A 922,746-nucleotide genomic window follows, 5' to 3' on the forward strand; every position below is an offset into this window, starting at 1 on the left:
CTCGATGAGCTGCCGCCACCCCACGACCTGGAACTGTCGCCGGTGTTCGCGCGCGAGCAGGTCATCGCGGTGTGCAGCCCCGGTTATATCGAGCGTCACGGCCCGATCAGCGACGTGCAACAGTTGCTGCATGCCCATACGTTGCTGATCGTCGAGGACCACTCCCATGACTGGCTGACCTGGACCGACTGGTTCGCCGATGTCGGCGCCCATTACCACACCCCGCGTCATGCATTGCGCACCAACAGCTATCAACTGTTGATGCAATCGGCGGTCATGGGCCACGGCGTGGCCCTGGGCTGGAAGAGTTTGCTGATGGGCGAACTGGCTGCCGGTCGCCTGCAGATGGCCTTGCCCCAAACCATGCACAGCCGGGGTCGCCTGCACCTGATGCAACCGCACCACCGCAACCTGCCCTCGGCTGCGCGCAGCTTTCGCCAATGGTTGCTGGCCCAGGCCAGCCATATGAACGACACCCTCTAACTTTCGACTTGCCACCATGAACCTGACTTTCCTGACCTTCCCCGCGCTGTACAGCGCGACCATCCTGATGCTCACCGGCAACGGGCTGTTTTTCAGTTTTATCGGCCTGCGCTTGAGCAGTCAGGGCATCAACGAGCTGTGGATCGGCGCGCTGACGGCGGCGTACTACGGTGGCATGGTCTGCGGGGCCAAGTTCGGCCACCGCATGATCGCGGGCGTCGGGCATGTGCGCTCGTATGTGGCGTGTGCAGGCGTCGCCACCATCATCGTGCTGCTGCATGTGCTGTTCGAGCAGTTGGCGTTCTGGCTGGTGCTGCGATTCGTGATGGGCCTGGTCATGATGAACCAGTACATGGTCATTGAAAGCTGGCTGAACGAGCAGGCGGAAAACAACCAGCGCGGCGCGGTGTTTGCTGGCTACATGGTGGCGGTGTCCCTGGGTTTGATGTTGGGGCAGGGCGTATTGATCTGGCGCCCGGAGCTGGATTTCAAGCCGCTGATAATCGTGGCGATCTGCTTTGCCGCGTGCCTGCTGCCGGTGACCATGACCAAGCGTCTGCACCCGGCCAAGCTGGTGGCGGCGCCGCTGGAAGTGGGGTTTTTCTGGCGGCGGGTGCCGCAGGCGCTGACCACCGTGTTCGTCACCGGCCTGATGATCGGCGCGTTTTACGCGTTGGCACCGGTATTCGCCACGCGCAACGGCCTGAGCACGGCCCAGGCCAGCACCTTCGTCGCGGTGTCGATCTTTGCCGGGCTGTGCGGGCAGTGGCCGATCGGCTGGCTGTCGGATCGCATTGATCGGTCCCGGTTGATCCGTAGCTGCGCCCTGGCCCTGGGGCTGGTGGTGATTCCGCTGTGGGGGCTGGTGCAACTGCCGTATGCCTTGTTGCTGGTGTTCGGCTTTCTCAGCGGTTTGCTGCTGTTCACGCTGTACCCGCTGGCGGTAGCGCTGGCCAATGACAACGTCGAACAGCCCCGGCGCGTGCCCTTGAGCGCGATGATGCTGGCGACCCACGGGATTGGCGCGTGCCTGGGGCCGATGCTCAGCGGCGCACTGATGAACAGCTACGGCCACGGTGCGTTCTACATGTTGTTTTCGGCCTGCGCGCTGTTGCTGATCTGGCGTGTACAGCCCAAGCAGGTCACCGGCGAGTATCGGGTCGAAGGCGCGCCGTTGCACCACGTGGCCATGCCGGAACATCCGATGGGGGCCATGGCTGCAGTGCTCGACCCACGGGTGGACGAGATCCCCGAAGAACTGGTGATCAACGACCCGGTACCCGATACCCGAGCCTGACGCCTACTTGGCTTTTTTCTTGCGCGTCTGGCGCGTGGCCAGGTGCTCGAAGCAAAATGAGGCGGTGCCGAACACGGCGATTATGGTCAGGACGAGCATGCCGAGGGTTGAGCTTTCCATGGAAAATGCCTACGTGATGGAGTAGGCATCCACGGTAGTTTCGCGCCGAAAATGGCTCAATAGACCCGACGCAATCCTTACGGCGCCGGGCCCGTTATTACGCACTCTTTACGGGTTGTTGCGGCTGTGACGGTAATCGCTGATCGCTTCGTACACCGCCTTGCGCAAGCGGTTGATACCGCCGATGGGGCGATGCTCCGCCACACCGAACCAGGGGTTGAACGACTGGTTGTCACACGCCAGGTTCTGCTCGGGGGTATCGAAATCCTGGGCCGGGATGCGCACCTTGGCCACGCTCTCATAGGGCGCATCGCTCTCCTGCCATTCGATACTGGTGTCTTCGATCGGCATGAATTTCTGCGGGTTCTGTCGCTGGATCTGCAGCACGAAACACGCCGGCACGCGGTCGGTGGACAACTGTTGGCTCAAGGCGCTGCGCAGGAAGTTGGGCAGGTCCTGGTTCTGTTTGGGTAGCACGTATTCCGGGCAATCCTGCGGATCGGGTGCCACGCGGAACTTGGCGTTGGCCGCACCGAACTTGTAGGGCGATACCGAAAAATAGGTGGTCTGCGTCGGGCTGGCAGGGGCGGGTGCCAGGGTCGCCAGGGCGATAAACAGATGCCGTACCTGCCAACTGCGCGGGTCGACCTTGGGGAAGAACGCGAGGACTTTCTTGCCATCCGCTTGTGCGCCGATGTTCTGCGCGTATTCCGCCACATCGCTGACAAAGAAATTCGGGTGGCTGAACATCACGAAGTCCTGCTCTGTGCGGTTTTGCTGATCCGCCAGCAGTTGTTTGCCCGGCACATCCAGCAACTTCAGCGCCATGCCGCGGGCATCGCGGATGCTGTCGAACTGCGGGTAGGCGTTGCCGTTGGACAGCCGAATCAGCGCCTGCCAGGTCTTGCCCGGCTCGGCGAACACGCCCTGGCGCAAGGCCGGGTCCAGGTCCGCCAGCACACTGACTTCGGCCTTCACACAGCCATGCGCCTTGGCGTGGGCATCGCGCAGGTAGCGCGTGCCTTCGCGGTGCTGGTCAACGATGCGCACTGCTGTCTGGATAATGCCCTGGGTCATCGCCGCTTCACCTGGCGGGACCTGCTCGTTCGGTGAGACCGGGCCACTGTGCTGCCAGGCGTACCAGGCGGTCGCGGCGAGCCAGCCGAGCAGGCCCAGGCCGACCAGCCACAGCAGGGTCTTGCCGAGCCACGCGCCGAGGCGCAGCCAGAGACGGGAGAGCAGGGAAGGTCGGTCGTATTGAGATCGAATAATCATGGCAGTTGTTGCTCCAGCGGGCCGCCCAGCACTTTCAGGTATTCCAGCAGCGCCCAGCGTTCCTGCGGCAGCAAGCCGCGGCCGATAACGCCGTTGCCACGTTGGCCGGCACGGAATTCGTGGCCGCTGTTGTGGTTGCCGGTGAGTTTTGTATCGAACAGGAAGGCGTTCTTGAACACGGCGGTCTGGAAGCCCAGGTGGCGCGGGTCATAGTCGAACGTGCCTTTATAGAAGGTGGTGCTGCGCTCGTCCTGGGGCGAGAGCAATTGGTAGATCGTCGGCACCGAGCCGTTGTGCAGGAACGGCGGGGTGGCCCACACGCCGGCCAGCGGACGGGCCTTGTAGGCGCGCAGCTCACGCACGCCGATGGGCAGCCCATAGCCATCCAGCTGCGGGCGCTCGGCGGGGGTGACGCCGGCGGCGCGATAGGCGTGCTCTTCAACGAACGCCGTGACGTAGGCCAGGCCCTTGGCCACGGACATTTTTTTCAGGTCCAGCGGCTCGGTCGGCGTGGGGTGCAGCTCGACATTCAACTTGGCCAGCTCCGCCGGGTCCCACTGCAGGGCGCTGAGGTCATAGCGCTGGTCGGCAATGTTGCTGGCGGTGCCGGGGTCGGTGCCGATGTACTCCACCGGGAGCATTTTCAGTTGCTGGACCGGGCGGCCGTTTTCCTGGGTGACGGTCGGCACATGGCAACCGGCGCAATTTTCCGCGAACAGTGCGCGGCCCTGGGCGGCGAGGGGCTTGTCGATGGCGCCGAACAGGTCTTCCGGCCAGGTCGGCGGTTTGAGCCGTTGCAGGGTTTCTTCGATCAGGTTGAGGTCGCGTACGCGCACGCTCGATGGGTAGCGCGCGTCACCCTGGAGCGGTTGGCCGGCGCTGTCGAAGAAGGTCAGGGTGGCGCCTACACCGAGGGCTTCGCCGATATTGCGCGCCATCGGCTGCTGGGCCGAGCCGTTCCATTGCACCCAGTCGAAGGTCCAGATATCCCACAGGTGCGGGTAGTCCACTGGCGCATTGGCGACGCGATAGTTGTCCGGCGAAATCGCGTCGCCGAAGCTGGCATTGGCGATGCGGCCGAACGCGTCGGTACGGCCCGGGCCTTCTTCGGTGGGGTAGAGGCCGCGGTGGGTGTCGTTCCAGGCAACTTTCAGGAACTGGTTCAGCGACTGCTTGAAGTCCTGGCGCAGTTGGCTGTGCTGGGCATCGTACTGATCGCCGAGCACCTTGCGCGCGAAGCGCTCGAACTTCCACGGGTTGTAATACGTTGCCGCGAGGCTGGCGACGAGGGCCTGGCCGAAACTGCCGCCGCGCAACGTGGGCACACTGGACGGCAGCACATGCTGGGCCGAGCCGCCATCGATGCGCAGGGCCTGGCCCTTGAAGCGCAGCTCGCCGGTGTGGCAGGCGGCGCAGGTGATGTCCAGGTATTCAACGCTGCTGCCGGCGTTGGTGTGCCGGGCAAACCCCACCGGCAGGTTGCCGGGGTTTTGCGCGGTGGGCACCTGTTTGGGATCGACCAGGAAGCCGAAGCGCGCCAGGTACTCCGGCGTGGCGAAGCGCTGTTCGGAAAACGGCAGTTCCAGGGCAGTGAACCAGTTGTAATGCAGGCCCTTGACCTGGGTGCCCTGGGGCGTGAAGTAGTAGGTCTGGCGGTCGGCGGCACTCCATTGATCCTGGTAGTGCACCTGCTCCACGGGCACGTATTCCGGCAGCCTGGGGTTGAGGGTGTAATAGATCACCACGGCCAGGGCGAGCCCCAGCACGATGAATATCAACAGTAAAACACGGGAAAAAATGCGCAAGATAACTATCCTTGTCGAGTTGTCGCGTTGTTATGCCACTACGCCATAAGTGCGGCAAGTGGCCATGAGCCTGGTAGTAGGCGGTCCCACGATCCTTCGCGGGTCCCCATAATGAATGAAAATGCTTTTAAACACGTGAACTTATCGGAAGTTTCCTGCTCACATGCCGGTAGCCATTGGTCGTGGCCGCCTGATAAGCTCGCGACTTTATTCGAATGCCCTTTTGGCGCATGAACAAGGAAATAGCATGAAACAGCATCGGTTGGCGGCGGCGGTGGCCCTGGTTAGCCTGGTACTTGCGGGTTGTGATTCGCAGACCAGCGTAGAGCTGAAAACCCCGGCGCAGAAAGCTTCCTACGGTATCGGCCTGAACATGGGCAAAAGCCTTGCCCAGGAAGGCATGGATGACCTGGATTCCAAAGCGGTAGCCCAGGGCATCGAAGATGCCGTCGGCAAGAAAGAGCAGAAGCTCAAAGACGACGAGCTGGTTGAAGCGTTTGCCGCACTGCAGAAGCGTGCTGAAGAACGCATGACCAAGATGAGCGAAGAGTCGGCAGCCGCCGGCAAGAAATTCCTCGAAGACAATGCCAAGAAAGACGGCGTAGTCACCACCGCTTCCGGTCTGCAGTACAAGATCACCAAGAAAGCCGACGGCCCTCAGCCTAAGCCGACTGACGTGGTGACTGTGCACTACACCGGCAAGCTCACCAACGGCACCACCTTTGACAGCTCCGTGGATCGCGGTAGCCCGATTGACCTGCCGGTCAGCGGCGTGATCCCGGGTTGGGTCGAAGGCCTGCAACTGATGCACGTAGGCGAGAAGGTCGAGCTGTACATCCCGTCCGACCTGGCCTACGGCGCCCAGAGCCCGAGCCCGGCGATTCCAGCCAACTCGGTGCTGGTATTCGACCTGGAGCTGCTGGCCATCAAGGACCCAGCCAAGGCTGAAGCCCCTGCAGCACCTGCCGCCAAGAAGTAATCGGCACCTGAACACTCAACGCCCCGTCTCGACGGGGCGTTGTTGTTTCTGGCCGTCGGAAAACGCGTGCTTCCCTGAGGAGTCGGCTTGTCGACGAAAAGCGCTGAGCCACTGCATTTTCTCCAGAATGCTGGCGTAATCGTTGACACTCATGGCTGGCAAGCCAGTACCTGCAGAAATCTGATCGAACCCATGATGGGTCGTGGAGTCTGATATAAGACTCGAGTACGGGTAGCCGCACATCTACGCCAAGTCAATGAAATCTTGGGTTTTTTTAATGTGCGCAAAAAACGCCCGATCTGACTGCAAGCCTTGTACTGCGTGGCTTTCAGCCGGAAAAATAGGCTCTGTTCACAAGGTTATCCACAATTTGTGTGGATAACCTTTTATGTCGCCTGGAACTGGAGTGACGAATGAAACCACCCTTCAATTTCACCCGCTTCTTGCCCATGGCCGCCCGCTTGCTTGGTCGTGGGCGGTTGCCGACCCTGCTGTTCGCCGTCGCCGCCAAGGGCTCGAGCCAGGGTAATCGCCTGGGCAAGCTCAAGGATGATCTGAAGTTGCTCCAGGCCCTGTGCCTGGCCTATTGGCGCGGCGAGTACCGTGCGATCAGCCCCAAGGCGCTGATCTCGGTAGTCGCGGGGTTGATGTACTTCCTCAGCCCGATCGATGCGATCCCGGACTTTATTCCGGTGTTCGGCATGCTCGATGACATCGCCGTGCTGGCGTGGGTCATGAAGACCCTCGACGGTGAGTTGAGCGCCTTTCGCGCCTGGCGCGACGCGCAGCGTCCGGAAAAACTCGCGGTGGTCGAGCGACTGCCAGCCACGCCTGCCTTGCTCGCCAAGGAAAACCCGCAAAAAAACTGATCATACGGATATCACCCTGCGACCTTTGTGGCTGTTAGGATTACACTCCTAAGGAAAGAACTTACGCTGTAAGTGTTGTGATCCTACGGGGCAGTCATGGATATTCAGATAATTTCACGCAATGGCGAGCCCGAATACGCGGTTTTGCCATGGGACCAGTACCAGGCGCTGCTAAAAGCTGCCGGTCAGCCACACCCCGCACCGCCTCCTGCTGTTACTGCCCACGCCGCCCCCGCTGAGGATATGCGCCCGCTCGCAGACCTGCGCGGCTTGCGCGAGGCCAAGGGCCTGGCCATCGAGACCCTGGCCCGCACCGTGGGTATCAGCCCCTCGTATCTTGGATTGATCGAAAGTGGTGAACGCCAGCCGGATGCCGCGATTCGCCGCAGCCTGGCCTGGGAATTGGGCGTTGCAGGTTGGAGGGATGAATCTTGAGCTTACGTATCAGCCGTCAACACTGGGATGGGTTACTCAACGAACTGGACCAGGCGCGCCGCCAGCGCCATCTGCTGACCTACCGCGCGCTGCTGGAGCGCCTGCAATTCCCGACGCCGGCCATGCAAACCCTGGCCGCGGCCCTGGAACACCTGGCGGCGCTGGATGCCAAGGCCGAGCAGCCGTTGCGCAGCTCACTGGTGATCAGCCAGGGCGCGAGTCGCCTGCCGCGTACCGGCTTTTTTGAATGCGTGGAGCGCCTGGGCCGGTTCAGCGGACCGTCCGATGGGGTGGCCGCAGCCTCCTGGCACGCCTCGGAGGTGGTGCGGGTGTTTGAATACGAGTACCCCGAATCCGCCGAGGCTTAAAGCGCCTGGGGCTGCATGTCCATGCTGTCGATCACATGAATGCTGTAGCCGGCCACATCCTTGGCATGGTGTTTGGCTTGCGATGCCATCTCGGCCAACTGGCTGGCATCGAGTTGTCCACAGGCCTGTGGATATAAGTGCACCACGCCGATCGACAGTGACAGCAACGCAAACTCCTGACGCACGCCCTGGCGATTCAACGCCACGAAGCAGCCAGCGTCGAGGTGCTCGGCGCGATAGAAACGCCGGCATTGGGTATGGAAATCATCCAGCAACTGGTTGAGACGCTTGCGCCAATCCTGCGGCCCCAGCACCAGCAAAAAATCATCCCCGCCAATGTGTCCGACAAAGTCGCGGCTCGGGTCGACCCGGTCGTTCAGGCACTGCGCCAGGCACAGCAACACCTCATCCCCACGTCCATAACCGTAGATATCGTTGAAGGGCTTGAAGCTGTCGATGTCCACGTAGCAGATCACCGACTCGCGCTGCTGCTGCAACAACCGTGTGAGGCATTGCTGGATCGGCACGTTGCCTGGCAGCAGGGTCAGCGGGTTGGCATAGCGCGCTTGCTGGATTTTCAGCTCGGTGATCAGCTTGAGCACATCGATCACCCGGCCCAGCCCCAGGTAGTCGCCATTGAGGGTGATGATGAAGTCTTCTTCGATGCGCTGCCGCGCGCGGCTGGTCAACAGGCGGCTGACCTGTTGCAGCGACTGGCTCAACTCCACCGCCAGAAAATCATCGCTCATCAAGCGGCTGATCGGTTTGCGCGCAAACAGGTCGGTGGCGAACGGCTTGAGCAGCGCATCCGACAGCGAATGCCGATGCACGATGCCGACCGGGTGGCCGCGCCCGTCCAGCACTGCCAGCGAGTTGAGGTTGGCCTGGCGGCGGAATGACTCCAGTACCTGGGCGGTGGCGGTGTCCTGATCCACCGCCGGCTGTTCGTTGAGCAGCGCGCTGAGGTCGCTGCCTTCTTCGCTGAGGGCGATGTTGGCGTTGTCCGGCTTGGGCAGCATCAGGCGCGCCTCTTGCGGCGGCTGTTCCTGCGGGCGGCAGAGCAGGTAGCCCTGGACCAGGTCAACGCCCATCTCCGTCAGCACAGCCAGCTCTTCCGCCAGTTCGATGCCCTCGGCAATCACCTGGGCGCGGGAGGCCCTGGCGATCTGCAGGATGGAGCCGACAAACTCGCGCTTGAGCGCATCCTGGTGAATGCCGTCGATAAAGTGCCGGTCGATCTTTACGTAGTCCGGGCGCAGCTCCGACCACAGCCGCAGGCTGGAATAGCCGGCGCCCAAATCATCCAGTGCGATGGCGAAACCCATGTTGCGGTAATGGTGCAGGGCGGTCTGCAGCAGGTCGAAGTCGTCGGTGGGCGTCTGCTCGGTGAGTTCGATCACCACCTGGCTTGGCGGGATGCCAAAGTCGCGCAGCAGTTGCAGGGTACGCCCTGGCTGGTGCGCGGTTTCCATCAGGGATTCCGGCGAGATATTGAGAAACAGCTTGCCCGGCAGCTTCTGTTCACTGAAGCGTCGGCACGCGCTTTCGCGGCATGCGATTTCCAGTTCACTGAGGCGTCCCGCGTGGCTGGCCACCGAAAACAGGGCGACAGGGGAGTGCAGGGGGCTGTTCGAGGGGCCACGACTGAGGGCTTCGTAGCCGAGAATGCGCCGTTCAGACAGGCAGATGATCGGTTGGAACAGGCTGTGCAAACTGCCTTGAGCCAGGATAGAGCCCAATGCATTCAGCTGTTCGGTCATGGTCATGGCGATCTCGATCGAAAAAAAAGGACCGCAGGCATGACGCCTGCGGTCCTTCATTTCACGACAGAATGATGTCTATATGATGACACTCCAAGGAGCGATCACATTAAATCGCCATCATTTACTGCTTGGCTACCTGCTTGGTGATCTTCAGGTAGTCCAGCAGGATCCGGCCTGTCTCGGCCAGGTAAGCGTCGTCTTCCGGCTTGGTTTTCTCGGCTTCGGCCGGCAGCGCATCTTCATCTTCTTTTTTCAGCTCCTTGAGTGGATCTTCACCCTTGGCCTTGCGGCGGATGTTTTCCAGTACCAGTTGCTGGTTTTCGATGTCGGTGTGCTGCTTGCGACGATCCACTTCGTTGAGGCTGACGGTTTTTTCTTCCATCAGCTTCTTGGCCAGGGCCAGCTTGTCGCGGATGAACACGAACTCGGCATCCTTGGCGGAGCGGGTGTCGTGGTCAGCCTTGAGCTGTGCCAGGAACGGCTTGAACGGATCGGACGCCGGCTTGATCGCAGGACGGATGGTGTCCCACGGCATGGCTTCCGGCAGGGCGCTTTCGCCGATTTCCTTGGTGTCGATGATCGACGGGAAATCAATGTCCGGCAGCACGCCCTGATGCTGGGTGCTCTGCCCGGAAACCCGGTAGAACTTGGCCAGGGTCAGTTTCAGTTCGCCATGGTTCAGCGGCTGAATGGTCTGCACGGTGCCTTTGCCGAAGGTCTGGCCGCCGATGATCAGTGCACGGTGGTAGTCTTGCATGGCGCCGGCGAAAATCTCCGAGGCCGAGGCCGAGAGACGGTTGACCAGCAACGCCATCGGCCCTTTGTAGAAGGCCCCCGGGTTTTCATCTTCGAGCACGTCGACACGGCCGTCAGCGTTGCGTACCAACACGGTCGGACCCTTGTCGATAAACAGGCTGGTCAGCTCGGTGGCTTCCTGCAGGGAACCGCCGCCGTTGTTGCGCAGGTCGATGACCACGCCGTCGACTTTGTCTTTCTGCAGTTCCGTGAGGATTTTCTTCACGTCGCGCGTGGTGGACTTGTAGTCCGGATCGCCAGCACGGAAGGCCTTGAAGTCCAGGTAGAAGGCCGGGATTTCAATCACGCCCAGCTTGTAATCCTTGCCATCCTGCTTGAGGTTGAGGATTTTCTTCTGCACGGCCTGGTCTTCGAGCTTCACCGCTTCACGGGTGATGGACACGATCTTGCTGGTCTGGTCGTTCGGTGCATTGGTGTGCGGAATCACTTCCAGGCGCACCACGCTGCCTTTCGGCCCACGGATCAGCTTGACCACTTCGTCCAGGCGCCAGCCGACCACATCGACCATCTCTTTGTCGGCCTGGGCCACACCGATGATCTTGTCGGCCGGGGCCACTTGCTTGGTCTTGTCCGCCGGACCTGCCGGCACCAGGCGCACGATCTTGACCTGGTCATTGTCGCTTTGCAGGACGGCACCGATGCCTTCCAGCGACAGACTCATATTGATATCGAAATTTTCCGCGTTATCTGGCGACAGATAATTGGTGTGCGGATCGTAGGACATCGCGAAGGTGTTGATGTAGGCCTGGAAGATATCTTCGGCACGGGTCTGGTCCAGACGTGCCAGCTGATTCTTGTAGCGCTTGGTCAACAGCTCCTGGATCGCCTTGGGCTCTTTGCCGGCGATCTTCAGGCGCAGCACTTCGTCCTTGACGCGTTTGCGCCACAGGTCGTCGAGCGCGGCGGTGCTGGTCAGCCAAGGCGCGTCCTTGCGATCCACCAGAAGGGTTTCCTTCTGGGTGAAGTCGAGCTTGTCGACCCCTTTGTCCAACTCACCCAGGGCGAAGTCCAGACGCGCTTTGACGCGGTCCAGGTAACGCTTGTAGATGGTGAAGCCGGGCTGCAGGTCGCCGCTCTTGAGGAAGTCGTCGAACTGGGTCTTCCACTTGTCGAACTCAGCGATATCGCTGGCCAGGAAGTAGCTGCGCGACGGATCCAGCAGCTTGAGGTAGCTGTCGTAGATGATCACCGAGCGCGCATCGTCAAGCGGCGGCTTGCTGTAGTGATGACGCTTGAGCAACTCGACGACGTTGAGGCTGGCAATCACCTCATCGCGATCAGGCTGAAGGTTGTCCCAGCTGTTGGCTGCGAACGTATTGGTCGACATCGACGCGAAGCCGAGACCAATGAAAAAAGCGAGGGCGGTGCTGGGGAACAAATGCTTCATGCTGATTCGACGCGGGGGCAATTGATAACGCATATTAGGCCGTCTTTGAAGTCGCCGGTTCCATATGGTCCGGTCGCATAATGCAAAAAGCCCGGCGCTACTGCTACGGGCTCAGTCCAGGTTCACTATGGAGGCACTGTGAAAGCATTGCAAGGCGTTGAAGGTCATGTGGAGTGGTTGGAAGAACCAAGTCCTACCTGCGATGTAGGCCAAGTTCGCATTCGCGTGGCGGCTGCGGGCCTCAATCGCGCAGATTTATTACAGCGTGCCGGGCTTTATCCACCACCACCCGGCGCCAGCCATGTGCTGGGCCTGGAGTGTTCCGGGGTGATCAGCGAAGTCGGTGCGGGCTCGTCCTGGCAAGTGGGCGATCGCGTTTGCGCATTGCTGGCCGGTGGCGGCATGGCCGAAGAAGTGGTGGTGGACGCACGGCATGTGCTGCCGGCGCCGGAAGGGCTGTCGCTGGTCGAAGCGGCCGCATTGCCTGAGGTGTACAGCACGGCGTGGCTCAATCTGTTCCAACTGGCGGGCCTCAAGCCGGGTGAAAAAGTCTTGCTGCATGCCGGTGCCAGTGGCGTGGGCTCGGCGGCGATCCAGCTGTGCAAGGCGTTTGGCAGCCCGTGCTGGGTCAGTGTCGGTTCGGCGGAACGCCTGGCGTATTGCGAAGAATTGGGCGCCCAGGGCGGCGTGGTACGTACCGACGGCATCGAAGGGCTGCGGGACTTCGGGCCGTTCGATGTCATCCTCGATCCGGTCGGCGGCAACTACGCCGCGCTGGACCTCAAGCTGCTGGCCCTGGACGGTCGCTGGGTGCTGATCGGCCTGATGGGTGGCCGCGAGGCGCAACTGGACCTGGCCCAGGTGCTGGGCAAGCGTGTGCAGTTGTTGGGCTCGACCCTGCGCAGCCGCAGTGATCAGTTCAAGGCGGACCTGTTCAGTGATTTGAGCCAGCACGTGTGGCCGCTGTTCACTGAAGGTCGCTTGACCCCGCAATTGGCCAAGACGTTCCCGATCAAGGATGCCGAGGCGGCGTTTGAAGCCTTGGCAAGCAACCAGATTTCCGGGAAATTGGTGTTGGTGATTGACGAGACATTGGTCTGACACCGGTCTCCGGCTGAAATGAGATCAAACGGTGGGAGCGGGCTTGCTGGCGAAAACGGAGTGTCAGATGAAACATTCTTCACTGACAAACCGCTTTCGCGAGCAAGCCCGCTCCCACAGTGGACTGGATTTCAATTCAAGGAGCGCAGTGTCACACCCAGTGATGGATCGGCCAGCCGGCCTTTTCCGCGTGCTCGCGTAGCACCGGGTCCGGGTTCACCACGTTTGGGTGATCCACCTTCAGCAGCAACGGCAGGTCATTGCGCGAATCCGAGTAGAAATACGCCCCTTCCAGCGTCTCGCCTTCCTGCTCCAGCCATTCCAGCAAGCGTGTGATCTTGCCTTCGCGGTAGGTCAGTACACCGACGGTACGGCCGCTGTACACGCCATGGCTCACTTCCAGATCAATCCCCAGCACTTCATCGATGCCGATCCGCGCCGCAATCGGCGTGACCAGGTGGGTGCCCGAGGCGGAAATCACCAGGATGCGGTCGCCATTGGCGCGGTGGCGGGCGATGGTCTTGGTGGCGTCACTGTAGATCAGTGGTTCGATCACGTCCTCGACCCAGGGCTCCACCAGGTGGTCGATTTCCTCCGGGGTGCGGCCGATCATCGGCTCGAGGCTGAAGTCCATGAAGTCTTCCATGGCCAGCTTGCCCTGGCTGTAGGCGTCCATCAGCTCGTTGTTCCTGCGCATGAACGACTCGGGGTCGACCCAGCCCAGGCGGCCCATCTGCTCGCTCCACAGGGTGGCGCAGTCGCCGTGGATCAGGGTGTCGTCCAAATCAAAAATTACCAATGCCATCCGTTACGCTCTCTCAATCAGTCGTGCTGCTCAGGCTACTTCACACAGTGCACTGGGGTCGATGGAAAGTGCCAGGCGCTGGCCGTCGGGGTGCAGATCGTCCGCCGAGCGGTTCAGTACGTCCACCACCAATTCGACGCCACGGGCTTCGATGCGGTAGCGGATCACGTTGCCCAGCAGGCTGTGGCTGCGCACCAGGGCATCGAGTTCGCCGCTGCGGCTGAGCTCGATGGCCTCGGGGCGAATCGCGATGCGCCCGCTGATCGGCCGCTGCAGCAACTGGCTGGCCTTGTCGGCGTCCAGCAGGTTGTAGTTGCCGATAAATCCGGCGGCAAAGACATCCACCGGCGCGGTGTAGAGGGTTTCGGCGTCGCCGCTTTGCACGATCTTGCCCTGGTTCATCAGGAAGATCCGGTCCGACATGGTCAGGGCTTCTTCCTGGTCATGGGTCACGAAGATCGTGGTCAGGCCCAGTTCGCGCTGGATCTGGCGGATCTGTTCGCGCAGGTGTTTGCGAATCCGCGCATCCAGCGCCGACAGCGGCTCATCGAGCAGCAACAGGCGCGGGCGGGTGACCAGCGAGCGGGCGAGCGCCACGCGCTGGCACTGGCCGCCCGACATCTGGTGCGGGTAGCGGCCGGCGAGGTCCTTGAGTTCGACCAGTTGCAGCACTTCCTGTACCCGCTTGTGGCTGTCATCGGCATTGACCTTTTGCATGCGCAGGCCGAAGGCGACGTTCTGTTCCACGGTCATGTTGGGGAACAGTGCATAGCTCTGGAACACCATGCCGATGTGACGTTTCTGCGGGCTCAGCGGGACAATGTCCTGGCCATCCAGCAGGATTTTCCCACTGTCCACCGAGGTCAGGCCGGCGATGCAGCGCAGCAGGGTGGACTTGCCGCACCCGGACGGGCCGAGCAGGGTGACAAATTCGCCCTTGGCGATTTCGCAGTTGATATCACTGAACACCGGGGTGCCGGCGTAGCCTTTTTGCAGGTGTTGGACGCTGACGAAGCTCATTGGCTTTTGTCCTTGTTCAAGATATTGGCGGCCCAGGTCAGCACCAGCACAAAGAAGAAATAGGAAATCACGACGGCACTGGTGAAGTGGCCGCTGCTGTTGCGCATGTTGTTCAGGTACACCTGCAGGGTTTCGTAGCGGGTACCGACGAGGATGTTGGCGAACACGAACTCACCGAACAGGAACGAGAACGACAGCAGCAGCGCGACCATCAGGCCTTTGCGCAGGTTCGGCAGCACCACCAGGATCGCCGCCTGCCAGGTGCTGGCGCCGAGCAGTTGCGAGGCATCCATCAGGTCTCGCAGGTTGATCGCCTGTAGGTTATTGGTGATCGCGCGGTACATGAACGGCAGCGCCACGGTGAAGTAGCAGCCGATCAGGATCCATGGCGTGCCCACCATCGCCAGCGGCCCGGAACCGTAGAGTTGCAGCAGGCCCACCGACGACACCACCGGCGGCACCGCGAAGGGCAGCAGGATCAGGATGTTCATCAGTGCGTCGAGCCTTGGGAAGTGGTAATGCACCACGAAGAGCAGCGGCAGGATCAACACCACCGACAGCAGCAGCGCGCCCACGCACACCAGCAACGACTGCCCGAAGGCCATCAGGAAGCGCGGGTCGCTCCACAGCTGGACGTACCATTTCACGGTAAAGCCAGCGGGCAGGATGGTTGCCGACCAACTGCTGGCAATCGAATAGACGAAGGTGCCGATCAGCGGCAGCACCAGGATCGCAAACAACAGGTACACCACCACGCGGTGGTAGAGGGAGGCCGGGCCGGCTTCAGCGCGAGACATGGTAGCTCCTCTTGAGCAACAGTTGATGGACCACGGTGACCACGGTCATCAGCGCCACCAGCACCACGGCCAGGGCGCTGGCCATGTTCGGATCCAGCGAGACATCCCCCGACACCAGGCCGGCGATGCGAATCGGCAGCACGTTGAAGTTGCCGGTGGTCAGCGCGTAGACCGTGGCATAGGCGCCCAGCGCGTTGGCCAGCAGGATCACGAACGTGCCAAGCAACGCCGGCGTGAGCACCGGCAAGCCGATATGCCGCCAGAACTGCCAGCCATTGGCACCCAGCAATGCCGCCGACTCGCGCCAGTCTTCGCGCAGCGCGTCGAACGCCGGGTAGAGCAGCAGCACGCCGAGGGGAATCTGGAAGTAGGTGTAGAGAATGATCAAGCCGGTCTTGGAGTACAGGTTGAAGTCCTGAATGATCCCGGCCTGCTTGAGCATGATGGTGATGCTGCCGTTGAAACCCAGCAGGATGATGAAGGCGAACGCCAGGGGGACGCCGGCAAAGTTGCTGGTCATGTTGGCGAAAGCGGTGACGAAATTGCGCAGTGGCGAATCGACCCGGCGCAGGGAGTAACTGCCCAGGGTGGCGATAATGATGCCGAAGATGCTCGAGTAGAAGCTGATCTCCAGGCTGAACTGGATGGCTTGCAGGTAGAACTTCGAGCTGAAGATCCGCGTGAAGTTGTCCAGGCCCCAGCCGGTTTCTTCCGTTTGCAGGCTGTTGATCAACACCCAGACGAGCGGGGCGATTTCGAACACGATAAAGAACAGCGCGAAGGGCACCAGGCACAGCAGCGCCAGCCATTTGCCGCGAGTCATGGAATTCACTTCAACAGCTCCCGGCAGACAGGTTTGTCGTGAGGTACGCCCAGCAGCTCGCAGACGGTGCCGCACAGGTCGGTCTGGTTCGGCGCGGCGTGGATGTCGAGGCTGAAGGCCTCGCCCAGTACAAACAACGGCACTTCGCGCTCTTCCGGCAATAGGCCGTTGTGAGAGCGATCGTTGTTCATGCCGTGGTCGGCGGTGACCAGCACCTGGTAGCCGGCATCGAGCCAGCCTTGCAGGTAGTCAGCCAGGATGATGTCGGCCGAGCGGGCGCTGTTGCGGTATTGCGCGGTGTCGAGACCGTGCTTGTGGCCGGCGTCGTCGATGTTCATCGGGTGCACGACCAGGAAGTTTGGCGCGTGTTTGACGCGCAGGCTTTCAGCGTCGGCAAACAGGTGTGAATCCGGGTAATGGTCATTCCAGTAGAAATGCCCGTGCTGGATCGCCAGCGCCTTGTCGTCGGTATGACGATCACGCGCGGCAATAAAGGGTGTGCGGTTATACAACTCACTGACCCAATGGTAAGCCGCCGCCGCAGTGGTCAGGCCGGCGTCGGTGGCGTAATGGAAAATGCTGCGTTGGTTGGACAGGCGCGAGACCTGATTGTGGACGATGCCGCTCTGGATCGGTGGCACGCCGGTGAGGATGCACTCATACAGCGGGCGGGACAGGGCGGGCAGTTCACATTCCAGTTTGTAGAGGGCTGCGCGTCCTGCGCCGACATAGGCCTGCAAGTGCCCCATGGCGTGTCGGGCAACCTCGAAGTTCAGGCCGTCGAGCACGACAAGGATGACATTGTGCTTCATGGGGGCTGGGGCTCCGCAACAGGGGATGTGGATCTTTTGTTCGGTTGGAACCGGATCAAATGTGGGCGCTGGCTTGCCTGCGATGGCGATGTATCAGCCGACATCAATGTCGAATGTTCGACCGTCATCGCCGGCAAGCCGGCTCCTACAGGTTTTGCGTCGCTTACTTCATTTCTACGATGACTTGCTCGTTCCACTGTTGTGGCAGCTTCTTGGAGGTCGCTTCCCAGGCATCGGCATCCTTGATCGGTTGCGGATTGGCCTTGGTGTACTGCTCGCCCGGGATCAGGTTCTTGGCGATATCGGCCGGCAGTTTCAGGTCGGTTTCAGCACGGATCGGACGCGCATTGCCACGCGCCAGGTTGAGTTGGCCGGCATCGCTGAAGATGTATTCGCGGGTCAGCTTGGCGGCGTTCGGGTGCTTGGCGTATTTGTTGATGATGGTGGTGTAGCCGGATTTTACCGAGCCGTCGGAAGGAATCAGCACTACGTAGTCATCCGGGTTGGCCATCTTGGCCTTGTAGCTCAGGCCGTTGAAGTCCCAGACGATGCCCACTTCGACTTCGCCTTTTTCCATGGTGGCGATGGTCGGGTTGGACAGCGAGAGACGACCTTGCTGGGCGATCTTGGTGAAAAACTGCAGGCCCGGCGCGATGTTTTTCTCGTCGCCTTTATTGGCGATGGCTGCCGCCAGTACGCCGTTGGCCGCTTGGGCCGCGGTGCTCACGTCACCGATGGAGACTTTGTATTTGCCTTTCTGCAGGTCAGCCCAGCTGGTTGGCACTTCGGAACCGTGCAGCAGCTTCTTGTTGACGATGAAGGCGATGGTGCCGGTGTAGGCCAGGGCCCAGTGACCGTCCTTGTCTTTCGCCCAATCCGGGACCTGGGCCCAGGTCGACGGTTTGTACGGCTGGGTGACTTCCTGCTTCACCGCGATCGGACCGAAGGCCGCGCCCACGTCGCCGATGTCGGCGCTGGCGTTGTCTTTTTCAGCCTTGAACTTGGCGATTTCCTGGGCCGAGCTCATGTCGGTGTCGATGTGCTTGAGGCCGTAGGTCTTGGCCAGGTCTTCCCAGGTGCCTTTCCAGTTGGCCCAGTCATCGGGCATGCCGACGCTGTTGATGGCGCCTTCTGTCTTGGCGGCAGCTTCAAGGGTTTTTAGATCGGTATCAGCAGCCATGGCGGCGGTGCACATGGCAATGGTCGAGCCTAACAGTGATGCCAGGAAAAGCTGTTTCATCCGAAGCTCCTTTGGGCGTTTTCAACGCTGCGTTTTTGTCGACGTTTGCGGTGGTGTTGGTCTAGGTCAGCAATACCTGAGCCAATCTAGGCTGGATGGATGACAGTTTCATGTCGATGTCGTTTTTAAATCGCTTGTGTCGCTCAGCACAGACTTAGCGTAGACCATGCTCAAGTGCCCGCAGGGCCTGGACTTGGCCGATGTATTGCAGGGTGTGCTGGAGGGACCCGACATGGACTGTCATCTGTCGGTCATCTGTAATGCCTAGGCTGGCACGCAATGGCAGGAGCCCGAATACAGCGCGTTTTGTGCACCTGAACGGTGCTGGTCTAGTCCAGATAGGTAACGTTGATGCGTGATGAGGCAATCAAGGCGGTGACATCCATCGGCCTGGCGCTGCAAGAGCAGATCGACCACGGCCTGTTGCCGCCTGCAAGCAAACTGCCCGCCGAGCGCAAGCTCAGCGAGTTGTTTGGTACCACTCGAATTACCGTGCGGGAAGCCTTGTTACAACTGGAGGCCCAGGGCCAGATCTATCGTGAGGAGCGCCGGGGCTGGTTTGTCTCGCCACCACGGCTGGCCTACAACCTGATGCAGCGCAGCCACTTTCACGCGATGGTCAACGACCAGGGGCGGGTGGCGTCTACCGAAGTGATCTCTGCGCGGCTGCAACCGGCCTCGGCGGCGGTGTGTGCGTGGTTGCAGTTGCCGGCGTTGTCCAGCGTGATCCAGATCTGCCGGGGCCGGCGGATTGACGGGCGACTGGTGTTGTATGTGGAGCACTACCTGAACCCGCAGTATTTCCCGGGGATTCTTGAGTGCGACCTGAATCAGTCAATGACTGAGTTGTACGCGCGCAAGTACGACTTGCACTACGGGCGGGTGCGTTTCGAAATTGTCCCGACCTCACTGCCGGTGGAAGCCGCCGCCGCGTTGCGCGTGTCGGTGGGCAGCCCGGGCCTGCGGATTGCCCGGGTCAATTATGACCAGCACCAGCGACTGATCGACTGCGACCTGGAATTCTGGCGGCATGATGCAATTCATGTCGGAGTGGATGTGGTTTAACCCGTGTGGCAAGCAGGCTTGTTTTGAAATGCGGGCAGGCTTGTTGTGGAATACAGGCACGCTTGTTGTGGTGAGCAGGCTTGCCCTGCGTTGGGCTGCGCAGCAGACCCAAAATCTGTATGGGGAATTTTCTGGCAGGTTAGGGTGGCTTGGATAGGGGCTGCTGCGCAGCCCAACGCAGGGCAAGCCTGCTCGCCCAGAGTTCTGTTCACCACATAAGCCTGTTCACCACAGAGGCCTGCCCACCACAGAAGGCTGATCTTCAGATGTCAGGGCGTGAGTGTCTTGATCACCTGATCCACATTGGTTTCCGGCTCTGCACCGTCGATGTTCAGCACCTGCCATCTCCGGCAAGCAGTCTTGTTATGGAACGCAGGCACGCTTGTTGTGGAATGTAGGCACGCTTGTTGTGGAATATAGGCACGCTTGTTGTGGTGAGCAGGCTTGTCCTGCGTTGGGCTGCGCAGCAGACCCAAAATCTGTATGGGGATTTTTCTGGCAGGTTACGGCGGCCTTAGTAGGGGGCTGCTGCGCAGCCCAACGCAGGGCAAGCCTGCTCGCCACAGAGTTTCGTTCACCACCTAAGCCTGTTCACCCATAAGCCTGCTCACTACAGAGGCCTGCCCACCACAGAAGGCTGACCTTCAGATGTCAGGGCGTGAGTGTCTTGATCACCTGATCCACATTGGTTTTCGGCTCTGCGCCGTCGACGTTCAGCACCTGCCGTCACCGACAAGCAGGTTTGTTGTGAAATGCGGGCAGGCTTGTTGTGGAATACAGGCACGCTTGTTGTGGTGAGCAGGCTTGTCCTGCGTTGGGCTGCGCAGCAGACCCAAAATCTGTATGGGGAATTTTCTGGCAGGTTAGGGTGGCCTTAGTAGGGGGCTGCTGCGCAGCCCAACGCAGGGCAAGCCTGCTCGCCACAGAGTTCTGCTCGCCACAGAAGGCTGATCTTCAGATGTCAGGGCGTGAGTGTCTTGATCACCTGATCCACATTGGTTTCCAGTTCGGTCACCGGCTCTCCGTCGACGTTCAGCACCAACAGTTGCGCACCGCCTGCCGTCACGGCGGCTTTTACCGCTTCGCTTGGCTGACGATGGTGCAGCACCACGGCCACGTCGTTGTCCTTCAGCGCGGCGCTGAATGTTTGCAAGGCCTCGGGTGTCCAGTCGGCGTCGGGGCGGGCGTCGGTGCTGACCACTTCCAGGTTCAGGCTGCTGACCAGATAAGCGAAGTGATCGCTCAAGCTGACCACGCTGAGGTTGTCCGCCTTGGCCAGCCGCGCTTCGCTGTCGGCGCTGAGTTTGAGCAGGCGCTGCTTGAGGGCGGCGAGGTTGGCGTCGATGGTCGGCTTGGCGTGAGGCGCCAGGCGGCTCAGGTCGGCGGCCATTACATCGGCCATGCGCCCCATGTTGTTGCTCGATTGCCACGGCTGGCTGTTCAGCCCGTCGGCACTGCCCGGCTGCACGGCGATCCCCGGCAAGCCGCCATCCACCGGGCGTGCCGCGTCGATTTCGACGATGCGGATGTTGCTGCGGCGCGCCACTGGGTAGAGCGGGTCATCCGCCCACAGCGAGCGCAGGCCGATGGCTGCATCGGCGTCCACCGCCAACTTGCTCAGCGCCGGCGCGCCACGGCCGGTGAAATAGGACACCTGGCGCGACCCGGGCAGGTTGGCGGGAGCTGCGCGCTCCAACTGCACATCGGTGCCCTTGAGCAGCACTTCGGCCAGCCCGTAGGTGATGGGTAACGAGGCGAGCACTTTGACGGTCTTGACCGATTTTGCCTTGCTCAGTGCAGCATGGCCGAGGCCATTGTTGGCGACGAAGTCCCGGGGTTGGAACCCGTCAACGGCGGCCAGCGCCGAGGTGCTGAGCAAGCAAGCGATGGCCAGGGCCAGTGGGCGAAAGACAGGGCGCATTATCCAAGATTCCCTTTGAGGCTGGGCACCGTGCCACGCGCAATGGCGGCAATGGCGAAGGCGATACCGGCCACCAGAATGATCGCGGCGCCGGACGGAACAGGCAGGTCGAAGATGATTGGCAGGAGGATGCCGCACAGGGTGCTGACGGTGGCGATTACCACCGAGACCCAGAAAAACCCCTTGAGCGACTGGCTGAGCAGACGTGCCGCCGCCGCCGGGATCACCAGCAGCGCGCCGACCAGGATCGCGCCGATGACCTTGACCGCCGCCACGGTGATCAGCGTAACCAGGATCACGAACAGGTAATCCAGGGTCTTCACGGCCACGCCGCGCACCGCCGCCAGTTGCGGGTTGAAGCTGGCGAGCATGATGCGGTTGTACAGCGGCAACGCCAGGGCCATCACCACTGCGCCGACAATCGCCAGCACCAGCAGGTCATTGCCGTTGACGGTCAGCACCGAGCCGAACAGCACGTTTTCAAGGATATGCACGTTGATCTTGCCTGCCAGGATCAGCAGCAGGCTCGCGCCCAAGGCCAGCGACACCGACAGGAACACGCCGATCAAGGTGTCTGGCGCCAGGCCGGTGCGGTTGCGCAGGTAATTGAGCAGGATGCCGAACAACAGGCAGTAGCCGAACAGGCTGCCATACGGCCCGGTGTAGGGTTCGCCGAGCAGAATGCCCACGGCCACGCCGGTCAGCGCGGCATGGCCGACCGCTTCGGAGAAAAACGCAAAGCGCTTGACCACCACCAGCGTGCCCAACCCGCCCAGCACCGGGCCGATCAGCAAGCCGGCGAGCAGCGCGTTGACCACAAAACCATAGGCCAGTGCCTCCGGCAGATAGCCGGAAGAGGCCCAGCCCTGGACCATCAAGCGAAACGCTTCATAACTCATTGCGCCGAGCTCCGAGGGTGGGTAGAGAACAGGGTCAGCAGGCGGTCCGGGGTCAGCGCCTCTTTCGGCGTGGCGTCGAACAGCACGCGGCGGTTCAACCCGGTGACGCGGTCGGCCAGGCGGCCCACGGCTTCCAGGTCATGCTCGATCCACAACACGGTGATCCCGGCGAGGCGCCAGTCATTCAGCAAGCGTTCGAACACCTGGATACCGGCCTCATCGAGTGCCGACATCGGTTCATCCAACACCAGCAGTCGCGGCGCCGGGATCAACCCCTGGGCCAACAGCACGCGCTGGCGCTCGCCACCCGACAATGCGCCCATGCGCCGCTTGCGTTTGTCCTGCATGCCGACCCGTTCCAGTGCCTCGCCGATTGCGCCGGCGTAATGCCTGGACAGCCCGAGAAACGCCGGGCGCCGTTGGCACATGGCAGCCATGAAGTCATCGACGGTCATCGGTAAGCCACGGTCGAATTCCAGCGCCTGGGGCACATAGCCGATGGTGCCGGGCGTGCTTGGCCACTGCAGGCTCAACCGCCCCTGATGCGGCGTCTGGCCCAGCAAGGTCTTGATCAGCGAGCTTTTGCCGCCGCCGTTGGGGCCGACCAGCGCATGGATGCTGCCCGGTTGTACCTGGAAGGTCACGCCGTCGAGGATCGTGGTGCGACCGAGGGTCAATGAGATGTTGTCGAAGTCGAGGGTCGGGCCAATGCTGGCCATCTCCAGTCGTTGCGCTGCGGTCATGCTCCCGACTCCTGGATCGCCCGGACCACGGTGTTGAGGTTGCCGGTCATTTCCACTTCGTATTTCTCCGCGCTGTAGGCGCCGTAGGAAATATGCGACAGCGGGTACAGCTTGACCCCGGATTCACGCTGGATGGTCTCGACGTAAGTGGACGGGAAATCCATCTCCGAGAAGATCACCTTCACGTCCAGGGCTCGCAGCTCATCGATGGTTTTCTTCAGTTGGCTGGGGCTTGGCTCGATACCGTGGGCCGGTTCGACCACGGCGGTGACTTCCAGGCCAAACTCGCGCAGCAGGTAGTCGTAGGCCGCGTGCACGGTGGCGACGCGCAGGTCGGGGTTGGGTGCGCTGGTCAACTTGGCCAGGGCATCGGCGCGCATCTGGCGCAGGCGCTTGCCATAGGCGCGAGCGTTCTGGGTGTAGGTCTTGGCGTTGTCAGGGTCGAGCTTGCCCAGCTCGCGGGCGATATTGTTGACCTGGGCAATCGACGCGCTGATCGACAGGAAGGTGTGCGGGTTGACCACCTTGCCTGCACCGCGCGCGGCATTGCCGGTGGCGGCCAGCAATGGCACGTTGGCGTTGGCTTCGATCACCGGGATGTCCGGGCGCTCGCTGGTGGCGATCATCCGGTCGGCGAAGTCGTCATGGCCGACGCCGTTGAGCACGATGACATCCAGGGTGCCGATGCGCTTGATGTCTTCGGCGCGCGGTTCGTAGGCGTGAGGGTTGAAACCGGCAGGAATCAGCGGCACGACCTCGGCCTTGTCGCCGACGATGTTCGCCACGTAGCTGTAATAAGGGTGCAGGGTGATGCCGATCCGCAGGCGCTTGGCCGCCTCGGCATTGGCCAGCGGGGCCAGCATCAGGCTGAACAGGCCAACCAGTAATACGCGCAACAGGGGAGATGAAATAGACATGGGCAATCGGTCTTCTCGTTCAGTGACGGTGCTGGCGGGTGACGCCGGCATCGAATTGCGCGACCACTTGCTGCCAGCCGGCTGCGATCAGCGCCTGGTCAGAGAGGTCGGACGGGGCGGCCAGGTCGGCGCTGCGATTGAGCCAGATATCCGGCTCGGCACCGTGCACGCGCATCAGCAGCGAGCCACTGGTGGCAGGTGCCTGGCTCAGCCCCAGGTAGGCCGAAGGCGCCAGCAACTGCCAGCGATGATCGCCACGGCTGACCGAGCTGGCGTCCTGGGCGAAGGGCGCAAAGCCCTCTTCGGCCAGTTGCTCGGGCGTGGGCAGGGCGCTTTGCTCTTGTGCCAGCAGCTGGATTTCATCCAGGGTCACGCGCAAGTCGGCATAGATGCCCTGTTCTGCAGCACTGAGGTCACGGCGCGCGTCCAACTGGTGGCTGGGCACCGCGACGACCTCCTGGGATTCGCCGTGCAAGGCCACCACCGTGCCGGCCACCGCGAGGATGATCAGGCACAGCAGCAGGACGTAGAGGGTCTCGTGCCCGGCACCGGCGGGGCGCACAACCTGTGTCGTGCTCATTGCGGCTGGATGTCCGCTTGGTCGATTTCCACGACGTGACCGGGACCCGCATCAAACAGCACATAGAACTCGGCCGAGGGTTTCTTGAAGGTCAGGGTCGAGTCCTGGCCCAGCTTGCCGGGCACCAGGATCGTTTCGTCATAGCCGATCACATCCAGCGTCACTCCGGGGGCGCCGCTGCCGTCGGAGAAGCCGCCTTTGCACTCGATCTGCTCGCCGGGGATTTCCTTGCATTCGCACATCGGGTTGTGGGCCAGGGCTACGGTACTGAAACCGGCACCGAGCACTAGCACGGCGCAGGCGCGGGTCAGGCGCTTCAAAGTCATGGTTTAACTCCTTGCTTGTTCAGCCAGGCAATGGTGGCAGGCGAGGCCTGGCTCAGCGGGATGGAACCCTGGTGCATCGTGCCGTCCCAGCCTTCCATGGTGACCCACAGTTCGGCGTCGACCGGCGTGCGCTCCGGCACCGGAAGGGCGGCGCCCATGCGGTACGGGGTGCCGAAGAAGATCACCCCGGCGGCGCGCAGGCTGCGCGGCTTGCCGATGCGCAGGTAGGTGGCCTTGACCTGGTCGGCGCAGGTGTCGCACAGGGCGGCGTTGAAGAACTTCATCGGGCCGGCCGGGTCCGGGCGCGGGCCTTCGTTGCGAAACTCGGCGAGTTTCAGGCTCCAGGGCCCGACCTGCACATCACCGGCCAGGCGTTCGCCGATGCCGGTGTCACCCCTAAACAGCGCGGCGTCGGCGAAGTACTTGGGCATGAAGCCCAGCGGCACCAGCAACAGCAGGACATTGATATGGAAACGCCATTTAAGCCAGAAGGCCCGCAGCGGCGAAGGCGGTGTAGCGGTAGCGACCTTGCTCATGGGTTGGCCTCCGAAGTTTCAGCCTGCAGGGCCGGGATGGGCGCGGGCGCACGTTGCGCCTTGGCCTCGCGCTTGAGCGCATTGAGGGTCGCGAGGGCGGTGCGCTTGGTCCAGATCAACAGGCCGCTCAACACCATCATGCTCAGCACCAGGCCGAAGAACGCCCAGATCAGCTTGATCCAGATACCGCCGAAGTCGCCGGTGTGCAACGGACGCATGGACTCGGTGACGAACTCCAGTTTGGTGCGGTCGGAGAGCAGGTGCGACGAGGCGATTTCACCGTCGTACGGGTTGATTTGTGCGGTCTGGTACATCAGCGGGTACCAGCCCCGGCCACCGATCTGCAGGTGGCTGTAGGCGTTGAGCGGCAGGCTGACGAAACTCGCTTCCAGCCCCGGGATGCGCTGGGTGGCGATCTCGATGGCTGCATCCACGGGAATCATCGGTGCCGGCACGCCAGGTGCCGAAGTCGGGACTTTCTCGCGTGCGATCACCGGGACGATGGGCTCGCTGGAAATCGAAATCTGGTTATCCCCCAGGATCGCCTGGATCAGGAACCAGGTGCCGGTGATGGAGATCACCGCGATAAACCAGATCGACCAGATACCGCTCAGGCGGTGGAAATCCCCCCAGAAAATCCGCGCGCCGTGGCGGATTCGCAGGGTCGGCTTGAGAAAACCCTTCCAGAAGCGCTTGTACACCACCAGCCCGGTCACCAGCGAGGCCAGCAGCGGCAAGCCGAGCAGCGACACCAGGTACCAGCCCCAGCTGTAGCCATTGGTGAACGGCACCAGCCACCAGCCGTGCAAGGCGCGGGTGAACTGGCGAAAGTCGAACGACGGGCTGATGCCCTGGATCGCCCCGGTGTACGGGTTGACGTAGACCTCTACCGAACGGCCGTCGGGGTAGCTGAGGTCGACACTCAGGGCAAAGTGCGATTCGTCCGGACGGCTGAGCGACTGCACGATCACCTGGGGTTCGGCGCGCTTGATGGCGCTGATCACCTGGTCATAGCTCAGCGGTTCGGCATCGTCCGACGGTTTGCTCGCGCGGATGTCCGGGTTGGCCAGCCACACGATTTCCTGGCTCACCACGGCCAGGGTGCCGGTGACGCAGACGATCAGTACGAAGAACCAGATGGGCAATGCCAGCCAGCTATGAACGAGAAACCAGAGTTTGGAGCGTGACTTCTTCGACATGTGAATGAGGGTCTTGATCGGAGGGGGGCGATGGAGGCCCGAAAAAGGCCAGTCGTAGCTTTTGCTGACGCGACGGGCTGTATCTAAGTTAAGACGGATGAGAATGGGAAAACCCTAATCCGAACATGCAAGTAAATGTTTCAGATTCACATTCACACGGATTAACGACGCGATCGAACACGAAACATGTTCCAAGCCATCACCGAGGTGGCATTGATGAGGGCAGGGGGCTGCGTAGGATGGAGCCATACCGTTGAGCGAGCCTTTAGAACAATGACTGCCAGAACTCTCTACGACAAACACATCGATTCCCACACGGTGTGCGCCCTCGATGACCAGGGCCACGTGCTGCTGTATATCGACCGCCAGGTGATCAACGAATACACCAGCCCCCAGGCTTTCAGTGGCCTGCGTGAGGCCGGGCGTGGCGTGTGGCGTCCGGGTACGGCGCTGGCCGTGGTCGACCATGTGAACCCCACCACGCCCCAGCGCATCGCGGCGATGCCCGATGCGGGCGGGGCACGGCAAGTGTCTTACCTGGCGGAGAATTGCCGGGATTTCGGCATCGAGCTGCTGGATATCCTCGACAAGCGCCAGGGCATCGAACATGTGATCGCGCCGGAACAGGGGTTTATCCTGCCGGGCATGGTGATCGCCGCCGGTGACAGCCACACCACCACATACGGCGCCCTGGGCGCCTTTGGCTTCGGCATCGGCACTTCGGAAATCGAACACCTGCTGGCCTCCCAGACCCTGGTCTACAAGCGGCTGAAAAGCCTGCGCGTCACCGTCGAGGGGGCGTTGGCCAAGGGCTTGACCTCCAAGGACGTGATCATGGCGCTGATTGGCAAGATCGGCGCGTCCGGTGCGACCGGCTATGCGATCGAGTTTCGAGGTTCGACCATCGACGCCTTGAGCGTCGAGGCGCGCATGACCATCTGCAATATGGCGGTGGAGGCGGGTGCTCGTGGTGCATTCATGGCACCGGACGAAAAAGTCTTCGCCTACCTCAAGGGCAAGCCGCGCGCGCCCACAGGTGAGTTGTGGGAGCAGGCGCTGGTGGGCTGGCGCCAACTGCATTCCGACGCCGACGCGGTGTTCGACCAGGAAGTGCACCTCGACGCGAGCACCCTGGAGCCCATGGTCACCTGGGGCACCAGCCCCGACCAGGCCGCGCCGATCGGCGCCCGGGTGCCGGATCCACAGGACGTCAGCGACCTGATCCTGCGCCAGGACATGCGCCGCGCCCTCAACTATATGGGCCTGGAGGCCGGCATGCCGCTGAGCGAGATCGTCATCAGTCATGCCTTTATCGGTTCCTGCACCAACGCGCGGATCGAAGACCTGCGTGACGCCGCCAGTGTGGTGCGCGGCAAGCAGGTGGCCGAGCACGTGCGGGCGATGATCGTCCCCGGTTCCACCGAAGTGCGCGACCAGGCCGAAGCCGAAGGGCTGGCGGCGATCTTTATCGACGCCGGTTTCGAATGGCGCCAGTCGGGCTGCTCGATGTGCCTGGCGATGAACGACGATGTGCTGGCCCCCGGCGACCGCTGCGCCTCCAGCACCAACCGCAACTTCGAAGGCCGCCAGGGCGCCGGCGCGCGTACCCACCTGATGAGCCCGGCAATGGTCGCCGCGGCCGCGATCACCGGCCGACTCACCGATATCCGCCACTTTGGAGACCGCCCATGAGCCTGCAACCCTTTACCCTGGTCACCGGCAAGGCCGCACCGATGCTGGCGGCGAATATCGACACCGACGTGATCATGCCCAAGCAGTTTCTCAAGGGCATCGACCGCAGCGGCCTGGACCGTGGGCTGTTCTTTGATCTGCGCTTTTTGCCCAATGGCGCGCCCAACCCCGATTTCGTGCTGAACCAGCCCGCCTGGCAGGGCGCGAGTTTTATGGTAGTGGGGCCGAACTTCGGCTGTGGTTCCAGCCGTGAGCACGCGGTATGGGGCCTGAAGCAGATGGGCATCCGCGCACTGATCGGCAGCAGCTTTGCCGGGATTTTCTACGACAACTGCCAGCGTAACGGCGTGCTGCTGATCACCCTGGAAGAGGCGGTCCTGCAGCGCCTTGGCCAGACCGTCAGCCAGCCCGACCAGGCGCAGATCAGTGTTGACCTGCAAGAACAGCAGATTCGCCTGGCGGACGGCCAGGTCATTGCATTCCAGATCGACACCCTGCGCAAGACCGCGCTCCTGCTCGGCCTGGATGCAATCGGCAGCACCCTGCAGCGCAGCGAAGAAATCAAAGCCTTCGAACGCCGCCACCTCGCCGCCAATCCCTGGCTCAACTGACCTACTCGAACCGCAATCGCCGGCAAGCCAGCTCCTACGGGTGAGCGGGTTTGCACGGCGGGAGAGCGGCCATCCCCAGGCAATAAACCCTTGCTTGGCCCACCCCAAACAGTAGGCGCCGGCTTGCCGGCGATTGCAGTGTCAAATATTGCAAACTGACCCACCGCTATCGCCGGCAAGCCGGCTCATACCGTCGGGCGGCGTTGCTCGGCAATATGGCTTTAGATCGACAGCCCTTTGAAGTGCTCCTGCAAGAACTCCACACACGCGCGCAACTTCCCGGAATACGCTAGCCGCGTCGGGTACACCGCCCACACATTGGCACTCTGGGTGTAGGCGTGCAGCACCTGCACCAGCTTGCCCTGTTCCAGCAGTGGCTTCACATCCCACATCGAGCGCAGCAGTACGCCGCGCCCATCCAGCGCCCATTGCAGTACGATCTCGCCATTGTTCGAGGACAACGGACCGCGCACGCGCACGCTCTCCTGGGCGCCGTCGTGCTCGAGGTTCCAGATGCCGAAGGCGTTGTCGCGCTCCTTGAGCACCAGGCAATCGTGCTGCTCCAGGTCGCTCAAGTGTTGCGGCATGCCCCGGCGCTGCAGGTACGCGGGCGCGGCGCACAGCACCCGGCGATTGCTCACCAGGCGTCGGCCGATGTGCTGGCCGGGGATGTCGTCGCCTACGCGGATCTCCAGGTCGAAGCCTTCGCTGACGATATCCACCACGCGGTCGAACAGGTCCAGGCGGATTTCCAGGTCCGGGTACTGCTCCGCCAACAACGACAGGGCCGGTGCCACGTGGTTGCGGCCAAAGCCGAAACTGCTGCACAGGTGCAGGCGGCCACGCGGGCTGTCATGGGCATCGCTGAGTTCATCGGACAGTTGCTGGAAGTCTTCGAGAATACGCACGGCCCAGCGCTGCACCCGTTCACCGTCTTCGGTGAGGGCGATGCGGCGGCTGGTGCGGTGCAGCAGGCGGGTGGCCAGGGTGGTTTCCAGAATCTGGATACGCTTGCTGACATACGCCGGCGACAACCCCAGCTCATCGGCGGCGGCAGCGAAGCCGGCCTTGCGGATCACGGTCAGGAACACCCGCAGGTCTTCGGGTAGGGGCACGGTATCTTTCTTATGAGTCATCAGAAACAAGCGTGGCGGCATGAGCCGCCAGAATAGCACCGGTGTGACGAGGCAGCGTGCTGCCGCTGGAATGTGCAGCGCTCCGATCTTTTTCGGGGCCGCCGCGCAGCCCGGCGGGCGCAAGCTCCCACGCCACCGTCAGGGTTTACTCGGCGGCGATTTTCGCCTGTGCCGCCTGGGCAGCGCGCGCATGGCGGCCGCGCTTGAGGGCGATCGGCGCCATCTTCTCGCGATCCAGTTCGCCTTCCCAGGCGGCCACCACCAGGGCGGCCACGGCGTTGCCGATGATATTGGTCAGCGAGCGGCATTCGGCCATGAACCGGTCGACGCCGAGGATCAGCACCATCGCCGCCACCGGCACAGTCGGCACCACCGCCAGGCTCGCCGCCAATGCCACAAACCCGGCACCGACCACCGCACCGGCGCCTTTGGAGGTGAGCATGGCCACCGCCAGCAGGGTCAGTTGTTGCTCAAGGGGCAGGTGGATATTGGTCGCCTGGGCCAGAAACAGCACCGCCAGCGTCATATAGATGTTGGTGCCGTCCAGGTTGAACGTGTAGCCGGTCGGCACCACGATGCCCACCACGCCCTTGGATGCGCCGAGGCTTTCAAGTTTCTGGATCAGTTGCGGCAGCGCCGACTCCGACGAGCTGGTGCCGAGCACGATCAACAGTTCCGACTTGATGTAGCCCATTAACTTGAAAATGCTGAAGCCGGCATAGCGCGCGATGCTGCCCAGCACCACGGCGATAAAGAAGAACGCGGTGATATAAAAGGTGCCCACCAGTTTCAGCAGCGGCAGCAACGAGCCCACGCCGTATTTGCCGATGGTGAAGGCAATCGCACCAAACGCACCGATCGGCGCGACGCGGCTGATGATGCCGACAATGCGGAAGAACACCTCGCTGGCCTGGTTGATCACGCCCACCAGCGGCCGACCTTTTTCACCGACCATCACCAGCCCGACGCCAAACAGCACGGAGACGAACAGCACCGGCAGGATCTCGCCCTTGGAAAACGCATCGAAAAACGTTGTGGGAATCACGTGCAGCAGGAACCCGGTGATGCCTTCGCCATGCTCGGCCTGGCCGACAAAGCCGGCGATCGCCGAACTGTCGAGAGTCTTCACATCAATGTTGAAACCGACGCCCGGGTGCAGCAGGTGCGCGGCGAGAATGCCGATCAGCAGGGCGATGGTGGACACCACTTCGAAGTACAGCAGCGCCTTGCCGCCGACCCGGCCCACCTGCTTCACGTCGTGCATGCTGGTGATACCGGAGACCACCGTGCAGAAGATGATCGGGCCGATGATCATTTTGATCAGCTTGATAAAGCCATCGCCCAGGGGTTTGAGGTCAATACCGATCTGTGGCCATTGGTGGCCGATCAACACGCCCAGCGCGATCGCGATGAGCACCTGGATATACAGGGTTCCCAGCAGTTTTCTGATTGTCATTGTTATTATCTCGAGACGTTGTTTTGGGCAAAGCGAACCCGTCGCAGGCCGTTGGCAGCCTGCGAGGCGGGTGTGTCAGGTCACGGGGTGATGCGGCTCAGCGAAGGAAGGCCAGGACTTCGCCAAGCAACAACTCGGGGGCTTCTTCAGCGATGTAATGGCCGGCCGGCAGGGCCTTGCCGCGAACATCGGTGGCGACTTTCTGCCACTCCTTGAGCGGCTCGAAGCAGCGGCCGACGGTGCCTTCGGCGCCCCACATGACCAGCAGGGGCAGGTTCAGGTGGTTGCCGGCGTCGATATCCGCCTGGTCGTGCTCAAGGTCGATACCGGCGGCAGCACGGTAGTCCTCGCAAATGCCGGTGGCGCTGCCCGGCAACTTCAAGCAACGCAGGTAGTCGGCGAAAGCTTCATCGGTGAACGGCTTGAGCCCGGCACTGCGACTGCCCATCACGCTGCGCAGGTACAGCTCGGGGTTGCTCTCGATCAAGGCTTCGGGCAAGGGCGCCGGGCGAATCAGGAAGAACCAGTGCCAGTAAGCGCGGGCGAAAGCCTCGTCGGTTTGTGCATACATCGACAGGGTTGGCGCGATATCCAGCAACACCATGCGCTGCACGGCCTCGGGATGATCCAGGGCCAGTCGATGGGCCACACGGGCGCCACGGTCGTGGGCCAGCAGCGAAAACTGCGCGAAGCCCAGGGCCTGCATCAGCTCGACGCCGTCGCGGGCCATTTCGCGTTTTGAATAATTAGTGTGATGGTCATTGGCCGGCGGCCTGCTGCTGTCGCCATAACCGCGCAGGTCCGCGGCGACCACGGTGAAGTGCTCGGCCAGCTGCTCGGCGACTTTATGCCAGATGACATGGGTCTGCGGATGCCCGTGCAGCAGGAGCAGGCCGGGACCCGTACCGCCTTTGCGGTAGCTGATGTCCACGCCGTTGACGTGGCACTGGTCTTTCTGGAATCCGGCGAACATGGAATGACTCCTTGTGATGATTGCCTGCATCCTGGAATCACGCGGCGTTCGCGGCAAGGGGGAAAGCGTGGAGGGGTTGTTCATGAAGTGTGTAGGAGCTGGCTTGCCCGCAATGAAATCGACTCGGTATGCCGGACAAAACGAGTGGTCTGCATCGCAGGCAAGCGCCCACATTTGATCGCCATGGCCTCAGGTATTTCAGGCTTGCTTGAACATCTCCATGGCACGCTGGCGGATCTGCTCCTCGGTCAGGTTCTCCTTGCGCGTCGCGAGGAACCACAGGTGGCCGAACGGATCCTTCACGCTCGCGGAGCGGTCGCCGTAGAACTGGTCCTTTGGCTCCGACACCACCGTGGCGCCGGCAGCCACGGCTTGTTTGAATTGCGCGTCGACGTCGTTCACATACAGGTGCAAGCCGACACTGGTGTGTGCGTCGGGATTGCGCAGGGCCATCTCCGCGCAGGGTGTGCCGAGCATGATCGCCGAATCACCGATGCGCAGCTCGGCATGCCCGACTTTGCCGTCGGGCATGTCCAGGCGCATGACCTGCGTGGCGCCGAAGGCTTTCTTGTAGAACTCGATGGCTTGCGCGGCGTTGTCGATGCCCATATAAGGCGTGACGCTGTGATAGCCCTCGGGAATGGGTTTAACGCTCATATCGTTCTCCTCAGGTGGTGGTTATGGAGGCACGGCCTCTTCACTATAGGCCACGTATCGCGCGGCCTGCGGGCAGCCGACGAGGTGTTCGCCAGGCAACAGTGAACGGGCAGATTGCTGCGCCATAAGCGCCGTCGCGGCGCTTTTACAGGGCCAGGCCGTGTGTTTGCGGGCACGGCACAGAAGCTGCAATGCCTCAGGCAAACCATTCGCCCGAGAGCGTTGTATGTCTGTACTGCCTGTATCTGCCGATTACCCGATCCACAGCCCCCACGCCGAGTTGATTCGCGACGAAGCCCAGGCCATTGCCGTCGCCCACCGTGTCGCCGCGGTGTTGCTGGAGCAGGACGCCGAACGCGACCGCACGCGGCAGGTGCCCGCCGAGGTCGTCGACCTGTATTCCAACAGCGGCCTCTGGGGCATCAGCGTGCCGCGCGAGTTCGGTGGGGCGCAGGTGTCCTACGCGGTGCTGGCCCAGGTGATCGCGATTATTTCGGCGGCCGACCCGTCCCTGGGGCAGATCCCGCAGAACCACTATTGCCTGCTCGAAGATATCCGCCTGCAGGGCACGCCCGAGCAGCAGGCGCATTTCTTCGGCCTGGCCCTGCAAGGCCATCGGTTTGCCAATGCGCTGTCGGAAACCGGCGGCAAGAATGTGCAGGACATCCAGGCGACGATCCGCCGCGAAGGCGACGGCTATGTGATCAACGGGCGCAAGGGTTATTGCACCGGTTCGCTGTATGCCCATTGGCTGGCGGTGCTGGCGCTCGACGAGCAGCAAAATGCCCAGTTGGCCTTTGTGCCGCGGGGGACCGAGGGGCTGGTTGTGGTGGATGACTGGGACAGCATGGGCCAGCGCACCACTTCCAGCGGCACGGTGCTGGCGCAGGACCTGCGGGTGCCGGCGTTCAATCTGTTTCCTACTCACAAGTCCTACGATTCACCGACTTTGGCCGGCCCGTTCGCACAGCTGACCACTGCCGCCATCGACGCCGGTATTGCCCGCGCCGCGCTGCGTGACACGGTCGCGTTCGTGCAGCAATTCGCGCGGCCGTGGATCGACGCCGGGGTGGAAAAAGCCAGCGAAGACCCGTTGACCATCATCCAGGTCGGCGCGCTGGATATTCGCCTGGAAGCCGCTGAGGCGCTGCTCGAACGTGCCGGTCGGGCCCTTGATGCCGCTCGCCCGGCACCGGATGAAGACTCTGTCGCCCACGCCTCCCTGGCCGTGGCCCGCGCCAAGGTCCTGACCACCGAAATCGCCATCGAAGCCAGTAACAAACTGTTCGAGCTCGGTGGCACGCGCTCCACCCTGAAAAAGCACAACTTCGACCGTCACTGGCGCAACGCGCGGGTCCACACGCTGCATGACCCGGTGCGCTGGAAATACCACGTGGTGGGCAACTGGCTGCTCAACGGCGCCAAGCCACCCCGCCACGATTGGTCGTGATGCATGGCTGAATTATTCAAGAACATCTACTGGGCCGATATCGGCCAGGCCTGCCTGGAAACCCTCAGCATGCTCACTGCGGCGCTGGGTTTTACCGTGCTGCTCGGCTTGCCGCTGGGCGTGCTGCTGTTTCTCACCGGCAAGCGCCAGTTGCATGAAGCACTGGTGGTGTACCGGTTGCTGTCGGTGGTGGTCAACGTGCTGCGGTCGCTGCCGTTCATCATCCTGCTGATTGTGCTGATCCCGCTGACCACCTTGCTGGTCGGTACCTCCCTCGGCGTACCGGGCACCATCCCGCCGCTGGTGGTGGGTTGCACGCCGTTCTTTGCACGGCTGGTGGAAACCGCCCTGCGCGAAGTCGATCGCGGCGTGGTGGAGGCTACCCAATCGATGGGCGCCAGTACCTGGCAGGTGATTCGCCACACGCTGTTACCGGAAGCCCGCGGTGGGCTGCTGGCGGCGGTGACCGTCACCGCGATTGTGCTGGTGGACTACACCGCCATGGCCGGGGTGATCGGTGGCGGAGGCCTGGGTGACCTGGCGATTCGCTATGGCTACCAGCGGTTCCAGACCGACGTGATGGTGGTCACCGTGGTGCTGTTGCTGGTGCTGGTCCAGGCACTGCAGATGACCGGTGATCGTTTGGTGGCGCGATACAGCCGCCGTTAATGCCTCTTACAAACTGCCTTTGGAGCACCCATGAAAAAGTCCCTGGCCATCTTGGCCGCTGTCCTGTCGATGAATGCCTTTGCCAATGAAAAGTTGATCGTGGGCGCCACACCCGTGCCTCACGCGGAGATCCTCGAGTTCGTCAAACCGGTGCTGGCCAAGGAGGGCGTGGACTTGCAGATCAAAGTCTTTACCGACTTCATCCAGCCCAACCAGCAGCTGGCGCTGAAGAACATCGACGCCAACTACTATCAGTACCGACCGTTTCTCGATGACTACAACAAGACCCGCCACACCGACCTGGTGCCGGTGGTCGGTGTGCATATCGAGCCGTTTGGCGCGTACTCGACGCGCATCCAGAACATCTCGGAACTGAAGGACGGCGCCACCGTGTCGATCCCCAACGACCCGGTCAACACCGGCCGCGCCCTGGTGCTGCTGGATGAGGCCGGGCTGATCAAGCTCAAGGACCCGAGCAACACCATGAGCACCCCGCGTGATATCGCCGAGAACCCCAAGCACTTGAAGATTCGTGAGCTGGAAGGCGCCTTGCTGGCCCGCTCGGTCAGCCAGGTGGACCTGGCCTTCGTGTTCGCCAACTACGCGCTGGAAGCGGGGATTGATACCAACAGTGCGTTGATCGTCGAGAAGGGTAAATCTTTGTACGTCGAGTACCTCGTGGCGCGGCCGGACAACATCAACGATCCGCGCATCCAGAAGCTCGCCAAGGCGTTGAATTCCGATGAAGTGCGCCAGTTCATCCTGACGCGCTACAAAGGCCAGATCGCCCCCGGTTTCTAAGGATCAACACCGATCAAATGTGGGGGCTGGCCTGGGCGATAGCATCACCACGGTGTGACTGGTTTACCGAGGTGCCTGCATCGCCGGCAAGCCGGGCTCCTGCAGGGTATGGGTGTGCGGGTCAGGATGCAGGGCTGGGTTCCAACAGTTGCGCCCCCGGCCCGTGCTCACCGAGCTGATCATCCTGATTGCGCAGCGGGCACGCCTCCAGTGACAGACACCCGCAACCAATACAACCACTGAGTTTGTCGCGCAGCAGCATCAGCTTGTTGATGCGCTCGTCCAGGTCTTGGCGCCACAGCGCCGACAAACGCTCCCAATCCTGTGCGTTGGGCGTGCGTCCATCGGGCAAGGTCTGCAAGGCTTCGCCAATGGTCGCCAGCGGAATTCCCAGGCGCTGGGCGATTTTGATCACCACCACGCGGCGCAATACATCGCGAGGATAGCGCCGCTGGTTGCCGGCATTGCGATTGCTTTTGATCAGCCCCTTGGCCTCGTAGAAGTGCAGGGCCGTCACCGCCACGCCACTGCGCGCCGCCAGTTGACCGACGGTGAGTTGTTTGTTGAGCATGAAAAACTCCGAGACAACGCTTGACCTTGACTTAACTAGAGGTTTTACCCTGCGTGGCATCGAATCGCAAGATTCTGCCTACAGAGAAAGGGGAGTGTTCATGCAGGTATCAGAGAAAAATCGCAGCTTCACTCAAATGATCGAGTTTCACATCGAGCCCCGGCAGCAAGTTGCCCTGGTGGCCGCCTTGTCTACCCAAAGCGAGCGCCTGGCCCAAGGCCATGGCGGCTTTATCAATGCGAGTGTGCAGGTCAGCGACGATGGCCGGCGGGTGCTCAGCTATCTGCAATGGCGCTCGCGCGAGGACGGCGAGGCGGCGTTCAAATGCTTTGAGCACGGCGAGGAAGATTTCTGGACGCTGATCCGCGCCCACCAGGCCACGGCCGTGACCTTCGGTTCGTTCCAGGTGCTGCGCAGTTTCGAGCGCAGCCATGACAATGCCTTGCACTGCCGCCTAAATGGATAGGTGCAGCATCCGCTCGCCCTGGACGTTCTCCCCGGGGCGGCGCTTGTTCACCGCCAGTTCGCCGATCTTGATCAGGCGGGTGCGGGTGACGTTGCGGCTCAGGCCCAGCAGGTTGGCGGTGTGCACCTGGTTGTAATGGCTGAAGCGGTAGGCGGCGCGTAACAGCGCGTCTTCGACCTTTTCATGCAGGGCACCGGCCTCTTCTTCAAAGAGCTTTTGAAACGCCCGCTCCAGCAGGGCTTCGGCGCTGTTGTCGGTGCTGTTCTGGCTGTCGTCCTGGCGTTCGATGCGCATGTTCGACAAGCGCAGGTCGTCGCGCTCGATCACGCCGTTGCGGCAGATCAGCAGGGTGTGGTGAATCACGTTTTCCAGCTCGCGGATATTGCCTGGCCAGCTGTAACTCTTGAGTTTGTGTTCGGCCTCGCGGCTGATGGTGATCGGGCCGTAGCCCAGGCGCTGGCTGTAGGCTTCGATAAAGTGCCGGGTCAGCGGCAGGATGTCGCCGGGCCGGTCGCGCAATGGGCTGAGTTCGAGGCTGACCACGTCGAGACGGTAGTAGAGGTCTTCGCGGAAATGCCCGGCGTTGATGGCTTTTTCCAGCTGCACGTTGGTGGCCGCCAATACGCGTACATCAATCGGAATGCTCTTGCGCGAGCCCAGGCGCACCACTTCGCGCTCCTGCAGCACCCGCAGCAATTTGACCTGGATGGCCATCGGCAAGTCGCCGATTTCGTCCAGGAACAAGGTGCCGCCATCCGCCTCTTCGAACCAGCCGGCCTTGGCACTGAGGGCACCGGTGAAGGCGCCTTTTTCATGCCCGAACAACTCGGCTTCCACCAGCGATTCAGAGAAGGCGCCGCAGTTCACCGCCACAAACGGCCGGTTACGCCGCGCGCTGAGGTTATGGATATGCCGCGCCACCAGCTCTTTACCGGTCCCGGTCTCGCCGATGATCAGCACACTGGCTTCGCTGGGCGCCACTTGCTGGATGTGGTCGAGCAGCGCCTGGGATTTCGGGTCTTCGAAAACCTGGGCCGTGGCGCGGATGGAGGTCGCGAGGGCGGGCGAGGGCGGTAGGGTTAAAAGCTGCATGGGCACCTCTCTTAGGAATAGAACGTGGGAATCGGCAGGGACTGGTTCAACGCCCAGTCCCCCAGTTCGTGGAGTTTGTAGTCCACCGGATCGTGCAGGGTTTGCGTACGCAGGTTGCGCCAATGGCGGTCCAGGCGCAGCGACGCGTGGGTGGAGCGCGCCCCGGTGACTTCAAACAGGCGGCTGCACAGGTCCAGGCCCTGGCGGGTGGCGGCGACTTTGGCGGTGGCGATGGCAATAGCCAGTTGGCCACGTTCGTTTTCCGTCAGGTTGGGGCCTTTGGCCCAGGCCTGGTCGAGCAACTCGGCGGCGCGCTCCACCAGCAGGCGCACCCCCTCCAGGGCGACCCAGAACTCACCGTAGTGATGCAGCACGTAAGGGTCCTGGCGCACGTCCTCGGCTGAGGATTTGTGCCAGGAGCGGGTCTCGGTCAGCGTGTAGTTGCGCGCTTCTTCGAAGGCGCCTTCGGCAATCCCGAGAAACATATGCGTGAAAGTCAGCTGCGCGATCAACGGGCGCAGGCAGGCGAAGGGGGTGCTCAACGGGCCCGGGTCGAGCAGCAACTCCGACTCCTCGACGCGTACGCGTTCGAAGCTGGCGCTGCCGCTGTCGGTCTGGCGCTGGCCGATATTGTTCCAGTCGTTGTGCAGGGTGATGCCACTGCGGCCGCTAGGAATTGCTGCGATCAGCAGTTTGCCGCCGGCGCTTTCATCCACAGCCGAGGCGATCAGCATTTCCGAGTCGCTGGCGCCGGAGCAGAAGCTCTTTTTGCCGGAGAACTCGCGCCAGCCGCCGAAATCCTTGACCACGGTGCGGGTGTCCAGCGGGTTGAGGGCGTTGCCCCAGAACCAGTTCTTGCGCGCGGTCTGTTCGAACCACGGCTGCCATTGGTCCGGCCGCGAAAACAGGCGCACGGTGGCAAGCATCAAGTGGTGGAAGCCGAAGACATGGGCGATGGAGCTGTCGACCTTGGCGAATTCGCGCACGATGCCCAGGGTGTCGCTCCAGCGCGCGCCGAGACCGCCGTACTGCGTGGGAATGCTCAGGGCCAGCAGGCCGCTGTGGCGCAGGGCGTCGCGTTCGGCCTTGGGGGTACCGCCGCGTTCGTCGCGCTCGACGGCGGTGAGGGCGAATTCGGCGGCCAGCAGTCTGGCGGTCTGCAGCGGTGATGGCAGGACGCTGTGGGGTTTGGCTGTCACGCGGGGTTCCTCAATGTCTATTTCGCAATGAAGGCTAAATGTGGGAGCGGGCTTGCTGTGGCGAGGGAACGGGTTCCCGTTCGACTGCCTAGCAGTCGCCAGCTTTTGGGGGCGCTTCGCACCCCAGCGGGAGCAAACTCCCTCGCCACATAAGCTCCGTTCCTACATAAAGCCGATCTCACTGCACTCAGGCCTTGGTGGTGGGCAGTACATCGTTGGCAATCATTTCGCCGAACGGGCCAGTGAGGTTGGTGACGCCACGTCCGGCAAGGCTGGCATAGGGTTCCGGCAGCAGCGGGAACACCAGCTCGGCAAACCGATAGGCTTCTTCCAGGTGCGGGTAGCCGGAGAAGATGAAGCTCTCGATGCCCAGGTCCGCGTATTCCTTGATGCGTTCGGCCACTTGCTGCGGGTTGCCAACCAGCGCGGTGCCGGCGCCGCCACGCACCAGGCCGACGCCCGCCCACAGGTTGGGGGCGATTTCCAGGTTGTCGCGGCGCCCGTCATGCAAGGCGGCCATGCGGCGCTGGCCTTCGGAATCAAAGCGCGAGAAGGATTTTTGCGCGGCGGCGATGGTGTCGTCGCTGATGTGCTCGATCAGTTTGTCGGCGGCTTTCCAGGCTTCCTCTTCGGTCTCGCGCACGATCACGTGCAGGCGGATGCCGAACTTCACGGTACGCCCGTGACGGGCGGCGCGTTCGCGTACATCCGCGAGTTTTTCGGCGACGGCGGCGGGTGGTTCGCCCCAGGTCAGGTACACGTCCACCTGTTCGGCGGCGAGGTCGTGGGCCGCGTCCGAAGAACCGCCGAAGTACAGCGGCGGATAAGGCTTCTGCACCGGTGGGTAAAGTGCCTTGGCATTCTGCACACGCAAGTGCTTGCCTTCGAAATCTACCGATTCGCCCTGCAACACGCGTCGCCAGATCCGTAGGAACTCGTCAGAGACTTCGTAGCGTTCGCTGTGGTCGAGGAAGCTGCCGTCGCCGCGGTTTTCGTCGGGGTCGCCGCCGGTCACCACGTTGATCAGCAAGCGGCCATTGGAAAGGCGATCCAGGGTGGCAGCCATGCGCGCGGAGACCGTGGGCGAGATGATGCCCGGACGAATGGCCACCAGATACCGCAGCCGTTCGGTCAGCGGCACCAGCGCCGAGGCGATCACCCAGGAGTCTTCGCACGAGCGGCCGGTAGGAATCAGCACGCCGTGGTAACCCAGGCTGTCAGCGGCCTGGGCGACCTGCTTGAGGTAATTGAGGGTGACCGGCCGTGCACCTTGGGTGGTGCCCAGGTAATGGCCATCGCCGTGAGTGGGCAGAAACCAGAAAACATCCATGACAAATCCTTACGCGATTTTCAGCAGAGAAGGGGAATGCGCCGCGAACAATGGCGCTGCTCGTTCTGCCGCCAGTTGAATACGGGCTTTTAGGAGCTCACTGGTTATTTGGTAGTCGGTGAAGTCAGCTTCGGTGGCGTACACGCCGATCGGCAGGGTCAATGCCTGGAAGAAGCTGAACAGCGGGCGCAACTGATGATCGAGCACCAGCGCATGGCGTTCGCTGCCGCCGGTGGCGGCGAGCAACACCGGGGTGTTGATCAGTGCGTTGAGGTCGACCAGGTCGAACAGGTGCTTGAGCAGGCCAGGGTAGGAGCCGCGATAGACCGGCGCCGCGACGATCAGCAGATCTGCCTGTTCAATCGCCAACAGTTGCGTTTCGACCTCGGCCGGCAACTCATCGCGCGACAGTGCACCGCCCAGTGGCCGGGCAATGTCGCCCAGTTCGATCAGGTGGGTATGGATCGGCAGCAAGGTGGCCAGTTCGGCCAGTACCGCCTGGGTCAATACGAGGGTACGGGACGGGCGCCAGGTTCCGCCGGAGACGGCTACGACATTCAGGGGACGGGTCATGAACAGTTCCTTTATCAACAGTGGTTCATAGCAGGTGTGTGCAACGTGTTGAGCAAGAGCTGTACCAACGGGTGCAAGCCTTGATTGGCGCGGGCTGCGGCCTTGCGGGTGAAAACGGCTGCTGTTGTCTGATTGGTGATTTGTTGAATGACTGTTGCCGGGGCAACAGTTGCGTGGCGAACAGTGTCGGGCAGCTGAGAGCCATTTATAGAGGGTTACATTTATTCCGTAAATGAACGTATTTCCATATTTATAGATCTTTGGGGAATATGAGGGGGCCGCTATCGCAGGTGCCTTGGCGGTTGATAGCGACTATCACGGACGATGATTTTTCACCGGCAAAGGGCGGGAGTAGCCTGTGTTCATTGACTCGAAACCACCTTTGCAGGGCCGCCGCCATGAACCGATTCCTCGCTGTTTGCTTACTCGTCGTTGCCTCAGTCCTCGCCGGATGTGCGACCCATGCTTCGCCCGAATTACGGCCTTACACCGCAGAAGAAACCAAACAGTTGGCCCTGGAGGCGCTGAGTCGTCGTGGCTTGTCGTTTGATGAATACCAACAGCAGCGCGCCGCACTGACCGGCCAGCCACAGAAATCCTTTGGCTTCGATCACCAGGGCGAAATGAATGCCGAACGCAGCGTGACATTGCATGGTCGTCCTAGTTGAGCCCGCGCTCAGCAGCAAAAAGCCCGAGGATTCCCTTAAGGAACCTCGGGCTTTTTGTTTGCCATGCGGGGACTTCAGCCTGTTAAGCTGAATTTCAGGAGCGTTCCTACGCACATTTAAATAAAGTGGCCCTTCTTCAATGGCATTTGATCCGGTAAACCTGACGACCTCTGTTCCGGCTGATGCCCCTGAGACGCTGTTCTCGGGAACCTGTTTTGCGAGTCTTAATTGTCATGAATAAACGTCCGCTGTATTTCGACTATGCCGCCACCACCCCGGTGGATGAGCGGGTCATCCAGGTGATGGTCGAGTGTCTGGGCTTCAACGCCAATTTCGGTAACCCCGCGTCCAGCTCCCACGCGTTCGGCCAGGCGGCCCGGCAAACGGTCGAGCAGGCGCGCTGCCAGGTGGCGGAACTGGTCGGTGCCCAACCTGAGCAAATCGTCTGGACCTCCGGCGCCACCGAATCCAACAACCTCGCCATCAAGGGCGTGGCCCAGGCGCGGGGCGTGGCAGGCGGGCATATCATCACCAGCCAGATCGAACACAAGGCCACGCTGGACACCGCCCGGCAATTGCAGGAAGCCGGCGTGGCCGTGACCTACCTGGTGCCGGACGCGCAGGGCCTGATCAGTGCCGATGCAGTCAGCCAGGCGCTGCGCGAGGACACCTTCCTGGTGTCGCTGATGCTGGTGAACAACGAACTGGGCACCGTCAACGACATCCCGGCCATCGGCGCACGCGTGCGTGAACATGGGGCGTTGTTGCACGTGGACGCAGCGCAGGGCGCAGGCAAGGTAGCGATCGACCTGGCCGAGTGGCCGGTGGATTTGATGTCGTTTTCCGCACACAAACTGTATGGCCCCAAGGGCATCGGCGCGCTGTATGTGGGGCCGCGCGCGCAGCAGAAGGTGCTGGCGCAGATCCACGGCGGTGGTCACGAAGGCGGATTGCGTTCCGGCACGCTGGCCACGCACCAGATTGCAGGCATGGGCACGGCGTTCGCCCTGGCGGCGGCATCGTTTACCGAAGAACAGGCGCTGATTGTGGCGTTGCGCCAGCGGCTGCTGGATCAGCTGGCGTCAATCGCCGGCGTGCGCCTCAACGGCAGCCCGACCCAACGTATTCCGCACACCCTCAGCCTCACGTTTGGCGAAGGTGAATTCAATGCGGCGGCGCTGAGTGCGGGCATCGCGTTTTCTGCCACCTCGGCCTGTAACTCGGCGAGCAACGCGCCCTCCCATGTGCTGCTGGCGCTGGGCCATGACGCGCGCAGCGCCGGCCGCACGATTCGCTTGAGCCTGGGCCGGTTTACCACCGAGCAGGACATCGATGAGGCCGTGCAGTTGATCAAGGCCGCACTTGCCAGCGCACCGGCGTTCTGGGCGGTCTGAATTTATCCATTCGCAACACATAACAATTATTCGTGGTTAGCAGGAGACACAATGAGCACGCAGCCTTTGACCCATGGAACGGTTCCCCAGCGCCTGGCGCATACCCGTGAACTGATGAGCCGCGAGGGCATTCACGCCCTGCTGGTGCCGTCGGCGGATCCGCATCTGTCTGAATACCTGCCGGGTTACTGGCAGGGACGCCAATGGTTGTCGGGGTTCCATGGCTCGGTGGGAACGCTGATCGTGACCGCGGACTTTGCCGGCGTCTGGGCGGACAGCCGCTATTGGGAACAGGCCACCAAGGAACTCAAGGGCAGCGGCATCGAATTGGTGAAGCTGCAACCGGGCCAGCCTGGTCCATTGGAGTGGCTGGCGGAGCAAACCCCGGAAGGTGGGGTGGTGGCGGTGGACGGCGCGGTGATGGCTGTGGCGTCAGCACGGACCCTGGGCGGCAAGCTGGCCGAGCGCGGCGCAACCCTGCGTACCGACATCGACCTGCTCGATGAAGTCTGGCAAGACCGCCCGGCGCTGCCGAACCAGCCGATCTATCAACACCTGCCGCCGCAGGCCACGGTGAGCCGCGGTGAGAAACTCGCCGCGCTGCGTGCCAGCTTGAAGGAGAAGGGCGCCGACTGGCACTTCATCGCCACCCTGGATGATATTGCCTGGCTGTTCAACTTGCGCGGCGGTGACGTTTCGTTCAACCCGGTGTTTGTGTCCTTTGCGTTGATCAATCAACAACAGGCCACCTTGTTCGTGGCGCTGAGCAAGGTCGATGCCGAACTGCGGGCGGTGCTGGAGCAGGACGGCGTGACCTTGCGTGACTACAGCGAAGTGGCTGATGCACTGCGCGCCGTGCCGTCGGGTGCCAGTGTGCAGGTCGATCCCGCGCGCGTGACCGCAGGTTTGCTGGAAAACCTGGACGCTGGCGTCAAGCTGATCGAAGGGCTCAACCCGACCACGCTGGCCAAGTCGCGCAAGAGCCTGGCCGACGCGGAACACATCCGCCAGGCCATGGAGCAGGACGGCGCAGCGCTGTGCGAGTTTTTCGCCTGGCTGGACAGCGCGCTGGGGCGCGAACGCATCACTGAACTGACCATTGACGAACACCTGACCGCCGCGCGTAGCCGTCGCCCGGGTTATGTGTCGCTGAGTTTCAATACTATCGCCGCGTATAACGCCAATGGTGCGATGCCGCATTACCACGCGACTGAAGAAGAGCACGCGCTGATCGAAGGCGATGGTTTGCTGTTGATCGATTCGGGTGGCCAGTACCTGGGTGGCACCACCGATATCACGCGGATGGTGCCTATCGGTACACCCAGCGAAGAACAAAAGCGCGATTGCACCCGGGTGTTGAAAGGGGTGGTTGCCCTGTCCCGTGCGCATTTTCCCAAGGGCATTCTGTCGCCGCTGCTGGATTCGATTGCGCGTGCGCCGATCTGGGCTGAAGGCGTGGACTACGGCCACGGTACCGGGCACGGCGTGGGTTATTTCCTCAACGTGCACGAAGGTCCGCAAGTGATCGCCTACCAGGCGGCCACGGCGCCGCAAACCGCGATGCAACCGGGGATGATCACCTCGATTGAGCCGGGTACTTATCGTCCGGGACGTTGGGGCGTGCGGATCGAGAACCTGGTGTTGAACCGTGAAGCGGGCAAGACCGAGTTCGGTGAGTTCCTCAAGTTCGAAACCCTGACCTTGTGCCCGATCGATACTCGTTGCCTGGAGCCGTCGCTGCTGACGGCGGATGAGCGTGAGTGGTTCAACGGCTACCACAGCGAGGTGCGCGAGCGCCTGAGCCCGTTGCTCAATGGCGCGGCACTCGAGTGGTTGCAGGTGCGTACCGCGGCTATTTGATCGGTTGCAGTCCAGGCGCTCGGCCAAGGCGTCGGCTATGTAGTCGACTAACGCCTTGAGCCGGGCGACTGGCGCCGATTGGGCGGGGGCGCTTGGCGATCGAGATTCAACTCAAGGCTTCGCGCACAAACTCCAGACGGTCCTGGCCGAAAAATAGCTGGTTGCCTACAAACAGGCTGGGCGCACCGAACACGCCGCGTTGAACGGCTTGCTCGGTTTTGGCCTTGAGGGCGGCTTTTACGCTTTCGTCATTGGCCAAGGCCAGTATCTCCTGCGGCTCAAAGCCGTGTTCGCTGAGCACCGTAGCCACGACGGCGGGATCTCCCAAGTCGCGACCCTCTGCCCACAGCGCGCGAAACAAGCAACCCACCAAATCGTCGAAGCGTTCGGGCTGGTGCAGTTGCACGCCGGTGACAGCGCGCATCAGCACCAGGGTATTGATGGGAAAGTGCGGGTTGAACTTGAGCGTGACGTTGTAGCGTTGGGCGTAACGAGCCAGGTCGTCGAACATATAGCGTCCCTTGGCGGGGACGGTGATCGGCGAGGCGTTACCGGTGGCCTTGAACACGCCGCCCAATAACATCGGTTGATACACCAACTCTGCGCCGGTTGCTGCGCACAGGGCCGGGAGCTGGGTGTAGGCCAGGTAGGTGGCAGGGCTGCCGAGATCAAAGAAGAACTCCAGGGTTTTACTCATGGTCGCTGCTCGCTGATTATTGTTGTGGGGGCGTGCTTACCAGGGTTCATTCCAGGGGCGCAGGTCCAGCTCGAACGTCCAGGCGTCGCGCGGTTGGCTGTGCAGGAACCAATAGTTGTCGGCGATGTGCTCGGGGTTGAGAATGCCGTCCTGATCCTTGAGCGCGTATTTCTGCGGGAAATTGTCGCGAATGAAGTCTGTGTCGATGGCGCCATCAACCACGATATGAGCGACATGGATATTCATCGGCCCCAGCTCCCGCGCCATGCTTTGCGCAAGTGCGCGGATCCCGTGCTTTGCTCCTGCAAATGCGGCAAAGCCGGCGGCCCCGCGCAGGCCGGCAGTCGCGCCGGTGAACAGGATGGTGCCGCGATGGCGGGTGACCATGCGCTTGGCCACCTCACGTGCATTGAGGAACCCGGAGAAACAGGCCATTTCCCAGATCTTGAAATACTTGCGCGCGGTTTCTTCAAGGATGCTGCAGGGCACATTGGCGCCGATGTTGAAAACGAAGGCCTCAATCGGGCCCAGTTGCGTTTCAATCTGTTCGATCAGCGCGATCACGTCTTCTTCTTTTCGTGCATCGCACGCAAAGCCATGCGCTTCGCCACCGGCTGCCTGGATGCTATCGACCAGAGGCTGCAATTTGTCGGCGGTGCGGCGGGTGACACAGGCGACGTAGCCTTCGCGGGCAAAGCGCTTGGCAATGGCACCACCGGTTGCGTCTCCGGCGCCGACTACCAATACGATTTTCTTGTTATGCGTCATGGGAACTCCGTTGGCTCGAATGTCGAACAGGAGTCTAGCCGCAGTGTCGCAAAAGGGCGGGTGGGTAGTGGGTGTTTGATATGAGCAGTCGGAGGGGGACTGCTCGGTCAATCACTTGCAAATGACGATCATGCTCCGGCTTGTATAGCCCGCAGGGTTGAGGCCGAAGGGGTAATCCCCAGGTTCCTCTGAATTGTCACCGGACTTGGCGATCACCCGGTAGCCCTTGGCTCCGCACGAGTTGGTTGCGCTGGTGTAGCACTGGTCCCAGGAGGAAGACAGTCCGGAACAGTTGATATGCAGCCCTTTTTTGCCCCGCTTCACTTCTGTCTTGGTGGTCGCGGCACAGCCACCGATGGCCACGACCATTAACAGTATCAAAATTCGCTTCATTCCTATCCTTAATAGCCGCTTCCGCAATGCTTGAAGCCGGCTCTACTCGCTCTCGAGTCTAGCGTTCGTGCTGTCCCTGTCGACGTTCTCCATGAATGACATTCGTTTACGGCTTAAACATGGCTTAAATGAGCGGTAAATGCCAGAGCTACATTCAAAGAAGCGTCAATCCGCTGGAACCAGCGGCTTTGACTCCTTGCGCATCGTCACGGTGGCGCCCACGGAGGCCAGGATGATGCAGGTGATGGCCAGCCATTGCGCCAAGGTCAGGTGCTCGTGCAGGAAGAGCAGGCCGGAAAGCGCGCCGAATGCGGGTTCGATGCTCATGAGCGTGCCGAAGGTGCGGGCGGGGAGGCGGGTCAGCGCGACCATCTCCAGGGTGTAAGGCAGGGCGGTGGACAGAATGGCGACGCCGATGGCGACAGGGATCAGGGCCGGGGTCAGCAATGCAGCACCCGCGTGCACAATGCCGATAGGTGCCACAAACAAGGCGGCGATCATCACGCCGAGGGCGGCGGTCTGTACGCCATTGTCATTGCCTGCCTTCTGGCCGAACAGAATATAGAGGGCCCAGCAGACACCCGCCCCCAGTGCGTAGGCTGCGCCGAGCAAGTCGATGCCGCTGCTGGCGTCCCCCATGGGAATCAACAAGAGCAGGCCGATGACCGCGAGGGCAATCCAGAGAAAATCTACCGCTCTGCGCGATGCGTAAATCGCTACTGCCAGCGGTCCGGTGAATTCCAGGGCAACGGCAATCCCCAGGGGTACGCTGCGCAATGACATATAGAAGAGGAAATTCATGCCACCCAGGGCCATCCCGTAGACGATCACCGTGCGCAGGGACTTGGCGGTCAGCTTGGCGCGCCACGGGCGTAGGAGAAGCAGCATGATCACGCTGGCGAAAATCAGGCGCAGGGTGGTCGTGCCTTGGGCGCCAACAATTGGAAACATGCTCTTGGCCAGCGAGGCGCCGGACTGGATGGAAGCCATGGCGATCAACAGCAGGCCGACAGGAAACAATGCCGAGGCCAGGCTGCGGGGAGAGGTGGTCATTGGGGATGTTCGTCCGAGGTCGTATTAAGAGAAGCGCAAGCAGCTATGATGCTTAAGTGTTGAGGGTTGAGCAATATATTGCTCAATTATTCCGTTGATGACCTCTATATAGCCTCAAACCGGAGGTTTTCCGGCTTGTTGATAGAAAATCCAAATTAAGGGTTGACGGCAGATTCTGGAAGTCTATAATTCGCCCCACTTCCGGCGCAGTCGAAACGGAAAACTCCTTGGTAAACAAAGAGTTACGCTAGATTCGACAGCGACTTGCTTCAGTTCATTGAAGCCCAGAAAGAGTTGGTAGAGCAGGGTTGGTTGGCTCTATTAACGTTTCGATCCTCTCGGTCGAAAGCGGAGAAAAAGAGGTGTTGACAGCAGCGTGTAACGCTGTAGAATTCGCCTCCCGCTAACGAGAGATCGGAAGCGCAAGTGGTTGAAGTTGTTGAAGAAATCTTCGAAAACTTCTGAAAATAATCACTTGACAGCAAATGAGGCTGCTGTAGAATGCGCGCCTCGGTTGAGACGAAAGATCTTAACCAACCGCTCTTTAACAACTGAATCAAGCAATTCGTGTGGGTGCTTGTGGAGTCAGACTGATAGTCAACAAGATTATCAGCATCACAAGTTACTCCGCGAGAAATCAAAGATGTAACCAACGATTGCTGAGCCAAGTTTAGGGTTTCTTAAAAACCCAAAGATGTTTGAACTGAAGAGTTTGATCATGGCTCAGATTGAACGCTGGCGGCAGGCCTAACACATGCAAGTCGAGCGGTAGAGAGAAGCTTGCTTCTCTTGAGAGCGGCGGACGGGTGAGTAATGCCTAGGAATCTGCCTGGTAGTGGGGGATAACGTTCGGAAACGGACGCTAATACCGCATACGTCCTACGGGAGAAAGCAGGGGACCTTCGGGCCTTGCGCTATCAGATGAGCCTAGGTCGGATTAGCTAGTTGGTGGGGTAATGGCTCACCAAGGCGACGATCCGTAACTGGTCTGAGAGGATGATCAGTCACACTGGAACTGAGACACGGTCCAGACTCCTACGGGAGGCAGCAGTGGGGAATATTGGACAATGGGCGAAAGCCTGATCCAGCCATGCCGCGTGTGTGAAGAAGGTCTTCGGATTGTAAAGCACTTTAAGTTGGGAGGAAGGGCAGTTGCCTAATACGTAACTGTTTTGACGTTACCGACAGAATAAGCACCGGCTAACTCTGTGCCAGCAGCCGCGGTAATACAGAGGGTGCAAGCGTTAATCGGAATTACTGGGCGTAAAGCGCGCGTAGGTGGTTTGTTAAGTTGGATGTGAAATCCCCGGGCTCAACCTGGGAACTGCATTCAAAACTGACTGACTAGAGTATGGTAGAGGGTGGTGGAATTTCCTGTGTAGCGGTGAAATGCGTAGATATAGGAAGGAACACCAGTGGCGAAGGCGACCACCTGGACTGATACTGACACTGAGGTGCGAAAGCGTGGGGAGCAAACAGGATTAGATACCCTGGTAGTCCACGCCGTAAACGATGTCAACTAGCCGTTGGGAGCCTTGAGCTCTTAGTGGCGCAGCTAACGCATTAAGTTGACCGCCTGGGGAGTACGGCCGCAAGGTTAAAACTCAAATGAATTGACGGGGGCCCGCACAAGCGGTGGAGCATGTGGTTTAATTCGAAGCAACGCGAAGAACCTTACCAGGCCTTGACATCCAATGAACTTTCTAGAGATAGATTGGTGCCTTCGGGAACATTGAGACAGGTGCTGCATGGCTGTCGTCAGCTCGTGTCGTGAGATGTTGGGTTAAGTCCCGTAACGAGCGCAACCCTTGTCCTTAGTTACCAGCACGTAATGGTGGGCACTCTAAGGAGACTGCCGGTGACAAACCGGAGGAAGGTGGGGATGACGTCAAGTCATCATGGCCCTTACGGCCTGGGCTACACACGTGCTACAATGGTCGGTACAGAGGGTTGCCAAGCCGCGAGGTGGAGCTAATCCCATAAAACCGATCGTAGTCCGGATCGCAGTCTGCAACTCGACTGCGTGAAGTCGGAATCGCTAGTAATCGCGAATCAGAATGTCGCGGTGAATACGTTCCCGGGCCTTGTACACACCGCCCGTCACACCATGGGAGTGGGTTGCACCAGAAGTAGCTAGTCTAACCTTCGGGAGGACGGTTACCACGGTGTGATTCATGACTGGGGTGAAGTCGTAACAAGGTAGCCGTAGGGGAACCTGCGGCTGGATCACCTCCTTAATCGACGACATCAGCTGCTCCATAAGTTCCCACACGAATTGCTTGATTCATTGAAGAAGACGATAGAAGCAGCTTTAAGCTCCAAGCTGATAGCTCTTAGCTAATCAGTTACGCGCTCGAAATTGGGTCTGTAGCTCAGTTGGTTAGAGCGCACCCCTGATAAGGGTGAGGTCGGCAGTTCGAATCTGCCCAGACCCACCAATTTTGTTATGGGGCCATAGCTCAGCTGGGAGAGCGCCTGCCTTGCACGCAGGAGGTCAACGGTTCGATCCCGTTTGGCTCCACCATTAACTGCTTCTGCTGTTAGAGTTTAGAAATGAATATTCACTAATGAATATTGATTTCTAGTCTTTGATTAGATCGTTCTTTAAAAATTTGGGTATGTGATAGAAAGATAGACTGAACGTTACTTTCACTGGTAACGGATCAGGCTAAGGTAAAATTTGTGAGTTCTCTTAAATGAGAAATTCGAATTTTCGGCGAATGTCGTCTTCACAGTATAACCAGATTGCTTGGGGTTATATGGTCAAGTGAAGAAGCGCATACGGTGGATGCCTTGGCAGTCAGAGGCGATGAAAGACGTGGTAGCCTGCGAAAAGCTTCGGGGAGTCGGCAAACAGACTTTGATCCGGAGATGTCTGAATGGGGGAACCCAGCCATCATAAGATGGTTATCTTGTACTGAATACATAGGTGCAAGAGGCGAACCAGGGGAACTGAAACATCTAAGTACCCTGAGGAAAAGAAATCAACCGAGATTCCCTTAGTAGTGGCGAGCGAACGGGGACTAGCCCTTAAGTGGCTTTGAGATTAGCGGAACGCTCTGGAAAGTGCGGCCATAGTGGGTGATAGCCCTGTACGCGAAAATCTCTTAGTCATGAAATCGAGTAGGACGGAGCACGAGAAACTTTGTCTGAATATGGGGGGACCATCCTCCAAGGCTAAATACTACTGACTGACCGATAGTGAACTAGTACCGTGAGGGAAAGGCGAAAAGAACCCCGGAGAGGGGAGTGAAATAGATCCTGAAACCGTATGCGTACAAGCAGTGGGAGCAGACTTTGTTCTGTGACTGCGTACCTTTTGTATAATGGGTCAGCGACTTATTTTCAGTGGCGAGCTTAACCGAATAGGGGAGGCGTAGCGAAAGCGAGTCTTAATAGGGCGTCTAGTCGCTGGGAATAGACCCGAAACCGGGCGATCTATCCATGGGCAGGTTGAAGGTTGGGTAACACTAACTGGAGGACCGAACCGACTACCGTTGAAAAGTTAGCGGATGACCTGTGGATCGGAGTGAAAGGCTAATCAAGCTCGGAGATAGCTGGTTCTCCTCGAAAGCTATTTAGGTAGCGCCTCATGTATCACTGTAGGGGGTAGAGCACTGTTTCGGCTAGGGGGTCATCCCGACTTACCAAACCGATGCAAACTCCGAATACCTACAAGTGCCGAGCATGGGAGACACACGGCGGGTGCTAACGTCCGTCGTGAAAAGGGAAACAACCCAGACCGTCAGCTAAGGTCCCAAAGTTATGGTTAAGTGGGAAACGATGTGGGAAGGCTTAGACAGCTAGGAGGTTGGCTTAGAAGCAGCCACCCTTTAAAGAAAGCGTAATAGCTCACTAGTCGAGTCGGCCTGCGCGGAAGATGTAACGGGGCTCAAACCATACACCGAAGCTACGGGTATCACGTAAGTGATGCGGTAGAGGAGCGTTCTGTAAGCCTGTGAAGGTGAGTTGAGAAGCTTGCTGGAGGTATCAGAAGTGCGAATGCTGACATGAGTAACGACAATGGGTGTGAAAAACACCCACGCCGAAAGACCAAGGTTTCCTGCGCAACGTTAATCGACGCAGGGTTAGTCGGTCCCTAAGGCGAGGCTGAAAAGCGTAGTCGATGGAAAACAGGTTAATATTCCTGTACTTCTGGTTATTGCGATGGAGGGACGGAGAAGGCTAGGCCAGCTTGGCGTTGGTTGTCCAAGTTTAAGGTGGTAGGCTGAGATCTTAGGTAAATCCGGGATCTTAAGGCCGAGAGCTGATGACGAGTTATCTTTTAGATAACGAAGTGGTTGATGCCATGCTTCCAAGAAAAGCTTCTAAGCTTCAGGTAACCAGGAACCGTACCCCAAACCGACACAGGTGGTTGGGTAGAGAATACCAAGGCGCTTGAGAGAACTCGGGTGAAGGAACTAGGCAAAATGGCACCGTAACTTCGGGAGAAGGTGCGCCGGTGAGGGTGAAGGACTTGCTCCGTAAGCTCATGCCGGTCGAAGATACCAGGCCGCTGCGACTGTTTATTAAAAACACAGCACTCTGCAAACACGAAAGTGGACGTATAGGGTGTGACGCCTGCCCGGTGCCGGAAGGTTAATTGATGGGGTTAGCTAACGCGAAGCTCTTGATCGAAGCCCCGGTAAACGGCGGCCGTAACTATAACGGTCCTAAGGTAGCGAAATTCCTTGTCGGGTAAGTTCCGACCTGCACGAATGGCGTAACGATGGCGGCGCTGTCTCCACCCGAGACTCAGTGAAATTGAAATCGCTGTGAAGATGCAGTGTATCCGCGGCTAGACGGAAAGACCCCGTGAACCTTTACTATAGCTTTGCACTGGACTTTGAATTTGCTTGTGTAGGATAGGTGGGAGGCTTTGAAGCGTGGACGCCAGTCTGCGTGGAGCCATCCTTGAAATACCACCCTGGCAACTTTGAGGTTCTAACTCAGGTCCGTTATCCGGATCGAGGACAGTGTATGGTGGGTAGTTTGACTGGGGCGGTCTCCTCCTAAAGAGTAACGGAGGAGTACGAAGGTGCGCTCAGACCGGTCGGAAATCGGTCGTAGAGTATAAAGGCAAAAGCGCGCTTGACTGCGAGACAGACACGTCGAGCAGGTACGAAAGTAGGTCTTAGTGATCCGGTGGTTCTGTATGGAAGGGCCATCGCTCAACGGATAAAAGGTACTCCGGGGATAACAGGCTGATACCGCCCAAGAGTTCATATCGACGGCGGTGTTTGGCACCTCGATGTCGGCTCATCACATCCTGGGGCTGAAGCCGGTCCCAAGGGTATGGCTGTTCGCCATTTAAAGTGGTACGCGAGCTGGGTTTAGAACGTCGTGAGACAGTTCGGTCCCTATCTGCCGTGGACGTTTGAGATTTGAGAGGGGCTGCTCCTAGTACGAGAGGACCGGAGTGGACGAACCTCTGGTGTTCCGGTTGTCACGCCAGTGGCATTGCCGGGTAGCTATGTTCGGAATAGATAACCGCTGAAAGCATCTAAGCGGGAAACTAGCCTCAAGATGAGATCTCACTGGAACCTTGAGTTCCCTGAAGGGCCGTCGAAGACTACGACGTTGATAGGTTGGGTGTGTAAGCGCTGTGAGGCGTTGAGCTAACCAATACTAATTGCCCGTGAGGCTTGACCATATAACACCCAAGCAATTTGCTTGCTTCGAGCTGAAAGGCAAAAGAGCACCAGATTGCGGTGTGTGAAGACGAAATGAACCGAAAATTCGACGCTCACAAAACACCGAAAGCTATCACATACCCAATTTGCTGAAGCGAGGCCATCTGGTCACGACTCAGTACCCGAATTTCTTGACGACCATAGAGCATTGGAACCACCTGATCCCATCCCGAACTCAGCAGTGAAACGATGCATCGCCGATGGTAGTGTGGGGTTTCCCCATGTGAGAGTAGGTCATCGTCAAGATTAAATTCCAGAACCCCTGTTTGCTAACGCAGACAGGGGTTTTGTTTTGGGCGGTCGAAAAGCACGCCCGGTAGAGGACACCGCGTTCCCCGGTCACGAATAGACGTCCTGCTCTGAAGGCCTTGCTGAGGCTTGATCCCACGCTTTCATGACAAAAATCGCTATCGGCATGCCGTTCGGGGAAATCGATGCAAAGTGTTTCTGCATTTTTGGTATGGTGCAGCACATTTTCACAAGGACTGATCTTTATCCGCAGGATGCGGCGTCGACCTTCTTCAACGAGATGCTGTAGAAATGCCTGAACCAATACCCATCAAGGATCACGAAAAAGAAAACCGCCTGGTCAACAAGCGCCTGCTCGCCTGCGCGCTGCTGGTGATCGGCATCACCTGTGCCCTGGTGGGCCGCATGTATTTCCTGCAGGTGGTGCAATACGACTATCACTCGACGATTTCCGAGAATAATCGGGTCCACGTCCTGCCGATAACACCGACTCGCGGGTTGATCTACGACCGGAATGGCGTGGTGCTCGCCGACAATCGTCCCAGCTACAACCTGACCATCACCCGGGAGCGCACCACAGACCTCAAGGGTGAGCTGGACGCCATCGTCAACCTGCTGCACCTGCCTGCTGAAGACCGTGCGGTGTTCGACAAGGCCTTGAAGCAGGCACGCCATCCTTTCGTCCCGGTGACATTGTTTTACGAGCTGACCGAAGAGCAGATCGCGGTCCTGGCCGTGAACGAGTTTCGCTTGCCTGGCGTCGACGTAGAGCCGCAGTTTGTCCGGCACTACCCGCTGGGTGCGCACTTTGCACACTCCATCGGCTATGTCGGGCGCATCAACGAGAAAGAGTCCAAGGCTCTCGACTCGGTGGAGTATCGCGGTACACAGTCCATCGGCAAGACCGGCATCGAGCGTTTCTACGAGTCCGAACTGCACGGCCACGTCGGTTACGAAGAGGTCGAGACCAACGCCCAGGGGCGAGTGCTGCGCGTGCTCAAGCACACCGACCCGATCCCTGGCAAAAATATCGTGCTCAGCCTCGACGTCCACCTTCAGGAAGCCGCCGAGGAAGCCTTGGGCGATCGCCGTGGCTCGGTGGTCGCACTCGACCCGCAAACCGGCGAAGTCCTGGCCATGGTCAGCAAGCCGAGTTTCGACCCGAACCTGTTTGTAACCGGCATCAGCTTCAAGGAATATGCCGCGCTGCACGATTCCATCGACCGGCCGCTGTTCAACCGCGTCCTGCGCGGGCTCTATGCGCCGGGTTCGACGATCAAGCCTGAGGTGGCCATTGCCGGGCTCGACAGCGGTGTGGTGACCGCCCAGACCCGCGTGTTCGACCCGGGCTACTACCAGCTCCCCGATTTTGATCACAAATACCGCAACTGGAACCACAGCGGTGACGGCTGGGTCGACATGGACGCCGCCATCATGCGTTCCAACGACACCTACTTTTACGACCTGGCCCACAAGCTCGGCATTGACCGCCTGCACGACTACCTGGCGGAGTTCGGCCTGGGCCAGAAAGTCTCCCTGGACATGTTCGAAGAGTCAGCCGGCCTGATGCCATCCCAGGCCTGGAAACGTGCGACCCGCCGCCAGCCATGGTTCCCAGGCGAAACCGTGATCCTCGGTATCGGCCAGGGCTATATGCAGGTCACGCCATTGCAATTGGCCCAGGCGACAGCATTGATCGCCAACAAGGGCGTGTGGAATCGCCCGCACCTGGCCAAGACCATCAACGGCGTGCCGCCCGTAGACGAGAACCCGATGCCGAATGTGGTCCTCAAGGACCCGCGTGACTGGGAGCAGGTGAACCATGGCATGCAGTTGGTGATGCATGACCCGCGCGGCATCGCTCGGGCCGCCGCGCAAGGTGCGCAATACCGCATCGCCGGCAAGAGTGGTACTGCGCAAGTGGTCGCGATCAAACAAGGTGAGCGCTACAACCGCGACAAGACTCTGGAGCGGCATCGCGACAACGCCTTGTTCGTCGGCTTTGCCCCGGCCGAGCATCCGAAAATCGTGATCTCGGTCATGATCGAAAACGGCGAAGCCGGTGGCCGGGTGGCAGGCCCGGTGGTGCGGCAGATCATGGACGCCTGGCTGCTCGACCAGGAAGGTCACCTCAAGCCGCAGTATGCGACCCCGGCTAAAGCACCGGGTGACCCGCACGTCTGAGTCACACCTGCCACTCGTCCCACTGGTCTACGCCCGTGTAGGCCAGCCAGGGCACGTCATGCGCCGTCCAGATGTGCGCGGTGGGCCGCACGCCCGGATCATCATCCAGCGTCGCCACCCGCACAATCACATGCGGCTGGTGCCCACGCTCGGCCATCAGGTGTGAGCCGCAGCGCGAGCAGAAATGCCTGAGCTTGCCCGGCGAAGACTCGAATGACGACAACAGACCCTCGCCTTGCGTCCAGCGAAAATGCTCACGCATCACCCCGGCTGTCGCCACAAACGCGGCCGCGTGCACCTTGCGGCAGCTGTCGCAGTGGCAGTGGCTGATGGGCATGTCCAGGCGCTCCACCTGGTAGCGGACGGCCTTGCAGAAGCAACTTCCATTCAACGCATCAGTCATAACGTAATGTCGGGTCAAGGATGGGGTCATCATCATCGCGCACAACCCAAGGTTGCGCATTGTTCGATGTCGCCTACTGTCAATGGAGGAGGTGACTTATGCACGTATTAGATCGCATAGAACGAAAAGTCCTGCTGAACGTTTCACGCAAACACGTCTGGGAAGCACTCACCGATGCCGAGCAATTCGGCAACTGGTTCGGAATTGCCCTGAAGGGCAAAACCTTTGCAGCGGGGGAAACCATCAAGGCGCCGATCACTTATCCGGGGTACGAGCATGTGATCTGGAATGCCAAAATCGAACGTATCCTGCCACAGACACTGTTCTCTTTCTGGTGGCACCCCTTTGCGGTGGAGGAGGGCGTCGACTACGACCAGGAAACCCCGACACTGGTGGAGTTCACCATCGAGGATCGCGCGCCGGGCATTTTGCTGCGGGTCGTCGAATCCGGCTTCGATGAAGTGCCCGAAGCCCGTCGGCAGAAAGCCTTCAAGATGAACTCCCGGGGCTGGGACGAGCAGATGAGCAACATTGAAAAATATTTGACCCAGGCCCGCCAGGCCTGACCCCAACGGGCATCATCACTGATGCCCGCGTTGATAGCTGTCAGCCTTCGTGAGCGGTGGTGATTTCCAGTGTGTCGGTAAACGTCACCAGCACACTCTGACCGACCTTGAGGTCCTTGAGGCCCGCACGAATCTCCGGTTTCTCGACATTCAACACTTTGCTCGCACCGGCCGGGTTTTCCAGGGTGACCTGGTTTTTCTTCAAGTCGATGTGCGTGATCTTCAGTTGCACCTGTACCTGGCGGAACGCTGCGCCGCCTGGGTTGGGATTATCGGCGGTGGCGCGGATCACACCGGTTTTTTCGCTGGCATCCGGCGCACTTTTGTCCACATCGGTGTCCAGCACGGCGGCGACGGAGTGCGTGGTCAGCACTTTGACCTGGTCGCCGACCTTGAGATTACCCAGGTCCTTGGCGGCGTCGGTAAGTTGCACATGCACCTCGCCACCGTCGGCGCCTTGCAGCACCACCTGATGCTTGGCGGCATCCACGGCCAGCACTTTGGTGGTGACTTCGTCGGCTTCCAGGGTCTTGGACAGCGGGATATCGGCAGCGAAGGCCGTGAGGTTGCCGGCGGCCAGCAGTGTGACCAGGGCGATGGCGTGGCGAAGAGGGCGCGTTACTTTCATTTAAGGTACTTCCATGTAAGAGGAACTCCTGAGTCTAGTGGAGGGGCGCAGATACACAAATGCGCTGCAGGCTGGGTGTTTTAACGATTGCAATGTGCCAGAGTCTGCGCAGATAATGAGATGAATTATCATTAACGTCTGGCAGTGTTGCGTGTCCACACCTACTGATCCCAAGGCCCTTTTAGCCGCGCTCTACGACGATAACCATCGGTGGTTGCGTGCGTGGTTGTATCGCCAGTTGAAGTGCCCCCAGGATGCCGCAGACCTGACCCAGGACACCTTCATCCGCGTGCTCGATGCGCGCCAGCTCACCCAACTTGAGGAGCCGCGGGCGTTTTTGAGCACGGTTGCACGCCGACTGTTGTTCAGTTTCTGGCGGCGCAAGCGCCTGGAACAAAGCTACCTAGAAAGCCTGGCTTTACTGCCCGAGTGCTACAGCCCTTCCGAAGAAGACCTTGCATTGGTTCGCGAAGCGTTGGAAAGCATTGACCGGCTGCTCAACGGCCTGCCGGCGCGGGTACGCCAGATCTTTATCCTGAGTCGTCTCGAAGGCTTGACCCAACCTCTGATCGCGCAGCAACTGAATGTCTCCCTGGCGACTGTCGAGCGCGATTTGCGCAGGGCGTTCCTGCATTGCCTGGCGGAATCGGCGGAGCTGGCATGACGCAGCCCAAGGTGGATGCCTGTACCCGCGAGGCCGTCGATTGGCTGCTGCGCCTGGAGGCGGCCGGCGAGGACCGCGACCTGCGCCAGGCTTTCGACGCCTGGTTGCACGCCAGCCCCGAGCATGCGGCGGCCTGGCAGCGGGTGGGCAACCTGTTGCAGCAACCGATTGCCGCGCTGCACCGGGTCGAGGCGCACAGCCCTGGCCAATTGCGTGCGGCGTCCCAGGCGCTGATGACGCCCGACACCGTGTCGCGCCGCAAGGTGCTGCGTGGCGGCCTGGCGCTGGTGTTGTTTGGCGTCAGTGGCGCTGCGCTGCTCGACCGTGCCCAACCGCTCAACGGGTTGTGGGCCGACCGGCGTACCGCCACCGGCGAGCGCAGTACCTTCACGTTGGCCGACGGCAGCCGCTTGAGCCTCAACGCGCGCAGCTCGGTGGATATCCAGTTCACTGAGCAACGCCGCGTCGTGCATCTGCGTGAAGGTCAGGTGTTTGTCGATGTCGCCGCCGATGTCCGCCGGCCGTTTGTCATCACCACCGCGCAGGGCGAAGTCCAGGCCCTCGGCACGCAGTTCATGGTCAGCCAGGAAGCCGCTGGCAGCCTGACCTCGGTGCAACTGCACAGTGTGAAAGTCACCACCCAGGGCGGTCACCAGCGGCGCGTGGAAGCGGGGCAGGCGGCGTGGTTCAGCGAGGAATGGGTGCGGCCGGTACCGTTGTCGGCAGCCGGGCGGGTGGATTGGCGCGACGGTCGGGTCGACATTCGCGACGAGCCGCTGGGCTCGCTGATCGATGCCTTGCGCCCGTATCGCCGGGGCGTGCTGCGCATCAGCCCGCAAGCGGCGGCGCTGCGTGTGTACGGGGTGTACCCGCTGGATGACGCCGAGCAAACGCTGCAATCGCTTGCTCAGACATTCCCGTTGCGCATTCGCCGCTATGGGCCGTGGTTGACGCTGATTGACGTGCAATAAACGATTATTTTCACAGGCCGTGAGGGGATCGCACGTCTCGCGAGTCAGGGTTAGAGAACGCCAACCTGACAACGAGTATCCACCCCTATGGCACCCTTGATGATTCGTCCTTGCCTGCTGACGCTGGCCATTACGCTGGCCGTCATCGGCCAACCTGCGATGGCCCAGGACACCACCCATTATTTCGACCTGCCTGCGGCCGCGCTGGGTGACACCCTCAGCCGTTTGTCCCGTGAAAGCGGGCGCACCCTGTCGGTGACCCCGGCCTTGCTGCAAGGTCGCCGGGCTGCTGCCGTACAGGGCCAATTGACGCCGGAGCAGGCCGTGCAACAGGCGCTGGCCGGCAGCGGGCTGGGCTTGATCATTACCGACAACGGCACCTGGAGCCTGTACCTGCTGCCCGAAGGCAATTCGCTGAACCTGAGCCCCACCACCGTGACCGGGTCGGCCACGGAAAATGCCTGGGGCCCGGTAGACGGTTACGTCGCCACGCGCAGTGGCACCGCGACCAAGACCGATACACCGATTCTGGAAATCCCGCAGACGGTCAACGTGGTCACGGCCGACCAGGTCGCGGTCCAGGGTGCACGCAACCTCACGCAGGCCCTGCGCTACACGCCGGGCATCGACACCAACGGCTACACCGACCGCAACACCATTGCCGATGAAGTCGCCAGCCGTGGCTTCGCGCCAACCCTGTTGTACCTCGACGGCGCCTACCTGCCGTACGCCGGCAGCCTGGGCGGCGCCCCGCAAATCGATCCGTACACCCTCGAACGTATCGAAGTGCTCAAGGGCCCGGCATCCGTGTTGTACGGGCAAAACCAGCCGGGCGGGATGATCAACATGGTCTCCAAGCGGCCAACCACCGAGGCGCGGCACCAGGTCAAGTTCGGCATCGGCAGTTATGACCGGGTCAACGGTGCGCTGGATTTCAGCGGGCCAATCGATCAGGCCAAGACCTTGAGCTATCGCCTGATTGCCCTGGCCCGTGACGGCAACGAGATGGTCGACCACGCCACCGACAGCCGCACCTTGCTCGCGCCCAGCCTCACCTGGGCGCCGACCGACGAGACGGCGCTGACGGTCTACGCACAGCTGCAGCGCGACAAGTCCCTGGCCGACTACCAGGCGCTGCCCGCCATTGGCACGCTGTACCGCAGCGCCGAGGGCCGGCATATCGACCGCGACACCTTCCTGGGCGACTCGGACTGGAACGACTACATCCGCGACCAGTACGTGCTCGGCTTCGATTTCTCCCACGCCTTCAACGACAACCTCGAATACCACTCGACGGCGCGCTACACCGACGTCAACGACCGCTACAAAGGTTTCTACCTGAACCGCTTCGTCACGCTCCCGGATAACAGCATCGACGACACCCGCGCCACCCGCACCAAGCTCGACTGGCGCCAGCACAACTCTGCCTACACGATTGATAACAACCTGCAGTTCAAATTCGCCACTGGTGCGCTGGACCATACGCTGCTGACCGGCGTCGATTATCGCCAGTTCACCCGCAGGTACCAGGGCTACAACCTGTACGGCGCAGAAATCATCGAGCTGTATAAACCCAGCAACTACCACACCCTGGGCCAGCCGACCCTCACCACCAAGTGGGACAACACCATCAAGCAGACCGGCCTGTACGCCCAGGACCAAATCAAGCTTGACCGCTTTATCCTCACCGTCGGCCTGCGTGAAGACTGGGCCGAAGTCGAGAACCGCGACCTGCTGGCCGACAGCACGGTCAGCCAGAAAGACAAGAAACTCACCCGGCGAATCGGCTTGACCTACCTCACTGATTTCGGCCTGGCGCCCTATGTCAGTTACGCCGAGTCGTTCTTCCCCAGCATCGGCAGCCAGGCCCCACAGCGCGGGGCCTCGGCGTTCAAGCCGGTGGAGGGCGAGCAGTACGAGGCGGGGGTCAAATACCAGCCCAACGACAGCTCATTGCTGACGTTGTCGGTGTACCAGATCAAGCAGAAGAACGTGCTGACCGGCGACATTGAGTACCCGGAGTATCAGTTGCAGGAAGGCGAGGTGCGCTCGCGGGGTGTCGAGTTCGAAGGCAAGACGCGTGTTGGCCAGTTCGAGGTGATTGGCGCGGTGGCCTACCTGGACTCGTTCTACACCAAGAGCAATTATGGTGATAAAGGCAACCGCAACGAGTCCCAGGCACCGTGGACCGCCAGTACCTGGGTCGACTACCACTTCGCGAGCAATGCCCTGGCAGGCCTGACCGTCGGTGGGGGCGCTCGTTACACCGGCAAGAAATACGGCGATTCGGGCAACACCTTCAAAACCCCTTCGTTTGTAGTGTACGACACGACCATCCGCTACGACCTGGGCCGTGTCAGTCCCACGCTCAAGGGCGCGGAAGCCAGCCTGAACGTGCAGAACCTGTTTGATCGCGAGTACGTTTCGGCATGCAACTATGCCTTTGGCTGCTATTACGGTCAGGAGCGCACGGCATCGTTGGCCGTGTCCTACGACTGGTAGCCTGCAACGGGTGGCAGCCCAGGCTGCCAACCGTTGACGTTTAGAAGTCCACCGTCGCCGACAACTTCGCCACGCGCGGATCGCCCTGGGTCAGGTAGCCGCCCAATGCCGATTCCCAGTACTTGGTATTGGCGACGTTCTCCACTGTGGCGCCCAGCGTCACATCCCGCTGATCGACCTTGAAGTTATAGCGCGCACCCACGTCGAACCGGTTCCAGGTCGGCAGGCTGAGGTTGTTGGCCGCGTCGGCGTACTGGCCGCCGGTGCGCAACATGCGGCCATTCACGCTCACGCCTTGCAGGCCCGGCACATCCCAATCCACCCCGGCATTGAGCTGGAACGACGGCACGCCGATAGCGCGGTTGCCGTCGTTGGTGCCGTTGGCCGTGCCGCTGACTTCGGTGTTTATCAGAGTGGCGCCGCCCAGCAGGCGCAGGCCTGGGACAGGTTCACCGAAGACATTCAGCTCCACGCCCTTGTTGACCTGGTCACCCTGGAATACATAGGTCGCGGTGCCGTCCGAATTCAGCTGGGAATAGCCCTGGGTCGGCTGCTCGATGCGATACACACCGAGTGTCGCACCGTAGGTGCCCATGTCGACTTTGACGCCGGCTTCAGTCTGTTTCGAACGCGCGGGGGCGAAGGTCTGGCCGTTGTTGGTGACCCTGGCGTTATTGGCCGCGGTCTCCGGGGCGGTGGGTCCGGATGCCAGCCCTTCAATGTGGTTGGCGTAGAACGACACGTGGTCCCACGGCTTGAACACCAGGCCATACACCGGCGTGGTGATGCCCTTGGCGTAGTTGGCGTTGCGTGAGCCGGTGCCGTATTCATAACCCTGGACCACCAGCTCCTGGCGACGCAGGCCGGCGGTGAACAGCAAGCGGTCATCCATGAAGCCGAGGGTGTCCGACACCGCCGCGCTGCGCGCGAAGGTCTTGGCGGTGATGCCCGGGTCGTTCAGGTCGCTGCCGGAGGTGAAGCCACCCTTGGCTGGCGCTGTCACATCGACGGGGTTGTAGAGGTTGGTCGCTTGCGTGCCGGAGGCAAAGTCGAAGGCGTTGCGCGCCTGGGTCCAGGTGCCGGTCAGGCCGAGGTTAAGCTTGTGGCTGACGGCGCCGGTCTGGAACTTGCCATTCAGGCCGGCCATCAGGCTGGTGTTGTCTTCCTGGTGGGCGATATTGGAGCCGCTCACGGTGGCATTGCCCTGCGCGTCGATCACGGTGAGCGACGAATAGCGGCCGATTTCGCGGGTGTGCTTGGCGCCGCCCGCGACATACGCGGTCCAATTGTCATTGAGGTCGTACTCGCCGCGCAGCATGCCAAAGGTGTCTTCCAGGCTGGTGCTGTCCCACTTCGGCGCGTAGTTGGTGTCCGCCGAGGGCGCGTTGGGGATGCTGGTCAGGCCCGGGCCGAGAAACACCGAGTTACGCCCGCCGTTGACTTGCTGCTTCTGATACACAAAGTCGCCGGACAGGCGCAGGGCATCACCGCGATAATCCAGGCCGACCGAAAACAGCTTCGAACGCTGGCTCTCGTCGTCCACACCGGTATCGCCTTCGCGCTGGGAAATATTCACCCGTGCGCCAAACCGATTGTCTTCGCCAAAACGCTGGCCGATGTCCAGGTGTTCGCCGATGCGGCCATCGTTGCTGATATCGGTGCTGAAGCGGCGCAAAGGCACGTCATCGGCACGCTTGGGTTGCAGGTTCACACCGCCGCCGATGCCCGAGCCACTCGGCGTCACGCCGTTGATAAAGGCGTTGGGGCCCTTGAATACTTCGACCCGCTCCAGGGCGTCGGTGGACATCAACTGGCGCGGCAGGATGCCGTACAAACCGTTGAAGGAAATATCGTCGCCGTTGAGCGGCAGGCCACGAATCACGAACGCCTGGGATTGGTTTGCAAAGCCTGACGCCTGGCGCACGGACGAGTCATTGAGCAGGACATCACCAACCGTCTCGGCCTGCTGGTCACGGATCAGTTTCTCGGTGTAGGAGGACATGCTGAACGGCACATCCATGATGTCCTGGTTGCCCAGCACACCCAACTGGCCGCCGCGTGCCACCTGGCCGCCGGCATATACCGGGGGCAGGGCGCCGGGCGATGGGGCGTCGGCGTTGATGTTGGTGGCGCCCAGTTCCAGCGTGTTGCCATCCTGACTGTGGTTCGCATCCTGCGGGGTGGCTGGGGTTGCGGCGTGAGCGGCAAGGCTCAGGGAGCAGCAAAGGGCGAGCAGGGTCGGGCGAAACGGCACGGCGAATGGGGTACGGGTGGGCATGGTCGATCCGGACGGCGAACCGTCAGTGGTGAGGAAAAGGGCAACAACGTTGCGCGTCCTCGCTGCGCGGATACGACTCCGGTGCGAATGATAGTGATTGTTATTAATGTTCTGCAACAAAATTGTGAAGCGCGTGAGCGTGCCTGCGCGGACGGCCGACCAGCGGCCCGCGCAGTGTCCTGCTGCGCGGGTTGACGGATAAATGCCATCGCCCATCGCGTTTGCCCGGATGCCGAGTAGAATCACGCCCTGAAAGCGATTCCTGAGGTGCGGTACGGTGGATTTACAGCAGGGTTTTGTCCTGACCCGGCATTGGCGCGATACCCCGGCGGGCACGGAGGTCAGTTTCTGGCTGGCCACCGACCACGGGCCACGGTGTATCCGCCTACCCGTGCAGACCTCGGTGATGTTTATCCCCGAGGCCCATCGCAAGCCGCTGGATTGGCTGCTCAAGGGCGAGCGCGATATCGAGTTGCGCCCGCTGCAGTTGTGCGACTTCCACCATCGCCCGGTGCTGGGCCTGTACACGCGCCAGCACCGCCAGGCGATGGACCTGGAAAAACGCCTGCGTGCCGCCGGGGTGGATGTCTACGAGGGCGACGTGCGCCCGCCCGAGCGCTACATGATGGAGCGCTTCATCACCGCCCCGGTGTGGTTCGGCGGCGTCGCCGATGCCGACGGCACGCTGCTTGACGCGCAGATGAAACCCGCGCCTGATTACCGCCCGCCGCTGAAGCTGGTGTCGCTGGACATCGAGACCACCGCCCAGGGCGATCTCTATTCCATCGCCCTCGAAGGCTGCGGCGAGCGCCAGGTGTACATGCTCGGCCCGCCGAATAAAACCGACGCGGTGGACTTCAAGCTCGACTACTGCGACACCCGCGCCCAACTGCTCGAGCGCCTCAACCAATGGCTCGCCCTCCATGACCCCGATGCAATCATCGGCTGGAACGTGGTGCAGTTCGACCTGCGCGTGCTCCACGAACATGCCCAGCGCCTGGGCGTGCCGCTGTTGCTCGGGCGCGGCGGCGAACCGATGGCCTGGCGCGAGCATGGCAGCCGTAACCACTACTTCGCCGCCGCGGCCGGGCGGCTGATCATCGACGGCATCGAGGCCCTGCGCTCGGCCACCTGGAGCTTCGAATCCTTCAGCCTGGAAAACGTCGCGCAGACCCTGCTGGGCGAGGGCAAGGACATCTCCACGCCGTACCAGCGCATGGACGAAATCAACCGCATGTTCGCCGAGGACAAGCCCGCCCTGGCGCGCTACAACCTCAAGGACTGTGAACTGGTCACGCGGATTTTCGCCAAGACCGAGCTGCTCAAGTTCCTCCTCGAACGCGCCAGCGTCACCGGGTTGCCGGCTGACCGCAACGGCGGCTCCGTCGCCGCGTTCACCCACCTGTACATGCCGCTGATGCACCGCCAGGGCTTCGTTGCGCCGAACCTCGGCGACAAGCCGCCCGAGGCCAGCCCCGGCGGTTTTGTCATGGACTCGCGCCCCGGCCTCTACGAATCGGTGCTGGTGCTCGACTACAAAAGCCTCTACCCGTCGATCATCCGCAGTTTCCTGATCGACCCGGTGGGCCTGATCGAAGGCCTCAAGCACCCCGACGACAGCACCTCTGTGGAAGGCTTTCGTGGTGCGCGTTTCTCGCGTACCCGCCATTGCCTGCCGGCCATCGTCGCGCGGGTGTCCGAAGGCCGCGAAGAGGCCAAGCGCGAACATAACGCGCCGCTGTCCCAAGCGCTGAAGATCATCATGAACGCCTTTTACGGCGTGCTCGGCTCCAGTGGTTGCCGGTTTTTCGATACGCGGCTGGCGTCGTCCATCACGATGCGCGGCCACCAGATCATGCGCCAGACCCGCGAGCTGGTCGAAGCGCAGGGCTATGAAGTGATCTACGGCGACACCGACTCCACCTTCGTCTGGCTCGGCGGTGCGCATACCCAAGAGGACGCCAGCCGCATCGGCCACGCGCTGGTGCAGCACGTCAACGCCTGGTGGCGTGAGCACCTGCGTACGGCATACGGCCTGCAAAGCGCGCTGGAACTGCAGTACGAAACCCACTTCACCCGGTTTCTGATGCCGACCATTCGCGGCGCGGAGGAGGGCAGCAAGAAACGCTACGCCGGCCTGGTGGTGCGCAGCGACGGCAGCGAAGAGATGGTCTACAAAGGCCTGGAAACCGTGCGCAGCGACTGGTCGCCCCTGGCCCGGCAGTTCCAGCAGGAGTTGTACCAGCGCATTTTCCATCGCCAGCCCCATCAGGACTACATTCGCGACTACGTACGCCGTACCCTCAGCGGCGAATTCGATGAGCTGCTGATCTACCGCAAGCGCCTGCGCCGCCAGTTGGATGACTACGAGCGCAACGTGCCGCCGCATGTGCGTGCCGCGCGCCTGGCCGATGAATACAACGACCGCCTCGGGCGTCCGCGCCAGTACCAGCGCGGCGGCTGGATCAGCTACGTGATCAGCGTCAACGGCCCCGAACCGCTGGAGGTGCGCCAGGCGCCGATTGACTACGACCACTACGTCACCCGGCAATTGCAGCCGGTGGCCGATGCGATCCTGCCGTTCGTGAATGACGATTTCGGCACCCTGGTCGGCGGGCAAATGGGCCTGTTCTAAAACACTTGCCGAGGCACTGCGCGAGCCTGCACTCTTGGTCACTGACGACCACCCGACGGCGCAGCTCCCATGACTCACATTACCTTGACCGGCACTATAGTCGAACTCCAGCCCCTGCAACCCGAACACAAGGCCGCCTTGCTCGACGCCGCCGCCGATGGCGAGCTGTGGAACCTCAAGGTCACCAACGTGCCGGGCCCCGGCACCGTCGACCAATACATTGATACCGCGCTGGCCGGGCGTGCTGCGGGCAGCGTGATCCCGTTCACCATCGTGCGCCGCGACACCGGCCAGGTGGTCGGCAGCACGCGGTTCTGGAAGGTCGACCGGGTCAATCGCAAGCTGGAGATCGGCCACACCTGGCTGGCGCTGTCGACGCAAAAAAGTGCGATCAACACCGAAGCCAAGCTCCTGCTGCTGACCTACGCTTTCGAGGTGCTGGACTGCGTGCGGGTGCAGTTCACCACGGATGAACTCAACGAAAAATCCCGTGCTGCGATTCTGCGCCTGGGCGCCGTGCAGGAAGGCATCGTGCGCCATGAACGCATCATGCCCGACGGGCGCAAGCGCAACTCGGTGCGTTTCAGCATCATCGATTCGGAATGGCCGCAGGTGAAAGCCAACCTGCAGGCGAAGCTGCTGCGATAGGAGAAAAGGCCCATGTACACGCTCTACGGTACCGACGAGTCCGGCTCCTGCATGATCGAAATCGCCCTGGCGCGTTGCGCGGTCGAGTGGCACCGCGTGGATGCCAGTTCCTGGCAGGAAGGCCCGGGCACCGACGCCCTGGCCCGCATCAACCCGCTCAAGCAGATCCCCACGCTGGTCACCCCTGATGGCCAGGTGTTGACGGAGAGTGCGGCGATCCTGATCCACCTGGGCCTGGAATACCCCGACGCCAACCTGCTGGTGGGCAACCGTGGGCAGATCCTGCGCGGCCTGGTGTACATCGCCGCCAACTGTTATTCGGCCATTGGCATCATCGACTACCCGCAACGCTGGCTGGGCGAGGCCGAACCCGTGGTGCAGAACCAGTTGATCACCGGCACGCGGCGCTATCTGCACCAGGCCTGGGTGGTGTTTGCCGATCAGTTTGCCGACCAGTTGTTTGCGCCCGGCGGCGAGCCGAATGCGCTGGGCATCATGGCGGCGGCGGTGTCGCGCTGGGACGCGGCGCGCGAAGCGCTGGCCGCCCTGGCGCCGGGTTTTGCCCAGAGCCTTGCACAAGTGGATGCCGATCCCGTCGTGGCCCCCGTATTCGCGCGGCATTGGCCCGCGCAATGACCGCGCCGCGGCCTGTCGCCTGGCACGTCACGCGCTGGTGCGATGACCCCTTCAGCCAGGGCGCCTACAGCGCGTTGTTGCCAGGTGGCGAGCCGAGCCTGCGGCGCCTGTTGTCAACGCCGATTGATAATCGTCTGTTTCTTGCTGGCGAAGCCTTCAACCACGATCACTCGGCCATGACCCACAGCGCCTGGGACAGCGGGCTGCGCGCCGCCAATGCGGTGATCGCGACCTCGGCTCGAACGGTGATTGTCATCGGTGCCGGTTTTGCCGGCCTCGGCGCTGCCCGCGCCTTGCAGGCGCAGGGCGTGGCGGTGCGCGTACTCGAGGCGCGTAACCGCATCGGCGGGCGAGTGCACAGCGTAGCCCTCGGTGGGCAAATGGTGGATGTGGGCGCCGCCTGGTTGCAGCAGTATGCCATCAACCCGCTGGCGCGGCGTGCCGAGCAGTTGGGCCTGGAGCGGCGCCCGACAGACTTCTCGCAGCCATTGGCCGCCGCGTGGGACGGTCCGTTGCCGGACATCAACCGCGCCTATGCCCGACTCAAACAGGCCATCGACCGTCAGCAACCGTTGGCGCCCGGCGTCGACCGCTACCTGGCCACCTTGACCGCCAGCGAGCGCCGCGCGGCACGCTATGCCATCGACGCGAACCTGATCCTCGAAGCCGGTTTGCCCCTGGACCAGCTTTCGACCCAGACGCTTGACGAGGAGGGCGTCGGCCATGGCGACCAGTTTTTGCCGCACGGTTACGGGCAACTGCTGGCAGACGCTGCCAGCGGCCTGGATATCCACCTCAACCACCCTGTGCAGCACATCAGTTGGGACGAGCACGGTGTGCGCGTGGATGATCGGGATGCCGATGCCTGCATCTGCACGGTGCCGATACCGGTGCTCAAGCAATTGAGCTTTACCCCGGACTTGCCGGCGACGTATCGCCACGCCCTGGAGCGGTTCACCATGGGCCGCCTGGAAAAAGTCGTGCTGCAGTTCGATCAGCGTTGGTGGCCGGCGTCCGAGGACGGCTACCTGCGCTGGTACGACGCGCCCGCCAATTGGGGCGAGTGGCTGGATTTGACCGATGCGGTGGGCACGCCGCTGATTGCCGGGCTGATCGCCGCATACGCCGTGGACCGCCACTATCCAGGCAAGACAGATGAGCAGATCGCGCTGGCAGCCTGCGAAAAACTCAGCGCCTGGGCTTCCGCAATCAGAAGAAACAATGACTCCTGAACCTACCCAAACCCTTGCGTAGCGGGCGTCCTGGCCTACGCTTTCTTAAAGTGGTGTAGGAATCATCCTTGAATTTGACTGTCGCAGACATGAAACTCAAGAACCCTGCATGGAATTCAAAGGAGGTGCGCATGCTCATCCGGTCGCTGACCCTGGCTACCTTGATGGCTTTTACGGGGCCGCTGTTGGCTGCTGATGATATCAACCCGCTCAAGCAGGACTTGGGCAAGTCCCGGCCGCTGGTGGTGGTGGAGTTGGACTCCGGCAACGCCGCGCTGACGGACCTGAAGAAACAGCTGGAAGAGCCGGCCACCAAGCAAGCCTTTGAAGAGCGCAGCATGGTGTTCTACACCGTGAAGTTCGGCAGCATCGGGGCCGAGGGCGAGAAGTTCGCCAAGGACCCCAAGGACAACAAGAAACTCACGCCGCCTGAAACCAATGCGCTGATCCGTGCCCTCAAGCTGGGCGCCGGCAGCGGCACCAAGGTGATCCTGGTTGGCAAGGATGGCGAGAAGAAAGTCGAGAAGACCGTGCCACCGGATACCCTCGACCTGAAGGAATTCTTCAGCGCGATCGACCAGATGCCGATGGCCGAGAAAGAAATGGCCGCCCCGGCCGAGCCTGAACCCGCTGCCGCCCCGGCCGCGAAGCCAGGCGCCAAGGCGGGTAAGCCGGCCAAGCATGCCGCGCCGCAACAGCAACTGGATGATTGACCTGCGCCCAAGGCGCTGGCTGACCCAGCGCTGATCGAAGCGCTTATGTAGGGAGGGAGCTTGCTCCCGCTCGACGGCGCAGCAGCCGCAAGCGTTTTGGCGGCGCTGCGTACCTCAGCCGGAGCAAGCTTTCTTGCCACACAGGCTTCAGGTGCGCGGTTCAGAAACTTTACGCTGCGGAAACGGAAAGTAGAAAAACCGCAAGAACGCCACGCGCTTGATCACTTCCCCGATCAACAACGGCACCCCAACCCCCACCACAAAACCGATGCAGGCCGCGACAAATGGCGGCAGGCCCAGGCGCTCCATCAGGTCAAACGTCTTGTGCTGGATCTCCCCATGGAAGATCAACAGGATCAGGGTCGATTGGCCGATATAGGTCATCACCCGCGTGATCAGCGCCGACACCATCAGTACCCGCGCCAGCGCCCAGCACACGTACACGCCAATCACCGCCAGCAGGCTGGTCCACAGCCAGTGGTCGTAGCGACGCTGCGCCAGGTCCATGGTGTCGCCCCGATAGAGGAACACGGCGGCGAACAACACCACCGACACCAACAAGGTCAGCAGCGACCCCGCATGGGTGCGCAGCCAATTGCGCAGCAGGTAGCCGTAGATGAAACAGGCGCTGCTGATCAGGGTGATATCCAGGCTGAAGGGCAGGCCGGGCAGCACCCAGGTTTGTCCGCCCAGGGTCACCGGCAGTTGCCAGAAAAACGGCAGCATCCAGATGCCCACCAGCAGCGGCACCAGGGTCAGCGCGCAACTCACCGCCAGCGGCAGGTGCTGGATCAGGCGCAATACCGCCCAACTGAACAGGATCGCCACCCAGAAGTGCGGCAGGAACCACATTGCTTGCCACGGGATGGTGTCCACCGAGGCATACAGCACGCCACCGATGTCCGGCAGCAGCGGTTGGCCACGCAGCACATCGCGCACGATCACATACACCAGCATGGTGAAGAAAAACGGCTTGAGCAGGCCATCCGCCTTGCGCACGGCCATCTCCCCGAAGGGCTGCTCCGGCTTGAACAGCACCCCGGACAGAAAGAAGAACAACGGCAGCACGAACGACGCCAGGATCGGGTACATCAGGTCCGGGGACGTGGCGACAAACCAACTGTGGGCATACACGATCACCAGGATGCCGATGCCTTTGGCGATATCCATTTGAATCCAACGATGTTTCACCTGTTCATCCTCCCTCTGTGAACCGCACAGCCCCTGGCAGGAACTGGCACGCCGTCATGCCTTGCGCCACGGCTTGAGCCATAGTCCCATCCCCAGCAACACCAGGATGCCGGCCAAGGTGCTCAACCCCAGTTGCAGCCACACGCCTTCAATACGAAACAGCGCCAGCGCCGCCAACCCCATCACCAGTGCACTGAGCAGCCATTGGCGCACCCAGGGCAGGGCGTCGAGCAATGCCTGGCGCTGCATCAGCAGCAACGCGGTGCAGATCACCCCGGCCAGCGCGGCCAGCGGGATTCCGGCCAGGCCAAACACAAAGGGCAGGGCGCCCAGCAGCAACACGTTGACCAGGCTCCCGAGCAACTCGCAGCGCAACGGCTGGCGCGTGTCGCCGGCGGCATAAGCGTAGCGGGCGAGCAAGGCGTTCCAGGCGCCGAATACCAACGGTACGGCGAACCAGGCCAGCAGCAGCGGCAATGGCGAATCCGCCGATTGCTTGGGCAGTAGCAGCGCCACCAGGCTCGGCGCTGCCGCCACCAGGCCGACGCCGGCGGGCAGCGTCAGCACGCTGGCGGTTTCCAGGCCGCGCTTGAGCAGGGCCAGGCGCTCATCGCCCTGGCGCCGGCTCATCATGCCCAGCAGCACCTGATTGAGGCTCATCAGCGCAATCAGCGGCAGGTTCATCAGTTTGCGGGCCAGGTTGACCCAGGTCACCGCGCCTTCGCCCAACAGCGACGCCACCAGGCGCTCGATCAGGGCCAGGCCCTGGCTGGCGCCGTTGCTCAGCAAAAGCGGGCCGATGCGCTGGCCCAGCTCGCGCAGCGGCGCGAAGGTCAGCTGCCAACGCCACGGCCGCCAGCCTTGGCGCCACACCGACGGCAGCAACGCCAGCGGCATCAGCAAGCTGCCCGCCAGGCAAGCCAGGGCCAGCGAGTGCGGTTGAGTCGCGGTGCCGGCGAGGGCGAGGTAGGTCACGGGCGGCAGGTTGAACAGCAACGAGCCCAGCCCCGCCAGCACAAAACGCTCGCCCGCCTGCAACGGAATGCTGAACAGCGCATGCAGCATCAACCCCGGCACGCACCAGGCGACGATCTGCAAATTGCTCGCGGCGAGGGCGGTGGCGCTGGCCGCCAAGCCGGGGCCGAGCAGTTGCACCAGCCATGGCGCGAGCAGCGTCAGCAGCAGGCTGGTCACCAGCGCGATCAGCATCAACGCCGGGAACAACACGGCCAGCCAATCCAGGCGCTCACCGTCCTTGCGCTGCAGGTACAGCGGCAGCGCGGCGGCACTCAGCACGCCACCCGCCAGGGACATGCGCAGCGCTTCCGGTAAAAACAGCGCGATCAGAAACGCATCGCTGCGTTCACCCGCGCCCCACGCCGCCACCAGCAACCATTCACGCGCAAACCCCAGGCACAGGCCCAGCAGGGTCGCCAGGGTCAGCCAAACGGCCGAGCCGAGCATCAGGGACGCGCGCCATCAAGCAGCGGCTTGCGAAACACCACCGTCTTGACCTGCGGCAGGCGCGCCGGAAACAGGCGCCGCGCCTCCAGCACATTGATGCCGACCATCAACCAGAACAGCGCCACCATCACCACTGCGAAGCTGAAATAGTGGTCAAACAAACCGCTGACCAGCGCCGACAGAATCCCACCGGTGGTGCCCAGCCACAGGGCGTTGTCCTTGGTCAGGCGAATCGGGCCTTTTTCCGGACGGGCCTCACGCCACCAGCGCACGGTCACCGCGACGAAGAACAGCATGCCGACGATGCCGATCTTGTAGATGTAGTTCAGCCACAGGTTGGAAATCCCCAGGAAATGCGTGCCCGGCACCGGCGGGTCGACCTTGAAGCCGATGCCGAACGGGTAGGCCGCCACCGCCTGCGGGAACATGCGGTATTCGTCGAAACGCACTTCGGTACTGGCGTTGTCCGAAGAGAAAATCGTTGCCAGGCGCTCCTGCAACGGCGGGTAGGCAATCACCAGCGCCACGGTCAGCGCCGCGCCGATCATCAACAGGCGCCCGGTGTACGGCACGCGCCGCGTGGCCATCCACATCAGCACCAACGCCAGGCTGACCATCGCGCCGCGGCTGCTCGCCAACAGCAAGGCGGCCGCCCCCAGGCACGCCACGCCCAGGCCGAGAGCGCGTTTCCAGCCTTGTTCGGTCATGCCAAAACAGAACGCCAACGGCAGCAGCAGCGCCATGATCCCGCCGATGGCATTCGGGTGCGTCCACGGCGAGCCCATGCGCGAGGACATCGCCTCCAGGCCGAATTTGAGCATGTCGATGTTGGCGTAGTTGAACAGCGCCAGGATCGGCGCAATCCCGGCGCCGGAGCGGGTGCGCACAAACACCGCGATCGACAGCACCAGCATCGCCAGGGTACCCAGCAGCAGGGCGATCACCAGCGCTTCCCGGTGCTTGTGGTCCACCAGCAGTTTGGCCGCGATAAACACCCCGGAGAGGTTCAGCAACCAGCGCAGCCAGTTGGCCACGCCGCTGGTGTCGGCATGGATAGTGACTTGGCCGACAATGAACGGGAACACGCTGAACAGCATCAGCCACAACAGCATCTGGTCGGTGGGGCGCCGCGCGAGGCCTGGTGTATCGGGCAGGCGCGCGAGAAAGCTGTGCCACAGGATGGCGCCCCAGGTCAGCGCCAGGATCGCTTCGCTGACGGTACTGCGGATGCCCAGGTTGATCGTCGAAAACGGCATGAACGTCGCCACCAGGGCAAACAGCAACAGGCCCCAGAACGGAAAGCGCAGGATCGTCACCGCGCCCGCCAGGCCGACCACGGCGAGGAAGGCCTTGGCCGGTGACAGCAGCAGGGCGAGGGCGCCGAACAGCAGGCCGAAGAGCACCGCGACGAGGCTTGCCAGGTTCACTCTCACTTCAGTTCCTCGATCAGTTCGGCCAGGCGTCGACGGTAGGCGTGATGGTTGAAACGCTCCGCCCATTGGCGCCGTTGCGCGGCGGATTCTTCAATAGGCTGCTGCGCCAGGCTGACCATCAACTGCACCAGCGCCGGGCCGTCGGTAGGCGAAAAACGTGGCGCCGACGGCGGGGTGATTTCATCCAGCGAGGTGCCGCTGGCCACTGCCACTGCCGTGCCGACGCTCAGGGCTTCGATCACCGGCAGGCCAAAGCCCTCGGCGTAAGACGGTTGCCACAGGCGCGACGCCTGCCGGTACAGCGCATGCAACTCGGCATCCGACACGCCGCTCAGCGCCCGAATCCCCGGCAGCGTGCGCTGGGATTCGGGCAGGTGTTCCAGGCTGCCCACCAGCACCAACTCCGGCACGCCGGGGGCCTGGCGTCGCGCCTGCTGCCAGGCATCGACCAGAAACGGCACGTTCTTGCGCAGCTCGCGCGTGCCCACCAGCAACCAGTAGCGCTCCGGCAGTTGGCGCGCCGACAGGTCCGCTGCCAGCTCGGCAAAGGCGTCGACCTGATTGGGCAACACGCGAATCTTGCCCGCAGCCTTGGGAAACAGCCGCGCGGTCTCATCAGCGCTGTACTGCGACGGCGTCCACACGCGGTCGGCGCTGTGCACCGCGTAGGCAATCGACAGGCGATCGCTGGTCTTGTAGATCAGCGCCTTGAGGCGGTTGGCGTGGTAGTTGTCCAAGGTGATCTGGAACAGGTCATGCAACAGCACCACGCTGCGCAGGCCCTTGGGCTTGGGCGGCAACGGCAGGCCCATATTGAAGGTGCTGATGTACAGGTCGATGTGCTGCTCACGCAAGGCGTGCGGCAAAAAACCAGCCTCGAAACGCAGGCGATTCTGCGGTTGGTGCATGGCGGTCTTGGCACAGCCCCAGGCCGGGCAATGGGCCTTCAAGCGGGTTTCGTCGCCCAGCGGCGCCACGGTAAAGCGCTCAAGCTCGATGCCTGGGAAGGTGCGCAGGGCGCTTTCCAGCGCATACACCTGGCGGCTGATGCCCGATTGCGGCGACGTGCCGACGGTGCGGTAATCCAGGCCTACACGCATGCGGGCTCCTTGTATGTGAGCGGTAAAAGGCTCGCGTACACCTGCTCCAACTGGCTGGCGGCAACGCTCCAGTCATGGGCGCGGCGTACATAGGCGCGGCCGGCTTCACCCATCGGTTCGGCGGCATCGGGGAACTGCAACAGGCGCACCACCGCGTCCGCCAAGGCGGTCGCGGTTTGCCCGCCGAGGTAGTCCAGGCCTTCCACCAGGTCCAGCCCCGACACGCCCTGTGCGGTGCTCGCCAGCGGCAGGCCGGCGGCCAGGGCTTCCAGCACCTTGAGCTTGGAGCCTCCTCCATGGCGCAACGGTGCGAGGAACACCGAACAGCTCGATTGCAGCGCCAGCAGGTTGGGCACGAAGCCTTGCCATTCGATCCGCGGGTCCTGCCAGCGTTCGCGCCAACTGGCCGGCATGCCGAAGCCGCAGACACTCATGCGCGCCTGCGGGCAGCGCTCCCAGACCTTGGGCAGGATGTCATCCAGGGCCCACTCGATGGCGTCCACGTTCGGCGCGTATTCGTAGTTGCCAAGGAACAGCACGCGGCGTGTCGACGGGTCGGGCCGGGCGGCGGCGAAGTGGTCGCAGTCCACGCCATTGACCACCACCGGCACCGGCTTGCCGGCGATTTTTTCCAGCACCTGGGCATCGCTGTCGGTCACTGCGATTACCTGTGTGGCCTGGCGCATGACCCGGCGCTCCCAACGTGCATAGCGCCATTGATCGTAGCGAATGAACGGCAGCGCCCAGCGCGGCAGACGGTCGTAGGTGGCGGCGCCGAGGGCCGATTCGACGTTGTGCTCGGTCAGCACGAACGGTTGGGATTTGCGTGCCAGCGCGTCTTCGTAAGGTTGGAAGGTGTAGGTGTGCTCGATCTGCACCACATCCCAGTGCTCATCCAGCAACCTGTTGAAGGTGTCCTGCAAGGCGCCCGATAGGCCATTCACACTGGCGAGCAGCGGGTAGGGCGCAAACAGCCCGGCCAACAGGGTCGTGGCGCTGCGCAGCGGGCGGCGCGGCAGGACGATCAGTTGCTCGAGAAACGCCTCCAGCACCTGGCGGTAGGCGAGCGACACCGGGTGCTTGTCATGCAGCAGCAAGGTGATCCGGTGCCCCCGCGCGGCGAGGCTGCGCAGCAGATGGAACTGGCGCGTCTTGCCGCCGCTGGTGGCGGGCCAGGGCGAGTAGGGCAGGATCCATAAAATGCGCATGGCAGGCCTCAGTCCCATAACAGGATTTGCAGGTTCGGCTTGACCGGTACGGTCAGGCCGTTGGTGCCGCTTACCGGGGTTTGCGTACCGCGCAACGGGTCGTACAGGGTGGCGCTGGCCAGGTTGGGCAAGTGCGCGTTACCGCCTTCGGCCGACCAGAAGAACCACACCTTGCGCCCATCGGCACGCGTCCAGCCAATGCTGAACAGGCCGTCGGGCAAGGCGTCGGCGACCGGCGGGTCACCCGGGGTGAGCGACGGCCCGCTGACGTCGAGGAAATACTTCAGCGCGGTGTAGACCGGCTTGGGGTTGGCGTCGATGTCCAGCAGCCCGTAGAACTGGTCGCGCACGCTGGCGCGCTGGTCGAGGTCGCTCAAGGTGAACAGGAAGATGCGGTCGTAATCCAGCGCGCTCATCAGCGCCAGGCGCCGCACCACGTAATCGGCCTGGCCCTGCTGGGTGATGATGTCCTGGGCGTCCTTGGGGCCGGGGTAGGTCGACCAGCCCCACTCGGTGCTCCACAAGGTTTGCACGCCGCCGTTGCGCAGGGCCTGGTTGAGCTGGGTGGTCTTGGCGATAAAGTCGAGGTTGGCCGGATCGTTGCCTTCGGGCAATTGGGTGTAGGGGTGATAGGACACGACGGTGTTCAGGCTGGCCACGCCCAGCGCGGCAAGGGCGTCGAACATGGTCTGGCCGTTGGGCATTTCGCTGAAGAACGCCATGCCGGCCGCCACCACCGGGGTGTTCGGGGCGACCGCGCGCAGTGCGGCGGCGCTGGCGGTGAGCAGCGTGGCGTAGCCGGCCGGGTCTGCCACCGGGCGCCAGAAGCCCAGCAGGTTCGGTTCGTTCCACACCTGCCAGGCGTTGACGCTGGGGTAGCGCTGGGCCAGCAGCGCCATGCGGTTGGCGAACACGTTCGGGTCTTTGGGCGGGTACTGGTCCTGATAGGGCGCACCGGCCGGCGCGGTGGTGGCGAAGGGCGCCGAACCCACCAGATAGAACACCGACTTGAGTTGATTGTCTTGCAGCTTGCCGACCAGTTGATCGAGGGTGGCCACCTGATACTGGTTCTGCGCCGGCTCCAACTGATCCCAATGCAGGTCCAGGCGCACCCACTCCAGGCCCAAGTCCTTGAGACGGTCGATCTGCATCTGGTATCGCTGGGGGCTGAACCACAGGAACTGTGCGTTCACGCCCAAAAAGTCCTTCCACACCACGGTCTTGTTGCCCTTGAGCACATGGCTTTCGGCATCCGCCTGGCGCCCCCACAAAACGGCGGTCAGGCCCAGCACGGCGACCACCGCAAGGCTGGCAAGGAACGTTTGTCTACGCGCCATGGCGGGCTCCTGCGATGGCTTCGGCAAACACTTCGGTGAACTTCTGCGCGGTCAGCGGCCACAGGCGTTCGCGGCCGATCTCGCCGGCGCGTTCGGCCCAGTCCCTGGCCAGCGCCGGCGTGCGCGCCAGGCGCAGCAATTGTTCGGCCAGCGCCGCCACATCGCCTTCGGGGTAGATGGCGCCATTGCCACTGGCAACTTCCTCGGCGAACGCGCGTGCGTCGGAGGTGATTGCTCCGCGCCCACAGGCGGCGGCCCAGGACAGCGCGCCACTGGTGCCGCGCTGGCGCCCGAGCAGGCCGAGTTTTTTCGATTCGCGGTAGGGCAGCACCATCACATGATGGGCCTGGATGGTCTGGGCAATCTCGTCGGCCGGCAGGTTCAGCCGCCAGTCGATGGCGTCGGTCAGGCCGAGTGCGGCGATCTGGCTGTTGAGTTGCTCCAGGTAGTTGCCGCCGGCGCCAAAGGCCATTTCCGCCGCCGTGCCGCCGGCCAGCGTCAGGCGCACGTGGCCGCGCAGTTCAGGGGCCTGTGCGAAGACATCGGCCAGCGCCTGCACCAGGTCTTCGATGCCTTTGCCGCGGTAGATGAACCCGAAATACAGCAGGCGCAGGGTGTCGAGCGCGGGCAGGGGGGCTGGTGGCACGGCGAGGTTGGCATGGTTGATCACGGCCACCTTGCCGGGCGGCAGTTGCATGCGCAGGCGCAGGCAATCGGCGCCCAGGCGAGTCAGCGTCACCAGGCGGGTCAGGCCTTTGGCGACCTGGCGTTCTTCACGCAGGGTCAATGGGTCGGCCAGTACCACGGCCGCCTGCGGCAAGGGGCTGGGCAAGCGCTCCAGCAGGTTCAGCGGAAACGGCAGGCGTTCACGGCGCCACACAATGCGCTCCGGGTCGTGCACGGTGGCGGTCAGCGGCAAGTGCGAGTAGGCCTTGCGCAACTCGCGCAGGGCCAGGAACTCACCCAGGCGCCCGCCGCCCAGCTCGGCGTGGACCAGGTCAACGGTCTGCCAGTTGAACGTCGCGACCGCGTGCTTGATTGCCTCGGAAGTGCCCGCCACCCCGGCCAACGGCGTCAGCACCGTCACCCCAAGCTGCTCCAGCGCCGTGCGAAAGTGGTTCGCGTAGTCGGCGATGCCGTTTTTTTCCGGCGGCAAGGGTGCAAGCAGGGCGATACGCATCAGAACGCTCCCCGGTACTTGGCGATGGTCTGCAGCACTTTGCTCGGCACTTCGAACTTGCGACGGTTGATGATGATGCCGTCGACCTTGCCAAACGCGGTATTGAGGATCGACAGCGCATGCTCGACCACCGGCACGGTACTTTTGCGTGCTTCCACCACCAGGCCGATCAGGTCGGCGCGGCGCAAGGTGATAAAGGCTTCGCGGTTGTCGAGCAAGGCCGAGGCGTCAAGCAGCACCACTTCGCCCGGAGCGGCGGCTTCAAGCCCGCCGACCCGTACATTGATGCCGTTCTCGCGCAACAACAGGCGCAGTTGTTCCACCACAAAGGTCACGCCTTCGCCATGCCGCGCCGACGTCAGCCCCAGGGTCAGGCCGCGTTCGGCAATGCGGTCGGGCTGCAACAGGCTGTACAGCCGGTAGATACTCGCATTGAAGGCATTGGCGCTTTGCGCGGTGGTGGTGTCCAGCTCCGGCAGGGTGGTCCACAGCGGCAAGCCGAACTTGCGTTCCACCAGGCCACCGTCGTGAATGCGCTGGTCGAGCAGGTAGCAGAGGTAGATCACCAGCAGGCCGACGACGATTGCAAACGGAATCGCCAACACCAGCATCAACAGGGTTTTCGGGAAGATCCGACCCGGGTTCAGGGTGGCTTCTTCGATCACCGCGATGTTGCTGATCTGGCTGTTGTCCAGCTCGCGGTCGATGCGCGATTTTTCCAGGTTGTCCACGTACAGCGCGTAGTTGCGCTCGGTGGCGCTGAGCTCACGGGACAGGCGCGCCAGCTCCGGCTCGATCTCCAGGGCCTGCTTGCGCTGGTCTTCGAGATTCACCAGTTGCTTCTGCTGTTGAACCAGTTGGGTGCGCAGGGCCAGGTTGTTGCTCGACTCATCCAGCAGCACCCGCTGCAGGTGGATTTCCAGGGTGTTCGGCGCACGGTTCTCCGAGGCCTGCACGGTGTTGCTCTCGTTGGCAACCTGGGCCTGCATGGCGCGGATCGACGCATCCAGCGCTTTGACCGGCGGCGCGTTGTCGGTGTAGGTGCGCATCATGTCGGCGCGTTCCAGCAGCTTCTGGTTGAGCAGGCGACGCAAGTCCTGCTGCTGTGGGTTCAGTGCGATCTGGCGCACCGTGGTGACTTCCTTGGGCTGCCCTTTGAGCTGGTTGCGCGTGCTCTCGATGGCGCTGTCGGACGAGGCGATCAGGCGGGTGGTGTTGAAGGTCTCGCCGCGCAGCACATTGATGCGCTCGGACAAGTCTTCCAGGCGGTCGGTGATGCTCGCCGCGCCGATCTCGTTCAGGTGCTTGAGGATCTGCTCCTTGTAGCTCTTGATCTCGGTGGCGCTGGTATTCACCTGGCCTTCGTAGAAGGCATAGAGGCTCTTGCGCCCCAGGGCCTGGGTGCGTTCGTTGATGTAGGTCTCGACCCAGTCCTTGACCACCGCCTGGGCAATTTCCGGGTCGCCCCAGGTAAAGCTGATGTCCATCACCGTGGAGCCGGCGGCGTGGCTCACCTCAAAGCTTTTTTCCAGGCCGGCGGCAAGGCGTTCCACCGGGGTGGTTTTTTCCACCACGCCGAGGGTTTCCAGAACCACGCGCAGGCCATCGAAGACTGCGCCCACGCCTTGCTTGAGGTAATGCTTGGCGCTTTTGAAAAAGCCTTCGGGCGGCGGCGCATTGTTGATCACTTCCAGGTAGTGCTCGGCCACCGCACGCACGATCGGACGCCCGGTGAGCAGGCGCTCCTCATCGACGATCGGGTCGCGCTGGGTGCTGGGCATCACCAGCGCCTGGCGGTTGCTGATCTCGATCGGCAGGGTCGAATCACGCCCCGGTTTGACCAGCAGGCGTGCGGTGGACTCGTACTTGGCCGGCAGCAGGAAAGCGCCGAGCAGGATAATCACCAGCGCTGCGATGGCCGCCAGCTTGAACTCGTGGCGGAAGATGAAAAACAGGCGCAGAAGATCACGAAAAGAACGGATCTCGATCATGGGATGTCGCTCCTTTAGTTATTGCCGCCGCTGGTTCTGGTGTAGTTGTAGCCAACCCCAATGGATTTGGTGAACGGGATCAGTTGGTTCAGGTAGGTATCCACGCCCTGGATGCGCTCACCTACGTTGGATTTGGGCACGAACACCACGTCACCGCGTTGCAGCGGCACTTGTTTGCGCCCGTTGGGGCCGGTCTTGAGGTACTGGCTGAAGTCCAGGAAGTAGGCGTGGTAGGCGCCTTGGGCATCTTCACGCAGCAAGGCGACCATGCTCGCGTTGCCCGAGGGGTTGACCCCGCCGGCGCCGACGATTGCCTGCTCGAGTGTGTTGGCCGTGGCGATCTGGACCGCTGTCGGGTTGTTCACCGCGCCACCGACAATCACCGAGTTGCCCGGTGCCTGGTTGATGTTCACCGTCACGCGTGGCTCGCGGTACACCGGCGCGAGGCTCTTGGTCAGGTCGGCGGCGACCTCGGCGGGGGTGCGATGCGCCACCTGGATTGGCCCCAGGAATGGATAGTTGATCTTGCCGTCGTTCTGCACCGTGTACAGCGTCAGCTCGTAGATGGTGCTGACGTTGAACGCCGACAGCGTCGGCATCTCGCCGGCGTCGCGGACGATACGCAACTGGTCGCCGATGCGGATGCGTTCCACCGCCGGCGGCAGTTGGGCGAGTTGGTCGAGGGCGCGCTTGCCGTCCTCGACAGTCTGGTCGTCGGGCGGGACGATGCGTGCCGGCGTATTGCAGGCGGACAGGGCCAGCATGGCCAAGGCGAGCACGGCGGGTTTGATCAAGCGGGACTTCCTGTGGGTCATGCTGCTCACCTCCAATAACCGGGAAACATGCTGATGCGCCGCTTGAGGGCCAGCGGTAGGCGGCGCTCAAGATGGCCCAGGCGGTAGCCGAGCAACTTGAACGCGCTGCGCACCAGCACTTCGGGTACGCGGTGCAAGGCACCGGCTTTGCGCAAGGCCGCGAGTTCGGCCAGCACATAGCGTTTGCCTTCACCGCCGGCGTCGCCAAAGGCCTGTCTGATCCACGGTTCGCGACCGTAGAACACGCCAATGTCGAAGTAGCGATGAAACTCATCCATGAGCTTGTAATCGTGGGAGTGATGCACCAGCGCCGTGGCGGCGTAGCGCACCTTGTAGCCTTCGAGCAGCATGCGCGCCGCAACGTAGGCGTCTTCGCTGCCGATCACGTCGGCGGGAAAGCCGCCGACCGCCTGCAGCACGCTGCGCCGGTACACCGAAAACGAGTCGGAGCTGAAGCAGGTCTTGATCCCCAGCACGGGCGCATCGGCCAGGCTTTTGCTGCGGCTCTGCTCCGGGTAGTTGAAGTGCCGCGACTGCGCGCCCAGCACCCCGGCATCGGGGTGCGGCAGCTGGCGACCATAAGCCACGCCGTTGAGCGGGTCCTGCTGCAATTCATCCAGCAGGTTGGCGAAGGTCTGCGGGGTCGCGGGGATGGCGTCCTGGGTCATGACGATCAGCGCGTCGCCACCCACCTGTTCGCTGGCCCAGCGGCGCGTGCCGCCGTGGTTGAAATCACGCGCGTCGATCACCTCGACCCGCGCACCGAACTCGCGAAAACGCGCCACGGTGTCATCGCTGGAGGCGCTGTCGACTACCAGCATCTCGTCCGGTTGCAGGGTTTGCATCTTCAGCGCCGGCAGCAAGCGCGCCAGATGGCTGGAGGCGTTTCGGGTCGGGATGATCAGCGAAGTGCGCATGTCATTTCTTCGCCTCGAGAGGGGCGCGCCCGTAGATGTCGTCGAAGCGCACGATGTCGTCTTCGCCCAAATACTCGCCGCTCTGCACCTCGATCATCACCAGGTCGATGATGCCGGGGTTGGTCAGCCGGTGTTTGTGCCCGGCAGGGATGTACGTGGACTCGTTGGCGTTGATCAGGAATTCACGCTCGCCGTTGGTGATCTGCGCCGCGCCGCTGACCACCACCCAGTGTTCGCTGCGATGGTGGTGCATCTGCAATGACAGCGAGGCCTGGGGCTTGACCACGATGCGCTTGATCTTGAAGCGGCTGCTTTCTTCGAGCACGGTGTAGGTGCCCCACGGCCGCGTGACGGTACGGTGCAGGCTGTACGCCGGGTGGTTCTGGCGCTTGAGTTCGGCGACGATGTAGCGCACGTCCTGGCTGCGGTTGGCGTCGGCGATCAGCAGCGCATCCGGGGTGTCGACGATGATCAGGTCGCGCACGCCCACCGCGCCCAATACGCGCTTGGGCGAGTCGATGTAGCAGTTGTGCACGTCATGCAGGATCGCTTCGCCGTTGACCTGGTTGCCGTGCGCATCGCTGGGCGTGAGCTGGCGCAGCGCTTCCCAGGAGCCGATGTCGCTCCAGCCGATATCGCAGGGCACCACGGCGACTTGCTGGGACTTTTCCATCAGGGCCACGTCGATGGAAATATCCGGGGCGCTGCCAAAGGCATCGGCGTCCAGCTCACGCTGGCGCGAGGTTTTGTTCTGCAGGCTCTGGCTGTGTTCCAGCGCGGCGCGCGCGGCCTCCAGCACGTCGGGGGCATGGGTGGCCAGTTCCTCCACCAGGGTGCTGGCCTTGAAGCAGAACATGCCGGCGTTCCACAGGTGCTTGCCGCCGTCGAGGTAGGCCTGGGCGGTGGCCAGGTCGGGCTTCTCGACGAAGCGCTTGACCCGGTTGCCGGTGCTCAGCGGCTCACCTTGTTCGATATAGCCGAAGCCGGTTTCCGGGTGGTCGGGCTGGATGCCGAAGGTCACCAGGTAGCCGGCCTCGGCCAGGTCACGGGCCTGGGTCACCGCCGCGGCGAACGCGACTTCATTGAGGATCAAGTGGTCGGCAGGCATCACCAGCAATTGCGCATCGCCGCCGAAATGTTCCTGCACATGCAGCGCCGCCACGGCAATCGCCGCGGCCGTGTTGCGGCCGAACGGCTCCAGCAGCAAATCCAGCGGCAGGTGCGCCTTGTTGACCAGGCGGTAGTCATCCAGGGTGCGAAACAGCAGGTCGCGGTTGGTCACCGTCAACACGCTTTCCACGCCGGGCAGCTTGGCGGCGCGCTGGAAGGTCTTTTGCAGCAGGCTCTGGCCATCGCGCATGCGCATGAACGGCTTGGGCATGTTCTGCCGGGACACCGGCCACAGCCGCGTGCCCGAACCACCGGAAATGATGCAGGGAATTAATCCGTTGAGGGTATTCATCAATAGACTTCCTTGGTGGAAAGGACGGCTGGGACCGTCATGAAGACGATGTACAAGTCAAACCACACCGACCACTTGGAGATGTACTCCAGGTCGTACTCGACACGTTTCTGGATTTTGAACAGGGTGTCGGTCTCACCCCGGTAACCATTGATTTGCGCCCAGCCGGTGATGCCGGGCTTGACCCGGTGCCGCGAGCTGTACTCGCTCACCGCCACTTCGAAGGGAATGCCCGCGGCCTTGGTGGCGGTGGCGTGCGGGCGCGGGCCGACCATGGACATGTTGCCCAGCAGCACGTTGAACAGCTGCGGCAACTCGTCGATGCTGGTCTTGCGGATGATGCGACCCACGCGGGTGATGCGCGGGTCCTGGCGGGTGGTCTGGCGCTCGGCAGTGAAGTCGCTCTGGTCGGTGAACATCGAGCGGAACTTGAACACGCGGATTTCGTTGTCGTTATAGCCGTAGCGGTTCTGGCGAAACAGCACCGGCCCCTTGGAATCGAGTTTGATCGCAATCGCGGTCGCCAGCATCACCGGTGACAACGCCACCAGGGCCAGGCTCGCCAGGAGGAAATCCTCACAGCGCTTGATCACCGGCGACCAGCCGCGCAAGGGCAATTGCGAGGTGTTGAACATCAGGATCCCGCCCACGTCGGTGATGCGGCTGTGGCCGTAGCGCAGGGCGGCCATGTCGGGCACCAGCATCACGTTCACCGACATCTGCCGCAGACGGTTGACCAGCCCGTGGATGCGTTGCTCGGCGGCCCACGGCAGGCAGATCATGACCTGGTTGACCTGCTCGGCGCGGATCAGTTTTTCCAGGTCGCGAGTGTTGCCGAGCAAGGGCAGGTTGCTCAGCTCCTTGGGGATCCGCTCGGTGCGGTCGTCGATAAAACCGATCAGGCCGGAGCGGATATCACCGTTGCGCTGCAGGTGGTCGGCAACGTGCACGGCCGTGTCGGTAAAGCCCAGGATCACCGTGCGTTGCAGGTACTTGCCGGCGCTCATCAGCCGGCGGTAAAGGCGCAGCATGACCAGGCGTTCGAGGCACAGCAGGCCCAGGCTGGCGACGTACCACGCGGCCAGGTTGCGCGGGCTCAACTGCGGGAAAAACTGCAGGATCTGGTACATGAACAGCAGGATGCAAAACGCTGCGGTCCAGGCCTTGATCTTGGCTTTGAGACGCAGGCGGTTGCTGAACAGCTCCTCGGAATAGATGCCCAGGGCCTGGAACAGAATGATGGTCAGCACTGCGAAAAATACCAGCAGGCCGATGAAATGCGGGCGCAACTCAGGGGCCAACGGGTCCAGGAAAAGCACCAGGACCAGCGGCGGCAGAATGGCCGTGAGGCCATGGATCAATTTGACGAAAACGACAAAGAACTCAACAAAACCGGCGCGCGTTAAAAACAGGCTGTCGACGGACGACTTTTCTCGCATAAAACATCCCTCATTGCACTCCAGTTGCTGTTGTTCGTTGTCGCTTCAATAAAGCCGCGATGGCGTTAGAGAGCACTTCGAACTACGGCTACTCTGGGTAATACGCAACTACCAATCCAAATGCACATATCAGTGAAGCTATCCATTTGAAGGGATTTTGCGGCGATAGTGACTAAAGGAGTGTTCCCTTTTCGTGCTTAGTCAACGAATTGACGATGGTGCGGAGGTGGCGTGCTAGACAGGTTAATCAGTCTTTTAAGTGGCATTTTATTGACATTCCTTGTCCGAACACTCGGTAAATGGGTGTGTTTTTGAGTGTAGGAACAAATGTGAGATTTTTCCTGTTTAAAGGACAAACCTTTTTCCAGCGGCAGTAGGAAGGGGGGACAAAGAGGGCGTGGCAGGGCGCACTAAGTGCCCTGCCACTGGGGGTTTCGCGGGATCAGAAGTTGCCTTTCAAACTAACGGTGAAATTGCGCGGTTCACCGTAGAAGTTGCCCCATGATGCAGTTCCGACGGTGTTGTAATAGGTTTTGTCGAAGAGATTGTTGCCATTGACCGCCACGGTCCAGGTGTCGTCGAGGCGGTAGGCCAGGCGCGCGCTCCAGGTCGCGTAGCCGGCCTGTTCCAGCTTGATGGTCTGTACGCGGTAATTGCTGCTCTGGGCATTGACCCCGGCGCCCACGCTCCATTTCGACAGCGCGCCGTCGAGCTGGTAGTCGCCCCACATCCGCAGCATGTGGCGCGGTACGTAGCTGTTGGAAACACCGCCTTCTGCGGTGCTGTCGATGTTCTTCAGGGTCTTGGTCTGGGTGTACGTGTAGCCGCCGGACACCTGCAGGCGTTCGAGCAGTTCGCCGCTGACTTCGGCCTCCACGCCCTGGGCGCGGACCTTGCCGGTATCGGTGTAGCAATAGCCATCGGCGGAGGTCGGGCAGAAACTCAGGTAGTCGGTTTCGGCGCCGTTTTTCTCGATGGAGCGAAACAGCGCCAGGGAGCTGTTGAGGCGCCCCTCGAACCATTCGCCCTTGATGCCCAGCTCATAGTTGTCGCCGATTTTCGGCTTGAGCGCGGCGCCGTCGGCGGTGGCGTAGGCGCTTTGCGGCTGGAAGATATCCGCGTAGCTGGCGTACACCGACAGGTGCTCGTTGAGGTCATAGATCAGCGCGGCGAACGGTGTGACCTCGCCGGTTTCCTTCGTGCGAGCATCCTGCAGCGACCATTCGCCCCAACCGAGGCTGTAGGACTGGCGACGGTTTTCGTACCAGCTCACGCGGCTGCCCACGATGAACATCAAGGGCTCGGCCAGGCGCAGGCGCAAGGTCGCGTAAGTGCCGTACTGGGTCGCGGTCTCCTTGATGGTGCTGCCACGGTACATGTTGGGCCAGAAGGTGTTATCGGCCGGTTCCGGGAAGTGATGGTTGGGTTGGTAAATGCTCTGGCGCGTGGGCAGGTTCTGGATCGCGTAGATGTCGTCCTGGGTGCCACGGCTGCCGTTGGCGCCGAGGATCAGTTCGTGCTGCAGGCCGAAGGCTTCGAATTTGCCGTCGAGGTAGGCGTCGAGGCCGAAGTCCTTGTGGTCGTAATCCATCAGCGCCGCGTAGGAAACGGCGGTGGGAGCTGGGTTGTCGTAGGCAATGGTGCCTTCGCTGGCGGCGTACTTGATGTCTTGCAGGTTGCGACTGTGCACGGCCGCGACCTTGAGTTTCCAGTCGTCGTTGAGCTGCTGCGTGAGGTCGGCGAAGTACGTGGCGCGCCGGCTCTGCCAGTCGTTCCAGGATTGGCCCAGGCAGGTCGAGCGGCTGAGCTTGGCACTCTTGCCGTCGGCGTAGCGCGGCAGGCCGCCCCAGCACGGGGTGGCATCGACATCTTCATAACTGGCGCCGAGGCCGAGGGTGGTGTCGGCGCTGAGGTCGATGTCGAGGGCGCCGTAGAAGGCCTGGTCCTGGCGCTTGGCGATGTCCATGTAGGAGCCACGATTCTGCTGGCTGACCGTCGCACGGCCGCGCACCGTGCCGCTGTCATTCAGCGGGCCGCCGGTGTCGACGTCGGCGCGGTAATTGTCCCAAGTGCCGGCGGACAGCGACAGGCTGGTGGTGGGGCTGGCCTGTGGCCGCTTGCGCACGAAGTTCACCGCGCCGCTGGCCGTGCCGGCACCCTTGAGCATGCCGGCGGCCCCCTTGAGCACTTCCACACGGTCATAGATCGCCATGTTGGCGCTGAAACTGTCGGCCTGTGCGTAGTCCTTGCCCATGTCCAGCGGCACGCCGTCGTACTGGTACTGGCCAAGCATCTTGAAACCACGGGAATAGAAATACTTGCCGCCCATCGGCGATTCATAGGAGGTGATGCCGGGCGTGCGCTCCATCACGTCGTCGATGGTGGTGAGGTTCTGGTCATCCATCAATTGGCGGGTCATCACACTCACCGATTGCGGCGTTTCGCGCAGGCTGTGTTGACCTTTACCGATGGTGACTGCGCCGGTGGTGTAGGACCCGGTGCCATCGGTGGTTGCCCCCAGGCGGTCGCCGGTGACGGTGGTGGCGCCCAGGTTGAGTGCGCCGGTGTCGGCCACTTGCGGCAACAGCAGCCAGTTGCTGCTGCCCTGGCGCTGGGCTTGCAGGCCCTGACCGCGCAGCAACTGGCCGAGGGCTTGCTCGCGGTCGAAGCGGCCACTCAGGCCCGGGCTGGCCTTGCCGGCCACGCTGGTGGCGTCGTACGACAGGCTGATCCCGGCCTGGCGGGCGAACTGGTCCAGCGCACTGGCCAGGGAGCCGGCGGCGATGTTCCAGTCGCGGGCCTGGGTGTCACTCGCCAAGGTGTCGGCCAGCACGGCCAGCGGCACGGCGCCGCCACTGAGGCAGGCACCGAGCAAGGCGGCCTGTACCGCGCGCTTGAGTGGAGAACGTTGTGAGGGGAACGCTTGCATGACCGCGGGATGCTCCTGAAGGAAGTGGACAGAACCGGCCTGTTGATCGGCCTTTCCTTACAGGTCGAGCGGCAATGAGAATTCACCTCATTTATTTTTCGAAGCGTTAAACGCGAGGGCTGACGGTCACCCAATAACGGCTGCGGTAGGTGACGTCGACCGGCAGCGATTGCGCCACCAGGCTCAGCACCTGATCGGTATCGTTCAACTGATAAGTCCCCGACACGCGCAACCCGGCCACCGCTTCACTGCAACGCAGCAGGCCATTGCGGTAGCGGCTCAACTCGCTGAGGAAGTCGTCCAGGCGCATATTGTGGGCACTGATCACGCCGTCACTCCAACCCCAGGGATCGAGGCCGTTGGCGATGGGCGCATGAACGCCGGTGTGGTCGAACAGCACCTGCTCGCCGGCCTTGAGCACGTGGCGCGCGTTGGCCTCCCGGCTGTTGGCAAATAACGCCACGGCGCCCTGTTGGACGGCGAGCAGCGTGCCCTGGGCTTCTTCACGCACCAGGAAGCGGCTGCCGAGGGCACGCAGGTAACCGTCGCGGGTCTGTACCCACAGTGGCCGGTCGTCGACGCCCGTGTTCACCAGCATTTCGCCCCGGTGCAGGTGCACCAGGCGGCGCTCGGCACTGAACGTGGCGTCGAAGGCGCTGGCGCTGTTGAGCTGGATCTTGCTGCCGTCGTCCAACGCCACCCAACGCCGCTCACCCGTGGCGGTGCGGTAGTCGGCCATCAAGCCGGGCAGCGGTGTGTAGTCGCGACCGAGCCAGGTCAATCCCGCTGCCCCGGCCACCAGCCCGAGCAGCTTCAAGCCTTCGCGGCGGCTGATGCGTTGACGCGCACCTTGCAGGGCATGGCGGCCGACCTGGGCCGGCAGTTGGTTGAAATCATCGTTCATGGTCGCCACCCGCTGCCACACCTGCTGGTGCTCGGCGCTGGTGTGCAGCCAGCGATCGAACGCGGCGGTGCTGGCGTCGTCGGCCACGTTGAAACGCAGCTTGATCATCCATTGAATGGCCTGGTCCACCAGGCGCGGGTCAGAGTTCGGCATAGCGCAACCGATAACAGGCGTGCAGCGCCTTGGCCAGGTCGCGCTCCACGGTAGCCTTGGACACGCCCAGGCGCAGGGCGATCTGCGCGCAGGTCAGGCCATCCAGTTGCGCCAGCAGGAAGGCTTCGCGCACCCGTGGCTTGAGTTGGTCGAGCAGGCGGTCGATGTGTTCCAGGCTGTCGAGGATCAGCCACCGGGTTTCTTCCGACGGCACCTCGACCTCGGGGAAGTGGGCGAGGCTTTCGAGGTAGGCGCGTTCCAATTCGCGGCGCCGATATTGGTCGATCATCAGGCTGCGCGCGATGCTGCTCAGGTAGGCGCGAGGCTGTTGCAAGGTCTGCTGCTTGCGCGCGTTGAGCAAGCGCACGAAGGTTTCCTGCGCCAGGTCGGCGGCATGTTCACGGCAACCGGTGCGGCGGTTCAGCCAGCCACGCAGCCAGGAATGATGGGCGTGGTACAGCTGGCCGATGGCGGCATGGTCCAGTGGGTGGTCGCTCGACATGGGCATCCTGGCGCAGCAGTCTTAATTGATAATGTTTCGCATTCTAGACGGTGGTCGTGGCCATTCGCAATTCCCGGCACGCAATGTATCCAGCACAATTTTTTGTTCGGCCGGGGTGAGCCGACTAATCTGCAGGCTTTTCCTCATGGACGGCGCGAGCATGATCGACCTTGCAACCCTGGCGGTGTTTTCCGGTGCTGTGCTGCTGTTGCTGTTATCGCCGGGGCCGAACATGGCGTTTGTCATCACCCATGGCGTGACCCATGGCTGGCGCGGGGGAATGGCCTCGGCGCTGGGCATTGGCGTGGCAGACCTGCTGTTGACCGGGTTGACCGCCTCGGGGGTCACTGCGGTGGTCGCAAGTTGGCCGCCGTCGTTCGACTTGATCCGCTTTGCCGGGGTGATCTATCTGCTGTGGTTGGTGTTCAAGACGCTGCAGAAACGTCCGGGTGGGGCGCAGGCCCAAGTCGAGCGGGTGCCGCTGGGCCGAGTGTTTTTGCAGGCCATGCTCAATAGCCTGCTGAATCCCAAGGCGCTGCTGTTCTTTGTGGTATTCCTGCCGCAATTCGTGCGCCCTGAGACGGGGTCGATCGCGATACAACTGCTGGTGCTGGGCGGCGTACTGACCGTCATCGCCGCGGTTTTTCACCTGTTGCTGGGGATTTTCGGCGGCGCAGTCAGCCGGTTTTTTGCCGGCCGTTCAGCGGGTGCGGCGTTGCAGAAATGGGGCCTGGCGACGGTGTTGACCGTGCTGGCCGTGCGCCTGGCGCTGATGTCTCGTCCGGCCTGAGCCTGTTATGGCGAGCAAGCTCGCCACAGGTACCGCCAGCTCGCCAGGCTCAACCTCAGCCCAACCGTGCCGCCGCCCGTGCGACGATTTCCCCCCGGGTCTTGCGCGACTCGGCGGTGCGTTTGTGGGCTTCTTCCAGCACGTGCTTCGGCGCGGTGTCGGGGCTGCCCGAATCAAACGGCGGCGCTGGCGCGTATTCGATCTGCAGTTGTACCAGCTGCGCCGCCGCTTCGCTGTACAGCTCGGCCGCCAGGGTCAGGGCGAAGTCGATACCGGCGGTGATCCCGCCACCGGTGAACAGGTTGCCGTCGCGCACAACACGCGCCTGGACCGGGATCGCGCCAAGCGGGGCGAGCAGGTCGTGGTAGGCCCAGTGAGTCGTGGCCTTGCGCCCGCGCAGCAAACCCGCTGCGCCGAGCACCAGCGAGCCGGTGCACACCGAAGTCACGTAGCGCGCGGTGTGCGCCTGGGCCTTGAGGAAGTCCAGGGTGGACGGGTCTTCCATCAATGCGCCCACGCCGGAACCGCCGGGCACGCAAATCACATCCAGGGCAGGGCAGTCGGCATAAGTCATGGTCGGGGTGAACACCAGGCCGGTGCTGGACGTGACCGGTGCGAGGTCTTTCCATATCAGGTGCAGCTTCACCTCCGGCAGCGAGCCCAGCACGTCATAAGGGCCGGTCAGGTCCAGTTGCTGGATGCCGGGGAACAACAGAAAGCCAATCTGCAAGGTCATGAATGAAGCTCCGCTAAAGGGGTGGACGACTTCACTCTAGAGGCCTAGGCTTTGGCGAATACGCCATTGAACCCACCAATCACGCCAATCATGCCCAGAATCATCCACGTCCTCGCTTTCGATAACGCCCAGGTCCTCGACGTGACCGGGCCGTTGCAGGTGTTCGCCTCGGCCAATGACCTGGCGCGCCAACGCGGCTTGCCGTTGCCGTACGCCGTCAGCGTGATCGCCGACCAGGCAGAGCCGGTCATGACCTCGGCGGGCCTGGCGTTGGTGGCGCAGCCGCTGCCCCCTGTTGACGCACCTTGCGACACCTTGGTGATCGCCGGTGGCTGGGGTGTGTATGGCGTCGCCGAAGACGCCGCGCTGGTGCAGTGGGTGCGTGAAAAATCCCGTCATACCCGGCGCATGACGTCGGTGTGCACCGGGGCTTTCCTGCTGGCCGCCAGCGGCTTGCTCGACGGTTGCCGCGTCGCTACCCACTGGACCCGCTGCGAGGAACTGGCGCGCAAGTTTCCCGCGCTGACGGTGGAGTCCAACCCGATCTTTATCCAGCAAGGCTCAGTGTGGACGTCCGCCGGTGTCACGGCCGGCATCGACTTGTGCCTGGCCCTGGTCGAGGAAGACCTGGGCCGCGCCGTGGCCCTGGAAGTGGCGCGGCACCTGGTGGTGTTCCTCAAGCGCCCCGGCGGTCAATCGCAGTTCAGCGTGACCCTGTCGCTGCAAAAAGCCGGCAGCCGCTTTGCCGAGCTGCACGCCTGGATCGCCGACAACCTCACCCTCGACCTCAACATCGCGACGCTCGCCGCCCAGGCGGGCATGAGCGAGCGCAGTTTCGTGCGTCACTACCGCGCCGAAACTGGCCAGACGCCCGCGCGCGCCGTCGAGTTGATCCGGGTTGAAACCGCACGCCGGCAACTGGCAGACAGCACCGCATCGATCAAGCGCATCGCCGTGCACTGCGGTTTTGGCTGTGAAGAGACGCTGCGCCGCAGCTTTTTGCGCGCCCTGCAAGTCACGCCCCAGGCCTACCGCGAGCGGTTCTACGATCCGGCTTGAACGAAAACGTACACATCTGTACCAAGGTGCTATGTTGGCTGACTACCTTGCGCAGTGAGCACCCGCCGCTGCACCGCTGTTTCCTCCGCCCCCCGGCGTGACGCTGCTCATGAAGCCATTGCCTGTGATCGGCGCCGTCCCCCTGTCGGACGATTGCGCGAGCGAGCCTATTCACATTCCCGGCTCGATCCAGCCCCACGGGTTGCTGCTGACCCTCAGTGAGCCGACGCTGGTGGTGCTGCAGGCCAGCGCCAACGTCAATACCGTGTTGGGCCTTGGCGGCGAGTCGTTGTGCGGCCAGGCGCTGGGCAGCCTGATCGGCGCAGACGCGTTGGCCCAGGTGCGCCTGGCGCTGGTCGACCTGGACACGGATGAAGACGAGCTGCGCCCAGTGACGCTCAACGGTGATCTTTTTGACGCCTTGCTGCACCGGCACCAGGGCTTGCTGTTTCTCGAACTGGAGCGCGCCGTGACACCCCGGCATGCCGCCGCGCTGCATGTCGCCCGTGCCCTGCGTCGCCTGCAGTCGGCGAAGAGCCTCGATGGGCTGTACCAGATCTGCGTCACCGAGATCCGCGCACTCACCGGCTATGACCGCGTCACCCTGTACCGCTTCGAGCAGGAGGGCCACGGCAAGGTGATCGGCGAGTCCCTCAGTGACGGCATGCCGCCGTACCTGGGCCTGTGTTTCCCGGCGTCGGATATCCCGCCCCAGGCGCGTGAACTGTACCGGCTGAACTGGATTCGCGTGATTCCCGATGCCGCCTACACGCCAGTGCCGATCCTGCCGGCCCTGCGCCCCGACACCGGCCAGGCGCTGGACCTCAGTTTCGCGGTGCTGCGCAGTGTCTCGCCGGTGCACTGCCATTACCTGAAAAACATGGGCGTGCGTTCGTCGATGAGCATTTCCCTGCTCAAGGACGACCAGCTCTGGGGCCTGATCACCTGCGGCCACCGCGAGCCCTTGCGCGTACCCCATGAGTTGCGCACCGCCTGCACCAGCATTGGCCAGTTGCTGTCGATGCAGATCACCTTGCTCCAGGAGCAGGAGGCCCGCCGCCAGCAGCAGGAAAAAACCAGCATGATCGATGCACTGGCGACTGCCATGGCGCTGCAGACCTGTGACGTGATGGAGAGCCTGCGCCCGCACGCGCAGACCTTGCTCAACCTGACGGCCGCCGATGGGCTGGCGATTCTGGTGGAGGCGCGGCTGCACCGGTTTGGCGTGTGCCCCACCGAGGAAGAGATCCGCGCCTTGTATCCGTGGATCCAGGCGCAGGGCAAGGGCGTGGTCTGCAGCCATCAATTGGGCGCGGAGTTCCCGCCGGCGGTGGCTTATCAAGCCATCGCCAGCGGCCTGTTGGCTTTTCGCCTGCCAAAGCCGGTGGATAACGCGGTGATGTGGTTCCGCCCCGAGGTCCAGACCACCGTGCACTGGAGCGGCGAGCCGATCAAATCGCGCGAAGCGGGCACGACTACATTGAGCCCGCGCCTGTCGTTTGAGCGATGGAAGCAGCAGGTCGACGGCAAGGCGCTGCAATGGTCGCCCTCGGAGTTGCTGGCGGTGGAAAGCCTGCGCCGCCACGCCCTGGAACATGACCTGGCGCGCCAGGTACAGCGCGAACACGCCGCCGTGCGTGCGCGGGATGAGTTGGTGGCGGTGGTCTCCCATGACCTGCGCAGCCCGCTGACCATTCTGCTGATGCAATGCGGCATGATGCGCAAGCTGGTGCCCGTCGACGACACCAAGGCCAGCCTGCGCTTGACCAGCGCGATTGAAACCATGCAGAACGCCACCTCGCGCATGAACACCTTGCTCGAAGACCTGATTGATATTTCGCGCATTGAGGCCGGGCGTTACCGGGTGGCCCCGCAACCGCTGGATGTGGTGACGACCCTGGAGCAACTGGGCCTGATGTGGCAGCCGCTGGCGGCGGCCAAGGGCGTCAACCTGACCTGGCAGGCCCAGCCAGGGCTGCGCGTCGAGGCCGACCCGGAGCGACTGTTCCAGGTGTTTTCCAATCTGCTCGGCAATGCCCTGAAATTCACCGGTCTGGGCGGCGCAATTGAGGTGCTCGCCCAGGCGGCGGATGATCACGTGCTGTTTCGCGTCTGCGACAACGGCGCGGGCATCGACGCGGCGCAACTGCCTTACATCTTCGAGCGCTACTGGACGTCCCGCGAGGGCAACCCCACCGGCAGCGGCCTGGGCTTGTACATTTCCCACGGGATCATCCAGGCCCATGGCGGCACGCTGTGGGCGGAAAGCGTGGCGGGGCAGGGCAGCGTCTTCAGCTTCCGGCTTGCGGCTGCGCCCTAGCGTCGGTCGAGCAACTCAATGATCGCTGCCAGAGTCGCCTGCGGGGCTTCCTGGGGAATATTGTGGCCGACGCCGGGCAACACTTCGCGCCGGTAAAAGCCGCTGAAGTGCTCCACATCGTCGTCCTCTTCCGGCGCTGGTCCGACGCCATCATCGGCACCACACAGCGAAATGCTCGGCACCGAAATCGGCGGTTGCAGGGCCAGCGCCACTTCGATGGGCTCCAACGCCGGGTCGCCGGGTGCGTACATGAAGCGATGGCGATAGGAGTGAATCACCACCTCGACAAAGTCCGGATTGTCGAACGACGGCGCCGTCTGGTCATACAGGCTCGGCCCCTCGGCCCAGGACGGCGACCACAGTGACCAGAGCAACTTGCACAACTGCGCGCGATTGGCGGTCAGCCCGTCCACGCCGCGCTGGGTATGAAAGTAGAACTGGTACCACAACCGATGCTCCGTCACGGGCGAGCGCGGCTTGAGCGACTTGGCGATGTCCTGGATGTTGTAGCCGTCCCCGGTCACCAACCCGCGCACCCGCTGCGGCCACAGCGCCGCGACAATACACGCGGCGCGGCCACCCCAGTCGTACCCGGCAAGCGTGGCCTGCGGGATCGACAACGCATCCATGAACTCGAGCAAATCCTTGGCCAGCGCCGCCTGTTGCCCGGAGCGCAGCACTTGCTCATTGATAAACCGCGTCGGGCCATAACCGCGCAGGTACGGCACCAGCACCCGACACCCGCGCGCGGCCAGCACCGGCGCGATCGCGTCATAGCCGCGCGGGTCGTAGGGAAAGCCATGCAGCAGGATCACCGGGGTACCGTCGGCGGGGCCATGGGCTTCATAAGCCACGTCGAGCATGGAGGTACGTATATAGAGCAGTGCGGTCATGGGGGCTCCTGTCGGTTGGTCAGCGGTGTTGCAACTGTAGTCCACGGGCGTGACGGGATAGGGCGCGCTTGAAGGCAGTAGGGTTACTTGTCCAGGTCCAGCTCGGCGCTGCTGCGCACCTGTTTGAAGTGGTGCCGCCACAGATCCACGCCCAGCTTGCCCGAGCGATCCAGCGACGAGCCGACCGTCAAGTCGCTGATCAAGGTCGGCTGCAGCCCGGCATCGAACAACGCAAACCCTGCTGCCAATACGCAGGTGTCGGTCTGGATACCGCACACCAGCACGCGCTCGGGGGCGAGGCTTTTCAGGTAGGCGATGGTTTGGGGTGTCGGCGCATAGCCGTGCTTGATGAAGACGCGATCTGCCGCGATCAGGCTGCGGTCATCCGGGGCCGGTTGCCAGCCGAGCTGGCGGGTGAAGGGCGTGATGCTTTCGTCATGGCGCTCCACGGTGGCCACTGACGGCAATCGCCCGAGCAGGGCATTGATGCCGTCCACCAGCCACTCGGGAGGGTTGAAGGACGGTTGCACATCGATGATCAGCAGTACCTGGCGCATGGGGCTCCCGTGACGGGTCGAGGGGCGCCCCATTGTGCACAGCCCACCTCAGGGTTGCCAGGTGGTCTTCTCGCCGCTGAGCTTGCGGTCCAGGAAAGTGGCCGCGCTGATCAACGCCAGATGGCTCAGGGCCTGGGGTGTATTGCCGAGGTGGTGGGCCTGGCTGTCGAACTCTTCGGCGTACAACCCCAGCGGGTTGGCGTAGCGCAGCAGTTGCTCGAACTCCAGGTGGGCCTTCTCCACTTGCCCGGCGCGGGCTAGGCATTCGACGTACCAGAACGAGCAGGCGGCAAACGCGCCTTCGGTGCCTTGCAGGCCGTCGATCTGGCTGTCGTCGTTGCGGTAGCGGTAGACCATGCCATCGCGCACCAGGCTTTTCTGGATGGCTTCCAGGGTCGAGAGCCAGCGCGGGTCGGTGGCGGCGACGAAGCGCACCAGCGGCATCAGCAGCATCGAGCCGTCGAGCGCCGTGCTGCCGATGTGCTGCACGAAGTGTCCGCGTTCCTCGTTCCAGAAGTTGCTCCAGATGTCGGCGTAGATGGCCTGGCGCGTCTGGTCCCAGCGTGCAAACGGCGCCGGCAGCGAGCGCTTGGACGCCAGGCGGATCGCCCGGTCCAGGGCTACCCAGCACATCAGCCGCGAATGCAGGAAGTGATGCTGCTCGCCACGCATTTCCCAGATGCCCACGTCTTTGCGGTTCCAGATCTCGCAGACCTGATCGGTGACTTCCACCGTGTGTTTCCAGCCCTCGTGGGAGATGGCCTCGCCGTACTTGTTGACCAGGTACACCGCGTCCATCAGTTCGCCATAGATATCCAGCTGGATCTGGTCGACCGCCTCATTGCCGATGCGCACCGGTTTGGCGCCACCGTGGCCGCTCAAATGCGCCAGCTGGGTTTCGGGCAGCTCTTGGCGACCGTCGATGCCGTAGAGGATATTGATCTTGGTCGGCTGGCCGCAGCAGTCGCTGACCCGGCCCTTGAGCCAACGCATATAGGCGTTGGCTTCTTCGACAAAGCCCAGGCGCATGAAGGCGTAGACGGTGAACGAGGCGTCGCGGATCCAGGTGTAGCGGTAGTCCCAATTGCGCTCGCCGCCTGGGGTTTCCGGCAGGCCGAAGGTCGCGGCGGCAATGATTGCGCCGTGTTTGCGCGAGGTCAGCAGCTTGAGCGCCAGGGCCGAGCGGTTGACCATTTCGCGCCAGCGCCCGCGATAGTTCGACTGCGCGATCCAGCCGCGCCAGAACTTCAAGGTATGGGCCAGTGCAAGGTCGGTGCAGCCGCTGTCCACGCGCTCATCGTCCTGGCCGCCGAGCACGAACTCGGCGCCTTCTTCCTGGCCCAGCTCAAAGTGCGCCACGGCGGCGTCGTTTTCGATCTGCAGCGGGTGGCTGCCGGCCAGGCGCAGGCCTGGCTGGCCATCGGCGGTGAAACACACGGTGCCGTTATCGAGGGCGGCGTGGGTGGACGCGCGCGCGTAATCATGGCGCACGGCGCAACGCAGGTGGAGGGTGGCCTTGCCGCTGACCACACGCACGCGGCGGATCAGCAGGGGCAGGTCGTCGATTTCTTCGCTGATGGTCAGCAGGTCGGTGACTTCGACCACGGCTTCGTCGCTGAGCCAGCGGGTTTGCAGCACATTGGTATCAGGCAGGTAGATCTGCTCGCGTCGCGCGTTGGGCAGGTCGGGGGTGAGTTGGAAAATCCCGGCACCGGGGGTGTCCAGCAGCGAGCAGAAGATCGACGGGCTGTCGAATTCCGGCCAGCAGAAGAAATCGATGCTGCCTTTGTCATTAACCAGGGCGGCACTGCGCATGTCGCCAATGATGCCGTGGGCATCGATGGCGCTTTGTTGCTCGTCATTCAAATCAACCATTGCCACGAAACTCCGGATAAAGGCTCATGCCGCCGTCAATAAACAAGGTGCTGCCCACTACATAGTCGGAGGCATCACTGGCCAGCCACACCACCGCGTTGGCCACGTCCTCCACATCGCCGATGCGGCCGTAGGGAATCAGCTTCAGCAGCTCCTTCGCTGCCGCGCCTTCAGTGGCGGCGCGGTTGATCGCGGTGCGGATCGCGCCGGGCGCAATGCCGTTGATGCGGATGCGCTGTTCGCTGACTTCCTGGGCGAGGGTGCGCATCAACATTTCCACGCCGCCCTTGGACGCCGCGTAATTCACATGCCCGGCCCAGGGAATGAGCTGGTGCACCGAACTCATGTGGATGATCTTGCCGGCCGCCCGCGACACGCCTTCACGCAGGCCCTGGCGATTGAAGATACGCACGGCCGCGCGTGCACACAGGAACTGCCCGGTGAGGTTGACGCCGATCACGCTGTTCCAGTCGTCCAGGCTCATGTCGACCAGGTTGGCGTCCTTTTGCATACCGGAATTGGCCACCAGGATGTCGAGGTGACCGAAAGCCTCGAGGGTCTGGGCGAATAAACGCTCTACGTCGGCCTCTTTGGACACATCGGCGCCAATGGCAATCGCCCGGCCGCCTTCTGCATTAATCTCGGCCGCCAGGGCTTCGGCCGGTGCGGCCTGGGCGTTGTAATTGAGCACGACGGCGGCGCCTGCCTGGGCCAACGCCTTGGCCGCGCCGGCGCCGATTCCGGAACTGGCGCCTGTCACCAGTGCCACTTGTTGCTCCAACGAGATGTGCATTGCCCACCCGACCTTAAATTCGTGAGTTCAAGTAGCTGACTGACGCCGCGCAACGGAAGTTCATCCGTGTGATTTTAGCGACTACAACCATGGTGATAAATGGAATAAAAGAATAATAAGAAATAACCATAAGATACTAAAAAACCGCTCAAAAGCGTTTGACAGGATTTTTTGTCGCGTGTCTTATAGGCACACCTCAACCCGCTCCGTTGGTAGTTCGGATGTCATCGCGGGGCCACCTATAAGAGAAATGTATGTGCCTGTCGGCCGTTATAGGGGAACTACCAGAGCAGGAAAAACGGGCCGCGTTATTACGCGCTCCCAAGTTGATTATCTTCGATTGCGACGGTGTCTTAGTTCACAGTGAAGAAATCACCCTGTCTGTGTTGATTACCCTGCTGAATGCCCAAGTAACGGGCAGTTTCAAACTGGATGAAGAAACGTATATCGAGCGCTTCCGCGGTCGTCGCATCGCTGAGTGTTTGCGCGAGGCGCAAGGGTTATTAAATATCGAGTTGGACAGTCAGTTCGAAGCACACTTTCGACACCAGGCCCTGGCGGCACTGACACTCAACTTGAAAGCCACTGATGGAATGGTTGAAGTCCTGCAGTCCTTGACGGTGCCTTATTGCGTGGCGTCGAGTGCGCCGCGCAACAAGATAGAACATTGCCTGCGCATTACCGGGCTGTTGCCTTACTTCGAGGGGCGGATATTCAGTTGTTATGAGTTGGGACGTTGGAAACCCGATCCCCTGGTGTTTTTAACCGCTTGTGCAACTTACAACATTGACACCGCTGACGCCTGGGTAGTTGAAGACAGTGTCACCGGCGTCCAGGCGGCGATGGCAGCGCATATAAAAGTGCTGGGGTTTGGCCCGCCCAGTCGCCACGCGCAGTTGGCAGCGGCCGGGGCATTACCGTTTTCCGATATGCGTGAAGTGTTGTCCCTTATTAATCATTGACCTTACTCAGGGAGGAGGCGTTGTGAGCGTACACGGTTATAGAGAACGGCTTAAGGCCAATGACCCCGGTTCAGAAGTGTGGTGGGATTCATCGCCGGTGGTGTACGCGCCTTTTAAAAGTCACTTGCTGGACAAGTACCCGGCGGCGATTGCGCATATCGAGCAGGTGATGCCCGATGAGTTCTCGCAGGGCAGCGGCTTCAGCAGTGTGACCACCAACCCCCGGCTGGTGACCGCGGCGATTCTCGACAAGCGCGAGTATTGGTCGTCGCGCTTCAACCTGGCGAGCCTGTCGCCCGCCGAGTTGCGCAAGAAGCTCTACAACGAAGTGATCGCCGAGGGCGCCGCAGCGCTCCAGGCGCTCTGGGTGCAGTCGGGCCAGGTCGAAGGCTGGATGTGCGCGCAGGTCGACCCAGTGGATGTGCGTTGTATCGAACGCATGACGGCCCGTGGGCTGGAGCTGCAGCAGTTGGCGCCGAACGTGATGGTCAAGGTGCCCGGCAGCCTGGAGGGCATGGCCACCGTCGAATACCTGGTGGCCCGGGGCGGTTCGGTGAATATCACCTTCTGCTTCACGGTCTCGCAGTTCCAGGCCGGCCTGCAGGCCATCGAGCGGGGCATGGCGACCGCACGCAGTCACGGTATCGACACCCGTCACTGCCGGCACGTGATTACCTTCATGATCGGACGGTTTGCCTGTCAGCCCGAATTTGCGTTGCAGGCGGCAGAGCGCGGCCTGGCGTTGAGCCCGGAGGAACTGCGCTGGGCCGAACTGATGGTCTACGAGCAGATCCAGGCGCTGGTCGCGGCGTCGACGGTGCCGGTCAAGACCCTGTTGTCCAGCATCAAGATCGATGTCGACGAGCGCGGCAACAAGCACTGCTGGCACCTGGAAAAAACCGGACTGAAGGCGACCTGCTACACGCTGACGCCAGACGTGGTGGAGTTTCTGATCGAGCGTGAGAGCCACGGCAAGCCGGTTGTCCCGGCGACGCAGCCGTTGACGCCGCCGGCGTCGATCTTCACCAAGCTGATCCGGATTCCGTACTTCTGCGAAGCCTATTTCATCGACAGCATCGAGGCGTACGACTTCGGCAACCATGAGGCGTTTATCAACGCCTGCAATGAGGCCAACAGCGCGCACCGGCGGCTGGCCGATTACTGCGTGCGACTCTGCCCGGTGGCGAAGCCGTTCAAGCGGTCGCTCACCGCGCTGCTCGCTGCCGAATTCGGGGTGATCGCATGAACAAGATGATCGGGTTGTGGGCCCACCCACGTTCGCGCTCCACCGTGCTGGAACGGGTGTTCATCGAGCGTGGAGATTTTGAAGTGTTCCACGAGCCCTTTGCGCACATGGCGTTTACCGAGGCGTCGGCGATTCCTTCGGATGAGTGGGACCACAGTTTGCCCACCACGTACGAGGGCATCAAAGAGCACCTGCTGGCGGCTAAAGAGCGCAGCAATGTGTTTCATAAAGACATGTGCTACCACTGTCTGGATGACTTGAAAGTTGATCTTGGGTTCCTCGCACAACAAGCCAACATTTTTCTTATTCGTGAACCGGCCAGCAGCATTATTTCCCATCATCGGGTCCATCCCGATATGCCTATCCAGGCCATTGGGCATAAAGCCTTATATGACATCTTTTGCGTGGTCACCAAACTGACCGGAACAGTGCCCTATGTGATCAATGCCGATGATCTGGCGGCTGAGCCGGAACGGGTAATACGCAAACTATGTAATTACCTGGAGATTGAATTCCTGCCTCACGCCATGACGTGGAAACGTGAATGCCCGCCCCAGTGGAAAACCTGGAGAAGTTGGCACGTGGCGGCAGAAAACAGTGAGCGGATTATTTCACCGGCTAAACAACAGATTGATATGACAGTACTCGATCAATTTCCGAAGTTGCGGGAATTGTACGAGTACCACCGCACGTTTTATGCGCGCATGAATGAATTTTGCCAATAAGGATTGTGGTATGAAGAAGTTGATTATTACCGGCGCGGCCAATGGCATCGGCCGGGCGACTGTCGAACAGGCGATTAAAGACGGTTACTTCGTTATTGCGGCCGACAAGGACCGACAGGGCCTGGAACGGCTGCAGGGGCTTCATGGCCGCGAGGTCCTGGAGACCCACGTCGCCGACTTCTCCGACCCCGCCGTTATCAAGGGGTTTATCCCCGCGCTGTATGAGCGCCATACAACGATCTACGGGCTGGTCAATAACGCCGGGATCTACCACGGCAAAAGCGTCTACGCCTATTCCGATGAGCAGATTGACGAAATCCTCAATGTGAACCTCAAGGCGCTGGTCTATCTGTCCAAGGATTTTGCCGAGCGCGAGATGAAGCACGAGGCCCCGCGCGCCATCGTCAATATTTCCTCGGTAGCGGGCGAGGTCGGCAGCTGTGACGCACTCTACGGTGCGACCAAGGCCGCGGTCATCGGCCTGACCAAGGCCAATGCCTGGAATTTCGCGCCGTTTGTGCGGGTCAACGCGGTCTCGCCGGCGCTGATCCATGAGACCGCGATCTACGACACCATCCCCGAGTACCGCCGTGTGGAGTACGCACGCCAAGAGATCCTCAAGGATCCCATCCTGCCCAGCGGCGTGGCCGAGGTGATTTTGCTGCTGATCGGTGAGGGCTTCCGGCACATGACCGGCAAGGTCATCCCCGTGGACAACGGAGCCTACCCACGGTGAGCCAGTCCCTGCGCAAGAAAAACTGCTGCTGGTGGGCGCCGGCAACCTGTGCCTGCAGATCCTGAAGATTCTCGGGCCAAAAAACGCCTTCGAATTTGTGGTGCTGGGGCGCAACGAAGAGTCGACTGTCCGGCTGTGCAACCTGGTGGCGCTGTCCTGCGCCCAGTTGGGCCAGTACATCGCAATCAAGCCGGTGATCGCCGACCTGACGGATATCCCGAAGGTGACGCGAGTGCTGCGTGAAGAAGCGCCCGACATGCTGGTGAACTGCGCGTCCTTGCAATCGTGGCGGGTGATTACCGGCTTGCCCAGGTTGTCGTTCGAGCAGCTCGACCAGGCGCAATTCGGTCCCTGGTTGCCTATGCACCTGACGTTGATGCATTGCCTGATGCAGGCGGTAAAAGCCTCCGGCATCTCGGCCAGGACCGTAAATGCGGCCTTCCCCGATGCCGTCAATCCGATTCTGGCCAGGGTCGGCCTGGCGCCGGATATCGGCGTAGGCAACGTGGCCAACCTGATCCCGGCCACGCAGCTTTCCATCGCGCGGTTGCTCGAGTGCGCGCCCGCGGACGTGCAGGTGCAGTTGTATACCCAGCACTACTTCAGCCACTACGTGCCGCGCGGTGGGTTGCCGCCGCGTGCCAGCTACCGCTTGTTATACGAGGTGCGCGACCGGCCACCAGTGACGCGCCTGTCAGACGCAGAGATCTTCTCCACGGTGAAGTCCGAGTTCCGCCGCCTGGGCGGGATCGATGGGCAGTTCCTGACGGCCTGCTCTGCGGTCACCGTCATCGAGGGCCTGTTTTCCCCCACGCCGGTGTGGGCGCATGCACCGGGCCCGCTTGGGCTGCCGGGTGGCTATCCGGTGAAGTTGCACGAGGGGCGGATCGATGTGCAGTTCAGCGAGGCCTGCCCCCAGGATGAGGCGGTGCGCATCAATAGCATCTGCCAGGGCCAGGATGGCATCGACGAAATCCACTGTGACGGATCGGTCACCTACAACCCGCAATGCATGGCCGTCATGCAGGCGCTGCTGGGGTACTCCAAGCAAACCATGTCCATCGAGCAGTCCGCCGACTTTGCCCGGGAATTGGCGAGCAAGTACCTGGCCTTCAAAAATTCAACTTGGTAGGTGTGTGATGAATCAGATGTCAGGGCGCAAACACAGCGAAGTCGCCAGTTATGCCACGCAATACTCCGCAGACTTCGTGGAGCGTTGGGACGAGTTGATCGATTGGGAAAAACGAAAGGCCGGGGAGAGCGGCTTTTTTGAAGAGCTGTTGCGCCAGCACGGTGTGCGCTCGGTGATCGATGTGTCGACGGGCAGCGGCTTCCACGCGGTCCAGCTCAAGGAAGCAGGGTTTGAGGTGGTGGCCACGGACGGCAGCAGCACCATGCTGACCAAGGCGCGGGAGAACTTCCGACAACGCGGCCTAGAGATCGAATCGCACTACATGGATTGGCTCGCGCTGGATCCCACCGTGCTGGGCAAGTTCGACGCGGTGGTGTGCCTGGGCAGTTCGCTGTGCCACGTCTTTGAAGCCCATGATCGATTGCGGGTGCTGGAGAAGTTCAGGGCACTGCTCAAGCCGGGCGGCCTGCTGATTGTGGATCAGCGCAATTTCTTCGCGATTCGCGCGGGCAACTTCAAGGCCAGCGGCAATTACTACTATTGCGGCACCAACGCCTGCGTGACCCTGGGGCACGTCGATCAACACCTGTGTGAGTTCATCTACACCTTCGATGAGACCGAACAGTATCGCTTGAAGGTGTATCCGTTGTTGCCGGGCAAGTTGGCCACCGAGGTGCTTGCGTCCGGGTTTGGCGCGCATGAGAGCTACGGTGATTTCCAGCGTGACTACGACATGATGACCTGTGACTTTGTCATCCACACCGCGCGCGCCGTCTGAGGGTCAGAGCATGAGTACACTCGTACAGAGCAACCCCCGCACCCTCGACAGTGTGGTGCTGGCGGTGGTGTTGACCGGCTTCGTGGCCAGCACCTATGGGTTTGGCGTCTACCTGTTCGCCAACCTCGTGGTGGACATGCGCCGGGACATCGGCTTCGACTACACCACGGTCGGCGTGATCACCGGCGGCGCGCAGGTCGGCTTCCTGCTGTTTTCCTCGGTCACCAGCTATATCAGCCGGTTTTTCGAGGGCTGGAAAATCAGCCTGGTGTCCACCGTGATGACCTCCCTGGCGCTGCTGGGCTTGAGCATCAGCGACAACATCTGGCTGTCCGGCGCGCTGCTGATTCTGCTCGGTGGCTGTTCCGCCTCGGTGTATATCCCGTTGGCCGAGATCGTCACCAAGGGCTTCAGCCCGGGGAATCGCTCGCGGGTCATGGGGCTGATTTCCAGTGGCACCAGCTACGGGGTGTTTATCAATGGATTGCTGGTCTCGTTTCTCACCTTGAACGGCGGCTGGCGTTCGATCTGGCTCACCGCCGGCCTGATCTCCGTGGCGTTGTGCCTGGTGGCCTGGTTTCTGTTGCGTAACCTGGGGGCGAGCCAGGATGTCGGCTTTGCCGGGGAGCACCCGGCAGTGGCGGGCGGTGATCGGCCCTGGCTGAGTCGTTCGCTGTACCTGACCTGGGCCATCGCTTTTCTCAACGGCATGGCACTGTTGCCGTTCCAGACATACCTGGCGCCTTTTCTTCGCGATGAGCTGGGTGTGTCGGTGCAGGATGCCGGGTTTATCTGGACCACCATCGGTGCCGTGGGCATGGCGTCAGGGTTTCTGGTCGGGTGGATCGCCGACAAGGTCGGCGTGCGGGCATCCCTGGCGATGTGCTTTTTGAGCGCGGGGCTTGCCGCCACCCTGGTATTCAGTTTCAACAGCCTTCCACTGTTCTACCTCGCGGCCTTTTTGTTCGCGTTGGCGTTCTACCCGATCTTCGGGCTTGTCCCCAGTTACATCGGGCAAATCGTCCCGGTCAGCCGCCTGACCCAGGCCTTTGGCATCGCCAATGTCCTGATCGGCCTGGGGGGCGTGTGCGGTAACTTCCTCGGCGGGTTTTCCAAGGACCTGACGGGGTCGTTCTCAAGCGTCTATTGGGTGGTTGCGCTCTTGTTGTTCGCGCAATGCGTGATGGTGTTCATGTTGGGTAAACAACCTGTTTCGATGACGGCGGGAGAGCAGCCATGAGCTATGTTGCGCAAGGTCCAGGCCAGAACCTGCATGCGTTTGCGTTCAGCCATCTACGCGCCGAACACCCGCGCATGAAGCAAAGGCCGTTGGTCATCTGGATGACCGGCATCTCTGCCTCCGGCAAGTCGACCATTGCCGATGCACTGGACATTGCCCTGCAGGCCCAGGGGCGATTTACCTGCATCGTGGACGGCGACTCCGTGCGAGGCGGGCTGTGCCGGGACCTGGGATTTACCGACAACGACCGCGAGGAGAATATCCGTCGCGTCGCCGAAGTGGCGCGGCTGATGCTGGAGGCGGGGCTGATCGTGATCGTCGCGCTGATCTCACCCTCGGCGGCGAGCCGGCACTACGCGCGCTCGATCATCGGCAATGAGTCGTTTGTGGAAGTGCATGTGGATGCGCCGTTGGAAACCGCCGAACAACGCGATCCCAAGGGCCTGTATAAAAAGGCCCGCGCCGGGCTGATCAAGAACTTCACCGGTATTGATTCGCGGTATGACCTGCCGATCTTTCCGGAAGTCCACTTGAATACCCAGGCGCTGTCGGTCGAGCAGTCCGTCGAGGCGATCCTCGATTGGGTCGCACGTAACGACGCGCGCACGTAGCCGTTGGTCTTTGCGTCGGTATCACACTGTCAGCCTTTTCAGAAAACAAGGTAATCTGCGGCATCGCCGCAAGACCGCGTTTTCTAAGGAGCAGACATGACGCATTTTACGGGCACTGCAAAATCGATCCGTCTGATTGGCGGGGCCCGGGTGTTGGACTTTATCAATACCACCAATGGCCGGCGTCCCGGCACCACCCTCAAGGTGACCGAAGAGCGGCTGACCAGTTTTCAGTTCTTCTTCGAATGGGCGCTCCATGCCTCGTTGATCTCGGCGCAGGAGTTCGATGACTACAAGCCCATGGTGTTTGAGTCGCCGATTTCCTATCAGCCCGACCTGGACGCGATCATCGCGTTCAGGGAGTGCCTGTACGCCGTGTTCTATCCGTTGTCATTGCAACAGGCCGCGCCCGATGCGCCATTGCAGCAGATCAACCTGGCATTCCAGCAGGGCGTTGCCTGGCGACTGCTGCGCTCGGTGGATGGCAAGCCTGCCTGGGAGTGGAAACCCTGCACCACCGCGCAGGAACTCACCACCATGGTGTTGGGCCGCCTTGCCATCGAGGCCACGCAAATGCTGGTGTCCGGTGATCTTCAGGCGTTGAGGAGTTGCACGGCCACCGACTGCGATTGGGTGTTCCTGGACATCTCCAAGAACAAACTGCGCAAGTGGTGCCAGATGAGCGTCTGCGGCAGCCGGGAGAAGCTTAGCCGTCTCCGGCAGGTGGCCAGCCAGCCATAGTGAGTGCCACGGGCGACGGGTAGCAATTGCTCGACTTAATAGGAAGCATTACTATTCACGCCCCGCCTCCCCAGTGCTCCCGCGATGATCCCTCAGCCGCCCCGCAGAACAGGCTTTTTCGAACACTACGAAGAGTTGGTCGGGACATGGACGCGCCGCCTGAGAAACCGTCAGCAGGCCGAAGACCTGGCCCATGACACCTTTGTGCGGGTGCTTGAGTCAAAATCTTCCGAGGTCGAGCAACCGCGCGCCTACCTGCACCAGACCGCGCGCAATATTGCAGTGGACGCTTATCGGCGCGAAGACCGTCGCGAAGCCATGGCCCTGCAAACCTGTGATCAGAGCTCGCCCCACAGCGGCGACCCGGAGCATTTCATGCACGCGATCCAGTTGGCGGACTCCATAGAACGGGCCTTGGCCGAGCTGCCCCTCAACTGCCGCAAGATTTTCATCTGGCAGAAAATCGAGGGCCTGACCCAGCAGGAAATCGCCGAACGCCTGGGGTTGTCTAAAAACATGGTGGAAAAGTATATGATCCGCACCCTGCGGCATTTGCGTGACCGCCTGGACGCGATGGCCCCATGACCCACGCCCGCTTTTTACAGGACCTTCCATGATGGATAACGTTGAACGTGCCTGCGGCAGTGAGGAGGCTCGCGATGCAGCTGCGCAATGGTTCGTACGTCTTCAAGACGCCGACCTGAGCCCTGAAGAGCGCCAACGGTTCGACGCCTGGCGCAATGAGCGCGCCGAGCATCAATACGAGTTCGATGTGCTTCAGGGATTGTGGAGCGCCACCGACTTGCTGCCCAGGGCGCGCCTGCAGGCATTGTGCGAAGCACCCGCCGAGCGCTCCAAGCGCCGCGCCGTGTTGCGTTATGCGGTGGCGGCCAGTGTGGTCGCCGTGGCCGTGGGGCTGGGGCTGTTCAGCGGCCTCGATCATCCAAAACCCTACACTGCCGAGTTCAGCACCCGCCTGGGTGAGCATCGCCAGGTGGCCTTGCCGGATGGTTCCGTGATGGACCTCAACAGCCGCAGCATCGTCGCCGTGCATTTTGAAAAAGGCCGGCGCGGCGTGGAGCTCAAGCAGGGCGAGGCGATGTTCAGCGTCGAGCACGACACCAGCCGGCCCTTTGTGGTGGCCGCCGGGGCAGGGCAGGTGACGGTCACCGGCACGCGGTTCGATGTGCGTCGCGATGACGACCAGACCCGCGTAGCGGTCGAGGCCGGTACCGTGAAGGTGCAAGGGCAGGCTGCAGACACCGTGGTGACACTGACGGCGGGCCTGGGTACGCATGTCGACCGCAAGGGACAGGTGGCAACGGCCTACGCGGTGAACGCCGAGGAGCTGACAGCCTGGCGTGCGGGCAAGCTGGTGTTCAACAACGCCCCGCTGGGCGAAGTCGCACGCGAAGTCTCGCGTTATCGCGAGCAGCCACTGCGGGTCAGCACACCGGCAGTCGGCAACCTGCGCCTGACCAGTGTGTTCAAGGCCAACGACACCGACGCCTTGCTCAAGGCCTTGCCACATATCCTGCCGGTGGCCTTGCGCACCTTGCCGGACGGCAGCCAGGAAATTATTTCACGCTGACATTCAGGTTTTTTCCGAGTTCTTCGTCTTCTCCTGCAACTGCAACTGGTTTGCATTAACAGCCGCGTACTTTTGCGATCACAGGACTAGGTTCGACGTGAAAAAACTTGCCGTGAACAACAATAAAATCTCTCGCTGGGCGCCACTCGCGCTGGCGCTTGCTGTCAGCGCCGCGCTGCCGGCCGCCTACGCCGCCGAGGGCATCCACATCCAGGCCCAGCCCCTGGGCGCAGCGCTGAGCCAACTGGGCCAGCAGACGTCCCTGCAAGTGTTTTTCAGCCCGGACATGGTCGCTGGCAAGCAGGCACCGGCGGTCGACGGCAACCTTTCTCCTGAACAAGCCTTGCGCCAATTGCTGCAAGGCAGCGGCCTGGACTACCAGATCGACGCCGGTTCCGTGACCTTGCGCCCGTTGAACAGCGGCACTGGTGAAGCCGGCTCGCCGCTGGAACTGGGCGCCACCGACATCAAGGTGGTCGGTGACTGGCTCGGCGATGCCAACGCCGAAGTGGTGCAGAACCACCCCGGCGCGCGCACGGTGATCCGCCGCGAAGCCATGGTCGAGCAGGGCGCGATGAACGTTGGTGACGTGTTGCGCCGCGTGCCCGGCGTGCAGGTGCAGGAATCCAACGGCACCGGCGGCAGTGATATTTCCCTCAACGTCGGTGTACGTGGCCTGACGTCGCGTCTGTCGCCGCGCTCCACGGTGCTGATCGACGGCGTGCCGGCGGCGTTCGCGCCCTATGGCCAGCCGCAGCTGTCGATGGCGCCGATTTCCGCCGGCAACCTGGACAGCATCGACGTGGTGCGCGGCGCCGGTTCCGTGCGTTATGGGCCGCAGAACGTCGGCGGCGTGATCAACTTCGTGACCCGCGCGATCCCCGAGAAATTCTCCGGAGAAGTCGGCAGCACCCTGCAAACGTCCGCCCATGGCGGCTGGAAACACATCGATAACGCTTTCATCGGCGGCACCGCCGACAATGGCATCGGCGTGGCATTGCTGTATTCCGGCGTGAATGGCAACGGCTATCGCAACAGCAACAACTCCAATGACATCGACGACGTGATCTTCAAGACCCACTGGGCGCCGACCGATCAAGACGACTTCTCGCTGAACTTCCACTACTACGACGCCAGCGCCGATATGCCCGGCGGCCTGACCCAGAAGCAGTTCGACGCCAACCCGTACCAATCGGTGCGTGACTGGGACAACTTCAGCGGCCGCCGCAAGGACGTGTCCTTCAAGTACATCCGCCAGATCGATGACCGTACCCAGGCCGAAGTCCTCACTTACTATTCCGACAGTTTCCGTGGCAGCAACATCGCCAACCGCGACCTGGGAAGCATCGGCTCCTACCCGCGCACCTACTACACCTTTGGCATCGAGCCGCGGGTGTCCCATGTGTTCGACGTGGGCCCGAGCACCCAGGAAGTCAGCCTGGGTTTTCGCTACCTCAAGGAAGGCATGCACGAGCAGGCCACCAGCCTGAAACTGGTCGACAACGTACCGACGCCGGTCGGCTTCAACGATGGCCACGTCTATCAGGATCGCACCGGTGGCACCGAGGCCAATGCTTTCTATATCGACAACAAGATCGATATCGGCAAGTGGACCATCACCCCGGGCATTCGCTTTGAAGACATTCGTACCGAATGGCACGACCGGCCGGTGGTCGGACTCAAGGGCGAGGCCGTGACGGAAAAGCGCCGCGAGGTTAACAACAACGAGCCGTTGCCGGCCCTGAGCGTGATGTACCACGTGTCCGATGCCTGGAAACTGTTCGCCAACTACGAAACCTCGTTCGGCAGCCTGCAATACTTCCAGTTGGGCCAGGGCGGCACGGGCGACCAGACCGCCAACGGCCTGAACCCGGAAAAGGCCAAGACCTACGAAGTGGGGACGCGCTACAACGACAACGTGTGGGGCGGCGAGCTGACGTTCTTCTACATCGACTTCTCGGATGAGCTGCAATACGTCAGCAACGACGTGGGCTGGACCAACCTGGGTGCCACCAAGCACACCGGTATCGAAGCGTCGGCCCACTATGACCTGTCGAACCTCGACCCGCGCCTCGACGGCCTGACCGCCAACGCCGGCTTCACCTACACCAAAGCCACCTCGGAAGGTGACGTGCCGTTCAAGGGCCGCGACCTGCCGCTGTATTCCCGTGAAGTGGCGACCCTCGGCCTGCGCTACGACATCAACCACTGGACCCACAACCTGGATGTGTACGCCCAGTCCGGGCAGCGCGCACCGGGGACCACCAGCACCTATATCACCCAGGGTACGGCGGACGGCCAGTACGGTGATATCCCGGGTTATGTCTCGGTCAACGTGCGCAGTGGTTATGACTTCGGCGAGCAATTGTCGAACCTCAAACTGGGCGTCGGCGTGAAGAACGTTTTCGACCAGCAGCACTACACCCGTTCCAGTGATAACAACTCCGGGTTGTACCTGGGCGAGCCACGTACGTTCTTTGTGCAGGCCAGCGTCGGGTTCTGAACCGCATCGATTGGGAAAAATCGCAGCTCCCCGAGGCTGCGATTTTTTTTGCCTGTTTCCTACACCTGCACAGCACATGTTGCCGGTTGATCAGGAACCAATTCCGACATAGCGCCACACATGAGCTAGCTGATGGGCTTCGACATTGTGGTTGGAGCGACAGGCTGAAAATCGCGCCCACCGTAACGGAGAAACCTATGTCGGTATCGATGCTCGATAAACCCACACCTGCTTCATCAGGCCCTGAACTTTCGCAGGCCAAATCCAGCCCCCACGCCAAAGCCCGTGGCCCGGCGCCTGCCGCGCCAACCTTCATGGGGCAAAGCGCTGCAAGCGTCAGCTTCCAGTCTCGAGAAAGCCACGCCGGACCGGTATTCGGCGCGCCTCAGTCGGCCACGGCTACAACGACGTCTGCGGCTGACTCGAGTCGCCATGGCGGCGCAGTGGCGACGTCGAGCGCCTTGGGCCAGATCAAGCATTGGATGGGCCAATGGTTTGGCGGGCATCGTCCACCCCTGCATCCAGGCTGGGGTAACCCACCACCGAGGCCGCATCCTGGTTGGAGCAATCCACCGCCACGCCCGATGCCGGTCATCAGTAATCCGCCACCCAGGCCTTTCCCCACCGTACCCGGCGGGCCAGGCCTGGACTACTCGTTAATGAGTCGTAATGAGTTGGCTGCACAGTTGAGTGCCAAATACAGCGCCTTCAGGGACCCCAGGAACCCTGGGTATGTCAGCGTTGACAGTATTCGAGCGATGGCCAATAAGGGCTGGTCGCCTAACCCGGCCGTCAACGAGAACATTCGCCTGGCAAAAGCATTGCTACGGGACCCGGGGCTGATGAGTGCGCTTGATCGTCATGGTTCCACCGGTGCACTCGATGGGCTGATCGACCGGACCAGTCTCAACGCCGTCATCAATGGAACCAACTACTTCCAGTTCAAGACTGACAAAGACCTGTTCGGTGAAATGCTCGAACACTACAACCAGCTCAAAGGCCGATTCGGGCGAGACCTGACCGTCAGCGATCTGCGAAAACTGGCTGGCCAAAGCCTTACCGGCGATTCCCCCAAGGATCACCTCATCCAACTGGCCCAGGAAATGTTCAAGCGTACCAATGCGCTCAACCTGGCGAGCTCCGGTAACCGAATCACCCAGGCCATGCTGCGTTATCTATCCCGCTGACCCATGTCCAGGCGCCGCACGCCGGATGCGGTGCCTGGTTCAATTGTTTCAGGAACTGTTTGCGCCAATTTGCCACACAGGCTGTACCTACCGGTTTCAATCAGGCCGGTCGCTTTCAGATTCACAGTGAGGGCTCGCCAATGACATCAACCTCGTTTCGTTCTCCCCAGCCCGGCTGCCAAGAGCTTTTTCGTACCCCGCCTGCAGAGGCGCTGACGGGGGCAGAAACGGATGCCGCAGCGCGGGATCCGATCATTGCATCGAATACACACGCGGTCGAAACCCAGCGGATGAAGGCTTTTGTCGACCAGCGCAAATTCCAGGCACCCGTCGCGGATGATTTTTCCAGGGGCATGCAGGCCGAGGAAAAGCGCGCCCATGCTGATGCCTCCTCGCTGAAAAACACCGGCCTGCTCAATAGCTTGGCCGCTTGGTGGCGCAAGCAGAAAACCAGTTGATCTGCCGGGTTGACTGACGCCCCTTCGACGGCTCCTTCCCGATCGTTACAAACAATCAAGTTTTACTCGGGTCGATTTGGTCTTTTTCCGGAACCACTGTTTTGCGACGACCACTTAATCGCTGGCTGTTGATTTCGCGGTGTTTTCACCGATCGAACAACCAGAAGCCGATCCGTGGAATCTAACTATGCTGGAGCTCATTTATGGACTTGACTACCAATAATCCAAGGGGCTTCTTCCCCAGGGTGAATATACCGACGGGGAATGGCTATGCCCAAACTGTGGTAGACGCGCGGGCGCTGGGCAAATCTCACGATAGTAGGTTCGCGAACGGTTCCGAGCAGTTTTTCGACGGCCAAAACTTCTACGGGGGCATGTCGAGCGTGGGGAACCCTTATGTCGGCTCGGAGGACCACCTGTTGGCGACCAAGTTGAGTAACGTTTATTCGATGTTGGGAGATTTCAAAAAAGATGGTCGCCTGACCCTGAGTTCATTGACGGACATAGCTAATGAAGAACCCGGCAAAAGTAAGGTCTACGACCGGACAATCATGCTGGTCCGGGAGATACTCAATCGTCCGCGACTGGAGGAGGCCATTGTTGGCAAGGGCGGTGAGATCACTCTGGACAGCCTCGCAAAAGTCGGCAGCTTGATTATTGGCAATACCAACCCCAACACCCAGAGCCTCAACCCCTTCCATACGAAAACCAACGCACAGGTTGTAGAGGCATTCCTGGGCATGTTTGATGATCTGCGGGATACGTCGGAAGACCGCACCTTCTTTTTCGAGAAGCACCGGTATGTGCATAAAGATAAGATTATCGAGATGAGCAGGAACCCTGACGAAACAGATAAGAATGGTCAGGTCGTGTTGGATCCAACGACCTTGCTCCCCAAGAAGAAATACAGCGCGCACCAAGTAGCTGTGGGCATAAACCTGGTCGAACGACCAGGACTGTTGGCCTCGCTGGACAGCACCAAGGCTAACGGAACCAACATCTTCGGCAGCCATAACGCTGATGACTGGTTGAAGAACTACAGCATTGAACGCTGGTTGAAGAACGATAAGGACGAAAAGGGTAAATGAATCATGCATGGGCTTCCTGACAGACCCGGGAAGCTCATGTTTTCTTCCTTCATACCCGCAGTATTTTGCCGCTGACCGCCACCACAACCAGCAATCCTCCGATCAACAGGAACGCCGTTGCCAGGCTGCTGCCATGCGCAATGAACCCGATCACGGCAGGCCCGGTCAGAATACCGGCATACCCCAGGGTGGTAATGGCCGGTACGGCAATGTGCTCTGGCATGACGTTCTGCTTGCCGACGGCGGTGTAGAGCACCGGAACGATATTTGAACACCCGGCGCCGACAAGGGCGTAGCCCAGCAACGCCATTTCCCAGGCGGGGGACAGCGTGGCGATAAAGATACCGGCCGCCGCCAGCGCGCCACCGGCGACGATCACCCAGGTCGCGCCCAGGCGCCGCACGATGGCGTCACCGGTCAAGCGCCCGGCCGTCATCGTCAAGGCGAAAGCCGCGTAGCCCAGGCCGGCGTAGGCTTCATCCAGGTCGCGCTCGGCGCTGAGGAACACCGCGCTCCAGTCGAGCACCGCGCCCTCGGCCAGAAACACGATAAAACACAGGCAGCCGATAAACAGCACCACGCCATGGGGAACCGCAAAGGCCGGCCCTGAGCTTTCACTGCCATAGGGCAACAGGTGTGGGCCGGCCTTGAGCAGGGCCACCACCATCACCGCGATCACCACCCAGGTCGCCTGCAAGGGTGACAGGCCGAGCCCGAGCAACCCGGCGACACCGGCCGCACCGACGATCCCTCCCAGGCTGAACAACCCGTGAAACCCCGACATCATGGTTTTTCCGCTGGCTCGCTCGACAATCACCGCCTGCAGGTTGACCGTGGAATCTACCGTGCCCAGGCCGGCACCGAACAGGAACAAGCCAGCCATCAGCAACGGAATCGAAGTGACCGTGGCCAGCATCGGCAAGGCCAGGCAGATCATGATCGTGCCGGCCGTCAGCACCCGCCGACAGCCAAAGCGCGACGCCAATGCGCCCGCTGCCGGCATGGCGATGATCGAGCCCACCCCCAGGCACAACAGCAACAGCCCCAGCGTGCCTTCGCTCAGTTGCGCGCGCGCCTTGGCATACGGCACCAGGGGGGCCCAGGCGGCGATACCGAAACCGGCGATGAAGAAGGCGATACGGGTCGACATTTGCTCCAGTCGCCCGGGAACCACGGGCGCTGAGGTGGGGATGGCAGTCATGAAAAATCCTTGGTTTTGCGTTCAACGAACGATGTCCGGCGTGACATCGTTGCACATCAGGCCTTGAGGAGCGAGCCGGGTTCCCTTGGGATGGGCGGTTGTGAATTTTATTTTTACAGTCGCGGAACGCAATCAAGGTGGGCGACCACACAGGGATTATCGAGTGCGTAGGAGACGGTCTTGAAGGTGTGTAATCCCTGCGGGAACTGGTGAACCCCGGGCCTCTTGCGGTGGATTACCACCTTCCAGGCCGTCTCCCACAAACGTCAGGTTCTGTAATACGCTGCCGAGTGTGTAAGCAGGCAACCAGACGGATAAACCGATGAACATTCTCAGGCACGCAGCGCTATGACGCTGTTCTACGACGCACGCGGCAACATTTATGCAGTCGTCAGCCCGGCGTTTTTGCGCACTCGAGGCGTGGATGTACCCGACAGTGCGGCCCAGGCAGCGGCTGCGCGCAAGGGTTGGACGGCGGCCGCTATCGCATCCGAGTGTGGCTGGGGGGCGAGTCCCAAACCTGCGCACGCCAAGGCCCACCGTTGCGATGGGCTGCTGGTCGGGCCGTTTCAGGCTGACCCGCCATTTGATCTGTTGATCGTCAACACCGATGGCTCGCTGGCCGAGCGCAGTGGCAACGGCTTGACGATCTTTGCCCAGGCGCTCACGGATCAGGGCTTGATGACGCAAGCCTGTGAGTTGCGCGTGCATCACGATAAATCGGATGTGCCGACGCCCACCGCGACCCGGATCGAACCTGCAGTCCATGAGCAGAAGGCCGGGTTCTGGCTGGCGTTGGGGCAGCCCGAGTTCGGGCCATCGGCCGTGGGCGCGCAGGGGGTTGAATCGACCTTTTTAAATGACGCTGAAATGAGCCACGTGAGCGAGTTGTCGGCACTCAATGCGCAGTGGGCACGCAGTCAGTTTGTGCGGGTGGGCAATCCCCATTGTGTGACCCTGGTCGAGCAGGTGTCGGGCTTGCCGGACAATCTGCAGATGCAACAGCCAGGGTTGTTCCAGGCGCTGAAGGCGATTGCCTTCGCGCCCCCTGCGGGAGGCGGGCAGCCGTGTGCGGCCGGGGTCAACTTGCAATGGGTTGTACGCGAATCCGCCAATCGGCTTGTCGCACGGGTATTCGAGCGGGGCGAAGGGCCTACCGCGTCCTCCGGGACCAGCGCGAGCGCGGTCGCATGTGCGGCGTGGCGTGCGGGGTGGATCGGGAGTGGTGATGTCACGGTGGTGATGCCGGGTGGCACCGCGCCAGTGCGTTTGCAGGCTCAGGCTGAAACGTTGCTGAGCGTCAGCCTCTTCGGGACGGCCCGCGTGCAGACGTAAGTTTTTCAAACGCCCGACATATGCAGAAGGTGTCGGGCGTTTCTCTATTGCTTAGTTATGCGGGCTAAGTTGTTGTAGGGCATTTCTTGATATTAAGAAGTGGCTATTTGGCTCATGTTTTTATCTTGTAAAAGATACTTCCAGATTCATTGTGCGAAACTTCTTTTTTGTTTTCGCATGGTCTGTCTTTCCCCCGAAATCGCTAAGCTTCAAGGCGTTCAGGTACTTTTTCTCGGCGATCATTCGGCCTTTTGAAGAGAGAAAGTCTTTCAGCGCATGAGTGGATGGCGGGTAACAGCGGATGGTCGAGGCGTTTGTCGAATCACGTTTCAAATTGATTCTTTCAGGTATGAATACCGACTTCCAGGTGCTGGCGTTTAAAGGCACTGAAGTCCTGGATCAGCCGTTTTTCATCCATGTGGAGTTGATCAGTGAAAATCCTTCGGTCGACCTGGAGGGGCTGCTTCAGCAGCCTGCCTATCTGGATTTCGCACAGGAGAGCGCAGGCTTGCACGGGCAGGTCTATGCCATTGGCCGGGATGATCCGGGTCGACGGCTCACCCGCTATCACCTGACCCTCGCACCGCGCCTGGCCAATCTCGCCCATCGGTTCGACCAGCGAATTTTCCAGCACCGCAGCGTGCCGCAGATCATTGCAGCCGTTCTCGAACACCACGGCATCCTGGCGGACGCCTACGTGTTCGAGCTGGGCCCCGTGGTGTATCCGCCACGCACGTTCTGTGTGCAATACGCGGAAAGCGACCTGCACTTCATCCAGCGACTGTGTGAGGAGGAGGGCATTCACTATCATTTTCGCCACAGCGCCGACGCTCACCTCCTGGTATTCGGCGATGACCAGACGGTATTTCGCCGCTTGCCCGCGCAGCGCTACAGCGCGGCCGGCGGGCCACAGGCCGAGGCGCAGGTTATCCAGCGTTTCGATAGGCGCCTGGCCACACGCAGCCAGAAAACCGTGCGCCGCGATCGCGACTTCGAACACCCTGCACTGCGCCTGCAGGAGTACGCGGGACCAGCCTCGGCGCATCCCCTCGAGGACTATCGCTACCCGGCGGGGTTTACCGGGTATGCCCACGGCCGACGATTGGCGCGTCGGGCGTTGGAGCGTCATCAACGCGACCGCCATCGGGTGCTCGGCAAGAGTGATCAACCGGCGTTGCGCAGTGGGCATTTCCTCGAGCTGCGCGATCATCCCGACCCCGCGTGCAATGATCTGTGGCTGATCACGTCGGTACGCCACGAGGGGCGTCAACCGCAGGTTCTGGAGGAGGCGACCTCAGAGGCTGAGCAATTTACGGGCTACCGCAATCGCTTCACCGCGACACCTTGGCGAGCGTTGCACCGGCCGCCCCTCAACCATTCCAAACCGCTCCTTAACGGCAGCCAGACGGCAACTGTCACCGGGCCTGCCGGTGAAGAGGTCCATTGCGACATGTATGGCCGGGTGAAAGTACGCTTTCATTGGGACCGGCTGGACAAGGACGATGACAAGAGCAGTTGCTGGGTCCGGGTAGCGTCCAGTTGGGCCGGTGACGGATTTGGCGCCATGATGATCCCGCGAGTCGGCATGGAAGTGCTGGTGACGTTTCTTGAAGGTGACCCGGACCAGCCCTTGATCAGCGGTTGCCTGCCGAATGCGGCGAACAGGCCGGCCTATCCATTGCCGCAGCACAAGACCCGCAGTGTGCTGCGCAGCCGCAGCGTCGTCGGCGATTCAGGCTCCAACGAGCTGTACCTCGAAGACCGGCGTGGCGAAGAACTTATCTACCTGCGGGCCCAGCGCGACCTGGAGCAGCAGGTTGGCCATGACAGCCGTCTGGAGGTGGTGGGGGAGCGACATGAAATCATCCGGGGCTTAAGCACCACTCACTTGGAAAACGAGGAGCATCGTCACGTTACCGGTGATCGCAAGGTTGTCCTCAAGGCGAGCGATCACCTGGAGGTGCAGGGCGATAGCCGCACTCACATTGGCCGGACCGTGGTGATCGAAGCTGGGCAACAACTGCAGCTGAAGGCGGGGGCAAGTCTGGTTATCCAAGCAGGCGCTCAGCTGAGCTTCCAGGCAGGTGGGGAACACCTGGTGATTCAGGCGGGCGGCATTTTCAGCAGTCGTCCGATCACCCTTGGCGGCTCGCCGTCCGCGATTCAGTTGGCGGCTTCTGGAGAGCACGTGGACGCGCCGAAAGCCAGTGCGGAGCAGGGCGTGATCATGGCCTTGGCGCGCCAGTTGGGGGCCGATTTCTGCCCCGTCTGCGAATGTTGCCGTGAAAGCCTGGGTGATGTTCCGGGGAGGGCCGCTTGATGTCGAGCATGCCAGGCCAATGGATCGCCGAACAGCAGCAGGCCGGACGCCGGCTGTGCCTGATTCTCGAGGGCGACCACACGACGCATCAACCCCTGCTGTCAGTGCGCAGCCTGTTGCAGTATCGCCGCGTCTACGCCGAGACCACCGTGGCGCAATTGGCGCAGACAGGTCCGGTGATCATGCTGCTGGAGCACATGGACGAGCCCGCCTTACTCAACCTTCTACAAACGCCTGAAACGAACTGGGGCTGGCTGGGCAGCTTGCCGGACGAGGACTTGGTGTGCGTGACAGCCCATTGGCGCGAGCGCCTGTTGATCGGACCGAAGGGCGCCCAGGCGTTGTATCGCTTTCACGACAACCGCACGCTGGCACGCGCATTGGATCATTTGCCGGCGGAGGACTGGCCGGCATTCCTCGGGCCACTGGTCAGCCTGTGCTACTGGCACGAAGGCGGCTGGCGCTGCCGCGACAATCCAGCCCCCGGTGACTACCCGGTACCCGATCCAGCCCCTTGGCTGAACACGCCAAATCCAAACATCAGGGCCATCCTCCACGCCAATATCCTGCGCTACCTGTTGGCTGAACACAGTGAAGACCTGGCGGCATTGGTGGAATTCCACGACCCGAAAGACTGGTTGAGCCAAGTGCTTGAGCAAGCACGCGCATGGCAGTGGGACAGGCCGCAACAGCTGGAATTTCTCGTCGTGAGGCGCTTGGCAGAAACCATTCGTAGCAGCGTCTTCCAATGGTCGCCAAGGGTGGGTGAAACGCCCGTCGAGCACTTTGACCGCATGGTGAATCAGTGGCGTTTGATGGAGCAGCAGGATGTTTAGGCAAATCTGCAGGGCAGGGCTGGCGCTCTGTGTGATGGGGCTTTGGGGGTGTACGGCGAGGCCGGTGGACAGTTTCACGCTGGAGGTGGACTTGCCGGCGGAATTTGAACTTAAAACGGCCGCCAACTATAGGCCTGCCACCGGAGAGCTCTGCACCTTGCCACGGCGTCGAGGCAAGAGGCCGGAGCGAAAGGTGTTCTTTACCGAGTTCACGCCCGTGGCCAGTCGTGTGAGCTACCAGCTTCCCCTTACTGAAACGGTCGACGGTTGCCCACTGGTATTGCGCAATGTGGCGTTTGATTTCAATGCGAAGTGGGGGAAGCGCAGTACGGATGTCGGCGGGGCTTTTGGCGGAATTTCCATCCGCGATCTCTCGGAGAGGGATAGGCCGGGGATGCCGGAATCGGGCGTCCAGGAGCTGTCCGGGCAATGCCAATGGTTGTTTCGAACGGCAGGGCCACAGCACGCGATTATCAAGGTTCTTAAATGCGACCCTTTGAGTGCAGTCGATCCACCGGATAAGTCCCGCACGGGCGGTGGTTTGGTACGAGGTGAGCTGGCAGGGAAAAAGGTACGGGTAAAGATAAGCCTGGCCGCCGAGGAACTGCCTTACATGGGCGACAATTGGGTTCGCTTTCCTAATGGATGGAAACGCTGCCTGGGAGACAATTTTGAGGACCTGTACGCTTTCTGCAACGGCAATACCGTCGACTTCAAACCCATAAAAATGCCCGATGGGCGAATTTGCGAGCTATATCCAACTTGTACTGAATAAGGATATCCAGTCATGGTGATAGAACGATCGAAGCACTCTTTTTTCAATGAAAAAATGCCCGTTTGCGCACTGAGTGGCGCCTGGCTGAGCTTCTGTCTGGTGGATGAGTCAGGGGATGGAAAACCCTACGGAGGACTCAGGTATGAGGTTTTTGACAGTGCCGGGGGATGTTACAAAGGGCGTTTGACCGAACGGGGTTTTGCTAAGTTAGAGGGGCTTTGTAAAGGTCCCGTCGTGTTGGTTTTTGATGCTTCATCCGAAACGCGAGTTGGCTATTATTCGACATTGCAGCAGCGTAAAACCTACCCATTACCCATCACTGACTTGCAGATCCGCGCTGAACAAACACGCTTCTCAAACACGAATGGCTGCCCAACCGAGCGTCACCCTGCCGGGGAAAAAGCAGACCAGTTTTATCAGGTAGAAGTCAGCGATCTGGTTCGGCATATCGCGCATCTTCCCCCGGTGACACCCACGCCCCACCGCCCCAAGCGTCACGCACTGAAAATGATGGCCGACCTGGGTTTCGGCCCACCCCAGCCGAGCTTCGCGGGAGTCGTGCTGTTCCCCGACAGGCACACTGTCCTCGAAGTGCGCCCGTTGCGAGCCCTGCGCCCGATCCTGTCCACGCAAGATGAATTCTGTGCCTTGAACCTGTATCAATTGGCCTTGTTCGCGGCGTTGAGTTACTGCGATTTCGGTCAGGCGCCGCCGAATCATCCCGTTGATGAAGTCCATTTTCCACTCGATCCCAGTGTCGGAAATCTATTCGCCGAGCAGTTGGCGGGCTACCAGGAAGCCTGGCGGATCGACCCGGACCACCCGCAGCGCTTTTATCCGCTCTATGAGGACGTACCTTATTCCCGGCGATTCGAGATCCTGCCTTTTGATCCTGAGTTGTACCCACAAAATCGTCCAGCGCTTGGGGACGAGCAGGAGCACCCCGCGCGCTTACACTTTTTCGACGATGAAAAATTCGGCACTGACACCCAGGCCTTCATCACTCACCACGAGGAGGTGATCCTGATTTCCGTGCGAGGCACCGTCAGCAATGCAGACGTGCTGCGGGATGCGAACGCCCATCAGGTGGCGTTCGCCGATGGTGTCGGCAAGGCCCATGAAGGTTTTTATCAGGCTTATCGGGCCATGCGTGATTTCGTGCTGCATTACCTCGGCCAATTTCACATCGGGCAACGCGTGATCATTTGCGGCCATAGCCTTGGAGGGGCAATAGCGCTGCTGCTGGCAGAAGGGCTGCGCCGTACTCCCGATCGTACCTACAACATCCTTCTCTACACCTACGGCGCCCCCCGTGCCGCGGATGCCGAGTTCACCCACGGCGCTTCGACCCTCGTCCACCACCGTATCGTCAACCACAACGACCCGGTGCCCAGCGTCCCGGCACCGTGGATGAACACCACCGCAAAACTCTGGGTTCCCGGTGCCATCACGCTATTCAGCCTGCCCACACCAGGCGGGCTGCTGTTCGCGGCTGGCCTGGTGCGTTTTGGCGGTAACCCCTACCAGCACCATGGTGAGCAGCAACACTTCATGCCGATCGTGCTGCCGGATGGCACGCACTCTTCCGTGTTGTGGAAGCCGGGTTGCGAGTCGATCCAGGAAGCCGGCTGCAATCGTGCGCTGCAGCTTCATGGCGACATGCCTGATCGTGACAACCTGTTAAAACAGCTGTTCCAGGCCAGTCAGCACTTCATGACCGCAAGCTACATTCCTGCCGCTTGGGCGACGTTGCGCCGCTGGCAACAAGCCGTCGACAGCAATAGCCCGCTGCTGACCGCGCGGGAGTTCGAATGGCTCGACCATGCGCTGGAGACCATGCGTCAGCAACTGCGCGATAAACGCCGCGAGCTCGCCCGTCGCCAGCCGATCAACGCCCGTGCCTATGAGCACCACGAGCCGTTGAACGCCGAGATCGACCGTTTGCACACCAGCCGCGAGCGCCTCGAAACCCTGCGCTGGCGACGCCTGGAAGCGCGCGATGTCTACGGCAGTCAGGCCCAGGCCGCCCACTTGCAACCCAGCCTCAAGCGTTGGTTCAGCCACCGTGAAAACCACGCGCTGCCGCAAGTCGCGAGCATCCCTGCTCCCACGCAAACTGAGTGGGGCAGGGCGCAGCCGCTGGATATCGACGCCATCGTTTGAGCCGGGCCTTTACATAAACTCCACCTGGGCCGGCTGACGTTTCATCAACACTTGGCCATTGCGAATCGAGTACAGCGGCAGGCCCTGGCTGCGAATGACTTCGTAGTCGCTGTTGGCCGAGAGGATCAACAGGTTGGCCGGGCGCCCCGCTTCAAGGCCGTAACGGTCACCTAGGGCCATGGCCTTGGCGCTGTTGTCGGTCACCAGGTCGAGTGCGCTCTGCAGGTTGCGGTAGCCGAGCATATGGCAGATATGCAGCCCGGCTTCCAGCACGCGCAGGATATTGCCGTTGCCCAGCGGGTACCACGGATCGACGATGGAGTCCTGGCCGAAACACACGTTCATGCCAGCTTCCAGCAGCTCGTTGACCCGGGTCACGCCACGACGTTTCGGGAAGGTGTCGAAGCGGCCTTGCAGATGGATGCTCTCGGTGGGGCAGGAGACGAAGCTGATGCCCGAGTGCCCCAGCAGGCGAAAAAGTTTGGCGCAGTAGGCGTTGTCGTAGGAGCCCATGGCCGTGGTATGACTGGCGGTGACGCGGGTGCCCATGTCGCGGCTGCGGGCTTCTTCGGCCAGCACCTCGAGAAAGCGCGAGTGCGGGTCGTCGGTTTCGTCGCAGTGCACATCCACCAGGCAACCCGTGCGTTCGGCCAGGTCCATCAGGAACTTCACCGAGCTCACACCCTGGTCGCGGGTGTATTCAAAGTGCGGGATGCCGCCGATCACGTCGGCGCCGAGACGAATGGCTTCTTCCATCAGCTCGCGGCCATTGCGATACGACTCGATGCCTTCCTGGGGAAAGGCGACGATCTGCAGGTCGATCAGGTGCGTGCTTTCTTCGCGCACTTCGAGCATGGCCTTGAGCGCGGTGAGATCCGGGTCGGTGACGTCGACGTGCGTGCGCACGTGCTGGATACCGTGGGCGGCCAGGGCCTGAATGGTCTTTTTGGCGCGAGTCTTGGTGTCTTCCTGGGTGATGGTGGCTTTGCGCTCACCCCAGCATTCGATGCCCTCGAACAGGGTGCCGCTCATGTTCCAGCGCGGCTCGCCAGCGGTCAGGGTGGCATCGAGGTGAATGTGCGGTTCGACAAAGGGCGGGATCACCAGGTTGCCGCCGGCGTCGAGGTCGTCGACGCCCACTGCGGGCACGCTGGTTTGTGCGGTGATACTGGCGATCCGGCCGTGTTCCAGGTGCAGATCATGCAGGCCTTCACGGTTGCGCAGGCGGGCGTTGATGATGTGCATGGGCAAGTTCCTCTTGGATAACAACAATCAGGCAGACAGCCGCCAGATCATCAGGGCAATACCGATGTCCAGGCGGTCGTAGGCATTCTCCAGCGTCAGGCCACACAGGGCTTCGATTCGCTGGACGCGGTGTGTCAGGGTATTGCGGTGTACGGCCAGGCGCTGGGCCGCGGCCACAAGGTTACCATTCTCATGAAACCAGGCCTCCAGGGTCGGCATCAGGCTGGGGCCATGGTGCAGGTCGTGGCGCAGCAGCGGGCCCAGGCGTTCATTCAGGAACTGGTCGAGCAGCGCGCGATCACGCACACCGCTGAGCAGCTTGAGCACCCCCAGTTCGTCATACACGCAGAGCCCGGCGCGTTCGCTGAACCGGCGTGCCGCCGTCAACGCCTGGCGCGCCTCATCGTGAGCCTGGGCCAGGCGAGCAGGTGGGTGCGCGGCAGCGCTCAGGCCGATAAACACTTTCAGCGGCGCCAGGCGCAGGTTCAGCGGGTTCAGCCAATTGACCAGTTGCTGGCGATTGGCCAAGGCGGCGACGGCATCCGCGGCCGGCAGCAGCAGCGTCCATTGTCCGGCGCGGCCGAGTACCGGTAACACCGGCGACAGCTGGCGCAAGCGTCGACTGATAGCGTCGTGCTGCCGAGCCAACTGGGCCTCCACCTGCGCCGCGTCGTCCTGGGCAAACAGCAACTCGCTGCCTTCGAGCTGCAGTTGGGCCACCTGCCAGTGGCCGGCCAGCGACATGCCCAATTGCACGGCGCGGTGCAGCAATAGATCCAGGGATTGGTAATCGCCGGTCAGCAAACGCTCGAGTACATCGTGGCGCGAGCGGCCCAATTGTTCGGATTGAATCAACGCCGAACCGATCGCCTGGGTGACCAGCACCATCTTCAGCGAGTAGGGCTGCTCGATCAGCGGCATACCGGCGGCCTCGGCGGCGTCGAGTAAGCGCTGGGGTATCGCCTGGATATACGCCGGCCCCGTCAGGATCACCAAGCCGGCCACCTGGCGCTGACAGGCTTCATCCAGCAGTTGCAGCAGGTTGGCTTCATCCCGAGGGTGATTGATACCGGTGACGAACACCAGCTCACCGCCCAGCACCCACTCGGCGATCCCGCTGTTTTCCGCCACATACGGCCAGCGTACGACGTTGTCCAGGCCTGCCTCTGCGGCGCGCAGACGCATGGACGCAAGACCCGGCAAGGCCAGTACATCGGCAATCGTCAGGCTCATGCCGGGGCATCAGCCAGCGGTGCGCGAGCGCGCAGCACGGAGGTCAGCAGCATGTAAGTCAGCGATGCGGCCACGATGCCCACCAACGGCGCGACCCACGGCGAATTGAACGCCAGCACGGTGCCCACCGCATACGCGGCCAGCCCCGGCCAATTGAAAGCCGGCAGGCGTGCATCCGCCAGGCGCGGGTAGTGGCCGCGCCAGCGGTAGAAGAAGTCCGCCATGATGACCCCGCCGATCGGTGGAATCACGGTGCCCAGCAGAATCAGGTAGGGCACCAGCATGTCGTACATGCCCAGCAGCGCCAGCAGGGTGCCGATCACTGCTCCCGCCAGGGTCACGGTCTTGCGGCGTTTGGTGCGCAACAGATTGCAGCCGGCCACGGCGAAGTTGTAGATGGTGTTGTCCTGGGTGCTCCAGATATTCAGCAACAGCATGGCCATTGCTGCCATGGCGAAGCCTTGCAGCAGCAACACTTCCACCACGTCGGGCTGTTGGTAGACGATCGCGCCATAGGCGCCGATCAGCACCATCAAGCCATTGCCGACGAAGAAGCCGATCAGGCTGGCCAGCACCGCGACCCGGGCCGAGCGCGAGAACCGCGTCCAATTGGTCGCCTGCGTCGCGCCGCTGACAAAAGTGCCGAATACCAGCGTGATCGCGGTGGACAGGTCCAGCTCAGCTGTCGGTACCACCGCCAGCAGTCCGTCCAACCCGCCGACTTTTACCGTGGCCACCCACATCGACAGAAACAGCAGGATGCCCATGGCCGGTACCGCGATGTAGGAAAGAATCTCCAACCCGCGATAACCCACGTAGGCGGTGGCACAAAACACCAGGCCGAACAGCACCATCAATGCCAGCACACTGCCCTGGCTCAGTTCGAAATACTTGCCAAGCACCACGGCGGCGGTGGCGGTGCCCCAGGCATACCAGCCAATCTGAGTGAAACCGAGGATCAAGTCGCTGAGTTTGCTGCCCACTTCGCCAAAGCAGAAGCGCCCCATCAACACGGAGTTCAACCCGCTTTTGAACGCGATGTAACCCAGGCCTGCGGCGTAAATACCCAGCAGCAGGTTACCCAGCGCCACCACGCCGAGCATATCGGTGAAGCTGAACGCGACCCCCAGCTTGCCGCCGGCGAACATGGTCGCGGTAAAAAAGGTGAAGCCCAGCAGCACCATGGCGGTAGACGCCAGGCCTTTGCGCGCATGCATGGGGACTTCGCTTAAGGGGTAGTCGTTGCCCGGTTCTTGCTGCGTCATGTCGGTACTCCCTGAATGAGTGACGCAGGCGTATTGCACCGCGCGTGCCAAATCACTCCCAGTGACAGGCGCACGGTCTGCACTGTGCAGCATGCACAGTATTTATAGCCAAACAGGCAGGAAACGCGAGTGAGGGTGTTCGCTGTGCCCAGTCAGGCACGAAAGCGGTGCAGCCGTGATACAAATTGGATCAGTCGAACAGCGTGTGGGTGGTTTCGCCGCGATGAAAGGCAAATGCCGCCGCCAGATCACTCTCGATGGTGCGCCCCCGGGACAGCGGCGGCAGATCATCCAGGGAGAAAAAGCCCACGTCGGTGGTCTCGAACCCGGCCATTGGCGCCGCTTGGTCCACCCGTTCACACAGGAAATACAGCTTGTAGAAGTCGCGCACATCCGGCCGATACAAACCCTTGGCCTTGTGGGTGACGCTGTACAGTGCCCGCGCGGTAACGCTCAAGCCGGCTTCCTCGCGGATTTCCTTGATGATGTTTTCCGCTGCCGACAAGCCGATATCGGCATAACCGCCCGGCAGCGCCCAGCAGCCATCGGTCAGTTCGCGCACCAGCAGAATCCGGTCGCCCTCGATGACCGCGCCGCGCACGTCGATCATTGGCGTGGAATAGCGCTGGGCAAAATCCGAGACCAAGCCGGTGATGCGCTCCAGCGGCACGTTACCGAGTTGCGCCAACATGCTGTGGGCAATCTCGGCGATTTCCTCCAGGCGCTCGCGTTCGAAATCATCGGTGCAAAAATGCAGGCCCGTGGAGGCCAGCGCCTGCAGGCGTTTGGCTTGGGCCAGCCAGGTGTTTTCCATGCCTGTCTCCTAAAGGGGCTTGGCCATGTACACCCGGCGCAGGCCCTGTTCCTCGGCCCGGTGGGTTTCCACGTAACCCCGGCGGGTGTACAGCGCAAGGTTCTCGGTCATGGCTTCATTGGTGTAGAGGCGTATGGCGCTGTAACCCGCGTCGATGGCCTGGCGTTCGGCGAAGTCCATCAATACGCGGCCAAGACCAAGGCCCTGGGCCTGCGGGGCGACCGCCAGGTTATCCAGCAGTAGGGCGCTGTCGGTGTCTTGCAGGATGATAAAACCCTGGATCTGCCCGTCGTTGTCCAGTACATGCACACCACCGACCTCGACTCGCCGGCCGTAGTCTTCAAGCATCGGCCCGGGTTTGCGGCCGATACGCTCGATGTACGGTGAATAAGCGGCCTCGACGATGGCTTCAATGGCGGCAACATCATGGGGCGTGGCGGGGCGCAGCATTGCGGCGTGCTCCTGGTCGGCTGGAGCCACGACTGTAAGGGAGCAGGGCATAAAAAAACCACCGCCAGGGTGGTTTTTTCATCTCGCCGGCTTACTCGCCGCGATAGATGCAGCCGCTGGTGCAGGTTTCATGGATGCGGATCGCACTGAGTTCCGGCAGCAGGGGTTTGAGCTCATTCCAGATCCATTTGGCCAGCACTTCGCTGGTCGGGTTTTCCAGGCCGGGGATGTCGTTGAGGTAGTTGTGGTCGAGGCGTTCGTAGAGCGGCTTGAAAATCGCCTTGATCTCCGAGAAGTCGCGAATCCAGCCGGTATGCGGATCCAGGTCGCCGCTCAGGTGGATCGCCACCTTGAACGAATGCCCGTGCAGGCGCCCGCATTTGTGGCCTTCGGGTACGTGGGGCAGGCGGTGGGCGGACTCGAAGGTAAATTCTTTGAAGATTTCCACAGTATTTTCAGCTCGGTCAGTATCTGGCAGGCGGCGAGTTTAACAGTTTGATTCGCCGCCGCGCATACCGCTGGGTCAAAGTGGCTGCAGGTGTTCGCCCAGCTCGCCGTTATCGGCCAAGCGCAGAAACTCATCGCCGAGCCGCCGGCTCTCGCTCATTGCGGTTTGCCAGTATTTGTTGCGGCTCGGGTCGTCGCCCATGAAACGCTTGAAGTCGCTGCGGTCCGGCAGTTTGCCGTGGGGCAGGCGTGCCAGGTAATCCCGGGACGGCGCCAGCAGCAACACATCCTGCAAGCCTTGTTGATTGCTGCGCCGCCACGGCAGGCCCTTGTCGAACCAGCCGGGGATGACCCGGTCGGTGAAGTGCGGGTACAGCACAATGTCGTCGCCGTGGTAGGGCAGGTCGAGGTGGTAGTCCAGCAGGCCGCCGTCGCGGAAAGTGCCGGCACCCGCGCCGGGCAGGTCGCGCACGCCTTGCATGACCATAGGGATGGAGCCCGACGCCAGCAGCGCCTGGCGCAGGTTGCCGAGTTCCAGGTTGACGAAGCGCGACGGGAAATCCTTCAGCGCATGCAGCGGCGGCGCCTGGCGTGGGTCGTGGATGATCAGCCGCTCGAAGTGCCGCGCCAGCCGCGCACGCCCGCGCAGGTTGTCGGCAATCACCGACGACAGGCCCAGGCCCAGCCGTCCGCGATGGTCATCGGCGAGCAGGCCATGGCTCTTGACCACCATGATGTTCAGGCGATAGTCGGAGTTGTCCAGCACCCGCGCGTCGCGGCCGGCCAGCAGGTCGTCGAGCATGCGCTGGCAACTGCGGCTGACCTCGGCCATGGTCACGCCCTTGGCAAAGCGCTGTTCGTTGTAGAGGCGGCCAAGGTCCAGCAGGCCTTGCACCGGGTCGGGCAGGCAGGCACTGGCAAACCGCCAGGAGCCAATCGACGCACCGATCAGCGCGCGCTCGCGAGGCGCGCGTGGCAGCCAGTCGCCGAACAGCGCCAGGTCCAGGCCCTGGATTCCGAGCGCCTTGGGCCCGCCGGCCGCACCGGGGAGGATGCCCACATCCGCAGGCGCCAGGCCCCGTTCACGAATGCGCGCAAAGGCGCGGGTGCCGGCCTTGAGCGTCAGGGCGGGGAATTTGATGTGGATGGCTGTCATACCGGTCTCTGTTGAAGCAAGCAGGGCATTATAGGAAATCTCAGCCGATGTGGGAAAAACGCAGTCCGGCGAAATTGCCATGGTGGCAATTCAGTTTCAGTTAAGTTGCAGCAGGTACCGTTACCGGCGTAGGAAAAACATCGTGTAACGGAGACTCCTCATGAAGCGCCTCACAGCTCTGGCCGCCGCCGTTATCATCGCCATCACGGCGAGCCGGGCCGGAGCCGTGGACCCGGACAAACCACTGACCGTGCCCGCCACTGTTACAATTGTCGCTTTCGATCAACTCGACGCTACGGCCCTGGCCCTGCACCCCGGCTCGACGCTGCTGGACACCGATCTGGACGAGGCCTACGGCAAGTATGTCTACGAGGTCGAACTCAAAGATGCCGACGGCATTGAATGGGATATTGAATTGGACGCGCTCACCGGGCAGGTTCTCAAGAATCATCAGGATACGTAATGAAGGTAAATTTACCCGCCGGCAGTCGAGTGGCGTTGGTGCTCATGGTTTTCTGCTCGAGCCTGGCGGCCCGCGACCTCAATCAGGATGAAGCCCTGGCGCTGCGCCAGCAGGGCGTGATCCTGCCGCTGGAGCAACTGTTGCAGCAGGCCATGGCGCGCTACCCCGGCTCGCGGCTGCTGGAGGCTGAGCTGGAGAAAAAGCATGGCAAATATGCCTATGAAGTCGAACTGGTGACCACCGAAGGGGTGGTACGCGAGATCAAGCTGGACGCAAGTACCGGTGTGCTGATCAAAGACGAGGAAGACTGATGCGCCTGCTCCTGGTGGAAGACAACGTACCCCTGGCCGATGAACTGCTCGCCGGCCTGCAGCGCCAGGGCTATGCCGTCGATTGGCTGGCCGATGGCCGCGACGCCGTCTATCAGGGCCGCAGCGAACCCTATGACTTGATCATCCTCGACCTCGGCCTGCCGGGGCTGCCCGGGCTTGAAGTACTGGCGCAATGGCGTGCCGCCGCGCTGGCTACCCCGGTGTTGATTCTCACCGCCCGTGATTCCTGGGCCGAGCGTATCGAAGGGCTCAAGGCCGGCGCCGACGATTACCTGAGCAAACCTTTTCACCCCGAAGAGTTGCACCTGCGCATCCAGGCACTGTTGCGCCGTTCCCATGGGCAGGCCAACCAACCGACCTTGCAAGCCGCCGGCCTGCATCTGGATGAAGGCCGTCAATGCGTGCTGCGCGATGGCGACGAGATCCAGCTGACCGCCGCCGAATTCCGCTTGTTGCGCTACTTCATGCTGCACCCCGAACAGATCCTCTCGAAAAGCCACCTGGCCGAGCACTTGTATGACGGCGAAACCGAGCGCGACTCCAACGTGCTGGAAGTGCACGTCAACCACCTGCGCCGCAAGTTGGGGCGCAGCGTGATTGAAACCCGGCGTGGCCAGGGTTATCGATTTGGCGCCAGCCCTGCATGAAGTCGATCCAGCGACGCCTGAGCCTGGGCTTGATCAGCGTGATGGTGATCGTCGGCGTAGTGCTGGCGCAGACCAGCCTGTGGTTGTTCGAAGCCGGCTTGCAGCGCTATCTGGAAGCGGGCCTGCGCAACGACGCCGAGAACCTGCTGGTGGCACTGGTGCGTGGGCCCAACGGCGTGCAGCTGGATGAACAGCGCCTGTCGCCGGCTTACCAACGGCCGTTTTCCGGGCATTACTTTCGGATCGACTTTGCCGATGTCCACTGGCGCTCGCGCTCGTTGTGGGACCAGGAACTGCCCCAACTGCCCGAGGCCGGTCTCAAGGGCAATCTGCAACTGGGGCCGGAAGGCCAGCAACTGCTGGTGCTGCGTTCGGACTACAAACGCTTTGGCCAGCCGATTTCCATCAGCGTGGCCCAGGACTACACGCCGGTGCGCGAAAGCTTTCGCCTGATGCGTCAGATCGGCCTGGTACTCGGGCTGGCGGCGTTGCTGCTGGTGTTGATCCTGCAACGGGTCACCGTACGCCGCGCCTTGCGCCCGCTGGAAACCGCACGCAACCAGATCGCGCAATTGCAGCAGGGCCAGCGCTCGCAGCTCGACACCCAGGTGCCGCTGGAGCTGGAGCCCCTGGTGGCACAGATCAACCACCTGCTGGCGCATACCGAAGACAGCCTCAAGCGTTCGCGCAACGCCCTTGGCAACCTTGGGCACGCCCTGAAAACCCCGTTGGCGGTGCTGTTGAGTGCAGCTTCAAGCGAGGCGCTCAAGGATCATCCCGAACTGGGCAAGCTGCTGCGTGACCAGTTGGAGCAGGTGCAGCAACGTCTGAATCGTGAACTCAATCGCGCGCGCCTGGCCGGTGAAACCCTGCCCGGTGCGTTGTTCGACTGTGAAAAAGAACTGCCCGGCCTGCTCGCCACCCTCAACATGATCCACGGCGAGCACCTGGACCTCAGCTACCAGGTGGCCCCAGGCCTGCATTTGCCCTGGGACCGTGAGGACCTGCTCGAACTGCTCGGCAATTTGCTGGACAACGCCTGTAAATGGGCGGATGCCGAAGTGCGGCTGAGCATCAGTGAGACTCCGCAGAGTTACCTGCTGGCGGTCGAAGATGACGGCCCCGGCATTCCGGAAACCCAGCGTGACCAGGTGTTCAGTCGTGGCGCGCGCCTGGATGAGCAGATTGACGGCCATGGCCTGGGGCTGGGGATCGTGCGCGATATCGTCGAGGTGTGGGGCGGGGTGTTACAACTGCAGGAGTCCGAGCTTGGCGGGCTCAAGGCGCTGATCGAACTGCCCAGACGCCAGGGCTGAGGCATACCCCAATCCCCTGTGGGAGCGGGCTTGCTCGCGAAGGCGGTGCGTCAGTGGATGTATTCGGTGGCTGATCCACCGCTTTCGCAGGCAAGCCAGCTCCCACATTTGATCTGCGTACGCCCGCCGTACCCGAGCCATACCAGGATCCCCTGTGGGAGCGGGCTTGCCCGCGAAGGCGGTGTGTCAGTGGATGCATTCGGTGGCTGACCCACCGCTTTCGCAGGCAAGCCAGCTCCTACCTTTGATCTTCATACACCCGAGACCCCGAGACATACCCCACAGCGGATCTACTTCAACCTTCAGACCCGGAATTGATCCATCAACCCCTGCTGCTGGTTCGCCAGGCTGTTCAGTGCCTGGCTGACGCGCGCGGATTCATTGGCCTGCTCGGACAGCGACTCGGTCACATCGCGGATCGTGGCCACGTTGCTGTTGATCTCCTCGGCCACCGCGCTTTGCTCTTCGGCAGCGCTGGCGATCTGCAGGTTCATGTCGCTGATCACCGTGACCGCCTCGCCAATCTGGCGCAGGGCGGTGACGGCCTCGCCGACTTGTTCGACGCTGCCCTGGGCCTGGCGATAGCTGTTGCCCATGGCGCCGACCACATCGGTGGTGCCACTCTGCAATTGCTCGATGACCAGGCGGGTTTCTTCCACCGATTCCTGGGTGCGGCGTGCGAGGTTGCGCACTTCATCGGCGACCACGGCAAATCCGCGACCGGCCTCACCGGCGCGGGCGGCTTCGATGGCGGCGTTGAGCGCCAGCAGGTTGGTCTGCTCGGCAATGCCGCGAATCACTTCCAGCACCGAGCCGATTTTCTCGCTGTTGGCGGCCAGGCCTTCGACCTGGGTCATGGCGGTGCTCATGTCTGCCGCCAGGTGCCCGATATTGGTGGTGGTGCGGTCGATCACCGTCAGGCCTTCGCGGGTCGCCTGGTCGGCATCGCGTGCGGCCTGGGCGGCCTGGGCAGCGCTGCGGGCGACGTCCTGGGCGGTGGCGCTCATCTCATGGGAGGCGGTGGCCACCTGGTCGACCTGGCGGTATTGCTGTTCCATGCCGGCGCTGGTTTCGGTGGCGATTGCGGCGGACTGGTCGGCCGTGCCACGTGCATCCTGCACCGAGCGTTTGACCTCGGCGATGATCGGCTGCAGCTTGTCGAGAAAGCGGTTGAACCAGCCCGCCAGTTGGCCCAGTTCATCTTTCTTGTCGTAGGCCAGGCGCCGGGTCAGGTCGCCTTCGCCACTGGCGATGTCTTCGAGCATGTGCGCTACGCCGAGGATCGGGCGGGTCACGCTGCGGGCCATCAGCCACACCAGGATCAGGCCGAGCACGGCGGCGAGCAGTCCCAGGCTCAGTTCCAGCAAGGTGCCCCGGGTGTTGTCGGCGTCCATCTGGGCTTTCAGCGCTTCGGCAGGGCCGACCAGGACTTTTTCCGGTACATCCAGCAACACACCCCACGGCTTGCCGTCGGGAATCGGTGCAAACGGTGCCAGCACCTTTAGTTGGTGGTCGGTACGCAGGCTGCGGATCTGCGTGCTGCTGGCCAGGGCGCTGATCAGTTGCGCACCGCTGGCGCTGTCGACCTGGTCCAGGCGCTGGCTGAGTTTGCTGGCGTCCGCGCTGTAGCCGGCGAGCAGGCCGGTCGGGCTGAGGATGCTGACTTGGGTCTGGCCGTCGTAGAGCTTCTGGCTGGCGCGTTGGCTGATGGCCTGCAGGCTATTGAGGTTGATGTCCACCGACAACGAGGCGATGACTTTGCCGTTGACCATCAAGGGGAACACGATGCTGGTCATCAGCACGTTCTGCCCGTCGATCACATAGAAGTAGGGCTCGATCACGCACGGCTTGAGGGTGGTGCGCGGGCAGGTGAACCAGGCGTTGGCCTTTTCACCGCTGGGGCCGACGGAGGTGTCGGACATGTCGCTTTCCGGCAGCGGCATCGAGGTCAGCTTGCCGGGCGTCGGTTGCGACCAATACAGGGCAAAGCGGCCCTTGTCGTTGCTGCCCAGTTCAGCCTGGTTGGCGAACAGCTCGTCCTTGCCGTCCAGCGCATTGGCTTCGAACACCAGTGACAGGCCGAGCAGGTCCGGGTTGGCCTGCAGCGCGGCCTTGACCTGGCGGGTCAGGTCTTCGCGGGTGTCGAAGGCGTCGAGGAAGCGCTTTTCGGCCTGCTCGCGCAAAAACAGTACCTGGCGGGAAAAGCCATGGCCGTATTGATAGGCGTCCATGAATTGCTGGCGGATGCCCAGCGCCTGCACTTCACCCTGAGCCTCGATGCGCGCCTGGGCGGCCTCATCGAGCATTTGCATGCTGGAGGCTTTGACCTGCTCGGAGCTCTGCGCCATGCGATACAGCGACAGACCCACCAGCAGGGTCACGATCCCCAACAGGCAAAGGCCGGCGAGCAGGGTGATTTTCCATTGAATGGACAGCTGTCTGAGGGACATCGAGGAGCATCCTTAACCTGAAAACACAGAGAGCCTTTGTATCGGCCGCCGTGGAACTTTCTTTATTCAAACGTTCAATTTAAAGCTTAAAGCGGCGTCGTTTTTTGACATGCAGCCCTGCCTGCTGCAAAGTGCGCGCCCTCTAATAAGACCTCCTTCAAGCCTGCACGCTGGCAGCCACCCCTCGGCCGCCCGGGCGCGGGCATGCCTGTTTTTTATGTTTCTGCTTGAGGTAACCATGATTAACGCAGTCATCGCCGCGGTCGGCACCATGCTGGTGCTCAGCTTGTCCCGCGTGCATGTGGTCATCGCCATCATCGTCGGCGCCCTGGTTGGCGGGCTTACCGGTGGCCTGGGTATCGAGGCCACGCTCAAGGCCTTCAATGGCGGCTTGGGCGGCGGCGCGACTGTGGCGTTGTCCTACGCCTTGCTCGGCGCTTTCGCGGTGGCAATTGCCAAATCCGGCCTGGCCCACGCCTTGGCAGACAAGGCCCTGCTGCTGGTCGACCGCCAGGAAGCCACCGGCGGCAGTCACGTCAAATGGCTGTTGATCGGCCTGCTGTGGGTGGTGGCGATTGCCTCGCAGAATATTCTGCCGATCCATATCGCGTTTATCCCGCTGCTGGTGCCGCCGCTGCTCTACGTATTGACCAAGCTGCAACTGGACCGCCGCCTGATCGCCTGCGTGATGACTTTCGGCCTGATCACCCCGTATATGTTCCTGCCGGTGGGCTTCGGCAATATTTTCCTCAATCAGATCCTGCTGGCCAATGTGGCCAAGAGCGGGGTGGATATCAGCCAGGTCAACGTCACCCACGCCATGGGCTTGCCCGCGCTGGGCATGGTCGTTGGCCTGCTGGTGGCGGTGTTTGTCAGCTACCGCAAGAAGCGCGTGTATGACCTGGAGAAAATCGAGCGGGTCGAGCAGGTCGCGGTGCAGTACAACCCGCTGACCCTGCTGGTGGCTGGCCTGGCGATTGCCGCGGCGTTCATCATCCAGCTGTGGCTGGACTCGATGATCATCGGCGCCCTGGCCGGGTTCCTGATTTTCTCGGTGTCGGGCATCGTGCGCTGGCGCGACACCGACGACCTGTTTACCGAAGGCATGAAGATGATGGCCATGATCGGCTTCATCATGATCGCCTCGTCGGGGTTTGCCGAAGTGCTCAAGGCCACCGGCGACGTGCGTTCGCTGGTGGAAGCCTCGGCGGCGTTCATCGGCCATAGTCGTGGCGTGGGCGCGTTGTTGATGTTGCTGGTGGGGCTGCTGGTGACCATGGGCATCGGCTCGTCGTTTTCCACGGTGCCGATCCTGGCCGCGATCTTCGTGCCTCTGTGTGTGCAACTGGGCTTCAGCCCGCTGGCCATCGTGTGCATCGTCGGCACCGCCGGGGCCCTGGGCGATGCCGGTTCGCCTGCCTCGGACTCAACCCTCGGCCCGACCTCCGGCCTGAACATCGACGGCCAGCACCACCATATCTGGGACACCGTGGTGCCGACGTTCCTGCACTACAACATCCCGCTGCTGGCGTTCGGCTGGCTGGCCGCGATGACCCTCTGACACACCGCCGTTCCGTAGGAGCCGGCTCCTACAGATCCCAGGCGCATGGCCGATAACCTCTCAAGTCGCCACTAATAAGAGAGAAAAGCCATGCGTCTGAGTTTGAAGGCCAAAGTCCTGTCCCTCGCCGTTGTGCCGGTGTTGCTGTTTGCCGTGGTGATCAGCCTGACCACCGTGTGGATCCTGCAAGGCCAGGCACGCAACGAAGTGGATGAAACCCGCCAGCGCCTGCTCAACGACGCCAAGGCGACCCTGCAGAGCTACGTCGAAGTGGCCATGACCACCATCAAGCCGCTCTACGACGCGGCGGCTCCCGGCGACACGGCCGCGCGGGCCCAAGTGGTCAAGCTGCTGTCCAACACCAGCTACGGCAAGGACGGCTACTTCTTCGGCTACGACTCCGAGACCATTCGCCTGTTCAAGGGCAACAGCCCCGACGGCGTGGGCAAGAGCTTCAAGGACAACCGCGACCCCAACGGTGTCTACGTCAACCGCGACCTGGTGAAGGTCGGCAAGGACGGCACGCACTACCTGCAATACAGCTCGACCCAGCCCGGCCAGACCGAACTGGTGCCCAAGCTCGGCTACACCGAATACCTGCCGAAGTGGGACATGGTCATCGGTACGTCGGTGAACCTGGATGGCATCGAAGCCCAAGTGGCGGTGGTCGAGGCCAAGGTCGAAAAACGCATGGAAGGCGTGCTGCTGAGCATCCTCGGCGTGGCGGTGGTGGTGTTGCTGGTGATCGCCGCCGTCGGCATGGTGCTGGCCAACACCATCCTGCGCCCATTGCATTTGATGAAAGCCAACCTCGACGACATCGCCGCCGGTGAGGGCGACCTGACCCGTCGCCTGGCCATCACCAGCCAGGATGAACTGGGCGACCTGGCCGGCGCGTTCAACCGCTTTGTCGACAAGATCCACGGCCTGGTGCGCCAGATCACCGAGATGACCAGCCAACTCACCGGCCTGGTCAGCCAGGTCTCCGACCAGGCCCAACGTTCGGAACAGGCCATGGAGCGCCAGCGTCACGAGACCGACCAGGTCGCCACCGCGATCAATCAGATGTCGTCCGCCGCCCAGGAAGTCGCGCGCAGTGCCCAGGGCGCCTCGGTGGCCGCGCAGCAGACCGATGTCGAAGGCCAGGCCGCCAAGCGCGTGGTGGATGGCAGCATTGCGCAGATCCATGCGCTGGTGAGCGACATCCGCAGCAGCGGCGTATCCCTCGACAGCCTGCAGCAGGACGTATCGTCGATTGTCAGCGTGCTCGGCGTAATCCGCTCGATCGCCGAACAGACCAACCTGTTGGCGCTCAACGCAGCGATTGAAGCCGCGCGAGCAGGCGAGGCCGGGCGCGGGTTTGCGGTGGTCGCCGACGAAGTGCGTGCACTCGCCAGTCGCACCCAGACCAGCACCCAGGAAATCCAGGGCATGATCGACCGTCTGCAAAAAGGCACCGTGGCTGCCGTCGACGCCATGCGCCGCTCCAGCGATGCGGGCGACGGCACCTCGGCCCAGGCCAATGAAGCCGGGGCGTCGCTGGACACCATGGCCCAGTTGATCGGCACCATCAATTCGATGAACGCGCAGATTGCCAGCGCCGCCGAAGAACAGACCGCCGTGGCCGAGGAGATCAACCGCAGCGTGCATCAGATTGCCGTGGCAGTCGACAGCGTGGCCGATGAAACCCAGCGGGGCGCCCAGACCTCGCGCAGCCTGGCGGATTTGGGCCAGCGCCTGGGGCAACTGGTGGGGCAGTTCCGCATCTGAGCAACCATAGCTTGGGCGTATGTCTGCCTAACGTTAATACGAATATACCCATCACAGCGCCTCAGTGAGACTTGAGCCCCAACCACAACAGGGGCTCATCTCATGTCACCTCCCGACCCGCTTCAGCGCCTGGCTGAACTCGACACCAACACCGTCTCCGACGCCCTCGACTTCCTGCAACTGCCAGGCGCCGTGGTGGGCATCCGCCCGTTGTGGGACTGCCCCAAGGTGGTCGGCCGCGCCAGCACGGTCAAACTGGCACCCAAGACCGACGCCGCGCCCGGCGTGCACCTGATCTCGCCGGTGATCGACGCAATCACCACGGATGATCGCGTGCTGGTGATCGCCGGGGGCCTCGATGGCATCTCGTGCTGGGGTGACATCATCGCCAATGCCGCCGTGGCCAAGGGCATTCGCGGTTCGGTGATCGACGGTTTCAGCCGCGATATCGACGGCAGCGCGTCCATCGGCTACCCGGTCTACGGGCGTGGCGTGACTATGATCAGCGCGCGCAATCGCGTGGTGCAGGTCGATTCCGGCGTGACCATCCGCGTCGGCGGCGTGGACGTTGCGCAGGATGACTACGTGATCGCCGACCGCTGCGGCAGCGTGTTTATCCCGGCTGCGGTGATCGACCAGGTGCTGGCGTTGAGCGAGCGCATCGCCGCCCGTGAAGCGGGGATGATCGATGCCGTGCGCAGCGGTCGTTCGGTCGCCGACGTGATGCATGACCGCCAATTTGAAGCCATCCGCGTGGAGCCTGCCCAATGAACGATCAACAGCTTGTCGCCCTGTTCGAAGGGCTCGACACCCCGGGCGTCTCGGATGCCATGGACAAACTGGGCATCGCCGGCCAATGCCTGGGAATCGCACCGCTGGATAATTACCCCGGCACCGTGGTGGGCCCGGCGTTCACCGTGCAATACGTACCGGCCAGCATGCCGCCGGGTTCGGTGGGCGACTTTATCGAGGACGTGTTGCCGGGGGATGTGGTGGTGATCGCCAACGCCGGTCGCACTGACTGCACCGTGTGGGGCGACATCATGACCCAGTACGCCGGCAGCCGTGGCATCGCGGCGACGGTGATCGATGGCGTGTGTCGCGACGTCAGCAAGGCCTTGGGCGATGGTTACCCGCTGTTTACCCGAGGCCGCTACATGCGCACCGGCAAGGACCGTGTGCAAGTCCTGGCGGTGAACCAGCCGGTGGCTATCAGCGGCGCCCGTGTGTGTGCGCGAGACATCGTGGTGGCCGATGCCAATGGCGTGCTGGTGGTGCCCCGGGCGCGTGCCGAGGAAGTCGCGCGTACCGCCCGCCAGATCGAGGCCGTCGAATCGCAGATCCGGGCGCAGATCGAAGCCGGCAAGACCCTCAGGCAGGCCCGTGAATCCCTGGGCTATCACACCTTGCAGAGGAAGGACGCGTGAATACTCTGAACAAGCGCCTGGCCCAGGCCAAGCCTTCCGCCACGTACCGCATCATCGACCGCGTGGCCGCCCGCCGTGCCGAAGGTGCGAAGATCATCTCGCTGTGCGCCGGTGAGCCGGATTTCGACACGCCGGAGCACATTCGCCAAGCCGGTATCGACGCGATCCGCAACGGCCAGACGCGCTACACCCAGGTCGCCGGCGTACGCGCCTTGCGTGAAGCCGTGGCGGATAAATTCCGCCGTGAAAATGGCCTGGACGTAAGCTGGCAGGACACCCTGGTGAGCAACGGCGGCAAGCATGTGATCTACAACGCGCTGGCCGCCACGCTGAACGAAGGCGACGAGGTGATCGTGCCCGCGCCGTATTGGGTCAGTTACCCGGAAATGGTCGAGTTGTGCGGCGGCACGGCGAAGATCGTGGCGTGCAGTGCCGAAGACGCTTTCAAGTTGACGCCCGCCGCGCTGGACCAGGCGATCACCCCCAGCACGCGCTGGCTGATCCTCAATTCGCCGTCCAATCCGACCGGCGCGGTGTACAGCCGCGAGGAGCTGCAGGCCCTGGCGCAGGTAGTGTTGCAGCATCCCCATGTGCTGGTGCTGGCGGACGATATCTACGAGCACTTGCTGTTCGACGGGCAAACCTTCCACACCCTGGCGCAAGTGGAACCTCGGTTGGCACCGCGCGTGCTGACCATGAACGGCGTGTCCAAGGCCTACGCCATGACCGGCTGGCGCATCGGTTTCGCCACCGGGCCGCGCTGGTTGCTGGAGGCCATGGAAAAACTCCAGGGCCAGCAGACCTCGGGAGCCAGTGCGATTTCCCAGCAGGCCGCCATCGCGGCATTGAACGGCCCGCAGGCTTTTATCCAGCAGTCGCGGGCGGTGTTCGAGGCGCGTCGGGACTGGGTGGTGGCTTTTCTGAATGCCACGCCGGGTTTGGAGTGCTTGAAACCCTCGGGTGCGTTCTACGCCTTCGCGTCCTGCGCCGGCCTGCTCGGTCGTACCACACCTGGCGGCACGCTGCTGCGCACCGATGAAGACGTGGCGCACGCGTTGCTCGACGAAGCCAATGTGGCGGTGGTGCACGGCAGTGCGTTCGGCCTGGCGCCGTACCTGCGCATTGCCTATGCGCTGGATGAGGATTCCTTGCGCCAGGCGTGCGAAGCGATCCGCCGGTTTTGCCTGGCGACCCGCTAGAGGTCGCGCATCAGCAGGCCAAACTGCAGGTCCATCTCGGCGGGCAGGGGCACATACACCGTGTGCCCATCCCCCGGCGCTACTTCGATGGCTTCGCCCTTGGCGTTGTGCAGGGTGGCCAGGTCAAAGTGAAAGTTGCCGGTGGGCGTCATCAATTCCAGGTGGTTGCCCACGGCAAAGCGATTCTTGACCTTGACCTCGGCCAGTTCGCCGCGCCGCTCGCCGGTCAACTCGCCGACAAACTGCTGGCGTTCCGAGACTGAGCTGCCGTTCTGGTAGTTCTGGTATTCGTCGTGCACATGGCGGCGCAGGAAACCTTCGGTGTAGCCGCGCTGGGCCAGCGACTCCAGGTCGGTCATCAGGCTGCGGTCGAATTCACGGCCGGCCACCGCATCATCAATGGCGCGGCGATACACTTGGGTGGTGCGCGCGCAGTAGAAGTGGGATTTGGTGCGGCCTTCGATCTTCAGCGAATGCACGCCCATCCGGGTCAGGCGCGCCACATGCTGCACCGCGCGCAAATCCTTGGCGTTCATGATGTAGGTGCCGTGTTCGTCTTCGAAAGCGGGCATCTGCTCATCCGGACGGTTGGCTTCCTGCAGCAGGAAGACCTGGTCGGTCGGGGTGCCGATCCCCAGCGTCGGTTCGAATGCCTGGACGATATCGCCGGTGGCATTTTCCACGGCCGGCGTGGCCTGGTACTTCCAGCGGCAGGCATTGGTGCAGGTGCCCTGGTTGGCGTCGCGTTTGTTCATGTAGCCCGAGAGCAGGCAGCGCCCGGAATAGGCCATGCACAGGGCGCCGTGGACGAACACTTCCAGCTCCATGGCTGGCACCTGCTGGCGGATTTCGTCAATTTCCTCCAGGGAAAGCTCACGCGACAAAATGATCCGGCTGATGCCTTGCTGCTGCCAGAACTCCACGCTGGCCCAATTCACTGTGTTCGCCTGCACCGACAGGTGGATCGGCATCCACGGGTAGTTGCGGCGCACCAGCATGATCAGCCCCGGGTCGGACATGATCAGTGCATCCGGGCGCATGGCGATCACGGGCGCGAGGTCTTTGAGGAAGGTCTTCAGCTTGGCGTTGTGCGGCGCGATATTCACCACCACGTAGAAGCGCTTGCCCAGCGCGTGGGCTTCCTCGATACCCAGGGCCAGGTTGGGGTGATCGAACTCGTTGTTGCGCACGCGCAGGCTGTAGCGCGGCTGGCCGGCATAGACCGCATCGGCGCCGTAGGCGAAGGCGTAGCGCATGTTTTTCAGGCTGCCCGCGGGGGCAAGCAGTTCAGGGGCTGGCAGTGGGGAGGCAATCGCAGGGAGCATGGGCGTGGGTCGCAAAAGGGCGCGAGGGTAGTGCAGGTGGGCCGGCGGTTTATTGATCCAGGTCGTCCTTTGGCGATTTTGTATCGCTGTGTATCGCCAGCTAGGTGTGGACACAGACGTGATACCTCCGGGGCGTTCAATGGCGCTCCCCGTCTCCACAAGGTCATCCCCATGCGACTTATCACGGCCGTGTTTGCCGGCCTGCTGCTGGCTTTCGCGCTGATTTCCAGCCAGGTGGCAGGCAATGAGAGCAACGAGCCCCAGGGCGCCATGCCGTCGCTGGCCGGGGCGGTCGAATGGCTCAACTCACCGCCGCTGACACCCGAGATGCTCAAGGGCAAAGTGGTGCTGGTGGATTTCTGGACCTACGATTGCGTCAACTGCCGCCGGGCGCTGCCGCACGTCAAGGCCTGGGCCCAGCGGTATGCACGGGACGGCCTGGTGGTCATTGGCGTGCACACCCCGGAATATGCCCACGAGCACATCATCGCGAATGTCAGGGAGCAGGTGCGCAAGCTGGGCATCACCTACCCGGTCGCGATCGACAACAACTATGCGATCTGGCGCAATTTCGATAATCAGTACTGGCCCGCGCATTACCTCATCGATGCCCAGGGCCAGGTGCGCTACAGCCACTTCGGCGAGGGCCGGTATGACGCGCAGGAGGCCATGATCCAGGCGCTGTTACGTGAGGCGGAGGGCCATTGAAGATTGCGGTCTATGCTGGTGGGATAAAGGATGGCACTCCCAGGTTTCGCAGTGGACTAAGCAACAGGGCCTACACAGGCCCTCTGCTTTTCTGACATGGACCGGACATGAATCAATCCAACCTGCAATTCAAAACCCTGCTGTTACTGCTGGTCCTGGTGACCATCGCCTTCATCTGGATATTGCTGCCGTTCTACGGCGCAGTGTTCTGGGCGATCATCCTCGGCATCATCTTCGCCCCGATGCAGCGCCGCCTGCAGCAGCGCTTCGGCTGGAACCGCAACCTGACGTCCCTGACCACCTTGGCGGTGTGCCTGGTGATCGCGATTTTGCCGGTGATCATCACCAGTGCCTTGCTGGTGCAAGAGGGCGCCACGCTGTACAAAAACGTCGAGAGCGGCAAGCTCGACGTGGCCGGCTATATCGAGCAGTTCAAGAACTTTTTGCCGCCGTACTTCCAGCACCTGCTCGACCGCTTCGGCATGGGCAACCTTGAAGGGCTGCGGGAGAAGATCGTCAAGAGTGCGATGCAGGGCAGCCAGTTCTTCGCGTCCCAGGCATTCAGTTTTGGCCAGGGCACGTTTGATTTCCTGGTGAGCTTTTTCATCATGCTGTACTTGCTGTTTTTCCTGCTGCGCGACGGCCCTGATCTGGTGCGCAAGGTGCGCACGGCAGTGCCGTTGGCCGAACCGCAGAAGCGCCGCCTGCAGCTCAAGTTCAATCGGGTGGTGCGCGCGACGGTCAAGGGCAACGTGTTGGTGGCCGTGACCCAGGGCGCGCTGGGTGGCCTGATCTTCTGGTTCCTGGACATTCCCAGCGCGTTGCTCTGGGCGGTGCTGATGGCGTTTTTGTCACTGCTGCCGGCAGTCGGTGCGGGGATTGTCTGGGGGCCGGTGGCCCTGTACTTCCTGCTGAGTGGTTCGATCTGGCAGGGCGTGGTGCTGGGCTTGTTTGGCGTATTTGTGATCGGCCTGGTGGACAACGTGCTGCGCCCGATCCTGGTGGGCAAGGACACGCGGATGCCGGACTACCTGATCTTGATCTCGACCCTTGGCGGCCTGTCGGTATTTGGCCTGAACGGCTTTGTGATCGGCCCGCTGGTGGCGGCGCTGTTCATGTCGACCTGGGCGCTGTTTGTCGAAAGCAAGCCGCGGGTCAAGCTGCCCTTGCCTTGAGTTTCAGGCGTGGAGCCTGAAGCTCGACGCCTGTCGCAGTTGCTGTTCGGCGGCGGACAACGAGGTGAGCGGGCCGCTGATGGCCTCGCCATCGCGTACCAGGTACCAGCAGGCGAGCAACCCCAGTTCCCGCAGAGGGGCGGGGACGGCGCTGCCGATAACGGACATGATTTGAACAGTGGGCATAAGAACCTCCAATCGCTATGGAGGTCACCTTACGGTGCCGGGAGCCGTAGGAAAAATCACCTGGCTCGATAGTCGACATCGACGTGAGGCGTCAGTCCACTACCTGATCGAGCATGTTCACCACTTCCTGCTCACTGAGCAGACCCTTGTGCACCAGGTTTTCAGCCAGCAGCGCGAGGAACTTGGCGCTGCGATGGCCTTCCAGGTGCTTGAGCTCGGTGAGGGCGCTATAGACCTTGCTGGACGTGCACAGGCCAGCGGTGCGATGTGGGTTTTGCGTGGGCATGGTCAGCCGTCCTTGTTGTTATTGAGTGGACAGGATCGATAGTGAGAGTGTGTCGTGACACAAACATGACAGCGCGAGGCCCCATCAAGCAAGTAGACATTGGCCTCAATCATGTGCGATTTCACCCGTGTCATTGTCCTCAGAGCGACCTTGGCCGCATAAATTCGGACGTTGCACGCAAAAAAAAGGCCCCGCGTATAAGCGAGGCCTGTTTCAGACAGGACGATTGGGCGTTACCAGCCGCGGCCGTAATAGCCGTGGGGAGGGCCGTAGTAACCACGCGGTGGACCGTAGTAGACCGGTGCGGGGCGGTAGTAGACCTGCTGTTGCACATACACCGGTGGTGGCGGTGCGTAATAGACGGGCGGTGGGGCGGCATACACCGGCTGAGGTTGCACATATACCGGTTGCTGCACATAGACTTCGCGGGGTTGGCTGGCAACCACGGAGCCTACGACGGCTGCGCCGACTAACGCACCCAAGACAGCCGGGCCACCCCATCCACCACCGTGGGCGGAGGCTTGGCCGGCCATAGCGAGTGCACCGATAAGCAAGGCGATCTTGGGGATTTTACGAATCATGGTCATTCCTCGGTTAGCCCCTGCGCTTGTGGTCTGCAATCAATAGACTCAAGTAATGTCGCGGGGATACTTTTAAGACAACGTATTTCTGAAAAACAGCACGGCCGCTAGGTAAAGGTTGTGTAAGGTCTGTACCGATTTGCTTACTCAAAGGAGTTTTCCATGCAGATGCACCCCAACAAGGACACCCAACTGTGCATGTCACTGTCGGCGCGTCCCGGGAACTTTGGCCTGCGATTCCATAACCATCTGTACGAACAGCTGGGTCTGAACTTCTACTATAAAGCTTTCAGCAGCCAGGATTTGCCCGGCGCGATAGGTGGTATTCGCGCGTTGGGCATACGTGGTTGCGGGGTTTCCATGCCGTTCAAGGAAGCCGCCATTGCCTTGGTGGACGAACTCGACGATTCGGTTCAAGCCATCGACTCTCTGAACACCATCGTCAACACCGACGGCCATCTCAAGGCCTACAACACTGACTACATCGCCATTGAACAACTGCTGAAAAAGCATGCGGTGCCGAAAGCATCGACCTTCGCCCTGCGCGGCAGCGGCGGTATGGCCAAGGCCGTTGCCAGTGCCTTGCGCGACGGCGGTTATGCCAATGGCGTGATCGTGGCGCGCAACGCTGCAGCCGGCCAGGCATTGGCCCGCAACCTTGGGTACGAATGGCAAGCCGACCTGGGTGACCTGCGCCCCCAGATGCTGATCAACGTGACGCCGATCGGCATGACCGGCGGGGCCGAGGCGGATGCGCTGGCGTTCGCGGCGCAAGCGGTGGATGCCGCGCAAACGCTGTTCGATGTCGTTGCGATCCCCGCCGAAACGCCGCTGATCGTGCGCGGTCGGGCACAAGGCAAGCAAGTGATCACGGGCTTGGAAGTCATCGCCATTCAGGCGTTGGAGCAGTTTGTGCTCTACACCGGCGTGCGGCCTACGCAGGAGCAGTTTGAGGCGGCCGTAGCCTTCGCCCGAAGCTGAAAGCTGGCGCCGAGCCAAGTGTGGGATCGGGATTGCTCGCGAATGCGGAGTATCCGTTAAGCATTCATTGACCGACACACCCTCTTCGCGGGCAAGCCCGCTCCCACAGGGGGGCCTGGTATGACTCGGGTATGGCGGGTGTGTGGAGAACAAATGTGGGAGCTGGCTTGCCTGCGAAAGCGGTGCATCAGCCACCAAATGCATCAACTGACAGCCCGCCTTCGCGAGCAAGCCCGCTCCCACAGGGGGATCCTGGTATGGCTCGGGTTCCCGGGTGTATGGAGATCAAATGTGGGAGCTGGCTTGCCTGCGAACGCGGTGGGTCAGCCACCGAATGCATCAACTGACACACCACCTTCGCGAGCAAGCCCGCTCCCACAGGGGGATCCTGGTATGGCTCGGGTATGGCGGGCGTACGCAGATCAAATGTGGGAGCTGGCTTGCCTGCGAAAGCGGTGGATCAGCCATCAAATGCGTCAACTGACACACCGCCTTCGCGGGCAAGCCCGCTCCCACAGGGGATTTTGGTGTGACTCGGGTATGCGGGTGTATGGAGATCAAATGTGGGAGCTGGCTTGCCTGCGAAAGCGGTGGATCAGCCACCGAATGCATCAACTGACACACCGCCTTCGCGAGCAAGCCCGCTCCCACAGGGGGATCCTGGTATGGCTCGGGTTCCCGGGTGTATGGAGATCAAATGTGGGAGCTGGCTTGCCTGCGAAAGCGGTGCATCAGCCACCAAATGCATCAACTGACACACCGCCTTCGCGAGCAAGCCCGCTCCCACAGGGGGATCCTGGTATGACTCGGGTATGGCGGGTGTATGGAGATCAAATGTGGGAGCTGGCTTGCCTGCGAAAGCGGTGCATCAGCCACCAAATGCATCAACTGACACACCGCCGCCTTCGCGAGCAATCCCGCGTATTCACATTCTAGATGGGTTCAGCCCTGTTCGAGCTGGGCCAGACGCTCTTCCAGTGCTGCAATTCGTGCTTCCAGCTCTTCTATTCGCTCTGCAGAAACCCCCGTACTGCGCTCCACCGGATTCCCGCGGGCCGCGATGATCGCTTCAATATCCGCAGGATCTCCCAGCGCATGGGTATAGCGGTCTTCCCGCTGCCCTGCCTGACGTGGCACCAATACTGCCAGCCCGCGCGCAATCAGGCGTTCGAGCTGATGCACGACCTGCTCGGCATCTTCAAAGTCATGCATGCGCCCGCTGCGCGTCAGCAGTTCGTTGACCGTCTGCGGCCCGCGCAAAAACAACAGCCCGGTGAGGATCACCTGGGCGGGCACCAGTTCCAGCGCCTTGTCCACGCGATGCTCCCAGCGATCGGCGCGGCTGCCCATCACCAGGCGGGTGAAGCCCTGACCTTCGAGCACCCGCAGGCTCTGGCCGACCTGGCCCTGGCTGAGGTTCATCACCGGCTCGCGGCTGGTCTTCTGGTTGCAGGCCAGCACCAGCGCGTTGAGGGTCAGGGGGTAGGTTTCCGGGTTGGTCGCCTGTTTTTCGATCAGGCAGCCCAGGACGCGGATTTCCGTGCTGTTCAGGCGCGGCTCAGGGGTGTCGGTGTCGTGCTCGGCGGTCATCGCGCTTTCCCTATGCAGTGAGCGCTCTAGCCTAATCCTGAAAAAATAAAAGACAAGCCGCGCGCGCGGCTGGCGTGTCTATAATCGCCGCTGGTTCAAACCGTGCCATTACCCATGAGACTGCCATGACTATTTCCCTGTACGCCGCTTCCGTCCCGGTCTTCAAGCAAATGCTCACCGCCCTGAGCGATGTGCTGAACAAAGCCGAAGCCCACGCCACCGCCAAGAACATCGAGCCCAACGCCTTGCTGCAGGCACGTCTGTTCCCGGACATGTTCCAGCTGGTGCGCCAGGTGCAGATCGCCGTCGACTTCGCCAAGGGCGTTTCCGCGCGCCTGGCCGAGATCGAAGTGCCTAAATACGAGGACTCCGAAGTGACCTTCGCCGACCTGCAGGCGCTGATCGCCAAGGTCCTGGCTTTTGTCGACAGCATCAAGCCCGAGCAAATCGACGGCAAGGAAGGCATCGAAATCATCACCCGTCCAGGCACGCCGAAAGAGAAGCGCTTCAGCGGCCAGTCCTACCTGCTGACCTACGGCCTGCCCCAGTTCTTCTTCCACGTCACCACCGCCTACGCCTTGCTGCGTCACAACGGTGTGGAAGTGGGCAAGCGCGACTACATGGGCGCGTTCTAAGTCGTAACGCCGCAAAGCCCGGTCGATGCCTGCAGGCATCGCCGGGCTTTTCCATGGGCTACACCGACACACTCTGTTAAGATTCAGCATCCTTTTTTCATCCTATCTGCCAGCGAACCTTCGGGTTGTCGTTGGTGTTGCTGTTTCTGGAGTTTTTGATGCTGTTTCCCATCCTGCTGCTGTCGGCCGCCGGCTTTACCGTGCTGACCACAGAATTCGTCATCGTCGGCCTGCTGCCGTCCATCGCCCGGGACCTGAATGTCAGCGTGTCCCAGGCCGGGCTGCTGGTGACCCTGTTCGCGTTTACCGTGGCCGCATTCGGCCCGTTTCTGACCGCCTACTTCGCGCGTTTCCCACGCAAGCGCCTGTTTATCAGCATCCTGATTCTGTTCGGCGTCGCCAACACCGTGGCCGCGCTGGCGCCGAACATCTGGGTGATGGCATTGGCGCGCTTGATCCCGGCCTTGGGCCTGCCGGTGTTCTGGGCGCTGGCCAGTGAAACGGCGGTGGACATCGTCGGCCCCGAATACGCCGGGCGCGCCATCGAGAAAATCGGCTTTGGCATCGTCTGCGCCACGGTGTTCGGCATTCCGGTGGGTACGCTGATTTCGGATATGTTCGGCTGGCGCACCGCCTTTGCCATCCTTGCCGTGGTCGCGCTGGCCAAGGCCGTGCTGCTGTTTATCTACCTGCCGGTGACGCAGCCGAAGAACGACCAGGTGACGTTGCGCTCGCAGTTCAAGATCCTGCGCAACCCGCTGATGCAGGGCCATATCCTGCTGTCGATCTTGGTGTTCAGTGGCATGTTCACCGCCTACACCTACCTGGCCGACATCCTTGAGCGCCTGGCCGGCTTCGACGGCACCCTGGTGGGTTGGTGCCTGATGGGCTTTGGCGCGGTCGGGTTGCTCGGCAACTCACTGGGCGGGCGTGCGGTGGATCGGCACCCGCTGATTGCCTCCATGGTGTTCTGCGGCTTCATGATCGCGGGCATGGTTGCGCTGGTGCCGGCGATTCATTCCACCGTTGGCCTGGCCGCGGCGATGGCCGTGTGGGGTGTGACCCAGGCGGCGATGTTCCTGGTCAGCCACGTGCGGCTGATGAAGGCCGCGCCCCATGCGCCGGCGTTTGCGGCGTCGCTGAATATCGCCGGGGCCAATCTCGGGATCGGCCTGGGGGCGATGGTCGGCGGGCACGTGATCGACACTCTTGGCCTGGGCAGCCTGGGTTTCGCGGCTTCCGGCTTTATCCTGGTGTCGATCCTGCTGGCGTTGTGGCTGATGACCGCCAAGCCTACAGCGACCTGCAGCTGACTCAGGTGGGCGCGGGCAGGGCGGTAAACAGCTCGCGCCGTGCCCCTTCGGTGATTGCCACGATGCCGGGGTGCTTGACCTTGCGCTCCACCGAGATCGCATAGAAGGACTCGGTGACCGCGTCGGTCTGGCCCATCAACACCACGCCGTACTGGCGCACCACCTCATCGGCGATCACGCTGGGCGCGATGAAGATCCCGCTGCCGGATTGGCCAAAGGCCTGCATCAAGGCGCTGTCATCGAACTCGCCGATGATCTTCGGCTGAATCTGCTGTTCGGCAAACCAGCGTTGCAAACGGCTGCGCACCACGGTTTCCGCACCCGGAATCAACAGCGGCGCACCGTGCAGGCACTGTGGGAAATCTCCCGCATACCGGTCAGCCAACGCCCGGGTGGCGAAAAAGCTGATGCCACATTCCCCCAGTCTCTGGCTGTAGCCTTTAATGTCCAGGTGCGTAGGCATAGGGCTGTCGGAGATCACCAGGTCCAAGCGCTGGATCGCCAGATCGGCCAATAACCGTTCGAGTTTGTCTTCACGGCAGGTGATGCGGATTGGCTCGCTCAATTCCATGGTCGGCGCAATCAAGCGATAGACGATGGACTTGGGCACCACATCCGCCACCCCGACCCGGAACAGGATCTGCTGCTCATTCGGTTGCGCGCGCAGCATCGCCTCCAATTCATTGCCGGTCTGGAACATCTGTTCGGCATAGGGCAGGGCGCGGCGCCCGGCTTCGGTCAGCTCCAGCTGGCGGCCGACCCGCTGAAACAGCGCGATGCCGAAGGTCTGTTCGAGCAGGCTGATCTGCCCGCTGATGGTCTGGGGCGTGAGGTTCAGTTGCTCGCAAGCGCGCACGATGCTGCCGGTCTTGGCCACGACCCAGAAATAATGCAATTGACGATAATTGAGCATGCTGTGCGTCACTTCGTAAAAATCGAAGTATACGCGAGAAAAATACGAATTTTCCTGAACTGTTCGCCTGCATAGAATGCCTCGCTATCGAGGGGCCAGTATTTGGACCCAATGGTTCTAACGAGGAATACATCATGAAACTCAATTCCCTGGGCGCGGCGTCGTTGCTTGCGCTTTCATTGGTGATGATCAGTGGTTGCGATCAAGTCGAAAAAAGCGCGCAGCAAGTGATCGGCAAAGCCACCGAGTCGGCCAAGCAGGCCATCGATGACACGCACAAGGCCGCCGAGCAGGCATTGAGTGAAGCAACCCAAGGCTTGATCAGTCCTGAAAAGCAGGAAGACGAGCAAGAAGAATCGAATAGTAACAAAGAAGCCTAATTTCCCAGCACAACGTCAGGACTGACCTATGGACTACCTTTTACAACTGGCCGCCAGCCCCACCGCCTGGGTCGCCCTGGCGACCTTGATCGTGATGGAAATCGTGCTGGGTATCGATAACCTGATCTTCATCTCGATCCTCACCAACAAATTGCCGGAAAAGCATCGTGCCAAGGCGCGTCGCATCGGCATCAGCATGGCGTTGGTGTTGCGCCTGGGCCTGTTGAGTACCATCGCATTTATCGTGCAGTTGACCACGCCGGTGTTCGAAGTCCTCGGCCAGGCATTTTCGTGGAAGGACATGATCCTGATCGCCGGTGGTCTGTTCCTGGTGTGGAAGGCTACTACCGAGATCCACCACAGCATGGACCCTGAGCCGGAGGAAAAGGAGACCACCGGTAATGTCGTGTCCATCGGTTTTGCCGCGGCGATCGGCCAGATCCTGATGCTCGACCTGGTGTTCTCCATCGACAGCATCATTACGGCCGTGGGCATGACCGAGCACCTGCCGATCATGATCATTGCCGTGGTGACCTCGGTGATCGTGATGCTGGTGGCGGCCGAGCCGCTGGCCAAGTTCATCAACGACAACCCGACCGTGGTGATGCTGGCCCTGGGCTTCCTGATCATGATCGGCATGACCCTGATCGCCGAAGGCTTCGGTGCCCATGTGCCTAAAGGCTACGTGTATGCAGCCATGGCGTTCTCGGCCGTGATCGAGTGCCTGAACATCGCCCGACGCAACCGCCACAAGCGTTTGCTCGCTGCCCGCCAGTAATCGCTGAAACAAACCGGCCGGCTGTGCTCACCAGAGCCCAGCCGGCCTTTTGCTGTCTGCTAGAATCCGCCCACTTGATAGATTGAGGTCCACCATGAACGAGCCGATTCGCCTTACCCAGTACAGCCACGGCGCCGGGTGTGGCTGCAAGATTTCGCCGCAGGTGCTGGAAGTGATCCTCGCCGGCAGCGGTGCGCAGAACCTCGACCCCAACCTGTGGGTGGGCAACGCCTCCCGCGACGACGCGGCGGTGTATGCCATCGACGACGAGCGCGGCGTAGTGTCCACCACCGACTTTTTCATGCCGATTGTCGATGACCCCTTCGACTTCGGCCGGATCGCCGCGACCAACGCGATCAGCGACATCTACGCCATGGGCGGCGATCCGTTGATGGCTATCGCGATTCTTGGCTGGCCAGTGAATGTGCTGGCGCCGGAGATCGCCCGCGAAGTGATCCGTGGCGGTCGCTCGGTGTGCGACGAAGCCGGGATTCCGCTGGCGGGTGGACACTCCATCGACGCACCTGAGCCGATCTTCGGCCTGGCCGTGACCGGCCTCGTGCAAAAACGCCATATGAAACGCAACGACACCGCCACCGTCGGCTGCCGCCTGTACCTGACCAAGCCGCTGGGCATCGGCATCCTCACCACTGCCGAAAAGAAGGGCAAGTTGCGCGAGGCGGATATCGGCCTGGCCCGTGACTGGATGTGCACGCTGAACAAGCCGGGCAGCCGCTTCGGCAAGTTGGCGGGAGTGACCGCCATGACCGATGTCACCGGTTTCGGCCTGTTGGGCCACTTGGTGGAAATGGCTGACGGCAGCGGCGTAACGGCGCGCATCGAATACGCCAAAGTCCCACGCCTGCCGGGGATCGAGGACTACCTGGACCAGGGCTGCATGCCTGGCGGCACCTTGCGTAACTTCGACAGCTACTCAAGCAAGATCGGACGCTTGCAGGAGTTGCACAAGCGCGTGCTGTGCGACCCGCAGACCAGCGGCGGCCTGCTGATCGCGGTAACCCCGGAAGGTGACGTGCAATTCCACACCGTGGCCGCCGAACTCGGCCTGAGCCTTGAGCCGATCGGTACACTGGTTGAGCGACAGACCCACGCGGTAGAGGTGTTTTGATGGCGACTGACATCACCGACTACCGCGACATCTTCCTCAACGACCGGCCGATGATGGACACCCGCGCGCCGGTTGAATTCGTCAAGGGTGCCTTTCCCGGCGTGATCAACCTGCCGCTGATGACCGATGACGAGCGCCAGCGCGTCGGCACCTGCTACAAGCAGCAGGGCCAGCAAGCCGCCATCGTGTTGGGGCATGAGCTGGTATCGGGCGCGATCAAGGCCGAGCGTATCGAGCACTGGGCGCGGTTTGCCCAGGCCAATCCGGACGGCTACCTGTATTGCTTTCGTGGCGGGCTGCGCTCGCAGATCGTGCAGCAATGGCTGAAAACCGACGCTGGCATCGATTACCCGCGCGTCGGCGGTGGCTACAAGGCCATGCGCACCTTTCTGCTGGAGACCCTTGACCAGGCGGCGGCCCAGTGTGATTTCGTGTTGCTCGGCGGCATGACCGGCACCGGCAAGACCGAAGTCCTCGGCCAATTGCGCAATGCACTGGACCTGGAAGGCCACGCCAACCACCGGGGTTCCAGCTTCGGCAAGCGGGCCACGGCGCAACCGTCCAACATCGACTTCGAAAACCGCCTGGCAGTGGACCTGTTGAAAAAACGCGCGGCGGGCATCGAGCAATTTGTCGTCGAGGACGAAAGCCGCATGATCGGCAGTTGCGCGCTGCCATTACCGTTGCACAAGGGCATGCAGACCTTTGCGATGGTGTGGTTGGAGGACAGCGTCGAAGGCCGCGTCCAGCGGATCCTGCGCGATTATGTCGTCGACCTGTGCGCGGAATTTATCGCGGTGTTTGGCGAGCAGGGCCAGGCATTGTTTGCCGAGCGCCTGACGCAGAGCCTGGCCAATATCCACAAGCGCCTGGGCGGTGAGCGTTCCCAGCGCTTGCAGGTGATCATGCAAGAGGCGCTGGCGGAACAGGTGCGCAGTGGCGCCGTGGAGTTGCACAGGGTGTGGATCGAGTGTTTGCTGCGCGAGTATTACGACCCGATGTACGCCTTCCAGCGCGAAAGCAAAGGCGCGCGGATCGAGTTTGCGGGGGAGCAGGGCGCGGTGCTGGAGTATCTGCGCGAACGGGTTGCCAGACGCGAATAAAGGGCGGGTAGAAGCCTGTTCGCGAGCAAGCCTGCACCCACATTTGACCGGGTTCCTCCAGGGTAACCACCGTCAAATGTAGGCGCGGGCCTGCTCGCGCTTCATTCAGACGCTAAAGAATCACCGCTCCAATCAAGCCGCATACCACCCCCACGAGCATGGTCAGCCCGGCCACCGTCACCAGCACTCGCGCGTCGAAATCCTTGCGCAGCATCAACAGCGACGGCAGGCTCACGCTCGGCAAGGTCATCAGCAGGGCCACGGCTGGGCCGGTGCCCATGCCCAGGGTCATCATGGTTTGGACGATGGGAATCTCGGCAGCGGTGGGAATCACGAATAGCGTGCCGACAATCGCCAGCGGCACCAGCCACACCAGGCTGTTGGCCATGGCGCCGTCCACATGCGGGAACAGCCACACTCGCGCCGCGCCCAGCACCAGCACCGCGAGGATATACACCGGGATGGTGCTCCAGAACAGCTGCCACAGGGTGCTCAGCCAGCGCCCGAGGAAAGGCTGCGCATCCGCCTGGCTGACGTCGGCGACTGCCTCCAGTGCCGCTTCCGGCACCTGGTCCGGCCGTGCAATGCGCTGCGCCACCAGCGACACACCGACCACCAGCACAATGCCAGCCACCAGCCGCAAGGCGGTAAAGCCCCAGCCGAGTACAAAGCCCATGAACACCAGCGTCGCCGGGTTGAGTACCGGGTTGGCGATCCAGAACGCCAGCGCCGCGCCCACCGACACCTGCTGGCGGCGCATGCCCGCCGCGACCGGTGCCGCGCAGCAACTGCACATCATCCCCGGCAAGGCGAACAGCCCGCCGCGCAGGGTCGATCCCAGCCCGGCGCGGCCAAACAGGCGCAGCAACCAGTCGCGGGGGATCAGCACCTGCAGCAGCGAGCCGAGGATCACCGCCAATACGGCGGCTTTCCAGATCGCCAGGAAATACACTTGGGCATACGCCAGCGCTGCCGCCAGCGGCGAGCTTTGCTGGTCATTGAGGATCGAGGCGCCGATGTTGTGGTTATCCGCGGCCACAAACGCCTTGAGGTAGTAGGGCGACCACTTCACGTAGTAGAGGCCGACACAGGCGACCAGCAGGAACAGCGCTGGTTTCCACCAGAAAGACCAACCCCGGGAGGGCTGGGAGGAGGTGAGGTTGGGCATGGGGATGATCCGCAGATGAGTCAATAGCGGCGCATCATACGCCCTCAGCTATCGGCGCTCACCTGCGTGGGGAGCGGGCAGGTCTCTTCGCCGTTGTCCAGGCCCTGTTTATAGTTGCGGCTCAGCAGCGAGGCCTTGCCGTTGTGCCAGGTCAATGTCAGCACGTACAGCGAGTCATAGTCGCTGCCCGACCAGTCGTCGGTGATGGTGTGTTTTTCGCCCGAGGCCTCGCTGGCCACTTTGTTGATCAACTCCGGCAGGTAGCCGTGGGACCAGGCGGTATAGATGATCGAATTGTGGTACTTGTCCTCGACCAGCTCATCGGCAAGGGCGCTGGTGTCATTCGCCGAAAACTTGATGTTGACCGGCAGGCCCAGCTTGATGGCGCTGGGGCTGATGGTCATCAGCGGGCGAATGTAGCTGTAGGAGTTGTCCAGCTCGCCTTCCTCGACATTGCGCGTCGGGTTGGCCGCGAACACGAAATTGGCCTTGCCGAATTTTTCCGGCAATACCGTGGCCAGGTTCATCGCCCGGTTGAGGCCCTGGCAATTGAGTTGCCCGAGACCACCGGCGGGTTTCTCTCCGTGGCGCAGGAATACCAGGGTTTGCACGCCGTCGACCTGTTCGGCGCTGCTGATGCGCGATTCCAGGGTCAGGCCGATGGCGCCGCCGACCAGCAGCAGCGGCAACATGATGTAGGAGTAGCGTTTGAGGCGCAGCGCAAGGCACAGAGGCTTGATGGTCATGAGTGTCGAGTCTTCGGTGCTTCGGATTAAGGCGGACAAGCCCGGCCCCAGTGACGCATCCGGCGTCCTGCGGTGTTCCTTGTCGATAAAGCGAGGTGCCTCCATTCACCGTAAGAGCGCACTTAAGAGTGTGCCTGGGCCTATTGGTTCGCCCATGCGGGATATTAGCCAGCGGATGTTGCGCATTGATGACCCATGCAGGACAGGTGACAGCTGGCTATCATGGAGGCTTTGCGCACAGGGATTTCCCGATGAACTCAATCGCCGCCTTCCCGATCAACAGTAAATGGCCTGCACAGCATCCGGAGCGCCTGCAACTGTACTCGCTGCCCACGCCCAACGGGGTAAAAGTCTCGATCATGCTCGAAGAGCTGGGGCTGCCCTATGAGGCACACAAAGTCAGCTTCGAGACCCAGGACCAACTGTCGGCGGAATTCCTCTCGCTGAACCCCAACAACAAGATCCCCGCGATCATTGACCCCAACGGCCCCAGCGGGCAGCCGCTGGCCCTGTTCGAGTCCGGGGCGATCCTGATTTACCTGGCGGAAAAAACCAGCCAGTTGCTGTCTGAAGACCCGGCGACACGTTACGAAACCATTCAGTGGCTGATGTTTCAGATGGCCGGTATCGGCCCGATGTTCGGCCAGGTGGGCTTTTTCAATAAGTTCGCCGGCAAGGCCTACGAAGACAAGCGTCCCCGTGACCGCTACGCCGCCGAATCCCGGCGTTTGCTCGATGTCCTGGAAAAGCGCCTGTTGGGCCGCACCTGGATCATGGGCGATGAGTACAGCATTGCCGACATCGCAACCTTTCCGTGGATCCGCAACCTGATCGGCTTCTACGAATCCGGTGACCTGGTGGGCATTGCCGACTTCCCTAACGTACTGCGCGCGCTGGACGGCTTTGTTGCCCGACCGGCGGTCATCCGTGGCCTGAACATACCGAGCTGACCCATGCCGACTTTCGATTTCAAGCAGCTGGATGTATTCAGCAACGTCGCGCTCAAGGGCAACCCGCTGGCCGTGGTGCTCGGCGCCGACAGCCTCAGCGATGCGCAAATGGCGGATTTCGCCCGCTGGACCAATCTCAGTGAAACCACGTTTTTGCTGACGCCCCGCGATCCACGGGCGGACTACCGGGTGCGCATTTTCACCACCTTGCAGGAACTGCCTTTCGCCGGCCATCCGACCCTGGGCAGTTGCCATGCATGGCTGCAGGCCGGGGGCGCGCCCCACGGCGAGGAGATCATCCAGGAATGCGAGATCGGCCTGGTACGCATCCGGCGCCAGGGCGACGAGCTGGCGTTCATCGCGCCGCCGCTGTTGCGTTCAGGTCCAGTCGACGCGCCGTTGCTGGAGCGTGTGCGCCTGGGGTTGGGCCTGGTACCGGGGGCTATCGTGCGCAGCCAGTGGGTCGATAACGGCGCGGGGTGGCTCGCGGTGATGTTGGCCGACCGCCAGCAAGTCCTGGCAGTGCAGCCGGACTTTTCGCAACTGCTGGGGCTGGCCGTGGGTGTGATCGCTCCCTGCAACCCCGCGCATGATGACGTCGACGCGCAGTTTGAGGTGCGTGCCTTTGTCGCAGGCGACGGCGCCCAGGAAGATCCGGCCACCGGCAGCCTGAACGCCGGCGTTGCCCAATGGCTGCTCGGCGAGGGGTTGGCGCCTGAGCGGTATGTGGTCAGCCAGGGCACGGCCATTGGGCGTGCGGGGCGCATTCACGTCGAGCGCCAGGGCGATGAAATCTGGATCGGTGGCGCCGTCGCGGTGTGCATCGCGGGGCGTCTACAGCTCTAGATCAATAAATTATTACGCCCCACGCAATACACTGTTGGGCCCTTGGCATTTGTGTTGCCGGGGCCTGCGGGCATAAGCTTTCGCCCCATTGTTTTCTGCCTCTACTGTTTTACACCCAGTCAGGACCGCCATGACCAGCCAGTTCCCCCAAGCCCGCCCACGCCGCCTGCGCCGCTCCCCGGAGCTGCGTGGCTTGTTCCAGGAAACCGAGTTCACCCTCAACGACCTGGTGTTGCCGATTTTCGTCGAAGAAGAAATCGACGACTTCGTGCCGATCACCAGCATGCCGGGTGTACAGCGTATCCCTGAGAAGAAACTGGCCAGCGAGATCGAGCGTTACGCCCGTGCCGGCATCAAGTCGGTGATGACCTTTGGCGTGTCCCACCACCTCGACGCCAGCGGCAGCGACACCTGGAAGGAACGCGGCCTGGTCTCGCGCATGTCCTCGATCATCAAGGACGCCGTGCCGGAAATGGTGGTGATGTCCGACACCTGCTTCTGCGAATACACCGACCACGGCCACTGCGGCGTGATGCACGGCGCGCATGTCGACAACGACGCGACCCTGGTCAACCTCGGCAAACAAGCCGTGGCGGCCGCCCGCGCGGGCGCTGATGTGATCGCCCCGTCGGCGGCGATGGACGGCCAGGTCCAGGCCATCCGCCGCGCCTTGGACGACGCCGGCTTCACGCATATCCCGATCATGGCCTACTCGACCAAATTCGCCTCGGCCCTCTACGGCCCCTTCCGCGAAGCCGGCGGCAGCGCGCTCAAAGGCGACCGCAAAAGCTACCAGATGAACCCGATGAACCGCCGCGAAGCCGTGCGCGAATCACTGCTGGATGAACAGGAAGGCGCAGACGCCCTGATGGTCAAGCCGGCCGGAGCCTACCTCGACATCATCCGCGACATCCGCGAGGCGTCGCGCCTGCCGGTGGCGGCTTACCAGGTCAGCGGCGAATACGCGATGATCAAGTTCGGCGCCCAGGCGGGCGCGATTGATGAAGCGCGGGTAGTACGCGAGACCTTGGGGTCGATCAAGCGCGCGGGGGCGGACCTTATCTTCACCTACTTCGCGATGGATTTGGCGTTGGCTGGGATCTAAGGGCAGTGCAAACCCTGTGGGGGCAAACGCTCGTCACAGGGTTTGGGTTGTCAGGGAGAGTGGCGGTGTTACCACGTTGACTGGTCTTCGAGGCTGGCTTTTTCGAGGTCGTCTTTCCAGACCTTATTGGCTAAACGGTAGATATCGGCGAAGAAGCCTCTAGGGTCGGCGATTTCTGTTTCGTCCCAAGCCATAGTTATGTACTCGTCGTAATCGCTTTCGAATTCTTTCGAGAAGTCAAAGTCGGGGTTGTTCAACACATCTCTGAGTTCAGACATCAATACGAAGCGATGCCTATATGACAGATACATGAGGTCCTTCAGAATAAAAGAAATTATGATTGTTTCTCGGTCTTTCTCGTTGTTAGGGTCGTACTTCCATAGTTCTTTGCCAGCTGTCTCCTCAAGATCGTAAATCGATAGAGCTCCCAATATATGAGAAATATTAGGAGTGTAAGGAGTATTCATGAATGGGCATTTCAGCATTGTCTACTCACTTAGGGAATGCAGTGAATGGCCGAGTTGGATTGTTTCTGTCAAATCTGACCTCCGCTCTGTCCATGTTTTCAATGTACTTAGGATCGTTTACGTCCCTGCGGTTAGGTTTGTAGCCTCGCCCGGCTCCCGGTAGCTCGACTATAACCACGGGGTTACCTCTTCCATCAAGACCTGTAGGAAATGGTGGGTCGCTTTGCATCCTACCCATGGCTTTATTTATAGCGTGGAGCTGCATTCCCCAGGTTTTAAATTGGGAGCTGGAATTAATAGTTCCTCTCGCCCCAGTGGTCGGATTTGTTCCATCAATAGATCTTTGCTTTAAAGCGTTGTCTGGTATCTCTGGGCCATGCTTTTCAACCGAGTGCATATCGTATTTCTGCTCCCAATCCAGTACTTTTTGTTTTGCATTTGCCTCTGCCAGTTCATCTATTCTCGTCTGTCGTTGAGTGTGCGCCAGTTGAGGTAGAGCGGGCGCGCCTTCATTAACGCTCGGCTTCAAAAAAATAGGAGGAGCGTTAGGCTTGCATTCGTCTCCACCTGGACATGAGCTTAACCCTAACGGATCAACCCATCCCGTAGGATTGGGCACGTACAGGTACGCATTGATCCCTCCCGCCAGCTTCACCGGATCCGGCGTCAGGTAGCGGCCAACATCCGGATTGTAGTAGCGATGGCGGTTGTAGTGCAGCCCGCTTTCCTGGTCAAAGTACTGACCTTGGAAGCGCAGCGGGTTGTCGACTTTTCCGACGTCTAGGCGGCTGATTTCTCCGTAGGCACGGTAATGCGCGGACCAGACGATTTTGCCATCCGGGGCGGTGAGTTCCTGTGGGGTGCCCAGGTGGTCGAGTTGGTAGTGGTAGGGCTTGGTGTCCTTCGGGCCGAAGCCTTCCAACAGGGCGAGCGGGCGGAAGCTATTCGGTTCGTAGAGATAGCTGCGATGGCGATCCGCATGATGCTCAGCAATCAGCTTGTCGCCTTGCCAGAAAAACTCCGTGGTTATGTCATCAACGGTTTTGCTGATCCGCCGTCCAAACGGGTCATAGCCGTAGCTGGCCGTCCGCCCGTTGGGCTGAGTGATACCTATCAACCGATGCTGGCAGTCGTAGCGGTATTCGGTGATCAGCGCGTGCCCACGGCCACGTCGTTCGCGGATCAGGTTGCCGAAGGCGTCGTAGTCGTAATGGCGGTCGCCCTGGATCATCAGCCGGTTGCCGGCGACGATGTCCGGACCGGAACGGTCTTGCATCAACAGGTTACCGGCCGGGTCGTGGCCGAAGCGTTCTTGCACGTCCTGCGAGTGGTCGGCGCGGGTCAGGCGGTCGAGGGGGTCGTAGTGGTAGTGGTGTTCGCCTTTGTGGGTGTCGAGCAGGCGGGTGAGGTTGCCGGATTTGTCGTAGTCGTATTGGCGTTGGTAAATCGCGCCTTCGACGTCGCTTATACCGTGAGCGAACAGACGTCCTTGAGCGTTGTATTGGTAACTGCTGAGCAGCCTGCCTTGGCCTCGTTGGTGTTCACGGCCTGCATCGAAAAGGTGAGTGGTGAGCGTCTGGTCATTTAACTCGACCTTCGCCAGTTGCCCACCCTTATCGTGTTTGAACACCACGCGACTGTTGTCGGGTAGACGCAGGTATTGCAGCTGCCCGCAGGCATCGTAGCCATAGCGCAAGGTGCCCCAGCCTTGGTGTTCGGCGGTGAGGCGGTTTTGCGCATCGTATTCGTAGGCGAGCGCCCAGTGGCCGTCCTCGACGCTGAGGAGATTGCCTTGGCGGTCGTAGGCATAATCAACGACGCTGGCATCGGGAAGTACTTTTCTTACGAGACGGCCAGCGTGGTCTCGCTCATAACGGGTAACCAGCTGACTGCCATCATCGCCGTGCTCGGTTTTTTCCTGCAGGTTGCCGTTGAGGTCGTAGGCATAAGCCGTCCGTTGGCCGTCGAAGCCGACTTCCTGCTGGATCAGGCCATTGAGGTGATAGTCGAGTGTGTAGGTCTCGCCAACCTCGTTTTCGATCTCGGTGAGCAATAACCGCACGTTGTCGTAACGGTATTTGACCTGAGTGCCATCGGCATTGATGCGCCGGCTGATCAGGTGCAAGCCATCGGCATATTCGTAGCGGGTGACATGCCCCAGCTCATCACGCTCGGAGGTGATCTTTCCGTAGGGGTTGTAGCTGTATTCCCGTGCCGCACCAGCTGGCAACACGACACGGGTTAGCCGCCCGACGCTGTCCCACTGATACTCGGTCAGCGCCCCATGCGCATCCTCACGCGCCACCTGCCGCCCGAGATCGTCATAGCGGTAGCGCTTGACGCCGCCATTTGGCAGTTGTTCTTCCAGCAACTGACCACGCTCGTTCCACACCAGCCGATGGCAGCTGTTGTCGGGAAACCAAACTTCGGTCAGTTGTCCCTGCTTGTCGTAGCTGTAGTCCGTTACGTTGCCGTCGGGATCAGTCTTACGAACGATATCGCCCTGATCATTACGCTCGTATTTCCAGGCAGCTTCACCACGCCTTACCACCCGTACGAACCCATTGTCATGCTCGTAGGACGTCGGCTCATCGTCCCCCGGAAACACCGCCACCAAGCGTCCGGCGTCGTCGTACTGATACGCCGTCACCGCCCCCAGCGGATCCTGCTCGACCGTCAGCCGGCCTTTGTCGTCGTAGGATCTGAAATGCTCGGCACCATCCGGATCAATGCGCTGCACCAGTCGCGCCCGCTGGTCGTGCACGTAGACTTCCTGGCTACCATCAGCGTTAAACACCGTGACCTGCCCGTGGTCATCCCAGGCATAGCGCGTGTCCATCTGCGAAAAGCTCGCCCAGTGGCGAACACACCGCGCGGCCTTGCCAGCGCGTTCCCATGCCCAAAAGAAACTCGCGCCACCGGCCAACTGCCGCTCAAGAATGACGTGCTGATCGTCGTACCGATAAACCTCGCGTTCGCCGACGGCATTGGTCGCCGAGACCAGTCGGCCAGCGTCGTCATAGGCGTAGGAAACAACGTTGTGCTCAGTCATCCACTCGAAAGGGCCATGGCCCTTGGCGCGCTGGATCTGGTAGTCCACCGCCACGATGCGACCAAACTCGTAGCGCAGGAACAGCGAACGCCCGACACCGTTATCCAGCCGCTCAATGCGCCCCAAAAGATCCCGGGCAATGCGCAGCCGGTTGTCATACGCATCGCTGATAGCCGTCAGCACACCGTCGCGAAAGTGGTAAAAGCGCGACGCCTGCGCCAACACCAGTTCATCCGGCGAAGCGCCCAAATAGATCGCCGCTTCGGCCAGGCTATTGGTGATTGCGGGTCGAGAAACAGATGGCAAGGGCAGGGTGGTCGAGCGGTTTTCATGATCGGTCCACACCACCGAATCACCGGAAACACTCAGCCGATGCGCCAACGAGTGACTCCAGCCAAACCCCAACCCGCCATCCATTTCCACCGCACTGGTGCGGTACAAGCGGCTCCATTCAAACGGCAAGATCCCATCCAACGTGCCATCGGTGAGAGTGAGCAATTCCTCTCCGGTAACCATCGACACCGGACAGCCGTTAGTGGCGGTCTTATCCGCAGGCGCCGCCGAGTCCCCGTTTGGATTCTTGCCAGCAGCAGGCACATCGTCGACATGCTCCTGCCGAACCAACGTCGTCCGCTGCGTCTTGCCGCGAACCGCCGGCACCGGGTTGGAAATCAGCTGATCCCCAGCCTTCAACGGCACATCCGGAATCACCTTGATCGGCGTCGCTGCGCTCCTCAGCAACAACGGTTTGGCCGCCTCGACATGGCCCTGCACACGAGATTTCCCAAATTGCCTGGCCACCTGTTTGAACCACTGGCGCGCACGACGAGACTTGATGCCGTCCAGGACCTTGGCGCTCATGCCTATCGCCACGCCCATCGCACCGGTGGCGAGGGCCAGCAGCAGGTTGATCAGTACTTCGGCGCTGATTTCCCCGAGCAATTCGTTCATATACGGCGGCGGCATCATCCGCATCCAACTGACCAATACCGACAAGTAAATGAACAGCAGCGGCTCATCGCTGAGTACCAAAATGCCTTTTGCGAGGATTTCGGCGCTGACGTTCAGGAGCTTTTCGAGTTCGGTCCGGGACAGGTAATGCAGCAGCTTCTCGGCATTGGCAAGCGGGTCCATAAGCCACTGAAGCAGCTGCTTGAGGGAATCCCAGAGTTCATACAGCGCATTGCCAAATCCCCGGGCGTAGGCTCGGTGCAGCATCAAGTAGCGCTTGAGGAAATTGGCCTCGGAGTAGTTCGCCCACAGCGGTGCAAACGTGGCGTCCCACTCGCTGCGCAGCCAGCCCTCCAGCGGCCCGATGACCGATTGATAGGAGGCATACAGCGCCTTGAAATGCTCTTGGGAGACGTTGGGGTAGAAGCTGATGCGGTACTGCTGGTTTCGATCGCACTCGGTAACTTCCAGAATGCCGCTGGGCCCGATGGTTTTATGGATGGGCGCCCCCAGCGGGCCGCCGTTTGGGTCGATACGCTGCAACATCACGGGCGTATTGCCGATGGGCACGAACCTCGAACTCTGGAACATGTGCACCAGCGTCAAGGTGCCGTTGGCCTGGCACGCGGCGACGGTACTGCTGGGAAGGATCGAACGGTTGATCGGCGCGACAAGCGCCACCTCACGGCCGACCTTGAATACCTGCTCGACATCCAGCGCCGAAGAGCTGAGGACGCTTTGCGCCAAGGTTTCGTAGGAATTGAGGCAGCGCCTGAAGTCGCTGAGCACGGCTTCGACGTCACGCGTCTTGGCATCCATGGCCGTCAGCAGCAGGAGGCCGATGGTTTGGCTGGTGGCGTTGATCAAGGCGCACCCACCAAAACGGCGGGGCTATCGAAAAAAAACATCTGCAATCCCTCGCACTGTGTGATCAGGCGAGGGACTTTGCAGCGGTTTTTAAGGGATATCTGTAGTGCTTATCCGGCATTGGGGTGGGGCGTTTCAGCAAACATTGTCTGCTTGTGCCCAAGCGCCCAGTGGCTGGCTGGGCGCCCCCACGATCCAGCCAGTGTTCAGCGCTGTGCGAACGCCAAATTCAACCCCAACCCTGCAAAGGCTGCTGCAAAACTGCGGCGCAGCCAATTCTGCACGCGTGGCGATTCGATGACTGCGCGGCGAAATCCATTGGCCAGCAGGCCGTAGAGCACAAACACCGCAAACGTCATCGCCATGAATACGCCGCTCAGCACCAGCATTTGCAAGGCCGGCGCGCTGCTGCCGGGGGTGACGAACTGTGGCAGGAAGGCCAGGAAGAAAATCGTCAGTTTGGGGTTGAGAATGTTCAGCAGGAAACCGCGAATGATCAGGCTGCGCAGGGTGGCAACGATGGGCGTGTCATTCATGGCGAAGGCCGAGCGGTCACGCCAGGTGGCGTAGGCCAGATACAGCAGGTAGGCCACGCCGGCGTATTTGAGTACTTCGAACGCCAGTGCGCTGGTGTGCAGCAGCGCGGAAAGCCCGAGTATGGAAGCCAGCAAGTGCGGGAGGATTCCCGCCGTGCAGCCCAGCGCAGCGAAGATGCTGGCGCGTTTGCCGGCGGTGAGGCCGGTGGAGACGGTAAAGATCACGCCGGTGCCGGGAATCAGCACGACGATCAGGCAGGTGACGAGGAAATTCAAGCTCAGCATGGCATTCAAACTCCTTGTACGAATGGTCGATGACAGATCCTGTCACGTTTGTCTTTTGCTGGCGAGTGCAGCAGGGCGGCGAACGCCGGATAGACTTACCTGTCGATATCAGCGCTAGCTGGCCCATTGTCGTTCAAGGAAGTCCCATGTCCGCATCCCGACTGATCCTGTGCCTCACCACGCTCCTGGTGCTGGCCGGTTGCTCTACAACGCGCGCCCCGCAACAGCCGCAGCGCAGCGAGGCCGAGGTGAAGGCGCAGATCGTGCGCCTGCTGCCGGCAACCGTGAAGGACCGCAACGGATGGGCCCAAGATATCTACACGGCCTTTGATACCCAGAAGATCTACCCCAGCACGGAAAATATTTGCGCCGTGCTGGCGGTGACCGAGCAGGAGTCCACTTATCAGGTCGACCCGCCGGTGCCGAACATGGGCAAGATCGCCCAGGATGAAATCCTGCGCCGTGCCGGCAAGGTGCACGTGCCGGCCTTTGTGGTGCGCAGCGCCTTGCAACTGACTTCGCCCACCGGCAAGACCTACGCAGAACGCCTGAGTGGCGCGCGCACCGAGAAAGACCTCAGCGGCATCTTTGATGATTTCATCAGCGTGGTGCCCCTGGGCAACACGCTGTTTGGTGGCTTCAATCCAGTGCACACCGCAGGCCCCATGCAGGTGAGTATCGATTTTGCGCAGAAACAGGCGCGAGGTTATCCCTACACGGTGGATGGCACGATTCGTCGCGAAGTGTTCACCCGGCGCGGCGGCATGTACTTCGGCATCGCCCATTTGCTCGGTTATCCGGTGAATTACGATCAGCCGCTGTACCGTTTTGCCGACTTCAATGCCGGCTGGTACGCCAGTCGCAACGCCGCGTTTCAAGCGGCTGTCAGCCGTGTCACCGGCACCGAATTGACCTTGGATGGGGATTTGATTCGTTACGGCTCGTTGCTACCCGGCAGCACCGAGCTGGCGGTGCGCTCTCTCGGCGCGAAGCTGGATATGCGCAACCCCAGCATCCGCAGCCAACTTGAGCAAGGCGAGCAGTTGGATTTTGAAGACACCACCCTTTACAAGCGCGTGTTTGCCCTGGCTGATCAGGCGGCCGGCAAACCGCTGCCCCGGGCGATCCTGCCGGGCATTGTGCTCAAGAGCCCGAAGATCACCCGCAACCTGACGACGGCGTGGTTTGCCAACAGGGTCGATGAGCGCTATCAGCGCTGCATGAAGCGCTGATAGCGACCCTATGGCAAGTGGACCTGTTGTGATCGGCCCTGCAGTAATAGGCACTGTGGCGAGCGGCCCTGTGGTGAGCGGCTCTGTGGTGAGCGGGCTTGCCCCGCGTTGGGCTGCGCAGCAGCCCCAAAACAGGCACCGCGTGATAACTGAAAAACCGCATTTTGCTTGATGGGGCTGCTGCGCAGCCCAACGCGGGGCAAGCCCGCTCGCCACAAGAGCCTGACCAGACACAAGAGACTGACCAACCACAAGAGGCTGACTTGCAACAAGAGCCTGACCAGCCACAAGAGGCTGACTTGAAACAAGAGGCTGACCAGCCACAAGAGGCTGACTTGCAACAAGAGCCTGACCAGACACAAGAGGCTGACTTGCCACAAGAGACTGACCTGCAACAAGAGCCTGACCTGCAACAAGAGCCTGACTAGCAAAAAGAACCAGGCCTGCCACGACGTCCTTCTGCCACAAGCGGTCAGCTGTTCACAGAAGGCTGATCTGCCACCTTGGATCTTTTCGCCACGACCAACCGTCGCCACAGCCATACCCACAACCACAACACGGGGAACGCCAGGACTACGAAGGGCAGCACATAACTGGCGCGTTCCAGTGCATCGGCAGTGCCGTCGACCAGGTTGTCGCCCAGGTTGCTGAACATCCGGCTGAAGCGTGACGCCTGGTTCGCGCCGTCGGAGGAGCGGAAGTTCAAGGTGACGCGGTTGGTATCGAGGCGGCGTTGCTGGCCCGCGGCGACTTGGGCCAGTGCCTGCAGTTCGTTTTCGATGCCGGCCTGCTCCTTGCTCAAGGCAATCAAGTCACTGACGGTGATGTCCTTGCGCTTGGCCAATTCGTCGAGGCGTTGCTGCTGGGCTTGGAGGCGGTCCTGGCGGCGTTGCACATCGGCGACAGCGTCGGCCAGGTCTTCGGCAGTGGTGATGCGTTGGCCGAGCTTTCCGCCTTCCGCGGCCAGGGCCACCATCGGTTCCACGCCGGTCGGCGCGATGCGCAGGATGATTTCGCCGCCGTTGCCGTCTTCGGTGATTCCGAGAATATTGCAGGCACCAAAGCGAGCCGACTCACAGGCTTCGCGGGTGGCCTGCATGCGCGGTGCGAGCAGGGCGCCGGGCAGTGCCAGGGTCAACTCATGTTCATAGGCCAATTGTGCGCCGGCCCGGCCTTGCTCGCCGTTGATCACGTTGGCGCGGGAGTGATCCTTGGGCGAGCAGCCGACCAGGGCCAGGCCGGCCAGCAAAATCCATAAAAGCGCGTGAGGTTTGCCGTCCAGATGGCGCATTGCAATTCCTTGGGGTGTGCGGGGAAATTGACCGCGATTAAAGCCGGTCTGTCGGATTAACGCAAAGCATCGCGAAGGATTTGCGTAGCTGATGGTGATGGCTGCTGCGCGGGCGCTGGCGTACACCTCAGGTCTTATCCCAAGGAAGAATCCGCCATGATCAGCCACGCCGTCCCCGAAGGTTTTGTCTCGTTGCCCCGCAGCAGCCCGCTGCTGGATTTGCTCGGCCCGGCATACTGCCGAGGTGAAGGCCTGCAGCTGGAAATCGGCCTGCGGGCCGACAATCGTCACGCCAATGGACGTGGCACCGTGCACGGCGGGGTGTTGGCGACCCTGGCGGATATCGGCATGGGCTACGCGATGGCATTCTCCAGTGAGCCGCCGCTGCCGCTGATTACCGCGAGCATGACCCTGGACTATCTGGGCGCGGTGCAGGTAGGGGAGTGGATTGTGGTGCGCTTGGAACATCACAAGCGTGGACGGCAGATGGCGTTTGCCACGGTGAGTCTGCAGGTTGGGGAGAAGGTGGTGGCACGGGCGAACGCGGTGTTTGCGGTGCCCCGTACGGACTGACAACCGGGGATGATGGGGAGCGCCGGCACGTCAGCGCCTACCCTTTGCATTAAAGAAAAGGCCGGGCTTTTCGTGGAGCCCGGCCGTTTCCGTGTTGCTCTTATCAGCGGGGGCTGCCGTGCAGCTCAATGGGAGCAAGCTCCCTCGCCACCGCGGGCGGTTTCCCCCGTTGCTGTTTGAATCAGCTGCGTTCGAGGGCGAGGGCTACGCCTTGGCCCCCACCGATGCACAGCGTCGCCAGGCCTTTCTTGGCATCGCGCTTGATCATTTCATGCAGCAAGGTCACCAGCACGCGGCAGCCTGAGGCGCCGATCGGGTGGCCGATGGCAATGGCGCCGCCGTTGACGTTGACCTTGTCCGCGTCCCACTCCAGCTCTTTGCCCACTGCCAGCGATTGCGCGGCGAAGGCTTCGTTGGCTTCGATCAGGTCCAGGTCGCCCAGGCTCCAGCCGGCTTTGTCCAGGCAGCGGCGCGTGGCCGATACCGGGCCGATGCCCATGATCGCCGGATCGACGCCGGCATTCGCGTAGCTGGCAATGCGCGCCAGCACGGGCAGGCCGAGGGCCTTGGCTTTGTCGGCACTCATCAGCAGCACCGCAGCGGCGCCGTCGTTGAGGCTGGAGGCGTTGCCGGCAGTGACGCTGCCGTCTTTCTTGAATGCCGGCTTGAGTTTGGCCAGGGACTCGGCGGTGGTGCCGGCGCGCGGCTGCTCGTCCACGGCGAAGGCAATCGGGTCGCCTTTGCGCTGGGGAATCAGGATCGGCGTGATCTCATCGACAAAACGCCCGGCCTCGATGGCTGCCGCAGCTTTTTGCTGGGACGCGGCGGCAAAGGCATCCTGGGCTTCACGGCTGATGCCGTACTTGTCCACCAGGTTCTCGGCGGTGATGCCCATGTGGTAGTCGTTGAACGCATCCCACAGGCCGTCAGTGATCATGCTGTCGATCATCTTGGCGTGGCCCATGCGCAAACCGGTGCGCGCGGCAGGCAATACGTACGGGGCCAGGCTCATGTTTTCCATGCCGCCGGCGATGATCACCTCGGCATCGCCACAGCGGATAGCCTGGGCGCCCAAGTGCAGGGCCTTGAGGCCCGACCCGCAGACCTTGTTCAAGGTCAGGCTGGGTACGGCGTGGGGCAGGCCGGCGAGGATCGAGGCCTGGCGCGCCGGGTTCTGGCCGCTGCCTGCGGTGAGCACCTGGCCGAGAATCACTTCATCCACTTCGGCAGGATCCAGGCCGGTCTGCTCCAGCAGGCGACGGATCACGGCGGCGCCCAGTTCCGGAGCCGGGATGTTCGCAAGCGAACCTTGAAAGCTGCCCACGGCGGTGCGGGTGGCAGCAACAATCACGACGTCTTGCATGGAATCTGTCCTCACTGGAAGTGCATTTCTGGAACGTGGTCCGGGACGATCAGTTTACCGGCGGTCTTGCTCACAATCTCTTCAACGCTGACGCCAGGTGCGCGTTCCTTGAGGACAAAAGCGCCATTTTCGATTTCCAGGTAAGCAAGGTCAGTCAGCACACGCTTGATGCAGTTGGCGCCGGTCAGCGGCAGGCTGCACTGGCTGAGCAACTTGGACTCACCGTCCTTGGACGCGTGGGTCATGATCACGATGATGTTTTCCGCACCGGCCACCAGGTCCATGGCACCGCCCATGCCCTTGACCAGCTTGCCGGGGATCATCCACGAGGCGATGTTGCCTTGTACGTCGACTTCAAACGCGCCAAGCACGGTGAGGTCGACGTGGCCGCCGCGGATCATGGCGAACGATTCGGCGGAGGAGAAGATCGACGCGCCGATACGCGCGGTCACGGTTTGTTTGCCGGCGTTGATCATGTCGGCATCGATTGTTTCTTCGGTAGGAAACGGTCCCATGCCCAGCAGGCCGTTTTCCGATTGCAGCATCACTTCCATGCCTTCGGGAATGTAGTTGGCCACCAGGGTCGGAATGCCGATGCCCAGGTTGACGTAGAAACCGTCCTGCATTTCGCGGGCGACACGTTGAGCCATTTGTTCGCGGGTAAGTGCCATTTTTATGAGTCCTTATTGTTCGGGCTGGGGGCAGATTATTTGCGGACGGTGCGCTGTTCGATGCGCTTCTCGAAGGTGCCGCAGATGATCCGGTCGACGTAGATGCCAGGAGTGTGGATCTGCGCCGGGTCCAGCTCGCCCGGTTCGACGATTTCTTCCACTTCGACCACGGTGATCTTGCCGGCGGTGGCGGCCAGCGGGTTGAAGTTCTGGGCGGTGTGGCGATAGATGACGTTGCCGAAGTGGTCGGCTTTCCAGCCTTTGACGATGGCGAAGTCGCCGGTGATGGATTCTTCCATCAGATACGGACGGCCGTTGAATTCGCGGGTTTCCTTGCCTTCGGCAACCGGCGTGCCGACACCGGTGGCGGTGAAGAAGGCCGGGATGCCGGCGCCGCCTGCGCGCATTTTTTCGGCGAGGGTGCCTTGGGGGGTCAGCACCACTTCGATTTCGCCGCTGAGCAATTGCTTCTCGAACAGCGCGTTTTCACCGACGTAGGAGGCGATGACCTTGCTGATCTGCTTTTCTTCCAGCAGTACGCCCAGGCCAAAACCATCGACGCCGCAGTTGTTGGAAACCACGGTGAGGTCGCGGGTGCCTTTGCGCTTGATCTCGGCGATGAGGTTTTCCGGAATGCCGCACAGGCCAAAACCACCGGAGAGCACGGTCATGCCGTCTTCCAGGCCTGCCAGTGCTTCCTCGTAGGACGCCACGCGTTTATCGAAACCTGCCATATGCACCTCTATTATTGTTTGTGGGCCAGCCAATGAACCGAGTGTTGCGCCGACGGATTGATTTGTTAAGTTGTTTTTTTAGGTTGATTGATTTAGAAAACAGCACAATAAGCTTCAGTCCGTAAGCTTCAAGCATAGTCAGCGGCCGCTTTCACTTGCAGCTTTCATCTCGTCACTTGGAACGTTCCTATGACCGTCAAACAAATGCGTGCGTTTCTCGCCGTGGCCCAGACCCTGAGTTTTGCCGCCGCCTGCGAGCGGTTGCACCTCTCCCAGTCGGCGCTGAGCCTGACCATCAAGGGGTTGGAAGAAGGACTGGGCGGGCGATTGTTCAGCCGCAATACCCGTAACGTCGCGCTGACCCCGGAAGGTGAATCCCTGCTGCCCTTGGCCCGCCGATTGATTGCCGATTGGGACAATACCGAAGATGAATTGCGCCAACGCTTCACCTTGCAGCGCGGGCGCGTGACGGTGGCGGCGATGCCGTCGTTCGCCGGCAACCTGTTGCCGCCGATCCTGAAGATATTCCGCGCGCGTTACCCGCAGGTGAACGTCACGGTGCATGACCTGATCAACGAGCAGGTCCTGGAGATGGTGCGAGATCGCCAGGTGGAGTTGGGGGTGGCGTTCGAGCCTGCCGAAGAAACATCGCTGGCGTTCACGCCGTTGTACCTGGATCGCTTCATCGCCGTGGTGCCCGCCGATTCGCCCTTGGCGCATGTGGCTGACGTCGACTGGAAAACCCTTTTGCAACACCCGTTCATTACCTTGCAGCGCCCGTCCACAGTGCGCGTGATGCTGGAAGAACACTTGGGCGCCCTGCAGATGAAACTGCCCGTGGCGTTGGAAAGCCATCAACTGGCGACCGTAGGCAAGATGGTTGCCAATGGCCTGGGGGTCAGCGCCGTGCCTGCGTTATGCGCGGGGCAGATGGAGGAGGCGGGCGCCCATTGCATCACCTTGCACGGTCCGGTGATCGAGCGGCCGATTGGGGTGCTGACCAAACCGGGGCATGAACTGTCGGCGGCGGCGCAGGTGCTGTTTGATATTTTCTGCGATGAAGCGGCGAAAGGGCGATTTCCGCTATAGCCCCTGTAGCAACCGGCTTGCCGGCGGCGGTGTGATCAACAAAACATCGCCGGCACGCAGGTTCCCACAGTTAACAAGATAACGATGGCAATAAAAAAGTCCGCTCGGCGAACCGGGCGGACTTAATGTGTTAATTAGTTTTATCAGCAGTATTTATCAATCACTTTAACCTGCGATTGGCCTTTGAGGTGCTGCCATTCGGTATTAAGTGTATGGAACACTTGCTCGATAAAGTTGCGATCGGCCGCGGCCTTCTTGCCGACATAACCCTGGCCGCGGCGGTACATCTTCAGGCGCGCCGCCAGTTCACGGTTATTGCGGTCGAACTCGGCTTCTTCGGTGTGGGGCGCCAGGCAGTCAATTTGCACTTCGCCCGATTTGCCAATCCACAGGATATGGTCGTCGAGTGTGTCTTTCTGCGCTGCGAACATCTCAGCCAATTCATCGATAGTTGGTTGGTTGTTCAGATTCATGTGTAAGCCCCTTGACCAGTTGGCGATCTATCAGTTGATTCCGTTAAAACTGCTTAGTTGTCTCCGGCTTCAAAAACCGGGCGTCAGTGACGGTCTGCCGAATACGGGCAGGGTCTTGAACCTGATGCATGTAGTCTTGCTGATGAACTGCTACGCAATGGTTTCATAACGAAGACAAGCAGCGTTTGAGCTCCTTGTACCGATCCTTCCGGGCCGGTCAGCTTCATCAATCTGCCTTGTGGGCAGTGCACATCCGGAAAAAACAGCTCGGCGGTCAGACGAGCTTGTTCAAAACACGTGTTACCAACGCTCCCGATCCGGGAGACGTCTAGATCATGCAAGGACAAAAACGTTACGTCAACGGTTATGTAGTGATTTTTTTAAAGCACTACATAAATCCCTGTGAGGACGGGAGAATCCCGGAAAACGTGACTTGGGCGTCATTTTTTGGAGGGGTGGGTCGTCGATCCGAGGGGATGAAATGGGTGTGCAGCCATGTAGGAGCTGGCATAGGGGTTATCTCAAACGATCAGCCAGCAGAGGCAACAACTGCTCGCACGACGCCTCGATCTTCACCTGCAACAGCTCATCCCCACGGGTCTTGCCCAGGTTGATGGCAATCACGGGCTTGCCGTGTTCAACCATCGCCTTGCAGAGGCGAAATGCCGAATAGGCCATCAGTGACGAGCCCACTACCAGCAAGCCTTCTGCTTGCTCGACCGCCGCCATCGCCCTGGCTGCAGTTGCCGGGGCGACGTTTTCGCCAAAGAACACCACGTCCGGCTTCAGCCGTTCACCGTTGCAGTGAGGGCAGTGGGGCACCTGGAAGTGTTCTTCAAACGTCGGGTCGAGGAGGGTGTCACCGTCTGGCGCTTGTACCGCATGCACCTGCGCAAGGTAGGGGTTATCGATTTCCATCTGCCGCTGGATCACATCGCGCGTGCTGCGCAGTTGGCAATCCAGGCACAGCACCCGGTGCAGGCTGCCGTGCAGCTCGATCACGTCATGGCTGCCGGCCTGGTCATGCAGGGTATCGACGTTTTGCGTGATCAGCCCGCTGATGCGCTGGCGTTGCTGCAGGGTCGCCAGTGCCAGGTGAGCCTTGTTCGGCTGCGCAATGCGCACCCTCGGCCAGCCCAGCATCGCCCGCGCCCAATAACGGCGTCGTGCCTGTGGGGTGGCGAGGAATTCCTGATACATCATTGGGGCCTTGCCCCGACGTACACCTTCACTGTCGCGGTAGTCGGGGATCCCCGATGAGGTGCTGATCCCCGCCCCGGTCAGTACCAGGAAACGCCGTTCGGCCATGGCCCGGTACAAGGTGTCGAGGTGGTCTTCTTGATGTTCCAGCGTGTCGAGCATGGGTTCCCCTATTCGCCGCGAATGTACTGCTCCAGCTGCTTGATCAGGTCGGCCTGTTCGGCGATGGCTTCCTTGACCAGGTCGCCGATGGACAGCAGGCCCAGCAGTTTGCCGCCTTCGACCACGGGCAGGTGGCGCAGGTGACTGTCGGTCATGATGTTCATGCATTCCTCGACACTTTTGTGGGTGTCGACCGTTATCACCGGGGAACTCATGACTTCATCGACCCGTGTGGTGACCGACGACAGGCCCTTGAGGATGAGTTTGCGTGCGTAATCGCGCTCGCTGATGATCCCGACCACCGCGCCTTCCTTGACGACCGGCAAGGCGCCGACGTTTTTCTCCGACATCCGCACCAGCGCTTCAAACACGGTGTGGTCCCATTGGATAGTGTGCACGTCCTGGTTTTTCTGATCCTTGGCTTTGAGCACTTGTGCGACGGTTTTCATGGCGGCCACTCCGGTGTTGTTGTTAGGAAGTCAGCGGGTCCCCTACAGAATCCTAGACCGCCTACGCCGGAGCAAGGTCCAAAGCGGCGTTAAACCCGTCGAAAAACGTCATTAGCCGGATTTTTTCGGCGTTTACCCGGTATTAGTCGACTTTTTGCTGCGCTTGGGGGCGGCCGTAGTCTTGCGAGGCGCGCTTTTTCGCTTCTTTTTCCACGGTGTAGCGCCCCGGCCTGCCGGGCTTGCTGGCCCGGTTATGGTCATGCGCATGCCGTTGCAGCGTGCCACTTGCTTGCTCATCCAGGCCGCTTGCTTGGCAACGAATTCCTCCAGGCTCATTTCACCGCTTTGCACCATGTCCAGCGCCTGTTCCCAGATCGCGGTGGTACCAGGGTCGGCAATCGCCCGTGGCACCGCATCGATCAGGCTGAACGCAGCCGGGGTGGCAGATAGTGCCTTGCCGTTTTTCAGCAGATAACCCCGGTCCAGCAATCCCTGAATGATCCCGGCGCGGGTGGCCTCGGTGCCGATCCCGGTGGTGTCCTTGAGCTTTTGCTTGAGCAGCGGGTCTTCCACCAGCTTGGCGACGTTTTTCATCGCCTTGATCAGGTCGCCTTCGGTAAAGGGCTTGGGCGGCTGGGTCCACAGGTCCTTGAGGTTGACCTTGGCCACCGCGTAGTCCTGCCCCTGCACCAGCGTCGGCAACGCCTGCGGTGCCGGTGCCTCGCGGCCCTTTGCCGGGGCCAGGGCTTCGGGCAGGGCGCGTTTCCAGCCCGGCTCGATCACCACTTTGCCCACCGCGCGTAGAGCCTGGCCGGCACAGTCAAAATCGGCCTGGGTGCGATCGTACTCATGGTTGGGCAGGAACTGCGCCAGGTAGCGCGCGCGTATCAGGGTGTAGACCGCACGGTGCTTGCCGGTCAGTTGGCCGGCATCCTTGCCCGCACCAGTGGGAATGATGCCGTGGTGCGCGCTGACCTTGGCATCGTTCCACGCCCGCGAACGGCGCTGCGGGTCGATATGCGGCATCAACGCATCCACCGCCGCATCGGCACGGCCCAGCGCGGCGAGGATCTTCGGTGCCTCGCTGTGCTGGCTGAGTGGCAGATAGCCGCAGTCGCTGCGCGGGTAGGTGATGGCCTTGTGGGTTTCGTAGAGCGATTGCGCGATATCCAGGGTTTCCTGGGCGCCGAGGCCGAGCTTCTTCGAGCAGATCTCCTGCAGGGTACCGAGGTCGAAGGGCAGGGGCGCGACCTCGCGCATGCGCTCGGTGCGCAGCTTCACCAACCGCGCACTGGCGGCGTCGGTCATGGCGTCGGCGGCGTCGCGAGCCAATTGCGGGTTGAGGCAACGGCCCTGGTCGTCACAGGCATCTTCGGCCGCGCGCCATTGGGCGGTGAAGGTCATGCGCTCATGGCGCAGGTCGACATCGATGGCCCAGTACGCCACCGGTACGAAGTCGGCGATGCTGCGGTCGCGGTCGACCACCAGGCGCAAGGTCGGCGTTTGCACACGGCCTACCGGTAACACACCTTGATAGCCGGACTGGCGCCCCAGCAGGGTAAACAGGCGACTCATGTTCATGCCGATCAACCAGTCGGCGCGCGAACGGCCCAGGGCCGAGTGGTACAGGCTGAAGGTTTCAGCCCCGGGCTTGAGCGCCGCCAATGCCTTGCGAATCGAGGCATCGTCGAGCGCCGACAGCCACAACCGTTGGATTGGCCCGCGATAGCGGCAATGCTCCACCAGTTCGCGGGCGATCATTTCGCCCTCGCGGTCGGCGTCGGTAGCGATCACCAGTTCCTGGGCTTCCCCCAGCAGGCGCTTGACCGCCTTGAACTGGCTGGCGGTCTTGGGCTTGACCTGCATCTTCCATTTTTCCGGGACGATCGGCAGGTCAGCCAGCACCCAGCGTTTGTATTTGGCGTCGTAGGCGTCGGGCGGGGCGGTTTCCAGCAGGTGGCCGATGCACCAGGTGACTGTGACCCCGTTGCCCAGCCAGCACCCGTCGCCGCGCCGGCTGGCGCCGAGCACGGCCGCAATGTCCTTGGCCTGGGAAGGTTTTTCACAGAGGTAAAGCCGCATGCTCAGCCCATTCGTTACACAGTTGAATGGGGAGCAGGATGGGCAAAAGAAGGGATTTGATCAACTGTTATCTGGATGGATATACAGCAATTTGTGTGCGCCCCCGCCCGTCAAGGACGGGGGCACGGGTCAGTCAGTTGTTATTGATGTCCACATGCCGGGTTTCCTTGAGGCAGAACAACCCGACAATCAAGCTCACGCCGGTCACTACCACCGGGTACCACAGCCCGTAGAAAATATCGCCGGTGTACACCACCAGCGCAAACGACACGGTTGGCAGGAACCCGCCAAACCAGCCGTTACCGATGTGGTAGGGCAGCGACATCGAGGTGTAGCGGATACGCGTCGGGAACAGCTCCACCATCAGCGCCGCCAGCGGGCCGTAGCACATGGCGGCAATCAGGATCAGCGCCACGATCAGCACCACCACCATCACCTTGTTGACCTGGGCTACATCCGCCGAAGTCGGGTAACCGGCCAGGGTCACGGCGCCACGCAGGGCCGCTTCGTCGTAACCGTCGATGCGCACTTCACCCACGCTCACCTGCACCGGGCTGCCCGCCGGGGCGGCGGCGCTGCTGTAGGGCAGGCCCTGCTTGACCAGGAAGGTCTTGACCTTGTCGCACGGGCTGTCAAAACGCGCCTTGCCCACCGGGTCGAACTGGAAGGTGCAGGTGGCCGGGTCGGCCAAGACGGTGATCGGTGCCTGATGGCTGGCCTGGTCCATCGCCGGGTTGGTGTAGTGCGCCAGGCCTTTGAAGATCGGGAAATACAGCGCGGTGGCCAGCAGCAGGCCGAGCATCAGCACCGGCTTGCGCCCGACCTTGTCCGACAGCCAGCCAAACAGGATAAAGAACGGCGCGCCAATCACCACGCTGATGATCAGCAGCATGTTGGCCAGGGCCGGGTCCATTTTCAGGAACTGCGTGAGGAAGAACAGCACGTAGAACTGCGCGGCGTAGAAGGTCACGGCTTGGCCGCCGTTGATGCTGAACAGCGCAATCAGCACCACCTTGAGGTTTTCCCACTTGCCGAAGGACTCGCGGATCGGCGACTTACTGGCCTTGCCTTCCTCTTTCATCTTCAGGAATGCCGGCGATTCGTGCAGGCTCATGCGGATCCAGGTGGAAATGCCCAGCAGCACGATGGAGAACAGGAACGGAATCCGCCAGCCCCAGACTTCAAACTGGTCGCCGGTGAAGTAACGGCACGCCAGCACCACCAGCAGCGACAACAGCAGGCCGAGGGTGGCGGTGGACTGGATCCAGCTGGTGTGCAGGCCGCGTTTGCCGGCGGGCGCGTGCTCGGCCACATAGGTGGCTGCGCCGCCGTACTCGCCGCCCAGGGCCAGGCCTTGCAGCATGCGCAACACGATCAGGATGACCGGCGCCGCGATGCCGATGCTCGCATACGTCGGCAACAGGCCGACGCAGAAGGTCGCCACGCCCATCAGGATGATGGTGACGAGAAAGGTGTATTTGCGTCCGATCATGTCGCCCAGGCGGCCGAACACCAGCGCGCCGAACGGGCGCACCACGAAGCCGGCGGCAAAGGCCATCAAGGCAAAGATAAACGCGGTGGTGTCGTTGACCCCGGCAAAGAACTGCTTGCTGATCACGGCCGCCAGGGCGCCATAGAGGAAAAAGTCATACCACTCGAACACCGTCCCGAGGGACGAGGCGAAGATGACCTTTCTTGAATCGTTGCCGGCACTCGCGGTAATCGCCGAGCCCAGGGGTTGAGCATGTTCTGACATCGGGTAACCCTCACAGTGATTATTTATTGTTGTTCCACTGTCGGCGCCAACCTTGGCGCCGGTTGTCCTTCCTGCCGGTGTCCGGCCGGGCGATGGCGTAAAGCCAGATGCAAACCCTGGATGCGCTATCGCCAGGCCGGACGCCTGCTGGTCATGCGGGTGCGGTCATTTCTCTCTCGGGGGCAAGGTTCCTTGTGTTCGGCGAAAGGATTAGCTGCGCGGCTTTCTCCGCGATCATCAGCGTCGGTGAACAGGTATTGCCGGAGGTAATGCGCGGCATGATCGAGGCGTCGGCAATGCGCAGGCCCGGTACGCCATGCACGCGCAGTTGTGCGTCGACCACGGCGTCCTGGTCAGTGCCCATGCGGCAGGTGCCCACTGGATGGAAGATTGTAGTCCCGATTCGCGCTGCGGCTTCGTGCAGCTCCTCTTCGGTCTGCAGCGAATCACCGGGCAGGTATTCAACCGGCTTGAATTGGCTCAAGGCCGGCGCGGCGACGATGCGCCGGGTCAGGCGAATGGCATCTGCGGCCACGCGCAGATCTTCCGGATGGCTGAGGTAGTTGGGCCGGATCAGCGGCGCATCCCCCGGATTGGCCGAGCGGATATCAATGCGGCCACGGCTCTGCGGGCGCAGGTCGCAGACTGACGCAGTAAAGGCGGGGAACGCGTGCAGCGGTTCGCCAAAACGCTCCAGCGACAGCGGCTGCACATGGTATTCAAGGTTGGCCGAAGTCTGTTCCGGGCCCGAGCGGGCAAACGCACCCAACTGGCTCGGCGCCATCGACAGCGGGCCGCTGCGGTCGTACAGGTAGCGCAGGCCCATGCCCATCTTGCCCCACACGCTGCCGGCGATCTGGTTGAGGGTTCGGGCTTTTTCCAGCTTGTAGATCAGCCGCAGTTGCAGGTGGTCCTGCAGGTTGCCACCGACGCCCGGCAGCTCGTGCAGCACCTCGATGCCCAGCGGCTTGAGGACGTTGGAGGGGCCGATGCCCGAGCGTTGCAGGATGCCCGGCGAGCCCACGGAGCCGGCGCACAGCACGATTTCCTTGCGCGCCCTCCAGCTCGACTGCTGGCCGTGTTGACGCCCGACGACTTGGGAGGCGCGGCCGTTTTCCAGGAGTACGCGGTCGACTTCCACGTCGGTCAGCACGGTGAGATTGGGGCGTTGACGGATGGGCTTGAGAAACGCCTTGGCCGCATTCCAGCGGACGCCGGCCTTCTGGTTGACCTGGAAGTAGCCGCAGCCTTCGTTATCGCCCTGGTTGAAGTCGCTGATGGAGGCGATGCCGCTTTGCGCCGCCGCATCTCGAAAGGCATCCAGAATCGGCCAGTGCAGGCGCTGTTGCTCGACTCGCCATTCGCCGCCATCGCTGTGGAACTCCGAGCTGCCGGCAAAATGGTTTTCGCTCTGCTTGAACAGCGGCAGCACGTCTTTCCAACCCCAGCCTGCATTGCCCGCCGCTGCCCAACCGTCGTAGTCCTGGGCCTGGCCACGCATGTAGATCATGCCGTTGATCGACGAGCAACCGCCGAGCACCTTGCCGCGTGGATAACTCAGCGCACGGCCTTGCAGGCCTTCCTGGGCCTCGGTCTTGAAGCACCAGTCGGTGCGCGGGTTGCCGATGCAGAACAGGTAGCCGACGGGAATATGGATCCAGGGATAGTTGTCGCGGCCACCGGCTTCGAGCAGCAACACGCGGTGGGCCGGATTGGCGGAGAGTCGATTGGCCAGCAGGCAGCCTGCGGGGCCGGCGCCTACTACCACGTAGTCGTATTCAGCAGTTGCAATGGACATCTGAGGTCTCGCTTGTTTTTCTTATTGGTTCCATCCTAGTTGTTAGTTTTCGTCTTAAAAATGTTAGTTTTTACCCAGCTGCTGTGCGTTTTTAAACAGTGCGACCGCTGTGGCGAGCGGGCAAGCTTGCTCGCCACAGGCACGGGGCCAGTCTTCGCGGTCGTGTAGTGAGTTATGCCCAAGGGAGGGAGGCTGAATGTTCGACTGGAATGACCTGCGGTATTTTCTCGAGTTGCAGCGCAGCGGCCGCCTGCTCACCGCCGCGCAACGCTTGAAGACGACGCATGCCACGGTGGCCCGGCATATCGAGGCGATCGAAAAGAGCCTCGGCACCGCGCTGTTCGTGCAACACGCCCAGGGCTATGAATTGACTCCGGCCGGCGAAGCCTTGCTCAAGCATGCCGAGGCCATGGAAAACGTGGCGCTGCTGGCCGAAGACGAACTCACCCATTCCGCCGCGCCCTTGGGGAAGATCCGTCTCGGCGTGGCCGAGGGCTTGGGCGTAATGTTCCTTGCCGGTCGCATGGGCGGGCTGTTCGAACGCTATCCCGGGTTGGAGGTGGAACTGCTTGCGGTGCCGCGTTTCGTCAGCATCCTCAACCGCGAAGCGGAAATCAGCATCCACCTCGAACGCCCCAGCGTCGATCAACTGGTCACGCGCAAACTCACCGACTATCGCCTCGCGCTCTACGCCAGCCGCGCCTACCTTGCGCGCAATCCGCCGATCGAAAAGCGCGAAGACCTCGCCGCCCATTCATGGATCGATTACGTCGACGATCTGTTGTTCAGCCAGGAACTGAAATTCCTCAGCAGCTTCTGTCGTAACCCCAAGGTGGTGTTCCACAGCACCAGCGTCATCGCCCAACACCAGGCTGCACGGTCAGGCTTGGGGATTGCCGTGCTGCCGTGCTTCATGGCCTCTGGCGACCCGGACCTGGTGCCGTTGCTGCCGGCAGAGAGTATCCAGCGCAGCTACTGGATCAGTTCGCGGCGTGAACTGCACAAATCGGTGCGACTGCGGGTGTTGTGGGATTACGTGGTGGAGTTGTGCGCGCGGGAGCAGGGGTTGTTGCTTGGCGAATCTGCCTGAAGAACCTGGCTCGAAAACGGCGGGCTTGCTCGCGATGGCGGAGTGTCAGTTGACGCAGTGGGTGCCTGATCTACCGCCTTCGCAGGCAAGCCAGCTCCCACATTTGATCTGCTTACACCCGGGAGCCCGAGGCATACCCGGATCCCCCTGTAGGAGCGGGCTTGCTCGCGAAGGCGGGCTGTCAGTTGATGCCGTGCATGCCTGACCCACCGCTTTCGCAGGCAAGCCAGCTCCCACATTTGATCTGCTTACACCCGGGAGCCCGAGGCATACCCGGATCCCTCTGTGGGAGCGGGCTTGCTCGCGAAGGCGGGCTGTCAGTTGATGCATTCGGTGCCTGATCTACCGCTTTCGCAGGCAGCCAGCTCCTACCGTTGATCTGCTTACACCCGGGAGCCCGAGGCATACCCGGATCCCCCTGTGGGAGCGGGCTTGCTCGCGAAGGCGGGCTGTCAGTTGATGCATTCGGTGCCTGATCTACCGCTTTCGCAGGCAAGCCAGCTCCCACATTTGATCTGCTTACACCCGAGGCCCAGAGTAATACCCGGATCCCCGTGTGGGAGCGGGCTTGCTCGCGAAGGCGGTGTGTCAGTTGATGCATTCGGCAACTGACCCACCGCTTTCGCAGGCAAGCCAGCTCCCACATTTGATCTGCTTACACCCGGTAGCCCGAGGCATACCCGGATCCCCCTGTGGGAGCGGGCTTGCCCGCGATGGCGGGCTGTCAGTTGATGCATTCGGTGCCTGACCCACCGCTTTAGCAGGCAAGCCAGCTCCCACATTTGACCTGCGTACACCCGGGTGCCTAGGCCTACTCCAATCCCCCAGTGGACCTGGGTGTTGCCCCACCGGCGTCAGTCGCGCAATACGAAGTCAGCACTGCCCAGGCGTTCACCATTCACCATCACGTGCACGGTATGCTTGCCCGGATAGTGCTTGCGGGTGGTCAATTCGCGGATGTGTTGCTCGCGGCTGATACGTTGCTGTTCACCCGCGCCCAGCGTGAATGCCTTGAGCTTGAAGACTTTGGCCGCGCTGTGCCCGGCGCTTTTGACGTAGTCGATGGCGTAGTCCACCACCAGTTTCTGCGCGGTGGCGGCGGTGGATTCCAGGCTGAATGACAGGGTGATGCGTTCGCCCAGCGTGATCACTGCCGGCGTGACGCTCAGGTGCTGAATCTTCACGTCGGCCTTGGCGCCGGCGCCCATGATGGTCAGCGCGCGGGTGTTGCCTTGCTTGATCAGGCTGCGCAGCGCGTGGCGGGCGATCCAGGCGGTGTGGGGATTGTCGAGGTTCCAGCCCTCGATCAGGTCGAGTACCCAGTCCGGGTGGTCCTTGGTGATGTCGTTGAGATGGTTGGCGACGGATTTGCGCACATACAGGCTGCTGTCGGCCTTGAGATTATTGAGGATCGACGCGCACAGCTCGGGGTTGGCCTGTACCTCGGCCAGGCGAAACGACCAGGGCAGGCGCGGGCGCGAGCCTTCGCTGGCGAGGCGGCGCACGTGTTCGTTGTCGTCCAGCGACCAGGCTTGCATCACCGCCAGCGTGTGCGCGAAATCATGCAGCAGAAAGTGGCGGATCGCGAATTCCGCCGAGCCAAACGTGGTGAAGTATTTGAGCGCGGCCATGGAGCGCTTGAAGTCAGCCTGGCCGTAACTCGCCACGTAATGCGGCAGGAACAGGCTGACAAATGCGCTGTTCAGCCGCGGGGCCAGCGCGTAGAGCAGCTTGAGGGTCTGCGCATACTCCAGCGGGATCACCGCGTGCAGGCTCTCGCTGACCCGCGCCATGCGCTGCATCACCGACAACTGCGCCAGCCCGGCCTTGGCGTGCTTGAGAAAACCCTTGGCGTCGAACGCCGGGTACACCGCGCTCATCTCGCGGGCGATGTGCTGCAGGCGTTCGACGTTGAAAATTTCCTTCAGGGCCGGGGCGCTTTGGTCGGTCATCGGTTATCCATGGGGTCAGAGAAACCAGCGGTATTCGCGCGCATTGATCTCTTGTTGGAAGGCCAGGTGATCCTGGCGTTTGTTTTCGCAGTATACGTCGACAAATTCGGCGCCCAGCTTATCGCGCACGACCGATTGATGCTGCATGGCGCGCACGGCGTCGAGCATTTCCAGGGGGAAGTCGGTGCCGCTGTTGCGGTCCTCGTTCAACGGCGCGATGGGTTCGCGCTTGGCCTCAAGGCCATGTTCCAGCCCGGCCAGGATGGCCGCCAGAACCAGGTACGGATTGGCGTCGGCGCTGGCCAGGCGGTGCTCGATGCGCAGGTTGCGCGGGTCGGATTCGGGAATGCGCACGCACGCATCGCGGTCCTCAAAGCCCCAGCTGGCGCGGGTCGCCGCGTTGACCGTGCCACCCAGGCGGCGGAAGGCGTTGTGGTTGGGCGAGAAGATCGGCATGCAGTGCGGCAGCAGTTCCAGGCAGCCGGCGACCGCATGGCGCAGCGGTTGCTGCTGATGGGCCGCCAGCAGGTTATTGCCGGCGCCGTCATACAGGCTCACATGCACATGCATGCCGCTGCCGGGGTATTGCAGGTAAGGCTTGGCCATGAAGCTGGCGCGGTGGCCATGCTTCAACGCCACGCCGCGGGTGCTGCGGCAGAACAGGGCGGCCCAGTCGGCAGCGCGCAGGCCATCGTCGAGGTGGCCGAAATTGATCTCGAACTGGCCGGGGCCGATCTCGGCCGTGATCACCGTGATGTCGATACCCTGGTCCTTGGCGGTCTGCGCCATATCGTCGAGCACTTCACTGAAGCGCGAGAGCCGGTCGATATGCAGGTTGGGCTGGTCGTCGGCATCCTCGCTCAGCGGGTCGCGGGCGAATTGCGGCAGGCCGTTGTCGAGTTTTTTGTCGAACAGGTAGAACTCCAGTTCGAACGCCACCACTGGGTGAATGCCTTTGTGCTGCAGGCGTTCCAGCACCTTGGCCAGGACTTCACGGGGCTCGAATTCGATCGGGGCGTCGGTGCCGTCGGAGGTGATCAGCATCTGGCCCAACGGCTGCGATTCCCAGCTCACCGGCTTGAGCGTGCCCGGCACCAGGCGGCGATTGGCGTCCGGATCGCCGTCATGGAAGCAATAGTCACCAATCTTGAACAGCCCGCCTTGAGTCCCCAGCAGCACGGCGTTCTGTGGCAGCTTCAGGGGGCTGCCGGCGGCGACCTTTTCGAGCATCTCTATTGGGTAGCGCTTACCGTAGAAATGCCCTGGGATATCCAGGGCGATCAGGTCCACATACCGCACGTCGGGGTGGTTCTGGCGAAAGGTCCGTACTTCGGCCAGCAACGTGGAAGATTGGCTTTTCACGGGTGTTGCTCCTAGTTGTAGACCCACAGCACGCGGGCGGGCAGATCGGTCAGGTTGGCGTAGCGGCAATGAGCAAAGCTGGCCAGGTGGAAGCTGTCACCAGGGCCGAGGGTGACCGAGTCAGCCTCACCCTCGACCCACAAGGTCAACTCGCCTTCAAGTACAAAACCGGCCTGTTCGGCACGGTCGCTCATGGTTTGCTCGCCGCTGTTGGCGCCGGGGGCCAACAGGCTGTCGAGCATCGAGAACGCGCCATTCATGCTCGGCGAGACGAGGATGTCGGTGATGCCGTTGGCGTAATACACCGTGCGCCGCTCATTGGGGCGGGTCACCCAGCTCACGGCCTTGGGTTTGGACAGGCTGTAGAAATACGTGGTGGGCACGTCGAGGGCGTGGCTGATCGCGGTCAGGTCGGCCACGGTAGGCCGCGACAAGCCGCGTTCCACTTGGGACAGGAAACCTACGGAACGCTCGATCCTCTGCGCCAATTGGGCGAGGGTGAGCTTCTTGTGTTTGCGCAGGTCGTGAATCAGGATCGCCAGGGCGTCGAGTTCTTCTTGTTGGTTCATGAAATTTATATCAAATAATTTCATGAAAAATTACAGGATTAATTTCATGGAGGCAATGGCGTCGCGCAAGTGTCTTTGAGTGATGGCGTCTGAAACCTTGCCGGCATCGGGCAGTCCAGAATGTTGGCAATCGCTCGCATCAGCTCTATTTCTTCATGGGTTATACGACCGTCGTGCTCAATACAGACAGCGATTGCGTCCATCAGGATGTCCTTATCCTGTTGCTTGAGTTCGGGCAGCCTTTTCAAGGCAATCTCTACCGCCTCCAGTTCTTCGCTGCCATCAACCCTATTCGTTGGGGGCACATGGAAGGGCAATACTTCACAGGCCCGGGAATAAGCCAGCTGCGCCTGCGCACCGCCTCTATGGCCGATGATCGCGAGTACCTTGAGCAATAGCGTGACATCCCTTTCAAACTGGCGCAGCAGATAGCGGCCTTTGGTTTTCGGTGCACCTAGAACCTGGGTATTGAGGATATGAAGCAGGGCCAGACCCATCAGATAGGTTCGGTTATCGGTTCGGATCAGTAGCGAAATATTGTGAGTAAACTGCTGGAACGAGTCGGTTTCGAGATGCTTGAGTGCGGGAATGCACAAGTCGAACAGTGGCAAGCGCAGGTAGCCATCCAGGCCGTTCATGGGTTCGCTCAAACCCTGCAAGAACTGAACGACTTCCGGGTCGGGAACCCCTTGCAAAAAGTTCAGTTGCTGCGCTCGAGCGTCCTCATTCGCGCAGAGCAGCAACCGGTAGATCAACGCCTGTGCACCGCTGGTGTGGCGTGCAGCTGCTCTCACCTCTGCAGGAATCTTGCTCAGGTTTACCTGGGTTTGGTACAGGTGCGCTGCGGTGGCTTCCTCGCCCTTTCGACGGACAGCCGTAGAGATTGCCCCGAGCTCCTGCCACCGGCGACGATTCTCGGCGGTAGCCTCATCGCTGCCTACCAGCGAGGCCAGCGATGGGACATACGGGTACTCGCCGTCCCAGCCCGGATCGAGGCGTTTGATGCGTTTTTCAAGTGAAGGATGGGGCGAGGCAAAATGATCTCTGAACGTTTCGAAGGGGGCTGCAAAGAACGTCGAAAGGAAAAGAGATGTCTCTTCGCCTCTGAGCAGTGACCCGTATTCATATCCTTCAATTTTCTTCAGCACACTCGCCACGCTCTGGGGGTTGCGAGTGAGCTGTGCTGCCGTGGCGTCGGCCAGGTATTTGCGCTGGCGAGCAATACGGGATGTGGCGAAAAGAACGAGTGCACACCAGCCGAATCCGAACAGTAAAAAACTACCGGCGGTTGATAGCGCCATCAGGAAAGCCAAGACCAATGCGCCCGTATCCAGCCCCACCATGCGTATATCCATGCGCATGTCGTTGTTATGAATCTGGCAGAACAAATGGGCAACCAGCGCTTGCATTTCTTCACGGTTAAGCAAAACCGTCGCGCCGTAGGTCACCGCAATGGCTGAATCCTGCGGTGTGAACCCGGGGGAAAAGGCATTGATGCCTTCTTGATCTAGAAGCACGTAAACCATGGGTACCTGGCTGCCGGAGGCAATGGCCATTTCCTCGACAATATCCAGCACCCAGCGATCACCTTCTTCTGGCTGCAGGCTGATAAGGTGCCCGCCAAAATCCATGGAAATGGAGTCGCTGCTATCACAGAACCTGTGGCTCTGGTACCAACAGGCTGCCGCCATGACGAAAATTATCACCAAGCAAAAAAACAGGGGGTCATACCAGTAGACCTTACCGAGCGATGGCACTGAATACGTCCAAAACACCGCCGGGCTTAGCACAATGGCGGCCATCAGCAGCATGCCATACCTGGCGCCGCGCCTGGCGCGGTCCTGGGTTTCGAAAAAATTCATACGGCCATCCGTGGCGGCTATCAGATAAAGGAGACGACCGGAGTATTTTGAATCTGCTCGCTGTCGGCAAACTCCAGCAAGGTGGCGTCTGCCCCATGGCCAAACGCTTCCGCCATCAGCACCGTGGGGAATTTCTGCCGGAAGGTGTTGTAGTTCATCACTGAGTCATTGAAGAACTGGCGGGCGAAGGCGATACGGTTTTCGGTATTGGTCATTTCGTAGTTCAACTGCATCATGGTTTCCGATGCACGCAGGTCCGGATACGCTTCTAGCGAGATGTTCAGTTTATCCATGGCCCTGTTGAGTCGGCCCTCGGTCTGGCCCAAGTGCACTATTGACTGCGCGCTGCCAGGTTCTGCCGCTGCGACATTGAGGCAGGCTGCGGAAGCATTGCGCGCCTCGGTGACGGCCATCAGCGTGTCGCGCTCATGGCTCATATAAGTCTTGGCGGTCTCGACCAGGTTGGGAATCAAGTCATGGCGCCGCTTGAGTTGTACTTCTATCTGGCTGAACGCATTTTTGAAACGGTTGCGCAAACTCACCAGTTGGTTGTAGAGGCTGATCAAATAGAGCGTAATCACACTTGAGACGCAGATGAAAATGACCAGGAAAACAGTGAGGATCATTGTGATGTCCTTATCGCTACAAGAAAGCCGGCGATCTTAGCTGATAAATACCGGTCAGGCTTTTCTTGCATGAATGATTTCGTGCGCCCGTGGTCCGAACCTGGGTACGCGTCATTCATTGAAGGAGCACCTATGAAGTCCAAAACCCTCGCCGCCTGCCTGCTGGTCGCTGCCAGCCTGTCCACCGCCAGTTTTGTCGCACAGGCGGGTGATACCCCCAGGAAACCGTGCAGCCTTCCAACATCAACGCCCGCGATCTCAAAGAGGGCGACCGTGCCCCGGACATCCTGATGCGCAAGGAGTCGGCGGTCAGCGACTGGAAAAAGCGTGGCCTCAAGCAACCTGAAGCCGACAGCCAATGGGCGCGGGTCGGCGACAAGTTCGTGCTGCTGAAAACCACCAACGGCACCATCCTCGAAATCACCCCAGTCAAAAAATAGCCCGGCTTTTTTGCTTGCTCCGCGTTAAGGTAACCGGCCATAAAACGTCGCGTTACCTTTGACCGAAAGAGAGCAGGATGCTTGCCACAATAAGAAACTACCCTCGCACCGTGAACCTGTTGCTGTCCGCCACGTTGATGCTGACGTTGGCCAAGGCCATCACCTTTCCCTACCTGGTCATTTACCTCACCAGCCACTTTGCCCTCGACATCAGTCAGGTCGGCCTGGTGATCGGCAGCTCGCTGATCGTCGGTTCGCTGCTCAGCGTGTACGGCGGCTTCCTGGTCGACCGCATCAACAGCTATCGGCTGCTGCTCGGCTTGAGCGTGGTGTTTGTGCTGGGTTTTATCGGCACGGTACTCGCGCAGAATATCTGGGCGTTCTACAGCTGCCTGATCCTGATCAACCTGGCTTACGCGGTGATCGACATTGCGGTCAAGGCAGGCTTTGCCAGCCTCTTGCCCGAAGAGGCGCGCAGCGAAGTGTTTTCGATCAAGTACACGCTGACCAACATCGGTTACGCCGTGGGGCCGTTCTTTGGCGCGATGGTGGCCAAGCTGGATATCAGCCTGCCGTTCATCCTTTCGGCGTTGCTGGGGTTGGGGTTTTTCCTGCTGTACTGGCGCTGGGGCGATCGGACCCTGGCCACCGCCGAGGTCGCGCAGAAGCCGGTGTCGTTCCTGGCCGTCGGCCGTGTGTTGCTGCGTGACCATCGATTGGTGTGCTTCACCCTCGGCGGCCTGCTCAGCGCCGTGGTGTTTGGCCAGTTCACGGCCTACCTGTCGCAATACCTGGTGACCACCACCAGCGCGGAATACACCTACACCGTGATCAGTGCGGTGCTGACCACCAACGCGGTGCTGGTGATTGCCTTGCAGTACGTGATTGGCCGGCGCATCTCGCACCGTTACCTCAGCCAATGGCTGATCTTCGGCCTGGGCATGTTCATGCTGGGGTTGATCGGGTTCGCGCTGTCCACCAGCGTGCTGTGGTGGGTGCTGGCGATGGCGGTGTTCACCGTGGGGGAAATTATCGTGTTCCCGGCCGAGTACATGTTTATCGACCGGATTGCCCCGGATCACCTGCGGGGCATGTACTACGGGGCGCAGAACCTGTCCAACCTGGGGGCGGCATTGGGGCCGGTGTTGTGCGGGCTGGTGCTGGCCAGCCTGCCGGCCCACTACATGTTCTACATGCTCGGGGCGTTCATCGTCGCGGGTGGGGTGTTCTACTTCATTGGTTCGTCGTTGAAGGCAAGTCATCCAGCGTGAGCTTGCCCATGTTGTTGCTTTGCAGTTCGTAGCGCAGTTCTTCCACCATTTTTTCCACTTCTTGCGGGGTCTGCAGCCGGTTGGTGCTGATCCCCGTCACCACCAGGTCCACTCGGCCGGTCTCGGCGTCATAGACCTTGAGGGTCAATGAGGCGTCCCGGCACAGGGTGAACTCGCATGTCAGCGGCGCCAGGCCTTCTTCGATGCAATTTCGCAGTTGAGAGAGCGTAAACATGAGGGTTCCTTCAAGGTGTCGTTTCACGACGGCACAGGTTCAAAGCCCTGTGCTCACCCCTTGAAGGTTAGGGATCGGTACGCCATCCGATAAGGCGAATTCATACTAGCTGGACTAGTGCATTTGTATGTTCAGCGCTTGCTTTTAACCCTTAATTCACCGGCAAACAGCCCGCGTTCACGGGCCCAGACAATCGCCGCACTGCGGCTGTGCACCCCCAGTTTTGAGTACACCGTGGCCACATGGTTACGCACCGTATTGGGTGCCAGTTTCAGCCGCGAGGCGATTTCCTTGTCGGCCAGGCCTTCGCAGATCAGGCCCAGCACATCGCGCTCACGCGCGGTCAGGTCGGTGAAGGCCACATTGGGCAGGTTGGGGCTGTTGACGCTCTTGGCGTTGGCCAGTTTTTCGATGAGGGTCTGGCTGAACCACGAGGCGTCCTGCATCACTTCCTCGATGGCAGCCACCAGCTCCAGCTCCGAGCGCTTGCGCTCGGTGATGTTCATCATCACCAGCAGGTAGCACGGCACGTCCTGGATGACCACGGTGTCGGCGGAAAGCACGCAGTCGATCACTTCGTTGCCTTTCTTGCGCACCTTGAGGTCCTGGCCATCGAGGTTGCCGGCTTTCTCCAGGGTGGCGAACACCTGGGCGGCCGCCGGGGCGCTGTCGATGAAGTGGATCTCTTCGATAGCCTTGCCGATCAGCTCCTCACTGGTGTACCCGGTAATCGTCATGAAGGCTTCGTTGATGTCCACCACCTGCCGGTTGGCGGCGCTGCACACCAGGGTCGGCACAGGCGTCAGGCGGAACGACTTGGCGAAGCGCTCTTCACTCTGGCGCAGCGCAATCTCGGCCTTGCGGCGTGGCTCCAGGTCGGTGAAGGAAAACAGCATGCATTCCTCCTCGTTCATGTCCAGCGGCTGGCCGGCGACGATCACCAGTTTGCTGCCACCTTCGGGCAGCTTCAGCTCGGCTTGCATCTGCGGGATGGTCGCGCCTTCGCCCAGGCGCTGGATGGCCAGGTCCTTGCGATCGGCCTGCTCCAGAACGTCCAGCTCATACACCGAACGGCCGATGACCTGGTCGCGGTTGTAGCCGGTCATCTCCAGGAAACCCTGGTTCACCTTGATATAGCGCAGGTCGCTCAGGCGGCAGATCACCGCAGGCGCCGGGTTGGCGTTGAAGGTTTTCTCGAAGCGCTGCTCGGCGCTGGCCCACTCGGTGGCGTCGCTGAGGATCAGTACCAGTAACTCGGGCTCGCCGTGGGAATCGCTGATCACCAGGCTGCGCAGGCGGTGGACCCAGGTCTTGTGTTCGTCGGTGGTGGGGGTGACTTCCACCACCACATCGCTGAATTCATCACCCGCCGCCGCACGGGCGAGGGGGTAGTTTTCCAGCGGCACGGGATGGTTATTGCGATAGCGCAGGCTGAAGCGTTCGGCGTATTCGCGGGTATCGGCGCCCAATGCCGCGACCTCATCCACCCCATGCATGGCCAGGGCGGCATCGTTGGCCCAGAGGATAGTCTGGTCGACCTCGGCGAGGATTATCCCGTCGGACAGCCCGGAGATGATCTGCTGCAGCTGGCGACGGTTGGTTTCTTTGGCGAGGACATCCTGGGTCATGGTTTCTCCGGGTTTTGGACGCATGAAAGTACGACACCCAGGGTTCAGGATAGTGCAGAGCAATTGCCTGCACCGGGGTGCGAATGCACCAGATGGCCTGGTGCATTTGCGCGGGGACGAGCGGACACGTGGCTGGCCAGACTGAGACGGTCAATTACTGCAAAAGGATCAATCATGACCACTGTCTATGAAACCAACCGTTCGCCGTTTCGCGTGTCCTGGAGTTCTGTACTCGCGGGTAGTGCAATTGCCCTGGTGACCTACCTGGTGCTCAATGTCCTCGGCACCGCCATTGGCGCCAGCGCCGTCAATCCGATGCAAGCGGGCAACCCGTTGAGCGGTTTCGGCACGGGCGCCGGCATCTGGCTATTTGTTTCGACGCTGATCGCCATCGCCGTGGGTGCCTTTGTGGCCGGGCGTACGGCACCGGATCGCGGCGGCCTGCACGGCGTGCTGACCTGGACCCTGACCACGTTATTCACCACCTGGCTGCTGGCAGGCCTGGCCGCGAGCGTGGTCGGTACCGCTGGCAATGTGGTGGGCAAAGGCCTGTCGGCTGCCGGTAGTGGCATCGCCGCCGCAGCGCCGGGCATCAGTGACAGCGTCAAGCAGCAACTGGACGAGCAGGGCATCCACCTGGACTGGAACAGCCTGCAAGCTCAGCTCGATACCCTGCTCAAGCAAAGCGGCAAGCCTGAATTGGACCCGGCCAATGTCGAGCAGAAAACCGATCAGGCCGCAGCGGATGGCAAGCAATCGGCGACGGCTGCCGCGACCAATCCAGCCCTGGCCGGTGATGCGCTCAAGCAGTGGTTCGACCGCGTCAAAGCCTCCGGTGAGCCTGCGCTGAACGCGGCCGATAAAGACGCGCTGGTCAACATCGTTGCCGCCCGTACCGGCAAGAGCAAAGAGGAAGCCACGCAGATCGTCGACAACTACGCCCAGGCCTATCAGCAGGCCATGCAGAAGGTCGATGAGCTCAAGCAACAGGCCGAGCAGAAAGCCCGTGAAGCAGGCGAAGTCGCAGCCAAGCAACTGTCCCGCGCAGCCTGGAGCACCTTGGCGATGTTGCTGCTGGGTGCGGCGTTGAGTTTCTTTGTGGGGCGTGTGGCGCTGACGACGCGTCGGGTGCCGTTGGCGTAAAAGCTGGGTGTGGCGAGCGAGCTTGCTCCCGTTGGGGCGCGTAGCGGTCCAAACAAGTGGTGCGTTGCGGGGGCTGCTGCGCAGCCCAACGCGGGGCAAGCCCGCTCGCCACAGGAGCGAGTACGCCAGGCCATTTTGGTAAGCGCGGCAACGCGCGGTGCTGGACATACCCCAGCGTCTGATCGTAAAGGTCGACGCGCCGATCCCTCTGCAGGTCGTTGAGGCTATTCCAGATCGGTGCACTGCGCGCACTGCTGAGATCAATGTCGGCGTACAGTATTTCCTCACGATTAGCCGAGGCCACTTTGCCAATTGGCCATCCATTGGTCCCGGCGATCAACGAGCACCCCAGGTAGCGCGCGTCGCGTTCTTCGCCGATTCTGCTGGCGGCGGCGATAAACACATTGTTGACGTGCGCCGCCGTCATCGTCAGGTAAGACGCCATGCATTTGCCCGCTTCGTCAAATAACGGCGCAGGTGTCCAGGCCCAGTTGTTCAGGCTGCAAATGATATCGGCACCTTGTTGGCTGAGAATGCGCGGCACTTCGGGAAACCAGATGTCCCAGCAGATCAGCAGGCCAATCCGCCCGATGGGTGTATCGAAGACTGGGAAGCCAGTGTTTCCCGGGGTGAACCATAACTTCTCGAGGTTCCATAGATGGGCTTTGCGGTACTTGCCGATCAAACCGTCCGGGCCCAGCAGCAAAGCGGTATTGAACAGTTGCCTGCCGTCGATTTCGTTCAAGCCCGCTGCCAGGTACACCCGGTGCCGGCAAGCAAAGTCGATCCAGGCTCGCACGCTTGGGCCGTTTGGAACGACTTCGGCGTGATCAAAGGCGTCCTGGCGGTTAGCAAAGAAATAGCCGCAGCTTGATAGCTCCGGCAGCACGATCAGATTGGCGCCGCCGTTCACGGCCTCAGTGGCCAATTCCAGGCTACGCCGCAGGTTGGCAGACCGATGGTCCGTACCCACCTGGGGATCGAATTGCACAACAGAAACGCGAACGGGGCTGATGGCTTGGGGCATGACAGGTGACCTCTTGAAAAATCCAACCGAAGTGGTTGGCCTTGCATAAGAGGTGATTGAGCGAAAGGTGATAAGCCAGGCGCTTCTGCGACACTTGTCAGTTAGCTCCTGCAAATCGGTTGGCAGAGCCTGGACCGCTCTTGCGGTTGCAAATCCCCGCCAATTCTGGGAAAACCCCACCCCTCACGCCTTCAACGAGCCCCGCCATGAGCAACGACGAACTCCAGGTCACCGACATCCGCCCAGGCACCGGCAAAGCCGTGGTCAAGGGGGCGCTGATCACCACTCAATACACCGGCACCCTGGAAGACGGCACAGTGTTCGATTCGTCCTGGGAGCGGGGTAAGCCGTTCCAGTGTGTGATCGGCACCGGCCGCGTGATCAAGGGCTGGGACCAGGGCCTGATGGGCATGCAGGTCGGCGGCGTGCGCAGGCTGTTTGTCCCGGCGCACCTGGCGTATGGCGAGCGGTCGATGGGCGCGCATATCAAACCCAACAGCAATCTGTGCTTCGAGATTGAGTTATTGGAAGTGCTGACGCGCGATGATTGAAGTGTTTGTGAACCGGGAGGCTGCATGCCATTGATTCAAGCTATTCGCGACAGCTGGGGGTGGGTCGGTATTGATCCCGTCGAGGTCGTCGGGACCACCGCCTTTGGCAATGTGATGATCAAGGACACGCAGGGACGCTATTGGCGGCTTTGCCCTGAAGCGCTTTATTGCGAGGTCATTGCGCAGACGCGTGCCGTGCTGGACGAGGTTTCCAGGGATCAGGCATTTTTGCGCGACTGGTATCTGCAACCCATGGTGGAGCAGGCCGAGGAGGCCCTGGGGCCGTTGGCGCCTGGCCAGGTTTATCATTGGGTTATTTCGCCGGTATTGGGCGGCGAGTACGTCATCGACAATGTGCGATGCCTGGATCATGTTGAGCAGCTTCGGTTCTGCGGTGATCTGGCACGGGAGATAAAGGATTTGCCCGACGGTGCCCAGGTGAAGCTCAGGCTTGTCGACTAGTCATTGAAAAAAGGCAGCGTTCCATGGACGTCCAGGGTGTAGCTGAATGGCCCCTCGGCGGCTCCTGAACCCTCCCTGAAGAATCCTCTTATCCACCTTACGGAAGCTTTCCTACGGTTTACTCCCGCGTAAACGGGGCGTAAGCTTCGCGCGTTTTCATCAATAGCGGAGACCCTCAGTGGGTACTTGTTCGAGTGACAGTAGTCGGCCGGTTTCGGTAACCGGCACATACTTGGCAAGGTAACGCGCATTTTCCTGATGCCGTTGTCTCGCCAACAAAGCGAGAAGCGGCATCCCGACAGCAGCCAGTCCTGGCGCCTGTCCGATCCCTCTCATCGACGCTGACCAGCACCTGACTGACCTCGGGATGCTACGGACGCGCCTGCCTTTTTTGCGGCAGGCGGGCCGAGCTGACTGTGCCTGTAGAACGGGCAGGGTGCAGCCGGTCGTACCTGCCTGCAGGTTTCCTCGCGCAGGAGTTACACCATGAGCCTCATTCTGCTCAAAGCGTTGTTTGCCGGTTTCCTGCGGAATCGGCACATCGCCCGGCATTTCCGTCGCCTGGCGATGCTCGAAACCGTGACCGACACCAGCGTCAGCCGCGAAGTGCCGCCGACCCTGGCGCAGACCCTGGTGGCTGCCGGCAACAGCAGTGCCGTGCAATTGCTGGGTACCCTGGGTTGCAGGCGCTGCCGTTGTTGTACTTCGTGTTCCTGCCGCTGATCCAGCTGGCGTATATGGCGCTGACCCAGGCGGTGAAAGGCTTCTACACCCGTAAATTTGGCTGGCAGTAACGGTGCTATCGCTGGCAAGCCGGCTCCTGCAGGCGCTGGCGTTCAAGGAGATTTTTTATGCAAGCAATCAACAACATCAACCTCAATTCGCTGATCGACACTTTGGTCAGCCTCACCGCCGCGTTCATCCTCGGCGGCCTGATCGGTTTCGAGCGTCAGTACCGCCAGCGCACGGCGGGCCTGCGCACCAACGTGCTGGTGGCGGTGGGCGCGGCGATTTTCGTCGACATGGCCAACCGCCTGGGCGGCGCAGAAGGCGCGGTGCGGGTGGTGGCGTACGTGGTCTCGGGCATCGGTTTTCTCGGCGCGGGCGTGATCATGCGCGAAGAAGGCAATGTGCGCGGGCTCAACACCGCCGCCACGCTCTGGGCATCGGCGGCGGTGGGGGCCTGTGCCGGCGCCGACCTGATCCTCGAAGCGCTGCTCGGCACGCTGTTTGTGCTGGCGGCCAATACCTTGCTGCGGCCGATCGTCAACAACATCAACCGCCAGCCGCTGGATGTGGTGTCGGCGGAGGTCACCAATATCCTCTATGTCATTGCCCGGCGTACCCAGCAGAAAGCCGTGCTCGCACTGCTGGAAGCCGAATTGGCGCGTTGCAACTACCCGGCCAGTGATGTCGATGTGCGGCCTTTCGGCACTGACGAAGTCGAAATCGAAGCCACCCTGGCGGTGACCTCGGTGGACGGTGACGAGCTGGATGCCCTGGTGGCACGCATTTCTCTGTCGACCCTGGTGGTGCAGGCCTTCTGGAGCCCAAGCACCACGGAGTAGTACGCGGACGTCAGGCTTTGCCTTGTTCAACACGGACTATGCTACTGAGAGGAAAAGTCCTACAAGCATTCGAGACTATCCCTTCATTTGAAACCGCACGCCATTGTTAAGGTTGCGCGCTTGCGCCTATTTAGGAACCCAGGCGCAGCTTTACGTTTTCATCGTGTTTTTCAAAAGGAGAGGCCCGTACTGCCTGAAGTGTCACGCAGAGTACTCAGCACCGTTTGTCGGAACTGTTACTTTTCACAGGTAGATAGGACTCACGTGATATGTAAGCGTACTGATCCTCCCAGGGGAGTCTTATGAGCAACAAAGCTTTAATTGTGGATGATCACCCGTTTATACGCGCCACCGTCAAGCACCTGCTGAAGCAGGAGGGCTTCGACACCATCTTCGAAGCAGGTAACGGCGCGGATGCCATGCAGGTTGCCCGTGAGGAGCGTCCGGACCTTGTCATTCTCGACCTGGCAATGCCCAAGCTCGGTGGGTTGGAGGTGATCAGTCGGATTAAAGCCTTGGACCTGCCTTGCAAGATACTGGTACTGACTTCGTACCTGGCCGTGTTCTTTTCTACCCGTTGCATGCGTGCCGGTGCCATGGGGTTTGTCGCCAAGACCGGCGAACTCGACGAGCTGCAGAAGGCCATCAGGGCCATCAGGTCCGGCTACAGTTGCTTTCCGAGCCTGCCTACCAGTTCGGTGCGTCGCGACGACTTGCAATCCACCGAGCAGGAGTTGGTGGAGGCGCTGTCCGATCGCGAGCTGACGGTATTGCAAAAACTGGCCCTGGGCCTGGGTAACAAGGAGATTGCCGAGGACATGCTGTTGAGTCACAAAACCATCAGTACCTACAAGACGCGGCTCAAGGAGAAACTACGTATGTCCTCGGTGGTGCATCTGTCCAAGTTCGCGCAGCGCAATCAACTGATCTGAAATGAACCCCTCACGGTTGATCAAGCTCATGGTCATCCTGCTCGTGGGGATGTTGCCTGCGGCGGTGATGGCCGTGGATGCACCGCAAAGCCTGCGGCTACTCGGCCACTCAACCCTTGAACCCACCAGCGTGATGCTCGATGAAGCCGACTGGCGCTGGCTGCGCGAGCAGCGCACATTGATCATCGGGGTCTCGGCGCCGGATTACGCGCCCTTTGACCTGAGTAACAACAAGCAAGAACTGGAAGGCATCACCGCCGATTATGCGGCGCTGATCGGCCAGGCGCTGAATATCGCGGTCACGGTTCGGCGCTACGACACGCGCGATGAAGTTATCGACGCCCTCAAGAGCGGCGCGGTGGATTTTCTCGGCTCGGCCAACGGTTATGAGGCCGCCGACCCGCAGTTGGTGCTATCGCGCTCCTACGCCAATGATCAACCCGTGCTGGTGACGCGCGCGGGTGACAACCTTGCATTGAATGCCGATCTGGCGGGCAGGCGCGTGGCGATGCTCTACCACTACATGCCACCCGACGCCGTCCAGGCGTTCTACCCCCAAGCGCAGTTGCAGTTGTTTGGCTCGACCTTCGAGGCCATCGGCGCCGTCGCGTTCGGCCAGGCGGATGTGTACCTCGGGGATGCCATCAGCACCCGCTATCTGATCAACAAGAACCATCTCAATAATGTGCGCATGGCGGATTTTTCGGCCATGGAAGCCAACCCGTTCGGGTTCGCCCTGCGCAAGGAAAACACACGCCTGCTGAGGATCATCAACGCCGCGCTGGCCGCTGTTCCCGCCAACCAGCAGATGGAAATCCTGCGCCGTTGGAGTGCCGGTGGCATTGGTTTTCCCGAGGCCGACCGGCTGCGCTTGAGCATCAATGAGCAGCGCTGGCTGGAGAAGCATCCGCGGGTAAAAGTGGCGGTGGTCGACAAGTTCGTGCCGCTGTCGTTTTTCAACGAGAAGGGCGAGTTCGAAGGCCTGAGCGCCGAGGTGTTGTCGCGGATCAGCCTGCGTACGGGCCTGAAGTTCGACATCGAGCAGGGCACTTCACTGCCGCGCCTGGTTGACGCGGTCAGCACCGGGCGCGTCGATATGCTGGCGGCCGTGACGCCCAGCATCGAGCGATCGGAGAAGATCCGCTTTACCCGGCCCTACCTGTCAAACCCCTATGCCCTGGTGGTGTCCGCGGACAATGAGCGCGTGATCACCCTGGAGGACATGCCCGGCAAACGCCTGGCGGTGGTCAGCGGCAACAGCCTCGCGATGCAGATTGCCGAGGACTACCCAGGCGTGGTGTTTGTCGAAGTCGAGAACACCGAGCAGGCCATGGCGTTGGTGGCCAAGGGCACCGTGGAGGCGACCGCGGTGTCGTTGATCAGCGCGCGCTACATGATCGCGCGCAATTACCGTGAACGCCTGCGCATCACCAGCACGGTCGGCCGGGAGCCGGCGCGTTTTACCCTGGGGGTCAACCGCAGTGAACTGGAGTTGTATTCGATCCTCGACAAGGCATTGCTGAGCATTACCCCCGAAGAGATGGACGAGCTGACCAACCATTGGCGCAGTGAAATCATCCTCGAAGACAGCTACTGGCTGCGGCACCGCAACGTGATTATCCAAGGCTTCGCCCTTGCCGCGCTGCTGCTGTTGGTCGCCCTGGGCTGGGTGTTCTACCTGCGTAACCTGATTCGCAAGCGCGCCCAGGCGGAGCGGGCCTTGAGCGACCAGATGCGCTTTATGAGCGTGCTGATCGACGGCACTCCGCACCCGATTTACGTGCGCGATCGCCAAGGCCGCTTGATGGCGTGCAACAACGCCTACCTCGATGTCTTCGGCTTCAAGCTCGAAGACGTCATTGGCAAGACCGTGGTGGAGACCGATACCGGCAACCCTCCCCAGGCCCAGTCGTTCCATGCCGATTACCTGCGCTTGATGGAGCAGGGCGAACCGCAGATCCATGACCGCGTGTTGAAGATTCCCGGTGGCGGGGTGTTGACCATCTACCAGTGGATGCTGCCCTACCGGGATAGCAACGGCGGCGTCGTGGGCATGATTGCCGGCTGGGTCGATGTCAGCGAGCGCCAGCGCTTGCTGGGCCAATTGCAGGAAGCCAAGGAGGAGGCCGACGCAGCCAACCGCGCGAAGACCACCTTCCTGGCCACCATGAGCCATGAGATACGCACGCCCATGAACGCTGTGATCGGCATGATCGAGCTGGCCCTGGAAAACGCCCAGCAGGGGCGTGCCGACCGCGCCGCGCTGGAGGTGGCCTCGGTGGCGTCGCACAGCATGCTGGAGTTGATCGGCGATATTCTCGACATTGCGCGGATTGAATCCGGCCACCTGTCACTGGCCCTGGAGCCCGCCAATCCGCACGAGCTGCTAGCCTCGGTGGCACGGGTATTTGAAGGGTTGGCGCGCGACAAGGGCCTGGTGTTGCAAGTGGAGCTCGACCCGCTGATCGACCATGCGGTGTTGATCGACCCGCTGCGCTTCAAGCAGGTGGTGTCCAATCTGTTGGGGAATGCGATCAAGTTCACCACCAACGGTCAGGTACGCGTGGGGGCCCAGGGGGCATTGGTCGGCGATCAACTGGACCTGCGGCTATGGGTGGAGGACACCGGCATTGGCATCAGCGCTGTCGATCAGCAGCGCTTGTTCAACCCCTTTATCCAGGGCAGCAATAACGAACAATCGGCACGCAGTGGTTCCGGCCTTGGACTGGTCATCAGCCGCAACCTGTGCGAGATGATGGGCGGGCAATTGCACTTGAGCAGCGTGCTGGGCAAGGGCACGCGGGTGGATGTGACGCTGTCGCTGGAAATGACCACCCGCGTGCCGGATGCATTGCCCGTCTTGCCTGTTCCGGCGGCTCGGGCGTTGAGCATCCTGGTGGTGGATGACTACCCGGCCAACCGCCTGCTGCTGGCTCGCCAGTTGAGCTTCCTGGGGCACCGCATCACCACCGCCGATGACGGTGCCCAAGGCTTTGCCATGTGGCAGGCCGGGCAGTTCGACGGGGTGATCACCGATTGCAATATGCCCTTCAAGGATGGGTATACGTTGGCGCGGGATATTCGTGCCCAGGAGCGTCAGCGCGGGCTCACGCCGTGCCTGCTACTGGGTTTCACCGCCAATGCTCAACCACAAGAAACCGAACGCTGCCGACAAGCCGGCATGGATGGCTGCCTGTTCAAGCCCACCGGGCTTGAAGACTTGCGCGCGGCGTTGGCATCGCGCGCGGTCGGCGAGGTGATACAGGCGGTTGAGCCGACGTTTGATTTGAGCACGCTGATCGCGCTGACCGGTAGCGATAAGGTCGCGCTGAACGAGTTGCTGACGCCGTTACTCGACAGCCTGGAGGAAGATCGCGCCTGGCTGGGTGTTGAGCAAAATCGCACGGACTTCGCCAGGCTGCATGACCTGGCCCACCGCGTCAAAGGTGGCGCACGCTTGGTCAAGTCTCAGGCGTTGATCGCCAGCTGCGAGACCTTGGAAGAGCTGTGCGAGCGGCGCGAAGGCGAGGCATTGGACGCAGCAGTGCAGGCGGTGGAACGGGCTATCGCTGGCTTGCAACACAGCCTCGGGCAGTACTGCAATCAGGCGTGACCGAGGTAGACAGCCATTCGGTGCATTTGGGACAACTCCTACATGAAGGGGGAACATGCCTGATTTTGTCTTCGGGATATGTCTGGAAAATGGGCGACGCTCACTGACGAGCGCTGCCAGCCCAGGGGTTTGCCATGCCGAACAAAGCACTGACCATCCTGATTGCCGATGAACAGCACCTGCAACGGTTGTACATCGAAAAAATGCTCAATCAGTTGGGGTACCACCGGATCGTGCCGGTACAGACCTTCGAAGAAGTCCAGATACTCACCGCCATTCCGGCCGAACCCTTTGACGTGCTGATCATCAATGCGGGGCTGACGCTGCACAGCTGCGGGCCCCAGCCCCAGGTACGCCACGTGCTGGTCTACGACCACCTCGACCTGGGCGCACCTGCCGGCGCAACACCGGCGGTGCTGGTACGGCTGCCCGGCGTACCGGACAACGTCAACCTCGAACATTTCATGGACATCATCGACCCACCCGCAGCCACGGCGGGCCTGCGGGTATTGCCCTGGTTGCGCGAGTTATCCCGCGCACGGGTGGCCGGCGCCTAGTCCCACTTCGGCGCGATGCCCTTGGGGCTGGTCAAGCGATGGCCGCGCTCCAGGCCGGCAATCTGTTCCATGTCGGCAGCGCTCAAGGTCAGTTGCAGGGCCTTGAGGTTGCTTTCCAGGTTGGCGCGTTTGGTCGAGGAGGGGATCACGGCGTACCCGAGTTGCATGGCCCAGGCCAGCGTCACTTGGGCCGGGGTGGCTTGATGGCGCTCGGCGATCTGCTGGATCACCGGGTCCTTGAGCACTTCGCCGTAGGCCAGGGTCATGTAGGAGGTGATCTGGATACCGTGGGCGCTGGCGAACTCCGCCACCTTGCGGTTTTGCAGGTAGGGGTGCAGTTCGATCTGGTTGGTCGCGATGTGCTCGGCGCCGACCGCTGCGATGGCCTGTTTCATCAGGTCAATGGTGAAGTTGGAAATACCGATCTGGCGCGTCAGGCCCTGGCGCTTGGCTTCCAGCAACTGGCTCATGAATTCGGCGACGGGAACCTGGTCTTCCGGCGACGGCCAGTGGATCAGGGTCAGGTCCAGGTAGTCGGTCTGGAGCTTGCGCAGGCTCTCCTTGAGGCTCGGGATCAACTGGCCTTCGGCGAAGTTGGCGATCCAGATCTTGCTGGTGATGAACAGCTCATCACGGGGCACACCGCTGTCGGCGATGGCTTGGCCGACGTCAGCTTCGTTCTCGTAGATCTGCGCCGTGTCGATGACGCGGTAGCCCAGTTCCAGGCCGGTGCTGACGGAATCAATCACCACCTGGCCCTGCAGGCGGAAAGTGCCGAGGCCGAAGGCGGGTACGTTGGACGTGGGGATAGACATCAGTAACTCCTGAAGAGGTGTGAACAATGGAGTCGAGTATCCGCCCGTCGTTCCTTCGGAAAAACCGTCGAATCCGAAAAGGACTCTTTACCGCAGGTCACGAATGCGCCTGGCCTAAAATGTCGGCGGCGTGATCACCCAGATCACCACCGTCTCCACCTTGCCGGGGTTGCCATACCGATGCGGTTCGCTGCTGGCAAAGCTGAAGCTGTCACCGGCCGCCAGCAGGAAGTGCCGCTCTCCCACCCACAGCTCGAACTGTCCGCGCAACACATAGCCGGCTTCTTCGCCTTCATGGCTGTAGCTCTGCTGGCTGTAGGTGCCCGGTGGGAAACTCGATTGCAGCATTTCCAGTTGATGGTTGGGCAGGGGCGTCAGCAACTGGTCGACGATGCCGTCTTCATAGTGGATGCTCTGGCGATTGTCCTTGCGCACCACGTAGCCTGCGTCTGCCGGTGCGGGCGTGGTCTCGCTGGCGAAGAACCACTGGATCGTCACCCCCAGGCTGCGAGCGATGTTGAACAGTGCCGGAATCGACGGATACGCCAGGTTGCGTTCCAGCTGGCTGAGGTAGCCGGCGGTCAGTTCGCTGGCCTCTGCCAGGGCGGTCAAGGTCATGCCGCTGGCCTTGCGCAAACCACGGATGCGGGTGCCGAGAAACAGTTGCTGGGGTTGGTCGTTCACAGGTTCCATGCCACCTTGAGTCCTTCGTAGATCGCCTCTTCGGCGGTGCGCGGCGCCAGGCAGTCGCCGATCCGGTCAAACGGCACCAGGCCCTGCAGCTGCGCGCCGAGAGTGTCCACCGGCTGGTGGCCCTGGCACAACACCAGCGTGTCGATATTTTCCAGCAGCATGGGCTCGCCGCTGGCGGTGTGTTGCAGGTACACCGTGGTGTCGTCGCAGCCGTACAAGCGCGCATACGGGATGATCGGAATACCCAGCCGGTGCAGCTCGCCGGCCAGTTGATCACGCACATACAGCGGCAGATTCTCGCCACAGTGCGTGCCATTCACCGCCAGTTGTACCTGATGCCCGGCGCGCACCAGGCGCTCGGCAATGCCGGGGCCGATCCAGTCGCAACGCCAGTCGACCACCACCACCGAACGCCCCAGGGGCACTGCGTCGCGCAGCACCTGCCAGGCATCCACCACCTGCAGTTCGCCGCCTTGCTCGAAGGCCGGCCAATAGGGTTCGGCGCCGGTGGCAATGATCACATGGTCGGGTTGCTCGCGCTCCACCAGCGCGCGGTCGACGCGGGTGTTGCGCAGCACCTGCACACCGGCCAGTTGCATCTCGCGTTGCAGGTTGGTGCTGGCGCCGCCGAACTCACTGCGCCGTGGCAGCAATTGCGCCAGCAGCACTTGCCCACCCAACTGGGTGCTGGCCTCGTAGAGTGTCACGGCATGCCCGCGTTGCGCCGCGACCGCTGCGGCTTTCATACCCGCCGGACCACCGCCCACGACCATGATGCGCTTGCGCTTGAGTGTCGCTTGCACCTCGCCGAATTGCAGCTCGCGGCCGGTCTCGGGATGCTGGATGCACGAGATCGGCAAGCCCTTGTGAAAGTGACCGATGCAGGCCTGGTTGCAGGCGATGCACGCGCGCACATCTTCGACGCGCCCGTCGAGAGTCTTGGCGGGCATCAGCGGGTCGCAGATCAATGCGCGGGTCATGCCGCACACATCGGCCTGGCCGCGCGCGAGGATCAATTCGGCTTCCTGGGGCTGGTTGATGCGCCCGGTGACGAACAGCGGAATCGACAGGCTGGCCTTGAACGTCGCGGCCTCATCGGCGAGGTACGCGGCGGCAATCGCCATGGGCGGCACGATGTGGATTGCACCGCCCAGCGAGGCCGACGTGCCTGCGACGATATGCACGTAGTCGAGCTGGGACTGCAGGCTCTGCACGGCTTCGAGGGATTCGCTTTCGGTGAGCCCTTCGGCATCGCGTTCATCGGCAGAAATGCGCAGGCCGATGATGAAGTCCGCGTCGGTAGCCGCGCGCACGGCGGCGAGGATTTCCGTCAGGAACCGCAGCCGTTGCTCAAGCGCCCCGTTGTAGCCATCGCTGCGCCGATTGACCCGTGGGTTGAGAAACTGCGCCGGCAGGTACCCATGGCTGGCGACCACTTCGACCCCGTCGATCCCGGCCTGGTGCAAGCGCCTGGCAGCGGCGGCGTAACCCGCGACAATCTCATCGATCATCGCTTGGTCCAGCGCACGCGGCATCACCCGGAAGCGTTCATTGGGCACCCCCGAGGCCGAGTAGGCCACCGCCAGCAGGCCATCCGCCGACTCCATGATTTCCCGCCCGGGATGAAAGATCTGCGACAGCACCACGGTGCCATGGGCATGGCAGGTTTCCGCCAGCTGGCGGTAGCCCTCGATGCACGCATCGTCGGTGGCCATCAACACATGGGAGGTGTACCGCGCGCTGTCATGCACCCCGGCCACCTGCAGCACAATCAGGCCGACACCGCCTTCGGCACGCGCACGGTGGTAGGCGATCAATGGCGGGTTGACCCGGTTATCGGTGGGCATCGAGGTGTCATGACCGCTGGACATGATGCGGTTTTTCAGGCGTTTGCCCCGCAGTGCCAGGGGCTCGAACAGGTGCGGGAAAGCAGAGGGCGACATGGTGCGGGTACTCCAGGCGCTGTTATTGTTATTTTTCTATAGGAGGCTGCCGCCAGTAAAAAATCAACTTGTTTTTTTACTGGTGTCTGGATTAGCGTCGCCTTCACCCACCCCGTGCCCGGAGAATAAAAATGCCTCACTCCACCGAACAGCACCTGCGCGAAGAGCTTGCGGCGTGTTATCGATTGATCGCGCACTACCGCATGAGCGACCTGATTTTCACGCATATCTCGGTGCGCATTCCCGGACCCGAGCATCACTTCCTGATCAATCCCTACGGGCTGATGTTCGATGAAATCACCGCCTCCAGCCTGGTGAAGATCGGCCTCGACGGGCGCGCGGTCGAGCCGTCGCTGCATGCGGTCAACCCGGCCGGCTTTGTGATTCACAGCGCGATCCATGGCGCCCGCGAAGATGCCCACTGTGTGCTGCACACCCACACCCGCGCGGGCTGCGCGGTGGCCGCGCTGGCGTGCGGGTTGTTGCCGGTGAACCAGATTTCCATGGAGTTCTACGGCAAGGTTGCCTACCACGATTACGAAGGCGTGGCCCTGGACCTGGACGAGCAGCAACGCCTGGTGCGCGACCTCGGCGACAAGCCGGTGCTGATGCTGCGCAACCACGGTTTGCTGACGGTAGGCGCAACCGTCAGCCAGGCATTCCTGCGCATGTACTACCTGGAGAAAGCCTGCGACATCCAGATCGCCGCCCAGGCCTGTGGCCCACTGGTGCTGCCATCCGCCGAGGTCTGCCAGTACACCGAACAGCAATTCAACAACCCCGGCCGCCCGCTGGAGGAGGGCGAGTTGGTTGACCTGGATGCGATGCAACTGGCGTGGGCGGCGTTGCTGCGCATGCTGGATCGGGTGTCGCCGGGGTACCGCGACTGATGTAGAGTCGTGCAGCCGACTCAACCGAAGGACACCGCGCCATGACCCAGGAAACCCGTTTCTCCCGGATGGAGCCGGAATTGCGCAAGGCCAATCTGGTCCAGGCGACCCTGACTTGCCTCAAGCGTGACGGGTTCCAGGGCGCCTCGATCCGCAAGATCAGCGCCGAAGCCGGGGTCTCCGTAGGGCTGATCAGCCACCACTACTCGGGCAAGGATGAGTTGGTGGCCGAGGCCTATCGCACCATCACCGGCCAGGTCATGAGCCTGCTGCGCGAGACCATGGCCAAGGCGCCGCCCAACCCTCGGGAGCGTTTGTCGGCGCTGTTTCGGGGCTCGTTTTCCGCCGAGTTGCTCGACCCGCAGTTGCTGGATGCGTGGCTGGTGTTCTGGGGCGCGGTGAAGACGGCGCCGGCGATCAACCTGGCCCACGAACACTCCTACGGCGAATACCGCACCATCATGCGTTCGGCCCTGACCGACATGGCCCGCGAAGAAGGGTGGGAGCAGTTCGACGCCGACCTCGCGGCCATCGGCCTGAGCGCCTTGCTCGACGGGTTGTGGCTGGAGTCGGGGCTCAACCCCGGCACGTTCACCCCTGAGCAGGGGATCCAGATCTGCGAAGCCTGGGTCGACGGCCTGCAGTCTGGCGGTCGCAAGCGTTACCAGCTCAAGCCCTGAGCCTTCCTCGCCGCCCTGGACGCAAGGTCCGGGGCGGTTTTTCCTGCACTGAAAAAATTTAAGATTTGCCGATTGCCTCCTTACTGAACACTCGTTTAGTATCGCCCCATGTCGCACCCCTCACGCCAAATAAAATAATTCGAGGAAGCCATGACTACCGATTCGTCCGTGCTCACCCACGTGCAGGCAGGCGTTGCCTGGATCACCCTCAACCGAGGGCCGCAGCGCAATGCGCTGGACATCCCGACCCTCAAGCACCTGCACAGCCTGCTCGACGCGTTCAACCGCGACCCGGCCGTGCGTGTGGTGGTGTTGACCGGCAGCGGCCGCAGCTTCTGCGCTGGCGCGGACCTCGCGGAGTGGGCCGACGCCGAAGCACGCGGCGCCCTGGAAACCTACGGCTGGACCGAAACCGCCCACGCCCTCATGACCCGCCTGCACAGCCTCGACAAGCCCACGATTGCCGCGATCAACGGCACGGCCGTCGGCGCCGGCATGGACCTGACCCTGTGCTGCGACCTGCGCGTAGCGGCCCAGTCGGCGCGCTTCAAGGCCGGCTACACCAGCATGGCGTATGCCCCGGACGCCGGTGCCAGCTGGCATTTGCCGCGCCTGATCGGCAGCGAGCAGGCCAAGCGCCTGCTGTTCCTTGATGAGCTGTGGAGCGCCGACCGCGCCCTGGCAGCCGGCCTGGTCGGTGAAGTGGTCGCCGATGAGCAACTGCATGCCCACACCCTCGAACTGGCGACCCGCCTGGCCAACGGCCCGACCTTCGCCTTCGCCCAGACCAAAACCCTGATCCGCGATGGCGCCGACCGCAGCCTGCCCGAGCAACTGCAAGCCGAACTGGCCGCCGGCCTGTTATGCGGACGCAGTGCAGATGGCGCCGAAGCCCTGCGCGCGGCCATGGAAAAACGCCTCCCGACATTCTGCGGCAAATAACAACAACGACACCCCGAGCAGGTAGCGCCATGAATTTCCAACTCAGCCAAGAACAAGACATGTTGGTGGACGCGGTACGCAGTTTTGTTGCCAAGGAATTGTTGCCCTACGAGGAGGCGGTGGACCGCGCCGACGAGGTTTCACCGGAGCTGGCCGCGCAGATCCGCGACAAGGCCATCGCTGCCGGCTTCTATGCCTTCAACATGCCGGAAGAGGTCGGTGGTGGTGGCCTCGACTACTTGTCGCAGGCGTTGATCGAACGGGAATTGTCCAAGGTGTCGTGGGCCCTGCATGTGTTTGTCGCGCGCCCGTCGAAAATCCTCATGGCCTGCACCGGCGCGCAGATCGGCGACTATCTGCTGCCGTGCGTGCAGGGCAAGAAAATCGACTGCTTCGCGCTGACCGAACCCGGTGCCGGTTCGGACGCCAACGCGATCAAGACCCGCGCCGTGCGCCACGGCGACGACTTCGTGATCAACGGCAGCAAGCACTTCATCAGCCATGCCGGGCACGCCGATTTCGCCATCGTGTTTGCCGTCACCGACACCTACGAGCACAACGGCCGCCAGCGCAATGCGGTGACTTCATTCCTGGTCGACCGTGGCACGCCGGGCATGACCATTCGCCGGGGCCCCAAGTGTGTGAGCAACCGCGGTTACCACACCTACGAAATGTTCTTCGACGACTGCCGCGTGCCAGCCTCCAAGGTACTCGGTGAAGTGGGCAAAGGCTGGGACGTGGCCAACGCCTGGCTCACCGCCGGGCGCGTGATGGTCGCCGCCAACTGCGTCGGCCAGGCCCAGCGTGCGCTGGAGGTGTCGCTGCAATGGGCAGCGGATCGCAAGCAGTTTGGCCAGCCCATCGGCACCTATCAGGGCGTGAGCTTCAAACTCGCCGACATGGCCACGCAGATACGCGCGGCTGAACTGCTGACCCTGCACACCGCCTGGAAAATGGATCAGGGCAGCATGACCGACGGCGAGGCCGGCATGGCCAAGCTGTTTGCCAGCGAAACCCTGGGCAAGGTCGCCGACGAGGCCGTGCAGATTTTCGGTGGCATGGGCTTGATGGATGAAGGGCCGGTGGAGCGCATCTGGCGCAACGCGCGGATCGAACGGATCTGGGAAGGCACTTCGGAAATCCAGCGCCATATCATCGCCCGTGAACTGTTGCGGCCGCTGTTGCGCTGATCGGCGCGGAGAACGCTTATGTCCCAGGCTATTCGCGACAATCTCAAGCGCCTGCTGGCGCCCCGGCACCTGGCTTTTGTCGGCGGGCGCAGCATGGCCCGCGCCCTCAAGCGCTGTGCCGACGGCGGGTTTACCGGGCCGATGTGGCTGGTCAACCCGCAGCATGACAGCCTCGACGGCATCCCCTGTGTGCGCCGCGTCGCCGACCTGCCGTGCGGCCCGGATGCGGTATTCATTGCCACCAACCGTGAACTGACATTGACCTGCGTTGCTGAACTGGCCGCTATCGGCACCGGCGGGGCGATCTGCTACGCCTCCGGCTTTGCCGAAACCGGCGCCAGTGGTGCCGCGCTGCAGCAGCAGTTGTTGCACGCCGCTGGCGAGATGGCCTTGCTCGGTCCCAACTGCTACGGCCTGCTCGACTACCTGCACAGCGCCGCCCTGTGGCCGGTGGCCCACGGCGGCAAAGCGGTGGAGAAGGGCGTGGCGGTGCTGACCCAGAGCGGCAACTTCGCCTACAACCTGTCGATGAGCGACCGCTCGTTGCCGGTGGCCTACATGGCCTCGGTCGGCAACCAGGCGCAATTGGGCGTGGCCGAATTGATGGATGTACTGCTCGATGAGCCGCGCGTGACCGCCATCGGTCTGCACCTGGAGGGTTTGAAGAATGTCCCGGGGTTCGCCCGCGCCGCGCACAAGGCGCTGGAGAAGGGCATCCCGATCATCGCGTTGAAAACCGGCGTGTCGCAGATCGGGGCTGAGCTGGCGCTGAGTCATACCAGTTCGCTGTCCGGCTCCGACACACTGTACGACAGCCTGTTCACCCGGCTCGGGGTGATCCGCGTGAGTGGGCCGGTGAGTTTTGTCGAGACCTTGAAAGCCGCGGCGTGCGGCAATCTGCCGGCCGGCAACCGCCTGATCGCGCTGGCCTGTTCCGGTGGCGATGCGGGGCTGATCGCCGACTACGCCGAGCGCAACCAACTGGCCTTGCCGACACTCGACGAAGACCAGCGCGCAGAGCTGGCGCAGGTGCTGCCCAGCTACGCCAACCTGGTCAACCCGCTGGACTTCACCACCGCCATCTGGGGTGACCGCGAAGCCCTCGACACGATGCTCGATACCGCCCTGCGCACGGAGGCCGATGCCGCCATGCTGGTGCTGGACTACCCGGCCGAATTCACCGGCGAACGCAAGGAATGCGACCTGCTGCTCGGGCTGTTTTGCGACGCGCTCGACCGGCATGGCAAGACCGGGTTTGTCACCTCGGCGTTTCCCGAATTGCTGCCGGCCTATGCCCGCGAGCGCTTGCATGCCCACGGCATTGCTGCGCTGCAAGGCGTGGAGGATGCACTCGCGGCCTGGGGGCGGATCGCCGAGTATCAGCATAATCGACGGACCTTGCTGGCGCGCGGCGAGTCGAGCCTCGTGCCGCTGTGCCCGCAACCCCTGCAAGGCCAGGGCCTGGCCCTGGATGAGTGGGCGTCCAAGCAAGCCTTGCGCGTGTTCGGCCTGAACACGCCGGCGGCGGTATTGAGTACGCCGGGACGCGCGATTGCCGATGCCGATGTGCTGGGCTACCCGTTGGTGCTCAAGGCGGTCAGCACCCAGTTACCGCATAAAACCGAGGCCGGTGCCGTCGCCTTGAACCTGCAGGATGGTGTGGCGCTGACGTCTGCGTTGGCGCTGATGCGCGGGCAGATCGCCGCGTATGCGCCCGGTGTAGCGTTTGACCAACTGCTGCTGGAGTCCATGGCGACCCCGCCGTTGGCCGAGCTGATCGTGGGTATCAAGCGCGAGAATGACTTCGGCCTGGCCCTGGTGATCGGCGCTGGTGGCATCCTCGTGGAACTGCTCAAGGACAGTCGCAGCCTGCTGCTGCCGACCACTGACGATGCGATCCGCCACGCCGTGCTCAGCTTGCGCAGCGCCGCGTTGCTGCAGGGCTTTCGCGGGCGCGAAATGGCGGATCTCGACGCGCTGGTCGCGGCCATCCGTGCGGTGGCCGACTACGCCTGCGCCAACGCCGCGCAATTGCTGGAGTTGGATGTGAACCCATTGCTGGTCAACGCCCACGGCGCCACGGCGGTCGACGCGTTGATTCGTCTAGGAGATCAACATGCACGATAAAACCTTGACCGGCGGCCAGGCCCTGGTGCGGTTGCTGGCCAACTATGGCGTCGATACCGTCTTCGGGATTCCCGGAGTGCACACCCTGGAGTTGTACCGCGGCTTGCCCGGCAGCGGCATTCGCCATGTACTCACCCGCCATGAACAGGGCGCGGGCTTTATGGCCGATGGTTATGCGCGTGTCAGCGGCAAGCCGGGCGTGTGCTTTGTGATCACCGGGCCCGGCGTGACCAACGCCGCAACCGCCATCGGCCAGGCCTACGCCGACTCGATCCCGCTGCTGGTGATTTCCAGCGTCAACCACACTGCCAGCCTCGGCAAGGGCTGGGGCATCTTGCATGAGACCCAGGACCAGCGCGCGATCACGGCGCCGATCACGGCGTTTTCCGCCGTGGCCTTGAGCACCGAGGATTTGCCCGAACTGGTGGCGCGTGCTTATGCGGTGTTCGACAGTGAGCGGCCACGGCCGGTGCACATTTCGGTGCCGCTCGACGTGTTGGCTGCGCCGATCCAGAGAGACTGGAGCAACGAGGTCGTACGCCGCCCAGGGCGCGGTTTGCCCTCGGCGGAAGACCTGGATCAAGCGGCGGCAAAACTGTCGGTGGCCAAGCGCCCGATGATCATCGCCGGCGGCGGCGCGCTGGCCGCCGGCGAGGCGTTGCAGCGCTTGAGCACACAACTGGCGGCGCCGTTTTTCAGCAGTGTCGCGGGTAAGGGCCTGTTGCCGATCGAGCATCCGCTGAATGCCGGCTCGACCTTGTGCGTCGAACCTGGTTGGCAATTGATCAGCGAGGCCGACGTGGTGCTCGCGGTCGGCACGGAAATGGCCGACACCGACTATTGGCGCGAGCGTTTGCCGCTGAATGGCGAGCTAGTGCGCGTGGACATCGACCCGCGCAAATTCAATGATTTCTACCCGTGCGCCGTCGCGCTGAAAGGCGATGCCCAACAGACGGTGCAAGCCCTGCTGCAACGGTTACCGCCGGCACCGCGCGACGCTGCAGCGGCGGCCAGATCAGTGGCGGCAGTGCTGCAGGCCATCGAGTCCGGACACGGTCCGTTGCAATCGATCCACCAGGCGATTCTCGAGCGCATCGAGGCCGAATTGCCGGCGAATGCGGTGATCAGCAGTGACATGACCCAACTGGCCTACACCGGCAACTACGCCTACCGCAGCCGGGCCCCGCGCAGTTGGCTGCACCCCACGGGCTACGGCACCTTGGGCTACGGCTTGCCGGCCGGCATCGGCGCCAAGTTCGGCGCGCCGCAGCGCCCCGGCCTGGTGCTGGTGGGTGATGGCGGCTTTCTCTACACCGCGCAGGAACTGGCGACGGCGGTGGAAGAACTGGACAGCCCGTTGGTGGTGCTGCTGTGGAACAACGAAGCCCTCGGCCAGATCCGCGACGACATGCTCGACCTGGAGATCGAACCGATCGGCGTGCTGCCGCGCAACCCGGATTTTGCCTTGTTCGCCCAGGCGTTCGGCTGCACGGTGAACCAGCCCCAGGACCTGGATGCATTGCAGACGGACTTGCGCAACGCCTTCAAACGCAACGGCGTGACCTTGATCGAGCTGAAACATGCCTGTGCCTGTTGATCTTTAGAGGAGCAAGACCATGAGCGAAAACAACAACAAAATGACTCAAGCGATGCACCGACGGGACTTCCTCAAACACAGCGCCGTGGCCGGTGCGGTGGCAGCGGCGTTTTCCCTGGGCCTGCCGCTGCACGCATTGGCCCAGGACGCGACGCCCAAGCCCGGCGGCGTGCTGCGCCTGGGGTTGGCCGGAGGCAGCACCACTGACTCGCGCGACCCCGGTTCCTGGGTCGACACCTTCACCTTTGTCGGCTTCTCGGCGGTGTACAACACGCTGACCGAAATCGCCGTCGACGGCAGCGCGATTCCCGAGCTCGCCGAGCGCTTTGAATCGACCCCGGATGCGCGCGTGTGGACCTTCCACCTGCGCCCCGGCGTGACCTTCCATAACGGCAAAAGCCTGAGCGCCGAAGACGTGGTGGTGTCGATCAATCATCACCTGAGCAAGGACTCCACGTCGGCCGCCAAGACCGTACTCGGCGACGTCGCCAGCGTCAGCGCCCAGGGCAACGATGCGGTGGTGTTCGAGCTGCATTCTGGCAACGCCGACTTTGCCTACGTGGTTGCCGATTATCACCTGGTGATCATGCCCGCCAAGGATGGCGCCGCCGACTGGAAGGCCGGCGTCGGCACCAGCGGCTACCGCCTGAAAAGCTTCGAGCCGGGTGTGCGCATGGACCTGGAGCGCAACCCCGACTACTGGAAACCCGGTCGCGCGCATTTCGCCAGCGCCGAGTTGCTGGCCATCGCCGACGGTGCCGCGCGGGTCAATGCGCTGGTCACCGGGCAGGTCGATGTGATCAACAAGGTCGACCTGAAAACCGTGGCCCTGCTCAAGCGCAACGCCAACCTGGTGATCGAAGAAACCAAGGGCGCGCAGCACTACACCTTCCCGATGCTGTGCGACAGCAACGAATTCAAGAACAACGACATTCGCATGGCGATGAAGCACGCGATCAATCGCGAAACCTTGCTCGCCTCGGTGCTGTACGGCTACGGCCTGGTGGGCAACGACCACCCGATCCAGCCCGGCAGCCGCTTTATCAACGCCGCCCTGGAGCAACGCACCTACGATCCGGACAAGTCGCGCTTCTACCTGCGCAAGGCCGGGGTGGAGTCGCTCAAGGTCCGCCTGCAGGCGTCGGACGCCGCCTACACCGGCGCAGTGGACGCCTCGGTGTTGTTCAAGGAGCAGGCGCGCCAGGCCGGTATCGACATCGACGTGGTGCGCGAACCGGCCGACGGGTTCTTTTCCAACGTGTGGATGAAGCAGCCGTTCACCACTTCGTTCTGGTACAGCAGCCTGACCGCCGACCGCATGTTCAGCATCGGCTACGCCAAGGGTGCGGCGTGGAACGAGACCCACTGGGACAACCCGCGCTTCAACCAACTGTTGACCGCGGCCCGTGGCGAGATGAACGCCCCGTTGCGCCAGGAGATGTACAACGAAATGCAGGCCCTGTGCCGGGATGATGGCGGGGCCATCGTGCCGCTGTTTGCCAGTTCGGTGGCGGCGCGTTCGAACCGCGTGGCGCACGGTGCGCAGACCGCGCCGTATGGCGAGTTGGATGGGCTGAGGCTGATCGAGCGGTGGTGGCAGGCGTGAATACTTCAGAAACGCCACAAACCAAATGTGAGAGCGGGCTTGCTCGCGAATGCGCTGGGTCAGTCTCTATCTGTATTGGCTGACACACCGCTTTCGCGAGCAAGCCCGCTCCCACATTGGACATTTGTCGCCTTCGAGAACATGCCCAACTCATGAGAACCGAACATGAATAGCTTATTCAAACTGGTGCTCCAACGCCTGGCCCTCGGCCTGCTGTCTTTGTTCGCCGTGTCGGTGATCATCTTTCTCGCCGTGGGCATGCTCCCGGGGGATATCGCCCAGGCCATGCTCGGCCAGTCCGCCACGCCGGAGACCGTGGCGGCGTTTCGCGCGCAATTGGGCCTGGACCTGCCGCCGCTGACGCGCTTTGCGCACTGGCTGCTGCGTCTGCTGCACGGTGATCTCGGCGCTTCGCTGGGCAACCAGCGACCCATTGCCGAGTTGATCGGCGCGCGCCTGGGCAACACCTTGAGCCTGGCCGCGTTGGCGGCGTTGGTCTCGGTGCCGACGGCGCTGGTGCTGGGGATGCTGGCGGCGTTGTACCGCAACAGCTGGTTCGATCGCCTGCTCAACACCTCGGCGTTGAGCGCGGTGTCGTTCCCGGAGTTCTTCGTCGCGTACCTGTTGATCCTGGTGTTCTCGGTGAAGCTGGGGTGGTTTCCCAGCCTGTCGAACCTGGCCCCGGATGCCAGTTTCGGCACCATTCTCGAACGCTCGGTGTTGCCGGTGGCCACCCTCAGCCTGGTGGTGATCGCGCAGATGATGCGCATGACCCGCGCTTCGCTGATCAACCTGCTGGCCAGCCCGTATATCGAGATGGCGCGCCTGAAGGGCATCCGTCAGTCGCGGATTATCTGGCGGCACGCGCTGCCCAATGCGCTGGCGCCCATCGTCAATGTGGTCGCGCTGAACCTGGCGTACCTGGTGGTGGGCGTGGTGGTGGTCGAAGTGGTGTTCGTGTACCCGGGCCTCGGCCAGTTGCTGGTGGACTCGGTGTCCAAGCGCGACATTCCGGTGGTGCAGGCCTGCAGCCTGATCTTCGCCGCCACTTACATCCTGCTCAATACCGGGGCGGACGTGTTGTCCATCGCCAGCAACCCACGCCTGATGCATCCGAAGGGGTAGACCATGAGCCTGTTGAGCCAAGTGGCCCGGGCGCCGTTGAGCGCCAAGTTCGGCCTGCTGATCATTGTGTTGTACATCGTGGTGGCGGTGTTTGCGCCGCTGCTGGCGCCCTACGGCGAAACCCAGGTGGTGGGCGAGGGTTTTGCGCCGTGGAGCGGCCAGTTCCTGCTGGGCACCGATAACCTGGGGCGCGACATGTTCAGCCGCCTGGTGTACGGCGCGCGCAATACCCTGGGCATCGCGTTCCTGACCACGACCCTGGCGTTTCTGCTCGGCGGCCTGTGTGGCTTGGTCGCCGCGATCAAGGGCGGCTGGATCGACCAGGGCTTGTCGCGGGTGGTGGACATTCTCATGGCGATCCCGCAGCTGATCTTTGCCTTGCTGATTCTCAGCGTGGTGGGCACCAACGCCATCTCGCTGGTGCTGGTGATTGCGCTGCTGGATTCGACACGGGTGTTTCGCCTGTCCCGCGCCGTGGCGATGACCGTGGTGGTGCAGGACTTCGTCGAGGCTGCCCGCCTGCGCGGCGAAGGCCTGTGGTGGCTGGTCACCCGCGAAGTGCTGCCCAACGCCGCCGCACCGTTGATTGCCGAATTCGGCCTGCGCTTCTGCTTTGTATTTCTGTTTATCAGCGCGCTGTCGTTCCTCGGCCTGGGCATCCAACCGCCCACCGCCGACTGGGGCAGCATGGTCCGCGACAACGCGGTGTTGATCACCTTCGGCGATATCAGCCCGTTGCTGCCGGCCCTGGCAGTGGCGTTGATCACCGTCAGCGTGAATTTTGTCGTCGACTGGATGCTGCATAAATCCAGCGGCCTGAAGGAGTGTTGAGGATGGACAAGCCCTTGTTGGAAATCCGCAACCTGCAGATCGAGGGGCATTACGAGGACGCCTGGCACCCGCTGATCAAGGGCATCGACCTGACCTTGCAGCGCGGCGAAGTGCTGGGGCTGATTGGCGAGTCGGGGGCGGGCAAATCGACCCTCGGGCTGGCCGCCATGGGCTATGCGCGCGACGGTTGCCGCATCACGGGCGGCTCGGTGTGTTTTGACGGCATTCAACTGCTGCAGGCCAAGCCTGAAGCGCTGCGCAAGTTACGCGGCTTGCGCATTGCCTATGTCGCGCAAAGTGCGGCCGCGTCGTTCAACCCGGCGCATCGGCTGATCGACCAGCACGTCGAAACGGCGGTGATCAACGGCGGCGTCAACCGTGCCCAGGCCGAGCGCGAAGCGGTGGAGTTGTACCGCGTGCTGCGCCTGCCCAACCCGCAGACCATCGGCCAACGTTATCCCCATCAGGTTTCCGGCGGCCAGCTGCAACGGGTGATGACCGCCATGGCGATGGCGTGCCACCCCGACCTGATCATCTTTGACGAACCCACCACCGCCCTCGACGTCACCACGCAGATTGAAGTCCTCGCGGCGATCCGCGATGCGGTGAAAACCTTCGGCAGCGCCGCGCTGTATATCAGCCACGACCTGGCGGTGGTCGCGCAGATGGCCGACCGCATCATGGTGCTGCGCCACGGCAAGCTGGTGGAAGAGGCCGACACCCGCAGCATGCTCAGCCAGCCGCAGCAGGACTACACCAAGTCGCTGTGGGCAGTGCGCAGCTTTCGCACCGAGCCCAAGCCGTGCCCGGTGCAGGAGCAACCGCTGCTGGATGTGCGCCAGGTGTGCGCCAGCTATGGCCATCAACCGGTGCTGCAGGAGGTGTCGATGAAGCTGTATCGCGGCCAGACCCTGGCGGTGATCGGCGAGTCCGGCAGCGGCAAGAGCTCCACCGCGCGCCTGATCACCGGCTTGCTCCCGGCCACGAGCGGGCAGGTGCTGTATGACGGCGAGGCGTTGCCGGTGGACTTTCGCCAGCGCAGCAAGGAGCAGTTGCGGCGCATCCAGATGATCTACCAGATTCCCGATACCGCGCTGAACCCACGCCAGCGCATCGTCGACATCATCGGCCGGCCGCTGACGTTTTACCTGGGCCTGAAGGGCAAGGCCCTGCGTGCGCGGGTCGCCGAGCTGCTGGAAATGATCGAGCTGGACCCGGCCACCTACATGGAGCGCCAGCCGCGAGAACTGTCCGGCGGGCAGAAGCAGCGCATCTGCATCGCCCGCGCCCTGGCGGCCGACCCGCAATTGATCATCTGCGATGAGGTCACCTCGGCCCTCGATCAACTGGTGGCCGAGGGCGTGTTGAAACTGCTCAACCGCCTCCAGCAGCAACTCGGCGTGGCCTACCTGTTCATCACCCACGACGTTGCCACCGTCCGCGCGATTGCCGATGAAGTGGTGGTGATGCAGCGGGGCAGGGTGGTGGACCAGGGCAGCCGCAGCGCGATTTTCACCCCGCCGTACCAGGACTACACCGGCCTGTTGTTTTCATCCGAACCTGCGATGGACCCGGACTGGCTCGATCACTTGCTGGCCCAACGGGCGGCGCCCACTGTTTGAGGAATTCACATGAAGGTTTTGATTGTTCACGCGCACCCTGAACCGCAGTCGTTTACCGCCGCCTTGCGTGATCAGGCCATCGCCACGTTGAGCGCGCAGGGGCACGAGGTGCAGGTCAGTGATTTGTACGCGATGCAGTGGAACCCGGTGGCGTCGGCCGCGGACTTTTGCGCGCGGGAAAACCCTGACTACCTGGTGTATGCCCTGGAGCAGCGCCTGGGGGTGAAGAAGCAGTCGATCGCGGCGGATATCCAGGGCGAGTTGGACAAGCTGCTCTGGGCTGACTTGCTGATCCTCAATTTTCCGATCTTCTGGTTCTCGGTGCCGGCGATGCTCAAGGGCTGGATCGACCGCGTACTGGTGTCGGGCGTGTGTTATGGCGGCAAGCGGTTTTACGATCAGGGCGGGCTGGCGGGCAAGCGTGCGTTGGTCACGGTGACTTTGGGCGGGCGTGAACACATGTTCGGCGAGGGCGCGATTCACGGGCCGTTGGAGGACATGTTGCGGCCGATCCTGCGCGGGACCTTGGCGTATGTCGGGTATGAAGTGCTGGCGCCGTTCGTGGCGTGGCATGTGCCGTATATCAGTGATGAGGCGCGGCAGGCATTTCTGATCGCGTACGAGCAGCGGCTGCAAGGGCTGGCGGATGAGCAGCCGTTGGTGTTCCCGAAAATGGCGCAGTTCGATGAGGCGCTGTATCCCCTTTCTTGAACTTGTCACCGGCCAAATGTGGCAGCGGGCTTGCCTGCGATTGCGGTACACCAGCTACAGATCTGTAGCCTGACACACCGCTATCGCAGGCAAGCCCGCTCCTACATTTTGAGCTGCATCAGTCAGTGCTATTGCGTTGTTCGCGCAGACGCTGCGCCGCGCTGCGCAGCAGTTGTTCGGTACCGTCCCAGCCCAGGCAGCCATCGGTCACCGACACGCCGTATTTCATCGATGCACTCAGCGGTTGGCAGCCTTCGAACAGGTGGCTTTCGATCATCATGCCGACCAGCGACGTGTCGCCCTGCAAGCGCTGCTCCAGCACGTCGTTGAACACCGCCGGTTGGCGCAACGGGTCCTTGCCGCTGTTGGCATGGCTGCAATCGACCATGATCCGTGCCGCCACCTTGGACTTGGCCAGGTCGTGCTTGACCTGCGCCACGCTCTGCGCATCGTAGTTCGGCCCACGGTGGCCGCCGCGCAGCACCAGGTGGGTGTCGGGGTTGCCTGGGGTCTGGATGATCGCCGGATGGCCCTGGCTGTCGACGCCGAAGTGGCGGTGCGGGTGGGCGGCCGAGCGCATTGCGTCGCAGGCAATCGCAACGCCGCCGTCGGTGCCGTTCTTGAAGCCCACGGGCATGCCCAGGCCGCTGGCCATTTCGCGGTGGATCTGCGATTCGGTGGTACGTGCACCAATCGCGACCCAGCTGAGCAGGTCATCGAAGTAGCCGGCGGCCATCGGTTGCAGCAGCTCGGTGGCGACCGGCAGGCCCAGGCGCAGCATTTCGCGCATCAGCTCGCGCGACAGCGTGAGGCCGGCGGCCATGTCATCGCTGCCATCCAGGTGCGGGTCGTAGGCCAGGCCTTTCCAGCCGATGGTGGTGCGCGGTTTTTCGACGTAGGCGCGGATCACCAGCAGCATCTGGTCGCTGACTTCAAGGGCCAGCTTCTTCAGATTGCGTGCGTACTCCATGGCCGATTCCGGGTCGTGGATCGAGCACGGGCCGACAATCACCAGCAAGCGCGAGTCCTGGCCATCGAGGATGGCGCGCACGGCTTGGCGATGGGCGTGGATCTGTTCATTGAGGAACGGGCTGAGGGGCAACTGGTGCTTGAGCTCAAGCGAGCTGGGCAGGCGCTGGGTCAGCGCTTCGTTGGCGCTGGTCAGGTTCGAAACGGGCAGAGCGGCGGTGGCAGAGTTCATATTCAAGGCTTCCTGGGCAAGCGGCGGGCTGTTCCCGCGCGCTTGGCCCTACTGGGGTGTTCGACAATTGGCCGTATCGGCTACGTGTGTTGGCTTGCCACCGATAGGTGACCGATCGGAGGCGGCAGGCTGTCCCGAGCGGAGCTTGCTAAATCGCCAGGCGGTGGAGGTGTCGTAGCGGTAATAGGTGGCGTAGTTCATGTCTTGATTCCTTTTTAGTGTCCGGTGTGCAACGAAATTTTCAGGGCCTGAAAAAACAAAACCCCCGGTCGGGGAGCCGACCGGGGGTTAGATTTCTCTGGTAGGCGACCCCTTGAGTAGTGGGCGCCGATTTCAGGTATCAGGCGCGCCAGTGGCTAAACCAATACCCAAAATAAAAGCTGACCAGTGCGCTCGAACCGTTCACACGGGTAGCCGACACCGAGCGCTGGGCGCTGGCAGCAGGGCAAACCTGAGGGTGGGTGAGTTGCAACATGGTATGTCTCCAAATGATGGAGCGAGCTTACTAGAGGCACACCGGTGGATTCAATCAGTAATTTCTATTGCCGCGGGGTACTTACGGCTATGAGGGACTGCCGATATGCTGGACACACCTTGTTAATGATTGCTTGGACGCGACCATGACCGCCTTGACCCTTGCTGCTGCTCAAACTGTTTCCATCGCGGGCGACGTGCCGGCCAACATCCACCGGCACCTGGCGTTCATGCGCGCGGCGGCGGCCAACGGCGTGCAAGTGCTGGTCTTTCCGGAGCTGTCGCTGACCGGGTACGAGCCGTTTCTGGCGGCTGAGTTGGCCATAGAGCCCGAGGCTGCCGTGTTGGCGCCACTGCGCGAGATGGCACGCGAGCTGCGCTTGACCGCGGTGGTGGGCATGCCGGTCCGGCTGGCTTCGCAAGAGGGCGTATTGATCGGTGCGCTGGTGCTGGGCGCGGACGGTTCCCTCGGCGTCTACACCAAGCAGCATTTGCACCCCGGCGAAGCGTTGGCGTTTGTCGCCGGGCAGGGGGGCGCGGCCCTCGAGCAGGGAGATGAGCATATTGCGTTGGCGGTGTGTGCGGACTTTTCCCACGCCAGCCATCCTCGTCGCGCGGCTGAAGCGGGTGCGACCGTGTATGCGGCGGGTGTGCTGGTCAGCGAAGGCGGCTATGCGGCGGACAGCGCTTTGCTCCAAGGCTATGCCGCCGAGCATGGTCTGCTGGTACTGATGGCCAACCATGGTGGCCCATCGGGTGGCTGGGCCTGCGCAGGTCGCAGCGCGATCTGGGCGCCGGATGGCCGCTTGATTGCCGCCGCCCCAGGGGTGGGCGACGCATTGGTGATCGCCCAGGGCGAAGGTGGGCGTTGGGTTGGCCGAGTGGTAGCAGTGTAAATGAGCTTTCATCTACGGGCCGCGACGGCCAATGACTTGCCCTTTGCCCGCACCCTGACCCACGAAGCCATGAGCCGCTACTACCTGCAGTACGGCTTGCTGTGGTCCAACGATGGCTTCGACGTCGCCTGGGCCGGGCGTGAGAACTGGCTGATCTGCCGCGATGACGCGGTGATGGGGTTTGTCAGCCTCAGTCGGGACAGCAAGGCCCTGTATATCCGCGAGTTGCACATGCTCGAGTGTTGTCGCAAGCAGGGCGCGGGCAGTTGGGTGCTGGAGCAGATGGCGCTGAAAGCGCGCGCGCACGGCCTGGGGCTACTACGCTTGACGGTGTTCAAGACCAATCCGGCGAGAAGGTTGTATCAGCGCCGAGGCCTGAGCATCGTGGGGGAAGAGGACTGCTTCTGGCGTATGGAACTCGACTGTCGGTCAACGCTGGCGGGCGAATAGCACACTCATTCGGGCAAAACAGGCACAACGCTTCAATAAGCGCATACTGGTCAGGACAGTACGTCCAGCTCCTGTCTCAGGGGCTCATTCTCGGCCAGGATGATGCCCTCTTTCATGCCCAGAAGGACCGCTACCTTATGGGCCTCTCCACGCCGTCCCTTTTTGCGCCCAGCGAGCACTTGATAAGTGGTTGCCGGGTCCACGCCGTGTTCCCGGGCGAACGCTTGAACTGACTTTCCTTGGTGTTCAAGCCAAGCCTTGGCTTGTGCAGCAGTGCGGATTGCGGGCATAGTTCAAAACCGTTCAAGTTTGTTTAACGAAGAGATGAGTGTGTCACCTCTTGGGGTGTGCCAATTTAGGATCATACATCCAAATGAGTGGAATCGGTTCGCGTTTAAGGCAAGAAAGAGAGCGGCTAGGGCTGTCGCAAAAAGTGTTTGGTGAAATAGGAGGCGTTGAAGCCAACGCGCAAGGCAAATATGAAAACGGCGGTCGGGCACCCAAGGCTGACTACCTTTCCCGCGTGGCGCAAAGAGGTGTGGATATCCTGTACGTGTTGACGGGCAGCCCCACGCCGATCCAACTGGATAACCTGAGCCAGATCGAAGAAAAAGTGCTGGGCAATTATCGAGCGATGTTCAAGGAAGACCAGGATGCAATCCGCCGCTTGACCACCACGCTGGCCGAGCATTCATCCATACGCAACGGAAAACCCAAGCCGCAACCCCAGGATTCCTGACCTTTAACCCGATAAACAGCGCGGTTCGCGGTTCGACGGGCAGGCGCAGCGCGTTGAAACTCTATATATATGACACTTGCAACTAGGTCTGCGCCTTGGTTTTTTGCTAAGGTGTTCAGCAACCTATAAGACCATATCGCGAGGTGTCTGCTTGATTAGGGTGCTAGTAGTCGATGACCATGATCTCGTTCGTACAGGCATTACACGAATGCTGGCTGACATCGATGGCCTGCAAGTAGTCGGCCAGGCTGAATCGGGTGAGGAGTCCCTGATCAAGGCCCGGGAGTTGAAACCCGATGTGGTGTTGATGGACGTCAAGATGCCCGGGATCGGCGGTCTTGGCGCCACGACCAAGTTGTTGCGCAGCCACCCCGACATCAAGGTCGTGGTGGTCACCGTGTGCGAGGAAGACCCGTTTCCCACCCGCCTGTTGCAGGCAGGGGCGGCGGGCTACCTGACCAAGGGCGCGGGCCTGGCCGAGATGGTCCAGGCCATTCGCCTGGTATTTGCCGGCCAGCGGTACATCAGCCCGCAGATTGCCCAGCAATTGGCCATCAAATCCTTCCAGCCCACCAGCGACTCGCCCTTCGACGCACTGTCGGAGCGGGAAATCCAGATTGCCTTGATGATTGTCGGGTGCCAGAAGGTGCAGACCATCTCCGACAAGCTGTGCCTGTCACCCAAGACCGTCAACACCTACCGCTATCGCATTTTCGAGAAGCTCGCCATCAGCAGTGATGTTGAATTGACCCTGCTCGCGGTGCGCCACGGCATGGTGGACGCCAGCGCCTGACATGAGCACACCGTTTGATCCAAGTGCCTTTCTCTCAACCTGCAGTGGCCGCCCTGGCGTGTACCGCATGTTCGACAGCGAGGCACGGCTGCTGTATGTCGGCAAAGCCAAGAACCTGAAAAACCGCCTGGCGAGCTACTTTCGCAAGACCGGCCTGGCGCCCAAGACCGCCGCGCTGGTGGCGCGTATCGCCCAGGTCGAAACCACCATCACCGCCAACGAGACCGAGGCGCTGCTGCTTGAACAGACGCTGATCAAGGAATGGCGGCCGCCCTACAACATCCTGCTGCGCGACGATAAATCCTACCCGTACGTATTTTTATCCGACGGCAACTTTCCGCGCCTGAGCATTCACCGGGGCGCGAAGAAGCAGAAGGGCAAGTATTTCGGTCCGTACCCCAGCGCGGGCGCGATCCGCGAGAGTTTGAGCCTGCTGCAAAAGACCTTCTTTGTGCGCCAGTGCGAAGACAGCTTCTACAAGAACCGCACCCGGCCTTGCCTGCAGTACCAGATCAAGCGCTGCAAGGCCCCGTGTGTGGGGCTGGTCGAGCCTGCGGAGTACGCCGAGGATGTGCGCCATTCGGTGATGTTCCTCGAAGGGCGCAGCAATGCACTGACCGATGAACTCTCCGGCGCCATGGAGCAGGCCGCCAGTACCCTGGATTTCGAGCGCGCTGCCGAGCTGCGTGACCAGATTTCCCTGCTGCGCCGCGTCCAGGATCAGCAAAGCATGGAAGGTGGCACCGGCGATGTCGATGTGATCGCAGCCTTCGTCAACCCGGGCGGCGCCTGTGTGCACCTGATCAGCGTGCGGGGCGGGCGGGTGCTGGGCAGTAAGAACTTTTTCCCGCAGACCGGTATCGACGAGGAGGTCGCCGAAGTCATGGCCGCCTTCCTGGGCCAGTACTACGTCAGCAGCCCCGAGCGCGATTTGCCGTCCGAGCTGATCGTCAACGTGGTGCATGAAGACTTCCCGACCTTGATCGAGGCGATCCACGAGCTGCGCGGCCGCGAACTGGACATCAGCCATCGTGTACGCGGCACCCGCGCACGCTGGCAGCAATTGGCCGTGACCAACGCCGAACAGGCGCTGGGCGCACGCCTGGCCAATCGACAGCACGTCGCCGCGCGTTTCGACGCATTGGCCGAAGTCCTCAACCTGGACGAGCCGCCCCAGCGCCTGGAGTGCTACGACATCAGCCACTCCAGCGGCGAGGCGACGGTAGCCTCCTGCGTGGTATTCGGGCCGGAAGGGCCGATCAAGTCCGACTACCGGCGCTACAACATCGAAGGCGTGACCGCCGGCGATGACTATGCCGCCATGCACCAGGCCCTTACGCGGCGTTTCAGCAAGCTCAAGGACGGCGAGGGCAAGCTGCCCGATATCCTGCTGGTGGACGGCGGCAAGGGCCAGCTGTCCATGGCCCGTGACGTGCTCAACGAGCTGGCGGTGCCCGACCTGATTCTGCTCGGCGTGGCCAAGGGCGCTACGCGCAAGGCCGGTTTCGAGACGTTGTACTTGAATGATGCCGCCCATGAGTTCACTTTGAAGGGGGACTCACCTGCGCTGCACCTGATCCAGCAGATTCGCGACGAAGCGCACCGTTTCGCCATTACCGGGCACCGCGCCCGCCGTGGCAAAACCCGGCGAACCTCAACCCTGGAAGGGGTTGCAGGGGTAGGCCCGACACGACGCCGCGACTTGCTCAAACATTTTGGTGGCTTGCAGGAGCTATCCCGTGCCAGCATTGACGAAATAGCCAAAGCACCCGGTATCAGTAAAAAGCTCGCTGAGTTGATTTATGCAAACCTGCACAGCGAATAGAATGCCTTTCCACCTTGTAGCCAGTTGTGCCGATGAATATCCCTAATCTGATCACCGTTCTACGCGTCCTGCTCATTCCGATTTTTATTCTGTTGTTCTATTTGCCCTACGAATGGAGCTACGCGGCCTCAAGTTCGGTATTCGCCTTTGCGGCTGCCACCGACTGGCTTGACGGCTACCTGGCGCGCCGCCTGGAACAGAGCACGCCGTTTGGCGCGTTCCTCGACCCGGTGGCCGACAAACTGATGGTGGCTGTCGCTCTGGTGCTGTTGGTACAAGAACACGGCAACCTGTGGCTGACCCTGCCGGCTGCCGTGATCATCGGCCGTGAGATCGTCGTCTCGGCCCTGCGCGAATGGATGGCCGAAATCGGCGCCCGCGCCCACGTGGCCGTGTCCAACATGGGCAAATGGAAAACCGCCGCGCAGATGCTTGCGCTGGTGATCCTGCTGGCCAACCCGTCGGACTTCTCGTTCTGGGTCCTGCTCGGCTACGCCTTGCTGCTCATCGCCGCCGGCCTGACGCTGTGGTCGATGCTCCAGTATTTGCGCGCCGCCTGGCCTCACCTGCGCACCACCGTTGAAAAGAAATAAAACTTTTTTGAATCAAGGGGTTGACGGGGGTTCTGGATTCTATAGAATGCACACCACCAAGACGCGGGAATAGCTCAGTTGGTAGAGCACGACCTTGCCAAGGTCGGGGTCGCGAGTTCGAGTCTCGTTTCCCGCTCCAAACACAAAGAAAAAGCCACTCAATAGAGTGGCTTTTTTTTGCCTGCGATTTATGAAGAGAGACCTCGGTCTCTCTTTTCATTTCCTCCCGGTTCCCTGGGGTTCCAGCCCGACACCGGTGTTCACGCGGTAAACGCGTGACTGTTCACCCACGCTTCCAAATCCTTTGCAGCCATTGGCTTGCCTATCAAATACCCCTGCGCCTCGTGGCAGCCCCACGCTTTCACGAGGTCGAAAATGTCCTGGTTTTCCACGCCCTCGGCCACCACGCGATAGCCCAGGCCGCTGGCCAGTTCAATCAGGTTTTTCACCAGGCGTTTATCTTTTTCATTGGTTGTCAGGTTGCTGATCAGGGACTGATCCAGCTTGACCGTGCTGGTCGGCAAGGTACTCAGGTAGATCCAGTTGCTGTAGCCGGTACCGAAGTCGTCGATGGCAACTTCGACACCCAGATTGCGCAGGCGTGTGAGTTGCTGAACCACTTCCGTCGGGTTGGTCATGAGGGTGCTTTCGGTGAATTCCAACTCCAGCCGGTCTGCGGGGAGTTGCTCAGCCTCAAGACGCCCGATGAGTGTGTCAACGAAGGCGGGGCTTTCCAGGTCGCCCACCGTGACGTTCATCGCGATTTTCAGCACCAGTCCCCGTTTGCGCCAGAGAGTGGCTTGATCGATCACCGCGTTCAGGACCCATGAGGTCAAGGACGGCATCAATGCGGTCTTTTCAGCCAGCGGTATGAATTCTGCGGGGCTGATGGTCCCCAGCAGTGGGTGATCCCAGCGGATAAGGGCTTCTACCGCCTCGCATCTGCCGCTGGGCAAGTTGATTTTCGGTTGAAATACCAGCCTGAGCTGATCCTCGGCGCGGATGGCCTGCGACAGCGAACTCAAGAGGGTGAAGGCCCGTTGTTGCGTGGCATCGAACGTGGGGTCATAGAGTAAATAACCCAGGCCACGGTCTCTCGCGGCATCTGCAGCGCTGATGACCAAGCGCAGCCAGTCTTGCTCGTCGTTGCCGTTAATCGGCAGGATGCCAATGCCGACGTGCATCAGGATAGGAATACCGTGGCAATCGACGGCCGTTTTGAAGCTCTCGATAATCCGCGGGCTGATGACCTCTCGATCAACCCTGCCCGCGATCAGGAAGCCGAAACGCGTCGGGCTGATTTTATACAGCAGGCACTCCGGCGGCAGGAGGGCGTGCAAGCGCTGTTTTATCGCAAGGATCAGGTCCTGCGCAAAGCTGTAGCCCAAGGCCTTGACCACATCGTTGAGAAACTTGGGGGAGGTGACATCCACCGCGTAAATCCGGATCGCGCCCTCGCGGGTGAGCGTCTCACGGATATCCTCTTCGAACCGCAAGCGGTTGAACAGGCCGGTCGGCTGGTCAATGTAATTTCTGGAGCGTACGCCCATGATCCGCATCATCACGAGTTCGGCCAGGTGGTTGAGCATCGCCGCGTCTTGCGCACTCATCGGCGCACGCGCAACGGTATCGATAAAGCACAGGCTGCCCAGCGATAAGCCATCGTCGGTCAACAGCGGGGCGCTGGCGTAATAGCGGATAAACGGTGCGCCCGTCACCAGGATATTGGCTTTGAAGCGCGGGTCGCTGCGTGCATCCAGGATTTCCAGGGGCTGATTGTCCAGCAGCGAGTAGGCACAGAACGAGGCACTTCTCGGTGTGGAACACTCCTCGATACCGATGCGCGCCTTGAACCATTGTTCGTGCTTATCGACGATGGAGATCAGCGCGATCGGCGCGTTGAAGTACTCACTGGTCATTGCCACGATTTTATTGAAAACGGGATCTTCTTGAGTGTCCCGGGCGCACAGCTGCGCCACGCGTTCCAAGCGCTTTGACTCTGTCTGGGGAAGGGGGGCGCCGTCGTCCATGATAAAGCTCCGTTTAACCATCATCTTCAGGGAAGATATCAAATTCGGACGGTGGGTTTCGACTCGAGTTGACCATCGGCGCGCTCAGCCCGTTGCGCCAATGCGGTGGGCGCAGCCCTCGAGGTTTTCCTGCAGGGCCCAGATTAAGCTGGTTCGCGCAGCCGATTATTCGACATACTGATCAGGTCGAAACCCTCATTTTTCTTCGAGGCTACCCTGATGCCATCCGCGCCTGCCAATCAGCCCAACCACCCGGAAGACCGTTATCGGTTGCTCGTGGAAGCCGTGGTGGACTACGCCATCTACATGCTTGATACGAATGGGCTGATTCGTAGCTGGAACTCGGGCGCCAAGCGGATCAAGCAGTACGACCAGAGCGAAGTGCTGGGTAAGCACTTCTCGTTGTTCTACACGCCGGAGGACCTGGCATCCGACCTGCCCGGCCGGGCGCTGAAGAGCGCGGATGAGTCAGGCCGCTTTGAAGGCGAAGGGTGGCGAGTCAGGAAAGACGGCACGCGCCTGTGGGCCCTGGTGATCATCGACCCGATACGCGCAGAGGATGGCTCGCTGATCGGCTTCGCGAAAGTCACGCGCGACTTGACTGAACGCCGGGCGGCAGAGCAGGCACTGCGCCAGAGCGAGCAGCAGTTCAGTCTGCTCGTGCAAGGCGTCACCGACTACGCCCTCTATATGCTGGACCCCAACGGCATCATCACCACTTGGAACGCTGGCGCCCAGCGCATCAAAGGGTACGAGCCTGCCGAAGTGATCGGCAGGCATTATTCAATGTTTTTCCAGGCGGATGACGTCGCCAATCATGTGCCTCAGCGTGCCCTGGCCACAGTCGTCAGTGAGGGGCGATACGAAGGGCAGGGCTGGCGCGTGCGCAAGGACGGTACGCGGTTCCTGGTCCATGTGGTGATCGACCCGATCAGAAACGAGCAGGGGGAGCTGATCGGCTACGCGAAAATCACCCGCGACGTGACCGAAAGCGTGCAGGCGCAACAGGAGATCAAGGAGACCAGGGAAGCGTTGTTCCAGGCGCAGAAAATGGAGTCCCTGGGTCAACTGACCGGCGGGATCGCGCATGACTTCAACAATCTCCTGATGGTCATCCTCGGCAGCCTGGAGCTGGCCAGGAAGCGCGTGCCACAGGATTCAAAAGTCCAGTCATTGCTCAATAACGCCATCGCGGGCGCTCAACGCGGCGCGACGCTTACCCAGCGAATGCTCGCCTTTGCCCGTCGTCAGGAGCTTGATCCGCAGCCTGTGGATGTGGGCGGCCTGATCAGAAACATGTCCGATCTCCTGTGCCGCATGCTCGGCGCCGGCATTCGCGTCGACACTCAGTTCCCGCTGGTCCTGCGCCCTGTGCTGGTCGACATGAGCCAACTGGAAATGGCCGTGATGAACCTGGTCATCAACGCCCGGGATGCCATGGGCGGCGAGGGGCGGATTCTGATCTCGGCAAGGGAGGATTCGTTTCCCGGCAGCCCGCCCGGTTCCGACCGGCTGATTTGCATCGCTGTCATCGACACCGGGCCGGGGATGAGTGAGGCGACCCTGCAGCGTGCGATGGAGCCATTCTTTACCACCAAAGGCGCGGGCAAAGGCACAGGGCTGGGGCTGTCGATGGTGCATGGCCTGGCGGCGCAATCCAAGGGCCACTTTGTGCTCAAGAGTGTGGTGGGCGAGGGCACGCGTGCCGAACTCTGGTTGCCGGTTGCCGAGGTGCACAGTTCGCCGGCTGCCACTGAACCGGTATCAACCCAAAGCCCGCCTGACACATTCCACGTGCAACCCCTCGATATCCTGCTGGTGGATGACGACCCGCTGGTGCTGATCAGCACCGGCGCGATGCTTGAAGACCTCGGGCATCGCGTCACGCCGGCGGCGGGAGGGCAGGCTGCGTTGGCGTGCCTGACGCAGGGAGAGCGCTTCGACCTGGTCATCACCGACATGGCGATGCCGGAGATGAACGGGGTCGAGCTCGCCAACACCCTCGAGCAGCTGTTTCCGGCGCTGCCGATCATCCTTTCGTCCGGCTTCGCAGAGGTGGCTGTGGACCTCAAAAGCGCGTTGACGCGTTTGCCCAAGCCGTTTGATCAGTCCGCATTGGCCAGGGTTATCGCTGACATGCTGCGGGCCCGGAATGAGCCGCCTTGTTGAGCCTCACCGCCGCGTCCCGGGGGGCCCTGAGGGGCCTCTGCCGCAGCGGCCGTGATCGCAGTATTCTGTGTGCTCAACCCTCGGCGTTTGATTCTGCGAGCAGTGACTCTTGAAGCGTAAAGCCTTGTTTATCGGGGTGGACATGGGCACCTCCAGCACCCGTGTCGGCGTCATTGACGAAAGCGGTCGAAGACGGGGCGCTGCCAGCCGTCCGGCGCGTTTGTCCAACCCCGCGCCTCGGGTCTACGGGCAGTGCCCGGACGAAATGTACGCCTCGGTCATGCTCGCCATCGCCGACGTACTGGCCCAGCCCTCCATCAATGCGCGTGATGTGTGTGGTATTGCGATATGCGGACAAATGGCTGGCATCTCGACGATCGGCCGTCACTGGGAAGCGACCACGCCGTATGACTCATGGCTGGACATGCGGTGTGCCAGCCAGGTGCAGCGACTCAAGCCCTACGAGCAACAGATCATCGAGCGCTCGGGCGGCCCGGTGAGTGCCACTCATGCGGCGAAGTGGCTGTATTGGCGCGATGAGCAGCCCCAGGTGTATCGACGGGTCAGCAAGCTCATCATGCCCGCGGCCTATGTGGCTGGACGCATGGCCGCGCTGGAGGCCGACGCGGCCTTCATGGATGACACTTACCTGGGTTTCAACAGCTTTGCCGACAGCCGCACGCTGCAATGGAATACCTCGTTGATTGATGAGTTTCACCTTGACGCCGAACGGTTGCCCCAACTGGTGAGGCCCTGGGACCGGATTGGCGCGGTGTGCGCACGCGCGGCGCGTGACTGCGGATTGCCGGTCGGCACGCCGATTTTCGCCGGGTGCGCCGACATCGCGGCCTCCCTGCTCGGGACCGGCGCGTTCGCCAGTGGGCAACTCTTCGATATAGCCGGTACGGGAGCCGTGCTCGCGACCTTGCTCGACACCTTTGCCGTGGACGCGCAACACAAGACCCTGTCGACGTTCCGGCATTGCGTTCCCGGCATGTACTACTCGATGGCGTATGTGGGTGGCGCTGGCCTGACGCTCAAGGGGTTTGGCCTCACACCGGACGAATGCCTGCAACTGGAAGCCAGGGCGGCGGCACTGTGTGCCCGCAACAAGCTGCTGTACCTGCCTCATTGTGGCGGGCGGCATGCCCCCTTCGATGCGTCGCTGTCGGGGGCGTTTGTCGGCCTTGACTGGTCGCATGACCGCACCGACCAATACCGGGCGATGCTCGAGTCGATCGCTTATGAATATGCGCAGTTTCTGCGCTGCATGCGGGACATCGACAACGTCGCAGGGTTGGGTGGGGTGATCAGCCTGGGAGGTGGTGCCAACAGCCCGGTGTTCCGCCAGATCAAGGCCGACGTATTGGGTTTGCCTTATCACAAGCTGCCCAGCGCCGAATACGGCGTGTTGGGCGCGGCGATGCTCGCGGGTCATGGTGCCGGGGTCTTTGCCGACTTGCAGCAGACCGCCACGGATTGGCGTGCGCCGGTGCAAAGCGTCGCGCTGCCCGACCCGTCGCGCAGCGCCTTTTATGAGGGCATGCACCGCGCCTACGAACGACTGGCGGGAGCGCTCAAGCCGGTTCTGGACGACCTGCAGGCTGTGCCGCTTGGTTGAGTGCCAGGACGTGCCGGGCCGGCATGTCGAGATGCTTGAAGTACTGCACGGCGAACTCCACGAACGACTTGACCCGCTGCGGCAATTTCTTCCCGCCTTCGGTGAGCAGGTGAAAGCCGGCCGTTGGGCATTGATAGTCTTCCAGCAACGGGATCAGGCGTTTAGCCTGGATATCGTCGGCGACTTCCCAGACTGACTTCCAGATAATCCCCAGGCCCTGGATCGCCCACTGGCGCAGGGTAAAACCGTCGTTGGCGAGGCGGTTGCCCTTGACCTGGATGGTGGTCGAGACCCCGTCCTTGATGAATTTCCAGCGATCCAGTGCAAAGTCCGCGCGCAGTTGCACCAGGCAATTGTGCTGGTGCAAGTCTTCCGGCGTCAGCGGGGCGCCGTAGCGGTGGAGGTACTCGGGCGCGCAGCAAATCATCGGCCGATCGACACCCAGCGAACGCGCGATCAATGAACTGTCCGGGAGGTCGCCGAAGCGGATCGCAATGTCTGAACCGGACTCGACAAAGTCCAGGATCCGGTCGGTGAAAAACAGGCGAACGCTGACATGCGGATTGTCGCGCAGGAAGGCATCCACCAGTTGGCTGACCCATTGGCGACCCAGGTCCGTGGGGCAGGTCAGGCCGATGGTACCCAGCAGGTCGCTGTGACCGTTCTTGATGATGTTGTCCAGGGCATCGACGTCTTCGAGAATCTTCAGCGCGTTCTCAAAAAGCAAGTGACCCTCAGCGGTCGGGCTCAAGCTGCGTGTATTGCGCTTGAGCAGGCGCAGGCCATAAAACTCTTCCATTGCCTTCAGCCGTCCGCTCATGGCCGCGGGCGACAGGCCCATCTGCCGCCCGGCGGTAGACAGTGAGCCTGTCTGCACGACCAGCCGAAACAATCGCATGTCCTGTAGTCGATCCACCATGATGATTCATCTCACGAGGCTGTTTTCTAATTGTTCGCAAAGTATTAAACGATTCTTCAGTTAATTCCATTAGTTAAGTAAGTCGTGAGCGCAGTTGCGCCGGCGCGAAGGCTTTGCCATGGGCATTTCAGGGGATATGTGAACGTGATTCAAATGTCTTTGTTGTTGGCTTCATCTTACGCGGTCGGTGAAAAGTCAATTTTTTAAAAGTGAATAGAAAAGTAGGGAAGATTGCGAATAATGAATACCGAGCGTGTGAGTCACTACACAATAAGAGGGTTTCAAGATGCGTGTTAATTATCAGGAGGCTGCCCCTTCGATCGACCTGGCCGGCCCATTCAAAACCGCGATGGGACGCTTTGCCTCGTCCTTGACCCTGATCACCACACTCGACGATGAGGGCCGGCCCCACGGCCTGGCCGCCACCGCGTTTTCCTCGGTGTCGATGGACCCGGCTTCGGCCCTGATCTGCATCAACCGCACTGCCAGCGCTTCACCGGTGATCAAGCGATCCGGGCTGTTCTGCGTGAACATGCTGCAAAGCCAGCATGAGCCGATCTGCAGGATCTTCAGCCAGCCCGACCTGCGCGAACGGCGTTTTATAGAGGGTCAATGGCGCACGGGAGCGCAGGGTATCCGGTACCTGGCCGACGCCCAGGCGGCGATTTTCTGCGAAGTGGTGCAAACCCTGGAGCACGGGACGCACACCGTATTTATCGGCAATGTCCTGGAGGTTATCACCCAGCCACTCGACGACCCACTGTTGTACATGGGTGGGCGGTACCGTCAGTTGCAAGACTGATTCGTTAGTTGCGCAGTGCTCGTTCTTATAACAATTAAATAATAAGTGGATATGGGTATGAACAATCAGTTGTTGGGCAAGTTCAGACTGGCCGGATCGCTTCCAAAGTGGGTCGGCCTGGACACCAGTGTCGCCGGCCCGTTGATCGGTCTATTGCTGTTGTGTGTTGTATTGACGGTATCGACGCATAGTTTCCTGACCGTGAGCAACTTGCTCAATGTACTCGATCAGGTCACGGTCCTCGGCATCATGGCATTGGGCATGACCCTGGTCATCCTGATTGGCGGCATCGACCTGTCGGTAGGCGCCGTACTGGCCGTGGCAATCATGGCCATGAGTTGGCTCGGTCAGGTAGTCGGGCTGCCCATGTGGGTCGCCATGCTCGGTGCCATTCTCGTCGGTGCGGCGTGTGGTTCGACCACTGCGTTGCTGGTGGTCAAGGCCGGCTTGCCGTCGTTCATTGCCACGCTGGCAATGATGTCGGTGGCGCGAGGCCTCGCTTACATGGTCACCGATGGCGCGCAAATCAGCGGCTTCCCGGAGTGGTTCAGCAACCTTTCGGTGATTCGCTACGCTGGCGTGCTGTCACTGACGGTCGGGTGCTTCGTGGTACTCGCACTGCTGTTCTGGTTTGTCCTCAGGTTCACCGTTGCGGGGCGCAGCCTGTACGCCATCGGCGGCAGCAGCAAAGTCGCCAAGCTCGCCGGAATCCGGGTCAAGGCCTACACCAGCGCGGTGTACATCATCTCCGGAGTCTGTGCAGCCCTGGGCGGCATCATCATGACTTCCCGGCTGGACACCGCCGGGGCCGGCGCGGGCGTGGGCTATGAGCTGGACGTGATCGCTGCCGTCGTCATCGGTGGCGGCAGCCTCAAGGGCGGTGCCGGCAGCGTGGTCGGCACTCTCATCGGTGTACTGATCATCGGCGTTTTACGCAACGGCTTGAACCTGGCCGGCATTTCACCCTTCGTCCAGCAAGTGGTCATCGGCGCCGTTATCGCGTTTGCCGTGATGCTTGACCTGCTCAAGCGCAACCCTGACTGATTCCAAGCCCAAATAATAAGGATAAAAACCATGAAGCTTTCAGCGTTTCCAGTGCGTGCTCTCGCGCTTCTGCTTGGCTGCCTGATGTCGATCAGTGCGCACGCCCAGTCCAAGCCCGTGGGTGAAATCACCGTCGGCATGTCGATCCCGAGCCTGCAATGGGTGTTCTACCTGATGGTACGTGACGGCGTGACACAGCAAGCCAACGCACTCGGGATCAAGAATGTGCTGGTGGCAGACGCTCAGGCTGATCCGGCGCGGCAGGTCAGCCAGATCCAGGACATGCTCAGCAAAGGCATCGATGTGCTGCTCTATACCGCCACCGGCAGTGCGGCCTCGGCGGTGCCGGTACGCCTGGCGCGGCAGCAGGGTGTGCCCGTGATCTGCATCGACAACTTCCCGAAAAATGTCGAATGCGACGCGTACATCGCGACCGATAACCTCGCGGCGGCGGGGGAGCTGGCTCGGCAAATGATCAAGCTGACCGGTGGAACGGCTGAAATCGGCCTGCTGCAGGGCACCTTGGGCGACTCCACTGAAGTGGCCCGGGCCCAGGGCCTGGACGCGGTGTTGAAAGACGCGCCGGGGATGAAGATCGTCGACCGCAAGCCCACCGACTGGCTGCAGGACAACGGCTTCAAAGTCGCCCAGGACATGTTGCAGAAAAATCCCGGGATCAATGTGTTCATCGGCCGTTCGGATGCACCGGCGCTGGGGGCGGCACAAGCCGTCAAGGTCGCCAATATCGATCACAAGGTCTGGGTGTTCGGGTACGACGGTTTGCCCTCGGCCCTGGAGGCGATTCGCGACGGCAAGATGGACATGACCATCACCCAGCAGGCGGTGGAAATGGGCCGCACGGCGCTGCGTACCGCGCTAGACCTGCAACAGGGCAAGCCGGTGGCCAAGACGCAGTTGCTACCGGCCTTTGTCACCACCCGCGACAACGTGGCGACGTTCCTTGAGCAGCACCCGTGAACCGGATCCAGGAGGGCACGTCATGAGTACTCACCCAACGGTCCCGGCACCTCTGTTCAGGGCCACGCAGATCGGCAAATCGTTCAACTCGGTGCGCGTGCTGGAGGACATCAGCCTCGATATCGGCTACGGCGAAGTGGTGGCTTTGCTTGGGGAAAATGGCGCGGGCAAGTCGACCTTTTCCTCGATTATTGCCGGCGCCCTGACGCCGTCCAAAGGCAGCATGTTCCTGGCGGGCGAGCCCTACGCGCCGAACGGTCCGGCGGCCGCCATGGCGCTGGGGGTCAATATGATCCATCAGGAAATTCATTTGCTGGCGGACTTGAGCGTGGCGGAGAACGTGTTTCTCGGCCATCTGCCGACGCGTGGCGCAATCATCGACCGCAAGACCCTGCACCGCGAGACCGCCAAGCAATTGCAGCGCCTGGGGCTGGATATCTCGCCGCAGACGCCGGTACGGGAGTTGAAGATTGCCGCCCAGCAACTGGTCGAAATCGCGCGTGCGCTGACACTCAATTCACGCTTGTTGATTCTCGACGAACCCACGGCGGCCCTCGGCAAGGAAGAAACCGAGCGGTTGTTCCAGCAGATCGAAACCCTGAAGCAGCAGGGCGTGTCGTTTATCTACATCAGCCATCGCATGGACGAGATTGCGCGGATCGCCGACAAGGTCGTGGTCCTGCGAGACGGGCACCTGATCGCTCGCCACGAGAGCGGGGCGGCCGAGGTCAGTGTGCTGGTGTCGCAGATGGTCGGACGGCCCATCGAACGGTTGTTCCCCGAGTTGCCGGCGCCGCAGGACGCCGTGGTCCTGCGCGTGGAGCAGCTGTCGGACAAGGCCGGACGCTTTCGCGACATCTCGTTCGAGGTCAAGGCCGGGGAGGTGTTCGGCATCGCCGGCATCGTCGGGGCTGGCCGTACCGAGCTGGTGCAGGCGATTGCCGGGCTGAGCGCCGTCAGCCACGGCGACGTGCTGTTGAACGGTCGACCGCTGCCGGCCAATAACGTGCTGGCCGCGATCGGCGCCGGTGTGGTGCTGATTCCCGAAGACCGCAAATCCGAAGGCGTGGTGCTGACGCAGACCATTGCCGAGAACCTGGCGTACTGCAACCTCGACCGGCTCAGCGCCTGCGGCATCGTCGCCAACCACCGCGTGACGGCCTTCGCCCACGAGCGTATTGCCGCGCTGGGGATCAAGGGCGTGGCGGGGCAACGGCTCGACAAGCTCTCGGGCGGTAACCAGCAGAAGGTCGTGATTGCCAAATGGATCGCGCGCAATCCCAAGGTGATCATTCTCGATGAGCCGACCCGCGGCATCGACATGGGCGCGCGTGCGGCAATTTACGAATTGATCATTGAGCTGTCGAAGGCCGGCATGTCGGTGATCGTCGTGAGTTCCGACCTGGAGGAAGTCATCGGCCTATCCCATCGCGTCATGGTCATGGCTCGCGGTTGCTGCCAAGGCATCCTCGAGCGGTCGCAGATTGCGCCGGACCGCATCATGGCCCTGGCTACCGCATGATCAACGATAAACAAAGAGCAGGTGAGAACATGTCCGGACCCTATCAAGCCTTGCCTTACCAGCCCTTCGCCGGGCTGCTGGACCTGTCCGGAAAAACCGCGGTGGTGACGGGCGGCAGCAGTGGCATTGGCTTTGCCATCAGCCGGCGCCTGGCCGAAGCCGGGGCCAATGTGCTGATCGGCAGCCTGGCGCCGGAGCGCAGTGCTGAGTTGGTCGAGGCCGGTTTCAGCGTGGCGTTTCACTCGACCGATGTCAGTTGCCCGCAAGCGATCCGTCAACTGGCGGATGTCGCAGTCGAGCGTTTTGGCCGGCTGGATATCTGGATCAACAATGCCGGCGTCTACCCGCTGAAGGCGATTGATGCCATCGATGCAGGGTTCTGGGATGGGCTGCATGCAATCAATACGCGTGCGGTGTTCCTCGGTGCCCAGGCGGCGCAGCACTACATGCGCCGGCAGGGCGACGGCGGCGCGATCGTCAATCTGTCATCGGTGTGCGGCCACCGGCCAATGGCCAATCACTGCACCTATGACGCGTCCAAGGGCGCCGTGCTGGCCATGACGCGAAGCCTGGCCAAGGACTTGAGCGCGTTCAAGATCCGGGTCAACTCGATCTCGCCGGGGTTGACGGCGACGCCGGGCAACCTGGCACCACAGCTGCTTGAACAACACCGACAGAACAATGTGCTGGGCAACATCCCGTTGGGCCGCGCCGCCGAGCCCTGGGAAATCGCCGATGCCGCCCTGTTCCTGGTTTCGCCACTGTCGTCCTACGTGACCGGTATCGACCTGCTCGTGGACGGAGGCTGGCTCTTGCACGGAAGTTGAACGACTGGCGCGTCGAGCATCGCGCCGATTTGAACCCACGTTTGAACGTTGCCACTTGCAGCGCCGGCACTGGCACGCCTGCGAAACGAGTGCACGTTACGAAAACGGTGTGTTGCGTCCATGGTGTCTGCAGCACTCCGGCCACTGAAAACAGCAGGAGAACGTCATGAAACTCGCTATGTTTATGCAGCCACTTCATCACAAGGGCTGGGACTATCACGAGATGTACGACCAGGATATTGCCTGCGCCGTCCACGCCGATAGCGTCGGTTTCGATGAGCTTTGGGTCGGTGAGCACACGTCGCAGCGTACCGAGCCCATCACCAACGCGCTGCAATTTCTATCCACGCTGATCCCGCTGACCCAGCGCATGAAACTGTGCACCGGGGTGCTGAACCTGCCCCATCATTTCCCGGCGCGGATTGCCGCCGATGCCGCGATGTTCGATCACATGTCCAAGGGGCGGTTCATCATGGGGATCGGCCCGGGCGGGCTGGCTTCCGACTTCGAAGTGTATGGCAGCAACGGCAAGGATCGCGGGCAGATGATGGTCGACTGCTACGAGATGATCCGCGCGATCTGGGGCGCGGATGCCCCCTACGCGTTCACCTCCGAGCACTATCAGGTCCTTCTCAAGGACGCGGTGCACCACGCGCTGGAAATCGGTTACATGCCCAAGCCGTTCCAGAAACCTTTCCCACGGGTGGCAACCACGGCGATGAGTCCGTTCTCCGGCACCGCAAAACTGGCGGGGGCCAAGGATTGGGACTTGATGTCTGCCAACTTCAACCCCACTGCCACCGTGGCATCGCATTGGCAGGCGTACTGCGAGGGGGCTAAAGGCGCTGGGATCAAGCCCGATGCCAACAACTGGCGCGTCGCCCGCTCGGTATTCGTGGCCGATTCCCAGGCCCAGGCCGAGGACTACCTGGCCCAGGAAACCTGCACCTTGCGACGCTACTTCGATTATATGATCGATAACCTCGCGACCAACCACTACACCAAGATCTTCAAGACGCGCCCGGACATGACCGACGAGGAAGTCACCGTCGATCATTGCATCAACGAGATGGTGATTTACGGTGATGTGAATTCGGTCACCGAGCAACTGGTGGCCTTCAGTGAGCAGACCGGCCCGTTCGGCACCCTGATGACCACCTTCCACGAGTGGGACGATGAAGCGCTGTGGCGCCGTTCGATGGCACTTACCGCGCAACAGGTGATGCCGCGCCTCAACGACTACATGACGCCACGTCTGAAGGCTCAGGAGCGCGCACATGACTGATTTGCACGCCACTGCCGGGCACGACTTCACGCCGACCGAACAGGAACTGGCGCGACTGCGCGAGAAGGCCCAGTTCATTCGCCTGGAAACCATTCGCCTGATCGAGATCGCCAAGGTCGGTCACTACACCTCGGTGTTCTCCGCCGCCGAGTTGTTCGCCGCGCTGTACTACGACGTGATGGACCTGCGGTTCGGCGAGCCGAAGTGGCCCGACCGTGACCGTTTCATGATGGGCAAGGGGCATGCAGCAGTCGGGCTGTTCCCGGTGTTGGTTGAATGGGGCTTTTTCGAAAAAGAGATCCTCGACAACTACACGCGCCTGGGCAACCCATTGGGGGACCACCCGGACATGCGCAAGGTGCCGGGAGTGGATTTTTCATCCGGCTCCATCGGCCATGCGTTGTCCGGCGGCTTGGGCATGGCCCTGGCCGGGCGGATGCTGGGCCAGTCCTTCACCACCTACGTGATGCTCGGCGACGGCGAGATGCAGGAAGGGCAGGTGTGGGAAGCCGCGCTCGGTGCAGCTCACCACAAGGTCCACAACCTGGTGGCGATCATCGACCGCAATGGGTACCAGCTCGACGGCAATGTCGATGACGTCATCGGCATCGAGCCGCTGGCTGACAAGTGGATTGCGTTCGGCTGGGAGACCCATGTGGTGGATGGCCATGACCTCGCGGCAGTCACCGGCTTGCTGCGTCGCCTGAAGGCCGACACTGCACGCACACAACCGGTGTGCGTCATCGCCAATACCGTCAAGGGCAAAGGGGTTTCGTACATGGAAACCGAGCCAGGCTGGCACTTGGGGTATCTGGATCCTGAAGATGCGCAACGTGCTATCGACGAAATCAAAAGCAAGGTGATCTGAGCCATGAATTCCGCTCCGCTGTCGAACAACTCCTGGCAGTACCGGCAACTGAACCAGCAGACACCCAGTTTGAGTGCCCTGTCGGATGCCCTGATTGAACTGGTCGAGCGCGGTGAGCCGGTGGTTGCCGGCACCGCTGACCTGCAGTACTCCAACGGCTTGTCGAAATTTGCCGCGCTGCACCCCGAACGCTTTGTGCAGTTCGGCATTTCCGAACAGAACATGGTATCTGCCGCAGCCGGTATGGCGGCGGTGGGCATGAAGCCGTTCGTGGCGACCTTTGCGTCGTTCCTGCCGTTGCTGTGCTGCGAGCAGATCCGCATGGACGTGGCCTACTCGGCGCTGCCGGTGCGCCTCATCGGTCACCATGCGGGTATCTCACTGGGCTTCTATGGCACCTCTCACCATGCCACCGAGGACCTCGCGATCATGCGTTCGATCGCCGATATCACGGTCGTCGCACCGGCCGACGGCAACCAGCTGAAGGCGGCGATCCTGGCATCGGCCAACTACCCGCAGCCGATCTACTTCCGCATTCAGCGCGGGCGAGATCCGGTGGTATACGACACCGTACCGGACTTCGTTTTCGGCAAGGCCACCGTGCACCTGACCGGCGATGAGCTGACCATCATCGCTACCGGCTCGACCGTGCACCCGGCTATCGAGGCTGCACGGGCATTGAATGCCGCCGGGCGTTCGGTCGGTGTGATCGACATGACCACCATCAAGCCACTGGACCGTGAAGCGGTGTTGACGGCGGCGCGCAATAGCCGCGCGATCCTCACTGTCGAAGAGCACAACATCATCGGCGGGCTGGGCGGGGCGGTGTGCGAAGTCATTGCCGAGGAGGGGATCGGCGTCAAGGTGCGGCGCCATGGCCTGTACGATGAGTACAGCCTGATCGCACCGCCGACCCATTTGTATCGGCATTACCGCCTGGATGCCGCCGGTATCGAAAGCGTAGCCCTGGAAGTACTGGGCTAAGGCACACGGGCTGTGTTCTTTTCAGGCCCGGCTGGGCCTGGCGTGCGACGAGGCGCTTGAATCAAGCGTGCTGGTCGCACGCTTTTTTTTGCCTGGGATTTTTCTGCCGGGGTTTATACGCGCGTAAAAAAGCTCACCGAAGTGAGCTCTTGATCAACCGAATGAGCGTGCAGCTGTCACCACTGCACACCACTGTTTTCGATCCACTGCAGGATCGACTCGCGCTGAGGATTCCAGCCCAGCAGGACACGCGCGTTCACCGCGCGCACGCGGCTGTTGGAACCGATCGCGAAGCGTGCCCAATCGCCCAGCTCGGCGATCGCTTCAGTGGCAGGCCAACTTTGAATATTGCCGTTGAAACCCAGGGCCTTGCTGATGGAGGTGGCAATTTCAAGGAATGAGGCTTCGCCGTTTTCGGCAAAAAACAGCGAGGCCGATGGCGCTTTCTCAATGGCCAGTCGATAGAGTTCTGCAAGGTCGTCGATGTGCACATTGGACCAGCGATGCACGCCGGCGCCCATGTACGCACCGGCGCCATATTTGCGTGACTGGGCGAACAGCTTGGGCAATTGATCGCTTTTCGACGCGACGCCCAGGGATTCGCCGTAGATCATCGTGGGGCAGAACACGATGCTGCGAATGCCCTGTTCGACGCCGGCGCGGCGCACGATTTGATTGATCTCGACCCGGTCCTTGCGAATGTCCATCGGGGTAAAGGGCGTCTCGTCGGTAAAAATATCCGCCCGTTCGTAAGCACCTCGTGCGTCGTCACCGACCACACTGGAGCCGGAGGTGTGCAGCAGCACTTTACCGCTGCCGCTCAACGCCTTGATGAAGGTTTCTACGGAGGCGAGGTGGTCGGAGTTTGCGGCGTTGACCACCACATCGGCCAGGCGTGCCTGTTCGCTGAGAATGCAGGCGTCATCCAGGGTCCCGAGCACCGGGGTGATACCCAGCGCCTGCAGGGCCTCGCGCTGCTGTGGATTGCGCAGCAGGCCACTGACCTGATGGCCTGCATCCACCAGGTATTTGGCGACGGAGCCGCCGATGTAGCCGGTCGCGCCGGTCACGAAAATCTTCACTGTCTTCTCCTCATTTCTTGTTTGATGACTGGCCTTCGCGGGCGCAAAGGACAGGCGCTCCAGATACTGGAACGCTTAACCATACGGTCGGTCTTGTATATGAGCTAGACTGCTTGAATGACAAATATCTGTGAATTCACTTCATGCTAAATATCAAAGACGTCAATCGTTCCGGCGAGATGGAAGTGTTCACACGGGTCGTGAATGCCGGGACGTTCTCTGAGGCAGCGCGGCAATTGGACATGTCGCCGTCGGCGGTGAGCAAATTGATCGCACGCCTGGAAACGCGGCTGGGGGCACGCCTGTTGCACCGCTCCACGCGGCGCCTGGAACTCACCGCCGAAGGTGAGCGATTCAACAGCGAGTGCCTGCGCATCCTGGAGCTGATCGACTCGGCGGAGCGCGACATCGCCAATGTCGCCAAACCCAGCGGGCTGATTCAGGTCAACGCCAACCTGCCGTTTGGGCAGCATTGCTTGTTGCCCTTGCTGCCCGGTTTTTTCGCCGCGTACCCGGACATCACCCTGAATATCGAACTCACCGACACCGTCGTCGACCTGCTGGAGCGGCGTGCCGACATTGCCATCCGTACCGGCCCGATGAAGGAGTCCAGCCTGGTGCAGCGGCGTCTTGGGGAGAGCCGCCTGCTCACCGTGGCGTCGCCTGAGTACATTGCGCGCTGCGGCCAGCCGGACAATCTGGACGAGCTGCAACGGCACAATCGGCTCAGTTTCGGCTTCCATCGGCACTCCCAGGCCTGGGTGTTCCGAGGCGCCGATGGCCAGCGCGTCGAGATCGAGCCCAAGGGCAACACGCTGGTCAGTGATGGCGAGAGCCTGCGTCGTTGTGCCCTGGCAGGGCTGGGGATCGCCCGGCTGGCAAGCTTTCATATCCAGGACGACCTGGATGCCGGGCGCCTGGTGCCGATTCTGCAGGCTTACGACAGCGGTGAAACCGAAGCGATTCATGCGGTATTTATCGGTCCCGGCCAGCAACTGCCTCACCGCGTCCGCGTCTTTATCGACTTTCTGCTGGATAGGCTCGCGCCGCAGTTGTCGCCTCAACGGCGCTGATCGTTTCTTCAGTCTTTGCGGATTGAGTCTTCGCCAATGGTTGAAAATCCTCGCTCCTGGCTTGGGGCATGATGGTGCGCAAAACAACAAAAGAAGGCGGCACACATGGATTACCAACTGACCGGAAAAACCGCGCTGATCACCGGTGGCGCAACCGGCATTGGCCTGGCCATTGCTCAACGTTTCATCCTTGAAGGCGCCCGCGTGGTCGTCAGCGGCCTGCATCAGGAGGAGCTCGACTCAGCGCTCCAGGAGCTGGGTGAACACAGTCGGGGGATGGTCGCGGACCTGACGGCGCAAGGTGCCCCGGAGCGCCTGGTCGCCCTGGCGCTTGAGGCGGGGCCGATCGATTTTCTGATCAATAACGTGGGTATCTTCGAGGTCCGCGATTTTTTCGAAACCGACGATGCCCAGTGGCTTCATTACTTCAATGTGAATGTGATGAGCGGGGTGCGCATGACGCGCCTGGTGATGAAGGCCATGCTGGATCGCGGGCATGGCTCGATTGTGTTTATCAGCAGTGAGTCCGCGATCAAGCCACAACCGTGGATGGTGCACTACGGCGCGATGAAAACCTGTCTGCTGGGTATCTCCAGGGCGTTGGCCGAGTTGACCAAAGGCACCGCGGTGCGGGTCAACTCAATACTGCCGGGGCCGACCAGCACCGAGGCGGTCAAGTGTTATCACCGGGAAATCGCTGCGCAGAAGGGCATCACTGCCGAGCAGGTGGTGCAAGCCTACTTCGATGAAACCGAACCGACTTCATTGATCCGCCGCATGATCGAGCCGCAGGAAGTGGCCAGCAGCGTGCTGCACCTGGCGGCCTCACCGGCGCTCAACGGCATGGCAATGCGCGTGGAGGGCGGCACGATTCGCGCCATCGTGTGAAACAAGCCCCACGCCGTGGGGCTTGAGCGGCTGTCAGGCGGCGCCGTGGAACCGGGGCAACACATGTTCGGCGAGCTCTTCCATGACCTCGACGATGGGCCTGGCACTGTGACGCAAGTGCAAGCCCACATGTTGCACGCCGGCTTCGCGCAGCGCCTGCAGCTCTTCGATCAATGCGTTTCGCCCGCCACGCCCGCCGAAGCGCAAGGTTTTCATCGGTGCATGCGGGTCGGCTTCAAGGTCCAGGTGCAGGAAGGTGATGTAGGGTTTGTCGCCCCCCACTTCGCGCCACAGGCGCACGCGGCGCCGGTGTTCCTGGGCGGTTCCGGGGTAGGCGAGCCAGCCCCCCATATGCTCGCCGATCCAGTTTGGCGATTGTTGGCCAAGCCCGGCCACCAGCAGCGGGAAAGCTTCCTTGCGTTGCGGCAACAACTCGGCACCCTGGGGCAGGCGTCCGGCTCCTTGGGTCTGCAGCAGTTCGACGGCACTGCGAAAAAGCGCGCCGCGTTGCTCGTAGTCGACGCCGAACAAGGGGTATTCCATCGGCCGGTCACCACTGGCAACGCCGAGCAGCAGGCGTCCGTCACTCAACTCGTCGATGCTGTTGGCGGCCTTGAGGGTCAGCCACGGTTGACGCAGGGGCAGCACCACTGCGGCGGTGCCCAGCATGATGTTGTCGGTGATTCCGGCAAGGTAGCCCAGGTAAGAGAAGGTCTCGAACACCTGTGCGGCGTCGCCGAAGTGCGGGTCGTAGACCGGTACGTCGCGCACCCACAGCGCGCGGAAACCCACGGTGTCCGCGAGCTTCGCCAGTTGGGCATGCTGTTTGATGTCGGGCACGCCAAAGGGGCGTTGCTCGGTGACGCGCAGGCGCTGGCCAGCAGTGGACCAGTCATTGTCCAGTGGCAGTTCCAGGCCGATCGAGAATTGTGTCGGGCCGAGCAAACGTTGAAAGTGCGTGTTCATCCAGTCTCCTGCGCCCTGTGCAAGGCAGGGCATTACTACGGTTGATGCGCCGTAGTATCCCTGCCGCAGGTCGGGAGAAAAATGCGCTGGCGCGCACAATACTCTTGACTGCAATGCACAGCTGGGTAGTCAGGGCCTGGCCGGCAGACGCTTGAGGATCGCCTTGCCCACATCCAGTGCCGACGCCGGATTCTGCCCCGTCACCAGCTCACGGTCGATGACCACATGGCTGGTCCACGGCGAGGTGTTGCTGCTGTAGGTGCCACCGGCGTGTTGCAGTGCCGTCTGGGGATAGAACTTCATGGCGCCGCCGTTCAGCAGGCCTTTGGCGAGTTCTTCCTCCTGGTTGCTGATGACCGTGAATTGATAGCCGGCATAGGTCCAGCCGGTCGCGGTGGCGGGGTTGCCGTTTTCCAGCTGCTGGGTGAAGGACGTCGGGTCGGACAAGGTCGAGAGCAGGGCAATCGGACCATGGCAGACCAGCGCGGTGGTTTTCTGGTTGGCATGGAAGTGCTTCAGCAGTTTGCCCAGCTCGGCACTGTGCAGCAGGTCTTGCATCGGCGCATGGCCACCGGGCACGTACACGGCATCGAACTGCTCGTAGCCGATCTGTTCGACGCGCGACAGGCTGATCACCGGCGACTCACCCGGCGAGGTGATTTTCAGGCGTTCGAGCAGCACCTTGTGCACCTGCAGGGCCGCCGCATCGTTGTTGAAATAGGCCGCGTCGGTGGAGGATTTATCCAGCGTCGGAGCCTTGCCGGTGGGCGTGGCAAAGGTCACCGAGTGGCCGGCGTCGAGCAGCAATTTCACCGGCTGCATGAGTTCGTTCAAATAAAACCCGGTGGAGAAGACTTTGTTGTCCTTGAGGTCGAGGTGGTCGGCATCGGACAGCACCACCAGCACGTTGCTGGCCTGGGCGTGAAGTGCCGTGGTGAATACCGTCATTGCAAGGGCGATTCGGCTGAGTGTGCGCATGGGCGTTCCTGATTGAGAAGAGAGGGCCGGAAGGCTCGGCGCACTATATTCATGCCTGCGGTGGCGATAAACTCGCTGGCGAGAACAGAACCTGTTCGTTGGAGGCAAAAGTGAGCCGTCGATTCGATTATCTTGCGGATGTGGAAGTCTTCGTCACCGTGGTGGAAAAAGGCTCCCTGAGCGCGGGTGCAGTATGTTTGGCGACGACGCCGTCGGTGGTCAGCCGTGCGATTTCTCGCCTGGAGACGCGTCTGGGCGTGCAGCTGTTGCGGCGCACGACTCGACGCTTGAGCCTGACCCAGGCCGGTGTGCTCTACCTCGAGCAGTCCCGCGCGGCGTTCTCGTTGATCGACAATGCCGAACGCTCGATCCAGGGCCAGGAAGGCGCATTGACCGGCCGTGTGCGCCTCAGCGTGCCGACCACTTACGGCCACTTCCGGTTGCCGCCCCTGCTGTGCCAATTCCACCGGCAGTACCCCCAGGTCAGCATCGAATTGAGCATCAGCAATCGCAATGTCGACCTCGTCGCCGAAGGCTATGACCTGGCCATCCGCCTCGGGGCCTTGCCCGACAGCGGCCTGATCGGGCGCAAGCTGGAAGATGCGTCGCTGTGCGTGGTCGCCGCGCCCGACTACCTGCGCCGCGTGGCCGCTCCATTGAGCGTGGATGACCTGTCTGCGCATGCCTGCCTGCCGTTCGTGATGCCCAGCAGCGGCCGCGTCGGCCCCTGGCTATTTCGCGAACAGGGAATTGACCGAGAGTGGCTGCCCCAGGCGACTGTGCTGGTAGCCGATGATGTCCTGGGCACGGTATCGCTGGCCGAGCACGGCATGGGGATCTGCCAGACCTACGAGTTTATTGTGCGCGAGCGCATCCGGAGCGGACGGCTGGTGCCCTTGCTGGAACAGGCGGCAGGGCGTTCGCGGCCGTTCTCGGTGATCTTCGCACCGCATCGCCAACTGTCGGCGGCGGCGCGGGCATTGATCGATTTCCTGACCCGTGAGGTGAATCCGTTTCACAAGACAAGTGAATAAGGCAGCGGTTTATCGGCCTCTGCACCCTCGGCGTTTGTGATAATTTTTCACTAATCAGCCAGTGGAGCAACGAACGTGGATAACAGAGCGGGTGAAATGTCGGTGTTTGTGCGCGTGGTGGACGCTGGCAGTTTTTCCCAGGCCGCGCGCCAGATGCTGATGACGCCCTCGACCGTGAGCAAACTGATCGTTCGCCTTGAGCTGCGCCTCGGCGTGCGCCTGCTGGAGCGCTCCACTCGCAAGCTGTCGCTGACCGACGAAGGACGCATCTACTACGAGCGCAGCATTGCCTTGCTGGCTGACCTCGATGATGTGGAGCGGGTATTGGCCCAGGGCGCGCAGAAAGCCCGTGGGACCGTGCGCATCAATGCCTCGGTGGCGTTCGGCACCTTGGCCATCGAGCCCAACCTGCCGGCGTTCTGGGACGCTCACCCGAATATCCAGATTAACCTGTCGCTGTGCGATGACATCGTCGATATGTACCTGGACCGCACGGACGTCGCGTTCCGGGTTGGTGTCTTGAGTGACTCGACCCTGCGTGCCAGGACCATCGGCGTGGCGCGGCGCAAGATCGTCGCTTCACCGCTGTACCTGGAAAAGCACGGCGTGCCTGAAACCCTCGAAGCCCTCAGCGAGCACAACTGCCTGAGCTTCAACTTCCGTCGTGCCACCCCGGTCTGGCCGATGAACCAGAGTGGCCGCATCGTCGATCGCATCGTGCAGGGCAACCTGCAAGCCAACAACGGCGAGACGGTCCGGCGCATGGCTATCGCCGGCGCGGGCATTGCGCGCCTGGCCGATTTTCATATCGACGAGGATATCGCCGCGGGCCGACTCGTCGAGCTGCTGGCGCACAACGGGCATGATTGCGAGGAAGTGCACGCGTTGTACCAGGGCGGCCAGCACGTGCCCCAGCGTATCCGCACCTTCCTCGACTTCATGGTGCCGCGTCTGCAGGCGTTTATGACGCGTGGTTAAGCCTGGGCTTCGACCACGCGCTTGAGGCCTTGCAGCCCGGCGGCATACAGCGCCTCGAAATGCGCGACAACCTCAGCCTCTTCCGCGCCCTGGACGATAAAGGTGCTGGACCAGCTCGCCAGTGTGCCGCCTTTGCCATCGTCCTTGGCCGCCATCGTGCCGACATAATCGATTACCGGCGACGGGCCTTCGAGCAAGGCGTAGCTGTACTGCCGGGCGTCTTCGTCAAACGTCAGCAAACGCTCGACAATCAGTGCGCCGTCGGCGGTTTTCAATTGGCGCAGACGCCCACCGTCACTCAGGTTGCTGCTGGCAATGACGTCCAGCCAGCGCGGCAGCCAATTGTAGCCGCCGAGCACCGACCAGACTTCGTCGACCGGGCGTGCAATGGCAATCGAGACACGTACTTCACTCATGGTTTTACCTCTGGGTTCATGGGCGCGTCCACTCGCAGACGCAATACATGGAAGGGGGGCCGACTGTCGTCCTCGCCCGCATTGAGCAAGGGGTGACGGTGCAGTTGATTGGCGGTGATGTAGAGCCAGCGGCCCTGGGCATCCAGTTCGACGCCATCCGGCCAGCCGAGCAACCGGTCGTCCTGGGCGAGGATGCGATAGCCCGCGGGGGAGGCCAGGCCGATGGCGTTGTTGGCGATGTCGGTCACGTAGACGTTGCCTTCGGCATCCACGTCAAAGCCGTCGCAACAGGGTTTTTCGCACCAGTACTCCACGGCGGCGTCCAGTCGTGCAGCATCGGCCGGCTGCGCGAGTACTGTTGCGGCGATCCGATAGACCTGGCGCGCCGACATCGAGCCGACGTACACCCAGCGGCCCAGCGGGTCGATGGCGATGGGGTTCAGGCCGTAGCGGTAAGGGATCACTTCGCCTTCCGGGGTACGCAGGGCCAGGGTTTTCCCCGCGATTTGCAGCGGTTCATCGCCCGGCATCAAGGCTGGATGGCACTCCAGCGCACGCCATGACAACCCGGTTTGCAGGTCGACCACGATGATCGCCGGGTAGTCGCTGGTGCCCACCGGGTTCAGCGTCATGTCGGCGATGTAGATGCGTTGCTGGCGCCAGTCGATCACGAAATCCTGGGTGAAGGAGCTGGGGCGCAGCACATTCTGCGGTAACACGATCAGGCGTTGCAGGCGGTTTTCCTGGTCGTTCCAGGCAATCAGGCGTGGCTGTTGCTGCGGGCCGCCCATGTCCAGAATCCACACGATACCCTGTGGGTCGGTGCGGATGCCGATCACCGCCGACATACCGTGGCCCTGCGTGTCGGGCTTGCCCGCCCAGCGCGCATTCGGGTAAGGCGGGTGCTCGCCGTCGACGGTCACGGCACGCACCGAGAACGGCGGCGCGATGATCGCCGAGACGGACACCAGCACGCGCCCATCCGGCATGACGGTAGGGTTGCCCGGCCGCTCGACCGGGAACGTCGCCACGATCTCCAGGGCCTGGGTGCTCATGTCAATGCCTGCACGAAGGAGGCGGCGGTGCCGGCGGCCGGGTCGACGAAGATGATGTCGCTGGGGTCGCGTCGCGGTGTGTCGACCGAGACCATGAACAGCGGATGCTCGAGGATTTCCGGCATGCCGTGGATGGTGAACTTCTTGAAGAACAGCATCTCGCCCGGACCCACTTCGAACGGTTCGCGGTCACCCATGAAAAAGCGCGCGCGGCCGGACAGGATGATCAGGTACTCGTCACAGGTGGCGTGATAGTGCGCCGGCGTCGGGTGATACACCCGGAACACACGGCCACTGGCTTCATCTTCGTCGGTCAGGCGGGTGTCCACCAACAGGGTGTCGGCGTTCTCGGGGAAGGTCTTGACGATTGCATTCAGGTCGAACGAGGCATGGGGGGCGGCCTCGACCAGTTTTTTGCGGGGGATTGCTGCGGACATCATGAAACCCTCATGTCAGGCGCACTGTGTTCAGTGCTGTCATCGTGTGGGGTCAGCATAAGCAGTGAGCCGTGGCCGGAGAACGCTGCGCGCGGGCACAAGATTTGAGAACTCAACGCACAGCTGGCGTCCCTGGCGCGTTGCGAATTCAATTCCAAACTGCTGCGCCCGGCGATGCATTTTTGCCAGGGATCGCATGGGGCATAGTGGGGTCCATTGATTATCGATCCCGCTGCGTTGGAGACACCCTATGCAAGTCAGAACTGCTGTCCTCAGACACATGAAGGTTGCCCCGCCCTACGCCCAGAGCAAGCCGATCAGCATCGAGACCATTGAGCTGGCGCCGCCGGGGCCGGGTGAGGTGCTTGTGCGCATCCGGGCTGCCGGCCTGTGCCATTCCGACCTGTCGGTGATCAATGGCGATCGCCCGCGACCGATGCCCATGGCGCTCGGCCATGAGGCGGCCGGGGTGGTTGAAGCCTTGGGCGACGGGGTCAGCGACCTCGAGCCGGGTGATCATGTGGTCATGGTCTTCATGCCCAGTTGCGGCCACTGCCTGCCCTGCGCCGAAGGCCGCCCAGCGCTGTGCGAGCCAGGCGCCAAGGCGAATGCGGCAGGCACCTTGATCAATGGCGCGGTGCGCCTGAGCAGTGCGGCCGGGCAGGTGCATCATCACCTGGGGGTGTCGGCGTTTGCCGAATACGCGGTGGTGTCACGCAACTCGGTGGTCAAGATCGACCGCGACTTGCCTTTCGTCGAGGCCGCGCTGTTCGGCTGTGCGGTGCTGACGGGCGTCGGCGCGGTGGTGAATACCGCGCAGCTGCGCGTGGGCGCCACGGCCGTGGTGATCGGCCTGGGCGGGGTAGGCCTGGCGGCGGTGCTGGGGGCGCGAGCGGCGGGGGCGAGCCAGATCATTGCGGTCGACCTGTCGCCGGCAAAACTCGCGCTGGCCAGGGACGTCGGTGCGACCGCCGTGGTCAATGGCGGCGATGCGGATGCCGTCGAGCAAGTCCGCCAGTTGACTGCCGGCGGGGCCGACTATGTGTTTGAAATGGCCGGCTCCATCCGTGCGCTGGACAATGCCATGCAAATGACTCGGCGCGGCGGCATGACCGTGACCGCCGGCCTGCCGCCACCGGGCTCGGCGCTGCCGGTCAACGTCGTGCAGTTGGTGGGTGAGGAACGCACGCTCAAGGGCAGCTATATCGGCACCTGTGTACCGCTGCGTGATATTCCACGCTTCATTGCGCTGTACCGCGATGGCCGGCTACCGGTGGATCGGCTGCTAAGTGGGCGACTGAAACTGGACGATATCAATGAAGGTTTCGACCGTTTGCACGACGGCAGTGCGGTACGCCAGGTGATTGAGTTTTGACGCGCGGGCTTTAATACCGGTTATTTAAAAAGGTGGCTGAGAGGCCATCTTTTTTTACCTCGGTTATTTGCCTGGGGGTCAATATTGTTTTCGTTTTAACGTGGTTTATCTAAGTCCTTGAGTCACGGAAAATTCCTTTCTATTCAAATAAATGAAAGTGGGTCACGGGTTAACTTGTTGTTCTTGATCCTCTCTTAAAACATTCCATTACGGAGCAACTGACGTGCATTCTTCTATACAGGGGAAGGGGAGCTGTTTGTCCCTGAAAAAGCCCAACTGGGTTAAAAGTGCGGCACTTTCAGGCATCAGCCTGGCCGTGTTCGCGACGTTGAGCGGCTGTGGCGCAGACCACGCGAAACCGGCATCGGTGGCCCCCACGGTAACGGTGAGCAAACCGGTGAAATCGGTGATCACCGACTGGGACAGTTTCACCGGGCGCTTCGAAGCCACCGACTCGGTGGAAGTGCGCTCGCGGGTCAGTGGCTATCTGGAAAAGGTCGCGTTCCAGGACGGTGCCATCGTCAAGAAAGGTGATCTGCTGTTCGTGATCGACTCCCGTTCGTTCCAGGCGGCGGTGGTCCAGGCCCAGGGCAAGTTGGCGCAGGTGCGTTCGCAACTGGCCTTGGCCGAGCAGGAGTTTGCCCGCGCCAAGGTGCTGATCGAGTCCAGGACGATCGCGCGCAGCCTTTACGACCAGCGCTTGCAGGCGCGTCAGGCGGCGCAGGCCGAAGTGTTGAGTGCCGAAGGGGCGTTGAGCAATGCCAGGCTGGACCTGGAGTTCACCCGCATTACTGCGCCCATGAGTGGGCGCATCAGCCGCAAGCTGATCAGCGAGGGCAACCTGGTCAACGGCGGCAACAGCAGCGCGACGTTGTTGACCACCATCGTGTCGATTGACCCGATCGATATCTACTTCGATATCGATGAGCAGAGCTACCTCAAGTACCGGCGCCAGGCGCATACCGGCGGCAACCAGAGCCAGGTGCGGATCGCCTTGCCCGGCGAAAGCGAGCCGAGCATGAGCGGGCGCATGGACTTTATCGATAACCGGCTCGACCCCTCCACCGGCACCCTGCGCCAGCGTGCTCGCGTGAGTAACAAGGACCTGCAGCTGAGCCCGGGGCAATTTGGCCGGGTGCAATTCTCCAGCCAGGCGGCCTACCCGGCGTTGCTGCTGCCGGACACTGCGATCAGTGTCGATGCGACGCGCAAAGTGGTGTACGTGCTCAACCCGCAGGACAAGGTCGAGATTCGTCCGGTGACCCTGGGCAAATTGCATGACGGCCTGCGCGAAATCGCCGCCGGCCTGCAGGAACAGGACCGCGTGATTGTCGACGGCCTGCAGCGCGTGCGCGCCGGTGATACCGCAACCGCCAGTGCGCCGCTGGAGGCACAGCGATGAACCTGGGACGTACCTCTATCGAACAGCCGGTACTGGCCATTGTGCTGTCGATTGTTTTGCTGATTGTCGGCGGCCTGGCCTACCTGGTGTTGCCGACCTCCGAATACCCGGACATCGCCCCGCCTACAGTAGTAGTCACCGCGACCTACCCCGGGGCGTCGGCGCAGACCGTGGCCGAAACCCTGGCAATCCCCATCGAGCAGGAGGTCAACGGCGTTGAAGACATGCTCTACATGTACAGCCAGGCGACGTCCGACGGCAGCCTGAACCTGACCATCACGTTCAAGGGCGGCACCGACGTGGACAAGGCCCAGGTGCTGGTGCAGAACCGAGTGGCGCTGGCCACCCCGCGCTTGCCGGAGCCGGTGCAGCGCAGTGGGGTGACGGTGCGCAAGTCGTCGCCGACGCAACTGTCGACGATTTTCATCTCGTCGCCCAAGGGCACCTACGACCAGTTGTATGTCTCGAACTTCGCGATCCGCAATGTCGCCGACGTGCTCAAGCGCATCGATGGCGTGGGTGACATCAACCCGTTGGGGGCACGCGAATATTCGATGCGCATCTGGCTCGACCCGGAGCGTGTGGCGGCCTTCAACCTGACCCCGGCCGACATCATCGCCGCAGTGCGTGCGCAGAACACCCAGGTAGCCGGCGGCGTGATCGCCCAGCCGCCGGTGGCCTCCCAGGCATTCCAGCCGAACCTGATCTTTGAAGGACGCCTGAAGGAGCCAGCCGACTTCGACAACATCGTGCTCAAGTCGGGGGCCAGCGGGCGCCTGGTGCGGCTCAAGGACGTGGCGCGTACGGAGATCGCCGGGCTGGCCTACGTCAACAACACCTACTACCTGCGCAATCCGGCGATTGGTCTGCAAGTACTGCAGCGTCCTGGGGCGAATGCCCTGGCGACGATGAAAGTGGTCGAGGAGACCATGCAGAAGATCGGCAAGGACTTCCCCGAGGGCATCGAATACAGCATTGGCTACAATCCCACCGCCTTTATCGCCGACAGTATCGGCGAGCTGGGCAAGACCATCTACGAAGCCGTGATTCTGGTGGTGCTGGTGATCATGGTGTTTCTGCAGGGCTGGCGGCCGTCGATCATTCCGATCCTGGCGATTCCAGTGTCGTTGGTCGGCACGTTCGCCGTGATGGCGATGCTCGGTTATTCGATCAACAACCTGACCCTGTTCGGCCTGGTGCTGGCGGTCGGCATCGTGGTGGATAACGCGATCGTGGTGGTGGAGAACGTCGAGCGGCACCTGGCCGATGGCAAGAGCCCGCTGGACGCCACGCTGGTGACCATGCAGGAAATCGGTGGCGCACTGATCGCCATCACGCTGGTGCTGTGTGCGGTGTTTATTCCGACGGCGTTCATTCCCGGCATCTCCGGTGAGTTCTTCCGCCAGTTCGGTATCACCATTGCCGTGGCCACCGCGATCTCGCTGTTCAATTCGGTGACCTTGTCGCCGGCGTTGGCGGCGATGATTCTGCGCCGGCATGCACCTGAAGCAGAGCAGGCAAACATCGGCCTGCTCAAGCGTGCGGCGAATGGGTTCAACCGTGGCTTCCTGAAACTCTCGGCGAGCTATGCCGGCAGCGTGCGCGGGCTGGTGGGGCGGACGCCATTGATGCTGGCGATCTATGCGGTGCTGATCGCCGCCACCGCGTACTTGCTGGTGTCGACGCCCAAAGGGTTCATCCCGATTCAGGATCGCGGTTACCTGGTGGTGATCGTGCAATTGCCTGACGGCGCGTCGCTGGAACGTACCAACGCGATATCCCAGCAGATCGAAGCCATTGCGCTGCAGGTGCCTGGGGTGGATCGAGTGCCGACGTTCTCCGGGTTCTCGATGGTGACTGGTACCAGTTCATCCAACTCCGCCGGCCTGGCCCCGGTGTTTCAGCCCTGGTCCGAGCGCAAGAAGCACGGGCTGACCTCAGACAAGATCGCCGCAGACCTGCGTGAGCGCCTCAAAGTTGTCAGCGGCGCCACGGTGATTGTCGCCACGCCTCCGCCGGTACAGGGGTTGGGCAGTACCGGTGGTTTCTCGATGCGCTTGCAGGACACTGCTGGCCTGGGCACCGAAGCCTTGGCCAAGGCCACCGATGCACTGATCGCGGCTGCCAACGCTACCCAGGGCATGACCGGCGTGTATTCACCGTTCTCCGCCCGCACCCCGCAGGTGTTCGTCGAACTGGACCGTGAACGCGCGGAAATGCTCGGCGTACCGAGCAGCCAGATCAACCAGGCAATCGAGACCTACTTTGGTTCGTCCTACATCAACGACTTCAACCTGGTAGGCCGTACCTATCGCGTCACGGCGCAGGCTGACTTGCCGTACCGCGTAACGCCCGAAGACCTGGCGCGGGTCAAGGTGCGCAACGACGCCGGCCAGATGGTGCCGATTGCCAGTGTGACCCGCCTGCATGAGGCTCTCGGGGTGGAGCGCTTCCCGCGCTACAACCTGTTCCCGACCGCAGAAATCAATGGCGATACGTTGCCGGGACTGGGTTCTGAATTTGGCATCCAGACCATGGAGCGCCTGGCCCGGGAAACGCTGCCGGCCGGCATCAGCTACCAGTGGACTGACCTGAGCTACCAGCAGACCACTGCCGGCAACATGGGGCTGCTGGTGTTCCCGCTGTGCGTGATCTTCGTGTACCTGGTGCTCGCCGCGCAGTACGGCAGCTGGAGCCTGCCGCTGGCGATCCTGTTGATTGTGCCGATGTGCCTGCTGGCCGCGGCCGGGGGTGTGCGCCTGATGGGCCTGGATATCAATATCCTCACCCAGATCGGTTTTATCGTGCTGGTCGGGCTGGCGGCGAAGAACGCGATCCTGATCGTCGAAGTGGCGCGGCAACAAGAGAAGGAAGGGCAGGGCATCGTCGACGCCGTGGTCGAAGCGTGTCGGCTGCGTTTGCGGCCGATCCTGATGACGTCGCTGGCGTTTGTCCTCGGTGTGCTGCCGTTGGTGATGTCCGAGGGCGCAGGTTCGGAAATGCGCCAGGCCGTAGGCGCGGCGGTGTTCTTTGGCATGATCGGCGTGACGTTGTTCGGGCTGCTGTTCACGCCGGTGTTTTATGTCTTGATCCGCCGCCTGGCCGGTGGCGAACGCTCGATCCAACTTCAACAGGGGCTGTCCCATGAATGATCTTCTACGTACGCCGGCCTTGCTGCTCGGCGCAGCACTGCTGAGCGCCTGCGCCTCACCGGTGCAGCCTCCGAGCATTGAGGCGCCGGTCGCGCAATTCGTCAACGCACAAACCCCGCGGCCACTGGGTGTGCCGGCACAATGGTGGACGCTGTATCAGGACCCCTTGCTCAACCGCCTGGTGGCGCGTGCCCTGGCCGAAAACCTTGACCTGCAGATGGCCCTGGCCCGCATTGATGCCGGGCGCGCCCTGCGCAACATCGCTGACGCATCCGGCAGCCCACAGGTGGACCTGGACGCCAGCGCCGCGCGCCAGCGGATCTCGGCCGACCAGGCGGGGTTCAGCGACCCGCTGATCACCGAGCCGAGGTCGGTTGGCCTGGGCGCAGCCTGGGAGATCGACCTGTTTGGCCGTATTCGTGAAGGGGTGAGGGCGGCCGACGCCGATTTCCATGCCACCGAGGAGCAGGCCCAAGGGGTGCGCATTGCACTGATCACCGACGTGGTGCAGGCCTACGCCGAGGCGCGTGGCCTGGAGGAACGGCTGGCTATCGTCAAGCAAAGTGCGGCGAGCCAGGCCGAGACGCTGCAACTGACCGAGCAGTTGTACGCCGCCGGGGGCAGCCCGGAAGCCGACTTGCTGCGCGCCCGTTCGCAGTCTGGTTCCACCGCCGCGCAAGTGCCGGCGCTGCAACTCAGCTGGCAGCGCTCGCTGCATCGGCTGTCGGTGTTGCTCGCCGAGCCTGCCGAGACGCTGTACCAGCAGTTCACGGCGACCCCGGCAACGGTGGCCACGGTCTCGTTGCTTGACGCGGGTACACCGGCCGACGTGTTGCGTCGTCGCCCGGATGTACGTGCCGCTGAAGCGCGCCTGATTGGCGCTTATGCGCGCGTCGGCGTGGCCAAGGCGGACCTGATGCCGCGCCTGAGCCTGTCGGCGGCACTTGGCTCGTTGATCGACGGCGTGAGTGCGGCGAGCCTGGCCAACTCGACATTCTGGCTGGCCGGGGTGAATGCCAGCGTGCCGGTACTCGACGGCGGACGGCGACGCAACGTCGTCGACTTGCGCGATGCCGAGGCGCGGCAGGCGTTGCTGGCGTACCGGCGTACGGTGCTCACCGCGGTGTCGGAGGTGGAGTCGGCCCTGGCGGCGGCGCAGCGCAATGCTGAGCGCCAACAGTTCCTGGCCAGTGCGGCGAGTCAGGCAAGTTCGGCGGCCGAGCAGATTCAGCGCGCCTGGCAGGCCGGGGAAACGCCGTTTCTGGATGTGCTGCAGGCGCAGCGGGTGCAGTTGGCGGCGCAGAACGCGCTGGCCCAGGTCAAGACCGCGCAATGGCAGAACCAGGCTGCGCTGGTCAGCGCACTGGGCGGCTGACGGCAGCGGGGGAGCAGGGCTTGCCTGCTCCCGACGCCTTCAGATTTTGTCGATCGGCACGCCGTGGTTGTTCTTCCACATCAACACCACGGCGCTGGCGATGACCGCGACCACGATCAAATAGATATTGAACATCCAGCCGATATTCTCCGAGTACAGCCAGGTGGTCAGGTACGACGCCGTGCCGCCGAACACCGCCACGCCCAGGGAGATGCATACCCCGAACATGCGTGTGCGATAACGGGTAGGAATCTGTTCGGAAATCGATGCCGGCTTGCAGCCGGTGATAAACCCGACCAACAACAGGCCGGCGGTTTGCGCCACCATCAAGGTCCACGGCTCGCTGGAGATCAAGCCCCACAGCGGGAATAGCGTGGCGGCAATCCCCAGCAGCGAAATCAACGCGGAAATCTTGCGGCCCCACTGGTCCGACAGCCACCCGGAAATGGGCAGGAACACCAGGTAGATCACCTGTGCAATGCAGCTCATGGTGAAGGCGCTGCGCGGGTCCATGCCCTTGACGCTGATGGCGTAGATCGACGCCGAGGTGACCCAGGTGTAGTAGGTCAATGTCGCGCCGGCTTCATACAGGAACAGGCGTACACCGTGCTGGAGGATCTTGCCACGGCTCCACGCCGCTGCCGACGACTCGGCACCGACACTTGGCGAGTGCTCGCTTTCCATCATGTTGCGCCGCAACCACAAGGCAAACACCGCCAGCAGGCCACCGGTGGCGAAGGGCAGGCGCCAGCCCCATTCCTGCATTTCGCTGGTGGACAGCAAGCCGGTAAGCAGTGCCATGTAGAACGTCGCGAGCAACGAGCCGGACCCTACGGCGAGAAACACCGTGCTGGACCACAGCCCACGCCGTTTCGGCGGGGCGATTTCGGCGATATAGGCATACGACGTGGTGGTCTCGCCGCCGTGGGCGAAGCCCTGGATCAAGCGGGCCAGCAACAGCAGTCCGGAGGCCCAGCTGCCAATTGACTCATAGGAGGGAATAAACGCGATCAAGAGGCTGGCGCCGGCCATCAGCAGCATCGTGCTGAGCAGCACCATGCGTCGGCCCAACCGGTCGGCGAGGATGCCGAAGAAGATCCCGCCAATCGGGCGCAGTACAAAACCTGCGGCGAACACCGCCAGGGTACTGAGCAGGGCGGAAGTGGGATTGCTTTTGTCGAAGAGGGCGGCGGCGATATACACCGAGGCCACGGTATAGATGGTCCAGTCGAACCACTCCAGCAAGTTGCCAACGCCAGTGGCGACCAATGATTTTTTGCGCAGGGACGTGCGTGTCTTGCCGTGCCCGATCGCGTGATCGGACAGGGTCTCGGTGATGTTATTCATTATTGGCTCCGAGAAATGGGGTACCGCGTGGGAGCGAGCACGCTCGCTCCCGTGGGCAGGCGTCAGGCGTTGAGGTGGGCCAGGGCGACTTCCTCGATTCCGGCGGCATCGAGTTTGTAGTGCTGGTACAGGTGCGTCGGCGGGGCGATCAGGCTGTATTCGTCGTAGATGCCGTGGCGCTTGAGCTTCACGCCGACACCTTCGTCGGCCAGCACTTCCGCCACGGCGGCGCCCAGGCCACCGAGCACGTTGTGTTCCTCGACGGTCATCATGCGTTTGCTGCGAGCGGCGGCGCGCAGGATCGCGTCACGGTCGATCGGCTTGATCGAGGCCATGTCGATCACACCCACCGAACGACCTTCGGCATTCATCTTGCGGGCTGCTTCCAGGGCGGCGTGCACAGTGATGCCGCAGGCGATGATTGTGAGTTCTTCGCCTTCGATGTGCTCATGGGCCTTGCCGAACTCGAAGACCACATCGGCGTCGTAGACCACCGGATCGCGACCTCGGCCGATACGGAAATACACCGGCTTGTCATAGGTGGCAGACGCCTTGATCGCCGCCGCCAGTTGCGCACCATCGGCCGGCGAGACCACCGCGAGGTCGGCAATCGAGCGCATGGTGGCGATGTCTTCGGTGGCATGGTGCGAGGTGCCGTAGAAGCCCAGGGAAATCCCGGTGTGGTGGCCGATCAGGCGCACCGGCTGTGCCGAGTAGGCCACGTCCATGCGGATTTGCTCGCAGCACAGCAGGCCGAGGAACGAGGCGAAGGTTGCCACGAACGGCATGACTCCGCAGGTGGCCAGGCCGGCGGCGGCGGTGACCATGTTCTGTTCGGAAATACCGAACTGGATGTAGCGCTCGGGGTACTCGCTGGCGAACTTGTTGAGCCCGTTGGAGTACTGCAGGTCAGCGGAGCCAGCCATCACCGGGTAGCCTTCGCGGGCCAGGTCGATCAGCGCGTCGGACAGGAACGACAGGCCCGGGTTCATCGCGTTGAGGCCACGGTACTGCCAAGAATTGGGGGAAAGAGGGGCGTTCATGTTCAGATCTCCATGGCTTCAATTTCAGCGATAGCGCGTTTGGCATCTTCCGGGTCGAGGTAACCGAGGTGCCAGCCGGGCTCGGTCTCCATGTAGGAGACGCCTTTGCCCTTGACGGTCTTGGCGATGATGCAGACGGGTTTGTCGCGGCTCTCATCGGCTTTTACGCGGCGCAGAGTCTCGGTGACTTCGGCGATGTTGTGCCCGTCGATCACGTGCACTTCCCAGCCGAACGCGCGCCATTTTTCATCCAGCGGTTCGACGCCGATGACGTCGTCGACCGAACCGTCGAGCTGGAAGCCGTTGCGGTCGACAATCGCGATCAGGTGCTTGGCCTTGTGATGGGCGGCGCCCATGGCGGCTTCCCAGACCTGGCCTTCCTGCATTTCGCCGTCGCCGAGCATGACGAACACGTCATAGGTTTCGCCGGTGAAACGTTGGGCCAGGCACATGCCCAGGCCGCCGGAAAGGGCGTGGCCGATGGAGCCGGAAGAGAAGTCGATACCGGGTACTTTGCGCATGTCAGGGTGATCGCCCAGAGGGCTGCCCAGGCGGGTGTATTCATCGAGCCACTCCTTGGGGAATACGCCCAGGTCCGCCAGGATCGGGAACTGGCCCACGGCAGCGTGGCCCTTGCCCATCAGGAAGCGGTCGCGGCCCGGCCACTTCGGTTCTTCGGGGCGAATCGTCATCACGTCGTAGTACAGCGCGGCAAACAACTCGGCGGCGGAGAACACCGAGGTGTAGTGGCCGGTCTTGGCGATTTCGATCAGGCGAATGGTTTCCAGGCGAACGAATTTCGCCCGGTCCTTGAGCCGTGCAACGGTCACGGCATCGGGGACAAAATCGCTGGCGCGCCACTGTTCGAGCGTTTTTCGGGGTGCAGACATCTCTACCTCCAATCACAGGCATGAATGTGTTGAAGTCGACTTTCAGGCGCGGGGCTTGAACTTCAACGGGTGGGGTGTGGGTTCAGTTGTGGATGGCTCAGTGGGTCAATCCTTCGAGCGCGCGCATGGCCGCGATCAGGTCTTCACACGTCAGCGGGTTGCCCGAGGCCGTGGCAAAGTTGCGGGCGTGAGGCGCTTTCAAGGTGGGCTCGGCGACCTGCATCAGCACCGCGCGGTCGATAACAGGCACGCCCAGTTCGGACAAGTTGCGGGGCAGGCCGATACGTTGATAGAAACCCAGCATGTCGCCCAGCAGTTCAGCGTCACGGTCTTCGAGTATCAGCTGGACCAGCAAGCCATACGCGACTTGCCAGCCGTGTACCTGTTGTTGTGCGCCAGGGATTTTCGACAGGCCGCGCGTCATCGCATGGGCGATGGACAGGCCGCCGCTCTCAAAGCCCAGGCCGCTCATGAGCAGCACGGCCTCGATCAGATGATCGAAGGCCACCGTCACTTCACCGCTGCCAGCTTGGGCCAGCGCCGGTTCGGCGTATTGACGGATAACGCGGTAGCACTCCTGCGCCAGTACCAACCCGGACAGCGCCGGGCGTGCACCGAACATGTTGACACCGCCAGCGTTGAAGCACTGCTCGGCTTCGAATTTCTTGGTCAGCGCATCGGCGATCCCCGCCAGCAGGAATGCGCGCGGTGCCTGGGCGATCAGCCCGGTGTCTACCAGCACGTAGCGCGGGCTGACTAACAGATGGCCGACTTCGCTGAGTTGGTGATGGGCGTCATAGACCACATAGTTTTTCGACGTGGGCGCATCGTTGGAGGCCACGGTGGGCATGGTCACCAGTGCACGGCCCGAGCTATGGGCGAGGGCCTTGCCGGCGTCGATGCACTTGCCGCCGCCGACCGCCAGGATCAGGTCAAACGCAATGCCTGCAGCGGCAGCGCGCAAACCGGCGATCCCGTCGGCGGTGATTTCGCCGTCGAAGGTGAGGTAGTGCAATGCCACGTCGGCTTCAGCGCAAGTGGCATCGAGCCGCTCGCGAATCAGGCCCAGCACGTAGCTGTCGATGACCACCACGGCAGTGCGCCCGCAGTGCGCCAGGTAGGTACCCGCCTGGGCAAGTACTTCAGTGCCCTGGACGTACCGTCCGGGCGAGCCGAAAACCAGATTCATTCAGCACCTCTCACTGTATTGCTCGTTGTTATTTGAGTCTCGACGGCCAGTCGCCGCAGTCTCGATCTTATAGTGATGCATGATATATCATGTTTTTAGACGGTCAAGCACTCAAATAGCCAGCGTCTACTCAGGCGACGGAATACCCGCCATCGACCGGCAGCGTAGTACCGGTGACATAGCGCGCGTTGTCGGAGACCAGGAACGCAATCACATTCGCCACGTCCTCAGGTGCCCCCCAGCTTTTCATCGGGATGCGGGCCATGATTCCGGCCGAACGGGCCGGGTCTTCGAACGCTCGTCGTGACAGATTGGTAAGGATCCAGCCGGGCGCCACCGCATTCGCGCGCACGCCGTCAGTCGCCCAGGCCACCGCCATGCAGCGGGTCAGCTCGGAGATCGCGGCTTTGCTCGAGGCGTAGGCGGGGGTTTTCGCCGAACCAAAAATCCCCCACATCGAGGCGAAATTCACCACCGCACCGCGTGCGGCTTTCAAGCCGGGCAGGGCGGCATTGGTGATGCGCAGGACGGCGTTGAGGTTGACGTCCATGACCCGACCGAAGCCTTCCAGCTCCCACTCGCGGTTGTGGTCGATGATCCCGGCGGCATTGACGATGGCATCCACGCGTTCGAACGGGGCGAAGAAGCGGTTCACCGCGTCGTCGTCGGTCACGTCGAGTTCCTGATAGTGGATGCCGGAAATGTGTTGCTCGGGCTCGCCCAGCCCGACGGTGAACACTTCATAGCCATCCGCGTGCAGGCGTTGCGCGGTAGCCAGGCCGATACCCGAACCACCGCCGGTGACGATTGCTGTCTTTTTCATGGTCTTTCCTTGGGGAGTAAAAACGGGCGCTCAAACGCCCGCTTGGGAAAACAGAAACTCGGCGAGCAGGTCCACCTGGCCGGTGATCATGTGCGCACCTTTATGGATGATGCAGCCACGCTCGGCCGCTGCGGTGAGCAGGGGCGTGATGTCTGGGTTCATCACCACCTCACCGACAATCGTGCCGGCGGCGAGGGTCTCGACGGGCAGCGGCAGCGGATCTCGAGCATTGAGGCCCAAGGCGGTGCCATTGATCACCACGTCAAAGCCGCTGGCATCCGCAGGGCCGGCATTGACCCTTTTGCCGGGGAACATCAGGCGCAATTCCAGTGCCAGCGCCTCGGCTTTGGCCGGTGTGCGATTGCTGATCACCAGTTCCTGGATATCTTCGGCCAGCAACGCGTGGGCGATGCCGGTGGCCGCGCCGCCGGCGCCCAACAGCAGCACGCGTTTGCGGCCCAGGTCATGGCCCTGTTTTTTCAGGCCGGCGACAAAACCGTCGCCATCGAACATACGTCCGGTGAAGCGTCCGTCCGCCAGGCGCTTGGCGACGTTGCACACTTTCAGCAGCAGGGCAGTGCCTTTGAGTTCATCGCACAAGGTTGCCACCTCCAGCTTGTGCGGCACGGTGACGATCACCCCCGCGAGGTTTTCAATACCGCGCAAACCTTGCCAGGCAGTGGCCAGGTTCGCCGGCGAGACTTCCCATGGCACCAGCACGCCGTCGTAGCCAAGGCGTTCCAGCAACGGGTTGAAGAATTCGGGTGTCCGCAGGTGTTTGGCGGGGTAGGTCAAGTGCACGACGACGCGCGTTTTACCGCTGATAGGCATGGCTGGATTCCTGTGTTCTAGACGTGGGCCGCAAGCAATGCGCTGCGCCCGAGGATCAGGTCGGCGGCTTTTTCGCCGATCATGATGGACGGTGCATTGGTATTGCCGGAGATCAGGTTAGGCATGATCGAGGCGTCCACTACCCGCAGGTTGCGCAGGCCGTGCACGCGCAATTCCGGGTCGACCACGGCCATGGCGTCAGTGCCCATCTTGCAGGTGCCGACCGGGTGGTAGACGGTTTTCGCGCGCTGGTTGATGTAGCTCAGCAGGTCCTCATCGCTGCGCACACTCGAGCCGGGGAATACCTCTTCGTCGGTGTAGGCGCGCATTGCCGGTTGCGCGAGGATTTCCCGCGACAGGTTCAGCCCTTTGATGGCGACACGGCGGTCCTCCGGGTGTGCAAAGTAGCGGGGGTCGATCAGTGGTGGGGTGTCGGCGTGCTTGTCGGCGAGGCGGATTTCGCCTCGGCTCATCGGTCGCAAGACGCAGGTATTGATGGTCGCGCCGGGTTTCTTGATCGCCTCCTGGTCGAGGTCGAAAAACACGATGGGCACAAAATGCATCTGCGCGTTCGGCCGTTCCTGCGGGTGGTCGGTGTTGATGAAGGCACAGGCTTCAGTCACGTTCGAACTCACCGGCCCACTGCCGAACATCAAGTATTGCAGGCCGTTTTTCACGGTGTTGAATGCGTTGTCCTGGCCGTAGTAGCCGTATTTGCCGTGGCAATAGGCGATGCTGCCGACTTCGGCATGGTCCTGCAGGTTCTGGCCGACGCCGGGCAACGTGTGCTGCACGGCAATACCATGACGCTCAAGCTCAGCGGCCGGGCCGATACCGGACAGCATCAGCAGCTTGGGCGACTGGATCGCGCCCGCGCTGAGCACCACTTCCTTGCTGCAGCGAGCCTGCACAATCTGGCCCTTGTGACGGTACTCGACACCGACCGCTTGATTGCCTTCGAGCACCACACGCTGCACGGTGGCGTCGGTGATGACTGTCAGGCGCTCGGATTTTTCGGCGGTGCGCAGGTACGCCACGGCGGCACTGCAACGGCGATTGTTGCGTGCGGTGATCTGGTTGAAGCCGACGCCATTCTGGCGTTCACCGTTGAAGTCGGCGGTAAACGGGATGCCCGCCTGCTGCGCGGCACGCACGAAGCCGCGTGACAATTCACACACCTGCTTGAGGTCCGAAACCCCCAGCGGACCGCCTGTGGCATGAAAGCCGTTATCGAAGCGCTCATTGTCTTCAGCGCGCTTGAAGTAGGGCAGCACTTCGCGAAACGACCAGCCGTTGCAGCCAGTGGCAGCCCAGTCGTCGTAGTCCTCGTGCTGGCCGCGAATGTAGATCAACGCATTCACCGAACTGCCGCCGCCCAATACGCGGCCTTGGGGAAGAATGCGTTTGCGTCCGTCCATGGCCGTCTGTGCCTGTGTCTCATGGCGAGACAGCAGGGGGCTGGAGAGCAATCGGGTAAAACCGGCAGGAATATGAATCAGCGGATGCGTGTCCCGGGGGCCTGCTTCAATCAGCAGGACCGAGGCCCCGGCCTCGATCAAACGACCCGTCAGCGCACAACCCGCAGACCCGCCGCCAATGACAATGTAATCGTGCATGTCGTCTCCGAATAACGTTGTTCTTGTTTTCATGCATCATATATCTTCGATCCCCCCAAGCGTCAATCCCTGTCTTTCACGGCGGTTTTTCATTCGAAAAAGCGGTTGGCAGTAAAAAATTAAATATGATATATCATCGATCCGTCGACGGTATTGCCCCTCGACCACGTCCTCAAAGCAATAACAAAAAGCCTCCTCGATGGGGCCAGGATGAACACTGAGATGACCCAGATATTTGCCGCACCTGGTCGTTATATCCAGGGCTACAAAGAACTCGACCGCCTGGCACTGCACGTCGCCTGGTTCGGTCGCCGCCTCATGGTGATCACCACCCAGGGCCGCCTGGACAGCCTGAAGCCAACCCTGGAAAGCAGCTTCGCCAGCACCCGCACCGCGCTTCACTACGGGATTTTTTCCGGCGAAGTGACCCGCCAGGAAATCCAGCGCTTGGCGGTGTTGATGCAGGGGCTTGAGTGCGACGGTGTGATCGGTATCGGCGGTGGCAAAGTGCTCGATGCTGCCAAGGCGCTCGCCAATCAGGCGCGGGTGCCGTTGTGCATCGTGCCGACGGTGGTTTCCAACGACGCGCCGACCAGTTCGCTGTCGGTGCTGTACACCGAAGCCGGCGCGTTTGACGACGTGCTGTTTTTCCAGCGCAGCCCGGATGTGGTGGTGGTCGACACCTGGATCATCGCCCAGGCCCCGGTGCGCCTGCTGGTAGCCGGCATGGGCGATGCGCTGTCGACGTATTTCGAAGCCCGCACCTGTGTTGAAGGCTACCGCGACAACTTTCTCGGCAATGCCGGCGGCGGCATGAAGGAGGGCGGCGGCGGGGCCAAGGCCACGCTGACCTCGATGGCGATTGCCGAGCTGTGCTACCGCGTCCTGCTTGAAGACGGCGTGCAAGCCAAGCGCGCCGCCGAGCAGCGCTGCGTGACCAAGGCATTCAACCGCGTGGTGGAAGCCAACGCCTTGATGAGCGGCATCGGCTTTGAAAGCAATGGCGTCGCCACCGCCCACGCGGTGTATTGCGGTTTCAGTGAGTTGGGCCTCCGCGCCACGATGTACCACGGTGAGTACGTGGCGTTCGGCACGCTGGTGATGCTGGTACTGGAAGGCAAAACCAGCGGTGAACTGGATGCCGTGTTGCGCTTTTGCCTGAGCATTGGTTTGCCGGTGACCTTCGGCGATCTCGGCCTGGCCGATATCACCGCGCAGGAACTCGATGCTGTGGCCCGCACCGCGGCCGACCCGAACCAGACCAGCAACGTCGAGCCCTTCGCCGTGACTGTCGATGAGATGAGAGCTGCGCTCATTGCCGCCAGCGATCTGGGCGAGTTGTACAAATATGGCGGCGCGCTGCGATAAGGCCGGGCCGGTCACACATTCCAATAAGAACAAAGGTGAACTGATGAACGCATTTCAGGCAAGTCTGCCTCTCACCCTGGACTTCGAGGTCGGCGCCATCCGGCGCATGGGCGACAAAGTCGCGCCGTTCGGCACCAAGGTGTTCCTGATGGTCGACCCGTTTCTCGAAGGCAGCGAGTGGGTCGCGCAGGTTACTGCCAGCTTTATCGAGCGCGGTATCGAATATCTCGAGTTCTACGACATCGTGCCCAACCCCCGTCACACCACGATTGATCGCGCGGTCGATCAAGTGCTTCGCGCAGGCTGCGACGTGGTCGTGGCCATGGGTGGCGGCAGTGCGATCGATTCGGCCAAGGCCGTGGCGTTCGTCGCCGTGCACGGTGGCAATTGCTGGGATTACACCGAGCGCCTCGGCGAAGAGGTACGCCGCCCGCAACGCCGTGGCCTGCCGCTGCTGGTGGTGCCGACCACCTCCGGTACTGGCACCGAAGCCACGCCTTTTGCGGTGATCAACAACCCCGAGCTGGGCCTCAAGTGCGCCATCGTCAACCCGTTCATCTACCCTGACGTCGCGTTGATCGACCCGCAGATCCTGGTGTCGAAACCGCCCAAACTCACCGCGCTGACGGCGGTCGATACCTTCTGTCATGCACTCGAAGCCTATATCAGTATCCATTGCACACCCTGGGTGGAAATGGTGGCCTTGCAAGCCATCCGCCTGTTTGCGGCGAATGCCCAGCGCTGCGTGGAGCACGGCACTGACCTGGAGGCACGCGCCAACATGGCATTTGCCTCGACCCTGGGCGGCATGGCTATTGCCGGTGCCGGGGTGACCGTGTCCCATGCCTTGGGCCAGCCCTTGGGCGCAATGACCGACGCGCCCCATGGTGGCACGGTGGCGGCGAGCACCCCGCATGTCATCCGCTGGACCTTGCCGGTCGCCGCCGAAAAGTTTGCCACCGTGGCCGGGATCCTGTGCCCGGAAACCCTGGGCCTGTCGACCAACGAGCGCGCTGAGCGCCTGCCCGTAATCCTCGAACAGCTCTTCACCACCCTGGGGGTCACCGACACCTTTTGCAGCTACGGTTTGCGCCCTGAGCAAGTCGATGAATTTGCCCACACCGTCTGGACCAGTTTCAACCAGGACCTGGCCTGCCACCCTAAGCCGATCAACAACCAGGAGGAGGTCGCCGCCATCGTGAGGATGTGCTTCTAACCGACGTTTCAGTCACACCGCGTTAACGCTGTTGCTTCACCGACCCGTCAGTTGGGTTGGCGGGATTCTGCATGCTCGAAAAACACTAAAACCAACAATAAAAACAGTTTCGGGAACACTGACAATGACCAATAAAACCATCGTTGCCGCAGGACTTCTAAGTGCGTGTGTAGGCCCTGGCGTGTTTGCCGCCAGTTATTCGCCGGACAACTTTCTGCTTGGCGACTGGAACGGTGAACGCACGCGCCTGCATGAACAGGGAGTGGACTTCCAGCTGACGTACGTCAACGAGCTGGCCTACAACACCCAGGGCGGCGACACGCACAAAGGCACCTACAGCGATCAGCTGATGATCGACAGCAACTTCGACCTGCAAAAGCTGCTCGGTTGGCAGGGCGCGAGTTTTCGCATGACCTTCAGCAACCGCAACGGCGAAAGCCTGACGGCCGAGGCGGGCACTCACACCTTGCTGGCCGCCCAGGAAATCTACGGCTACGGCAGCGTCACGCGGCTGGTGCAGTTCTATTACCAGCAGCAACTGCTCGACGACCGACTGGTGGTCAAGCTCGGCCGCTTGCCCATGAGCGGCGATGTGTTCCCGTTTTCCTGCAAGTTCCAGAACCTGACGTTCTGCGGCACGGTGCCGGGCTACATCACCCCCAACTGGTTTACTTGGCCGGTCAGCCAGTGGGGCGCGGCGGTGGCGGGCAAGTTGACCGATGAGCTGACCGTCAACGCCTCGCTGTATCAGGTCAACCCGCGCTTTACCGAGAACGGCCAGGGCCTGAATTTCGGCAGTCCCTCGGGCACTACCGGCTACCTCGCCGTGGGCGAACTGGCCTGGACGCCGAGGCTCAACGGCCTGCCTGGCACGTACCGCGTGGGCGTCTGGCGCAACACCGGTGATTTCAACGACGTGTACCGCGATCTCGATGGCCAGCCGATCGGCCTGACCGGCAAAGCCCCCGACCAGCACGATTCAGCCCGCGGCTTCTACGCCATGGTCGACCAACGCGTGTACCAGGACCCGGACAACAGTGCCCGCGGCCTCAATCTGTTTGCCAACTTCATTCAGTCGGACCGCGACGTGTCCTACGTGGAAAACGTCTGGCATGCCGGTGCCTTTATCAGCGGTCCGTTTGCCGCACGTCCGCAGGATGAAATCGGCCTGGCGCTGGGCCGCCTGGAAGTGAATGAAAAATCCGCCAGGCGCATCCGCCAGACCAGTGGCTACACCGTGGCGGCACCGCACACCGAATACCCGATGGAGCTGTACTACGGCGTCAGCGTGACCCCGGCCCTGACACTGCGGCCCAACGTGCAATACGTGGTCAACCCCGGCGGATTGAGCGGGGACAAGAGCGTGGTGGTGTTCGGCCTGAAAACCGAAGTCAGCTTCTAACCCCTTGAACCAGACAGGAGATACAACAGCATGAATACACTCGTGGATATCGCTGCGGTCCAGCAGCGTGTCGCCGCCCTGGACCTGCCAGGCCAGGCCTTCATCAATGGCCGCTTTGTCGATGCACTGAGCGGCGAGACCTTCGCCAATATCTCTCCGCGCAACGGCCAGGTGCTCAATCACGTCGCGTCCTGCCAGGCTGAAGACGTCGACGTTGCCGTCCAGGTGGCGCGCCAGGCGTTCGACAGTGGCGTGTGGTCGCAGCGTCCGCCCAAGGAGCGCAAGAAAGTCATGCTGCGCTTCGCCGCGCTGTTCGAGCAGCACATGACTGAGCTGGCCCTGCTCGAAACCCTGGACATGGGCAAGCCGGTCGCGGAAAGCAGTGGTTTTGACGTGCACGCGGTACTCGAATGCCTGCAGTGGTACGCCGAATGCTGTGACAAGGTCTACGACGAAATCGCGCCCTCCGGGCCGGGTGCGCTGGGCATGATCACCCGCGAAGCCATCGGCGTGGTGGCGGCGGTCACGCCCTGGAACTTCCCGATGCTGATGGCCATGTGGAAGGTAGCCCCGGCCCTGGCGATGGGTAATTCGGTGATCCTCAAGCCGGCCGAGCAATCGCCCTTGACCGCGCTGCGCATCGCCGCGCTTGCGGCCGAAGCGGGCATTCCGCCAGGCGTGTTCAACGTGCTGCCGGGTTTCGGCCCTACCGCTGGCCGCGCGCTGGGCCTGCATATGGATGTGGACACGTTGGTTTTCACCGGCTCCGGCGAAGTCGGCAAATTGTTCCTGCAGTACGCGGGGCAATCGAACATGAAGCGGGTCTGGTTGGAGTGCGGCGGCAAGACCCCGAACATCATCCTCAATGACTGCCACGACCTGGAAAAAGCGGCGGCCACCGCCGCGAAATCGATGTTTTTCAACCAGGGTGAAGTCTGCGTAGCGCCTTCGCGGCTGATTGTCGAGGCGGGTATCCGTTCCGAATTCGTCGCCGAGGTCCTGAAGGTCGCGCGCGGTATCAGCGTCGGTGACCCTCTCGATCCGGCCACGCAACTGGGCGCCATGGTCGACAAGGCGCAAATGGACCGCGTGCTCGGCTACATCCGCACCGGTGCAGAGGAGGGCGCGCAGATCATCCTCGGCGGTGAGCGTGCCGGTGGCGCCCTGGCCGACGGGTTCTTCATCCCGCCGACGATCTTCGACAACGTCACCAACGACATGACCATTGCCCGCGAAGAGATCTTCGGGCCGGTCCTGTCGGTGATCACCGCCACGGATCACCTGCACGCGGTGCACATCGCCAATGACTCGCCCTATGGCCTGGCTGCCAGCCTGTGGACCAGCAACCTCAGTCGCGCCCACTCGATGATCCGCGCCCTGCGCGCCGGCAGTGTGTGGGTCAACTGCTTCGACGGCGGCGACATCACCATGCCGTTTGGCGGCTACAAGCAGTCGGGCAACGGTCGCGACCGTTCGCTGCATGCCTTGGACAAGTACTCCGAACTCAAGTCGGCCTGGATCGATTTACAGGCCTGAGCCCACACCACGGCGCTGTCGAGGACGGCGCCGGCATCACCGATCCCATCAGCGCACTGGAGAACAATAATGATGAAGAAGCGTTTGATCACCACCTTCGCCCTGGCGGCCCTTATCGGCAGCCAGGCCTGGGCCGCCGGCAAGCATGAAATCTACAGCTTGATGCCCAATACCGCGCTGTCGGGCGTGATTGACCCCGACATGCCGGATCGCACGGCGATCAACAAGGCATTGCCGTTGAAAAAGAAAGGCGAGCGCCTGCGTATCGGCTGGACCGAGATCACCCTGGGCAATCCCTGGTTCGTGTCGATGCTCGACGACGCGAAAACCATCGCGAAAAAGTACAACTACGATATCGAGCTGCAAGTGGCGGACAGTGACGTCGCCAAACAAAGCGCCCAGGTCGACAACTTCATTACCCTGGGCGTCGACCTGATCGTGATCGATCCCACCGACGTGCTCGGCTCGGTGTCGGATGTGGAACGCGCCGTGGCAGCCGGGATTCCGGTGATTACCGTGGGCACTGCGCCAGATGCCCGGGCTCCGGTAATCACCACCAGCACCGGCAACCCCTACGGCAGCGGTTTCGAGGCGGGCCGCTATGTGATCGCCAAGACCGACCCGGCCAAGGTGATCAACGCCGCCATGGTTATCGGCGTGATGGGCAACTCCACCTCCGAAAGCCGGCTCAACGGCATGATCTCCGGGATTGTCTACGCGCGTTCCGAGGAGCGAAAGCTGGGCCTGTCCAAGGAGGACGCGATGCTCAAGGGCTTCAAGTTGTTCCAGCAGATCAAAGCCAAAGGCAGTTTCAGTTGGCCGGAAGGTGGCTTCAACGTGTTGGCCTGGGGCCGGGGTGACTGGACCGAAGAGGGCGGGCTTGCGGCCACCGAAGACATCCTGGCGTCGCAGGGTGACAAGCTGAACCTGGTGCTGGCGGAAAACGACTTCATTGCCATCGGTGCAATCAACGCCCTGGAAAACGCCGGCAAGAAGGCCCAGGTGACGGTCGCCTCCGGCGCGGGCAACTTCCGTGTGGCGCTGGACTTGATCAAGCAGGGCAAGTTGCTGGTGAGTGCCACCAACAGCGGATCTGAAACCGGCGTGGCCGCGATTGAGCTGATTCACCAGATCCTCGACAAAGGCCTGGATGCCAACAACCTGCCGCTGGCGTCGTATTTCCCGGTCACGCTGATTACCCCGGACAACGTCGACACCTATATCAAGGCTGACAGCCTGCCGCCCTCCACCGACAACGTGCCGCCGTTCCGCTCCATCGAGCAGATCAAGGCGGCCCTCAAGTAACGCCCGCCAAACAGCCCGCGCCAACGGGGGCGGGCTGTCCGGCGACAGTCAATAGAGGGTGAAGAACATGAATGCGATGCCCACACCAGCCGTAGAGATGCGCGATATCTCGAAGAAATTCGGTGGCATCAGTGCACTGAGCAACGCTGGGTTTTCGGCACATGCCGGGGAAATCCATGCGTTGATGGGCGAGAACGGCGCGGGCAAGTCGACCCTGATGAAAATCCTTGCCGGGGCCTACGTACGGGATACCGGCACGGTCAGCCTGAATGGCGAATCGGTGGATATCCGCAAGCCGGGCGATGCACTCAAGCTGGGTATCTCGATCATCTACCAGGAGTTTGCCCTGGCCCCGCACCTGTCGGTGGCGGAAAACATCTGCATCGACGACCTGGGCAAGAGCCGTGGTGTTGTGCAGTGGGCTGCGATGCGCAAAAAGGCCCGGACGATTCTGGATGAGCTGGGTTTCAGCGATATCGACGTGCGCCAAGCGGTCGGCAGCTTGCCGGTGGCGTACCAGCAGGCCGTGGAAATCTGCAAGGCGTTGTCGCGTAATTCCTCGGTGCTGGTGTTCGATGAGCCCACCGCCGTGCTGACCTCGCATGAAGCGGAAAAGCTCTTCAAGATCCTCGACGAGCTGCGCCGCAAGGGCGTGTGCATTGTGTACGTGTCGCACCGCATGGATGAGATTTTCCGCATCTGTGACCGCGCGACAGTGCTCAAGGATGGCAAGACCGTCGGCACCCTGGCCCTGGCGGATGTCACCGAACGCGGGCTGATCGAGATGATGATCGGCCGTGAACTCAGCGACCTGTTCCCGCCGCGCAACGCGCAGATCGGCGAGGTGCTGTTGGAGGTGGATCAGCTATGCGCCGGGCGGCTGGTGCGCAACGTGAGCTTCAACGTGCGTGTCGGTGAAGTACTGGGCTTCTGCGGCCTGGTGGGGGCAGGGCGCACGGAGACGATGCGCGCGATCTTCGGCGCCGACCGCAAGACCTCCGGGACCCTGCGCTTGAATGGGCGCGAACTGCACAACCGCACGCCGCGCGAAGCCATCGCCAATGGCATTGGCCTGCTGCCCGAGGACCGCAAGCAGCAGGGCGTGCTGCTGGAAATGTCGATCCGCGTCAATGGCGCGCTGCGCCCCGCCAGCCCCTATACCGGACGCATGGGCTGGATCGCCAGCGGCAGGGAGACCCAGGGCATCGAGGCCCTGCGCAAGCAACTGTCGGTGAAGACGCGTTCCATCGAGCAACGGGTCGGTGACCTGTCGGGTGGCAATCAACAGAAAGTCGCGCTGATGAAGTGGGTCGATGCGGGTTGCCGCGTGCTGATTCTCGATGAGCCGACACGCGGCGTGGATGTGGGTGCGAAAACCGAAATCTACCGGGTGATCAACGCCCTTGCCGAGCAAGGGGTGGCAATCATCATGGTGTCTTCGGAAATGATCGAAGTGATCGGTATGTGTGACCGCGTTGTGGTCATGCGCGAAGGTGCGATCGCCGGTGAGCTGGTGGGTGAGCGCATCAAAGAACAACAGATGATTTGCCTGGCGATGGGAGTCGAGCACCATGAATAACCCTGATTACAAACTGGCCGCGGCCGAACCGCTGCAACACGACAGCCACGCCGATGCCGGGCGTGCGCACCGGCGCTCACTGCAACGCCTGTTTCTTGAGCACAACGCGCTGGTGATGCTGGTACTGCTGGCGATTGTCGCCAGCGTCTTGTCCGCGGATTTTTTCACCTATCAGAACCTCGGCAACCTGTTGCGCCAATTGACGCCGCTGTTGCTGGTGAGCATCGGCATGTTGATCGTGATTCTGACGGCGGGGATCGATTTGTCCGTGGCGTCGGTGGCTGCCGTGGGCGGGATCGTGGTGGCCATGACCCTGAACGTGATGCCGGTCGAAGGGGGACTTGGGCTGCTGCTGGCGGTGACGGTCGCGGTCGCATCCGGCGTCTTGATGGGCTTGGTGACAGGCACGTTTATCGCCTACTTCCGCATGGCACCCTTTATCGCCACGCTGGCGATGATGACGGTAGGGCGCGGCCTGGCCTTTATTTTGTCGAACGGCCAGCCGCAACGGCTGGATGACAAGCTGACCAGTGCCCAGTGGTTGCGCGATTTCGGGCGCCTGGCCGATGGCGTACTGGGCATTCCCTGGCCCGTGTGGCTGGCGATCCTGGTGACGGTCGTCTTTGCGCTGATCCTGCGTTACAACACCTACGGACGACTGACGATTGCCAGCGGCAGCAACGAAACCGCGGTGCGCCTGGCCGGGATTGCGGTGGAACGCTACAAGTTGGCGGCCTATGGCATCTGTGGTGGGCTGGCGGCATTGGCCGGGGTGGTGATTGCGTCGCGCTCGGGTGTTGCGGCGCCCAGCGCGGGCATGGCGCTGGAGCTCGATGCAATTGCGGCGTGCGTCATCGGCGGCGCGCTGCTGAGCGGCGGCAAAGGCACGATTTTCTACACCGTGGTCGGCGTGCTGGTGCTGGGGCTGATCGGCAATATCATGAATCTGCTGAGTGTACCGGCCTACCCACAGCAGATTATCAAGGGGGCGATTATCGTGATTGCCGTGCTGTTGCAGGGCGTAGGACGGCGCGACGCACGGATTTGAAGGACGCGCCTGCCGGAGTGGCAGGGGTAAAATGATGATGTATGATGCGTGATCTGCGCCCCTGCCGCAGGCGTCGAGGCCTGCCGGGCGCACGTCATCGACCATGGAGATCGAGTAACAGTGACCGTGCATAAGCCCATTGATAAAGGCAACTTGAGTGAGCGGGTGTATTCCATTATTCGCACGGCGTTGATGGACGGCCAATACCAGCCCGGCGATCGCCTGCGCATCAGCACCCTGGCCGAAGAGTTCGGGGTCTCGATCACGCCAGTGCGCGAGGCGATCTTCCGGCTGGTCAGCGACCATGCGCTGGACATGAAGGCCGCGACGTCCATCTACGTGCCGGAGTTGTCGGTCAGCCAGCTCAGGGAAATCCAGTTGATCCGTCATCTGCTTGAAGGTGAGGCTGCCGGTGCCGCCGCGCAGCGCATTACCGTGCCGGAACTGATCAATCTTGAAGGTATCCAGGATGCGTTTCAGAAGGCGGTTTCGGTCGACCATCGGCAGGCGGCATTGCTCAACCGCGAGTTCCACTTCGGCCTGATCAGCGCGGCGCGCATGCCTGTGGTGTCCAAGACCCTGGAGAACATGTGGGTCATCATGGGGCCGCTGCTCAGCCGCTTCCACGCGGAAGTGCCGAAATTGGAACTGGCGAGCGCCCAGCATAAGCACTTTGAAGTGCTTGAAGGCCTGCGCACGCGCGACTCGGGCAAAGCCAAGGCCGCGCTGCAGGCCGATATCGCCTGGGGAGAGTTGATGATCGAGTGGTTGGAGAAGAAGGAAAGCCTGGCCGAGGTTTAGTCGGCGAGGCGCGCTACCCATTTGCCACTGCTGGAACCTTGCTTGAGGGCACGAAGCGCTTGCGGCAGCTCATGGAAGTCGAAGACCTGCTGTGCAGGTACCCGCAGTTTGCCGTTCAGGACCGCGTCGAGAAGCCGTTCGCCGTGTTGGCGCAAGGCCTGCCGATCACTCAGGCTGGCGTAGGCGTGAAAGCTGTTGAGCGCCACCTCGTGCAGTGAAATCGCAGTGCTGAAAGCCGGCAATGGCGCGCTTTCCTGGCGGTCCTGGATGCACACCAGGTGCCCGTTGTAGCCGAGCAGGGGCGCGAGTGTGGCTGCATGCGCACCGCTCACGGTGTCGAACACGGCGTCTAGGCGGCGTTCGCCCAGGGCTGACTGAAGTGCCTGCTGCCAGCCGGCGTCGCGGTAATCGAATACACCGACCACGCCCAATGCCTTCAGGTGGGCATGATGAGCCGTGCTCGCCGTGGCCCACACACGCAACCCACGCTGTACCGCCAACTGCGCCAACAGCAGGCCCACCGCACCGCCCGCGCCGACCACCAACACCTCGCCAGCACTGCCCGGAATCTTTTCCAGCGCCTGCCAGGCCGTCAAGCCGGGGCAGGGCAGTGAGGCCGCCCAGGCATCATCGAGGGCCGCCGGCACGGTCATCACCGTCGCCGCATCGAGTATGCAGAACTCGGCAAAACTGCCGTCGCGATCCAGCGACTGATGGTAGGCCACGCGCGTACCGGGTTTGATCGGCACTCCGGCACCGCTCGCAACCACCATGCCCATGCCATCCACGCCCGGCACATGTCCGGTTTTCCACGCCGCATGACCCCACTCGATGATCTTCCAGTCCACCGGGTTCAAGGCGATGGCACGATTGGCGATGAGCACCTCACCCGGTCCGGGCTGATCCAGGCTTTTGCGGACCAGCTGCAAACCGTCGATCCCCGCACCTGCAGTCCAGGACCAGGCAGCGAAATCTGTCTTCATCATCAGTGTTTATCCCTAAGGCGAGAGTCGCGCAGTATCACCTGGGACGCGCTGGCGATAAATGTGCCTTCTGGAATGAGTGTTGTGAGAAAGAATCAACAATCATCAAGGCGCGGGGCTGATCCTCCCGCGTGTGCAGCGGGGGGATGTGCTGACGTCGGCCACAGTAACCTGCGGGGCCGGCGACATCGCGTGACGCTCACGACTCGATCAACTCCCGCACCCGCGCCGTCAACGTGTCCAGCGCAAACGGCTTGGTCAGTATCTGCATGCCAGGCCCCAAGCGCGTGTCGCCAATGATGGCGCCTTCGGCGTAGCCGGTGATGAACAGGGTTTTCAGCGCGGGCCGTACTTCGCGGCCGGCGTCGGCCATCTGGCGTCCGTTCATGCCGCCGGGCAGGCCGACGTCGGTGATGAGCAGGTCGATGTGCACGTCGGAGCGCAGGATCTTGAGCCCGGTAATGCTGTCACTCGCTTCGATCAGGCTGTAGTCGAGGCCGCCGAGTACATCCATCAACAGCGTGCGCACACTGGGTTCATCGTCGACGATCAGGATGGTCTCGCCGTACTCCGCCGGTGCGGCACTGGTACTGTCCTGCTCGGGCGTGGGCTCAATGGTCTGTCCATAATAACGTGGCAGGTAAAGGCTGATGGCGGTGCCGCGCCCGACCTCGGAGGCAATGCGCGCCTGCCCGCCGGACTGTTTGGCGAACCCATAGATCATCGACAGCCCGAGACCCGTGCCCTGGCCGATGGGTTTGGTGGTGAAGAACGGATCGAACGCCTTGGCCATGACATCGGGCGTCATGCCGGTACCGGTGTCGGTGACGGTCAGCGTCAGGTATTCCCCTGCGCTCAGGTCTTGGGCGCTGGCAGTGGCAGCGTCCACCCGCACATTGGCGGTCTCGATGCTGATGCGCCCGCCATCGGGCATGGCGTCGCGGGCGTTGATGCACAGGTTGAGCAGGGCGTTTTCCAGCTGGCTGGCATCCACCAGCGTCGGCCATACGCCACTGGCGCCGAGGGTTTCCACACTGATGCTGGGACCCACGGTGCGCTGGATCAGCTCGCCCATGTCGTCCATCAGCAGGTTCACATCGGTGGGCCGCGGGTCCAGGGTCTGCCGGCGCGAGAAGGCGAGCAGACGGTGGGTCAGCGCCGCCGCGCGCTTGGCCGCACCCTGGGCGGTGGTGATGTACTTGTCGACTTCCGCCCAGCGACCCTGCGCGATGCGCAGCACCGTCAGTTCAAGCGCGCCGGAGATCCCCGCCAGCAAGTTGTTGAAGTCATGGGCGAGGCCGCCGGTCAGTTGGCCCACGGCTTCCATTTTCTGCGACTGGCGCAGTTTTTCCTCGGCCTGGATCAGCTCGACGGTGCGCTCGGCCACGCGTTGCTCGAGGGTTTCGTTGAGGGCGCGCAGTGCGGCGGTCGCGCGGTCGCGCTCGGCTTCCACGGAGCGCCGGCCCTCGACGTCGATGACCACGCCCGGCAAGGTCAAGGGCGTGCCATCTTCGGCAAGTTCGACCCGGCCGTTGGCCTCGATCCAATAGTATTTGCCGTCGGCGCGAAGCACGCGGTACTGGTGCGCGTAGGCGCCGCCACGGGCAATCGCGGCATTGATGGCGGTGGTCAGCCCGTCGCGGTCTTCCGGGTGCACCGAGGTGATCACCTGCGCCAGGCTCAGGCCTTCATGGCCCAGGGCCGGGTCCACGCCAAAGGCGCGGGCGAACGCGTCGTCGATGGTGAAGCGGTCGCTGGGCAGGTCCCAATGCCAGGTGCCGATGATCGCACCGGCGGCCAGCGCCAGTTGCACGCGCTCGACGTTTTGCCGCGCCACTGCTTCGCTGATGCGCAGGCGCTCCTGCGCGTTGCGCCGCTCGGTGACGTCACTGAAGATAATCGCGATCTGCCGGTCGGCCGGGTCGCCGACACGCACCGCGCGCACGTCGAACCAGCGCTTGAACGCTTCAGCGTAGCTTTCGAAAGTGGCTGGCTCGCCGGTCTTGGCCACGTGCCCGTAGGTCTCGAACCAGAAACTTTCCAGGTCGGGGGCGAACTCGGTGACCCACTTGCCGCGCAGGTCGACCCCGGCCTGGCGCTCGAACGCCGGGTTGGCCTCGACAAACCGGTAGTCGATCGGCCGATCATCGGCATCGAACTTGACCTTGACGATGGCAAACGCCGACTCGACCGTCTCCAGGATGGTGCGAAATCGCTCTTCGCTCTGGCGCAATGCGACGTGCGCGGAGCGCATGTTCGACATGTCGAGCAGCGCCTGGCGATAGCGTGCCTGGGTGTCTTCGAAGGAATTCGGCGGTACATCTTCGCTGCGCGCGCCTGACATGGGGTCGACGCCCGCCTCTGTCAGCAGGGCACGCAGGCGCAGGACTTGCGCCTCCAGCTCTTCACGAGTCAGGTCTTTCACTGCTGTTTCCATCGATGTGTGAGAGGGAGCAACCAAGCCGCTAAGACCCGCGCGCCCGCCAGAGGGTTCAATCAGGGGGAGAGGGGCTTTGCGAGAAGTAAAGCCGGCTTTTCGGGGGCTGGCTACTTTTTCAGCGCGGCGCGCGAAGCGTCCTAGTCGCATTTTGTTACGAACCAATGACCGCTAAAGGCCACATTGAGACGGTAAATGGGGACAAGCGCGTGGTTTGCCATTCAACTTTCATAAAAACGTAACAACTCTGCTGCACAGTTCGGGAGCCCGTAATTACAAGGATTCTCCTGAATGAAACGTCTGATGAAGTCTGCTGCACTCGCCGTTGCGGTTTCGCTGGGGGCCACCTCGGTATTTGCTGCCGAGAACGTCCGTCTGACCGGTTCAGGCGCCAGCTTCCCTGCACCGATCTACCTCACCTGGTTCAAGGATTTCAGCAAGAAAAGCGCGGGTGTCACCGTGGATTACCAATCCAAGGGCAGCGGCGCAGGTGTGCAGGACTTCCTGAATAAAACCGTCGATTTCGCCGCCAGTGACTCGGCGATGAAAGACGAAGACATCGCCAAGGTCGCCGAAGGCGTGCAGTTGCTGCCGATGACGGCGGGCGAAATCGTGCTGGCCTATAACCTGCCGGGCAACCCCAAGGGCCTGAAGCTGCCACGCGAGGTTTATTCCAACATCTTCCTGGGCAAGATCACCAAGTGGAACGACCCTCAGATCGTCGCCGCCAACCCGGACCTGAAACTCACCGACACGCCAATCACCGTGGTCGTGCGTGCTGATTCCAGCGGTACCACCGCCGTCTTCACCAAGCACTTGGCGGCGATCAACCCGCAGTTCCAGAAGGACCTGGGTGAAGGCAACACCGTCAACTGGCCAGCCAGCGACAAATTCATCAAGTCGCCGAAGAACGATGGTGTGACCGCCACTGTACGCCAGACCCCGGGCGCCATCGGCTACATCGAGTACGGCTTCGCCAAACTGGCCAAGGTTGACTTCGCCCAGTTGCAGAACAAGGCCGGCCATTACGTCGTGCCAAACGCCGAAAGCGGTGCCGAGGCTCTGGCCGCGGTGAAAATGCCGGAAAGCCTGGTGGCCTGGCTGCCGGACCCGGATGGCGCCAAGTCCTACCCGATCACCTCCTACACCTGGATGATCTTCCGCAAGGACAACGGCAACCCGGCCAAGGCCAAGGCCATGCGTGAAATGGTCGAGTACAGCCTGACCGAAGGGCAGAAGATCGCTGATTCGATGGGCTACATCCCGCTGCCGCAATCGGTTGTCGATCAGGTTCGCAAGGCTTCCGCCAACATCCAGTAACACCCGTGTGGTCTCTCTCGGTGTGTGCGTCCAGCCGCGCCGAGGGAGTTTCCCCCCTGTTCCGGAATTAGCCAATGAACACACCTTTTGTCGTACCGGTTAACCCGGATTCTGCCTGCCAGCCGCCTTCCACGAAGGATTTCCTGGTTGACCGCACCTTCCGTGCCCTTGCGCGAATTGGGGTGGTGCTGATTCTGGCGTTGGTCTTCGCCTTGGTATTCGAGGTGGGACGCAAGGCCCTTCCGGGCATGGAAAAGCACGGTTTCGATGTGCTTTTCGGCAGTGTCTGGGACGTTAACCAAGGCAAGTACGGCATTCTGCCGGCCATTTGGGGCACGCTGTACAGCGCCCTGATTGCCTTGCTGATCGCCGGTTTCTTCGGTGTCAGCATGGCCATTTTCCTCACCCAGGATTTCCTGCCGGCGAAGCTGGCAGCGGTGTTTCGCACCATTGTCGAGCTGCTCGCGGCCATCCCCAGCGTGGTTTATGGCCTGTGGGGGATCTACGTGGTGATCCCGGCGATTCGGCCACTCACCGCCTGGCTGAACAGCGAACTGGGCTGGATTCCTTTTTTCGGCACGTCCCTGAGCGGGCCCGGGTTGCTTCCCGCCGCGCTGGTACTGGCCATCATGATTCTGCCGACGATTGCGGCAGTGTCGCAGGACGCGCTCACTGGCGTGCCGATGAAAACCAAGCAGGCCGCCTACGGCATGGGCACCACCCACTGGGAAGCGATTCTCAAGGTGATGGTGCCTTCGGCGGCGACTGGCATTTTCGGCTCGCTGGTCCTCGGCCTGGGTCGCGCGCTGGGTGAAACCATGGCGCTGGCGATGCTGGTGGGCAATGCGAACAACATTTCGCTCTCGCTGTTTGCGCCGGCCAACACCCTGGCCGCGCTGTTGGCGCTGAACTTCCCCGAAGCCGGCCCCAACGAAATCGAGGTGTTGATGTACGCCGCGCTGGTGCTGATGTTTATCACGCTGCTGGTGAACATCCTCGGCTCCATGATCATGCTCTACGCCCAGCGGGGGAACAAATAATGACTGACCTCACTTCGCCTGCCAGCAGCTTGACCTCGCCAGCCGGCGCCATGCCCAGCCTGCAGCGCAAGTTCGAAGGGCGCGCCCTGCGCAGCCTGGTGCTGACCACGTTGGTGTGGACGGGTGCGCTGATCGCCAGCGTGCCGCTGATTTCCGTGCTGTACATGCTGATCACGCGCGGCGGGGCACGGCTGAGCCTGGAAGTGTTCACCGAATTGCCGCCTACCGGTTTCGAGACTGGCGGCGGCTTCGGCAACGCCATGGCCGGCACCTTTGTGATGGTCGGCATTGCCGCCGCCATTGCCGTGCCGGTCGGCATCATGGCCGCCGTCTTCCTCGCTGAACTGGGGCCCGACAGCAAGCTGGCAAACGCCGCGCGCTTTGCCGCCAAGATGCTCACCGGGCTGCCGTCCATTCTGGCCGGCGTGTTCGCCTACGCCCTGGTGGTGATGACCACCGGCACCTACTCGGCACCGGCCGGCGGCGTTGCCCTGGCGGTGTTGATGCTGCCGATCGTCGTGCTGACGGCTGAAGAGTCGATGCGCATGGTGCCCAAGATCATGAAGGACGCCGCCTACGGCATGGGCTGCACGCGCTCGCAGGTCATCTGGAAAATCATCTTGCCAACCGGCATGCCGGCGATTCTCACCGGCGTGATGCTGGCCGTTGCGCGTGCTGCGGGCGAAACCGCGCCATTGCTGTTTACCGCGTTGTTCAGCAACTACTGGATCTACCACGACGGCAGCCTCGCGGTGATGAACCCGACGGCATCGCTGGCCGTACTGATTTACAACTTCTCCGGCATGCCCTTCGACAATCAGCTCGAACTCGCATGGGCGGCTTCGCTGGTGTTGGTGATGATCGTGCTGGTCGTGAACATTGTCAGCCGCATTTTCGGCAAGCCCAAGTACTGAACAAGGGAGCATCTGAATTTTGAACGTATCAACTGCGCAAATAGCCGCTCCGTTTACCACCCAGGCGCCTGTGGTCATGGACTGCAAGCTCGACAAGATTTTCTACGGCAACTTCATGGCCGTGCGCGACAGCCACGTACCCATCGAGAAAAACAAGATCACCGGCTTCATCGGGCCTTCCGGTTGCGGCAAGAGTACCGTGCTGCGCAGCCTCAATCGGATGAATGACCTGGTCAAAGGTTTCCGCTTCGAGGGTCACGTGCATTTCCTCGGGCAGGACGTGTATGGCAAAGGCGTGGACCCGGTGGTAGTGCGCCGCTATATCGGCATGGTGTTTCAGCAACCGAACCCGTTTTCGATGAGCATCTTCGACAACGTCGCGTTTGGCCTGCGCCTCAACCGCTACAAGGGCGACCTCGGCGATCGCGTCAAGCATGCGCTGCAGGGCGCCGCGCTGTGGGATGAGGTCAAGGACAAGCTCAAGGTCAGTGGCCTGTCGCTTTCCGGCGGCCAGCAGCAACGGCTGTGTATCGCCCGCGCCATCGCCACCGAGCCGGAAGTGCTGTTGCTCGACGAGCCGTGTTCGGCGCTCGACCCGATCGCCACGCGCCGGGTTGAAGAGTTGATGGTCGAGTTGAAAAAGGACTACACCATCGCGCTGGTGACCCACAACATGCAGCAGGCCATCCGTGTGGCTGACACCACTGCGTTCTTCTCGGTGGATATTTCCCAGGGCACGCGTACTGGCTACCTGGTAGAGATGGGCCCGACCACCCAGATTTTCGGCAGCCCCCGCGAAAAAATGACCGAGGACTACATCAGCGGCAAGTTCAGCTGATCGACCTTTCCACCGTTTGCCAGGATTGCCAATGTCTGCAACACGTCGTCTTGATTTGCCCGCGATCGAACGCGCTCTGCGTAAAGTACAGAGCCGCTTTGCCGAGCTCAGCCGCCACTTTACCGAGCCGCGCGATCCGTTCACGGACGAGGTGCTGGAAAATGTGCTGGAAGGCTATGCCCTGATTGATGACTATGTCGCTCGCGGCGTCGACCTGTTTGACCTGCAGCAACTCAACCTGATGCTGGAGATCAATGCCACCGTGCTCTGCGGCAAGGACCCGGTGCGCCGGCTGGAATACGCCCAGCACCTGGCGGCGACCGAGCAGCACTTTTTCAACAATGTCGAGGGTGGCATCAAGGACTTGTACAACTGGTATTGCGCGTACCGCAGCGAGTCGGTCTGGAAGCGTGCAGCCGGTGTCTACGTGCGCATCCTCAGCAAGCCGCAATTGTTCATCGAGGGCAATAACCGCAGTGGTTCGCTGATTGTCAGCTACCTGCTGATGCGCGCGGGGCTACCGCCGTTCGTGCTCACGCTGGAAAACGCCGAGGGCTATTTCAACCCGTCCTCGGTCATCCGTAACTCCGCCAAGCATGGCGTCAAGGCCCTGTACGAATTGCCCAAGATCAAGAAAAAATACGCGGCATTCCTGGAAGATCAGGCCCCGGATCCCAGGGAGTTCTTCCTGGGCGACACACCCGTGCCTGCCGCTCGGGGAGGCCTGTGATGGGGGGTTATCCAGTGCTCGACAGCGTTCGGCGTCTGTTCAATCGCCCGCGTATCCGCATTTCGTTCGACATCGACGACACGCTGGCCTGCCAGCTTCACCACAGTGCGGTCGAACACAGCCGGCTGCCGGCCTGTGTCCACCGGTGGCTGGGCGAACCGCTGCGCGTGGGGACTCGCTCGCTGACCCGTGAACTGCGTCGCCAGGGCTGCAGCATCTGGGTCTATACCTCGTCCGGGCGGACCCCGTCCTACATCCGGCGTTGGCTGTTGCTGTACGGCATTCGTGTCGACGGCGTGGTCAACAGCGTGCTGCACAACCGTGCGCTCAGCGTGCGCGGATTGTCGAACGCACCCTCCAAATTTCCACCGGCCTTCGACATCGACCTGCATGTCGACGATTCCGAAGGCGTGCGCAGTGAAGGCCATGACCACGGCTTTCGCGTGGTAGTGGTCGACCCGCAGGACGAGCAGTGGGCACAGCGCGTGCTCGACGCGGTCGCGCACGTCCAGGCGCAACTGGCCCGCCAGCAACCGCTCAGCTTTGCGCCGCCGACACGGCGGCGTCCGCAGGTGTTTTCCTGAAGGCCCGCTGCAAGCTTGTGTGAGTGACAAGCGCGGAGTCGGTAGGCTGTGCGGCTACAACCCGCTTCGACGCAGGCGCATCAGGTCCTGGCGCGCCTCACTGCGTTTCGCATCGGCTACCCGCTTTGCCTCGCTGAAGCGCAGCCACGCGTCGGCATTCGCCAGACTGGTGCCAATGATTGCGTAGGCCGCTTGCTCCAGCCGATCTGCCTCGTAGAACAGTTCGGTATTGCGGGCAAGCGCATCCTGGGAGGCAAGAGGGTTCGATGTTTTGCACGTGTTCGCGGCCATGGCCTTTACCTCAAGGTCGTCATCGGCGAGCGAAATTCAGGCGCCCTGGTCGGGGCAGGCGGATCGTAGCTCGCGCAAGGACTGACACAGGCCGTTCCTGTGTCTGGGTGTCCTGCTTTATGGATCGATGGTGGGGCAAAAACGTTCAAATTAGTGCAAGGGCGCGGCGTGACCATTCGTCAGGCACTGTTTGGATTTTTTGAACGCGCCAGCGCTCGTTCCACACAGATAAGTGACAGCCCACCTTATCCACGGAAAATGGTCATGAAAAAACTTACTATGTGCCTGAGCCTTTGCAGTGTGTTCATGCTGCATGGGTGCTTCGACAGCGCCGACAACACCACCAAGGACAACACTGGCGGCAGCAAATCTTCGGTGCAGATGCAGGAGGGCAAGGCCAAGGACAGTCAGTAAGCCCGGCAGGCCAGGGATAGCCGGCTATCCCTCAAGGTTGCTCAGGTAGCTGAACAGGTTGGCGGCCTCGGGCGAAAGGCGCGACGTATCCGCCACCCCTACGTACAAGGTGCGCGACGCCCATTGGCCCTCCAGCGGGATCGCGCGCAGCTTCGTCTCAAGTAACCCCGGGTGCACCGAGCCCAGCGGCAGGATGCCGATCCCCAATCCCGCCTCGATCATGCGGCAGATGCCATCGAAACTGCTGACTTGAATGCGCACCTTCAGGCGTTTGCCGGTGCTGGCGGCGGCATCATTGATACGCCGCAACAACGAACTGCCTTGATTCAACGCGACGTAATCGAAGTCCAGCGTCTCGGCCAGGGCAACGCTTGCACGCTGCGCCAGCACGTGGCCCTGCGGCACCAGTACCACCAGCCGATCATGCCGATAGGGGTGTATGTGCAGGCCGGGAGCGGCGACGTTGTCGGCAAAGATGCCGATCTCGGCCTGACCCTTTTCCACTGCATGAATCGCGCGGTCGCTGAGGACCTCCTCCAGTTCGATGCGCACCTGCGGGTTGGCCGCGAGAAAAGCCGCGAGATCCTGCGGTAAAAACTGGATCACCGCCGACGTGTTGGCAAACAGCCGAACATGACCACGCACGCCATTGGCGTAGTCGGTGGCGTCATGGGCCATCTGCTCGGCGGCGTCGAGGATGGTTCGCGCGTGTTCAGCCAGGCCGCGTCCCGCCGGGGTCAGTTGCAGGCCTCGGGCAACGCGGGTGAACAGGCTGCAATGGGTCACCCGTTCGAGTTCGGCCAGTCTTTTGCTCGCCGCGGAAACGCTCATGTGAGCACTGGTGGCGGCCTGGGTAAGGTTTTGTGTCTTAGCGGCCAATACCAGCAGGCGCAGGGACACCAGATCAAGCTGCAGCAAATTGAACATATCCACCTCTGTGTTTCCAATCTGGAAAGAGTAGTGGAAATCTTTGACATTCTCACGGCGTGTTTTTGCGCGGATTATCCGGCCATCACCTCCAACAACAACGGATACCGTCATGAGTCTGCCCCTGGAAGGCATCAAGGTGGTCGAAATGGGCCAACTGATTGCCGGACCTTTCGCCGCCAAGATCCTCGCCGAGTTCGGCGCCGAAGTGATCAAGATCGAACCGCCGGTCACCGGCGACCCCCTGCGCAAATGGCGCTTGCTGCACGACGGGACCTCGGTGTGGTGGGCCGCCCAGTCGCGCAACAAACAGTCGGTCACCCTTGATCTGCGCCAGGCCGAAGCGCGTGAGGTGGTCAAGCGCCTGGTCCAGGACGCCGACATCCTGATTGAAAATTTCCGCCCTGGCACCCTGGAAAAATGGGGGCTGGGCTGGGATGAACTGTCAGCGATCAACCCCGGGCTGGTGATGCTGCGGGTTTCCGGTTACGGCCAGACCGGGCCGTACCGCGACCTGCCCGGTTTCGGCGTGATCGGCGAGGCCATGGGTGGTCTGCGCCATTTGTCCGGTGAGCCAGGACGCACGCCGGTACGGGTTGGCGTGTCCATTGGCGATTCGCTGTCCGCGCTGCACGGCGTGATCGGTGTGCTGCTGGCGCTGCGTCACCGCGAGCAGCACGGCGGCGCTGGCCAGCAGGTCGACGTGGCGTTGTACGAGTCGGTGTTCAACATGATGGAAAGCCTGATTCCCGAGTATTCGGTGTTCGGCAGCGTGCGTGAGCCGGCCGGCAGCAGCTTGCCCGGCATCGCACCGACCAACGCCTACCGTTGCAAGGACGGAAAGTATGCGTTGATCGCCGGCAATGGCGACAGCATCTACCGGCGGCTGATGGAGAAGATCCAGCGCCTCGATCTGGCCGACGACCCTGAGCTGGCGCAGAACGACGGACGGGTGCGGCATGTGGCGCGGATCGACGCGGCAATCTCCACCTGGACCGCCGAGCGCAGCCTCGACGACGTCCTGGCAGCGCTGAAAGACGCGAACATTCCCTGCGGAAAAATCTACGACGCCGCCGACATCGCCGCCGATCCCCATTACCAGGCGCGCGACATGCTGCTCGCCAGCCAATTGGACGACGGTACGCCTGTCACCTTGCCCGGCATCGTGCCCAAGTTGATGGCCACCCCCGGTCGCGTGCACTCGCGCGCGCCGGCCCTGGGGCAACACACCGACGCGGTGCTTGAACGCATCGGCATCGACGCACCGACCCGCGAAGCCTGGCGGGCTCGCGGCCTGATCTGACACCAGGAGCAACCTCATGAAACGCTTGTACCTGCAGGAAGTCGCGACCCGTGACGGCTTCCAGAATGAAAAGACCTTTATCGACACCGAGCGCAAAATCGCCTTGATCGACGCGCTCAGCGCGTGCGGCTACGCGAAGATAGAAGTCACCTCGTTCACTTCGCCAAAGGCCATTGCGGCGTTGCGCGATGCCGAGACAGTAATGGCCGGGATTCGGCGCCAGCCCGGCGTCGAATACACGGTGCTGGTGCCGAACGTGCGCGGGGCCGAGCGTGCGCTGGGCTGCGGCATCGACGAAGCCAACCTGGTGATGTCCGTCAGCGAGCCGCACAACCGTTCCAACCTGCGCATGACCCGCGAACAGTCATTCGCCCAGCTCCAGAAGGTGGTCGGCGTGATCGGCCAGGGACCGGTGGCGGTGAATGTGTCGCTGTCCACGGTATTCGGCTGCCCGATGCAGGGCGAGGTGCCCACCGACGATGTGTTGGGTTGGGTCGCGCGCTTTGCCGAACTGGGCGTGCGCGGCATCACCCTGTGCGACACCACCGGCATGGCCTATCCCACACAGGTGGAGGCCTTGTCGCGGCAGGTGCGCGAGCGCTTTCCCGAGCTGCAGCTGACCCTGCATTTTCACAACACCCGAGGCATGGCCCTGGCCAATACCCTGGCGGCGCTGCAGGCGGGAATCGAGCGTTTCGACGCCTCTCTGGGCGGCCTCGGTGGTTGCCCGTATGCACCCGGCGCCAGCGGCAACGTGTGCATGGAAGACCTGGTGCACATGCTCGATCTGATGGGCTACGACACCGGTGTTCAGCTGGACCGCGTGCTCGCCGCCGCCGCGCAACTGCCCGACCTGGTTGGCCATGACCTTCCCAGCCAGATCCTCAAGGCAGGCAAACGCCTGGACCTGCATCCCATCCCCGCGCATGTGCACAGCCTGAGCAAGCAGGTGGCCAATGCCGAACTGGAGCGCCCGCAATGATTGATCATCTCGACCACCTGGTACTCACCACCCTCGACCTGAGCGCCTGCAAAGACTTTTACCTGCGCGTCATGGGCATGCGCCTGGAGACCTTTGGCAGCGGACGCATCGCGTTTCGCTTTGCAAACCAGAAAATCAACGTGCACGAGCGCGGGCATGAGTTCGAGCCCAAGGCGCATCTGCCGGTGCCGGGCGCGCTGGACCTGTGCTTTATCGCCAGCCTCCCGTTGGATGAGGTGATCGCCCATCTCGACGCCCAGGCCTGGCCTGTTCTCGAAGGTCCGGTGCTTCGCACCGGCGCAACGGGCCCGATCCGCTCGGTGTATGTACGTGACCCGGACCTGAACCTGATTGAAATTTCCGAGCAGGTGGCGGCATGAATATCGTCTTTCTCGACGCCGCCAGCCTGCCGTCCCCCTTGGTGCGTCCGGCCCAGGCCAGCGCCTGGACGGAGCGTGAAAAAACCACCCACGAGCAGGTGCAGCAGGCATTGGCCGAGGCTGACGTGGCGATTACCAACAAGGTGCGCATTGATCGTACGAGCCTTGGGCAACTGCCGCGCTTGAAGTTGATCTGTGTAGCCGCGACCGGCTACGACTGCATCGACATTGCTGCCTGCCGCGACCACGGTGTGACCGTGTGCAATGTGCCCGCTTACAGCGCGGTGAGTGTCGCCGAAGCGGTGATTGGTTCGCTCTTCGCGTTGCGTCGTCACCTAATGGCGTATCGCTCGGCCTCGTTGAGCCAATGGTCGCTGTCATCGCACTTTTGCGTGCATGGCGCGCCGATCCAGGACCTGCAGGGTTCGACCCTGGGCATCGTCGGGCGTGGCGATATCGGCAGCCGTGTGGCGCGACTGGCCAAGGCCCTGGACATCCACGTGCTGTTTGCCGAACACCGTGGCGCGCAGCGAGTGAGGGACGGCTACACCGCGTTCGACACGGTGTTGGCCCAGGCGGATGCGCTGACCTTGCATTGCCCGTTGACGCCGCACACGCGATACCTGATCGGCGCCGCCGAGATCGCACGGATGAAGCCCGGCGCACTGCTCATCAACACCGCGCGCGGCCCACTGGTGGATGAAAACGCGGTGCTCGACGGGTTAGCCAGCGGCCAGCTGGGCGGCGCCGCGCTTGACGTGCTGCACGTGGAGCCGCCGCAGGCCGACCACCCGTTGCTGCACTGCGAACACCCCAACTTGCTGGTCACGCCCCATGTCGCCTGGGCCAGCCAAAGCAGCGTTGCGCGGCTCAAGGCGGTGCTGGCGGCCAACATCGAGGCTTTCGCCGCCGGCAAGCCGATCAACGTGGTGACCTGACCCCTCAACACCGTTTTCCTACCCCCAAAGGCAGAGCCATGACAAAAATAATCAGCTCTTCAGTCACACCTGTGGACGAACCGCATCCACAGCGCAAACCGCTCTACCAGCATCTGTATGTGCAGGTGATCGCCGCCATCGTGCTGGGGGTGATCCTCGGACACTTCAGCCCAGGCCTCGGCGAGCAGATGAAACCCCTGGGCGACACGTTCATCAAGCTGATCAAGATGCTCATTGCGCCGATCATCTTCTGCACGGTAGTCAGCGGTATCGCCGGCATGCAGGATCTCAAGCGCATCGGACGGATTGGTTTCAAGTCACTCATCTACTTTGAAGTGCTGACCACTCTCGCCCTGGTAATCGGCTTGATCGGGGTCAACCTGCTCAAGCCGGGTGCCGGCATGCACATTGATCCGGCCACGCTGGATGCTTCCGCCATCGCCGGCTACACCAAGGCCGCCCATGACCAGAGCGTCGTCGGCTTCCTCACACATATCGTGCCGAGCACGGTGTTCGGTGCATTCACCGACGGCGATATCCTCCAGGTGCTGTTCATCTCCGTGCTGTTCGCCTTCGGCCTGCAGCTGTTGGGAGAGGCGGGCAAGCCGCTGCTCGGCACCATCGACCTGGTGGCCAAGGCGTTTTTTCGCATGCTCAAGATCGTCATGTACCTGGCGCCGTTGGGTGCCTTTGGCGGCATGGCGTTCACGGTGGGCAAGTACGGCGTGCAATCGTTGGGTGCCTACGTCAACCTGCTGGTGTGCTACTACCTTACCGGGTTGGTCTTCGTGTTCGTGGTGTTGAACCTGGTGGCGCGGCTGGCCGGTTTCAGCTTGTGGAAATTCCTCAAGTACATCCGCGAAGAACTGGTGCTGGTGCTGGGCACGTCATCGTCCGAATCGGCGTTGCCGCGCTTGATGGGCAAGCTGGAAAAACTCGGCTGCGAGAAGTCCACCGTCGGCCTGGTGGTGCCGTCAGGTTACTGCTTCAACCTGGACGGTAGCTGCATCAACATGACGGTACTGGCGATCTTCATTGCCCAGGCGCTGGATATCGACGTGTCGCTGTATCACCAGGTGACGTTGCTGCTGATCCTGCTGCTGACCTCCAAAGGGGCCGCCAGCGTGACCGGCGGGGCATTTATCACTTTGGCCGCGACCCTTGGCTCCATCGACGTGATACCGGCAGCGGGCCTGGTATTGGTGCTGGGCGTCTACCGGTTTATTTCCGAAGGCGGCGCGCTGATCAATGTGATCGGCAACGGTGTCGCCACGTTGTTCATTGCTCGTTGGGACGGTGCGCTGGATCGCGAGCAGCTCAAGCGCGAGTTGGGTTAGCGCATTTGCAAAATTATCGGACTGGCACTGGCCGGATCGGTATGCCCGCGCAGTTTGCCGACGGCCTTGGCGTCGACTGCGTCAGCGTGGTTGCCCCACGTGCTGCGCACATACGTCAGCACCTCAGCGATTTGGGTATCGGACAATTGCTCGCGAAAGGCCGGCATGCGGTAGGCATCCGGCACGCCGGCGGCGACGATGCGTTGCGAGCCGTTGAGGGTGATGTTGATCGCCGAGGCGTTTTCCTTGGCGAGGGCGGAGGTGGCGCCGGCCAGCGGCGGCATCCACTCGGGCTGGCCTTTGCCGTCCGAGCCATGACAGGCGGCGCAGCGGGTCGCGTAGGTGTGGGCGCCGGGAATGTCCTGGCGGGTATCAGCGGCCACGTATTGCCACGGAGGGCCGTCGCGCTGCGGGTCGCCGGGCAGTGACTTGAGATACCGGGCGATGGCGGCCAGGTCGTCGTCTGCCATGAACTGCGTGGAGTTGTTGAAGGCCTCGGTCATCGAGCCGTAGACCACCGCATGCTGATTGCGCCCGGTCTTGAGGAATTGCACGATGTGCGCCTCGCTCCAGCGGCCCAGGCCGGTGTTGGGATCCTGGCGCAGGCTCGGGGCGTACCAGCCATCGAGCAGGCCACCGGCGAGGTACGGCGCGCCGGACTCGTCCAGGGCCTTCTCGTTGAAAGCCAGGCCGCGTGGCGTGTGGCAACTGCCGCAATGGCCCGGGCCTTGGACGATGTAGGCGCCGCGGTTCCACACCGCATCCTGATTGGGCTTGGCCGCATACGGCGCGGTGGGAGCGAACACGCCGTTCCACAACGCGATGGGCCAGCGCAGGTTGAGCGGCCAGGGGATGTCGCTGGGGATATTCGCCTGTTTGTCCGGCTGCACACCGTGCATGAAAAACGCATACAGCGCGCGGATGTCATCGTCACTGAGCTTGGCATACGAAGGGTAGGGCATGGCCGGGTATAGGCGCTTGCCACCCGGCGCCACGCCGTGGCGCACCGCGCGGTCGAAGTCGGCCAGGCTGTAGGTGCCGATGCCGGCGTCGCGGTCAGGCGTGATGTTGGTGGCGTGGATGTTGCCCAGCGGCGTGGCCATCTCCAGGCCGCCGGAGAAAGGCGCCTTGCCCGCCAGGCTGTGGCAGGCCACGCAGTCGCTGAGGCGCGCGACGTACTCGCCGCGGCTGACCAGCGCGGGGTCGGCACTGGCGGTCGACTCCTGTGCGAAGGGCGTCGCTGGCTGGCGGGTGACGTACCAGGCCAGCACGCCGGCTGCGACCAGGCAGGCCAGCAACAGCCAGCCTGCGGTTCTTGCGAAGCGAGGGTTGTTCATGCGCGGTCCTTGTCGGTCAGCTGAAGGTATAGCGGCTCAAGGGCAGGCTGCGGATGCGCTGGCCAGTCAAATGTGCGACCGCATTGGCCACGGCTGGCGCCACTGCCGGCAACGGGGGTTCGCCGATACCGCCCATCTTTTCGCCGCTCTCGACAATCCGTACATGCACCTGCGCCATCCGCGACGGCGGCAGGATCGGGTACAGGTCGTAGTTGCGCGCCCGTGGCTTGCCGTCCACGTACACCGCTTCCTCCAGCAGGGTCTGCGACAAGCCCAGGGCCACCGCGCCATTGACTTGCGCCTCGATGATCGCCGGGTTGACGATGCTGCCGGGGTCGATGGCTTCCCAGATGTGGTGCACCTTGACCTGGCCCTGGTCGATCGACACTTCGGCGACCACCGCCGCATGCGAGCCGAACGGCGAGGCCATGGCGACGCCACGTGCGCGCCGGGTGCCATCTTCGGCGGTGTAGGGCCCGCGCTTCCAGCCACCGGACAGCTCGCCCACCGCCTGCAGCAACGTGGTCAGCCGCGGGTTGTCACGTAGCAGGTGCAGGCGTAATTCGTACGGGTCGTGACCGCCCTTGTCCGCCAGTTCATCGAGGAATGCTTCATAGAAAAAGTCATTCAGCGAATTGCCCACCGAACGCCAATAGCCCAGCATCACCGGGCCTTTCACGTAGATCTGCGCGATGCGCTTGTTGGGAATCGCATAGGCCTTGCCCGACAGCCCTTCCAACGCGGTAGGGTCGATCTTGTCACCCTGTTTGCCGGCCAGGCCTTCGGTCGGGCCCTCGGTGGCGCTTACCGCTTCAAGCGCCAGCGGCAGGCCTTGGTCATCCAGCGCCGCGCGGAACTTGACCACCGCGACTGGGCGCAACACATCGCGCAGGAATTCTTCCTCGCGGCTCCAGATCAGCTTGACCGGCCGACCGACCGCCTTGGCCAAGGTGATGGCCTGCGGGTAAGGGTTGGCCGATTCATACAGGAAGTGCCGGCCGAAAAACCCGCCCAGCAGCGGCGAGTGCAGGGTGATCTGCGCAAGGTCGAGGCCGGTGCGCTTGGCGATGTCGGCACGAAACATATCCGGCGCCTGGTTGGGCAGCCAGACCTCCAGTGAACCATCGGCGTTGAAGCGCGCCAGGGCGGACGGCGGCTCCAGCTGGGCATGGTTGACGTACTGGTTGTGGTAGGTGGCCTCGATGCGGGTCTTGCCTTTGGCGAGTGCGGCGGCCACGTCGCCTTCGTTCTCGTCATCGCGCGACGGGCCCTGCTGCGTGGCGAGAAAGTCACGGTGCTTGTCGCTGGAAAAATCCGCCGGCATCACGCGCAGGCTCGAATCGGCGGCAGCTTCCTGCCAATCGACCTGGATCGCCTCGACTGCGCGCTTGGCGTGCCACCAACGTTCGGCCACCACTGCCACCGCGCCGGGCAGCGTGTGGACGGAGTGCACGCCTTTCATGCCTTCGACCTGCGCCTGGTTGCGCAGGCTGCCGACGGTCATGCCCAGGCGCGGCGCGTGCTGCACGGCGGCGTGAAGCATGCCGTCGACCTTCAAGTCGATGCTGTACTGCGCTTTGCCGGTGGATTTGTCGTAGGCATCCAGGCGTTTCACCGGCTTGCCGATCCAGCGGAACTGGCTCGGATCGCGCAGGGTGATGCTGGCGGGGTCGGGCACCGGCATGTCCAGCGCGCGGCCAGCCAGCTCGCCGTAGCCCAGTGAGCGCCCGGACGCGCTGTGCACCACGCGACCGGGTTGGGTAGTCAGTTCGGCGGCCGGCACACCCAACTGCTGGGCGCCGGCCTGTAGCAGCATGGCGCGGGCGAGGGCGCCCAGGCGGCGCATGGTCGGGTAGCTCATGCGCACCGACATACTGCCGCCGGTGATGCGCATGCCGTTTTCCATCACCACGTAGGCGTCGCCAGGCGGGGCGGCTTCGACGATAAAGGTGGCGGGGTCGGCGTCGAGTTCTTCGCCAACAATCTGCGCCATCGCGGTGTGGGTGCCTTGGCCGCCTTCCATGAAGGGGCTGAGCAGGCGCACGCTGCCGTCCGGGCGAATCTCCAAAAAGGCCGGCACCTGGGTACCGCGCTCGGCCGGCGTGGCCGCTTGCACCCTGGCCGAGCCCAGCGGCAGGCCAAAGCCGATCACCAGCGCGCCCACCGCCGTGCCCACCAGAAAGTGCCGGCGCGACAGGTTGACCGGCTCGTCCAGCGGCAGCTCGAGCATTTTATTGCGCGTATTCATCAGGCGCTCTCCGGCTTGGCCAGCGCCTGCATGGCGCTGTGGATCGCGTTGTAGGTGCCGCAGCGGCACAGGTTGATCATCGCTGCTTCGATCTGCGCATCGCTGGGGGCGGGGGTGTGCTTGAGCAGCGCGGTGGCTGCCACCACCTGCCCGGACTGGCAATAACCGCATTGCGCGACCTGATACTCGACCCAAGTGGCGACCACGCGCTTGCCCACTTCATCGTCCTCGATCGCCTCGATGGTGGTGACCTCACGGCCTACCACCCCAGCCACCGGCGTGACGCAACTGCGCACGACATTGCCGTCCACCAGCACCGAACAGGCGCCGCATTGCGCCAGGCCGCAGCCGTACTTGGTGCCGGTCAGCCCCAGGTCATCGCGAATCACCCACAGCAAGGGGGTGTCCGCGTCGGCATCGACCTGATAGGTCTTCTGGTTGATTCGCAATTCCATGATTCACCTGCTGATCGACGGTAGTGGCGGCCTTTTTGGGATGGCTGCTCATTGTCGAACTCTAGACCACCGCGCAAGGGGCCAGGTATCCGATGGTCGATAAATCGGAGGATCAGGCAAGTAATCGAGAGGATTGCACTGCTTTCGGGCTACACCAGTGGCAAATCGGCTTTTGTGGTGAGCGGGGTTGCCCGCTCACCACAGGCAGCGTTGGATCGTTCAGGCAGGCAGTTTCGTGGGGTTCACGCACTCGATGGAGCGGTCCACGGTGGTCTTGGCAATCTCGAGCAAGTGCCAAACCGCCAGAATCTTCGCCCGCTGGGGGCTCTCCAATCGCTCACTGCAGTCGAGGGCAGTGGCGCAGGCGCTGTCGAGCAAGCTGGCGGTGTAGAGCAGGGCGTCTTCGAAGCTCAGGTCTTCGATTTGAACCGCTTGGGTGGGCAGGTAATGGTCGATGGCGCGGTTGAAGGCGGCGCGGTCTTTGACGCAATGGCGGGGTGGGTCGGGGACGACTTTTTTCATGGTGTAACTCCACATGGTTGGGGCTGACACCCGTTGCGACTAAACGTTGGGTGGCGGCTGTGCGCAGGTTAGTCGACCGGTCACATGGAAAACCGGCGCACCCGAAGGTGCCCTACGCACAGCCACCATAAAAACTTCACGGAGGAACATGCGCCATGTAAGACCCGAGCGACTAAACCCGATCACTGATGAGCAGTGACGGATCGCAGACTAGCCACCGATTCCAACAGGCACAAGGCGGCAGGGATTGTCTAGGAAACGTCCTGCAATTTAAAGAGACACGGCTTGCTGGCCCTTTACAAACCATGACCAAACGCCATTAACCCCCACCCGCCAGATGTCGCGAAAGGCGTTTTTGTAGGCGCTTGTTCTCTGGTATGTAGGCAACTTCCCAAATGTGATTGAGACCCACCGGGCTTGTGTCCTGAGCGTATTCGCTTGCTTATATTCCAACGCCATCTTCGTTGCATTCAGGGATGCAGGGCATGGCGCAGGGCTATATCAACGAGCGTACGACGGACTACCACGGCTTGAAATCCCGTTTGATGGGGCACGGCATCAGCCAGCAGCGTTCCGACTATTTTGACCTGTTGAACCGACACCTGCGCCGTGGGCTGGTGGCCCCTGGGCAGTTGGTGATTGTGCCCGACGCCTACAGCGTGACCTGCTCAAGGGAAGAAGCCTGGTTGGTTCGCCATGCCGAGGCCATTCGCCGTGAACTGGACAACTCCGCTGGCACCCAAGTGATCAACGACTACGACCTGCTGCAAAGCCTGCTTGGGTATACCTCGCTGGGCGTGGGCAGTGCGACATCGGCGTGGGCACGGCATCTGGATGAGGTGGCGCATACCCTGGAGCAGATCGAGCATTTGCATCAACGCCTAAGGGCGGGCGGCCTGGAGCGTGAGGCGTTTTTTCGCCAGCGCAAGGTGCTGCTTGACCTGCTGGATACCCAACTGCAAGGCGCGGCGCGGCTGGGCACCGGGTTGCGGGGCAATCAGGCGTTGAAGAAGGTGTTGGGGATTTCCACCAAGAGCTATTTGCATAAGGGGGAAATTGCCGGGTACGCCCAGCGAATCCGCGAGATTGCGCAGACGTCGAAGTGGTTGGGGAAGGGCACCTATGTGGGGTTGGCGCTGGATGTGGGCGTGGCGGGATTGGAGATCAAGGAGGCGTGTGTGGAGGGGCGGGAGGCGCAGTGTCGGCGGGCGAAGTATGTGGAGACGGGGAAGTTGGTGACCAGTGTTGGGGGCGCTTATGTGGGAGGAGAACTGGGTGCAGGGTTAGCCCGTGTCGGTTGTAGGATTTTTATGGGCATCGCGGCTAAAGGAAACGGTGAGCTGGCCTGCGCTGTTATTGGTGGCGCGGCGGGGGGTATTCGGGGGGAGTGTGGCTGGTCTTGGTGGTGCGTTTCTGGGCGGGAAAATCGCAGAGATCGATGGCGATTTGATCTTTCAGCCAGAGGGGACGTGACCATGGATTTTCAGATCATCTCTGCAATCTTTGTATGTGCTGGGGCATTTGTTTCCTCGGGGCTCTTTTTATTTGTCAAATACACAAAGCTCGAAGAGTTGGAGAGCTACTTCAGCGAAAACAAGGTGGTTAACGATCACAAACGCTTTTGGGGCAGAAATCAGCACATTGACAGGTTTCATCGCATGCTCTTGATTAACCAATTGTTGATCATGCCCAAGTCACATATCAAAAGCGGGGAGGTGACCGAGGCCGAACTTGCTTCCGTCCCCCTATCGCTCAAGCGTTGGGCCCTGTGGCCTTACGCTGTCGGGACGATATGGTTTGCCTCCGCAATTATCTGGAACATCTGGTATGGCTGGTAGCCGTGGTAACCCCACTGATGTTCAAGCCTATCTTCGTCGCGAACCGGACAATCTCGTTGAATCCCATGTGATCAACAATTATGACCTGCTCTAGAGCTGGGGTGGCGCAGGGTAAGCCCGTGTTGGCTGTAGGATTTTTTGGGCGTGGTGGCTAACGGAAACGATGAGCTGGCTTACGCCGTTATTGGCGGCGCTGCGGCAGGGTATGCAGGAGGCGAGGCAGGTGGCGCTGGTTGCGCGTTTTTGGGCGGGCAAATCGCAGAGATCAACGGCGATTTGATCTTTCAGCCAGAGGGGGTTTGACCATGGTTTTTCAGATCATCTCTGCAATCTTTGTATGCGCAGGGGCATTTATTACCTCGGGGCTCTTTTTATTTGTCGAATACACAAAGCTCGAAGAGTTGGAGAGCTACTTCAGCGAAAACAAGGTGGTTAACGATCACAAACGCTTCTGGGGCAGAAATAAGCCTGTTGACAGGTTTCATCGCATGCTCTTGATCAATCATATGTTGAGCATGCCCAAATCGCATATCAAAAGCGGGGAAGTGACCGAGGCCGAGCTGGCTTCCGTTCCCCTATCTCTCAAGCGTTGGGTCTTGTGGCCTTACGCTTTCGGGACGATATGGTTTGTCTCCGCGATCATCTGGAGCATCTGGTATGGCTAGTAGCTGTGGCAAACCCACTGATGTTCAAGTCCGTCTTCGTCGCGAACCGGACAATCTCGTTAGACCCCAGGTGATCTGCAACTATGACCTGCTGCAGAGCCTGGGTTGGCGCAGGGTTAGCCCGTGTCGGCTGTAGGATTTTTTGGGCGTGGTGGCTGGCGGAAACGGTGAGCTGGCTTGCGCGGTTATTGGCGGCGCTGCGGGAGGGTATGCAGGAGGCAAGGCCTTTGGCACGGGCGGTGAGTTTCTGGGCGGGAAAATTGTGGAGAAAGATGGCGATTTGATCTTTCACTCAGAGGGGGCCTGACCATGGATTTTCAGATCATCTTTGCAATCTTTGCAGTTGGAGGAGCCGTCGTGGGCTCGGGGGGCACCTTATTCGTCGAGTACACAAAGCTTGAAGAGCTGGAAAGCTACTTCAGCGAGAACAAGATGGTCTGCGATCACAAGCGCTTTTGGGGCAGAAACCAGCACATAGACAGGTTTCATCGCATGCTCTTAATCGTCCAATTATTGAGCATGCCCAAAACCTATATCAAAAGCGGGGAGGTGAGCGAGGCCGAACTGGCATCTATCCCCCTCTCCCTCAAGCGGTGGGCGTTGTGGCCGTATAACCTCGGGACGATATGGCTTGCCGGCGCAGTCATCTGGCTCATCTGGTATGACTAGTCGCCCGCGAGGGCGGTGCGTCCTCCACGTACTCCGGCGCCACGCGCACCGGGCCTCGGCCTGGAGCTGGACCATGACCAGTTGGGCAAGCTGCATGACCAGTACCTGAGCTGTGGCATTCGCCAGTGCGATGATGTGAAGCAGATGCAGCGTTATCAACCGGATTGGAAAACCGTCAAACCACGATTCTGAGGCTGGTCGCTTCGCTTTGCCCGGTGGCGCGTGCCACCGGGCTTTTTTTACGTGAAATCTTCCTCGAAGTGCTCCTGCTCACCCCGCGTTTCACTCTGGCGCCGCAGCACTTCCATCTGGCGCAATTCCACCCGGCGAATCTTGCCGGAGATGGTCTTCGGCAATTCGCTGACAAACTCGATGCGCCGAACGCGCTTGTACGGCGCCAGGTGTTCGCGGGCGAAGGCGAGGATGTGCTGCGCCAACTCGGCGCTGCCGGGGGCGTCGTGGGCGAGGATCAGGAAGGCCTTTGGCACCGCCAGGCGCAGCGGGTCCGGGCTGGGTACCACGGCGACTTCCATCACCGACGGGTGCTCGATCAGCGCGCTTTCCAGTTCGAAGGGGCTGATGCGGTAGTCGGACGCCTTGAACACGTCGTCGGCGCGCCCGACAAACGTGATGTAGCCGTCGGCGTCGATCTGCGCGGTATCGCCGGTGCGGTAGTAGCCGTCGCGCATCACCTCAGCGGTTTTTTCCGGGCTGTCCTCGTAGCACAGCATCAGGCCCAGCGGACGTATCGCCAGGGGCAGGGCGACTTCGCCCTCGGTGCCCGGCACGCCGTCGGCATCGAGCAGCGCCACCTGGTAGCCCGGCAGCGGCCGGCCCATGGAGCCCGGCTTGAGCAATTGCCCTGGGGTGTTGCCGACCAGCGCGGTGGTTTCCGACTGGCCGAAGCCGTCGCGCAACGGCAGGCCCCAGGCGTGCTGGATCTGCTCGATGATTTCCGGGTTCAGCGGCTCACCGGCGCCCACCAGTTCGCGCAGGTTCAGGCGGTTTTTGTAGCTGGCCAGGTCCTCCTGGATCAGCATGCGCCACACGGTGGGCGGCGCGCACAGGCTGGTCACGCGGTAACGTTCCAGCGTGTTGAGCAGGGCCGGCGCGCTGAAACGCGCGACGTTATGGATAAAGATGCAGGCGCCGGCGTTCCATGGCGCGAACAGGCAGCTCCAGGCATGCTTGGCCCAGCCCGGAGACGAGATATTGAGGTGCAGGTCACCCGGCTGCAGGCCGATCCAGTACATGGTCGACAAGTGGCCGACCGGATAGCTCTGGTGGCTGTGCAGCACCATTTTCGGCTTGGACGTGGTGCCGGAGGTGAAATACAGCAGCATCGGGTCGGTGGCCAGGGTGCGGCCTTCGGCCTCGAACTGCTCGGGGTATTCGAAGGCGGCGCTGTGCGCGACCCAGCCAGTGGGGGCGGCGCCCACGCAGATGCGGCTGCAGCCAGCGCCGAGGCCGTCAAACTTGCCGACATGCGCTTCACCGACCACCAGGTGGCGCACCTGGCCGCGCTCGATACGGTCACTCAGGTCATCGGGGTTGAGCAGGGCAGTGGCGGGGATGACCACGGCGCCCAGCTTGAACGCAGCCAGCATGGTTTCCCACAGCGCGACATCGTTGCCGAGCATCAGCAGCACGCGTTCGCCCCGGCGCACACCCAGGGCGCGCAGGTGGTTGGCCACCTGGTTGGAGCGCGCCGCGAGTTGCTGGAAGCTGTAGCGTTGCTCGCTGCCGTCCTCTTCGACGATCCACAGCGCATCCGCCGCGTTGCCTTCTGCCATCGCATCGAAGTAGTCCAGGGCCCAGTTGAACGCGTCCAGGTGTGGCCAACGGAAGTCGCGCACGGCGGTGGCGTAGTCGGTACGGTGAGCGAGCAAAAAATCCCGAGCGGCCAGGAAGGGCTGGGTCATGGTCGGTGTCCTTGATTATTGTTGTAGGGACATGGCTGTGATGCTGCGGCCCCTCGGTTCCACCGGGAGGCTGAACCGAGTATAGGCACGCATAAATCTAGAGATGAACGCTCAAAAACACCGGTGCGTTGTGCAAAAAAGTCATAGGGTGGCGAGGCGATTTGACGGTGTGTACATAAAAGTCCAATATGGAATTATAAGTACAAATAAAGCTCTTTTTTGTCTGATTTTTTCTTCGCGCTTGCCTAAACCAACAACAACTTGCGAGACACAACCATGAAGAAACGCTTCGTCATTCCCGTCCTGGCCCTTGGCCTGATCGCGTCCAGCCACTTGCTGGCCGCCGAGAAAACCCTGCGCATCGGCATCGAGGCCGCTTACCCGCCGTTTGCGTCCAAGACCGAGGAAGGCAAGATCGTTGGCTTCGACTACGACATCGGCAACGCTTTGTGCGCGCAGATGAAGGTCAAGTGCGTGTGGATCGAAGGTGAGTTCGACGGCCTGATTCCTTCCCTCAAGGTGAAGAAAATCGACATGGCCCTGTCGTCCATGACCATCAATGAAGACCGCAAGAAGTCGGTGGATTTCACCCACAAGTATTACTTCACTTCGTCGCGCCTGGTGATGAAGGATGGCGCGGTGGTGGATGATCAGTACGCCAGCCTCAAGGGCAAGACGGTCGGCGTGCAACGCGCCACGACCACCGACCGCTACGCCACCGAGGTGTTCGAGCCCAAGGGCATCACCGTCAAGCGCTACAGCAATAACGAAGAGATTTACATGGACCTGGCGGCCGGGCGACTGGACGCGATCTTCGCCGACACCATTCCCCTGAGCGATTTCCTGTCGATGCCACGCGGCAAGGGGTATGCGTTTGTCGGCCCGGAACTCAAGGACCCGAAATACGTGGGTGAGGGCGCGGGGATCGCGGTGCGCAAGGGCAATACCGAGTTGGTCAGCCAACTCAACAGCGCCATCGATGGCATCCGCGCGAGTGGCGAGTACCAGAAGATTTCGCAGCAGTACTTCAAGTCTGATATCTACGGCGATTGACCCTTGCAGCAGCCCGGCTTGCCGGCGATGGCGACCGCAAGGACCCTATCGCCGGCAAGCCGGGCGCCTGCACAAAAGCTGCTTTCAGCCCTTCAATTCCTTCAAGTGCTTGTAGACCGTCGCCCGCCCCATGCCCAGCACATTGGCCACATAGTTGGAGGCGCTCTTGCCCTTGAACGCGCCTTCGGCATGCAGCGCCAGCACCAGCTCACGCTTGTGGTCACGGGTCAGCAGGTTCAGGCTCAATTGGCGTTCACGCATCCAGGCGTGCAAAAAGGTGTTGATGCGCTCCTGCCAGTCATCACGAAAGAGTGAATCCGGTTGCGGGATCAACTTGCTCGGCGACAGGAACAGATCCAGCGCCGCCTTGGCATTCTCGAACAGCGAGATATTCAAGTTGATGCACAGCACGGCCAGGCGGCGGCCGTTATGGTCATGCAGCACGGTGCTCAGGCTGCGAATCTTCTGGCCATCCCAATTGAGTTTTTCATAGGGGCCGATATTCACCTCGCTGACGTCATCGCTGAGCATGTCCTCCAGCGCTGACTCATCACCGACGCCACGTTTGGACAGGTTGTTGGCGATGTAATCGACTTTTTGCGTGCGCAAGTCATGCAGCACCACTTCCGCGTGTGGAAAGAACAGCGTGGCGATTGCGTCGGCAATCGCGCGGAAGTTCTGCATGACCTTGTCGTGTTCGGCGGTGTTCATCAATGCGGCTCCAGGCGGGCGGGGGAGAGCATACCAGCGTCCAGGCCGAACCGCGTCAGTTGCTCCGGCAGCGGCGCACCGCGCACCAGTGCGGCACTGGCCTGGCCCATGGCGGGGGAGGTCTGGATGCCATAGCCGCCTTGCGCCGCGACCCAGAACAGCCCCGGCACCTGCGGGTCGAAGCCCGCCAGCAGATCCCCATCGTGGACAAAGCTGCGCAGCCCGGCCCAGGTGCGGGTCGGGCGGCGGATGGTCAAGGTGGTGGCTTCTTCGATCTGGTAGATGCCCATGGCGATGTCCAACTCTTCGGGCTGGATATCCTGCGCCTCGACCGGGTCGGCGTTGGCGGGGGAGCCGAGGAACATGCCCGCGTCGGGCTTCATGTAGAAGGCTTCGTCGAGCGCCACCAGCATCGGCCAGGCGTGGGTGTCCTGGCCTTCGGGGCCGGCGAAGATAAACGCCGAGCGCCGCTTGGGTTGCAGGCCAATGGCGGCGGCGCCGGCCAGCCCGCCGATATGATCGGCCCAGGCGCCGGCGGCATTGATGATAATCGGCGCGGTGAAGGTGGCGTCCTGGGTATTCACATGCCAGAGGCCGGCGCTGTCGCGGCTCAAACCGAGGACGTGGCTGTCAGTGCGCACTTCGCCCTGATTGCGGCGAATCCCGCGCAAGTAGCCCTGGTGCAGGGCGTCGGTGTCGATGTCGCTGGCGGTGGGGTCATAAATCGCACCGTGGACTTTTTCGCGGCGCAGGATCGGCAGCATCGCACAGGCCAGGTCGGCGCTCAGTTGCTCGACCTGCGGCACGGTGGCCTTGGCGCTCAAGTACTGCGCGTTCAATTCATCCGGGTCGCCGATGAAGTCCACGGTCATTTCACCGCGTGGCGTCAGCAGTGGGTGCTCGCAGAAACCGCTGGGTGGGTGGTCGAAAAACTCACGGCTGGCGAGGGTCAGCGCGCGCACCTGCGGGGTGCCATAGGCGGCGGTGTACAGCGCCGCCGAGCGCCCGGTGGAGTGGTAGGCCGGGTGGGATTCACGCTCCAGCACAATCACCTTGCCGTGCGGCGACAGCCAGAAACCGGTGGAGGCGCCGGCAATGCCGCCGCCGATGATGATGAAGTCTGCGTGGCTCATAGCTGTCTCCAAAGGGCATTAGCCAGTGCGATGTCTTCCAGGCCCAGGCCGATAGAGCGGAAGAATACGTGACGGTCGTAGGATGGGCGCGGCACCTGCTCGCTGAGCAACTCTGGCAGGTCGCCGACCACCGAGGCGATGTCCCAGCCGTGCTGCTCGGCGGCAATCAGCATTTCGCCGGCCGAGCCTGGGGTGGTACGGCGATAGTCGCAGAACACCTGCATGTCGTTGAGGCTTTGCGGCGGCACTTCATGGGCGCGCGGGGCGTTGGTGCTGATGGAGGTGATCAACGCCGGCTTGCCCAGGCGCGCCGGGTCGATCACCGGCCCGGCCGAGGAGGTGCACAGCAGGATCACGTCGGCATCCTCCAATGCGGCATCGCAGGTTGAGGCGATCTTCAACCGCGGGTCCAGGCTTTCGAGCTGGGACTTTTTCCCGGCCAGGCTCGGCGAAAACAGGTTGATGCTCTGCCAGTCCCGCAGGTCTTTCACATAGTGCAGATGCGCCTGCGCGACCTTGCCACTGCCGATGATCGCCAGGCGCTTTGCCTGCGGCGGCGCCAGTGCATCCACCGCCAACGCCGTGGTCGCGGCCGTGCGCGCGGTGGTCAGCTCGGCGGTATCGCACAGCAGCAACGGCTGGCCGGTTTGCATCGACATCAGCAGCGTCCAGGCCGTCACCAGCGGCCCTTGTTCGCGCACGATGTAGGGTGAGGTCTTGACCCCATACACGCCGTCCTGCGCCAGCACCCCCAGGTAGTTGATAAAGTCACCGCCGCCGTGGGGAAATTCCACCAACTGTTGCGCCGGTTGCACTGCGTGCCCGGCGGCGAGGTCGCGAAACAGCGCACGCAGGATCTGCAGTACATCCACCTGAGCAAGTAACTCGCGGGCCTGGGCGTGGTTGATGACGTGAGGTGTGCTGGACATGGGCGCTCCGATTATTGAACTTATTTGTCCATTATGGACTTTTTGTTCTGTTGGGCAAGAGGCAAACCTCAGCCCTTGAATCGGAACCCGCCCGACAACCGTTCTTTCAAAAAGCCGACCAAGGCACTCACCGACTTCGGCACGTGGGGCGAATAGGGCCGTATCAGGTAAATCTCATCGGCAAATGCGCCCTTGAGCGTCCAGTCCTTGAGCACTTGCACCAGCTTGCCGCTGGCGAGCGCGGCATGGGCGCTGAAATCCGGGAGCAGGGCGATGCCCAGGTGGTTGAGGGCCGCATCCCTTAACGCTTCGCTGTTGTTGGTGGCGAAGCTGCCGGCGATCGGTATGGTGACGCGCTCAAGGTGTTTGCTGCCGCGTTCGAAGGTCCAGGCGGGCTGGTCGCTGCCGCGTGGATAGAACAGGCAGTTGTGGGCGCTGAGGTCGCCGGGTTCGCGCGGCTCGCCATGGCGTTGCAGGTAATCGCGACTGGCGACCAGCACCGAGCCGGTGTCGCAGAGCTTCCAGGCCACGTGGGTTTCGGGCACCTGGAAACCGTGGCGCACCGCCAGGTCGTAGCCTTCGGCGGCCAGCGAACTCAAGGCGTCCGACACATCCAGCTGGAGGCGCACCTGCGGATACCGCTGGAGGAATTCGGACAAGTGCGGCACCAGTTGCTGGCGCGCGAACGCCACCGGGGCGGTGAGGCGCACCAGCCCGCGAATCTCCCCGGCCGAGTCGCGCACCGAGGAAAAACTGCGCGCGATCTGTTCGTAGGCACCGCGCACCTCACGGGTCAGCGACAACCCGGCATCGGTGAGGCGCACACTGCGCGTGGTGCGCGTCACCAAACGGGTACCGGTGGCTTTTTCCAGGTCGCTGATGCGCTGGCTGACCGCCGATTTGCTCACCCCCAACCGTGCCGCTGCAGCGGTGTAGGTGCCGTGTTCTTCCAGCACTGACAGCCAGTGGATGTGGGTCCACAGGCCTTCGATCTCGGATTTTTCCATGCGCTTATTGTTCGCTTATAAGGACAATCAGTTCTGGATTCTGCTCTGGTTTGGAACAAACAGAAAGCCTATCGTGTGTCCCAACGCCACCCACCTGGGATCTATTGCCATGACTACAACAATCGAGCACTACATCAACGATCAGCGCGTGAGCCGCGATGACCGGTATCAGGACGTCTACAACCCGGCCACCGGCGAAGTGACCGCCCGCGTCGCCCTGGCCAGTCGCCAGACCGTGTCCGAAGCCGTCGCCGCTGCGCAGGCCGCCTTCGCCGGTTGGGCCGACACCCCGCCAATCCGCCGCGCCCGCGTACTGTTCGAATACCTGCATCTGCTGCGTGAGCGCAAGGACGACCTGGCGCGCATCATCGTCGCCGAACACGGCAAGGTCTTCACCGACGCCCAGGGTGAAGTCGACCGGGGCATCGATATTCTTGAATTCGCCTGCGGCATCCCGAACCTGCTCAAGGGCGAACATTCCGACCAGGTCTCGCGAGGCATGGACAACTGGACCCTGCGCCAGCCGCTGGGCGTGGTGGCCGGCGTCACGCCGTTCAACTTCCCGGTGATGGTACCGATGTGGATGTACCCGATCGCCATCGCGGCGGGCAACACGTTCATCCTCAAGCCGAGCCCGACCGACCCGAGCGCTTCGCTGTTCATGGCCGAGCTGCTGCATGAAGCCGGCTTGCCGAAAGGCGTATTCAACGTGGTGCAGGGCGACAAGGAATCGGTGGACGCGCTGATCGAACACCCGGACGTCAAGGCTGTGAGCTTTGTCGGATCGACACCGATTGCGCAGTACATCTATGAAACCGGCGCGCGCAACGGCAAGCGCGTGCAAGGCCTGGGCGGCGCGAAAAACCACATGGTGGTGATGCCCGACGCGGACATCGAGAAAACCGTCGACGCGCTGATGGGCGCCGCCTACGGCAGTGCCGGCGAGCGCTGCATGGCGATTTCGGTGGCGGTGCTGGTCGGCGATGTCGGTGACAAAGTCATCGCCGCCCTGACCGAACGCGCCAAGCAACTGCGCATCACCGATGGCCGCGACCTCAAGGCCGAAATGGGCCCGATCGTGTCGCGTGCCGCCCTGGAGCGCATCAGCGGCTACATCGAACAAGGTGTGAAGGCTGGCGCGCAACTGCTGCTCGACGGCCGTGACTATGTGCCGACCGAAGCGGGGTTGGAAAACGGCTTCTGGCTCGGCGCGACCCTGTTCGATCACGTGACAAAAGAGATGAGCATCTACCGCGAAGAAATCTTCGGCCCGGTGCTGGCCTGCGTGCGCGTGAGTGACTTCGGCGAGGCGATCAAGCTGGTCAACGACCACGAGTTCGGCAACGGCGTGAGCTGCTTCACCCGCGACGGCAACATTGCCCGCGAGTTCGCGCGGCGCATCGAAGTGGGCATGGTTGGCATCAACGTACCGATCCCGGTACCGATGGCCTGGCACGGCTTTGGTGGCTGGAAGAAGAGCTTGTTTGGCGACATGCATGCCTATGGCACTGAAGGTGTGCGCTTCTACACCAAGCAGAAGTCGATCATGCAGCGCTGGTCGGAAAGCATCGAGCAGGGCGCGGAGTTTGCGATGCCGGTCTCCAAGTAACGACGGTTGGAACACCGCAGGACCCCTTGTGGGAGCGGGCTTGCCCGCGATAGCGCAGGGTCAGTCAGGACATTTGTCACTGATAGACCGCTATCGCAGGCAAGCCCGCTCGCACATTTTTTTGCTTGCGTTCAGCGCCGCCCCGCCCGCGTACTCACATCCACCCACACCGCCAGCACCAGAATGCTGCCTTTCACAATCATCTGCCAGTAACTGTCCACGTCCAGCATCGACATGCCGTTATCCAGACTGGTAATCACCAACGCCCCGAGCAACGCGCCATACACCGTGCCCGAGCCGCCGCGCATGGAGGTGCCGCCGATAAAGCACGCAGCAATGGCATCCAGTTCGCCCATGCTGCCCGCCGAGGGTGAGCCGGCGGCGAGGCGGGCCGTGTTGACCAGGCCGGCGAAGGCGCACATCACGCCCATGATGCCGAAAATCCACAGTTTGACCGCCTGCACGTTAATGCCCGACAGGCGCGTGGCTTCCATATTGCTGCCCACCGCATACACGCGGCGGCCGAACACGGTCTGGCTGGTGACATAGCTGAACACGCCGAGCAGCACCAGGAGCAACAGCACCGGCACCGGGATGCCGTCGTAGCTGTTGAGGGTGGTAACGAACCCGGCGAGCACCGCGCCGATCAGCACTACCCGCAGCACGTCGCGCACCCGCGAGTGCGCCGCCAGGCCATGCAGTGCGCGGTTGCGCCGTTGTTTCCAGGTGAGGAACAGCGTCAGCGCAAACAGCAACACGCCGAGCCCCACGCCCACCGCGTGCGGCAGGTAACCCTGGCCGACATACACCAGCGACGGCGATACCGGCGCGATGGTGGTGCCGCCGGTGATCCCCAGCAGAATCCCGCGAAACGCCAGCATGCCCCCCAGGCCGACGATAAACGAGGGGATGCGCAGGTAAGCGGTCATGTAGCCGTTGGCCAATCCGATCATCAACCCGCACAGCGCCACCAGGCTGAGGTTGGCCAGCAGCGGCACGTGATAGACCACGTCCAGGATTGCCGCGAGCCCGCCCAGTAATCCCAGCAGCGAACCTACCGACAAGTCGATCTCGCCGCTGATGATCACCAGCACCATGCCGCAGGCCAGGATCCCGGTGATCGCCATCTGCCGCAGCAGGTTGGAGAGGTTGCGCGGGGTGAGGAAACCGCCCTCGGTCTGCCAGGTGAAAAACAGCCAGATGAACGCCACGGCGATCACCAGTGCGAGCATTTTGTAGCGGGTAAACAGCTGTTTGACCTGATTCATCTACGCGGTTTTCCGATCGTTATTATTGTGTTGGCTGAGCGCCGCGGCGAGCACTTGTTCCTGGGTGAGCCCCTGGTTGATGAAATCGCCGCGCAACTGGCCGTCGCCGATCACCAGCACGCGGTTGGACACGCCGAGCACTTCGGCCAGCTCCGAGGAGACCATGATGATCGACACCCCTTCAGCCGCCAGCGCGCCCATCAGCTTGTAGATCTCGTACTTGGCGCCCACATCCACGCCGCGCGTGGGCTCGTCGAGGATCAGCACCTTGGGCTGGGTCATCAGCATTTTCGCCAGCACGGCTTTTTGCTGATTGCCGCCGGACAGGCTGGTGATCGGCAAAAACGGGCTGGACGTCTTCAGGTGCATGCGTGTGATTTGCTGATCGATGCTGCCCAGTTCGGCTTCGGCGTCGATGCGGGTCATGTGCGCGTAGGTGTCGAGTACGGCCAGGGTGATGTTCTGGCCGACGCCCAGGTCCGGGATGATGCCTTGGCGCTTGCGGTCCTCGGGCACCATGCACAGCCCGGCGCGGATGGATTTGAGCGGCGTGCGGGTGTCGATCACCTGGCCGTCCAGCCACACCTCGCCGCTGTAGCGACCGGGGTAGGCACCGAACAGTGCCGACACCAGTTCCGTGCGCCCGGCACCGACCAGCCCGGCAATGCCGAGGATTTCCCCGCGCCTGAGGCTGAATGAAATATCGTCGACGCGTTTACGCCTGGGGTTGTCGACGTCGTAACAGGTGACATTGCGCGCCTCGAAAACCACCTCGCCGATGTCATGGGGTTGGGTGGGGTAGAGGTTGCTCATTTCCCGCCCGACCATCTGCGTGATGATCCGCGGGATATCCATGTCGGCCATGGCCGTGGTCGCGATGTGCTTGCCGTCGCGGATCACCGAGACGGTGTCGCACACCGCCGCCACTTCATCGAGCTTGTGCGAGATGTACACGCAGGCCACGCCCTTGGCCTTGAGGTCACGGATGATGTCGAGCAGCACCTCGATTTCCGAGCGGGTCAGGGCCGAGGAGGGCTCGTCGAGAATCAGCAGGCGCGCCTGCTTGTTCAGGGCCTTGGCGATTTCCACCAGTTGCTGGTAACCGCCGCCGTACTGCGACACCGGCAGCGCCACGTTCATGTCCGGGACCTTGAGCTCGCGCATCAACTGTTCGGCGCGATGGATCATCGCCGGGTAGTTCATGCGCCCGCCGGGCAGGGTCAGTTCGTGGCCCATGAAGATGTTCTCGGCCACCGACAGGTCGGGCACCAGCGTCAGCTCCTGGTGAATGATGACGATGCCGGCGGCCTCGGTTTCACTGATGGACTGGGCCTTGAGCGGCTGTCCGTCCCAGAGAATTTCGCCCTCCCAGGTGCCATACGGATAGACCGCCGACAGCACCTTCATCAAGGTGGATTTGCCGGCGCCGTTCTCACCGCACAGGCCGACACATTCCCCCGGCCGCACCTTGATATCGATGCCGTTGAGCGCGTTGACACCGCCAAAGCTTTTGACGATGCCGTTCATTTGCAGCAGGTAGTCAGCCATGGCGGTCACAGCCCGCCAATCTGCTCTTTGGTATAGAAACCGTCCTTCTCCAGCAGGTCGATATTGGCCTTGGTCAGCGGCGTCGGGGTCAGCAGGATGGTGTCGACCTGCTTGCTGCCGTTGTCGTACTGCGAGCTATAGGACGGCTTCTCATTGCGCGCCAGTTGCACCGACAGCTTGGCGGCTTCGGTGGCGATCAACTTGAGTGGTTTGTACACGGTCATGGTCTGGGTGCCGTCGATCACACGCTTGACGGCGGCGAGGTCGGCGTCCTGGCCGGAGATCGGCACCTTGCCGGCGAGCTTCTGCGCGGCCAGCGCCTGGATCGCACCGCCGGCGGTGGCGTCGTTGGAGGCGACGATGGCGTCGATCTTGTTGTTGTTCCGGGTCAGGGCGTTTTCGACGATGCCCAGGGCTTCGGTAGGATTCCATTCCTTGACCCACTGCTGGCCGACAATCTTGATATCGCCCTTGTCGATGGCCGGCTGCAGCACTTTCATCTGGCCTTCGCGCAGCACTTTGGCGTTGTTGTCGGTGGGCGCGCCGCCGAGCAGGAAGTAGTTGCCCTTGGGCGCCGCTTGCAGCACACCGTTGGCCTGCATCTCGCCGACCTTTTCGTTATCGAAGGAGATGTAGGCGTCGATATCGGCGTTGAGGATCAGGCGGTCATAGGACACCACCTTGATCCCGGCCTTCTTGGCTTCGGCGACGGCGTTGGTGAGCACGGTGGCGTTGAACGGCACGATCACGATCACGTCGACGCCGCGTGAGATCAGGTTTTCGATCTGGGAAATCTGCTTCTGCTCGTTGGCATCGGCGGACTGCACGAAGACCTTGGCATCGAGTTTTTCTGCCGCCGCGACGAAGTAATCGCGGTCACGCGACCAGCGCTCCAGGCGCAGGTCGTCGATGGAGAAACCGATCTTCGGGTGCGCAGGATCTGCCATCACCGGCAGGGCGAGCAAGGCCAGGGCAGTGGCGAGCAGCGTGCGTTTGAATGCTTTCATGGTGGTGCGTCCTTTTATTGTTGTTGGAAAGGCACTGTGCGAAGACTCTAGGCGAACACTGTATTTGTGGCGAGCAGCCTCTTTGTGGCAAGTGGGCTCTTTGGGTTGAGCAGCCTCTTTGTGGCAAGTGGGTTCATTGGGTTGAGCAGCTTCTTTGTGGCTAGCAGGCTTATTGAGGCTAGCAAGCTTGTTGTGGCGAGCGGGCTTGCCCCGCGTTGGGCTGCGAAGCAGCCCCTATTGCAAGCGACCGGGTTCAACCTGGCACACCGAGGTGCCGGGTCTTGGGGCCGCTTCGCAGCCCAACGCGGGGCAAGCCCGCTCACCACAAAGAGCCCACTTGCCACAAAGAGGCTGCTCATCACAAAAAGCCCATTTGCCACAACAAGCCCACTTGCCATAACAAGTCCGCCAGCCAAAGGAAGTCCGCTCGCCATCAGGGATAGATAAACCGGTTGACCACCCCCTCCAGCATCTCCTGCCGGCCGCTCACTGCCTGCGGGTTCAGCTCGTGCTCAAAGGCATGCTCGGCCAGCGACGCGAGGCTGAACTCGCCCGCCAGTACGGCTTTGCCCAGCGGCTGCTGCCAACCGGCATAGCGCTGGTCCTTGAACTGCTGCAGGCGGTCGTTCTGCACCATCGCCGCCGCACGCTCCAGTGCCAGGGCGAGCACATCCATCGCCGCGACGTGGCCGTGGAACAGGTCGACGTCGTCCAGGCTCTGCCGGCGCACCTTGGAGTCGAAGTTGTAGCCGCCATTCTTGAAACCCCCGGCCTTGAGGATTTCATAAGTGGCGAGCGTCATCTCCTCGACGCTGTTGGGGAACTGGTCGGTGTCCCAGCCGTTCTGCGGATCGCCGCGATTGGCGTCGATGCTGCCGAAGATGCCCAGCGACACTGCGGTGGCAATCTCATGATGAAAACTGTGCCCGGCCAGGGTCGCGTGGTTGGCCTCGATGTTGACCTTGATCTCGTGTTCCAGGCCGTATTCATGCAGGAAGCCGAACACCGTGGCGCTGTCGTAATCGTACTGGTGCTTGGTCGGCTCCTGAGGCTTGGGCTCGATCAGCAGGTCGCCCTTGAAGCCGATCTTGTGCTTGTGCTCCACCACCATGCGCATAAAGCGCCCGAGTTGCTCGCGCTCACGTTTGAGGTCGGTGTTGAGCAGGGTTTCATAGCCCTCGCGGCCACCCCACAGCACATAGTTGGACCCCTTGAGCCGCAGCGTGGCGTTCATCGCGCTGAACACCTGCGCGGCGGCGTAGGCAAACACTTGCGGGTCGGGGTTGCTGGCGGCGCCGGCGGCAAACCGTGGGTTGCTGAAGCAGTTGGCGGTGCCCCACAGCAGGCGGATGCCAGTCTCTTCCTGATGGCGCTCGAGCTGATCGACCATCTGCGCGAAGTGGTTGCGGTACTCCTTCAGCGAGCTGCCTTCCGGCGCCACGTCGGTGTCGTGAAAGCTGTAGTAGTCGATGCCCAGCTTGGAGAAAAACTCGAACGCCGCCTGCGCCTTGCCGATGGCCAGTTCCATCGGGTCACCGCTGCGCTGCCACGGGCGCTTGAAGGTGCCCACGCCAAACATGTCGGCCCCCGGCCACACGAAGGTGTGCCAATAACAGGCCGCCATGCGCAGGTGCTCGCGCATGGGCTTGCCGAGGATCAGCTTGTTGGCATCGTAATGGCGAAAGGCGAGGGGAGCATCGCTGTCGGGGCCTTCGAAGCGAACCTTCTCGACACCGGGGAAGTACGTCATGGCGTTTTCCTTATTGTTCTTGGCGGTGTCTGGATACTAGCAACGGCACCTGGCCTGCCGAGTATGAAAATCATCAAGGTGTGGTGCGATTTTGAGTGGCGGGGGCTAGTCTGTAGCGACTGGCCTTCGGACAAAAACAATGAAAACCCTACCGCCCGTGCACCGCATTGCCTTGCTGTTCAACGGCAGCAAGATCTACGACCGGGGCATCATCACCGGCATCGGCAATTACTTGAGCAGCACCCGCGCGTCCTGGGATCTGTTCCTTGAAGAAGACTTCCTGTGCCGCCTCAAGGGCATCGAGCGCTGGCAGGGGGACGGCATCATCGCTGACTTCGACGACCCGTTGATTGGCGAAGCACTGGCCAATATCAAGCTGCCGGTGGTGGCGGTGGGCGGCTCCTACCAGGATGCGCGTGCTTATCCCACCGGCATTCCTTACGTGGCCACTGACAACCATGCGCTGATGAAACTGGCCTACGAACACCTGATCGAGGCCGGCCTGACCCGGTTTGCCTGTTTCAGCCTGCCCGAGGCGCAGGCCAATCGCTGGGCGCAGGAGCGCGAGAAAGCCTTTCGCCTGCTGCTGCAGCGGGACGGCTTGCACGTCGAGGTCTATCGCGGTTTGGGGACCAGCGCGCCGCTGTGGGACAGCGCAGTGGAGCAGCAGATCGCCTGGCTGCAGAGCCTGGCCAAGCCGATCGGCATCATTGCCGTCACCGACGCCCGCGCGCGGCAATTGCTGCAAGCCTGTTTGACTGCCGGCATCGCGGTGCCGGAGGAAGTGGCGTTGATCGGCATCGACAACGACCCGCTGACCCGCACCCTCACGCGGGTGCCGCTCAGCTCAGTGATCCAGGGCACCGAAACCATGGGGCGCACGGCGGCGGCATTGCTGCACCAGATGCTGCACGGCAAGCCCTGCACCGGAACGCAGATCCTGGTGCCACCGGAGGCGATCAATGTGCAGGCCTCCAGCTTGCACCAGCCGTTGGGGAATCCGTATGTGATGCAGGCACTGCTGTTTATCCGCCAGTACGCGTGCCAGGGCATCAAGACCGCGCAGGTGGCGGCTTATGTGGGGGTGTCGCGCTCGTCACTGGAGTCGCACTTTCGCAAGGAACGCGGCTGCAGCGTGCATGACGAGATCCTGCGCTTCAAACTCGCCGCCGCCGCCAAGGGCCTGGAAAACCAGGCGCTGGCGATTGCCGATATTGCCCAGCAGTGCGGCTTCAAGTCCGCGCAGTACCTGCATACGGTGTTTCGGCGCGAGTTTGGCTGCACGCCGCGCGAGTATCAGCAGGGCACGTCCTAGGTCATTGTGGCAGCGGGCTTGCCCGCGATAGCGGTGTGTCAGCTTATTGATCCTGCTTGGAACTACCGCTATCGCAGGCAAACCAGCGCCTGCATTTTTTGACTGTTGAGACGCTTAGAACACGGCCTTGACCTGCAAGCCCAACACCAACGCGTTGTCGATGTCCGAGCCGGAAAACGCTCCCGGTTCGATGATGTATTGCACATCCGGGCGCAGGTTCAGCCAAGGCGTAGCCTGGTAGCCGTAGCTGAGTTCGATCAGCTGTTCGGCATTGTCCAGGTTGGGGTAGCTGTTGCCTGCGTTGAACGCCGCCAGTTCCTGCACGTCACGGCTGCGCGGGTTCGGCACGGCACGGCCATAACCCAGGGCGAGGGTATCGCGCGGGCGTCCTTCGAACGGTTTGTACAGCACCACGCCCGCGCCATACCACTTGCTGAACGGCGAGGCCGCTTCGCTGGCGGCGGAGTATTGGCCGAAGGCGTGCAGCACACGGCCGGCGGAGCTGCTGGAGGCCCACACGGCCTGGTCGATCAACAGGTAGTGACCGCCACGCCCGCTGACGTCTTTGTCGCTGCCGATGCGTTTCACATCCGAGCTGTCGTAGTAATAGCCCAGCTTGTATTCACCCGGCAGGGTGCCGGCGTGCTTGTACACCAACTCGATCGGCACCACGGTGCCGGTGGTGTGCTTGGGGCCCAGGTGCCAGGCGCGGCTGGAGTTGCCGTTGCTGTCCGGGTCCACGTTGAAAGCGGCCACGCGCAGTTGCCAGGACGGCGAGAAGTCATACTTCACCCGTGCGCCCAGGCGCGCATTCGGGTAGTTGGTCCAGCCGCTGCCGCCGGACATGTTCAGCGGGTGCCCGCAGAAACCGGCGTTCATGAAGTTGCACAGAATGCCGCTGTCCAGGCCGCCAAGATCATTGCCCATGGCCATGTAGCCGAGCTTGAGATTCAGCGCCGGAGTGAACAGCGTGCGCTCGTAGCTCAGCTCGGTGAGACGGGTGTAGAGGCCGCCGTAGTTTTCCTGGATCGGCAGGCGGTTGCCCACCAGGTCCTCGGAGGCGCTGTTGCCACGCCGGTCATTGATGGTCAGCTGGATGCGGTCGCCATTGTTGAAACCGTATAGCTTGCCCAGGTCGAACTGCACGCCGAGCTTGAGGTTCTGCGAATAACGCGCCGAACGGTGCTGGCCGCCGTGGGCGTTATAGGCGGTTTCGCCGCTGTAGTCGCCGGTAAAACGGATGCCTTGCTCGTCCAGCTCGCGGCGCAGGCCGCCCCAGTCGCCGGTCAGGGTGGTGTCGTCGGCTTGGGCGGGCAGGGCGGCACTGAAAGCCAGGCCCAGCAACAGGCGCCCAAGCAGGCGGTTGGGAAAAAAGTGAGAAGTGGGGGTCATGCGCGGTCTTCCAAAAGCCGAAAGCGCGGTGCGGGGGGCACCGCGCGAACACAGGGGTTATGGCAGGGCGTAGGCGATCACGTAGTCGCCACGGTCGGTGGACTGGCGTGCGCCGCCGGCGGTGATGACGATGTACTGCTTGCCGGTTTTTGGCGACACGTAGGTCATCGGGCCACCCTGGCTGCCGACGGGCAGGCGGGCTTTCCAGATTTCATCACCGTTGGCGCTGTTGAACGCGCGCAGGTAGAAGTCCTGGGTGCCGGCAATGAAGATCAGGCCGCCCTGGGTCGACAGGGTGCCGCCGAGGGTCGGCAGGCCGATCTTGATCGGCAGGTGCATGCGGATGCCCAGCGGACCGGTGTCTTCAACGGTGCCCACCGGCACTTGCCACGCGACCTTCTGGGTCTTCATGTCGATGGCGGTGAGGGTGCCGAACGGCGGCGCCTGGCACGGAATGCCGGCCACCGACAGGAAGCGGTTTTTGTTCACCGCATACGGCGTGCCCTTGAGCGGTACTGCGCCCATGCCGGTGTTCAACGCTTCGCCACCGGACGAGGCTTGCGCCTTGTTCTGCGACGGCACCATCTGGATCCACAGGCCCAGGCGCATGTCGTTGACGAAGATAAAACCGTGCACCGGGTCGGTGGAGATGCTGCCCCAGTTCATGCCACCCAGGGAGCCTGGGAAACTCAGCGACTTGTCGGTGCCTGGCGCGGTGTACAGGCCTTCATAACGCATGCCCTTGAAGTCGATGCGGCACAGCAGCTGGTCGTACGGCGTGGCGCCCCACATGTCCGACTCGGTCAGGGTCTGCGCGCCGATCTGCGGCATGCCCACCGATTTCGGCTGGGTCGGCGAGTAGGGTTCGTTAGGAATGTTGGCGGCCTTGACCGGGACTTCCTTGACCTCGGTCAGCGGCTTGCCGGTGGCGCGGTCGAGCACATAGATCTGCCCGGCCTTGGTGCCGATCACCACCGCTGGAACTGCCTTGTCGCTGCCCGGTGGGGTGAAGTCGATCAGGCTCGGCTGCATCGGCAGGTCGAAGTCCCACAGGTCATTGTGGACCGTCTGGTACACCCACTTTTCAGCACCGGTGGAGGCATCCAGTGCCAGCACCGAGGCGCCGTATTTGTGGTTCAGTTGAGTACGTTCGACGCCGTAGATGTCGGTGGACGAGCTGCCCATCGGCAGGAAGACCGTGTTCATCAGCGGGTCGTAAGACATCGGCGCCCAGCTGTTCGGCGTGCTGCGCACATAGGTGCTGCCGTCGGCCGGTGCTTGCTTGTCTTGCGGGTTGCCCGGGTCGAAGGCCCAGCGCATTTGGCCGCTGATCACGTCGAAGCCACGGATCACGCCGCCAGGCATGTCGGTCTGCACGTTGTCGGCGACGCGGCCGCCGACCACCACGGTGGTGCCGGCAATCAACGGCGCGGACGACAGCTGGTAGTAGCTGTCCGGTACATCGCCGAGGCCGGCCTTGAGGTCCACCTGGCCATGGGTGCCGAAGTCTTCGCAGAATTTGCCGGTGTCGGCATCCACGGCGATCAGGCGCGCATCAATGGTGTTGGTCAGCAAGCGGCGCTGGCACTGCGCGCCGGCAGGCACGCTGGCGGCAATGATCGGCGAGCTGTTGGGCTGGGTCGGCTGGGCGATCGGCGCGGTGGCGTCAAAGTAGGCCATGCCCCGGCAACGCTGCCAGACCGCCGATTTGGCGTTGACCTCGTTCTTCCACAGCTCTTTGCCGGTGTCGGCGTCGAGGGCGATCAGGTTGTTGTGCGGCGTGCAGATAAACACCTTGTTGCCGATCTGCAAGGGCGTGAGCTGGTCTTCGGCACCGTTGCCGTCGCTGATCGCCACGTCACCGGTGTGGTAGGTCCACGCCACCTTGAGTTTGTCGATATTGTCGCGATTGATCTGGTCCAGCGCGGCGAAGCGGCTGCCGCCTTCGGTGTTGCCGTAGTGCGCCCAGTCTTTCTGCGCGTCGGCTGCAGCCACCGGCGTGATGCCCGGGCCAGTACCGTTGGGCGCGACACTCGGATGGGCGACAAACATATTGCCCGCCGCCACCGCCACACCCACCGCCAGCACGGCGGCGACGCCATAGGCACCGCGTGCAGGGCGGCCAGCCAGCAGCGGATACACCAGCGCCACCACCAGGCCGATGGCCGCAAACATGAACAGCCGCGAGAACAGCGGCCAGAACACCAGCCCGACATCGGCCACTGCCCAGATCGCCGTCCCCACCAGGAACGCTGCGAACAACCACGCGCCAGCGGTTTTGCCTCGGGCGATCAACAGCCCGGAAACCGCCATGGCCACGCCGCCGATCAGGAAGTACCAGGAACCGCCGAGGCTCACCAGTTTGGCGCCGCCAACAGCCAGCGCGAGGCCGAGCAGGGCGATGATGACGCCCAAACCCAGCAGGAGGAATCTAGAGGCGCCATGGGCGCGCGATGCTCGTTTCATATCGACAGGACTCGAAGGTGAGAGGGCAAAGACGCGATTTTAGCAAGATAAGTAACTAGTTAGTACATTGGAGTCCTGCAATAGACTATTACAGGTGCTGCGATGATGGGCTGAGGCTAAATGTCGCGTGGCTGTGATGAGTGTAGGTGATCGGCAGGCGGCAACTGCAGGCACGGGCTTTCTGTGGGAAGGGAGCTTACTTGCACTGACTGCGCGGCAGTCTCCGGCTTTTGGGGGCATTTTGGGCCCCCAGTGCAAGCAAGCCTGCCCTCACGGCAAGCCCGCTCGCACGTTTAGCTGCGGATCACTCAACGAAACGCCGGCACCACCTGCTCGATAAACAGCGCCAGGGACTTCTTCTTCTCGGCATGCGGCAGGCTGTTGTCGCACCAGAAGCTGAACTCATCCACGCCCAGTTCCTGGTAGTAGCGGATGCGCGGGATGATTTCTTCGGCGGTGCCGATCATCGCGGTCTTGTGCAGGCTTTCCAGCTCGAACTCGGGGCGCGCGGCGAATTTCTCTTCCGGGCTCGGGGCCAGGAAGCCATTCACCGGCACCTCTTTATTACCGAACCAGGCATCGAAGGTGCGGTAGAACTTGGAGATCGCCTTGGCCCCGACTTTCCAGCCGTCCGGATCATCGGCGGCATGCACATGAGTGTGGCGCAGCACCATCAGTTGCGGGCGCGGTACGTCGGGATTGTTGTCGAGGGCGGCCTGGAATTTGTTTTTCAGGTCGAGGACTTCTTCGTCGCCCTTCATCAGCGGCGTGACCATCACGTTGCAGCCGTTGGCCACCGCGAAGTTGTGCGAGTCCGGGTCGCGGGCGGCGATCCACATCGGCGGGTTGGGCTGCTGGATCGGCTTGGGCACGCTGGTGGAGGTGGGGAATTTCCAGATCTCGCCATCGTGGGCGTAGTCGCCTTTCCACAAGGCGCGCACCACCGGCACCATCTCGCGCAAGGCCTGGCCGCCGGAAGAGGCGGGCATGCCGCCGGCCATGCGGTCGAATTCCACCTGGTAGGCGCCACGGGCCAGGCCGACTTCCATGCGGCCGTTGCTGATCACGTCGAGCAATGCGCATTCGCCCGCCACCCGCAACGGGTGCCAGAACGGCGCGATGATGGTGCCGGCGCCCAGGTGAATGGTGGTGGTCTTGGCCGCGAGGTAAGCCAACAGCGGCATCGGGCTCGGCGAGATGGTGTATTCCATGGCGTGGTGTTCGCCAATCCATACGGTGCTGAAACCACCGGCCTCGGCCATCAGGGTCAGTTCGGTCAAGTCTTCGAACAACTGACGGTGGCTGACGCTTTCATCCCAACGTTCCATGTGTACGAACAGGGAAAACTTCATGACGCTTACCTCGGATCTATTGTGATCGGCCTGTCGACTGCGGGCCCTTAAGTACTCTCGCCACCTTGAAGCTTGCCAGTGATAACGGCTGTTCGGCGGATTGATTGTTGGTATACCATAATACGGAATATCCGCAAAACTTTTCTCTCCAACGGTTGCACCCTCACCTCACAAGGAAGGCGAGCTCGATGAACATAAAACAAAAATTAATCCTGGCGTTTGCGGTGATCGCCAGCCTACCGGTGATTCTGGTGGCTGTGCTGATCATCCTCAACGTACGCCATGAGGCCCGCGACAGCTTTGTCGACAGCAGTGGCCGCGAGATCCGCCAGGTCGACAACGCGATGCAACTGTTCTTCGAAGGCATCAGCCAGAACGTCGCCTACCTGGCTGCGCACCCGCAGTTGCGCAGCCTGCAGGGCGATGTGAAACGCTACCTGGCCAGCGACGCCGCGCACATTGCTCCCGGCGAGCGCGACCAGCAGTTGTTCGCGTTGTTCGAGGGCCTGGCCAAGAGTCATTCGGCCTACACCTACCTGTCGCTCGGTACCGAGGATGGCGGCTATGTGTTCTGGCCCGGCGACCCCAACCTCGCCAACTACGACCCGCGCACGCGGCCCTGGTACAAGACGGCCATGGCGCAACCGGGCAAGACCCTGCGCACCGAAGCCTATTACTGGGCGGCCGACGACGTGGTGCTGGTGAGCACCGTGCAAAGCTTCAACGACCGCCAGGGCAAGGCGAGCGGGGTGGTCAACATCGACGTGTCGCTCAAGCAACTGACCGACCTGGTCAAGCAGATCAAGCTGGGCGAAAGCGGCTACCTGATGCTGATGGAAGCCAACAACACGGTGCTGGTAGACCCGAATGACCCGTCCCACAACTTCAAGAAACTCGGCGAGTTGGGTGACGGCTACCGGCAGTTGAGCGAAGCCGGCCAAGGCCTGGTGCAGGTGGAACTGGCGGGCGAGCGCTACATGGCGCTGGTGTGGCCGTCGAAGGCATTGGGTTGGCGCTTTGTCGGGCTGGTGCGCGAAAGCGAAGTGATGGCCGGCGCGGCACGCCTGACCTGGTTGATCGCGGCTATCGCATTGGTGTGTGGCCTGCTGTTTGCCGGGGCGGGCGCCTGGTTTGCCGGGCTGATCGTCAAGCCGATCCGTGGCGTGGCCAGTGGCTTGGAAGGCATTGCGCAGGGCGAGGGTGACCTGACGGCGCGCCTGGCGGTCAATGGCCGCGACGAGACGGCGCAGCTCGCCGGCTGGTTCAACCAGTTCCTGGAAGCCATCCGCACCCTGATCCAGCGCATCGGCCAGGCCGCCGCGCAAATCCACAGCAGCTCCGGCAGTGCCACCGAAGTCTCGATAGAGATGGCCGACGTCGCCTCACGCCAGCGCGAAGCGGTGGACATGGTCTCCACGGCGTTTCATGAAATGGTCGCCACCTCCAACGAAGTCGCGCGCTCCTGCAGCCAGGCTGCCGACTCTGCCGACAATGGCCAGCGCCAGGCCCACACCGGGCAACAGCAGATCGACGCGGCGGTGAGCAGTGTCGGGCGCTTGAGCGAAGAGATCGGCCACTCGGCCCAGGCCATGGAGCAGTTGGAAAAAGACAGCAACGACATCCAGTCGATCCTCGGCACCATCCGTTCCATCGCCGAGCAGACCAACCTGCTGGCGTTGAACGCCGCCATCGAAGCCGCCCGGGCCGGCGAGCAGGGGCGTGGGTTCGCGGTGGTGGCGGATGAGGTGCGCGCCCTGGCCAAACGCACGGCAGACTCCACCGGCGAAATCGACGGACTGCTTGGCAATCTGGCGCGGCGCACCCATCAGATGGGCAAGCAGATGCATGCCAGCCTTGAGGTGTCCCAGGAAACCGTGGTGTCGATCAACGATGCGCGCGCCAGCTTTGGCTTGATCCGTGAGTCGGTGGATGTCATCCGCGACATGAACACGCAAATCGCTACCGCCGCCGAAGAACAGCACCAGGTGGCCGAAGACATCAACCGGCATATCAGCCAGATTCACGCGGATGCACAGTTGGTGGCGAGCCTGGCCGACTCCACACGTGGCGATGCGCAGCAATTGACCGCGTTGTCGCAGACCTTGAACCAGCTGGTCAGCCGCTTCCGTACCTGACCGCCGCTATCGCAGGCAAGCCAGCGCCCACCGTTGAAATGCATTCATCTATGGATGCTGGCTTGGCTGCGGTGTATCGGAATTAATCAGGCAACCAGGGGCAGGGCGCCCATCTTGCCGTGGCAATACACCAGCGGCCCTGCGTTCTGCTGGGGCACGATCAGGTTTTTCACCGAGCCGACCATGATTGCATGGTCGCCACCTTCATACTCGCGCCACAACTCGCACTCGATCACCGCCGTGGCGTTCGCCAGGATCGGATTGCCCAGTTCGCTGAGTGTCCATTCGATGCCCTGTGCCTTGTCCTTGCCTTTGCGCGCAAAGGCATAGGCTTCGGTTTGTTGCCCACCGGACAGGACGTGGATCGCAAAGCGCTTGTTCTTGATCAGCACCGGGTACGAGTCGGAGCTGTAGTTGGGGCAGAACAGCACCAGCGCCGGGTCCATCGACAACGAACTGAAGGCACTGGCGGTCAGCCCGACGATTTGCCCGTCGTCATCGAGCGTGGTGATCACGGTGACCCCGGACGGAAACGAACCCATCACTTGTTTGTAGATAGCGGCATCGATCATGGGACGGTCCTCTGGCGGTAGAGCGGGTTTTTGTGAATTTGTAGGTCTGATGGTATACCGTAATACAATCGATGCAACAGCTTTTTCAGGCGGCCGATGAACGTCAACCTTTGGTCTTATAACCAATAAATACGGGGGTAAAGGCGCGAAAACGCCGAGGGCCATGTGGCACACTTGCGGATCAGATGCGCGCTGAGACTACGGATCAGTCTTGTGAAAATGTTGGAATACCATAATATGGTGTTCATCTGAGGGGCCGCCACGATGCGCCCCCGGTATGGCGTCAAACAACTATAAGATCAGACAAACGCGAGTCCATTTCCATGCCCCAGATGTCCCGGCAAGATCCCCTGATCGAGAATCACACGGTCGATTACGTTCCTCTCGCAGAGCGCCATGGAAAGGCCCGCGACCTGTTCACCCTATGGTTCAGCACCAACATTGCGCCGCTGCCCATCGTCACCGGTGCCATGGTGGCCCAGGTGTTCCACCTCAACCTGGTGTGGGGGCTGCTGGCGATTGCCCTCGGGCATCTGCTCGGCGGCATCGTGATTGCCCTCGCGTCGGCCCAGGGCCCGCGCATGGGCATCCCGCAGATGGTGCAGAGCCGGGGCCAGTTCGGCCGTTACGGCGCACTGCTGATCGTGTTCTTCGCGGCGCTGATCTACATCGGCTTTTTCATTTCCAACATCGTGCTGGCCGGCAAATCCATCGTCGGCATCGTGCCCGCAGTGCCGGTGCCGGCGAGCATTCTGATCGGCGCGCTCAGCGCTACCGCCATCGGCGTGATCGGCTACCGCTTCATCCACAGCCTCAACCGCATCGGCACCTGGGTGATGGGCAGTGCGCTGCTCGCCGGTTTCATCTACATCTTCGCCCATGACCTGCCAGCGGACTTCCTCACCCGTGGCGGTTTCAACGCCGCCGGCTGGCTGGCCACGGTGTCGCTGGGGGTGATCTGGCAGATCAGCTTTTCGCCCTACACCAGTGACTATTCGCGCTACCTGCCGGCGGATATCGGCATCACCCGGCCGTTTATCGCGACCTACCTGGGTGCCACCCTCGGCACCATCCTGTCGTTCGCATTTGGTTTGGTCGCGGCACTGGCCACGCCCGAAGGCACCGAGGCGATGGTCGCGGTCAAGCAAGCCACTGGCTGGCTCGGACCGATCCTGATGGTGCTGTTCCTACTCAACATCATCAGCCACAACGCCCTGAATCTGTACGGCGCGGTGCTGTCGATCATCACCTCGATCCAGACCTTCGCCAGCCATTGGACCCCGAGCATCAAGGTGCGCGTGGTGCTGTCCGGCGTGGTCCTGGCCGGTTGCTGCCTCGTGGCGCTGGGCGCATCGGCGGACTTCATCTCGCAGTTTATCGGGCTGATCCTGGCGCTGTTGCTGGTGCTGGTGCCGTGGGCGTCGATCAACCTGATCGACTTTTATGTGATCAAGCGCGGGGTGTATGACATTGCCTCGATCTTCCGCGCGGACGGCGGGGTCTACGGGCGCTTCAACCTGCATGCGATCGTGGCCTATTTCATCGGCATCATTGTCCAGCTGCCGTTTGCCAATACATCGCTGTACGTGGGGCCGTGGGCCAATCTGGTGGACGGCGCGGACCTGTCGTGGCTGGTGGGGTTGGTGGTGACGTGCCCGCTGTATTACTGCCTGGCGACACGTCAACATACCCAGAAGGTCAGGGCGGCGCGGTTGGGCTACACCGACTGACCTTTGCTCACACCACAGGCTTCAGAATGTGGCAGCGGGCTTGCTCGCGAATGCGGTGTCTCAGCCCAATAGGTCCTGACTGACACAACGCCTTCGCGGGCAAGCCCGCTCCTACAGGTTGGACCTAGATCGACTTCAAGCCAGCTTCATGCGCTGAGCAGAGTGCCGCCGCCAAACTCGCCCAATGCATCCAGCAATGCACTGACGAAGTATTCCTTCGACGCGCGATCCCAGAGGATATGCAGCGCCGGTGCCTCCACACTCCCGGTGTGGATCACAAGCGCATTCACCCGCGCCACTGACGTCTGCGCCACCGCTCCCGGCTGGAAGGCCGGGAAACCGAGATCGACCCCGCAGAGCTTGGCCATCACGTGGGCAATCACCGCGCCGCTGAGCAACACACAGGCGTGGCTGTCCTGGCGCGGCAGCAGGTAGTTGGCGCGGTGGTCCAGCTCCCAGCGGGCCTCTTCATCGGCGATGCGCTGGCCCTGATCCTGTGGGCTACCCAACAACAGGTATTCGGTCTGCGACAGGCGCGCCACCCAGCTGCCGTCCGCTTGCGGGGTGGCCTGGTTGGGGGCGGCGGGCAGGGTGAAACCGCGTGCGCTGAGGTACTCGGCGCTTTGCGCGCCGCGAAAGCCGACCCGGGGCAGATCGGTCTGGTCAACCAGTTGGCAGGGCGGCGTGAAGAGTTCGTGGGCTTTCAGACTGGTCATGGCTTAACCCTCCTGGCGTTGGTTGGTGGGGTCGAAAAACGGCAGTGGCACCACCTCGGCCTGGACGACGATGCCGCCTTCGACGCGAATCGGGATGCGCTGCCCCGGTGTGCTCTGTTCGATCCCGGCGTAGGCCAGGCCGATGATGCGGCCCAGCGTTGCAGAGTATTCGCACGAGGTGACGTTGCCGCTGATGTCCGGGCCGTCGAGCACCAGGTGGCCTTCCAGCGGTTGCGCGCTGCCCTTGGGCAAGGTGAAACCCACCAGTTTGCGTTTCAGCGGCTGGGCTTCGAGGATGTCCACCGAGCGGCGCCCGACGAAAAACGGCTTGTTGCGGCTTACCGCCCAGCCCATGTCGATTTCTGCCGGGTGGGTCATGCCATCGGTGTCCTGGCTGATGATCACGTGGCCTTTTTCCAGGCGCAGCAGGCGTTGGGTTTCGACACCGAACGGGCGAATATCGAACGCCTTGCCGGCCTCCATCAACGCATCCCACAGCGCCAGGCCGTGGCGTGCAGGCACGTGGATTTCATAACCCAGCTCGCCGACAAACCCGACCCGCAGCAACCGCGCCTTGATCCCGGCCACCGTGCCTGGGCGCACGCCGAGGTAGGGGAAGGCCTCGGCACTGAGGTCGAGGTCAGTGCAGACCTGTTCCAGCACCTTGCGCGAATCCGGCCCGGCCACGTTCACCGCACAGATCGCGGCAGTGACGTTCGCCACGTCGACGTCGAGGCGCCATTGCGCGTTCCACTTGAGCATCTGCTGGTAGATGCGGTCGACGCCGCTGGTGGTGGCGGTGACGTAGAAGTGCTGGTCGGCCAGGCGCGCGCACACGCCGTCGTCGATGACTACCCCGTGCTCATTGGTCATCAGCGCATACCGCGATCGGCCCACCGGTTGCTTGAGGAACGCGAAGGTGTACAGGCGGTTGAGCAGTTCGGCGGCATCCGGGCCGCGCACGTCCAGGCCGCCGAGGGTCGACACATCGATCAGCCCGACGTGGTTACGCACGTGCAGGGCCTCGGCTTGCATGCAGGCGTCGCGATCCTGGGCGCGGCCGTAGTAGGCCGGGCGTTGCCAGATACCGGCGGGCATCATCTTCGCCCCGGCCTGCACATGCCGCGCGTGCATCGGTGTCTGCCGGTAAGGGTCGAAGGCGCGCCCGGCGACATGCGCGAGTTTCTCCGCGACGAAAGGGGGCCGTGCGGTGGTCACCCCGGTCTCGCTGATATTGCGCTGGGTCGCCCAGGCCACCAGGCGCGCGGTCGGCAGCGCCGAATGCCGCCCTTGGGACGGGCCCATGCCGACCGTGGAATAGCGCTTCACCAGTTGCACATCGCGGTAGCCGATACGCGTGGCATTGACGATGTCCGCCACTTGCAGGTCTTCGTCGAAGTCGACGAAATCCTTGCCCTTGGGATGCGGGAAGATCGGCCAGCCGAAGTTGACCTGGGCTTCGCTGTGCAATGGCAGCGGCGCAATCGTGGTGCCCAGGCCCAGCGCGACAGCGATGTCGGCCGCCGCGTTGGCGGCGTCGGCCAGCACATTCTCGAGCTGATGCCGACCGTGCACCGAGCCCGCCAGCTTGAGGTTGCGGGGCAGGCCGCTGAGGCTGAATTCGGCTCGCTGGTCGTCATAGGCCAGCTTGCCGCCGGCCTGGCACAGCAGTTGATACACCGGCATGTAGCCGGCCGACATGCACAGCAAATCGCAGTCGAACACTTGCCCGCTGGCGCTGACCTGGCCCTGGCCGGTGATCTGGCGCACGTCTACGCCTTTCACGTGGCGCAGGCCTTTCTCGTGCAGGGCCTCGAACACGGTGCTGTTGTTCAGCAACGGGATCTTGCGCTGGGCCAGGGCGCCGGACAGGGCTTTGTCGGCCGGGGCGTGGCGCAGGTCGACCACGGCGGCGACTTCCACGCCCTGGTCATGCAGGTCGAGGGCGGCGAGGTAGCCGTCGTCGTTGCCGGTCAGTACCACCGCGCGCTTGCCCGGCTTGACCGCGTAGAGTTTCATCAGGCGTTGCGCGGCGCTGGTCAGCATCACGCCGGGCAGGTCGTTGTTGCGGAAAATCACCGGCTGGTCGAAGGCGCCGCTGCACACCAGGCACTGCTGCGCGCGCACCTTGTACATGCGCTTGCCCTGGATTACCGGCAGGTAGTTGTCGGTAAACCAGGCATTGCACGTGGCCTCGGTGAGCACCTGGATATTCGCGTGCTGCTGCACCGCGCTCACCAGTTCGCGGCGCAGGCTGTCGGCGCGGGTACCGGCGATATCGAAGCGTGCATAGGTCAGTGACCCGCCGAGGATCGGCTGCTGCTCGATCAGCAGCACCTTGGCCCCGGCATTCGCGGCCGTCAGCGCCGCCTGCAAGCCGGCGGGGCCGGCGCCGATGACGGCCAGGTCGGTAAACAGATAGGCCTTGTCGTAGTACTCGGGCTGGAACGTCAGGTCGAGGACACCCAGGCCGGCCTTCTTGCGAATGATCGGCTCCCAGACTTTCCACATGCCCTTGGGCTTGTAGAACGAGCGGTAGTAGAACCCCACCGGCATGAACTTGGAGAACTTGCCGAGGTAGGCGTCCTTGTCGTTGTCCAGCGAGCCGTTGACGTTCTGCGCGCTCACCGCCAACCCGGCAGACAACGCGTGAGCATCGGCCAGCACGTTGGGCTCGCGGGGCAGTTGCACCAGGCTGTTGGCATCCTGGCCCGCCATGCTCAGCGGGCCGCGCGGGCGGTGGTATTTGAACGAACGCGAGAGCAGGAAACGCCCGTTGGCGAGCAAGGCGCTGGCGATGCTGTCGCCCTGCAAGCCTTGGTACGCCTGGCCATCGAAACTGAAATCAAGGGCTTGATCACGCTGGATCAGTAAGCCCATGGGCGCGGGAAGGCGGTTCATCCGGCGATCTCCTTGGCAGCGGCAAAATCGACGCGGGTGGTGAACAGTTCCTTGGGGTCGAAGGTGCGCAGGACCTCATCGGTGACTGTGTGGCGCTCGGCGAGGAACCAGTAGCTGGACGGCGTGTGCATCCACCATTCGCGCACCACGCCGGCGAGGTTGTCGGTGTTGAACACGTAGTCGGCCCATTCGGCATCGCTGCAATGGACGGGGTCGGGCATCGGCTTGAACTCGCCGCCGTAGGTGAACTCGCTGATATTGCGCGGCCCGTTGAGCGGGCACGTCATGATTTTCATAGTCCGCTCTCCATCAGTGACTGGCCGCCGTAGCGCCCATCTCGTTGACTTGCTGGAAGGTCGAGAAACGCTCGAGGCCGAACGGCTTGATCAGCGCCGGCACCTGGCCGCCGCTGGCGACCAGCTCGGCCATGGTCTTGCCGCAGATGGGCGTGGCCTTGAAACCCCAGGTGCCCCAGCCGGCGTCGAGGTAGTAGTTCTTCACCGGTGACAGGCCCATGATCGGGCTGTAGTCCGGGGTCATGTCGGTGATCCCGGCCCACTGGCGCATCAGTTTGGCGTTGGCCAGGAACGGGAACATTTCGATCGCGTGGGCCAGCAGGCTTTCCTTGAGGTCGAGGGTCGAGCGCGTGTTGAACAGCGGATAAGGATCGGAGCCGCCGCCGAACACCACTTCACCGCGGCTGGTCTGCTGTACATAGCAGTGCAGCGCGGAGGAACTCACCAACGGGTCGAGGAACGGCTTGAACGGTTGGGTGACCATGGCTTGCAGCGGGAAGGTCTGGATCGGCGAGCGGATGCCGGCCTTGGCCATCAGCAACGAGCTGTGCCCGGCAATCGCCTGTACCACGCAGCCGCACTTGATGGTGCCGCGATTGGTCTTCACGGCGGTAATCGTGCCGTGGTCGATGACCAGGTCCTGCACCTCGGTGAGTTGATGAATTTCCACTCCGCGCTTGGCCGCCTGCTTGGCGTAGCCCCAGGCCACGGCATCGTGGCGCGCGGTGGCGCCGTCGATATGCCAGAGCCCGGCGATCACCGGCAAGTGCCCGGGGTCAAGGTTGAGGCTGGGCACCAGTTCGCGGATCTGCTGGCGGTCGATCATCTCGGTGCGCCCGCCGAAGTGCTTGTTGACCTCGGCACGCTGGCGGAACGAACGCACGGTGGCATCGGTATGCGCCAGGGTCAGCTGGCCGCGTTCGGAGTACATGATGTTGAAGTCGAATTCGTTGGACAGCGACTGGAACATCTTCACCGACTCGGCGTAGAAGCGCACACCCTCGCTGGTCAGGTAGTTGGAGCGGATCACCGCGGTATTGCGCGCGGTATTGCCGCCGCCCAGGTAGGCCTTTTCCAGCACCGCGATGTTGCTGATGCCGTGGTACTTGGCCAGGTAGTAGGCGGTCGCCAGGCCATGGCCGCCGGCGCCGATGATCACCACGTCATAGCTGGCCTTGAGTTCCTTGGGCGGGGGCAGATCCACCTCCACCGGGTACTCCGAACTCAGCCCGTACTTCAATAGATTGAATGGCATACGGCCTCCGATTGGCTGCGTAGGGCGTGGTGTTGCGCGAGGGCGGCGGCCACGGTGTTTTTCATCAGGAAGGCAATGGTCATCGGGCCGACACCGCCGGGTACCGGGGTGATGGCCGCGACATGGGGCAGGGCGCCGTCGAAGTCGACATCGCCCACCAGGCGGCTGCGGCCGGCGTCGTCGATACGGTTGATACCCACGTCGATCACCACCGCGCCGGGCTTCAGCCAGCTGGCGTCAATCAAGCGTGCGCGGCCCACGGCGGCGATCACGATATCCGCCTGCCGGCACAGCGCCTGGGCGTTGTGGCTGCGCGAATGCAGCACGGTCACCGAGCAGTCCGCCTTGAGCAGCAGCGCGGCCATGGGCTTGCCGACGATGTTCGAACGGCCGATCACCACCGCATGTTTGCCGCGCAGGTCGCCGCAGGTTTGTTCCAGCAAATACAGGCAGCCGCTCGGCGTGCACGGCGTGAGCACCGCGCGGCCCTGGCTGAGGCCGCCGACGTTCTGGCTGTGAAAACCGTCGACGTCCTTGTCCGGCGCGATGGCCTCCAGGGCGCGCAGTTCGTCCATCTGCGCCGGCAACGGCAATTGCAGGAGGATGCCGTGGATGGCCGGGTCGGCGTTCAATTGGCCGATCAGGATCAACAGTTGTTCGGTGCTGGTGTCGCCGGGCAGGCGGTGCTCCACGGAGCGGATGCCAACCTCTTCGGCGCGCAGGATCTTGTTGCGCACATACACCTGGCTGGCGGCGTCGTTGCCGACCAGGATCACCGCCAGGGCGGGCAGGATGTCTTGCTCATGCAGGCGTGCGACGTCCTCGCGGACCTGCAGCAGCACCTGCGCGGCGGCGGCTTTGCCATCGATCAGTTTGTGCGCGTTCACCGGAACACCACCGTTCTGTCCTGGTTGAGAAACACCCGGTGCTCAAGGTGGTACTTGACCGCCTTGGACAGGGCCACGGTCTCGGTGTCGCGGCCGATGGCGACCAGGTCGTCGGGCTTGTACACGTGGTCCACGCGTTGCACTTCCTGCTCGATGATCGGGCCCTCATCCAGGTCGCTGGTGACGTAGTGCGCGGTGGCACCGATCAGCTTCACGCCGCGTTGGTAGGCCTGGTGATAGGGCTTGGCGCCTTTGAAACCGGGCAGGAACGAGTGGTGAATATTGATCGCGCGCCCCGACAGTTGCCGGCACAGGTCGTCGGAGAGGATCTGCATGTAGCGCGCCAACACCACCAGTTCGGTGCGGGTGTCGTCGACCACCTTCATCAGTTCGGCTTCCTGCGCGGCCTTGTTGTCCTTCGACACGGGCAGATAGATAAAGCGAATGCCCTCACGCTCGGCCATCGGCCGCAGGTCGAGGTGGTTGGAGACGATGGCGGTGATGGTCATGTCCATCTCGCCCTTGTGGTAGCGGTAGAGCAGGTCGGTGAGGCAGTGGTCGAACTTGCTCACCATCAGCATCACGCGCATCGGCTCGCGGGTGTCGTACAACTCCCACTGCATGTCGAAGGCCTGGGCGACATCGGCGAAGCCTGCGCGAATCTGTTCGAGATCGCCGGTGTGGCCGTCGTTGAAGCGAAACACGGCGCGCATGAAGAAGCGGCCGCTGAAGTCATCATCGAACTGCGCCATCTCCCCGATGTAGCACGCGTTGTCCGCCAGGTAAGTGGTGACGGCAGCGACAATGCCGGACACCGCGGGACAAGTGACCTTGATGATGAAATGGTTTTTTTCGTGTTGCATGACACGTCCTCGGGATGATGGCGGCAGCTCATCGCATAGCGAAAAAATGTCTGAGGACAGCGGGCTCGTTCCGTGAGCGCATTTTCTTGTGAGGAATAAAATATTCCTGAAGTGGCTTTATAGGGGAATGGGGGCGGGGCGTCTAGGGGTTTTGGGAAAGTTTTTTAACTGATAGGAATTTTTACGACGCGTGCCTATGCTGGAATGCGATCAAATGTAGGCGCTGGCTTGCCTGCGAAGGCATCCACCCACTGCCACTGGCAGACCGAGTTGCCCGCATCGCAGGCAAGCCAGCTCCCACAGAAAACAACCTCGGTGCCTGCGTTATTCCTTGTCGTTGCCGTAGTTCATGATCGACAACAACCGGATCGGCACCTGCACCAACTGCTCCGGCCCGTGCGGAATCTCCCCTTCGAAGGTCAGGCTGTCACCCGCTTCCATCCGGTACAGCTGGTTCCCATGCCGGTAAATCAGCTCACCTTCGAGCAGGTGCAAAAACTCCGTCCCCGGGTGGGCAAAGGTCGGAAACTCTTCACTGGCGTCATCCATGCTGACCATGTACGCCTCGAAGCTCTTTTTCGGCCCGCGCGTATGGTTGAGCAGGTGATAGGTATGCCCCTTCTCGGTCCCTCGGCGCACCACTTCCATGCCCTGGTCAGCCTTGACCAGCAAGGCGCTGCCATCCTGCTGGTCGTATTCGCTGAACAATTTCGACAGCGGCAGCCCGAGCACATCACACAGGCGGCTCAGGGTGTCGAGGCTGGTGGAGACCTGGGCGTTTTCGATCTTGCTCAACATGCCCTGGCTGATATCGGCGATTTTCGCCACGTCGGACAGCTTCAGGTCCTGGGCCTGGCGCTGGCGTTTGATCTGCAGCCCCAGGTATTGCTCGAGCTTGAGGCGCGGGGCGGTTTCGGTGGACATGATCATCGGCTCCTGCACGGTTTCCGTTCAGTAATATTATTTTCGCACTGGGAAAGTGCAAGATCTGGCTCTTCAAGGCCATCCCGCTGTGCGTATTCCTGCGGGGAAAACAATTTTCCCATATATACAGCACAAAAGCGCTTTCACTGGCAGTTCAATCCGCCGCTCGCGAATCTGGCAAGGGTATTGCATTCCTGTAAGGAAACTAACTTTCTTTTTAGGAATAAAAAGACAGCCTAGGCCCACCCACACGGTTTTGCCTTTCGCGAGGAGTGACACGCAATGTTGCCAGCAGAAACCCAGCGCATCATCGACAAGCACGGGATCAAGTACGTACTTGCGCAGTTTGTGGATATACACGGTGCGGCCAAGACCAAGTCGGTGCCGATTTGCGGGCTCAAGACCGTGGCCGAAGAAGGTGCGGGCTTTGCCGGGTTTGCCATCAGCGGCATGGGCATGGAGCCCCACGGTCCGGACTTCATGGCGCGCGGTGACCTGTCCACGCTGACGCCGGTGCCGTGGCAACCGGGTTATGGGCGCGTGGTGTGCGTCGGGCATGTCGATGGCAAGCCCCATCCCTACGACAGCCGCTACGTGCTGCAGCAGCAGGTGCAGCGCCTGCAGGACAAGGGCTGGACCCTCAACACCGGCCTGGAACCCGAATTCAACCTGATGCGCCGCGACGAGCAGGGCAAGCTGCAACTGGTCGACCCCAGCGATAACCTCGACAAACCCTGCTACGACTACAAGGGCCTGTCGCGTTCGCGTGAGTTCCTCGAGCGCCTGACCGAAGCCTTGCAGGCGGTGGATTTCGAGGTCTATCAAATCGACCACGAAGACGCCAACGGCCAGTTCGAGATCAACTACACCTACAGCGACGCGCTGACCTCGGCCGACCGCTTTACCTTCTTTCGCATGGCCGCCGGCGAGATCGCCAATGACCTGGGCATGATCTGCTCCTTCATGCCCAAGCCCGACCCGAAACGCGCTGGCAACGGCATGCACTTTCACCTGTCGATCAGCAGCGCCGAGAACAAAAACCTGTTCCATGACGCCAGCGATCCGAGCGGCATGGGCCTGTCGAAACTGGCCTATCACTTCGCTGCCGGTTTGCTCGCCCATGGCCCGGCGTTGTGTGCGTTCGCCGCACCTACGGTCAACTCCTACAAGCGCCTGGTCGTGGGCAACTCGCTGTCCGGCGCCACCTGGGCCCCGGCCTTTATCGCCTTTGGCGCCAACAACCGTTCGGCGATGGTGCGCGTGCCGTATGGTCGCCTGGAATTTCGCCTGCCGGATGCCGGCTGCAACCCGTACCTGGTCAGCGCCGCGATCATCGCGGCAGGCCTGGATGGCATCGACCGCCAGCTGGAAATCGACCACGTCTGCAACGAGAACCTCTACAGCCTGAGCCTGGAGCAGATCGCCGAGCGCGGCATCAAGACCCTGCCGCAATCCCTCAAGGAAGCCTGCGACGCGCTGGAAGCCGACCCGCTGTTTGCCGAGGTGCTCGGCCCGCAGATCGTGGGCGAGTTCATCAAGCTCAAGCGCATGGAGTGGGTGGAGTACAGCCGTCATGTGAGCGACTGGGAAGTCGCGCGCTACACCGAATTTTTCTGAGGCAAGGGGCGGCAGCTGTGAGTTGCAAGCTGCAAGTCAAGGCGGTGGTAGGGGCCGCTCCAAGTCATCTGTCTACCCGGCTTGCTTGCAGTTTTGCAGCTGGCCACCCAGAACAAAGTGAGGACTGCTCTTATGTGTGGAATCGTAGGTCTGTACCTGAAAAATCCCCGACTGGAACCCCAGCTCGGCAAGCTGTTTGAACCGATGCTGCAGGCCATGACCGACCGCGGACCGGACAGCGCGGGCTTCGCCATCTACGGTGATGAGGTCGCCGACGGCTGGGTCAAGTTGACCTTGCAGGCGACCACTGAAGCCTTCGACTGGAAGACCTTGATGGGCGAACTCGAAGGGCGCCTGGGCTGCTCGCTGGATTGGTTCCAGAATGCCAGCGCGGCGGTATTGAAGATCCACGCCGACGAGGCGCCGGTGCGCCTGGCCCTGGCCGAACTGGCGCCGAGCGTGCGCATCATGAGCGCCGGGCAAAGCATCGAGATCCTCAAGGGCATGGGCTTGCCCCAGGAGATTTCCCAGCGCTTCGGCCTGGCGGGCATGCAAGGCAGCCACATCATCGGGCACACGCGCATGGCCACCGAAAGCGCGGTGACCATGGAAGGCAGCCACCCGTTTTCCACCGGCGCCGACCTGTGCCTGGTGCACAACGGCTCGCTGTCGAACCACTTCCGCCTGCGCCAGGAACTCAAGCGCGAAGGCATTCATTTCGAGACCGACAACGACACCGAAGTCGCCGCCGGCTACCTGACCTGGCGCCTGCAACAGGGCGATTCGCTCAAAGAGGCGCTGGACCATTCCCTGCAGGACCTCGACGGCTTCTTCACCTTCGCCATCGGCACGCGCAACGGTTTTGCGGTGATCCGCGATCCGATCGCGTGCAAGCCGGCGATCCTCGCCGAGACCGACGACTACGTGGCCATGGCCTCCGAATACCAGGCGCTGTCGAGCCTGCCGGGCATCGAGAACGCGCGGATCTGGGAGCCGGCACCGGCCACTTTGTACATCTGGGAACGCCAGTCAGCTTAAGGAGCGCACACATGAAAACCATCGATCTTTCCACCGCCACTGTGCGTGACCTCAACCAGGCGCTGCACGCGCAAGTGCTCGACCACGAATGGCGCGTGACCCATTCCAACGGCAAGCACAACCTGGCCGTGGGCGTGAACCAGCCGGTGTCCATCGATATCGAGGGCCACGCCGGCTACTACTGCGCGGGCATGAACCAACAGGCCTCGATCACCGTGCACGGCAATGTCGGCGTGGGCTGTGCCGAGAACATGATGTCGGGTTCGGTGCGCGTCAAAGGCAGCGCGTCCCAGGCGGCCGGGGCCACGGCCCATGGCGGCCTGCTGGTGATTGAAGGCGATGCCGGCGCGCGTTGCGGGATCTCCATGAAGGGCATCGACATTGTCGTCGGCGGCAGCATCGGCCATATGAGCTGCTTCATGGGCCAGGCCGGTCGCCTGGTGGTGTGCGGCGATGCCGGCGATGCGCTGGGCGACTCGTTGTACGAGACCCACATCTACGTGAAAGGCACGGTGGAGTCCCTGGGCTCGGACTGCGTCGAAAAAGAGATGCGCAGCGAGCACCTGCAAGAGCTGCAGGAACTGCTCGACCGTGCCGGCTTCGCCCACCAGGCGGCGGATTTCAAGCGCTACGGCTCGGCCCGCCAGCTGTACAACTTCAAAGTCGATAACGCCTCCGCGTACTGATCAGGAGCTACAACCATGAGTGAACAAACCCCTCCGGTACTGCGCGAGTCGGCCACCTTCGACCGCCTGACCATCCAGGAAATCCAGCGTGCGGCCGAAACCGGTATCTACGATATTCGCGGCGGCGGCACCAAGCGCAAGTTGCCGCACTTCGATGACTTGCTGCTGCTCGGCGCCAGCGTGTCGCGTTACCCGCTCGAAGGCTATCGCGAGAAGTGCGGCACCGACGTGATCCTCGGCAACCGCTTCGCCAAGAAGCCGATCCACCTGAAGATCCCGGTGACCATCGCCGGCATGAGCTTCGGGGCGTTGTCGGCGAATGCCAAGGAAGCCCTGGGCCGTGGCGCGACCATCGCCGGCACCAGCACCACCACCGGTGACGGCGGCATGACCCCGGAAGAGCGCGGCCAGTCCCAGCACCTGGTGTACCAGTACCTGCCGTCGCGCTACGGCATGAACCCCGACGATTTGCGCAAGGCCGACGCCATCGAGATCGTCCTCGGCCAGGGCGCCAAGCCCGGCGGTGGCGGGATGTTGCTCGGCATGAAGGTCACCGAGCGCGTGGCCGGCATGCGCACCTTGCCGATCGGCGTGGACCAGCGCAGTGCCTGCCGTCACCCGGACTGGACCGGCCCGGACGACCTGGCGATCAAGATTGCCGAGCTGCGCGAAATCACCGACTGGGAGAAACCGATCTACGTGAAGATCGGCGCGAGCCGGCCTTATTACGACGTGAAGCTGGCCGTCAAGGCGGGCGCGGATGTGATCGTGCTCGACGGCATGCAAGGCGGCACGGCGGCGACCCAGGAAGTGTTTATCGAGCACGTCGGCATTCCAATTCTGTCGGCGATCCCGCAAGCGGTACAGGCTTTGCAAGAGATGGGCATGCACCGCAAGGTCCAGTTGATCGTATCGGGCGGGATCCGCAACGGGGCCGACGTGGCCAAGGCCATGGCGATGGGCGCGGATGCGGTCGCCATCGGTACGGCGGCGCTGATTGCCCTGGGCGATAACCACCCACGGCTGGATGCGGAACTGAAAAAGATCGGCTCGGCCGCCGGCTACTACGACGACTGGCAGAACGGCCGCGACCCGGCCGGCATTACCACCCAGGACCCGGAACTGTCCAAGCGCCTCGACCCGGTGGAAGGCGGGCGGCGGTTGGCCAACTACCTGCGGGTGATGGTGCTGGAAGCGCAGACCATGGCGCGGGCGTGCGGCAAGTCGCACCTGCACAACCTCGACCCCGAGGACCTGGTGGCGCTGACTGTGGAATCGGCGGCGATGGCCCGGGTGCCGTTGGCAGGAACCAGCTGGGTGCCCGGTTCCGGCTACTGAGCCTGGCGTCATACCTGTGGCGAGGGCGCTTGCTGCCGTTCAGCGCAGCTGCAGCCGGCGTTTTAGGGCTGCGTAAGCGCCCTCGCCACGACAGATCGGCAAATCAAGGAGCCCGCCAAGAGGCTCTCCTAACAACAACTGCTCGCTGCCAGGCATATCCCATTTCTTTCGCAGGAGCTTTGAATATGGTCAATCGTCTTCTCGGCAAGTCCCTCTTCGGGTTATTGGCCGCCAGTGCCTTCGCACCTTTGGCACAGGCCGCCGATGCACCCACCTTGAACACCGGCAGCACCGCCTGGATGGTCACCGCCGCCGTGCTGGTGCTGTTCATGTGCCTGCCGGGGCTTGCGTTGTTCTATGGCGGCCTGGTCCGCGCGAAAAACATGCTCTCGCTGTTCACCCAGTGTTTCGGCATCGCCGGCCTGGTGGGCGTGCTGTGGGTGATCTACGGCTACAGCATGGTGGTCGACACCACCGGCATGGTCGAAGGGCAGGTGACGTTCAACAGTTTTGTCGGCGGTTTGAGCCGTGCGTTCCTGGCCGGCATGACCCCCGAAAGCCTGGTGGGGGATATCCCGGAAGGGGTGTTCGTGACCTTCCAGATGACCTTCGCCATCATCACTCCCGCGCTGATCGCCGGGGCGTTTGCCGAACGCATGAAGTTCTCGGCGGCGCTGTGGTTCATGGCCATCTGGTTCACGCTGGTGTATGCCCCGGTGGCGCATATGGTCTGGGGCGGTTCGGGGGCCTTGATGCATAACTGGGGCGTGCTCGATTTTGCCGGCGGCACCGCCGTGCACATCAACGCTGGTGTGGCTGCGCTCGCCGCGTGCCTGATCCTCGGCAAGCGCAAGGGCTACCAGAACGCGCCGATGCCTGCGCACAACCTGAGCCTGACCATGGTTGGCGCGGCGATGCTCTGGGTCGGCTGGTTCGGCTTCAACATCGGCTCCGGTGGCGGGCTCAACGGCCTTTCCGGGATTGTCATGCTCAATACCCAACTGGGCGCGTGTGCCGGGATCCTCGGCTGGATGTTCACCGAGTGGTTCAAGGTCGGCAAACCGAGTGCCCTCGGCCTGGCCAGCGGCGCATTGGCCGGATTGGTCGGGATTACCCCGGCGTGCGCCTATGTGGGCGTCGGCGGCGCGTTGGCCATCGGCTTGCTGTGCGGGGTGTTCTGCTACCTCAGCGTGACCGTATTGAAACGCCGCTTCGGCTACGACGACAGCCTCGACGTGTTCGGCCTGCACGGCATCGGCGGCATGATCGGCGCGGTGTTGACCGGCGTGTTCTGCGTACCGTCCATGGGCGGACTGGTCGAAGGCGTGACCATGGGCGGCCAGGTCGTGGCGCAGATCAAAGGGGTCGTGCTGACCACCGTGTACTGCTTCGCGATCAGCTGGATCATCCTCAAAGTCATCAACGCCCTGATCGGCCTGCGTGCCCATGAATCGGTGGAAGACATGGGGTTGGACCTGGCCGAGCATAACGAGCGGGCGTACAACCACTGATCACAACCCGAACCTGTAAGAGCTGGCTTGCTGGCGATAGCGGTGGATCAGTCAAAGCATAAGGTGACTGACATACCGCCATCGCAGGCAAGCCAGCTCCCACAGGGGTTTTGTGTTGTGGTTTAGATCACTGCCAGCCTGGCCGGCCTAACAAGCGGGTGCCTTCCACAAGCGACCGGACACCTCGAAGAAATGTGGGAGCTGGCTTGCCTGCGAAAGCGCTGGATCAGCCCAAGCATAAGGTGACTGACACACCGCCATCGCAGGCAAGCCAGCTCCCACAGGGGTTTTGTGGTGCGGTTCAGATCACTGCCAGCCTGGCCTGCCTAACAAGCGGGCACCCTCCACAATCGACCGGACACCTCGAACAAATGTGGGAGCTGGCTTGCCTGCGAAAGCGCTGGATCAGTCAAAGCAGAAGGTGACTGACACACCGCCATCGCAGGCAAGCCAGCTCCCACAGGGGTTTTGTGTTGTGGTTCAGATCACTGCCAGCCTGGCCTGCCTAACAAGCGGGTGCCTTCCACAAGCGACCGGACACCTCGAAAAAATGTGGGAGCTGGCTTGCCTGCGAAAGCGGTATGCCAGGCGCAGAAAATGCCAGCAATGCCGTCGCCTTCGCAGCCTCGCCGGGGCTCGACAACTCCCACGCTTGGGCTGCGTCGCGCCGGATATTGCGATCATCCTGGGGATTGAAATAAGGGCGACTCCGCCAATTTCCTGTGGGAGCTGGCTTGCCTGCGAAAGCGCTGGATCAGCCAATTCATAAGGTGACTGACACACCGCCATCGCAGGCAAGCCAGCTCCCACAGGGGTTTTGTGGTGTGGTTCAGATCACTGCCAGCCTGGCCTGCCTAACAAGCGGGCGCCTTTCACAATCGACCGGACACCTCGAACAAATGTGGGAGCTGGCTTGCCTGCGAAAGCGGTGTGCCAGGCGCAGAAAATGCCAGCAATGCCGCCGCCTTCGCAGCCTCGCCGGGGCTCGACAACTCCCACACTTGGGCTGCGTCGCGCCGGATATTGCGATCACCCTGGGGATTGAAATAAGGGCGACTCCGCCAGCTCCCACAGGAGTTTTGTGTTGTGGTTCAGATCACTGCCGGCCTGGCCTGCCTAACAAGCGGGCACACTCCACAATCGACCGGACACCTCGAAGAAATGTGGGAGCTGGCTTGCCTGCGAAAGCGCTGGATCAGTCAAAGCATAAGGTGACTGACACACCGCCATCGCTGGCAAACCAGCTCCTGCAGGGGGCGTTCAGGGCACGGCCAGGGCCAGGGGCCGGGCTGTGCGCTGCAGTTGGCTGGCCACCAGGGTGTTTTTCAGCAGGTAGGCAATGGTCATCGGCCCGACACCGCCGGGCACCGGGGTGATTGCGCTGGCCACCGTGCGAGCGCTGGCGTAATCGACGTCGCCCACCAACCGCGTGCCGGTCTCGGTGTTGATGCGGTTGATACCCACGTCAATCACCACCGCGCCTGGCTTCAGCCAGCTGGCGTCGATCAACTGCGGGCGGCCGACGGCGGCGACGACGATGTCGGCCAGGCGGCACAACGCCGGTGCATCGACACTGCGCGAATGCACCACGCTGACCGAGCAGTTGGCCTGCAGCAGCAGGGTCGCCATCGGTTTGCCGACGATGTTCGAACGGCCGATGACCACCGCGTGCATTCCGCTCAAATCACCGCAGGTTTCATACAGCAGGCGCATGCAGCCGCTGGGCGTGCAGGGCGTCAGCACCTCGATGCCTTGCACCAGGCCGCCGACGTTTTCGCGGTGGAAGCCATCCACGTCCTTGATCGGGTCAATCGCGTGAATCACCGCCGCCTCGTCGATATGCCCCGGCAGCGGCAGCTGCACGAGGATGCCATTGACCGACGTATCGGCATTCAACTGCGCCAGCAGGGCCAGCACCTGCGCCTGGGTGGCGTCATCCGGCAGCCGGTATTCAAGCGAGCGAATCCCGACTTCCTTGGCGCGCAGCAGTTTATTGCGCACGTAGACATGGCTGGCCGGGTCATCGCCCACCAGCAGTACCGCCAGGGCAGGGTAGATCTGTTGCGTGGCGAGCACCTGGACCTCTTCGCGAACCTCGTCGAGCACCCGGGCAGAGATGGCCTTGCCGTCGATATCGCGGGCAAGCGTGGGGAGAGAGCTGGTCAAAAGCGTCACCGTTGTCTGGAGAAATAGGGAGGCGCTGAGGGAACAGATCCCTCAGCGATAAGCAGTCCAGTGGGCTCAGGCTACCAGTTGATGGCAGGCATACACCACCAGTGCACCGGCAATCAGCGTGGCATAGGGCAGCCAGCCGGCGCGGCGTTGGCCGTCGCCGACCTGCAGATACAGGTCGCTGAGCATGGCGGCGGGGAAGCGACCTTTGTCCTGTACGTAGTGACGGAAGCAGAACACCGGCAAGATCAGCAGCGCCAGGAGCAAGCCGGTGACCAGCGTGCCCGCACCCCAGATGTCCGCACCCAGGCCCATGCAGGCCAGGTTGACGAAACTCAACACGCCACCGGCCACGAGCAGCACGGTGGGCGCTTTGTACGGGCGCACCCAGTCGGGGCGGTCCAGGCGGTGAATCCAGCCGGCATTCAGGTTGAGAAAGTTGAAGATGATGTAGCTGACGTTGGACGCCGCGAGCACAAATACATAGTCCGACATCAACAACAGCAGCAGGTTGAACGACAGGTCGGTCCACATTGCCGCCGTCGGCGCGCCGTGTTCATTGGTGCGCCCCAGGTACTTGGGCAGCCAGCCATCCACCGACGCCTGATACAGCGTGCGTGACGAGCCGGACATCGAGGTCATGATCGCCAGCAGCGTCGCCAGCACCAACATGATCAGCACGATATTGGCGACCACCTTGCCGCCGCCGATGCTGTCGGCCAGCACCTGGCCAACGCCCATGCCGCTGTAGATCGCTGGCGACAACAGGCCGCTGTACACCGCCGGTGTAACAATGGCGCCGCTGGCGTCAAGCACCGCCGGGGTCACCAGTTGCCCCAGCCCGAGGCTGCCTTGAAACGCCAGCGGCACCAGGGTGAACACCAGGATGCACAGCAGGCCGGCGTAGAAGATGGCCTTGAAGGTGTCGCGCTTGGGGTCCTTGAACTCGCGGGTGTAGCACACCGCTGTTTCGAAGCCGTAGGTGGACCAGGCGGCCATGAACAAACCGCCGGCCATCAGCGACCAGCCAGAGATATCCCAGGGCCCATCGATGACTTGCCCGGCCGCATCATGGGCCAGCGGGTACAGCGGCAGGAAGTTGGCCTGGGCCGCATCCCCGGTGAACAACGGCACCACGCCCACCAGCAGCAGTGGAATCAGCGAGGTGACACCGAGCACCAGGGTCAGGCGTGCCGAACGCAGGATGCCGCCGTGTTGCACGGCAAATACCGTGAGCAGGATCAACAGGCCGATGCCGAAGGTCGCGTTGATGCGCAGCGACAGGCCGCTTTTCACCCAGCCCAGGTCCAGCAAGGTCAGTTGCCAGGTGTTGATCAGCGCATCGGCAGGAAACAGCGCGGTGAGGATATACCCCGCCGCCAGCCCCGAACCGATGGACAGCACCGGAGACCAGGCCAGCCAGTTGCACCACACCGACACCGGCGCGATCAGCTTGCTGTAGCGCACCCAGGCCACCGCGCCGTACACCGAGGCGCCGCCGGATTTGTGCGGGAACAGCCCGGCGATCTCGGCATAGGTAAAGGCCTGGATAAACCCGAACAGGATCGACACGATCCATACGATCCACGCCGGCTTGCCGACCGTCGCAGCAATGGCGCCAATAGAGAACAGCACCAGGGCGGGTACGCCACTGGCGACCCAGAACGCCCCGCGCCAATCGATCTTCCGGTGCAGGCTGCCCACCGAACTGGCGGCCTGCGGTACTGCCTCGAACGTCGTCGCTTCCATCTCTGTATTCCCATGTCTGAATAGCGTTTAAGTGGGGCAGTCAAAATGGGGTGGCACACGCGTGTCGGAACGATCAGCTGCGCACCCGGCTTTTGTCCGGGTCGTAGAAAATCGCTGCGCTGACCGTGGCGCTGATGCGCTTCTGCAGGCCATCGACTTTGCCAATCTCAAGTACCGTGCCGGGCTCGGCGCAGCTCACATCCACCCGGCACAGCGCGATATTGCTGGCTAGCAACGGTGAGCGGCAGGCACTGGTAATCACCCCGACCTGGGCCCTGCCGTGGTACACCGGGTCGCCATGGTGGGCCGCCTCGTTGCCGCCCAGGTGCAGGCCGACCAGCTTGTGGGTGGGGTGGGCACTGCGCCGTAACAGGGCTTCACGGCCGATAAAATCATCGGTCTTGCTCTTCAATGGCACGCTGAAACCGATGCCGGCCTCGAACGGATCGGTCTGGTCGCTGAACTCGTAGCCGGCGAAAATCAGCCCGGCTTCGATGCGCAGCAGGTCCAGGGCTTCCAGGCCCAGCGGCACCAGGCCCAGGGGTTGCCCGAGGTGCCAGATGCGGTCCCAGACCCGCTCGGCGTCTTCGGGTTGGCACCACACTTCATAGCCCAGCTCACCGGTGTAGCCGGTGCGGGAAATCATCAACGGGCAGCCATCGAAGCCGTCCAGCCGACCGACCAGGAAGCGGAACCAGCCGAGGGTTTCCAGGCTGGGCTGGGTGGGCGGGGTCCAGACCATCTGCTTGAGCAGCTCGCGGCTCAGCGGGCCTTGCACGGCGAGGTTGTGGATCTGCTCGCTGGCGGACTTGACCCAGACTTTCATGCCGAGTTTCTGTGCCTGCTCGCGCAGCCAGGGGCCTGCGTAGTCTTCGCCGCAGATCCAGCGGAAATTGTCCGGGCCCAGGCGCAGCAGGGTGCCGTCGTCGAGCATGCCGCCGTGCGCGTGGCACATCGCCGAGTACACCACCTGGCCCACCGCCAGGCGCCGCACATCGCGGGTCAGGCAGTACTGCAGCAAGGCTTCAGCGTCGGGGCCGATGATCTCGAATTTGCGCAGGGCGGTCAGGTCCATCACCGCCACGCGCTCGCGACACCCCAGGTATTCCTCGGTGGCGCCATAGCCGTCGTAGCGCAGCGGCAGCCACCAGTTGCGGTAGTCGGTGAAGCTGCCGGTGAGGGCGCTGGTGCGTGAGTGAAACGCAGACTCACGGGTGAGAATCGGGTCGGCATCCGCCGTGGTTCGAGTGCTCATGGCGATGGAAAAACGCTCCTTCTCGCGGTAGATGCGGACATGGATATCGGTCGGGTTCCAGCCATTGGCCGGGTCAATGTCATCCGGGCACGAGGTGCTGCCACACACCAGGTCGGTCATGGCCTTCAGCAGCACGTAGTCGCCGGGGCGCGACCAGGGCTCATCCAGAGTCATCTGCTGGTGTGCATCAATACCGGTGTTGAAGAAGAAATTGATCGCCGGCCAACCCTTGCGCGCCTGCACGCCATAGGGGGCGAGGACCTGACTGAGGTTGTCGCTGCAGTTGTCGTGCCCGAAATACCCATGGCTCTCGTAATAACGCGCCGCGCAGGCCAGGGCGAACGAGTCGTGGCGCCCGACGGTGTCGCGCACCACCTCGAGCATCGGCTGCATCTGGCGGTCGAAAAACTTCGAGAACAACCCCGGTGCCGGGTAGGCGCTGCCGTTCAGCGTACGGGTCACGGTCTGGTCGAGGTCCAGTTCGATACCGCGATCCAGGGCGCGGCGGTCGAGCGCGACGAAGTCCGAACACTGGCGTCCCGCGACGTCCAGTACCTGGACGTACTGCCCCTTGGCGACGGTGTAGGCATGGGCCGTACCGGCGCGCAGGGTGAACTCGTCCAGCACTTCGCCCAACGGCTCAGGCAAGGCAGGCACCCAGAGCGGCGACGGGTTGGCGCGGGTGACCAGCAGGCGCAGTTCACTGGGCCGGTATTGCCGGTCGACAGCGGTCGGGCCGGCAGGGGCGGCGACGATCACCAGCAGCGCGTCCTGCGCGACAAAATGGCGACTGTGGCCGGGCGGGCTGTCGTCGTCCCACAACGACGCGGCGCGCGGCAACTGCTGCGCCTCTATGCCGCGCCGATCGAGCACCTGGCCGATACGCGTGGGCACGCTGCAGGCGATAGACGCGTGCAATCCCCAGCTGGCCAGGGCGCTGCGGCCGCCGGCGTCGAGGGCCAGCAGTGTGCAGGCCTGGCGGCCTTCGACGTCGATGACTTGCAGGCCGTCGCCGGGCTGCAAGTCGACCAGCGTCACACCGCCGGCGGCCACGCGGTAGCGTTCCAGGTTCGGCGCGCGGGCAAACAAGCCGGGTTCTCGCGGGCGCGAAATACGCGGTGCATTCATCATCGGCTGCACCTTCAACCGACCGACTTGATGGCGGTCGCGGGCTCGCCGAGGTACGCCGCCATCGAGTCGTCCAATGCCTGCAGCCAGGGGGTGTGGTGCGGCGGTGACTGGGTGCCGGTCATCAATGAGCGATAGGACTTGTCGCGATAGCCCATGATGTTTTCCGCCTTGTCGTGCTTCCAGTGCAGGAAGGTTTCGTTGACGGCGGCAATGTCGAAATTCGGGTAGTCGGTGGCGTCCACCAGGTGCTGGATGTAGGCGCCCTGGTACTCGAACATCTGCTGGTTGGTTTCCAGCACCTGTTCGCGCGCCTGCCATTGCCGGCTGTCGGCGCGCATTTCGGCGTGGCTGGGCAGCGGGATGCGCCCCAGGATCACATCGCGCGCGTACCAGGCCTGGGCATCGAACATGTTGAAGGAGTACCACTGGTCCTGCATGCCGAGGTAGATCAGCCGTGGATTGGCTTCCCAGAACACGCCTTTGTAGAGGTTCATCGGCCACAGGCGGTTGTCGGTTTTCAGGCTCAGCTCATCGGGCAGGAACGGGAAGTGATGCTTGTAGCCGGTGCACAGGATGACGGCGTCGATGTGCTTGCTGCTGCCGTCGACGAAATACGCACGGTTGTTTTCCAGGCGCTTGAGCAGCGGTTTTTCTTCCCAGTTGTCGGGCCAGGCGTAGCCCATGGGCGCGGTGCGGTAGCAACTGGTGATGCTGCGCGCGCCGTATTTGTAGCATTGCGAGCCGATGTCCTCGGCCGAATAACTGCTGCCGACAATCAGCAGGTCCTTGTCCTTGAACTCCAGCGCCTCGCGAAAATCATGCGCATGCAGGATGCGCCCGGCGAACTGCTCGAAGCCGTCGAAGTACGGCACCTTGGGCGTGGAGAAGTGGCCACAGGCGTTGATCACGTAGTCGAATGCTTCGCTGGTCAAGGTGTCGCTGGTGTAGTCGTGGGCCTGCAGGGTGAAGCGCTGGGTCTGTTCGTCGAAGGTGACTTGGCGCACTACGTTGTTGAAACGGATGTAGTCGCGCACGCCGGCCTTTTCCACGCGGCCCTTGATGTAGTCCCACAACACTTCGCGGGGTGGGTAGGAACCGATCGGCCGGCCGAAATGCTCCTCGAAGGTGTAGTCGGCAAACTCCAGGCATTCCTTGGGGCCGTTGGACCACAGGTAGCGGTACATGCTGCCGTGCACCGGCTCGCCGTTTTCATCCAGGCCGGTGCGCCAGGTGTAGTTCCACATGCCGCCCCAGTCCTGCTGTTTTTCGAAGCACACCAGTTCGGGGATGTCTGCCCCTTTGTCGCGGGCCGACTGGAAGGCGCGAAGTTGCGCCAGGCCACACGGGCCGGCGCCGATGATTGCAACACGTAGAGTCATGAGCGTGCCTCCTGAGGGGTTCAGCGAAAGATCACTGTCTTGTCCTGGTTGATGAACACCCGGTGTTCCAGGTGGTATTTCAGGGCTTTGGAAAGGGCCACGGTCTCGGTGTCGCGGCCGATGGCGACCAGCGAGTCGGGCAGGTGGGTGTGGTCGACGCGCTGGATTTCCTGCTCGATGATCGGGCCCTCATCCAGGTCGCTGGTGACGTAGTGGGCGGTGGCGCCGATCAGCTTCACCCCGCGGTCATAGGCCTGGTGATACGGCTTGGCGCCCTTGAAGCCGGGCAGGAACGAGTGATGGATGTTGATCGCGCGGCCCGACAACTGCTGGCACAGGCCGTCGGAGAGGATCTGCATGTAGCGCGCGAGCACCACCAGGTCGGTCTGGGTGTCGTCGACGATGCGCATCAACTCGGCCTCCTGGCTGGCCTTGGTGTCCTTGGTGATGGGCAGGTAGATGAAGCGGATGCCTTCGCGCTCGGCCATCGCGCGCAGGTCGAGGTGGTTGGAGACCACGGCGGTGATGTGCATGTCCATCTCGCCCTTGCGGTGGCGGTACAGCAGGTCGGTGAGGCAGTGGTCGAACTTGCTGACCATCAGCAGCACGCGGGTCGGCCGTTGCGAGCTGAACAATTGCCACTGCATGTCGAAGCCGCCGGCGAGGTCGCCGAGGCCTTCGCGCAGGGCGCCGATGTCACCGTCGACCCCGGTGTTGAAGCGGAACACCGCACGCATGAAAAACTGCCCGGTGAACTCGTCGTCAAACTGGGCCAGCTCGCTGATGTAGCACTGCTGGCGAGACAGGCAGGCGCTGATCGCGGCGACAATCCCGGACGCCGCCGGGCAGTTGATCTTGAGGATGTAATGTTCGCGGGAGGCGTCCATCGAAAGCTCCTGAATACAGTGAGGCAAGGTTCAGCCCTTGGCCGTGCGCTTGGTTTTTTCCGGGTCGTCGAAGGGCAGGGCGTGGGTGGTGGCGCTGGCCTCCAGGCTGCCGCGTACCTGCAAGGCAATGCCGGGGACGGAGCACGCGATGCTCATGCGCGCGATGGCCATCGAGCGTTTGCTCAGGCGCGAATACATGCCGCAGGTGATCACGCCGACCTGCTGGTTGCCCTGCCACACGGTGTCGCCGGCTTCGGCTGCGCGCACGCCTTCGAGCAGCACTCCCGTGATCTTGAAGCGCTCCTGGCCGCGCAGGCGCAGGTGTTCCTCGGCGCCACGGAACGCGTGCTTGCCGGGCGAAACCGTGAAGTCCAGGCCCATTTCCCACAGGGTGTCGCCGGCCTTCTGGTCGGCGAAGGGGTACATCTGCGAGTTGTCGTAGGGGAAAAACATCAGCGAGCTTTCCACCCGCAGCCAGTCCAGCGCGGTGAAGGCGCACGGGATAATTCCCAGGCTCGCGCCCTGTTCGAGGATGCTGTCCCACAGGAAGGGGGCGTCGGCGGCCTTGCAGAAAATCTCGTAGCCGCGCTCGCCGGTGTAGCCGGTGCGGGAGATCATCACCGGGCGGTCGAACAGGCGTGTCTGCAGGTGGTGGAAGTACGCCAGTTGGCGGATCCCCGGCACGTGCTCGGCGAGGAAATCCACCGCCAGCGGACCTTGCAGCGACAGGTCGTGCAGGTCGTCATCGAACAGCACCGCGACCTGCCGGCCCTGGGCTGAACGCACGAGCATTTCATGCCCGGTGCCGGCGCCATGCACGACCATGAACGCGTTGGGACCGGTGCGGTAGACGATGCAGTCATCGACGAATTTGCCGTCCTCGTCGAGCATCGAGGCATACACCGATTTGCCGGGATAGAGCTTGGCAATGTCACGGGTGGTCGCCCACTGCAACAGGCTCTCGGCGTGCGGCCCCACGTAGTGGACTTTTTTCAGGCCCGACACGTCCATCAGGCCGGCACGGGTGCGGATCGCCTGGTGGTGGTCGGCCAGCTCGGTGCTGTAGGTCCAGGCGGTGCCCATGCCGTTCCAGTCTTCGAGTCGAGAGCCGAGGGCGCGGTGCCGCTCGGCCAATGCAGAAATGCGCCAGGAGTGGGTCATGTGAAGGTCCTTGTCGGGAAAATGAGGGTCAGGCGTGTGGGTCGAACTGGCTCAGCCACTCGACCAGCGTGCTTCGGTAGCGGGTCATGCCCTTGTAGTCGGCGATGGGGTCGGGCAGGTCGCGCAGCACGCGGTGCAGGCGGCAGCCCCAGCCCGGTTGCGTCACCAATTCGTCGAGGCTGATCAGGTAGGTGCGAATGCTGAACATCACCGCGTGGCTGCGTGGCAGGCGCGCCATGACTTGCAGCTCGACCCGAAGGTGCACCTGCTGGCCGACGTTTTGCGCGGTGATGCGCCCGCGATCGGCGCCCCATTCGTGAAATGTCTCCGGGGAGGAATCCAGGCGCGGGTTGATCGTCAGTGTCCAGTTCAAGCGCCGCACCGGCTGGCCGACCTGCAGGTTGAGCAGGTATTTCAACGCGCGTTCGAACACGCCCATCTGGTGGGCCATCGGCACCGGCGCATGCCATTGCTTGAAACTCATGCCGGCGTCGAAGGCCAGCGACCAGTCGGCCGGGCTGGTGATCAGGCCGGCGTCCATGTACAGGTCGCCGTCACGCTGGTCGAGCAGGGCGAAGTCGCCCTGCACCTGGCGGCCGATGTACTCCAGCGGTGCGCAGGGCAGGCTGGTGGCGTCGCCGAAGATAAAGTGCTGGTCGATGTCCAGCAGGTGATTGCGCCACTGCCAGCGCTCGCCGTTTTGCGTCAGGCTGAACGACTGGGGGTAGTCGGCGGCCAGGTGTTGCATGATCATTTGCAGGGCATCCCAGGCGGCCACTTGCATGTGCGGCATCACCAGGTAGCGGCGCGGGTCCTTGTCCAGTACCAGCGCGCGTTCGGCCATTTCCGAGCGGTAGTGTTCGTCGATGTCGAAGGCGTGCTCGTAGATGGAGCCTGGGTCACGTGAAGTCGCCGGTTCGATGTTCACCGAGTACAGGTAGCTGTCCTCGACAAACGGAAAGGGAAAACGCCGGATCGCCGCCGGGCTGTTGCGAAAGCTGAAGTCATCGCGATAGCTCAGCACGGGGCTCGATTGCAGGGGCATGGCACTCACTCCTATAGGTCCAGCGAAACGCAGGGGCCGTTGCCGCGCGAGACGCACGGCATCAGAAATTCGGCCTGCTCGGCCGGGCTGAGGAAACTGTCGCGGTGTTCGATGGCGCCGCCTTGGTGGCGCGTGATGCACTGGCCGCAGACCCCGCCACGGCACAGGTTGGGCACCTGCAGGCCGGCGTGTTCCAGGGCTTCGAGCAGGCTTTGCTCGGCCTCGACACGCAGGTGTTGGCCGCTGCGCAGCAGGTGCAGGTCGAACGGTTGGCCCGGTTGTGCACCTTTGAAGGCTTCCGAGTGCACGCGCCTGGGCGACCATCCGAGGCGCGTGGCGTGGTGCTCAACCGCATCGAGCAGCGCCTGCGGCCCGCAGGTGTAGACATGGCTGCCCAGCGGCCGGTCGGCAAGGATCCGGCCCAGGTCGGGGCGGCGGGCATAGGCATGCAGGCGCGGACCGAGGCGCTGTTGCAGTTCATCCAGATACGCGTCGCTGAGGCCCGGCCGGAACAGGTAATGCAGTTCGAAAGCGGCCTGCTGCTGTTCCAGCGCGGCGATGTAGGCCATGAACGGCGTGATGCCGATACCGGCGGCAATCAGGATATGCAGGCGCGCAGTGCCGTGCGGCGCGAACAGATTGGCCGGTGGTGAAATCTGCAAGGTGTCGCCGACCTGCACCTGCCGATGCAGGTAGCGCGAACCGCCGCGCGAGGCATCTTGCAGGCGTACGGCGATGCGGTAGTGCTGGGTGTGCGCCGGGTCACTGGTGAGTGAATAGGCATTGCGCACCTTGCCCTCGGCGAGCGGCAGGTGCACCTGCACGTGGCTGCCGGGCGAGAAGCCGGGCAGGGCGCCGTCGCAGGCGCTGAGGGTCAGCTCGCGCACCACCGGCGTGAGCATCCTGGCCGCGCTGACCTGAACCGTGAGGGCTGCGCTCATGGTTGGAACCCCGCATAGGGCTGGTCGGGATTGATGCACACGCCAAGGTACGCGCCCAGGCGCCGGGAAAAATGCGTGCGCACCTCCAGCCCGACGTGGCAGCCGATGCAGTTCAATACGGCTTGCGGCCCAGCCGCCTGGGTCAGGCCACAGTGTGCGCAATACACTTGGCGCAGGCCGGGCGTCGTGCAGGTCATGCTGATCTCGTCGTCTTCCAGCCCGGCGGCGCGTGCCTCGGCGTGAATGCGCCAGGCAAACGCTTCATCGCCCAGCAGGTAGAGGCGGCAACCCACCGTCGCGCTGGCGAGTGCCTGTTGCAGGCGCCGGGCGAAATCCGGCTGGTCGCCATTGAGCAGCAGCGGCTGGTCCAGTTCTGCGATGACCGGCGGGCAGGCGGTTGCCGATTGCATCACCACGATGGGGCGGCTGAGGGTGTGCGTCATGCGGGCTCCTCCAGGGTACGTTTTGTTTCCTGTTGGGAGAGATACTTTCCTATGGGGAAAATCTTCTCAATCTGGAAAAAGGGCTATGCCTTTGGAGATAAGCCTTGCGGCACCGCCGTTCGGGGCATGGAAGTTGCTGGGCTTTGCCTCACGCAGGGCAACCGGATGGGGAGTGATCGACGCGTGCAAATACGACCGAAGGCATGGCCGCTCTGGTTGGGGCCTGTGCACCCCGAGCAGGCGCGCAGCGTGCGCAGGCTGCTGGCCGGCTTGCCCCTGCACGCTGACGGTGCCTTGTCGGGTTTGCTGGACCGTTTCGACGCACTGCTGCCCCCGGCGAAGCTCAACCTGATACTGGGTGGCGAAGAATTGAGCCCGACGCGGCGCGGCTTGATCGACGGCTGCCAGGACGTAGCCACCTGCCCCTGGCGCAACGCCTGCGTGACGGAAGCTGCCCAGGCCTGCGGGCCGTGTCGGCAACGCGGCGTGCACCGCCTGGTGTGTGGCTTGCCCGAGGGCCAGAAGGGCACATTGCTGCTCGACACTCCGAGGCGCGCCGGGGCCAGTTGGCGCCAACTGCTCGAAGAGGCGGCGCAGGCGGTCGGCGTGACCGTGCGCCTGCGCAGCCAGCAACGCGAGCAACAGCGCAAGCAGGCGACCTCGCGCCACGGCGCACTGGCCCGTGAGCTGCACGATTCGGTGGCGCAGCAACTCGGCTACCTGTCGTTCCAGGCCCATGGGCTGCAAGCGCAATTTGGCGAGCCGGCACTGCAGGACCTGTGCGCCGGCCTCAGCCAACTGCAACGCCAGGTGCGCGAACTGATCACCAGCGCACGCCTGACCATGGACGGGCGCTCGCTGCGCCAGGCGCTGGCCGACTCGGTGGCGGAGTTTTCGCGGCGCTGCATCATCGTCTTCGAACTGGACAATCGCCTGGCCGACGATGCCCTCGGCGCGGAAACCGAATTGCAGATCTTGCAGATCATCCGCGAGGCGTTGGCCAACGCGGTGCGCCATTCCCATGCGCGTCACGTGCGCATCGAGCTGCGCCAGACCCAGGACGGCGAAGCCTCGGTGTCGGTGGAAGACGATGGCATCGGCCTGAGCCAGGCGTGCGCCGAGCACAACCATTTCGGCCTGGCGATTATCCGCGAGCGCGCCGCCAGCATCGGCGCGCGCCTGAGCATTGAAGCGATCCGCCCGCACGGCGTGCGCGTGCATCTTGGCCTGCGCCGCCACCACGACCAGCCACAGGGGAGTCTCGATGGACTGCACGACCTTACTACTGATCGATGATCACCCATTGTTTCGCAAAGGCCTGGCGCAGTTGTTCGACGCCAGTGGCGACTTCGAAGTGGTGGGGCAGGCGGCCAGCGGCCGAGAAGGCATCAACCTCGCCGTGAGCCTGACCCCGCAACAGGTCTTGCTCGACCTGCACATGCCCGGCCTCAGCGGCCTGCAGGTGCTTGATGAGCTGCGCCAGTTGCGCCTGGATTGCCAGGTGGTGGTGCTGACCGCCTCGATGGACCGCGCCGAACTGTTGAGCGCCTTGCGCCTCGGCGCCAGCGGGTATGTGCTCAAGGAAACCGAGCCCGACGCGTTGCTGGCGTATATGCGCAACTGCCACAAGGGCGCGATTGTGCTCGACTCGACCCTGATCGCCTTGCTTGCCGACCAGGCCGAGCCGGCGCCGCACAGCGAGGCCCCGGGCAACGACCACCTTACCGAGCGCGAAGGCCAGACCCTGGCGCTGATTGCCGCCGGCATGAGCAACAAGCAAATCGGCCGGGAGCTGGGAATCAGCGACGGCACGGTCAAGATCTATGTGCGCAGCCTGTTGCAGAAGCTCGGCCTGCATTCGCGGCTGGAGCTGGCGGCCTGGGTGCACAGCGGCAGTTTGCTCAAGCACGAGGAGCGCCATTAGATGAGGGACAGCCCCGACGCCTTTGCGCTCCCGCCGATGGACCTGATGGACTGTTTTCCCGCGGCCTTGCTGCACCTGCGCGACAACGGCCACATCGCCCACTTCAACCTGGCCTGGGCCGAGCTGATGGGCGCGCCGGGCGGGGAGCGCAACCTGATCGACTACGTGCACCAGGAAGACCGCCCGCTATGGCGCCAGGCCTTGAACGAACTGCGCCGGCGCCCCGACACCTGCTTCAACCAGCGCCTGCGCTTTGTGCACCCCAGTGGCGAACTGCGCTGGTTCGAGATCAGCCTCAAGCGCGGCCCGCAAGGCTTCTACCTGGTGGCCGGCGATATCACCGCGCACAAGCGCCGTGAAATCGCCCTGCAGGCGAGTCAGCGCAGCAGCGTGAGCCTGCTCGACAGCATGCCGGGGCTGATCTATCGCGGCCGCAACAACCGCGACTGGACCATGGAATTCGTGAGTGCCGGTTGCCTGCAACTCACTGGCTATCCCGCCGAGCGTCTGGTGGACAACCATGAGTTCACCTACAACAGCCTGATCCTCGCGCAGGATGCCGACTACGTGTGGCGCGAGGTGCAAAACGCGTTGTCGCGGCATGAACCGTTCGAGCTCAATTACCAGATTCGCTGCGCCGATCAGTCGATCAAGCACGTGTGGGAAAAGGGCGTGGGGATTTATGCCGATACCCGTGAGGTACTGGGGATCGAGGGGGCGATTTTCGAGCGCAAGCGTTGAGTCTGTACGCCATTCAAAATGTGGGAGCGGGCTTGCTCGCGAATGCGCCGGATCAGTCGCTGCAGACTTTGACTGTTCCACCCCATTCGCGAGCAAGCCCGCTCCCACATTGTTTCGGCGTGTCCCTAGTGACTCAATGAGCCGGCCGCCTTGTTCAGGTCACTCTCAGCCCACTCGGTGTACACGCACGCATCCGCCGTGGCCCAGCGCACGCGCACCGGGTCGCCGGCTTTCAGCGGCATGCCGGCGGCGGACAACGCCTTGACCGTCATCGAAGTACCGCCGAGGGTTTTTACCGTGCAGGTCTGGCTTTCGCCGAGGAACAACACTTCGCCGACCATTGCCGAGACTTCATTCCAACCCGCTGCCAGGGGCTGCTCGGCGGCTTGCTCGACACTGAGGGCGAGGGCTTTTTCCGGGCGCACCATCAACAGCACCTCCTGCTCGGTGTGCAGGCCACTGGTCAGGCGGATCGACAGCGATTGGCCTTCGAACATCGCTGCCGCATTGCCCTGGGCCTTGAGCTTGAGGAAGTTGGAGTTGCCGAGGAACGAGGCGACAAATGCGTTCGGTGGGTTCTGGTACAGGTCAAAGCCGCTGCCGAGGCCGACGATCTTGCCGTGGCTGAAAATCGCGATGCGCTGTGACAGGCGCATGGCTTCTTCCTGGTCGTGGGTCACGTAGACGATGGTAATGCCCAGGCGCCGGTGCAACTGGCGCAGCTCATCCTGCAGGTCTTCACGCAGTTTCTTGTCGAGGGCGCCGAGGGGTTCGTCCATCAGCAGGATGCGTGGCTCGTACACCAGCGCGCGGGCGATGGCGACGCGTTGCTGCTGGCCGCCGGACAGTTGCGAAGGGCGGCGATGCGCGAACTGTTCGAGCTGCACCAGCTTGAGCATGGCGTCGACGCGTTTCTCGCGTTCGGCGCTGGCCAGTTTGCGAATCGCCAGGGGGAAGGCGATGTTGTCGCGCACCGACAAATGCGGGAACAGCGAGTAGCGCTGGAACACCATGCCGATGTCGCGCTTGTGCGGCGGCACGTTGACCAGCGACTGGCCGCTGACCAGGATCTCGCCGCTGCTCGGCGTTTCGAAGCCGGCGAGCATCGACAGGGTGGTACTTTTGCCCGAGCCGCTGGAGCCGAGAAAGGTGAGGAATTCGCCGTCCTGGATGTCCAGCGAGATGTTGTCCACGGCGGCGAATTCGCCGTAGTACTTGTTCAGGTTGCGCAGGCTGACCAGGGGTTGGCCAGGGTTCTGGGCGGGGTCTTTGATCACTGCACTCATGTCTTAATCCTCGGCGCTCAAGCGCGGGTTTCAGTGCGTCGACGAGCGACGGCGGCAATCACCATGACCAGTACCGACAGGCCGATCAGCAGCGTCGAGGCGACGGCGATCACAGGCGTCAGGTCCTGGCGCAGGGTGGTCCACATTTTCACGGGAAGGGTTTGCAGGGTCGGGCTGGCCATCATCACGCTGAGCACCACTTCATCCCACGAGACCAGAAACGCGAACAGCGCGCCGGCCACCATGCCCGGGCGGATCGCCGGGAAGGTCACCTTGAACACCGCCTGCAGGCGCGAGGCGCCGCAGATTACTGCCGCGTCTTCGATCGACTGGTCGAACAGTTTCAGCGAATTGATGATCGAGATGATGGTGAACGGCAGCGCGACAATCACATGGCTGACCACAAAGGCGAACATCGTGCCGGTGTAGCCGAGCTTGAGAAACAGCGCATACACCGCCACGGCAATGATCACCAGCGGCACGATCATCGGCAGGGTGAACAGGCCGTAGAGCAACTCACGGCCGGGAAAGCGCCCGCGCACCAGCGCGAATGCGGTGGGCAAGCCCAGCGCCACGGCAAACACCGTGGTCAGCACCGCCACCTTGAGGCTGGCCATCGCCGCGTTCATCCAGTCGGCGTTGGAGAAGAACTGCGCGTACCATTTCAGCGTCCAGCCCGGCGGCGGGAATACCAGCCACTGGGACGAACCGAACGACAGCAGCACGATAAATACAATCGGCAGCAGCAAAAATACGCCGATCACGCCGGTGGTGGTGTAGAGGCCCAGGCGCATCCTGCGGCTCATGGCATTCGGAGTCAGCAGCATGACGGCTTACCTCGCATTGCTGGCGCCAACCGGGGATTCCGGCTGAAGCTTCAGGTAGAAGTAGAACAGCACCAGCGTGATGAAGATCAGCAACGCTGCGCCGGCACTGGCCAGGCCCCAATTGAGGAACGATTGCACCTGCTGGATGATGAATTCGGGCAGCATCATGTTCTGCGCACCGCCGAGCAGCGCCGGGGTGACGTAGTAACCGAGGGACATCACGAACACCATCAGGCCACCGGAGAACAACCCCGGCCGGCACAGCGGCAGGAACACCCGGAAGAAGTTGGTCCACGGGCTGGCACCGCAGATCGAGCCGGCCTGCAGGATCATCGGGTCGATGGCCTGCATGGTCGCCTGCAACGGCAGCACGATGAACGGAATCATGATGTAGCTCATGCCGATCACCACGCCGGTGAGGTTGTGCACCATCTCCAGCGGCGCATCGATGATGCCCATGGCCATCAGCGCCTTGTTGATCACCCCCGAAGCCTGCAGCAGGACCAGCCAGGAATAGGTGCGGGCGAGGAGGCTGGTCCACATCGACAGCAGCACGATATTCAGGATCCAGCGCCCCCAGCCACGGGGCACCAGGGTGATCACCCAGGCCAGCGGGAAGCCCAGCAGCAGGCTGAACAGCGTCACCAGGCCGGCCACCGAGAAGGTATTGAGCAACACCCGCGCATACGCCGAGTTGGCGAACAGCTGTTCATAGTTGCCCAGGCCCGGCACCGGCTCCAGCACGCCGCGCAGCAGCAGGCCGATCAACGGTGCGAGAAAGAACAGACCGAGAAACAGCAGGGCCGGGAGCAGGTTGCTCGCCCCCGCCAGCGCTGCGCCAGGGACGGCGCCGAAGCCTTGCCGGACACCGGGCCGGCAGCGCCGAGGGCGCTCCCGGTCGGCGTGGTTGCCGTCATTTTCATTTGACTAGCCATTCATTCCACCGTGTCGCAATGGCCGGGCCGTTCTTGGCCCAGTAGGCGAAATCGAGGGTGATCTGGTCCTTGGCGTACGCCGTCGGCAGGTTGGGCGCCAGGACTGAATCCAGGCGCTGCACGCTGTCGATGTTCACCGGAGCATAGGCGGTCAGGTTGGAAAAATCCGCCTGGCCCTTGGCGCTGCTGGCACTGGCCAGGAACTTCATCGCAGCGGCTTTGTTTTTCGTGCCTTTAGGCACGACGAGGATGTCGGCCATCACCAGGTTCTGCTTCCAGCTTACGCCCACGGGCGCGCCGTCTTCCTGCAGTGCGTGAATGCGCCCGTTCCAGAACTGGCCCATGCTGACTTCGCCGGAGGCCAGCAGCTGTTGCGACTGCGCGCCGCCGCCCCACCAGACGATGTCTTTCTTGATGGTGTCGAGTTTCTTGAAGGCGCGGTCCAGGTCCAGCGGGTAGAGCTTGTCGGCGGGTACGCCGTCGGCCAGCAGCGCCAGTTCGAGCACGCCGGGGCTTGGCCATTTGTAGAGGGCGCGTTTGCCGGGGTAGGTCTTGGTGTCGAACAGCGCGGTCCAGTCCTGCGGCTTGCCAGCGCCGAGCTTGCCTTCGTTGTAGCCGAGTACGAAGGAGAAGAAGAACGAGCCGACGCCATGGTCGGAGACAAAGCGCGGGTCAATCTTGTCGCGCTGGATGACCGAGAAGTCGAGGGGTTCGAGCAGCCCTTCGGCGGCGGCGCGCAAGGCGAAGTCGGCCTCGACATCCACCACGTCCCACTGCACGTTGCCGCTTTCGACCATGGCCTTGAGTTTGCCGTAGTCGGTAGGGCCGTCCTGGACCACGGTGATGCCGCTGGCCTTGCTGAAAGGGTCGGCCCACGCCTGCTTCTGCGCATCCTGGGTACTACCGCCCCAGCTCACGAAATTGACGCTTTCGGCCGCCAGGGCCGCGTGAGTGGCCGTGGCCAGCAAGCCCGCGAACAGCACTGCGGTTGCACGTTTGTTCAACACCATTTTCACGCCCTCATTTGTTTTGTTATTGAGCGGGCTTGGTAATGCCCGCCTATCGGGAGCAGTAGGTTTATCGAGGCCCCTATTCGAGGCCCCAAAAGGCGACCGTGCCAAGGGCTGTTATTGGTGCTATCCCTGGCGGGCGCACTTGGCGAAAGCGTTCGGTCTATGGAATATCATATTATGGTATTCCAAACTTTGTGCAAGCATTTTGCCTTACCGGTTATCCATCATTCGGTGAAGGGAATGCTCTCGACCACCTCCAGGTCGTAGCCGGTCAGCCCGGCGTATTTGAGGGGCGGTCCGAGGTGACGCAGCTTGCCGATGCCCAGGTCCTGCAATATCTGCGCCCCGGTGCCGACTTCCGAATAAATCCGCGACTGCGAGCGGCTGAACTGGCGCGGCGTCTGGGTCAATTGCGGCACGCGCTCCAGCAGCGCCTGGGACGACTCATGGTTGGCCAGCACCACCACCACGCCACTGCCTTCTGCCGCGACGCGTTGCAGGGCGGCCCACAGTGTCCAGTTGGACGGGCCGCTGTACTCGGCTCCGACCAGGTCGCGCAGCGGGTCGATCACATGCACACGCACCAGCGCGGGTTCATCGCGGCGCAGCTGGCCCATCACCATGGCCATGTGCACGCCGCCGTCGATGCGGTCTTCAAAGGTGATCAGGCGGAACGTGCCGTGCACCGTGGGCAGGTCGCGTTCGCCAATGCGCACCACCGTGCGTTCGGTGCTCAGGCGGTAGTGGATCAGGTCGGCGATGGTGCCGATCTTGATCCCGTGCTTGCGCGCGAAAATCTCCAGGTCCGGGCGGCGGGCCATGCTGCCGTCGTCGTTCATCACTTCGACGATCACCGAGGCCGGGGTGTGCCCGGCCAGGCGCGCCAGGTCGCAACCGGCCTCGGTGTGGCCGGCGCGGGTCAGCACACCGCCGTCCTTGGCGCGCAATGGGAAGATGTGCCCCGGTTGCACGATATCGGCGGGCCCGGCGTTGCTGTCCACGGCTGCCGCCACGGTGCGCGCGCGGTCGGCGGCGGAGATCCCGGTGGTCACACCGGTGGCGGCTTCGATGGACACGGTAAACGCGGTGCTGAACACGCTGCCGTTGCTCGGCACCATCTGTTCCAGGCCGAGGCGCTGGCAGTGTTCGTCGGTCAGCGTCAGGCAGATCAGGCCACGGGCTTCGCGGGCCATGAAACTGATAGTCTCGGCGGTGCAGCAGGCCGCAGGCAGCAACAGGTCGCCTTCGTTTTCCCGGTCTTCGTCGTCCACCAGCAGCACCATTTTGCCCTGGCGGTAGTCCTCGATGATGTCTGCGATGCTGTTGAAGGCCATGTAGAGTGCTCGATTTGTTGGTTGTATGTATTATGGTATACCACAAAAATCAAACAAGAGGATGTCGCGATGAAGGCCTACTGGATTGCCCATGTGGATGTGTCCGATGCAGAGCAGTACACGCAATACACCCAACGCGCGCCGGCGGCGTTTGCGAAGTTTGGCGGGCGGTTCCTGGCCAGGGGCGGGCGCAGCACCGCGCTCGAAGGCGGGCCGACGCGCCAGCGTAACGTGGTGATCGAGTTTGATAGTTATGAGCAGGCGGTGGCGTGTTATGAGTCTGTGGAGTACCAGGAGGCGAAGGGGCATCGGGAGGGGGCTGGGGTCGCGCAGATTATTATTGTGGAAGGCCTGGCGCCCTAGCTGTATCAACCAACCGGGTCCGAATGTGGGAGCTGGCTTGCCTGCGATACAAGCACCTCGGTACATCCGGTGAACCCGGTGGATGCCATCGCAGGCAAGCCAGCTCCCACACTGGGACTCGGTTCGGTCTGGAAGTCAGCGGATGAAATGGGCCTTGCCGTGGTAGAGGCCCTACCTCTCGGCCTGGCGACCTCGATCTATCGGGCATAAACCGATTCAACTGTGGGAGCGGGCTTGCTCGCGAAGGCGGAGTGTCATTTGATGCATTCGGTGCCTGACACACTGCTTTCGCGAGCAAGCCCGCTCCCACATTTTTTGATCCGTGTCTGGGCTTGGAGGTCAGCGGATGAAATGGGCCTTGCCGTGGTAGAGGCCCTACCTCTCGGCCTGGCGAACTAGATCTATCGGGCATAACCCGATTCAACTTTGGGAGCGGGCTTGCTCGCGAAGGCGGAGTGTCAGTTGATGCATTCAGTGCCTGACACACTGCTTTCGCGAGCAAGCCCGCTCCCACATTTTTGATCCGTGTCTGGGCTTGGAGGTCGGCGGATGAAATGGGCGTTGCAGTGTTAGAGGCCCTGCATCTCGGCCTGGCGACCTCGATCTATCGGGCATAGACCGATTCAACTGTGGGAGCGGGCTTGCTCGCGAAGGCGGAGTGTCAGCTGATGCATTCAGTGCCTGACACACTGCTTTCGCGAGCAAGCCCGCTCTCACATGTTTGAACCGTGTCTGGGCTTGGAGATCAGCGGATGAAATGGGCCTTGCCGTGGTAGAGGCCCTGCATCTCGGCCTGGCGACCTCGGTCTATCGGGCATAGACCGATTCAACTGTGGGAGCGGGCTTGCTCGCGAAGGCTGAGTGTCAGTTGATGCATTCGGTGCCTGACACACTGCTTTCGCGAGCAAGCCCGCTCCCACATTTTTTGATCCGTGTCTGGGCTTGGAGGTCGACGGATGAAATGGGCCTTGCCGTGGTAGAGGCCCTGCATCTCGGCCTGGCGACCTCGGTCTATCGGGCATAAACCGATTCAACTGTGGGAGCGGGCTTGCTCGCGAAGGCTGAGTGTCAGTTGATGCATTCGGTGCCTGACACACTGCTTTCGCGAGCAAGCCCGCTCCCACATTTTTTGATCTGTGTTTGGGCTTGGAGGTCAGCGGATGAAGTGGATCTTGCCGCTGTCGTCATTGCCGATGTAGATGCCATACACCCCGGCCTGGCGCTCTTCGATGTAACGTTCGAGGATCTGCCGGATGGCCGGGTAGTAGATGCTGTCCCAGGGGATGTCCTCGGGCGCGAAGAACTTGTAGTCGAGGGTCTCCGGCCCGAACTGGCCGGTGATCTCCAGCGCGATGGCGCGGAAGATGATGTACACCTCGCTGATCTTCGGCACGCTGAAGATCGAATAGGGCGAGAGGATCTCCGCGCGTACGCCGCTTTCTTCCCAGACTTCACGCAGCGCGGCCTGTTCGGTGGTCTCGCCACCTTCCATGAAACCGGCGGGCAGCGTCCAGGTGCCGGGGCGCGGCGGGATTGCGCGTTGGCACAGCAGGTATTTGCCGTCCTGCTCGATGATGCAGCCGGCGATGATCTTCGGATTGATGTAGTGGATGTAGCCGCAGCCACGGCACATCAGGCGCTCATGCGTATCGCCCGGTGGCCGCTGGTGACCGAGGTCACTGCCGCCACATTTCGGGCAAAAGCTTGGGCTGAACACGCTCAGTGACCTATGCGGGGTTCTTTGAGGGCGATGGGCAGGGTGATCTCGGGGACTTTGCCGGTCTCTTCCTGTTTGCGCTTGAGGTAATCCAGGGCCACCGCAGCCGCGGCGCGTACGTGGTCGACGCAGGCCTGGTGGGCAGCGAGCGGGTCGCCGCTCTTGATCGCCTGGACCATGCGTTCCATTTCCTGGTTGCTGGTGCCGCGACGGTTTTCCTGGGACACCGAGGTCGCGCGCAAGTAGCTGATGCGCGCCTGCAACTGGCGCAACTGCGTGGCGGCCACGTGGTTGCCAGAGCCTTCGAGCAACACGTCGTAGAAGCCCTGCACCGAATCGATCACCTGTTGCAGCTCGCCGTCCTTGAGGGCCTTGCGGTTTTCCTCGAGGGCTTTTTCCAGGGCCTTGATGTCCTTGGCCTTGGCGCGCAGGGTAAACAGCTGCACGATCAAGCCTTCGAGCACGCAGCGCAGTTCATAGATATCGACGGCATCCGCCAAGGTAATGATTGCAACCTGCGGGCCCTTGGCATCGGCGAATTCCACCAGGCCTTCGGACTCCAGGTGACGCAAGGCTTCGCGCACCGAAGTGCGGCTGACGCCGAGGCGGTCGCACAGGTCGCGCTCCACCAGGCGGTCACCCGGCAACAGCTGGAAGTTCATGATGGCGCTGCGCAGTTTCTCCAACACGATTTCGCGCAGGGTGACCGGGTTGTGATTGACCTTGAAGCTGTCGTCGAGTGGCAGGCGTTTCATGGGGTCTGCTCTGAATGTAACGGTTAACTGGAGGCCTCGGCATCGGCGTCGGCGAACGCTTCCCGGGCCAGTCGGAAACTGTCCACGGCGGCGGGAACCCCGCAATAAATACCGACCTGAAGCAGAATTTCGCGTATTTGTTCACGACTCAGCCCGTTACGCAAGGCGCCGCGCACATGCAGCTTGAGTTCGTGGGGCCGATTGAGGGCCGAAATCATTGCCAAGTTTATCATGCTGCGTTCTTTAAGCGACAAACCCTCACGGCCCCACACGTGGCCCCAGCAGTACTCGGTGACCATCTCCTGCAGCGGCCGGGTGAAATCATCGGCGTTGTCGATCGAACGCTGCACGTAGGCCTCGCCCAGCACTTGGGTGCGGATCTTCAGGCCCTGCTGGTATTTTTCAGTGCTCATCAATCAGCTCCTCAGGCCAGGGTGGGCAGCGGGCCCAGCTTGCCTTTGTGATAGATCATCGGCGTGACCGGCTGCGCGGGCAGGATCAGGTTCTTCACCGCGCCGACAATGATTGCGTGGTCACCGCCGTCGTATTCGCGCCACAACTCGCATTCGATGATCGCCGTGGCCTTGGCCAGCAGCGGGTTGCCCAGCTCGCTGAGGTGCCACTCGATGCCCTTGGCCTTCTCCTTGCCTTTGCCGGCGAAGGCATAGGCCTCGGCGGTCTGGTCGGCGGACAGCAGATGAATCGCGAAACGCTTGCTGTCGCGCACGATCGGGTAGGTGTCCGACGCATAGTTGGGGCAGAACAGCACCAGGGCCGGGTCGATCGACAGCGCGCTGAACGCGCTGGCGGTGATGCCGACGATGCCGCCGTCCGGGTCGAGGGTGGTGACCACCGTGACGCCGGAAGGGAAGGAGCTCATGACGTCTTTGTAAATGCCGGGTTCGATCATGGTCGGGGTCTCTTAACGCATCACAAAAGGATCAGGCATCGGCGCCTGGGAGAGGTTGATCCACACCGTTTTCAGCTCGGTGTAGGCCAGCACCGAATCGATGCCGCTTTCGCGTCCGTAGCCGCTGTTCTTGAAACCGCCGATGGGCGCCATGGCCGAGACCGCGCGGTAGGTGTTGACCCAGATGATCCCCGAGCGCACATCCCGCGCCAGGCGATGGGCGCGGCCGAGGTCGCGAGTCCAGATGCCGGCGGCGAGGCCGAACTGCGAGTCGTTGGCGATCGCCAATGCCTCGGCTTCGTCCTTGAAACGGATGACCGAGGCCACCGGGCCGAAGACTTCTTCCTGCATGATCTTCATCGAGTTGCGGTCGCATTCGAACAGCGTCGGCTCATAGAACCAGCCTTCACCGAGATTCTGCGGGCGCTTGCCACCGGTGCGCAGGCGCGCGCCTTCGGCGATGGCATCGGCCACCAGGCCTTCGACCACGGCCAGTTGCTGCGCGGTGGCCATGGGGCCCATTTCGCTGGCGTCGTCCTGCGGGTTACCGATGCGGATGCGTTGGGCGCGCGCCACCAGGCGCTCGACGAACTCATCGTAGATCTCATCCTGCACCAGCAGGCGCGAACCCGAGACGCAACTCTGCCCGGACGCCGCGTAGATGCCGGCAATCGCGCCATTGATGGCGCTGTCGAGGTCGGCGTCGGCAAAGATGATATTCGGTGACTTGCCGCCCAGTTCCAAAGACAGCTTGGCGAAGTTCTCCGCGCTGCTGCGCACCACATGTCGGGCTGTGGCTGCGCCGCCGGTAAAGGCAATCTTGCGCACCAGCGGGTGGCGGGTGAGGGCAGCGCCGGTGCTCGGACCGTAGCCGGTGACCACGTTGACCACGCCCGGCGGAATCCCGGCTTCGAGGGCCAGGCGCGCGAGTTCGAGGATGGTCGCCGAGGCGTGCTCCGACGGCTTGATCACGATGGTATTGCCCGCCGCCAGGGCCGGTGCGAGCTTGATCGCCGTCAGGTACAGCGGGCTGTTCCAGGGGATGATTGCTGCGACCACGCCCATGGCTTCGTGCACGGTGTAGGCGAACAGGTCGGGCTTGTCGAGGGGCAGCGTGCCGCCTTCGAGTTTGTCGGCCAGGCCGGCGGTGTAGTGGAAGAACTCCGGCAGGTAGCTGACCTGGCCGCGCGTCTCACGGATCAGCTTGCCGTTGTCGCGGCTTTCCAGCTGGGCCAGTTGCTCTTTGTTCTCGGCAATCAAATCGCCCAGGCGACGCAGCAACTTGCCGCGCGCGGTGGCGGTGAGGCCACGCCAGGCCGGGCTGTCGAAGGCAGTCTGCGCCGCTTGCACGGCGCGCTCCACATCCGCTTCGTCGGCGTCGGGCAGTTGCGCCCAAGGCTCGGCCAGGGCCGGGTTGAGGCTGTCGAAAGTCTTGCCGGACAGGGCATCGACCCATTCACCGCCGATGCACATCTGGAAGCGTGCGAGTGTCATGCAACGATCCCCTTGATTGGATTGTTTTGGGCGTACACCGTGTCGAGGAAGCCCAGCAGCAGCTGGTTGACCAGGCGTGGCGATTCTACCGGCATCATATGCCGTTGTTCGGCCAGCACCGCAACGGTGGCGCCGGGAATACGATCGGCCAGTTGCCGGGCCATTTCCGGGGTCGAGCCCGGGTCGAGTTCGCCGGTGGCGACCAGGGTCGGCACGCGCAACCCCTTGAGGTCGTCGGCGCGGTACATGTCCTGGGTCGCGAACAGTTCGTAGGTGGTCAGGTAGCCCTGGGGGTCGTTGCCCGCCAGGGTTTCACGCAGCGCGGCGATCTGCGCCGGGTTGGCCGCCTGGTATTCGCGGCTGAACCAGCGCGACAGCGCGGCCTCGGCATTGGCGTCCGGGCCATGCTCGGCGGCCTGGGCAGTGCGTGCGATCACGCCGGCGCGCTGTTCCGGGCTGCGGTTGAACACACTGTTGAGCACCACCAGGCCTTGCAGGCGCTGCGGGTAATGCAGGGCAAACGCCCGGGCGACCAGGCCGCCCATGGAAAAACCGATCACCGTGGCCTGAGGCAATTGCAGGTGGTCGAGCAGTTCCAGCAACTGGTCGGCATAACCCAGCAGCGGCGTGCCGGCGGCCGGGCGCGGGCTGGCGCCATGGCCGAGCATGTCATAGGTGATCACGCGGTAATTCGTGGCCAGGCCAACGACTTGCCCGCCCCACATTTCTTTGTTCAGGCCCACGCCGTGGATCAAAACCACAGGCTGGCCTTGGCCGGTCGCCAGATAACTGGTGCCAGCCGGGGTGCGTTCAGCGGTGAGCCGAATCATGGAGCGCTCCTGCATACCTTTTTATTAGGGTGTTAGCCGCCGGGATTACTGGGCCTTTTCGGCGGCCAGTTCTTCCAGGTCGATATAACGGTTGCCGATCCGTGGGTGCAGGCGGCCGCCATCGGCGCAGCCCAGCACCACGACGATTTCGTCGGCACGCGGGGCGTCTTCGATCTGCATTTCCAGGGTGATGTAGTGCGAGCGCAGGCCTTCGTCGTCCTTGTGCATCATCGGGATCTGGATCGAGGTGCCAGGGCCGCCGCGCTTATTGGTGAAGCTCAGGTAGCTCTTGGCCTTGACCGCTTCACGGTAGTGATTGCCGAAGCGCAGGGTATGGATGATTGCGCTCGCGTGTTCGATCTCGCCATCGGCGCCCACGACGGCGGCCTTGCCATACGCTTCGATCTTATCGGCGCCGCCGATGATGCCCACCAGGCGCTCGACCATCAGTGCGCCGAGGTCGGAGCAATTGGCGCGGATCTCAGGCTTGAGGTCTTCGACGAAACCGCGACCCAGCCACGGGTTTTTCAACACGACGGCCAGGCCGACCATGGTCACCGGCGTGTCCGAGGCCTTGCCGCCTTCAATGAAGGTTTCTTCTACGTAACTGACGATCTTGCGAATTTCGAAACTCATGGGCTGCTCCGTCTGATGCGAGTGGATTTCGTATGATGGTATACCATAATACATAAAGCACAAGTGCAAGCGATGAGTTCGTGTGGGGCGAGGCGATGAGGGGGGCGTCAGCACTTGCGATGTTAATAAATGTTAAATCGAAAAATAACTTCACATAATCCGTTCATTGGTGGATGATCGACTGCAATTCCAATGCGGCTCGCCGGTGTAGCGCGAGCCGCCGTTTACCCCTGGAGTACCCCATGAATAATAAGAATGTCGGTGTGATCGGTCTGGGCGCGATGGGGCTGGGCATTGCCCGTTCGCTGTTGCGCGCAGGCTTTAATGTGCATGCCTGTGATGTGCGCGACGCGGTGACCCAGCAGTTCGCCAGCGAAGGCGGAGTGGCGTGCGCGTCGCCGGCGCTGATGGCGGATGCCTGTGATGTGATCATCACCGTGGTGGTCAACGCCGAGCAGACCGAAACCGTCCTGTTCGGTGAAGGCGGCGCGGTGGCGGCGTTGCGCCCGGCGAGCCTGGTGATCGGCTGCGCCACCGTGGCCCCGACCTACGCCGTCGAGCTTGGCCAGCGCCTGGCGGACCAGGGCCTGCTGTACCTGGACGCGCCGATCTCCGGTGGCGCGGCCAAGGCGGCGGCCGGCGAAATGACCATGATGACCTCCGGCCCGCAAGCGGCCTACGCCAAGGCCGAAGCCGTGCTGGCCGGCATGGCGGGCAAGGTCTACCGCTTGGGCGATGTGCATGGCCTGGGCTCCAAGGTGAAAATCATCAACCAGTTGCTCGCCGGGGTGCACATTGCCGCCTCTGCCGAAGCCATGGCCCTGGGCCTGCGCGAAGGCGTGGATGCGGATGCCTTGTACGAGGTGATCACCCACAGCGCCGGCAATTCCTGGATGTTCGAAAACCGCGTGCCGCACATTCTCAAGGCCGATTACACGCCGCTGTCGGCGGTGGATATTTTCGTCAAGGACCTCGGCCTGGTGCTGGATACTGCCCGCGCGAGCAAATTCCCGCTGCCGCTCTCGGCGACCGCGCACCAGATGTTCATGCAGGCCTCCAGTGCCGGTTTTGGCCGTGAGGACGACTCGGCGGTGATCAAGATTTTCCCCGGCATCGACCTGCCGACTGCCAAGCCTGAGCCTGTGTGAGGAACGCCGCATGACTAACCCAACGGCACGCCCCTTGCTGGGCTGCATCGCTGACGATTTCACCGGCGCCACCGACCTCGCCAACATGCTCGTGCGTGGTGGCATGCGCACGGTGCAAAGCATCGGCATCCCCAGCCGTGAAGTCGCGGCCGGGCTGGATGCGGACGCGATTGTGATCGCGCTCAAGTCGCGCACGACACCGGTCGCCGAGGCGGTCGAGGAGTCCCTGGCCGCACTGGCCTGGCTGCGCGAGCAGGGCTGCGAGCAGATTTTCTTCAAGTACTGCTCGACCTTCGACTCCACCGCCGCCGGCAATATCGGCCAGGTCAGCGAAGCTTTGCTCAAGGCGCTGGGCAGTGATTTCACCTTGGCTTGCCCGGCGTTCCCGGAAAACGGCCGCACGATTTTTCGCGGGCATCTGTTTGTGCAGGACCAACTGCTCAACGAGTCGGGCATGCAGCATCACCCGCTGACGCCGATGGGCGACGCGAATCTGGTGCGCGTGCTGCAAAGCCAGACCCAACTGCCGGTCGGACTGCTGCGCTATGACAGCATCGCTGCCGGCGTCGAGGCCATGCGCAACAAGATTGCCGAACTGCGCGCGCAAGGCGTGGGCATTGCCATCGCCGACGCGCTGTCGGACCAGGACCTCTACACCCTCGGCAGTGCCTGCGCCGACTTGCCATTGCTCACCGGCGGCTCGGGCCTGGCATTGGGCTTGCCGGGCAATTTCCGTCGCGCCGGCAAACTGCGTGATTTCGACGCGGCGGCGTTGCCAAGCATCAGCGGCGGCGAGGTTGTGCTGGCTGGCAGTGCATCGGTGGCGACCCTCGGCCAGGTCGCCGCCTGGTGCGAAGCGGGGCGCCCGGCGCTGCGCATCGACCCGCTGGCGCTGGCCGCCGGTGAGCCGGTGGTGGCCCAGGCGCTGGCGTTTGCCCAGGGCAGTGCACACACCGTATTGATCTACGCCACCAGCACCCCGGACGAGGTCAAGGCGGTGCAACAGCAGCTCGGCGTCGAACGCGCCGGCGCGCTGGTGGAGAATGCCTTGGGGGCGATTGCGGCGGGCTTGCGCGAGCAAGGCGTGCGACGCTTTGTGATTGCCGGCGGCGAAACCTCCGGCGCGGTAGTCAAGGCGCTCGGGGTCAACCTGCTGCAGATCGGCGCGCAGATTGATCCGGGCGTGCCGGCCACCGTCAGCAGTTCTGCCGAGCCGCTGGCACTCGCGCTGAAATCCGGCAACTTCGGTGGCCGCGACTTCTTCACCAAAGCCCTCGCGCAATTGGCCGGAGGTGCGCAATGAGCGGCACCGACGAGCAGGCCCTGCGCGAAGAAATCTGCGACGTTGGCCATAGCCTGTACCAGCGCGGCTACACCGTGGGCAGTGCCGGCAATATCAGCGCGCGCCTCGACGATGGCTGGCTGATCACGCCGACGGATGTGTGCCTCGGTCGCCTGGCGCCTGGCGCCATTGCCAAGGTCAACCTGAAGGGCGAGTGGGTGTCCGGGGACAAGCCGTCCAAGACCCTGGCCCTGCATCGCCAGGTCTACGACCGCAACCCGAGTGTCGGCGGCGTGGTGCATACCCATTCCACCCACCTGGTGGCGTTGACCCTGGCCGGGGTGTGGCGCGCGGACGATATCTTGCCGCCGCTCACGCCTTATCAGGTGATGAAAGTCGGGCACATTCCACTGATCGGCTATCAGCGCCCGGGTTCGCCCAAGGTCGCCGAGCAAGTCGCGCAACTGGCCAACCGCGTGCGCGGGGTGATGCTTGAACGCCTCGGTCCGGTGGTCTGGGAAAGCTCGGTGGCCAAGGCCAGCTACGCGCTGGAAGAGTTGGAAGAAACCGCACGGCTGTGGTTGATGAGCAACCCTCGGCCGGCGCCGCTGGATCAGGTGGCACTGGATGAATTGCGCGAGACGTTCGGCGCGCACTGGTAACCCGCAAGACACACCGCAAGTGCTGCCCGAGCGCCTGGTTTGACGCTCGACGGACCCGGCTTGCTTAAAAAAACAATAACAACAGGACTTACCCGCATGAGCCCATTGATTCTGATGTTAACCGCCGGCGCGGGCATCGCGCTGCTGCTGTTTTTGGTACTCAAATACAAATTCCAGCCGTTTGTGGCGCTGATGCTGGTCAGTATCGTGGTCGCGCTGGTGGCCGGGGTGAAACCGGCTGACCTGGTCGCGACCATCGAAGGCGGCATGGGCAAGACCCTGGGGCATATCGCGATCATCATTGCCCTGGGCGCGATGATCGGGCGGATCATCGAGCTGTCCGGCGGTGCCGAGGCCCTGGCCAAGTCGCTGATCGAGCGTTTCGGCAATAGCCGCACGCCGCTGGCCTTGACCATCGCCGGGTTCATTATTGGGGTGCCGGTGTTCTTCGAGGTCGGGGTGATTATCCTGATGCCGCTGGCCTATGGCGTGGCCCGCCGCGCGCGCAAGCCGCTGCTGGTGTTCGCCCTGCCGATGTGTGCGGCGCTGCTGACCGTGCATGCCTTCCTGCCGCCCCATCCCGGTGCCGTGGCCGCCGCCAGCCAACTGGGTGCCGACCTGGGCCGCGTGCTGATGTTCGGCCTGCCGATCACCGCGTTGCTGTGCTACATCGGCTACCGCGTGGCGGGGCGCATGACCCGCCGTTTCTACCCGATGACCGACGATATCCGCGCCGAAGTGTACGGCCCGCACGTGACCAATGAAGACTTGCGCGCCTGGACCAACGGCAACCCACAGGCGGTGCAACAGAGTGCCGTGGCCGAGTCGCACATGGGCCTGGAGGAATCCACCAGCGCCATCGCCGCCAAGCTGCCGGCGGCGCCTGCACCGGGTTTCGGCTTGATTGTCGGCCTGATTTTGCTGCCGATCGTGCTGATTCTGCTGGGTACCCTGGCGACCTCGTTGCTGCCGATCGAGTCGACCCTGCGTGGGGTCATGACCGTACTCGGCGCGCCGCTGGTGGCGCTGCTGATCGATACGTTGCTGTGCGCCTGGCTGCTCGGTTCGCGCCGGGGCTGGAGCCGCAGCCAGGTGTCCGACGTGATCGGCTCGGCCTTGCCGGGTGTGGCCATGGTGATCCTGATCGCCGGTGCCGGCGGCGTGTTCGGCAAGGTGCTGGTGGACACCGGCATCGGCGCGGTAGTCTCCGACATGCTGCGCACCACTGGCCTGCCGGTGCTGGCGCTGGGCTTCTTGTTGACCATGTTGCTGCGCGCGGTGCAGGGTTCGACCACCGTGGCCCTGGTGACCACGGCGGGGATCATCAGCCCGCTGATCGTGACGCTCAACCTCACCCCCAACCACATGGCGCTGCTGTGCCTGGCCATGGGCGGTGGCGGGCTGGCGATGTCGCATATCAACGACGCCGGCTACTGGATCTTCACCAAGCTTGCCGGGCTCAACGTCGCGGACGGTTTGCGCACGTGGACGGTGATCACCACGTTGCTCGGTACTTTGGGTTTCCTGATAACCCTGCTGATCTGGCCTTTTGTCTGAATCCTGGGAGCTTTTATGCCTCGTTTTGCTGCCAACCTGAGCATGCTGTATCCGCAACATGATTTCCTCGAGCGCTTCGCTGCGGCGAAGGCCGATGGTTTTGACGCGGTGGAATATCTGTTTCCCTACGACTACAGCGCCGAGGCACTCAAGCAGCGCCTGAGCGACAACGGCCTGGAGCAGGCGCTGTTCAACGCGCCGCCAGGCGACTGGGCTGCCGGGGAGCGCGGTATCGCCACGCTGCCGGGGCGTGAGGCCGAGTTTCGCAGCGGCTTCGACCGGGCGCTGGACTATGCCGCGGTGCTGGGCAATTCCCGTGTGCATGTGATGGCCGGGCTGTTGCCGTCGGAGTCCTTGCGCGAGCGTCATCACGCCGTGTACCTGGAGAATCTGGCCTACGCCAGCGCGGCGGCGGCCAAGGTCGGCGTCACGGTGCTGCTGGAGCCGATCAACACCCGCGACATGCCGGGGTTTTTCCTCAATCGCCAGGACCAGGCGCACGCCATCTGCCGTGAAGTTGGCGCGAGCAACCTCAAGGTGCAGTTCGATTGCTATCACTGCCAGATTGTCGAGGGTGACCTGGCCACCAAGTTGCGCCGCGACTTCGACGGCATCGGCCACATCCAGATTGCCGGCGTGCCGGACCGCCATGAGCCGGACCTGGGTGAGGTGAACTACGCGTATCTGTTCGAGCTGATGGATCAACTGGGGTATGACGGTTGGGTCGGCTGCGAGTACCGGCCGCGGGGCGATACGTCGGCGGGGCTGCAGTGGTTGCGGGACTGGAAGGTGCGTTGAGCTGGGGGGGGCGGCAGGCGAGGGAGGTGGGGTAGGTAGATCTCTAGCGCCCATGCTGCCGTCTTCGCGGCCTCGCTGGGGCTCGACGGCTCTCACAAGGGGGGCGGGGGCTGTGGGGATTTTTGTTTGGCAATGGAGATCACCAGGTGGGTGCTGGGTTGCTGGCGAGGGGGGCAGGTAGGTCTCTAGCGCCCATGCCGGCGTCTTCGCGGCCTCGCTGGGGCTCGACGGCTCCCACAGGGGAAGGGGCGGGGCTTTGGGGATTTTTGTTTGGCGATAGAGATCACCAAGTAGGGGCTGGGTTGCTGGCGAGGGGGTGGGTCAGGCGGGCGGCGGGTCGCTGGGTAGCATCAGTTCGATGCCACGCTTGCGGATGCCATCGGCGGCAGCCGGGGCGAGGGCGTCGTCGCTGATGATGATGTCGAACGGCTCCAGCCCGGTGATGCGGTACATGCTGAAGGTGCCGTATTTGGAACTGCTCGCCACCAGCACGACCTGGGACGCAGACTGCATCGCCACTTGCTTGACCTCGACCTTCAACGCCGAGGGCGTGGTGATGCCGCGGTGCAGGTCCCACGAGCTGGTCGACACGAACGCGATGTCCGTGACCACCTGGCGCAGGGTGGCCACCGCCAGGCCGCCGACCGAAGAATGGTTGTCATGGTCGAGTTGCCCGCCGGTGTGGATCACCGTCACCTGCGGCGCGTCCATCAAGGCCTGCACGATCCCGAAATCGTTGGTCACCACGGTCATCCCCGAAAGCGCCTTGATATAGGGCACGATCTCCAGCGTGCTGGTGCCGGCATCCAGGTACACCGTCATGTCCGCGTGCAGCAGCCGCGCGGCCAGTCGCGCCATCGCCTGCTTCTGCGGCAATTCGACGACGGCTTTGGATTGATGGCTGGGCTCGCTGTGCAGCTGGCTGGCAATACGTACCCCACCGGTCACCGAATACGCGCGGCCGTCCTGTTCCAACAGGGCGATGTCGCGGCGCACGGTCATGTGCGAGCAGTCGAACATCTCCATCAACTGATGCACGCTGAGCACTTGATGCTTGCGCAACTGGCGCAGGATCAACTCACGCCGCTGCTCGGGAATCATCGGGGCGCTGCTGTCGGGGGCAGTGTCCTTGGGGTTGGGCATTGAGGCTCCGGATCGATCTGACTATGGGCGGGCAACTGCTGCACATAGTAGCGAATACGCGCGGCGTTCGCCTGCTCCCTGCAGGCGATTGCCGCGCATGGCCGGTCAGAACTTGAAGCGTCCCACCAGGCCCTTGAGCTGGCCGGAAATATCGGTCAGGCGACCCGAACCGGTCTGCGCCGAATGCGCAAAGCCTTCGACCAACTGCGCATCGGCGTGGATCTGCGCGATGTGCCGGTTGATCTCCTCCGCGACCTGGTGCTGTTCCTCGGCGGCGGTGGCGATCTGGGTGTTCTGGTCGCGGATCGAATCCACAGAGCCACGGATCTTGTCGAAGCTGTCGCGCGCCTGCTGGATGCGCTCCACGCTGGTGTGCGACACCAGCAGGCTGCCTTGCATCTGCTGGGTGACTTCCTGGGTGCGGCGGGCGAGGTTGCCCAACAGGCTGTCGATCTCGCCGGTGGAGTCGGCGGTGCGCCGTGCCAGGGCCCGCACCTCGTCGGCAACCACCGCGAAACCTCGGCCCTGGTCACCGGCGCGCGCGGCTTCAATCGCGGCGTTGAGCGCCAGCAGGTTGGTCTGTTCGGCAATCGAGCGAATGGTGTCGAGGATGGTGTTGATGTTTTTGCTGTCCTGCTCCAGCTGCTGCATGGTCTGGGTCGAGCGCTGCAGGTCTTCGCTGAGCTTGAGCACGCTGCCGGTCGCTTCGCCGATATGCTGCTGGCCGTCGTGCACGTCGCGATAACCTTCATCGGCGCTGGTTGCGGCGGCGCTGCAGGAGCGGGCGACTTCGTTGGCGGTGGCCACCATCTCGTTGAAAGCGGTGCTGACCAGTTCCACCGCTTCGCGTTGACGGCCGGCGGCCTGGTTCATGTTGTGCGCGACTTCGCTGGTGTCAGCGGCGGCGGTCTGCAGGTCGGAGGAGGCATTGCCGATACGCTGCACCAATTGCGCGATCATGCCCAGGAATTGGTTGAACCAGCCCGCGAGGGTGGCGGTTTCGTCCTTGCCCTGCACCGTGAGCTGGCGTGTCAGGTCGCCTTCGCCTTCGGCGATCTCCTGCAGGCCGTTGGCGACCCCGCGAATCGGGCGCACGATCACGCTGGCAAAGCTGGCGCCGACAATCGCGAAGACCACGGCGAGTGCTGCCGCAATCGCAGCGATCAACCACGTGAGGCTCGTCGCACCGGCCATCACTTCGTCGCGCTTGATCAGGCCAATGAAGCGCCAGCCCAGGTCCTTGGAGCTGACCACGTTGGCCATGTAGACCACGCCATCGATGTCGACCTGGGTCACGCCGTCGCCGCGCTTGGCCAGTTCGGCGTAGTTGGCGCCGAGATCGGCGAGGGGCTTGAAGTTGTGCTTGGCGTCGCTGGGGTCCACCAGCACGTTGCCGTTAGCTTCCACCAGCATCAGATAGCCGCTGTCGCCCAGCTTGATGTTGCGCACCAGTTCGGTGAGCTGCTTGAGTGACACGTCCAGGCCGACCACGCCGAGGATGTTGCCGGTGGCATCGGCCACGGTGTGCACGGTGCCAATCAATACCACGTCGTCCGGCGCCCAGTAATACGCACCGGTGCGCACGGTTTTGCCCGGCGCGGCGATGGCCGCCTTGTACCAGGGGCGCACGCGCGGGTCGTAATTGTTCAGTTTGGTGTCGTCCGGCCAGCTGGCGTAGCCGCCGTCGCTCAGGCCCAGGGACAGGTAGGCGGTGCTGGGATGGCTTTTGGCGAACTGGTCGAAAATATCCAGCAGGTCTTTGTTCGTGGGGGTGAGGGGGATTTGCGCGGCGTCGGCGCCGGCGTAGTTCTTGAGGTCCTTGGCCGCGACAACGCGCGGGTCCTTGGCCACATAATCGACGTTCTGGCTGATGCCATCGAAGAACTGCTTCATGCCATTGTCGATCTGGCGGATCTCGCGGCCGCTGCTGTCGAGGAAATTGGCCAGGGCCCCCTCGCGCACATTCAGCACCACCAGGACGGCCACCAGGATGACCGGCAGGCACGCGATGGCCGCAAAGGCCCAGGTCAGCTTCTGCTTGATATTCATGACTTCACCCGCGGGTATTTATAGTTTTGGCAAGGGGAAAACAGTAGCGTCGAGCGTCGCATGTGTTGTTATCGGGGAGGTGCTGCCCATGCGTACCCCCTGTATATCGACTGCGCGGGCACGCACTTGAGGCCGAAGTGGGCGGTCAACCGATCCGGTCGCCACCCAGCGCATCACGCTGCATGGACTGCAGGTTTTTCTCGATGGTTTCGCAGATGGTTTCCATCTGGATCTGGTGCTCGCTGGAGTTGAACGGGCTTTGCAGGTCGGTGCCGATGCGCTCGATGGCCAGCAGCATGAAGCCCACCACCGTGGAGGCCAGCGGTGTGAACCAGCCCAGGGATTCGACCAGGCCCACCGGCACGATCAGGCAGAACAGCGAGATAAACAGGCGCGGAAAATACACGTAGGGGTAGGGCAGGGGCGTGTTGGCGATCCGTTCCATGCCGCCCTGGGCGTTAGACAAGTCCACCAGGGTCGATTCCAGCCGCGCCAGGCGGATGCTGTCCAGGTGCCCGGTCTTGTATTCCCTGGCCAGCAGCGCCGCCGAGCCGGTCAGGATGTCATTGGCAAAATTGTTGGTGGCGCCGTTGCGCGCGAACTCTTCGGAGGGGATAAACGCGCGCACTTCTTCAGGGCACGGCTCGCCCTTGAGGTGCGCGGCCAGGCAGTTCACGTAAGCCACATGGCGACGCAACAGCGTGGCCTTGACCGGGTTCACTTCGCCGTCGGGGTCGTCCAGCAGGGTCAGCACCTGGCGGGCGAAACTGCGCGAATTGTTGACCATCGCCCCCCACAACGTGCGGGCTTCCCACCAGCGGTTGTAGGCGCTGCTGTTACGAAAACTGATCAGCACCACCAGCGCCGAACCCAGCAGCGTCAGCGGCATCAGCGGCAGGTTGATCTTGGTGGTCAGGAACAGCATGAAGTCCACGGTGACGGCAACGTCCCACAGCAACAGCCAGAACAGGGCCCAGCCCACGTAGCCCATGGTCTTGATGATCAGGCGGTACTTTTTGATGATGGCGGCTTTCAAACGAGAACCTCGCGGCGGCGGTCGGCGACAGTGCCTTAGCTCGGACGCCGGCTTACGGGGAAGGTTCGCCGCAGCGACTGAAACGGTTAAGCCATCGGGGTCTTTTTGGAACAATTTTGGTAGCGACGGTGTCCCCTGCGCTAATCACGATAGATTGCGCCCAAGGCAAAACGCCATTATCGGTGCTGCAATTGAGATCAGTGAATCCAAGTTGTTTGATCAGGGCTCTTTCTCATGTGCAGTGGTTCGTTGAAGTTGGCGATGGAACAGTCGGCGCGGGCGTTCGAGCGCCATGTGGATTTTGAAGCGTGTATTCGTACCCATTATTCGATCTTGCTGGAGTGCTATTCAAAAAGACCCTTTTTCTACAAGACCGCACTCAAGTTCAGTCGCTTGATGGTGTCCTTTACGTTACTGAGCACGTATTTCTCCAAACCGGTGCCATTGCTGTCCGAGGTGAAAGAGTTTTGTATGGCGCGTGGGTTCTGTTCCAGAAACAGCCTGGAGTCGATCTTTCTGCTGTTCCGGGCGCTGGGGTTCATGACGGTGTCCAGGCATGCGGATGACAGCCGTTTGCGGGTATTCAGCCCGTCATCCCAAGCCTGCGAGGAGGTCAGGCAGATGCTCACGTCGGTGGTCGAGCCGCTGGGCGTGATGTGCCCGGAAACCGCAGTGTGCGGCTCAATGAACGGGTTGGATGATCGCGCCTATCTGGCACGTTATTTCAAAGGGTTTTCGGTCCTTCTGAGCCATAACGTGACCATTGACCTGTTGATGCCCGACTGTTACTGGCTGGTAAAGCGCGATGCCGGGCATATGTTGATGCTGGCGATCTATAACGATGCGTGTGCGCTGGATTATCAAGGGGCAAGTTTCAGGTCTTCGTCGTACCTTTCCATCGCTGAGCAACTCTCGGTGTCCAAGACCCACGTTATTCGTCTGGTGCAAGAGGGGGCCGACCGGGGCTATTTCAAGGTTCATTCCAAGACACTGCTTGAAGTCCTGCCACCTTTTATCGTGTTGGTAAGGCGGTTCATGGCTTATTCGTTTGCGACCTGCCTGCACAGTCTTCAACTGAGTCATGTCGATAACAAAGCGGCCACTCATGCACAGGGAGTGACGGGATGCCAGCTAATGTGAAACTCAGGCCACGGATGCAAAGGCTGTTGTCGCCCGCCATTGCCCAGGCCGAACTGATCGGGATTTTCGCCTGGCTGGCGGTGTTGCTGGTTGATCGCGCAGAGATGTTCGGCTGGCCGGTCGCGCTGGTCACGATGGGTCTGTGCGCGGTGTATGGGGTCCACCGGGTGGTGACTCAGTATGTGCTGTGGCGGGCGCTGGGCGTGGCCTACATGGTGCTGCTGACCGCAGGTTTTGCCTATGTGGTTCACACCCGCCCCGCGTTGCAGGTGTTCGCCTTGCCGCTGGCCGTGACCTTGGTGATGAGCAGCGCAATCCTGTTTATCGTGGTCCAGGATTTTCTGTTCTGCGCCGCTGTGGTCTGGTTGCTGACGTGGCCCAGCATTCAACTGAGCCTCTATGAAGGCGTCGATAGCTACGTGGTTATCTTTTGCGCCGCGTCGGTGGCGATCGGCTTTATCTTGAATGTCTATTACCTGAAAAACCTGCGCTCCGTGTTACTGGTCGAGAGTGAGTTTCGGGAATTGGCCGAGACGGATTATTTGACCTCCATCCTGAACCGGCGAGCCTTTATGGAGAGTTTCGCCAAACTGATTGAGGCCGGTGATACCGGTTACTTCATGATGTTGGATATCGACAGTTTCAAGTTGAAGAATGACCAGTTCGGCCATGACGTCGGCGACAGGATTCTCTGCGCGATGGCCGCGTGCCTGAAATCCACCCCCGGCAGCCACAGTTTCGGCAGGATTGGCGGTGAGGAATTTGGCGTGCTGCTGGTGGGCGATGACTCTGATGTCGCCAGCGATTTTGCGCTGCGGCTATTGCATGGGATTCGCTACAGTGTCGCACCGCCCCATCACTACACCTGCAGTGCGGGCATGACGCGTTTTACGGCTGGGGACGATATGTCGGCGGTCCTCAAGCGTGCCGACCGCAATCTCTACGCCGCCAAGGGCAACGGCAAGGACCGCGTGTATTTGGATGGCGCGCCGGTCTGCCATGGAGTGCCTTAGCTCGGACGCCGGCTTGCGGGGAAGGTTCGCCCTGAACCAGAAACGTTTAAGTGGCGTGCGCTTCGGTTGAGGTGGAAGGAGGGCACCATGCTATGCTCTGGAAGCTAATTGAGGGATTTCAGATGACTAAAACAGCCGATATCAGTATTGCCAGCCACGTGCGCCGCCTGGCCAGGGCTCATCATGTTACAGCTGAGCGTGATGGCATAAGCCGAATGGCTGCTGCGATTACTAGCCTGGCTGGCGATGTGGTCGAGTTGGATGGTGTGGAGCAGTTGTTGGTCAATCTCAAGAGGAAGGGTGTTCTGAGCAAATCGGAAACCCTGGCGCTTCAGGGCAGCTATCTCCAAGAGAAGCGGCGCTCCAAGAAGAAGTTAAGCGCATGAATTTTGATCCATTCGGCGATTTTGAGACCGCTGGGTACCTTCAAAATGCTCTACAGCTTAAAGATCCCATCGAAGTAAAAGAGTCAGAGCATCTATCGTTCGAACTGAGCATGGAAGACGCGCTTCGGTACTTGGCCCAAAAAAAGTATCGATTACTCGTCCGTGCTCAAAGTGCACGAGCTCCTGTTCTCTGATTTTTATCACTGGGCGGGTAAGGATCGAACTGAGCTTGTTCCACATCTTGCCGTTTTCAAAGGTTCTCAAGACGATCCACACCATACCCCGTTTGAGCATCCGGCATCGATCAAACTCTCCGTCGACTATGCATTTGAGCTGGCGTCGAACAAGAAGCGCTTCAGGGAGCGCCCTGGTGACGTCATGGGCCAGTTGGCATTCGCGCATCCTTTTCTCGATGGCAATGGGCGCACGATTCTGCTGGTTTTCATGGAACTTTGTTATCGAGCCAAGTTCGCCATTGAATGGTCAAAAACCAACAAGGATGATTACCTCCGGGCACTCAGTGCGGAAATCAAAGAGCCGTTTAAAGGGCATCTGAATGATTACCTGCAACCCTTCGTGGTCGATATTGCACATCGTGACGAATGGCCAGGAATGATAGGTGGTCTAAAAGGTTTGGATGGGCTTGATAAGGAAAGGATTACCTACGAAAGCCTTGATAATCCTGAGGTTCAAAAGATTTACACAACCTACAGAGCGCAATCGCTCGCTGCGCCTTCATCCAAAAAATAGGACCACGATGTCCAGAGTTGGCGTGATTTCCGATACCCATGGCCTGCTGCGGCCTGAAGCGGTGGCGGCCTTGCAGGGATGCGAGCAGATCATCCATGCCGGCGATATTGGCAGCCCTGAGATTCTTGAGCAGTTGGCACAGATCGCACCCCTGCACGTGGTGCGTGGCAACAATGACCAGGACGCGGCGTGGGCGGAGCAGGTGCCCGACCATCTGCTGCTGGATGTGGACGGATGGCGGACGTTGGTGGTGCATGACATCGCCGACGTACCCGCCTTACTCGACACGCCTACGCGGCTGGTGATCACCGGCCATTCGCACAAGCCCCTGATCGAATGGCGGGGCGCAACGCTGTATGTGAACCCCGGCAGTGCAGGGCGGCGGCGCTTCAAGTTGCCGGTGACGTTGGCGGTGCTGGAGGTGCAGGAGCTGACGATCGAGTCGCGGCTGATCGCGCTGCTGGACTGAGCCGGCTTTTATCGTTGCGTCAGGATGCTCTGCAACAATCCCGGAAACCGTTCCTCAAGCACCTCGCCGCGCAATGAATTCATATGGGTAGTGCCCACGCTGCGGGTGTGTACCAGGCCGGCATCGCGCAGGACCCGGAAGTGGTGGGACATGCTGGACTTGGGACGCCCGCCGTCCAGTTCGCCGCAACTGGCCTCGGGCACGCCGGCCAGGCAGCGGACAATCTCCAGGCGCACCGGATCACTCAGCGCGTAGAGCAGGCGCTCGAGTGTCAGGTCTTCAAGGGTGGGGTGTTTAAAGGCTCGCATGAAACGAAGCATAACAGGGGGGTATCATCGAATACCATAGTTCGATTACCATCGAACTATCGAATCACTCACTCGCTCCTGGAGTCCCCCATGTCCGCCTTGTTCGAACCCTACACCCTCAAAGACGTCACCCTGCGCAATCGCATCGCCATTCCGCCGATGTGCCAGTACATGGCCGAAGACGGCATCGTCAATGACTGGCACCACGTGCACCTGGCCAGCATGGCCCGTGGCGGTGCCGGCCTGTTGGTGGTCGAAGCCACGGCAGTCGCGCCGGAAGGCCGCATCACCCCCGGCTGCGCCGGCCTGTGGAGCGACGCCCACGCCGAGGCTTTCGTGCCGATGGTCAAGGCCATCAAGGCCGCCGGTTCCGTGCCGGGCATCCAGATCGGCCACGCCGGCCGCAAGGCCAGCGCCAACCGCCCATGGGAAGGCGATGACCACATCCCGGCTTCCGATGCCCGCAGCTGGGAAACCATCGCGCCGTCGGCCATCGCGTTCGGTGCCAACCTGCCCCAGGTCCCACGCGCCATGACCCTGGACGACATCGCCCGGGTGCGCCAGGACTTCGTCGACGCCGCGCGCCGTGCCCGTGACGCTGGCTTTGAATGGATCGAACTGCACTTCGCCCACGGTTACCTGGGCCAGAGCTTCTTCTCCGAGCACTCCAACCAGCGTACCGACGCCTACGGTGGCAGCTTCGACAACCGCAGCCGTTTCCTCCTGGAAACCCTCGCGGCGGTGCGTGAAGTCTGGCCGGAAAACCTGCCGCTGACCGCGCGTTTCGGTGTGATCGAATACGACGGCCGCGACGAACAGACCCTTACCGAGTCCATCGAACTGGCCCGTCGTTTCAAGGCCGGTGGCCTGGACCTTCTGAGCGTCAGCGTGGGCTTCTCGACCCCCGACGCCAACATCCCGTGGGGGCCTGCGTTCATGGGCCCGATCGCCGAGCGCGTCCGCCGCGAAGCCGGTATCCCGGTGACCTCGGCCTGGGGCTTTGGCACCCCGCAACTGGCAGACGGCGCATTGCAGGCCGGCCAGTTGGACCTGGTGTCGGTCGGCCGAGCACACCTGGCTGATCCCCATTGGGCCTACTTTGCCGCCAAGGAACTGGGCGTGGAGAAGTCGTCCTGGACCTTGCCTGCGCCTTACGCGCATTGGCTGGAACGCTATCGCTGAGGCGAACCGCCTAGCCGGCGACGGGCTCAATCAAGCCGGGCCAGTCGTTGCGTGTATTGCCCACCGCAGTGCCGACCTTGAACCATTCAAACACTTCGCTGGGTTCGCCCTGGAACAACAGCAACTGCTCGGCACGCGCTCGCGGCGTTGCCGGGTCGAGCCATTCACGCGCCAGCGCCGGATTGAGCACCACCGGCCGCCGGTCGTGAATGTCGACCATGCCGCCGGCGCTGTCAGCGGTGATGATCACAAACCCGTCGTGCTCGCCCGCGCCTTCATCGGCGTCGGGCAGTTGGCCGATGGCGGCGCACAACACCGGCGCGCCGTCCCGGCGACGGATCAGGTAGGGCTGCTTTTTCGGGCCGCCTTCGTCCACCCATTCAAACCAGTTGTCTACCGGCACAATGGCGCGGTGCGGCCAGATCGCGCGGAAGAAAGCCCCCTGGGCGACTTTTTCCACGCGGGCATTGATGGGCGCCGCACGGTCCCTGGCCCAATGCGGGCGCCAGCCCCAGCGCACCCGATCGGCGTGCAGCACATCCTGCTCTAGGTGCAACAGCGCAACCGGCGTCGACGGCGCGACGTTGTAGCGCGCCTGGTCGCCTGCGTTATCGACCCAGGCATTGGGCATGCTCAAGGCCGCGACAAAGTCATGAATGCCCCGGTACTGCGTCAATCGTCCGCACATGGCTGAACCCTCCGGCTAAGCCTTGAGCGTAGACGCTGACGGTGTAACGGCCCAACGGGTGTCAGGCCTCGAACACCGGCCGCGAGGAGCGCTCGATTGCGGCCATGGCCTCGGCCTGGCTCATCAGCCCGGACGCTTCCAGGATCGACAGCAGTGAACGCCCCTGTGCCACCGATTGGCGTGCCAGCTGGCTGACGCGGGCGTAGCCCAGCTGCGGCACCAAGGCGGTGGCGACGGCCATCGACGCGGTCAGGTGCTGCTCGTTGCGCGACGTATCGGCGGTGATCCCGTTGATGCACTTTTCGCGAAACCGCTGGATGCCCTGGGTCAGCAGCGCAATGCTGTCGAACACGCGGGACGCCACCAGCGGCTCATAGTGGTTGATCTCCAGCTGGCCCGCCTGCACCGCCTGCGCCACCGCCGCATCGTTGCCGATCACTGCAAAGCTCAGTTGGATCATCGCCATCGGCAGTACCGGGTTGACCTTGCCGGGCATGATCGAGGAGCCGGCCTGGGCCTCGGGCAGTTTCAATTCGCCGATCCCGCCCACCGGCCCGGACGATAGCAGGGTCAGGTCCGAAGCGATCTTGGCCAAGGATGCCGAACACGTGCGCAGCTCGGCGGAGACCCGCGAAAATACATCCATGTTCTGCATGGCATCGAAGGCATTCTCCGGGGCCTGGTACTCGATGCCCGTGATCTGCACCAGATGCTGATAGACCGACGCGCGATACGCCGCCGGCGCGCCGAACCCGGTGCCAATGGCGGTGCCGCCCAGAGGCAGGGTCCGCAGTTTTTCACGCACGGCCGCCAGCTCCGCACCGAGGCGATGGGTGAGGGCGGCATACCCGGAAAACAGCTGGCCCAGGCGCATCGGCTGGGCGTCCTGCAGGCAGGTGCGGCCCAGGTGCAGGACATCGGCAAATTGCTCGGCTTTCTGGTCGAAGCGGGCGGCCAACTGGGCCACTTCATCGATCAGCGGCCCGAGCATCGCGTGGGTGGCGATCTTCAGGGCCGCCGGGTAGACATCATTGGTCGATTGCGAGGCATTGACGTGATCGTTGGGGTGCACCACCTCGTATGAACCCGCCGCGTGCCCCAGCAACTGCTGCGCGCGATTGGCGATGACTTCGTTGAAGTTCATGTTGGTGGAGGTGCCGCCGGAGCCTTCCAGCAGATCGACGATCAGCGAGTCATCGCAGCGGCCGGCGATCACTTCGCCACAGGCCTGCACAATCGCCTCGCACTGCGGCTGGGCAATAACGCCGCAGCCGCGATTGGCCAGGGCGGCTGCCCACTTGCACTGGGCAAAGGCGTCGCGAAACGCCGTGTAGTGGGCGATGGTCAACGGTGACACGCTGAGGTTGTCGAACCCGCGTACCGAGTTGACCCCATACAACTTGCCTGCGGGAATGTGCACCTCACCGACGTAATCGGTTTCCAGTCGTGCAGCGGCAGCATCAAAAGTACTCACGAGCATCACCTTCTTCTATTTGAATTAACGCCTCCACCCCTGTGCCCAGGGTCTTGAGCCTGGGCAGGAAGGAATGGAGGATCACATTGCGCGCCGTTTCGCAGGCATCGGCGAAAAAGGCGCTGTATTCATCACGTCGCGCCACCAGGTACAGCGAGCGCTCCAGGTGCAGGTCCGGGGTGAGGTGCGCGGTCACTTTGTCCACCCACGAAGCGGCCTGCAGAAAACACATCGGGCTGGTCACCGCCCAGCCGATGCCCTCGGCGACCATCGAGGTCAACGCATCGGCGTTATCCAGTTCCAGGCGGTTGGGCACCCGCACATTCAGGCTGCGCAGGTGGCGCTCGATCTGCAGGCCCACCTGGGACATGCGGTTGAAGCGCACCACCGGCAGCACGTTGGCCAGCGCGCGCACATCCTCGATCGAGTTGATCTCGCTGCGCAGCTGGTTGGGCGTGATCACAAAGTACTTCTCTGAAAACAGCCGGTAGCGAATCACGTCGTTGGCGTCCATCAGCGGGTCGCTGGTGACGATCAGGTCGAGGTCGCGGCGCAGCAGGGACTCGCCTTGCTGCGGGCTGAGCCCGGTGCGAATCGACAGCTGCGCCACCTTGCCGAGCAATTGCCGGGTGAACACCGAACCGCAGGTGGCGGCGAAGGAGTCCACCAGGCCGATGCGCAGGTCCGGATTGACGCCGCGCCCGGCGTCGATCACCTGGGCCTTGAGGTGGGACAACTCCTCGCTCAACACCGAGCCGCGATTGCGCAAGGCCACGCCGAACGCGGTCAGGGCCAGCGGGCGGGTGGTGCGGTCGACCAGCACCACGCCCAGTTCGTCTTCCAGCTGGCGCACCATCTGCGACACCCCGGACTGGGAAATGCCCATGCGCGTTGCAGCGCCCGACATGCTGCCTTCCTCGGCCACCGCGATGAACACCTGGACCGCATACATGTCGATAAGCCTGTTCGCTGACATCTTCATCCTCGCTCGCTGACGCGCTTCAACGGTTACTTCGGCGTACGCCCCACGGGTGTGGACAGCGCCGGCGATAACCCTGGGTCGGTATCGGGCGTGACGCCCGACAAGTCTTCCTTGCTGGTTTCCGGTGCAAACAAATGGCAGAACACGCCGCCGACGACCAGCACGCCGACGCACACTCCCAGCGCCGCGTGCACGCCGACTTGCTGCACCGCGACGGGCAGCAGGAAGGTCGCCACCGCCGAGCCGAAGCGGCTGGCGGCCACGGCCAGGCCGATCCCCGAGGCGCGCAGGTGGGTGGGGAACAATTCCGGCGGGTAGACAAATTCCAGGTTCACCGCGGCCGCCATCACGCAGGCAAAAAAGCCGAAGGCGAGGATGGTGCCCAGTGGGCCGAAGCCGGCGTAGGCAAGCACCGCCAGGCCGGCTGCGCTGAGGTAGAAGGTGCCGACCAGGAAGACCCGGCGCGACAGGCGGTCGATGACCAGCAGGCCGAGCAGGGCACCGACCAGCAACAGCACGTTGTAGACCAGGCCGCCGGCAAATTTGTCCTGCACATTCAGTGCTTCCAGCACCTTGGGGGCGAAGGTGCCCAGGGCGAAGAACGGAATCACCTGGCAGGTGTAGAACACGCAACCGACCAGGGTGTTCTTGCGCCAGCGTCGGCTGAACAACTCGCCCCAGCGGCTTTGTTGTCCGGACGTGTTGGCCTGGGCAGCCGGAGCGGGCAGGTAGACGTGTGGCCCGAACTTGCTGCGCACAATCGCCAGGGCTTCCTCGCTGCGCCCACGCGCCATCAGCCAGATGGGCGATTCCGGCACGCCCAGGCGCAGCGGCAGGATCAGCAAGGCGGGGACGCCACTGAGGGCGAGCATCAGGCGCCAGGCATCCGGGCCGATATCGCGGATCGCAAACCCGACCAGGTAGGCCGCCACATAACCCGCCGCCCAGGCCGCCGCCAGGACGCTGAGCAAGCGCCCACGGTAGCGGCGGGGGGCGAATTCGGTCACCAGGGACTTGCTCACGACATAGTCGAACCCCAGCACCAGGCCGAGCAACAGGCGCAGCGCGAGCAATTGCTCGGGGGACGTGACGAAGAACTGCGAAGCGGAAATCACCGCGAACAGCAGCATGTCCCAGGCGAAAATCGTGCGTCGGCCGAACCTGTCAGCAATCGGCCCGGCGCACAGGCTGCCCAGGAACAGCCCCGCCAGCGAAGCGGCGCCGAGCAAGCCCATCCAGAGCGCCGTCAACTGCAGCGGCCCCGCCGCCATGCTCACGGCGATGCCGATGATACCCAGCACGAACCCGTCACTGAACTGACCGCCCGTGCCGCTGAACACCGTTCGGATATGGAAGCGGCTCAGCGGAAGGTCTTCGAACGCTACTTGACCACTCATTCGTCTCTCCCCTTGCATTTTTATAGGTGTGGGATCCGGTGCCTGGGCATCGGTTGAGCAGGAGTCTAGGGCGGTCACTTCACGAAATCAGCAGACGCTTGATGAGTATCACGATAGCTGATACTGGGCGCCGGGATTCTTGAAACTCTGGCCTGCGCGGCGTTGGCGGCGCGCACGAGCGGGGGGGCTTTTGGCCAGGTAAAAAGGGCGCAGATCGCTCGCGCCCTCGTTGGGGCGCGCGCGGTATCCGGAGAGGGGGGTTAAAGCGGGGTCAGCACATTCATGACCGTGTCCAGCGCCACACGGGTGTCATCCAGTTGCACCAGCGAGGCATGCCGCGCGCCAAGTGCGTCGCGGTTCTGGATCGCGGTAAGAATCGCCTTGTGCCGGGGCAGGCTCAGGCCTTGGATGTCCGGGCGGCGGTTGGTGATGTTGATCGACTCGCGCAGCGGCAGCGAGAGCATGTTGCACATGTAGGCGAGCAGGTCGTTGCGGGTGGCGTCGGCGATGGCGCGGTGGAAGTCCAGATCTGCCTGCAGCAGCTGTTCGTGGGTCTGCGCAGTTTCCATGCCCCGGTAGGCTTTTTCGATGGTGGCGATGTCTTCAGCGGTGGCGGTGGTCGCGGCCATGGCGGCGATTTCCGGTTCGAGAATGCGCCGCACGCCCGCCAGGGTGTTGAAGAACTCACTGTGCGGCGTGGTCTGCATCAGCCAGGACAGCACATCCGGGTCGAGCAGGTGCCATTTCAGCCGCGGCCGCACCACTGCGCCGACCCGTGGCTTGGAATACACCAGGCCCTTGGCGCTGAGCACGCGGGTCGCCTCACGCAAGACCGACCGGCTGACCTTGTATTCCTCGCAGAGCGTGGCTTCCATGGGCAGCCGTTCTTCGGGCTTGAAGCGACCGGAAACGATGTGCATGCCCAAGTCCTGGACGATCTGGGCATGCATGCTCTTGCGCGGCTTGGACGGCTGGTGATCCATAACTGGGAAGATGCTCTGGCTAAATAGGCGGCATCATAGCATCCCAATTAGTGGGAATGCCGGGGGACTTCCGCACCTCGGCAGCCCACCAGGAAGTCAAAGTCGCAACCCTGGTCAGCCTGCAGCACATGGTCGATGTACAGCTGGCGATAGCCGCCGACGATCAGCTTCTGCGGCGGCGCCAGGTCCGCCATGCGCGCCGCCAGCTCGGCATCGGGGATGTCCAGGTGCAGGCGGCCGTTGGCGCAATCGAGTTCGATCCAGTCGCCTTCCTGCACCGTGGCCAGTGGCCCGCCGGCAGCGGCTTCCGGCGCAACGTGCAACACCACCGTGCCGTAGGCGGTGCCGCTCATGCGCGCATCGGAAATCCGCACCATGTCGGTCACGCCCTGGGCCAGCAGCTTGGCCGGCAGGCCCATGTTGCCGACCTCGGCCATGCCCGGATAACCCTTGGGCCCGCAGTTTTTCATGACCAGGATCGAGTTGGCATCCACCTCCAGCTCTGGATCGTTGATGCGCGCCTTGTACATGTCGAAGTTCTCGAACACCACCGCGCGACCCCGGTGCTGCATCAGCTCGGGGCTCGCCGCCGACGGCTTGAGCACCGCACCGAGGGGCGCCAGGTTGCCGCGCAGCACGCAGATGCCGCCGTCCGCGCGGATCGGGTTGTCGAGGGTGCGGATCACTTCGTCCTGGCCGTAGATCGGCGAGTCCTTGGTGTTTTCACCGAGGGACTTGCCGTTGACGGTCAGCGCGTTCGGGTGCGGGATCAGGTTGGCTTCGCCCAGGCGGCGCAGCACCGCGGGCAGGCCGCCGGCGTAGTAGAACTCCTCCATCAGGAACCGCCCGGACGGCTGCAGGTCGACGATGGTCGGCACGCCCCGGCCCATGCGGGTCCAGTCATCCAGGTCAAGCTCGACGCCGATGCGCCCGGCGATGGCCTTGAGGTGGATCACCGCGTTGGTCGAGCCGCCGATGGCCGCGTTGACGCGAATGGCGTTTTCAAACGCTGCCTTGGTGAGGATCTTCGACAGCTTCAAGTCTTCGCGCACCATCTCCACCGCGCGCATGCCGGACATATGCGCGAGCACATAGCGGCGCGCATCCACCGCCGGAATCGCCGCGTTGTGCGGCAGCGACGTGCCCAGCGCCTCGGCCATGCAGGCCATGGTCGACGCGGTGCCCATGGTGTTGCAGGTGCCCGCCGACCGCGACATGCCGCCCTCGGCTGCGAGGAAATCATCCAGGGTAATGGTGCCGGCCTTGACCTGTTCGCTGAGCTGCCACACCACCGTGCCCGAGCCGATGTCCTGGCCCTTGTGCTTGCCGTTGAGCATCGGACCGCCGGTGACCACGATGGCCGGCACGTCGCAACTGGCGGCGCCCATCAGCAGGGCGGGGGTGGTCTTGTCGCAGCCGGTCAGCAGCACCACGCCGTCGATGGGGTTGCCGCGAATCGCTTCCTCCACGTCCATGCTCGCCAGGTTGCGGGTGAGCATGGCCGTGGGGCGCAGGTTCGATTCGCCGTTGGAGAACACCGGGAATTCCACCGGGAAGCCACCGGCCTCGATCACGCCGCGTTTGACGTGCTCGGCGATCTGGCGGAAGTGCGCGTTGCACGGCGTCAGCTCCGACCAGGTGTTGCAGATGCCAATGATCGGCTTGCCATGGAACTGATGGTCGGCGATGCCCTGGTTCTTCATCCAGCTGCGGTACATGAAGCCGTTTTTGTCGGCGGTACCAAACCACTGGGCAGAGCGTAGGCCGGGCTTTTTGTCAGGCATGATCGATTCTCTTATTGTATGACTATATGTTCTAGGCTGGCTTAAACATAAGCGCAAAGACCCAGCTTTGGAAGTGTTGTTTTGCAAATAGTCATACTATATAGTCGGTCCAACTGAGGTATGGCCCTGGCGGATTTTCGCGAGAGGCGTCCCCCGAGCTTCTATAAAAACAACAATCGGAGATCGACCCCCATGAGCCAGGAGCTGCGGCTTATTCGGCGCATCACGCTGAAACTGATTCCCTTCCTGATCCTGCTGTACCTGATCGCCTACGTGGACCGTTCCGCCGTGGGCTTCGCCAAGTTGCACATGGGCGCCGACGTCGGCATCGGTGACGCCGCCTATGGCCTGGGCGCGGGGTTGTTCTTCATTGGCTACTTCCTGTTCGAGATTCCCAGCAACCTGATGCTCGACCGCTTCGGTGCGCGGCGCTGGTTCGCACGGATCATGATCACCTGGGGCGCAATCACCATCGGCATGGCGTTCGTGCAAGGCCCGCACAGTTTCTATGTGATGCGTTTCCTGCTCGGCGCGGCGGAGGCGGGGTTCTTTCCGGGCGTGCTGTACTACATCACCCAGTGGTTCCCGGTGCGCCATCGCGGCAAGATCCTCGGGCTGTTCATCCTGTCCCAGCCGATTGCGATGATGATCACCGGCCCGGTGTCCGGCGGCCTGCTGGGCATGGACGGCATCCTCGGCCTGCACGGCTGGCAGTGGCTGTTCATAGTGATCGGCACCCCGGCGATCCTGCTCACCTGGCCGGTGTTGCGCTACTTGCCGGACGGCCCCCAGCAGGTCAAGTGGATGAGCGAGGAGGAAAAAACCTGGCTCACCGGTGAACTGGCCAAGGACCTCCAAGCCTACGGCCAGACCCGCCATGGCAACCCGCTGCACGCGCTCAAGGACAAACGCGTGTTGCTGCTGGCGCTGTTCTACCTGCCGGTAACCCTGAGCATCTATGGCCTGGGCCTGTGGCTGCCAACCCTGATCAAGCAGTTCGGCGGCAGCGACCTGGTCACCGGTTTCATCTCGGCGGTGCCGTACATTTTCGGGATCATCGGCCTGCTGATCATCCCGCGCAGTTCCGACCGCCTGAACGACCGCTACGGCCACCTGGCGGTGCTCTACGTGCTCGGTGCCATCGGTTTGTTCTGCAGCGCCTGGCTGAGTGCGCCGGTGCTGCAAATGGCGGCGCTGAGCCTGGCGGCATTCGCGCTGTTTTCCTGCACGGCGGTGTTCTGGACCTTGCCGGGGCGCTTTTTCGCCGGCGCGAGTGCAGCGGCGGGGATTGCCTTGATCAACTCCGTGGGCAACCTCGGCGGCTACATCGGCCCATTCGTGATCGGCGCGCTCAAGGAGTACACCGGCAACCTGGCGTCGGGCCTGTACTTTTTGTCCGCGGTGATGGTGTTCGGGCTGGTCTTGACCGGCGTGGTCTACCGCGTGCTGGAGCGCAAGCATGCGCTGCCCGCCGACCAGTTTGCCGCCAGTGCGCGTGGCGCCACACGTACTTAATCGAGGAGAAGCTTCATGCGTTTAGTCCAGTTCGAGTTGCACAACGGTGAGCGCCGGGTCGGCGTGGTGGAAGGCGCCAACGTGCGCGAAGTGAATACCGCGCGCAGCGTGCGTGAGGTGGCGCTGGCCGCCATCGACGCTGGCGTGGGCCTGGCGCAACAGGTGGATAGCCTGGGCCTGGGTGAGCGTTACGACTACGCCACACTGCTGGCCGACCTGAAGATTTTGCCGCCACTGGATCATCCCGATCCCGCGCACATGCTGATCAGCGGCACCGGCCTGACTCACCTGGGCAGCGCCGCCGCGCGCGACAAGATGCACCAGGCCGGCGACGAGAGCACCTTGACCGACACCATGCGCATCTTCAAATGGGGCGTGGAGGGCGGCAAGCCAGCGGCCGGCGAGGTGGGCGTGCAGCCGGAGTGGTTCTACAAGGGCGACGGCAGCATTGTCGTGCGCCCCGGCCAGGCATTCCCGGTGCCGCCGTTTGCCGACGACGCCGGCGAAGAGCCGGAAATCGGCGGCCTCTACGTGATCGGCCCGGACCGCAAGCCTTATCGCCTGGGGTTTGCGGTGGGCAACGAGTTCTCCGACCACGTGATGGAGCGCAAGAACTACCTGTACCTGGCCCATTCCAAGCTGCGCAGTTGCAGCTTCGGTCCCGAGCTGCGCGTGGGCGAGTTGCCCCAGCACCTGGCGGGCACCAGTCGCCTGCTGCGCGACGGCGAGGTGATCTGGCAGAACGAATTCCTCAGTGGCGAAGCGAATATGTGCCACAGCCTCGACAATCTTGAATATCACCACTTCAAATACCGTCAATTCCTCACGCCAGGCGATGTGCACATTCATTTCTTCGGCACCGCCACGCTGTCATTCGCCGACGGTATACGTACCCAACCGGGCGATGTGTTCGAGATCAGCCAGGCCGAGTTCGGCGCGCCGCTGGTCAACAGTGTCGGCAGCGCCGACGCGGCATTCGAACCCGGCCACGTCATCAGTCTTTAAGGAGAGTTTCATGACCCTGTTCCTCGGCCACAACTACATCGGCGGCCAGCGCAGCGCCCTCGGCAGCATCACGCTGCAAAGCCTGGATGCAACCACCGGCGAAGCCTTGCTGCAGGATTTCTACCAGGCCACGCCGCAGGAAGTCGACGCCGCCGCCAAGGCCGCTGCGGCCGCTTACCCGGCGTACCGTGGGTTGAGTGCCGCGCGCCGCGCGCAGTTCCTGGAGGCGGTGGCCGACGAACTGGACGCGTTGGGCGATGACTTTGTGGCGCTGGTGTGCCGTGAAACGGCATTGCCCGCTGCGCGGATCAACGGCGAACGCGGGCGGACCAGCGGGCAGATGCGCCTGTTCGCCACCGTGCTGCGTCGCGGCGATTTCTACGGCGCGCGTATCGACAAGGCCTTGCCGCAGCGCCAGCCTTTGCCGCGCCCGGATTTGCGCCAGTACCGCATCGGCCTGGGCCCGGTGGCAGTGTTTGGCGCGAGCAATTTCCCCCTGGCGTTTTCCACCGCAGGCGGTGACACCGCCGCGGCTTTGGCGGCGGGATGCCCGGTGGTGTTCAAGGCCCACAGCGGGCATATGGCGACGGCCGAGCGCGTCGCCGATGCCATCCTCCGCGCGGCCGAGGCCACCGAGATGCCGGCGGGGGTGTTCAATATGATCTTCGGCGGCGGCGTCGGTGAAGCACTGGTCAAGCACCCGGCAATCCAGGCGGTGGGCTTTACCGGCTCGCTCAAGGGCGGGCGCGCCTTGTGTGATATGGCGGCCGCGCGCCCGCAGCCGATCCCGGTGTTTGCCGAGATGTCGAGCATCAACCCGGTAATCGTGCTCCCGCAGGCGTTGCACGCGAGGGCGGACAGCATCGCCCGCGACCTGACCGCCTCGGTGGTGCAAGGCTGCGGCCAGTTCTGCACCAATCCGGGCCTGGTGATTGGCATTGCTTCGCCCGCATTCACCGCGTTCACCCAGCAGGTCGCGCAATTGATCGACGCTCAGCCGGCGCAAACCATGCTCAACGCCGGCACCTTGAGCAGTTACGGCAACGGCCTGGCCAAGCTCCTGGCGCACCCCGGCATCCAGCACCTGGCCGGCAGTGCCCAGGCGGGCAATCAGGCCCAGCCGCAGTTGTTCAAGGCTGATGTGCGCCTGCTGATTGACGGTGACGAAGTGCTGCAGGAAGAGGTATTCGGCCCCACCACGGTGTTCGTCGAAGTCGCGGACCAGGCCCAACTCAGCGCCGCCCTGCAAGGCCTGCACGGCCAGCTCACCGCGACGATCATTGGCGAGCCGCACGACCTGCAACAGTTCGCCGAACTCACGCCGTTGCTGGAACAGAAGGTCGGCCGCATCCTGCTCAACGGCTACCCGACCGGCGTCGAAGTCTGCGATTCGATGGTGCACGGCGGCCCGTACCCGGCGACTTCGGACGCGCGGGGCACCTCGGTCGGCACCTTGGCCATCGAGCGTTTCCTGCGCCCGGTGTGCTTCCAGAACTACCCTGATAGCCTGCTGCCCGACGCGTTGAAAAACGCCAACCCGTTGCGTATCCAGCGCTTGGTGGATGGCACGCCATCACGCGAGTCGCTGTAAAACCCTGATCAGGAGGTTTCATGTCGTTGAGCGCAGTGACCGCGCACCGTGCGCAATTGGGCGAAGCGCCGTTCTGGGATGCACCGAGCCAGGCGCTGTATTGGGTCAACATCGCCGGCAAACAGGCCCTGCGCCTGATGGGCGGGCAGCTGCAGGTGTGGCAGTTGCCCGAGCATGTCTCGGCCTTTATCCCGTGTGAACGCGGCGATGCGCTGGTGACCTTGAGCAGTGGGGTCTATCGCCTCGACCTGGCCACCGAGGCCCTGACCCTGCTGTGCGTGGCCGACCCGCAGGCGGGCAACCGTGGCAATGAAGCGCGCTGTGATGCCCTGGGCCGGCTCTGGCTGGGCACCATGCAGAACAATATCGGCGAGCAGGGTGAAGACCTGCCGATCACCCGTCGCTCCGGTGGCCTGTTTCGCATCGACGCCGATGGGCAGGTCACGCCGCTGCTGCACGGCCTGGGTATTCCCAACACCTTGCTGTGGAGCGACGACGGTCGCCAGGTGCATTTTGGCGACAGCATGGACGGCACCCTGTACCGGCACGCGATCCAGGCCGATGGCCAACTCGACCCGGGCCAGGTGTGGTTCGGCCCGCACGCGCGTGGTGGGCCTGACGGCTCGGCGATGGACGTCGAAGGCTATCTCTGGAACGCCCGCTGGGACGGCAGCTGCCTGCTGCGCCTGACGCCGGACGGGCAGGTGGACCGCGTCATCGAGCTGCCCGTCAGCCGCCCGACCAGTTGCGTGTTCGGTGGCCCCGACCTGACCACGCTTTACATCACCAGCGCCGCCAGCCCCTTGGATCATCCCCTCGATGGCGCGGTACTCGCCATCGAGGTCGACGTGCCAGGCAAGCCCTGTCACCGCTTTGCCGGTTAACCCCAGACATTCAAAAACAACAACAAGGAGTCACCGTATGAATCGTCGTCGTGGTTTGCGTTCCCTGTGCTGCGCCGCTGTGGCGGTCTCGGCCCTGAGCTTGAGCGGGCTGTTGCTGGCCGCTGAAGAGGTGAAGATCGGTTTTCTGGTCAAGCAGGCTGAAGAGCCGTGGTTCCAGACCGAATGGGCCTTCGCCGGAAAAGCCGGCAAGGAACACGGCTTCACCGTGATCAAGATCGCCGTGCCCGATGGCGAGAAAACCCTGTCGGCCATCGACAGCCTGGCGGCCAACGGCGCCAAGGGCTTTGTGATCTGCCCGCCGGACGTATCACTGGGCCCGGCCATCGTCGCCAAGGCCAAGGCCAATGGCCTGAAAGTGATTGCCGTGGATGACCGCTTTGTCGATGCCAAGGGCAACTTCATGGAGGACGTGCCGTACCTCGGCATGGCGGCCTTCGAAGTCGGCCAGAAGCAGGGTGCGGCCATGGCCGCCGAGGCGAAAAAACGCGGCTGGGACTGGAAGGACACCTATGCGGTGATCAACACCTTCAATGAACTCGACACCGGCAAGAAGCGCACCGACGGCTCGGTCAAGTCTCTTGAAGATGCCGGCATGCCCAAGGATCACATCCTGTTCACCGCGGCCAAGACCCTCGACGTCCCAGGCAGCATGGACGCCACCAACTCGGCCCTGGTCAAGCTGCCTGGCGGTGCGAAAAACCTGATCATCGGCGGCATGAACGACAACACCGTGCTTGGCGGCGTACGCGCCACCGAAAGCGCTGGCTTCAAGGCCGCCAACGTGATCGGCATCGGCATCAATGGCACCGACGCCATCGGTGAACTTAAGAAGGCCGAGAGCGGTTTCTTCGGCTCGATGCTGCCCAGCCCGCACATTGAGGGCTACAACACTGCGCTGATGATGTACGAGTGGGTGACCAAAGGCACCGAGCCGCCGAAGTACACCGCGATGGACGAGGTGACCCTGATCACCCGCGAGAACTTCAAGCAGGAGCTGGAAAAAATCGGCTTGTGGAACTGAGGCTGGGCGGCACCGTGTGACGATCAACAGTGGCAGCGGGCTGGCTTGCGAAGGCGTGGGTGACTGACACCACGCTTTCGCGAGCCGGCCCGCTTGCTGCGGTTAATCGGCGGAGAATTTGAACACGGTGTGCTGGGTGTAGGTTTGCCCCGGGTCCAGGCGCGTCGAGGCAAAGCCCGGCTGGTTCGGCGCATCGGGAAAGTGCTGGGTTTCCAGGGTGAAGCCGCTCCAGTGCGCGTAGGTCTTGCCCGCTTTGCCCTTCACCGTCCCATCCAGGAAGTTGCTGGTATAGAACTGCACGCCCGGCTCGGTGGTGTACAGCTGCAGACGCCGACCCGACGCCGGGTCATGCACGTCGGCCGCCAGCTGTTTGATGTCGCCCCGGGTATCCAGCGCCCAGTTGAAGTCAAACCCGCCTTGTTTTGGCTCGGCGAACTTGAGCTGCGGGTGATCGTCCTTGAGGTGCTGGCCGATCGGCGTGGGTTTCAGGAAGTCCATCGGCGTGCCTTTGACCGGTGCCAGTTCGCCGGTGGGGATCAAGGTGGCATTGACGGGCGTGTAGTGGCTGGCATGCAAGGTGGCGACGTGCTTGAGGATGTCACCGTTGCCGGCGCCCGCCAGGTTGAAGTAGCTGTGGTTGGTCAGGTTGAGCACCGTGGGTTTGTCGGTGGTGGCCTGGTAGTCGATGTGCAGCTCGTTGTTGTCGTTGAGGCGGTAGGTGACCTCGGTTTTCAGGTTGCCGGGAAAGCCCATTTCACCGTCCTTGGACAGGTAGCTCAGCTTCACCCCGACAGAGCCGTTGTCGTTGACTGGCTCGGCCTTCCACACGTGCTTGTCGAAACCCTGGGCACCACCGTGCAGCGAGTTTGGGCCATCGTTGAGCGGCACCTGGTAACGCGTGCCGTCGAGTTCAAAGGTGCCCCCGGCCAGGCGGTTGCCGAAGCGCCCGATGGTCGCGCCGAAAAACGCCGTGCCGGCCTGGTAGCCCTGGACGCTGTCGAAGCCGAGCACCACGTCTTCGACCTTGCCGTGTTTGTCCGGCACTTTCAGCGACTGCAGCACGCCGCCGTAGGTGATCACCGTGGCCTGCATGCCGTGGCTGTTGCGCAGGATGTACTGTTCGACGGCGGTGCCGTCGTTGGTTTTGCCGAAGGGTTTGTGTTCGCTGCTGAGCCCTGCGGCCTGGGCGCCACCGCTGGCAACCAGCAGGGACATGGCCAGGCCCGAGAGCAGGTATCGAGGGTACTTCATGGTCGAACTTCCTTTTGTTGTTTTGTCGGAATAGTTCTACTAATGTGCGATATTTCGTGGTTGAGACAGCAGATTTATAGCCTTTAACCACGTATTTGCAAAATAAAATAAGACTAATTAGGCGAGGCAAGCGCGATATGAGTATCCAGCAGGCTGTTTATCCCGACCTCAGGGACAAGGTCGTACTGATCTCCGGAGGTGCTTCGGGGATTGGCGAGTCCATGGTGCGCGCCTTCGCTGCACAGGGCGCCCGGGTCGGGTTTGTCGATCGCGCCCAAAGCCAGGGCGAGCGCCTGGCGGCGCTGCTCGGTTCACAGGGGCACAGCGTCGAATTCGGCCATTGCGATATCACCGACGAGATCGCCTACAAGGCGGCCATCGCGCGTTTCGAGCACTCGCTGGGGCCGATCACCGTGCTGGTGAACAACGCGGCAAATGACGTACGTCACACCCTGGAGGAGGTCGATTCGGATACCTTCGACAAACTGATTTCCGTCAACCTCAAGCACGCCTTTTTCGCTGCCAAGGCCGTGGTGCCGATGATGAAAGCCGCAGGCTTCGGGTCGATCATCAACCTCGGTTCGGTCGGCTGGATGATGGCCTCGGCCGGCTACCCGGTGTACGCCGCCAGCAAGGCCGCCGCGCATGGCATGACCCGCGCCCTGGCGCGCGAGCTGGGGCCGAGCCGGATTCGCGTCAACACGTTGGTGCCCGGCTGGGTGATGACCGAAAAGCAGCTGGCGATGTGGGTGGACGATGCGGCCAGGGACCTGATCAGTCGCAGCCAGTGCCTGCCGGGCAGCGTGCTGCCGGAGCATATCGCCAACATGGCGTTGTTCCTGGCCTCGGACGCGTCGGCGATGTGCTCGGCGCAGAACTTCATCGTCGACGGCGGCTGGGTCTGATGCCAGGCCCCAGAGGGCTTACTCGATCGGGTATTGCTTGAAGGCGGGATGCTGTTCCAGCCGCTCGGCGTGACGTCGCACATGGGGAAAGGCATCCGCCTTCACTACCGACGCCACGGTGAGCTGGCTGAAAGACCAGGCCACTGCCGCCGTCAGCGAGGCCTGGGTCAGTGCCTCACTGTCGGTGTCGGCCAAGTGCTTGTCGAGCAGCGAATAGGCCGCAAGTAATTGGCCGCTGATGCGCTCAAGCCAGGGGGCATGCAGCTTCTCGGCTGGCCGCAGGTTGTGCTCGTAGACGATCTGCACGCTTTTCTCGCAGGCCGCCAGCGCCAGGCCCAGCGCATGCAAGTCCCGGGCGAGTGCCGTGGGCTGCTCGGGCAGCAGCTTTTTCCCGGCCGGGGCCAGCGCTTCCAGGTAATCGAGGATCAGGTTGGAGTCCATCAACACCGTGCCGTCGTCGAGCACCAGCGTAGGAGCCTTGACCACCGGGTTGACCTGCGCAAACTCGTCGAAGGTGCGGAACACCGACAAGGACTCATGCACGAAGTCGATTCCGTACAACTCCAGGGAAATGGCCACGCGGCGAACGTAGGGCGAGTCCAGCATGCCGATCAGTTTCATTGAGCCTCCATTGCTACCAGGGTGATGGGCCGAAGAGATTAAGGGCAATCGCTTGCCCTGCGCAATTGCTGATACGCCTGCACCAACTGCTCCAGGTTGAACGCCAGGTTGCGCCCACTCGGATTGGGCAACACCCACACCGACGCACCGCCCAGCAGCTGCGGCTGCAACCCCCAGGCAATCTCGCGCTGAGCGGACAAGGCGCTGTAGCCGGCCTTGCCGAGGAAGGCGACGACATGTGGTGCATACCGGCGGATTTTTTCTTCGAAGGCCGTCGCCGCATCGGTGAATTCATGCCGGGCCAGCTCGCCTGCGCTGGCGGTGGGGCGCTCGACCACGGTGGTCAGGCCGCAGCGGTAGTGCAGCAGCGTGGGGCCGTCTTCGGGGCGGATTTCGTGCGGGGTGAAACCGGCCAGGTGCAAGGTGCGCCAGAAGCGGTTGCTGCGGTTGGCAAAGTGCAGGCCGAGGGCGGCGGAGCCTTTGCCGGGGTTGATGCCGCAGAACACCACGTCCAGGTGGTCGGCGAGGATGTCTTCGAGCCGCTCGTTCATGCCGGGCTCCGCAAGCCTTGGCGGCTGGCGCCGGGCGGTTGCCCGGTGATGCGTTTATAGGCGCGGCTGAACGCCGCCTGGGAGGTGTAGCCGAGCCGCAACGCGACGGCTTCGATGGGCAAGCGCTCCAGGGTCAACCATTGGGCCGCCAGGCGCATGCGCAACTCGGTCACGTAGCGCAGCGGCGGGATGCCGAGGGTGGCCTGGAACCGATCGGCAAACACCGAGCGCGAGGTATGACAATGCGCCGCCAACTCGGCCACGCTCCAGTCGCGCCCCGGTTGCTGGTGCAGGGCGAGCAGGGCGCCAGCCAGGCGCGGGTCACGCAACGCAGCCACCAGCCCCGAGGCATTGCCGCAGGCACATTCGACCCAGCCGCGCACGATCATCGCCGCCACCACATCGGCCAGGCGCGCGAGAATCCCCGCGTAACCGATACGCGCGCTGGAGACTTCGCGCTCCATCACCGCCAGGATCGGCATCAGGCCAGGGTAACGCTGGCCGCCGGCGTCGATCAGCATCAAGGCCGGCATCAGGCTGCCGAGGCCTTGCAGGCTGTCGAGTTCGAACGCCATGCAGGCGCTGAACAGCAGGGTGCAGGAGGGCGTCTCGGGCGAGGCATTCACCGCGCAGACGCTATCGCCCAGCGGCGCGGCGTCGAAGTCGGTGATGTCCTGCACGCAAGCCTGCGGGCTGGAGACCAGCGCGTGTGCGCCACCGTGGGCGATAAACACGGCATTGCCCGCCGACAGCTCGTAGAGGCTGCCGTCTTCCAGGCGCAAGGTGGCGCACCCGGCGGCGAGAAAGTGGAAATACGCATGCCCGGGCTTGGCCGCAAAGCTCACCCCGAACACCGGCCCGGCCTGGATGCGCCGGTACTGCACACCGCTCAGGCGCATGCTGCGCAGCAGTTCATTGATCAGCTCGGAGGACACGTCAAAAGCGTTCTGGGCGGTCATGTTCGGGGTTTCGATCAAAAACTCAAGGGTTTGCATCATAGATCATCCTGAGGGCCACACCTAGACTGGCCGCCACGCTAATAGCCTGAGGATGTCTGTGATGAACGAATGTGTGTCCCATGCCCCTGTCGACAGCAGGGCCGAGCCGGCCACCCCGGCGTGGATGGCGGTGTTTTCCCTGGCGATGGGGGTGTTCGGCCTGTTGACCGCCGAATACCTGCCCGCCAGCCTGCTGACGCCGATGGCGCTGGACCTTGGCGTGTCCGAAGCGCTGGCCGGGCAGGCAGTGACGGTGACGGCGGTGGTGGCGTTGTTCGCCGGCCTGCTGGTGCCAGGCCTGACCCGTGGCATCGACCGACGTGTGGTGCTGCTGGGGTTTTCCACGCTGATGATCGCGTCCAACCTGCTGGTGGCGTGCTCGTCCAGCCTGTGGGTGCTGCTGGTGATGCGCGTGCTGCTCGGCATCGCCCTCGGAGGTTTCTGGAGCATGGCGGCGGCCGTCGCCATGCGGCTGGTGCCGGCGGCGCTGTTGGCGCGTGCGCTGTCGATCATATTCAGTGGCATTGCGCTGGGCACCGTGGTTGCCGTGCCGCTGGGCAGCTACCTCGGCGGTCTCTACGGGTGGCGCAGTGCGTTTCTCGCCGCAGCGGCGGTGGGGGGAGTGACGCTGGCCTTCCAACTGTTGACGTTGCCGCGCCTGGCGCCGACTGGCACTGCGCGCCTGCGCACCGTGCTGGAGGTGCTGCTGCGTCCGGGTATCGCCATCGGCATGTTCGGCTGCGTGCTGGTACACACCGCACATTTTGCGCTCTTCACCTATATCCGGCCGTTCCTGGAAAGCACTACCGGGGTTGGCAGCGAAGGGCTGGCGCTGATGCTGCTCGGGTTCGGCGTGGCGAACTTTGCCGGCACGTTACTGGCCGGTTGGCTGCTGGTGCGCCATCCCCGTACCACCCTGGTGCTGATGCCCTTGCTGGTGGGCGTGGCCGCGCTGGCGCTGGTGCTGCTGCCGGCGTCACTGCCGGGGCAGGCGCTGCTGCTGGCGCTGTGGGGCATGGCGTTTGGTGGCGTGCCGGTGGCGTGGTCGAACTGGGTGGCCCGCGCCGTGCCGGATCAGGCCGAAAGCGCCGGCGGCATGGTGGTGGCATCGGTGCAATCGGCGATTGCCGCCGGGGCGGCAGGGGGAGGGGTGATGTTCAGTCTCAGCGGGATCAACGGGGTGTTTATCGCCGGCGGCGTGCTGATGGTGGTGGCGGCCGGGTTGATCGCGCTGCGGGTACAGGTACCGGGGCACGCCGGCGCCGCAGGTGTGGCGCTGCACGTCTAGGCCGGGTGGGCGTCAGTCGTCTGCCTGGGCCAGCAAGGCTTGGGCAAACGCATCAGAGGCAATCAGGTCCAGAGTCTGGCGCAGCTGTGCCGCGGCTTCACGGCCGAAGGCGAGGTCAAAGCGCTCGGCCATTTTGTTCGAAATGCGCTTGGCGGCCGCATGGGTCTGCACACCTTGCTCGGTCAGCAGCACGCGCCGCGTGCGGCGGTCGAGTTCGTCCACGCGCAACTCCACCAGCCCATCGCGCACCAGCGGCTTGAGTGTGTGGCCGAGTGCCGAGAGGTCCATCACCAGGGTTTGCGCCAGCTCGCCCATCTTCGGCGTGCCGGCCTTGGCGATATGGTTGAGCACCGCGTATTGGGTGGCTTTCAACCCGCAGGGCGCGTAGGCCTCGTCATAGATCTGGCCCAGGCGCCGCGAGGTGCGGCGCACGGCACCGTTTACGCAGGCGCTGGGGTTGTCTGTGCAAGGCTTGGCGGATTTCAAGGGCGGATACTCTCTGATACAAAACTCGACGCTGGCGATTATGCCTGCCAGACCTCTCAGGACAAGGCCTTTCAGACCGGAGATGCCCTTTAGATGAATACTGAGACAGCTTGAAACAAATTAGTTGCGTACGCCACTAAATTCGATATTGTGGCGTATGCCTCTTTGTGACCTGGATGTCGCTGAAAACTCCCCAGGATCCACATGGGGCGAGGCGGGAAAACGGCATGGCAACGCCTGCTGGCTCATCCAACCCCCTGTCCGGATCACCTTCTATGCTGAGCCTCGTGCGCATCGCATTGCGGCGCCCCTATACCTTCCTGGTATTGGCTATTTTCATCCTGATCATCGGCCCGCTCGCGGCCTGGCGCACGCCCACGGATATCTTCCCGGAGATCCGCATCCCGGTGATCGCGGTGATCTGGCAGTACACCGGCCTGCCGCCCGACCAGATGGCGGGGCGCATCACCTCGCCGTTCGAGCGGGTGCTGACCACCACCGTGAACGACATCCGCCATATCGAGGCGCAGTCGATGAACGGCTACGGGATCGTCAAGATCTTCTTCCAGCCGGGCGTCAACATCAGCACCGCCAACGCCCAGGTGACGTCGGTGTCCCAGGCGATCCTGCGCCAACTGCCGCCGAGTACCGTACCGCCGCTGGTGCTCAACTACAGCGCTTCTACCGTGCCCATCGTGCAACTGGCGCTGTCGGGCCCCGGCCTGAGCGAGCAGCGCCTCGGGGATATCGGCCTCAACCAGGTGCGCCTGATGCTCACCAGCGTGCCCGGTGCAGCCTTGCCATACCCGTTCGGCGGCAAGAGTCGCCAGGTGCAGATCGACCTCGATTCGGCGCGCATGCAAGCCCGTGGCCTGTCGGCGCAGGATGTCGCAACGGCGCTGGCCACGCAGAACCTGATCACCCCGGTGGGCACGCAGAAGATCGGCAGCTACGAGTTCAACCTGCAACTGAATAACGCCCCGTCGGATTTCCATGACCTGGAAAACCTGCCGATCAAGACCGCCGACGGCACCACGGTGTTGATCCGCGACGTGGCCACCGTGCGCGACGGCAACCCGCCGCAAACCAACATCGTGCACGTCAACGGCAACCGCTCGGTGCTGCTGCCGGTGCTCAAGACCGGTTCGGCGTCGACCCTGGGCGTGGTCGCCGGGATCAAGGAAAAACTCGCCGACAACAAGGCCGCCTTGCCGCCCAACCTGAATATCGACCTGATCGGCGACCAGTCGCTGTTCGTGCGCTCGGCCATCAGTGGCGTGGCGCGTGAAGGCCTGATCGCGGCGGCGTTGACCAGCCTGATGATCCTGCTGTTTCTCGGCAGCTGGCGCTCGACGGTGATCATCGCCACCTCGATTCCGCTGGCGATCCTGGCCTCGATCGCCACGCTCTCGGCCCTCGGCGAAACCCTGAATATCATGACCCTGGGTGGCCTGGCGCTGGCAGTGGGGATCCTGGTGGACGACGCCACGGTGACCATCGAGAACATCAACTGGCACCTGGAGCAGGGCAAGCCGGTGGAGGCCGCGATTCTCGACGGCGCCGCGCAGATCGTCACCCCGGCGTTCGTGTCGCTGTTGTGTATCTGCATCGTGTTCGTGCCGATGTTCTTCCTCGACGGCGTGGCGCGCTTCCTGTTTGTGCCGATGGCCGAAGCGGTGATCTTCGCCATGATTGCCTCGTTCATCCTGTCGCGAACCCTGGTGCCGACCCTCGCCAACTACCTGCTCAAGCCGCATGTGCATGGCGAAGCCGGGCCTGCGCCGTCACGCAATCCGCTGGTGAATTTCCAGCGCGGTTTCGAACGGCGTTTCGAAGCGTTTCGCGAGCGTTACCACGGTGTCCTTGACACCGCCTTGCACCATCGCCGCACGGTGGTGATCGGCCTGCTGGCGTTTGTCGCGGTGTCGTTCGCGCTGGTGCCGTTCCTTGGGCGCAACTTCTTCCCCGAGGTCGATTCCGGGCTGATCCTGCTGCATGTGCGGGCGCCGGTCGGCACGCGGGTGGAAAGCAATGCGCGCCTGATCGCCGATATCGAAAACGCGATCCGGCGCAAGATTCCCGCCACCGAACTCAAGGCCCTGGTCGACAATATCGGCCTGTCCATCAGCGGCATCAACGTGGTGTACAACAACACCGGCACCGTGGGTTCCCAGGACAGCGATATCCAGATCAGCCTCAACGAAGACCACCGCCCGACCGCCGAATACATGCGCGAACTGCGCGAAACCCTGCCACGGGAATTCCCCAGCGCGGTGTTCTCGTTCCCGGCCTCGGACATCGTCGGGCAGATCCTCAACTTCGGCTCGTCGGCACCTATCGACCTGCAGATCACCGGCAATAACCTCGCGGGCAACTTCACCTATGCGAGTGCCTTGCTGCGCGATATTCGCCGGGTGCCCGGCGTGGTGGATGCGCGCATCCAGCAGTCGCGGCAATTGCCGACTTTCAATATCGACGTCGACCGCACCCGCGCGCAGTTGGTCGGGCTGACCGAGCGCGATGTGACCAACAGCCTGGTGGTCAACCTCGCCGGTTCCAGCCAGGTGGCGCCGACATTCTGGTTGAACCCGGCCAACGGGATTTCCTATCCGATCGTCATGCAGACCCCGCAATACAGCCTCGACACCCTGGCGGCGCTGCACAACCTGCCGTTGAGCGGCAGCGCCGGCGCGGCCACCGACCAGACCCTTGGCGGCCTGGCGAACATCCAGCGCAGCCACGGCAACTCGGTGTTCACCCAGTCGGATATCCAGCCGGTGGTCGAGGTGCTCACGGCGATCCAGGACCGTGACCTGGGGGGCGTCGCGGCGGATATCCAGAAGATCATTGCGGCCCACGCCGGTGAAGTGCCGACCGGCTCCAAAGTGATCCTGCAGGGCCAGGTGCAGACCATGAACGCGGCGTTCAGCGGCTTGCTGTTCGGGCTGCTCGGCGCGGTTGTGCTGATCTACCTGCTGATCGTGGTCAACTTCCAGTCGTGGGCCGATCCGTTTGTGATCATCACCGCGTTGCCGGCGGCGCTGGCGGGCATCGTGTGGATGCTGTTCGTGACGCACACGCCGCTGTCGGTGCCGGCGCTGACGGGGGCGATCATGTGCATGGGCGTGGCCACTGCCAACGCCATCCTGGTGGTGAGCTTCTGCCGTGAACGCCTGGCGGTGCACGGCGATGCGGTACAGGCTGCCTTGGAGGCCGGCTTCACCCGCCTGCGCCCGGTGCTGATGACCGCTATCTCGATGATCATCGGCATGGCGCCGATGGCCCTGGGCCTGGGCGAGGGCGGCGAGCAGAACGCGCCGCTGGGCCGTGCGGTGATCGGTGGCCTGGCGTTTGCCACCGTCGCCACGTTGATTCTGGTTCCGCTGATTTTCAGTCTGGTCCACGGGCGTCGCCAGCACGCCCGGGTTGCGACCACCGTTACCCAAGGGGTTTGACATGTCCGTTGCTCTTTCCAAACCAAAGTCTTCCCGTGGCCTGCTGTGGCTGATCGTGGGCGGGGTGGTCGTGGTGCTTATCGTTGGCGTCGGCATCGGCGTGCGCGCCAGTGAATCGCGGGACCTCAAGACCTGGACCGACGCCCAGGCCTTGCCCAGCGTGACCCTGATCAAACCGGTGGTCATCGCCCAGGGCCCGGTGCTCAATCTGCCGGGGCGCATGGAGGCATATTCGCGCGCGTCGATCTTTGCGCGGGTCAATGGCTACCTGAAATCCTGGAACGTCGACATCGGCACTCGCGTCAAGGCCGGGCAGGTGCTCGCTGAAATCGACACCCCCGAACTCGACCAGCAGTTGCTGCAGGCCCGCGCCACGCTGGCGTCGGCCCAGGCCGATGCGAACCTGGCCCAGACCACCGCCAAGCGCTGGCAGGCCATGCTGTCGACCGATTCGGTGTCGCGCCAGGACGTCGATGAGCGCACCGGTGACCTGACCGCCAAGCAGGCCAAGGTGGCGGCGGCCAAGGCGAACGTCGACCAATTGGTCGCGACCAAGGGCTTCCAGCGCCTGGTGGCACCCTTTGCCGGGGTGGTCACCGCGCGCAGCACGGATGTCGGCGCGTTGATCAGCGCCGGCGGCACGGCCGGCAAAGAGCTGTTCGCGGTGGCCGATGTCAGCCGCCTGCGCGTCTACGTGCAAGTGCCGCAGACCTTCTCACCGCAGATCCGCGAAGGCACCACTGCGCGCTTGAGCGTGCCGGAATACCGTGGCGAAACCTTCACCGGCAAGGTGATCGCCACCGCCGATGCGGTGAACGCGGCGTCCGGCAGCACCCTTGTGCAGTTGCTGGTCGACAACCCCGGTGGACGGCTCTTGCCCGGCGGCTACACCAGCGTGCAGTTCGACCTGCCGGTGCAGGCCGACGTGGTGCGCGTGCCGTCCAGCGCGTTGGTGTTCGATGACAAGGGCATGCGCGTCGCGACCCTGGATGCGCAGGACCACGTGCGTTTCAAGACCGTGAGCATCGCCCGCGACTTTGGCGACAGCGTGGAAATCGCCAGTGGCCTGCAAGCCGCCGACCGCGTGATCGACACGCCGCCGGATGGCCTTGCCGATGATGATGCGGTGCAATTGGCCGCCGCGCCTGTCGAGGTCAAACCTCATGGCTAAGCCTACGTTGCTGGCCCTGGCCGCCTGCCTGGGCCTGGGCGCCTGTTCCCTCGCACCACCACTCAAGGTGCCGCCCACGCCGGTGGCGGCGCAGTTCCGCACCCAAGGGCCATGGACCGTCGCCAGCCCCGACGACCAGGCCAACCGTGACGGTTGGTGGCGCCTCTACAACGACCCGCAGCTGGAGACGATGGAGCAACAGTTGCTGCGCAATAACCCGGATCTCAGCGCGGCGCTGGCGCACTATCAGCAAGCCCAGGGCTATGTGGCCCAGGCGCGCTCGGGGCTGTTCCCGACGGTGTCGGCGATTGGCAACGGCCAGCGCATTCGCCAGTCGGACACCAAGCCGCTGCGCTCGGCGACCTCGCCGGATATTTACAACTCCGCGACCCTGGGCCTGGAGGTCGACTATGAAGTCGACTTGTGGGGCCGCGTGCGCGACACCGTCGCCGCGGGCACCAGTGATTCCGCAGCGGCCAAGGCCGACCTCGCCTCGGTGCGCCTGAGCCTGCAGGCGCAACTGGCCGACAGTTACCTGCGCCTGCGCGGCATCGACTGGCAGAACCAACTGCTGGCGCAGAGCCGCGACGCCTACGCCAAGGCCTTGAGCCTGACCGAAGGCCTGCACGGCGGCGGCATCGTCTCCGGGCTGGATGTGGCGCGGGCGCGCACGCAGCTGTCGACGGTCAAGTCGCAGTTGAGCCAGAGCCAGGTGCAGCGCGCGCTGCTCGAGCATTCGATCGCGGCGATGCTCGGCGAGTCGGCGTCGACCTATAGCGTGGCGGTGAATGTCGCGCCGATAGCCTTGCCGACGGTGCCGACCGGCGTGCCGTCCAGCCTGTTGCAACGGCGCCCGGATATCGCCGCTGCCGAGCGCCGGATCGCGGCCGCCAATGCGCGTATCGGCGTGGCCAAGGCCGCGTGGTTTCCGCAGATCACCCTGAGTGCGCAGGGCGGTTATCAAAGTGATGAGTTTGCCCGCCTGCTCAGTGCGCCGAACCTGTTCTGGGCGATTGGCCCGTCGCTGGTGGGCACGCTGTTCGACGGCGGCGCGCGCCAGGCCCAGGTGGACATTGCCAAGGCTGCCACCGATGAAGCGGCGGCCAAATACCGCGGCGTGGTGTTGGCGGCGTTCGAGCAGGTCGAAGACAACCTGTCGCAGCTCGCCGGCCTGGGCGCGGCCCTGGAGGATCAACGTGATGCTGCCGCTGCGGCGCAATACGCCGAGGACCTGTCTACCTCGCGTTACCGCCAGGGCGCGGTGGCCTATCTGGACGTGGTGACCGCCCAGGTGGCGGCGCTGGACGCCAAGCGCAGCGTATTGCAACTGCAAACCCAGCAATTGAGCGCTAATGTGGGCCTGATCAAGGCCCTGGGCGGCGGATGGAACGTGGCCCAACTGGCGACATCGAACAGTACTGAAACCAAGGAGAAGTAAGCATGACCGACTACGTACCCCCGAAGGTCTGGACCTGGGACACCGAAAGTGGCGGCACCTTCGCCAGTATCAACCGGCCCATCGCCGGCGCGACGCACGAAAAGGTCTTGCCGGTGGGCAAGCACCCGCTGCAGCTGTACTCCCTGGCCACGCCCAACGGGCAGAAGGTCACCATCCTGCTGGAAGAGCTGCTGGCCTTGGGGCACACCGGCGCGGAATACGACGCCTGGCTGATCAAGATCGGCGACGGCGACCAGTTCGGCAGCGGCTTTGTCGCGGTCAACCCGAATTCGAAGATTCCGGCCTTGATGGATCACAGCGGTGCGCAGCCGATCCGCGTGTTCGAGTCCGGCGCGATCCTGCAGTACCTGGCGGAGAAGTTCGGGGCATTCTTCCCGACAGAGCCCGCCGCGCGTGCCGAGTGCCTTTCGTGGCTGTTCTGGCAGATGGGCAGCGCGCCTTACCTGGGCGGTGGTTTCGGGCATTTCTATGCCTATGCGCCGAGCAAGATGGAATACGCGATCAATCGCTTTGCCATGGAAACCAAGCGGCAGCTGGATGTGCTGGACCAGCGCCTGGCGGTGAGCGAGTACATTGCCGGGGATGAATACACCATCGCCGACATTGCGATCTGGCCCTGGTATGGCGGGTTGGTCAAAGGCCGCCTGTATGGTGAGTCGGCAGAGTTCTTGTCGGTGCACGAGTACAAGCACGTACTGCGCTGGGCCGAGGCGATCGAAGCGCGACCTGCCGTGCAGCGCGGGCGGCGGGTGAACCGAGTGTCCGGGGCGCCGGAAGAGCAGCTGGCAGAGCGGCACGCTGCGAGTGATCTGGACTGACAGTCGGTGAACGTGTGGCCGGCCGGGGTCTTGTGCCTGGCTCAGTTCCCACAGTGTGTGGAGGGGCTGACCTGATTCCTGTGGCTGGCACAGTTCCACTGTGGGAGCGGGCTTGCCCGCGAAGGCGGTGTGTCAGTCAACCATGATGCAGCTGACCCACCGCCTTCGCAGGCAAGCCAGCTCCCACACTGATTTGTGGCTGGACTGAATCCTGTGTCTAGCTCAGTTCCCACAGTTTGTGGAGGGGCAGGCCTGATTCCTGTGCCTGGCTCACCTACCACAGTTTGTGGAGGGCTGACCTGATTCCTGTGCCTGACACAGTTCCATTGTGGGAGCGGGCTTGCCCGCGAAGGCGGTGTGTCAGTCAACCATGATGTAGCTGACCCACCGCCTTCGCAGGCAAGCCAGCTCCCACACTGATTTGTGGCTGGACTGAATTCTGTGGCTGGCTCAGTTCCCACAGTTTGTGGAGGGGCAGGCCTGATTCCTGTGCCTGACACAGTTCCACTGTGGGAGCGGGCTTGCCCGCGATGGCGGTGGGTCAGTCAACCATGATGCAGCTGATCCACCGCCTCCGCGTGTGGATCTTCATGTACCCGCCTATTTGTAGCGCTGTTCGAACACCGCCACCTGCTCGGGCTTGATCAATTCGAACGGCACCCACACTTCCGATTCAATCGGTTCACCCTTGATCATCCGGATCGCCGATTGCACCGCTTGGGTGGCCTGGGCCTTGGGGTCCTGGAACACCGAGGCAGTGAGCAACCCGCGCTTGATCGCGGCCAAGCCATCGGGCAAGCCGTCGATGCCGACGATCGCAATCTCGCCCTTGGCCTTGCCCGCCTGCTGCAATGCCATGGCGGCGCCGATCGCCATTTCATCGTTATTCGCCACGATTGCGTCGAACGGCGTGCCCGCCAGCAGCCAGTTGCTGGTCAGGTCCATGCCTTTGCTGCGTTGCCATTCGGCGCTCTGCTGCTCGACGATGTTGATACCGGGAAAGTCCTTGAGTACCTGCTTGACGCCTTCGGTGCGGTCATGGGTGGCGTTCTGCGCGAGGTCGCCCATGATGATCGCCACATTGCCCTTGCCGCCGAGTTTTTCCGCCAGGTAGCGCATCTGCAGTTGCCCGGCCTCGATATCGTTGGAGGCCACGGTGACCACGCCCTTGGGCAGCGTGCGTTCGTCCGGGTGACGGTTGACGTACACCAGCGGGATTTTGCTGGCGACGGCCGCGCGGGTCATGTTGGCGGTGGCCGAGGTGTCGACCGGCAGCACGATCACCGCATCGACTTTCTGGTTGAGGAAGCCTTCGACCTGGTTGAGTTGGCGCACCACATCACCCTGGGCGTCCTCGAACTGGATCTGCACGTCCTGTTGTTTGGCGGCGGCTTCCAGGCCGGTGCGCACGTAGGTCATGAAGTTATCGTCGACCCGCGCGATGCTCACGCCGATGCGGTACGCGGCGAAGCTCCATTGGCTGAACAGCAGTAGAAACGCGGCAACGATCAATGAATAGCGATGCATGAGAATGTTCCTTTTATTGTTATAGGGTGAAAGCTTGACGGAACCGCTCCAGGGCCAGCTCGCTGTCGCCGCTGGCCCAGCCTTCGAGGCCGACCACGCCGGTGTAACCCATGGCGTGCAAGGCCCTGGCGATGGCCGGGTAGTGGATCTCGCCGGTGCCCGGCTCCTGGCGCCCGGGCACGTCGGCTACCTGGATTTCACCGATGGCGCTGCCGGCACGCTGGATCAGTTCGATCAGGTTGCCTTCGCCGATCTGCGCGTGGTACAGGTCCAGGTTCATCTTCAAGTGCGGGCTGCCCACGGCTTCGATCAGCGCCAGGGTCTCGTCGGCGCGGGCGAACGGCACACCGGGGTGGTCGACCTCGGTGTTGAGGTTTTCCAGCAGGAACACACGACCGGCGTCTTCGCCCAGGCGTGCGATTTTTTCCAGGGTCTTGCACGCGCTCAGCCACATGCGCCCGGTGGTCTGGGTGACGGGCCGCACCGGCAGGCCGCCTTCACCCAGTCCGGTACCGTGCAGGTTGAGGCTCGGGCAGTTCAGCTGCGCGGCCACGCCCAGGGACTCGCGTGCGCTGTCGAGCAATGACCGGATGCCGTCGGGGTCGGTGAGGGTGCCGCTGATATAGCCGGTCATGGAGGTGAAGTCAGCACCGGTGGCCGCCAGTGCGGCGATATCCTTGTCGGTCCAGCTCCAGATTTCGGCGCTGAAACCCAGTGCATGAATGCGCTGTACGCGCTCGACAAACGGCAGGTCGAGAAACACCATCTCCGCGCTGATCGCCAGTTTGAACGGGATCATCGGCGGGCTCCCTGCACGGCCACGGCCTTGCCGGTTTCGAACGACTCGATGCAGGCGCGGGCAATTGCGAGGGCTGCGCGCGCGTCTTCGCCGCTGGCCAGGGGCTGGGCGCCGGTGCGCAGGCAGTCGACAAAATGGTTGAGCTCGGCGATGTAGGCGTCGCGCAACAGGTCAGTGTCCATGCGCTGCGTGTCGGCCTGGATGCCCTCGGCGAGGTAGCGCACCAGGTCCGACTCGTTGAGGCTGCCCATGCTCAGCATGCCCGCGCTGCCGAACACTTCGCCGCGCACGTCGTAGCCATACACCGCCTGGAAGTTGGCTTCGGCGGTGGCAATCGCACCGTTGTCAAAGCGGATCGCAACCACGGCGGTGTCGAGGAACCCTTTGCTTTTGTATTCCGGGGCGATCAGCGCGTCGGCCATCACATACACCTGCAGCGCTTCTGCACCGGGGTTGAGGTAGCGCAGGGTGTCGAAGTCGTGGATCAGGGTTTCCAGGAAGATCACCCACTGTGGCGAGTTGGCCGGGTTGTTCAGCGCCGGGTCGCGGGTCAACGAGCGCAACAGCTGCGGTGTGCCGATACGCCCGGCCGCCGCGTCGAGGTGCGCGGTGCGAAAGCTCTTGGCGAATCGTCGGTTGAACCCGACCTGTAGCGGAACCTGCGCATCGGCAGCGGCGGCGATGGCGCGGTCGGCTTCATCGAGGGTGATGGCCATGGGTTTTTCACAGAAGATGCCCTTGCCGGCGCGCGCGGCGCGGATCACCAGTTCGGCATGGCTGCGGGCCGGGGCGGCGATGAGCACGCCGTCAATGTCCGGGTCGTCGAGCAACTGCTGCGGGTCGGTGTAGACCTTCTCCACGCCCAGTTCCGCCGCCAGCCTTGCGGCTTGGCCTGGGGTCGGGTCGGCAATGGCGGCCAGGCAGGCGCCGGGGATATGCCGGGCGGCGGTAAGGCCGTGAAAGCTGCCCATGCGACCGGCACCGATCAAACCCAGGCGGATGTTCTGTGTACTCATGAAGTGACCCCTTTTTTATTGTTGGCCCCAGGACGGTCCTGGCAGGCACAGGGGCGGGAGCAAAGCCTGTGCCAATTCACAAGTCATTGATGTGTAAGGATTAATTAATATAAATAAACAAAATGTGTTCATTTAAATGACATGTCTATACTGACATGTCAAAAATCTACACATGGATAATCCGATGAGCATGGCGTTCAGCGTGCAAGACCTCGACTACCTCACGGCCCTGGGCCCGGCGGCGCTCAATGACGGCCCGGTGGCCGCGCTGGAGCACGCGTGGCAGGCTTGCCGGAGTGGCCAGGTCGAACGCCCGGCGGCGGTCCGCCAGGTGATTTGGGATTCATGGCGGCGCAGCGTCGAGGCCGGGATCGACCCGGCAGACAACGCCTACCGCTTTGCCAGCGCCGATACGCTTGCCGCCACCCTGGCCAGCCATCGCGTGCTGATCGCCGCAGCAGCGCAAGTCATGCATGGGCTGTTGGCCTACAACCCGCGCGGCCATATCAATCTCACCGATGCCGATGGCACCACCCTGTATTTCTGTGGGCTAGATATCACCCCCGTTGGCAGTCGCCTGCTCGAGTCGGTCCAGGGCACCAACTGCACCGGCCTGGCGCTGGCCGAGGACCACCTGGTGTACGTGCTGGCCGAGGAAAACTTCGCCAGCGGCCTGCGCCAGCGCCGCATGCACTGCGCCGCGGCGCCGATCAAAAACGCCCAGGGCCAGACGCTGGCCATGCTGACCCTGACCGCCGAACCCGGCTGGTTTCACTTTCATACCCTGGGCACGGTGCAGGCGGCGGCCGAGGCAGTGTCGCGACAAATGGCCCTGCAAGGGTTGTTGGAAGAACAGCAAACAGTGCTCGAAGTGCTCAACGAAGGCTTGGTGGTACTGGATGAGCGCGGCTGTATCAAGGCCCTCAACCGTTATGCCCGGCAGTTGTTCGGCGTGGGGCTGGAACTGCTTGGCCAGCCGTTCCAGCGTCTGGGCCGCAGTGAATTGAGCGACGCGCTGGGTGAGGCGGTTCGCGATCTTGACTGCACCTTTCACCTGCACAACCGCAGCCAGCTCGCGTGCCTGGTCTCGGTGTGCCCGCTGGAGCAGGGCGGGGTAATCGTGTCCCTGCGTGAAAATCGGCGCATCCGCGAGATCACCCGGCGCATCGTCGGCACCCAGGCGAGCTACACCTTCGACACCATCCAGGGCACCTCGCGGGCCATCCAGGACGCGCTGCACCTGGGGCGCATCGCCAGTCGCAGTGAGTCCACCACGCTGATCCTCGGCGAAAGCGGCACCGGCAAGGAGCTGTTCGCCCAGGCCATCCACAATGCCAGCGACCGCGCCAATGGCCCGTTTGTGGCGGTCAATTGCGGCGCGATCCCACGGGACCTGGTGCAAAGCGAACTGTTTGGCCACGTCGAAGGGGCCTTCACCGGCTCGGCCCGTGGCGGCTCGGCGGGCAAGTTCGAATTGGCGGATGGCGGCACGATTTTTCTCGACGAAATCGGCGACATGTCCTTCGACGCCCAAGTCAGCCTGTTGCGAGTGTTGCAGGAGGGCGAAATCACCCGCGTCGGTGCAAAGAACTCGCGGCAGGTGGACGTGCGCATCATTGCCGCCACCCACCGCAACCTCAGCCAGGCAGTGGCCGAGGGTGCATTCCGTGAAGACCTCTACTACCGTCTCAATGTGCTGAACCTGACCGTGCCGCCCCTGCGCATGCGCCGTGAAGATATCCCGCTGCTGGCGCGACACTTTCTTGCGCGCTGTGCGCGTTCGTTGCGTAAAACGGTGCAGGGCTTTTCCCCCGAAGCGCTGGAAATGCTCTCGGCCTACGCCTGGCCGGGCAATGTGCGTGAGCTGGAAAACAGCGTCGAGCGCGCCACCAACCTAGCGACGGGCGAACTGATCCAGGCGGCCGATTTACCCCTGGAAACCAGACCGCGCGCCACGCTGCGCCACTACGAACCCCAGCCCGCCCAGGACCTGAGCAGCCACGAAATGCACGCCATCGTCGCCGCGCTCACCACCACCCGCGGCAACATCCGCCTGGCCGCGCGGCAACTGAACGTGTCGCGGGGTGGGCTGTACAACAAGATGAGCCGGTTTGGCCTGAGTGCCGCAGATTTTCGCAGCCCCCTGTAGGCGCCGGCTTGCCGGCGATTCCCTAACGAGGACGCCATCGCCGGCAAGCCGGCGCATTCACAGCAGGGGTGGGCAGGTAAGGATCGATGGCGCGGTCTTTGGCTGAACTGCGGGGCAGCGCACCCCAAGATGCTCCGAACACAGAGCCACCCTGAACGCAGACGGGCCACCGATTCCAGCAGCGGCGAGGATTGTTCCAGATGGCCTTGCTGGCCCCTTACAAACCATGAAAAAACGCTCCTCACCGATCGTTCCCGCGCTCTGCGTGGGAATGCCTCAACGGACGCTCCGCGTCCCCCAAGCACCAGCCCTCAAGCCCCCATGTTCTCCGACGTCACGATCTGCGGCGCTATATGCACTCGATGCCGCAGCGGATCAAACCCTTCGCCACTTTGCAATTGCACCAGCAACTGCACCAGTGCGTGCGCTGTCTGCCGGGGCTGTGAGTCCATCACCACATCGATCAGGCCCTGGCTCAGTGCCTGGCGGGACAGCGCGGTGGACTCCTGCAGGATGCTGCACAGCGTCGGGCGCTTGGGCAGTTGCGCCAGGGCATTGATCACGCCGTCGCCGCCACCGCCGACCACGCACAGGCCGCGCAGGTCGGTGTGGCGGGTGAGCAGGTCGAGGGTGGCTTCTTCGGTGATGTCGCAGTTGTCGAGGTTGATCAGCGGCTCAAGTGGCTTGAGGCCCGGCGCGTGTTCGGCGAGGTAGCTGTGCAGGCCTTCGACCCGCGCCTGGTGACCGAGGAAACGGTGGCCGCCCAACAGGATCCCGACGCTGCCTTTGCGCGCGCCGCAGGTGCGGGCGAGCAGCCAGCCCATGGTGCGTCCGACCACGTGATTGTCCTGGCCGACATAGGGCTCGACGCCGTGTTCATGGATATCCGAAAGCAACGCGACCACCGGCACGCCGGCTGCGCGGATTTGCGCCAGGCAGGCGTTGATCAGCGGATGGGCAAAGCTGACCACCGCGAGCGCATCGCATTGCACGGCGAGTTGCTCGATCTGCGCGACGATGGCGCTGGGTGTGCGGTCGTTGATGTAGTCGAACTGACAGGTCAGGTTGGCCGTGGCGTGGTGCTGCGCGGCGTCGCTGATCGAGTGTGCGAGGTTAGCGTAGAACGCCTGGGCGGTGCCCAGCAGCAGGATGCCGAAGCGGTAGGTGGGACGGCGTTCGCGAATGCGTTGGCCGATCAGTCGCGCGGCGAAATAGCCCACGGCTTCGGCGGCCTGGAACACCTGTTCGGCAGTGTCCGGGTTGACCGGCGCGCGAGCGTTCAGGACCCGGTCGACGGTGGCCACACTGAGGCCCGCCTGGGCGGCCACGGTGGCGATGGTCGGGCGTTTATTGTTGTTCATGACAGGCCCCTTGAGCGTCTTGATAGAAAACTATCAAGCCCCGCTGGGCCTGGATGATAGCTTGATAGGGAATGGATTCAAGGCCTTGAGGGTGATTTACCCAGGCTCTATGGTTTCTTTCGCAAGGCACCTGAACACCCACGCTTGCGGAGAACAATAACAATGCCTGGACACACCGCTCATCCCACCCGTCGTGACTACAGCCTGACCGGCCCTGAGGCTGCCCGCGCGGCGGAAAAAGGCCTGGTCTCGGCCAGTTGGTACCAATCGCCGATTTCGCGTAAACGCATGAAAGAATTGATGCAGCGCCGCGACGGCCCGGCCTTGCTCGACACCGCCCTCTGGATCTCGGCGCTGCTGGTCACCGGCTTTGGCGGCTACTGGTTCTGGGGCTCATGGGCCTGCGTACCGTTCTTCATGGCCTACGGCGTGCTCTACGGCACGGCGTCCAACCCGCGCTGGCATGAAACCGGCCACGGCACCGCGTTCAAGACTCGCTGGATGAACGACGCGCTGTACCAGGTGGCGAGCTTCATGTGCATCTTCGAACCCCATGTGTGGCGCTGGAGTCATGCCCGGCATCACACCGACACCATCGTTGTCGGCCGCGACCCGGAGATCGTCGAGCCGCGCCCGCCCAGCCTGTGGATGATGTTTCTCAGCCTGTTCAACTTGCCGCTGGCCTGGAAAACCTTCAGTGGCGTGGCCCGCCATGCCATCGGCCAGATGAGTGCGCAGGAGCAGGACTTCATCCCTGAATCCGAGTGGCCCAAAGTGTTTCGCGCCGCGCGTATCTGGGTCGGCATTTATGCGCTGGTCATTGGCACTGCGCTGTACCTGCACAGCTGGCTGCCGCTGATGCTGGTGGGCCTGCCGAGCCTCTATGGGGCCTGGCTTGGCTACCTGTTCGGCCTCACCCAGCACGTAGGCCTGGCCGAAGATGTGCTGGACCACCGCAGCAACTGCCGCACCATCTACATGAACCGCGTGCTGCGCTTTATCTACATGGACATGAACTACCACCTCGAGCACCACATGTACCCAATGGTGCCGTACCACGCCCTGGCGCAGCTGCATGAAGAGATTCGCGGCGACTGCCCGCCGCCGTACGCGAATATCCTCGAGGCGTACAAAGAGATCCTGCCGACGATCTGGAAGCAGCGCAGCGATCCCACGTACTTCGTGCAACGCCCGATTGGCCAGCGCACCGAGCCCGCCGCCACGACCGCCGTGCATGCAGAAGCCACTGCAGGCTGAGCCCCTTTAAAAAACAAGAGATAATCGCCATGAACGATCAATGGATCGACGTCTGCGCCGTGGGCGAAATAGACGAAGAAGACGTGATGCGCTTCGACCACGGGCCACATACCTATGCGGTGTATCGCTCGGCCGAGAATGAATTTTTCGCCACCGCCGGCCTGTGCACCCACGAAAAAATCCACCTGGCCGATGGCCTGGTGATGGACCACGTGATCGAGTGCCCCAAGCACAACGGGCGTTTCGATTACCGCTCCGGCAAGGCCCTCGGCGCGCCGGTCTGCGTCAATCTCAAGACTTATCCGGTGCGGGTCGAAGCGGGGCGGGTGTTGCTCGCCGTCACGGCGGCAGGATGAACGACGCCCTGATCATCGTCGGCGCCGGCCATGCCGGTGGCCGTGCGGCGCTGACCCTGCGCGAAGAAGGCTACAGCGGGCGCCTGATCCTGATCGGCGATGAAGCGCATTTGCCCTACGAGCGCCCGCCGCTGTCCAAGGGGTTGTTGCAGGGCAGCATCGACCTGGCGGGGTGCAGCCTGTGCGACGAGGCGCGGCTGGCCGAGTTGGACATTGAACACATCGCCGGCAACCCGGTGCGTCAATTGGACCCCGCGCAGCAGCGCCTGCAATTGGCCGACGGCCAGTGGCTGGCCTATGCCGGGTTGCTGCTGGCCACCGGGGGCAGGGCGCGCCGCCTGCCCCAGGCCCAGGCGAATGTGTTGTACCTGCGCACCCACGATGAAGCGCTGGCCCTGAAAGCCGCGTTGCGCCCTGGCGCCCGGCTGGTGGTGGTCGGTGGTGGCTTTATCGGCCTGGAGGTGGCGGCAACGGCGCGCAGCCTCGGGTGCGACGTCACCTTGCTGGAGGCCGGTCCACGCCTGGCCGGGCGCGTGCTGCCGCCGGTCATCTCTGAAGCCCTGCTGGACGTGCACCGCCTTCACGGCGTGGAGGTGCGCTTGAATGTGGCCCTGGAGTCCATCGACGTTGACGCGGTGGTGCTGGTCGATGGGCAACGGTTGCCCTGCGACCTGGTGGTGGTCGGTATCGGCATGCAGCCCAATATCGAATTGGCTGCAGCGGCAGGCTTGGACATCGGGCAGGGCATTCGTGTCGACGCGCACTTGCGCACCAGCGCGCCGAATGTCTACGCGGCCGGCGATGTCTGCGAGTTTCGCCTGGACGGCCAGTATCAGCGCCAGGAAACCTGGCGCAATGCCGAGGCCCAGGGCCGGCACGCCGCGCTGAACCTGCTGGGGCGCGAGCTGGCGTTCGAGTCGCTTCCCGGTTTCTGGTCCGACCAGTACGACTGGGGCTTGCAGACGGTCGGCGTGAGCACCGCGCTGACCGTCAGCCGACCCTTGCCCACGGGCGGCCTGCTGCTGTTCTACTTGGATGCCGAGCACCACCTGCAAGGCGCCTGCGGTTGGGCGCCGGGCAACAGCGTGGCCAAGGACATCAAGCTCTGCGAACGGCTGATCAGTGCACGCGTCCCGCTCAACCCCACCAGCCTGGCCGACCCCGACCTGTCGCTTAAACAATTGCTGCGAGGCTGATATGCGCCAATTTCTGGTATTTCAATCGCTGTGGGCCATGCAAACCGAGCCCGGTCCCCTGGAAGCACAGCTGGAGCGTATCGCCGCCGCAGGCTTCGATGGCGTCACCGACCACTACTGGAAAGCTGCGGATGTCGCGCGCCTGCACGCCGCCGCCAGCGCCCGCGGCTTGCAGATCGAAGGTCAGTTGTTCCCGCAGACCGTGGATGATCTGGCGGCGGCGCTGGATGTCATCAGCCGTCATGGCTGCCATCACCTGACCCTGCAAGCCGATGTGCGGCCGCGCAGCCAGGCCGAGGCCGCCAGGCTGGTCGAAGGCTGGCAGCGCCTCGCCGAGCAGGTGGACTTTCCGGTGCTGCTGGAAACCCACCGTTATCGCCTCACCAATGACCTGTTGTTCACCCTCGACCTGCTGGCGCAGATGCCCGACCTGAAGCTGCTGGCGGACCTGTCGCACTACGTGGTCGGCCGCGAGTTGCCCGAGCCGGGGGCCGTCGAGGATGATCAACAGATACGCACGATCCTGCGTCACAGCTGGGGCTTTCATGGCCGCGTGGCGAGCAGCGAGCAGGTGCAGGTCTCGCTCGAATTTCCCCAGCATCAAGCGTGGGTCGAGCGGTTTGCCGGCTGGTGGCGCTACGGCATCGAGGACTGGCTGGCGCGTCCCGACACCCCGCAGAGCCTGTCTTTCACCTGCGAACTCGGCCCGCCGCCCTATGCGATCACCGGCGCCGACGGTCGCGAGATCAGTGATCGCTGGGCCGAAGCGCTCAAGCTCAAGGCGTTGATTCGCGATGTGTGGCAGGAGTGTCAGAAATGATCTGCTAATCTGCGCGGGTTCACTCTCGCCCTTAGCCTGGATTTGCCCCATGCCGACTTCCTCCGTTCAGCCGCCTCTTGAGCCGCAGTCCGTCTGCCACCCGATCACCAGCAGCGCGATCTTCATGGTCGCCACCGTCACTCCCGGCCGTGAAGACCACGTGCGCGCCTGGTGCGCGGACATCGCCGGGCTGGTGCGTTCGGTGGGCAAGCGGGTGCCGGCGGGCAACTTGACCTGTGTCTGCGGGTTTGGTGCGGATGCCTGGGATCGATTGTTCGGCGCACCACGCCCGGCGGCGCTGCACCCGTTCCGGGAGTTCGGTGTGGAAGGGCGCATGGCGGTGTCGACGCCCGGCGATATCCTGCTGCATATCCGCGCCGAGCAGATGGACCTGTGCTTTGAACTCGCCACCCACGTGATGGCTGCGCTGGGCGACAGTGTCAAGGTGGTGGATGAAGTCCAGGGGTTCCGCTACTTCGACATGCGCAGCATCATCGGGTTTGTCGACGGCACGGAAAATCCGGTAGGCCGCAAGGCCGTGGGGTTCACCATCGTCGGCGCCGAAGACCCGGAATTCGAGGGCGGCAGCTATGTGCTGGTGCAGAAGTACCTGCACAACATGACGGCCTGGAACGGCCTGACAGTCGAAGCCCAGGAGAAGGTGATCGGGCGCACCAAACTCTCGGATATCGAGTTGGATGAGGAGACCAAGCCGAGCAACTCCCACAGCGCATTGACGGTCATCACCGACAAGAACGGCGAGGAAGTGAAAATCCTGCGTGACAACATGCCCTTCGGCCGCCCGGGTGCCGGCGAGTTCGGCACCTACTTCATTGGCTACGCGCGCTCGCCGGAGCCTCTGGAGTTGATGCTGGAGAACATGTTCGTCGGCCGCCCGGTGGGCAACTATGACCGTTTGCTGGACTTCAGCACGGCGGTCACCGGCGGCCTGTTCTTCGTGCCCTCGGCCGACCTGCTGGAAGAGCTGGCCGACCGAACGATCGGGCAATAGCACGACCCAGGAAGTACGCATCCCAACTGTAGGCGCCGGCAAGCCGGCTACTACAGAAGCGGTTTTAGCTCAGCAAGCCGGTACTGACTGCGACGATCAGGAACACCCCGAGCAACGCGCGGTAAATCACAAACGGCCAGGTGGAGAACCGTTCCAAAAACTTCATCAGGCCCCAGATCGCAAAGAATGCCGAGACGCTGGCCACCACCAGGCCAAAGAGCAGGTGCGGCCAGGCGTGTACGGGCATGTCGGCGTGCAGCAGCACCCACAGCTCTTTCAAGCCGGCAAGGGCGATTGCGGGCAGGCCGAGCAGGAACGAAAATCGCGCGGCTTCCTCGCGTTTGAAGTTGAGGAACAACGCGGCCGTCAGCGTCGAACCGGAGCGCGACACGCCGGGGATCAGCGCGCCGATCTGCGCAATGCCGACGATCAGTGCATCGCGCAGGCGCATCTGGCTCATGTCGCGGGTATGCCGGGCACGCACTTCGGCCACCGCCAGCAGCACGGCCATCACCACGCAGGAAATGCCGATCACCATCAGCCCGCGCAACGGCGAGTTGCAGGCGTTCAACGTCGAAGACAGGGCCAGGCCGGCAATGCCGATCGGAATGGTCGCCAGCACAATCGCCACCGCCAGCTTGAACCACTGATTGTCGTAGTCGCCCTGGCGCACCGCACCGATGCTGCCGGTGACCACCTGGCGCACATCACGCCAGAAGTAACTGACCACCGCCGCCAGCGCCGCCAGCTGCATCGCCGCCGAAAACGCCGAGCCGGGGTCCTGCCAGCCGAGCAGGGCGGGCACCACCCGCATGTGGGCGGTGGACGACACCGGCAGCAGCTCGGTAATGCCCTGGATTACGCCCAGGATAAAGATCTGCAGGTAATCCAGGGAGGCAAAGCCTACATCCAGGCCGGCGGAACAGACGTTTGTCAAAATGCATGTCCTTGGAGAAAAAGGGGAGGGCTGGCGGAGTTTATTCCAAATGTTTCAAAGTTTTAGGCCGCGCCAGACAAATCCGCATTCGGTTCAGCAAGCAGAAAGGTTAGACAATGTATTGGCCTGGCGAGAGGATTTGTGAACAATGGCGCCCTGCGTTTTTTCACCGAGACCCCCATGCCTGAAACCACTGTTGAACTGATCCAGACCGGGCCCGAAGACGCCGAGCTGATCCGCAATCTCTACCAGTACTACGCCTACGAGTCGTCGGACTGGGAGCAGGAAGACGTCGAGGCCGATGGCCGCTTCTACATCCACGACGAACACCTGACCCGTTACTGGCATGATCCGCAGTGGAGCGCCAACCTGTTGCTGGTCGATGGCTATATCGCCGGCTTCCTGCTGATCGAAGGCAGTGAGTTGCCTGGCCTCGACGCCCTGGAACTGGCCGACCTGTTTATCCTCAAGCGCTATCGCCGCAAAGGCATTGGCCGCGCCATCGCCACGCAGGTGTTGTGCAGTGGTCACGCCAATTGGCTGGTGCGCTTCTATGACCAGGACGAAGTGTCCCAGGCGTTCTGGCGCACGGTGCTGGATAACCTGCCACGCCCGGTGCAGACCCTCGAGCTGGACGATGACCCGCAACTGGTGAGCTACCTGATTACCCGCGCGGCGCTGCACTGAACATAGGGTTGAACTCAAGGCGGCCAAGCCGCTCCTAGCCTCGTCGGCCACCCTGGCCCTGAATTTCACAAGGATGCGAAATGCTTATGTCTGCTTCGATCAAGTACCTGGCGGCGGCTGCCGCACTGCTGATGCTCGGCGGTTGCGTGACCCTCTCGGGTGACTACAACGTCACGGCCGTCGACGTCTCCGGTGCGCCGATCCCGATGGTCATCACCAGCCACGGCAGTGCCATCTACTCGTCGCGCAACATGTTCTGCCAGAACTTCCCGAAAGCCACGGTGACCATCCGTGACCTCAACACCGGCGAAGAGCTCAAGAGCGAAAGTCCTTACCACTGCCGCTAGGGCAGGCGCGGGTTTGCCCCAAAAGAGGCTTCGGCCTCTTTTTTGTTGCCTGGAGAAAAACACCGCTTAGTCGCCAATGTTTTTATATGCACAAAAAAACATTTACAAGCCGAGCTTGTACTGTGAATATGTCCCGGCGAATTTAAAAAAACAAAAAACATCCGCGGCACTGACCTCAGGCCAGGCCATAACAACAACGACCTAACACAGGCTTGAAGCCGGCTCCTGCCCCAGGCCGGTCTCTTCAGCGAAGGAGAACATCTCCCGTGAATCGCTTACTCAATGGCACGCTGTGCGTCACCCTCGCACTCGGCGCCGGCCTTGCGCAGGCCCAGACCACCTTGCGCGTCGGCTTGAATGCCGACATCCGCAGCACCGAACCGGGCGTCAACCGTGACGAAAATACCGACACGGTGATGCTGCACATCGTCGAAGGCCTGGTGGCCCACCGTGAAGACGCCTCCGTCGGCCCGTTGCTGGCCCGTGAGGTGCAACGCTCCGCTGACGGCATGACCTACACCTTCAAGTTGCGCGACGGCGTGCACTTCCAGAATGGCGCGACCTTGACCGCCGCCGACGTGAAGTGGACCTGGGAGCGCTACCTCGACCCGAAAACCCAGTGGCGCTGCCTGGCCGAATTCGATGGCCGTGGCGGGGCGGAAATTACCGGCATTGATGCGCCGGACCCGCTGACCGTGGTGTTCCACCTCGACCAGCCCAGCGGCCTGTTCCTGGCTTCCATGGCGCGCCCCGATTGCGGCGGCAGCGGCATCCTGCACCGCGATTCGCTGGCGGCGGACGGCAGCTGGAAGGCGCCGATCGGCACCGGCCCGTTCAGCCTCGATGAATGGAAACCCGGCCAATACGTGGTGCTCTCGCGCTTCAAGGACTACAGCCCGCGCGACGAGGCCGGGCCGGATGGCTTTACCGGCACGAAGACCGCATTGGTCGACGCCGTACGTTTCATGGTGATCCCCGACCCGTCATCGGCCAAGGCCGCGTTGATGTCCAACAACATCGACCTGCTGCCCAATGTCAGCGCCAGCGATGCCCAGGAGTTGAAAACCACGCCGGGTGTGCAGATCTCGTTCAGCCCGATCATGGCGATCTGCGGCTTGCTGTTCCAGACCAACGACCCACTGCTCAAGGATGTGCGCATCCGCCAGGCCATCGCCCATTCCCTGGACTACGGGCAAATGGTCAACGCCCTGTCCAATGGCACCTCGGAGCCGAACAACTCGGCCATCCCCCAGACCAGCCCGTTCTACAGCGCCACCGCCAGGCAGGGTTATCGCTATGACCCACAGGAAGCCCAGCGCTTGCTCAGCGAGGCCGGCTACCACGGCCAGCCGATCAAGATGATCGTCAACAAACGCTATTCGCAGATGTTCGACATGGGCCTGCTCAGCCAGGCGATGGCGGTGGCCAGCGGCCTGAATATCCAGATGGAAACCCTGGAGTGGGGCACGCAGCTGGAGCGCTACCAGAGCGGCAACTACCAGATGATGGCGTTCTCTTATTCGTCGCGTCTCGACCCGGCCACCAGCTTCGATTCGCTGATGGGCGACAAGAGCAAGGAGCCGCGCAAGGTCTGGGACAACCCCCAGGCGCAGGCGGTGCTGCGCGAAGCGGTGCGCGAGAGTGACACGGCCAGGCGCCAGGCGCTGTTCGACCAGTTGCACACGATGATGATCCACGACACGCCAATGGTGATCATCTACAACGGCACGGTCGCCGCAGCGCTGCGGGACAGCGTCAAGGGCTTCCATTCGTGGCCGGTGTCGTCGCCACGGTTGTGGGGCGTCAGCCTCGCTGCCCATTAACGAGGCCTGAGCATGTTGCGTTTTATCCTGCAAAAACTCGGGATGGCGATCCCGACGCTGTTGCTGATTTCGGTGATGGTCTTCGCCTTGATTCGCCTGATCCCGGGCGACCCGGCGCTGCTGATGCTCGGCGATATGGCCGACCCCCAGAGCCTGGCCGAGATGCGCCACACCCTGGGCCTGGATCACTCGTTGGTGACGCAGTTCCTGATCTGGTTCAAGGCGGTATTGAGCTTTGACCTGGGCTTTTCCATCAGCACCAAGCAGGCGGTGTTGCCGCTGATCCTGGACCGCTTCAGCGTCAGCGCGACCATCGTGCTGGTGGCGGTATTGTTCGCCACGCTGATCGCGGTGCCCATCGGCCTGATCGCCGCCTGGAAACAGAACACTGCACTCGACCTCGGCCTGGTGTCGGTGGCGACCTTGCTGCTGTCGATCCCCAGCTTCTGGCTCGGCCTGCTGTTGCTGCATGCCTTTGGCATCCAGCTCGGCTGGCTGCCGGTGGTGGGGTACGTCAGTTTCGCCCAGGCGCCGTGGCAGGCGATCAGCTACATGGTGCTGCCGGTGGTGACCCTGACGCTGGTGGAAGTCGGCGCGATCACCCGCATGGCGCGGGCCAGCACCATTGAGGTGCTGCGCCTGGAGTACATCGCCCATGCCCGCGCCAAGGGCTTGTCGGAGCGCGCGGTGCTGTGGAAACACGCATTGCCCAACGCCTTCGCCCCGACCTGGACCCTGGTGGGGCTGATCCTCGGCAACCTGCTGGGCGGCATCGCGGTGCTGGAAACCGTGTTCACCCTGCCAGGCATAGGCCGCTTGATGGTGGATGCGATTTTCGCCCGCGACTACCCGGTGCTGCAGGGCTGCCTGTTGCTGATCACCTTTATCTACGTGCTGGTCAACCTGTGTGTGGATCTGCTCTATCCGCTGTTCGATCCAAGGGTGAAGTTATGAGTTCGAGTATTGCCGTGCCCGTGCAGGCCAGGCGTCGACGCGTGTGGGCGCCGGCCAATGCCCTGATCGGCGGCGGGCTGCTGGTGGCGTTGATTGCGCTGGCATTGATGGGGCTGGTGTGGTCACCGTTCGACCCGTTGAAAATCGACCTGATGTCGCGCTTCCAGGCGCCCTCGGCCACGCACTGGCTGGGCACCGACGAGTTCGGTCGCGACGTGTTCAGCCGCCTGTTGATCGGCGCGCGCACCAGCCTGTGGGTGAGCCTGCTGACGGTCAGCGTGGCCGTGCTGGCCGGCACCCTGATCGGCATGCTCGCCGGTTACCTGCGCGGCTGGACCGACCGTGTGCTGATGATGTTCAACGATGCCTTGCTGGCGTTTCCGGGCATTCTCATGGCCCTGGGCATCATGGCGATCATCGGTGCGAGCAAATACGGGATCGTGCTCGCCTTGGGCATCGCCTACACGCCGTCGGTGGTGCGCGTGGTGCGCGGCACCGTGCTGTCCCTGCGCGAGCTGGAGTACATCGAAGCTTCGCGGGTGATCGGCAACTCCGAGCTGTACACCATGCTGCGGCACATCGCGCCGAACTGCCTGGCGCCGTTGTGTGTACTGGCCACCAGCATGTTCGGCTGGGCGCTGCTGTCGGAAAGCGCCTTGAGCTTCCTCGGCCTGGGCGTGCCGCCACCGGCAGCGACCTGGGGCAACATGCTCGCGAGCAGCCGGCCGTATATCGCCTCGGCGCCGTGGCTGGGCGTGTTCCCCGGGCTGTTTATCTGCCTGACGCTGCTGGCGATCAACCTGTTTGGCGATGCCCTGCGCGATCGTCTCGACCCCCGGATGAGGAAGTGAAGATGTCCGCCAATCCTGTTTTGCTGAACGTCGAACACTTGCAGATCCGCGTGGGCGAACACGGCCCGCTGGCAGTCGACGACCTGAGTTTCAGCATCGCGCCCGGTGAAATCGTCGCGTTGGTGGGCGAGTCCGGCAGCGGCAAGACCATGGCCGCGCGCGCCGCCATCGGCCTGCTGCCGTTGCCCATGCAAGTCTGCGGCGGGCGCCTGGATTTCCAGGGCCGTGACCTGGCCAGCGTCAGCCCCGAGGAGCTGCGCGCGATTCGTGGCGCGAGCATCGGCATGGTGTTCCAGGAACCAATGGTGTCGCTCAATCCGGCGCTGAAGATCGGCCAGCAGATGAGCGAAGCGCTGAGGCTGCACACCGACCTCGACCCGCCGCAGATCCGCGAGCGTTGCCTGACCATGCTGCGGCGCATCGGCATCAAGGCCGCCGAGCGCTGCCTGGAATCCTATCCGCACCAGTTTTCCGGCGGCATGCGCCAACGCATCATGCTGGCCTCGGTGATGCTGCTGCGTCCGGCGCTGTTGATTGCCGACGAGCCCACCACCGCGCTGGACTGCCTGGCGCAGCTGGACGTGATCGAGCTGATGCTGGAACTGACCCGCGAGCAGGGCACGGCCATTCTGTTTATCAGCCATGACCTGTCCCTGGTCGCCCGTTATGCGCACAAGGTGGTGGTAATGCGTCACGGCCAGGCGGTGGAGCAGGGTACGATTGAAGATATCCTGCTGGCGCCCAAGGCCGAGTACACGCGCCAGTTGCTGGAGGCGTTGCCGCGGCGCGGCGTACTGGCGCCATTGCCGGCCAGCAACGGGCCGTTGGTGGAAGTGGACCAGGTGTGCATCGAGCACCCGGGGCCGACCTCGTTCTGGGGCAAGCGCCAGCACACCCGTGTGGTGCACTCCGCGAGCCTGGTGATTGCCCCCGGCGAAACCCTGGCGCTGGTGGGCGGCAGCGGCTCGGGCAAGACCACCCTCGGGCGCTCGCTGGTCGGCCTGATCAAACCTTGCGCCGGTGCGATCCGCTTCAAGGGCGTGGACATCCTCAAGGCCGCCAACCGCACGCACCGCCTGCAATGCCAGATGATCTTCCAGGACCCGTATTCGTCCCTGAACCCGCGGATGAAAATCGGCGACATCCTCGCCGAACCGCTGCGTCACGAACCCGGCCTGAACGCCGCCCAGCGACGTGAGCGGGTGACGCAGACCCTCCAGGACATCGGCCTGGGCGAGCAGTTTGTCGAGCGTTTCCCCCATCAGCTCTCCGGCGGCCAGCGCCAGCGCGTCGCCATCGGCCGCGCGCTGGTGCGCCACCCGCAACTGGTGATCGCCGACGAGCCGATTTCGGCGCTGGACATGACTATCCAGAAGCAGATTCTCGAGCTGTTCGAACGCCTGCAGGCGCAGTACGGCTTTGCCTGCCTGTTCATTTCCCATGACCTCGCGGCGGTGGAGCGTATCGCCCATCGGGTGGCAGTGATGCACCAGGGCACTGTGGTGGAAGTGGGTGCGCGCGAACAGATCTTCGACCATCCGCAGCACCCGTACACCCGGCAGTTGCTGGCCGCCGCCAGCCCGCTGGAGAAACTGCCGGACGGCGGCTACCGAATACGACCGGCGATTTAACCCCCTGATTTCACCCGGCGTGCAGGCCTTCAAACCCTGCGCGATGGGGAATGTCGTGCCCAGAAAAACAATAAGACCTACTCACCGATAACGACTGCCAGGAGCCAAGAACATGCATAACAACAACCTCAACCTGATCCTGAAGGGCGTCGGCCTCATGAGCGGGGGCCTGCTGTGCGTCCCGGCCCAGGCGGACTTCATCAAGGACAGCAAGGCTGATCTGGAACTGAAGAACTACTACTTCAACCGTGATTATCGCGAGGACGCCGGGCAATCCAAGCGCGAGGAATGGGCCCAGGGTTTTATCCTCAACCTGAAGTCGGGCTTCACCGAAGGCACCGTGGGCTTTGGGGTGGACGTGGTCGGCATGCTCGGCCTGAAACTCGATTCCAGCCCGGACCGCTCGGGCTCCGGCCTGTTGTCGCGGGACAACGACGCGACGCCGGGCAAACCGAGTTATGCCAAGCGTGCCCACGATGAATATTCCAAGTATGGCGTGACCGGCAAGGTGCGTTTTGCCCAGAGCGAACTGCGCAGCGGCTACCTGTTGCCGGACCTGCCGACCTTGCAACCGAACACCAGCCGGCTGTTCCCGCAGACTTTTCGTGGCACCCAGGTGACCTCGACGGACATCGCCGGGCTGGCGTTGATCGGTGGGCAGATCGACCAGACCAAACAGCGCGAATCCACCGACTACGAAGACATGGCGCTGACCAGCCAGAGCGGCGCCTACAAAAGTTCCGGCAAGAGTGACCGCTTCCGCTTTGCCGGTGGCGACTACAAGCTCACGCCGGGCATGACCCTCAGCTATCACTTTGCGCAACTGGAGGACATCTACCAGCAGCATTTCGTCGGGGTGAAAAACAGTTTCGCCCTGGGCGGCGGCACCCTCAAGACCGACATCCGCTATTTCGATGCGGACAAGTCCGGTGCGGGCCTTGCAGGCAAGGTCGACAACCGCGCGCTGAGTACGCGGGCGATGTTCAGCTACAAGGGCCACAGCGTTGGCGGGGGGTATCAGGAGCAGTATGGCGAGACGCCGTTTACCTATGTGGACGGGACCAATACCTACCTGTTTTCCGAGTACCAGTTGAGCAACTTCTCGCAGACCAACGAGCGCGTCTGGCATGCGCGGTATGACTTCGACTTTGCCGCGTTGGGCGTGCCGGGGCTGACGTTTTCGACGCGTTGGGCCAAGGGCGACCAGGCCGAGGTGAAGGGATTTGTGGGGGAGGGCCGTGAGTGGGAGCGCGATATTGACCTGGGCTATGTGTTTCAGTCCGGGGCGCTCAAAGGGGTGTCGTTGCGCTGGCGCAATGGGTTGAGCAAGGCTAACTATCTCCGGGATATGAATGAGAACCGGGTGATTGTTGGCTATACCGTGGCGCTCTGGTGATGCGAGTGGGGGCGATTCGGTCTGAATGTGGGAGCTGGCTTGCCTGCGATGGCGGTAAGTCGGCGTACCGCTCCATTCCTGCGCCTGGGTTTGCGGTCTGGAACCGCGCGCCTAGGCGAAACAGGGATGCCCACCGGGGCAACCCATCACCCCTTGTTGCGCGCCACCCGCAACTTGCTGGCCACATCCAGGTGTCGATGCAGCAGCGTCGACGCCCACTCGTTATCGCCTTGCTCCAGCGCATCGAGGATCGCCAGGTGTTCCTGGCACGAGACTTTCACGCGTTCCACGTTGTTCACCGTGTGGAACTCGGTCAGCCGGCGCAAGCGGTTCTGTTGCTGGATCGCCTGCAGGATGTAGCCGTTGCCGGAAGCGGCTGCGAGCAGTTCGTGGAATTCGGCGTTGCATTCGATAAAGCGCTGCCCGTCGACCTTGCCTTCGAGCAGTTCCATCTGGCGCTCGCGGCAGCGGCGGAAGTGTTCCGGGTGGATCTTGAAAGTCGGTTCCAGCAGCCCGGCCGGCTCCAGCAGCATGCGGAAGCGGTAGCTTTCGAAGCGCGTCTGCGGGCTGTTCAGCGTCGGCAGGAATTGCCAGCCATGCCCGTGCTTGCGCTGCATCACGCCTTCATCCGAGAGCCGCAGCAGGCAGCGGCGCAACACACTTTTGCCAACGCCGTAGCGGCGCAGCAAATCACTTTCGGAAATCTGGTCGGGCAGCACCTGGTTCAGCCGGTCGTCGATCAGCCGCGTGTACAGCTGGTCCTCTTCGTTGTGCAACTCACTGAATTGCTGCGCCAGGCCATCGGTTGCCTGCAGCGGGACGCGATAGCCCTGCTGCGGCAACGGCTCGATGGCCTGCTGTTCGGCCAGGTAGGAAAGCGCACTGCGGATCGGCGAGCGCGATACGCCCAGGCGCTGCGCCAGTTCCACTTCCTTGAGGTGCATACCGGGTTGCAGGTCGCCGCTGGCGATGGCGGCAAGGATCTGTCCGGCGACTTTGGTCTGCAGCGAAGTGAGTGGGGCCATGGTGCGAAGTCTTTCCTGTGACAGGGGAGGCAAGGATACCCGGAAAAGCTGAATTATAGGCGGCTCAAATACATCAGCGCCGCGTCGATCAAATCTTTATCTGCATTATTTGAAATATAAAAACATCCAGAGGACCCATCATGACTTACATCCCGCTGCCCCGGGCCTTGCCCACCGAACGCGGCGTCGACCCGGCCGGCATTCTCGATTTTCTCCGGACCGTGGCCGAGGCCGGCCTGGAGCTGCACAGTTTCATGCTGTATCGCCAGGGCGCAGTGGTGGCCGAGGCCTTCTGGCGGCCTTATTCGGCGCACCGCCCCCACGTGCAGCATTCGGCAACCAAGAGCTGGACCGCCACCGCCGTCGGCCTGTTGATCGATGACGGGCGCCTGAGCCTCGACGCCAAGGTCGTGAGCTTCTTCCCCGAGCTGTGCCCGCAACCTGTCAGTGCGAACCTTGCGGCGATGACGGTCGAGGATCTGCTGACCATGCGCACCGGCCACACCCGCGGTATTTCCGGCGGTGACTGGCGCAACCTGCAAAGCAGCTGGGTCGAGGCGTTTCTGAAGGAGCCGGTGGACGAGCCGCCGGGCCAGTCGTTCATCTACAGCAGTGCCTCGAGTTTCATGCTCTCGGCCATCGTCACCCAGGTCACCGGGCAGACCCTGCACGCGTTGTTGCAGGCGCGCGTCCTCGATCACCTGGGCCTCGACCGGCTGGAGTGGGACTTGGCGCCAGGCGGTTTCAACGCCGGTGGCAACGGCTTGAGCTGCACCAGCGAAGACTCGCTGAAGTTCGGCGTGCTGCACCTCAACCGTGGCCAATGGCAGGGCCGCCAGTTGCTCTCGCCACAGTGGGTCGCCGACGCCACGCGCAACCAGGTGCAGGATGTGTGGATGGGCGAATTCGACGGCAAGCAGTACCTGCCGCGCGACAAGAACAAGGCCAACGAAGCCCAGCGCGAAGGCTATGGCTACCAGTGGTGGATGACCGAGCACGGTGGCTACTACGCCTCTGGCGTGTTCGGCCAGCAGTGCATCGTGCTGCCGGCACAGGACACGGTCATCGTGTTCACCTGCGGCCTGCGCCTGGGTGAAAAGCGCTTGCACCAGGCGCTGTGGCAACACCTGTTCCCGGCGCTGGGCCGCGCGAGTGCGGATGCCCAGGGCAGCCAGGCGCAATTGGACTCGCTGATTGACGAGCTGCACCTGCCGACGTTGCAAGGCCTGAAAAGCTCGCCCGCCAGTACCACCCTGCAAGGCCGTTTCAGCATCGAGCCCAATGAAGACGGCGTGCGCGAACTGGCTTTTGATTTCCATCCCGATCACTGCGATTTCACCCTCGTCGACCACCGTGGCACCCATCACCTGCGCGCGGGTTTCCAGCAGCCGCTGGAGTCGATCACCAGCCTCACCGGCAATTACCTGCACCACCAATACCAGCCGGAGCAGACCCCGGTGGTCGCCCAGGCCTGCTGGACTGCCGAGGGCGAGTTGCGCATGGACTGGCGCTTTGTTGAAACCGCCTTCGGCGACCACGTCAGTTGCCGCTTGCATCACGGCCGCCTGCACTTCGCGCGCGGCGTCAATACCAATGCCGGCGCCTTGCAGCGCCCGACCCTGATCGGCACGCGCATCGCGTCTTAAGGAGTACACCCATGACCTCTTCCTTGTGGGCGCCATTTACCGCCATGCGCCCGTTCAACCGCGCGCCGATGCTGTTTGATCGCGCCGCCGGCATGCATTACACCACCACTGATGGGCGCCAGGTGCTCGACGCCATGGCCGGGCTCTGGTGCGTCAACGCCGGTCACGGCCAGGCGCGGATTGTCGAGGCGATTCGCGAAGCGGCGGGGCGCCTGGACTTTGTGTCCTCGTTCAAGATGAGCCATCCCGCCGCACTGACCCTGGCCGATCGGCTGGTGGCCAGCGCCCCGGACGGCCTGGATAAAGTGTTCTTTACCAACTCCGGCTCGGAAGCGGTGGACACCGCGCTGAAGATCGCCCGTGCCTACCATCAGGCCCGCGGCGATTGCCGCCGCACCAAACTGATCGGCCGCGCCAAGGGTTACCACGGCATGGGCTTTGGCGGGCTGTCGGTGTCGGGCATTGGCCGGCAGAAACGCGACTTCGGGCCGCTGCTCGGCGACGTCGCGCACCTGCCGCTGCCCTATGATGCTGGCTCGCGTTTCAGCCTCGGTCAACCGGAGCAAGGCGTGCAGTATGCGGACGCCTTGCTGCACCTGCTGGAGATTCACGACCCGGCCACGGTGGCGGCGGTGATTGTCGAGCCGGTGACCGGTTCCGGCGGCGTGTATGCGCCGCCACTCGGCTACCTGCAGCGCCTGCGCGAGCTGTGTGATCGGCATGGCGTGCTGCTGATTTTCGACGAGGTGATCACCGGTTTCGGCCGTGTCGGTCACAGCTTCGCTGCCCAGGCGTTTGGCGTGACCCCGGACCTGATGACCCTGGCCAAGGGCCTCACCAACGGTGCGGTGCCGATGGGCGGCGTGCTGGTCAGTGGCGCCGTGTATGAGGCCTTCATGCAAGGCCCGGAACAGGCGATTGAATTGATGCACGGCTACACCTATTCCGCCCATCCGCTGGCGTGCGCCGCAGGTCTCGCGACCCTTGAAGTGCATCAAGAGTTGGGCATCAACGCCCATGTGCAGCAGATCGCCCCGCTGTGGCAAACCACTGCGCTGGGCCTGCGCGAACAGCCGCTGGTGCTTGATGTGCGTGCGATTGGCCTGCTGTGCGCCGTCGAACTCAAGCCCCGCGACGGGGCGCCAGGGGCACGTGCGGCCGAGGTGGCCCAGCGCTGTTTCGATGCAGGCGTGCTGGTGCGCGCGTCCGGAGAAAATATCGTGCTGTCGCCGCCGCTGATCCTCGACCAGGAACAACTTGCGCTGATCTTCCACACCCTGGCGCAGGCCCTTGAGGCGACGCGATGAACCACCGGGATTTCTATATCGACGGGCAGTGGGTCAAGCCCTTGGGCACCGAGACATTGGCAGTGATCGACCCGTCCACCGAGTGCGCGGTCGCGACCATCAGCCTGGGCACGCTTGGCGACCTCGACCGGGCAGTGGCTGCCGCGCGGCGCGCCTTTGATCACTACAGCCAGTGGACGCGGGAGCAGCGCCTGGCGTTGCTGGCGGCGATCATCGAGGGCTATCGCGAACACAGCGAGGCCCTGGCGCAGTGCGTGCACCAGGAGATGGGCGCGCCCTTGTCACTGGCGCGCAGTGCCCACGTGCCGGCCGGGCTGGGCCACTTGCAGCGGGCCTATGCGGTGCTCGAAGACTACGCGTTCGACCGCGCCCACGGCAGCACGCTGATCAGTCGCGAGCCGATCGGCGTGTGCGGCCTGATCACGCCCTGGAACTGGCCGCTCAACCAGCTCACCTGCAAGCTCGCCCCAGCCTTGGCGGCGGGCTGCACGATGGTGCTCAAGCCCAGTGAAAAGGCGCCGCTGTCGGCCATGCTGCTGGCCGATATCCTGCACCGCGCCGGGGTGCCCAAGGGCGTGTTCAACCTGGTCAACGGCGACGGGCCGACGGTCGGCGACGGCATGGCGCGGCATGCCGGTATCGACATGCTGTCCTTCACCGGCTCCACCGGCGCGGGCATCGCGGTGGCCAAGGCGGCGGCGGACACGGTCAAGCGCGTGTCGCAGGAACTGGGCGGCAAGTCGGCCAACCTGATCCTGGCCGATGCCGACCTTGAGGCGGCGGTGCGCCATGGCGTCAGCAGCTGTTTTCGCAACAGCGGGCAGTCGTGCAATGCGCCGACGCGAATGTTGGTGCCACGGGCGTTGCAGGCGAGGGCGGTGGCGATTGCACAGGCAGTCGCCGCGCAGGTCTGCTTCGACGACAGCCACCCGGCCACGGCCATGGGACCCTTGGCCAATCAGGCGCAGTTCGAGCGGGTGCAGGCGTTGCTCGCGGCCGTCGACAGCCCGCCCGTCTGCGGCGGCGTGGGACGCCCGCACGGGGTGAAGACGGGTTTCTACGCCAGGCCCACGATCTTCGCCGATGTCGATCCAGACACGCCGATTGCCCGCGAGGAAGTGTTCGGCCCGGTGCTGGTGATCATCCCCTACGACAGCGAAGACCAGGCGATTGCCATCGCCAATGACAGCCCTTACGGGCTCTCGGGCTATGTCACCGCCGGTAGCCTGGAACGTGCACGTGCCGTGGCCCGGCGCCTGCGCACCGGCATGGTCCATCTCAACGGCAGCAAGGCCGACAACGGCGCACCGTTCGGCGGCTACAAGCAGTCGGGCAATGGCCGCGAATGGGGCGTGTTCGGGCTGGAGGACTATCTGGAAGTGAAGTCGCTGTTCGGCTACCAGCCTAGCCCGGATTGAACAACGCCTGTTGCATCGCCTGCGGCGGCTGGCCGAAGGCGCGCAGGAAGGCCTGGCGCATGCGCTCGCGGTCGCCGAAGCCGGTTTCGCGGGCGACGACTTCCACCGGGTGGCGGCTGGTCTCCATCATTGCCCGCGCGGCTTCCACGCGCAGCGACTCGATGGCCTTGGCCGGCGTCTGCCCGGTTTCCTCGCGAAACACGCGGCTGAACTGGCGCGGGCTGAGCCGGGCGACCTCGGCCAGGGCTTCCACCGACAGGTCGTGGGTGAGGTTTTCGCGGGCGTAGGCCAGGGCCAGTTGCACACGGTCGGACTTGGGGTCCAGTTCCAGCAAGGCCGACAGCTGCGACTGCTCGCTGCCCCGGCGCTGGGCAATCACCAGCTTGCGTGCGATGCGCCGCGCAAGATCGCTGCCCAGGTCGTTCTCGACCATCGCCAGCGCGAGGTCGACCCCGGCACTCATGCCGGCGCCGGTCCAGATCTGGCCGTCGACCACGAACAGCTTGTCTTCTTCCAGGTGGATAGCCGGGTAACGCTTGCGAAAGGCCGGTGCGTGAATCCAGTGGGTGGTGGTGCGCTTGCCCTCCAGCAGGCCGGCTTCGGCCAGTACAAAGATGCCCATGCACAACGAGGCGATTCGCCGTGATTGCGCAGAGGCGGCCTTGACCAGTTCCAGCAGGCTCAGCTCCGGCAGGCGAAACTCCATGTAGCCGCTGACAATCAGCGTGTCATAGCCTTCGGCGCGCACCTGGGTAGTGTTCACCGAGAAACCCTGGGACGCCATCACCGCACCGCCATTCTCCGACACCAGGTGAAACTCATAAGCCGGTTCGCCGCGCAGCAGGTTCGCGCACTCGAACACCGACCCGACGCTGAGACTCAGGCATTCGAAGTTCGGGTAAACCATCAACGCAACGCTGTGCATCGCATCTCTCCAGAAGCGTGGGAGAGGCGATTGTCGGCGGCTGCCGGGAAAACGGCAACCGCCTTTGCGGCGTGTCCGGAATCCTTGCGGATATGACATTGTGAGCGCCTGGCCCCATCCCTAACATTCACCCAACGACGAGACGACTGGTCTAATCGGACGGGATGAAGACATGAGCAACGAAACCAGAAGTGCACGGCAGATCATTCTTGACAGTGCACGGCCGATTGTCGGCGCCAAGGGATTTTCTGCGGTCGGCCTGAACGAAATACTGCAAGCCGCCGAAGTGCCTAAAGGCTCGTTCTATCACTACTTCACGTCCAAGGACGCGTTTGGCGTGGTCCTGCTCGACACCTACTTCGACCAGTACGTGCAGGGCATGGAACAGCTGTTCAACCAGTCGGGTTTGTCCCAGCACGCCAAATTGATGCGCTACTGGCAGTGCTGGATCGACAACCAGACGGGCTGCACCGATGCCGGCAAATGCCTTGCCGTCAAACTCGGTGCGGAGGTGTCAGACCTATCAGAGCCCATGCGCCTGGCATTGCAGCGGGGCACCTCACGCACCATCGATTTACTCGCCGTAGCCATGCAGCGCGGCGTGCAGGACGGCTCGCTGTTGCTCGAACACAGCCCGCAGGTCCTGGCCCGGCAGCTGTACGCGTTATGGCTGGGCGCCAGCGTCATGAGCAAGATCACCCGCACACCCGCGCCTTTTGACGAGGCGTTGTTGCTGACCCGACAGCTGTTGGGTCGCCCTGAAAACCCTGACATTCACATCGATCGAGGCACTGGAAAATGAAAGTATTAATGGTACTGACCTCTCACGACCAGCTTGGCGACACCGGCCGCAAGACCGGCTTCTGGCTCGAAGAATTTGCTGCACCGTATTACGTGTTCAAGGACGCCGGTGCCGAACTGGTGCTGGCTTCCCCGGCCGGCGGCCAGCCGCCGCTCGACCCGGTGAGTGACCAGCCGGATGCGCAAACCGAGCAGACCCGCCGCTTCGCCGCCGACCCGGCTGCACAGCAGGCGCTGGCTACTACCGTCAAGCTGGACACGGTCAACGCGGACGACTTCGACACGGTGTTCTACCCAGGTGGGCACGGCCCGCTGTGGGACCTGGCGGAATCGCCGACCTCCATCGCGCTGATCAAGGCGTTCGAACGTGCCGGCAAGCCCATCGGCTTTGTCTGCCATGCACCGGGGGCCTTGCGTCACGTCAAGGCGGTGAATGGCGAGCCGCTGGTCAAGGGCCGTCGCGTCACCGGCTTCTCCAACTCGGAAGAAGCGGCAGTGGGCCTCACCGACGTGGTGCCGTTCCTGATCGAAGATGATTTCAAGAAACTCGGCGGCCACTATGAGAAGGGCGCTGATTGGGCTTCTTTTGTCCTCGAAGATGGTTTGTTGATCACCGGGCAGAACCCTGCCAGTTCCAGCGATGTGGCCAAGGCCCTGCTGAAACTCACCGCCTGAGCTAATTAACTGCAGTCACTCCTTGGCGACGCGCAAGCGTCGCCAACGCTTTTGTTCGTCCTGAATTTGGAAAATTTCGCATGACCCAGCCTGTTTTAAGTACGCCGGTCACCCTCGGCCACCACACATTGAACAACCGGGTGGTACTGCCGCCCCTGACCCGCCAGCGCAGTGCGCAACCTGGCGATATCGCCACCGCGCTAATGGCCGAGTACTACCGCCAGCGTGCCGGTGCCGGTTTCATGGTCAGCGAGGGCACGCAGATCGAGCCCCGTGGCCAGGGCTACGCGTGGACGCCAGGGATTTATTCGGCGGCGCAGATTGATGGCTGGCGCACGGTCACCGATGCCGTGCATGCCGACGGCGGGGTGATCTTTGCCCAGCTGTGGCACGTCGGCCGTGTGTCGCACAACGCGTTGCAGCCTGAGGGCGCGGCACCGGTCGCACCCTCGGCGATTGCCGCGCTGCAGGCCAAGGCCTTTATCGAAACCGGGCCTGGCGTCGGCGAGCTGAAGCAACCGCCGGTGCCGCGCGCCTTGACCACGCTTGAGGTCAAGGCATTGGTCGCGCAGTACGCCCAGGCTGCCCGCAATGCGTTGGACGCCGGCTTTGACGGGGTGGAAATCCACTCGGCGAACGGTTACCTGGTCAACCAGTTCATCTCGGCGCATGCCAACCAGCGTGATGATGAATACGGTGGCTCGCTGGATAACCGCCTGCGGTTCCTGCGCGAGATTGTTGAAGCGGTGTGCCAGGTGGTCGGCCCGGAACGCCTGGGCGTGCGGTTTTCGCCGTTGTTCAGCGGCACCGACCAGGACCGCGTGTACATCGGCCTGGTCGAGGAAGACCCGCATCACACCTATATCGAGGCGATCAAGGTGCTGGAGGCGTCCGGTATTGCTTACCTGTCCATCGCCGAAGCCGACTGGGACAACGCGCCCGACCTGCCCGACAGCTTCCGCCAGGCCGTGCGCGAGACGTTCAGCGGGCGGATCATCTACGCCGGGCGCTACACCGCCGAACGCGGCGCGCGCCTGGTCGAGACCGGGCTGGCGGACCTGATCGCATTCGGGCGGCCGTTCATTGCCAACCCGGACCTGCCGCAGCGGATCTTCAAGGGCTGGCCGTTGAATCCGCTGCGCGAAGAGGGGATGTACGGTGGGGGAGAAGCAGGTTATATCGACTACCCCACCTACCTCGGGTAATCACGCCGCCAATCCGGGAGGGGTTGCCCGCTGATTACTCCACCCGCAACACGATCTTGCCGATGTGGTCCCCACCTTCCATGCGCGCATGGGCCTGGGCCGCGTCGGTGTATTCGTAGACTTTGTCGATGATCGGCAGGCAGCGCCCGGCGGCCAGTACCGGCCACACGTGCTCGCGCAGCTGCGCGGCAATCGCGGCCTTTTCGTCCTTGGTTCGCGAGCGCAGCAGCGAGCCGGTGATGATCGCGCGCTTGGCCATGATGGTCAGCAGGTCGACGTCATTGCCCTTGCCGCCACCGAGGAAGCCCAGCATCACCAGGCGACCCTCCATGGCCAGGGCCTTGAGGTTATTGCTCAGGTACGAGCCGCCCATGATATCCAGCACCACGTTGACGCCCTTGTCGGCGGTTTTTTCGGCGATGACCTGGGCAAAATCCTGCTCGCGGTAATTGATCGGCTCGCCGCCCAGCTTGGCAATGGCGGCGCACTTGTCGGCACTGCCGGCCGTGGCAAACGCCTGGAGGCCAAACTCGCGGCAGAGCATCAGCGCGGTGGTGCCGATGCCGCTGGTGCCGCCGTGGATCAGCGCACGCTGGCCTTCGTGGGCGCCGCCCAGGCCGAACAGGTTGGCCCACACGGTGAAGAACGTTTCCGGCACGGCGGCGGCTTGAATCCAGTCCATGCCTTGCGGGATCGGCAGCGCCTGGGTGGCCGGCACGCTGCAAAACTGTGCATAGCCGCCGCCATTGGTCAGGGCGCAGACCTTGTCGCCCACGGCGTATTCGCTGACACCGTCACCCAGCGCCACCACTTCACCGGCGATTTCCAGGCCGGGGATCGGGCTCATGCCGGGTTTCATCGGGTACTTGCCGGCGCGTTGCAACGCATCCGGGCGATTGACGCCGGCGGCATGCACGCGGACCAGGATCTCGCCGGGGCCTGCGACCGGCACATCGGCGCGGCGCGGTTGCAGCACTTCAGGGCCGCCGGGGGCGGTGATTTCGATCAGGGTCATTTCTTTGGGAAGTGTCATTTGAGCCTACCTGCAGCGATGAACGTATGGGTTGGGACCGTGGCGAGGGGGCGGCGGTTCAGCACGATCGTGCCCGGCGACCGCGCGAGATTCGAGCGCGTAAAAAAAAGGCCGGGCAAGCCCGGCCGATAAAGGCAGACATTAACTCAGCGTTTCAAGAACGCCAACAGGTCTTCGTTCAACTGCTGGGCGTGGGTCACCGCGAACCCGTGGGGCGCGTCCTTGTACACCTTCAGTTCGGCGCCCTTGATCAACTCCGCCGCCACTTTGCCGGTGGTCTCGAACGGCACGATCTGGTCGCCATCGCCATGGATCACCAGGGTGGGTACGTCGATCTTGGCCATGTCCGGGCGGAAGTCGGTTTCGGCGAACGCGGTGACGCAATCCACCGTGGCCTTGAGCGAGGCCAGCAGGGCGATTTGCAGGGTCTGGGTCTGCACGCCTTGGGAGACGACCTGGCCCTTGTTGATGCCATAGAACGGTGCGTTGAAATCGCTGATGAACTGCGCGCGATCCTTCAGCAGCTCAGTCTTGAACCCTGCGAACACATCGAGCGGGACACCCTGCGGATAGTCGGGCTTCTGGCCGAACAGCGGGGTGACGGCGCCCAGCAGCACCAGGCCGGCCACCCGTGCACTGCCGTGGCGGGCGATGTAGCGGGCCACATCGCCGCCGCCCATGGAGAAGCCCACCAGGGTCACGTCCTCGAGGTCCAGGTGTTCGATCAACTGGGCGATGTCGTCGGCGAAGGTGTCGTAGTCGTTGCCGGTCCAGGGTTGGTCCGAGCGGCCAAAGCCACGGCGGTCAAAGGCGATGGTGCGATAACCGCGGCTGCTGAGGTACTCCATCTGGTATTCCCACATGTCGGCGTCCAGTGGCCAGCCGTGGCTGAACAACACCGGTTTACCGCTGCCCCAGTCCTTGAAATAGATCTGGGTACCGTCTTTTGCAACAAATGTGCTCATGCAAAAACTCCTGGTTGAGGGGGCTGAAAGACTCTAGCGCACTATTGCGTGAAACCGGACGAAGGGCTTGTACCGGTGTGCTCGGTTGAACGGTTCAGCGTCTATGCTGGTCCACTGACCTCTACCGTCAGATCACACAGGTGAACGAAATGGCCAAGACTTACAGCTACGCCGCCCAGAACGCCAAGGATGCCCTCAAGCCCTTCACCTTCGAGCGCCGCGCGCCGGGGGCCGAGGACGTCCAGATCGACATTCTGTATTGCGGCGTCTGCCACTCCGACCTGCACACCGCACGCAATGAGTGGAACAACACCCTGTATCCCTCGGTGCCCGGCCACGAAATCGTCGGCCGTGTGACAGCGGTGGGCGCCAACGTGAAAAAATTCAAGGTCGGCGACCTCGCCGGCGTCGGCTGCATGGTCGACAGCTGCCAGCACTGTGCGTCCTGCGCCGAGGGCGAGGAGCAATACTGCGAGAACGGGTTCACCGGCACCTACAACGGCCCGGTGTTCGGCGGTGAAAACACCTTTGGCGGTTATTCGGACAGCATCGTGGTCAAGGAGAAGTTCGTGCTGCGCATCTCCCACGATGATTCGAACCTGGCAGCGGTGGCGCCGCTGCTGTGCGCGGGCATCACCACCTACTCGCCGCTGCACCACTGGAAAGTCGGCCCCGGCAAGAAAGTCGGCGTGGTCGGCCTGGGTGGCCTGGGGCATATGGCGGTAAAGATCGCCCATGCGATGGGCGCACACGTCACACTGTTCACCACCTCACCCAACAAGCGCGAAGACGGCCTGCGCCTGGGGGCCGACCAGGTGGTGGTGTCGAAGAACGCGGATGAAATGGCCAAGGTCGCCAACAGCCTGGACTTCATCCTCAACACCGTCGCTGCACCGCATAACCTGGATGTGTTTCTCAACCTGCTCAAGCGTGACGGCACCATGACCCTGGTCGGCGCGCCCGACAGTCCGCACCCGTCGCCGGCGGTATTCGGCCTGATCTTCAAGCGCCGCAGCCTGGCTGGCTCGTTGATCGGCGGGATCCAGGAGACCCAGGACATGCTCGACTTCTGCGCCAAGCACGGGATTGTCTCGGACATCGAGATGATCGATATCCAGGGGATCAACGAGGCGTATGAGCGGATGCTCAAGGGCGATGTGAAGTATCGATTCGTGATCGATATGGACAGCCTGAAGAAAGCAAGCCACGCGGCCTGAGGCTCGTCCCTGCAGGAGCCGGCTTGCCGGCTCCTGCAGTTTTGTTCAGGCTGAGAGGTGTTCGTACAGGATTGTCGCACCCACCAGCATCAGCACCACGCCGCCGACGATCTCGGCACGTTTGCCCACCACGGTGCCCAGCACCCGGCCCAGCATCATGCCGATGGTCACCATGGTCATGGTCGCGAGGCCGATCGCGGCGGACGCCACCAGGATATTCACGTCGACAAACGCCAGGCCCACGCCCACCGCCAGCGCGTCGATACTGGTCGCAAATGCCGTGACCGCCAGGATCATGAACGAATGCTGGGTTGGTTTTTCGGCCTCCTCATCGTCGGCCTTGAGCCCGTTGTAGATCATGTGCAGGCCCAGCACCGCGAGCAGGGTGAAGGCGATCCAGTGGTCCCAGTTCTCCACCCAACGCGTCGCAGCATGGCCGATGGCCCAGCCGATCATCGGGGTGATGGCTTCGATCACGCCGAAGATCAGGCCGGCGCGCAGGGCTTGGGTCAGGCGTGGCTTGTGCAGGCTGGAGCCTTTGCCGATGGCCGCCGCGAAGGCGTCCGTGGACATGGCAAGGGCGAGAAGGATCAGGGAAATGGGGTTCACGGTCAGGCTTCCAGTCGGGCTATATGAGACAACGACACAACCACACGCCCGACTTTAGGCATGGATGTGTCGCTGGTCTCACCAACCGAAAAGACGGTGTTCGCACCACGGCAGGTTGCCGAATATGTTGATACGAACGCTTCCGACAGGATCAGAAGCAGGTTACTCCCCAACGAGGTGGGCGATCTTAGGCGAGCGTAGATGAAAAATTTGTCAAAAGGCCTTATTGCAGTTCACGGATGATCCGGCAGAACACCGGGTCATCCAGGTAAGCCACGTTCAGGCGCGTCCACGGTACTGTGTTCTTCGGTTGCGTGGAAAAGATCGCCCCCGGCGCGAGCATCACGCCCTGGGCCAGGCACAGGCGGGTGAGGGCGTTGGCATCCTCGACAGTCGGGAAGCGGGCCCACAGGTACAGGCTCTGCTCGGGCCGGCAGAACACCTCGGCGCCGAGTTCGTCGAGCAGTGCCAGGCCTCGGGCGGTGGCGTGGCGCAGGCGATCCTGCAGGCGCGAAAGGTGGCGCAGGAAGTGCCCTTCGCCGAGGATCACGTCGATGGTGCGCTCGCTGTACTCGGCGCCGCTGTTGTGCAGGATCATCTTGATGTCCGCCAGCTCCTCGACGCGCTGCTTGCTGCCAGCGATAAAGCCCACGCGCAGGGCTGCCGACACCGATTTGGAAAAGCTGCCGACGTACAAGGTGCGGGTGAGCTGGTCGAGGGCCGACAGCTTGATCGCCGAACTGGGCTTGAAGTCGGCCATCGCATCGTTTTCCACCAGCAGCAGGTCGTAGGTCTCGGCGATGCGCAGCAACTGGTGCGCCTTGGCCGGGGACAGGTCCGAGCCGGTGGGGTTGTGGCCGATCGACTGCAGGAAAAACAGGCGCGGGCGATGGGCCTTGATCAACTGCTCCAGCGCCTGCAGGTTCGGCCCGTCGGGTTCGCGCGGCACGCCGAACATGCGCGCGCCCTGCAACTGCAGTTTGCCGAACAGCGGGTAGTAGCCGGGATCTTCGACCAGCACCGGGTCGCCGGGGTTGAGGTAGCGCCGGATGATCAAGTCCATCGCATGGTTGGCACCCAAGGTGGTCACCAGTTGGCGCGGCGACACCGGCAGCGCGTAGTCCGCCAGCTTTTGCACCAGGCGTGCGCGCAGCCCGGCGTTGCCCAGGCGTGTGCCGTAGCGAAACAGCGTGGTCACCCCGGCGCGCACCACCTGGCGGTGGAACTTGTCCAGGCGCATGTCCATCAGCCATTCCACCGGCGGGAAGCCTTCGCCCAGGTGCGAGTGGCCCGGGTCGCGCACAAATTGCTGGCGCATCATCCAGATGGTGTCGAGGGCGCGGTTGTAGGGTTGGCTCTCTTCGTCTTCGCTGGTGTGGGCCACGCGCTTGATCACGAAAAAGCCCTGGCCATGGCGCGCCTCCACCAGTCCGTCGGCGGCCAGGTGCTCGTAGGCGGTGATCACGGTGTTCTTGGAATGCCCATGCAGGCGCATGTATTCGCGCAGCGATGGCAGCTTCTCGCCGGCCTTGAGGGCGCCGTCGGTGATTTGCTGGGCGATGGCGCTGGCCACCTGTTGCGCGAGGGTCGGGCGCGACATGCTGCAATTCCTTGTGGGTTCTTGTTATGGGTACAGTGGCTGAACTGTCCGGCAAAACTGTACCTTCTTTCAAGGCTACAGATGGGGCAATTTGGCGGCATCCAATAACAAATGACTCCTTGAGGAGCCCCTTAATGCCCATCGATTCCCGCTTGCCCAACTTCCGCAGCCTGTCCCCGCGCCAGCGTCTTGAACACCTGCAACCCTTGCTCGGCTTGAGCAATGACGATGTGGCGCTGCTGCGTGACGCCGGTGCGCTGCCCCTGGAAATTGCCGATGGCATGATCGAAAACGTCATCGGCAAATTCGAATTGCCGTATGCCGTGGCCAGCAACTTCCGCATCAATGGTCGTGACGTGGTGATCCCGCTGGTGGTGGAAGAGCCGTCGGTGGTGGCTGCCGCTTCGTTCATGGCCAAGCTGACGCGCCCGGCCGGCGGTTTCCAGACTTCCAGCAGCGCGCCACTGATGCGCGCGCAGGTGCAGATCATCGGCATCAGCGACCCGTTCAATGCGCGGCTGAGCCTGCTGCGCAACAAAGATGAAATCATCGCCCTGGCCAACAGCAAGGACCAGTTGCTCAACACCCTGGGCGGCGGCTGCCGCGATATCGAGGTGCACACCTTCGCCGACAGCCCGCGCGGGCCGATGCTGGTGGCGCACCTGATCGTCGACGTGCGCGACGCCATGGGCGCCAACACGGTCAACACCATGGCCGAGGCCGTGGCGCCGCTGATGGAGCGTCTTACCGGCGGCAAGGTGCGCCTGCGCATCCTGTCGAACCTGGCCGATTTGCGTTTGTGCCGTGCCCAGTTGCGCATTGCCCCGCAGCACCTGGCCACCGCCGAGTACAGCGGTGAAGAGGTGATCGAAGGGGTGATCGACGCCTACACCTTCGCCGCCATCGACCCGTACCGCGCCGCCACCCATAACAAAGGCATCATGAACGGCATCGACCCGCTGGTGGTCGCCACCGGCAATGACTGGCGCGCGGTAGAGGCGGGGGCGCACGCGTATGCCTGCCGCAGCGGGCACTATGGGTCGCTGACCACGTGGGAGAAAGATCGCGAGGGCCACCTGGTCGGCACCCTGGAGATGCCCATGCCGCTCGGCCTGGTCGGCGGCGCCACCAAGACCCATCCACTGGCGCAGTTGTCCCTGCGCATCCTTGGGGTGAAAAGCGCCCAGGAACTCGGTGAAATCGCCGTGGCGGTCGGCCTGGCGCAGAACCTCGGCGCGTTGCGCGCGCTGGCCACCGAAGGCATCCAGCGCGGGCACATGGCATTGCATGCGCGCAATGTGGCGCTGTCCGCTGGTGCCCGTGGGGACGAAGTGCAGTGGCTGGTCGAGCGCATGGTCGCCACCCATGACGTGCGCGCCGACAGTGCCCGGGCGCTGTTGCTCGACAAGCGCGGGCAGTGAGCATGAACAGCGTTCGGCTGGTGGAAGTGGGCGCGCGCGACGGCTTGCAGAATGAAGCGCGCAGCCTGTCGGTGGAGACCCGCATCGCGCTGGTGGAACGCCTCGCCGATGCTGGCTTGCGCACCATTGAGGCGGGGGCCTTCGTGTCGCCGCGCTGGGTGCCGCAGATGGCCGATTCCGCTGCCGTGCTGCGTGGCCTGGGCGAGCGCCATGGCGTGACCTACACCGCGCTGGTACCCAACCTGCAAGGCCTGGACATGGCCCTGGCCGCCGGTTGCCGTGAGGTGGCGGTATTTGCGGCGGCGTCCGAAGCGTTTTCGCAGAAGAACATCAACTGTTCGATTGCCCAGAGCCTGGAGCGCTTCGAACCGGTGTTGGCCAAGGCCCTGGAAGCCGGCGTGGCGGTGCGTGGCTACGTATCCTGTGTGCTCGGCTGCCCGTTCAACGGCGCAGTGCCGGTGCCGCAGGTGGTCGCGGTGACCCAGGCGCTGTACGCCATGGGCTGCTACGAAGTCAGCCTCGGCGACACTATCGGCACCGGCACGCCGGGCGCGACCACGCGGTTGATCCAGGCCTGTGCCGACGCAGTGCCGCTGAGTGCCCTGGCCGGGCATTTCCATGACACCTACGGCATGGCCGTGGCCAATGTGCAGGCGGCGTGGCAGGCCGGGGTGCGGGTGTTCGACAGCTCGGTCTCGGGGCTGGGCGGCTGCCCTTATTCTCCGGGGGCCACCGGCAACGTCGCGACCGAGGAACTGGTGTATCTATTTGAGGGGCAGGGCATCGCCACCGGCGTCGACCTTGCAAAACTGCTGGAGGTAGCCGTCTTTATTGATAAGCGGCTGCAACGCACCGGCGAATCGCGGGTGGCCAAGGCGCTGCGTGCACGTCCCCAATAACAATAAGTGGAGAACCCATGAACCCTCTTACCGACACCCTGGCCGGCTTCGGCCCGCTCAAGGGCGTGACTATCCTCGATCTCACCCGTGTAGTGGCGGGGCCGTACTGCGCCATGCTGCTGGCGGACATGGGCGCCACGGTGATCAAGATCGAGCACCCCACCGACCCCGACCTGACCCGTGAATTCCCGCCCATGAGCCGCAGCAGCCACGCGCCAGTCAGCGGTTTCTTCGCCCAGTTCAACCGCAACAAACAGGCGGTGTGCCTGGACCTCAAGCACGCCGACGGCAAGGCGACTTTCCTCGACATGGTGCGCAAGGCCGATATCGTCATCGAGAACTTCCGCCCCGGTACCATGGACAAGCTGGGCCTGGGCTACAAGGTGCTCAAGGCGGTCAACCCGGCGCTGGTGTTCACCGCCATCAGCGGCTTCGGCCAGCATGGGCCGAACTCGTCGCGCCCGGCGTTCGACAGCAGCGCCCAGGCCGCCGGCGGGCTGTGGTCGATGAATGGCACCGTGGAAGAGCCGATGCGCGTCGGCACCGTGCTGGGGGATCTGTCCGCTGCCCTGTATGCCGCGATTGGCACCCTGGGTGCCTTGCGTGAGGCCGAGCGCAGCGGCCAGGGGCAACTGGTGGACGTATCCCAGCAGGACTCGATTATCTCGCTGACCGAAAACGCCCTGGTCACCTACACCGAGACCGGCGCAGTGGTCGGCCCGACCGGCAACGGCCATCCGTTCGTCAAACCCTACGGGCGCTATGCGTGCAAGGACGGCTTTGTGTTTTTCGGCGCCTACACGGACAAGTTCTGGCGCGAGGCCTGCCATGCCTTCGGTGATGCGGCGTTGGCCAGCGATCCGGAAATCGACACCATGGCCAAGCGTTTCGAGCAGGCCACTTACCTGCGGCGGGTCAAGCCCATCGTCGAAGGCTGGTGCGCGGCGCACACCAAGGCCGAGCTGGAAGCCCTGACCGGCGACCGCTTCCCGCTGTCGCCGATCAAGAGCATGGATGAAGTGGTCGCCGATCCGCATGTGCGCGAGCGTGACATGGTGGTCAGCGTCGAATGCCAGGGCGCGCATTTCGAGGTGTTCGGCAACCCGGTGAAGCTCTCCGGCGGCACCTTGGAGAAGGGCGCCAGCGCGCCGGGTGTCGGCCAGCATAACCAGCAGGTCTACCGCGATTGGCTGGGCCTGGACGCAGCGCAGTACGAGGACCTGGTCCGGCGAGGTGTGATTTGAGCCTGCTTACCGCCGAAATCACAGGCTGCATCGGCCAGGCATTGGCACCGGTGCGTTTTCAAGTCAACCGCCAGGATATCCGTAAATACGCGGTCGCCACCGGGCAGCGCCAGGCGCGGTTCCTCGCCGGTGATGAAGCGCCGCTGATGTTTTTGTTCAGCGTGCTGATGCCGGTGCTGCCCCTCGACCACCTGCGTGAAGACGGCCATTGCCCGGACAGCCCGTTGCTGCCCGAGCTGCCGCTCAAGCGCATCCTCGCCGGCGGCAGCCGCTATGAAGTGCATCGGCGCATTTACCCCGGCGATGTGCTGGTGTGCCGCCAGACCCTGGTGGACATCCACGAAAAACAGGGCGCCGAAGGGCCGCTGATTTTCCTGGTGTTCGAAAACCGTTTCGAGAACGAGGCGGGCGAGCCGCTGGTGACCGAATACCTGACCCGGATAGCGAGATAATCATGCCCACCCTCGACATCGGCCAGGCCTTGCCGTCACGGCAATACACGCCGGGCACCGTGCAACTGTTCCTGTACAACGCGGCGATCTGGAATGCCCACCGTATTCACTATGACCTGCTGTACGCGCAGCACCAGGAAGGCCATCCGGCGTTGCTGGTCGATGGCCCGTTGCAGGGCGATTGGCTGACGCAGTTGCTCTACGACTGGATGGAGGACAGCGACGAACTGCTGGCCTTCGAGTACAGCAATCGGCGCGCCGCCTACGTCGGTGACGTGTTGACCGCCCACGGTGAAATCCAGGCCGTGGAGGGCGAACGCATCACGCTGGCGTTGCAGATCGTCAATCAACAGGGCCAGGCCACCACCGTGGGGCGCGCCACGCTGCGCCGACCCTGAACGTTTCACCCCCCTATAAAAACAACAAGCCCGAAAGGGCCGGAGGGCACCATGCAGCAACGTTTACCGCCGAAAAGGCAAAACCTCTACGAGGTCTGGGGCGACACCATTGATGGCCGTGACCTGGCGATGTCCATCGGCATTGGCGCGGTGGTCAGCCTGGGCGCCTACTTCGCCGCGCAGCAAGTGCTGCACCACCTGGTGGAGTCGGCGCAGATGGCGCGAGCCTACGCCATGCTGATCGGCATTCTCGGCTGCCTGGCCGGTGGCGCCATCAGTGCCAGGCTGTTTGCACCCAAGCGCGACGTGCAGGAAAACGTCGCCGACCAGAGCTTTCGCGAACAAGTGGTGGCTGACCTGCTCAAGGAATACGGCAGCCTCGGGCGCCTCGAGGACTTGTCCGCCGAGGTAATCGCCGAACTGCGCGAGCTGGAGTTGTATGAGCTGTTCCGGGAAGCCCAGGCCCGTGAAGAAAACGTGCCGGTCGCCCAGGCCCCGGCACTGACTCCCAGCCTCAGCGGAGGGCGCGGGTGATGGAAGTCTTGTTGCATGAAATCATGATGGCCTTCGCCCTTGGGCTGCTCGGCGCGGTGGTGTTCGCAGCCATCGGCCTGGTCTCCGGCACGGATGAGACCACCACGCTCGCACCGCTGACCATGCTGGTGGTGCTGCTGGGCGCGCCGCCGGCCGGGGTATTGACATTCTTCCTGGCCGGCGCCGTGGCCAAGCACATGACGCATGCCGTGCCGACCGCGCTGCTGGGGATTCCCGGCGATACCTCGGCCACGGCCCTGCTGGCGGATGCCAATTACCTGCGCAAACTCGGCGTGCCGCATATTGCCCTGCGCAAGATGATCTCCGGTGGCGCGGTGGCGGCGTTGATCGCCGTGCCGTTGTCGGTGCTGTTCGCGGTGCTGCTGGCGCCGTTCGGTGCGGTGATCAAGCAGTTCGCGCCGTGGGTGTTCCTGTGCGCGGCGTTCACCATTGCCTATTTCTCTGCCGGGCGTTGGGCCGCCGTGCTGGCGCTGGTGCCGTTTGTGGTGGTGATCGTCGCGTTGCAGGCGCTGACCGGGCAATACGGGGTCAAGCTGTCGGTGAGTTACTTCCTCGGCATCGCCGTGGCGCCGTTGATTGCCTCGCTGTTCTCGCTGTTGGCACCCAGTGAGCGCCAGCGCATGCGTCGGGACCACTACCGGGTGTTTTCCCTGGCCCCGGACGTGAAGGGCTGGAGCGGCTACTTTCCCAACCCGTTCAAGGTCATCAACCCGCGCCAGGTGCGCGTCACGGCCATGGCTGCCAGCGTTTCCAGCGCCACCTTCGTGTTCAGCCCGGTGGCGATGACGGTGATCATGGGCGAAGTGATCGGCTCGCGGATCAAACAGGCCTATGACCGCCTGACCACGGTGATCACCGCGCGTAACGGCGTCACCGAGTCGACCTACATCGCCGAAACCCTGATCCCGCTGATGGCCTTCGGGCTGCCGCTGAGCCCGGTGGCCGCCGGCCCGGCCGCGCCACTGTTCAACGCACCGCCGCGCTTCTTCGTCGACAACGCCACCGGCGAGATCAACAACCTGCACAACCTGCTCAACACCTGGGAATTCCTCGGCTACGGCATGCTCGCGGTGATCGTGGCGATCCTGGTCGCGTACCCGTTCACGATGAACTTTGCCCACGGCGCCGCCGCCTTTGTGGTGCGCAAGATCAGCCATGAAGCGGTGATCGCGACCTTTATCGGCCTGGTGCTGGTGATCGGTATCTGGGAAGGCGGGCTGCTGGGGTTGATGGTGATTGTCACCGTGGGCCTGCTCGGCGGCTTCCTCGCACGCTTCCTGGGTTTCAACATCGGCGTGCAGTTCATGGGCTATTACACCGCCGTGCTGACGGTGCCGGCGATCATTGCGTTGACCGGCAACTAAACCGCTCCACCTCACCTTATCTCTCAAGCCAACAGATACCCGTTATCTGCGACGGGAGGCGTTCGCCTCCCGAAAAGGAATAATAACAATGAAGATCCTTTTACGTGCCAACCCTGTGGTGCTCACCTGCCTGGTCTTCACGGCCGGCAGCAGCTATGCCGACGGCTTTATCGACGACAGCAAGGCCTCGCTGAACCTGCGCAATTTTTACCTCAACCGCAACTTCGTCAATGGCGCCTACCCGCAGGCCAAGGCCGAGGAGTGGACCCAGAGCTTTATCCTCGACGCACGCTCGGGCTACACCGCCGGCGTGGTCGGCTTGGGTGTCGACGTGCTGGGCCTGTACTCGGTGAAGCTCGACGGCGGCAAGGGCACGGCCAATACCCAGCTGTTGCCGGTGCACGATGACGGGCGTCCGGCGGATGATTTCGGACGGCTCGGCGTGGCGCTCAAGGCCAAGCTGTCGAACACCGAACTCAAGGCCGGTGAGTGGGCGCCGGCCTTGCCGGTGCTGCGGTCCGACGATGGCCGCTCGCTGACCCAGACCTTCCGTGGCGCGCAGTTGACGTCCAGGGAGATCAGCGGCCTGAGCCTGTACGGCGGCCAGTTTCGTGCCAACAGCCCGCGCAACGACGCGAGCATGGACGACATGTTCATGGCCGGGCGCCCCGATGCCACCTCCGACCGCTTCAACTTCGGCGGTGCCGAATACCAGTTCAACGACAAGAAGACCCAGCTCGGCGTGTGGTACTCGGAACTGGCGGACATCTACCAGCAGCGCTACTTCAACCTGACCCACAGCCAACCGGTGGGCAGCTGGGTACTGGGCGCCAACCTCGGCTATTTCTCCGGTGAAGAAAACGCCAAGGCCCTGGCAGGCAACCTGGACAACCGCGCGATGTCGGCGATGCTCTCGGCGCGTACTGGCGCGCACACCTTTTACCTGGGCGCCCAGCGCATGTCCGGCGACAACGGCTGGATGCGCGTCAACGGCACGGCCGGCACCAGCCTGGCCAACGACAGCTATAACTCCAGCTACGACGCGGCCAAGGAGCGCTCGTGGCAGGTACGCTACGACTATGATTTCGCCGCCCAGGGCCTGCCGGGCCTGACCTTGATGAACCGCTATATCCGTGGCGACAACGCGCATGTCGGCGCGATCACCGATGGCAAGGAGTGGGGGCGCGAGTCCGAACTGGCCTATGTGGTGCAGAGCGGGCCGGCTCGCAACCTCAACGTGCGCTGGCGCAATTCGACCCTGCGCCGGGACTTCAGCACCAATGAGTTCGATGAGAACCGGTTGATCATCAGCTACCCGCTGTCGTTGCTCTAAGCCACTGATCGGCAGGCACGCCGCCCGGCGTGCCTGCCGATATCCGCCCCAGACAATCCGAGCCCGGTGCTAACTGTCTGCGCGCGCCGGATCGACGCGGATATCGAGGAAGACGAAGCGCTTTTTCGGGTCCGCAGCGGCCATCTCCAGTTGCTCATCGATCAGTTCGCGCGCCTTGTCTACCGACAGTTCATGCTCGTTGCCCAGGGCGTCGGCGCAGCGCAAGGGCACGTGGCAGATCTGTGCGATGTCACACGCCGCATAGCCGTCGACACGCTTGGCGCCGGGTGCCGGGGCCGCGAGGGCACTCCAGGCGACTTGGGTATCGACATATTCCTGCAGCACGCGAAATCGGTGCTGGCGCTGTTGCAGGCGCTGGAATCCATGCAGCACGGTGGGCAGATACTCATCGTTGAACGCTGTGGTCAGGTCCGGTCGGCCGGGGAACTGCCAGCGGCCATCGAAACGAATCCAGTCGCGCTCGTCCAGCGGTCGCCCGCGTCGGTTTGGCACCAGCTCGGCCAATAGCGTACCGGTGCAACTGGCGAGGATGTCGTCGTGCGGCCACTGCTCCCACTCGACGCTGAAATGGCCCAAGCCCTGGCGCGCAAAGTCGCGAATGGCGGTGGCCAGAAAGAACGCGGCCTGACGGTGATGCAGCACATTCCAAGGCTGTACCCCTAAATGCGCATAGACATCGCCGTAGGGTCCGTGCGCTTTGTAGAACACCAGCAAGGGCACCTCCCATTCCCCCGGCGACGTTTCGTGGAAGCAGTCGAAGGGGGTGTCGATGTCGTCGGCAATCACGATATGGAAGTGCGCGCTGCGGTAGCGTTCGGCGATCGTTGCCAGCAGCCCCATGACATCGCCCGAGGTGCGCCAGGGTGAGCTGTCGTAATAATCGCCCGTGCGGTCGTCGGCGCCGTCCAGCCAGCTCGGCGGCACATTGAATTGCTCGGCGATGGTCGCGCAATTGGCCGGTGTCAGCCAGGGTTGCAGGGCATCGGGAGTGGTCAGGCGGGGCGGCGCGACCCAGGGGTCAATGTCGAGCAGCTCATTGAACGCCGGTCCTCGCACCCCGTGAGCCAGGATCACCTGCAGGACACGGTCGGCATTTTTGTTGAAACTGCCCAGCAGGCTCAGCGCGCGGTGGCCCATTTCTTTTTCGAGTCGCTGTATGGCTTTGTCTATGTGCGCCTGACTGTTGTGCCGGGCCATTTCAAACAACCCCTCCAGATCGAGAATGTCGGTCTTGGGATCGAAGCAGATGCCGGCAGCATGAGCGTGTTGAGCGATCGAAGCCGCCCGGTAGTTTTTCTGCCGGCCACAGACCATCACGAGGTAGAGCTTTTGAAGCGTGGCGGGCAGGGCCGGGACGTGGTCGAGGGTGTCTTTGACTTTGCGCGGAGTGCGCGTCACGGTGACTTGCACCCCCACAGTGCCATCGTCGGACAACAGGTCTATGCCAGGGTGGTTGGGGTAGTCCTTGTTCAGGTCGATGAAGCCGCCCATGCCGCACAAGTGCGACATCAGCTCAGCGATCACCGATTCGGCCAGCCGGGCGGTGTCCAGGAGCTGGGCATTTTTTTTCATCTCGACGTAGTGCTTGAACACCACCAGCATCAGGGCCAGTTGATCAAGTTGTGCATTGCGAGAAACCAGTGTGTCGTTCATGGCGGGCCGTGCTGCTGCAAGTGGAACGTGGAGTGTGCCAGCAGTGGTGGCTCAGGGCCATGATCTCGGTTATTGTCCGGCCTTCGTCTGGCGGCCACGGGCACTGCGCGGGGTGCGCCAGGAAAGAGATGGACGGTATTGGCCGGTGCCCGGAGAGGACGGCCCGATAGGAGATCAGATGATTGGCGAGACGTTTACAGCTTCCTGGCCGGATTATTTCGACGTCAATGTCGACATTGCCTGGACACCCCCGCGCCCCACGACCTGCTGTTTTCCAACGGCATCCCGGAAAATGACTACGCCTATTTCTATGCCATCGTCGCGAGGGTCGACCGAGAGTGGTGGCCTTACTACATCGGGATGACCTACAAGCAAACCGCCGCCGTGCGTCATCGGCAGGCCGACCACGTGCAGCGCCTGGCCAGGCTGCGCGCCAACCATCCAGGCGTCACGTTCAGCCTGTGCCTGGGTGTGCCGACTTTTCAGGTGGGCCGGGATGACCCGGGCACCATCCGAGAAATCGAAAGCTTGCTGATCTATGCGAATTGGCACGAGGACATGGTTAATGATTCCGGCATCAACAACTGTCGACCAGGCCGGCAGATCTACGTGCACAACTCAGGGTGGACCGACCACCTGTACAAGGAAGTTTCCTGCGGCGTGTTCTATCGAAGGTGATCCCTCACGGTCGCTGCGGCTTCACCGACGTACCGAAGGTGTTGCCCATGCGCACGCTGGTCGCCGCCGGAGTGGCCAGGCCGACCTTGTTCGGCTGGCGCCGCTCTACCGGGATGCTCTGCGCCTCGCGATTCTTCTGCGCGGCCTTGGTTGCATTCGTCTCGCTGCCCATCTGCTGGCTCAGGCACCCGTAGTCCGGCGCCTTGTAGCCATCCACCGCGACTTCGGCGCAGCCACCCGGGGCATTGTCGGCCTGGGCGAGCAAGGGCAGGGCGGCGCACAGCAACAGGCTGGCGAGGGTCGGTAAATGCTTCATCAGTGCCTCCTGGCGGGCCCGGGGTGTGGGCCGTTGTGCCTGGCAAGTCTAGTGCAGCGGGCCTCTCGTCACCGTGATGTTTTTTTTGCTATCACCGTAACATCAGGTTCATAAACTGGCCTCAGGATGACGGTTTTCTAGGGCGCGTCGGCCGTGCAGCGATGCAGAGCAGGGGGTGAACAGGGAGCCTGGAGGCGCGCCGGATGCGTCCTGGTCTTGCTGTTGCTGCTGGCGGGCGGCGGCGCGGCGCGGGCCGAGACACCGCCGCTGGCGCTGAACCTGCCGGCACAAGACCTCGAGCACGCCCTGCAAGCCTACAGCCGCGCCACGGGCATGGCGGTGCTGGTCGACCGCGAGTTGACCCGGGGCCGGCGTTCCATCGGCGTGCGCGGGCGCTTCACGGCGCCTGAGGCGCTGGCGATGTTGCTGACAGGGAGCGGGCTGATGGCGCGTTACGCACGCAGCGATGCGTTTACCTTGCAGGTGCCGCAGGTCAGCCAGCCGCCGGCAGCGCGTGGTGCGGCGGCCCGTCAGGCGGCGCGGATCAACAGCAGTTATGCCACCGCCGTGCAGCAGGCCATCGAAGCCAGCCTGTGCCGGTCGCCGGTGACCCGTCCCGGCAGTTTTCGCGCGCTGGTGCAGGTCTGGGTCAATCCTGACGGGGTCATCGAACACAGCCGGCTGGTCAGCTCCACCGGCGATGAACAACGCGATGAAGCACTGGTCCGCAGCCTGGGCACGGCGCGGGTGGAACGCCCGGCGCCAAGCTCGCTGCGCCAGCCGGTGACTTTACTTTTGATGCCCGACACAACAGGAATGCGCATGGAATGCACAGCAGTCAAAGGAGCCTCGGGCGGATGAAAAATACCGGGCACAGCACGATGGTCAGCTTGTTCCTGGCCTCCTACGAAGACTTCAAGGTGCGTTTGCGCAAGCGCCTGGGGTCGGAAGACCTGGCCAATGACGTCCTGCACGAAACCTATCTGCGGGTCGACCGCATGGACGTGCCGCCGAACCTGCAACAACCCAACGCCTACCTCTACCGCATGGCCTTGAACATCGCCGCCGACCGCCGCCAGGCCGATGCGCGCCTGCTCACCGGCAGTGAAGTGGAAGAGCTGCTGCAAAGCGCCGACGAAGCCCAGGACCCCTCGCGCGTGGTCGGCGGCCAGAAAGAAATCCAGTCCCTGGTCAAGGCGCTCTACGAGCTGCCGGCGCGTCGTCGCAAGATCCTCATCGCCGCGCGCCTGGAAGAGGCACCGCACCTGGAAATCTCCCAGCGTTTCGGCATTTCCACGCGTATGGTCGAGAAGGAAATCAAGGCCGCCCTCGGCCACTGCGCCAAGCGCCTGGAAAGAAAAGTGATCCAGCGGTTCGGTCCCGGGGCCGGAAAACCGTCTTAGTGTCGAGTCCCTGATAAATCCGTGAGTATGTGCGCGCTTGAATATTTTTAGCCTCTCCACCGCCCGGGAAACCGCCGCCAGCCCCCTGCACGATGAAGCCCGCGACTGGCTGGTCCTGCTGACCTCGGGCCGTGCCACCGTGGCCGACGCCAAGGCGCTCAAGGCGTGGTGCGCGCAAAGCCCCGAGCACGCCCAGGCGTTCGAGCAGGCCAAGGTGGTATGGCAGCAACTGGCCCCGGCCGCCGCGCAAGTGGCGCAGCCGCGTCATTTCGGCCGGCGCGCTTTCCTCGGCGGCGCGATAGCCGCATCGGCAGCCGTGGTCATGGTGCACGTCGGCTCGCCCGGCGGCTTCGCTGGCCTGACGGCGGACTACCGCACCGAGGTCGGCGAGCAGCGACAAGTGCTGTTGAGCGACGGCATCAGCCTGGAACTCAACACCCAGACGCGCATCAGCCGAGTGGGGCAGGGCATCGAACTGCTTGAAGGCGAAGTCGAAGTGCTCGCCCATACCGCGCAGCCACTCCAGGTCCTGGCCGGCGCAGGCGCGGTGAGTGCGGCACAGGCACGCTTCAACCTGCGCAACACCGATCAGACCGTCTGCGTGACCTGTATCGAAGGCTGGCTCTCGGTGGACGTCGCCGGCCGCAGCGTGCGCCTGGAAGGTGGACGGCAACTCACCTACAGCGCCGCCGGCATGGGCGAAGCCGCGGTGGTGGATACCCAGGCGGTGGTGGCCTGGCGCGAACAGGTGCTGGTGTTCAACAACGCCACACTGGCGACGGTGGTGGACGAGATCAACCGCTACCGCCCCGGCATGCTGGTGCTGCTCAACAAGCAACTTGGCCAACGCCGCGTGCAGGCACGGTTCAGCCTGCAGCAGTTGGCGGGAGTGGCGTTGTTGATTCGGGATGCGTATGGGGCCAAGTGCACGGAGTTGCCGGGTGGGGTGGTGTTGTTGAGTTAATCACTTCAACGGCCCCACCACCTGCCGATAGCGCTCCGCACCTTGGGGCGTCTCCCGGACCAGACTGATCTCCATCCCCAGCGGATCCTCACGCCGATTCCCGCTCAGCTGCCGCCAGCCCTTATCCGCCTCCCACACCCGCACCTGCAGATCACTGACCCCTGTCAGCACCACCACCGCATCCTTCGCCGCCGGCAACGGATAGCGATCCCGTGCAGGCGCCGCAGCGCGATACAAACGGTCGCCCTTGAGCCACCAACGTACCCGTTGCAGGCCATCCCCGGCGACGGGGGCGCTGCGAATGATGTCCAGCCGAAACCCTTTGCTGTCGGAACTGCGCACTGTCACGGCCGCCAGTCCATCAACCTTTTCTTCGTTGTTCCTGGAGGGATCCGGGGCGTTCAGTTCGACGCTGGCGCGCAGGCTGATGTCGCGTTGCATCTGGTTCAGTGCGCGCAGCAGCACTTCGGTCTGTTCGCTGCTGGCCTGCAGGTGCTGGTCGGCGCGGGTGACGCTGTCCAGCCCGCGCCAGGCGATGACGCTGACCAGCGCCATGAGCATGATCGCGACCATTACTTCGATCAGCGTGAAGCCCTGTTGGGAGGTGTTCATGGCTGGCTCACCACGCGCATCAAGCCTTGGGCGTCGCGTTGCAGGCTGAGGCTGTGTTGGCCGTCGGAAAGCACCACGCGCAGCGCTGGGCTGATCCATTCGGCATCGAGTACCAGGCGCTGGCGCGGTTCGACGGTGATTTGCATCGGTGTGCTTTCCCATAGGCGCGGGCGCAGTGGGTCGTCGCCCTGGAAGGTTTCGATGCCGCTGCCGTCGTCGCTGCGGCGGTTGAAGCGAAAGCCCTCGGCATCCCCGCGCCAGGTGATCGGGCGGCCGTCCGTGCGGGCTTCGGCCTGGGCGATTTGTAGCAGTTGGCTGAGGCGCTCGGCGTCCTTGCGCAGCAGGTGCAGTGGGTCGGGCTTGATGGTCAGGCTGATGGCGGCGCTGGCAATGCCGATGATCACCAATACCACCATCAACTCAATCAGGGTGAAGCCGTGTTGTTTCATCGCAGGGCACCTGGAGAACTGGAGAGGAGCTGAAATAAAAACGTGCGAATTGAGCTGTAGGCTGGTGCCACGGACAAACAGGAGGTCCTACTCATGGCATTTGCCCTTCGTTTTTCACCGGCCCACGGGGTGCAGGCACTGGCGGTGCTGGCGGCATTGGCCGGTGTGGCGGTCTGGACGCCGCTGCTGCTCACGTCGGCCGAATCCCACACACCGGCGGCCACGCCCCAGGCCCTCGCGGCGCGCAGTGATAACCCGGCGCTGCAATGGTTCTCGACTGCGCCGTCGGCAGTGCAGGTCAAGGTCTCGGGTGTGCTGGCCGGGGCACGCGGTGCCGTGGCGATCCTCAGCCTCAACGACGGCCCGCCCCGCAGCTTTTTGTTGGGTGAACGCCTCAGCCCCGGCGTGCGCCTGACGGCCATTGAAGGCGACGGCGTGGAGATCGAGCGCGGCGGCGAGAAGCTGCGCGTGAAGCTCGACAAGTTGCCGGACGGGCCTGCGCTGCCGCTGCTCACTCGACCCTGACCTGTGTGTCCAGGCGCGCCAGCGGCGGCGCTTCGCGGCGGGCGTCGAGCACCTGCACATGCACGTGAAACAGTGCGCCATCGGCGCTGATGGTTTGTTCGCAGCGCAGCTGCAAGCGGCCCTGGTCGCAGTCGAAGGTCTTTTTGCCGCTGCGCAAGTGGCCTTCCAGGCGCAACTCGGCCAGGCGGCTCTGCGCTGCCAATAAGGCGATGGACTTGTCGCGCAGCAGGCCATTGCTCTGGGTCATCAACCCGGCCACGCGCACGGCTGCGGCCATGGCCACGGCAATGATCGCCAGCGCCACCAGCACCTCGATCAGGGTAAAGCCTTGCGCCTTGCGACGGCTGTCCATGGGGGTCTCGAAAGCCTGGAAACAGGCCCGCAGACTAGCGCCGGGAGTTGACCGATTGGCGACCGAAACTCCCGAGGATTTTCAATACGACTGACATGTGTTCTTGCAACACTGCGCCACGAAATGCACTCAAGCCAAGGAATGTCGAGATGGATATCGCGCGCCTCAAATCCCCATTGCCAGGGCCTCGCGGCCAGCGTGGCTTCACCTTGATCGAGATCATGGTGGTGGTGGTCATCCTCGGGATCCTGGCGGCGATGGTGGTGCCCAAGGTCCTGGATCGCCCGGACCAGGCGCGGGCCACGGCGGCGAAACAGGACATCGGCGGCTTGATGCAAGCCCTCAAGCTGTATCGGCTGGACCACGGCACCTACCCGAGCATGAACCAGGGCCTGAAGGTGCTGGTGGAGCGCCCGGCGGATGCGAAGAACAGCAACTGGCGCGCCTACCTCGAGCGCCTGCCCAACGACCCGTGGGGCAACCCTTATCACTACCTCAATCCGGGCGCCAATGGTGAGGTCGATGTGTTCTCGCTGGGGGCCGACGGCCAACCGGATGGCGACGGCGTGAATGCCGATATCGGCTCCTGGCAGTTGTAAGGCGCGCCATGAAACGGTATTCGCCCACAGCGGCGAAGCAGCGCGGCATGGCGATTATCAGCGCCTTGCTGATCGCGGCGGTGGTGGCCGTGCTGGCCGGCGCAATGCTCACGCGTCAGAGTGTGTTCACTCGCAGCCTGGAAGCCGAGCAATTACGCGTGCAGGGCCAGTGGCTGTTGCAAGGCGGCCTGGAGCGCAGCCGGCAGATGCTCTGGGAGGCGCGCCAGAAGGAGGTGCTGACGCGCCTCGACCAGCCGTGGGCGCAGGCCCAGGGCGGCGCGTTCGAGGGGCAGATCGAGGACGAGCAGGGCAAGTTCAACCTGCGCAACCTGGTCAACCGCCAGCAGCCGGATGCCGAGCAATTGCAGTCCTTCGAGCGCCTGTGCCGCCTGATCGGGGTCGACTCGGCCGTGAGTCGGCGCATCAGCCAGCGGGTCATCGCCTCCTACGAGCAGAACGGTGTGCCGGCCAAATACCCGATGCTGCGCAACCTCGACGACTTGAGCGGCATTGACGGCCTGGACCCGGCGCTGTTGCGGCGCCTGCGCACCTATATCAGCGTGCTTCCCAGCAATACCTGGGTCAACGGCAACACCGCCAGCGCCGAAGTGCTCAGCGCGGTGGTGCCGCAGCTCAGCCTGGCCCAGGCCCGGGGGTTGCTGGCCGAACGTGACAGCGGCCGCTGGTTTATCAACCGCGGGGATTTCGTCAACCGCTTGCACTTGCCCCAGGTGGCGGTGGATTCGGTGCAGGTGGGCATTACCAGCGAGTGGTTTCGCCTGCAGGGCCAGGCACGACGCGAGCAGCGTCGGGTGACCCTCGACGCGCTGCTGCATCGGCCCGAAGACCGTCCGCCACGGGTGATCTGGTCGCGGGTGGGGGTATGAAACGCTTGCGTATTGGCCTGCCGCCGCTCGATGAGTTAAGCGTGGACAGCCAGGTGACGTTTGCCTGGCTGGAGCGCGGCGTGGTGGTGGACGGAGGGCACGCCAGCCTGGCGCAATTGGGCAAGACCCGCCAGGCGCTGGATTGCTTCCTGCATCCGCGCGACAGCCTGCTGACCAGCCTTGAGTTGCCGCCGTTGCCCGCGGCGAAAACTGCTGCGGCGGTGGCTTGTGCCGCCCAGGCGCTGATCCTCGGCCCGGTGGAGCAGATGCAGGTGGCCCACGGCCCGCGTGAAAGCGATGGGCGCGTGCAGGTCGGCTGGCTGTCGAAGGCCGGCCTGGAGCGGCTCGCCGCGGTCGTCGCACAGACCCCGCTCAAGCTGCGCGGGCTGTACCCGGCGCCGTATGCCTTGCCGGTCGGCGCGGCAGCGTTGGACGACGGCTATCTGTTGACCCGTGACAGCCTGCAGCAAGGCGCCGTGCACCCGTTGGGCTTGCAGACCCTCGATGTGCCGCTGGTGGAGGCGCAGCAGCGTTGGAGCGGTGCCGTGCCGGCCTGGGGCTTGCACGCGCGTCTCAGCCAGGCACCCCGTGGCGGATGGGGCAGGGCGCTCGCCGGTGTAGCGCTGGCGACGGCGATCTGGACCGTCGGCCTCAACCTGTATGCCGCCCGCCAGGTGGATGAGGGCCAGCGGCTCAAGGCGCTGATGAGCCAGCAGGTCCGCCAGGCATTTCCTGAATTGCCAGTGGTGCTCAACCCATTGCAGCAGGCCCGCCAGCAGTTGGCTGCGCGCCAGAGCGGTGCGGCCGCCGATCCGGGCCAGCGCTTTACCCGCCTGTTGCAGCTGGCGGGCAGCAATCTGCCCTTCATGGTCGGCAGCGTCGAGAGCCTGGACTTCGAACAGGGCCGCTTGCACCTGGCGCTGCTCGCCGACAGTCGCAGCCCCACGGCCGTGGGCGATTGGCAAGCCGCGCTGGCCCAGGCCGGCTTTGTCGCCGAGCGCGATGAGCATGGCTGGAGCATCGGCCCGGCCCAGGCCGCCGAGAAACCGGAGGCCGGTGATGAATAAGTGGCGGCAGGTGCGCAGCCAGGCGCAGGTGTTCTGGAGCGGCCTGGCGTTGCGCGAGAAACGCCTGCTGATCGGCGCTGCGCTGGTCCTGGCGAGTCTGTTGACCTGGCTGGTGCTGGTGCAACCCGCGCTGAAGAAGATCGAGTACTGGCAGGCCGAGACCCCCAAGCTGCGCGCCCAGGCGGCGGCCTTGCAGGTGCTGTTGCAGGACGTCGCGGCGCCGCGCCACGGCGATGAAGCCGCGTTGCGCCAGGCCCTCGATGGCGCCGGCCTGCAGGGGCATTACCAGTTGCAGGCACTGGATGCGGGCGGCTGGCGCCTCACGCTGGAGAATGCCCCGGCAGACGCCGTGGTGAGCTGGTTGCTGGGCAATCCCCATTCGTTTTCCCTGGAGGTGTCCGAGGCGCGCTTGCAGCGCGCGCCGGATGCTGTCGATAGCTCGGCCGGCACTGTGTCCGGGACCGTTCGCATGGATCAGGCGCTTGGCGCTAAGGAAGCTTCATGAAGTGGTCAGTCCCCCATCACGCGCCTTTTCGCAAGGTCGCGCCGCTGCTGTTGCTGGCCTTGAGCGCGTGCAGCAGCCCGCAGCCAAACACGCCCTTGCTGGTGGACAGCGAACTCGGCCAGCCTCTGGCCGACACCCGTCGCAGCGGCGAAACCCCGCTCGATCGTCAGCGCGAAGTCCCGCCCAAACCCCGCGTGCAACACCCGGTCACCCACAGTGCGCGCGGCCAGGCCCCGGCGCCGGTCAAGGCGCGCAACCCGCTGGGCGACCAGCCGGTGCAGCTCAATTTCGTCGACGCGGATATCCAGGCGGTGGTGCGCGCCTTGTCCCGCGCCACCGGCCAGCAATTTTTGGTAGACCCGCGTGTGAAAGGCAACCTCACCCTGGTCAGCGAGGGCCAGGTGCCCGCGCACCAGGCCTACGACATGCTGCTGGCGGCGCTGCGCATGCAGGGCTTCAGCGTGGTCGATGTGGGCGGCGTGGCCCAGGTGGTGCCGGAGGCCGATGCGAAGTTGCTTGGCGGGCCGATCTACAGCGCCGGCAGCAGCGGCATGCAGACGCGCACTTTCCGCCTGCAGTATGAAAATGCGGTGAACCTGATCCCGGTGCTGCGCCCCATCGTGTCGCCGAACAACCCGATCAATGCCTACCCCGGCAACAACAGCATCGTCATCACCGACTATGCGGAAAACCTCGCGCGCGTCGCGCAGATCATCAATGGTATCGACACCCCGAGCGCCATCGACACCGACGTGGTGATGGTGCAGAACGGCATCGCCGTGGACATCGCCGCGATGGTCAGCGAGTTGCTGGAAACCCAGGGCGCCGACCAGACCCAGAAGATCAACGTGATCGGCGACCCGCGCTCCAATTCGATCATCATCCGCTCCGGCAGCCCAGAGCGTACGGAGCTGGCGCGCAACCTGATCTACAAGCTCGACAATGCCCAGAGCAACCCGAGCAATATGCACGTGGTGTACCTGCGCAATGCCCAGGCCGGCAAGCTCGCGCAGTCGCTGCGCGGGCTGCTTACCGGCGAAAGCGATACCGGGGTGAGCGACGATGCCCGTGGCAAGCTCAGCAGCATGGGCGGCAATGGCAAGAACAGCCCCGCCACCGGCACCGCGCAAAACAGCAGCGGCACGCCCACCGGCAGCGGCGTGCAGTCGGGTTACGGGCAAGCCAGCGGCTCCACCCCTGGCACCGGCAGCACTCCCAGTGACCAGGACACCGCATTCAGCGCCGGCGGCGTGACTATCCAGGCCGACGCCACCACCAACACCTTGCTGATTTCCGCCCCGGACCCGTTGTACCGCAACCTGCGCGAAGTGATCGACATGCTCGACCAGCGCCGCGCCCAGGTGGTGATCGAAAGTTTGATCGTGGAAGTCGGCGAGGACGACGCCACCGAGTTTGGCGTGCAATGGCAGGCCGGCAACCTCGGTGGCAAGGGCGGCTTCGGCGGCGTCAACCTGGGCGGCAGCGGCGTGAATGGCAAGCCCGCCAGCCCCACCAGCATTGATGTGCTGCCCAAGGGCCTCAACGTCGGCCTGGTCAACGGCACCGTAGACATCCCCGGGATCGGCAAGGTGCTCGACCTCAAGGTGCTGGCCCGCGCCCTGAAGAGCAAGGGCGGCACCAACGTGCTGTCGACGCCGAACCTGCTGACGCTGGACAACGAAGCGGCGAGTATTTTCGTCGGGCAGACCATCCCGTTTGTCACCGGCAGCTACGTGACCGGCGGCGGGGGCACCAGCAACAACCCGTTCCAGACCGTGCAGCGTGAGGAGGTGGGGCTCAAGCTCAACGTGCGCCCGCAGATTTCCGAAGGCGGCACGGTGAAGCTGGATATCTACCAGGAGGTCAGCACCGTGGATGCGCGGGCTTCAGTGGAGGCCGGCACGGTGACCAACAAGCGCGCGATCGACACCAGCATCCTGCTGGATGACGGGCAGATCATGGTGCTCGGCGGGCTGCTGCAGGATGGCTACAGCCAGAGCAATGATGCGGTGCCGTGGCTGTCGGATATTCCCGGCCTGGGCGCATTGTTTCGCAATGAGAAGCGCAGCGTGAACAAGACCAACCTGATGGTGTTCCTGCGCCCCTACATCATCCGCGACAGCGGGGCGGGGCGCAGCATCACCCTGAACCGCTACGAGTTCATGCGCCGCGCCCAGGGCGGGCTGCAACCGGAGCACAGCTGGGCGATGCCGGATGTGCAGGCGCCGCAGTTGCCTTCGGTGGAGAAGGCGATCCCGGGTGGTCAACAACAGCAGGGGCCGCGGGCAGTGATCCGCGCCGTGCCGGTTTCCGGAGGGGCGCGGCCGTGACTTATGGTTGCGCTCTTGGTGGGCGCTGGCTTGCCTGCGCTGCAGATACTTCGGTACGGCATGCACACCGAGTGGAGGCCTTCGCAGGCAAGCCAGCTCCCACAGAAAAACCCACCTGCTTTCGCATTGTTTTTGATCTTGATCTTGATCTTGACCTTGATCCTAGGCGCCCCATCAAACACGCTGGCCGGAATTCGATATTGATTTGGGGGCTAAACCGGCAGGGATGCCGGTTTAGCCGCCCCGCGCCATGGATGGCGCGTGGCGGCGGCCGCCCAAATCAATGTCGGATTACGGGCACACCGAGCCTGGGCGAGGTGCCGAGTGTTGGGGCAAGAGCGTTTTGCTTACTTTTGCGCTCTTCAAAAGTGAGCCGCTGTAAGAGCGGAACCCCAAGTAGACGTGACCCCAACAACGGATATGTACACCTACAAACAGGGCAAAAGCCATGAGCCTGCTCCCCTACGCCTGGGCCAAATCCCAACGCATCCTCCTGCGTCCCTGCGAGGAAGGCAGGCTACTCACCGTATGCCCCTCGACCCCCGGCTGGTCCATCAGCGAGGTACACCGTCAGTTCGGCCACAGCCGCCTTGAACAGGTGCGCGACGACGAACTCGACGGCCTGCTCGCCAGTGCCTACGCCGACACCGGCAGCGCCGCCGCCGTGGTCGGCGCCGCCGAAAACGAAGTCGACCTCGACCGCCTGATGCAAGACATGCCCGAAATCACCGACCTGCTGGACACCCAGGACGGCGCGCCGGTGATTCGCATGATCAACGCCTTGCTCACCCAGGCGGCGCGGGATGAGGCCAGTGACATTCACATCGAACCCTATGAAACCCATTCAGTGGTGCGCTACCGCGTCGACGGCACCCTGCGTGACGTGGTGTCGCCGCGCAAGGCGCTGCATGGCGCGCTGGTGTCGCGGATCAAGATCATGGCCCAGCTCGATATCGCCGAAAAGCGCCTGCCCCAGGACGGCCGTATTGCCCTGCGCGTGGCCGGCCGGCCGATTGATATTCGCGTATCGACCGTGCCGACCGGGCATGGCGAGCGCGTGGTGATGCGTTTGCTCGACAAACAGGCCGGGCGCCTGCAATTGGAAACCCTGGGCATGGAGCCGCAGTTGCTCGCGCGCCTCGATACGCTGATCCGCCAGCCCCACGGCATCGTGTTGGTCACCGGGCCCACGGGCAGCGGCAAGACCACCAGCCTGTACGCGGCCCTGGCGCGGCTGGATGCCAGCACCAGCAATATCCTCACCGTGGAAGACCCGGTGGAATATGACTTGCCGGGCATCAGCCAGATCCAGGTCAACGCCAAGATCGACATGACCTTCGGCCTGGCCTTGCGCGCGATTCTGCGCCAGGACCCGGACATCATCATGATCGGTGAAATCCGTGACCTGGAGACCGCGCAAATCGCCGTGCAAGCCTCGCTCACCGGCCACCTGGTACTCGCGACCCTGCACACCAACGACGCGGTGTCGGCGGTCAACCGCCTGATCGACATGGGGGTCGAGCCGTTCCTGCTGGCGTCGTCGCTGTTGGGTGTATTGGCCCAGCGCCTGGTGCGGCGCCTGTGCCCGCATTGCAAGCAGCAAGACCCGGCCGCGCCCGGCACCTGGCGCCCGGTGGGCTGCGCGCAATGCAACCAGATCGGCTACAGCGGGCGTACCGGGATCCATGAATTGTTCTGCGTCGACGACGACGTGCGCAGCCTGATCCACCAGGGCGCCGGCGAGCAGGACCTGCGCGTGGCCGCGCGCCGCGCCGGGATGTTGAGCATGCGCGAAGACGGCGAGCGCTGGGTGCGCAGTGGCGCTACTGCGCCCGAAGAAATCCTGCGCGTGACGCGGGACGCCTGATGAATCGCTATCGCTATGAAGCCGCCGACGCCAGCGGCAAAGTCGAGGCCGGGCACCTGGAGGCGGACAGCCAGAGCGGCGCGTTTGCCGCGTTGCGCAGCCGTGGCCTGACCGCGCTGTTGGTACAGGTTGAAGGCAATCAGTCGAATGCCGCCGGCAGCAGCCTGTTCACTGCCAAGCTGTCGGACAACGACCTGGCCTGGGCCACGCGGCAACTGGCGAGCCTGCTCGGCGCCAGCCTGCCGCTGGAGGCAGCACTGAGCGCGACAGTGGAGCAGGCCGAGAAAAAGCACATCGCCCAGACCCTCGCCGCCGTGCGTGCCGATGTGCGCGGCGGCATGCGCTTGGCTGATGCATTGGCGGCACGGCCACGGGACTTTCCGTCGATCTATCGCGCGTTGATCGCGGCGGGGGAGGAGTCCGGCGACCTCGCCCAAGTGATGGAGCGCCTGGCCGACTACATCGAGGAGCGCAACAACCTGCGCGGCAAGATCCTCACGGCTTTTATCTACCCCGGCGTGGTCGGGCTGGTGTCCATCGGCATCGTGATTTTCCTGTTGAGCTACGTGGTGCCGCAGGTGGTCAGCGCGTTTTCCCAGGCGCGCCAGGACCTGCCGGGCCTGACCCTGGCGATGCTCAACGCCAGCGACTTCATTCGCGCCTGGGGCTGGTTGTGTTTCGGTGCGCTTGTCGGCGGTTTCTGGAGCTGGCGCCTGTACCTGCGCAATCCCGTGGCGCGCCTGAACTGGCATAGTCGCGTGCTGCGCCTGCCGCTGATCGGGCGCTTTGTGCTGGGCCTGAATACCGCGCGGTTTGCCTCGACCCTGGCGATCCTCGGCGGGGCCGGCGTGCCGCTGCTGCGCGCGCTGGAAGCGGCGCGCCAGACCCTCTCCAACGACCGCCTGAGCCAATGCGTCAACGACGCCACCGCCAAGGTGCGCGAGGGCGTTAACCTGGCCCCGGCGCTGGCGGTGGAAAAAGTCTTCCCGCCGGTGCTGATCCACCTGATTGCCAGCGGTGAAAAAACCGGCGCGCTGCCGCCGATGCTCGAGCGTGCCGCGCAGACGCTGTCGCGGGATATCGAACGGCGCGCGATGGGCATGACCGCGTTGCTCGAGCCCCTGATGATCGTGGTGATGGGCGCGGTGGTGCTGGTGATCGTGATGGCGGTGCTGTTGCCGATCATCGAGATCAACCAACTCGTGACCTGAATACGGTCAAGAAAGCTGGGAAGGGGCTGCTCAGTTGATTTCGGCGCGGGCCGACATCGCCAGGCCCAACCTCGGGTTCCTCATTCCGTCACATCCAATCGCCCTTGCCACAGCCCGTACCGCCTCCACCCATTGCGGGCTGAAACCTCGCTGTCACCTGCGCCCAAAGCGTTCAGAACGATGACCAAAACACCCGAGAATCTTTTAAAAATCAAGGTGTTCCTCCCGAGGTTTTTTCCTATTGCTGTCATCGGAAACTGCGAAATTTCCTACCCATGGCCTCACCCCTCGCCACCCCCGCATCACGGCTTGGGACCGAAGCCATGGCGTCATGCAAGAGCCATCTACCCCAAACGTACAAACACGACGAAAGGAGCTTCTTCATGTTTAAGCGCAACGTTCTCGCGGTATCCATGACCCTCGCTGCACTGTGCTCGGCACAGGCTGCATTCGCTGACGTAAACGGCGGCGGCGCGACCTTGCCACAGCCGCTGTACCAGACTGCCGGCGTACTCACCACTGGCTTCGCCCCCTACATCGGCGTCGGCAGCGGCAATGGCAAGGCTGCCTTCCTGACCAACGACTACACCAAGTTCGTGGCCGGCGTTACCAATAAGAACGTGCACTGGGCTGGTAGCGATTCCAAACTGACTGCGACTGAATTGTCGACCTACGCATCTACCAAACAACCGGCCTGGGGCAAGCTGATCCAGGTGCCGTCGGTTGCAACGTCGGTGGCCATTCCGTTCAACAAAACCGGCAGCGCGAATGTTGACCTGAGCGTGCAAGAGCTGTGCGGTGTGTTCTCCGGTCGCATCAAGAACTGGAGCGGGATTTCCGGTGCTGGGCGTACCGGTCCGATCGTTATCGTGTATCGCAGCGAGAGCAGCGGCACCACCGAGCTGTTCACCCGTTTCCTCAACGCCAAGTGCAACGCTGAAACCGGCTCCTTCGCCGTTACCACCACGTTCGCCAACAGCTTCTCCGGTGGCCTGCCTGCCGGCGCCGTTGCTGCCACCGGCAGCCAGGGTGTAATGACTGCCCTGGGCGCCGCCCAAGGCCGCATCACCTACATGAGCCCTGACTACGCGGCCTCTACCCTGGAAGGCCTGGACGACGCCACCAAGGTTGCTCGCGTCGGTAAAGACGAAGCCAACGGCGTCGAAGGTGTGTCGCCAGCGCCGGGCAACGTTTCCGACGCCATCGCCCAGGTGCTGCCACCTAACGACCCAAGCGCTCCGCTGGACATCAACAACCCTGACAACTGGGTGCCAGTGTTCGGTCCAGTGGGCGCTGCCGGCGTTCAACCGTACCCTGATTCGGGCTACCCGATCCTTGGCTTCACCAACCTGATCTTCAGCCAGTGCTATGCCAACGCTGATCAGACCTCCCAGGTACGTGGTTTCTTCACCAAGCACTTCGGCGCCACTGCCAACAACGACGCCGCGATTTCGGCCAACCGTTTCGTGCCGCTGCCGGCTAACTGGAAAGCTGCCATCACCGACACTTTCCTGACGGCAACCAGCGGTCTGAGCATCGGCAAAACCAACGTCTGCAACGGCATCGGTCGTCCGCTGTAACCCACGCCTTCACCGACCTGCAACACCCGATCAGCAACGGCCTGTGCCGTTGCTGATTTTTTTGCGTTACCAGTCCCATGTGAACTTTCCATGACAGAAGTTCAGTCCGGCCCCTCGCCAACCGCCTAACCCTCATACGCGGGCGTGTCTTGCCCCTGGCGAATTACAAACAAGGAAGATCTCCGATGGTCCGCTGCAAATCACCGGTAAACCGCACTGCCCAAGGCCAGAGCGCCCAGACGATCCTGCGCCTCAAACCGCTGGCCCAGGCCATTGCCCTGTTGATGGTGGCGGGCAACGCCCAGGCGGCCACAGCCTTCAGTTCCGGCTGGTTTGCCGACAAGGGCGCGTCCCAGGCGGCGACGGCGGCGCGCACCGGGGCGGGCCAGGTGCCGGGGATTCCATCGCTGAACCAGCAGGCGCGGGTCAAGCAGCAGTTGTCGCGCTCGATCAGCACGCTCAACACCAGCGTCGCGGCGATTGCGGCGCAACAAGCGGCGCAGGCGGCAGGGCGCCAGGCTGCCTTCGGCCAGGTCTCGACCGTTCCCGATGGCCTGGGCAAGGGCGGCCTGCAGGTCGATAACAGCCTCACCCAGGGCTGGACCAACGCCAAGGGCCCGGTGCAGAGCCAGGCCGGCGGCAAGACCACGGTGACCATCGAGCAGACCGCCGACAAGGCGATCCTCAACTGGGAGACCTTCAACGTCGGGCGCAACACCACCGTGGATTTCCAGCAGCAGGCCAGTTGGGCGGTGCTCAACCGCGTCAACGACCCCAACGCGCGCCCCAGCGAGATCCAGGGCCAGATCACCGGCGCCGGCACAGTGATGATCATGAACCGCAACGGCGTGGTCTTCAGCGGTACCAGCCAGGTCAACGTGCGCAACCTGGTGGCCGCCGCCGCGAACATCACCGATGAGCAATTCACTCAACGTGGCATTTACGTGGACGCCACCGGCACCCAACCGACCTTCACCGATGCGGCGGGCAAGGTCGAGGTCCAGCGCGGTGCACTGATCCAGACCCACAGCCCGGCCACCTCCACCGATGCCGGCGGCTATGCCTTGCTGCTCGGCACAGAGGTGGAAAACGCCGGCACTATCAACACCGCCAAGGGCCAGGCCACGCTGGCGGCCGGCGACAGTTTTTACATCCGCAAGGGCGTCGGCACTACCGGCAATGACCGCTCGACCACCCGTGGCAATGAAGTGGCGACCAGCCTCAACGCCGGCAGCAGCGCCGGCAAGGTCACCAACAGCGGCTTGATCATGGCCTCCACCGGCGACATCACGCTGACCGGGCACCAGGTGCAGCAAAATGGCGTGGTCCTGGCCAGCACCTCGGTGGACACCCGCGGCACGGTCCATTTGCTCAACGCCGCCACCGACACCTCCGGCAGCGTGACCCTGGGCGAGGGCAGCACCACTGCGATCCTGCTGGACAGCAGCGGCAGCACCGCGCTCAACAGCCAGAAAGGCAATGGCCTGGTCAACCTTGATGGCACGCCCGCCAACCTGGTCACCGGCGCGTTCAACAATCTCAGCGCGGTGGCCGACCGCACCGACCAGTCACGGATCGAGATCGTCAGCGGCGGCACCGTGGACTTCCAGAAAGGCTCGATCACCCTCGCCACCGGTGGCCAGGTCGCGGTCAGCGCCGCTGGGCGCAGCCTGGTGCGCGACGGCGCGATGATCGATGTGTCGGGTGCCGTCGGCGTCAAGGTGTCGATGGAATCCAACAACATCAAGATCAACGTGCAGGGTAACGAGCAGCGCGATGCGCCGGTCAACCGCGATGGCGGCCAGTTGATCAACAACGATGTGTGGGTCGACCTGCGTGAGCTGGTGTTTGTGCCGGCGGGCACCAACGGCTATGCCACAGACCGCTGGTATACCGCTGGCGGCTTGCTGGAAGTCGGCGGCTACCTCGGCACCCAGGGCCACTCGGTGGGTGAATGGATGGCCCAGGGCGGCACCGTGACCTTTACCGGCAAGGAGGTGGTGACGCAGCAGGGCGCGCAGATCAACCTGTCCGGCGGCACCGTGGATGTGCAGGCCGGTTATATCCAGCAGACCTGGCTCAAGGGCCCTAATGGCCGCCTGTATGGAGTCTCCAGGGCGCCGGGCGACATTCTTTATTCGGGTTTCTACAAAGGCTATGAAGACACCAGCGCACGCTGGGGCCAGACCGAGTACTACTACAACCCGCTGATCGCGCCACAGCGCCGCTACGAGGCCGGTTATACCGTGGGACGCGACGCCGGCAAGCTGGTGGTCGGCACCACCAGCGCGGTGCTCGAAGGCCAGTTGATCAGCGACGTGTTCCAGGGCGACCGCCAGACCCAGGCGCCGAACATCAACCTCGATGGCTACCAGCAATCGCAGAAGGCCCGGGCCCAGCGCGCGCAACTGATCATTGGCCAATACATCCCGATCTATAACAAGACCACCGGCACTTTGCGCTATGCCCTCAGCGGCAGCACCGACCAGGTCCTGATCGACAGCAATACGCAGAAGATTGCCGATGGCCTCGACCTCAGCACCGCCTTGCCGGCGGATCGCCAAGGCACGCTGGTGCTCGACAGTGACCAGCTCAATGGCTACCAGTTGGGCGCGGTCAAGGTTGGCGCCACCCGGCAGATCACCGTGAATGGCGCGCTGAAGGTGGTGGACGGGGGCGACATCACCCTGTTCGGGCCGGGCGTAGCCATCAATGCCGACCTCACGGCCCATGGTGGCAGTCTCAATGCGGGCAATATCCTCAGCCAGGTCGACCCGCTCAAGGCGGGGGCGGTCGGCGATACGATCCTGGCGGGCAACGGCCGCCTCGACGTGGCCGCCGGCGTCAGGCTCGACACCAGCGGACGCTGGAACAACCTGCTGCTGGACCCTGCCGACGTGGGCGGCGTGGCCTCGGTGAACGGCGGCAAGGTGTCGTTGCGCAGCACCGGCAATGTGCACCTGGCAGCCGGCAGCGTGGTGGATGCATCCTCCGGTGGCAGCCTTGGCCTCGACGGCAAGCTCGTCGGCGGCAAGGGCGGTGACGTGACCGTAGGCGCCCTCGGCAACCTGGCCCTGGACGGTGAAATCCGTGGCTATGGCGTCAACGGCGGCGGCACCCTGGCGTTGCAGGCACGCAAGGTGCAGATCGGCGACAGCGCCACCGCACCGACCGCCGACACACTGAAACTGGCGGGCGATTTCTTCAACAAGGGCTTCTCGGCCTATGACATCACCGGCAACGAAGGTTTGCTGGTCACCGACGGCACGCGCGTGGATGTGACCACGCCGGTCTATCGCCTGGGCGAGCAGACCTCCGCCAGCCCCACGGGCAGCGACCCGGCCACGGCCCTGGAGCGCTGGACACCGGCGCTGTATCAGGAAGACGCCACCAAGGGCGTGTTGACGCAACGGCGCGGCGCCAACCTGACCTTGACGGCAGGGCATCAGGAATCCACGGCGGCCGAACTGGCGACGACCTCGCTGAATGTGGGCAAGGGGGCGGTGATCAACGTCGACCCTGGCCAGGGCATCAACCTGCGCAGCGTCGGCCAGTTGACCCTCGACGGCACCCTGAACGCCTGGGGCGGCAGTGTCAGCCTGGGCGGCTTGACGGTTCCGGCTTCCGAACTGGTCAATGCTGGCGGCCACGGTCGTTCGATCTGGGTCGGCGAAAACGCGCTGATCGACGTCGCCTCGCGGGCCGTCACGGCAGTGAGCAATCGCGGCAGTGTCTACGGCCAGGTCCGCAATGGCGGCACCATCAGTATTGGCGGCGACATCGACCTGGCCACCGGGATTGCCAAGGCCAGCGACCTGTTTGTGGTGGTGCGCGACGGCGCCCGCCTGGACGCCTCCGGTACGCAGGCGGCCCTGGATATCCCGGGCCAGGGCCGGGTGCAGGTGGCAAGCAATGGCGGCCGCATCAGCTTTGCGTCCAACAACGGCCTGTACCTGGATGGCAGCTTTGTAGCGCGTGCCGGTGGTGCAGGGGCGGCGGGCGGCAGCTTGTCGCTGGCGCTGGAAAGCCCGTACTACGCCATGAGCGCCGTGACCGACCGTGTGCTTAACGTCCGTGAACTGGTGCTCAGCCAAGCCCACCAGGGCAGCGCATTGCCGGGCAGCGCCGACGCGGCCGCCGCCAGCCTGGAGTACGGCCATGGCGCGCTGGGCGTGGACCAGGTGCGTGCCGGCGGTTTTGACAACCTGGCCTTGCTCAGCAATGGCCTGCTGAGTTTTGACGGTGATGTGTCGCTGAACATGGGCCAGAGCCTGCGCCTGTACAGCGGTGCCATGGGGCTGACTGAAACGGCGGCCGCCAATTCCCGTATCAACCTGTCGGCGCCTTACCTGCTGCTGGCGGGCATCCTCGCGCCGCTGGACCCCAACAAACAACAATACCTGCATCCGGTGTTGACCAGCGGCATGTCTCAACGTGACAGCCAGGCGCTGTTCAATGCCTCCGGCAACCTGGTCGATGTGCGTGGCAATGTGCTGTTCAGCAACAAGAGTGACCTGACCCTGAGCGATAGCAGTCAGGTGAGTATCGACCGTCGCGGCTTCGATGATGTGCAACTGACCAGCCAGGGCGACCTGCGGTTTCTGGTGGGGGCGGGTGCGGATGTGATCGCTACCGGCATCAGCACGCAACTGATGACGCGCGGTGATATGACCTTGCGCGCGGCGCAGCTGTACCCGGCGACTGAGGTCGGCGCGAGGGTGATGGCGGGCTATCTGGACGCTGACAATGACACCACGGGATACAACTACGACCCGACACGCACCCTCACCATTGCCCGTACCGGCAACAGCACCGCTGGCGTGCCGTACTCGGCGTTCGGTCGCCTGCAACTGGGTGGCCCGACCATCAAGCAGGGCGGGGTGGTGCGTGCGCCGCTGGGGCTGATTGAGATCGGCAGCCTGGGCTCCAGCAAAGTTGAACTGCTGCCGGGCAGCCTGACCTCGGTGAGCGGCAGGGGCCTGGTGCTGCCCTACGGCGGTACGGTGGATGGCCAGATCTATCAATACAACGGCAAGACCGTGACGTTCCTCGGGCAGGGCGGGATACCGACGTTGAACGGTGGCCTGCAGGTCGGCGTGGTCCTCGGCGGTGAGTCGGTGGCGGTGCTGCCTGAGGCCACTGTGGACCTGTCCGGCGGCGGCGAGTTACTCGGCGCCGGGTTTATTTCCGGGCGCGGCGGTTCTACCGACGCCCGCTACAACCCGTTGATGCAGATCGGGGCCAACGGCGGTTTTGTGCTGCCGGGCCTGGGCACCAACCCGGTCTACGCGATTGTGCCCGGCGTGCAGCCCGGCTACGCACCCGTGGCGCCGGAGGGCGGCGCGGTCGACCCGTTGATCGGCCAGCAAATCACGATCGGCGCAGGGGTGCCGGGGCTCGCGGCGGGCACCTATACCCTGATGCCGTCGACGTATGCCTTGATGCCCGGCGCGTTCCGAGTCGAAATCAACGGCTTGGCCGGGGCCGCAGGCGTGGGGCCGACCCAGCACATGCGCAACGGCTCGTGGTCGACTGCGGGGCGGCTGTCCATCGCCAATACCGGGATCAGCAACAGCATTGCCAGCCAGTTGATCCTCACGTCGGCCGATACCTTGCGCCGTTATTCCCAGTACAACGAAACCAGTTATGCGCAGTTCGCGGTGGCCGACGCCGCCAGGCTCGGCGTGCCTCGGGCGATGCTCGAGCGGGACGCCAAGACCCTGGAGCTGGCCTTGCGGCCGGGGGCCGGTGCAGATGCCTTCTCGTTCCAGGGGATCGGCCGTTTCGATGCGGCTGCCGGCGGTTACGCCGGTACCGTGGCGGTGCTCAACATGGACAACAGCGAAATCGAAGTGGTGGCGGCAGGCAATGCGGCCACGCCGGATTTCGCTGGCGTCACCGTGGATGCGGCGAGCCTCAATGCCCTGGGTGCCGCACGCCTGATGATTGGCGGCATGACCCAGGTCTCGTATGGCCAGAACGGTGGCTACATCAACCTGGCGAATATGCCCAGCGGTTCGGTCACCCTGCGTACGGGGGCGACGTTGGCCGCGCCGGAAGTATTCCTCTTGAGTGCTGACGGGGAAATCGTGGTGGAGCAGGGCGCGTCGATCAATACGATCGGGCGCGGCAAGGCCAGCTATGACGCACGTGATGGTTTTGTCTACAGCGTGGGCAATATGCTCGCGGTCTCCAATGGGTTGCTCAATGTGGTCAGTGCGCCCGCGGGTAGCAGCAGCGGCGGGATCAAGCTGGGCACGTGTGCCAGCGACCCTTGCAGCGGGCAAACCGCTCTCTACTCCGAGGGCAGCATCGTCGCCTTGACTGACAAGACCCTGCTGATGGGCGACGAGGTGCGTTACGGCACCCGGCACCTCAACCTCGGCGTCGCCAGCATCAACGTCGGCAGCCCGCAGGCCCTGGCTGACGCTGCCGCGGCCAATCGCCTGCCGGCGGGCCTGACCCTCACCCAGCAAGTACTCGACCGCCTGCTGCGCGGCGACACCCAGTTTGGCGCCCCGGCCCTGGAGACCCTGCAACTGTCGGCACGCGACAGCTTCAATTTCTACGGATCGACCACCCTCGACACCTACGACGCGGTCACGGGCAAGTCCCTGTTGAACAACCTGATGCTCTCCACCCCGGCGATCTACGGCGCGGGAGGCGCGAATGATGTGGCGACCATCCACACCGCCAACCTGATCTGGCAGGGCGCCGAGGCAGCCCCCGGCACTGTGGTGGCTGGCGGTGCCGGCACCGGCAGCGGGCGCCTGGACATCAACGCCGAGCGCATTACGTTCGGCTATGGCGAGTTCGCCCAGGCCAGCACCACCGCCACCTTGAACCGCCTGGCGCTGGGCTTTGCCAACGTCAACCTGAATGCCAGCGAGCGCATCACCGCCAACCACAAGGGCAGCCTCTCGGTGTACCAGAGCCAGGGCGCCTACGACGCGATCAAGGGCTTTGCCTACAGTGGCGGTAACCTCAATATCCTCACGCCACTGATGACCGGCGAAGCCGGCTCGGTGAACAAGATCACCGCCGGTGGCGCCATTGATGTCAGCGCCTCGTCGGGGCCGGTGGGCAAGGTGGAGGGGCTTGGCGGCGAGTTGTCGCTGCAGGGCGACAGCCTGCGCCTGGCCAGCGCGGTGGTACTGCCCAGCGGCAAGGTGACCCTGGGCGCCCGTGGTGATGTGGTGCTGACCGACAACGCCTCGATTGATGTGTCCGGTCGCGCCATCGTGTTCGACGACCTGACCAAATACAGCGCGGGCGGCGACGTGGTGCTGCAAAGCAGCGCGGGCAGTGTGCGGCAGGCCACGGGCTCGACCATCGACCTCTCGGCCACCTTCAACCAGGCGGGCAAGCTGCGCGCCGTGGCGGTGAGCGACGCGGCGGGCACCGTCGACCTCGCGGGCAAGATCCTCGCCGGCAGCAGCGGCTACTACGATGCCGGCGGCACGCTGGTGCCGTACCTGGCCGGCGCGGTGGAGATCCAGGCCCAGCACCTGGGCGGCAGCGGCAGCCTGAGCGAGCGGTTCGCGGCCCTCAACCAGCGCCTCAACCAGGGCCAGGTGTTTGGTGCGCGCAGCTTCCAGCTCAAGCAGGGCGACCTGACGATTGGCGATGGTCTCAAGGCCAATACCGTCAATGTCTCGGTGGACAATGGCAGCCTGCTGGTCACCGGCCGAGTGGACGCCAGCGGCGAACGCGTCGGCAACATCAACCTGGCCGGCAAGAACGGCCTGACGCTGGCCGGCACGGCGGTGCTCGACGCCCATGGCACGCAATTGCGCGTCGACAGTTACGGCAAGATCATCGATTCGCCGAACCGCGCCAGCGTGGTCCTGGGGTCGGGCACTGGCCAGTTGACCCTGGCTGACGGGATGCGCATCGACCTGCGCCATGGCACCGAAACCGCCACCGGCAATGACGGACGCAACCGGGGCACCCTGGAACTGAATGCGCCCCGCGTGGGCGCCAATGACATCGCCATCGACGCCAGTGGGCGCCTGACGATCCAGGGGGCACGTTCGATTGCCCTCAACGGCATGGCCACCTACACCGATGCGCCGGTCGGCACCGACACCACGGCCACCGGCCGGCCGTATCAAGTCGTCACCCAGCAATACCTGGATGACCTGCATGCGTTAAGCACCACCTACATCAATGCGGCGCTGAGCAATACCAACCTGACGCAGACCAAGCTGGCCGGCCTGAACAACGCGACCTACGGCGATACCTTCCACTTGCGCCCCGGTGTGGAAATCGTCAGCAACAGCGCTGACGGCGACCTGGTCGTGCAAGGCGACCTGAATCTGTCCGGGTATCGCTACGCCAGCCTCAAGTCGACCCAGCCGACCGAGGCCGGCAGCCTGACCCTGCGCGCCGGTGGCGACCTGAATATCTACGGCAGTATCAACGATGGCTTTGCAGCGCCGGCCGCGACTGCGGATGACAACGGCTGGGTACTGCGCGCCGGTGTCGACTTCACCGGTGGCACGGTGGTGGTGCCTGGCAACGGCGTGACGCTGGCGGACGGCACTACGTTCCCCGGCGGCGTGGCCCTCAACTTCGACATCTCGATCAAGGCCCGCAGCCTGCCGGCCGGCACCCGCTTGCCGGCGGCGGCGACCCTCAATGCGACCCTGGCACTGCCGGCCGGTACCGTGTTGGCGGGCGCGGTGCGTAATGCCGCGGGGACCGTGCTGTACCCGGCGGGTACGATATTGACCCAGCGCGTGAGCTTGCCGGCGGGCAGCATCCTGGACGCCGGCACCGTGCTGGTCAGCCTCACCAGTGTGCGCATCATGACCTGGCCTGCGGGAGTGCCGTTGCCGGGAGTATTGGGCAGCACCGCGACGGTGATCCTCAATGGCACCAAGCCGCTGCCCCGTGGCGCGTTGTTGCCGGTGGGCACCAACGTCAAGTTGCCGGGCAATGCCACCTCGGTGCAACTGCGTGTACCAGGGGCGGATGGGCAAGGCAAGTTGTGGGCGGCGGCGCCGATGCTGCCCGCGGGCTCCGAGGCCTGGTCGATGCGCCTGGTGGCCGGTGCCGACACCCAGGCAGCCGATAGCCGAGCGCTGCAACCGCAGCCGCAGGCCGGTAACCTGCGCCTGGCCGACAGCCATTACGGCGTGTTTGGCCCGAGCAAGATCGTCGGCGGCAGCACGCGTTTCAGCGTGATCCGCACCGGTGCGGCGGACCTGGAGTTGCTGGCCGGCGGGGATTTGAGCATGGAATCGCTGTTCGGCGTCTACACCGCCGGCAGTGCCACGACCGCCACAGCCGGCAGCCCGGCGGGCGCCTGGTTCCCGGAGGGGGGCGGCAACCTGTTGTTGAAGGTCGGCGGTAACCTGACCGGCAACATAACCAGCAAGGCGCGCTCCACGGGCGGGCGTCCGGTGACGACCGATGGCGAGGTGGATTCGGCCAACGTCGGCAATTGGCTGTGGCGCCAGGGCAACGGCTTGAGCGGGAGCCAGGCGCAATCCACCGCATGGTGGATTAACTTTGGCGCGATGGTGCCCGTCGCGGGCCTCGCGGACCGGATGGTGGGCTTCACCGGGTTCGGCACCCTGGGCGGCGGCAACCTGAATGTCGAGGTCGGTGGCGATGCGGGGATGCTCAAACCGCTGACGGGCTACGTGGCCGCCAACGTCAGCCCGCGCAGCACGGGCCTGGTGCTGGCGGTAGGCAGCACCGGGCGGGTCGCGGCCGATGGCAGCCTGCAACTCACCGGGGGCGGTGACTTGAACGTGCGGGTGGGCGGGGCGGTCAACCCTGGCAGCCAGATCGCGCTGGAGCATCTCAATGGTGCGGTGGTCGACCTGCGCGGGCATGTACAGATGACGGGCGGCGCCCTGGGTAGCCTGACGTTGCGCTACGGCAGCCAACCCAAGGATCAAAGCCCCAGCGAAATCCGCGCCTACGACCCGAGCCGCTCGACGTCTGCGGCCGCGACCGGGGGCTGGAGCTTGCTGCCGGGGGATGCGACCTTCAATTTGTCTACGCGTGGGGACCTGGTGCTGCAGGACGTGGCCGATCCGGGGCGCGCGCCGCAGATGAATGTCCTGGCGTATGAGAATAATGGCGTCAGTGGCGTTGGGCAGAGCTGGTTCAGCCTGTGGACCGACCGTACGGCCATCGACCTGTTCTCCGCCGGGGGCAATCTCACGCCGCTGACCGATACCGCCGAGTCGGATCTGGCGGCGGTGTATCCAGCGACGCTGCGTGCAGTCGCGGCCAACGGCAGCCTGTACTACGGCCGCGCTTCGACGTTGAACACGAACGTATTGCCGCCGCTCAAGGCGCTGGTATTGGCGCCGTCGACCAACGGCCAGTTGCAACTGCTGGCGGGGGATTCGATCTATGGCGGCGACCTGACCATCAGCCGTTCCAGTGCGGCGCCGGACACCTTGGCGAGCATCCTGCACCCGGCCTTCCAGGGCTTTATCGGCGGGCGAGCGGACGTGGGCAGCGGCAACGTTTCCACCGACGCCAACGTTGCCAGGCTGGGCATTTCGTTCCCACTGTTTGCCTTTGGTCCAAACACCGCCAGCACCCAATGGGGGGATGCCCTGGAGCCCGCGCGTTTCTATGCAATGACGGGGGATCTGCTGGGGGTCAACAGTGGGCGTACGCTGACGATGACCACCGCCGACGATCCGCGTCTTGGGCAAACCTATTTTGAAGGCGCAGGCCCGGTCTGGATGCGGGCCGGGCGCGATATCGTCAGCAGCGGTACCGGCCTGGCAGGGGCCAGCGGTGGCGACGACAGTACCGGTAGCTACACCTTCGCCGGCAACCTGTTCGTGCACAACAGCCCCACCGATATCTCCATCGTCAGCGCCGGTCGCGACATCCTCTACAGCAGCTTCAACGTCGCCGGCCCCGGCAATCTGGAAGTGAGCGCCGGTCGCAATATCCTGATGGACGACAAGGTCGGTATCACCAGCCTGGGCGCTGTGGCGGCGGGCGACACACGCCCCGGCGCGAGCATCGTGATGCAAGCCGGCGTCGGCGCCAACGGCCCGGATTACCGCCGCTTCGTCGAACCGTACCTGAACCCCGCCAACCTGGCGCAACCGGGCGAGTCGTTGCAGGGCGCCAAGGTGGCCAAGACCTACGAAAACGAACTGGTCGGCTGGCTGGCCGAGCGCTTCGGGTTTGTCGGCAACAGCGAGCAGGCCCGCGCCTACTACGCCAGCCTGCCGGCCGAGCAACAACGAGTGTTTGCCCGCGACGTGTACTTCGCCGAACTCAAGGCCGCCGGCCGCGAGTACAACCAGGACGGCAGCGTGCGCCAGGGCAGCTACCTGCGTGGCCGCGCGGCGATTGCGGCACTGTTCCCGGACAAGGACGTGGCCGGCAATCCGCTCACCTACAAGGGCGATATCACCCTGTTCGGCGGCGCGGGCGTGCACACCAACTTCGGTGGTTCGATCCAGATGCTCACGCCGGGCGGCAGCCAGACCTTTGGCATCGAAGGCGCCGCACCGCCGTCCACCGCCGGTGTGATCACCCAGGGGGCCGGCGATATCCAGCTGTATTCCCTGGGCAGCATCCTGCTGGGCCAGAGCCGCATCATGACCACCTTCGGCGGCTCGATCATGGGCTGGACCAGCGAAGGCGACATCAACGCCGGTCGGGGCTCCAAGACCACCGTCGTGTACACGCCGCCCAAGCGTGTCTATGACAACTGGGGCAACGTCGGCCTGTCACCATCGGTGCCGAGTACCGGTGCGGGGATCGCCACGCTCAACCCGATCCCGGAAGTGCCGGCGGGGGATATCGACCTGATTGCGCCGATGGGCACCATCGATGCGGGCGAGGCGGGCATTCGGGTGTCGGGCAACGTCAACATCGCTGCCTTGCACGTGGTGAACGCGGCCAACATCCAGACCCAGGGCAAGTCGTCCGGGGTGCCGGTGTCGGCCACCGTCAACACCGGGGCCATGAGTTCGGCCAGCGCGGCAGGGGCGGCGGCGTCCCAGGCGGCGGAAGACGCGGCGCGCAGCCAGCAGACAGCGGCCAAGCAGGGCCGGCCGTCGATCATGACCGTGGAAGTGTTGAGCCTGGGCAGCGAGCCCTTGCCGCAAGAACCGGCGCCCGCGCAGAAGACCTCGGGCTACAACCCCAACAGCCCGGTGCAGGTCCTGGGCGCGGGGCCGCTGAGTGAACAGGCGCGGGCCCGCTTGACCGACGAGGAGCGCAAGCAGATCAGTTTGTAGATTTACAGAAGGACCTCTCGATGTACCTTTGGGGCGATCAATGATCGCCCCGTTTTTTTGGCTGCTGCCCGGACCTGTGTAGGGTGCTGGCTTGCCTGAGATGGCATCACCTGGGTGTGCCTGATGTACCGAGGTGCCTGCATCGCCGGCAAGCCGGCGCCTGCAGAGGCACCTGCGTCGCCTATGGATTGTCCTTGAGGGTCTTGAATGCCTCCACGCGCTTGATCAGCCGAGTGTTCTTCGCTGAGTCGGCATTGCCGAACAGAAACGAAAAATCCGAGGCCAGCCCCGAGGTGCCGGCAATCGCCGCGTACTGGTGACAGGCATTGCAGTTGTCGTTCTGCACGTAGGTCTCCAGGGTCGTGTTGGCCACCACCCCATTCTGATCGCTGACATACGGCCCGTAGGACAGCGGCGTCTTCACGTTCGGCCCCGGCCCCGGGTCGTTGGGGGCATTGGGCGTCTTCGACCACAGCACATTCACCAGTTTGTAGTACTGGAACACCGATTGGCCCTGGGTTTTCTCGGCAAAGGTCTGCTGCACCGCCGTGTTCAGCGCCTGCAGGTCCTGGGGCGTGGCGTTCACCCGCGTGGCCTGCACCGGCTGCTCCAGTGGCGTGCAGTTGGGCGGGGTATGGCTGGCGTCGCATTGCACGCGCGCCACATTGGGTGTGCAGGCCGCGCCGGTGCAGGCCGGGTTGTTGAAGCTGTAGCCATCCGGCGGTGCGGCGCCGCCATCGGGCACATTGTCGACCTGCTCGAACGTGCTCCAGATGAAGTTCGGCTGCGTCTGGGTCTTGTTGATGATATGCAGGCCCACCAGCCCCACCACTTCCTGGGTGCACTGCAGGGTGTCGGGGCGTTGCAGCCAGGCCACGGTGGTGAGGTAGCGCCCGTACAGCTCGGGCTTGTTGGTGAGCACGCGCCAGGCGGCCTTGAGTTCCAGGGCGCCGAGTTCTTCCTGGGGCAGGGCCTTGGCCGGCAGTTCGCGCACCAGCTTGCCTGCCGGCAGTGACAGGCCGGCGGGGTGCCGGTTGTCGCTGTTCTGCGCCACGATCAGCTGGTTGGCTGCATCGTACAGGCCGTTATTGACGATGTAGTCGAACTCGGCCTTGCCGACCTTGCGCTCGAAAAACACCAGGTTGCCCGCCTGGTCCGTCAGCCAGCCGCCGGAGGCTTCCATGATCGAATCCGGCAGGGTCACCTGGGTGCCGCTGGACAGGTGAAAGCGATGCTTGCGGTTAATGGCGCTTTCCGAGGTGGCGGTGATGAATTTGCGCGCGCCGCTGGCAAACGCCTTGAGGTTGCTGGAGGCGCTGCAATTGGACGGCACCAGGGTTTCTACACCCCAGCCGGACGGCTTGGCCGCGCCGGGCAGGAAGATATCGCTGGCATCCTTGTAGCTGGCCCACACCGGGGCGTTGCTCATCGGCTGGCCGGGCGTGGGCGGCACGCCGAACTGGGCCGCGCTGCTTTGCGTGTCCGGCTCGCCGGCCAGGCTCGGGTTGGCGGGCCAGCCGGGGTTGACCGACCAGTTCATGGCGATAAACAGCTGCCAGCCGAAACAATTGAGAAAGTCCTGCTCGGTGCCGAAATTGTTCACCGGCAGGAAGCCGCCACTGGTGGGATCGAACACCAGTTGGCTGACGCAGCTCTGGGCGTCCGTTGCGGCGCTGGCCGCGGGTGGGGCCAGCAGCAGGGCGCAGGTTATCCAGCAGAACACACTCAAGCGTGCCCGGCGCAGCGGGCTAGGCCATCCGTTCATGATCGCATTCCTTGCTCAAGTCTCAGGGGGCGGCCACCCCTGCCAGGCAGCGGCGGCCGCAGGCAGTCAGGCGCCGGGCACCAGGGCCAGGCCGCTTTCCCACGGGTGCTGGGTGGCACTGGGGTTGGCGGCTTCGCTCGGGTTCAGCGCACGCACGCTGACCAGTCCCGGCGCGGCGCTGCTGCTGACCGTGACGGTCATGATGTAGCCCTGGGTGCCGCCGCTGTCGGTTTGCCCCGGGATAGCCGAGGCGTCCGGCAGGAACTGCGTGATCTGGGCGGTGATTCCCGGGTTGGAGAACTGCACCCGCGCGTCGGCGACCGTGGTCTGCGGGTCGGCGCCTTGCACCACCAGCACGAACTGCGCCGAGGTGCCGGGGGCAAAACTGGCCGGCAAGTCGCTGGGGGACTGGCCGTAGAACAGGTCCAGCGGCAGCAACTGCACGGGCCAGGGTTGCGTATCGGTGTTGTTCGCCGCGACACATTCGCAGGCTTCGGGCGTGGCGGTGAGGGGCGCCGGCGTCACGCTGAGGGCCACATCCAGTTGATCGGCGATGACCCACACGTAATTGATCGGCGTGCCATTGATGGTGATGTCGTTGATCGAGAACCCGGCGCTTTGCGGCACCTCGAAGACCGCTTGCAGGATCTGGTCGGAGTTGTTCGGGCCGGTGCCGGCGGTGCCACGGGTCACGCGCCAGTAACTGCTCACATCCTGGCCTTGAGGGCCTTTCCAGCCGCTGAAGGACTTGGGTTGTTGCAGGTACAGGCCGATCGGATTGGTCAACGAGATGAGGTTGTTCACCGCCGCCTGGTTGGCCGAGAAACCGATGTGCGGGTCGGAATTGCGGTAGTTCTGCCCGTACTGGGCACAGCAGATCAGGCTCTGCTGGTTGGCGCTGCTGCGGATCGGCCGCAGGATGGTGGCCGCGGCTGCCAGGTAGATCTCGGCACTCAGGGTGTTGGGCCCGGAGGTCAGGTGCATCGCACCGCCCGACACGCCGGGGATGCGCACGGTGCCGCTGTTCCATTTGTTCACGGTGTCGTAGGCGGGGCGGCCGGTGGTTTCATCGATCACCGGGTCGCCGGCGTTGCCGGTCGGACCGTTGGCGGTGTAACGCAGGTACAGGTCCTCGAGTTTCACCTGCGGGTCGACATACGCCTGGTACAGCCCCAGCACGGCATTCGGATCGATGTTCCACATGGTCAGGAAGTAGGCCGGGTTTTCGCTGGTGAACATGATGCTGCGCATATTGCCGTCGGGGTCGCGGGTGATCGACCACTCGCAGTATTCATCGAGCCAGCCCCGTGGGCCCGAAGGCGAAAAGTCGGCGTAGGGACCGTTCCAGTTGATTGATTTGCACAGCACGCTGGGGATCTGCAGCTGGGTGGCGGTCGGGTCCGGGTACAATGAAAACAGTGTGCCGTCGAGGGTAATCTGGCCGTGGTCGGTGAGTTCCATCACCTGGTCCAGGGTCATGGCCTTGCCGTTCAACTGCGGCACCACGGCGGCGCCGTTGTTGTAGAAGAAGGTCCACAGGCGGTTGGGGAACGGCTGCCAGGTAATGGTGATCGGCGTCTGCGTGCCGTAGCCGCTTTCGATCGGGTTGTAGTAGCCCGAGCGCGGCGCGTCGTTGAGGTTGGACCAGGGGTTGCCGATGACCGACATCTGGGTCCAGCCGGTGACGTTGTTGTTCCAGTTGGTCTCGAAGGTCGACAGCTGGTCTTCCAGGCCCAGCTTGTTGTAGTCCTTGGGCGCCTGCTCGGCGGGGGAGGTGAATTGGGTGAAGGGCGTGCTCATGTCGGTTCTCCAGCAGGTGTGTGGTGGGACGTGGAGCAGCAACCGGCGCCCGCAGCGGGGCCGGCGGTGGTTTGGCGTGGGTCGTCCCACACCAGTTGCGCGATAAAGCCAGGCAGCGGCGCGTACGCATCGGGCGTCAGTACCTGGCCACTCTCGAGATGGGTCACGATCAGCGATAACTGCGCGGCATCCGTCGGCGCCAGGTGCAGCGCCCTGACGCTGCGCGCAGCATTCAGCGCACGGGACACGCCCTGGGTGATGCAGCGGCCCTTGTCGTCCACCAGGCCCATGCCGATCCGGCTGAAACGCCCGACGTAATGCGGGTTGTCTGCGTTCACGTGCTGTGCGGTGGCGTCTGGCTGATTGAGAAAGACGTCGATCAGGAAGGTGTCGTGGGTGCAGCGCACATGGTCGAACACCACCCACGGGCCGGTCCCTGTCGCCTGAGCCTCGCAGCAGGCTTTGGATGCACCGAACTGCGGCGCCACCGGGGTGCCGTAGTCGTAGCCGATGTGGCGGCTGTCCTGGGCCATGTCGCCCAGGGTGGTGTAGCGCCAGGCATCCGCGCTGGTGAAGCTGACCTCTTCGGCCTGGTGCCCGGCGAATGGCTGCAACAGGCACTGGGTGGTGTACTGCGCGGCCGGATTGGCGCGAATCCACACTTCGAGCATGCGGTCGATATTGGCGTGGTAGGAGCAGAACACCGGGTCGAAGGCGGTGTAGGCGTTGTCGGCCATGTCGCCGCCGATCCAGCCGTGATAGTTGTCGTGCGGCTGCTCGTAGAGCCCGTCGAAATTCAGCGCGCGATTGGGGTACAGGTTGTCCGGCTGCGGCGGGTCAAATGTGGTGATGTTGGCCCAGGGATACCCCGGCACACCCTGGGGCTGGCTGAAGGTGGTGAAGGTGAGCGCATCCAGCACTTGCTGCTGGAAGATCCGGCTCATGCCATACAGGCGCGTGCGCTCGACACGAAACGCCTCGCCCTGGGTGTAGAACAGCGGGTTGCGCTGCACATAGCGGCAGTCCACGCCCTCGACGCTGGCGCTGGCGCAGACTTTTGAGCAGCCGTCCTTGGCCGCCGCATAGCGCAAAGGGTTGCGCCGCACTTCGCCGGTGTGCGGGTGCACGTAGGTCTCGTCGAGGAAGGCCTGGGGTAGCCCGGCCTGCGGGCTGCCATCGACACTGGCGTCGGCGGCCATCCAGTCCCAATAGGGAATCGCGCAGTCGATCAGCGCTTCCAGGTGCAGCAGGTAGGCGCGATGCCACAGGGCAAACGCTTCCTGGTAATGCAGGCACCAGTTGGTGTGGATGTAGGCGTAGCGCTGCCAGGGCGAGCCGCTGTCCGGGTCGCCGATGTGCATCACGTCATCCAGGCGGGCGCGGTACAGGTTCAACTGCTCCGGGCTCAGGGCGCGGATGTCCTGGCGTACGCGCTTGACCGGCTGCGGCAGGGCCGGTGGGGGGATGCGCTCGGCGGGGTCAAAGGCCGAGCTGGCGTCCAGTCGCCAGCCCTGGTTGACCCACAGGCGGAAGGTTTCCAGCGCATCGATCGGCCAGAATTGCTGTGGGTCGGTGGTCAGCGGCATGTTGCGCGAGGCGAGGTGCTGGTAAATGGTCTGCGACCAGGCCTTGACCGAGTCCGGGTCTTCCAGGAACACGTCGTAGGCGTTCATGCAGCCCGCCCAGGTGGCGGCGACGGCGGCGCGCGAGGCGGACGGTATCCAGTAGGGGGCGCTGAAAAGGCCGTGGATATCAGCGGTCCATGTCGGTTTCGCGACTATCATAAGATCCCTCTCATGCCGCCCCGGGCCAGGTGTTGGCTGGGCTGCTAAGCTGGATTGATGTTAACGAGCCGCTGCGCAGGATTTGTGCAAATTGGCCCGTCTTCGCGACGGATTCATTGCAATTTTCAAGGACGATTTACAACCGATGACAGACGCCATGGATTTGAAGATCCTGGGCAAGTTGCAAAAGGATTGCGACCAGAGCCTGGAGTTGTTGAGCGACAGCGTGGGGCTGTCGTCCACCAGTTGTTACCGGCGGATTCGCCGCATGGAAAGCGTGGGGATTATCAAGGCAAAAGTCGCGGTGCTCGACGAGCGCAAGCTGGGCATCCAGGTGACCGCGTTTTTCCTGATCAAACTGGACAAGGACAGCCACGATATCGACCGCAAGATGCAGCACATCCTCACCCGCCACCCGGAGATTCAGGATTGTTACCTGCTGACCGGCGAGTTTGATTTTGTGATGGTTGCCAAGTTTCGCGATGCGACGGAATACACCGAGTATATCTATCGGTTTCTGGAGACTTACCGGGATATTCCGATTCGGACTTATTCGTCGACGTTGGTGGTACGCACGGTTAAAAAATCCTACGAACTGCCCCTACAAGGGGTGGGCTTCCCTGCGGGTTAGCGGCCTTGAAGACAACCGATCTACCGTGTGCAGGAGCCGGCTTGCCAGCGATGGGATCACCTGATTGCACCGAGGTGCCTGCATCGCCGGCAAGCCGGCTCCTACAGAAAAGCGCATGCGTGATCGAGCCTTCCCAGTAACCCACTCAAGCAAAAATGAAGCTTTCATGACAAAAGTTCGGTAGCCCTTGGCCACTCCCGTCTCTCCTGTGTAACGCGCTTGAGGACGCCAGACAGGCGTTCTTTTCAGCCGCAAGCAGGATGCCAGGAGTGGGGCGATGGGAACTATGGAACGTTACTCGAAAGTGGGCATGCAGGAGCTCGACCAGCGCCTGTCGAAGATCGTCGAAGCGGCGCGCAAGAAGCCGGTTTCGGTGTATCGCTACGGCGCGCCGTGGGTGTGGATCGTCTCTCAGGACGATTGGCAGGGCGCCTTGAAGGAAGTCGCGAGCTTCATCCCGGCGGGCCATTCCCTGGTGTTGCTGCGCCCGCAGATCGATGAAATCCTCGACCAGCATCGCGACTGGCTGGTGGCCGAAGCCCCGATGTCGATCGCCCCGCACACGGTGCTGCAGATCCTCCTGCTGCAACTGTTGTATTCGGTACCCAGCGAGCAGCAATTGCATGAACAGCTCAACTACAACCTGCTGTTCCGCTGGTTCGTCGGCCTGGACCTGAACCAGAAGGTCTGGAGCATCCACGCGCTGACCCGCGACATCGCCACGCTGCTGAACAACCCGCGGGCGGTGCAACTCATCCAGAAAATCATCGGTGACGTGTTTTGTGGCGCCTTGCTGCACACGCCGGAGTTCTCCTTGAACTTCGCGCTGTTGCACACCTGGCTGGCACGCCACGGCAGTACCTCGATCGCCAGTAATTGAGCTGGCCATACGTCGCGCCATCGGCGGCGGCGCACATAATCAGAATGTCAGGGGGCGGTGTGGAGCATCTGTTCAAATCAACGCTGGCGCTGTGCTGCATGGCGCTGGGCGCCTTGGCGCAACCGGCGTGGGCCGAGGAGGGGGAGCAAGCCCCGGCGCGCAAGGTCGACGTCAACGAGTACTTCGTGCGCGGCAATACCGTGCTCGACGCGGCGACGATCGAGGAGGCGGTGTACCCGTTTCTCGGCCCGCAAAAGACCCTGGACGATATCGAAGGCGCCCGTGACGCGTTGCAAAAAATCTACCAGGCGCGCGGCTATCAATCGGTATTCGTCGAGTTGCCGGAGCAGAAAGTCGATGACGGCATCGTCTACCTGCAGGTCAGCGAAACCAAGGTCGGCCGGGTCCGTGTGGTCGGCGCCAAACATTACTCGCCGGTGGAAATCCGCGAGCAGGTGCCGGCCCTGGAAGAGGGCGCGGTGCCGGACTTCGCCACCGTGCAAACCCAGTTGGCCGGGCTCAATCGTGGCGCCGGGCGCCAGGTCACGCCGCTGGTGCGCGAAGGCCAGCGCCCGGGCACCATGGACGTGGATTTGCAGGTCGAAGACCAGAACCCCTGGCACGCCAATATCGGCCTGAACAACGACTACAGCGCCGACACCGAGAAGCTGCGCTCGGTGGCGACCGTCGGCTACGACAACCTGTGGCAACTGGGCCACAGCATTTCCCTGACCTACTTCACTGCGCCCCAGGACACCGACAACGCCAAGGTCTGGTCGGGCTCCTACACCGCGCCGCTGGATGAGCGCTGGGCCTTGCAGTTCTCCGGTTACCAGTCCGACAGCAACATCGCCACCATCGGCGGCAGCAACGTGCTGGGCAAGGGGCATTCCTACGGCGTATCGGCAATCTACAGCCTGCCGGCCACGGGCAACTGGGCCAACTCGTTCTCGTTCGGGGTCGACTTCAAGGACTTCGACGAGCAGATGAAATTCGGCGCCAGCAGCGACCAGGTACCCCTCAAATACGCACCGATGACCTTTGGCTACAACGGCTATCGCTACACCGAGCAATCCCAATTGGGCCTCGGCCTGAGTCTGGTGGTGGGCACGCGCGCGTTCTTCGGCTACGGCAGCGACGCCGAGGAGTTCGAGTACAAGCGCTACAAGGCCAGCGCGAGTTTCGCGGTGCTCAAGGGCGACCTGAATTACACCTATACCTTCGCCAACGACTGGCAGTCGGCGACCAAGGGCGGCTTCCAGCTGGCCTCGGGACCGCTGGTGTCCAACGAGCAATATTCCGCCGGCGGCGCCACCTCGGTGCGCGGCTACCTGGCGGCCGAGCGCACCGGGGATGAGGGCTATCTGCTCTCCCAGGAATTGCGCACCCCGTCCCTGGCCAAGTTCCTTGGCAGTTACGTGCAGGAGTGGCGCTTCTACGCGTTCGCCGAAGGCGCGCGCATGCGCCTGCACGACCCGCTGCCCGAGCAGGAAGACGAATACAGCCTGGCCAGTGTCGGCCTCGGCACCCGCGCCAGTTTGAGCAAGTGGTTGTCCGGCAGCCTGGATTGGGGCTACCCGCTGCTCGATGGACCGAACACCCAGAAACAGGACGCGCGACTGCACTTCAGTGTGCAGGCGACTTTCTGACTTTTTCTTCCGGAGACTTCACCCATGCAACGCCTATTTCTGAGCCTGTTGATCTGCCTGGGCTTCGCGCTCCCGGCCACCGCCCATGCCTGGTGGCAGGACGACTGGCACTACCGCAAGCAGATCTCGGTGGACACCACCGCCCAGGGCGCCGCCATCAGCCAGGCCCTGGGCCGCACCGCGCTGCTGGTGCGCCTGCACACCGGCAACTTCACCTTTGACGGGGTCAAGGACGACGGCGCCGACCTGCGCTTTGTGAGTGCCGACGACAAGACCGTGTTCAATCACCAGATCGAAAGCTTCGACCCGCTGATGGGCATGGCGCTGATCTGGGTCGACGTGCCCAAGGTCGAAGGGGGTCAACGCCAGGACCTGTGGATGTACTACGGCAACCAGAAGGCCCCGGCCACCGCCAATGGGCAGCTGACGTTCGACCCCAATTACACCGCGCTCTACCACTTTGACGGTGCCAACGGCACACCGGCCCGCGACACCACCGCCTATGCCAACACGTCGGTGAACGCCACCGGCGCGAGCATCGACGGTGTGATCGGCCGCGCCCTGCAGTTGAGTGGCCAGCCATTGCTGCTGCCGGCCAGTCCGTCGCTGCAACACGCCGCCGGCGCCGCGTTCACCTTCAGCGCCTGGCTGCGCCTGGACCAGGCCAGTGGCGAGCAAGTGGTGCTGGCCCGCCGTGACGGCCCGCACAGCTTGCTGCTGGGGCTGAACCAGGGCATGCCGTTCGTGGACATCGACGGCCAGCGCGCCGTGTCGACGCAGCCGCTGAACCCTGGCCAATGGCAGCACCTGGCATTCACCGCCGAAGGCGACAAGCTCAGCTTATATGTGAACGGCCGCGAAACCGCGACCCTGGCCGTGGCGATGCCGGCCTTCAATTCGCAACTGGCGATCGGTGCCGACGTGCCGGAAGCGGCCAGCACGCACCTGCCATTCGCCGGCGCCATCGATGAGCTGCGCCTGTCCAAAGTGGCGCGTCCGGCTGCGCTGTTGCTGGCCGATGCGAGTGCACAGGGGGCCGAGTCGAAACTGGTGGCCTACGGGGTGGATGAAGAACAGTCCGGCTTCGGTTTCGGCAGCCTGGGTTTCCTGCTCAACGCCGTGCCGGTGGACGCGTGGGTGATCATCCTGGTGCTGGTGGCGATGATGGTGCAATCGTGGGTGATCATGCTGCGCAAGAACCGCCAGGTCAGCCGGGTCAGCAGTGCCAACGAGATTTTCCGCGAGCACTTCGCACAGATCGGCACGCGCCTGGAGATGTACGCCGACGACGCACAATTGGGTGAGCGCCTCAGCCATTCCTCGCTGTGGCGCCTGTACCTGGTGGCGGTCAAGGAGATCCGCACCCGCCGCGCGCAGGGGGCCGACACCTCGTCGGTCTCGGCGGCGACGATCGAGGCGATTCGCTGCTCCATGGACGGCGTGCGCACCCGCGAAAACCAGCAACTGAGTGCCAAGCTCTCGACCCTCTCCAACGCCATCGCCGGCGGGCCGTATATCGGCCTGCTCGGCACGGTGCTGGGGATCATGGTGGTGTTCCTCGGCACGGCCATGGCCGGTGACGTGAACATCAACGCTATCGCCCCGGGCATGGCGGCGGCCTTGCTGGCCACGGCCATGGGGCTGTTCGTCGCGATCCCTGCGCTGTTTGGCTACAACCGCCTGATCACGCGCAACAAGGAAGTCAGCGCCGACATGCGCGTGTTTGTCGACGAGTTCATCACGCGCCTGGCCGAGATGCACGGCGAAAGCCAGCACAGTGAAGCGGCGCACCGCCGCGAACACCACGCATCGGTTCCGGCCTGAGGAGAATCGCCATGGCTTCCGTAAATGCCTCCCACGACGATGACGATGATGCCGCCGTCGACAGCATCAACATCACGCCCCTGGTGGACGTGCTGATGGTGGTGCTGGTGATGTTTATCCTCACCGCCACCGCCCAGGTCTCGGGCATCCAGATCCACCTGCCCAAGGCCAGCGCCTCGGTGTCGCTGTCGGAGGCCAAGACCAAGGCGATCTCCGTGAATGACGGCGGCCAGGTGTTCCTCGACGCCTACCCGGTGACCCTGGGTGAGTTGGAAGAGCGCCTGCGCATCGAAAAAGCACTGAATCCGGACTTCCCGGTGATCGTGCGCGGCGATGCGCTGGTGCAGTACCAGAAGGTTATCGAAGTGCTCGACCTGTTGCGCCGGCTGGAGCTGTCCCAGGTCGGGCTGGTCACCGGCAAACCGAGCCAGGGCTGAGCCATGACTGCACAGATCCCGATTGCGCCGTTGCCGGTGAAGAAGAAGCCGCCCCTGCGCCCGTTGAAGTGGGGCGCCGGGTTGTTGCTGGGCGCCGTGGCTGCCTGGTTTCTGTGGCAGTGGGCCAATGACATGAGTGGCGTACGCCGTGAAGCGCCGAAGGTGCCGACGATTATCCCGCTGCCGCCACCACCGCCGCCGCCACCGGAAAAGCCCAAGGAGCCCGAGCCCAAGGTCGAGGAAAAAGTCCCGGAGCCGGTGCCCAGCCCGGAACCCGAAGAGGTCAAGCCGGCCGAGGAAGCGCCACCGTCACCCAACGAAGACCTGGCCAACCCGATGCAGATCGATGGCGACGCGCAGTCCGGCACTGATGGTTTCAACATCGGTGCCGGCAAGGGCGGCGGCATGGCCGGCAGCGGTGGCGGCGGGCTGGGGACCGGCACGTACAAACAGTACCTGGCCGGCACCTACCAGCGCTTGATGCGCGAAGACCCGGCGCTGCGCAAGAAGGCCTTCTCGATACAGATAGACCTGTGGCTGGGCGCCGATGGACAGGTCACCAAGGCGCTGGTGGCCAAGTCCAGCGGCGATGCCGAGACCGACGCGCAGATGCTCGCCTTGATCCAGGGACCGCGTGCCACCCAGAAACCGCCGGCGTCGTTGACGCTGCCCCTGCGCCTGTCCCTCAAGGGCCGGCGTCCGGATTGATCGACACCTTTTATCCACGGATTTTTACAGGAGTTGCGTACACATGATTTCCCCCGTGAATCGACTGACCCTGGCGGTCGGCATGGTCATCGCGACCCTGGTCGGCCAGGCGGCGGCAGCCCCGGTCGCCCCCTCGGAAAACGTCACTATCAACCTGATCCGCCTGCTGGTGCAGCAAGGTGTGCTGACCCAGGATACCGCCAATGGGCTGATCGCCCAGGCCGAAAAGGAAGCCCAGCAGGCCCGTCAGGCGAATGCCGCGCCGGTGGTGGCCGCCGGCCCCACGGCAGCACCGGGTGATGTGCGGGTGCAGTACGTGCCGCAGGCGGTAAAAGATCAGATTCGTGACCAGGTCAAGGCCGAGGTCATGGCCACTGCCAAGCAGGAAAACTGGGCCCAGCCCAATACGTTCCCGGACTGGGTCTCGCGTATCACCTTTGACGGCGACATACGCCTGCGCGATGAATCGCGGTATTTCTCGGGCAACAACAGCAATGAAATCGTCGACTACGCCAAGCTCAACGACAGCGGCCCGTACGACACCAACAAAGACACCAACACCAAGTTGCCGCCGCTGCTCAACACCACCAAGGACCGCGAAAACCTGTTCCGCCTGCGCGCCCGCCTGGGCATGAAGGCGGTGATTTCGCCGGAATGGACTGCCGGTATCCGCATCGGCACCGGCTCCGACAATAACCCGGTGTCCACCACGCAGACCCTCGGCGGTGGCTTCGGCAAGAAGGACATCTGGCTCGACCAGGGCTACCTGAGCTGGAAGGCCAGCCAAGACGTGACCCTCACGGCCGGGCGCTTCGCCAACCCGTTCTATTCCACCGACATGATGTATTCGGGCGACCTCAACTTCGACGGTATCGCCGCCAATTTCAACCATGCCCTGAACAGCGAATGGGGGCTGTTCGGCACCCTCGGCGCGTTCCCGGTGGAGTACACCTCCGACTCGGCCAGCAGCAACGGCTTCGACAAGGAGGACAGCGAAACCAAATGGCTGTTTGGCGGGCAGATCGGCGCCAACTGGAAGCTCAACCGCGGCAACAGCCTCAAGGGCGCGGTGGCGTACTACCACTTCGACGACATCGAAGGTAAACGCTCCGGCGCCTGCGAACCCTGGGCCGGGCAGCCGGCCTGTGACAGCGACGGCTCGCGCCTGGCCTTCATGCAAAAGGGCAACAGCGTGTTCCTGCTGCGCGATATCACCCCCAACCCGGCCACGCCCGGCCTGACCCCGCAACCGCAGTTTGTCGGCCTGGCGTCCAAGTTCGACGTGCTCGACCTCAACCTGGCGTGGGATGCCGAGTTGCCCAGCGACTTCAAGCTGCGCACCCAGGGCAACTTCATCCACAACCTGGCCTACGACAAGGGCGAGATGCTCAAGCGCAGCGAAGGCGAGATCGTCAACAACATCAACAGCAAGGGCCAGTTCGAAAGCGGTGGCAACGCGCTGATGGTGCAGATGACCCTCGGCAGCGCGCTGGAGATGCGCAAGCGCGGCGACTGGAACGTGCTGGCTGGCTACAAGTACATCCAGCCCGACGCCTTGCCTGACGGTTTCAACGATTCGTCGTTCCACTTGGGCGGCACCAACGCCAAGGGCTATTTCATCGGCGGCAACTACGGCATCGACAAGAACATCTACGCCAGTGCGCGTTGGTTGAGCGCGTCCGAAGTGTATGGCGCGCCGTTCGAAGTCGATGTGATGCAACTGGAACTCAACACGCGCTTTTGATGCGCAGGGAGATGCCACATGAACACGCGAATCTGCGGGCTGTTGTTGCTGCTGGTGGCCAGCGGCGCCTGCGCCGAAGGCATGGAGGAACGCCTGCGTACGCAACTGCGCAGCACCACCCAGCAATTGCAGGCGCTGCAAAGCGAGCAGGCCCAGGCCAGTGCGGCGCGTGTCGCCGCTGAGGCCCAGGCCAAGCAGGCCCAGGCGCAAATCAAGCAACTGACGGCCGAGCTGGAAAAGGCCCGTGGCACGGCCGAGCAACTGGCCGGCCAGCAACAGAACCTGCACAGCCAGGCGCAAGCCCAGGTCGCGGCCAGCCATGAGCAGATCGGCAAGTTCAAGAAGGCGTATGAGGAACTGCTGGTCCTGGCCAAAGGCAAGGAAGCCGAGCGCGCCCGCTTGCAGGCACAGTTGAGCGAACGTGACACACAAGTGCAGCAATGTTCAGTCAAGAATCAACAGATGTACGGCGTGGCGCAGCAATTGCTCACGGCCTACGAAAAGATTGACGTGGCTGAGGTGATGAGTATTCGCCAGCCCTTCGCCAGTAGCGCGCGGGTCAAGTTCGAGGAACTGGCCCAGGGCTTTGGCGACGATCTCTACAAGAGCCGTTTCGATGCGCCCCAGGCGGGCGTCAACCATTGATCACAAGGAAGAACCGCACATGAACGAATTGATCACCAGCGTCACCCCCCAGAGCCTCACCGAGTTGCTGCAGGAAGCCGGCTACCGGGTCAACCAGAGCGAACAGAACGGCATCGTGCAACTGCTCAGCGCCAGCCAGGGCATCGGCTTTGCCGTGCGCTTCGGCAACCCGGCGGCGGAGCAGGGCAGCTACGTGGACTTCACCTACAGCTGCGCACTGCGCGTGCAGGGCGAGTTGCCCGAAGGCCTGGCGCAGGTGTGGAACGCCTCGCGGCGCTTTGCGCGGTTGTCGCTGCAGGGCGAATTCTTGCTGATGGAAATGGACGTGGTGGTGGCCGGCGTCGGCGCCTCGCACCTGCGCAGCCAGCTGGAACTGTGGGACCGCTTGCTGCAGGAGTTCATCGTCTACCTGCGTGAATACAGCCAGCAGGCCGCGCAGTTGCAGGCCCAGGCTGCGGCGGTCGGCGAAGAGGCACCCGTCCTGTGAAGAAGCCAACCCTGATGGTCAGCGCCGGCGCGCTGGCGGTGCTGGTGGTGGCCGTGGCGCTGTGCCTGCGTCCGGGCAGCGACCCGGTGGCCGCCCAGCAACCGGCACCGCTGCTCGATCCGGCGCCGGCCGGGCCCGCGGTGGCGCGCCTGGGCAATCAGCAGATCGACCTGGTCGAACTCAGGAGCGTGCTGGCGAGCCTGCCAGCCGAGTCTCGCGAGCAACTGCGCGGCAACCGTGGCGCGCTGGAAACCTGGATTCGCTCACGGCTGGCGCAAAAGGCCGTGCTCGAACAGGCCGACGCCCAGGGCTGGCGCCAGCGCCCGCAGGTGGAGCAGCAGACCCGCGCCGCCACCGAGCAGATCGTGTTCCGCGACTACATGCTCTCGGTCAGCCAGGTGCCGGCGGACTACCCCAGCGCGGCTGAATTGCAGCAGGCCTACGACAGCGGCAAGGCGCAATGGGTGACGCCGCCGCTGTACCGGGTGAGCCAGATTTTCCTCGCGGTGAATGACCCGCAAAACCTCGACACGGTGCGCCGCCAAGCCCAGGAACTGAGCCGCCGGGCACAGGCCGCACCGGGGGATTTCGCCGCCCTCGCCAACCAGTTTTCCCAGGACCCGGAGACCGCTGCGCGCGGCGGTGATTCGGGTCTGCAGCCGTTGCAGCAACTGGTGCCCGAGGTGCGCGGCGCGGTGTCGCGGCTCAAGGTCGGCGCGGTATCGGACGCGGTGCAGAGTGCGGCGGGCTTTCATGTGCTCAAGCTCACCGGCCAACAGCCGGCGCGCACCGCCAGCCTCGACGAACTGCGCGAACGCCTGACCCAGGCCCTGCGTGCCCAGCGTCAGGAACAGATCGCCAAGGCCTACCTGGAAGGCATGCTCAACACCGCGACCTTGAGTATCGACGGTGCCGAGTTGAACAAAGTGCTGGAGTAATCCGCGACCACCCGCATTGGATGCACCGACCGACAGACAGGGAGTCTCACATGGCATTACTGGAACCGTCCGGCCAACAAGGGCCTTCAACCTATCGCGCGCCATCCGAGTCACGTGGCGCCTGGCTGGCCCTGGCCGCCGAGATTGATCCGGAGGTGGCGCGCTACTTCCTGGTCAGTGCGCGCTGCGGCTGTTTCATGCAGGCCGCGCGCAGCTTGAATATCAAGGCGACGCTGCTGCGCAAGCGCCTGGCGCAACTGGAGGAGCACCTGCGCCATGCGTTGTTCAGTTATCAGGGCAACGGCCTGGTGCTCAGCCGCGACGGCTTGCAGTTGCAGGCCCAGTTGGTAGCCCTGGCCCATGAGCGGCGCCTGCCGGTGCTGGAACAGCCGCTGATTCGCCTGGCGGTGGCCGAGCCGATCCTGCACGACATCCTCGGCCGTGACCTGATTGCCTTGCTGCGCCGCAACGCCAGCGTGCGCCTGGAGATCATCTCCCTCGACAGCCAATTGTCCCTGCAAGCGGTGGACGTCGATGTGGTGGTGTGGCTCTCCGACACCGACGGCCCGGTGCCCGGCCCGAGCTTCGCCACCGAACCGCCACGGGCCCTGGCCCGCCTGGAATATTTGCCGCATATCGCCAAGCGCTATTCGCGCCTGACCACGCGCCCGGACAGCGTCGACGACCTGAATGACTACATGCTGGTGCAATGGCAACCCGATGCACAGGTCGACGCCCTGCAGGCGTGGAACCAAGTGGTGGAGCAACGCCTGGCGGCGGTGGTGCAGGTGCAGGCCTATTCGCTGATGCTGGAGATGATCCGCTGCGGCGCCTGCATCGGTTTGCTGCCGCACTACATGAGCAGTTTCGACCGTGGGCTGGTGGCACTGCCGGGGTTGCTGGCCGACAGCATGCAACGCCAGGTGTGGCTGGCGGTGAATGCGCAGGTGCAGCATGCGCAGGCGGTGCAGATGATTGTCGAGTTGATCGTCAGCACGTTTGAGGGGCGGCGGGAGTGGTTTGGCTGAGTGCCTATCCGTTGTCCGGGTAGCGGCTGCTGGCGGTCGCGCGCTCAGAGCGGGTGTGCCTGATGGATCGAGGTGCCTGCATCGCAGGCAAGCCAGCGCCCACAGAAAGGCTGATCAGCGTTGCAACACGCCACGAAAGGTCGCACTCAGGGCCCGCAAGGTTTCCCGCGAACGCGTGTCGCTGATGCGGCTATGGAGCACCACCTCACTCACGGCCAAGGCCGGCAAGCCGTATTGCTCGCTCACCTCTACCGCTCCGGCCGGGGCCACGCGGTGGGCGAGGGCAGCGACGCCCAATCCGGCGGTGACTGCCGCACCCACGGCCATCACCCCGCCACCGACAAATACCTCGGTCCAGTCGATACACGCCGCATCCAGCGCGCGCGTCGCCAGGTGCCGCACGCCGCAGGGCGCGGCCATGGTTGCCATGCGCAGCGGCGTGCCGGGGCGGTGTTGCCAGGTGGGCGCGGCGAACCAGCCAAAGCGTTCCACCGCCAACACTTCGCCGTCCTGGCGCTCGCCCTCATTGCGCACGATCACCGCGTCCAGCTCATTGCGGTCGAAGGCGGCCACCAGGTCGCGGGAGGACGCGATACGTACTTCAAGGATCACCAAAGGGTCATAGGCGGCCAGGCGGCTGAGCCAGGTTGGCAGGTCGGGACCGGCCACATGGTCGCTGATGCCGATCACCAGGCGCCGGGGCGCTTGGCTGCCCATATCGCCCAGTGCGCGTTCGTGGGCATTGAGCAGGGCGCGCGCGGCGACGATAAAGTGTTCGCCCTGCGGTGACAGCCGCACATGGCGCGGCGTGCGCTCCAGCAAGCGATAGCCCAGGCGTTCTTCCAGGCGCTTGAGCTTGAGGCTGATGGCGGCCTGGGAGGTGTCGAGGGCTGCGGCGGCGCGGGTGAAACTGGCGAAGTCGGCGACCAGCACAAAGGCCTGCACGGTGTCGATATCCAGCGGTTTGGGCGTGTCAGTCATATCCAATCATTATCGCACATATATCGGCTGATATCTTGTTGAAATCATAGGCGCTGCGCAAGCTGAACCCTCAACTTGCACGGGAGCTTCTTCATGTTTGCCAAACAGTATTCACACCGCTTGCCTGCCGACTACGACATGGCCGTGATCCGCCGCCGCGCCGCGCAATTGGGTCCTTTGTGGGATCACGCCGAGGGGTTGCTGTTCAAGGCGTTTATCGCCCAGGAGCACGCAGGCAACGTGTATGCCTCGGTGTATCTATGGTCCGACCCACTGCAGGCCGCCGATTTTCTGCTCGGAGAGCGCTTTCAGAAGGTGCTCGACAGCTTCGGCCGGCCGTATATCGAGAGCTGGTTGCCGCTGGATGTGCAACGTGGGCCGGCGCAGACCGCGCTGAGCCTGTACCGCGAGGACTGGGCGTTGGAACCGGGGGCGGACAGGGCGGCGATCCTGGCCGAGGAGAAAAGTCGCAACCAGCAGTTGGCGGATAGCGGCGACACCTTTGCGGTGTTCCTCGCGCTGGATGTGCAGGCCTGGCGGCTGGTACGGATCACCTTGTCGGCCAAGGCGCTGGAGGTGGACCATCCCGGGACGGGCTACCAGGTGTTTTACCTGGCCCATCCCGGGATTTGACTCAGGAGTTGAATCGGGCTTTTGGCTGGCTGAGCTTGCGCTCGGCCACCGCTCCGAACACCAGGCCCAGGGTGGTCCACAGCACCAGCTGGATGCCCAACGAGGCCACGCGGAATTTCCACAGCAGCACGGCCGAGAACTGCTCCGGCACTTCGTTGATCACCGGGAAGAGGCTGCCGGCCACCGCGACGATCACGATGTACAGCGCCACGCCGAGGATCGCGCCGCTCCACACGCCACGGCGGGCAATCAGCTTGCGCGCGGCGTTGATCGCGATCACCGCCGCCGCCACCGACACCAGCAGCATCAGGAAGAACAGCCTGGTGCGCTGTGCAATGGTCTGCGGGTCCCCCACCGAAGGCGGGTTGGCCGGGTATTTGAGCCCGGGCACCAGGATCAGCGTCACAAAGGCCGCCAATGCCAGCAGCGCCGCCAGGCCGCGCGGGCCGACCTTGCCGATGCGGCCCAGGGCGTAGGCGAACACCAGGGCGAAGAGGCCACCCAGGGACACGCTGTAGACCACCACGCCGGTGAACAGGCCGAAGGTACTTTGCACCTCGCGGCTCACCAGTTCTTCTTCCGGCGCATCGCCGTGCATCTGTGCCATCTGGTCTTCAAAGGCGATGGCCTTGTCGATCTGCGGCTCGCCGAAGGCCTTGGCGAAACCGAAGGCCAACACGCCGGCGAGCAGGCCCACCAGCATCCCACGTACGAGTAATTGCCCTGTCATGGTGTGTCTCCCTTATGAATTAATGGCAGGGGAAACCCAGCAGGTGGCGACCGTCGTGCACAAACTCGTGCACGTACATGCCCTTGAACACCGCAGTGGCGCCTTGCTCGGCACCGACGAAGTAAATCGCCAGCATCAGCAGCAGGCCGCCGAAGATCGCCCAGGGCAGGATTTCGCCCAGCGGGATCGTCGGCACATAGACATCAGGATGGGTTGCAGCAATGTTAGCCATGAGAACCTCCAGGGATGACGCGTCCCGAAATGGATAGCGAAGGGGCTGAAACAGGGTCTGGCTTACGGCTATTGGGCCGAATACAGTGGCGCGACCGCGCCGGAATCGAACCGGCTTCCTCTTTCATGTTCGTTGTAACATGTTGAAACAACTTCGCCAGTCTACGCTGACTGCGCGCTGAAACAGAGTGAAATTGTGATGCAGGCCACCCGTCTGACCCTTATCTGCCATGCCATCACGCCGCTGCAAAAGCAGGGGCGCTTTCCCGATGACGAATCGGTGGCGATGGACTGGCAAGCTGCCGCTTCATCGCTGGCCGGGCGCTACCCGAAAAACCTGCGCCTGCTCTGCGCACCCGAGGCTCGCGCCCGGCAGACGGCGGGTTTGTTCGGCAGCGCGCCGGTGATTGAAGAAGCTCTGCGCGATGGCAACTTCGGCGATTGGAAGGGCCAGGCCATCAGCCAGTTGGATCATGGCCAGTTGCAGGACTGGATGACCAACAGTGCCAGTGCGCCCCACGGTGGCGAGTCGGTCGAGCAGATTTGCGCACGCGTGGCACAGTGGATGAAAACCCTCGAAACACAGCCCGGGCACGTAGTGGCTATCACCCATCCCTTTGTCATCCGCGCCGCGATGCTGTACGTGTTGCAGTTGCCCGTCGCGATGTTCTACCGGATCGACGTCGAGCCACTCTGCGCCACCGAACTGCGCTTCAACACTGTCTGGCGCCTGCGCCTGGAAACTCACGCCTGGCCGCATGAACATGGCAAAATCCACGCCCCGCACTGAGAGCAACCCATGAAACGCATCCTGATCATCGGCATTGGCGCCGGCAACCCTGACTACATCACGATGCAGGCCGTGAAAGCGCTGAACCGCACCGACGTGTTTTTCCTGATGGACAAGGGCCAGAGCAAGGACAAGCTGATCGACCTGCGTCGCGAGATCTGCGAGACCTACATCACCGAGCCCGGCTACCGCTTCGTCGAGGCCGACTGCCCCGAGCGTGTGCGCGGGGATATCGACTACACCACGGCCGTGCAGGACCTCAACCGCGACAAGCAGGCGACGTTCGAACGCATGATCAATGAGGAAATGGCTGACGGTGAAGTCGGCGCTTTCCTGGCCTGGGGAGACCCTGCGCTGTATGACAGCACCATTCGTATCCTGCAGGCGATCCTGGCCAGTGGCCGCTGCCACTTTGAGTTTGAAGTCATCCCCGGCATCACCAGCGTGCAAGCCCTGGCGGCCCAGCACAAGGTGGCGCTGAACCGCATCGGCAAGTCCGTCGAAATCACCACCGGGCGCCGTTTGGCCGCAGGGCAGGCGAGTGATGCCGATACCTTGGTGGTGATGCTCGACGCCGAAGATTCCTACCGCAGCGTGGCGGATCAAGGCCTGGATATTTATTGGGGCGCCTACCTGGGCACGCCGGATGAAATCCTGATCAGCGGCAAGGTCAGCGAAGTGGCTGGAGAAATTGAACGGGTGCGCAAGGCGGCGCGCCTGGAGAATGGTTGGATCATGGACACTTATTTGTTGCGCAAACCCTGAGGTAACGTCCCATGCTCAAACTGTTTGCCCTGGCGCTGGCCCTGGTGGCCGGTGCCGCCCAGGCCGATACCAGCCTGCACACCGATTTGCCGCTTTCATACCTGGAACAGACCCAGGGCGATGCGCGCAACCAGCCACTGGTGATTTTCCTGCACGGGTTCGGCAGCAACGAGGAGGACCTGTTTGGCATCAAGGACGCGCTGCCCTCCACTTGGACCTACCTGTCGGCCCGTGCGCCGATGCCGGTCGACCCGCATGGTTTTCGCTGGTTTACCAAGACCCCGGGCGACGGCGAGTACAACGGCGAAACTGCTGATTTGCAGCGCAGCGCCACACTGCTCGAAGACTTCGTGACCCAGGCCACCGCCAAATACCACACCCAGAGTGACCGGGTGTTCCTGGTCGGTTTCAGCCAGGGTGCGATCATGTCCTACGAGGTGGGCTTGCGTAAGCCTGCGTTTGTGCGTGGGATTGCAGCGTTGAGTGGCAGCGTGTTGCCGGTGCTCAAGGCCGAGCTGAAGCCGGATGAGCGCCTGAAACAGCTGGCGATCTTTATCGGCCACGGCACCCTGGACCAGGCGCTGCCGTATACGTCGGCGACGCGCGCGAATGAGGTGCTGACGGGGTTGGGGCTGACGCCGGAGTTTCATGGCTATCCGGGCATGCCGCATACCATCAGCGAGGCGGAGGTGCAGGACCTGAAGGCTTGGCTGGAAAAAAGCCTGAACTGACGTTGGCTAAGTGTGGGAGCTGGCTGGCCAGCTCGCACATTTGTTGGTGGCGTCAGGAAGATCGGCTCACTTGCCGCCGGTGATCTGCTTCACCAACTCCGCATGCCCCTTCACATCATCGGCCCGCGAGATGGCCTGGATCACCAGCAAATGGTTGCCCGAACCGCCGAGGAAAGTGGAGTTCAAGGTCTTGCCGCCGCCCTGGGTGGCGGTGCTGTCCACCTGGCGCAACCCCAGGCCCTTGAACGTGAGTTTCTTCTCGCTGAGTTTCTTGAAGTCGGGCAGTGCAGCGGTCTGGTCCTTGACGAAGCCGGCCACGGCGCCGTCGAGGAACTGCGTGTCGTTGTCCTGGATGGTAACTCCGTCGTTACGCACGGTTTCGGCGACGATCACCACGCTTTTAGTGGTCTGGTTGGCGTACATCGTGCCTTGGGTGTCGGCGGTGCCATCTTCGGCCTTGCCGGCCGGCAGGGTGTCGGCGACGTAGGCCTTGGGCAGGCTGAAAGTGAACTTACCGCCCAGGGTGGAGAGGGTTTGCGTGGCAGGCTTGGCAGCAGCGAAGGCGCTGCCGGCGGTAAGCGCAAGGGCCAGCAGGACGGCGGTCTTGGTGAAAGTGGCCATGAAGCGCTCCAGGGATGAACGAAATTGCGGCATATTCTGTCAGAAATTTCGCAATATCGTTCATCCGAAGCCTTACACCTTGTCGGACTCCTCCTCGAGCCGATCCATCTCAAACAGTCGCGCCAGTTCTGCACGGGCTTCCTGGGCGGTCTGCATGACCTTGGCCGCATCGTCGTACACCGCGTGCTGGGCGGCGAGGACTTGCAAGTCGTGGTTTTTGAAACGGGTGATGCGCGCATCGGCCTGGGCCTGGCTCAAGCCCAGGCCCACCAAGGTACGGCGGCTCATTTCCAGGCTGGAGTAGAAGGTCTCGCGCACCGGCGAGGCATCCAGGTCCACCAGGCGGTGCACGTGCTGGCGGTTACGCGCGCGGGCGATGATCTTCATGTGCGGGTAGAGGCTGCGCACCAGCTCGGCAGTCTTGATGTTGATCTCCGGGTCGTCCATGGCGATCACGAAGAATTCCGCCTGGTCGACCTTGGCGGCATGCAGGATTTCCGGGCGTTGCGGGTCGCCATAGAACACCGGCATGCCGCCGAAACTGCGGGTCAGCTCGATGGTTTCCACCGAAGTGTCGAGGGCGATGAACGAGATGTTCTGCGCACGCAGGATCCGCGCCACGATCTGCCCCATGCGGCCCATGCCGGCGATCACCACGCGCGGTGCATCGCTTTCGATGGCGCGGTATTCCTCGGGCACTTCCACCGGCTTGACCTTGGGCTTGAACAGCTTCGGGCACACCAACAGCAGCAGCGGCGTCACGGCCATGGACAGGGTAATGGTCAGCACCAGGATGTCGTACAGGTGCGGTTCGAACAGGCCCTGGTCGCGACCGATCTTGAACACCACGAAGGCGAATTCCCCGCCTGCCGCCAGCACCACGCCCAGGCGCAGCGCGCTTTCGCGGTTGAGATCACCGACCATGCGGCCCACGGCGTAGAGCAGCGGCAGCTTCAGACCGATCAGCAGCAGCGTCAGGCCGATCACCACCAGCGGCGAGCTGAGCAACAGGCTGAGATTGGCGCCCATGCCCACGCTGATGAAAAACAGCCCGAGCAGCAGGCCCTTGAACGGCTCGATCTGCGATTCCAGTTCGTGACGGTACTCCGAGTCCGCCAGCAGCAGGCCCGCGAGGAAGGCGCCGAGGGCCATGGACACGCCCACCAGTTCCATCAACCAGGCGGTGCCGATCACCACCAGCAACGCGGTGGCGGTGGAGACTTCACGCAGGCCGGTCTTGGCGACGATGCGAAATACCGGCCGCAACAGGTAGCGGCCGCCGATGATCACCACGGCGATGCTGCCGAGGATCTGCAGCACGTGTTGCAGGCCCTGGGCCTCGGTGGTCGGATGATCGCTGCCGGCCAGCAGCGGCACCATGGCGATCAGCGGGATCGCGGCAATGTCCTGGAACAACAGGATGGCAAACGCCAGGCGCCCGTGGGGCTGGTTCAGCTCCTTGCGCTCGGCCAGGCTCTGCAGGCCAAACGCGGTGGACGACAGCGCGAGGCCCAGGCCCAGCACGATCGCGCTGTTCCAGGGCTGGCCAAACAGCCACAACGCCACGGCCCCCATCACCAGGCCGGTCAACAGCACCTGGGCCAGGCCAACCCCGAACACCGCCTTGCGCATCACCCACAAACGCTTGGGCGACAACTCCAGGCCAATGATAAACAGCAGCAGTACCACGCCCAGCTCCGAGAACTGCGCCACGCTTTGCGGATTGCCGACCAAACCCAGCACGGAGGGGCCGATGATCACACCGGCAAACAGATAGCCCAGGACCGCACCCAGTTGCAGGCGTTTGGCCAGGGGCACGGTCAGCACGGCGGCGAGCAGGAACACCACGGCTGCTTGTAACAGGTTGCCTTCATGGGGCATTGCGAACTCCAGGATCTTCAAAACCAGTCAACAGGCGGGTATTAGAGCGCTTTTTACATTTCGATAATTGTGTTTTTGCAGCGAGCTACCGTGCATGGGGCGCCATTTCTATTGCGTAAGCACTATTCCGCCGCCACGCAGGAAGGATGTACAAACAATTTCCCGAGGTTGGCGGGTGGCAGCTCATCCGGTTTATCTACTAGTTTTCAGGCTCTTGAGTTTATATTCCTTGGATGGCATATTTGCATGAGCTGGGAAATTGAATACACGGATGAATTCGGAGCCTGGTGGCAACATTTGGGTGAAAAAGAGCAGGTTTCGGTGTCGGCCAGCGTTGATCTGCTGGGCCTCTTCGGGCCGGGTTTGAGTTTTCCCCACAGCAGCGACATCAGGGGCTCTCGGCACGGCAACTTGCGAGAACTGCGCATCCAGCACGCGGGGCGGCCTTATAGGGTGCTGTACGCGTTTGATCCGCGACGATGTGCGTTGTTACTGATGGGCGGTGATAAGACCGGGCAACATCGATGGTATGAAACGCACGTCGCCGTGGCAGAAAAGCTGAACGACGTGCATTTAGAGATATTGCGTAAAGAGGGCCGTAACCGTGGCTAAGAAATTCGCCGAACTCCAAGCTCGCATGACGCCGCAGGCGCGTGCCGAAGCCGAGCAGTTGCTTGAGCAACACCTCAAGGAAATGCCGCTGCACGAACTGCGCAAGGCTCAGCAGTTGAGCCAGGAAAGCCTGGCGAAAATATTGAATATCAACCAGGCCGCCGTCTCCAAAATGGAAAGGCGCACCGATATGTACATCAGTACGTTGCGTGACTATATCCGCGCGATGGGCGGCGAGTTGGAAATCATCGCGACGTTTCCCGACGGCCAGGTCAAGATCGAAAACTTCGCGTGCTGAAGTCCAGCAGGGTGTTTGGCAATCGCCAGGCCATGCGCCGGGTAGTCGTTAAAGGGCCGCTCTCGTGAACCAGCTTCTCGCCATGCGCGCCTTCGTCCGTGTGGTCGAAACCGGCTCATTCAGCCGTGCGTCCGACCAGTTGGGATTGCCGCGCTCCACCGCCAGCAAGTTGATCAACGACCTGGAAATGCACCTGGGCATCAAGTTGATGCACCGCACCACGCGCGCGCTGGCGCCGACGTCCGAAGGGCTGGAGTATTACCGCCATGCCCGGCGCCTGGTGGCAGAGCTGGATGAAGTCGACAGCGCCGTGCGCGGGCAAACCCTCAAGCCCAGCGGCCATTTACGGGTAGACGCACCGGCGTCGTTCGCCAATTGCCTGTTGATTCCGGCGCTGGTGGATTTTCACCGCGAGTATCCCGATATCACGGTCGCCCTGGGCATCAGTGATCGCTCAGTGAATATCGTGGGGGAGGGGGTTGATTGCGTGATCCGCGCCGGCAAGCTGGAGGACATGGCGATGATCGGTCGCAAGGTCACGGACCTTGAGTACCTCACCTGCGCTGCGCCGGCTTATCTGGAGCGCCGAGGTGTACCGGTGTCCCCGCAGGACCTGGCGCAACATCACCACAACGTCGGCTATTTCTTCGCCGGCTCGGGCAAGCCGGAGCCGTTGATTTTCGAGCAGGGCGACACGCGCATCGAGGTGGAAAACTGCGCGTTTTCCACCAACGAGGGCAACGGCCTCAAGGAAATGCTGCTCGCCGGCCCGGGCGTCGGGCAGCATTTCAAGGCAATCGTGCAGCACTACGTAGACACCGGCCAACTGGTCAGCGTGTTGCCGCACTGGTCACGCCCGGCCACACCGCTGCATATTCTTTACCCGCCCAACCGGCACCAGAGCGCGCGGCTCAAGGTATTCGCCGATTGGGTGATTGGTACGTTCGGGGTCAGGGAATGATCGCGGTCACGCGGATTTCCACGCGCATGGTCGGCAAGCCCAGCGCTTCGACGCCCAGTTGCGTCCAGATCGGCGCATGGTTGGGCATGTACTGGCGGTAGTGCTTGACCATCGCCTCGTTGACCTCGGGCGGGAAACCGCCGACGTGGTAGGAGTTGACGTGGATCACGTGCTCCCAACCGGCGCCGGCGGTGGCCAGGGTGCGCTCCAGGTTGTGAAACGCCTGGGCGATTTCCTCGCCCAGGTCGGCGGGGATCTGCAATTCATCGTCCCAGCCGCCCTGGCCGGAGGTTTCCACGCGATTGCCGACCTTTACCGCTTGCGAGTAGTGCAGGTGCTCGCGCAGGTAGTCGCCATAGCCTGGGGTGACAAAGAATTCGGGCGTGCTCATGGTGTTTCCTTGGGTTCAGTACAAGACCGGACCCAGGCTAGAGCACTGGATGGGCGAACAAAATCCCGAATTCATGCCATGACTATCTATCCATATGCACAATCGGCTGCGGCTCTACAGGAGCCAGGTTCGCTGGCTTGCGATACAGCCCCACGGCCAGCCCGGCGATGATGATGCCGATCGAAATCAGGTTCGGCGTGGAAATACGCTCGCCGATAATCAGCATCGAACTGGTGATCCCGAACACCGGAATCAGCAACGACAGCGGCGCCACGGTGGACACCGGGTACAGCTTGAGCAGCGAGTTCCAGCCCCAATAGGCGAAGTGCGTGGCCAGGTACACCTGGAACAGGATGGACAGGATCGCCGTCAGGTCGAGGCTCGCCTGCAGGCTTTCGAACGGCGCACTGCCGTGCATCAGCCAGGCCGTGAGAAACAGCGGGATCGGTGGGATCAGGCTGGCCCACACCATGAACGAGAAGATCTCCTTGACCCCGGATTTCTTGATGATCACGTTGCCCACGCTCCAGGCCACCGCGCTGAGCACGATCAGCATGACCCCGAGTACCGCGTGGTTGCCTTCCTGGGTGGAGATGATCCCCGCCAGGCCGATCAGGGCCAGGAGTGCACCGAGCATCTGCGCGCCACGGATTTTTTCCTTGAACAACACAAAGCCCCAACCCATGGTGAAAAACACGCTGAGCTGAATGATCAATGAGGCAATGCCGGGGCTCACGCCCACTTGGATCCCGTAGTTGATCACGCCCCACATGCCCAGCCCGAAGATAAAGCCGTAGGCGGCGACATAGCTGAACTTCACGGCCGGGCGCTTGATGAAGAACACCAGCGGCAAGGCGGCGAGGGCGAAGCGGATGCCCGTGAGCACAAACGGATCGATCGAGCGCAGGCCCAGTTTAGTGATGGGGAAGTTCACCCCCCAGACCAGGGTGACGAGAACGGCGAGTGACAAATGTTTTTTCAGCATGGACCCTCCTTGGGTCAGGCGGCACACCGCAATCGCGGTGCGCCGCGTGCAAATCAGTTCAGGGCGAAGCGTTGTTGCATCAGGCACAGCCCGGCCATTTCCATCAGCAGGTTGTCGGCCGAAGCACGTTGGGCCGGCGACAGGCTGGGCAGTGTAGCCAGCAAGGCGCGCACTTTACGCGGATCGAAGAACGGTACGTTGCTCAAGGCCGGGCCGCTCAGGACGTCGTGGATCATTTCGAACAGCTTCGACTGCGGGCTTTCGGACGCCGGCGGCGCGCGGAAGTACTGTTTCTTGCGATCCAGCACCGCCTGCGGCACATACGGGCGCATGGCTTCGCGCAGCGCGTATTTCTCGGTGGCGCCGCGCACTTTCATGTTCACCGGCAGGCGGCAGGCGGCTTCGATCACCTGGTGGTCCAGCAGCGGCGGGCGGCCTTCGAGGCTGCCGGCCATTTCCATGCGGTCGCCCAGCGAGGTAAGAACCACGTTTGGCAGGCTGGATTTGGCGACCATGTACAGCGAGCGGTTGACCGGCTCCCAGCCTTCGAGCGCGCGGGGGCTCAGGCGGTCGTAGAACTGGCGATAGGCATCCACGTCGCAGAAACGCTCGCGGAACTCATCGGTGTACAGCTGTGCCAGCGGGCCGAACAATGCGGATTGGGTCTGCAGCCACGACACGCCGTGGCCGAGTTCGTCCTGCACCCACTTAACGTCATTCTTGCCGCCGGGCAGGTAGCGATCTTCGCTGCTGTGCAGGCGTCGGGTGAGTTCGGCGATCACCGCCGGGTCCTGGTGTTCGTGGTTGTACAGCAGCATGTCGCGGCGGTAGTGCGGATAGCCGCCGAAGACTTCGTCGGCGCCTTCGCCGGTCAGCACCGCGCGCATGCCCTGGCCCTGCACGAACTTGCACAGCAGGTACTTGGCCACGCTGTGGGCGTTGGCGAACGGCATCTCGGCGTGCCACAGCGCGTTTTCGAAGTTGTCCGCCATGTCAGAGGAATTCACGGACAACACGTTGAGGTGGGCGCGGTTATGCCGGGCAGCCACTTCGGCGTATTGGCGTTCGTCGTAGGCCTGCTCGCCCTCGAAGGACAAGTGGAAGGCCTGCAGGGGCTGGCCGGTCAGCTCGGTGGCGATGCCCAGCATTGCCGAGGAGTCCAGCCCGCCGCTCAGGCAGACGCCGACCGGTACGTCGGCATGCAGGCGCAGGCGTACGGACTCCTCGATGGTGCTGCGCAGCGTGTCGATGATCTCGGCTTCACTGCGCTGCTCGGTGGCCTGCGCGTCGGGGAAGTCCCAGTCCCAGTACTGCTCGGTCTGCAGGCCGCTTTCGTCGGCGATGATCCAGCAACCCGGCTTGACGCTGCGAATATTGTTGAACAGCGTGCGGTCGCGCAGGATAAAGCCACGGCTGGCGTAGGCTTCGTGGTCCCACTGCGCCGGCACACCGGCTGCCAGCAGCGCCTTGATTTCGGAGGCGAAGTACCAGGCGCCTTCATGCTCGGTGTAGTACAGCGGCTTGACGCCGACCCGGTCACGCACGGCAAACAGCTTTCTGCGCAGGCGATCGAAGATCAGGATGGTGAACTCGCCGCGCAGTTGCTTGAGCCCGCGCACGCCGTGGCGGCGGTACAGGTGCATGGCGATTTCGCTGTCGGAGGAGGTCTTGAAGCGGCAACCGTAGCCCTCCAGTTCTGCACGAATGCGCTGATAGTCATAGAACTCGCCGTTGACCATCATCACAAGGTCGCCTTCATCGGCGACGATCGGCTGGGTGCCATTGCCCAGCCCGACCAGGCCCAGGCGTACATACCCGAAAGCGGCCTGGCCCTTGGGGTCGAACCATTGGCTGGAGCTGTCCGGGCCACGATGATGGATGGCGCGCAGGGCTGCATCGAACATGTTCGGGTTGAACGCACGAGGGTGTTTGGCAAAGACGCCAATGTATCCACACATAAGATTTACTCTATTGAATTTGTATTGGTCAGCGGCACGCTGGTGTTCAAACGGTGGTTGCCGGTTCCGGCATCAACTGCAACTCAGGCAGCACCGAGGCTGGGTGTATGCCAATCGAGTTGAGGATCTCGGGCATGGCCGAGTAGTCCGCTTCACCGGTCTCGATGAATTGGGTGGGCAGCAGCAGCGAGCGATCGCCGAACACTTCAAGCAGTTGCGGCAGGATGATTCGCCACGCGGAAATCTCGCGCATCGGGAAAATCCGGATCGAGTTGGCGATGCCGCGGGTAAACAAAGTGGTTTGTTGCGCGGTGAAGTCGCCGACCACCTGCTGAACGAACAGCGGGAAGATGTGCTTGTGCACCAGTTCGTCTTTTTTGTGCAGGGCCACGACGTGACGGAACACCGGCTGGATCTCGGGTGCGTCGCTGAGGTCGGCCAGGTAGTCGCTGATGAAGGTTTCCGACACCAGCGAGAAGGCCAGGCGGTAGATCTTGAAGTCCGCCTCGGACATCGTCGCCTGGGCCTGGCTCAAGTGGCGGGTCAATTCCAGCTCCGGCCATTTGATGCGCATGCCGCGCTGGGTAATCGCCAATTCACACATGTTGATCGAGAACAGCGTGTGGTAGGCCTCATCCGCCAGGGTTTCGGAAATGGTCGCGGCGCTGGCTGAGCTCAGGCGCGAGCCCAGTTGCAGCAGGTCGATGCAGGACGGGCAGATGATCTCGGTTTCGATGGCGATGGTTTTCTGGTTGTAGATCACCCAGCCCGCCGACAGGATCAGCAGTTTCAGCGCGTGGGGGTAGTGCTGGTAGTGCGGGTCATGGGCGAAAGGTAACAGGGCCTCGAGAAAGTCCGGGGCCTGCAGGTCGAGCTGGATATCCGGGCGTTGGGATTCGAGCTTGATCTGTGCGCGTTTGTGCCAGCTGCGTTCGATTTTGATCAATCGTTCATCGGCTGCGTCATTGCTGCGATAAAGATCGTCTTGAGTGCTGTGCTGAAACATGGTTTCACCGGGTTGATAGTGAGTTGTGAAGGCCATCCATGGTTTGCCGAGGCAGCTCGGCAACATTCACGACCGCGAGTTACACCGCCGGGGCGGTCTGGATCTTGTCCTTCTTGCGATCCAGGAAATCCGCCAGGCGATCCTGTGTGCGGGTGTCGGAGGACACCACTGCAGCAATCAAGGCTTCTGTCATCAGGCCGTCCTGCTGGCTTTGATCCACGATGCGTGGCAGCACGTGAGTGACCGCGTAGTTGGTCATGGGCAGGTTGCCGGCGATCTTGTGCGCCAGTTCAGTCGCCTTGAGCACCGCCTGGCCGACCGGGACCAGGTACTGCGCCACGCCGCGCTCGTAGCTTTCCTTGGCGTAGAGCGTGCGGCCGGTGAGCATCATGTCGGTCATCAGGGCGATGCCGGCGATGCGCGGGAAGCGCACCGAGGCGCCGACGCCCACATACAGGCCGCGCATGGCTTCGGGCAGCGAGAAGAATGCGCTGTCATCGACCACGCGAATACTGCAGGCCGTGGCGATTTCCAGGCCGCCGCCGATAGCGGCACCGGTAATGGCGGCCACGACCGGCACCTTGCCGAACTGGATCAGTTCAAAGGTTTTATGCCACTCACGGAAGGCCTGGACGTTGTCGATCACCGATTGGTCGCGGATTTCCGACAGGTCCAGCCCCGTGCAGAAATGCTGGCTGGTGCTGTAGAGCACGGCGGCACCAATGCCTTCAGGCAGGTTGCTGAAGGTCTCGCGCAGTTCATGCATGACCTCGAGAGACATGGCGTTGCGCTTCTGCGGGCGGTTGAGGCCCACCATCAACACCGCGCCATCTACTCGTACGTCCAAGTAGTTTTTGATCGTCATTTTCCGAGTATCCCTTCGATATGAACCCAACTTGGGGAGCAACGATTCTAGGTGGCAGAGTAATGGCCCGCTTGCTATGTCAGGTCATACTTTGACAAAATCGGGCCATGCCGCCGACCTTCACTTTTTCTCCTTACGAACTCGACAGCCCCGAAGCGGTGGTGACGCTGCGGGAGTACCCGTCCGGCACGGTGTTTCCACGCCACACCCATCGTCGGGGACAGTTCGCCTATGCCTCGACGGGGGCGCTGAAGATGTTCACCGACCTGGGTAACTGGGTGGTCCCGCCGCAACGGGCGATCTGGGTGCCGGGCGGGGTGGCGCATGAGATGCACATGCGCGGCGATGTGGTGATGCTCAACACCTACCTGGACGACGATGCGGCCGCGCGTGCCGGTTTGCAGGATTACTGCCAGGTGTTCGGGGTGTCGCCGCTGCTGCGGCATTTGCTGGAAGCGGCGTTGGCCATCGGGCCGTCGGCGTCGCCGAGTGTCAGGGACCGCTGCGTGCTGACCCTGTTGATCGACGAGATCGGCGCCATGCCCGAGCTGCCGCTCAGCGCGCCATTGCCCTCCGAGTCGCGACTGGCCCGTTCTTGTCAGCGGTTTCTCGAAGCGCCGACGCAGAAAATCTCCATCGGCGAAATGGCCGATTGGTCGAGCATGAGCCGGCGCACCTTTACGCGTAACTTCCGGGAGTGCACCGGCATGACCTTTGTATCGTGGCGCCAGCAGGTCTGCCTGCTGGAGGCCACGGCGCGGCTCAGTCACGGCTCGTCGATCACCGATGTGGCCTTCGAGCTGGGTTTCAGCAGTTCCAGCGCATTCACCTCGGTGTTTCGCCGCAACCTGGGGGATTCACCGGCGCGCTACCTGGCCAAATCCAAGGCGGCGTCGATGTTCTGAAAGGAGGAGGGCGCCAACCTGGTGCCTTTCCCCCCAGCGGTACGGCGTTGAGTCTCACCCTTTGTTACTATCGCCGTCCCTTGTCACCAGGAGTCACCGCCCCATGCAGCACCAGTGGGATGAAATGCACCGCACTCGCAAGCCCACGTTCGTGTTGTGTGGCGAGCCGCAGGGGGAGGTGCTCAATCTCTATGTCCACGGTTATTCGGCGTTCTTCAATCAGCAACAACTGGGCAATTTCAAGCAACAGTTGGCGGCGATCGAAGGCTCGACCAACCTGATGCTGTTCTGGCCGGCGGGGCATTTCCTGGAAAACCTGTTTGCGCCGTTCAAGGACGTGATCACCGCGATGCTTGGCGGTGGCAGCCTCGGCGCGGCGACCGTGGGGGTGGGCAAGGCGATTGCCTATTTCCTCGACCATTACAAAAGTGTCGAGGCCCGGGTCGACGAAGTGGCCAGGAGCCTGCTGCCGGAACTCGCCGCTTACCTGCACGGGGAAGCGCTGCAAGTGCGGCGTATCAACCTGATCGGCCACTCCCTGGGCGCGCGCATTCTGGTCAAGAGCTTGTTGGCCAACCCCGAAACCGCTCGCGAGCTGCCGTTGGACAACCTGCTGCTGATGGGCGGCGCGATCTGTACGTCGAGCCCGTGGGACGAGGTCTCGGCGCCGCTCAAGGGACGGGTGATCAACTGTCACTCGAGCAAGGATTGGGCCTTGGCGATGAAACCTGACACCGAGCGCTGCATTGGTCGTTACGCAATCCCGGTGACCCCGGCGCTCAAGGCCAAGGTCACCAATGTGCACCTGGCCAGCTTCGATCACGCCGCTTACTGGCCGCAGTTGCAGACCGTGGTGCAGTACACCGACCTGTTGCAGGAGCGGCGCGGCATGATCCGCGCCGACCAGCGCAGCAGCGAGGTGCGCTTTGCCGAGGAGGACGCAGACCTGTTCCCGGCCCTGGTGCAGGCGCGGCCGGAAGAAGTGAAGTTCCTCGCCGAGTTGATGGCACAAAAACGCAGCGCCTCGATCGATGCTACGGTACGCGAGCCGCTGAAGCTGGCCATCGAGTTGCAGCGCATGGGCGGCGACAGCTTCATGAACCTGGCCCGTGGCCATGGCGTGAATTACCGCCAGATCGCCGAAGATGTCGCGCAGCGCCTGGGGATCAAGTTCGATGAGCCACTGGAGACGGTGGCTTTGGCTGATGTCGAAGCACGAGTCGCGGAAAAACTGATCGAGCAGTACAAGGCCAAGCTGAGCACGGCCGACCGCCAAGTGTTCGACGCTGAACTCAAGGCGGCAGCGCAGAAGGAGCAGGGCGTGTTCAGCCGTTTCGATGTCGGCCGCTCTGCAACGGCGGCGTTGAGCGGGACGGCACTGGCCGGATTGACCGGGTTTATCCTGCGCCGGGGGGCGGCCACGGCGATCCCGGTGGTGGGCCAGGCCTTGGCCGCCGCCATGCTGTTGGTGAGCGGGGTGCGTGCGTTTTCCGGCCCGGCGTATTCGATCACCACCCTGGCGGTGCTGGTGGTCGGGCTGATTCGCCAACGCATGGAGCGTGAAGCGCTGAACCAGGAGATCGACCTGGTGGTGCAGGTGGTCGAGACGTTTGACCTGCCTCGGGACACGGTGATGCGCACGGTCGCATCCGACTGATAAGCTGCGCCCTTGTCTTGTGTGTTTGCCTGGGATACCGCGTGAAATTCAGCCTGCCGAAAATCGCTACCGCTCCATTCTGCCCACCGGAAGTGGCCGGCTCCGTCGCCGTTGATCCCAACGCGTCGTTCTTCAAGCGCATCCTCATGTTTGCCGGCCCCGGGCTGCTGATCTCCATCGGCTACATGGACCCGGGCAACTGGGCCACGGCCATCGAGGCCGGGTCGCGCTACGGCTACAACTTGTTGTTCGTGGTGCTGCTGGCCAGCCTCGCCGGGATGGCGGTGCAGTGCCTGTGCTCGCGGCTGGGCATCGCCACCGGCAAGGACCTGGCGCAACTGTGTCGCGAGCGCTACAGCCCGCGTTCGGCACGCACCCAGTGGCTGCTGGCGGAAGTCTCGATCATCGCCACCGACCTCGCCGAAGTGCTTGGCTGTGCCCTGGCGTTTCACTTGCTGCTGGGGGTTTCACTGACAACCGGCATCGTCATCACTGCCTTTGACACCTTGCTGATCCTCGCCCTGCAAAACCGGGGCTTTCGCCGCCTGGAAGCGATCATGCTGGCGTTGGTGGCGACCATCGGCGTGTGTTTCTTCATCGAGCTGGTGCTGATCAAGCCTTACTGGCCCGACGTGTTCAGCGGCTTCACGCCCTCATTGTCGGCCATCAGCGACGCTGCGCCGTTGTACCTGGCCATCGGCATCCTCGGGGCCACGGTGATGCCGCACAACCTGTACCTGCACAGCTCGATCGTACAAACCCGGCTGATCGGCAAAGACCTCGCCAGCAAACAGGACGCGGTGAAGCTGGCCCGGATCGACACCATCGGCTCGCTGGCCCTGGCGTTGCTGGTCAATGCGGCGATCCTGATCCTCGCCGCCGCGGCCTTCCACAAAACCGGGCACACCGATGTGGTCGAGATCCAGGACGCCTATCACCTGCTGGACCCACTGGTGGGCGGCGCCTTCGCCAGCATCCTGTTCGGTGTCGCCTTGCTGGCGTCCGGGCAAAGCTCGACCTTCACCGGCACCATCGCCGGGCAAGTGATCATGGAGGGCTATCTCAACCTGCGCATCCCTTGCTGGCAACGTCGCTTGATCACCCGCGGGCTGGCGCTGATCCCGGCGTTCCTGGGCGTATGGCTGATGGGCGACGACGCCATCGGCAAACTGCTGATTCTCAGCCAGGTGGTGCTCAGCCTGCAGCTGCCGTTCGCGCTGTACCCGCTGATTCGCATGACCGGCGACAAGCAACTGATGGGACCGTTCGTCAATCGGCTGCCGACCAGGATGCTGGCGTGGTTCCTGTTTGCGGTGATCAGTGGGGCGAATGCGTGGTTGATTGGCCAGTGGGTGTTTTGATCAAGCCTGCGGGGCCATTGGGATGATTTAAACTTTCTTGTAATGCACGACTTCCATGGCGTTTCCCCAAAAAAAAGATCTGCTGGGAGTCTGCCCGAGCCTGCCGTGCTGGAAAATGCTGGCCCGGAAAAACAGAACGGGCCTACCTCATTGGGTGGGAAAAATACTCAGCAGCGACGTCCTGCACACTCAACCCACCTCACCGATCCCAATACGGCACGCTGCCGAAACACTCCACGAAGTAATCGATCACCGTGCGCACCTTCAGCGACAACCGCCGGCTCCCCGGCCACAACGCGGCGATCTGCTGGGGCTCCAGGGTAGTCGCCACCTCATAGTCCGTCAGCACCGCCTGCAACGTGCCGGCGCGCAGGCCTTCGCCGATCAACCAGGAGGGAAACACCACCAGCCCCAGGCCTTGCTCGGCGGCGTGGGTGAGGGTGTCGGCGTGGTTACCGGTGATCGGGCCCTTGACGCTGTAGGGCTTCCAGTCGCCCTGGCCCTTGCGGAAGAACCAGCGTTGCTGGCCGGTAATGCCCTTGTAGGCCAGGCATTGGTGGTCGATCAGTTCGTCAGGGTGGGTCGGCGTGCCATGCAGGGCCAGGTAGGCGGGGCTGGCGGCAAGGCGAAAACGCTGCGGGGCAAAGATGCGTGCCTGCATGCTGGAGTCGTTGAGCACGCCGATGCGAAACATCAGGTCGGTGCCGTCTTGGAGCGGATCGACGTAGGTGTCGGTCTGCTGGATATCCAGTTGCAGCTTCGGGTAGCGCCGGCACAACTCGCCCAGCCACGGCGCCAGGTGGCGCTGGCCAAAGACCATCGGCGCGTTGATGCGCACCAGGCCGCTGGGTTCGCTTTCCTGCTCCTGCAGTGCTTGGCCGGCGGCTTCGAGTTGTTCCAGCATCAAGCGCGCGTGGCGTCCCAGCAAACGCCCCGCCTCGGTAGGGCTGACCGCGCGGGTGTGGCGATAGAGCAATTGCTGGCCGAGGGCCTGTTCCATCAGTTGGATCTGCCGGGAAATCGAGGAGGGTGCCAGGCTCTCGCGGCGTGCCACTTCCGAAAAGCTGCCATGGTCCAGCACCGCGACGAACAGGCGTAGCGCCTTGAAACTCAATTCATTCAAGCCCTGCATCATGCCTCCAGGTTGTGCGTAATGCGCAAAGGTGTTGTCCGTATGCTCCCATTTATCGCACAGGACGACCACCGGATAATGCGCGTCATCCAATCCTTTGTTGATGTGCAGGTGATGTATGCAAGCAAGTTCTATCGAGGGCGTGGCGCAAGCCAAGCCGAAAAAAAACCTCCTGCGGCTGCTGCTGTTGCCGTTGGTGATCCTGGCCGGTATGGGGCTGTCGGTCGAAGCCGGCCTGCTCGGGCCGCTGGGCGTGCAAGTCGGGCATTTGTGGGCAACCTTGAGCATCTTCGGCGTCGGCTCGGCGATCCTGTATTTGCTGCTGTTGTTCAGCGGCCCGCAAAAGGGTCCGGCCCTGTCCGAGCTGCCGCGCTGGCAATTGATCGGCGGCTTCCTGGGGCCGATGTACGTGGTGGTGCTGACCCTGGCCACGCCGCATATCGGGATTGCCATGACCATGATCGCGATTCTGTCGGGCCAGGTCGGCAAGAGCGTGCTGATCGACCATTTCGGCTGGTTCGGCACGGCGCGCAAGCGCGTGAATGGCGAGCGCTGGATTGCCCTGGCGTTGATTGTGGTGGCACTTGTTTTGATTGCACGAGGTTAAGGCGATGAATCTGATTCTGTTATTGGTACTGGTGATTGCCGCAGGGGCGGTGTTGAGCGTGCAGGCCGCGATCAATGGTCGCCTGGGCCAGGCGGTGGGCGTATTGCGCGGCAGCCTGGTGACCTTCGTGGTCGGGGCGATTGTTACCGCGCTGATGATTCTGTTCTTCGAACCGGCCTATCCCGTGACCCTGTTGGACGTGCCTAAATGGCAACTGACCGGTGCGCTGTTTGGTGTGGTGTACATGATGGTGATGGTCGGCGCGGTGCCGGTGGTCGGTACGGCGGTCGCCACCGTGGCGGTGATCCTCGGCCAGCTGGGCATGGGCATGCTGATCGACAACTTCGGCTGGCTGGGCAACCCGGCGATCGAATTGTCGGGCGCCCGGATCGTTGCAATGGCGTGTCTGGCCCTGGCTTTGGTGTTCATGTACCGCAGCAATACGCGCACCGACTGATGGTTTGAACCATCGACGGCGGGCGGCAGTCACTGCTTAAGGTGCCGGCGCTCGCCGCACCGGGACGACCATGAAGAAGGAGTCTGACCATGCCCGATAAAACCTGTGCCTGCCCACACTGCAAGTGTGTGCTGGGAGCTGATGCGGTAATGAAGGACGGCAAGGGCTATTGCTGCCAGGGCTGTGCCGAGCATCATGCCCATGGCGAGCCGTGTGCGGCGGCCACTGGCTGCGAATGCGCCAAGTCGGCTAAAGGCTAACCCCCCATAGGAGCCGGCTTGCCGGCGATGCGCCCCCAAGGACTGCACGAATCTTGAGGTCGCCATCGCCGGCAAGCCGGCTCCTACGCAGTTTCTACGGTCACTGGCGTTCGAGTTCGAGCCGCAGGCTATGATCGGGCAGGCGTTGACGGTCTTTCACCACGCCGCTGGTACGGCGGCCCTCCAGCGCAAATACCACGGTTTGCGCGTCATGCAGATCATTCGGCAGCGGCTGGAAGACCTTCAGCACCAGCCAGCCTGGCGCGTGTTGCAGGCTCACCTGACACTCGGCCTGTTTGGCCAGCGGCCCGAACAAAGTGTCGCGGGTGTAATCAATGCGCGCCCTGCCATTGATTGAATCCATGGTTTTCTCCCTGATCAAGCCTGAGCGCGCGCATCCGAGCGGCGCCATTGCACGTTGGTAATGCCGAACTTCTCGGCCTGCTCCCGGCTGGTCTTCTTGACCTGCTCACGGGCGAAACGGCCGATACGGCCCACGCCGGCATCACAGCTTGCCCAATGCCAGGCTTCCAGGGTGTCGAGCTTTTCCAGGCGGATGATGAATGACTTCGGCTCGCCATGGAGGCTGTAGTCGATCACGAACAGTTTTGCGTTATTCATTGGCCCATCAACCCTGGTGGTGTAAAGCAAGTGATCCTCGCGGGCGCTAAAAATTCACTCGGATTGTCGAGCGGTGGTCATTACCATGGCGGCTCACCCTTGATTGATGTGCCCCCCATGGCCCTGGCTGCGCCCCCCGACCTCAGTGATCACGCCGTCCCCGTGCAGCCGTTGGCGCGTACTTACCCGCGTGGGTTGTACGTGGAGCCGCACAGTCACGACTGGGGACAATTGCTCTACGCCATGAGCGGCGTGATGTGGGTCGAGACCCCCCGCGAAGCCTTGGTGGTGCCGCCCCAGCGTGCCGTGTGGTTGCCGCCTGGGGTGGAGCACGGGATCCGGGTGGTGTCGGACCTGCAGATGCGCAATATCTACCTGCGCCCATCATTGGCGGCGACGCTGGACAGCCAGGTGCAGGTAATTGAGGTTGGCGGGCTGCTGCGTGAGCTGATCGTCGCGCTGGTGGAGCAGGGCGACAGCGGTGACGCGGCGTATTACGACGCGGTGGTCGGCCTGGCCCTGCTGGAGCTGCAACGGGCGCGTCGCTCGCAGATCCGCATCGCCATGCCGGTCGAGGCCGACCGACGCCTGATCAACGCATGCCAATCGGTGATGGCCGAGCCGTCCCTGGAAATCCCCTTCGAGCAGCACGCGGACACGGCCGGTGCCAGCGTGCGCACCTTGGCGCGGCTGTTCCAGCACAACCTGGGCATGGGCTTTGCCGAGTGGCGCCGCCAGGTGCAACTGGCCACGGCGGTGGCGGAGTTGATCCAGGGCCAGTCTGTGAGTGCGATCGCACGGTCGCTTGGGTACTCGCCGAGCAGTTTCAGCGACATGTTTCGCCGCGAACTCGGTGTGGCGCCTTCGCAATACGTCGGCTGAGGGGTTGGCCGAAATCCTGAAGCACTTGGCCGATGCTTCAGAAATGGGCTCTCTACACTGAGCCCATCAACCCCCTGAGGCGCAGCCCCCATGAACTACCTGATCTCCCTCGCCATCGGCCTGTTTGTCGGCGTGATTTACGGCGCGCTGGATTTTCGCTCGCCCGCGCCGCCGGCCATCGCCCTGGTGGGCCTGATGGGCATGCTGCTCGGCGAGCAACTGTGGCCCATGGGGCGGCAACTGGTCAGCGGTTGGTTGTCCTGATTTTCTTTCCCTCCTAAGGATTGCGTCATGAAAGCACTGCAGTTTTCCGCTACCGGCGACCTTAACGCCCTGGGTTTCGTCGACGTCGCTACCCCGGTGCCGGCGGCCGGTGAAGTTCTGGTCCAGATCAAGGCCGCGGGCCTGAACCCCAGCGATGTAAAAAACGTGCTCGGCCGCTTCCCCTACACCACCTTGCCGCGCATTCCGGGCCGCGATTTTGCCGGTGTGGTGGTGCAGGGGCCGCAGGCGCTGGTCGGTCAGGCCGTGTGGGGCACCGGACGCGACCTGGGCTTTTTCGCCGATGGTTCCCACGCCGAGTACCTCACCGTGTCCGCCAAGGGCGTGGCGCATAAACCCAGCCACTTGAGTTTTGCCCAGGCCGCAAGCCTTGGCGTGCCGTACACCACCGCCTGGGATGCCCTGGAACGCAGCGGCGTCGGCAAAGGCACGCGGCTGCTGGTGATCGGTGCCAATGGTGCGGTCGGCAGCGCGGCGCTGGCCTTGGCGAAAATTCGCGGGGCCCAGGTGCTGGCGGCGGTGCGCAAGGTCGAGCAGGTCGAGGTGTTGCAGGCGCAGGGTGTCGACGCGATTGCCCTGGGCACGCCGGACGAGCTGGGCGCGCAGGTGAACGCAGTGTTCAAGGGCGGTGCCGATGTGATCTTCGACACCACCGGTTTCTGGTTGCCGGCGGCCGTGGCGGGCCTGGCGCCATTCGGTCGCATCGCGATCATCGCCGCGCCGGTGGACGGCCACGTGCAATTGCCGGCCCTGGCCCTGTACCGCAAGGGTGGCTCGGTAGTGGGGATCAATTCGTTGCTCTACAACTGCGAGCAATGCGCGGTGATGCTCGAGCAGTTCGGACGCTTCTTCGACGAAGGCCTGCTGCCGCTGCCCACCGGCCTGCGCGAAGTGGCGCTGGCCGACGGTGTGCAGTGCTATCAAGACGTAAACCAGGGCAGCGCTGACAAGATCATCCTCCTGCCCTGACACGGTCAAAAAAGGGGGAGCGGGCTTGATTCCCGTGTCTGGCGCAGTTCCACTGTGGGAGCGGGCTTGCCCGCGAAGGCGGAGTGTCAGTAGCGGCGAAGCAGGCTGACCCAGCCCAATCGCAGGCAAGCCAGCTCCCACAGTGATCGAGTGCAGGCCTGAGTCCCGTGCCTGGCGCAGCTCCCACACTGATCGAGTGCAGGCTCGAGTCCCGTGTCTGGCGCAGCTCCACTGTGGGAGCGGGCTTGCCCGCGAAGGCGGTGGATCAGTAGCGGTGAAGTTGGCTGACCCGCCGCCTTCGCAGGCAAGCCAGCTCCCACAGTGATCCAGTGCAGGCTTGAGTCCCGTGCCTGGCGCAGTTCCACTGTGGGAGCGGGCTTGCCCGCGAAAGCGGTGGATCAGTAGCGGCGAAGCTGACTGACCCACCGCCATCGCAGGCAAGCCAGCTCCCACACTGATCGAGTGAAGGCCTGAGTCCCGTGTCTGGCGCAGCTCCACTGTGGGAGCGGGCTTGCCCGCGAAGGCGTTGGATCAGTAGCGGCGAAGCTGGCTGACCCACCGCCATCGCAGTCAAGCCAGCCCCCCCACAAGTCAACGCTCGTCAGGCTTCGGGGACGCCTTTTTCCCACGCCGACCAGTTCTTCAGGATCGCTTGCACCAGCGGGTTGCCCGTGCGGTACAGGTTCTCCAGCGCCGGTACAAAGCCGCCTTGATCGGCGTACTTCAGCAGGTTGTCCACTTCGCTGTAGCCAGGATAAGGGCGGTCGAAATCGGAACCGGCACGCACCACCGCCAGGCGCTGGATATCCACCAACCCTTCGCGACTGGCGCGCAGCAGGGCCTCGTAGGTGGAGTTGTCCTCCTGCTGGGTGGTGCAGTACTCGCCTTTATTGTCCGTGAGCAGCTGGGTCCAGACTTCGGCGCGCTCGCTCAGGCGCGTGCCGGAGAACCAGGTGTTACCCGCCAGGGTGTCGCAGCGGGTGACTTGCGGCGGCTGGTTGGCCGGCGCGGCGGGGTAGTGTTTGCGCCAGGCGCTGGATTCCTTGCTTTCCGTGAGCTCGACTTTTTGCGACAGCGCAAACGCCTTGGCTTGCAGCTTCGGGTTCAGCTCAAACACTTCGGTCTTGTAGTCCAACGGTGGTTTCTCGTTGGGCCCCTTGGTGTTGATGCCGATATAGCCGGTTGGCCACTCCTTGGGCGCATCCCGCGAGTCCAGCTCCCACTGGGTGCCGAATTCCACCAGGTAATGCGCCCACGCCGCCGTGCCGAGGGTGCCGTGCTTGGGGCTGATGCCGGCAATCCCGGCGATCAGGAAATAGCTCTGGCGCAGGTCGAACTTGGGCGACAGGGCCAGTGCCAGGGTGGACGCGGCGGCGTTGGTCTGGCCCATGCCGGTGACCAGCAGGCAGACGTCCTCGGTGTTGCAGCGGATCACCGGGTATTCGGCCGACAGGCCCGGCACGCGTACTTCCTGCTTGAGCGCCAGGCGGTCGATCCAGGTTTGCGCCTCGGGGGCGAACATGGTGATGAGCATCACCTTGGGCTTGATCGGCGCCGGTGTATCAGCCAGCACCACGTGGGGCAGCAGCGCCAGGCCGATGGCCAGTGACAGACGGGTAAACGCTTTCATCGAATGCTCCTTGATCAGAATTGATAGCCCACGCCGGCGTAGTAACCCCAGCCGTCGGAGCGGGCGCGGAAGTTGCCCTCGCCAAAGTTCAGCTCGCTGCCATCCTCCCAGTTGCCGCCGTTATGAAAGTAACGACCGACCAGGGTGAAGCGCAGGTGCGTGAACGAGTACAGCAGCACGTTGGTTGCCACCAGGGAATTGGCGGTGCGCGCCGGGTTGTCCTTGTGCAGGTCCGAGCCGAAATCGTAGTTGGTGAAGCCGATGTAGGTCAGCGAGGCACCGTTGTCGAAACTGCTGATGGGCACGATGTATTTCATCTGCGCGCGGTAGCCATCCCAGGAATATTCATTGCTGGCGCCGTAGTTTTCCCACTGGTAACGCCCGTAGAAGTTCGCCGACAGGTTTACCCGCGAGTGGGTGTCGATATCGGTGCCGAGGCCGCTGTACAGGGTGTTGGCGCGGTTGTCCTTGTTGCTGCCGTGGTCGTAGATCCAGTCGAACGCCACGTACCATTCCTTGAACGGGCCGATGGCCAGGCTGCGCCCCGCCAGGTAGTCGATGGAAATACGCGGCTCATGCTCCATGAACACCGGCGAGCCATGGTCCCACACGCCTTTGTCATTGCTGTTACCGATGGTGAGGATCTTCGGCACGTCGATGTAGCCGTACAGCTCGAAAGGTCCCTTGCGGCCGAAGTACTCGTATTCCAGGTACACGTCGTCCTGCGGCTTGGGGCCGAAGCTGATGTCTTTGCTGCCGATCAAGGTCAGGTCCTGGTTGAACCAGTCCGACCAATACACGCCTTTTTTAGCCGGGCTGGCTTCGGGGCTGAGGGTTTCGCCCTGTGCCGAGTCATCCACGGGTTTTTGCTGCGCCAAAATGGGTGCACTGAGTACTCCCGTAACGGCAGCCAGTAGCAAGGAAACACCAAAGCAAGCACGAGGCCTTGAGGTGGGGTGCATTGAAAATCCCTATTCGTACGCGGTTGGAACCCGATTCTGCGGGTAGTGGTGAACTTGGCTGGCAAGTTCGTTCCGCAAACGTTTGCACGTGGCGTACCAACTTTGTTCAAGGGATTGAGCTAAATGGAAAAAAGCGCGATTAATCGACCTTTTGGTCAAAATTGGCTGGGTGTCATTTTCTCGATGCGATTGAACAGGTGCATCGCGGTTTCGCGCCGATACTCACTCGGTGTCTGGTTCATCTCGATGCGAAAATGCCGGTTGAAGTTGGACAGGTTGGCGTAGCCCACTTCAAAGCAGATATCTGCCACCGACATCTCACTCTGCAGCAGCAACCGACAGGCGCGTTGCACGCGGAATTTACGCATCAGGTCGATAAATCCATGGCCGGTGTTGCGTTTGAAGAAGCGCGAGAAGCCGGGTTCGCTCATCTCCAGTTGTTGCGCGATGACCGACAGACGCACGTCGCCGGTCAGCTCCGTCATCAAGTAGTCGAAGGCCTTGTTGATGCGTTCGGCGCTGCGTGCGTCCAGGGTCGGCGCGTAGCAGGGGCTGGCCAGCGCCGTTACCTGAGGGGGCGGGGCATTTTTCAGGGTGTCGAGCAGTTGCAGGAACAGGATCAACCGCTGCAGGCCGTGGGCACTGCCGATGGCTTCCATCAGGCGGGCAGCCTGCAGCGCCGTTGCGCCGGTGAACTCCAGGCCGCGCCGGGCTTGCTCGAACAGCGGCTGCAAGTCGCCGAGTTCGGGCAGGGTCTTGCGCAAGGCGAGGAGGGCGGCGCCGTCAAATTGCAGCACCACGTCGCGGCCGCTCAGGTATTCACCGGGAGCCAGCTCGCCGATCCAGTCGTGCGGCAGGTCCGGGCCGATCAGCGCGACATGCCCGGCACCGAACGCGCCGATATAGTCGCCCGCCACCAGCTTGCCGCTGCCCTGGCGGATCAGGTGGATTTCAAATTCGGGGTGGTGATTCCAGCGCGCCAGGTCATAGGGGTAGTCATGTTCGAACCAGCGAAAGCAGTGGTCCGGCTCAGGCAGGATCACTTCAAGCTCGGCAGGGCGGTGTTCGAACAGTTGGGCGCGGCTGATGGGCATGGTGATGCCTCTTTTACTTGTTGGATCGGCTCAAAATACGCGGGTTGGCAAGCTCTGCGCTACCCCTGGTTTCGCCCGGTACTGGTACTTTTTTGATCCTGGAATGGCGGTTAAAAAAGTATCAGTCGAGCATTCGCCCTGCGTTTGTGGGGGACTGGCCAAGCTGCTGTAATCGGCGCTCAACAACAAAAACAACAGGTGGAAACCGCCATGTTCAAGCTCCCGCACGCGTTGTTCCTGCTTTCCGGCCTGGCAGTGGCAATGCCCAGTCAGGCCGCCGACACTGTCACCATCGCCACCGTCAACAACAGCGACATGATCCGCATGCAGCGCCTGTCCAAGGTGTTCGAGCAGCAACACCCGGACATCCAGCTGAACTGGGTAGTACTGGAAGAAAACGTGCTGCGCCAGCGCCTCACCACCGATATCGCCACCCAGGGCGGGCAGTTCGACGTGCTCACCATTGGCACCTATGAGACGCCGCTGTGGGGCGCCAAGCACTGGCTGGAGCCGCTGACCCAGTTGCCGGCCGATTACGACGCCGACGACATCTTCCCGTCGGTGCGCCAGGGCCTGTCGGTCAACGACACCCTCTATGCGTTGCCTTTCTACGGCGAAAGCACCGTGACCTACTACCGCACCGACCTGTTCAAGCAGGCTGGCCTGAGCATGCCCGCGCACCCGACCTGGACGCAGCTCGGCGAGTTCGCCGCCAAGCTCACAGCCAAGGACCAAGGCCAATACGGCATGTGCCTGCGCGGCAAGGCCGGCTGGGGTGAGAACATCGCACTGCTGAGCACCATGGCCAATGCCTTTGGCGCGCGCTGGTTCGATGAGCAGTGGAAGCCCGAGCTGACCAGCCCCGAATGGACCGCCGCCGCCAACTTCTACGTCAACACCCTCAAGCAATACGGCCCACCGGGCGTGTCCAGCAACGGCTTCAACGAAACCCTGGCGCTGTTCAATAGCGGCAAATGCGCAATCTGGGTCGATGCCAGCGTCGCCGGCTCCTTCACCACCGACAAGAGCCAGAGCAAGGTCGCCGACAGCGTCGGCTTCGCGGCTGCCCCCACCGAAGTCACCGACAAAGGCTCCTCGTGGCTCTACGCCTGGTCGCTGGCGATCCCGGCCACCTCCCAGCACAAGGACGCCGCCAAGGCGTTTATCGCCTGGGCGACGTCGAAGGCGTACATCCAGCTGGTCGCGGATAAAGAAGGCATCACCAACGTACCGCCGGGCACCCGCCAATCCACCTACAACGCGGCGTACCTCAAGGCTGCACCGTTCGCTCAGGTGACCCTGGAGATGATGAAACACGCCGACCCCGCGCACCCCTCGGCCAAACCCGTGCCGTACGTGGGCATCCAGTACGTGACCATCCCCGAGTTCCAGGCCATCGGCACCTCCGTCGGCAAGCTGTTCTCGGCGGCGCTCACCGGCGGCATGTCGGTTGACCAGGCGTTGCAGCAGGCGCAGTCCACCACCGAGCGCGAGATGAAACGCGCCGGCTACCCGAAATAGTTTTGACAGGACACCTCAATGAAACGACTCGAAGGTAAGAGCGCGCTGATCACCGGATCGGCGCGCGGGATCGGCCGCGCGTTTGCCCAGGCCTACATTGCCGAAGGCGCCACCGTTGCCATCGCCGATATCGACCTGCAACGCGCCCAGGCTACTGCAGCCGAACTGGGCCCCCAGGCCTACGCGGTGGCGATGGACGTCACCGACCAGGCCTCCATCGACAGCGCGATTGCCGCCGTGGTCGCCCAGGCCGGCAAGCTCGATATCCTGATCAACAACGCCGCGCTGTTCGACCTGGCGCCCATCGTCGACATCACCCGCGACAGCTACGCGCGGTTGTTCTCGATCAATGTCGCCGGCACGCTGTTCACCCTGCAGGCTGCCGCGCGACAGATGATCAGCCAGGGCCACGGCGGCAAGATCATTAACATGGCCAGCCAGGCCGGGCGGCGCGGTGAGCCGCTGGTGGCGGTCTACTGCGCAACCAAGGCGGCGGTGATCAGCCTTACGCAATCGGCGGGGTTGAACCTGATCAAGCAGGGCATCAACGTCAACGCCATCGCCCCCGGTGTGGTGGATGGCGAGCACTGGGATGGGGTGGATGCGCTGTTCGCCAGGCATGAAGGTTTGCCGCCTGGCGAGAAGAAGAGGCGGGTAGGGGGTGAGGTGCCGTTCGGGCGGATGGGTACGGCAGAGGATCTGACCGGGATGGCAATCTTCCTGGCGTCCAAAGAGGCCGACTATGTGGTGGCCCAGACCTACAACGTCGACGGTGGCAACTGGATGAACTGATCCTGGTAGGCGCCCGGCAAGCCGGGCGCCTGCAGGGGTGGTTTACTCGGCGAAACTGCGATCAAAAAAATACACCGCCCCGGGCTTCAGGTTCTCCACCGTCGCCTGGGGCCGGCCGCCTTCACCGTGCTTCTTGCGCCCCGTCTCACGCAGATACCCCGCCTCTGTCAGCTTCAATAGCCGCTGGCGAATACTGGTCTTCAATACCGGCCGCTCCAGCACCAGGGAAAAGATCGTGGTCGCTTCCGGTGCGCTGAATTCATTGCCCAGGAACATCAGCGGCAAGCTGCTGTACAGCGACTTGGAGAGCAACCGTTCCTGCACCGCCGCGACGATACTGTTGTGATCGAACGGCAGCTTGATGCTGCCATCGGCCACTGCCTTCAGCGCAAACCAGCCCTGGTGCTCTCCCAGGCTGACTTCATCCGCGACGATCGCCAGGTAAAAGGTCGACGACGACCAGCAACGCGGATCGCGAAACGCGTCACCCACCGTGCCCACTTGTTCACTCCAGGCCAACGCCAGGCCGACCTTGTCGCTGGTGCGCAAACGCTCCACGGCAGCCTGGAGGCTCAGATCTTGCACGTCGCCATTCACCACCACGCCGGGCAGTGCCCAGTGCCCGGCAAACGGCTCGGCCTCGCGCTTGTTCAGCAGCAGTTTCAGTTCGCCGCCCGTGCGGCAATAGCACAGAACGCACAGGTCGACGGTATGGAGGTAGGGGCTAAGGGGCATGTGACGTCCTTCTGAACAACGATGAGGCACAGTCTAGCGGATCGAACAGATATGTCATGTACTGGGCCCGGGATAGATATCTAAATGTTTCTTGCAATGAAAGTACATGACGTGTACTTTTGATTCCAGGCCACAGGAGATCCGCCATGACCCTCGCGAAAACCGCCATTGCTTCATTCGACGTCGATGCCCAGAAGAGCTTCACGCCGCTGTGTCCCAACGAATTGCCGGTGGTCGGTGGTGATCAGATCGGTGCCGAACTCAACTTCATGGCCAGCCTCGCCGGCCACCGCGTCGGCAGCAAGGACGCGCATACCCCGCATGCACCCTGGGTGGTCACGCAGCACAGCGAGATGCTGCAGCCCACCGGCCTGGTCCACGCCGATGTCACCTGGGTCAGCCACTGCGTGCCGGGTACCGAGGGCTTTACCTTGCTCGACGAACTGCCCACGCCCTATGACTACGACTACTTCATCTGGAAAGGCGTCGAACCCGACCTGCACCCCTACGGCGCCTGCTACCACGACCTGCTCGACAAGCTCTCCACCGGCGTGATCGAGTACCTCAAGGCCCAAGGTGTCAGCCGCGTGATCGTCGGCGGCCTGGCCCTCGACTACTGCGTCAAGACCACCGCCCTGCAACTGCTCAAGGCCGGGCTGGAGGTGGTCCTGCACGTGCCGGCGTGCCGCAGTATCAGCGAGGAGGGCGGTGTGCAGGCCGTCAACGAGTTGCTCAAGGCCGGTGCCTGCATCAGCAGCACCCGCGAAGAACTGGCCGCGATGGCCACGCGTTAAGGAGAACCACCATGGAAAGTGCCTACGACTACGAATCCCCGGTGATCCAGGGCTTGCTCGACACCGACTACTACACCTTCACCATGATGCAGGCGGTGTTGCACCAGCACCCGAATGTCGATGTGGAATACAACTTCATCGTCCGCTCCAGGGAAAAGCTCGGCCACCTGATTCCCGCGTTGCGCGCCGAGCTGGAGAACATGGCCGGCCTGCAGATGCGAGAAGGCGAGCTGCGCTTTTTGTTCAATCCGCGTTTTCGCGAATACCTGACCCCGGACTACGAGCGCTTCCTCGGCCTGTTCCGCTTCAATCTGCGTTATATCCACGTCAGTGAGATCGACGGCCAGTTGAACATCCGCGTGGTCGGCCCGATGCTGCACTGCATCATGTTCGAGCAGCCGGTACTGGCGCTGGTCAGCGAGTTGCGCAACCGCGACAAATACCCCGACGTGAGCCTGGAAGACGTCACCCGCAAGCTCTACCAGAAGTTCGACTGGCTCGAGAAAAACCTCAGCCGCGAGGAGCTGGCCGACTTGCGTGTGTCGGACTTCTCGACCCGCCGGCGCCTGTCGTTCAAGGCCCAACGCGAAGTGGTAGACATCATGCGCCGCGACTTCCCCGGTCAGTTCGTCGGTACCAGCAATGCGCACCTGGCCTATGAGTTCGACCTGCCGCTGATCGGCACCATGGCCCACCAATGGCTGATGGTGCACCAGCAACTGGGCCGCCTGCGTGAAAGCCAGAACGCGGCGCTGGAAAACTGGGTGCGCGAGTACCGGGGCCGCCTCGGCATCGCCCTGACCGACTGCATCAGCACCGACTTTTTCCTCAAGGATTTCGACCTGTACTTCGCCAAGCTCTACGACGGCCTGCGCCAGGACTCCGGCGACCCTATCGCCTGGGCCGACAAGGTGCTGGCCCGCTACAGACAGCTGGGCGTCGACCCGATGACCAAGGACCTGATGTTTTCCGACGGCCTGAACTTCGAAAAATGCCTGCCGATCCTGCGGCACATCCGGGGCAAGGCCAAGTTCGGTTTCGGCATGGGCACCAGCCTGGCCTGCGATGTGGAGGGCATCGAGCCGCTGAGCATCGTGATGAAGCTGGTGCGGGTGCACGGCGAGCCGGTGGTGAAATTCTCCGATGATCCGATCAAGAACGTCTGCGAAGACCCGTCGTTCTTGCAGTACGCGGCCCAGGTATTTTCTGTGGGAGGGGGCGTGCTCCCGAATGCGCTGGATCAGCGCTGACGGTGTCGACTGACACGTCGTGTTCGCGAGCGAGCCCGCTCCCACAGGTCAATCCCGGCAATACAGAGGTGTGATATGCAAACCCAAGAACGTATCGCGCAGGAACTGAATATCGATCGGCAACTGGGCGAGGGCGATGAAGCCAAAGAGGTCCAGCGGCGCATCGACTTCATCAAGACCACCTTGCGCCAGTCGGGCTGCAAGGCCCTGGTACTGGGCATCAGTGGCGGTGTCGACTCGCTGACCGCGGGCCGCCTGTGCCAGTTGGCGGTAGAGCAACTGCGAAATGAGGACTACGCCGCGCGCTTTATCGCCATGCGCCTCCCCTATAGAACCCAGGCCGATGAAAGCGATGCCCAGGCCTCGCTGGATTTCATCGCCCCGGACCACATCGAGACCCTGAACATCGCCGCCAGCGTCGACGGCCTGATGGCCAGCCTCGACGCCAACCAAGCCAGCGCCAGCCACGTGGATTTCATCAAGGGCAACGTCAAGGCCCGCACCCGCATGATCGCCCAGTACGCGGTGGCCAACCTGCACAACGGCCTGGTGGTCGGCACCGACCATGGCGCCGAAGCGCTGATGGGTTTCTTCACCAAATTCGGCGACGGCGCCTGCGACCTGGCGCCGCTCTCGGGGCTGACCAAGACCCAGGTACGCCTGCTGGCCAGCGCCCTCGGTGCCCCGGCGATGCTGGTGCACAAACTGCCGACCGCCGACCTGGAAGAGCTGGTGCCGGGCAAACCGGACGAACACGCCTACGGCTGTACTTATGCAGAGATTGACGCCTACCTGATGGGCGAGCCGGTGAGCGAACGAGTGAGGAGCCTTATCGAGCAGGCCTACCTCAAGACCGCCCACAAACGCGCACTGCCCATCACTCCCTCGTAGGCGCCGGCTCGCCAGCGAAAAACCCATCGGCACCGCGCACTTCCAGCATGCCCGCGTTATCGTTGTCGTTTCTCGCTGGCCGCGCCTACAGTTTGCTGTTCTCGCGAATGTTCCAGCCGAACCGGATCGGCCCGCCATCCTTGCCGCCATCGGCTTTCTGCGGCTGGTAACTGACTTCCAACTTGGCGAAGTTAAGGCTGATTTCTTCCGTAAGCACATCGTTGGACGCCGCTGCGCGTGTCTCGTAAGAGGCAACCATAACCTCCTTCAAGGTGATCAGCAGATACTCCACACTGCTGTCGCCTCCAGCCTTGCGCACCACAATGCGGGCTTCCGGATAATGCTTGCCGGTAGCACAGGCCATCATCAGGTTTGGCGTGGATTTATCCAGGCTCTTTTCAATCGCGATATTCGCCATATTGACCTTACCGGCGCCGCCGCCCGTGCCGCTGTGCATCGAGCCAGACTGAGACAGGCTCCAGCCCCAGCGGGTGATATCGATTTCATCCCGATGCGCCTGATCCCTGGACTCGCCCTTGATATCTCCCAGCTTCAAAAACATATCGATCGCCATCTTCGGTCCTTGTTTGATCGTTCGCCGGTAGTGGCGCGGGGCGTACTTTTCCCATTCCCAGGATTGACTACAAGGCTCTGAGGCGAGATCGAGAAGTGCCTGTCTTGAAAAAGGAAACCTTCCTACATTCCTGGTGGATATTGATTCTTTACGCTCTGCGCTCTTGAGAATTCTGGAGTAAAGGAATGGCTACCAGCGTATTGAAGGACGGATTCCCCAAGGCCCACCTCACCACCCGTGAGCGGGTAGAAAGCAGCATTGACCTGCGTCGATTGTTTGCTGTGATCGACGCTGATCCGGCGATTGCCGGGGCAGGGGTGGTGTACCTCGATTCACAGTTGTGGCCGGTGACGTTGCGCGAGTTTCAACCGATCTGCAGTGTGCTGCCCAAACGCGTGATTTTGCGCGAGATGCCGAGGTCGATGGCGCGGTTGGATTTTGTCCGGCGGTTGGAGCAGGAGCCTAGGGAATCGCAACTCGTGTTTGAGGCGTTAGGGATGGGGTTCGCATGCGGCAGTGCTATTTTAGGTTGGCTTGTGGCTGTCAGTGGTACCGCTGCAATTCCATTTACTGGCGGTATCAGTTCGGTGGTTGCGGCTGTTGGCTACACATCTGCGACGGCCAGTTTCGTTCAATGCGTTGTGGGTGGGTACCGTGTATACAACGAGTTGACCGATCCCTCGAAAAATCATTTGCTGGACAGTGATCCTTGGTATCAACACGCGACCGCTGCGTTGGACGCTGTTGCGCTTGTAGGTGCTGGTACCTCCTTCTTAACAACTGTCAAACTCGTCAATTTGACGAAGGCAGCCACAGGCAAAGGTTGGTATCAAGTACTCAGGGGGCTTACTCGACAGGAAAGAGCAAAGTTGACGAAGGAGTTATTGAGTATTCAACATCCGCAGTTGACTTCGAAAATGATGAAGTTGAAACAGCTGGCAGGTGATTTACCCAAGCGATTTACCCCTGCGAGTCTTCGTCATGCCACTGTTACCCAGATCAAGGATGTCATAGGTGCCTCATTGACTTCGGGGGGTAGCATTGTAAATGGCAATTTCCGAACGATTGCCGTGGGATTATATGAGGCGTTTGAAGAATGATATTTCTGATGACCTATAAGGAACTCTTGCGTTATTTGAAGCGCTATTTTCCTGTTTCTATGGGGGCACTTTTTGCTCAGGGGCTCACTCTCGTCATCGGCATACCGATGATGATCGACAGTTACTTTGAAGTGCTACCTGTTAGCGAAAGCCTCAGGTATTCCTATTTTTCAGTACTCGTTGCGTCTTTTCTTATCGCCCACTGCAACTTCATGGTTGTCCGTGGCTATCTAGGATGGATCTACATTCCGGTCATCTTGATGCTCTTGTGCTTGGTCGGCGTTCTCCCGACTATCGCCTATCGCCCTCACACAGTTTTCTATGTGTCAGGCATCCTGTTCCCACTGCTCGCCCTGCTATTGCTCAACAGTAAACGCCACCGGGAAGCCCGTAACGAGTGGGTAGAACTGCGCGAAGAACGCCAACGTATCGGTAGAATAATCCGCACCCAACGCCAGAAGAATCGGCGCCAGGAGCGGTTATAAGGCGTTACCGCTCGATCGACCGACTCCACCTTGCATTCCACTCCGGCCGCGCCTGGTTCACCTGGTCCCAGTCAATCGAAATCGCCGTCTGCAAGTAACCCTGCATCGCCTCCACCCGTGCGCGGGTCTTGTCGGTGGTCGGTGTGGTGGGGTTCGACGGGATCTGGTCGCCTTCTTCCAGCGCCGGTGCCTGGGCCTCGGCGGTCAGCAAAAATGCTGCGAGCTTCTGCGCCAGTTCCGGCTGGTCATTGCGTGCAATCACGCATTCAGCCACGTTCAGCACCACCGCGCCTTCCTTCGGTTGCGCATATTCCATCGGCACGCCGAGCAACTTCTGGGTGGTGACCTGGGTCGGGGTGAGGGGGAAGATCGCCGCTTCGTCGGTCTGCACCATCTCGGAGATTTTCGCCGAGCTGGCGATGTATTCCAGTACGTTGGGGCCAACGGTTTTCGGCCAGGCCTTGAAGCCCGGGTCGACGTTGGTTTCATCGCCGCCCTGGATGCGGTTGAACATCAAGAAGCCGTGCAGGCCGAAGGTCGACGAGGCCAGGGATTGGAACACCACTTTGTCCTTGAAGCGCGGGTCGGCCAGGTCCATCCACGAGGTGGGCGCGGCCCAGCCTTTTTCCTTGAACATCTTGGCGTTGTAGCCCAGGCCGGTGACGCCCAGGGTCACGGCCACGGCCTGCTGCTTGATTTTCGCCTTGGCCGGGATCTGCTCCAGGGTCGGGCTCGGCGCCAACGTGTCGCACAGGCCCATGGAGATAGCGCGGTACATGATGCCGTCGTCGAGGAACATCACGTGCATCTGCGGGTTGTCTTTGTTGGCCTGGACCTTGGCGAGGATGTCCGACGAGGTGCCAGGCACGATCACCACCTTGACGTTGTTGGCCTTCTCGAATGCGGGCAGCACCTTGTCGGCGTACACACGTTCCATGGTGCCGCCATTCATGCCCAGGTACAGCGTCGGCGCGGCGTTTGCGGTGGTGGTGAGCAAGGCGAGGGACAAGCAGGACAGCGCAATACGGAGGTTCATGGAGGTTTTTCCTCTCAGGCTTGGAAACGACGGATGGAAAACGCTTCGATGGGTTGGCGGCTGGCCCCGTCGCAGACAATCTCTGCCAGGGCTTCACCGACCGCGGGGCCGAGCTGGAACCCGGCGCCGGCAAAGCCGAAACCGTGGAGCAAGCCCGGTTGGGTACTGCTGGGACCGATCACCGGTTCGTGATCGGGTAGGTAACCTTCGGTGCCGCTCCAGGTGCGAATCGCCTGGGCGCCCTTGAGGAACGGGTACAACTCGCCGGCATTGCGCAGAATCTCCAGCACTGCGGCCTGGCCAGGGCGCGCCGTCAGCGGGCCGAGGGCAAAACCGCGCCCGCCACCGAGGATGCAATTGCCGCGGGCGACCTGCCGCGCATAAATCCCGCCGCCTTCGACGCCGGTGCTCACGTTCATCACCATCGGCAATGGCTCGGTGACCAGCATCGCCGGATGCGCCGAGGTAATCGGCACCGGCTCGCCAAAGTGCGCAGCGACGGTGCCGGCCCAGGCGCCGGCACAATTGAGTAACCACGGCGCCTGTAAGTGCAGGCCGTTGGCGCAGCGCACCTGAAAGCGCTGGCCGTCATGTTCGACCTGAAGCACTTCGGCCTGCTCGTGGACCGCCGCGCCAAGGCGTTGCGCGGCACGGGCGAAAGCCGGAGACACCAGTCGCGGGTTGGCATGCCCGTCTTCCGGACACAACGAAGCGCCCACGGCGATATCGCCGACCCAGGGAAAGCGTGCGCGCAGCTCGGCGTAGTCCAGCAATTGCAAGCCCAGGCCAAAGCCTCGGGTGTGCTCGGCATAGGCTTGCAGCGCAGCAAAATCCGCCGCGCTGCGCGCGAGTTTCAGATGTCCGGAACGCACGTACTCGCCGTCGATGCCGATCAATCCCGGCAAGTCGGACCACAGCGCATGGGCGCGTTGCGACAGCGGTAACTGATGCAGCGGCCGGCCTTGTCGGCGCACGCCGCCGTAATTCACACCACTGGAATGCGAACCGCAAAAATCCCGCTCCACCAGGGCCACGCGCTGGCCCTTCTGCGCCAGCATCAAGGCTGCCGAAGCGCCGACAATGCCGCCGCCGAGTACGATGACGTCGATCATGGCTGCACCTCCACGCCGAACGGCAACGGCTTGATCGGAGCCTGGCCACGCAGGCGGCCGACGTTTTCAACTGCGCGACCGCTGCGCTCGGCGACGATTTCCGCCGCCGCCAGCCCGCACATGCGGCCCTGGCAGCGCCCCATGCCGACGCGGCAATGCGCCTTGACCCGATTGATTTCCCAATGCCCTTCATCGACCACGGCGCGCACATCACCGACGCTGACTTCCTCGCAGCGGCACAGGATCAACGCATCCGGCGCCTGCGCAGCCCAGTCTTCAGGGAACGGGAACGCGGTTTCCAGGCCATGGCGAAAGCGCTGGATAGCCGCCAGTCGCTGTTCCAGCTCAGCCGGGCGGCGATGATCGATGGCAATGCCTGAATCTTCCAGCACCGCCAAGGCTGCGCGTTCGCCGGCCATTGCTGCCGCGTCTGCCCCCATGATTCCAGCGCCATCGCCGGCCAGGTACACGTCGCTCACACTGCTGCGTCCGGCGCCGTCGCGTTGCGGCAACCAGGCGCGATTCAACGCGCTCCAGGCAAACTCACAGCCGAGCAAGTCCGCCAGCTGTGTCTCGCTGCGCAAGGCATGGGCGAAGCCCACGGCGTCACATTCCAGCACCTGCTGGTCCCAGCGGATGCCACGCACGCGTTGCTCGCCGTCGATCTGTTGAAGCGTCGCGCCCTGGTGCACGGGCACGCCGTGAGCGGTCAGCCAGGCGCGGTAATACAAGCCCTTGGCCAAGGTCAGCGGTTGCCCGAGCAGCGCCGGCACTGCACGGCATTGCGCGCTGAACGGCGCGCTGTCGAGTACTGCCACCACCTGGGCGCCGGCCTTGGCGTACTGGTACGCGACCAAATACAGCAACGGTCCGCTGCCACAAAAAGCCACCCGTTCACCAATCGCGCAGCCCTGATACTTCAAGGCGATTTGCGCCGCGCCCAGGCTGTACACCCCCGGCAAGGTCCAGCCCGGGACTGGCAGGATGCGGTCGGTGGCGCCGGTGGCGACGATGATCCGCGCATACTCGACGCTCTCGGCACGCCCGTTATTGAGCATGTCCAGGCGCCCATCCTCGGCGTTCCACACCAGCGTTTGCGGGCGGTAGTCGATCAGCGGCGCGAGTTCATCCAGCGTACGGTGCACGGCCTCGGCCTTGCGCGCCTCGAACCCGTAGATCTGCTTGGCCGTACGCTGGAAGTTTGCCGGCTGGCGCCGATAGATCTGCCCGCCGCCGCGCAGGCTTTCATCCACCAGGCAGGGTTTGATGCCATGGTCGAGCAGGGTGCGCGCAGCGCTGATCCCTGCCGGGCCGGCACCGACAATCACCACCGGCTTCATAGCTGGCGCCCCGGCTCGCGGCTGATCGCCTGGCCTTCTTCCAGCAGCGTCGAGCAGGCCCGCACGCGGCGCCCATCCTCAAGCCGCACCCAGCAATCCTGGCAGGCGCCCATCAGGCAAAATCCGGCGCGGCGTTCGGCGCTGAAATCACTGCCGCGCAGGTGCTCGGCGCAGGTCAGTACGGCGGTCAGCAACGTGTCGCCGAGCAAGCCGGTGGCGGGTTGTCCATCCAGGGTAAAGGCCAGGGCAGGGCGCGTGGTTTCGGCCAATCGTTTGAACAAGGCCATCAATGTTTCCCCACCAGCACGCGGTCCAGGCCGTAGACCCGGTCGAGCAGAATCATGGTCGCCGCCGTCAGCGCAATCACCAACGCCGACACCGCCGCCATCATCGGGTCGATGGACTCGGTGGCGTACACGTACATGCGCACCGGCAGGGTCTGCGTGGCCGGCGAACTGACGAAGATCGACAGCGTCACCTCATCGAAACTGTTGATGAAGGCCAGCAGCCAACCACCGGCGACGCCGGGCAAAATCATCGGCAGGGTGATCTGCCGAAACAGCGTGAAGCGCCCGGCGCCCAGGGACTCCGCCGCCTGTTCGGCACTGCGGTCAATACCGATCGCCGCTGCCAGCACCAGGCGCAGCACATACGGGGTGATGATCACCACGTGCGCGAGCATCAGCCAGGTGAAGCTGCCGTTCACGCCCATCAGCGCGAACAGGCGCAGCATCGCCACGCCCAGGACCAGGTGCGGAATGATGATCGGCGACAGGAACAACGCGCTGAAAAAGTTGCGCCCCGGGAACGAGTATCGGCTGATCGCCAAGGCCGCCGGCACGGCAATCAAGGTGGCCAGGGTCGCGGCGGTAAACGCCAGGATCAGGCTGTTGTAGAACGCCTGGATAAAGTCGGCACGCTCGAACACTGCGCGAAACCAGCGCAGGGAGAAGCCCGAGGTGGGCAGGCTCAAGGTGTTTTCCGGGGTGAAGGCCACCAGGCAGACCACCACCAGCGGCGCCATCATGAACAGCACCACCAGGCCGTGAAAGCCGAGGGCCAAAGGACCGTTTCTGGACATGCGCTTAAACCCCCAGGGACTTTTTATAGCGGCCTTCGACCATGCGGTTCCAGCTCAGCATGATCAGCAGATTGACCAACAGCAGCACCACCGCGATGGTGGCGCCCATGGGCCAGTTGAGTTCCGAGAGGTACTGGTCGTACACCACGGTGGCGACCATTTTCAGGCGTCGTCCGCCAAGCAGGCCGGGAATCGCAAACGAACTGGCGGCCAGGCCGAACACGATCAGGGTGCCGGACAGCACGCCGGGCATCACCTGGGGCAACACGATCCTGCGCATCACCGTGGCCTGGCTTGCACCCAGCGACAGTGCGGCCTGTTCAGCCGACGGGTCGAGCTTTTGCAGCGAGGTCCACACCGGAATGATCATGAACGGCAGCATCACGTGCACCAGCGCGATGATCACTGCGAATGGCGTGTACAGCAGCTTCACCGGGCGCCCGCCGAGGGCCTGGATCACTTGGTTGACCAGCCCGTCGGCACCCAGCAGCAGGCTCCAGCCGAAGGCGCGCACCACCACCGAAATCAGCAGCGGCGTGAGGATCAGGATCAGGAAGATAGAGCGCCATGGCGTGCCCATGCGACTGAGGATGTAAGCCTCGGGGACGCCGATCACCACGCACAGCAGGGTCACCAGCGCGCTGATCCAGAAGGTGCGCCAGAAGATCTCGTAGAAGTACGAGTCACTGAACAGCGCCAGGTAGTGGGCCAGGGTCCATTCATCGCCCTTGACGCCGACCTGGTAGTCGAACACGTTGAACGACAGCACCAGTGTCAGCCCGAGCGGCAGGATCAGCAGCCCGGTAAACAGCAGCAGGGCCGGCAGCGAAAGCAAGTAGCCGCGACTCATGCGTGCACCTCATCCGCCGCCAGTACCCGCAGCAGCTCGGCCTGCCACTCCAGGCCGACCGCCGCGCCGCAGCCCAGCGGCGCGCTGCCGTCATTGCTGCGCACCACGGTGATTTCGCCGAGAGGGGTGTGGATGCGGTACAGCCATTGGCTGCCGAAGAAGTAGCGGTCGAGCACCTTGCCCTGCAAGCGCCCGGCACCGGCTTGCACCAGGCTGATCTTTTCCGGGCGCAGGCTCAGGACCAGTTCGCCGTCGCCACTTTCGTGGCGCACTTGCGGGATACCCAGTTGATCGTAATCACCGGCGAGCAAGTTGGCCTTGCCGACGAAGTCCGAGATAAAGCGCGTACGCGGGTGTTCGTAGAGCTTGTACGGCGCGTCGATCTGGGTCACGCGGCCGGCCTGCATCACCACCACGCGGTCGCTGATCGACAGGGCTTCGGCCTGGTCGTGGGTCACCATCAACGTGGTGATACCGACGGCGCACTGGATGCGACGGATCTCGAACTGCATCTCTTCGCGCAGGTTGGCGTCGAGGTTGGACAGCGGTTCATCGAGCAGCAATACCGGTGGTTCGATCACCAGGGCGCGGGCCAGGGCCACGCGTTGGCGCTGGCCGCCGGACAGCTCCCGTGGGTAACGCTCGGCGTGGGGTGCCAGGCGCACCAGTTCGAGCACGGTCTTGACCTTGCTGGCGATCTCGGCGGACGGCACTTTGCGCATCTTCAGGCCGAAGGCGACGTTGTCGCGCACGGTCATGTGCGGGAACAGCGCATAGCTCTGGAATACCACCCCCAGGCCACGGCTGGCGGGCTTGGCGTGGGTGATGTCGCGCCCGTCGAGCAGGATCTGCCCGGCGCTGACATCGACGAAACCGGCGATCATTTGCAGAGTGGTGGTTTTGCCGCAGCCGGAAGGGCCGAGCAGCGAAACGAACTCGCCTTTTTCCACCGCCAGGTCAGTGGCGACCACCGCGTCGACGGCGCCGTAGCGTTTGCTCAAGGCGTTGAGTTGGAGAAATGCCATGTCTGCGTTCCACCTTTTTTTGAGTCGCGTCGAAACGCGCTTTTTTGTTTTGGGCAGATGCGAATGAGGTGTTGCCGGTGCGTTGGCGCTCGATCTTGAGTCGGCTGCCGTTAGTTGTTCATTTCGCCCCTGTGGACGCAGATTAGGACGAAGACTAGGATGGGCGGAAGATGGAATTTCACTCAATGAACTACTTTTTTCGTTTTTATTCACTCACCAGAATTTTCTAAGAGATCACGTGATATGGATTCCACTGAGCGGAATAAAAATGCCCGGGAAGTCGGCGCCGGCGGAGTCCCCCGACTGTTTGCGCTGCTGCGCACCCTGGGCGAGGTGCCGGAAGGTGGCGAACGCGTGACCCAACTTGCGCAACAGGTTGGCCTGTCCCAGCCCACCACTCACCGCCTGTTGCGCAGCCTGATGGATGAGGGCATGGTCGAGCAGGATGCGCGCAGCAAGCGCTATCGCTTGAGCCTGGAGTTCTTTGCGCTGGCGGCGAACGCGGGCAAGACCGGCAACCTGCGCGACCTGGTGCGGCCGAGCATGCTGCGCCTGAGTGCGTCATTGGGTGATTCGCTGTTCCTGCTGGCGCGCAGTGGCTTCGATGCGATTTGCCTCGACCGCAGCGAAGGGCCGTACCCGATCCGTACCTTCACCGGCGACATCGGCGGGCGGGTGGCGCTGGGCGTGGGCCAGGGCAGCCTGGCGATCCTGGCGTTCCTGCCGGAAGAAGAGCGCGAGACGGTGATCCGCTACAACCTGCCACGGCTCAAGGACTTTCACCTGTACGACGAGGTGCTGCTGCGCTCGGAGGTCGAGAACGTGCGCAACCTGGGTTATGCGGCGCGCAATACCGGGGTGCTGGAAGGCATGGCGGGCCTGGCGGTGCCGATCCTCAATCGCGACGGCCACGCGGTGGCGGCGCTGAGTGTGGCGACCATCAGTGATCGGTTGGGGCCGAGCCGCTTGCCAATGGTGGTTGAATTGCTCAAGCGCGAAGCCGCGGCGATTGGGCCGAGGATCAACCCGTTCGATCCGACCCTGCGCAGGCCGTCGCAGACCTTCGGTGGGTAACCCCTCTCCGCCACGATGAAGAACCAGTGTGGGAGCGGGCTTGCTCGCGAATGCGACAGGTCAGTCATGGATATGTCCACTGACACACCGCGTTCGCGAGCAAGCCCGCTCCCCCATTGTTCAGATCGCGGCCAGGGCCACGGATGTCGCCGCCGTCCGGGTCTCCACCCCCAACTTCACATACACATGCTCCAGATGCTTGTTCACCGTCCTGGGGCTCAACCCCAGGATGTCGCCGATATCCCGATTGGTCTTGCCGCACGCGACCCAGCGCAAGACCTCCACCTCACGCTCGGTCAACTGGAACCTGGCCGACAGCAGCCGCTGTGCCGGCTCATCCTCCAGCGTCAGCACATTCGGCTGCGTCGCCTCCCGCGCCGACAGCAAGATGCGTGACGTGCGCAGGTGCGCCGCCACCCGTGCCAGTACCTCATCGGTCTGGATCGGTTTGGTCACGTAGTCACTGCCACCCACCTCGAAGCCTTGCACCACGTGCTTGCTGTCGGTCAGCCCGGTCATGAACACCACCGGCACATCCGCGCTGGCCGGCATTGCCTTGAGCCGGCGACAGGTTTCGAAACCGTCCAGGCCGGGCATCATCGCGTCCAGCAGGATCAGGTCCGGACGCCGGCGTTGCACGCGGTTCAACGCGCTGAGGCCGTCCAGGGCCACCAGCACCATGTAGCCGGCGTCGTCGAGCGCGTCACAGAGCAATGCCAGGTTGTCCGGGGTGTCGTCGACGATCAGCACCACGCCGGGTTCAGTGCTGTGGGTGAGTGCATTCATCTGCGGCCTCCTTGAGGGTTCGGTTGAGTTCATCCAGGCGAAAGCCCTTGAGCAGCCCGCGCAGCTTGGTGATGAACGGTTCGGCATCGGGGCGGTGTGCAAGGATCGTGTCGAGTTTGGCGTGCAGGCCGCGTACATAGCCGATGGCGCTGAGTTCCGCCAGGGCGGCAAGGTCTTCAGGGCTGGGCAATACGCTGGGCGGCGGCGGTGCGGTGAAGGTCTTGGTGCGCCGCAGCCACTGCAGGTCCAGGTGCTGTTGCAGGCGCCCGAGCAGTTCCGGGGTGCGCACCGGCTTGGCCAGGTAGTCGTTGCAGGCCGCGGCGATGCTGCGCTCGCGGTCGTCGGTAAAGGCGTTGGCGGAGATCACGATGATCGGCGCGGTGCACAGCGCATTGCGCCGGATCAGGCGGCTGGTTTCGTAGCCGTCCAGGGTCGGCATCGACAGGTCCATCAGGATCAGGTCCGGGGCCAGCAGCGCCACCTGGCGAATCGCATCCTGGCCGTTGCTGGCCTGCACCACCTCAAAGCCCAACGGCGTGAGCATGCCACTGAGCACCTTGCGATGGTCCACATGGTCGTCCACCACCAGGATGCGCCGACGCGCGCCCTGGTAGCCGATGATGTCGTGTTCCACATGCACCACCGCCTGCGGCGCGCGCACCTGGGACAGAAACAGCCGCACCTGGAAGCAGGTGCCTTTGTCCAGTTCGCTGGTCACGCGCAGCTCGCCGCCCATCAAGGAGGTGAGCATGCGCGTGATGGTCAGCCCGAGGCCGACGCCCTTGTCCTGGCGCATCAGGTCGCCGCGTTCGAACGGCTGGAAAATCCGCTCGATCTGCCCCGGATCAATGCCGATGCCGGTGTCGATGATTTCAAAATTGGCAGTCTCGCGCCTGTAGCTGACCCGCAGGCACACCTCGCCGCTGTCGGTGAAATTCACCGCATTGCCGAGCAGGTTGATGAGGATCTGGCGCACGCGCTTTTCGTCACCGCGCACCACCGCCGGGATCTTGCCCACGCAGTCCAGGCGAAAGCGCAGGCCCTTGTCCTGGGCTTGCGGCGTGAACATCTGCTCCAGGTCATGGATCAGTTCGGGGAAGGGGATTTCGGTGAGTTCCAGGCGCAGCTTGCCGGCCTCGATCTTGGCCACATCCAGCAGGCCGTCGATCAGCGACAACAGGTGCGAGCCGCTGCGCAGGATGGTCGCGAGTGCGTCCTGGTGCTGCTCGGGCATGGCGCCGTCACGCTGCAGGATTTGGGTAAAGCCGAGAATGCTGTTCAGCGGCGTGCGCAGCTCATGGGACAGCCCGGTGACATAGCGGCTCTTGGCGGCGTTGGCGGCTTCGGAGGCTTCCTTGGCGTGTTGCAGGGCCTGGTCGGTGAGGCTGTGGGCGTCGATTTCGTGCATCAGCAGCAAGGTCTGGCGGTCGGACTCTTCCTGGGCCACGCGCCGGCTTTCGCGGGTCAGCACCACCCACCAGGCGAGCACGGCGGCCAGTACCGAGAGGGTCAGGAAGGCCTTGAAGAACGCTTGGTACAAGGTCTCGGAGTGCGGCAAACCCTGGGCCGCCTGCACGTAAATCAACGCCAGGGCGCTGGCGAGCAATAGCTCCAGTACCAGCAGCAACCCCAGGTAATGGGCCAACCGTGTGTGCAGGCGCGGCATCAGGGTAGTCGGCAGCAGCCAGCGCAACACGCCTTCGAACTGGGTGACCAGGCGCGCGTGGGGTTTGCAGCGATCGCCGCAACGTGCGTCCAGTGAACAACACAGCGAGCAGATGGGCGTGCTGTAGGCCGGGCAGAACGCCATGTCGGCGGTTTCGAACGGGTTGCTGCACAGTCCGCACACCGCGTGGGTGGCGGGCGCCACCGGGTGGATCAGTTGCAGGTCGCTGGTGCGCGCGATGTAGTACTTGCCTTTCGTCAGCCAGGCCAACAGCGGCGCCATGATCAAGGCCGTGCCCAGCGCCACGAACGGCGGCGCGGCCTGGGCCAGGCTGCCGAACAGCCCGAAGTGCGCGAGGATCGACAGCAACGAGGCGACCAGCATCGAGCCGACGCCCACCGGGTTGATGTCGTAGAGGTGCGCGCGCTTGAACTCGATGTGCCTGGGCGACAGCCCCAGCGGTTTGTTGATCACCAGGTCAGCGACCAGCGTGCCGATCCAGGCAATCGCAATATTGGCGTAGAGCCCCAGCACCTGGTCGATCACATCGAACACGCCCAGCTCCATCAGCATCAGCGCGATGGCCACGTTGAACACCAGCCACACCACGCGGCCCGGATGGCTGTGGGTCACGCGGGCAAAGAAGTTCGACCAGGCCAGGGAGCCGGCGTAGGCATTGGTCAGGTTGATCTTCATCTGCGAGATGAACACGAAGAGCACCATCGCGCCCAGCGCCCATTCCGGCGAGCTGAACACGTACCGGAATGCGACCAGGTACATCTGGGTCGGCTCGGCGGCGCGTTCCATGGGGATTTCATGTTGCAAGGCGAGGAACGCGAGGAACGCGCCAGCGAACATTTTCAACGCGCCGGGGATGATCCAGCCAGGGCCGGCGCAGAGCAGGGCGGCCCACCAGCGCTTACGGTTGGCGGCGGTTTTTTCCGGCAGGAAGCGCAGGTAGTCCACTTGCTCGCCGATCTGCGTCACCAGTGACAGCGCCACCGTGCAGGCGGCGCAGAACGCCAGCAGGTTGAAGCCGCCGCCATCGCCGCTGCGTCCGACGAAGCTGGTCCAGTCGCTGAAGGCGTCGGGGTTTTTCCACCACACAAAGCCATAGGGCAGCACCAGCAACAGCAGCCACACCGGTTGCGTCCACAGCTGCAGGCGGCTGATCAACGTCACGCCGTAGGCCACCAGCGGGATCACCAGCAGCGAGCAGATCACGTAGGCGATCGCCAGCGGGATATGAAAATACAGCTCCAGCGCCAGGGCCATGATCGCCGCTTCCAGGGCGAAGAACAGGAAGGTGAAGCTGGCGTAAATCAGTGAGGTGATGGTCGAGCCGATATAGCCGAAGCCGGCGCCACGGGTCAGCAGGTCCATGTCCACGCCATAGCGCGCCGCGTAGTAACTGATGGGCAGGCCGGTGAGGAAGATCACCAGGCTGATGGCGAGAATCGCCCAGAACGTATTGGTGAAGCCGTAACTCAAGGCCAGCACGCCGCCGATGGCTTCCAGAGCCAGGAAGGACACCGCGCCCAGGGCCGTGTTGGCGATGCGCAGCTCCGACCATTTGCGAAAGGACTTGGGGGTGTAGCGCAGGGCGTAGTCTTCCATGGTCTCGTCGGCGACCCAGGTGTTGTAGTCGCGGCGGATCTTGACGATGCGCTGGGTGCCGGGGAGGGGTGCACGGTGGGATGGCTCCGGGGAGTGGGCAAGGTGGATGAGCAAGTTCCGTGCCCCGATTCAAAATGTGCGAGCTGGCCTGCCTGCGATGGCGGTAGGTCAGGCATGGGAAGTCGATGGATACACCGCCATCGCAGGCCAGCCAGCTCCCGCATTGATCGGTGCTGTCAGGGCGGGCGGGATCCTGCTCGAAAATGGTGCGCAGTGGCATACGTCAAATGACGTATGCCGTTACGTCAGGCTGCGTATACCCGTGCTGGCCGGCCGCCGCCATGCTGGACCCCTCATTGCAGAGGAGTCGCCCCATGGCACCACGATTGATCCGCTCCAAACCCCTGTTGGCCTTGTCCTTGCTGGCGGCCGCACTGTTCAGCCAGGGCGTGCTGGCCGATAACGAAGGCCTGGCCGTGACCCCGACTGAAGTCACCGTCGGCCAGTTGCACTCGGCCACCGGCACCATGGCGATTTCCGAAACCGGTTCGATCCAGGCCGAACGCCTGGCCATCGAGCAGATCAACGCTTCGGGCGGGATCCTGGGACGGCAGATCAAGGTGATTCAGGAAGACGGCGCCTCCGACTGGCCGACCTTCGCCGAAAAGGCCAAGAAGCTGCTGGTCAACGACAAGGTCGCCGCCGTGTTCGGCTGCTGGACTTCGGCCTCGCGCAAGGCTGTGCTGCCGATCTTCGAGAAAGAAAACGGCCTGCTCTACTACCCGACCTTCTATGAGGGCCTGGAACAGTCGAAAAACGTGATCTACACCGGGCAGGAAGCCACCCAGCAGATCCTCGCCAGCCTCGACTGGATCGCCAAGACCAAGGGCGCGAAGACGTTCTACCTGGTCGGCTCCGACTACATTTGGCCGCGCACCTCGATGAAGATCGCGCGCAAGCACATTGAAAACGTGCTGCACGGCACCGTGGTCGGCGAAGACTACTACCCGCTGGGCAACACTCAGTTCGGTTCGCTGATCAACAAGGTCAAGCTGAAGAAACCGGACGTGGTCTTCGCGGCGGTGGTCGGCGGCTCCAACGTGGCGTTCTACAAACAGCTCAACGCGGCAGGTGTGAATTCGTCCAAGCAAACCTTGCTGACCCTGTCGGTGACCGAAGACGAACTGCTCGGCATCGGCGGCGAAAACATGGCCGGTTTCTATGCCTCGATGAAGTACTTCCAGAGCCTGGACAACCCCAACAACAAAGCCTTCGTCGAAGCCTTCAAGGCCAAGTACGGCAAGGACGCGGTGATCGGCGACGTGACCCAGGCGGCCTACCTCGGCCCATGGCTGTGGAAAGCAGCGGTCGAGAAGGCCGGCAGTTTCGACGTGGATAAAGTCGTCGCCGCCTCGCCGGGCATCGAGCTGAAAACCGCGCCGGAAGGCTACGTGAAGATCCACGAAAACCATCACTTGTGGAGCAAGTCGCGCATCGGTGAAGTGCAGCCCAACGGCCAGTTCAAGGTGATCTACGAGTCGGATCTGATCGAGCCGAACCCGTTTCCGAAGGGCTATCAATAAGCCTGGATCTGGCGCTGATCTAAAGGTGGGAGCGGGCTTGCTCGCGAAAGCGCAGTGTCATTCACAGATGGTTTGACTGATGCACCGCATTCGCGAGCAAGCCCGCTCCCACATAAATCAAAAGCAGACCTTGGTTTTCATCATTACCTCCCGCTCAGGAGACCATCATCATGGAATGGCTATCGGAATTTGGAGCCATCGCGGCGATGCAGGGGTTCAACGGCTTGTCCGTGTTCTGCGTGCTGTTGCTGATGGCATTGGGGCTGGCGATCATCTTCGGGCAGATGGGCGTGATCAACATGGCCCACGGCGAGTTCCTGACCATCGGCGCCTACACCACCTACGTGTGCTCCAGCCTCACCGCGCACTTTGCGCCAAGCTTCCAACCCTATTACTTCTTCTTCGCCATCGGCCTGTCATTCCTGGTGGCCGGGGCCATCGGCTGGCTGGTGGAATGGGCGATGATCAGCCGCTTGTACAAGCGCCCGCTGGACACCTTGCTCGCCACCTGGGGCCTGTCGCTGGTGATGCAGCAAACCTTTCGCTCGGTGTTCGGCGCCCGTGAGGTCAGCGCCGAACCACCGGCCTGGCTGATGGGCTCGGTGAATTTCACCGATGCCATCGAGATCCCGCGCAACGGCCTGTTCATGATGGGCCTGACGCTGCTGCTGACCGGTGCGATCTTCATCATGCTCTACCGCTCGCGCTGGGGCCTGCAGGTGCGCGCCACGGTGCAGAACCGCCTGATGAGCCGCGCGGTGGGCATCAACACGCGCAAGGTCGACCGCATGACCTTCGCCCTCGGTTGTGGCGTCGCCGGTGTGGCGGGCGCGGCGTTCACCACCATCGGCTCCACCGGGCCGACGGCGGGATCGCAGTACATCGTCGACACCTTCCTGGTGGTGGTGTTCGGTGGCGCGCAAAGCCTGTTCGGCACCATCGCCTCGGCGTTCGTGATCGCCCAGACCCAATCGCTGTCGGAGTTTTTCCTCAGTGGCTCGATGGCCAAGGTACTCACCCTGTCCTCGGTGATTCTGATCCTGATGCTGCGCCCGCAAGGGTTGTTCTCCATCAAAGTGCGCAAGTAGAGGCGAGCAGATGAAGGCTTTAGACAAGCTGCTGGGCGGCCAGCAAAACCTGATCGGCATCGTGCTGCTGGCGCTGTTGATCCTTGTGGTATTTCCGCTGACCCTCGACGCGTTCCGGCTGAACATGGTCGGCAAATACCTGACCTACGCGTTCGTCGCCGTGGGCCTGGTGCTGTGCTGGGGCTATGGCGGCATTCTCAGCCTGGGGCAGGGCGTGTTCTTCGGCGTCGGCGGCTACTGCATGGCGATGTTCCTCAAGCTGGAAGCCTCGGACCCCGAGAGCACCAAGATCCAGTCAACCCCTGGCATCCCGGACTTCATGGACTGGAACCAGATCGCCGAACTGCCCTGGCTGTGGCAGCCGTTCCACAGTTTCAGCTTTACCCTGGTGGCGGTGATCGCGGTGCCGGTGCTGCTCGCGTTCATCATCGGGATGGCGCTGTTCAAGCGGCGCGTGGGCGATGTGTACTTCTCCATCGTGACCCAGGCGATTGCGCTGATCCTCACCGTGTTGATCGTCGGCCAGCAAGGCCTGACCGGCGGCGTCAACGGCATCACCGACCTCAAGACCCTGCTCGGCTGGGACCTGCGCACCGACAGCGCAAAGCTGATCCTGTACTTCATCAACGCCGGCTTGCTGTTCGGCTGCATCTTCATTGGCCGTTTCATCCTCGCGTCCAAGCTCGGCCGGCTGCTGATGGCGATGCGCGACAAGGAAGAACGCGTGCGGTTTTCCGGGTACGACGTGGCCAGCTTCAAGATCTTCGTATTCTGCGTAGCCGCCGCGTTCTCGGCGATCGGCGGGGCGATGTTTGCCTTGCAGGTGGGCTTCATGTCGCCGTCGTTCGTGGGCATCGTGCCGTCGATCGAGATGGTGATTTTCGCCGCGGTGGGCGGGCGCATGTCACTGCTCGGCGCGGTGTATGGCGCGCTGCTGGTGAACTACGGCAAGACCTACTTTTCCGAGTCTTTCCCCGAGTTGTGGCTGTACCTCATGGGCGGGCTGTTTATCGCCGTGGTCATGTACTTCCCCAACGGCCTGGCCGGCCTGTGGGACAGCCATGGGCGCCAGGCGCTGGCCAAAGTGCTGCGGCGCAAACCCGTAGCGGCGACTCCGGCGAGCCCGTCGGTTAAATCCAAGGCTAAAAGCAAGATCCTGGAGACCCAGCCATGACCGCCGTCGGCTTTGAAATGAAAAAACCGGTGCTGGCCATCGAAGGCCTCACCGTGTCGTTCGACGGCTTCAAGGCGGTCGACAACCTCAACCTGTACATCGACCGCAACGAAGTGCGCGTGGTGATCGGCCCCAACGGCGCCGGCAAGACCACGGTGCTCGACCTGATCTGCGGCAAGACCCGCGCCACCAGCGGCAGCATCCAGTTCGACGGCCAGGAACTGACCAAGATGCGCGAGTACAACATTGTGCGCGCCGGCGTCGGGCGCAAGTTCCAGAACCCGTCGATCTACGAGAACCTCACGGTGTTCGAGAACCTCGAGATGTCCTACCCGGCCGGGCGCAAGGTGTGGGGCGCGTTGTTCTTCAAACGCAACGCCCAGGTGATCGCGCGGGTGGAAGAAGTTGCGCGGGAAATCTTCCTCGGCGACCTGCTGCAGCAACAGGCCGACCTGCTGTCGCACGGACAGAAGCAGTGGCTGGAAATCGGCATGCTGCTGATGCAGGACCCCGAGTTGCTGATGCTCGATGAGCCGGTGGCCGGGATGAGTGTCAACGAACGCGCGCAGACCGCCGAGCTGCTCAATCGCATCAGCCAGGGCCGATCGGTGCTGGTGATCGAGCACGACATGGAGTTCGTCAAGAGCATCGCCCACAAGGTCACCGTGCTGCACCAGGGCAAGGTGCTGGCCGAGGGCAGCATGGAGTCGGTGCAAAGCAACCCTAAAGTCATCGAAGTGTATTTGGGCCATTGAGGAAGCGGGCATGTTCAAGATCGACCAGTTGTCCTGCGGCTACGGGCAGAGCCAGATCCTCCACGACCTGGACCTGAACGTGGCCAAGCGTGAGATCGTCGCGGTGATGGGCCGCAACGGCATGGGCAAGACCACCTTGTTCAAGAGCCTGATGGGCATCCTGCCGCAGTGGAAAGGCCAGGTCAGCGTGGATGGGCACGATGTGTCGGCGCTGGAAACCCATGAGCGGGTGGAACGCGGCATCGCTTATGTGCCGCAGGGGCGCATGATTTTCCCGAGCATGACGGTGCTGGAAAACATCCAGACCGGCCTGCCGGCGTCGGCACGCGGGAAGGTGCCGGAGGATCTGTATGCGCTGTTCCCGGTGCTCTACGACATGCAGTCGCGCAAGGGCGGCAACCTGTCCGGTGGCCAGCAACAGCAGCTGGCGATTGCCCGCGCGCTGGCGACCAATCCCAAGGTGCTGCTGCTGGATGAACCGACCGAGGGCATCCAGCCGTCGATCATCAAGGACATCGCGCGCACGCTGAAGGAGATTCGCAACCTGCGCGACCTGACCATAGTGGTGTCGGAGCAAGTGCTGTCGTTTACCCTGGAGATCGCCGACCGTTTCCTGGTGATCGAGAAGGGCCGGTTTGTGATTGAGGAGACGCGGGATAGGGTAGATGAAGCGACCATCAGCCGGTATTTGTCGGTGTGAACTGCGGCTGCAAAAGTGATCGTTGGGTTGCGAGGAAGCGTGTTTGTTCCAGGCGTTTTCCTACAGCCATGCCAGGTTTTATCGGCGTGCTGCTCGGGCCGTATGCTGAGCCTGTCCGAGTCCTTTTCCGGTGCTGAGTTGTCTGTTTGCCTCGGGTCTTTGGAACTGGCGTGTTGTCAGTGGCCACAGAGTGGGACGTTAATCCGTCGAGCAGCTTTATTGGATTGGCATCTATCGACTCCATGACCTGAGGTGTAACTATGGACCTGTGTTATCCCCAACAACCCCACTGTCGGGCGGTTTCCGGCATGGGCTTAATGTCAGTCCCCCCTGATGGTGGAATGAGGGGTTCTTATAACCCTTATGCGAATGCTCCGTGGTCCGGTATCGCGCAGAAATCTTCAGATAATTTTAATTATTTCACCGCAGGTAGATCGGGTTTTGTCACGATAGATTCACTCAGTGAAAAGGCCAATCGTGCCCCGATGAGAAATCCTTGGGACAATGATATGACCCAGTTGGCTAAAGTGATTCTCGGCATTCCGGAAATAGCAACGTTATTCGATTCAGTTAATCATGGCGGCCAGGAAGATGGGTATATCAGTCACGGCGACGTATCTGCTGCTATTGATGTTCTTGAGGCGCAGGAGGCACTGTCCATGCCGCCGGTGCGCGGGGGCCAATATAACGGCGCCATGCAACAACACAGGGTCAACCAGCAATTTCCCTCGCAATATTCCGGACCCGCGCCGCGTTATGAAGATCCAGGCTTCTCGCCGCAGCGGCCTAGCTACCAGCGCGCGCCGGGTTACGGGATGCCGGATGATAAAAGCAACTCGTATAGCGACCTTAATAAGGAAGACTTCAGCAACCGAGTACTCACCCGCTTCAGTTCCTTGGAAGACCCGGGCAAACCGGGCTATATCACCGACAGGTCGCTGAATGCAGTGGCTGCAGGTCACCGCCTGGACGGTACCCCGGCGACTGAGGATGAGATGAATATTGCAAAGGCATTGCTGGATAATGGCAGTTGGTTTAGAGAATATGATGAAGGTAAAACCGGCGAACTGGATGGCAGTTTTACTCGGCAGGACCTGGCAAATGCCTCCAATCGATTCGAAAACATGAGTAACTCAGAGCTGCTTGAAACGATTAAAAAGCACTTTGTCGAGTACGGTGATGGTGATAACTATGTCAACTTCAAGGAACTGAAACAAGCCGCTGGGTTAGTGCCTTCGAATAAAACCTACACCCCAGCAGCGCGCCAGGCAGCGACTGAGTTTCTGCAGCGCAAAGAGCTTCTGGAAGACACCGATATCGGCGTGGATGACAAAGGTAATCCTGGGTACAAGGACCAGCGATTCGATTTGGACAACCTGAAGTACATGATCAAGAAAGAGCGGGACGACGAGCGCCCCCGTTGACCTGCGCAGGGTGCCGCCGATCACGTCGGTGGCACCTCGCGTCCTTCAGGCGTCGCCGCCCGCTAGGGTGTTGGGCGGATCATGGCTTCCGGCCGTACGTGCTGGGCGTATGCCTCGGCACTGATCAACCCCAACCGGACCGCCGCTTCCTTCGGTGTCAGCCCCTCGTCCGCAGCCTTGCGGGTGATCTGCGCCACACGGTCATAGCCCAGCACCGGGTTGAGTGCCGTGGCCAACAACAGCGAATGCTCGACGTTGTGCGCGAGTTGCGCGCGATTGACCTCCAGGCCACTGAGCAACCTGTGGCTGAACAGGCTGACGGCGTCCGTCAGCACCTCGATCGATTGCAGCAGATTGTGGATCAGCACCGGCTTGGCCACATTCAACTCGAACGTGCTCGACGCGCCCGCCAGGGTGATGGTGGTGTGATTGCCCATGACCTGCATGGCCGCCTGCACCAGCACTTCAGCGATGGTCGGGTTGCGTTTGCCGGGCATGATCGAGGAGGTCAGGCCATCGTCCGGCACGATCAATTCCCCCAGGCCGCAACGCGGACCCGAGCCGAGCAGGCGAATATCGTTGGCGATCTTGGTCAGTGACACGGCCAGCACGTTCAGCGCGCCGGAGGCTTCCACCAACGCATCGTGAGTGCCCATGCCTTCGAATTTGCACGGGTTGGTTGCAAAGGCGACGCCGGTGAGCTGACTGATTTCTTCGCAGAACGCCACATCGAATCCCACCGGCGTATTCAAGCCGGTCCCCACCGCCGTGCCGCCCTGGGGCAACAGGCACAGGCGCGGCATGCAACCTTCGAGGCGTGCAATGCCGTGCTGGATCTGCTGGGCAAACGCCCCAAATGCCTGGCCTTGGCTCATCGGCACGGCATCCATGAGGTGCGTGCGGCCAATTTTCAGCACGTCCTGCCAGGTGTCGGCCTTGGCCTTCAGTTCGTTGTGCAGCTGGCCCAGCGCGGGCAGCAGGCGCCCGCGCAGTTCCAGCACGGTGGTCAGGTGCATCACCGTCGGAAAGCTGTCGTTGGACGACTGCGAGCGGTTCACGTGGTCGTTGGGGTGCACCGGTGACTTGCTGCCCAGTTCACCTCCCAGCATCAGGTTGGCGCGGTTGGCGATCACCTCGTTGGCGTTCATGTTGGTCTGGGTGCCGGAGCCGGTCTGCCAGATCGACAGCGGGAAGTGCTGGTCGAAAGCGCCGTCGGCCAAGGCCTCGGCCGCCTGTTCGATGGCGTCCGCCAGGGCCGGGGCCAGTGTGCCGAGCCGCGCATTGGCGCGGGCACAGGCGCGCTTTTGCTGGCCGAAGGCGCGGATCAGGCTGGCGGGAAACGGCTGCTTGCTGCCGAAGACCTGCAGGGCCCGCTGGGTTTGTGCGCCCCACAGGCGGTCGGCCGGGATTTCGACGGGGCCGAACGCATCGTGTTCGATTCGTGTACTGGACATCCCTATGCTCCGTTAAAGCGCCGCGCCGGCGGGGCGGCCGAGGACACGTTGATATTCATCCTGGGCGGTCTGTTGGGAAAACTCGCCGGACCATTTCGACACCACCACCGTGGCCACGCTGTTGCCGATGGTGTTGCAGGTGGCGATGGCCATGGACATGAAGCGGTACACCCCGAACAACAGCGCCAGGCCTTCGGCCGGCAGCACGCCGATGGCCGTGACGGTGGCGGCGAACACCACGAAGCTGCCACCCGACACTGCCGCCGCGCCCTTGGAGGTCACCAGCATGATCGCGATGATGCCCAGCTGTTGTTCCCAGCTCAGCGGCACGCCGTAGGCGTTGGCGATAAACAGCACGCACAGCGACATGTAGATCGAGGTGCCGTCGAGGTTGAACGCATAGCCGGTGGGCAGCACCAGGCCGACGCTCTGTTTGGAACAGCCGAACTTCTCGAGCTTCTGCAGCAGGCGTGGCAGCGCGCTTTCCGACGATGCGGTACCGAGCACGATGAAGATTTCATCCTTGATATACGTGAGGAAGCGCCACAGGCTGAAGCCGCTCAGGCGGCACACCGCGCCGAGTACCACAAAGATGAAGAACGCGATGCCGACGTAGAACATCAACACCAGGTTGGCCAGGGACATCAGCACCGCCGTGCCGTTGCTGCCGACCGCATAGGCCACCGAGCCGAAGGCGCCGAGCGGCGCGAACTTCATGATCAGGTTGATGAACTCGAAGAAGCACTCCGAGATGCGGTTCAGGCCATCTTCGATGACTTCGCGGCGCTCGGGCTTGAGGGCCAGCAGGGCGAAGCCGAACAACACCGAGATCACCAGCACCTGCAACAGCTGGCCGCCGGCGAAGGCGCCGACGAAATTGTCGGGGAAAATGCCGTAGATAAAGTCCATGGTCGAGGCCGGTGCGTGCCCCTTGGCCACCGCGGCGGTGGTGGCGGCAGCGGCAGCGGCGCTCGGGTGGGCGTCATGCATGCCGGAGCCGATCTGCAGCAGGTTGCCCCACAACAGGCCGATGGCCAGGGCGATGGTCGACACCACTTCGAAGTAGATCAATGCACGCAGGCCTACTTTGCCGACGCGCTTGATATCGCCGGCCGAGGCAATGCCGTGGACCACGGTGAAAAACACCAGCGGCGCGACGGCGGTCTTGATCAGCTTGAGGAAGATATCGCCAAGGATCTTGAAACTGGCAGCCAGTTCCGGGGCGAGAAAGCCGAAGGCGATCCCCAGGAACATCGCGGCGACGACCTGGAAGGTCAGGTCCTTGTAGAGCGGTTTTTTTGCGGGGGTGGATGACATGTCTGTGATCTCATTGTTGTTATGGTTCGGCGACGTAAAGCGCAGGTAACCCCCTGCGGGAGCCGGCAAGCCGGCCCCTGCAAGGTCAGCGTTTTACCGCACCCTGGCGCGCGAGCGCGATATCGACCATCTGCGGCGCCAGCCCCAGGTAATTGGCCGGGTCGGTCAGGCGTTGCAGTTCGGCGAGGTCCAGTTGCGCGGTGGCTTCACCCTGGGCGAGCAGGGCGTCGAGCAGGCTGGTGCCCTGGTCGTTGGCCATGCGGCAGGCGGCGTACACCACGTCGTGGGCCACCTGGCGGCCGAGCGCCGGGGCGAGTCCCATCATCACGGCTTCGGCGACGATCAGGCCCTGGGTCATGTCGAGGTTCTTGCGCATGCGCTCGGGGCGCACTTCCAGGCCGGCGAGCATGAAGGTTGCCTGCCCCAGGGACGCGGCGCTGAGGGCAAAGGCTTCCGGAATGGCGATCCATTCGGCCTGCCACGGGCCGGTGGAGCGTTCGAAATCCTGGATCATCGCATCGAGCATCAGCCCGGCGTGTTGACGCACACCCTTGGCGGCGGCGTACATCAGTTCGCAGGAAATCGGGTTGCGCTTCTGCGGCATGGTGCTGCTGGCGCCACGGCCCTTGACGAAGGGCTCATACACTTCGCCCAGTTCGCTGGTCATCATCATCATGATGTCGAGGGCGATCTTGCCCAGGGAACCGGTGACCAGGCCAAGGAAGTTCAGGGTTTCTGCCAGCCCATCGCGGGCCACGTGCCAGGTGGCTTGCGGCACGCCCAGGCCGAGTTCGGCCATCAGCGCTGCCTGCACATCCAGGCCTTTGTCGCCGAGGGAGGCGAGGGTGCCGGCGGCCCCGGCGAACTGGCCGATTTCGACGCGTGGGCGCAGTTCCACCAGGCGCTCGGCGTGGCGGTCGAACATGCTCAGCCAGACCGCGCATTTGTAGCCGAAGGTGATCGGCAGCGCGTGCTGCAAGTGGGTACGGCCGGCCATCGGCGTGTCGCGGTAGCGCTGCGCGAGGCCGGCGAGCAGGCCGCGTACCGCCTGGATGTCACGCTCGACGATGGCCAGCGCAGCGCGCACCTGCAGGACCACGGCGGTGTCCATGATGTCCTGGGTGGTGGCGCCCCAATGTACGTATCGGCCGGCTTCGCCGCAGATCTTCGAGAGTTGCTCCACCAGCGGCAGGATCGGGTACCCGACGATCTCGGTCTCGTGCTGCATCAGCGCCAGGTCCAGCGCCTGGTACTGCGACAGCGCAGCGATCTGCTCGGCCGCCTCGGCAGGGATCACCCCGCAACGCGCCTCGGCGCGGGCCAGGGCCACTTCCACTTCGATGTAACGCTCGATCAGCGCTTTATCGGAAAACACACCGCGCATTTCGGCGGTGCCGAACATGTCACGGAACAGGGCGGAATCAAAAACGGTACTCGACATGGGAAAACCCTATTTGTTATTTTTAAACCATACATATTTAATATGTCCGTACATTATGATTGCGCCTGGACTGATACACTGTCAACTCGACAGCGAGGGTAAGAATGGAAAGCGTGAGCCAGAGGCGTTATGCGGCAGTTGCCAAGGACTTGATCGAGCAGATCGGCAGCGGTCATTACCCGGTAGGGTCGTTGTTGCCGACTGAATTCGAGCTGTGCTCGCTGTACGCGGTCAGCCGCCACACGGTGCGCGCGGCCATCGACCAGTTGCAGGGGCAGGGCATGGTCTCGCGCCGCAAGCGTGTGGGCACGCGGGTCGAAGCCGCCTCGCCGCAGGGCGGCTATTCCCAGGCAATGGCCTCGGTGGCCGACCTGGTGCAGGTGGCCGAGACGCATATCCGCGATATCCAGGGCGTGCGGGAGTTTGTCGCCGATATCGCCCTGGCCCGGCGCCTGGGGCTGGAACCGGGCGGGCATTATTTCTGTGTGTCGAGCATCAAGGTCGATGCCAGCGCCGGCAATGCGCCGTTGTGCTGGACCGATGTGTACGCCGAACAGGCGTTTGCCGAGGTGATCCCCGACGCGCGCAAGCACCCCGACGAACTCATTGCCGCGCTGATCGGCAAGGCCTTCTCGCGGCCTATCGAGGTGGTTGACCAACAGGTGCGCCCGGTGCAGTTGCCCGCCGAGCTGGCTGCCAGCCTCAAGGCGCAGGGCGGCGCGCTGGGGTTGAACATCATCCGCCAATACCGCGATGAAGCCGGGGCTGTGATTGCGGTGTCGGAAACGGTCTACCCCGCCGACCGTTTCACCCTGACCATGCAGATGAAACGCGACAAGCTCTGAGCCCATACGTCATCCAACGTATTTCCCGATTGGGCTGGCCCGATGAGACTGGATTGAACGCAATGTCATCCGTCCAGGAGCCAGCCCATGACCGAAACGCTGATCAAAGTCGACCTCAACCAACCCGTCACCGAGAACGAGCAGATCCACAACCGCTGGCACCCGGATATCCCGATGGCGTGCTGGGTGAAGCCGGGCGACGACTTCATCCTGGAAACCTACGACTGGACCGCCGGCGCCATCAAGAACAACGATGACGCCAGCGATGTGCGCGACGTCGACCTGTCCACCGTGCATTACCTCTCCGGCCCGGTGGGCGTGCATGGCGCCGAGCCGGGTGACCTGCTGGTGGTGGACCTGCTCGATATCGGCGCCAAGGCCGATTCCCAGTGGGGTTTCAACGGCTTTTTCTCGCGCCAGAACGGCGGCGGTTTCCTCACCGATCACTTCCCCAGCGCACAAAAAGCTATCTGGGATTTCAAGGGCATGTTCACCAGCTCGCGGCACATTCCGGGGGTGAATTTCGCCGGCCTGATCCACCCCGGCCTGATCGGCTGCCTGCCTGACCCGGTGATGCTCGCCGACTGGAACCGCCGCGAGCAGGAACTGATCGACACCAACCCGACCCGCGTGCCACCGCTGGCCAACGCACCGCTGGCCGCCACCGCCCATATGGGCAAGCTCAAGGGCCAGGCCCGTGACGATGCCGCCGCCACCGGTGCTCGCACGGTGCCGCCGCGCGAGCATGGCGGTAACTGCGATATCAAGGATCTGTCACGCGGCTCGAAGATCTTCTTCCCGGTCTACGTCAACGGCGCCGGGCTGTCGGTGGGGGACTTGCACTTCAGCCAGGGCGACGGCGAAATCACCTTCTGCGGCGCCATCGAAATGGCCGGCTGGGTGCACATGAAAGTCGAGCTGATCAAGGGCGGCATGGCCAAGTACGGCATCAAGAACCCGGTCTTCAAGCCGAGCCCGATCACGCCGAACTACAAGAACTACCTGATCTTCGAAGGCATCTCGGTCGACGAGCAGGGCCAGCAGCACTACCTGGACGTCAACGTCGCCTACCGCCAGGCGTGCCTGAATGCGATCAACTACCTGACCAAGTTCGGCTACTCGCCGGCCCAGGGCTATGCGCTGCTCGGTTCGGCGCCGGTGCAGGGACACATCAGCGGCGTGGTCGACATCCCGAATGCCTGCGCGACCCTGTGGTTGCCCACGGAGATCTTCGAGTTCGATATCAACCCCAACGCCAACGGCCCGACGCGCTTCCTCGACGGCAGCATCGACCTGCCCATTGCCCCGGACCTGTAGCCATGCCGACCTACGAATACGCCTGCGACACCTGCGGCACCTTCACCCAGTTGCGGCCGATTGCCCAGCGCCACGCGCCCAGCCAGTGCCCGTACTGTGCCGGGCCCGGCGGGCAGCTGTTGGTGTCGGCGCCAGCCCTGCAAACGCTGTCGGCCAACCAACGCAAGGCCATCGCCGGCAACGAGCGCAGCGCCCACGCGCCGCAGACTGTCGGCGAATACCAGGAAAGTCGCCGGCACCCGGCGGGTTGCAGTTGCTGCGGCACCAGTAAGGCGGTGCTGCCGAGCAAGGCCAACCCGCTGGGCCTCAAGACCAAGACCGGCCCCCGGCCGTGGATGATCAGTCACTAGGAGAGTTGCAATGCGCCATGGCGACATTTCCAGCAGCCCGGACACCGTCGGTGTAGCGGTGGTGAACTACAAGATGCCGCGCCTGCACAGCAAGGCCGACGTCATCGACAACGCCAGGAAGATCGCCGACATCATTGTCGGCATGAAACAGGGCCTGCCGGGCATGGACCTGGTGGTGTTCCCGGAATACAGCACCATGGGCATCATGTACGACCACGACGAGATGATGGCCACCGCCGCAAGCATCCCCGGTGAGGAGACCGCGATTTTCTCGGCGGCGTGCCGCCAGGCCAACACCTGGGGCGTGTTCTCCCTGACCGGCGAGCGCCACGAGGAGCATCCGCACAAGGCGCCCTACAACACCCTGGTGCTGATCAATAATCTCGGCGAGATCGTGCAGCGCTATCGCAAGTGTATTCCCTGGTGCCCCATCGAGGGCTGGTATCCGGGCGATCGCACTTATGTGTGCGAAGGCCCGAAGGGCATGAAGATCAGCCTGATCATCTGCGACGACGGCAACTACCCGGAGATCTGGCGCGATTGTGCAATGAAGGGCGCGGAGTTGATCGTGCGTTGCCAGGGCTATATGTACCCGGCCAAGGAGCAACAGGTGCAGATGTCCAAGAGCATGGCCTGGGCCAACAACTGCTATGTGGCGGTGGCGAATGCGGCAGGGTTCGACGGGGTGTATTCGTACTTCGGCCACTCGGCGATCATCGGTTTCGACGGGCGCACCCTGGGCGAGTGCGGCGAGGAGGAGATGGGCATCCAGTACGCCCAGCTGTCGGTTTCGCAGATCCGCGATGCGCGGGCCAATGACCAGTCGCAGAACCACCTGTTCAAGCTGTTGCACCGTGGCTACACCGGCATGCACGCCTCGGGCGATGGCGACAAGGGCGTGGCCGACTGCCCGTTCGAGTTCTACCGCACCTGGGTGCTGGATGCGCAAAAGGCCCAGGAGAACGTGGAGAAAATCACCCGCAGCACGGTGGGTGTCGCCGAATGCCCGGTGGGGCAATTGCCCCATGGCGGTAAAGAACAGACGCAGGGGTAGGGCATGCGTTTTACCTTCGAACCGGCCCAGGTCATGGCGTTGCTGCGCAGCCGCATCGTCGGCCAGCAGGCGGCGCTGGCCCAGGTGGAAAGCTTGCTCAAGGTGGTCAAGGCCGACATCGGCGAGCGTGACCGGCCGCTCAGCGTCAACCTGTTCATGGGGCCGACCGGGGTCGGCAAGACCGAAATCGTGCGCCTGCTGGCCCAGGCGCTGCACGGGCGCGCCGACGGTTTTTGCCGCATCGACATGCACACCCTGGCCCAGGAGCATTACGCCGCCGCACTGACTGGCGCACCGCCGGGCTATGTGGGCAGCAAGGAAGGCATCAGCCTGTTCAACAGTGAATTGATCCAGGGCACCTACAGTCGACCCGGCATCGTGCTGTTCGACGAATTGGAAAAGGCCAGCCAGGAGGTCGTGCGCAGCCTGCTCGGCATTCTCGAAAACGGCCAGCTGACCCTGGCCGGTGGCACGCGCACCCTGGACTTTCGCAACAGCCTGATCTTCATGACCAGCAACATCGGCGCGCAACAGGCGCGCCGGCATCGCCAGCGCTTTGCCCAGGGCTGGCGGCGGGTGCTGCGGGTGTTTGCGCGTGGCGAGGCGGCGGTGCTCGAAGACGCACTGCACGGGCATTTCGAGCCGGAGTTTCTCAATCGCATCGACCGCATCCTGATGTTCGAGCCCATCGACGCCCAGTGGTTGGAGGCTTTGCTGGACGTGGAGTTGAACAAACTCAATCAACGCCTCGCGGCGCAGCAGCGCTCATTGAGCGTGGATGCGCAGGCGCGGGCGTGGTTGTGTCGCGAGCATGATGTGCGTTTTGGCGCGCGGGCATTGGCGCGCAGGCTGCGTGTCGAATTGGAGCCGGCGATTGCCGAGTGTGTATTGCGCGGCGAAGCCCGGCACCTGCATGCGACGCTTCACCAGGGTTGCCTGGTGGTTGCGTGCAGCGGCGGATAAACCACGGGAAGCGGGGATCCAATTACGGTATAACCCTCGGACGCTTTCGCTCTTCGAGGCCCCGTTTTTCATGCAAAGCCCCATGCAACGCCCGCTGTGGCAGGTCTACCTGATCTTTCTGGCACCGATGGTGCTGTCCAACTTCCTGCAGAGTTTTTCCGGCACGCTCAATGGTATCTATGTCGGGCAAATGCTCGGCACCCAGGCGCTGGCGGCGGTGTCGGGGATGTTCCCCATCGTGTTCTTCTTCATTGCCCTGGTGATTGGCCTGGGGGCGGGCGCCTCCGTATTGATCGGCCAGGCCTGGGGCGCCCAGGAAACCGGCATGGTCAAGGCGATTACCGGCGCCACCCTGACGCTGGGCGCGTTGGTGGGGCTGGTCGCGGCGGTGCTGGGCAGCCTGTTCGCCCGCCCGGCGCTGCAAGCCTTGGGCACCCCGGTGGATGTGCTCGACGACGCGGTGGGCTACGCCCAGATGATGATGTTGATCATGCCGCTGTTGCTGGTGTTCATCCTGTACACCCAGTTGTTGCGCGGGGTCAGCGACACGATCTCGCCGTTGTTGGCGCTGATGGTCTCGACCCTGGTCGGCCTGCTGCTGACCCCGGCGCTGATTCGCGGCTGGATCGGCCTGCCGCCCCTGGGCATCCAGAGTGCGGTGTACGCCGGCCTGGTGGGCAACGCCGCGGCGATGCTGTTCCTGATCCTGCGCCTGCGGCATAAAAACCACGTGATGGCGCCGGACCGTGAACTGCTGGCGGCCTTGCGCCTGGACCGTGCGATTTTGGCCAAGGTCCTGCGCATCGGCCTGCCTACCGGCCTGCAGATGGTGGTGTTATCGCTGTCGGAGTTGGTCATTCTTGCCCTGGTCAACAGCCATGGTTCGCAGGCGACGGCGGCCTATGGCGCGGTGACGCAAATCGTCAACTACGTGCAGTTCCCGGCGCTGTCGATTGCCATCACTGCCTCGATCCTCGGTGCCCAGGCGATTGGCGCCGGTCGCCTGGAGCGTATCGGGCCGATCTTGCGCACCGGGCTGCTGATCAACACCTGCCTCACCGGTGGCCTGATTGTGCTGGGGTATGTCCTGTCGCACTGGTTGCTCGGTTTGTTCATCACCGACGACGCGGCGCGGGCAAATGCCGAGCACCTGTTGCACATCATGTTGTGGAGCATCCTGGTATTCGGTTTCCAGGCGGTGATCGGCGGGATCATGCGCGCCAGCGGCGTGGTGCTGATGCCGGTGGTCATCTCGATTTTCTGCGTGCTGTGCGTCGAGTTGCCGATGGCCTACCTGCTCAACGCCCACTTCGGGCTGGAAGGCGTGTGGATGGCGTTTCCGGTGACCTACCTGGCGATGTTGGGCTTGCAGACCGCGTATTACCGGTTGGTGTGGCGGCACAAGCAGATCAAGCGGCTGGTCTAGCGCGGTTTATTGCTTCAAGCCGCGCAACAGCAGTTCCAGGCTCTGCAGGCCTTCTTCGAGGCGTTCGCCCGGGTGTGCATCCCGGGCGATCCACAGCGCGGTGTTGACCAGGCTGCCATTGATCAACTGCGCCAGCGCGGCGCTCGGTGCCTGCGGGATCACACCGTTGTGCATCAAGGCATCGAGCCGTTGGCGCAGGGATTCCACACAGTGCTGCTGGGAGCCGGTGTCACCCAATACGGCCGGCGCATCCTGCAGTACGATGCGCTGGATCTCCGCGTCCTGGGCCATGCGCAAATACGCGCGGCAGCGTTCGCAAAAGCCCGACCAGGGGTCCGAAGCTTCGTCACTGAGGCGCTGCAAGTGGGCGTCCATCTCGCTGTCGAGCTGGGCAACGACCGCCGCCAACAGGCCTTTTTTATCGCCAAAGTGGTGATACAACGCCCCGCGCGTCAGGCCCGCGCGGGCGGTAAAGTCGTCCATCGAGGTATTCGCGTAGCCTTGGGTGGCGAAGGCCAGGCGCGCGCTGGCGATCAGCCGGGCGCGGGTGTCTTCGATTATTTCAGCACGGGCTCGGCTCATGGATAGGGCTCGCAATCGGCAAGTGAAGGATTGACATACGCTGCGTATGTTACGCATGCTTTGTCACATACGCACCGTATGTATTTTGCCTTGATCATTGCAGATAGCAAGTTGCAGGGCATTCAGGAAGAGGTAGAGCAGGATGGCAAACCCCTACGCCGAGTTGTTCCAGGTCCCCGGCGCCCGGGCTTTTGTACTCGCGGGCATGTTGGCGCGCATGCCGGTGTCAATGGCGGGCATCGGCCTGATCACCATGCTCTCGCAGGTGCACGGCGGCTACGGCCTGGCCGGTTCGGTGGCGGCGGTATTTGCCCTGGCGACGGCATTTTGCGCGCCGCAGGTGTCGCGCCTGGTCGACCGCTACAGCCAGGGTCGGGTGCTGCCGGTCGCCGCGTTGATCGGTGGCGGGGCGTTGCTGCTGTTGTTGCTGTGCACCCGTTTGCAGGCGCCGAACTGGACGCTGTTCGTGTTCGCGGCCCTGGCCGGCTGCATGCCGAATATGTCGGCGATGGTGCGGGCACGCTGGACCGAGTTGTACCGCGGCCAGCCCCAGTTGCAAACCGCGTTTGCCCTGGAGTCGGTGCTTGACGAGGTGTGCTTTATCATCGGCCCGCCGATTTCGGTGGGCCTCAGTGTGGTGCTGTTCCCGGAAGCCGGGCCGCTGGTCGCGGCGCTCTTGCTGGCCGTAGGCGTCACCACGTTCGTGCTGCAGCGCGAGACCGAACCGCCGGTACACGAACACCACGATCATCACGGCCGCTGGCTGATCGCGTCGCCTTCGGTATTGATCCTGATGATCCTGCTGCTGGCCATGGGCGTGATTGTCGGCGTGGTCGATGTGGTCAGCGTGGCCTTCGCCCAACAGCAGGGCCAGCCGGCGGCGGCGAGTATCGTGCTGTCGGTGTATGCCATCGGCTCGTGCCTGGCCGGGCTGGCGTTCGGTACCCTCAAGCTCAAGGCGCCGTTGCCCCGCCAGTTCCTGTACTGCGGCGTAGCCACGGCGCTGACCACCTTGCCGTTGCTGCTGGTGACCAACATCCCCGGCCTTGCCGTGGCAATCTTCATCTCCGGTCTGTTCTTCGCCCCGACGCTGATTGTGTCCATGGCGCTGGTAGAACAAATCGTCCCCCCAGCCGCCTCACCGAAGGCATGACCTGGCTGATCACCGGCCTGAGCATCGGCGTGGCCATCGGCGCCGCCAGCTCCGGCTGGATGATCGACCACTCCGGCGCGGCCAGTGGGTTCTGGGTGGCACTGGCGGCGGGGGCGGTGGTGCTGGGCTCAGCGGTGTTGGGGTTTCGACGGTTGGGCTGAGTATCCGCCACTGAGTAAGTCCTCTGCCGCCTCGCGAGAGGCGGCTTCCCATTCATGTTCGGTTTGCCCTTCATCGCTGACCCATGCGTCGACCGCGCCGGTAAGGCGCTTGTAGCGCCGATCACGCCAGCCCGCATTCCCCGCGGATATCCGCCTCCCATCCCCTCGCTAATTTTTCCCTCTGCGGTTCGTTTTATAGGGACGACGTGCCTTTGTGCTTCCTGCCTATTGCTCCGGACTCCAAGAAATGAATGCTGAAGACTCCTTGAAACTTGCTCGCCGGTTTATCGGGTTGCCCCTGGAAAAGCGCCAGCTATTCCTGCAGGCACTGCAGAAAGAAGGAGTGGATTTTTCGCGGTTTCCGATTCCGGCCGGGGTCGAGGTAGAGGATCGCGATGCGCTGTCCTACGCGCAGCAACGCATGTGGTTCCTGTGGCAGTTGGACCCGGGCAGCGGCGCCTACAACCTGCCGGGCGCGGTGCGGCTCAAGGGTGCGTTGAACCTGGACGCGATGCAGCAGGCGTTTGCCAGCCTGGTCGCGCGCCATGAAACCCTGCGCACCGTGTTCCAGCGCCAGGCCGATGAGCGCCTGTTGCAGGTGGCGGTGCAGCCGTCACTGGCCATCGAACAGCTGGACCTGAGCACGCTGGCCGTCGCCGAACGCGAGCAGGCCGTCAATGAAGCGGCGACCCACCAGTCGCTGCTGCCGTTCGACCTGGAGCACGGCCCGCTGCTGCGTGTGCAGTTGCTCAAGCTTGATGCGCAGGAACACGTGCTGCTGCTGACCCTGCACCACATCGTCTCCGACGGCTGGTCGATGAACGTGCTGATCGACGAGTTCATCCGCTGCTACGACGCCCATGAGCGCAACGAGGTGCCGCAGTTGCCGGCACTGCCGATCCAGTACAGCGACTATGCCCTGTGGCAACGCCGCTGGCTGGAAGCCGGGGAGCAGGCCCGCCAGCTGGAGTACTGGCAGGCGCGCCTGGGCGATGAGTACCCGGTGCTGGAACTGCCGACCGACCACGCCCGCCCGGCCATGCCCAGCTACCAGGGCACGCGGCATAACTTCGCGATTGACCCGGCGCTCGCCGCGCAGCTGCGCAGTTGTGCGCAAAAACACAACGTCACTTTGTTCATGCTGTTGCTCGGCGCGTTCAATGTGCTCCTGCATCGCTACACCGGTCAGGGCGATATCCGCGTCGGCGTGCCGATTGCCAACCGTAACCGCACCGAAGTCGAAGGGCTGATCGGCTTCTTCGTCAACACCCAGGTCCTGCGCACCGAACTCACCGGGCAAACCCGCGTCACCGAGCTGCTGCAAGGCATCAAGGAGCATGCCCTGGGCGCCCAGGCGCATCAGGAGTTGCCTTTCGAACGCCTGGTGGAAGCCCTCAAGATCGAGCGCAGCCTGAGCCATACCCCCTTGTTCCAGGTGATGTACAACCACCAGCCGGTGGTGGCCGACATCGCCTCGGTCAGCACCGCCTCCGGCCTGGAACTGGCCTTGGTGGAGTGGCAGGGGCGCACCACCCAGTTCGACCTGACCCTCGACACCTACGAAAAGTCCGGCACCCTGCATGCCGCCTTGACCTACGCCAACGACCTGTTCGACGCGCCGTCCATCGAGCGCATGGCCCGCCACTGGACCCGCCTGTTGCAGGCGATGGTCACCGATGGCGAGCAGCGCATCGGCGAATTGCCGATGCTGGCTGCCGATGAGCAACAGATCCTGGTGCACGCCTGGAATAACACCGCCGCAACCTACCCGACCGAGCGCGGCATCCATCAGCTGATCGAAGACCAGGTGCAGGCCACCCCCGACGCACCGGCGCTGGTGTTCGGCACGACCACGCTGACCTACGCCGAGCTCGACGCCCGCGCCAACCGGCTCGCGCATGCCTTGTGCGAGCAGGGCGTCGGCCCCGATGTGTTGGTGGGGATCTGCGTCGAGCGCTCGATCGAGATGGTGGTCGGCCTGCTGGCGATTCTCAAGGCCGGCGGCGCCTACGTGCCGCTCGACCCCGAATATCCGCAGGAACGCCTGGCCTACATGATCGAAGACAGCGGCATTGAGCTGCTGCTCAGCCAGCAGCGCCTGCTGGCATCGCTGCCCGCCGCCGGTATCCGCGTGATTGCCCTGGACCAACCTGCGCTGTGGCTCGACGGCTACAGCAGCGAATCGCCCGGCGTGGCCATCCACGCCTTGAACCTCGCCTACGTTATCTATACCTCCGGTTCCACCGGCAAGCCCAAGGGAGCCGGCAACAGCCATCGAGCGTTGGTCAACCGCCTGTGCTGGATGCAGCAGGCCTACGGGCTGGAGGCCAATGATGCGGTATTGCAGAAAACCCCGTTCAGCTTTGACGTGTCGGTCTGGGAATTTTTCTGGCCGCTGATGACCGGTGCGCGCCTGGTGGTGGCGGCCCCAGGTGAGCACCGCGAACCCGCACGTTTGATCGAGACCATCGGCCGGCACGCGATCACCACCTTGCACTTCGTGCCGTCGATGCTCCAGGCATTTATCCATGAACCGGGCGTGCAGGCCTGCACCGGCCTCAAGCGCATCGTCTGCAGCGGTGAAGCCTTACCGCTGGACGCACAGGTCCAGGTGTTCGCCAAGCTGCCGCATGCCGGGCTGTTCAACCTGTATGGCCCCACCGAAGCGGCCATCGACGTGACCCACTGGACCTGCGTCGACGAAGGCGCCGACAGCGTGCCCATCGGCCGCCCGATTGCCAACCTCGGCACCTACGTACTCGACGCCCAGCTCAACCCGGTCCCTGCCGGTGTGTGCGGCGAGTTGTACCTGGGCGGCACCGGGCTGGCGCGCAGTTATCACCGGCGACCGGCATTGACCGCCGAGCGTTTTGTGCCGAGTCCGTTTGGCGATGGCGCACGCCTGTATCGCACCGGCGACCGTGTGCGTCAACGGGCCGACGGCGTGATTGAATACCTCGGTCGCCTCGACCATCAGGTCAAGCTGCGCGGCCTGCGCATCGAGCTGGGTGAAATCGAGACACGCCTGCTGCAACACCCTGGCGTGCGTGAGGCCGTCGTGCTAGTGCAGGGCGGCAAGCAACTGGTGGCTTACCTGGTGCTGGAAGGCGAGGCGCCCAGCGACCTCAAGGCCTGGCTGCTCGGCAGTCTGCCGGAGTACATGGTGCCGACGCATATGGTCTACCTGGCCCAGTTGCCGGTGACCGCCAACGGCAAGCTGGACCGCAAGGCGCTGCCGGTGCCGGATGCTGCCGCGCAGCAGGCTTATGCCGCCCCGGAAAACCCTCTGCAGCAAGCCCTGGCTGCCGTCTGGAGCGATGTGCTCGGGGTCGAGCATGTCGGTCTGGATGACAACTTTTTCGAGCTGGGCGGCGATTCGATCATCTCCATCCAAGTGGTCAGCCGAGCGCGCCAGGCCGGGATTCGTCTCAGCCCGCGCGACCTGTTCCAGTACCAGAGCGTGCGCAGCCTGGCGCTGGTGGCGAGCGTCGAGCACGCGACGGTCATCGACCAGGGGCCCGTCAGTGGCGAGGTAATCCTCACGCCCGTGCAGCACAGCTTTTTCGAGCAGGCGATCCCGGCGCGCCAGCATTGGAACCAGTCGCTGCTGCTGACCCCGCGTGAAGCCCTGGAACCCGCGCGCGTTGAGGCGGCGTTGATCCAGGTGATCAACCATCACGATGCGCTGCGCCTGCGCTTTGTGCAGCAGGCCGAGGGCTGGCAGCAAGCCCATGCCGCGCCGATCACCGACCCGGCGCTGTGGCAATCCCGTGCTGGCGATGAAACCGAACTGGCCGCCCTCTGCGACGAGGCCCAACGCAGCCTCGACCTTGAACACGGCCCGCTGCTGCGCGCCGTGCTGGTCAGCATGGGCGACGGCACCCAGCGCCTGCTGCTGGTGATCCATCACCTGGTGGTGGACGGCGTGTCCTGGCGCATCCTGCTGGAAGACCTGCAGCACGCCTATGGCGCCGCGCCGCTGCCGGCCAAGACCAGCGCCTACCAAGTGTGGGGGCAGCAGTTGCAGGCCCATGCACAGACCCTCGATCACCAGTTGCCTTACTGGCAGGCACAGACCTCGGACGCCGACTTGCCCTGCGACAACCCGCAGGGCGGCCTGCAAAACCGCGTGGGCAGCAAACTCGAAATCCGCCTCAGTGCCGAACAGACGCGCCAACTCCTGCAGGACGCCCCGGCGGCCTATCGCACCCAGGTCAACGACCTGCTGCTGACAGCATTGGCGCGGGTGATCAGCCGTTGGAGCGAGCAGCCCGCTGCGCTGATCCAGCTCGAAGGGCATGGCCGTGAAGATCTCTTCGACAGCGTCGACCTGACCCGCACCGTCGGCTGGTTCACCAGCCTGTTCCCGGTGCGCCTGCAGGCGGGTGGTGAGTTGTCGAGTGCAATCAAATCGGTCAAGGAGCAACTGCGTGCGGTGCCGGATAAAGGCATTGGCTACGGCCTGTTGCGCTACATGGGCACGCCTGCTGCGCGCGACGCCTTGTCGGCACTCGCCGTGCCGCGCATCACCTTCAACTACCTCGGCCAGTTCGACCGCCAGTTCAACGAGTCGGCGCTGTTGGTACCGGCGCCCGAGGGCAGCGGCCAGGCCCAGGACCCGGAAGCACCGTTGGCCAACTGGCTGACCGTGGAAGGGCAGGTGTATGGCGGGGAGCTGTCGCTGCAATGGGGCTTCAGCCGCCAGATGTTCGAGGCCTCGACCATTCAAGGCCTGGTGGACGATTACCGGCATGAACTGTTGGCGTTGATCGCCCATTGCGTCGATCCGAAACAGGGCGGCCTGACACCGGCCGACGTGACCCTGGCCCGACTGACCCAATCCCAGCTGGACGATCTGGCGCTGCCCGCACGCGAGGTGCAGGACTTGTACCCGTTGTCGCCGATGCAACAGGGCATGCTGTTTCACAGCCTCTATCAACAGGGCGAAGAGGATGTCTACGTCAGCCAATTGCGCGCCGACGTGCAGGGGCTCGATGTGGCGCAATTCCAGCGCGCCTGGGCACAGGTGCTGGCACGACACGACATGTTGCGCACCGGCTTTGTCTGGCAGGACGACCAGGGCCAGGCGCTGCAGGTGGTGTATCGCCAGGTCGACATGCCGTTCGCCGAGTATGACTGGCGCGAGCGTCAGGACCTCGCCACGGCGCTGGATGAATTGGCCGCCGATCACCATCGCCAGGGCTTCGAGTTGGCGCGTCCGCCGTTGCTGCGCGTGGCATTGGTGCGCAGCGCCGAGGACCGTTGGCACTTGATCTACACCAGCCATCACATCCTGATGGATGGCTGGAGCAACGCCCTGGTGCTCAACGAAGTGCTGCAAGCCTGCAAGGGCCACGCACTGCCGCCGGTGGGCGCGGCGTTTTCCCAGCATATCGCCTGGCTGCAACAACAGGACCCGGCCATCGGCGAGACCTTCTGGCGCGAACGCCTGGCGCAGCTCGACGAACCTACGCACCTGGCGCGCAGCGTGGCCAAGACCGCAGCACCCCACGGCAGTGAATACGCTGAAATCCTCTGTGAACTGGATGAGGCCCAGACCCGGCGCCTGGCTGATTTCGCGCGTGCCCACCAAGTGACCCTCAACACCCTGGTGCAGTCGGCGTGGCTGTTGCTGCTGCAGCGCTACACCGGTCAATCCAGCGTCGCCTGCGGTGTCACGGTATCCGGGCGTCCGGCGCAGTTGGCGAATGTCGAGCAGCAAGTCGGCCTGTTCATCAATACCTTGCCGCTGATCGCAGCGGCCAATCCGGCGCAATCCGTCAGCGACTGGGTGCGAACGGTCCAGGCGCTCAACCTGGAAATGCGCGAGCACGAGCACACGCCGCTGTTCGATATCCAGCGCTGGGCCGGGTCGGCCGGCGAAGCGCTGTTCGACACCCTGGTGGTGTTCGAGAACTTCCCCGTCGCCAAGAGCCTGGAGCAAGCGGGCGAGGGCGGCCTGCGTTTCAGTCACGTGCGTCATCAGGAACGCACCAACTACCCGCTGACCCTCACCGTGCACGGGGGGCAGCGTTTGAGCCTGCACCTGGAGTACCTGTGCGCGGACCTTGCCACCGACGCCGTGCAACACATCGCGGCGTATCTGCAAGGGCTGTTGCAGCAGTTTGTCGATGCGCCCGGGCAGGCGTTAGGCGCGATCCCGCTGCTGTTGGCCGCTGAACACCAGCGCGTACTCACCGAGTGGAACCCGCCTCACGCCGCCCAACCGGCCCAGGCGAGCGTATTGCAGCGCTTTGAACAGCAGGCGGCAACTCAGCCGCATGCCATCGCGCTGATCCTCGATCAACAGCGCATGAGCTATGCCGAGCTGAATGCGCGCGCCAACCGCCTGGCCCATCGCCTGGTGGAACTGGGCGTGACCGCCGACACCCTGGTGGGGGTGGCGGTGGACCGCTCCCTGGACATGATCGTCGGCCTGCTGGCGGTGCTCAAGGCCGGCGGTGCCTATGTGCCGCTGGACCCCAAGTATCCGGCCGAGCGCCTGCAATGCATGATCGAGGACAGCGGCCTGCAGTTGCTGCTGACCCAACAACCGCTGCTGGACCAATTGCCGATCACAGCCAGCCTGAGCCTGGTCTGCCTGGAAGACCGGCACGATTGGTTGAGCGACTACAGCGCGCAAAACCTGTTGCCACGGGCACAGCCGGCGAACCTTGCCTACGTGATGTTCACCTCTGGCTCCACGGGCCGGCCGAAAGGCGTGGGCATCGACCTGGCGTCACTGGCGCGGCATGTGGAAGTGTTCAGCGAACTGTTTACGCTGCAGCCGCATGACCGTGTGCTGCAGTTCGGCACCTTCAACTTCGACGGTTTCGTCGAGCAGCTGTACCCGGCGCTGTGCTGTGGCGCAGCGGTAGTGGTACGCGGTGGCGACCTGTGGGACAGCGACACCTTCTACCAACAACTGCTCGACCACGATATCTCCGTGGTCGACCTGACCACCGCCTACTGGCTGCTGTTGGTGCGTGATTTTGCCGAGCGTGGCCCTCGCAACTACGGCCGTCTGCGCCAACTGCACATCGGTGGCGAAGCCATGCCGCCGGAAGGCCTCAGCGCCTGGCGCGAAGCGGGCCTGCAGCCTGTACGCCTGCTCAACACCTACGGCCCGACCGAGGCCACGGTGACCGCCACGGCACTGGACTGCGCGGCCTACGTCGATGGCCGCGAAGCCCTGCCATCGATGATGCCGATCGGGCGGGTGCTCGATGGCCGCGCCATTTACCTGCTGGACGCCAACCTCAACCCGGTGCCGGTGGGTGTCGCGGGCGAACTGGTGATCGGTGGGCCATTGCTGGCGCGCGGTTACTTCAACCGTCCCGACCTGACGGCGCATCGCTTCATTCCCGATCCGTTCTGCACCGACGGTGGCGGGCGCCTGTACCGCACCGGCGACCTGGCGCGCTATCGCGCCGACGGCATGATCGAGTACGTGGGCCGTATCGACCACCAGGTCAAGGTGCGCGGTTTCCGTATCGAATTGAACGAAATCGAAGCGCGCCTGCTGGCCCAACCCAGCGTGCGCGAAGCATTGGTGGTCGCCGCCGATAACCAGTTGGTGGGCTACATCGTCGCCAGCCACGCACTGGACGAGGCCCAGCAAGTCGAGTTGCTCACTCAGCTCAAGGCCACGCTGCGCGCGGAGCTGCCGGACTACATGGTGCCGGCGCACCTGCTGTTGCTCGCGCACCTGCCGCTGAGCCCCAACGGCAAGCTGGACCGCGCCGCGCTGCCCAAGCCGGATGCCAACCAGGCGCGGGTCGATTGGCTGGCACCGGTTACCGAGGTGCAGCAACAGGTCGCGGCGATCTGGGCCCAGGTGCTGGGCGCCGAGCGGGTAGGGCTCAACGATCACTTCTTCGAGAGGGGTGGGCACTCGTTGCTCGCCACGCAGATGGTGTCCCGCGTGCGGCATGGCCTGGGCATCGAGGTGGCACTCAAGAGCGTGTTCGAGCAGCCGGTGCTGGCAGATTTCGTCGCGGCACTGGGCACCCGTGCTGCCACGGCGCCCGCGATGCTGGCGGTCGGGCGTGAGCAGCCGCTGGCGCTGTCCTTCGCCCAAGAGCGCCAATGGTTCCTGTGGCAACTGGACCCGCGCAGCGCTGCCTACCACGTGCCCGCCGCCTTGCACTTGCGCGGTCGACTGGACAGTGCCGCGCTGGAAAACGCCTTCCAGGCGCTGGTGCAACGTCATGAGCCGTTGCGCACCACGTTTGCGGAAAGGGGCGAGCACACCTGGCAGGTCATTCACCCGGACCTGGCGATTGCCATCGAGCGCCAGCGCGTCGAGGCGCCGGATATCGAACACGCCGTGGCGCAGGAAATCCAGCGCCCGTTCGACCTGGTCAACGGCCCGCTGATGCGCGTCGCACTGCTGCAGATCGACGCCGAGCACCATGTGCTGGTCATCACCCAGCACCACATCATCTCCGATGGCTGGTCGATGCAAGTGATGGTCGACGAACTGGTCGCGCTGTATCAGGGCCACGCCCGGTTGCCGTCCCTGGCGCTGCAGTACGCCGACTATGCCGTTTGGCAGCGCGACTGGATGGCGGGCGGGGAAACCCAGCGTCAACTCGATTACTGGTGCACGCACCTGGGTACCGAGCATCCGCTGCTGGAATTGCCCCTGGACCACCCGCGCCCAGCGGTGCAAAGCCACCGCGGTGCGCGCCAGCAGATCCATCTCGACACCCGCCTGGTCGCCGAACTGAAGGCACTCGCCCAGCGTCAGGACGTGACCCTGTTCATGTTGCTGCTCGCCTCGTTCCAGACCCTGCTGCACCGCTACAGCGGCCAGTCCGAGATCCGTGTCGGCGTGCCGATTGCCAACCGCAACCGCCTTGAAACCGAACGCCTGATCGGCTTTTTCGTCAACACCCAGGTGCTCAAGGCCGACCTGTACGGGCAGATGCGCTTTGACCAGTTGCTGGCCCAGGTCAAGCAACGCGCCCTGGACGCCCAGGCCCATCAGGACTTGCCGTTCGAACAACTGGTGGAAGCCCTGCAGCCGGAGCGCAGCCTCAGCCATAACCCGCTGTTCCAGGTGATGTTCAACCATCAGGACAACCTGCGCCAAGGCGCGGTGCAACTGCCCGGCCTGGACCTGCAACCGGTGGACTGGGCCGGCCACACCACTCAGTTCGACCTCAACCTGGAGACCGAAGAGTCCGCCGACGGCCTGTGGGCCTCCCTGACCTACGCCACCGACCTGTTCGACGCCGCGACCCTGCAGCGCATGGCCGGTCACTGGCAGAACCTGCTGCACGCCGTGGTACGCGATGCCGCTCAGGTCTTGGATGAGCTGGCGATGCTCAGCGCGCCGCAATCCCGGCAACTGCTCGAAACGTGGAACCACACCGCCGTCGAATTTGCGCGCGAGCGCTGTGTGCAGCAATTGTTCGAAGCGCAGGCGCTGGCGCATCCTCAGGCCATCGCGCTGCATTTCAACGGCCAAGCCCTGAGCTACGCCGCGCTCAATCGCCGCGCCAACCGCCTGGCTCATCGCCTGATCGCGGCGGGTGTCGGCCCTGACGTGTTGGTTGCCGTGCATGTGGAGCGCTCCCTGGACATGGTGGTCGGCCTGTTGGCGACCCTCAAGGCCGGTGGCGCCTATGTGCCGCTCGACCCGCAGTTCCCGGCGGATCGCCTGGCCTTCATGCTTGAGGACAGCCGCGCCCGGGTGCTGCTGACCCAGTCGCACCTGATCGGGCGCCTGGCGCAACCGCAGGGCCTGCAGGTGCTGCTGGTCGACGATGTCGATGCCGACGACTACAACCCGCAGGTTAGCGTCACGCCGGAGCACTTGGCGTACGTGATCTACACCTCTGGTTCCACCGGCAAACCCAAGGGCGTGATGGTGCGGCACCAGGCGCTGTGCAGCTTTACCTGCGGCATGGCCACGACGTTGGACATGGGTGCGCAGGCGCGGGTACTGTCGCTGACCACGTTCTCGTTCGACATCTTCGCCCTGGAGCTGTACGTGCCACTGACGGTCGGTGCCACGGTGCTGTTGAGCGATCAGGCGATGGCCCTCGACCCGGAGGCCATTCTCGACCTCGCGCACAGCCAGTCCGCCAATGTGCTGCAAGCTACGCCGTCGACCTGGCGCATGCTGCTGGAAAGCCCGCGTGCCGATCAGTTGCGCGGCATCAAGGCCCTGTGCGGCGGCGAAGCCCTGCCGGCCGATCTGGCCCAACGCATGCTCGACCTGCAAGGTCCGGTGTGGAACCTGTATGGCCCCACCGAAACCACGATCTGGTCGGCGGCCCATCGTTTGTCGCAGGCGCAGCCTTTTGTCGGGCGTCCCATCGCCAATACCACCTTGTTCATCCTCAACGCCGGGCTCACGCCATGCCCGTTGGGTGCATCCGGCGAACTGCTGATCGGCGGTGTCGGCCTGGCACGCGGTTACCACGCGCGGCCAGCGCTGACGGCCGAGCGCTTCGTGCCCAACCCCTACGGTGCACCGGGCGAACGCCTGTACCGTACCGGCGACCTGGCGCGCTACCGTGACGACGGCGTGGTCGAATACATCGGCCGGGTCGACCACCAGGTCAAGGTGCGCGGTTTCCGTATCGAACTCGGCGAAATCGAAGCCTGCCTGCGCGAGCAGCCTGGCGTTCGCGAAGCCGTGGTGCTGGCCGACGACGACCGCTTGATCGCTTACCTGGTCAGCTCGGCGGCGCAAGCCCCGCAGGCGTACCAAGCCGCCTTGCGCGAGCGCCTGCCGGACTACATGGTGCCGGCACACCTGATGTTCCTCGACAGCCTGCCCCTGACCCCCAACGGCAAGCTCGACCGCAAGGCGTTGCCGAAGGTCGATGCCAGCCTGTGGCGCAAAGGCCATGTGGCACCGGTCTCCGAGCGCGAAAAACAGGTCGCGGCGATCTGGGCCGACGTGCTGGATGTGCCGCAGGTCGGCCTCGACGACCACTTCTTCGAGCTGGGCGGGCACTCGCTGCTGGCCACGCGGGTGGTGTCGCGGGTCCGCCAGGCGCTGGCGCTGGAAGTGGCGCTCAAGTGCCTGTTCGAACACCCCTTGCTGGGCGACTTTGTCGCGTCCCTGGGCGAAGAGCGCGTGGCTGCGCCGGCGTTGCTCAAGGTTGATCGCGACCAACCGCTGCCGCTGTCCTATGCCCAGGAGCGCCAATGGTTCCTCTGGCAACTGGACCCGCACAGCGCCGCGTATCATATCCCCAGCGCCTTGCGTTTAAAGGGCACGCTGGACCAGGCGGCACTGCAACGCAGTTTCGACACCTTGCTCGCCCGCCATGAAAGCCTGCGCACCCATCTGCGCCAGGACGCGGCGGCCACGGTGCAGGTCATCGAAGACTCGGGCCTGATCGACATCGAGCTGGCCGACACCGATGAAGCCGGGCTCAAGGCGCAGGTCGCCGCCGAGGTCGCACAGCCGTTCGACCTGCTGCGCGGGCCGTTGCTGCGGGTCAAACTGCTGCGCCTGGCCACGGACGACCACGTGCTGGTGCTGGTGCAGCACCATATCGTCTCCGATGGCTGGTCGATGCAGCTGATGGTCGAAGAGCTGGTGCAGCTCTACGCGGCCTTCAGCCAGGGGCAGACGCCGGACCTGCCGGCGTTGCCGATCCAGTACGCCGACTACGCCGTGTGGCAGCGCCACTGGATGGAGGCCGGAGAAAAGACGCGTCAGCTGGCGTACTGGCAAGGTTTGCTGGGCGGCGTGCAGCCGGTGCTGGAATTACCGTTCGACTACCAGCGCCCGGCCGTGCAAAGCCATCGCGGGGCGCGCCTGGGGATTGAGCTGCCGGCCGCGCTGCTGGGCGGTTTGCGCAACCTGGCGCGCGACGCCGGGGTGACCTTGCCGATGGTGTTGCTGGCGTCCTACCAGGCCTTGCTGCACCGCTACAGTGGCCAGGAAGATGTGCGCGTCGGCGTGCCGATTGCCAACCGCAACCGTTTGGAAACCGAAGGGCTGATCGGCTTCTTCGTCAACACCCAGGTGCTCAAGGCCGACATCCATGGGCAAATGAGCGTCGAGCAGTTGTTGCAGCAGGCGCGCCAGCGTTCCCTTGAGGCCCAGGCCCATCAGGACCTGCCGTTCGAGCAACTGGTCGAGGCCCTGCAACCGGAGCGCAGCATGAGCCTGAGCCCGTTGTTCCAGGTGCTCTTCAACCACCGTGTGACCTCTGCCGGCCTGCATCTGCAGGGCTTGACCGACCTCGACGTCGAAGTACTCGGTTGGGATGAAGGCGTCGCCCAGTTCGACCTGGCGCTGGACGTAGAAGAAAGCCAGGCCGCGCTGCGTGCGTCCCTGAGCTACGCCACCGACCTGTTCGCCCCGGCAACCATCGAACGCATGGCTGGCCACTGGCAGAACCTGTTGCAGGCGATGGTTGCCGATCAGCAGCAGACTGTCGGCCAACTCAACCTGCTGGGTGCGGATGAGCAACGGCACATCCTGCAGCTGTGGGACCAGACCGACGCCGGCTTCTCGGCCCAGCGCCTGGTTCACGAGTTGGTGGCCGATCGCGCCCGGGAAACCCCGGCGGCGGTGGCGGTCAAGTTCGATGCACAAACCCTGAGCTATGGCGAGCTGGACCGCCAGGCCAACCGCCTCGCCCATGCGCTGATCGCCCGTGGTGTCGGCCCGGAAGTGCGCGTGGCCATCGCCATGCCGCGCAGTGCCGAAATCATGGTGGCGTTCCTCGCGGTAATGAAAGCCGGCGGCGTGTATGTGCCGCTGGATATCGAATACCCCCGCGACCGCCTGCTGTACATGATGCAGGACAGCCGCGCGCAATTGCTGCTCACCGACAGCCGCGCGTTGCAGCAACTGCCGATCCCGGCAGGATTGACCAGCCTGGCGATTGATCGCACTGAGGAGTGGGCGGGGTTCAGCGACACGGCGCCCGATGTGAAGCTGGACGGCGACAACCTCGCCTACGTGATCTACACCTCCGGCTCCACCGGCATGCCCAAGGGCGTGGCGGTGTCCCACGGCCCGTTGGTGGCGCACATCATCGCCACCGGCGAGCGTTATGAAACCTCGCCGGCCGATTGCGAACTGCACTTCATGTCGTTCGCCTTCGACGGCTCCCACGAAGGCTGGATGCACCCGTTGATCAACGGCGCGAGCGTGCTGATCCGCGATGACAGCCTGTGGCTGCCCGAGTACACCTACGAACAGATGCACCGTCACAACGTGACCATGGCCGTGTTCCCGCCGGTGTACCTGCAACAGCTGGCCGAACATGCCGAGCGCGACGGTAATCCACCGAAGGTCCGTGTGTACTGCTTCGGCGGTGACGCGGTGGCGCAGGCCAGCTACGACCTGGCCTGGCGTGCACTCAAGCCGACCTACCTGTTCAACGGCTATGGCCCGACCGAAACCGTGGTCACGCCGTTGCTGTGGAAAGCGCGTAAAGGCGACCCGTGCGGCGCGGTCTATGCACCGATTGGCACCTTGCTGGGCAACCGCAGCGGCTACGTGCTCGACGCGCAGCTCAACCTGCAACCGATCGGCGTCGCCGGTGAGCTGTACCTGGGCGGCGAGGGCGTGGCGCGCGGTTACCTGGAGCGTCCGGCACTTACCGCCGAGCGCTTCGTGCCGGACCCCTTCGGCAAACCGGGTAGCCGCGTGTACCGCAGCGGTGACCTGACCCGTGGGCGCCCGGATGGCGTGGTGGACTACCTCGGTCGTGTCGACCATCAGGTGAAAATCCGTGGCTTCCGCATCGAACTGGGCGAAATCGAAGCGCGCCTGCGTGAGCAGGACAATGTCGGCGAAACCGTCGTGGTGGCCCAGGAAGGCCCGACCGGCAAACAGCTGGTGGCTTATGTGGTGCCGGCCGACGCCAACCTGGCCGACCAGGCCGAGTTCCGCGACAGCCTGCGCCGCGCCCTGAAAACCCGCCTGCCGGACTACATGGTGCCGACGCACTTCATGTTCCTCGCGCAGATGCCGCTGACCCCCAACGGCAAGCTCGACCGCAAGGGGTTGCCCGAGCCGGATGCAAGCCTGCTGCAACAGGCCTATGTGGCCCCCGAAAGCGAGCTGGAACAACAGATCGCCGCGATTTGGGCCGAGGTGCTGCGCCTGCCGCAGGTGGGCCTGAACGACAACTTCTTTGAAGTCGGCGGTCATTCCTTGCTGGCGATCCAGATCACCTCGCGGGTGCAGGCCGAACTGGGCCTGGAAGTGCCGCTGGTGGAAGTGTTCCAGACCGAAACGCTGCGTGCCTACGTACAGGCCGCCGCCACTTTCCGCGCCGGCAGTGCGGAAGATTTTGATGACCTTCGTGACTTTCTGAGCGAACTAGAGGCGATTTGACCCATGCTTTCCAACCCTAATATCGATCTGGTTTCGCGCTTTCTTCGCCTGCCTCTGGAACAGCGCCAGCAGTTTTACCAGCGCCTGCAAAGCCGTGGCATGAGTTTCGCCCAACTGCCGATTGCCTCGATCCGCGAGGACGGCCAGAAACTGCCATTGTCCTACGCCCAGGAGCGCCAGTGGTTTCTCTGGCAACTGGACCCGGACAGCGCCGCCTATCACGTGCCCGGCGCCCTGCGCCTGAGTGGCCAGTTGGACAAGGCCGCCCTGCAACGCAGCTTCGACACCCTGGTGGCGCGCCATGAAAGCCTGCGCACGCGCCTGCACCTGGACGCCGAGGAACGTGCCCAGGAGGTGCTGGCCCACGCCGTGATCGAGATCGCTGAAAGCGCAGTCGACGAGACCCAGCTCACGTCCCGCGTCGAAGCGGAAATCGCCCGGCCTTTCGATTTACAGCAAGGTCCATTGTTGCGGGTCAGCTTGCTCGCCGTGAGCGAAGACGAGCACGTGCTGGTGCTGGTGCAGCACCATATCGTCTCCGATGGCTGGTCGATGGGCGTGATGGTGCAGGAGTTGATGCAACTCTACGCCGCCTACAGCCAGGGCCAGGACTGTGTGCTGGCGCCGCTGCCGATCCAGTATGCCGACTACGCGCTGTGGCAGCGCCGCTGGATGGAGGCCGGGGAGAAGGCCCGTCAATTGGACTACTGGCGCGAACTGCTCAGCGGCGCGCAGCCGGTACTGGAGCTGCCGTTCGACCAGCCGCGTCCGGCGCAACAGAGCTTTCGCGGCGCGCGCCAGGACATCGCGCTGGAGCCGGCCCTGGTTGCAGGCTTGAAAGCCCTGGCCCAACGTGAAGGCGTGACGATGTTCATGTTGCTGCTGGCCTCGTTCCAGGCCTTCCTGTACCGCTACAGCGGGCAATCGGACATCCGTGTCGGCGTGCCGATTGCCAACCGCAACCGTGTCGAGACCGAGTCGCTGATCGGCTTTTTCGTCAACACCCAGGTGCTCAAGGCCGACGTCGACGGCGCCATGCCCTTTACCGCACTGCTGCAGCACACCAAGCGCCGCGCGCTGGAGGCCCAGGCTCATCAGGACTTGCCCTTCGAGCAATTGGTGGAGGCGCTGCAACCGGAACGCAGCCTGAGCCACAACCCGTTGTTCCAGGTGATGTTCAACCACCAGGCCCACTCACACACAGCAGAGCAGCAATTGCCTGGCCTGCGCGTGGCCAACCTGGAATGGGACAGCCACAGCGCCCAGTTCGACCTGAGCCTGGACACTCAGGAGAGCGGCGACGCGATCTGGGCCTCCCTGACTTACGCCACCGACCTGTTCGGCGCCGCCACCGTGGCGCGCATGGCCGAGCACTGGCTGAGCCTGCTGCGTGCCGCCGTGGCGAACAGCGCGTTGCCGGTGCAGGACCTGGCGACCCTCAGCGCCAACGAGCGCGAGCAGATGCTTGACCAGTGGAACGCCACCGCGCGCGATTATCCGCAAGGGCAGTGGGTACATCAGTTGATCGAGGCGCAGGTGCTGGCGCAGCCGGACGCACCGGCAGTGCGCTTCAACCAGCTGTCCCTGAGCTATGCCGAACTGAACCGTCGTGCCAACCGCCTGGCCCATCGCCTGATCGAAGCCGGTGTCGGCCCCGACGTGCTGGTCGGCCTGGCAGTCGAGCGCTCCATTGAAATGGTGGTTGGCCTGCTCGCGGTGCTCAAGGCCGGTGGTGCCTATGTGCCGCTGGACCCGGAGTACCCGCGTGAGCGCCTGGCCTACATGCTCGACGACAGTGGGGTGAAACTGCTGCTGACCCAGGCGCATCTGCGTGAACAGTTGCCGATTCCCCAAGGCCTGGAAACGCTGGTGCTGGGCGAGTCCGACTTTGAGGACTACAGCGACACCAACCCAGGCATCGCGCTGGACGGCGAAAACCTCGCCTACGTGATCTACACCTCGGGTTCCACCGGCCAGCCAAAAGGTGCCGGCAACCGTCATTCGGCATTGCTCAACCGCCTGCAATGGATGCAGGAGGCGTATGGCCTGGAGGTCAGCGACAGCGTGCTGCAAAAGACCCCGTTCAGCTTCGATGTGTCGGTGTGGGAGTTCTTCTGGCCGCTGATGACCGGCTCGCGCCTGGTGGTTGCCGCGCCGGGGGATCATCGCGATCCGGCCCGGCTGGTCAGCCTGATCAATGCCGAGCGCATCACCACGCTGCACTTTGTGCCGTCGATGCTGCAGGCATTCCTGCAGGACCCGGCGGTGTCGAGTTGCCAAAGCCTGCAGCGCATTGTGTGCAGCGGCGAAGCGTTACCGGTGGATGCGCAGCAGCAAGTCTTCGCCAAACTGCCCCAGGCCGGGCTCTACAACCTGTATGGCCCGACCGAAGCGGCTATCGACGTGACCCACTGGACCTGCATCGATGAAGAGCGCGATGCGGTGCCGATAGGCCGTCCGATTGCCAACCTTGGGTGCTACATCCTCGACAGCAACTTCGAACCTGTACCGGTTGGCGTGCTGGGTGAGCTGTACCTGGGCGGCATTGGCCTGGCCCGTGGTTATCACCGTCGTCCGGCACTTACCGCCGAACGGTTTATCGCCCACCCGTTCATCAAGGGCGAACGCCTGTACCGCACCGGCGACCTCGCGCGTTATCGCGAAGATGGCGTGATCGAGTACGCCGGGCGTATCGACCATCAGGTCAAGTTGCGCGGCCTGCGTATCGAACTGGGTGAAATCGAAGCGCGCCTGCTCGACCATGATTGGGTTCGCGAGACCGCCGTACTGGCCGTCGACGGCAAATACCTGGTCGGCTACCTGGTGTTGCACAGCGCCGGCGATGATTGGCGCGAAGTACTCGGTGCTCATCTGGCTCAGCACCTGCCCGACTACATGGTGCCGGCGCAGTGGGTGGTACTCGACCAGATGCCCTTGAGCCCGAACGGCAAGCTCGACCGCAAGGCGCTGCCCAAGCCCGAGGCCACGCAGCAATACGAAGCGCCGCACACTGCCCTGGAGCAGCAGATTGCCGCGATCTGGGCCGAGGTGCTGGGCATCGAGCACGTGGGCTTGAACGACAACTTCTTCGAGCGCGGCGGCGACTCGATCATCTCGATCCAGGTGGTCAGCCGCGCCCGGGCAGCCGGTATTCATTTCACCGCCAAAGCGCTGTTCCAGCATCAGACCGTGCGCAGCCTGGCGCGGGTGGCGCAGTTGCAGGTGGCCCAGGTCATCGACCAGGGGCCGGTGCAGGGCACGACGCCGTTGCTGCCGTTCCAGCAACTGTTCTTCGGGATGCAATTGGCCGAGCAACACCACTGGAACCAGTCACTGCTGCTGACCCCGCGCGAGGTGATGGAGGGCGACCGCCTGGAAACGGCCTTGCAAGGGTTGATCGCGCACCATGATGGCTTGCGCCTGCGCTTCAGCCCGCACACCGCGGGGTGGCAAGCCGAGCATGCCGCAGCCGTTACGCCGGTGCTGTGGCAAGCCCGTGTGCAGGATGCCGATGAACTGGCCGCCCTGTGCGAAAACGCCCAGCGCAGCCTCGACCTGCAGCAGGGGCCGTTGTTGCGCGCGGTTCTCGCCGAACTGGCCGACGGTTCCCAGCGCCTGCTCTTGGTCATGCACCACCTGGTGGTGGACGGCGTGTCCTGGCGGGTGTTCCTCGAAGACCTGCAGAGCCTGTACCGCCACCAATCGCTGCCGGCCAAGACCTCGTCGTTCAAGGCCTGGGCCGAGCGTCTGCAGGCCCATGCCCGCAGCGAATCGATCCGTGCCGAGAAAGACTTCTGGCTGCAACAGCTGCAAGGCCTGCCGACCGACTTGCCTTGCCGTGATCCACAGGGTGCGCGCCCCGTCCGCCTGGCCCAGACCGTGATCAGTCAACTGGATGCCGAACGCACCCGGCAGCTGCTGCAGCAGGCGCCGACGGCCTATCGCACGCAGATCAACGACCTGTTGCTGACCGCGCTAGCGCGCGTGATCTGCCGCTGGACCGGGCACGCTTCGAGCCTGATCCAGCTGGAAGGGCACGGCCGTGAAGACCTGTTTGACGAGATCGACCTGACCCGCACCCTGGGCTGGTTCACCAGCCTGTTCCCGGTGCGCCTGACCCCGGCCGAGTCGCTTGCCACGTCGATCAAGCAGATCAAGCAACAGCTGCGTGCTGTCCCGGACAAAGGCCTGGGCTTCGGCGCGCTGCGCTACCTGGGCGATGACGCCACGCGCGAGGCCTTCAGTGGCTTGCCGGTGCCGCGCATCACCTTCAACTACCTGGGCCAGATCGACGCCAGTTTCGACCAGCCGGACGGCCTGTTCATCCCGTCGGCAGAAAGCGCCGGCGCCGAACAAAGCCCCGAGGCGCCATTGGGCAACTGGTTGACGCTCAACGGCCAGGTGTATGGCGGTGAACTGCAACTGGGCTGGACCTTCAGCCCGCTGATGTTCGACCCCGCCGCGATCCAGGCGCTCAGCGTGGCCTATACCGAGGAATTGAATGCCCTGGTGGAGCATTGCTGCACGCCTGGCAACCGCGGCTTTACGGCGTGCGACTTCCCGTTGTCGCGCCTCACCCAGGCGCAGTTGGAGTCCTTGCCGCTGGCCGCAGACGCCATCGAAGACATCTACAGCTTGTCGCCGATGCAGCAGGGCATGTTGTTCCACACCTTGTATGAACAGGCCGCGGGCGACTACATCAACCAGATCCGCGTGACCGTCGACAACCTGGACGTGGCGCGCTTCCAGCATGCCTGGGATGCCACCGTGCAGGCTCATGACGTATTGCGCAGTGGTTTCTTCTGGGAAGGGCAGCTGGAGTGGCCATGCCAAGTGGTGTACCGCGAGGCGCGGTTGCCGATTGACGTGCTTGATTGGCGAGCGATGCCCGAGCGTGAGCTGGAGCTGCAAAACCTGCAGGAGGCCCAGCGCCGCCAGGGGTTTGACCTGACCAAGGCGCCGCTGGTGCGCCTGGTGCTGGTGCGCACCGATGAGCAACGCCATGAGCTGATCTACACCAATCACCACATCCTGATGGACGGCTGGAGCAATTCGCGGCTGTTCGGTGAAGTGCTGCAACGTTATGCCGGCGTCGCCGTGCCGCAGGCCGCCGGGCGTTACCGCGACTACATCGGCTGGCTGCAACAGCGTGACGCGCAGGCCACCGAAACCTTCTGGCGCGAACAACTGGCCGTGCTGCACACCCCGACCCGCCTGGGTAGCAGTCAGCCGCTGGCCGCACAGGGGCATGGCGAGCATCAACTGCAGCTGGACCGTGCCTTGACCGCGCGCCTGGAATCTTTCGCGCGCAGCCACAAGGTCACGCTCAATACCTTGATTCAGGCGGCGTGGCTGATCCTGTTGCAACGCCACAGCGGGCAGGCGGTAGTGTGCTTCGGCGCCACCGTGGCCGGGCGCCCGGCCGAATTGGCCGGGGTCGAGCAACAGGTCGGCCTGTTCATCAACACCTTGCCGGTGATCAGCGCGGTGGAGGGCCAGCAATCGGTAGCCGACTGGCTGCAAGCGGTGCAGGCGCAGAACCTGGCCCTGCGCGAGCATGAACACACCGGCTTGTACGACATCCAGCGCTGGGCCGGGCAGGGCGGCGAGGCCTTGTTCGACAACATTCTGGTGTTCGAAAACTACCCGGTATCCAAGGCCCTGGAACAGAGCGGCGGCAGCGGCATTCGCTTCGGCACGCCGCATTCCCACGAGCAGACCAGCTTCCCGCTGACCGTGCTGGTGGACGTCGGCGACACGCTGTCAGTGCAGTTCGGCTTTGCCCGCGCGCACTTCAGTGCGGCCATGGTGCACAGCTATGCGCGCCACCTGGTCAACCTGTTGCAGGCCATGCTCCAGGGCGGGCAACAACACCTTGGCGAGCTGGCCATGCTCGACCCGGCCGAGCGCCAGCAAGTCGTGCGGGACTGGAATGCCACGGCGCGTGACTATCCCCTGCAGGACTGTGTGCATCAACGGATTGAACAGCAGGTAACGCGAACGCCGGACGCGCCGGCCCTGGTATTCGCCGAGCAGCGCTTGAGCTACGCCGAATTGAACCGTCGCGCCAATCGCCTGGCCCATCGCTTGATCGAGGCGGGTGTGGGCCCGGATGTGCTGGTCGGCCTGGCCGTGGAGCGTTGCGTCGAGATGGTGGTCGGCCTGCTCGCGGTGCTCAAGGCCGGTAGCGCCTATGTGCCGCTCGACCCGGAGTACCCACGCGAGCGCCTGGCCTACATGCTCGACGACAGTGGCGTGAAGCTGCTGCTGACCCAGGCGCACTTGCGCGAGCAACTGCCGATTCCCACCAGCCTGGAAACCTTGGTGCTGGGCGAGTCTGCCTTTGAAGACTACAGCGACAGCAACCCAGGCATCGTGCTGGACGGCGAAAACCTCGCGTATGTGATCTACACCTCGGGTTCCACCGGCCAGCCCAAAGGCGCCGGCAACCGTCACTCGGCCCTGGCCAACCGTCTGCACTGGATGCAGGAAGCCTATGGCCTGGATGTCAGCGACACGGTCCTGCAAAAGACCCCGTTCAGCTTCGACGTGTCGGTGTGGGAATTCTTCTGGCCATTGATGACCGGCGCGCGCCTGGTGGTCGCGGCGCCGGGGGATCACCGCGATCCGGCCAAACTGGTCAACCTGATCAATGCCGAGCAGGTCACCACGCTGCACTTTGTGCCGTCGATGCTGCAGGCATTCCTGCAGGATCCGGCGGTTGCGACCTGCCACACCTTGCACCGTATCGTGTGCAGCGGCGAGGCGTTGCCGGTGGATGCCCAGCAGCAGGTGTTCGCCAAACTGCCGCAGGCCGGGCTCTACAATCTGTACGGCCCGACCGAGGCGGCCATCGACGTGACCCACTGGACCTGCATCGATGAAGGCCGCGATGCGGTGCCGATTGGGCGTCCGATTGCCAACCTCGGTTGCTACATCCTCGACAGCAACTTCGAACCGGTGCCGGTGGGTGTATTGGGCGAGCTGTACCTGGGCGGCGTGGGCCTGGCGCGGGGTTACCATCGCCGTCCCGCGCTGACTGCCGAGCGCTTTATCGCGCATCCGTTTGTCGACGGCGAGCGCCTGTACCGCACCGGCGACCTGGCACGCTACCGCGAAGACGGCGTGATCGAGTACGCCGGGCGGATCGACCATCAAGTCAAGTTGCGCGGCCTGCGCATCGAACTGGGTGAAATCGAAGCGCGCCTGCTCGAACACGACTGGGTTCGCGAGACCGCCGTACTGGCCGTCGACGGCAAATACCTGGTCGGCTACCTGGTGCTGCACGACGCCGCCGCCGATTGGCGCGATGTGCTCAGCGCACACCTGGCCCAGCACCTGCCGGACTACATGGTGCCTGCGCAGTGGATGCTACTGGAGCAGATGCCGCTGAGCCCCAACGGCAAGCTCGACCGCAAGGCGCTGCCCAAGGCCGATGCCAACCTGCAGGCACGCGCCTACGTGGCGCCGTCCAGCGAGTTGGAGCAGCAGATCGCCGCCATCTGGGCCGAGGTGCTCGACGTGGAGCGGGTGGGCCTGCACGACAACTTCTTCGAACTGGGCGGGCATTCGCTGCTGGCGACGCAGGTGGTGGTGCGCCTGCGCGAGCAATTGCACGCCGAGTTCGATGTGAAATCGATCTTCACCACCCCGACCCTGGTCGATTTCAGCGCCTACGTGGCGGCGCAGCAGACAAATAATTCGCCGGTGCAGGACGCATTGGCTAAATCCTTGGAGGCCCTCAAACGTCTATCAGCAGAAGATTTGGATAAATTGATTTCCTGAGGGGCGTGGCGTGCAAGCATTAATCGAGTCGGTAGGTTCACTTTCTGCGCAACAGAAGAAAGCGTTGGCGGTAATGCTCAAGCAGCAAGGCATCAACCTGTTTGAGATTGCCCCGGTTTTCAAGCGCCAGGAAGGCGAGCCGCTTCGACTCTCTTATGCGCAGGAGCGGCAGTGGTTTCTGTGGCAGCTGGAGCCGCAGAGCACCGCCTATCACGTACCCCGGGCGTTGCGCCTGACCGGCCACCTCGACGTGGCCGCGTTGCAGCGCAGCTTTGACGCGCTGGTCAAGCGCCATGAGAGCCTGCGCACGCATTTGCAGGAGGACGGCGACAGCGCCTTGCAGGTCATCGCCGACCAGGTGCGGGTCGACATTGCGCTGGTCGATGCCCAGGAGTCAGAACTCAAGGCGCTGGTCGAGGCCGAGATCGACCAGCCGTTCGATTTGCAGCAAGGCCCGCTGTTGCGGGTCAAGCTGCTGCGCCTGGCGCCGCAGGAACACGTGCTGGTGCTGGTGCAGCATCACATCGTCTCCGATGGCTGGTCGATGCAGGTGATGGTCGACGAACTGGTGCAGTTGTACGCCGCCCACGTGCAGGGCCACGACCCGCAACTGCCGGCCTTGCCGATCCAGTATGCCGACTACGCGCTGTGGCAACGCAGCTGGATGGAAGCCGGCGAGCGCGAGCGTCAATTGGGCTATTGGCAAGGCCTGCTCGGCGGTGAACAGCCGGTGCTGGAAATGCCCATGGACCGCCCACGGCCGGCGGTGCAGAGCTACCGGGGCGCGCGCCTCGACCTGACGCTGGAAGCCTCGCTGGTCGCGGGTCTCAAGACCCTGGCACAGCGCGAAGGGGTGACCCTGTTCATGCTGTTGCTGGCATCGTTCCAGGCAGTGCTGCATCGCTATACCGGCCAGAACGACATCCGCATCGGCGTGCCGGTGGCCAACCGCAATCGGGTGGAAACCGAGCGCCTGATCGGCTTTTTCGTCAACACGCAAATCCTCAAGGCCGATATCGACGGCCAGATGACCTTCCGCGACCTGCTGCAGCAAACCCGGCAACGCGCCGTCGACGCCCAGGCCCATCAGGACTTGCCGTTCGAGCAGTTGGTGGAAGCCCTGCAGCCGGAACGCAGCCTGAGCTACAACCCGTTGTTCCAGGTGATGTTCAATCACCAGACCGATAGCCAGCGCGGTGGTGGCAGCGTCACGGGCCTGCAGGTGCAAGGGTTGGAGTGGGACAGCAAGACCGCGCAATTCGACCTCAACCTCGACACCCAGGAATCGGCCGACGGCATCCAGGCCTCGCTGACCTACTCCACCGACCTGTTCGACGCGCCGAGCCTTGAGCGTTTCCTCGCCCATTGGCACCGGTTGCTGCAAGCGGTGGCCAAGGATTGCAGTGGCCGTGTCGGCGAGCTGCCGTTGCTGGACGATGACCAGTGGCAGCAACTGGTACACGGCTGGAACCACACGCACAAAACCTTCGCCCACGACGTGGGCGTTCACCGCCTGCTGGAAGCCCAGGCCCAGGCGCGGCCTGATTCCACGGCACTGGTGTGCAACGGCCAGGCGCTCAGCTACGGCGAGTTGAACCGGCGCGCCAACGGCCTGGCCCATCGCCTGCGCGCAGCGGGTGTGGGCCCTGACGTGCTGGTGGCGGTGGCACTGGACCGTTCGGTCGAGATGGTGCTGGCATTGCTCGCCACGCTCAAGGCCGGCGGCGCCTACGTACCGCTCGATCCACAGTTCCCGGCCGACCGCCTGGCCTTCATGCTCGAAGACAGCCGTGCCCGCGTGTTGCTGACCGCTGGCGAACTGCACACGCGGCTGCCGCTGGCCGCCGGCCAGCACGTGCTGTTCATGGACGCGCAGGAAGACGCGCGCTACAGCCACGCCAACCCTGACGTCGAGCTGACCGGCGAGCACCTGGCGTATGTGATTTACACCTCCGGCTCCACCGGCAAGCCCAAGGGTGTGATGGTGCGCCATGGCGCGCTGAGCAGTTTCACCCACGGCATGGCCGAGACCCTGGCCATCGGCGCCGACGCGCGCCTGTTGTCGTTGACCACGTTCTCGTTCGACATCTTTGCCCTGGAGCTCTACGTGCCGCTGGCAGTAGGCGCGACCGTGGTGCTGGCCGACAAGGACGTGTCGCTGGACCCCGAGGCGATCCTTGACCGGGTGCAGCGCGAGGCAATCAACGTGGTGCAGGCCACGCCATCAACCTGGCGCATGCTCCTGGACAGCGAGCGCCGCACCTTGCTGCACGGGGTCAAGTGCCTGTGCGGCGGCGAGGCGCTGCCGGCCGACCTGGCCGAGCGCATGCTGGCCCAGCAGGGTACGGTGTGGAACCTGTACGGCCCGACCGAAACCACCATCTGGTCGGCCGCCCATAAGCTGGTCGAGCCGCTGCCGTTTGTCGGTCGACCAATCGCCAATACCGCCTTGTTCATTCTCAACGCCGACCTCACTCCGTGCCCGGTCGGCGCTGCCGGCGAACTGTTGATCGGCGGGGTTGGCCTGGCCCGTGGTTACCACGGCCGGGCGGCGATGACTGCCGAGCGCTTCGTGCCCAACCCCTTCGCCGGCAACGGTGAACGCCTGTATCGCACCGGCGACCTGGCGCGCTATCGCGCGGATGGCGTGGTCGAGTACATCGGCCGCGTCGATCATCAGGTCAAGGTGCGCGGTTTCCGGATCGAGCTGGGCGAGATTGAGGCGTGCCTGCGCGAGCAGAGCCGCATTCGCGAAGCGGTGGTGGTGGCCGAGAACGACCAGTTGCTGGCCTACCTGGTGACCGACAGCCCGACGCCACAGGCCGATCAAGGCGCGTTGCGCGAGCGGTGCAAGGTCGCGTTGCGTGAGGTACTGCCGGACTACATGGTGCCGGCACACATGCAATTCCTGTTGCGCCTGCCGCTGACACCCAATGGCAAGCTGGACCGCAAGGCGCTGCCGAAACCGGACGCCAGCCTGCTGCAAAAACGCTATGTGGCGCCGGTCAGCGAGCGCGAGAGCCAGGTCGCGGCCATTTGGGCGGACGTATTGGGCACGCCGCAGGTGGGCCTGGAAGACCACTTCTTCGAACTCGGTGGGCACTCGCTGCTGGCGACCCGCGTGGTGTCGCGTGTCCGCCAGGCGCTGGGGATCGAGGTGGCGCTCAAAAGCCTGTTCGAGCAACCGGTGCTGGGCGCCTTCGTGCGTGGGCTGGGGAGGCGGGCGCCGAGGTGGCGCAGATCCCGCGGGCCGATCGTGAACGGCCGTTGCCGTTGTCGTATGCCCAGGAGCGCCAGTGGTTCCTCTGGCAGTTGGAACCCGACAGCGCGGCCTATCACATTCCCGCCGCGCTGCGCCTGCTGGGCACACTCGACCACGGGGCCTTGCAACGGGCTTTCGATACGCTGGTGCAGCGCCATGAAACGCTGCGCACAGTGTTTTTCGCCGATGTGCAGCAGACCGTTCAACGTGTGCTCGAACAAGCCAGCCCGGTTATCGAGCACCGGCGCCTGGGTTCGGCCACCGCCGCTGAATTGCAAAGGTTGGTAGAGACAGAAATCGCCCGGCCCTTCGACCTGCAGGCCGGCCCGTTGCTGCGTATCACCCTGCTGCAACTGAGCGAGCGCGAACATGTGCTGGTGCTGGTGCAGCATCACATTGTGTCGGATGCCTGGTCGATGCAGGTCATGGTCGATGAGCTGGTGAGTCTCTACGCCGGTTACAGCCAGGGCCTCGACCCGCAGCTGCCGGCACTGCCGATTCAATACGCCGACTACGCGCAGTGGCAGCGCAGCTGGATGGAGGCGGGCGAGAAACAACGCCAGCTGGCCTACTGGCGTGCCCGCCTGGGCGATGTGCAGCCGGTGCTGGAGTTGCCGCTGGATCGTCCGCGCCCGGCCCTGCAGCGCTATGACGGTGCGCGCCTGGACCTGCGTGTCGAGCCCGGCGTGGTCGAGGGCCTGCGCGCCCTGGCACAGCGCGAAGGCGTGACGATGTTCATGGTACTGCTGGCGTCTTTCCAGGCCTTGTTGTACCGCTACACCGGCCAGTCGGATATCCGTGTCGGTGTGCCTATCGCCAACCGCAACCGCCTGGAAACCGAGCAACTGATCGGCTTTTTCGTCAACACCCAGGTGCTCAGGGCCGAGATCGACGGGCACATGACCTTTGCCCAGCTGTTGCAACAGGTCAAGGAACAGGCGCTGGGCGCGCAAGATCATCAGGACCTGCCGTTCGAGCAATTGGTCGAGGCCCTGCAACCCGAGCGCAGCCTGAGCCACAACCCGCTGTTCCAGGTGATGTTCAACCACCAGTCGGATGCCCAGGCCAATCGCGCCGGGCAACACGTGCCGGGCCTGCAGGTGCAGGGGCTGGAATGGGACAGCCACACCGCCCATTTCGACCTGAGCCTGGACACCGAGGAGTCCGCCGATGGCCTGTTGGCCTCGCTGACCTACGCCACCGCGTTGTTCGACGCGAGCACCTTGCAGCGCTTCGCCGGGCACTGGCAGAACCTGCTCAAGAGCGTGGCTGGCGCTGCCCGACAGTGTGTCGCCGACCTGCCGATCCTGGGCAGCAGCGAACAGGCGCAGATGCTTTATGAGTGGAACCCGCCGCAACCGGCGCGGGCCGCCCACGGCAGCGTATTGAGCAAATTCGAGCAGCAGGTGGCCAGCCGGCCCGAGGCGGTCGCGTTGATCATGGATCAACGGCGCATGGATTACGCCGACCTCAACCGGCGCGCCAACCGCCTGGCGCACCGGCTGATCGAGCAGGGCGTGGGCGCCGACAGCCTGGTCGGCGTGGCCGTGGACCGCTCGCTGGAAATGATCGTCGCGCTGCTGGCCGTGCTCAAGGCCGGTGGCGCCTATGTGCCGCTGGACCCGCAATACCCACGCGATCGTCTGCAATGCATGATCGAAGACAGCGGCTTGCAGCTGTTGCTGACCCAGCAGCCCTTGCTCGAGCGCTTGCCGATCACTGCGGACCTCACGTTGATCTGCCTGGAGTCCGACCCGGACTGGCTGGCCGAGTACCCGTCGAGCAATCCACCGGCGCGTGCGTTCGCCTCCAACCTGGCCTACCTGATGTTCACCTCCGGTTCGACCGGGCGGCCCAAGGGCGTCGGGATTGACCAGGCCTCCCTGGCGCGGCACGTCGAGGTGTTTATCGATGTGTTCGACCTGACTGCCGCCGACCGTGTACTGCAGTTCGGTACGTTCAACTTCGACGGTTTCGTCGAGCAACTCTACCCGGCGCTGTGCTGCGGCGCTGGCGTGGTGGTGCGGGGCGGCGAGCTGTGGGACAGCGACACCTTCTACACGCAACTGATCGAACATGAGATCTCGGTGGTCGACCTGACCACCGCGTATTGGCACCTGATCGCCCGTGACTTTGCCGAGCGTGGCGTACGTGATTACGCACGTCTGCGCCAGGTGCATGCGGGGGGCGAGGCCATGCCGCCGGAAGGGCTGGCGTCGTGGCGCGAGGCCGGGCTGGGCCATGTCCGCCTGCTCAACACCTACGGTCCTACCGAGGCGACCGTCACGGTCACGGCCCTGGATTGCGCAGGCTATGTGGATGGCAGCGAAGCCGTGACGCAAATGATGCCGATTGGTCGTGTGCTTGAGGGGCGCGCCATCTATCTGCTGGATGCCAGCCTCAACCCGGTGCCCGTGGGCGTGGCCGGTGAGCTGGTGATTGGCGGACCGCTACTGGCGCGCGGGTATTTCAATCGCGCCGCCTTGAGCGCCGAGCGCTTTATTCCCGACCCTTTCGACCCCGCAGGTGGCGGCCGCCTGTACCGCACCGGTGACCTGGCGCGTTATCGTGCCGATGGTGTGATCGAGTACATCGGGCGCATCGACCATCAGGTCAAGGTGCGTGGCTTCCGTATCGAACTCGGCGAGATTGAGTCCCGCCTGCTGGCACAGGAGGGCGTGCGCGAAGCCTTGGTGATTGCGGCCGACCAGCAGCTCATCGCCTACGTGGTCACGTCGCAGGCGGCGTCCGAGCAGGATGCGCTGCGTGAGCAGATTCGCAGCGCATTGCGCGATGAACTGCCGGACTACATGGTGCCGGCGCATTTCATGTTCCTGCACGCCTTGCCACTGAGCCCCAACGGCAAGCTCGACCGCCAGGCCTTGCCGCGTCCGGAGGCAAGCCACGCGACGCCGCATTGGGTGGCGCCGGTCACCGTGCTGGAGCAGCAGGTCGCGGCAATCTGGGCGGATATCCTCGGTGCCGAGCGCATTGGCCTTACCGACCACTTCTTCGAACGAGGCGGCCATTCGTTGCTAGCGATGCAAGTGGCGTCGCGCCTGCGGCATAACCTGGGGATCGAGTTGCCGCTACGGGTACTGTTCGAGCAACCGCGCCTGGACGGCTTTATCGCAGCCCTGCATACCGAGGGCAAGCGGGGCGGTTCGACCGCGCCAGCGCTGGTGCCGGCGTCGCGAGAGCTGCCGCTGGTGTTGTCCTACGCCCAGGAGCGCCAGTGGTTCCTGTGGCTGCTGGACCCCGACAGCGCCGCCTACCATGTGCCCAGTGCCTTGCGCCTCAAGGGCCAATTGGACCTCGACGCGCTGCAACGCAGCTTCGATAGTCTGGTGGCGCGCCATGCCAGCCTGCGCACGCATTTGCAGCAAGACGACGCGCAAACGCTGCAGGTGATTGCGCCACAGGCCAGGGTTGAGATCACCGTGGTGCAAACCGATGAGGCCAGTCTCAAGGCCCAGGTGGAAGCTGAAATAGCCCGCCCGTTCGACTTGCTCGCCGGCCCGTTGCTCAGGACCCGCTTGCTGCGCCTGAGTGAGAACGAGCATGTGTTGGTGCTGGTGCAGCACCATATCGTCTCCGACGGTTGGTCGATGCAGATCATGGTCGATGAGCTGGTGCAGTTGTACAGCGCCTACAGCCAGGGCCAGTCACTGCAACTGCCGGCCTTGCCGATCCAGTACGCGGATTACGCCCGGTGGCAGCGCGAGTGGATGGACGCGGGTGAAAAAGCCCGGCAGTTGGCCTACTGGCAAGGTTTGCTGGGCGGCGAGCAACCGGTATTGGAACTGCCGTTCGACCATCAGCGCCCAGCCGAGCAAAGCCATTGCGGTGCGCGTCTGTTTGTGCCATTGCCGTGCGCACTGGTCGCGGACCTCAAGGGCCTGGCGCAACGCGAAGGCGTGACCGTGTTCATGCTGTTGCTGGCCTCGTTCCAGGCGCTGATGCACCGCTACAGCGGCCAGGAAGACGTGCGTGTCGGTGTGCCGATTGCCAACCGCAACCGGGTCGAAACCGAGCGGCTGATCGGCTTCTTCGTCAACACCCAGGTGCTCAAGGCCGATATCGATGAGCAGACTACGGTCACGCAGCTGTTGCAGCAGGCGCGCCAGCGGGCGCTGGAGGCCCAGGATCACCAGGACCTGCCGTTCGAACAGTTGGTGGAGGCGTTGCAGCCCGAACGCAGCCTGAGCCTCAACCCGCTGTTCCAGGTGATGTTCAACCACCAGACCGAAGCACGCCTGGGCGGCAGCGAACATCAATTATCGACACTGCGCGTCGAAGGGCTGGAGTGGGAAAGTCACACGGCCCATTTCGACCTCGACCTGGATGTGCACGAGGGCGTCGACAGTCTTTGGGCGACCCTGGGTTACGCCACCGACCTGTTCAATGCCTCGACCATCGAGCGCATGGCGCGCCACTGGCAGAACCTGTTGCAAGGCATGGTCGAGGATCAACAGCAGAGTATCGGCCAGTTGAACCTGCTCGACCCGGATGAGCGCCAACAGATCCTGCAACTGTGGGACCGCACGGGTTCCGGCTTCTCGGCCCAGCGCCTGGTGCACGAATTGGTCGCCGAGCGTGCGCGGGAAAATCCTGCGGCGGTGGCGGTCAAGTTCGATGCACAAACCCTGAGCTATGGCGAGCTGGATCGTCAGGCCAACCGCCTCGCCCATGCGCTGATCGCCCGTGGTGTCGGCCCGGAAGTGCGCGTGGCCATCGCCATGCCGCGCAGTGCCGAAATCATGGTGGCGTTCCTCGCGGTAATGAAAGCCGGCGGCGTGTATGTGCCGCTGGATATCGAATACCCCCGCGACCGCCTGCTGTACATGATGCAGGACAGCCGCGCGCAATTGCTGCTCACCGACAGCCGCGCGTTGCAGCAACTGCCGATCCCGGCAGGATTGACCAGCCTGGCGATTGATCGCACTGAGGAGTGGGCGGGGTTCAGCGACACGGCGCCCGATGTGAAGCTGGACGGCGACAACCTCGCCTACGTGATCTACACCTCCGGCTCCACCGGCATGCCCAAGGGCGTGGCGGTGTCCCACGGCCCGTTGGTGGCGCACATCATCGCCACCGGCGAGCGTTATGAAACCTCGCCGGCCGATTGCGAACTGCACTTCATGTCGTTCGCCTTCGACGGCTCCCACGAAGGCTGGATGCACCCGTTGATCAACGGCGCGAGCGTGCTGATCCGCGATGACAGCCTGTGGCTGCCCGAGTACACCTACGAACAGATGCACCGTCACAACGTGACCATGGCCGTGTTCCCGCCGGTGTACCTGCAACAGCTGGCCGAACATGCCGAGCGCGACGGTAATCCACCGAAGGTCCGTGTGTACTGCTTCGGCGGTGACGCGGTGGCGCAGGCCAGCTACGACCTGGCCTGGCGTGCACTCAAGCCGACCTACCTGTTCAACGGCTATGGGCCGACGGAAACGGTGGTTACGCCACTGCTGTGGAAAGCGCGTAAAGGCGACCCGTGCGGCGCGGTCTATGCACCGATTGGCACCTTGCTGGGCAATCGCAGCGGCTACGTGCTCGACGCGCAGCTCAACTTGCAACCGATCGGTGTCGCTGGCGAGCTGTACCTGGGTGGCGAGGGCGTGGCGCGCGGTTACCTGGAGCGTCCAGCGCTGACCGCCGAACGCTTCGTGCCGGACCCATTCGGCAAGCCGGGCAGCCGCGTGTATCGCAGCGGCGACCTGACCCGCGGTCGTCCGGATGGCGTGGTGGACTACCTCGGCCGCGTCGACCATCAGGTGAAAATCCGCGGTTTCCGCATCGAACTGGGCGAAATCGAAGCGCGCCTGCGTGAGCAGGACAATGTCGGCGAAACCGTGGTGGTGGCCCAGGAAGGCCCGACCGGCAAACAGCTGGTGGCCTATGTGGTGCCGGCCGACGCCAACCTGGCCAACCTGGCCGATCAGGCCGAGTTCCGCGACAGCCTGCGTCGCGCGCTGAAAACCCGCCTGCCGGACTACATGGTGCCGACCTACTTCATGTTCCTCGCGCAGATGCCGCTGACCCCCAACGGCAAACTCGACCGCAAGGGCCTGCCGCAACCGGATGCGAGCCTGCTGCAACAAGCCTATGTGGCACCGCAGAGTGAGTTGGAGCAGCAACTCGCGACGATCTGGGCGGATGTGCTGCGCCTGCCGCAAGTGGGCCTGAACGACAACTTCTTCGAGCTGGGCGGCGACTCGATCATCTCGATCCAGGTGGTCAGCCGTGCGCGTCAGGCCGGTATCCGCTTCACGCCCAAAGACCTGTTCCAGCACCAGACTGTACAGAGCCTGGCCGGTGTCGCGCGCCAGGGCGTCGAAGGGCTGACGATCAGCCAGGCTGCATTGAGCGGCGAGACGCTGCTGTTGCCGATCCAGCAGGCCTTCTTCGCCGACGACATTGCCGAACGTCATCACTGGAACCAGTCGGTGGTGCTGCAACCCCATGCGCGTCTCGACGCGGCAATCTTGACCCAGGCCCTGCAGGCGTTGCTCGTGCATCACGATGCCTTGCGCTCGCAGTTCCTCGCAGGCGCTGATGGCTGGCAGGGTGTGTATCGCGGCGCCGAGCAGCATCAGGCCGATGCCGTGCTGTGGCAAACCGCACTGCGCAGTGTTGACGAGCTGGCAGCGCTCGGCGAAGAAGCCCAGCGCAGCCTGGATCTTGGCCAAGGCCCGTTGATGCGCGCAGTGCTGGTCGAGCTGGACGATGGCTCGCAGCGCCTGTTGCTGGTCATCCACCACCTGGTGGTGGACGGCGTGTCATGGCGGATTCTGCTGGAAGACCTGCAAACCGCCTACCGCCAGGTTGACCGTGGCGTCCCGGTGGCATTGCCGGCCAAGACCAGCTCGACCCGCGACTGGGCGCAACGTCTGCAGCAATACGCTCAAGGTGACGCGCTGACGCAAGAGCTGGCGTGGTGGCAGACCCAACTGCATGGCGTCGAGGCCGATCTGCCGGGCGCCCAGCCGGGTGCGAGCCTGAGCAACCGGCATGCCGCCAGTGCGACCACGCACCTGGATGCCACGCACACCCGTCGGCTGTTGCAGGACGCACCGGCGGCCTATCGCACGCAGATCAACGACCTGCTGCTGACCGCGCTGGCCCGTGTGGTCGGACGCTGGACCGGTCACGCCTCGACCCTGATCCGCCTCGAAGGACATGGCCGCGAAGACCTGTTCGAAGACATCGACCTGACCCGCACCGTCGGCTGGTTCACCAGTCTCTACCCGGTGAAACTGACCCCGGCGCTGACCCTGGGGGGCTCGGTGAAAGGCATCAAGGAGCAGCTGCGCGGCATTCCCGACAAGGGGATCGGCTTTGGCGCCTTGCGTTACCTGGGGCCGCCGCAAGTGCGTGAAACCCTGGCGCATCTGCCGCAGCCACGCATCACCTTCAACTACCTCGGCCAGTTCGATGCCAGCTTCGAAAGCAGTGACGAGCAGGGCCTGTTCATGCCTTCCGGTGATGCGGCCGGGGCCGATCAAAGCCCCGAAGCGTCGCTGGGCAACTGGTTGGAAATCAATGGCCAGGTGTATGGCGGCGAGTTGAACCTGAGCTGGAGTTTCAGCCAGGAAATGTTCGACCCGGCGAGCATCCAGCAGTTGGCCGACGACTATGCCGCTGAGCTCAAGGCGGTGATCGAGCATTGCTGCCAGCCCGAAAACAGCGGCGCGACGCCGTCGGACTTCCCCTTGGCGCACTTGAGCCAGGCGCAGTTGGATGGCTTGGCGCTGCCGTTGAGTCGCGTCGAGGACATTTACCCGTTGTCGCCTATGCAGCAAGGCATGCTGTTTCAATCCTTGTACGGCCAGGGCTCCGGCGACTACATCAACCAGTTGCGCGTCGACGTGCAAGGGCTGGATGTTGCACGGTTCGCGGCGGCCTGGCAGGTGGCCCTGGAACACCATGACATCCTGCGTACGGCATTCCTCTGGCAGACCGAGCTGGAGCAGCCGTTGCAGGTGGTCTACAAGACGGTACAAGTGCCGTTGATCGAGCACGATTGGCAGCACCGCCCGGACCGCGCCGAGGCGCTCGATGCGTTGGCCGAATCCGCGCGCACCGAAGGTTTTGTGCTGGAGCAGGCGCCGCTGCTGAGCCTGGTGGTGGTACGCACTGGTGCCGACAGTCACCATCTTATCTACACCAATCACCACATCCTGATGGATGGCTGGAGTGCCTCGCAGCTGTTTGGCGAAGTCATGCAGCAGTATGCCGGCGAGTCGCTGCGTGCACCGAGCGGGCGCTATCGCGACTACATCGCCTGGCTGCAGGCGCAGGATCCGGTCATCAGCGAAACCTTCTGGAAGGCCCAATTGGCGGGGCTGCAGGAGCCGACGCGGCTGTCGCGCGGGATCCAGCGCGAGCAAGACCTGGCCCAGGTCAACGGGGTTCACCGGTCGGTACTCGCACCGGCGGCGACCGAGCAGCTCAAGGCGTTTGCCCAACGCCACAAAGTTACCCTCAATACCCTGGTGCAAAGCGCCTGGCTGCTGCTCTTGCAACGCCACACCGGCCTCGACACCGTGGCATTTGGTGCGACGGTGGCAGGGCGTCCGGCCGAGTTGCCGGGGATTGAGCAGCAGGTCGGCCTGTTCATCAACACGCTGCCGGTGGTGGCGACGCCCAGCCCGCAGTTGAGCGTGGAGACCTGGTTGCAGACGGTGCAGACGCAAAACCTGCGCCTGCGCGAACAAGAACACACGCCACTCTTTGATATCCAGCGTTGGGCGGGCCTCGGTGGTGAAGCGTTGTTCGACAGCATTCTGGTGTTCGAGAACTACCCGGTGTCTGCAGCGCTGGAGCAGGGCTCCCCAGCCGGCTTGCGCTTCGGCGCGATGGACAGCCTGGAGCAGACCCATTACCCGTTGACCGTGTTGCTGGCCATGGGCGACAGCCTGGCCGTGGAGTTCAACTACGACCGCGCCGCGTTCGACGCACAGGCGATCGTCCACCTGGCCGAGCACTTCCAGCAGCTGTTGCAGGCCCTGACCCTGCCGCAGGTGCAGCGCCTGGCGGACCTGCCATCGCTGCCGGACGCGCAGCGCACGTTGATCGTCGAGGATTGGAATGCGACGGCGCGCGAGTACCCGTTGCAACGCACGGTGCATCAGCTGATCGAGGACCAGGTCGCGCTGACACCGCAGGCTCCGGCCCTGGCCTATGGGGCGCAGCGCCTGAGTTACGCCGAGTTGAACCGACGCGCCAACCGCCTGGCCCATCGTTTGCTGGAAGCCGGCGTGGGCCCGGACGTACTGGTCGGCCTGGCGCTGGAGCGTTCCATCGAGATGGTGGTCGGCTTGCTCGCGGTGCTCAAGGCCGGTGGCGCCTATGTGCCGCTCGACCCGGAATACCCGCGTGAGCGCCTGGCCTACATGCTCGAAGACAGCGGGGTGAAACTGCTGTTGACCCAAGCCCATCTGCGTGAGCAGTTGCCGGTCCCTCAAGGCCTGGAAACGCTGATATTGGGTGACGCCGGGTTCGAAGGCTACAGCGACGCCAACCCCGGTATTGTGCTGAACGGCGAAAACCTCGCCTACGTGATCTACACGTCAGGCTCCACCGGCCAGCCCAAGGGCGCCGGCAACCGTCATGTGGCGCTGACCAACCGCCTGTGCTGGATGCAGGAGGCTTACGCGCTGGATGCCGGCGATACCGTGTTGCAGAAAACCCCGTTCAGTTTTGACGTGTCGGTGTGGGAGTTCTTCTGGCCACTGATGACCGGCGCACGCCTGGTGGTCGCGGCGCCAGGCGATCATCGTGATCCGGCCAGGCTGGTCAGCCTGATCAACGCCGAGCAGGTCACCACCCTGCATTTCGTACCGTCGATGCTGCAAGCGTTCCTGCAGGATGCCAACGTGGCGTCCTGCACCAGCCTGCAGCGTATTGTCTGCAGTGGCGAGGCGTTGCCCGTCGATGCGCAGCAGCAAGTCTTCGCCAAGCTGCCTCATGCCGGGCTCTACAACTTGTACGGCCCAACTGAAGCCGCCATCGACGTGACGCACTGGACGTGCGTCGAGGAAGGTCGCGACGCGGTGCCTATCGGCAAGCCGATTGCCAACCTCGGCTGCTACGTCCTCGACGACAACTTCGAGCCGGTTCCGGCCGGCGTACTCGGCGAGCTGTTCCTCGGCGGCGTTGGCCTGGCGCGGGGTTATCACCGTCGCCCGGGCTTGACTGCCGAGCGCTTTATCGCTCATCCGTTCATCGCGGGTGAGCGCCTGTACCGTACCGGCGACCTGGCCCGCTATCGCCCTGATGGGGTGATCGAATACGCCGGGCGTATCGACCATCAGGTCAAGCTGCGCGGCTTGCGCATTGAGCTGGGCGAAATCGAAGCGCGGCTGCTGGAGCACGCCTCGGTGCGTGAGGCAGCGGTGCTGGCGGTGGACGCCAAGCACCTGGTCGGTTACCTGGTCTTGCAGGAGCAGGGTGAACACTGGCGTGAAATCCTCAGTGCACACCTGGCCGTTCATTTGCCGGATTACATGGTGCCGGCGCAATGGCTGGTGCTGGAACAGATGCCCCTGAGTCCCAACGGCAAGTTGGACCGCAAGGCCCTGCCGAAGCCGGACACACAGGCAAGCCAGCGTTTTGAAGCGCCGCAGACCGCGTTGGAGCACACGGTCGCGCACCTCTGGCGAGAGGTGCTCGGCGTCGAGCAGGTGGGTGTCCACGACAACTTCTTCGAACTCGGCGGCCACTCGCTGTTGGTCTTGATGCTCAAGGAGCGGATTCGCAAGGCCAGCGGCATCGGCCTTTCGGTCAGTCAGTTGATGCTCAACCCGACCGTGCGTGCCCAGGTTGCTTGCCTGGAAGGCACTGCGCGCCGGTCGCTGCTGGTGCCGCTCAATAGCCGCACCGAGGGCACGCCGCTCTACCTGTTCCACCCCAGCTATGGTTCAGTGCATTGCTACAAGGCCATTGCCCTGGCGCTGCGCGATCAGCGGCCGGTGGTCGGTGTGATTTGCCGTGCATTGGCCGAGGAGGGCGCGCAAGTGCCGTCCTGGGCCGCGATGGTCGAGGACTACACCGCACAGTTGCTGGAGGCTCAACCCGAAGGCGCCTTCCGTCTGGGTGGCTGGTCATTGGGCGGCAACCTGGCGGTCGAAGTGGCCCATGGCCTGGAGCAGGCGGGTCGGCAGGTGGAGTTTGTCGGTTGGATCGACTCCTCGCCACCGCGCTGGCTCACGCAGTACTGGGACGCGGCAGTCGTCAGCGATGACAGCGAGTTCTCGGACAACGAACGACGCGTGGCATTACTCGGCGTGATGTTCCCGGCCTCTGCAGAGGCGATCCACAGCGCTTGGGAAGGCTTGCAGGCCACCCACATCGCTGAAGACCAGCAATGGGCAGGCTTCGTCGAATGGGCCGAGGCCTCCCTGGGCCAAGCGTTCCAGGACATCAAGCAGGAACTGTTGGGCGGCAATGAGGCACAGGTCTCCTGGGAGGTCGACCGTGCGTTGTTCAAGCGCATGGAACAGGCGGACTTCAAGCCGCTCAAGGCGCCGGTCAGTTGCTGGTGGGCGGCCAAGAGCCGTGCTGGCCAACACAAGGCATTGATTGAGGCGAGCATGCAGCGGGTGATCGGCGCGGCGTGTGTGGTGCGCTCGGAGGTCATCGAGGTGGACCATGAGCGCATCATTGACAACGCCGGGTTCGTACGCAGCTTTGTAGCCGCCATGGAGTAACTGTCGCCTGACCAGACAGCCCCAGCCCACGTGATGTGTGCTGGGGCTTTTTGATGCGCGGACGGCAACGGCAGCCAAGACGAACCACACGCCAAAAAAAACACCCTGTGCAGGGTGCCTGCACAGGGTGTTGGGGGATTGCCTAGGCGGGGGTCAGAAGTCCCAGCGGGTCGACAGCATCACGTTGCGGGGGTCGCCGGAGTAAGACGAGGTGTAGAACCCGATGTTGGTGTAATAGCGTTTGTCGAACACGTTGTTGACGTTGATCGTGGCCGAGAGGTTTTTGCTGATCTGGTAGCGCGCCATCGCGTCCACCAGCCAGTACGGGTCTTGGGAAAACCGCTGGGTCACATCCTTGCCGCGGTTGTAGACATCCTGCCAGACCTCACCCTGCCAGCGCGCGCCGCCGCCGAGGGTCAGCTTGTCGAGGGCGCCGGTCAGCTTGTAGCTGGTATAGAAGTTCAACTGGTCCTGAGGCTCAAAGGTGGAGAATTTCTTGCCGTCGTCATCGCGGATCACCTTGTGGGTGTAGCCCGCCTGCACCTGCCAGCCTGGCGCCAATTCGCCGGAGATCTCGGCTTCATAGCCCTTGGTCTTGGCCTTGACTCCCATGTAGGCCCACTCGACGGGCGAGTTGGCCGGCATATTGTTGTTGTACTCGGTGTCTTCCTCGGCCCGATTCGATTCATGAATCTCGAAGTAGGCGAGGCTGGCGTTCAAGCGGCCGTCATAGAACTCGCCCTTCAGACCCAGCTCGTAGTTCTCGCCCTCGTCAGGCTCGACCATTTTGTTGTTGCGGTCGGGCCGCAGCATCTGCGGCATGAAGATCGAGGTGTAGCTTGCGTACACCGAGAAATTCTTGTTGAGGTCGTACACCATGCCGGCATAAGGGATGACCTTGCCGGTTTCCCGCGAGTCGTTGGTGCCGGTCAGCCGGTAGTCGGCCAGGCGCGAACCGAGCAACAGCGACAGGTCGTCGGTGAGGCTCAGGCGAGTCGAGAAGTAGACGGCCGCCTGGCGGGTGATGTCGTCTTTCTCGTGGGCCGGGCCCCATTGCGGTTCGAGGCTGTCACCGTCCCACTCATAGAGCGGGAAATTATTGCCGTCCCTGTAGGTCGCTTCGTAGCCGTAATAGTCGTTGCCTTGCCAGTGCGAGCGCGAGACCGAGGAACCGACGACCAGTTGATGCTCCCGTCCACCCAGGCTGAACGGCCCGGAGAGGTAGAAATCACCGTTGTTGCTGATGGTCTTGCCGGTGAACTTGGAGCCATAGACCGACGCCCGGTCGCTGGAATTCGGTATGGGCGATGCGTAACCCAGCGGCGCGTTGTAGCCATTGAGCTGGTTGCTGTAGTTGGCCTTGGCGACCCAGCCGTTATCCAGGGCGTGTTCCAGGGTGGCGAACACACTGCGGCTGTATTGCCCCCAGCTGCTCCATTTCGGGCCGTTGTTGTAGCCGCGGTTGAAGCTGATCTCGTTACCGTTGCCATCGAACAGGGAACGGCTGCCCGACCAGCTGGAGCCTTTCGGGTCGTTGTTCTGGTAGTCGGCGCCGACGGTCAGCAGGGTGTCGGGCGTCAGGTCGAATTCGAGGATGCCGTAGTAGACATCCGTCTTGCGTTCATAGTGGTCCATGAACGAATGGCGGTCCTGATGCACCGCCACGGCGCGCCCGCGCACGTTGCCGCTGTCGGTCAGCGGGCCGCTGACGTCCAGCTCCGAGCGGTAGTTGTCCCACGAGCCGGCACCCAGGCTGACATGGCCCTTGAACTCGGCAGTGGGTTTCTTGCGCACCAGGTTGATGGTACCGCCAGGGCCGCCTGCGCCGGTCATCAGGCCGGTAGTCCCCTTGAGCACTTCGACGCGGTCGTAGATCGCCATGTCGCTGAGGGTCTGGCCGGCCGAGTAGCCGTCGTTGCGCGTGGTCGGCACGCCGTCGTACTGGAAGTTCTGGATCGGGAATCCGCGTGCGTAGTAGTTGGTGCGCTCGCTGTCGAAGGTCGACACGGTGATGCCCGGTGTGTGACGCATCACGTCGTCAATGCCGTTGAGACCGAAGTCGTCCATGGTCTGGCGGGTGACCACGGAAATCGACTGGGGCGTTTCCCGCGGTGTCAGTACCATCTTGGTGGCAGTGGCGATGGTGCCCGGCGTATAGGAGCCGCTGTCCTCAGTGATGGTGCCGAGCTGGTTGGCGTTGATCTGGGTGGCCCCCAGCTCCACGGCGCCGGTGCCCGAGCTTGGCGCGTTGATGATCATCGAGCTGCCTTGCAGGCTGTAACTCACGCCTGTCCCCCCCAGGAGGCGCTCGATTGCCCGTACCGGGTCCATTTTGCCGCTGACCGCCGTGCTGTGTTTGTTCTGCACGGTTTCCGGGCTGTACAGGATTTGCAGGTTGGTCTGTTGACCGAATACCTGCAGCGCAGTACTCAGTGGTTGCGCCGGAATGTTCAATTCGAATTCTTCCGCCTGCACATAACCTGCTACGGGCAGGCTGATTGCCAGCGCCAGGGCGTTGGGCAGAACGTTGAATTTCAAAGCCCGCCGCATGGAAAGTGCGGTGCTCAATGGGCTGAGGGCAAGCCGTACGGGCATGGTGTGTTTCTCTTTTTAAGTGTTGGCAAATAGGTGGTTAATGCGGTTAATTCTCATTGCTGCATATGAGACGTTCCCACTCGCATAAACCGGAAAAATTTATGCGGGCTCCAGTTCTGCCACGACTTTCCCTGCGCTCAAGCGCACCAACTGATCGGCGATATCGAAATAACGATCGTCATGGCTGATCACGATGATGGTCTTGCCCAGGCGCTTGAGGTCCGGCAGCAGCTCGGTGTAGAAGACGCGGCGGAAGGCCGGGTCCTGGTCCGCGGCCCATTCGTCGAACACCAGTACCGGGCGTTCTTCCAGCCAGGCATTGACCAGTGCCAGGCGCTTGCGCTGGCCGGTGGAGAGGTCGGTGGTGCTGAACACCCCGTCCTTGACGCTGACCTTGTGCGCGATTTCCAGGCGTTCCAGGTATTTGGCGGCACTGTCCAGCGACTGGGTGGCGCTGCCCTGGACCAGGTCATCGAACAGGTAGTAGTCGGCGAATACCGTGGTGAACAACTGGCGGTAGTCGTCGCGTGCTGCAGCGGTCAGCGTTTCGCCGTTCAGGCGGATTTCGCCGGCCTGGGGCTGGTAGAGGCCGAGCAGCAGCTTGATCAGGGTGGTCTTGCCGCAGCCGTTTTCGCCGACGATAAATACGATATCGCCCTGCTTGATGCTCAGGTTGATCGGCCCCAGGTGAAACGGCTGGCTGCCTTCCACCGGCGGCGGGCTGTAGGTCACACCGCGCAGCTCAAGGCTGTTGACCATCGGAGTCGGGGCTTCGCTGCCGTCCATCAACAAGTGGGGCTCGGGGGACGAGAAGCGCTCGGACAGTTCGGTGATCCGCGCAAACGCAATGCGCGCCTTGCCGATGATCGGCAGGTAACCCACCACATGTTCCAGCGGGCCTTTCATGTACAGCAGCACCAGTACGAAGCCGGTGATCACCGCAGGGTCCGGGTTGGGGTTGTAGGCCTGCATCGCCAGGGCCAGGCCGATGACCACGAAGAACAGCATCGAGCCAAAGGTCTTGGCGACGATATAAATGTTCACCGAGCGCACCTGGATATCGCTGATGCGGTCGGCGGTCTCCTGGATGCGGTGGGTGTTCATGCGGTAGCGCCGTGGCCGGTGGATGCGCAGCTCCTTGGCACCCGAGGCGATCGCCGAATAATAGCGCTGCAGTTCGTCTTCCTGGTCGCGGGCTTCGTCGAAGCCACGGATGCCCTTGGCGCCGGCGATGAATTGCACGCTGCTGCCGATGATGATCGCCACGACCATCATCAGGAACATCGGCACCGACAGGTACGCCAGGTAGCCCAGGCAGCCCAGGGTCACGGTGGTCGCGATGGCCAGCGGGGTGAAGGCGAAGGAAAAATCGCTGATGGTGTCGACGTCATGGGTCAATACCGGAATCAGCCGGTGGGAGCGGTACTGTTCGATCTGCTCGATGGGCGCCGACAGCACCTTCTCGCCGAGGTCCTTGCGCAGCGCGGCAATGATGCGTTGGCCGACGTAGTTGGTGCCGATATCCGAGACAATCGAGCTGGTCAGCGCCAGCAGGCACAATGCGGCAAACGTCAGAATCACCCCGTGCGTCATGCCGGTGGCGGAGTGCAGGGCGTTATTGATGGTCGCCAGCAGCAACGTGATGGCCAGGCCGCCGGCCATGCCCAGGGCGACGGAGACCGTCACGATGGTGCGAAAAGGCCTGAGCAATGCGAGCAAACCCTTGAAGGCGCCGCGCTTGGGGTCGGTCATAAGTACTTCCCGGAAAGTGAATAGAGGGGGCTGGGCACACAGACCCTTACCCATGACAAACGAAGGATTGGCGCGACTATTTAGCTCGGCGTGCCCGGCGGTGACGGCGGCGGATAAATTGCCCGGCGCCTGGTTCGTTCTTGTTGGGTAGGCGCACGCGTATGGGCGCGTGCCTGATCTATCCAGCGAGAGCGAAACAATGACGAAAAAGAATCTGGTGTACGTGTGGTCCCTGCGCAATGCCGCCGCCGACAAGGCCGGGCAGCCTGTGGCCTACAAGGACCATGAGCGCTACATGAAGTCGGTGCTGGAGTTTCTGGTGGGGTCGCTCAACGACACGCCGCTGGGCGAGGCCTACAACCTGGTAGGCGTGGTGTACGACGATGACGAGCAGAACCCGCGTGACCAGCAGCTGGTCAGCGACTACGGCTTTGCCTACCAGCCGGGCCGCCAGTGGCTGTACCCGGCCGACCTGCGGGTGCAGGGGCGCCTGGTCAATGATTTGCTGCTGAGCGTGCCGTCCACCTACCGCCGCCTGCCACGCGGCAGTGCGGAACACATCGCCGGCAAGCAGGATTTCGAACGCCGCCTGCATGACACCCTGGTGGAGCTCAAGGCCGATATCGTGGTGCTCGATGGGCTGCTGGTAATCCTCGATGAACTGGTGCGCCCGGGTGCGCCGTTTGCGCGTCGGATCATGAACATTCATCCGGGGATTACCCGCATCGAGTCGCCGTACGAGCGCCGTGGCGCCTACGCCACCTGGAATGCGCTGTACGGCGCACGTGGGTTGACTGTCACGGACTGGGTCACCAAGGCCACCACCCCGTCCGAGCCGCTGTACCTGACGGGTGCGTCGTTCCACTACGTCGACAATGGCATCGACTCCGGCGAAGTGTTCCACGACGTGCTCAAGACCGAGATTGCGCCGGACGACACCATCCTCGAACTGCGCTGGAACAACTTCAACAACAGCCTGTTCCCGGCGTTGCATGAAGGGTTGGAGTTGTTGGCGCAGAAGGGTATCTAAAGCGAACACGGTGCCAACTGTGGGAGCGGGCTTGCTCGCAAAGGCGGTGTGTCAGTCGCTGAAGAGGGTGGCTGATCTACCGTCTTCGCGGGCAAGCCCGCCCCCACATTTGGGGATGTATTTCAAGGTTGGAGCCGAGTTGTGCCTTCAGCTCAAATGCTGGTGCAGCACCTCGGCCTCCAGCCCGAACACCGATCAAAACTGTGGGAGCGGGCTTGCTCGCGAAGGCGGTGTGCCAGTCGCTTAAGAGGGTGGCTGATTTACCGTCTTCGCGAGCAAGCCCGCTCCCACATTTGACATGTATTCCAAGGCTGGAATGGGGTTTGCCGCCCACCAATGCCAGTGCAGCACCTCGGCCGTCAGCCCAAACACCGATCAAAACTGTGGGAGCGGGCTTGCTCGCGAAAGCGGTGTGCCAGTCGCTGAAGAGGGTGGATGATCTACCGCCTTCGCGAGCAAGCCCGCTCCCACATTTTGGGGTGTATTTCAAGGTTGGAGCCGAGTTGTGCCTTCAGCTCAAATGCTGTGCAGCACCCCGAATCCCAGCCCAAACAGCGATCAAAACTGTGGGAGCGGGCTTGCTCGCGAAAGCGGTGTGGCAGTCGCTGAAGAGGGTGGCTGACCCACCGCCTTCGCGAGCAAGCCCGCTCCCACACGGGATCTCCTGTGTTGTCAGAGATCGCGCACTACCCGAAAACCGATCCAGTCTCCGCGCGTCTGCGGGAAAATGTTGTTGCGGTTGCCCGAGCGCGAGAACACTGGCGCCTCGCCCCAGTCATTGCCGCGAATCTGATAACCCTCGCAGTTCGGCTCCATCCATGCACTGCCATCGGTCGGCGCGCCGATGTAGTTGGGGTGCTCGCAGTCGGCAACTCGTTCGTATACGTTGCCGTGCATGTCGTACATGCCGAATGCATTCGGCGGGTAGCTGCCCACCGGCGAAGAATAGCTGTAGCCATCTGCCGGGCCGTAGGTGTTGGCGTGCTCGGCAATGCTGTAGCCCTTGCCTTCATCGAACGGGAAGGGGAATGGCCCGGTGGAGCCGGCGCGGGCAGCGTATTCACGCTGGGCTTCGCTGACCATGTGGTATTGATGGCCGGTCTTTTTCGATAGCCAGGCTACGTAGTGCTTGATGTCGTCCATGTCCATGCACACCGCCGGCTGGCGCGGGCCCTGCGGGTAGCGTGGCTTGCTGGCGATACATTCGCGGCCGGGGCGGGTGTCGCCATCGGCGATCTTCACGCCGGTCTGGCGGATATAGCTGTCCCATTCGCCGGCGGTGATATGGAAGCGGCTCATGGCGAACGGCTTGGCGAAGGTCACGTCGTGCATCGGGCCTTCATCCGGCTCGCGGCCGACTTCATCTTCCGGCGTGCCCATGGTGAAGGTGCCGGCGGGCAGCACCACCATTTCCGGGCAGTCCTTGCAGTCCTTGAATACTTTGCCGGGTTGCGGCGTGGCGGCCTGGGCCAGGTTGGGCAGCAGCGCGGCGCACAGGGCGGTGAGCGCCAGGGCGCCCAGGGGCTTGAGTCGGGATGGATTCATGTGGGCATCTCGTTCAAAGGAAAAAGGGCGGGCCTCAGGCCCGCTGGTTCAGCAGGGTCATGAAGCGCTGGATCTCTTCGCTGGAATTGAGCAGGCCCGGGGAGGTACGGATCACCGGGCCGACATCGCGGTCCACCGCGTCGATGACCACACGGTTTTTCATCATGTAGGCCGCCACGGCATCACTGTCCTGGCCCTTGACCCGGAAGAAGGTAAAGCCGGCCGACAGCTCGGGGCTGCGTGGGGTAACCAGTTCGATCTTCGGGTGCGTTAGCAATTGATCTTTCAATTCGGTGTTCAGCGCATGGATGCGCGCCTGCACCTGCGCCTTGCCCAGTTGCAAGTGCAGCTTGAAGGCCTCGTCCGCCGCCCAGCGATGCTCGAAGGCGTGGAAGCCGCCAGGGGTCATGATGGTGGCGAAGTCCTTGTCCTCGGAGAAGGTCGGCACCATCGGCGTCACGTACTTGTTCTCGGGGTCGTGGGCGCACACCAGGCCGGTGCCGCGCGGCCCGAACATCCACTTGTGGGTGCCGGCGATGAAGAAGTCGCAGTGCATGTCCGGGAAATCGAGGTTCTCCACGCCGAAGCCATGCACACCGTCGACGATATAGAGGATGCGGTCCTTGTCATCGCGCTCGCGGTTGTGTTCCTCGACCAGCTTGCCGATCTCACCGATGGGCAGCTTCACACCGCTGCCGGACTGTACCCAGGTCATGCCGAGCACGCGGGTGTTGGGGCGGATATTGCGTTGGATATTGCCCAGCACTTCATCGGCGGACACCCGGTGGGCATCGTCGAACAGGCGAATCTTGCGGACCTGGGTCTGTTCCTTGCGTACCCGGAAATCCAGGCTGAACTCGGTGGCGTAATGCTCGTGCACCGTGGTCAGGATCTCCTGGTCGGCGCGCACCTTGATCCCGCCATAGATCATCGCCAGGCCTTCGGAGGTGCTGCCGGTGAGGGCGATCTGCGCGGGCGTGGCCTTCAGGTAGCGGCCGGCCCATTCGCGGACCTGGCCTTCGCGCTTCCAGGTCTCCTGCAGGTCCCAGTCCATCGCCAGGCCCGGGTTGCGGTCGATCTGTGCGCGGTAACGTTCAATGGCCTCGCGCACCGGCCTGGGGTGTGAGGCGACGAGGAAGTTGGAAAAGTGCAGGTAGCTCGGGTCCTGGTTGAACAGTTGCTTGAATCCCGTCCATGGGTCGTTCGTGCTGTCGGCAGCCATTGCCTGGGGGAGCAGGGCGGTGCCCAGCGGCAGGCTCGCGGCGAAAACACCGGCCTGCTTGAGAAAAGTACGGCGGTCGGTCATGGACATACTTCTAGGTGATTAGCGGTTGGCCAAGGGTTTGGCAGCTTTTTGGACCTGGTCCCACACGCGCAGGAAGTTGCCTCCCCACAGCTTGGCGATATCGGCTTCGGAATACCCACGCTGAATCAGTTCGGCGGTGACGTTGCGCACTTCCCCGACGTTGTTCCAGCCCTGGATGCCGCCGCCATCGTTGAAGTCCGACGCCAGGCCGACGTGATCGATACCAATCTTGCGCACGGTGTAGTCGATGGCGTCACCCAGGTCCTTGAGGGTGGCCTTGGGCTCTTCGTCGAGGATCGCGTACAGCGCGCCGGCGTACTCGCCGAACTTGTGTTCGGGCCAGGCGGCGATGATCGCGTCACCCGGCATCAAGGCCACGGCGAGGTTGGGCAGCGGTGGCAGGTCGAAACGGGCGCGCAGGGCGTTGAGCTTGTCCTGGGTCGGCTGGCTCAGCGGGCGCAGGTAGGCGGAAAACCCGACAATCTGCACCACGCCGCCGCTCTGCTTGATCAGTTGCAGTTCCTTGTCGCTGAGGTTGCGCGGGATATCCACCGCCGCGCGTGGCGCCGAGTGCGATGCCACCATCGGCGTACGGCTCAACTGCGCCACCTGCTCCAGGGCCTTGGTCGACATCTGCGACACGTCGATGATCACGCCGAGGTCATTCAGGCGGTGCACCGCTTGCTTGCCGATGTCCGAGAGGCCGTCGAGGGCATCCACTGAGTCATTGAAAAACGGCAGCGGGCGCGACGAGTCGGACCAGGCGTTGTTGCCCACATAGCTGAAGCCGAACATGCGCATGCCGCGCGCAGCCCACAGGTCCAGCTGGTTGAGGTCGTTGCCCAGCGGGTAGGCGTTGAGCATGCTGATGAAGATCGCGAACTTGCCCTCGCCATGCAGGCGCCGGAAGTCGTCCGGGGTGTAGGCGATGCCGACCTGGTTGGGGTAGTCGCGGACCATGCCGCTGATGATTTTGTAGCGCACTTCCTGTTCATTGCGCGCGGCTTCGACAAAACCGTCGGTGGGTTTGTGCGGTGCGTTGGGGCCGTTCCAGATTTCCGGCCAGCCGAAGATCGTCAGGGCGGCACCGGACAGGCGGCCGCGTGCGGCCTTGGCCAGGTCGAACTGGCCACTGCCGTCCTTGTCGGCCTCGTTGCCGGCGGTGCCGAAATCCACCGGCACGGTGATATGGCTGTCGAACGACAGCAGCCGGTCCTGCATTTCATTGGCCTGCTTGATGACCTCCAGCGGATAGCCGGCATTGCCCTTGAACCAGTGATCCCAGACCAGGAAACCGGCCCCGGCACCAATGGCCAGTGCCAGCGGCAGGCCGATATACAGCGCCTTTTTCGAACGTGGTTTTGTCATTGCCATCTCAGTCAGTTGAGGCCTTCGCTATCAGGGAAGAACGAGTGATGGGCGCGCAAATTTAGGCGCCGCCGACAGCGCGGTAAATTTCCCCGGGCTGCAAACGTTCTAGCTCTGATAAAGCCGTTTCCTAAGGTAGACAATGACCATCTCTCGACGTGGGTTCATCGCCGGCCTGGCGCTCACCGGCGCCGCTGTGCCGGCGGCCTTTTATGCCCATCGCGAGCTGACGCGCGAAGAAGAATTCCCCATCACCCCCGGCGAGGCCACGGTGGCGCTGGCCGATACTGCCGGCCAGCACCTGGCCAACACCTTGCGTGGCGTGTGGAGCCTGCGCCTGGAAGGTCGCGACGCCGGCCTCAAGGGCCTGCCGTTGGAAGGCCTGGAACTGTTGCTCGACATCGCCCCGCGTGGCCGCGGCGTGCGTGGCTACCTGGACACTGCCGCCAACCTGCGCGCTGAAGGCGAGCCGCGCTATCGCGTACTCGGTGACCTGGTGAGCGGCGACAGCGCCTTGCTCTATTGGCGCCTGATCGACCGCGATTCCGCCGACGGCAGGCCCGCCTATGAATTCAAGATGACCCTCGACCAGGTCTGGGCGGACTTTGCCAACGCCGGCAGCAGCACCCTCAGCGGGCAGATCCTCGACCTGGATCGCCCGCTGGCATTGACCGAGCGCGACAACCGCTTCATTGCCCACAAACACTGGTTTCCCGAAGCGCGCCAACGCATCGGCCTCAACCCGACGCTGCTGGCCTGGCTCATCGCGCCCGAGCACCGCCTGTTCCATCAGCTGTGGCACGCCACCCGGGACCAGTGGCACAAGCTCTCCGAAGAAAAGCGCGAGGCCCTGCGCGGCATCGGCTGGCAACCCGGCCCACGGGGCAACGAGCGTGATGCGCGTGGCAAGCACAAGGACCGCAACGGCTCGGGCATCGACTTCTTCTTCATGCACCGGCACATGCTCGGCACCGCGCGCTCAATGCAGGATTTGCCCTCATGGCCGCAATTCCCCGCGCCGCAACCGCCCCTTGAGCGCGATCGCCTGGGCTTCCTGCGGTACTTCGACAACCACGATGGTTTCGCCCTGCCGCCCACCTGGTGGGCCGCGGATGACAGCGAATACACCCAGTGGGTCAGCGACATCAAGGCCGCCGAGACCTACCACGGCAATTTCCAGGTCTGGGAATCCCAGTACCGCGACCCGCGTTACCTGGCCAGGTTGAGCCTCGGCCAGTTGGGCTCGGAGATGGAGCTGGGCCTGCATGACTGGCTGCACATGCGCTGGGCCTCGGTACCCCGTGACCCTTCCAACGGTGCGCCCGTGCCCCTGGCCCGCGACCCGGCAGACTTCGCCCCGCGCTGGTATGCGGCGGAAAACGACTTCCTCGGCGACCCGTTTTCGTCCCACGTGAACCCGGTGTTCTGGCACTTCCACGGCTGGATCGACGACCGCATCGAAGACTGGTTTCGTGCCCATGAGCGCTTCAACCCCGGCGAGGTCAGCCGCATGCAGGTCAACGGCGTGGCCTGGTTTGCGCCGGGGCGCTGGGTCGAAGTCGCTGACCCGTGGCTGGGCCCGGACACCCATGGCTGCAGCACCACGCCGGGGTTGCAGATGGGCAAGTCGATGGAGATGGATCCGGAGACCATGAAGCTCGCGCTGCGCATCACCTTCGGTGCCGAGGACGATGCGCTGCTGGGTTTGTTCAAGCGCGTGCCGAAGCGGCCCTGGTATGCGCGGCATTTGAAGGTCAAGGCGCGCGAAGCCTGACCCTCGTCGCTGCCTGACACCGCGCCATCGCTGGCGCGCCTGCGCGTTAAAACCACACCGCTGCTCAGCCCGATCCCAGGGCTGGCGCCCTTGTCCCCGCTTCCCATGTCACCTCCCTGCGGTCAAATCCCTTAATTTCCCAACCCTGCCGGAAGCCTTCCAGGCCCCCGGCTGTGCCCGTGTTTCTTTCACCGGGCGCCCAGCACAGACGATTGCAAACGGCAGCTGAAAACGGACTTTCTTCTCCACCGTGACTTATCAGGCAGGTTACCTCCATGCAGTTCAGCGAATTATTGGCAGCGATTTCCACCCATGCGATCCGTCTGCAAAGGGAAGCAGACGACCTGATTGTCCTGGGTGACGATGAGGCATTGGATGACGCGCTGTGGGATCAATTGATCGCCCACAAACCCCGGTTGCTCGCGCTGGTGGCCGAGCATGGCGGTGACTGGCTGAGCCCGGCCTATCGGATCACGCCGGCCATGTTGCCGCTGGTCAGCCTCGACCAGGCGGCCATCGACCGGATCGTCGCGGCGATCCCCGGTGGTGCGGCGAATGTGCAGGACATCTACCCGCTGGCGCCGTTGCAGGAGGGCATGCTCTATCACCACCTGTCGGCGCAGCAGGGCGATCCGTATGTGCTGCACGCGCAGTTTGTATTCGACAGCCGTCCTCGCCTGCACGCGTTTGCCGAGGCGCTGCAATGGGTCATCGACCGCCACGATATTCTGCGTACGTCGATGGCCTGGGAGCGCCTCGACGAGCCGCTGCAAGTGGTGTGGCGCACGGCGACCCTGGCCTGTGAAGAAGCGCATTTCAGTGGGGGCGATGCGTTCGACCGTTTGCTGAACCGCTATGACGCGCGCACGTTCCGCCTCGACCTGGGCCAGGCGCCGCTGCTGCGCCTGGTATTTGCCGAGGACCCGACCCACCAGCGCGTGGTTGCCATGTTGCTGTTTCACCACACCATTCTCGACCACACCGCGCTGGATGTGATACGCGATGAAATCCAGTTGTACCTGGCGGGCCAGCAGGACCAGGCCACAGCGCCGGTGCCGTTTCGCAGCTATATCGCCCAGGTGCGCCACGGCGTGAGCGAGCAGGCCCATGAGCAGTTCTTCCGCGAGATGCTGGCGGATATCGAGGCGCCCACACTGCCGTTCGGCTTGCAGGATGTGCAGGGCGACGGCCAGGGTATCGACGAGGTACGCATCCCCGTCGACGCAGGCCTGGGCCTGCGCTTGCGCAGCCTGGCGCGGGCGCAGGGTGTGAGTGTGGCAAGCCTGCTGCACCTGGCGTTGGCGCGGGTCCTGGGCGTGGTGTCCGGGCGCGAGTCAGTGGTGTTCGGCACGGTGATGCTCGGCCGCATGGGTGCGGGAGAGGGCGGTGAACGGGCGCTGGGCATGTTCATCAATACCCTGCCACTGCGCGTGGACCTGGGCGCGCAGGGTGTGCGGGCCGGCGTCAAGGCCACCCATGCACGGCTGACCGCGTTGCTCCAGAATGAGCACGCGTCCCTGGCGCTGGCCCAGCGTTGCAGCGGCGTGGCCGCGCCGACGCCGTTGTTCAGCGCGATACTCAACTACCGGCACAGCGCTGCGGGTGATATGGCCGAGGTGATTGACGTCGCCGAGGGGATCCAGGTCCTTGGTGCCGAGGAACGCACCAACTACCCGCTGACGGTGAACGTGGACGATCTCGGCGAAGCGTTTGCACTGACGGTGATGGTCGCGGCGGCCATCGGCGCGCAGCGTGTGGCGGGCTACCTGCACACGGGGCTGGCGAGCCTGGCCGAAGCCTTGGAGCAACGACCGGAGATGCCGCTGAGCGGCCTGAACATCCTGCCTGACCCCGAACGCCATGCCCTGTTGCACACCCTCAACCACACCCCGCAGACCTTCGCCGACAGCGCGCTGATCCACCAGCAGGTCGAAGCCCACGCCGCCGCCCAGCCCGAAGCCATTGCCTTGCGCTTCGACAACCAACGCCTCAGCTATCGCCAGCTCAACGAACGTGCCAACCAGGTTGCCCATCGCTTGCTCGCCCAAGGCGTGCGCCCGGATGATCGGGTGGCGATCTGCGTGGAACGCGGTGTGGAGATGATCATCGGCCTGCTGGGCATCCTTAAGGCCGGCGCGGGCTATGTGCCGATCGATCCGGCCTATCCGCTTGAGCGCATCGCCTACACCCTGGCCGACAGCGACCCGGTGGCCGTGCTGGTGCAGGCCAACACCCGTCATCGGGTGGGCGACCGGGCGCAGATCGATCTCAACGGCCTGCGGGGCGAGTCCATCGTCAACCCGCGGATCACGCTGAGCCCGGCAAGCCTGGCCTATGTGATCTACACCTCCGGCTCCACGGGCCAGCCCAAGGGCGTGATGATCGAGCATCGCCAGGTCGCGCGGTTGTTCACCGCCACCGAACACTGGTTCGGCTTCAACCCCACCGACGTGTGGGCGCTGTTCCATTCCTTCGCGTTCGACTTCTCGGTGTGGGAAATCTGGGGCGCGCTGATGCATGGCGGGCAACTGCTGATCGTGCCGCAACGGGTCAGCCGCTCGCCGGACGAGTGCTACACGCTGCTCTGCGAAGCGGGGGTGAGCATTCTCAACCAGACCCCCAGCGCCTTCCGTCAACTGATCGCCGCCCAGGGCCAGAGCCCCCAGGCGCATTCCCTGCGCCAGGTGATTTTCGGCGGCGAGGCGCTGGAACCGGGGATGCTCAAGCCCTGGTATGCCCGTGCGATCAATGCCGGCACGCAATTGGTGAACATGTATGGCATCACCGAAACCACCGTGCACGTCACCTACCGTGCATTGCAGGCGGCGGATGCGCACCGGGTCGGCGCCAGCCCGATAGGTGTGCGCATTCCCGACCTGCAGCTGTATGTGTTGGACGAGCGCCGCGAGCCGCTGCCGTTCGGTGTGGTCGGTGAGCTGTACGTCGGCGGCGCCGGTGTGGCGCGCGGTTACCTGAACCGCGATGCGCTGACCGCCGAGCGCTTCCTGGTTGATCCGGCCACCGGCTTGCGTTTGTACAAGACCGGTGACCTCGGCCGAATGCTCGCCGACGGCAGCGTCGAATACCTGGGGCGTAACGATGACCAGGTGAAAATCCGCGGATTCCGCATCGAACTCGGCGAGATCCAGGCGCGCCTCGCCAGCGCTCCGGGCGTGCGTGACGCGGTGGTGATTGCCCGTGAAGACGAACCGGGTGACAAGCGCCTGGTGGCCTACGTGATCGCCGACGGCGCACCGAATATCGCGGATTTGCGCGACCACCTGCTGCTGAGTCTGGCCGAGCATATGGTGCCCAGCGCCTTCGTGTTGCTGGACCGTTTTACGCTGACCGCCAACGGCAAGCTCGACCGCAACGCCTTGCCCGTGCCCGATGCCACAGCCCTGGCGCGGCGGGGCTACCAGGCGCCCCGGGGCGCGGTGGAAAACGCCATCGCCGCGATCTGGCAGGACCTGCTCAAGCTCGAGCGCGTCGGCCGTGACGATAACTTTTTCGAACTGGGCGGCCATTCGCTGCTGGCGGTCAAGCTGATCGAGCGCATGCGCCAGGTCGAGCTGGGCGCCGACGTCCGCGTGCTGTTCGGCCAGCCGACCCTGGCGGCACTCGCTGCCGCAGTCGGCGGGCAGCAGCAGGTGCAGGTGCCGGCCAACCTGATCACGGCGGCCACGCAGCACATCACCCCGGACATGGTGCCGCTGGTGGAGCTGAGCCAGGCCGCCCTCGACCACATCATCCAGCGCGTGCCCGGCGGCATCAGCAATGTGCAGGACATCTACGGCCTGGCTCCGCTGCAGGCGGGCATTCTGTACCACCACCTGGCGACCCGCGAAGGCGATCCCTACGTGTTGCAGGTGCAGTTCGGCTTCAACGATCAAGCGGCGGTCGATGCCTTTATCCAGGCGCTGCACAGCGTGATCGAGCGCAATGACATCCTGCGCACCGCGATCCTCTGGGAAGGCCTCGACGAGCCGGTGCAAGTGGTGTGTCGCCAGGCGCCACTGGCGGTCGAGCGCATAGAGGGGCTGGGCGCCGATGCTTTGGCGCAGTTGCAACAGCGCTTCGACCCACGGCACTTCCGTCTCGATCTCACGCGCGCCTCGCTGATGCACTTCGCCTACTGCGCAGAACCGGGTCGCCTCGTCGGCATCCTGCTGCTGCACCACATCCTGCTCGACCACACCGCCCTGCAAGTGCTGGTACAAGAGATGAGCGCCAGCCTGTCCGGCAGCAGCGCGCAACTGCCGGAGGCCGTGCAGTACCGCAACTACGTGGCGCAGGCGCGCCTCGGGGTCAGCCAGGCGCAACACGAAGCGTTCTTCACTGAGATGCTCGGCGATATTGACGAACCGACCCTGGCCTTCGGTTTGCAGGATGTGAACCGCGACGGCAGCGGCATTCTCGAGGCACGCCTGCCGTTGGAACCGGCCTTGAACCTGGGCCTGCGTGAACAGGCGCGGCAACTCGGGGTGAGCACCGCAAGCCTGGTGCACCTGGCCTGGGCCCAGGTGTTGGGGCAGGTCTCGGGCCAGCAAGAGGTGGTGTTCGGCACGGTGCTGCTGGGCCGCATGCAAGGCGGCGCGGGCGCCGACCGCGCGCTGGGGATGTTCATCAACACCTTGCCGCTGCGGGTCAGCCTCGGCAACACCTTGGTGCTGGCCGGTGTGCGCGCCACCCATGCACGGCTCGCACACTTGCTCGGGCATGAGCACGCATCGTTGTCCCTGGCCCAGCGCTGCAGTGGCGTGCCGGGCTCACTGCCGTTGTTCAGCACCTTGCTCAACTACCGTCACAGCGCTGCGGACCAAGCGCCGGGGGATAACCCGTTTGCGGCCAGCGGCATCCAGATCCTCAGTTCCGAAGAGCGCAGCAACTACCCGCTGGTGCTCAATGTCGATGACCTCGGCAGCGGTTTTGCCCTGACGGTGCAAGGCGTAGCCAGCCTGGATGTGCAGCGAGTGGGCGACTACCTGCTGACCGCGCTGCGCCACCTGGTGAGTGCGTTGCAACAGGCGCCGACCACGCCGTTGCAGGCGGTGTCGATCATCCCGGCGGCAGAGCGCCACCAACTGCTGGTGGAATTCAACGCCACGACGCGCGCCTACCCGTCGCAATTGACCGTACACCAGTTGTTCGAAGCCCAGGTACTGGCACGTCCTGAAGCGGTGGCGGCGGTGCAGGGCAGTGTGTCCCTGAGCTACCGCGACCTCAATCGCCGCGCCAATCGCCTGGCCCACCACCTGATCACTCTGGGTGTACAGCCGGGGGAAAGCGTGGCCATCGCGCTGCCGCGCAGCATCGACTTGCTGATCTGCCAGCTGGCCATCCTCAAATGCGCGGCAGTCTATGTGCCGCTGGACATCAACGCGCCGGCCGAGCGCCAGGCGTTCATTGTGCAGGACAGCGGTGCGCACCGGGTGCTTGGCGATCTCGCCGAGCTGAATCTGGACGCGCAGTCGCCGCGCAATCCCGACCTGTTCCAGACAGCCCAGTGTGTGGCGTACATCCTCTACACGTCCGGCTCCACCGGCGCGCCCAAGGGCGTGCAAGTGCCGCACCGTGCGATCACGCGCCTGGTGCTCAACAATGGCTATGCCGACTTCAACGCCCGGGACCGCGTGGCGTTCGCCTCCAACCCGGCGTTCGACGCCAGCACCCTGGAAGTCTGGGCGCCGCTGCTCAATGGCGGTTGCGTGGTGGTGGTCGAGCCGGCAGAACTGTTGTCCCAGGCTGCGTTTGGCGCACTCTTGCAGGAGCAGGCCGTCAGCGTGTTGTGGATGACCGCCGGGCTGTTCCACCAGTATGCCGATGCGCTGATGCCGGTGTTCCGCCAGTTGCGTTACCTGATCGTCGGCGGCGATGTGCTTGACCCGCTGGTGATTGGCCGCGTGCTCGCGCACGGCAAACCGCAACACCTGCTCAACGGTTACGGCCCGACCGAGGCGACCACCTTTTCCACCACCTATGAGATCACAGCGCCGGGCGAGGGCAGTATTCCCATCGGCCGGCCGATCGCCAACGCCCAGGCCTATGTGCTGGATGCGCACCAGCACCTGCTCCCGCTGGGCGCGGTCGGCGAGCTGTATATCGGCGGCGCGGGCCTGGCCACGGGCTACGTGAACCAGCCGCACTTGACCGCCGAAAAATTTATCCCCAATCCCTTCGGCGAGGGCTTGCTGTACCGCACCGGTGACCTGGCGTGCTGGCGGGCCGACGGCATCCTGTTGTACCAGGGCCGCAATGACCTGCAAGTGAAGATCCGTGGTTATCGGATCGAACCCGGCGAAATCGAAACCTGCCTGGCGAGCTTCCCCGGTGTGAACGACGCCGTGGTCGTGGTGCGCGAAGATGCGCCCGGTGACAAGCGCCTGGTGGCCTACTACACCGCCGAGGCGGCGCTGGAGATCGAAGCGTTGCGGGCCCATCTGCAAGGCCGGTTGCCGGATTACATGGTGCCGTCGGCCTATGTCTGGCTGGCGCTGTTGCCGCTGACCGCCAACGGCAAGCTCGATCGCAAGGGTCTGCCGGTGCCCGACCACAGCGCGCTGCTCAGCCGTGGCTACGAGGCGCCGGAGGGCGCAGTGGAAACCCTGCTGGCGCAGATCTGGCAGGACGTGCTCAAGCTGGAGCGCGTGGGTCGCCATGATCATTTCTTCGAGCTGGGCGGGCATTCGTTGCTGGCAGTCAGTTTGATCGAGCGCATGCGCCAGGCCGGCCTCAGCGCGGACGTGCGCGTGCTGTTCAGCCAGCCGAGCCTGGCCGCGTTGGCGGCAGCGGTGGGCGAGGGGCGCGAAGTGCGGGTGCCGGCCAACGGCATTCCATTGGGGTGTACGCGTATCACCCCGTCGATGCTGAGCCTGGTGCAACTCGACCAGGATGCCATCGACCGTATCGTCGGCAGCGTGCCGGGGGCGCGGCCAATGTGCAGGATATCTACCCGCTGGCGCCGTTGCAGGAAGGCATTCTCTACCACCACATCAGCGCCGAGCAGGGCGACCCGTACCTGCTGCAATCGCGCCTGGCATTCGACAGCGTCGAGCGTCTGCAGGCATTTATGGGCGCGTTGCAGCAGGTGGTGGCGCGTCACGACATCCTGCGCACCGGCGTGGTCTGGGAAGGCCTGGACAGCCCGGTGCAAGTGGTGGCGCGCGAGGCACGGCTGAGCGTGCAGGCGGTCGACCTGGACCCGGCGGACGGCGCCATCATCGAGCAGTTGCACGGGCGTTTCGATGCCCGTCACTACCGCCTGGATATCACCCAGGCGCCGTTGCTGCGCATGGTCTACGCCGAGGACCCGGGCAACGCGCGGGTGGCGGCGATCCTGCTGTTTCACCACCTGGCGCTGGACCACACCGCCATGGCCGTGGTCGGCCAGGAAATGCGCGCGTTCCTGTTCAACCAGGCGCAGGACTTGCCGGCGCCCGCACCGTTTCGCAACTACGTCGCCCAGGCTCGCCTGGGTGTCAGCGCGCAAGAGCACGAACACTTCTTTCGCGCCATGCTCGGCGATGTCGACGAACCGACCTTGCCCTTTGGCGTACAGGATGTGCAGGGCGATGGCCGTGCGATCGAAGAGGCCGAGCAAGCCCTGGACGCAGCGTTGGCCCGGCGCGTGCGCGGGCAGGCCCGGCAGATGGGTGTCAGCGCGGCGAGCCTGATGCACCTGGCCTGGGCGCAGGTGCTGGGGCTGGTGTCCGGGCGTGACGACGTGGTGTTCGGCACCGTATTGATGGGCCGCCTGCAGGCCGGCGAAGGTGCCGACCGGGCGCTCGGAATGTTCATCAACACCTTGCCGCTGCGGGTAGATGTCGCGGCCAGCGCCGCCGTGGCGGTCAGGGCCACGCATGCGCGCTTGAGTGCCTTGCTCGGTCACGAGCACGCATCGTTGGCGCTGGCCCAGCGTTGCAGCGGCGTGGCGGCCTCCACGCCGCTGTTCAGCGCCTTGCTCAATTACCGCCACACCATGCCTGACGAAATGGCGCGCGACGGCCACGGCATCTGGACGGGCGTGCAGTTGCTCGGTGGTGAAGAACGCAGCAACTACCCGCTGACCTTGAGCGTGGATGACCTGGGTGACGGCTTTGGCCTGAATGTCCTGGCGCTGCCGCAGATCGGTGCCGAGCGCCTGTGCAGCTACATGCTCGGCGCGGTGGAGCAGTTGGTCGCGGCCTTGGAAAGTGCGCCAGATACGCCGCTCAACCGGCTGCCGATTCTGTCGGTGGCGGAGCGTGACACCCTGCTGCGCGACTTCAATGCCACCGCCCACGATTTCCCCCGGGGCCAGACGGTTCACGGCGCCTTTGAGGTGCAGGCCGAACGCCAACCCGAGGCGATCGCCGTGGTGCAGGGCGACGAATCGCTGACCTATGCGCAACTCAACCGTCGCGCCAACCAGTTGGCCCATCACCTGCTGCAAGTTGGTGTGCAACCGGACGACCGCGTCGCGCTCTGCTGCCGACGTGGCCCGCAGATGCTGGTGGGGCTGCTGGGTATTCTCAAGGCTGGCGCGGGCTATGTACCCATCGACCCGGCGTACCCCGCCGAGCGCATCGCCTACCTGCTGCAGGACAGTGCCCCGGTGGCGGTGCTGGCCGAGGCGAGCACCCGCGAGCTGCTGGGCGCGGTCGCCAGCATCGACCTGCACGACCCGCGCTGGCAGCAGCAGGCCGCCAGCAACCCGCACATCAGCGCCTTGACCCCGGCGCACCTGGCCTACGTGATCTACACCTCGGGCTCCACCGGCCAGCCCAAGGGCGTGATGGTCGAACACCGCAGCGTCGAAAACCTGCTGCACTGGCACTGCGAAGCCTTTGGCCTGGATGCGCGGAGCCACACCAGCAGTGTCGCCGGGTTCGGCTTTGACGCGCTGGCCTGGGAGCTGTGGCCGGCACTGTGCGTAGGCGCCACCCTGCACCTGCCGCCTGCACAGGTCGGCAATGAAAATCTCGACGCGCTGCTCGCCTGGTGGCTGGCGCAGCCGCTGGACGTGAGCTTCCTGCCGACGCCGGTGGCTGAGTACGCCTTCAGTCAGAACCTGCAGCACCCAACCCTGCGCATCCTGCTGATCGGCGGTGATCGCCTGCGCCAGTTCAGCCAGGAGCGACGCTTTGCGGTGATCAACAACTACGGTCCGACCGAAGCCACGGTGGTCGCCACCTCCGGCCGCGTGCGCGCCGGGCAGGCGCTGCATATCGGCCGGCCGATCGCCAATGCCAGCGCCTATGTGCTGGACGCGCACTTGCGCCCGGTACCGGTGGGGGTTGCCGGCGAGCTGTATGTCGGCGGCAGCGGCATCGCGCGGGGCTACCTGAACCGCCCGCAGATGACCGCCGAACGCTTCCTGCAGGACCCGTTCAACCAGGGGCGCATGTACCGCACCGGCGACCGGGTGCGCTGGTTGCCGGATGGCAACCTCGACTACCTGGGCCGCAATGATGACCAGGTCAAAGTGCGCGGCGTGCGCGTCGAGCTGGGCGAAATCGAAAGCTGCCTGGCCGCACTGCCCGGCGTGGGTGACGCCGTGGTGCTGGTGCGCGAGGGCCGTTTGATCGCCTGGTTCACCGAACAGCAGCCGCTGGATATCGACGCACTGCGTGCGCAGCTGCAAGCGCAATTGCCCGCAGCCCTGGTGCCGGTCGCGTACGTGAAACTTCAGGCATTGCCGCTGACCGCCAACGGCAAGCTCGACCGCAGGGCCTTGCCGGAGCCCGATCACAACGCCGTGTCGAGCCGTGACTATGCGCCCCCCCAAGGCGCGGTCGAAACCACCCTGGCGCGCATCTGGGTCGAAGTGCTGCAGGTCGGGCAGGTCGGTCGGCATGATCACTTCTTCGAACTGGGCGGGCATTCGCTACTGGCCGTGAGCCTGATCGAACGCATGCGCCAGGCTGGCCTCAGCGCCGATGTACGGGTGCTGTTCAGCCAACCCACCCTGGCGGCGCTGGCAGCCGCCGTCGGCAGTGGCCGCGAAGTGCCGGTGCCGGCCAACCGCATTGCCGTCGACTGCCAACGCATCACCCCCGACATGCTCTCGTTGGTGAGCCTGGACCAGGCCACGCTGGATCACGTGGTGAGCCGTGTGCCCGGCGGTGCCGCCAATGTGCAGGACATCTACCCGCTTGCGCCCTTGCAGGAGGGCATCCTCTACCACTACATCACGGCCGAACAGGGCGACCCGTACCTGCTGCAATCGCACCTGGCATTTGACACCGTCGAGCGCCTGCAGGCCTTCGCCCAGGCACTGCAACAGGTGATCGACCGTCACGATATCCTGCGCACCGGGGTGGTCTGGGAAGGTCTCGTACAGCCGCTGCAAGTGGTGCAGCGCAGCGCCGAATTGAGCGTGCAGGAACTGCACCTGCACGGCGACGTACTGGCCGAGTTGCATGCGCGTTTCGACGCGCGGCGCTATCGCCTGGATATCAGCCAGGCCCCGCTGATCCGCCTGATGTATGCACAGGACCCGGCCAACCAACGTGTGGTCGTGGTGTTGCTCTATCACCATATCGTCCTCGACCACACCGCCTTCGACGTGGTGCTGCGCGAAATGCAGGGCTACCTGCTGGGTCACCCCGCGCCAACGACGGCACCGATGCCGTACCGCAACTACGTGGCCCAGGCCCGCCTGGGGGTGAGCGAGCAGGAACACGAGGCGTTCTTTCGCGGCATGCTCGCTGATGTCGACGCGCCGACCTTGCCCTTCGGCTGGCAGGATGTGCGCGGCGACGGCAGCGCCATCGAGGAACACAACTTGCGCCTGGACAGCGACCTCAACCGCCGCCTGCGCGCCCAGGCCCGGCTGCTGGGCGTGAGCACCGCGAGCCTGTTCCACCTGGCCTGGGGACAGGTGCTGGCGGTCACCTCGGGTCGGCGCAGCGTGGTGTTCGGCACCGTGTTGGTCGGCCGCCTGCAGGGCGGCGAGGGTGCCGATCGCGCGCTGGGTGTGTTTATCAATACCTTGCCGCTGCGCCTGGATATCGACGCGCAGGGCGCCCGCGCTGCCGTGCGTACCACCCATGAGCGCCTCAGCGCCTTGCTCGGGCATGAGCACGCGTCCCTGGCGCTGGCCCAGCGCTGCAGTGGGGTGGCCGCGCCGGCGCCGCTGTTCAGCTCGATGCTCAACTACCGTCATCGCGGCGCGGCCACGCGCTCGCAGGAGGCGCAGCAGGCCTGGGAAGGCATGCAGACCCTGGTCAACGACGGGCGCACCAACTACCCGCTGACCTTGAACGTGGATGACCTGGGCGATGGCTATGCCATCACCGCCCTGGCGCGCACCGACGCGCAGCGGGTATGCGGCTATGTGCAAGTGGCCCTGTCCGGCCTGGTCGACGCGTTGGAGCAGGCGCCGCAGCGGGCGCTCGACCGCCTGCCGGTGCTGGGCGTCGAGGAGCGCAAAAAGCTGCTGGTCGAGTTCAACTCAACCGAGGTGCCGTACAACCTCGACCAGACCCTGCACAGTTTGTTCGAAGCCCAGGTGGTGCGCACACCGCAGGCCGTGGCGGTCACCGCCGGCGAGCAACACTTGACCTATCAGGCACTCAACGAGCGCGCCAATCGCCTGGCCCATCACCTGCGTGAACGCGGCGTCCAACCAGACGCGCGGGTAGGTATCTGTGTGGAGCGTGGCCTGGAGATGGTCGTCGGCCTGTTTGCGATCCTCAAGGCCGGTGGCGGTTATGTGCCGCTGGACCCGGCCTACCCGCAGGAACGCATCGCCTACATGCTGCAGGACAGCGCGCCGGTGGTGGTGCTGGCCGAGGGCGCGACCCTGGCGCTGCTGGGGGACGCGCCGGTGATCGATCTCGACCATTGCACCTGGCAGCACCAGCCCGCGACCAATCCCCACGTCGCCGACCTCAATGCGCGCCATCAGGCCTACGTGATCTACACCTCCGGCTCCACCGGCCAGCCCAAGGGCGTGATCAACGAACACGCCGGGGTGGTCAACCGCCTGTTGTGGATGCAGGACGCCTACGGTCTCAAGGCCGAGGACGCGGTGTTGCAGAAAACCCCGTTCAGCTTCGACGTGTCGGTGTGGGAGTTCTTCTGGCCGCTGTTCACCGGCGCCCGCCTGGTGATGGCGCGTCCGGGCGGGCACAAGGACCCGGCGTACCTGTGCGAGGTGATCGAGTCCGAGCGGATCACCACCGTGCATTTCGTGCCGTCGATGCTTGACGTGTTCCTCTCGCATGGCGACGTCAGCCAGGCCGCCGGCTTGCGGCGCGTGATGTGCAGCGGCGAAGCCTTGCCGGGCAGCCTGGTGCGGCGCTTCAAGCAGCAATTGCCGGGCCTCGGCCTGTACAACCTGTACGGTCCGACCGAAGCCGCGGTGGACGTGAGCGCATGGAACTGCGCGCGCCCCGAGGTGCCCGACAACACGCCGATCGGCAAGCCGATTGCCAACACGCGCCTGTACCTGCTGGATGAGCAATTGCAGCCGGTGCCGCTGGGCGTGGTCGGTGAACTGTTCATCGGCGGCGTGCAGGTGGCGCGCGGTTACCTGAACCGTCCGCAACTGACCGCCGAGCGCTTTATCAAGGACCCGTTCAGCGACGGGCGCCTGTACCGCACCGGGGATGTGGGGCGTTACCTGGCCGACGGCAATATCGAATACCTGGGCCGCAACGACGACCAGGTGAAAATCCGTGGCCTGCGCATCGAGCTGGGGGAAATCCAGGCGCGCCTGATCGAGCACGCAGCGGTCAAGGACGCGGTGGTGGTGGCCCGCGAAGAACGCCTGGTGGCCTATTACACCGGCACGCAGACGCCCGTCGACAGCTTGCGTGAACAGCTGTTGCGGCACTTGCCGGACTTCATGGTGCCCGCGCTGTTTGTGCACCTCGACGCGCTGCCGTTGAGTCCCAACGGCAAGCTTGACCGCAAGGCCTTGCCAACCCCGGGCCTGGACGCGTTGGTGGCGCGTGAGTACGAGGCGCCAGAAGGTGACACCGAGAAGCTCCTGGCGCGGCTGTGGGCCGAACTGCTCAAGGTCGAGCGGGTCGGTCGCCAGGACAATTTCTTTGAATTGGGCGGGCACTCGCTGCTCGCCGTGAGCTTGATCGGGCGCTTGCGCCAGGAAGGCATGGAAGCCGATGTGCGCGCGCTGTTCGAACAGCCGACACTGGCCGGCTACGCCGCAATGACCGAACGAATGGAGATCGTCCTGTGAGCATCAACCAACTGCTGGCGACGCTGAAAACCAAGGACATCCAACTGGCGCTCAAGGGCGATCAGTTGTCGGTGCAGGGCAACAGGCAAGCCTTGAGTGACCCGGCGATTATCGCCGCGCTGCGTGAACACAAACCGGCGTTGATCGCGCTGATCCAGGCCGGTGAGTACTCGGCGCCGCAGGCGGGCGCCGTCGAGGTACCGGCCAATGGCATTCCGGCCGGCGCCGAGCGCATCACACCGGACATGCTGAGCCTGTCGACCCTGAGCCAGGAGGAGATCGACCGAGTCGTCGCCAGCGTCGACGGCGGGGTGGCGAATATCCAGGATATCTACCCGCTGGCACCGTTGCAGGAAGGCATCCTGTTTCACCACGTCAGCGCCGAGCACGGCGATCCGTACGTGATGCAGGCGCAATTCGCGTTCGACAGCCTGGCGCGCTTCGACGCCTTTGCCCAGGCGCTGCAGGCGGTGATGGATCGCCACGATATCCTGCGCACCGGCGTGGTGTGGGACGGCCTGCAAGAGCCCTCGCAAGTGGTGTGGCGCACCGCGCGCCTGCCGGTGCAGGCCCTCCAATTGCCGGCGGCCGAGGGCGATATCGCCGCGCAACTGCATGCGCTGTTCGATGCCCGCCACTATCGTCTCGACGTGACACAGGCGCCGCTGCTGCGCCTGGTGCGCGCGGATGATCCGGCCAACCAGCGCATCGTCGCCAGTTTGTTGTTCCACCACATGGCCCTCGACCACAGTGCCCTGGAAGTGGTGTGCCATGAAATGCAGGCGTGCCTGCTGGGGCAGGGCGCAGCGCTCGGCCAGGCGGTGCCGTTTCGCAACTATGTGGCCCAGGCGCGGCTGGGGACCCGCGAACAGGAGCACGAAAGCTTTTTCCGGCAGATGCTCGGCGACATCAGCGAACCGACCTTGCCGTTTGGCCTGCACGATGTACAAGGCGATGCACGCGGCATTGCCGAGGTTCACCTGGCACTGGCGCCGGCGTTGTCGCAACGGCTGCGGGTGCAGGCGCGGCAACTCGGGGTGAGCGCCGCCAGCCTGTTCCATATGGGCTGGGCGCAGGTGCTGGGGGTGTTGTCCGGCAAGGAGCAGGTGGTGTTCGGCACCGTGTTGATGGGCCGCCTGCAGGGCAGCCATGACACGGACCGGGCGCTGGGGATCTTCATCAACACGCTGCCGTTTCGCGTGGACGTGGGCAACGAGGGCGTGCGCGCCGGGGTCAAGGCCACCCACGCAAGGCTCACCACGTTGCTGCGCCATGAGCATGCGCCGCTGGCCCTGGCCCAGCGCTGCAGTGGCGTGGTGGCGCCGACGCCGTTGTTCAGTGCGTTGCTCAATTACCGCCACAGCGCCCCGGCCGCCAGCGCCGAGGCGGTCTCGGCCTGGCACGGTATCGCCGCGCTGAGTGCCGAGGAACGCACCAACTACCCGCTGACCCTGAGTGTCGATGACCTGGGTGAAGGCTTTGGCCTGAGCCTGCTCGCCAGCACCTTGGTGGACCCGCACCGCGTCTGTGCCTACCTGCAGACCGCGTTGGAAAACCTGCTGGACGCGCTGGAGCAGGCGCCGGACACCGCGCTCAACCGCGTGTCGGTGCTGCCGCTCGCCGAGCAGCAGCGCTTGTTGCAGCAGTTCAACGCCACCCAGGCGGGGTTCCCCCAGGGCACCACGCTGCATGCCCGCATCGAAGCCCAGGCCGCGCTGGCGCCCGACGCCATCGCCGCCGTGCACCAGGGGCGGCAGATGACCTATGCCGAGCTGAACCAGCAGGCCAACCTGCTGGCGCATCACCTGCTGGCCCTGGGGGTCAAGCCTGATGACCGCGTTGCGGTTGTCGCGCGTCGGGGCCTGGACACCCTGGCCGGGTTGCTGGCGATCCTCAAGGCTGGCGCCTGCTATGTGCCCGTGGACCCGTCCCACCCGGCCGAGCGCCTTGAGTACCTGCTCAGTGACAGCGCGCCGGTCGCGGTATTGGCCCAGCACGCGTTGCTTGCCCGCCTGCCGGTGCTCGACGTGCCGGTGATCAACCTTGACCGCTACACCTGGCAGCATCATTCGGCGAGCAACCCGATGGTCGCGATGACCGCGTCGAACCTCGCCTATGTGATCTACACCTCCGGCTCCACCGGCCAGCCCAAGGGCGTGATGGTGGAACACCACACCGTGGCCAACCTGGTGGACTGGCACTGCCGCACGTTTGACCTGTGCGCCGGGCGCCACACCGCCAGCGTCGCCGGGTTTGGCTTTGATGCGATGGCCTGGGAGATCTGGCCGGCCCTGTGCGTGGGGGCGACCCTGCACCTGCCGCCGGCCACGGACGGCGCCGAGGATATTGACGCACTGCTGGCCTGGTGGTGCGCGCAGCCGCTGGACGTGTGCTTCCTGCCGACCCCGGTGGCCGAGTACGCGTTCAGCCAGCAGATCGAACACCCGACCTTGCGCACCCTGCTGATCGGCGGCGACCGCCTGCGCCAGTTCGCGCGTGCGCAACGCTTCGAACTGATCAATAACTACGGCCCGACCGAAGCCACGGTGGTCGCCACCTCGGGCAAGGTCGAGGCCGGCCAGCCGCTGCACATCGGCAAGCCCATCGCCAATGCCCGCGTGTACCTGCTGGATGCGCAGCAGCGGCCGGTGCCGCTGGGCGTGGCGGGCGAGCTGTATGTGGGTGGCAAGGGCGTGGCGCGCGGCTACCTGAACCGCCCGCAGCTGACGGCCGAACGTTTCCTGCACGACCCGTTCAACGCGGGGCGCATGTACCGTACCGGCGACATGGCGCGCTGGCTGCCGGACGGCACCCTCGAGTACCTGGGGCGCAACGATGACCAGGTGAAAATCCGTGGCGTGCGGATCGAATTGGGCGAGATCGAAGCCCAGCTCAACCACCTGCCGAGTCTCCTGGAAGCGGTGGTGCTGGTGCGTGACGAGCGCCTGGTCGCCTACTACACGGAAAACCCGCAGCTCGACCCACTGACCGTGGCCGACCTCCGTGCCCACCTGGTGACACACCTGCCGGACTACATGGTCCCGGTCGCCTACGTGAAGCTGGATGCGCTGCCCCTCACCGCCAACGGCAAGCTCGACCGCAAGGCCTTGCCGGCCCCGGACATGGCCGCGGTGTTTACCCGTGAATACGAAGCCCCCGAGGGCGAGATCGAAAGTGTGCTGGCGCAGATCTGGGCCGAGGTGCTGCAGGTCGAGCGCGTGGGGCGCCGCGATCATTTCTTCGAGCTGGGCGGGCACTCGTTGCTGGCGATGCGCATGGTCTCCCAGGTACGCCAGCGCCTGGGCGTGGAGTTGCTGCTCAGCGACGTGTTCGCCAATGCCGAACTGGCCGCTGTCGCCGAGGGGTTGGCCCAGGCCGGCCGCAGCACCTTGCCGCAGATCCTGCCGGCCAACCGCGATGAGCCGGTGCCGCTGTCTTTTGCCCAGCAGCGCCTGTGGTTCCTGGCGTTGATGGAAGGCGCCAACACCGCCTACAACATTCCCATCGGCCTGCGCCTGCGTGGCCAGTTGCATGTCGAGGCGTTGCAACGCGCGCTGGCGCGGATTGTCGCGCGGCATGCCACCCTGCGCAGCCGTTTTGCCCAGCACGGTGACGTGGCCCAGGTGCTCAGTGTGCCGGCCGAAGACGTGCTGCCCTTGCAAGTGCAGGACCTGCGCCGCCACCCGCAACCCCAGCAGGCGCTGGATGCGTTGATCCAGGGCGAGGCTTCCGCCCCCTTTGACCTGGAGCGCGGCCCGCTGCTGCGCGGGCGCCTGGTGGTGATGGCCGACGATCACCACGTGCTGCTGTTGACCCTGCACCATATCGTCTCGGATGGCTGGTCCATGGGCGTGCTGACCCGTGAGCTGACGGCGTTGTACCAGGCGTTCAGCCACGGCCTGCCAGACCCGTTGCCGGCGCTGGCGATCCAGTATGGAGACTTCGCCGTGTGGCAGCGCCTGTGGCTCAGCGGCGAAGTGCTGCAGCGCCAGAGCCGCTATTGGCAGCAGGCCCTGGACGGTGCGCCGGCCTTGCTCACGCTGCCCACCGACCGCCCGCGCCCGGCACTGCAGGACTACGCCGGCAGCAGCGTCGAGGTACGCCTGGATGAACGCCTCACCGCTGGTCTCAAGGCCTTGAGCCAACGCCACGGCAGCACGTTGTACATGACCTTGATGAGCGCTTGGGCTGCCTTGCTCTCGCGGCTGTCCGGCCAGCACGACGTGGTGATCGGCTCGCCGGTGGCCAACCGCACGCGCAGTGAGGTGGAAGGCTTGATCGGCCTGTTCGTCAACACCCTGGCAGTGCGTATCGACACCTCCGGCGCGTTGAGCACCGAAGCGTTGCTGGCACGGGTCAAGGGCCTGACACTGGCGGCCCAGGACCACCAGGACCTGCCGTTCGAACAGGTGGTGGAAATCACCCGGCCGCTGCGCAGCCTGGCCCACAGCCCGCTGTTCCAGACCCTCCTGACCTGGCAGGACAGCAGTGCGCCGACCCTGGCCCTCGGCGACCTGGCCCTGGAGCGCATTGTCGAACACAGCCACTTTGCCAAGTTCGACCTGTCGCTGGACCTGGGCGAAGTGCAGGGCACGATTATCGGCGCGCTGGAATACGCCGTGGCGCTGTTCGATGAGTCGACGGTGCGCCGTTATGTCGGCTACTTCACCCGCCTGCTGCGGGCCATGGTCGACAACGACCAGGCGGTCCTGGAGCAGGTGCCGCTGGTGGACGAGCGCGAGCGCCAGCAGCTGCTGTTCGACTTCAATGCCACGGCGGTCGACTACGACCTCGAACAGACCCTGCATGGGATGTTCGAAGCGCAGGTGGCGCGCACTCCGCACGCGATTGCGCTCAAGTCCGGCGAGCGGCAACTGACCTATGCCGAACTGAATGCGCGGGCCAATCAGTTGGCGCATCACTTGCTGGCGCTGGGTGTACAGCCCGGTTCGCGGGTGGCGATCTGCGTCGAGCGCGGCCTGGACATGGTCATCGGCCTGTACGCGATCCTCAAGGCCGGCGCCGCCTATGTGCCGCTGGACCCGGCGTATCCGCTGGAGCGCCTTGCCTACATGCTCGCGGACAGCGCGCCGGTCGCCGTGCTGGCCCAGGCGGCAACGCGTGGGCTGCTGGGGGACGTGGCGGTGGTCGACCTGGACCAGCCGTGCTGGCAGCACCAGCCGCTCGACAACCCCACGGTTGCGGCCGTCAGCGCCTACGTGATCTACACCTCCGGCTCCACCGGCCAGCCCAAAGGCGTGATCAATGAGCATGCCGGGGTGGTCAACCGCCTGTTGTGGATGCAGGACGCCTATGCGCTGACGGCCGACGACGCGGTGCTGCAGAAAACCCCGTTCAGCTTCGACGTGTCGGTGTGGGAGTTCTTCTGGCCGCTGTCCACCGGCGCGCGCCTGGTGATGGCGCGACCTGAAGGGCATAAGGATCCGGCCTATTTGTGCGCCGTGATCGCGGCTGAGCAGATCACCACGCTGCATTTCGTGCCGTCGATGCTCGACGTCTTCCTCGCCCATGGCGACGTGAGCCAGGCCGCCGGCGTGGTGCGGGTGATGTGCAGCGGCGAAGCCTTGCCCGGCAGCCTGGTGCGGCGCTTCAAGCAGCAGATGCCCGGCAGCGAGTTGCATAACCTGTATGGCCCCACCGAAGCCGCCGTCGACGTGACGGCCTGGAACTGCGCGGGAGCCGTGACGCCGGACAACACGCCGATCGGCAAGCCGATTGCCAACACACGCCTGTACGTGCTCGACGCGCAGTTGCAACCGGTGCCCCTGGGCGTGGTCGGCGAGCTGTTTATTGGCGGCGTGCAAGTGGCGCGCGGTTATTTGAACCGTCCGCAGCTGACCGCCGAGCGCTTCCTGCAAGACCCGTTTACCGAGGGGCGCATGTACCGCACCGGCGACGTCGGCCGTTATTGGCCGGACGGCACCCTCGAATACCTGGGGCGCAACGACGACCAGGTGAAGATCCGTGGCCTGCGTATCGAACTGGGGGAAATCCAGGCACGGCTGACCGAATGTGCTGCGGTCAGCGAGGCTGCCGTGGTCGCCCGCGATGAACGCCTGGTGGCGTACTACACCGGCGTGCGCACGCCGATCGACACACTGCGTGCGCAACTGCTGCGGCACCTGCCGGCGTTCATGGTGCCGGCGGTGTTCGTGCATCTGGAGGCGCTGCCGTTGAGCCCCAACGGCAAGCTCGACCGCAAGGCACTGCCGGCGCCGGGGGCGGATGCGGTGGCGGTGCGCGCTTACGAAGCGCCTCAGGGCGAGCGCGAAATGATCATCGCTGCGCTGTGGGCCGAGCTGCTCGATGTAGAGCGCGTGGGGCGCCATGATCACTTCTTCGAACTGGGCGGGCACTCGCTGCTGGCGGTCAGCCTGATGGGCCGTTTGCGCCACCTGGGGTTGGCGGCGCCGGTGAAAGTGCTGTTCGGCCAACCCACCTTGTGTGCCTTCGCCGCAGCACTGGGCGGTAGCGCGCAAGCCGCGCCGTTGCCGCCGATCCCGCTGGACTCGCCAGCCATCGCGCGTATCTTCGCCGGCATCCCCGGTGGCGTGGCGAATGTGCAGGACCTCTACCCGCTGGCGCCGTTGCAGGCCGGCATGCTCTATCACCATCGCGCCGAGCAGGCCGCCGATGCCTATCTGCTGCAGGCGCAATTTGCCTTCGACAGTCGCCAGCGCTTCGACGCGTTTGCCCAGGCCTTGCAGGCGGTGATCCAGCGGCACGACATTTTGCGCTCTTCCTTCCATTGGCAAGGCCTGGAGGAACCGTTGCAAGTGGTGTGGCGTGAGGCGAGCCTGCGCGTCGAAACCGGGCCGGTGCCGCCGCGCCTCGACCTCGGGCAGGCGCCGCTGATGCGCCTGGTGTATACCGAGACGCCGCAGCGGCTGGTCGCGACCTTGCTGTTCCACCACATGGTAATGGACCACCTGGCGCTGGAGATCCTGCAGCATGAACTTCAGGCCTTCCTGTTGGGTGCCCAGGATCAGCTGGGTGCGGCGGTGCCGTATCGCAACTACGTGGTGCAGACCCGCGTGGGCGCCGAGACCCACGAGGATTTTTTCCGCGCGATGCTGGGGGACATCGATGAGCCAACGGTGGTGCAGGACCTGGGCTCCGCTGCACAGGCGCGGGTGACGCTTGACGCTGCGTTGGGTCAACGCCTGCGTACCCAGGCGCGCCAGGCAGGGGTCAGCACTGCGAGCCTGATGCACCTGGCGTGGGCTCATGTACTCGGCAAGGTCAGTGGGCGTGAGTCGGTGGTCTTCGGCACCGTGCTGCTGGGCCGCCTGCAAGGCGGCGAGGGTGCCGAGCGCGCCATGGGGGTGTTTATCAACACCTTGCCGTTGCGGGTCGACCTCGGTGAACAGTCGGTACGCACTGCCGTGCAGGCCACGCATGTGCGCCTCACCCAACTGCTCAGCCACGAACATGCGCCGTTGGCACTGGCCCAGCGGTGCAGCGCGGTACCGGCGAGCACGCCCTTGTTCAGCGTGTTGTTCAACTATCGCCATAGCGCGCCGCGCGGCGCGGGTGTGGCCGAGGCATGGCAGGGCATTCAACTACTCAAGGCCGAGGAATCCAGCAACTATGGCTTGTCGATGAGTGTGGACGACCTCGGCGACGGCTTCGGTCTGAAAGCCGTGGGGCCGGGCGCGCGGCGGTTGTGCGACTACCTGCAGATCGCCGTGGAGCAGGTGGTGCAGGCGCTGGAAGGGGCGACGGAGATTGCCATCGGCCGCTTGCCGATCCTGCCCGCTGCCGAGCGCCAGCAACTGTTGGCGTTGAATGCCACTGCCCGGGCATTCCCGCGTGAGCACACGGTGCAGCGCTTGTTCGAAGCCCAGGCGCAGGCACGGCCTGGCGCCGTGGCGGCGCTGCAGGGCGAACACAGCCTGAGCTACGGCGAACTGAACAGCCGCGCCAACCGCCTGGCCCATCACCTTATCGAGCTTGGCGTGCGGCCTGGGCACAGCGTGGCGATCCTGCTTCCGCGCTGCCTGGATTTACTCGTCAGCCAGCTTGCAGTGCTCAAGTGCGCGGGCGCCTATGTGCCGCTGGATATCCACGCGCCGGCCGAACGCCAGGGCTTCATGGTGCAGGACAGCGGCGCGAGCTGGCTGCTGACCCACAGCGATGCGGTGGTCGGGTACCCGGTCCGGCGCCTGGACCTCGACACCCTGGTGCTCGACCCGCAACCGAGCCATAACCCGGACGTGTCGCAATCCTCGGACAGCGTGGCGTACATCATGTACACCTCCGGCTCCACGGGCACGCCCAAGGGCGTATTGGTGCCCCATCGCGGCATCACACGGCTGGTGCTCAACAACGGCTATGCCGATTTCAATGCCGGCGACCGCGTGGCCTTCGCCTCGAACCCGGCGTTCGACGCCAGCACCATGGACGTCTGGGGCGCGTTGCTCAACGGCGGCCAGGTGCAGGTCATCGACCATGCCACCGTGCTCGACCCGAGCGCGTTCGGCGCGGCCTTGCAGGAGGTGACGGTGCTGTTCGTGACCACGGCGCTGTTCAATCAATACGTGCAGATGATTCCCCAGGCGTTGGCGGGCCTGCGCATTCTGTTGTGCGGCGGCGAGCGGGCCGACCCGGCCGCGTTTCGCCGCCTGTTGGCCGCGGCCCCCGCGCTGCGCCTGGTGCACTGTTACGGGCCGACGGAAACCACCACCTATGCCAGCACTTATGAAGTGCGCGCGCTGGCCGATGACGCCGAGAGCGTGCCGGTGGGACGGCCGATCTCCAACACCCGGATCCATGTGCTGGATGCGCAATTGCAGCCGGTGCCGCTGGGGATCAGCGGTGAAATCTGCATCGGCGGCGATGGCGTGGCCAAGGGGTACTTGAATCGCCCTGAGCTGAGCGCGGAAAAATTTGTCCAGGACCCCTTTGTCCCAGGCGCCCTGATGTACCGCACCGGCGACCTCGGCCGCTGGACGGCGGACGGGTTGCTGGAGTGCATCGGGCGCAATGACGACCAGGTGAAAATCCGCGGTTTCCGCATCGAACTGGGCGAGATTGAAGCGCGCCTGGCAACCTTTGCCGATGTCCAGGAGGTGGTGGTGCTGGCGCGCGAAGACGCGCCGGGGGACAAGCGCCTGGTGGCGTACTTTACCGGTGCTGCCGCCATCGACGCCCTGCGTGCACACCTGCAGGCGCAATTGCCGGAATACATGCTGCCTTCGGCCTATGTGGCGCTCGCGCACTTGCCGTTGACTGCCAACGGCAAGGTCGACCGCAAGGCGCTGCCGGCACCTGAGTGGGACGCCTTGAGCCGCCGCGACTTCGAAGCCCCCAGCGATGCCCTGGAGCACACCCTGGCGCGGCTGTGGGCCGAGGTGTTGAAACTGGAACAGGTGGGCCGGCATGACAGCTTCTTCGAATTGGGCGGACACTCGCTGCTGGCGATTCGGCTGGTAAACCTGCTGGAAGAAGCGGGTCTGCCGGTGTCCCTCGCCGAGCTGTTCCAGCATGCCAGCGTGGCGTGCGTCGCCGCGCTGTTGCGCGCACGCACCCAGGCACCGCTACGCGACACCGGCGTGATCACGGTGCGCAGCAGCGGTACGCAACCGCCGTTGTTCCTGATCCATGAGTTCAGTGGCATGGACGTCTATTTCCCGGCGCTGGGCCAGCACCTGCCCGGTGATTATCCGATTTTCGGCCTGCCCGGCGTGCCCTTCGGTGAAGCGCATCTGCACAGCATGGAAGGCCTGGCGGCGCGCATGGTCGGGCTGATTCGCGAGCGCCAGCCCCACGGGCCGTATCGGCTGGCGGGCTGGTCGTTTGGCGGCGTACTGGCTTATGAGGTCGCCATGCAATTGCTGGGGCTGGATGAGCTCGTGGCGTTTCTCGGCTTGATCGACAGCTATGTGCCGCGCATGACCGACCAGGGCAAGGCGCGCTGGAGCGGGCCGGACGCGCTCAAGCGGCACCTGTTGTTGCAGTGCACGGCCTATTGGAACGCACAGGGAGGTGCACATGAGTTGGCGAGTCTTGAACAGTTGGCGGCGGGCATTGGACAGCTGGACTTTGCAGGCCTGCTGCAACGCTGTCGCGATCAAGGTCTGCTGTACGCGCAAATGGCGGCGGCGACGGACGCGGACCTCTTGAACTTCATCGAGCGCGAAGTCGGGCATGGGCATGCGCTGGCGCATTACAGCCTGTTCCCGCTGCCGATTCCGGTGCATCTGTTCAGCGCGCTGGAGCGCCCGACCGAGTTGTCGCGGCGCAGTGAATCGCTGGGTTGGGAGGACGCGCTGACGCCGGGCCAACTGCGCCGCATCGAGGTGCCTGGCGATCACCAGAGCATGATGCAGGCCCCGCATATCCGCACGTTGGGCGCGGCGATCAGCGCCGCCCTGGCGACGTGTTCGCCACAGAAGCAGGCGCCGCACCAGCCGCTGCTGCGTATCCAGAGCGGCCGGGAAGGGCATGCGCCGCTGTTCTGTGTGCCGGGGGCGGGGGACAGCGTCACCGGCTTCGTGGGGTTGAGCGACGCGCTCGGGCGCGATTGGCCGCTGTTCGGCCTGCAACCACGCGGCCTCGACGGTGAGGCAGTGCCGCACAGCCAGGTCGAAGCGGCGGCGGCCTGTTACCTGGCGGCGCTGGAGCAGGAGTACCCGCACGGGCCGGTGCACCTGGCCGGGCATTCCTTCGGTGGCTGGGTGGCGCTGGAGCTGGCGCTGCAGTTACAGGCGGCCGGACGTGAAGTGGCGTCGTTGACGGTGATCGACAGCGAGGCGCCAGGCGGCGCGGGCAAACCGTATACCACCACGGCGGCACTGCTGCGCCTGATCGAAGCGATGCAGTTGTCGGCCGGCAAGTCGTTGGGCATTGACCCCCTGGACTTCGCCGCGCGCGATGACATCGCGCAACGGCAATGGCTGCACGCGGGCATGGTCGGCGTTGGCTTGCTGCCGGCACGGGCCAGTGTGGACGCGATGGACGGCCCGGCGCGTACCTATGCGGCGGCGTTGCGCACGGTGTATCGGCCGGCGCGGCGGTTCGAGGGGGTGGTGCGGTTGGTGTTGGCCCTGGACCCGGCGCTGGATGCAGCAGGCAATCAGCGTGAGCAGGGCCTGATGATTGAAGGGTGGCGACGCCACGGCAACGGGTTGCAGGTGTGGTACGGCGGCGGGAATCACTTCACGTTGCTCAAGGCCCCGAATGTTCACGGGCTGGCACGTTGGTGGCTGGACGGTGTGGTGGTTGCGGAGGTGGTGTCGTGAAGTGGCGCAAAACCGGTATGTGCCTGGCGTTGGCGGCCGCTATTGGCCTGGTGGTGTATGCCGTCCAGGCTCCCGCCGACGCCCCCCAATACCTCACGGCTAGCGTCGAACGCGGCGATATCGAGAATGCCGTGTTGGCCACCGGCGTGCTTGAAGGCATCAAGCAGGTCGACGTCGGCGCCCAGGTTTCGGGCCAGTTGAAGTCGCTCAAGGTCAAGGTCGGCGACAAGGTGAAAAAGGGCCAGTGGCTGGCCGAAATCGACCCGCTGATCCTGCAGAACACCCTGCGCAAGGCCCAGGTCGACGAAGAAAACCTGCAGGCCCAGCGCCGTGCCACGGCGGCCCAGCTCAAGCAGGCCAAGTCGGTGTATGAACGCTACAAGGGCCTGCAGGATGATGAGTCGGTGTCGCGCCAGGATTTCGAAGACGCCGAGTCCACGTTCCAGGTGCAGCAGGCCAACCTGCTGTCCCTGGATGCGCAGATCAAGAGTGCGCATATCCAGATCGACACGGCCAAGGTCAACCTGGCCTACACGCGCATCGTCGCGCCCATCGACGGCGACGTGGTCGGCATCGTCACCCAGGAAGGCCAGACGGTCATTGCCAACCAGCTGGCGCCGGTGCTGCTCAAGCTGGCGGACCTGGACACCATGACCGTCAAGGCCCAGGTCTCGGAGGCCGATGTGATTCATATCAGCCCCGGCCAGCAGGTGTACTTCACCATCCTCGGCGAGGCCGACAAGCGCTACTACGCCAAGCTGCGCGGCACTGAGCCGGCGCCGCAGAACTTCCTCGAGACCCAGACCGCCGGCACCCCCAAGCAGAACACGGCGGTGTTCTACAACGCGCTGTTCGACGTGCCCAACCCTGACCATCGCCTGCGCATCGCCATGACCGCCCAGGTGCGCATCGTGCTCGACACCGCCGAGGCCGCGCTGATGGTGCCGGTGGCCGCGCTGGGTCCGCGCAACCCCGATGGCAGCTACCCGCTGCGGGTGCTCGACGCCAAGGGCAAGGCGCTGTCGCGGCAGGTGAAGACCGGCATCAACAACAACGTCAAGGTGCAGATCCTGGAGGGCCTGGCCGAGGGCGATAAAGTCGTGATCGGCGATGCCTCGCCGGCCGTGGCGGGGAACTGAGCCATGACCCAGCCACTGTTGGAACTCAAGGGCATTACCCGCAGTTTTATCGCCGGCGAGCGTGAATTCATTGCGCTCAAGGGCATCGACCTAACCATCGAAGCCGGCGAGATGGTGGCGATCATCGGGGCCTCGGGCTCGGGCAAATCGACCCTGATGAACATCCTCGGCGGCCTCGATTACGCGACCGCCGGCAGTTACAGGATCAACGGCATCGAGACCCGCTCACTCGGCGATGAGCAACTGGCGGAACTGCGCCGCGACTACTTCGGCTTTATCTTCCAGCGCTACCATTTGCTTGCGCACCTGAGTGCCTTGCACAACGTGGAAATGCCGGCAATTTATGCCGGTACCGCGCAAACCCAGCGGCATACCCGCGCGGGGGAGCTGCTCGCACGGCTGGGCCTGGCCGGCCACACCAGCCACCGGCCCAGCCAGCTCTCCGGCGGGCAGCAGCAACGGGTGAGCATTGCCCGCGCCTTGATGAACGGCGGCGAAGTGATCCTCGCCGACGAGCCCACCGGTGCCCTCGACACCCACAGCGGCAAGGAGGTGATGCGCATCCTCGCCGAGCTGCACGCCGCCGGGCACACGGTGATTATCGTCACCCACGACCCCAAGGTGGCGGCGAATGCCCAGCGCATTGTCGAGGTCTGCGATGGCGAGATTGTCAGCGACAAGGCCAACCAGAGCAGCGGCCTGGAGCTGCCCGCGGAAGCGCCCGTCGAGCCACGGCGCAGCGGTGCGCGGCGCCTGGTGGCGAGCCTGGGGTTGTTCAAGGAAGCTTTCAACATGGCGTGGGTCGCGCTGGTGTCCCATCGCATGCGCACGTTGCTGACCATGCTCGGCATTGTCATCGGCATCACCTCGGTGGTGTCGATCTCGGCCATCGGCGAAGGCGCCAAGCGCTATGTGCTCAAGGACATCCAGGCGATCGGCAGCAACACCATCGATATCTTTTCCGGCACCAGTTTTGGCGACAGTCGCGCGTCGGCCATCGAGACGCTGATGCCGTCGGATGTGGACGCGTTGAACCAGCTGTATTACGTCGACAGCGCGACCCCGGTGGTGGGCCGCAACCTGTTGCTGCGCTTTGGCAACATCGACCTGGATGCGCAGGTCAATGGCGTCAGTGATCGCTACTTCAAGGTCAAGGGCTTGAAGCTCGAGGCCGGGATCGCCTTCAGTGAAAGCGATGCACGGCGCCAGGCCCAGGTGGTGGTCATCGACCACAACACCCGCCAGCGCCTGTTCGGGCCAACTGTCGACCCGTTGGGCCAGGTGATCCTGGTGGGCAACCTGCCGTGCACGGTGATCGGTGTCACGGCCGAGAATAAAAACATGTTCGCCGCCAGCAAGGCGCTGAACGTCTGGGTGCCGTATGAAACCGCCGCGGGGCGGCTGCTGGGCCAGCGCCATCTGGACAGCATCACGGTGCGCATCAAGGACGGCCAGCCGAGCAAGGTGGTGGAGGAGAACGTCAACAAGCTCATGCTGCAACGCCACGGCACCAAGGATTTTTTCACCAACAACCTCGACAGCATCATGCAGACCGTGCAGAAAACCAGCCGCTCGCTGGCGTTGCTGCTGTCGTTGATTGCGGTGATTTCCCTGCTGGTAGGCGGAATCGGCGTGATGAATATCATGCTGGTGTCGGTCACCGAGCGCACTCGCGAAATCGGTATTCGCATGGCAGTGGGCGCGCGACAGTCGGACATTCGCCAGCAGTTCCTGGTGGAGGCGGTGATGGTGTGCCTGATCGGCGGGGTGATCGGGATCTCGCTGTCCTACGGGCTGGGCTTGCTGTTTTCGCTGTTTGTGAAGGAGTGGGAGATGGTGTTTTCGGTGGGCTCGATCGTCACCGCGTTTGCCTGTTCGACGCTGATTGGCATTGTGTTTGGCTTCGTGCCAGCAAGGAATGCGGCGCGGCTGGATCCGATCGAGGCGTTGGCGCGCGATTGAGTGCCCGAGGTCGAGGTGGACCTGTGGCGGGCAGGGCAAGCCTGCTCGCCACAGCGGGGGCTAAGGGGCTGTTTCATCCTTGGTGGCATACATCCACCGCAACAACGAGTGCCGCCCGCTGATCCCGAGCTTGATCGCCGCGCGTTTGAGGTAGCTTTCGATGGTGTTGACCTTCAACGCCAACTGCTCGGCCAGTTCCGGTGCCGTGCGCCCGGCCAGCAGGCCCACGCACACTTCCAGTTCACGGTTGGACAAGGTCAGCCCCGACTGCACCAGCCGTTCTTCGATGCGCCGGCGCAGGGTGTCGATGCCCTGGTTCTGTGCGGGTACCGGGTCGCTGTCCTGGCGGCACGGGTGGAGCGCGGTGATGTGTTTTTCGACCATGGGCAGCAGCAGCGTGGAGAAGTCCTGCAGCATGCTGCGTTCCTGCGGCGAAAAGCTTTCGGATTGGTGCGAGCGGTACACCGAGAGCACGTAGCGCACGTCGTCCTTGTGGCGGGTGAGGTGCAATTGTGCGGCCGGTTGTTCCACGCCCAGGGTCGCCACGGAGTCGGTATAGACCGGGCTGATCTGGCGACGGGTGTGGCCTTCGTGACTGACGCGCAGTTGGGTGATATGGGTGGCGTCCACTGCCAGTTGGGTGAGGATCAGGTCATGCAGCATGCGTGGGAAATGGCGACTGCCGGTGCTTGCGATGACCTTGCCTATATGTGGGAACAGGTGTGAGTTCATCAGTTCGTCCATGAGTTTCGGGTGCAGGACGTATGCTAGTACAGCCTGGCGGGGTGATGGGGATCCAATCCGCAAAAAGCCGCATTAAAACCCCTACAGCCCGCGTAAGCCCTATCTCACAGACTGCGACGCCAACACCGGCTGCCGGGGCAGGGCGCGGGTGCATTTGGCCAGGGCCTGCTGCACGTCCGCCAGCAGGTCGGCGACATCCTCCAGGCCGACCGACAGGCGCACCAGCCCTTCGCTGATGCCATGGTGCGCGCGCTGCTCGGGGGTGTAGGTGGAATGGGTCATGCTCGCCGGGTGCTGGGCCAGTGACTCGGCGTCGCCGAGGCTGACCGCGCGGGTGAACACCTTGAGCGCATTCATGAAGCGCCGGCCGGTGTCGATCCCGCCCTTGAGCTCGAAGGCGATCATGCCGCCGGACATTTTCATTTGCTGCTGCGCCAGTGCGTATTGTGGGAAACAGCGCAGGCCCGGGTAGGTCACCGACTCCACGGCCGGGTGTGCCTGCAGGGCTTCGGCCAGCGCCTGGGCGTTGCTGCAATGACGGTCCATGCGCAGGGCCAGGGTCTTGAGGCCACGCATCAGCAGGGCCGCGTCCTGCGGCGACATCACCGCGCCGGTCAGGTCCTTGAGGCCTTGCAGGCGGATGCGCTGGGCCAGGGCCTGGCTGCTCACGGCGATACCGGCGGTGATATCGCCGTGGCCGCTGAGGTATTTGGTGGCCGAGTGCACGACCACGTCGGCGCCGAGGTCGAGCGGGCGTTGCAGGTAGGGCGTGCAGTAGGTGTTGTCGACCACCACGGTGATATCACCATGTTGATGGGCGAGGGCGGCCACGGCGGTGATATCCACCAGTTGCAGGTTGGGGTTGGCCGGGGTCTCGCAGTAGATCATGCGCGTGGCCGGGCTGATTGCCGCTTGCAGGGCGGCCAGGTCAGTCAGGTCGACGTGCCGTACCTTGATGCCGAACTCGCCGATGCCGTGATGCAGCAGGGCGAAGGTGCAGCCGTAGACGGTCTGGCCGACGATCACCTCGTCACCGGGGCGCAGCAGGGTCCAGAACGTCGCGGCAATCGCGCCCATGCCCGAGCTGAAGGCCACTGCCGCCTCGCCGTTTTCCAGGCTGGCCATGCGTGCTTCCAGGAGTGCCAGGGTCGGGTTGGAAATACGCGTATAGAAGTACCCGTTGGCTTCGCCGGCAAAACACGCGGCGCCGTATTCGGCGGTGGGAAAGGCGAACGTTGCCGACAGATAAATGGGCGGGACAAGCGCGCCGTGGTGGTCCTTGGGGTCGTAGCCGTGGTGGATGGCGCGGGTAGAAAAGCCGAATGCATTGTGTTTATTGTTCATGTCGGACGCTCCTTATTTCCTACAATGCTATGCTCATAACCAAAGATGAACGTTGCAAAGTTTGCTGCCAAATCCCGCGTACCGGGATGAAAACCCGATAAAAACAACAATCAGAGGCAAGATATGCCCGTGAGTCTCGATCGTACCGACAAGGCCCTTTTAAACGCACTGCAAGGCAATGCGCGCCTCACCGTAGCCGAACTGGCCGAGCGGGTGTCCCTCACCACCTCGCCCTGCTGGCGCCGCGTGCGCAACCTCGAAGAGAGCGGCGTGATCAGTGGTTACCAGGCGATCCTGTCGCCCAAGGCGCTGGGGTATGGCGTGACGGCGTTTGTCAGCATCATGATGGACAGCCACACCCAGGAAATTGCCCGCGCGTTTGAACAGCGGCTGCTTGAAATCCCGGAAATCGTGGCGTGTCATAACGTGTCGGGGCGGTATGACTTTTTGCTTGAAGTGGTGGCCAGGGACCTTGAATCGTTCGGGGAGTTTGCGCGGGAGGTGTTGCAGACGCTGCCTTGTGTGAAGGAGATTTATTCGAGTTTTTCCTACAAGTCGGTGCGGGCGTTGCGGGTGATTCCGTTGCCGGGGTGACGGTCGGGTTTGCATTCTTTTATTTGGGTAACGGCTGCTATTGGTTGCGCCCTTACGGCGCGTCACTTTGGAAAAGCCCCAAAGTAACCAAAGGGCTCTTGCCCCAACACTCGGCACCTCGCCTAGGCTCGGTGTGCCCGTAATCCGACATTGATTTGGGGGGCCGCCGCCACGCGCCATCCATGGCGCGGGGCGGCTAAACCGGCATCCCTGCCGGTTTACCCCCCAAATCAATATCGAATTCCGGCCAGCGTGTTTGATGGGGCGCCTAGATCAAGATCAAGATCAAAAGCAACAGCACGGCGGCCTGACAGCCGGCCTGAGTGGTTAGATCAAAAGCAGAAACCTGTAGGAGCCGGCTCTCACAGGGGATCGGCGGTGTAGGCCTCGATACCGGCCTGTCGCAAGCAGCCTTGAGTCACACCCCCTAATCCGCCGCCCCAAAGACCAAATGTGGGAGCCGTCGAGCCCCAGCGAGGCCGCGAATACGGCGGCATTGCCAATGAATTTAGTGCCTGATCCACCGCTTTCGCGGCCTCGCCAGGGCTCGACGGCTCCCACAGGGAATCGGCGGTGTTGGCCTCGATACTGGCCTGTCGCAAGCAGCCTTGAGTCACACCCCAATAATCCGCCGCCCCAAAGACCAAATGTGGGAGCCGTCGAGCCCCAGCGAGGCCGCGAAGGCGGCGGCATTGCCGATGAATTTAGTGCCTGACACACCGCTTTCGCGGCCTCGCTGGGGCTCGACGGCTCCCACAGGGAATCGGCGGTGTTGGCCTCGATACCGGCCTGTCGCAAGCAGCCTTGAGTCACACCCCATAATCCGCCGCCCAGAAGATCAAATGTGGGAGCCGTCGAGCCCAAGCGAGGCCGCGAAGGCGGCGGTATTGCCAATGAATTTAGTGCCTGACCCACCGCTTTCGCGGCCTCGCCGAGGCTCGACGGCTCCCACAAGGGATCGGCGGTGTCGGCCTCAATACCGGCCTGGCGTAAACAACCACAACCCACGATGCGAAGCGAGCCGCTTTTGATCTTGATCTTGATCTAGGCGCCCCATCAAACATGCTGGCCGAACGCAGGCTTGAATCCGTGGGTAACCCGGCAGGACGCCGGGTTAGCCGCCCCGCGCCATGGATGGCGCGTGGCGGCGGCCCACGGATTCAAGCCGGAGTGAGGGCACACCGAGCCTAGGCGAGGTGCCGAGTGTTGGGGCAAGAGCCCTTTTGGTTACTTTTGGGGCTCTTTTCCAAAAGTGACCCGCTGTAAGAGCGGAACCATACGCGGCCATGACCCAAATAACGGATATACACTCAACCTCAATCTCAACGTCCCCACCAAACAGCACGTACATCCAATTTTCCCCACCCCCCATCCCCCCAAACTCCTCTCACCGCCAAACCATCAAGGCAGAGGGGCACCCATGCACCCAGCACCCAAAACCGGACCCGACGAAGTCGTCACCCTGGTCGTCAAACACCTGATCAAACCCGGCCAGGAAGCCAACTACGAAACCTGGCTACGCCACATCGTACGAATCGCCGGCGCGCGCCCCGGGCACCTCGGCGTCGACGTCGTGCGCAGCAAACAGAACGGCCTGGCGCTGTTCACCTGCGTATTGCGCTACCGCTCCACCGATGACCTGCAAACCTGGCTCGATTCCGCCGAGCGCAAAACCCTCATCGCCGAAGCCACACCCATGCTGGCGGACGGCGACAACACCGAAATCGGCGCGGTCAACGAGTTCTGGTTCACGCCCCTGGCCGACAGTGCCGCCAAGCCGCCGCGCTGGAAGCAGGCGGTGGTCACCCTGTGCGTGATCCTGCCGCTGACCCTGCTGGTGCCCATCGTGTGGGGCCCGGTCCTGCGCCTGCACCCGTTTTTATCCAACTACGTGGTCGCGACCTTCCTGGTGACGCTGACCATCGTGCTGCTGGTGGTCTACCTGCTGATGCCGGCCGCCACCCGCCTGTTCGCTCCCTGGCTTGAAGCCTCAGTAAAGGAAACCCTATGAACGCCGATCTGATTCTGTTCAATGGCCAGTTCCACACCGTGGACCGTGAAAACCCGCGCGCCACCGCCGTCGCTATCCATGAAGGCCGCTTTGTCGTCGTCGGCACCGACGGTGAAGCCCTGGCCCTGCGCGGCAGTGGCACCCAGGTCATCGACCTCAAGGGCCGCACCGTGATTCCCGGCCTCAACGACTCGCACCTGCACCTGATCCGTGGCGGGCTCAACTACAACCTCGAACTGCGCTGGGAAGGCGTGCCGTCGCTGGCCGATGCCTTGCGCATGCTCAAGGACCAGGCTGATCGCACCCCGACGCCGCAATGGGTACGCGTGGTCGGCGGCTGGAACGAATTCCAGTTCGCCGAAAAACGCATGCCCACCCTCGACGAACTCAACCAGGCCGCGCCCGACACGCCGGTGTTCGTGCTGCACCTGTATGACCGCGCCTTGCTCAACCGCGCGGCACTGCGCGTGGCCGGCTATACCAAGGACACGCCGAACCCGCCGGGCGGTGAGATCGTGCGCGACAGCCACGGCAACCCCACCGGCATGCTGGTGGCGCGGCCCAACGCGATGATCCTCTACGCGACCCTGGCCAAAGGCCCGAAATTGCCGCTGGAATACCAGGTCAATTCGACGCGCCAGTTCATGCGCGAACTCAATCGCCTCGGCCTTACCAGCGCCATCGACGCCGGTGGCGGCTTCCAGAACTATCCCGATGACTACGCGGTGATCGAGCAACTGGCCAAGGATCAACAGTTGACGGTGCGCATCGCCTACAACCTGTTCACCCAGAAGCCCAAGGAAGAACTCAGCGACTTCAAGAACTGGACCGGCAGCGTCACCCTGCACCAGGGCGATGACTACCTGCGTCACAACGGCGCCGGCGAGATGCTGGTGTTCTCGGCCGCCGACTTCGAAGACTTCCTCGAACCGCGTCCCGACTTGCCGTTGACCATGGAGCAGGAGTTGGAGCCGGTGGTGCGCCATCTTGTGGAGCAGCGCTGGCCGTTCCGCCTGCATGCCACCTATGACGAGTCCATTTCGCGCATGCTCGACGTGTTCGAGAAGGTCAATCGCGACATTCCGTTCAATGGCCTGCCGTGGTTTTTCGACCATGCCGAAACCATCACGCCGAAAAATATCGAGCGCGTGCGCGCCCTCGGCGGCGGTATTGCGATCCAGGACCGCATGGCGTTCCAGGGTGAATACTTTGTCGAGCGCTACGGCGCCAAGGCGGCCGAAGCCACGCCGCCGATCAAGCGCATGCTCGCCGAAGGCGTGCCGGTAGGCGCCGGTACCGATGCCACGCGGGTCTCCAGCTACAACCCGTGGACCTCGCTGTACTGGATGGTCAGCGGCCGCACCGTGGGCGGCCTGGAGCTGCACGCCGAAGGCCTGCCGCGCCTGACCGCGCTGGAACTGTTCACCCATGGCAGCGCCTGGTTCTCGTCCGAGCAGGGCAAGAAGGGCCAGATCAAGGTCGGCCAGTTGGCGGACGTGGCGGCGCTGTCGGCGGATTTTTTCAGCGTCGATGAAGAGGCCATCAAGTGGATCGAATCGGTGCTGACCGTGGTCGGCGGCAAGGTGGTGTACGGCGCCGGCGACTTCGACGATGTCGCGCCACCGCGTGTGCCGGTGCTGCCGGACTGGTCGCCGGTGGTCAAGGTGCCGGGTCACTGGCGCCCGACTTCCCCGGTGCAGGCTCAGGTTCACCAGTGCAGCGGCCCGTGCGGCGTGCATTCCCACAGCCATGAAAAGGCGCGCCTCAGCAGCGTGCCGGTCAGCGACTTCCAGGGTTTCTGGGGCGCGTTTGGCTGCTCGTGTTTTGCTTTTTAAACCCCCGAAGGAGTTAACCCATGACTTACAAGCGCTTGAACAAAGATGACGCGGTGGTGCTGTTGGTGGATCACCAGACCGGCCTGATCTCCCTGGTGCAGGATTTCTCCCCCAACGAATTCAAGAACAACGTGCTGGCCCTGGCCGATGTGGCGAAGTTCTTCAACCTGCCGACCATCCTGACCACCAGTTTTGAGGGCGGTCCTAACGGCCCACTGGTGCCAGAGCTCAAGGCACTGTTCCCGGACGCGCCGTACATCGCCCGCCCTGGCCAGATCAACGCCTGGGACAACGAAGATTTCGTCAAGGCGGTCAAGGCTACCGGTCGCAAGCAGATCATCATTGCCGGCGTGGTGACGGACGTGTGCGTAGCGTTCCCGACCCTGTGCGCCCTCGACGAAGGCTTCGAGGTGTTCGTGGTCACCGACGCCTCCGGTACTTTCAACGAAACTGTGCAACAAGCCGCCTGGGCCCGTATGACCGCCGCCGGTGCGCAACTGGTGAACTGGTTCGCCGTGGCTTGTGAGCTGCAAGTGGACTGGCGCAACGACATGGAAGGCCTGGCCAACCTGCTGTCGCCGCGCATCCCCAACTACCGCAACCTGATGAACAGCTACTCGGCGTTTACTGCCAAATAAGCGATTTCCAACAGGTGCAGGCCATTCAATGTGGGAGCGGGCTTGCCCGCGAATGCGCTGTGTCAGTCCATACTTTCAGCGACTGATCCAACGCATTCGCGAGCAAGCCCGCTCCCACATTTGATTTGTAGTAAGGCGACCGACCCGCTATAAATCAGCAAACTGTCCACCGAGAAGCGACAATGAACCCCTTCGAAGACATGCGCCTGTTCTGCCAGGTCATGGAATCCGGCAGCTTCACCGCCGCCGCCGAACAGCTCGGCCTGTCCAAGCAGTTTGTCAGCCGCCGCCTGATCCAACTGGAAGATCGCCTCGGCGTGCGCCTGCTCAACCGTTCCACCCGCCGCCTGGACGTCACGCCCCTGGGGCAGAGTTACTACGAATCCGCCTTGCGCCTGCTCACCGAAGTCGAGCAAGTGGAGCAGGGCATCGCCGGCCAGAACAGCGAACCGCGCGGCACCCTGCGCCTCAGCGCGCCGTTGTCGTTTGCGATGGCGCACCTGGGCTGCCTGTTGCCGCAGTTTTTGCAGCGCTATCCCCAGGTGTCGGTGGAAGTCGACCTCAGCGACCGCCCGGTGGATTTGATCGGCGAAGGCTACGACCTGGTGCTGCGCATCGGCACCCTGGAAGATTCCACCCTGATTGCCCGCCGTATCGCCAGCATCCCGCGCGTCTACTGCGCGAGCCCGGATTACCTGGCCCTGCGCGGCACCCCGCAGAAACCCGACGATCTTGCCGACCACGACTGCCTGCCCTACGGCCATGGCCGCCAGGTGCAGTGGCGCTTCAAGGGCAAGCTGCAGGCGCTGAACGTCAGCGGGCGCATGCGCGTCAACAATGGTGACCTGCTGCGCGACACCGCGATTGCCGGCCTGGGCGTCACCTACTTGCCGACCTTTATCGTCGGCGAGGCCTTGAAGGACGGGCGCCTGGTGAGTGTACTGGACGACTTCGCCCCCGAGGCCCTGACCCTGTCGGCGGTGTACCCGCAGCACCGGCAAAGCTCACGGCCCGTCCAGGCGCTGGTGGAGTTCTTGCGCGAACGCCTGGCTAGTGGCTGTTGAACAACTGGCGGATCAGGTTCGGGGTGCTGCCGGTCCAGCGCTTGAATGAGCGTCGGAAGTTGGCTGCGTCGTTGAAATTCAGGTACGCCGCCACTTCCTCATTGCTGTAGCCCTTGACCTGGTACAGGTGCAACGCCACCTGCTTGCGCACGCGGTCCACCTGCTGCTGAAAACCGGTGTGATGCTTGTGCAGTTTGCGCTTGAGGGTCGCCGGGCTCATCGCAAACGCCTGGGCCGCCTGTTCCAGGCTCGGCGGCTGGCGTACCTGATCGCGCAGGTAGTCGTAGAGGCAGTCGAGAAAGCTGCCGGCAAAGCCCAAGTGTTCGATCTGCTCGCAGGCCTGGCGACGTGCGACCTGGCCGGCAGTGGCCGAGGCACCCGGCCACGGGTGGGTGAGGTATTCGCGCGGGATGCTGAGCATGTCCAGCGGGCGCGCAAAGCGCGTGCTTTCGCCCAGGTTCACCCAGTACTGCTCGACATAACGCGGCTCGGCGTGGCTGAAACTGCACGCCCACGGCAGCCGCTGGCCGCTCAGCCATTGGCTCATGGCAACCAGTGAGGTCACGCTGGCCTCCAGCAGGAAACGCCAGTGCTCGCCGGCGCCGCAACTGTCGAGCCAATACAGGTAGGCGTGGTGCTCATCCAGCTCCAGTTGCAGGCTGACCAATGGGCTGAGCAGCACTTGCTGCTGGATGAGGAGTTCGAGTGCCTGGTGCAGATTCTGCGCGTGGCCCAGGGCGTGACTGGCGGCGCCGTAGTAGCCGGGCAGCAGGCGTTGGCCAAACAGGAAGCTGCTGTCGTCGGCATCCAGCAGTTTGCGACTGTTGCCGATCAGGGCCAGGAACTGCTGCGGGCTCAACCGCGCGTTGCCGGCCAGGATGTCCTCGTGGAACAGCCCGGTGCCGCGCAGCAGGCGATGGCTGTCGATGTCGCGGGACAAGGCCAGGTCGATCAAGGTAGCGGGTTGGTAATGCCCGGGGATAAAGCGCGTGTCGCTTTCATACCAGCTGGTCTTGACGGCCATCTCAGGCACTTTTCGCCAGCGGTTGCTTGGCCCGTGCCAGCGCCAGGTTGAGGCGCTTGAGCAGGTCGTGGGGCGACTCGTCCAGGGCCATCACCACCGCCGTAGTCGCGGCCAATTGCAGGCGTTCGCCCTGTTGGCGGGTCTTGTGGGCCAGGCCGCGCACGGCCTGTTGCAACTCCAGCGCCAGCACCTGGGCCTGGCGTTCGCCGGTGTTGGGCAACAGCACCACAAAACGGTCGCCGGCCAGGCGGCACAGCAAGTCCTGGCGGCGCAGGTTGAGCAACAGCAAATGGCTCAGGGCCTGCAACACCGCGTCGCCCTCGACGTGCCCGAAAGCCTGGTTGATAGCGGCAAAGTTATCCAGGTCCAGGGCCAGCAGTGACAGCGGTTGTTGTTGCTCGCGGCTGTCTTGCAGGCTGTCGGCCAACTGGCGCTTGAGGTAGTCGGCGCCGGCCAGCGGCGTGAGTTTGTCGAACAGCCGATGCTCGCGAAACAGCCGTTCGCGCTTCTCCATCTGCGCGCTGATCGCCAGTTGTTCGCGGTGCCAGTGGTAGATGCCGATGGTCAGCAGGATCATGCCCACCGGCATCGGCCCGGACTCCAGCCAGTGGTCCCAGGTGATGCTGTCGGGCAGGCGGATAAATTCGTCGAGGCTGTCGATCCACCAGGAAAAGAAGATGCACGACAGCCCCAGCGCGAGGTAATTGGTGACGCGCCCGGCGGGTCGGCTTTTCAGCACCAGGCCCAGCCACACCAGTGCCAACAGAGCCGAGCCGCCTTCGCCGAAGATGTCCAGCCAGGCCCATTCACTGACGTATTTCAACTCGCCGCAGGCCAGGTGCAGGATCAGCCCGAGGTTGGCGGCAACCAGCAGCAGCGCGAGTTTCCAGCGATGGGGTTTGAGCACGGAGAACATGGCCGCGAGTCCTTGGGCAAATGAGCGATGGGCGCCAGCACAGCAGATGAATGTGACGGTTGGATGACGGTGGGGGAGGGTCGAATCAGCTCATGGGATAAATAAAATTTCCCGCCAAACGCCGAACAAATGTGGGAGCGGGCTTGCTCGCGAAAGCGTTACGTCAGTTGGCCCATCTGTTCCTGAACGGCCGCTTTCGCGAGCAAGCCCGCTCCCACACTTAATCGAGGTCATATCAGCTCATTTGCCCCGGCATATGGCCTCAAAAGCCCGGTTTACGGGCCTTCGTGCCAACCCTTGTCACAGAACCGTCATCCCCCACCCCTAGCTTGCCCTCCCAGTTGCCGGGCCTCTTGCCTGGCGCCAATGGATTCTTGGGGAGGATTGCATGTACAAGCGCACCGGGCTCGTCAGCTTCACGCTCACTGCCTTGGCCCTGGCGATGGCCAGCGAGCGGCTCAACGCTGCCGAGGCGGCCACCACCGAGCACGTCGAAGTGGTCGGCCAGGCTGCCGCCATGGACCAGGCGCTCAAGGAGCAGCGCCGCTCCGACAGCATCAAGAGCGTGGTGCATGCCGACGGCGTGGCCCAGTTGCCGGATGAAAACGTCGCCGAAGCGGTGCAGCGCCTGCCGGGCATCAGCGTCGAGCGTGACCAGGGTGAAGGGCGCTTTGTCAGCGTGCGCGGCCTGGGCCCGGACCTCAACAGCGTGACCATTAACGGCACCCTGGTGCCCGCACCGGAAAGCGCGCGCCGCGCGGTGGCGCTCGATGTGTTGCCCTCGGAACTGGTGCAATCGCTGTCGGTGATCAAGACCCTCACGCCGGACATGGACGCCAACTCCCTCGGCGGCACCGTCGACGTGCAAAGCCTGTCGGCCTTCGACCACAAGGGCCTGTTCTACACCGGCAGCAGCGAAGCCAGCTACGACAAGAACACCCGCCAGACCAGCCCCAAGTTCTCCGGCGCCGCCAGTAACCGTTTCAGCCTTGGCGACGGCATCGACAACTTTGGCGTGGCCGCCGCCCTCAGCTGGCAGAAGCGCGATTTCGGCTCGGACAACGTCGAGACCGGCGGCGCCTGGGACTTCACTGATGGCGCCAGACTCAACGAGTTCGAACAGCGCGACTACGACATCAGCCGCGAACGCGCCGGGGGTGGCCTGAACTTCGACTACAAGCCCGATGACCTCAGCAGCTACTACTTGCGCACGCTCTACAGCCGCTACAAGGACAGCGAGACCCGCAACTCCACCAGCATCGAGTTTGCCGACCCCCAGGCGCCCGGCGAACTGGGCGATGCCGAGGGCAAGCGCAAGCTGAAGAATCGCGAGGAAACCCAGGAGATCCAGTCCTACGTGTTCGGCGGCGAGCGCATGCTCGGCCTCTGGACCTTGAGCGGCCAGGCCGGCTACAGCCAGTCCAGCGAAGACAGCCCGGCGCACATTGCCGGCGCCACTTTTGACGGCGGCGACTTCGCCAACAGCGGCTTCTATGACAAGGACAAGCCACGCCCGATCATCGGCGCCGGTTTCTACGACGCGAGCAACTTCACCCTCGACAAGGTCGACTGGGAGAAGCAGAACACCAAGGACACCGAGAAAAACCTGCGCCTGGACCTGGCCCGCGACTATGACCTCGGCGGCTACGCGTCCCAGGTCAAGTTCGGCGGCAAGGTCAGCCGTCGCAACAAGGACAACGACCTGGAGGCCTGGGTCTACAAAGACTTCGACACCCTGGGCTTCACCGCCGACCAGCTCAACCTCACTCAATTTCAGAAAGGCTCTGTCGACTATCGCCTCGGCAACTACGGCCCCGGCATCAGCCCTGGCGCGATCAAGCAGTTGATCGGCAGTCTCAACCCGGCGGATTTCTATGACGAGACTGAATCGCGGGTCAACGACTTCACCATCCGCGAGGACATCAATGCCGGCTACCTGATGAACACCGTCGATATCGACGACTGGCGCTTTATCGCCGGCCTGCGCTACGAGGGCACCGAGTTCGAAGCCAAGGGCACCGGCGCGACCGATGGAGTGTTCACGCCCACCGAAACCAAGCGCCGCTATCACCACTGGCTGCCCGGCCTGCATGCGCGCTACCAGATCGACAAGAACACCCAATTGCGCGCCGCCTGGACCAAATCCGTGGTGCGCCCGACCTTCGGCCAGCTGGCGCCGGGGTTTGTCATCGACGATGACGAAGCCACCTTCGGCAACCCGGACCTCAAGCCCCTGGAGTCGAGCAACCTGGACCTGGGCATCGAGCATTTCATGGGCCGCGCCGGGACCGTGTCGGCGTTCGTGTTCTACAAGGACATCAAGAATTTTGTCTACAACACTGACCTGGCCGGTACTGGCGCCTGGACCAACTTCACCGAGGCCCACACCTACGCCAACGGCGACAGCGCCAAGCTCTACGGCCTGGAACTGGCCTACTCGCAGAAATTCGACTGGTTGCCCGCACCGTGGAACGGCTTGCTGATCGGTGCCAACAGCACGTTCAGCCGCTCCAGCGCCGATATCGAAGGCTTCGACAGTGCCAGCGGCCGTAACCGCAAACGCAACATCAGCCTGCCGAACCAGTCGGACACCGTCGGCAACCTGATGCTCGGTTGGGAAAACGACAGGCTCAGCCTGCGCGTGTCGGCTAACTACAAGTCGGCGTACCTGTATGAACTCGCCTCGATCAACGACAAGGCCCACGACCTGCACGTCGACGCGCAGACCTTCGTGGACTTCAGCGCGCGCTACTCGCTGAGCAAAAACCTGCAGGTCAGCTTCGAGGCGCAGAACCTCACCGATGAGTCGTACTTCGTCTACACCGGCCATCGCAGCTACAACGGCCAATACGAAGAGTACGGCCCGACCTACAAGCTGGGCCTGACCTTCACCCATTTCTGAACTCAACACATTCCAGCTGCAGGCGCTGGCTTGCCTGGAGTTGATCTCCATCGTATTCGAAGGATTTGCACGTTAATGAGAATGTCCAAGCTGTACCTGTTGATTGCCCTGGCCACCTGCGGCCACGCCCTGGCCGGCGACCTGGCGCTGACCCCGTGGGCACCGGGCCTCAAGGCTGAAGCCGTGGCCTTCCTGCCCAACGGCCCCGAGCGCCTGGCCGCCGGCACCCGCGACGGCCTGCAATTACTCGATCGCCAAGGCGCGGAACTGGCGCGTTTCAAGGGCAATTTCAGCAGCCTCGACACCCGCGCCGCCGGCGCCCAGGTGGTGGTCGCCAGTCTCGACAACGACCGCCAGCAGGCGCTGTTGATCAACCTGGATGTCGCCGGCAAGCGCTTTGGCAAGCCGCTGTACTTGCCGACCCGCGACTTTGCGGTGAATGGCCTGTGCCTTTACCGCGATGCGGCAGCCAACCTGTTTGTGTTCCTGGTCGGTGAAGAGGGCAAGGGCGAGCAATGGCTGGTGGGCAATGGCGCCACGTTATTGAGTGAGGCCCAGCGCGTGCGCGGGGTGCCGCTGCCGCCGTCGGCGCAGTTCTGCCAGGTCGATGACGCCACCCAGCAGTTGCTGGTGAATGAAGAAAACATCGGTTGGTGGGCCTATCCGGCGCACCCGGAAGCCGAGGTCAAGCGCACGCCGGTGGCGCTGTTCGACACGCCCAAGCGCGAAGCCGGGGCCATCGCGTCGGTGCCCGGCGGGATGGTCGCACTGGATCCCAAGACCTCCGAGCTGCACCTGTTCCAGCACACCGGCGAGCGTTGGGTCGAGCAATCGAGCCTGAGCCTGCCAGGCCTCAAAGAGCCGGAGCAACTGACGGTCAACGGCCGGCAACTGCTGGTGCGTGACGACGACACCGGCGCGCTCTACCAGGCCACCCTCGACTGGCAGGCCCAGCCGGTGGCGGCGGTGCCGGTGCTGCCGGAAGTCGCCGCCGTGCGCCAGACCGACCCGGTCGGCCGCCAGGGTGATGCGGCGGATGATCCGGCGATCTGGATTCACCCCGGGCAACCGGCGAAAAGCCGCGTGCTCGGCACCAACAAGAAACAGGGCCTGCTCGCCTATGACCTCGACGGCAAGCTGCTGCAGGAGCTGGCCGTCGGGCGCCTCAACAACGTCGATGTACGCCCCAACTTCAAACTCGGCCAGCGCACGGTCGACCTGGCCGTGGCGAGCAATCGCGATCACAACAGCCTGAGTCTGTTCAGCATCGACCGCCAGAGCGGCGAGTTGCGCGAAGCCGGTGAAGTGCCGACGCCGCTCAAGGAAATCTACGGCATTTGCCTGTTCCAGCCGGCGAGTGGGGAGATCTACGCGATCGCCAACGGCAAGGACGGCACCTTCCTGCAATACCGCCTCAGCGCGCCGGATGGCCGTGCGCAGGGTGAGCTGGTGCGCCAGTTCAAGGTCGACAGCCAACCCGAAGGCTGCGTGGCTGACGACCAGCGCCAGCGCCTGTTTATCGGCGAGGAAGATGTCGGCGTGTGGGCGGTGGACGCCCGCGCCGATCAACCGGCGACCCTGACCAACGTGATCAAGGTCGGCCCGCAACTGCACGCGGACGTCGAAGGCCTGGCGCTGTACCAGAGCGACAAGCGCGACTACCTGGTGATCTCCAGCCAAGGCAATGACAGCTACCTGGTGGTGGATGCCGAACCGCCGTTTGCCGTACACGGCGCTTTCCGCGTGGGCCTGAACGCGGCCGCCGGCATCGATGGCGCCTCGGAAACCGATGGCCTGGAAGTTACCGCCATCAACCTCGGCGGGCCATGGAGCCAGGGCATGCTGGTGGTGCAGGACGGGCGCAAGCGCATGCCCGAGCAGACCCAGAACTTCAAGTTCGTGCCCTGGGCCGACGTGACCCGCGCACTGAAATTGCCCTGAACCGTCATCACCCGGTCATCACTTTTTAATCGAATAGGACATCACCATGCACGCGACGATGGAACATATGACGATCTGGGGTTTGATCAGCGACGCCAGCCTGTTGGTCAAGGCCGTAATGCTCACCTTGCTGTTGGCCTCGTTGCTCAGCTGGTACCTGATAATCCAGCGCGCCAGTGTGCTGCGGCGCCTGGAGCGCCAGTTGAATGGCTTCGTGCAGCGCTTTCGCGCGGCGCCGGACTTGCAGGCGTTGTGCCGTGAAACCGTGCAGGCAGGTGAGGGCGGCGTGGCGCCGATCTTTATCGCCGGGGTCCACGAATACCAGCACCTGCACAGCCATGACCCGGCGGTGCTGGAGGGTGTGGAGCGCGCCTTGCAGGTGGCGATCACCGAGCAGGAAGTCGAGCTGGAAAAAGGCTTGCAGTTCCTCGCGACCGTGGGCTCGGTCAGTCCCTATATCGGTCTGTTCGGCACGGTGTGGGGGATCATGAACTCCTTCATCGGCCTGTCCCAGGTGCAACAGGCGACCTTGTCCACGGTGGCCCCGGGCATTGCCGAAGCCTTGATTGCAACGGCCATCGGCCTGTTTGCGGCGATCCCCGCAGTGATCGCCTACAACCGTTTTGCCGCGCGCAGCCAGACGCTGCTCACGCGCTATTACGCCTTCGGCAACGAGCTGCAAGTGCGCCTGCACCGCACTTTGCGCGGTACGCCGATCAACCTGGCCGTGGCCGCCTGAACAAGGAGCAAGCCGATGTTAACCAGGCCGCAACGCAAGCACGGGCCCAAGGCCGAAATGAACGTGGTGCCGTATATCGACGTGATGCTGGTGCTGCTGGTGATCTTCATGGTCACCGCGCCGATGCTGACCCAGGGCGTGAAGATCGATCTGCCCAAGGTCGCCGCCGAGGCGCTGGCCACCGACACGCGCCAGCAGATCCTCACGCTGTCGGTGAAGGCTGACGGCGGCTATTACTGGAACCTTGGCGGCGAACTCGACACCCAGCACCAGACCGACAGCGCCGTGACCCTCGACGAAATGGGCGCCAAGGTCATGCAAGTGGTGGCGGCGCGCAGCGACACCCAGGTGTACATCCGCGCCGACGACAACGCCGGTTACGGGCGTGTGGTCGCGGCCATGGCGGTGTTGCAGAAAGGCGGGGTGAGCAACCTGGGGTTGGTGACCGAGGCCCCGCAATGACGGCGATGATCATGCACAGTGAGACGCTGACGCTGGCGCCCCGGGAGCCGTCCGGGTTCTGGAGAAACAGCGTCGCGGCGAGCCTGGCGGTAGCGCTGCACGCAGGGGTGCTGGCAGCGCTGATGCTGGGCTGGTCGGCGGAAAAAGCGCCGGTGGACACACCCAGGGTCATGCATACCCAGTTGGTGATGCTGCCGCCTGCGCCCATGCCTGCTCCCGCACCTGAGCCGGTGGCCTTCACGCCACCGGAGCCTGTGGCTGTGCCCGTGCCGGTCAAACCCACGATCGATCCACAGGTCCAGGCGCAGAAACTCGAGAAGGCCGCGTTGGCACGCAAGCGCGTCGAAGAGCAGAAAATCGAGGCGCAACAGCAGCGCCTGGCCACCGAGCAGCGCAACCGTGAACAGGCGCAACAACGCCTCGACCAGCAGCGCCTGGCCGCCGAAAAAGCCCGCGTCGCTGCTCCCGCAGCAGCGCCGGCACCGGCCTTCGACAGCCGCCAATACCAGCCCTTGAGCAAGGAAGCGCCGGACTACCCCGAGCGTGCCCTCGACAAGAACATCGAAGGTGACTGCTCGGTGGAATATACGGTGAACACCCAGGGCCGCGTGGAAAACCCCAAAGTGCTCGATGGCTGTCACCCCCTGTTTATCCGGCCGTCACTGGCAGCGGCGAACACCTTCCGCTACCAGCCCAGGATCGTTGACGGCAAAGCCGTTCCCGTACCGGCGGTGCGCAACACCTTCCACTACCGCATCAAATGATATCCCGCAGTCAACACCGGGTCCCCTGTGGGAGCGGGCTTGCTCGCGAAAGCGGTGGGTCAGTCGATGAGTTTGTTGACTGACACGGCGCCTTCGCGGGCAAGCCCGCTCCCACATTTTTAGACGGTGTAAGTCTGTAGATCCTTGCAATGTGGCTGTGTCAGGTGTTGACCAGGTTGGCCAGTTCAGCCCCTGCGACATACTTCTCCAGATTCGCCAGGAACGTGTCCGCAATCTCGTTGCGGCTATTGGTGGAAATGGCCGAAGTGTGCGGCGACAACCTGACTCTCGGGTGGGTATACAACGGGTGCCCATCCGGCAGTGGTTCCGGTTCGGTCACGTCCAGCGATGCCAGCCCGATCTGTCCGTTGTCGAGTGCTTCGAGCAGCGCCTCCTGATCCAGCAGGCCGCCACGCGCGATGTTGATCAGGTGCAGCCCGGGCTTGGCGCTGCCGAGTACATCGCGGTTGATGATATGCCGCGTGGATTCGGTCAGCGGGGCTGCCACCACCAGGTGGTCCGCGCGGGCGAACAGGTCGTGGATGTCCTTGGCCGCTTCCACACCGGCAACGCCAAACGGCGCCTGGCTTTGGCGCAGTGCCACGACCTGGATGCCCAGGGCCAGTGCCTTGTGCGCCAGGCTCGCGCCAATTGCGCCGAAGCCGAGGATGCCCAGCGTGGTGCCTTTGAGCGGGCGCAACGGGGTGAAATGCCACTGGGCGTCCTTCACCCAGATATCCGGCAAATGCTTGGACGCGGCAAAGATCGCCGCCAACGCGAACTCGGCGAGGTTGTCGGCCGCGCTGCCTCGGGAGGTGGTCACCGGTGGCCCGTTGAACAGCCATTGCGGGTAGAAATCGATGCCCGACGACACCAGGTGCACCCACTGTGCACCGTAGGGCCAGCCCGGTGGCGGGGTATCCGGGGCGGTGTAGCCGCGCACGTTGATCGGGCGCAGCAACAGGATATTCGCCTGCGGCGGCAGGTCGCTCGGCACCCCTGGCGGCACGCCGATCACTTCGGCGTCGGTGTGCAGCGCGCGCAGGCGCTCGCGGATCACGTCGTTGTAATCCTCGTCGAGCTGGCTGGCAATAATCACCTGACTCATGTGCGTTCCTTCTGGCGTTGGGCGAAGACCGCTTTGCCGACGCCTTGCAGCACGGCGTCATTCTGCGGGGTATGCACGCGACTGCAGAGCACGTCGCGGTAGTGTCGTTGCAGCGGGCTGTGACGCGACAGGCCGGGGTTGCCCGAGGCCTCGATGGCGAGTTCCACCGCGCGGATGGCATTGTTGGTGACCAGGTACTTCAACTGGGCCGCGTTGGCCGCCGGGGTATGACCTTCGGCGGCGGCGTCCAGCAGGCTGCGGTTGGCAAACAGCAGGGTGTCGATATGCCCGACAGTTTCCTGAAAACGCGGCAGCGTCGACAACGCTGCACCGAGGTTGGACGGCTTGCGTTCTTCCAGCCAGTTCACCAGCCAGTCCCGCGCGGCGTGAGCCACCGCGTCGTATACCGATGACAGCAGCACCGACATCCACAGGAAGCCATCGCCATCCAACTCCGGCTGCGGGGCACTCCAGGGGCTGACGCTGACGGCGTGGTCCAGCGGCACCAGCACATTGTCGAGCACCACTTCATGGCTGCAGGTGGCGCGCATGCCCAGGTGGTCCCAGGTGTCGATAATGCTCACGCCGGGGCTGTCCTTGGGCACCAGCCAGGCGCCCACCAGCGGGTCGGCGTCATCGCTGCGGCCCCACACGCTGAACCAGCTCAGGCCATGGCTGCCGGTGGAGTAGATCTTACGCCCGCTGATGCGCCAGCCCTCGGCGGTCCGCACTGCGGTGGTCGCCGGCAGGCCGCCACGGGCCGGGGTGCCGAGGTCGGGTTCGACGCGCAGCGCATTGATCAAGGCACCGTCGCGCACCGCGTCCTCGGCCACTTGCGTACGCAGGTGGACCGGCCAGCTCTTGCTGTCTTGCAGGCGGGTGTGTTGCAGGTATTGCATCACCAGGATCAGCGCAGTGGACGGCTCGCCCCTGGCAATCGCACTGATCGCCTTGCGCGCCTGCGGCAGGCTGGCGCCGCCGCCGCCCAGGGCCTTGGGCACGGTGAGGGCGACCAGGCCGTGTTCATGCAACAACTTGAAGTTGGCATGCGGGAACGCGCCGCTCTCGTCATACAGGTGCGCGGTGCTCGCCAGCTCGGCGCTGAGGCGTTCGAGCAGGGCTTCGAAGTTGGCGACTTCCACGGAGCGCAGAGACGGTTGGGTCATAACAATGTACTCGGTCAAAAATGTGGGCGCCGGCAAGCCGGCGCCTACAGGGGGTTGTGGGCTTAGATAGCGATGCGTACGGGCTGTTGGCCCAGCAGTCGCTCCACCACCTGCAGCACCGGCTCGGCCTCGGTGCGCACCAGCCAATCCGGGCTCACTTCGACGAATGCCACGGTGCCGTCCCTGGCGATCACCACCACCGTCGGTTGCGGCAGTTCCCAGGTCCCGGTGCCGGTGGTGTCGCCGATGTGGTTGCCCTTGGCCAATGCGGCGTTGCGCGAGGCTTCGTCGAAACTGTAGAGAATGCCCAGGCGCCGGCCGAGGTTGTTGTCGGTGTCGCTGGCCACCAGCAATTGCAGGTTATGGCGGGTCTTGATCTCCACCAGCCGCTCAGGCACCTGCGGGCTGACCGCCACCAGCGGCACCCCCAGTTCGCGCAGGCGTGGGTAGAGTTGGCGTTCGTAATAGGGCAGGGCGAGATTGCACGCCGGGCAGCCGGCAAAGCGGAAGAAAATCAGCAACGCCGGCCCATCGGCCAGCAACAGATCGCGGTTGAGTTCGCCGCCTTCCACGTTGAGCAGGGTGAATGGGTCCAGTTCATCGCCGACCTGCACGTAGTCGTCGGGCCGTGCTTCATCGACCAGGCGCTGGCGCTGGTCGATGTTGACCTGCAATGCCGCCGGTGCCCAGGAAGCCACGCGTTCGGCGTGCAGATCCGCTAATTGACGGTTGAGGGACTCGCTCATGCCAGCGCCTCCTGTTGCGCTTCGACCTCGGCGGCGACGCTGTAACGGTTGGCCGGCACGTCCAGGCCAAGGTTGTCGCGCAGCGTGTGGCCGCTGTACTCGGTGCGGAACAGGCCGCGCTGTTGCAACACGGGCACCACCAGTTCGGTGAAATACTGCAAGCCGTCCGGCAGCACCGAGTTGATGATGAAACCGTCGCTGGCACCGCGCTCGAACCAGGTCTGGATGGCATCGGCGACTTGCTCGGGGGTGCCGACGAAATCACGCTTGGGCCGCGAGAACCGCAGCGCCACTTCGCGCAGGGTCAGGCCTTCGTCCCTGGCCAGTTGCTTGATCCGGTCGGAGCCGCCTTTCTGGCTGTTGGCGCCGAGGTCGCCAAGTTCAGGGAAGGGCGCGTCCAGGGGGTACTTGCTGAAGTCATGGTCATTGAACGGGCGGCCGAGGGCGACAATCGCGTCTTCGACGGTGACCAGGTCCACGGCCTGCTGATAGCGGCGTTCCACTTCGGCTTCATCGCGGCCGACAATCGGCCGGATACCCGGCAGGATCGACAGGCTGTCGGCGTCACGCCCAAAGCCTGTGGCGCGGCGCTTGAGGTCCTGGGAATAGGCCAGGCCTTCCTCGATGCTCTCCACGTGCACGAAGATCGCGTCGGAGTTTTCGGCGGCGAAGTTGCGCCCATCCTCCGAGGTACCGGCCTGGAAAATCACCGGTTGACCCTGGCGCGAGCGTGCGATGTTGAGCGGGCCCTTGACCGCGAAGAACTCGCCCTTGTGATTCAGTGCATGCAGCTTGTCCGGGGTGAAGAATTCGCCGCTTTGCTTGTTGTAGGCAAAGGCGTCGTCTTCCCAGGAATCCCACAGGCCCTTGACCACGTTCACGTGTTCCTTGGCGATGCGGTAGCGCACGGCGTGGGGCGGGTGCTCGGCCTTGCCGAAGTTGTCGGCGGTGCCGCTGAGCCACGAGGTCACCACGTTCCAGCCGGCGCGGCCGCCGCTGATATGGTCCAGCGACGAGAACTGGCGAGCCACTTGGTAGGGCTCGGTGTAGCTGACCGTCACAGTGGCGACGAGGCCGATGTTCGTGGTGATGGCGGCGAGGGCCGAGAGGATCGTCAGCGGCTCGAAGCGGTTGAGGTAGTGCGGGCTGGATTTGGCATGGATATGCAGGCTGTCGGCGATGAACACGAAGTCGAACTTGGCAGCTTCGGCCAGTTCAGTCTGCTGCTTGTAGAACCCGAAGTGGGTGCTGGCATTCGGTTGGGCGTTCGGGTGGCGCCATTCGCCCCAACCGTGGCCGACACCGTGGACCATGGCACCCAGTTTCAAATGGCGTGGCTTGGAGGGATGTGGCTTGCTCATGTTCTGCTCCTGTTAGCGCGATGCTTGGGAAAAGGGGACACGCTTGGCGTTAAAGCTCTTGTCGAAGCCTTGCGACACGTCGATGTGCTTGGTCAACAGGCCTTCTTTTTGATAAGTGTCGGCGGTCGCTTGCAGGCCGCTGATCACCGAGTCGTCGATGGTGACCGGGCTCAGGCGGGTGTCCTTGGCCACTTCCACGTGGACTGCCAGCGGCAGGCCGGTGATCTTGGCCTGGGCGGCGGCGTACTCATTGGGGTGGGTGTTGGCCCACGCATAGGCGCGGTCGAGACGCGCGACAAAGTCGTCGAGTTGCGGGCGCTTGTCGGCGATGGCCTGGCTGGTGGCGGCGAGGTACAGGTGGTTGCTCAGCAGGTTGCTGCCACTGATCAGCACGCGGGCCTGGCTTTGCGAGGTGACCACGGTGGTGTACGGGTCCCAGGTGGCCCAGGCGTCGGCGGTGCCGTTATCCAGCACCAGGCGTGATTCGCTGGGCAGCAGGAAAATGAACTGCACATCCTTGGTAGTCAGCCCGGCAGTGGCCAGGGCCTTGATCGCCAGGTAATGACCGATTGAGCCGCGCCCGGTGACGATCTTCTTGCCCTTGAGGTCGGCGACAGTCTTGATCGGCGAGTCCTTGGGCACCAGCAGCGCGGTGGTATTGCGCCCTTCGGCGTGGATGATGCTGACCACCTTGAGCGAGGCACCGGCACCCAGTGCGAACACGTAGGGCGCATCACCGAGGGCGCCGATGTCCACGGCGCCGGCATTCAAGGCTTCGCCCAGGGGCGAGGCGGAGGGGAATTCCGACCACTGGATTTCATACGGGACGTTCTTGGTTTCGCCAGAGACTTCCAGTAGAGCCTTGATGGTGGATTTCTGGTTGGCCACCCGCAGTGGCTGCAGGTCGGCGGCGTGGGCGCCGCCGCTCAGGCCGAGGGCAAGGGCGGCGCCCAGGAGCAAGCGTTTGAAGGGGTGGTAAAGACCATGGGATGCAGGCTCCAGGCAGATCAAGAAGGGGTTCGGTTACCTCCGCCTGGAGAAGGGGTCGGTGAATGGGGTTAACGTTATGCCCATAAAAACTCGCTGTGAAGTTCTTTTTGGTTATATGTTAATTATTAAAATATTTGATTATGTGTAAGTTGATTATTCTCTAATTGCATTTGGTGGCGCGCTGCGGGCCAGGGCGAAGATGCCATCCATGCGCCAATGCTCGTTGCGGTGGGCAGGGTCATCGGCCCATTCGTCCCAGCCCGAGTCGCGGCGGTATTGGCCGAGCAGCCCGGCTTCGCGGACTGCCACGGGATCGGGGTGGCGCAGCTGCTCGCAGTCGGGGTCGACGTACAGCGCATCGCTGCTGCAATACAGTTCGCACATGAAGCAGGTCTGGCAGGCCAACTGGTCGGCGATCACGGGTTTGCCCAGGGCATCGGCGGCAAACACGTTGGTGGGGCAGACGGCGACACATTGGCCACAGCCGTTGCACAGGTCGGAGTAGATCAGTTCAATCATTGTGGGTGGCCTTGATGGATGGGGTCGAAACGCGCCTGCACCTGGCCCACTCCAGCCAACCGCAAATGCGCGTCAAACTGCGAATGCTGCCGCGGTGTGTCGCTGCGCTGGTGCATGCCGCGGCTTTCCTTGCGTAACGCGGCGGCGGTGTAGCACCAACGCGCGGTGGCGGCCATGGCCACGGTTTCGCGGGCGCGCAATGGGTTGTTGGGGCAGGGTGGGCTGTCGCTGATCTGGTCCCAGATGTTGTCCAGTTCACCCAGAGAGCGCGCCAGTTGGGCGCCGCTGCGGAACAGGTTCTTGTCCAACGGATGGACTTCGGCCTGGATGCGCTGGATCAGTTCGGCACTGCCGCCCACCGCGCCGTCAAAGCCACGCAGCGCGCCGTGATACAGCGCTTTTTCGCGGGCCAGCCGCGCGGCGCCGCGACCGGCCCATTGCCCGGTGGAGAGCGCCCAGGCCGAATTCTGCGCGCCGCCGCCGGAGGTGGCGCCGGCAATCGGCTCGCGACTGGCGGCATCCCCGGCAGCGAAGACGCCGGGCACGGTGGTCTGGCAATCGTCATCGACCAGGCGTAAACCGCCGACGCCGCGAATGGTGCCTTCGGGATGCAGGGTCACGGCGAATCGCTGGCGATAAGGGTCGACCCCGCGCCGGTCGAACGGCAGCATCAGGTTCGGCTGGATACTCGGCAGTTGTGCGCGGATATCCGGTGGCACGCGGTTCAGGCGGCAATACACCGGACCGTTGAGCAGCGCCCTGGCCAGGTCTTCGGTGAAGCCAGGACCGGTGGCAATCCCCAGCGGCCGATCCGCGGCATCGAAATACTCGCCAAAGCTGTACACCATCGAACGGGTCATGCTGCTGCCTGCGGCGGCGATGCAGTAGTAGTTGGAAAACTCCATGCCCGACAGTTCGGCGCCGGCCTCGGCGGCCATCAGGTAACCGTCGCCGGTATTGGTGTGGCTGCCCAGCAGGCGCGACAGGAACGCACAGCCGCCCGTGGCCAGCACCACCGCGCCGGCGCGGATCAGCCAGTCACCGCCGGCCTGGCGGCGCCAGCCGCGTGCGCCGACCACTGCGCCGTGATCGTCACGCAGCAGTTCCAGCGCGGGGTGGTGGTCGAGAATCGTCACGCCACTGTCCAGCACGCGCCGCCTGAGGCCGCGCAGGTATTCGGGGCCGCGCAGCCCGCGATACTGGGTCACGCCATGTGCGTCCTGCGGGAAGTCGTAGTAGCCGCTCAGCCCCGGCAGGCTGGTCCAGGTGGTGTCGATGGCGCGGGCCATCCAGCGTGCATCGGCAAGGCCATAGGCGGTGCCCAGGCGTTTGTCGATCGCCGCTTCACGGGCGTCGGGCGGCACCCACCAGTGACCGGGGCCGGCGGTGGCGGTCACGCCGCTGGTGCCGCAGTAGCCCTTGTCGACGAGGATCACCCTGGCCCCTTCGCGCGCCGCCGCGATGGCGGCCCAGGTGCCCGCCAACCCGCCGCCGATGATCAATACATCGCTATTCAGTTCAGTCATCACCCGCGCCTCAGAAGTTGTACGCCAGGCGCGTGTAGTAATACGCGCCGCCAAAGCCGAAGGGCGAGAACTGCCCATACTCGTACCCGCCGGCCCAGTCCTTGATGCCTTTTTTATCCGGGTAGACGTTGAACAGGTTGTTGGCCCCCAGGGCCACGGTGAAATGCTTGGTGATGTCGTAGGCGGCGTCGACATCGCTGATCCATTTGGCGCTGAACTTGCGATCGTTGATCGGGTTGTTGTCACCCTCGATGTAGCTGCCGAAGCGGGTCAGGGCGAGGTTGAGGGTGTAGGCGCTGACCTTCCAGTTGGCCGCCAGGATCAACTTGGATTGCGGGGTGGCGACGGTCAGGTCCTTTTGCAGGCGGCGGTCGAAGATCTGGTAGTTGGAGCCCAGGCTGGCCAGCGCAGGTGGGGTGTCCTGGAGCTTTTCGATCTTGGTCTGGTTCCAGTTGTAGGCCAGGCTCCAGCGCACCTGGCCGTACTGGTCGAGCTGCTGGCGGTATTCGTTGATGATGTCGATGCCACGGGTGCGGGTGTCGACGGCGTTGGTGTAGTACTGCGCGTACAGGCCCGGCGACAGGCCGTTGGCGACCAGGATCTGTGACACCGCCGGCCCGCCCAGCAGACTGGTGGAAACGATGCGGTCGCGAATGCCGATCTGGTACAGGTCGGTGGTCAGCCGGTAGTTCGCGGTCGGCTCGTAGGTGAAGCCCAGGCTGTAGTTCAGCGACTTCTCGGGCTTGAGTTTTTCCGCGCCCAGGGCCTGGGCCTCGGGGGTGTCCACCGGCAGCACCTTGACCGGTACCGAGACCTGCTGGCCGTTGACCACGCCGCCGGAGGTGAAGGTCGACGAGGCGTAGATCGTCTGTGCCAGCGACGGCGCCCGGAACCCGTTGTTGATCGTGCCGCGCAGGGCAAACTCGGGCGTGAGCTTGAAGCGCGTCGACAGCTTGCCGCTCCACGTGCTGCCGATGTCCTGTGTGTAGCGCTCGTAGCGGGCGGCGGCGCCGATGTACCAGCGGTCCGTCACGTCCAGGCCCAGGTCGACATAGCTGGCGACGTTGCTGCGACTGATCTCGTCGGCATCCGCGGTGCTGGTGCCGTTATACGACGCCAGGCCCGGCAACGGTGTTTGGCCGGCGAAGGGACCACTGGGCAGCACGTAGTTGCCGGGCGTATAGGACGCGTAGTCGCCGGCCTCGATCTGGTATTTCTCCCAGCGGTACTCGAAGCCGAATGCGGTTTGCAGCGGGTGGCTCAGGCCGATATCGAAGGTGCGGCTGAGGTCGAGGTTGTTGGTCCACTGGTCGAAGATCTGCGAGGCCAGGTTGAACGAGGTCGGGCTGGTCGGCCCCAGGGATGGGTTGAGGGTGTTGTTGGCGTTGAGGGTCGAATCGTCTTCACCCCAGGTGGAACTGATGTAGTAGTCCCAACCACCGACCAGGCCCTTGAAGCCGCCCGCCACCTGGAAGTCCTTGGTGCGGTTGCGCCGTTGCGCGTGGATGCCATCGGGGTAGGGCGTGTTCGGGTCGCCGGCCAGGGAGGTGATCTCATTGGGGCGGTAGTTGCCGGTGACCTTGGTGGTTTCCATGTAGCTGGCGGTGGAGAACGAGTAGAACTTGAGGTCGTCCTGCAGCGGCAGTTCAAGGTTGTAGCTGGCGTTGGTGACCTTCTCGCGACCCAGGCCGTAGCTGGGGTTCCAGCCGTGGCGGTTGACCGTCTGGTCGCGGCTGTCGGGGGCGGCGGCGGTGCCGTAGAGGCGGCCGGTGGCACTGCCGGTGCGGTTGAAGGGTTCCTGTTCCTTGCTGTCCAGTGCCAGGTTGGCGAAGCCGTCGTTGGGCAGCGCCAGGCCGTAGTTGACGGTCTGGTGCACGGTGTCGCCGTCGCCCGCGCCGTAGCGGCCGAAGGAAGTTTCGGCGCTGCCGCCGCTGTCGTTTTCCTTGAGGATGATATTGATCACCCCGGCGATTGCGTCCGAGCCGTACTGTGCGGAAGCGCCGTCGCGCAGCACTTCGATATGGTCGATGGCCGACACCGGGATCAGGTCGAGGTTGACCGGTACCGCCGCCGTGCCGATGCGCGCCAGGTTGTTGATCAGCGCGGTGTTGTGGCGGCGCTTGCCGTTGACCAGGACCAGCACCTGGTCGCCGGACAGCCCGCGCATGGTCACTCCGCGCACCGACCACGAGGTCCCGCCACCATTGATCGCCGGCAGGTTGAACGACGGCAGCAGGCGCGCCAGGAGTTCCTTGAGGCCGACCTTGCCACTGGCCTGCAGCTGTTCGGCACTGATCACGTCGATGGGCGAGGGGCTGTCGGCGATGGTCCGCGCCTGATTGCCACGGTTGCCGGTGACCACCACGGTACCGAGGGTTTTGTCCGGGTCTTCGGCTTGGGCCGGGACATTCATGGCGAGCAGGGTCAGCGCGACTGCGCCGTATTGAAAGCGGGATGGAGGCATGGGGGCTGATTCCAGGAGAGCAAAGAACACCGCAGATCCCGTCTGGGCGCGGGCTGGCTCGCGAAGGTGGTGTCAGCTACCCATGAGCTGGCTGAACCGCCGCCTTCGCGAGCAAGCCCGCTGCCACAGTGAATCTGTGTGGGACTTTTAAAGGGTGATCAGGCCGCGTCAGCGGCTCTGACCCGATGCGGAATGTCGTCATAGGCAATCAGCACCCGCTCCATGCGACGCGGGTAGTCGCCGTAGTTGTAGACCGGGTAGTGCAGGGTCGAGCGGTTGTCCCAGAACGCCACCGAGCCTGGACGCCACTTGAAGCGCACCTGGTGCTCCGGCTTGTTGAATTCCTGCAGCAGGCGGTCGATCAGTTGCTTGCTTTGCTGGGGCGTCCAGCCGATCACCGAAGGGTTCTGCGAGAAGTTGATGAACAGCCCGTCTTCGCCGGTTTCCGGGTGGGTGCGCACCAGCGGGTGGGCGAGGATCGGGTAGTCGTAGCCGACCTTGTCGAGGGCTTTCTTGAAGTCGTGGACCACATGCAGGTTGTCGATTTCGGCGCGCAGGTCATCCGGCAAGGCGCGGTACACCGCCCCGGTGTCGGCCCACAGGGTGTCGCCGCCGACTTCCGGCAAGTCCACCGCGCGCAGCACGGCGCCGAGCGTGGGTTGCAGCAACCAGCTGGTGTCGGTGTGCCAACGGCCGCTGGTGCGCGGGCCGTAGAGCTTGCGCTCGTCCTGGGCTTCGATCAGGTGGGCCTGGGGGCGCGACGGGTCGTTTTGCTGGGTAGTGGGGTGCACGTACAGCTCGCCGAATTCCTTGGCGAAGGCGATCTGCTGTTCGGTGTTAATCGCCTGGTCGCGGAAGAACAGCACCTTGTGCGTGAGCAGCAGGTGGCGCAGTTCATCGCGCAGCGCCGAGGTCAGCGGCTGGCGCAGGTCGATACCGCCGATTTCGGCGCCGAGGGTGGGTTCCAGGCGGGTGATATGCAGGGTCATGCGGGTGTCCTCTCGTGTGTGGGTTCAGCCTCCGCCTGGAGAGGGGTCGGATGTGGGAGCCTGCACCCGGGGTGGGTGCAGGCGGGTCAGGTCAATCAGATCACATAGAAACCGTGGGTGCCGTCGCGGCCCAGTTGCTCGACCAGGCCGAATTCCCAGTCCAGGTAAGCCTGCATGGCTTCCTTGGGGTTGTCGGTGCCTTCGTATGGACGGCGATAGCGGTCGATGCGCGGCGAGGCCAGGTGGGTCTCGCCTTCCTCCAGCGGCAGTTGCGCGTTGATCCAGCCGGCGGTGCCGTCCTGCAGCAGGAACACCTGCTTGCCGGTGATGGCCTCGACCTCGGCCACCGCCAGGCGCGCCAGTTGGCTGCTGCCGCAGGTGAGTACATAGCGCTGGGCGGCCGGCACCTTGGCCAGGGCTTCGGGCAACTGCGCGCGCAGGGCCCACCAGGCACCGGGGATATGGCGCTTCACGTAGTTGGCGCTGGCAGTGAAATCCAGCACCACGGTGTCGCCATGGGCCTGCCAGTCGGCGAGGGTCTGCGGGCTGATCAATTCGGCCTGGGGCGGCGCGGGCACCGGGGCGACCCAGGCGCCTTTTTCGCTGAAGTGCGCCGCTTGCAGGTCATCCAGCACGTGCACTTCCCAGCCCAATTGCGCCAGCCAGGAGGCGGACATGTTGGCCCGCACGCCGTCGTCATCCGCCAGCACCAGGCGCGCACCGCGCACACTGGCGACGTGGTCGGTTTCCTGCACCAACTGGCCGCCGGGGGTGGAGCGGGCGCCCGGCAGGTGGCCGGCTTCGAATTCTTCCGGGGTGCGCACATCGAACAGGTAGGTGGTGCGCGCGGTTTGCTGCTGCCAGGCGTGCAGATCGGCGAGGGTGGCCCGGCCAACGCGAGCTTTGTCGGCGACGCGGCGCGCATCGACGGCGGCGACCTGGCGGTGTTCTTCCGAGGTCGGTGCAAAGCGGCGCGATTGGCCGTGGGCGAGCTTCTGCCCGGCCAATGTCCAGCCGATGGTGCCGTTGCGCAGTGCGGAGACGGGGTTGGCTACGCCGGCGTTGATCAGCGACTGCGTGCCGATAATGCTGCGGGTCCGCCCGGCGCAGTTGACGATGATGCGGGTGGCCGGGTCGGGCGCCAGTTCACGGGCGCGCAGTACCAGTTCGGCACCGGGCACGCTGATGCCGGTGGGGATGCTCATGGTCTGGTATTCGTCGAAGCGGCGGGCGTCGAGCACCACCACATCGGCCTGGTTGTCGAGCAGCGCCTGCACTTCTTCAGCGGCCAGCGAGGGTGTGTGGCGCTCGCTTTCGACCAGCTCGCCGAATGCCTTGCTGGGCACGTTGACGTCGATAAACAACTCGCCACCGGCCTGGCGCCAACCTTCCAGCCCGCCTTCCAGCAGGCTCACCTGGGTGTAGCCCAGCGCAACCAGGCGCTCGGCGGCGCGGGCGGCCAGGCCTTCACCGTTGTCGTAGACGGTGACCTGGGTGTCACGGCGCGGGATGCGCGAGTACACCTCCAGCTCCAGCTTGGACAGCGGGATGTTCGCGGCGAACAGCGGGTGGGACTCGGCAAACGGCGCTTCTTCGCGCACGTCTACGAGGGCGACTTCTTCACGGTCCAACAGGGCCTGGCGAATCCGGGCGAAGCTACGGGTCGATACGGTACTCATAGGGCAGGGCTCTTTTCTTTGGACAAATCCCAGATATTCGGGAGGAAGGCGTTGGAATAACCGGAGATAAACAGTTTCTCGCTGCCGTCGGGCTGGTACACCGCGCGGCGCACGGCGCCGATATTGGCGCCGTACACATGAATGCTGATGGACACCTGGTCGCTGTGGGCATTGCTGACCTGATGGATATCGCCGACCTTGGGCGACACCGCCTCGACCTGGCCCGGCACCAGCTGGATCGGTTTGCCTTCGGCGACCAGGCGACCGTCAGGCGCGCGCTCGAAGCCTTGGGAAAATTCCGCGCCGCGCAACATGCCGATCAGGCCCCACACTCGGTGGTCATGGATCGGCGTGCTTTGCCCCGGCCCCCAGACAAAGCTGACGATGCTGAAGCGCTGGCGCGAATCGGCATGCAGCAAAAATTGCTGGTAGCGCTCGGGGTCGGGTTGGGCAAATTCATCGGGGAGCCAGTCATCATGGCTGACCAGTTGCGCGAGCAGTTTGCCGCCACGGTGCAACAGGTCGCCTTCGCGTGGATTGCCGTCGATCAATTCCGCCAGGGCGCCTATGAAGGCTCTGAGTCTCTCGGGGTGTCGGGCCTGGGTCATGACAATTCCATCGGTGGGTGCTGATGGGTTTATCTAAGCATAATGTTTATAGTTAATATGCTATTTTTTAATGATTAGCTTATAGCTGCAGGTAATTTAGAACCGGTCTGAATAGCGTTAGACGTTATCGATTGCAGCGCGGGCTATCCAGATAGCGTTCCTGCAACTATGCTTCGCACACATCTTAATGACTGTTCTCTATGTGCGGCCCAAATGAAAATTGACGATATCGATGCCTTTGTCGAAGTGATTCGTTGCCAGTCCATCAGCCATGCCGCCGAGTCGTTGCAACTGACCCAGCCGGCCATTACCCGCCGTGTGCAGAACTTCGAGCAGGCGCTGGGTGTGGAGTTGTTCGACCGCAACACCAAGCCCCTCAAGCCTACGGTGATCGGCACCCGCGTCTATGAACAATGCCGGCTGATCCTGCGCGAGATGGATGCCCTGCGCGAGCTGGTCGCCACCGACGCACCGCCCACCGGCCTGCTGCGCCTGGGCGTGCCGCAGACCATCGGCGACGTGGTGCTGCTCGATGCGCTCAAGCACCTGCGCACCGAATACCCCGACCTGCGCGCCCAAGTCGCCACCGGCTGGGGCAGCCAACTGGTGGGCAAGATCGAGCGCGGTGAGCTGGATGCCGCGGCGGCGCTGTTCCCGGCCGGCAAGATTTTCCCGGACAACGTGGTGGGCGAGTCGATCGGCAAGATGGAATTGGTGGTGGTGTGTGCCAAGGCACAACTGCCGAAGAAACCCTGCAAGCTGGCGGACGTGTACCAGAGCGGCTGGATCCTCAACCCGGACGGTTGCGGCTTCCGCGCGGGGTTGCAGCGCACCTTGTCGGACCAGGGCCTGGCGTTGCGGGTCAACCTGGAAACCTTCGGCACCGAGCTGCAACTGGGCCTGGTGGCGGACGGCCTCGGCCTGGGCCTGGTGCCACGCCCTCTGCTGGAGCGCAGCGCGCACCGCGAGCAACTGGCAGTGATGCCGCTCAAGGACTTCAAGCCGGTGATGGACCTGTGGCTGATCTACCCGCACTTCCTCGGCAACCTGCAGGGGCCGGTGGATGCGTTCGGCAAGCTGGTGGCAAATTCCCTGCACAAGATCCGCAACGCCGCCTGACCCGCCCGGTGCAGGAGCCCGGCTGGCCGGCGATGAGACCCTCGAGACCAGGGCATTGCTCAAGGACGCCATCGCCGGCAAGCCGGGCTCCTGCAGGAGGAGATGGTGTCAGTTGGGTTATAAAAAAATATGATAATTAGCTTAGATTAAAATGTGCTTTTTATTATTTTTTTGCATCCCCTAGGCTTGCCTGGAAGTCCTTAAGGCCATCCAGGAAGTTTTGCCATGAGCAGCGTCACCTCGATCTCCAGCGTTTCCAACAATGTTCGCCAGCGCGTCACTCCGGAAGAATGGGAAGTGCGCGTCAAACTGGCCGCCGCTTATCGCCTGGCGGCCCTGTACAAGTGGACCGACCACATCTACACGCACTTCTCCGCCCGCGTACCGGGACCGGAGGAGCATTTCCTGATCAACGCCTTCGGCCTGTTGTTCGATGAAATCAGCGCCTCCAACCTGGTCAAGGTCGACCTCGACGGCACCATCGTCGACGACCCTACCGGCCTGGGCATCAACTACGCCGGCTACGTGATCCACAGCGCCATCCACGGCGCACGCCACGACTTGCAAGCAGTGCTGCACACGCATACCCGCGACGGCATCGCGGTGTCGGCGCAGAAAGACGGCCTGCTGCCGATCTCCCAGCATTCCATCGGTTTCTCCGGGCGCGTGGCTTACCACGGGTACGAAGGCGTGGCGCTGGACCTCGACGAGCGCGAGCGCCTGGTCGCCGACCTGGGTGACAAGAGTGTGATGATCCTGCGCAACCACGGCCTGTTGACCGCCGGGATCAGCGTCGAACACGCCTTCCAGCAACTGCAGGGGCTGGAGCGTGCGTGCAATATCCAGATCGCGGCGCAGGCGGCGGGCAACGCAGAGTTGATCTTCCCGCCGGCCGAGGTGGTGGCCAAAGTCGAGAAGCAGGCTGAGGCATTCAAGGCGGGGGATGGACCGGGGGTGGCGCGGCATTGGAATGCGCTGATCCGGCAGTTGGAACGCACCGATACCGACTACAAGAACTGATCTGCAGATCGGCGCCAGCCCCCTGCAGGGGCTGGCTTGCCTGCGCCTGCAGGGCGTGTGTTTATGCCACTTGTTGTGCTTGCTCGCGCTCGGCGATCAGTTGGCGGGTGAGCGGGATCAACCGCTTGCCGTAATCGATCGCATCGTTGAGCGGGTCGAACCCACGGATCAGGAACGTGGTGATCCCCAAGTCGTAGTAATCCACCAGCGCCTCGGCGACTTGCTCGGCGGTCCCGACCAGGGAGGTCGAGTTCCCCTGGGCCCCGAGCAAGCCCGCAATCCCGGTCCACAGACGCTTGTCCAGGCGCGAGCCCTGTGCTGCCGCTGCCAGCAAGCGGCGCGAGCCTTCATTCGGCGGTTCGCGGCGTACAAAGCCATTCTTCTCGGCCAGCGCGGTAGCCTGCTGCAGGATGGTCTCGGCACGCGCCCATGCCAGTTCCTCGGTCTCGGCCAGGATCGGCCGCAACGACAGGCTGAAGCGGATGGTGCGCCCGTGCTTGGCCGCCTCGGCGCGCACCTGGGTCACGATCTCGCGCACTTGCTCATAGGTTTCGCCCCACAACGCGTACACGTCGGCGTGCTTGCCCGCCACTTCAATCGCGGCCTGGGAGGAGCCGCCGAAGTACAGCGGGATATGCGGCTGTTGCGGCGACTTCACCGTGGAATACGCGCCTTCGACCTGGTAGTAGTTGCCCGTGAAGTCGAACGGTTGCTCGCTGGTCCATTCCTGGCGCACCACGCTCAAGTATTCGTCAGTGCGCGCGTAGCGTTCGTCCTTGCCGATATGGCTGCCATCGGCGCGCAGTTCGCGGTCGTCGCCGCCGGTGATGATATGCACGGCGGTGCGCCCGCCGTTGAATACGTCGAGGGTGGTGAACTGGCGGGCGGCCAGGGTCGGCTGGGCAAAGCCTGGGCGATGCGCGATCAGAAATTGCAGCTTCTTGGTCACGCTGGCGGCATGCGAGGCGATCAGCGTGCTGTCCGGGCTGTTGGAATGGAAGGCCACCAGGGCGCGGTCGAAGCCGGCCTCTTCGTGGGCGCGGGCCACGGTTTCCACGTAGTCCGGTTGCAGGGTCGGGCCGCTGCGCGGGTGGATCTCGGAAGCGTGGTGGCCGCCGATGTAGCCGATGAATTCAATGCTCATGGTCTGTCCTTGTCGAGTTCGCGGGTTGCACCTCCGCCGGGCAGGGGGTCGGTTATTCGCGTCCAAAGTAGGGGCAGGGAAGGGGCCTGTAAAATGCCGATTGGTTCTAACCTAATTATTAAAAAACAGAATCATAAATTATTTGATGTATCAGTAATTTGCATGTTGATCGCATTAGGTTATTCCCAGAAAGACTTTCACCAGGGTTTTTTATGCGCTTAGCATAGACCCGCAACGGCGCTCCCGGCCGTGACGTTTTGAACAGGAAGGCCAATGACCGAGACGATTTCCCTCAATAAAGCCGAGGGCCAGCTGAAAGCGACCCGTGGCTGGCGCACGCCCGACGCGGTGCTGCGGCTGGTCAGCCCGATCGTGCTGTTGCTGCTCTGGGAGCTGGCCTCGCAGCTGGGCTGGATCCCCACGCGCGTGATCGCCGCGCCTTCGCAGATCGGCGGCACGCTGTGGGCGATGATCGTCTCCGGCGAACTCGGCAAGCACCTGCTGGTGTCGCTGCAACGCGCGTTGTTCGGCTTGAGTATCGGCGTCAGCATCGGTGTGGTGGCGGCCTTGATCACCGGCTTGTCCAAGCGCGGCGAGGTGATCCTCGATTCGCCCATGCAGATGCTGCGCACCATTCCTTCGCTGGCCCTGGTACCACTGTTCATCCTGTGGTTCGGCATTGGCGAGTTCACCAAGATCGCGCTGATCGTCACCGGCACCACGTTCCCGGTGTACCTCAACCTGTTCGCCGGTATCCGCAACATCGACCCCAAGTTGATCGAGGCTGCCAACACCCTGGGCCTGAACCGTCGCGAGCTGATCTGGCATGTGATCTTGCCCGGCTCGTTGCCCTCGTTTTTTGTCGGCTTGCGCTATGCCCTGGGCATCTCGTGGCTGGCACTGGTGTTTGTCGAGCAGATCAACACCACCGCCGGCATCGGCTTCCTCGCCAGTGATGCCCGCGATTTCATGCGCACCGATGTGATCGTGATCTGCCTGCTGATCTACAGCGTGCTCGGCCTGTTGATCGACGGCCTGATCCGCACCCTCGAACGTTTCGCCCTGGCCTGGCGCCCATCCTTTGTGAGGAACTGATATGTCGACGATTGAAGCTGCGGTGCAGTTGCGCAATGTGGTGCGCCAATTCGGCCAGCAACGGGTCATCGATGGGCTTGACCTGGACATCGCCCCCGGCGAGTTCGTCGCCTTGCTCGGCGCCAGCGGCTCGGGCAAGACCACCTTGCTGCGCAGCCTGGCCGGGCTCGACAGTATCGACAGCGGCCAATTGCGGGTGCCCAAGGCGCGGGCGGCGGTGTTCCAGGAGCCGCGCCTGATGCCATGGAAGCGCGCCTGGAAAAACGTGATCCTCGGCCTGCGTATTCCCGAAGCCAAGGCGCGGGCGGTGCAAGCCTTGACGGAAGTCGGCCTGGCCCATCGCCTTGAGGCCTACCCGGCGACCCTCTCCGGCGGCGAAGCCCAGCGCGTGGCCCTGGCCCGTGGACTGGTGCGCGAACCCAAGCTGTTGCTGCTGGACGAACCCTTCGCCGCCCTCGACGCACTGACCCGGATCAAGATGCACCGCCTGATCATCGAACTGTGGCGCAGGCACACACCGGCGGTGCTGCTGGTGACCCACGATGTGGACGAAGCGATCCTGCTGGCCGACCGGGTGATCGTGCTGGCCGACGGCAAGATCGCCGAGCAACTGCGCATCGATCTGCCGCGTTCGCGGGACACCGGCCAGGACGGTTTCCAGGCGATCCGGGCGCGCTTGCTGAACCTGCTCGGCGTGGAAGTCGATGCACCGGCGGCGCGTCCGCCGGCGATCAACCTGCGGCGCGTGGCGCATGGGTAAAGGCTGACCGAGCCTAACGTTGTAATTTCGCCTGGCCTGAGGTCTGATGGGCGCCGAAACGGGCACGTCAACGGTTGGGCAATGATGCGAGCAGAACTAGCGCAGTTTGGCGGGATTACCGTGATGATTCCGGCTGCCCTCATCATTGCTGTGTGGCTACGGTATTCCAGCCCGTGGGCACTGCGGGGCTGGATCGTGACGGTGGGTGTCACGTATTCGATCGTGGCGTTCAGCAAGTTGCTGTTCAAAGGCTGGGGCTTGTCTTTTCAACACGTGGACATTGCCGTACTCAGTGGCCACGCCATGAACACCTGCCTGATGCTGACCGTGGGCTCAAGCCTGCTGGCGCGTCAGTTCAGCGCGGCCCTGCGCTGGCCGGCGGCGCTGGTGGGCCTGCTACTGGGGCTCTGGTTCAGTGCCTACTACGTTGCCCCCTTTATCCATCCGCTCAATGAAGCCCTGGCCGGTGCGGTGCTGGGTGGCGTCGCGGCGATTGCCTTTCTGTGGCGGATTGAACCCACCGAGGTCAAGGTGTCCCCGGCGTTCATCGGTGCCGGCCTGGCGGTGTTGCTGGTCTGCGCCCTGATGCCTAAATACAACGCCGAACTGTTGCTCAACCGGGTTGCGGTGACGCTGTCAGGGGCCGAGCGTGCTTATCAGGAGCCTGCCTGGCGCCTTCCGCTATTGAAGTGAGTCGGCGGGGTTGAGACGGGTTCCCACAGCTCCTGGAAGATGCGCCGATGAGAACGCACTCAGGCGGGTCACCGTCTTAGCTGTATTTCGCCCTCGATGCACCCCACCAGAAACTCCATCACCACCTTCACCAGCGGCGAGCGGCGCATATCGGGGTACACCGTCAGCCAGATATCGCGCTGCGGACCCTCGGTCGCCGTCGGCAGCTTGACCAATTGCGGGTCGTGATCGCCCACCAGCGTCGGCAGCACCACCACACCCACTGCGGCCCTGGCCGCCATTTGCTGGGTGATCAGCTCGCTGGCGGCAAAGGCAATCTCGCGCGGGCCGCGCAGTTGGTGCATCCATGCCTGTTGGGGCAGGTGGTCGCGGCTGCTGTCGTAGGCGATGAAGGTCCACTGTTCGGTGGGCAGTTGCTGGAGCACCGGCGGACCGTACAGCCCGAAGCGCACCACGCCGACCTTCCTGCGCACCAGCGCGTCTTCATCGGGACGCAGCGTGCGCAGGGCGATATCTGCTTCGCCCTTGTCCAGCGCGGCCAAGTGGGTGGAGGGCATCAGCACCAGGTTCAGTTGCGGATACTCGGCACGCAAGCGCGCCACATGCGGGGCGATGCAGTAATTGGCAATGGACGGCGGGCAGCTGACCCGCACCGTGCCAGCCATTTCGATGGACGCCACCCGCGACAGGCGCAGCACCTGGGTCGCCATCTCGTCCATGCCGGCGGCCAGTTCGGCCAGCGCCAGGCCCTGGGCGGTGAGAGGGCGGCTGCGCGGCAAGCGGTCGACCAGTTTCACGCCCAGGGCTTTTTCCAGGGCGTCGACCCGGCGGCCCACCGTGGCGTGCTCCACCTGCAACTCGCGGGCAGCGGCCGACAGCGACTGGCTGCGGGCCAATACGGTGAAGTAATACAGATCCTGCCAATCGAACATCGGGTTATTTCCGCACAGAGGCTGGGATGGTTTGGGGAATATTCCAACGGATTGCGTCCTTTTACCATGGCCGCTTCCCCGTGCACTGGAGTTATTCCTGGATGAAAGCCATCACCTTGCAAACCTACGGCGGCCCGGATGTCGCGCAACTGCAGCTGGATGCGGCCAAGCCGCTGATACGCGCGGGCCACGTGTTGATCAAGGTGGCCTGCGCCGGGATCAATTTCATGGACATTCACACGCGCCAGGGCAAGTACGCCCAATCAGTCACGTACCCGGTGCGCCTGCCCTGTACCTTGGGCATGGAAGGCGCCGGTGTCGTGGTGGAGGTCGGCGCGGACGTGCATCACTTGGCCGTGGGCGACCGCGTGGCCTGGTGCATCGCCTGGGGCGCGTATGCCGAATACGCGCTGGTGCCGGTCGACAAGGTTGCGCAGATACCCAGCGCGATCACCTTCGATCAGGCTGCTGCGGCGATGTTCCAGGGGTGCACGGCCCACTACTTGATTGAGGATGTGGCCCGTTTGCAGGCGGGCGACACCTGCCTGGTACACGCCGCGTCGGGCAGCATCGGCCAGTTGCTGGTGCAGATGGCCCGGCACGTGGGGGCGACCGTGTTCACCACGGGCAGCACCGCACAAAAATGCGCGATTGCCCTGCAGCGCGGCGCCCACCAGGCCTGGACCTATGATGATGGCGGCTTTGTCGAGCGTGTCCTGGCAGTCACCGACGGGCAGGGGGTGGACGTGGTGTTCGATTCCCTGGGCAAAAGTACCCTGCGTGACAGCTTCCGCGCCTGCCGCACACGCGGACTGATCGTCAATTACGGCAATGTCTCGGGCTCGCTGACCGACCTCGATCCGATTGAGCTGGGCGAGGCCGGCTCGCTGTTCCTGACCCGTCCACGGCTGGCCGACCATATGGCCGACGGGGCGACGGTGCAGCGCCGCGCCAATGCGGTGTTCGCGGCAATGCTCGAAGGGTCGTTGAGCGTGGAGATCGAAGGCTACTACCGCCTGGAAACCGTGCAGCAGGTGCATGCGCGTATCGAGGCTCGGCAACAGATCGGCAAGGCGGTGCTGTGGGTGGACCGCGACTTGGATTAATGACAGGCGAAAAAAAACCGGCTGATCAGGCCGGTTTGGGGTTCCCGCCAACAGCGCGGGATTATGCGTTGTTGCCTTGCAGACGATCCGCACCGCCTTCAGCCAGGCCACGTTCCTGCAGGCGGTCCGCACCGCCTTCAGCCAGGCCGCGTTCCTGCAGGCGATCCGCACCGCCTTCAGCCAGGCCACGTTCCTGCAGGCGATCCGCACCGCCTTCAGCCAGGCCACGTTCCTGCAGGCGATCCGCACCACCTTCAGCCAGGCCGCGTTCCTGCAGGCGATCCGCGCCGCCTTCCGCCAGGCCGCGTTCCTGCAGGCGATCAGCGCCACCTTCAGCGAAACGGTTGCCTTGCAGGCGGTCCGAACCACCCTCTGCAACACGGCTTTCGATCAGGCGATCCGCACCGCCTTCAGCGACGACAGGGTGAGCAAATGCGTTTGCAGCAAGTACCGAGAAAGCGAGGCTAAGCAAGATTTGGCGTTTCATGTGAGTGTGCTCCGAGTGTTTTAGTTGGGTTGTTGCCGGTATGGGTTTGATGTTACGCGTTGGATTTTTTAAGAGAACTTCATTGGGCTGATGGTGACTATCGACGCCAGCGATGGCCCGCTTGCGCGGACCTTCGCCGAGCCGGTCATGGCATCTGCGGCAGCTCATTGGGGCGCAGGTCGAACACCAGCACCTCGGCATCCTCGCCGTGGCCCAGGCTGATCTGCCGCTCATCCCGCACACGGGCGCCGTCGCCTTCCTGCAAGCGCTGGCCGTTGACCTCAACGCTGCCTCGGGCCACATGCACGTACACATGGCGATCTGGCGGCAAGTCCAGGGTGGCGCTTTCGTCAGCATTGAACAGCCCGGCATACACCCGTGCGTCCTGGCGCACGCTGAGGGAACCGTCTGCACCGTCCGGCGAAATGATCAACTGCAGGCGTCCGCGTTTCTGCGCTGCGCTGAAATGCTCTTGTTGATAGCGCGGCTCGGCACCGGCCACGGCGGGCACGATCCAGATCTGCAGGAAGTGCACGCCACGGCTCTGGCTGTGGTTGAACTCGCTGTGGGCCACACCGCTGCCGGCGCTCATCAGTTGCACGTCGCCGGGGCGGATCACCGAACCGGTGCCCAAGGTGTCCTTGTGTTCCAGGGCGCCTTCGAGCACGTAGGAGAAAATCTCCATGTCGCGGTGCGGGTGCTGGCCGAAGCCCTTGCCGGCGGCGACACGGTCATCGTTGATCACCAGCAGGTCGGAAAAACCTTGCTCGGCGGGGTTCCAGTAGTTGGCGAACGAGAAGGTGTGGAACGACTTCAACCAACCGTGATTGGCGGCGCCGCGTTCCGAAGCTTTGCGAAGGGTCAGCATGGTGGTGTCCTCAAGTGAGCGCGGGCTGCGAGATGCAGGGCGCTGGCGTTGAGAAGAAGGTTACTGGTTACTGTTGGATTCATTAAGGAGATGAAATCTGAATAACTGTCTCCTTGAGGTTGACAGTAATCGACGTGCCATAATGGCTGACGCTTTCCCTTCCTTATAGGTCTCCCGCTTGATGAAAACCGTGGCCATGGCGCTGTTTCCGGACTTCCTCCTGCTCGACATGGCGGGGCCGCTCGAGGTGTTTTCCATCGCCAACCGCTACCTGCCTGCGGCCGACCACTACCAGATACTCACCATCGGCACCGAGCCTGGCCCGTTGCGCGCCTCCAATGGGGTGGTGGTGCAGGCCGACCTGGCGCTGGGCCAGGCGCACGCGGCCTACGACCTGCTGCTGGTGCCCGGCGGGCCCGGTGCCTATAACGAATGCCATCCCGCGCTGTTGCCCTGGCTGCAAGAGGCCGCGCCGCGTGCCCGGCGCTTTGGGTCGATCTGCACCGGAGCGTTTGTGCTGGGGCATGCCGGCCTGCTCGATCATCACCGCGTGACCACCCATTGGCACTACACCGAGCGCCTGATCAAGGCCTTCCCCAAGGCCATCGTCGAGACGGACCGCATCTACCTGCAGGACGGGCGATTGATTACCTCTGGTGGGGTCACGGCCGGTATCGACCTGGCGCTGTCGATTGTGGCCCAGGACCACGGCAAGCAGGTCGCGGTGGACGTGGCCAAGGTGCTGCTGGTGGTCATGAAGCGCCAGGGCGGCCAGGCCCAGTTCAGCCCGATGACAGCCGCCGTCGCGCCCCAGGAAACCGCGATCACCCGCGTGCAGCAGCACGTGCTCGACCACCTGGACCAGCCCTTCAGCATCGAGTCGATGGCCACGCTGGCGGGCATGAGTGCGCGCCACTTCGCGCGGCTGTTTGCCAAGGAGGTGCAGATGACGCCCATGGCCTTCCTGCAGGGCGCGCGTATCGACCGCGCGCGCCAGTTGCTGGAGGCCACCGACCTGCCGCTGAAGACCGTGGCCTTCCACGCAGGTTTTGGCAGCGTGCGGCATATGCGTTTTCTGTTCAGTGAAAAGCTCGGTCTCAACCCGACCCAATACCGGCAGCAGTTCAGTTAGCGTCAGGATGTCCGTCTCGCGCACTCGAATGTCCGTGTCGCTCCCCGTGCCAGCATTGTCCTGTCATCGCCAAGTGGCAAGATAGCCACAGGCCCATGGAACAGGACGCGCAAACGCCCAAGGCCGGGTGTTCCAGCGCGATGACAGCGATGAACAACCTTCAGGCGATGGATGCGAACGGCACGGTGCGTTTCGGTGCCTATGCCTTTCACCGGCAACAGCGGCTGCTCAGCAAGGCCGGGTGGCCGGTGCCCTTGGGCGGCCGCGCGCTGGATATCCTCGCGGTGCTGCTCGAGGCGCCCGGGCAGTTCATCAGCAAGGCCACGCTGATCGAGCGCGTCTGGCCGTGCAGCGTGGTCGAGGAAAGCAACTTGCGCGTGCACATCGCCGCCTTGCGCCGTGCCCTCGACGGGCAACGCTGCATCCTCAACGATCCCCAGCGCGGCTACTGTTTCATTGCGCCGGTGCACGGCGAGCTGTCGTCGCAGTTGCCCCGGCACAATCTGGCGACGCGGCTCAGCCCGGTGATGGGGCGCGATGAATTGCTCGGTGTGCTGGTGCGGCGCCTGTCCGGGCAGCGTCTGATGACCCTCACCGGCTGTGCCGGCGTCGGCAAGAGCACCCTGGCCCTGGCGCTGGCCGAGCGCGTATTGCCACGCTATCGCGCCGGCGTGTGGTGGGTGGACCTCGCCACCGTGCAGGCGCCGACAATGCTGCTACAGCACCTGGCCACAGTGCTGCACCTGGTGCCCACCCGTAGCCCCGTCGAACTATGCCGCCAACTGGCGGGCCGGCAGTTATTGCTGGTGCTCGACGGCGTTGACCCGCTGCTGGGTGCCTGCCGGCATCTGGTGCGCGCGCTGCACGAGCAGGCGCCGCAGGTCAGCGTGCTGATCAGCAGTCGCGAAGCCTTGCACGTGCCTGGCGAATGGGTGCTGCGCGTGCCGCCGCTGGCGGTGCCTGCACCGGCGGTATTGGGCAGCGTCGACCACGCGATGGCTTGCCCGGCGGTGCAACTGTTCGTCGCCCGCGTACGTGCCAGTCAGCAGGACTATGATTTGCGCCCCCAGGACCTGGCACCCCTGCGCGACATCTGCCGACGCCTCGACGGCCTTCCCCTGGCCCTGGAACTGGCGGCCGCCCAGGTCGACGCCCTGGGCGTGCGCGGTTTACAGGCGCAGCTGCGCAGCGGCATACAGACGCTGAGCCGCGGTCGACGCACGGCCGTGGAGCGCCACCAATCGCTGGCCGCTGCCCTGGACTGGAGCTACGAGCGCCTGAGCCTGCCGGAGCGCTGGCTGTTCCTGCAATTGGGCTTGTTCAAAATGGCCGTGACCTTGCCGTCCTTGAGCGTGCTGGTCGCCGGCACCGAGCTGGAACACGCCGACCTTGCCTACCTGCTGGGGCGACTGGTGAGTACCTCATTGCTGAACGTCGAGCCGGGCCCGGGGCCCGCGCGTTATCGTTTGCTCAACAGCACCCGCAGCTACGCCCTCGCGCAGTTGCGCGATCCGGCGCAGGTGGCACGGTTGCAGCAGGGGTATGGGCATTATCTGGGGGCGTTTTCAGGCCGGACGTTTGTCCTGCAACTCGTCGAGCAGGCGGCGTACGCGCAGTAGGTCGCGGGTGGCAAAGCCTTCGGTAAAGCGCCCGTAGACTGAACCGAGCAGATCGCGCGCAGGCTGCAGGCGACCTTGCTGCTGCCAGCGTTGTGCCAATGAGGTCGCGCAACGCAGTTCCCAGGCCAGCGCGCCTTGCTGATTAGCCAGGCCGAGGGCTTCGAGCAGCAGCGCTTCGGCGGTGCCGGTGTCGGCCATGCCCTCGGCGTGCACGCGGATCACTTCGGCGGCGCACCAGCCGGCTGCCCCCGTGCGGGCGCGTTCGAACGCTTGCTCATCGACGACACGCGCGCCGAACGTGATCAGGATGTCGTCTATCAGCCCCAGGCCCTGCAGGTCCTGGTGGCCGGGAATCCCGGCGTAGTGCCCCGCCCAGGTCTGGAACAACTGCACCGAATGCTTGTGGGACTGCTCCAGCAGCAGCGTCTGCAGGCGCTGCGCCGCCTCGTCATCCCCGTTGTAGCGGGCAATGACCACGCCGGCCAGGGCCAGGGTGTAGCAGATCGACGTGCCGTGATTGATCTGCAGCGCCAACTCCAGCGCCTGGCTGGCCACGGCCCAGGCGCGCTCGGGAAAACCCTGCAACCACAGGATGCGCGCCAATACCGTCAGTGAGGCGACGCTCTGGTCATATTGCACGCCCAAGCGATAGGCAAAGCGATTCAGCGAGCCGCTGTGCGCCATGCGCTGGATGACCTGTTCGGCCGTGTGCCGGGCGAGTGCCTGGTTGCCGGTGTAATGCTGCGCCAGCACGTGCAGGCGCTGGGTACTCAGCTCCAGCAGCGGTTCGGTGCGCGGGTCGAGGTGATCGAATTGCACGCTCAGCGCCTGTGCCTGGCGATAATGGCCTGCGCACAGGTTGACCGCCATGTAGCCGGAGACCGCACGCAATTGGCCGGCGAGGTCCTGGCGTTCCTCGGCCAGGCGCCTGGCGCTGGCAAACGCGGCGATGGTCCGCGGTGCGCCGCCCAACGCGTGATAGGACAGGCTGCCCAGGGCCAATTGCAGCTGCATCGTCAATTGCGTGCAGGGCGCACTGGCCTCGGCCATCAGCGCCAGCGCCTTGTCGACATACATCGCATGTTCCCTGACCAGCGACAACTCTTGCCAGAGCGGCATGGCGCTGACCGTCAGGCGGATCGCCAGCAGGTGTTCGCCGCCCTCGGCAAGGCCCCAGTCGAGCGCGGCACGCACGTCCTCGCGCAGTGGCGCGTAGCGGTCGAGCCACGGTTTGGTCGCGATCAACTCCCAGTCGTCCTGCGCCTGCTCCATCAGCGTCAGGCAGCGCACCGCATGGCGCTCGCGCGTGGCGTGCAGCTCGTTGGCGAGGCTGAGCTTTTCCAGGGCGTAGGTACGGGTGATGTCCAGCAGGCGATAGACCATCTCGTCATCGCCCGGCTCCACATTGAGCAAGGATTTGGCCACCAACTGGGTGATCGAGCCCAGCACCTCGGCCGGTGCAATCTGCTCGCCGGCAATCACCGCCGCGGCGCTGGCCAGGCTGAAACCGCCACGGAACACCGCGAGGCGGCGCAAGCACACCTGCTCGCACGCGGTCAGCAGGTCGAAGCTCCAATCCAGCGTGGCGCGCAAGGTCTGATGACGGGGCAGGGCGCTGCGCCGGCCACGGGTCAGCAGGCGGAAGTTGTCTTCCATCTGCACCAGCAGGCGCGGCAGGCCGAAGCGTGCGATCTGTGCCGCCACCAACTCGATTGCCAGCGGGATGCCGTCGAGGCGCTGGCAAATATCAATCGCCAACGGCAGTTCGGCTTCGCTCAGCTCAAAGCGGTCCTGGTGCGACCTGGCTCGCTCGATCAGCAATTGCAGGGCCGGGTAGCCCATGGCCTGGGCGCGATTGCCGGTGGCGGGCGGGCAGGCCAGGGGGTCGAGGCGTTGCACCGACTCGCCCTCGGCGCGCAGGGCCTCGCGGCTGGTGGCCAGGATATGCAGCCGGGGCGCATGGCGCAGCAGGCTTTCGCTGATCAGCGCGATGTCGTCCAGCAGGTGCTCGCAATTGTCGATCACCAGCAGCCACTGGCGTTCCTGCAGGCGGCGCGCGAAGGTGTCCAGGGGTTCATGCTCGACGTGTGTGAGGCCGAGCAGGGCGGCGAGGTTGGGCAGGATCAGTGCCGGTGCGCTGAGGGGCGCCAGGTCCAGCAGGTGGATGCCGTCGCGGTAATGTCCGATCAGCAGTTCGGCCACGCGCAGCGCGACGGTGGTCTTGCCGATGCCGCCGGCGCCGGTCAGGGTGATAAAGCGCTGTTGCGGCAGCTGTTGCACCAGGCGGTCGATCAAGGCCTGGCGGCCGATCACGCGGGTGCGCCGCAGTGGCAGGTTATGGCCCTGGGCTTGCGGGGTGCCATCAGCCGGAAAGGTCATCGGTTCGATGCTCAGTGGCGCAACAAAACTGTAGCCACGCTGGGCCACCGTGACGATATAGCGCTGCCCGGCCTGGCCGTCGCCCAATGCCTTGCGCAACGCGGCCATGTGCACCCGCAGGTTGCCGTCTTCCACCACGCTGTGCGGCCAGACCCGGGCGATCAAGGCCTGCTTGCTCACCACGTTGCCGGCCTGCTCCAGCAGGATCAGCAGGATATCCAGCGCGCGCCGGCCCAGGCGCAATGGCTGGCCGGCCTCCAGCACCAGGCGTTGGCGCGGATGGACGCGGTAGGGGCCGAAATGTACGGCCTGGTCGCTGAGGTCGCTCATGGCGCGCCATGCTCGGAAAAAGGAGTGCGGCCAGCATAGGCCAGGTGCGCCGCCACCACTAGGCCGCGATCACGTCGGGCTTGTGACGCAATTGGTGATTTCGCCAGGTCATCGGGTTGACGCCTTCGCTGCGGGTGAACATATGGCAGAAATGCGCCTGGTCGCAGAAGCCGCATTCGAGGCTGATCTGCGTCAGGCTCAGGGCGGAACCGGTGATCAGTTCCTTGGCCCGCTGGATGCGCTGCTGGCGAATCCATTCCTGCGGCGACAGCCCGGTGGTGCACTTGAACGCGCGGGAGAAATGGCTGCGTGACAGCGCGCAGGCCTGGGCCAGGTCTGCAATCGCCAGGCTTTCGCCGAGGTTGGCGAGGATCAATTGCTTGGCAATGCGCTCGCGCCGGGGGCAGAGGCCGCCGGTCGCGGGCAAGCGGGGAGCACAGTACTCAAGTCGGGCCATGACAGATATCCGCAGTCGATGGGAGCGTTCCCGGTGAATGGATGCAGTGTAGACCGCTGCATTCTTGGCGCCGGACCGTCTGGCTGACGAGTTAATCGTTGTTAATTTTGCCAGCTCAGGCGGCAAAAACCGGCGGAAAAGACAGCACAGCCATGCAATACCACGGGCGGCTCGCGTGCTTATCTGTGGGCCTTTCAGCCGTTTGGATTGCCCCATGAACCGCAACGACCTGCGCCGCGTCGACATGAACCTCTTGGTGATTTTCGAAGCGCTGATGTTCGAGAAGAACCTGACCCGCGTCGCCGAAAAGCTCTTCATGGGCCAACCGGCGGTCAGTGCGGCACTCGGGCGCCTGCGCGACCTGTTCGACGACCCGTTGCTGCTGCGCAACGGCCGGGGCATGGAACCCACGCCACGGGCGCTGGCGATACTCAAGGAGCTGCAACCGGCCATGGACACTATTTCCGGCGCGGTCAGCCGCGCCAAGGATTTCGACCCTTCCACCAGTTGCGCGGTGTTTCGCATCGGCCTCTCCGACGACGCCGAGTTCGGCCTGTTCCCGCCGTTGCTCAGCCAACTGCGCGAAGAGGCGCCGGGCATCATCGTGGTGGTGCGTCGCGCCAACTACCTGTTGATGTCGTCGCTGCTGGCCAGTGGCGAGATCACGGTGGGGGTGAGCTACACCACTGAATTGCCGGCGAATGCCAAGCGCAAGAAGCTGCGCGATATTCCCTGCAAGGTGCTGCGCGGCGACGCCGGCGTGGCGCCGCTGACCCTCGACGACTACTGCGAGCGGCCGCACGCGATGGTGTCGTTCTCGGGGGATTTGAGCGGCAACATTGACCTGGACCTGGCGCGTATCGGCCGGGCCCGCCGGGTGGTGCTGGCGGTGCCGCAGTTCAGTGGGTTGCGTGCGCTGTTGGCGGGCACGCAGATCATCGCCACAGTGCCGGATTACGCGGCCTGCGCGTTGACCGAGGGCACGTCGCTGCGGGCCGAGGACCCGCCGTTTGCGATAGAGGCAGCGGAGCTGTCGATGGTGTGGAGCGGGGTGCATGACAATGACCCGGCGGAGCGGTGGTTGCGGGCGAGAATTTCGGAGCACATGGCGGGGGCTTGATTGAGGAGGTGGGCCCAGCCCACCAGGAATTGGTCACCCATTCTTCCCCGGAATTGGATATTCCTCCCACCACCTCCGGTCACTAACCTAGCCATCAACCCCCACCGTTCCGGAGAACCACCATGCAAGCGCGTACCGATTTCTACACCGCCTCCCCAGACGCCATGAAAGCCATGCTCGCCCTGGAAGCCGCTGTCGGCAAACTGTCCATCGAGTTGCCCCTGCTGGAACTGATCCGCCTGCGTGTTTCGCAGATCAATGGCTGTGCCTTCTGCCTCGACATGCACACCGCCGATGCCCGCAAGGGCGGTGAGACCGAGCGTCGCCTGTACACCGTGTCGGCCTGGCGTGAAACGCCGTTCTTCACCCCGCGTGAGCGCGCCGCACTGGCCTGGGCCGAAAGCCTGACCCTGCTCAGCCAGACCCACGCGCCGGATGAGGACTTCAATGCACTCGCCGCCGAGTTCAGCGCCCAGGAGCAGGTCGACCTGAGCGTGGCCATCGCCACCATCAACAGCTGGAACCGCCTCGCGGTGGGTTTTCGCAAGATGCCCAAGTAAGCCTTAGAAATTCACCGAAGCACTCAGGCGCGCCGTCAGTGGCGCGCCCTGGAACAGATAGTCATCGCCCATGTACTCGCCCGCGTCGCGCCAGTAGCGCTTGTCGAACAGGTTGTCGACGCTCAGGCGAAACACCGTCTCGTAGCCGTCGACCTTGGTGGTGTAGCGGCTGCCGACATTGACCACCGCATAATCCCCGACCTCCACATTCCCGGTACGGTTCGCGTACTTCTTGGCGCTGTACTGCACGCCGCCGAGCACGGCCAATCCATTCACCCACGGCAACGCATAGTCGGCGTACACACTGGCGCGCAGCTTGGGTACGTTGATCGCCTGGTGGTCTTCGTATTCCGGCGTACCGCTGCCGGTCACCCGCGCGCGAATCGCCGCCACACTGGTCGCGATCTGCAAACGGTCGGTGGCCCAGCCGTTGGCCGACAACTCCAGCCCGGTGTTCTTCTGCTCGCCCTGTTGCACATAGATGAACTGATCGGCGCCTTCCGGCTTGGCGTACTGGTAGGCCTGGCGCGTCTGGAATACGGCAGCGGCGAAGCTGATGCGGCGCCAGTCGTATTTCACCCCGGCTTCGATCTGGCGCGAAACGGTCGGCGCGAGGGTTTCACCGTCGTTGGTGGTTGTCCACGGCGCCTGGCCGCCCAAGGACAGGCCTTTGCTGTAACTGGTGTAGAGCGAGATGTTTTCGACTGGCTTGTAGATCAACGAAGCCTGCGGCAGGAACACGTATTGCTGGGTGTGGCGAACCTGGTTGCCAGTGGTCCCGTCGAAGGCTTTTTCGTCCAGGCGCACTTCACGGCCGCCGAGGATGGTTTGCCATTGCTCGTTGAAGCGGATGCGGTCGGTGACGAACAGGCCGTACTGGCGGCTGTCGAGGTTGCGATGGCTGTCGTTGAGCGGCTTGTCGGTGGGGGTGAACGTCGGAGCATCGACGTTGATATTGGTGCTGCCGATGTATTCGTTGACCGACTTGCGCTTGTCGACCACCCGGCGAAAGGCGCTGGTGCCGAAGGTCAGTTCATGGCCCAGGCTGCCCGTGTCGAACAGCCCGGTCATGGCCGCCTGCACTTCGTCGTCGCGGCGGGTGTCGTCGGGGCTGCGGTAGTCGTAGACGTCGTAGTCGCCAGTGGGGCTGAAGAAGGCGGTGCCGCAATCGGTCACGTAGAAGCAGCCATAGGCAAACGAACTGTAGTCATCGATCACCACTTTGCTGCGCGCCGCGCTGAGGTTGCCTTTCCACTGGTCGCTGAAGCGGTATTCGAACTTGCCGTTGAGGTTCAGTGAATCGATGCCCACCTGCTTGGAACCGCTCTGGTGCCCGAGCAACTTTTTCGGCGACGCGCCGTGTGGCACTTCAGTGCCGCCCAGCAACTGGTAGCCGGGCACCGAGCGTTGCTGCTTGTCCTGGTATTCCGCATCCAGCTGCAGCACGGCGTCGGGGCTGATGTTCCAGTCAAAGGCCAGGGACACGAAATCGCGCTGGCCATTGGCGTGTTCCACATAGGAATTGAGGTCTTCATGGGCGACGTTGGCACGCAGGCCGAATTGCTGCTCGCTGCCGAACCAGCCGCCGACATCGGTAGCGATATAACCGCTGCCGCGATCATCGGTGGACACCGTCACCTGGCGCACGTCCTCCGGGCGCTTGGTCACGTAGTTGATCACGCCGCTGGGCTCGGAGATGCCGCTTTGCAGGCCCGCCAGGCCCTTGAGCACTTCCACCTGCTGCTTGTTTTCCAGGGCGACGTTCTGCTCGCCGGTGATGGTGCGCCCGTTGATTTTGTAGCTGCTGGCGGCATTCAGCGAGAAGCCGCGCACCACAAAGTTTTCGTAGTAGCCGATGGGCGCATAGCTGTCGCCCACCGAGGCATCGTTGCGCAGCACTTCACTGAGCAGGCGCGCCTGCTGGTCCTTGATCATCGCGGCGTTGATCACCGTGATCGAGGCCGGCGTGTCCAGCAGCGGCGCCTCGTCGAAGCCCCCGACCGAGGCGGTTTCAGCGCGATAGCCGGACTCATCCTGGCCCTGGACCTGCACCGCTGGCAGCTCCAACTCCGCCGCCAGACTGTGACCGATGCCGCCACTGAGCAGCAGGCCGAGGGCAAAACGTGAAGTGACGACGGGACGAAAACGCAAAACCATGGGGGCAGGGCCTTAAAGCGCAGGGCGGGGGGCGCATAAGCTAGGCATAAGTGCGTACTTTTACAAGTTTTCGAGAATGATTCGCACGCTGAGACATCCCGTCTCAGCCCCTACGCCAATCGCTGCGCGCCTCGACAGCCGCCCCGGCGACCTGCGATAGACAAGGCTTCTCTCATCATTGCAGGAGATCGTCATGGGGATTGCTGGAAAAATCGCGCTGGTCACTGGCGCCGGGCAGGGCATTGGCCGGGCCATCGCCCTGCGCCTGGCACAGGACGGTGCCGACATCGCCCTGGTGGACATCAATGGCGCCAAGCTCGAAGCCGTAGCTGCTGAAGTGGTCGCCCTGGGACGCAAGGCCTCGGTGTTTGTCGCCGACGTGTCCAAGCGCGAACAGGTGGTGGCCGCCGTCGAACATGCGCACCAGACCCTGGGTGGCTTCGACATCATCGTCAACAACGCCGGGGTGGCGCAGATCGATTCGCTGCTGGACGTCAGTCCGGAACAGGTCGAACGCACGCTGGGCATCAACGTGCAGGGTGTGTTGTGGGGAATCCAGGCCGCCGGCAAGAAATTCAAGGCGCTCAAGCAGAAGGGCAAGATCATCAACGCGTGCTCCATCGCCGGCCATGAAGGCTTTGCGCTGCTCGGGGTGTACTCGGCGACCAAGTTTGCCGTGCGCGCCTTGACCCAGGCGGCGGCCAAGGAATTGGCCAGTGCCGGGATCACGGTCAATGCGTACTGCCCGGGCGTGGTGGGCACCGATATGTGGGTTGAGATCGACAAGCGCATGGCCGAGATTACCGGCGCTGACGTCGGCGCGACATACAAGAAGTACGTGGAGGGCATTGCCCTGGGCCGCGCGGAAACGCCGGAAGACGTTGCCGGGCTGGTGGCCTTCCTGGCCGGGCCGGATTCGGACTACATGACCGGCCAAGCCCCGTTGATTGACGGCGGGCTTGTCTACCGCTGACGTGCTTGGCTGACGCGGTCAAAAATGTGGGAGCGGGCTTGCTCGCGAAGGCGCAGTGTCAGTCAACCATGATGCAGCTGATCCACCGCCTTCGCGAGCAAGCCCGCTCCCACACTGATTTGTGGCTGGACTGAATCTTGTGCCTGGCTCAGTTCCCACAGTTTTTGGAAGGGCTGGACTGATTCTTGTGCCTGACACAGTTCCCACAGATTTTGGAGGGGGAGCCTGATTCCTGTGCCTGACACAGTTCCATTGTGGGAGCGGGCTTGCTCGCGAAAGCGGTGTGTCAGTCAACCCTGATGCAGCTGACCCACCGCCATCGCAGGCAAGCCAGCTCCCACACTGATTTGCGGTTGGACTGAATCCTGTGCCTGGCTCAGTTCCCCCAGTTTTGGAGGGACTGGCCTAATTCTTGTGCCTGACACAGTTCCACTGTGGGAGCTGGCTTGCCCGCGAAGGCGCAGTTTCAGTCAACCATGATGCAGCTGATCCACCGCCATCGCAGGCAAGCCAGCTCCCACACTGATTTGTGGCTGGACTGATTCTTGTGCCTGCCACAATTCCACTGTGCGGGCTCGCTCCCACAGGTTCACTGTTTACCAGGCATATCGATGCCCAGTTGGTTGACGCGGCGGTACAGCGTCGCCCGTGAAATCCCCAGCGCCTGCGCCGTCGGCGATGGCTTCCAGCGATGCCGGATCAGCGCATCCAGCACCACCTGGCGCTCCGGGCTCAGCTGAACCTGTGCCTGCAGCGCAACCTGTTCCCCACGCACTTCCACCGGCAAATCCGCCAGTTGCAGGATGCCGCCTTCGCACACCGCGCAGGCATACGCCAGCACGTGCCGCAGTTGCCGCACATTGCCCGGCCAGGCGTAGCCCAGCAGCACTTCGAGCGCCGCCTGGCTGATGCCAGCCGCGATGCCAGTGTGGCGGGCCTCCTGCTCCAGCAGCCGATTGATCAGGGCCAGCTTGTCGGTGCGTTCGCGCAGCGGCGGCAGGCAGAAACGCGCGCAGCCGAGGCGAAAGTACAGGTCTTCGCGAAAACGTCCTTCACTCACCAGTGCCGACAGGTCGCGGTGGCTGGCGCAGATCACCTGGATATCCACTGCACGGGTTTTCGCCGCACCCAGGGGCGCCACCTCACCTTCGGCCATCACCCGCAGCAGGCGCGTCTGCAGGGCCAGCGGCATGTCGCCGATTTCATCGAGGAACAGCGTGCCGCCATCGGCCTGCACCAACAGCCCCGGCATGCCCTTGCTGGATGCGCCGGTAAACGCCCCGGCGACATAGCCGAACAGCTCGCTTTCGATCAGGTTTTCCGGGATCGCCGCGCAGTTCACCGCCACGAACGGCCCCTCGCGCCGAGCGCTGCGCTCATGCAATTGGCGCGCGAAGACTTCCTTGCCGGCACCGGTCTCCCCTTGCACCAGCACCGGCAGGTTACGGTCCTTGACCCGCACCGCCAGGCGCAGGTGTTCATCCACGCGCGGGTCGACCTGGGTGATCGCGACCGCGCGCGCGGGCGTGCGACGCGGCGTGTTGACGCGCACGTGCAGCACGCCGGGTTCGCCCAGCCATTGCAGGTGCTGGGACGATTGATCAGTGACTGCACGCAGGGCATCCAGGTCGAATACCTCGCCGATATGCTCCGGCACCTGGCCAAAGCGCCGACGCAGCGCCAGGCGTGCCTTGCTGTTCAGGGCCTGCAGGCGACCGTCCTGGTCCCAGGCCAGCAGCAGGTCGGGCTGGCTGTCGACATAGCCCGGCGTGCTGTGGGCCTGCAGCACCCAGTGCTGGCGAGCGCTGTGCATGAAGAAGGCGTTTTCGATGGCCTGCGCGCTCTGCGCCACCATCTGCCGCACCAGGTGCTGGCTGCGCCGGTCATCCGGGGACTTGAGCGCCGAGGCATCCAGCACCCCCAGCAGGTTGCCCTGCGGGTCGAACATCGGTGCGGCCGAGCAGGTCAGGTCGATGAAGGCCGCGCGAAAGTGATCGCGCTTGTGCACCGTGACCGCCGCCTTGCTGGTCAGCACCGTGGCCACGCCGCAGGTGCCTTCTTCGGCTTCCGACCAGCACGTGCCCAGGTACAGGCCGGCCTTGCGGCAGTCGCTGCGAATGGCGGTGTCCACGCGGTGGTCGATGGTCTGGCCCTGGGCGTCGGTGAGCATCACGCAGTAGTCGGCGTGGCGCACGCGGTGGTGCAGTTGCCCGACGGCTTCGCCGGCGATGCGCATGAACAGTTCGGCGCGCTCACGGCATTCCTTGAGCAGGGGTTCGCTGAGGATACGTGGCCCCTGCAGGGAGCCGGGGTCCAGGTGATGTTGCTCCATGGAGCGGCGCCAGGAGTCGAAAATCAGCGACGGCACCGGCGCCTGGGGCAGGCGATCGGCATTGCGGACCACGCGACTGACGCAGTCGACGTGCTCTCTGGAGTTCGCGGCGAGCATAAGGCCTCCGGTTCTCGATCTTTGTTGTTATGCCGGCCATTAAGCGCCTATGGGCGCAGGCGGACAAGGGCGGCCTGACCAACAGCCGGGCGTGAGACGCAGCGTCTCACCAGGCCTGAGACGCAGCCTGCAGGCTGCAATGGCGCGTCTCATTCTGCGCAGGCATCGCGCCCCGGTACAACCGCACGGCACTGCTCTGGATCAAGGCTTTGTCAGGTTTTTTCGCGCCTTGGCACAGGCTGTGCTGAACCGCTTGCAGCTGGCCGACGCCAGCCTTTTGTGTGTCGAGACAACCTGGAGAACAACAAGATGTCCACTCACCTGTCCACCGATCAATTGCTGCATGCCTACACCGTGATGCGAACCATCCGTGATTTCGAAGAACGCTTGCACGTGGAGTTCGCCACCGGCGAGATCCCCGGTTTCGTGCACCTGTACGCCGGCCAGGAAGCCAGCGCTGCCGGGGTCATGTCCCACCTCAACGATGAAGATTGCATCGCCTCCAACCACCGTGGCCACGGCCATTGCATCGCCAAGGGCGTGGATGTGTTCGGCATGATGGCCGAGATCTACGGCAAGAAAACCGGCGTGTGCGGCGGCAAGGGCGGCTCCATGCACATCGCCGACCAGGAGAAGGGCATGCTCGGCGCCAACGGCATTGTCGGCGCCGGTGCACCGCTGGCCGCAGGCGCGGCGCTGGCCTCCAAGCTCAAGGGCAGCCAAGGCGTGGCCGTGGCGTTTTTTGGCGATGGTGGTTCCAACGAAGGCGCGGTCTTCGAGGCCATGAACCTGGCCGCGATCATGAAACTGCCGTGCCTGTTCGTCGCCGAGAACAACGGCTATGCCGAGGCCACGGGGTCCGGCTGGTCGGTGGCGTGCAAGGACATTGCCGAGCGCGCCGTGGGCTTTGGCATGCCGGGGGTGATTGTCGATGGCAATGATTTCTTCGCCGTGCATGCGGCGCTTGGCGTCGCGGTGGAGCGGGCACGCAAGGGCGAGGGGCCGACGCTGGTGGAGGTCAAGCTGAGCCGTTTCTACGGCCACTTCGAGGGCGATGCGCAAACCTATCGCGGCCCGGATGAAGTGAAGAACCTGCGCGAATCCCACGATTGCCTGGCGTTGTTCCGCCAGCGGTGCAGCGCCGAAGGCTGGCTCGATGCCGCGCAGTTCGAGCGTATCGACGGCGAGGTCGCACAGTTGATCGAAGACGCCGTGCGCCTGGCCAAGTCCGATCCCAAGCCCCAGGCCGCCGATCTGTTGAGTGACGTGTACGTCGCCTACCGCTAATAACAACAATACTCGGAGAGAATTTCATGGCTCGCAAAATCAGCTATCAGCAGGCAATCAACGAAGCCCTGGCCCAGGAAATGCGCCGCGACCAGAGCGTGTTCATCATCGGCCAGGACGTCTCCGGCGGTACCGGCTCACCGGGCGAGCAGGACGCCTGGGGCGGTGTGCTGGGGGTCACCAAGGGCCTGTACCCCGAATTTCCCGAGCGGGTCCTCGATGCGCCGTTGTCCGAAGTCGGCTACGTGGGCATGGCCGTCGGCGCCGCGACCCGTGGGATGCGCCCGGTGTGCGAATTGATGTTCGTCGACTTTATCGGCTGCTGCCTCGATCAGTTGCTCAACCAGGCCGCCAAGTTCCGCTACATGTTTGGCGGCAAGACCACCACGCCGCTGGTGGTGCGCGCCATGTACGGCGCCGGCCTGCGCGCTGCGGCCCAGCACTCGCAGATGCTCACCTCGATGTGGACGCACATCCCCGGCCTCAAGGTGGTGTGCCCGGCCACGCCGTATGACGCCAAGGGCATGCTGATCCAGGCTATCCGCGACAACGACCCGGTGATTTTCCTTGAGCACAAACTGCTCTACAGCCTGCAGGGCGAGGTGCCGGAAGAGCTGTACACGGTGCCGTTCGGCGAGGCGAACTTTGTCCGCGAAGGCCGCGACGTGACCCTGGTGACTTACGGGCGCATGGTGCATGTCGCCCTCGAAGCCGCCGCCAACCTGGCCCGCCAGGGGATTGACTGCGAAGTGCTGGACCTGCGCACCACCAGCCCGCTGGACGAAGACAGCATCCTTGAAAGCGTGGAGAAAACCGGGCGCCTGGTGGTGATCGACGAGTCCAACCCGCGTTGCTCCATCGCCACCGACATCAGCGCACTGGTGGCCCAGCAGGGGTTCTCGTTCCTGCGCGCGCCGATCGAGATGGTCACCGCGCCGCACACGCCGGTGCCGTTTTCCGATGCACTGGAAGACCTGTACATCCCCAACGCGGCGAAGATCGAGGCTGCCGTGCTGAAGATCGCCGACAAGAGGAATGCCGCATGATTCATACCTTGACCATGCCCAAATGGGGCCTGTCGATGACTGAAGGCCGCCTCGATGTCTGGCTCAAACAACCGGGCGACCGCGTGGAGAAGGGCGAGGAAGTGCTGGATGTGGAGACCGACAAAATCTCCAGCAGTGTCGAAGCGCCGTTCAGTGGTGTGCTGCGCCGGGTGCTGGCGCTGAGTGACGAGACCCTGCCGGTGGGCGCGCTGCTGGCGATTGTGGTGGAGGGCGAAGCCACCGAAGAAGAGATCGATGCGGTGGTGGCGCGTTTCAATGCAGGGTTCGTCTCAAGCAACGCCGAAGCCGAAGCGTCGGGACCGAGTGCGCAGAAGGTCGAGGTCGGCGGGCGTTTGCTGCGTTACCTCGACCTGGGTGAGGGCGGCACGCCGCTGGTGCTGGTGCATGGCTTTGGCGGCGACTTGAACAACTGGCTGTTCAACCAACCGGCCTTGGCGGCCGAGCGGCGCGTGATCGCGCTGGATTTGCCGGGGCATGGCGAGTCGGGCAAACACCTGCACAACGGCGATGCCGAAGAGTTGAGCCAGGCCGTGCTGGCCTTGCTCGATCACCTCGGGCTCGACCGCGTGCACCTGGCCGGCCACTCCATGGGCGGGCTGGTTGCGCTGACGATTGCCGACCAGGCCCCCGCGCGTGTTGCCTCACTCAGCCTGATCGCCAGTGCCGGCCTGGGGGCGGACATCAACGGCGATTACCTGCAAGGGTTCACCGAGGCCAACAACCGCAACGCGCTCAAGCCGCAGCTGGTGCAACTGTTCAGCGACCCCGCGCTGGTGACGCGGCAAATGCTCGAGGACATGCTCAAGTTCAAGCGCCTGGAAGGCGTGGACCAGGCCCTGCGGCAACTGAATGCGCAGCTGTTTGATGGGGGCGGCAGACGCGGGATTTGCGCAGCGTGGTGGGTCGCCAGCCGAGCCTGGTGATCTGGGGCAGTGACGATGCAATCATCCCGGCCAGCCATGCCGAGGGGTTGCAGGCCCAGGTGGAGATTGTGCCGGGGCAGGGGCATATGGTGCAGTTGGAGGCGGCGGAGCAGGTGAATCAGTTGCTGAGTCTGTTCCTCAAATCTCAAGCCTGATAGCAATCAAATGGGGGGGCGGGCTTGCTCGCGAATACGGTGGGTCAGTCAGACATTGATTGCCTGACACAGCGCTTTCGCGAGCAAGCCCGCTCCCACGGGGTTAATCGTGTATCAACCATGACGCTTGAGGGTTTCGCTGGGCAGTTCCTTGAACAACGCCCGATAACTGTTGGAAAACCGCCCCAGGTGCCAGAACGACCAGTTCATCGCTACCTCCGCGACGGTGGAACCCGCTGAGCTCAACAGTTCACGCCGCGCACCATTCAACCGACGCAACCGCAACCACTGCGCCGGACTCATCCCGGTGTAGGTCTTGAAGCCCTGCTGCAACTGACGCAGTGGCACGCCGGCAATCTGGGCCAGCTCCAGCAGGTTGATGGTCTCATCCGGCGCATCTGCCACCCACTCGCCAATGCGTGCCATCAACCGGCGTTCTTCGCTGCGCCGCTGCAACGAGCTGCGGTCCAGGCACACGCAGGCGTTGTCGAGAATGAACAGGCAATCGTCGAGCAACTGCTGGGTCAGGGCATCGCGGCTGATCGGATCGATCACCGTGGCCAGGCGCGTGAGCGTGCCACTGAGCCAGCGGGTGAACAGCGCATTCTGCTGGCAGGTCAGCGGCGCCATGAACAAGCCTTCGAGTTTCGCCACGTCCAGGCCATGGCGCTGCACGAACTGCGGGCCGAACACCACCGCCACTTCACGGTAGTTTTCCGGGGTGATCCAGGTGTTACGGCTCTCGCCATTGAGCATGTACAGCGCGTTGTCGCTGCCATCGAAACAGAACGCCAGCGAGCCCGGTGGCGCGTTGAAGTGCTGCTCCACGCGGGTGTTCATGCACTCTTCGTAGACCTCGACGCCCTGCAGGTCGAGGTAGCGGATCTGCCCGGCAAAATGCCCCGGGGACATCTGCTGGTACTGCTGCACCCAGCCGGGTGTCGCACTGCATTGAGCGGCCACATCACCGGTGGTGAAGGCCTGTACGCGCAAAGCTGCTGCCTGTGTCATGGGTGATCCGTGCGCACTCTATTGGTGCGTTGTGGTTCGTGCAAAGTGGATAGATGGCCTGTGAAGGCTGGCCCAAGATAGACCTCAATGCGCCAGGAGTACAAGCCGGCGCATGCACCCAACCCATGACGAGGTCCTTATGAACGCCCCCTTCGATCAGCTGTCCGCCTGGCTGAAAGAACACAAGATTACCGAAGTCGAATGCGTGATCAGTGATTTGACTGGCATCGCCCGCGGCAAGATTGCACCCACCAACAAGTTCCTGCATGAGCGAGGCATGCGCCTGCCGGAAAGTGTGTTGCTGCAAACGGTAACCGGGGACTTTGTCGACGACGATATCTACTACGACCTGCTCGACCCGGCTGACATCGACATGATCTGCCGCCCGGTATCCAACGCTACTTATGTGGTGCCCTGGGCCATCGAACCCACCGCGATCGTGATCCACGACACCTTCGACAAGCAGGGCAATCCTATCGAGCTGTCGCCGCGCAACGTGCTGAAAAAGGTCCTGCAGCTCTACACCGACCAGGGCTGGCAGCCGATCGTGGCGCCGGAAATGGAGTTCTACCTGACCCAGCGCTGCGAGGACCCGGACCTGCCATTGAAGACCCCGATTGGCCGTTCCGGTCGCGCCGAAACCGGGCGCCAGTCATTTTCCATCGACGCCGCCAACGAGTTCGACCCGCTGTTCGAAGACGTCTATGACTGGTGCGAAGCCCAGGGCCTGGACCTCGATACGCTGATCCACGAAGACGGCCCGGCGCAGATGGAAATCAACTTCCGCCACGGCGACGCCCTCGACCTCGCCGACCAGATCACCGTGTTCAAGCGCACCCTGCGCGAAGCCGCGCTCAAGCACAACGTGGCCGCGACCTTCATGGCCAAGCCAGTGGCCGACGAGCCGGGCAGCGCCATGCACCTGCACCAGAGCGTGGTCGACATCGCCACCGGCAAGCCGGTGTTTGTCGACGCCGACGGCAGCATGAGCCAACTGTTCCTGCACCATATCGGCGGCCTGCAGAAATACATCCCCAAGCTGTTGCCGATGTTCGCGCCGAACGTCAATTCGTTCCGCCGCTTCCTGCCGGACACCTCGGCGCCGGTCAACGTGGAGTGGGGTGAAGAGAACCGCACCGTCGGCCTGCGCGTGCCGACCTCGAGCCCCGACGCGATGCGCGTGGAAAACCGCCTGCCGGGCGCCGATGCCAATCCTTACCTGGCGATTGCGGCTAGTCTGCTGTGTGGCTACCTGGGCATGATCGAGCAGATCGAACCCAGTGCGCCGGTCGAAGGCCGTGCCTATGAGCGCCGCAACCTGCGCTTGCCGTTCACCCTCGAAGACGCCCTGGCGCGCATGGAGGATTGCGACACGGTCAAGCAGTACCTGGGCGAAAAGTTTGTGCGCGGCTACGTCGCGGTCAAGCGCGCCGAGCACGAGAATTTCAAGCGGGTGATCAGTTCCTGGGAACGTGAGTTCCTGTTGCTGAGCGTCTAAAAAACCAAAAAAGGGGTGTCGATATGCGTCTCGTGAAAAAGCTTCTCCCGCTGGCCCTGGTGGCCGCGTTCAGCAGTGCCAGCCAGGCCGCGCCGACAGTGAGCGTCTACAACTGGACCGACTACATCGGCGAGACCACCTTGGCCGATTTCCAGGCCAAGACCGGGATCAAGGTGATCTACGACGTGTTCGACTCCAACGAAACCCTGGAGGGCAAGTTGCTCGCGGGGCGCACCGGCTATGACGTGGTGGTGCCGTCCAACCACTTCCTGGCACGCCAGGTGAAGGCCGGCGCGTTCCTCAAGCTCGACCGTGCGCAGCTGCCCAACTTCAAGAACCTCGACCCCAAGCTGCTCAAGCTGCTGGAGAAAAACGACCCGGGCAATGCGCACTCGGTGCCGTACCTGTGGGGCACCAATGGCATTGGCTACAACGTCGACAAGGTCAAGCAAGTGCTCGGTATCGACCATATCGATTCGTGGGCGGTGCTGTTCGAGCCAGAGAACATCAAGAAGCTCAACCAGTGCGGCGTGGCGTTCCTCGACTCGGCAGATGAGCTGTTCCCGGCAATCCTCAACTACATGGGCAAGGACCCACGCAGCGAGAACCCCAAGGACTATCAGGAAGCTGAAGCCAAGCTGCTGACGCTGCGTCCCTACATCACCTACTTCCATTCCTCCAAGTACATCTCGGATCTGGCCAACGGCGATATCTGCGTAGCCTTCGGTTACTCCGGCGACGTCTTCCAGGCCGCCAACCGCGCCAAGGAAGCCAAGAACGGCGTGAACATTGCCTACTCGATTCCCAAGGAAGGTTCCAACCTGTGGTTCGACCTGCTGGCAATTCCCGCCGATGCCAGCAACCCGAAGGAAGCCCATGCCTTCATCAACTATCTGCTCGACCCCGAAGTGATCGCCAAAGTCAGTGCCTCGGTCGGCTATGCCAACGCCAACCCCGCGGCCAAGGCGTTCATGGACCCGGAACTGGTGAACAACCCTGAGGTGTACCCGTCCCAGGAAGTGCTCGACAAACTCTACATATCCACCACGCCGACCCCGGCGACCATGCGCCTGATGACCCGCGCCTGGAGCAAAGTGAAGACCAATAAATGATCCCATCCAGTGACCACGCCCGTTCCTACTACCGCGCCTCGGCCAACACCCTGCCGGCGCGCCCGTCACTGGGCGCCGACCTGACGGCCGATGTGTGCGTGATCGGCGGCGGTTTCACCGGCGTCAACACCGCCATCGAGTTGGCCCAGCGCGGGCTCTCGGTGATCCTGCTGGAGGCCCGGCGCATTGGCTGGGGCGCCAGCGGGCGTAACGGCGGGCAGTTGATTCGCGGGATTGGTCATGACGTCTCGGGGTTTGCCAAGTACGTGGGCGAGGAGGGCGTGCGTTACCTGGAGCGCGCGGGCATCGAGTCGGTGGCGTTGGTGGGCGAGCGGATTCGCGCGCACGGCATCGACTGCGACCTGCGCTGGGGCTTTTGTGAGTTGGCGAATACGCCGGCACAGTTCGCCGCGTTCAAGGGCGAGCAGGCGCACCTGGCAGCGCTGGGATATACCCATGAAACGCGCCTGGTCGGCCCTGGGGATATGCAGCAAGTGGTCGGTTCGACACTGTATGCCGGGGGCCTGGTGGACATGGGCTCCGGGCATTTGCACCCGTTGAACCTGGTGCTGGGCGAGGCGCATGTGGCCGAGTCCCTCGGCGTGCGGATTTTCGAGCACACTGAAGTGCTGGAACTGCTCCACGGCGACACGGTGCAGGTGCGCTGTGCCGGCGGCACCGTGCGCGCCGCCAACCTGGTGCTGGCGTGCAATGCGCACCTGGACGAATTGGAGCCGCGCCTGAGCGGCAAGGTACTGCCGGCGGGCAGCTACATCATCGCCACCGAGCCGTTGTCGGAGGAGATGGCCAACCAGTTGATCCCGCAGAACCTGGCGCTGTGCGACCAGAAAGTCGGCCTGGATTACTACCGGTTGTCCGCCGACCGCCGCCTGCTGTTCGGCGGCGCCTGTCACTACTCCGGACGCGATCCAGCGGACATCGCCGCGTATATGCAGCCGAAAATGCTCAAGGTATTCCCGCAACTGGCCAACACGGCCATCGAGTTCCAGTGGGGCGGCAAGATCGGCATCACGGCCAATCGTTTTCCCCAGGTCGGGCGCTTGCAGCAGTACCCGAATGTGTTCTATGCCCAGGGCTATTCCGGGCATGGGCTCAACGTCACTCACTGGTGCGCACGGCTGCTGGCCGAAGGTATCCACGCCGGTCACAGCAAGGGGCTGGATATCTTCAGCCAGGTGCCGCACATGACCTTCCCCGGCGGCAAGGCCTTGCGTTCGCCACTGCTGGCGTTGGGGATGCTGTGGTATCGCCTGAAGGAATGGATCTAGCCGACGCCGCCCTCCAAATGTGGGAGCGGGCTTGCTCGCGAATGCGGTCTGTCAGTCACCGGATGTATTGGCTGGAACAACGCCTTCGCGAGCAAGCCCGCTCCCACATTTTGCATGTATGCAGGGCTCAGGTTTGGCGTCGTGGCTGAAGCCGTTGACGGTTGGAGTCCTATTCGCCCGTGGGTTCGGTGAGTACCTTGCGGAACGTTTCCACCAGCGGGCGCAGGTTGATCCGGTGCCACGCCGCCCACAGTGGCGTGGTGTAGGTCAGCCAGGGCAGTTCGCGCAGCACCACGCCCGGCGGTGCATTGCGGCTCAGGCCTTTTTGCACCATCGCCACCCCCAACCCGGAGGCGACCAGGCCCAAGGCGGTGAACGGCTCGCTGGCTTCCATGGGAATCTGCGGGGTGAAGCCGGCGCGGATGCAGGCGGCGACAAAGTCATCGGCGGGGTTGGCGCCGGGTTTGCGCTGCACGCCAATCCACTCCTGATCGGCCAGGTGCTCGGGCAGCAGTTCAGTCTGCCTGGCCAGCGGGTGATGCTCGGGCAGGGCCAGCAGCATCGGGTCGTCCAGCACTTGCAGGGCGGTCAGGTCCGGGTCATCGGCCGCCGGTGGTTCCGCCACCAGGGCGATGTCCAGGCTGCGCTGGCGCAGGCCTTCGAGTTGTTCGAGGGAGGGCAGGTTGTACAGCTTGATGTGCACGGTGGGCCGGTCGTCCCGCAGGATGCGCAAGGCATTAGGCAGCACGCCGGCGTGCATGGCGTTCTCGATGTAGCCGATGCACAGGCCACCTTCTTCACCACGGCCGAGGCGCTTGCCCAGGGATTCGAGGCGATTGGCATGGGTCAGCAGGGCCTTGGTTTCGGCGAGAAAAGTCTGCCCGTCGCGGGTCAGGCGGATGCGTTGCTGGCTGCGTTCGAACAGGGTCAGGCCCAGGCGTTCTTCGAGCTGGGCAATCTGCCGGCTCAACGGCGACTGCGAGATATGCAGGCGCTCGGCGGCGCGGCCGACGTGTTCTTCTTCAGCGACCACTTCGAAGTAGCGCAATTGGCGTAGATCAATCATGTAAGACCTCTTGGGACTCAAGTTGGTCGCAGTATGTCTTGGACGGTCCGATCTACGCAATCTACGATCTGCTCAACGGTCACAGCGACCCTGAACCCGATTGAGGATCCACCATGAGCTTGAAAGACAAATTGCCCGGCCAACTGGGCTTTGGCACTGCCCCACTGGGCAACATGTTCCGCGCCATCCCTGAGGAAGAAGCCCAGGCCACCGTCGAGGCCGCCTGGAACCAGGGCGTGCGCTACTTCGATACCGCGCCGTTCTACGGTTCGGGCCTGTCGGAAATCCGCCTGGGCCAGGCCCTGTCGCAATACCGTCGCGACGACTTCGTGCTCAGCACCAAGGTCGGCCGCCTGATCCTCGACGAAGTCGAAGAAAGCGCGCGTGATCTCGGTGAAAAAAGCGGCGTGTTCGAACACGGTCGCCCGAACAAGATGGTCAACGACTACAGCGCCGATGCCACCTTGCGCTCCATCGAAGACAGCCTGAACCGCCTGCAGACCGATCGCCTGGATATTGTCTGGATTCACGACATCGCCCAGGACTTCTACGGCGACCAGTGGCTGGACTACTTCAACCAGGCCCGTACCGGCGCCTTCAAGGTGCTGACCCGCCTGCGTGAAGAGGGCGTGATCAAGGCCTGGGGCCTGGGCGTGAATCGCGTCGAGCCCTGCGAGCTGACCCTGGACCTTGCCGAAGCCCAACCCGACGGTTTCCTGCTGGCCGGCCGCTACACCTTGCTGGACCACGACCGCGCCCTGCAGCGCTTGATGGACGCCGCCCTGGCGCAGCAGGTCGAAATCGTCGTCGGTGGCCCGTACAGCTCGGGGATCCTCGCCGGGGGCGCGCACTTCGAATACCAGCCGGCGAGCCCGGCGATCATCCACAAGGTCGAGCAGATCAAGGCGATTGCCCAGGCCTTTGGCGTGAGTGTGAAGGCGGCGGCGCTGCAGTTCTCCCTGGCGCATCCTGCCGTAGCGGCGGTCATTCCGGGCGCCAGTCGTCCGGGGCGGATTGCCGAAGACGTCGCGGCGTTGTCAGAGAAGATTCCGGCAGCCTTCTGGCAGGCCCTGCGCGATGCCCACTTGGTGTCGGACCGCGCACCACTGCCGCTCTAATACGAGGATTCAAGCATGAAGATTGATGTAAGCGGCAAAGTAGCCATCGTCAGCGGCAGCACGGCAGGCATCGGCCTGGGTATCAGCCAGGCCCTGGCAGCGTCCGGCGCCACCGTGGTGGTGATCGGGCGCGAAGCGGGCAAGGTCGATGACGCACTGGCGAGCATTCGCCAGGCGGTGCCCGGCGCCAACCTGCGCGGGCTGGTGGCGGACCTGGGCACCGCTGAGGGCGCCGACACACTGTTCGCCGCCGAACCGCGTGCCGACATCCTGGTCAACAACCTGGGCATCTTCAACGATGTGGATTTCTTCGAAGCGCCGGACAGCGAATGGACACGCTTCTACGAGGTCAACGTGATCTCCGGTGTGCGCCTGGCGCGGCACTACGTGCCGGGCATGGTCGAGCAGGGCTGGGGGCGGGTGATTTTCCTGTCCTCGGAATCCGGGGTGGCAACGCCGGCGGACATGATCAACTACGGCGTGACCAAGAGCGCCAACCTGGCCGTGTCCCACGGCCTGGCCAAGCGCCTGGCCGGCACTGGCGTGACCGTCAACGCGGTGCTGCCGGGCCCGACTTTCACCGACGGCCTGGAGCAGATGCTCAAGGACGCCACCGCGAAGTCCGGGCGCAGTGCACGGGACGAGGCCGATGTGTTTGTGCGAAACGCGCGACCCACCTCGATCATCCAGCGCGCAGCGAATGTGGATGAAGTGGCGAACCTGGTGGCGTACATTGCTTCACCCCTGTCCTCCGCGACCACCGGTGCCGCGTTGCGGGTCGATGGTGGTGTCGTCGACAGCATGGCGATCTGAATTTTTTACCTTCTGGAGTATTTATCGTGGCAACAGCGTCTTCTGTGATTGAAATTCCGGTGTCGGCCGATCAGGTCTGGCAATTGGTGGGCGGCTTCAACAGCCTGCCGGACTGGCTGCCGTTCATCGTCAAGAGCGAGCCCAGCGATGGCGGCCGCGTGCGGCACCTGCAGACTGCCGACGGCGGCGTGGTGGTCGAGCGCCTGCAGGCCTTCGATAACGTCGGGCGCACTTACAGCTACACCATTGAGCAATCGCCGTTTCCGGTGAGTGCTTACCTCGCGACCTTGCAGGTCGAGGCGCTTGGCGAATCGTCGGCGAAAGTGACCTGGTCCGGCGTGTTCACGCCGGCGGCGGGGACCACGGACGCGGCGGTGGAAGAGTTGTTTGCCGGGGTGTACAGCGGCGGGCTTGAGGCGCTGCGGGCCAATTTCCCGGCCTGATCAACGCCTCACTGTGGAGGGGGCTCTGTGTGGGAGCCGGGCTTGCCCGCGATACAGGCAGCTCGGTGTATCAGTCATACCGAGGCGATGCTATCGCAGGCAAGCCAGCTCCCACACAAGCCTGGCGGCCGTCCTCAGGCTTCCGGCATCAGTTGCTGGCGGCATTCGAGAATCAGGCGGGCGCCGCCTTGCTCGCTGCTGCCGACTTCGAGCTTGAACCCGTGCAGGTTGATGATCGCCGCCACAATCGACAAGCCCAAGCCAAACCCGCCTTGCTGGTCGCCTTCATCCACGCGGTAGAAGCGCTGGAACACCGCATCACGTTCGGCGGCCGGGATGCCCGGGCCGGAGTCGTGGACTTCGATGCGCGTGCTGCCGGCATCGTTGAGACCCCGCAGGATCACCTCGCCACCCGGTGGGGAGAACTTGATCGAGTTGCTCAGCAGGTTGGCCAACGCTTCGAACAACAGTGCGCGGTCGCCGGTGATCCACGGCAAGGACTCGGGGACTTCAAGGCGCAGCTGCAATTCGCCTTCTTCTGCCAGGGGCAGGTAGAAGTCATGCAATTCGCGCAACAGTGGCAGCGGGTCCATCACCAGGAAGCCTGAGCGGCGCTGGTGGTCCTCCAATTCCGAGATCCGCAGCAGCCCGCGAAAGCGTGCCATCAGGGTGTCGGTCTCGGTAATTGCATCGTCGAGTTTTACCGCGTAGTGCGAGTCGGCCTCCGCTTCCTGGCGGATGCGGTAGAGCTGCGCCCGCAGGCGGGTCAGCGGCGTGCGCAAGTCGTGGGCGATGTTGTCGCACACGCCCTTGACCTCGTTCATCAGCTTCTCGATGCGGTCGAGCATGGCGTTGACGATGGCCGCGAGCATGTCCAGCTCGTCACGCCGGTTGGACAGCGGCAGGCGGTGAGTGAGGTCGCCGGCGACGATGGCTTCGGCGCTGGCCTGGATCCCACGGATCCGGCGCAACGGGCGGCGGCGCAGCAAATGCCAGCCAGCGGCGCCGGGAATGATCGTCAGCGATAGCGCCCACAACAGCGCGTGCCAGATGATCCGCGTCACGCCAAACAACGAGCCGTTGGCCCGCACCAGCACCAGCCAGCGGCCGTCGTCGGTGTGGGTGGCCACGGCGTCGCAGCTGTCCTTGGGCAGTTTGGGGTCGTCGGAATCGACGCAGTTGGCCAGGGCGTGGATCTTGCCGTCCAGCGGCAAGTCGGGCGGAATCGCGCGGATCGGCCCGCTCAAGGGGCGAAACTGCTCGTCGAACAGGCCGTAGGCGTCCACGCCCTTCATGTCGAAGGTCATGCTGGTGGTCAGGGCTTCCACCAGTTCCTCGCCGTCGAAACGCTGGAATAAATGTTGGCGCTGCATCAGCGAATGGCGCGACAGATCACCCAGGTAACCCGACACTTCGTAGTACAGCACCCCCATGAGGATGCAGCTCCAGGCCACGAACAACGAGCTGTACAGCGCCAGCAGGCGGCTGCTGGAGGAGCGCCAGCCCTTAGAGGGGTTCAGCAATGACATAACCGGAACCTCGTACCGTGCGGATCAGCGGCGTGAGGCCCGGTGGATCGATTTTCTTGCGCAAGCGACCGATGTGCACATCGATCAAGTTGGTGCCCGGGTCGAAGTGATACCCCCAGACTTCCTCGAAGATCATCATCCGCGACAGGATCTGCCCGGTGTTGCGCATCAGGAATTCGAGCAGTTTGTATTCGGTCGGCAGCAGGCTCAGCGGCTGTTCGGCACGGCTGGCTTCACGGCTGATCAGATTGAGTTCCAGGTCGGCCACGCGCAGGGCGGTCTCGAATTCCTTGACCGTGCTTTTGCGCCGCAGCAGCACTTCTACGCGGGCGGCCATTTCATCCGATGCGAAAGGCTTGGTCAGGTAGTCATCGCCGCCGGCGCGCAGGCCGCGCACGCGCTCGTCGACGTCGGAGAGGGCGCTGATCATCAGGATCGGCGTGGACACGCCGATGGTGCGCAGGGTGGTGACGATGGCCAGGCCATCGAGTTCGGGCAGCATGCGGTCGAGGGTGATCAGATCGTAATCACCGCTCACGGCACGGACCAGGCCTTCGCGGCCGTTGTCCACCCAATCTACGTCCAGTCCATGGCTACTCAGCTCGGCGACGATCTCGCGGGCCGTTACGGCGTCATCCTCGATGGTCAAAATACGGGTCATGGGATTACCTTTCACACAGGAAAACCGCAATCGCCGGCAAGCCGGCGCCTACAGAAGTGGGAGCATTTTGCCAATAAATGGCTGAACGCTTCCTAAATAAAACGTCATGTTGGCAAAACTGACAAAAATTTCATCACTTGGCATGCGATCCGGCAGGCGCCGGCTTGCTGGCGATAGGGGTGTGTCCGTCAGCGCTTTGGGCGCCGGGCATCGCGCTATCGCCGGCACGCCGGCGCCTACAGGTGAGTGCTCAAACTGGGATTGCATAACGCCCGCCTTGTTCGGTCATTTCTTGCAAGTTGCATGGTTCAAATTAGTTCAATTTAGTTAACTTGTTGAAATATAAGGATTTTAAATTTTCGAGCGACTGGCACGCTGCCTGCACTGTCCCTTTTGAGAGTTGTAACACTATTTTTCCTGCCGGGAGCAAAACAACAATGATCACATCCTCATCCACGCTGCAAGAGTCGAGCGCGCTCTCCGGGGTTTCCTGGGGGGCGATTTTTGCCGGGGCCGCAGCCGCGGCTGCACTGTCCCTGATTCTGGTACTGCTGGGTTTCGGCCTGGGCTTTTCGGCGGTGTCGCCGTGGGCCGATAGCGGCATCAGCGCCAAGGGGCTTGGCATTTCCACCATTATCTGGCTGGCGTTTACCCAGATCGTCGCGTCCGGCCTGGGCGGTTACATCGCCGGCCGGTTGCGCGTGAAATGGGCCAATATGCACGGCGATGAGGTGTATTTTCGCGACACCGCCCATGGCTTCCTGGCCTGGGCCGTGGCCACGTTGATTACCGCGACCCTGGTGGTCGGCTCGGTCAGCAGCGTGGTCAGCGGTGGCGTGCAAGCGGGTGCCAGTGTGGCGTCCGGTGCTGCCAGCGGTGTCACCCAGGCCGCCGGCAGTGCGGCCAAAGGTGCCAACGGCCAGGACTTCGGCTACTACGTCGACAGCCTGTTCCGTGACGACCGCCCAGCCGCCGTCAGTGATGACGCGGTCCACGGCGTGGTTGCGCGCATCTTTGCCCGCACCCTGAGCAACGACGGCCAACTGGCCCCTGAAGACCGTGCCTACCTGGCCCAGTTGATCAGCCAGCGCACCAACCTCAGCCAGGCTGACGCCGAGGCGCGTATCGACAAGGTCTACGGTGACGCCCGTAAAGCTCTCGAAGACGCCAAGCTCAAAGCCAAGCAAGCCGCTGATACCGCCGCCAAAGTTGCTGCCTGGACGTCCCTGTGGATGTTCGTGGCCCTGCTGATCGGTGCGTTTTTCGCCAGCTTCGCTGCAACCTTCGGCGGTCGTCGCCGGGATGCGGTGGTGTATGTCGAAACTGAACACTTCGTTCGTTAATTCAAGGAGAACAACATGCGCTCATTACTGCTTTGGTTCCTCGGTGTGCCTATTCCGGTGATCATCCTGATCGCGATCTTTATGCACTGATTGCCGTCTTAATCGGTAAATACGTGGGAGCGGGCTTGTTGGCGAATGCGCGGTGTCAGTGACTCATGAGTTGACTGACACAACGTTTTCGCCGGCAAGCCCGCTCCCACGTTTATTTGTGCGCAGGGCCAGCCAACTGGTCAGCAGCAAGCCGCTCGCCAGCGCGGTCATGATCACCAAAGGCAGCGAGGTGCCGTTGGACAGCAGGCCGGTAACCCAACTGCTCAGCGCCGTCAGGAACATCTGGGTAAAGAAGAACAGGCCTGACGCCGTCCCGGCGATTGCGCCGTAGGGCTGCAGCACCGACAGCTGGCACGCCGGAATCACCATCCCCACCGACACCATGATCACCACCATCGGCAGCACAATCGCCAGCCATTGCTGTGGCAACGCCAGGGTGGCGAGTGCGAGCAGCAGGCTGCCCAGCACATTCAGGGCGATCGCCGCGTTGATCAGGCGATCCGGTTCGAATCGCTGCACCAGCCGACGGAACAGGTTGGCACCGAGCATGTAGCCGCTGATGGTGGCGGCGAACACCAGCGCATAGGCGGTCGCCGTCAGGTGAAAGCCACGTTGCAGCAGCGCCGACGACTCACTGATGAAGGGGAAATAGGTGCTGTACACGCAGCCGATCGCCAGGGAATAGCGCAGGAAGTAGCGATCGCGCAGCAGTTGGGCATAAATCCGCAGCAGGTTGCTCGGCGGCGCGGCGGCCACCTCCGGCGGGCGGGTTTCGGGCAGGCGGCGATACACCACCAGGTACAGCACCGTGCCGATGAGGCCGAGCAGCACGAATAGCCCGCGCCAATTCACCAGCGGCAACAGCAGGCTGCCCAGCACCGGCGCGGCCATTGGCGAGACGGCCATGGCCATGGAGATCAGGCCCAGCAGCCGCGCCTGTTCATGGCGGTCGAAGTAGTCGCGCACGATCACCCGGCCAATGACCGTGGTGCAGCACCCGCCCAGGGCCTGGAACAACCGGGCAATGATCAGCACGCCGAGGCTGTCGGCCAGCGCACACGCGACGGTGGCGACCACGTACGTGAACAAGCCCGCCAGCAACACCGGGCGGCGGCCGAAGCGATCCGTCAGCGGACCGCTGACCAGCAGGGAAATCGCCGAGCCAAGGGTGTACAGGGTGAGGATCAGCTGCAACTGGCTGTCGCGGGTGTGGAAATAGTCGGCCATGGCGGGCAGGGCCGGCAGGTGCATGTCGAGGGTGATGCGGGGCAGGCCGATCAGCACGGTGAGCAGCACCAGCCAGAACCAGGAGGAGAGGGCGCGTTGGGTCATGGCACGCTTCTTTGCAATGAGTAGAGCCCGAACTCTAGCGGCTTTGTGGTTTAATCCTGTGGGCCATTTATGCCTGGAAAGAGTGGACCACTATGAGCCGAGGAAAAGCTGCTTCCGCCCTTGACCTGCCCCGTCCCGATGGCCTCGATGCGAGCAAGCAACAAGGTGCCTACGCGGCGTTGCGGGGTGCGATCCTCAATCGGCAGTTGCCGGCAGGCAGTCGCTTGCCGTCCACGCGCAGCCTGGCGGAGCGCTGGCAGGTGTCGCGTGGCACCCTGGAAGCGGCATTCGAGCGCCTGCACAGCGAAGGCTATGTGCAGCGGGTGGCCGGCTCCGGCACGCGGGTCTGCGCGGTGATCCCCGAACAATTCATGGCCGCGCCGACGGTGACGCAGGCGCCGCGTCGCGCCGTGGTGCCGGATCAGCCGGACGCCGGCGTGCAGAGCCACGTGCCTTTTGTCGCGCGGCGGCCGGACGCGAGCCTGTTCGACCTGAAAACCTGGGCCCGCTGTATTTCCCGTGGGCTGCTGTCTGTGGGCCCCGGCGTGCTTGAGGCCGCGCACCCTGCGGGCCTGCCGCAGCTGCGCGCGCAGATCGCCGATTACTTGCGCAGCTACCGTGGCCTGCAGTGCGAGGCCGACGAGGTGATCGTCACCACCGGCATTCGCCATGCGCTCGACCTGATCGCCCGCACACTGCTCAAATCCGGCGACACCGCCTGTGTCGAGGACCCTGGCTACCCGCCGGCACGCCGCCTGTTCAGCCTGGCAGGTGCGCATATCCATGCGGTGCCGGTGACCGCCGAAGGCCTCGACACCGACCAACTCCCCGACACGGCGCGCCTGGCCTATGTGACCCCGGCGCACCAGGCCCCGTTGGGCATGACCCTGTCGGTGTCGCGCCGCCTGGCGCTGCTGGACTGGGCCGCCCGTGCCGAGGCATGGGTGGTCGAAGACGATTACGACAGCGAGTACAACTACAACGCCGCGCCCCTGGCCGCGCTCAAGTCCCTGGACTCCAGCGACCGGGTGATCTACTGCGGCAGCTTCAACAAGAACCTGTTCCCCGGCCTGCGCGTGGGCTTCATGGTGGTGCCCAAGGCGCTGCGTCCAGCGCTGCTGCGCACGCTGCAACTCACCGGGCATTCGGTGGGGGCGGGTGATCAGTCGGGGTTGGTGGAGTTCCTCGGCAGCGGCGCGTTCGTGCGTCACCTGCGGGCATCGCGCCAGGCTTACCAGGCGCGGCGCGATGCGCTGTTGGAGTGCCTGGGCGGGCAGTTCAGGGTCAGCGGCCAGCAGGCAGGCCTGCACTTTGTACTGTGGTTGCCGGCGGGGGTCGAAGAGCCAGACTTCTGCACCCGTGCCGCCGCTGTCGGCCTGACCTTGCAGCCCCTGGGCACGTTCTGCCGGGACGCGCGCCTGCCGCCGGCGGTGATCATCGGCTACACCGCGTTGACCCTCGCGCAGATCCGCTTCCATGGCCGCGCGTTGGCGAAATTGTTAATGGCGGCTTAACGCCCGCTTGGCTAGACTCGCGCCCCATGAGCCGCCTTCTGCGTTTGATCCTGGTCCTGCTGTTAAGCCTCACGCTTCCCCTGACCGGGATGGCGGGCGTGCCGTCGAGCACCGAGCCTTGCCCGATGAAGATGGCGGACATGCCGATGATGACCGACATGACCCCGGACTGCTGCCAGGACGGCGTGGATCATGGCAAGGCCTGCAAGCCCGGCCAGGAGTGCAAGACCGGCGGCCTGTTGCAACTGTCGGTGCCGCTGCTCAAGGCGCCTGTGACCCTGGCGTCGGCGCAGCTTTTCAGCACCACCTCGGACTTTATCCCCGACCGCACGCCGTCCGGCGTCTGGCGCCCACCCCGCTACTGATTCCTGTTGCACCTGAAGTCTCATCCCGCCTTCGGGATGGCCTTGCTGTGCGCCGCATAACCCGGCGCGCAGTGGAACAGAACAGGAATCTTCAGCATGAATTCCCTCTACATGCGCGCCCTGGCGGTGGGCGTGCTGGCGTGGCCGCTGTTGGCGTCCGCGCTGACCCTGGATGACGCCCTGCGCCTGGCGCAAACCACCGCGCCGTCGCTCGCGGCCGAGTCGGCCAAGCTGCAGGCGGCGACGCAGGCGGCGATTCCGGCCGGTGAATTGCCCGACCCGAAACTCGTCGTAGGCCTGCAAAACTTCCCCATCGGCGGGCCCGATCGCGGCACGTTGTATGGCGATGACATGACCGAGCAAATGGTCGGTATCCAGCAACAGGTGCCCAGCCGTGACAAGCGCAAGGCGCGGGTCGAACTGGCCGACGCGACCGTGGCGCGCACGGCGGCCGAAGGGCGCGTCGAGCGCCTCAATGTGCGCCAGGCCACTGCCCAGGCGTGGATTCGCGCCTATGCGGTGGAGCGCAAGGACGCCTTGTTCCAGGACTTCTACCAACAGAATCGCCTGCTGCAGGACAGCATCCGTGCCCAGTTGGCCGGCGGCCGTGGCCAGCCCTCGGATGTGGTCATCCCGCGCCAGGAGGCGGCTGAACTGGCCGAGCGCGAGGACGCGTTGACCGAACAGCGCGCCCAGGCCCGCGCCGCCCTCAAGCGCTGGATCGGTGCAGCGGCGAGCGAAGCCCCCAGCGGGCAATGGCCGAATTGGCCACTCGCCCATCCCTACAACCTGCACCAGCACCCCGAACTGCAAGCCTTTGCGCCGCGCACCCGCGAGGCCGAGGCACGGCTGCGCGAAGCCAAGGCGCAAAAGACCTCGGACTGGAGTTGGGAAGTGGATTACCAGCATCGCGGTCGCGAGTACGGCGACATGGTCAGCCTGCAATTGAGCTTCGACCTGCCGATTTTCCCCGGCCGCCGGCAAAACCCCGGGATTGCCGCCCGGCAGGCCGAGCTGGACCAACTGGATGCCGAACGCGAAGCCGCCACCCGCGAACACACCCAGGTGCTCGACGACGACCTGGCCACCTATCAGCGCCTCGACCGCGCCGTGCAGCGTAGCCAGGACAGCCTGGTGCCGCTGGCCGAGGAGAAGGTCGCCTTGAGCCTGGCCGGCTATCGCGCCGGCAAGACCGAGTTGATGGCGCTGGTCAGTGCCCGTCGCGAATTGGTCGACGCGCGTTTCAAGCAGATCGATGCCATCGAACAACGTGCCCTGGTGGGTGCGCAGTTGTATTTTGCCTATGGGGAACCCGCCAATGATTAATCGATTGCTCGCTGTGGCGCTGCTGGCCGCAGGCGTGGGGGCGGGCTATTGGCTGGCGCAGAAACCTGCCGCCGCCCTGCCGGATAAAGCCGCGCTGTACTGGTATGACCCGATGTACCCGCAGCAGAAATTCGACAAGCCCGGCAAGTCGCCCTTCATGGACATGCAGCTGGTGCCGCGCTATGCCGAGAGCACCGCCGACAACCATGCCGTGCAGATCGATCCGCAGGTGGCACAGAACCTCGGTGTGCGCCTGGCGACGGTGAGCCGGGGCGCGCTCACACCGACGCTGGAGCTGTCCGCCATCCTCGCGTTCAACGAGCGTGACGTTGCCGTGGTGCAGGCGCGTGCGACGGGTTTTGTCGAGCGCGTGTACGCCCGCGCGCCGGGTGATGTACTCCAGGCCGGCGCGCCGTTGGCGGATCTGCTGATCCCCGAGTGGGCGGCTGCCCAGGAGGAGTTCCTGGCCGTGCGCCGCAGCGGTGATGCCAGCTGGTTGGCCGCTGCGCGCCAGCGCCTGCGCCTGAGCGGCATGCCCGCCGACGTGATCACGCGCATGGAACGCAGCGGCCGGGTGCAATCGGTGTTGACCATCACCAGCCCGTTGGCCGGTGCGTTGCAGACCCTGGACGTGCGCGAAGGCATGACGGTCGCGGCCGGGCAGACCCTGGCACGCATCAACGGCGTGGACCCGGTCTGGCTGCAAGTCGCGGTGCCGCAGGCCCAGGCGGCGGGAGTGGCGGTGGGACAGACCGTGCAGAGTCGATTTGTCGGGTGGCCCGGCAAGACCTTCAACGGCAGCGTCAGCGCGATCCTGCCAGCCACCGCCGCAGACAGCCGTACCGTGCAGGTGCGCGTCGAGCTGCGCAACCCCGAGGGCGCCTTGCGCCCAGGCATGACTGCGCAGGTGCGCCTGGCGCAATCTTCCACACAATCGGTGTTGCGTGTGCCGAGCGAGGCGTTGATCCGCACCGGCAAGCGCGTGTTGGTGATGCTGGCCGAGGAGGGCGGGCACTATCGACCGGTCGAGGTCGAGGTCGGCACAGAAAGCCAGGACCAGAGCGTCATCATCAGCGGGTTGCAGGAAGGCCAGCAGGTGGTCGCTTCCGGTCAATTCCTGCTGGATTCCGAGGCCAGCTTGCGCGGGATAAGTACCCCCTCGTCCGGCCCTTCTGACATGAGCCTGCAACCGGGGAGCCAGCCATGATCGCGCGGTTGATTCGCTGGTCGGTGGCCAACCGTTTCCTGGTCCTGCTCGCCACGCTGTTTGTCACCGCGTGGGGCCTGTGGGCGGTGCAGAACACGCCGGTGGATGCGCTACCGGACCTCTCGGATGTGCAGGTGATCATCCGCACGCCGTACCCGGGCCAGGCGCCGCAGATCGTCGAAAACCAGGTCACCTACCCGATGACCACGACGATGCTTTCGGTACCGGGTGCGAGGACCGTGCGCGGCTTTTCGTTTTTTGGCGACAGCTACGTGTATGTGTTGTTTGACGAAGGCACCGACCTGTACTGGGCGCGTTCGCGGGTGCTGGAATACCTCAGCCAATTGCAGGCACGCTTGCCGGCGTCGGCCAAGCCCGCGTTGGGCCCGGACGCCACCGGCGTGGGGTGGATCTACCAGTACGCGCTGGTGGATCGCAGCGGTCGGCACGACCTGGCACAACTGCGCGCGCTGCAGGACTGGTTCCTCAAGTTCGAACTCAAGACCCTGCCCAATGTGGCGGAAGTCGCGACCATCGGCGGCCAGGTCAAGCAGTACCAGGTGCAGCTCGATCCGTTGGCCCTGGCCAATCGCGGCATCACCCAGGCACAGGTCACGGAGGCGATCGGCAAGGCCAACCAGGAAACCGGCGGTTCGGTGCTGAACATGGGCGAGTCCGAATACATGGTGCGCGCCTCCGGCTACCTGAAAAGCCTGGCGGACTTTCGCGCGATTCCGTTGCGCCTGGGCACCGACAACGTACCGGTGACCCTCGGCGACGTGGCGAGCATTCAACTCGGCCCGGACCTGCGCCGCGGCGTCGGTGAACTGGACGGCGAGGGTGAAGCCGTGGGCGGCGTGGTGATCCTGCGCAGCGGCAAGAATGCTCGCGAAGCCATCGCCGCCGTCAAGACCAAGCTGGCGCAACTGAAAAGCAGCCTGCCGCCCGGCGTGGAGATCGTCACCACGTACGACCGCAGCAAATTGATCGACCGCGCCGTGGACAACCTCAGCCACAAGCTGCTGGAGGAGTTCCTGGTGGTGGCGCTGGTGTGCGGGATATTCCTCTGGCACCTGCGCTCGTCGCTGGTGGCGATCATCTCGCTGCCGGTGGGGGTATTGATCGCTTTTATCGTCATGCAGATGCAGGGAATCAACGCCAACATCATGTCCCTGGGCGGCATTGCGATTGCCATTGGTGCGATGGTGGATGCGGCGGTGGTGATGATCGAGAACGCCCACAAGAAGATCGAGGCCTGGCACCACGCCCATCCGGGGCGAGCGCTCAAGGGCGAGGAGCATTGGCAGGTCATGACCGAGGCCGCCGTGGAGGTCGGGCCGGCGCTGTTTTTCTGCCTGCTGATCATCACGTTGTCGTTTATCCCGGTGTTCACCCTGCAAGCCCAGGAAGGTCGCCTGTTCGGCCCGCTGGCCTACACCAAGACCTACGCCATGGCGGCGGCGGCCGGGTTGTCGGTGACCTTGATCCCGGTGCTGATGGGCTACTGGATTCGCGGGCGCATTCCCGATGAACAGCGCAACCCGCTCAATCGCGGGCTGATCAAGCTCTACCAACCGGCCCTCGATGCAGTGCTGCACCGGCCGCGCCTGACCCTGCTGGTGGCTTTGCTGGTGGTGGCCAGTGCGTTGTGGCCGCTGTCGAGGCTTGGCGGCGAATTCCTGCCACCGCTGGATGAAGGCGACCTGCTCTACATGCCCTCGGCCCTGCCGGGGTTGTCGACGCAAACCGCTGGCGAGCTGCTGCAACGCACCGACCGCCTGATCAAGAGTGTGCCCGAGGTCGCCCATGTGTTCGGCAAGGCCGGACGTGCCGAAACCGCCACCGACCCGGCACCCCTGGAGATGTTCGAGACCACCATCGAGTTCAAGCCCAGGGATCAATGGCGCCCCGGCATGACCCCGGACGCACTGGTCAAGGAGCTGGACCGCGTGGTGCAGGTGCCGGGGCTGACCAATATCTGGATTGCACCGATCCGCAACCGCATCGACATGCTCGCCACCGGGGTCAAAAGCCCGATTGGCGTCAAGGTCGCGGGCACCAGCCTGATGCAGATCGATGCGGTGACCCAGGCGGTGGAGAAGGTCGCCAAAACGCTGCCCGGCGTCAGTTCGGCACTGGCTGAGCGCTTGACCGGCGGGCGTTTTATCGACGTGGACATCGACCGCGTTGCTGCGGCGCAATATGGGCTGAACATCGCGGATGTGCAGGCGATCGTGTCCGGCGCAGTGGGCGGCGAGACCATCGGCGAAACCGTGGAAGGCTTGGCGCGCTTCCCGATCAGCCTGCGCTATCCGAAGGCATGGCGTGACTCGCTGGAGGCGCTGCGCAACCTGCCGATCTACACGCCGTTGGGCAGCCAGATCACGCTCGGCACTGTCGCGCAGGTCAAGGTGAACGATGGCCCGCCGATGCTCAAGAGCGAAAACGCGCGGCCTTCGGGCTGGGTCTACATCGACGTGCGTGACCGCGACCTGGCGTCGGTGGTCAAGGACCTGCGTGCGGCAATCGACCAGCAGGTGCAACTGCAGCCGGGGATGAGCCTGAGCTACTCGGGGCAGTTCGAATTCCTCGAGCGCGCCAACCAACGCCTGAAACTGGTGGTGCCGGCCACGCTGCTGATCATCTTCGTGTTGCTGTACCTGACGTTCCGGCGGATCGACGAGGCGCTCCTGATCATCGCCACCTTGCCCTTCGCGCTGACCGGCGGCGTGTGGTTGCTGTATGCGCTGGGCTACAACCTCTCGGTGGCTACCGGGGTGGGGTTTATCGCGCTGGCGGGGGTGTCGGCGGAGTTTGGCGTGATCATGCTGCTGTACCTGAAAAACGCCTGGGCCGAGCGCCAGGACCATGACCTGCTGGCCGCGATCACCGAAGGCGCGGTCATGCGCGTGCGCCCCAAGGCCATGACTGTGGCGGTCATCATCGCCGGGCTATTGCCGATTCTGCTCGGCGGCGGCACTGGCAGTGAAGTCATGAGCCGCATCGCCGCGCCGATGATCGGCGGCATGCTCACTGCGCCGTTGCTCTCGCTGTTTGTCATTCCTGCGGCGTACCGCCTGATGCGCCGAAATCAGCGATAAGTACACCCACTATGGCTGTGGAGCGCTGGCCTGTTGGGGGAATCGGTTTTGTGGCGAGCGGGCTTGCCCCGCGTTGGGCTGCGTAGCAGCCCTTATCAAGCAGAATGCGGTGTGCCAGGTTATACCTTGGTGATCCGTTTTGGGGCTGCTACGCAGCCCAACGCGGGGCAAGCCCGCTCGCCACAACAAGCCCACTCACCACAACAAGCCCGGTTTCCAGCACAATCCCCGTGCCGTTGGGATCAGTCATCAAACCCGACCTGCTCGTGGATCTCATCCACCTTCAATTCCAACCGGTAGGCCACCGCAATAAACAAGGCCTGGCACAGGCACAAGGTGGCGCTCAACGAGCGGAACGCAAACGACGACCCCTCATTCACCAACAGTACCGCGTTCGCTCGCTTGGCCAGCGGCGACAGGTTGCTGTCGGTGATGATCAGGGTCTTGGCCTGGTGATGCTGGGCAATGCGCAGGCAGTGCTGGGTCTCTTTGCCGTAGGGCGTGAAGCTGATCGCAATCACCAGGTCATTGGCGCGCACGCTGCGCATCTGCTCGCGGTAACTGCCGCCCAGCCCCGAGATCAAGTGGATGCGCTTGTTGGTGTGCTGCAGGTTGTAGACCAGGTAGTCGGCGACCGCAAAGGAGCGGCGCACGCCAACCACGTAGATATTGTCGGCGTTGACCACCAGGTCCACGGCTTTCTCGAAGGCCGTGTCATCCAGCTCCAGACCCAGGCGCTCGATGCCCGACAGCGTGGCATTTACGCATTCACGCGCCAGGTCGCCGCCGCTGGCCTTCTGCGACTTGTTGGCGATCATGCTGCGGATGCGCTGCTGGTAGTTCTGCACCGGCGTGGTCTTGTGGGTGTAGGCCTCGCGAAACAGCGCCTGCATTTCACTGAACCCGCTGAAGCCGAAACGCTGGGAAAACCGCACGATGGCCGACGGATGCACTTCGCATTCACGGGCGATATCACTGATGCGGTCGACCATGATCCGGTCGCTCTGCTGGCTCATGTAGCTGGCGATGCGCTTGAGCTGGCGCGGCAGGCTTTCGTATTCGTCGGTGATCAGCTGCAACAGGCGTTCGGCATTGATCGGAGGGCTGGCGATGGTTCCTTCCAGGGTGGTCTCGGGATCGGTGCGGGACATGGGCAATCCTTCTGGCGTGTTCTTCTGATGCGCTGATGGGTGGCGCAAGTCTACAGGGTAGGCGCAAAAAATACCCCGGCATCACGGCCCCGGTGGCCTGCTGAAACGATGCACGGGGGCTGGCGTGCCCCTATGCTGGCGTATTGGAAAAAATATTCCACTAAAAATAATTATGGAATAAATATTGATTGCGGCCGCCGGACGTTCTAGTCTGCTCCCACCAAGAGCGTTTGCCGTCGCCACGGCGGCACAACGCAGGCTGATAAAAATAACAGGAGCCAGCATGGGCCAGACTCGTTTTGCCAGTGGGCGTCAATTGGATCTGATTTGCCTCGGGCGCCTGGGCGTCGACCTCTATGCACAGCAAGTCGGTGCACGGCTTGAGGACGTGTCCAGCTTTGCCAAATACCTCGGCGGTTCCTCCGCCAACATCGCCTTCGGCACTGCCAGGCTTGGGCTCAAGTCAGCGATGCTGAGCCGGGTCGGGGACGACCACATGGGCCGCTTCCTGGTGGAATCCCTGGCCCGCGAGGGCTGCGATGTCAGCGGCATCAAGGTCGACCCGGAACGCCTCACCGCCTTGGTGCTGCTCGGCCTCAAGGACCGCGAAACCTTCCCCCTGGTGTTCTACCGCGAAAATTGCGCCGACATGGCGTTGCGTGCCGAAGACATCAACGAAGCCTTCATCGCCTCCAGCAAGGCCTTGCTGATTACCGGCACGCATTTCTCCACCGAGGGCGTCTACAAGGCCAGCATCCAGGCCCTCGACTATGCAGCCAAGCACAACGTCAAGCGCGTGCTGGATATCGACTACCGCCCGGTGCTGTGGGGCCTGGCGGGCAAGGCCGATGGCGAGACCCGGTTTGTCGCCGACCAGAATGTCAGCCAGCACGTGCAGAAAATCCTGCCGCGTTTTGACCTGATCGTCGGCACCGAAGAAGAATTCCTCATCGCCGGCGGCAGTGAAGACCTGCTCACGGCATTGCGTACCGTACGTGAACTGACCCCGGCGACCCTGGTGGTCAAGCTCGGTCCGCAGGGTTGCACGGTGATCCACGGTGCCATCCCCGCGCGCCTGGAGGACGGTGCGATTTACCCCGGCGTGCGCGTTGAAGTGCTCAACGTGCTCGGCGCCGGCGATGCCTTTATGTCCGGCTTCCTCAGCGGTTGGCTGAAGGATGCCAGCGATGAACGCTGCAGCCAGTTGGCCAATGCCTGCGGTGGCCTGGTGGTGTCCCGGCACGCCTGCGCCCCGGCAATGCCGACCCCGGCGGAGCTGGAATACCTGTTCAACAGCCCGGTGCCGATTACCCGCCCGGACCAGGACGTGACCCTGCAACGCCTGCACCGTGTCAGCGTGCCGCGCAAGACCTGGAAGCAGCTGTTCGTGTTTGCCTTCGACCACCGCTGGCAGCTGGTGGACCTGGCGCAACGCGGTGGCCAGGACCCGAGCCGGATCAGTGACATCAAGCAGCTGTTTATCCAGGCCATTGAACGCGTGGAACACAAGCTTGCCGAGCAAGGTATCGAGGCCGATGTGGGCCTGCTGGCCGACCAGCGCTTCGGCCAGGACGCGCTCAACGCCGCCAGCGGCCGGGGCTGGTGGATCGCACGCCCGGTGGAAGTGCAGAACTCGCGCCCGCTGGCGTTCGAGCACGGCCGTTCGGTCGGCAGCAACCTGATCGCCTGGCCGCAGGAACAGATCATCAAGTGCCTGGTGCAATTCCACCCCGACGACGAGCCGCTGCTGCGCCTGGAACAGGAGGCGCAACTCAAGGCGGTGTACGAGGCCTCGCTGGTCAGCGGGCATGAACTGCTGCTGGAAGTCATCCCGCCCAAGGATCACCCGTCGACGTACCCGGATGTGCTCTACCGCAGCCTCAAGCGCCTGTATAACCTGGGGATCTACCCGGCGTGGTGGAAGATCGAGGCGCAGTCGGCCGCGACCTGGAAAAAGCTCGACGAACTGATCCAGGAGCGCGACCCGTACTGCCGTGGTGTGGTGCTGCTGGGCCTGAACGCATCGGCCGAGTTTCTCGCCGATGGCTTCCAGCAAGCCAGCCACAGCACCACCTGCCGGGGTTTCGCCGTGGGTCGCACGATCTTCCAGGAGCCAAGCCGCGCGTGGATGGCGGGGGAGATCGACGATGAAACGCTGATCCAACAAGTGCAGGCCACCTTCGAACAACTGATCAACGCCTGGCGCAGTGCCAGGGGCTGAACCCAGCCGCCCATTTGAAATGCAGTCCAATGTGGGGGCTGGCTGGCCTGCGAAGGCATCAACTCGGTGTATTTGAAGGCCCGAGTTGCCTGTATCGCCGGCAAGCCAGCTCCCATATAAAGCAGATCTCAGTGATACCTGAAAATAATAAAGGTGCAGCCATGCCCGCAATCCGAATTGGCATCAACCCGATCTCCTGGAGTAACGACGACCTGCCGGCCCTGGGCGGAGAAACGCCCCTGAGCACCGCCTTGAGCGAAGGCAAGGACATCGGCTACGAAGGTTTTGAACTCAACGGCAAATTCCCCAAGGATGCCAAGGGCGTTGGCGATGTGCTGCGCCCCTACGACCTGGCGCTGGTCTCCGGTTGGTACTCCAGCCGCCTGGCCCGCCGCTCGGTGGCTGAAGAAATCGAAGCCATCGCCGGGCATGTCGAGTTGCTCAAACTCAATGGCGCCAAGGTGCTGGTGTACGGTGAAGTCGCCGACTCGATCCAGGGCTCACGCATCCGCCTGATCGAACGCCCGCGTTTTCACAGCGAGCAGGCCTGGCAGGACTATGCCGACAAACTCACCGAGCTGGCACGCTTTACCCTGTCCCAGGGCGTGCGCCTGGCCTACCACCATCATATGGGCGCCTACGTCGAGTCCCCGGAAGACATCGACCAATTGATGCAACGCACCGGCCCGGAAGTCGGCCTATTGTTCGATTCGGGTCACTGCTACATGGGCGGCGGCGAACCCCTCGAGGTGCTGCGCAAGCACATCGACCGCGTCTGCCACGTGCACTTCAAGGATGTGCGCAAACCCGTGGTGCAACTGGCGCGCAACCAGATGTGGAGCTTCCCCGACTGCATCGTCAACGGCACCTTCACCGTGCCGGGCGACGGTGATATCGACTTCGCGCCATTGCTCGATGAGCTGCTGGCCGCGAAGTACGAGGGCTGGCTGGTGGTGGAGGCCGAGCAGGACCCGGCCGTGGCGCCCAGCTATATCTATGCGAAAAAGGGTTACGACACCTTGCGCGCACTTCTGAGCGAGAGGACTGCACCATGAGCTTGCTGGTCAAAAGCAGTAAACGCGGACAAACCATGGTTGCCCTGGAAGAGGGCCGCCTGGAGTACGTGGGCTTTGCCGCCTACCGCCTGAGCCTGGGCGAAACCCTGCCGGTCACCGCCGGCGACCAGGAGTTGTGCCTGGTGCTGCTCAGCGGGCGGGTGAACATTGAAGGCGAGGGCTTCAGCTGGCAGAACCTCGGCGATCGCCAGTCGGTGTTCGAAGACAAGTCCCCGTTCGCCGCCTACCTGCCGCCGGGCACCGACGCCCAGGTCACCGCCTTGAGCGATGTGCAGATCGCGGTGTGCGCCGCGCCGGGTGCCAGCGGCTACACCCCGCGCCTGATTCGGCCTGAAGACTGCAAGCGCAGCGTGCGCGGCAAGGCTGCCAATACTCGCTATGTGTGCGACATCCTGCCCGACAGCGAGCCGGCCCATTCGCTGCTGGTGGTGGAAGTGCGCACGCCGTCCGGGCACTCGTCGAGCTACCCGCCGCACAAGCACGACACCGATGACCTGCCGCACCAGAGCTTCCTGGAAGAAACCTATTACCACCAGATCAACCCGCCCCAGGGCTTCGTGTTCCAGCGCGTGTACACCGACGATCGCAGCATCGACCAGGCCATGGCCGTGGAAAACAGCGACCTGGTGGTAGTGCCCAAGGGGTATCACCCGGTCAGCGTGCCGTATGGCTATGAATCCTATTACCTGAACGTGATGGCCGGCCCCAAGCGCGCCTGGCATTTCCATAACGACCCGCAGCACAGCTGGCTGCTGGATCTCTAATCGGTTTGAGCGGAGAACAACAATAATGAAGTCGCCTCTACGTTTTGCCCTGAATCGCATGGTTGCGCCCAACCTGTCCCTGCCGGATTTCATCCAGTTGGCGGCGTCCCTCAAGTGCGATGCCATCGAGATCCGTAACGACCTCAAGGGCCACGACATCGAATACGGCACCCCGGCCAGTCGCGTGCGTGAACTCTGCGCGGTGCAGGGCATCACCGTGCTGTCGATCAACGCGCTGTATCCCTTTGATGTGTGGAACGACGAGCGCCGCGCCCAGGCGATCACGCTCGCCACCTATGCCCGCGAATGCGGCGCCCAGGGCCTGGTGATGTGCCCATTGAATGAGCGCGGCGATAGCCGCAACGAGGCCCAGCGCGCTGCCGGGTTGCGCACCGCATTGAGCGAACTGGCGCCGATTCTGCGTGAGTACGGCATCCTCGGTTTTATCGAGCCGCTGGGTTTTGAAGAGTGTGCGCTGCGCCGCAAACGCGTGGCGGTGGACGCGATCCAGTCCATCGGCGGGCTGGATGTATTCCGCCTGGTGCACGACACCTTTCACCATCACCTGGCGAGCGAGCAGGAATTCTTCCCGCAGTTGACCGGCCTGGTGCATATCTCCGGGGTGGAGGATGCCGAGGCCCCGCTGAATTCGATCCGTGACGGCCACCGCGTGCTGGTGGGCGAGGGCGACATCCTCGGCAATGCGGCGCAGATCGACACCTTGCTCAGCAGCGGTTACAGCGGCTACCTGTCGTTCGAGCCGTTTGCCGAAAGCGTGCATGCATTGGCGGATATCCAGCAGGCGCTGGGCGCGAGCATCGCGCACTTGCAAGGCTCCCGGACCTGACGCCGACAGAACGGTGGGAGCGGGCTTGCTCGCGAACGCGGTGTATCAGTCAAAGATTGTGTAGCTGACACACCGCATTCACGAGCAAGCCCGCTCCCACATTGGATCACTGTTGATCGACAGATTTGCATTCACACAAGGTGCGAACATGAGTACAACACGATTGACCATGGCCCAGGCCCTGGTGAAGTTTCTGGATAACCAATACATCGAAGTCGATGGCGTACAGAGCAAGTTCGTGGCCGGCGTGTTCACGATTTTCGGCCACGGCAATGTGCTGGGCCTCGGCCAGGCGCTGGAGCAGGACAGCGGTGACCTGGTGGTGCACCAGGGCCGCAACGAGCAAGGTATGGCCCACGCCGCCATCGGGTTTGCCAAGCAACACCTGCGCCGCAAGATCTACGCGTGCACCGCGTCCGTCGGGCCGGGCGCGGCAAACATGCTGACCGCCGCCGCGACCGCCACGGCCAACCGCATCCCGCTGCTGCTGTTGCCTGGCGATGTCTACGCCAGCCGCCAGCCCGACCCGGTGCTGCAACAGATCGAGCAATTCCACGATCTGAGCATCAGCACCAACGATGCCTTCCGTTCGGTGAGCAAATACTGGGACCGCATCAACCGCCCCGAGCAGCTGATGACCGCGGCGATCCACGCCATGCGCGTGCTCACCGACCCGGCGGAAACCGGCGCGGTAACCCTGGCCCTGCCGCAGGATGTGCAGGCTGAAGCCTGGGATTATCCGGATTATTTCCTGCAAAAACGCGTGCACCGTATCGACCGCCGTCCGGCGACCACGGCGATGATCGGCGATGCGCTGGCGGCTTTCCGGGGCAAACGCAAACCGCTGATCATCTGCGGGGGCGGGGTCAAGTATTCCGGCGCGAATGCCGCGCTGCAGGCGTTTGCCGAACGCTTTGACATTCCCTTCGCCGAAACCCAGGCCGGCAAGAGCGCGGTGGTCTCCAGCCATCCGCTGAACGTCGGCGGCATCGGTGAAACCGGCTGCCTGGCCGCCAACCTGCTGGCGCCCGAGGCGGACCTGATCATCGGCATCGGCACCCGTTACACCGACTTCACCACTTCGTCGAAGTCGCTGTTCAAGCATGCCGACGTGAAGTTTCTCAACCTCAATATCAGCCCCTGCGACGCGGTGAAACTCGACGGCGTGCAAGTGCTGGCCGACGCCAAGGTGGGCCTCGAAGCCCTGGCCCAGGCCCTCGGTGATTACCGTTCCGGCTGGGGCGAGCAGGTACGCGACGCCAAGGCCCAGCTGGACGCCGAAGTCGATCGTGTGCACCAGGTCGAATACCAGGGCGACGACTTCGTGCCCGAAGTGGATGACCACCTGGACCGCGCCGTGCTGCGCGAATTTATCGAGCTGACCGGCTCATGCCTGACCCAGAGCCGCGTGCTCGGCGTGCTCAACCAGCGCCTGGCCGACGACGCAATCATCGTCGCCGCCGCCGGCAGCCTGCCCGGTGACCTGCAGCGCGCGTGGCGCAGCAAGGGTGTGAACACCTATCACGTCGAATACGGCTACTCGTGCATGGGCTACGAGATCAACGCAGCCCTGGGAGTGAAACTGGCCGAGCCGAGCAAGGAGGTCTATGCGCTGGTCGGCGATGGCTCCTACATGATGCTGCACTCGGAGTTGGCCACCTCGATTCAGGAGCGGCGCAAGATCAATGTGGTGCTGCTCGACAACATGGCGTTCGGGTGCATCAACAACCTGCAGATCGGCAATGGCATGGATAGCTTCGGCACCGAATTCCGCTACCGCAACCCCGAGAGCGGCAAGCTCGATGGCGGCCTGGTGCCGGTGGATTTCGCCATGAGCGCGGCGGCCTATGGCTGCAAAACCTACAAGGTCAGCAGCGTTGAACAACTGGAAGCGGCCCTGGCCGATGCCCGCACGCAAAGCGTGTCGACACTGATCGATATCAAGGTCCTGCCCAAGACCATGGTCCACGGCTACCTGTCGTGGTGGCGCGTCGGCGTGGCGCAGGTGTCGACCAGCGAACGCACGAACGCGGCGGCGAAAAAACTCAATGAACACCTGGCGAAGGCCCGGCAGTACTAATAACAAGAGGAGTGTTTGCATGTCTTTGAAGCTTGGAGTGATCGGTACCGGCGCCATTGGCCGCGACCATATTCGCCGTTGCAGCCAGACCCTGCTCAACAGCCAGGTGGTGGCGGTGACCGACATCAACCTGGAGCAGGCCGCCAAGGTGGTCGCGGAGCTGAAGCTTACCGCCGAGGTGTACCCGGACGGCCTTGCGTTGATCAACTCGCCGCAGGTCGAGGCGGTGCTGGTGACCTCCTGGGGCCCGAGCCACGAAGCGTTTGTGCTCGCCGCCATCGCCGCCGGCAAGCCGGTGTTCTGCGAAAAACCGCTGGCGGTGACTGCCGAAGGCTGCCGCAAGATCGTCGATGCCGAAGTCGCCTACGGCAAACGCCTGGTGCAAGTCGGCTTCATGCGCCCGTATGACGAAGGCTACCGCGCCCTTAAAGCGGTGATCGACAGCGGCCAGATCGGCGAGCCGTTGATGCTGCATTGCGCGCACCGCAACCCGACGGTGGGCGAGAACTACAAGACCGACATGGCGATTACCGACACCTTGATCCATGAGCTGGATGTGTTGCGCTGGTTGCTCAACGACGACTACGTGTCGGTCCAAGTGGTGTTCCCACGCAAGACCAGCAAGGCCCTGGCCCACCTGCGCGACCCGCAGATCGTGTTGCTGGAGACGGTCAAGGGCACGCGCATCGACGTCGAAGTGTTTGTGAACTGCCAGTACGGCTACGACATCCAGTGCGAAGTGGTGGGGGAGACCGGTATCGCCAAATTGCCGGAGCCGTCCCAGGTACAACTGCGCAGTGGCGCCAAGCTGTCGAATGCGATTCTGATGGATTGGAAGGACCGGTTTATCGGTGCGTATGACGTCGAGTTGCAGGCCTTTATCGACAGCGTGCGGGCGGGACACGTCGGCGGGCCGTCGGCGTGGGATGGTTTTGCCGCCGCCGTGGCGGCGGATGCGTGTATCGAGGCCCAGGGCAGTGAGCAGATTGTGAAGGTCAGCCTGCCGGATCGCCCTGCGTTCTACGGCTAACACTCGGTCAATGTGGGAGGGGGCTTGCCCCCGATAGCGGTGGGTCAGATAACAACTGGTTGACTGACACTCCGCCATCGGGGGCAAGCCCCCTCCCACAGTTGATTGGGTTTGCACTTCAATCAAGGAGTTGATCATGCGAATCGGACTAGTCGGCTACGGCCATGGAGGGCGCTTCTTTCATGCGCCGCTGATTGCCACGCTGCCAGGCGCCACCTTTGTCGGCGTGGTGACGCGCTCACCCGAGCGCCGCCAGCAATTGAGCACTGACCATCCAGGTCTGAAGGCCTTCGACAGCATCGGCCAGATCGTCGAAGCCGGTGTCGACGCGCTGGTGATTTCCACCACCCTCAAAGGCCGCCCGGCGCTGGTGCTCGAAGCCATCGAGCACGGTGTCGCGGTGGTCAGCGACAAACCCTTTGCCAGCAATGCCGAACAGGCCCAGGCGCTGATCACCGCGGCCGAGCGCCAGGGCGTGCTGCTCAGCGTCTATCAGAACCGGCGTTGGGACTCGGACTACCTGACCCTGCGCAAGCTGATCGACGCCGGCGCCCTGGGCGCGATCACCCGCTTCGAATCCCGCGTCGAACGCTACAGCCCGCAGGCAGTCGGCAACGCCAGCGGGGGCGGCTGGCTGCGTGACCTCGGCAGCCATCTGGTGGACCAGGCATTGCAGTTGTTCGGCCCGGTGGACCGGGTCTTCGCGCAATTGCAGTTCAGCCCGGAATATCCCAGCCTCGACCACGGTTTCTTCGTGTCCCTGACCCATGCCAATGGCGTGGTTTCCCACCTGTGGGGCAACGCCCTGCAAAACAGCCAGGCCCCGCGCTTTCGCGTCAGCGGGACGTTGGGCTGCTACACCGTCGAAGGCCTGGACGGCCAGGAAGAAGCGCTGATGGCGGGCAAATCGCCGAAGACCGAAGGCGAGCACTGGGGCGCCGAGGAGCATCGGCGCTGGGGCTGGTTCGAGCAGGGTGAGGAGCGCGAGCGCGTGCCCTCGGAGAAGGGCTGCTGGACGCAGTTCTATCGCCAGTTGCAAGCCGCCGTGCAAGGGCAGGGGCCATTGCCGGTGGATGCCTATGACGCGTTGGAAACCACCCGTATATTGGACGCTGCACGCCTAAGCGCCGAGCGCCAGCAGGTGGTTTCAACAAAAATAGAATAAAATTCTAAAACAGGTTGATATGGAAATTATTTTCCAATAAAGTCTTTTCCAGGTTGCATAAAGTACGTCTCGAACCCGCTTCGGACGACTCGACAAAAACAAGATCAAAAACAACCAGGTACCGTCAGATGAAAATCTTCAACGCTGTACTGCGAGTTTTACGCCCTGCCCACACGCCACGCGGCCTGCCCCGCGCCCGGCCGTTTTACTTCTCCTTCCTCAATGTGCTGTGCGTCGAGAACAAAGGCGCGCTGGTCTGCTGTATTCCGGGTGCACCGATCGTTCGATTGCCGTCATCCTCGCTCTGATAAACGCAACGTCCAAAAAACCAACAAGAAAGTGGAGACAGACCGTTCATGAAGACCCCGATCCGTTATACCGCGCTGGCCTTGTCCATGCTGCTCGCCAGTGGTTTCGCCAGCGCTGCCGATATCAAGGTGGGCGTGAGCATGTCGGCGTTCGATGACACCTTCCTGACGTACCTGCGCGAGGACATGGACAAGCAAGCCAAGTCCTACCCCAAGGGTGACGGCGTGCAGCTGCAATTCGAAGACGCCCGTGCCGACGTGGTCAAGCAATTGAGCCAGGTCGAGAACTTTATCAGCCAGAAAGTCGACGCGATCATCGTCAACCCGGTCGACACCGCGTCGACCGGCAACATCATCAAGGCCGCCACGGCGGCGAAAATCCCGCTGGTGTTCGTCAACCGCCGCCCTGACAGCCCAACGTTGGCCCCAGGTGTCGCGGCAGTGACCTCCGACGACGTCGAGGCCGGCAAGCTGCAGATGCAGTACATCGCGGAAAAACTCGGCGGCAAGGGCAACATTGTGATCCTGCTGGGTGACCTGGCGAACAACTCCACCACCAACCGTACCAAGGGCGTGAAGGAAGTCCTGACCAAGTACCCAGGCATCAAGGTCGAACAGGAGCAGACCGGGATCTGGCTGCGTGACAAGGGCATGACCCTGGTCAACGACTGGCTGACCCAGGGCCGCGACTTCCAGGCGGTGCTGTCGAACAACGACGAGATGGCGATCGGCGCCGCCATGGCCTTGAAGTCGGCGGGTAAGAAGGGCGTGTTGATCGCCGGTGTCGACGGCACGCCGGACGGTTTGAATGCGATCACCAAGGGTGACATGACCGTGTCGGCCTTCCAGGATGCCAAGGGCCAGGCGGACAAGTCGGTGGAGACGGCGCGCAAGATGGCCAGGAACGAGCCGATCGAGCAGAACGTGGTGATCCCGTTCCAGCTGATCACCCCGGACAACGTCAAAGACTTCAAGTAGCCCTGACATAACAACAATAAGCCGGCAGGGCGGCGTTGGCCGCCCTGCAGATGGAGTACCTCCCTATGCTTGCTCAAGCCACTGTCGTGCAGCCGCCCGGTCTCCAGCCCCTGCTGCCGGAAGAACCCTACCTGCTGGAAATCCTCAATATCAGCAAAGGCTTTCCCGGCGTCGTGGCCCTGGCCGATGTGCAATTGCGCGTCCGCCCAGGTTCGGTGCTGGCGCTGATGGGCGAGAACGGTGCGGGCAAGTCGACGTTGATGAAGATCATCGCCGGCATCTACCAGCCCGACGCCGGGGAAATCCGCCTGCGTGGCAAGCCGATCGTGTTTGAAACACCGCTGGCGGCGCAGAAGGCGGGGATCGCGATGATCCACCAGGAACTCAACCTGATGCCGCACATGAGCATCGCCGAAAACATCTGGATCGGCCGCGAGCAGCTCAACAGCCTGCACATGGTCAACCACCGCGAAATGCACCGCTGCACCGCCGAGTTGCTGGCGCGTCTGCGCATCAACCTGGACCCTGAGGAACAGGTGGGCAACCTGAGCATCGCCGAACGGCAGATGGTCGAGATTGCCAAGGCCGTGTCCTATGACTCCGACATCCTGATCATGGATGAACCGACTTCAGCCATTACCGAAAAGGAAGTGGCCCACCTGTTTTCGATCATTGCCGACCTCAAGTCCCAGGGCAAAGGCATCGTCTACATCACGCATAAAATGAATGAAGTGTTCGCCATCGCCGATGAAGTCGCGGTGTTCCGTGACGGCCAGTACATCGGCCTGCAACGTGCCGACAGCATGAACAGCGACAGCCTGATCTCGATGATGGTGGGGCGCGAGCTGAGCCAGCTATTCCCGGTGCGCGAGACGCCCATTGGCGAGCTGCTGCTGTCGGTGCGCGACCTGCGCCTGGATGGCGTGTTCAAGGACGTGTCCTTCGACTTGCATGCCGGCGAGATTCTCGGCATCGCCGGGCTGATGGGCTCGGGCCGCACCAATGTGGCGGAAACCATTTTCGGCATCACCCCAAGCGACGGCGGGCAGATTGAACTCGACGGCAAGCCGGTGCGCATCAGCGACCCGCACATGGCCATCGAAAAAGGCTTCGCGCTGTTGACCGAGGACCGCAAGCTCAGTGGCCTGTTCCCGTGCCTGTCGGTGCTGGAAAACATGGAAATGGCCGTGCTGCCACATTATTCGGGCAACGGTTTTATCCAGCAGAAAGCCCTGCGTGCGCTGTGCGAAGACATGTGCAAGAAGCTGCGGGTGAAGACGCCGTCCCTGGAGCAGTGCATCGACACGCTGTCGGGCGGCAACCAGCAGAAAGCCTTGCTGGCGCGCTGGCTGATGACCAACCCACGGCTGTTGATCCTCGACGAGCCGACCCGCGGCATCGACGTGGGTGCCAAGGCTGAGATTTATCGCTTGATCTCTTTCCTCGCCAGCGAAGGCATGGCGGTGATCATGATTTCCTCCGAGCTGCCTGAAGTGCTGGGCATGAGCGACCGGGTGATGGTGATGCACGAAGGTGAACTGATGGGGACCCTGGACCGCGCCGAGGCGACCCAGGAAAAAGTCATGCAGCTGGCCTCCGGTATGACGGCGGTCCACTGAAGCATAGCCAGCGCGGGCCTGCGGTTGGCCCGTGCCACAGAATAAGAAGGTGATGGGTGATGAACGCGATAACAGATAACAAGCCTGCGACGGTCCCGACCAAGCATCGTCGGCGGCTGCCGACCGAACTGAGCATCTTCCTGGTGCTGATTGGTATCGGCCTGGTGTTTGAACTGTTCGGCTGGATCGTGCGTGACCAAAGCTTCCTGATGAACTCCCAGCGCCTGGTGCTGATGATCCTGCAGGTATCGATCATCGGTCTGCTCGCGATTGGCGTGACCCAGGTGATCATCACCACGGGGATCGACTTGTCCTCGGGCTCGGTGCTGGCGCTGTCGGCGATGATTGCCGCCAGTTTGGCGCAGACTTCCGACTTTTCCCGCGCGGTGTTCCCTTCGCTGACCGATTTGCCGGTGTGGATTCCGGTGGCAATGGGCCTGGGCGTGGGGCTGCTGGCGGGTGCGATCAACGGCAGCATCATTGCCGTCACCGGTATCCCGCCCTTTATTGCCACCCTCGGCATGATGGTCTCGGCCCGTGGCCTGGCGCGTTACTACACCGAAGGCCAGCCGGTGAGCATGCTCTCGGATTCGTACACGGCCATTGGTCACGGGGCCATGCCGGTGATTATCTTCCTGGTGGTGGCGGTGATTTTCCATATCGCCCTGCGCTACACCAAGTACGGCAAGTACACCTACGCCATCGGCGGCAACATGCAGGCGGCGCGCACCTCGGGGATCAACGTCAAGCGCCACCTGATCATCGTCTACAGCATTGCCGGGTTGCTCGCAGGCCTGGCTGGCGTGGTCGCCTCGGCGCGCGCCGCCACCGGCCAGGCCGGCATGGGCATGTCCTATGAGCTGGATGCGATCGCCGCAGCGGTGATCGGCGGCACCAGCCTGGCGGGCGGGGTAGGGCGCATCACCGGCACCGTGATCGGCGCGCTGATCCTCGGGGTGATGGCCAGCGGGTTTACCTTTGTCGGGGTGGACGCGTACATCCAGGACATCATCAAGGGCCTGATCATCGTGGTCGCGGTGGTGATCGACCAGTACCGCAACAAGCGCAAACTCAAACGCTGAACGGCCCTTACCAGCGATAAGTCGCACGCTGCCAGTTGAATGAGCCTTACAGCTTGTCGCTTGCAGCTTGCGGCTTATAGCTGCTTTATGAAATTTCCTGCTATAAACGCACTCCGATAACCATTCGCCAAGCCCGTCCTGGTGCCTTTTGGGGTTATATCGGAAAAAATGCCTGTCATTTCAGTTGCTGAGCCCTCAAGTCGGCCTTAGACTGCCGCCCCTCGTAAATTGAGTGCCGGGTGGCGCTTGAAATGGACGGCGCCTTTCCGAGACCTGCACAGGCCTTCCGGAACGCTCCCTTATTCGCCTTAATGCACGTATTTTTTATAGAGAAATCAATGACAAAGGAAAAGTTGCTGGCCATGCCGGCGGATGACTACATGAATGCCGAACAGCACGCTTTTTTCGAGCAGCTGCTGCAAGACATGAAAGTGGAACACCACGAGCGCATTGAACAGAACCGTATCGCCATTGAAAGCCTGGACACCCCGGCCGACCCGGCTGACGCCGCTTCTGTAGAAGAAGAGCGTACCTGGCTGGTAAACGCCATTGACCGCGACCAGCGCATGCTGCCGCAGCTTGAGCGTGCCCTGGAACGCATCAAGGAAGATTCCTTCGGCTGGTGTGATGACAGCGGCGAGCCTATCGGCCTCAAGCGCCTGCTGATCAGCCCGACCACCAAGTACTGCATCGAAGCGCAAGAGCGCCACGAGCAGATCGACAAGCACCAGCGCCAAGCCTGATGCGTTGAAGCGGGGGATCGCCTGCGCGGTTCCCCGGAGAAAGACCCGTTACGCCCCGTCTATTGATCTGCTGCAAGCCACCCCACTAAAGGCCCATGGATAATGGCCCGATAGTGGCGTTTAATGCAGCGACAATAACGACAAGCAGTGGGGTAACGAAGATGGCTGGAGACGGATCTCTGATGGGCGCAGCGGTGCCACCCCACACGGTGGTGCGCGGGTTGCCCGGCTGGCTGACGCCACTTTTGCAGAGCGCCGCCCTGGTGCTGGTACTGCTGGGCCTGACGTTCGCCAGCCTGCCGATCTACCTCTGCCTGGCATTGGCGCTGCTGGTGATCTGGCTGCCGAGCCTGAAAAAACGTACACCCCAGGTGGCAACGGCCGACACCATCGATGCAATGGGCGAGCTGACGCGCGACCTCTCCTACACCACCAGCCATAACGCACTCTCCGCAGCCGGCGTGGCCTATTCGGTCAAGCAACTGGCGGCGCGCCTGCAGTCGCAACTGGGCGCGGCCAAGCAGATTGTCAGCAGTGCCGAAGTGATGATCGGCACCGAAAAGCTCACTTCGCAACTCAGCCGCGAAGCCCTCGGGGCGGCCAGCCAGGCCCATCAACGCAGCACTGAAGGCCGGGAAGTACTGGCCGAGTCGATCACCCGCATGCACCAGCTCAGCCAGCGCGCGAATGCCAGCCGCGAGCTGATCGAAGCCTTGAGCCAGCGCAGCGAGGAAATCCAGCGGGTGACCCTGGTGATTCAGTCCATTGCCAGCCAGACCAACCTGCTGGCGCTCAACGCGGCCATCGAAGCCGCGCGTGCCGGAGAGCATGGGCGCGGGTTCGCGGTGGTGGCCGATGAAGTGCGCGGGCTCGCCGGTCGCACGGCGACGGCCACTGATGAGGTCGGGGTGATGGTGGCCGATATCCAGCAACGCACGGCCCAGGTGGTGGAACAGATTCGCCAGCTGTCGGCGGATTTGCACACCGGCGTCGAGCAGGTGGAGCATGCTGGTGAGCACTTGCACAACATTGCCAGCCTGGCCGCCAGTGTCGAAGGCCAGGTCAATGAAATCGCCCAGGGCACCGACACCAACCGCACCCAGCTCGACAGCCTGTTCCATGCCGTGGAACAGATGCGCAGCGACCTGGCCGTGAGCGACCAGCAAACCCGTCAACTGGCCGAGGCTGCCGTGCAGATGGAAGGCCAGGCCGAAACCATCAGCGAACGCCTGGCGGAAGTCGGGCTGGATGACTATCACCAGCGCATCTACGACCTGGCGCGCGAAGGCGCCAGCCGGATTGCCGCGCAATTCGAGGCTGATGTGCAGCAGAACCGTATCAGCCTGGATGACCTGTTCGACCGCAGCTACACGCTGATTCCCAACACCCAGCCAAGCAAGTACCACAGCCGTTTCGATGGCTACACCGACCAAGTGTTGCCGGCAATCCAGGAGGCGTTGCTGCCACGTCATGAAGGCCTGGTATTCGCCATTGCGTGTACGCCGCAAGGCTATGTGCCGACGCACAACAAGGCGTTTTCCCAGGCGCTGACCGGCGATGTCCAAGTGGATGCGGTGCAGAATCGCACCAAGCGGAAATTCGAGGACCGCACCGGGATTCGCTGCGGCAGCCATCAGCAGGCAGTCTTGCTGCAGACTTACACCCGCGATACCGGTGAGCTGATGCATGACCTGTCGGTGCCGATCATGGTCAAGGGCCGGCATTGGGGCGGCTTGCGCCTGGGCTATAAACCCGAGGGCGTGAAGGGCGGGCGTTGAGGATTATTGCGGTTTATGCAAGGGAGCTATTCCGGGGATAGCTTTTTCCTACTGGAAGAAAACCGTAGCATGGCCAACATTGTTAGCCAGCTAACTAATGTTGCGGAGAAACTCCATGCAAACCAAAGTCGATGTCGCCGTGATGATTGGCAGTGGCGTACCGCCGACCCTGCGGGCACTGGGTCAGAAAGCCTGCTGGGTCGTATTGCTCAACGGTGAGCAGCGCGGCACGGCGTTCGCCAGCCGTGATGAAGCCGAGGAATGCAGGGCGGCCTGGCAGGCGCTGTTGCGCCTGGAGCAGTCCGACAGCCTGCATTGATCTGCGCTTAGTGAGGTTGATGCAGGCGTTGATTCAGCTCATCCACCGCGATCGCCCATTCGGCGTCATCGCGCAGCTCTTCCTTGAGGAATGCCGCTTGCTGGGGCGTCCAGAAGGGAGCATCGATCAGTTTCACGTCCTCGGGCAACGGGTTGCTGGCAATGAACGTATCGATGGCTTCTGGGGATGAGTCCAGGCCCAGTTGATCAAACAGGGTTTCAAGTGTTGGGATTGGCGCGTCCATATCGTTCTCCATGCAGGGTGGTCGTTATGCATGGGAGGTTCGTGGCGCGGCGGAGTTCGAATTTGTTGCTCAGGAGTTGAGCGCACCGGCATCGACTGCACTCTTGAGCGCCTTGGCGGCGTCCTTGGCAGCAATGGCGGCGGCGTCCACGGTTTTGAACCAGCGGTCTTTTTCCACCTGGTGGGTGGTGACAGTGGTCAGCGGTGGCTTGGCCCGCATCACGATCACCGCTTGAAACTCACCGTCTACCTCTCGTGCATCGCCATGGATGAAAAATTCGCCGATATCAAATTCCGTCACGTATAGCCTTCCCTTGGAGATAACTGCACTGGTGAAACCTGGCCCGGAGGGACAAAGTTCAGTGGACGGGCCAGTATGGCAGTTGTTGCGGGTCGGCGGCGCAGTAAAGTCATCAAGGTGACGAAACGATGCCTCCGTGCGGCTGATGCAGGACGGCCTCGAGCTCTTTGGCCAGTTCGCACGCCTTGATATGGTTACTGCGAAAGCCTCTGATTCGACCGCTTAGCACTTCTCGGATATGAAAGAAGTTGCGGCCGGCCGGTACCACTTGGTAAAGAACTGAATCCGAGTACCCGTCGTAGCCGCGCAAGCGGTAGTATTGCGCCTCGTCCTGGCATGATGAACGAGTGTTCGAGGACAGAGTGTCGTAGGTTGGTCGTTGCATGGACTGTTCCTTTCGATCAATTCGGTTGACCCATCTGCAGCGTTTTGAGTAGTTTTGATCGGTGCAGCTGTTTTAGTATTGTCGTCGGCAGCTGGCGCGCGGTTCCATGCCAGGTATGTATTTTTGTGTTGGGTGTCGGAAAACTGCATTTTTAACTGGGTTATCTTCTGAAGTTGGTCGGTCCGTATTCTCGGGCCGTGGAACCTGTGATCTCCTGTGGTGCCTGATGACCTTGCACAAGGTCCATCGCGTACGTCTGTACTAGTCTTATGGCGCGACAGCGGGATCTTCTTCAGTTTTTTCAATGTGAATGTGTTGTATGCACGCGCCGTGATGGCCGTTTTTTTGTGCTGCCCGCTCTGGCGGACAGCGCTCTTTTCGATGTGGGGGCGTTTCCTTGGCAGTCAGTAATCTGGATATGCACGCGTTATTTGTGCTGGGTGATTTGCGCGCAAAGTTGGTCAAGCAGTTTCAATCCCGTTTTGTCTACATCACTGAACAGACGCCGGAAGGCATCTACATCGCCGAAATCGATACCGAAGCGGCGATGGTGGTGGATGACAAACCCCGCCTGGAACTCAAAGTGGGTGATCATTTCCGCGCGGCAGTATTGCCCAGTCGTGAAGGCGGCAAGTTTGAGTTGAAGTTTCGCGACATCAAGTTGACGGTGTATGGCCTGGGCGACTATGCCTTTGTGTCTTCGGCCGACGGCCAGGGCATCGTCTTCAAGGAAGGCCACAGCGTGATGCTGGTGTTTGCCGCGAATGAGCAACTGCAGGAAGGCTTGACCAAAACCCTGAAGGCCGTGACCGGCAAGGCCGCCAAGTGGCGCAAGGGTGAACTGGTGACCTTTAAGGCCAGCGAGTAATCCGCCCATACCACGAACATCCGTTGTCTCCCGGAACCTCTACTACAGTTGAGTTGACTTAACTATTCAGAGGCTTCGCGCATAGTCAGCAAAGCCGCCCGCTGGTTGCTGCATTATCGCGAGGTGCGAAGGCATGAAAGGATTGAAAACGTTGTTGGCTGCATCCCTGACGACCCTCGGCCTGTCCGTGGCGGCGTTGCCGGTATCCGCAGCCGAGGCGCCGATACATTTCGCCGACCTGAACTGGGAAAGCGGCAGCCTGATTACCGAAGTACTGCGGGTAATTGTCGAAAAGGGCTACGACTTGCCTACCGACACCTTGCCTGGCACGACCATCACCCTGGAAACCGCGCTGGCCAAGAATGATATCCAGGTCATCGGCGAAGAGTGGGCCGGCCGCAGCCCGGTGTGGGTCAAGGCCGAGGCCGAAGGCAAAGTGGTGGGCCTGGGAGATACGGTCAAAGGAGCCACCGAAGGCTGGTGGGTGCCGGAATACGTGGTCAAGGGCGACCCGGCCAAGGGCATCAAGCCGCTGGCGCCGGGCCTCAAGAGCGTGAAGGACCTGGCGCAATACAAGGACGTGTTCAAGGACCCGGAATCCCCGGGCAAGGGACGCTTTCTCAACAGCCCCATCGGCTGGACCTCCGAAGTGGTCAACAAGCAGAAACTCAAGGCCTACGGCCTGGATGACAGCTACGTGAACTTCCGCAGCGGCTCCGGCGCAGCGCTGGATGCCGAGATTGCCTCGTCTATTCGGCGTGGCAAGCCGGTGCTGTTCTACTACTGGTCACCGACGCCGTTGATGGGGCGCTACAAGCTGATCCAGTTGGAAGAGCCACCGTTTGACGCCGAGGCGTGGAAGACGCTGACCGACGCGGACAACCCTGATCCCAAACCGACTCGCTCGTTGGCTTCCAAATTGAGTATCGGCGTGTCCACGCCATTCCAGAAGGAACATCCGCAGATTGCCAGCTTTTTCGAGAAGGTCGAGTTCCCGATTGACCCGCTGAACAAAGCCCTGGCAACCATGAGCGAAAATCACACCGCGCCTCGAGAAGTTGCGCAGGTGTTCCTCAAGGAACACCCGGAAGTGTGGAAGGCGTGGCTGCCCGAGGATGTGGCACAGAAGGTCGAGGCTAGTCTCAAGTAGACCTTGGGCATCAAGTCCGGAGAATGATCGACAATGTGGGAGCGGGGTTGCTTGCGAAGGGGGTGTGTCAGGCGCTGAAGGTAGTGGCTGACCCACCGTCTTCGCAGGCAAGCCAGCTCCCACATTTTGCAATGTGTTCCAAGGTTGGAATCGGGTTGTACCTGCAACTCAAATGCCAGTGCAGCACCGCGACTCCCAAGCCCGAACAACGATCAAAACTGTGGGAGCGGGCTTGCTCGCGAAAGCGGTGTGTCAGTTGATGAATATGCTAACTGGTCCACCGCATTCGCGAGCAAGCCCGCTCCCACATTTGGCATGTATTCCAAGGTTGGAACCGGGTCGATCCGACCGCTCAAATGCCGGTGCAGCACCGCGACTCCCAAGCCCGAACAACGATCAAAACTGTGGGAGCGGGCTTGCTCGCGAAAGCGGTGTGTCAGTTGATGAATATGCTAACTGGTCCACCGCATTCGCGAGCAAGCCCGCTCCCACATTTGGAATGTATTCCAAGGTTGGAACCGGGTCGATCCGACCGCTCAAATGCCGGTGCAGCGCCGCGACTCCCAAGCCCGAACAACGATCAAAACTGTGGGAGCGGGCTTGCTCGCGAAAGCGGTGTGTCAGTTGATGAATATGCTAACTGGTCCACCGCCTTCGCGAGCAAGCCCGCTCCCACATTTGGGATGTATTCCAAGGTTGGAACCAGGTTGATCCGACTGCTCAAATGCCGGTGCAGCACCGCTAGCCCCAAGCCCAAACAGCGATCAAAACTGTGGGAGCGGGCTTGCTCGCGAAAGCGGTGCGCCAGTCACTGAAGGTAGTGGCTGACCCACCGCCTTCGCGAGCAAGCCCGCTCCCACATTTGGGGTGTATTCCAAGGCTAGAACTTGGTCTGTACCGCCAGCTCAAACGTGCGCGGCGCGCCCAGGTAGTACGCCGGGGAGACATGGGCAAACTCGGCATAGACCTCATTCGTCAGGTTACGCACGCGACCGGTGATCGAGGTGTGTGCGTCGACCTTGTAGCGCAGGAACGTCCCGAACAGCGTGTAAGCCGGCACTGTCTGGGTATTGGCGTTATCCGCGTACACCTGCGCCACGTACCGTGCATCCACGCCGCCTTGCCAATCCTCGGCAAAATCATACGTCAGCCACACATTACCCACGCGCTTGGGCACGTTGGTGGGCGTATTGCCCTTGCGCGAGACCACCGCGCCGCTGGCGATTTTCTCGTTGAACTCGTCGTACTCGGCATCTACCCAGGCGAAGTTGCCTTCTGCCAGCAGCCTTGGCGTGATGCGCAAGGAGCTGGCCAGTTCGATGCCTCTGGACGACTGCGCGCCGACCGGAATGCTGCTGGTGGGGTCTTGCGGATCGGTAACCGCAAAGTCCTTGCGCTCGATTTTGTAGGCCGCCACGGTGGCTGAGCCCCGGCCGTCCAGATAATCGAACTTGCTGCCCACTTCCCACTGTTTGCCCGTCGATACATCGAACACTTGCGTGGTGGTACTCGGTTGCTCGGCAGCGGTGCTGTATTGCACGTAGACATTGGCCGAGGGGATGAACTGGTACGTCAAGCCCACACGGCCGGTCACCGGCTCCCAGCTGCGGGTGAAATGCCGTGGGTTGCTGGCGGTCACCGCGCGGTGGTTGGTGACATCCAGGTCGATGGCGTCATAACGCAGACCGGTCAGCAGCGACAATTTGTCAGTCAGACCCAGGCGATTCTCCACGAACAGCGCCTTGGTGGTGACTTCGCTGGTCTTGTCCTTGCCGAAGCTTTCCCGGGTGCGCGGGATGTCGTAGAAGTGCCCTGGATCGAAATTGTTCGGATCCACTGTGCTGTTGCCCGACACATTCAGCGGGGTGTTGGTGGTGCTGTTGACCTTGTACTCAAAGCCGCCGGACCAGGTGGTCGACAAGCCGAAGAGGCTGTCTTCGTGGCGCAGTTCGAACTGGTTGCCGTGCTGTTCACCCTGATGACGCACCTGATAGGCCGTGGAGCGGTTCACCGCGCTGTTGTCGGCGTTGTACTGGTAGGTTTCCAGGTTGCGGTAATCGCGCTGACTGTCCAGGTGGTAGAGCGTGTTCTTCAGCGTGGTGCTGTCGTTGATACGGTAGTCGATGATCGAGCGCGCCCAGATCGTGCGTTGCTCGTAACGGCCATCGGCGACGTTGTAGTTGTTGAAACGATTGTGCTTGTCGATCTTCAGTTCGCCGGCCTTGGGGTTGAGCACCGGGGTGCCCCAATAGGGGCTGTCCTCGTGTTCATCCTGATATTCCAGGGCCAGCGTGTGCGAAAGATTGGGGGTGAGATCACTGAGCAGGGAAAACGCCAGGCTCCAGGCGTCGCGCTGGTCGCGATCGATGTAGCTGTGGTTGGTATTGCGGCTCACATCCAGGCGCGCGTAGTGCTGGACGTCGGCGCCGGGGTCGGTGAGCGCGTGGTTGACCCCCAAGGCCATGCCGACGGTGTCGTAGCTGCCGTAGGTCAGTTGGCCCTCGGCGGCCTGTTCCTCACGGGTGGCCAACTTGGTCACGTAGTTGAGCGACCCCCCACGGAGCCGGCGCCGTTGATCAGGGAGGAGGGGCCGCCGACCAATTCCACTCGGTCATAAATCCAGGCATCCACCGGTCGGGCCAGGCCCGTGGCGACGTTGATGCCATTGAACATCTGGGTGATCTGGTTGCTGGTGAAGCCACGATACGACACAAATCCGCCAAACCCCGGCGGCGCGCTGGCGTTGACGCCGGGCAGGGTGTTGGCCGCATCGCGGAAGGTCTTCGCCCCATGGCGCTCGATATCGTTGCGATTGGCAATCGCCACCGACGCCGGGGTTTCCCGCACGCTCAAGCCCAGCCGCGAAGCGACGCCGCTGGATTGGTCCAGGGCCAGGCCGGGCTCGGCGGTTTGTTCGCCATCAACGGTGGTAGGCGCCAGTTCAATGGCCCAGGTGCAGACAGGCAGGCAGCCGAAAAGGCCCGCCAACAGAGGTAAATGTTTCATGTTCAATCCTGAAAAACTTGGCTCGAAAACAACGCACGGCCGCCCGTCCTTCCTTGCGGAAACGGTGGTCAGTGCAGATCGGAACGCGAAGGATCAGGCGAGGGCGGGTGGCGCACGCGGATGGGCCGTGGGCCAGGTGAAACGAGCAGGGATGTCAGCGGCAGCAACGATCGCCGGTGGTGGCGCATGGGGTTGCGGCAACACCGCCACATTCAGGCTGGAATTGAGCGCCGGGCCCATGCCGCCGGTCGAACACAACGGGCAACCAAACGCCTTGGACAGCGTCGGCAACTGCTCATCGGCGGAGTTGGACGGCTTGGGTGCCTGGGTACGCGGGTCGACGGTACAGAACTGCCCGCCGATGCCGTTGAGTTGCATCCCGACCATCTGCCCATGACCAATACTGCAGGCGAACACATTGAACAGGACGCAGCAATACAGCATCCAGGCAATGAGCGAGCGGTCGGCACGAGCGATTTTCATGGGGCGGCACTTTACCATCAGCCGCCGACGAAATGCCTGCAAAAATCTCAGGGCGACTATCCTGTCTCGCATCTTTTCAGGGAGAACCGTCATGAGCTTTGTCATCGCACGATGGATCGTCGGCGTATTCACCTGCATCAGCATGGTGCACCTGTACTGGGCCGCCGGCGGCAAACTCGGCAGTCTCGCCGCCATCCCCCAACTACCCGGTGAATTCGCCAGCGGCCCACGCCCGGCATTCAAACCCTCGGCGCTGGGGACCTTTCTGGTAGCGATGGGGCTGGTGGCGATCGCGTTGCTGGTGTGCCTGCGAGCGGGCTTGTACTTCTCAGCGGTGTCCCATGGGGCGTTGCAATGGGGAATCAGCGCGATTGCCGTGGTGATGTTTGCCAGGGCGATTGGGGATTCGGAGTTGGTGGGGTTCTTCAAAAAAGTCGGCGGGTCGAGGTTTGCGCGACTGGATACGTATTTTTATTCGCCGTTGTGTCTGGTGTTGGGGGTAGGGTTGTTGGTGGTGGCGTGGGGGTGAACTTGGCTTCGTTAGCCTAAGCCCAACTGACGCAGTCATGGTCGTCCATGTAAATCAAGAACGACAAACTTATGTCCGTCATCCTAAATGGATATCCCGTCGTTTCAGATAAAATATGTTCAAGTTGTCGGGGGTTTTCGATCGGTCGGGAAAATCGCACCCAGCGGCGTAAAAAGTTTCGCAAAGATATATTATTAATACCTTCAACTCATCGGTATTAAGTCTTCTGTTTTTGATCCATAGCTTCTCTAAAGCTTCATCAATCTCTGTTTCTAAGCAATTCATTGAGTAACACCAATGCTAGAGCGGCTTGCGCGGAGTGGTTTAATCAAAAATGGCATTAGGTGAGGAGGGATGGAGGCTGGCTACGGGGCATAGGAAGCCCATCATGTATTTATGAACTCAAAAAAAATAATCATCAGCTCCGTTTATATAAATAGTTGGATCGCAAAGTGAAATGTATTTGGCCTTGAATTCAATTGATGCGTTTTTGTTGATTGCCTGAAAGTAAAATTGATCCTCATTGCGTGTGATGTTCAAGAAAAATACTTTTCGAATGGGTAGGTTTTTTATTTTCAAGTCGCGAATGCCATGGCAATCAATCCCCATTCTGCAAGTGTGATAGCCTTTGCCCTCCTATTCTATCTGCAAAGAAAATAATGCTATTTTTCCAATCTCTACAGGTTTGATGAATAACTTCTCGAAGACTATATTTCTCTCTAGTTCATTCCAGTATTTCATTCTTATCCTGAAATCGTAATGTTCCTTGGCTCTGCGTAGGGCGCGAAAACGTAGCGTCCAGCTGTTGCGCAGAACCATCGCCTTGCACCCGTACTTGATAGCTTCCGTGACGTCTCGGTAAAGGGCAAGGCGTCGGATTCTGCGCAGGACAAACCGCTGGACGAGCGGTTCAAAAAATCAGAAAAGGCCCACCCATCGAGGGAAAAAGCCTCAAAAAAACACTCCCCGAAGCCACACAAAAAAGCGCCGCAGCTGATTGCAGCTGCGTTGGCAGAATGAATCTCAAATAAAAACTTCTCTCATTACTACCCGATTTCCGGACATGGCCGTCATGGTTTATAGAACCTCTCCTACACAGGATTTCCCATGTCGCGCCTCGCTCGTCCTTTGCATCCACTGGCCCTTTCAGTGGCGATAGCCTTTGCTGCCGTGCCGTTGCTGACCGTCCAGACCACCTTCGCCGAAGAAAGCCGCGCGGTGCGTGGTTTTCAGATTCCGGCTGGCGACTTGAGCCAGGCTCTCAACAGCCTGGCCGAGCAGGCGGGCCTGGTGCTGGCATTCGACGCAAGCCTGACGCGGGGTAAGCACAGCAACGGCCTGAGCGGGCAATACGATATCGACGTGGCGCTGACCCAGTTGCTCGCCGGCAGCGGCCTGCAGGCCCTGAAGCTCTCCGCCGATCGCTACCGCCTGGAGGCCATCGCGCAGAGCGGCAGCGCCATGGAGTTGCAGGCCACCACCATCAGCGGCGCGTACCAGAGCGAAAGCCCCACCGGGCCGGTCTCCGGTTATGTCGCGACGCGCAGTTTGTCGGGGACCAAGACCGATACCGCGGTGATTGAAACCCCACAGTCGATCTCGATTGTCACCAAAGACCAGATGCGCGCGCAGAATGCCGAGAGCCTCAACCAGATCCTGCGCTACAGCGCCGCCGTAATCCCGGAAACCCGTGGCGCCACCGCGTCGCGCCTGGACCAACTGACCATTCGCGGCTTTGCCCCGGCCACCTACCTGGACGGCTTGCGGATGCCATCGAGCCGTGACGCCTTGCCACAAAAAGACGCGTTCGACCTGGAGCGCGTCGAAGTGCTGCGCGGCCCGGCCTCGGTGCTGTACGGGCAGGGCACGCCGAGCGGGGTGGTCAACATGGTCAGCAAGCGCCCGCTGGATACACCGTTCCACGAAGTGGGCGTTGAATACGGCACGTTCAACAAGAAACGCACCACCTTCGACCTGAGCGGCCCGATCGATGATCAAGGCGTGTATTCCTACCGCGTCGCCGGCCTTTTCGATGATGCGGACGGCCAGGTCGAACACACCGAGACTCGCCGCCAGTCGCTGTCCAGCGCATTCACCTGGCGCCCGGATGAGGACACCTCGCTGACCTTGCTCGGGCATTTCCAGAAGGACCCCAAGGGCGCGTCCTACGGTTCGGTCCCGGCGTGGGGCTCGGTGCTGCATAGCCCCACCGGGCGCAAGATCGATGTGGATTTCTACGACGGCGAGAAGAATTTCGAAAAAAGCGACCGCGAGTACTACTCCCTCGGTTATGCGTTCGAACATCACTTCAACGATGTGTGGACGGTGCGCCAGAACGCGCGTTACCTGCGCACCGAGGGCCAGTACCGCAGCCTCTACAGCAACTACTTGTTGACGGACTACCGCACCATCCGACGCTCGACCATCGCCAGTGACGTCGACATGGATGCCTACACCCTCGACAACCAGCTGCAGGCCAAGTTTGACACCGGGCCGTTGCAGCACACGCTGTTGATGGGCCTCGATTACCAGAACACCAGCACCGACACCAAGTCCGGTTCGGGCGTTTACACCGCCGGGCCGACCCTCGACATTTTCGACCCGGTCTATGGCGCGGCCGTCCCGGTACCGGCGTACACCACGGATGGCACCTCGCGCAGTGAACAGACCGGCGTGTATCTGCAAGAGCAGATGAAGTGGGACAAGTGGGTGCTGCTGCTGGGTGGTCGCTATGACTGGGCAAGCACCGACAACAGCACGCAGACCCTGAGCACCGGTGCCAAGACCAAGTCTTCCCTGGACAGCAAGGCGTTTACCGGCCGGGTCGGCCTGGTCTACCTCTTCGACAATGGCCTGGCGCCGTATGCCAGCTATGCGGAGTCATTCAACCCGCAGTCGGGAACCGGGTATGGCGGTTCGGTGTTCAAGCCGACGGAAGGCAAACAGTACGAAATCGGCATCAAGTACCAGCCGCCGGGCAGCAACAGCTTTATCACCGCGGCGATTTTCGACCTGCGCCAGACCAATGTACTCACGACCGACCCGGATCCGACCCACCTGTGCGGTTCCGGTCGCTGCCAGAGCCAGGACGGCGAAGTGCAGTCGCGAGGCTTTGAACTCGAAGGCAAGGCCAGCCTCAACGACAACCTGGATATCACCGCGGCCTATGCCTACCTGGATAACCGCATCAGCAAGTCCAACAGCACCGTGCGCTATGCACCGATCAGCGACATCGGCGTAGGCCCTGCCATCGACGCCGAAGGCACCACCACCTACGCGGTACCGCGCCACACCGCTTCGGCGTGGGCCGACTACACCTTCCACGACGGCCACCTTAAGGGCTTCGGCGTCGGCGCCGGCGCGCGCTATGTCGGTTCGTCCTGGGGCGATACCGCCAACACCCTGAAGGTGCCGGGCTACACGCTGTTCGACGCGGCGGTGCACTACGACATCCCGAACATCGCCAACCTCAAGGACAACCTGCGCCTGGCGCTCAACGCCACTAACCTGGCGGACAAAGAGTACGTCGCCTCCTGCTACTCGTACTCGTGGTGCTGGTATGGCTCGCAGCGCACGGTGCAGGCGAGCGCGACCTACCAGTGGTGATCTGAACAAAGGCCTTGGCGAACACGTACGCGAGCAGCATCGCCAAGGCTTGTCAGGGCGCGCGTGAACGCTAGCCCGTAAGGCATTCGAGGAGACGTTGCCCCAAGGCCTCGGCGCTGGCCTGGGAATCGATATTGGCAAAGCCCAGCAGCAGGCCGGGGCCGGTTTGCTGCACCATGCTCCATTCGCTCAAGGCCTCGGCAAAAATGCCGGCGTCGGCCAGCTTCTTCACCAGCAAACGGTCCGATAGTGGAGCCTTGAGCCGCAGGACCAGGTGCATCCCGCCAGGCTGCGCATCGATGCAAATACGCTCGCCCAACACCTTGCGCAAGCCGTTGGCGGTGGCGTCGCGGCGTTCGCCATAGAGCTTGCGCATGCGCTGGATATGGCGGGCGAAATGCCCCTCGGCGATAAAGCTGGCGACGATCGCCTGGGTCAGTTCCGGGCAATGGCCGAGAAAGCTCTGGCTCACCTGCGCAAAGTGCGCAACCTGGGAGGAGGGTACCACCAGGTAGGCCAGGCGAATGCCGGGGAACAGCACTTTGCTGAACGTGCCGGCGTACAGCACGCGACCCTCGCGGTCCAGGCTCTTGAGGGCAGGCAGCGGGCGGCTGACATAACGGTATTCGCCGTCATAATCGTCTTCGATGATCCACGCCTGCTGGCGTGTGGCCCACTCCAGCAACTCCAGGCGACGCGGCAGTGACAGCGACACGCACAGCGGGCTCTGGTGGGCGGGGGTGACGATCACCGCACGGGCGTCGCCGGCCTGGCGCACGCACAGGCCATCGGCGTCTACCGGGAGCGGCACGGTGTTGATGTGCAGGTACTCGAGAAGGGAGCGTGTCGGCGGGTAGCCCGGGTCTTCCACCAGCACCCGGTCGCCGGGCTTGAGCAATGCGTGGGTGATCAGGCTCAAGGTGTTGCGATAGCCCGCGGTGACAAACACCTGCTCCGGCGTGCAGTAGATACCCCGGGCCACCTGCAAATAGCTGGCGATGGCGGTCCGCAGCGCGGGCAGGCCCTGGACCGGCGGGTTGGCCATGTCGGCCAGTTGCGTGGCGCGCACGCAGCGGGCGGCGATTTTCGACCAGATCTTGCGCGGGAAGGCATCCAGCGCGGGCAGGCCCATCTGGAAGGGCAGCACCGGCTGCTGACGGCGCACCGCGTGGTAGGGCGCGGCCACCACGCGCGTGGGCAGTGCGGCCTCAATACCCTGGGCCACCACTGTTCCGGCCTGGCCGCGCGACTCCAGATAGCCCTCGGCGGTGAGCAATGAGTAGGTGCTGTCGATGGTGCCGCGCGCTAGCCCCAGCTCCTTGGCCAGGGCCCGCGCCGCCGGTACGCGCTCGCCCGGCTTGAGCAGCCCTTCGGCAATGGCACTGCGAAAACGCCAGTAAAGCTGGCGGTAGATCGGTTCGGCGTCGGTGAGATCCGGCGGGGGCAGGGTGTACATGGGGCCTGGCTCCAGGTCGTGGCTGATCTCACTCTACCGGGGCCATGACCCATTCCCAAGTGCCATAACTGCTATTAATGACCAGGCCATCATGGTCTATGCATCAGCGCCATTCTTGGCTCTTCAGAGGTGAGCCATGGCGCCGCAAGATGGTCCCTTCACTCAACTGCAACAGGATTTACCATGACCACTCGCCTCGATTACACCCAAGCATCCCCGGAAGGTTACAAGGCTTTCGGCGGCGTCTACGTCTACCTGCAGAACAGCGGCCTGCCCAAGGCGCTGATCGACCTGGTGTACCTGCGCGTTTCGCAGATCAACGGCTGCGCGTTCTGCATCGACATGCACTCGCGGGACCTGCTCAAGCAAGGCCTGGCCGTGGATAAACTGGTACTGGTGCCAGTGTGGCACGATGCCCGCGACGTGTTTACCGCGCGGGAACGCATCGCCCTGGCCTTCGCTGAAGCCGTTACCCGCAGTGATGTGTCGGACGCGGACTACGCCGCCGCCGCCGCCGAATTCAATGCCAAGGAACTCGCTGACCTGACTTACGGCATCGCCCTGATGAACGCCTTTAACCGCCTTGGCGTCACCTTTCGCACCACGCCGGCAGCGGCGGCCTGAAACATTGCGCAAGAAGGCAATTTAATGGCCCCCCTGTAGGCAAATCCTCGCCAAAATCACTTTTATTTTCAGGTGGTTAGGTGAGGAAGCAAATGCGCACTGTTGGAATCATGCTGATCGCCTGCTCATTGGCCGGCGGCGCGGCTGCCGTGCAGGCACGGGAGCTGCGCGAGGGTGACAAGTACATGTGCAGTTGGGGCGCCGGCACTGCCGCCAGGGCCCAGGAACTCAAGCTGTCGGGCGTGTCGCTGTATGCCGCGCGGCAGAAGATCCAGACCATCAAGTTCAGCAAATCGTGGATGCGCATGATGGCCATGGGCATCACCGAACAGACCTATGACAGCCGTTCACGGCTCAAGCCCGAGGCGATTCGCCAGAGTTTCTACCAGGATTGCGTACGCTATAAAGTGGCGCGCAAATAACCTCCGGCGGTTTAAAACGACTGCGGTGAGCCGGCATCGTCATGGAAAAATACGTTCGCCGTGGTGATAAACCACCGGTTCGCCTGGGACAGGTATTCAACGGCGCGCCAGCACAGCTTGAAGTGCATGAACTGCGCAGGCTCGAATAATGATGCCGGGCAGTGCGCCGCAGGAGCAAACACCGTCCAGTGCAAAATCTGCGTAAGCCTGTCCAACTTCGTCGCGGACGCCCTCGCCATACTGGTGCCAGGCAAACCAAGAGGCACAGACCATGACCGAGTATGTCTTCACCCCCGCGCAAACCCCCTCGTTGGCAGTCAAGGGCAGCGACGCGCGCTTCCCCTTGCGCCGGGTTTTTTGCGTCGGCCGCAACTACAGCGAACACGCCCGCGAAATGGGGCACGATCCGGACCGCGAACCGCCTTTTTTCTTCATGAAACCCGCAGACGCGGTGGTGCCGGCCGAGGGCGTGATCGCCTATCCGCCGCTGACCGCCGACCTGCATCACGAAGTCGAACTGGTGGTGGCGATCGGCAAGGGTGGGGTGGACATCAATCCTGAAGACGCCTTGTCCCACGTCTGGGGGTATGGCGTCGGCATCGACCTGACGCGCCGTGACCTACAGGCCGAGGCGAAAAAGCTCTCGCGTCCGTGGGAATGGGCCAAGGCTTTTGACGAATCCGCACCGACCACCGCGTTGCAACCGGTGAGCGCCGTCGGGCATCCGTCCAGCGGCAAAATCTGGCTCAAGGTCAATGGTCAGCTCCGTCAGGTCGGCGACTTGGCGGACTTGATCTGGAACGTCAGCGAAGTGATCAGCCACGCCTCCAAATCCGCAGCCCTCAAGCCCGGCGACCTGATCTTCACCGGCACGCCCGCCGGTGTCGGTGCGGTGCAGCGCGGTGATGTGCTCAGCGCCGGCATCGACGGCCTTGGCGAGTTGCGTTTCACCCTCGGCCAGGGTTGAGGCTACAGTGGTGCCCAGGCCATCCGAGAGACCGTTATGCCAGGCACCCGCGTCACCACTTACGGCATGGAGCAGCGCAGCGACCGCCCCGACTTCTACATCCGCGACAAACGCGGCAGGGCGGCGCTGACCAGTCCTCATCGCCATGAGTATTTCCAGATCCAGATCAACCTTGGCGGCGACACCGTGCAGCATATCGGCGGCGCGGTGCGGCCGTTCCCGCGTAACGCCCTGGCATTCATCCTGCCGCATCGGCTGCATGTGATCCCGCATCCCGAGGATGGCGAGTTCTTGTTGATCAACTTCAGCCAGGCGTTTTTCCTGCCGCAGTTGACGTGCGATCCCCTGGACCTGGAAGACATCCCCATCGGCCAGGCGCCGGAACTGTCGCCGTTTCGCTTCCAGGAACAGCTGGACTTCATCCTCGACGATGCCACGTTCGAGCAGGTCAAAACCTGGCTGGCGCATATGCGCGACCTGGATGCCCATCGCACTTTCGGCGCGCGCGAGCGCCTCAAGGGCTATCTGTTCCAGCTGATCGGCCTGGTCTGCGAGCAATACGCCGAGCCGTTACAGGCGTTCGCTGCCAACAACGCCACCCGACGCGGGCGCAAGGATGCCCTGGCGCGGGTGCAGGCGCATATCCGCGAGCACCTGCATGAACCGACCCTCAACCTGACCGATACGGCCGCCGCGGCCTTTTTGTCGCCCAACTACCTGACCCACCTGCTGCGCAAGGAAACCGGCAAGCCTTTCTCGCAACTGGTGCTCGACCGCCGCATGCAATTGGCGCGCACGCTGTTGCTCAACGGCACGCAGATGATTGGCGTGATTGCACATCGCTGTGGGTTTACCGATGAGGCGTACTTTTCCCGCTGTTTCCGCAAGGCTCACGGTATGGCGCCGGGGCAATTCAGGCGTCAATCCACTGCATAGCGGCCGGCTTGCCGCCGCCCGTTAAGGCGTTTTACAAATCCACGACAATCGGTGTGTTTCTATTTGCATACAATTGCGCACTTCATCAGGGAGGCCAGTATGCAAACACTTATCCGCGTGGCGACGACGGATGACATCGACACGCTTTTTGCCATCCGCACCTCGGTGGTGCAGAACCACCTGAGCCGCGAGCAGATGGCCGGCCTGGGCATCACGCCGCAGGTGCTGGCCGACACTATCCAGGCAGCGCCCTGTGTCTGGATTGCCGAGGTTGAGGGCCAGCCGGTGGCGTTTGCCATGGTCGACCTGGCGCAGGGAGAGGTGTTTGCAATGTTCGTCTTGCCGTCGCACGAGCGCCTTGGCCTTGGACGCCAGTTGATGGCCGTGGCCGAGGCGGCGCTGTTCAAGCATCACCAGCGACTGTTCCTGATCACCGATGGTGGTGCCGACATTCGCGCCAACGGTTTCTACCAACGCCTGGGCTGGTCGGTAGTGGGCCGGGTCGAGGGTGACGACGTGCGTTATGAAAAGAGCAGGGTGGACTAAACCATGAGGCCCCTTGAGCCGCAGCCGTCCAACAGCCTGCGCTACTATGCGGTCGGGGTGCTGTGCGTGGCGGTGCTGCTCGGGGGGTATTTCATGCAGCTCAACGCCAAGGCGGATCGCCAGCGCGAGGAGGCCGCCGAGCGCCTGGCACTGTGTCGGCAAGTTGAGCGGGTTGCCAGTGTGGCAGTGTCCGGCAGCCTTGAACTTCGCGATAGCTGCAAACAGTTGAGCGAACAGTCGATCAGCAGAGGCGCACCGAATTAATCAATAACCCTTTCTTATACGTGGATATATAGCGGAAGTTGCACCAAAAAGTGGCATTAATGCCGCTGACTCCCTTTAAAAAAGTGTGGTTATTGAATGACTTACAACACTTTTAATCCGACGAAAGGATTAAAATAATCTTGTTACGGCTTTTTACAATCGGTAATATTGCCGGGCGTTCACCTCCCACGGTTTATGCATTTTTAAATCCCAAGTTTCCATCAGCTACTTGGGATTTTTTTTGCCTGTGATTTGACCTCGGCGTCAAACTTCACCCTCGGCAAACTCTGCGCGCATGCGTCCATTACGTTTGGCTTGATACAGCAACTTGTCGACGTCTTCGACAAAACCCAGCATCGCACTCTCGGGTGTGACGATCCGCGTACCGACACCCAGGCTCAAGGTCAGTTGGTTGGCGACGGGCGAAAAGCCGTGTTCGATCTGCTGCTGGCGGATCAGATGCAGGCAGCGTTGTGCCACTTGCCGGGCCGACGCCGCGTCGGTTTCCGGCAGCAGCCACACAAACTCTTCACCGCCGATACGCGCAATGAAATCCCGTGGGCGATTGGCCGCCTGCGACAGTGTGCGTGCCACCTGGCGCAGGCATTCGTCACCCTTGATATGCCCGTAGTGGTCGTTGTACTGCTTGAAAAAATCGATATCCAGGATGATCAACGACAGCGGCAACTGGCTGCGCTGGGCGCTGGCCCATTCGCGCTCCAGCACAGTGTCGAACATGCGCCGGTTGGCGATGCCGGTGAGGCCGTCCTGGTAGGAATATTCCTCGAGTTGTTTCTGCAGGCGCACCAGATGTTCTTCGGTCTTCTTGCGCTCGCTGATATCGAACATGAAGCCAAGCAGTGCCTCGACTTCACCCTCTTTGCGCACCACATGCACTACGTCGCGAATCCACACGTAGTCGCCATTCGCCGTCAGCGCGCGGTAATCGGCCTCGTGGTCGACGCCGGCGCGCGATTGCGACACGCAGAAATTCACCACGTATTCGCGGTCATCCGGGTGCATGCGTTCGACCCAGTCATCGACGCTGACCCAGCTTTGCGGGGTCCAGCCGAGCAATGCCTCGATCTGCGGGCCGATATAGCTGAAGGTCATGGTCTGCCAATCGATGCGCCAGGGGATGGCCTTGGTCGACTCCAATAGCGTCTTGTACACGTCACTGTCGGGCTGGCTCGGAGGGGCGATGCGCATGCTGGAATGCTCGAGATGATGGCCAAAAGCCAAGAGCGTCTTTTGATCCACGCCTGGAGTCAAGTCCAGGCTTTGGCAGTAGACGAGAGGTCTGGTTAACCGCTTTTCTGACGCCAGCGGACCGGCGGTTTCGGGGCAAAATGAGTCAGGGTTGGCACTTTTGCGCGAATAGCCCCATCCCCTGCAAAACCTCATCTACTCTGTCTGCATCACAACTACCGGGTGAGGCCCAGGGAAGGGGACTTATCATGATTTCCATCATCGAATTCAACCGCATCATGGCCTCCGGCTTCCTGCCGCTTGCGTGCGATTGCACGGTGAACAGCGACGGTTCGCTGCGCATCAGCGTGTTCGAGCCAGTGTCCGGACGCGTCGACCTGCTGCTGACGCGCGTGTCCCCCGAGGGTCTGGACAGCATCCGTTCCATCGCAAACCTGATCGGCGAACTGCGCACCGAGCTCAAGGCCGGGCGCCGTGGATTTGCGGCGGTCAGTTAGCTGTCGACGGTGTGGCTGGGCGTGTCGAGCGCGCCGTAGTAGCGCCAGCAGCAATGGCGGTGCTCCGGCAGGATCACGCAACCGCTGAGGCTGACGATCAGCAGGGCGGCAACCAGCATGGTAAGGCGACGGTACATGGTGTTTCCTCTTGGTTTTACCTGCGTTAATCCTTCAACGCGGCCACCCGCGTAAATCCGTCGCGAAGCTTTCAGAAATTTCATCAAGCCCTCTCATCCCCTGCGCAATACTGCTGGCGAGCACTGCCCGAAAATAAATCCGCGCGGCCGGCGACGGATTTTTTGCGCACCCGCCGTTCAACCCATCAGCAACCCGCACTTTCGCCGGTTGCATGAAGGAGTTGCCATGAGACCCCTGGCCAAATTGCGTTTTGCCTTGCTTGCTCCGCTGGCCCTCGCCGCGTTTGTGAGCACCCCGACTTTTGCCCAGACCGAAATCATCATCCAGCAGGCACCCCCGCCGCAGCGTGTGGAAGTGATTCCCGCCCAGCGCCCCGGCTACGCCTGGGACCGAGGCCACTGGCGCTGGGAAGGGCGCGGCTACGGTTGGGTGCCGGGTCACTGGCAGCCGGTGATGCGCAATGCGCGTTGGGAGCCCGGCCACTGGGAAGCCCATGGTCCGAACTGGTACTGGCGCGAAGGGCATTGGATCCGCTGAAACTTGACCCTTGGCCCCGAGAACTACCCGATTGAAAGACACTGATCCGGACGTTGAACTGCTGGCGCGTATCGGCAATAACGAACCTGCCGCCGTCAACGAAATGGTGACGCGCAAGCTCCCGCGTTTGCTGGCGCTCGCCAGTCGGATCCTCGGCGATGCCGATGAGGCCAAGGACGTGGCCCAGGAAAGCTTCCTGCGCATCTGGCGACAGGCGGCCAACTGGCGCAGTGGCGAGGCGCGTTTTGACACCTGGTTGCACCGGGTCGCGCTCAACCTGTGTCACGACCGCCTGCGCCGGCGCAAGGAGCGCCCGCTGAGCGACGAGGACACGGCAGAACTGGCGGACAGTGCGCCGCCACCGGATGAACAGCTAGAAACCCTGGACCGCAGTGCCCGCATGGCCGCCGCGTTGGCGGCCTTGCCCGAACGCCAGCGCGAAGCCATCGTGCTGCAGTACTACCAGGAGCTGTCGAATATCGACGCCGCGGCCCTGATGAATATCAGCGTCGAGGCACTGGAGAGCCTGCTGTCGCGGGCCCGACGCCAGTTGCGCAGTCAACTTGCCGACACACCCGGGCTTGCCCGCCCAGGAAGGGGAAAATCATGACACCCGAACGCTTTGCTTATCTGGCCGACGTGTACGGGGCGGACCTGCAGCGCTGGCCCGACACCGAACAGCGCGCCGCCCAGGCGTTGCTCGACAGCGGCAATCTGCATGCGCGCGACGCCCTGCAGCAGGCGCGCTGGCTCGACCATCAGTTGGACAGCCATCAACTCGCGTTGCCCGACCCGGCGCTGGTGCGGCAGATACGTCAATCCGCGCCACGCTCATTCTGGTCACGCTACGCCAGCTGGTTATCGCCCGCCGGCCTGGTCGGCGTGGGCATCGCCGGCATCGTCACCGGGATGCTGGTGGCGTCCATGAGCGTGCCGTTGCCCATGTTGTCATCCGAAGTGCTGCCCAGCGTCTTCGACCAGGGCGACGCCGAAGTCGTCTTCACCGTCAACGCTGAGGAAACCGAGCAATGACCGTCAGATCCCTTAAACCGTGGTTGTTCGTTTCGGTGTTGCTCAATGTGTTCTTGATCGGCGGGGTCGGCGGTGGCCTTTACCACTGGATGGCCAGCGCCAAACCGGCGCAAGTGCTGGTCAACCAGCACGGCCTGCGCCAGGCCATGATCAAGCTGCCACCTGAGCGGCGCAGGGAACTGCGCCAGTTGCTGCGACGCAACAGTGCCGACAGCCAGCCGTTGATCATGGCCGGACGTGAGGCGCGCATGGGGGTGATCAAGCAGCTGGAGGCACCCACGCTGGACCATGAAGTGTTGGTGGCCGAGTTGGCCAAGGCGCGCGAGGCGGATGCGGCGCTAAGGGCGTTGGTGGATGGCACCCTGGCGCAGTTTGCCGGGACCTTGCCGCAGGATGAACGGCAGAAACTGGTGGAGGCGTTGTACCTGCGCGGGCAGGAGCGGGGGAAGAAGCCTCGGTCTTGAGTCCATATCCGTTGCTGCGGTCGCGGTTGCCATGGGTTGCGCTTTTACAGCGGGTCACTTTGGAAAGGAGCCGGAATGCCGGCCCAGCCCAACGTAACCCAAGGGCTCGCATGGCGACCACGGTCAACCTTTAGAAGCTGGCTTGTCGGCGATGCCGGCACCTGGGTGTTACGCCCAGCCAGGTTCTAAGATTTTATGTAGTGAGCGGGTTGACTTACAGGCGTTTGCCCACCAGCACTTCCTGCTCTCGCTCTGCGCTGTTGACGTTCACCGTGCGGGCGAGGCTCACGCTGTTGCCTTCAAACACACATTTCACCCGATCCCTGAATGCGGTCTGCGGATAGATCCAGGTCATCTCCAGCGTCTTTTGATCCAACCAGCGGGCACCGGCCACGATCTGTGCGTGGTTGAATTCATAACCATGGTGCAACGCACGACCCGGCATGCTGGTGAGGCCCGTGAGCCAGTGGTCGATGCCGATCTGCAAGCGATGGGTGGCCTGGCTGTCGGTCAGTTCGAAGGTGAGTACATGGCCTGTAAACGCGAACGACAGTTGGCGCACGCCAAGCCCGTTTTCGGCCATGGCAAATACGCGCATCGAATCCTCGGGCGCTGGGCAGTCTGAAACCAATAGAGGCTGCTCAGCCATGCTCGCCAGCCGTTGCTCCAGCCGTGCATCGGCTTCGGGTTTCACGCTGCAATCCTCGCTGAAGGCTGCGGGAAAATAACGCTCGATAAACGGCACGATCTCTGCCGAGTTTTTCATCCCACCTACCAGCACCAAGGTTGCGTTGTGTTCGCGGTACACCGCGGCCATCTGCACGAACACCCCCAGCGCACTGAAGGCTGGGCGCGGTTTCATCATCCAGTGGTAGCCGTAGCGGCTGTCGGGGCCGCCCTGGGGTTGGGTAGCGGCCTGGACCCACGCCGCCGGCAATACCTGCAGGCCGTTCCAGACACCGTTCTGGGCATGCAATACCGCCAGTTTCAGCGCCGCCGACACGGGGGCGGTAAGGCCGTTGCCGCCGGGGTTCACGCCGTCCGGGCCGATGTCCCAGGTTTCATTGTAAATATCCAAGGGGATGAACAGGCGCGGCTTGAGGTAGTCGTGCAGGGTTTGGCCGGTGACGCGGTTGATCAGCGCCGAGAGCATGTAGCTGGCCGCGCTGGTGTACACGTATTCGCTGCCCGGCGCGTAGGCCAGGGGGATCTTGAAGAATTCGGCGATCCAGCTGGTGCTGATGCTGCGCCACACTGAGCCGGAGGTGTTGCTGGCGTGCCCGGTGCGCATGGTCAGCAGGTGTTCGACAGTCATGTCGGCCAGGCGCGGGTCGGCGTTCGCGGGGACTTCATCGGGGAAGAAACTCACCAGCCGATCATCGAGATTGAGCAAGCCTTCTTGGATGGCCAGGCCGATGGCGCAGCCGGTAAAACTCTTGGCCATGGAGTGCAGCACGCGTGGCTCATTGGGGTCTACCGGCCAGGTCCAGCCTTCGGCAACCACGTGGCCGTGGCGGTGCAGCATGAAGCCGTGCAGGTCGAGGTCGGCGGCCTTGACCGCATCGAGAAACGCGATCAAACGGTCGGGGTCAATGCCAAGGCTGCTGGCGCTGGCGCGGGGCAGACCATCGTAGGAAGTCAGGGGCATGAAAAGGCTCGGCAAGGGTGGCGATCAACGGCTGCGGTGTACCAGCCGGGAATAGGAAATCAGCATGCTGGTGAGTTCCTGGCTGACCCCGGTGAGGGGCGCTGAACGGCGGCTGATCAGGCACACATCACGGGGCGCCAGGGGTTCTTCGATGGCGATGGTGGTGAGTGCGCTGGAAAACAGCTTCATCCCCGGCAGCATGCGCGGTTCGATGGTCAGGTAGTCGGTTTCCGAGACGATGTGCAGGGTTTCCAGCAGCGAGTCGGTGGTAATCGCGATCTTCGGCGGCGCCAGGCCCTGGGTGCGGAACAGCTGGACCAGGCGGTTTTCCGCGCCACCGATGACACCGGTGGAGCGCACGCTGATCCATTGGCAGTCCACCAGTTCCCGCACCGATCTGGCCTGGCCCAACGGATGGCCCTTGCGCGCGATAATGCCGGCGCTGGAGCTGTAGAGACGGTCGATGGACAGGTCGATATCGGTGACATTCGGTGCCAGCGGGCACAGTACGAAATCCAGGCGACCATCGCGGACCTTTTCGACCAGGCCCTTGGTGGTGCCGCTGGCCACGTGCACCTGGATGCGCGGGAAGCGTTGGGTGAAGTTGCTCAGCACCGGCACCAGCAGCTCGGCCAGGGGCTCGGAGGTCACGCCCAGGTCGATATGGCCTTCGGGCTCGCCTTTCCAGGGTTGCAGGTCGAGCAGCGCGCGTTCGCAATCGAGGGTGATGGAACGGGCGCGCACCAGGAACACTTCGCCAGCCGACGTCAGGTTGATGCCTTGGTTCGAGCGTTGCAGCAAGACCACGCCGAGTTCTTTTTCGAGGGTCTGGATCGATTGGGTCAGGGTGCTTTGTGCCACGTCCAACTGGCGCGCGGCAGAGCGGAAACTGCCTTTTTCGACCACGGCACAGAACGCACGAAGATGGGTGAGTGTCATGAAGGACGGCCTCGGGTTTGAGCATTTGAACCATTGAATACCCGCCAGCTTATCTGATGCCTCCAGGTGCGCACAGATCGGTTTGGCCGATCAGGTTCATTATTTTTGAACGCGCGCAAACAGCTCCGGGCCCTGATATTTCGGTAGGCTGGGGGCAGGTTGTGAACGGCTCGGTAGGTGATCGGAAAAGCCGAGCCTGATCACCTGGAGCGTTCTTCTCAAGCTTGCCGCGTGAAGAATAAGATCGGTCCAGGAACATTCGCCGACCGTGACGGCGACTAAAACAACAACAACTATCCAGGTGTTCGGCCGTGCCTCTTTTTGGGTCCTGCCAGCGTCCGAACCCCAAGCGTAAGGATCATTTAAGGTGCATTTATCCATGAACAAGACTTTAATCCTGGCAGGCGCTTTGTCTGCGGCGCTGGCGGGTACTGCCCACGCCGAAAGTGTGTTGAAGGTGGCGCTCAACGCCGATATCCGCAGCACCGACCCCGGTGTCAACCGTGACACCAACTCCGACGCGGTGATCATGCACCTCACCGAAGGGCTGGTGGCCTTTCGTGAAGACGCCACCGTCGGCCCGCTGCTGGCCAAGGACGTGCAGGTGTCCGACGACGGCCTGCGCTACACCTTCCACCTGCGCGACGGGGTGAAGTTCCAGAATGGCAAGGCGCTGACTTCCGCTGACGTGCTGTGGACCTGGAAGCGCTTCCTCGACCCCAAGACCCAATGGCGCTGCGCGCCTGAATTCGATGGCCATGGTGGCGCCAAGATCGTCGACATGAGCGCCCCGGACCCACTCACCGTGGTGTTCACCCTCGACAAGCCCAATGGCCTGTTCCTTACCAGTACCGCACTGCCGGAGTGTGGCGGCAGCGGCATCCTCTCCTCGGACTCGCTCAACGCCGATGGCAGCTGGAAAGCCCCGGTCGGCACCGGCCCGTTCAAGCTGGGCGAGTGGAAGCCCGGTCAATACGTCGAACTGCTGCGTAACCCCAACTACAGCGCCCGCGATGAACAACAGCCCGATGGCTACACCGGCAACAAATCCACCACCCTCGACCGCGTGCGCCTGCTGGTGATCCCGGACCCGGCCGCCGCCAAAGCCGCCTTGCTGTCGAAAAACGTCGACTTGCTGATCGACGTCACCCCGCTGGACGCCACCGAACTGGCGGCCAACCCCGGCGTGCGTGTGACCTCCAGCGGCACCATGTCGGTCAACGCCTTGCTGTTCCAGACCCGCGACCCGTTGCTCAAGGATGTGCGCCTGCGCCAGGCCATCGCCCATGCCCTGGATTCGGCGCAAATCGTCGAAGCCCTCACCGGGGGGCGTTCCAAGGCCAACAACTCGATGGTCGCCAGCGGCAGTCATTACCACACGGCCATCGAAGACCAGGGCTACACCTTCGACCCGGCCAAGACCGCGCAGTTGTTGCGTGAGGCTGGCTACAAGGGCGAGCCGATCAAACTGATCGTCAACAAACGCTACGCCGCGATTTTCGACATGGGCGTATTCGTGCAGGCCATGGCCAAGGCCAGCGGCATCAACCTGGAGCTGGAGACCCTGGAGTGGGGCACGCAACTGGAGCGCTACCAGAGCGGCAACTACCAGATGATGGCGTTCCCGTACTCCGAGCGCCTCGACCCGGCCCTGAGTTTCGATTCGATGACCGGCGACAAAGACAAGGAAGCCCGCAAGGTCTGGGACAACCCCCAGGCCCGTGAATGGCTGCGTGAAGCCCAGCGCGAAGGCGACATTACCAAGCGCCAGGCATTGTTCGATCAACTGCACCAACAGATGATCAAGGATGTGCCGATGATCCCGATGTACAACGGCAACGCGATTGCCGCCAGCCGTGACTACGTCAAGGGCCTGCGCACTTGGCCGGTGTCCAAGCCGCGCCTGTGGACCGTCAGCGTCCCTGCTTCCGGGAGCAATTGAGGATGTTTCGTTTTATCTCCCAACGCCTGGCGATGTCTGTCCCGACCTTGCTGCTGATCTCGCTGATGGTGTTCGCGATCATCCGCCTGGTGCCTGGTGACCCGGCCCTGCTGATGCTGGGCGACATGGCCGACGCCCATAGCCTGGAGGTCGCGCGTGCGTCCCTGGGCCTGGACCAGCCGCTGCCAGTGCAGTTTGTAATCTGGTTGAAGGCGGTGCTCAGCGGCGACCTTGGGCATTCGATCACCACCAATGAGGCGGTGCTACCGTTGATCCTCGATCGCTTCCAGGTGAGTGCCGGGATTGTGTTGGTGTCGGTGTTGCTGGCTGCCTTGATTGCGGTGCCGGCCGGCTTGCTGTCGGCGTGGAAGCAGGACAGTGCACTGGACTTTGGCGTGGTGTCGACCGCCACGCTGCTGCTGTCGATCCCCAGTTTCTGGCTCGGCCTGCTGTTGCTGTATGCGTTTGGCATCAAGCTGGGCTGGTTGCCGGTGGTGGGTTACGTGTCGTTCGGCCAGTCACCGTGGCAGGCCTTGAGTTTCATCGTGTTGCCGATCGTTACCCTGACCCTGGTGGAGCTGGGTGCAATCACCCGCATGGCGCGGGCAAGTGCCATCGAGGTGTTGCGCCTGGAGTACATCACCCATGCCCGCGCCAAGGGCCTGTCGGAACGTGCGGTGCTGTGGCGCCATGCGTTGCGCAACTCGTTTGCACCGACCCTGACCCTTATCGGCCTGATCCTCGGCAACCTGCTCAGCGGCATTGCCGTGCTGGAAACCGTGTTCACCCTGCCGGGCATCGGCCGCCTGATGGTCGATGCCATCTACGCCCGTGACTACCCGGTGCTGCAGGGCTGCCTGCTGCTGGTGACCTTTGTCTATGTGCTGGTCAACCTGTTGGTGGACCTGCTGTACCCGCTCTTCGACCCCAGGGTTAAGTTATGAATAAGCCACTGCCTGTTGCACCCGAGGTGCTACTGCCTGCACCGGTGCGTGCCCCCAGGGCCTGGCGCGTGCCGCCGTTGAATGCGCTGATCGGTGCGTTCCTGTTGGGCTTGCTATTGATCATGGCCGCGCTCGGCCTGGTATGGACGCCCCATGATCCGCTGGCGCTGAACCTGCTGGCGCGGTTGCAGGCGCCGACCGCCACGCACTGGCTGGGCACCGATGAATACGGTCGCGATGTCTTGAGCCGGTTGATGATCGGCGCGCACACCAGCCTGTGGGTGAGTGTGCTGACGGTGAGCATGGCGATTATCGCCGGCACCTTCCTCGGCTTGCTGGCCGGTTTCCTGCGCGGCTGGGTCGACCGTGGCCTGATGATGATCAACGACGCGCTGCTGGCGTTCCCCGGCATCCTGCTGGCTCTGGGCTTGATGGCGATCATCGGTCCGAGCCTGTACGGCATCGTCTTCGCCCTGAGCCTGGCCTATACGCCGTCGGTGGTGCGGGTGGTGCGCGGCACGGTGTTGTCGCTGCGCGAGAAGGAGTTTGTCGAGGCCTCGCGGGTGATCGGCAACTCCGAGCTGTACACCATGCTGCGCCATATTGCGCCGAACTGCGTGGCGCCGGTGTGCGTGCTGGCCACCAGCATGTTCGGCTGGGCGATCCTCGCGGAAAGCTCCCTGAGCTTCCTCGGCCTGGGCGTGCCGCCACCGGCAGCGACCTGGGGCAACATGCTCGCGGCCAGCCGGCCGTATATCGCCACGGCCAGTTGGCTGGGGCTGTTTCCCGGTGTCTGCATCGCCATGGCGTTGCTGGCGTTCAACCTGTGTGGCGATGCCTTGCGTGACCGCCTTGATCCACGGATGAGTAAATGACCATGACTGATGTATTACTGGCAGTCGATCACCTGAAAATCCGCGTCGGCACCCACGGCCCGCTGGCGGTCAACGACCTGAGCTTCACCATCGCGCCGGGGGAAATCGTCGCGTTGGTGGGCGAGTCCGGCAGCGGCAAGACCATGGCCGCCCGCGCCGCCATCGGCCTGCTGCCGCCACCGCTGCAACACTGCGGCGGCCAGGTGCGGTTCCAGGGCCATGACCTCAACAGCCTCAAGCCCGAGCAACTGCGCCAACTGCGCGGGGCCAAGATCGGCATGGTGTTCCAGGAACCCATGGTGTCGTTGAACCCGTCCATGAGCATCGGCGAGCAAATGGCCGAGGGCCTGCGCCTGCACACCAAGCTCACGGATGCGCAGATCCGCGAACGCAGCCTGGAGATGCTCGGCCATATCGGCATCAAGGACGCCGAACGTTGCCTGGCGGCGTTCCCTCATGAGTTCTCCGGTGGGATGCGCCAACGCATCATGCTCGCTTCGGTGATGCTGCTGCGCCCGGCGCTGCTGATTGCCGACGAACCCACCACGGCCCTGGACTGCTTGGCGCAACTGGACGTGTTGAAGCTGATGCTCGACCTGACCCGCGAGCAGGGCACGGCGATTCTGTTTATCAGCCATGACCTGTCCCTGGTGGCGCGCTACGCCGACAAGGTGGTGGTGATGCGCGAAGGCCGTGCGGTGGAGCAGGGCACCATTGAGCAGATCCTGCTGGCGCCCAAGGCCGAGTACACCCGCCAGTTGCTCGAAGCCTTGCCACGCCGTGGCGTGTTGGCGGACTTGCCCCAGGCCGACGGCCCGCTGCTGACGGTCCGCGACGTGTGCATCGAACACCCTGGCCCGCGCAGCCTGTGGGGCCGCACGCCGTTCAAGCGCGTGGTGCATTCGGCCAACCTCAGCATCGCACCGGGCGAAACCCTGGCGCTGGTGGGCGGCAGCGGCTCCGGCAAGACCACCCTGGGCCGCGCGATTGTCGGCCTGAACAAAGCCTGTGCCGGCGCCATCGAGTTTGAGGGCGTGGACATCCTCAAGTCCGGCAACCGCGAACACCGTTTGCAATGCCAGATGATTTTCCAGGACCCGTATTCGTCCCTCGACCCGCGCATGAAGATCGGCGACATCCTCGCCGAACCGCTGCGCCATGTACCGGGCATGAGCGCCGAGCACAAGCGTGAGCGCGTCACCAGGACGCTGGTGGATATCGGCCTGGCCGAGCAGTTTGTCGACCGCTTCCCGCATCAGTTGTCCGGTGGCCAGCGCCAGCGTGTCGCCATTGGCCGCGCGCTGGTGCGCCACCCACGGTTGGTGATTGCCGACGAGCCGATCTCGGCCCTGGACATGACCATCCAGAAGCAAATCCTGGAGCTGTTCGAACGCCTGCAGGCGCAGTACGGCTTCGCCTGCCTGTTCATCTCCCACGACCTGGCGGCGGTGGAGCGCATCGCCCACCGGGTGGCGGTGATGAGCGAGGGCAGGGTGGTGGAAATGGGCACGCGCGATGAGATCTTCGACCGCCCGCAGCACCCCTATACCCGCAAGCTGCTGGCAGCTGCCAGCCCCTTGGAGAAACTTGAAAACGGTGGCTACCGCATTCGCCAAGGCCCTGTACCGCTAGCGCTGTAACCCAGGACTGACGTCACCCGCCGCGCAAATCGCCGATTTGCGCGAACGGCGAAGCCATGCCCGAAGAACAATAAAAACCCCCAACCATGACACTGCCAGGAGCTTAAAAAATGAAAAAATCCCTGACTCAACTCATCACCGGCGTGGGCGTCGTGAGCAGCGGGTTGATCCCGTTCGCCGCCCATGCAGATTTCATCAAGGACAGCAGCGGTACGCTGGAATTGAAGAACTACTACTTCAACCGTGACTACCGCGAAGAAGCCAGCCAGTCGGTGCGCGCCGAATGGGCCCAGGGCTTTCTGCTGGGGATCAAGTCCGGCTTTACCGAGGGCACGGTAGGTTTTGGCCTGGACGCCATGGGCATGCTCGGCTTGAAGCTCGACTCCAGCCCGGACAAATCCGGCACCGGCTTGCTGCAACGTGACAGCGACAAGCGCGCTTCCGACAGCTACTCCAAGCTCGGCGTGACCGCCAAGGCACGCTTCGCCAAGAGCGAACTGCGCGTGGGCTACCTGGTGCCGGATCTTCCGACCCTGCAACCCAATACCAGCCGCCTGTTCCCGCAGTCGTTCAGTGGCACACAGCTGGTGTCCAATGACATCAGCAACCTCAAGCTCAGCCTCGGTCAGTTGGACCAGGCCAAGGACCGCGATTCCACCAACTACGAAGACATGAAGCTGACCACGGTCAGCAAGGTCTACAAAAGCACGGCCCTGAGCGATCAGTTCCGCTTCGCCGGCGGCGATTATTCGCTGACCCCCAACACGTTGCTCAGCTACCACTACGCCGCGCTCGACAGCATCTACCACCAGCAATACGGCGGCTTCAAGAACAGCTTTGGCCTGGGGCCGGGCAGCCTGAAGACCGACGTGCGCTACTTCAAGGCCGACAAGGACGGCGCTGGCCTCGCGGGTGATGTCGATAACCGCGCCTTGAGTACACGCCTGACCTACCAGTATGGCGGCCACAGCATCGGCGGCGGCTTCCAGCGGCAGTTCGGCACCACGCCGTTCACCTACCTGGATGGTTCGATCAGCTACCTGTTCACCGAGTACCAGTTCACCAACTTCACCCAGACCAAGGAGCGCGCCTGGCACGCTCGCTACGACTACAACTTCGCCGACCTGGGCCTGCCGGGCCTGCTGTTCGGGATCAAGTATGCCAAGGGTGATTCGGCCGAGGTGATCGGCTTCAACGGCGAAGGCCGTGAATGGGAACGCGATCTGGACATCAGCTACGTGGTGCAGACCGGCCCGTTCAAGGGGGTGTCGATGCGTTGGCGCAACGCCCTGGCCAAGGGCAACTTCTACAACGACGTCAACGAGAACCGCGTGCTGCTGGGCTACACCCTGGCGCTCTGGTAAGCGTGTGTCTGAGGCTTAGTTGTGATGAGCGGGGCAAGCCCGCTCATCACACTGTCCCCGATCGGCATCACAACTGATCGGTTTTGCAGATCAAGATAGCCCCGGCCGCCCTTACAGGCGATCACCCGGTCTCGATACTCTTTTCAACAGCATCTTTTCTCCAGAACCATCACTCGAATATCGAGACTCCTGCGTTATGAAACTTAATCAACACCCCTTGCTGCAAGCGACACAAGGTACCCACAGGCACGTGGAAAGCGAGCATTACGGTGCAGTGGGTGCGGGTCGAAAAATCTATATCCAGGCGGCGCTGCATGCCGATGAAACCCCAGCGATGCTGGTGGCTGCGCACCTGCGCCGGCAACTGGCCGCGCTGGAAAATGCCGGCCGCCTGAATGCGCAGATCGTGCTGGTGGCCGTGGCCAACCCGGCCGGTCTGGGCCAATACATCATGGGCGCACCTAGCGGACGCTTCGAGCTGGGCAGTGGGCGCAATTACAACCGTGGTTTCCCGGTGCCATACCCGGAAATCGCCAGCCGGATCGAACACCTGCTCAGCCAGGACATCGACGCCAACCGTGAACTGATCCGCCAAGCCTGGGGCGAATGCCTGCGCGCCGCCCAGCCGATGGACGAATACCAGTCGCTGCAGCAGACCCTGATGCTGCTGGCCCACGATGCCGACATCGTGCTGGACCTGCACTGCTCCCGCGAAGCGGCCATGCACCTCTACACCGGCGAATCGGTGTGGCCGACCATCGAGCCGTTGGCGCGCTACATCGGCGCCGAAGCGACCCTGCTGGCTACCGATTCCCAGGCCAATTCCTTTGATGAAGCGCTCTACCTGCTGTGGGTGAATCTGCGCGAGCGGTTTGGCGAGCGATTCCCGATCCCCGACAGCAGCATCGCCGTGACCGTGGAGCACCGTGGCCAGCGTGATGTGTCGTATGAACTGGCAGACCATGACGCCACTGCGATCATTGATTACCTGACCCACCTGGGCGCCATCGAAGGCACCCCACGACCGTTGCCCGCCTTGCGCAACCCGGCCACGCCGTTGGCGGGCAGTGAGCAGTTCTATGCGTCGAGCGCCGGGGTGCTGGTGCACCGTGCTGCGGTGGGCAGTCGCATTGAAGCGGGGCAGGCGTTGTTCGATATCGTCGATCCCCACAGTGGCAAGACCGTGACGATCAGCAGCCATACCACCGGCGTTTTGTACATGCGCCGCGATGTGCGCTTTGTGAAGCCGGGCGATCCCTTGGGCCGCGTTTCCGGCGCCACGCCGATCCGCAGCGGCAAGCTGCTGAGTGCGTGAATTGAAAGGCGATCACTGTAGGCGCCGGCAAGCCAGCGCCTGCAGTAGATCCTCACTATTTTTAGATTTTTATCAGGCAGGACACTCCATGCACCCCAACCCGGCAATCACCCTCGAAAACCAATTCTGCGCCCACAACTATTCGCCGCTGCCGGTGGTCATCGTCAAGGGCGAGGGCGTGTGGGCCATTGGCGATGATGGCAAGCGCTACCTGGACATGATGTCGGCCTATTCAGCTGTCAGTCATGGCCATGTACACCCGCGTATCCGCGCCGCCGCCGTGGCGCAGATCGACAAGATCAGCGTGGTGTCGCGCGCGTTCTACAGTGAGCCGCTGGGTAACTTCCTCAAGACGCTGTGCCGCATCAGCGGCTTCGATTCGGCATTGCCGATGAACAGCGGCGCCGAAGCCGTGGAGACCGCGATCAAGGCCGCCCGTCGCTGGGGCTATCGGGTCAAGGGCATCGCCGCGAACCAGGCGAAGATCGTGGTGGCCGACAACAACTTTCACGGGCGCACCTCGACCATCGTCGGCTTCTCGTCCGAGCCGGACTACAAGGCGGACTTCGGTCCGTTCTGCGACGGCTTCACCGAAGCGCGGTTTGGCGATATCGAGAGTTTTCGCCAGGCCATCACGGCTGATACCTGCGCGGTGCTGATCGAACCGATCCAGGGCGAAGCCGGTATTCGCGTGCCGCCGGCCGGGTTCCTGCGTGAGCTGCGTGCACTGTGCGACGCCACCAACACCTTGCTGATCCTTGATGAAATCCAGTCGGGCCTGGGCCGCACCGGCAAGTGGTTTGCCTTCCAGCACGAAGGCATTCGCCCGGATGCGCTGATCCTTGGCAAGGCGCTGGGTGGCGGGATCATGCCGGTGTCGGCGTTTGTCGCGGACCATTCGATCATGGACCTGTTCGATGCCGGCAGCCATGGTTCGACGTTTGGCGGTAACCCCTTGGCGGCGGCCGTCGGCCTGGAAGCCCTTAACGTGCTGGAAGATGAAGGCTTGATCGATAACAGCGCGCAATTGGGCCACTACCTGGTGGAGCGCCTGCGGGCGATGAATTCCCCGGCGGTCCGGGAGGTGCGTGGTCGCGGTTTGTGGGTGGGGGTGGAGCTGGACCGTGATGCCCGGCCGATTTGCGAAGCGTTGCTTGCCGAAGGCCTGCTGACCAAGGAGACCCATGAAAACGTGCTGCGTATCGCGCCGCCGTTGTCCATCACCCGTGAGGAACTGGATTGGGGCCTGGCGCGTATCGAACGGGTGTTCGGCCAACTATGAGCGACGTTCTCAACCATCTGGACATCGGCGGGCAGCGTTACGCCTATATCGATCTGCATAAACTGCTGACCCCGGTGCAGCTGCATCGGCTGCCTTATTGCCTGCGCATCCTGGTGGAAAACATCGCCCGCTGTGCCCCGGCCTCATTGCCGTCGGTGCTGGCGCGAGCCACCGGCAGCGGGCCGGACTGCGAGGTACCGTTCCAGCCCAACCGCCTGATGTTTCACGACACCACCTGCCTGCCGGCCCTGGCGGACTTTGCCGGCATGCGTGATGTGGTAGCGGAACTGGGTGGCGACCCGACGGCGGTGAACCCGGCGATCCCGGCCGTGTTGACCATCGACCACTCGGTGATTGTCGAGCACTACGCCGAAGCCGGCGCGGTGGACGCCAACCTCGACATCGACTTTCGCCGCAATAGCGAGCGCTACCGGTTTATCAAATGGGCCGAGGCCAGCCTGGACAACTTCAAGGTGATCCCGCCGGGGACGGGGATCATCCACCAGATGAACATGGAATCCATCGCCCAGGTGGTCTGGGAAAGCCCGGCCGCCGAGGGGGGCGTGTTGCTGCACCCGGACTGCATGGTTGCCACCGACAGCCATACGCCGATGATCAATGCCATCGGCGTGCTGGGCTGGGGCGTGGGCGGGCTCGAAGGGCAGGCGGCGATGCTCGGTGAGCCGGTGCCGATTGCCTTTCCCCAGGTCGTGGGGATTCGCGTCAGCAATGCCTTGCGGGCCGGTGTGACGGCGACGGACCTGGCCTTGAGCGTGACCGAGTTGCTGCGCCAGCGCAGCATGGTCGGCAAGTTTGTCGAGTTCACCGGGCCGGGGCTGGCGTCGTTGAGTTGGGCGGCGCGGGGCACCGTGGCGAACATGGCGCCGGAGTATGGCGCGACGGTAGTGTTTTTCCCGTTTGATGACGAGACCCTTGCCTACCTGGAATTGAGTGCGCGGCCGGCGCCATTGTTGGCCAAGGTGTCGACCTATATGGCGGCACAGTCGCTGTGGCGCCAGGCCGGCGAGCCCGAGCCGCAGTTCGATGAATTGATCGAGCTGGACTTGGCCCGGATTGAACCCAGTGTGGCCGGGCCACACCAACCCCATCAGCGCCAGTCGCTGGCGCAGGCGGGCGCCTCGTTTCATCAGCATGTGCACGCTGAGGCCGGGCAGCAATTCTTCGAGCCGTCCTTTGAAGCGCCGTTGACCCACGGCGCGGTGGTAATGGCGGCGATCACCAGTTGCACCAACACGGCCAACCCGGCGCAGATGATCCAGGCCGGATTGCTGGCACGTCGTGCACGGGCACGCGGCGTGGGGCGCAAACCCTGGGTGAAGACTTCGCTGTCGCCGGGTTCGCGAGTGGTGGCGGACTATCTGGATGCGGCGGGATTGTTGGAGGATTTTGCGGCGCTGGGCTTCGACCTGGCGGGCTTTGGCTGCATGACCTGTATTGGCAATTCCGGAAGCCTGGAGGCCCATGTGGAGGCCTTTGCCGAGCAAGGCCTCAAGGGTGTGGTGGTGCTGTCGGGCAATCGCAATTTCGAAGGACGGGTCAACCCCAAGGTCCCCGCCGGGTACCTGGCCTCGCCGGCGCTGTGTGTGGCCTATGCGATTGCCGGGAGCATCGATATCGACCTGTCCAGCAGTCCGCTGGCGATGGATGCCCAAGGCACGCCGGTGTACCTGGAGGAGCTGATGCCCAGTGATGCCGAGGTGGCGGCGCACGTGGCGCAGGTGGTGCGCCCGGTGTTGTTCCAGCAACGCAGTGAACTGCTCTGGCAGGGCACGGCGCACTGGCAGGCGCTTGAGGCCGACGCCAGCGTGAGATTTGCCTGGAACCCGGATTCCACCTATTTGCGCCGCCCGCAGTACCTGGCGCAGGTGCCGCCCGTGCCGGCGGCGAGCCTGTCGGTGCGCAACGCGAGGGCGTTGGTGGTGCTTGGTGATAACGTCACCACGGACCATATTTCACCGGCGGGCACTATCCCTTCCGAGAGCCTGGCCGGTGCCTGGCTGCGCGAAAGGGGTGAGGCCGAGGCGGATTTAAACCAGTACTCGACACGGCGCAGCAACCACGAAGTGATGGTGCGCGGGGCCTTCACCAACCCGCGCCTGAACAACCTGCTGGACCCGACACAAACACCACGCCGAGGTGTGTGGGCGTGGAATGCCGACCACACGGACTACCAGCCGTTGTACCTGGCCGCACAGAGCTACGCCGACACGCCCACCGTGCTGTTTGCCGGGAGCAACTACGGCGCCGGTTCCAGCCGGGATTGGGCGGCGAAAGTGCTGAGCCTGTTGGGGATCAAGGCGGTGGTGGCGCGCAGTATCGAACGCATTCATCGCAGTAACCTGATCGGCATGGGCGTGTTGCCGTTGGTGTTCAGCGCCGGGACGACGGTGCAGGGCCTGGCGCTGGATGGCAGCGAGCGCTTGACGTTCCTGGGGCTGGAACACCTGCAGGTTGGCGAGAACCTGATCACCCTGCAGATCGATCGCGCCGATGGCCGTGTTGTCACGCACCGGCTGGTTCTGCGCCTCGACTCGTTGCAAGAGCTTGGGTACCTTGAGCACGGCGGCGTGCTGCCGTTTGTGATCCGCAAGACCGTGCAACGAACCCGCCCAGGAGCGCTCGATGATTGATCCCGCTGTACTGCAACAACTGGCCCCCGATGGCGTGCTGCGTGCCGCCATCAACTTCGGCAACCCGGTACTGGCGCAACGCGGCGCGGGCGGCGAGCCGCAGGGGGTGTCCGTGGCGTTGGCCAAGGCCTTGGCTGAAGAGCTGGGTGTCGAGTTGGCGCTGATCACCTTCGAGGCGGCGGGCAAGGTCTTTGCTGCGCTGGCCGAGGATGCCTGGCGCGTGGCGTTCCTGGCCATCGAGCCGGTGCGTGAGCAGGAGATCGCGTTCAGCGCGCCCTACGTGGCGATCAAGGGCACCTACCTCGTGGCGACGGATTCGCCCTTTACCCACGTCGCCCAATTGGATGCAGCGGGTCGACGCATCGCCGTCGGCCAAGGCGCAGCCTACGACCTGTACCTGAGCCGTACGGTGGCGCACGCCGAGCTGGTACGGGCGCCTACGTCGGCAGCAGCGGTGGACTGGTTTATCGCGCAAGGTCTGGATGCGGCGGCGGGGGTGCGGGACTTTCTGCGCACCCGGGTGAGCGCGCAATGGCGCCTGGTCGAGGATGACTTCATGACCATCCGCCAAGCCATGGCGGTACCGGTGGCGCATGCAGCCGCTGCCGCGTTCGTCAGGTCCTTTGTCGAACGGCAGAAAGAGAAGGGTGTGGTAAAGCGAGGTCTCGAGGCCAGCGGGCAGAGCGCTGAATTACAGGCGACGTAGAAAGGATTTGACGATGTGCCGGGTGGCGTCGGTGGTGTCCAGTTCATCCACGGCGCCATAGGCGTACCACTGGCAATCGATGATTTCGTTGCACGGCCGCGCGTCGGCGATGTTCACCACCGAGGCCTCGAACACATGGTGTACGGTGTCGCGGGCTTTGAGCTCCTGCAGGTACAGCAAGCCGTCCACATTCAACCCGGTTTCTTCTTCCAGCTCGCGTTCGGCCGCGCCGACCGGGCGCTCGTTCCGTTCGACCTTGCCGCCCGGCAATGCCCATTTTGACCTGGCCTTGCGCACGAAGAGGATATGTCCCTCGTGTTCGCAAATGACCGTTGCGCGTATTTTCATCGTCTGTGACCCCGCAGCGGGATGAGTGTCATAAAAGTGTAATGCAAATGTCATGCTAAGTGGTTATGGCGTACCGGGTTGGGGATGTGGATACTGCCTGATTGATGAAAACGGACGAGGACAACAGATGAACACCGTACGTTGGGGCATGATCGGCTGTGGCAGTGTCACTGAACTGAAGAGTGGACCCGCCTTCTATAAAGCGCCAGGTTCGGCGCTGGTCGCCGTGATGGGGCGCCGCGAGGCAGCCGTGCGCGATTATGCGGCGCGCCATGGCATTGCCCGTTTCTATACCGACGCCCAGGCACTGATCGACGACCCTGAAGTGGACGCGGTGTATATCGCCACACCGCCCGACAGCCACCTCGAGTACAGCCTGATGGTGGCGGCGGCCGGCAAGCATTGCTGTGTCGAGAAGCCCATGTCGCTGAATGCCGAGCAGAGCGCGTTGATGCAGCGCACGTTCGAACGGGCCGGGCTGCACCTGTTTGTCTCCTACTACCGTCGCTCGCTGCCGCGCTTCCAGCAGGTACGCGAGTGGCTGCAGGCGGGACGCATCGGCCAACTGCGCCACCTGACCTGGACCTTGTGCAAACCTCCGGGGGCCGACGACGCCAGCGCAGCCAACTGGCGCACCGACCCACTGATTGCTGGTGGCGGTTACTTTGCCGACCTGGCCAGTCACGGCTTCGACCTGTTCCAGTACCTGGCCGGGGATATCGTCGAGGTCTCGGGCTTTACCGCGCGCCAGGCCGGGCGCTATGCGGCGGAAGATGCAGTGACGGCCTGCTGGACCTTTGGCTCGGGCGCCCTGGGCATGGGCTGCTGGAACTTCGTCGCGGACCGCAAGGAAGACCGCGTCGAGCTGATCGGCAGCCGTGGTCGCATTCAGTTCTCGGTGTTCGAAGACCAGCCGCTGCGCCTGGAAGCCGAGACCCAGGAAGTGCTCGAAGTACCGTGCCACGCGCATATCCAGTGGCACCACGTGCTGGCGATGAATGCGCACATCCGCGGCGAGGCCGAGCATCCTTCGCTGGCCATCGAGGCGTTGAAGACTGATCGGATTCTCGACAAGGTGCTATTACGCAACCCCCACCATCCTGGGTAGTCGCGATAAAAAGGTTTTTTTCAAGGAACAGGCCGATGAAATACTGGATGGTGGTGTGGCTGGTGCTGGCGACCGGCGCAGTGGCGGCCCCGCGTGAACAGGGCACGCCGGGGGAGTTTGATTTCTATGTGCTGTCGTTGTCGTGGTCGCCGACGTTTTGCCTGACGCACCCGGACAACGAACAGTGCTCGGGCAAGGGCTACGGGTTTGTGCTGCACGGCCTGTGGCCGCAGTACGCGCGAGGAGGGTGGCCGGCGAGCTGTGCGCCGCAGTCGTACCTGAGCCGGGAAGCAATGGACAAGGGCGCGACGTTGTTCCCCACGCGTGCGCTGCTCAAGCACGAATGGGCCAAGCATGGCACCTGCAGCGGGCTTGAACCGCTGGCGTACCTGGAAAAAACCGACGCGGCGTTGGGCGTGGTTGCCATTCCACACCAATTGCAGCCGTTCAACACACCGCCGTCCTTGCCGGCTCGCGAGATCGAGGCGCTGTTTCGCCAGAGCAACCCGCGCATGGGCAATCACGGTGTGGCGGTCATCTGCAAAGGCAAGGTGCTGTCGGAGGTGCGGGTGTGCCTGACCAAGGACCTGGCCTTCGCCGGCTGTCCGCGCAGTGTCAAAAGCCAGTGCCGCGAGGGTGAAATCCGCATTCCGGCCCAGCGCTAGGGCAGCATCGCCACGCGATAACGCTCATCAAAATCCTCGGCCAACTGCGCCAGGGTGACCTTGCCGAGGCGCTTCAACAGCAGCGCCTGGGCTTGTTCGAAGGCGTCGGTGAGCGCCGCGTTCACGGCCTGTTCCACCAGGCATTCCGGGTGATCGGTGGACAGGCCGATGGCAAAGATCGACGGCGTGCCCAGGGCGTTGTGAATGTCCAGCAAGGTGATTTCACTCAAGGACTTGCCCAGGCTCCAGCCGCCCTGATGGCCTTTTTCCGAGCGCACATACCCTTTTTCCTTGAGCAACCCGAGGGTGCGCCGCACCACCACCGGATTGGTGCCGAGCATCTGCGCGATGGTCTCCGAAGTCGCGCGTTCTTCATGGCGGCCCATATGGATCAGCACATGCAGCATGCGCGACAGGCGCGTGTCGTTTCTCATCAAAAAACCTCAAGTCGATTCGCGCCAAAGTATCGTTCGTAACCTAAAAAGTTGCGAGAGTCTTGACGCGGTATTTTTACGTAACTTATGGTGTGTCGTGAAAGCGCGCGGATAACCGCGTGCACTCACCATAGGGTCACTCTCATGATCTACGACGTGATTATTGTCGGCGGCAGCTACGCCGGTTTGTCAGCGGGCCTGCAATTGGCGCGGGCGCGGCGCCAGGTGCTGGTGATCGATGCGGGGCAGCGGCGCAACCGGTTTGCGGCCACGTCCCACGGGTTTCTTGGGCAGGACGGCCAGTCTCCGCAGGCCATCGCCGCCGACGGGCGCAGCCAGTTGATGGAGTACCCGACGGTCACCTGGGTGCAGGGCAGTGTGGTTCAGGCGACGGTAGAACCGCAGGGCTTCAGCCTGGGCACTGAATTCAACGGTACGTTCCAGGGCAAGCGCCTGATCCTGGCCACCGGCGTGGTCGACGAATTGCCCGCCATTGAAGGCCTGCAAGAGCGTTGGGGCACACGGGTGTTCCATTGCCCTTACTGCCACGGCTATGAGCTGGACCAAGGCCGTATCGGTGTTCTCGCCACTTCTTCGCTGGCGATGCACCACGCATTGATGCTGCCGGACTGGGGCGCCACGACCTTGTTCACCAACGGCGTATTCACCCCGGATGCCGAGCAGCAGGCGCAGTTGGCGCGACGTGGGGTCAGTGTGCAAAGCGCCGGCGTACGGCGAATCAGCGGCGAGCGTGCCGACCTCGAACTGGATGACGGCCAGGTGTTCAAGCTCGACGGTATCTTCACGATGTCGCGGACCCGGCTCAGCCCGTTGGCCGCGCAGTTGGGCTGTGCACTGGCCGATGGCCCCAGCGGCGCTTACCTGCACACCAACGACATGCGCCAGACCTCAGTGCCGGGCGTGTTTGCCTGTGGTGACGCGTCCTTCGCCGCCGGCTCCGTGGCGCTGGCCGTGGCCGAGGGTGTGCGCGCCGGGGTCGGCGCGCATTTTTCGCTGGTCAGCGGTTGAGGTAGACCGGGCTGTCGGTGGACAGCGACGCCTTCACCGCGTGGGTCATATCGGTGATCAACACTTCTTCGCGGTCTTCGCCCAGGGCTTGCAGGGTGAGGGCGACCACTTCCTGGGGCGTGCTTTTAGGCGCCTGCACATCAGCGACCATGTCGGTGTCGATGTAGGCCGGGTGCACGCCGATCACCAGGGTGTTCTGCTCGCGCAACTCGCCGCGCAGGCCGTTGGTCAGGCCCCACTGGGCGGATTTCGAAGTGCTGTAGCCACCGGCGCCCGGCGGGCTCAGCCAGCTCAGCACCGAGAGGATATTGATCAGCGCGCCGCCGCCCTGTTTGGCCAGGATCGGCGCAAAGGCACGGCTCAGGCGCAGGGTGCCGAAGGTGTTCACGTCAAAGTGCTGTTGCAGGTTTTCGACACTGTCTTCGGCCAGCAACGAACCGTACTTCAGGAAGCCCGCATTGTTGATCACCACACTGACGTCCGCGCACTGCTCGGCGGCGTGCTGCACGCTGGCCGCGTCGGTGATGTCGAGGGCAATCGGGGTGCTGCCGGGAATGTCCACGCTGCGCGGATCCCGCGCACCGGCGTAGACCTTGGCGGCGCCGGCTGCCAGCAGGGCGGTGACGAAAGCTTTACCCAGGCCGCGATTGGCGCCGCTGACCAATACCACTTTTCCACGAATATCCATGATGAACTCCAGGCTGCGAATTAGGTTTAATAATGAAACCGTTTTTATCCTGAGGCTGTTGGTCCTATAATGCAACCAGATTTTTCAATGCCGGGAGGCCCGACGATGAAACGCAAATGCCTGGAAGGCGATGGCTGCCCCGTTGCCCGTGCCCTGGACGTGGTGGGCGACTGGTGGACGCTGTTGATCATCCGCGATGCATTCGCCGGCGTGACGCGCTTCGGTGATTTCCAGAAGCACCTGGGCGTGGCCAAAAACATCCTTGCCACGCGCCTCAAGGACATGGTCGAGCAGGGCCTGCTGCAAACCAGCGAAGTCGGTGCGCGCAGTGAATATCAGCTGACCGACAAGGGCCGCGCGCTGATGCCGGTGCTGGTGACGCTGGCGCAGTGGGGGGAGGCGCACACGCAACCCGAACAGGCCGGCGCGCGCGTGCTGGATGCGCGCTCGCTCAAGCCGCTGCGCAAGGTCGAGATCCTGGCCGAGGATGGCCGGGTGCTGGGCCTCGACGATATCGTCACGCAGGTCAGCTAGGCGCGATTGACGTCTATGTGATCTGTGGGCGCGCAGTGAGTGCGCGCCGACAGGGGGCAGGGTCTATTTGCTATCGAGGAAGCCCAGCAGCGCCGCATTGAACAGCGCCGGGTCCTGCAGGAAGGCAAAGTGGCTGGTGTTCGGCAGGATCAGCAGGCCGGCCCCTGGGATGGTGGCCGCCATGTACTCGGTGTGCTCGCGCTTGATCGCTTCGTCATGGTCGCCGTCGGCAATCAGGATTGGCGTCTTGATGCTCGCCAGCTGGGCGTCGGTCCAGTTCGGTTGGCTGGCCCACATATGGCTGATCTGCTCGACGAATGCATCGTACTCTTTAGGCGTCGGCGACAGCTTGGCGTACTCCTTGCCGGCGCGTTCGATGAAGGCGGCGAAGGTCGGGTTTTTCTCTACGCCGTCCTTGACCCCGGCGGTCTGGGTGTTGGCGGCGAACGCGAACACCTTTCCGATCCGGTCCGGGTGACGCAGGGCCAGGTCGATACCAATGATGGCGCCGTCGCTCCAGCCGACAATATCGGCACGCGGGATCTTCAGGCTGTCGAGCACGGCCACCACGTCATCGGCCATCAGGTCGTAGCCGTAGGGTTTATCGTCCCGCGAGCTGCGGCCGTGGCCACGGCTGTCGAGGCTGATCACTGTGTGCTTGGCCGCCAGTGCCTTGACCTGGTTGCCCCAGTAATCGGAGTTGGACAGCCCACCGTGCAGCAGCACCACCGGCGATCCATGCCCGGTGCGGGTGTAGTAGACCTTGATGCCGTTGACGGCGGCGTAGCCGGTTTTGGCGCCGGCCACCGGGGCAGGCGTCGGCGGCAGGGTTTCCCAGCGTTCAGCGGCCTGGACCGCAGAGAAAGACAGCAACAGGCAGGCAGTTGCCAGCAGGCGACGTGACATGGCGATTCCTTTGATTGCAGTGAGTAGGCGCTGAACTCTAGCACCGGCCCAGGCGTGGGAAATACGCATTTTTGCCTATTGAGATCGGCATTCTGAAAGAAAAAATGCAGTTATATCAATGGAATAAAAGCGTCTAAAGCGCCCAGGCCAGAACGGTTTCGCCGCCGTTGTCTGTCCCGCGCCGTGAGCGGTGCGAGGCCGACTCCAGGGGCGCACACAAAATACTTCGACAAGGGTCATTTTGTTCAATACCCCGCGTGCCTTGCCCTTTAACGTGGCTCCATTGTCATCTGCCCGAATAAAAAGGAACTGCAATGAGCTTGATCATTTCCATGGCCGCCTTCGCACTGGCCACCTCGATCACACCCGGACCGGTCAATGTGGTGGCCCTGAGTTCAGGCGCGCGCTTCGGTTTTGTCGCCAGCCAGAAACACGTGTTCGGCGCCGCCGTCGGCTTCACCTTGTTGCTGGTGTTGATCGGCCTTGGGCTGCATGAAGTGCTGGTGCGCTGGCCGCTCCTGACGCAGCTGATCCAGTGGGGCGGGGTGGCCTTCTTGCTCTACATGGCCTGGAAACTCGCGGTGGACGATGGCCGCCTGGACGCGGACGGCAGCGCGACGGCGCCGTCGATGCTCTACGGCGCGATCATGCAATGGCTCAACCCCAAGGCCTGGCTGGCCTGCGTGGCGGGCATGGGCCTGTTTGTGGCGGACGGCGATGCTCGGCAGGTCTGGCTGTTTGCCGGCCTTTACCTGGTGATCTGCTACCTGTCGGTGGCGTGCTGGGCCTATGCCGGCACGTTCCTGCGCCGTTACCTGGGCAACCCCCAGGGTGTGCGTGTATTCAACCGCTCGATGGCCGCGTTGCTGGTGGCCAGTGTGGGTTATTTGCTGATGGCTTGAGGACGTCGCGGTACTGCCCCGGCGTGGCCGCGAAATGCTGCTTGAAGGCGCGCTGGAAATGCGCCTGGTCGGCAAAGCCTGCGGCCAGGGCGACATCGGCGATCAGCTTGCCGTTGCGCAGTTGGGTGCGTGCAAACTGGATGCGCCGGTTGACCAGGAAGGCATGCGGGGTCAGCCCGTAATACTGTTTGAAGGCGCGGATCAGGTACGACGGCGACAGCTCGGCGGCCAGGCAGATATCTTCCAGCTTCAGGGCCTGGGTGCAGTGTTCGCGGATGTAGTCGGCGGCCCGTTCCAGCTTGTGGTTGACCTCGCGCATCGGGGCGGGTGAAGGGTTCAGGCGTTGCTGCACTTCGCTGAAATAACTCACCAGCGCGCTTTGCTTTTGCAGGTGTTCGGCCTGCTCATCCACCAGCGTCCGGTACAGCTCCAGCAAGCCCTCGTACAGCACCGGGTCGCGCGTGTAAGGCGTATTGAATGGCCGGTAACCCTGGTCGGTGCTGAACCCCAGTTGGTACTGCAGGTCGGTCAGCCAGGGCGTGTCGATGTACAGCATCTTGTAGGACCATCGCTCGTTGTCGATGGGATTGCAGGCGTGCACATCGCCGGGGTTCATCAACACCACCGTGCCGGCGCTGATCTCGAACGTCTCTGCACCGTAGTGGTAATAACTGCGCCCCGTGGTGACCACCCCGATGGAGAAGTGCTCGTGGGCATGGCGCGTGTAGGTGACCTTGCGCCCATCGGCGATGGTGCGCGCTTCGATGAACGGCAAGCGCTCGTCGCGCCAGAAGCGCGGCGAGTGCGAAGGGTGAGCAAGGCTGTTCAGCGACATGGCGGCAGTTCCATCCCTTGAGCGAGTGAAAGGGATGATTGCACAGACCGCCCGGGGCGTCAGCCTAGAAATCCCACTTGGTCGCCAGCTGCAGGCTGCGCGGTTCGCCGTAGAAGCCGGTGCCGAAGTTGCCCAGGCCCGTGTAGTACTTCTTGTCGAAGAGGTTCTTCACGTTCAGCGTGGTGCTCAGGTGGTCGTTGAAGCGATAGCGTGCCATCAGGTCGACCAGGTAGTAGCTGTCCTGGGTGATGCGCGAATCGTGGCCGAAGTTGACCGTGTCATTCGGGTCCGGCTGGAACACCTTGCCGAAGAACTCACTCTGCCAGTTCACACCGCCGCCCACGGTGATGTTGTCCAGGGCGCCCGGCAGGCGATAGGCGCTGAACAGCCGTATGACTTGTTGCGGCGTGGTGGTCTGCAGCACCGAGCTGTAGACGTAGCCGTCATTGGCATCGCGGGTGTGCTGGTAGGTGTAGCCGGCGGAGATATTCCAGCCGTCGAGCACTTCGCCCGACAGCTCGGCTTCGAAGCCTTTGGTGGTGGCGCCGGCGATGGGGCGGTAGATCGAGTCGCTCTCGAAGCCCGAGACGTACTCGGCCACGTTGTCCTGTTCGATGCGGAACGCGGCGAAGCTGGCATTCAGGCGGCCGCCGTAGAACGCAGCCTTGAGCCCCGCTTCATAGGTCTGGCCTTCGACCGGGTCGAGCAGCTTGCGGTCGGCATCCTTGCTGGTTTGCGGGCGATAGATCTGGGTATAGCTGGTGTAGACCGACCAGGTGTCGTTCAGGTCATAGACCACCCCGGCATAGGGCGTGACCACGCCACTCTGGTGGTAGGTGGCGCGGTTGTCGGCCTGGGCGGGGTCAAAGAAATCGGTGGTGTCGGTACCGCTGAAATTGCTCACGCGCGCGCCGAGGATCACCGCCAGGTCATCGGTCGGTTTCAGGCGAGTGGCGAGGTAGGCGCCGGTCTGGCGTTGCACGATATCGTTCTGGCCGCTGCGTGGGATGTCGGACTTGGGGTATTCGCCGTGCCAGTCAAAGATGCTGCCGCCCACGGGTGGGTAGATCGAACCGTATACCGGCACGTCCTGTTTCGAGCGGGTGGCCATGAAGCCCATGATCAATTCGTGCTCGCGGCCGAACAGGCTGAACGGCCCGCTGAGGTTGACGTCCAGGGTGTTCTGCACCTGGTCGCCCTTGTACTTGCCCATGAACATGTACATGCCCTCGCCGCTGACCGGATCGGGATTGCCGCCACTCGCGGAGGCGAGCAGGGTGTCGTGCTGGCTGCGCTTGCGGTCGAGGCTGACTTTGAGCGACCAGTCATTGGCGAGCTTCTGCTGCACCGAGGCGAAGATCGTCTGGTTCTGGAAGTCGCGACGGCTCCAGTCGGCGGCCGGGTTGAACGATCGCGAGAAGTTTGTGCGCGAGCCGTCGCTGAAATACATCGGGAAACCGGTCCAGCTGGCGCCGCGCGAGCGGGTGTCCTGCTGGTCGATACCGAAGGTCAGCAGGGTGTCGGGGGTGAGATCCGCTTCGAGGATGCCGTAGGCGATGTCCTTGGTGTTCTGGTAGTGGTCCAGGTACGACTGGCGATCCTGGTACACGCCGACAAAGCGCCCGCGCACATTGCCGGACTCGGTCAGGGGGCCGGAGATATCGCCTTCGGTGCGGTAGTTGTCCCAGGAGCCGAAGGTCTGGGTGACCGACGCCTTGAAGTCGCGGGTGGGTTTTTTGCGGATCAGGTTGACCGTGGCCGAGGGGTCGCCGGAGCCGCTCAACAGGCCCGCCGAACCCTTGATGATTTCCAGGTGGTCGTACACCGCCATGTCGGTACTGGTGGTGCCGTAGTCGTACACGCCGTCATAGGTGGAGTTGACGCCGTCGTACTGGAAGTTGGTGATCGGCAAGCCCCGGCTGGAGAACTCCCAGCGCTCGCTGTCGTAGTTCTGCACACTGACGCCCGGGGCGCGGCGCAGGGTGTCGGCGATGCTGTTGGAGCCTTGGTCGTCCATCTGCTGGCGGGTGATCACGGTGACCGACTGCGGGGTTTCGCGCATCGACAGCGGCAGGCCGGTGGCCGACGCCATGGAGCCTGTGGTGTAGGCGTGGGTGTCTTCGGTGGTGGCGCCCAGGTCCTGGCCGGAAATGGTGGTAGCACCCAGCTCCAGGGCGCCGGTGTTGGCCGGGATCGGTTCGAGTACGTAGCCGTTGTTGCCTTGGGGCAGGGCTTGCAGGCCGCTGCCCTGCAACAGGCGCTGCAAGCCGCTGGCCGGGGTGTAGTTGCCATTCAGGCCTGGGCTGGTTTTACCTGCGGCGAGGCTGTTGTGCCCGGCGATGAAAATACCCGACTGCTCGGCGAAGCTGTTCAGCACATTGACCAGGGTGCCGGCGGCAATACGGTAGCTGCGCGCGGCTTCCTGGGTCGATGGCGTTTCGGCGGCGTGCAGCGTCGGTGCGCCGAGGCAAAACAGCGAGGTGGCCAACGCCAGTGGGCGCAGCGCGAAGCGAGCAGGTTGCGGCATGAATGTTTCCCTTTGGATCAAATCGATCGGCGAATTGAAAGCGTCTGCAGGGTTAACCGAACGAGTTTTGAAAAAGGGCACTGGCGGTTGAAGATTTTTTTACTGGGGGCTGACGGTGACCCACCACGGCAGCAACCGGTCGACGCGAATCGGCAACGCGGCTTGCAGCAGGCGCAGGGCGTGGTCGCTGTCCTTGAGCGGGAATGAACCCATTACCGGCAACTGCGCCACGGCCGGGTCGCAACCCAGGTGGCCGGGACGATAACGGTTGAGCTCGGCGACCAGCTCGCCCAGCGCCAGGTTGTCGGCCAGCAGCACGCCACGGCTCCAGGCCTCTCGGGCGGGAGAGGCCGGGGCGGTGGGGTCGAAACCGTTGCGGGCGAACCGGACCTGCTGGCCTGCCTCGATGATGCGCACCTGCTGGTTGAGGGTGCTGACCTGCACCCGGCCTTCGAACACGTTGAGCTGGGTATGCTCGTCGCCCTGCAGCACGCTGAAGCGGGTGCCCAGCGCCTGCAGACGGCCGTATTCGGTGTCCACCAGGAATGGGCGGCTAGCGTCCTTGGCCGTGTCGATCAGCACTTCGCCAAAGCGCAGGCGCAGCAAGCGTTGCGTCGTATCGAAGCGCACATCCAGCGCGCTCAGGGCGTTAAGCCATACATGGCTGCCATCGGCCAGCAAGGCGTCGCGGGTTTCGCCGCTGGCAGTGGCGTAGTCGGCGCTCCAGCCGCCCACCAGCCGGGGCAGGGCGGTGTTGCGCCAGGTGCCCCAGGCCAGCGTCGAGCCTGCGCACAGCACCAGCAAGGTCTTGAGGGTCTGGCGCCGTGAACTGCGCAGTGCACGGCCGGCGCCCTGGGAATGCTCCATCAACGGTGCGAAGCGCTGGCTGACGCGCTCCACATAGTGCCAGGCCGCCAGGTGCTCGGGGTTCTGCATCAACCAGGATTGCCAGCGTTGCTGCTCCTGGGCGCCGTTCGGGTCCTGCAGGCGCACGTACCACTGCGCGGCCTGTTCCAGGCTCGCGTGGCTGAGTTTGCCGGTGGGGCTCATTGCACCAGCATCCCGTCGAGCTCGGCTTCGAGGATCGCGCAATGCAGCAAGGCCTGGGCCATGTACTTCTTGACCATGCGCTCGCACACGCCCAACTGTTGCGCGATCTGTTTGTAGGGCAGGCCATGCAGTTGCGCGAGCAGGAAGGCTTGGCTGACCTTTTTCGGCAGGCGGGCGAGCATGGCATCCACTTCGTAGAGGGTCTCGACGATGATGGCGCGCTGTTCCGGCGATGGCTGCGTCGCCTCCGGGCACAGCGCCAGGCTGTCGAGCCAGGCTTTCTCCAGCTGGCGACGACGCCAGTGGTCGATGCACAACCCGCGGGCAATGGTGGCCAGGTAAGAGCGCTGGCGCACGTGATCGGTCTCGGCGGGGGCCGGCTGAGGATGCGGATAAAGGTGTCGTGAGCCAGGTCAGCGGCATCCCAGCGGTCGTTCAGGCGTCGGCGCAACAGGCCAAGCAACCAGCTGTGGTGGGAACCGTAGAGGTGGGTGAAAGAGGTCGACACAATATCCATCCAGCGCAAAAGAATTGGCGTAAATAAGAATTGGTCGCGATTAAAGCAAAGGGCGGGAAGGTGCGCAAATGATATTGGTTTGCTTCCAGGTGGGAGCGGGCTCCCACCTGGGAGTGCAGTGCGTCAGGCCGGTACCAGGAAGGCAGCCTCCAGCAACTGCCGGGTGTAGGCGTGCTGCGGGTCGGCGAAAATCGCCTGGGCGTCGCCTTGTTCCACCACCTGCCCCTGCTTGACCACCATCAACTGGTGGCTCAGCGCCTTCACCACCGCCAGGTCATGGCTGATGAACAGGTAGGTCAGGTTGTACTTGGCCTGCAGGCTGCGCAGCAATTCCACCACCTGGCGCTGTACGGTGCGGTCCAGCGCCGAGGTGGGTTCGTCGAGCAGGATCAGGCGTGGCTTGAGCACCAGCGCGCGGGCGATGGCGATGCGTTGACGCTGGCCCCCGGAGAACTCGTGGGGGTAGCGATTGCGCGACGCCGGGTCGAGGCCGACCTCTTTGAGCGCGGCGATAATCGCCGCTTCCTGCTCGGCCGGTGTGCCCATCTTGTGGATGCGCAGGCCTTCGCCGACGATCTCGCTCACGCACATGCGTGGGCTGAGGCTGCCGAACGGGTCCTGGAACACCACCTGCATTTCGCGGCGCAATGGGCGTACCTGTTGCTGGCTGAGCGTGTCCAGTTGCTGGCCTTCAAAGCGGATCCCGCCCTTGCTGGCGATCAAGCGCAAGATGGCCAGGCCCAGGGTGGATTTACCCGAGCCGCTTTCACCGACGATGCCCAGCGTCTGCCCCTGCGGCAGGCTGAAGTTGATGCCGTCCACCGCCTTGACGTAATCGACGGTGGTACGCAAAAAGCCTTTCTTGATCGGGAACCACACCTTGAGGTCATCGACCTCCAGCAACGGCGGACCGATAGCGTTGCCGGCCGGCCCACCGCTGGGCTCGGCTGCCAGCAGCTCCTGCGTGTAGGGGTGCTGCGGCGCCTGGAACAGTGTCTCGCAATCGGCTTGTTCAACGATGCAGCCCTGTTGCATCACGCACACCCGATGGGCGATGCGCCGCACCAGGTTGAGGTCGTGGCTGATCAGCAGCAAGGCCATGCCCAGGCGTGCCTGCAGCTCCTTGAGCAACTCCAGGATCTTCAACTGCACGGTGACGTCGAGGGCGGTGGTCGGCTCGTCGGCGATCAACAACTCCGGCTCGTTGGCCAGTGCCATGGCGATCATCACCCGCTGGCGCTGGCCGCCGGAGAGTTCGTGGGGCAGGGCCTTGAGGCGCTTGTGCGGCTCGGGGATGCCGACCAGCTCCAGCAGTTCCAGGGTGCGCTGGGTGGCGACCTTGCCGGTGAGGCCTTTGTGCAGGCCGAGTACCTCGTTGATCTGCTTCTCGATGTTGTGCAGCGGGTTCAGCGAGGTCATCGGCTCCTGGAAGATCATCGCGATGCGGTTGCCGCGAATGTGCCGCAGGGTTTTTTCCTTGAGCGTCAACAGGTCTTGCCCGGCGTACTCGATGGTGCCCGACGGATGCCGAGCCAACGGGTAGGGCAGCAGGCGCAGGATCGAGTGGGCGGTCACCGATTTGCCGGAGCCGCTTTCGCCGACCAGCGCCAGGGTTTCGCCGCGCTTGATGTCGAAGCTGACGTTGTTCACCACACGGTGGTGATGCTCGCCGGTGACGAACTCGACAGAGAGGTCGCGGATTTCGATCAGATTGTCCTGATTCATCTCATTTCCTCGGGTCGAAGGCATCGCGAGCGGACTCGCCGATAAACACCAGCAGACTCAACATGATCGCCAGCACGGCAAACGCGCTCATGCCCAGCCACGGCGCCTGCAGGTTGGATTTGCCCTGGGCCACCAGTTCACCCAGCGACGGTGAGCCCGCCGGCAAGCCGAAGCCGAGGAAGTCCAGGGCGGTGAGGGTGCCGATGGCGCCGGTGAGAATGAACGGCATGAAGGTCATGGTCGAGACCATGGCATTGGGCAGGATGTGGCGGAACATGATCGCGCCGTTCTGCATGCCCAGTGCCCGGGCCGCGCGTACGTATTCCAGGTTGCGCCCGCGCAGGAACTCGGCGCGCACCACGTCCACCAGGCTCATCCAGGAAAACAGCAGCATGATCCCCAGCAGCCACCAGAAGTTGGGCTGCACGAAGCTGGCGAGGATGATCAGCAGGTACAGCACCGGCAACCCGGACCAGATTTCCAGGAAGCGCTGCCCGGCCAGGTCGACCCAGCCGCCATAGAAGCCCTGCAGGGCGCCGGCGATCACACCGATGATCGAGCTGAGCACGGTCAGCGTCAGGGCGAACAGTACCGACACACGAAAGCCATAGATCACCCGCGCGAGCACGTCACGGCCCTGGTCATCGGTACCCAGCAGGTTCACCGCGGACGGTGGCGCCGGGGCCGGTACTTTGAGGTCGTAGTTGATGCTCTGGTAGCTGAACGGGATAGGCGCCCACAAGGTCCAGGCATCCTTGGCCTTGAGCAATTCCTGGATATACGGGCTCTTGTAGTTGGCTTCCAGCGGGAATTCGCCGCCGAAGGTGGTCTCCGGGTAGCGCTTGAGCGCCGGGAAATACCAGTCGCCATCGAAGTGCACGGCCAGCGGCTTGTCGTTGGCGATCAACTCCGCGCCCAGGCTCAGCACAAACAGGATCAGGAACAGCCACAGCGACCACCAGCCGCGCTTGTTGGCCTTGAACCGCTCGAACCGGCGGCGATTGAGGGGGGATAGATTCATCTCAATGCTCCCGGCTGGCGAAGTCGATGCGTGGATCGACCAGGGTGTAGGTGAGGTCGCCGATCAGTTTCACGATCAGCCCCAGCAGGGTGAAGATGAACAGCGTGCCGAACACCACCGGGTAGTCGCGGTTGATGGCCGCTTCAAAGCTCATCAGGCCGAGGCCGTCGAGGGAGAAGATCACTTCGACCAGCAAGGAGCCGGTGAAGAAGATGCCGATGAATGCCGAGGGGAAGCCCGCGATCACCAGCAACATTGCATTGCGGAACACGTGGCCGTAGAGCACGCGGCGGTTGGTCAAGCCCTTGGCCTTGGCGGTGACCACGTACTGCTTGTTGATCTCGTCAAGAAAGCTGTTCTTGGTCAGCAGGGTCATGGTGGCGAAGTTACCGATCACCAGCGCGGTGATCGGCAGCGCCAGGTGCCAGAAGTAGTCGAGAATCTTGCCGCCCCAGCTCAGCTCGTCGAAGTTGTTGGACGTCAGCCCGCGCAACGGGAACCAGTCGAAATAACTGCCGCCGGCAAACACCACGATCAACAGGATCGCAAACAGGAACGCCGGGATCGCGTAGCCGACGATGATCGCCGAGCTGGTCCACACATCAAAATGGCTGCCGTGTCGCGTGGCCTTGGCGATCCCCAGGGGGATCGACACCAGGTACATGATCAGCGTGCTCCACAGCCCGAGGGAGATGGACACCGGCATCTTTTCCTTGATCAGGTCGATGACCTTGGCGTCGCGGAAGAAGCTGTCGCCGAAATCCAGCGTGGCGTAGTTCTTGACCATGATCCACAGGCGTTCCGGCGCCGACTTGTCGAAGCCGTACATCTTCTCGATTTCCTTGATCAGCGCCGGGTCCAGGCCCTGGGCGCCACGGTAGCTGGAGCCGGCCACCGCGACTTCGGCACCGCCGCCGGCGATGCGGCTGGTGGCGCCTTCAAAGCCTTCGAGCTTGGCGATCATCTGCTCGACCGGCCCACCGGGCGCGGCCTGGATGATCACAAAGTTGATCAGCAGGATGCCGAACAGCGTGGGGATGATCAGTAACAGGCGGCGAATAATATAGGCCAGCATTCAATCGCCTCCGCTCGCCGGATCGGCGGTCTGGGTGGTGTCCACGGTTACCGCCGGCTTGGCATCGGGCTTGGCCCACCAGGTGGCGGTGCCGACGTCATAGCGCGGAGAGACCTTCGGGTGGCCGAGGTGGTCCCAGTACGCCACGCGGTAGGTCTTGATGTGCCAGTTGGGGATCACGTAGTAACCGAACTGCAGCACACGGTCCAGGGCCTTGGCATGGGCCACCAGGCTTTGGCGCGAGTCGGCGTCGATCAGCTCTTCCACCAGTTGGTCGACGGCCGGGTCCTTGAGCCCCATGTAGTTGCGGCTGCCGGGCTTGTCGGCGCTGGACGACGACCAGAATTCGCGCTGCTCGTTACCCGGTGAGGTGGACTGCGGGAAACTGCCGACCAGCATGTCGAAGTCCCGCGAGCGAATACGGTTGACGAACTGCGAGACGTCGACCCGGCGGATCACCAGGTCGATGCCCAGGTCGGCGAGGTTGCGCTTGAATGGCAGCAGGATGCGTTCGAACTCGGTCTGGGCGAGCAGGAACTCGATGGTCACCGGTTTGCCGGTGGTGTCGACCATCTTGTCGTCGACGATGCGCCAGCCGGCTTCCTGCAGCAGTTGATAGGCCTCGCGCTGCTGGGTGCGGATCATGCCGCTGCCGTCGGTTTTGGCCGGTTCGAAGGCCTGGGTGAAGACCTCGGCGGGGATCTTGTCGCGCAGCGGCTCGAGGATCTTCAGCTCATCCGGTCCGGGCAGGCCGGTGGCGGCCATTTCGGAGTTTTCGAAATAACTGCGGGTACGGGTGTAGGCGCCGTTGAACAGCTGTTTGTTGCTCCATTCGAAGTCCAGCAACAGGCTGATCGCCTTGCGCACGCGCACATCCTGGAACATCGGCTTGCGCGTATTGAACACAAAGCCCTGCATGCCGGTGGGGTTGCCGTTGGGGATTTCTTCCTTGATCAGCCGGCCCTGGGCTACTGCCGGAATGTTGTAGGCGTTGGCCCAGTTCTTGGCACTGAACTCCAGCCAGTAATCGAACTGTCCGGCCTTCAACGCTTCCAGGGAGACGGTGCTGTCGCGGTAGTAGTCGGTGATGCGGTTATCGAAATTGTAGAAACCTTTAGTGATCGGCAGGTCCTTGGCCCAGTAGTCCTTGACCCGCTCGTAGCGGATCATGCGCCCGGCCTTGACCTCGGCGACCTGGTACGGCCCGCTGCCCAGCGGCACTTCCAGGTTGCCCTTGGCAAACTCGCGCGTGGCCCACCAGTGCTTGGGCAATACCGGCAGTTGCCCGAGGATCAGCGGCAATTCACGATTGTTGGTGCGCTTGAACTTGAACAGCACGCGCAGTGGGTCCTCGGCGACCACTTCGTCGACGTCGGCATAGTAGGTGCGGTAGATCGGCGAGCCTTCCTTGAGCAGGGTCTGGAAGGTGAACACCACGTCTTCGGCACGGATCGGGTGGCCGTCGTGGAAGCGCGCTTCGGGGCGCAGGTAGAAGCGCACCCAACTGTTGTCCGGGGCCTTTTCGATCTTGCCGGCGACCAGCCCGTACTCCGTGATCGGTTCGTCCAGGCTCTGCATGGCCAGGGTGTCGTAGATCAGCCCCAGGTTGTCGGCAGGCACGCCCTTGCTGATGTACGGGTTGAGGCTGTCGAAGCCGCCCATGCTCGACTCGCGGAAGGTACCGCCCTTGGGCGCGTCCGGGTTGACGTAGTCGAAGTGCTTGAAGTCGGCGGGGTATTTCGGCGGTTCGTTGTAGAGCGTCAACGCATGTTGCGGGGCGGCCTGGGCCGCGGTGCACAGCAACAGGCCGCCAAGCAGGGCAGTACGCAAATACATCATTGGGCTTTCTCCGAAGCTTTCAGCCACCACGCGCTCAAACCCAGGCTATAGGGCGGCGTGGTGACAAAGGCGAACCGGTTGCGGTACGCCAAGCGATGATAGTTGAGGTACCAGTTGGGAATACTGTAGTGCTGCCACAGCAGCACCCGGTCCAGGGCGCGACCGGCCGCCAGTTGTTCTTCGCGGGTCTTGGCCGCCAGCAGTTGTTCCAGCAGGTGATCGACGATGGGGTTGTTGATGCCTGCGTAGTTCTTGCTGCCCTTGATGGCGGCCTGGCTGGAGTGGAAGTACTGCCATTGTTCGAGGCCGGGGCTCAAGGTCTGGTTGAGGGTGATGAGGATCATGTCGAAGTCGAACTGGTCCAGGCGCTGCTTGTACTGCGCGCGGTCAACCGTGCGCAGGCGCGCGTCGATGCCGATGCTGATCAGGTTCTCGACGTACGGCTGCAGGATGCGCTCCAGGTTCGGGTTGACCAGCAGGATCTCGAAGCGCAGCGGTTGCCCGTCCTTGTCGAGCAGGCGTTGCCCCGACAGCTTCCAGCCGGCGTCGCCGAGCAGGGCGAGGGCGCGGCGCATGGTTTCGCGGGGGATGCCGCGTCCGTCGGTCTGGGGCAGGCTGAAGGCCTGCGTGAACAGGTTGGGCGGCAACTGGTCGCGGTAGGGCGAGAGCATCAGCCATTCATGGCCGGTGGGCACCCCGGTGGCGGCGAATTCACTGTTGGGGTAATAGCTGAGGGTACGTTTATAGGCGCCGCTGAACAGCGTGCGGTTGGTCCACTCGAAGTCGAACATCATGCCCAGGGCTTCGCGCACCTTGGTCTGGCTGAAGGTCGGCCGGCGCGTGTTCATGAACAGGCCCTGGCTCTGGGTCGGGATCTGGTGGGCGATCTGTGCCTTGATCACGTCGCCCCGGTTGACCGCCGGGAAGTTGTAGCCATTCGCCCAGTTCTTGGCCTGGTGCTCGATATAGATATCGAACTCACCGGCCTTGAATGCTTCGAAGGCCACGTCGCTGTCGCGATAGAACTCCACTTCGACCTTGTCGTAGTTATAAAAACCCTGGTTGACCGGCAGGTCCTTGCCCCAGTAGTCCTTGACCCGCTCGAACACCAACTGCCGCCCTGGAGTGACCTTGCTGATGCGGTACGGCCCGCTGCCCAAAGGGGGTTCGAAGGTGGTGGCCTTGAAGTCGCGATTCTTCCAGTAGTGCTGGGGCAGCACCGGCAACTCGCCCAGGCGCAGGATCAGCAGCGGATTGCCGGCGCGCTTGAATACAAAACGAATGCGGTGCCGGTTGAGGATATCGACCCGCGCCACTTCCTGCAGGTTGGTGCGGTACTGGGGGTGGCCTTCGGTCAGCAGGGTGCGATAGGAAAACGCCACGTCATACGCGGTGATCGGCTTGCCATCGTGAAAGCGTGCTTCCGGGCGCAGGTTGAACACCACCCAGCTGCGGTCCTCGCTGTACTCCACCGACTGGGCAATCAGCCCATAGCTGGAAGTGGGTTCATCGCCGGACGGCGCGTACTGGCCAGTGCCGACCATCAACGGCTCGTTCAGCTCATTGACGCCGTACTGGAGGAAATTGGGCGTGGAAACCGGGCTGGAGCCCTTGAAAGTGTAGGGGTTGAGCGTATCGAACGTGCCAAATGCCATGACCCGCAAGGTCCCGCCTTTCGGCGCTGCAGGGTTTACCCAATCGAAGTGGGTGAATTTGGCCGGGTACTTGAGCGTGCCGAACTGCGTGTAACCGTGGCTCTCGGTAATCGTCGCGTTCGCACCAAAGCTCAAGGCCAGACTTATTAGTAAAAGGAGGGGACGCTTCAAGTCAGGAATCCGATCCAGGCAGCTTGGGCTTTATGATCGGTACAGTAACAGCTTGTTCCGGTTGGAAAAAGGCTGTTGCGGGGGCTGACTGAGGGCCGGCTAGGTCTTGAGCGGTATGACTGACAAATGTGGGAGCTGGCTTGCCTGCGATAGCATCGGCTCGGTATCACCGATACACCGAGGTGTCTGCATCGCAGGCAAGCCAGCTCCCACACTTGGGCCACGTCGCTTTGGATATTGCGATCCCACAGGGGATTGAAATAACGGCGACACCGCAATCCCCTGTGGGAGTTGTCGAGCTTCAGCGAGGCTGCGAAAGCGCTGTCTCAGGCGAAGAGAATGCCAGCAATGCCGCCGCCTTCGCAGCCTCGGCAAGCCAGCTCCCACCTACGCCCGCTCGTGAGCCGGTTACCGGGGCCCGGAAACCACCAGCATCTGCCCCGGCTTCAACGCCTGGCCAGTGCGCGGGTTCCAGCGCTTGAGATGTTGCATCTCGACGTTGAAACGTTTGGCGACGATATACAGCGAATCGCCTTTCTTGACCTTGTATTGCACCGGCTTCTTGCTGTCGGCCTTGGCGACCAACTTGCGCGTGTCCTGCATCACCAGGGTCTGGCCGACCTTGAGCGCCTGGCCGTTGAGCTTGTTCCAGCGCTGCAGATCATGCACATCGACCTTGTTCGCCTTGGCGATCAGCGTGAGGTTGTCGCCACTGCGCACCTTGTAGCTGCGGGTACGCCCGGCCACCCGTGCCGTTTCAACTTCGTCGAACACCGGCTTCTTCGGACGCAGCGCCAGCAATTCCTCGGGCTTCATCGCCGAAAGGCTGCTGGTGAGCAGTTGCGCCTTGGAACTTGGCACCAACAGATGCTGCGGGCCATCCAGGGTGGTGCGCTGCTTGAGTGCCGGGTTGAGCTGGAACAGTTCGTCTTCGTCGATCTCGGCCAGCGCGGCGACCCGGGACAGGTCCATGCTCTGCTTGACTTCCACCACTTCGAAATACGGCGTGTTGGCGATCGGGTTCAGGTTGACGCCGTAGGCCTCCGGGGCCAGTACCACCTGGGACAGCGCCAGGAACTTGGGCACATAGTCCTTGGTTTCCTGGGGCAGGGGCAGGTTCCAGTAGTCGGTGGGGAGGCCGAGCTTCTCGTTGCGCTCGATGGCCCGGCTGACCGTGCCTTCGCCGGCGTTATAGGCGGCCAGCGCCAGCAGCCAGTCGCCGTTGAACATATCGTGCAGACGGGTCAGATAGTCCAGGGCGGCGGTGGTGGAGGCGGTGATATCGCGGCGGCCATCATAGGCGCGGGTCTGGCGCAGGTTGAAGTAGCGACCGGTGGAGGGGATGAACTGCCACAGGCCGACCGCATCGCTGCGCGAATAGGCCATTGGATTGTAGGCACTTTCGATCACTGGCAGCAGCGCCAGCTCCAGGGGCATGTTGCGCTCTTCAAGGCGTTCGACGATGTAATGAATGTAGAGACTGCCGCGTTCACCGGCGTTCTCCAGGAAGGACGGGTTGCTGGCGAACCACAGGCGCTGTTGCTCGATGCGTGGGTTGACGCCCAGGCCGTCCTGCAATTGAAAGCCCCGGCGCATGCGTTCCCAGACATCCTGGGGCACTTCGGGGCTGGGCTTCTCTGAAAGCCAAATAGGTTTTTGCTTGATCTTGGCGGCAAGATTGGGTTTGGGTTGCACGGTGGATTGTGCAGCGAAGTTTGTCGATTGGCAGCCCGCCAGAGTCGCGGACACGGCCACCGCCACGGCTTGAGCCAGGCGGGTCAATGCGTCTGAATGGTTGGATTTACGAATAGATGACGACATTGGCTGGAAGTAAGTTCCGGGCAAAAATGTCGGGCGATTCTAGAAAGCACTTTGGTTCCGGTCAACCATTCAGAAATTGCGTATCAGATTGCATCCCGTTAGAACTTATCTTTCCAAGCCCTCAAGCTAGCAAACACCTCGGCCCCAGTGCGGTTGTCGCGGCCATTCCGTTCGTCCGCTTTTTGTTTAACGGATGTTTCAGCGGTACGCAAAAAGGGGTTGGTGAGTTTCTCCAGGGCCAGGTTGGACGGCAGCGTCATCTCGCCGCGGTCACGCAGTTGGCGGACGTTTTCCACGCGTTTGGCGATATCGGCGTTGTCCGGTTCCACCGCCTGGGCGAACTTCAGGTTGCTTTGTGTGTATTCGTGGGTGCAATACACCCGCGTGTCGGCGGGCAGGGCGGCCAGGCGTTGCAGCGAAGTGTGCATCTGCTCCGGCGTGCCTTCGAACAGCCGCCCGCAACCGGCGGCGAACAGGGTGTCGCCACACAGCAGCACGCCCTGGTGATAAAAGGCGATATGGCCCAGGGTGTGGCCGGGCACGGTGTACACGTCGAAATCCCAGCCGAGCACGCTGATACGGTCGTTATCCTGCAGGGCGACATCCCGCGCCGGGATCTTTTCGTTCGCCGGGCCGTAGACCTTGGCACCCGTCGCGCTTTTGAGTTGCTCGACACCGCCGACGTGATCATGGTGATGGTGGGTGACCAGGATGTCGCTGAGGGTCCAGTCCGGGTTCTGCTTGAGCCAGGCCAGCACGGGCGCGGCATCGCCGGGGTCGACCACGGCGCAGCGGTTGGTCTCGGGGTCTTGTAACACCCAGATGTAGTTATCGGTGAAGGCGGGCAGGGCACTGATCTGTATCATTCTTCGATTCGCCAAGCTGAACACATTGGTGCATCTTAGAACGTCTAGGCGAGTTGGAGAATGCAATGACTGATAAAGCGTTCGCCCAGGCCGATCCTGAGTGGCTGGCACTGATCAGCGCCGCCCGCGAATGGCTGTCCGGGCCGATCGGGCAATTTCTGCTGGATGAAGAGCGGCGCATGCTCGAAGACGAGTTGGGCCGGTTCTTTGGCGGCTACCTGGTGCACTACGGCCCGTCGGCCCAGACACCGCCTGCCGCGCCGCAGGTGCAACGCAACGTGCGCCTGGGGGCGCCGTTGCCGGGGGTGGAGATCGTCTGCGAGGAGCAGGCCTGGCCGTTGAGCGAGCACGCCGCAGATGTAGTGGTGTTGCAGCACGGCCTGGATTTCTGCCTGTCGCCCCACGGTTTGTTGCGCGAAGCAGCGAGCAGTGTGCGCCCTGGTGGCCATTTGCTGATTGTCGGCATCAACCCCTGGAGCAGTTGGGGCCTGCGCCATGTGTTCGCCCATGACGGCTTGCGCCAGGCACGCTGCATCTCGCCGTCACGGGTTGGCGACTGGCTGAACCTGCTGGGCTTCGCGCTGGAGAAACGCCGCTTCGGGTGCTATCGTCCGCCGCTTGCATCCGCCAAGTGGCAAGGCCGCCTGGCCGGCTGGGAACGCCGCGCGGGTGCCTGGCAGTTGTCTGGCGGCGGCTTCTATTTATTGGTGGCGCGCAAGATCGTGGTCGGGCTGCGTCCCGTGCGCCAGGTACCACGCCAGTCCATGGGCAAGCTGGTGCCGATGCCGATGGCCAAGGTCAACCGCAAGCAAAGCGAACCGTAAAACTTTTTTGATTTCAGACCGAGCAACCGATGACCGATAGCGTAGAACTCTTCACTGATGGTGCCTGCAAGGGCAACCCCGGCCCTGGCGGCTGGGGCGCGTTGCTGGTGTGCAAGGGCGTGGAGAAGGAGTTGTGGGGCGGCGAAGCCAACACCACCAACAACCGCATGGAACTGATGGGCGCGATTCGCGGCCTCGAAGAACTCAAGCGCCGCTGCAACGTGCTGCTGGTGACCGACTCGCAATACGTGATGAAGGGCATCAACGAGTGGATGGTCAACTGGAAGAAGCGTGGCTGGAAAACCGCGGCCAAGGAACCGGTGAAGAATGCCGACCTGTGGCAATTGCTCGATGAACAATGCAACCGCCATGACATCACCTGGAAATGGGTGCGCGGTCACATCGGCCATCCGGGCAACGAGCGCGCCGACCAGCTGGCCAACCGGGGCGTGGATGAAGTGCGCGGCTACAAGCAGAGTTGAAGCCGGCTGACGTGTTAACATCGCGCCCTTTGATTCACACCACACCGTTGAGAGCTGAACCCTGATGGCCATCCGATCTGTTGTACTCGATACCGAAACCACCGGCATGCCGGTGACCGACGGCCACCGGATCATTGAAATCGGCTGTGTCGAACTGATGGGTCGCCGCCTTACCGGTCGCCACTTCCATGTCTACCTGCAACCGGATCGCGACAGTGACGAAGGCGCAATCGGCGTCCACGGCATCACCGACGAGTTCCTCAAGGGCAAGCCGCGATTCGCCGAAGTGGCGGACGAGTTCTTCGAATTCATCAACGGCGCCCAGCTGATCATCCATAACGCGGCGTTCGACGTCGGCTTCATCAATAATGAATTTGCCCTGATGGGGCAGACGGATCGCGCGGACATTTCCCAGCACTGCTCGATCCTCGACACCTTGATGATGGCCCGCGAGCGTCACCCCGGCCAGCGCAACAGCCTCGATGCGTTGTGCAAGCGGTATGGCGTCGACAACTCCGGCCGTGAACTCCACGGCGCCTTGCTCGACTCCGAGATTCTCGCCGACGTTTACCTGACCATGACGGGCGGGCAAACCAGCCTGTCCCTCGCAGGCAACGCGTCCGATGGCAGCGGTTCGGCGGAAGGCTCGGGCAACCGGCCTTCGGAGATCCGTCGCCTGCCGGCGGACCGCAAGCCCACCACGATCATCCGTGCCAGCGAGCAAGACCTGGCCGAGCATGCCGCGCGCCTGGAGGCGATTGCCAAGTCGGCGGGCGCGCCGGCGTTGTGGACTCAACTGACCCAGCAATAACCGGTCCCCCTGTGGGAACCGGCTTGCCGGCGATAGCGATGTATCAGCCATGGATAACGCGGCTGGCTCGACGCTATCGGCGGCAAGCCGGCGCCTGCAGCTGATGTGCATCGCTTTCAAAATCTTCATTCGCGCCATTGCCCGCAAGCTTCTACCCTGAGTGCATAGCCCTCAGGACTGCCCGCACCCATGTACAAAGACCTGAAGTTCCCAGTGCTGATCGTGCACCGTGACATCAAGGCCGACACCGTTGCCGGTGATCGGGTTCGAGGCATCGCCGGGGAGTTGGAGCAAGAGGGCTTCAGTATCTTTTCCGCGGTGGACTACGCCGAAGGCCGGCTGGTGGCCTCTACCCATCATGGCCTGGCGTGCATGCTGATTGCCGCTGAAGGCGCCGGCGAAAACACCCACCTGCTGCAGAACATGGTCGAGCTGATCCGCCTCGCGCGGGTGCGGGCGCCGAACCTGCCGATCTTTGCCCTGGGCGAGCAAGTCACCCTGGAGAACGCCCCGGCCGATGCCATGAGCGAACTCAACCAACTGCGTGGCATTCTTTACCTGTTCGAAGACACCGTGCCGTTTCTCGCCCGCCAAGTGGCGCGTGCGGCACGCAGTTACCTGGACGGCTTGTTGCCGCCGTTTTTCAAGGCGCTGGTGCAGCACACCGCCGACTCCAATTATTCCTGGCACACCCCCGGCCATGGCGGCGGCGTGGCTTATCGCAAGAGCCCGGTGGGGCAGGCGTTTCATCAGTTCTTTGGCGAGAACACCCTGCGCTCGGACTTGTCGGTCTCGGTGCCCGAACTAGGCTCGCTGCTCGATCACACCGGGCCGCTGGCCGAAGCCGAAGCCCGCGCCGCGCGCAACTTTGGCGCCGATCACACGTTCTTCGTGATCAACGGCACGTCGACCGCCAACAAGATCGTCTGGCACTCCATGGTCGGGCGCGACGACCTGGTGCTGGTGGACCGCAATTGCCACAAGTCGGTGTTGCATTCGATCATCATGACCGGTGCCATCCCGCTGTACCTGTGCCCGGAACGCAACGAACTGGGGATCATCGGCCCGATCCCCCTGAGTGAATTCAGCCCGGAATCGATCCGTGCCAAGATCGAGGCCAGCCCGCTGGCCCGTGGTCGACCGGCGAAGGTCAAGCTGGCGGTGGTGACCAACTCCACCTATGACGGGCTGTGCTACAACGCCGAGCTGATCAAGCAGCAATTGGGCAACAGTGTCGAGGTGCTGCACTTTGACGAGGCCTGGTACGCCTACGCCGCCTTCCACGAGTTCTTCGCCGGCCGTTATGGCATGGGCACCTCGCGGACCCCGGACAGCCCGCTGGTGTTCACCACCCACTCAACGCACAAGCTGTTGGCGGCGTTCAGCCAGGCCTCGATGATCCATGTGCAGGACGGCGGCGCCCGCCAGCTGGACCGTGATCGGTTCAACGAAGCGTTCATGATGCATATTTCCACCTCGCCGCAGTACAGCATCATCGCCTCGCTGGACGTGGCCTCGGCGATGATGGAAGGCCCCGCCGGGCGTTCGCTGCTGCAGGAAATGTTCGACGAGGCCCTGAGCTTTCGTCGCGCGCTGGCCAATCTGCGCCAGCACATTGCCGCTGAGGACTGGTGGTTTTCCATCTGGCAACCGCCCTCGGTGGCCGGTATCGACCGCGTGGCGACGGCGGATTGGCTGTTGCAGCCGCAGGATGATTGGCACGGCTTCGGCGATGTGGCTGAGGACTATGTGCTGCTGGACCCGATCAAAGTCACCCTGGTGATGCCGGGACTCAACGCCGGTGGCGCCCTGAGCGACTGCGGCATTCCTGCGGCGGTGGTCAGTAAATTCCTCTGGGAACGTGGGCTGGTGGTGGAAAAGACCGGGTTGTATTCCTTCCTGGTGCTGTTTTCGATGGGCATCACCAAGGGTAAATGGAGTACCTTGCTCACCGAGTTGCTGGAGTTCAAGCGCAACTACGACGCCAATGCCAGCCTGGCCAGTTGTTTGCCATCGGTGTTCGCACAGGGCCCGTTGCGCTATCAGGGCCTCGGCCTGCGTGACCTGTGCGATCAGTTGCATAGCTGTTACCGTAGCAACGCGACCGCCAAGCACCTCAAACGGATGTACACGGTTTTGCCGGAAATCGCGATGAAACCGGCGCACGCCTACGACCAGCTGGTCAGGGGCGAGGTGGAAGCGGTGTCTATCGATGCGTTGCCAGGGCGCATAGCCGCGGTGATGCTGGTGCCTTATCCGCCCGGCATCCCGCTGATCATGCCGGGCGAGCGCTTTACCGAGTCGACGCGATCGATCATTGACTACCTGGCCTTTGCCCGGACGTTCGATAGCAGTTTTCCCGGTTTTGTCGCCGATGTTCATGGATTGCAACACGAAGACGACGGCAGTGGTCGTTGTTACACCGTCGATTGCATCAAGGGTTAAGAATGTTTATGCAAGCTGTAATGAACCCGAAGTATCCGGGGCTCAGTGTACGGGTCGCCGACGAAGGCTTTGACGCCTACGTGTGGGGCAATGACTTCAGCTTCGAGGTCGTTGCCTACGGTGAGCCGCAGATGGGCAAGCGGGTCGATCAATGGCCCGTGGAGCGCATCGTGCCGTACCGCAAGTGCTATGGCATCGACCCGGAGGAATTCGCCAGTTTTCGCGATGCGCCGGACAGTGCGATCTTCATGGCGTACCTGGATGATCGGGCGGTCGGGCATATCGTGATCAGTACCAACTGGAACGGCTTTGCCCACGTGGACGAGTTGGCGGTGGCGTTGCCCGCGCGACGCCATGGGGTGGCCAAGGCGTTGCTGGATGTGGCGCAGTTCTGGAGCCGCAAGAAAAACCTGCCGGGCATGATGCTCGAAACCCAGAACAACAACCTGGGCGCCTGCCGTTTGTATGAGCGTTGCGGCTATGTGATGGGCGGGATCGACCACCTGCGCTATCGGGGCATTGATCCGCAGACCCGCGAAGTGGCGATTTTCTGGTATCGGTTGTTCAAGGTGTAGGGGCGAGGGGTTTGGTGTCGCTGGCGAGCAGGCCCTCGGCCTTTTGCGTGACGATCTCCAGCAACGCATTCAGGGCCGGTGAGGCCACGCCCTCCTTGAGGGTCAGCGCATACAGGCTGACCATGATCGGCGGCGACACCGGGCAGGCATCCAGCCCGGCCTCGCGCGCACCGAACGCGGTGAAGGGGTCGACAATCGCCAGGCCTTCGCCGGCCTCCACCATGCTGCGCATCATCTGGTAAGTCTGTACCCGCGTCTGCACCACCGGCAGTGGGCGCAAGGCTTGCAGCTTGGCGTCCAGCAGACGGCTGAGCGGGTCTTGTCCTTCCAGCCCGATCATCGATTGGCCGGCCAGGTCCTGCAGCGCGATGTACTTTTGCTTGGGCTTGAGCCAGCCATGGGGCGCCAGCAGTTGCAGCTTGCCTTGGGCCAGCACGCTGCAGTGGATTTGCGGGTGCTGCGGGTCATGCAGGCTCAAGCCGACGTCAGCTTCATGCAGCAGCAGGCTCCTGACGATGTCCCGCGTCGGCTGGCTGGAGAGGTTGCACGGTGTGTCCTGGAAGCGTCGGCGCAGCACTGCAATGCTGTGTGGCAACAATTGGTTGGCCAGCGGCGGGGTGCAGAGGGCGCGCAAGGTCGGAGCGTGATGGTGTTTCAAACGGCTGGCCAGGCGTTGCACCGGTTCCAGCGCTTCCTGCAGGTGGGCCATTTCGACCTGCAGCTCCAGGGTCTCGCGGGTCGCCTGCAAGCGCCCGCGCACGCTGGCGAACAACATGAAACCCACTTGCTGCTCGGCATCCTTGAGCGTCGCCTCTACATCGCCCACAGGCAGTTGCAACCATTCGGCGGCCGTGCCGAGGTGTCCGGTCTGCAAGATGGCCTGAATCACTTCGATATGACGTAAACGCATGGCCGGAGTCTAGGGTCAGGAGGACGGGGATTCAATGGGTGGGCAAAAAAGAGCTGGGGCGTTGATTGGCGTCGACTACCGTTAATCATGCACGCAACTGCAACCAGCAGGCTGTATAAAGAGTGTTCAATCGCGCGATGACGGAGAGCCTTACCATGCCGGGAAGTACCAGGGTCAACACCCTCCAGCGCCAACACGGCTTTACCCGGTGGGCGGTGTTGGTGGCACTCGTCATCATTGGTTTGCTCGCACTTGCCGTGGGCCCGCGATTGTTTGGCGATGTGGCGCTGACGGAAATTTCCACGGCCAAGACCCAGGTGGCCACGCTCGGTGAAGCCATCGAGCGGTTCCACCAGGACACCGGCCGCTACCCGACTGACAGCGAGGGCCTTGAGGCCCTGGCCACGCAGCCGGCGGGCGAGACGAAATGGAAGGGGCCCTATGTCGACGAGGACCTGCTGAGCGATCCCTGGGGCGTTGCCTATCAGTACCACTTCCCGCCCACCCAGACGCGAACGCCGTTCGATCTGTTTTCGTTCGGCAAGGACCGCACACTGGGGGGCGTGGGTGAGAACAAGGATATTACCTACGGCGACCAGTAAATCATCTGGCATTACCCATCGACCTGATTAGAATGGCTCGTCTGATCGACAACGACCAAAGCCGGTGACCGGCACACACAACAAAAACAGGTCTGGTCTCATATGCGTTTGCCCTCGATATTCCTCGGGGTAACGGCCAAGCCACTGCTGGTCCTGGTGACCGTAGGGTGCGTGGCCGCTTATCTCTTCAGCAATCATGACGAAATCAAACCGCAAAACCTTGCCCTGGAGGCGTTTATCCGTGCCGAGGAACAGGTGGGCGCGCAGGTGGGTACGGTGCTGGACATGACGCTGGTCAGGCAGGTGGTGGCGTATCCCGCGTACAACTCGCCGGGCTACACGCGCCTGATGTATGCGGTGGAGGGCGAGCGGGGGAGGTTGATGGTGACGCTCAAGCAGGTCGACGGGGAGCCGGGGCTGGAAATCACCGAGATCCGTCGGCCGTGATCGCCCGGCCCAGTCAATGCCGTCAATGGCCGGGACTGAGCGGGTACGTTCGGGGGATCAGGCTTATGAAGCGAGGGTGGTCTGCGATTCGCGCACGATGATGGTCCCCGACTGGATCAGCTTGAACTCATCGCCTTCCAGTTTTTCTACACGGTCGCCAATGGCCAGCTTGTAGGTGGTGGTGGGTGCCGAGCCAGCCAGGTCGCCTTGCGCCGGGTTGGATTCCTGGAACTCATGCACCGAGTACACACGTCCTTCTGCGTCTCTGGCATGAAACTGTCCGACTAGTACTGCTGCCATCTGTTTAGAACCTCTGGAGATAAACACTCGATTTGCGGTGGTGTAGACCGTCATAGAGCGGGGTAGTTTACCTATGGAAAAAAAATACTATTCGCTGACCTTTTCAGACACTTCCTACGCATTGGGCTGCGAGACAAACGCCTGGAGGATTATCAAAACCTTCTGGTGAACGCGCCGCGAAGACTCTATAACTACAAGCTCCTTTAGTCAGACGTCGGGAAACCCCAATGAGCAAGGTCTACACGATTGCCGTCCTGGTTGGCAGCTTGAGAAAAGACTCGATCAACCGCAAGGTCGCCCTGGCATTGGCCGAACTGGCCCCTGCCAACCTGAAGTTGAACATTGTGGAAATTGGCGATTTGCCGCTCTACAACGAAGACATCGACGGTGCTGCGCCGCCGGCAGCGTACAGTACTTTCCGTCAGCAAGTACGCTCATCCGACGCGGTGCTGTTTGTGACCCCGGAGTACAACCGCTCCGTGCCCGCCCCGTTGAAGAATGCGATTGACGTGGGTTCGCGCCCATACGGCCAAAGTGCCTGGAGCGGCAAGCCGGGCGCCATCATCAGCGTGTCGCCGGGTGCGATTGGTGGGTTTGGCGCCAACCACCACCTGCGTCAGTCGCTGGTGTTCCTCAATGTGCCGTGCATGCAGCAACCGGAGGCCTACCTGGGTGGCGCGGGCAGCGTGTTCGATGAGTCCGGCAAGGTCTCGGACAAGACCAAGCCGTTCCTGCAGGCCTTTATTGATGCCTACGGCCAGTGGGTAGAAAAACAGACAGCCTGAGCCGATAACCCGAGCCAAACGGGGGAGTAGGCACGCCCGCTCCCCGCCCAGCCGGCTTTATCGCAGCCAGTTGGTGCGCGCCAGTTCGATCACTTCATCGCCGCGCCCGCTCATCACCGCCTTGAGCATATACAGGCTGAAGCCCTTGGCCTGCTCCAGCTTGATGGTCGGTGGCATCACCAGTTCCTGGGTCGCGGTGACCACGTCCACCAGCACCGGGCCATCATGGGCCAGGGCACGACGCAGGGCCGGTTCCAGGTCTTCGGATTGCTCCACGCGAATGCCGAGGATGCCCATGGCGTTGGACATCGCCGCGAAGTCCGGGTTTTTCAACTCGGTGCCGGCATCCAGGTAGCCTGCGGCCTTCATTTCCATGGCGACAAAGCCCAGGGATGAGTTATCGAACACGATGACTTTGACCGGCAACTGCAGCTGTGCCAACGAGATGAAATCCCCCATCAACATGGCGAAGCCACCGTCACCCGACATCGAAATCACTTGCCGCCCGGGGAATGCCGCCTGGGCACCGATGGCCTGGGGCATGGCATTGGCCATGGAACCATGGTTGAACGAGCCGATCAGCCGGCGCCGGCCATTCATCTTCAAGTAGCGCGCGGCCCATACGGTCGGCGAGCCGACGTCGGCGGTGAAGATGGCATCGTCATCGGCCAGTTCACTGAGCAGGCGCGCGACGTACTGCGGGTGAATCGGTCGATTGGCCTTCGACGGTTGCGCGAGGTCATCCAGCCCCTGGCGGGCTTTCTCGTAGTGCTTCAGGGACGTCTCGAGGAAGCTGCGATCGGTCTTGCGGGTCAGGCGTGGCAGCAACGCGTCGAGGGTCTCGCTGACGTCGGCGGCGATGCCCAGGTCCAGTGTGGCACGACGGCCCAGCGCCTGCGGGTTGCGGTCGACCTGGATGATCTTCGCGTCAGTCGGGTAGAACTGGCGATACGGGAAGTCGGTGCCGAGCATGATCAGCGTGTCGCAGTCGAGCATGGCGTGGTAACCGGAGCTGAAGCCGATCAGGCCGGTCATGCCCACGTCGAACGGGTTGTCCCATTCCACGTGCTCCTTGCCGCGCAGGGCGTGCACCACTGGGGCACCCAGGGCGTCGGCCAGGGCGACCACCTGATCGTGGGCACCGGCGCAGCCACTGCCGCACAGCAGGGTGACTTTCTCGCTGCTCTCGAGGATTTCGGTCAGGCGCTGCAGGTCCTGTTCCGCCGGCAGGGTGCGCGGTGCGTGCAGGGCCGGCCAGGGCTTGAGTTTGTCTTCGACCTCCAGCAGCGACACATCCCCCGGAATCACCACCACCGCCACGCCGCGATTGAGGATCGCCGAGCGCATGGCGCGGTGCAGCACGTGCGGCATCTGTTCGGGGTTGGTGACCAGCTCGATGAAGTGGCTGCACTCCTTGAACAACTCCTGGGGATGGGTTTCCTGGAAGTAGTTCAGGCCGATCTCGGACGAAGGGATCTGCGCCGCAATCGCCAGTACCGGCACATGGTTGCGATGGCAGTCGAACAGGCCATTGATCAAGTGCAGGTTGCCCGGCCCGCAGCTGCCGGCGCACACGGTCAGCTCACCGGTGGCGGCGGCCTCGGCACCGGCGGCGAAGGCGGCCACTTCTTCGTGGCGCACGTGCATCCACTCGATGCTGTCCATGGTGCGCAGGGCGTCGGTGAGGCCATTGAGGCTGTCGCCGGTCAGGCCCCAGATGCGCTTGATGCCCGCCTGTTCAAGGGTGGTCGCCAATTGCTGGGCCAGGTTGATTTTCGCCATGAAGAACTCCAATCGTCAGTGAGGTTAAAAATTGCTGATCAATAGGGGACAGTTCGATCACGGCGAATGCTCCGCGCTTAATGTGAAGATTGCGTCATGGCCGCACGGTATTGCCGAGTACGCCGCGCGATAAACCATTGGTCGCGGACCAGCGCCGTCCATGCGATCACCTTGGGATTGGGCCGGTGCCCACGGCTCAGGCGGCGCATCTGGTAGCGCACCACGGCGAGGATGGCGAGGGCGGCCAGGGGTTTGCGCTTCCAGTCGATAGGTTGCAGTTGCGGATTGAGGTCGCGGCCTTCGCGCCAGTGTTTGATCAGTTGCGGTTCCAGGGTCAGTGCGGTGGCGATGCCGGCCATGGCGATGCCGCTGTCGAGCACTTGTTGCACGATGGGCAGGCGGCGGATGCCACCGGTGACCATCACCGGCATCCTGGCGATGGCGGCCACTTCGCTGGCGAACGCCAGGAAGTAGGCTTCACGCGCCAGGGTGCGGCCGTCGCGTGCTTCGCCCTGCATGGCCGGTGCTTCATAGCTGCCGCCGGACAGCTCGAGCAGGTCGACGGGCAGCGGGTTGAGCATCTCGATCACGGCGCGTGCGTCGGCCTCGTCGAAGCCGCCGCGCTGGAAGTCCGCCGAATTGAGTTTGACTGCTACGCAAAATGACGCGCTGACGTTGGCGCGCACTGCGTGGATCACCTCCAGCAGCAGGCGCGCACGGTTCTCCAGCGAACCACCCCAACGGTCGGTGCGCCGATTGCTCAGCGGCGACAGAAACTGGCTGATCAAGTAGCCATGCGCGCCGTGAATCTGTACCCCGGTAAAGCCGGCTTTTTCAGCCAGGCGGGCGCTGGTGGCGAAGCGCTTGATCACGTCCTGGATATCCTCCTCCGTCATGGCCCTGGGCTTGGCGAACATCTTGGAAAAGCCGCCCAGGTCAAGGGCGACGGCGGAAGGCGCTATTGCCTGCTGGCCCAGGTTGGCCATGGTCTGGCGGCCCGGATGGCTGAGCTGCACCCAGAAATGCACGCCCTTGGCGCGGGCCACATCGGCCCATTCGCGAAAGCTGTCCAGGTGCTGTTCGTCTTCGAGGGCCACGCCGCCGGGGCCAGTCATGGCGTGGCGGTCGATCATCACGTTGCCGGTCAGCAGCAGGCCCGGTTCGCCGTCTGCCCAGGTCTTGTACAACTGCTTCAATTCGCGGGACGGGGCCTGTTGGGCATCCGCCATATTCTCTTCCATCGCGGCCTTGGCGATACGGTTGGCGATGACTTGGCCATTGGGCAGTTGCAAGGGTTCAAAGGGTGACATGGGTTGACTCCTGAGCAGGGGAGGCCTCAGGCTAAGCTTAAAGTTAACTTTAATGTCAAGCAGGCAGTGTCGATGAATATTGGTGAGTTGGCCAAACAAAGTGGGCTGGCGGCGTCGCGTATCCGTTTCTATGAAGCCGAAGGGCTGATCAGCCAGGTGGGGCGCCAGGCCAATGGCTATCGCCGCTATGCACCGGAGGCCTTGCAGACGCTGCGCTTGATTCAGAGCGCCCAGCAGGCCGGCTTCACCTTGCAGGAACTCAAGGCGCTGATGCCGGCCCCCGGCGAGCACAAGCGCGACGAGCTGATGGAGGCGCTCGAGCGCAAGGTCGAGCAGATTGAAGCGATGCAGGCGCAACTGGCGCACAGCAAGGCGCAGTTACTCGGGGTGATCGACGCGGTACGCGCGCAACCGGAAGGTGTGCCGTGTTCGATGGGGCAGAAACAGGTGCTGGCGTCGATCAAACTCAACTCATAAAAAAAGCCCTGGCATGCCAGGGCTTTTTCATTTGTGCAGACTCAGCGGCGACGGAACAGCGGCAGCGGTTCATCCGTTGCAGCCTGGTACGTCACCGAGAAATCCTTGAGGCTTTCCAGTGCTTCGTACGGGTCTTTGTCGGCGCGCAAGGCGAAGGCATCGAAGCCGCAGCGGTGCAGGTAGAACAGCTGGTCGCGCAGCACGTCGCCAATCGCCCGCAGCTCGCCCTTGTAACCGTAGCGGTCACGCAACAGGCGGGCATTGGAGTAGTTGCGACCATCGGTGAAGGCCGGGAAGTTCAGGGCGATAACCTGGAAGTGCGCCACGTCTTCGCCGATTTCCTCGGCCTCTTCATCGGCGTCCAGCCACACACCCAGGCCGCCGTCGCGGGCCTTGAGGGCGTGACCGTGTTCGCGCCACAGGGCCAGCGGCACGATCAGGTCGTCGCAGTTGGAAATGCCATCGAAGCTCGCGTCCTTGGGCAGCAGGTGCCAGGTTTCGTCGACGACTTCGTTGTTCTTAATGATTCGCTGCATAGACGCGCTCCTTGAACAGGTCAATGCCGATGCGCTGGTAGGTGTCGATGAAACGCTCATCTTCGGTGCGCTGTTCGATGTACACGTCGATCAGCTTGCCGATCACCTCGGGCATGGCTTCCTGGGCGAAGGACGGGCCGAGGATCTTGCCCAGGCTCGCATCGCGGCTGGCGCTGCCACCCAGGGACACTTGGTAGAATTCTTCGCCTTTCTTGTCCACGCCCAGGATGCCGATGTGGCCGACGTGGTGGTGACCACAGGCGTTCATGCAACCGGAGATGTTCAAGTCCAGCTCGCCGATGTCGAACAGGTAGTCCAGGTCGTCGAAGCGGCGCTGGATCGATTCGGCGATCGGGATCGACTTGGCGTTGGCCAGGGAGCAGAAGTCGCCGCCCGGGCAGCAGATGATGTCGGTCAACAGGCCGATGTTCGGCGTGGCGAAACCGCCTTCGCGCAGCTCGCCCCACAGGGTGAACAGTTGGCTCTGTTCAACGTCCGCGAGAATGATGTTCTGCTCGTGGGAAGTACGCAGTTGACCGAAGCTGTAGCGGTCGGCCAGGTCGGCGACGGCGTCCAGCTGTTTGTCGGTGATATCGCCCGGCGCAACGCCGGTCGGTTTCAGCGACAGGGTCACGGCCACATAGCCAGGACGCTTGTGCGCCAGGGTGTTGCGGGTGCGCCAGCGGGCAAAGCCTGGGTGCTGCTGGTCGAGCGCGGCGAGCTCGGCGTCCTGATTGCTCAGGGCCTTGTACTCGGGGTCGACGAAGTGCTTGGCCACACGGTGTACTTCGGCTTCGGTCAGGGTGGTCTGGCCGCCGCGCAGGTGTTCCATCTCGGCGTCGACTTTCTGGGCGAATACCTCAGGGGTCAGCGCCTTGACCAGGATCTTGATCCGGGCCTTGTACTTGTTGTCACGACGGCCATAGCGGTTGTAGACCCGCAGGATCGCGTCGAGGTAGCTCAACAGATCCTGCCACGGCAGGAATTCGTTGATGAACGCACCGACCACCGGGGTCCGGCCGAGGCCACCGCCCACCAGCACGCGGAAGCCCAGCTCGCCGGCGGCGTTGTACACCGGCTCCAGGCCGATGTCGTGGACTTCGATGGCCGCACGGTCCGAAGTCGAGCCATTGATGGCGATCTTGAACTTGCGCGGCAGGTAGGCGAATTCTGGGTGGAACGTCGTCCATTGGCGGACGATTTCACACCAGGGGCGTGGGTCGATCAGTTCGTCGGCGGCAACGCCGGCAAACTGGTCGGTGGTCACGTTGCGCAGGCAGTTACCGCTGGTCTGAATGGCGTGCATCTGCACGGTCGCCAGTTCAGCCAGGATGTCCGGCACATCTTCCAGCGCCGGCCAGTTGAACTGCACGTTCTGGCGGGTACTGATGTGGGCATAGCCTTTGTCGAAGTCGCGGGCAATCTTGGCCATCATGCGCATCTGGCGCGAGGTCAACTGGCCGTAGGGCACGGCAACTCGCAACATCGGCGCAAAGCGCTGAACATAAAGGCCATTTTGCAGGCGCAGAGGGCGGAACTCTTCTTCGCTCAGTTCACCTGCTAGGTAGCGTCGGGTCTGATCACGGAACTGCTTGACGCGGTCCTCGATGATGCGCTGATCGTATTCGTCGTATACGTACATATAGGTCCTGTTCTCGGCAAATCTGCGCGCACGGCCGCGCACTCCCAACGGAGCCGGCGCACGATACCAGTTTGCGTTTATGCGCAAAAGTGATGTTTGAGTATATGCAAATAACCAAAATGACTAATGAGAACGGTTATCGCGATACCCACATTTGTCATGCGGGCAATCGTCGACTTTACTGTGATCGTGTCTGAACGTGATCACCTATAAAACCGACAAGAGGCGATGCGATGAGCAATTCGACAAAAGCCCGTAAACCCGACAGTACCGTTGATGCCTGGGCTATTCTGTTCTTGATAATCCTGGTGGTTGGAACTGCCGTGTTCTGGGTCAGCCACCAGTAGTTATAGGTACGGACCCCTGTAAGAGCTGGCTTGCCAGCTCTGACAGACAGGTTGGGTTTATACGCCAGCCACGTGCAGCACCAGTTGCACGATGCCAAACAGCGTCAGCGCAAACACCGCCGTGAACAGAATGCCCAGGATCACAAAGTGGCTGGGCTTGCCGTGGGTGAAGTCGCGGGCGCGGTTCTTGCCGCTCTGCACGCCAAAGGCGGCCGCCATCACGCTGTGGAGCATCTGCCAGAAGGTTGGCGGCTTGTTGTTGGCTGGATCGTCCATACATCCCTCGACACAAGGTGTGTGAGGGACAGCATAGACAATCCCCCAGGCGTCAGTTGTCGTAGCCCAGGTTAGGGGCCAACCAGCGCTCGGTCACGGCCAGGTCCTGGCCTTTGCGTGCGGTGTAGCTGCTGACCTGGTCCTTGTCGATCTTGCCCACGGCAAAATACTGCGCCTGCGGGTGGGCGAAGTACCAACCGCTGACCGCCGCCGCCGGGAACATCGCGTAGTGCTCGGTGAGGAACACACCGCTGCGCCCGGCGTGCATTTCGCGGGCCTCGGGGTCGAGCAGTTGGAACAGCTGGGCTTTCTCGGTGTGATCCGGGCAGGCCGGGTAGCCGGGGGCAGGGCGGATGCCGCTGTACTGCTCCTTGATCAGCGCCTCGTTATCCAGTTGCTCGTCCTTGGCATACCCCCAGTGCTCTTTACGCACCTGCTGGTGCAGCCACTCGGCGCAGGCTTCGGCGAGGCGGTCGGCGAGGGCCTTGACCATGATCGAGTTGTAGTCGTCCCCCGCGTCCTGGTAGGCCTTGGCCACTTCTTCGGCGCCGATGCCAGCGGTGGTGATAAAGCCACCGATGTAGTCGGTCACGCCGCTGTCCTTGGGTGCGACGAAGTCGGCCAGGGAGAAGTTCGGCTTGCCGTCTGTCTTGATGATCTGCTGGCGCAGGTGGTGCAGCCGGGCGATCGGCTGGCCGTCATCACCGTAGACTTCCAGGTCATCGTCCTGCACCTGGTTGGTCGGCCAGAAGCCGAACACCGCACGTGCGCTGATGAGCTTTTCGTCGATCAGCTTCTTGAGCATTTCCTGGGCATCGGCATACAGCGCGGTGGCGGCTTCGCCGACCACTTCATCGTCGAGGATGCGCGGGAATTTGCCAGCCAGGTCCCAGGAGATAAAGAAAGGGGTCCAGTCGATGTACTCGGCCAGCACCTTGAGGTCGATATTGTCCAGCACCCTGGAGCCGGTAAAGGTCGGCTTCACCGGCGTGTAGGTTGCCCAGTCGAACTGCGGCTTCTTGGCGATGGCCGCCGGGTAGCTCAGGCGTTCGGTGCGCGCGCTGCGGTTGGAGGTGCGCTCACGCACGTCGATGTATTCGAGGCGGGTCTTCTCGACGAAGCCGGCCTTCAGCTCCTTGGACAGCAGCTGCGTGGCCACGCCCACCGCGCGCGAGGCGTCGGTCACGTAGATCACCGCATCGTTGCTGTACTTGGGTTCGATCTTCACCGCCGTGTGCGCCTTGGAAGTGGTCGCGCCGCCGATCATCAGCGGCAGGTAGAAGTCCTGGCGCTGCATCTCGCGGGCTACGTGGACCATCTCGTCCAGGGACGGCGTGATCAGGCCCGAGAGCCCGATGATGTCGCACTTCTGCTCCTTGGCCACCTGCAGGATCTTCTCCGCCGGCACCATCACGCCCAGGTCGACAATGTCATAGCCGTTGCAACCGAGCACCACGCCGACGATGTTCTTGCCGATGTCGTGCACGTCGCCCTTCACCGTTGCCATCAGGATCTTGCCCTTGGCTTCCGGCTTGTCGCCTTTTTCCAGCTCGATGAACGGGATCAGGTGGGCCACGGCCTGCTTCATCACGCGTGCGGACTTGACCACCTGGGGCAGGAACATTTTGCCGGCGCCGAACAGGTCGCCGACGATGTTCATGCCGGACATCAACGGGCCTTCGATCACCTCGATGGGGCGCGCGAACGACTGGCGGGATTCCTCGGTGTCTTCGACGATGTGGGTGGTGATGCCCTTGACCAGTGCGTGTTCCAGGCGCTTGTTGACGTTCCAGCCACGCCATTCCTCGGTCTCGGCTTCCTTGACGCTGCCGTCACCCTTGTACTTGTCGGCAATGGCGAGGAGGGCATCGGTGCCTTCCGGGGTGCGGTTGAGCACCACGTCTTCCACGGCGTCGCGCAGCTCGGTCGGGATCTGGTCGTAGATCTCCAACTGGCCGGCGTTGACGATCCCCATGGTCAGGCCGTTGCGGATCGCATACAGCAGGAACACCGAGTGGATTGCCTCGCGCACCGGGTTGTTGCCGCGGAACGAGAACGACACGTTGGACACTCCGCCGGAGGTCAGCGCGTACGGCAGCTCGTCGCGGATATAGGCACAGGCGTTGATGAAGTCGACGGCGTAGTTGTTGTGCTCCTCGATACCGGTGGCGACCGCGAAGATGTTCGGGTCGAAGATGATGTCTTCCGGCGGGAAGCCGACTTCATTCACCAGGATGTCGTAGGAGCGTTTGCAGATTTCTTTCTTGCGCGCCTCGGTGTCGGCCTGGCCGGCTTCGTCGAACGCCATCACCACCACTGCCGCGCCGTAGCGCTTGCACAGCTTGGCGTGGTGAATGAACTGCTCGACGCCTTCCTTCATGCTGATCGAGTTGACGATGCCCTTGCCCTGGATGCACTTGAGGCCAGCCTCGATGACTTCCCACTTCGAGGAGTCGATCATGATCGGTACGCGGGAAATGTCCGGTTCGCCGGCAATCAGATTGAGGAAGGTCACCATGGCCTTCTTCGAATCCAGCATGCCTTCGTCCATGTTGATGTCGATCACCTGGGCGCCGGCTTCGACCTGCTGCAGGGCGACTTCCAGGGCCTCGGTGTAGTTGTCTTCACGGATCAGGCGGGCAAAGCGCGCGGAACCGGTGATGTTGGTCCGCTCGCCGACGTTGACGAACAGCGAGCTGCGATCAATCGTGAACGGCTCCAGGCCCGACAGGCGGCAGGCCTTGGGAATGTCCGGGATCACGCGCGGCGCATACCCGGCCACGGCCTTGGCGATGGCTTCGATATGGCCCGGCGTGGTGCCGCAGCAGCCGCCGACGATATTCAGGAAGCCGCTCTGGGCGAATTCCTCGATGACTTTGGCGGTTTGCGACGGCAGTTCGTCGTACTCGCCGAATTCGTTGGGCAGGCCGGCGTTGGGGTGCGCGGACACATGGGTGTTGGCCTTGTTCGACAGCTCCTCCAGGTACGGGCGCAACTCGCTGGCACCCAGGGCGCAGTTGAGGCCGACGGACAGCGGCTTGGCATGGGCCACGGAGTTCCAGAACGCTTCGGTGGTCTGGCCCGACAGGGTACGGCCGGATGCGTCGGTGATGGTGCCGGAGATCATGATCGGCAGCTCGACATTCAACTCCTCGAACACGCCTTGCACGGCGAAGATCGCGGCCTTGGCGTTGAGGGTGTCGAAGATGGTCTCGATCAGGATCAGGTCGGCGCCACCTTCGATCAGGCCCTTGGTGGCCTCGGTGTAGTTCTCCACCAGTTCATCGAAGGTCACGTTGCGGTAGCCGGGGTTGTTCACGTCCGGCGACAGCGAGCAGGTGCGGCTGGTAGGGCCGAGCACGCCGGCGACGAAACGCGGCTTGGCCGGGTTTTCCAGGGTCTTGGCGTCGGCGATCTTGCGCGCCAGGCGTGCGCCTTCCACGTTCAATTCGTAGGCCAGTTCTTCCATGCCGTAGTCGGCCATGGAAATGCGCGTGGCGTTGAAGGTGTTGGTTTCGAGGATGTCGGCACCGGCATCCAGGTAGGCTTTTTCGATGCCGCCGATCACGTCCGGACGGGTGATCACCAGCAGGTCGTTGTTGCCCTTGACGTCGCTTGGCCAATCGGCGAAGCGCTTGCCACGGTAGTCCTGCTCTTCGAGCTTATAGCTCTGGATCATCGTGCCCATGCCGCCGTCGAGGATCAGGATGCGTTCCTTGAGGGCTTGGTGAAGGGCGTGCAGGCGAGCGCTACGATCGGGCATGGGACTACTCTAGTTCAGGCATTACGGAGGGCGTGGATCATAGCAAACCTGTGCGCTTTTAGAGCATGCAAGGTTTTTGCATGAATATCGCTCACGTTGATGGCGCGTCGACATCGGTAGACTTGTCGGCAATTTTTCAGCGCACGCATTGAATCGGGACCGGATACATGTCACTTCGTCTTATCGTCAGCGCCGTCCTGGCCTTGATAGCCAGTACTGCCACGGCAGAAGGTCCCGCTCCGGCGATCTCTTATACCCGCGACATCCAACCGATCTTCACCGAGAAATGCGTGGCCTGCCATGCCTGCTACGACTCCGCCTGCCAATTGAACCTGGGCAGCGCCGAGGGCGCGGCGCGCGGGGCTACCAAAGTGCCGGTGTACGACGGCGAACGCAGCCGGGCCACGCCGACGACCCGATTGTTCTACGACGCCTTCGGCAAGCAGGCCTGGCAGCAGAAGGGCTTCTATTCGGTACTTGATGCCCAGGGCAGCCAGGCCGCGCTGATGGCGCGCATGCTGGAGCTGGGGCATAACGCGCCGCTGCAGCCGAATGCCAAGTTGCCCGAAGAGATCGTGCTGGGCCTGAACCGCGAGAACATGTGCGCAATGCCCGGCGAATTCAACGCCTATGCCGGCGCCCATCCCAAGGAAGGCATGCCGCTGGCCGTCACCGGCCTGACCGACCAGCAATACCAGACCCTGCAACGCTGGCTGGCCTCCGGCGCGCCGATTGACGAGCAGGGCCTGGCGCCCAGCGCCAGGGAAGCGCTGCAGGTGCAGCAGTGGGAAAACCTCTTCAACCAGCCGGGTGCCCGCGAAAGCCTGGTGGCGCGCTGGTTGTTCGAACATCTGTTCCTCGCGCACATCTATTTCGAGAACGGCGAGCCGGGGCATTTCTTCCAATGGGTGCGTTCACGCACGCCAAGCGGCCAGCCCATCGACCTGATCGCCACGCGCCGCCCGAATGACGACCCCGGCACCCAGGTGTACTACCGGTTGTGGCCAGTGCAGGGCGTGATCGTGCATAAAACCCACATCACGTACCCGTTCAGCGCGGCGAAGATGGCGCACATCAAGGAGTTGTTCTACGCCGGCAACTGGCAGGTCGACGCCTTGCCGGGTTACGGGCCGGGCCGGCGTGCCAACCCGTTCGAAACCTTCGAGGCGATCCCGGCCAAGGCGCGCTACCAGTTCATGCTCGATAACGCCGAGTATTTCGTGCGCACCTTCATTCGCGGGCCGGTGTGCCGTGGGCAGATCGCCACGGACGTGATCCGCGACAACTTCTGGGCCCTGTTCCAGGACCCCGAGCACGACCTGTACATCACCGATGCGCGTTATCGCGGCCAGGCCACGCCGCTGCTGGCGATGCCGGGGCAGAACGATGACGTCGGCAGCGTGCTGAGCCTGTGGCTGGCCTACCGCGACAAACGCAATGAATACGAGGCCTTGCGCCGCGACAGTTACGCCGATCTGCCGCCGCCGAGTTGGTCGAGCCTGTGGGCCGGCAATGACAATGCCTTGCTGAGTATCTTCCGCCACTTCGACAGCGCCTCGGTGACCAAGGGCCTGATCGGTGAGGTGCCACAGACGATGTGGCTGTTTGACTACCCGCTGCTGGAACGCACCTATTACCAATTGGCGGTGAACTTCGATGTGTTCGGCAATGTGTCGCACCAGGCCCAGACCCGCCTGTATTTCGACTTGATCCGCAACGGTGCCGAGCAGAACTTCCTGCGCCTGATGCCGGCCGACAGTCGCGAGGATTTCCTCGACGACTGGTACCAGAACAGCGGCAAGCTCAAGTTGTGGCTGGACTACGAGGCCATCGACGACGACACGCCCACCGGCCTGCACCTGGATGCCAAGGACCCCAAACGTGACTTTGCCAACCAGTTGCTCGCGCGATATGGCGACCTGAATGCCAGTCCGGACCCGATCAACCGTTGTGACGGCGCCTTTTGCTCGCGTGACGGGATCGACCCGGCGCTGCAGGATGCCGAGCAGGCCCTGAGTCGCCTGACGGCGCGCCCGGCAGCCGGGCTCAAGGTCATCGACCAGTTGCCTGAGGCGACGATGCTGCGGATCGAGACCACCCGCGGCAAGCGCGTGGTCTACAGCATGTTGCGCAACCGCGCGCACAGTAACGTGGCGTTCCTGCTGGGTGAGGCCTACCGCTATCAGCCGGGCCTGGACACCGTGACCATCTACCCCGGCGTGCTCAGCAGCTACCCGAACTTCATGTTTAACATTCCTGCGCAGGAAGTCCCCGAGTTCGTCGCCGAAATGGAGCAGGCCAAGGACGCCAACCGCTTTGAGAAGATTGTCGACCGCTGGGGCGTGCGCCGCAGCCATCCGTTGTTCTGGCAGTACTTCCATGATCTGTCGCGCTACATCCACGAAACCACGCCGGTGGAAGAGGGTGTGCTGGATATGAACCGCTACGAGAATCTTTGATCGACCTTTGTCCGCCCGCCATGGTCCCAACTTCAGGCATCGGTGTTGGGAAGGGTGGCGGACAATGTTGATCTCGGTACAGGCGCTGCGCGCTCTGGCGGCCTGGACAGTGGTGGGGCACCACTTCATGCAGATTTTCTTCGGTTTCAAGGCGGACACCGCCCTGGGCCGGCTGTTCGTGGAAAAGGGCGCGGCGGGCGTGGACGTGTTTTTCGTGATCAGCGGCCTGGTGATCTTCCTGTCCACCCAGGACAAGGATCTGCCGCCCTGGCGATTCCTGCTCTACCGCCTGTTGCGCATCGTGCCGGCCTATTGGTTCTACACCTTGCTGATGGCTTTGTTGGTGGTGGTTGCCCGGCCGATGCTGCCGGATCAAAGCGTCGATGCAGCCCATGTGCTGATGTCGTTGTTCTTTATCCCTTCCGAGAACCCCGGCGGCTATGGGGTGTACCCGACGCTCAACGTGGGCTGGACGCTGAACTACGAAATGCTCTTCTACCTGCTGTTCGCCTGGGCGCTGCTGTTCCGTCGGCAGTGGCGATTGCTGGTGGTCGCGGCGCTGTTGTTCGCGGTGTGCGAGGCCTGGACGTCATTCGGCTGGATCAGCGAGTTCTACCGCTCGGATATCGTGGTCGAGTTCCTGATGGGCATCGGCATTGGCATGCTCTACCGCAAGGGCTGGATTCGCCCCGGCGTGTGGCTGCCGTTGCTGGGCGTCGCCGCCGCGCTGCTGGCGATCTACCATTGGCCGGCTTCGCCACGGGCGCTGACCTGGGGCCTGCCCAGCGCGGTGCTGGTGGTGGCGTGCATGGCGCTGGAGCGCTTCTTCGCGGACAATCGATTGCTTAAAGTGCTGGGGGACTGTTCCTATTCGGTGTATCTGCTGCACGTGCTGGTGTTGTCCGCCGGTGGTTACGCCGCCCAGCGCTACGGCCTGAACCCGTATGCCGTGTTGGCGGTGTGCGTGGTGATCATCGGCCTGGGTGCCCTGGGCAGCTACCGCTGGCTGGAAAAGGGCAGTTATCGCCTGCTCAAGGGCTGGTTCGATGGCGACCAACGGTCAAATTTATCCCGACAAAAATACTAGGACTTTGTACCTCTGTAATGATTTGGCGTAAACTGCCCGCAAGCCTGTGAGGAGTTTCCATGACTGCCATAACCATTACCGACGCCGCCCACGATTACCTGGCCGACCTGCTGTCCAAGCAGAACACCCCGGGTATCGGTATCCGCGTCTTTATTACCCAGCCCGGCACCCAATACGCCGAGACTTGCATTGCCTACTGCAAGCCTGGGGAAGAGAAACCTGAAGACACCGCGCTGGGGTTGAAAAGCTTCACCGCGTACATCGACGCCTTCAGCGAAGCCTTCCTCGACGACGCCGTGGTCGACTACGCCACCGACCGTATGGGCGGCCAGTTGACCATCAAGGCGCCGAACGCCAAGGTGCCGAACGTCAATGCTGACAGCCCGGTCAACGAGCGCATCAACTACTACCTGCAAACCGAGATCAACCCGGGGCTGGCCAGCCACGGCGGTCAGGTCAGCTTGATCGATGTAGTGGAAGACGGTATCGCCGTATTGAAATTCGGCGGCGGCTGCCAGGGCTGCGGCCAGGCGGACGTGACCCTGCGCGAAGGCATTGAGCGCACCCTGCTGGAACGTATTCCAGAGCTCAAGGGTGTACGCGACGTGACTGACCACACGCAGAAAGAAAACGCCTACTACTGAGTAAGGCGTTCACTGCGAACAAAAAAACGGCGCCCCGTGAGCGCCGTTTTTTTATGCTTTAAATTCATTGATTTACGCTATCTATCTGACAAATTAGATCAAGAGTGGGAGCGGGCTTGCTCGCGAATGCGGTGCCCCAGTCACTCAATTAGTTGACTGACACAGCGCATTCGCGAGCAAGGCCGCTCCCATATTTTTGATTTATATTTTATTCATTTAAATCAGTGTCTTATATTTGATTAATGAGGTTAAGCATTAAGGCCGATAAAGGTGTGCATGCCCAGCCCGATACAGCGACGACTCGCTGAAACTGTCACTCGCCAGCACCCGACCCACCACAATCAACGCGGTACGCCTGAATCCCTTGGCGGCGACCTTTTCGGCAATGTCATTCAACGTTCCCAGCGCCCAATCCTGATCCGGCCAGGTCGCCCGGTGCACCACGGCAATCGGGCAATCGGCGCCATAGTGCGGCAGCAGTTGCGCGACGATCTTCTCCAGGTGATTGACCCCCAGGTGGATCGCCATGGTCGTGCCGTGTTGCGCCAGGCTGTCAAACGCTTCGCCGGCGGGCATGCTGGTTTTGTCGGCGTAGCGGGTCAGGATGACGCTCTGCGCAATGTCCGGCAGGGTCAATTCGGTCTCCAGCAGCGCTGCACACGCCGCCACCGCGGTCACGCCGGGGATGATCTGAAATGGAATGCCCAGCTCGCGCAAATAGCGGATCTGCTCGCCGATCGCGCCATACAGGCTTGGGTCACCGGAGTGCACGCGTGCCACATCCAGGCCATTGGCGTGGGCGGCCTTGATCAGGTCGATGATCTGTTCCAGGTGCAGTTCGGCGCTGTTGACCACCTGCTGCGCCTGATGGCCTTCCAATACCGCCGCCGGCACCAGCGAGCCGGCATAGATAATCACCGGGCAACTGCGGATCAGCCGCTGGCCTTTGACGGTGATCAATTCCGGATCGCCAGGGCCTGCGCCGATAAAGTAGACGGTCATGGTATTTCCTGTTTAAAAGCGGGCGTGTATGAACATTGTTCATGTTCAGGGCAGGCAATTATCGGGGTTTTAGCCTGCGCAGGCCAATGCAAAGGTCGCCTGGGCGTTTTTTCGGCGGGTGATCAGCAGGCGGGCAGGGCCGCTGGCGAGGTATTCGGCGAGGGCCAGGGCGGCGCTTTCGGCGACGCCATGACAGCCTGTGTGGGCGAACGCGACGGCTGATTTGTGGCTCAGCCGGTTTTCATACACCGCCAGTTGGTCGGCGCTGAAGCACTGCAGCGGCAGCTTAAGCAGGCGGGACAGGGCGACCAGGCCCGGTTCATCCTGCCTGCGGTCGATGCTTGCCAGCGCAGTGATGCGCTGGCGCTCGATCCCCCCTTCGGCGAGGGCGCTGTCCAGCAGGTCCAGCAGGGTGTGAACCTCACAGCCGCGCTGGCAGCCCAGGCCGACCACCAGGGTCATGCTGAGTATTGATCGTCGCGGTTGCGGCGGAACAGCCAGGCGCTGATCAGGCCCAGGGCCAGCCAGAACGCCACGTTGGTCAGCTGCGAAGCGATCTTGAACTGCGCTTCCAGGGCTTCCGGGGCCAGCATCGAATGCACTTCCGGCTGCGGTGCGCCGATCACGTGTGGCACCGCCAGGATCGCCACGCCGAGGATTTTCAGCAGCCAGTTGCGACCGAACACGATCAGCGCAATGCCGGCCGCCGTCGAGGCCGCGGTGCCGATCCACCAGATCTGCCGTTGTGCGAGATCGGCAGCGGCGGTGCCTGGCAGCTCAGGCGGCAGGCCCAGGGTCGGTGCCAGTACGAAGGTCGCATAACCGGCCAGTCCCCACAGCAGGCCTTGGGCGGTGCGAGTAGGCGCGCGCAAGGTGTAGAGGCCGGCGAGCATCAGGGCAAAACCCACCGCAACAACCAGGTTGCCGCCGGTGGTGGAGAGCACGCGTTGCCAGCCGTCTTCCGGCTCCCAGGCCTCGGCGTCGTGGCTGTGGGCGGCGGCGCCGTCGGCATGTTGATGTGCCACTTCAGTAGTGGCCGGGGCGTTTTCGAACGTTTCCGCCTGCAAAATCAACGGAGCGACCCAGAAACTTTGCAGCAGGGTCAGCAGCAGGGCGGCCAGGAGGCCGGTGAAACCTGCGGTTTGCGCAATACGCTTGATCATGTCGGCAGGTCTCAGTGGCACGGGAACGCGGCGCTATGGCGGGTATCGTGGGCAGCGTTGTGCACCGCTTCGATGTGCGAGAAACCGGCGAAATACACCAGGCACGCGCCGAGAATCGACGCGCCGATGGCGGCGGTCAGGCGTTGGCTCAGGGTGGCGGAGCTGCTGGCGGTGTGCGAGGTGCTGCTGATGATCGACATGGCGCGTCCCTTCTGGGTGTCAGGGTGAAACGAGCGCATGAAAACCCCGCGAGCCAGGCACGCAGGGTTCTGAACAGCGCCCGCCCACCGCGGGTTTGTTATCTGATTTTTTCGGGCCGGTCTCCGGGCTTGCGAGGGGGCTCCTGGGGGGAGTCCTGAAAGCGTCGCCTTCCCATGCCCTTGGCACAGTGGATCTGACGCTTCGCTCGCTTACCGTTGCGGGGGCAGCACCGGACTCGTCATGTGATGACTCACCGGTTTCCCGTTTCACCCTGTGAAGGGCACCCGAAACAAGGTGTGTAGGAGAGCATGGGGGTGGGAGGGGAGTCAAATCGGTTGTGGGGGCATATCCGTTATTTGGGTAACGGCCGCCTATGGTTCCGCCCTTACGGCGGGTCACTTTTGAACAGCGCAAAAGTAACCAAAACGCTCTTGCCCCAACACTCGGCACCTCGCCTAGGCTCGGTGTGCCCTCACGCAGGCTTGAATCCGTGGGCCGCCGCAATGGGCCATCCTTGGCCCAGTGCGGCTAACCCGGCGTCCTGCCGGGTTACCCACGGATTCAAACCTGCGTTCGGCCAGCGTGTTTAATGGGGCGCCTCAGATCAAGATCAAAAGCGGCTCGCTTCGCATCGTTGGTACGCTTTTTGATCTCTTTAGGAGCCGGCTGCCGGCGAAAAAAAGTGAGGACGCCGCGTTGGTTCTGGTGCTTCGCATCATCGTTAACGACCATCGCAGGCAAGCCAGCTCCCACAGGTTGACCGAGTTCGAGATAAGAATCCGGTCGGCTTTAAGGCCGCCGCGCTTTTGCTTTTGATCTTGATCTTGATCTAGGCGCCCCATCAAACACGCTGGCCGGAATTCGATATTGATTTGGGGGGTAAACCGGCAGGGATGCCGGTTTAGCCGCCCCGCGCCATGGATGGCGCGTGGCGGCGGCCCCCCAAATCAATGTCGGATTACGGGCACACCGAGCGTGAGCGAGGTGCCGAGTGTTGGGGCAAGAGCCCTTTTGGTTACTTTTGGGGCTCTTTTCCAAAAGTGACCCGCTGTAAGAGCGGAACCAATAGCCGCCATTACCGCAGAAACGGATATGTACACCAACCCAACCCCATCATTGACCATCCCCCCACCACTGCGTAGCCTTGCACCCTCGAGGTTCTTCAGCCCAGGCCGAAGCTAAGAAGGGAACGCGGTCCAATCCGCGGCTGCCCCCGCAACTGTAAAGGGTTTATCCGACTGCCACGCCACTGCCACCAGGCGGGAAGGCGCAGCCGGCGCCGGTCGCACGACCCGCAAGCCCCAAGCCAGGAGACCTGCCTCGCAACCGATTTTCCACTTCAACCGGGCGGGGTGATCCGGTGACGAAATCTGCCGCTGCGCGCCGCCGCAGGGCCTATCGTCCCGTATGCCCGCCCCAAAGGGCATCCGATGAAAACACTGGCCAAACTCCCCGTCACCATCGTTACCGGCTTTCTCGGTTCGGGCAAAACCACGCTGCTGCGCCATATGCTCGATAACGCCCAGGGCCGTCGCATTGCCGTGATCGTCAACGAATTCGGCGAGCTGGGCATCGACGGTGAAATCCTCAAGCAATGCTCCATCGGGTGCACCGAGGAAGAAGCCAACGGCCGCGTGTATGAGTTGGCCAACGGCTGCCTGTGCTGCACCGTGCAGGAAGAGTTCTTCCCGGTGATGCGCGAACTGGTCGCCCGTCGCGGTGACCTCGACCATATCCTCATCGAAACCTCGGGCCTGGCCCTGCCAAAGCCGCTGGTGCAAGCCTTCCAGTGGCCGGAAATCCGCAGTGCCTGCACCGTCGACGCGGTGATTACCGTGGTCGACAGCCCGGCCGTGGCCGCCGGCACCTTCGCCGCCTTCCCGGATCAAGTCGACGCGCAGCGTAAGCTCGACCCGAACCTGGACCACGAATCGCCATTGCACGAGCTGTTCGCCGACCAACTGGCCAGCGCCGACCTGGTGATCCTCAACAAATCCGACCTGATCAGCGCCGAAGACCTGGCCCGTGTGCGCCTGGAAGTCGCCGAAGAACTGCCGCCGGCGGTGAAGATCATCGAAGCCAGCAGCGGGCGCCTGCCGCTCGACGTGCTGATCGGCCTGGGCGCCGGCTCCGAAGAGCACATCGACGGTCGCCACAGCCACCACGATCATCACCACGAAGGTGAAGACGATCACGACCACGATGCGTTCGACTCGATCTCCATCGATTTGCCGCAAGCCGACGAAGCGCTGCTGCTGGACGCCCTGACCCAACTCGTGGTGCAACACGGCATCCTGCGCGTCAAAGGCTTCGCGGCGATCCCGAACAAGCCGATGCGCCTGCTGATCCAGGGCGTGGGCACGCGGTTCGACAAGCACTTCGACCGCGCCTGGGCGGCCGATGAAGCGCGCATCACGCGCCTGGTACTGATCGGCCAGGAGCTGGATGCGGCTGGCCTCGAAGCGCAATTGCGCGCTGCCCTCAGCGTTTAAACCATGCACCTGCTCAGGACCCAGCCCGGTGGTTTCGTCTCGGACGACAATATTGCCGACCTTGGACAAACGCCCGCCGAACTGGTGATCCTGTGCAGCGGCGACTCCAGCCTGGCGCTGCTCGCCGAAGCTGCCCAGCAGTTGCCCGAGGATTACCCCAGCTTTCGCCTCGCCAACCCGATGCAGGTGCAGAACCATGCCTCGGTCGACCTGTACGTCGACGAGGTGCTGCGCCATGCCAAGGTCATCCTGATTTCGCTGCACGGCGGCATCGGCTATTGGCGCTACGGTATCGAGCGCCTGGTGGAGTTGGCCGAGCGCGGCGTGCAACTGATTCTGGTGCCGGGGGATGATCGCCCCGACCCGGAACTCAGCGGGCTGAGTACCGTTGGGGCGGCGGAACGCGACCGCCTGTGGCACTTCCTGCGCCAGGGCGGCCTGGGCAACGCGTTGGATTTCTACGGTTGCCTGGCGAGCAGTTACCTGGGCCGCAGCTACGCCTGGAACGAGCCGCAAACCCTGCCGCGCACGGCGATTTATCACCCGCACACTGCCAACCCGCGCCTGAATGACTGGCAGGCGGATTGGCGCGCGGAGTGGCCGGTGGCGGCGGTGCTGTTCTATCGCTCGCACCTGCAGGCGGCCAATACCGGTTTTATCGATGTGTTCTGCCAGCGCCTGCAGGCGGCGGGTCTCAACCCGTTGCCGATGGCGGTGGCCAGTTTGAAAGAGCCCGGCTGCCTGACGGTGGTCGAGGACCTGCTGGACGAGGTCGGCGCGGCGGTGATCCTGAACACCACCGGCTTCGCCCAGTCCAGCCCGGAAGCCCCGCACCTGCGGCCGTTTCGACGCAATATCCCGGTGATCCAGGCGATCTGCGCCCAAGACAACCAGCCCGGCTGGGAAGCCAGCGAACAAGGCCTGGGCCCGCGCGACCTGGCCATGCACATTGCCTTGCCGGAACTGGATGGGCGCATCATCAGCCGGCCGATCAGCTTCAAGGACCTCGCCTGGCGCAGTGAGCGCAGCCAGTCGGACGTGGTGTGCTACCGCGCCGCGCCCGAGCGCATGGATTTTGTCGCCGAACTGGCCCGACGCTGGGTCGAACTGGCGCGTGTGCCGAATGCACAAAAACGCATCGCGCTGATCCTCGCCAACTACCCGACCCGCGACGGCCGTATCGGCAACGGCGTGGGCCTGGATACGCCTGCTGCTGCGCTGAATATCCTGCGTGCCCTGCACGCCGAGGGTTATCCGCTGCCCGCTGAGTTGCCGGAGAGCGGCACTGCGTTGATCCATGAACTGCTGGGCGGTGTCACCAACGACCTCGACAGCCTCGACCTGCGCCCCTGCCATCAAAGCCTCGGCCTGGATGATTACCAGGCGATGTTCAACCGCCTGCCCGAGGCCAATCGCCGGGCCGTGCTGGAGCGCTGGGGTACCCCGGACCACGATCCGATGTGCCGCGACGGGCGCATGATGATCGCCGGCCTGCGCCTGGGCCTGACCTTTGTCGGTATCCAGCCGGCGCGCGGTTACCAGGTGGACGCCAGCGCGGTGTACCACGACCCGGACCTGGTGCCACCTCACGGCTACCTGGCGTTCTATTTCTGGCTGCGCCATACCTACGGCGCCCATGGCGTGATTCATGTGGGCAAGCACGGCAACCTCGAATGGCTGCCGGGCAAGGGCGTGGGCCTGTCGGAAAACTGCTGGCCGGACGCGCTGCTGGGGCCGTTGCCGAATATCTATCCGTTTATTGTCAATGACCCGGGCGAGGGCGCCCAGGCCAAGCGCCGCACCCAGGCGGTGATCATCGATCACTTGATGCCGCCGCTGACCCGCGCCGAGACCTATGGGCCGTTGCGAGACCTGGAATTGCTGGCGGACGAGTACTACGAGGCCCAGCTGCTCGACCCGCGTCGGGCGCTTGAGCTGCAAAAGGACATCCTCAAGTTGGTGCGCGAAACCCGCATCGACCAGGAACTTGAGCTCGACAACGACGCCGACGCAGCGGTATGGCTGCCGCGCCTGGACACTTACCTGTGTGACCTGAAGGAGTCGCAGATCCGCGACGGCCTGCATATCTTTGGCGAGTCGCCCGAAGGCCGCCTGCGCATCGACACTCTGCTCGCATTGCTGCGCATTCCGCGTGGCGATGGGCGTGGTCCGCAATCGAGCCTGTTGCGGGTGTTGGCCAAGGCCTTCGACCTGGGCTTCGACCCGCTCGATTGCGCCCTCGCCGAACCCTGGACCGGCCGCCGCCCCATGGTCTTGCAGAAGATCGACGCGCAGTTGTGGCGCACCGCCGGTGACACCCGCGAGCGCCTGGAACTGTATGCGACGCGCTTGATCGAGCAGGCGTTGGAAGGGCCGCTGGAGCAATTGGAAGAGCCCGGTTGGGAGGATGTGAAGGCCGTTATCGAAAGCCTGCGCATTGTCGTCGCACCGCGCCTGGATGCCTGTGGCCCGGCGGAAATGCGCGGCTTGCTCGACGCCCTGGGCGGCCGTTTCGTGCCGGCCGGGCCGAGTGGGGCGCCGAGTCGCGGGCGCCTGGATGTGCTGCCGACGGGACGCAATTTTTTCACCGTGGACGTGCGTAACCTGCCGACCACCACCGCCTGGCGCATTGGCTTTCAGTCGGCGAACCTGATTCTTGAGCGACACCTGCAAGATCATGGCGACCACCTGCGCCAGCTCGGCCTGTCGGTGTGGGGCACCGCGACCATGCGTACCGGCGGCGACGATATCGCCCAGGCCATGGCGCTGATGGGCGTGCGCCCGGTATGGGCCACGGGCAGCCAGCGCGTGGATGACTTTGAGATCCTGCCGGTCAGCCTGCTGGACCGCCCGCGCGTGGACGTGACGCTGCGCGTTTCGGGGTTCTTCCGCGATGCCTTCGCCAACCTGATCCGCCTGTTCGACGCAGCCGTGCAGGCGGTAGCGGCGCTGGATGAGCCGGATGATATGAACCCGCTGGCCGCCAAGGTGCGCAGTGAGCGCGCGGCGCTGCTCGAGTCCGGCCTGGATGAAGCCGAAGCCGCGAAGCAGGCGGGCTGGCGTATCTTCGGCGCCAAGCCCGGTGCCTATGGTGCAGGCGTGCAGGGCGCGATTGACGGGCGCCTGTGGCAAAGCCGCGAGGACTTGGCCGAGGTCTACCTCAATTGGGGCGGTTATGCCTACGGCGGCTCGGATGAAGGCACTGCCGCCCGCGAGCAATTTGCCCAGCGCCTGAGCCAGGTGCAGGCGGTGTTGCAGAACCAGGACAACCGCGAGCACGACTTGCTCGACTCCAATGACTACTACCAATTCCAGGGCGGCATGCTCGCTGCCGTGGAAACCCTGAGTGGCGACAAGGCTGCCAGTTATCATGGCGACCACAGCCAGCCGGACTTGCCCAGGATCCGTACCTTGAAGGAAGAGCTGAACCGCGTGATCCGCTCACGGGCCGCCAACCCGAAGTGGATCGACGGCGTGAAGCGCCACGGCTATAAGGGCGCGTTCGAGATGGCCGCGACCGTGGATAACCTGTTCGCGTTCGACGCCACCACCGCGCTGATCGACGATCACCAATACGCCTTGCTCGCCGACGCCTACCTGCTCGACCCCGACACCCGCGCGTTTGTGCAGCAGCACAACCCTGCAGCGCTGCGCGACATGACCGAACGCATGCTCGAAGCCCAGCAGCGTGGCCAGTGGCAGGAACCGGGGGCGTATAAGGAAGCGTTGGAAAATCTGTTGTTGGATATAGAAGAAGACGGCTAAGGCTGTCTGTGGCAAGTGGGCTTGCTGTGGTAAGTAGCCTTACTGAGGGTGAGTAGGTTTGTTGTGGCAAGTGTCCTTACTGAGGATGAGTAGGCTTTTTGTGGCAAGTGTCCTTACTGAGGATGAGTAGGCTTTTTGTGGCAAGTGTCCTTACTGAGGGTGTGCAGGCTTTTTGTGGCAAGTCGCCTTACTGAGGGTGTGCAGGCTTTTTGTGGTGAGCGGGCTTGCCCCGCGTTGGGCTGCGAAGCAGCCCCAAAACCGCACGCTGCGGTTTGTCAGAAACAAATGCGTTGGCTTTAATGGGGCTGCTGCGCAGCCCAACGCGGGGCAAGCCCGCTCGCCACAAAAAAGCCCACTGGCTGAGAGGGTCATGCTAGTTACAACAAGCTCACTGGCTGAGAGGGTCCTGCTAGTTACAACAGGCCCACTGGCTGACAGGGGGCCTGCTGGTCACAGCAAGCCCACTGGCTGACAAGAGGCCTACTGGTCACAACACGCTCGACCACCACAGGAAACCGCCTGTGCCGCAGAATTTAACGAGAAATAGGCATGACTGATATTCCCCATTTTCCGCTGTCCGCCGTGGTCGGCGCCGATGACTTGAAGCTGGCGCTGTGCCTGACTGCCATCGACCCGAAGATTGGCGGTGTGCTGATCGAAGGCCCGCGCGGCATGGCCAAGTCGACCCTGGCGCGCGGCCTGGCCGACTTACTCGCCAGCGGGCAGTTCGTCACCTTGCCGTTGGGCGCCACCGAAGAACGTCTGGTCGGCACTTTGGACCTGGACGCTGCGCTGGGTGAAGGCCGCGCGCAGTTTTCCCCCGGCGTGCTGGCCAAGGCCGACGGGGGCGTGCTGTATGTCGATGAAGTCAACTTGCTGCCCGATCACCTGGTCGACCTGTTGCTGGACGTCGCCGCCAGCGGCACCAACCTGATCGAACGCGACGGTATTTCCCATCGGCACTCGGCGCGGTTTGTGCTGATCGGCACGATGAACCCGGAGGAGGGCGAGCTGCGACCGCAGTTGCTGGATCGCTTCGGTTTCAATGTGGCATTGAGCGGGCAGACGTTGCCGGCCGAGCGAGGGAAAATCATCCGCCGTCGTCTGGATTTCGACAGTGACCCGGCGGCGTTTTGCACGCAGTGGGCCGAGCAGCAGGCCGCGTTGCGTGAGCGCTGCACCCAGGCGCGGGCGCGGCTGGAGAGCATCGCGCTGGATGATCAGGCCTTGGCGCAGATCACCGAGCGCTGCTTTGCTGCGGGTGTCGATGGCTTGCGCGCTGATCTGGTCTGGCTGCGCGGCGCCAGGGCCCACGCGGCGTGGCGCGGGGCGACCGCGATTGCCGAGGACGATATAGACGCGGTGGCGGAATTTGCCTTGCGCCATCGTCGTCAAGCGCAATCCCCAGCGGCCAGCCCGCCGCCTGAAGGCCAGGCGCCCAAGCCGTCGGATACCTCGCCTGGTCAAGGCCAATGGGGCGATATGCCCGCACCGGCCCTGCCCACGGGCGCCCGCCGAGACGTGCCCAGCTGGCCAAAAAGCCCTAGGCATCCGCCCCCGACCTGACGCGGGGGCGGATGCCCGTCCCACCGCGGGGCGACTGGACAGAGGCAGGCAGGGCAAGGCGCGCAGCGCGAAGCAGGGCGCGGTCAACTGGCCGGGCACTTTGCTCGGTGGCCGACCGCAATCGCGTGAAGACTTGCGCTACCACCTGCGCAGCCGTTCGGCGCATGAATTGTGGCTGGTGATCGTCGATGCTTCGGCGTCTACCCGTCGGCACCGTGCATTGACCGACGCCAAAGGCTTACTGGCGCAATTGTTTGATGACGCTTATCGCCAACGGGCACGCATGGCGTTGCTGACGGCCAGCGGACAGTCGCCCGCATGGCAGGTGCAGGGGCTCAAGGCGGCGAAAAGCCTGGCGGGCTGGCTCGAACAGCTGGGCGCGGGTGGCGGTACGCCGTTGCTGGCGGCGTTGACCGAGGCGGGGCATTGGTTGGCGGCACGGCGCAAGCGCTATCCGACCGAGCAGCAGCGCTTGCTGGTGATCACCGATGGGCGGCTCAAGACGATTACCGGGCTGCCGTTGCTGGAGTGTCCGGGGCTGTTGGTGGATATCGAGCGAGGACCGATCCGATTGGGGCGCGCGCAGGAACTGGCGGCCGAGTTGCAGCTGGAATATCGGCATATCGATAGGCTGTAGTGCCTGGACTATTGCTTTCGCAGGCAAGCCAGCTCCCACATTAATAAGCAGCGCGCTTGAAATGTCGGTCTGGCTTGCCCGCGATGGACCCCTCAAGCCTGCCCTAAACCCCCGCAGCCAACCCAATAACCAGCCTGAAATACGCTCCAAATGTGGGAGCTGGCTTGCCTGCGATGGGGCACTTGAACCCTCCCCAAAACCCTCAGCCAGACCCCACAGCCAACCCAATAACCAGCCTGAAATACGCTCCAAATGTGGGAGCTGGCTTGCCTGCGATGAGTCCCTTGAAGCGGCCCCAAAACCCTCACCCAGACCCCACAGCCAACCCAATAACCAGCCTGGAATACGCTCCAGTGTGGGAGCTGGCTTGCCTGCGATGGGTCCCTTGAACCCGCCCCAAAACCCTCACCCAGACCCCACAGCCAACCCAATAACCAGCCTGGAATACGCTCCAAATGTGGGAGCGGGCTTGCTCGCGAAGAGGCCATCAGCCACCCCGCAAAAATCATCAGGTGCTGCCCGGCACGTTCGGCCACAAATCAGCCACCAGGAACAAGCGCTCGGCTTCCTCCCAGTCCTCACCGACTTGCACCATGCGCACCAGTAGCTGCGCCGGCGCCATCGGCTTCAACTCCGCGAGCCAGCCCTGCATTTGTTCCGCGCTCCACACCTCATCCGCGCGGTAATGCGCGGGTGCCAGCCATGCGTGCCGGGGCAGGGGCTGCCAGCGCCCAGGCGGGGTGGTGCGGACAAACTCCTGCCAGTCACGCTGATGCAACCAGCGCCCGCGCAAATGCTGCGGATGGGCCCCTCGGGGCGGCTCCGCCTGGCCCGGCCAGGGATAGAGCAAATACCCCCCAAGCCACAAATGCGCGTCGAACTGCTGGATATCCAAGGCGCCCAGCGCCTCACGGCTTTCCGTCCGCGCCGAAATCGGCAGTTGATGCTGGGCCAGGTGCGCCAGCTTGCGATCCAACCGGTCATGGCAGCCCGGGCCGAGCCACTGCGCAGTGTCCTCGCCGTTGCCGTGCTGGGGGCCGAGATAGAGCTTGATCGCCAGTTCCAGGTGGTGCACGCCCTCGCGGTCGCGCAGCAGCATGTCGAGCTCGCCCAGGGTGTGCCCGGCGCGGCGGATCGGCAGGTTGGCAGCCAGCAGCTCGACGCCCGGCGCATGCTGCACGGCGAACTGCCACAGGCGTTCGTAGTAGAGGCCCAGGCGACGCGTGCGCGACAGGCTCAGCCAGTGCTGCAAGGCGCTGCTGTCGCGGTCGAGTGTGCGTAGCCAGTGTTCAAGCCGCTCGGGCGCTTGCACCCAGTCGCTGCCGGCCAGCGGGTGGCGCTGCGGCCACGGCGTCTGCGCCAGCATCGGCGGGGCGAGCATCACCCACGCCAGGTCGCGCACCTCGGGGTGGCGCAGTTGGCGGGGCAGGTTGTGCAAATCCGGGAACACAGTCATGAGTCCGAGCATAGCCTTTTAACCGCCGCGCAGGTGGCTGAGAACCGTTGTCATCAAGGCTTCACGGCGACAAAGGATTTTGCCTCAGGCGGCCTTTCGCCCATAATCGTTTCTTTTTTGCCACACCCCAAATCCCGCAGGAGCCCCATGGAGCAATTTCGCAATATCGGCATTATCGGTCGCCTGGGCAGTACCCAGGTGTTGGACACCGTCCGCCGGCTGAAAAAATTCCTGCTGGAACGCCATCTGCATGTGATCCTCGAAGACACCATTGCCGAAATTCTCCCCGGCCACGGCCTGCAGACTTCCTCCCGCAAGATGCTCGGCGAAGTGTGCGACATGGTCATCGTGGTCGGCGGCGACGGCAGCCTGCTCGGCGCCGCCCGGGCCCTGGCGCGGCATAACGTGCCGGTGCTGGGGATCAACCGTGGCAGCCTGGGGTTCCTCACCGATATCCGTCCCGATGAGCTGGAAGTCGAAGTGGCCAAGGTCCTCGACGGCCATTACCTGGTGGAAAACCGCTTCCTGCTGCAAGCCGAAGTACGTCGCCACGGCGAGGCCATCGGCCAGGGCGATGCGCTCAATGATGTGGTGCTGCACCCCGGCAAATCCACGCGGATGATCGAATTCGAGCTATATATCGACGGCCAGTTCGTGTGCAGCCAGAAGGCCGACGGCCTGATCGTCGCCACGCCGACCGGGTCCACGGCCTACGCGCTGTCGGCCGGCGGCCCGATCATGCATCCCAAGCTGGATGCCATTGTGATTGTGCCGATGTACCCCCATATGTTGTCGAGCCGGCCAATCGTGGTCGATGGCAACAGTGAGCTGAAAATCGTGGTGTCCAAAGACATGCAGATCTACCCGCAAGTCTCCTGCGACGGGCAGAACCATTTCACCTGCGCCCCCGGTGACACCATCACCGTGAGCAAGAAGGCGCAGAAGTTGCGCTTGATCCATCCGCTGGATCACAACTACTACGAAGTGTGCCGCACCAAGTTGGGCTGGGGCAGCCGCTTGGGGGGTGGAGGCGACTGATGCTCGATCCCGCGCGCAGCTACGACCTGATTGGTGACGTGCACGGTTGCGCCCATACCCTTGAGCACCTGCTCGACCGGTTGGGCTACCACAAGCAAGGGGGTACCTGGCGCCACCCGTCGCGCATGGCGGTGTTCCTCGGCGATATCATCGACCGTGGCCCGCGCATTCGCGAGGCGCTGCATATCGTCCATGACATGACCGAGGCCGGTCAGGCGCTGTGCATCATGGGCAACCACGAGTTCAATGCCCTGGGCTGGACCACACCGGCGCCGCCGGGCAGTGGCAAGCAGTTCGTGCGCGAGCACAATCCACGGCATGCGCGGTTGATCCAGGAAACCCTGACCCAGTTCGAGCAGCACCCGGGCGACTGGCACGACTTCCTCGACTGGTTCTACGACATGCCGCTGTTTGTCGATGCCGGACGTTTTCGCGTGGTGCATGCGTGCTGGGATGACGGCTTTATCCAACCGCTGCGCGCGACCTTCGCGGACGGCTGCATCGACCCGCACTTCCTGCAGGCCGCCGCCGTGCCCGGCAGTTTTGCCTGCAATGCCTTCGACCGCCTGTTGCGCGGCACCGACATGCGCCTGCCCGATGGCCTCACGCTGACCGGCGGCGATGGGCTGACGCGTTCGTTCTTTCGCACCAAGTTCTGGGAAGACGACCCGAAAACCTACGGCGACATCGTGTTCCAGCCCGACGCCTTGCCGGAGCCGGTGGCGCGCACCCCGTTGTCGTCCACGCAAAAAAATTCCCTGCTGCGCTATGGCGTCGACGAGCCCCTGCTGTTCGTCGGCCATTACTGGCGCAGCGGCAAACCGGCGCCGATCCGCCCGAACCTGGCCTGCCTGGACTACAGCGCCGTGCTGTACGGCAAGTTGGTGGCGTACCGCCTGGACCAGGAAACCCAACTGGATCCGCGTAAATTCGTCTGGGTCGACGTTGAGCGACCTGAGGTCATTAAATGAGTACCGTGGCTGTATTGCGCCTGCCCCTGAGCGTCGACCTGGGTGGTTTCGTAAAATTGCTGCAACGCATGCAAGTGCCCCATCGCGTCAGCGAGGAGGCGGGTGAGCAAGTGTTGTGGGTTCCGGAAACCATCAGTGAAGACGTGCGCGTGTTGTACCAACGCTTTCCCGCCGGCGATCCAGACCAGCAACTGGATATTCCCGAGCAGGCGTCGGTTTCGCGCTCCGGTTTTATCCAGCAAGTGCGCCACAGCCCGGTAACGGCGCTGGTGCTGCTGGCGAGCATCATCGTGGGCGCGGTGACCTTGCTGGGTGAGAACCTGCAAGCCATGAGCTGGTTGACGTTCCTGCCGTTTCGGGTGATGGGCGAGTACATCCAGTTCACCCCGTTCGCCGACATGTTGGCTTCAGGGCAGTGGTGGCGGTTGGTCACGCCGATGCTGATCCACTTCGGCATCCTGCACCTGGCCATGAATGGCATGTGGTACTGGGAGCTGGGCCGGCGCATCGAAGTGCGCCAGGGCAGCATCAACCTGCTCGGCTTGACCCTGTTGTTCAGCCTGGTCTCCAACTACGCTCAATACGCCTACGGTGGCCCCGGCCTGTTTGGCGGGTTGTCCGGCGTGTTGTATGGCTTGCTCGGGCATTGCTGGATCTTTCAATTATTGTCGCCCAACCCGGCCTATCGCTTGCCCCGTGGGGTGCTGGTGATGATGCTGGTGTGGCTGGTGCTGTGCCTGTCGGGGCTGGTCTCGATGATCGGCTTCGGCGAAATCGCCAACGCTGCCCATGTCGGCGGCCTGGTCATCGGTTGCCTTACCGGTTTGCTCGGCGGGTTGTACAACCGTCGCAAATCCTCTCTTTGATAAGGAAGAGCCTCATGTCCTCTTTTGCTGAAATGATCGAAAACATCACCCCCGATATCTACGAGAGCCTCAAGCTCGCGGTGGAAATCGGCAAGTGGTCCGATGGCCGCAAGCTCACCGCCGAGCAGCGCGAGCTGTCCCTGCAGGCGGTGATCGCCTGGGAAATCCAGAACCTGCCGGAAGACCAGCGCACCGGCTACATGGGCCCGCAGGAGTGCGCGTCCAAGTCGGCACCGGTGCCGAACATCCTGTTCAAGTCGGATGCGATCCATTGATTGAAATTGGTCGCGGTGCAGTCAGCAAGATGTCGGCGCAACTCGGTGAGCCGACCGTTCAATACGCGTTTCGCCTGGGCGATGTCGAGGTGCCGGTCAACCCGCTGATCGGTACTCACGTGCGCCTGGAATACCTCGGTGCCATCCATTGCAGCCATTGCGGCCGCAAGACCAAGACCAGCTTCAGCCAGGGGTATTGCTACCCGTGCATGACCAAGCTGGCCCAGTGTGACCTGTGCATCATGAGCCCCGAGCGTTGCCATTACGACGCTGGCACCTGCCGCGATCCGGGCTGGGGCGAGCAGTTCTGCATGACCGACCACGTGGTGTACCTGGCCAACTCGTCGGGGATCAAGGTCGGCATCACTCGCGCGACCCAATTACCCACCCGCTGGCTGGACCAGGGCGCGAGCCAGGCGCTGCCGATCATGCGCGTTGCCACTCGCCAGCAGTCCGGCTTTGTCGAGGACCTGTTCCGCAGCCAAGTGGCCGACAAAACCAACTGGCGAGCGCTGCTCAAAGGCGATGCGCAATCGGTGGACCTCAAGCACGTGCGTGATGAGCTGTTCGCGGCCTGCGCCGAAGGCCTGGTGACGTTGCAGGAACGCTTTGGCCTACAGGCCATCCAAACGATTGCCGACATCGAGCCGATCGAAATCCGCTACCCGGTCGAGCAGTATCCGACCAAGATCGTCAGCTTCAACCTGGACAAGAACCCGATTGCCGAAGGCACGCTGCTGGGGATCAAGGGCCAATACCTGATCTTCGACACCGGCGTTATCAATATTCGTAAGTACACGGCCTACCAGCTCGCCGTGCATCAGTAGAAGGATGCCATCCATGCGCACCGAACAACCGAAGATGATTTACCTGAAGGACTATCAGGCGCCGGACTACCTGATCGAAGAGACGCACCTGACCTTCGAGTTGTTCGAGGACCACAGCCTGGTCCACGCGCAGCTGGTGATGCGCCGCAACCCTGCGCGTGGCGCCGGCTTGCCGCCGCTGGTGCTCGATGGCCAGCAACTGGAGTTGCTGACCGTCAACCTCGGCGACCAGGAACTGACGGCCGCTGATTACCAACTGACCGACAGCCACCTCACGCTGCACCCGACCCGCGAAACCTTCACGGTCGACACTAGCGTGCGTATCCACCCGGAAACCAACACCGCGCTGGAAGGCCTGTACAAATCCGGCAGCATGTTCTGCACCCAGTGTGAGGCAGAAGGCTTCCGCAAGATTACCTACTACCTCGACCGCCCGGACGTGATGAGCACCTTCACCACCACGGTGATCGCCGAGCAACATCGCTATCCGATCCTGCTGTCCAACGGCAACCCGATCGCCAGCGGCCCCGGTGAGGACGGCCGTCACTGGGCGACCTGGGAGGACCCGTTCAAGAAGCCGGCGTACCTGTTCGCCCTGGTGGCCGGCGACCTGTGGTGCGTCGAAGACAGCTTCACCACCATGACCCAGCGTGAAGTGGCGCTGCGCATCTATGTCGAGCCGGAAAATATCGACAAGTGCCAGCACGCCATGACCAGCCTGAAAAAATCCATGCGCTGGGACGAAGAAACCTACGGCCGTGAGTACGACCTCGATATCTTCATGATCGTCGCCGTGAACGATTTCAACATGGGGGCCATGGAGAACAAGGGCCTCAACATCTTCAACTCCAGTGCCGTGCTGGCCCGCGCCGAAACCGCCACCGACGCCGCGCACCAGCGGGTCGAGGCGATCGTCGCCCACGAATACTTCCACAACTGGTCGGGCAACCGCGTGACCTGCCGCGACTGGTTCCAGCTGTCGCTCAAGGAAGGCTTCACCGTGTTCCGCGACTCGGGTTTCTCGGCCGACATGAACTCGGCCACGGTCAAGCGCATCCAGGACGTGGCGTACCTGCGGACCCACCAGTTCGCCGAAGACGCCGGGCCCATGGCCCACGCGGTACGCCCGGACAGCTTTATCGAGATCTCCAACTTCTACACCCTGACCGTGTACGAAAAGGGCTCGGAAGTGGTCGGCATGATCCACACCTTGCTCGGCGCCGAAGGCTTCCGCAAAGGCAGCGACCTCTATTTCGAACGCCATGACGGCCAGGCCGTGACCTGCGACGACTTCATCAAGGCCATGGAAGACGCCAACGGTGCCGACCTCAGCCAGTTCAAGCGCTGGTACAGCCAGGCAGGCACGCCACGCCTGGCGGTGAGCGAGTCCTACGACGCCGCGGCCAAGACCTACAGCCTGACGTTCCGCCAGAGCTGCCCGCAAACCCCGGACAAGGTCGAGAAGCTGCCGTTTGTGATTCCGGTGGAGCTGGGCCTGCTGGACGCCAAGGGCGCCGGTATCGCCTTGCGCCTGGCCGGTGAAGCGACGGCTGGCGCCACCTCCCGCGTGATCTCGGTGACCGAAGCCGAGCAGACATTCACCTTCGTCGATATCGCCGAACAGCCGTTGCCTTCGCTGTTGCGTGGCTTCTCGGCGCCGGTGAAGCTGAGCTTCCCGTACAACCGCGACCAGCTGATGTTCCTGATGCAGCACGACAGCGACGGCTTCAACCGCTGGGATGCCGGCCAGCAACTGTCGGTGCAGGTGCTGCAGGAACTGATCGGCCAGCATCAGGCGGGCCAGCCGCTGAAGTTGGACCAACGCCTGATCGACGCGCTGCGCACCGTCTTGAGCGATGAATCCCTGGACCAGGCCATGGTCGCCGAGATGCTCTCGCTGCCGAGCGAAGCCTACCTGACGGAAATCAGCGAGGTGGCGGATGTCGATGCGATCCACGCCGCGCGCGAATTTGCCCGCAAGCAACTGGCCGACCATCTGTTCGAAGGGTTGTGGCTGCGTTACCAGGCCAATCGCGAGCTTTCCAAGCAGACGCCGTATGTCGCGGCTGCCGAGCACTTCGCCCGTCGTGCCCTGCAGAACATCGCGTTGTCGTACCTGATGCTCAGCGGCAAGCCAGAAGTCCTGGCGGCGACGCTGGATCAGTTCGACACCAGCGACAACATGACCGAACGCCTCACCGCACTGGCAGTGCTGGTGAATTCGCCGTTCGAAGCGGAAAAAGCCCAGGCGCTGGCGGTGTTCGCGGAGAACTTCAAGGACAACCCATTGGTCATGGACCAGTGGTTCAGTGTACAGGCCGGCAGCACGTTGCCGGGCGGGCTGGCACGGGTCAAGGCGTTGATGGAGCACCCGGCGTTCAACCTCAAGAACCCGAACAAAGTGCGCGCGCTGATCGGCGCATTTGCCGGGCAGAACCTGATCAACTTCCACGCGGCGGACGGTTCGGGTTATCGCTTCCTGGCGGACCTGGTTATCCAGCTGAACGGCTTCAACCCACAAATCGCTTCGCGCCAGCTGGCGCCACTGACGCGCTGGCGTAAATACGACAGCGCGCGCCAGGCGCTGATGAAGGCGGAGCTGGAGCGCATTCGTGGCTCGGGTGAGTTGTCGAGTGATGTGTTCGAGGTGGTCAGCAAGAGCCTTGCCTGAGTCGCCTGAATAAAAAAACGGCCTGTATAGGCCGTTTTTTTTTGCTTCAAATTACCGGTGGTCGAGGTGTATCCGCGCCGATATCGACAGGGAAACGCTCGGCAATGATGCCGTGCGGCACGCCCAGCGGAATGGCGCTGGCGGTGTCCAGGCGGGTGACCTGTTCGGCCGACAGGTGCACGCTCAATGCGCCCAGCGTGGCGTCCAGTTGTGCGCGCGTGCGCGAGCCGAGGATCGGGATCAATGCCGTGGTCGAGCGTCGCGCCTTTTCGCGCAGCCAGGCGATGGCGACGTGGGTCGGGGTGGCGTCGAGTTCAGCGGCGACGGCCAGCAGGGTGTCGAGCACGGCGGTTTCGCGCGCGCTTTTTTCTGCGTGGACCAGAATCCCCATTTTGCTGGCGCGGGTGTCGCCTTGGCTTTCTCGGTACTTGCCGGTCAGGAAGCCGCCGCCCAACGGCGACCACAATGTGGCACCCAGGCCCAGCGCCTCGGCCATTGGCAGCAGCTCGCGGTCAGCGGTGCGCTCGACTAGGCTGTATTCCACCTGGATGCCGATGATCGGTGCAAAGTTGCGCACTTCAGCCAGCAGGTCGGCGCGGGCAATGCGCCAGGCCGGGAAGTTGGACAGGCCGGCATAGTGGATCTTGCCGGCGCGCACCAGGTCGTCGAAGCCGCGCAGGATCTCTTCCATGGGCGTGACGTTGTCGCTCATGTGCGCCCAGAGCAGGTCGATGTGGTCGGTGTTCAAGCGCTTGAGGCTTTCTTCGACCGCGCGCACCAGGTTCTTGCGGTTGTTGCCGAGCCTGATCGTGCCCTCATCGGACGGTTGGGTGCGCAGGGTGTACTTGGTGGCCACCACCAGGCTGTCGCGCTCGCTGGCGATGAATTCCCCCAGCAGCTTTTCGGCCTGGCCGAACTGGTAGCCGTTGGCGGTATCGAGGAAGTTGCCACCGGCTTCAAGGTAGCCATCGAAGATCGCCTTGGCTTCATCGCGCTCGGCGCCATGGCCCCAGCCCGTACCGAAATTACCGGTGCCCAGGGCCAGTTCAGATACCTGCAGACCGCTACGGCGGCCAAAGACTTTATTGCGCATACAAGGACTCCAGAGGCAGTGATGTGTCTTACATGTTTGGAAACATGTATTTAATATGATCGCGATAATTTATACGGTCAAGAGGCTTTTTACTGCTGACATTTACTGACAGGGGGCTCTGGTAAGCTGCGGCACTTTTGTTTGTTCGGTGGGATCAACGTGTCGCGCACCACTCGTCTACTGACCTTGTTGCAGGCCCTGCGGGGCAAGAAACGCCCGGTAACCGCCGCTGTGCTGGCGGCGCAGTTGGAGGTGTCCGAGCGCACGCTGTATCGCGACATTGCCGAATTGACCGCGCTGGGCGCGCCGATTTTCGGCGAGGCGGGGGTCGGCTACGTGCTGCGCAGTGGGTTGTTCCTGCCACCGTTGATGCTCAACGCCGAGGAAACCGAGGCCATCGTGCTGGGCCTGCGGTATGTGGACCAGCGTGGCGACGATGTGCTCAGCCGCGCCGCCGCCAATGCCTTGGCGAAAATCGCCGACGTGCTCGACCCGGCCGCCCAGGAGGCGCTGCGCAACCCCACTTTACTGCCGGGGCCACCCGGGTTCGGTTACCCGGAGAACCGCGTGCCGCTGGATGTGTTTCGCGAGGCCATCAGGCACCAGGCCAAGCTGCAGATCGATTACGCCGATGCCAGCCAGACCCACAGCGAGCGCCTGATCTGGCCGCTGGCCCTGGGCTTTCTCAATGAGGTGCGGGTGATCGTGGCCTGGTGTGAATTGCGTGGCGCCTATCGGACCTTTCGCACCGACCGCGTGGCCAGCGCTCGCGAGAGCGGCGGGCGTTATCCGGGGCGACGCAGTGACTGGCTGCGGGCCTGGCGCAAACTGATGGAGTCGCATGAAAAAGGTCCGTTCACTCCTGACAAAAACTGACACAACCCTGGCTTAGCATGGCCCTACAACCACTCAAAAAGGAGCTTTGCCATGTCCATGCCTGAATTGGCCCCAGCCATCGCGGCCTATATCGCGGCGACCAATTCCCGCGACACCGCAGCCATCACCCAGTGTTTTGCCGACGACGCGAATGTCTTCGACGAAGGCCAGCACCAAGTCGGCAGCGCTGCCATTGCACGCTGGATGGAGGACACCGGGCGGCGCTACCAGCCGCGGGTCGAAGTGCTCAAGGTGCAGCATCGCACCGGCAAAGTGCTGGTCAGCAATGTGGTCTCGGGCAATTTCCCCGGCAGCCCGTTGGAGCTGCGCTACACCTTTCGCCTGAATGAGCAGGGCAAGATTTCGCGGCTGGATATCTCGCTGTAAGTCATACTGGCGGGCATGACTTTCGACTCGCCGCTGACTGCCTACCAACACGCCATCACCCAGCAGGGTTTCGTCGTCGACGCTGCCCAGCGCCGCGCGGTGGACGCCCTGCAAGCCTGCCATACCGCGTTGCATCAAGGCCGCGCGCCGATCCAGGGGGTTTACCTGTGGGGGCCGGTGGGCCGTGGCAAGACCTGGTTGATGGACCAGTTCTACCAAACCTTGCGGGTGCCGGCGCGGCGTCAGCACTTTCATCATTTCATGGGCTGGGTGCACCAGCGCCTGTTCCAGCTCACCGGCACCCACGATCCGCTGCAGGCGCTGGCACGCGAACTGAGCCGGGACGTGCGGGTGTTGTGCTTCGACGAGTTGTTCGTCAATGACATCGGTGATGCCATCATCCTCGGCCGCCTGTTCCAGGTGATGTTCGAGGAGGGCGTGGTGATGGTCTGCACCTCCAACCAGCCGCCCGACCAGTTGTACGCCGACGGCTTCAACCGGGACCGATTCCTGCCGGGTATCGCGGCACTCAAGCAGCACCTGCAGGTGGTCGCGGTGGAGGGCGCCGAGGATCATCGCCTGCACCCAGGGGTTGGCCTGCAGCGCTACTGGGTGAATCAGCCCGATGCACTGGCCGGCGTATTCAACCAACTGGCCGCAGGGCAGGCGGTGCACAGCGGGCCAGTGTCTGTCGGCCACCGCAGCATCGCGACGGTGCAGTTCAGTGACCGTGTGCTCTGGTGTCGCTATGCCGACCTGTGCGAGCAGCCCCTGGCGGCGATGGACTTCATGCTGCTCTGCGATCGCTTCAAGGTGATCCTGCTGGGCGAGGTGCCCAACCTGAGCGCGCAGACGCGTCCGGGGCGCATTGCCCGTGGCACAGAAGATGGCGCCGAGCGCGTGGTCGCCGGTGATCGTGAGTTGCCGCAGTTGTCGGTGCACGATGACAGCGTGCGGCGCTTCATCGCCTTGGTCGACGAGTGTTACGACCGCAAGGTGCCGTTGTTCATTGAGGCCCGAGTGCCGCTGGAAAGCCTGTACACCGAAGGCTACCTGGCGTTTCCCTTCCGCCGTACCCTGAGCCGGTTGCAGGAAATGCAGCTGCAGCGCTTTGGCTAACGCCTGTACGAAAATTTCGCGCAACTGACGGATTGGGCTTTTTTAATCGCAGACTCTTCGCACTTTCAGGCGCAGATTTGTAGTTAATCTCCTTCATCTGGAGCCGACGCCACGCTTACAATCGTGACCTTCAAAGGGAGACGATTCCCTTGTAGTCGCGATCGAGGAAGGCAATGGAAACCCCGGATATCCTGGTGCTGCAAGCCAGCTACACCAACCCCGTGCACGCCGACGCCATTGGCCGTGTGCTCAACCATTACGCCGAAGACCCGATGGGCGGTGGCCATAGCCTGTCCGCCGACCTGTTGGAACAGCTGCCGGCTGAGCTGGCCAAGCGTCCCCATGCGTTCAGTGTGCTGGCGTTTGTCGGCGGTGAGCCCGCGGGCCTGGTGAATTGCTTTGAAGGGTTTTCCACGTTCGCCTGCCGCCCACTGGTCAACGTCCACGATGTGGCGGTGATGAGCGCGTTTCGTGGCCTGGGGCTGAGTCAGAAAATGCTGCAGAAGGTCGAGGAAATTGCCCGCCAGCGGGGCTGCTGCAAGATCACCCTGGAGGTGCTTGAGGGCAATGCGGTGGCTCAGTCGGCGTACCGCAAGTTTGGCTTTGATGATTCGAAGTTTGATCCGGCGTATGGCCGCATGTTGTTCTGGAGCAAGGCGCTGTAATAACCAACAGGCAAAAAAAAGGCGCCATTAAATGGCGCCAAGTTAGCCTTGGTCACAGGAGCGGAATGACTAAGGAGAGTACGGTTGAATCAGCTGTTCGGTTGTTTCTCGTCGGTGGATTGTTCTGCCGTTACTTTCTTGAAGTCCTTGCCGTCGGCAGAGGCGGTTTGTTCGGTGGTGCCGTGGGTCTTTTGCTGCATGAAGGTGAAGTTGTTGTAAAACTCCTTCGAGCGCTCCGAGCCGCCTTCGGCAAAGGCGGCGGCGGAGGTCAGGGTCATCAGGCTGGCAAGCATCAGGGTGGAGAGTTTCATGGCAGTGTTCCCGTTAAGAGTGATCGGCATCCGGTCGCTCCTTGATCAGATTCATGGAGCGACTATGCAGCGATCTTATTAAGTGGGAGTTAACGTGACGCTGATGCAAAGTTAACGATTTCGTTAATGTTGGATTCCACGGTTAAAGCCGCCAGTCCAGCGCGAGGGTGACGGCGCGCGGGTCGCCCCAGTAAACGCCATTATAAAAGCCGACTCTTTCGTAATATTTTTTATCAAATACGTTGTTGATATTAAGCGACGCCGAAACATGGTCGTCGAATTGATAACGCGACATCAGGTTGACCACGGTGTAGGCCTGTTGCGTGATTTTCGCCCGGGTGGTGATCAAGTTACCTCCGCCATCGCGCTCGCCCGTTGGCCGGTTGCTGAAATCATAAATCTCACTCTGCCAGTTCACGCCGCCGCCCACCGTCAGCTTGCGCCACGCGCCCGGTAGCCGGTAGGCGCTGGTCACCTTCAGCAGGTTCAAGGGTTGGCCGGTGTTGTTGCGCTTGTCCGTGCCGTTCACCGAGTGGGTATAGGTGTAGCCTGCCGTCAGGTTCCAATCGGGCATGACTTCGCCGGCGACCTCCAGCTCAAAGCCGTTGACCTTGTTGCCTTTGCCGCCCGACTTGTAGAACTCCTCGCCGGTGACCGGGTTCGGCGCGACGGAATAGTCCCGCTCGGCGACGTTGTCCTGGGTGCTCCAGAAATAGGCCGCCGCCACGTTCAGGCGCTCTTGCAGCAGGCTGCCCTTGAGGCCGACCTCATAGTTGCTGCCCACCACCGGTTCCAGGTACTTCTTGTTGGCATCGCGCAGGCCTTGCGGCTTGAAGATATCGGTGTAGCTGGCGTACACGGTGTACACCGGCGTTACGTCATAGAGCAGCCCGGCGTAGGGCGTCCACATATCATTGTGGGTCTGGGAGGTCTTGCCGGCTACGGTCAACTGGTCATTGGCGTCGTACTCAGGCGTGGCGCTTTTCTGCTGCCAGCTGCCATAGCGACTGCCCAGTACTGCATGCAGGCGGTCGGTCAGGCTCAGGCGCGTGGCCAGGTAGCCGGCTTTCTGTTCCTTGCTGCCGTGTTCGCCCTTGAGGTCGGTGACGGTGTCGGGGAACTTGCCGATCCCGCCCATGTATTTCCAGTCATCAATCGTGTTGTAGCCGTCAGGCGTGGTACCCCTGCGCATGAAGGGCGAGGCATCGCGCTGCGCCGCCTCGCCATAGCCCATCATCAACGCGTGTTCGCGGCCAAGCAGCGCATAGCTGCCGGCCAGGTTGAGGTCGATCGCCTCCATCTTCGAGGTGCCGCGCATGTGGCTGGCCCACGCCTGCATCCCGCTGCGATCGTCGTTGGGGAAGCCCGCGCCACCGTAGTACACCTTGCCGTCCGTGTCGCTCTGGCGATGGGTGTAGGCGGCCTTCACGTGCCAGTCGCCGCCCAGGCGATGGTCGAGCGTGGCGAAGGCGGTCTTGTCGGTCAGCGGCCAGGAGCTCCAGTGCGCCGCCATGTTGGTCGAGCGCGGCAGCTTGGCCTTGCCGCCCTGGCTGTTCCAGTACGGCACGGTGCCCCATGAGGTGCCTTGGACTTCCTTGTCCTGGTAGTCGAAGCCTACGGCGAGCACGGTATCGTCCGACAGGTCGCCTTCGAGAATCCCGTAACCGACCGCGCGTTGCAGCGCGTAATGGTCACGGAATGATTGACTGTCGCGATAGGCCAGCACGCTGCGCCCGCGCAGCTTGCCGTCGAATGCCAGCGGGCCGCCCACATCCACGTAGCTGTAGTAGTTGTCATGGCTGCCGCCGCTGATCCCGGTTTTCGCCTGCCAGTGGGCGGTAGGGCGTTTGCGCACCATATTGACGGTGGCGGAAGGGTCGCCGGCGCCGGTGGTCAAGCCTGTGGCGCCGCGCACCACTTCAATGTGGTCGTAGATGATGGTGTCGCCGTCGGTCTTCATGTAGCCGAACGTATTGAGCATCCCGTCGATCTGGAAATTGGTGATGCTATAGCCGCGGGAGGTATACGACACCCGGTCGGAGTCATTGTGCTGCACGTTGACCCCGGTGGTCTGGCGCAGTACTTCGGTCAAGGTGTTGAGGTTGAAGTCGTCCATCTGCTGGCGGGTGATCACCGAGATCGACTGCGGGGTTTCCTTGACGGAGAGGTTCAGGCGGGTGGCGGTGCTCATCGAGCCGGTGGTGTAGGCGCCGGTGTGCTCGGTGGTGGCGCCCAGGCCTTCAGCGGTGTGCTGGTGGCGCCCAGCTCGAGGGTCTTGTTTGGCTCGGGGTCGGTTTCAGCCCAGAGGTCCGGGCTCATAGCCACGCTGAACAGGCCGAGCGTGAAGGTCATGGAACGGGTAAAAGGCGCGATCATCGCGGCAGACTCCTTGTCGTCTTTGCGGCCACCCCGGAAAGGGAAGGCCTTGGCTCAAAGACGAAAGGAGGCGATGAACTTTAGGCTTAAACGAGAATGATTGTTATCTTTCTGTTACAAGCCTGAGGATTCCTGCAGGACCACATCCGTGGGATTGACCTTTTTCGGCTTGATCAGGCTGAAGTCGATCAGCGGCTTTTGCGGGCGCAGGTACGGGTTGCCGATCATCAACGGGCGTGGCTTGAAGCTGTCGCTGACCAGGCTTTTGCTGCGGTCCAGTTCCTTGGCGCTCAGACCGGCCAGGTCGGCCCAAGTGTGGATCAACTGCGAGCTGCTGTAAGGGCGCTGCAAGTCGCCGGCGAAGCTCCAGTCGTGGCTTTCACGCCATTTTGGCGAGGCGTAGGCCATGAACGGAATGGTGTACATCGGCGCCGTCGGCTTGCCTTCGTTACGCCCCAGGGTGTCGTGGCCAGTCGAATCGAAGACATCTTCGCCGTGGTCCGACAGGTACAGCAAAAAGCCATTGGGATCGGTCTTGGCGTAGTCCTTGATCAGGCTCGACACCACGAAGTCGTTGTACAGCACCGCGTTGTCGTAGCTGTTGTAGGTCGGCAGTTGATCGTCGCTGATGCCGGCCGGTACGCCCTGGCGATCGGTGAATTTGTCGAACGTCGGCGGGTAGCGGTACTGGTAGCTCATGTGGGTGCCGAGCAAGTGCACCACGATGAACTTGCGTTCGGCCGGGTCGGCCAGCGCCTTGGAGAATGGCGCTAGCACGTCGCCGTCATATTGGCGGGCGTTCTGGTTGCGGTTGTTGTTAAGGTACACCTGCTCGTCGGCCTGTTCGGAAAAGGTCGTGAGCATGGTGTTGCGCTTGGTCATGGTCTGCTGGTTGGTGATCCAGTAAGTCTTGTAGCCGGCCTGTTTCATCACGCTGACGATCGACGGGGTCTTGAGGTACAGGTCCGGGTTTTCCTCGTCGGCAAATGTCAGCACCTGTTGCAGCGCCTCGATGGTGTAGGGGCGCGGGGTGATGACGTTGTTGAACACCGCCAGTTGATCGCGCAGCTTGTCCAGCTCCGGGGTGGTGTTGCGCGGGTAGCCGTAGAGGCTCATGCGCTGGCGGTTGGTGGACTCGCCGATCACCAGCACCAGGGTCGAGGGCTGGCCGGCCATGGTGTCCTTGAGGTTGGTCAGTGGCGGGATCTGGCTCGCGCTGTCGAGCATGCCCTGCATGTTGTCCAGTTGCTCGGTGTAGCGGCGGTAGGCCACGATCATCTGCCACGGCACGGCGGGTTCGATGCGCGATTCGAAGCGGTCGATGGCGTCGTCCAGGGTGTCGCTGCGGGCGATCTGCTTGACCAGCGGGTAACCGACGATGGCCACCAGGATCGCCGTCGCCGCGAGCAGCGCCTGGCCGCGCGGCAGGTACACCGGGCGCAGGCGGGTCCAGAGGAAAACCGCCACGGCGGTGTGGGCAATGAACGCCAGCACAATCCACCAGGCGAAATACTGGGTGGCGTACTCGCCGGCTTCAGAGATGTTCGACTCGAACATGATGAAGATGACGCTTTGGGAAAATTCCTGCTGGTAGATAAAGAAATAGCCCAGGCTGGCCATGGAGCAGGCCCACAGCACCACGCCGATGAGGGCAGCAAGCAAGCGAGTACGGCGCGGGAAAATCAGCAGGGGGGCGAGCCAGATCGCGCTCATGAAGAAGGCTTGGCGAAAGCCGCTGAAGCCGGAGGTGCCGCTGAGTTGGATCAGCAGTTGGGTAATACCCGAGAAGTACCAGAAGAACACGAAAAGCCAGGCAAGGCCGGCCCAATCAAAGCCTTTCGCAGACTTAGTGCTGCGTTTGAACATAGCCATTCAGCGCTCCAACCCGATAATGCTGCAGTCGACGCGCAGGGCCGCGCGCAACAGAGGCCACCCGGGAATGGGGTGGCCGTTCGGGCGGGAGTATCGGGAGGGGCGTGTGAAAACTTTGTGAGATTTTTGTAGCGGTTATCTTACAAAGCGATGACCGGGCTTAGCAGAGCGCAGGCTGTGCGCCAGCAGGCTGATCCAGCTGAGCTTGAATGATGTGCGCACGCAGGCGCATGACTTCCTGCTGCAGCAGCTCGCGTTCGTCTTTCAACTGGCGCAGCTCGTCGCGACGGATAGAGACGTAGAGGGTCTGTGGAGGACGGGTCATCTGTGCAGTGCTCATTGCTTACCTCGCAAATAGCCGGTGTGTCGCGGTGTGCCAGAACGCTTGAGTCGAGGTTCTCGGCAGCAGTCGGGACAATTCTGAATTCTTTTTGCGGGCAATGGAACTTTTTTATTTTTGGCGGTCGTGTGACTTTTTGTGTCGTGATGCTGAAGTGATGGCAACTTTTTGTCATGAAACTACACGGATCCGCTCTGGACTAACCCTCATTAGCCTCATTGCGCTATAAACTATGTCACACATTTATTTAGCAGTTAGGAGCATCAGCACATGCAACTGGGGATTATCGGACTAGGCCGCATGGGCGGGAATATTGCACGGCGCCTGATGCTCAATGGGCATACCACCGTTGTTTACGACCGTAACGAAGCATTTGTCAAAGGGTTGAGCGAGGAGGGCGCCACCGGCGTTGCCGACTTGAAAGCCTTGGTCGCCGGGCTGCAGAAGCCGCGCGCGATCTGGGTGATGTTGCCGGCAGGCGACCCGACCGAAAACACCATCAATGAATTGAGCGAGCTGCTGGAAGACGGTGATGTGATCATCGACGGCGGCAACACCAACTACAAGGATGACGTGCGCCGCGCCAAGGCCTTGTCGGAAAAGGGCCTGCACTATGTCGACGTCGGCACCTCCGGCGGCGTCTGGGGCCTGGAACGTGGCTATTGCATGATGATCGGCGGCGACGCCGAGACCGTGCAGCGCCTCGACCCGATCTTCGCCAGCCTGGCGCCGGGCCTGGGCAACATCCCGCGGACCAAGGACCGTTCCGCCAGCGCCGACAGCCGCGCCGAGCACGGCTACATCCATGCCGGCCCTGCGGGTTCCGGGCATTTCGTCAAGATGATCCACAACGGCATCGAGTACGGGATGATGCAGGCGTTCGCCGAAGGTTTTGACATTCTCAAGACCAAGAACTCGGAAAACCTGCCGGAAGACCAGCGTTTCGACCTCAACGTCGCCGATATCGCCGAAGTCTGGCGCCGTGGCAGCGTGGTGTCGTCGTGGTTGCTGGACCTGACCGCCGATGCCCTGGCAACCGACCCGAAACTCGACGGCTACTCCGGCTCCGTGGCCGACAGTGGCGAAGGTCGCTGGACCATCGAAGCGGCCATGGAACAAGCGGTGCCGGTGCCGGTACTGTCCACCTCGCTGTTCGCCCGCTTTCGCTCGCGCCAGCAGAGCACGTACGGTGACAAGATGCTGTCTGCCATGCGCTTCGGCTTTGGTGGTCACGTGGAGACTTCCAAAAAATGACCGCCAACGGCAAAAAAACCAAGGCCGAACCCGCTCCACCCACCACCTTGTTTCTGTTTGGCGCCCATGGCGACCTGGTCAAGCGCCTGCTGATGCCGGCGCTGTACAACCTCAGTCGCGACGGGTTGCTGGGCGACGGCTTGCGCATCGTCGGCGTTGATCACAACGCCATCAGCGATGCCGACTTCGCCAAGAAGCTCGAGGATTTCATTCGCACCGAGGCCGCCAGCAAGGTGAAGGGCAATGGCGATAACGCCCTCGACCCGCAACTGTGGGCGCAACTGGCCAAGGGCATCAGCTACGTCGAGGGGGATTTTCTCGACGACAGCACCTACGCCGACATCGGCAAGAAAATTGCCGACAGTGGCACCGGCAATGCGGTGTTCTACCTGGCCACCGCGCCGCGTTTCTTCAGTGACGTGGTGCAGCGCCTGGGCAGTGCCGGGCTGTTGACCGAAACCGAAGACAGCTTTCGCCGCGTCGTGATCGAAAAGCCCTTCGGCTCCGACCTCGCCACCGCCGAAGCGCTGAACGCCAGCCTGCTCAAGGTGATGAGCGAGAAGCAGATCTATCGCATCGACCATTACCTGGGCAAGGAGACGGTGCAGAACATCTTGATCAGCCGTTTCTCCAACGTGCTGTTCGAAGCGTTCTGGAACAACCATTACATCGACCACGTGCAGATCACCGCTGCCGAAACCGTCGGCGTCGAGACCCGGGGCAATTTCTTCGAAAAAACCGGGACCCTGCGTGACATGGTGCCCAATCACTTGTTCCAGCTGCTGGCGATGGTCGCCATGGAACCGCCGGCGGCGTTTGGCGCCGATGCGGTGCGCGGTGAGAAGGCCAAGGTGATCGGCGCGATACGTCCCTGGTCGCTCGAGGAAGCCCGGGCCAACTCGGTGCGCGGCCAGTACACCGCCGGCGAAATCGGCGGCAAGTTGCTGCCCGGCTATCGCGAAGAGGCCAACGTTGCCCCTGACAGCAGTACCGAGACTTTCGTCGCCCTCAAGGTGATGATCGACAACTGGCGCTGGGTCGGCGTGCCGTTCTACCTGCGCACCGGCAAGCGCATGAGCGTGCGCGATACTGAAATCGTGATCTGCTTCAAGCCGGCGCCGTATGCGCAGTTCCGTGACACCGAGGTCGATGAGCTCAAGCCCACCTACCTGAAGATCCAGATCCAGCCCAATGAGGGCATGTGGTTCGACCTGTTGGCGAAAAAGCCTGGGCCGGCCCTGGATATGGCTAACATCCAGCTGGGTTTTGCCTACAAGGACTTCTTCGAGATGCAACCGTCGACAGGCTACGAAACCCTGATCTACGACTGCATGACCGGTGACCAGACCTTGTTCCAGCGTGCCGACAACATCGAGAACGGCTGGCGTGCGGTGCAGCCTTTCCTCGATGCGTGGAAGGAAGATGACGGGATCCAGACCTACAAGGCAGGCGAAGACGGCCCGGCAGCCGCCGATGCGTTGCTGGCCCGCGATGGCCACGCCTGGCACAGCCTCGGATGAGTGATGCCGCGATTCATCCCATCCGTTTTATCCTCAGTGACGTCGACGGCACTTTGCTGCACCCCGACCACAGCCTGAGCCAGCGCACCGCCGATGCGGTGCGCGCGTTGCGGGACGCCGGCGTTCATTTCAGCCTGGCCAGCGGGCGACCGCCCAAGGCCATGCTGCAACTGATCGAGACCTTTGGCATCGATGTGCCGGTGGCGGGCTTCAATGGCGGTACGCTGATCAACCCGGATGGCAGCATCCTGGTGGCTCACCATTTGCCGGCGGAGGCGGCGCTGGTGACCCTGGCGCTGTTTTCGAGCGAGCCGGACGTGGAAGTCTGGGTGTTCGCCGACGGCGACTGGCTGCGCCGTGACTCGCCGGGGCCGATGGAGCAGCGCGAAGCCGATGGCCTGGGCTATGGACCCGTGGTGGTGGAGAGTTTTGAGCCGTACCTGGACCGGGTCGACAAGATTGTCGCTGCCAGTCACAACACGCAGTTGCTGGTTGAGCTGGAAGCGCAGTTACAGCCCAAGGTGCAAGGGCTGGCCCATGTGTCACGGTCGCAGCCGGTGTACCTCGACGTGACGGCCATGCTGGCCAACAAGGGCGAGGCGCTCAAGACCCTGGCCGCGCACCTGGGCGTGCCCCTGGAGCAGACGGCGGCCATCGGCGATGGCGGCAATGATCCGGCCATGTTTCAAGTGGCCGGGTTGTCGATTGCCATGGGCCAGGCAGAAGAAGCCGTCAAGCGCCAAGCCAGTGTGGTCACTGGCAGCAATATTGACGACGGCGCGGCCGAAGCGATTGAACGGTTTATTCTGGCCGCGCAATAAAGGCTGAACTTGCGCTCATGAAGGGTGTGTCACACCGTTAATGAGCGCAAGTTACTCTCGACTTACTTCGGCATTGCCCAGGATTGCAATTGGTGGCCGTCTTTATCGAGTTCGGCGCGAGCCTGTAACAACAGGTTTTCCAATTGCGCCGGGTCGGTATATGCACTCGACGACAATTGTTTGCTGCCAATACGGGTATTGGTGCGGTCGATGACGCTCAGGCTGAGGGCGCCGTTGCCATCGTGCCAGGCCACGCACTGAAAGGGCTGGAAAGCACGGTCTGCGATCAAAAGAGCTTCGTTGATGCGGAGCGGGGCGTTCATGTGGGTCTTCTCTCTCATTGCCCATTCAAGTGAATGCCGTTGGTTGGGCGAGCCAAACGGCGGGTTACTTGTACTGATGCACGATGACGGGGTACGGGTCACATGCTAGAGCAAGATTTTTTAACTTTCCCTGATTAACGTCATGTAAGCAGCTGTTTTGAAAGCTGAATGAAAGTTTCCACGGCGCGCAACTTTTTGCCGGCAGAGACCGGTAAGTGGCTTTTTGCCCAGACTTATAGCAAAACGGTCCAAGCGCTGCGTCAAGACCTTGCTAGTGTTAGCCCCAAGCGTCACAAACCGTTGTTTTAAAATAACTTTAACAATTTTGACGCCAAGGAATAGTCATGATTGTTACACCCGTGCAGCGCCGTTTGCTTGTGGTCGACCCGTGTGACGATTGTCACGGGCTACTGCCCGGCTTGCGCACGGCCGGGTGGGAGGTCGACAGCTGTGCCTTGGAGTCCGTCGGCGATCGGTCCTGCGACGTCGGCCTGTTGCGTTTACAGCCCTATCACCTGGAGCGCCCCGAGGCGGTCAAGGAGCTGATCGGCCGCAGCGGCACCGAGTGGATTGCGGTGCTCAGCCAGGACGTATTGCGCCTGCAGAATGTCGGAGACTTTGTCTGCGAATGGTTTTTTGACTTCCATACCTTGCCCTTCGACGTCGCCCGTGTACAGGTGACCCTGGGCCGCGCCTTTGGCATGGCGCGCCTGCGTGGCAAAGGCCACACCCAGGTGGATGAGCCGGAGCACGAACTGCTGGGCGACAGTCGACCGATCCGCGAGTTGCGCAAATTGCTCTCCAAGCTGGCGCCGACCGAATCTCCCGTGCTGATCCGTGGGGACAGCGGCACCGGCAAGGAGCTGGTGGCCAAGACCCTGCACCGTCAATCGCAGCGTCACGCCAAGCCGTTTGTCGCGATCAATTGCGGGGCGATCCCGGAGCACCTGATCCAATCGGAATTGTTCGGCCATGAGAAGGGCGCGTTCACCGGCGCCCACCAACGCAAGGTCGGGCGTATCGAAGCGGCCAACGGTGGCACCTTGTTCCTCGATGAAATCGGCGACCTGCCGATGGAACTGCAAGCCAATTTGCTGCGTTTCCTGCAGGAAAAACAGATCGAGCGGGTCGGTGGCAGCCAGCCGATTGCGGTGGATGTGCGGGTGCTGGCCGCCACGCACGTCGATCTTGAGGCCGCCGTCGAAAAGGGCACCTTCCGCGAAGATTTGTATTACCGGCTGAATGTGTTGCAAGTGGTCACTGCGCCGCTGCGTGAACGGCATGGCGATGTGGCGATGCTGGCCAATCATTTTTCACGCTTCTACAGCCAGGAAACCGGACGGCGACCGCGTAGCTTCAGTGAAGACGCGCTGGTAGCGATGGGGCAGCACCCTTGGCCGGGCAATGTCCGCGAACTGGCCAACCGCGTGCGTCGTGGCCTGGTGCTGGCTGAAGGGCGGCAGATCGAGGCCGTTGATCTGGGATTGCAGGGTGAACAGGCAATTTCGTTGCCGATGGCTACACTGGAAGACTATAAGCACCGCGCCGAGCGTCAGGCGCTGTGCGATGTGCTCAACCGGCACAGCGACAACCTGAGTGTCGCGGCCCGCGTGCTGGGGGTTTCCCGGCCCACGTTCTACCGGTTGCTGCACAAACACCAGATCCGCTAGGGCGGGTAAACCGAAAAGCCCCGCAACGACCCTTATCGTTGCGGGGCTTTTCCTTGTGGGTTTTCCATCCCTTGCCGGCGATGGCTTGCTTAGAAGTAGTACGGGAATTTCAGGCTGAAGGTAAAGTCCGGCGCATCGTCCGTCATGCCGATCGACAGGTTCGGCACGATCGTCAGGTTGTCCGAGGCCGCAATCGTCATGCCCACGTTGAAGTACCCGGCGTTGGCGTCGCTGGAGACCACCGATTGCCAGTCCTGGCCGCTCTGCTTGACCTTGCTCTTGCGTTGCACCAGATCGGAGACGGAGAACGACATACTCATCTTCTCGTTGAGGGCGAAGGCGACACCTACGCCGAGTTGGAAGCTGTCACCCAGGCTGATCTTGCCGGGGATTTTCTGGTTGACGTTGGGGCTGATATCGCTGAACGAGTCCTCGAAGTTGTGGGTATAGGACAACGAACCGAACAGCACGGCCGGGTCGAAGGTCTTGACCAGGGAGATGCCCGGCGTCACCGACCACACCCCGTTGCCCGTCGGCAGGCTTTCCGGCACGGCGAGGTTGTCGTTGCCCGGTTGTTCGATCAGCTTGATGCCATACGGATCTTGCCCGGTCGGCGCCTTGACGCGCACCGACACCACCGCATCCGGCAGGCTGGCGCTTTCGTCGAGGAATTTGTAGGCAATGCCGAAGTTGACGTCGCCAATGGTCGGGTCGCGGGTCACCGTCCCTTCCGAGGTGGCATTCGAGTTGCCGCCGGCGCCGCCGGACTGGTAGGTCGACTCGCGGTACACCACCGGCACGTTCAGGTCGAATTGCCAGCGATTGTCCAGGTTATAGCGCCCGGTAAGGTCCAGGGTCCAACTGTCGGACTTGATCCGGTCGAGGTTGATGTTGCCGAGGAAAATCGAATCCAGCGCCAGGAAGCCGTTGAGGGACAATTGACGGGCGTCGTAGCGGGCATAGGTGATGCCGGTTTCGAAGCTGAACTTGCCGTTGCCGAAGAAGCCACTGGCCTCGTTGTACAGGTTGCTCACGCTCTGGGCGGGGGCCGAGTCGTCCTTGAGGCTTTGCCCATAGGAACTGCCGCCACCGCCGGCACCGCCCGATGCCGCCGCGGCACCGACGCCGGGCGCACCGGCCACGGTGGTACTTTTACTGAAGTCGGCGGGCGACTTGGCCAGGCGCTTGGGCGCAGGCGTCGCGGGCTGGTCTTCTACCTGTCGCACCCTCTGTTCCAATACCGCCAATGCCTTTTGTTGCACTTCGTAGCGTTGCTTGAGCTCCAGCAGTTCCTGTTTCAGCGATTCAATATCGGCGTCCGGCGCTGCATACAGCATCGTTGCAGGCAGGAGCGTACTCAAACAAACCACGGCACGTAACGATAAAGATCGATGCATGAAGTAAGCCGTCCCTTTCTAATGCGTAAGTGTCGTGGCTCAGCGTAGTTCAATAACCGGCAGGGCGTAGGCCTTTGAGTTGATCCAGATTGAGGTTTTGCGTGATGTTGTTCAGGCCGTTGTTGCCCAGCACCACGTTGAGCTGGGTCAGGTTGTTCACGAAGTTGCTGTTGCCTTGGATGATCGTGCCTTGCAGCACGTTGCCGCCGCCAATTTGCTGCACGACATTGCCTTGGTTGTTATTGGCCTGGAGGGCCATTTGCAACCCGCCATTCTTGGCGGTGACCGTGACCTGGCCCGCTGCGGTGCCGCCGGTAATCGGCTGGCCGGCCATCAAGGCCTGGCCGGACTGGACGAAGTTGGCGGGCGCCAAGCCGTTCTTGCTGACGTTGATATCGACGCCGTTGGTGGCCGTGTTGCCGTCACCGGCGGCACGTACGCTCTGCACAACACCTTGGCCGGTGCCCAGGCCGGCGCCACCGACGACCGTGCCGGTGCCGTTGGGCTGCTGGATCACGCCGTTGCCATCGTTGCCGGTGATCTGCACGTAGAACTGCGGGGTGATGGTGGAGGCGTTGACTTGCATGTTGGCGGTGCCGGTGACGGTGGCACCGGCGGCGTTGGTCCAGGTACTGCTCATGACGATGCCAAAGCTCACGATTCGCCCGGGCATCACGTAGCGGCCGCGCAGGTCGGCCATTTCTGAATCCTTGAGCTCGATCGGCTTGAACGCCGACGAAGCATAAACAGGTGCTGAGGCTGTCAGGCACATGACCGTCAGCCAACCGAGAGTGTTCATCGTCTGCTCCTGGAGCGTCCTGCTCCTTATTGCGCTTCTAGAAGAAGTCGCTCTGGATAAAACCGAAGTCCATCAGTTCGCTGTCGCGTACCGGGCTGAATTCGTTCAGCTGGTTCTTGGCGGTCAGTGGCGTGGGCGGGTCGAGCAGGGCATTGGCCTTGTCGTAGCCTTCACCCAGCACGGCGAATACGATGCCGTTCCAGCCTTTGACGAAATCGTCCGTGGCGTAGCGCTTGTGGCCCAGTACGGGATCGCCGATGTACACCCAGTCCTTATCGGCGCGCTGCATGACCACGAAATGCTTGTAGCCGCGAATATCCAGCAGTACGACCACAGGCACTTTCACGGTGAGCAGCACTTGCGGAGTGATCCGGTAGCCCTTGGCACGCATGTTGATGCTTTCCAGGTAGCGCTTCATGTCGAGCATGGAAAAGCCCTGGGTACGCACCAGGTCCTGGTCGGCGTTGACCAGCATGCCCTTGATCACGTGCTCTTCATCCACGTCCATCCAATACGCTTGGCGCAGGATGGTGGCCAGTGCGGCGGCGCCACAACTGAAATCGGTTTTCTGTTCCACCAGGTTGGCGAACTTGCGCTCGCGGATGCTCTCGACCTTTTTGTAGATCAACCCACCACCGGGCATGACCACGGCCATTTGCCCCGCCCAGGTCGGGCCGGTGAGTGCTAGCAGCAGGAAGAGGGCAACGAGGCGCATGATCGTATGACCTGTTGGACACTGGAATAAAAAAGGGCCTTGTTGCCAAGGCCCTATCAGGATCAGAAGCGAGTGATTGCTACGTTGTTCTGACCTTGGTTGTTGCTACCCGACAGAACGTTGGAGTTCGACACCCCGGAGCTGTAGTTCATCGAGTTGTTCACGCTGGCGTTGTTGACCACTGGTTTGGCGCTCCAGCCATGGCCACTGCTCAGGTTGAGGGTCAGGTTGCCCGACACATCCTGCACGCCGACTGCGGATGCAGCACCGCCGTCGCCATTACCCGAGGCGATTGCAACGCTGTTGCTGGCCTGGTTGGAAGTGCCCGATGCGGCGTTCAGCTGGATGACGCCCGAAGAGTTGTTGCCGCTGTCGTTGAGCGACGCGTTGTTTTTGGTGCCGCTGTTGAGCACGAAGTTGCCGGTGTTCGATTGTGCGGTACCGGTGCTGGCGAACACGAAGTCGGCATCGCCGGAAACGATGGCCACGTCGTTTTTGCCTTGGTTGTTGTCACCGCTCAGCACGTTGCCGTTCGCTACGCCACTGATGTGGTTGTAGGAGTCATTGGCCGAAGCGTTGTTTTTGGTTTTGTCGTTGATCACCACGTTGGAGTGGTTGCTTTGACCATCTGTAGTCGTCGCGGCAGCCGTGGTAGGGGCTGGTTGTGGACCGCCGCCACCACCATGGGGAGGTTGACCCGCTTGAGCAGCAACAGCCATGAGCGCAGCGAGAGCGAAAGCCAGTGGTTTGAGAGCCATTGTAGTTTTCATGGTGTATCTCCTTGCTTCTAATTAGTTGGTTAAGTGTTGGTACGGTCTAGCTATCGACCCAGCTCCATCAGTTGAGTCGTAAGTTCAGGGTGTTAGCCACTCGGTTCCCCACCCCGGCGCTCTGGTTGACCTGTACCACTCCACGGCTGCCGGTGAAGGCCTGGTCGCTGGTAACGACCTGGCGGCTGCCAGTGGTAGGGGTCAATCCTGAGTCTGTTGCAAGCGCAACGTTCTGTTGCGACATGACACTGTCGTCGATGCTTTGCGGACCTGCGTTGATGCTGATCCGCACGGCATTGATCATCTGGTTCTGGGCCCCGGCCGACTGATTGATGCTCAGTACACCGTTGCCGTTGCTGAAAGAGGTGCCCTTGATCGCCGCGTTGGCGTTGAGGGAGCGATCGGCGGGAACGCCGCTGATGCTTTGCGTGACGTTGATGTTCGCCTGGGCGTTGTGGCCTGTAGCGATGGCGACGTTGTTGCTCAATTGCTGCTGGTCACCGGCGGCCTGGTTAAGCATGACCACGCCGTTGTATTGCTTGCCCGAGTTATCCAGGGTGGCGTTGTTGTTGCTGTCGGCCATTGCCACACTGCAACCCAGCACCGCGAGAAGCATCCATGAACGGTTCATTTCATCGCTCCTCCGACCATGCCGCTGATACCGTTCAGCGGTTCGAGGCCACGTGAGACCGCGCTGTTGATCGTGCCCGAGATGCCGCCACCACTGTGGCCGGGCGCACTGCCTGCACCCAGGCCGATACCGCCGCCGATATTGTTCAATCCGGTGATATCGCCGTTGGGCATGATGCTGCGGGTGATACTGGCGCCGGTGGTGATGCCCGCAAAGTCGTTGTCGCTGAGGACGACGCTGGTCACCGTGGCGATCTGTGCGGACGGATTGGCATTGGCGGTGGTGGGGTAGGGGTCGACGCCGCGAGTGCGGCCGATTGCGTAAGGATTCACATGGCGATCAATCACAATCACACCGTTACCGTCGGCCAGCGCTGGAAGGCTGACGCTGGTTGCCAGCACGCAGCTGACCAGGAGGAGGCTCAATGAACCTTGAGTGTGAGTGACCACGGCACTATTCCTTATTCTTCACGCTGACCCTAAACAGCGCTGTAGGGGATAGAGCAGAAGGCGTGCCGCTTTTTATTTACCTTTGTTATTCAGGGGGTTGAGATTAGTTAGCGGCAAAGTGATGTCACCGTTGTTTCATCCATGAAACAGGCCCTTGCACACGCGCACTGAACGCACCCCTGCGCAAACGCTTCACCTGGCTGTATCAGCGGCGTAACACCTTGCCGGGTAAACGCAGGACGCCGCCCAGTACGGGCGGTCCAGCGCGTCCAGGTGTAAAAAAAATGGACACTGCGCGCGCAGCGAGGCCCTCACCGGCGCGGGCCGGCTCAGCCTTTCGGGGCTTTACGCGGGATGGAATTGAGTACGGGATTGCCGTCCTGGTTCTGGGTCAGGTAGACCGGCAAAACCTTGGGCAGGGAGGGAATGAGGTTGTTGACCTCATTGATGTTGTAGATGCCGCCGATGCGGATCGCGCCGGTGTTGGCGTCGGCCAGCATCACCGGTTTGTTCAGGTAGCGATTGATCAGCGGCAACGCGTCGGCCAGGGCCAGGTTGTCGAGGATCAGCTTGCCCTGGCGCCAGGCCAGTGCGGTGTCATTCGGGCTGATCGGGCGTATGCGCGGCGTGGCATCGCCCAGTTGATAGCTGGCCTGCATGCCGGGGGTGAGGGGCACGCTGCCGTGCACCTGGTCGCTGGCAATCTGCACCGAGCCTTCGAGCAGCATCACTCGCACCTGATCCTCATACGTCCAGACATTGAACTGGGTGCCGGTGACCCGCACCTGGCCTTGGCCGGCGCGCACGATAAACGGGTGAGTGCTGTCATGGCTGACCTTGAAGAACGCCTCGCCCTTTTTCAGCGTGACCCGGCGCTGGTCCTTGTAGTTGCTGTAGACCAGCTCGGTGCCAAGGTTGAGTTCCACCTGGCTGCCATCGCCGAGCGTGACCTGCCGCAGGCCCTGCTGGGTGGCCTCGAAGCGTTCATAGGAGCTGGGCAGCCAGCCCGCTTCCCAGCCGGTAAAGGCCGCGAGCGGCAGGGCGGCCAGGCAGATCGCCGCCGCTACCGCGTAGGTGCGCAGGCGGCTGCGCGGTTTGAACGGCACCACCACCGACGTCGGTTCATGGCGGGGCAGGTGGTCGGCGACGTCCCAGATTTCCAGCATCGCCGCGTATTCAAAGGCGTGCAGCGGGTGGGAATCGTGCCACTGGGTAAAAGCCTGACGTTCAGCCGGCGTGCAATCACTCGCGTGCAGGCGCATGCACCAATGCGCGGCGGCGTCGGTGATGGCGTCATATTCGGCTTCTGAAAGGGACTTTTCGCTCATTAACTCATCCTGATTTCGCACATTCTAACCTCCCGAGGCGGACGGCGAGAACAGCCATCATGGCGATTGCACATCAATTGGAACTTATTCTCGTTTGAAAACATCAGAAAACTGAGGACACGAGTCCGTCATTCCCACAATGGAGTACGAACATGCTGAAGAAAACCTTAGTCGCCCTGTGTGCAACCACTGCTTTGCTCAGCGCGGGCGCCGCCCTGGCCGATAAGCCGGGCGCAGGCTGGATCACCATCGAGAAGGCTATCGAGGTGGCCAAGACCAAGGCCGGCTACGTCGAGGTCTACGCGGCGGAAGCCGATGACAACGGCTATTGGGAAGTCAAAGGGCGCAAGTCCGACGGCACCGTGTATGAAGCCCGCATCGACGGGGCGTCCGGCAACATCCTGCGCGACCAGAAAGACTGATATACCCGCCGGGAGCCTGTTCAGGCTCCCGTCTCCAGCCTGCGCCCCAGGTCACTGATGATGCAGGTCACCGAGTCGGCATTGGCCAGGATCGTGTCGATCCGCTTGTCGGCATCGCTCATGAAAATATCCCGGGCCTGCGCAAGGCTGCGCGCACCGGTGGCGCTCAGCACTTTATCCTTGAGAATCCGGGTGCCATTGTGGCTGCCGAAATCCTCCCATTCCTGGCTGAACTCATCCCACACCTTGAACAGGATGCTGGCCGGTGTAGAGATCGAGAAGGCGGTCTGGCGCAGGTCGTCGAGTTCGGTCTTCATCTGCCAGGCACCGCTGGCCTTGACGTTGATCAGGTCCGGGAACGGTCGCATGCTGTCCAGGTAAGCCAGGTCTTCGGTCAGGGACTTGAGGTGGGATATCTCGTGGATCAACACGGTTGCCCGCGCGTGGGCGGAAATGTCGAACGGTGCGTTCAGGCGGTTCTGATAGACGTCCATGTGCGGGTCGAAAAAACGGTCCAGCAAGTAAATCTTGTGGTCGTGGTCTTCGGGCACGACAAAGGCAAACGTGGTTTGCGGATTGTAGCGATGGGTGCCGCTGACAAAGCGTGTCGAGTGGGCGCCGATCAGCGTGGGATTGGTCAACTCATCAAGCACCTCATCGACGCGCCGCTCGACCCTTTGCACCTGCGCGGGCGTCATCGTGACCACGCCGAACAACTCACCAAAGAACTGCCCGAGCCGGCTGTTGGGATCGCGCAGCGGCTTGAAGTGCAGGAGGTTGCGCTTGCAGTTGACCGCATAGTACGTCGCGACGTTGAGCGCCTCGTCAATGCACTGCGCCTTCCAACTGGATAACGCCTCGATTTCCTGCAGGCCCACCGCTTCGATATTGATCGCGTCGCGTTCGGCCGCCAGTGTGTAGAGCTTGCCGGTAAAGCGACTCAGGACTTTGCCGTAGCGCGGGTGGCGCCGGTTGAAATCCAGCGTCCAGACGCCCTGGGCATCGCATTGCACATAGGGGCCGTGCAGGTCGCCTATGCTCAGGCGCCAGTGCTCTCCTGCTGGTTTCACCGGGTACACCTTGCCTGCCAATGGCACGAAATGATGCTCGCCGCTTGCATCCCGGTAGGGAAGGGTCAGCGCACGAAGCTCCAGTTCGCTCAGGGCAAAATCGTGGGTTTCAAACGCTTGCAGTTGCGTACGCAAGGGCCCGGTGAGGTCCAGGTCGGCCAGCGTCAGTTCGCCCGACGACGGCCTGACCTGGCTCTGAATGGCCGGGGCCTGGGGCAGCAGCCTATCCACCTCCTTGCGCAGTGACGCCAGTTGCGCCACGCCACACACAAAGGCCCTGAGCGCGTGTTGCCAGCGGTGTTGCTGCAAGTCCTCGGCGGAGATTTTGAATTGCTGGTAGCTGCGCCATACCACCAGCGGGTAGGCCAGCTTTCCGGCCATGAACTGCAAGCCCTTGGGGATGCCCTCGGTGAACAGGCTGGTGATGGCGTCCCATTGTGCCTCGCACGCGGGGGAAAACTGCGTGTCGAGCATCTGCTGCAGCATCTGGAGGTTGTCCTGATACAGCCGGCCCAGCACATTGCCGTCGATGGTCGCGGCACCGAGGCGGATTTCCGAGAACCCACGGCCCCAACGCTCGCCGAGCAAATTGCGGTAGGTGGCCTGATGGGGCTCCTGCATCTGGCCGACGACCCAGTCCTGCAGGGTGCCGGGGCTGGTGATCGCGTTGACCAGGGCGGCTTCATGCGCGTATTCCTTCAGCAGGTGCTTGGGGCTGTAGGGCGCGTACAGGATCAGGGGCCCGGCAGTTCCGGTTTTCGCCCCGATCAGGTAGCAGCCCAGGGCTTTGACCGGTGCTGCGCCCGGGGTGGCGATCAGCTCGAGCGGGCGAATGGTTGCATTGACGCCCGCCACCGCGTCGCGCGCCACGGCATCCGGCATATCAAAGATTTGCTGGATGTAGCTCCAGGCTGATGCGGACAATCGCTCCTCGAGGGTTTGTTCATGGGCGTATTGCAGCAACTGCCAGGGCAACTGCCGACAGAACAGTTGGCGCCGCTGGCGGCTGTCCTCGGTGTCACTTGCGAGGAGCGTCGTGAGTTTCTTCTGATAAAGGTTTTTCAACCCCACTTGCCGAACCAGTTGCACCACGGCGTTGCCGTCCAGTTCCGCCGGTAATGGCGTGGCGGTCCGCGAACGCGGGCGGATATCGTCACCGTTCAGCTGGGGCAAGTGGCGCAGCGCGAAGTCCACGAGGGTCTGGACATTGCCCGTAAGGTCGATACGACCGGGGATCAAGATGCCTTCCGGGTTGATCACCTGCCCCGGAAAGCGCTTGCTGAGCAGGTCCGAGAGGAGGGGCATGACCTCATTGCGCAAGGGCGTGATGCCATGCAGGTAGTCGCGTTCGTCCGGTGCGCTGACGCGATACTGTTCCAACAGCTCGGCCTGCAGGATCTGCTCACGGGGTGCTGCCATGCCCAACCACACCGGCAATGCCTGCTGATAGGTGATGGCCTTCGCGATCGCGATGGCGCGCGGCAGGTTGGTCGGCGGTGGTCGTCGAATCAGGTTGTCCATGCAGTCCTGAAAGCGCTCTGCGCTCAATCGCATCGAGAACAGATGGTCAATCTCGTCACGCATGAAGTCGCTGTAGGTCTGTTGCCGGTTGTGCAGCAGGTGATCGTCGATGCGTCGCAGCGGACCGAGCAGGCAGACCCGATGGGGTATGTACTGCGAGACCGGCAGGTTTTCCACCAGGGTCAGACGCTTGAGGGGATCGCGCAGGCGTCGCACCAGTGCGTCGCACAACGCCTTGATCGACCCGAATGACTCGTAGCCACTGCGCGGGGTCCATAGCAGCGCCACGCCGGAGTTGAACGGATCAATGCCGCCGCGCTCGGTCAAGACAAAACAATTAGCCAAGGCATGCGGCGTGTTGTCTGTGCCGAATCTCAAGGTCAGGCCGTACGCATCCGGTATGAACCCGTTCAGGCCATGGCGGGTCAGCCGGCTCATGCCGTCGGCGTTGAGCACGCTGTCCAGCAGCACCACGCTCTCGGCGGACAGGCTCTTGTGCAGCCAGCGCAATTGCGCCTCGCCCCGCAGCCCCTGCAACATCGCCTGGCTGAGGTGGGCCTGGTTTTGCTCCAGGAGCAGGTTGGGCAGGGTGCGCAGGTCGTTTTCGGCAAACGTGCGCAGAACCTCGTCGATAATCGCATTGAAGGTAACCAGGCCCAGGTTGTGCAACTGGTAGGCGGCGCCGGCGGTGTATGGTCCGTAGAACCAGGTCAGCGACGATTCACTCAGCGCAGTGGCTTGCCGGGCCAGGCGGGCGATCAAGTGCTGCACCATGCTGGACGACGCCAGGGGCAGGCGTTCTTCGCGCTCCAGGGCAGGGGTGGGATAGGTATTGATAAAGACGGCGTCGGGCTGCAGCACCAAGTGTCTGCTGTCTAATTCGTCTGCCAGCGCGTGGGCTGCCAGGCTGCGCAAGGTGGGATGGCGCTTGCGTTCCTCGGCCATGGCGGCCTCGATGGCCTGCAGGCGCTGCAGGTGCCGCTTGGCTTTTTCCGCCAGCACTGTAGTGGGGCGGCCGTTGCCGCTGGTGACGGGATGCACGCTCCAGCGCCCGTCGGTTTCCTCGGCCAGCAACCGACTGTCGAGCATGGCACGCACATCCAGGGCACTGTCGAGCAACGCCGCCAGGTCGACGTCGCCGCCACTGCGCCGATACAGCCCCAGCGCATATTCGAGGTTGTCGAGCTGCTTGCTGACAATGTCCTCGAGTGTCTCCTGAAACACATCGCCGACCACGGGCTTGCCGGTCACCTGGACCTCATCCATGCCAATAAACACGCTGCGCTCCTCCACGGAGAGGAAATTGAGCAGTTCATCCTCGTGCCCGGCGGCCTTGAGCATGGCCAATAGCGCGTTGTCGAGGTCTTGCAGGTTCGCGAGCACCTGCAAACCGCGTGTCTGGGTGTAGAGATACGCGTGGGTGTTGCTGATCATCAGCGTGCTGGCGAGGTCGACGTAATGTTGAAAAGGCGCATGCACCCGTACCTTCTCGATATTCAGCTGCGGATCGAAGGCGCTGCGCGCGGCCTGGTCCGGCAGGAACAGCGCGCGCAGTTTCTGGTTTTCCTCGGTGGACACGATCCATGCCTGGTGCTTGAGCAGCAGGTCGGCGCGGAACTTGTCACTGATCACCCGCGCGAAAAACTGCAGGCGTGACTGCGCGCCGTCGAAGTCTTCATTCCAGTAGGTCTGCAGCAGGCTGCTCAATAACGTTGAGAGGATCGCGCTGGTGTGTTCGACCACGTTGTCCCAGCGCTGTTGGTCCTCGGCCAGTTGCTGTGGAGTGAAGGCGCTGGTGTCATGCGCGAGATTGAAATACGTGTGCGTCTGGCCTGCCGGCCAGGCCTGTTGCACATAAAAACGCAACAGTGTGTCGCGCAAAGGCTCAGAGGCGACCCAGTGCCCGCCCACGACGGTGAAGGAATTCACGCGTGTGTCGGCCTGCTTCAGACGACGAAAATGAGGGTGGGCCATGATCCCGAGCAAGGTGTCGAGCATCGCGCGCAGGCTGGGGAGTTGGCGCAATTGGCTGAGCATTGCCGCGACGTTTTTTTGTTGGCTGGCGCGGATCGCCTGCTCTTGATCCTGCATCACCGCCCCCTGGATGATGGCCGTGGTCACCGCCAGGCGCGCACCGGCCGGCAGCGCGTCACGGGTGTCGATGGACACAAATTGCAGTAACTCACTGCGCTGGCTGGGGTGTGTCAGGCGCTCTTCGAGCGTGCTGATCAGGGTGGTGCGGTGGTCGAACAGCTCGAGTCCGCCGTAAGGCGTGTAGAGCACGGCCTTGCCGTCGTCGGGCGTCGGGCTCATCAGGAACGCGCCCGCCAGCACGATGGCGGGTTGGCCGCTGAGGTTGACCAGCAACCTGTCGACCTGCATGGGAAAGCCATGCACCGTGGCGTCCTGGCGTGCCGCGTGGGTGGCGTAATACAGCGTGTGCAGCCACTCGAGGTCCCTGACCGTGAACCCCAGCGCGCGCTCTCGTGGCGTAGGTTCCTTGCGGCGGGTCGGGCGAAGGAACTCATCGAAAAAGTACGGTGGGGTAACGCGCGCCATGGTGCATTCTCCGTTGTTGCAGCGGGTAGGAGGCCCAAAAGTAGGGGCTGGCACGGTGGGCAGGGCGGTAGATAACTGGCGCGTACTGCAAGCGCCCGTTGACAGCAGGCACGGGAGGCGTTGTTTAATCGGCGGTCTGGATTCTTGTTGTCTCTTCCAATTATAAAATCGGAGCTACAGATGTCTGCCCAGTCCCCGATAGTTGACAACGCAACAGCGCTCATCGGTTTTGACGACCTGGTGGGGTTGCTGCACGCCGTGTTCGTGAAGCACGGCACGTCGCCGCAAGTCGCCGCGATCCTGGCGCACAACTGCGCCAGCGCCGAGCGTGACGGCGCCCATAGCCACGGGATCTTTCGTATCCCCGGCTACCTCAGCACCCTGGCCAGTGGCTGGGTCGACGGCAAGGCCACGCCGGTGGTCACCGACGTCGCCTCCGGCTTCGTGCGCGTGGATGCCGGCAACGGCTTCGCGCAGCCTGCACTTGAAGCGGCGCGTGCGTTGTTGGTGGACAAGGCCCGCAGTGCCGGCATCGCGCTGCTGGCGATCCACAACTCCCATCACTTTGCCGCGCTGTGGCCGGATGTCGAACCCTTCGCCGAAGAAGGGCTGGTGGCCTTGAGCGTGGTCAACAGCATGACCTGCGTGGTGCCCCACGGCGCCGACCGGCCACTGTTCGGCACCAACCCCATCGCGTTCGCCGCCCCGCGTGCCGACGGCCTGCCGATTGTCTTCGACCTGGCCACCAGCGCGATTGCCCACGGCGACGTGCAGATTGCCGCGCGCAAGGGTGAGCGCTTGTCGCCGGGCATGGGCGTCGACAGTCTCGGCCAGCCCACCACGGACCCCAAGGCGGTGCTGGAAGGCGGTGCATTGTTGCCGTTTGGCGGGCACAAGGGCTCGGCGCTGTCGATGATGGTCGAACTGCTGGCGGCAGCCTTGACCGGCGGTAACTTTTCCTTCGAGTTCAACTGGGCGGACCATCCGGGCGCACGTACACCCTGGACCGGGCAGTTGCTGATTGTGATCGACCCGAGCAAAACCGCCGGGCAAAGTTTTGCCGAGCGCAGCCAGGAACTGGTGCGGCAGATGCATGCGGCGGGGTTGCGGCGTTTGCCCGGAGATCGACGTCATCGCACACGGGCGAAGTCGCAGGCGGCAGGGATCGAGATCGAAGCGAAGGATTTGCGGCAATTACAGGAACTGGCGCAGGGGTAGGAGGGGCTGCGCGCGGCGCAGCCCCGGCGCCTCAGTTGCGGCGACCCAGCAACAGGCCAACCACCAGGCCGAAGCCTGCGGAAATGGCCACGGTCTGCCACGGGTGGCCACCGATGTAGGTTTCGGTGGCATCCACTACCGGCTTGCTGCGTTCGCGCACGTTGGACACCGAGTCCAACGCCTGCTTGAGTTTGATGGCGACCTGTTCGCGCAGGGTTTCGCCTTCCTCACCTACCAGCGAAGCGCTGCTTTTGAGCAGTTTGTCCGATTCTTCGATCAGCGCCGTCAGTTCACTGAACGCTTGATCCTTGATTTGATCTTCAACAGCTTGGGCGGCGGTTTTGCGGGCCATGGGTGTGACTCCTTGCAGGTGAATGTGACAGTGAACAATGGAGTGCCGGGCGGCGGCAAAAGTTGCAGTTTTTTTGCCTGGACGTGCTTGCCGGGAAAATCCGAATCCGGAAAATTCGACCTACAGTGTAAGATGTCGCCTATTTGTGCAGCAGGTAATTCAACATGAGCTTCAATCTCGCCAACAAGACCCTCGCCGAACGCGCCGAGCTGGAAGATGAAAAGTCGCGCCTCTACGACCTGTGGCAAACCAACCTGGGCAAGGCCAAGGGCGAAGCGGCGCGGTTGTTCGGTGAGCGCGCCAAGCGCAAGGGCAAGTGGGCTGAATGGGTGCGCGCGGAACTCGACGGCATGTCGCCACCGGAGTTCTCCAACATGGTGCGCAGTGAAGTCAACAAGCTGATGGCAGCGGCGAAGTAAAGCCTTCGACAATTGCCTCGCGCACTTTAAGCAGCATCGGGTCCAGCTGGGCCTGGGTGCGCCAGCCCAGCTCCACCGGGTAACGCGGCAATGCCAGCGGGCAGGGCAGCATGCGCAAACCCGTCAGCCCGGCGATGGCCTGCGCGGCGTGCCCGGGGATGGTTGCCACCGCCTGGCTGCCCTTGAGCAGATACGGCAGCGCGGCAAAGTGGCTGGTCGACGCACACACATGTCGATTCAGCCCCCGCGCGGCGAGGGCTTCGTCGGTGATGCCGATAAACCCGCCGGATGACACCAGCACATGCTCACGGCGGATGAATTCCTCCAGGCTGATACTTGCCTGGTCCGAATCCACCAGGCAGCGGTAATCGCCTTCCCCCAGCACCTGCCGACTCAAGCGGCCGTGGGCGAACCCTCCGGCGGTAATTGCCAGGTCCAGGGTCCGGTCGAGCAGGGCGCCGGCGACGATCTGGCTGTGCGTCTGCCGGAAAATCACCCGCAGCTTCGGCAACCGCAGTGCAATCGCGTCCATCAGACGACGACCGTAGGCAATCTCGAAGTCATCGGACAGCCCCAGCACCACCGAGCGACCCTGGTAATGCGGATTGTCCGGATGGACCATCGCCAGGCTCTGCCGGCAACGCTCCAGCGCCTCACTGATCACCGGCTTCAACTGATTGGCGCGCAACGTGGGCGCCAGGCCGCGTCCGGTGCGCACGAAGAGTTGATCGTCATACACCTCGCGCAAACGCCGCAGGCCTGCACTGATGGCCGATTGCGTGACGCCCAGGCGCAAGGCCGCGCGGCTGGCGCTGGACTCGTCGTGCAGGGCTTCGAAGGTTTTCAGCAGGTTCAGGTCGACCTGGGTGATATTTATCTGGCTCATATCATTCAGCACTGAGGTGGGCTTTATTCATGATCGAGCCTGACGCAAGAATGGGCAACCCCCCCTTGTTCGGAGTGATCGTGATGCCTGTTTCTACCGTGGCCGCTTTGCAAATTGGCTCATTGCCGGGCGGCAAAGCCCAGACCCTTGAGCAGATCCTGGGCTATGAGGACGAGATCCTGCGCAGTGGCGCGAAGCTGGTGGTGATGCCCGAAGCCTTGCTCGGTGGCTACCCCAAAGGCGAAGGCTTCGGCACCCAGTTGGGCTATCGCCTGCCCGAGGGCCGCGAAGCCTTTGCCCGCTATTTCGCCAATGCCATCGACGTGCCTGGCACAGAGACCGAGGCCTTGGCCGGCTTGTCGGCGCGTACCGGCGCCAGCCTGGTCATCGGCGTGATCGAACGCAGCGCCAGCACGTTGTATTGCACCGTGCTGTATTTCGAACCCACCGGCGGCCTGGTGGCCAAGCACCGCAAGTTGATGCCCACCGGCACCGAACGGCTGATCTGGGGCAAGGGCGACGGCTCGACCTTGCCGGTGATTGACACCGCGGTCGGCCGCGTCGGCGGCGCGGTGTGCTGGGAAAACATGATGCCGCTGCTGCGCACCGCGATGTACGCCAAGGGCGTGGAGGTGTGGTGCGCGCCGACGGTGGATGAGCGCGAGATGTGGCAGGTCAGCATGCGTCATGTGGCGCATGAAGGGCGCTGCTTTGTGGTCAGTGCGTGCCAGGTACAGGCCTCGCCCGAGGCGTTGGGCATCGAGGTTGCCAACTGGCCGGCGGAGCGGCCGCTGATCGCGGGCGGCAGCGTGATTGTCGGGCCGATGGGCGACATCCTGGCCGGGCCATTGCTGGGAGGCGCCGGGCTGCTGACAGCCCAGATCGACACCGATGACCTGGTGCGCGCGCGATATGACTACGACGTGGTAGGGCACTACGCGCGTCCGGATATTTTCGAGTTGGTAGTGGATGAGCGCGCCAAGCCAGGCGTGCGCTACATCACCGACTAACACACGGTAATCCCTGTAGGAGCCGGCTTGCCGGCGATAGCGGTGTGTCAGCAACACTTCCAGTGGCTGACATGCCGCCTTCGCGGGCAAGCCCGCTCCCACATTTTTGGACCGTGGCGACTGTGGTCCAGCGATTCTGCATGGATCTGGATGCCAATCGCTCCAACGCCAATGATGGGCATGGACTTCACAGGCGTTGCGCTAACCCCTGTGGGAGCGGGCTTGCTCGCGAATGCGGTGGGTCAGTTAAATCACCAGCGGCTGACACGCCGCCTTCGCGAGCAAGCCCGCTCCCACATTTTTGGACCGTGGCGACTGTGGTCCAGCGATTCTTCATGGATCTGGATGCCAATCGCTCCAGAGTTAATGGCAATCATGAGCTGCGAGTTCTCCACGGCCGACAAAGTTCTTACCCGCTTGCGCTAACCCCTGTGGGAGCGGGCTTGCCCGCGAATGCGGTGGGTCAGTCAAATCACCAGTGGCTGACACGCCGCCTTCGCGAGCAAGCCCGCTCCCACATTTTTGGACCGTGGCGACTGTGGTCCAGCGATTCTCCATGGATCTGGATGCCAATCGCTCAAGAGCCAATGACAATCATGAGCTGCGAGTTCTCCAGGCCGACAAAGTTCTTCCTCGCTTGCGCTAACCCCTGTGGGAGCGGGCTTGCCCGCGAATGCGGTGGGTCAGTCAAATCACCAGCGGCTGACATGCCGCCTTCGCGGGCAAGCCCGCTCCCACATTTTTGGACCGTGGCGACTGTGGCCCAGCGATTCTTCATGGATCTGGATGCCAATCGCTCAAGAGCCAATGACAATCATGAGCTGCGAGTTCTCCAGGCCGACAAAGTTCTTCCTCGCTTGCGCTAACCCCTGTGGGAGCGGGCTTGCCCGCGAATGCGGTGGGTCAGTTAAATCACCAGTGACTGACACGCCGCCTTCGCGAGCAAGCCCGCTCCCACAGGGGTTGTTCAGCGTTGAGGAGATTTGCTTTCCAGCCATTCCTCACGGGTCATTTCCCAGATATCGCGTGGGAAGAAGCCTTCGACGAATTCACCGTGATCGGTCCTGATCAAACGCATGCCCGTGCGCTCGGAAATCCGCCGTGACCCCAGGTTCGGCGCAGCCTTGGGCACGCGCAAGACCGCTCGCTTGAGTACGCCGAACCAGTAGTCGGTCACCGCCGCGCTGGCTTCGGTCATCAACCCTTGCCCCTGCCACTGCGGGCCCAGCCAGAAACCGCGATTGTTGTCGTGCTCGTCCATCAGGCTGACGTTGCCGATCAGTTGCCCAGGCGCTTCTTTCAGGCGGATCGACCAGTGCCATTCCTCGCCACGGGCCATGGCGGGCAAGGCGATCTGTTCCAGGTAGGTGCGCGCGCCGTCGGCCGGGTAGGGCCAGGGCACCAGGGCGTTGAGGTAGCGCACCACGTCCCAATGCGCGAATTGCTGCTGGATCCCGTCGGCGTCGTCCAGGGTCAGCGGGCGCAAAATCAGGCGTTCGGTGAATAGCGTCGGCTGCATGGCGGTTACCAGGTCGCGGTGTTCGGCAGGTCCAGGGTGCCCCGGTCCACGAAGCGCATCGTGCCGAACAGGCCGCCTGCGAGTTTGCCGCGCAGCACGTAGGGCAGGTTATTGAGGCTTTGGGTCTGGCTCAGGCCGAGGGTCTGGCGTAACACTGAAAACGCCGAAACGCTGACCGGCACCGTCAGAACAGTCTCGGAAAACCGCGGGATGCTTGCGCTCTGATCACTCACCCCCGACGCCAGCGGCCGGCCATTGACCTCCAGGTCCAGGGCCACGCCGGTGTAGTCGATCGCCGTTTCATTGGGGTTCTGCACCCGCAGCTTCACGGCGAAGCGCACTTCCAGGTCCTGGCTTTGCAGCGGTTCGATGCCGACCACGTTGATGTTCACCGGGTCGCGGTTGGGGAACAGCGCGCAGGCGCTCAAGGTCAGCAGCAACAGCGATACAACCATGAGCTTGCGCATTTGAAAGGGGCTCCTATTGGGTGACGTCCGGATCCTGCATGACCTTGAGGGTAGAGGACTCCGGATCAAATTCATCTTCTTCCAGCTCTATGAACTCTTCCGGCAGGAAAATGTTCAGCAGGATTGCACAGAACGCACCCACGGTGATCGGCGACTCGAAGATGTTGTGCAGCGCTTTTGGCAGCTCGCGCAGCACTTCCGGCACGGCGGCGACGCCCAGGCCCATGCCCAGCGAGATCGCCACGATCAGCACGTTGCGCCGATGCAGCCCGGCTTCGGCGAGGATCTTGATGCCGGCCACGGCCACGGTGCCGAACATGATCAGCGTGGCGCCGCCCAGCACCGGCTTGGGCATCAGTTGCAGCACTGCGCCGATCATCGGGAACAGCCCCAGCAGCACCAGCAGGCCGGCGATGAAGTACGCCACGTAGCGACTGGCGACGCCGGTCAGCTGGATCACGCCGTTGTTCTGCGCGAAAGTCACCATCGGCAGGCTGTTGAAGGTAGCGGCCATGGCCGAGTTGAGGCCGTCGGCCAGCAAGCCCGACTTGATGCGCTTGATGTACAGCGGGCCCTTGACCGGTTGCTGGGAAATCATCGAGTTGGCCGTCAGGTCGCCGGCGGCTTCCAGCGGCGAAATCAGGAAGATCACCGCCACCGGGATAAACGCCACCCAGTCAAACGAAAAGCCGTACTTGAACGGCACCGGCACGCTGATCAGCGGCACCTGGGGCAGGGCAGCCATGTCGACGCGGCCCAGCCACCAGGCGACGACAAAGCCGAGGGTCAGGCCGATCACGATCGAGCCCAGGCGCAGGAACGGGTTATTGAAGCGATTGAGCACCACGATGGTCAGCAGCACCAGGGCCGCGAGCCCCATATTGCTGGCGGCGCCGAGGTCGCTCGCGCCAAATCCGCCGGCCATGTCGGTGACCGCTACCTTGATCAGCGACAGGCCCATCAGGGTAATGATGGTGCCGGTCACCACCGGGGTGATCAGCTTGCGCAGCTTGCCGATGAACTGGCTGAGCACCACTTCGATAAACGCCGCGAAAAAGCAGATGCCGAAGATCGTCGAGAGGATCTCGTCGGTGCCGCCGCCGCGCGCCTTGACCATGAAGCCGGCGCTGAGAATCACACTGATAAACGAGAAACTGGTGCCTTGCAGGCACAGCAGTCCGGAGCCGATCGGGCCGAATGTGCGCGCTTGCACAAAGGTGCCGAGCCCGGACACGAACAACGCCATGCTCACCAGGTACGGCACTTCGCTTTCCAGGCCGAGCACGCCGCCGACGATCAGGGTCGGGGTGATGATGCCGACAAAACTGGCCAACACATGCTGCAACGCCGCAAAAATCGCCGCGGTGAAGTGCGGGCGGTCTTCCAGGCCGTAGATCAGGTCGGATTTATAACGGGGGCGGGGGGCTTGAGCGTCAGACAAAGTACGGGCCAGGCTGGGAAATGGAGGCGCAGGATGCCAGAAAGTGCCGGTCGTCAGAAGTGTGTAAATATATTTCGAAACACCCGCATTAATTTCTCAAGTCGGCCGATAGCCTGGACAGGCCCCACACACTTATTACAACAGTGGTGCCAGAGGTCCGAACAGCGCGTTGACGCTGACGGATCGTGTCGCGGCAGGGACGCTCGCCAACACTACTTCTTGAGAGCACCCCTATGTCCCTCCGTAATCTGAACATTGCTCCCCGCGCTTTCCTCGGTTTTGCGTTCATTGCGTTGCTTGTCATCATCCTGGGTGTGTTTGCGGTCAACCGCATGACCACGATTCGCCAGTCGTCGCTGGACATGGGGACCAACCAGTTACCCAGCGTGAAGTTTCTCGGCACCATGACCGAAAACGTCCTGCGCCTGCGCATCCTGTCCTTTCGCATCCTGATCAATCGCGAGCCAGCGGCCCTGGACGAGGCCAAGACCCGCGTGGCGGTGCTGATGGACAAGGTCAAGCAGGCCCAGGCGGCCTACGCCGTGATGCCGGCCGGCCCTGAAGAAGCGGCCTTGTACAAGACCTTCGCGGCGACGCTCGACAGTTATTTCGCCGCACAGGCTGAAATGATGTCGCTGTCCCAGCAAAACAAAGTCGATGAGATGCGCACCCTGATCAACACGCGGATCAAGGACGGTACCGACCTGATGGGCGAGCAGTTGAACAAGTTGATTGCGATCAACAGTGCCGATGCCGACCAGGCTGGCCGCGAAGCCGAGGGCAGTTACCAGCAAGCCGTCAGCGGCATCATCATTGTGTCGGTGGTCGCTGCGCTGATGACCGTGCTGTTGGCCTGGCTGCTGACCCGCAGCATCGTCACCCCGTTGCGCAAGGCCGTGGAAGTGGCGGAAACCATCGCCGGCGGCAATTTGAGCAAAGTGATCGCGGATGACGGCAAGGATGAACCCGCCCGCTTGATCAGCGCGTTGGCGAGCATGCAAGCCAACCTGCGCCAGACCATCCAGCACATCGCCGGCTCGGCGACGCAACTGGCCTCGGCAGCGGAAGAGCTGAGCGCAGTCACCGAGGAAGCTTCGCGTGGCCTGCAGCAACAGAACAATGAGATCGACCAGGCCGCCACGGCCGTCAACGAAATGACCGCCGCCGTGGAAGAAGTTGCACGCAACGCGGTGTCCACCTCCGAAGCGTCCGGCCAATCCAATCAGGCCGCGCGGGAAGGGCGCGACCGTGTAGTGGAAACCGTCGGTGCGATCCAGACCATGACCCAGGATGTGCAAAACACGGCAGTGCTGATCGAAGGCCTGGCCTCCCAGGGCCGGGATATCGGCAAGGTGCTGGACGTGATCCGCGCGATTGCCGAGCAGACCAACCTGCTGGCGCTCAACGCCGCGATCGAAGCGGCACGTGCCGGTGAGGCGGGGCGCGGCTTTGCGGTGGTGGCGGACGAAGTGCGGGCCCTGGCCCATCGCACGGCGCAGTCGACCCAGGAAATCGAGAAGATGGTCGCCGGCATCCAGAACGGTACCGGTGAAGCCGTACAGTCGATGCAGCAGAGCAACCAACGCACCCAGAACACCCTGGAAATGGCGCGCGCCGCCGGCGTGGCCCTGGAGCAGATCACCCAGTCCATCAGCCTGATCAACGAACGCAACCTGGTGATCGCCAGCGCATCGGAAGAACAGGCCCAGGTCTCGCGTGAAGTGGACCGCAACCTGGTGAACATCCGCGACCTGGCCACGCAGTCGGCGGCGGGTGCCAACCAGACCAGCGCGGCCAGCCATGAGCTGTCGCGCCTGGCGGTTGATTTGAACGGGATGGTTGCCAGGTTTGTAATCTGATTGGACGTACGGTCAACCCTGGTAGGCGCCGGCAAGCCGGCTCCTGCAGGGGTGGGCGCGAGCCATTATTCAGACCGTTTATTGCTTCCAGGCCGTGGGATTGACCAGGTTCTTCGGCCGTTCACCGGCCAACGCCGCGAGCAGATTGTCCACCGCGCACTGAGCCATCGCTTCGCGGGTTTCATGGGTGGCCGAGCCGATATGCGGCGTGGCCACTACATTGTTCAGGCGCAGCAACGGCGAGTTGTGATCCAGCGGCTCGCGCTCGAACACGTCCAGTCCCGCCGCGCGAATCGTGCGTTTTTCCAACGCCTCGACCAGCGCCGCTTCGTCCACCACCTTGCCCCGCGAAATATTGATGAAGATCGTCTCCGGGCCCATCCGCGCGAACTGCTCGGCGCCGATGAGTTTCTCGGTTTCGGCCGTGAGCGGCAGGGTCAGGCAGACAAAGTCGGCCTGTTGCAGCAACTCATCCAGGCTGCGGTACTGCGCGCCAAAGCGCTTTTCCACGGCGGGCTTGGGCGCGTGGCTGTGGTAGATCACCGGCATGCCGAAGCCGAAATGCCCGCGCTGGGCCAGGGCTTCGCCAATGCGGCCCATACCGATGATGCCGAGCGTCTTGCCGTGTACGTCAGTGCCGAAGTGCGCCGGGCCGATATTCTTGTTCCACTGGCCGGCTCGCACCATGTCGGCCAATTCGACCACGCGCCGGGCGGTGGCCAGGACCAGCGCGAAGCCAGTGTCGGCGGTGGTTTCAGTGAGCACGTCCGGGGTGTTGCTGAGCAGGATGCCGCGTTGGGTCAGGTAGTCGATGTCGTAGTTGTCGACGCCCACCGACACACTGGCCACCGCTTCCAATTGCGGCGCCAGGTCGAGCAATTGCGCATCCAGGCGCAGGCTGGCGCCGAGCAATCCATGGGCGCCGGGCAGGGCGTCGCGCAGCTTGGCCAGGCCGGTCTGGTCCAGCGCTTCGATCAGGGTGACGTCGGCCTGCTCATGCAAGCGCGCCATCAAGGGGGCGGAGAGTTTCTTGTACAGCACGACGGATTTTTTCATGAGGTTTTGGCCTTCAATTCAAGAGTGGGCAACGGCGCACGTTCACGGTCGCTGGCGCCGGGCTTGAGGAAAATCGTCAGCACCACTGACAGCAGCAACGCGCCGCTCATCAGCAGGTACGAAGCGCCGGGCGAGCCGGTGCTGCTATTGAGGTAACCCACCAGGTACGAGCCACCGAACGAGCCCAGGGCGCCCATGCTGTTGATCAGCGCCATGGCGCCCCCGGCGACGTTGGCCGGGAGGATTTCCGGCACAATCGCGAAAAACGGGCCGTAGGGCGCGTACATGCAGGCGCCGGCAATCACCAGCAGGGTGTAGGACCACCAGAAGTGTTCGGCGCCGAGCACGTAGGACGCATAGAACGCGATGGAGGCAATCAGCAGCGGCGGCCAGACGAAGCGTTTGCGCTTTTGCAGTTTGTCCGAGCCCCAGGACACCGCCAGCATGGCAATCACCGCCGCCAGGTAAGGCAGGGCCGACAGCCAGCCGGCCTCGACCATGTCCATCTGCAAGCCTTTCTTGAGGATCGACGGCAGCCACAACACGAAGCCGTACACGCCGATGCTCCAGCAGAAGAACTGCAGCGCGAGGATGATGACTTTCGGCGAGCGGAACGCTTCGGCGTAGTTCTTCACCGCCTTGATCCCGACCTGCTCGGCGGCCAACGCGCTTTCCAGGTCTTTTTATGCTGCTCGCTCAGCCACTTGGCGTCGGCGGGTTTTTCATCCGCCAGCTTCCACCAGATAAACGCCCAGAGCACCGCCGGCAGGCCTTCGATGATGAACATCCAGCGCCAGCTGAAATGCTGCACCAGATACCCCGAGACCACCGACATCCACAGCATGGTCACCGGGTTGCCGAGGATCAGGAAGGTGTTGGCGCGCGAGCGTTCGGCACGTGTAAACCAGTGGCACAGGTACACCAGCATCGCCGGCATCACGGCGGCCTCGACCACGCCAAGCATGAAGCGAATGACGATCAGCATGTAGGCGTTGGACACCACGCCTGTCAGCGTGGCCAGCCCGCCCCAGAGGATCAGGCTGACAAAGATCAGTTTTTTAACGCTGCGCTTTTGCGCGTAGATCGCCCCCGGCACCTGGAAGAAAAAGTAGCCAAGGAAAAACAATGCGCCCAGCAGCGATGACATGCCGGGGGTGATCATCAGGTCTTCGGCCATCCCGGAGGCGGCGGCGAAGCCGTAGTTGGCGCGGTCCAGGTACGCCAGGCTGTAGGTGATAAAAACGATGGGCATGATGTACCACCAACGACGGGTGGCGAGTTTCACGGTTTCCATGGGGTTGCTCCTGAGCTTGTTGTAGTTGTGGCAACAGGTGATGGGTCAGGCAACGGATCGGTTGGGCAATTCTTCGCGCTTGGGTAAACCTTCCATGTCGCCGCGACTCTGCACGGCGCGGCTGCCGATCCAGTTGCCGCGCTGGACCGCCTCGGGAAAGCTGAGGTTTTCCAGCAGGGCACTGATCATGCCCACGGCAAAGCCATCGCCGGCACCCACGGTGTCGACGACCTTTTCGACCGGCACGGCGGCAACAAAGCCTTTGTCCATCTGCGTACGGAAGTAGGCGCCGTCCGGGCCGAGCTTGATCGCTACGGCTTCGGCGCCCTGGTCGAGGTAAAACGCGGCAATATCGGCCGGGTCGTCATAACCGGTGAGCAAGCGGCCTTCGCCCAGGCCCGGCAGGACCCAGTCGGCCAGGGCCGCCAGCGCGTTGATGGCGCTGATCATCTGCGCCTGGCTGGCCCACAGCGAAGGGCGCAGGTTCGGGTCGAACGACACGCTGCGTCCGGCCTTGCGCATTTGGGTCATCAGTTCAACGGACAGCTCGTGGGTAGCGTCAGAAAGCGCCGGCGGAATCCCGGTGGCGTGCAAGTGACGCGCCTGCAGCAGCGCCGGGCTGATGGCGGCGATTGACAAGCGGCTGGCCGCCGAGCCCTTGCGGAAATACTCCACCTGCGGGTCAGCGCCGGCTTCTTCGCGGGACTTGAGTTGAAAGCCGGTCGGGTGCAGCGGGTCGACCGCCACATGCCGGCAATCCAGGCCTTCATTTTTGAGCGTGTCGACCACAAAGCGCCCGAGGGAATCATTACCCACCCGGCTCAGCCAGGCCACGTTGAAACCCAGGCGCGACAGGCCGATGGCGACATTGCTGTCGGCCCCGGCGATACGTTTGTGAAACTGCGCCACCTGGGCCAGGTCGCCGGTCTGCTCGGCGACAAACATCGCCATGGTTTCACCAAACGAGAGGATATCGATCTCAGACATGCGCATTCTCCGCAGGCGGTTGGCCAAGGTGGGCGAGGGTGGCGACCTGCTGTGCGGTGACCGCGACCAGGTCATCGCCCTGCAGCGGGAATTCCACGGCCCGTGTAATACCTTGAGTCATGTGCTTGAGCAGTTGTTCCCACAGATGCAGGTCGGTGGCGCCAGGCGGCAGCGCCACCAGCTTGCCGTCTGCGCGGCGCGCCACGGCCTTGCAGTGCAGGTAGTCGACGTGCCGGCCCAACAGGCGCGCGGCGGTCAGTGCGGATTGGTCCTGCCACTGCCAGTTGCCGATGTCGAAGGTCATCTTCACCGGCAGGCCTTGGCGTTCGACCTCGGTGAAAAACCGCTGCATCGGCTCGATGCGCCCGCCGTACAGGGTCTGGTCGTTTTCCACCAACAGCTTGACCGAGTGACGGTTGAGCAGCGCGTGCAGGCTTTCCAGGTCGTTGGTGTCGGTGAAATAACCCAGCGAGACTTTCAGCCAGCGCGCCCCGAAGGCCTGGGCGCGGTCCAGGGTCGCGCTCAATTCGGCATTCGGCTGCGCACGGCCGGCGACCCACAGTTCCAGCGGCGATGAAAACACGCACTCCAGGCCCTGCGCAGCAGCGGCTTCGGCCAGTTGCGCGGGTTGTTCGTGGGTCAGCAGTTCTTCACGCCATTCGATGCGCTGGGCACCGGCGGAGGCCAGCAATTGGACAAAACTCAACTGGCCCTGCTGGCGGACGAGGTCGGCGCCGTAGCTGGAAAGGCTGATGGAGACGGGGTATTTATGCATTGTTGTCTACCTCTGAAACCGGTTTCATTTTTATACGCAAATCAACGCTGCAGGAGGCGGCAAGCCGGCTCCTACGTGGGGGTTGTGGAGCCTCGGACAATCAGTTGGGGCAAGAAATCCAGGGTGCGAGTCGGCTCGGTGTCACCGCGCAAACGCTTGAGCAGACAGTCGAAGGCGCTGGCGCCGATCGCCTCGGTCGGTTGGGCGAGGGCGGTGATGCCGGTGCCTACCAGCGGGTACCAGTCCAGGTCATCGAGGGCGATCAAGCCGACGTCGGCAAACAGCTCGCAGCCCAATGCCTTGAGGGCGCGGGTGCAGGCCAGTGCGGCGATGCCGTTGGCGCAGAACAAAGCCTTGCGGCCGGGTTTGGCGAGAAAGCGCTGCAGGCGCTGTTGCAACTGGTCATCCAGTTCCACGATGGCGCCGGTCAATGCCGGACGCCGGGCGATTTCGGCCTTGAAGCTGTCCAGGCGTTCCAGGCGTGAACTGGTGCCATCGGTGGCTTCGCTCACCAGCAACACATCGCGGTAACCCTGCTGTTCCAGGTGCTCCACTGCCATGCGCACCGCCGCCGGGTTATCCAGGCCGACCAGGTCGCTGTGCAGCGGCTCGAGCTTGCGGTCCACCAGCACCAGGGGCATTTCGCGTTGCAGTTCCAGCAGTTGGTCGAGGTGATGGCCGAGCGTATTTACGATCAGCCCTTCGATGTTGTAGGCGCGCAGTGCTGCCAGGTGCTGGCGCTCCTGGGCGTCATCGCGGTCGGTGTTACACACCACCAGGCTGTAGCCGTGCTGGCGGCAGGCGGTTTCGACACCGTGCATCACGGCAACGGAGTAGGGGTTGCGGATATCGGCCACCAGCATGCCGATCAGGCGCGTGCGGCCACGCTTCAAGCCACGCGCCATCTGGTTGGGGCGGTAGCCGAGTTCGTCGATGGCTTGTTCGATGCGCAGGGCGATGGCATCGGAGAGCAAGGCGCGGTCATCGCCGATAAAACGCGACACGCTGGCCTTGGACACACCCGCGCGCTCGGCCACGTCAAGCATGGTCACACGGCTGCGCTGGGCGGCGGAAAATGAATTCACGACGGTTGCACCTTTTTATTCGAGTCAAGGGCTCCAGTGACCGTGGTGCTGGCCCTGAAACCGGTTTCAGGAAACACCATCGACGACCATTCCGTCAAGGGCGGGTGACGATAGTCCTGGTCTTCATCCCGAACCAATCCGACGAATGGCGAGTAGTACCTGTTACTTCTGACAGTATCGGAGGTGTGCGTTTGAGCGCTTAATTCTCTCCAGGATAATTGCGAGGGAAGAGAAAATGCCCAGCTCACACAAACCAGCCGCCCAACCGGGTGTACGGTCTACCAAGGAGGGAGAGGCTCGCGTATTGCCGACTTTCGACGAGGTGGTAGGGGTCGATCCTGCGGACCCGGAAGGGCTGATTCCTCTGCCGGTATCGCTGCAACCGCTGCAGTGCCGTATTCCCCAGTGGGTGCCAGGTCCCTCAGTGGGCAGAACCCATGTCCTCACGTTGTGGTGGCGGGTGCGCGGCGTGAGTGTCGAAGCTGACTCGCAGTCGTTTACCGGGCCGCTGGATCCGGCGCTTTTTCCGTACTCCTTATATGTCCCTGTCGACTTCATGCGGGAACTCGATGCGGTGGTAGAGGCGTTTTATACGGTGACGGATGAAGGCGGCTTCGCGACGCCATCGTTTCCCTGGACGCTGACGGTGGATAACAACCCGCCAAGGTTTCAGGATCCGGACGACAAGGCGCGGTTTGTCGACCCTGCCATAGAGGCGTCCGGCATCACCGAAGCCGTGTTGGCCGCCAACCCGTTCATCGAAGTCGAGATACTGGCCTACATTGGCCGCGCGGCTCGTGATCTGGTCGGTTATTACCTGAGCAATAACACACCGCCGTTTCCGCCCATCCAGACGGGCAGGCAGGAATTTCCATTGATCACCGATCCGCTGATTCTGCGGATTCCTGCCGAGCATTTTCGCGGCCTCAGTAACGGGATCGCCTATTTGCAATACCGCTTATATGATCGCGCCGGAAACTTTACGTTGGCGTTCAGTGCTCCGATGGATTTCCAGGTGAATCTGATTGCTGACCCGAGCAACTTGCCTGCGCCCGATATTCGTCCTCCTGCCTATCTGGACTTCCTGATCAAGCGTGATGATGCGCGAGCGCGGGTCGCGGCGCGGATTCCCCGTGAATACGATGATTTTGCAGCGGGCGACCGTGTCGTGATGTTCTGTGACGGTCGCCCTGTGCTGCCGGCAATACCTATCACCGGCTTCCCATTTCCGGTCGAGATACCCTGGGATATCTTGCGCGGGTCCGGCCCTCTGGCGCGTACCGAGGTGCAAGTCAGGTACGAGATTCAACGTGCGGGGCGCCCACCCGTGCCTTCGCCGTCGAGTTTTTTCTGGGTCGACCTGACTATCGCCGGACAGGATCACGCCAATGCGCCCGCGCTGCTCAATACCACGCTGGAGCGGGTGGATGTGTACGGCAAAGGCTCTGGATTACACAATGAACTCGATTTTCGTGATGCGACGGCTGGCGCTGAGGTATGGGTACGCCTCTACCAGAACCCGGTGGCGGGAGAGCGGCTGGAGCTGTATTGGAACGGCGTGGGGCCGGTGGCCCACTATGAAGTGCAGCCGGGAGATATGTTCGACCAGCCGGTACCGTTCACGGATGTGCCCGGTAACGTGATTGTCAGCGGTGGTAATTTACCGGACTTGCCGGTGTATTACACCACCAGTAACGGGGTGAACGAACAGCATTCAGACTCGACGCCCGTCAATGTTCATGCGGCGCCGCTGATTCAGTTTGATGCCCCATTGATACAACATACCCTGCACGGTCCTGTCAACTATCTTACTTGCGAATCGCGCCCGGCTATTTGCCATGGCGTGTATTGGTTCATACGCGATGACAGTCGATTTCAAACGGGGGATGAAATTCAATTTTTTTGGCAAGGTTATACAAAGAATAACGGCGAAGAGCCGATTGCAGATACTGACTTCAGCGTAACGGTTAATTATGTCGCCAACGGGCAAGCGGTCAGGGTGTGGCCGTGGGACACGAAGATTGAACCGATGCGTAGATTTGCATCGGCGATCGCCAGGTTTTTCGTGCTCCGGCGGGGTGTTGTGATAGGCCAGTCCGCCCAGAAGCTGGTGCGTATTGATCGCGTGTATCCCGGTTCAGGAAAGATTTGTCAGCCAGGCGATGAGGGTTTTTGTGATTCACTGGACGATGAATGCCCGAACAGTCAGGGATGATTGCAGGGAAGTTAGAACCCACTGATTTGTTTGAGTGAGCCTGTCTCCATCATTCAGCCGTGGATACACTTCGGTTGCGGAATCGCTTGAACTTTTTTTGTCGGTGAGTAGCGGTAGGGATAATAAGAAAGTTGCACATGCTGTGTGGATCTATGGGCGTCGTCGCGCGCTCGACAGAGTAATCTTTTATACCAAAGAGAGTGACTCACATGAAAAAGATAGTTCCCAAGTCCAAACAAACAGGTGTGGAGTCCACCCCGGTTCCCGTTGTACTGACTGCTCCGACTATTACCGGGCTGGTTGATCCGGTCGAATACCCGGGCCTGATTTTCAGAGAAGCGGCGGATAAAAACTTTCTTGAAGTGGATATTCCGCTGTGGTCTCCCGCGCCTACCAACCCGTTAAGGCCCGATACCCTGGATATCCATCTTGATGATTTCCCTGATTTCCTGGCGACCGGGCGCATCAGCAGTGAACCGGTATTTTTCACACCGCCCATTCCAGCCTTCTATACGATCAATGTTGCGCGGCGATTCCTCACTGAAGGTGATCACACGCTCAGCTACAGAGTCATCCAGGGCTCCGGGAATGACTCAGGCTCGTTTGAGGCGCCGCTGGTCATCGACCGAACCGCTCCCTACGACAGCATTCCCGACGGGCCTCGCCGTTTGACGCTACCGCCTGGATGGGCGGGCAGCGTCACTCAGACGCTGCTGGACGCAAACCCCACCGGCGTACCCTTCGGGATTCCAGCGTATGTCGCGGAGGGGGCCCAGCCCGGTGACAGATGGCGCCTGTACAACGGCGACTCACTGGAGGTTCTTGCGGAGGGTCCGGTGTTCCCCGACAGCGTGGTGCGCTTCACCCAGGCCCTGGCCGATATGGGGGATGGCCCTCGTAGGTTGAGGTACCGCTTGGTCGATGTCGCCGGCAATATCAGCGACGCTTCGTTCGAACTGCCTATCACGGTGGGGTTGCGACCTGCGCCAGTACTCAGCCCGCCGGGTGTAAGGGATGCGCTTTCCTTGACGGGCGTGGGTGACCGCCTGATTAACCGTATCGATACCGCCGCCTCTTCCGGCATGTTTGTGATTATTCCGAATTACGACGCTGATCGTGCGAACGATCAACTGCTGGTGCGCCTGACCACCACGCATGGTTCCCGGGACGTAGGCCCCTACCCACTGGGTGGGTCTGCACTGCCGTACAACTTCCATGTGGGCTTTCAGACGCTGGTCGACTTGTACGCTACGAGTACCGGCAGGATCAACTTGAGGGTGGAATATGCGGTGGATCGAGGGGGGGTGATGCATTGGGTCCCCACGCCTACCAATATCGACCTCGACCTGCAGGTGGGGGGGCCGATCAACCCTTGGGAGCCTGAGCTGATCAACCCCAACCTGCCACTGCCAATCCTGACGGGGCGTGGCTCAGGGTTGACCAACGAATTGGATGAACGCGACTCACAGATGAATGCCGATGTCGTCGTACGCCTGTGGAGTGGTGCTCCGCCGCCGTCTGCAATGCGCTTCTGGATCAATCTGTTCTACCAAAACGAACTGGTCGATAGAAAAGAGGTGGACCCCGCGACCGCCATGCCCGGTGATGAGATCGACATGGAAGTGCCATTTCCGTTCATCCAGAAGCATTCCAACAATGTGATTCCACTGCGCTGGGAAATCGAGATCAGTGGGACCACCAACCGGGTTTCATCACCGTCCCAGGACATCAACGTCAATGCCAACGTGATTGCGTTCCCTCCACCCCGGGTCCCTAAGGCCTTGGAAGAGATCCCAGGTAGTGCGCCTGCAGAAATCGTGTGCAGCACGTTGCAAGGACCGGATCGCGAGGTGCATGTATTTGTGCCACCTCATGAACTGTTGGCGGTCGGCATGATTATCACGCTGAATTGGACGGGCTGCAGTGACAATGATGGCGCAGTCCCTATTCCTGCGGCGAGCGGGCCGTTTCTGTTCGGGCCATTGAACTTCGAGCAGACCCAGTTGGGCTTCACTGTCCCCGTCAGGCCTTACGAGACCTACGTGAAACCCATCAGTGCGGCAGCGCTGGATATGGGGTCGGTCAATATCACCTACACCGTACCCATCATTGGTACCCCATCTCCTGTTCTTTCCGCCGAAGCCATCCTGTTGGTGAGAGGGATTCGCCCAGGTCCGGTCTACTGTGACGGTTCACCTTGGCCGAGTTGAGAGCGGGCCTATGTCGTACTAAAAAGAGGAGCCTGGCTCCTCTTTTTTTTTGACCATTCAGGCGTCGGGCAACTCAGCTATTAATCGCAGATAAGTCCTACATACCCATTCCCCCTTCCTCACTAACCTGCGCCCCGTCATGACCTGGGCCTATCTCGCTTGGTGCCGGTCAATTCGTTCCCTTTCGGGAAGGTTCTTTACGGGTATACATGCAATGACTATCGATGCACGGTTCAAAAAACATCCTTTGGCCCTGGCGCTCCAGGTGCCTGCTGTCGGCCTCCTGTTGCTGGGCGCCACCTTCACCCATGCCACCACCACATTGCACCCAGGCTTGGAACGCACTATCGAGGCCGGTGTACGGGTGGACGACTGGATCATCAGCGAAAATGCCCACTTGACGTCCAACGGTGCCCAGATGCTTCAGTCGCGAGTGACTGCCGGTGCACTGACCCTGAACGCAGGTAGCAAGGCGCAGGACATTTATGCGACCCAGGGTTCGCAAATCAACCTCGACGGCGCATCGGTAGAAGCCCGCGGTACCGCCGCCTTTGCCATCAACCTGCAAGGCAGCAACGCCCAGATCAGGGGCAGCCAGGTCATCAATCACAACGGTGTCGGCCTCTTGGCTGCACGTAACTTCCTCACTGATGAGGGTTCGACAGCCACTGTTTTCGACAGCACTATCCTGGGCTCGACTGAAGGTGCGCGGGCCACCTCATTCAGCCAACTCGACTTCTTTGGCTCGGATGTCATTGCAACCGATGAGGATGGCATCGGCGTATTGTTGCTGGGCGGGGCCGCCAGTGCGGTCGCCAGCGTCATTACCGGTGGCGAGAATGGTGTACGCCTGAGTTATGAAAGTGCGGACATGAACAGCAGCAGCCTGGTATTGAACCGCTCGCATGTCGAAGGTCGCAACGGTGCCGCGCTATTGGTGGAAGGCGACGAATACGGCACGACCGAGGCGGATATCCACGTGCTCAACGGCTCGACCTTGAGCGGCGGCAACGGCAATATCCTGGAAGTCACCGGCGGCGCCAGCGCCAACATGAACGTCGACCGCAGCTTCCTGGTGGGTGACATCGTGGTCGAAGAGGGCGGCAGCGCGAAAGTGCAGCTCAACAATGGCTCCTGGCTGACCGGCCAGTTGAAGAACGTCGCCGAGTTGAGCGTCAACGATGCCTCCAATTGGGTATTGGTGGGCGACAGCAATGTCGACGCCTTGAAGATGGGCGGCGGCGCCGTGCACTTTGGTGGGCCGGATGAGTTCTACCAGTTGGACGTCAAGAGCCTGGAAGGCAACGGCACGTTCATCATGCACACCGACTTTGCCACTCACCAGACCGACTTCCTCAACGTGGAAGGCAAGGCCGAGGGGAACCACCGCCTGTTGCTGGACGCCACCGGTTCGGAACTGGCCAGCGGCAAGCCGATCAAGGTGGTGCATACCGAAGGCGGCGACGCACACTTTTCCCTGGTGGGCGACACCGTGGACATCGGCGCCTATGCCTATGGTCTGCAAAAGGACGGCAACGACTGGGAACTCGACCCGACGCGTCGCGGTACCAGCACCAGCGCCCACTCGGTACTGGCGTTGTTCAACAGTGCGCCAACCGTGTTGTACGGCGAGTCGTCCATCCTGCGCACCCGCATGGGTGAATTGCGCTTCAGCGATGGCAAGGACAATGGCCTGTGGATGCGCAGCTACGGCAACAAATATGAGGTGGCCGCCAATAAAAACGGTGCCGGTTATGCGCAAACCCAGAAGGGCTTCACGATTGGCGCCGACGCGCCGTTGTCCAGCGGTGATGGTCAGTGGCTGGCCGGTGTCATGGCCGGTCACAGCAGCTCGGACCTGAACCTCACCCGTGGCAGTAAAGGCGAGGTCAAGAGCTACTACCTGGGTGCCTACGCCACGTGGCTGGACGATGAGAGCGGTCTGTATTTCGACGGTGTTGCCAAGCTCAACCGCTTGCACAACGACGTGAATGTGATCATGAGCGACGGCAAGAAAGCCAAGGGCAGCTACGCGCAAAACGCCGTGGGGGCATCGGCGGAATTGGGTCGCCATATCAAACTGGACAACGACTTCTTCATCGAACCCTACGGCCAGTTGTCGGCAACCATCACCCAGGCGCAGAGCTATGAGCTGTCCAACGGCCTGCAAGCCAAAGGTGATCGCTCCAGCTCCGTGGTCGGCAAGGTGGGCGTGACCACCGGCAAGAACATCCAGCTGGACAGCGGCGGTGTGTTGCAGCCGTACCTGCGCACCGCGCTCGCCCATGAGTTCGACCAGAGCAACAAGGTGTTCGTCAACGATCAGAGCTTCAACAATGATCTGTCGGGCTCGCGGATCGAGCTGGCGGCAGGCCTGGCCATGTCGGTGTCCAAGAACGTCAAGCTGCATGCGGATATTGAAACCAGCAAAGGCAAGAAGATCGACCAGCCTTGGGGCGTCAACTTCGGTGTGCGCTACGATTTCTAAGGCACACACGCACTTGAACAGGGGGAAGCTTGGGCTTCCCCTTTTTTGTGCCTTCAGATCAGTACGCCCAGCCAGGTCGAACCCAGCAGGAGCAAGGCCATGCACTGGTTGAAACGGCGCATGGCCTGCGCCGAGCGCAAGACCCGGCTGGAGCCTGCGCCCAGCATCGCCCAGGCGCCGAGACAGGGCAGGGAAATCAGGAAAAACACCAGCGACAGGATCAGCACCTGGTGCTGGCGGTCTGCGCCAGTGCCGGCGAACACGCTGACCACCGCCAATGCCATCATCCAGGTCTTGGGGTTGATCAATTGCAGGCTGGCGGCGCCCGTCAAGCCCAGGCGTGTGTGTGCCGATTGCGGGTCTATCGCAGTTGTCGGTGCGCGGAAAATCTGCCAGGCCAGGTAACTCAGCCACGCCACTCCAGCCCACTGCATCGCGCTTTGTACCCTGGGCAGTTGCACCAGCGACTGGCCCACGCCGGCTCCCACCAGCAGCACGATTCCCGCCGCGCCGGCGCAGGCCCCGAGGATGATCGGCAAGGCGGCCTTGAAGCCATACCGCGCGCTGTTGCTTAGCACCAGGATATTGGTGGGGCCGGGGGTGATGGAGGCGACGAAGGCGAACAGCATGAACGGCAGCAACGTGGGCAACATGGTGGGTGACTCCGGTAAACCAATGGATGGAGTCGATCTTCACCAGCGCGCAGGTTACCTGTCTGGAAGATTTGAGCAGCGCTTGCGGTACGCGGCGGGCGTCAGGCCGTAGGCGCGCACGAACCAGCGACCGAGGTGGCTCTGGTCGGCAAAGCCCAGGGCGATTGCCACATCGGCCGGTTGCTCGCCCTTGGCCAGCCAGTGCCGGGCGCGCGCCAGGCGCAGTTGCACCAGATAGGCATGCGGCGGCAGGCCGAAGGCGCTCTTGAACGCGCGGGTCAGGCGGAAGCGGTCGACGCCACAGGCCAGCGCCAGTTCATCCATGCCGACGTCGTGATGCAGGTGGGCGTGCAGGTATTCCCGCGCCTTGTGGGCCACCCGCGGCAGGCGCGGATCCTCGCGGTAACGGCTGCGCCAGTGCAGTTGGGCCGTGAGGCGCTCGAGCAACTGGTCCATGGCCCGTTGCCGCACGATGCGCAACTCGCCACTGTGCAGGGTCTGGAACGCCTGGCTGGTGGCAATGGCCAGGCGCGGGTCGCTGGTCAAGGTGTGGGCGAAACCCAGCTGGCTGTCGAGCGGCGCCTCTTCGAACACCGCACTCACTTCCCGCGCCAGCCACTGCGGGTCGAGGTAGAGCATGTGGTAGGTAAAGCCGTCCGGCGTGGGCGCATCGCCGTCATGCAACTCGCCGGGCTCGACCAGGAACACCTGGCCGGGCACGCTGTTGTGGCGGGTGCGACGGCAGTTGAATTGCTGCACGCCTTGTTCAGTCACGCCGACCAGGTAGCTGTCGTGCCAATGGGGGTCGTAGGCATGCCCCTCGAAATGCGCGCGCAGGGTCTCGATGCCGGTGTCGGCGTCCTGGGACAGGTCGATCCAATTGCGTGCGGCCATAAGACACCGGGACGGAATGTGTAAGGGTATTAGCGCCCAGCGGCTCCAGGGCGTCTAGAAGGTTTGTGCAGCTAGCCGAACAGTCCGGCGGCGATATTGATCGAGAAACCCAGGATCGCGGTGTTGAACAGGAACCCGATCAACGACTGGCCCAGCACCACCTTGCGCATGCCCCGGGTGGCAACGCCGACGTCGGAGGTTTGCACCGCCACGCCGATGGTGAAGGAAAAATACAGGAAGTCCCAATAGTTGGGGGTCAGCAAGCCTTCGGCAAAACGCAGCGCCGGCTCCTTGCCCTCCCAGGTGTAATAGAGGCGGGCGTAATGCACGCTGAAAATCACCCCGATCAGCAGCCACGAACCGATCACCGTCAGCCCGGTAAAGCCGTAGTGCAGCAAGCGCTCGGACGTGGCCAGGTCCTTGCTGCCGACCAGCTCGAACGTGATGGTGGCCAAACTCGCGATGGCCGCGATGCACACCATGAACAGCACCAGCCCGGCATTTTCATCCTCGATCTCGGCGATGCGTTTTACATCCTGGGCCTTGGCGCGGATGGTCAGCCACAGCATCAGCACCAGGTAAGTCCAGACCCCGGCGTTCCAGCCGATGAGGATCTTGCTCACGAGAGTATCCGCCGGCGCCAGGATGCCTACGGCAAGGCCAAGCACGGCGGCGGAAGAGAGGCGAGGGTGGGTACGGGCTAGAAACGGCATGGCAGCTCACACATGGCTATTTGTGAGCACCTTAGCGCATTCTGAAGCGGCTGGCCCAATGGTGAGCTTATGGGGAGCGGGGGGTATGGGGGGAGCATGGGTTCATGGGGTGAAGATGGCTCCATGGGGTGGACTGGCTTCATGTGGTGAACTGGCTTCATGTGGTGAACTGGGGGCAAGGGGTAAAGATGGCTTCATGTGGTGAACGGGTGTCATGTGGTGAGCATGGCTTCATGTGTTAAAGATGGCTTAATGTGGTGAGCAGGCTTGTTGTGGTGAGCGGGCTTGCCCGCGTTGGGCTGCGAAGCAGCCCCAAAACCATCCACCCCGGAATATCTGGAAAACCGCGGTGAGACTATTGGGGCTGCTTCGCAGCCCAACGCGGGGCAAGCCCGCTCACCACAACAAGCCGGCTCACCACAACAAGCCGGCTCACCACAACAAGCTCACTGGCCACAACAAGCTAACCAGCCAAAAAAATCTAAGCATTCCTCACAAGAAGCGCCGCCCGCATCAGCCCTTCTTGCGCACCAGCTTCATCACCACCACAAAAAACACCGGCACAAACACCACCGCCAACGTCGCGGTAATCATCCCGCCGATCACCCCGGTACCAATTGCCTGCTGGCTCGCCGAGCTGGCGCCGGTGGCAATCGCCAGCGGCACCACGCCGAGGATGAACGCCAGCGAGGTCATGATGATCGGTCGCAACCTCAGCCGCGCGGCCTTGAGGGTCGCATCGATCAGGTCTTCGCCCTGGTCATACAGGTCCTTGGCAAATTCGATGATCAGGATCGCGTTCTTCGCCGACAGCCCGATGATGGTGATCAAGCCGACCTTGAAGAACACATCGTTGGGCATGCCACGCAAGGTCACGGCCAGTACCGCGCCGAGGACGCCCAACGGCACTACCAGCAGCACGGAGGTCGGGATCGACCAGCTTTCATACAGCGCCGCCAGGCACAGGAACACGATCAGCAGCGACAACCCCAACAGCAAGGGTGCCTGCGAGCCGGACAAGCGTTCCTGCAACGACAACCCGGTCCATTCCTGGCCAAGGCCCGCCGGCAACTGGCTGACCAGGCGCTGGATTTCTTCCATCGCTTCGCCGGTGCTGTGGCCCGGCGCGGCCTCACCACTGATGGCAATCGCCGGATAACCGTTGTAGCGGGTCAGCTGCGCCGGGCCCTGGGTCCACTTGGCTTCGACAAACGCCGACAGCGGCACCATCTTTCCAGCGTTGTTGCGCACGTGGATCTTCATCAAGTCGGCGACCTGGCTGCGCTGGTCACCTTCGGCCTGCACCACCACCCGCTGCATGCGGCCCTGGTTGGGGAAATCGTTGACATACGCCGAGCCGATGGCCGAGGACAGCACGTTGCCGACATCGGCAAACGACACGCCCAGCGCATTGGCCTGCTTGCGGTCGACTTCCAACTGCACCTGCGGCGCCTCGGCGAGGGCGCTTTCGCGCACGTTGGCGAGGATCGGGCTTTTTTCCGCGGCCGCCAGCAGCTCGGTACGGGCCTGCATCAATGCGGCGTGGCCGACGCCCCCTCGGTCCTGCAGACGGAATTCGAACCCGCTGGAAGTGCCCAGCCCATCCACCGGCGGCGGCAGGATCGCATAGGCGATCGCATCCTTGAGCTCGCTGAACGTCGCGTTGGCACGGTCGGCAATCGAGGCGGCGGAGTCATCGCTGCCACGCTGCGACCAGTCCTTGAGCGTGGTGAACGCCAGCGCCGCATTCTGCCCCGAGCCGGAGAAGCTGAAGCCCATGATCATGGTGGTATCGCCCACCCCTGGCTCGCTGGCGTTGTGCGCTTCAATCTGCTCGGCGACCTGCACCGTGCGGTTCTTGCTCGCACCCGGCGGCAGCTGGATATCGGTGATGGTGTAGCCCTGGTCTTCGACGGGCAGGAACGAGGAGGGCAGGCGGCTGAACATCAGCCCCAGGCCCACCAGCAACACCAGGTAGACCAGCAGATAGCGGCCGCTGCGCTTGAGCGCATAGGCCACCCAGCCTTCGTAGCGATCGGTGAGTTGCTCGAAACGTTTATTGAACCAGCCGAAGAAACCACCCTTGGCATGGTGCTCGCCCTTGGCGATCGGCTTGAGCAGGGTGGCGCACAGCGCCGGGGTCAAGGTCAGGGCCAGGAACGCCGAGAACAGGATCGAGGTGGCCATCGACAGCGAGAACTGCTGGTAGATCACCCCCACCGAACCGGCCATGAACGCCATCGGCAGGAACACCGCGACCAGCACCAGGGTAATCCCGACGATAGCGCCCGTGATCTGGCCCATGGCTTTCTTCGTCGCCTCCTTGGGCGACAGGCCCTCGGTGACCATGATCCGCTCGACGTTCTCCACCACCACAATGGCGTCATCCACCAGGATACCGATGGCCAGCACCATGCCGAACATGGTCAGCACGTTGATCGAGAACCCCAGCAGCAGCATGGTCGCGAAGGTGCCCATCAGCGCGATCGGCACCACCAGCGTCGGGATCAGCGTATAGCGCACGTTCTGCAGGAACAGGAACATCACCGCAAACACCAGCGCCATGGCTTCGAGCAGGGTGTAGACCACCTTGGTGATCGAGACCTTGACGAACGGCGAGGTGTCGTACGGAATCTTGTATTCGACATTGGCCGGGAAGTAGCGCGACAGCTCGTCCATCTTCGCCCGCACCAGGGTCGCCGTGTTCAACGCGTTGGCGCCCGGCGCCAGTTGCACGCTGACGGCGGTGGACGGCTTGCCGTTCAGACGGGTGGAAAACTGGTACTCCTGGCTGCCGATTTCCACCCGCGCCACATCGCCGATGCGCACGGTGGAGCCGTCCGGGTTGGCCTTGAGCACGATGTCGGCGAATTCCGCCGGCGTCGACAGCTGGCCCTTGACCAGGATCGCGGCGGTGATTTCCTGGGTCCTGGTGCCCGGCAAGTCGCCGATGCTGCCAGCGGAAACCTGGGCGTTCTGCGCGCTGATCGCGGCATTCACGTCCGCCGGGGTCAGGTTGAAGCCGATCAGCTTCTGCGGGTCGATCCAGATGCGCATGGCGCGCTCGGCGCCATACAACTGCGCCTTGCCGACCCCGTCGAGACGCTTGAGCTCGTTCATCACGTTGCGCGCCAGATAATCGCTGAGCGCTACGTCATCGAGCTTGCCGTCGCTGGAGGTGAGGGTCACCAGCAGCAGGAAACCGGCGGACACTTTCTCCACCTGCAAGCCCTGCTGCGTCACCGCTTGCGGCAGGCGCGGCTCGACCGCCTTGAGACGGTTTTGCACATCCACCTGGGCCATTTCCGGATCGGTGCCCGGCTGGAACGTCGCGGTGATGGTGGCCGAACCGAGGCTGCTCTGGGATTCGAAATACAACAGGTGGTCGGCGCCATTGAGCTCCTGCTCGATCAGGCTGACCACGCTTTCGTCCAGGGTCTGGGCCGAGGCACCGGGATACACCGCGTAGATCTCGACTTTGGGCGGCGCGACGTTGGGGTACTGTGCCACCGGCAACTGCGGGATCGCCAGCAAGCCGGCGAGCAGGATAAACAGGGCGACCACCCAGGCGAAGATCGGGCGATCAATAAAGAACTGCGGCATTCTCAATAATCCTTATTGGCCGGGTGCCTGGGCGAGTGGCACGGGGCTGTCATCCACCTGGACTTTTTCACCGGGGCGCGCGTGTTGCAGGCCTTCGACGACGATGCGGTCACCGGGCTTGAGGCCGCTGCTGACGATCCAGCGGTCCTCGACCACCGCACCCAGCTCCACCGGTTGCTGGCTCACGGTTTGCTCGGCGTCCAGCAGCAGCACCATGGGGATACCGGCGCTGTCGCGGACGATGGCGCGTTGCGGCACGCTGATGCCTTGTTTATCGACGGCCTGCTCCAGGCGCACGCGCACAAAGCTGCCAGGGAGCAAATCGAGGTCCGGGTTGGGGAATTCGCTGCGCAGGATGATCTGCCCGGTGCCGGGGTCGACGCTGATTTCGGCGAACAGCAATTTGCCCGGCAGTGGGTAGAGGCTGCCATCGTCCTGGATCAGCGTGGCCTTGGCCTGGTCCTGGCCGACCTGCTTCAGGCTGCCGGCGCGGAAGGCGCGGCGCAGGTCGTTCAGTTCGCGGGTGGATTGGGTCAGGTCGGCGTGGATCGGGTCCAGTTGCTGGATGATCGCCAGGGGCGTGGCCTCGTTCTGGCCGACCAGTGCACCTTCGGTGACCAGCGCGCGGCCGATACGCCCGGAAATCGGTGCCGTCACGGTGGCGTAGCCCAGGTTCAGCTTGGCGCGCTCGACGGCCGCCTTGTTGGCGGCGACTTCGGCGTTGGTCTGGCGCACGGCGGCGCGGGCGTTGTCGTAGTCCTGGCCGCTGATGGCGTTGCCTTCGACCAACTGGCTGTAGCGCTGCTCCTGCAGGCGCGCCTGGAACGCATTGGCCTCGGCCTTGCTCAGGTTGGCCTGGGCGCTGTCGAGGTCAGCCTTGAACGGCGCCGGGTCAATGCGAAACAGCACGTCGCCCTGTTTGACGTCGTGACCTTCCTTGAACACCCGCTGCATCACCACACCGGCTACCCGCGCGCGCACTTCGGCGATGCGCGGCGCGGCGATGCGCCCGCTCAGCTCGCTGCTGATGGACAGGGGCTTGGCCTGCAGGGTTTCAATGCGGACTTTGGCCAGCGGCATTTCCGGCGCTTGCGTGGCCGACTTGTCGCAGGCACTCAGTGCCAGCGTCAGGGCCAGCAGGCAAAACGGCGCAAACAGATTCTTTGACATGCTCTTATCCCAATATTGACTGGCGCATCCTAAGGTCACCTGCGCCGTGGTGCTGTGAAGCTGTGTAGGTGGTCTGTGAAGAAATGTAAGGTGCGACCCATAGTTCGGCAGAGGGCGTATATCCTTGCACAATCCTGCAAGCACTGGAGATCCCATGTGGGAGGGAGCTTGCCCCCGATCGCGGTGTATCAGTCGAAACAGCCTTCACTGACCCACCGCTGTCGGCGGCAAGCCCCCTCCCACATGGGATTTGTGTACGACCAATAACTGTATTTTCTGGAAACACCTTTATGCCCAACATCCTCCTGGTGGAAGACGACGCCGCACTCTCCGAGCTGATTGCCAGCTACCTGGAGCGCAATGGCTACCACGTCAGCGTGCTCAGCCGTGGCGACCACGTGCGTGAGCGCGCGCGGCTCAACCCGCCGGACCTGGTGATCCTCGACCTGATGTTGCCGGGCCTCGACGGCCTGCAAGTCTGCCGCCTGCTGCGCGCCGACTCGGCGGGCTTGCCGATTCTGATGCTCACCGCCCGCGATGACAGCCACGACCAGGTGCTTGGCCTGGAAATGGGTGCCGACGACTATGTGACCAAACCCTGCGAGCCACGCGTGCTGCTGGCGCGGGTGCGCACCTTGCTGCGACGCAGCAGTTTGTCCGAACCCCAGGTGGCCAATGACCAGATCCTCATGGGCAACCTGTGCATCGACCTGTCGGAGCGCACCGTGACTTGGCGCGAGCAGGCGGTGGAGTTGTCCAGCGGCGAGTACAACCTGCTGGTGGTGCTGGCCCGGCATGCCGGCGAGGTGCTTAGCCGCGACCAGATCCTGCAACGCCTGCGCGGTATCGAGTTCAACGGCACCGACCGTTCGGTGGACGTGGCGATTTCCAAGCTGCGCCGCAAGTTCGACGACCACGCCGGCGAAGCGCGCAAGATCAAGACGGTGTGGGGCAAGGGCTACCTGTTCAGTCGTTCCGAGTGGGAATGCTGATCCATGTTTCGCGTACTGCTGCGCCTCTCCCTGATCATCATCATCACCTACAGCGCGGCAATCTTCTTGATTCCCAAGCTGGTGATCCAACTGTTCGAGCATCGCTACCTCGACTACAACGTCGAGCAGTCGCGGGGCATGCAAAAGCTCATCGTCAAGCAGTACCTGCGCGCACCGGTGGAGCGCTGGTCGCAGGTCACCGAACAACTGGACCGCGACTTCGCGCCGCTGAAAGTGCAGTTGCTGCTGCGTCAGGACGCGCGCTACACCCCGGCGGAGGCCTTGCAGTTGGCGCAGGGCAAGCCGGTGATCCGCCTGGGGGAGTGGGGGTGGATGGAGGAGGTCAGCTCACCGATCAACGACCAGTTCGTGGTCAAGCTGACCATCCCTCCCGATTCGCTGGACATGAACCTGCTGTACTGGTCGATGAACGTGTTGATCGGCATCGCGCTGCTGGCGTGCCTGCTGGTCTGGCTGCGCCCGCACTGGCGTGACCTGGAGCGCCTGAAAAGCACGGCCACCCAACTCGGTCGCGGCAACCTGAGCGCGCGTACCGGGATTGCCCCCAGCTCCAACATCGGCAGCCTGGCCTCGGTCTTCGACACCATGGCCGGCGACATCGAGCACCTGCTCAACCAGCAGCGCGACCTGCTCAACGCCGTCTCCCACGAATTGCGCACACCGCTGACACGCCTGGACTTCGGCCTCGCCCTGGCGCTCTCCGAAGACCTGCCCGAAGCCAGCCGCGAGCGCCTGCAAAGCCTGGTGGCGCATATTCGCGAGCTGGATGAACTGGTGCTGGAATTGCTGTCCTACAGCCGCCTGCAAAACCCGGCGCAATTGCCCGAACGCGTCGAGGTGGTGCTCGACGAATTCATCGACAGCGTGCTCGGCAGTGTCGATGACGAGTTGGAAAACCCCGAAATCGTTATTGATGTGGCACTCGATTGCGCCGTGGAGCGCTTCAGCCTCGACCCGCGCCTCACCGCCCGGGCCTTGCAGAACCTGCTGCGCAACGCCACGCGTTACTGCGAAAAACGCATCCAGGTCGGGGTCAAGGTCTGCCCGAAGGGCTGTGAAATCTGGGTGGACGACGACGGCATCGGCATTCCGCTGGACCAGCGCGAGCGCATCTTCGAACCGTTCTACCGCCTCGACCGCAGCCGCGACCGCGCCACCGGTGGTTTCGGCCTGGGCCTGGCGATCAGCCGGCGCGCCCTCGAAGCCCAGGGCGGCACGTTAACCGCGCAGGCCTCGCCATTGGGCGGTGCCCGGTTTCGCGTGTGGCTGCCCTGCATCGCCTGATCAGAGCACTTTGACGGCGCGGCCGATTGCCTGGATCGGCCCCGTGGGTTTGCCGGTGGGTGAGCCGCTCGGGGCTTCGAGGGTCAGCTCGAACAGCTGGTTTGGCGTCAGCGGCGGCAGCTTGTCCAGCGGCACCGAGAGGGTCTGTCCCGGCTTGACCAGGCCCAGGGACACCGGCCCTTGCCAGCCGTCGCCCTTGGTCCAGAACTGCAGGGCCTTGTCGGCCGGGACTTCCATCACCCCCAATGGAATCAACTGAATCTGCTGATTGTGGCTGGCCTGGATCACCCAGCCCGGCGCCTGGCTCTGTGGCGCCACCAGCACCACCACGAAGCTCGGCGCGGCGCCGGGTGGGCGGGTCAGCAGCAACGCAGACAGCACCAGGCTCGCCAGCAGGCCGGCACCGGCAAGGCCGCGCCACACGGCCAGCAGGTTCCACCACGGCACGCCGCTGGCGGCGGGTGCGAGGGTGCGCTCGATGCGCCGCCACAGGTGAGGCGAGGGCGGCACCGGTGCTGCCAGGGCTGTCAGGGGTAATAGCCGTTGCTCCCAGGCATCCACCGCGGCCCGCAGTTCGGCATCGTGCGGCAGGCGGCGTTCCACCTCGGCACGCTGCTCGATGGGTAGGGTGCCGAGCACGTATTCGCTGGCCAGTTCGTCGAGTGTTTCGTTCATGCCATGCACTCCCGCAACGCGGTGAGGCTACGTTTGATCCAGGCTTTGACAGTGCCCAATGGGGTGCCCAGTTTTTGCGCGATTTCGCTGTGGGAATAACCGTCGACATAGGCATGCAGGATGCAGGTGCGACGGGCCGGGTCGAGTTGCTCCAGGCAGGTGTGCATCTGCCCCGAGCGCGCGGGAAATTCAAAGGTCTCGGTGTCGGCGGCGAGTTGTTGGTGTTCCTCGCCCAGCGCCACCTCGCGATGCTGGTTGCGCACGTGGTTGAGCGCCAGGTGGCGGGTCACGCTGAATACCCAGCCGCGTGCCGAGCCGCGCACGGGGTCGAAACTGCCGGCGCCGCGCCAGATCCTGATAAACGCGTCGTGCACGATGTCTTCGGCCAGGGCCTTGTCCCGCACGATGCGCAATGCGACGCCGAGCAAACGGCTGCTGTCCTGCTCATACAACTGGCGCAGGGCGCGTTGGTCGCCCCGGGCACAGGCCGAGAGGCAGGCTGGGTAATCAAAGAGGGTCTCAGGCAAAACGTTGTATTCCTGGCACTGAATTAACCACCGCCACGGCCCCTGTGTGGCGAGCAAGCGTGCTCGCCACGACACGCCGGCGCCCACAGGGGGCAGCGTAGCTGACTTTGCTCAGCTGGCGGACCAGAAAATGTAATCGGCCTGGTAGCTCACCACCGCCTGCTCACCCTTGTTGGCGGCGCTGCACGCGGTACTCGGGGCAACACCCCCTTTGAGCGCGACCCGCTGGATGTAGCTCACGCCGCTCATCGCGCCCTTGCCTTCGGCCGGGTTGGCCTTGACCAGTTGATAGGGCAGGTTGCCGGCACCCGACGGCGCCACGGCGAGCTGGGTGCCGGTGATTTTCGAACCGTCCTTGGCCTGCCAGGTGGCCGGTGGGCCGAAATAGGTGCCGACGGGCTTGCCGCTGCGATCGTTGAGCACGGCCTTGGGGCCGACGAAGGTCCACTCGGTCTGGCCGGCGGCATTGGGCTTGTCGCGGCACTCGTAGGTGATTTCGCCAACGCCGGTGGTTTCCAGCGCGACCTTGTGGCCCGCCGGCACTTTGATGCTGTCGGGCAGGCCGGACTGGGCAAAAGCGGCGGGGGCGGCGAACAACAAACCGGTGAGGCAGAGCAGTGTTTTAGCGTTCATCGGTGCTTCTCCATTCAGTCAAACAGCGGGGGTACTGGAAGGACTACCCATGACGCGCACGATTGGATGCAGCGATTAGAAAATAAAGTCATGAAGGCGCACACTGTGTCCCCGCTTTATCCGAGGAGAGATTGGCAATGACTGGTGTCCACGCGTCTGCTCAACAAGGTTTCTCCACCCAGGCTGTCACCTACGCCCAGGGCCGGCCGGATTATCCACGGCAACTGACCGGCTGGCTCACGGAGGCGCTCGGCGTTGACGCGCAGTCAACTGTCATCGACCTGGGCGCCGGCACCGGCAAATTCACGCGTTTGCTCAGCACCCTGGCGCCGACCCTGATCGCCGTCGAACCGGTGCAGGCGATGGGCGCGCAGTTGAGCAAGCTGTTGCCGGACGTGCGCCTGGTCGACGGTACCGCCGACTCCATGCCCCTGGCCGCCGCCAGTGCCGACGCGGTGGTCTGCGCCCAGGCGTTCCACTGGTTCTCGACCCAGGCGGCGCTGCAGGAGATCCACCGTGTACTCAAACCCGAGGGCCGGCTCGGACTGGTGTGGAATGTGCGTGATGAGTCGGTGGCTTGGGTCGCGGCGATCACCGCGATCATCACGCCTTACGAGGGCGACACGCCGCGCTTTCATACCGGGCGCTGGCGCGAAGCCTTTACCGGCGAGCTTTTTTCCGCGCCTGAACTCAGCTGCTTCCCGTATAGCCATGTCGGCAGCCCTCAAGAGGTGATCATGGATCGCTTCCTCTCGGTGAGCTTTATTGCCGCGCTGCCGGACGCGGAAAAGGCCAAGGTGACCGCGCAGTTGCAGGACTTGATCGACACCCATCCAGACCTGCGCGGGCGTGACACCGTGGCCTTCCCGTACCAGACTCAGGCGTACGTCTGCCGTCGATTGAGCTAAAAGGCATAAAGTCAGATCATATTGATATAAGTCGTTATAAGAAAAATCGCTATCCTGCGGCCAGAAATTTATAAGGCCGCGGGAAGTTGTAATGGATGTGGGTAATGTTGGTTTTGTAGTCGCGGGCCTGATCGTTGGTTTTATCGTGGGCATGACCGGCGTGGGCGGGGGCTCGTTGATGACGCCGATCCTGTTGTGGTTCGGCATCAATCCGGCCACGGCGGTCGGCACTGACTTGTTGTACGCCGCGATCACCAAGTCCGGTGGCGTGCTGGTACACAGCAAGAACAAGAACATCGACTGGACCATCACCGGCTGGCTGACCCTGGGCAGCGTGCCTGCCGTGTTGCTGACCCTGTGGTTCCTCGCCAGCCTGCACACTGACCCCAGCGCCATGAACGCGGTGATCAAGCAGGCCCTCGGCGTGGTGCTGCTGCTGACGGCCCTGGCGATCCTGTTCAAGAAAAGCCTGCTGGCCTTCGCCCAGCGCCATGCCGGCGATGGCTACCACATGAACCCGCGCAACCTGAATGCGTTGACGGTGGTGACCGGTGCTGTGCTGGGCACCATGGTCGCGCTGACCTCCATCGGCGCCGGCGCACTGGGCACCGTCGCGTTGTTCATCCTCTATCCGTTCCTGGCCACCCGCCGCCTGGTGGGCACCGAGATCGCCCACGCCGTGCCGCTGACCCTGGTGGCGGGCCTGGGCCACGCCGGCATGGGCAATATGGACTGGCACCTGCTGGGCTTTTTGCTGATGGGCTCGCTGCCGGGCATTTACCTGGGCAGCCACATGACCGGCAAAGTCCCGGACGGCGTATTGCGCCCATGCCTGGCGATCATGTTGATGACCATCGGCTACAAACTGGCCTTTTAAGACATAAACAGGGTCCAAAGGTGAGAGGGGGTTGCTCCCTCCCACATGCTGACTGCGATCAACCTTGATTCAGGCTTTCGCCGGGCCATTACCGATCTGCCACACAAACGGCGGCTCGGTCGCATTGATCACCCAGTCGCCGACGATCCGCGCCTTGTAGATCACCGGGTTGTGCGACGACACCGTGCGCGCATTGCGCCAGTGGCGGTCCAGGGACTTGCCCTGGCGCACATCCGACGCCCCCAGCGCATTGAACAGTTCGCTGGTGGCGCGCTGGATCAATTCCGACACCACCACCTGCGCCGTGGCCGACTCGATCTCGGCGGCCAGATTGGCCGCGTGCTCAGCCGCATCATCGCCGCCAAACCGCGCCAGGTAAGCCTGTTGCGCCGGCGCTGCGGCTTTCAACGCGCTGGCTTCGGCGGCATACACCAGCGCCGCGACTTCACCCACCACCTGCTGGACCTGTGCATCCTGGCTGACATGCGGCGCATTGCCGTGGCTGTAGATGCGTTTGCGGCTGCGCACCTGATGGGCGACATCGCGCAACGCGGCGCGGCCGATACCGGCGAGGCTGGCGAGCAGCACCAACTGGTAGAACGCGGTCTGGTATTTGAAGCGGGTAGCGAAGTCGATGACGTTGTCCGCCTCCACCACCGCATCGGTAAAGCGCGAGGTGCCGCTGCCGGTGGTGCGTTGGCCGAAACCATCCCAATCATCGCTGTGCACCACGCCGGGCTGGCGCGCGCGCGTGGCGGCAATCACATCGCCGCCGGTGTCGCTGCGTTGGGCGTACACGTCGATCCAGTCGGCGAAAATGCTGCCGGTGCTGTAGAACTTTTCGCCGTTGAGCTTCCAGTTATCGCCATCCGGGCTGACTTGGGTGACCACCTCACCGATGGCCACGGTGCCGATTTCAGTCCAGGCGCAACCGACGATATCGCCGTCGACAAAGCGCTTGAACCACAGGTCGCGGCCGGCACTCGGGGCGGCGTTGAGGCGATCTTCGGCAAACGCGAAATGCCCGCGCAGGGCCTGGGGCACGTTGGAGTCGGCTTCAGCCAGTTCGATCAGCAATTCGAACAACTGCGGCAGGGACGCGCCGCCACCGCCGTATTCCACCGGCACCCGCACCGCGCCGAAACCGGCGTGTTTGAGCCACTGGATCGGTTCATGGGGCAGGGTGCGGGTTTGCTCGCGCTCCACCGCACCCGCAGTGATACGCTGGAAAATCGGGCGAAAGCGCGCGGCGAGGGTGGTGTAGTCGACGCCGGTGGACAGCGGGTTGATGACGTGTTGTTCGGTCATGGGCAAAAGCTCCAGGGCAGTGATCAATGCCAAGGGTGATTGCACACTCCGTGCCGGGTGTCCGGGCCCATGTTTACGCGGGAGATGCTGCGCCAGCTGTTGCCCCAGCAACAGTGAACCGACAAACCGCCACGATCCGTGACAGGCGTCTTCGCCTGATCGCCGGCCGGGTTTGCCGCCGTAGCCCGTACGGCGCGTGCGTTTCCCCGCGGCTGGCACGCTTGCTGCTCAACCCCTCGGTACATCCCTGTGTGCGAGGTAGTGATCGATGAGTCAGCAAGCCGTGAAATTTGCCTATTGGGTGCCCAACGTCAGCGGTGGGCTGGTGGTGAGCAAGATCGAACAGCGCACCCATTGGGGCATCGACTACAACCGCAAACTGGCGCAACTGGCCGAAGCCGCCGGCTTCGAATATGGCCTGACGCAGATTCGCTTCACCGCCGGCTACGGCGCCGAGAACCAGCATGAATCCGTGGCGTTCAGCCACGCGCTGCTGGCGGCGACCACCACGCTCAAAGTGATTGCCGCGATCCTGCCCGGCCCATGGCAACCAGCGCTGGCGGCCAAGCAACTGGCAACCATCGACCAGCTCACCAACGGCCGCATCGCCGTGAACATCGTCAGTGGCTGGTTCAAGGGTGAGTTCCAGGCCATCGGCGAACACTGGCTGGAACACGACGAGCGTTATCGCCGTTCCGAGGAATTCATCCGCGCCCTCAAGGGTATCTGGACCCAGGACAACTTCACCTTCAAGGGCGACTTCTATCGCTTCAACCAATACACCCTCAAGCCCAAGCCGCTGGGCCAGCCGGAAGTGTTCCAGGGCGGCAGTTCGCGGGCGGCGCGCGACATGGCGGCGCGGGTGTCGGACTGGTACTTCACCAACGGCAACACCCCGGAAGGCATCAAGGCCCAGGTCGATGACATTCGCGCCAAGGCCGCTGCGAACGACCATTCGGTCAAGGTCGGCGTCAACGCCTTCATCATCGCCCGGGATACCGAGGAAGAGGCCCGCGCCGTGCTCGCGGAAATCATCGACAAGGCCGATCCGGAGGCGGTGAATGCGTTCGGCGACGCGGCCCGGCAGGCCGGCAAGGCTTCCCCCGAAGGCGAGGGCAACTGGGCCAAGTCCAGCTTCGAAGACCTGGTGCAGTACAACGACGGCTTCAAGACCAACCTGATCGGCACCCCGCAGCAGATCGCCGAGCGCATCGTCGCGCTCAAGGCCGTGGGCGTGGACCTGGTACTGGCCGGCTTCCTGCACTTCCAGGAAGAGGTCGAGTACTTCGGCCAGCGCGTGTTGCCACTGGTGCGCGAGCTGGAGGCCAAGGCCGCGATCAAGCAGGTGGCCTGAGCATTCACCGGGTGAAGACCACCACCGCCGCGCGCAGCTTGTTATTGCCAAAGCGGCACATGCGCTCGAATTCCGCATGGCTGACCGGCAGGTGCTGGCAGTCAAGGGGCTGGCGGTGCTGGCTGTGGTCCACATCCGGGTCGTGCAGGTAGACAAAGTCGTCGTCGCAGTCGGTGACGATCACCCAATGCGGGGATTTCGAGCGGGTGAGGCGGTAGCTGCTGATCAACACCAGCGGCTGCCCGCCCTCCTGCAACAGCCGTGGCAAGTCCAGGGCGCCGCCGAAGACCTGCTCGACGTCGCTGCCTGCCAACTCTTCCTCAAACGCGGCATGCACCACGCGCATGACGTCCTTTTTATGCGGATTGCGTACGCCATCCAGAAACAACGGCCCGCGCACATTCACCTGCATCCGCACCCGAAAGCCCCGACGCCACGCCGCCAGAGCCAGGCCTTGCGGGCTGCAACCGCCATGGCCGGCGGTCATGAACACGGTGGTCGCTTCCCGCCAGATCTGCAGCTCTTCGCGGCGCAGGGCCGGGCGCTCCGGCACCAGCGCGCCCATGGCCATCAACAGGCAGGCGGCGCCACAGGTGAAGTCGGTGGTCTGTTGGTAATACGGCACGCTGTGCGAGCGCGCATCCTGGTGCTGCAGGATGCGTTTTTCCAGGCGCAGGGCCGGGCTGTGGTCTTCGTAGTAGTCGTTGATCAGGGCAAAGCGGCGGTAGCCGTTGCGTTCATACAGGGCGAGGGCACCGGGGTTGTCGGTGCGCACTTCCAGGCGCAGGTAGGCGCAGTCGTGTTCCACTGCGCAGGCCTCGATGCGGCTCAGCAGCTGTTTGCCCAGGCCCATGCCGCGCGCGTGCTCGGCGATGGCGATGGAGTACAGCCGTGCCAGCGAGGTGCCACGGTGGAACAGCACCAGCGCATAGCCGAGCAATTGCCCGTCCTGTTCCGCCACCAGCAACCGGCCATGGGCGCGGCTGACCATCCAGTGGAAACTGCGCGGTGACAGCCGGTCAGTGGTGAAACAGTGCTGTTCCAGTGCCACTAATTCAGGCACGTCCTCGGGGGCTGCAACGCGAAAGAAAAGAGCCATATGACCGCCGTAAAAGTTGCGTAACGAAACGGGACTTCTCTAAAAGATCGTGCTTAATAGAAAAGGTCGAGTTCTCTAAAGCGGATCAAATATTATGTCGGCGGTACAAGGTCATTGGCGTGAAGTATCCGAGCAAACTGTCGCGGCGACAATAACCAATAAGGGTTATTTTTCCGCACCCCCCAAAGGCGCCAGTCAAGTTGTGATCATTGTCGAGCGCAAGGAAGACTGGGCCTCCTACTTCCCCAGCGAAGACATCGTCACCGCGCAGGAATACCTGGAGCAAACCCGCGAAAGCGAGACCGGCAAGCGTGTGCAGGTGATCAACCTGTGCCGCAGCTACAAGTACCTGGGGCACGGCTACTACTGTTCGTTGCTGGCCGAAGCGCGCGGGCACAAGGTGATTCCGTCGGTGCGCACCATCAGCGAGCTGACCAAGAAGTCACTCTACGGCCTGGCGCTGGATGACCTGGATAAAACCCTCGATAAAGCCTTGAGTCATCATCTCTACAGCAATACCGAAGGCTTTACCCTGACCCTTTACTTTGGTCGAACCAATATTGAACCGTTGCAGGAGTTGGCCCGCCAGTTGTTTGAAGCGTTCCCGTGCCCGATCCTGTTAGTTGAATTCAGAAAGAACAACGGCTGGCACATTGAAGGGGTCAAGTCCGGCGTACTGCACAAGTTGCGCGATGACCAGGAAGATCAATTCGCCCACGCCCTCGACAACTTCAGCCGCAAGATCTGGCGCCAGCCCCGTTCACGTCGCCTGGCCCGTTATGACCTGGCGATTCTTCACGATCCCCAGGAGCAACTGCCGCCGTCCAATGCCAAGGCGCTGGAGAATTTCATCCGCGTGGGCAAGGGCCTGGGCATCGATGTGGAGTTGATCGAGCGCAAGGACTACTCGCGCCTGGCCGAATACGACGCCTTGCTGATCCGCGAGACTACAAGCGTCGACAACCACACCTACCGCTTCGCCAAGAAAGCCGAGAGCGAAGGGCTGGTGGTGATGGATGACCCGGCCTCGATCCTGCGCTGCACCAACAAGGTCTACCTCACCGACCTGCTCAACAGCCATCAACTGGGCATGCCCGCCACCGAGATTCTCTACAAGGAACGACCGGAAGATTTCGAACGGGTCGGCGAGCGCCTGGGTTTCCCGCTGGTGCTGAAGATCCCCGATGGCTGTTTCTCCCGGGGTGTGATCAAGGTCGAAAGCCAGGAAGCCTTGCTCAAGGCCACTGCCGAGCTGTTCGAACATTCGGTGCTGCTGCTGGCCCAGGAGTTCTTCTACACCGAATACGACTGGCGCATCGGCGTGCTCAATCGCAAGCCGATCTTTGCCTGCCAGTACTTCATGTCCAAGGGCCATTGGCAGATCTACAACCACAAGGCCATCGGCTCGGACATCAACGGCGAGTGCCGGACCCTGGCGGTCCACGAAGCGCCCAAGGCGGTGGTGGAGCTGGCGGTGAAGACCGCCAACCTGATCGGCGACGGGCTCTACGGCGTCGACCTCAAGCAGTCCGGCGACAAGGTGGTGGTGATCGAGGTCAACGACAATCCCAACCTGGATGCGGGCATCGAAGACGCCTATTTGCAGGAAGACCTGTATGGCCTGGTGCTGGAGGAATTCGTGCGGCGCCTGGAGTTGAAACGCCAGGGCCAGGTCTGGTGAGTCGCGATGATCCAGCGTTTTGAGCTAATCAATGGAAAACTGCTGGGCGTGGACAGCGCCTCGGCCCCGATCCTGTTATTCAACAACCCTGACCCGAGCGAGCGTGAATGGCTGCGTGACCATCACAAGCTGGATGAGCATGCACTCGCGTCGGCCCTGGACCCGGACGAGGTCTCGCGCATCGAGTTTCACCCCGACAACCTGTTCCTGATCTGGAAGCGCCCGGAGAACTATTCCGGCGGCGGCAACCTGGTATTCGAAGTGTCGTCCTGCGGCCTGCTGTTTTCACCCGGCCGGCTGCTGGTAATCGCCACCGATGAAACCCCGCTGAGCGGCCTGGGCCAGCGCCGGCCGTTGCACACGCCGCTCGACGTGCTGCTCGACCTGCTGCTCAACAACATCCACCACTATCTGGGCCACCTCAAGGTGATCAAGCTGGTCGCGCGCGAGTTGCAGCAGCAGTTCAACGCGTCGATGAGCAACCATCACCTGATGCAGATGTTCAACCTCAGTGAAAGCCTGATCTATTACATCAACGCGCTGCACAGCAACGGCGCTGTGCTGTCGCGGCTGCGCAACCACGCGGAAAAGGAGCACTTCGGCGCGGAAATCCTCGGCCTGATCGATGACCTGATCATCGAGAACCATCAGTGCTACAAACAGGCCGAGATCTATTCCAATGTGTTTTCCGGGCTGATCGATGCGCGCGGCAACCTGATGAACAACAGCATGAACAACCTGTTGCGCAAGCTCACGCTGATCAACGTGGTGTTCCTGCCGCTCAATCTGATTGCCAGTGTGGGTGGGATGTCGGAGTTCAGCATGATGACGGCGGGTACGCCGTGGTGGGTGTCGTACCCGTTGTTCCTGGCTGCGATGGGGTTGGGGGCAGGCTTGATGGTGCTCGTGCTCAAGCGAATGGCGGGCGCGGCGATGTAAAGGTGGCGATGCATCAGGCACGCCTCTGCGCCTGGTTTGGGGCTGCTGCGCAGCCCAACGCGGGACAAGCCCGCTCGCCACAGGTTATTCGCCTGGCGGTGTTTGCAGGGTCAGCACTTCAAAGCCATCCGCCGTCACGGCCACGGTATGTTCCCACTGCGCCGACAGGCTGTTGTCCTTGGTCACCACCGTCCAGCCATCTTTCAGGCTGCGCACCTTGGAACTGCCCTGGTTAAGCATCGGTTCGATGGTAAACACCATGCCTTCGCGCAGTTCCATGCCGGTGCCGGGGCGGCCGAAGTGCAGGATCTGCGGGTCCTCATGCATCTGCTTGCCGATGCCATGGCCGCAGTATTCACGCACCACGCTGTAGCCGTTGGCCTGCGCGTGACTCTGGATTGCATGGCCGATATCGCCCAGGCGTGCGCCTGGCTTGACCTGGCGGATGCCGGCCCACATCGCCTCAAAGGTCATTTCCACCAGGCGCCGCGCCTTGGGGGCGACGGTGCCGATCATGTACATCTTGCTGGAGTCGGCGATAAAGCCGCCTTTTTCCAGGGTGATGTCGATGTTGATGATGTCGCCGTCCTTGAGGATCTCCTTGGCGCTGGGCATGCCGTGGCACACCACCTCGTTGATCGAGGTGTTGATGGAGAACGGGTAGTCGTATTGCCCGAGGCTGGCGGGGCGGGCTTTCAGTTCGTTGCGGATGAAGGCCTCGACGGCGCTGTCCAGCTCCAGGGTGGAACGGCCGGCGCTGACAAAACCGTCGAGCATGTCGAACACTTTCGCCAGCAGGCGCCCGGATTCGCGCATGACAGCCAATTGGGCGGCGGTCTTGATCATCAGCTGCGCCCCCGGATCAGGTCGGGCTTGTCCAGCAGCAGTTTGTTGATCAACTCGTGGTAGGGCAGGCTGGGGTTCAGTTCGGCGAGCAGGCCGACCTTGATCCAGAACTCGGCCTGGGCGTTGATGGAGCGGTCCATGGCCGCACTGGCCAGGCGGAGTTGTTCGTGCAGTTGGTCGCTGATCTTGACGATGCCCATGGTCTTCACTGTGCTGGATTGATATACGAATCGTATATGTTTCGTATGCTTGAAGTAAACAGGATGTTGACTTGGTCCGGATGGCCGGTTAATTTCCTGGCATGACCTTCCAAGCCTTCCGCAGCCAGCCAAGCATTATTATTACCGCCATTCCTCATTTGGCGGGATAGCACACGGCTGCACCCAGACCCGCCCTTGAGGCGGGTTTTGTTTTTCCGTCTCCCGGGCTCTACACACACCAGGAGACACCCATGAGCAGCTGTCCCGTTCCTCCCCGCGCTGATGCAGGCCTGCTTGAACACTATGTAAAAAAGATCCTCGCCGCCCCGGTCTATGACCTGGCGGTGCGCACGCCCCTGCAAGCCGCGCCGGCGCTGTCGGCATTGCTCGGCAACCAGGTGCTGCTCAAGCGCGAAGACTTGCAGCCGACCTTTTCCTTCAAGATTCGCGGCGCCTACAACAAGCTCGTGCAACTGACCGCCGAGCAGAAGGCGCGGGGCGTGGTCACCGCGTCGGCGGGCAACCATGCCCAGGGGGTGGCGCTGGCGGCGCGTGAACTGGGGATCAGGGCGCGAATCGTGATGCCCGCGACGACGCCGGAATTGAAGGTACTGGGCGTGCGCTCCCGGGGCGCCGAAGCGGTGTTGCACGGTGCCAGCTTTCCCTTTGCCCTGGCCCACGCGCTGCAACTCGCCGACGCCTCCGGTTATACCTTCGTGTCGCCCTTCGACGACCCGGACGTCATCGCCGGCCAAGGCACGGTGGCCATGGAGATCCTGCGCCAGCAGCAAGGGCCGCTGGACGCGATCTTCGTCCCGGTCGGCGGCGGCGGTCTGATTGCCGGGATCGCGGCCTACGTCAAATACCTGCGGCCCGAAGTGCGCATCATCGGCGTCGAGCCCGAAGGCTCCAGTTGCCTGTTGGCGGCCCTGCGCGCCGGTGAGCGCGTGGTGTTGCCGAGTGTCGACGGGTTTGCCGATGGCACGGCGGTCGCGCAGATCGGTGCGTTTGGTTTTGAAATCTGCCGGCAGTGGGTGGATGAAGTGATCACCGTGAGCAATGACCAACTGTGCAGCGCAATCAAGTTGATCTACGACGATACCCGCTCCATCACCGAGCCTTCCGGTGCCTTGGCGGTCGCGGGCATTCGCCAATACGTGTCAACGCGTGGCATAGCGGGGCAGACATTGGTAGCGGTTAATTCCGGCGCGAACATCAACTTCGATAGTTTGCGATATGTTGCTGAAAGAGTGGTCGCGCAAGGCGCAGTTTGATACCAGGCGTGGGGTTAAACGATTAATCGCAGCGGTTCGACGATTATTTCATCTATCCGGCCAAGCTTATATAAGGGCGCTGGTTGCTTATGAGGAATGGTTACAACGAGGCTGGATTTTGCCGAGTAGGCTGGTGATGGTAAGCGTCTTCCAGGGGCGGCAAGACGCGGCAGGCACACGCTTGCCAGACTAAAAAAATCGATTGGCAGTCTCAGAAAAGGAGAGGTTGGCCATGCTTTCGGAATTAGAACTTCGCAGTATTATCGAAGGAAGTTTCCTGCCTAAACGGTGCGAATGCACCAAAGCCGAAGATGCCTCGCTGACGATCAAGGTCTATGACGACCGCGACCGTGACCGGGTGGATTTGGAAGTCAAAGGTATCAACGCCGACAAACTCGACAGCAGTCGAGCCTTGTGCAACCTGATCACCGGGTTGCGTGAAGACCTCAAGCACAGCCATGCACCCGCGCTGCAACGAGCAAGTGCGCGCAACCTGTACTAGATCGACGCTTGAGAGTGAGTGACCGAAGACCTGTGGGCCTGGATAAACGCCAGGCCCAATACGGTTTCCGTTGCCACCGCCAGCAGGATCCCCGGGCCTGCATTGCCATTGATCCACTCCCCGAACCCCAATACGGCCAGCACCAGGCAGCCGGCGATAAACCCGCTGGTCAGGGCGCGGCGTGTGTCTGAGGGTGGGGCAAGGCGAGCACGGTAGAACATGAGGCCGATGGCCAGGAACAGCGCGGCATTGCGGCGCGACACCAGCCCGGTGGCGCTGGAATATTCGACACTCCATAACCACAGCAGCAGGTCAGGACGCAGGCCCCAGACAAGTGCAAGGGCGAAGCAGAGCAGGGCGGTGAATGTTGCGAGAGAGCGGAAACTCAACTGCATGGCGAATCCCTTCAGCCGTATGACAAGCCCGCAAGACTACTCCTTCCTGTGCGGGCCTGTCCTGGGTCTTTCACCGGCTCAATTCTGGAAATCGCAGGCTTCGGACATTTTCCGATAGCTCACGTCTTCGACCTTGCCGGCCGTGTCCACAAACTTGATATCCGCCTTGATGACTTTGCAGTCATTGGTCTGGGCCTCGTTCATGGCCAGCACCTTGGCGATGTTCATCGGCATGCCGTAATGGTAGGGCACGGGGGTGACAGTCGCCGTTTGATCGGCAGCCTGGGCCAGGCCCGACACCGCCGCCAGCGCCAGCGCGCCGCCGAGCATTAAAGTGCGCAGTTTCATGGTGGTTCTCCGCAAGTGATTACACTTTCACTCTCGACTTGCGGGATTAACCGTCGATTAATTTTTGCCTGGCTGACAAAACCTTCATAAAGGCTGGATTCAGCCGAGTTGATCACGATACGGCAAATCCGGCCCAGTCTTGCCACACGTCAACGCGGCAGCGCGGATGGCGAAGCCGAGCATCGTGTCGATCTGCGTGCGCGTCAGTTGTTGCAGGCCCTCTACCGAATCCAGGTTCTGCTCGGTCAACCAGGCAATCAAGGCGGCCTGGAAGGTGTCGCCAGCGCCGACGGTATCGGCCATCACCACCTTCTGTGCCGGTTGCGACCAGTTGCCGTGCTGGCGGCTGAAGACGCTGGCACCGTCGCCGCCACGGGTGAGGAATACCAGCTGGCAGCGGTGCTGCAGCCAGCCTTGCAGCACGCTTTCCGGCGACTGGTCGGGGTAGAGCAGGTGCAGGTCTTCGTCGCTGACCTTGATCAGGTCGGCGTGCTTGACCAGCTCCGCCACGCGCTCGCGCCACAGCTGGATATCCGGCTGGGGGTTGAGGCGTACGTTGGGGTCGAGGCTGATCAGGCGCTTGCCGCTTTCGCGCTTGACCAGGCTGAGCAGGGTGTCGCCGATCGGCTGCACCACCAGCGAGAACGAGCCGACATGCAGGCCGCGAATGTCCGCGCCCAGCGCCGGCAGATGGGCGAGTTCCAGCAGGCGGTCGGCGCAGCCTTCGCCGCGGAAGTTGTACTGCGGCGAACCATTGGCGCCCACGGCGACCATCGACAACGTCGTCGGCGCGGCAAACTCCACCAGGAACTGCTCGCTGACGCCTTCATCCTTGAGCACCTGCAGCAAGCGCCGCCCGAGGAAGTCGGTCGACAGCCCGCCGAACAGCCCGGCATCGATGCCCAGGCGGCGTAGCCCGACCGCCACGTTGAACGGCGAGCCACCGGCAATTGCCTTGTAATTGACCTTGGAAGCCTGCCCGCTGGCATCTTCCTCGCTGAAAAAATCAAACAGCGCTTCACCGCACACCAGATACATAGTCGTTCGCTCTTAAAGGGTTGCTACTAGCTGTTGATAGCGCGCGTACGCCTGTTGGTAGGCGCTGACGCTGGCTGCCACCGGCAGGGTACGGCTGGCCGGGTCGACGCTCACGCACCGGTCGCACAGGCTGGCCAGGGATTCGCCGGACTGGCACCACGCCGCCTGGATCGCCGCGCCCAGGGCCGCAGCCTCGCTTTGTTCGGTGCAGATAACCTCGGTATTCATGATATCGGCGACCATCTGCCGCCACACCGGGCTTTTCGAACCGCCGCCGATCAAGCGGATGCGCAGGCTTTGCAGGCCGGTGTGGCGTAGCAGGTCGAGGCCGTAGCGCAGGCCGAAGGTGGTGCCTTCGACCACGGCGCGGCACAGGTTGGCGCGGGTCAGGTTGGTCATGGTCAGGCCGTGCAGGCTGCCGGTGGCGTGGGGCAGGGCGGGCACGCGTTCGCCGTTGAGAAACGGCAGCATGCTCACGCCGTCGGCGCCGATCGGGGCCTTTTCGACCAAGGCGTTGAACGCGTTGAGGTCCAGCTCGAACAGCTCGCGGATTACCCCGGTGGCGTTGGTCAGGTTCATCGTGCAGATCAACGGCAGCCAGCCGCCGCTGGAGGAACAGAAAGTCGCCACCGACGCCTGCGCACTCACGTTGGGTTGGTCGGCGAAGGCATACACGGTGCCCGAGGAACCCAGGCTCATGGTGATCACGCCGGGGGCGATATTGCCGGTGCCGATGGCGCCCATCATGTTGTCACCGCCACCGCTGGAGACAAGCGCGTTGGGGTTGATGCCCAGGCGTTCGGCGATGGCCGGCAGGATCGTGCCCACCGCGTGGTCGGCGTCAATCAGTTCGGGCAGCGCGGCTTGCAGGCGACCGCTGGGGTCGATGTGCTGGAGCAGCGTCACGTCCCATTCACGGGTGCGCACATTGAAGTAACCGGTGCCGGAGGCATCGCCGTATTCCGCCACGGCGCGGCCGGTGAGCCAGTAGTTGAGGTAGTCGTGGGGCAGCAGGATATGCGCGATGCGCGCGAACACGTCCGGGTGCTGCTCGCGGGTCCAGAGCAACTTGGACACGGTGTAGCCCGGCGCGATGGCCACGCCGAGGCGCTCCAGCGAGCCGCTTTCGCCGCCCAGGTACTGCAGCAGACGATCATTTTCGGGTGCGGTTTCGGTGTCGCACCACAGCTTGGCCGGGCGCAGCACCTGGCCGCTGTCATCCAACAGCACCAGCCCGTGCTGCTGGCCGGACACGCCGATGCCAAGGATGTCCTGGCCGTCGACGCCGGCCTGTTGCAAGGCGCGGTGGGTGGCTTCGGTAAAGGCGTCCAGCCACTCCTGGGTGTGCTGTTCGCGACGGCCATTCGCGCCGCTGATCAGTGTGTGCGCCGCAGCGCCGAGGCCCAGCACCTTGCCGCTGGACGCGTCGAGGACGATGGCCTTGGTGCCTTGGGTGCCGCAGTCGATGCCGAGGAACAGGTTTTGCTGGGTCATGAGGGTGTGCTCAGCGGTGTTATTTTTTTGGATTGGCAACCCGGTCCAGTGTGGGAGGGGGCTTGCCCCCGATGGCTGTGGGGCAGTGAAGGATATTTGCCTGACACACCCTCATCGGGGGCAAGCCCCCTCCCACATTTAAACCGGTTTCTTCAGGAGGTTCTGTAGGGTTTCGGTGACGCCGTTATCACGCAAGCTCCCATAGCAACGCTCGAACGCTGCCACAAACTCCGGCGAGTTGGGAATAGCCGTGCCAAAAATCTCTTCCACGCCCAGCAGTCGCTGGCTGATCAGCGCCTCATCACTCACCAGCCCCTGGCAGAATTCCGCACGCGGGTCGGGGATTTTATAGCTCACGCCATTCTCATCCACGCCCTTCAAATACAAGGCCCAGGCCGCGACCACCAGCGCCGCACGCTCGGTCTCGCGCCCATCGGCTATCAGGCGGTTGATGGTCGGCACGGTGAACTTGGGAAACTTCGAGGAGCCATCCGAGCACACGCGCTCCAACTGGTCGGCAATCGCCTGGTTGGAAAAGCGGTCGACCAGGGTCTGCTTGTAGTCGGTCAGGTCGATACCCGGTACCGGCGCCAGGTTCGGCGTGACATCCAGGTCCATGTAGGCGCGCATGTACGCGACGAACAACGGGTCGTTCATGGTCTCGTGCACGAACCGGTAGCCCTTGAGAAACCCCAGGTAAGTCAGGGCCAGGTGGCTGCCGTTGAGCAGGCCGATCTTCATCTCTTCATAGGGCGTCACGTCATTGGTGAACTGCACGCCGACCTTCTCCCAGGCCGGGCGGCCGTTGACGAACTTGTCTTCCAGCACCCATTGCACAAACGGTTCGCAGACCACCGGCCAGGCATCGTCGATGCCGTGCTCGTCGTGCAACTGCAGGCGGTGGGCGGTGCTGGTCATCGGCGTGATGCGGTCGACCATGGCGTTCGGAAAGCTCACATTGGCCTTGATCCAGTCGTGCAGGTCGGCATTGTGCAGCGCGGCAAAGGCCAGCAACGCCTTGCGCGTGACGGCGCCGTTGTGCGGCAGGTTATCGCAGGACATCACCGTGAACGCCGGGGTGCCGGCGGCGCGGCGCTGGGTCAGCGCGGCGCAGATAAAGCCGAACACGGTTTTCGGTGCGCCGGGGTGCGCCAGGTCATGCTGGATCTGCGGCAGGTGGGCCATGAACTCGCCGTTGCTGTCGTCGATGCAGTAGCCGCCTTCGGTGATGGTCAGCGAGACGATGCGAATCTCGGGGCTGGCCAGTTTGTCGATCAGTGCCTGGGCGCTGTCTTCGGCGAGCAGCATGTCGCTGATCGAGCCGATCACACGCACTTCGGTGTCGTCGGTGTCGCCCAGTTCATAGAGGGTGAACAGGTAGTCCTGGCCCGCCAGGTCGTCGCGGGCCTTGCGGTCCTCGCTGCGCAGGCCGACGCCGCAGATGCTCCAGTCCAGGCCTTCGCCGGTGTTCATCAGCGCATCGGTGTAGTACGCCTGGTGCGCACGGTGGAAACCGCCGACGCCGATATGGGCGATGCCCTGGGAGGTGCTGGCAATCGCATAGGCCGGGATGTTCACGTGCGGCGCCAGTTGGGTAAGGTTCTGCTTATTCAGTTTCATCACAACTCTCGCGAAATCAGGCGGCAGCGCGCAGTGGGCGGGCCACGGCTACACCGTCGGTGTCGAACAGATGGCAGTGCGCCGGGTCCAGGTGCAGGTGCAGCGTCTCGCCGTATTGGCTGGCCATGTCGCCCCGGATCCGCATGGTCAACGGCTCGCCATTGGCGGTGATGACGTGGCAGAAGGTGTCGCTGCCCAGGCGCTCGCCGACGTCGGCGGTGACGGTCAGGGAGGTCTGGCCCGGCGTGGCGATTTCCAGGTGTTCTGGACGAATGCCCAGGGTCACCGCGCTGTCCACGCTCAGGGTCGCGCCGCTCAACGGCAGGCTGATGGTGGTGCCTGCGTCGAGTTGCACCTCGCAGCCGTGGCCTTCGACGCGCGTGACCTTGCCCTTGAGGAAGCCCATCTTCGGCGTACCCAGGAAACCCGCGACAAACAGGTTGGCCGGCTGGTGGTACAGCTCCAGCGGCGAGCCCACTTGCTCGATACGGCCGCTGTTGAGGACCACCACCTTGTCGGCCAGGGTCATGGCTTCGACCTGGTCGTGGGTCACGTAGATCATGGTCGCCTGCAGCTCTTTATGCAGGCGCGCGAGCTCCAGGCGCATCTGCACGCGCAGGGCGGCGTCGAGGTTCGACAGCGGTTCGTCGAACAGGAAGATTTTCGGGTTACGCACAATCGCCCGGCCAATCGCCACACGCTGGCGCTGACCGCCCGACAGCTGCTTGGGCTTGCGCTCCAGCAACGGGCCGAGTTCGAGGATGCGCGCCGCTTCGCTGACTTTGCTCTCGACCAGTTTCTTGTCGACGCCGGCCAGGTCCAGGGCAAACGACATGTTCTTGCGCACGCTCATGTGCGGGTACAGCGCGTAGGTCTGGAACACCATCGCCAGGTCGCGCTTGGCCGGGGTTACTTCGGTGATGTCGCGGCCGTCCAGTTCGATGGTGCCTTCGGTGACTTCTTCCAGGCCCGCGATCAGGCGCAGCAGGGTCGATTTACCGCAGCCCGAGGGGCCGACGAAGACCACGAACTCCTTGTCGTTAACTTCCAGGTCGATGCCTTTGATGATCGAGAAACCTTCGAAGCCTTTTTGCAGATTCTTGATTTTCAGGTTGGCCATGATGGGCCTCCGCTTTGAATTTTTTATTGAAAGGCCGTTATTTCACGGCGCCGAAGGACAAACCGCGTACCAGCTGTTTCTGGCTGATCCAGCCAAAGATCAGGATCGGCGCGCAGGCCAGGGTCGAGACGGCGGACAACTTGGCCCAGAACAAGCCTTCAGGGCTGGAGTAGGAGGCGATCAGCGCGGTCAGCGGTGCTGCGTTGGACGAGGTCAGGTTCAACGACCAGAACGCTTCGTTCCAGCACAGGATCAGCGACAGCAATACCGTGGACGCCAGGCCGCCCTTGGCGATCGGCAGCAGCACCCGGACCATTTCCTGCCACAGGGTGGCGCCGTCCAGGCGCGCGGCTTCGAGGATGTCCTTGGGGATGTCCTTGAAGTAGGTGTAAACCATCCAGACCACAATCGGCAGGTTGATCAGGGTGTAGATAATGATCAGCGCGATGCGCGTATCCAGCAGGCCGAAGCTCTTGGCCAGCAGGTAGATCGGCATCAGCACGCCCACCGGTGGCAGCATCTTGGTGGAGAGCATCCACAGCAGCGTGCCCTTGGTGCGCTTGGTCTCGTAGAAGGCCATGGAGTAGGCGGCCGGCACCGAGATCAGCAGGCACAGGGCGGTGGCGCTGAACGAAATCAGCACCGAGTTCCAGGCGTAGCTGAAGTAGTTGCTGCGCTCGTTGATGTGCAGGTAGTTCTCCAGCGTCGGCGTGAAGATGAACTGCGGTGGGGTAGCGAACGCATCGATTTCGGTCTTGAAGCTGGTCAGCACCATCCAGAAGATCGGGAAGAAAATCAGGATCGCGATGGCCCAGGCCAAAGTGCCGAGCAACAGGCTTTGCAGGCGACGGGATTGTTGAAGCGTCATGGCGCGGCCCTCAAGGCTTGTCAGTCAGGTTTTTGCCGATCATCCGCACCAGGATGATCGCCGCGATATTGGCGATGACCACGGCAATCAAGCCGCCGGCCGAGGCCATGCCCACGTCGAACTGCACCAGCGCCTGGTTGTAGATCAGGTAGGCGAGGTTGGTCGAGGCGTAGCCCGGGCCACCGTTGGTGGTGGTGAAGATTTCGGCGAACACCGAGAGCAGGAAGATGGTTTCGATCATCACCACCACGGCAATCGGGCGTGCCAGGTGGGGCAGGGTCAGGTGCCAGAAGATCGCGATGGCGCCGGCGCCGTCCAGGCGTGCGGCTTCCTTTTGTTCCTGGTCGAGGGACTGCATGGCGGTCATCAGCAGCAGGATCGCAAACGGCAGCCACTGCCACGACACAATGATGATGATCGACAGCAACGGATAGTGCGCCAGCCAGTCCACCGGCTCGGCGCCGAACAGCTTCCAGACGGCGGCGAGAATTCCCGACACCGGGTGGAAAATCAGGTTTTTCCAGATCAGCGCACCGACGGTGGGCATGATGAAGAACGGCGAAATCAGCATCACCCGCACGATGCCACGGCCCAGGAACTCACTGGCCTCCAGCAAGGCACTGATCAACACGCCGAACACCACGCTGATCAACAGCACGCTGCCGACCAGCAACAGGGTATTGGTGGCGCCCGGCAGGAAGCCTGAGTCGGTGATGAAGTAGGTGAAGTTCTCCAGCCCCACGAATTGGTTTTCGCCAGGGTAGAGCAGGTTGTAGCGGATCAGCGAAAAGTACAGGGTCATGCCCAGCGGCACGATCATCCACAGCAGCAGCATGGCGACCGAAGGGGTGACGAGGAACCAGCCGGGGTTGGCCAGGCGGCTTTTGCGTGGCGTGTGAGGCGTGGTCGTTTGCACTTGGGCAGTGGTGGTATTCATAGGATCAGGACCAGTCAGGTACATGCAGAACGAGAATCGGAGCGCGGTCAGGGCGGGAGCTGGCTTGCCTGCATCGCCGGCAAGCCAGTTCCCACATAAAGCAGTTACGGCGGTGTGCCGGCTTTATTTGGGATAACCCGCCCGCTTCATTTCACGCTCGGTGGTGGTCTGCGCGGCGGTCAATGCAGCATCCACCGTCTGCTGACCGGTCAGCGCACCCGAGAAGAACTTGCCGACCTGGGTACCAATCGCCTGGAATTCAGGAATGGTCACCAACTGGATCCCGATATACGGCACGGGCTTGAGGGTCGGTTTGGTCGGGTCGGCGACTTTCAGCGATTCGAGGGTCACCTTGGCGAACGGCGCGGCCTTCATGTACTCGTCGCTGTAGGTCGATTTGCGCGTACCTGGCGGTACGTTGGCAATGCCGTCGGTCTTGGCCACCAACTGGCTGTATTCCTTGGAAGTCGCCCAACTGGTGAACACCTTGGCGGCGTCCTTGGCCTTGGAACTGGTCGGGATCGCCAGTGACCAGGAGTAGAGCCACGAGGTGCCCTTGTCGGTCTTCTCGTGCGGGGCAAAGGTGAAGCCGACATGGTCAGCCACTTTGCTTTGGGTCTTGTCGGTGACAAACGAGCCGGCCACGCTGGCGTCGACCCAGATTGCGCACTTGCCGCTGTTGAACAGCGCCAGGTTTTCGTTGAAACCGTTACTGGAGGCACCCGGCGGGCCGGATTTCTTCATGTTGTCGACGTAGAAGTTCAGCGCGTCTTTCCATTCGGGGCCGGTGAATTCCGGCTGCCACTTCTCATCGAACCAGCGCGCGCCGTAGCCGTTGGCCAGGGTGGTGATCAGCGCCATGTTTTCGCCCCAACCGGCTTTGCCGCGCAGGCACAGGCCGTATTGCTCTTTGCTCTTGTCGGTGAGTTTGGCCGCGAATTCGCCGATCTGGGTCCAGGTCGGGTGCTCGGGCATGCTCAGCCCGGCGTCCTTGAACAGATCGGTGCGGTAATAGGTGATCGAGCTTTCGGCGTAGAACGGCAGGGCATACAGCGAACCCTTGACGGACAAACCGTCACGCACCGAAGGGAATACATCATCGAGGTCGTAGGAAGCCGGCAGATCCTTCATCGGTTCCAGCCAGCCCTTGGCGCCCCAGAGTGCGGCTTCGTACATGCCGATGGTCAACACGTCGAACTGCCCGCCTTGGGTGGCGATGTCAGTGGTCAGGCGTTGGCGCAGCACGTTTTCTTCAAGCACCACCCAGTTCAGCTTGATATCCGGATGCTCGGTCTCGAAGGTTTTCGAGAGCTTTTGCATGCGGATCATGTCGCTGTTGTTGACGGTGGCAATGGTCAGGGTTTGCGCGCCAAAGCTGACGGCGCTGAGGGTCATGCATACAGTCATGCAAGAACAGGCAAGCAGAGTTTTTGCTGTGAACTTCATCGCGCACTCCATTTCTGCGCCCAGGGGCTGCAGAAGGACAGTTATTGTTGTTGTGTCTTCCCACGAACGGCCAGGAAGAGTGTGCGTTGATTACAGCCTTCAAATGGGGTTATGACAAATCCTTGGGCGCACTTGCACTGATACTTTTTTGCACTCGCGTTGAAAGCAGCTGAAACGATTCGCCGAGTGTGTCCCCGGGCAGGCGCCGGCTGGCTGGCGATGCTCGTAGACGATTACGCGCAAACCTGGATAAACGCGGCGTTTGTGGGAAGTTCGCCGGCAAGCTGGCTGCTACGGGACCGCGCAGCGCTCGGTTCAGGCCAGGTTCTGCTCGGTGAGCCGCTGCACCGCCAGGCGCCGATAGTGGGAAGGGGTCATGCCTTTCAATTGCTGGAAACGCCGATTGAAGTTGGAGATGTTGTTGAATCCCGACTCAAAGCACACGTCCGTCACCGCCTTGTCGCCATCGGCCAGCAGTTCGCAGGACTTGCTGATGCGCAACCGGTTCACAAACTCGATAAACGTGCGGCCGGTGGCCTGCTTGAACACCCGGGAAAAATACGTCGGCTTCATCCCCAGGTATTCCGCGACTTCCTCCAGCGGCAACTCGCGTGCGTAGTGGGCGAAAATGTAGTCCACCGCGCGGTTGGTGCGGTCCACGCTGTGTTCGTCTGCCAGGTGCGCGGTATTTACCCCCGACAGCAACTGGTAGTCCTCACACGCGCTGAGCACCTCCAACAGAATGAAAAAGTGCCCCAGGCGCGCCATGCCCTGGGCATCCTCGATGCGCTGCATCAGGGTCATGGCCTGGGCGATGGTCTTTTTGCAGCGAAATTCGATGCCGTATTGCGCCCGTTCCAGCAGCGGCGTGAGCGTCTTGAGTTCGGCGAAGATATGGCTGCCGTGCTCGAACAGCTCATCGGTGAAGTTCACCAGCATGTCGCGCTTGGGCACCACTTCGTCTTCCTCGACCTGGCTGATCCAGTTATGCGGCAGGTTGGGGCCGGTGAGAAACAAGCTTTCGGGGTAGAAATTGCCGATGTAGTCGCCGATAAACACCTTGCCCGAGCTGGCGACGATCAGGTGCAGCTCGTATTCCTTGTGGAAATGCCAGCGCACCAGCGGGCAGGGGAAGCCGTGTTGGCGATAGATGATGGACAGACCGTTGTGATCGTCCATCAGCTCGTAGGAAGGGTCGGTGATTCGCGCTGCTCGGGTCATGCTGCCGTCGCTTTATTGTGGTTGCTGCCTGGGATAATGCCCCCTCGCGCGCGACCTCGCCAGCACCGGTGTTCAGGCGAGGCGGTTTTTGGCCTCGATCCACTGGGACATGTACTGCGTACTTTTATGCGCGTGATGGCGCAGCATGCTGCCGGTGAAGTTATCCCGACGATGGGCGGCAAGGTGGCTGCGGCAGTGTTCCAGGCAGGCCACCAGTGCCGGGCCATGCAGGTCCTGGTCATAGCGGCTGGCCAGTAACTGGCGGCCGCGTTCCTGCGCCTGGGTCCAGCGTTCGCGGTCCTGGTACAGGCTGACCGCCGCAGCGGCGAATGCCTGCGCATCCTCGGCGATTACGCCGGGCCAGGGCTGCTCGTCGCCCATGGCTTCGGCGCCGATCGGCGTGGTGATATTCGGCGTGCCACACAGCATCGCATCGGCCAGCTTGCCCTTGATACCGGCACCAAAGCGCAGCGGCGCGAGGCAGATGCGTGCAGCAGTCATCACTTGCAGCGCGTCTTCGGCCCAGTTCATCACGTGGAAGCCTTGCGCCGGGTTGTGCAGGGCCGTGGCCTTGGGCGGGGTGTAGGCGCCGTAGATATGCAACTGGGCGCCGGGCAATTGCTGGCGGATCAGCGGCCACAGGCTGTTTTTCATCCACAGCACCGCATCCCAGTTGGGCGCGTGGCGGAAGTTGCCGATGCTGAGGAAGTGCGCGCGGTCTTCAAACGGCACAAACGCCGCGGTCGGCGGCTGCAGCATCAGCGGGCACCAGTGGAGCAGGGCGGCGGGCACCTTGAACTGCTCGGTGAGCAGGCGGATTTCGACGTCGGAGATCATCAGGCTGATGTCACAACGATAAATCGCGGCGATTTCGCGCTTGGCCAGGTCGGTGTCGGCCATCAACTGGAATTCCTCCCGCAGCGCGGGGGTGAACAGGGCGCTGAAGTCGTCAGTGTCGGGATGGGCCTTGAGGTGCTCCTTGAAGCGCTGCTGGCGCGCGTCCCGCAGGCTTTGCAGGTCGGAGGTCTCAAGCACGCGCAGGGCGTCGGGGCAGCATTTCTCCACGCGCCAGCCGAACTGCTCTTCCATCATGAAACGGTCGAACAGCACGATGTCCGGGGCCAGTTCGCGGATAAAATCGTCGAAACTGCTGTTATTCAGTTCGATCGCGCATTCGCGGATGCCGAGGGCGGGCAGGTCCGCCTTGTGTTCGCCGATGGTCGCCGGACTGCTGAAGGTAATGTCCCAACCTTGTGTCAGAAAACTCTCAAGGATCTGCATCATGTGCCCGCCCGCCGCCGAAGAACGCGGCTCCGGCCAGACATAACCAATGACCAGGACTTTGGTGGCAGGCTGATTCATCAACAACGGCTTCCTTTAAGGGCAGGGCAAAAGCGCGCAATTAAACCACAACCCGGTGGCATGACAATTTGCGTCTGGTGGTAGGTAGCCACGGCACTTTGTGGTTAACTTCGGCCTCTCGAATTCGTTTAACCAAAACCCAGCATAAGGATTCTGTTCATGGCTCAAGTCACCCACCGTGGCAACCCAATCAAGGTTGAAGGCGAGCTGCCGCAAGTCGGTTCCCAGGCTCCGGATTTCATCCTCACCGCCGGCGACCTGTCGGACGCAACCCTGGCGACCTTCGCCGGCAAGCGCAAAGTGCTGAATATCTTCCCAAGCGTCGACACCCCGACCTGCGCGACCTCGGTTCGCAAGTTCAACGCCCAGGCCAATGACCTGAACAACGCCGTGGTCCTGTGCATCTCCAGCGACCTGCCGTTCGCCCAGGCGCGCTTCTGCGGCGCTGAAGGCCTGGAAAACGTGAAAAACCTGTCGGACTTCCGCGACCCGGGCTTCGCCGTTGATTTCGGCGTCTCCATCGCCGAAGGCGCACTGCGTGGCCTGACCGCCCGTGCCGTGGTGGTGCTGGATGAACACGACAAGGTGCTGCATAGCGAACTGGTCAGCGAAATTGGCCAGGAACCCAACTACGAAGCCGCCCTGGCTGTTTTGAAGTAACTGTTTCGGCGCATTACTGTCGTTTTGCAGTAACACGCGTGCTACATGATTGCGGCCTGGCCTAGTCCAGGCCGTTTTTATTTGTCGTTCAGGCGCTTAGCGAAATAGGCAATGGACTAAGGTCAGAAGTTAAAAGTTGTAAGCCCAAGGTAAATAGCCGGTAAAGGCGCTTTTCTTAAAGCGCTCCAGTGCTTATCTTTCAGCCTCCCAAAGAAGAAGCTCTCGCGCCCAATGGTTGATCACTCCATGCAATCCTCCCCCGCAACTCCCGCCGCTGGCTGTTCGGCCTGCTCGTGCTGCTGGTCATCGCCGGCCTGTGCTGGAAATTCTGGCCCGGCAGCCACAAGGAAGCCGACGCGAAAAAACCGGCTGGGCATGCCGGCAAGTCGGGGATGATGCGCCCGGGCTTCGGCGGGTCTACCGGCCCGATCCCGGTGCGTGTGGCGCCTGCGGTGCTGGGGGAGTTCCCGGTGTACTACAAGGCCTTGGGCACGGTGACGGCGCTCAATACCATCAATGTGCGCAGCCGGGTGGGCGGCGAGCTGGTGAAGATCGCCTTTGAAGAAGGGCAGATGGTCAAGGCGGGCGACCTGCTGGCCGAGATCGACCCGCGCAGCTACCAGAACGCCTTGCTCCAGGCCCAGGGCACGCTGATGCAGAACCAGGCCCAGCTGAAAAACGCCCAGGTCGACGTCGAGCGTTATCGCGGCCTGTACGCCCAGGACAGTATCGCCAAGCAAACCCTGGACACCGCCGAAGCGCTGGTCCTGCAATACCAGGGCACGGTCAAGACCAACCAGGGCGCGGTGGACGACGCCAAGCTCAACCTCGAATTCACCAAGATCCGCGCGCCAATCAGTGGCCGCGTCGGCTTGCGCCAGGTCGACGTCGGTAACCTGGTCGCGGCCAACGACACCACGTTCCTCGCGGTCATCACCCAGACCCAGCCGATCAGCGTGGCGTTCACCCTGCCGGAAAACACCCTGGAAACCGTGCTCGCTCGCTACCACGCCGGCAACAAGCTGCCCGTCGAAGCCTGGGACCGTGGCGACGTGAAGCAGCAGGCCACAGGCGTGCTGCAAAGCCTGGACAACCAGATCGATGTCACCACCGGCACCCTGAAATTCAAGGCGCGGTTCGATAACAAGGACCAGGCACTGTTCCCGAATCAGTTCGTCAATGTGCACCTGCTGGCCGACACCCTGCACAATGTGGTGCTGGCGCCGTCGGCGGCGATCCAGTTCGGCAACACCGGCACCTTTGTCTACGTGCTCGACGGTGACAAGAAGGTCAAGGTCCAGCCCCTGGTGGTCGGCGATACCGACGGCGACAACACGGTGATCAAGGAAGGCCTGAAGGCCGGCGACCGTGTGGTGCTCGAAGGCACCGACCGCCTCAAGGACGGCAGCGAAATCGAAGTGGTCAACAACAGCAGCGACGTGCCGACCACCCCCACCGAACACCTGCAGGGCCAGCCGGCAGCTAAAGGGGAGACCGGCGCCGCCGCCGGCAAGGCGCAAAAGGTCGGTTCATGAACCTGTCGCGGCTGTTTATCCTCCGCCCGGTCGCCACCACGCTGAGCATGCTGGCGATTGTGTTGGCCGGCATCATCGCGTATCGCCTGTTGCCGGTATCGGCGTTGCCCCAGGTGGATTACCCGACCATCCGGGTGATGACCCTGTATCCCGGCGCCAGCCCCGATGTGATGACCAGTGCGGTGACCGCGCCGCTGGAACGCCAGTTCGGGCAAATGCCCGGTCTCACCCAGATGGCGTCCACCAGCTCCGGCGGCGCGTCGGTGCTGACCCTGCGCTTCAACCTCGACATTAATATGGATGTCGCCGAGCAACAGGTGCAGGCCGCGATCAACGCCGCCACCAACCTGCTGCCCAAGGATTTGCCGGCGCCGCCGGTGTACAACAAGGTCAACCCGGCGGATACCCCGGTGCTGACGCTCGCGATCACCTCCAAGACCATGCTGCTGCCCAAGCTCAACGACCTGGTCGACACGCGCATGGCGCAGAAAATCGCGCAGATCAGCGGCGTCGGCATGGTCAGCATCGCCGGCGGCCAGCGCCAGGCCGTGCGCATCAAGGTCAACCCCGAGGCCCTGGCGGCCAACGGCTTGAACCTGTCGGACGTGCGCACCCTGATCGCCGCCTCCAACGTCAACCAGCCCAAGGGCAACTTCGACGGCCCCACGCGAGTGTCGATGCTGGACGCCAACGACCAGTTGGTCTCGCCGCAGCAATATGCCGAACTGATCCTGGCCTACAACAATGGCGCGCCGCTGCGCCTTAAAGACGTGGCTGAAATTGTCGACGGTGCGGAAAACGAGCGCCTCGCCGCCTGGGCCAATGAAAACCAGGCCGTGCTGCTGAATATCCAGCGCCAGCCGGGTGCCAACGTGATCGAGGTGGTCGACCGCATCAAGGCGCTGCTGCCGAGCATCACCGACAACCTGCCGGCCGGCCTCGATGTGACGGTGCTGACCGACCGCACCCAGACCATCCGCGCCTCGGTCACCGATGTGCAACACGAATTGCTCATCGCCATTGCCCTGGTGGTGATGGTGACGTTCCTGTTCCTGCGCCGGGTCAGCGCCACGATCATCCCGTCCATTGCCGTGCCGCTGTCGCTGGTGGGTACCTTCGGCGTGATGTACCTGGCCGGTTTTTCGATTAACAACCTGACGCTGATGGCCCTGACCATCGCCACCGGCTTTGTGGTGGACGATGCGATCGTGATGCTGGAGAACATCTCGCGCTATATCGAGGAGGGCGAGACACCCTTGAATGCTGCGCTCAAGGGCGCCAAACAGATCGGCTTCACTCTGATTTCCCTGACCCTGTCGCTGATCGCGGTATTGATCCCGCTGCTGTTCATGGCTGATGTGGTGGGGCGGCTGTTCCGCGAATTTGCCATCACCCTGGCCGTGGCGATCCTGATTTCCCTGGTGGTGTCGCTGACCCTCACGCCAATGATGTGCGCGCGCCTGCTCAAGCGTGAACCCAAGGAAGAGGAGCAGGGCCGTTTCTACAAGGCCAGCGGCGCCTGGATCGACTGGTTGATCGAAGCCTACGGGCGCAAGTTGCAGTGGGTTCTCAAGCACCAGCCGCTGACCCTGCTGGTGGCCATCGCCACGCTGGGCCTCACCGTAGTTCTCTATCTGGTGGTGCCCAAGGGCTTCTTCCCGGTGCAGGACACCGGCGTGATCCAGGGGATTTCCGAAGCCCCGCAGTCGATTTCGTTTGCGGCCATGAGCCAGCGCCAGCAGGAGCTGGCGAAGATCATCCTCGCCGACCCGGCGGTGGAAAGCCTGTCGTCGTATATCGGCGTGGATGGCGATAACGCCACGCTGAACAGCGGCCGCCTGCTGATCAACCTCAAGCCCCATGGCCAGCGCGACCTGAGCGCGGCCCAGGTGATCACCCGCCTGCAGCCGGAAATCGACAAGATGGTCGGCATCCGCCTGTTCATGCAGCCGGTGCAGGACCTGACCATCGAAGACCGCGTCAGCCGCACGCAGTACCAGTTCAGCATGTCCTCGCCGGACGCCGACCTGCTGGCGCTGTGGAGCGACAAGCTGGTGCACGCCCTGAGCCAGATGCCGGAACTTACCGATGTGGCCAGCGACTTGCAGGACAAAGGCCTGCAGGTGTACCTGGTAATCGACCGTGATGCGGCCTCGCGCCTGGGTGTCAGTGTGTCGACCATCACCGACGCGCTGTATGACGCCTTCGGCCAGCGGCAGATTTCGACCATCTATACCCAGGCCAGCCAGTACCGCGTGGTGCTGCAGGCGCAGTCCGGGGAAACCCTCGGCCCTGCGGCGTTGAACCAGATCCACGTGAAAACCACCGATGGCGGCCAGGTGCGCCTGTCCAGCCTGGCCCATGTGGAGCAGCGCCAGGCGCAACTGGCGATTGCGCATATCGGCCCGTTCCCGGCGGTGATGATGTCGTTCAACCTGGCCCCTGGCGTCGCGCTGGGCAAAGGCGTGGAGCTGATCAACCAGGCGCAGAAGGACATCGGCATGCCGGTCGGCGTGCAGACGCAGTTCCAGGGCGCGGCGCAGGCGTTCGAGGCGTCGTTGTCGAGCACCTTGCTGCTGATCCTGGCGGCGGTGGTCACCATGTACATCGTGCTCGGCGTGCTCTACGAGAGCTACATTCACCCGATCACCATCCTGTCCACGTTGCCGTCGGCGGCGGTGGGAGCCTTGCTGGCGTTGCTGCTCAGCGGCAATGACCTGGGCATGATCGCGATCATCGGCATCATTTTGCTGATCGGTATCGTGAAGAAGAACGCGATCATGATGATCGACTTCGCCCTCGACGCCGAACGCAACCAGGGCCTCGACCCGCAGACCGCGATCTACCAGGCGGCGCTGTTGCGTTTCCGGCCGATCCTGATGACCACCCTGGCCGCGCTGTTTGGTGCAGTGCCGCTGATGCTGGCCACTGGTTCCGGTGCCGAACTGCGTCAGCCCCTGGGCCTGGTGATGGTCGGCGGTTTGCTGGTGAGCCAGGTATTGACGCTGTTCACCACGCCGGTGATCTACCTGTACTTCGATCGCCTGGGCCGTCGCTGGCGCAAAGAGCCGCAAAGCCTGGAGCCGGTTGAGTCATGAATTTGTCCGGACCGTTCATTCGTCGGCCGGTAGCCACCATGCTGCTGAGCCTGGCGATCATGCTGCTGGGGGGCGTGAGCTTCAACCTGCTGCCGGTGTCGCCGTTGCCGCAGATCGACTTCCCGGTGATCGTGGTGTCGGCCAGCCTGCCGGGGGCCAGCCCCGAGGTGATGGCGTCCACCGTGGCCACGCCGCTGGAGCGCTCCTTCGGCGCGATTGCTGGCATCACCACCATGAGCAGTTCGTCGAGCCAGGGCTCCACGCGGGTGATCCTGGCATTTGACTCCGACCGCGACATCAACGGCGCGGCGCGAGAAGTGCAGGCGGCAATCAATGCTTCACGCAACCTGCTGCCCAGCGGCATGCGCAGCATGCCCACCTACAAGAAGATCAACCCGTCCCAGGCACCGATCATGGTGCTGTCGCTGACCTCGGACGTGTTGCAGAAGGGCCAGTTGTACGACCTGGCGTCCACCATCCTTTCGCAAAGCCTGTCCCAGGTGCCGGGCGTGGGCGAAGTGCAGATCGGCGGCAGTTCCCTGCCGGCGGTGCGCATCGAGCTGGAACCCAAGGCCCTCGACCAGTACGGCGTGGCCCTGGACGACGTGCGCAACACCATCGCCAACGCCAACCAGCGGCGGCCCAAGGGCTCCTTGGAAGACAGCGAGCGCAACTGGCAGATCCAGGCCAACGACCAGCTGGAAAAAGCCAAGGACTATGAGCCGCTGCTGATTCGCTACCAGAACGGCGCGGCCCTGCGCCTGGGCGACGTGGCGAAGATCAGCGACGGCGTCGAAGACCGCTACAACAGTGGTTTCTTCAACAATGACTCGGCGGTGCTGCTGGTGATCAACCGCCAGTCCGGCGCCAACATCATCGAGACCGTCAGGCAGATCAAGGCGCAACTGCCGGCGTTGCAGGCGGTGCTGCCATCCAGCGTCAAGCTCAGCCTGGCCATGGACCGCTCGCCGGTGATCACCGCCACGTTGCATGAAGCCGAGATGACCTTGCTGATTGCGGTGGGGCTGGTGATCCTGGTGGTCTACCTGTTTCTCGGCAACTTCCGTGCGTCGCTTATCCCGACCCTGGCGGTGCCGGTGTCGCTGGTGGGCACGTTCGCGATCATGTACCTGTACGGATTCTCGTTGAACAACTTCTCGCTGATGGCGCTGATCCTTGCCACCGGCCTGGTGGTCGACGATGCCATCGTGGTGCTGGAGAACATTTCCCGGCATATCGACGACGGCGTGCCGCCGATGAAGGCGGCGTACCTGGGCGCCCAGGAAGTGGGCTTCACCTTGCTGTCGATGAACGTGTCGCTGGTGGCGGTGTTCCTGTCCATCCTGTTCATGGGCGGCATTGTCACCAACCTGTTTCGCGAGTTTTCCATCACCTTGTCGGCGGCGATCATTGTGTCGCTGATTGTTTCGCTGACCCTGACGCCGATGCTCTGCGCGCGCTGGCTCAAGCCGCATGTGAAAGGGCAAATGACCGGCCTGCAGCGCTGGAGCCAGAAGATCAACGACCGCATGGTCGCCGGCTACGCCACCAGCCTCGACTGGGTGCTGCGCCACCGCCGCCTGACCCTGCTCAGCCTGTTGCTGACCATCGGCGTGAACGTGGCGCTGTACGTGGTGGTGCCGAAAACCTTTATGCCCCAGCAGGACACCGGCCAGTTGATCGGTTTTGTGCGCGGTGATGATGGGCTGTCGTTCAGCGTCATGCAGCCGAAGATGGAAACCTTCCGCAAGGCCGTGCTCAAGGACCCGGCAGTGCTCAGCGTGGCCGGCTTTATCGGCGGCAACAACGGCACCAACAACGCGGTGATGCTGGTGCGGCTCAAACCGATCAGCGAGCGCAAGATTTCCGCCCAGGCGGTGATCGAGCGCCTGCGCAAGGATGTGCCGCTGGTGCCGGGCGGGCGCCTGTTCCTGATGGCCGACCAGGACCTGCAATTTGGCGGCAGCCGCGACCAGACCAGCGCGCAGTACTCCTACATCCTGCAAAGTGGTGACCTGGCCGCGTTGCGCCTGTGGTACCCGAAAGTGGTCGCCGCCTTGCGCGAGCTGCCGGAGCTGACTGCCATCGACGCCCGCGAAGGGCGCGGCGCGGCCCAGGTCACGCTGATTGTCGACCGCGACCAGGCCAAGCGCCTCGGCATCGATATGAACATGGTCACGGCGGTGCTCAACAACGCCTACAGCCAGCGGCAGATCTCGACCATCTATGACAGCCTCAACCAGTACCAGGTGGTGATGGAGGTCAACCCCAAATACGCCCAGGACCCGATCACCCTCAACCAGATGCAGGTGATTACCTCCACGGGCGCACGGGTGCCGTTGTCGACCATTGCCCATTATGAAAACAGCCTGGCGGATGACCGCGTCAGCCACGAAGGCCAGTTCGCCTCGGAAAACATCGCCTTCGACATGTCGCCCGGCGTCACGGTGGAGCAGGGCACGGCCGCCATCGAGCGGGCGATTGCCAAGGTCGGCCTGCCGGAAGACGTGATCGCCAAGATGGCCGGTACTGCCGATGCCTTCGCGGCCACGCAGAAAGGCCAGCCGTTCATGATCCTCGGCGCGCTGGTGGCGGTGTACCTGGTGTTGGGCATTCTGTATGAAAGCTACATCCACCCGCTGACGATCCTCTCGACGCTGCCCTCGGCTGGGGTTGGCGCCATGCTCGCCATCTACCTGACCGGGGGCGAGTTCAGCCTGATCTCCTTGCTGGGGTTGTTCCTGCTGATCGGTGTGGTGAAGAAAAACGCGATCCTGATGATCGACCTCGCCCTGCAACTGGAACGCAACGACGGCATGGGGCCGCTGGAGTCGATTCGCAGTGCCTGCCTGCTGCGTTTGCGCCCGATCCTGATGACCACGTTGGCGGCCATCCTCGGGGCCTTGCCGTTGCTGCTTGGCACCGGCGATGGCGCGGAAATGCGCCACCCGCTGGGCCTGACCATTATTGGCGGCCTGGTGTTCAGCCAGGTCCTGACCCTCTACACCACCCCGGTGGTCTACCTCTATCTCGACCGCGCGCGCCACCGTTTCAACGCCTGGCGCGGCGTGCGCACCGATGCTGCCCTGGACACTGCGCTATGACTGACTCAATCAACGCCAACGCACCGCATCCGGTTGCCGTGGCGGACCTCGACAACGCGCCTTGCTCCGCAGGCGCCGGCTTGCCGGCGAAAAAACCCTGGACACCGCGTGTGCCCCGGCTGGGCGCGTTATCGTTGGCGACCTTCGCGAACAAACTCGCGCCTACGATGGGGCTTGCGCTGCTGCTCAGCGCCTGCGCCGTCGGCCCGGATTACAAGCGTCCGGAAGTGGTCGAGCCAGCACAGTTCAAGGAAGCCCAGGGTTGGCGCCAGGCCACGCCGAGCGATTCCCTGGCCCGTGGCGCCTGGTGGGAGTTGTACGGCGATCGCCAACTCAATGACCTGGTGTTGCGCCTTAACAACTCGAACCAGACCGTGGCCCAGGCCGAGGCGCGCTTTCGCCAGGCCCAGGCCCTGGTGCGCAGTTCGCGCGGGGCGTTTTACCCCACTGTCGACCTGAGCGCCGGCAAAACCCGCGCGAGCCAGGGCACCGGCAGCAGTAACGCCAGCCTCAGCAGTTCCAGCAGTGGCATCCGCGACACCCTCAATGCGCAGTTGGGCGTGAGTTGGGAGGCGGATATCTGGGGCAAGTTGCGCCGTGGCCTGGAAGCCAACGAAGCCAGTGCCGAGGCCAGCTCGGCCGACCTCGCGGCGATGCGCCTTAGCCAACAGTCGGAACTGGTGCAAAGCTATCTGCAACTGCGCGTGATGGATGAGCAGACGCGCCTGTTGCAAGCGACCCTGGAGACTTATCAGCGCTCCCTGCAAATGACCGAAAACCAATACCGTGCCGGCGTTTCCGGCAAGGATGCGGTGGCCCAGGCGCAGACCCAGCTCAAGACCACCCAGGCCAGCCTGATCGACCTGATCTGGCAGCGCGCCCAGCTGGAAAACGCGATTGCCGTATTGATCGGCGAGGCTCCGGCCAACTTCAACCTGGCGGTGAGCAAGGACATCCCGGCGCTGCCGCAGATTCCGGTGAGCCTGCCGTCGCAACTGCTGGAACGCCGCCCGGATATCGCCTCGGCCGAACGCTCGGTGATCGCCGCCAACGCGAATATCGGCGTGGCCAAGGCAGCCTACTACCCGGACCTGAGCCTGAGCTTGGCCGGCGGCTATTCCAGCAGCACCTACGCCGACTGGATCAGCCTGCCGAACCGCTTCTGGTCGGTGGGCCCCAAGCTGGCCATGACCTTGTTCGACGGCGGCCAGCGCTCGGCGGAAGTCGACCGCAGCGTGGCCTCCTATGACGAAACCGTGGCCAAGTACCGCCAGACCGTGCTCGATGGCTTCCGTGAAGTGGAAAACTACATGGTGCAGCTCAAGGTGCTGGAAGAGGAAGCAGTGGTCAGCAATGAAGCACTGGACGCCGCGCGCGAGTCACTGCGCCTGACCCAGAACCAGTACAAGGCCGGGCTGATTGCCTACCTGGACGTGGTAACGGTACAGGCCACCGCGCTGAGCAACGAGCGCACCGTGCTGACCTTGCTGCAGACACGCCTGGTGGCCAGCGTGCAACTGATCGCCGCGTTGGGCGGTGGCTGGGATGGGCAAACGCCCATCGCCGAAAAGGACTGACCCACCCCAATCCACTGTCGGCGCCGGCTTGCAAAGGCGGCGTCTGCAGTGCCTTGCGCAGCGCCCGCGAGCCAGATCATTGGCGTCAAATTGCCACTAATGGCGCTCTGATAATTAATCAAGTGCTCAAGAATTAATCTCGCTACAATCGCCCGCTTTGCCATTTCGCACGGGTCTCTCGGGCCCGTTGTGTACGAGAAGTCCCATGCTCATCGGTAGTTATTCCCCCTCGCTGGTCGTGATTTCGCTGTTTGTCGCGATTCTCGCTTCCTACACCGCTCTGGACCTGACCGGTCGTCTCGCGACGGCCAAGGGACGCGCCGTTTACCTATGGATGGCCGGCGGGGCGTTGGCGATGGGGGTAGGTGTGTGGTCCATGCACTTTATCGGCATGCTGGCGCTGCGCCTGCCGTTTGCCCTGGGGTTTGACCTGGGCATTACCGCGCTGTCGTTATTGATCGCGGTGTTGTCCAGTGGTTTTGCCTTGTGGCTGGTCAGCCAGCCACGATTGCCCGCGTGGCAGCTGGCCTTGGGCGCGCTGATCATGGGGGCCGGCATCGCCAGCATGCATTACACCGGCATGGCCGCGATGCGCATGACCCCCGGCATCGACTACGACCCCACCTTGTTTGGCGCCTCGTTGCTGATCGCGGTAGTGGCCTCCGGTGCTGCGCTGTGGATTGCGTTCAATCTGCGCCGCAACACCCCCTACGTGCGCCTGGCCCGGGGCGGCGCGGCAGTGGTGATGGGGATCGCCATCGTCGGCATGCACTACACCGGCATGGCGGCGGCGCAATTTGCCGATGAGAGCTACTGCGGCGCCGCGTTGAGCGGCTTGAGCGGCAAGGGCCTGGATAACCTGGTGCTGGTGACCTCACTGGCGGTGTTGATCATCGCGTTGCTGACCTCACTGCTCGACGCGCGCCTGGAAGCCCGCACGGCCGTACTCGCCGACTCGCTGACCCTGGCCAATCAGGAACTCACCCACCTGGCGTTGCACGACATGCTCACCGGCTTGCCCAATCGCACGTTGCTGGCGGATCGCATTCAACAGGCCATGCAAGCGGTCAAAGAGCAGGGCGGTTGCTTCGCGCTGATGTTTATCGACCTCGACGGCTTCAAGCCGGTCAACGATGCCTTTGGTCACCATATGGGCGACCAACTGTTGCGCGAAGTCGGCCTGCGCCTGCGCGAGGACCTGCGCAGCCAGGACACACTGGCGCGCATCGGCGGGGATGAGTTTGTGTTGCTCGTACAACTGACCCAGCCGGATGACGCCCTGGGCCTTGCTGAGCGCCAGGTGGTACTGATCAACCGCGCGTTCCAGGTGGCCGAGCATGAACTGAAAATCTCCGCCAGCGTCGGCATCGCCATGTTCCCGGGCAATGGCAGCAGCCCCCAGGAACTGCTGATGAACGCCGACGCCGCGATGTACCACGCCAAGGGCATGGGCAAGAACGGCTACAGCTTTTTCGATGTGTCGATGAATACCAATGCGCGCAAGCAGCTGCAGTTGCTGCAGGACCTGCGCAATGCCGTCGAGCAGCAGCAATTTCGCCTGTACTACCAGCCCAAGTTCGATGCGGTCAGTGGCATCCCGGTCGGTGCCGAGGCGTTGTTGCGCTGGGAGCATCCGCAACAGGGCCTGTTGCTGCCGGCGACCTTTATCGAGCTGGCGGAAAAGACTGGCCTGATCATTCCGATTGGTGAGTGGGTGCTCGACGAGGCCTGCCGCCAGATGAGTCTGTGGTATGTGCAGGGCTATGAAGACTGGCGCATCGCCGTGAACCTCTCGGCGCTGCAGTTCTGCCATGCCGGGCTGGTCAAAAGTGTCGCCACGGCACTCGCGCGGCACCAGTTGCCGGCCAACAGCCTGACCCTGGAAATCACCGAGACCACCGCCATGAGCGATGCCGATGCGAGCATGACGGTGTTGCAGCAGTTGTCGGAAATGGGCGTGGATTTGTCCATTGACGATTTCGGCACCGGCTATTCCAGCCTCATGTACCTCAAGCGCTTGCCCGCCAACGAGCTGAAGATCGACCGCGGCTTCGTGCGTGACCTGGAGCACGACAGCGACGATGCCGCCATCGTCTCGGCGATCGTTGCCCTGGGCCAGGCCCTGGGCTTGCGGATTGTCGCCGAGGGGGTGGAGACCGATGTGCAGCAGAATTTCCTCACCCGCCTGGGGTGTAATTCCCTGCAGGGCTACCTGCTCGGCCATCCGCTGCCGGCCGACAGTTTCATGCTCGACATCCAGCGTGCCGAAGAGGCAGTCGCGCCTGACAAAAGCCGTGCGTGACGGTTAGTATTGGATCCAACCATAACCATCAGGTTGGATCAGGAGACCGCACGCATGGACAAAGTTGTCATCATCACCGGGGGTAGCCGCGGGATTGGCGCCGAGACGGCACTGCTGGCAGCTCGCGAGGGCTATCGCATCTGCATCAACTACCAGTCCGATGAAACCGCCGCCCACAGCGTCCTCGAACAGGTGCGTGCCTTGGGCGCCCAGGCGATTGCCGTGCGCGCGGATGTCAGCATTGAAGATGAGGTGATCGCGCTGTTCAACCGGGTGGATGCCGAGTTGGGGCGTGTCACCGCATTGGTCAACAACGCCGGCACCGTCGCGCACAAGGCGCGGGTCGATGAAATGTCTGAATTCCGCATCCTGAAAATCATGAAGACCAACGTGCTCGGCCCGATCCTCTGCGCCAAGCACGCGGTGCTGCGCATGTCGCCCAGGCATGGCGGGCAGGGCGGCAGTATCGTCAACGTGTCATCGGTGGCGGCGCGCCTGGGTTCGCCGGGGGAGTACGTTGACTATGCGGCCTCCAAAGGGGCACTCGACACCTTTACCCTGGGCCTGTCCAAAGAGGTCGCGGGCGAGGGCATTCGCGTCAACGCGGTACGCCCGGGGTATATCTTCACCGACTTCCACGCCTTGAGCGGCGACCCGGACCGCGTCAGCAAACTCGAATCCGGTATCCCCATGGCCCGTGGCGGACGCCCGGATGAAGTCGCGGAAGCGATTATCTGGTTGCTGTCGGACAAGGCCTCGTATGCCACCGGTACGTTCCTGGACCTGGGCGGCGGCCGTTGATGTTGAAGTGAGGGAGCAAGCGCCCTCGCCACAAGGCATCGGGATCAAAAGGAGCGGACGATCCGCCCCAAGGTCTCCATGGCTTTTTCCGACGCTTCAGTCCACGGGCTGCCGTAGTTCAGGCGGATGCAGTTGCGAAAGCGCTGGGTAGCCGAGAAGATCGGGCCCGGCGCAATGCTGATGCCTTGCGCCAGCGCCATCTGGAACAACTTCAATGAGTCGGTTTGCTCCGGCAATTCCAGCCACAGGAAATAGCCGCCGGCCGGTTGGCTGACGCGGGTCTGGGCCGGGAAGTAACGCGCAATGGCGGCGAGCATGGCGCTTTGCTGTTCCTCCAGGGCATAGCGCAATTTGCGCAGGTGCCGGTCGTAGCCGCCGTGCTGCAGATAATCGGCAATCGCCGCCTGGGCCGGCATCGATGGGCACAGCGAGGTCATCAGCTTCAGGCGTTCGACTTTCTGCGCATAGCGCCCGGCGGCCACCCAGCCCACGCGATAGCCGGGCGCGAGGCTCTTGGCGAAGGAGCCGCAGTGCATCACCAGGCCCTCGGTATCAAACGCCTTGGCCGGTTTCGGTGCGTGTTGGCCGTAATACAACTCGGCGTACACATCGTCTTCGATCAGTGGCACCTGATGGCTGCGCAGCAGTTCTACCAGCGCCTGCTTCTTGGCCTCTGGCAGCGTCGCGCCCATCGGGTTCTGGAAGCTGGTCATGGTCCAGCAGGCCTTGATCGGGTAGCGCTCCAGGGTTTGTGCCAGCGCGTTGAGGTCAATGCCGTCGCGCGGGTGCACGGGGATTTCGACTGCCTTGAGTTTCAGGCGTTCGAGCACTTGCAGGCAGGCGTAGAACGCCGGGGCCTCGATCGCGACCAGGTCGCCGGGTTCGGTCACGGCCTGCAGGCACAGGTTGAGTGCTTCGAGGGCGCCATTGGTGATCAGCAGTTCTTCCATGGGCAACATCAGCCCGCCGACCATGTAGCGCAGGGCAATCTGCCGACGCAGTTGCGGGTTGCCCGGCGACATGTCGGTGACCACCAGGCGCGGGTCCATCTCGCGGCTGGCGCTGGCCAGGGAGCGGGCCAGGCGCGGCAGCGGGAACAGCATCGGGCTGGGGAAGGCCGAGCCGAACGGCACGGTGTTGGGGTCCTTGATCGAGTCCAGCACCGAGAACACCAGTTCGCTCACATCCACTTCAGTGGACTCGTGCACGTGCTCGCTCACCACCGGCTCGGAAAACGGGCTCGGTGCGTGGGTATTGACGAAGTAACCCGAGCGCGGCCGGGCGCGGATCAGCCCACGTCGCTCGAGCAGGTAATACGCCTGGAACACTGTCGATGGGCTGACGCCGTAGGTCTGGCTGGCGTAGCGCACCGAAGGCACACGCTGGCCGGGGCCGAGCACGCCGGAGCGGATCAGTTCTGCAATGTCGTCGGCAAATTTTTCGTAGCGTTTCATGGGGGCCTAATCAGCTTTTTGAAAGTGTACGCAAGTCCATGGCAGGCGCCGGCAAGTCAGCGCCCACAGTTGAATCGCCACTGGATCGGATAGACCTCAGCGGTTCAGCGGGGCGACAAAACGGCTGTCGGCCGCGCTGTAGATCCAGGGTTCATCCACATCCGTGACCTTGAAACGCAAGGTCTGCGAGCTGCTGGCCGGTTTGTCGGCCAGCAGGGCCACGGACACCGGCACATCGCTGATCTCCCCAGGCGCCAGGCTGATCTCGGTCTTGCCCTGCAACTGGAAGCCTTCGCCGTCCACCAGTTCCAGGCGGTAATCCTGGCGTTGCTGGGTCTTGTTGATGACCTTGAGGCTGTAGATATTCTCGATCAGGCCCTGGGCATTTTCGCGGAACATGCCACGGTCCTTGGTCACATCCAGCGACACCATCGGCCGCCCCACCAGGGCCACCACCAGCGCGGCAATCATCACCAGCAGCACGGCACTGTAGCCGATCAGGCGTGGCCTGAGCAGATGAGTCTTGCCACCTTGCAGTTGATGTTCGGAGGTGTAGCTCACCAGGCCGCGCGCGTAACCCATCTTGTCCATGATCGAGTCGCAGGCGTCGACACAGGCCGCGCACCCGATGCACTCCATTTGCAGGCCGTCGCGGATGTCGATACCGGTGGGGCACACCTGCACGCAGAGCTGGCAGTCGATGCAATCCCCCAGGCCGACGTCGGCTGGCTTGGCCTCACGTTTGCGCGGGCCACGGCTTTCGCCACGGGCGGCGTCATAGGAGATGGTCAGCGTGTCCTTGTCGAACATCACACTCTGGAAGCGCGCATACGGGCACATGTGCATGCACACTGCTTCGCGCAGCCATCCGGCGTTGAGGTAAGTGGCGGCGGTGAAGAACAGCACCCAGAACAGGCTGACGCCGCCCATTTGCCAGGTCAGCAGCTCGGTGGCCAGCGGGCGGATGGGCGTGAAGTAGCCGACAAAGGTCAGCCCGGTGAGCACGCTGATGCCCAGCCACAGGGTGTGCTTGGCCGCCCGCCGCGCCAGTTTGTTCACGCTCCACGGCGCCGCTTGCAACTTGATACGTTGATTGCGCTCGCCTTCGGTGACTTTCTCACACCACATGAACAGCCAGGTGAACGAGCTTTGCGGACAGGTGTAGCCGCACCACACGCGGCCGGCGAACACGGTAATCGCAAACAGGCCGAAGGCGCAGATGATCAGCAGCGCCGACAACAAAATGAAATCCTGGGGCCAGAAGGTCGCGCCAAAGATATGGAATTTGCTCTGCGCCAGGTCCCAGAGTACCGCCTGGCGGTCGCCCCAGTTCAGCCACACGGTGCCGAAGAAGGCCAGGAACAGCAAGCCGGCACCGCCGATACGCAAGGTGCGGAACAGGCCGGTGAAGCTGCGGGTATGAATCAGGTTGTCGCTGGATTTGGCCTTCACCTTCTTTGGGTGTATGGGCACAAAGGTTTCCACGGTGGGGATTCTTTCGCTCATGGTCGTTCGCTCATCAGCCTCCATCAGGCGGATGAACTATGCGCGTGGTGCTGTGTGCATAACAGACTCAGCTAGGGCGATAAAAAGCGGATCAGATAGG

General features: G+C 62.9%; 743 protein-coding genes, 3 tRNA genes, 3 rRNA genes, 26 pseudogenes and 3 riboswitches (1 of these 778 only partly in view). Of the genes and pseudogenes, 424 read left to right on the top strand and 351 right to left on the bottom strand.

Annotated elements, in window-relative coordinates; all coding sequences use genetic code 11:
• Together JFU04_RS08755 and JFU04_RS08760 are read left to right on the top strand one after the other, a co-directional pair.
• Positions 1 to 483 carry the 3' portion of a LysR substrate-binding domain-containing protein gene (locus JFU04_RS08755; protein WP_065901379.1) on the top strand. Its footprint begins 453 nt before the window's first position, so the window shows 483 of its 936 coding nt (coding positions 454-936); its start codon lies off the left edge, out of view; the stop codon is at positions 481 to 483.
• Positions 484 to 499: 16 nt separating this feature from the next.
• The gene (locus JFU04_RS08760) at positions 500 to 1,780 is read left to right on the top strand and encodes an MFS transporter (RefSeq protein WP_106804655.1); all 1,281 of its coding nucleotides are present in this window, start codon (positions 500 to 502) and stop codon (positions 1,778 to 1,780) included.
• Between the two features lie 228 nt (positions 1,781 to 2,008).
• Here the strand turns inward: JFU04_RS08760 and JFU04_RS08765 are convergent, their stop codons facing one another.
• Both JFU04_RS08765 and JFU04_RS08770 read right to left on the bottom strand, forming a co-directional pair.
• Entirely contained in the window at positions 2,009 to 3,175 is a 1,167-nt protein-coding gene (locus JFU04_RS08765; RefSeq protein ID WP_201143863.1) for a catalase family protein, read from the bottom strand.
• Positions 3,172 to 4,980 (bottom strand): di-heme-cytochrome C peroxidase, encoded by a 1,809-nt coding sequence (locus JFU04_RS08770; RefSeq protein WP_201143864.1) that lies wholly within the window; start codon positions 4,978 to 4,980, stop codon positions 3,172 to 3,174. The genes JFU04_RS08765 and JFU04_RS08770 overlap by 4 nt, the downstream gene beginning before the upstream one ends.
• Before the next feature lie 247 nt (positions 4,981 to 5,227).
• Here JFU04_RS08770 and JFU04_RS08775 point away from each other — a divergent pair, with 247 nt between their 5' ends.
• Complete coding sequence (locus JFU04_RS08775; RefSeq protein ID WP_012723274.1) at positions 5,228 to 5,959, top strand: FKBP-type peptidyl-prolyl cis-trans isomerase; 732 nt, start codon at positions 5,228 to 5,230, stop codon at positions 5,957 to 5,959.
• 15 nt (positions 5,960 to 5,974) lie between these two features.
• Here JFU04_RS08775 and JFU04_RS08780 read toward each other — a convergent pair whose 3' ends face one another.
• Positions 5,975 to 6,112, bottom strand: coding sequence for a hypothetical protein (locus JFU04_RS08780; RefSeq protein WP_201143865.1), 138 nt, complete (start codon positions 6,110 to 6,112; stop codon positions 5,975 to 5,977).
• Between the two features lie 260 nt (positions 6,113 to 6,372).
• Between JFU04_RS08780 and JFU04_RS08785 the strand changes: the two genes are divergently transcribed.
• The 3 genes from JFU04_RS08785 to JFU04_RS08795 all read left to right on the top strand — a co-directional run bounded on the left by JFU04_RS08785 (position 6,373) and on the right by JFU04_RS08795 (position 7,631).
• Entirely contained in the window at positions 6,373 to 6,828 is a 456-nt protein-coding gene (locus tag JFU04_RS08785) for a YkvA family protein (protein ID WP_065901361.1), read from the top strand.
• Between the two features lie 96 nt (positions 6,829 to 6,924).
• Positions 6,925 to 7,263: a helix-turn-helix domain-containing protein gene (locus JFU04_RS08790; protein WP_201143866.1), complete on the top strand. Its 339-nt coding sequence runs from the start codon at positions 6,925 to 6,927 to the stop codon at positions 7,261 to 7,263.
• Positions 7,260 to 7,631 (top strand): hypothetical protein, encoded by a 372-nt coding sequence (locus JFU04_RS08795; RefSeq protein ID WP_005786715.1) that lies wholly within the window; start codon positions 7,260 to 7,262, stop codon positions 7,629 to 7,631. The genes JFU04_RS08790 and JFU04_RS08795 overlap by 4 nt, the downstream gene beginning before the upstream one ends.
• Here the strand turns inward: JFU04_RS08795 and JFU04_RS08800 are convergent.
• Together JFU04_RS08800 and JFU04_RS08805 are read right to left on the bottom strand one after the other, a co-directional pair.
• Positions 7,628 to 9,397, bottom strand: coding sequence for a bifunctional diguanylate cyclase/phosphodiesterase (locus JFU04_RS08800; protein ID WP_065901923.1), 1,770 nt, complete (start codon positions 9,395 to 9,397; stop codon positions 7,628 to 7,630). The genes JFU04_RS08795 and JFU04_RS08800 overlap by 4 nt on opposite strands.
• Positions 9,398 to 9,515: 118 nt before the next feature.
• Positions 9,516 to 11,597: a carboxy terminal-processing peptidase gene (locus tag JFU04_RS08805; RefSeq protein ID WP_226939950.1), complete on the bottom strand. Its 2,082-nt coding sequence runs from the start codon at positions 11,595 to 11,597 to the stop codon at positions 9,516 to 9,518.
• A gap of 138 nt (positions 11,598 to 11,735) precedes the next feature.
• Between JFU04_RS08805 and JFU04_RS08810 the strand changes: the two genes are divergently transcribed.
• Positions 11,736 to 12,698, top strand: a complete 963-nt coding sequence (locus JFU04_RS08810) for a zinc-binding dehydrogenase (RefSeq protein WP_201143867.1) — start codon at positions 11,736 to 11,738, stop codon at positions 12,696 to 12,698.
• Between the two features lie 151 nt (positions 12,699 to 12,849).
• On the opposite strand, the gene JFU04_RS08815 is transcribed toward JFU04_RS08810, so the two are convergent.
• From JFU04_RS08815 to JFU04_RS08840, 6 genes are all read right to left on the bottom strand, one after another.
• Positions 12,850 to 13,503 carry an HAD family hydrolase gene (locus JFU04_RS08815; RefSeq protein WP_065901351.1) on the bottom strand — a complete coding sequence of 218 codons (654 nt, stop codon included), beginning with the start codon at positions 13,501 to 13,503 and terminating at the stop codon, positions 12,850 to 12,852.
• 30 nt (positions 13,504 to 13,533) lie between these two features.
• Positions 13,534 to 14,523: an ABC transporter ATP-binding protein gene (locus JFU04_RS08820; protein WP_065901349.1), complete on the bottom strand. Its 990-nt coding sequence runs from the start codon at positions 14,521 to 14,523 to the stop codon at positions 13,534 to 13,536.
• Positions 14,520 to 15,320, bottom strand: coding sequence for an ABC transporter permease (locus tag JFU04_RS08825; protein WP_065901347.1), 801 nt, complete (start codon positions 15,318 to 15,320; stop codon positions 14,520 to 14,522). Before JFU04_RS08825 ends, JFU04_RS08820 begins: the two co-directional genes overlap by 4 nt.
• Positions 15,307 to 16,143: an ABC transporter permease gene (locus tag JFU04_RS08830; RefSeq protein WP_162946148.1), complete on the bottom strand. Its 837-nt coding sequence runs from the start codon at positions 16,141 to 16,143 to the stop codon at positions 15,307 to 15,309. Before JFU04_RS08830 ends, JFU04_RS08825 begins: the two co-directional genes overlap by 14 nt.
• Positions 16,144 to 16,148: 5 nt before the next feature.
• Entirely contained in the window at positions 16,149 to 16,955 is an 807-nt protein-coding gene (locus JFU04_RS08835; RefSeq protein ID WP_065901342.1) for an alkaline phosphatase family protein, read from the bottom strand.
• A 163-nt stretch (positions 16,956 to 17,118) separates the two neighbouring features.
• Positions 17,119 to 18,195 (bottom strand): ABC transporter substrate-binding protein, encoded by a 1,077-nt coding sequence (locus tag JFU04_RS08840; RefSeq protein WP_065901340.1) that lies wholly within the window; start codon positions 18,193 to 18,195, stop codon positions 17,119 to 17,121.
• A gap of 351 nt (positions 18,196 to 18,546) precedes the next feature.
• Between JFU04_RS08840 and JFU04_RS08845 the strand changes: the two genes are divergently transcribed.
• Entirely contained in the window at positions 18,547 to 19,260 is a 714-nt protein-coding gene (locus tag JFU04_RS08845; RefSeq protein ID WP_053128712.1) for a UTRA domain-containing protein, read from the top strand.
• 961 nt (positions 19,261 to 20,221) lie between these two features.
• Here the strand turns inward: JFU04_RS08845 and JFU04_RS08850 are convergent.
• Genes JFU04_RS08850 through JFU04_RS08885 form a run of 8 tightly spaced genes read right to left on the bottom strand, consistent with a single transcriptional unit; the run spans position 20,222 to position 26,381 of the window.
• The gene (locus JFU04_RS08850) at positions 20,222 to 21,181 is read right to left on the bottom strand and encodes a metal ABC transporter solute-binding protein, Zn/Mn family (RefSeq protein ID WP_201143868.1); all 960 of its coding nucleotides are present in this window, start codon (positions 21,179 to 21,181) and stop codon (positions 20,222 to 20,224) included.
• Positions 21,181 to 22,080: a metal ABC transporter permease gene (locus JFU04_RS08855; protein WP_201143869.1), complete on the bottom strand. Its 900-nt coding sequence runs from the start codon at positions 22,078 to 22,080 to the stop codon at positions 21,181 to 21,183. Before JFU04_RS08855 ends, JFU04_RS08850 begins: the two co-directional genes overlap by 1 nt.
• Positions 22,077 to 22,823 carry a metal ABC transporter ATP-binding protein gene (locus JFU04_RS08860; protein ID WP_201143870.1) on the bottom strand — a complete coding sequence of 249 codons (747 nt, stop codon included), beginning with the start codon at positions 22,821 to 22,823 and terminating at the stop codon, positions 22,077 to 22,079. The genes JFU04_RS08855 and JFU04_RS08860 overlap by 4 nt, the downstream gene beginning before the upstream one ends.
• The gene (locus JFU04_RS08865; RefSeq protein ID WP_065901323.1) at positions 22,820 to 23,740 is read right to left on the bottom strand and encodes a metal ABC transporter substrate-binding protein; all 921 of its coding nucleotides are present in this window, start codon (positions 23,738 to 23,740) and stop codon (positions 22,820 to 22,822) included. Before JFU04_RS08865 ends, JFU04_RS08860 begins: the two co-directional genes overlap by 4 nt.
• A 19-nt stretch (positions 23,741 to 23,759) precedes the next feature.
• Positions 23,760 to 24,320 carry a DUF6162 family protein gene (locus JFU04_RS08870; protein ID WP_201143871.1) on the bottom strand — a complete coding sequence of 187 codons (561 nt, stop codon included), beginning with the start codon at positions 24,318 to 24,320 and terminating at the stop codon, positions 23,760 to 23,762.
• Complete coding sequence (locus JFU04_RS08875; RefSeq protein WP_065901320.1) at positions 24,317 to 24,646, bottom strand: hypothetical protein; 330 nt, start codon at positions 24,644 to 24,646, stop codon at positions 24,317 to 24,319. The genes JFU04_RS08870 and JFU04_RS08875 overlap by 4 nt, the downstream gene beginning before the upstream one ends.
• Positions 24,643 to 25,182, bottom strand: a complete 540-nt coding sequence (locus tag JFU04_RS08880) for a thiamine pyrophosphate-binding protein (RefSeq protein WP_065901318.1) — start codon at positions 25,180 to 25,182, stop codon at positions 24,643 to 24,645. Before JFU04_RS08880 ends, JFU04_RS08875 begins: the two co-directional genes overlap by 4 nt.
• Entirely contained in the window at positions 25,179 to 26,381 is a 1,203-nt protein-coding gene (locus JFU04_RS08885; RefSeq protein WP_106804644.1) for a PepSY-associated TM helix domain-containing protein, read from the bottom strand. The genes JFU04_RS08880 and JFU04_RS08885 overlap by 4 nt, the downstream gene beginning before the upstream one ends.
• A gap of 273 nt (positions 26,382 to 26,654) precedes the next feature.
• Between JFU04_RS08885 and leuC the strand changes: the two genes are divergently transcribed.
• Positions 26,655 to 28,073 carry a 3-isopropylmalate dehydratase large subunit gene (leuC, locus tag JFU04_RS08890; RefSeq protein ID WP_106804643.1) on the top strand — a complete coding sequence of 473 codons (1,419 nt, stop codon included), beginning with the start codon at positions 26,655 to 26,657 and terminating at the stop codon, positions 28,071 to 28,073.
• Positions 28,070 to 28,684: a 3-isopropylmalate dehydratase small subunit gene (gene leuD / locus JFU04_RS08895; protein WP_201143872.1), complete on the top strand. Its 615-nt coding sequence runs from the start codon at positions 28,070 to 28,072 to the stop codon at positions 28,682 to 28,684. Before leuC ends, leuD begins: the two co-directional genes overlap by 4 nt.
• Before the next feature lie 221 nt (positions 28,685 to 28,905).
• On the opposite strand, the gene JFU04_RS08900 is transcribed toward leuD, so the two are convergent.
• From JFU04_RS08900 to JFU04_RS08915, 4 genes are all read right to left on the bottom strand, one after another.
• Positions 28,906 to 29,820: a LysR substrate-binding domain-containing protein gene (locus JFU04_RS08900; protein ID WP_201143873.1), complete on the bottom strand. Its 915-nt coding sequence runs from the start codon at positions 29,818 to 29,820 to the stop codon at positions 28,906 to 28,908.
• A gap of 145 nt (positions 29,821 to 29,965) precedes the next feature.
• Positions 29,966 to 31,276, bottom strand: a complete 1,311-nt coding sequence (locus JFU04_RS08905) for a dicarboxylate/amino acid:cation symporter (protein WP_065901303.1) — start codon at positions 31,274 to 31,276, stop codon at positions 29,966 to 29,968.
• A 97-nt stretch (positions 31,277 to 31,373) separates the two neighbouring features.
• Entirely contained in the window at positions 31,374 to 32,249 is an 876-nt protein-coding gene (locus tag JFU04_RS08910) for an alpha/beta fold hydrolase (protein WP_065901300.1), read from the bottom strand.
• 198 nt (positions 32,250 to 32,447) lie between these two features.
• Complete coding sequence (locus JFU04_RS08915; protein ID WP_201143874.1) at positions 32,448 to 32,906, bottom strand: VOC family protein; 459 nt, start codon at positions 32,904 to 32,906, stop codon at positions 32,448 to 32,450.
• A 226-nt stretch (positions 32,907 to 33,132) separates the two neighbouring features.
• Between JFU04_RS08915 and JFU04_RS08920 the strand changes: the two genes are divergently transcribed.
• From JFU04_RS08920 to JFU04_RS08930, 3 genes are read left to right on the top strand one after another with little or no spacing between them, the layout of a single operon-like run.
• Entirely contained in the window at positions 33,133 to 34,356 is a 1,224-nt protein-coding gene (locus JFU04_RS08920; protein WP_065901295.1) for an SfnB family sulfur acquisition oxidoreductase, read from the top strand.
• 3 nt (positions 34,357 to 34,359) lie between these two features.
• Positions 34,360 to 35,025 (top strand): methionine ABC transporter permease, encoded by a 666-nt coding sequence (locus tag JFU04_RS08925; protein WP_065901293.1) that lies wholly within the window; start codon positions 34,360 to 34,362, stop codon positions 35,023 to 35,025.
• 30 nt (positions 35,026 to 35,055) lie between these two features.
• A complete protein-coding gene (locus JFU04_RS08930) occupies positions 35,056 to 35,826 on the top strand; it encodes a MetQ/NlpA family ABC transporter substrate-binding protein (RefSeq protein WP_201143875.1) in 771 nt (256 codons plus the stop codon).
• Between the two features lie 121 nt (positions 35,827 to 35,947).
• On the opposite strand, the gene soxR is transcribed toward JFU04_RS08930, so the two are convergent.
• Positions 35,948 to 36,397, bottom strand: coding sequence for a redox-sensitive transcriptional activator SoxR (gene soxR, locus JFU04_RS08935; RefSeq protein WP_065901289.1), 450 nt, complete (start codon positions 36,395 to 36,397; stop codon positions 35,948 to 35,950).
• A 100-nt stretch (positions 36,398 to 36,497) separates the two neighbouring features.
• On the opposite strand from soxR, the gene JFU04_RS08940 reads away from it, so the two are divergent.
• Positions 36,498 to 36,863, top strand: a complete 366-nt coding sequence (locus JFU04_RS08940; protein WP_065901287.1) for an antibiotic biosynthesis monooxygenase — start codon at positions 36,498 to 36,500, stop codon at positions 36,861 to 36,863.
• Here the strand turns inward: JFU04_RS08940 and JFU04_RS08945 are convergent.
• The 4 genes from JFU04_RS08945 to msuE all read right to left on the bottom strand — a co-directional run bounded on the left by JFU04_RS08945 (position 36,852) and on the right by msuE (position 41,057).
• Positions 36,852 to 37,955, bottom strand: coding sequence for a sigma-54 interaction domain-containing protein (locus JFU04_RS08945; protein WP_201143876.1), 1,104 nt, complete (start codon positions 37,953 to 37,955; stop codon positions 36,852 to 36,854). The two genes, JFU04_RS08940 and JFU04_RS08945, sit on opposite strands and share 12 nt — an antisense overlap.
• Positions 37,956 to 37,966: 11 nt before the next feature.
• Positions 37,967 to 39,154 carry an acyl-CoA dehydrogenase family protein gene (locus JFU04_RS08950; protein WP_065901282.1) on the bottom strand — a complete coding sequence of 396 codons (1,188 nt, stop codon included), beginning with the start codon at positions 39,152 to 39,154 and terminating at the stop codon, positions 37,967 to 37,969.
• Between the two features lie 187 nt (positions 39,155 to 39,341).
• Complete coding sequence (ssuD, locus tag JFU04_RS08955) at positions 39,342 to 40,484, bottom strand: FMNH2-dependent alkanesulfonate monooxygenase (RefSeq protein WP_106804635.1); 1,143 nt, start codon at positions 40,482 to 40,484, stop codon at positions 39,342 to 39,344.
• A gap of 9 nt (positions 40,485 to 40,493) precedes the next feature.
• The gene (gene msuE / locus JFU04_RS08960) at positions 40,494 to 41,057 is read right to left on the bottom strand and encodes an FMN reductase (RefSeq protein ID WP_201143877.1); all 564 of its coding nucleotides are present in this window, start codon (positions 41,055 to 41,057) and stop codon (positions 40,494 to 40,496) included.
• Between the two features lie 398 nt (positions 41,058 to 41,455).
• On the opposite strand from msuE, the gene JFU04_RS08965 reads away from it, so the two are divergent.
• The 3 genes from JFU04_RS08965 (at position 41,456) to JFU04_RS08975 (ending at position 44,979) form a co-directional block, all read left to right on the top strand.
• On the top strand, positions 41,456 to 41,725 hold the full coding sequence (locus tag JFU04_RS08965; RefSeq protein WP_065901276.1) for a hypothetical protein: 270 nt from the start codon (positions 41,456 to 41,458) through the stop codon (positions 41,723 to 41,725).
• Positions 41,726 to 41,958: 233 nt separating this feature from the next.
• Entirely contained in the window at positions 41,959 to 43,119 is a 1,161-nt protein-coding gene (locus JFU04_RS08970) for a cysteine desulfurase family protein (RefSeq protein WP_201143878.1), read from the top strand.
• A 51-nt stretch (positions 43,120 to 43,170) separates the two neighbouring features.
• Positions 43,171 to 44,979, top strand: a complete 1,809-nt coding sequence (locus tag JFU04_RS08975; protein WP_201143879.1) for an aminopeptidase P family protein — start codon at positions 43,171 to 43,173, stop codon at positions 44,977 to 44,979.
• A gap of 106 nt (positions 44,980 to 45,085) precedes the next feature.
• On the opposite strand, the gene JFU04_RS08980 is transcribed toward JFU04_RS08975, so the two are convergent.
• The 4 genes from JFU04_RS08980 to rhtA all read right to left on the bottom strand — a co-directional run bounded on the left by JFU04_RS08980 (position 45,086) and on the right by rhtA (position 47,890).
• Positions 45,086 to 45,676 carry a 2-hydroxychromene-2-carboxylate isomerase gene (locus JFU04_RS08980; protein ID WP_201143880.1) on the bottom strand — a complete coding sequence of 197 codons (591 nt, stop codon included), beginning with the start codon at positions 45,674 to 45,676 and terminating at the stop codon, positions 45,086 to 45,088.
• A gap of 36 nt (positions 45,677 to 45,712) precedes the next feature.
• Positions 45,713 to 46,444 (bottom strand): SDR family oxidoreductase, encoded by a 732-nt coding sequence (locus JFU04_RS08985; protein ID WP_065901265.1) that lies wholly within the window; start codon positions 46,442 to 46,444, stop codon positions 45,713 to 45,715.
• A gap of 111 nt (positions 46,445 to 46,555) precedes the next feature.
• On the bottom strand, positions 46,556 to 46,837 hold the full coding sequence (locus JFU04_RS08990; protein ID WP_065901262.1) for a hypothetical protein: 282 nt from the start codon (positions 46,835 to 46,837) through the stop codon (positions 46,556 to 46,558).
• 165 nt (positions 46,838 to 47,002) lie between these two features.
• Complete coding sequence (gene rhtA, locus JFU04_RS08995; RefSeq protein ID WP_106804630.1) at positions 47,003 to 47,890, bottom strand: threonine/homoserine exporter RhtA; 888 nt, start codon at positions 47,888 to 47,890, stop codon at positions 47,003 to 47,005.
• A 700-nt stretch (positions 47,891 to 48,590) separates the two neighbouring features.
• On the opposite strand from rhtA, the gene JFU04_RS09000 reads away from it, so the two are divergent.
• The 6 genes from JFU04_RS09000 to mrdA all read left to right on the top strand — a co-directional run bounded on the left by JFU04_RS09000 (position 48,591) and on the right by mrdA (position 56,016).
• Positions 48,591 to 50,127, top strand: a 16S ribosomal RNA gene (locus tag JFU04_RS09000).
• 124 nt (positions 50,128 to 50,251) lie between these two features.
• Positions 50,252 to 50,328: transfer RNA gene (locus JFU04_RS09005), tRNA-Ile, on the top strand.
• A gap of 10 nt (positions 50,329 to 50,338) precedes the next feature.
• Positions 50,339 to 50,414: transfer RNA gene (locus tag JFU04_RS09010), tRNA-Ala, on the top strand.
• Positions 50,415 to 50,651: 237 nt separating this feature from the next.
• Positions 50,652 to 53,543 (top strand): 23S ribosomal RNA (locus JFU04_RS09015).
• A gap of 170 nt (positions 53,544 to 53,713) precedes the next feature.
• Positions 53,714 to 53,829, top strand: a 5S ribosomal RNA gene (gene rrf / locus JFU04_RS09020).
• Together the 16S, 23S and 5S rRNA genes with 2 tRNA genes alongside form the textbook arrangement of a ribosomal RNA operon.
• A 294-nt stretch (positions 53,830 to 54,123) precedes the next feature.
• Positions 54,124 to 56,016: a penicillin-binding protein 2 gene (gene mrdA / locus JFU04_RS09025; protein WP_065907300.1), complete on the top strand. Its 1,893-nt coding sequence runs from the start codon at positions 54,124 to 54,126 to the stop codon at positions 56,014 to 56,016.
• Position 56,017: 1 nt separating this feature from the next.
• On the opposite strand, the gene JFU04_RS09030 is transcribed toward mrdA, so the two are convergent.
• Positions 56,018 to 56,419 carry a GFA family protein gene (locus JFU04_RS09030; RefSeq protein WP_065907298.1) on the bottom strand — a complete coding sequence of 134 codons (402 nt, stop codon included), beginning with the start codon at positions 56,417 to 56,419 and terminating at the stop codon, positions 56,018 to 56,020.
• Between the two features lie 98 nt (positions 56,420 to 56,517).
• Here JFU04_RS09030 and JFU04_RS09035 point away from each other — a divergent pair, with 98 nt between their 5' ends.
• Positions 56,518 to 56,985 (top strand): SRPBCC family protein, encoded by a 468-nt coding sequence (locus JFU04_RS09035; RefSeq protein ID WP_106804629.1) that lies wholly within the window; start codon positions 56,518 to 56,520, stop codon positions 56,983 to 56,985.
• 40 nt (positions 56,986 to 57,025) lie between these two features.
• On the opposite strand, the gene JFU04_RS09040 is transcribed toward JFU04_RS09035, so the two are convergent.
• Positions 57,026 to 57,613, bottom strand: a complete 588-nt coding sequence (locus JFU04_RS09040) for a hypothetical protein (protein ID WP_065907292.1) — start codon at positions 57,611 to 57,613, stop codon at positions 57,026 to 57,028.
• Positions 57,614 to 57,764: 151 nt separating this feature from the next.
• On the opposite strand from JFU04_RS09040, the gene JFU04_RS09045 reads away from it, so the two are divergent.
• The 3 genes from JFU04_RS09045 to JFU04_RS09055 all read left to right on the top strand — a co-directional run bounded on the left by JFU04_RS09045 (position 57,765) and on the right by JFU04_RS09055 (position 61,750).
• Complete coding sequence (locus JFU04_RS09045; RefSeq protein ID WP_201143881.1) at positions 57,765 to 58,277, top strand: sigma-70 family RNA polymerase sigma factor; 513 nt, start codon at positions 57,765 to 57,767, stop codon at positions 58,275 to 58,277.
• The gene (locus JFU04_RS09050) at positions 58,274 to 59,248 is read left to right on the top strand and encodes a FecR family protein (protein WP_120448039.1); all 975 of its coding nucleotides are present in this window, start codon (positions 58,274 to 58,276) and stop codon (positions 59,246 to 59,248) included. The genes JFU04_RS09045 and JFU04_RS09050 overlap by 4 nt, the downstream gene beginning before the upstream one ends.
• Before the next feature lie 87 nt (positions 59,249 to 59,335).
• A complete protein-coding gene (locus JFU04_RS09055) occupies positions 59,336 to 61,750 on the top strand; it encodes a TonB-dependent siderophore receptor (RefSeq protein ID WP_201143882.1) in 2,415 nt (804 codons plus the stop codon).
• Between the two features lie 40 nt (positions 61,751 to 61,790).
• Here JFU04_RS09055 and JFU04_RS09060 read toward each other — a convergent pair whose 3' ends face one another.
• Positions 61,791 to 64,028: a TonB-dependent receptor gene (locus tag JFU04_RS09060; protein WP_201143883.1), complete on the bottom strand. Its 2,238-nt coding sequence runs from the start codon at positions 64,026 to 64,028 to the stop codon at positions 61,791 to 61,793.
• Positions 64,029 to 64,305: 277 nt separating this feature from the next.
• Between JFU04_RS09060 and JFU04_RS09065 the strand changes: the two genes are divergently transcribed.
• The 5 genes from JFU04_RS09065 to JFU04_RS09085 all read left to right on the top strand — a co-directional run bounded on the left by JFU04_RS09065 (position 64,306) and on the right by JFU04_RS09085 (position 69,892).
• A complete protein-coding gene (locus tag JFU04_RS09065) occupies positions 64,306 to 66,663 on the top strand; it encodes a DNA polymerase II (protein ID WP_065907277.1) in 2,358 nt (785 codons plus the stop codon).
• A gap of 69 nt (positions 66,664 to 66,732) precedes the next feature.
• Positions 66,733 to 67,311: a GNAT family N-acetyltransferase gene (locus tag JFU04_RS09070; RefSeq protein ID WP_201143884.1), complete on the top strand. Its 579-nt coding sequence runs from the start codon at positions 66,733 to 66,735 to the stop codon at positions 67,309 to 67,311.
• A 12-nt stretch (positions 67,312 to 67,323) separates the two neighbouring features.
• Complete coding sequence (locus JFU04_RS09075) at positions 67,324 to 67,947, top strand: glutathione S-transferase N-terminal domain-containing protein (RefSeq protein WP_201143885.1); 624 nt, start codon at positions 67,324 to 67,326, stop codon at positions 67,945 to 67,947.
• Positions 67,944 to 69,179 carry a flavin monoamine oxidase family protein gene (locus JFU04_RS09080; RefSeq protein ID WP_201143886.1) on the top strand — a complete coding sequence of 412 codons (1,236 nt, stop codon included), beginning with the start codon at positions 67,944 to 67,946 and terminating at the stop codon, positions 69,177 to 69,179. The genes JFU04_RS09075 and JFU04_RS09080 overlap by 4 nt, the downstream gene beginning before the upstream one ends.
• Before the next feature lie 131 nt (positions 69,180 to 69,310).
• Positions 69,311 to 69,892: a DUF4174 domain-containing protein gene (locus JFU04_RS09085; RefSeq protein ID WP_106804619.1), complete on the top strand. Its 582-nt coding sequence runs from the start codon at positions 69,311 to 69,313 to the stop codon at positions 69,890 to 69,892.
• Positions 69,893 to 70,039: 147 nt separating this feature from the next.
• Here JFU04_RS09085 and JFU04_RS09090 read toward each other — a convergent pair whose 3' ends face one another.
• From JFU04_RS09090 to JFU04_RS09160, 15 genes are all read right to left on the bottom strand, one after another.
• Positions 70,040 to 71,062 carry an acyltransferase family protein gene (locus JFU04_RS09090; RefSeq protein ID WP_201143887.1) on the bottom strand — a complete coding sequence of 341 codons (1,023 nt, stop codon included), beginning with the start codon at positions 71,060 to 71,062 and terminating at the stop codon, positions 70,040 to 70,042.
• A gap of 75 nt (positions 71,063 to 71,137) precedes the next feature.
• Complete coding sequence (locus JFU04_RS09095) at positions 71,138 to 72,547, bottom strand: lipid II flippase MurJ (RefSeq protein ID WP_201143888.1); 1,410 nt, start codon at positions 72,545 to 72,547, stop codon at positions 71,138 to 71,140.
• Positions 72,547 to 73,974, bottom strand: a complete 1,428-nt coding sequence (locus JFU04_RS09100; protein WP_201143889.1) for an O-antigen ligase family protein — start codon at positions 73,972 to 73,974, stop codon at positions 72,547 to 72,549. Before JFU04_RS09100 ends, JFU04_RS09095 begins: the two co-directional genes overlap by 1 nt.
• Positions 73,975 to 73,976: 2 nt before the next feature.
• Complete coding sequence (locus tag JFU04_RS09105) at positions 73,977 to 75,080, bottom strand: glycosyltransferase family 4 protein (protein WP_065907256.1); 1,104 nt, start codon at positions 75,078 to 75,080, stop codon at positions 73,977 to 73,979.
• Positions 75,071 to 76,288 (bottom strand): glycosyltransferase family 4 protein, encoded by a 1,218-nt coding sequence (locus JFU04_RS09110; protein ID WP_201143890.1) that lies wholly within the window; start codon positions 76,286 to 76,288, stop codon positions 75,071 to 75,073. The genes JFU04_RS09105 and JFU04_RS09110 overlap by 10 nt, the downstream gene beginning before the upstream one ends.
• 8 nt (positions 76,289 to 76,296) lie before the next feature.
• Entirely contained in the window at positions 76,297 to 77,625 is a 1,329-nt protein-coding gene (locus JFU04_RS09115; RefSeq protein WP_106804614.1) for a GH39 family glycosyl hydrolase, read from the bottom strand.
• Positions 77,615 to 78,805: a glycosyltransferase gene (locus tag JFU04_RS09120; protein ID WP_106804613.1), complete on the bottom strand. Its 1,191-nt coding sequence runs from the start codon at positions 78,803 to 78,805 to the stop codon at positions 77,615 to 77,617. Before JFU04_RS09120 ends, JFU04_RS09115 begins: the two co-directional genes overlap by 11 nt.
• Positions 78,805 to 80,796, bottom strand: coding sequence for a GumC family protein (locus JFU04_RS09125; RefSeq protein WP_106804612.1), 1,992 nt, complete (start codon positions 80,794 to 80,796; stop codon positions 78,805 to 78,807). The genes JFU04_RS09120 and JFU04_RS09125 overlap by 1 nt, the downstream gene beginning before the upstream one ends.
• Before the next feature lie 14 nt (positions 80,797 to 80,810).
• Complete coding sequence (locus tag JFU04_RS09130; protein ID WP_207200643.1) at positions 80,811 to 81,611, bottom strand: polysaccharide biosynthesis/export family protein; 801 nt, start codon at positions 81,609 to 81,611, stop codon at positions 80,811 to 80,813.
• A gap of 5 nt (positions 81,612 to 81,616) precedes the next feature.
• Positions 81,617 to 82,528: a glycosyltransferase family 2 protein gene (locus JFU04_RS09135; protein WP_065907241.1), complete on the bottom strand. Its 912-nt coding sequence runs from the start codon at positions 82,526 to 82,528 to the stop codon at positions 81,617 to 81,619.
• Position 82,529: 1 nt separating this feature from the next.
• Positions 82,530 to 83,990 (bottom strand): mannose-1-phosphate guanylyltransferase/mannose-6-phosphate isomerase, encoded by a 1,461-nt coding sequence (locus tag JFU04_RS09140; RefSeq protein WP_106804610.1) that lies wholly within the window; start codon positions 83,988 to 83,990, stop codon positions 82,530 to 82,532.
• A complete protein-coding gene (locus tag JFU04_RS09145) occupies positions 83,990 to 85,429 on the bottom strand; it encodes an undecaprenyl-phosphate glucose phosphotransferase (RefSeq protein WP_065907235.1) in 1,440 nt (479 codons plus the stop codon). Before JFU04_RS09145 ends, JFU04_RS09140 begins: the two co-directional genes overlap by 1 nt.
• Before the next feature lie 442 nt (positions 85,430 to 85,871).
• Complete coding sequence (locus tag JFU04_RS09150; protein ID WP_201143891.1) at positions 85,872 to 88,358, bottom strand: TonB-dependent siderophore receptor; 2,487 nt, start codon at positions 88,356 to 88,358, stop codon at positions 85,872 to 85,874.
• A 106-nt stretch (positions 88,359 to 88,464) separates the two neighbouring features.
• On the bottom strand, positions 88,465 to 89,415 hold the full coding sequence (locus JFU04_RS09155) for a FecR domain-containing protein (protein WP_065907229.1): 951 nt from the start codon (positions 89,413 to 89,415) through the stop codon (positions 88,465 to 88,467).
• Complete coding sequence (locus JFU04_RS09160) at positions 89,402 to 89,917, bottom strand: sigma-70 family RNA polymerase sigma factor (RefSeq protein WP_201143892.1); 516 nt, start codon at positions 89,915 to 89,917, stop codon at positions 89,402 to 89,404. Before JFU04_RS09160 ends, JFU04_RS09155 begins: the two co-directional genes overlap by 14 nt.
• A 160-nt stretch (positions 89,918 to 90,077) precedes the next feature.
• Between JFU04_RS09160 and JFU04_RS09165 the strand changes: the two genes are divergently transcribed.
• Positions 90,078 to 90,707: a LysE family translocator gene (locus JFU04_RS09165; protein WP_201143893.1), complete on the top strand. Its 630-nt coding sequence runs from the start codon at positions 90,078 to 90,080 to the stop codon at positions 90,705 to 90,707.
• 55 nt (positions 90,708 to 90,762) lie between these two features.
• Here JFU04_RS09165 and inhA read toward each other — a convergent pair whose 3' ends face one another.
• The gene (gene inhA, locus JFU04_RS09170; RefSeq protein ID WP_065907219.1) at positions 90,763 to 91,443 is read right to left on the bottom strand and encodes an isonitrile hydratase; all 681 of its coding nucleotides are present in this window, start codon (positions 91,441 to 91,443) and stop codon (positions 90,763 to 90,765) included.
• 90 nt (positions 91,444 to 91,533) lie between these two features.
• Here inhA and JFU04_RS09175 point away from each other — a divergent pair, with 90 nt between their 5' ends.
• Both JFU04_RS09175 and JFU04_RS09180 read left to right on the top strand, forming a co-directional pair.
• On the top strand, positions 91,534 to 92,502 hold the full coding sequence (locus JFU04_RS09175; protein ID WP_201143894.1) for a GlxA family transcriptional regulator: 969 nt from the start codon (positions 91,534 to 91,536) through the stop codon (positions 92,500 to 92,502).
• A 109-nt stretch (positions 92,503 to 92,611) separates the two neighbouring features.
• Positions 92,612 to 94,822, top strand: coding sequence for an ATP-binding protein (locus tag JFU04_RS09180; protein ID WP_201143895.1), 2,211 nt, complete (start codon positions 92,612 to 92,614; stop codon positions 94,820 to 94,822).
• On the opposite strand, the gene JFU04_RS09185 is transcribed toward JFU04_RS09180, so the two are convergent.
• The 4 genes from JFU04_RS09185 to JFU04_RS09200 form a co-directional block, all read right to left on the bottom strand.
• Positions 94,819 to 95,715 carry an alpha/beta fold hydrolase gene (locus JFU04_RS09185; protein WP_065907214.1) on the bottom strand — a complete coding sequence of 299 codons (897 nt, stop codon included), beginning with the start codon at positions 95,713 to 95,715 and terminating at the stop codon, positions 94,819 to 94,821. The genes JFU04_RS09180 and JFU04_RS09185 overlap by 4 nt on opposite strands.
• An 83-nt stretch (positions 95,716 to 95,798) precedes the next feature.
• Complete coding sequence (locus tag JFU04_RS09190) at positions 95,799 to 96,272, bottom strand: isochorismatase family protein (protein ID WP_201143896.1); 474 nt, start codon at positions 96,270 to 96,272, stop codon at positions 95,799 to 95,801.
• A gap of 48 nt (positions 96,273 to 96,320) precedes the next feature.
• Positions 96,321 to 98,147: a glycoside hydrolase family 15 protein gene (locus JFU04_RS09195; protein WP_201143897.1), complete on the bottom strand. Its 1,827-nt coding sequence runs from the start codon at positions 98,145 to 98,147 to the stop codon at positions 96,321 to 96,323.
• On the bottom strand, positions 98,140 to 98,940 hold the full coding sequence (locus JFU04_RS09200; protein ID WP_106804602.1) for a glucose 1-dehydrogenase: 801 nt from the start codon (positions 98,938 to 98,940) through the stop codon (positions 98,140 to 98,142). The genes JFU04_RS09195 and JFU04_RS09200 overlap by 8 nt, the downstream gene beginning before the upstream one ends.
• Before the next feature lie 254 nt (positions 98,941 to 99,194).
• Between JFU04_RS09200 and JFU04_RS09205 the strand changes: the two genes are divergently transcribed.
• From JFU04_RS09205 to JFU04_RS09275, 15 genes are all read left to right on the top strand, one after another.
• A complete protein-coding gene (locus JFU04_RS09205) occupies positions 99,195 to 99,902 on the top strand; it encodes an HAD family hydrolase (protein WP_065907202.1) in 708 nt (235 codons plus the stop codon).
• Between the two features lie 169 nt (positions 99,903 to 100,071).
• On the top strand, positions 100,072 to 101,148 hold the full coding sequence (locus JFU04_RS09210) for a transaldolase family protein (protein ID WP_207200786.1): 1,077 nt from the start codon (positions 100,072 to 100,074) through the stop codon (positions 101,146 to 101,148).
• Positions 101,145 to 101,873, top strand: a complete 729-nt coding sequence (locus tag JFU04_RS09215; RefSeq protein WP_201143899.1) for a sulfotransferase-like domain-containing protein — start codon at positions 101,145 to 101,147, stop codon at positions 101,871 to 101,873. The genes JFU04_RS09210 and JFU04_RS09215 overlap by 4 nt, the downstream gene beginning before the upstream one ends.
• A gap of 10 nt (positions 101,874 to 101,883) precedes the next feature.
• Positions 101,884 to 102,609 carry an SDR family NAD(P)-dependent oxidoreductase gene (locus JFU04_RS09220; protein ID WP_106804600.1) on the top strand — a complete coding sequence of 242 codons (726 nt, stop codon included), beginning with the start codon at positions 101,884 to 101,886 and terminating at the stop codon, positions 102,607 to 102,609.
• Between the two features lie 31 nt (positions 102,610 to 102,640).
• Entirely contained in the window at positions 102,641 to 103,741 is a 1,101-nt protein-coding gene (locus tag JFU04_RS09225; protein WP_342389434.1) for a hypothetical protein, read from the top strand.
• 7 nt (positions 103,742 to 103,748) lie between these two features.
• Positions 103,749 to 104,519: a class I SAM-dependent methyltransferase gene (locus JFU04_RS09230; RefSeq protein ID WP_065907189.1), complete on the top strand. Its 771-nt coding sequence runs from the start codon at positions 103,749 to 103,751 to the stop codon at positions 104,517 to 104,519.
• 10 nt (positions 104,520 to 104,529) lie between these two features.
• Positions 104,530 to 105,759: an MFS transporter gene (locus JFU04_RS09235; RefSeq protein ID WP_106804598.1), complete on the top strand. Its 1,230-nt coding sequence runs from the start codon at positions 104,530 to 104,532 to the stop codon at positions 105,757 to 105,759.
• Positions 105,756 to 106,370, top strand: a complete 615-nt coding sequence (gene cysC, locus JFU04_RS09240) for an adenylyl-sulfate kinase (RefSeq protein WP_065907185.1) — start codon at positions 105,756 to 105,758, stop codon at positions 106,368 to 106,370. The genes JFU04_RS09235 and cysC overlap by 4 nt, the downstream gene beginning before the upstream one ends.
• A gap of 96 nt (positions 106,371 to 106,466) precedes the next feature.
• Entirely contained in the window at positions 106,467 to 107,111 is a 645-nt protein-coding gene (locus JFU04_RS09245) for a CGNR zinc finger domain-containing protein (protein ID WP_201143900.1), read from the top strand.
• 84 nt (positions 107,112 to 107,195) lie between these two features.
• The gene (locus JFU04_RS09250; RefSeq protein ID WP_065907182.1) at positions 107,196 to 107,696 is read left to right on the top strand and encodes a sigma-70 family RNA polymerase sigma factor; all 501 of its coding nucleotides are present in this window, start codon (positions 107,196 to 107,198) and stop codon (positions 107,694 to 107,696) included.
• A gap of 31 nt (positions 107,697 to 107,727) precedes the next feature.
• Positions 107,728 to 108,702, top strand: coding sequence for a FecR family protein (locus JFU04_RS09255; protein WP_201146354.1), 975 nt, complete (start codon positions 107,728 to 107,730; stop codon positions 108,700 to 108,702).
• Positions 108,703 to 108,799: 97 nt separating this feature from the next.
• Positions 108,800 to 111,205, top strand: coding sequence for a TonB-dependent siderophore receptor (locus JFU04_RS09260; protein WP_201143901.1), 2,406 nt, complete (start codon positions 108,800 to 108,802; stop codon positions 111,203 to 111,205).
• Positions 111,206 to 111,402: 197 nt separating this feature from the next.
• On the top strand, positions 111,403 to 112,392 hold the full coding sequence (locus tag JFU04_RS09265; protein WP_201143902.1) for a type III secretion effector protein: 990 nt from the start codon (positions 111,403 to 111,405) through the stop codon (positions 112,390 to 112,392).
• Between the two features lie 59 nt (positions 112,393 to 112,451).
• Positions 112,452 to 112,850, top strand: coding sequence for a type III secretion protein (locus JFU04_RS30230; protein ID WP_242485886.1), 399 nt, complete (start codon positions 112,452 to 112,454; stop codon positions 112,848 to 112,850).
• 203 nt (positions 112,851 to 113,053) lie between these two features.
• Positions 113,054 to 113,938 (top strand): hypothetical protein, encoded by an 885-nt coding sequence (locus JFU04_RS09275; protein WP_240435290.1) that lies wholly within the window; start codon positions 113,054 to 113,056, stop codon positions 113,936 to 113,938.
• Between the two features lie 49 nt (positions 113,939 to 113,987).
• On the opposite strand, the gene JFU04_RS09280 is transcribed toward JFU04_RS09275, so the two are convergent.
• Complete coding sequence (locus tag JFU04_RS09280; RefSeq protein WP_065907177.1) at positions 113,988 to 115,139, bottom strand: MFS transporter; 1,152 nt, start codon at positions 115,137 to 115,139, stop codon at positions 113,988 to 113,990.
• 348 nt (positions 115,140 to 115,487) lie between these two features.
• Between JFU04_RS09280 and JFU04_RS09285 the strand changes: the two genes are divergently transcribed.
• The 5 genes from JFU04_RS09285 to JFU04_RS09305 all read left to right on the top strand — a co-directional run bounded on the left by JFU04_RS09285 (position 115,488) and on the right by JFU04_RS09305 (position 122,568).
• A complete protein-coding gene (locus tag JFU04_RS09285; RefSeq protein WP_201143903.1) occupies positions 115,488 to 116,474 on the top strand; it encodes a diaminopimelate epimerase in 987 nt (328 codons plus the stop codon).
• Between the two features lie 301 nt (positions 116,475 to 116,775).
• Positions 116,776 to 118,794: a type VI secretion system tip protein TssI/VgrG gene (gene tssI, locus JFU04_RS09290; RefSeq protein ID WP_201143904.1), complete on the top strand. Its 2,019-nt coding sequence runs from the start codon at positions 116,776 to 116,778 to the stop codon at positions 118,792 to 118,794.
• Positions 118,794 to 119,630, top strand: coding sequence for a DUF4123 domain-containing protein (locus tag JFU04_RS09295; RefSeq protein WP_201143905.1), 837 nt, complete (start codon positions 118,794 to 118,796; stop codon positions 119,628 to 119,630). The genes tssI and JFU04_RS09295 overlap by 1 nt, the downstream gene beginning before the upstream one ends.
• Positions 119,623 to 120,405, top strand: coding sequence for a hypothetical protein (locus JFU04_RS09300; protein ID WP_201143906.1), 783 nt, complete (start codon positions 119,623 to 119,625; stop codon positions 120,403 to 120,405). The genes JFU04_RS09295 and JFU04_RS09300 overlap by 8 nt, the downstream gene beginning before the upstream one ends.
• A 12-nt stretch (positions 120,406 to 120,417) precedes the next feature.
• Positions 120,418 to 122,568: a lipase family protein gene (locus tag JFU04_RS09305; RefSeq protein ID WP_201143907.1), complete on the top strand. Its 2,151-nt coding sequence runs from the start codon at positions 120,418 to 120,420 to the stop codon at positions 122,566 to 122,568.
• 9 nt (positions 122,569 to 122,577) lie between these two features.
• On the opposite strand, the gene codA is transcribed toward JFU04_RS09305, so the two are convergent.
• The 7 genes from codA to JFU04_RS09340 form a co-directional block, all read right to left on the bottom strand.
• Positions 122,578 to 123,813: a cytosine deaminase gene (gene codA, locus JFU04_RS09310; protein ID WP_201143908.1), complete on the bottom strand. Its 1,236-nt coding sequence runs from the start codon at positions 123,811 to 123,813 to the stop codon at positions 122,578 to 122,580.
• Positions 123,814 to 123,840: 27 nt separating this feature from the next.
• Positions 123,841 to 125,046: a PucR family transcriptional regulator gene (locus tag JFU04_RS09315; RefSeq protein ID WP_065907163.1), complete on the bottom strand. Its 1,206-nt coding sequence runs from the start codon at positions 125,044 to 125,046 to the stop codon at positions 123,841 to 123,843.
• On the bottom strand, positions 125,043 to 126,311 hold the full coding sequence (gene codB, locus JFU04_RS09320; protein ID WP_120448070.1) for a cytosine permease: 1,269 nt from the start codon (positions 126,309 to 126,311) through the stop codon (positions 125,043 to 125,045). The genes JFU04_RS09315 and codB overlap by 4 nt, the downstream gene beginning before the upstream one ends.
• Before the next feature lie 190 nt (positions 126,312 to 126,501).
• The gene (locus tag JFU04_RS09325) at positions 126,502 to 127,125 is read right to left on the bottom strand and encodes an NUDIX hydrolase (protein WP_201143909.1); all 624 of its coding nucleotides are present in this window, start codon (positions 127,123 to 127,125) and stop codon (positions 126,502 to 126,504) included.
• Between the two features lie 9 nt (positions 127,126 to 127,134).
• Positions 127,135 to 127,575: a GNAT family N-acetyltransferase gene (locus tag JFU04_RS09330; protein ID WP_106804586.1), complete on the bottom strand. Its 441-nt coding sequence runs from the start codon at positions 127,573 to 127,575 to the stop codon at positions 127,135 to 127,137.
• A gap of 91 nt (positions 127,576 to 127,666) precedes the next feature.
• Entirely contained in the window at positions 127,667 to 128,023 is a 357-nt protein-coding gene (queD, locus tag JFU04_RS09335; RefSeq protein ID WP_003190259.1) for a 6-carboxytetrahydropterin synthase QueD, read from the bottom strand.
• A 75-nt stretch (positions 128,024 to 128,098) separates the two neighbouring features.
• Complete coding sequence (locus JFU04_RS09340; protein WP_201143910.1) at positions 128,099 to 129,178, bottom strand: patatin-like phospholipase family protein; 1,080 nt, start codon at positions 129,176 to 129,178, stop codon at positions 128,099 to 128,101.
• A gap of 160 nt (positions 129,179 to 129,338) precedes the next feature.
• Here JFU04_RS09340 and JFU04_RS09345 point away from each other — a divergent pair, with 160 nt between their 5' ends.
• From JFU04_RS09345 to JFU04_RS09360, 4 genes are read left to right on the top strand one after another with little or no spacing between them, the layout of a single operon-like run.
• A complete protein-coding gene (locus JFU04_RS09345; protein WP_106804518.1) occupies positions 129,339 to 129,641 on the top strand; it encodes a PepSY domain-containing protein in 303 nt (100 codons plus the stop codon).
• Entirely contained in the window at positions 129,641 to 129,952 is a 312-nt protein-coding gene (locus JFU04_RS09350; RefSeq protein WP_065907150.1) for a PepSY domain-containing protein, read from the top strand. Before JFU04_RS09345 ends, JFU04_RS09350 begins: the two co-directional genes overlap by 1 nt.
• Positions 129,952 to 130,620 carry a response regulator transcription factor gene (locus JFU04_RS09355; RefSeq protein ID WP_120448073.1) on the top strand — a complete coding sequence of 223 codons (669 nt, stop codon included), beginning with the start codon at positions 129,952 to 129,954 and terminating at the stop codon, positions 130,618 to 130,620. Before JFU04_RS09350 ends, JFU04_RS09355 begins: the two co-directional genes overlap by 1 nt.
• On the top strand, positions 130,617 to 131,936 hold the full coding sequence (locus JFU04_RS09360; RefSeq protein WP_106804517.1) for a sensor histidine kinase: 1,320 nt from the start codon (positions 130,617 to 130,619) through the stop codon (positions 131,934 to 131,936). The genes JFU04_RS09355 and JFU04_RS09360 overlap by 4 nt, the downstream gene beginning before the upstream one ends.
• A gap of 302 nt (positions 131,937 to 132,238) precedes the next feature.
• On the opposite strand, the gene JFU04_RS30575 is transcribed toward JFU04_RS09360, so the two are convergent.
• Together JFU04_RS30575 and JFU04_RS30580 are read right to left on the bottom strand one after the other, a co-directional pair.
• The gene (locus JFU04_RS30575; protein WP_371920707.1) at positions 132,239 to 132,994 is read right to left on the bottom strand and encodes a methyl-accepting chemotaxis protein; all 756 of its coding nucleotides are present in this window, start codon (positions 132,992 to 132,994) and stop codon (positions 132,239 to 132,241) included.
• A 102-nt stretch (positions 132,995 to 133,096) separates the two neighbouring features.
• A pseudogene (locus tag JFU04_RS30580) lies at positions 133,097 to 134,386 on the bottom strand (HAMP domain-containing protein); the annotation flags it as partial.
• A 241-nt stretch (positions 134,387 to 134,627) separates the two neighbouring features.
• Here JFU04_RS30580 and JFU04_RS09370 point away from each other — a divergent pair.
• The 6 genes and pseudogenes from JFU04_RS09370 (at position 134,628) to JFU04_RS09390 (ending at position 140,343) form a co-directional block, all read left to right on the top strand.
• Entirely contained in the window at positions 134,628 to 135,947 is a 1,320-nt protein-coding gene (locus tag JFU04_RS09370) for a Na+/H+ antiporter family protein (RefSeq protein ID WP_162946149.1), read from the top strand.
• Between the two features lie 90 nt (positions 135,948 to 136,037).
• Positions 136,038 to 136,859, top strand: a pseudogene (locus JFU04_RS30585) (cache domain-containing protein); the annotation flags it as partial.
• Between the two features lie 102 nt (positions 136,860 to 136,961).
• On the top strand, positions 136,962 to 137,717 hold the full coding sequence (locus JFU04_RS30590; protein ID WP_446739694.1) for a methyl-accepting chemotaxis protein: 756 nt from the start codon (positions 136,962 to 136,964) through the stop codon (positions 137,715 to 137,717).
• Positions 137,718 to 137,819: 102 nt separating this feature from the next.
• Positions 137,820 to 138,488, top strand: coding sequence for an RraA family protein (locus tag JFU04_RS09380; protein ID WP_201143912.1), 669 nt, complete (start codon positions 137,820 to 137,822; stop codon positions 138,486 to 138,488).
• The gene (locus JFU04_RS09385) at positions 138,485 to 139,144 is read left to right on the top strand and encodes an RraA family protein (RefSeq protein ID WP_201143913.1); all 660 of its coding nucleotides are present in this window, start codon (positions 138,485 to 138,487) and stop codon (positions 139,142 to 139,144) included. Before JFU04_RS09380 ends, JFU04_RS09385 begins: the two co-directional genes overlap by 4 nt.
• Positions 139,141 to 140,343, top strand: a complete 1,203-nt coding sequence (locus JFU04_RS09390; RefSeq protein WP_201143914.1) for an aminotransferase class I/II-fold pyridoxal phosphate-dependent enzyme — start codon at positions 139,141 to 139,143, stop codon at positions 140,341 to 140,343. Before JFU04_RS09385 ends, JFU04_RS09390 begins: the two co-directional genes overlap by 4 nt.
• On the opposite strand, the gene trhP is transcribed toward JFU04_RS09390, so the two are convergent.
• Complete coding sequence (gene trhP / locus JFU04_RS09395; RefSeq protein WP_201143915.1) at positions 140,340 to 141,668, bottom strand: prephenate-dependent tRNA uridine(34) hydroxylase TrhP; 1,329 nt, start codon at positions 141,666 to 141,668, stop codon at positions 140,340 to 140,342. The genes JFU04_RS09390 and trhP overlap by 4 nt on opposite strands.
• A gap of 261 nt (positions 141,669 to 141,929) precedes the next feature.
• On the opposite strand from trhP, the pseudogene JFU04_RS09400 reads away from it, so the two are divergent.
• Positions 141,930 to 142,376: pseudogene (locus JFU04_RS09400) on the top strand (thioredoxin family protein); the annotation flags it as partial.
• A 107-nt stretch (positions 142,377 to 142,483) separates the two neighbouring features.
• A complete protein-coding gene (locus tag JFU04_RS09405) occupies positions 142,484 to 143,551 on the top strand; it encodes an AI-2E family transporter (RefSeq protein WP_201143917.1) in 1,068 nt (355 codons plus the stop codon).
• Between the two features lie 3 nt (positions 143,552 to 143,554).
• Here JFU04_RS09405 and JFU04_RS09410 read toward each other — a convergent pair whose 3' ends face one another.
• The 3 genes from JFU04_RS09410 to JFU04_RS09420 form a co-directional block, all read right to left on the bottom strand.
• The gene (locus JFU04_RS09410) at positions 143,555 to 143,737 is read right to left on the bottom strand and encodes a hypothetical protein (RefSeq protein WP_065907128.1); all 183 of its coding nucleotides are present in this window, start codon (positions 143,735 to 143,737) and stop codon (positions 143,555 to 143,557) included.
• A 91-nt stretch (positions 143,738 to 143,828) separates the two neighbouring features.
• Complete coding sequence (locus JFU04_RS09415) at positions 143,829 to 144,023, bottom strand: hypothetical protein (RefSeq protein WP_065907127.1); 195 nt, start codon at positions 144,021 to 144,023, stop codon at positions 143,829 to 143,831.
• 233 nt (positions 144,024 to 144,256) lie between these two features.
• On the bottom strand, positions 144,257 to 144,610 hold the full coding sequence (locus tag JFU04_RS09420) for a hypothetical protein (RefSeq protein ID WP_065907126.1): 354 nt from the start codon (positions 144,608 to 144,610) through the stop codon (positions 144,257 to 144,259).
• A 156-nt stretch (positions 144,611 to 144,766) separates the two neighbouring features.
• On the opposite strand from JFU04_RS09420, the gene JFU04_RS09425 reads away from it, so the two are divergent.
• Entirely contained in the window at positions 144,767 to 145,585 is an 819-nt protein-coding gene (locus tag JFU04_RS09425; RefSeq protein ID WP_065907125.1) for a shikimate 5-dehydrogenase, read from the top strand.
• Positions 145,586 to 146,527: 942 nt separating this feature from the next.
• On the opposite strand, the gene JFU04_RS09430 is transcribed toward JFU04_RS09425, so the two are convergent.
• On the bottom strand, positions 146,528 to 147,175 hold the full coding sequence (locus JFU04_RS09430) for a YceH family protein (protein ID WP_065907123.1): 648 nt from the start codon (positions 147,173 to 147,175) through the stop codon (positions 146,528 to 146,530).
• A gap of 125 nt (positions 147,176 to 147,300) precedes the next feature.
• Between JFU04_RS09430 and JFU04_RS09435 the strand changes: the two genes are divergently transcribed.
• Together JFU04_RS09435 and JFU04_RS09440 are read left to right on the top strand one after the other, a co-directional pair.
• A complete protein-coding gene (locus tag JFU04_RS09435) occupies positions 147,301 to 147,810 on the top strand; it encodes a DUF1993 domain-containing protein (RefSeq protein WP_065907120.1) in 510 nt (169 codons plus the stop codon).
• 158 nt (positions 147,811 to 147,968) lie between these two features.
• Positions 147,969 to 149,123: an MFS transporter gene (locus JFU04_RS09440; RefSeq protein WP_201143918.1), complete on the top strand. Its 1,155-nt coding sequence runs from the start codon at positions 147,969 to 147,971 to the stop codon at positions 149,121 to 149,123.
• 1 nt (position 149,124) lies between these two features.
• On the opposite strand, the gene nhaR is transcribed toward JFU04_RS09440, so the two are convergent.
• On the bottom strand, positions 149,125 to 150,036 hold the full coding sequence (gene nhaR / locus JFU04_RS09445) for a transcriptional activator NhaR (RefSeq protein ID WP_065907114.1): 912 nt from the start codon (positions 150,034 to 150,036) through the stop codon (positions 149,125 to 149,127).
• 134 nt (positions 150,037 to 150,170) lie between these two features.
• Here nhaR and JFU04_RS09450 point away from each other — a divergent pair, with 134 nt between their 5' ends.
• The 4 genes from JFU04_RS09450 to mnmH all read left to right on the top strand — a co-directional run bounded on the left by JFU04_RS09450 (position 150,171) and on the right by mnmH (position 153,426).
• Positions 150,171 to 150,416 (top strand): hypothetical protein, encoded by a 246-nt coding sequence (locus JFU04_RS09450; RefSeq protein WP_201143919.1) that lies wholly within the window; start codon positions 150,171 to 150,173, stop codon positions 150,414 to 150,416.
• A gap of 28 nt (positions 150,417 to 150,444) precedes the next feature.
• Positions 150,445 to 151,194, top strand: coding sequence for a TerC family protein (locus JFU04_RS09455; protein ID WP_065907112.1), 750 nt, complete (start codon positions 150,445 to 150,447; stop codon positions 151,192 to 151,194).
• A 94-nt stretch (positions 151,195 to 151,288) separates the two neighbouring features.
• Positions 151,289 to 152,323, top strand: coding sequence for a selenide, water dikinase SelD (selD, locus tag JFU04_RS09460; protein ID WP_201143920.1), 1,035 nt, complete (start codon positions 151,289 to 151,291; stop codon positions 152,321 to 152,323).
• A complete protein-coding gene (gene mnmH / locus JFU04_RS09465; protein ID WP_201143921.1) occupies positions 152,323 to 153,426 on the top strand; it encodes a tRNA 2-selenouridine(34) synthase MnmH in 1,104 nt (367 codons plus the stop codon). Before selD ends, mnmH begins: the two co-directional genes overlap by 1 nt.
• A 112-nt stretch (positions 153,427 to 153,538) precedes the next feature.
• Here the strand turns inward: mnmH and JFU04_RS09470 are convergent, their stop codons facing one another.
• Positions 153,539 to 154,594 carry a permease gene (locus JFU04_RS09470; RefSeq protein WP_120448084.1) on the bottom strand — a complete coding sequence of 352 codons (1,056 nt, stop codon included), beginning with the start codon at positions 154,592 to 154,594 and terminating at the stop codon, positions 153,539 to 153,541.
• A gap of 44 nt (positions 154,595 to 154,638) precedes the next feature.
• Entirely contained in the window at positions 154,639 to 155,340 is a 702-nt protein-coding gene (locus tag JFU04_RS09475; RefSeq protein ID WP_120448085.1) for a histidine phosphatase family protein, read from the bottom strand.
• Between the two features lie 251 nt (positions 155,341 to 155,591).
• Between JFU04_RS09475 and JFU04_RS09480 the strand changes: the two genes are divergently transcribed.
• From JFU04_RS09480 to hemB, 3 genes are all read left to right on the top strand, one after another.
• Positions 155,592 to 156,290, top strand: coding sequence for a glutathione S-transferase N-terminal domain-containing protein (locus JFU04_RS09480; RefSeq protein WP_120448086.1), 699 nt, complete (start codon positions 155,592 to 155,594; stop codon positions 156,288 to 156,290).
• 3 nt (positions 156,291 to 156,293) lie between these two features.
• Complete coding sequence (locus JFU04_RS09485; protein ID WP_201143922.1) at positions 156,294 to 157,136, top strand: PhzF family phenazine biosynthesis protein; 843 nt, start codon at positions 156,294 to 156,296, stop codon at positions 157,134 to 157,136.
• A 130-nt stretch (positions 157,137 to 157,266) separates the two neighbouring features.
• Positions 157,267 to 158,241, top strand: coding sequence for a porphobilinogen synthase (gene hemB, locus JFU04_RS09490; RefSeq protein WP_201143923.1), 975 nt, complete (start codon positions 157,267 to 157,269; stop codon positions 158,239 to 158,241).
• 68 nt (positions 158,242 to 158,309) lie between these two features.
• Here hemB and JFU04_RS09495 read toward each other — a convergent pair whose 3' ends face one another.
• The 3 genes from JFU04_RS09495 to JFU04_RS09505 all read right to left on the bottom strand — a co-directional run bounded on the left by JFU04_RS09495 (position 158,310) and on the right by JFU04_RS09505 (position 164,399).
• On the bottom strand, positions 158,310 to 158,726 hold the full coding sequence (locus JFU04_RS09495) for a hypothetical protein (RefSeq protein ID WP_201143924.1): 417 nt from the start codon (positions 158,724 to 158,726) through the stop codon (positions 158,310 to 158,312).
• Between the two features lie 7 nt (positions 158,727 to 158,733).
• Entirely contained in the window at positions 158,734 to 163,530 is a 4,797-nt protein-coding gene (locus tag JFU04_RS09500; RefSeq protein WP_201146358.1) for an RHS repeat-associated core domain-containing protein, read from the bottom strand.
• A gap of 254 nt (positions 163,531 to 163,784) precedes the next feature.
• On the bottom strand, positions 163,785 to 164,399 hold the full coding sequence (locus JFU04_RS09505) for a LysE family translocator (RefSeq protein WP_120448089.1): 615 nt from the start codon (positions 164,397 to 164,399) through the stop codon (positions 163,785 to 163,787).
• 146 nt (positions 164,400 to 164,545) lie between these two features.
• Between JFU04_RS09505 and JFU04_RS09510 the strand changes: the two genes are divergently transcribed.
• Positions 164,546 to 165,631: a DUF1615 domain-containing protein gene (locus tag JFU04_RS09510; protein ID WP_065905544.1), complete on the top strand. Its 1,086-nt coding sequence runs from the start codon at positions 164,546 to 164,548 to the stop codon at positions 165,629 to 165,631.
• A 472-nt stretch (positions 165,632 to 166,103) separates the two neighbouring features.
• On the opposite strand, the gene JFU04_RS09515 is transcribed toward JFU04_RS09510, so the two are convergent.
• Entirely contained in the window at positions 166,104 to 166,922 is an 819-nt protein-coding gene (locus JFU04_RS09515) for a DUF4349 domain-containing protein (protein WP_201143925.1), read from the bottom strand.
• A 156-nt stretch (positions 166,923 to 167,078) separates the two neighbouring features.
• Here JFU04_RS09515 and JFU04_RS09520 point away from each other — a divergent pair, with 156 nt between their 5' ends.
• The gene (locus tag JFU04_RS09520) at positions 167,079 to 167,495 is read left to right on the top strand and encodes a PaaI family thioesterase (RefSeq protein ID WP_065905546.1); all 417 of its coding nucleotides are present in this window, start codon (positions 167,079 to 167,081) and stop codon (positions 167,493 to 167,495) included.
• Positions 167,496 to 167,676: 181 nt separating this feature from the next.
• On the opposite strand, the gene JFU04_RS09525 is transcribed toward JFU04_RS09520, so the two are convergent.
• From JFU04_RS09525 to JFU04_RS09535, 3 genes are read right to left on the bottom strand one after another with little or no spacing between them, the layout of a single operon-like run.
• Positions 167,677 to 168,858 (bottom strand): acetyl-CoA C-acetyltransferase, encoded by a 1,182-nt coding sequence (locus JFU04_RS09525; protein ID WP_065905547.1) that lies wholly within the window; start codon positions 168,856 to 168,858, stop codon positions 167,677 to 167,679.
• A gap of 11 nt (positions 168,859 to 168,869) precedes the next feature.
• Complete coding sequence (locus JFU04_RS09530; protein WP_003211625.1) at positions 168,870 to 169,529, bottom strand: CoA transferase subunit B; 660 nt, start codon at positions 169,527 to 169,529, stop codon at positions 168,870 to 168,872.
• A gap of 35 nt (positions 169,530 to 169,564) precedes the next feature.
• Positions 169,565 to 170,263: a CoA transferase subunit A gene (locus tag JFU04_RS09535; RefSeq protein ID WP_010211319.1), complete on the bottom strand. Its 699-nt coding sequence runs from the start codon at positions 170,261 to 170,263 to the stop codon at positions 169,565 to 169,567.
• Positions 170,264 to 170,452: 189 nt separating this feature from the next.
• On the opposite strand from JFU04_RS09535, the gene JFU04_RS09540 reads away from it, so the two are divergent.
• A complete protein-coding gene (locus JFU04_RS09540; protein WP_065905549.1) occupies positions 170,453 to 171,352 on the top strand; it encodes a LysR family transcriptional regulator in 900 nt (299 codons plus the stop codon).
• A gap of 143 nt (positions 171,353 to 171,495) precedes the next feature.
• Here JFU04_RS09540 and JFU04_RS09545 read toward each other — a convergent pair whose 3' ends face one another.
• The 6 genes from JFU04_RS09545 to JFU04_RS09570 form a co-directional block, all read right to left on the bottom strand.
• Positions 171,496 to 171,825 carry a hypothetical protein gene (locus tag JFU04_RS09545; RefSeq protein ID WP_201143926.1) on the bottom strand — a complete coding sequence of 110 codons (330 nt, stop codon included), beginning with the start codon at positions 171,823 to 171,825 and terminating at the stop codon, positions 171,496 to 171,498.
• A 516-nt stretch (positions 171,826 to 172,341) separates the two neighbouring features.
• Positions 172,342 to 173,187, bottom strand: coding sequence for an NAD-dependent protein deacetylase (locus tag JFU04_RS09550; protein WP_065905551.1), 846 nt, complete (start codon positions 173,185 to 173,187; stop codon positions 172,342 to 172,344).
• 8 nt (positions 173,188 to 173,195) lie between these two features.
• Positions 173,196 to 173,636 (bottom strand): CBS domain-containing protein, encoded by a 441-nt coding sequence (locus JFU04_RS09555; RefSeq protein ID WP_065905552.1) that lies wholly within the window; start codon positions 173,634 to 173,636, stop codon positions 173,196 to 173,198.
• A 132-nt stretch (positions 173,637 to 173,768) separates the two neighbouring features.
• Positions 173,769 to 175,718 (bottom strand): DNA topoisomerase III, encoded by a 1,950-nt coding sequence (locus JFU04_RS09560; protein ID WP_201143927.1) that lies wholly within the window; start codon positions 175,716 to 175,718, stop codon positions 173,769 to 173,771.
• A gap of 133 nt (positions 175,719 to 175,851) precedes the next feature.
• Positions 175,852 to 177,474, bottom strand: a complete 1,623-nt coding sequence (locus JFU04_RS09565) for an MFS transporter (protein WP_106804489.1) — start codon at positions 177,472 to 177,474, stop codon at positions 175,852 to 175,854.
• 151 nt (positions 177,475 to 177,625) lie between these two features.
• Entirely contained in the window at positions 177,626 to 179,272 is a 1,647-nt protein-coding gene (locus JFU04_RS09570; protein ID WP_106804488.1) for a GMC family oxidoreductase, read from the bottom strand.
• Between the two features lie 196 nt (positions 179,273 to 179,468).
• On the opposite strand from JFU04_RS09570, the gene JFU04_RS09575 reads away from it, so the two are divergent.
• Positions 179,469 to 180,362 carry a LysR family transcriptional regulator gene (locus tag JFU04_RS09575; RefSeq protein WP_065905556.1) on the top strand — a complete coding sequence of 298 codons (894 nt, stop codon included), beginning with the start codon at positions 179,469 to 179,471 and terminating at the stop codon, positions 180,360 to 180,362.
• A gap of 854 nt (positions 180,363 to 181,216) precedes the next feature.
• Here the strand turns inward: JFU04_RS09575 and JFU04_RS09580 are convergent.
• Genes JFU04_RS09580 through JFU04_RS09600 form a run of 5 tightly spaced genes read right to left on the bottom strand, consistent with a single transcriptional unit; the run spans position 181,217 to position 186,733 of the window.
• A complete protein-coding gene (locus tag JFU04_RS09580; RefSeq protein WP_201143928.1) occupies positions 181,217 to 182,314 on the bottom strand; it encodes a DNA alkylation repair protein in 1,098 nt (365 codons plus the stop codon).
• Positions 182,315 to 182,329: 15 nt separating this feature from the next.
• On the bottom strand, positions 182,330 to 183,676 hold the full coding sequence (locus JFU04_RS09585; protein ID WP_201143929.1) for a glutamine synthetase family protein: 1,347 nt from the start codon (positions 183,674 to 183,676) through the stop codon (positions 182,330 to 182,332).
• Positions 183,677 to 183,687: 11 nt separating this feature from the next.
• On the bottom strand, positions 183,688 to 184,245 hold the full coding sequence (locus JFU04_RS09590) for a helix-turn-helix domain-containing protein (protein ID WP_201143930.1): 558 nt from the start codon (positions 184,243 to 184,245) through the stop codon (positions 183,688 to 183,690).
• A 44-nt stretch (positions 184,246 to 184,289) separates the two neighbouring features.
• A complete protein-coding gene (locus tag JFU04_RS09595) occupies positions 184,290 to 186,107 on the bottom strand; it encodes a M48 family metalloprotease (RefSeq protein WP_201143931.1) in 1,818 nt (605 codons plus the stop codon).
• Positions 186,108 to 186,127: 20 nt separating this feature from the next.
• On the bottom strand, positions 186,128 to 186,733 hold the full coding sequence (locus JFU04_RS09600) for a LemA family protein (RefSeq protein WP_120448100.1): 606 nt from the start codon (positions 186,731 to 186,733) through the stop codon (positions 186,128 to 186,130).
• A gap of 132 nt (positions 186,734 to 186,865) precedes the next feature.
• Here JFU04_RS09600 and JFU04_RS09605 point away from each other — a divergent pair.
• Positions 186,866 to 187,173: pseudogene (locus JFU04_RS09605) on the top strand (RcnB family protein).
• A gap of 77 nt (positions 187,174 to 187,250) precedes the next feature.
• A complete protein-coding gene (locus JFU04_RS09610; RefSeq protein WP_065905563.1) occupies positions 187,251 to 188,444 on the top strand; it encodes an MFS transporter in 1,194 nt (397 codons plus the stop codon).
• Here JFU04_RS09610 and JFU04_RS09615 read toward each other — a convergent pair.
• Together JFU04_RS09615 and JFU04_RS09620 are read right to left on the bottom strand one after the other, a co-directional pair.
• The gene (locus JFU04_RS09615; protein WP_065905564.1) at positions 188,407 to 188,679 is read right to left on the bottom strand and encodes a DUF1652 domain-containing protein; all 273 of its coding nucleotides are present in this window, start codon (positions 188,677 to 188,679) and stop codon (positions 188,407 to 188,409) included. The two genes, JFU04_RS09610 and JFU04_RS09615, sit on opposite strands and share 38 nt — an antisense overlap.
• A 131-nt stretch (positions 188,680 to 188,810) precedes the next feature.
• Complete coding sequence (locus tag JFU04_RS09620) at positions 188,811 to 190,307, bottom strand: PAS domain S-box protein (RefSeq protein WP_065905565.1); 1,497 nt, start codon at positions 190,305 to 190,307, stop codon at positions 188,811 to 188,813.
• Between the two features lie 174 nt (positions 190,308 to 190,481).
• Here JFU04_RS09620 and JFU04_RS09625 point away from each other — a divergent pair, with 174 nt between their 5' ends.
• On the top strand, positions 190,482 to 191,450 hold the full coding sequence (locus JFU04_RS09625; protein ID WP_201143932.1) for a hypothetical protein: 969 nt from the start codon (positions 190,482 to 190,484) through the stop codon (positions 191,448 to 191,450).
• Positions 191,451 to 191,592: 142 nt separating this feature from the next.
• On the opposite strand, the pseudogene JFU04_RS09630 reads toward JFU04_RS09625, so the two are convergent.
• A pseudogene (locus tag JFU04_RS09630) lies at positions 191,593 to 192,477 on the bottom strand (nitrilase family protein); the annotation flags it as partial.
• Between the two features lie 206 nt (positions 192,478 to 192,683).
• On the opposite strand from JFU04_RS09630, the gene JFU04_RS09635 reads away from it, so the two are divergent.
• From JFU04_RS09635 to JFU04_RS09665, 7 genes and pseudogenes are all read left to right on the top strand, one after another.
• Entirely contained in the window at positions 192,684 to 193,028 is a 345-nt protein-coding gene (locus JFU04_RS09635; protein WP_106804481.1) for an FKBP-type peptidyl-prolyl cis-trans isomerase, read from the top strand.
• A 24-nt stretch (positions 193,029 to 193,052) separates the two neighbouring features.
• Positions 193,053 to 193,490, top strand: coding sequence for a T6SS immunity protein Tdi1 domain-containing protein (locus tag JFU04_RS09640; protein ID WP_106804480.1), 438 nt, complete (start codon positions 193,053 to 193,055; stop codon positions 193,488 to 193,490).
• A 486-nt stretch (positions 193,491 to 193,976) separates the two neighbouring features.
• Positions 193,977 to 194,171: pseudogene (locus JFU04_RS09645) on the top strand (hypothetical protein); the annotation flags it as partial.
• A 170-nt stretch (positions 194,172 to 194,341) separates the two neighbouring features.
• Positions 194,342 to 195,058, top strand: a complete 717-nt coding sequence (locus tag JFU04_RS09650) for an MgtC/SapB family protein (RefSeq protein WP_065905570.1) — start codon at positions 194,342 to 194,344, stop codon at positions 195,056 to 195,058.
• Between the two features lie 302 nt (positions 195,059 to 195,360).
• Entirely contained in the window at positions 195,361 to 195,990 is a 630-nt protein-coding gene (locus JFU04_RS09655) for a response regulator transcription factor (protein WP_201143933.1), read from the top strand.
• Between the two features lies 1 nt (position 195,991).
• Entirely contained in the window at positions 195,992 to 199,603 is a 3,612-nt protein-coding gene (locus JFU04_RS09660; RefSeq protein WP_201143934.1) for a transporter substrate-binding domain-containing protein, read from the top strand.
• Between the two features lie 134 nt (positions 199,604 to 199,737).
• Complete coding sequence (locus tag JFU04_RS09665) at positions 199,738 to 200,160, top strand: chemotaxis protein CheY (protein WP_065905573.1); 423 nt, start codon at positions 199,738 to 199,740, stop codon at positions 200,158 to 200,160.
• Here the strand turns inward: JFU04_RS09665 and dkgB are convergent.
• The 3 genes from dkgB to JFU04_RS09680 form a co-directional block, all read right to left on the bottom strand.
• The gene (gene dkgB / locus JFU04_RS09670; RefSeq protein WP_106804478.1) at positions 200,157 to 200,975 is read right to left on the bottom strand and encodes a 2,5-didehydrogluconate reductase DkgB; all 819 of its coding nucleotides are present in this window, start codon (positions 200,973 to 200,975) and stop codon (positions 200,157 to 200,159) included. The genes JFU04_RS09665 and dkgB overlap by 4 nt on opposite strands.
• 114 nt (positions 200,976 to 201,089) lie before the next feature.
• Entirely contained in the window at positions 201,090 to 201,668 is a 579-nt protein-coding gene (locus JFU04_RS09675) for a cupin domain-containing protein (protein ID WP_065905575.1), read from the bottom strand.
• On the bottom strand, positions 201,656 to 203,611 hold the full coding sequence (locus JFU04_RS09680) for an oxidoreductase (protein WP_201143935.1): 1,956 nt from the start codon (positions 203,609 to 203,611) through the stop codon (positions 201,656 to 201,658). The genes JFU04_RS09675 and JFU04_RS09680 overlap by 13 nt, the downstream gene beginning before the upstream one ends.
• Positions 203,612 to 203,742: 131 nt before the next feature.
• Here JFU04_RS09680 and JFU04_RS09685 point away from each other — a divergent pair, with 131 nt between their 5' ends.
• The 11 genes from JFU04_RS09685 (at position 203,743) to JFU04_RS09735 (ending at position 216,932) form a co-directional block, all read left to right on the top strand.
• Positions 203,743 to 204,501 carry a class II aldolase/adducin family protein gene (locus JFU04_RS09685; RefSeq protein ID WP_201143936.1) on the top strand — a complete coding sequence of 253 codons (759 nt, stop codon included), beginning with the start codon at positions 203,743 to 203,745 and terminating at the stop codon, positions 204,499 to 204,501.
• A gap of 41 nt (positions 204,502 to 204,542) precedes the next feature.
• Positions 204,543 to 205,181: a TetR family transcriptional regulator C-terminal domain-containing protein gene (locus tag JFU04_RS09690; protein ID WP_065905578.1), complete on the top strand. Its 639-nt coding sequence runs from the start codon at positions 204,543 to 204,545 to the stop codon at positions 205,179 to 205,181.
• A 150-nt stretch (positions 205,182 to 205,331) separates the two neighbouring features.
• Entirely contained in the window at positions 205,332 to 206,123 is a 792-nt protein-coding gene (locus JFU04_RS09695) for an enoyl-CoA hydratase/isomerase family protein (RefSeq protein ID WP_065905579.1), read from the top strand.
• Between the two features lie 29 nt (positions 206,124 to 206,152).
• A complete protein-coding gene (locus JFU04_RS09700) occupies positions 206,153 to 207,313 on the top strand; it encodes an acyl-CoA dehydrogenase family protein (RefSeq protein ID WP_201143937.1) in 1,161 nt (386 codons plus the stop codon).
• 18 nt (positions 207,314 to 207,331) lie between these two features.
• On the top strand, positions 207,332 to 209,440 hold the full coding sequence (locus tag JFU04_RS09705) for an acetate--CoA ligase family protein (protein WP_201143938.1): 2,109 nt from the start codon (positions 207,332 to 207,334) through the stop codon (positions 209,438 to 209,440).
• A complete protein-coding gene (locus JFU04_RS09710; RefSeq protein WP_201143939.1) occupies positions 209,430 to 211,037 on the top strand; it encodes a 5-guanidino-2-oxopentanoate decarboxylase in 1,608 nt (535 codons plus the stop codon). Before JFU04_RS09705 ends, JFU04_RS09710 begins: the two co-directional genes overlap by 11 nt.
• A 19-nt stretch (positions 211,038 to 211,056) precedes the next feature.
• Positions 211,057 to 212,643 (top strand): ABC transporter substrate-binding protein, encoded by a 1,587-nt coding sequence (locus JFU04_RS09715; RefSeq protein WP_106804472.1) that lies wholly within the window; start codon positions 211,057 to 211,059, stop codon positions 212,641 to 212,643.
• Between the two features lie 165 nt (positions 212,644 to 212,808).
• Positions 212,809 to 213,768 carry an ABC transporter permease gene (locus JFU04_RS09720; RefSeq protein WP_201143940.1) on the top strand — a complete coding sequence of 320 codons (960 nt, stop codon included), beginning with the start codon at positions 212,809 to 212,811 and terminating at the stop codon, positions 213,766 to 213,768.
• 3 nt (positions 213,769 to 213,771) lie between these two features.
• Positions 213,772 to 214,599: an ABC transporter permease gene (locus tag JFU04_RS09725; RefSeq protein ID WP_201143941.1), complete on the top strand. Its 828-nt coding sequence runs from the start codon at positions 213,772 to 213,774 to the stop codon at positions 214,597 to 214,599.
• Positions 214,600 to 214,601: 2 nt separating this feature from the next.
• Positions 214,602 to 216,221, top strand: a complete 1,620-nt coding sequence (locus tag JFU04_RS09730) for an ABC transporter ATP-binding protein (protein WP_201143942.1) — start codon at positions 214,602 to 214,604, stop codon at positions 216,219 to 216,221.
• A 9-nt stretch (positions 216,222 to 216,230) separates the two neighbouring features.
• Positions 216,231 to 216,932, top strand: a complete 702-nt coding sequence (locus JFU04_RS09735; protein WP_120448112.1) for an NAD(P)H-dependent oxidoreductase — start codon at positions 216,231 to 216,233, stop codon at positions 216,930 to 216,932.
• 118 nt (positions 216,933 to 217,050) lie between these two features.
• Here the strand turns inward: JFU04_RS09735 and JFU04_RS09740 are convergent, their stop codons facing one another.
• The gene (locus JFU04_RS09740; protein WP_120448113.1) at positions 217,051 to 218,133 is read right to left on the bottom strand and encodes a 3-deoxy-7-phosphoheptulonate synthase; all 1,083 of its coding nucleotides are present in this window, start codon (positions 218,131 to 218,133) and stop codon (positions 217,051 to 217,053) included.
• Between the two features lie 620 nt (positions 218,134 to 218,753).
• Between JFU04_RS09740 and JFU04_RS09745 the strand changes: the two genes are divergently transcribed.
• On the top strand, positions 218,754 to 219,503 hold the full coding sequence (locus tag JFU04_RS09745) for a carbon-nitrogen hydrolase family protein (RefSeq protein WP_201143943.1): 750 nt from the start codon (positions 218,754 to 218,756) through the stop codon (positions 219,501 to 219,503).
• On the top strand, positions 219,504 to 219,953 hold the full coding sequence (locus tag JFU04_RS09750; protein ID WP_201143944.1) for a GNAT family N-acetyltransferase: 450 nt from the start codon (positions 219,504 to 219,506) through the stop codon (positions 219,951 to 219,953).
• Positions 219,954 to 220,003: 50 nt separating this feature from the next.
• Here JFU04_RS09750 and JFU04_RS09755 read toward each other — a convergent pair whose 3' ends face one another.
• Complete coding sequence (locus JFU04_RS09755) at positions 220,004 to 220,243, bottom strand: DNA-binding protein (protein WP_065905591.1); 240 nt, start codon at positions 220,241 to 220,243, stop codon at positions 220,004 to 220,006.
• 83 nt (positions 220,244 to 220,326) lie between these two features.
• On the opposite strand from JFU04_RS09755, the gene JFU04_RS09760 reads away from it, so the two are divergent.
• From JFU04_RS09760 to JFU04_RS09780, 5 genes are all read left to right on the top strand, one after another.
• Positions 220,327 to 220,692 (top strand): helix-turn-helix domain-containing protein, encoded by a 366-nt coding sequence (locus tag JFU04_RS09760; protein WP_065905592.1) that lies wholly within the window; start codon positions 220,327 to 220,329, stop codon positions 220,690 to 220,692.
• 151 nt (positions 220,693 to 220,843) lie between these two features.
• Positions 220,844 to 221,485: a response regulator transcription factor GacA gene (gacA, locus tag JFU04_RS09765; protein WP_003190387.1), complete on the top strand. Its 642-nt coding sequence runs from the start codon at positions 220,844 to 220,846 to the stop codon at positions 221,483 to 221,485.
• Between the two features lies 1 nt (position 221,486).
• Positions 221,487 to 223,310 carry an excinuclease ABC subunit UvrC gene (uvrC, locus tag JFU04_RS09770; RefSeq protein WP_106804466.1) on the top strand — a complete coding sequence of 608 codons (1,824 nt, stop codon included), beginning with the start codon at positions 221,487 to 221,489 and terminating at the stop codon, positions 223,308 to 223,310.
• A 32-nt stretch (positions 223,311 to 223,342) separates the two neighbouring features.
• Positions 223,343 to 223,903, top strand: coding sequence for a CDP-diacylglycerol--glycerol-3-phosphate 3-phosphatidyltransferase (gene pgsA / locus JFU04_RS09775; protein ID WP_016968866.1), 561 nt, complete (start codon positions 223,343 to 223,345; stop codon positions 223,901 to 223,903).
• A 63-nt stretch (positions 223,904 to 223,966) separates the two neighbouring features.
• Positions 223,967 to 224,042: transfer RNA gene (locus JFU04_RS09780), tRNA-Gly, on the top strand.
• Between the two features lie 121 nt (positions 224,043 to 224,163).
• Here JFU04_RS09780 and JFU04_RS09785 read toward each other — a convergent pair.
• Positions 224,164 to 225,933 carry a sensor domain-containing phosphodiesterase gene (locus JFU04_RS09785; RefSeq protein WP_201143945.1) on the bottom strand — a complete coding sequence of 590 codons (1,770 nt, stop codon included), beginning with the start codon at positions 225,931 to 225,933 and terminating at the stop codon, positions 224,164 to 224,166.
• Between the two features lie 219 nt (positions 225,934 to 226,152).
• Here JFU04_RS09785 and JFU04_RS09790 point away from each other — a divergent pair, with 219 nt between their 5' ends.
• Both JFU04_RS09790 and JFU04_RS09795 read left to right on the top strand, forming a co-directional pair.
• On the top strand, positions 226,153 to 228,102 hold the full coding sequence (locus tag JFU04_RS09790; RefSeq protein ID WP_201143946.1) for a hybrid sensor histidine kinase/response regulator: 1,950 nt from the start codon (positions 226,153 to 226,155) through the stop codon (positions 228,100 to 228,102).
• Between the two features lie 109 nt (positions 228,103 to 228,211).
• Positions 228,212 to 229,723, top strand: a complete 1,512-nt coding sequence (locus JFU04_RS09795) for a xylulokinase (RefSeq protein ID WP_242485887.1) — start codon at positions 228,212 to 228,214, stop codon at positions 229,721 to 229,723.
• Here JFU04_RS09795 and JFU04_RS09800 read toward each other — a convergent pair.
• Positions 229,680 to 230,642 (bottom strand): LysR family transcriptional regulator, encoded by a 963-nt coding sequence (locus tag JFU04_RS09800; RefSeq protein ID WP_201143947.1) that lies wholly within the window; start codon positions 230,640 to 230,642, stop codon positions 229,680 to 229,682. The genes JFU04_RS09795 and JFU04_RS09800 overlap by 44 nt on opposite strands.
• 286 nt (positions 230,643 to 230,928) lie before the next feature.
• Here JFU04_RS09800 and JFU04_RS09805 point away from each other — a divergent pair, with 286 nt between their 5' ends.
• The 8 genes from JFU04_RS09805 (at position 230,929) to JFU04_RS09840 (ending at position 238,952) form a co-directional block, all read left to right on the top strand.
• Complete coding sequence (locus tag JFU04_RS09805) at positions 230,929 to 231,444, top strand: flavin reductase family protein (RefSeq protein ID WP_201143948.1); 516 nt, start codon at positions 230,929 to 230,931, stop codon at positions 231,442 to 231,444.
• 57 nt (positions 231,445 to 231,501) lie between these two features.
• Positions 231,502 to 232,488: an ABC transporter permease gene (locus tag JFU04_RS09810; protein WP_065905598.1), complete on the top strand. Its 987-nt coding sequence runs from the start codon at positions 231,502 to 231,504 to the stop codon at positions 232,486 to 232,488.
• Positions 232,489 to 232,518: 30 nt separating this feature from the next.
• A complete protein-coding gene (locus JFU04_RS09815; RefSeq protein ID WP_201143949.1) occupies positions 232,519 to 233,466 on the top strand; it encodes a sugar ABC transporter substrate-binding protein in 948 nt (315 codons plus the stop codon).
• Between the two features lie 22 nt (positions 233,467 to 233,488).
• Positions 233,489 to 234,988, top strand: a complete 1,500-nt coding sequence (locus tag JFU04_RS09820) for a sugar ABC transporter ATP-binding protein (RefSeq protein ID WP_120448119.1) — start codon at positions 233,489 to 233,491, stop codon at positions 234,986 to 234,988.
• A 29-nt stretch (positions 234,989 to 235,017) separates the two neighbouring features.
• The gene (locus tag JFU04_RS09825) at positions 235,018 to 235,815 is read left to right on the top strand and encodes an SDR family NAD(P)-dependent oxidoreductase (RefSeq protein WP_083221424.1); all 798 of its coding nucleotides are present in this window, start codon (positions 235,018 to 235,020) and stop codon (positions 235,813 to 235,815) included.
• A 166-nt stretch (positions 235,816 to 235,981) separates the two neighbouring features.
• Positions 235,982 to 237,100, top strand: coding sequence for an LLM class flavin-dependent oxidoreductase (locus tag JFU04_RS09830; protein WP_201143950.1), 1,119 nt, complete (start codon positions 235,982 to 235,984; stop codon positions 237,098 to 237,100).
• Positions 237,093 to 237,968: a transketolase gene (locus JFU04_RS09835; protein ID WP_065905602.1), complete on the top strand. Its 876-nt coding sequence runs from the start codon at positions 237,093 to 237,095 to the stop codon at positions 237,966 to 237,968. The genes JFU04_RS09830 and JFU04_RS09835 overlap by 8 nt, the downstream gene beginning before the upstream one ends.
• A gap of 3 nt (positions 237,969 to 237,971) precedes the next feature.
• Positions 237,972 to 238,952 (top strand): transketolase family protein, encoded by a 981-nt coding sequence (locus tag JFU04_RS09840; RefSeq protein WP_065905603.1) that lies wholly within the window; start codon positions 237,972 to 237,974, stop codon positions 238,950 to 238,952.
• Between the two features lie 176 nt (positions 238,953 to 239,128).
• On the opposite strand, the gene JFU04_RS09845 is transcribed toward JFU04_RS09840, so the two are convergent.
• Entirely contained in the window at positions 239,129 to 240,034 is a 906-nt protein-coding gene (locus JFU04_RS09845; RefSeq protein WP_201143951.1) for an NAD-dependent epimerase/dehydratase family protein, read from the bottom strand.
• 143 nt (positions 240,035 to 240,177) lie between these two features.
• On the opposite strand from JFU04_RS09845, the gene JFU04_RS09850 reads away from it, so the two are divergent.
• Positions 240,178 to 241,107, top strand: coding sequence for a LysR family transcriptional regulator (locus tag JFU04_RS09850; RefSeq protein ID WP_065905605.1), 930 nt, complete (start codon positions 240,178 to 240,180; stop codon positions 241,105 to 241,107).
• A gap of 105 nt (positions 241,108 to 241,212) precedes the next feature.
• A complete protein-coding gene (locus JFU04_RS09855) occupies positions 241,213 to 241,995 on the top strand; it encodes an SDR family NAD(P)-dependent oxidoreductase (protein WP_201143952.1) in 783 nt (260 codons plus the stop codon).
• 33 nt (positions 241,996 to 242,028) lie between these two features.
• Here JFU04_RS09855 and JFU04_RS09860 read toward each other — a convergent pair whose 3' ends face one another.
• Together JFU04_RS09860 and JFU04_RS09865 are read right to left on the bottom strand one after the other, a co-directional pair.
• Positions 242,029 to 242,961, bottom strand: a complete 933-nt coding sequence (locus JFU04_RS09860; RefSeq protein WP_201143953.1) for a TIGR03571 family LLM class oxidoreductase — start codon at positions 242,959 to 242,961, stop codon at positions 242,029 to 242,031.
• Between the two features lie 129 nt (positions 242,962 to 243,090).
• Positions 243,091 to 243,939, bottom strand: coding sequence for a type 1 glutamine amidotransferase domain-containing protein (locus tag JFU04_RS09865; protein ID WP_201143954.1), 849 nt, complete (start codon positions 243,937 to 243,939; stop codon positions 243,091 to 243,093).
• Between the two features lie 110 nt (positions 243,940 to 244,049).
• Between JFU04_RS09865 and JFU04_RS09870 the strand changes: the two genes are divergently transcribed.
• Both JFU04_RS09870 and JFU04_RS09875 read left to right on the top strand, forming a co-directional pair.
• The gene (locus JFU04_RS09870; RefSeq protein ID WP_201143955.1) at positions 244,050 to 244,973 is read left to right on the top strand and encodes a LysR substrate-binding domain-containing protein; all 924 of its coding nucleotides are present in this window, start codon (positions 244,050 to 244,052) and stop codon (positions 244,971 to 244,973) included.
• A 75-nt stretch (positions 244,974 to 245,048) separates the two neighbouring features.
• A complete protein-coding gene (locus JFU04_RS09875; protein WP_201143956.1) occupies positions 245,049 to 245,951 on the top strand; it encodes a LysR family transcriptional regulator in 903 nt (300 codons plus the stop codon).
• Here JFU04_RS09875 and JFU04_RS09880 read toward each other — a convergent pair.
• From JFU04_RS09880 to JFU04_RS09890, 3 genes are read right to left on the bottom strand one after another with little or no spacing between them, the layout of a single operon-like run.
• Positions 245,948 to 246,367 carry an SRPBCC family protein gene (locus JFU04_RS09880; protein ID WP_120448126.1) on the bottom strand — a complete coding sequence of 140 codons (420 nt, stop codon included), beginning with the start codon at positions 246,365 to 246,367 and terminating at the stop codon, positions 245,948 to 245,950. The genes JFU04_RS09875 and JFU04_RS09880 overlap by 4 nt on opposite strands.
• Positions 246,364 to 247,422, bottom strand: a complete 1,059-nt coding sequence (locus JFU04_RS09885) for an L-dopachrome tautomerase-related protein (protein WP_201143957.1) — start codon at positions 247,420 to 247,422, stop codon at positions 246,364 to 246,366. The genes JFU04_RS09880 and JFU04_RS09885 overlap by 4 nt, the downstream gene beginning before the upstream one ends.
• Complete coding sequence (locus JFU04_RS09890) at positions 247,419 to 247,862, bottom strand: cupin domain-containing protein (protein WP_226940006.1); 444 nt, start codon at positions 247,860 to 247,862, stop codon at positions 247,419 to 247,421. Before JFU04_RS09890 ends, JFU04_RS09885 begins: the two co-directional genes overlap by 4 nt.
• Before the next feature lie 247 nt (positions 247,863 to 248,109).
• Here JFU04_RS09890 and JFU04_RS09895 point away from each other — a divergent pair, with 247 nt between their 5' ends.
• From JFU04_RS09895 to JFU04_RS09910, 4 genes are all read left to right on the top strand, one after another.
• Positions 248,110 to 249,234, top strand: a complete 1,125-nt coding sequence (locus JFU04_RS09895; RefSeq protein ID WP_065905613.1) for a zinc-dependent alcohol dehydrogenase family protein — start codon at positions 248,110 to 248,112, stop codon at positions 249,232 to 249,234.
• A 256-nt stretch (positions 249,235 to 249,490) separates the two neighbouring features.
• Entirely contained in the window at positions 249,491 to 250,636 is a 1,146-nt protein-coding gene (locus tag JFU04_RS09900) for an efflux RND transporter periplasmic adaptor subunit (protein ID WP_065905614.1), read from the top strand.
• The gene (locus tag JFU04_RS09905) at positions 250,633 to 253,788 is read left to right on the top strand and encodes an efflux RND transporter permease subunit (RefSeq protein ID WP_201143958.1); all 3,156 of its coding nucleotides are present in this window, start codon (positions 250,633 to 250,635) and stop codon (positions 253,786 to 253,788) included. Before JFU04_RS09900 ends, JFU04_RS09905 begins: the two co-directional genes overlap by 4 nt.
• Positions 253,781 to 255,163, top strand: coding sequence for an efflux transporter outer membrane subunit (locus tag JFU04_RS09910; RefSeq protein WP_201143959.1), 1,383 nt, complete (start codon positions 253,781 to 253,783; stop codon positions 255,161 to 255,163). Before JFU04_RS09905 ends, JFU04_RS09910 begins: the two co-directional genes overlap by 8 nt.
• Positions 255,164 to 255,202: 39 nt before the next feature.
• On the opposite strand, the gene JFU04_RS09915 is transcribed toward JFU04_RS09910, so the two are convergent.
• From JFU04_RS09915 to JFU04_RS09945, 7 genes are all read right to left on the bottom strand, one after another.
• Positions 255,203 to 256,510 (bottom strand): MFS transporter, encoded by a 1,308-nt coding sequence (locus JFU04_RS09915; protein WP_065905617.1) that lies wholly within the window; start codon positions 256,508 to 256,510, stop codon positions 255,203 to 255,205.
• 62 nt (positions 256,511 to 256,572) lie between these two features.
• On the bottom strand, positions 256,573 to 257,553 hold the full coding sequence (locus JFU04_RS09920) for a transketolase family protein (RefSeq protein ID WP_201143960.1): 981 nt from the start codon (positions 257,551 to 257,553) through the stop codon (positions 256,573 to 256,575).
• Between the two features lie 2 nt (positions 257,554 to 257,555).
• Positions 257,556 to 258,443 carry a transketolase gene (locus JFU04_RS09925; protein ID WP_201143961.1) on the bottom strand — a complete coding sequence of 296 codons (888 nt, stop codon included), beginning with the start codon at positions 258,441 to 258,443 and terminating at the stop codon, positions 257,556 to 257,558.
• 97 nt (positions 258,444 to 258,540) lie between these two features.
• Positions 258,541 to 259,632: a glycerol dehydrogenase gene (locus JFU04_RS09930; protein ID WP_201143962.1), complete on the bottom strand. Its 1,092-nt coding sequence runs from the start codon at positions 259,630 to 259,632 to the stop codon at positions 258,541 to 258,543.
• A gap of 130 nt (positions 259,633 to 259,762) precedes the next feature.
• Positions 259,763 to 260,455: an SDR family NAD(P)-dependent oxidoreductase gene (locus JFU04_RS09935; protein WP_201143963.1), complete on the bottom strand. Its 693-nt coding sequence runs from the start codon at positions 260,453 to 260,455 to the stop codon at positions 259,763 to 259,765.
• Between the two features lie 30 nt (positions 260,456 to 260,485).
• A complete protein-coding gene (locus tag JFU04_RS09940; protein WP_065905622.1) occupies positions 260,486 to 261,286 on the bottom strand; it encodes a shikimate dehydrogenase family protein in 801 nt (266 codons plus the stop codon).
• 17 nt (positions 261,287 to 261,303) lie between these two features.
• Positions 261,304 to 262,902, bottom strand: coding sequence for a GMC family oxidoreductase (locus JFU04_RS09945; RefSeq protein ID WP_201143964.1), 1,599 nt, complete (start codon positions 262,900 to 262,902; stop codon positions 261,304 to 261,306).
• Positions 262,903 to 263,124: 222 nt separating this feature from the next.
• Between JFU04_RS09945 and JFU04_RS09950 the strand changes: the two genes are divergently transcribed.
• From JFU04_RS09950 to JFU04_RS09985, 8 genes are all read left to right on the top strand, one after another.
• Complete coding sequence (locus tag JFU04_RS09950; protein WP_065906092.1) at positions 263,125 to 264,270, top strand: glycerol dehydrogenase; 1,146 nt, start codon at positions 263,125 to 263,127, stop codon at positions 264,268 to 264,270.
• Between the two features lie 43 nt (positions 264,271 to 264,313).
• On the top strand, positions 264,314 to 265,486 hold the full coding sequence (locus JFU04_RS09955; protein WP_201143965.1) for an iron-containing alcohol dehydrogenase: 1,173 nt from the start codon (positions 264,314 to 264,316) through the stop codon (positions 265,484 to 265,486).
• 124 nt (positions 265,487 to 265,610) lie between these two features.
• On the top strand, positions 265,611 to 266,888 hold the full coding sequence (locus tag JFU04_RS09960; RefSeq protein ID WP_201143966.1) for a carbohydrate porin: 1,278 nt from the start codon (positions 265,611 to 265,613) through the stop codon (positions 266,886 to 266,888).
• A 30-nt stretch (positions 266,889 to 266,918) separates the two neighbouring features.
• Positions 266,919 to 268,424, top strand: a complete 1,506-nt coding sequence (locus JFU04_RS09965) for an aldehyde dehydrogenase (protein WP_065905625.1) — start codon at positions 266,919 to 266,921, stop codon at positions 268,422 to 268,424.
• A gap of 69 nt (positions 268,425 to 268,493) precedes the next feature.
• Positions 268,494 to 269,729: a sugar ABC transporter substrate-binding protein gene (locus tag JFU04_RS09970; RefSeq protein ID WP_107339022.1), complete on the top strand. Its 1,236-nt coding sequence runs from the start codon at positions 268,494 to 268,496 to the stop codon at positions 269,727 to 269,729.
• Between the two features lie 67 nt (positions 269,730 to 269,796).
• Positions 269,797 to 271,308 (top strand): sugar ABC transporter ATP-binding protein, encoded by a 1,512-nt coding sequence (locus JFU04_RS09975; protein ID WP_201143967.1) that lies wholly within the window; start codon positions 269,797 to 269,799, stop codon positions 271,306 to 271,308.
• On the top strand, positions 271,301 to 272,356 hold the full coding sequence (locus JFU04_RS09980; RefSeq protein WP_120448139.1) for an ABC transporter permease: 1,056 nt from the start codon (positions 271,301 to 271,303) through the stop codon (positions 272,354 to 272,356). The genes JFU04_RS09975 and JFU04_RS09980 overlap by 8 nt, the downstream gene beginning before the upstream one ends.
• A gap of 126 nt (positions 272,357 to 272,482) precedes the next feature.
• Positions 272,483 to 273,157 carry a GntR family transcriptional regulator gene (locus JFU04_RS09985; RefSeq protein WP_342389435.1) on the top strand — a complete coding sequence of 225 codons (675 nt, stop codon included), beginning with the start codon at positions 272,483 to 272,485 and terminating at the stop codon, positions 273,155 to 273,157.
• On the opposite strand, the gene JFU04_RS09990 is transcribed toward JFU04_RS09985, so the two are convergent.
• Together JFU04_RS09990 and JFU04_RS09995 are read right to left on the bottom strand one after the other, a co-directional pair.
• Positions 273,154 to 274,140 carry a zinc-binding dehydrogenase gene (locus tag JFU04_RS09990; protein ID WP_201146362.1) on the bottom strand — a complete coding sequence of 329 codons (987 nt, stop codon included), beginning with the start codon at positions 274,138 to 274,140 and terminating at the stop codon, positions 273,154 to 273,156. The two genes, JFU04_RS09985 and JFU04_RS09990, sit on opposite strands and share 4 nt — an antisense overlap.
• A 199-nt stretch (positions 274,141 to 274,339) precedes the next feature.
• Positions 274,340 to 276,565 (bottom strand): ATP-binding protein, encoded by a 2,226-nt coding sequence (locus JFU04_RS09995; RefSeq protein WP_065905628.1) that lies wholly within the window; start codon positions 276,563 to 276,565, stop codon positions 274,340 to 274,342.
• A gap of 303 nt (positions 276,566 to 276,868) precedes the next feature.
• On the opposite strand from JFU04_RS09995, the gene pstS reads away from it, so the two are divergent.
• The 6 genes from pstS (at position 276,869) to JFU04_RS10025 (ending at position 282,003) form a co-directional block, all read left to right on the top strand.
• Positions 276,869 to 277,897 (top strand): phosphate ABC transporter substrate-binding protein PstS, encoded by a 1,029-nt coding sequence (gene pstS / locus JFU04_RS10000; protein WP_065905629.1) that lies wholly within the window; start codon positions 276,869 to 276,871, stop codon positions 277,895 to 277,897.
• 74 nt (positions 277,898 to 277,971) lie between these two features.
• Positions 277,972 to 278,937 carry a phosphate ABC transporter permease subunit PstC gene (gene pstC / locus JFU04_RS10005; protein ID WP_065905630.1) on the top strand — a complete coding sequence of 322 codons (966 nt, stop codon included), beginning with the start codon at positions 277,972 to 277,974 and terminating at the stop codon, positions 278,935 to 278,937.
• On the top strand, positions 278,937 to 279,851 hold the full coding sequence (gene pstA / locus JFU04_RS10010) for a phosphate ABC transporter permease PstA (RefSeq protein WP_106804463.1): 915 nt from the start codon (positions 278,937 to 278,939) through the stop codon (positions 279,849 to 279,851). Before pstC ends, pstA begins: the two co-directional genes overlap by 1 nt.
• A 76-nt stretch (positions 279,852 to 279,927) precedes the next feature.
• Positions 279,928 to 280,689: a phosphate ABC transporter ATP-binding protein PstB gene (gene pstB / locus JFU04_RS10015; RefSeq protein WP_065905635.1), complete on the top strand. Its 762-nt coding sequence runs from the start codon at positions 279,928 to 279,930 to the stop codon at positions 280,687 to 280,689.
• A 31-nt stretch (positions 280,690 to 280,720) separates the two neighbouring features.
• Positions 280,721 to 281,419 (top strand): hypothetical protein, encoded by a 699-nt coding sequence (locus JFU04_RS10020; protein ID WP_065905637.1) that lies wholly within the window; start codon positions 280,721 to 280,723, stop codon positions 281,417 to 281,419.
• Positions 281,419 to 282,003 (top strand): hypothetical protein, encoded by a 585-nt coding sequence (locus tag JFU04_RS10025; RefSeq protein ID WP_106804461.1) that lies wholly within the window; start codon positions 281,419 to 281,421, stop codon positions 282,001 to 282,003. The genes JFU04_RS10020 and JFU04_RS10025 overlap by 1 nt, the downstream gene beginning before the upstream one ends.
• 54 nt (positions 282,004 to 282,057) lie before the next feature.
• On the opposite strand, the gene JFU04_RS10030 is transcribed toward JFU04_RS10025, so the two are convergent.
• Positions 282,058 to 282,294 (bottom strand): hypothetical protein, encoded by a 237-nt coding sequence (locus JFU04_RS10030; protein ID WP_106804460.1) that lies wholly within the window; start codon positions 282,292 to 282,294, stop codon positions 282,058 to 282,060.
• A 264-nt stretch (positions 282,295 to 282,558) separates the two neighbouring features.
• On the opposite strand from JFU04_RS10030, the gene JFU04_RS10035 reads away from it, so the two are divergent.
• Positions 282,559 to 282,708, top strand: a complete 150-nt coding sequence (locus tag JFU04_RS10035; RefSeq protein ID WP_162946072.1) for a hypothetical protein — start codon at positions 282,559 to 282,561, stop codon at positions 282,706 to 282,708.
• A gap of 24 nt (positions 282,709 to 282,732) precedes the next feature.
• Here JFU04_RS10035 and JFU04_RS10040 read toward each other — a convergent pair whose 3' ends face one another.
• A complete protein-coding gene (locus JFU04_RS10040; RefSeq protein ID WP_201143969.1) occupies positions 282,733 to 283,635 on the bottom strand; it encodes a LysR family transcriptional regulator in 903 nt (300 codons plus the stop codon).
• Positions 283,636 to 283,747: 112 nt separating this feature from the next.
• Here JFU04_RS10040 and JFU04_RS10045 point away from each other — a divergent pair, with 112 nt between their 5' ends.
• From JFU04_RS10045 to dctA, 5 genes are read left to right on the top strand one after another with little or no spacing between them, the layout of a single operon-like run.
• Entirely contained in the window at positions 283,748 to 284,938 is a 1,191-nt protein-coding gene (locus JFU04_RS10045) for a CaiB/BaiF CoA transferase family protein (protein ID WP_201143970.1), read from the top strand.
• Positions 284,939 to 284,954: 16 nt separating this feature from the next.
• Complete coding sequence (locus JFU04_RS10050; RefSeq protein ID WP_106804457.1) at positions 284,955 to 285,920, top strand: hydroxymethylglutaryl-CoA lyase; 966 nt, start codon at positions 284,955 to 284,957, stop codon at positions 285,918 to 285,920.
• Positions 285,917 to 286,300 (top strand): VOC family protein, encoded by a 384-nt coding sequence (locus JFU04_RS10055; protein ID WP_120448144.1) that lies wholly within the window; start codon positions 285,917 to 285,919, stop codon positions 286,298 to 286,300. The genes JFU04_RS10050 and JFU04_RS10055 overlap by 4 nt, the downstream gene beginning before the upstream one ends.
• Positions 286,297 to 287,238, top strand: a complete 942-nt coding sequence (locus tag JFU04_RS10060; RefSeq protein ID WP_106804455.1) for a D-2-hydroxyacid dehydrogenase — start codon at positions 286,297 to 286,299, stop codon at positions 287,236 to 287,238. Before JFU04_RS10055 ends, JFU04_RS10060 begins: the two co-directional genes overlap by 4 nt.
• A 38-nt stretch (positions 287,239 to 287,276) precedes the next feature.
• A complete protein-coding gene (dctA, locus tag JFU04_RS10065) occupies positions 287,277 to 288,575 on the top strand; it encodes a C4-dicarboxylate transporter DctA (protein WP_207200645.1) in 1,299 nt (432 codons plus the stop codon).
• Here the strand turns inward: dctA and JFU04_RS10070 are convergent.
• From JFU04_RS10070 to JFU04_RS10085, 4 genes are all read right to left on the bottom strand, one after another.
• Positions 288,572 to 289,912: a c-type cytochrome gene (locus JFU04_RS10070; RefSeq protein WP_201143971.1), complete on the bottom strand. Its 1,341-nt coding sequence runs from the start codon at positions 289,910 to 289,912 to the stop codon at positions 288,572 to 288,574. The two genes, dctA and JFU04_RS10070, sit on opposite strands and share 4 nt — an antisense overlap.
• A 16-nt stretch (positions 289,913 to 289,928) precedes the next feature.
• Positions 289,929 to 292,160 carry a xanthine dehydrogenase family protein molybdopterin-binding subunit gene (locus JFU04_RS10075; protein WP_201143972.1) on the bottom strand — a complete coding sequence of 744 codons (2,232 nt, stop codon included), beginning with the start codon at positions 292,158 to 292,160 and terminating at the stop codon, positions 289,929 to 289,931.
• Positions 292,160 to 292,615, bottom strand: a complete 456-nt coding sequence (locus tag JFU04_RS10080) for a (2Fe-2S)-binding protein (protein ID WP_065905649.1) — start codon at positions 292,613 to 292,615, stop codon at positions 292,160 to 292,162. The genes JFU04_RS10075 and JFU04_RS10080 overlap by 1 nt, the downstream gene beginning before the upstream one ends.
• Positions 292,616 to 292,834: 219 nt before the next feature.
• Positions 292,835 to 293,137 (bottom strand): DUF6124 family protein, encoded by a 303-nt coding sequence (locus JFU04_RS10085; protein ID WP_201143973.1) that lies wholly within the window; start codon positions 293,135 to 293,137, stop codon positions 292,835 to 292,837.
• A 485-nt stretch (positions 293,138 to 293,622) separates the two neighbouring features.
• Here JFU04_RS10085 and JFU04_RS10090 point away from each other — a divergent pair.
• The 5 genes and pseudogenes from JFU04_RS10090 to JFU04_RS10110 all read left to right on the top strand — a co-directional run.
• A pseudogene (locus JFU04_RS10090) lies at positions 293,623 to 294,610 on the top strand (hypothetical protein).
• 2 nt (positions 294,611 to 294,612) lie between these two features.
• A complete protein-coding gene (locus JFU04_RS10095; RefSeq protein WP_201143974.1) occupies positions 294,613 to 294,975 on the top strand; it encodes a hypothetical protein in 363 nt (120 codons plus the stop codon).
• A 305-nt stretch (positions 294,976 to 295,280) separates the two neighbouring features.
• Entirely contained in the window at positions 295,281 to 295,640 is a 360-nt protein-coding gene (locus JFU04_RS10100; RefSeq protein ID WP_201143975.1) for a hypothetical protein, read from the top strand.
• Between the two features lie 309 nt (positions 295,641 to 295,949).
• On the top strand, positions 295,950 to 296,309 hold the full coding sequence (locus JFU04_RS10105; protein WP_201143976.1) for a hypothetical protein: 360 nt from the start codon (positions 295,950 to 295,952) through the stop codon (positions 296,307 to 296,309).
• A 42-nt stretch (positions 296,310 to 296,351) separates the two neighbouring features.
• Positions 296,352 to 296,501, top strand: a pseudogene (locus JFU04_RS10110) (glucarate dehydratase); the annotation flags it as partial.
• Between the two features lie 47 nt (positions 296,502 to 296,548).
• On the opposite strand, the gene JFU04_RS10115 reads toward JFU04_RS10110, so the two are convergent.
• Complete coding sequence (locus JFU04_RS10115) at positions 296,549 to 298,231, bottom strand: AMP-binding protein (RefSeq protein WP_201143977.1); 1,683 nt, start codon at positions 298,229 to 298,231, stop codon at positions 296,549 to 296,551.
• Positions 298,232 to 298,507: 276 nt separating this feature from the next.
• Here JFU04_RS10115 and JFU04_RS10120 point away from each other — a divergent pair, with 276 nt between their 5' ends.
• Complete coding sequence (locus JFU04_RS10120; protein ID WP_065905654.1) at positions 298,508 to 299,284, top strand: ABC transporter substrate-binding protein; 777 nt, start codon at positions 298,508 to 298,510, stop codon at positions 299,282 to 299,284.
• Positions 299,285 to 299,368: 84 nt separating this feature from the next.
• Here JFU04_RS10120 and JFU04_RS10125 read toward each other — a convergent pair whose 3' ends face one another.
• The 4 genes from JFU04_RS10125 to JFU04_RS10140 form a co-directional block, all read right to left on the bottom strand.
• Entirely contained in the window at positions 299,369 to 299,995 is a 627-nt protein-coding gene (locus tag JFU04_RS10125) for a helix-turn-helix transcriptional regulator (protein WP_201143978.1), read from the bottom strand.
• Positions 299,995 to 301,128: an NAD(P)/FAD-dependent oxidoreductase gene (locus tag JFU04_RS10130; protein WP_201143979.1), complete on the bottom strand. Its 1,134-nt coding sequence runs from the start codon at positions 301,126 to 301,128 to the stop codon at positions 299,995 to 299,997. Before JFU04_RS10130 ends, JFU04_RS10125 begins: the two co-directional genes overlap by 1 nt.
• Positions 301,125 to 302,057 carry an ornithine cyclodeaminase family protein gene (locus tag JFU04_RS10135; RefSeq protein ID WP_201143980.1) on the bottom strand — a complete coding sequence of 311 codons (933 nt, stop codon included), beginning with the start codon at positions 302,055 to 302,057 and terminating at the stop codon, positions 301,125 to 301,127. The genes JFU04_RS10130 and JFU04_RS10135 overlap by 4 nt, the downstream gene beginning before the upstream one ends.
• A 68-nt stretch (positions 302,058 to 302,125) precedes the next feature.
• Entirely contained in the window at positions 302,126 to 303,064 is a 939-nt protein-coding gene (locus tag JFU04_RS10140) for a LysR family transcriptional regulator (RefSeq protein WP_201143981.1), read from the bottom strand.
• Between the two features lie 109 nt (positions 303,065 to 303,173).
• On the opposite strand from JFU04_RS10140, the gene JFU04_RS10145 reads away from it, so the two are divergent.
• On the top strand, positions 303,174 to 304,673 hold the full coding sequence (locus JFU04_RS10145) for a CoA-acylating methylmalonate-semialdehyde dehydrogenase (protein WP_065905661.1): 1,500 nt from the start codon (positions 303,174 to 303,176) through the stop codon (positions 304,671 to 304,673).
• Between the two features lie 131 nt (positions 304,674 to 304,804).
• On the opposite strand, the gene JFU04_RS10150 is transcribed toward JFU04_RS10145, so the two are convergent.
• The 4 genes from JFU04_RS10150 to xylA form a co-directional block, all read right to left on the bottom strand.
• Positions 304,805 to 305,941, bottom strand: a complete 1,137-nt coding sequence (locus JFU04_RS10150) for a sugar ABC transporter permease (protein ID WP_065905663.1) — start codon at positions 305,939 to 305,941, stop codon at positions 304,805 to 304,807.
• Complete coding sequence (xylG, locus tag JFU04_RS10155; protein ID WP_177410346.1) at positions 305,942 to 307,489, bottom strand: D-xylose ABC transporter ATP-binding protein; 1,548 nt, start codon at positions 307,487 to 307,489, stop codon at positions 305,942 to 305,944.
• Between the two features lie 5 nt (positions 307,490 to 307,494).
• Positions 307,495 to 308,496, bottom strand: a complete 1,002-nt coding sequence (gene xylF / locus JFU04_RS10160; protein ID WP_065905667.1) for a D-xylose ABC transporter substrate-binding protein — start codon at positions 308,494 to 308,496, stop codon at positions 307,495 to 307,497.
• A gap of 433 nt (positions 308,497 to 308,929) precedes the next feature.
• Positions 308,930 to 310,246 carry a xylose isomerase gene (gene xylA, locus JFU04_RS10165; protein ID WP_065905671.1) on the bottom strand — a complete coding sequence of 439 codons (1,317 nt, stop codon included), beginning with the start codon at positions 310,244 to 310,246 and terminating at the stop codon, positions 308,930 to 308,932.
• A gap of 139 nt (positions 310,247 to 310,385) precedes the next feature.
• Between xylA and JFU04_RS10170 the strand changes: the two genes are divergently transcribed.
• Positions 310,386 to 311,561 carry a XylR family transcriptional regulator gene (locus JFU04_RS10170; RefSeq protein WP_201143982.1) on the top strand — a complete coding sequence of 392 codons (1,176 nt, stop codon included), beginning with the start codon at positions 310,386 to 310,388 and terminating at the stop codon, positions 311,559 to 311,561.
• A gap of 114 nt (positions 311,562 to 311,675) precedes the next feature.
• On the opposite strand, the gene JFU04_RS10175 is transcribed toward JFU04_RS10170, so the two are convergent.
• From JFU04_RS10175 to JFU04_RS10185, 3 genes are all read right to left on the bottom strand, one after another.
• The gene (locus JFU04_RS10175; RefSeq protein ID WP_201143983.1) at positions 311,676 to 312,953 is read right to left on the bottom strand and encodes a carbohydrate porin; all 1,278 of its coding nucleotides are present in this window, start codon (positions 312,951 to 312,953) and stop codon (positions 311,676 to 311,678) included.
• A gap of 57 nt (positions 312,954 to 313,010) precedes the next feature.
• The gene (locus JFU04_RS10180) at positions 313,011 to 315,419 is read right to left on the bottom strand and encodes a glucose/quinate/shikimate family membrane-bound PQQ-dependent dehydrogenase (protein ID WP_201143984.1); all 2,409 of its coding nucleotides are present in this window, start codon (positions 315,417 to 315,419) and stop codon (positions 313,011 to 313,013) included.
• 308 nt (positions 315,420 to 315,727) lie between these two features.
• A complete protein-coding gene (locus tag JFU04_RS10185; protein ID WP_065905683.1) occupies positions 315,728 to 316,771 on the bottom strand; it encodes an LLM class flavin-dependent oxidoreductase in 1,044 nt (347 codons plus the stop codon).
• A 344-nt stretch (positions 316,772 to 317,115) separates the two neighbouring features.
• Here JFU04_RS10185 and JFU04_RS30595 point away from each other — a divergent pair.
• Positions 317,116 to 318,048: pseudogene (locus tag JFU04_RS30595) on the top strand (cache domain-containing protein); the annotation flags it as partial.
• Between the two features lie 129 nt (positions 318,049 to 318,177).
• Entirely contained in the window at positions 318,178 to 318,906 is a 729-nt protein-coding gene (locus JFU04_RS30600; protein ID WP_410017426.1) for a methyl-accepting chemotaxis protein, read from the top strand.
• Positions 318,907 to 318,992: 86 nt separating this feature from the next.
• On the opposite strand, the gene JFU04_RS10195 is transcribed toward JFU04_RS30600, so the two are convergent.
• A complete protein-coding gene (locus tag JFU04_RS10195; protein WP_065905687.1) occupies positions 318,993 to 319,478 on the bottom strand; it encodes a flavin reductase family protein in 486 nt (161 codons plus the stop codon).
• Between the two features lie 323 nt (positions 319,479 to 319,801).
• Between JFU04_RS10195 and JFU04_RS10200 the strand changes: the two genes are divergently transcribed.
• Entirely contained in the window at positions 319,802 to 321,208 is a 1,407-nt protein-coding gene (locus JFU04_RS10200; RefSeq protein ID WP_065905691.1) for a purine-cytosine permease family protein, read from the top strand.
• Between the two features lie 146 nt (positions 321,209 to 321,354).
• Here JFU04_RS10200 and JFU04_RS10205 read toward each other — a convergent pair whose 3' ends face one another.
• The 7 genes from JFU04_RS10205 to JFU04_RS10235 all read right to left on the bottom strand — a co-directional run bounded on the left by JFU04_RS10205 (position 321,355) and on the right by JFU04_RS10235 (position 329,050).
• Positions 321,355 to 321,924: a sarcosine oxidase gene (locus JFU04_RS10205; RefSeq protein ID WP_201143986.1), complete on the bottom strand. Its 570-nt coding sequence runs from the start codon at positions 321,922 to 321,924 to the stop codon at positions 321,355 to 321,357.
• A 3-nt stretch (positions 321,925 to 321,927) separates the two neighbouring features.
• A complete protein-coding gene (locus tag JFU04_RS10210) occupies positions 321,928 to 324,825 on the bottom strand; it encodes a 2Fe-2S iron-sulfur cluster-binding protein (RefSeq protein ID WP_201143987.1) in 2,898 nt (965 codons plus the stop codon).
• Positions 324,822 to 325,121: a sarcosine oxidase subunit delta gene (locus tag JFU04_RS10215; protein WP_065905694.1), complete on the bottom strand. Its 300-nt coding sequence runs from the start codon at positions 325,119 to 325,121 to the stop codon at positions 324,822 to 324,824. The genes JFU04_RS10210 and JFU04_RS10215 overlap by 4 nt, the downstream gene beginning before the upstream one ends.
• Positions 325,122 to 325,134: 13 nt before the next feature.
• Positions 325,135 to 326,376, bottom strand: a complete 1,242-nt coding sequence (locus JFU04_RS10220; RefSeq protein WP_201143988.1) for an FAD-dependent oxidoreductase — start codon at positions 326,374 to 326,376, stop codon at positions 325,135 to 325,137.
• Complete coding sequence (folD, locus tag JFU04_RS10225) at positions 326,358 to 327,263, bottom strand: bifunctional methylenetetrahydrofolate dehydrogenase/methenyltetrahydrofolate cyclohydrolase FolD (protein ID WP_120448162.1); 906 nt, start codon at positions 327,261 to 327,263, stop codon at positions 326,358 to 326,360. Before folD (JFU04_RS10225) ends, JFU04_RS10220 begins: the two co-directional genes overlap by 19 nt.
• The gene (gene purU / locus JFU04_RS10230) at positions 327,260 to 328,126 is read right to left on the bottom strand and encodes a formyltetrahydrofolate deformylase (RefSeq protein ID WP_065905702.1); all 867 of its coding nucleotides are present in this window, start codon (positions 328,124 to 328,126) and stop codon (positions 327,260 to 327,262) included. Before purU (JFU04_RS10230) ends, folD (JFU04_RS10225) begins: the two co-directional genes overlap by 4 nt.
• A 324-nt stretch (positions 328,127 to 328,450) precedes the next feature.
• Entirely contained in the window at positions 328,451 to 329,050 is a 600-nt protein-coding gene (locus JFU04_RS10235; protein ID WP_053139883.1) for a helix-turn-helix domain-containing protein, read from the bottom strand.
• Positions 329,051 to 329,332: 282 nt separating this feature from the next.
• On the opposite strand from JFU04_RS10235, the gene glnT reads away from it, so the two are divergent.
• The 5 genes from glnT (at position 329,333) to JFU04_RS10260 (ending at position 335,240) form a co-directional block, all read left to right on the top strand.
• On the top strand, positions 329,333 to 330,667 hold the full coding sequence (glnT, locus tag JFU04_RS10240) for a type III glutamate--ammonia ligase (RefSeq protein WP_065905705.1): 1,335 nt from the start codon (positions 329,333 to 329,335) through the stop codon (positions 330,665 to 330,667).
• A gap of 132 nt (positions 330,668 to 330,799) precedes the next feature.
• Positions 330,800 to 331,705 carry a class II glutamine amidotransferase gene (locus tag JFU04_RS10245; protein WP_201143989.1) on the top strand — a complete coding sequence of 302 codons (906 nt, stop codon included), beginning with the start codon at positions 330,800 to 330,802 and terminating at the stop codon, positions 331,703 to 331,705.
• Positions 331,706 to 331,716: 11 nt separating this feature from the next.
• The gene (locus tag JFU04_RS10250) at positions 331,717 to 332,391 is read left to right on the top strand and encodes a GltB/FmdC/FwdC-like GXGXG domain-containing protein (RefSeq protein WP_065905709.1); all 675 of its coding nucleotides are present in this window, start codon (positions 331,717 to 331,719) and stop codon (positions 332,389 to 332,391) included.
• A gap of 15 nt (positions 332,392 to 332,406) precedes the next feature.
• Positions 332,407 to 333,729 carry an FMN-binding glutamate synthase family protein gene (locus JFU04_RS10255; RefSeq protein WP_065905711.1) on the top strand — a complete coding sequence of 441 codons (1,323 nt, stop codon included), beginning with the start codon at positions 332,407 to 332,409 and terminating at the stop codon, positions 333,727 to 333,729.
• 185 nt (positions 333,730 to 333,914) lie between these two features.
• Positions 333,915 to 335,240 (top strand): ammonium transporter, encoded by a 1,326-nt coding sequence (locus tag JFU04_RS10260; protein ID WP_201143990.1) that lies wholly within the window; start codon positions 333,915 to 333,917, stop codon positions 335,238 to 335,240.
• A 1,260-nt stretch (positions 335,241 to 336,500) separates the two neighbouring features.
• On the opposite strand, the gene folD (JFU04_RS10265) is transcribed toward JFU04_RS10260, so the two are convergent.
• From folD (JFU04_RS10265) to JFU04_RS10305, 9 genes are all read right to left on the bottom strand, one after another.
• Positions 336,501 to 337,415, bottom strand: a complete 915-nt coding sequence (gene folD / locus JFU04_RS10265) for a bifunctional methylenetetrahydrofolate dehydrogenase/methenyltetrahydrofolate cyclohydrolase FolD (RefSeq protein WP_120448164.1) — start codon at positions 337,413 to 337,415, stop codon at positions 336,501 to 336,503.
• A gap of 66 nt (positions 337,416 to 337,481) precedes the next feature.
• Positions 337,482 to 339,161, bottom strand: a complete 1,680-nt coding sequence (locus JFU04_RS10270; RefSeq protein ID WP_106804436.1) for an APC family permease — start codon at positions 339,159 to 339,161, stop codon at positions 337,482 to 337,484.
• A gap of 73 nt (positions 339,162 to 339,234) precedes the next feature.
• Positions 339,235 to 341,544, bottom strand: a complete 2,310-nt coding sequence (locus tag JFU04_RS10275; protein ID WP_201146366.1) for a DUF1989 domain-containing protein — start codon at positions 341,542 to 341,544, stop codon at positions 339,235 to 339,237.
• A gap of 14 nt (positions 341,545 to 341,558) precedes the next feature.
• On the bottom strand, positions 341,559 to 342,926 hold the full coding sequence (locus JFU04_RS10280; protein ID WP_120448166.1) for an NAD(P)-binding domain-containing protein: 1,368 nt from the start codon (positions 342,924 to 342,926) through the stop codon (positions 341,559 to 341,561).
• 20 nt (positions 342,927 to 342,946) lie between these two features.
• Positions 342,947 to 343,813, bottom strand: coding sequence for a formyltetrahydrofolate deformylase (gene purU / locus JFU04_RS10285; RefSeq protein WP_201143991.1), 867 nt, complete (start codon positions 343,811 to 343,813; stop codon positions 342,947 to 342,949).
• 30 nt (positions 343,814 to 343,843) lie between these two features.
• Complete coding sequence (locus JFU04_RS10290) at positions 343,844 to 344,974, bottom strand: aminomethyltransferase family protein (protein ID WP_201143992.1); 1,131 nt, start codon at positions 344,972 to 344,974, stop codon at positions 343,844 to 343,846.
• 28 nt (positions 344,975 to 345,002) lie between these two features.
• A complete protein-coding gene (locus JFU04_RS10295) occupies positions 345,003 to 346,019 on the bottom strand; it encodes a heme-dependent oxidative N-demethylase family protein (protein WP_120448168.1) in 1,017 nt (338 codons plus the stop codon).
• 11 nt (positions 346,020 to 346,030) lie between these two features.
• Positions 346,031 to 346,960 carry a PDR/VanB family oxidoreductase gene (locus JFU04_RS10300; protein ID WP_201143993.1) on the bottom strand — a complete coding sequence of 310 codons (930 nt, stop codon included), beginning with the start codon at positions 346,958 to 346,960 and terminating at the stop codon, positions 346,031 to 346,033.
• Complete coding sequence (locus JFU04_RS10305; protein WP_065905729.1) at positions 346,957 to 347,403, bottom strand: dimethylamine monooxygenase subunit DmmA family protein; 447 nt, start codon at positions 347,401 to 347,403, stop codon at positions 346,957 to 346,959. The genes JFU04_RS10300 and JFU04_RS10305 overlap by 4 nt, the downstream gene beginning before the upstream one ends.
• A gap of 183 nt (positions 347,404 to 347,586) precedes the next feature.
• Between JFU04_RS10305 and JFU04_RS10310 the strand changes: the two genes are divergently transcribed.
• Genes JFU04_RS10310 through JFU04_RS10320 form a run of 3 tightly spaced genes read left to right on the top strand, consistent with a single transcriptional unit; the run spans position 347,587 to position 350,068 of the window.
• Positions 347,587 to 348,699, top strand: a complete 1,113-nt coding sequence (locus JFU04_RS10310) for an ATP-binding protein (RefSeq protein WP_342389436.1) — start codon at positions 347,587 to 347,589, stop codon at positions 348,697 to 348,699.
• Positions 348,668 to 349,327, top strand: a complete 660-nt coding sequence (locus JFU04_RS10315; protein ID WP_065905732.1) for a response regulator — start codon at positions 348,668 to 348,670, stop codon at positions 349,325 to 349,327. Before JFU04_RS10310 ends, JFU04_RS10315 begins: the two co-directional genes overlap by 32 nt.
• Entirely contained in the window at positions 349,328 to 350,068 is a 741-nt protein-coding gene (locus JFU04_RS10320; protein ID WP_201143995.1) for a PAS domain-containing protein, read from the top strand. It begins immediately after the preceding gene.
• Positions 350,069 to 350,193: 125 nt separating this feature from the next.
• On the opposite strand, the gene JFU04_RS10325 is transcribed toward JFU04_RS10320, so the two are convergent.
• The 5 genes and pseudogenes from JFU04_RS10325 to ribBA all read right to left on the bottom strand — a co-directional run bounded on the left by JFU04_RS10325 (position 350,194) and on the right by ribBA (position 355,463).
• A complete protein-coding gene (locus tag JFU04_RS10325) occupies positions 350,194 to 351,354 on the bottom strand; it encodes an ABC transporter ATP-binding protein (RefSeq protein WP_201143996.1) in 1,161 nt (386 codons plus the stop codon).
• Positions 351,355 to 351,371: 17 nt separating this feature from the next.
• Positions 351,372 to 352,181: an ABC transporter permease gene (locus JFU04_RS10330; protein ID WP_065905737.1), complete on the bottom strand. Its 810-nt coding sequence runs from the start codon at positions 352,179 to 352,181 to the stop codon at positions 351,372 to 351,374.
• Positions 352,182 to 352,187: 6 nt separating this feature from the next.
• Positions 352,188 to 353,104, bottom strand: a pseudogene (locus tag JFU04_RS10335) (ABC transporter permease).
• Entirely contained in the window at positions 353,101 to 354,126 is a 1,026-nt protein-coding gene (locus JFU04_RS10340) for an ABC transporter substrate-binding protein (RefSeq protein ID WP_065905739.1), read from the bottom strand. The pseudogene JFU04_RS10335 and the gene JFU04_RS10340 overlap by 4 nt, the downstream one beginning before the upstream one ends.
• 227 nt (positions 354,127 to 354,353) lie before the next feature.
• Complete coding sequence (ribBA, locus tag JFU04_RS10345; RefSeq protein WP_201143997.1) at positions 354,354 to 355,463, bottom strand: bifunctional 3,4-dihydroxy-2-butanone-4-phosphate synthase/GTP cyclohydrolase II; 1,110 nt, start codon at positions 355,461 to 355,463, stop codon at positions 354,354 to 354,356.
• A gap of 69 nt (positions 355,464 to 355,532) precedes the next feature.
• On the opposite strand from ribBA, the gene JFU04_RS10350 reads away from it, so the two are divergent.
• A complete protein-coding gene (locus JFU04_RS10350) occupies positions 355,533 to 355,826 on the top strand; it encodes a DUF1330 domain-containing protein (protein WP_201143998.1) in 294 nt (97 codons plus the stop codon).
• 1,153 nt (positions 355,827 to 356,979) lie between these two features.
• On the opposite strand, the gene JFU04_RS10355 is transcribed toward JFU04_RS10350, so the two are convergent.
• Genes JFU04_RS10355 through JFU04_RS10385 form a run of 7 tightly spaced genes read right to left on the bottom strand, consistent with a single transcriptional unit; the run spans position 356,980 to position 362,168 of the window.
• Complete coding sequence (locus JFU04_RS10355) at positions 356,980 to 357,543, bottom strand: NUDIX hydrolase (RefSeq protein WP_065905743.1); 564 nt, start codon at positions 357,541 to 357,543, stop codon at positions 356,980 to 356,982.
• A gap of 2 nt (positions 357,544 to 357,545) precedes the next feature.
• Positions 357,546 to 358,298: a GntR family transcriptional regulator gene (locus tag JFU04_RS10360; protein WP_065905745.1), complete on the bottom strand. Its 753-nt coding sequence runs from the start codon at positions 358,296 to 358,298 to the stop codon at positions 357,546 to 357,548.
• A 23-nt stretch (positions 358,299 to 358,321) separates the two neighbouring features.
• Positions 358,322 to 358,711, bottom strand: coding sequence for a carboxymuconolactone decarboxylase family protein (locus JFU04_RS10365; RefSeq protein WP_065905747.1), 390 nt, complete (start codon positions 358,709 to 358,711; stop codon positions 358,322 to 358,324).
• Between the two features lie 11 nt (positions 358,712 to 358,722).
• Positions 358,723 to 359,208 (bottom strand): flavin reductase family protein, encoded by a 486-nt coding sequence (locus JFU04_RS10370; RefSeq protein ID WP_201143999.1) that lies wholly within the window; start codon positions 359,206 to 359,208, stop codon positions 358,723 to 358,725.
• Between the two features lie 12 nt (positions 359,209 to 359,220).
• Entirely contained in the window at positions 359,221 to 360,702 is a 1,482-nt protein-coding gene (locus tag JFU04_RS10375; RefSeq protein WP_106804429.1) for an aldehyde dehydrogenase, read from the bottom strand.
• Positions 360,699 to 361,532, bottom strand: coding sequence for an alpha/beta fold hydrolase (locus JFU04_RS10380; protein WP_065905753.1), 834 nt, complete (start codon positions 361,530 to 361,532; stop codon positions 360,699 to 360,701). The genes JFU04_RS10375 and JFU04_RS10380 overlap by 4 nt, the downstream gene beginning before the upstream one ends.
• A 45-nt stretch (positions 361,533 to 361,577) precedes the next feature.
• Positions 361,578 to 362,168 carry an amino acid synthesis family protein gene (locus JFU04_RS10385; protein ID WP_201144000.1) on the bottom strand — a complete coding sequence of 197 codons (591 nt, stop codon included), beginning with the start codon at positions 362,166 to 362,168 and terminating at the stop codon, positions 361,578 to 361,580.
• A 173-nt stretch (positions 362,169 to 362,341) separates the two neighbouring features.
• On the opposite strand from JFU04_RS10385, the gene ltnD reads away from it, so the two are divergent.
• The 5 genes from ltnD to otnI all read left to right on the top strand — a co-directional run bounded on the left by ltnD (position 362,342) and on the right by otnI (position 367,615).
• Positions 362,342 to 363,316: an L-threonate dehydrogenase gene (ltnD, locus tag JFU04_RS10390; RefSeq protein ID WP_342389437.1), complete on the top strand. Its 975-nt coding sequence runs from the start codon at positions 362,342 to 362,344 to the stop codon at positions 363,314 to 363,316.
• A gap of 10 nt (positions 363,317 to 363,326) precedes the next feature.
• The gene (gene otnK, locus JFU04_RS10395) at positions 363,327 to 364,619 is read left to right on the top strand and encodes a 3-oxo-tetronate kinase (protein WP_201144001.1); all 1,293 of its coding nucleotides are present in this window, start codon (positions 363,327 to 363,329) and stop codon (positions 364,617 to 364,619) included.
• Entirely contained in the window at positions 364,616 to 365,260 is a 645-nt protein-coding gene (otnC, locus tag JFU04_RS10400) for a 3-oxo-tetronate 4-phosphate decarboxylase (RefSeq protein ID WP_201144002.1), read from the top strand. The genes otnK and otnC overlap by 4 nt, the downstream gene beginning before the upstream one ends.
• Before the next feature lie 96 nt (positions 365,261 to 365,356).
• Positions 365,357 to 366,817 (top strand): GntT/GntP/DsdX family permease, encoded by a 1,461-nt coding sequence (locus tag JFU04_RS10405; protein WP_201144003.1) that lies wholly within the window; start codon positions 365,357 to 365,359, stop codon positions 366,815 to 366,817.
• A gap of 15 nt (positions 366,818 to 366,832) precedes the next feature.
• Entirely contained in the window at positions 366,833 to 367,615 is a 783-nt protein-coding gene (otnI, locus tag JFU04_RS10410; RefSeq protein ID WP_106804420.1) for a 2-oxo-tetronate isomerase, read from the top strand.
• 321 nt (positions 367,616 to 367,936) lie between these two features.
• On the opposite strand, the gene JFU04_RS10415 is transcribed toward otnI, so the two are convergent.
• The 4 genes and pseudogenes from JFU04_RS10415 to JFU04_RS10425 form a co-directional block, all read right to left on the bottom strand.
• The gene (locus JFU04_RS10415) at positions 367,937 to 368,758 is read right to left on the bottom strand and encodes a DeoR/GlpR family DNA-binding transcription regulator (protein ID WP_065905775.1); all 822 of its coding nucleotides are present in this window, start codon (positions 368,756 to 368,758) and stop codon (positions 367,937 to 367,939) included.
• A gap of 105 nt (positions 368,759 to 368,863) precedes the next feature.
• Positions 368,864 to 369,406: pseudogene (locus JFU04_RS30605) on the bottom strand (methyl-accepting chemotaxis protein); the annotation flags it as partial.
• 318 nt (positions 369,407 to 369,724) lie between these two features.
• A pseudogene (locus JFU04_RS30610) lies at positions 369,725 to 370,807 on the bottom strand (HAMP domain-containing protein); the annotation flags it as partial.
• Between the two features lie 145 nt (positions 370,808 to 370,952).
• Entirely contained in the window at positions 370,953 to 371,843 is an 891-nt protein-coding gene (locus JFU04_RS10425) for a bestrophin family protein (protein WP_065905778.1), read from the bottom strand.
• Between the two features lie 261 nt (positions 371,844 to 372,104).
• Between JFU04_RS10425 and JFU04_RS10430 the strand changes: the two genes are divergently transcribed.
• From JFU04_RS10430 to JFU04_RS10450, 5 genes and pseudogenes are all read left to right on the top strand, one after another.
• Positions 372,105 to 372,983 carry a hypothetical protein gene (locus JFU04_RS10430; RefSeq protein WP_201144005.1) on the top strand — a complete coding sequence of 293 codons (879 nt, stop codon included), beginning with the start codon at positions 372,105 to 372,107 and terminating at the stop codon, positions 372,981 to 372,983.
• Positions 372,968 to 373,996: a GGDEF domain-containing protein gene (locus JFU04_RS10435; protein ID WP_201144006.1), complete on the top strand. Its 1,029-nt coding sequence runs from the start codon at positions 372,968 to 372,970 to the stop codon at positions 373,994 to 373,996. Before JFU04_RS10430 ends, JFU04_RS10435 begins: the two co-directional genes overlap by 16 nt.
• A gap of 122 nt (positions 373,997 to 374,118) precedes the next feature.
• Positions 374,119 to 374,382 carry a hypothetical protein gene (locus tag JFU04_RS10440; RefSeq protein WP_201144007.1) on the top strand — a complete coding sequence of 88 codons (264 nt, stop codon included), beginning with the start codon at positions 374,119 to 374,121 and terminating at the stop codon, positions 374,380 to 374,382.
• Positions 374,379 to 375,132 (top strand): annotated as a pseudogene (locus JFU04_RS10445) (Fic/DOC family protein). Before JFU04_RS10440 ends, JFU04_RS10445 begins: the two are co-directional and overlap by 4 nt.
• Before the next feature lie 7 nt (positions 375,133 to 375,139).
• Positions 375,140 to 375,601, top strand: coding sequence for a metallophosphoesterase family protein (locus JFU04_RS10450; protein WP_201144008.1), 462 nt, complete (start codon positions 375,140 to 375,142; stop codon positions 375,599 to 375,601).
• A gap of 8 nt (positions 375,602 to 375,609) precedes the next feature.
• On the opposite strand, the gene JFU04_RS10455 is transcribed toward JFU04_RS10450, so the two are convergent.
• Complete coding sequence (locus JFU04_RS10455) at positions 375,610 to 375,909, bottom strand: ArsR/SmtB family transcription factor (protein ID WP_242485888.1); 300 nt, start codon at positions 375,907 to 375,909, stop codon at positions 375,610 to 375,612.
• A gap of 90 nt (positions 375,910 to 375,999) precedes the next feature.
• On the opposite strand from JFU04_RS10455, the gene JFU04_RS10460 reads away from it, so the two are divergent.
• Positions 376,000 to 377,091 (top strand): NADH:flavin oxidoreductase/NADH oxidase, encoded by a 1,092-nt coding sequence (locus JFU04_RS10460; protein WP_201144010.1) that lies wholly within the window; start codon positions 376,000 to 376,002, stop codon positions 377,089 to 377,091.
• A 10-nt stretch (positions 377,092 to 377,101) separates the two neighbouring features.
• On the opposite strand, the gene JFU04_RS10465 is transcribed toward JFU04_RS10460, so the two are convergent.
• The 6 genes from JFU04_RS10465 to JFU04_RS10490 all read right to left on the bottom strand — a co-directional run bounded on the left by JFU04_RS10465 (position 377,102) and on the right by JFU04_RS10490 (position 384,399).
• Positions 377,102 to 377,779, bottom strand: a complete 678-nt coding sequence (locus JFU04_RS10465) for an SOS response-associated peptidase (RefSeq protein ID WP_201144011.1) — start codon at positions 377,777 to 377,779, stop codon at positions 377,102 to 377,104.
• Positions 377,780 to 377,840: 61 nt separating this feature from the next.
• A complete protein-coding gene (locus tag JFU04_RS10470) occupies positions 377,841 to 379,253 on the bottom strand; it encodes an aspartate ammonia-lyase (RefSeq protein ID WP_201144012.1) in 1,413 nt (470 codons plus the stop codon).
• The gene (locus JFU04_RS10475; protein WP_242485889.1) at positions 379,240 to 380,205 is read right to left on the bottom strand and encodes a LysR family transcriptional regulator; all 966 of its coding nucleotides are present in this window, start codon (positions 380,203 to 380,205) and stop codon (positions 379,240 to 379,242) included. Before JFU04_RS10475 ends, JFU04_RS10470 begins: the two co-directional genes overlap by 14 nt.
• Before the next feature lie 56 nt (positions 380,206 to 380,261).
• Positions 380,262 to 381,632 (bottom strand): MFS transporter, encoded by a 1,371-nt coding sequence (locus tag JFU04_RS10480; protein WP_201144014.1) that lies wholly within the window; start codon positions 381,630 to 381,632, stop codon positions 380,262 to 380,264.
• 260 nt (positions 381,633 to 381,892) lie between these two features.
• Positions 381,893 to 382,615, bottom strand: coding sequence for a FadR/GntR family transcriptional regulator (locus tag JFU04_RS10485; RefSeq protein ID WP_065905797.1), 723 nt, complete (start codon positions 382,613 to 382,615; stop codon positions 381,893 to 381,895).
• Positions 382,616 to 382,662: 47 nt separating this feature from the next.
• Positions 382,663 to 384,399 carry an IlvD/Edd family dehydratase gene (locus JFU04_RS10490; protein WP_106804410.1) on the bottom strand — a complete coding sequence of 579 codons (1,737 nt, stop codon included), beginning with the start codon at positions 384,397 to 384,399 and terminating at the stop codon, positions 382,663 to 382,665.
• 192 nt (positions 384,400 to 384,591) lie between these two features.
• Between JFU04_RS10490 and JFU04_RS10495 the strand changes: the two genes are divergently transcribed.
• The 5 genes from JFU04_RS10495 to JFU04_RS10515 are packed head-to-tail and all read left to right on the top strand — an operon-like array spanning position 384,592 to position 390,436.
• Complete coding sequence (locus JFU04_RS10495) at positions 384,592 to 385,914, top strand: MFS transporter (protein ID WP_120448187.1); 1,323 nt, start codon at positions 384,592 to 384,594, stop codon at positions 385,912 to 385,914.
• A gap of 15 nt (positions 385,915 to 385,929) precedes the next feature.
• Positions 385,930 to 386,919, top strand: a complete 990-nt coding sequence (gene araD1 / locus JFU04_RS10500) for an AraD1 family protein (RefSeq protein WP_120448188.1) — start codon at positions 385,930 to 385,932, stop codon at positions 386,917 to 386,919.
• 10 nt (positions 386,920 to 386,929) lie between these two features.
• The gene (locus JFU04_RS10505) at positions 386,930 to 388,510 is read left to right on the top strand and encodes an aldehyde dehydrogenase (NADP(+)) (RefSeq protein ID WP_201144015.1); all 1,581 of its coding nucleotides are present in this window, start codon (positions 386,930 to 386,932) and stop codon (positions 388,508 to 388,510) included.
• Between the two features lie 20 nt (positions 388,511 to 388,530).
• Complete coding sequence (locus JFU04_RS10510; RefSeq protein WP_201144016.1) at positions 388,531 to 389,394, top strand: SMP-30/gluconolactonase/LRE family protein; 864 nt, start codon at positions 388,531 to 388,533, stop codon at positions 389,392 to 389,394.
• Positions 389,395 to 389,431: 37 nt separating this feature from the next.
• Positions 389,432 to 390,436: a substrate-binding domain-containing protein gene (locus JFU04_RS10515; protein WP_201144017.1), complete on the top strand. Its 1,005-nt coding sequence runs from the start codon at positions 389,432 to 389,434 to the stop codon at positions 390,434 to 390,436.
• Between the two features lie 102 nt (positions 390,437 to 390,538).
• Here JFU04_RS10515 and JFU04_RS10520 read toward each other — a convergent pair whose 3' ends face one another.
• Positions 390,539 to 391,687, bottom strand: coding sequence for an aldose epimerase family protein (locus tag JFU04_RS10520; RefSeq protein ID WP_201144018.1), 1,149 nt, complete (start codon positions 391,685 to 391,687; stop codon positions 390,539 to 390,541).
• Positions 391,688 to 391,824: 137 nt separating this feature from the next.
• Here JFU04_RS10520 and JFU04_RS10525 point away from each other — a divergent pair, with 137 nt between their 5' ends.
• Positions 391,825 to 392,592 carry an SDR family NAD(P)-dependent oxidoreductase gene (locus tag JFU04_RS10525; RefSeq protein WP_201144019.1) on the top strand — a complete coding sequence of 256 codons (768 nt, stop codon included), beginning with the start codon at positions 391,825 to 391,827 and terminating at the stop codon, positions 392,590 to 392,592.
• A gap of 18 nt (positions 392,593 to 392,610) precedes the next feature.
• Here the strand turns inward: JFU04_RS10525 and JFU04_RS10530 are convergent, their stop codons facing one another.
• The 3 genes from JFU04_RS10530 to JFU04_RS10540 are packed head-to-tail and all read right to left on the bottom strand — an operon-like array spanning position 392,611 to position 394,759.
• The gene (locus JFU04_RS10530) at positions 392,611 to 393,213 is read right to left on the bottom strand and encodes a glutathione S-transferase family protein (RefSeq protein ID WP_201144020.1); all 603 of its coding nucleotides are present in this window, start codon (positions 393,211 to 393,213) and stop codon (positions 392,611 to 392,613) included.
• A gap of 38 nt (positions 393,214 to 393,251) precedes the next feature.
• Entirely contained in the window at positions 393,252 to 393,764 is a 513-nt protein-coding gene (gene mug, locus JFU04_RS10535; protein WP_201144021.1) for a G/U mismatch-specific DNA glycosylase, read from the bottom strand.
• Positions 393,761 to 394,759 carry an AraC family transcriptional regulator gene (locus JFU04_RS10540; RefSeq protein ID WP_201146368.1) on the bottom strand — a complete coding sequence of 333 codons (999 nt, stop codon included), beginning with the start codon at positions 394,757 to 394,759 and terminating at the stop codon, positions 393,761 to 393,763. Before JFU04_RS10540 ends, mug begins: the two co-directional genes overlap by 4 nt.
• A 64-nt stretch (positions 394,760 to 394,823) precedes the next feature.
• Between JFU04_RS10540 and JFU04_RS10545 the strand changes: the two genes are divergently transcribed.
• Positions 394,824 to 396,050, top strand: coding sequence for an MFS transporter (locus tag JFU04_RS10545; protein WP_201144022.1), 1,227 nt, complete (start codon positions 394,824 to 394,826; stop codon positions 396,048 to 396,050).
• 12 nt (positions 396,051 to 396,062) lie between these two features.
• Here the strand turns inward: JFU04_RS10545 and JFU04_RS10550 are convergent, their stop codons facing one another.
• Positions 396,063 to 396,536, bottom strand: coding sequence for a MarR family winged helix-turn-helix transcriptional regulator (locus JFU04_RS10550; RefSeq protein ID WP_207200648.1), 474 nt, complete (start codon positions 396,534 to 396,536; stop codon positions 396,063 to 396,065).
• 275 nt (positions 396,537 to 396,811) lie between these two features.
• Here JFU04_RS10550 and JFU04_RS10555 point away from each other — a divergent pair, with 275 nt between their 5' ends.
• The 4 genes from JFU04_RS10555 to yghU are packed head-to-tail and all read left to right on the top strand — an operon-like array spanning position 396,812 to position 403,439.
• The gene (locus JFU04_RS10555; RefSeq protein ID WP_201144023.1) at positions 396,812 to 399,991 is read left to right on the top strand and encodes an efflux RND transporter permease subunit; all 3,180 of its coding nucleotides are present in this window, start codon (positions 396,812 to 396,814) and stop codon (positions 399,989 to 399,991) included.
• 1 nt (position 399,992) lies between these two features.
• On the top strand, positions 399,993 to 401,162 hold the full coding sequence (locus tag JFU04_RS10560; protein WP_106804400.1) for an efflux RND transporter periplasmic adaptor subunit: 1,170 nt from the start codon (positions 399,993 to 399,995) through the stop codon (positions 401,160 to 401,162).
• Entirely contained in the window at positions 401,155 to 402,600 is a 1,446-nt protein-coding gene (locus JFU04_RS10565; protein ID WP_201144024.1) for an efflux transporter outer membrane subunit, read from the top strand. Before JFU04_RS10560 ends, JFU04_RS10565 begins: the two co-directional genes overlap by 8 nt.
• A 2-nt stretch (positions 402,601 to 402,602) precedes the next feature.
• Positions 402,603 to 403,439: a glutathione-dependent disulfide-bond oxidoreductase gene (gene yghU / locus JFU04_RS10570; RefSeq protein ID WP_106804398.1), complete on the top strand. Its 837-nt coding sequence runs from the start codon at positions 402,603 to 402,605 to the stop codon at positions 403,437 to 403,439.
• Positions 403,440 to 404,039: 600 nt separating this feature from the next.
• Here yghU and JFU04_RS10575 read toward each other — a convergent pair.
• Genes JFU04_RS10575 through JFU04_RS10585 form a run of 3 tightly spaced genes read right to left on the bottom strand, consistent with a single transcriptional unit; the run spans position 404,040 to position 406,781 of the window.
• Positions 404,040 to 404,966: a sugar ABC transporter substrate-binding protein gene (locus tag JFU04_RS10575; protein ID WP_065905828.1), complete on the bottom strand. Its 927-nt coding sequence runs from the start codon at positions 404,964 to 404,966 to the stop codon at positions 404,040 to 404,042.
• A gap of 19 nt (positions 404,967 to 404,985) precedes the next feature.
• Positions 404,986 to 405,765, bottom strand: a complete 780-nt coding sequence (locus JFU04_RS10580) for a TIM barrel protein (RefSeq protein WP_065905829.1) — start codon at positions 405,763 to 405,765, stop codon at positions 404,986 to 404,988.
• Positions 405,762 to 406,781 (bottom strand): Gfo/Idh/MocA family oxidoreductase, encoded by a 1,020-nt coding sequence (locus JFU04_RS10585; RefSeq protein ID WP_201144025.1) that lies wholly within the window; start codon positions 406,779 to 406,781, stop codon positions 405,762 to 405,764. Before JFU04_RS10585 ends, JFU04_RS10580 begins: the two co-directional genes overlap by 4 nt.
• A 184-nt stretch (positions 406,782 to 406,965) precedes the next feature.
• Here JFU04_RS10585 and JFU04_RS10590 point away from each other — a divergent pair, with 184 nt between their 5' ends.
• Positions 406,966 to 408,930: a sigma-54 interaction domain-containing protein gene (locus JFU04_RS10590; protein WP_120448200.1), complete on the top strand. Its 1,965-nt coding sequence runs from the start codon at positions 406,966 to 406,968 to the stop codon at positions 408,928 to 408,930.
• Positions 408,931 to 409,241: 311 nt separating this feature from the next.
• On the opposite strand, the gene JFU04_RS10595 is transcribed toward JFU04_RS10590, so the two are convergent.
• The gene (locus tag JFU04_RS10595; protein WP_065905835.1) at positions 409,242 to 410,291 is read right to left on the bottom strand and encodes a LacI family DNA-binding transcriptional regulator; all 1,050 of its coding nucleotides are present in this window, start codon (positions 410,289 to 410,291) and stop codon (positions 409,242 to 409,244) included.
• A gap of 162 nt (positions 410,292 to 410,453) precedes the next feature.
• On the opposite strand from JFU04_RS10595, the gene JFU04_RS10600 reads away from it, so the two are divergent.
• The 5 genes from JFU04_RS10600 to JFU04_RS10620 are packed head-to-tail and all read left to right on the top strand — an operon-like array spanning position 410,454 to position 414,932.
• Entirely contained in the window at positions 410,454 to 411,548 is a 1,095-nt protein-coding gene (locus JFU04_RS10600; protein WP_106804393.1) for a fatty acid desaturase family protein, read from the top strand.
• Positions 411,549 to 411,577: 29 nt separating this feature from the next.
• On the top strand, positions 411,578 to 411,904 hold the full coding sequence (locus tag JFU04_RS10605) for a MocE family 2Fe-2S type ferredoxin (RefSeq protein ID WP_065905839.1): 327 nt from the start codon (positions 411,578 to 411,580) through the stop codon (positions 411,902 to 411,904).
• Positions 411,901 to 413,100 (top strand): NAD(P)/FAD-dependent oxidoreductase, encoded by a 1,200-nt coding sequence (locus JFU04_RS10610; RefSeq protein WP_201144026.1) that lies wholly within the window; start codon positions 411,901 to 411,903, stop codon positions 413,098 to 413,100. The genes JFU04_RS10605 and JFU04_RS10610 overlap by 4 nt, the downstream gene beginning before the upstream one ends.
• A gap of 1 nt (position 413,101) precedes the next feature.
• A complete protein-coding gene (locus tag JFU04_RS10615; RefSeq protein WP_201144027.1) occupies positions 413,102 to 413,920 on the top strand; it encodes a sugar phosphate isomerase/epimerase family protein in 819 nt (272 codons plus the stop codon).
• Between the two features lie 49 nt (positions 413,921 to 413,969).
• Positions 413,970 to 414,932 (top strand): Dyp-type peroxidase, encoded by a 963-nt coding sequence (locus JFU04_RS10620; protein WP_065905847.1) that lies wholly within the window; start codon positions 413,970 to 413,972, stop codon positions 414,930 to 414,932.
• Positions 414,933 to 414,996: 64 nt separating this feature from the next.
• On the opposite strand, the gene JFU04_RS10625 is transcribed toward JFU04_RS10620, so the two are convergent.
• Positions 414,997 to 415,869, bottom strand: coding sequence for an undecaprenyl-diphosphate phosphatase (locus JFU04_RS10625; RefSeq protein WP_120448203.1), 873 nt, complete (start codon positions 415,867 to 415,869; stop codon positions 414,997 to 414,999).
• Between the two features lie 180 nt (positions 415,870 to 416,049).
• On the opposite strand from JFU04_RS10625, the gene JFU04_RS10630 reads away from it, so the two are divergent.
• The 7 genes from JFU04_RS10630 to JFU04_RS10660 all read left to right on the top strand — a co-directional run bounded on the left by JFU04_RS10630 (position 416,050) and on the right by JFU04_RS10660 (position 423,558).
• A complete protein-coding gene (locus JFU04_RS10630) occupies positions 416,050 to 416,556 on the top strand; it encodes a GNAT family N-acetyltransferase (protein ID WP_201144028.1) in 507 nt (168 codons plus the stop codon).
• An 80-nt stretch (positions 416,557 to 416,636) separates the two neighbouring features.
• The gene (locus JFU04_RS10635; RefSeq protein WP_242485890.1) at positions 416,637 to 416,903 is read left to right on the top strand and encodes a hypothetical protein; all 267 of its coding nucleotides are present in this window, start codon (positions 416,637 to 416,639) and stop codon (positions 416,901 to 416,903) included.
• 266 nt (positions 416,904 to 417,169) lie between these two features.
• A complete protein-coding gene (locus tag JFU04_RS10640; protein WP_201144029.1) occupies positions 417,170 to 418,726 on the top strand; it encodes an ABC transporter substrate-binding protein in 1,557 nt (518 codons plus the stop codon).
• Positions 418,727 to 418,738: 12 nt separating this feature from the next.
• Positions 418,739 to 419,680: an ABC transporter permease gene (locus JFU04_RS10645; protein ID WP_065905853.1), complete on the top strand. Its 942-nt coding sequence runs from the start codon at positions 418,739 to 418,741 to the stop codon at positions 419,678 to 419,680.
• The gene (locus JFU04_RS10650) at positions 419,677 to 420,531 is read left to right on the top strand and encodes an ABC transporter permease (RefSeq protein ID WP_065905855.1); all 855 of its coding nucleotides are present in this window, start codon (positions 419,677 to 419,679) and stop codon (positions 420,529 to 420,531) included. Before JFU04_RS10645 ends, JFU04_RS10650 begins: the two co-directional genes overlap by 4 nt.
• A 2-nt stretch (positions 420,532 to 420,533) precedes the next feature.
• The gene (locus JFU04_RS10655) at positions 420,534 to 422,162 is read left to right on the top strand and encodes an ABC transporter ATP-binding protein (protein ID WP_201144030.1); all 1,629 of its coding nucleotides are present in this window, start codon (positions 420,534 to 420,536) and stop codon (positions 422,160 to 422,162) included.
• A 157-nt stretch (positions 422,163 to 422,319) separates the two neighbouring features.
• On the top strand, positions 422,320 to 423,558 hold the full coding sequence (locus JFU04_RS10660) for an OprD family porin (RefSeq protein WP_371920704.1): 1,239 nt from the start codon (positions 422,320 to 422,322) through the stop codon (positions 423,556 to 423,558).
• Positions 423,559 to 423,704: 146 nt separating this feature from the next.
• On the opposite strand, the gene JFU04_RS10665 is transcribed toward JFU04_RS10660, so the two are convergent.
• Positions 423,705 to 424,583: a GntR family transcriptional regulator gene (locus tag JFU04_RS10665; protein WP_065905861.1), complete on the bottom strand. Its 879-nt coding sequence runs from the start codon at positions 424,581 to 424,583 to the stop codon at positions 423,705 to 423,707.
• A 140-nt stretch (positions 424,584 to 424,723) separates the two neighbouring features.
• Between JFU04_RS10665 and JFU04_RS10670 the strand changes: the two genes are divergently transcribed.
• From JFU04_RS10670 to JFU04_RS10680, 3 genes are read left to right on the top strand one after another with little or no spacing between them, the layout of a single operon-like run.
• Positions 424,724 to 426,229 (top strand): serine hydrolase domain-containing protein, encoded by a 1,506-nt coding sequence (locus tag JFU04_RS10670; protein ID WP_201144031.1) that lies wholly within the window; start codon positions 424,724 to 424,726, stop codon positions 426,227 to 426,229.
• Positions 426,230 to 426,240: 11 nt separating this feature from the next.
• On the top strand, positions 426,241 to 427,536 hold the full coding sequence (locus tag JFU04_RS10675; protein ID WP_201144032.1) for an aminotransferase class III-fold pyridoxal phosphate-dependent enzyme: 1,296 nt from the start codon (positions 426,241 to 426,243) through the stop codon (positions 427,534 to 427,536).
• Positions 427,533 to 428,954 carry an aldehyde dehydrogenase family protein gene (locus JFU04_RS10680; RefSeq protein ID WP_201144033.1) on the top strand — a complete coding sequence of 474 codons (1,422 nt, stop codon included), beginning with the start codon at positions 427,533 to 427,535 and terminating at the stop codon, positions 428,952 to 428,954. Before JFU04_RS10675 ends, JFU04_RS10680 begins: the two co-directional genes overlap by 4 nt.
• Here the strand turns inward: JFU04_RS10680 and JFU04_RS10685 are convergent.
• The gene (locus tag JFU04_RS10685; RefSeq protein WP_065905870.1) at positions 428,941 to 429,879 is read right to left on the bottom strand and encodes a GlxA family transcriptional regulator; all 939 of its coding nucleotides are present in this window, start codon (positions 429,877 to 429,879) and stop codon (positions 428,941 to 428,943) included. The genes JFU04_RS10680 and JFU04_RS10685 overlap by 14 nt on opposite strands.
• Positions 429,880 to 430,051: 172 nt before the next feature.
• Here JFU04_RS10685 and JFU04_RS10690 point away from each other — a divergent pair, with 172 nt between their 5' ends.
• The 3 genes from JFU04_RS10690 to JFU04_RS10700 all read left to right on the top strand — a co-directional run bounded on the left by JFU04_RS10690 (position 430,052) and on the right by JFU04_RS10700 (position 432,560).
• Positions 430,052 to 430,681 carry a TetR/AcrR family transcriptional regulator gene (locus tag JFU04_RS10690; RefSeq protein WP_201144034.1) on the top strand — a complete coding sequence of 210 codons (630 nt, stop codon included), beginning with the start codon at positions 430,052 to 430,054 and terminating at the stop codon, positions 430,679 to 430,681.
• Positions 430,678 to 431,355 (top strand): type 1 glutamine amidotransferase domain-containing protein, encoded by a 678-nt coding sequence (locus JFU04_RS10695; protein ID WP_201144035.1) that lies wholly within the window; start codon positions 430,678 to 430,680, stop codon positions 431,353 to 431,355. Before JFU04_RS10690 ends, JFU04_RS10695 begins: the two co-directional genes overlap by 4 nt.
• An 80-nt stretch (positions 431,356 to 431,435) precedes the next feature.
• Positions 431,436 to 432,560, top strand: coding sequence for an alkene reductase (locus tag JFU04_RS10700; RefSeq protein ID WP_201144036.1), 1,125 nt, complete (start codon positions 431,436 to 431,438; stop codon positions 432,558 to 432,560).
• Positions 432,561 to 432,594: 34 nt separating this feature from the next.
• On the opposite strand, the gene JFU04_RS10705 is transcribed toward JFU04_RS10700, so the two are convergent.
• Both JFU04_RS10705 and JFU04_RS10710 read right to left on the bottom strand, forming a co-directional pair.
• The gene (locus JFU04_RS10705; protein ID WP_201144037.1) at positions 432,595 to 433,593 is read right to left on the bottom strand and encodes an NAD(P)H-quinone oxidoreductase; all 999 of its coding nucleotides are present in this window, start codon (positions 433,591 to 433,593) and stop codon (positions 432,595 to 432,597) included.
• A 146-nt stretch (positions 433,594 to 433,739) separates the two neighbouring features.
• A complete protein-coding gene (locus JFU04_RS10710; RefSeq protein ID WP_201144038.1) occupies positions 433,740 to 434,558 on the bottom strand; it encodes an alpha/beta fold hydrolase in 819 nt (272 codons plus the stop codon).
• Between the two features lie 149 nt (positions 434,559 to 434,707).
• Here JFU04_RS10710 and JFU04_RS10715 point away from each other — a divergent pair, with 149 nt between their 5' ends.
• A complete protein-coding gene (locus JFU04_RS10715) occupies positions 434,708 to 435,775 on the top strand; it encodes an NAD(P)-dependent alcohol dehydrogenase (protein ID WP_065905886.1) in 1,068 nt (355 codons plus the stop codon).
• A 45-nt stretch (positions 435,776 to 435,820) separates the two neighbouring features.
• Here JFU04_RS10715 and mntP read toward each other — a convergent pair whose 3' ends face one another.
• Positions 435,821 to 436,384: a manganese efflux pump MntP gene (mntP, locus tag JFU04_RS10720; protein WP_065905888.1), complete on the bottom strand. Its 564-nt coding sequence runs from the start codon at positions 436,382 to 436,384 to the stop codon at positions 435,821 to 435,823.
• A 223-nt stretch (positions 436,385 to 436,607) separates the two neighbouring features.
• Positions 436,608 to 437,984 (bottom strand): aminotransferase-like domain-containing protein, encoded by a 1,377-nt coding sequence (locus JFU04_RS10725; RefSeq protein ID WP_201144039.1) that lies wholly within the window; start codon positions 437,982 to 437,984, stop codon positions 436,608 to 436,610.
• Positions 437,985 to 438,118: 134 nt separating this feature from the next.
• Between JFU04_RS10725 and JFU04_RS10730 the strand changes: the two genes are divergently transcribed.
• From JFU04_RS10730 to JFU04_RS10765, 8 genes are all read left to right on the top strand, one after another.
• Positions 438,119 to 439,405, top strand: coding sequence for a hydroxymethylglutaryl-CoA reductase, degradative (locus JFU04_RS10730; protein ID WP_065905891.1), 1,287 nt, complete (start codon positions 438,119 to 438,121; stop codon positions 439,403 to 439,405).
• A gap of 2 nt (positions 439,406 to 439,407) precedes the next feature.
• Entirely contained in the window at positions 439,408 to 440,304 is an 897-nt protein-coding gene (locus JFU04_RS10735; protein ID WP_201144040.1) for a hydroxymethylglutaryl-CoA lyase, read from the top strand.
• A gap of 17 nt (positions 440,305 to 440,321) precedes the next feature.
• Positions 440,322 to 441,548: a CaiB/BaiF CoA transferase family protein gene (locus tag JFU04_RS10740; RefSeq protein WP_201144041.1), complete on the top strand. Its 1,227-nt coding sequence runs from the start codon at positions 440,322 to 440,324 to the stop codon at positions 441,546 to 441,548.
• Complete coding sequence (locus JFU04_RS10745) at positions 441,545 to 442,000, top strand: FAS1-like dehydratase domain-containing protein (protein ID WP_106804375.1); 456 nt, start codon at positions 441,545 to 441,547, stop codon at positions 441,998 to 442,000. Before JFU04_RS10740 ends, JFU04_RS10745 begins: the two co-directional genes overlap by 4 nt.
• Positions 442,001 to 442,002: 2 nt before the next feature.
• Positions 442,003 to 442,398: a hypothetical protein gene (locus JFU04_RS10750; protein WP_065905899.1), complete on the top strand. Its 396-nt coding sequence runs from the start codon at positions 442,003 to 442,005 to the stop codon at positions 442,396 to 442,398.
• Between the two features lie 51 nt (positions 442,399 to 442,449).
• Positions 442,450 to 442,932, top strand: a complete 483-nt coding sequence (locus JFU04_RS10755) for a hypothetical protein (RefSeq protein ID WP_201144042.1) — start codon at positions 442,450 to 442,452, stop codon at positions 442,930 to 442,932.
• Complete coding sequence (locus JFU04_RS10760) at positions 442,932 to 444,317, top strand: tripartite tricarboxylate transporter permease (RefSeq protein ID WP_120448214.1); 1,386 nt, start codon at positions 442,932 to 442,934, stop codon at positions 444,315 to 444,317. The genes JFU04_RS10755 and JFU04_RS10760 overlap by 1 nt, the downstream gene beginning before the upstream one ends.
• An 88-nt stretch (positions 444,318 to 444,405) precedes the next feature.
• Positions 444,406 to 445,650: an OprD family porin gene (locus JFU04_RS10765; protein WP_201144043.1), complete on the top strand. Its 1,245-nt coding sequence runs from the start codon at positions 444,406 to 444,408 to the stop codon at positions 445,648 to 445,650.
• Positions 445,651 to 445,719: 69 nt separating this feature from the next.
• On the opposite strand, the gene JFU04_RS10770 is transcribed toward JFU04_RS10765, so the two are convergent.
• Positions 445,720 to 447,324, bottom strand: coding sequence for an SMEK domain-containing protein (locus JFU04_RS10770; protein WP_201144044.1), 1,605 nt, complete (start codon positions 447,322 to 447,324; stop codon positions 445,720 to 445,722).
• Between the two features lie 72 nt (positions 447,325 to 447,396).
• On the opposite strand from JFU04_RS10770, the gene JFU04_RS10775 reads away from it, so the two are divergent.
• Entirely contained in the window at positions 447,397 to 448,002 is a 606-nt protein-coding gene (locus tag JFU04_RS10775; RefSeq protein ID WP_201144045.1) for a hypothetical protein, read from the top strand.
• A gap of 4 nt (positions 448,003 to 448,006) precedes the next feature.
• Here JFU04_RS10775 and JFU04_RS10780 read toward each other — a convergent pair whose 3' ends face one another.
• Positions 448,007 to 448,318 (bottom strand): hypothetical protein, encoded by a 312-nt coding sequence (locus tag JFU04_RS10780; RefSeq protein ID WP_201144046.1) that lies wholly within the window; start codon positions 448,316 to 448,318, stop codon positions 448,007 to 448,009.
• Positions 448,319 to 448,534: 216 nt separating this feature from the next.
• Here JFU04_RS10780 and JFU04_RS10785 point away from each other — a divergent pair, with 216 nt between their 5' ends.
• Genes JFU04_RS10785 through JFU04_RS10795 form a run of 3 tightly spaced genes read left to right on the top strand, consistent with a single transcriptional unit; the run spans position 448,535 to position 450,685 of the window.
• Complete coding sequence (locus JFU04_RS10785) at positions 448,535 to 449,179, top strand: secretin and TonB N-terminal domain-containing protein (protein ID WP_065905909.1); 645 nt, start codon at positions 448,535 to 448,537, stop codon at positions 449,177 to 449,179.
• Entirely contained in the window at positions 449,176 to 449,721 is a 546-nt protein-coding gene (locus JFU04_RS10790) for an RNA polymerase sigma factor (protein WP_016980117.1), read from the top strand. Before JFU04_RS10785 ends, JFU04_RS10790 begins: the two co-directional genes overlap by 4 nt.
• A 37-nt stretch (positions 449,722 to 449,758) precedes the next feature.
• Entirely contained in the window at positions 449,759 to 450,685 is a 927-nt protein-coding gene (locus JFU04_RS10795; protein WP_201144047.1) for a FecR family protein, read from the top strand.
• Here JFU04_RS10795 and JFU04_RS10800 read toward each other — a convergent pair whose 3' ends face one another.
• Positions 450,686 to 451,297, bottom strand: coding sequence for a type II secretion system protein GspJ (locus tag JFU04_RS10800; RefSeq protein WP_201144048.1), 612 nt, complete (start codon positions 451,295 to 451,297; stop codon positions 450,686 to 450,688). It abuts the gene before it with no gap.
• Positions 451,294 to 451,746, bottom strand: a complete 453-nt coding sequence (locus JFU04_RS10805; RefSeq protein WP_201144049.1) for a GspH/FimT family pseudopilin — start codon at positions 451,744 to 451,746, stop codon at positions 451,294 to 451,296. Before JFU04_RS10805 ends, JFU04_RS10800 begins: the two co-directional genes overlap by 4 nt.
• A gap of 93 nt (positions 451,747 to 451,839) precedes the next feature.
• Here JFU04_RS10805 and JFU04_RS10810 point away from each other — a divergent pair, with 93 nt between their 5' ends.
• Positions 451,840 to 452,271 (top strand): type II secretion system protein N, encoded by a 432-nt coding sequence (locus tag JFU04_RS10810; RefSeq protein ID WP_201144050.1) that lies wholly within the window; start codon positions 451,840 to 451,842, stop codon positions 452,269 to 452,271.
• Here the strand turns inward: JFU04_RS10810 and gspI are convergent.
• Positions 452,258 to 452,623, bottom strand: a complete 366-nt coding sequence (gene gspI / locus JFU04_RS10815) for a type II secretion system minor pseudopilin GspI (RefSeq protein WP_106804366.1) — start codon at positions 452,621 to 452,623, stop codon at positions 452,258 to 452,260. The genes JFU04_RS10810 and gspI overlap by 14 nt on opposite strands.
• A gap of 149 nt (positions 452,624 to 452,772) precedes the next feature.
• Here gspI and gspG (JFU04_RS10820) point away from each other — a divergent pair, with 149 nt between their 5' ends.
• From gspG (JFU04_RS10820) to JFU04_RS10860, 9 genes are all read left to right on the top strand, one after another.
• Complete coding sequence (gene gspG, locus JFU04_RS10820; protein ID WP_120448220.1) at positions 452,773 to 453,222, top strand: type II secretion system major pseudopilin GspG; 450 nt, start codon at positions 452,773 to 452,775, stop codon at positions 453,220 to 453,222.
• Between the two features lie 8 nt (positions 453,223 to 453,230).
• Positions 453,231 to 454,109: a type II secretion system minor pseudopilin GspK gene (gene gspK, locus JFU04_RS10825; protein ID WP_201144051.1), complete on the top strand. Its 879-nt coding sequence runs from the start codon at positions 453,231 to 453,233 to the stop codon at positions 454,107 to 454,109.
• A complete protein-coding gene (gene gspL, locus JFU04_RS10830) occupies positions 454,106 to 455,176 on the top strand; it encodes a type II secretion system protein GspL (protein WP_201144052.1) in 1,071 nt (356 codons plus the stop codon). Before gspK ends, gspL begins: the two co-directional genes overlap by 4 nt.
• A complete protein-coding gene (gene gspM, locus JFU04_RS10835; protein WP_201144053.1) occupies positions 455,169 to 455,681 on the top strand; it encodes a type II secretion system protein GspM in 513 nt (170 codons plus the stop codon). The genes gspL and gspM overlap by 8 nt, the downstream gene beginning before the upstream one ends.
• Entirely contained in the window at positions 455,678 to 458,011 is a 2,334-nt protein-coding gene (gene gspD, locus JFU04_RS10840; RefSeq protein ID WP_120448223.1) for a type II secretion system secretin GspD, read from the top strand. The genes gspM and gspD overlap by 4 nt, the downstream gene beginning before the upstream one ends.
• Before the next feature lie 448 nt (positions 458,012 to 458,459).
• Positions 458,460 to 459,878, top strand: a complete 1,419-nt coding sequence (gene gspE / locus JFU04_RS10845) for a type II secretion system ATPase GspE (protein ID WP_106804361.1) — start codon at positions 458,460 to 458,462, stop codon at positions 459,876 to 459,878.
• Positions 459,878 to 461,089, top strand: coding sequence for a type II secretion system inner membrane protein GspF (gene gspF, locus JFU04_RS10850; protein ID WP_065905925.1), 1,212 nt, complete (start codon positions 459,878 to 459,880; stop codon positions 461,087 to 461,089). The genes gspE and gspF overlap by 1 nt, the downstream gene beginning before the upstream one ends.
• Before the next feature lie 383 nt (positions 461,090 to 461,472).
• Positions 461,473 to 462,669, top strand: coding sequence for a substrate-binding domain-containing protein (locus JFU04_RS10855; RefSeq protein ID WP_065905927.1), 1,197 nt, complete (start codon positions 461,473 to 461,475; stop codon positions 462,667 to 462,669).
• 185 nt (positions 462,670 to 462,854) lie between these two features.
• Positions 462,855 to 474,905 (top strand): filamentous hemagglutinin family protein, encoded by a 12,051-nt coding sequence (locus JFU04_RS10860; RefSeq protein ID WP_201144054.1) that lies wholly within the window; start codon positions 462,855 to 462,857, stop codon positions 474,903 to 474,905.
• A 181-nt stretch (positions 474,906 to 475,086) separates the two neighbouring features.
• On the opposite strand, the gene JFU04_RS10865 is transcribed toward JFU04_RS10860, so the two are convergent.
• From JFU04_RS10865 to JFU04_RS10875, 3 genes are all read right to left on the bottom strand, one after another.
• Positions 475,087 to 476,670 carry a hypothetical protein gene (locus JFU04_RS10865; protein WP_201144055.1) on the bottom strand — a complete coding sequence of 528 codons (1,584 nt, stop codon included), beginning with the start codon at positions 476,668 to 476,670 and terminating at the stop codon, positions 475,087 to 475,089.
• A gap of 66 nt (positions 476,671 to 476,736) precedes the next feature.
• Positions 476,737 to 478,470 carry a hypothetical protein gene (locus JFU04_RS10870; protein WP_201144056.1) on the bottom strand — a complete coding sequence of 578 codons (1,734 nt, stop codon included), beginning with the start codon at positions 478,468 to 478,470 and terminating at the stop codon, positions 476,737 to 476,739.
• Entirely contained in the window at positions 478,467 to 480,254 is a 1,788-nt protein-coding gene (locus JFU04_RS10875) for a tyrosinase family protein (RefSeq protein ID WP_201144057.1), read from the bottom strand. The genes JFU04_RS10870 and JFU04_RS10875 overlap by 4 nt, the downstream gene beginning before the upstream one ends.
• Positions 480,255 to 480,411: 157 nt before the next feature.
• On the opposite strand from JFU04_RS10875, the gene JFU04_RS10880 reads away from it, so the two are divergent.
• From JFU04_RS10880 to JFU04_RS10930, 11 genes are all read left to right on the top strand, one after another.
• Positions 480,412 to 480,885, top strand: coding sequence for an Lrp/AsnC family transcriptional regulator (locus JFU04_RS10880; RefSeq protein ID WP_065905934.1), 474 nt, complete (start codon positions 480,412 to 480,414; stop codon positions 480,883 to 480,885).
• A 286-nt stretch (positions 480,886 to 481,171) separates the two neighbouring features.
• On the top strand, positions 481,172 to 481,765 hold the full coding sequence (locus tag JFU04_RS30615) for a transposase (RefSeq protein WP_065905936.1): 594 nt from the start codon (positions 481,172 to 481,174) through the stop codon (positions 481,763 to 481,765).
• A gap of 59 nt (positions 481,766 to 481,824) precedes the next feature.
• On the top strand, positions 481,825 to 483,414 hold the full coding sequence (locus JFU04_RS10890) for a ShlB/FhaC/HecB family hemolysin secretion/activation protein (RefSeq protein ID WP_201144058.1): 1,590 nt from the start codon (positions 481,825 to 481,827) through the stop codon (positions 483,412 to 483,414).
• 24 nt (positions 483,415 to 483,438) lie between these two features.
• Complete coding sequence (locus tag JFU04_RS10895) at positions 483,439 to 485,238, top strand: DUF2341 domain-containing protein (protein WP_201144059.1); 1,800 nt, start codon at positions 483,439 to 483,441, stop codon at positions 485,236 to 485,238.
• Between the two features lie 11 nt (positions 485,239 to 485,249).
• The gene (locus JFU04_RS10900) at positions 485,250 to 485,675 is read left to right on the top strand and encodes an ExbD/TolR family protein (RefSeq protein ID WP_065905942.1); all 426 of its coding nucleotides are present in this window, start codon (positions 485,250 to 485,252) and stop codon (positions 485,673 to 485,675) included.
• Between the two features lie 3 nt (positions 485,676 to 485,678).
• Entirely contained in the window at positions 485,679 to 486,383 is a 705-nt protein-coding gene (locus tag JFU04_RS10905) for an energy transducer TonB family protein (protein WP_201144060.1), read from the top strand.
• Positions 486,384 to 486,426: 43 nt separating this feature from the next.
• Positions 486,427 to 488,127, top strand: a complete 1,701-nt coding sequence (locus JFU04_RS10910; RefSeq protein WP_201144061.1) for a putative porin — start codon at positions 486,427 to 486,429, stop codon at positions 488,125 to 488,127.
• Between the two features lie 18 nt (positions 488,128 to 488,145).
• Positions 488,146 to 488,772 (top strand): DNA repair protein, encoded by a 627-nt coding sequence (locus tag JFU04_RS10915; protein ID WP_065905950.1) that lies wholly within the window; start codon positions 488,146 to 488,148, stop codon positions 488,770 to 488,772.
• Between the two features lie 19 nt (positions 488,773 to 488,791).
• On the top strand, positions 488,792 to 489,259 hold the full coding sequence (locus JFU04_RS10920; RefSeq protein ID WP_201144062.1) for a YbjN domain-containing protein: 468 nt from the start codon (positions 488,792 to 488,794) through the stop codon (positions 489,257 to 489,259).
• Positions 489,256 to 490,197 carry a peptidylprolyl isomerase gene (locus JFU04_RS10925; RefSeq protein ID WP_201144063.1) on the top strand — a complete coding sequence of 314 codons (942 nt, stop codon included), beginning with the start codon at positions 489,256 to 489,258 and terminating at the stop codon, positions 490,195 to 490,197. The genes JFU04_RS10920 and JFU04_RS10925 overlap by 4 nt, the downstream gene beginning before the upstream one ends.
• A 50-nt stretch (positions 490,198 to 490,247) precedes the next feature.
• A complete protein-coding gene (locus tag JFU04_RS10930) occupies positions 490,248 to 491,225 on the top strand; it encodes a LysR family transcriptional regulator (protein WP_201144064.1) in 978 nt (325 codons plus the stop codon).
• A 114-nt stretch (positions 491,226 to 491,339) separates the two neighbouring features.
• Here JFU04_RS10930 and JFU04_RS10935 read toward each other — a convergent pair whose 3' ends face one another.
• Positions 491,340 to 492,206, bottom strand: coding sequence for a LysR family transcriptional regulator (locus JFU04_RS10935; protein WP_201144065.1), 867 nt, complete (start codon positions 492,204 to 492,206; stop codon positions 491,340 to 491,342).
• Positions 492,207 to 492,299: 93 nt separating this feature from the next.
• Between JFU04_RS10935 and JFU04_RS10940 the strand changes: the two genes are divergently transcribed.
• Complete coding sequence (locus JFU04_RS10940; protein WP_201144066.1) at positions 492,300 to 492,839, top strand: DUF4865 family protein; 540 nt, start codon at positions 492,300 to 492,302, stop codon at positions 492,837 to 492,839.
• Between the two features lies 1 nt (position 492,840).
• Here the strand turns inward: JFU04_RS10940 and JFU04_RS10945 are convergent, their stop codons facing one another.
• Positions 492,841 to 493,569: a CbtA family protein gene (locus JFU04_RS10945; protein ID WP_201144067.1), complete on the bottom strand. Its 729-nt coding sequence runs from the start codon at positions 493,567 to 493,569 to the stop codon at positions 492,841 to 492,843.
• Positions 493,570 to 493,588: 19 nt separating this feature from the next.
• Entirely contained in the window at positions 493,589 to 493,801 is a 213-nt protein-coding gene (locus tag JFU04_RS10950; protein WP_106804344.1) for a CbtB domain-containing protein, read from the bottom strand.
• Between the two features lie 32 nt (positions 493,802 to 493,833).
• A riboswitch (cobalamin riboswitch) is annotated at positions 493,834 to 493,963 on the bottom strand.
• A 36-nt stretch (positions 493,964 to 493,999) separates the two neighbouring features.
• On the opposite strand from JFU04_RS10950, the gene JFU04_RS10955 reads away from it, so the two are divergent.
• The 3 genes from JFU04_RS10955 to JFU04_RS10965 are packed head-to-tail and all read left to right on the top strand — an operon-like array spanning position 494,000 to position 496,086.
• Positions 494,000 to 494,590 carry a histidine phosphatase family protein gene (locus JFU04_RS10955; protein ID WP_065905962.1) on the top strand — a complete coding sequence of 197 codons (591 nt, stop codon included), beginning with the start codon at positions 494,000 to 494,002 and terminating at the stop codon, positions 494,588 to 494,590.
• A gap of 9 nt (positions 494,591 to 494,599) precedes the next feature.
• Positions 494,600 to 495,355, top strand: coding sequence for a precorrin-6A synthase (deacetylating) (gene cobF, locus JFU04_RS10960; RefSeq protein WP_120448236.1), 756 nt, complete (start codon positions 494,600 to 494,602; stop codon positions 495,353 to 495,355).
• An 11-nt stretch (positions 495,356 to 495,366) separates the two neighbouring features.
• Positions 495,367 to 496,086, top strand: coding sequence for an alpha/beta hydrolase (locus JFU04_RS10965; protein ID WP_201144068.1), 720 nt, complete (start codon positions 495,367 to 495,369; stop codon positions 496,084 to 496,086).
• Between the two features lie 66 nt (positions 496,087 to 496,152).
• Here JFU04_RS10965 and JFU04_RS10970 read toward each other — a convergent pair whose 3' ends face one another.
• On the bottom strand, positions 496,153 to 496,707 hold the full coding sequence (locus JFU04_RS10970; RefSeq protein ID WP_065905967.1) for a hypothetical protein: 555 nt from the start codon (positions 496,705 to 496,707) through the stop codon (positions 496,153 to 496,155).
• A gap of 72 nt (positions 496,708 to 496,779) precedes the next feature.
• On the bottom strand, positions 496,780 to 498,588 hold the full coding sequence (locus tag JFU04_RS10975; protein WP_201144069.1) for a monovalent cation:proton antiporter-2 (CPA2) family protein: 1,809 nt from the start codon (positions 498,586 to 498,588) through the stop codon (positions 496,780 to 496,782).
• 246 nt (positions 498,589 to 498,834) lie between these two features.
• Between JFU04_RS10975 and JFU04_RS10980 the strand changes: the two genes are divergently transcribed.
• From JFU04_RS10980 to JFU04_RS10990, 3 genes are all read left to right on the top strand, one after another.
• On the top strand, positions 498,835 to 499,200 hold the full coding sequence (locus JFU04_RS10980) for a type II toxin-antitoxin system RelE/ParE family toxin (RefSeq protein WP_201144070.1): 366 nt from the start codon (positions 498,835 to 498,837) through the stop codon (positions 499,198 to 499,200).
• Positions 499,193 to 499,498, top strand: a complete 306-nt coding sequence (locus JFU04_RS10985) for an XRE family transcriptional regulator (protein WP_065905971.1) — start codon at positions 499,193 to 499,195, stop codon at positions 499,496 to 499,498. The genes JFU04_RS10980 and JFU04_RS10985 overlap by 8 nt, the downstream gene beginning before the upstream one ends.
• A 64-nt stretch (positions 499,499 to 499,562) precedes the next feature.
• Complete coding sequence (locus tag JFU04_RS10990; protein ID WP_342389438.1) at positions 499,563 to 500,459, top strand: LysR family transcriptional regulator; 897 nt, start codon at positions 499,563 to 499,565, stop codon at positions 500,457 to 500,459.
• Here the strand turns inward: JFU04_RS10990 and JFU04_RS10995 are convergent.
• The 5 genes from JFU04_RS10995 to JFU04_RS11015 form a co-directional block, all read right to left on the bottom strand.
• Positions 500,449 to 500,850: a RidA family protein gene (locus tag JFU04_RS10995; protein ID WP_201144071.1), complete on the bottom strand. Its 402-nt coding sequence runs from the start codon at positions 500,848 to 500,850 to the stop codon at positions 500,449 to 500,451. The two genes, JFU04_RS10990 and JFU04_RS10995, sit on opposite strands and share 11 nt — an antisense overlap.
• Before the next feature lie 82 nt (positions 500,851 to 500,932).
• A complete protein-coding gene (locus tag JFU04_RS11000; protein WP_065905977.1) occupies positions 500,933 to 501,835 on the bottom strand; it encodes an EamA family transporter in 903 nt (300 codons plus the stop codon).
• A 53-nt stretch (positions 501,836 to 501,888) separates the two neighbouring features.
• A complete protein-coding gene (gene asnB / locus JFU04_RS11005; RefSeq protein ID WP_106804336.1) occupies positions 501,889 to 503,793 on the bottom strand; it encodes an asparagine synthase (glutamine-hydrolyzing) in 1,905 nt (634 codons plus the stop codon).
• Positions 503,794 to 503,839: 46 nt separating this feature from the next.
• Complete coding sequence (locus JFU04_RS11010; RefSeq protein WP_201144072.1) at positions 503,840 to 504,799, bottom strand: diiron oxygenase; 960 nt, start codon at positions 504,797 to 504,799, stop codon at positions 503,840 to 503,842.
• A gap of 79 nt (positions 504,800 to 504,878) precedes the next feature.
• Positions 504,879 to 505,664: a crotonase/enoyl-CoA hydratase family protein gene (locus tag JFU04_RS11015; RefSeq protein WP_065905983.1), complete on the bottom strand. Its 786-nt coding sequence runs from the start codon at positions 505,662 to 505,664 to the stop codon at positions 504,879 to 504,881.
• A gap of 107 nt (positions 505,665 to 505,771) precedes the next feature.
• Here JFU04_RS11015 and JFU04_RS11020 point away from each other — a divergent pair, with 107 nt between their 5' ends.
• From JFU04_RS11020 to JFU04_RS11030, 3 genes are all read left to right on the top strand, one after another.
• The gene (locus tag JFU04_RS11020) at positions 505,772 to 506,569 is read left to right on the top strand and encodes an AraC family transcriptional regulator (RefSeq protein ID WP_201144073.1); all 798 of its coding nucleotides are present in this window, start codon (positions 505,772 to 505,774) and stop codon (positions 506,567 to 506,569) included.
• A 103-nt stretch (positions 506,570 to 506,672) separates the two neighbouring features.
• Positions 506,673 to 508,226 carry a DUF726 domain-containing protein gene (locus JFU04_RS11025; protein WP_201144074.1) on the top strand — a complete coding sequence of 518 codons (1,554 nt, stop codon included), beginning with the start codon at positions 506,673 to 506,675 and terminating at the stop codon, positions 508,224 to 508,226.
• 41 nt (positions 508,227 to 508,267) lie between these two features.
• Positions 508,268 to 509,587, top strand: coding sequence for an Nramp family divalent metal transporter (locus JFU04_RS11030; RefSeq protein WP_065905989.1), 1,320 nt, complete (start codon positions 508,268 to 508,270; stop codon positions 509,585 to 509,587).
• A gap of 199 nt (positions 509,588 to 509,786) precedes the next feature.
• On the opposite strand, the gene JFU04_RS11035 is transcribed toward JFU04_RS11030, so the two are convergent.
• On the bottom strand, positions 509,787 to 510,719 hold the full coding sequence (locus tag JFU04_RS11035) for a LysR family transcriptional regulator (RefSeq protein ID WP_065905991.1): 933 nt from the start codon (positions 510,717 to 510,719) through the stop codon (positions 509,787 to 509,789).
• A gap of 118 nt (positions 510,720 to 510,837) precedes the next feature.
• On the opposite strand from JFU04_RS11035, the gene JFU04_RS11040 reads away from it, so the two are divergent.
• The 3 genes from JFU04_RS11040 to JFU04_RS11050 all read left to right on the top strand — a co-directional run bounded on the left by JFU04_RS11040 (position 510,838) and on the right by JFU04_RS11050 (position 512,043).
• Positions 510,838 to 511,326, top strand: coding sequence for a DMT family transporter (locus JFU04_RS11040; RefSeq protein WP_065905993.1), 489 nt, complete (start codon positions 510,838 to 510,840; stop codon positions 511,324 to 511,326).
• Positions 511,327 to 511,330: 4 nt separating this feature from the next.
• On the top strand, positions 511,331 to 511,783 hold the full coding sequence (locus JFU04_RS11045) for a DMT family transporter (RefSeq protein WP_065905995.1): 453 nt from the start codon (positions 511,331 to 511,333) through the stop codon (positions 511,781 to 511,783).
• Between the two features lie 89 nt (positions 511,784 to 511,872).
• Positions 511,873 to 512,043, top strand: coding sequence for a metallothionein (locus JFU04_RS11050; protein ID WP_016977247.1), 171 nt, complete (start codon positions 511,873 to 511,875; stop codon positions 512,041 to 512,043).
• 100 nt (positions 512,044 to 512,143) lie between these two features.
• Here JFU04_RS11050 and JFU04_RS11055 read toward each other — a convergent pair whose 3' ends face one another.
• Entirely contained in the window at positions 512,144 to 512,407 is a 264-nt protein-coding gene (locus JFU04_RS11055) for a hypothetical protein (RefSeq protein ID WP_201144075.1), read from the bottom strand.
• A 14-nt stretch (positions 512,408 to 512,421) separates the two neighbouring features.
• Positions 512,422 to 512,664: a DUF6555 family protein gene (locus JFU04_RS11060; RefSeq protein ID WP_065905999.1), complete on the bottom strand. Its 243-nt coding sequence runs from the start codon at positions 512,662 to 512,664 to the stop codon at positions 512,422 to 512,424.
• A gap of 117 nt (positions 512,665 to 512,781) precedes the next feature.
• Between JFU04_RS11060 and JFU04_RS11065 the strand changes: the two are divergent.
• From JFU04_RS11065 to JFU04_RS11075, 3 genes and pseudogenes are all read left to right on the top strand, one after another.
• Positions 512,782 to 513,566: pseudogene (locus JFU04_RS11065) on the top strand (AraC family transcriptional regulator).
• 70 nt (positions 513,567 to 513,636) lie between these two features.
• On the top strand, positions 513,637 to 513,810 hold the full coding sequence (locus JFU04_RS11070) for a DUF1427 family protein (protein ID WP_074851542.1): 174 nt from the start codon (positions 513,637 to 513,639) through the stop codon (positions 513,808 to 513,810).
• Positions 513,811 to 513,837: 27 nt separating this feature from the next.
• Complete coding sequence (locus tag JFU04_RS11075; RefSeq protein WP_120448243.1) at positions 513,838 to 514,797, top strand: quinone oxidoreductase family protein; 960 nt, start codon at positions 513,838 to 513,840, stop codon at positions 514,795 to 514,797.
• Positions 514,798 to 515,398: 601 nt separating this feature from the next.
• On the opposite strand, the gene JFU04_RS11080 is transcribed toward JFU04_RS11075, so the two are convergent.
• From JFU04_RS11080 to JFU04_RS11090, 3 genes are all read right to left on the bottom strand, one after another.
• On the bottom strand, positions 515,399 to 516,427 hold the full coding sequence (locus JFU04_RS11080) for a purine-nucleoside phosphorylase (RefSeq protein ID WP_065906005.1): 1,029 nt from the start codon (positions 516,425 to 516,427) through the stop codon (positions 515,399 to 515,401).
• Positions 516,428 to 516,441: 14 nt separating this feature from the next.
• Complete coding sequence (locus JFU04_RS11085; RefSeq protein WP_065906007.1) at positions 516,442 to 517,389, bottom strand: nucleoside-specific channel-forming protein Tsx; 948 nt, start codon at positions 517,387 to 517,389, stop codon at positions 516,442 to 516,444.
• Positions 517,390 to 517,544: 155 nt separating this feature from the next.
• A complete protein-coding gene (locus tag JFU04_RS11090; protein ID WP_201144076.1) occupies positions 517,545 to 518,483 on the bottom strand; it encodes an AraC family transcriptional regulator in 939 nt (312 codons plus the stop codon).
• A gap of 210 nt (positions 518,484 to 518,693) precedes the next feature.
• On the opposite strand from JFU04_RS11090, the gene JFU04_RS11095 reads away from it, so the two are divergent.
• The gene (locus JFU04_RS11095; protein ID WP_201144077.1) at positions 518,694 to 520,004 is read left to right on the top strand and encodes an ABC transporter substrate-binding protein; all 1,311 of its coding nucleotides are present in this window, start codon (positions 518,694 to 518,696) and stop codon (positions 520,002 to 520,004) included.
• An 18-nt stretch (positions 520,005 to 520,022) separates the two neighbouring features.
• Positions 520,023 to 520,796 carry an L-iditol 2-dehydrogenase gene (locus tag JFU04_RS11100; protein WP_065906013.1) on the top strand — a complete coding sequence of 258 codons (774 nt, stop codon included), beginning with the start codon at positions 520,023 to 520,025 and terminating at the stop codon, positions 520,794 to 520,796.
• Positions 520,797 to 520,838: 42 nt separating this feature from the next.
• Here the strand turns inward: JFU04_RS11100 and JFU04_RS11105 are convergent, their stop codons facing one another.
• Positions 520,839 to 521,531: an NUDIX hydrolase gene (locus tag JFU04_RS11105; RefSeq protein WP_201144078.1), complete on the bottom strand. Its 693-nt coding sequence runs from the start codon at positions 521,529 to 521,531 to the stop codon at positions 520,839 to 520,841.
• Positions 521,532 to 521,677: 146 nt separating this feature from the next.
• Here JFU04_RS11105 and JFU04_RS11110 point away from each other — a divergent pair, with 146 nt between their 5' ends.
• From JFU04_RS11110 to nadE, 3 genes are all read left to right on the top strand, one after another.
• Positions 521,678 to 522,325, top strand: a complete 648-nt coding sequence (locus tag JFU04_RS11110; protein WP_201144079.1) for an isochorismatase family protein — start codon at positions 521,678 to 521,680, stop codon at positions 522,323 to 522,325.
• Positions 522,326 to 522,336: 11 nt separating this feature from the next.
• Positions 522,337 to 523,575 carry a nicotinate phosphoribosyltransferase gene (gene pncB, locus JFU04_RS11115; RefSeq protein WP_201144080.1) on the top strand — a complete coding sequence of 413 codons (1,239 nt, stop codon included), beginning with the start codon at positions 522,337 to 522,339 and terminating at the stop codon, positions 523,573 to 523,575.
• A 75-nt stretch (positions 523,576 to 523,650) separates the two neighbouring features.
• A complete protein-coding gene (gene nadE, locus JFU04_RS11120) occupies positions 523,651 to 524,466 on the top strand; it encodes an ammonia-dependent NAD(+) synthetase (protein ID WP_201144081.1) in 816 nt (271 codons plus the stop codon).
• An 85-nt stretch (positions 524,467 to 524,551) separates the two neighbouring features.
• On the opposite strand, the gene JFU04_RS11125 is transcribed toward nadE, so the two are convergent.
• Entirely contained in the window at positions 524,552 to 525,040 is a 489-nt protein-coding gene (locus tag JFU04_RS11125) for an Hcp family type VI secretion system effector (protein WP_201144082.1), read from the bottom strand.
• Positions 525,041 to 525,225: 185 nt separating this feature from the next.
• Here JFU04_RS11125 and JFU04_RS11130 point away from each other — a divergent pair, with 185 nt between their 5' ends.
• Positions 525,226 to 526,140, top strand: a complete 915-nt coding sequence (locus tag JFU04_RS11130; protein ID WP_201144083.1) for an NAD synthetase — start codon at positions 525,226 to 525,228, stop codon at positions 526,138 to 526,140.
• Positions 526,141 to 526,148: 8 nt separating this feature from the next.
• A complete protein-coding gene (locus tag JFU04_RS11135; protein ID WP_242485891.1) occupies positions 526,149 to 526,625 on the top strand; it encodes a hypothetical protein in 477 nt (158 codons plus the stop codon).
• Between the two features lie 4 nt (positions 526,626 to 526,629).
• Here the strand turns inward: JFU04_RS11135 and JFU04_RS11140 are convergent, their stop codons facing one another.
• The 7 genes from JFU04_RS11140 to JFU04_RS11170 are packed head-to-tail and all read right to left on the bottom strand — an operon-like array spanning position 526,630 to position 533,069.
• Positions 526,630 to 527,661 (bottom strand): ABC transporter substrate-binding protein, encoded by a 1,032-nt coding sequence (locus JFU04_RS11140; RefSeq protein ID WP_106804317.1) that lies wholly within the window; start codon positions 527,659 to 527,661, stop codon positions 526,630 to 526,632.
• A gap of 14 nt (positions 527,662 to 527,675) precedes the next feature.
• Positions 527,676 to 528,773 carry an NAD(P)/FAD-dependent oxidoreductase gene (locus tag JFU04_RS11145; RefSeq protein WP_201144085.1) on the bottom strand — a complete coding sequence of 366 codons (1,098 nt, stop codon included), beginning with the start codon at positions 528,771 to 528,773 and terminating at the stop codon, positions 527,676 to 527,678.
• Positions 528,770 to 530,113, bottom strand: coding sequence for an FAD/NAD(P)-dependent oxidoreductase (locus JFU04_RS11150; RefSeq protein WP_201144086.1), 1,344 nt, complete (start codon positions 530,111 to 530,113; stop codon positions 528,770 to 528,772). The genes JFU04_RS11145 and JFU04_RS11150 overlap by 4 nt, the downstream gene beginning before the upstream one ends.
• On the bottom strand, positions 530,110 to 530,400 hold the full coding sequence (locus JFU04_RS11155) for a (2Fe-2S)-binding protein (RefSeq protein ID WP_065906028.1): 291 nt from the start codon (positions 530,398 to 530,400) through the stop codon (positions 530,110 to 530,112). Before JFU04_RS11155 ends, JFU04_RS11150 begins: the two co-directional genes overlap by 4 nt.
• The gene (locus JFU04_RS11160; RefSeq protein ID WP_065906030.1) at positions 530,400 to 531,194 is read right to left on the bottom strand and encodes an ABC transporter permease; all 795 of its coding nucleotides are present in this window, start codon (positions 531,192 to 531,194) and stop codon (positions 530,400 to 530,402) included. The genes JFU04_RS11155 and JFU04_RS11160 overlap by 1 nt, the downstream gene beginning before the upstream one ends.
• Positions 531,195 to 531,198: 4 nt before the next feature.
• Positions 531,199 to 532,044 carry an ABC transporter permease gene (locus JFU04_RS11165; protein WP_065906033.1) on the bottom strand — a complete coding sequence of 282 codons (846 nt, stop codon included), beginning with the start codon at positions 532,042 to 532,044 and terminating at the stop codon, positions 531,199 to 531,201.
• Positions 532,041 to 533,069: an ABC transporter ATP-binding protein gene (locus JFU04_RS11170; protein ID WP_065906035.1), complete on the bottom strand. Its 1,029-nt coding sequence runs from the start codon at positions 533,067 to 533,069 to the stop codon at positions 532,041 to 532,043. The genes JFU04_RS11165 and JFU04_RS11170 overlap by 4 nt, the downstream gene beginning before the upstream one ends.
• A 243-nt stretch (positions 533,070 to 533,312) precedes the next feature.
• Between JFU04_RS11170 and JFU04_RS11175 the strand changes: the two genes are divergently transcribed.
• Positions 533,313 to 534,143 (top strand): IclR family transcriptional regulator, encoded by an 831-nt coding sequence (locus tag JFU04_RS11175; protein ID WP_065906036.1) that lies wholly within the window; start codon positions 533,313 to 533,315, stop codon positions 534,141 to 534,143.
• Between the two features lie 120 nt (positions 534,144 to 534,263).
• On the opposite strand, the gene JFU04_RS11180 is transcribed toward JFU04_RS11175, so the two are convergent.
• Both JFU04_RS11180 and JFU04_RS11185 read right to left on the bottom strand, forming a co-directional pair.
• Positions 534,264 to 534,929, bottom strand: coding sequence for a response regulator (locus JFU04_RS11180; protein ID WP_065906038.1), 666 nt, complete (start codon positions 534,927 to 534,929; stop codon positions 534,264 to 534,266).
• Positions 534,904 to 538,326, bottom strand: a complete 3,423-nt coding sequence (locus JFU04_RS11185; RefSeq protein WP_207200650.1) for an ATP-binding protein — start codon at positions 538,324 to 538,326, stop codon at positions 534,904 to 534,906. Before JFU04_RS11185 ends, JFU04_RS11180 begins: the two co-directional genes overlap by 26 nt.
• 260 nt (positions 538,327 to 538,586) lie before the next feature.
• On the opposite strand from JFU04_RS11185, the gene urtA reads away from it, so the two are divergent.
• From urtA to JFU04_RS11215, 6 genes are all read left to right on the top strand, one after another.
• Positions 538,587 to 539,795: an urea ABC transporter substrate-binding protein gene (gene urtA, locus JFU04_RS11190; RefSeq protein WP_065906042.1), complete on the top strand. Its 1,209-nt coding sequence runs from the start codon at positions 538,587 to 538,589 to the stop codon at positions 539,793 to 539,795.
• Between the two features lie 170 nt (positions 539,796 to 539,965).
• A complete protein-coding gene (gene urtB / locus JFU04_RS11195; protein WP_065906044.1) occupies positions 539,966 to 540,883 on the top strand; it encodes an urea ABC transporter permease subunit UrtB in 918 nt (305 codons plus the stop codon).
• A 10-nt stretch (positions 540,884 to 540,893) separates the two neighbouring features.
• Entirely contained in the window at positions 540,894 to 542,057 is a 1,164-nt protein-coding gene (urtC, locus tag JFU04_RS11200; RefSeq protein WP_201144087.1) for an urea ABC transporter permease subunit UrtC, read from the top strand.
• Complete coding sequence (gene urtD, locus JFU04_RS11205) at positions 542,054 to 542,812, top strand: urea ABC transporter ATP-binding protein UrtD (RefSeq protein WP_025855702.1); 759 nt, start codon at positions 542,054 to 542,056, stop codon at positions 542,810 to 542,812. The genes urtC and urtD overlap by 4 nt, the downstream gene beginning before the upstream one ends.
• Before the next feature lie 10 nt (positions 542,813 to 542,822).
• Positions 542,823 to 543,512 (top strand): urea ABC transporter ATP-binding subunit UrtE, encoded by a 690-nt coding sequence (gene urtE, locus JFU04_RS11210; RefSeq protein WP_046383753.1) that lies wholly within the window; start codon positions 542,823 to 542,825, stop codon positions 543,510 to 543,512.
• A 341-nt stretch (positions 543,513 to 543,853) separates the two neighbouring features.
• Entirely contained in the window at positions 543,854 to 544,936 is a 1,083-nt protein-coding gene (locus JFU04_RS11215; protein ID WP_201144088.1) for a hypothetical protein, read from the top strand.
• Between the two features lie 62 nt (positions 544,937 to 544,998).
• Here the strand turns inward: JFU04_RS11215 and JFU04_RS11220 are convergent, their stop codons facing one another.
• The 3 genes from JFU04_RS11220 to JFU04_RS11230 all read right to left on the bottom strand — a co-directional run bounded on the left by JFU04_RS11220 (position 544,999) and on the right by JFU04_RS11230 (position 549,148).
• Positions 544,999 to 546,390: a class II fumarate hydratase gene (locus JFU04_RS11220; RefSeq protein ID WP_201144089.1), complete on the bottom strand. Its 1,392-nt coding sequence runs from the start codon at positions 546,388 to 546,390 to the stop codon at positions 544,999 to 545,001.
• 12 nt (positions 546,391 to 546,402) lie between these two features.
• Positions 546,403 to 547,707, bottom strand: a complete 1,305-nt coding sequence (locus tag JFU04_RS11225; protein WP_065906053.1) for a cation:dicarboxylate symporter family transporter — start codon at positions 547,705 to 547,707, stop codon at positions 546,403 to 546,405.
• Between the two features lie 85 nt (positions 547,708 to 547,792).
• Positions 547,793 to 549,148: a class-II fumarase/aspartase family protein gene (locus JFU04_RS11230; protein ID WP_065906055.1), complete on the bottom strand. Its 1,356-nt coding sequence runs from the start codon at positions 549,146 to 549,148 to the stop codon at positions 547,793 to 547,795.
• A gap of 113 nt (positions 549,149 to 549,261) precedes the next feature.
• Here JFU04_RS11230 and JFU04_RS11235 point away from each other — a divergent pair, with 113 nt between their 5' ends.
• From JFU04_RS11235 to JFU04_RS11260, 6 genes are all read left to right on the top strand, one after another.
• Entirely contained in the window at positions 549,262 to 549,993 is a 732-nt protein-coding gene (locus JFU04_RS11235) for a GntR family transcriptional regulator (protein WP_201144090.1), read from the top strand.
• A gap of 87 nt (positions 549,994 to 550,080) precedes the next feature.
• Complete coding sequence (gene fmdA, locus JFU04_RS11240; RefSeq protein WP_106804309.1) at positions 550,081 to 551,310, top strand: formamidase; 1,230 nt, start codon at positions 550,081 to 550,083, stop codon at positions 551,308 to 551,310.
• A 2-nt stretch (positions 551,311 to 551,312) separates the two neighbouring features.
• Positions 551,313 to 551,660, top strand: a complete 348-nt coding sequence (locus tag JFU04_RS11245; protein WP_065906060.1) for an FmdB family zinc ribbon protein — start codon at positions 551,313 to 551,315, stop codon at positions 551,658 to 551,660.
• A gap of 10 nt (positions 551,661 to 551,670) precedes the next feature.
• Positions 551,671 to 552,714 (top strand): aliphatic amidase, encoded by a 1,044-nt coding sequence (locus JFU04_RS11250; protein WP_120448258.1) that lies wholly within the window; start codon positions 551,671 to 551,673, stop codon positions 552,712 to 552,714.
• 3 nt (positions 552,715 to 552,717) lie between these two features.
• Positions 552,718 to 553,677, top strand: a complete 960-nt coding sequence (locus JFU04_RS11255; RefSeq protein ID WP_201144091.1) for an AAA family ATPase — start codon at positions 552,718 to 552,720, stop codon at positions 553,675 to 553,677.
• A gap of 70 nt (positions 553,678 to 553,747) precedes the next feature.
• Entirely contained in the window at positions 553,748 to 555,103 is a 1,356-nt protein-coding gene (locus tag JFU04_RS11260) for an MATE family efflux transporter (protein ID WP_106804306.1), read from the top strand.
• Between the two features lie 6 nt (positions 555,104 to 555,109).
• On the opposite strand, the gene JFU04_RS11265 is transcribed toward JFU04_RS11260, so the two are convergent.
• Complete coding sequence (locus JFU04_RS11265; RefSeq protein ID WP_201144092.1) at positions 555,110 to 555,685, bottom strand: TetR/AcrR family transcriptional regulator; 576 nt, start codon at positions 555,683 to 555,685, stop codon at positions 555,110 to 555,112.
• Between the two features lie 142 nt (positions 555,686 to 555,827).
• Here JFU04_RS11265 and JFU04_RS11270 point away from each other — a divergent pair.
• The 6 genes and pseudogenes from JFU04_RS11270 to JFU04_RS11290 all read left to right on the top strand — a co-directional run bounded on the left by JFU04_RS11270 (position 555,828) and on the right by JFU04_RS11290 (position 594,092).
• Positions 555,828 to 556,999: pseudogene (locus JFU04_RS11270) on the top strand (MFS transporter).
• 247 nt (positions 557,000 to 557,246) lie between these two features.
• Positions 557,247 to 571,328 (top strand): non-ribosomal peptide synthase/polyketide synthase, encoded by a 14,082-nt coding sequence (locus JFU04_RS11275; protein ID WP_201144093.1) that lies wholly within the window; start codon positions 557,247 to 557,249, stop codon positions 571,326 to 571,328.
• Between the two features lie 3 nt (positions 571,329 to 571,331).
• On the top strand, positions 571,332 to 579,113 hold the full coding sequence (locus JFU04_RS11280; protein WP_201144094.1) for a non-ribosomal peptide synthetase: 7,782 nt from the start codon (positions 571,332 to 571,334) through the stop codon (positions 579,111 to 579,113).
• A 73-nt stretch (positions 579,114 to 579,186) separates the two neighbouring features.
• Positions 579,187 to 581,817, top strand: a pseudogene (locus JFU04_RS11285) (amino acid adenylation domain-containing protein); the annotation flags it as partial.
• Positions 581,818 to 581,877: 60 nt separating this feature from the next.
• Positions 581,878 to 582,261: pseudogene (locus JFU04_RS30620) on the top strand (phosphopantetheine-binding protein); the annotation flags it as partial.
• An 83-nt stretch (positions 582,262 to 582,344) separates the two neighbouring features.
• On the top strand, positions 582,345 to 594,092 hold the full coding sequence (locus tag JFU04_RS11290; protein WP_201144095.1) for a non-ribosomal peptide synthetase: 11,748 nt from the start codon (positions 582,345 to 582,347) through the stop codon (positions 594,090 to 594,092).
• 153 nt (positions 594,093 to 594,245) lie between these two features.
• On the opposite strand, the gene JFU04_RS11295 is transcribed toward JFU04_RS11290, so the two are convergent.
• Complete coding sequence (locus JFU04_RS11295; protein WP_201144096.1) at positions 594,246 to 596,687, bottom strand: TonB-dependent siderophore receptor; 2,442 nt, start codon at positions 596,685 to 596,687, stop codon at positions 594,246 to 594,248.
• Positions 596,688 to 596,786: 99 nt separating this feature from the next.
• Positions 596,787 to 598,439, bottom strand: coding sequence for a cyclic peptide export ABC transporter (locus tag JFU04_RS11300; RefSeq protein ID WP_201144097.1), 1,653 nt, complete (start codon positions 598,437 to 598,439; stop codon positions 596,787 to 596,789).
• A 199-nt stretch (positions 598,440 to 598,638) separates the two neighbouring features.
• Between JFU04_RS11300 and JFU04_RS11305 the strand changes: the two genes are divergently transcribed.
• Entirely contained in the window at positions 598,639 to 599,469 is an 831-nt protein-coding gene (locus JFU04_RS11305) for a N(5)-hydroxyornithine transformylase PvdF (RefSeq protein WP_106804291.1), read from the top strand.
• 672 nt (positions 599,470 to 600,141) lie between these two features.
• Here JFU04_RS11305 and pvdO read toward each other — a convergent pair.
• The 3 genes from pvdO to pvdM are packed head-to-tail and all read right to left on the bottom strand — an operon-like array spanning position 600,142 to position 603,688.
• Positions 600,142 to 601,014 carry a dihydropyoverdine dehydrogenase gene (gene pvdO / locus JFU04_RS11310; RefSeq protein WP_065910359.1) on the bottom strand — a complete coding sequence of 291 codons (873 nt, stop codon included), beginning with the start codon at positions 601,012 to 601,014 and terminating at the stop codon, positions 600,142 to 600,144.
• 34 nt (positions 601,015 to 601,048) lie between these two features.
• Positions 601,049 to 602,320, bottom strand: a complete 1,272-nt coding sequence (gene pvdN / locus JFU04_RS11315; RefSeq protein WP_201144098.1) for a pyoverdine-tailoring periplasmic protein PvdN — start codon at positions 602,318 to 602,320, stop codon at positions 601,049 to 601,051.
• Positions 602,321 to 602,338: 18 nt separating this feature from the next.
• Entirely contained in the window at positions 602,339 to 603,688 is a 1,350-nt protein-coding gene (gene pvdM / locus JFU04_RS11320; protein ID WP_201144099.1) for a pyoverdine-tailoring dipeptidase-like protein PvdM, read from the bottom strand.
• 142 nt (positions 603,689 to 603,830) lie between these two features.
• On the opposite strand from pvdM, the gene pvdP reads away from it, so the two are divergent.
• The 6 genes and pseudogenes from pvdP (at position 603,831) to JFU04_RS11345 (ending at position 633,013) form a co-directional block, all read left to right on the top strand.
• On the top strand, positions 603,831 to 605,462 hold the full coding sequence (gene pvdP / locus JFU04_RS11325; protein ID WP_201144100.1) for a pyoverdine maturation tyrosinase PvdP: 1,632 nt from the start codon (positions 603,831 to 603,833) through the stop codon (positions 605,460 to 605,462).
• 275 nt (positions 605,463 to 605,737) lie between these two features.
• Positions 605,738 to 612,262 (top strand): annotated as a pseudogene (locus JFU04_RS30625) (amino acid adenylation domain-containing protein); the annotation flags it as partial.
• Between the two features lie 137 nt (positions 612,263 to 612,399).
• Complete coding sequence (locus JFU04_RS30630; RefSeq protein ID WP_446739683.1) at positions 612,400 to 618,648, top strand: amino acid adenylation domain-containing protein; 6,249 nt, start codon at positions 612,400 to 612,402, stop codon at positions 618,646 to 618,648.
• Positions 618,645 to 629,912: a non-ribosomal peptide synthetase gene (locus JFU04_RS11335; protein ID WP_201144101.1), complete on the top strand. Its 11,268-nt coding sequence runs from the start codon at positions 618,645 to 618,647 to the stop codon at positions 629,910 to 629,912. The genes JFU04_RS30630 and JFU04_RS11335 overlap by 4 nt, the downstream gene beginning before the upstream one ends.
• A gap of 17 nt (positions 629,913 to 629,929) precedes the next feature.
• The gene (gene macA / locus JFU04_RS11340; protein ID WP_065910375.1) at positions 629,930 to 631,051 is read left to right on the top strand and encodes a macrolide transporter subunit MacA; all 1,122 of its coding nucleotides are present in this window, start codon (positions 629,930 to 629,932) and stop codon (positions 631,049 to 631,051) included.
• Between the two features lie 3 nt (positions 631,052 to 631,054).
• Entirely contained in the window at positions 631,055 to 633,013 is a 1,959-nt protein-coding gene (locus JFU04_RS11345) for a MacB family efflux pump subunit (protein ID WP_106804285.1), read from the top strand.
• Positions 633,014 to 633,073: 60 nt separating this feature from the next.
• On the opposite strand, the gene JFU04_RS11350 is transcribed toward JFU04_RS11345, so the two are convergent.
• Entirely contained in the window at positions 633,074 to 633,745 is a 672-nt protein-coding gene (locus JFU04_RS11350) for a helix-turn-helix domain-containing protein (RefSeq protein WP_177410338.1), read from the bottom strand.
• A gap of 111 nt (positions 633,746 to 633,856) precedes the next feature.
• The gene (locus JFU04_RS11355) at positions 633,857 to 635,101 is read right to left on the bottom strand and encodes a methionine gamma-lyase (RefSeq protein WP_201144102.1); all 1,245 of its coding nucleotides are present in this window, start codon (positions 635,099 to 635,101) and stop codon (positions 633,857 to 633,859) included.
• Positions 635,102 to 635,224: 123 nt separating this feature from the next.
• Between JFU04_RS11355 and JFU04_RS11360 the strand changes: the two genes are divergently transcribed.
• The 5 genes from JFU04_RS11360 (at position 635,225) to JFU04_RS11380 (ending at position 641,243) form a co-directional block, all read left to right on the top strand.
• Positions 635,225 to 635,695 carry an Lrp/AsnC family transcriptional regulator gene (locus JFU04_RS11360; protein WP_065910374.1) on the top strand — a complete coding sequence of 157 codons (471 nt, stop codon included), beginning with the start codon at positions 635,225 to 635,227 and terminating at the stop codon, positions 635,693 to 635,695.
• 1,420 nt (positions 635,696 to 637,115) lie between these two features.
• Positions 637,116 to 637,706: an antibiotic biosynthesis monooxygenase gene (locus JFU04_RS11365; RefSeq protein WP_065906127.1), complete on the top strand. Its 591-nt coding sequence runs from the start codon at positions 637,116 to 637,118 to the stop codon at positions 637,704 to 637,706.
• On the top strand, positions 637,703 to 639,541 hold the full coding sequence (locus JFU04_RS11370) for an amidohydrolase (RefSeq protein WP_201144103.1): 1,839 nt from the start codon (positions 637,703 to 637,705) through the stop codon (positions 639,539 to 639,541). Before JFU04_RS11365 ends, JFU04_RS11370 begins: the two co-directional genes overlap by 4 nt.
• A gap of 20 nt (positions 639,542 to 639,561) precedes the next feature.
• Positions 639,562 to 640,179: an isochorismate family cysteine hydrolase YcaC gene (gene ycaC, locus JFU04_RS11375; protein ID WP_027607149.1), complete on the top strand. Its 618-nt coding sequence runs from the start codon at positions 639,562 to 639,564 to the stop codon at positions 640,177 to 640,179.
• A gap of 182 nt (positions 640,180 to 640,361) precedes the next feature.
• Positions 640,362 to 641,243, top strand: coding sequence for a LysR family transcriptional regulator (locus JFU04_RS11380; RefSeq protein WP_120448276.1), 882 nt, complete (start codon positions 640,362 to 640,364; stop codon positions 641,241 to 641,243).
• Here JFU04_RS11380 and JFU04_RS11385 read toward each other — a convergent pair.
• Positions 641,230 to 642,267 (bottom strand): AraC family transcriptional regulator, encoded by a 1,038-nt coding sequence (locus JFU04_RS11385; protein WP_201144104.1) that lies wholly within the window; start codon positions 642,265 to 642,267, stop codon positions 641,230 to 641,232. The genes JFU04_RS11380 and JFU04_RS11385 overlap by 14 nt on opposite strands.
• Before the next feature lies 1 nt (position 642,268).
• Positions 642,269 to 643,183 carry a GGDEF domain-containing protein gene (locus JFU04_RS11390; RefSeq protein ID WP_106804280.1) on the bottom strand — a complete coding sequence of 305 codons (915 nt, stop codon included), beginning with the start codon at positions 643,181 to 643,183 and terminating at the stop codon, positions 642,269 to 642,271.
• Between the two features lie 388 nt (positions 643,184 to 643,571).
• Here JFU04_RS11390 and JFU04_RS11395 point away from each other — a divergent pair, with 388 nt between their 5' ends.
• The 5 genes from JFU04_RS11395 to JFU04_RS11415 all read left to right on the top strand — a co-directional run bounded on the left by JFU04_RS11395 (position 643,572) and on the right by JFU04_RS11415 (position 649,991).
• The gene (locus tag JFU04_RS11395) at positions 643,572 to 646,085 is read left to right on the top strand and encodes a TonB-dependent receptor (protein ID WP_201144105.1); all 2,514 of its coding nucleotides are present in this window, start codon (positions 643,572 to 643,574) and stop codon (positions 646,083 to 646,085) included.
• A 75-nt stretch (positions 646,086 to 646,160) separates the two neighbouring features.
• On the top strand, positions 646,161 to 648,026 hold the full coding sequence (locus JFU04_RS11400) for a phytase (protein WP_201144106.1): 1,866 nt from the start codon (positions 646,161 to 646,163) through the stop codon (positions 648,024 to 648,026).
• A gap of 46 nt (positions 648,027 to 648,072) precedes the next feature.
• On the top strand, positions 648,073 to 648,765 hold the full coding sequence (tolQ, locus tag JFU04_RS11405) for a protein TolQ (RefSeq protein WP_065906137.1): 693 nt from the start codon (positions 648,073 to 648,075) through the stop codon (positions 648,763 to 648,765).
• A gap of 15 nt (positions 648,766 to 648,780) precedes the next feature.
• Positions 648,781 to 649,227, top strand: coding sequence for a protein TolR (tolR, locus tag JFU04_RS11410; protein WP_065906140.1), 447 nt, complete (start codon positions 648,781 to 648,783; stop codon positions 649,225 to 649,227).
• Positions 649,224 to 649,991: a TonB family protein gene (locus JFU04_RS11415; protein WP_201144107.1), complete on the top strand. Its 768-nt coding sequence runs from the start codon at positions 649,224 to 649,226 to the stop codon at positions 649,989 to 649,991. The genes tolR and JFU04_RS11415 overlap by 4 nt, the downstream gene beginning before the upstream one ends.
• A 160-nt stretch (positions 649,992 to 650,151) precedes the next feature.
• On the opposite strand, the gene JFU04_RS11420 is transcribed toward JFU04_RS11415, so the two are convergent.
• From JFU04_RS11420 to JFU04_RS11470, 11 genes are all read right to left on the bottom strand, one after another.
• A complete protein-coding gene (locus tag JFU04_RS11420) occupies positions 650,152 to 651,099 on the bottom strand; it encodes a D-isomer specific 2-hydroxyacid dehydrogenase family protein (RefSeq protein WP_201144108.1) in 948 nt (315 codons plus the stop codon).
• Positions 651,096 to 652,265 (bottom strand): acyl-CoA dehydrogenase family protein, encoded by a 1,170-nt coding sequence (locus JFU04_RS11425; protein WP_106804274.1) that lies wholly within the window; start codon positions 652,263 to 652,265, stop codon positions 651,096 to 651,098. Before JFU04_RS11425 ends, JFU04_RS11420 begins: the two co-directional genes overlap by 4 nt.
• Positions 652,266 to 652,327: 62 nt before the next feature.
• A complete protein-coding gene (locus tag JFU04_RS11430; RefSeq protein ID WP_201144109.1) occupies positions 652,328 to 653,011 on the bottom strand; it encodes a peroxiredoxin-like family protein in 684 nt (227 codons plus the stop codon).
• Positions 653,008 to 654,372, bottom strand: a complete 1,365-nt coding sequence (locus tag JFU04_RS11435; RefSeq protein ID WP_065906148.1) for an LLM class flavin-dependent oxidoreductase — start codon at positions 654,370 to 654,372, stop codon at positions 653,008 to 653,010. Before JFU04_RS11435 ends, JFU04_RS11430 begins: the two co-directional genes overlap by 4 nt.
• A 12-nt stretch (positions 654,373 to 654,384) precedes the next feature.
• Positions 654,385 to 655,374, bottom strand: coding sequence for an ABC transporter substrate-binding protein (locus tag JFU04_RS11440; RefSeq protein WP_446739695.1), 990 nt, complete (start codon positions 655,372 to 655,374; stop codon positions 654,385 to 654,387).
• Positions 655,375 to 655,515: 141 nt separating this feature from the next.
• The gene (locus JFU04_RS11445) at positions 655,516 to 655,881 is read right to left on the bottom strand and encodes a 4Fe-4S dicluster domain-containing protein (protein ID WP_201144110.1); all 366 of its coding nucleotides are present in this window, start codon (positions 655,879 to 655,881) and stop codon (positions 655,516 to 655,518) included.
• Complete coding sequence (locus JFU04_RS11450) at positions 655,878 to 657,407, bottom strand: FAD-dependent oxidoreductase (RefSeq protein ID WP_201144111.1); 1,530 nt, start codon at positions 657,405 to 657,407, stop codon at positions 655,878 to 655,880. Before JFU04_RS11450 ends, JFU04_RS11445 begins: the two co-directional genes overlap by 4 nt.
• A gap of 10 nt (positions 657,408 to 657,417) precedes the next feature.
• Positions 657,418 to 659,871, bottom strand: a complete 2,454-nt coding sequence (locus tag JFU04_RS11455) for a TonB-dependent receptor plug domain-containing protein (RefSeq protein WP_201144112.1) — start codon at positions 659,869 to 659,871, stop codon at positions 657,418 to 657,420.
• Positions 659,872 to 660,029: 158 nt separating this feature from the next.
• The gene (locus JFU04_RS11460; RefSeq protein WP_065906160.1) at positions 660,030 to 660,860 is read right to left on the bottom strand and encodes a TauD/TfdA dioxygenase family protein; all 831 of its coding nucleotides are present in this window, start codon (positions 660,858 to 660,860) and stop codon (positions 660,030 to 660,032) included.
• Positions 660,861 to 660,955: 95 nt separating this feature from the next.
• Complete coding sequence (locus JFU04_RS11465) at positions 660,956 to 662,539, bottom strand: rhodanese-related sulfurtransferase (protein ID WP_201144113.1); 1,584 nt, start codon at positions 662,537 to 662,539, stop codon at positions 660,956 to 660,958.
• Positions 662,536 to 663,147, bottom strand: a complete 612-nt coding sequence (locus JFU04_RS11470; RefSeq protein WP_065906162.1) for a cysteine dioxygenase family protein — start codon at positions 663,145 to 663,147, stop codon at positions 662,536 to 662,538. The genes JFU04_RS11465 and JFU04_RS11470 overlap by 4 nt, the downstream gene beginning before the upstream one ends.
• 213 nt (positions 663,148 to 663,360) lie before the next feature.
• On the opposite strand from JFU04_RS11470, the gene JFU04_RS11475 reads away from it, so the two are divergent.
• Entirely contained in the window at positions 663,361 to 664,266 is a 906-nt protein-coding gene (locus JFU04_RS11475) for a LysR family transcriptional regulator (RefSeq protein WP_201144114.1), read from the top strand.
• 225 nt (positions 664,267 to 664,491) lie between these two features.
• Positions 664,492 to 665,286, top strand: a complete 795-nt coding sequence (locus JFU04_RS11480) for a class II aldolase/adducin family protein (protein ID WP_065906167.1) — start codon at positions 664,492 to 664,494, stop codon at positions 665,284 to 665,286.
• Positions 665,287 to 665,347: 61 nt separating this feature from the next.
• Here the strand turns inward: JFU04_RS11480 and JFU04_RS11485 are convergent, their stop codons facing one another.
• On the bottom strand, positions 665,348 to 666,430 hold the full coding sequence (locus JFU04_RS11485; protein ID WP_201144115.1) for an LLM class flavin-dependent oxidoreductase: 1,083 nt from the start codon (positions 666,428 to 666,430) through the stop codon (positions 665,348 to 665,350).
• 330 nt (positions 666,431 to 666,760) lie between these two features.
• On the opposite strand from JFU04_RS11485, the pseudogene JFU04_RS11490 reads away from it, so the two are divergent.
• The 3 genes and pseudogenes from JFU04_RS11490 to JFU04_RS11500 all read left to right on the top strand — a co-directional run.
• Positions 666,761 to 667,525: pseudogene (locus tag JFU04_RS11490) on the top strand (ABC transporter permease); the annotation flags it as partial.
• A 1-nt stretch (position 667,526) separates the two neighbouring features.
• A complete protein-coding gene (locus tag JFU04_RS11495; RefSeq protein ID WP_201144116.1) occupies positions 667,527 to 668,285 on the top strand; it encodes an ABC transporter ATP-binding protein in 759 nt (252 codons plus the stop codon).
• Between the two features lie 84 nt (positions 668,286 to 668,369).
• Positions 668,370 to 668,978 (top strand): hypothetical protein, encoded by a 609-nt coding sequence (locus tag JFU04_RS11500; RefSeq protein WP_446739684.1) that lies wholly within the window; start codon positions 668,370 to 668,372, stop codon positions 668,976 to 668,978.
• A 68-nt stretch (positions 668,979 to 669,046) separates the two neighbouring features.
• On the opposite strand, the gene JFU04_RS11505 is transcribed toward JFU04_RS11500, so the two are convergent.
• Positions 669,047 to 669,910, bottom strand: coding sequence for a LysR family transcriptional regulator (locus tag JFU04_RS11505; protein WP_106804251.1), 864 nt, complete (start codon positions 669,908 to 669,910; stop codon positions 669,047 to 669,049).
• 101 nt (positions 669,911 to 670,011) lie between these two features.
• Between JFU04_RS11505 and JFU04_RS11510 the strand changes: the two genes are divergently transcribed.
• Positions 670,012 to 671,016, top strand: coding sequence for a quinone oxidoreductase family protein (locus tag JFU04_RS11510; protein ID WP_201144118.1), 1,005 nt, complete (start codon positions 670,012 to 670,014; stop codon positions 671,014 to 671,016).
• Positions 671,017 to 671,077: 61 nt separating this feature from the next.
• Here JFU04_RS11510 and JFU04_RS11515 read toward each other — a convergent pair whose 3' ends face one another.
• Both JFU04_RS11515 and JFU04_RS11520 read right to left on the bottom strand, forming a co-directional pair.
• Entirely contained in the window at positions 671,078 to 671,503 is a 426-nt protein-coding gene (locus JFU04_RS11515) for a hypothetical protein (protein ID WP_201144119.1), read from the bottom strand.
• Between the two features lie 145 nt (positions 671,504 to 671,648).
• Positions 671,649 to 672,371 (bottom strand): pirin family protein, encoded by a 723-nt coding sequence (locus JFU04_RS11520; RefSeq protein WP_201144120.1) that lies wholly within the window; start codon positions 672,369 to 672,371, stop codon positions 671,649 to 671,651.
• 181 nt (positions 672,372 to 672,552) lie between these two features.
• On the opposite strand from JFU04_RS11520, the gene JFU04_RS11525 reads away from it, so the two are divergent.
• Both JFU04_RS11525 and JFU04_RS11530 read left to right on the top strand, forming a co-directional pair.
• The gene (locus tag JFU04_RS11525) at positions 672,553 to 673,503 is read left to right on the top strand and encodes a GlxA family transcriptional regulator (protein ID WP_120448306.1); all 951 of its coding nucleotides are present in this window, start codon (positions 672,553 to 672,555) and stop codon (positions 673,501 to 673,503) included.
• A gap of 95 nt (positions 673,504 to 673,598) precedes the next feature.
• The gene (locus tag JFU04_RS11530) at positions 673,599 to 675,122 is read left to right on the top strand and encodes a winged helix-turn-helix domain-containing protein (protein WP_201144121.1); all 1,524 of its coding nucleotides are present in this window, start codon (positions 673,599 to 673,601) and stop codon (positions 675,120 to 675,122) included.
• Here JFU04_RS11530 and JFU04_RS11535 read toward each other — a convergent pair.
• Positions 675,069 to 677,831, bottom strand: a complete 2,763-nt coding sequence (locus tag JFU04_RS11535) for an ATP-binding protein (protein ID WP_201144122.1) — start codon at positions 677,829 to 677,831, stop codon at positions 675,069 to 675,071. The two genes, JFU04_RS11530 and JFU04_RS11535, sit on opposite strands and share 54 nt — an antisense overlap.
• A 58-nt stretch (positions 677,832 to 677,889) precedes the next feature.
• Complete coding sequence (locus JFU04_RS11540; protein ID WP_065906233.1) at positions 677,890 to 678,288, bottom strand: helix-turn-helix domain-containing protein; 399 nt, start codon at positions 678,286 to 678,288, stop codon at positions 677,890 to 677,892.
• A 214-nt stretch (positions 678,289 to 678,502) separates the two neighbouring features.
• On the opposite strand from JFU04_RS11540, the gene JFU04_RS11545 reads away from it, so the two are divergent.
• A complete protein-coding gene (locus JFU04_RS11545) occupies positions 678,503 to 679,408 on the top strand; it encodes a LysR family transcriptional regulator (RefSeq protein WP_106804244.1) in 906 nt (301 codons plus the stop codon).
• A 122-nt stretch (positions 679,409 to 679,530) separates the two neighbouring features.
• Positions 679,531 to 679,968, top strand: coding sequence for a carboxymuconolactone decarboxylase family protein (locus tag JFU04_RS11550; protein ID WP_065906237.1), 438 nt, complete (start codon positions 679,531 to 679,533; stop codon positions 679,966 to 679,968).
• Positions 679,969 to 679,971: 3 nt separating this feature from the next.
• Here the strand turns inward: JFU04_RS11550 and JFU04_RS11555 are convergent, their stop codons facing one another.
• A complete protein-coding gene (locus JFU04_RS11555; protein WP_201144123.1) occupies positions 679,972 to 682,125 on the bottom strand; it encodes a TonB-dependent siderophore receptor in 2,154 nt (717 codons plus the stop codon).
• A 193-nt stretch (positions 682,126 to 682,318) separates the two neighbouring features.
• Between JFU04_RS11555 and JFU04_RS11560 the strand changes: the two genes are divergently transcribed.
• Positions 682,319 to 683,098 carry an acetoin reductase gene (locus JFU04_RS11560; RefSeq protein ID WP_120448310.1) on the top strand — a complete coding sequence of 260 codons (780 nt, stop codon included), beginning with the start codon at positions 682,319 to 682,321 and terminating at the stop codon, positions 683,096 to 683,098.
• A 589-nt stretch (positions 683,099 to 683,687) separates the two neighbouring features.
• On the opposite strand, the gene JFU04_RS11565 is transcribed toward JFU04_RS11560, so the two are convergent.
• On the bottom strand, positions 683,688 to 685,547 hold the full coding sequence (locus JFU04_RS11565; RefSeq protein ID WP_201144124.1) for a sigma-54-dependent Fis family transcriptional regulator: 1,860 nt from the start codon (positions 685,545 to 685,547) through the stop codon (positions 683,688 to 683,690).
• A gap of 309 nt (positions 685,548 to 685,856) precedes the next feature.
• Here JFU04_RS11565 and JFU04_RS11570 point away from each other — a divergent pair, with 309 nt between their 5' ends.
• From JFU04_RS11570 to JFU04_RS11580, 3 genes and pseudogenes are all read left to right on the top strand, one after another.
• The gene (locus tag JFU04_RS11570) at positions 685,857 to 686,834 is read left to right on the top strand and encodes a thiamine pyrophosphate-dependent dehydrogenase E1 component subunit alpha (protein WP_201144125.1); all 978 of its coding nucleotides are present in this window, start codon (positions 685,857 to 685,859) and stop codon (positions 686,832 to 686,834) included.
• Between the two features lie 26 nt (positions 686,835 to 686,860).
• Positions 686,861 to 687,880, top strand: coding sequence for an alpha-ketoacid dehydrogenase subunit beta (locus JFU04_RS11575; protein WP_065906247.1), 1,020 nt, complete (start codon positions 686,861 to 686,863; stop codon positions 687,878 to 687,880).
• Positions 687,877 to 688,979 (top strand): annotated as a pseudogene (locus tag JFU04_RS11580) (acetoin dehydrogenase dihydrolipoyllysine-residue acetyltransferase subunit). The gene JFU04_RS11575 and the pseudogene JFU04_RS11580 overlap by 4 nt, the downstream one beginning before the upstream one ends.
• A gap of 114 nt (positions 688,980 to 689,093) precedes the next feature.
• Here the strand turns inward: JFU04_RS11580 and JFU04_RS11585 are convergent.
• Positions 689,094 to 689,990 (bottom strand): helix-turn-helix domain-containing protein, encoded by an 897-nt coding sequence (locus JFU04_RS11585; protein WP_201144126.1) that lies wholly within the window; start codon positions 689,988 to 689,990, stop codon positions 689,094 to 689,096.
• A gap of 139 nt (positions 689,991 to 690,129) precedes the next feature.
• On the opposite strand from JFU04_RS11585, the gene JFU04_RS11590 reads away from it, so the two are divergent.
• From JFU04_RS11590 to JFU04_RS11600, 3 genes are read left to right on the top strand one after another with little or no spacing between them, the layout of a single operon-like run.
• The gene (locus JFU04_RS11590; RefSeq protein WP_065906254.1) at positions 690,130 to 691,488 is read left to right on the top strand and encodes a glutamine synthetase family protein; all 1,359 of its coding nucleotides are present in this window, start codon (positions 690,130 to 690,132) and stop codon (positions 691,486 to 691,488) included.
• Positions 691,489 to 691,511: 23 nt separating this feature from the next.
• A complete protein-coding gene (locus tag JFU04_RS11595; protein WP_065906256.1) occupies positions 691,512 to 692,600 on the top strand; it encodes a polyamine ABC transporter substrate-binding protein in 1,089 nt (362 codons plus the stop codon).
• Positions 692,597 to 693,889 (top strand): NAD(P)/FAD-dependent oxidoreductase, encoded by a 1,293-nt coding sequence (locus tag JFU04_RS11600; RefSeq protein ID WP_201144127.1) that lies wholly within the window; start codon positions 692,597 to 692,599, stop codon positions 693,887 to 693,889. Before JFU04_RS11595 ends, JFU04_RS11600 begins: the two co-directional genes overlap by 4 nt.
• Before the next feature lie 169 nt (positions 693,890 to 694,058).
• On the opposite strand, the gene JFU04_RS11605 is transcribed toward JFU04_RS11600, so the two are convergent.
• Positions 694,059 to 694,955 (bottom strand): LysR substrate-binding domain-containing protein, encoded by an 897-nt coding sequence (locus JFU04_RS11605; RefSeq protein ID WP_065906259.1) that lies wholly within the window; start codon positions 694,953 to 694,955, stop codon positions 694,059 to 694,061.
• 113 nt (positions 694,956 to 695,068) lie between these two features.
• Here JFU04_RS11605 and JFU04_RS11610 point away from each other — a divergent pair, with 113 nt between their 5' ends.
• From JFU04_RS11610 to JFU04_RS11620, 3 genes are read left to right on the top strand one after another with little or no spacing between them, the layout of a single operon-like run.
• The gene (locus JFU04_RS11610; protein ID WP_065906260.1) at positions 695,069 to 696,073 is read left to right on the top strand and encodes an aldo/keto reductase; all 1,005 of its coding nucleotides are present in this window, start codon (positions 695,069 to 695,071) and stop codon (positions 696,071 to 696,073) included.
• A 15-nt stretch (positions 696,074 to 696,088) separates the two neighbouring features.
• Positions 696,089 to 696,886 (top strand): SDR family NAD(P)-dependent oxidoreductase, encoded by a 798-nt coding sequence (locus JFU04_RS11615; RefSeq protein WP_120448318.1) that lies wholly within the window; start codon positions 696,089 to 696,091, stop codon positions 696,884 to 696,886.
• 26 nt (positions 696,887 to 696,912) lie between these two features.
• Positions 696,913 to 697,329 carry an SRPBCC family protein gene (locus JFU04_RS11620; protein WP_065906262.1) on the top strand — a complete coding sequence of 139 codons (417 nt, stop codon included), beginning with the start codon at positions 696,913 to 696,915 and terminating at the stop codon, positions 697,327 to 697,329.
• Between the two features lie 134 nt (positions 697,330 to 697,463).
• Here JFU04_RS11620 and JFU04_RS11625 read toward each other — a convergent pair whose 3' ends face one another.
• Together JFU04_RS11625 and JFU04_RS11630 are read right to left on the bottom strand one after the other, a co-directional pair.
• Positions 697,464 to 698,858: a sensor histidine kinase gene (locus JFU04_RS11625; protein WP_065906264.1), complete on the bottom strand. Its 1,395-nt coding sequence runs from the start codon at positions 698,856 to 698,858 to the stop codon at positions 697,464 to 697,466.
• Entirely contained in the window at positions 698,836 to 699,519 is a 684-nt protein-coding gene (locus JFU04_RS11630; protein WP_003219726.1) for a response regulator transcription factor, read from the bottom strand. Before JFU04_RS11630 ends, JFU04_RS11625 begins: the two co-directional genes overlap by 23 nt.
• A 437-nt stretch (positions 699,520 to 699,956) precedes the next feature.
• Here JFU04_RS11630 and JFU04_RS11635 point away from each other — a divergent pair, with 437 nt between their 5' ends.
• Positions 699,957 to 700,862: a hypothetical protein gene (locus tag JFU04_RS11635; protein ID WP_065906266.1), complete on the top strand. Its 906-nt coding sequence runs from the start codon at positions 699,957 to 699,959 to the stop codon at positions 700,860 to 700,862.
• Between the two features lie 153 nt (positions 700,863 to 701,015).
• Here JFU04_RS11635 and JFU04_RS11640 read toward each other — a convergent pair whose 3' ends face one another.
• Positions 701,016 to 702,245: a multidrug effflux MFS transporter gene (locus JFU04_RS11640; protein ID WP_201144128.1), complete on the bottom strand. Its 1,230-nt coding sequence runs from the start codon at positions 702,243 to 702,245 to the stop codon at positions 701,016 to 701,018.
• Positions 702,246 to 702,337: 92 nt separating this feature from the next.
• Here JFU04_RS11640 and pdxR (JFU04_RS11645) point away from each other — a divergent pair, with 92 nt between their 5' ends.
• The 5 genes from pdxR (JFU04_RS11645) (at position 702,338) to JFU04_RS11665 (ending at position 709,758) form a co-directional block, all read left to right on the top strand.
• Positions 702,338 to 703,759, top strand: a complete 1,422-nt coding sequence (pdxR, locus tag JFU04_RS11645; RefSeq protein ID WP_201144129.1) for a MocR-like pyridoxine biosynthesis transcription factor PdxR — start codon at positions 702,338 to 702,340, stop codon at positions 703,757 to 703,759.
• Positions 703,760 to 703,785: 26 nt separating this feature from the next.
• Positions 703,786 to 704,124, top strand: a complete 339-nt coding sequence (locus JFU04_RS11650; RefSeq protein WP_065906272.1) for a hypothetical protein — start codon at positions 703,786 to 703,788, stop codon at positions 704,122 to 704,124.
• A gap of 96 nt (positions 704,125 to 704,220) precedes the next feature.
• Positions 704,221 to 705,450 (top strand): TolC family protein, encoded by a 1,230-nt coding sequence (locus JFU04_RS11655; protein ID WP_201144130.1) that lies wholly within the window; start codon positions 704,221 to 704,223, stop codon positions 705,448 to 705,450.
• Positions 705,443 to 706,657 (top strand): efflux RND transporter periplasmic adaptor subunit, encoded by a 1,215-nt coding sequence (locus tag JFU04_RS11660; RefSeq protein WP_201144131.1) that lies wholly within the window; start codon positions 705,443 to 705,445, stop codon positions 706,655 to 706,657. The genes JFU04_RS11655 and JFU04_RS11660 overlap by 8 nt, the downstream gene beginning before the upstream one ends.
• On the top strand, positions 706,654 to 709,758 hold the full coding sequence (locus tag JFU04_RS11665; protein ID WP_201144132.1) for an efflux RND transporter permease subunit: 3,105 nt from the start codon (positions 706,654 to 706,656) through the stop codon (positions 709,756 to 709,758). The genes JFU04_RS11660 and JFU04_RS11665 overlap by 4 nt, the downstream gene beginning before the upstream one ends.
• Before the next feature lie 242 nt (positions 709,759 to 710,000).
• Here the strand turns inward: JFU04_RS11665 and JFU04_RS11670 are convergent, their stop codons facing one another.
• Positions 710,001 to 710,909 carry a MurR/RpiR family transcriptional regulator gene (locus JFU04_RS11670; RefSeq protein ID WP_065906283.1) on the bottom strand — a complete coding sequence of 303 codons (909 nt, stop codon included), beginning with the start codon at positions 710,907 to 710,909 and terminating at the stop codon, positions 710,001 to 710,003.
• 283 nt (positions 710,910 to 711,192) lie between these two features.
• Here JFU04_RS11670 and JFU04_RS11675 point away from each other — a divergent pair, with 283 nt between their 5' ends.
• The 14 genes from JFU04_RS11675 to JFU04_RS11740 all read left to right on the top strand — a co-directional run bounded on the left by JFU04_RS11675 (position 711,193) and on the right by JFU04_RS11740 (position 726,919).
• Entirely contained in the window at positions 711,193 to 713,130 is a 1,938-nt protein-coding gene (locus tag JFU04_RS11675; protein WP_201144133.1) for a bifunctional 5-dehydro-2-deoxygluconokinase/5-dehydro-2-deoxyphosphogluconate aldolase, read from the top strand.
• Between the two features lie 161 nt (positions 713,131 to 713,291).
• Positions 713,292 to 714,185: a myo-inosose-2 dehydratase gene (gene iolE, locus JFU04_RS11680; RefSeq protein WP_120448327.1), complete on the top strand. Its 894-nt coding sequence runs from the start codon at positions 713,292 to 713,294 to the stop codon at positions 714,183 to 714,185.
• Positions 714,182 to 714,970: a 5-deoxy-glucuronate isomerase gene (gene iolB, locus JFU04_RS11685; protein ID WP_065906288.1), complete on the top strand. Its 789-nt coding sequence runs from the start codon at positions 714,182 to 714,184 to the stop codon at positions 714,968 to 714,970. The genes iolE and iolB overlap by 4 nt, the downstream gene beginning before the upstream one ends.
• Before the next feature lie 25 nt (positions 714,971 to 714,995).
• Positions 714,996 to 715,817 (top strand): TIM barrel protein, encoded by an 822-nt coding sequence (locus JFU04_RS11690; RefSeq protein ID WP_106804225.1) that lies wholly within the window; start codon positions 714,996 to 714,998, stop codon positions 715,815 to 715,817.
• A gap of 148 nt (positions 715,818 to 715,965) precedes the next feature.
• A complete protein-coding gene (gene iolD, locus JFU04_RS11695) occupies positions 715,966 to 717,897 on the top strand; it encodes a 3D-(3,5/4)-trihydroxycyclohexane-1,2-dione acylhydrolase (decyclizing) (protein ID WP_201144134.1) in 1,932 nt (643 codons plus the stop codon).
• Positions 717,898 to 717,916: 19 nt separating this feature from the next.
• Positions 717,917 to 718,927: a Gfo/Idh/MocA family protein gene (locus JFU04_RS11700; RefSeq protein ID WP_106804222.1), complete on the top strand. Its 1,011-nt coding sequence runs from the start codon at positions 717,917 to 717,919 to the stop codon at positions 718,925 to 718,927.
• Positions 718,928 to 719,063: 136 nt separating this feature from the next.
• Entirely contained in the window at positions 719,064 to 720,092 is a 1,029-nt protein-coding gene (locus tag JFU04_RS11705) for a Gfo/Idh/MocA family protein (RefSeq protein ID WP_201144135.1), read from the top strand.
• Between the two features lie 128 nt (positions 720,093 to 720,220).
• Entirely contained in the window at positions 720,221 to 720,400 is a 180-nt protein-coding gene (locus tag JFU04_RS11710) for a hypothetical protein (protein WP_083221446.1), read from the top strand.
• Positions 720,401 to 720,448: 48 nt separating this feature from the next.
• Entirely contained in the window at positions 720,449 to 721,378 is a 930-nt protein-coding gene (locus JFU04_RS11715; RefSeq protein ID WP_065906304.1) for a sugar ABC transporter substrate-binding protein, read from the top strand.
• A 65-nt stretch (positions 721,379 to 721,443) separates the two neighbouring features.
• Positions 721,444 to 722,997, top strand: coding sequence for a sugar ABC transporter ATP-binding protein (locus JFU04_RS11720; RefSeq protein ID WP_065906305.1), 1,554 nt, complete (start codon positions 721,444 to 721,446; stop codon positions 722,995 to 722,997).
• 59 nt (positions 722,998 to 723,056) lie between these two features.
• Positions 723,057 to 724,079, top strand: a complete 1,023-nt coding sequence (locus JFU04_RS11725; protein ID WP_065906306.1) for an ABC transporter permease — start codon at positions 723,057 to 723,059, stop codon at positions 724,077 to 724,079.
• 338 nt (positions 724,080 to 724,417) lie between these two features.
• On the top strand, positions 724,418 to 724,822 hold the full coding sequence (locus JFU04_RS11730) for a TraR/DksA family transcriptional regulator (RefSeq protein ID WP_010564800.1): 405 nt from the start codon (positions 724,418 to 724,420) through the stop codon (positions 724,820 to 724,822).
• A 545-nt stretch (positions 724,823 to 725,367) separates the two neighbouring features.
• Positions 725,368 to 726,600, top strand: coding sequence for a methyl-accepting chemotaxis protein (locus JFU04_RS11735; protein WP_446739696.1), 1,233 nt, complete (start codon positions 725,368 to 725,370; stop codon positions 726,598 to 726,600).
• Between the two features lie 115 nt (positions 726,601 to 726,715).
• Positions 726,716 to 726,919: a hypothetical protein gene (locus JFU04_RS11740; protein WP_065906309.1), complete on the top strand. Its 204-nt coding sequence runs from the start codon at positions 726,716 to 726,718 to the stop codon at positions 726,917 to 726,919.
• A 7-nt stretch (positions 726,920 to 726,926) separates the two neighbouring features.
• Here JFU04_RS11740 and JFU04_RS11745 read toward each other — a convergent pair whose 3' ends face one another.
• The 3 genes from JFU04_RS11745 to JFU04_RS11755 all read right to left on the bottom strand — a co-directional run bounded on the left by JFU04_RS11745 (position 726,927) and on the right by JFU04_RS11755 (position 727,848).
• Complete coding sequence (locus JFU04_RS11745; RefSeq protein ID WP_065906311.1) at positions 726,927 to 727,163, bottom strand: DUF2789 domain-containing protein; 237 nt, start codon at positions 727,161 to 727,163, stop codon at positions 726,927 to 726,929.
• 69 nt (positions 727,164 to 727,232) lie between these two features.
• Positions 727,233 to 727,463, bottom strand: coding sequence for a hypothetical protein (locus JFU04_RS11750; RefSeq protein ID WP_034104424.1), 231 nt, complete (start codon positions 727,461 to 727,463; stop codon positions 727,233 to 727,235).
• Between the two features lie 112 nt (positions 727,464 to 727,575).
• A complete protein-coding gene (locus JFU04_RS11755) occupies positions 727,576 to 727,848 on the bottom strand; it encodes a hypothetical protein (RefSeq protein WP_083221447.1) in 273 nt (90 codons plus the stop codon).
• Positions 727,849 to 728,266: 418 nt separating this feature from the next.
• Here JFU04_RS11755 and JFU04_RS11760 point away from each other — a divergent pair, with 418 nt between their 5' ends.
• Both JFU04_RS11760 and JFU04_RS11765 read left to right on the top strand, forming a co-directional pair.
• Entirely contained in the window at positions 728,267 to 728,716 is a 450-nt protein-coding gene (locus JFU04_RS11760; RefSeq protein WP_065906313.1) for a hypothetical protein, read from the top strand.
• Positions 728,717 to 728,849: 133 nt separating this feature from the next.
• Complete coding sequence (locus tag JFU04_RS11765) at positions 728,850 to 729,866, top strand: ABC transporter substrate-binding protein (protein ID WP_065906315.1); 1,017 nt, start codon at positions 728,850 to 728,852, stop codon at positions 729,864 to 729,866.
• A gap of 880 nt (positions 729,867 to 730,746) precedes the next feature.
• Here JFU04_RS11765 and JFU04_RS11770 read toward each other — a convergent pair.
• Together JFU04_RS11770 and JFU04_RS11775 are read right to left on the bottom strand one after the other, a co-directional pair.
• Positions 730,747 to 732,872, bottom strand: a pseudogene (locus JFU04_RS11770) (TonB-dependent receptor).
• 93 nt (positions 732,873 to 732,965) lie between these two features.
• Entirely contained in the window at positions 732,966 to 733,355 is a 390-nt protein-coding gene (locus JFU04_RS11775) for a DUF2946 domain-containing protein (protein WP_065906318.1), read from the bottom strand.
• Positions 733,356 to 733,446: 91 nt separating this feature from the next.
• Between JFU04_RS11775 and JFU04_RS11780 the strand changes: the two genes are divergently transcribed.
• Both JFU04_RS11780 and JFU04_RS11785 read left to right on the top strand, forming a co-directional pair.
• Positions 733,447 to 733,884, top strand: coding sequence for a DUF3995 domain-containing protein (locus JFU04_RS11780; RefSeq protein ID WP_065906320.1), 438 nt, complete (start codon positions 733,447 to 733,449; stop codon positions 733,882 to 733,884).
• 1,107 nt (positions 733,885 to 734,991) lie between these two features.
• On the top strand, positions 734,992 to 737,490 hold the full coding sequence (locus JFU04_RS11785) for a TonB-dependent siderophore receptor (RefSeq protein ID WP_201144136.1): 2,499 nt from the start codon (positions 734,992 to 734,994) through the stop codon (positions 737,488 to 737,490).
• Between the two features lie 70 nt (positions 737,491 to 737,560).
• Here JFU04_RS11785 and pdxR (JFU04_RS11790) read toward each other — a convergent pair whose 3' ends face one another.
• Complete coding sequence (gene pdxR / locus JFU04_RS11790) at positions 737,561 to 738,946, bottom strand: MocR-like pyridoxine biosynthesis transcription factor PdxR (protein WP_201144137.1); 1,386 nt, start codon at positions 738,944 to 738,946, stop codon at positions 737,561 to 737,563.
• Between the two features lie 183 nt (positions 738,947 to 739,129).
• On the opposite strand from pdxR (JFU04_RS11790), the gene JFU04_RS11795 reads away from it, so the two are divergent.
• Positions 739,130 to 739,570, top strand: coding sequence for a carboxymuconolactone decarboxylase family protein (locus JFU04_RS11795; protein WP_065906326.1), 441 nt, complete (start codon positions 739,130 to 739,132; stop codon positions 739,568 to 739,570).
• A gap of 92 nt (positions 739,571 to 739,662) precedes the next feature.
• On the top strand, positions 739,663 to 739,992 hold the full coding sequence (locus JFU04_RS11800) for a hypothetical protein (RefSeq protein WP_065941186.1): 330 nt from the start codon (positions 739,663 to 739,665) through the stop codon (positions 739,990 to 739,992).
• Between the two features lie 11 nt (positions 739,993 to 740,003).
• Here the strand turns inward: JFU04_RS11800 and JFU04_RS30465 are convergent.
• A pseudogene (locus tag JFU04_RS30465) lies at positions 740,004 to 740,138 on the bottom strand (LysR family transcriptional regulator); the annotation flags it as partial.
• A 125-nt stretch (positions 740,139 to 740,263) separates the two neighbouring features.
• Here JFU04_RS30465 and JFU04_RS11805 point away from each other — a divergent pair.
• From JFU04_RS11805 to JFU04_RS11820, 4 genes are all read left to right on the top strand, one after another.
• On the top strand, positions 740,264 to 740,959 hold the full coding sequence (locus JFU04_RS11805) for a fumarylacetoacetate hydrolase family protein (protein ID WP_201144138.1): 696 nt from the start codon (positions 740,264 to 740,266) through the stop codon (positions 740,957 to 740,959).
• Positions 740,960 to 740,995: 36 nt separating this feature from the next.
• On the top strand, positions 740,996 to 741,895 hold the full coding sequence (locus JFU04_RS11810; RefSeq protein ID WP_201144139.1) for a helix-turn-helix transcriptional regulator: 900 nt from the start codon (positions 740,996 to 740,998) through the stop codon (positions 741,893 to 741,895).
• Between the two features lie 99 nt (positions 741,896 to 741,994).
• On the top strand, positions 741,995 to 742,441 hold the full coding sequence (locus JFU04_RS11815) for a GNAT family N-acetyltransferase (protein ID WP_201144140.1): 447 nt from the start codon (positions 741,995 to 741,997) through the stop codon (positions 742,439 to 742,441).
• Positions 742,442 to 742,444: 3 nt separating this feature from the next.
• Complete coding sequence (locus tag JFU04_RS11820) at positions 742,445 to 742,705, top strand: hypothetical protein (protein ID WP_065906336.1); 261 nt, start codon at positions 742,445 to 742,447, stop codon at positions 742,703 to 742,705.
• 264 nt (positions 742,706 to 742,969) lie between these two features.
• Here the strand turns inward: JFU04_RS11820 and JFU04_RS11825 are convergent, their stop codons facing one another.
• Positions 742,970 to 743,914, bottom strand: coding sequence for a sensor domain-containing diguanylate cyclase (locus tag JFU04_RS11825; RefSeq protein WP_065906447.1), 945 nt, complete (start codon positions 743,912 to 743,914; stop codon positions 742,970 to 742,972).
• A 248-nt stretch (positions 743,915 to 744,162) separates the two neighbouring features.
• Here JFU04_RS11825 and JFU04_RS11830 point away from each other — a divergent pair, with 248 nt between their 5' ends.
• Complete coding sequence (locus JFU04_RS11830) at positions 744,163 to 744,411, top strand: DUF1652 domain-containing protein (protein WP_201144141.1); 249 nt, start codon at positions 744,163 to 744,165, stop codon at positions 744,409 to 744,411.
• Here JFU04_RS11830 and JFU04_RS11835 read toward each other — a convergent pair.
• Positions 744,408 to 744,548, bottom strand: a complete 141-nt coding sequence (locus JFU04_RS11835) for a hypothetical protein (RefSeq protein WP_162946075.1) — start codon at positions 744,546 to 744,548, stop codon at positions 744,408 to 744,410. The two genes, JFU04_RS11830 and JFU04_RS11835, sit on opposite strands and share 4 nt — an antisense overlap.
• Positions 744,549 to 744,774: 226 nt before the next feature.
• Here JFU04_RS11835 and JFU04_RS11840 point away from each other — a divergent pair, with 226 nt between their 5' ends.
• The 4 genes from JFU04_RS11840 to JFU04_RS11855 are packed head-to-tail and all read left to right on the top strand — an operon-like array spanning position 744,775 to position 746,582.
• Entirely contained in the window at positions 744,775 to 745,086 is a 312-nt protein-coding gene (locus JFU04_RS11840; protein ID WP_106804209.1) for a YXWGXW repeat-containing protein, read from the top strand.
• Positions 745,087 to 745,117: 31 nt separating this feature from the next.
• Positions 745,118 to 745,696 carry an RNA polymerase sigma factor gene (locus JFU04_RS11845; RefSeq protein ID WP_201144142.1) on the top strand — a complete coding sequence of 193 codons (579 nt, stop codon included), beginning with the start codon at positions 745,118 to 745,120 and terminating at the stop codon, positions 745,694 to 745,696.
• On the top strand, positions 745,693 to 746,118 hold the full coding sequence (locus JFU04_RS11850) for a hypothetical protein (protein WP_065906343.1): 426 nt from the start codon (positions 745,693 to 745,695) through the stop codon (positions 746,116 to 746,118). The genes JFU04_RS11845 and JFU04_RS11850 overlap by 4 nt, the downstream gene beginning before the upstream one ends.
• A complete protein-coding gene (locus JFU04_RS11855; protein ID WP_106804206.1) occupies positions 746,115 to 746,582 on the top strand; it encodes a periplasmic heavy metal sensor in 468 nt (155 codons plus the stop codon). The genes JFU04_RS11850 and JFU04_RS11855 overlap by 4 nt, the downstream gene beginning before the upstream one ends.
• Before the next feature lie 214 nt (positions 746,583 to 746,796).
• Here the strand turns inward: JFU04_RS11855 and JFU04_RS11860 are convergent, their stop codons facing one another.
• Together JFU04_RS11860 and JFU04_RS11865 are read right to left on the bottom strand one after the other, a co-directional pair.
• The gene (locus tag JFU04_RS11860; RefSeq protein WP_201144143.1) at positions 746,797 to 748,230 is read right to left on the bottom strand and encodes a serine hydrolase domain-containing protein; all 1,434 of its coding nucleotides are present in this window, start codon (positions 748,228 to 748,230) and stop codon (positions 746,797 to 746,799) included.
• Positions 748,231 to 748,254: 24 nt separating this feature from the next.
• Positions 748,255 to 749,169 carry a LysR substrate-binding domain-containing protein gene (locus tag JFU04_RS11865; protein WP_065906350.1) on the bottom strand — a complete coding sequence of 305 codons (915 nt, stop codon included), beginning with the start codon at positions 749,167 to 749,169 and terminating at the stop codon, positions 748,255 to 748,257.
• Positions 749,170 to 749,548: 379 nt separating this feature from the next.
• Here JFU04_RS11865 and JFU04_RS11870 point away from each other — a divergent pair, with 379 nt between their 5' ends.
• The 9 genes from JFU04_RS11870 (at position 749,549) to JFU04_RS11910 (ending at position 761,888) form a co-directional block, all read left to right on the top strand.
• Positions 749,549 to 751,111, top strand: coding sequence for an ABC transporter substrate-binding protein (locus tag JFU04_RS11870; RefSeq protein ID WP_201144144.1), 1,563 nt, complete (start codon positions 749,549 to 749,551; stop codon positions 751,109 to 751,111).
• 2 nt (positions 751,112 to 751,113) lie between these two features.
• The gene (locus JFU04_RS11875; protein ID WP_065906353.1) at positions 751,114 to 752,055 is read left to right on the top strand and encodes an ABC transporter permease; all 942 of its coding nucleotides are present in this window, start codon (positions 751,114 to 751,116) and stop codon (positions 752,053 to 752,055) included.
• Positions 752,052 to 752,930: an ABC transporter permease gene (locus JFU04_RS11880; RefSeq protein WP_201144145.1), complete on the top strand. Its 879-nt coding sequence runs from the start codon at positions 752,052 to 752,054 to the stop codon at positions 752,928 to 752,930. The genes JFU04_RS11875 and JFU04_RS11880 overlap by 4 nt, the downstream gene beginning before the upstream one ends.
• Positions 752,927 to 754,570 (top strand): ABC transporter ATP-binding protein, encoded by a 1,644-nt coding sequence (locus JFU04_RS11885; protein WP_201144146.1) that lies wholly within the window; start codon positions 752,927 to 752,929, stop codon positions 754,568 to 754,570. The genes JFU04_RS11880 and JFU04_RS11885 overlap by 4 nt, the downstream gene beginning before the upstream one ends.
• 110 nt (positions 754,571 to 754,680) lie before the next feature.
• Entirely contained in the window at positions 754,681 to 755,934 is a 1,254-nt protein-coding gene (locus tag JFU04_RS11890; protein ID WP_065906358.1) for an OprD family porin, read from the top strand.
• A gap of 196 nt (positions 755,935 to 756,130) precedes the next feature.
• The gene (locus tag JFU04_RS11895) at positions 756,131 to 757,249 is read left to right on the top strand and encodes a succinylglutamate desuccinylase/aspartoacylase family protein (protein ID WP_201144147.1); all 1,119 of its coding nucleotides are present in this window, start codon (positions 756,131 to 756,133) and stop codon (positions 757,247 to 757,249) included.
• 88 nt (positions 757,250 to 757,337) lie between these two features.
• A complete protein-coding gene (gene rocD / locus JFU04_RS11900; protein ID WP_106804202.1) occupies positions 757,338 to 758,531 on the top strand; it encodes an ornithine--oxo-acid transaminase in 1,194 nt (397 codons plus the stop codon).
• On the top strand, positions 758,528 to 761,182 hold the full coding sequence (gene acnA / locus JFU04_RS11905) for an aconitate hydratase AcnA (RefSeq protein WP_201144148.1): 2,655 nt from the start codon (positions 758,528 to 758,530) through the stop codon (positions 761,180 to 761,182). The genes rocD and acnA overlap by 4 nt, the downstream gene beginning before the upstream one ends.
• A complete protein-coding gene (locus JFU04_RS11910; RefSeq protein ID WP_106804200.1) occupies positions 761,175 to 761,888 on the top strand; it encodes a transporter substrate-binding domain-containing protein in 714 nt (237 codons plus the stop codon). Before acnA ends, JFU04_RS11910 begins: the two co-directional genes overlap by 8 nt.
• On the opposite strand, the gene JFU04_RS11915 is transcribed toward JFU04_RS11910, so the two are convergent.
• Positions 761,874 to 762,236, bottom strand: coding sequence for an NUDIX hydrolase (locus tag JFU04_RS11915; RefSeq protein ID WP_065906369.1), 363 nt, complete (start codon positions 762,234 to 762,236; stop codon positions 761,874 to 761,876). The genes JFU04_RS11910 and JFU04_RS11915 overlap by 15 nt on opposite strands.
• A gap of 127 nt (positions 762,237 to 762,363) precedes the next feature.
• On the opposite strand from JFU04_RS11915, the gene JFU04_RS11920 reads away from it, so the two are divergent.
• Both JFU04_RS11920 and JFU04_RS11925 read left to right on the top strand, forming a co-directional pair.
• A complete protein-coding gene (locus JFU04_RS11920; protein WP_065906370.1) occupies positions 762,364 to 763,344 on the top strand; it encodes a Gfo/Idh/MocA family protein in 981 nt (326 codons plus the stop codon).
• Positions 763,345 to 763,379: 35 nt separating this feature from the next.
• Entirely contained in the window at positions 763,380 to 764,009 is a 630-nt protein-coding gene (locus JFU04_RS11925) for a ribonuclease T2 family protein (RefSeq protein WP_065906371.1), read from the top strand.
• Here the strand turns inward: JFU04_RS11925 and JFU04_RS11930 are convergent.
• Entirely contained in the window at positions 764,006 to 764,443 is a 438-nt protein-coding gene (locus JFU04_RS11930) for an Rrf2 family transcriptional regulator (protein ID WP_201144149.1), read from the bottom strand. The genes JFU04_RS11925 and JFU04_RS11930 overlap by 4 nt on opposite strands.
• Before the next feature lie 144 nt (positions 764,444 to 764,587).
• Here JFU04_RS11930 and JFU04_RS11935 point away from each other — a divergent pair, with 144 nt between their 5' ends.
• Positions 764,588 to 765,472, top strand: a complete 885-nt coding sequence (locus JFU04_RS11935) for an NAD(P)/FAD-dependent oxidoreductase (protein ID WP_201144150.1) — start codon at positions 764,588 to 764,590, stop codon at positions 765,470 to 765,472.
• Here the strand turns inward: JFU04_RS11935 and JFU04_RS11940 are convergent.
• Positions 765,462 to 766,160: an SDR family oxidoreductase gene (locus JFU04_RS11940; RefSeq protein WP_120448352.1), complete on the bottom strand. Its 699-nt coding sequence runs from the start codon at positions 766,158 to 766,160 to the stop codon at positions 765,462 to 765,464. The genes JFU04_RS11935 and JFU04_RS11940 overlap by 11 nt on opposite strands.
• A gap of 105 nt (positions 766,161 to 766,265) precedes the next feature.
• Between JFU04_RS11940 and JFU04_RS11945 the strand changes: the two genes are divergently transcribed.
• Positions 766,266 to 766,694, top strand: a complete 429-nt coding sequence (locus JFU04_RS11945) for a winged helix-turn-helix transcriptional regulator (RefSeq protein WP_065906375.1) — start codon at positions 766,266 to 766,268, stop codon at positions 766,692 to 766,694.
• 63 nt (positions 766,695 to 766,757) lie between these two features.
• Here the strand turns inward: JFU04_RS11945 and JFU04_RS11950 are convergent, their stop codons facing one another.
• Positions 766,758 to 767,600: an alpha/beta fold hydrolase gene (locus JFU04_RS11950; RefSeq protein WP_065906377.1), complete on the bottom strand. Its 843-nt coding sequence runs from the start codon at positions 767,598 to 767,600 to the stop codon at positions 766,758 to 766,760.
• Between the two features lie 314 nt (positions 767,601 to 767,914).
• Between JFU04_RS11950 and JFU04_RS11955 the strand changes: the two genes are divergently transcribed.
• Entirely contained in the window at positions 767,915 to 768,502 is a 588-nt protein-coding gene (locus tag JFU04_RS11955) for a LysE family translocator (RefSeq protein WP_106804195.1), read from the top strand.
• Here JFU04_RS11955 and JFU04_RS11960 read toward each other — a convergent pair.
• The 11 genes and pseudogenes from JFU04_RS11960 to gloB all read right to left on the bottom strand — a co-directional run bounded on the left by JFU04_RS11960 (position 768,444) and on the right by gloB (position 783,604).
• Positions 768,444 to 769,337, bottom strand: coding sequence for an AraC family transcriptional regulator (locus JFU04_RS11960; protein WP_201144151.1), 894 nt, complete (start codon positions 769,335 to 769,337; stop codon positions 768,444 to 768,446). The two genes, JFU04_RS11955 and JFU04_RS11960, sit on opposite strands and share 59 nt — an antisense overlap.
• A 64-nt stretch (positions 769,338 to 769,401) precedes the next feature.
• On the bottom strand, positions 769,402 to 771,864 hold the full coding sequence (locus tag JFU04_RS11965; RefSeq protein ID WP_201144152.1) for a TonB-dependent siderophore receptor: 2,463 nt from the start codon (positions 771,862 to 771,864) through the stop codon (positions 769,402 to 769,404).
• Between the two features lie 99 nt (positions 771,865 to 771,963).
• Positions 771,964 to 772,914: a FecR domain-containing protein gene (locus JFU04_RS11970; RefSeq protein ID WP_201144153.1), complete on the bottom strand. Its 951-nt coding sequence runs from the start codon at positions 772,912 to 772,914 to the stop codon at positions 771,964 to 771,966.
• A pseudogene (locus JFU04_RS11975) lies at positions 772,911 to 773,431 on the bottom strand (sigma-70 family RNA polymerase sigma factor). The gene JFU04_RS11970 and the pseudogene JFU04_RS11975 overlap by 4 nt, the downstream one beginning before the upstream one ends.
• Positions 773,432 to 773,554: 123 nt before the next feature.
• A complete protein-coding gene (locus JFU04_RS11980) occupies positions 773,555 to 775,156 on the bottom strand; it encodes an ABC transporter ATP-binding protein (protein ID WP_065906389.1) in 1,602 nt (533 codons plus the stop codon).
• Between the two features lies 1 nt (position 775,157).
• Positions 775,158 to 776,177, bottom strand: a complete 1,020-nt coding sequence (locus JFU04_RS11985; protein ID WP_065906391.1) for an ABC transporter permease — start codon at positions 776,175 to 776,177, stop codon at positions 775,158 to 775,160.
• A gap of 1 nt (position 776,178) precedes the next feature.
• Positions 776,179 to 777,252, bottom strand: coding sequence for a microcin C ABC transporter permease YejB (locus JFU04_RS11990; protein WP_065906392.1), 1,074 nt, complete (start codon positions 777,250 to 777,252; stop codon positions 776,179 to 776,181).
• On the bottom strand, positions 777,253 to 779,091 hold the full coding sequence (locus JFU04_RS11995; protein ID WP_201144154.1) for an extracellular solute-binding protein: 1,839 nt from the start codon (positions 779,089 to 779,091) through the stop codon (positions 777,253 to 777,255). It lies immediately after the preceding gene.
• Positions 779,088 to 780,917: an extracellular solute-binding protein gene (locus JFU04_RS12000; protein ID WP_065906397.1), complete on the bottom strand. Its 1,830-nt coding sequence runs from the start codon at positions 780,915 to 780,917 to the stop codon at positions 779,088 to 779,090. Before JFU04_RS12000 ends, JFU04_RS11995 begins: the two co-directional genes overlap by 4 nt.
• 408 nt (positions 780,918 to 781,325) lie before the next feature.
• A complete protein-coding gene (locus tag JFU04_RS12005) occupies positions 781,326 to 782,738 on the bottom strand; it encodes a lytic transglycosylase domain-containing protein (protein WP_065906399.1) in 1,413 nt (470 codons plus the stop codon).
• Between the two features lie 98 nt (positions 782,739 to 782,836).
• Entirely contained in the window at positions 782,837 to 783,604 is a 768-nt protein-coding gene (gene gloB / locus JFU04_RS12010; RefSeq protein WP_201144155.1) for a hydroxyacylglutathione hydrolase, read from the bottom strand.
• A 65-nt stretch (positions 783,605 to 783,669) separates the two neighbouring features.
• Between gloB and JFU04_RS12015 the strand changes: the two genes are divergently transcribed.
• The 5 genes from JFU04_RS12015 to JFU04_RS12035 all read left to right on the top strand — a co-directional run bounded on the left by JFU04_RS12015 (position 783,670) and on the right by JFU04_RS12035 (position 788,741).
• Positions 783,670 to 784,428 (top strand): class I SAM-dependent methyltransferase, encoded by a 759-nt coding sequence (locus tag JFU04_RS12015; protein WP_201144156.1) that lies wholly within the window; start codon positions 783,670 to 783,672, stop codon positions 784,426 to 784,428.
• Positions 784,429 to 784,457: 29 nt separating this feature from the next.
• Complete coding sequence (gene rnhA / locus JFU04_RS12020) at positions 784,458 to 784,910, top strand: ribonuclease HI (protein ID WP_003173571.1); 453 nt, start codon at positions 784,458 to 784,460, stop codon at positions 784,908 to 784,910.
• Positions 784,911 to 784,980: 70 nt separating this feature from the next.
• A complete protein-coding gene (gene dnaQ, locus JFU04_RS12025) occupies positions 784,981 to 785,721 on the top strand; it encodes a DNA polymerase III subunit epsilon (protein ID WP_162946153.1) in 741 nt (246 codons plus the stop codon).
• 189 nt (positions 785,722 to 785,910) lie between these two features.
• The gene (locus JFU04_RS12030) at positions 785,911 to 788,166 is read left to right on the top strand and encodes an Orn/Lys/Arg family decarboxylase (protein WP_201144157.1); all 2,256 of its coding nucleotides are present in this window, start codon (positions 785,911 to 785,913) and stop codon (positions 788,164 to 788,166) included.
• A gap of 8 nt (positions 788,167 to 788,174) precedes the next feature.
• Positions 788,175 to 788,741: a GNAT family N-acetyltransferase gene (locus JFU04_RS12035; RefSeq protein WP_083221450.1), complete on the top strand. Its 567-nt coding sequence runs from the start codon at positions 788,175 to 788,177 to the stop codon at positions 788,739 to 788,741.
• Here the strand turns inward: JFU04_RS12035 and JFU04_RS12040 are convergent.
• Positions 788,731 to 789,651: a LysR substrate-binding domain-containing protein gene (locus JFU04_RS12040; RefSeq protein WP_120448362.1), complete on the bottom strand. Its 921-nt coding sequence runs from the start codon at positions 789,649 to 789,651 to the stop codon at positions 788,731 to 788,733. The genes JFU04_RS12035 and JFU04_RS12040 overlap by 11 nt on opposite strands.
• Positions 789,652 to 789,806: 155 nt before the next feature.
• Here JFU04_RS12040 and gspG (JFU04_RS12045) point away from each other — a divergent pair, with 155 nt between their 5' ends.
• Together gspG (JFU04_RS12045) and JFU04_RS12050 are read left to right on the top strand one after the other, a co-directional pair.
• Positions 789,807 to 790,253 carry a type II secretion system major pseudopilin GspG gene (gene gspG, locus JFU04_RS12045; RefSeq protein ID WP_201144158.1) on the top strand — a complete coding sequence of 149 codons (447 nt, stop codon included), beginning with the start codon at positions 789,807 to 789,809 and terminating at the stop codon, positions 790,251 to 790,253.
• A gap of 102 nt (positions 790,254 to 790,355) precedes the next feature.
• Complete coding sequence (locus JFU04_RS12050; RefSeq protein ID WP_201144159.1) at positions 790,356 to 790,700, top strand: hypothetical protein; 345 nt, start codon at positions 790,356 to 790,358, stop codon at positions 790,698 to 790,700.
• A gap of 63 nt (positions 790,701 to 790,763) precedes the next feature.
• Here the strand turns inward: JFU04_RS12050 and JFU04_RS12055 are convergent, their stop codons facing one another.
• Positions 790,764 to 791,000: a hypothetical protein gene (locus JFU04_RS12055; protein WP_027606489.1), complete on the bottom strand. Its 237-nt coding sequence runs from the start codon at positions 790,998 to 791,000 to the stop codon at positions 790,764 to 790,766.
• Between the two features lie 227 nt (positions 791,001 to 791,227).
• Here JFU04_RS12055 and JFU04_RS12060 point away from each other — a divergent pair, with 227 nt between their 5' ends.
• Positions 791,228 to 791,785, top strand: coding sequence for an NADPH-dependent FMN reductase (locus tag JFU04_RS12060; RefSeq protein WP_106804184.1), 558 nt, complete (start codon positions 791,228 to 791,230; stop codon positions 791,783 to 791,785).
• A gap of 57 nt (positions 791,786 to 791,842) precedes the next feature.
• On the opposite strand, the gene poxB is transcribed toward JFU04_RS12060, so the two are convergent.
• Both poxB and JFU04_RS12070 read right to left on the bottom strand, forming a co-directional pair.
• Complete coding sequence (gene poxB, locus JFU04_RS12065) at positions 791,843 to 793,567, bottom strand: ubiquinone-dependent pyruvate dehydrogenase (RefSeq protein WP_201144160.1); 1,725 nt, start codon at positions 793,565 to 793,567, stop codon at positions 791,843 to 791,845.
• Between the two features lie 77 nt (positions 793,568 to 793,644).
• Positions 793,645 to 794,877 carry an NADH:flavin oxidoreductase/NADH oxidase family protein gene (locus JFU04_RS12070; RefSeq protein WP_201144161.1) on the bottom strand — a complete coding sequence of 411 codons (1,233 nt, stop codon included), beginning with the start codon at positions 794,875 to 794,877 and terminating at the stop codon, positions 793,645 to 793,647.
• Positions 794,878 to 794,949: 72 nt separating this feature from the next.
• Here JFU04_RS12070 and JFU04_RS12075 point away from each other — a divergent pair, with 72 nt between their 5' ends.
• Positions 794,950 to 795,354 (top strand): MerR family transcriptional regulator, encoded by a 405-nt coding sequence (locus JFU04_RS12075; RefSeq protein WP_201144162.1) that lies wholly within the window; start codon positions 794,950 to 794,952, stop codon positions 795,352 to 795,354.
• Positions 795,355 to 795,395: 41 nt separating this feature from the next.
• On the opposite strand, the gene JFU04_RS12080 is transcribed toward JFU04_RS12075, so the two are convergent.
• The 4 genes from JFU04_RS12080 to metH all read right to left on the bottom strand — a co-directional run bounded on the left by JFU04_RS12080 (position 795,396) and on the right by metH (position 801,918).
• Positions 795,396 to 795,890, bottom strand: a complete 495-nt coding sequence (locus JFU04_RS12080; protein WP_065906424.1) for a DUF934 domain-containing protein — start codon at positions 795,888 to 795,890, stop codon at positions 795,396 to 795,398.
• Complete coding sequence (locus JFU04_RS12085; protein WP_106804181.1) at positions 795,874 to 797,532, bottom strand: nitrite/sulfite reductase; 1,659 nt, start codon at positions 797,530 to 797,532, stop codon at positions 795,874 to 795,876. Before JFU04_RS12085 ends, JFU04_RS12080 begins: the two co-directional genes overlap by 17 nt.
• Before the next feature lie 404 nt (positions 797,533 to 797,936).
• Positions 797,937 to 798,155: a DUF2970 domain-containing protein gene (locus JFU04_RS12090; protein WP_065906428.1), complete on the bottom strand. Its 219-nt coding sequence runs from the start codon at positions 798,153 to 798,155 to the stop codon at positions 797,937 to 797,939.
• 52 nt (positions 798,156 to 798,207) lie between these two features.
• Positions 798,208 to 801,918: a methionine synthase gene (metH, locus tag JFU04_RS12095; protein ID WP_201144163.1), complete on the bottom strand. Its 3,711-nt coding sequence runs from the start codon at positions 801,916 to 801,918 to the stop codon at positions 798,208 to 798,210.
• 167 nt (positions 801,919 to 802,085) lie between these two features.
• On the opposite strand from metH, the gene JFU04_RS12100 reads away from it, so the two are divergent.
• From JFU04_RS12100 to nfuA, 3 genes are all read left to right on the top strand, one after another.
• A complete protein-coding gene (locus JFU04_RS12100; RefSeq protein WP_201144164.1) occupies positions 802,086 to 804,377 on the top strand; it encodes a fatty acid cis/trans isomerase in 2,292 nt (763 codons plus the stop codon).
• Between the two features lie 64 nt (positions 804,378 to 804,441).
• On the top strand, positions 804,442 to 805,464 hold the full coding sequence (locus JFU04_RS12105; RefSeq protein ID WP_120448369.1) for an acyltransferase family protein: 1,023 nt from the start codon (positions 804,442 to 804,444) through the stop codon (positions 805,462 to 805,464).
• 59 nt (positions 805,465 to 805,523) lie between these two features.
• Entirely contained in the window at positions 805,524 to 806,108 is a 585-nt protein-coding gene (nfuA, locus tag JFU04_RS12110) for a Fe-S biogenesis protein NfuA (protein ID WP_003173594.1), read from the top strand.
• Between the two features lie 255 nt (positions 806,109 to 806,363).
• On the opposite strand, the gene cobM is transcribed toward nfuA, so the two are convergent.
• From cobM to JFU04_RS12130, 4 genes are all read right to left on the bottom strand, one after another.
• Positions 806,364 to 807,110 carry a precorrin-4 C(11)-methyltransferase gene (cobM, locus tag JFU04_RS12115; protein WP_120448370.1) on the bottom strand — a complete coding sequence of 249 codons (747 nt, stop codon included), beginning with the start codon at positions 807,108 to 807,110 and terminating at the stop codon, positions 806,364 to 806,366.
• A gap of 69 nt (positions 807,111 to 807,179) precedes the next feature.
• A complete protein-coding gene (locus tag JFU04_RS12120) occupies positions 807,180 to 807,572 on the bottom strand; it encodes a cobalamin biosynthesis protein (protein ID WP_201144165.1) in 393 nt (130 codons plus the stop codon).
• A complete protein-coding gene (locus tag JFU04_RS12125) occupies positions 807,569 to 808,273 on the bottom strand; it encodes a CbtA family protein (protein ID WP_065906443.1) in 705 nt (234 codons plus the stop codon). The genes JFU04_RS12120 and JFU04_RS12125 overlap by 4 nt, the downstream gene beginning before the upstream one ends.
• A gap of 11 nt (positions 808,274 to 808,284) precedes the next feature.
• The gene (locus tag JFU04_RS12130; protein WP_027606475.1) at positions 808,285 to 808,473 is read right to left on the bottom strand and encodes a CbtB domain-containing protein; all 189 of its coding nucleotides are present in this window, start codon (positions 808,471 to 808,473) and stop codon (positions 808,285 to 808,287) included.
• Positions 808,474 to 808,570: 97 nt separating this feature from the next.
• Positions 808,571 to 808,777, bottom strand: a riboswitch (cobalamin riboswitch).
• Positions 808,778 to 809,612: 835 nt separating this feature from the next.
• A riboswitch (cobalamin riboswitch) is annotated at positions 809,613 to 809,811 on the top strand.
• A 93-nt stretch (positions 809,812 to 809,904) separates the two neighbouring features.
• On the opposite strand from JFU04_RS12130, the gene cobW reads away from it, so the two are divergent.
• The 4 genes from cobW to JFU04_RS12150 all read left to right on the top strand — a co-directional run bounded on the left by cobW (position 809,905) and on the right by JFU04_RS12150 (position 816,934).
• Positions 809,905 to 810,966 carry a cobalamin biosynthesis protein CobW gene (gene cobW, locus JFU04_RS12135; protein WP_065906450.1) on the top strand — a complete coding sequence of 354 codons (1,062 nt, stop codon included), beginning with the start codon at positions 809,905 to 809,907 and terminating at the stop codon, positions 810,964 to 810,966.
• Between the two features lie 3 nt (positions 810,967 to 810,969).
• Positions 810,970 to 814,731 (top strand): cobaltochelatase subunit CobN, encoded by a 3,762-nt coding sequence (cobN, locus tag JFU04_RS12140; protein WP_201144166.1) that lies wholly within the window; start codon positions 810,970 to 810,972, stop codon positions 814,729 to 814,731.
• A 549-nt stretch (positions 814,732 to 815,280) separates the two neighbouring features.
• On the top strand, positions 815,281 to 816,297 hold the full coding sequence (locus JFU04_RS12145) for an ATP-binding protein (RefSeq protein WP_201144167.1): 1,017 nt from the start codon (positions 815,281 to 815,283) through the stop codon (positions 816,295 to 816,297).
• 34 nt (positions 816,298 to 816,331) lie between these two features.
• Positions 816,332 to 816,934: a vWA domain-containing protein gene (locus JFU04_RS12150; protein WP_106805683.1), complete on the top strand. Its 603-nt coding sequence runs from the start codon at positions 816,332 to 816,334 to the stop codon at positions 816,932 to 816,934.
• A 508-nt stretch (positions 816,935 to 817,442) separates the two neighbouring features.
• Here the strand turns inward: JFU04_RS12150 and JFU04_RS12155 are convergent.
• On the bottom strand, positions 817,443 to 818,390 hold the full coding sequence (locus JFU04_RS12155) for a DUF1853 family protein (RefSeq protein ID WP_201146377.1): 948 nt from the start codon (positions 818,388 to 818,390) through the stop codon (positions 817,443 to 817,445).
• A gap of 147 nt (positions 818,391 to 818,537) precedes the next feature.
• On the opposite strand from JFU04_RS12155, the gene JFU04_RS12160 reads away from it, so the two are divergent.
• From JFU04_RS12160 to pepN, 6 genes are read left to right on the top strand one after another with little or no spacing between them, the layout of a single operon-like run.
• Positions 818,538 to 819,428, top strand: a complete 891-nt coding sequence (locus tag JFU04_RS12160; protein ID WP_003217892.1) for an NAD(+) kinase — start codon at positions 818,538 to 818,540, stop codon at positions 819,426 to 819,428.
• Complete coding sequence (locus JFU04_RS12165; protein WP_201144168.1) at positions 819,428 to 820,399, top strand: metallophosphoesterase; 972 nt, start codon at positions 819,428 to 819,430, stop codon at positions 820,397 to 820,399. The genes JFU04_RS12160 and JFU04_RS12165 overlap by 1 nt, the downstream gene beginning before the upstream one ends.
• A complete protein-coding gene (locus tag JFU04_RS12170) occupies positions 820,396 to 821,265 on the top strand; it encodes a rhomboid family intramembrane serine protease (protein ID WP_201144169.1) in 870 nt (289 codons plus the stop codon). The genes JFU04_RS12165 and JFU04_RS12170 overlap by 4 nt, the downstream gene beginning before the upstream one ends.
• A 14-nt stretch (positions 821,266 to 821,279) precedes the next feature.
• Positions 821,280 to 821,540, top strand: coding sequence for a YeaC family protein (locus JFU04_RS12175; protein WP_016972751.1), 261 nt, complete (start codon positions 821,280 to 821,282; stop codon positions 821,538 to 821,540).
• On the top strand, positions 821,537 to 822,367 hold the full coding sequence (locus JFU04_RS12180; protein ID WP_065906465.1) for a DUF2797 domain-containing protein: 831 nt from the start codon (positions 821,537 to 821,539) through the stop codon (positions 822,365 to 822,367). Before JFU04_RS12175 ends, JFU04_RS12180 begins: the two co-directional genes overlap by 4 nt.
• A 13-nt stretch (positions 822,368 to 822,380) precedes the next feature.
• Positions 822,381 to 825,038: an aminopeptidase N gene (pepN, locus tag JFU04_RS12185; protein ID WP_120448375.1), complete on the top strand. Its 2,658-nt coding sequence runs from the start codon at positions 822,381 to 822,383 to the stop codon at positions 825,036 to 825,038.
• Between the two features lie 46 nt (positions 825,039 to 825,084).
• Here the strand turns inward: pepN and JFU04_RS12190 are convergent, their stop codons facing one another.
• Entirely contained in the window at positions 825,085 to 826,131 is a 1,047-nt protein-coding gene (locus JFU04_RS12190; RefSeq protein ID WP_201144170.1) for an aldo/keto reductase, read from the bottom strand.
• Between the two features lie 159 nt (positions 826,132 to 826,290).
• Between JFU04_RS12190 and JFU04_RS12195 the strand changes: the two genes are divergently transcribed.
• The 4 genes from JFU04_RS12195 to JFU04_RS12210 all read left to right on the top strand — a co-directional run bounded on the left by JFU04_RS12195 (position 826,291) and on the right by JFU04_RS12210 (position 829,178).
• Entirely contained in the window at positions 826,291 to 827,007 is a 717-nt protein-coding gene (locus JFU04_RS12195; RefSeq protein ID WP_120450711.1) for a helix-turn-helix transcriptional regulator, read from the top strand.
• 51 nt (positions 827,008 to 827,058) lie between these two features.
• The gene (locus tag JFU04_RS12200) at positions 827,059 to 827,394 is read left to right on the top strand and encodes a nuclear transport factor 2 family protein (RefSeq protein ID WP_065906474.1); all 336 of its coding nucleotides are present in this window, start codon (positions 827,059 to 827,061) and stop codon (positions 827,392 to 827,394) included.
• Positions 827,395 to 827,409: 15 nt separating this feature from the next.
• Positions 827,410 to 828,513: a cell division protein ZapE gene (gene zapE, locus JFU04_RS12205; RefSeq protein ID WP_120448376.1), complete on the top strand. Its 1,104-nt coding sequence runs from the start codon at positions 827,410 to 827,412 to the stop codon at positions 828,511 to 828,513.
• Positions 828,514 to 828,686: 173 nt separating this feature from the next.
• Positions 828,687 to 829,178, top strand: a complete 492-nt coding sequence (locus tag JFU04_RS12210) for a GNAT family N-acetyltransferase (RefSeq protein WP_065906481.1) — start codon at positions 828,687 to 828,689, stop codon at positions 829,176 to 829,178.
• An 89-nt stretch (positions 829,179 to 829,267) separates the two neighbouring features.
• On the opposite strand, the gene JFU04_RS12215 is transcribed toward JFU04_RS12210, so the two are convergent.
• From JFU04_RS12215 to JFU04_RS12230, 4 genes and pseudogenes are all read right to left on the bottom strand, one after another.
• Positions 829,268 to 829,489, bottom strand: coding sequence for a hypothetical protein (locus JFU04_RS12215; protein ID WP_065906738.1), 222 nt, complete (start codon positions 829,487 to 829,489; stop codon positions 829,268 to 829,270).
• Positions 829,490 to 829,631: 142 nt separating this feature from the next.
• Positions 829,632 to 831,865: pseudogene (locus JFU04_RS12220) on the bottom strand (TonB-dependent siderophore receptor).
• A gap of 114 nt (positions 831,866 to 831,979) precedes the next feature.
• The gene (locus JFU04_RS12225; protein ID WP_201144171.1) at positions 831,980 to 833,737 is read right to left on the bottom strand and encodes a phosphoethanolamine transferase CptA; all 1,758 of its coding nucleotides are present in this window, start codon (positions 833,735 to 833,737) and stop codon (positions 831,980 to 831,982) included.
• A 160-nt stretch (positions 833,738 to 833,897) separates the two neighbouring features.
• Entirely contained in the window at positions 833,898 to 834,077 is a 180-nt protein-coding gene (locus JFU04_RS12230) for a DUF6026 family protein (RefSeq protein WP_256595109.1), read from the bottom strand.
• A gap of 270 nt (positions 834,078 to 834,347) precedes the next feature.
• Between JFU04_RS12230 and gnd the strand changes: the two genes are divergently transcribed.
• From gnd to JFU04_RS12245, 3 genes are read left to right on the top strand one after another with little or no spacing between them, the layout of a single operon-like run.
• Complete coding sequence (gnd, locus tag JFU04_RS12235) at positions 834,348 to 835,331, top strand: phosphogluconate dehydrogenase (NAD(+)-dependent, decarboxylating) (protein ID WP_065906492.1); 984 nt, start codon at positions 834,348 to 834,350, stop codon at positions 835,329 to 835,331.
• Positions 835,328 to 836,851, top strand: coding sequence for a glucose-6-phosphate dehydrogenase (gene zwf / locus JFU04_RS12240; RefSeq protein WP_201144172.1), 1,524 nt, complete (start codon positions 835,328 to 835,330; stop codon positions 836,849 to 836,851). Before gnd ends, zwf begins: the two co-directional genes overlap by 4 nt.
• Entirely contained in the window at positions 836,848 to 837,672 is an 825-nt protein-coding gene (locus JFU04_RS12245) for a Cof-type HAD-IIB family hydrolase (RefSeq protein ID WP_065906497.1), read from the top strand. Before zwf ends, JFU04_RS12245 begins: the two co-directional genes overlap by 4 nt.
• 62 nt (positions 837,673 to 837,734) lie before the next feature.
• Here the strand turns inward: JFU04_RS12245 and JFU04_RS12250 are convergent, their stop codons facing one another.
• The gene (locus JFU04_RS12250) at positions 837,735 to 837,995 is read right to left on the bottom strand and encodes a hypothetical protein (RefSeq protein ID WP_065906499.1); all 261 of its coding nucleotides are present in this window, start codon (positions 837,993 to 837,995) and stop codon (positions 837,735 to 837,737) included.
• Positions 837,996 to 838,339: 344 nt separating this feature from the next.
• Between JFU04_RS12250 and JFU04_RS12255 the strand changes: the two genes are divergently transcribed.
• Complete coding sequence (locus JFU04_RS12255; protein WP_065906501.1) at positions 838,340 to 839,665, top strand: sigma-54 dependent transcriptional regulator; 1,326 nt, start codon at positions 838,340 to 838,342, stop codon at positions 839,663 to 839,665.
• Positions 839,666 to 839,754: 89 nt separating this feature from the next.
• Here JFU04_RS12255 and JFU04_RS12260 read toward each other — a convergent pair whose 3' ends face one another.
• From JFU04_RS12260 to JFU04_RS12290, 7 genes are all read right to left on the bottom strand, one after another.
• The gene (locus JFU04_RS12260) at positions 839,755 to 841,062 is read right to left on the bottom strand and encodes a transporter (RefSeq protein ID WP_106804161.1); all 1,308 of its coding nucleotides are present in this window, start codon (positions 841,060 to 841,062) and stop codon (positions 839,755 to 839,757) included.
• Positions 841,063 to 841,111: 49 nt separating this feature from the next.
• Positions 841,112 to 841,861, bottom strand: coding sequence for a hypothetical protein (locus JFU04_RS12265; protein WP_201144173.1), 750 nt, complete (start codon positions 841,859 to 841,861; stop codon positions 841,112 to 841,114).
• A gap of 37 nt (positions 841,862 to 841,898) precedes the next feature.
• Positions 841,899 to 842,576, bottom strand: coding sequence for a C39 family peptidase (locus tag JFU04_RS12270; RefSeq protein ID WP_106804159.1), 678 nt, complete (start codon positions 842,574 to 842,576; stop codon positions 841,899 to 841,901).
• 62 nt (positions 842,577 to 842,638) lie between these two features.
• A complete protein-coding gene (locus JFU04_RS12275) occupies positions 842,639 to 843,346 on the bottom strand; it encodes a heme utilization protein (protein WP_106804158.1) in 708 nt (235 codons plus the stop codon).
• Positions 843,347 to 843,413: 67 nt separating this feature from the next.
• Positions 843,414 to 843,977 (bottom strand): adhesin, encoded by a 564-nt coding sequence (locus JFU04_RS12280; RefSeq protein WP_201144174.1) that lies wholly within the window; start codon positions 843,975 to 843,977, stop codon positions 843,414 to 843,416.
• Complete coding sequence (locus JFU04_RS12285) at positions 843,974 to 844,426, bottom strand: hypothetical protein (protein ID WP_120448380.1); 453 nt, start codon at positions 844,424 to 844,426, stop codon at positions 843,974 to 843,976. Before JFU04_RS12285 ends, JFU04_RS12280 begins: the two co-directional genes overlap by 4 nt.
• A 329-nt stretch (positions 844,427 to 844,755) precedes the next feature.
• Positions 844,756 to 845,754 carry a FecR family protein gene (locus JFU04_RS12290; protein WP_106804155.1) on the bottom strand — a complete coding sequence of 333 codons (999 nt, stop codon included), beginning with the start codon at positions 845,752 to 845,754 and terminating at the stop codon, positions 844,756 to 844,758.
• A 152-nt stretch (positions 845,755 to 845,906) separates the two neighbouring features.
• On the opposite strand from JFU04_RS12290, the gene JFU04_RS12295 reads away from it, so the two are divergent.
• On the top strand, positions 845,907 to 846,176 hold the full coding sequence (locus JFU04_RS12295; protein ID WP_016979404.1) for a PepSY domain-containing protein: 270 nt from the start codon (positions 845,907 to 845,909) through the stop codon (positions 846,174 to 846,176).
• A 20-nt stretch (positions 846,177 to 846,196) separates the two neighbouring features.
• On the opposite strand, the gene JFU04_RS12300 is transcribed toward JFU04_RS12295, so the two are convergent.
• The gene (locus tag JFU04_RS12300; protein ID WP_201144175.1) at positions 846,197 to 851,326 is read right to left on the bottom strand and encodes a dermonecrotic toxin domain-containing protein; all 5,130 of its coding nucleotides are present in this window, start codon (positions 851,324 to 851,326) and stop codon (positions 846,197 to 846,199) included.
• Positions 851,327 to 851,506: 180 nt separating this feature from the next.
• Here JFU04_RS12300 and JFU04_RS12305 point away from each other — a divergent pair, with 180 nt between their 5' ends.
• Complete coding sequence (locus tag JFU04_RS12305) at positions 851,507 to 852,544, top strand: Ldh family oxidoreductase (protein WP_106804153.1); 1,038 nt, start codon at positions 851,507 to 851,509, stop codon at positions 852,542 to 852,544.
• Positions 852,545 to 852,575: 31 nt separating this feature from the next.
• Here the strand turns inward: JFU04_RS12305 and JFU04_RS12310 are convergent, their stop codons facing one another.
• Entirely contained in the window at positions 852,576 to 852,896 is a 321-nt protein-coding gene (locus tag JFU04_RS12310; protein ID WP_016979401.1) for a DUF883 family protein, read from the bottom strand.
• A gap of 164 nt (positions 852,897 to 853,060) precedes the next feature.
• Between JFU04_RS12310 and JFU04_RS12315 the strand changes: the two genes are divergently transcribed.
• Positions 853,061 to 853,315 (top strand): hypothetical protein, encoded by a 255-nt coding sequence (locus JFU04_RS12315; protein WP_003190904.1) that lies wholly within the window; start codon positions 853,061 to 853,063, stop codon positions 853,313 to 853,315.
• Here JFU04_RS12315 and JFU04_RS12320 read toward each other — a convergent pair.
• Positions 853,287 to 854,201, bottom strand: a complete 915-nt coding sequence (locus JFU04_RS12320) for a LysR family transcriptional regulator (RefSeq protein ID WP_207200653.1) — start codon at positions 854,199 to 854,201, stop codon at positions 853,287 to 853,289. The genes JFU04_RS12315 and JFU04_RS12320 overlap by 29 nt on opposite strands.
• A gap of 83 nt (positions 854,202 to 854,284) precedes the next feature.
• Between JFU04_RS12320 and JFU04_RS12325 the strand changes: the two genes are divergently transcribed.
• Positions 854,285 to 855,211 (top strand): carbon-nitrogen hydrolase family protein, encoded by a 927-nt coding sequence (locus tag JFU04_RS12325; RefSeq protein WP_201144176.1) that lies wholly within the window; start codon positions 854,285 to 854,287, stop codon positions 855,209 to 855,211.
• Between the two features lie 967 nt (positions 855,212 to 856,178).
• On the opposite strand, the gene JFU04_RS12330 is transcribed toward JFU04_RS12325, so the two are convergent.
• From JFU04_RS12330 to JFU04_RS12340, 3 genes are read right to left on the bottom strand one after another with little or no spacing between them, the layout of a single operon-like run.
• Positions 856,179 to 856,730, bottom strand: a complete 552-nt coding sequence (locus tag JFU04_RS12330) for a GNAT family N-acetyltransferase (protein WP_120448383.1) — start codon at positions 856,728 to 856,730, stop codon at positions 856,179 to 856,181.
• Between the two features lie 5 nt (positions 856,731 to 856,735).
• Entirely contained in the window at positions 856,736 to 857,197 is a 462-nt protein-coding gene (locus JFU04_RS12335) for an LEA type 2 family protein (protein ID WP_201144177.1), read from the bottom strand.
• Positions 857,198 to 857,210: 13 nt separating this feature from the next.
• Positions 857,211 to 858,638, bottom strand: coding sequence for a nucleobase:cation symporter-2 family protein (locus tag JFU04_RS12340; protein WP_106804150.1), 1,428 nt, complete (start codon positions 858,636 to 858,638; stop codon positions 857,211 to 857,213).
• A gap of 233 nt (positions 858,639 to 858,871) precedes the next feature.
• On the opposite strand from JFU04_RS12340, the gene JFU04_RS12345 reads away from it, so the two are divergent.
• A complete protein-coding gene (locus JFU04_RS12345) occupies positions 858,872 to 860,497 on the top strand; it encodes a methyl-accepting chemotaxis protein (RefSeq protein ID WP_106804149.1) in 1,626 nt (541 codons plus the stop codon).
• A gap of 78 nt (positions 860,498 to 860,575) precedes the next feature.
• On the opposite strand, the gene JFU04_RS12350 is transcribed toward JFU04_RS12345, so the two are convergent.
• From JFU04_RS12350 to JFU04_RS12370, 5 genes and pseudogenes are all read right to left on the bottom strand, one after another.
• On the bottom strand, positions 860,576 to 861,553 hold the full coding sequence (locus JFU04_RS12350; RefSeq protein ID WP_201144178.1) for an NAD(P)-dependent oxidoreductase: 978 nt from the start codon (positions 861,551 to 861,553) through the stop codon (positions 860,576 to 860,578).
• Positions 861,550 to 862,847: pseudogene (locus tag JFU04_RS12355) on the bottom strand (MFS transporter). Before JFU04_RS12355 ends, JFU04_RS12350 begins: the two are co-directional and overlap by 4 nt.
• Positions 862,848 to 862,892: 45 nt before the next feature.
• Positions 862,893 to 863,834, bottom strand: a complete 942-nt coding sequence (locus tag JFU04_RS12360; protein WP_201144179.1) for a sugar kinase — start codon at positions 863,832 to 863,834, stop codon at positions 862,893 to 862,895.
• Complete coding sequence (locus tag JFU04_RS12365) at positions 863,827 to 864,609, bottom strand: sugar phosphate isomerase/epimerase family protein (protein WP_106804146.1); 783 nt, start codon at positions 864,607 to 864,609, stop codon at positions 863,827 to 863,829. The genes JFU04_RS12360 and JFU04_RS12365 overlap by 8 nt, the downstream gene beginning before the upstream one ends.
• A gap of 71 nt (positions 864,610 to 864,680) precedes the next feature.
• Positions 864,681 to 865,694, bottom strand: coding sequence for a LacI family DNA-binding transcriptional regulator (locus JFU04_RS12370; RefSeq protein ID WP_318300331.1), 1,014 nt, complete (start codon positions 865,692 to 865,694; stop codon positions 864,681 to 864,683).
• 304 nt (positions 865,695 to 865,998) lie between these two features.
• On the opposite strand from JFU04_RS12370, the gene JFU04_RS12375 reads away from it, so the two are divergent.
• The 3 genes from JFU04_RS12375 to JFU04_RS12385 all read left to right on the top strand — a co-directional run bounded on the left by JFU04_RS12375 (position 865,999) and on the right by JFU04_RS12385 (position 872,607).
• Complete coding sequence (locus JFU04_RS12375) at positions 865,999 to 867,909, top strand: hypothetical protein (RefSeq protein WP_201144180.1); 1,911 nt, start codon at positions 865,999 to 866,001, stop codon at positions 867,907 to 867,909.
• Between the two features lie 209 nt (positions 867,910 to 868,118).
• Complete coding sequence (locus tag JFU04_RS12380) at positions 868,119 to 870,119, top strand: hypothetical protein (RefSeq protein WP_201144181.1); 2,001 nt, start codon at positions 868,119 to 868,121, stop codon at positions 870,117 to 870,119.
• Positions 870,120 to 870,333: 214 nt separating this feature from the next.
• Positions 870,334 to 872,607 carry an autotransporter outer membrane beta-barrel domain-containing protein gene (locus JFU04_RS12385; protein WP_201144182.1) on the top strand — a complete coding sequence of 758 codons (2,274 nt, stop codon included), beginning with the start codon at positions 870,334 to 870,336 and terminating at the stop codon, positions 872,605 to 872,607.
• 53 nt (positions 872,608 to 872,660) lie between these two features.
• Here JFU04_RS12385 and JFU04_RS12390 read toward each other — a convergent pair whose 3' ends face one another.
• From JFU04_RS12390 to JFU04_RS12410, 5 genes are all read right to left on the bottom strand, one after another.
• Positions 872,661 to 873,260, bottom strand: a complete 600-nt coding sequence (locus tag JFU04_RS12390; protein WP_201144183.1) for a LysE family translocator — start codon at positions 873,258 to 873,260, stop codon at positions 872,661 to 872,663.
• Between the two features lie 54 nt (positions 873,261 to 873,314).
• Positions 873,315 to 874,154 (bottom strand): AraC family transcriptional regulator, encoded by an 840-nt coding sequence (locus tag JFU04_RS12395; protein ID WP_065906553.1) that lies wholly within the window; start codon positions 874,152 to 874,154, stop codon positions 873,315 to 873,317.
• A 71-nt stretch (positions 874,155 to 874,225) separates the two neighbouring features.
• Positions 874,226 to 874,867: a DUF1345 domain-containing protein gene (locus JFU04_RS12400; RefSeq protein WP_065906555.1), complete on the bottom strand. Its 642-nt coding sequence runs from the start codon at positions 874,865 to 874,867 to the stop codon at positions 874,226 to 874,228.
• A 513-nt stretch (positions 874,868 to 875,380) separates the two neighbouring features.
• Complete coding sequence (locus tag JFU04_RS12405) at positions 875,381 to 878,470, bottom strand: efflux RND transporter permease subunit (protein WP_065906556.1); 3,090 nt, start codon at positions 878,468 to 878,470, stop codon at positions 875,381 to 875,383.
• A gap of 12 nt (positions 878,471 to 878,482) precedes the next feature.
• Entirely contained in the window at positions 878,483 to 879,640 is a 1,158-nt protein-coding gene (locus JFU04_RS12410) for an efflux RND transporter periplasmic adaptor subunit (protein WP_065906558.1), read from the bottom strand.
• 290 nt (positions 879,641 to 879,930) lie between these two features.
• Here JFU04_RS12410 and JFU04_RS12415 point away from each other — a divergent pair, with 290 nt between their 5' ends.
• Positions 879,931 to 880,632, top strand: coding sequence for a response regulator transcription factor (locus JFU04_RS12415; RefSeq protein ID WP_065906561.1), 702 nt, complete (start codon positions 879,931 to 879,933; stop codon positions 880,630 to 880,632).
• A 3-nt stretch (positions 880,633 to 880,635) separates the two neighbouring features.
• Positions 880,636 to 881,937: an ATP-binding protein gene (locus JFU04_RS12420; protein WP_201144184.1), complete on the top strand. Its 1,302-nt coding sequence runs from the start codon at positions 880,636 to 880,638 to the stop codon at positions 881,935 to 881,937.
• On the opposite strand, the gene JFU04_RS12425 is transcribed toward JFU04_RS12420, so the two are convergent.
• The 3 genes from JFU04_RS12425 to JFU04_RS12435 form a co-directional block, all read right to left on the bottom strand.
• Positions 881,938 to 882,612, bottom strand: coding sequence for an anti-sigma factor (locus JFU04_RS12425; RefSeq protein WP_120448394.1), 675 nt, complete (start codon positions 882,610 to 882,612; stop codon positions 881,938 to 881,940).
• Positions 882,609 to 883,139 (bottom strand): sigma-70 family RNA polymerase sigma factor, encoded by a 531-nt coding sequence (locus JFU04_RS12430; RefSeq protein WP_201144185.1) that lies wholly within the window; start codon positions 883,137 to 883,139, stop codon positions 882,609 to 882,611. Before JFU04_RS12430 ends, JFU04_RS12425 begins: the two co-directional genes overlap by 4 nt.
• Before the next feature lie 111 nt (positions 883,140 to 883,250).
• The gene (locus JFU04_RS12435; RefSeq protein ID WP_120448396.1) at positions 883,251 to 883,772 is read right to left on the bottom strand and encodes a DUF3455 domain-containing protein; all 522 of its coding nucleotides are present in this window, start codon (positions 883,770 to 883,772) and stop codon (positions 883,251 to 883,253) included.
• Between the two features lie 137 nt (positions 883,773 to 883,909).
• Between JFU04_RS12435 and JFU04_RS12440 the strand changes: the two genes are divergently transcribed.
• Positions 883,910 to 884,680: a class I SAM-dependent methyltransferase gene (locus JFU04_RS12440; RefSeq protein ID WP_201144186.1), complete on the top strand. Its 771-nt coding sequence runs from the start codon at positions 883,910 to 883,912 to the stop codon at positions 884,678 to 884,680.
• A 91-nt stretch (positions 884,681 to 884,771) separates the two neighbouring features.
• Positions 884,772 to 885,557, top strand: coding sequence for a sulfite exporter TauE/SafE family protein (locus JFU04_RS12445; protein ID WP_065906582.1), 786 nt, complete (start codon positions 884,772 to 884,774; stop codon positions 885,555 to 885,557).
• Positions 885,558 to 885,626: 69 nt separating this feature from the next.
• Here JFU04_RS12445 and JFU04_RS12450 read toward each other — a convergent pair whose 3' ends face one another.
• Complete coding sequence (locus JFU04_RS12450) at positions 885,627 to 886,865, bottom strand: acyl-CoA dehydrogenase family protein (protein ID WP_201144187.1); 1,239 nt, start codon at positions 886,863 to 886,865, stop codon at positions 885,627 to 885,629.
• A gap of 268 nt (positions 886,866 to 887,133) precedes the next feature.
• Here JFU04_RS12450 and sfnG point away from each other — a divergent pair, with 268 nt between their 5' ends.
• Positions 887,134 to 888,219: a dimethylsulfone monooxygenase SfnG gene (gene sfnG / locus JFU04_RS12455; protein WP_201144188.1), complete on the top strand. Its 1,086-nt coding sequence runs from the start codon at positions 887,134 to 887,136 to the stop codon at positions 888,217 to 888,219.
• A gap of 4 nt (positions 888,220 to 888,223) precedes the next feature.
• Here the strand turns inward: sfnG and JFU04_RS12460 are convergent, their stop codons facing one another.
• Positions 888,224 to 889,318, bottom strand: a complete 1,095-nt coding sequence (locus JFU04_RS12460) for a peptidase C39 family protein (RefSeq protein WP_201144189.1) — start codon at positions 889,316 to 889,318, stop codon at positions 888,224 to 888,226.
• A 94-nt stretch (positions 889,319 to 889,412) separates the two neighbouring features.
• Between JFU04_RS12460 and JFU04_RS12465 the strand changes: the two genes are divergently transcribed.
• Positions 889,413 to 890,999: a RimK family protein gene (locus JFU04_RS12465; RefSeq protein WP_207200654.1), complete on the top strand. Its 1,587-nt coding sequence runs from the start codon at positions 889,413 to 889,415 to the stop codon at positions 890,997 to 890,999.
• Between the two features lie 6 nt (positions 891,000 to 891,005).
• Positions 891,006 to 891,938, top strand: coding sequence for a magnesium transporter CorA family protein (locus JFU04_RS12470; RefSeq protein WP_201144190.1), 933 nt, complete (start codon positions 891,006 to 891,008; stop codon positions 891,936 to 891,938).
• An 84-nt stretch (positions 891,939 to 892,022) separates the two neighbouring features.
• On the opposite strand, the gene map is transcribed toward JFU04_RS12470, so the two are convergent.
• On the bottom strand, positions 892,023 to 892,784 hold the full coding sequence (gene map, locus JFU04_RS12475) for a type I methionyl aminopeptidase (RefSeq protein ID WP_201144191.1): 762 nt from the start codon (positions 892,782 to 892,784) through the stop codon (positions 892,023 to 892,025).
• Positions 892,784 to 892,984 (bottom strand): ParD-like family protein, encoded by a 201-nt coding sequence (locus JFU04_RS12480; protein ID WP_027606410.1) that lies wholly within the window; start codon positions 892,982 to 892,984, stop codon positions 892,784 to 892,786. The genes map and JFU04_RS12480 overlap by 1 nt, the downstream gene beginning before the upstream one ends.
• A 251-nt stretch (positions 892,985 to 893,235) precedes the next feature.
• Between JFU04_RS12480 and ilvA the strand changes: the two genes are divergently transcribed.
• Both ilvA and JFU04_RS12490 read left to right on the top strand, forming a co-directional pair.
• The gene (gene ilvA, locus JFU04_RS12485; protein ID WP_106804131.1) at positions 893,236 to 894,258 is read left to right on the top strand and encodes a threonine ammonia-lyase, biosynthetic; all 1,023 of its coding nucleotides are present in this window, start codon (positions 893,236 to 893,238) and stop codon (positions 894,256 to 894,258) included.
• A gap of 232 nt (positions 894,259 to 894,490) precedes the next feature.
• Complete coding sequence (locus JFU04_RS12490) at positions 894,491 to 894,760, top strand: DUF1652 domain-containing protein (protein WP_201144192.1); 270 nt, start codon at positions 894,491 to 894,493, stop codon at positions 894,758 to 894,760.
• On the opposite strand, the gene JFU04_RS12495 is transcribed toward JFU04_RS12490, so the two are convergent.
• The 11 genes from JFU04_RS12495 to JFU04_RS12545 form a co-directional block, all read right to left on the bottom strand.
• On the bottom strand, positions 894,757 to 895,155 hold the full coding sequence (locus JFU04_RS12495) for a hypothetical protein (protein WP_120448406.1): 399 nt from the start codon (positions 895,153 to 895,155) through the stop codon (positions 894,757 to 894,759). The two genes, JFU04_RS12490 and JFU04_RS12495, sit on opposite strands and share 4 nt — an antisense overlap.
• Before the next feature lie 78 nt (positions 895,156 to 895,233).
• Positions 895,234 to 895,503, bottom strand: coding sequence for a DUF2790 domain-containing protein (locus JFU04_RS12500; RefSeq protein WP_065906599.1), 270 nt, complete (start codon positions 895,501 to 895,503; stop codon positions 895,234 to 895,236).
• 99 nt (positions 895,504 to 895,602) lie between these two features.
• Positions 895,603 to 896,541, bottom strand: coding sequence for a carbohydrate kinase family protein (locus tag JFU04_RS12505; RefSeq protein ID WP_201144193.1), 939 nt, complete (start codon positions 896,539 to 896,541; stop codon positions 895,603 to 895,605).
• A 12-nt stretch (positions 896,542 to 896,553) separates the two neighbouring features.
• Complete coding sequence (gene xylB / locus JFU04_RS12510; RefSeq protein ID WP_201144194.1) at positions 896,554 to 898,035, bottom strand: xylulokinase; 1,482 nt, start codon at positions 898,033 to 898,035, stop codon at positions 896,554 to 896,556.
• A gap of 138 nt (positions 898,036 to 898,173) precedes the next feature.
• Entirely contained in the window at positions 898,174 to 899,655 is a 1,482-nt protein-coding gene (locus tag JFU04_RS12515) for a mannitol dehydrogenase family protein (protein WP_201144195.1), read from the bottom strand.
• 16 nt (positions 899,656 to 899,671) lie between these two features.
• Complete coding sequence (locus JFU04_RS12520; RefSeq protein ID WP_201144196.1) at positions 899,672 to 900,775, bottom strand: ABC transporter ATP-binding protein; 1,104 nt, start codon at positions 900,773 to 900,775, stop codon at positions 899,672 to 899,674.
• Positions 900,776 to 900,812: 37 nt separating this feature from the next.
• On the bottom strand, positions 900,813 to 901,643 hold the full coding sequence (locus JFU04_RS12525; RefSeq protein WP_032886872.1) for a carbohydrate ABC transporter permease: 831 nt from the start codon (positions 901,641 to 901,643) through the stop codon (positions 900,813 to 900,815).
• Between the two features lie 10 nt (positions 901,644 to 901,653).
• Entirely contained in the window at positions 901,654 to 902,580 is a 927-nt protein-coding gene (locus JFU04_RS12530) for a carbohydrate ABC transporter permease (RefSeq protein ID WP_065906617.1), read from the bottom strand.
• Between the two features lie 123 nt (positions 902,581 to 902,703).
• The gene (locus tag JFU04_RS12535; RefSeq protein ID WP_371920659.1) at positions 902,704 to 903,987 is read right to left on the bottom strand and encodes an ABC transporter substrate-binding protein; all 1,284 of its coding nucleotides are present in this window, start codon (positions 903,985 to 903,987) and stop codon (positions 902,704 to 902,706) included.
• Between the two features lie 354 nt (positions 903,988 to 904,341).
• On the bottom strand, positions 904,342 to 905,247 hold the full coding sequence (locus tag JFU04_RS12540) for an AraC family transcriptional regulator (RefSeq protein ID WP_065906623.1): 906 nt from the start codon (positions 905,245 to 905,247) through the stop codon (positions 904,342 to 904,344).
• A 72-nt stretch (positions 905,248 to 905,319) separates the two neighbouring features.
• Positions 905,320 to 906,609 carry a glycosyltransferase gene (locus JFU04_RS12545; RefSeq protein WP_201144197.1) on the bottom strand — a complete coding sequence of 430 codons (1,290 nt, stop codon included), beginning with the start codon at positions 906,607 to 906,609 and terminating at the stop codon, positions 905,320 to 905,322.
• 159 nt (positions 906,610 to 906,768) lie between these two features.
• On the opposite strand from JFU04_RS12545, the gene tpx reads away from it, so the two are divergent.
• The 7 genes and pseudogenes from tpx (at position 906,769) to JFU04_RS12580 (ending at position 919,686) form a co-directional block, all read left to right on the top strand.
• The gene (gene tpx, locus JFU04_RS12550) at positions 906,769 to 907,269 is read left to right on the top strand and encodes a thiol peroxidase (protein ID WP_120448412.1); all 501 of its coding nucleotides are present in this window, start codon (positions 906,769 to 906,771) and stop codon (positions 907,267 to 907,269) included.
• 231 nt (positions 907,270 to 907,500) lie between these two features.
• Positions 907,501 to 908,804 (top strand): annotated as a pseudogene (locus JFU04_RS12555) (MdtA/MuxA family multidrug efflux RND transporter periplasmic adaptor subunit).
• The gene (locus JFU04_RS12560) at positions 908,801 to 911,902 is read left to right on the top strand and encodes an MdtB/MuxB family multidrug efflux RND transporter permease subunit (RefSeq protein WP_201144198.1); all 3,102 of its coding nucleotides are present in this window, start codon (positions 908,801 to 908,803) and stop codon (positions 911,900 to 911,902) included. The pseudogene JFU04_RS12555 and the gene JFU04_RS12560 overlap by 4 nt, the downstream one beginning before the upstream one ends.
• On the top strand, positions 911,899 to 915,006 hold the full coding sequence (locus JFU04_RS12565; protein ID WP_065906633.1) for an efflux RND transporter permease subunit: 3,108 nt from the start codon (positions 911,899 to 911,901) through the stop codon (positions 915,004 to 915,006). The genes JFU04_RS12560 and JFU04_RS12565 overlap by 4 nt, the downstream gene beginning before the upstream one ends.
• A gap of 167 nt (positions 915,007 to 915,173) precedes the next feature.
• Positions 915,174 to 916,583, top strand: a complete 1,410-nt coding sequence (locus JFU04_RS12570) for an efflux transporter outer membrane subunit (RefSeq protein WP_242485964.1) — start codon at positions 915,174 to 915,176, stop codon at positions 916,581 to 916,583.
• Positions 916,584 to 916,788: 205 nt separating this feature from the next.
• Complete coding sequence (locus JFU04_RS12575) at positions 916,789 to 918,885, top strand: putative bifunctional diguanylate cyclase/phosphodiesterase (protein ID WP_106804120.1); 2,097 nt, start codon at positions 916,789 to 916,791, stop codon at positions 918,883 to 918,885.
• A gap of 54 nt (positions 918,886 to 918,939) precedes the next feature.
• Positions 918,940 to 919,686, top strand: coding sequence for an SDR family oxidoreductase (locus tag JFU04_RS12580; protein ID WP_065906637.1), 747 nt, complete (start codon positions 918,940 to 918,942; stop codon positions 919,684 to 919,686).
• 44 nt (positions 919,687 to 919,730) lie between these two features.
• Here the strand turns inward: JFU04_RS12580 and mapR are convergent, their stop codons facing one another.
• Both mapR and ccoG read right to left on the bottom strand, forming a co-directional pair.
• Positions 919,731 to 921,140 carry a GntR family transcriptional regulator MpaR gene (mapR, locus tag JFU04_RS12585; protein WP_065906638.1) on the bottom strand — a complete coding sequence of 470 codons (1,410 nt, stop codon included), beginning with the start codon at positions 921,138 to 921,140 and terminating at the stop codon, positions 919,731 to 919,733.
• Between the two features lie 96 nt (positions 921,141 to 921,236).
• On the bottom strand, positions 921,237 to 922,646 hold the full coding sequence (ccoG, locus tag JFU04_RS12590) for a cytochrome c oxidase accessory protein CcoG (RefSeq protein ID WP_201144199.1): 1,410 nt from the start codon (positions 922,644 to 922,646) through the stop codon (positions 921,237 to 921,239).
• Positions 922,647 to 922,746: the final 100 nt, after the last annotated feature.

The organism is Pseudomonas sp. TH21 (genome assembly GCF_016651025.1).
Taxonomy (GTDB): Bacteria; Pseudomonadota; Gammaproteobacteria; order Pseudomonadales; family Pseudomonadaceae; genus Aquipseudomonas; species Aquipseudomonas aylmerensis.

What these genes read in the sequence shown, in the direction of transcription:
- JFU04_RS08760 (WP_106804655.1), top strand. Translation starts at nt 500, where the DNA reads ATGAACCTGACTTTCCTGACCTTCCCCGCGCTGTACAGCGCGACCATC.
- JFU04_RS08765 (WP_201143863.1), bottom strand. Translation starts at nt 3,175, where the DNA reads ATGATTATTCGATCTCAATACGACCGACCTTCCCTGCTCTCCCGTCTC.
- JFU04_RS08775 (WP_012723274.1), top strand. Translation starts at nt 5,228, where the DNA reads ATGAAACAGCATCGGTTGGCGGCGGCGGTGGCCCTGGTTAGCCTGGTA.
- JFU04_RS08780 (WP_201143865.1), bottom strand. Translation starts at nt 6,112, where the DNA reads ATGAGTGTCAACGATTACGCCAGCATTCTGGAGAAAATGCAGTGGCTC.
- JFU04_RS08785 (WP_065901361.1), top strand. Translation starts at nt 6,373, where the DNA reads ATGAAACCACCCTTCAATTTCACCCGCTTCTTGCCCATGGCCGCCCGC.
- JFU04_RS08790 (WP_201143866.1), top strand. Translation starts at nt 6,925, where the DNA reads ATGGATATTCAGATAATTTCACGCAATGGCGAGCCCGAATACGCGGTT.
- JFU04_RS08800 (WP_065901923.1), bottom strand. Translation starts at nt 9,397, where the DNA reads ATGACCATGACCGAACAGCTGAATGCATTGGGCTCTATCCTGGCTCAA.
- JFU04_RS08805 (WP_226939950.1), bottom strand. Translation starts at nt 11,597, where the DNA reads ATGAAGCATTTGTTCCCCAGCACCGCCCTCGCTTTTTTCATTGGTCTC.
- JFU04_RS08815 (WP_065901351.1), bottom strand. Translation starts at nt 13,503, where the DNA reads ATGGCATTGGTAATTTTTGATTTGGACGACACCCTGATCCACGGCGAC.
- JFU04_RS08820 (WP_065901349.1), bottom strand. Translation starts at nt 14,523, where the DNA reads ATGAGCTTCGTCAGCGTCCAACACCTGCAAAAAGGCTACGCCGGCACC.
- JFU04_RS08825 (WP_065901347.1), bottom strand. Translation starts at nt 15,320, where the DNA reads ATGTCTCGCGCTGAAGCCGGCCCGGCCTCCCTCTACCACCGCGTGGTG.
- JFU04_RS08830 (WP_162946148.1), bottom strand. Translation starts at nt 16,143, where the DNA reads ATGACTCGCGGCAAATGGCTGGCGCTGCTGTGCCTGGTGCCCTTCGCG.
- JFU04_RS08835 (WP_065901342.1), bottom strand. Translation starts at nt 16,955, where the DNA reads ATGAAGCACAATGTCATCCTTGTCGTGCTCGACGGCCTGAACTTCGAG.
- JFU04_RS08840 (WP_065901340.1), bottom strand. Translation starts at nt 18,195, where the DNA reads ATGAAACAGCTTTTCCTGGCATCACTGTTAGGCTCGACCATTGCCATG.
- JFU04_RS08845 (WP_053128712.1), top strand. Translation starts at nt 18,547, where the DNA reads ATGCGTGATGAGGCAATCAAGGCGGTGACATCCATCGGCCTGGCGCTG.
- JFU04_RS08850 (WP_201143868.1), bottom strand. Translation starts at nt 21,181, where the DNA reads ATGCGCCCTGTCTTTCGCCCACTGGCCCTGGCCATCGCTTGCTTGCTC.
- JFU04_RS08855 (WP_201143869.1), bottom strand. Translation starts at nt 22,080, where the DNA reads ATGAGTTATGAAGCGTTTCGCTTGATGGTCCAGGGCTGGGCCTCTTCC.
- JFU04_RS08860 (WP_201143870.1), bottom strand. Translation starts at nt 22,823, where the DNA reads ATGACCGCAGCGCAACGACTGGAGATGGCCAGCATTGGCCCGACCCTC.
- JFU04_RS08865 (WP_065901323.1), bottom strand. Translation starts at nt 23,740, where the DNA reads ATGTCTATTTCATCTCCCCTGTTGCGCGTATTACTGGTTGGCCTGTTC.
- JFU04_RS08870 (WP_201143871.1), bottom strand. Translation starts at nt 24,320, where the DNA reads ATGAGCACGACACAGGTTGTGCGCCCCGCCGGTGCCGGGCACGAGACC.
- JFU04_RS08875 (WP_065901320.1), bottom strand. Translation starts at nt 24,646, where the DNA reads ATGACTTTGAAGCGCCTGACCCGCGCCTGCGCCGTGCTAGTGCTCGGT.
- JFU04_RS08880 (WP_065901318.1), bottom strand. Translation starts at nt 25,182, where the DNA reads ATGAGCAAGGTCGCTACCGCTACACCGCCTTCGCCGCTGCGGGCCTTC.
- JFU04_RS08885 (WP_106804644.1), bottom strand. Translation starts at nt 26,381, where the DNA reads ATGTCGAAGAAGTCACGCTCCAAACTCTGGTTTCTCGTTCATAGCTGG.
- leuC (WP_106804643.1), top strand. Translation starts at nt 26,655, where the DNA reads ATGACTGCCAGAACTCTCTACGACAAACACATCGATTCCCACACGGTG.
- leuD (WP_201143872.1), top strand. Translation starts at nt 28,070, where the DNA reads ATGAGCCTGCAACCCTTTACCCTGGTCACCGGCAAGGCCGCACCGATG.
- JFU04_RS08900 (WP_201143873.1), bottom strand. Translation starts at nt 29,820, where the DNA reads ATGACTCATAAGAAAGATACCGTGCCCCTACCCGAAGACCTGCGGGTG.
- JFU04_RS08905 (WP_065901303.1), bottom strand. Translation starts at nt 31,276, where the DNA reads ATGACAATCAGAAAACTGCTGGGAACCCTGTATATCCAGGTGCTCATC.
- JFU04_RS08910 (WP_065901300.1), bottom strand. Translation starts at nt 32,249, where the DNA reads ATGTTCGCCGGATTCCAGAAAGACCAGTGCCACGTCAACGGCGTGGAC.
- JFU04_RS08915 (WP_201143874.1), bottom strand. Translation starts at nt 32,906, where the DNA reads ATGAGCGTTAAACCCATTCCCGAGGGCTATCACAGCGTCACGCCTTAT.
- JFU04_RS08920 (WP_065901295.1), top strand. Translation starts at nt 33,133, where the DNA reads ATGTCTGTACTGCCTGTATCTGCCGATTACCCGATCCACAGCCCCCAC.
- JFU04_RS08925 (WP_065901293.1), top strand. Translation starts at nt 34,360, where the DNA reads ATGGCTGAATTATTCAAGAACATCTACTGGGCCGATATCGGCCAGGCC.
- JFU04_RS08930 (WP_201143875.1), top strand. Translation starts at nt 35,056, where the DNA reads ATGAAAAAGTCCCTGGCCATCTTGGCCGCTGTCCTGTCGATGAATGCC.
- soxR (WP_065901289.1), bottom strand. Translation starts at nt 36,397, where the DNA reads ATGCTCAACAAACAACTCACCGTCGGTCAACTGGCGGCGCGCAGTGGC.
- JFU04_RS08940 (WP_065901287.1), top strand. Translation starts at nt 36,498, where the DNA reads ATGCAGGTATCAGAGAAAAATCGCAGCTTCACTCAAATGATCGAGTTT.
- JFU04_RS08945 (WP_201143876.1), bottom strand. Translation starts at nt 37,955, where the DNA reads ATGCAGCTTTTAACCCTACCGCCCTCGCCCGCCCTCGCGACCTCCATC.
- ssuD (WP_106804635.1), bottom strand. Translation starts at nt 40,484, where the DNA reads ATGGATGTTTTCTGGTTTCTGCCCACTCACGGCGATGGCCATTACCTG.
- msuE (WP_201143877.1), bottom strand. Translation starts at nt 41,057, where the DNA reads ATGACCCGTCCCCTGAATGTCGTAGCCGTCTCCGGCGGAACCTGGCGC.
- JFU04_RS08965 (WP_065901276.1), top strand. Translation starts at nt 41,456, where the DNA reads ATGAACCGATTCCTCGCTGTTTGCTTACTCGTCGTTGCCTCAGTCCTC.
- JFU04_RS08970 (WP_201143878.1), top strand. Translation starts at nt 41,959, where the DNA reads ATGAATAAACGTCCGCTGTATTTCGACTATGCCGCCACCACCCCGGTG.
- JFU04_RS08975 (WP_201143879.1), top strand. Translation starts at nt 43,171, where the DNA reads ATGAGCACGCAGCCTTTGACCCATGGAACGGTTCCCCAGCGCCTGGCG.
- JFU04_RS08980 (WP_201143880.1), bottom strand. Translation starts at nt 45,676, where the DNA reads ATGAGTAAAACCCTGGAGTTCTTCTTTGATCTCGGCAGCCCTGCCACC.
- JFU04_RS08985 (WP_065901265.1), bottom strand. Translation starts at nt 46,444, where the DNA reads ATGACGCATAACAAGAAAATCGTATTGGTAGTCGGCGCCGGAGACGCA.
- JFU04_RS08990 (WP_065901262.1), bottom strand. Translation starts at nt 46,837, where the DNA reads ATGAAGCGAATTTTGATACTGTTAATGGTCGTGGCCATCGGTGGCTGT.
- rhtA (WP_106804630.1), bottom strand. Translation starts at nt 47,890, where the DNA reads ATGACCACCTCTCCCCGCAGCCTGGCCTCGGCATTGTTTCCTGTCGGC.
- mrdA (WP_065907300.1), top strand. Translation starts at nt 54,124, where the DNA reads ATGCCTGAACCAATACCCATCAAGGATCACGAAAAAGAAAACCGCCTG.
- JFU04_RS09030 (WP_065907298.1), bottom strand. Translation starts at nt 56,419, where the DNA reads ATGACTGATGCGTTGAATGGAAGTTGCTTCTGCAAGGCCGTCCGCTAC.
- JFU04_RS09035 (WP_106804629.1), top strand. Translation starts at nt 56,518, where the DNA reads ATGCACGTATTAGATCGCATAGAACGAAAAGTCCTGCTGAACGTTTCA.
- JFU04_RS09040 (WP_065907292.1), bottom strand. Translation starts at nt 57,613, where the DNA reads ATGAAAGTAACGCGCCCTCTTCGCCACGCCATCGCCCTGGTCACACTG.
- JFU04_RS09050 (WP_120448039.1), top strand. Translation starts at nt 58,274, where the DNA reads ATGACGCAGCCCAAGGTGGATGCCTGTACCCGCGAGGCCGTCGATTGG.
- JFU04_RS09055 (WP_201143882.1), top strand. Translation starts at nt 59,336, where the DNA reads ATGGCACCCTTGATGATTCGTCCTTGCCTGCTGACGCTGGCCATTACG.
- JFU04_RS09060 (WP_201143883.1), bottom strand. Translation starts at nt 64,028, where the DNA reads ATGCCCACCCGTACCCCATTCGCCGTGCCGTTTCGCCCGACCCTGCTC.
- JFU04_RS09070 (WP_201143884.1), top strand. Translation starts at nt 66,733, where the DNA reads ATGACTCACATTACCTTGACCGGCACTATAGTCGAACTCCAGCCCCTG.
- JFU04_RS09075 (WP_201143885.1), top strand. Translation starts at nt 67,324, where the DNA reads ATGTACACGCTCTACGGTACCGACGAGTCCGGCTCCTGCATGATCGAA.
- JFU04_RS09080 (WP_201143886.1), top strand. Translation starts at nt 67,944, where the DNA reads ATGACCGCGCCGCGGCCTGTCGCCTGGCACGTCACGCGCTGGTGCGAT.
- JFU04_RS09085 (WP_106804619.1), top strand. Translation starts at nt 69,311, where the DNA reads ATGCTCATCCGGTCGCTGACCCTGGCTACCTTGATGGCTTTTACGGGG.
- JFU04_RS09090 (WP_201143887.1), bottom strand. Translation starts at nt 71,062, where the DNA reads ATGGATATCGCCAAAGGCATCGGCATCCTGGTGATCGTGTATGCCCAC.
- JFU04_RS09095 (WP_201143888.1), bottom strand. Translation starts at nt 72,547, where the DNA reads ATGCTCGGCTCGGCCGTTTGGCTGACCCTGGCGACCCTGCTGGGCCTG.
- JFU04_RS09105 (WP_065907256.1), bottom strand. Translation starts at nt 75,080, where the DNA reads ATGCGTGTAGGCCTGGATTACCGCACCGTCGGCACGTCGCCGCAATCG.
- JFU04_RS09110 (WP_201143890.1), bottom strand. Translation starts at nt 76,288, where the DNA reads ATGCGCATTTTATGGATCCTGCCCTACTCGCCCTGGCCCGCCACCAGC.
- JFU04_RS09115 (WP_106804614.1), bottom strand. Translation starts at nt 77,625, where the DNA reads ATGGCGCGTAGACAAACGTTCCTTGCCAGCCTTGCGGTGGTCGCCGTG.
- JFU04_RS09120 (WP_106804613.1), bottom strand. Translation starts at nt 78,805, where the DNA reads ATGCGTATCGCCCTGCTTGCACCCTTGCCGCCGGAAAAAAACGGCATC.
- JFU04_RS09125 (WP_106804612.1), bottom strand. Translation starts at nt 80,796, where the DNA reads ATGATCGAGATCCGTTCTTTTCGTGATCTTCTGCGCCTGTTTTTCATC.
- JFU04_RS09130 (WP_207200643.1), bottom strand. Translation starts at nt 81,611, where the DNA reads ATGACCCACAGGAAGTCCCGCTTGATCAAACCCGCCGTGCTCGCCTTG.
- JFU04_RS09135 (WP_065907241.1), bottom strand. Translation starts at nt 82,528, where the DNA reads ATGCGCACTTCGCTGATCATCCCGACCCGAAACGCCTCCAGCCATCTG.
- JFU04_RS09140 (WP_106804610.1), bottom strand. Translation starts at nt 83,990, where the DNA reads ATGAATACCCTCAACGGATTAATTCCCTGCATCATTTCCGGTGGTTCG.
- JFU04_RS09145 (WP_065907235.1), bottom strand. Translation starts at nt 85,429, where the DNA reads ATGCGAGAAAAGTCGTCCGTCGACAGCCTGTTTTTAACGCGCGCCGGT.
- JFU04_RS09150 (WP_201143891.1), bottom strand. Translation starts at nt 88,358, where the DNA reads ATGCAAGCGTTCCCCTCACAACGTTCTCCACTCAAGCGCGCGGTACAG.
- JFU04_RS09155 (WP_065907229.1), bottom strand. Translation starts at nt 89,415, where the DNA reads ATGCCGAACTCTGACCCGCGCCTGGTGGACCAGGCCATTCAATGGATG.
- JFU04_RS09160 (WP_201143892.1), bottom strand. Translation starts at nt 89,917, where the DNA reads ATGTCGAGCGACCACCCACTGGACCATGCCGCCATCGGCCAGCTGTAC.
- JFU04_RS09165 (WP_201143893.1), top strand. Translation starts at nt 90,078, where the DNA reads ATGATCGACCTTGCAACCCTGGCGGTGTTTTCCGGTGCTGTGCTGCTG.
- inhA (WP_065907219.1), bottom strand. Translation starts at nt 91,443, where the DNA reads ATGACCTTGCAGATTGGCTTTCTGTTGTTCCCCGGCATCCAGCAACTG.
- JFU04_RS09175 (WP_201143894.1), top strand. Translation starts at nt 91,534, where the DNA reads ATGCCCAGAATCATCCACGTCCTCGCTTTCGATAACGCCCAGGTCCTC.
- JFU04_RS09180 (WP_201143895.1), top strand. Translation starts at nt 92,612, where the DNA reads ATGAAGCCATTGCCTGTGATCGGCGCCGTCCCCCTGTCGGACGATTGC.
- JFU04_RS09185 (WP_065907214.1), bottom strand. Translation starts at nt 95,715, where the DNA reads ATGACCGCACTGCTCTATATACGTACCTCCATGCTCGACGTGGCTTAT.
- JFU04_RS09190 (WP_201143896.1), bottom strand. Translation starts at nt 96,272, where the DNA reads ATGCGCCAGGTACTGCTGATCATCGATGTGCAACCGTCCTTCAACCCT.
- JFU04_RS09195 (WP_201143897.1), bottom strand. Translation starts at nt 98,147, where the DNA reads ATGGTTGATTTGAATGACGAGCAACAAAGCGCCATCGATGCCCACGGC.
- JFU04_RS09200 (WP_106804602.1), bottom strand. Translation starts at nt 98,940, where the DNA reads ATGCACATCTCGTTGGAGCAACAAGTGGCACTGGTGACAGGCGCCAGT.
- JFU04_RS09205 (WP_065907202.1), top strand. Translation starts at nt 99,195, where the DNA reads ATGTGCCTGTCGGCCGTTATAGGGGAACTACCAGAGCAGGAAAAACGG.
- JFU04_RS09210 (WP_207200786.1), top strand. Translation starts at nt 100,072, where the DNA reads ATGCCCGATGAGTTCTCGCAGGGCAGCGGCTTCAGCAGTGTGACCACC.
- JFU04_RS09215 (WP_201143899.1), top strand. Translation starts at nt 101,145, where the DNA reads ATGAACAAGATGATCGGGTTGTGGGCCCACCCACGTTCGCGCTCCACC.
- JFU04_RS09220 (WP_106804600.1), top strand. Translation starts at nt 101,884, where the DNA reads ATGAAGAAGTTGATTATTACCGGCGCGGCCAATGGCATCGGCCGGGCG.
- JFU04_RS09230 (WP_065907189.1), top strand. Translation starts at nt 103,749, where the DNA reads ATGAATCAGATGTCAGGGCGCAAACACAGCGAAGTCGCCAGTTATGCC.
- JFU04_RS09235 (WP_106804598.1), top strand. Translation starts at nt 104,530, where the DNA reads ATGAGTACACTCGTACAGAGCAACCCCCGCACCCTCGACAGTGTGGTG.
- cysC (WP_065907185.1), top strand. Translation starts at nt 105,756, where the DNA reads ATGAGCTATGTTGCGCAAGGTCCAGGCCAGAACCTGCATGCGTTTGCG.
- JFU04_RS09245 (WP_201143900.1), top strand. Translation starts at nt 106,467, where the DNA reads ATGACGCATTTTACGGGCACTGCAAAATCGATCCGTCTGATTGGCGGG.
- JFU04_RS09250 (WP_065907182.1), top strand. Translation starts at nt 107,196, where the DNA reads ATGATCCCTCAGCCGCCCCGCAGAACAGGCTTTTTCGAACACTACGAA.
- JFU04_RS09255 (WP_201146354.1), top strand. Translation starts at nt 107,728, where the DNA reads ATGGATAACGTTGAACGTGCCTGCGGCAGTGAGGAGGCTCGCGATGCA.
- JFU04_RS09265 (WP_201143902.1), top strand. Translation starts at nt 111,403, where the DNA reads ATGTCGGTATCGATGCTCGATAAACCCACACCTGCTTCATCAGGCCCT.
- JFU04_RS09275 (WP_240435290.1), top strand. Translation starts at nt 113,054, where the DNA reads ATGGACTTGACTACCAATAATCCAAGGGGCTTCTTCCCCAGGGTGAAT.
- JFU04_RS09280 (WP_065907177.1), bottom strand. Translation starts at nt 115,139, where the DNA reads ATGACTGCCATCCCCACCTCAGCGCCCGTGGTTCCCGGGCGACTGGAG.
- JFU04_RS09285 (WP_201143903.1), top strand. Translation starts at nt 115,488, where the DNA reads ATGACGCTGTTCTACGACGCACGCGGCAACATTTATGCAGTCGTCAGC.
- tssI (WP_201143904.1), top strand. Translation starts at nt 116,776, where the DNA reads ATGGTCGAGGCGTTTGTCGAATCACGTTTCAAATTGATTCTTTCAGGT.
- JFU04_RS09295 (WP_201143905.1), top strand. Translation starts at nt 118,794, where the DNA reads ATGTCGAGCATGCCAGGCCAATGGATCGCCGAACAGCAGCAGGCCGGA.
- JFU04_RS09300 (WP_201143906.1), top strand. Translation starts at nt 119,623, where the DNA reads ATGTTTAGGCAAATCTGCAGGGCAGGGCTGGCGCTCTGTGTGATGGGG.
- JFU04_RS09305 (WP_201143907.1), top strand. Translation starts at nt 120,418, where the DNA reads ATGGTGATAGAACGATCGAAGCACTCTTTTTTCAATGAAAAAATGCCC.
- codA (WP_201143908.1), bottom strand. Translation starts at nt 123,813, where the DNA reads ATGCACATCATCAACGCCCGCCTGCGCAACCGTGAAGGCCTGCATGAT.
- JFU04_RS09315 (WP_065907163.1), bottom strand. Translation starts at nt 125,046, where the DNA reads ATGAGCCTGACGATTGCCGATGTACTGGCCTTGCCGGGTCTTGCGTCC.
- codB (WP_120448070.1), bottom strand. Translation starts at nt 126,311, where the DNA reads ATGACGCAGCAAGAACCGGGCAACGACTACCCCTTAAGCGAAGTCCCC.
- JFU04_RS09325 (WP_201143909.1), bottom strand. Translation starts at nt 127,125, where the DNA reads ATGGAAAACACCTGGCTGGCCCAAGCCAAACGCCTGCAGGCGCTGGCC.
- JFU04_RS09330 (WP_106804586.1), bottom strand. Translation starts at nt 127,575, where the DNA reads ATGCTGCGCCCCGCCACGCCCCATGATGTTGCCGCCATTGAAGCCATC.
- JFU04_RS09340 (WP_201143910.1), bottom strand. Translation starts at nt 129,178, where the DNA reads ATGACAGCCATCCACATCAAATTCCCCGCCCTGACGCTCAAGGCCGGC.
- JFU04_RS09345 (WP_106804518.1), top strand. Translation starts at nt 129,339, where the DNA reads ATGAAGCGCCTCACAGCTCTGGCCGCCGCCGTTATCATCGCCATCACG.
- JFU04_RS09350 (WP_065907150.1), top strand. Translation starts at nt 129,641, where the DNA reads ATGAAGGTAAATTTACCCGCCGGCAGTCGAGTGGCGTTGGTGCTCATG.
- JFU04_RS09355 (WP_120448073.1), top strand. Translation starts at nt 129,952, where the DNA reads ATGCGCCTGCTCCTGGTGGAAGACAACGTACCCCTGGCCGATGAACTG.
- JFU04_RS09360 (WP_106804517.1), top strand. Translation starts at nt 130,617, where the DNA reads ATGAAGTCGATCCAGCGACGCCTGAGCCTGGGCTTGATCAGCGTGATG.
- JFU04_RS30575 (WP_371920707.1), bottom strand. Translation starts at nt 132,994, where the DNA reads ATGGAACAGCAATACCGCCAGGTCGACCAGGTGGCCACCGCCTCCCAT.
- JFU04_RS30590 (WP_446739694.1), top strand. Translation starts at nt 136,962, where the DNA reads ATGGAGCGCCAGCGTCACGAGACCGACCAGGTCGCCACCGCGATCAAT.
- JFU04_RS09380 (WP_201143912.1), top strand. Translation starts at nt 137,820, where the DNA reads ATGTCACCTCCCGACCCGCTTCAGCGCCTGGCTGAACTCGACACCAAC.
- JFU04_RS09385 (WP_201143913.1), top strand. Translation starts at nt 138,485, where the DNA reads ATGAACGATCAACAGCTTGTCGCCCTGTTCGAAGGGCTCGACACCCCG.
- trhP (WP_201143915.1), bottom strand. Translation starts at nt 141,668, where the DNA reads ATGCTCCCTGCGATTGCCTCCCCACTGCCAGCCCCTGAACTGCTTGCC.
- JFU04_RS09405 (WP_201143917.1), top strand. Translation starts at nt 142,484, where the DNA reads ATGAATCAATCCAACCTGCAATTCAAAACCCTGCTGTTACTGCTGGTC.
- JFU04_RS09410 (WP_065907128.1), bottom strand. Translation starts at nt 143,737, where the DNA reads ATGCCCACTGTTCAAATCATGTCCGTTATCGGCAGCGCCGTCCCCGCC.
- JFU04_RS09415 (WP_065907127.1), bottom strand. Translation starts at nt 144,023, where the DNA reads ATGCCCACGCAAAACCCACATCGCACCGCTGGCCTGTGCACGTCCAGC.
- JFU04_RS09420 (WP_065907126.1), bottom strand. Translation starts at nt 144,610, where the DNA reads ATGACCATGATTCGTAAAATCCCCAAGATCGCCTTGCTTATCGGTGCA.
- JFU04_RS09425 (WP_065907125.1), top strand. Translation starts at nt 144,767, where the DNA reads ATGCAGATGCACCCCAACAAGGACACCCAACTGTGCATGTCACTGTCG.
- JFU04_RS09430 (WP_065907123.1), bottom strand. Translation starts at nt 147,175, where the DNA reads ATGACCGCCGAGCACGACACCGACACCCCTGAGCCGCGCCTGAACAGC.
- JFU04_RS09435 (WP_065907120.1), top strand. Translation starts at nt 147,301, where the DNA reads ATGACTATTTCCCTGTACGCCGCTTCCGTCCCGGTCTTCAAGCAAATG.
- JFU04_RS09440 (WP_201143918.1), top strand. Translation starts at nt 147,969, where the DNA reads ATGCTGTTTCCCATCCTGCTGCTGTCGGCCGCCGGCTTTACCGTGCTG.
- nhaR (WP_065907114.1), bottom strand. Translation starts at nt 150,036, where the DNA reads ATGCTCAATTATCGTCAATTGCATTATTTCTGGGTCGTGGCCAAGACC.
- JFU04_RS09450 (WP_201143919.1), top strand. Translation starts at nt 150,171, where the DNA reads ATGAAACTCAATTCCCTGGGCGCGGCGTCGTTGCTTGCGCTTTCATTG.
- JFU04_RS09455 (WP_065907112.1), top strand. Translation starts at nt 150,445, where the DNA reads ATGGACTACCTTTTACAACTGGCCGCCAGCCCCACCGCCTGGGTCGCC.
- selD (WP_201143920.1), top strand. Translation starts at nt 151,289, where the DNA reads ATGAACGAGCCGATTCGCCTTACCCAGTACAGCCACGGCGCCGGGTGT.
- mnmH (WP_201143921.1), top strand. Translation starts at nt 152,323, where the DNA reads ATGGCGACTGACATCACCGACTACCGCGACATCTTCCTCAACGACCGG.
- JFU04_RS09470 (WP_120448084.1), bottom strand. Translation starts at nt 154,594, where the DNA reads ATGCCCAACCTCACCTCCTCCCAGCCCTCCCGGGGTTGGTCTTTCTGG.
- JFU04_RS09475 (WP_120448085.1), bottom strand. Translation starts at nt 155,340, where the DNA reads ATGACCATCAAGCCTCTGTGCCTTGCGCTGCGCCTCAAACGCTACTCC.
- JFU04_RS09480 (WP_120448086.1), top strand. Translation starts at nt 155,592, where the DNA reads ATGAACTCAATCGCCGCCTTCCCGATCAACAGTAAATGGCCTGCACAG.
- JFU04_RS09485 (WP_201143922.1), top strand. Translation starts at nt 156,294, where the DNA reads ATGCCGACTTTCGATTTCAAGCAGCTGGATGTATTCAGCAACGTCGCG.
- hemB (WP_201143923.1), top strand. Translation starts at nt 157,267, where the DNA reads ATGACCAGCCAGTTCCCCCAAGCCCGCCCACGCCGCCTGCGCCGCTCC.
- JFU04_RS09495 (WP_201143924.1), bottom strand. Translation starts at nt 158,726, where the DNA reads ATGCTGAAATGCCCATTCATGAATACTCCTTACACTCCTAATATTTCT.
- JFU04_RS09500 (WP_201146358.1), bottom strand. Translation starts at nt 163,530, where the DNA reads ATGGATGCCAAGACGCGTGACGTCGAAGCCGTGCTCAGCGACTTCAGG.
- JFU04_RS09505 (WP_120448089.1), bottom strand. Translation starts at nt 164,399, where the DNA reads ATGCTGAGCTTGAATTTCCTCGTCACCTGCCTGATCGTCGTGCTGATT.
- JFU04_RS09510 (WP_065905544.1), top strand. Translation starts at nt 164,546, where the DNA reads ATGTCCGCATCCCGACTGATCCTGTGCCTCACCACGCTCCTGGTGCTG.
- JFU04_RS09515 (WP_201143925.1), bottom strand. Translation starts at nt 166,922, where the DNA reads ATGCGCCATCTGGACGGCAAACCTCACGCGCTTTTATGGATTTTGCTG.
- JFU04_RS09520 (WP_065905546.1), top strand. Translation starts at nt 167,079, where the DNA reads ATGATCAGCCACGCCGTCCCCGAAGGTTTTGTCTCGTTGCCCCGCAGC.
- JFU04_RS09525 (WP_065905547.1), bottom strand. Translation starts at nt 168,858, where the DNA reads ATGCAAGACGTCGTGATTGTTGCTGCCACCCGCACCGCCGTGGGCAGC.
- JFU04_RS09530 (WP_003211625.1), bottom strand. Translation starts at nt 169,529, where the DNA reads ATGGCACTTACCCGCGAACAAATGGCTCAACGTGTCGCCCGCGAAATG.
- JFU04_RS09535 (WP_010211319.1), bottom strand. Translation starts at nt 170,263, where the DNA reads ATGGCAGGTTTCGATAAACGCGTGGCGTCCTACGAGGAAGCACTGGCA.
- JFU04_RS09540 (WP_065905549.1), top strand. Translation starts at nt 170,453, where the DNA reads ATGACCGTCAAACAAATGCGTGCGTTTCTCGCCGTGGCCCAGACCCTG.
- JFU04_RS09545 (WP_201143926.1), bottom strand. Translation starts at nt 171,825, where the DNA reads ATGAATCTGAACAACCAACCAACTATCGATGAATTGGCTGAGATGTTC.
- JFU04_RS09550 (WP_065905551.1), bottom strand. Translation starts at nt 173,187, where the DNA reads ATGCTCGACACGCTGGAACATCAAGAAGACCACCTCGACACCTTGTAC.
- JFU04_RS09555 (WP_065905552.1), bottom strand. Translation starts at nt 173,636, where the DNA reads ATGAAAACCGTCGCACAAGTGCTCAAAGCCAAGGATCAGAAAAACCAG.
- JFU04_RS09560 (WP_201143927.1), bottom strand. Translation starts at nt 175,718, where the DNA reads ATGCGGCTTTACCTCTGTGAAAAACCTTCCCAGGCCAAGGACATTGCG.
- JFU04_RS09565 (WP_106804489.1), bottom strand. Translation starts at nt 177,474, where the DNA reads ATGTCAGAACATGCTCAACCCCTGGGCTCGGCGATTACCGCGAGTGCC.
- JFU04_RS09570 (WP_106804488.1), bottom strand. Translation starts at nt 179,272, where the DNA reads ATGTCCATTGCAACTGCTGAATACGACTACGTGGTAGTAGGCGCCGGC.
- JFU04_RS09575 (WP_065905556.1), top strand. Translation starts at nt 179,469, where the DNA reads ATGTTCGACTGGAATGACCTGCGGTATTTTCTCGAGTTGCAGCGCAGC.
- JFU04_RS09580 (WP_201143928.1), bottom strand. Translation starts at nt 182,314, where the DNA reads ATGACCGACCAAAGCGCCCCGGCCCTGAAGGAAATTTTCAACGTCGAA.
- JFU04_RS09590 (WP_201143930.1), bottom strand. Translation starts at nt 184,245, where the DNA reads ATGAACCAACAAGAAGAACTCGACGCCCTGGCGATCCTGATTCACGAC.
- JFU04_RS09595 (WP_201143931.1), bottom strand. Translation starts at nt 186,107, where the DNA reads ATGAATTTTTTCGAAACCCAGGACCGCGCCAGGCGCGGCGCCAGGTAT.
- JFU04_RS09600 (WP_120448100.1), bottom strand. Translation starts at nt 186,733, where the DNA reads ATGATCCTCACTGTTTTCCTGGTCATTTTCATCTGCGTCTCAAGTGTG.
- JFU04_RS09610 (WP_065905563.1), top strand. Translation starts at nt 187,251, where the DNA reads ATGCTTGCCACAATAAGAAACTACCCTCGCACCGTGAACCTGTTGCTG.
- JFU04_RS09615 (WP_065905564.1), bottom strand. Translation starts at nt 188,679, where the DNA reads ATGTTTACGCTCTCTCAACTGCGAAATTGCATCGAAGAAGGCCTGGCG.
- JFU04_RS09620 (WP_065905565.1), bottom strand. Translation starts at nt 190,307, where the DNA reads ATGACCCAGGATGTCCTCGCCAAAGAAACCAACCGTCGCCAGCTGCAG.
- JFU04_RS09625 (WP_201143932.1), top strand. Translation starts at nt 190,482, where the DNA reads ATGACCACTGTCTATGAAACCAACCGTTCGCCGTTTCGCGTGTCCTGG.
- JFU04_RS09635 (WP_106804481.1), top strand. Translation starts at nt 192,684, where the DNA reads ATGAGCAACGACGAACTCCAGGTCACCGACATCCGCCCAGGCACCGGC.
- JFU04_RS09640 (WP_106804480.1), top strand. Translation starts at nt 193,053, where the DNA reads ATGCCATTGATTCAAGCTATTCGCGACAGCTGGGGGTGGGTCGGTATT.
- JFU04_RS09650 (WP_065905570.1), top strand. Translation starts at nt 194,342, where the DNA reads ATGCAAGCAATCAACAACATCAACCTCAATTCGCTGATCGACACTTTG.
- JFU04_RS09655 (WP_201143933.1), top strand. Translation starts at nt 195,361, where the DNA reads ATGAGCAACAAAGCTTTAATTGTGGATGATCACCCGTTTATACGCGCC.
- JFU04_RS09660 (WP_201143934.1), top strand. Translation starts at nt 195,992, where the DNA reads ATGAACCCCTCACGGTTGATCAAGCTCATGGTCATCCTGCTCGTGGGG.
- JFU04_RS09665 (WP_065905573.1), top strand. Translation starts at nt 199,738, where the DNA reads ATGCCGAACAAAGCACTGACCATCCTGATTGCCGATGAACAGCACCTG.
- dkgB (WP_106804478.1), bottom strand. Translation starts at nt 200,975, where the DNA reads ATGTCTATCCCCACGTCCAACGTACCCGCCTTCGGCCTCGGCACTTTC.
- JFU04_RS09675 (WP_065905575.1), bottom strand. Translation starts at nt 201,668, where the DNA reads ATGGAACCTGTGAACGACCAACCCCAGCAACTGTTTCTCGGCACCCGC.
- JFU04_RS09680 (WP_201143935.1), bottom strand. Translation starts at nt 203,611, where the DNA reads ATGTCGCCCTCTGCTTTCCCGCACCTGTTCGAGCCCCTGGCACTGCGG.
- JFU04_RS09685 (WP_201143936.1), top strand. Translation starts at nt 203,743, where the DNA reads ATGCCTCACTCCACCGAACAGCACCTGCGCGAAGAGCTTGCGGCGTGT.
- JFU04_RS09690 (WP_065905578.1), top strand. Translation starts at nt 204,543, where the DNA reads ATGACCCAGGAAACCCGTTTCTCCCGGATGGAGCCGGAATTGCGCAAG.
- JFU04_RS09695 (WP_065905579.1), top strand. Translation starts at nt 205,332, where the DNA reads ATGACTACCGATTCGTCCGTGCTCACCCACGTGCAGGCAGGCGTTGCC.
- JFU04_RS09700 (WP_201143937.1), top strand. Translation starts at nt 206,153, where the DNA reads ATGAATTTCCAACTCAGCCAAGAACAAGACATGTTGGTGGACGCGGTA.
- JFU04_RS09705 (WP_201143938.1), top strand. Translation starts at nt 207,332, where the DNA reads ATGTCCCAGGCTATTCGCGACAATCTCAAGCGCCTGCTGGCGCCCCGG.
- JFU04_RS09710 (WP_201143939.1), top strand. Translation starts at nt 209,430, where the DNA reads ATGCACGATAAAACCTTGACCGGCGGCCAGGCCCTGGTGCGGTTGCTG.
- JFU04_RS09715 (WP_106804472.1), top strand. Translation starts at nt 211,057, where the DNA reads ATGAGCGAAAACAACAACAAAATGACTCAAGCGATGCACCGACGGGAC.
- JFU04_RS09720 (WP_201143940.1), top strand. Translation starts at nt 212,809, where the DNA reads ATGAATAGCTTATTCAAACTGGTGCTCCAACGCCTGGCCCTCGGCCTG.
- JFU04_RS09725 (WP_201143941.1), top strand. Translation starts at nt 213,772, where the DNA reads ATGAGCCTGTTGAGCCAAGTGGCCCGGGCGCCGTTGAGCGCCAAGTTC.
- JFU04_RS09730 (WP_201143942.1), top strand. Translation starts at nt 214,602, where the DNA reads ATGGACAAGCCCTTGTTGGAAATCCGCAACCTGCAGATCGAGGGGCAT.
- JFU04_RS09735 (WP_120448112.1), top strand. Translation starts at nt 216,231, where the DNA reads ATGAAGGTTTTGATTGTTCACGCGCACCCTGAACCGCAGTCGTTTACC.
- JFU04_RS09740 (WP_120448113.1), bottom strand. Translation starts at nt 218,133, where the DNA reads ATGAACTCTGCCACCGCCGCTCTGCCCGTTTCGAACCTGACCAGCGCC.
- JFU04_RS09745 (WP_201143943.1), top strand. Translation starts at nt 218,754, where the DNA reads ATGACCGCCTTGACCCTTGCTGCTGCTCAAACTGTTTCCATCGCGGGC.
- JFU04_RS09750 (WP_201143944.1), top strand. Translation starts at nt 219,504, where the DNA reads ATGAGCTTTCATCTACGGGCCGCGACGGCCAATGACTTGCCCTTTGCC.
- JFU04_RS09755 (WP_065905591.1), bottom strand. Translation starts at nt 220,243, where the DNA reads ATGCCCGCAATCCGCACTGCTGCACAAGCCAAGGCTTGGCTTGAACAC.
- JFU04_RS09760 (WP_065905592.1), top strand. Translation starts at nt 220,327, where the DNA reads ATGAGTGGAATCGGTTCGCGTTTAAGGCAAGAAAGAGAGCGGCTAGGG.
- uvrC (WP_106804466.1), top strand. Translation starts at nt 221,487, where the DNA reads ATGAGCACACCGTTTGATCCAAGTGCCTTTCTCTCAACCTGCAGTGGC.
- pgsA (WP_016968866.1), top strand. Translation starts at nt 223,343, where the DNA reads ATGAATATCCCTAATCTGATCACCGTTCTACGCGTCCTGCTCATTCCG.
- JFU04_RS09785 (WP_201143945.1), bottom strand. Translation starts at nt 225,933, where the DNA reads ATGGACGACGGCGCCCCCCTTCCCCAGACAGAGTCAAAGCGCTTGGAA.
- JFU04_RS09790 (WP_201143946.1), top strand. Translation starts at nt 226,153, where the DNA reads ATGCCATCCGCGCCTGCCAATCAGCCCAACCACCCGGAAGACCGTTAT.
- JFU04_RS09800 (WP_201143947.1), bottom strand. Translation starts at nt 230,642, where the DNA reads ATGGTGGATCGACTACAGGACATGCGATTGTTTCGGCTGGTCGTGCAG.
- JFU04_RS09805 (WP_201143948.1), top strand. Translation starts at nt 230,929, where the DNA reads ATGCGTGTTAATTATCAGGAGGCTGCCCCTTCGATCGACCTGGCCGGC.
- JFU04_RS09810 (WP_065905598.1), top strand. Translation starts at nt 231,502, where the DNA reads ATGAACAATCAGTTGTTGGGCAAGTTCAGACTGGCCGGATCGCTTCCA.
- JFU04_RS09815 (WP_201143949.1), top strand. Translation starts at nt 232,519, where the DNA reads ATGAAGCTTTCAGCGTTTCCAGTGCGTGCTCTCGCGCTTCTGCTTGGC.
- JFU04_RS09820 (WP_120448119.1), top strand. Translation starts at nt 233,489, where the DNA reads ATGAGTACTCACCCAACGGTCCCGGCACCTCTGTTCAGGGCCACGCAG.
- JFU04_RS09825 (WP_083221424.1), top strand. Translation starts at nt 235,018, where the DNA reads ATGTCCGGACCCTATCAAGCCTTGCCTTACCAGCCCTTCGCCGGGCTG.
- JFU04_RS09830 (WP_201143950.1), top strand. Translation starts at nt 235,982, where the DNA reads ATGAAACTCGCTATGTTTATGCAGCCACTTCATCACAAGGGCTGGGAC.
- JFU04_RS09835 (WP_065905602.1), top strand. Translation starts at nt 237,093, where the DNA reads ATGACTGATTTGCACGCCACTGCCGGGCACGACTTCACGCCGACCGAA.
- JFU04_RS09840 (WP_065905603.1), top strand. Translation starts at nt 237,972, where the DNA reads ATGAATTCCGCTCCGCTGTCGAACAACTCCTGGCAGTACCGGCAACTG.
- JFU04_RS09850 (WP_065905605.1), top strand. Translation starts at nt 240,178, where the DNA reads ATGCTAAATATCAAAGACGTCAATCGTTCCGGCGAGATGGAAGTGTTC.
- JFU04_RS09855 (WP_201143952.1), top strand. Translation starts at nt 241,213, where the DNA reads ATGGATTACCAACTGACCGGAAAAACCGCGCTGATCACCGGTGGCGCA.
- JFU04_RS09860 (WP_201143953.1), bottom strand. Translation starts at nt 242,961, where the DNA reads ATGAACACGCACTTTCAACGTTTGCTCGGCCCGACACAATTCTCGATC.
- JFU04_RS09865 (WP_201143954.1), bottom strand. Translation starts at nt 243,939, where the DNA reads ATGCGCACACTCAGCCGAATCGCCCTTGCAATGACGGTATTCACCACG.
- JFU04_RS09880 (WP_120448126.1), bottom strand. Translation starts at nt 246,367, where the DNA reads ATGAGTGAAGTACGTGTCTCGATTGCCATTGCACGCCCGGTCGACGAA.
- JFU04_RS09885 (WP_201143957.1), bottom strand. Translation starts at nt 247,422, where the DNA reads ATGAGCACCCAGGCCCTGGAGATCGTGGCGACGTTCCCGGTCGAGCGG.
- JFU04_RS09890 (WP_226940006.1), bottom strand. Translation starts at nt 247,862, where the DNA reads ATGATGTCCGCAGCAATCCCCCGCAAAAAACTGGTCGAGGCCGCCCCC.
- JFU04_RS09895 (WP_065905613.1), top strand. Translation starts at nt 248,110, where the DNA reads ATGCAAGTCAGAACTGCTGTCCTCAGACACATGAAGGTTGCCCCGCCC.
- JFU04_RS09905 (WP_201143958.1), top strand. Translation starts at nt 250,633, where the DNA reads ATGAACCTGGGACGTACCTCTATCGAACAGCCGGTACTGGCCATTGTG.
- JFU04_RS09910 (WP_201143959.1), top strand. Translation starts at nt 253,781, where the DNA reads ATGAATGATCTTCTACGTACGCCGGCCTTGCTGCTCGGCGCAGCACTG.
- JFU04_RS09915 (WP_065905617.1), bottom strand. Translation starts at nt 256,510, where the DNA reads ATGAATAACATCACCGAGACCCTGTCCGATCACGCGATCGGGCACGGC.
- JFU04_RS09920 (WP_201143960.1), bottom strand. Translation starts at nt 257,553, where the DNA reads ATGAACGCCCCTCTTTCCCCCAATTCTTGGCAGTACCGTGGCCTCAAC.
- JFU04_RS09925 (WP_201143961.1), bottom strand. Translation starts at nt 258,443, where the DNA reads ATGTCTGCACCCCGAAAAACGCTCGAACAGTGGCGCGCCAGCGATTTT.
- JFU04_RS09930 (WP_201143962.1), bottom strand. Translation starts at nt 259,632, where the DNA reads ATGAATCTGGTTTTCGGCTCGCCCGGACGGTACGTCCAGGGCACTGAA.
- JFU04_RS09935 (WP_201143963.1), bottom strand. Translation starts at nt 260,455, where the DNA reads ATGAAAAAGACAGCAATCGTCACCGGCGGTGGTTCGGGTATCGGCCTG.
- JFU04_RS09940 (WP_065905622.1), bottom strand. Translation starts at nt 261,286, where the DNA reads ATGCCTATCAGCGGTAAAACGCGCGTCGTCGTGCACTTGACCTACCCC.
- JFU04_RS09945 (WP_201143964.1), bottom strand. Translation starts at nt 262,902, where the DNA reads ATGCACGATTACATTGTCATTGGCGGCGGGTCTGCGGGTTGTGCGCTG.
- JFU04_RS09950 (WP_065906092.1), top strand. Translation starts at nt 263,125, where the DNA reads ATGACCCAGATATTTGCCGCACCTGGTCGTTATATCCAGGGCTACAAA.
- JFU04_RS09955 (WP_201143965.1), top strand. Translation starts at nt 264,314, where the DNA reads ATGAACGCATTTCAGGCAAGTCTGCCTCTCACCCTGGACTTCGAGGTC.
- JFU04_RS09960 (WP_201143966.1), top strand. Translation starts at nt 265,611, where the DNA reads ATGACCAATAAAACCATCGTTGCCGCAGGACTTCTAAGTGCGTGTGTA.
- JFU04_RS09965 (WP_065905625.1), top strand. Translation starts at nt 266,919, where the DNA reads ATGAATACACTCGTGGATATCGCTGCGGTCCAGCAGCGTGTCGCCGCC.
- JFU04_RS09970 (WP_107339022.1), top strand. Translation starts at nt 268,494, where the DNA reads ATGATGAAGAAGCGTTTGATCACCACCTTCGCCCTGGCGGCCCTTATC.
- JFU04_RS09975 (WP_201143967.1), top strand. Translation starts at nt 269,797, where the DNA reads ATGAATGCGATGCCCACACCAGCCGTAGAGATGCGCGATATCTCGAAG.
- JFU04_RS09980 (WP_120448139.1), top strand. Translation starts at nt 271,301, where the DNA reads ATGAATAACCCTGATTACAAACTGGCCGCGGCCGAACCGCTGCAACAC.
- JFU04_RS09990 (WP_201146362.1), bottom strand. Translation starts at nt 274,140, where the DNA reads ATGAAGACAGATTTCGCTGCCTGGTCCTGGACTGCAGGTGCGGGGATC.
- pstS (WP_065905629.1), top strand. Translation starts at nt 276,869, where the DNA reads ATGAAACGTCTGATGAAGTCTGCTGCACTCGCCGTTGCGGTTTCGCTG.
- pstC (WP_065905630.1), top strand. Translation starts at nt 277,972, where the DNA reads ATGAACACACCTTTTGTCGTACCGGTTAACCCGGATTCTGCCTGCCAG.
- pstA (WP_106804463.1), top strand. Translation starts at nt 278,937, where the DNA reads ATGACTGACCTCACTTCGCCTGCCAGCAGCTTGACCTCGCCAGCCGGC.
- pstB (WP_065905635.1), top strand. Translation starts at nt 279,928, where the DNA reads ATGGACTGCAAGCTCGACAAGATTTTCTACGGCAACTTCATGGCCGTG.
- JFU04_RS10020 (WP_065905637.1), top strand. Translation starts at nt 280,721, where the DNA reads ATGTCTGCAACACGTCGTCTTGATTTGCCCGCGATCGAACGCGCTCTG.
- JFU04_RS10025 (WP_106804461.1), top strand. Translation starts at nt 281,419, where the DNA reads ATGGGGGGTTATCCAGTGCTCGACAGCGTTCGGCGTCTGTTCAATCGC.
- JFU04_RS10030 (WP_106804460.1), bottom strand. Translation starts at nt 282,294, where the DNA reads ATGGCCGCGAACACGTGCAAAACATCGAACCCTCTTGCCTCCCAGGAT.
- JFU04_RS10035 (WP_162946072.1), top strand. Translation starts at nt 282,559, where the DNA reads ATGAAAAAACTTACTATGTGCCTGAGCCTTTGCAGTGTGTTCATGCTG.
- JFU04_RS10040 (WP_201143969.1), bottom strand. Translation starts at nt 283,635, where the DNA reads ATGTTCAATTTGCTGCAGCTTGATCTGGTGTCCCTGCGCCTGCTGGTA.
- JFU04_RS10045 (WP_201143970.1), top strand. Translation starts at nt 283,748, where the DNA reads ATGAGTCTGCCCCTGGAAGGCATCAAGGTGGTCGAAATGGGCCAACTG.
- JFU04_RS10050 (WP_106804457.1), top strand. Translation starts at nt 284,955, where the DNA reads ATGAAACGCTTGTACCTGCAGGAAGTCGCGACCCGTGACGGCTTCCAG.
- JFU04_RS10055 (WP_120448144.1), top strand. Translation starts at nt 285,917, where the DNA reads ATGATTGATCATCTCGACCACCTGGTACTCACCACCCTCGACCTGAGC.
- JFU04_RS10060 (WP_106804455.1), top strand. Translation starts at nt 286,297, where the DNA reads ATGAATATCGTCTTTCTCGACGCCGCCAGCCTGCCGTCCCCCTTGGTG.
- dctA (WP_207200645.1), top strand. Translation starts at nt 287,277, where the DNA reads ATGACAAAAATAATCAGCTCTTCAGTCACACCTGTGGACGAACCGCAT.
- JFU04_RS10070 (WP_201143971.1), bottom strand. Translation starts at nt 289,912, where the DNA reads ATGAACAACCCTCGCTTCGCAAGAACCGCAGGCTGGCTGTTGCTGGCC.
- JFU04_RS10075 (WP_201143972.1), bottom strand. Translation starts at nt 292,160, where the DNA reads ATGAATACGCGCAATAAAATGCTCGAGCTGCCGCTGGACGAGCCGGTC.
- JFU04_RS10080 (WP_065905649.1), bottom strand. Translation starts at nt 292,615, where the DNA reads ATGGAATTGCGAATCAACCAGAAGACCTATCAGGTCGATGCCGACGCG.
- JFU04_RS10085 (WP_201143973.1), bottom strand. Translation starts at nt 293,137, where the DNA reads ATGAAAAAAGTCGTCCCCGACCCACCCCGCCATTGCGTCAAAGACCGC.
- JFU04_RS10095 (WP_201143974.1), top strand. Translation starts at nt 294,613, where the DNA reads ATGGATTTTCAGATCATCTCTGCAATCTTTGTATGTGCTGGGGCATTT.
- JFU04_RS10100 (WP_201143975.1), top strand. Translation starts at nt 295,281, where the DNA reads ATGGTTTTTCAGATCATCTCTGCAATCTTTGTATGCGCAGGGGCATTT.
- JFU04_RS10105 (WP_201143976.1), top strand. Translation starts at nt 295,950, where the DNA reads ATGGATTTTCAGATCATCTTTGCAATCTTTGCAGTTGGAGGAGCCGTC.
- JFU04_RS10115 (WP_201143977.1), bottom strand. Translation starts at nt 298,231, where the DNA reads ATGACCCAGCCCTTCCTGGCCGCTCGGGATTTTTTGCTCGCTCACCGT.
- JFU04_RS10120 (WP_065905654.1), top strand. Translation starts at nt 298,508, where the DNA reads ATGAAGAAACGCTTCGTCATTCCCGTCCTGGCCCTTGGCCTGATCGCG.
- JFU04_RS10125 (WP_201143978.1), bottom strand. Translation starts at nt 299,995, where the DNA reads ATGAACACCGCCGAACACGACAAGGTCATGCAGAACTTCCGCGCGATT.
- JFU04_RS10130 (WP_201143979.1), bottom strand. Translation starts at nt 301,128, where the DNA reads ATGAGCCACGCAGACTTCATCATCATCGGCGGCGGCATTGCCGGCGCC.
- JFU04_RS10135 (WP_201143980.1), bottom strand. Translation starts at nt 302,057, where the DNA reads ATGTCCAGCACACCTCACGTCATCAACCACGCCCAGGCCCGCGAGTTA.
- JFU04_RS10140 (WP_201143981.1), bottom strand. Translation starts at nt 303,064, where the DNA reads ATGGAAAAATCCGAGATCGAAGGCCTGTGGACCCACATCCACTGGCTG.
- JFU04_RS10145 (WP_065905661.1), top strand. Translation starts at nt 303,174, where the DNA reads ATGACTACAACAATCGAGCACTACATCAACGATCAGCGCGTGAGCCGC.
- JFU04_RS10150 (WP_065905663.1), bottom strand. Translation starts at nt 305,941, where the DNA reads ATGAATCAGGTCAAACAGCTGTTTACCCGCTACAAAATGCTCGCACTG.
- xylG (WP_177410346.1), bottom strand. Translation starts at nt 307,489, where the DNA reads ATGGCTGACTACCTGCTGCAAATGAACGGCATCGTCAAAAGCTTTGGC.
- xylF (WP_065905667.1), bottom strand. Translation starts at nt 308,496, where the DNA reads ATGAAAGCATTCAAACGCACGCTGCTCGCCACTGCCCTGGCCTTGCTC.
- xylA (WP_065905671.1), bottom strand. Translation starts at nt 310,246, where the DNA reads ATGACGTACTTCCCCGGTGTCGAGAAGGTTCGCTTCGAAGGCCCCGAC.
- JFU04_RS10170 (WP_201143982.1), top strand. Translation starts at nt 310,386, where the DNA reads ATGAAAACCCTACCGCCCGTGCACCGCATTGCCTTGCTGTTCAACGGC.
- JFU04_RS10175 (WP_201143983.1), bottom strand. Translation starts at nt 312,953, where the DNA reads ATGACCCCCACTTCTCACTTTTTTCCCAACCGCCTGCTTGGGCGCCTG.
- JFU04_RS10180 (WP_201143984.1), bottom strand. Translation starts at nt 315,419, where the DNA reads ATGAAACGAGCATCGCGCGCCCATGGCGCCTCTAGATTCCTCCTGCTG.
- JFU04_RS10185 (WP_065905683.1), bottom strand. Translation starts at nt 316,771, where the DNA reads ATGAAGTTTTCCCTGTTCGTACACATGGAACGTTGGGATGAAAGCGTC.
- JFU04_RS30600 (WP_410017426.1), top strand. Translation starts at nt 318,178, where the DNA reads ATGGTCTCCACGGCGTTTCATGAAATGGTCGCCACCTCCAACGAAGTC.
- JFU04_RS10195 (WP_065905687.1), bottom strand. Translation starts at nt 319,478, where the DNA reads ATGATCGATGCCGCTATCTACAAACAAGTGATGGGTTCGTTTCCGTCC.
- JFU04_RS10200 (WP_065905691.1), top strand. Translation starts at nt 319,802, where the DNA reads ATGCCCCAGATGTCCCGGCAAGATCCCCTGATCGAGAATCACACGGTC.
- JFU04_RS10205 (WP_201143986.1), bottom strand. Translation starts at nt 321,924, where the DNA reads ATGACCAGTCTGAAAGCCCACGAACTCTTCACGCCGCCCTGCCAACTG.
- JFU04_RS10210 (WP_201143987.1), bottom strand. Translation starts at nt 324,825, where the DNA reads ATGAACCGCCTTCCCGCGCCCATGGGCTTACTGATCCAGCGTGATCAA.
- JFU04_RS10215 (WP_065905694.1), bottom strand. Translation starts at nt 325,121, where the DNA reads ATGAAAATCATGACGTGCCCGCTCAACGGGCCGCGCAATATCAGCGAG.
- JFU04_RS10220 (WP_201143988.1), bottom strand. Translation starts at nt 326,376, where the DNA reads ATGCCATTCAATCTATTGAAGTACGGGCTGAGTTCGGAGTACCCGGTG.
- purU (WP_065905702.1), bottom strand. Translation starts at nt 328,126, where the DNA reads ATGCAACACGAAAAAAACCATTTCATCATCAAGGTCACTTGTCCCGCG.
- JFU04_RS10235 (WP_053139883.1), bottom strand. Translation starts at nt 329,050, where the DNA reads ATGTCCACCGAAACCGCCCCGCGCCTCAAGCTCGAGCAATACCTGGGG.
- glnT (WP_065905705.1), top strand. Translation starts at nt 329,333, where the DNA reads ATGTTGCCAGCAGAAACCCAGCGCATCATCGACAAGCACGGGATCAAG.
- JFU04_RS10245 (WP_201143989.1), top strand. Translation starts at nt 330,800, where the DNA reads ATGTGTGGAATCGTAGGTCTGTACCTGAAAAATCCCCGACTGGAACCC.
- JFU04_RS10250 (WP_065905709.1), top strand. Translation starts at nt 331,717, where the DNA reads ATGAAAACCATCGATCTTTCCACCGCCACTGTGCGTGACCTCAACCAG.
- JFU04_RS10255 (WP_065905711.1), top strand. Translation starts at nt 332,407, where the DNA reads ATGAGTGAACAAACCCCTCCGGTACTGCGCGAGTCGGCCACCTTCGAC.
- JFU04_RS10260 (WP_201143990.1), top strand. Translation starts at nt 333,915, where the DNA reads ATGGTCAATCGTCTTCTCGGCAAGTCCCTCTTCGGGTTATTGGCCGCC.
- JFU04_RS10270 (WP_106804436.1), bottom strand. Translation starts at nt 339,161, where the DNA reads ATGGAAGCGACGACGTTCGAGGCAGTACCGCAGGCCGCCAGTTCGGTG.
- JFU04_RS10275 (WP_201146366.1), bottom strand. Translation starts at nt 341,544, where the DNA reads ATGAATGCACCGCGTATTTCGCGCCCGCGAGAACCCGGCTTGTTTGCC.
- JFU04_RS10280 (WP_120448166.1), bottom strand. Translation starts at nt 342,926, where the DNA reads ATGACTCTACGTGTTGCAATCATCGGCGCCGGCCCGTGTGGCCTGGCG.
- purU (WP_201143991.1), bottom strand. Translation starts at nt 343,813, where the DNA reads ATGGACGCCTCCCGCGAACATTACATCCTCAAGATCAACTGCCCGGCG.
- JFU04_RS10290 (WP_201143992.1), bottom strand. Translation starts at nt 344,974, where the DNA reads ATGACCCACTCCTGGCGCATTTCTGCATTGGCCGAGCGGCACCGCGCC.
- JFU04_RS10295 (WP_120448168.1), bottom strand. Translation starts at nt 346,019, where the DNA reads ATGCCCCTGCAATCGAGCCCCGTGCTGAGCTATCGCGATGACTTCAGC.
- JFU04_RS10300 (WP_201143993.1), bottom strand. Translation starts at nt 346,960, where the DNA reads ATGAGCGCAGCCCTCACGGTTCAGGTCAGCGCGGCCAGGATGCTCACG.
- JFU04_RS10305 (WP_065905729.1), bottom strand. Translation starts at nt 347,403, where the DNA reads ATGACGCACACCCTCAGCCGCCCCATCGTGGTGATGCAATCGGCAACC.
- JFU04_RS10315 (WP_065905732.1), top strand. Translation starts at nt 348,668, where the DNA reads ATGGACTGCACGACCTTACTACTGATCGATGATCACCCATTGTTTCGC.
- JFU04_RS10320 (WP_201143995.1), top strand. Translation starts at nt 349,328, where the DNA reads ATGAGGGACAGCCCCGACGCCTTTGCGCTCCCGCCGATGGACCTGATG.
- JFU04_RS10325 (WP_201143996.1), bottom strand. Translation starts at nt 351,354, where the DNA reads ATGAGTGCAGTGATCAAAGACCCCGCCCAGAACCCTGGCCAACCCCTG.
- JFU04_RS10330 (WP_065905737.1), bottom strand. Translation starts at nt 352,181, where the DNA reads ATGCTGCTGACTCCGAATGCCATGAGCCGCAGGATGCGCCTGGGCCTC.
- JFU04_RS10340 (WP_065905739.1), bottom strand. Translation starts at nt 354,126, where the DNA reads ATGGTGTTGAACAAACGTGCAACCGCAGTGCTGTTCGCGGGCTTGCTG.
- ribBA (WP_201143997.1), bottom strand. Translation starts at nt 355,463, where the DNA reads ATGGCCTTCAACAGCATCGCAGACATCATCGAGGACTACCGCCAGGGC.
- JFU04_RS10350 (WP_201143998.1), top strand. Translation starts at nt 355,533, where the DNA reads ATGAAGGCCTACTGGATTGCCCATGTGGATGTGTCCGATGCAGAGCAG.
- JFU04_RS10360 (WP_065905745.1), bottom strand. Translation starts at nt 358,298, where the DNA reads ATGAAACGCCTGCCACTCGACGACAGCTTCAAGGTCAATCACAACCCG.
- JFU04_RS10365 (WP_065905747.1), bottom strand. Translation starts at nt 358,711, where the DNA reads ATGAGCACTGAAAAATACCAGCAGGGCCTGAAGATCCGCACCCAAGTG.
- JFU04_RS10370 (WP_201143999.1), bottom strand. Translation starts at nt 359,208, where the DNA reads ATGATCGAACCCGGCATTTACAAAGACGTCATGAGCTCCTTCCCTTCC.
- JFU04_RS10375 (WP_106804429.1), bottom strand. Translation starts at nt 360,702, where the DNA reads ATGACACTCGCACGCTTCCAGATGTGCATCGGCGGTGAATGGGTCGAT.
- JFU04_RS10380 (WP_065905753.1), bottom strand. Translation starts at nt 361,532, where the DNA reads ATGATTCGGCTCACCGCTGAACGCACCCCGGCTGGCACCAGTTATCTG.
- JFU04_RS10385 (WP_201144000.1), bottom strand. Translation starts at nt 362,168, where the DNA reads ATGAGTTTCGAAATTCGCAAGATCGTCAGTTACGTAGAAGAAACCTTC.
- ltnD (WP_342389437.1), top strand. Translation starts at nt 362,342, where the DNA reads ATGATCGACTGCAATTCCAATGCGGCTCGCCGGTGTAGCGCGAGCCGC.
- otnK (WP_201144001.1), top strand. Translation starts at nt 363,327, where the DNA reads ATGACTAACCCAACGGCACGCCCCTTGCTGGGCTGCATCGCTGACGAT.
- otnC (WP_201144002.1), top strand. Translation starts at nt 364,616, where the DNA reads ATGAGCGGCACCGACGAGCAGGCCCTGCGCGAAGAAATCTGCGACGTT.
- JFU04_RS10405 (WP_201144003.1), top strand. Translation starts at nt 365,357, where the DNA reads ATGAGCCCATTGATTCTGATGTTAACCGCCGGCGCGGGCATCGCGCTG.
- otnI (WP_106804420.1), top strand. Translation starts at nt 366,833, where the DNA reads ATGCCTCGTTTTGCTGCCAACCTGAGCATGCTGTATCCGCAACATGAT.
- JFU04_RS10415 (WP_065905775.1), bottom strand. Translation starts at nt 368,758, where the DNA reads ATGCCCAACCCCAAGGACACTGCCCCCGACAGCAGCGCCCCGATGATT.
- JFU04_RS10430 (WP_201144005.1), top strand. Translation starts at nt 372,105, where the DNA reads ATGGAACAGTCGGCGCGGGCGTTCGAGCGCCATGTGGATTTTGAAGCG.
- JFU04_RS10435 (WP_201144006.1), top strand. Translation starts at nt 372,968, where the DNA reads ATGCCAGCTAATGTGAAACTCAGGCCACGGATGCAAAGGCTGTTGTCG.
- JFU04_RS10440 (WP_201144007.1), top strand. Translation starts at nt 374,119, where the DNA reads ATGACTAAAACAGCCGATATCAGTATTGCCAGCCACGTGCGCCGCCTG.
- JFU04_RS10450 (WP_201144008.1), top strand. Translation starts at nt 375,140, where the DNA reads ATGTCCAGAGTTGGCGTGATTTCCGATACCCATGGCCTGCTGCGGCCT.
- JFU04_RS10455 (WP_242485888.1), bottom strand. Translation starts at nt 375,909, where the DNA reads ATGCGAGCCTTTAAACACCCCACCCTTGAAGACCTGACACTCGAGCGC.
- JFU04_RS10460 (WP_201144010.1), top strand. Translation starts at nt 376,000, where the DNA reads ATGTCCGCCTTGTTCGAACCCTACACCCTCAAAGACGTCACCCTGCGC.
- JFU04_RS10465 (WP_201144011.1), bottom strand. Translation starts at nt 377,779, where the DNA reads ATGTGCGGACGATTGACGCAGTACCGGGGCATTCATGACTTTGTCGCG.
- JFU04_RS10475 (WP_242485889.1), bottom strand. Translation starts at nt 380,205, where the DNA reads ATGTATGCGGTCCAGGTGTTCATCGCGGTGGCCGAGGAAGGCAGCATG.
- JFU04_RS10480 (WP_201144014.1), bottom strand. Translation starts at nt 381,632, where the DNA reads ATGAGTGGTCAAGTAGCGTTCGAAGACCTTCCGCTGAGCCGCTTCCAT.
- JFU04_RS10485 (WP_065905797.1), bottom strand. Translation starts at nt 382,615, where the DNA reads ATGGATCACCAGCCGTCCAAGCCGCGCAAGAGCATGCATGCCCAGATC.
- JFU04_RS10490 (WP_106804410.1), bottom strand. Translation starts at nt 384,399, where the DNA reads ATGCCTGACAAAAAGCCCGGCCTACGCTCTGCCCAGTGGTTTGGTACC.
- JFU04_RS10495 (WP_120448187.1), top strand. Translation starts at nt 384,592, where the DNA reads ATGAGCCAGGAGCTGCGGCTTATTCGGCGCATCACGCTGAAACTGATT.
- araD1 (WP_120448188.1), top strand. Translation starts at nt 385,930, where the DNA reads ATGCGTTTAGTCCAGTTCGAGTTGCACAACGGTGAGCGCCGGGTCGGC.
- JFU04_RS10505 (WP_201144015.1), top strand. Translation starts at nt 386,930, where the DNA reads ATGACCCTGTTCCTCGGCCACAACTACATCGGCGGCCAGCGCAGCGCC.
- JFU04_RS10510 (WP_201144016.1), top strand. Translation starts at nt 388,531, where the DNA reads ATGTCGTTGAGCGCAGTGACCGCGCACCGTGCGCAATTGGGCGAAGCG.
- JFU04_RS10515 (WP_201144017.1), top strand. Translation starts at nt 389,432, where the DNA reads ATGAATCGTCGTCGTGGTTTGCGTTCCCTGTGCTGCGCCGCTGTGGCG.
- JFU04_RS10520 (WP_201144018.1), bottom strand. Translation starts at nt 391,687, where the DNA reads ATGAAGTACCCTCGATACCTGCTCTCGGGCCTGGCCATGTCCCTGCTG.
- JFU04_RS10525 (WP_201144019.1), top strand. Translation starts at nt 391,825, where the DNA reads ATGAGTATCCAGCAGGCTGTTTATCCCGACCTCAGGGACAAGGTCGTA.
- JFU04_RS10530 (WP_201144020.1), bottom strand. Translation starts at nt 393,213, where the DNA reads ATGAAACTGATCGGCATGCTGGACTCGCCCTACGTTCGCCGCGTGGCC.
- mug (WP_201144021.1), bottom strand. Translation starts at nt 393,764, where the DNA reads ATGAACGAGCGGCTCGAAGACATCCTCGCCGACCACCTGGACGTGGTG.
- JFU04_RS10540 (WP_201146368.1), bottom strand. Translation starts at nt 394,759, where the DNA reads ATGCAAACCCTTGAGTTTTTGATCGAAACCCCGAACATGACCGCCCAG.
- JFU04_RS10545 (WP_201144022.1), top strand. Translation starts at nt 394,824, where the DNA reads ATGAACGAATGTGTGTCCCATGCCCCTGTCGACAGCAGGGCCGAGCCG.
- JFU04_RS10555 (WP_201144023.1), top strand. Translation starts at nt 396,812, where the DNA reads ATGCTGAGCCTCGTGCGCATCGCATTGCGGCGCCCCTATACCTTCCTG.
- JFU04_RS10560 (WP_106804400.1), top strand. Translation starts at nt 399,993, where the DNA reads ATGTCCGTTGCTCTTTCCAAACCAAAGTCTTCCCGTGGCCTGCTGTGG.
- JFU04_RS10565 (WP_201144024.1), top strand. Translation starts at nt 401,155, where the DNA reads ATGGCTAAGCCTACGTTGCTGGCCCTGGCCGCCTGCCTGGGCCTGGGC.
- yghU (WP_106804398.1), top strand. Translation starts at nt 402,603, where the DNA reads ATGACCGACTACGTACCCCCGAAGGTCTGGACCTGGGACACCGAAAGT.
- JFU04_RS10575 (WP_065905828.1), bottom strand. Translation starts at nt 404,966, where the DNA reads ATGCATCGCTATTCATTGATCGTTGCCGCGTTTCTACTGCTGTTCAGC.
- JFU04_RS10580 (WP_065905829.1), bottom strand. Translation starts at nt 405,765, where the DNA reads ATGATCCCGTTCAAACTGGCGATCAGCGCGGAGATGGTGTTTCTCGAC.
- JFU04_RS10585 (WP_201144025.1), bottom strand. Translation starts at nt 406,781, where the DNA reads ATGAGTACACAGAACATCCGCCTGGGTTTGATCGGTGCCGGTCGCATG.
- JFU04_RS10590 (WP_120448200.1), top strand. Translation starts at nt 406,966, where the DNA reads ATGAGCATGGCGTTCAGCGTGCAAGACCTCGACTACCTCACGGCCCTG.
- JFU04_RS10595 (WP_065905835.1), bottom strand. Translation starts at nt 410,291, where the DNA reads ATGAACAACAATAAACGCCCGACCATCGCCACCGTGGCCGCCCAGGCG.
- JFU04_RS10600 (WP_106804393.1), top strand. Translation starts at nt 410,454, where the DNA reads ATGCCTGGACACACCGCTCATCCCACCCGTCGTGACTACAGCCTGACC.
- JFU04_RS10605 (WP_065905839.1), top strand. Translation starts at nt 411,578, where the DNA reads ATGAACGATCAATGGATCGACGTCTGCGCCGTGGGCGAAATAGACGAA.
- JFU04_RS10610 (WP_201144026.1), top strand. Translation starts at nt 411,901, where the DNA reads ATGAACGACGCCCTGATCATCGTCGGCGCCGGCCATGCCGGTGGCCGT.
- JFU04_RS10615 (WP_201144027.1), top strand. Translation starts at nt 413,102, where the DNA reads ATGCGCCAATTTCTGGTATTTCAATCGCTGTGGGCCATGCAAACCGAG.
- JFU04_RS10620 (WP_065905847.1), top strand. Translation starts at nt 413,970, where the DNA reads ATGCCGACTTCCTCCGTTCAGCCGCCTCTTGAGCCGCAGTCCGTCTGC.
- JFU04_RS10630 (WP_201144028.1), top strand. Translation starts at nt 416,050, where the DNA reads ATGCCTGAAACCACTGTTGAACTGATCCAGACCGGGCCCGAAGACGCC.
- JFU04_RS10635 (WP_242485890.1), top strand. Translation starts at nt 416,637, where the DNA reads ATGCTTATGTCTGCTTCGATCAAGTACCTGGCGGCGGCTGCCGCACTG.
- JFU04_RS10645 (WP_065905853.1), top strand. Translation starts at nt 418,739, where the DNA reads ATGTTGCGTTTTATCCTGCAAAAACTCGGGATGGCGATCCCGACGCTG.
- JFU04_RS10650 (WP_065905855.1), top strand. Translation starts at nt 419,677, where the DNA reads ATGAGTTCGAGTATTGCCGTGCCCGTGCAGGCCAGGCGTCGACGCGTG.
- JFU04_RS10655 (WP_201144030.1), top strand. Translation starts at nt 420,534, where the DNA reads ATGTCCGCCAATCCTGTTTTGCTGAACGTCGAACACTTGCAGATCCGC.
- JFU04_RS10660 (WP_371920704.1), top strand. Translation starts at nt 422,320, where the DNA reads ATGAGCGGGGGCCTGCTGTGCGTCCCGGCCCAGGCGGACTTCATCAAG.
- JFU04_RS10665 (WP_065905861.1), bottom strand. Translation starts at nt 424,583, where the DNA reads ATGGCCCCACTCACTTCGCTGCAGACCAAAGTCGCCGGACAGATCCTT.
- JFU04_RS10670 (WP_201144031.1), top strand. Translation starts at nt 424,724, where the DNA reads ATGACTTACATCCCGCTGCCCCGGGCCTTGCCCACCGAACGCGGCGTC.
- JFU04_RS10675 (WP_201144032.1), top strand. Translation starts at nt 426,241, where the DNA reads ATGACCTCTTCCTTGTGGGCGCCATTTACCGCCATGCGCCCGTTCAAC.
- JFU04_RS10680 (WP_201144033.1), top strand. Translation starts at nt 427,533, where the DNA reads ATGAACCACCGGGATTTCTATATCGACGGGCAGTGGGTCAAGCCCTTG.
- JFU04_RS10685 (WP_065905870.1), bottom strand. Translation starts at nt 429,879, where the DNA reads ATGCACAGCGTTGCGTTGATGGTTTACCCGAACTTCGAATGCCTGAGT.
- JFU04_RS10690 (WP_201144034.1), top strand. Translation starts at nt 430,052, where the DNA reads ATGAGCAACGAAACCAGAAGTGCACGGCAGATCATTCTTGACAGTGCA.
- JFU04_RS10695 (WP_201144035.1), top strand. Translation starts at nt 430,678, where the DNA reads ATGAAAGTATTAATGGTACTGACCTCTCACGACCAGCTTGGCGACACC.
- JFU04_RS10700 (WP_201144036.1), top strand. Translation starts at nt 431,436, where the DNA reads ATGACCCAGCCTGTTTTAAGTACGCCGGTCACCCTCGGCCACCACACA.
- JFU04_RS10705 (WP_201144037.1), bottom strand. Translation starts at nt 433,593, where the DNA reads ATGACACTTCCCAAAGAAATGACCCTGATCGAAATCACCGCCCCCGGC.
- JFU04_RS10710 (WP_201144038.1), bottom strand. Translation starts at nt 434,558, where the DNA reads ATGAGCACATTTGTTGCAAAAGACGGTACCCAGATCTATTTCAAGGAC.
- JFU04_RS10715 (WP_065905886.1), top strand. Translation starts at nt 434,708, where the DNA reads ATGGCCAAGACTTACAGCTACGCCGCCCAGAACGCCAAGGATGCCCTC.
- JFU04_RS10725 (WP_201144039.1), bottom strand. Translation starts at nt 437,984, where the DNA reads ATGTCGCGCCCGACCCTCGCGCAACAGGTGGCCAGCGCCATCGCCCAG.
- JFU04_RS10730 (WP_065905891.1), top strand. Translation starts at nt 438,119, where the DNA reads ATGCCCATCGATTCCCGCTTGCCCAACTTCCGCAGCCTGTCCCCGCGC.
- JFU04_RS10735 (WP_201144040.1), top strand. Translation starts at nt 439,408, where the DNA reads ATGAACAGCGTTCGGCTGGTGGAAGTGGGCGCGCGCGACGGCTTGCAG.
- JFU04_RS10740 (WP_201144041.1), top strand. Translation starts at nt 440,322, where the DNA reads ATGAACCCTCTTACCGACACCCTGGCCGGCTTCGGCCCGCTCAAGGGC.
- JFU04_RS10750 (WP_065905899.1), top strand. Translation starts at nt 442,003, where the DNA reads ATGCCCACCCTCGACATCGGCCAGGCCTTGCCGTCACGGCAATACACG.
- JFU04_RS10755 (WP_201144042.1), top strand. Translation starts at nt 442,450, where the DNA reads ATGCAGCAACGTTTACCGCCGAAAAGGCAAAACCTCTACGAGGTCTGG.
- JFU04_RS10760 (WP_120448214.1), top strand. Translation starts at nt 442,932, where the DNA reads ATGGAAGTCTTGTTGCATGAAATCATGATGGCCTTCGCCCTTGGGCTG.
- JFU04_RS10765 (WP_201144043.1), top strand. Translation starts at nt 444,406, where the DNA reads ATGAAGATCCTTTTACGTGCCAACCCTGTGGTGCTCACCTGCCTGGTC.
- JFU04_RS10770 (WP_201144044.1), bottom strand. Translation starts at nt 447,324, where the DNA reads ATGAACGACACACTGGTTTCTCGCAATGCACAACTTGATCAACTGGCC.
- JFU04_RS10780 (WP_201144046.1), bottom strand. Translation starts at nt 448,318, where the DNA reads ATGAAGCATTTACCGACCCTCGCCAGCCTGTTGCTGTGCGCCGCCCTG.
- JFU04_RS10790 (WP_016980117.1), top strand. Translation starts at nt 449,176, where the DNA reads ATGAAAAATACCGGGCACAGCACGATGGTCAGCTTGTTCCTGGCCTCC.
- JFU04_RS10800 (WP_201144048.1), bottom strand. Translation starts at nt 451,297, where the DNA reads ATGAACACCTCCCAACAGGGCTTCACGCTGATCGAAGTAATGGTCGCG.
- JFU04_RS10805 (WP_201144049.1), bottom strand. Translation starts at nt 451,746, where the DNA reads ATGAAACAACACGGCTTCACCCTGATTGAGTTGATGGTGGTATTGGTG.
- JFU04_RS10810 (WP_201144050.1), top strand. Translation starts at nt 451,840, where the DNA reads ATGGCATTTGCCCTTCGTTTTTCACCGGCCCACGGGGTGCAGGCACTG.
- gspI (WP_106804366.1), bottom strand. Translation starts at nt 452,623, where the DNA reads ATGGACAGCCGTCGCAAGGCGCAAGGCTTTACCCTGATCGAGGTGCTG.
- gspG (WP_120448220.1), top strand. Translation starts at nt 452,773, where the DNA reads ATGGATATCGCGCGCCTCAAATCCCCATTGCCAGGGCCTCGCGGCCAG.
- gspK (WP_201144051.1), top strand. Translation starts at nt 453,231, where the DNA reads ATGAAACGGTATTCGCCCACAGCGGCGAAGCAGCGCGGCATGGCGATT.
- gspL (WP_201144052.1), top strand. Translation starts at nt 454,106, where the DNA reads ATGAAACGCTTGCGTATTGGCCTGCCGCCGCTCGATGAGTTAAGCGTG.
- gspM (WP_201144053.1), top strand. Translation starts at nt 455,169, where the DNA reads ATGAATAAGTGGCGGCAGGTGCGCAGCCAGGCGCAGGTGTTCTGGAGC.
- gspD (WP_120448223.1), top strand. Translation starts at nt 455,678, where the DNA reads ATGAAGTGGTCAGTCCCCCATCACGCGCCTTTTCGCAAGGTCGCGCCG.
- gspE (WP_106804361.1), top strand. Translation starts at nt 458,460, where the DNA reads ATGAGCCTGCTCCCCTACGCCTGGGCCAAATCCCAACGCATCCTCCTG.
- gspF (WP_065905925.1), top strand. Translation starts at nt 459,878, where the DNA reads ATGAATCGCTATCGCTATGAAGCCGCCGACGCCAGCGGCAAAGTCGAG.
- JFU04_RS10855 (WP_065905927.1), top strand. Translation starts at nt 461,473, where the DNA reads ATGTTTAAGCGCAACGTTCTCGCGGTATCCATGACCCTCGCTGCACTG.
- JFU04_RS10860 (WP_201144054.1), top strand. Translation starts at nt 462,855, where the DNA reads ATGGTCCGCTGCAAATCACCGGTAAACCGCACTGCCCAAGGCCAGAGC.
- JFU04_RS10865 (WP_201144055.1), bottom strand. Translation starts at nt 476,670, where the DNA reads ATGAACGGATGGCCTAGCCCGCTGCGCCGGGCACGCTTGAGTGTGTTC.
- JFU04_RS10870 (WP_201144056.1), bottom strand. Translation starts at nt 478,470, where the DNA reads ATGAGCACGCCCTTCACCCAATTCACCTCCCCCGCCGAGCAGGCGCCC.
- JFU04_RS10875 (WP_201144057.1), bottom strand. Translation starts at nt 480,254, where the DNA reads ATGATAGTCGCGAAACCGACATGGACCGCTGATATCCACGGCCTTTTC.
- JFU04_RS10880 (WP_065905934.1), top strand. Translation starts at nt 480,412, where the DNA reads ATGGATTTGAAGATCCTGGGCAAGTTGCAAAAGGATTGCGACCAGAGC.
- JFU04_RS30615 (WP_065905936.1), top strand. Translation starts at nt 481,172, where the DNA reads ATGGAACGTTACTCGAAAGTGGGCATGCAGGAGCTCGACCAGCGCCTG.
- JFU04_RS10895 (WP_201144059.1), top strand. Translation starts at nt 483,439, where the DNA reads ATGCAACGCCTATTTCTGAGCCTGTTGATCTGCCTGGGCTTCGCGCTC.
- JFU04_RS10900 (WP_065905942.1), top strand. Translation starts at nt 485,250, where the DNA reads ATGGCTTCCGTAAATGCCTCCCACGACGATGACGATGATGCCGCCGTC.
- JFU04_RS10905 (WP_201144060.1), top strand. Translation starts at nt 485,679, where the DNA reads ATGACTGCACAGATCCCGATTGCGCCGTTGCCGGTGAAGAAGAAGCCG.
- JFU04_RS10910 (WP_201144061.1), top strand. Translation starts at nt 486,427, where the DNA reads ATGATTTCCCCCGTGAATCGACTGACCCTGGCGGTCGGCATGGTCATC.
- JFU04_RS10915 (WP_065905950.1), top strand. Translation starts at nt 488,146, where the DNA reads ATGAACACGCGAATCTGCGGGCTGTTGTTGCTGCTGGTGGCCAGCGGC.
- JFU04_RS10920 (WP_201144062.1), top strand. Translation starts at nt 488,792, where the DNA reads ATGAACGAATTGATCACCAGCGTCACCCCCCAGAGCCTCACCGAGTTG.
- JFU04_RS10930 (WP_201144064.1), top strand. Translation starts at nt 490,248, where the DNA reads ATGGCATTACTGGAACCGTCCGGCCAACAAGGGCCTTCAACCTATCGC.
- JFU04_RS10935 (WP_201144065.1), bottom strand. Translation starts at nt 492,206, where the DNA reads ATGACTGACACGCCCAAACCGCTGGATATCGACACCGTGCAGGCCTTT.
- JFU04_RS10940 (WP_201144066.1), top strand. Translation starts at nt 492,300, where the DNA reads ATGTTTGCCAAACAGTATTCACACCGCTTGCCTGCCGACTACGACATG.
- JFU04_RS10945 (WP_201144067.1), bottom strand. Translation starts at nt 493,569, where the DNA reads ATGACAGGGCAATTACTCGTACGTGGGATGCTGGTGGGCCTGCTCGCC.
- JFU04_RS10950 (WP_106804344.1), bottom strand. Translation starts at nt 493,801, where the DNA reads ATGGCTAACATTGCTGCAACCCATCCTGATGTCTATGTGCCGACGATC.
- JFU04_RS10955 (WP_065905962.1), top strand. Translation starts at nt 494,000, where the DNA reads ATGCAGGCCACCCGTCTGACCCTTATCTGCCATGCCATCACGCCGCTG.
- cobF (WP_120448236.1), top strand. Translation starts at nt 494,600, where the DNA reads ATGAAACGCATCCTGATCATCGGCATTGGCGCCGGCAACCCTGACTAC.
- JFU04_RS10965 (WP_201144068.1), top strand. Translation starts at nt 495,367, where the DNA reads ATGCTCAAACTGTTTGCCCTGGCGCTGGCCCTGGTGGCCGGTGCCGCC.
- JFU04_RS10970 (WP_065905967.1), bottom strand. Translation starts at nt 496,707, where the DNA reads ATGGCCACTTTCACCAAGACCGCCGTCCTGCTGGCCCTTGCGCTTACC.
- JFU04_RS10975 (WP_201144069.1), bottom strand. Translation starts at nt 498,588, where the DNA reads ATGCCCCATGAAGGCAACCTGTTACAAGCAGCCGTGGTGTTCCTGCTC.
- JFU04_RS10980 (WP_201144070.1), top strand. Translation starts at nt 498,835, where the DNA reads ATGAGCTGGGAAATTGAATACACGGATGAATTCGGAGCCTGGTGGCAA.
- JFU04_RS10995 (WP_201144071.1), bottom strand. Translation starts at nt 500,850, where the DNA reads ATGAGCACGCCCGAATTCTTTGTCACCCCAGGCTATGGCGACTACCTG.
- JFU04_RS11000 (WP_065905977.1), bottom strand. Translation starts at nt 501,835, where the DNA reads ATGCTGAAAAAACATTTGTCACTCGCCGTTCTCGTCACCCTGGTCTGG.
- asnB (WP_106804336.1), bottom strand. Translation starts at nt 503,793, where the DNA reads ATGTGTGGATACATTGGCGTCTTTGCCAAACACCCTCGTGCGTTCAAC.
- JFU04_RS11010 (WP_201144072.1), bottom strand. Translation starts at nt 504,799, where the DNA reads ATGTTTCAGCACAGCACTCAAGACGATCTTTATCGCAGCAATGACGCA.
- JFU04_RS11015 (WP_065905983.1), bottom strand. Translation starts at nt 505,664, where the DNA reads ATGACGATCAAAAACTACTTGGACGTACGAGTAGATGGCGCGGTGTTG.
- JFU04_RS11020 (WP_201144073.1), top strand. Translation starts at nt 505,772, where the DNA reads ATGCCGCCGACCTTCACTTTTTCTCCTTACGAACTCGACAGCCCCGAA.
- JFU04_RS11025 (WP_201144074.1), top strand. Translation starts at nt 506,673, where the DNA reads ATGCAGCACCAGTGGGATGAAATGCACCGCACTCGCAAGCCCACGTTC.
- JFU04_RS11035 (WP_065905991.1), bottom strand. Translation starts at nt 510,719, where the DNA reads ATGCAGGGCTTGAATGAATTGAGTTTCAAGGCGCTACGCCTGTTCGTC.
- JFU04_RS11040 (WP_065905993.1), top strand. Translation starts at nt 510,838, where the DNA reads ATGCAAGCAAGTTCTATCGAGGGCGTGGCGCAAGCCAAGCCGAAAAAA.
- JFU04_RS11045 (WP_065905995.1), top strand. Translation starts at nt 511,331, where the DNA reads ATGAATCTGATTCTGTTATTGGTACTGGTGATTGCCGCAGGGGCGGTG.
- JFU04_RS11050 (WP_016977247.1), top strand. Translation starts at nt 511,873, where the DNA reads ATGCCCGATAAAACCTGTGCCTGCCCACACTGCAAGTGTGTGCTGGGA.
- JFU04_RS11055 (WP_201144075.1), bottom strand. Translation starts at nt 512,407, where the DNA reads ATGGATTCAATCAATGGCAGGGCGCGCATTGATTACACCCGCGACACT.
- JFU04_RS11060 (WP_065905999.1), bottom strand. Translation starts at nt 512,664, where the DNA reads ATGAATAACGCAAAACTGTTCGTGATCGACTACAGCCTCCATGGCGAG.
- JFU04_RS11070 (WP_074851542.1), top strand. Translation starts at nt 513,637, where the DNA reads ATGAACTACCTGATCTCCCTCGCCATCGGCCTGTTTGTCGGCGTGATT.
- JFU04_RS11075 (WP_120448243.1), top strand. Translation starts at nt 513,838, where the DNA reads ATGAAAGCACTGCAGTTTTCCGCTACCGGCGACCTTAACGCCCTGGGT.
- JFU04_RS11080 (WP_065906005.1), bottom strand. Translation starts at nt 516,427, where the DNA reads ATGAAAGCGTTTACCCGTCTGTCACTGGCCATCGGCCTGGCGCTGCTG.
- JFU04_RS11085 (WP_065906007.1), bottom strand. Translation starts at nt 517,389, where the DNA reads ATGCACCCCACCTCAAGGCCTCGTGCTTGCTTTGGTGTTTCCTTGCTA.
- JFU04_RS11090 (WP_201144076.1), bottom strand. Translation starts at nt 518,483, where the DNA reads ATGCCCATCAGCCGCGCCCAACTGTTCGAACACCGCCCTGCCGAGCTT.
- JFU04_RS11095 (WP_201144077.1), top strand. Translation starts at nt 518,694, where the DNA reads ATGTTCAAGCTCCCGCACGCGTTGTTCCTGCTTTCCGGCCTGGCAGTG.
- JFU04_RS11100 (WP_065906013.1), top strand. Translation starts at nt 520,023, where the DNA reads ATGAAACGACTCGAAGGTAAGAGCGCGCTGATCACCGGATCGGCGCGC.
- JFU04_RS11105 (WP_201144078.1), bottom strand. Translation starts at nt 521,531, where the DNA reads ATGCCCCTTAGCCCCTACCTCCATACCGTCGACCTGTGCGTTCTGTGC.
- JFU04_RS11110 (WP_201144079.1), top strand. Translation starts at nt 521,678, where the DNA reads ATGACCCTCGCGAAAACCGCCATTGCTTCATTCGACGTCGATGCCCAG.
- pncB (WP_201144080.1), top strand. Translation starts at nt 522,337, where the DNA reads ATGGAAAGTGCCTACGACTACGAATCCCCGGTGATCCAGGGCTTGCTC.
- nadE (WP_201144081.1), top strand. Translation starts at nt 523,651, where the DNA reads ATGCAAACCCAAGAACGTATCGCGCAGGAACTGAATATCGATCGGCAA.
- JFU04_RS11125 (WP_201144082.1), bottom strand. Translation starts at nt 525,040, where the DNA reads ATGGCGATCGATATGTTTTTGAAGCTGGGAGATATCAAGGGCGAGTCC.
- JFU04_RS11130 (WP_201144083.1), top strand. Translation starts at nt 525,226, where the DNA reads ATGGCTACCAGCGTATTGAAGGACGGATTCCCCAAGGCCCACCTCACC.
- JFU04_RS11135 (WP_242485891.1), top strand. Translation starts at nt 526,149, where the DNA reads ATGACCTATAAGGAACTCTTGCGTTATTTGAAGCGCTATTTTCCTGTT.
- JFU04_RS11140 (WP_106804317.1), bottom strand. Translation starts at nt 527,661, where the DNA reads ATGAACCTCCGTATTGCGCTGTCCTGCTTGTCCCTCGCCTTGCTCACC.
- JFU04_RS11145 (WP_201144085.1), bottom strand. Translation starts at nt 528,773, where the DNA reads ATGATCGACGTCATCGTACTCGGCGGCGGCATTGTCGGCGCTTCGGCA.
- JFU04_RS11150 (WP_201144086.1), bottom strand. Translation starts at nt 530,113, where the DNA reads ATGAAGCCGGTGGTGATTGTCGGTGCCGGCCCGGCAGGGATCAGCGCT.
- JFU04_RS11155 (WP_065906028.1), bottom strand. Translation starts at nt 530,400, where the DNA reads ATGGCCTTGTTCAAACGATTGGCCGAAACCACGCGCCCTGCCCTGGCC.
- JFU04_RS11160 (WP_065906030.1), bottom strand. Translation starts at nt 531,194, where the DNA reads ATGTCCAGAAACGGTCCTTTGGCCCTCGGCTTTCACGGCCTGGTGGTG.
- JFU04_RS11165 (WP_065906033.1), bottom strand. Translation starts at nt 532,044, where the DNA reads ATGAGTCGCGGCTACTTGCTTTCGCTGCCGGCCCTGCTGCTGTTTACC.
- JFU04_RS11170 (WP_065906035.1), bottom strand. Translation starts at nt 533,069, where the DNA reads ATGGCATTTCTCCAACTCAACGCCTTGAGCAAACGCTACGGCGCCGTC.
- JFU04_RS11175 (WP_065906036.1), top strand. Translation starts at nt 533,313, where the DNA reads ATGGATTCCACTGAGCGGAATAAAAATGCCCGGGAAGTCGGCGCCGGC.
- JFU04_RS11180 (WP_065906038.1), bottom strand. Translation starts at nt 534,929, where the DNA reads ATGAATGCACTCACCCACAGCACTGAACCCGGCGTGGTGCTGATCGTC.
- urtA (WP_065906042.1), top strand. Translation starts at nt 538,587, where the DNA reads ATGGCACCACGATTGATCCGCTCCAAACCCCTGTTGGCCTTGTCCTTG.
- urtB (WP_065906044.1), top strand. Translation starts at nt 539,966, where the DNA reads ATGGAATGGCTATCGGAATTTGGAGCCATCGCGGCGATGCAGGGGTTC.
- urtC (WP_201144087.1), top strand. Translation starts at nt 540,894, where the DNA reads ATGAAGGCTTTAGACAAGCTGCTGGGCGGCCAGCAAAACCTGATCGGC.
- urtD (WP_025855702.1), top strand. Translation starts at nt 542,054, where the DNA reads ATGACCGCCGTCGGCTTTGAAATGAAAAAACCGGTGCTGGCCATCGAA.
- urtE (WP_046383753.1), top strand. Translation starts at nt 542,823, where the DNA reads ATGTTCAAGATCGACCAGTTGTCCTGCGGCTACGGGCAGAGCCAGATC.
- JFU04_RS11215 (WP_201144088.1), top strand. Translation starts at nt 543,854, where the DNA reads ATGAGGGGTTCTTATAACCCTTATGCGAATGCTCCGTGGTCCGGTATC.
- JFU04_RS11220 (WP_201144089.1), bottom strand. Translation starts at nt 546,390, where the DNA reads ATGTCCAGTACACGAATCGAACACGATGCGTTCGGCCCCGTCGAAATC.
- JFU04_RS11225 (WP_065906053.1), bottom strand. Translation starts at nt 547,707, where the DNA reads ATGTCATCCACCCCCGCAAAAAAACCGCTCTACAAGGACCTGACCTTC.
- JFU04_RS11230 (WP_065906055.1), bottom strand. Translation starts at nt 549,148, where the DNA reads ATGTCGAGTACCGTTTTTGATTCCGCCCTGTTCCGTGACATGTTCGGC.
- fmdA (WP_106804309.1), top strand. Translation starts at nt 550,081, where the DNA reads ATGACCGAAACGCTGATCAAAGTCGACCTCAACCAACCCGTCACCGAG.
- JFU04_RS11245 (WP_065906060.1), top strand. Translation starts at nt 551,313, where the DNA reads ATGCCGACCTACGAATACGCCTGCGACACCTGCGGCACCTTCACCCAG.
- JFU04_RS11250 (WP_120448258.1), top strand. Translation starts at nt 551,671, where the DNA reads ATGCGCCATGGCGACATTTCCAGCAGCCCGGACACCGTCGGTGTAGCG.
- JFU04_RS11255 (WP_201144091.1), top strand. Translation starts at nt 552,718, where the DNA reads ATGCGTTTTACCTTCGAACCGGCCCAGGTCATGGCGTTGCTGCGCAGC.
- JFU04_RS11260 (WP_106804306.1), top strand. Translation starts at nt 553,748, where the DNA reads ATGCAAAGCCCCATGCAACGCCCGCTGTGGCAGGTCTACCTGATCTTT.
- JFU04_RS11265 (WP_201144092.1), bottom strand. Translation starts at nt 555,685, where the DNA reads ATGAGCCGAGCCCGTGCTGAAATAATCGAAGACACCCGCGCCCGGCTG.
- JFU04_RS11275 (WP_201144093.1), top strand. Translation starts at nt 557,247, where the DNA reads ATGAATGCTGAAGACTCCTTGAAACTTGCTCGCCGGTTTATCGGGTTG.
- JFU04_RS11280 (WP_201144094.1), top strand. Translation starts at nt 571,332, where the DNA reads ATGCTTTCCAACCCTAATATCGATCTGGTTTCGCGCTTTCTTCGCCTG.
- JFU04_RS11295 (WP_201144096.1), bottom strand. Translation starts at nt 596,687, where the DNA reads ATGCCCGTACGGCTTGCCCTCAGCCCATTGAGCACCGCACTTTCCATG.
- JFU04_RS11300 (WP_201144097.1), bottom strand. Translation starts at nt 598,439, where the DNA reads ATGACCGACCCCAAGCGCGGCGCCTTCAAGGGTTTGCTCGCATTGCTC.
- JFU04_RS11305 (WP_106804291.1), top strand. Translation starts at nt 598,639, where the DNA reads ATGACGAAAAAGAATCTGGTGTACGTGTGGTCCCTGCGCAATGCCGCC.
- pvdO (WP_065910359.1), bottom strand. Translation starts at nt 601,014, where the DNA reads ATGAATCCATCCCGACTCAAGCCCCTGGGCGCCCTGGCGCTCACCGCC.
- pvdN (WP_201144098.1), bottom strand. Translation starts at nt 602,320, where the DNA reads ATGACCGACCGCCGTACTTTTCTCAAGCAGGCCGGTGTTTTCGCCGCG.
- pvdM (WP_201144099.1), bottom strand. Translation starts at nt 603,688, where the DNA reads ATGACAAAACCACGTTCGAAAAAGGCGCTGTATATCGGCCTGCCGCTG.
- pvdP (WP_201144100.1), top strand. Translation starts at nt 603,831, where the DNA reads ATGACCATCTCTCGACGTGGGTTCATCGCCGGCCTGGCGCTCACCGGC.
- macA (WP_065910375.1), top strand. Translation starts at nt 629,930, where the DNA reads ATGTGCCTGGCGTTGGCGGCCGCTATTGGCCTGGTGGTGTATGCCGTC.
- JFU04_RS11345 (WP_106804285.1), top strand. Translation starts at nt 631,055, where the DNA reads ATGACCCAGCCACTGTTGGAACTCAAGGGCATTACCCGCAGTTTTATC.
- JFU04_RS11350 (WP_177410338.1), bottom strand. Translation starts at nt 633,745, where the DNA reads ATGAACTCACACCTGTTCCCACATATAGGCAAGGTCATCGCAAGCACC.
- JFU04_RS11355 (WP_201144102.1), bottom strand. Translation starts at nt 635,101, where the DNA reads ATGAACAATAAACACAATGCATTCGGCTTTTCTACCCGCGCCATCCAC.
- JFU04_RS11360 (WP_065910374.1), top strand. Translation starts at nt 635,225, where the DNA reads ATGCCCGTGAGTCTCGATCGTACCGACAAGGCCCTTTTAAACGCACTG.
- JFU04_RS11365 (WP_065906127.1), top strand. Translation starts at nt 637,116, where the DNA reads ATGCACCCAGCACCCAAAACCGGACCCGACGAAGTCGTCACCCTGGTC.
- JFU04_RS11370 (WP_201144103.1), top strand. Translation starts at nt 637,703, where the DNA reads ATGAACGCCGATCTGATTCTGTTCAATGGCCAGTTCCACACCGTGGAC.
- ycaC (WP_027607149.1), top strand. Translation starts at nt 639,562, where the DNA reads ATGACTTACAAGCGCTTGAACAAAGATGACGCGGTGGTGCTGTTGGTG.
- JFU04_RS11380 (WP_120448276.1), top strand. Translation starts at nt 640,362, where the DNA reads ATGAACCCCTTCGAAGACATGCGCCTGTTCTGCCAGGTCATGGAATCC.
- JFU04_RS11385 (WP_201144104.1), bottom strand. Translation starts at nt 642,267, where the DNA reads ATGGCCGTCAAGACCAGCTGGTATGAAAGCGACACGCGCTTTATCCCC.
- JFU04_RS11390 (WP_106804280.1), bottom strand. Translation starts at nt 643,183, where the DNA reads ATGTTCTCCGTGCTCAAACCCCATCGCTGGAAACTCGCGCTGCTGCTG.
- JFU04_RS11395 (WP_201144105.1), top strand. Translation starts at nt 643,572, where the DNA reads ATGTACAAGCGCACCGGGCTCGTCAGCTTCACGCTCACTGCCTTGGCC.
- JFU04_RS11400 (WP_201144106.1), top strand. Translation starts at nt 646,161, where the DNA reads ATGAGAATGTCCAAGCTGTACCTGTTGATTGCCCTGGCCACCTGCGGC.
- tolQ (WP_065906137.1), top strand. Translation starts at nt 648,073, where the DNA reads ATGCACGCGACGATGGAACATATGACGATCTGGGGTTTGATCAGCGAC.
- tolR (WP_065906140.1), top strand. Translation starts at nt 648,781, where the DNA reads ATGTTAACCAGGCCGCAACGCAAGCACGGGCCCAAGGCCGAAATGAAC.
- JFU04_RS11415 (WP_201144107.1), top strand. Translation starts at nt 649,224, where the DNA reads ATGACGGCGATGATCATGCACAGTGAGACGCTGACGCTGGCGCCCCGG.
- JFU04_RS11420 (WP_201144108.1), bottom strand. Translation starts at nt 651,099, where the DNA reads ATGAGTCAGGTGATTATTGCCAGCCAGCTCGACGAGGATTACAACGAC.
- JFU04_RS11425 (WP_106804274.1), bottom strand. Translation starts at nt 652,265, where the DNA reads ATGACCCAACCGTCTCTGCGCTCCGTGGAAGTCGCCAACTTCGAAGCC.
- JFU04_RS11430 (WP_201144109.1), bottom strand. Translation starts at nt 653,011, where the DNA reads ATGAGCGAGTCCCTCAACCGTCAATTAGCGGATCTGCACGCCGAACGC.
- JFU04_RS11435 (WP_065906148.1), bottom strand. Translation starts at nt 654,372, where the DNA reads ATGAGCAAGCCACATCCCTCCAAGCCACGCCATTTGAAACTGGGTGCC.
- JFU04_RS11445 (WP_201144110.1), bottom strand. Translation starts at nt 655,881, where the DNA reads ATGATTGAACTGATCTACTCCGACCTGTGCAACGGCTGTGGCCAATGT.
- JFU04_RS11450 (WP_201144111.1), bottom strand. Translation starts at nt 657,407, where the DNA reads ATGACTGAACTGAATAGCGATGTATTGATCATCGGCGGCGGGTTGGCG.
- JFU04_RS11455 (WP_201144112.1), bottom strand. Translation starts at nt 659,871, where the DNA reads ATGCCTCCATCCCGCTTTCAATACGGCGCAGTCGCGCTGACCCTGCTC.
- JFU04_RS11460 (WP_065906160.1), bottom strand. Translation starts at nt 660,860, where the DNA reads ATGACCCTGCATATCACCCGCCTGGAACCCACCCTCGGCGCCGAAATC.
- JFU04_RS11465 (WP_201144113.1), bottom strand. Translation starts at nt 662,539, where the DNA reads ATGAGTACCGTATCGACCCGTAGCTTCGCCCGGATTCGCCAGGCCCTG.
- JFU04_RS11470 (WP_065906162.1), bottom strand. Translation starts at nt 663,147, where the DNA reads ATGACCCAGGCCCGACACCCCGAGAGACTCAGAGCCTTCATAGGCGCC.
- JFU04_RS11475 (WP_201144114.1), top strand. Translation starts at nt 663,361, where the DNA reads ATGAAAATTGACGATATCGATGCCTTTGTCGAAGTGATTCGTTGCCAG.
- JFU04_RS11480 (WP_065906167.1), top strand. Translation starts at nt 664,492, where the DNA reads ATGAGCAGCGTCACCTCGATCTCCAGCGTTTCCAACAATGTTCGCCAG.
- JFU04_RS11485 (WP_201144115.1), bottom strand. Translation starts at nt 666,430, where the DNA reads ATGAGCATTGAATTCATCGGCTACATCGGCGGCCACCACGCTTCCGAG.
- JFU04_RS11495 (WP_201144116.1), top strand. Translation starts at nt 667,527, where the DNA reads ATGTCGACGATTGAAGCTGCGGTGCAGTTGCGCAATGTGGTGCGCCAA.
- JFU04_RS11500 (WP_446739684.1), top strand. Translation starts at nt 668,370, where the DNA reads ATGCGAGCAGAACTAGCGCAGTTTGGCGGGATTACCGTGATGATTCCG.
- JFU04_RS11505 (WP_106804251.1), bottom strand. Translation starts at nt 669,910, where the DNA reads ATGTTCGATTGGCAGGATCTGTATTACTTCACCGTATTGGCCCGCAGC.
- JFU04_RS11510 (WP_201144118.1), top strand. Translation starts at nt 670,012, where the DNA reads ATGAAAGCCATCACCTTGCAAACCTACGGCGGCCCGGATGTCGCGCAA.
- JFU04_RS11515 (WP_201144119.1), bottom strand. Translation starts at nt 671,503, where the DNA reads ATGAAACGCCAAATCTTGCTTAGCCTCGCTTTCTCGGTACTTGCTGCA.
- JFU04_RS11520 (WP_201144120.1), bottom strand. Translation starts at nt 672,371, where the DNA reads ATGCTGACCCTTCGCAAAGCTTCGGAACGCGGCGCCGCCAATCACGGT.
- JFU04_RS11525 (WP_120448306.1), top strand. Translation starts at nt 672,553, where the DNA reads ATGAAAACCGTGGCCATGGCGCTGTTTCCGGACTTCCTCCTGCTCGAC.
- JFU04_RS11530 (WP_201144121.1), top strand. Translation starts at nt 673,599, where the DNA reads ATGGAACAGGACGCGCAAACGCCCAAGGCCGGGTGTTCCAGCGCGATG.
- JFU04_RS11535 (WP_201144122.1), bottom strand. Translation starts at nt 677,831, where the DNA reads ATGAGCGACCTCAGCGACCAGGCCGTACATTTCGGCCCCTACCGCGTC.
- JFU04_RS11540 (WP_065906233.1), bottom strand. Translation starts at nt 678,288, where the DNA reads ATGGCCCGACTTGAGTACTGTGCTCCCCGCTTGCCCGCGACCGGCGGC.
- JFU04_RS11545 (WP_106804244.1), top strand. Translation starts at nt 678,503, where the DNA reads ATGAACCGCAACGACCTGCGCCGCGTCGACATGAACCTCTTGGTGATT.
- JFU04_RS11550 (WP_065906237.1), top strand. Translation starts at nt 679,531, where the DNA reads ATGCAAGCGCGTACCGATTTCTACACCGCCTCCCCAGACGCCATGAAA.
- JFU04_RS11555 (WP_201144123.1), bottom strand. Translation starts at nt 682,125, where the DNA reads ATGGTTTTGCGTTTTCGTCCCGTCGTCACTTCACGTTTTGCCCTCGGC.
- JFU04_RS11560 (WP_120448310.1), top strand. Translation starts at nt 682,319, where the DNA reads ATGGGGATTGCTGGAAAAATCGCGCTGGTCACTGGCGCCGGGCAGGGC.
- JFU04_RS11565 (WP_201144124.1), bottom strand. Translation starts at nt 685,547, where the DNA reads ATGCTCGCCGCGAACTCCAGAGAGCACGTCGACTGCGTCAGTCGCGTG.
- JFU04_RS11570 (WP_201144125.1), top strand. Translation starts at nt 685,857, where the DNA reads ATGTCCACTCACCTGTCCACCGATCAATTGCTGCATGCCTACACCGTG.
- JFU04_RS11575 (WP_065906247.1), top strand. Translation starts at nt 686,861, where the DNA reads ATGGCTCGCAAAATCAGCTATCAGCAGGCAATCAACGAAGCCCTGGCC.
- JFU04_RS11585 (WP_201144126.1), bottom strand. Translation starts at nt 689,990, where the DNA reads ATGACACAGGCAGCAGCTTTGCGCGTACAGGCCTTCACCACCGGTGAT.
- JFU04_RS11590 (WP_065906254.1), top strand. Translation starts at nt 690,130, where the DNA reads ATGAACGCCCCCTTCGATCAGCTGTCCGCCTGGCTGAAAGAACACAAG.
- JFU04_RS11595 (WP_065906256.1), top strand. Translation starts at nt 691,512, where the DNA reads ATGCGTCTCGTGAAAAAGCTTCTCCCGCTGGCCCTGGTGGCCGCGTTC.
- JFU04_RS11600 (WP_201144127.1), top strand. Translation starts at nt 692,597, where the DNA reads ATGATCCCATCCAGTGACCACGCCCGTTCCTACTACCGCGCCTCGGCC.
- JFU04_RS11605 (WP_065906259.1), bottom strand. Translation starts at nt 694,955, where the DNA reads ATGATTGATCTACGCCAATTGCGCTACTTCGAAGTGGTCGCTGAAGAA.
- JFU04_RS11610 (WP_065906260.1), top strand. Translation starts at nt 695,069, where the DNA reads ATGAGCTTGAAAGACAAATTGCCCGGCCAACTGGGCTTTGGCACTGCC.
- JFU04_RS11615 (WP_120448318.1), top strand. Translation starts at nt 696,089, where the DNA reads ATGAAGATTGATGTAAGCGGCAAAGTAGCCATCGTCAGCGGCAGCACG.
- JFU04_RS11625 (WP_065906264.1), bottom strand. Translation starts at nt 698,858, where the DNA reads ATGTCATTGCTGAACCCCTCTAAGGGCTGGCGCTCCTCCAGCAGCCGC.
- JFU04_RS11630 (WP_003219726.1), bottom strand. Translation starts at nt 699,519, where the DNA reads ATGACCCGTATTTTGACCATCGAGGATGACGCCGTAACGGCCCGCGAG.
- JFU04_RS11635 (WP_065906266.1), top strand. Translation starts at nt 699,957, where the DNA reads ATGATCACATCCTCATCCACGCTGCAAGAGTCGAGCGCGCTCTCCGGG.
- JFU04_RS11640 (WP_201144128.1), bottom strand. Translation starts at nt 702,245, where the DNA reads ATGACCCAACGCGCCCTCTCCTCCTGGTTCTGGCTGGTGCTGCTCACC.
- pdxR (WP_201144129.1), top strand. Translation starts at nt 702,338, where the DNA reads ATGAGCCGAGGAAAAGCTGCTTCCGCCCTTGACCTGCCCCGTCCCGAT.
- JFU04_RS11650 (WP_065906272.1), top strand. Translation starts at nt 703,786, where the DNA reads ATGAGCCGCCTTCTGCGTTTGATCCTGGTCCTGCTGTTAAGCCTCACG.
- JFU04_RS11655 (WP_201144130.1), top strand. Translation starts at nt 704,221, where the DNA reads ATGAATTCCCTCTACATGCGCGCCCTGGCGGTGGGCGTGCTGGCGTGG.
- JFU04_RS11660 (WP_201144131.1), top strand. Translation starts at nt 705,443, where the DNA reads ATGATTAATCGATTGCTCGCTGTGGCGCTGCTGGCCGCAGGCGTGGGG.
- JFU04_RS11665 (WP_201144132.1), top strand. Translation starts at nt 706,654, where the DNA reads ATGATCGCGCGGTTGATTCGCTGGTCGGTGGCCAACCGTTTCCTGGTC.
- JFU04_RS11670 (WP_065906283.1), bottom strand. Translation starts at nt 710,909, where the DNA reads ATGTCCCGCACCGATCCCGAGACCACCCTGGAAGGAACCATCGCCAGC.
- JFU04_RS11675 (WP_201144133.1), top strand. Translation starts at nt 711,193, where the DNA reads ATGGGCCAGACTCGTTTTGCCAGTGGGCGTCAATTGGATCTGATTTGC.
- iolE (WP_120448327.1), top strand. Translation starts at nt 713,292, where the DNA reads ATGCCCGCAATCCGAATTGGCATCAACCCGATCTCCTGGAGTAACGAC.
- iolB (WP_065906288.1), top strand. Translation starts at nt 714,182, where the DNA reads ATGAGCTTGCTGGTCAAAAGCAGTAAACGCGGACAAACCATGGTTGCC.
- JFU04_RS11690 (WP_106804225.1), top strand. Translation starts at nt 714,996, where the DNA reads ATGAAGTCGCCTCTACGTTTTGCCCTGAATCGCATGGTTGCGCCCAAC.
- iolD (WP_201144134.1), top strand. Translation starts at nt 715,966, where the DNA reads ATGAGTACAACACGATTGACCATGGCCCAGGCCCTGGTGAAGTTTCTG.
- JFU04_RS11700 (WP_106804222.1), top strand. Translation starts at nt 717,917, where the DNA reads ATGTCTTTGAAGCTTGGAGTGATCGGTACCGGCGCCATTGGCCGCGAC.
- JFU04_RS11705 (WP_201144135.1), top strand. Translation starts at nt 719,064, where the DNA reads ATGCGAATCGGACTAGTCGGCTACGGCCATGGAGGGCGCTTCTTTCAT.
- JFU04_RS11710 (WP_083221446.1), top strand. Translation starts at nt 720,221, where the DNA reads ATGAAAATCTTCAACGCTGTACTGCGAGTTTTACGCCCTGCCCACACG.
- JFU04_RS11715 (WP_065906304.1), top strand. Translation starts at nt 720,449, where the DNA reads ATGAAGACCCCGATCCGTTATACCGCGCTGGCCTTGTCCATGCTGCTC.
- JFU04_RS11720 (WP_065906305.1), top strand. Translation starts at nt 721,444, where the DNA reads ATGCTTGCTCAAGCCACTGTCGTGCAGCCGCCCGGTCTCCAGCCCCTG.
- JFU04_RS11725 (WP_065906306.1), top strand. Translation starts at nt 723,057, where the DNA reads ATGAACGCGATAACAGATAACAAGCCTGCGACGGTCCCGACCAAGCAT.
- JFU04_RS11730 (WP_010564800.1), top strand. Translation starts at nt 724,418, where the DNA reads ATGACAAAGGAAAAGTTGCTGGCCATGCCGGCGGATGACTACATGAAT.
- JFU04_RS11735 (WP_446739696.1), top strand. Translation starts at nt 725,368, where the DNA reads ATGATCGGCACCGAAAAGCTCACTTCGCAACTCAGCCGCGAAGCCCTC.
- JFU04_RS11740 (WP_065906309.1), top strand. Translation starts at nt 726,716, where the DNA reads ATGCAAACCAAAGTCGATGTCGCCGTGATGATTGGCAGTGGCGTACCG.
- JFU04_RS11745 (WP_065906311.1), bottom strand. Translation starts at nt 727,163, where the DNA reads ATGGACGCGCCAATCCCAACACTTGAAACCCTGTTTGATCAACTGGGC.
- JFU04_RS11755 (WP_083221447.1), bottom strand. Translation starts at nt 727,848, where the DNA reads ATGCAACGACCAACCTACGACACTCTGTCCTCGAACACTCGTTCATCA.
- JFU04_RS11760 (WP_065906313.1), top strand. Translation starts at nt 728,267, where the DNA reads ATGCACGCGTTATTTGTGCTGGGTGATTTGCGCGCAAAGTTGGTCAAG.
- JFU04_RS11765 (WP_065906315.1), top strand. Translation starts at nt 728,850, where the DNA reads ATGAAAGGATTGAAAACGTTGTTGGCTGCATCCCTGACGACCCTCGGC.
- JFU04_RS11775 (WP_065906318.1), bottom strand. Translation starts at nt 733,355, where the DNA reads ATGAAAATCGCTCGTGCCGACCGCTCGCTCATTGCCTGGATGCTGTAT.
- JFU04_RS11780 (WP_065906320.1), top strand. Translation starts at nt 733,447, where the DNA reads ATGAGCTTTGTCATCGCACGATGGATCGTCGGCGTATTCACCTGCATC.
- JFU04_RS11785 (WP_201144136.1), top strand. Translation starts at nt 734,992, where the DNA reads ATGTCGCGCCTCGCTCGTCCTTTGCATCCACTGGCCCTTTCAGTGGCG.
- pdxR (WP_201144137.1), bottom strand. Translation starts at nt 738,946, where the DNA reads ATGTACACCCTGCCCCCGCCGGATCTCACCGACGCCGAACCGATCTAC.
- JFU04_RS11795 (WP_065906326.1), top strand. Translation starts at nt 739,130, where the DNA reads ATGACCACTCGCCTCGATTACACCCAAGCATCCCCGGAAGGTTACAAG.
- JFU04_RS11800 (WP_065941186.1), top strand. Translation starts at nt 739,663, where the DNA reads ATGCGCACTGTTGGAATCATGCTGATCGCCTGCTCATTGGCCGGCGGC.
- JFU04_RS11805 (WP_201144138.1), top strand. Translation starts at nt 740,264, where the DNA reads ATGACCGAGTATGTCTTCACCCCCGCGCAAACCCCCTCGTTGGCAGTC.
- JFU04_RS11810 (WP_201144139.1), top strand. Translation starts at nt 740,996, where the DNA reads ATGCCAGGCACCCGCGTCACCACTTACGGCATGGAGCAGCGCAGCGAC.
- JFU04_RS11815 (WP_201144140.1), top strand. Translation starts at nt 741,995, where the DNA reads ATGCAAACACTTATCCGCGTGGCGACGACGGATGACATCGACACGCTT.
- JFU04_RS11820 (WP_065906336.1), top strand. Translation starts at nt 742,445, where the DNA reads ATGAGGCCCCTTGAGCCGCAGCCGTCCAACAGCCTGCGCTACTATGCG.
- JFU04_RS11825 (WP_065906447.1), bottom strand. Translation starts at nt 743,914, where the DNA reads ATGCGCATCGCCCCTCCGAGCCAGCCCGACAGTGACGTGTACAAGACG.
- JFU04_RS11830 (WP_201144141.1), top strand. Translation starts at nt 744,163, where the DNA reads ATGATTTCCATCATCGAATTCAACCGCATCATGGCCTCCGGCTTCCTG.
- JFU04_RS11835 (WP_162946075.1), bottom strand. Translation starts at nt 744,548, where the DNA reads ATGTACCGTCGCCTTACCATGCTGGTTGCCGCCCTGCTGATCGTCAGC.
- JFU04_RS11840 (WP_106804209.1), top strand. Translation starts at nt 744,775, where the DNA reads ATGAGACCCCTGGCCAAATTGCGTTTTGCCTTGCTTGCTCCGCTGGCC.
- JFU04_RS11850 (WP_065906343.1), top strand. Translation starts at nt 745,693, where the DNA reads ATGACACCCGAACGCTTTGCTTATCTGGCCGACGTGTACGGGGCGGAC.
- JFU04_RS11855 (WP_106804206.1), top strand. Translation starts at nt 746,115, where the DNA reads ATGACCGTCAGATCCCTTAAACCGTGGTTGTTCGTTTCGGTGTTGCTC.
- JFU04_RS11860 (WP_201144143.1), bottom strand. Translation starts at nt 748,230, where the DNA reads ATGCCCCTGACTTCCTACGATGGTCTGCCCCGCGCCAGCGCCAGCAGC.
- JFU04_RS11865 (WP_065906350.1), bottom strand. Translation starts at nt 749,169, where the DNA reads ATGACACTCACCCATCTTCGTGCGTTCTGTGCCGTGGTCGAAAAAGGC.
- JFU04_RS11870 (WP_201144144.1), top strand. Translation starts at nt 749,549, where the DNA reads ATGAACAAGACTTTAATCCTGGCAGGCGCTTTGTCTGCGGCGCTGGCG.
- JFU04_RS11875 (WP_065906353.1), top strand. Translation starts at nt 751,114, where the DNA reads ATGTTTCGTTTTATCTCCCAACGCCTGGCGATGTCTGTCCCGACCTTG.
- JFU04_RS11880 (WP_201144145.1), top strand. Translation starts at nt 752,052, where the DNA reads ATGAATAAGCCACTGCCTGTTGCACCCGAGGTGCTACTGCCTGCACCG.
- JFU04_RS11885 (WP_201144146.1), top strand. Translation starts at nt 752,927, where the DNA reads ATGACCATGACTGATGTATTACTGGCAGTCGATCACCTGAAAATCCGC.
- JFU04_RS11890 (WP_065906358.1), top strand. Translation starts at nt 754,681, where the DNA reads ATGAAAAAATCCCTGACTCAACTCATCACCGGCGTGGGCGTCGTGAGC.
- JFU04_RS11895 (WP_201144147.1), top strand. Translation starts at nt 756,131, where the DNA reads ATGAAACTTAATCAACACCCCTTGCTGCAAGCGACACAAGGTACCCAC.
- rocD (WP_106804202.1), top strand. Translation starts at nt 757,338, where the DNA reads ATGCACCCCAACCCGGCAATCACCCTCGAAAACCAATTCTGCGCCCAC.
- acnA (WP_201144148.1), top strand. Translation starts at nt 758,528, where the DNA reads ATGAGCGACGTTCTCAACCATCTGGACATCGGCGGGCAGCGTTACGCC.
- JFU04_RS11910 (WP_106804200.1), top strand. Translation starts at nt 761,175, where the DNA reads ATGATTGATCCCGCTGTACTGCAACAACTGGCCCCCGATGGCGTGCTG.
- JFU04_RS11915 (WP_065906369.1), bottom strand. Translation starts at nt 762,236, where the DNA reads ATGAAAATACGCGCAACGGTCATTTGCGAACACGAGGGACATATCCTC.
- JFU04_RS11920 (WP_065906370.1), top strand. Translation starts at nt 762,364, where the DNA reads ATGAACACCGTACGTTGGGGCATGATCGGCTGTGGCAGTGTCACTGAA.
- JFU04_RS11925 (WP_065906371.1), top strand. Translation starts at nt 763,380, where the DNA reads ATGAAATACTGGATGGTGGTGTGGCTGGTGCTGGCGACCGGCGCAGTG.
- JFU04_RS11930 (WP_201144149.1), bottom strand. Translation starts at nt 764,443, where the DNA reads ATGAGAAACGACACGCGCCTGTCGCGCATGCTGCATGTGCTGATCCAT.
- JFU04_RS11935 (WP_201144150.1), top strand. Translation starts at nt 764,588, where the DNA reads ATGATCTACGACGTGATTATTGTCGGCGGCAGCTACGCCGGTTTGTCA.
- JFU04_RS11940 (WP_120448352.1), bottom strand. Translation starts at nt 766,160, where the DNA reads ATGGATATTCGTGGAAAAGTGGTATTGGTCAGCGGCGCCAATCGCGGC.
- JFU04_RS11945 (WP_065906375.1), top strand. Translation starts at nt 766,266, where the DNA reads ATGAAACGCAAATGCCTGGAAGGCGATGGCTGCCCCGTTGCCCGTGCC.
- JFU04_RS11950 (WP_065906377.1), bottom strand. Translation starts at nt 767,600, where the DNA reads ATGTCACGTCGCCTGCTGGCAACTGCCTGCCTGTTGCTGTCTTTCTCT.
- JFU04_RS11955 (WP_106804195.1), top strand. Translation starts at nt 767,915, where the DNA reads ATGAGCTTGATCATTTCCATGGCCGCCTTCGCACTGGCCACCTCGATC.
- JFU04_RS11960 (WP_201144151.1), bottom strand. Translation starts at nt 769,337, where the DNA reads ATGTCGCTGAACAGCCTTGCTCACCCTTCGCACTCGCCGCGCTTCTGG.
- JFU04_RS11965 (WP_201144152.1), bottom strand. Translation starts at nt 771,864, where the DNA reads ATGCCGCAACCTGCTCGCTTCGCGCTGCGCCCACTGGCGTTGGCCACC.
- JFU04_RS11970 (WP_201144153.1), bottom strand. Translation starts at nt 772,914, where the DNA reads ATGAGCCCCACCGGCAAACTCAGCCACGCGAGCCTGGAACAGGCCGCG.
- JFU04_RS11980 (WP_065906389.1), bottom strand. Translation starts at nt 775,156, where the DNA reads ATGAATCAGGACAATCTGATCGAAATCCGCGACCTCTCTGTCGAGTTC.
- JFU04_RS11985 (WP_065906391.1), bottom strand. Translation starts at nt 776,177, where the DNA reads ATGAATCTATCCCCCCTCAATCGCCGCCGGTTCGAGCGGTTCAAGGCC.
- JFU04_RS11990 (WP_065906392.1), bottom strand. Translation starts at nt 777,252, where the DNA reads ATGCTGGCCTATATTATTCGCCGCCTGTTACTGATCATCCCCACGCTG.
- JFU04_RS11995 (WP_201144154.1), bottom strand. Translation starts at nt 779,091, where the DNA reads ATGATGTATTTGCGTACTGCCCTGCTTGGCGGCCTGTTGCTGTGCACC.
- JFU04_RS12005 (WP_065906399.1), bottom strand. Translation starts at nt 782,738, where the DNA reads ATGTCGTCATCTATTCGTAAATCCAACCATTCAGACGCATTGACCCGC.
- gloB (WP_201144155.1), bottom strand. Translation starts at nt 783,604, where the DNA reads ATGATACAGATCAGTGCCCTGCCCGCCTTCACCGATAACTACATCTGG.
- JFU04_RS12015 (WP_201144156.1), top strand. Translation starts at nt 783,670, where the DNA reads ATGACTGATAAAGCGTTCGCCCAGGCCGATCCTGAGTGGCTGGCACTG.
- rnhA (WP_003173571.1), top strand. Translation starts at nt 784,458, where the DNA reads ATGACCGATAGCGTAGAACTCTTCACTGATGGTGCCTGCAAGGGCAAC.
- JFU04_RS12030 (WP_201144157.1), top strand. Translation starts at nt 785,911, where the DNA reads ATGTACAAAGACCTGAAGTTCCCAGTGCTGATCGTGCACCGTGACATC.
- JFU04_RS12035 (WP_083221450.1), top strand. Translation starts at nt 788,175, where the DNA reads ATGCAAGCTGTAATGAACCCGAAGTATCCGGGGCTCAGTGTACGGGTC.
- JFU04_RS12040 (WP_120448362.1), bottom strand. Translation starts at nt 789,651, where the DNA reads ATGCGTTTACGTCATATCGAAGTGATTCAGGCCATCTTGCAGACCGGA.
- gspG (WP_201144158.1), top strand. Translation starts at nt 789,807, where the DNA reads ATGCCGGGAAGTACCAGGGTCAACACCCTCCAGCGCCAACACGGCTTT.
- JFU04_RS12050 (WP_201144159.1), top strand. Translation starts at nt 790,356, where the DNA reads ATGCGTTTGCCCTCGATATTCCTCGGGGTAACGGCCAAGCCACTGCTG.
- JFU04_RS12055 (WP_027606489.1), bottom strand. Translation starts at nt 791,000, where the DNA reads ATGGCAGCAGTACTAGTCGGACAGTTTCATGCCAGAGACGCAGAAGGA.
- JFU04_RS12060 (WP_106804184.1), top strand. Translation starts at nt 791,228, where the DNA reads ATGAGCAAGGTCTACACGATTGCCGTCCTGGTTGGCAGCTTGAGAAAA.
- poxB (WP_201144160.1), bottom strand. Translation starts at nt 793,567, where the DNA reads ATGGCGAAAATCAACCTGGCCCAGCAATTGGCGACCACCCTTGAACAG.
- JFU04_RS12070 (WP_201144161.1), bottom strand. Translation starts at nt 794,877, where the DNA reads ATGTCACCCTTTGAACCCTTGCAACTGCCCAATGGCCAAGTCATCGCC.
- JFU04_RS12075 (WP_201144162.1), top strand. Translation starts at nt 794,950, where the DNA reads ATGAATATTGGTGAGTTGGCCAAACAAAGTGGGCTGGCGGCGTCGCGT.
- JFU04_RS12080 (WP_065906424.1), bottom strand. Translation starts at nt 795,890, where the DNA reads ATGCAGCGAATCATTAAGAACAACGAAGTCGTCGACGAAACCTGGCAC.
- JFU04_RS12085 (WP_106804181.1), bottom strand. Translation starts at nt 797,532, where the DNA reads ATGTACGTATACGACGAATACGATCAGCGCATCATCGAGGACCGCGTC.
- JFU04_RS12090 (WP_065906428.1), bottom strand. Translation starts at nt 798,155, where the DNA reads ATGGACGATCCAGCCAACAACAAGCCGCCAACCTTCTGGCAGATGCTC.
- metH (WP_201144163.1), bottom strand. Translation starts at nt 801,918, where the DNA reads ATGCCCGATCGTAGCGCTCGCCTGCACGCCCTTCACCAAGCCCTCAAG.
- JFU04_RS12100 (WP_201144164.1), top strand. Translation starts at nt 802,086, where the DNA reads ATGTCACTTCGTCTTATCGTCAGCGCCGTCCTGGCCTTGATAGCCAGT.
- JFU04_RS12105 (WP_120448369.1), top strand. Translation starts at nt 804,442, where the DNA reads ATGTTGATCTCGGTACAGGCGCTGCGCGCTCTGGCGGCCTGGACAGTG.
- nfuA (WP_003173594.1), top strand. Translation starts at nt 805,524, where the DNA reads ATGACTGCCATAACCATTACCGACGCCGCCCACGATTACCTGGCCGAC.
- cobM (WP_120448370.1), bottom strand. Translation starts at nt 807,110, where the DNA reads ATGACCGTCTACTTTATCGGCGCAGGCCCTGGCGATCCGGAATTGATC.
- JFU04_RS12120 (WP_201144165.1), bottom strand. Translation starts at nt 807,572, where the DNA reads ATGACCCTGGTGGTCGGCCTGGGCTGCCAGCGCGGCTGTGAGGTTCAC.
- JFU04_RS12125 (WP_065906443.1), bottom strand. Translation starts at nt 808,273, where the DNA reads ATGATCAAGCGTATTGCGCAAACCGCAGGTTTCACCGGCCTCCTGGCC.
- JFU04_RS12130 (WP_027606475.1), bottom strand. Translation starts at nt 808,473, where the DNA reads ATGTCGATCATCAGCAGCACCTCGCACACCGCCAGCAGCTCCGCCACC.
- cobW (WP_065906450.1), top strand. Translation starts at nt 809,905, where the DNA reads ATGAAAACACTGGCCAAACTCCCCGTCACCATCGTTACCGGCTTTCTC.
- cobN (WP_201144166.1), top strand. Translation starts at nt 810,970, where the DNA reads ATGCACCTGCTCAGGACCCAGCCCGGTGGTTTCGTCTCGGACGACAAT.
- JFU04_RS12145 (WP_201144167.1), top strand. Translation starts at nt 815,281, where the DNA reads ATGACTGATATTCCCCATTTTCCGCTGTCCGCCGTGGTCGGCGCCGAT.
- JFU04_RS12155 (WP_201146377.1), bottom strand. Translation starts at nt 818,390, where the DNA reads ATGACTGTGTTCCCGGATTTGCACAACCTGCCCCGCCAACTGCGCCAC.
- JFU04_RS12160 (WP_003217892.1), top strand. Translation starts at nt 818,538, where the DNA reads ATGGAGCAATTTCGCAATATCGGCATTATCGGTCGCCTGGGCAGTACC.
- JFU04_RS12165 (WP_201144168.1), top strand. Translation starts at nt 819,428, where the DNA reads ATGCTCGATCCCGCGCGCAGCTACGACCTGATTGGTGACGTGCACGGT.
- JFU04_RS12170 (WP_201144169.1), top strand. Translation starts at nt 820,396, where the DNA reads ATGAGTACCGTGGCTGTATTGCGCCTGCCCCTGAGCGTCGACCTGGGT.
- JFU04_RS12175 (WP_016972751.1), top strand. Translation starts at nt 821,280, where the DNA reads ATGTCCTCTTTTGCTGAAATGATCGAAAACATCACCCCCGATATCTAC.
- pepN (WP_120448375.1), top strand. Translation starts at nt 822,381, where the DNA reads ATGCGCACCGAACAACCGAAGATGATTTACCTGAAGGACTATCAGGCG.
- JFU04_RS12190 (WP_201144170.1), bottom strand. Translation starts at nt 826,131, where the DNA reads ATGCGCAATAAAGTCTTTGGCCGCCGTAGCGGTCTGCAGGTATCTGAA.
- JFU04_RS12200 (WP_065906474.1), top strand. Translation starts at nt 827,059, where the DNA reads ATGTCCATGCCTGAATTGGCCCCAGCCATCGCGGCCTATATCGCGGCG.
- zapE (WP_120448376.1), top strand. Translation starts at nt 827,410, where the DNA reads ATGACTTTCGACTCGCCGCTGACTGCCTACCAACACGCCATCACCCAG.
- JFU04_RS12210 (WP_065906481.1), top strand. Translation starts at nt 828,687, where the DNA reads ATGGAAACCCCGGATATCCTGGTGCTGCAAGCCAGCTACACCAACCCC.
- JFU04_RS12215 (WP_065906738.1), bottom strand. Translation starts at nt 829,489, where the DNA reads ATGAAACTCTCCACCCTGATGCTTGCCAGCCTGATGACCCTGACCTCC.
- JFU04_RS12225 (WP_201144171.1), bottom strand. Translation starts at nt 833,737, where the DNA reads ATGGCTATGTTCAAACGCAGCACTAAGTCTGCGAAAGGCTTTGATTGG.
- JFU04_RS12230 (WP_256595109.1), bottom strand. Translation starts at nt 834,077, where the DNA reads ATGAGCACTGCACAGATGACCCGTCCTCCACAGACCCTCTACGTCTCT.
- gnd (WP_065906492.1), top strand. Translation starts at nt 834,348, where the DNA reads ATGCAACTGGGGATTATCGGACTAGGCCGCATGGGCGGGAATATTGCA.
- zwf (WP_201144172.1), top strand. Translation starts at nt 835,328, where the DNA reads ATGACCGCCAACGGCAAAAAAACCAAGGCCGAACCCGCTCCACCCACC.
- JFU04_RS12245 (WP_065906497.1), top strand. Translation starts at nt 836,848, where the DNA reads ATGAGTGATGCCGCGATTCATCCCATCCGTTTTATCCTCAGTGACGTC.
- JFU04_RS12250 (WP_065906499.1), bottom strand. Translation starts at nt 837,995, where the DNA reads ATGAACGCCCCGCTCCGCATCAACGAAGCTCTTTTGATCGCAGACCGT.
- JFU04_RS12255 (WP_065906501.1), top strand. Translation starts at nt 838,340, where the DNA reads ATGATTGTTACACCCGTGCAGCGCCGTTTGCTTGTGGTCGACCCGTGT.
- JFU04_RS12260 (WP_106804161.1), bottom strand. Translation starts at nt 841,062, where the DNA reads ATGCATCGATCTTTATCGTTACGTGCCGTGGTTTGTTTGAGTACGCTC.
- JFU04_RS12265 (WP_201144173.1), bottom strand. Translation starts at nt 841,861, where the DNA reads ATGAACACTCTCGGTTGGCTGACGGTCATGTGCCTGACAGCCTCAGCA.
- JFU04_RS12270 (WP_106804159.1), bottom strand. Translation starts at nt 842,576, where the DNA reads ATGCGCCTCGTTGCCCTCTTCCTGCTGCTAGCACTCACCGGCCCGACC.
- JFU04_RS12275 (WP_106804158.1), bottom strand. Translation starts at nt 843,346, where the DNA reads ATGAAAACTACAATGGCTCTCAAACCACTGGCTTTCGCTCTCGCTGCG.
- JFU04_RS12280 (WP_201144174.1), bottom strand. Translation starts at nt 843,977, where the DNA reads ATGAACCGTTCATGGATGCTTCTCGCGGTGCTGGGTTGCAGTGTGGCA.
- JFU04_RS12290 (WP_106804155.1), bottom strand. Translation starts at nt 845,754, where the DNA reads ATGAGCGAAAAGTCCCTTTCAGAAGCCGAATATGACGCCATCACCGAC.
- JFU04_RS12295 (WP_016979404.1), top strand. Translation starts at nt 845,907, where the DNA reads ATGCTGAAGAAAACCTTAGTCGCCCTGTGTGCAACCACTGCTTTGCTC.
- JFU04_RS12300 (WP_201144175.1), bottom strand. Translation starts at nt 851,326, where the DNA reads ATGGCGCGCGTTACCCCACCGTACTTTTTCGATGAGTTCCTTCGCCCG.
- JFU04_RS12305 (WP_106804153.1), top strand. Translation starts at nt 851,507, where the DNA reads ATGTCTGCCCAGTCCCCGATAGTTGACAACGCAACAGCGCTCATCGGT.
- JFU04_RS12310 (WP_016979401.1), bottom strand. Translation starts at nt 852,896, where the DNA reads ATGGCCCGCAAAACCGCCGCCCAAGCTGTTGAAGATCAAATCAAGGAT.
- JFU04_RS12315 (WP_003190904.1), top strand. Translation starts at nt 853,061, where the DNA reads ATGAGCTTCAATCTCGCCAACAAGACCCTCGCCGAACGCGCCGAGCTG.
- JFU04_RS12320 (WP_207200653.1), bottom strand. Translation starts at nt 854,201, where the DNA reads ATGAGCCAGATAAATATCACCCAGGTCGACCTGAACCTGCTGAAAACC.
- JFU04_RS12325 (WP_201144176.1), top strand. Translation starts at nt 854,285, where the DNA reads ATGCCTGTTTCTACCGTGGCCGCTTTGCAAATTGGCTCATTGCCGGGC.
- JFU04_RS12330 (WP_120448383.1), bottom strand. Translation starts at nt 856,730, where the DNA reads ATGCAGCCGACGCTATTCACCGAACGCCTGATTTTGCGCCCGCTGACC.
- JFU04_RS12335 (WP_201144177.1), bottom strand. Translation starts at nt 857,197, where the DNA reads ATGCGCAAGCTCATGGTTGTATCGCTGTTGCTGCTGACCTTGAGCGCC.
- JFU04_RS12345 (WP_106804149.1), top strand. Translation starts at nt 858,872, where the DNA reads ATGTCCCTCCGTAATCTGAACATTGCTCCCCGCGCTTTCCTCGGTTTT.
- JFU04_RS12350 (WP_201144178.1), bottom strand. Translation starts at nt 861,553, where the DNA reads ATGAAAAAATCCGTCGTGCTGTACAAGAAACTCTCCGCCCCCTTGATG.
- JFU04_RS12360 (WP_201144179.1), bottom strand. Translation starts at nt 863,834, where the DNA reads ATGTCTGAGATCGATATCCTCTCGTTTGGTGAAACCATGGCGATGTTT.
- JFU04_RS12365 (WP_106804146.1), bottom strand. Translation starts at nt 864,609, where the DNA reads ATGCATAAATACCCCGTCTCCATCAGCCTTTCCAGCTACGGCGCCGAC.
- JFU04_RS12380 (WP_201144181.1), top strand. Translation starts at nt 868,119, where the DNA reads ATGAAAAAGATAGTTCCCAAGTCCAAACAAACAGGTGTGGAGTCCACC.
- JFU04_RS12385 (WP_201144182.1), top strand. Translation starts at nt 870,334, where the DNA reads ATGACTATCGATGCACGGTTCAAAAAACATCCTTTGGCCCTGGCGCTC.
- JFU04_RS12390 (WP_201144183.1), bottom strand. Translation starts at nt 873,260, where the DNA reads ATGTTGCCCACGTTGCTGCCGTTCATGCTGTTCGCCTTCGTCGCCTCC.
- JFU04_RS12395 (WP_065906553.1), bottom strand. Translation starts at nt 874,154, where the DNA reads ATGGCCGCACGCAATTGGATCGACCTGTCCCAGGACGCCGACACCGGC.
- JFU04_RS12400 (WP_065906555.1), bottom strand. Translation starts at nt 874,867, where the DNA reads ATGCCGTTTCTAGCCCGTACCCACCCTCGCCTCTCTTCCGCCGCCGTG.
- JFU04_RS12405 (WP_065906556.1), bottom strand. Translation starts at nt 878,470, where the DNA reads ATGCCGCAGTTCTTTATTGATCGCCCGATCTTCGCCTGGGTGGTCGCC.
- JFU04_RS12410 (WP_065906558.1), bottom strand. Translation starts at nt 879,640, where the DNA reads ATGTCAAAGAATCTGTTTGCGCCGTTTTGCCTGCTGGCCCTGACGCTG.
- JFU04_RS12415 (WP_065906561.1), top strand. Translation starts at nt 879,931, where the DNA reads ATGCCCAACATCCTCCTGGTGGAAGACGACGCCGCACTCTCCGAGCTG.
- JFU04_RS12420 (WP_201144184.1), top strand. Translation starts at nt 880,636, where the DNA reads ATGTTTCGCGTACTGCTGCGCCTCTCCCTGATCATCATCATCACCTAC.
- JFU04_RS12425 (WP_120448394.1), bottom strand. Translation starts at nt 882,612, where the DNA reads ATGAACGAAACACTCGACGAACTGGCCAGCGAATACGTGCTCGGCACC.
- JFU04_RS12435 (WP_120448396.1), bottom strand. Translation starts at nt 883,772, where the DNA reads ATGAACGCTAAAACACTGCTCTGCCTCACCGGTTTGTTGTTCGCCGCC.
- JFU04_RS12440 (WP_201144186.1), top strand. Translation starts at nt 883,910, where the DNA reads ATGACTGGTGTCCACGCGTCTGCTCAACAAGGTTTCTCCACCCAGGCT.
- JFU04_RS12445 (WP_065906582.1), top strand. Translation starts at nt 884,772, where the DNA reads ATGGATGTGGGTAATGTTGGTTTTGTAGTCGCGGGCCTGATCGTTGGT.
- JFU04_RS12450 (WP_201144187.1), bottom strand. Translation starts at nt 886,865, where the DNA reads ATGACCGAACAACACGTCATCAACCCGCTGTCCACCGGCGTCGACTAC.
- sfnG (WP_201144188.1), top strand. Translation starts at nt 887,134, where the DNA reads ATGAGTCAGCAAGCCGTGAAATTTGCCTATTGGGTGCCCAACGTCAGC.
- JFU04_RS12460 (WP_201144189.1), bottom strand. Translation starts at nt 889,318, where the DNA reads ATGGCTCTTTTCTTTCGCGTTGCAGCCCCCGAGGACGTGCCTGAATTA.
- JFU04_RS12465 (WP_207200654.1), top strand. Translation starts at nt 889,413, where the DNA reads ATGTCGGCGGTACAAGGTCATTGGCGTGAAGTATCCGAGCAAACTGTC.
- JFU04_RS12470 (WP_201144190.1), top strand. Translation starts at nt 891,006, where the DNA reads ATGATCCAGCGTTTTGAGCTAATCAATGGAAAACTGCTGGGCGTGGAC.
- map (WP_201144191.1), bottom strand. Translation starts at nt 892,784, where the DNA reads ATGATCAAGACCGCCGCCCAATTGGCTGTCATGCGCGAATCCGGGCGC.
- JFU04_RS12480 (WP_027606410.1), bottom strand. Translation starts at nt 892,984, where the DNA reads ATGGGCATCGTCAAGATCAGCGACCAACTGCACGAACAACTCCGCCTG.
- ilvA (WP_106804131.1), top strand. Translation starts at nt 893,236, where the DNA reads ATGAGCAGCTGTCCCGTTCCTCCCCGCGCTGATGCAGGCCTGCTTGAA.
- JFU04_RS12490 (WP_201144192.1), top strand. Translation starts at nt 894,491, where the DNA reads ATGCTTTCGGAATTAGAACTTCGCAGTATTATCGAAGGAAGTTTCCTG.
- JFU04_RS12495 (WP_120448406.1), bottom strand. Translation starts at nt 895,155, where the DNA reads ATGCAGTTGAGTTTCCGCTCTCTCGCAACATTCACCGCCCTGCTCTGC.
- JFU04_RS12500 (WP_065906599.1), bottom strand. Translation starts at nt 895,503, where the DNA reads ATGAAACTGCGCACTTTAATGCTCGGCGGCGCGCTGGCGCTGGCGGCG.
- JFU04_RS12505 (WP_201144193.1), bottom strand. Translation starts at nt 896,541, where the DNA reads ATGTATCTGGTGTGCGGTGAAGCGCTGTTTGATTTTTTCAGCGAGGAA.
- xylB (WP_201144194.1), bottom strand. Translation starts at nt 898,035, where the DNA reads ATGACCCAGCAAAACCTGTTCCTCGGCATCGACTGCGGCACCCAAGGC.
- JFU04_RS12515 (WP_201144195.1), bottom strand. Translation starts at nt 899,655, where the DNA reads ATGAAACTGAATAAGCAGAACCTTACCCAACTGGCGCCGCACGTGAAC.
- JFU04_RS12520 (WP_201144196.1), bottom strand. Translation starts at nt 900,775, where the DNA reads ATGGCCAACCTGAAAATCAAGAATCTGCAAAAAGGCTTCGAAGGTTTC.
- JFU04_RS12525 (WP_032886872.1), bottom strand. Translation starts at nt 901,643, where the DNA reads ATGACGCTTCAACAATCCCGTCGCCTGCAAAGCCTGTTGCTCGGCACT.
- JFU04_RS12530 (WP_065906617.1), bottom strand. Translation starts at nt 902,580, where the DNA reads ATGAATACCACCACTGCCCAAGTGCAAACGACCACGCCTCACACGCCA.
- JFU04_RS12535 (WP_371920659.1), bottom strand. Translation starts at nt 903,987, where the DNA reads ATGACTGTATGCATGACCCTCAGCGCCGTCAGCTTTGGCGCGCAAACC.
- JFU04_RS12540 (WP_065906623.1), bottom strand. Translation starts at nt 905,247, where the DNA reads ATGACCCGAGCAGCGCGAATCACCGACCCTTCCTACGAGCTGATGGAC.
- JFU04_RS12545 (WP_201144197.1), bottom strand. Translation starts at nt 906,609, where the DNA reads ATGAATCAGCCTGCCACCAAAGTCCTGGTCATTGGTTATGTCTGGCCG.
- tpx (WP_120448412.1), top strand. Translation starts at nt 906,769, where the DNA reads ATGGCTCAAGTCACCCACCGTGGCAACCCAATCAAGGTTGAAGGCGAG.
- JFU04_RS12560 (WP_201144198.1), top strand. Translation starts at nt 908,801, where the DNA reads ATGAACCTGTCGCGGCTGTTTATCCTCCGCCCGGTCGCCACCACGCTG.
- JFU04_RS12565 (WP_065906633.1), top strand. Translation starts at nt 911,899, where the DNA reads ATGAATTTGTCCGGACCGTTCATTCGTCGGCCGGTAGCCACCATGCTG.
- JFU04_RS12570 (WP_242485964.1), top strand. Translation starts at nt 915,174, where the DNA reads ATGGGGCTTGCGCTGCTGCTCAGCGCCTGCGCCGTCGGCCCGGATTAC.
- JFU04_RS12575 (WP_106804120.1), top strand. Translation starts at nt 916,789, where the DNA reads ATGCTCATCGGTAGTTATTCCCCCTCGCTGGTCGTGATTTCGCTGTTT.
- JFU04_RS12580 (WP_065906637.1), top strand. Translation starts at nt 918,940, where the DNA reads ATGGACAAAGTTGTCATCATCACCGGGGGTAGCCGCGGGATTGGCGCC.
- mapR (WP_065906638.1), bottom strand. Translation starts at nt 921,140, where the DNA reads ATGAAACGCTACGAAAAATTTGCCGACGACATTGCAGAACTGATCCGC.
- ccoG (WP_201144199.1), bottom strand. Translation starts at nt 922,646, where the DNA reads ATGAGCGAAAGAATCCCCACCGTGGAAACCTTTGTGCCCATACACCCA.